The organism is Ruania alba (assembly GCF_900105765.1).
GTDB classification, from domain to species: Bacteria; Actinomycetota; Actinomycetes; order Actinomycetales; family Beutenbergiaceae; genus Ruania; species Ruania alba.
In genome coordinates this window covers 1-912552 of sequence record NZ_FNTX01000002.1, presented here as the reverse complement: position 1 = coordinate 912552, position 912552 = coordinate 1, and the positions used below count along the sequence as shown (strand labels likewise).

The 912552-nt window shown below is 68.5% G+C and carries 834 protein-coding genes, 6 tRNA genes, 14 pseudogenes and 1 riboswitch (1 of these 855 only partly in view); of the genes and pseudogenes, 405 read left to right on the top strand and 449 right to left on the bottom strand.

Annotated elements, in window-relative coordinates; translation table 11 throughout:
• Nucleotides 1–6: the final stretch of a Stk1 family PASTA domain-containing Ser/Thr kinase gene (gene pknB / locus BLU77_RS14620; RefSeq protein WP_089773824.1), read on the top strand. Its footprint begins 1962 nt before the window's first position; 6 of the gene's 1968 nt are visible here — the last part of the coding sequence; its start codon lies off the left edge, out of view; the stop codon is at nt 4–6.
• Between the two features lie 117 nt (nt 7–123).
• On the opposite strand, the gene BLU77_RS14615 is transcribed toward pknB, so the two are convergent.
• From BLU77_RS14615 to BLU77_RS14605, 4 genes are all read right to left on the bottom strand, one after another.
• Nucleotides 124–756 (bottom strand): aminodeoxychorismate/anthranilate synthase component II, encoded by a 633-nt coding sequence (locus BLU77_RS14615; protein ID WP_089773823.1) that lies wholly within the window; start codon nt 754–756, stop codon nt 124–126.
• Nucleotides 756–917 carry a hypothetical protein gene (locus tag BLU77_RS22165; RefSeq protein WP_175477121.1) on the bottom strand — a complete coding sequence of 54 codons (162 nt, stop codon included), beginning with the start codon at nt 915–917 and terminating at the stop codon, nt 756–758. The genes BLU77_RS14615 and BLU77_RS22165 overlap by 1 nt, the downstream gene beginning before the upstream one ends.
• Before the next feature lie 88 nt (nt 918–1005).
• Nucleotides 1006–1791 (bottom strand): class E sortase, encoded by a 786-nt coding sequence (locus BLU77_RS14610; RefSeq protein WP_089773822.1) that lies wholly within the window; start codon nt 1789–1791, stop codon nt 1006–1008.
• Nucleotides 1788–2570, bottom strand: a complete 783-nt coding sequence (locus BLU77_RS14605) for a DUF881 domain-containing protein (protein ID WP_089773821.1) — start codon at nt 2568–2570, stop codon at nt 1788–1790. The genes BLU77_RS14610 and BLU77_RS14605 overlap by 4 nt, the downstream gene beginning before the upstream one ends.
• Nucleotides 2571–2744: 174 nt before the next feature.
• Between BLU77_RS14605 and BLU77_RS14600 the strand changes: the two genes are divergently transcribed.
• From BLU77_RS14600 to BLU77_RS14585, 5 genes are read left to right on the top strand one after another with little or no spacing between them, the layout of a single operon-like run.
• A complete protein-coding gene (locus tag BLU77_RS14600) occupies nt 2745–3416 on the top strand; it encodes an O-methyltransferase (protein ID WP_089773820.1) in 672 nt (223 codons plus the stop codon).
• A 5-nt stretch (nt 3417–3421) separates the two neighbouring features.
• Nucleotides 3422–5830, top strand: a complete 2409-nt coding sequence (locus BLU77_RS14595; protein WP_089773819.1) for a hypothetical protein — start codon at nt 3422–3424, stop codon at nt 5828–5830.
• Between the two features lie 36 nt (nt 5831–5866).
• Nucleotides 5867–6076 (top strand): cell division protein CrgA, encoded by a 210-nt coding sequence (locus tag BLU77_RS14590; RefSeq protein ID WP_483880075.1) that lies wholly within the window; start codon nt 5867–5869, stop codon nt 6074–6076.
• Nucleotides 6058–6111 carry a hypothetical protein gene (locus tag BLU77_RS23320; RefSeq protein WP_483880078.1) on the top strand — a complete coding sequence of 18 codons (54 nt, stop codon included), beginning with the start codon at nt 6058–6060 and terminating at the stop codon, nt 6109–6111. The genes BLU77_RS14590 and BLU77_RS23320 overlap by 19 nt, the downstream gene beginning before the upstream one ends.
• Nucleotide 6112: 1 nt before the next feature.
• Nucleotides 6113–6526, top strand: a complete 414-nt coding sequence (locus BLU77_RS14585; protein ID WP_089773818.1) for a TIGR03618 family F420-dependent PPOX class oxidoreductase — start codon at nt 6113–6115, stop codon at nt 6524–6526.
• Here BLU77_RS14585 and BLU77_RS14580 read toward each other — a convergent pair.
• From BLU77_RS14580 to BLU77_RS14560, 5 genes are read right to left on the bottom strand one after another with little or no spacing between them, the layout of a single operon-like run.
• Complete coding sequence (locus BLU77_RS14580) at nt 6508–7569, bottom strand: LacI family DNA-binding transcriptional regulator (RefSeq protein WP_217632468.1); 1062 nt, start codon at nt 7567–7569, stop codon at nt 6508–6510. The two genes, BLU77_RS14585 and BLU77_RS14580, sit on opposite strands and share 19 nt — an antisense overlap.
• Before the next feature lie 18 nt (nt 7570–7587).
• Nucleotides 7588–8448: a carbohydrate ABC transporter permease gene (locus BLU77_RS14575; RefSeq protein WP_089773817.1), complete on the bottom strand. Its 861-nt coding sequence runs from the start codon at nt 8446–8448 to the stop codon at nt 7588–7590.
• Nucleotides 8445–9356, bottom strand: a complete 912-nt coding sequence (locus BLU77_RS14570; protein ID WP_089773816.1) for a carbohydrate ABC transporter permease — start codon at nt 9354–9356, stop codon at nt 8445–8447. The genes BLU77_RS14575 and BLU77_RS14570 overlap by 4 nt, the downstream gene beginning before the upstream one ends.
• Nucleotides 9353–10645 (bottom strand): ABC transporter substrate-binding protein, encoded by a 1293-nt coding sequence (locus BLU77_RS14565; protein ID WP_175477120.1) that lies wholly within the window; start codon nt 10643–10645, stop codon nt 9353–9355. The genes BLU77_RS14570 and BLU77_RS14565 overlap by 4 nt, the downstream gene beginning before the upstream one ends.
• 29 nt (nt 10646–10674) lie before the next feature.
• Nucleotides 10675–12144: a sulfatase-like hydrolase/transferase gene (locus BLU77_RS14560; protein WP_089773814.1), complete on the bottom strand. Its 1470-nt coding sequence runs from the start codon at nt 12142–12144 to the stop codon at nt 10675–10677.
• A 399-nt stretch (nt 12145–12543) separates the two neighbouring features.
• Here BLU77_RS14560 and BLU77_RS14555 point away from each other — a divergent pair, with 399 nt between their 5' ends.
• On the top strand, nt 12544–16149 hold the full coding sequence (locus tag BLU77_RS14555; protein WP_175477119.1) for an RICIN domain-containing protein: 3606 nt from the start codon (nt 12544–12546) through the stop codon (nt 16147–16149).
• 57 nt (nt 16150–16206) lie between these two features.
• Here the strand turns inward: BLU77_RS14555 and BLU77_RS14550 are convergent, their stop codons facing one another.
• A complete protein-coding gene (locus BLU77_RS14550; protein WP_245708877.1) occupies nt 16207–16887 on the bottom strand; it encodes a rhomboid family intramembrane serine protease in 681 nt (226 codons plus the stop codon).
• A 181-nt stretch (nt 16888–17068) separates the two neighbouring features.
• Nucleotides 17069–17593, bottom strand: a complete 525-nt coding sequence (locus tag BLU77_RS14545) for a peptidylprolyl isomerase (protein ID WP_089773812.1) — start codon at nt 17591–17593, stop codon at nt 17069–17071.
• A 125-nt stretch (nt 17594–17718) separates the two neighbouring features.
• Between BLU77_RS14545 and BLU77_RS14540 the strand changes: the two genes are divergently transcribed.
• Entirely contained in the window at nt 17719–18609 is an 891-nt protein-coding gene (locus BLU77_RS14540) for a hypothetical protein (protein ID WP_089773811.1), read from the top strand.
• 71 nt (nt 18610–18680) lie between these two features.
• Here the strand turns inward: BLU77_RS14540 and BLU77_RS14535 are convergent, their stop codons facing one another.
• Nucleotides 18681–18926 carry a hypothetical protein gene (locus BLU77_RS14535; protein ID WP_089773810.1) on the bottom strand — a complete coding sequence of 82 codons (246 nt, stop codon included), beginning with the start codon at nt 18924–18926 and terminating at the stop codon, nt 18681–18683.
• A gap of 190 nt (nt 18927–19116) precedes the next feature.
• Here BLU77_RS14535 and BLU77_RS14530 point away from each other — a divergent pair, with 190 nt between their 5' ends.
• The gene (locus tag BLU77_RS14530; RefSeq protein WP_089773809.1) at nt 19117–19377 is read left to right on the top strand and encodes a DUF7218 family protein; all 261 of its coding nucleotides are present in this window, start codon (nt 19117–19119) and stop codon (nt 19375–19377) included.
• 94 nt (nt 19378–19471) lie between these two features.
• Here BLU77_RS14530 and BLU77_RS14525 read toward each other — a convergent pair whose 3' ends face one another.
• The 4 genes from BLU77_RS14525 to BLU77_RS14510 are packed head-to-tail and all read right to left on the bottom strand — an operon-like array spanning nt 19472 to nt 25065.
• Nucleotides 19472–21394: a bifunctional aldolase/short-chain dehydrogenase gene (locus tag BLU77_RS14525; protein WP_089773808.1), complete on the bottom strand. Its 1923-nt coding sequence runs from the start codon at nt 21392–21394 to the stop codon at nt 19472–19474.
• Nucleotides 21395–21454: 60 nt separating this feature from the next.
• Nucleotides 21455–22480 (bottom strand): substrate-binding domain-containing protein, encoded by a 1026-nt coding sequence (locus BLU77_RS14520; RefSeq protein WP_281242111.1) that lies wholly within the window; start codon nt 22478–22480, stop codon nt 21455–21457.
• Between the two features lie 51 nt (nt 22481–22531).
• Nucleotides 22532–23539 (bottom strand): ABC transporter permease, encoded by a 1008-nt coding sequence (locus tag BLU77_RS14515; RefSeq protein ID WP_217632467.1) that lies wholly within the window; start codon nt 23537–23539, stop codon nt 22532–22534.
• Entirely contained in the window at nt 23536–25065 is a 1530-nt protein-coding gene (locus BLU77_RS14510) for a sugar ABC transporter ATP-binding protein (RefSeq protein WP_245708876.1), read from the bottom strand. The genes BLU77_RS14515 and BLU77_RS14510 overlap by 4 nt, the downstream gene beginning before the upstream one ends.
• 201 nt (nt 25066–25266) lie before the next feature.
• Between BLU77_RS14510 and BLU77_RS14505 the strand changes: the two genes are divergently transcribed.
• The 11 genes from BLU77_RS14505 (at nt 25267) to BLU77_RS14455 (ending at nt 36304) form a co-directional block, all read left to right on the top strand.
• Nucleotides 25267–26064, top strand: coding sequence for a DeoR/GlpR family DNA-binding transcription regulator (locus BLU77_RS14505; RefSeq protein ID WP_089773805.1), 798 nt, complete (start codon nt 25267–25269; stop codon nt 26062–26064).
• A 42-nt stretch (nt 26065–26106) separates the two neighbouring features.
• On the top strand, nt 26107–27141 hold the full coding sequence (locus BLU77_RS14500) for a zinc-dependent alcohol dehydrogenase (RefSeq protein WP_089773804.1): 1035 nt from the start codon (nt 26107–26109) through the stop codon (nt 27139–27141).
• Entirely contained in the window at nt 27141–28163 is a 1023-nt protein-coding gene (locus BLU77_RS14495; RefSeq protein WP_089773803.1) for an NAD(P)H-dependent glycerol-3-phosphate dehydrogenase, read from the top strand. The genes BLU77_RS14500 and BLU77_RS14495 overlap by 1 nt, the downstream gene beginning before the upstream one ends.
• 190 nt (nt 28164–28353) lie before the next feature.
• The gene (locus BLU77_RS14490; RefSeq protein ID WP_175477118.1) at nt 28354–29367 is read left to right on the top strand and encodes a xylulokinase; all 1014 of its coding nucleotides are present in this window, start codon (nt 28354–28356) and stop codon (nt 29365–29367) included.
• A complete protein-coding gene (locus BLU77_RS14485; RefSeq protein ID WP_175477117.1) occupies nt 29313–29828 on the top strand; it encodes a xylulokinase in 516 nt (171 codons plus the stop codon). The genes BLU77_RS14490 and BLU77_RS14485 overlap by 55 nt, the downstream gene beginning before the upstream one ends.
• A 210-nt stretch (nt 29829–30038) precedes the next feature.
• On the top strand, nt 30039–30620 hold the full coding sequence (locus tag BLU77_RS14480; RefSeq protein ID WP_245708875.1) for a type IV toxin-antitoxin system AbiEi family antitoxin domain-containing protein: 582 nt from the start codon (nt 30039–30041) through the stop codon (nt 30618–30620).
• The gene (locus tag BLU77_RS14475) at nt 30617–31531 is read left to right on the top strand and encodes a nucleotidyl transferase AbiEii/AbiGii toxin family protein (RefSeq protein ID WP_217632466.1); all 915 of its coding nucleotides are present in this window, start codon (nt 30617–30619) and stop codon (nt 31529–31531) included. Before BLU77_RS14480 ends, BLU77_RS14475 begins: the two co-directional genes overlap by 4 nt.
• A 176-nt stretch (nt 31532–31707) precedes the next feature.
• On the top strand, nt 31708–33522 hold the full coding sequence (argS, locus tag BLU77_RS14470; RefSeq protein ID WP_245708874.1) for an arginine--tRNA ligase: 1815 nt from the start codon (nt 31708–31710) through the stop codon (nt 33520–33522).
• Nucleotides 33523–33529: 7 nt separating this feature from the next.
• Nucleotides 33530–34231 carry a GntR family transcriptional regulator gene (locus BLU77_RS14465; protein WP_089773799.1) on the top strand — a complete coding sequence of 234 codons (702 nt, stop codon included), beginning with the start codon at nt 33530–33532 and terminating at the stop codon, nt 34229–34231.
• Nucleotides 34232–34316: 85 nt separating this feature from the next.
• Nucleotides 34317–35840: an MFS transporter gene (locus BLU77_RS14460; protein ID WP_175477116.1), complete on the top strand. Its 1524-nt coding sequence runs from the start codon at nt 34317–34319 to the stop codon at nt 35838–35840.
• Between the two features lie 155 nt (nt 35841–35995).
• On the top strand, nt 35996–36304 hold the full coding sequence (locus tag BLU77_RS14455) for a hypothetical protein (RefSeq protein ID WP_139177786.1): 309 nt from the start codon (nt 35996–35998) through the stop codon (nt 36302–36304).
• Nucleotides 36305–36413: 109 nt separating this feature from the next.
• Here the strand turns inward: BLU77_RS14455 and BLU77_RS14450 are convergent, their stop codons facing one another.
• Complete coding sequence (locus tag BLU77_RS14450; RefSeq protein WP_139177785.1) at nt 36414–37196, bottom strand: hypothetical protein; 783 nt, start codon at nt 37194–37196, stop codon at nt 36414–36416.
• A gap of 207 nt (nt 37197–37403) precedes the next feature.
• Between BLU77_RS14450 and BLU77_RS14445 the strand changes: the two genes are divergently transcribed.
• The 3 genes from BLU77_RS14445 to BLU77_RS14435 are packed head-to-tail and all read left to right on the top strand — an operon-like array spanning nt 37404 to nt 39450.
• A complete protein-coding gene (locus BLU77_RS14445; protein WP_089775818.1) occupies nt 37404–37778 on the top strand; it encodes a hypothetical protein in 375 nt (124 codons plus the stop codon).
• Nucleotides 37775–38854, top strand: coding sequence for a PEP/pyruvate-binding domain-containing protein (locus BLU77_RS14440; RefSeq protein ID WP_089773795.1), 1080 nt, complete (start codon nt 37775–37777; stop codon nt 38852–38854). The genes BLU77_RS14445 and BLU77_RS14440 overlap by 4 nt, the downstream gene beginning before the upstream one ends.
• On the top strand, nt 38851–39450 hold the full coding sequence (locus tag BLU77_RS14435) for a hypothetical protein (RefSeq protein WP_089773794.1): 600 nt from the start codon (nt 38851–38853) through the stop codon (nt 39448–39450). The genes BLU77_RS14440 and BLU77_RS14435 overlap by 4 nt, the downstream gene beginning before the upstream one ends.
• Before the next feature lie 117 nt (nt 39451–39567).
• Here BLU77_RS14435 and BLU77_RS14430 read toward each other — a convergent pair whose 3' ends face one another.
• On the bottom strand, nt 39568–40299 hold the full coding sequence (locus BLU77_RS14430) for a sulfite exporter TauE/SafE family protein (RefSeq protein ID WP_139177784.1): 732 nt from the start codon (nt 40297–40299) through the stop codon (nt 39568–39570).
• A 62-nt stretch (nt 40300–40361) separates the two neighbouring features.
• Between BLU77_RS14430 and BLU77_RS14425 the strand changes: the two genes are divergently transcribed.
• From BLU77_RS14425 to BLU77_RS14415, 3 genes are all read left to right on the top strand, one after another.
• A complete protein-coding gene (locus tag BLU77_RS14425) occupies nt 40362–40862 on the top strand; it encodes a MerR family transcriptional regulator (protein ID WP_217632465.1) in 501 nt (166 codons plus the stop codon).
• Between the two features lie 108 nt (nt 40863–40970).
• Entirely contained in the window at nt 40971–42143 is a 1173-nt protein-coding gene (locus BLU77_RS14420) for an MFS transporter (RefSeq protein ID WP_089775814.1), read from the top strand.
• A 92-nt stretch (nt 42144–42235) separates the two neighbouring features.
• The gene (locus tag BLU77_RS14415; RefSeq protein ID WP_175477115.1) at nt 42236–43321 is read left to right on the top strand and encodes a restriction endonuclease; all 1086 of its coding nucleotides are present in this window, start codon (nt 42236–42238) and stop codon (nt 43319–43321) included.
• A 302-nt stretch (nt 43322–43623) separates the two neighbouring features.
• Here the strand turns inward: BLU77_RS14415 and BLU77_RS22740 are convergent, their stop codons facing one another.
• Nucleotides 43624–44556, bottom strand: coding sequence for a hypothetical protein (locus BLU77_RS22740; RefSeq protein ID WP_139177783.1), 933 nt, complete (start codon nt 44554–44556; stop codon nt 43624–43626).
• 35 nt (nt 44557–44591) lie between these two features.
• Here BLU77_RS22740 and BLU77_RS23245 point away from each other — a divergent pair, with 35 nt between their 5' ends.
• Complete coding sequence (locus tag BLU77_RS23245; protein WP_425441235.1) at nt 44592–44873, top strand: GrpB family protein; 282 nt, start codon at nt 44592–44594, stop codon at nt 44871–44873.
• Here BLU77_RS23245 and BLU77_RS23240 read toward each other — a convergent pair.
• Both BLU77_RS23240 and BLU77_RS14400 read right to left on the bottom strand, forming a co-directional pair.
• Nucleotides 44838–45068 (bottom strand): annotated as a pseudogene (locus tag BLU77_RS23240) (histidine phosphatase family protein); the annotation flags it as partial. The gene BLU77_RS23245 and the pseudogene BLU77_RS23240 sit on opposite strands and share 36 nt — an antisense overlap.
• Nucleotides 45069–45202: 134 nt before the next feature.
• Nucleotides 45203–46768 (bottom strand): TIR domain-containing protein, encoded by a 1566-nt coding sequence (locus BLU77_RS14400; protein WP_089773789.1) that lies wholly within the window; start codon nt 46766–46768, stop codon nt 45203–45205.
• Nucleotides 46769–47311: 543 nt separating this feature from the next.
• On the opposite strand from BLU77_RS14400, the gene BLU77_RS14395 reads away from it, so the two are divergent.
• From BLU77_RS14395 to BLU77_RS14375, 5 genes are all read left to right on the top strand, one after another.
• The gene (locus BLU77_RS14395; RefSeq protein ID WP_089773788.1) at nt 47312–47698 is read left to right on the top strand and encodes a hypothetical protein; all 387 of its coding nucleotides are present in this window, start codon (nt 47312–47314) and stop codon (nt 47696–47698) included.
• A 137-nt stretch (nt 47699–47835) separates the two neighbouring features.
• Nucleotides 47836–48840 (top strand): sugar phosphate isomerase/epimerase family protein, encoded by a 1005-nt coding sequence (locus BLU77_RS14390; RefSeq protein WP_089773787.1) that lies wholly within the window; start codon nt 47836–47838, stop codon nt 48838–48840.
• Nucleotides 48837–49811, top strand: a complete 975-nt coding sequence (locus tag BLU77_RS14385) for a 3-hydroxyacyl-CoA dehydrogenase family protein (RefSeq protein ID WP_089773786.1) — start codon at nt 48837–48839, stop codon at nt 49809–49811. Before BLU77_RS14390 ends, BLU77_RS14385 begins: the two co-directional genes overlap by 4 nt.
• A 134-nt stretch (nt 49812–49945) precedes the next feature.
• Complete coding sequence (locus BLU77_RS14380; protein WP_089773785.1) at nt 49946–50665, top strand: MerR family transcriptional regulator; 720 nt, start codon at nt 49946–49948, stop codon at nt 50663–50665.
• A 46-nt stretch (nt 50666–50711) separates the two neighbouring features.
• Entirely contained in the window at nt 50712–51971 is a 1260-nt protein-coding gene (locus BLU77_RS14375) for an MFS transporter (RefSeq protein WP_089773784.1), read from the top strand.
• Here the strand turns inward: BLU77_RS14375 and BLU77_RS14370 are convergent.
• The 8 genes from BLU77_RS14370 to BLU77_RS14335 all read right to left on the bottom strand — a co-directional run bounded on the left by BLU77_RS14370 (nt 51953) and on the right by BLU77_RS14335 (nt 60256).
• On the bottom strand, nt 51953–52696 hold the full coding sequence (locus BLU77_RS14370) for a class I SAM-dependent methyltransferase (RefSeq protein ID WP_089775812.1): 744 nt from the start codon (nt 52694–52696) through the stop codon (nt 51953–51955). The two genes, BLU77_RS14375 and BLU77_RS14370, sit on opposite strands and share 19 nt — an antisense overlap.
• A gap of 145 nt (nt 52697–52841) precedes the next feature.
• The gene (locus BLU77_RS14365; protein ID WP_089773783.1) at nt 52842–53339 is read right to left on the bottom strand and encodes a DinB family protein; all 498 of its coding nucleotides are present in this window, start codon (nt 53337–53339) and stop codon (nt 52842–52844) included.
• A 165-nt stretch (nt 53340–53504) separates the two neighbouring features.
• On the bottom strand, nt 53505–54269 hold the full coding sequence (locus tag BLU77_RS14360) for an SDR family NAD(P)-dependent oxidoreductase (RefSeq protein ID WP_089773782.1): 765 nt from the start codon (nt 54267–54269) through the stop codon (nt 53505–53507).
• Between the two features lie 25 nt (nt 54270–54294).
• The gene (locus tag BLU77_RS14355; RefSeq protein ID WP_089773781.1) at nt 54295–55740 is read right to left on the bottom strand and encodes an ABC transporter substrate-binding protein; all 1446 of its coding nucleotides are present in this window, start codon (nt 55738–55740) and stop codon (nt 54295–54297) included.
• 62 nt (nt 55741–55802) lie between these two features.
• Entirely contained in the window at nt 55803–56675 is an 873-nt protein-coding gene (locus BLU77_RS14350) for a carbohydrate ABC transporter permease (RefSeq protein ID WP_089773780.1), read from the bottom strand.
• Nucleotides 56672–57649, bottom strand: a complete 978-nt coding sequence (locus tag BLU77_RS14345; RefSeq protein WP_089773779.1) for a carbohydrate ABC transporter permease — start codon at nt 57647–57649, stop codon at nt 56672–56674. Before BLU77_RS14345 ends, BLU77_RS14350 begins: the two co-directional genes overlap by 4 nt.
• A gap of 25 nt (nt 57650–57674) precedes the next feature.
• On the bottom strand, nt 57675–58523 hold the full coding sequence (locus BLU77_RS14340; protein WP_089773778.1) for an aldo/keto reductase: 849 nt from the start codon (nt 58521–58523) through the stop codon (nt 57675–57677).
• Nucleotides 58520–60256, bottom strand: a complete 1737-nt coding sequence (locus BLU77_RS14335) for a GH39 family glycosyl hydrolase (RefSeq protein WP_089773777.1) — start codon at nt 60254–60256, stop codon at nt 58520–58522. Before BLU77_RS14335 ends, BLU77_RS14340 begins: the two co-directional genes overlap by 4 nt.
• 240 nt (nt 60257–60496) lie before the next feature.
• On the opposite strand from BLU77_RS14335, the gene BLU77_RS14330 reads away from it, so the two are divergent.
• The gene (locus BLU77_RS14330; RefSeq protein ID WP_089773776.1) at nt 60497–61165 is read left to right on the top strand and encodes a GntR family transcriptional regulator; all 669 of its coding nucleotides are present in this window, start codon (nt 60497–60499) and stop codon (nt 61163–61165) included.
• 77 nt (nt 61166–61242) lie between these two features.
• Here the strand turns inward: BLU77_RS14330 and BLU77_RS14325 are convergent, their stop codons facing one another.
• From BLU77_RS14325 to BLU77_RS14310, 5 genes are all read right to left on the bottom strand, one after another.
• Complete coding sequence (locus BLU77_RS14325) at nt 61243–62076, bottom strand: ABC transporter permease (protein ID WP_089773775.1); 834 nt, start codon at nt 62074–62076, stop codon at nt 61243–61245.
• A complete protein-coding gene (locus BLU77_RS14320; protein ID WP_245708873.1) occupies nt 62073–62954 on the bottom strand; it encodes an ABC transporter permease in 882 nt (293 codons plus the stop codon). Before BLU77_RS14320 ends, BLU77_RS14325 begins: the two co-directional genes overlap by 4 nt.
• Nucleotides 62947–63873: an ABC transporter ATP-binding protein gene (locus tag BLU77_RS14315; RefSeq protein ID WP_245708872.1), complete on the bottom strand. Its 927-nt coding sequence runs from the start codon at nt 63871–63873 to the stop codon at nt 62947–62949. Before BLU77_RS14315 ends, BLU77_RS14320 begins: the two co-directional genes overlap by 8 nt.
• A 40-nt stretch (nt 63874–63913) precedes the next feature.
• The gene (locus BLU77_RS22735) at nt 63914–64870 is read right to left on the bottom strand and encodes a hypothetical protein (RefSeq protein ID WP_245708871.1); all 957 of its coding nucleotides are present in this window, start codon (nt 64868–64870) and stop codon (nt 63914–63916) included.
• 90 nt (nt 64871–64960) lie between these two features.
• Nucleotides 64961–65710: a GntR family transcriptional regulator gene (locus tag BLU77_RS14310; RefSeq protein WP_089773773.1), complete on the bottom strand. Its 750-nt coding sequence runs from the start codon at nt 65708–65710 to the stop codon at nt 64961–64963.
• 171 nt (nt 65711–65881) lie between these two features.
• Between BLU77_RS14310 and iolC the strand changes: the two genes are divergently transcribed.
• Genes iolC through iolD form a run of 4 tightly spaced genes read left to right on the top strand, consistent with a single transcriptional unit; the run spans nt 65882 to nt 70666 of the window.
• Nucleotides 65882–66853 (top strand): 5-dehydro-2-deoxygluconokinase, encoded by a 972-nt coding sequence (gene iolC / locus BLU77_RS14305; protein WP_089773772.1) that lies wholly within the window; start codon nt 65882–65884, stop codon nt 66851–66853.
• 52 nt (nt 66854–66905) lie between these two features.
• Nucleotides 66906–67790, top strand: a complete 885-nt coding sequence (locus tag BLU77_RS14300; protein ID WP_089773771.1) for a Cgl0159 family (beta/alpha)8-fold protein — start codon at nt 66906–66908, stop codon at nt 67788–67790.
• A gap of 60 nt (nt 67791–67850) precedes the next feature.
• Nucleotides 67851–68759, top strand: coding sequence for a 5-deoxy-glucuronate isomerase (iolB, locus tag BLU77_RS14295; protein ID WP_089773770.1), 909 nt, complete (start codon nt 67851–67853; stop codon nt 68757–68759).
• Entirely contained in the window at nt 68756–70666 is a 1911-nt protein-coding gene (gene iolD / locus BLU77_RS14290) for a 3D-(3,5/4)-trihydroxycyclohexane-1,2-dione acylhydrolase (decyclizing) (RefSeq protein WP_089773769.1), read from the top strand. Before iolB ends, iolD begins: the two co-directional genes overlap by 4 nt.
• An 80-nt stretch (nt 70667–70746) precedes the next feature.
• Here the strand turns inward: iolD and BLU77_RS14285 are convergent, their stop codons facing one another.
• Entirely contained in the window at nt 70747–71682 is a 936-nt protein-coding gene (locus tag BLU77_RS14285) for an aldo/keto reductase (protein ID WP_089773768.1), read from the bottom strand.
• Between the two features lie 35 nt (nt 71683–71717).
• Entirely contained in the window at nt 71718–72578 is an 861-nt protein-coding gene (locus BLU77_RS14280) for an aldo/keto reductase (protein ID WP_089773767.1), read from the bottom strand.
• A gap of 117 nt (nt 72579–72695) precedes the next feature.
• Between BLU77_RS14280 and BLU77_RS14275 the strand changes: the two genes are divergently transcribed.
• Nucleotides 72696–73583 (top strand): LysR family transcriptional regulator, encoded by an 888-nt coding sequence (locus tag BLU77_RS14275; protein ID WP_089773766.1) that lies wholly within the window; start codon nt 72696–72698, stop codon nt 73581–73583.
• A gap of 55 nt (nt 73584–73638) precedes the next feature.
• On the opposite strand, the gene BLU77_RS14270 is transcribed toward BLU77_RS14275, so the two are convergent.
• Genes BLU77_RS14270 through BLU77_RS14260 form a run of 3 tightly spaced genes read right to left on the bottom strand, consistent with a single transcriptional unit; the run spans nt 73639 to nt 76848 of the window.
• Nucleotides 73639–74994 carry an ABC transporter substrate-binding protein gene (locus tag BLU77_RS14270; protein ID WP_089773765.1) on the bottom strand — a complete coding sequence of 452 codons (1356 nt, stop codon included), beginning with the start codon at nt 74992–74994 and terminating at the stop codon, nt 73639–73641.
• 25 nt (nt 74995–75019) lie between these two features.
• Nucleotides 75020–75946, bottom strand: coding sequence for a carbohydrate ABC transporter permease (locus tag BLU77_RS14265; protein ID WP_089773764.1), 927 nt, complete (start codon nt 75944–75946; stop codon nt 75020–75022).
• A complete protein-coding gene (locus tag BLU77_RS14260; protein ID WP_245708870.1) occupies nt 75943–76848 on the bottom strand; it encodes a carbohydrate ABC transporter permease in 906 nt (301 codons plus the stop codon). Before BLU77_RS14260 ends, BLU77_RS14265 begins: the two co-directional genes overlap by 4 nt.
• A gap of 318 nt (nt 76849–77166) precedes the next feature.
• Here BLU77_RS14260 and BLU77_RS14255 point away from each other — a divergent pair, with 318 nt between their 5' ends.
• From BLU77_RS14255 to BLU77_RS14240, 4 genes are read left to right on the top strand one after another with little or no spacing between them, the layout of a single operon-like run.
• Nucleotides 77167–78606 carry an FAD-dependent oxidoreductase gene (locus BLU77_RS14255; RefSeq protein WP_089773762.1) on the top strand — a complete coding sequence of 480 codons (1440 nt, stop codon included), beginning with the start codon at nt 77167–77169 and terminating at the stop codon, nt 78604–78606.
• Nucleotides 78603–79508, top strand: coding sequence for a sugar phosphate isomerase/epimerase family protein (locus tag BLU77_RS14250; RefSeq protein ID WP_089773761.1), 906 nt, complete (start codon nt 78603–78605; stop codon nt 79506–79508). Before BLU77_RS14255 ends, BLU77_RS14250 begins: the two co-directional genes overlap by 4 nt.
• A complete protein-coding gene (locus BLU77_RS14245; protein WP_139177781.1) occupies nt 79505–81316 on the top strand; it encodes a sulfatase-like hydrolase/transferase in 1812 nt (603 codons plus the stop codon). Before BLU77_RS14250 ends, BLU77_RS14245 begins: the two co-directional genes overlap by 4 nt.
• A gap of 12 nt (nt 81317–81328) precedes the next feature.
• Nucleotides 81329–83083 carry a sulfatase gene (locus BLU77_RS14240; RefSeq protein ID WP_089773759.1) on the top strand — a complete coding sequence of 585 codons (1755 nt, stop codon included), beginning with the start codon at nt 81329–81331 and terminating at the stop codon, nt 83081–83083.
• Between the two features lie 6 nt (nt 83084–83089).
• Here the strand turns inward: BLU77_RS14240 and BLU77_RS14235 are convergent, their stop codons facing one another.
• The 4 genes from BLU77_RS14235 to BLU77_RS14220 are packed head-to-tail and all read right to left on the bottom strand — an operon-like array spanning nt 83090 to nt 86756.
• Nucleotides 83090–84289, bottom strand: coding sequence for an ROK family transcriptional regulator (locus BLU77_RS14235; protein WP_089775808.1), 1200 nt, complete (start codon nt 84287–84289; stop codon nt 83090–83092).
• A gap of 21 nt (nt 84290–84310) precedes the next feature.
• Complete coding sequence (locus BLU77_RS14230; protein WP_089773758.1) at nt 84311–85309, bottom strand: sugar phosphate isomerase/epimerase family protein; 999 nt, start codon at nt 85307–85309, stop codon at nt 84311–84313.
• Nucleotides 85306–86427, bottom strand: coding sequence for a Gfo/Idh/MocA family protein (locus tag BLU77_RS14225; RefSeq protein WP_089773757.1), 1122 nt, complete (start codon nt 86425–86427; stop codon nt 85306–85308). The genes BLU77_RS14230 and BLU77_RS14225 overlap by 4 nt, the downstream gene beginning before the upstream one ends.
• Nucleotides 86428–86471: 44 nt before the next feature.
• Nucleotides 86472–86756 carry a DUF2277 domain-containing protein gene (locus BLU77_RS14220; protein WP_089773756.1) on the bottom strand — a complete coding sequence of 95 codons (285 nt, stop codon included), beginning with the start codon at nt 86754–86756 and terminating at the stop codon, nt 86472–86474.
• 134 nt (nt 86757–86890) lie between these two features.
• On the opposite strand from BLU77_RS14220, the gene BLU77_RS14215 reads away from it, so the two are divergent.
• Both BLU77_RS14215 and BLU77_RS14210 read left to right on the top strand, forming a co-directional pair.
• A complete protein-coding gene (locus tag BLU77_RS14215) occupies nt 86891–87370 on the top strand; it encodes a hypothetical protein (protein WP_089773755.1) in 480 nt (159 codons plus the stop codon).
• A 3-nt stretch (nt 87371–87373) separates the two neighbouring features.
• Complete coding sequence (locus BLU77_RS14210) at nt 87374–87562, top strand: helix-turn-helix transcriptional regulator (protein WP_089773754.1); 189 nt, start codon at nt 87374–87376, stop codon at nt 87560–87562.
• A 72-nt stretch (nt 87563–87634) separates the two neighbouring features.
• Here BLU77_RS14210 and BLU77_RS14205 read toward each other — a convergent pair whose 3' ends face one another.
• From BLU77_RS14205 to BLU77_RS14175, 7 genes are all read right to left on the bottom strand, one after another.
• Entirely contained in the window at nt 87635–90235 is a 2601-nt protein-coding gene (locus BLU77_RS14205; protein ID WP_089773753.1) for an alpha-L-rhamnosidase, read from the bottom strand.
• A gap of 21 nt (nt 90236–90256) precedes the next feature.
• On the bottom strand, nt 90257–91072 hold the full coding sequence (locus BLU77_RS14200) for a carbohydrate ABC transporter permease (RefSeq protein WP_175477292.1): 816 nt from the start codon (nt 91070–91072) through the stop codon (nt 90257–90259).
• Between the two features lie 14 nt (nt 91073–91086).
• Nucleotides 91087–91983, bottom strand: coding sequence for a carbohydrate ABC transporter permease (locus BLU77_RS14195; protein WP_425441234.1), 897 nt, complete (start codon nt 91981–91983; stop codon nt 91087–91089).
• 17 nt (nt 91984–92000) lie between these two features.
• Nucleotides 92001–93305 carry an ABC transporter substrate-binding protein gene (locus BLU77_RS14190; protein ID WP_089773750.1) on the bottom strand — a complete coding sequence of 435 codons (1305 nt, stop codon included), beginning with the start codon at nt 93303–93305 and terminating at the stop codon, nt 92001–92003.
• Nucleotides 93306–93426: 121 nt separating this feature from the next.
• Nucleotides 93427–94629 (bottom strand): cytochrome P450, encoded by a 1203-nt coding sequence (locus BLU77_RS14185; RefSeq protein WP_175477114.1) that lies wholly within the window; start codon nt 94627–94629, stop codon nt 93427–93429.
• Nucleotides 94629–95858 carry an NAD(P)/FAD-dependent oxidoreductase gene (locus BLU77_RS14180; protein WP_089773748.1) on the bottom strand — a complete coding sequence of 410 codons (1230 nt, stop codon included), beginning with the start codon at nt 95856–95858 and terminating at the stop codon, nt 94629–94631. The genes BLU77_RS14185 and BLU77_RS14180 overlap by 1 nt, the downstream gene beginning before the upstream one ends.
• Nucleotides 95859–95862: 4 nt before the next feature.
• Nucleotides 95863–96054 (bottom strand): ferredoxin, encoded by a 192-nt coding sequence (locus BLU77_RS14175; protein WP_089773747.1) that lies wholly within the window; start codon nt 96052–96054, stop codon nt 95863–95865.
• A gap of 242 nt (nt 96055–96296) precedes the next feature.
• Here BLU77_RS14175 and BLU77_RS14170 point away from each other — a divergent pair, with 242 nt between their 5' ends.
• Nucleotides 96297–97157 (top strand): helix-turn-helix transcriptional regulator, encoded by an 861-nt coding sequence (locus tag BLU77_RS14170; RefSeq protein WP_175477113.1) that lies wholly within the window; start codon nt 96297–96299, stop codon nt 97155–97157.
• 61 nt (nt 97158–97218) lie between these two features.
• Here the strand turns inward: BLU77_RS14170 and BLU77_RS14165 are convergent, their stop codons facing one another.
• From BLU77_RS14165 to BLU77_RS14150, 4 genes are read right to left on the bottom strand one after another with little or no spacing between them, the layout of a single operon-like run.
• Entirely contained in the window at nt 97219–100008 is a 2790-nt protein-coding gene (locus BLU77_RS14165; RefSeq protein WP_175477112.1) for an alpha-L-rhamnosidase, read from the bottom strand.
• A 26-nt stretch (nt 100009–100034) separates the two neighbouring features.
• Entirely contained in the window at nt 100035–100868 is an 834-nt protein-coding gene (locus BLU77_RS14160) for a carbohydrate ABC transporter permease (RefSeq protein ID WP_089773744.1), read from the bottom strand.
• Complete coding sequence (locus BLU77_RS14155) at nt 100865–101761, bottom strand: carbohydrate ABC transporter permease (RefSeq protein ID WP_425441233.1); 897 nt, start codon at nt 101759–101761, stop codon at nt 100865–100867. Before BLU77_RS14155 ends, BLU77_RS14160 begins: the two co-directional genes overlap by 4 nt.
• 17 nt (nt 101762–101778) lie before the next feature.
• A complete protein-coding gene (locus tag BLU77_RS14150) occupies nt 101779–103089 on the bottom strand; it encodes an ABC transporter substrate-binding protein (protein WP_089773742.1) in 1311 nt (436 codons plus the stop codon).
• A 131-nt stretch (nt 103090–103220) separates the two neighbouring features.
• On the opposite strand from BLU77_RS14150, the gene BLU77_RS14145 reads away from it, so the two are divergent.
• Complete coding sequence (locus tag BLU77_RS14145) at nt 103221–104351, top strand: LacI family DNA-binding transcriptional regulator (protein WP_089773741.1); 1131 nt, start codon at nt 103221–103223, stop codon at nt 104349–104351.
• An 87-nt stretch (nt 104352–104438) separates the two neighbouring features.
• Entirely contained in the window at nt 104439–105443 is a 1005-nt protein-coding gene (locus BLU77_RS14140) for a LacI family DNA-binding transcriptional regulator (RefSeq protein WP_089775806.1), read from the top strand.
• An 11-nt stretch (nt 105444–105454) separates the two neighbouring features.
• Here BLU77_RS14140 and BLU77_RS14135 read toward each other — a convergent pair whose 3' ends face one another.
• The 15 genes from BLU77_RS14135 to dnaA form a co-directional block, all read right to left on the bottom strand.
• Nucleotides 105455–106012, bottom strand: a complete 558-nt coding sequence (locus tag BLU77_RS14135) for a dihydrofolate reductase family protein (protein ID WP_089773740.1) — start codon at nt 106010–106012, stop codon at nt 105455–105457.
• Nucleotides 106013–106047: 35 nt separating this feature from the next.
• Nucleotides 106048–107178 carry an alanine racemase gene (locus BLU77_RS14130; protein WP_089773739.1) on the bottom strand — a complete coding sequence of 377 codons (1131 nt, stop codon included), beginning with the start codon at nt 107176–107178 and terminating at the stop codon, nt 106048–106050.
• Nucleotides 107175–107882 carry a helix-turn-helix transcriptional regulator gene (locus tag BLU77_RS14125; RefSeq protein WP_217632464.1) on the bottom strand — a complete coding sequence of 236 codons (708 nt, stop codon included), beginning with the start codon at nt 107880–107882 and terminating at the stop codon, nt 107175–107177. Before BLU77_RS14125 ends, BLU77_RS14130 begins: the two co-directional genes overlap by 4 nt.
• A 324-nt stretch (nt 107883–108206) precedes the next feature.
• Nucleotides 108207–108569, bottom strand: coding sequence for a hypothetical protein (locus BLU77_RS14115; RefSeq protein WP_139177780.1), 363 nt, complete (start codon nt 108567–108569; stop codon nt 108207–108209).
• A 265-nt stretch (nt 108570–108834) separates the two neighbouring features.
• Nucleotides 108835–108907, bottom strand: a tRNA-Ala gene (locus BLU77_RS14105).
• A 45-nt stretch (nt 108908–108952) separates the two neighbouring features.
• Nucleotides 108953–109072: a DLW-39 family protein gene (locus tag BLU77_RS22390; RefSeq protein WP_217632463.1), complete on the bottom strand. Its 120-nt coding sequence runs from the start codon at nt 109070–109072 to the stop codon at nt 108953–108955.
• A 25-nt stretch (nt 109073–109097) separates the two neighbouring features.
• Nucleotides 109098–109171, bottom strand: a tRNA-Ile gene (locus BLU77_RS14100).
• A 114-nt stretch (nt 109172–109285) separates the two neighbouring features.
• Nucleotides 109286–109912, bottom strand: a complete 627-nt coding sequence (locus tag BLU77_RS14095) for a DUF3566 domain-containing protein (RefSeq protein ID WP_089773734.1) — start codon at nt 109910–109912, stop codon at nt 109286–109288.
• Complete coding sequence (gene gyrA / locus BLU77_RS14090) at nt 109912–112554, bottom strand: DNA gyrase subunit A (RefSeq protein ID WP_089775803.1); 2643 nt, start codon at nt 112552–112554, stop codon at nt 109912–109914. The genes BLU77_RS14095 and gyrA overlap by 1 nt, the downstream gene beginning before the upstream one ends.
• Before the next feature lie 34 nt (nt 112555–112588).
• Entirely contained in the window at nt 112589–114625 is a 2037-nt protein-coding gene (gyrB, locus tag BLU77_RS14085) for a DNA topoisomerase (ATP-hydrolyzing) subunit B (protein WP_089773733.1), read from the bottom strand.
• Nucleotides 114626–114824: 199 nt separating this feature from the next.
• Nucleotides 114825–115349, bottom strand: coding sequence for a DciA family protein (locus BLU77_RS14080; RefSeq protein ID WP_217632554.1), 525 nt, complete (start codon nt 115347–115349; stop codon nt 114825–114827).
• 94 nt (nt 115350–115443) lie between these two features.
• Nucleotides 115444–116625 (bottom strand): DNA replication/repair protein RecF, encoded by a 1182-nt coding sequence (recF, locus tag BLU77_RS14075; protein WP_089773731.1) that lies wholly within the window; start codon nt 116623–116625, stop codon nt 115444–115446.
• A gap of 29 nt (nt 116626–116654) precedes the next feature.
• Nucleotides 116655–117551 carry a phosphogluconate dehydrogenase (NAD(+)-dependent, decarboxylating) gene (gene gnd, locus BLU77_RS14070; RefSeq protein WP_089773730.1) on the bottom strand — a complete coding sequence of 299 codons (897 nt, stop codon included), beginning with the start codon at nt 117549–117551 and terminating at the stop codon, nt 116655–116657.
• 31 nt (nt 117552–117582) lie between these two features.
• On the bottom strand, nt 117583–118707 hold the full coding sequence (gene dnaN / locus BLU77_RS14065) for a DNA polymerase III subunit beta (protein WP_089773729.1): 1125 nt from the start codon (nt 118705–118707) through the stop codon (nt 117583–117585).
• 510 nt (nt 118708–119217) lie between these two features.
• The gene (dnaA, locus tag BLU77_RS14060) at nt 119218–120708 is read right to left on the bottom strand and encodes a chromosomal replication initiator protein DnaA (RefSeq protein ID WP_425441225.1); all 1491 of its coding nucleotides are present in this window, start codon (nt 120706–120708) and stop codon (nt 119218–119220) included.
• Between the two features lie 470 nt (nt 120709–121178).
• Between dnaA and rpmH the strand changes: the two genes are divergently transcribed.
• The 7 genes from rpmH to BLU77_RS14025 all read left to right on the top strand — a co-directional run bounded on the left by rpmH (nt 121179) and on the right by BLU77_RS14025 (nt 130228).
• On the top strand, nt 121179–121316 hold the full coding sequence (gene rpmH, locus BLU77_RS14055) for a 50S ribosomal protein L34 (protein WP_055823896.1): 138 nt from the start codon (nt 121179–121181) through the stop codon (nt 121314–121316).
• 11 nt (nt 121317–121327) lie between these two features.
• Entirely contained in the window at nt 121328–121696 is a 369-nt protein-coding gene (rnpA, locus tag BLU77_RS14050) for a ribonuclease P protein component (protein ID WP_089773728.1), read from the top strand.
• Complete coding sequence (yidD, locus tag BLU77_RS14045; RefSeq protein ID WP_089773727.1) at nt 121693–122052, top strand: membrane protein insertion efficiency factor YidD; 360 nt, start codon at nt 121693–121695, stop codon at nt 122050–122052. The genes rnpA and yidD overlap by 4 nt, the downstream gene beginning before the upstream one ends.
• Before the next feature lie 20 nt (nt 122053–122072).
• Nucleotides 122073–123674, top strand: coding sequence for a membrane protein insertase YidC (gene yidC, locus BLU77_RS23080; protein WP_089773726.1), 1602 nt, complete (start codon nt 122073–122075; stop codon nt 123672–123674).
• Between the two features lie 7 nt (nt 123675–123681).
• A complete protein-coding gene (rsmG, locus tag BLU77_RS14035; protein WP_245708869.1) occupies nt 123682–124323 on the top strand; it encodes a 16S rRNA (guanine(527)-N(7))-methyltransferase RsmG in 642 nt (213 codons plus the stop codon).
• A gap of 3671 nt (nt 124324–127994) precedes the next feature.
• Entirely contained in the window at nt 127995–128840 is an 846-nt protein-coding gene (locus tag BLU77_RS14030) for a ParA family protein (RefSeq protein WP_281242110.1), read from the top strand.
• Nucleotides 128837–130228: a ParB/RepB/Spo0J family partition protein gene (locus tag BLU77_RS14025; RefSeq protein WP_089773723.1), complete on the top strand. Its 1392-nt coding sequence runs from the start codon at nt 128837–128839 to the stop codon at nt 130226–130228. The genes BLU77_RS14030 and BLU77_RS14025 overlap by 4 nt, the downstream gene beginning before the upstream one ends.
• A 7-nt stretch (nt 130229–130235) precedes the next feature.
• Here the strand turns inward: BLU77_RS14025 and BLU77_RS14020 are convergent.
• A pseudogene (locus BLU77_RS14020) lies at nt 130236–130526 on the bottom strand (D-alanine--D-alanine ligase); the annotation flags it as partial.
• A gap of 942 nt (nt 130527–131468) precedes the next feature.
• Between BLU77_RS14020 and BLU77_RS21800 the strand changes: the two are divergent.
• Together BLU77_RS21800 and BLU77_RS22950 are read left to right on the top strand one after the other, a co-directional pair.
• A complete protein-coding gene (locus BLU77_RS21800; protein WP_139177778.1) occupies nt 131469–132587 on the top strand; it encodes a hypothetical protein in 1119 nt (372 codons plus the stop codon).
• 721 nt (nt 132588–133308) lie between these two features.
• Nucleotides 133309–136710, top strand: coding sequence for an LPXTG cell wall anchor domain-containing protein (locus BLU77_RS22950; protein ID WP_175477111.1), 3402 nt, complete (start codon nt 133309–133311; stop codon nt 136708–136710).
• Between the two features lie 505 nt (nt 136711–137215).
• Here BLU77_RS22950 and BLU77_RS21795 read toward each other — a convergent pair.
• A complete protein-coding gene (locus tag BLU77_RS21795) occupies nt 137216–137413 on the bottom strand; it encodes a hypothetical protein (RefSeq protein WP_139177776.1) in 198 nt (65 codons plus the stop codon).
• Between the two features lie 285 nt (nt 137414–137698).
• On the opposite strand from BLU77_RS21795, the gene BLU77_RS14005 reads away from it, so the two are divergent.
• Complete coding sequence (locus BLU77_RS14005; protein WP_139177775.1) at nt 137699–139372, top strand: COG1361 family protein; 1674 nt, start codon at nt 137699–137701, stop codon at nt 139370–139372.
• A gap of 212 nt (nt 139373–139584) precedes the next feature.
• On the opposite strand, the gene BLU77_RS14000 is transcribed toward BLU77_RS14005, so the two are convergent.
• On the bottom strand, nt 139585–140577 hold the full coding sequence (locus BLU77_RS14000) for a D-alanine--D-alanine ligase family protein (RefSeq protein WP_245708866.1): 993 nt from the start codon (nt 140575–140577) through the stop codon (nt 139585–139587).
• 11 nt (nt 140578–140588) lie between these two features.
• Complete coding sequence (locus BLU77_RS13995; protein WP_089773719.1) at nt 140589–141950, bottom strand: aminotransferase-like domain-containing protein; 1362 nt, start codon at nt 141948–141950, stop codon at nt 140589–140591.
• Nucleotides 141951–142156: 206 nt separating this feature from the next.
• On the opposite strand from BLU77_RS13995, the gene BLU77_RS13990 reads away from it, so the two are divergent.
• A complete protein-coding gene (locus tag BLU77_RS13990; RefSeq protein ID WP_089773718.1) occupies nt 142157–143596 on the top strand; it encodes a hypothetical protein in 1440 nt (479 codons plus the stop codon).
• 82 nt (nt 143597–143678) lie between these two features.
• Nucleotides 143679–151004: an apolipoprotein A-IV repeat region-like domain-containing protein gene (locus tag BLU77_RS13985; RefSeq protein WP_139177774.1), complete on the top strand. Its 7326-nt coding sequence runs from the start codon at nt 143679–143681 to the stop codon at nt 151002–151004.
• Nucleotides 151005–151166: 162 nt separating this feature from the next.
• Here BLU77_RS13985 and trxA read toward each other — a convergent pair whose 3' ends face one another.
• The 5 genes from trxA to BLU77_RS13960 form a co-directional block, all read right to left on the bottom strand.
• On the bottom strand, nt 151167–151493 hold the full coding sequence (gene trxA / locus BLU77_RS13980; RefSeq protein ID WP_089773717.1) for a thioredoxin: 327 nt from the start codon (nt 151491–151493) through the stop codon (nt 151167–151169).
• 28 nt (nt 151494–151521) lie between these two features.
• Nucleotides 151522–152514, bottom strand: a complete 993-nt coding sequence (gene trxB, locus BLU77_RS13975) for a thioredoxin-disulfide reductase (protein WP_089773716.1) — start codon at nt 152512–152514, stop codon at nt 151522–151524.
• Nucleotides 152515–152638: 124 nt separating this feature from the next.
• Nucleotides 152639–156589: a murein biosynthesis integral membrane protein MurJ gene (gene murJ, locus BLU77_RS13970; protein WP_089773715.1), complete on the bottom strand. Its 3951-nt coding sequence runs from the start codon at nt 156587–156589 to the stop codon at nt 152639–152641.
• Complete coding sequence (locus BLU77_RS13965) at nt 156589–159036, bottom strand: DUF6049 family protein (RefSeq protein ID WP_175477110.1); 2448 nt, start codon at nt 159034–159036, stop codon at nt 156589–156591. The genes murJ and BLU77_RS13965 overlap by 1 nt, the downstream gene beginning before the upstream one ends.
• A 49-nt stretch (nt 159037–159085) precedes the next feature.
• Nucleotides 159086–159613 (bottom strand): NUDIX hydrolase, encoded by a 528-nt coding sequence (locus tag BLU77_RS13960; protein WP_089773713.1) that lies wholly within the window; start codon nt 159611–159613, stop codon nt 159086–159088.
• Between the two features lie 252 nt (nt 159614–159865).
• Here BLU77_RS13960 and BLU77_RS13955 point away from each other — a divergent pair, with 252 nt between their 5' ends.
• On the top strand, nt 159866–161341 hold the full coding sequence (locus tag BLU77_RS13955) for a CCA tRNA nucleotidyltransferase (RefSeq protein ID WP_089773712.1): 1476 nt from the start codon (nt 159866–159868) through the stop codon (nt 161339–161341).
• A 174-nt stretch (nt 161342–161515) separates the two neighbouring features.
• Here the strand turns inward: BLU77_RS13955 and BLU77_RS13950 are convergent, their stop codons facing one another.
• A complete protein-coding gene (locus BLU77_RS13950; RefSeq protein WP_089773711.1) occupies nt 161516–162460 on the bottom strand; it encodes a GlxA family transcriptional regulator in 945 nt (314 codons plus the stop codon).
• Between the two features lie 70 nt (nt 162461–162530).
• Here BLU77_RS13950 and BLU77_RS13945 point away from each other — a divergent pair, with 70 nt between their 5' ends.
• Nucleotides 162531–162827, top strand: a complete 297-nt coding sequence (locus BLU77_RS13945) for a hypothetical protein (protein ID WP_089773710.1) — start codon at nt 162531–162533, stop codon at nt 162825–162827.
• On the opposite strand, the gene BLU77_RS13940 is transcribed toward BLU77_RS13945, so the two are convergent.
• Complete coding sequence (locus BLU77_RS13940) at nt 162824–163828, bottom strand: IS481 family transposase (protein ID WP_139177773.1); 1005 nt, start codon at nt 163826–163828, stop codon at nt 162824–162826. The two genes, BLU77_RS13945 and BLU77_RS13940, sit on opposite strands and share 4 nt — an antisense overlap.
• Nucleotides 163829–163999: 171 nt before the next feature.
• Between BLU77_RS13940 and BLU77_RS13935 the strand changes: the two genes are divergently transcribed.
• Nucleotides 164000–164608 (top strand): class I SAM-dependent methyltransferase, encoded by a 609-nt coding sequence (locus BLU77_RS13935; protein WP_175477109.1) that lies wholly within the window; start codon nt 164000–164002, stop codon nt 164606–164608.
• A 296-nt stretch (nt 164609–164904) separates the two neighbouring features.
• On the opposite strand, the gene BLU77_RS22705 is transcribed toward BLU77_RS13935, so the two are convergent.
• From BLU77_RS22705 to BLU77_RS13910, 5 genes are all read right to left on the bottom strand, one after another.
• Entirely contained in the window at nt 164905–166275 is a 1371-nt protein-coding gene (locus BLU77_RS22705) for a glycine cleavage T C-terminal barrel domain-containing protein (protein ID WP_245709001.1), read from the bottom strand.
• A 140-nt stretch (nt 166276–166415) separates the two neighbouring features.
• Nucleotides 166416–167423, bottom strand: a complete 1008-nt coding sequence (locus BLU77_RS22700; RefSeq protein ID WP_245708864.1) for an NAD(P)/FAD-dependent oxidoreductase — start codon at nt 167421–167423, stop codon at nt 166416–166418.
• A gap of 66 nt (nt 167424–167489) precedes the next feature.
• Nucleotides 167490–169217: a formate--tetrahydrofolate ligase gene (locus tag BLU77_RS13920; protein WP_089773706.1), complete on the bottom strand. Its 1728-nt coding sequence runs from the start codon at nt 169215–169217 to the stop codon at nt 167490–167492.
• Nucleotides 169214–170068: a methylenetetrahydrofolate reductase gene (locus tag BLU77_RS13915; protein WP_089773705.1), complete on the bottom strand. Its 855-nt coding sequence runs from the start codon at nt 170066–170068 to the stop codon at nt 169214–169216. The genes BLU77_RS13920 and BLU77_RS13915 overlap by 4 nt, the downstream gene beginning before the upstream one ends.
• A complete protein-coding gene (locus BLU77_RS13910; RefSeq protein WP_089773704.1) occupies nt 170058–171287 on the bottom strand; it encodes a glycine cleavage T C-terminal barrel domain-containing protein in 1230 nt (409 codons plus the stop codon). Before BLU77_RS13910 ends, BLU77_RS13915 begins: the two co-directional genes overlap by 11 nt.
• Nucleotides 171288–171389: 102 nt before the next feature.
• On the opposite strand from BLU77_RS13910, the gene BLU77_RS13905 reads away from it, so the two are divergent.
• Entirely contained in the window at nt 171390–172232 is an 843-nt protein-coding gene (locus BLU77_RS13905) for an IclR family transcriptional regulator (RefSeq protein WP_245708863.1), read from the top strand.
• Nucleotides 172233–172250: 18 nt separating this feature from the next.
• Here the strand turns inward: BLU77_RS13905 and BLU77_RS13900 are convergent, their stop codons facing one another.
• A complete protein-coding gene (locus BLU77_RS13900) occupies nt 172251–173567 on the bottom strand; it encodes an MFS transporter (RefSeq protein WP_089773703.1) in 1317 nt (438 codons plus the stop codon).
• A 72-nt stretch (nt 173568–173639) separates the two neighbouring features.
• Here BLU77_RS13900 and BLU77_RS13895 point away from each other — a divergent pair, with 72 nt between their 5' ends.
• The gene (locus BLU77_RS13895) at nt 173640–174092 is read left to right on the top strand and encodes a Fur family transcriptional regulator (RefSeq protein WP_089773702.1); all 453 of its coding nucleotides are present in this window, start codon (nt 173640–173642) and stop codon (nt 174090–174092) included.
• Between the two features lie 51 nt (nt 174093–174143).
• Entirely contained in the window at nt 174144–175604 is a 1461-nt protein-coding gene (locus BLU77_RS13890; RefSeq protein WP_089773701.1) for a catalase, read from the top strand.
• Between the two features lie 58 nt (nt 175605–175662).
• Here the strand turns inward: BLU77_RS13890 and BLU77_RS13885 are convergent, their stop codons facing one another.
• Nucleotides 175663–175962 carry a hypothetical protein gene (locus BLU77_RS13885; protein ID WP_089773700.1) on the bottom strand — a complete coding sequence of 100 codons (300 nt, stop codon included), beginning with the start codon at nt 175960–175962 and terminating at the stop codon, nt 175663–175665.
• A gap of 263 nt (nt 175963–176225) precedes the next feature.
• Between BLU77_RS13885 and BLU77_RS13880 the strand changes: the two genes are divergently transcribed.
• Entirely contained in the window at nt 176226–177521 is a 1296-nt protein-coding gene (locus tag BLU77_RS13880) for a pyridoxal phosphate-dependent decarboxylase family protein (protein WP_089773699.1), read from the top strand.
• Between the two features lie 3 nt (nt 177522–177524).
• Here BLU77_RS13880 and cuyB read toward each other — a convergent pair whose 3' ends face one another.
• Together cuyB and BLU77_RS13870 are read right to left on the bottom strand one after the other, a co-directional pair.
• Complete coding sequence (gene cuyB / locus BLU77_RS13875; protein ID WP_089773698.1) at nt 177525–178211, bottom strand: cysteate racemase; 687 nt, start codon at nt 178209–178211, stop codon at nt 177525–177527.
• A complete protein-coding gene (locus tag BLU77_RS13870) occupies nt 178208–179635 on the bottom strand; it encodes a Na+/H+ antiporter NhaC family protein (RefSeq protein ID WP_089773697.1) in 1428 nt (475 codons plus the stop codon). The genes cuyB and BLU77_RS13870 overlap by 4 nt, the downstream gene beginning before the upstream one ends.
• 269 nt (nt 179636–179904) lie before the next feature.
• Here BLU77_RS13870 and BLU77_RS22945 point away from each other — a divergent pair, with 269 nt between their 5' ends.
• From BLU77_RS22945 to BLU77_RS13845, 5 genes are read left to right on the top strand one after another with little or no spacing between them, the layout of a single operon-like run.
• Nucleotides 179905–180537: a SipW-dependent-type signal peptide-containing protein gene (locus tag BLU77_RS22945; RefSeq protein ID WP_089773696.1), complete on the top strand. Its 633-nt coding sequence runs from the start codon at nt 179905–179907 to the stop codon at nt 180535–180537.
• Nucleotides 180534–181184, top strand: coding sequence for a SipW-dependent-type signal peptide-containing protein (locus BLU77_RS13860; RefSeq protein ID WP_175477108.1), 651 nt, complete (start codon nt 180534–180536; stop codon nt 181182–181184). Before BLU77_RS22945 ends, BLU77_RS13860 begins: the two co-directional genes overlap by 4 nt.
• A gap of 8 nt (nt 181185–181192) precedes the next feature.
• The gene (locus tag BLU77_RS13855) at nt 181193–181825 is read left to right on the top strand and encodes a hypothetical protein (RefSeq protein ID WP_139177772.1); all 633 of its coding nucleotides are present in this window, start codon (nt 181193–181195) and stop codon (nt 181823–181825) included.
• Nucleotides 181822–182313, top strand: a complete 492-nt coding sequence (locus BLU77_RS13850) for a hypothetical protein (protein WP_089773693.1) — start codon at nt 181822–181824, stop codon at nt 182311–182313. The genes BLU77_RS13855 and BLU77_RS13850 overlap by 4 nt, the downstream gene beginning before the upstream one ends.
• Nucleotides 182314–182322: 9 nt before the next feature.
• Complete coding sequence (locus BLU77_RS13845; protein WP_245708862.1) at nt 182323–182904, top strand: signal peptidase I; 582 nt, start codon at nt 182323–182325, stop codon at nt 182902–182904.
• Here the strand turns inward: BLU77_RS13845 and BLU77_RS13840 are convergent.
• The 3 genes from BLU77_RS13840 to BLU77_RS13830 form a co-directional block, all read right to left on the bottom strand.
• Nucleotides 182895–183944: a zinc-binding dehydrogenase gene (locus BLU77_RS13840; protein ID WP_175477107.1), complete on the bottom strand. Its 1050-nt coding sequence runs from the start codon at nt 183942–183944 to the stop codon at nt 182895–182897. The two genes, BLU77_RS13845 and BLU77_RS13840, sit on opposite strands and share 10 nt — an antisense overlap.
• Before the next feature lie 162 nt (nt 183945–184106).
• Nucleotides 184107–184511 (bottom strand): TFIIB-type zinc ribbon-containing protein, encoded by a 405-nt coding sequence (locus BLU77_RS13835; RefSeq protein WP_089773691.1) that lies wholly within the window; start codon nt 184509–184511, stop codon nt 184107–184109.
• Between the two features lie 169 nt (nt 184512–184680).
• Nucleotides 184681–185760 carry an inositol-3-phosphate synthase gene (locus BLU77_RS13830; RefSeq protein ID WP_089773690.1) on the bottom strand — a complete coding sequence of 360 codons (1080 nt, stop codon included), beginning with the start codon at nt 185758–185760 and terminating at the stop codon, nt 184681–184683.
• Between the two features lie 340 nt (nt 185761–186100).
• Here BLU77_RS13830 and BLU77_RS13825 point away from each other — a divergent pair, with 340 nt between their 5' ends.
• The 6 genes from BLU77_RS13825 to BLU77_RS13800 all read left to right on the top strand — a co-directional run bounded on the left by BLU77_RS13825 (nt 186101) and on the right by BLU77_RS13800 (nt 190804).
• Nucleotides 186101–188494, top strand: coding sequence for a transglycosylase domain-containing protein (locus tag BLU77_RS13825; protein WP_139177771.1), 2394 nt, complete (start codon nt 186101–186103; stop codon nt 188492–188494).
• Between the two features lie 194 nt (nt 188495–188688).
• Nucleotides 188689–188979 (top strand): 30S ribosomal protein S6, encoded by a 291-nt coding sequence (rpsF, locus tag BLU77_RS13820; RefSeq protein ID WP_089773688.1) that lies wholly within the window; start codon nt 188689–188691, stop codon nt 188977–188979.
• A gap of 23 nt (nt 188980–189002) precedes the next feature.
• The gene (locus BLU77_RS13815) at nt 189003–189542 is read left to right on the top strand and encodes a single-stranded DNA-binding protein (RefSeq protein WP_089773687.1); all 540 of its coding nucleotides are present in this window, start codon (nt 189003–189005) and stop codon (nt 189540–189542) included.
• Nucleotides 189543–189599: 57 nt separating this feature from the next.
• On the top strand, nt 189600–189845 hold the full coding sequence (rpsR, locus tag BLU77_RS13810; protein WP_089773686.1) for a 30S ribosomal protein S18: 246 nt from the start codon (nt 189600–189602) through the stop codon (nt 189843–189845).
• A 17-nt stretch (nt 189846–189862) separates the two neighbouring features.
• Nucleotides 189863–190315: a 50S ribosomal protein L9 gene (gene rplI, locus BLU77_RS13805; RefSeq protein WP_089773685.1), complete on the top strand. Its 453-nt coding sequence runs from the start codon at nt 189863–189865 to the stop codon at nt 190313–190315.
• 159 nt (nt 190316–190474) lie between these two features.
• Entirely contained in the window at nt 190475–190804 is a 330-nt protein-coding gene (locus tag BLU77_RS13800) for a DUF4333 domain-containing protein (RefSeq protein ID WP_089773684.1), read from the top strand.
• Between the two features lie 80 nt (nt 190805–190884).
• Here BLU77_RS13800 and BLU77_RS13795 read toward each other — a convergent pair whose 3' ends face one another.
• Entirely contained in the window at nt 190885–192291 is a 1407-nt protein-coding gene (locus tag BLU77_RS13795) for an MATE family efflux transporter (protein ID WP_425441224.1), read from the bottom strand.
• 393 nt (nt 192292–192684) lie between these two features.
• Between BLU77_RS13795 and dnaB the strand changes: the two genes are divergently transcribed.
• The 10 genes from dnaB to BLU77_RS22150 all read left to right on the top strand — a co-directional run bounded on the left by dnaB (nt 192685) and on the right by BLU77_RS22150 (nt 201175).
• Entirely contained in the window at nt 192685–194022 is a 1338-nt protein-coding gene (gene dnaB / locus BLU77_RS13790; protein ID WP_089775791.1) for a replicative DNA helicase, read from the top strand.
• A gap of 227 nt (nt 194023–194249) precedes the next feature.
• The gene (locus BLU77_RS13785) at nt 194250–196376 is read left to right on the top strand and encodes a response regulator (protein ID WP_089773683.1); all 2127 of its coding nucleotides are present in this window, start codon (nt 194250–194252) and stop codon (nt 196374–196376) included.
• Nucleotides 196373–196747 carry a response regulator gene (locus tag BLU77_RS13780; protein WP_089773682.1) on the top strand — a complete coding sequence of 125 codons (375 nt, stop codon included), beginning with the start codon at nt 196373–196375 and terminating at the stop codon, nt 196745–196747. The genes BLU77_RS13785 and BLU77_RS13780 overlap by 4 nt, the downstream gene beginning before the upstream one ends.
• The gene (locus BLU77_RS13775; RefSeq protein WP_139177770.1) at nt 196744–197196 is read left to right on the top strand and encodes an ATP-binding protein; all 453 of its coding nucleotides are present in this window, start codon (nt 196744–196746) and stop codon (nt 197194–197196) included. Before BLU77_RS13780 ends, BLU77_RS13775 begins: the two co-directional genes overlap by 4 nt.
• A 16-nt stretch (nt 197197–197212) precedes the next feature.
• Nucleotides 197213–197551 (top strand): STAS domain-containing protein, encoded by a 339-nt coding sequence (locus tag BLU77_RS13770; protein ID WP_089773680.1) that lies wholly within the window; start codon nt 197213–197215, stop codon nt 197549–197551.
• Entirely contained in the window at nt 197541–198440 is a 900-nt protein-coding gene (locus BLU77_RS13765; protein WP_089773679.1) for a patatin-like phospholipase family protein, read from the top strand. The genes BLU77_RS13770 and BLU77_RS13765 overlap by 11 nt, the downstream gene beginning before the upstream one ends.
• Complete coding sequence (locus BLU77_RS13760) at nt 198433–199317, top strand: patatin-like phospholipase family protein (RefSeq protein WP_175477106.1); 885 nt, start codon at nt 198433–198435, stop codon at nt 199315–199317. Before BLU77_RS13765 ends, BLU77_RS13760 begins: the two co-directional genes overlap by 8 nt.
• Nucleotides 199314–200489 carry a PP2C family protein-serine/threonine phosphatase gene (locus BLU77_RS13755; RefSeq protein WP_089773677.1) on the top strand — a complete coding sequence of 392 codons (1176 nt, stop codon included), beginning with the start codon at nt 199314–199316 and terminating at the stop codon, nt 200487–200489. Before BLU77_RS13760 ends, BLU77_RS13755 begins: the two co-directional genes overlap by 4 nt.
• Nucleotides 200490–200523: 34 nt before the next feature.
• Nucleotides 200524–200979, top strand: coding sequence for a GNAT family N-acetyltransferase (locus BLU77_RS13750; protein WP_089773676.1), 456 nt, complete (start codon nt 200524–200526; stop codon nt 200977–200979).
• A gap of 13 nt (nt 200980–200992) precedes the next feature.
• Nucleotides 200993–201175: a hypothetical protein gene (locus BLU77_RS22150; protein WP_175477045.1), complete on the top strand. Its 183-nt coding sequence runs from the start codon at nt 200993–200995 to the stop codon at nt 201173–201175.
• Here BLU77_RS22150 and BLU77_RS22690 read toward each other — a convergent pair.
• Nucleotides 201098–201268: pseudogene (locus tag BLU77_RS22690) on the bottom strand (nucleotidyltransferase domain-containing protein); the annotation flags it as partial. The gene BLU77_RS22150 and the pseudogene BLU77_RS22690 overlap by 78 nt on opposite strands.
• An 18-nt stretch (nt 201269–201286) precedes the next feature.
• On the bottom strand, nt 201287–202282 hold the full coding sequence (locus BLU77_RS13740) for a zinc-binding dehydrogenase (RefSeq protein ID WP_089773675.1): 996 nt from the start codon (nt 202280–202282) through the stop codon (nt 201287–201289).
• A gap of 179 nt (nt 202283–202461) precedes the next feature.
• On the opposite strand from BLU77_RS13740, the gene helR reads away from it, so the two are divergent.
• Nucleotides 202462–204600, top strand: coding sequence for an RNA polymerase recycling motor ATPase HelR (gene helR, locus BLU77_RS13735; RefSeq protein ID WP_089773674.1), 2139 nt, complete (start codon nt 202462–202464; stop codon nt 204598–204600).
• Nucleotides 204601–204661: 61 nt separating this feature from the next.
• On the opposite strand, the gene BLU77_RS13730 is transcribed toward helR, so the two are convergent.
• The gene (locus tag BLU77_RS13730) at nt 204662–206209 is read right to left on the bottom strand and encodes an alanine/glycine:cation symporter family protein (RefSeq protein ID WP_089773673.1); all 1548 of its coding nucleotides are present in this window, start codon (nt 206207–206209) and stop codon (nt 204662–204664) included.
• 212 nt (nt 206210–206421) lie between these two features.
• Here BLU77_RS13730 and BLU77_RS13725 point away from each other — a divergent pair, with 212 nt between their 5' ends.
• Nucleotides 206422–207633 (top strand): DUF1593 domain-containing protein, encoded by a 1212-nt coding sequence (locus BLU77_RS13725; RefSeq protein WP_089773672.1) that lies wholly within the window; start codon nt 206422–206424, stop codon nt 207631–207633.
• A 33-nt stretch (nt 207634–207666) separates the two neighbouring features.
• On the opposite strand, the gene BLU77_RS13720 is transcribed toward BLU77_RS13725, so the two are convergent.
• The gene (locus BLU77_RS13720) at nt 207667–209025 is read right to left on the bottom strand and encodes a pectinesterase family protein (RefSeq protein ID WP_175477105.1); all 1359 of its coding nucleotides are present in this window, start codon (nt 209023–209025) and stop codon (nt 207667–207669) included.
• A 122-nt stretch (nt 209026–209147) separates the two neighbouring features.
• Between BLU77_RS13720 and BLU77_RS13715 the strand changes: the two genes are divergently transcribed.
• Nucleotides 209148–210242 carry a glycoside hydrolase family 28 protein gene (locus BLU77_RS13715; protein ID WP_217632461.1) on the top strand — a complete coding sequence of 365 codons (1095 nt, stop codon included), beginning with the start codon at nt 209148–209150 and terminating at the stop codon, nt 210240–210242.
• A 113-nt stretch (nt 210243–210355) separates the two neighbouring features.
• Here BLU77_RS13715 and BLU77_RS13710 read toward each other — a convergent pair whose 3' ends face one another.
• The 10 genes from BLU77_RS13710 to BLU77_RS13670 form a co-directional block, all read right to left on the bottom strand.
• Nucleotides 210356–212452 (bottom strand): YyaL domain-containing protein, encoded by a 2097-nt coding sequence (locus BLU77_RS13710; RefSeq protein WP_089773670.1) that lies wholly within the window; start codon nt 212450–212452, stop codon nt 210356–210358.
• Nucleotides 212446–213762: a DUF5605 domain-containing protein gene (locus BLU77_RS13705; RefSeq protein ID WP_089773669.1), complete on the bottom strand. Its 1317-nt coding sequence runs from the start codon at nt 213760–213762 to the stop codon at nt 212446–212448. The genes BLU77_RS13710 and BLU77_RS13705 overlap by 7 nt, the downstream gene beginning before the upstream one ends.
• Nucleotides 213759–214526, bottom strand: a complete 768-nt coding sequence (locus BLU77_RS22380; protein WP_217632460.1) for a DUF5605 domain-containing protein — start codon at nt 214524–214526, stop codon at nt 213759–213761. The genes BLU77_RS13705 and BLU77_RS22380 overlap by 4 nt, the downstream gene beginning before the upstream one ends.
• Nucleotides 214523–215176, bottom strand: a complete 654-nt coding sequence (locus BLU77_RS22375) for a DUF5060 domain-containing protein (protein ID WP_217632459.1) — start codon at nt 215174–215176, stop codon at nt 214523–214525. The genes BLU77_RS22380 and BLU77_RS22375 overlap by 4 nt, the downstream gene beginning before the upstream one ends.
• Complete coding sequence (locus tag BLU77_RS13695; RefSeq protein ID WP_089773668.1) at nt 215173–216282, bottom strand: sialidase family protein; 1110 nt, start codon at nt 216280–216282, stop codon at nt 215173–215175. The genes BLU77_RS22375 and BLU77_RS13695 overlap by 4 nt, the downstream gene beginning before the upstream one ends.
• Nucleotides 216275–218302: an ABC transporter substrate-binding protein gene (locus tag BLU77_RS13690; RefSeq protein ID WP_089773667.1), complete on the bottom strand. Its 2028-nt coding sequence runs from the start codon at nt 218300–218302 to the stop codon at nt 216275–216277. Before BLU77_RS13690 ends, BLU77_RS13695 begins: the two co-directional genes overlap by 8 nt.
• A gap of 99 nt (nt 218303–218401) precedes the next feature.
• Entirely contained in the window at nt 218402–219472 is a 1071-nt protein-coding gene (locus BLU77_RS13685; protein ID WP_089773666.1) for an ABC transporter ATP-binding protein, read from the bottom strand.
• Nucleotides 219469–220611 (bottom strand): ABC transporter ATP-binding protein, encoded by a 1143-nt coding sequence (locus tag BLU77_RS13680; RefSeq protein WP_089773665.1) that lies wholly within the window; start codon nt 220609–220611, stop codon nt 219469–219471. Before BLU77_RS13680 ends, BLU77_RS13685 begins: the two co-directional genes overlap by 4 nt.
• Nucleotides 220589–221851, bottom strand: a complete 1263-nt coding sequence (locus BLU77_RS13675; RefSeq protein ID WP_217632458.1) for an ABC transporter permease — start codon at nt 221849–221851, stop codon at nt 220589–220591. The genes BLU77_RS13680 and BLU77_RS13675 overlap by 23 nt, the downstream gene beginning before the upstream one ends.
• Before the next feature lie 3 nt (nt 221852–221854).
• Nucleotides 221855–222853, bottom strand: coding sequence for an ABC transporter permease (locus tag BLU77_RS13670; RefSeq protein ID WP_089773664.1), 999 nt, complete (start codon nt 222851–222853; stop codon nt 221855–221857).
• A gap of 67 nt (nt 222854–222920) precedes the next feature.
• On the opposite strand from BLU77_RS13670, the gene BLU77_RS22940 reads away from it, so the two are divergent.
• The 3 genes from BLU77_RS22940 to BLU77_RS13660 all read left to right on the top strand — a co-directional run bounded on the left by BLU77_RS22940 (nt 222921) and on the right by BLU77_RS13660 (nt 225606).
• Nucleotides 222921–223055: a hypothetical protein gene (locus BLU77_RS22940; protein ID WP_281242109.1), complete on the top strand. Its 135-nt coding sequence runs from the start codon at nt 222921–222923 to the stop codon at nt 223053–223055.
• Between the two features lie 239 nt (nt 223056–223294).
• Complete coding sequence (locus tag BLU77_RS13665; RefSeq protein WP_089773663.1) at nt 223295–223918, top strand: hypothetical protein; 624 nt, start codon at nt 223295–223297, stop codon at nt 223916–223918.
• Entirely contained in the window at nt 223915–225606 is a 1692-nt protein-coding gene (locus BLU77_RS13660) for an Ig-like domain-containing protein (protein WP_089773662.1), read from the top strand. Before BLU77_RS13665 ends, BLU77_RS13660 begins: the two co-directional genes overlap by 4 nt.
• 49 nt (nt 225607–225655) lie before the next feature.
• Here the strand turns inward: BLU77_RS13660 and BLU77_RS13655 are convergent, their stop codons facing one another.
• Nucleotides 225656–226747 carry a hypothetical protein gene (locus BLU77_RS13655; protein WP_139177768.1) on the bottom strand — a complete coding sequence of 364 codons (1092 nt, stop codon included), beginning with the start codon at nt 226745–226747 and terminating at the stop codon, nt 225656–225658.
• Complete coding sequence (locus tag BLU77_RS13650) at nt 226744–227478, bottom strand: GntR family transcriptional regulator (protein ID WP_089773660.1); 735 nt, start codon at nt 227476–227478, stop codon at nt 226744–226746. Before BLU77_RS13650 ends, BLU77_RS13655 begins: the two co-directional genes overlap by 4 nt.
• A 176-nt stretch (nt 227479–227654) precedes the next feature.
• On the opposite strand from BLU77_RS13650, the gene BLU77_RS13645 reads away from it, so the two are divergent.
• Nucleotides 227655–228632 carry a dihydrodipicolinate synthase family protein gene (locus tag BLU77_RS13645; RefSeq protein ID WP_175477103.1) on the top strand — a complete coding sequence of 326 codons (978 nt, stop codon included), beginning with the start codon at nt 227655–227657 and terminating at the stop codon, nt 228630–228632.
• Nucleotides 228633–228683: 51 nt separating this feature from the next.
• A complete protein-coding gene (locus BLU77_RS13640) occupies nt 228684–230699 on the top strand; it encodes an ABC transporter substrate-binding protein (protein ID WP_175477102.1) in 2016 nt (671 codons plus the stop codon).
• A gap of 60 nt (nt 230700–230759) precedes the next feature.
• Here the strand turns inward: BLU77_RS13640 and pdxA are convergent, their stop codons facing one another.
• The 3 genes from pdxA to BLU77_RS13625 are packed head-to-tail and all read right to left on the bottom strand — an operon-like array spanning nt 230760 to nt 233753.
• Nucleotides 230760–231785 (bottom strand): 4-hydroxythreonine-4-phosphate dehydrogenase PdxA, encoded by a 1026-nt coding sequence (gene pdxA, locus BLU77_RS13635; protein ID WP_245708861.1) that lies wholly within the window; start codon nt 231783–231785, stop codon nt 230760–230762.
• On the bottom strand, nt 231772–232968 hold the full coding sequence (locus tag BLU77_RS13630) for a four-carbon acid sugar kinase family protein (RefSeq protein WP_089773657.1): 1197 nt from the start codon (nt 232966–232968) through the stop codon (nt 231772–231774). The genes pdxA and BLU77_RS13630 overlap by 14 nt, the downstream gene beginning before the upstream one ends.
• Entirely contained in the window at nt 232965–233753 is a 789-nt protein-coding gene (locus BLU77_RS13625) for a DeoR/GlpR family DNA-binding transcription regulator (protein ID WP_089773656.1), read from the bottom strand. The genes BLU77_RS13630 and BLU77_RS13625 overlap by 4 nt, the downstream gene beginning before the upstream one ends.
• 118 nt (nt 233754–233871) lie before the next feature.
• Here BLU77_RS13625 and BLU77_RS13620 point away from each other — a divergent pair, with 118 nt between their 5' ends.
• A complete protein-coding gene (locus BLU77_RS13620) occupies nt 233872–234849 on the top strand; it encodes an aldo/keto reductase (RefSeq protein ID WP_089773655.1) in 978 nt (325 codons plus the stop codon).
• A gap of 43 nt (nt 234850–234892) precedes the next feature.
• Nucleotides 234893–237019 carry an MGH1-like glycoside hydrolase domain-containing protein gene (locus BLU77_RS13615; RefSeq protein ID WP_089773654.1) on the top strand — a complete coding sequence of 709 codons (2127 nt, stop codon included), beginning with the start codon at nt 234893–234895 and terminating at the stop codon, nt 237017–237019.
• Between the two features lie 90 nt (nt 237020–237109).
• On the opposite strand, the gene BLU77_RS13610 is transcribed toward BLU77_RS13615, so the two are convergent.
• Nucleotides 237110–238042: an LLM class flavin-dependent oxidoreductase gene (locus BLU77_RS13610; RefSeq protein WP_089775784.1), complete on the bottom strand. Its 933-nt coding sequence runs from the start codon at nt 238040–238042 to the stop codon at nt 237110–237112.
• A 251-nt stretch (nt 238043–238293) separates the two neighbouring features.
• Between BLU77_RS13610 and BLU77_RS13605 the strand changes: the two genes are divergently transcribed.
• The 3 genes from BLU77_RS13605 to BLU77_RS13595 are packed head-to-tail and all read left to right on the top strand — an operon-like array spanning nt 238294 to nt 241461.
• Nucleotides 238294–239529 (top strand): quaternary amine ABC transporter ATP-binding protein, encoded by a 1236-nt coding sequence (locus BLU77_RS13605; RefSeq protein ID WP_089775782.1) that lies wholly within the window; start codon nt 238294–238296, stop codon nt 239527–239529.
• Nucleotides 239526–240446, top strand: a complete 921-nt coding sequence (locus tag BLU77_RS13600; RefSeq protein ID WP_089773653.1) for an ABC transporter permease — start codon at nt 239526–239528, stop codon at nt 240444–240446. Before BLU77_RS13605 ends, BLU77_RS13600 begins: the two co-directional genes overlap by 4 nt.
• Nucleotides 240447–240501: 55 nt before the next feature.
• Nucleotides 240502–241461 carry a glycine betaine ABC transporter substrate-binding protein gene (locus tag BLU77_RS13595; RefSeq protein WP_089773652.1) on the top strand — a complete coding sequence of 320 codons (960 nt, stop codon included), beginning with the start codon at nt 240502–240504 and terminating at the stop codon, nt 241459–241461.
• 63 nt (nt 241462–241524) lie between these two features.
• Here the strand turns inward: BLU77_RS13595 and BLU77_RS13590 are convergent, their stop codons facing one another.
• Entirely contained in the window at nt 241525–241896 is a 372-nt protein-coding gene (locus BLU77_RS13590) for a nitroreductase family deazaflavin-dependent oxidoreductase (RefSeq protein WP_089773651.1), read from the bottom strand.
• Nucleotides 241897–242081: 185 nt separating this feature from the next.
• On the opposite strand from BLU77_RS13590, the gene BLU77_RS13585 reads away from it, so the two are divergent.
• Nucleotides 242082–242759: a metal-dependent transcriptional regulator gene (locus tag BLU77_RS13585; protein WP_089773650.1), complete on the top strand. Its 678-nt coding sequence runs from the start codon at nt 242082–242084 to the stop codon at nt 242757–242759.
• 69 nt (nt 242760–242828) lie between these two features.
• Here the strand turns inward: BLU77_RS13585 and BLU77_RS13580 are convergent, their stop codons facing one another.
• The 9 genes from BLU77_RS13580 to BLU77_RS13540 form a co-directional block, all read right to left on the bottom strand.
• The gene (locus BLU77_RS13580) at nt 242829–243764 is read right to left on the bottom strand and encodes a metal ABC transporter permease (protein WP_089773649.1); all 936 of its coding nucleotides are present in this window, start codon (nt 243762–243764) and stop codon (nt 242829–242831) included.
• The gene (locus tag BLU77_RS13575) at nt 243761–244714 is read right to left on the bottom strand and encodes a metal ABC transporter permease (protein WP_089773648.1); all 954 of its coding nucleotides are present in this window, start codon (nt 244712–244714) and stop codon (nt 243761–243763) included. Before BLU77_RS13575 ends, BLU77_RS13580 begins: the two co-directional genes overlap by 4 nt.
• A complete protein-coding gene (locus tag BLU77_RS13570; protein WP_089773647.1) occupies nt 244711–245463 on the bottom strand; it encodes a metal ABC transporter ATP-binding protein in 753 nt (250 codons plus the stop codon). The genes BLU77_RS13575 and BLU77_RS13570 overlap by 4 nt, the downstream gene beginning before the upstream one ends.
• Entirely contained in the window at nt 245460–246428 is a 969-nt protein-coding gene (locus tag BLU77_RS13565) for a metal ABC transporter substrate-binding protein (RefSeq protein ID WP_245708860.1), read from the bottom strand. Before BLU77_RS13565 ends, BLU77_RS13570 begins: the two co-directional genes overlap by 4 nt.
• Before the next feature lie 175 nt (nt 246429–246603).
• A complete protein-coding gene (locus BLU77_RS13560) occupies nt 246604–247326 on the bottom strand; it encodes a hypothetical protein (RefSeq protein WP_089773646.1) in 723 nt (240 codons plus the stop codon).
• Entirely contained in the window at nt 247323–247862 is a 540-nt protein-coding gene (locus tag BLU77_RS13555) for an RNA polymerase sigma factor (protein ID WP_089773645.1), read from the bottom strand. Before BLU77_RS13555 ends, BLU77_RS13560 begins: the two co-directional genes overlap by 4 nt.
• A 57-nt stretch (nt 247863–247919) precedes the next feature.
• Complete coding sequence (locus BLU77_RS13550) at nt 247920–249662, bottom strand: pyruvate dehydrogenase (RefSeq protein WP_089773644.1); 1743 nt, start codon at nt 249660–249662, stop codon at nt 247920–247922.
• 101 nt (nt 249663–249763) lie between these two features.
• Nucleotides 249764–250462, bottom strand: coding sequence for a GntR family transcriptional regulator (locus BLU77_RS13545; RefSeq protein ID WP_089773643.1), 699 nt, complete (start codon nt 250460–250462; stop codon nt 249764–249766).
• A complete protein-coding gene (locus tag BLU77_RS13540) occupies nt 250459–251418 on the bottom strand; it encodes an ROK family protein (RefSeq protein ID WP_217632457.1) in 960 nt (319 codons plus the stop codon). The genes BLU77_RS13545 and BLU77_RS13540 overlap by 4 nt, the downstream gene beginning before the upstream one ends.
• A 186-nt stretch (nt 251419–251604) precedes the next feature.
• Between BLU77_RS13540 and BLU77_RS13535 the strand changes: the two genes are divergently transcribed.
• From BLU77_RS13535 to BLU77_RS13515, 5 genes are read left to right on the top strand one after another with little or no spacing between them, the layout of a single operon-like run.
• On the top strand, nt 251605–252912 hold the full coding sequence (locus tag BLU77_RS13535; RefSeq protein WP_089773642.1) for an ABC transporter substrate-binding protein: 1308 nt from the start codon (nt 251605–251607) through the stop codon (nt 252910–252912).
• 1 nt (nt 252913) lies between these two features.
• On the top strand, nt 252914–253867 hold the full coding sequence (locus BLU77_RS13530) for a carbohydrate ABC transporter permease (RefSeq protein ID WP_089773641.1): 954 nt from the start codon (nt 252914–252916) through the stop codon (nt 253865–253867).
• Nucleotides 253864–254685 carry a carbohydrate ABC transporter permease gene (locus BLU77_RS13525; protein WP_089773640.1) on the top strand — a complete coding sequence of 274 codons (822 nt, stop codon included), beginning with the start codon at nt 253864–253866 and terminating at the stop codon, nt 254683–254685. Before BLU77_RS13530 ends, BLU77_RS13525 begins: the two co-directional genes overlap by 4 nt.
• The gene (locus BLU77_RS13520; protein ID WP_089773639.1) at nt 254682–255722 is read left to right on the top strand and encodes a Gfo/Idh/MocA family protein; all 1041 of its coding nucleotides are present in this window, start codon (nt 254682–254684) and stop codon (nt 255720–255722) included. Before BLU77_RS13525 ends, BLU77_RS13520 begins: the two co-directional genes overlap by 4 nt.
• A 14-nt stretch (nt 255723–255736) precedes the next feature.
• A complete protein-coding gene (locus BLU77_RS13515; RefSeq protein WP_089775776.1) occupies nt 255737–256399 on the top strand; it encodes an N-acetylmannosamine-6-phosphate 2-epimerase in 663 nt (220 codons plus the stop codon).
• On the opposite strand, the gene BLU77_RS13510 is transcribed toward BLU77_RS13515, so the two are convergent.
• The 3 genes from BLU77_RS13510 to BLU77_RS13500 form a co-directional block, all read right to left on the bottom strand.
• Nucleotides 256356–257645 (bottom strand): MFS transporter, encoded by a 1290-nt coding sequence (locus tag BLU77_RS13510; protein ID WP_342741488.1) that lies wholly within the window; start codon nt 257643–257645, stop codon nt 256356–256358. The two genes, BLU77_RS13515 and BLU77_RS13510, sit on opposite strands and share 44 nt — an antisense overlap.
• A gap of 249 nt (nt 257646–257894) precedes the next feature.
• Nucleotides 257895–258596, bottom strand: a complete 702-nt coding sequence (locus tag BLU77_RS13505; protein WP_089773638.1) for a GntR family transcriptional regulator — start codon at nt 258594–258596, stop codon at nt 257895–257897.
• Nucleotides 258597–258629: 33 nt separating this feature from the next.
• Complete coding sequence (locus BLU77_RS13500) at nt 258630–259619, bottom strand: alpha/beta fold hydrolase (RefSeq protein WP_245708859.1); 990 nt, start codon at nt 259617–259619, stop codon at nt 258630–258632.
• Nucleotides 259620–259707: 88 nt separating this feature from the next.
• On the opposite strand from BLU77_RS13500, the gene dgoD reads away from it, so the two are divergent.
• The 3 genes from dgoD (at nt 259708) to BLU77_RS13485 (ending at nt 264048) form a co-directional block, all read left to right on the top strand.
• Nucleotides 259708–260868: a galactonate dehydratase gene (dgoD, locus tag BLU77_RS13495; protein ID WP_217632456.1), complete on the top strand. Its 1161-nt coding sequence runs from the start codon at nt 259708–259710 to the stop codon at nt 260866–260868.
• 69 nt (nt 260869–260937) lie between these two features.
• A complete protein-coding gene (locus BLU77_RS13490) occupies nt 260938–262404 on the top strand; it encodes an MDR family MFS transporter (RefSeq protein ID WP_089773637.1) in 1467 nt (488 codons plus the stop codon).
• A 186-nt stretch (nt 262405–262590) separates the two neighbouring features.
• A complete protein-coding gene (locus BLU77_RS13485) occupies nt 262591–264048 on the top strand; it encodes an ATP-binding protein (RefSeq protein WP_175477101.1) in 1458 nt (485 codons plus the stop codon).
• A 13-nt stretch (nt 264049–264061) separates the two neighbouring features.
• Here the strand turns inward: BLU77_RS13485 and BLU77_RS13480 are convergent, their stop codons facing one another.
• A complete protein-coding gene (locus BLU77_RS13480; RefSeq protein ID WP_089775767.1) occupies nt 264062–264682 on the bottom strand; it encodes a TetR/AcrR family transcriptional regulator in 621 nt (206 codons plus the stop codon).
• Between the two features lie 93 nt (nt 264683–264775).
• Here BLU77_RS13480 and BLU77_RS13475 point away from each other — a divergent pair, with 93 nt between their 5' ends.
• The 3 genes from BLU77_RS13475 to BLU77_RS13465 all read left to right on the top strand — a co-directional run bounded on the left by BLU77_RS13475 (nt 264776) and on the right by BLU77_RS13465 (nt 268794).
• Entirely contained in the window at nt 264776–267112 is a 2337-nt protein-coding gene (locus tag BLU77_RS13475) for a glycoside hydrolase family 3 N-terminal domain-containing protein (protein WP_089773635.1), read from the top strand.
• 85 nt (nt 267113–267197) lie between these two features.
• Nucleotides 267198–268007: a TerC family protein gene (locus BLU77_RS13470; protein WP_089775765.1), complete on the top strand. Its 810-nt coding sequence runs from the start codon at nt 267198–267200 to the stop codon at nt 268005–268007.
• A gap of 28 nt (nt 268008–268035) precedes the next feature.
• Nucleotides 268036–268794 carry an ABC transporter permease gene (locus BLU77_RS13465; protein ID WP_089773634.1) on the top strand — a complete coding sequence of 253 codons (759 nt, stop codon included), beginning with the start codon at nt 268036–268038 and terminating at the stop codon, nt 268792–268794.
• Between the two features lie 62 nt (nt 268795–268856).
• On the opposite strand, the gene BLU77_RS13460 is transcribed toward BLU77_RS13465, so the two are convergent.
• The 7 genes from BLU77_RS13460 to BLU77_RS13430 form a co-directional block, all read right to left on the bottom strand.
• Complete coding sequence (locus BLU77_RS13460; RefSeq protein WP_089773633.1) at nt 268857–269471, bottom strand: response regulator transcription factor; 615 nt, start codon at nt 269469–269471, stop codon at nt 268857–268859.
• A complete protein-coding gene (locus tag BLU77_RS13455) occupies nt 269468–270553 on the bottom strand; it encodes a sensor histidine kinase (protein ID WP_089773632.1) in 1086 nt (361 codons plus the stop codon). The genes BLU77_RS13460 and BLU77_RS13455 overlap by 4 nt, the downstream gene beginning before the upstream one ends.
• A gap of 62 nt (nt 270554–270615) precedes the next feature.
• Nucleotides 270616–271374 (bottom strand): ABC transporter permease, encoded by a 759-nt coding sequence (locus tag BLU77_RS13450; RefSeq protein ID WP_089773631.1) that lies wholly within the window; start codon nt 271372–271374, stop codon nt 270616–270618.
• Nucleotides 271371–272303, bottom strand: a complete 933-nt coding sequence (locus BLU77_RS13445; protein WP_089773630.1) for an ABC transporter ATP-binding protein — start codon at nt 272301–272303, stop codon at nt 271371–271373. The genes BLU77_RS13450 and BLU77_RS13445 overlap by 4 nt, the downstream gene beginning before the upstream one ends.
• Before the next feature lie 134 nt (nt 272304–272437).
• Nucleotides 272438–273796 (bottom strand): sulfatase family protein, encoded by a 1359-nt coding sequence (locus tag BLU77_RS13440; RefSeq protein WP_089773629.1) that lies wholly within the window; start codon nt 273794–273796, stop codon nt 272438–272440.
• Entirely contained in the window at nt 273793–275232 is a 1440-nt protein-coding gene (locus tag BLU77_RS13435; protein WP_089773628.1) for a sulfatase family protein, read from the bottom strand. Before BLU77_RS13435 ends, BLU77_RS13440 begins: the two co-directional genes overlap by 4 nt.
• Before the next feature lie 66 nt (nt 275233–275298).
• Nucleotides 275299–276339 (bottom strand): LacI family DNA-binding transcriptional regulator, encoded by a 1041-nt coding sequence (locus BLU77_RS13430; protein WP_089775763.1) that lies wholly within the window; start codon nt 276337–276339, stop codon nt 275299–275301.
• A 712-nt stretch (nt 276340–277051) separates the two neighbouring features.
• Here BLU77_RS13430 and BLU77_RS13425 point away from each other — a divergent pair.
• The 4 genes from BLU77_RS13425 (at nt 277052) to BLU77_RS13415 (ending at nt 282155) form a co-directional block, all read left to right on the top strand.
• Entirely contained in the window at nt 277052–278167 is a 1116-nt protein-coding gene (locus BLU77_RS13425) for a hypothetical protein (protein ID WP_139177766.1), read from the top strand.
• Between the two features lie 21 nt (nt 278168–278188).
• Nucleotides 278189–279322, top strand: coding sequence for a hypothetical protein (locus BLU77_RS22145; RefSeq protein WP_175477100.1), 1134 nt, complete (start codon nt 278189–278191; stop codon nt 279320–279322).
• Nucleotides 279323–279387: 65 nt separating this feature from the next.
• Nucleotides 279388–280857 carry a sulfatase family protein gene (locus BLU77_RS13420; protein WP_175477099.1) on the top strand — a complete coding sequence of 490 codons (1470 nt, stop codon included), beginning with the start codon at nt 279388–279390 and terminating at the stop codon, nt 280855–280857.
• Nucleotides 280854–282155, top strand: coding sequence for an ABC transporter substrate-binding protein (locus tag BLU77_RS13415; RefSeq protein WP_089773625.1), 1302 nt, complete (start codon nt 280854–280856; stop codon nt 282153–282155). The genes BLU77_RS13420 and BLU77_RS13415 overlap by 4 nt, the downstream gene beginning before the upstream one ends.
• 96 nt (nt 282156–282251) lie before the next feature.
• Here the strand turns inward: BLU77_RS13415 and BLU77_RS13410 are convergent, their stop codons facing one another.
• The 5 genes from BLU77_RS13410 to BLU77_RS13390 form a co-directional block, all read right to left on the bottom strand.
• Nucleotides 282252–283253 carry a Gfo/Idh/MocA family protein gene (locus BLU77_RS13410; RefSeq protein WP_089773624.1) on the bottom strand — a complete coding sequence of 334 codons (1002 nt, stop codon included), beginning with the start codon at nt 283251–283253 and terminating at the stop codon, nt 282252–282254.
• Nucleotides 283250–284245: a Gfo/Idh/MocA family protein gene (locus BLU77_RS13405; protein ID WP_089773623.1), complete on the bottom strand. Its 996-nt coding sequence runs from the start codon at nt 284243–284245 to the stop codon at nt 283250–283252. Before BLU77_RS13405 ends, BLU77_RS13410 begins: the two co-directional genes overlap by 4 nt.
• Complete coding sequence (locus BLU77_RS13400) at nt 284242–285435, bottom strand: Gfo/Idh/MocA family protein (protein ID WP_245708857.1); 1194 nt, start codon at nt 285433–285435, stop codon at nt 284242–284244. The genes BLU77_RS13405 and BLU77_RS13400 overlap by 4 nt, the downstream gene beginning before the upstream one ends.
• 57 nt (nt 285436–285492) lie before the next feature.
• Nucleotides 285493–286371, bottom strand: coding sequence for an HNH endonuclease (locus tag BLU77_RS13395; RefSeq protein ID WP_217632454.1), 879 nt, complete (start codon nt 286369–286371; stop codon nt 285493–285495).
• A gap of 82 nt (nt 286372–286453) precedes the next feature.
• On the bottom strand, nt 286454–287035 hold the full coding sequence (locus BLU77_RS13390; protein WP_089773620.1) for a Uma2 family endonuclease: 582 nt from the start codon (nt 287033–287035) through the stop codon (nt 286454–286456).
• 277 nt (nt 287036–287312) lie between these two features.
• On the opposite strand from BLU77_RS13390, the gene BLU77_RS22140 reads away from it, so the two are divergent.
• On the top strand, nt 287313–287450 hold the full coding sequence (locus BLU77_RS22140; protein ID WP_175477098.1) for a hypothetical protein: 138 nt from the start codon (nt 287313–287315) through the stop codon (nt 287448–287450).
• A 42-nt stretch (nt 287451–287492) separates the two neighbouring features.
• Here the strand turns inward: BLU77_RS22140 and BLU77_RS13385 are convergent, their stop codons facing one another.
• The gene (locus BLU77_RS13385; RefSeq protein WP_089773619.1) at nt 287493–288377 is read right to left on the bottom strand and encodes an RNA polymerase sigma-70 factor; all 885 of its coding nucleotides are present in this window, start codon (nt 288375–288377) and stop codon (nt 287493–287495) included.
• Nucleotides 288374–288973: a carboxymuconolactone decarboxylase family protein gene (locus tag BLU77_RS13380; protein WP_089773618.1), complete on the bottom strand. Its 600-nt coding sequence runs from the start codon at nt 288971–288973 to the stop codon at nt 288374–288376. Before BLU77_RS13380 ends, BLU77_RS13385 begins: the two co-directional genes overlap by 4 nt.
• Before the next feature lie 133 nt (nt 288974–289106).
• Here BLU77_RS13380 and BLU77_RS13375 point away from each other — a divergent pair, with 133 nt between their 5' ends.
• The gene (locus BLU77_RS13375; RefSeq protein WP_089773617.1) at nt 289107–289385 is read left to right on the top strand and encodes a DUF1905 domain-containing protein; all 279 of its coding nucleotides are present in this window, start codon (nt 289107–289109) and stop codon (nt 289383–289385) included.
• Between the two features lie 20 nt (nt 289386–289405).
• Here BLU77_RS13375 and BLU77_RS13370 read toward each other — a convergent pair whose 3' ends face one another.
• On the bottom strand, nt 289406–290257 hold the full coding sequence (locus BLU77_RS13370; RefSeq protein WP_089775761.1) for a phytanoyl-CoA dioxygenase family protein: 852 nt from the start codon (nt 290255–290257) through the stop codon (nt 289406–289408).
• 77 nt (nt 290258–290334) lie between these two features.
• Between BLU77_RS13370 and BLU77_RS13365 the strand changes: the two genes are divergently transcribed.
• From BLU77_RS13365 to BLU77_RS13340, 6 genes are all read left to right on the top strand, one after another.
• Nucleotides 290335–291180 carry a helix-turn-helix domain-containing protein gene (locus BLU77_RS13365; protein WP_089773616.1) on the top strand — a complete coding sequence of 282 codons (846 nt, stop codon included), beginning with the start codon at nt 290335–290337 and terminating at the stop codon, nt 291178–291180.
• Nucleotides 291181–291687: 507 nt separating this feature from the next.
• Complete coding sequence (locus BLU77_RS13360) at nt 291688–292650, top strand: carbohydrate ABC transporter permease (RefSeq protein ID WP_089773615.1); 963 nt, start codon at nt 291688–291690, stop codon at nt 292648–292650.
• Nucleotides 292647–293549, top strand: a complete 903-nt coding sequence (locus BLU77_RS13355) for a carbohydrate ABC transporter permease (RefSeq protein ID WP_089773614.1) — start codon at nt 292647–292649, stop codon at nt 293547–293549. The genes BLU77_RS13360 and BLU77_RS13355 overlap by 4 nt, the downstream gene beginning before the upstream one ends.
• 36 nt (nt 293550–293585) lie before the next feature.
• Nucleotides 293586–294962, top strand: coding sequence for an ABC transporter substrate-binding protein (locus tag BLU77_RS13350; RefSeq protein WP_089773613.1), 1377 nt, complete (start codon nt 293586–293588; stop codon nt 294960–294962).
• Between the two features lie 41 nt (nt 294963–295003).
• Nucleotides 295004–295762 carry a glycerophosphodiester phosphodiesterase gene (locus tag BLU77_RS13345; RefSeq protein WP_245708856.1) on the top strand — a complete coding sequence of 253 codons (759 nt, stop codon included), beginning with the start codon at nt 295004–295006 and terminating at the stop codon, nt 295760–295762.
• A 3-nt stretch (nt 295763–295765) separates the two neighbouring features.
• Complete coding sequence (locus BLU77_RS13340; protein WP_089773612.1) at nt 295766–297448, top strand: DUF4091 domain-containing protein; 1683 nt, start codon at nt 295766–295768, stop codon at nt 297446–297448.
• 37 nt (nt 297449–297485) lie between these two features.
• Here the strand turns inward: BLU77_RS13340 and BLU77_RS13335 are convergent, their stop codons facing one another.
• Nucleotides 297486–298697: a DUF6596 domain-containing protein gene (locus BLU77_RS13335; RefSeq protein ID WP_089773611.1), complete on the bottom strand. Its 1212-nt coding sequence runs from the start codon at nt 298695–298697 to the stop codon at nt 297486–297488.
• Nucleotides 298694–299074 (bottom strand): YciI family protein, encoded by a 381-nt coding sequence (locus tag BLU77_RS13330; RefSeq protein WP_089773610.1) that lies wholly within the window; start codon nt 299072–299074, stop codon nt 298694–298696. Before BLU77_RS13330 ends, BLU77_RS13335 begins: the two co-directional genes overlap by 4 nt.
• A 131-nt stretch (nt 299075–299205) precedes the next feature.
• Here BLU77_RS13330 and BLU77_RS13325 point away from each other — a divergent pair, with 131 nt between their 5' ends.
• On the top strand, nt 299206–299922 hold the full coding sequence (locus tag BLU77_RS13325) for a hypothetical protein (RefSeq protein WP_089775757.1): 717 nt from the start codon (nt 299206–299208) through the stop codon (nt 299920–299922).
• Between the two features lie 73 nt (nt 299923–299995).
• On the opposite strand, the gene BLU77_RS13320 is transcribed toward BLU77_RS13325, so the two are convergent.
• From BLU77_RS13320 to fdhA, 4 genes are all read right to left on the bottom strand, one after another.
• Nucleotides 299996–301219 (bottom strand): OmpA family protein, encoded by a 1224-nt coding sequence (locus BLU77_RS13320; protein ID WP_089773609.1) that lies wholly within the window; start codon nt 301217–301219, stop codon nt 299996–299998.
• A gap of 72 nt (nt 301220–301291) precedes the next feature.
• Complete coding sequence (locus BLU77_RS13315; protein WP_175477097.1) at nt 301292–302530, bottom strand: serine/threonine-protein kinase; 1239 nt, start codon at nt 302528–302530, stop codon at nt 301292–301294.
• The gene (locus BLU77_RS13310; RefSeq protein ID WP_175477096.1) at nt 302530–303237 is read right to left on the bottom strand and encodes an RNA polymerase sigma factor; all 708 of its coding nucleotides are present in this window, start codon (nt 303235–303237) and stop codon (nt 302530–302532) included. The genes BLU77_RS13315 and BLU77_RS13310 overlap by 1 nt, the downstream gene beginning before the upstream one ends.
• Before the next feature lie 44 nt (nt 303238–303281).
• Nucleotides 303282–304493, bottom strand: a complete 1212-nt coding sequence (fdhA, locus tag BLU77_RS13305) for a formaldehyde dehydrogenase, glutathione-independent (RefSeq protein WP_089773607.1) — start codon at nt 304491–304493, stop codon at nt 303282–303284.
• A gap of 174 nt (nt 304494–304667) precedes the next feature.
• On the opposite strand from fdhA, the gene BLU77_RS13300 reads away from it, so the two are divergent.
• Nucleotides 304668–305723 carry an AraC family transcriptional regulator gene (locus BLU77_RS13300; protein ID WP_089773606.1) on the top strand — a complete coding sequence of 352 codons (1056 nt, stop codon included), beginning with the start codon at nt 304668–304670 and terminating at the stop codon, nt 305721–305723.
• A 69-nt stretch (nt 305724–305792) separates the two neighbouring features.
• On the opposite strand, the gene BLU77_RS13295 is transcribed toward BLU77_RS13300, so the two are convergent.
• From BLU77_RS13295 to BLU77_RS13280, 4 genes are all read right to left on the bottom strand, one after another.
• Nucleotides 305793–306785, bottom strand: coding sequence for an aldo/keto reductase (locus tag BLU77_RS13295; protein ID WP_217632549.1), 993 nt, complete (start codon nt 306783–306785; stop codon nt 305793–305795).
• Between the two features lie 94 nt (nt 306786–306879).
• Nucleotides 306880–307260, bottom strand: a complete 381-nt coding sequence (locus BLU77_RS13290; protein ID WP_089773604.1) for a MerR family transcriptional regulator — start codon at nt 307258–307260, stop codon at nt 306880–306882.
• Nucleotides 307261–307320: 60 nt separating this feature from the next.
• Nucleotides 307321–307971, bottom strand: a complete 651-nt coding sequence (locus tag BLU77_RS13285; protein ID WP_089773603.1) for an NAD(P)H-dependent oxidoreductase — start codon at nt 307969–307971, stop codon at nt 307321–307323.
• Nucleotides 307968–309029: an LLM class flavin-dependent oxidoreductase gene (locus BLU77_RS13280; RefSeq protein WP_089773602.1), complete on the bottom strand. Its 1062-nt coding sequence runs from the start codon at nt 309027–309029 to the stop codon at nt 307968–307970. Before BLU77_RS13280 ends, BLU77_RS13285 begins: the two co-directional genes overlap by 4 nt.
• A gap of 120 nt (nt 309030–309149) precedes the next feature.
• Between BLU77_RS13280 and BLU77_RS13275 the strand changes: the two genes are divergently transcribed.
• Nucleotides 309150–309608: a MarR family winged helix-turn-helix transcriptional regulator gene (locus BLU77_RS13275; RefSeq protein ID WP_089773601.1), complete on the top strand. Its 459-nt coding sequence runs from the start codon at nt 309150–309152 to the stop codon at nt 309606–309608.
• 145 nt (nt 309609–309753) lie between these two features.
• Here BLU77_RS13275 and BLU77_RS13270 read toward each other — a convergent pair whose 3' ends face one another.
• Nucleotides 309754–310563: an MBL fold metallo-hydrolase gene (locus tag BLU77_RS13270; protein ID WP_089773600.1), complete on the bottom strand. Its 810-nt coding sequence runs from the start codon at nt 310561–310563 to the stop codon at nt 309754–309756.
• A 117-nt stretch (nt 310564–310680) separates the two neighbouring features.
• Between BLU77_RS13270 and BLU77_RS13265 the strand changes: the two genes are divergently transcribed.
• Nucleotides 310681–311640, top strand: a complete 960-nt coding sequence (locus tag BLU77_RS13265; RefSeq protein ID WP_089773599.1) for an NAD-dependent epimerase/dehydratase family protein — start codon at nt 310681–310683, stop codon at nt 311638–311640.
• Nucleotides 311641–311760: 120 nt separating this feature from the next.
• Nucleotides 311761–312357: a YdeI/OmpD-associated family protein gene (locus tag BLU77_RS13260; RefSeq protein WP_089773598.1), complete on the top strand. Its 597-nt coding sequence runs from the start codon at nt 311761–311763 to the stop codon at nt 312355–312357.
• On the opposite strand, the gene BLU77_RS13255 is transcribed toward BLU77_RS13260, so the two are convergent.
• Genes BLU77_RS13255 through fucP form a run of 3 tightly spaced genes read right to left on the bottom strand, consistent with a single transcriptional unit; the run spans nt 312358 to nt 314357 of the window.
• Nucleotides 312358–312762 carry a type II toxin-antitoxin system VapC family toxin gene (locus BLU77_RS13255; RefSeq protein WP_089773597.1) on the bottom strand — a complete coding sequence of 135 codons (405 nt, stop codon included), beginning with the start codon at nt 312760–312762 and terminating at the stop codon, nt 312358–312360. It abuts the gene before it with no gap.
• A complete protein-coding gene (vapB, locus tag BLU77_RS13250; protein WP_089773596.1) occupies nt 312759–312989 on the bottom strand; it encodes a type II toxin-antitoxin system VapB family antitoxin in 231 nt (76 codons plus the stop codon). The genes BLU77_RS13255 and vapB overlap by 4 nt, the downstream gene beginning before the upstream one ends.
• A 39-nt stretch (nt 312990–313028) precedes the next feature.
• Nucleotides 313029–314357 (bottom strand): L-fucose:H+ symporter permease, encoded by a 1329-nt coding sequence (fucP, locus tag BLU77_RS13245; RefSeq protein WP_089773595.1) that lies wholly within the window; start codon nt 314355–314357, stop codon nt 313029–313031.
• Nucleotides 314358–314546: 189 nt separating this feature from the next.
• Here fucP and BLU77_RS13240 point away from each other — a divergent pair, with 189 nt between their 5' ends.
• Nucleotides 314547–315746 (top strand): Gfo/Idh/MocA family protein, encoded by a 1200-nt coding sequence (locus tag BLU77_RS13240; RefSeq protein WP_089773594.1) that lies wholly within the window; start codon nt 314547–314549, stop codon nt 315744–315746.
• Nucleotides 315743–316753, top strand: a complete 1011-nt coding sequence (locus tag BLU77_RS13235; protein WP_245708855.1) for a LacI family DNA-binding transcriptional regulator — start codon at nt 315743–315745, stop codon at nt 316751–316753. The genes BLU77_RS13240 and BLU77_RS13235 overlap by 4 nt, the downstream gene beginning before the upstream one ends.
• Here the strand turns inward: BLU77_RS13235 and BLU77_RS13230 are convergent, their stop codons facing one another.
• Entirely contained in the window at nt 316754–319060 is a 2307-nt protein-coding gene (locus tag BLU77_RS13230; RefSeq protein WP_089773593.1) for a HelD family protein, read from the bottom strand.
• Between the two features lie 174 nt (nt 319061–319234).
• On the opposite strand from BLU77_RS13230, the gene nhaA reads away from it, so the two are divergent.
• The 3 genes from nhaA to BLU77_RS13215 all read left to right on the top strand — a co-directional run bounded on the left by nhaA (nt 319235) and on the right by BLU77_RS13215 (nt 322790).
• Nucleotides 319235–320566 (top strand): Na+/H+ antiporter NhaA, encoded by a 1332-nt coding sequence (gene nhaA, locus BLU77_RS13225; protein WP_089773592.1) that lies wholly within the window; start codon nt 319235–319237, stop codon nt 320564–320566.
• A 144-nt stretch (nt 320567–320710) separates the two neighbouring features.
• Complete coding sequence (locus BLU77_RS13220) at nt 320711–322102, top strand: TrkH family potassium uptake protein (protein ID WP_245708854.1); 1392 nt, start codon at nt 320711–320713, stop codon at nt 322100–322102.
• Nucleotides 322095–322790, top strand: a complete 696-nt coding sequence (locus BLU77_RS13215) for a potassium channel family protein (RefSeq protein ID WP_217632453.1) — start codon at nt 322095–322097, stop codon at nt 322788–322790. Before BLU77_RS13220 ends, BLU77_RS13215 begins: the two co-directional genes overlap by 8 nt.
• A 158-nt stretch (nt 322791–322948) precedes the next feature.
• Here the strand turns inward: BLU77_RS13215 and BLU77_RS13210 are convergent, their stop codons facing one another.
• Complete coding sequence (locus tag BLU77_RS13210) at nt 322949–323437, bottom strand: nucleoside deaminase (RefSeq protein WP_217632452.1); 489 nt, start codon at nt 323435–323437, stop codon at nt 322949–322951.
• A gap of 106 nt (nt 323438–323543) precedes the next feature.
• On the opposite strand from BLU77_RS13210, the gene BLU77_RS13205 reads away from it, so the two are divergent.
• Nucleotides 323544–324443: a sulfurtransferase gene (locus BLU77_RS13205; RefSeq protein ID WP_089773590.1), complete on the top strand. Its 900-nt coding sequence runs from the start codon at nt 323544–323546 to the stop codon at nt 324441–324443.
• Nucleotides 324440–324898, top strand: coding sequence for a SufE family protein (locus tag BLU77_RS13200; RefSeq protein WP_089773589.1), 459 nt, complete (start codon nt 324440–324442; stop codon nt 324896–324898). The genes BLU77_RS13205 and BLU77_RS13200 overlap by 4 nt, the downstream gene beginning before the upstream one ends.
• Before the next feature lie 25 nt (nt 324899–324923).
• On the opposite strand, the gene BLU77_RS13195 is transcribed toward BLU77_RS13200, so the two are convergent.
• The 4 genes from BLU77_RS13195 to BLU77_RS13180 all read right to left on the bottom strand — a co-directional run bounded on the left by BLU77_RS13195 (nt 324924) and on the right by BLU77_RS13180 (nt 328882).
• On the bottom strand, nt 324924–325634 hold the full coding sequence (locus BLU77_RS13195) for an MgtC/SapB family protein (RefSeq protein ID WP_089773588.1): 711 nt from the start codon (nt 325632–325634) through the stop codon (nt 324924–324926).
• Nucleotides 325635–325718: 84 nt separating this feature from the next.
• Entirely contained in the window at nt 325719–326852 is a 1134-nt protein-coding gene (locus BLU77_RS13190; RefSeq protein WP_089773587.1) for an FAD-dependent oxidoreductase, read from the bottom strand.
• A gap of 144 nt (nt 326853–326996) precedes the next feature.
• Nucleotides 326997–328499 (bottom strand): multicopper oxidase domain-containing protein, encoded by a 1503-nt coding sequence (locus BLU77_RS13185; RefSeq protein ID WP_089773586.1) that lies wholly within the window; start codon nt 328497–328499, stop codon nt 326997–326999.
• Nucleotides 328496–328882, bottom strand: a complete 387-nt coding sequence (locus BLU77_RS13180) for a hypothetical protein (RefSeq protein ID WP_089773585.1) — start codon at nt 328880–328882, stop codon at nt 328496–328498. The genes BLU77_RS13185 and BLU77_RS13180 overlap by 4 nt, the downstream gene beginning before the upstream one ends.
• 239 nt (nt 328883–329121) lie before the next feature.
• Between BLU77_RS13180 and BLU77_RS13175 the strand changes: the two genes are divergently transcribed.
• Both BLU77_RS13175 and BLU77_RS13170 read left to right on the top strand, forming a co-directional pair.
• The gene (locus tag BLU77_RS13175) at nt 329122–330345 is read left to right on the top strand and encodes a sensor histidine kinase (protein ID WP_245708853.1); all 1224 of its coding nucleotides are present in this window, start codon (nt 329122–329124) and stop codon (nt 330343–330345) included.
• Nucleotides 330342–331013: a response regulator transcription factor gene (locus BLU77_RS13170; RefSeq protein WP_089773583.1), complete on the top strand. Its 672-nt coding sequence runs from the start codon at nt 330342–330344 to the stop codon at nt 331011–331013. Before BLU77_RS13175 ends, BLU77_RS13170 begins: the two co-directional genes overlap by 4 nt.
• A gap of 6 nt (nt 331014–331019) precedes the next feature.
• Here the strand turns inward: BLU77_RS13170 and BLU77_RS13165 are convergent, their stop codons facing one another.
• On the bottom strand, nt 331020–331226 hold the full coding sequence (locus BLU77_RS13165; protein WP_089773582.1) for a glycine zipper domain-containing protein: 207 nt from the start codon (nt 331224–331226) through the stop codon (nt 331020–331022).
• Between the two features lie 35 nt (nt 331227–331261).
• Between BLU77_RS13165 and BLU77_RS13160 the strand changes: the two genes are divergently transcribed.
• The 4 genes from BLU77_RS13160 to BLU77_RS13145 are packed head-to-tail and all read left to right on the top strand — an operon-like array spanning nt 331262 to nt 333838.
• Entirely contained in the window at nt 331262–332311 is a 1050-nt protein-coding gene (locus BLU77_RS13160) for an aminotransferase class V-fold PLP-dependent enzyme (RefSeq protein WP_089773581.1), read from the top strand.
• Between the two features lie 45 nt (nt 332312–332356).
• Entirely contained in the window at nt 332357–332746 is a 390-nt protein-coding gene (locus BLU77_RS13155; protein ID WP_217632451.1) for a nucleotidyltransferase domain-containing protein, read from the top strand.
• Nucleotides 332739–333155, top strand: a complete 417-nt coding sequence (gene hepT, locus BLU77_RS13150) for a type VII toxin-antitoxin system HepT family RNase toxin (protein WP_089773579.1) — start codon at nt 332739–332741, stop codon at nt 333153–333155. Before BLU77_RS13155 ends, hepT begins: the two co-directional genes overlap by 8 nt.
• Before the next feature lie 50 nt (nt 333156–333205).
• Nucleotides 333206–333838: a hypothetical protein gene (locus BLU77_RS13145; protein ID WP_139177765.1), complete on the top strand. Its 633-nt coding sequence runs from the start codon at nt 333206–333208 to the stop codon at nt 333836–333838.
• Between the two features lie 18 nt (nt 333839–333856).
• Here BLU77_RS13145 and BLU77_RS13140 read toward each other — a convergent pair whose 3' ends face one another.
• Together BLU77_RS13140 and BLU77_RS13135 are read right to left on the bottom strand one after the other, a co-directional pair.
• The gene (locus tag BLU77_RS13140; protein WP_089773577.1) at nt 333857–334327 is read right to left on the bottom strand and encodes a GNAT family N-acetyltransferase; all 471 of its coding nucleotides are present in this window, start codon (nt 334325–334327) and stop codon (nt 333857–333859) included.
• A 328-nt stretch (nt 334328–334655) separates the two neighbouring features.
• A complete protein-coding gene (locus BLU77_RS13135; protein ID WP_089773576.1) occupies nt 334656–335189 on the bottom strand; it encodes a GNAT family N-acetyltransferase in 534 nt (177 codons plus the stop codon).
• A 125-nt stretch (nt 335190–335314) separates the two neighbouring features.
• Between BLU77_RS13135 and lpdA the strand changes: the two genes are divergently transcribed.
• The 4 genes from lpdA to BLU77_RS13115 all read left to right on the top strand — a co-directional run bounded on the left by lpdA (nt 335315) and on the right by BLU77_RS13115 (nt 340328).
• Entirely contained in the window at nt 335315–336712 is a 1398-nt protein-coding gene (lpdA, locus tag BLU77_RS13130; protein ID WP_089773575.1) for a dihydrolipoyl dehydrogenase, read from the top strand.
• Nucleotides 336713–336946: 234 nt separating this feature from the next.
• A complete protein-coding gene (locus BLU77_RS13125) occupies nt 336947–338305 on the top strand; it encodes an ABC transporter substrate-binding protein (protein ID WP_089773574.1) in 1359 nt (452 codons plus the stop codon).
• Complete coding sequence (locus tag BLU77_RS13120; RefSeq protein ID WP_089773573.1) at nt 338302–339429, top strand: carbohydrate ABC transporter permease; 1128 nt, start codon at nt 338302–338304, stop codon at nt 339427–339429. The genes BLU77_RS13125 and BLU77_RS13120 overlap by 4 nt, the downstream gene beginning before the upstream one ends.
• A complete protein-coding gene (locus BLU77_RS13115; protein ID WP_245708852.1) occupies nt 339426–340328 on the top strand; it encodes a carbohydrate ABC transporter permease in 903 nt (300 codons plus the stop codon). The genes BLU77_RS13120 and BLU77_RS13115 overlap by 4 nt, the downstream gene beginning before the upstream one ends.
• 205 nt (nt 340329–340533) lie before the next feature.
• Here BLU77_RS13115 and BLU77_RS13110 read toward each other — a convergent pair whose 3' ends face one another.
• Complete coding sequence (locus BLU77_RS13110) at nt 340534–341316, bottom strand: MerR family transcriptional regulator (protein WP_089773572.1); 783 nt, start codon at nt 341314–341316, stop codon at nt 340534–340536.
• 250 nt (nt 341317–341566) lie between these two features.
• Between BLU77_RS13110 and BLU77_RS13105 the strand changes: the two genes are divergently transcribed.
• From BLU77_RS13105 to BLU77_RS13085, 5 genes are all read left to right on the top strand, one after another.
• Complete coding sequence (locus BLU77_RS13105; RefSeq protein ID WP_089773571.1) at nt 341567–342376, top strand: sulfite exporter TauE/SafE family protein; 810 nt, start codon at nt 341567–341569, stop codon at nt 342374–342376.
• Between the two features lie 123 nt (nt 342377–342499).
• On the top strand, nt 342500–342967 hold the full coding sequence (locus BLU77_RS13100; protein ID WP_089773570.1) for a hypothetical protein: 468 nt from the start codon (nt 342500–342502) through the stop codon (nt 342965–342967).
• 72 nt (nt 342968–343039) lie between these two features.
• Nucleotides 343040–343519, top strand: a complete 480-nt coding sequence (locus BLU77_RS13095; RefSeq protein ID WP_089773569.1) for an RNA polymerase sigma factor — start codon at nt 343040–343042, stop codon at nt 343517–343519.
• Nucleotides 343516–344136: a methylated-DNA--[protein]-cysteine S-methyltransferase gene (locus tag BLU77_RS13090; RefSeq protein ID WP_089773568.1), complete on the top strand. Its 621-nt coding sequence runs from the start codon at nt 343516–343518 to the stop codon at nt 344134–344136. Before BLU77_RS13095 ends, BLU77_RS13090 begins: the two co-directional genes overlap by 4 nt.
• 41 nt (nt 344137–344177) lie before the next feature.
• Nucleotides 344178–344528 carry a VOC family protein gene (locus BLU77_RS13085; protein ID WP_089773567.1) on the top strand — a complete coding sequence of 117 codons (351 nt, stop codon included), beginning with the start codon at nt 344178–344180 and terminating at the stop codon, nt 344526–344528.
• Between the two features lie 40 nt (nt 344529–344568).
• Here the strand turns inward: BLU77_RS13085 and BLU77_RS13080 are convergent, their stop codons facing one another.
• The 5 genes from BLU77_RS13080 to BLU77_RS13060 form a co-directional block, all read right to left on the bottom strand.
• Entirely contained in the window at nt 344569–345135 is a 567-nt protein-coding gene (locus BLU77_RS13080; RefSeq protein WP_089773566.1) for a GNAT family N-acetyltransferase, read from the bottom strand.
• A gap of 9 nt (nt 345136–345144) precedes the next feature.
• Nucleotides 345145–345672, bottom strand: a complete 528-nt coding sequence (locus tag BLU77_RS13075; RefSeq protein ID WP_245708851.1) for a MarR family winged helix-turn-helix transcriptional regulator — start codon at nt 345670–345672, stop codon at nt 345145–345147.
• Nucleotides 345659–347680: an ABC1 kinase family protein gene (locus BLU77_RS13070; protein ID WP_089773564.1), complete on the bottom strand. Its 2022-nt coding sequence runs from the start codon at nt 347678–347680 to the stop codon at nt 345659–345661. Before BLU77_RS13070 ends, BLU77_RS13075 begins: the two co-directional genes overlap by 14 nt.
• A gap of 76 nt (nt 347681–347756) precedes the next feature.
• On the bottom strand, nt 347757–348194 hold the full coding sequence (locus tag BLU77_RS13065) for an MmcQ/YjbR family DNA-binding protein (RefSeq protein ID WP_089773563.1): 438 nt from the start codon (nt 348192–348194) through the stop codon (nt 347757–347759).
• On the bottom strand, nt 348169–349152 hold the full coding sequence (locus tag BLU77_RS13060) for an ion transporter (RefSeq protein WP_089773562.1): 984 nt from the start codon (nt 349150–349152) through the stop codon (nt 348169–348171). The genes BLU77_RS13065 and BLU77_RS13060 overlap by 26 nt, the downstream gene beginning before the upstream one ends.
• 69 nt (nt 349153–349221) lie before the next feature.
• Between BLU77_RS13060 and BLU77_RS13055 the strand changes: the two genes are divergently transcribed.
• Nucleotides 349222–350574 carry an LssY C-terminal domain-containing protein gene (locus BLU77_RS13055; RefSeq protein ID WP_089773561.1) on the top strand — a complete coding sequence of 451 codons (1353 nt, stop codon included), beginning with the start codon at nt 349222–349224 and terminating at the stop codon, nt 350572–350574.
• A 12-nt stretch (nt 350575–350586) separates the two neighbouring features.
• Here the strand turns inward: BLU77_RS13055 and BLU77_RS13050 are convergent, their stop codons facing one another.
• From BLU77_RS13050 to BLU77_RS13035, 4 genes are all read right to left on the bottom strand, one after another.
• Nucleotides 350587–351774 carry a protein phosphatase 2C domain-containing protein gene (locus BLU77_RS13050; protein WP_089773560.1) on the bottom strand — a complete coding sequence of 396 codons (1188 nt, stop codon included), beginning with the start codon at nt 351772–351774 and terminating at the stop codon, nt 350587–350589.
• Between the two features lie 61 nt (nt 351775–351835).
• Nucleotides 351836–354550 carry a lysylphosphatidylglycerol synthase transmembrane domain-containing protein gene (locus BLU77_RS13045; protein ID WP_139177764.1) on the bottom strand — a complete coding sequence of 905 codons (2715 nt, stop codon included), beginning with the start codon at nt 354548–354550 and terminating at the stop codon, nt 351836–351838.
• Nucleotides 354551–354736: 186 nt separating this feature from the next.
• Nucleotides 354737–355537 (bottom strand): CPBP family intramembrane glutamic endopeptidase, encoded by an 801-nt coding sequence (locus BLU77_RS13040; RefSeq protein WP_089773558.1) that lies wholly within the window; start codon nt 355535–355537, stop codon nt 354737–354739.
• A 145-nt stretch (nt 355538–355682) separates the two neighbouring features.
• Nucleotides 355683–356378, bottom strand: a complete 696-nt coding sequence (locus BLU77_RS13035) for a FadR/GntR family transcriptional regulator (protein ID WP_089773557.1) — start codon at nt 356376–356378, stop codon at nt 355683–355685.
• A gap of 141 nt (nt 356379–356519) precedes the next feature.
• Here BLU77_RS13035 and BLU77_RS13030 point away from each other — a divergent pair, with 141 nt between their 5' ends.
• The 5 genes from BLU77_RS13030 (at nt 356520) to BLU77_RS13010 (ending at nt 361360) form a co-directional block, all read left to right on the top strand.
• The gene (locus tag BLU77_RS13030) at nt 356520–357806 is read left to right on the top strand and encodes an aminotransferase class V-fold PLP-dependent enzyme (RefSeq protein WP_089773556.1); all 1287 of its coding nucleotides are present in this window, start codon (nt 356520–356522) and stop codon (nt 357804–357806) included.
• Nucleotides 357803–359110 (top strand): ABC transporter substrate-binding protein, encoded by a 1308-nt coding sequence (locus tag BLU77_RS13025; protein ID WP_175477094.1) that lies wholly within the window; start codon nt 357803–357805, stop codon nt 359108–359110. The genes BLU77_RS13030 and BLU77_RS13025 overlap by 4 nt, the downstream gene beginning before the upstream one ends.
• A 5-nt stretch (nt 359111–359115) precedes the next feature.
• Nucleotides 359116–360063, top strand: coding sequence for a carbohydrate ABC transporter permease (locus BLU77_RS13020; RefSeq protein ID WP_245708850.1), 948 nt, complete (start codon nt 359116–359118; stop codon nt 360061–360063).
• A complete protein-coding gene (locus tag BLU77_RS13015; RefSeq protein ID WP_089773554.1) occupies nt 360060–360950 on the top strand; it encodes a carbohydrate ABC transporter permease in 891 nt (296 codons plus the stop codon). The genes BLU77_RS13020 and BLU77_RS13015 overlap by 4 nt, the downstream gene beginning before the upstream one ends.
• Nucleotides 360951–361111: 161 nt before the next feature.
• The gene (locus BLU77_RS13010; RefSeq protein ID WP_089773553.1) at nt 361112–361360 is read left to right on the top strand and encodes a helix-turn-helix domain-containing protein; all 249 of its coding nucleotides are present in this window, start codon (nt 361112–361114) and stop codon (nt 361358–361360) included.
• A gap of 4 nt (nt 361361–361364) precedes the next feature.
• On the opposite strand, the gene BLU77_RS13005 is transcribed toward BLU77_RS13010, so the two are convergent.
• Nucleotides 361365–361826 (bottom strand): methylglyoxal synthase, encoded by a 462-nt coding sequence (locus BLU77_RS13005; RefSeq protein WP_089773552.1) that lies wholly within the window; start codon nt 361824–361826, stop codon nt 361365–361367.
• Between the two features lie 102 nt (nt 361827–361928).
• Complete coding sequence (locus tag BLU77_RS13000) at nt 361929–362828, bottom strand: LysR family transcriptional regulator (protein WP_089773551.1); 900 nt, start codon at nt 362826–362828, stop codon at nt 361929–361931.
• Nucleotides 362829–362909: 81 nt separating this feature from the next.
• On the opposite strand from BLU77_RS13000, the gene BLU77_RS12995 reads away from it, so the two are divergent.
• Both BLU77_RS12995 and putP read left to right on the top strand, forming a co-directional pair.
• Entirely contained in the window at nt 362910–366431 is a 3522-nt protein-coding gene (locus BLU77_RS12995; RefSeq protein WP_089773550.1) for a bifunctional proline dehydrogenase/L-glutamate gamma-semialdehyde dehydrogenase, read from the top strand.
• Between the two features lie 27 nt (nt 366432–366458).
• Nucleotides 366459–367952 (top strand): sodium/proline symporter PutP, encoded by a 1494-nt coding sequence (gene putP / locus BLU77_RS12990; protein ID WP_089773549.1) that lies wholly within the window; start codon nt 366459–366461, stop codon nt 367950–367952.
• Here the strand turns inward: putP and BLU77_RS12985 are convergent.
• Nucleotides 367936–369249: a BNR-4 repeat-containing protein gene (locus BLU77_RS12985; protein WP_089773548.1), complete on the bottom strand. Its 1314-nt coding sequence runs from the start codon at nt 369247–369249 to the stop codon at nt 367936–367938. The two genes, putP and BLU77_RS12985, sit on opposite strands and share 17 nt — an antisense overlap.
• A gap of 198 nt (nt 369250–369447) precedes the next feature.
• Between BLU77_RS12985 and BLU77_RS12980 the strand changes: the two genes are divergently transcribed.
• On the top strand, nt 369448–369873 hold the full coding sequence (locus BLU77_RS12980; RefSeq protein ID WP_089773547.1) for an Hsp20/alpha crystallin family protein: 426 nt from the start codon (nt 369448–369450) through the stop codon (nt 369871–369873).
• A 55-nt stretch (nt 369874–369928) separates the two neighbouring features.
• On the opposite strand, the gene BLU77_RS12975 is transcribed toward BLU77_RS12980, so the two are convergent.
• Together BLU77_RS12975 and BLU77_RS12970 are read right to left on the bottom strand one after the other, a co-directional pair.
• Entirely contained in the window at nt 369929–370156 is a 228-nt protein-coding gene (locus tag BLU77_RS12975; RefSeq protein WP_089773546.1) for a heavy-metal-associated domain-containing protein, read from the bottom strand.
• An 18-nt stretch (nt 370157–370174) separates the two neighbouring features.
• Entirely contained in the window at nt 370175–370489 is a 315-nt protein-coding gene (locus BLU77_RS12970; protein WP_089773545.1) for a metal-sensitive transcriptional regulator, read from the bottom strand.
• Here BLU77_RS12970 and BLU77_RS23235 point away from each other — a divergent pair.
• A pseudogene (locus tag BLU77_RS23235) lies at nt 370488–371573 on the top strand (DUF2330 domain-containing protein); the annotation flags it as partial. The gene BLU77_RS12970 and the pseudogene BLU77_RS23235 sit on opposite strands and share 2 nt — an antisense overlap.
• A gap of 343 nt (nt 371574–371916) precedes the next feature.
• Here the strand turns inward: BLU77_RS23235 and BLU77_RS12960 are convergent.
• The 5 genes from BLU77_RS12960 to BLU77_RS12940 form a co-directional block, all read right to left on the bottom strand.
• Nucleotides 371917–372642 carry an amidohydrolase family protein gene (locus tag BLU77_RS12960; protein ID WP_217632450.1) on the bottom strand — a complete coding sequence of 242 codons (726 nt, stop codon included), beginning with the start codon at nt 372640–372642 and terminating at the stop codon, nt 371917–371919.
• Entirely contained in the window at nt 372639–373298 is a 660-nt protein-coding gene (locus BLU77_RS12955; RefSeq protein WP_139177763.1) for an amidohydrolase family protein, read from the bottom strand. The genes BLU77_RS12960 and BLU77_RS12955 overlap by 4 nt, the downstream gene beginning before the upstream one ends.
• Nucleotides 373299–373342: 44 nt before the next feature.
• Nucleotides 373343–374560 carry a DegT/DnrJ/EryC1/StrS family aminotransferase gene (locus BLU77_RS12950; RefSeq protein ID WP_089773543.1) on the bottom strand — a complete coding sequence of 406 codons (1218 nt, stop codon included), beginning with the start codon at nt 374558–374560 and terminating at the stop codon, nt 373343–373345.
• Between the two features lie 114 nt (nt 374561–374674).
• On the bottom strand, nt 374675–375130 hold the full coding sequence (locus BLU77_RS12945) for a nitroreductase/quinone reductase family protein (RefSeq protein ID WP_089773542.1): 456 nt from the start codon (nt 375128–375130) through the stop codon (nt 374675–374677).
• A 107-nt stretch (nt 375131–375237) separates the two neighbouring features.
• On the bottom strand, nt 375238–376482 hold the full coding sequence (locus BLU77_RS12940) for an ATP-binding protein (RefSeq protein ID WP_342741487.1): 1245 nt from the start codon (nt 376480–376482) through the stop codon (nt 375238–375240).
• A gap of 102 nt (nt 376483–376584) precedes the next feature.
• On the opposite strand from BLU77_RS12940, the pseudogene BLU77_RS23230 reads away from it, so the two are divergent.
• Nucleotides 376585–377627: pseudogene (locus BLU77_RS23230) on the top strand (Ppx/GppA family phosphatase).
• Between the two features lie 72 nt (nt 377628–377699).
• Here BLU77_RS23230 and BLU77_RS12930 read toward each other — a convergent pair.
• The 4 genes from BLU77_RS12930 to BLU77_RS12915 form a co-directional block, all read right to left on the bottom strand.
• Nucleotides 377700–382817, bottom strand: coding sequence for a bacterial Ig-like domain-containing protein (locus tag BLU77_RS12930; RefSeq protein WP_139177762.1), 5118 nt, complete (start codon nt 382815–382817; stop codon nt 377700–377702).
• A gap of 115 nt (nt 382818–382932) precedes the next feature.
• Nucleotides 382933–384873, bottom strand: coding sequence for an ABC transporter ATP-binding protein (locus BLU77_RS12925; protein WP_089773539.1), 1941 nt, complete (start codon nt 384871–384873; stop codon nt 382933–382935).
• Nucleotides 384860–386938 carry an ABC transporter ATP-binding protein gene (locus BLU77_RS12920; protein WP_089773538.1) on the bottom strand — a complete coding sequence of 693 codons (2079 nt, stop codon included), beginning with the start codon at nt 386936–386938 and terminating at the stop codon, nt 384860–384862. The genes BLU77_RS12925 and BLU77_RS12920 overlap by 14 nt, the downstream gene beginning before the upstream one ends.
• A gap of 55 nt (nt 386939–386993) precedes the next feature.
• Nucleotides 386994–387914 (bottom strand): MurR/RpiR family transcriptional regulator, encoded by a 921-nt coding sequence (locus BLU77_RS12915; protein ID WP_089773537.1) that lies wholly within the window; start codon nt 387912–387914, stop codon nt 386994–386996.
• A gap of 162 nt (nt 387915–388076) precedes the next feature.
• Between BLU77_RS12915 and BLU77_RS12910 the strand changes: the two genes are divergently transcribed.
• The 9 genes and pseudogenes from BLU77_RS12910 to BLU77_RS12870 form a co-directional block, all read left to right on the top strand.
• The gene (locus BLU77_RS12910; protein ID WP_089773536.1) at nt 388077–389615 is read left to right on the top strand and encodes an ABC transporter substrate-binding protein; all 1539 of its coding nucleotides are present in this window, start codon (nt 388077–388079) and stop codon (nt 389613–389615) included.
• A 14-nt stretch (nt 389616–389629) separates the two neighbouring features.
• Nucleotides 389630–390574: an ABC transporter permease gene (locus BLU77_RS12905; RefSeq protein ID WP_245708847.1), complete on the top strand. Its 945-nt coding sequence runs from the start codon at nt 389630–389632 to the stop codon at nt 390572–390574.
• The gene (locus BLU77_RS12900; protein WP_089773535.1) at nt 390571–391446 is read left to right on the top strand and encodes an ABC transporter permease; all 876 of its coding nucleotides are present in this window, start codon (nt 390571–390573) and stop codon (nt 391444–391446) included. The genes BLU77_RS12905 and BLU77_RS12900 overlap by 4 nt, the downstream gene beginning before the upstream one ends.
• Complete coding sequence (gene murQ, locus BLU77_RS12895; RefSeq protein WP_089773534.1) at nt 391443–392354, top strand: N-acetylmuramic acid 6-phosphate etherase; 912 nt, start codon at nt 391443–391445, stop codon at nt 392352–392354. Before BLU77_RS12900 ends, murQ begins: the two co-directional genes overlap by 4 nt.
• A complete protein-coding gene (locus tag BLU77_RS12890; protein ID WP_089773533.1) occupies nt 392351–393550 on the top strand; it encodes an anhydro-N-acetylmuramic acid kinase in 1200 nt (399 codons plus the stop codon). Before murQ ends, BLU77_RS12890 begins: the two co-directional genes overlap by 4 nt.
• 3 nt (nt 393551–393553) lie before the next feature.
• Nucleotides 393554–394642: a mandelate racemase/muconate lactonizing enzyme family protein gene (locus BLU77_RS12885; protein ID WP_089773532.1), complete on the top strand. Its 1089-nt coding sequence runs from the start codon at nt 393554–393556 to the stop codon at nt 394640–394642.
• Nucleotides 394639–395778 carry a serine hydrolase domain-containing protein gene (locus BLU77_RS12880; protein ID WP_089773531.1) on the top strand — a complete coding sequence of 380 codons (1140 nt, stop codon included), beginning with the start codon at nt 394639–394641 and terminating at the stop codon, nt 395776–395778. The genes BLU77_RS12885 and BLU77_RS12880 overlap by 4 nt, the downstream gene beginning before the upstream one ends.
• Complete coding sequence (locus tag BLU77_RS12875; protein WP_089773530.1) at nt 395775–397388, top strand: ABC transporter ATP-binding protein; 1614 nt, start codon at nt 395775–395777, stop codon at nt 397386–397388. The genes BLU77_RS12880 and BLU77_RS12875 overlap by 4 nt, the downstream gene beginning before the upstream one ends.
• 137 nt (nt 397389–397525) lie before the next feature.
• Nucleotides 397526–398458: pseudogene (locus tag BLU77_RS12870) on the top strand (LacI family DNA-binding transcriptional regulator); the annotation flags it as partial.
• A 160-nt stretch (nt 398459–398618) separates the two neighbouring features.
• Here BLU77_RS12870 and BLU77_RS22675 read toward each other — a convergent pair.
• Genes BLU77_RS22675 through BLU77_RS12840 form a run of 6 tightly spaced genes read right to left on the bottom strand, consistent with a single transcriptional unit; the run spans nt 398619 to nt 405791 of the window.
• The gene (locus tag BLU77_RS22675) at nt 398619–399713 is read right to left on the bottom strand and encodes a Gfo/Idh/MocA family protein (RefSeq protein ID WP_245708846.1); all 1095 of its coding nucleotides are present in this window, start codon (nt 399711–399713) and stop codon (nt 398619–398621) included.
• Nucleotides 399710–400537, bottom strand: a complete 828-nt coding sequence (locus BLU77_RS12860; protein WP_089773528.1) for an amidohydrolase family protein — start codon at nt 400535–400537, stop codon at nt 399710–399712. Before BLU77_RS12860 ends, BLU77_RS22675 begins: the two co-directional genes overlap by 4 nt.
• Nucleotides 400534–400989 (bottom strand): MaoC family dehydratase, encoded by a 456-nt coding sequence (locus tag BLU77_RS12855; RefSeq protein ID WP_089773527.1) that lies wholly within the window; start codon nt 400987–400989, stop codon nt 400534–400536. Before BLU77_RS12855 ends, BLU77_RS12860 begins: the two co-directional genes overlap by 4 nt.
• Nucleotides 400976–402091: an extracellular solute-binding protein gene (locus tag BLU77_RS12850; RefSeq protein WP_089773526.1), complete on the bottom strand. Its 1116-nt coding sequence runs from the start codon at nt 402089–402091 to the stop codon at nt 400976–400978. The genes BLU77_RS12855 and BLU77_RS12850 overlap by 14 nt, the downstream gene beginning before the upstream one ends.
• Nucleotides 402088–403275 (bottom strand): CaiB/BaiF CoA transferase family protein, encoded by a 1188-nt coding sequence (locus BLU77_RS12845; protein WP_089773525.1) that lies wholly within the window; start codon nt 403273–403275, stop codon nt 402088–402090. Before BLU77_RS12845 ends, BLU77_RS12850 begins: the two co-directional genes overlap by 4 nt.
• Entirely contained in the window at nt 403272–405791 is a 2520-nt protein-coding gene (locus BLU77_RS12840; RefSeq protein WP_089773524.1) for a glycosyl hydrolase family 95 catalytic domain-containing protein, read from the bottom strand. The genes BLU77_RS12845 and BLU77_RS12840 overlap by 4 nt, the downstream gene beginning before the upstream one ends.
• Nucleotides 405792–406031: 240 nt before the next feature.
• Here BLU77_RS12840 and BLU77_RS12835 point away from each other — a divergent pair, with 240 nt between their 5' ends.
• The 3 genes from BLU77_RS12835 (at nt 406032) to BLU77_RS12825 (ending at nt 409673) form a co-directional block, all read left to right on the top strand.
• A complete protein-coding gene (locus BLU77_RS12835; RefSeq protein WP_245708845.1) occupies nt 406032–407039 on the top strand; it encodes an ABC transporter permease in 1008 nt (335 codons plus the stop codon).
• Complete coding sequence (locus BLU77_RS12830) at nt 407036–407956, top strand: carbohydrate ABC transporter permease (RefSeq protein WP_217632449.1); 921 nt, start codon at nt 407036–407038, stop codon at nt 407954–407956. Before BLU77_RS12835 ends, BLU77_RS12830 begins: the two co-directional genes overlap by 4 nt.
• A 61-nt stretch (nt 407957–408017) precedes the next feature.
• Nucleotides 408018–409673, top strand: a complete 1656-nt coding sequence (locus tag BLU77_RS12825) for a type 2 periplasmic-binding domain-containing protein (RefSeq protein ID WP_175477093.1) — start codon at nt 408018–408020, stop codon at nt 409671–409673.
• A gap of 49 nt (nt 409674–409722) precedes the next feature.
• Here BLU77_RS12825 and purB read toward each other — a convergent pair whose 3' ends face one another.
• The 6 genes from purB to BLU77_RS12795 form a co-directional block, all read right to left on the bottom strand.
• Nucleotides 409723–411147 (bottom strand): adenylosuccinate lyase, encoded by a 1425-nt coding sequence (gene purB, locus BLU77_RS12820; protein WP_089773522.1) that lies wholly within the window; start codon nt 411145–411147, stop codon nt 409723–409725.
• A gap of 69 nt (nt 411148–411216) precedes the next feature.
• Nucleotides 411217–412095, bottom strand: a complete 879-nt coding sequence (locus tag BLU77_RS12815) for an alpha/beta fold hydrolase (protein ID WP_089775734.1) — start codon at nt 412093–412095, stop codon at nt 411217–411219.
• 249 nt (nt 412096–412344) lie between these two features.
• Nucleotides 412345–413127: a fructosamine kinase family protein gene (locus BLU77_RS12810; RefSeq protein WP_089773521.1), complete on the bottom strand. Its 783-nt coding sequence runs from the start codon at nt 413125–413127 to the stop codon at nt 412345–412347.
• Nucleotides 413127–413600, bottom strand: a complete 474-nt coding sequence (locus BLU77_RS12805) for a low molecular weight protein-tyrosine-phosphatase (protein WP_089775731.1) — start codon at nt 413598–413600, stop codon at nt 413127–413129. Before BLU77_RS12805 ends, BLU77_RS12810 begins: the two co-directional genes overlap by 1 nt.
• 46 nt (nt 413601–413646) lie before the next feature.
• Nucleotides 413647–415110: a reverse transcriptase domain-containing protein gene (locus tag BLU77_RS12800; protein WP_175477092.1), complete on the bottom strand. Its 1464-nt coding sequence runs from the start codon at nt 415108–415110 to the stop codon at nt 413647–413649.
• A 302-nt stretch (nt 415111–415412) separates the two neighbouring features.
• Complete coding sequence (locus tag BLU77_RS12795) at nt 415413–415946, bottom strand: GNAT family N-acetyltransferase (protein WP_089773519.1); 534 nt, start codon at nt 415944–415946, stop codon at nt 415413–415415.
• 139 nt (nt 415947–416085) lie between these two features.
• Between BLU77_RS12795 and BLU77_RS12790 the strand changes: the two genes are divergently transcribed.
• From BLU77_RS12790 to BLU77_RS12745, 10 genes are all read left to right on the top strand, one after another.
• On the top strand, nt 416086–416385 hold the full coding sequence (locus tag BLU77_RS12790) for a hypothetical protein (RefSeq protein WP_089773518.1): 300 nt from the start codon (nt 416086–416088) through the stop codon (nt 416383–416385).
• The gene (locus BLU77_RS12785) at nt 416382–418043 is read left to right on the top strand and encodes a hypothetical protein (protein ID WP_089773517.1); all 1662 of its coding nucleotides are present in this window, start codon (nt 416382–416384) and stop codon (nt 418041–418043) included. Before BLU77_RS12790 ends, BLU77_RS12785 begins: the two co-directional genes overlap by 4 nt.
• Before the next feature lie 221 nt (nt 418044–418264).
• A complete protein-coding gene (locus tag BLU77_RS12780; protein WP_342741468.1) occupies nt 418265–419287 on the top strand; it encodes a LacI family DNA-binding transcriptional regulator in 1023 nt (340 codons plus the stop codon).
• Between the two features lie 352 nt (nt 419288–419639).
• A complete protein-coding gene (locus tag BLU77_RS12775) occupies nt 419640–420965 on the top strand; it encodes an alginate lyase family protein (RefSeq protein ID WP_089773515.1) in 1326 nt (441 codons plus the stop codon).
• A 246-nt stretch (nt 420966–421211) separates the two neighbouring features.
• A complete protein-coding gene (locus tag BLU77_RS12770; RefSeq protein ID WP_175477091.1) occupies nt 421212–422417 on the top strand; it encodes an ABC transporter substrate-binding protein in 1206 nt (401 codons plus the stop codon).
• 170 nt (nt 422418–422587) lie between these two features.
• Nucleotides 422588–423439 carry a carbohydrate ABC transporter permease gene (locus BLU77_RS12765; RefSeq protein ID WP_175477090.1) on the top strand — a complete coding sequence of 284 codons (852 nt, stop codon included), beginning with the start codon at nt 422588–422590 and terminating at the stop codon, nt 423437–423439.
• Nucleotides 423436–424260 carry a carbohydrate ABC transporter permease gene (locus BLU77_RS12760; protein ID WP_089773512.1) on the top strand — a complete coding sequence of 275 codons (825 nt, stop codon included), beginning with the start codon at nt 423436–423438 and terminating at the stop codon, nt 424258–424260. The genes BLU77_RS12765 and BLU77_RS12760 overlap by 4 nt, the downstream gene beginning before the upstream one ends.
• Complete coding sequence (locus BLU77_RS12755; protein WP_089773511.1) at nt 424257–426980, top strand: alpha-L-rhamnosidase; 2724 nt, start codon at nt 424257–424259, stop codon at nt 426978–426980. The genes BLU77_RS12760 and BLU77_RS12755 overlap by 4 nt, the downstream gene beginning before the upstream one ends.
• 203 nt (nt 426981–427183) lie before the next feature.
• Entirely contained in the window at nt 427184–429472 is a 2289-nt protein-coding gene (locus tag BLU77_RS12750; RefSeq protein ID WP_089773510.1) for a BNR repeat-containing protein, read from the top strand.
• Between the two features lie 596 nt (nt 429473–430068).
• On the top strand, nt 430069–431097 hold the full coding sequence (locus tag BLU77_RS12745) for a glycoside hydrolase family 172 protein (RefSeq protein ID WP_245708844.1): 1029 nt from the start codon (nt 430069–430071) through the stop codon (nt 431095–431097).
• A gap of 161 nt (nt 431098–431258) precedes the next feature.
• Here BLU77_RS12745 and BLU77_RS12740 read toward each other — a convergent pair whose 3' ends face one another.
• The 4 genes from BLU77_RS12740 to BLU77_RS12725 all read right to left on the bottom strand — a co-directional run bounded on the left by BLU77_RS12740 (nt 431259) and on the right by BLU77_RS12725 (nt 433845).
• On the bottom strand, nt 431259–431939 hold the full coding sequence (locus BLU77_RS12740; RefSeq protein WP_281242122.1) for a sugar phosphate isomerase/epimerase family protein: 681 nt from the start codon (nt 431937–431939) through the stop codon (nt 431259–431261).
• Between the two features lie 210 nt (nt 431940–432149).
• Nucleotides 432150–432557, bottom strand: coding sequence for a phage holin family protein (locus tag BLU77_RS12735; protein ID WP_342741467.1), 408 nt, complete (start codon nt 432555–432557; stop codon nt 432150–432152).
• Nucleotides 432558–432587: 30 nt separating this feature from the next.
• Nucleotides 432588–433091: a hypothetical protein gene (locus BLU77_RS12730; RefSeq protein ID WP_089773507.1), complete on the bottom strand. Its 504-nt coding sequence runs from the start codon at nt 433089–433091 to the stop codon at nt 432588–432590.
• Nucleotides 433092–433113: 22 nt separating this feature from the next.
• The gene (locus BLU77_RS12725) at nt 433114–433845 is read right to left on the bottom strand and encodes a FadR/GntR family transcriptional regulator (RefSeq protein ID WP_089773506.1); all 732 of its coding nucleotides are present in this window, start codon (nt 433843–433845) and stop codon (nt 433114–433116) included.
• 69 nt (nt 433846–433914) lie between these two features.
• Here BLU77_RS12725 and BLU77_RS12720 point away from each other — a divergent pair, with 69 nt between their 5' ends.
• The 3 genes from BLU77_RS12720 to BLU77_RS12710 are packed head-to-tail and all read left to right on the top strand — an operon-like array spanning nt 433915 to nt 437467.
• Nucleotides 433915–434709 (top strand): sugar phosphate isomerase/epimerase family protein, encoded by a 795-nt coding sequence (locus BLU77_RS12720; protein WP_089773505.1) that lies wholly within the window; start codon nt 433915–433917, stop codon nt 434707–434709.
• Nucleotides 434706–435563 carry a phosphogluconate dehydrogenase C-terminal domain-containing protein gene (locus BLU77_RS12715; RefSeq protein WP_089773504.1) on the top strand — a complete coding sequence of 286 codons (858 nt, stop codon included), beginning with the start codon at nt 434706–434708 and terminating at the stop codon, nt 435561–435563. Before BLU77_RS12720 ends, BLU77_RS12715 begins: the two co-directional genes overlap by 4 nt.
• The gene (locus BLU77_RS12710) at nt 435563–437467 is read left to right on the top strand and encodes a D-apionate lactonase family protein (RefSeq protein WP_089773503.1); all 1905 of its coding nucleotides are present in this window, start codon (nt 435563–435565) and stop codon (nt 437465–437467) included. Before BLU77_RS12715 ends, BLU77_RS12710 begins: the two co-directional genes overlap by 1 nt.
• Here the strand turns inward: BLU77_RS12710 and BLU77_RS12705 are convergent.
• The 4 genes from BLU77_RS12705 to BLU77_RS12690 all read right to left on the bottom strand — a co-directional run bounded on the left by BLU77_RS12705 (nt 437464) and on the right by BLU77_RS12690 (nt 441401).
• Nucleotides 437464–438705, bottom strand: a complete 1242-nt coding sequence (locus tag BLU77_RS12705) for an ATP-binding protein (protein WP_089773502.1) — start codon at nt 438703–438705, stop codon at nt 437464–437466. The two genes, BLU77_RS12710 and BLU77_RS12705, sit on opposite strands and share 4 nt — an antisense overlap.
• Before the next feature lie 78 nt (nt 438706–438783).
• A complete protein-coding gene (locus tag BLU77_RS12700) occupies nt 438784–439470 on the bottom strand; it encodes a hypothetical protein (RefSeq protein WP_139177761.1) in 687 nt (228 codons plus the stop codon).
• A gap of 61 nt (nt 439471–439531) precedes the next feature.
• On the bottom strand, nt 439532–440542 hold the full coding sequence (locus tag BLU77_RS12695) for a LacI family DNA-binding transcriptional regulator (protein WP_089773500.1): 1011 nt from the start codon (nt 440540–440542) through the stop codon (nt 439532–439534).
• A gap of 28 nt (nt 440543–440570) precedes the next feature.
• Nucleotides 440571–441401: an NAD-dependent epimerase/dehydratase family protein gene (locus BLU77_RS12690; protein ID WP_089773499.1), complete on the bottom strand. Its 831-nt coding sequence runs from the start codon at nt 441399–441401 to the stop codon at nt 440571–440573.
• A 112-nt stretch (nt 441402–441513) separates the two neighbouring features.
• Here BLU77_RS12690 and BLU77_RS12685 point away from each other — a divergent pair, with 112 nt between their 5' ends.
• Nucleotides 441514–442437 (top strand): sugar-binding transcriptional regulator, encoded by a 924-nt coding sequence (locus BLU77_RS12685; RefSeq protein ID WP_245708843.1) that lies wholly within the window; start codon nt 441514–441516, stop codon nt 442435–442437.
• Between the two features lie 435 nt (nt 442438–442872).
• Here the strand turns inward: BLU77_RS12685 and BLU77_RS12680 are convergent, their stop codons facing one another.
• From BLU77_RS12680 to BLU77_RS12670, 3 genes are read right to left on the bottom strand one after another with little or no spacing between them, the layout of a single operon-like run.
• The gene (locus tag BLU77_RS12680) at nt 442873–444609 is read right to left on the bottom strand and encodes an ABC-three component system protein (RefSeq protein WP_245708842.1); all 1737 of its coding nucleotides are present in this window, start codon (nt 444607–444609) and stop codon (nt 442873–442875) included.
• Nucleotides 444610–444620: 11 nt separating this feature from the next.
• Nucleotides 444621–444866: an ABC-three component system middle component 6 gene (locus tag BLU77_RS12675; protein ID WP_089773497.1), complete on the bottom strand. Its 246-nt coding sequence runs from the start codon at nt 444864–444866 to the stop codon at nt 444621–444623.
• Nucleotides 444863–445795: an ABC-three component system protein gene (locus tag BLU77_RS12670; RefSeq protein ID WP_089775728.1), complete on the bottom strand. Its 933-nt coding sequence runs from the start codon at nt 445793–445795 to the stop codon at nt 444863–444865. The genes BLU77_RS12675 and BLU77_RS12670 overlap by 4 nt, the downstream gene beginning before the upstream one ends.
• Nucleotides 445796–446099: 304 nt before the next feature.
• Here BLU77_RS12670 and BLU77_RS12665 point away from each other — a divergent pair, with 304 nt between their 5' ends.
• Entirely contained in the window at nt 446100–446336 is a 237-nt protein-coding gene (locus BLU77_RS12665; RefSeq protein ID WP_089773496.1) for a hypothetical protein, read from the top strand.
• Nucleotides 446337–446690: 354 nt separating this feature from the next.
• Nucleotides 446691–447497, top strand: a complete 807-nt coding sequence (locus tag BLU77_RS12660; protein ID WP_089773495.1) for a hypothetical protein — start codon at nt 446691–446693, stop codon at nt 447495–447497.
• A gap of 616 nt (nt 447498–448113) precedes the next feature.
• Here BLU77_RS12660 and BLU77_RS12655 read toward each other — a convergent pair.
• The 6 genes from BLU77_RS12655 to BLU77_RS12630 all read right to left on the bottom strand — a co-directional run bounded on the left by BLU77_RS12655 (nt 448114) and on the right by BLU77_RS12630 (nt 453503).
• Nucleotides 448114–449295 carry an ABC transporter permease gene (locus tag BLU77_RS12655; protein ID WP_175477089.1) on the bottom strand — a complete coding sequence of 394 codons (1182 nt, stop codon included), beginning with the start codon at nt 449293–449295 and terminating at the stop codon, nt 448114–448116.
• A gap of 11 nt (nt 449296–449306) precedes the next feature.
• Nucleotides 449307–449837, bottom strand: coding sequence for an ABC transporter ATP-binding protein (locus tag BLU77_RS12650; protein WP_245708841.1), 531 nt, complete (start codon nt 449835–449837; stop codon nt 449307–449309).
• 142 nt (nt 449838–449979) lie between these two features.
• A complete protein-coding gene (locus BLU77_RS12645) occupies nt 449980–451137 on the bottom strand; it encodes a peptidoglycan-binding protein (protein WP_089773493.1) in 1158 nt (385 codons plus the stop codon).
• A 62-nt stretch (nt 451138–451199) separates the two neighbouring features.
• Nucleotides 451200–452123 carry a hypothetical protein gene (locus BLU77_RS12640; protein WP_139177759.1) on the bottom strand — a complete coding sequence of 308 codons (924 nt, stop codon included), beginning with the start codon at nt 452121–452123 and terminating at the stop codon, nt 451200–451202.
• A 142-nt stretch (nt 452124–452265) separates the two neighbouring features.
• Nucleotides 452266–452970, bottom strand: a complete 705-nt coding sequence (locus BLU77_RS12635; RefSeq protein ID WP_089773491.1) for a hypothetical protein — start codon at nt 452968–452970, stop codon at nt 452266–452268.
• The gene (locus tag BLU77_RS12630; protein WP_175477088.1) at nt 452967–453503 is read right to left on the bottom strand and encodes a SigE family RNA polymerase sigma factor; all 537 of its coding nucleotides are present in this window, start codon (nt 453501–453503) and stop codon (nt 452967–452969) included. The genes BLU77_RS12635 and BLU77_RS12630 overlap by 4 nt, the downstream gene beginning before the upstream one ends.
• A 537-nt stretch (nt 453504–454040) precedes the next feature.
• Between BLU77_RS12630 and BLU77_RS23225 the strand changes: the two genes are divergently transcribed.
• On the top strand, nt 454041–454382 hold the full coding sequence (locus tag BLU77_RS23225; protein WP_089773489.1) for a GNAT family N-acetyltransferase: 342 nt from the start codon (nt 454041–454043) through the stop codon (nt 454380–454382).
• A 124-nt stretch (nt 454383–454506) separates the two neighbouring features.
• Here BLU77_RS23225 and BLU77_RS12620 read toward each other — a convergent pair whose 3' ends face one another.
• The 7 genes from BLU77_RS12620 to BLU77_RS12590 form a co-directional block, all read right to left on the bottom strand.
• On the bottom strand, nt 454507–455130 hold the full coding sequence (locus BLU77_RS12620; RefSeq protein ID WP_089775726.1) for a histidine phosphatase family protein: 624 nt from the start codon (nt 455128–455130) through the stop codon (nt 454507–454509).
• Nucleotides 455131–455361: 231 nt separating this feature from the next.
• Nucleotides 455362–456204: an SDR family NAD(P)-dependent oxidoreductase gene (locus BLU77_RS12615; RefSeq protein WP_217632447.1), complete on the bottom strand. Its 843-nt coding sequence runs from the start codon at nt 456202–456204 to the stop codon at nt 455362–455364.
• 84 nt (nt 456205–456288) lie between these two features.
• Nucleotides 456289–456822: a dihydrofolate reductase family protein gene (locus BLU77_RS12610; RefSeq protein ID WP_089773487.1), complete on the bottom strand. Its 534-nt coding sequence runs from the start codon at nt 456820–456822 to the stop codon at nt 456289–456291.
• A gap of 85 nt (nt 456823–456907) precedes the next feature.
• Nucleotides 456908–457381: a pyridoxamine 5'-phosphate oxidase family protein gene (locus BLU77_RS12605; protein ID WP_089773486.1), complete on the bottom strand. Its 474-nt coding sequence runs from the start codon at nt 457379–457381 to the stop codon at nt 456908–456910.
• Nucleotides 457378–457953, bottom strand: a complete 576-nt coding sequence (locus tag BLU77_RS12600; protein WP_089773485.1) for a dihydrofolate reductase family protein — start codon at nt 457951–457953, stop codon at nt 457378–457380. Before BLU77_RS12600 ends, BLU77_RS12605 begins: the two co-directional genes overlap by 4 nt.
• 13 nt (nt 457954–457966) lie before the next feature.
• Nucleotides 457967–458401 (bottom strand): SRPBCC family protein, encoded by a 435-nt coding sequence (locus BLU77_RS12595; RefSeq protein ID WP_175477087.1) that lies wholly within the window; start codon nt 458399–458401, stop codon nt 457967–457969.
• Nucleotides 458398–458706 (bottom strand): ArsR/SmtB family transcription factor, encoded by a 309-nt coding sequence (locus BLU77_RS12590; protein WP_089773483.1) that lies wholly within the window; start codon nt 458704–458706, stop codon nt 458398–458400. Before BLU77_RS12590 ends, BLU77_RS12595 begins: the two co-directional genes overlap by 4 nt.
• A 479-nt stretch (nt 458707–459185) precedes the next feature.
• On the opposite strand from BLU77_RS12590, the gene BLU77_RS12585 reads away from it, so the two are divergent.
• Nucleotides 459186–460142, top strand: coding sequence for an HNH endonuclease signature motif containing protein (locus tag BLU77_RS12585; protein WP_175477086.1), 957 nt, complete (start codon nt 459186–459188; stop codon nt 460140–460142).
• A 40-nt stretch (nt 460143–460182) separates the two neighbouring features.
• On the opposite strand, the gene BLU77_RS12580 is transcribed toward BLU77_RS12585, so the two are convergent.
• The 5 genes and pseudogenes from BLU77_RS12580 to BLU77_RS12560 all read right to left on the bottom strand — a co-directional run bounded on the left by BLU77_RS12580 (nt 460183) and on the right by BLU77_RS12560 (nt 462925).
• On the bottom strand, nt 460183–460539 hold the full coding sequence (locus BLU77_RS12580) for a type II toxin-antitoxin system RelE/ParE family toxin (protein ID WP_217632446.1): 357 nt from the start codon (nt 460537–460539) through the stop codon (nt 460183–460185).
• Between the two features lie 2 nt (nt 460540–460541).
• On the bottom strand, nt 460542–460844 hold the full coding sequence (locus BLU77_RS12575) for a type II toxin-antitoxin system ParD family antitoxin (protein ID WP_217632445.1): 303 nt from the start codon (nt 460842–460844) through the stop codon (nt 460542–460544).
• Between the two features lie 95 nt (nt 460845–460939).
• Nucleotides 460940–461574 (bottom strand): annotated as a pseudogene (locus BLU77_RS12570) (recombinase family protein).
• Nucleotides 461575–461741: 167 nt separating this feature from the next.
• The gene (locus tag BLU77_RS23220; RefSeq protein WP_089775724.1) at nt 461742–461903 is read right to left on the bottom strand and encodes a LuxR C-terminal-related transcriptional regulator; all 162 of its coding nucleotides are present in this window, start codon (nt 461901–461903) and stop codon (nt 461742–461744) included.
• Complete coding sequence (locus BLU77_RS12560) at nt 461900–462925, bottom strand: LacI family DNA-binding transcriptional regulator (RefSeq protein WP_089773479.1); 1026 nt, start codon at nt 462923–462925, stop codon at nt 461900–461902. The genes BLU77_RS23220 and BLU77_RS12560 overlap by 4 nt, the downstream gene beginning before the upstream one ends.
• Nucleotides 462926–463176: 251 nt before the next feature.
• On the opposite strand from BLU77_RS12560, the gene BLU77_RS12555 reads away from it, so the two are divergent.
• The 5 genes and pseudogenes from BLU77_RS12555 to BLU77_RS12535 form a co-directional block, all read left to right on the top strand.
• On the top strand, nt 463177–464451 hold the full coding sequence (locus BLU77_RS12555) for an ABC transporter substrate-binding protein (RefSeq protein WP_175477085.1): 1275 nt from the start codon (nt 463177–463179) through the stop codon (nt 464449–464451).
• Nucleotides 464452–464460: 9 nt separating this feature from the next.
• A complete protein-coding gene (locus BLU77_RS12550) occupies nt 464461–465348 on the top strand; it encodes a carbohydrate ABC transporter permease (protein ID WP_089773477.1) in 888 nt (295 codons plus the stop codon).
• A gap of 37 nt (nt 465349–465385) precedes the next feature.
• Nucleotides 465386–466213 (top strand): carbohydrate ABC transporter permease, encoded by an 828-nt coding sequence (locus BLU77_RS12545; RefSeq protein WP_175477084.1) that lies wholly within the window; start codon nt 465386–465388, stop codon nt 466211–466213.
• 24 nt (nt 466214–466237) lie between these two features.
• Nucleotides 466238–468184, top strand: a complete 1947-nt coding sequence (locus BLU77_RS12540) for a rhamnogalacturonan lyase family protein (RefSeq protein ID WP_089773475.1) — start codon at nt 466238–466240, stop codon at nt 468182–468184.
• 34 nt (nt 468185–468218) lie between these two features.
• Nucleotides 468219–468371, top strand: a pseudogene (locus BLU77_RS12535) (DJ-1/PfpI family protein); the annotation flags it as partial.
• Between the two features lie 23 nt (nt 468372–468394).
• On the opposite strand, the gene BLU77_RS12530 reads toward BLU77_RS12535, so the two are convergent.
• The 12 genes from BLU77_RS12530 to BLU77_RS12475 form a co-directional block, all read right to left on the bottom strand.
• Nucleotides 468395–469399 carry a glycoside hydrolase family protein gene (locus BLU77_RS12530; RefSeq protein ID WP_089773474.1) on the bottom strand — a complete coding sequence of 335 codons (1005 nt, stop codon included), beginning with the start codon at nt 469397–469399 and terminating at the stop codon, nt 468395–468397.
• A gap of 40 nt (nt 469400–469439) precedes the next feature.
• On the bottom strand, nt 469440–471581 hold the full coding sequence (locus tag BLU77_RS12525; protein ID WP_175477083.1) for a family 78 glycoside hydrolase catalytic domain: 2142 nt from the start codon (nt 471579–471581) through the stop codon (nt 469440–469442).
• Nucleotides 471582–471778: 197 nt separating this feature from the next.
• Nucleotides 471779–473038: an ABC transporter substrate-binding protein gene (locus BLU77_RS12520; RefSeq protein WP_089773472.1), complete on the bottom strand. Its 1260-nt coding sequence runs from the start codon at nt 473036–473038 to the stop codon at nt 471779–471781.
• 52 nt (nt 473039–473090) lie between these two features.
• Nucleotides 473091–473912, bottom strand: coding sequence for a carbohydrate ABC transporter permease (locus tag BLU77_RS12515; RefSeq protein WP_089775722.1), 822 nt, complete (start codon nt 473910–473912; stop codon nt 473091–473093).
• Nucleotides 473913–473920: 8 nt separating this feature from the next.
• Entirely contained in the window at nt 473921–474859 is a 939-nt protein-coding gene (locus tag BLU77_RS12510) for a carbohydrate ABC transporter permease (protein ID WP_089773471.1), read from the bottom strand.
• A gap of 254 nt (nt 474860–475113) precedes the next feature.
• Nucleotides 475114–477234 (bottom strand): hypothetical protein, encoded by a 2121-nt coding sequence (locus tag BLU77_RS12505; protein WP_139177757.1) that lies wholly within the window; start codon nt 477232–477234, stop codon nt 475114–475116.
• Complete coding sequence (locus BLU77_RS12500; protein WP_089773469.1) at nt 477231–478244, bottom strand: glycoside hydrolase family protein; 1014 nt, start codon at nt 478242–478244, stop codon at nt 477231–477233. The genes BLU77_RS12505 and BLU77_RS12500 overlap by 4 nt, the downstream gene beginning before the upstream one ends.
• Before the next feature lie 97 nt (nt 478245–478341).
• Nucleotides 478342–479853 (bottom strand): sulfatase-like hydrolase/transferase, encoded by a 1512-nt coding sequence (locus BLU77_RS12495; RefSeq protein ID WP_089773468.1) that lies wholly within the window; start codon nt 479851–479853, stop codon nt 478342–478344.
• Nucleotides 479850–480677 carry a carbohydrate ABC transporter permease gene (locus BLU77_RS12490; protein WP_089773467.1) on the bottom strand — a complete coding sequence of 276 codons (828 nt, stop codon included), beginning with the start codon at nt 480675–480677 and terminating at the stop codon, nt 479850–479852. The genes BLU77_RS12495 and BLU77_RS12490 overlap by 4 nt, the downstream gene beginning before the upstream one ends.
• Nucleotides 480674–481594 carry a carbohydrate ABC transporter permease gene (locus BLU77_RS12485; RefSeq protein WP_245708840.1) on the bottom strand — a complete coding sequence of 307 codons (921 nt, stop codon included), beginning with the start codon at nt 481592–481594 and terminating at the stop codon, nt 480674–480676. The genes BLU77_RS12490 and BLU77_RS12485 overlap by 4 nt, the downstream gene beginning before the upstream one ends.
• 29 nt (nt 481595–481623) lie before the next feature.
• Nucleotides 481624–482880, bottom strand: a complete 1257-nt coding sequence (locus BLU77_RS12480; RefSeq protein ID WP_089773465.1) for an ABC transporter substrate-binding protein — start codon at nt 482878–482880, stop codon at nt 481624–481626.
• A 297-nt stretch (nt 482881–483177) separates the two neighbouring features.
• Nucleotides 483178–484269 (bottom strand): LacI family DNA-binding transcriptional regulator, encoded by a 1092-nt coding sequence (locus tag BLU77_RS12475; RefSeq protein WP_089773464.1) that lies wholly within the window; start codon nt 484267–484269, stop codon nt 483178–483180.
• A 141-nt stretch (nt 484270–484410) separates the two neighbouring features.
• Between BLU77_RS12475 and BLU77_RS12470 the strand changes: the two genes are divergently transcribed.
• Nucleotides 484411–484893 carry a beta-galactosidase gene (locus BLU77_RS12470; RefSeq protein WP_089773463.1) on the top strand — a complete coding sequence of 161 codons (483 nt, stop codon included), beginning with the start codon at nt 484411–484413 and terminating at the stop codon, nt 484891–484893.
• Here the strand turns inward: BLU77_RS12470 and BLU77_RS12465 are convergent.
• From BLU77_RS12465 to BLU77_RS12445, 5 genes are all read right to left on the bottom strand, one after another.
• Nucleotides 484883–485782: a carbohydrate ABC transporter permease gene (locus BLU77_RS12465; RefSeq protein ID WP_089773462.1), complete on the bottom strand. Its 900-nt coding sequence runs from the start codon at nt 485780–485782 to the stop codon at nt 484883–484885. The two genes, BLU77_RS12470 and BLU77_RS12465, sit on opposite strands and share 11 nt — an antisense overlap.
• 1 nt (nt 485783) lies before the next feature.
• Nucleotides 485784–486665, bottom strand: coding sequence for a carbohydrate ABC transporter permease (locus BLU77_RS12460; RefSeq protein WP_089773461.1), 882 nt, complete (start codon nt 486663–486665; stop codon nt 485784–485786).
• A gap of 62 nt (nt 486666–486727) precedes the next feature.
• The gene (locus BLU77_RS12455; RefSeq protein WP_089773460.1) at nt 486728–488074 is read right to left on the bottom strand and encodes an ABC transporter substrate-binding protein; all 1347 of its coding nucleotides are present in this window, start codon (nt 488072–488074) and stop codon (nt 486728–486730) included.
• Between the two features lie 180 nt (nt 488075–488254).
• Nucleotides 488255–491281, bottom strand: coding sequence for a glycoside hydrolase family 2 TIM barrel-domain containing protein (locus BLU77_RS12450; protein ID WP_089773459.1), 3027 nt, complete (start codon nt 491279–491281; stop codon nt 488255–488257).
• A 42-nt stretch (nt 491282–491323) separates the two neighbouring features.
• A complete protein-coding gene (locus tag BLU77_RS12445; RefSeq protein WP_089773458.1) occupies nt 491324–492859 on the bottom strand; it encodes an apiosidase-like domain-containing protein in 1536 nt (511 codons plus the stop codon).
• Nucleotides 492860–493011: 152 nt separating this feature from the next.
• On the opposite strand from BLU77_RS12445, the gene BLU77_RS12440 reads away from it, so the two are divergent.
• Together BLU77_RS12440 and BLU77_RS12435 are read left to right on the top strand one after the other, a co-directional pair.
• A complete protein-coding gene (locus BLU77_RS12440) occupies nt 493012–495600 on the top strand; it encodes a glycoside hydrolase family 78 protein (RefSeq protein WP_089773457.1) in 2589 nt (862 codons plus the stop codon).
• A gap of 243 nt (nt 495601–495843) precedes the next feature.
• Complete coding sequence (locus BLU77_RS12435; protein WP_245708839.1) at nt 495844–496401, top strand: VIT1/CCC1 transporter family protein; 558 nt, start codon at nt 495844–495846, stop codon at nt 496399–496401.
• 283 nt (nt 496402–496684) lie between these two features.
• On the opposite strand, the gene BLU77_RS12430 is transcribed toward BLU77_RS12435, so the two are convergent.
• The 3 genes from BLU77_RS12430 to BLU77_RS12420 all read right to left on the bottom strand — a co-directional run bounded on the left by BLU77_RS12430 (nt 496685) and on the right by BLU77_RS12420 (nt 502031).
• Nucleotides 496685–499126 carry a glycoside hydrolase family 95 protein gene (locus BLU77_RS12430; protein WP_175477082.1) on the bottom strand — a complete coding sequence of 814 codons (2442 nt, stop codon included), beginning with the start codon at nt 499124–499126 and terminating at the stop codon, nt 496685–496687.
• 68 nt (nt 499127–499194) lie between these two features.
• Entirely contained in the window at nt 499195–501360 is a 2166-nt protein-coding gene (locus BLU77_RS22135; RefSeq protein WP_175477081.1) for a glycoside hydrolase family 5 protein, read from the bottom strand.
• A gap of 2 nt (nt 501361–501362) precedes the next feature.
• The gene (locus BLU77_RS12420) at nt 501363–502031 is read right to left on the bottom strand and encodes an aspartate/glutamate racemase family protein (RefSeq protein ID WP_089773453.1); all 669 of its coding nucleotides are present in this window, start codon (nt 502029–502031) and stop codon (nt 501363–501365) included.
• Between the two features lie 142 nt (nt 502032–502173).
• Between BLU77_RS12420 and BLU77_RS12415 the strand changes: the two genes are divergently transcribed.
• The 3 genes from BLU77_RS12415 to BLU77_RS12405 are packed head-to-tail and all read left to right on the top strand — an operon-like array spanning nt 502174 to nt 506673.
• A complete protein-coding gene (locus tag BLU77_RS12415; protein ID WP_089773452.1) occupies nt 502174–504159 on the top strand; it encodes a glycoside hydrolase family 127 protein in 1986 nt (661 codons plus the stop codon).
• Nucleotides 504105–505412: a RuBisCO large subunit C-terminal-like domain-containing protein gene (locus BLU77_RS12410; protein ID WP_245708838.1), complete on the top strand. Its 1308-nt coding sequence runs from the start codon at nt 504105–504107 to the stop codon at nt 505410–505412. Before BLU77_RS12415 ends, BLU77_RS12410 begins: the two co-directional genes overlap by 55 nt.
• Complete coding sequence (locus BLU77_RS12405; RefSeq protein WP_245708837.1) at nt 505405–506673, top strand: four-carbon acid sugar kinase family protein; 1269 nt, start codon at nt 505405–505407, stop codon at nt 506671–506673. The genes BLU77_RS12410 and BLU77_RS12405 overlap by 8 nt, the downstream gene beginning before the upstream one ends.
• A gap of 95 nt (nt 506674–506768) precedes the next feature.
• Here the strand turns inward: BLU77_RS12405 and BLU77_RS12400 are convergent, their stop codons facing one another.
• The 5 genes and pseudogenes from BLU77_RS12400 to chvE form a co-directional block, all read right to left on the bottom strand.
• Nucleotides 506769–507539 carry an ATP-binding cassette domain-containing protein gene (locus tag BLU77_RS12400; RefSeq protein WP_089773450.1) on the bottom strand — a complete coding sequence of 257 codons (771 nt, stop codon included), beginning with the start codon at nt 507537–507539 and terminating at the stop codon, nt 506769–506771.
• Nucleotides 507536–508726: an ROK family transcriptional regulator gene (locus BLU77_RS12395; RefSeq protein WP_089773449.1), complete on the bottom strand. Its 1191-nt coding sequence runs from the start codon at nt 508724–508726 to the stop codon at nt 507536–507538. Before BLU77_RS12395 ends, BLU77_RS12400 begins: the two co-directional genes overlap by 4 nt.
• 79 nt (nt 508727–508805) lie before the next feature.
• A pseudogene (gene mmsB / locus BLU77_RS12390) lies at nt 508806–509983 on the bottom strand (multiple monosaccharide ABC transporter permease).
• A complete protein-coding gene (mmsA, locus tag BLU77_RS12385; protein WP_089773448.1) occupies nt 509980–511521 on the bottom strand; it encodes a multiple monosaccharide ABC transporter ATP-binding protein in 1542 nt (513 codons plus the stop codon). The pseudogene mmsB and the gene mmsA overlap by 4 nt, the downstream one beginning before the upstream one ends.
• Nucleotides 511522–511596: 75 nt before the next feature.
• Nucleotides 511597–512748 carry a multiple monosaccharide ABC transporter substrate-binding protein gene (chvE, locus tag BLU77_RS12380; protein WP_089773447.1) on the bottom strand — a complete coding sequence of 384 codons (1152 nt, stop codon included), beginning with the start codon at nt 512746–512748 and terminating at the stop codon, nt 511597–511599.
• A gap of 729 nt (nt 512749–513477) precedes the next feature.
• Here chvE and pdhA point away from each other — a divergent pair.
• The 3 genes from pdhA (at nt 513478) to BLU77_RS12365 (ending at nt 517230) form a co-directional block, all read left to right on the top strand.
• Complete coding sequence (pdhA, locus tag BLU77_RS12375; protein WP_089773446.1) at nt 513478–514629, top strand: pyruvate dehydrogenase (acetyl-transferring) E1 component subunit alpha; 1152 nt, start codon at nt 513478–513480, stop codon at nt 514627–514629.
• An 85-nt stretch (nt 514630–514714) separates the two neighbouring features.
• Nucleotides 514715–515731, top strand: a complete 1017-nt coding sequence (locus BLU77_RS12370) for an alpha-ketoacid dehydrogenase subunit beta (RefSeq protein ID WP_089773445.1) — start codon at nt 514715–514717, stop codon at nt 515729–515731.
• A 23-nt stretch (nt 515732–515754) separates the two neighbouring features.
• Complete coding sequence (locus BLU77_RS12365; RefSeq protein ID WP_089773444.1) at nt 515755–517230, top strand: dihydrolipoamide acetyltransferase family protein; 1476 nt, start codon at nt 515755–515757, stop codon at nt 517228–517230.
• A gap of 54 nt (nt 517231–517284) precedes the next feature.
• Here BLU77_RS12365 and BLU77_RS12360 read toward each other — a convergent pair whose 3' ends face one another.
• The 11 genes from BLU77_RS12360 to BLU77_RS12310 form a co-directional block, all read right to left on the bottom strand.
• Complete coding sequence (locus BLU77_RS12360; protein WP_139177756.1) at nt 517285–517857, bottom strand: T6SS immunity protein Tdi1 domain-containing protein; 573 nt, start codon at nt 517855–517857, stop codon at nt 517285–517287.
• Nucleotides 517857–518243, bottom strand: a complete 387-nt coding sequence (locus BLU77_RS12355) for a hypothetical protein (protein WP_089773443.1) — start codon at nt 518241–518243, stop codon at nt 517857–517859. The genes BLU77_RS12360 and BLU77_RS12355 overlap by 1 nt, the downstream gene beginning before the upstream one ends.
• 28 nt (nt 518244–518271) lie before the next feature.
• On the bottom strand, nt 518272–518967 hold the full coding sequence (locus tag BLU77_RS12350; RefSeq protein ID WP_089773442.1) for a polymorphic toxin type 15 domain-containing protein: 696 nt from the start codon (nt 518965–518967) through the stop codon (nt 518272–518274).
• 9 nt (nt 518968–518976) lie between these two features.
• Complete coding sequence (locus BLU77_RS12345; protein ID WP_089773441.1) at nt 518977–519693, bottom strand: WXG100 family type VII secretion target; 717 nt, start codon at nt 519691–519693, stop codon at nt 518977–518979.
• A gap of 93 nt (nt 519694–519786) precedes the next feature.
• Nucleotides 519787–521055, bottom strand: a complete 1269-nt coding sequence (locus BLU77_RS12340; RefSeq protein ID WP_089773440.1) for a GNAT family N-acetyltransferase — start codon at nt 521053–521055, stop codon at nt 519787–519789.
• 92 nt (nt 521056–521147) lie between these two features.
• Complete coding sequence (locus BLU77_RS12335; protein WP_089773439.1) at nt 521148–522071, bottom strand: hypothetical protein; 924 nt, start codon at nt 522069–522071, stop codon at nt 521148–521150.
• A complete protein-coding gene (locus BLU77_RS12330; RefSeq protein WP_089773438.1) occupies nt 522068–523138 on the bottom strand; it encodes a vWA domain-containing protein in 1071 nt (356 codons plus the stop codon). The genes BLU77_RS12335 and BLU77_RS12330 overlap by 4 nt, the downstream gene beginning before the upstream one ends.
• On the bottom strand, nt 523135–524175 hold the full coding sequence (locus tag BLU77_RS12325) for a vWA domain-containing protein (RefSeq protein WP_089773437.1): 1041 nt from the start codon (nt 524173–524175) through the stop codon (nt 523135–523137). Before BLU77_RS12325 ends, BLU77_RS12330 begins: the two co-directional genes overlap by 4 nt.
• Nucleotides 524169–524693 carry a hypothetical protein gene (locus BLU77_RS12320; protein WP_089773436.1) on the bottom strand — a complete coding sequence of 175 codons (525 nt, stop codon included), beginning with the start codon at nt 524691–524693 and terminating at the stop codon, nt 524169–524171. The genes BLU77_RS12325 and BLU77_RS12320 overlap by 7 nt, the downstream gene beginning before the upstream one ends.
• Nucleotides 524680–525567 (bottom strand): DUF58 domain-containing protein, encoded by an 888-nt coding sequence (locus BLU77_RS12315; RefSeq protein ID WP_089773435.1) that lies wholly within the window; start codon nt 525565–525567, stop codon nt 524680–524682. The genes BLU77_RS12320 and BLU77_RS12315 overlap by 14 nt, the downstream gene beginning before the upstream one ends.
• Before the next feature lie 59 nt (nt 525568–525626).
• Nucleotides 525627–526649: an AAA family ATPase gene (locus BLU77_RS12310; RefSeq protein WP_089773434.1), complete on the bottom strand. Its 1023-nt coding sequence runs from the start codon at nt 526647–526649 to the stop codon at nt 525627–525629.
• A 197-nt stretch (nt 526650–526846) separates the two neighbouring features.
• Here BLU77_RS12310 and BLU77_RS12305 point away from each other — a divergent pair, with 197 nt between their 5' ends.
• Complete coding sequence (locus tag BLU77_RS12305; protein WP_245708836.1) at nt 526847–528916, top strand: bifunctional copper resistance protein CopD/cytochrome c oxidase assembly protein; 2070 nt, start codon at nt 526847–526849, stop codon at nt 528914–528916.
• Nucleotides 528917–529041: 125 nt separating this feature from the next.
• Here the strand turns inward: BLU77_RS12305 and BLU77_RS12300 are convergent, their stop codons facing one another.
• Nucleotides 529042–529740, bottom strand: coding sequence for a dienelactone hydrolase family protein (locus BLU77_RS12300; protein ID WP_245708835.1), 699 nt, complete (start codon nt 529738–529740; stop codon nt 529042–529044).
• 78 nt (nt 529741–529818) lie between these two features.
• On the opposite strand from BLU77_RS12300, the gene BLU77_RS12295 reads away from it, so the two are divergent.
• Nucleotides 529819–530871 (top strand): winged helix DNA-binding domain-containing protein, encoded by a 1053-nt coding sequence (locus tag BLU77_RS12295; RefSeq protein ID WP_089773432.1) that lies wholly within the window; start codon nt 529819–529821, stop codon nt 530869–530871.
• Nucleotides 530872–530919: 48 nt separating this feature from the next.
• On the opposite strand, the gene BLU77_RS12290 is transcribed toward BLU77_RS12295, so the two are convergent.
• Together BLU77_RS12290 and BLU77_RS12285 are read right to left on the bottom strand one after the other, a co-directional pair.
• The gene (locus tag BLU77_RS12290) at nt 530920–531543 is read right to left on the bottom strand and encodes a VOC family protein (RefSeq protein ID WP_089773431.1); all 624 of its coding nucleotides are present in this window, start codon (nt 531541–531543) and stop codon (nt 530920–530922) included.
• A gap of 15 nt (nt 531544–531558) precedes the next feature.
• Nucleotides 531559–533385: an SLC13 family permease gene (locus BLU77_RS12285; RefSeq protein WP_089773430.1), complete on the bottom strand. Its 1827-nt coding sequence runs from the start codon at nt 533383–533385 to the stop codon at nt 531559–531561.
• Nucleotides 533386–533579: 194 nt separating this feature from the next.
• Between BLU77_RS12285 and BLU77_RS12280 the strand changes: the two genes are divergently transcribed.
• From BLU77_RS12280 to BLU77_RS12270, 3 genes are read left to right on the top strand one after another with little or no spacing between them, the layout of a single operon-like run.
• Complete coding sequence (locus tag BLU77_RS12280) at nt 533580–534587, top strand: zinc-binding dehydrogenase (protein ID WP_217632444.1); 1008 nt, start codon at nt 533580–533582, stop codon at nt 534585–534587.
• Nucleotides 534584–536158 carry a class I adenylate-forming enzyme family protein gene (locus BLU77_RS12275; protein ID WP_089773429.1) on the top strand — a complete coding sequence of 525 codons (1575 nt, stop codon included), beginning with the start codon at nt 534584–534586 and terminating at the stop codon, nt 536156–536158. The genes BLU77_RS12280 and BLU77_RS12275 overlap by 4 nt, the downstream gene beginning before the upstream one ends.
• On the top strand, nt 536155–536574 hold the full coding sequence (locus tag BLU77_RS12270; protein WP_175477080.1) for a PaaI family thioesterase: 420 nt from the start codon (nt 536155–536157) through the stop codon (nt 536572–536574). The genes BLU77_RS12275 and BLU77_RS12270 overlap by 4 nt, the downstream gene beginning before the upstream one ends.
• 104 nt (nt 536575–536678) lie before the next feature.
• On the opposite strand, the gene BLU77_RS12265 is transcribed toward BLU77_RS12270, so the two are convergent.
• The 4 genes from BLU77_RS12265 to BLU77_RS12250 form a co-directional block, all read right to left on the bottom strand.
• Complete coding sequence (locus BLU77_RS12265; RefSeq protein WP_089773427.1) at nt 536679–537410, bottom strand: SDR family NAD(P)-dependent oxidoreductase; 732 nt, start codon at nt 537408–537410, stop codon at nt 536679–536681.
• A 173-nt stretch (nt 537411–537583) separates the two neighbouring features.
• Entirely contained in the window at nt 537584–539104 is a 1521-nt protein-coding gene (locus BLU77_RS12260; protein ID WP_089773426.1) for a sodium:solute symporter family protein, read from the bottom strand.
• Nucleotides 539104–539418, bottom strand: a complete 315-nt coding sequence (locus BLU77_RS12255) for a hypothetical protein (protein ID WP_139177755.1) — start codon at nt 539416–539418, stop codon at nt 539104–539106. The genes BLU77_RS12260 and BLU77_RS12255 overlap by 1 nt, the downstream gene beginning before the upstream one ends.
• A gap of 34 nt (nt 539419–539452) precedes the next feature.
• On the bottom strand, nt 539453–540367 hold the full coding sequence (locus BLU77_RS12250) for an acetylxylan esterase (RefSeq protein WP_245708998.1): 915 nt from the start codon (nt 540365–540367) through the stop codon (nt 539453–539455).
• 232 nt (nt 540368–540599) lie between these two features.
• On the opposite strand from BLU77_RS12250, the gene BLU77_RS12245 reads away from it, so the two are divergent.
• Nucleotides 540600–542153, top strand: coding sequence for a long-chain-fatty-acid--CoA ligase (locus BLU77_RS12245; protein WP_089773424.1), 1554 nt, complete (start codon nt 540600–540602; stop codon nt 542151–542153).
• Between the two features lie 116 nt (nt 542154–542269).
• On the opposite strand, the gene msrA is transcribed toward BLU77_RS12245, so the two are convergent.
• From msrA to BLU77_RS12230, 3 genes are all read right to left on the bottom strand, one after another.
• Nucleotides 542270–542812: a peptide-methionine (S)-S-oxide reductase MsrA gene (gene msrA / locus BLU77_RS12240; RefSeq protein ID WP_089773423.1), complete on the bottom strand. Its 543-nt coding sequence runs from the start codon at nt 542810–542812 to the stop codon at nt 542270–542272.
• Entirely contained in the window at nt 542809–543279 is a 471-nt protein-coding gene (gene msrB, locus BLU77_RS12235; protein WP_089773422.1) for a peptide-methionine (R)-S-oxide reductase MsrB, read from the bottom strand. The genes msrA and msrB (BLU77_RS12235) overlap by 4 nt, the downstream gene beginning before the upstream one ends.
• Nucleotides 543280–543374: 95 nt before the next feature.
• A complete protein-coding gene (locus tag BLU77_RS12230) occupies nt 543375–543581 on the bottom strand; it encodes a hypothetical protein (protein ID WP_089773421.1) in 207 nt (68 codons plus the stop codon).
• 337 nt (nt 543582–543918) lie between these two features.
• On the opposite strand from BLU77_RS12230, the gene BLU77_RS12225 reads away from it, so the two are divergent.
• Nucleotides 543919–545973, top strand: a complete 2055-nt coding sequence (locus BLU77_RS12225; protein ID WP_245708834.1) for a S9 family peptidase — start codon at nt 543919–543921, stop codon at nt 545971–545973.
• A 4-nt stretch (nt 545974–545977) separates the two neighbouring features.
• On the opposite strand, the gene BLU77_RS12220 is transcribed toward BLU77_RS12225, so the two are convergent.
• Nucleotides 545978–546670, bottom strand: a complete 693-nt coding sequence (locus BLU77_RS12220; RefSeq protein ID WP_089773420.1) for a spermine/spermidine synthase domain-containing protein — start codon at nt 546668–546670, stop codon at nt 545978–545980.
• Between the two features lie 148 nt (nt 546671–546818).
• Nucleotides 546819–547520, bottom strand: a complete 702-nt coding sequence (locus BLU77_RS12215; RefSeq protein WP_175477079.1) for an LmeA family phospholipid-binding protein — start codon at nt 547518–547520, stop codon at nt 546819–546821.
• A 211-nt stretch (nt 547521–547731) separates the two neighbouring features.
• Between BLU77_RS12215 and BLU77_RS12210 the strand changes: the two genes are divergently transcribed.
• A complete protein-coding gene (locus BLU77_RS12210) occupies nt 547732–548313 on the top strand; it encodes an rRNA adenine N-6-methyltransferase family protein (protein ID WP_089773418.1) in 582 nt (193 codons plus the stop codon).
• Here the strand turns inward: BLU77_RS12210 and BLU77_RS12205 are convergent.
• The 3 genes from BLU77_RS12205 to BLU77_RS12195 are packed head-to-tail and all read right to left on the bottom strand — an operon-like array spanning nt 548279 to nt 550563.
• Nucleotides 548279–548974, bottom strand: a complete 696-nt coding sequence (locus BLU77_RS12205) for a hypothetical protein (RefSeq protein ID WP_139177754.1) — start codon at nt 548972–548974, stop codon at nt 548279–548281. The two genes, BLU77_RS12210 and BLU77_RS12205, sit on opposite strands and share 35 nt — an antisense overlap.
• A 16-nt stretch (nt 548975–548990) precedes the next feature.
• Nucleotides 548991–550208, bottom strand: coding sequence for an RNA polymerase sigma factor (locus tag BLU77_RS12200; protein ID WP_089773416.1), 1218 nt, complete (start codon nt 550206–550208; stop codon nt 548991–548993).
• 4 nt (nt 550209–550212) lie between these two features.
• Complete coding sequence (locus BLU77_RS12195) at nt 550213–550563, bottom strand: YciI family protein (RefSeq protein ID WP_089773415.1); 351 nt, start codon at nt 550561–550563, stop codon at nt 550213–550215.
• A gap of 253 nt (nt 550564–550816) precedes the next feature.
• Between BLU77_RS12195 and BLU77_RS12190 the strand changes: the two genes are divergently transcribed.
• From BLU77_RS12190 to BLU77_RS12175, 4 genes are read left to right on the top strand one after another with little or no spacing between them, the layout of a single operon-like run.
• Nucleotides 550817–551011 carry a hypothetical protein gene (locus BLU77_RS12190; protein ID WP_089773414.1) on the top strand — a complete coding sequence of 65 codons (195 nt, stop codon included), beginning with the start codon at nt 550817–550819 and terminating at the stop codon, nt 551009–551011.
• Nucleotides 551011–551361 carry a hypothetical protein gene (locus BLU77_RS12185; protein ID WP_089773413.1) on the top strand — a complete coding sequence of 117 codons (351 nt, stop codon included), beginning with the start codon at nt 551011–551013 and terminating at the stop codon, nt 551359–551361. Before BLU77_RS12190 ends, BLU77_RS12185 begins: the two co-directional genes overlap by 1 nt.
• Nucleotides 551362–551419: 58 nt before the next feature.
• A complete protein-coding gene (locus BLU77_RS12180) occupies nt 551420–552106 on the top strand; it encodes a hypothetical protein (RefSeq protein WP_139177753.1) in 687 nt (228 codons plus the stop codon).
• A gap of 51 nt (nt 552107–552157) precedes the next feature.
• Nucleotides 552158–554017: an NHL domain-containing thioredoxin family protein gene (locus BLU77_RS12175; RefSeq protein ID WP_089773411.1), complete on the top strand. Its 1860-nt coding sequence runs from the start codon at nt 552158–552160 to the stop codon at nt 554015–554017.
• Nucleotides 554018–554069: 52 nt separating this feature from the next.
• On the opposite strand, the gene BLU77_RS12170 is transcribed toward BLU77_RS12175, so the two are convergent.
• From BLU77_RS12170 to BLU77_RS12150, 4 genes are all read right to left on the bottom strand, one after another.
• Nucleotides 554070–555149 (bottom strand): flavin-containing monooxygenase, encoded by a 1080-nt coding sequence (locus BLU77_RS12170; RefSeq protein ID WP_217632443.1) that lies wholly within the window; start codon nt 555147–555149, stop codon nt 554070–554072.
• 64 nt (nt 555150–555213) lie between these two features.
• Nucleotides 555214–555825 (bottom strand): TetR/AcrR family transcriptional regulator, encoded by a 612-nt coding sequence (locus BLU77_RS12165; RefSeq protein ID WP_089773410.1) that lies wholly within the window; start codon nt 555823–555825, stop codon nt 555214–555216.
• Between the two features lie 54 nt (nt 555826–555879).
• Nucleotides 555880–556314, bottom strand: a complete 435-nt coding sequence (locus BLU77_RS12160) for a (deoxy)nucleoside triphosphate pyrophosphohydrolase (protein ID WP_089775707.1) — start codon at nt 556312–556314, stop codon at nt 555880–555882.
• Between the two features lie 1289 nt (nt 556315–557603).
• Nucleotides 557604–558104: a DUF6194 family protein gene (locus BLU77_RS12150; protein WP_245708833.1), complete on the bottom strand. Its 501-nt coding sequence runs from the start codon at nt 558102–558104 to the stop codon at nt 557604–557606.
• Between the two features lie 41 nt (nt 558105–558145).
• On the opposite strand from BLU77_RS12150, the gene BLU77_RS12145 reads away from it, so the two are divergent.
• The 3 genes from BLU77_RS12145 to BLU77_RS12135 are packed head-to-tail and all read left to right on the top strand — an operon-like array spanning nt 558146 to nt 561045.
• Nucleotides 558146–558907: a MerR family transcriptional regulator gene (locus BLU77_RS12145; RefSeq protein ID WP_089773407.1), complete on the top strand. Its 762-nt coding sequence runs from the start codon at nt 558146–558148 to the stop codon at nt 558905–558907.
• A gap of 9 nt (nt 558908–558916) precedes the next feature.
• Nucleotides 558917–559684, top strand: a complete 768-nt coding sequence (map, locus tag BLU77_RS12140) for a type I methionyl aminopeptidase (RefSeq protein ID WP_089773406.1) — start codon at nt 558917–558919, stop codon at nt 559682–559684.
• Between the two features lie 56 nt (nt 559685–559740).
• Nucleotides 559741–561045: an FAD-binding oxidoreductase gene (locus tag BLU77_RS12135; protein ID WP_089773405.1), complete on the top strand. Its 1305-nt coding sequence runs from the start codon at nt 559741–559743 to the stop codon at nt 561043–561045.
• A 303-nt stretch (nt 561046–561348) separates the two neighbouring features.
• On the opposite strand, the gene BLU77_RS12130 is transcribed toward BLU77_RS12135, so the two are convergent.
• The 4 genes from BLU77_RS12130 to BLU77_RS12115 form a co-directional block, all read right to left on the bottom strand.
• A complete protein-coding gene (locus BLU77_RS12130) occupies nt 561349–561807 on the bottom strand; it encodes a PPOX class F420-dependent oxidoreductase (RefSeq protein ID WP_089773404.1) in 459 nt (152 codons plus the stop codon).
• A gap of 1 nt (nt 561808) precedes the next feature.
• Complete coding sequence (locus BLU77_RS12125; protein WP_089773403.1) at nt 561809–562852, bottom strand: transglutaminase family protein; 1044 nt, start codon at nt 562850–562852, stop codon at nt 561809–561811.
• On the bottom strand, nt 562849–565455 hold the full coding sequence (locus BLU77_RS22130) for a circularly permuted type 2 ATP-grasp protein (protein WP_175477078.1): 2607 nt from the start codon (nt 565453–565455) through the stop codon (nt 562849–562851). The genes BLU77_RS12125 and BLU77_RS22130 overlap by 4 nt, the downstream gene beginning before the upstream one ends.
• Before the next feature lie 117 nt (nt 565456–565572).
• Complete coding sequence (locus tag BLU77_RS12115; RefSeq protein WP_217632442.1) at nt 565573–566244, bottom strand: MOSC domain-containing protein; 672 nt, start codon at nt 566242–566244, stop codon at nt 565573–565575.
• Nucleotides 566245–566388: 144 nt separating this feature from the next.
• Between BLU77_RS12115 and BLU77_RS12110 the strand changes: the two genes are divergently transcribed.
• Nucleotides 566389–567372, top strand: coding sequence for a small ribosomal subunit Rsm22 family protein (locus tag BLU77_RS12110; protein ID WP_089773402.1), 984 nt, complete (start codon nt 566389–566391; stop codon nt 567370–567372).
• Nucleotides 567373–567566: 194 nt separating this feature from the next.
• Here the strand turns inward: BLU77_RS12110 and BLU77_RS12105 are convergent, their stop codons facing one another.
• Nucleotides 567567–569171 carry an HNH endonuclease signature motif containing protein gene (locus tag BLU77_RS12105; RefSeq protein WP_089773401.1) on the bottom strand — a complete coding sequence of 535 codons (1605 nt, stop codon included), beginning with the start codon at nt 569169–569171 and terminating at the stop codon, nt 567567–567569.
• Nucleotides 569172–569500: 329 nt separating this feature from the next.
• Between BLU77_RS12105 and BLU77_RS12100 the strand changes: the two genes are divergently transcribed.
• Complete coding sequence (locus BLU77_RS12100) at nt 569501–570193, top strand: hypothetical protein (RefSeq protein WP_139177752.1); 693 nt, start codon at nt 569501–569503, stop codon at nt 570191–570193.
• 8 nt (nt 570194–570201) lie between these two features.
• On the opposite strand, the gene BLU77_RS12095 is transcribed toward BLU77_RS12100, so the two are convergent.
• The gene (locus BLU77_RS12095) at nt 570202–572289 is read right to left on the bottom strand and encodes a RecQ family ATP-dependent DNA helicase (protein WP_089773399.1); all 2088 of its coding nucleotides are present in this window, start codon (nt 572287–572289) and stop codon (nt 570202–570204) included.
• A 158-nt stretch (nt 572290–572447) separates the two neighbouring features.
• On the opposite strand from BLU77_RS12095, the gene BLU77_RS12090 reads away from it, so the two are divergent.
• The 3 genes from BLU77_RS12090 to BLU77_RS12080 all read left to right on the top strand — a co-directional run bounded on the left by BLU77_RS12090 (nt 572448) and on the right by BLU77_RS12080 (nt 574412).
• Nucleotides 572448–573038, top strand: a complete 591-nt coding sequence (locus tag BLU77_RS12090; protein ID WP_217632440.1) for a peroxiredoxin-like family protein — start codon at nt 572448–572450, stop codon at nt 573036–573038.
• 149 nt (nt 573039–573187) lie between these two features.
• Nucleotides 573188–573637: a hypothetical protein gene (locus BLU77_RS12085; RefSeq protein ID WP_089773397.1), complete on the top strand. Its 450-nt coding sequence runs from the start codon at nt 573188–573190 to the stop codon at nt 573635–573637.
• Nucleotides 573638–573677: 40 nt separating this feature from the next.
• Nucleotides 573678–574412, top strand: a complete 735-nt coding sequence (locus tag BLU77_RS12080; RefSeq protein ID WP_089773396.1) for a Crp/Fnr family transcriptional regulator — start codon at nt 573678–573680, stop codon at nt 574410–574412.
• Between the two features lies 1 nt (nt 574413).
• Here the strand turns inward: BLU77_RS12080 and BLU77_RS12075 are convergent, their stop codons facing one another.
• On the bottom strand, nt 574414–574983 hold the full coding sequence (locus tag BLU77_RS12075; protein WP_089773395.1) for an LURP-one-related family protein: 570 nt from the start codon (nt 574981–574983) through the stop codon (nt 574414–574416).
• Between the two features lie 73 nt (nt 574984–575056).
• Between BLU77_RS12075 and BLU77_RS12070 the strand changes: the two genes are divergently transcribed.
• Nucleotides 575057–575317 carry a YdeI/OmpD-associated family protein gene (locus BLU77_RS12070; RefSeq protein WP_089773394.1) on the top strand — a complete coding sequence of 87 codons (261 nt, stop codon included), beginning with the start codon at nt 575057–575059 and terminating at the stop codon, nt 575315–575317.
• 46 nt (nt 575318–575363) lie between these two features.
• Here the strand turns inward: BLU77_RS12070 and BLU77_RS12065 are convergent, their stop codons facing one another.
• On the bottom strand, nt 575364–578054 hold the full coding sequence (locus BLU77_RS12065; RefSeq protein ID WP_089773393.1) for a lamin tail domain-containing protein: 2691 nt from the start codon (nt 578052–578054) through the stop codon (nt 575364–575366).
• A 163-nt stretch (nt 578055–578217) separates the two neighbouring features.
• Between BLU77_RS12065 and BLU77_RS12060 the strand changes: the two genes are divergently transcribed.
• The gene (locus BLU77_RS12060) at nt 578218–578931 is read left to right on the top strand and encodes a M50 family metallopeptidase (RefSeq protein ID WP_089773392.1); all 714 of its coding nucleotides are present in this window, start codon (nt 578218–578220) and stop codon (nt 578929–578931) included.
• A gap of 10 nt (nt 578932–578941) precedes the next feature.
• On the opposite strand, the gene BLU77_RS22125 is transcribed toward BLU77_RS12060, so the two are convergent.
• Both BLU77_RS22125 and BLU77_RS12050 read right to left on the bottom strand, forming a co-directional pair.
• Nucleotides 578942–580414, bottom strand: coding sequence for an acyltransferase domain-containing protein (locus BLU77_RS22125; RefSeq protein WP_175477077.1), 1473 nt, complete (start codon nt 580412–580414; stop codon nt 578942–578944).
• Nucleotides 580411–580686 (bottom strand): hypothetical protein, encoded by a 276-nt coding sequence (locus tag BLU77_RS12050; RefSeq protein ID WP_139177751.1) that lies wholly within the window; start codon nt 580684–580686, stop codon nt 580411–580413. The genes BLU77_RS22125 and BLU77_RS12050 overlap by 4 nt, the downstream gene beginning before the upstream one ends.
• 101 nt (nt 580687–580787) lie before the next feature.
• Between BLU77_RS12050 and pgi the strand changes: the two genes are divergently transcribed.
• Complete coding sequence (gene pgi, locus BLU77_RS12045) at nt 580788–582470, top strand: glucose-6-phosphate isomerase (protein WP_089773390.1); 1683 nt, start codon at nt 580788–580790, stop codon at nt 582468–582470.
• A gap of 100 nt (nt 582471–582570) precedes the next feature.
• Here pgi and BLU77_RS12040 read toward each other — a convergent pair whose 3' ends face one another.
• From BLU77_RS12040 to BLU77_RS12015, 6 genes are read right to left on the bottom strand one after another with little or no spacing between them, the layout of a single operon-like run.
• Nucleotides 582571–584718 carry a right-handed parallel beta-helix repeat-containing protein gene (locus BLU77_RS12040; RefSeq protein WP_089773389.1) on the bottom strand — a complete coding sequence of 716 codons (2148 nt, stop codon included), beginning with the start codon at nt 584716–584718 and terminating at the stop codon, nt 582571–582573.
• A 28-nt stretch (nt 584719–584746) separates the two neighbouring features.
• Complete coding sequence (locus BLU77_RS12035) at nt 584747–585742, bottom strand: hydroxyacid dehydrogenase (protein WP_089773388.1); 996 nt, start codon at nt 585740–585742, stop codon at nt 584747–584749.
• Nucleotides 585739–586665 (bottom strand): dihydrodipicolinate synthase family protein, encoded by a 927-nt coding sequence (locus tag BLU77_RS12030; protein WP_089773387.1) that lies wholly within the window; start codon nt 586663–586665, stop codon nt 585739–585741. Before BLU77_RS12030 ends, BLU77_RS12035 begins: the two co-directional genes overlap by 4 nt.
• On the bottom strand, nt 586662–587471 hold the full coding sequence (locus BLU77_RS12025; protein ID WP_089773386.1) for an SDR family NAD(P)-dependent oxidoreductase: 810 nt from the start codon (nt 587469–587471) through the stop codon (nt 586662–586664). The genes BLU77_RS12030 and BLU77_RS12025 overlap by 4 nt, the downstream gene beginning before the upstream one ends.
• Complete coding sequence (locus BLU77_RS12020) at nt 587468–588622, bottom strand: mandelate racemase/muconate lactonizing enzyme family protein (protein ID WP_089773385.1); 1155 nt, start codon at nt 588620–588622, stop codon at nt 587468–587470. Before BLU77_RS12020 ends, BLU77_RS12025 begins: the two co-directional genes overlap by 4 nt.
• Entirely contained in the window at nt 588619–589326 is a 708-nt protein-coding gene (locus BLU77_RS12015; protein WP_217632438.1) for a GntR family transcriptional regulator, read from the bottom strand. Before BLU77_RS12015 ends, BLU77_RS12020 begins: the two co-directional genes overlap by 4 nt.
• Before the next feature lie 129 nt (nt 589327–589455).
• On the opposite strand from BLU77_RS12015, the gene BLU77_RS12010 reads away from it, so the two are divergent.
• The 7 genes from BLU77_RS12010 (at nt 589456) to BLU77_RS11980 (ending at nt 600353) form a co-directional block, all read left to right on the top strand.
• Entirely contained in the window at nt 589456–592191 is a 2736-nt protein-coding gene (locus BLU77_RS12010) for a hypothetical protein (RefSeq protein WP_217632437.1), read from the top strand.
• Nucleotides 592188–593900, top strand: a complete 1713-nt coding sequence (locus BLU77_RS22935) for an acyltransferase (protein WP_089773383.1) — start codon at nt 592188–592190, stop codon at nt 593898–593900. Before BLU77_RS12010 ends, BLU77_RS22935 begins: the two co-directional genes overlap by 4 nt.
• 128 nt (nt 593901–594028) lie before the next feature.
• Nucleotides 594029–595330, top strand: coding sequence for a glycoside hydrolase family 28 protein (locus BLU77_RS12000; RefSeq protein WP_175477076.1), 1302 nt, complete (start codon nt 594029–594031; stop codon nt 595328–595330).
• A 50-nt stretch (nt 595331–595380) separates the two neighbouring features.
• On the top strand, nt 595381–597147 hold the full coding sequence (locus BLU77_RS11995; protein WP_089773381.1) for an extracellular solute-binding protein: 1767 nt from the start codon (nt 595381–595383) through the stop codon (nt 597145–597147).
• Between the two features lie 7 nt (nt 597148–597154).
• Nucleotides 597155–598054: a carbohydrate ABC transporter permease gene (locus tag BLU77_RS11990; RefSeq protein ID WP_217632436.1), complete on the top strand. Its 900-nt coding sequence runs from the start codon at nt 597155–597157 to the stop codon at nt 598052–598054.
• A gap of 17 nt (nt 598055–598071) precedes the next feature.
• On the top strand, nt 598072–599064 hold the full coding sequence (locus tag BLU77_RS11985; protein ID WP_245708832.1) for an ABC transporter permease: 993 nt from the start codon (nt 598072–598074) through the stop codon (nt 599062–599064).
• A complete protein-coding gene (locus BLU77_RS11980) occupies nt 599064–600353 on the top strand; it encodes an alpha-L-fucosidase (RefSeq protein WP_089773379.1) in 1290 nt (429 codons plus the stop codon). The genes BLU77_RS11985 and BLU77_RS11980 overlap by 1 nt, the downstream gene beginning before the upstream one ends.
• Before the next feature lie 29 nt (nt 600354–600382).
• On the opposite strand, the gene BLU77_RS11975 is transcribed toward BLU77_RS11980, so the two are convergent.
• The 10 genes from BLU77_RS11975 to BLU77_RS22655 are packed head-to-tail and all read right to left on the bottom strand — an operon-like array spanning nt 600383 to nt 609358.
• A complete protein-coding gene (locus BLU77_RS11975) occupies nt 600383–601897 on the bottom strand; it encodes an aldehyde dehydrogenase (NADP(+)) (protein ID WP_089773378.1) in 1515 nt (504 codons plus the stop codon).
• Nucleotides 601894–603084 (bottom strand): fumarylacetoacetate hydrolase family protein, encoded by a 1191-nt coding sequence (locus BLU77_RS11970; RefSeq protein WP_089773377.1) that lies wholly within the window; start codon nt 603082–603084, stop codon nt 601894–601896. The genes BLU77_RS11975 and BLU77_RS11970 overlap by 4 nt, the downstream gene beginning before the upstream one ends.
• A 20-nt stretch (nt 603085–603104) precedes the next feature.
• On the bottom strand, nt 603105–603887 hold the full coding sequence (locus BLU77_RS11965) for an enoyl-CoA hydratase/isomerase family protein (protein WP_089773376.1): 783 nt from the start codon (nt 603885–603887) through the stop codon (nt 603105–603107).
• Entirely contained in the window at nt 603884–604543 is a 660-nt protein-coding gene (locus tag BLU77_RS11960; protein ID WP_139177750.1) for a hypothetical protein, read from the bottom strand. The genes BLU77_RS11965 and BLU77_RS11960 overlap by 4 nt, the downstream gene beginning before the upstream one ends.
• Nucleotides 604540–604863: a hypothetical protein gene (locus BLU77_RS11955; RefSeq protein ID WP_217632435.1), complete on the bottom strand. Its 324-nt coding sequence runs from the start codon at nt 604861–604863 to the stop codon at nt 604540–604542. Before BLU77_RS11955 ends, BLU77_RS11960 begins: the two co-directional genes overlap by 4 nt.
• A 25-nt stretch (nt 604864–604888) precedes the next feature.
• The gene (locus BLU77_RS11950; protein ID WP_217632434.1) at nt 604889–606190 is read right to left on the bottom strand and encodes a CaiB/BaiF CoA transferase family protein; all 1302 of its coding nucleotides are present in this window, start codon (nt 606188–606190) and stop codon (nt 604889–604891) included.
• Nucleotides 606191–606202: 12 nt separating this feature from the next.
• Complete coding sequence (locus BLU77_RS22370; RefSeq protein WP_089773373.1) at nt 606203–607249, bottom strand: Gfo/Idh/MocA family protein; 1047 nt, start codon at nt 607247–607249, stop codon at nt 606203–606205.
• Nucleotides 607246–608205: an MBL fold metallo-hydrolase gene (locus tag BLU77_RS11940; RefSeq protein ID WP_089773372.1), complete on the bottom strand. Its 960-nt coding sequence runs from the start codon at nt 608203–608205 to the stop codon at nt 607246–607248. The genes BLU77_RS22370 and BLU77_RS11940 overlap by 4 nt, the downstream gene beginning before the upstream one ends.
• Nucleotides 608205–608843 (bottom strand): enolase C-terminal domain-like protein, encoded by a 639-nt coding sequence (locus BLU77_RS22660; protein ID WP_245708997.1) that lies wholly within the window; start codon nt 608841–608843, stop codon nt 608205–608207. Before BLU77_RS22660 ends, BLU77_RS11940 begins: the two co-directional genes overlap by 1 nt.
• Nucleotides 608843–609358: an enolase-like domain-containing protein gene (locus BLU77_RS22655; RefSeq protein WP_245708831.1), complete on the bottom strand. Its 516-nt coding sequence runs from the start codon at nt 609356–609358 to the stop codon at nt 608843–608845. The genes BLU77_RS22660 and BLU77_RS22655 overlap by 1 nt, the downstream gene beginning before the upstream one ends.
• 101 nt (nt 609359–609459) lie before the next feature.
• On the opposite strand from BLU77_RS22655, the gene BLU77_RS11930 reads away from it, so the two are divergent.
• Entirely contained in the window at nt 609460–610209 is a 750-nt protein-coding gene (locus BLU77_RS11930; protein WP_089773371.1) for a FadR/GntR family transcriptional regulator, read from the top strand.
• A 73-nt stretch (nt 610210–610282) separates the two neighbouring features.
• Here BLU77_RS11930 and BLU77_RS22115 read toward each other — a convergent pair whose 3' ends face one another.
• Both BLU77_RS22115 and BLU77_RS22110 read right to left on the bottom strand, forming a co-directional pair.
• Nucleotides 610283–610675, bottom strand: coding sequence for an ERCC4 domain-containing protein (locus BLU77_RS22115; RefSeq protein ID WP_175477075.1), 393 nt, complete (start codon nt 610673–610675; stop codon nt 610283–610285).
• Nucleotides 610662–611135, bottom strand: coding sequence for a hypothetical protein (locus BLU77_RS22110; RefSeq protein ID WP_175477074.1), 474 nt, complete (start codon nt 611133–611135; stop codon nt 610662–610664). The genes BLU77_RS22115 and BLU77_RS22110 overlap by 14 nt, the downstream gene beginning before the upstream one ends.
• 357 nt (nt 611136–611492) lie before the next feature.
• On the opposite strand from BLU77_RS22110, the gene BLU77_RS11920 reads away from it, so the two are divergent.
• The 5 genes from BLU77_RS11920 to BLU77_RS11900 all read left to right on the top strand — a co-directional run bounded on the left by BLU77_RS11920 (nt 611493) and on the right by BLU77_RS11900 (nt 616865).
• Nucleotides 611493–612386, top strand: coding sequence for a transketolase (locus tag BLU77_RS11920; RefSeq protein ID WP_089773370.1), 894 nt, complete (start codon nt 611493–611495; stop codon nt 612384–612386).
• Between the two features lie 85 nt (nt 612387–612471).
• Nucleotides 612472–613431, top strand: a complete 960-nt coding sequence (locus tag BLU77_RS11915; protein ID WP_089773369.1) for a transketolase family protein — start codon at nt 612472–612474, stop codon at nt 613429–613431.
• Entirely contained in the window at nt 613424–614887 is a 1464-nt protein-coding gene (locus BLU77_RS11910; RefSeq protein WP_089773368.1) for an FGGY family carbohydrate kinase, read from the top strand. Before BLU77_RS11915 ends, BLU77_RS11910 begins: the two co-directional genes overlap by 8 nt.
• A 25-nt stretch (nt 614888–614912) precedes the next feature.
• Nucleotides 614913–615890 (top strand): sugar phosphate isomerase/epimerase family protein, encoded by a 978-nt coding sequence (locus tag BLU77_RS11905; protein ID WP_089773367.1) that lies wholly within the window; start codon nt 614913–614915, stop codon nt 615888–615890.
• A gap of 9 nt (nt 615891–615899) precedes the next feature.
• Nucleotides 615900–616865: a sugar-binding transcriptional regulator gene (locus BLU77_RS11900; protein WP_089773366.1), complete on the top strand. Its 966-nt coding sequence runs from the start codon at nt 615900–615902 to the stop codon at nt 616863–616865.
• A 121-nt stretch (nt 616866–616986) separates the two neighbouring features.
• Here BLU77_RS11900 and BLU77_RS21780 read toward each other — a convergent pair whose 3' ends face one another.
• The 5 genes from BLU77_RS21780 to BLU77_RS11875 all read right to left on the bottom strand — a co-directional run bounded on the left by BLU77_RS21780 (nt 616987) and on the right by BLU77_RS11875 (nt 621876).
• Nucleotides 616987–617691, bottom strand: a complete 705-nt coding sequence (locus BLU77_RS21780) for a DUF3800 domain-containing protein (RefSeq protein WP_139177749.1) — start codon at nt 617689–617691, stop codon at nt 616987–616989.
• A gap of 78 nt (nt 617692–617769) precedes the next feature.
• Nucleotides 617770–618660, bottom strand: a complete 891-nt coding sequence (locus BLU77_RS11890) for a carbohydrate ABC transporter permease (protein ID WP_089773365.1) — start codon at nt 618658–618660, stop codon at nt 617770–617772.
• Complete coding sequence (locus BLU77_RS11885; RefSeq protein ID WP_089773364.1) at nt 618657–619589, bottom strand: carbohydrate ABC transporter permease; 933 nt, start codon at nt 619587–619589, stop codon at nt 618657–618659. The genes BLU77_RS11890 and BLU77_RS11885 overlap by 4 nt, the downstream gene beginning before the upstream one ends.
• Before the next feature lie 7 nt (nt 619590–619596).
• The gene (locus BLU77_RS11880) at nt 619597–620862 is read right to left on the bottom strand and encodes an extracellular solute-binding protein (protein ID WP_089773363.1); all 1266 of its coding nucleotides are present in this window, start codon (nt 620860–620862) and stop codon (nt 619597–619599) included.
• Between the two features lie 18 nt (nt 620863–620880).
• Nucleotides 620881–621876 (bottom strand): nucleoside hydrolase, encoded by a 996-nt coding sequence (locus BLU77_RS11875; RefSeq protein ID WP_217632433.1) that lies wholly within the window; start codon nt 621874–621876, stop codon nt 620881–620883.
• 159 nt (nt 621877–622035) lie between these two features.
• On the opposite strand from BLU77_RS11875, the gene BLU77_RS11870 reads away from it, so the two are divergent.
• Genes BLU77_RS11870 through BLU77_RS11860 form a run of 3 tightly spaced genes read left to right on the top strand, consistent with a single transcriptional unit; the run spans nt 622036 to nt 624690 of the window.
• Nucleotides 622036–622845, top strand: a complete 810-nt coding sequence (locus tag BLU77_RS11870) for a CoA transferase subunit A (protein WP_089773361.1) — start codon at nt 622036–622038, stop codon at nt 622843–622845.
• 1 nt (nt 622846) lies between these two features.
• On the top strand, nt 622847–623509 hold the full coding sequence (locus tag BLU77_RS11865) for a CoA transferase subunit B (protein WP_089773360.1): 663 nt from the start codon (nt 622847–622849) through the stop codon (nt 623507–623509).
• Nucleotides 623506–624690 carry an acetyl-CoA C-acyltransferase gene (locus BLU77_RS11860; protein ID WP_089773359.1) on the top strand — a complete coding sequence of 395 codons (1185 nt, stop codon included), beginning with the start codon at nt 623506–623508 and terminating at the stop codon, nt 624688–624690. Before BLU77_RS11865 ends, BLU77_RS11860 begins: the two co-directional genes overlap by 4 nt.
• A 31-nt stretch (nt 624691–624721) precedes the next feature.
• On the opposite strand, the gene BLU77_RS11855 is transcribed toward BLU77_RS11860, so the two are convergent.
• Entirely contained in the window at nt 624722–625615 is an 894-nt protein-coding gene (locus tag BLU77_RS11855) for a TolB family protein (protein WP_089773358.1), read from the bottom strand.
• Nucleotides 625616–625718: 103 nt separating this feature from the next.
• Between BLU77_RS11855 and BLU77_RS11850 the strand changes: the two genes are divergently transcribed.
• Nucleotides 625719–626114 (top strand): DUF3592 domain-containing protein, encoded by a 396-nt coding sequence (locus BLU77_RS11850; protein ID WP_089773357.1) that lies wholly within the window; start codon nt 625719–625721, stop codon nt 626112–626114.
• Nucleotides 626115–626152: 38 nt separating this feature from the next.
• Here the strand turns inward: BLU77_RS11850 and BLU77_RS11845 are convergent.
• Nucleotides 626153–626223, bottom strand: a tRNA-Gly gene (locus tag BLU77_RS11845).
• Nucleotides 626224–626324: 101 nt separating this feature from the next.
• Between BLU77_RS11845 and dcd the strand changes: the two genes are divergently transcribed.
• The 8 genes from dcd (at nt 626325) to mnhG (ending at nt 634569) form a co-directional block, all read left to right on the top strand.
• Complete coding sequence (gene dcd, locus BLU77_RS11840; RefSeq protein ID WP_089773356.1) at nt 626325–626906, top strand: dCTP deaminase; 582 nt, start codon at nt 626325–626327, stop codon at nt 626904–626906.
• Between the two features lie 6 nt (nt 626907–626912).
• Nucleotides 626913–627944: a hypothetical protein gene (locus BLU77_RS11835; RefSeq protein ID WP_089773355.1), complete on the top strand. Its 1032-nt coding sequence runs from the start codon at nt 626913–626915 to the stop codon at nt 627942–627944.
• Between the two features lie 174 nt (nt 627945–628118).
• Nucleotides 628119–631091, top strand: coding sequence for a Na+/H+ antiporter subunit A (locus BLU77_RS11830; protein ID WP_089773354.1), 2973 nt, complete (start codon nt 628119–628121; stop codon nt 631089–631091).
• On the top strand, nt 631088–631630 hold the full coding sequence (locus BLU77_RS11825; RefSeq protein ID WP_342741466.1) for a Na(+)/H(+) antiporter subunit C: 543 nt from the start codon (nt 631088–631090) through the stop codon (nt 631628–631630). Before BLU77_RS11830 ends, BLU77_RS11825 begins: the two co-directional genes overlap by 4 nt.
• Complete coding sequence (locus BLU77_RS11820) at nt 631627–633261, top strand: Na+/H+ antiporter subunit D (protein ID WP_089773353.1); 1635 nt, start codon at nt 631627–631629, stop codon at nt 633259–633261. Before BLU77_RS11825 ends, BLU77_RS11820 begins: the two co-directional genes overlap by 4 nt.
• Nucleotides 633258–633848 (top strand): Na+/H+ antiporter subunit E, encoded by a 591-nt coding sequence (locus tag BLU77_RS11815; protein WP_089773352.1) that lies wholly within the window; start codon nt 633258–633260, stop codon nt 633846–633848. Before BLU77_RS11820 ends, BLU77_RS11815 begins: the two co-directional genes overlap by 4 nt.
• A complete protein-coding gene (locus BLU77_RS11810; protein WP_089773351.1) occupies nt 633845–634216 on the top strand; it encodes an MrpF/PhaF family protein in 372 nt (123 codons plus the stop codon). Before BLU77_RS11815 ends, BLU77_RS11810 begins: the two co-directional genes overlap by 4 nt.
• Nucleotides 634213–634569 carry a monovalent cation/H(+) antiporter subunit G gene (gene mnhG / locus BLU77_RS11805; protein WP_089773350.1) on the top strand — a complete coding sequence of 119 codons (357 nt, stop codon included), beginning with the start codon at nt 634213–634215 and terminating at the stop codon, nt 634567–634569. The genes BLU77_RS11810 and mnhG overlap by 4 nt, the downstream gene beginning before the upstream one ends.
• A 12-nt stretch (nt 634570–634581) precedes the next feature.
• Here the strand turns inward: mnhG and BLU77_RS11800 are convergent, their stop codons facing one another.
• The 3 genes from BLU77_RS11800 to BLU77_RS11790 all read right to left on the bottom strand — a co-directional run bounded on the left by BLU77_RS11800 (nt 634582) and on the right by BLU77_RS11790 (nt 635781).
• Complete coding sequence (locus tag BLU77_RS11800) at nt 634582–634836, bottom strand: DUF4235 domain-containing protein (protein WP_089773349.1); 255 nt, start codon at nt 634834–634836, stop codon at nt 634582–634584.
• A gap of 61 nt (nt 634837–634897) precedes the next feature.
• The gene (locus BLU77_RS11795) at nt 634898–635152 is read right to left on the bottom strand and encodes a helix-turn-helix domain-containing protein (protein WP_089773348.1); all 255 of its coding nucleotides are present in this window, start codon (nt 635150–635152) and stop codon (nt 634898–634900) included.
• Nucleotides 635149–635781, bottom strand: a complete 633-nt coding sequence (locus BLU77_RS11790) for a hypothetical protein (RefSeq protein WP_089773347.1) — start codon at nt 635779–635781, stop codon at nt 635149–635151. Before BLU77_RS11790 ends, BLU77_RS11795 begins: the two co-directional genes overlap by 4 nt.
• Before the next feature lie 139 nt (nt 635782–635920).
• Nucleotides 635921–636024, top strand: a riboswitch (TPP riboswitch).
• A 32-nt stretch (nt 636025–636056) separates the two neighbouring features.
• On the opposite strand from BLU77_RS11790, the gene BLU77_RS11785 reads away from it, so the two are divergent.
• The gene (locus BLU77_RS11785; protein WP_089775695.1) at nt 636057–637199 is read left to right on the top strand and encodes a thiamine ABC transporter substrate-binding protein; all 1143 of its coding nucleotides are present in this window, start codon (nt 636057–636059) and stop codon (nt 637197–637199) included.
• Nucleotides 637175–638959, top strand: coding sequence for an ABC transporter permease (locus tag BLU77_RS11780; protein ID WP_089773346.1), 1785 nt, complete (start codon nt 637175–637177; stop codon nt 638957–638959). The genes BLU77_RS11785 and BLU77_RS11780 overlap by 25 nt, the downstream gene beginning before the upstream one ends.
• A gap of 4 nt (nt 638960–638963) precedes the next feature.
• Here BLU77_RS11780 and BLU77_RS11775 read toward each other — a convergent pair whose 3' ends face one another.
• Entirely contained in the window at nt 638964–639875 is a 912-nt protein-coding gene (locus BLU77_RS11775; RefSeq protein ID WP_245708830.1) for an LLM class flavin-dependent oxidoreductase, read from the bottom strand.
• 26 nt (nt 639876–639901) lie between these two features.
• Here BLU77_RS11775 and BLU77_RS11770 point away from each other — a divergent pair, with 26 nt between their 5' ends.
• Nucleotides 639902–640870 (top strand): ABC transporter ATP-binding protein, encoded by a 969-nt coding sequence (locus tag BLU77_RS11770; protein WP_089773345.1) that lies wholly within the window; start codon nt 639902–639904, stop codon nt 640868–640870.
• A gap of 51 nt (nt 640871–640921) precedes the next feature.
• On the opposite strand, the gene solA is transcribed toward BLU77_RS11770, so the two are convergent.
• The 3 genes from solA to BLU77_RS11755 all read right to left on the bottom strand — a co-directional run bounded on the left by solA (nt 640922) and on the right by BLU77_RS11755 (nt 643219).
• Nucleotides 640922–642070 (bottom strand): N-methyl-L-tryptophan oxidase, encoded by a 1149-nt coding sequence (solA, locus tag BLU77_RS11765; protein WP_089773344.1) that lies wholly within the window; start codon nt 642068–642070, stop codon nt 640922–640924.
• A gap of 64 nt (nt 642071–642134) precedes the next feature.
• Entirely contained in the window at nt 642135–642836 is a 702-nt protein-coding gene (locus tag BLU77_RS11760) for a cation diffusion facilitator family transporter (RefSeq protein WP_089775693.1), read from the bottom strand.
• Nucleotides 642833–643219, bottom strand: coding sequence for an ArsR/SmtB family transcription factor (locus BLU77_RS11755; RefSeq protein WP_089775692.1), 387 nt, complete (start codon nt 643217–643219; stop codon nt 642833–642835). The genes BLU77_RS11760 and BLU77_RS11755 overlap by 4 nt, the downstream gene beginning before the upstream one ends.
• 123 nt (nt 643220–643342) lie before the next feature.
• On the opposite strand from BLU77_RS11755, the gene BLU77_RS11750 reads away from it, so the two are divergent.
• From BLU77_RS11750 to BLU77_RS11725, 6 genes are all read left to right on the top strand, one after another.
• Complete coding sequence (locus BLU77_RS11750) at nt 643343–643945, top strand: dihydrofolate reductase family protein (protein WP_089773343.1); 603 nt, start codon at nt 643343–643345, stop codon at nt 643943–643945.
• 37 nt (nt 643946–643982) lie between these two features.
• A complete protein-coding gene (locus tag BLU77_RS11745; protein WP_217632432.1) occupies nt 643983–645185 on the top strand; it encodes a sensor histidine kinase in 1203 nt (400 codons plus the stop codon).
• Nucleotides 645178–645864: a response regulator transcription factor gene (locus BLU77_RS11740; RefSeq protein WP_089773341.1), complete on the top strand. Its 687-nt coding sequence runs from the start codon at nt 645178–645180 to the stop codon at nt 645862–645864. The genes BLU77_RS11745 and BLU77_RS11740 overlap by 8 nt, the downstream gene beginning before the upstream one ends.
• Nucleotides 645865–645938: 74 nt before the next feature.
• On the top strand, nt 645939–646361 hold the full coding sequence (locus tag BLU77_RS11735; RefSeq protein WP_089773340.1) for a DUF6463 family protein: 423 nt from the start codon (nt 645939–645941) through the stop codon (nt 646359–646361).
• Nucleotides 646358–647104 (top strand): molybdopterin-dependent oxidoreductase, encoded by a 747-nt coding sequence (locus BLU77_RS11730; RefSeq protein ID WP_089773339.1) that lies wholly within the window; start codon nt 646358–646360, stop codon nt 647102–647104. Before BLU77_RS11735 ends, BLU77_RS11730 begins: the two co-directional genes overlap by 4 nt.
• 143 nt (nt 647105–647247) lie before the next feature.
• Nucleotides 647248–648123 (top strand): VOC family protein, encoded by an 876-nt coding sequence (locus BLU77_RS11725; RefSeq protein ID WP_089773338.1) that lies wholly within the window; start codon nt 647248–647250, stop codon nt 648121–648123.
• A 75-nt stretch (nt 648124–648198) separates the two neighbouring features.
• Here BLU77_RS11725 and BLU77_RS11720 read toward each other — a convergent pair whose 3' ends face one another.
• Nucleotides 648199–649071, bottom strand: coding sequence for a DUF817 domain-containing protein (locus BLU77_RS11720; protein ID WP_245708829.1), 873 nt, complete (start codon nt 649069–649071; stop codon nt 648199–648201).
• A 150-nt stretch (nt 649072–649221) separates the two neighbouring features.
• On the opposite strand from BLU77_RS11720, the gene BLU77_RS11715 reads away from it, so the two are divergent.
• The 3 genes from BLU77_RS11715 (at nt 649222) to BLU77_RS11705 (ending at nt 650615) form a co-directional block, all read left to right on the top strand.
• Nucleotides 649222–649680 (top strand): DUF3817 domain-containing protein, encoded by a 459-nt coding sequence (locus tag BLU77_RS11715; RefSeq protein ID WP_089775687.1) that lies wholly within the window; start codon nt 649222–649224, stop codon nt 649678–649680.
• Nucleotides 649681–649697: 17 nt separating this feature from the next.
• Entirely contained in the window at nt 649698–649820 is a 123-nt protein-coding gene (locus BLU77_RS11710; RefSeq protein ID WP_425441223.1) for a hypothetical protein, read from the top strand.
• Nucleotides 649821–649913: 93 nt separating this feature from the next.
• Complete coding sequence (locus tag BLU77_RS11705; protein ID WP_089773337.1) at nt 649914–650615, top strand: type III secretion system chaperone family protein; 702 nt, start codon at nt 649914–649916, stop codon at nt 650613–650615.
• Nucleotides 650616–650625: 10 nt separating this feature from the next.
• On the opposite strand, the gene BLU77_RS11700 is transcribed toward BLU77_RS11705, so the two are convergent.
• Together BLU77_RS11700 and BLU77_RS11695 are read right to left on the bottom strand one after the other, a co-directional pair.
• Complete coding sequence (locus BLU77_RS11700) at nt 650626–653082, bottom strand: LuxR C-terminal-related transcriptional regulator (RefSeq protein WP_139177748.1); 2457 nt, start codon at nt 653080–653082, stop codon at nt 650626–650628.
• A 103-nt stretch (nt 653083–653185) separates the two neighbouring features.
• On the bottom strand, nt 653186–655867 hold the full coding sequence (locus BLU77_RS11695; protein ID WP_089773335.1) for a LuxR family transcriptional regulator: 2682 nt from the start codon (nt 655865–655867) through the stop codon (nt 653186–653188).
• Between the two features lie 193 nt (nt 655868–656060).
• On the opposite strand from BLU77_RS11695, the gene BLU77_RS11690 reads away from it, so the two are divergent.
• The 12 genes from BLU77_RS11690 to BLU77_RS11635 all read left to right on the top strand — a co-directional run bounded on the left by BLU77_RS11690 (nt 656061) and on the right by BLU77_RS11635 (nt 667583).
• Nucleotides 656061–657626: a phage tail sheath family protein gene (locus BLU77_RS11690; RefSeq protein ID WP_089773334.1), complete on the top strand. Its 1566-nt coding sequence runs from the start codon at nt 656061–656063 to the stop codon at nt 657624–657626.
• A gap of 51 nt (nt 657627–657677) precedes the next feature.
• Nucleotides 657678–658151 (top strand): phage tail protein, encoded by a 474-nt coding sequence (locus tag BLU77_RS11685; RefSeq protein WP_089773333.1) that lies wholly within the window; start codon nt 657678–657680, stop codon nt 658149–658151.
• Nucleotides 658152–658153: 2 nt separating this feature from the next.
• Entirely contained in the window at nt 658154–658633 is a 480-nt protein-coding gene (locus BLU77_RS11680) for a hypothetical protein (protein ID WP_217632431.1), read from the top strand.
• A 7-nt stretch (nt 658634–658640) separates the two neighbouring features.
• Nucleotides 658641–658814, top strand: coding sequence for a DUF6760 family protein (locus BLU77_RS22105; RefSeq protein ID WP_175477073.1), 174 nt, complete (start codon nt 658641–658643; stop codon nt 658812–658814).
• Nucleotides 658801–659274 carry a phage tail protein gene (locus BLU77_RS11675; protein ID WP_245708828.1) on the top strand — a complete coding sequence of 158 codons (474 nt, stop codon included), beginning with the start codon at nt 658801–658803 and terminating at the stop codon, nt 659272–659274. The genes BLU77_RS22105 and BLU77_RS11675 overlap by 14 nt, the downstream gene beginning before the upstream one ends.
• Before the next feature lie 2210 nt (nt 659275–661484).
• Nucleotides 661485–661709, top strand: a complete 225-nt coding sequence (locus BLU77_RS11665) for a hypothetical protein (protein WP_089773331.1) — start codon at nt 661485–661487, stop codon at nt 661707–661709.
• A complete protein-coding gene (locus BLU77_RS22930) occupies nt 661710–662375 on the top strand; it encodes a CIS tube protein (protein ID WP_089773330.1) in 666 nt (221 codons plus the stop codon). It begins immediately after the preceding gene.
• The gene (locus BLU77_RS11655; RefSeq protein ID WP_089773329.1) at nt 662372–664141 is read left to right on the top strand and encodes a phage baseplate assembly protein V; all 1770 of its coding nucleotides are present in this window, start codon (nt 662372–662374) and stop codon (nt 664139–664141) included. The genes BLU77_RS22930 and BLU77_RS11655 overlap by 4 nt, the downstream gene beginning before the upstream one ends.
• Nucleotides 664142–664151: 10 nt before the next feature.
• Nucleotides 664152–664571 carry a GPW/gp25 family protein gene (locus BLU77_RS11650; RefSeq protein ID WP_089775683.1) on the top strand — a complete coding sequence of 140 codons (420 nt, stop codon included), beginning with the start codon at nt 664152–664154 and terminating at the stop codon, nt 664569–664571.
• Nucleotides 664571–666517 carry a putative baseplate assembly protein gene (locus tag BLU77_RS11645; RefSeq protein WP_089773328.1) on the top strand — a complete coding sequence of 649 codons (1947 nt, stop codon included), beginning with the start codon at nt 664571–664573 and terminating at the stop codon, nt 666515–666517. Before BLU77_RS11650 ends, BLU77_RS11645 begins: the two co-directional genes overlap by 1 nt.
• Entirely contained in the window at nt 666514–667128 is a 615-nt protein-coding gene (locus BLU77_RS11640; protein WP_245708827.1) for a phage tail protein, read from the top strand. The genes BLU77_RS11645 and BLU77_RS11640 overlap by 4 nt, the downstream gene beginning before the upstream one ends.
• Entirely contained in the window at nt 667125–667583 is a 459-nt protein-coding gene (locus tag BLU77_RS11635; protein WP_089773327.1) for a hypothetical protein, read from the top strand. Before BLU77_RS11640 ends, BLU77_RS11635 begins: the two co-directional genes overlap by 4 nt.
• 43 nt (nt 667584–667626) lie before the next feature.
• Here the strand turns inward: BLU77_RS11635 and BLU77_RS11630 are convergent, their stop codons facing one another.
• From BLU77_RS11630 to BLU77_RS11615, 4 genes are read right to left on the bottom strand one after another with little or no spacing between them, the layout of a single operon-like run.
• Complete coding sequence (locus tag BLU77_RS11630; protein ID WP_089773326.1) at nt 667627–673476, bottom strand: carboxypeptidase regulatory-like domain-containing protein; 5850 nt, start codon at nt 673474–673476, stop codon at nt 667627–667629.
• A complete protein-coding gene (locus BLU77_RS11625) occupies nt 673473–676007 on the bottom strand; it encodes a carboxypeptidase regulatory-like domain-containing protein (protein ID WP_089773325.1) in 2535 nt (844 codons plus the stop codon). Before BLU77_RS11625 ends, BLU77_RS11630 begins: the two co-directional genes overlap by 4 nt.
• Before the next feature lies 1 nt (nt 676008).
• Nucleotides 676009–678240: a carboxypeptidase-like regulatory domain-containing protein gene (locus BLU77_RS11620; RefSeq protein ID WP_089773324.1), complete on the bottom strand. Its 2232-nt coding sequence runs from the start codon at nt 678238–678240 to the stop codon at nt 676009–676011.
• The gene (locus BLU77_RS11615) at nt 678237–678803 is read right to left on the bottom strand and encodes a Pvc16 family protein (RefSeq protein WP_175477072.1); all 567 of its coding nucleotides are present in this window, start codon (nt 678801–678803) and stop codon (nt 678237–678239) included. The genes BLU77_RS11620 and BLU77_RS11615 overlap by 4 nt, the downstream gene beginning before the upstream one ends.
• A gap of 178 nt (nt 678804–678981) precedes the next feature.
• On the opposite strand from BLU77_RS11615, the gene BLU77_RS11610 reads away from it, so the two are divergent.
• The 3 genes from BLU77_RS11610 (at nt 678982) to BLU77_RS11600 (ending at nt 683620) form a co-directional block, all read left to right on the top strand.
• Nucleotides 678982–680949, top strand: coding sequence for an ATP-binding protein (locus BLU77_RS11610; RefSeq protein WP_089773322.1), 1968 nt, complete (start codon nt 678982–678984; stop codon nt 680947–680949).
• Nucleotides 680950–681032: 83 nt separating this feature from the next.
• A complete protein-coding gene (locus BLU77_RS11605) occupies nt 681033–683153 on the top strand; it encodes an eCIS core domain-containing protein (protein ID WP_089773321.1) in 2121 nt (706 codons plus the stop codon).
• Nucleotides 683150–683620, top strand: a complete 471-nt coding sequence (locus BLU77_RS11600) for a hypothetical protein (RefSeq protein ID WP_089773320.1) — start codon at nt 683150–683152, stop codon at nt 683618–683620. Before BLU77_RS11605 ends, BLU77_RS11600 begins: the two co-directional genes overlap by 4 nt.
• Before the next feature lie 4 nt (nt 683621–683624).
• Here the strand turns inward: BLU77_RS11600 and BLU77_RS11595 are convergent, their stop codons facing one another.
• Nucleotides 683625–683987, bottom strand: a complete 363-nt coding sequence (locus BLU77_RS11595; protein WP_281242107.1) for a DUF4280 domain-containing protein — start codon at nt 683985–683987, stop codon at nt 683625–683627.
• 98 nt (nt 683988–684085) lie between these two features.
• Entirely contained in the window at nt 684086–684580 is a 495-nt protein-coding gene (locus tag BLU77_RS11590) for a septum formation family protein (RefSeq protein WP_089773319.1), read from the bottom strand.
• 189 nt (nt 684581–684769) lie between these two features.
• Here BLU77_RS11590 and BLU77_RS11585 point away from each other — a divergent pair, with 189 nt between their 5' ends.
• Nucleotides 684770–685936, top strand: coding sequence for a hypothetical protein (locus BLU77_RS11585; protein WP_139177747.1), 1167 nt, complete (start codon nt 684770–684772; stop codon nt 685934–685936).
• A gap of 2 nt (nt 685937–685938) precedes the next feature.
• Here the strand turns inward: BLU77_RS11585 and BLU77_RS11580 are convergent, their stop codons facing one another.
• Nucleotides 685939–686850 (bottom strand): DUF4349 domain-containing protein, encoded by a 912-nt coding sequence (locus BLU77_RS11580; RefSeq protein ID WP_175477071.1) that lies wholly within the window; start codon nt 686848–686850, stop codon nt 685939–685941.
• A 161-nt stretch (nt 686851–687011) separates the two neighbouring features.
• Nucleotides 687012–688229 carry an FAD-dependent oxidoreductase gene (locus BLU77_RS11575; RefSeq protein ID WP_245708825.1) on the bottom strand — a complete coding sequence of 406 codons (1218 nt, stop codon included), beginning with the start codon at nt 688227–688229 and terminating at the stop codon, nt 687012–687014.
• Between the two features lie 247 nt (nt 688230–688476).
• On the opposite strand from BLU77_RS11575, the gene BLU77_RS11570 reads away from it, so the two are divergent.
• Nucleotides 688477–688731, top strand: coding sequence for a type II toxin-antitoxin system PemK/MazF family toxin (locus BLU77_RS11570; RefSeq protein WP_245708824.1), 255 nt, complete (start codon nt 688477–688479; stop codon nt 688729–688731).
• A 41-nt stretch (nt 688732–688772) separates the two neighbouring features.
• The gene (locus tag BLU77_RS11565; RefSeq protein ID WP_089773316.1) at nt 688773–689372 is read left to right on the top strand and encodes a TetR/AcrR family transcriptional regulator; all 600 of its coding nucleotides are present in this window, start codon (nt 688773–688775) and stop codon (nt 689370–689372) included.
• 42 nt (nt 689373–689414) lie between these two features.
• On the opposite strand, the gene BLU77_RS11560 is transcribed toward BLU77_RS11565, so the two are convergent.
• Nucleotides 689415–690425: a GDSL-type esterase/lipase family protein gene (locus BLU77_RS11560; protein ID WP_089773315.1), complete on the bottom strand. Its 1011-nt coding sequence runs from the start codon at nt 690423–690425 to the stop codon at nt 689415–689417.
• Nucleotides 690426–690575: 150 nt separating this feature from the next.
• Nucleotides 690576–691601: an Lrp/AsnC family transcriptional regulator gene (locus BLU77_RS11555; protein WP_089773314.1), complete on the bottom strand. Its 1026-nt coding sequence runs from the start codon at nt 691599–691601 to the stop codon at nt 690576–690578.
• Between the two features lie 129 nt (nt 691602–691730).
• Between BLU77_RS11555 and BLU77_RS11550 the strand changes: the two genes are divergently transcribed.
• The 9 genes from BLU77_RS11550 (at nt 691731) to BLU77_RS11510 (ending at nt 701769) form a co-directional block, all read left to right on the top strand.
• Nucleotides 691731–693098 carry a Gfo/Idh/MocA family protein gene (locus tag BLU77_RS11550; RefSeq protein ID WP_217632430.1) on the top strand — a complete coding sequence of 456 codons (1368 nt, stop codon included), beginning with the start codon at nt 691731–691733 and terminating at the stop codon, nt 693096–693098.
• Nucleotides 693095–695299: an alpha-N-acetylglucosaminidase gene (locus tag BLU77_RS11545; protein ID WP_089773312.1), complete on the top strand. Its 2205-nt coding sequence runs from the start codon at nt 693095–693097 to the stop codon at nt 695297–695299. The genes BLU77_RS11550 and BLU77_RS11545 overlap by 4 nt, the downstream gene beginning before the upstream one ends.
• A gap of 181 nt (nt 695300–695480) precedes the next feature.
• Nucleotides 695481–696254, top strand: a complete 774-nt coding sequence (locus BLU77_RS11540; RefSeq protein ID WP_089773311.1) for a creatininase family protein — start codon at nt 695481–695483, stop codon at nt 696252–696254.
• A 131-nt stretch (nt 696255–696385) separates the two neighbouring features.
• Entirely contained in the window at nt 696386–697240 is an 855-nt protein-coding gene (locus BLU77_RS11535; protein WP_175477069.1) for a carbohydrate ABC transporter permease, read from the top strand.
• A 62-nt stretch (nt 697241–697302) separates the two neighbouring features.
• Nucleotides 697303–698088: a carbohydrate ABC transporter permease gene (locus BLU77_RS11530; RefSeq protein WP_175477068.1), complete on the top strand. Its 786-nt coding sequence runs from the start codon at nt 697303–697305 to the stop codon at nt 698086–698088.
• Entirely contained in the window at nt 698085–699419 is a 1335-nt protein-coding gene (locus tag BLU77_RS11525) for an ABC transporter substrate-binding protein (RefSeq protein WP_089773308.1), read from the top strand. The genes BLU77_RS11530 and BLU77_RS11525 overlap by 4 nt, the downstream gene beginning before the upstream one ends.
• Complete coding sequence (locus BLU77_RS11520) at nt 699391–700635, top strand: hypothetical protein (protein WP_139177746.1); 1245 nt, start codon at nt 699391–699393, stop codon at nt 700633–700635. Before BLU77_RS11525 ends, BLU77_RS11520 begins: the two co-directional genes overlap by 29 nt.
• An 11-nt stretch (nt 700636–700646) precedes the next feature.
• Entirely contained in the window at nt 700647–701036 is a 390-nt protein-coding gene (locus BLU77_RS11515) for a RidA family protein (RefSeq protein WP_089773306.1), read from the top strand.
• Nucleotides 701037–701049: 13 nt separating this feature from the next.
• The gene (locus BLU77_RS11510) at nt 701050–701769 is read left to right on the top strand and encodes a GntR family transcriptional regulator (RefSeq protein WP_175477067.1); all 720 of its coding nucleotides are present in this window, start codon (nt 701050–701052) and stop codon (nt 701767–701769) included.
• A gap of 126 nt (nt 701770–701895) precedes the next feature.
• Here the strand turns inward: BLU77_RS11510 and BLU77_RS11505 are convergent, their stop codons facing one another.
• From BLU77_RS11505 to BLU77_RS11480, 6 genes are read right to left on the bottom strand one after another with little or no spacing between them, the layout of a single operon-like run.
• Nucleotides 701896–702777, bottom strand: coding sequence for an N-acetylmuramic acid 6-phosphate etherase (locus BLU77_RS11505; protein ID WP_089773304.1), 882 nt, complete (start codon nt 702775–702777; stop codon nt 701896–701898).
• A 7-nt stretch (nt 702778–702784) separates the two neighbouring features.
• Nucleotides 702785–703642, bottom strand: coding sequence for a carbohydrate ABC transporter permease (locus BLU77_RS11500; protein ID WP_245708822.1), 858 nt, complete (start codon nt 703640–703642; stop codon nt 702785–702787).
• Nucleotides 703639–704598 carry a carbohydrate ABC transporter permease gene (locus BLU77_RS11495; RefSeq protein WP_089773303.1) on the bottom strand — a complete coding sequence of 320 codons (960 nt, stop codon included), beginning with the start codon at nt 704596–704598 and terminating at the stop codon, nt 703639–703641. Before BLU77_RS11495 ends, BLU77_RS11500 begins: the two co-directional genes overlap by 4 nt.
• A 3-nt stretch (nt 704599–704601) precedes the next feature.
• On the bottom strand, nt 704602–704826 hold the full coding sequence (locus tag BLU77_RS11490; protein ID WP_139177745.1) for a hypothetical protein: 225 nt from the start codon (nt 704824–704826) through the stop codon (nt 704602–704604).
• Nucleotides 704796–705983, bottom strand: a complete 1188-nt coding sequence (locus tag BLU77_RS11485) for an ABC transporter substrate-binding protein (RefSeq protein WP_175477066.1) — start codon at nt 705981–705983, stop codon at nt 704796–704798. The genes BLU77_RS11490 and BLU77_RS11485 overlap by 31 nt, the downstream gene beginning before the upstream one ends.
• A 33-nt stretch (nt 705984–706016) precedes the next feature.
• Nucleotides 706017–707438: a sulfatase family protein gene (locus BLU77_RS11480; RefSeq protein ID WP_217632429.1), complete on the bottom strand. Its 1422-nt coding sequence runs from the start codon at nt 707436–707438 to the stop codon at nt 706017–706019.
• Between the two features lie 206 nt (nt 707439–707644).
• On the opposite strand from BLU77_RS11480, the gene arsB reads away from it, so the two are divergent.
• Genes arsB through BLU77_RS11465 form a run of 3 tightly spaced genes read left to right on the top strand, consistent with a single transcriptional unit; the run spans nt 707645 to nt 710240 of the window.
• Nucleotides 707645–708763 carry an ACR3 family arsenite efflux transporter gene (gene arsB / locus BLU77_RS11475; protein WP_089773299.1) on the top strand — a complete coding sequence of 373 codons (1119 nt, stop codon included), beginning with the start codon at nt 707645–707647 and terminating at the stop codon, nt 708761–708763.
• Nucleotides 708760–709821, top strand: a complete 1062-nt coding sequence (locus BLU77_RS11470) for a metalloregulator ArsR/SmtB family transcription factor (RefSeq protein ID WP_089773298.1) — start codon at nt 708760–708762, stop codon at nt 709819–709821. Before arsB ends, BLU77_RS11470 begins: the two co-directional genes overlap by 4 nt.
• Nucleotides 709818–710240 (top strand): arsenate reductase ArsC, encoded by a 423-nt coding sequence (locus BLU77_RS11465; RefSeq protein WP_089773297.1) that lies wholly within the window; start codon nt 709818–709820, stop codon nt 710238–710240. Before BLU77_RS11470 ends, BLU77_RS11465 begins: the two co-directional genes overlap by 4 nt.
• Before the next feature lie 87 nt (nt 710241–710327).
• Here BLU77_RS11465 and BLU77_RS11460 read toward each other — a convergent pair whose 3' ends face one another.
• Complete coding sequence (locus BLU77_RS11460; protein ID WP_089773296.1) at nt 710328–711113, bottom strand: nucleotidyltransferase domain-containing protein; 786 nt, start codon at nt 711111–711113, stop codon at nt 710328–710330.
• 9 nt (nt 711114–711122) lie between these two features.
• Nucleotides 711123–711458 (bottom strand): winged helix-turn-helix transcriptional regulator, encoded by a 336-nt coding sequence (locus BLU77_RS11455; RefSeq protein WP_175477065.1) that lies wholly within the window; start codon nt 711456–711458, stop codon nt 711123–711125.
• Between the two features lie 83 nt (nt 711459–711541).
• Here BLU77_RS11455 and BLU77_RS11450 point away from each other — a divergent pair, with 83 nt between their 5' ends.
• From BLU77_RS11450 to BLU77_RS11435, 4 genes are all read left to right on the top strand, one after another.
• Complete coding sequence (locus tag BLU77_RS11450) at nt 711542–712330, top strand: NAD(P)H-dependent oxidoreductase (RefSeq protein ID WP_089773295.1); 789 nt, start codon at nt 711542–711544, stop codon at nt 712328–712330.
• A gap of 442 nt (nt 712331–712772) precedes the next feature.
• Nucleotides 712773–713597: an oxidoreductase gene (locus BLU77_RS11445; RefSeq protein WP_089775670.1), complete on the top strand. Its 825-nt coding sequence runs from the start codon at nt 712773–712775 to the stop codon at nt 713595–713597.
• An 84-nt stretch (nt 713598–713681) separates the two neighbouring features.
• Nucleotides 713682–713912: a hypothetical protein gene (locus tag BLU77_RS11440; protein ID WP_089775668.1), complete on the top strand. Its 231-nt coding sequence runs from the start codon at nt 713682–713684 to the stop codon at nt 713910–713912.
• Nucleotides 713912–714262 carry a type II toxin-antitoxin system PemK/MazF family toxin gene (locus tag BLU77_RS11435; RefSeq protein ID WP_089773294.1) on the top strand — a complete coding sequence of 117 codons (351 nt, stop codon included), beginning with the start codon at nt 713912–713914 and terminating at the stop codon, nt 714260–714262. The genes BLU77_RS11440 and BLU77_RS11435 overlap by 1 nt, the downstream gene beginning before the upstream one ends.
• Here BLU77_RS11435 and BLU77_RS11430 read toward each other — a convergent pair whose 3' ends face one another.
• The 5 genes from BLU77_RS11430 to BLU77_RS11410 all read right to left on the bottom strand — a co-directional run bounded on the left by BLU77_RS11430 (nt 714263) and on the right by BLU77_RS11410 (nt 721348).
• Nucleotides 714263–715549, bottom strand: coding sequence for an alpha-amylase family glycosyl hydrolase (locus tag BLU77_RS11430; RefSeq protein WP_089773293.1), 1287 nt, complete (start codon nt 715547–715549; stop codon nt 714263–714265). It abuts the gene before it with no gap.
• A gap of 44 nt (nt 715550–715593) precedes the next feature.
• Nucleotides 715594–718017: a glycoside hydrolase family 3 protein gene (locus BLU77_RS11425; RefSeq protein ID WP_175477064.1), complete on the bottom strand. Its 2424-nt coding sequence runs from the start codon at nt 718015–718017 to the stop codon at nt 715594–715596.
• A 180-nt stretch (nt 718018–718197) separates the two neighbouring features.
• Nucleotides 718198–719112 carry a carbohydrate ABC transporter permease gene (locus tag BLU77_RS11420; RefSeq protein WP_139177744.1) on the bottom strand — a complete coding sequence of 305 codons (915 nt, stop codon included), beginning with the start codon at nt 719110–719112 and terminating at the stop codon, nt 718198–718200.
• The gene (locus BLU77_RS11415; RefSeq protein WP_089773290.1) at nt 719109–720047 is read right to left on the bottom strand and encodes a carbohydrate ABC transporter permease; all 939 of its coding nucleotides are present in this window, start codon (nt 720045–720047) and stop codon (nt 719109–719111) included. Before BLU77_RS11415 ends, BLU77_RS11420 begins: the two co-directional genes overlap by 4 nt.
• Nucleotides 720044–721348 carry an ABC transporter substrate-binding protein gene (locus tag BLU77_RS11410; RefSeq protein ID WP_089773289.1) on the bottom strand — a complete coding sequence of 435 codons (1305 nt, stop codon included), beginning with the start codon at nt 721346–721348 and terminating at the stop codon, nt 720044–720046. The genes BLU77_RS11415 and BLU77_RS11410 overlap by 4 nt, the downstream gene beginning before the upstream one ends.
• Before the next feature lie 342 nt (nt 721349–721690).
• Between BLU77_RS11410 and BLU77_RS11405 the strand changes: the two genes are divergently transcribed.
• Together BLU77_RS11405 and BLU77_RS11400 are read left to right on the top strand one after the other, a co-directional pair.
• Nucleotides 721691–722761, top strand: coding sequence for a LacI family DNA-binding transcriptional regulator (locus BLU77_RS11405; protein ID WP_089773288.1), 1071 nt, complete (start codon nt 721691–721693; stop codon nt 722759–722761).
• A gap of 70 nt (nt 722762–722831) precedes the next feature.
• Nucleotides 722832–723242 carry a GNAT family N-acetyltransferase gene (locus tag BLU77_RS11400; protein WP_089773287.1) on the top strand — a complete coding sequence of 137 codons (411 nt, stop codon included), beginning with the start codon at nt 722832–722834 and terminating at the stop codon, nt 723240–723242.
• 102 nt (nt 723243–723344) lie between these two features.
• Here BLU77_RS11400 and BLU77_RS11395 read toward each other — a convergent pair whose 3' ends face one another.
• Genes BLU77_RS11395 through BLU77_RS11385 form a run of 3 tightly spaced genes read right to left on the bottom strand, consistent with a single transcriptional unit; the run spans nt 723345 to nt 725267 of the window.
• Nucleotides 723345–724169 (bottom strand): hypothetical protein, encoded by an 825-nt coding sequence (locus BLU77_RS11395; protein ID WP_089773286.1) that lies wholly within the window; start codon nt 724167–724169, stop codon nt 723345–723347.
• Complete coding sequence (locus BLU77_RS11390; protein ID WP_089773285.1) at nt 724166–724912, bottom strand: ABC transporter ATP-binding protein; 747 nt, start codon at nt 724910–724912, stop codon at nt 724166–724168. Before BLU77_RS11390 ends, BLU77_RS11395 begins: the two co-directional genes overlap by 4 nt.
• A complete protein-coding gene (locus BLU77_RS11385; protein WP_089773284.1) occupies nt 724881–725267 on the bottom strand; it encodes a GntR family transcriptional regulator in 387 nt (128 codons plus the stop codon). Before BLU77_RS11385 ends, BLU77_RS11390 begins: the two co-directional genes overlap by 32 nt.
• 153 nt (nt 725268–725420) lie before the next feature.
• On the opposite strand from BLU77_RS11385, the gene BLU77_RS11380 reads away from it, so the two are divergent.
• The 6 genes from BLU77_RS11380 to BLU77_RS11360 all read left to right on the top strand — a co-directional run bounded on the left by BLU77_RS11380 (nt 725421) and on the right by BLU77_RS11360 (nt 728363).
• Complete coding sequence (locus BLU77_RS11380; protein WP_089773283.1) at nt 725421–725801, top strand: ArsR/SmtB family transcription factor; 381 nt, start codon at nt 725421–725423, stop codon at nt 725799–725801.
• Nucleotides 725798–726280, top strand: a complete 483-nt coding sequence (locus BLU77_RS22100) for an SRPBCC family protein (RefSeq protein WP_175477063.1) — start codon at nt 725798–725800, stop codon at nt 726278–726280. The genes BLU77_RS11380 and BLU77_RS22100 overlap by 4 nt, the downstream gene beginning before the upstream one ends.
• Nucleotides 726277–726825 carry a TIGR03086 family metal-binding protein gene (locus tag BLU77_RS22095; protein ID WP_175477062.1) on the top strand — a complete coding sequence of 183 codons (549 nt, stop codon included), beginning with the start codon at nt 726277–726279 and terminating at the stop codon, nt 726823–726825. Before BLU77_RS22100 ends, BLU77_RS22095 begins: the two co-directional genes overlap by 4 nt.
• A gap of 50 nt (nt 726826–726875) precedes the next feature.
• Nucleotides 726876–727379 (top strand): nucleotidyltransferase domain-containing protein, encoded by a 504-nt coding sequence (locus BLU77_RS11370; RefSeq protein ID WP_089775666.1) that lies wholly within the window; start codon nt 726876–726878, stop codon nt 727377–727379.
• 61 nt (nt 727380–727440) lie between these two features.
• Nucleotides 727441–727992 (top strand): LLM class flavin-dependent oxidoreductase, encoded by a 552-nt coding sequence (locus BLU77_RS11365; protein ID WP_175477061.1) that lies wholly within the window; start codon nt 727441–727443, stop codon nt 727990–727992.
• Entirely contained in the window at nt 727980–728363 is a 384-nt protein-coding gene (locus BLU77_RS11360) for a hypothetical protein (protein WP_089773281.1), read from the top strand. The genes BLU77_RS11365 and BLU77_RS11360 overlap by 13 nt, the downstream gene beginning before the upstream one ends.
• Here BLU77_RS11360 and BLU77_RS11355 read toward each other — a convergent pair.
• On the bottom strand, nt 728360–729226 hold the full coding sequence (locus tag BLU77_RS11355) for an aminoglycoside phosphotransferase family protein (RefSeq protein ID WP_089773280.1): 867 nt from the start codon (nt 729224–729226) through the stop codon (nt 728360–728362). The two genes, BLU77_RS11360 and BLU77_RS11355, sit on opposite strands and share 4 nt — an antisense overlap.
• 86 nt (nt 729227–729312) lie before the next feature.
• Between BLU77_RS11355 and BLU77_RS11350 the strand changes: the two genes are divergently transcribed.
• From BLU77_RS11350 to BLU77_RS11315, 8 genes are all read left to right on the top strand, one after another.
• Nucleotides 729313–730443, top strand: coding sequence for a 3-oxoacyl-[acyl-carrier-protein] synthase III C-terminal domain-containing protein (locus BLU77_RS11350; RefSeq protein ID WP_089773279.1), 1131 nt, complete (start codon nt 729313–729315; stop codon nt 730441–730443).
• Complete coding sequence (locus BLU77_RS11345) at nt 730440–731144, top strand: iron-containing redox enzyme family protein (RefSeq protein ID WP_089773278.1); 705 nt, start codon at nt 730440–730442, stop codon at nt 731142–731144. The genes BLU77_RS11350 and BLU77_RS11345 overlap by 4 nt, the downstream gene beginning before the upstream one ends.
• A gap of 2 nt (nt 731145–731146) precedes the next feature.
• The gene (locus BLU77_RS11340; protein ID WP_089773277.1) at nt 731147–731974 is read left to right on the top strand and encodes a DUF6999 family protein; all 828 of its coding nucleotides are present in this window, start codon (nt 731147–731149) and stop codon (nt 731972–731974) included.
• Between the two features lie 354 nt (nt 731975–732328).
• Nucleotides 732329–734200, top strand: a complete 1872-nt coding sequence (gene dnaK, locus BLU77_RS11335; protein WP_089773276.1) for a molecular chaperone DnaK — start codon at nt 732329–732331, stop codon at nt 734198–734200.
• Nucleotides 734197–734889 carry a nucleotide exchange factor GrpE gene (locus BLU77_RS11330; RefSeq protein ID WP_089773275.1) on the top strand — a complete coding sequence of 231 codons (693 nt, stop codon included), beginning with the start codon at nt 734197–734199 and terminating at the stop codon, nt 734887–734889. Before dnaK ends, BLU77_RS11330 begins: the two co-directional genes overlap by 4 nt.
• 73 nt (nt 734890–734962) lie before the next feature.
• Nucleotides 734963–735991 (top strand): DnaJ C-terminal domain-containing protein, encoded by a 1029-nt coding sequence (locus tag BLU77_RS11325; protein WP_089773274.1) that lies wholly within the window; start codon nt 734963–734965, stop codon nt 735989–735991.
• A 6-nt stretch (nt 735992–735997) separates the two neighbouring features.
• Nucleotides 735998–736405: a heat shock protein transcriptional repressor HspR gene (locus BLU77_RS11320; protein ID WP_089773273.1), complete on the top strand. Its 408-nt coding sequence runs from the start codon at nt 735998–736000 to the stop codon at nt 736403–736405.
• Nucleotides 736406–736490: 85 nt separating this feature from the next.
• Nucleotides 736491–737189, top strand: a complete 699-nt coding sequence (locus BLU77_RS11315) for a DUF4282 domain-containing protein (protein ID WP_089773272.1) — start codon at nt 736491–736493, stop codon at nt 737187–737189.
• Between the two features lie 185 nt (nt 737190–737374).
• Here the strand turns inward: BLU77_RS11315 and BLU77_RS11310 are convergent, their stop codons facing one another.
• Both BLU77_RS11310 and otnK read right to left on the bottom strand, forming a co-directional pair.
• Nucleotides 737375–738037 carry a class II aldolase/adducin family protein gene (locus BLU77_RS11310; RefSeq protein ID WP_089773271.1) on the bottom strand — a complete coding sequence of 221 codons (663 nt, stop codon included), beginning with the start codon at nt 738035–738037 and terminating at the stop codon, nt 737375–737377.
• Nucleotides 738037–739290 carry a 3-oxo-tetronate kinase gene (gene otnK / locus BLU77_RS11305; protein ID WP_217632428.1) on the bottom strand — a complete coding sequence of 418 codons (1254 nt, stop codon included), beginning with the start codon at nt 739288–739290 and terminating at the stop codon, nt 738037–738039. The genes BLU77_RS11310 and otnK overlap by 1 nt, the downstream gene beginning before the upstream one ends.
• 103 nt (nt 739291–739393) lie before the next feature.
• Here otnK and BLU77_RS11300 point away from each other — a divergent pair, with 103 nt between their 5' ends.
• Together BLU77_RS11300 and BLU77_RS11295 are read left to right on the top strand one after the other, a co-directional pair.
• Entirely contained in the window at nt 739394–740047 is a 654-nt protein-coding gene (locus BLU77_RS11300) for a pyridoxine/pyridoxamine 5'-phosphate oxidase (RefSeq protein WP_089773269.1), read from the top strand.
• The gene (locus BLU77_RS11295; RefSeq protein ID WP_175477060.1) at nt 740044–740796 is read left to right on the top strand and encodes a maleylpyruvate isomerase family mycothiol-dependent enzyme; all 753 of its coding nucleotides are present in this window, start codon (nt 740044–740046) and stop codon (nt 740794–740796) included. Before BLU77_RS11300 ends, BLU77_RS11295 begins: the two co-directional genes overlap by 4 nt.
• Nucleotides 740797–740840: 44 nt before the next feature.
• Here the strand turns inward: BLU77_RS11295 and BLU77_RS11290 are convergent, their stop codons facing one another.
• Nucleotides 740841–741872 (bottom strand): LacI family DNA-binding transcriptional regulator, encoded by a 1032-nt coding sequence (locus BLU77_RS11290; protein ID WP_089773267.1) that lies wholly within the window; start codon nt 741870–741872, stop codon nt 740841–740843.
• A gap of 112 nt (nt 741873–741984) precedes the next feature.
• On the opposite strand from BLU77_RS11290, the gene BLU77_RS11285 reads away from it, so the two are divergent.
• The 6 genes from BLU77_RS11285 to BLU77_RS11260 all read left to right on the top strand — a co-directional run bounded on the left by BLU77_RS11285 (nt 741985) and on the right by BLU77_RS11260 (nt 751042).
• Nucleotides 741985–743973, top strand: a complete 1989-nt coding sequence (locus BLU77_RS11285) for a glycoside hydrolase 5 family protein (RefSeq protein ID WP_089773266.1) — start codon at nt 741985–741987, stop codon at nt 743971–743973.
• A gap of 46 nt (nt 743974–744019) precedes the next feature.
• Complete coding sequence (locus BLU77_RS11280) at nt 744020–745288, top strand: ABC transporter substrate-binding protein (protein WP_089773265.1); 1269 nt, start codon at nt 744020–744022, stop codon at nt 745286–745288.
• A 74-nt stretch (nt 745289–745362) separates the two neighbouring features.
• The gene (locus tag BLU77_RS11275) at nt 745363–746301 is read left to right on the top strand and encodes a carbohydrate ABC transporter permease (protein ID WP_089775664.1); all 939 of its coding nucleotides are present in this window, start codon (nt 745363–745365) and stop codon (nt 746299–746301) included.
• 9 nt (nt 746302–746310) lie between these two features.
• A complete protein-coding gene (locus tag BLU77_RS11270) occupies nt 746311–747195 on the top strand; it encodes a carbohydrate ABC transporter permease (protein WP_089773264.1) in 885 nt (294 codons plus the stop codon).
• Nucleotides 747196–747240: 45 nt separating this feature from the next.
• Nucleotides 747241–748581, top strand: a complete 1341-nt coding sequence (locus tag BLU77_RS11265) for a glycoside hydrolase family 28 protein (protein ID WP_089773263.1) — start codon at nt 747241–747243, stop codon at nt 748579–748581.
• A 13-nt stretch (nt 748582–748594) separates the two neighbouring features.
• Nucleotides 748595–751042: a glycoside hydrolase family 2 protein gene (locus tag BLU77_RS11260; protein WP_245708821.1), complete on the top strand. Its 2448-nt coding sequence runs from the start codon at nt 748595–748597 to the stop codon at nt 751040–751042.
• A gap of 53 nt (nt 751043–751095) precedes the next feature.
• Here the strand turns inward: BLU77_RS11260 and BLU77_RS11255 are convergent, their stop codons facing one another.
• Complete coding sequence (locus BLU77_RS11255; RefSeq protein WP_089773262.1) at nt 751096–753189, bottom strand: prolyl oligopeptidase family serine peptidase; 2094 nt, start codon at nt 753187–753189, stop codon at nt 751096–751098.
• A 52-nt stretch (nt 753190–753241) separates the two neighbouring features.
• Nucleotides 753242–753391, bottom strand: a complete 150-nt coding sequence (locus BLU77_RS22090) for a hypothetical protein (protein WP_175477059.1) — start codon at nt 753389–753391, stop codon at nt 753242–753244.
• Nucleotides 753392–753596: 205 nt separating this feature from the next.
• On the opposite strand from BLU77_RS22090, the gene BLU77_RS11245 reads away from it, so the two are divergent.
• Genes BLU77_RS11245 through BLU77_RS11215 form a run of 7 tightly spaced genes read left to right on the top strand, consistent with a single transcriptional unit; the run spans nt 753597 to nt 759251 of the window.
• Nucleotides 753597–754307, top strand: a complete 711-nt coding sequence (locus BLU77_RS11245) for a GntR family transcriptional regulator (RefSeq protein WP_089773260.1) — start codon at nt 753597–753599, stop codon at nt 754305–754307.
• Nucleotides 754304–755281, top strand: a complete 978-nt coding sequence (locus BLU77_RS11240; RefSeq protein ID WP_089773259.1) for a tripartite tricarboxylate transporter substrate binding protein — start codon at nt 754304–754306, stop codon at nt 755279–755281. Before BLU77_RS11245 ends, BLU77_RS11240 begins: the two co-directional genes overlap by 4 nt.
• The gene (locus BLU77_RS11235) at nt 755281–755784 is read left to right on the top strand and encodes a tripartite tricarboxylate transporter TctB family protein (protein ID WP_089773258.1); all 504 of its coding nucleotides are present in this window, start codon (nt 755281–755283) and stop codon (nt 755782–755784) included. Before BLU77_RS11240 ends, BLU77_RS11235 begins: the two co-directional genes overlap by 1 nt.
• Entirely contained in the window at nt 755781–757292 is a 1512-nt protein-coding gene (locus BLU77_RS11230) for a tripartite tricarboxylate transporter permease (protein WP_089773257.1), read from the top strand. The genes BLU77_RS11235 and BLU77_RS11230 overlap by 4 nt, the downstream gene beginning before the upstream one ends.
• Complete coding sequence (locus BLU77_RS11225; RefSeq protein WP_089773256.1) at nt 757289–758113, top strand: exo-alpha-sialidase; 825 nt, start codon at nt 757289–757291, stop codon at nt 758111–758113. Before BLU77_RS11230 ends, BLU77_RS11225 begins: the two co-directional genes overlap by 4 nt.
• A complete protein-coding gene (locus BLU77_RS22365; protein WP_217632427.1) occupies nt 758110–758382 on the top strand; it encodes a hypothetical protein in 273 nt (90 codons plus the stop codon). Before BLU77_RS11225 ends, BLU77_RS22365 begins: the two co-directional genes overlap by 4 nt.
• The gene (locus BLU77_RS11215; RefSeq protein WP_175477058.1) at nt 758379–759251 is read left to right on the top strand and encodes a dihydrodipicolinate synthase family protein; all 873 of its coding nucleotides are present in this window, start codon (nt 758379–758381) and stop codon (nt 759249–759251) included. Before BLU77_RS22365 ends, BLU77_RS11215 begins: the two co-directional genes overlap by 4 nt.
• A 14-nt stretch (nt 759252–759265) precedes the next feature.
• Here the strand turns inward: BLU77_RS11215 and BLU77_RS11210 are convergent, their stop codons facing one another.
• Nucleotides 759266–759802 carry a hypothetical protein gene (locus BLU77_RS11210; protein WP_089773253.1) on the bottom strand — a complete coding sequence of 179 codons (537 nt, stop codon included), beginning with the start codon at nt 759800–759802 and terminating at the stop codon, nt 759266–759268.
• A gap of 80 nt (nt 759803–759882) precedes the next feature.
• Between BLU77_RS11210 and BLU77_RS22085 the strand changes: the two genes are divergently transcribed.
• Nucleotides 759883–760290 carry a VOC family protein gene (locus BLU77_RS22085; RefSeq protein ID WP_089773252.1) on the top strand — a complete coding sequence of 136 codons (408 nt, stop codon included), beginning with the start codon at nt 759883–759885 and terminating at the stop codon, nt 760288–760290.
• Nucleotides 760291–760330: 40 nt separating this feature from the next.
• On the opposite strand, the gene BLU77_RS11200 is transcribed toward BLU77_RS22085, so the two are convergent.
• From BLU77_RS11200 to tdh, 3 genes are all read right to left on the bottom strand, one after another.
• Nucleotides 760331–760918 (bottom strand): TIGR03086 family metal-binding protein, encoded by a 588-nt coding sequence (locus tag BLU77_RS11200; protein ID WP_089773251.1) that lies wholly within the window; start codon nt 760916–760918, stop codon nt 760331–760333.
• Nucleotides 760919–760995: 77 nt separating this feature from the next.
• Nucleotides 760996–762225: a glycine C-acetyltransferase gene (locus BLU77_RS11195; protein ID WP_089773250.1), complete on the bottom strand. Its 1230-nt coding sequence runs from the start codon at nt 762223–762225 to the stop codon at nt 760996–760998.
• A gap of 9 nt (nt 762226–762234) precedes the next feature.
• Complete coding sequence (gene tdh / locus BLU77_RS11190; protein WP_089773249.1) at nt 762235–763290, bottom strand: L-threonine 3-dehydrogenase; 1056 nt, start codon at nt 763288–763290, stop codon at nt 762235–762237.
• A gap of 120 nt (nt 763291–763410) precedes the next feature.
• On the opposite strand from tdh, the gene BLU77_RS11185 reads away from it, so the two are divergent.
• A complete protein-coding gene (locus BLU77_RS11185) occupies nt 763411–764052 on the top strand; it encodes a hypothetical protein (protein WP_139177743.1) in 642 nt (213 codons plus the stop codon).
• 61 nt (nt 764053–764113) lie between these two features.
• A pseudogene (locus BLU77_RS11180) lies at nt 764114–765561 on the top strand (amidase).
• Nucleotides 765562–765632: 71 nt separating this feature from the next.
• On the opposite strand, the gene BLU77_RS11175 reads toward BLU77_RS11180, so the two are convergent.
• The 4 genes from BLU77_RS11175 to BLU77_RS11160 form a co-directional block, all read right to left on the bottom strand.
• On the bottom strand, nt 765633–766646 hold the full coding sequence (locus BLU77_RS11175; protein ID WP_217632426.1) for a Fic family protein: 1014 nt from the start codon (nt 766644–766646) through the stop codon (nt 765633–765635).
• A 343-nt stretch (nt 766647–766989) separates the two neighbouring features.
• Nucleotides 766990–767625 carry an LppM family (lipo)protein gene (locus BLU77_RS11170; protein WP_089773247.1) on the bottom strand — a complete coding sequence of 212 codons (636 nt, stop codon included), beginning with the start codon at nt 767623–767625 and terminating at the stop codon, nt 766990–766992.
• Between the two features lie 12 nt (nt 767626–767637).
• Nucleotides 767638–768084 (bottom strand): HIT family protein, encoded by a 447-nt coding sequence (locus BLU77_RS11165; RefSeq protein ID WP_089773246.1) that lies wholly within the window; start codon nt 768082–768084, stop codon nt 767638–767640.
• A 193-nt stretch (nt 768085–768277) separates the two neighbouring features.
• On the bottom strand, nt 768278–768454 hold the full coding sequence (locus BLU77_RS11160; RefSeq protein WP_089773245.1) for an antitoxin: 177 nt from the start codon (nt 768452–768454) through the stop codon (nt 768278–768280).
• Between the two features lie 202 nt (nt 768455–768656).
• Here BLU77_RS11160 and clpB point away from each other — a divergent pair, with 202 nt between their 5' ends.
• Complete coding sequence (gene clpB, locus BLU77_RS11155) at nt 768657–771251, top strand: ATP-dependent chaperone ClpB (protein WP_089773244.1); 2595 nt, start codon at nt 768657–768659, stop codon at nt 771249–771251.
• Nucleotides 771252–771335: 84 nt separating this feature from the next.
• Here clpB and BLU77_RS11150 read toward each other — a convergent pair whose 3' ends face one another.
• Together BLU77_RS11150 and BLU77_RS21775 are read right to left on the bottom strand one after the other, a co-directional pair.
• Nucleotides 771336–772214, bottom strand: a complete 879-nt coding sequence (locus tag BLU77_RS11150; protein ID WP_089773243.1) for a septum formation family protein — start codon at nt 772212–772214, stop codon at nt 771336–771338.
• Between the two features lie 65 nt (nt 772215–772279).
• Nucleotides 772280–773320, bottom strand: a complete 1041-nt coding sequence (locus BLU77_RS21775) for a DUF4190 domain-containing protein (RefSeq protein ID WP_139177742.1) — start codon at nt 773318–773320, stop codon at nt 772280–772282.
• 79 nt (nt 773321–773399) lie between these two features.
• On the opposite strand from BLU77_RS21775, the gene BLU77_RS11140 reads away from it, so the two are divergent.
• Nucleotides 773400–773810 carry an ArsR/SmtB family transcription factor gene (locus BLU77_RS11140; RefSeq protein ID WP_089775659.1) on the top strand — a complete coding sequence of 137 codons (411 nt, stop codon included), beginning with the start codon at nt 773400–773402 and terminating at the stop codon, nt 773808–773810.
• A complete protein-coding gene (locus BLU77_RS11135; protein WP_089773241.1) occupies nt 773807–774286 on the top strand; it encodes an SRPBCC domain-containing protein in 480 nt (159 codons plus the stop codon). The genes BLU77_RS11140 and BLU77_RS11135 overlap by 4 nt, the downstream gene beginning before the upstream one ends.
• Before the next feature lie 132 nt (nt 774287–774418).
• Here BLU77_RS11135 and BLU77_RS11130 read toward each other — a convergent pair whose 3' ends face one another.
• Nucleotides 774419–775189: an exodeoxyribonuclease III gene (locus BLU77_RS11130; RefSeq protein ID WP_089773240.1), complete on the bottom strand. Its 771-nt coding sequence runs from the start codon at nt 775187–775189 to the stop codon at nt 774419–774421.
• Nucleotides 775190–775304: 115 nt separating this feature from the next.
• Here BLU77_RS11130 and pyrE point away from each other — a divergent pair, with 115 nt between their 5' ends.
• Nucleotides 775305–775892 carry an orotate phosphoribosyltransferase gene (pyrE, locus tag BLU77_RS11125; RefSeq protein ID WP_089773239.1) on the top strand — a complete coding sequence of 196 codons (588 nt, stop codon included), beginning with the start codon at nt 775305–775307 and terminating at the stop codon, nt 775890–775892.
• 84 nt (nt 775893–775976) lie between these two features.
• Complete coding sequence (locus BLU77_RS11120) at nt 775977–776729, top strand: LemA family protein (RefSeq protein WP_089775657.1); 753 nt, start codon at nt 775977–775979, stop codon at nt 776727–776729.
• A gap of 76 nt (nt 776730–776805) precedes the next feature.
• On the opposite strand, the gene BLU77_RS11115 is transcribed toward BLU77_RS11120, so the two are convergent.
• Nucleotides 776806–777582 (bottom strand): HAD-IIA family hydrolase, encoded by a 777-nt coding sequence (locus BLU77_RS11115; protein WP_089773238.1) that lies wholly within the window; start codon nt 777580–777582, stop codon nt 776806–776808.
• A 98-nt stretch (nt 777583–777680) separates the two neighbouring features.
• Between BLU77_RS11115 and BLU77_RS11110 the strand changes: the two genes are divergently transcribed.
• Nucleotides 777681–778313: a TrmH family RNA methyltransferase gene (locus BLU77_RS11110; protein WP_089773237.1), complete on the top strand. Its 633-nt coding sequence runs from the start codon at nt 777681–777683 to the stop codon at nt 778311–778313.
• Nucleotides 778314–778671: 358 nt separating this feature from the next.
• On the opposite strand, the gene BLU77_RS11105 is transcribed toward BLU77_RS11110, so the two are convergent.
• Nucleotides 778672–779574: a sulfite exporter TauE/SafE family protein gene (locus BLU77_RS11105; RefSeq protein WP_089773236.1), complete on the bottom strand. Its 903-nt coding sequence runs from the start codon at nt 779572–779574 to the stop codon at nt 778672–778674.
• 241 nt (nt 779575–779815) lie between these two features.
• Nucleotides 779816–780271 carry an RrF2 family transcriptional regulator gene (locus tag BLU77_RS11100; protein WP_089773235.1) on the bottom strand — a complete coding sequence of 152 codons (456 nt, stop codon included), beginning with the start codon at nt 780269–780271 and terminating at the stop codon, nt 779816–779818.
• A 194-nt stretch (nt 780272–780465) separates the two neighbouring features.
• Here BLU77_RS11100 and BLU77_RS11095 point away from each other — a divergent pair, with 194 nt between their 5' ends.
• Nucleotides 780466–782313 carry an ABC transporter ATP-binding protein gene (locus BLU77_RS11095; protein WP_217632425.1) on the top strand — a complete coding sequence of 616 codons (1848 nt, stop codon included), beginning with the start codon at nt 780466–780468 and terminating at the stop codon, nt 782311–782313.
• Nucleotides 782314–782397: 84 nt separating this feature from the next.
• Nucleotides 782398–783420 carry a class II fructose-bisphosphate aldolase gene (gene fbaA / locus BLU77_RS11090; protein ID WP_089773234.1) on the top strand — a complete coding sequence of 341 codons (1023 nt, stop codon included), beginning with the start codon at nt 782398–782400 and terminating at the stop codon, nt 783418–783420.
• Nucleotides 783421–783543: 123 nt separating this feature from the next.
• Here the strand turns inward: fbaA and BLU77_RS11085 are convergent, their stop codons facing one another.
• Both BLU77_RS11085 and BLU77_RS11080 read right to left on the bottom strand, forming a co-directional pair.
• The gene (locus BLU77_RS11085; protein ID WP_089773233.1) at nt 783544–787137 is read right to left on the bottom strand and encodes an ATP-binding cassette domain-containing protein; all 3594 of its coding nucleotides are present in this window, start codon (nt 787135–787137) and stop codon (nt 783544–783546) included.
• A 144-nt stretch (nt 787138–787281) separates the two neighbouring features.
• Nucleotides 787282–787662 (bottom strand): STAS domain-containing protein, encoded by a 381-nt coding sequence (locus tag BLU77_RS11080; RefSeq protein ID WP_342741465.1) that lies wholly within the window; start codon nt 787660–787662, stop codon nt 787282–787284.
• An 83-nt stretch (nt 787663–787745) separates the two neighbouring features.
• On the opposite strand from BLU77_RS11080, the gene BLU77_RS11075 reads away from it, so the two are divergent.
• A complete protein-coding gene (locus BLU77_RS11075; RefSeq protein WP_175477056.1) occupies nt 787746–789827 on the top strand; it encodes a SpoIIE family protein phosphatase in 2082 nt (693 codons plus the stop codon).
• 30 nt (nt 789828–789857) lie between these two features.
• Here the strand turns inward: BLU77_RS11075 and BLU77_RS11070 are convergent, their stop codons facing one another.
• Nucleotides 789858–790196 (bottom strand): STAS domain-containing protein, encoded by a 339-nt coding sequence (locus tag BLU77_RS11070; protein ID WP_089773231.1) that lies wholly within the window; start codon nt 790194–790196, stop codon nt 789858–789860.
• A gap of 106 nt (nt 790197–790302) precedes the next feature.
• Between BLU77_RS11070 and BLU77_RS11065 the strand changes: the two genes are divergently transcribed.
• From BLU77_RS11065 to purD, 4 genes are all read left to right on the top strand, one after another.
• On the top strand, nt 790303–790710 hold the full coding sequence (locus tag BLU77_RS11065; protein ID WP_089773230.1) for a DUF3151 domain-containing protein: 408 nt from the start codon (nt 790303–790305) through the stop codon (nt 790708–790710).
• A 102-nt stretch (nt 790711–790812) separates the two neighbouring features.
• A complete protein-coding gene (locus BLU77_RS11060) occupies nt 790813–792099 on the top strand; it encodes an adenylosuccinate synthase (protein WP_089773229.1) in 1287 nt (428 codons plus the stop codon).
• A gap of 145 nt (nt 792100–792244) precedes the next feature.
• Nucleotides 792245–794032, top strand: coding sequence for a BCCT family transporter (locus tag BLU77_RS11055; RefSeq protein WP_089773228.1), 1788 nt, complete (start codon nt 792245–792247; stop codon nt 794030–794032).
• 186 nt (nt 794033–794218) lie between these two features.
• Nucleotides 794219–795472 (top strand): phosphoribosylamine--glycine ligase, encoded by a 1254-nt coding sequence (gene purD / locus BLU77_RS11050; protein ID WP_089775651.1) that lies wholly within the window; start codon nt 794219–794221, stop codon nt 795470–795472.
• 37 nt (nt 795473–795509) lie between these two features.
• On the opposite strand, the gene BLU77_RS11045 is transcribed toward purD, so the two are convergent.
• The 9 genes from BLU77_RS11045 to BLU77_RS11005 all read right to left on the bottom strand — a co-directional run bounded on the left by BLU77_RS11045 (nt 795510) and on the right by BLU77_RS11005 (nt 801669).
• Nucleotides 795510–795875: a HepT-like ribonuclease domain-containing protein gene (locus BLU77_RS11045; protein ID WP_089773227.1), complete on the bottom strand. Its 366-nt coding sequence runs from the start codon at nt 795873–795875 to the stop codon at nt 795510–795512.
• Complete coding sequence (locus BLU77_RS11040) at nt 795875–796348, bottom strand: nucleotidyltransferase domain-containing protein (RefSeq protein ID WP_089773226.1); 474 nt, start codon at nt 796346–796348, stop codon at nt 795875–795877. Before BLU77_RS11040 ends, BLU77_RS11045 begins: the two co-directional genes overlap by 1 nt.
• 100 nt (nt 796349–796448) lie before the next feature.
• The gene (locus tag BLU77_RS11035; RefSeq protein ID WP_089773225.1) at nt 796449–797387 is read right to left on the bottom strand and encodes a GNAT family N-acetyltransferase; all 939 of its coding nucleotides are present in this window, start codon (nt 797385–797387) and stop codon (nt 796449–796451) included.
• 61 nt (nt 797388–797448) lie between these two features.
• Nucleotides 797449–798597 carry an AI-2E family transporter gene (locus tag BLU77_RS11030; protein WP_175477055.1) on the bottom strand — a complete coding sequence of 383 codons (1149 nt, stop codon included), beginning with the start codon at nt 798595–798597 and terminating at the stop codon, nt 797449–797451.
• The gene (gene rnhA / locus BLU77_RS11025; RefSeq protein ID WP_245708819.1) at nt 798590–799090 is read right to left on the bottom strand and encodes a ribonuclease HI; all 501 of its coding nucleotides are present in this window, start codon (nt 799088–799090) and stop codon (nt 798590–798592) included. Before rnhA ends, BLU77_RS11030 begins: the two co-directional genes overlap by 8 nt.
• Entirely contained in the window at nt 799090–799764 is a 675-nt protein-coding gene (gene purQ / locus BLU77_RS11020) for a phosphoribosylformylglycinamidine synthase subunit PurQ (RefSeq protein WP_089773223.1), read from the bottom strand. The genes rnhA and purQ overlap by 1 nt, the downstream gene beginning before the upstream one ends.
• A complete protein-coding gene (gene purS / locus BLU77_RS11015; protein ID WP_089773222.1) occupies nt 799764–800018 on the bottom strand; it encodes a phosphoribosylformylglycinamidine synthase subunit PurS in 255 nt (84 codons plus the stop codon). Before purS ends, purQ begins: the two co-directional genes overlap by 1 nt.
• Before the next feature lie 44 nt (nt 800019–800062).
• The gene (locus BLU77_RS11010) at nt 800063–800752 is read right to left on the bottom strand and encodes a TOPRIM nucleotidyl transferase/hydrolase domain-containing protein (protein WP_089773221.1); all 690 of its coding nucleotides are present in this window, start codon (nt 800750–800752) and stop codon (nt 800063–800065) included.
• Nucleotides 800753–800763: 11 nt separating this feature from the next.
• The gene (locus tag BLU77_RS11005) at nt 800764–801669 is read right to left on the bottom strand and encodes a phosphoribosylaminoimidazolesuccinocarboxamide synthase (protein ID WP_175477054.1); all 906 of its coding nucleotides are present in this window, start codon (nt 801667–801669) and stop codon (nt 800764–800766) included.
• Between the two features lie 127 nt (nt 801670–801796).
• On the opposite strand from BLU77_RS11005, the gene BLU77_RS11000 reads away from it, so the two are divergent.
• The 3 genes from BLU77_RS11000 to BLU77_RS10990 all read left to right on the top strand — a co-directional run bounded on the left by BLU77_RS11000 (nt 801797) and on the right by BLU77_RS10990 (nt 805328).
• A complete protein-coding gene (locus tag BLU77_RS11000; protein ID WP_089773220.1) occupies nt 801797–802906 on the top strand; it encodes a TNT domain-containing protein in 1110 nt (369 codons plus the stop codon).
• A gap of 91 nt (nt 802907–802997) precedes the next feature.
• A complete protein-coding gene (gene aztD / locus BLU77_RS10995) occupies nt 802998–804395 on the top strand; it encodes a zinc metallochaperone AztD (RefSeq protein WP_089773219.1) in 1398 nt (465 codons plus the stop codon).
• 33 nt (nt 804396–804428) lie between these two features.
• Nucleotides 804429–805328 (top strand): metal ABC transporter substrate-binding protein, encoded by a 900-nt coding sequence (locus BLU77_RS10990; protein WP_089773218.1) that lies wholly within the window; start codon nt 804429–804431, stop codon nt 805326–805328.
• A gap of 52 nt (nt 805329–805380) precedes the next feature.
• Here the strand turns inward: BLU77_RS10990 and BLU77_RS10985 are convergent, their stop codons facing one another.
• Together BLU77_RS10985 and BLU77_RS10980 are read right to left on the bottom strand one after the other, a co-directional pair.
• The gene (locus BLU77_RS10985) at nt 805381–805803 is read right to left on the bottom strand and encodes a VOC family protein (protein WP_089773217.1); all 423 of its coding nucleotides are present in this window, start codon (nt 805801–805803) and stop codon (nt 805381–805383) included.
• A 28-nt stretch (nt 805804–805831) separates the two neighbouring features.
• Nucleotides 805832–806599 (bottom strand): helix-turn-helix domain-containing protein, encoded by a 768-nt coding sequence (locus BLU77_RS10980; RefSeq protein WP_175477053.1) that lies wholly within the window; start codon nt 806597–806599, stop codon nt 805832–805834.
• A 127-nt stretch (nt 806600–806726) separates the two neighbouring features.
• Between BLU77_RS10980 and BLU77_RS10975 the strand changes: the two genes are divergently transcribed.
• Both BLU77_RS10975 and codB read left to right on the top strand, forming a co-directional pair.
• The gene (locus BLU77_RS10975; RefSeq protein WP_089773216.1) at nt 806727–807197 is read left to right on the top strand and encodes a nucleoside deaminase; all 471 of its coding nucleotides are present in this window, start codon (nt 806727–806729) and stop codon (nt 807195–807197) included.
• On the top strand, nt 807194–808498 hold the full coding sequence (gene codB / locus BLU77_RS10970) for a cytosine permease (protein ID WP_089773215.1): 1305 nt from the start codon (nt 807194–807196) through the stop codon (nt 808496–808498). The genes BLU77_RS10975 and codB overlap by 4 nt, the downstream gene beginning before the upstream one ends.
• A 169-nt stretch (nt 808499–808667) precedes the next feature.
• Here the strand turns inward: codB and ykgO are convergent, their stop codons facing one another.
• The 4 genes from ykgO to rpmB all read right to left on the bottom strand — a co-directional run bounded on the left by ykgO (nt 808668) and on the right by rpmB (nt 809590).
• A complete protein-coding gene (gene ykgO, locus BLU77_RS10965; protein ID WP_089773214.1) occupies nt 808668–808790 on the bottom strand; it encodes a type B 50S ribosomal protein L36 in 123 nt (40 codons plus the stop codon).
• Between the two features lie 88 nt (nt 808791–808878).
• Entirely contained in the window at nt 808879–809184 is a 306-nt protein-coding gene (gene rpsN, locus BLU77_RS10960; protein WP_089773213.1) for a 30S ribosomal protein S14, read from the bottom strand.
• Nucleotides 809184–809354, bottom strand: coding sequence for a 50S ribosomal protein L33 (gene rpmG, locus BLU77_RS10955; protein WP_089773212.1), 171 nt, complete (start codon nt 809352–809354; stop codon nt 809184–809186). The genes rpsN and rpmG overlap by 1 nt, the downstream gene beginning before the upstream one ends.
• A complete protein-coding gene (gene rpmB, locus BLU77_RS10950) occupies nt 809354–809590 on the bottom strand; it encodes a 50S ribosomal protein L28 (RefSeq protein WP_089773211.1) in 237 nt (78 codons plus the stop codon). The genes rpmG and rpmB overlap by 1 nt, the downstream gene beginning before the upstream one ends.
• Before the next feature lie 82 nt (nt 809591–809672).
• Here rpmB and BLU77_RS10945 point away from each other — a divergent pair, with 82 nt between their 5' ends.
• Nucleotides 809673–810788 (top strand): CobW family GTP-binding protein, encoded by a 1116-nt coding sequence (locus tag BLU77_RS10945; RefSeq protein WP_139177740.1) that lies wholly within the window; start codon nt 809673–809675, stop codon nt 810786–810788.
• A gap of 148 nt (nt 810789–810936) precedes the next feature.
• On the opposite strand, the gene BLU77_RS10940 is transcribed toward BLU77_RS10945, so the two are convergent.
• From BLU77_RS10940 to BLU77_RS10930, 3 genes are read right to left on the bottom strand one after another with little or no spacing between them, the layout of a single operon-like run.
• Nucleotides 810937–811854, bottom strand: coding sequence for a MaoC/PaaZ C-terminal domain-containing protein (locus tag BLU77_RS10940; protein WP_089773209.1), 918 nt, complete (start codon nt 811852–811854; stop codon nt 810937–810939).
• A complete protein-coding gene (locus BLU77_RS10935) occupies nt 811854–813212 on the bottom strand; it encodes a 3-oxoacyl-ACP reductase (RefSeq protein WP_089773208.1) in 1359 nt (452 codons plus the stop codon). The genes BLU77_RS10940 and BLU77_RS10935 overlap by 1 nt, the downstream gene beginning before the upstream one ends.
• Nucleotides 813213–813223: 11 nt before the next feature.
• Nucleotides 813224–814552 carry an acetyl-CoA C-acetyltransferase gene (locus BLU77_RS10930; RefSeq protein ID WP_089773207.1) on the bottom strand — a complete coding sequence of 443 codons (1329 nt, stop codon included), beginning with the start codon at nt 814550–814552 and terminating at the stop codon, nt 813224–813226.
• Nucleotides 814553–814660: 108 nt separating this feature from the next.
• Between BLU77_RS10930 and BLU77_RS10925 the strand changes: the two genes are divergently transcribed.
• Complete coding sequence (locus BLU77_RS10925; RefSeq protein WP_245708818.1) at nt 814661–815428, top strand: TetR/AcrR family transcriptional regulator; 768 nt, start codon at nt 814661–814663, stop codon at nt 815426–815428.
• Nucleotides 815425–817485 carry an acyl-CoA dehydrogenase family protein gene (locus tag BLU77_RS10920; RefSeq protein WP_089773206.1) on the top strand — a complete coding sequence of 687 codons (2061 nt, stop codon included), beginning with the start codon at nt 815425–815427 and terminating at the stop codon, nt 817483–817485. The genes BLU77_RS10925 and BLU77_RS10920 overlap by 4 nt, the downstream gene beginning before the upstream one ends.
• 69 nt (nt 817486–817554) lie before the next feature.
• On the opposite strand, the gene BLU77_RS10915 is transcribed toward BLU77_RS10920, so the two are convergent.
• The gene (locus BLU77_RS10915; protein ID WP_089773205.1) at nt 817555–818307 is read right to left on the bottom strand and encodes an MBL fold metallo-hydrolase; all 753 of its coding nucleotides are present in this window, start codon (nt 818305–818307) and stop codon (nt 817555–817557) included.
• Between the two features lie 87 nt (nt 818308–818394).
• Between BLU77_RS10915 and BLU77_RS10910 the strand changes: the two genes are divergently transcribed.
• The 5 genes from BLU77_RS10910 (at nt 818395) to BLU77_RS10890 (ending at nt 823707) form a co-directional block, all read left to right on the top strand.
• Entirely contained in the window at nt 818395–819240 is an 846-nt protein-coding gene (locus BLU77_RS10910) for a siderophore-interacting protein (RefSeq protein WP_089773204.1), read from the top strand.
• Nucleotides 819241–819425: 185 nt separating this feature from the next.
• On the top strand, nt 819426–820481 hold the full coding sequence (locus tag BLU77_RS10905) for an Rv2578c family radical SAM protein (protein WP_089773203.1): 1056 nt from the start codon (nt 819426–819428) through the stop codon (nt 820479–820481).
• Between the two features lie 56 nt (nt 820482–820537).
• On the top strand, nt 820538–821107 hold the full coding sequence (locus tag BLU77_RS10900; protein ID WP_089773202.1) for a DNA-3-methyladenine glycosylase I: 570 nt from the start codon (nt 820538–820540) through the stop codon (nt 821105–821107).
• 63 nt (nt 821108–821170) lie between these two features.
• Nucleotides 821171–822487 (top strand): MFS transporter, encoded by a 1317-nt coding sequence (locus tag BLU77_RS10895; RefSeq protein WP_089775641.1) that lies wholly within the window; start codon nt 821171–821173, stop codon nt 822485–822487.
• 44 nt (nt 822488–822531) lie between these two features.
• The gene (locus BLU77_RS10890; protein ID WP_245708817.1) at nt 822532–823707 is read left to right on the top strand and encodes an FUSC family protein; all 1176 of its coding nucleotides are present in this window, start codon (nt 822532–822534) and stop codon (nt 823705–823707) included.
• A gap of 3 nt (nt 823708–823710) precedes the next feature.
• Here BLU77_RS10890 and BLU77_RS10885 read toward each other — a convergent pair whose 3' ends face one another.
• Nucleotides 823711–824301, bottom strand: a complete 591-nt coding sequence (locus BLU77_RS10885; protein WP_089773200.1) for a TetR/AcrR family transcriptional regulator — start codon at nt 824299–824301, stop codon at nt 823711–823713.
• A gap of 86 nt (nt 824302–824387) precedes the next feature.
• Between BLU77_RS10885 and BLU77_RS10880 the strand changes: the two genes are divergently transcribed.
• From BLU77_RS10880 to BLU77_RS10870, 3 genes are read left to right on the top strand one after another with little or no spacing between them, the layout of a single operon-like run.
• Nucleotides 824388–825410, top strand: a complete 1023-nt coding sequence (locus BLU77_RS10880; RefSeq protein WP_089773199.1) for a hypothetical protein — start codon at nt 824388–824390, stop codon at nt 825408–825410.
• A 21-nt stretch (nt 825411–825431) separates the two neighbouring features.
• A complete protein-coding gene (locus tag BLU77_RS10875) occupies nt 825432–826616 on the top strand; it encodes a pyridoxal phosphate-dependent aminotransferase (protein WP_089773198.1) in 1185 nt (394 codons plus the stop codon).
• An 11-nt stretch (nt 826617–826627) separates the two neighbouring features.
• Nucleotides 826628–827623 (top strand): GDSL-type esterase/lipase family protein, encoded by a 996-nt coding sequence (locus BLU77_RS10870; protein WP_139177739.1) that lies wholly within the window; start codon nt 826628–826630, stop codon nt 827621–827623.
• Between the two features lie 177 nt (nt 827624–827800).
• Here the strand turns inward: BLU77_RS10870 and BLU77_RS10865 are convergent, their stop codons facing one another.
• The 4 genes from BLU77_RS10865 to BLU77_RS10850 form a co-directional block, all read right to left on the bottom strand.
• A complete protein-coding gene (locus tag BLU77_RS10865; protein WP_089773196.1) occupies nt 827801–828199 on the bottom strand; it encodes a spore germination protein GerW family protein in 399 nt (132 codons plus the stop codon).
• Nucleotides 828200–828311: 112 nt separating this feature from the next.
• Nucleotides 828312–828683, bottom strand: coding sequence for a fluoride efflux transporter FluC (locus BLU77_RS10860; protein ID WP_089773195.1), 372 nt, complete (start codon nt 828681–828683; stop codon nt 828312–828314).
• A complete protein-coding gene (locus BLU77_RS10855; RefSeq protein ID WP_089773194.1) occupies nt 828680–829105 on the bottom strand; it encodes a fluoride efflux transporter FluC in 426 nt (141 codons plus the stop codon). Before BLU77_RS10855 ends, BLU77_RS10860 begins: the two co-directional genes overlap by 4 nt.
• Nucleotides 829102–829620 carry a universal stress protein gene (locus BLU77_RS10850; protein ID WP_175477052.1) on the bottom strand — a complete coding sequence of 173 codons (519 nt, stop codon included), beginning with the start codon at nt 829618–829620 and terminating at the stop codon, nt 829102–829104. Before BLU77_RS10850 ends, BLU77_RS10855 begins: the two co-directional genes overlap by 4 nt.
• 164 nt (nt 829621–829784) lie before the next feature.
• Between BLU77_RS10850 and purL the strand changes: the two genes are divergently transcribed.
• Both purL and BLU77_RS10840 read left to right on the top strand, forming a co-directional pair.
• Entirely contained in the window at nt 829785–832100 is a 2316-nt protein-coding gene (gene purL, locus BLU77_RS10845; protein WP_089773192.1) for a phosphoribosylformylglycinamidine synthase subunit PurL, read from the top strand.
• Between the two features lie 24 nt (nt 832101–832124).
• Nucleotides 832125–833180 carry an aldose 1-epimerase family protein gene (locus tag BLU77_RS10840; protein ID WP_089773191.1) on the top strand — a complete coding sequence of 352 codons (1056 nt, stop codon included), beginning with the start codon at nt 832125–832127 and terminating at the stop codon, nt 833178–833180.
• On the opposite strand, the gene BLU77_RS10835 is transcribed toward BLU77_RS10840, so the two are convergent.
• Nucleotides 833066–834508, bottom strand: coding sequence for an MFS transporter (locus BLU77_RS10835; protein ID WP_245708816.1), 1443 nt, complete (start codon nt 834506–834508; stop codon nt 833066–833068). The two genes, BLU77_RS10840 and BLU77_RS10835, sit on opposite strands and share 115 nt — an antisense overlap.
• A gap of 156 nt (nt 834509–834664) precedes the next feature.
• Here BLU77_RS10835 and BLU77_RS10830 point away from each other — a divergent pair, with 156 nt between their 5' ends.
• The 3 genes from BLU77_RS10830 to BLU77_RS10820 all read left to right on the top strand — a co-directional run bounded on the left by BLU77_RS10830 (nt 834665) and on the right by BLU77_RS10820 (nt 840674).
• Nucleotides 834665–836080: an NAD-dependent malic enzyme gene (locus tag BLU77_RS10830; protein ID WP_089773190.1), complete on the top strand. Its 1416-nt coding sequence runs from the start codon at nt 834665–834667 to the stop codon at nt 836078–836080.
• Nucleotides 836081–836211: 131 nt separating this feature from the next.
• Complete coding sequence (locus BLU77_RS10825) at nt 836212–836676, top strand: lamin tail domain-containing protein (protein WP_089773189.1); 465 nt, start codon at nt 836212–836214, stop codon at nt 836674–836676.
• Nucleotides 836673–840674, top strand: a complete 4002-nt coding sequence (locus BLU77_RS10820; RefSeq protein WP_089773188.1) for an ExeM/NucH family extracellular endonuclease — start codon at nt 836673–836675, stop codon at nt 840672–840674. The genes BLU77_RS10825 and BLU77_RS10820 overlap by 4 nt, the downstream gene beginning before the upstream one ends.
• 206 nt (nt 840675–840880) lie before the next feature.
• Here the strand turns inward: BLU77_RS10820 and BLU77_RS10815 are convergent, their stop codons facing one another.
• The 3 genes from BLU77_RS10815 to BLU77_RS10805 all read right to left on the bottom strand — a co-directional run bounded on the left by BLU77_RS10815 (nt 840881) and on the right by BLU77_RS10805 (nt 843166).
• Nucleotides 840881–841945 carry a fatty acid desaturase family protein gene (locus tag BLU77_RS10815; protein WP_089773187.1) on the bottom strand — a complete coding sequence of 355 codons (1065 nt, stop codon included), beginning with the start codon at nt 841943–841945 and terminating at the stop codon, nt 840881–840883.
• Nucleotides 841946–842121: 176 nt separating this feature from the next.
• Entirely contained in the window at nt 842122–842325 is a 204-nt protein-coding gene (locus BLU77_RS10810; protein WP_089773186.1) for a cold-shock protein, read from the bottom strand.
• 187 nt (nt 842326–842512) lie between these two features.
• Nucleotides 842513–843166 carry a DUF6226 family protein gene (locus BLU77_RS10805; RefSeq protein WP_139177738.1) on the bottom strand — a complete coding sequence of 218 codons (654 nt, stop codon included), beginning with the start codon at nt 843164–843166 and terminating at the stop codon, nt 842513–842515.
• Nucleotides 843167–843256: 90 nt separating this feature from the next.
• Here BLU77_RS10805 and BLU77_RS22635 point away from each other — a divergent pair, with 90 nt between their 5' ends.
• From BLU77_RS22635 to purM, 8 genes are all read left to right on the top strand, one after another.
• A complete protein-coding gene (locus BLU77_RS22635; protein WP_089773184.1) occupies nt 843257–843613 on the top strand; it encodes a sterol carrier family protein in 357 nt (118 codons plus the stop codon).
• Nucleotides 843614–843683: 70 nt separating this feature from the next.
• Nucleotides 843684–844673 (top strand): ABC transporter substrate-binding protein, encoded by a 990-nt coding sequence (locus BLU77_RS10795; protein ID WP_089773183.1) that lies wholly within the window; start codon nt 843684–843686, stop codon nt 844671–844673.
• Between the two features lie 10 nt (nt 844674–844683).
• Nucleotides 844684–845583 (top strand): ABC transporter permease, encoded by a 900-nt coding sequence (locus BLU77_RS10790; protein ID WP_089773182.1) that lies wholly within the window; start codon nt 844684–844686, stop codon nt 845581–845583.
• A complete protein-coding gene (locus tag BLU77_RS10785) occupies nt 845584–846375 on the top strand; it encodes an ABC transporter ATP-binding protein (RefSeq protein ID WP_089773181.1) in 792 nt (263 codons plus the stop codon).
• Between the two features lie 97 nt (nt 846376–846472).
• A complete protein-coding gene (locus tag BLU77_RS10780; protein WP_089773180.1) occupies nt 846473–846901 on the top strand; it encodes a hypothetical protein in 429 nt (142 codons plus the stop codon).
• Nucleotides 846898–848382 (top strand): RNB domain-containing ribonuclease, encoded by a 1485-nt coding sequence (locus BLU77_RS10775; RefSeq protein ID WP_089773179.1) that lies wholly within the window; start codon nt 846898–846900, stop codon nt 848380–848382. Before BLU77_RS10780 ends, BLU77_RS10775 begins: the two co-directional genes overlap by 4 nt.
• A 54-nt stretch (nt 848383–848436) precedes the next feature.
• Nucleotides 848437–849978, top strand: a complete 1542-nt coding sequence (gene purF, locus BLU77_RS10770; RefSeq protein WP_089775637.1) for an amidophosphoribosyltransferase — start codon at nt 848437–848439, stop codon at nt 849976–849978.
• Entirely contained in the window at nt 849975–851105 is a 1131-nt protein-coding gene (gene purM / locus BLU77_RS10765; protein WP_089773178.1) for a phosphoribosylformylglycinamidine cyclo-ligase, read from the top strand. The genes purF and purM overlap by 4 nt, the downstream gene beginning before the upstream one ends.
• Before the next feature lie 239 nt (nt 851106–851344).
• Here the strand turns inward: purM and BLU77_RS10760 are convergent, their stop codons facing one another.
• The 6 genes from BLU77_RS10760 to BLU77_RS10735 all read right to left on the bottom strand — a co-directional run bounded on the left by BLU77_RS10760 (nt 851345) and on the right by BLU77_RS10735 (nt 852995).
• On the bottom strand, nt 851345–851536 hold the full coding sequence (locus BLU77_RS10760) for a DUF3073 domain-containing protein (protein ID WP_089773177.1): 192 nt from the start codon (nt 851534–851536) through the stop codon (nt 851345–851347).
• A 173-nt stretch (nt 851537–851709) separates the two neighbouring features.
• Nucleotides 851710–851991 (bottom strand): DUF3618 domain-containing protein, encoded by a 282-nt coding sequence (locus tag BLU77_RS10755; protein WP_089773176.1) that lies wholly within the window; start codon nt 851989–851991, stop codon nt 851710–851712.
• Nucleotides 851988–852395, bottom strand: a complete 408-nt coding sequence (locus BLU77_RS10750; RefSeq protein WP_089775635.1) for a phage holin family protein — start codon at nt 852393–852395, stop codon at nt 851988–851990. The genes BLU77_RS10755 and BLU77_RS10750 overlap by 4 nt, the downstream gene beginning before the upstream one ends.
• 307 nt (nt 852396–852702) lie before the next feature.
• Nucleotides 852703–852775: transfer RNA gene (locus tag BLU77_RS10745), tRNA-Phe, on the bottom strand.
• 44 nt (nt 852776–852819) lie between these two features.
• Nucleotides 852820–852893 (bottom strand) — tRNA-Asp (locus BLU77_RS10740).
• Between the two features lie 29 nt (nt 852894–852922).
• Nucleotides 852923–852995 (bottom strand) — tRNA-Glu (locus tag BLU77_RS10735).
• Between the two features lie 326 nt (nt 852996–853321).
• Between BLU77_RS10735 and BLU77_RS10730 the strand changes: the two genes are divergently transcribed.
• Nucleotides 853322–853672: a metallopeptidase family protein gene (locus BLU77_RS10730; RefSeq protein WP_089775633.1), complete on the top strand. Its 351-nt coding sequence runs from the start codon at nt 853322–853324 to the stop codon at nt 853670–853672.
• A 231-nt stretch (nt 853673–853903) separates the two neighbouring features.
• Here BLU77_RS10730 and galE read toward each other — a convergent pair whose 3' ends face one another.
• Nucleotides 853904–854869, bottom strand: coding sequence for a UDP-glucose 4-epimerase GalE (gene galE, locus BLU77_RS10725; protein ID WP_089773175.1), 966 nt, complete (start codon nt 854867–854869; stop codon nt 853904–853906).
• Between the two features lie 3 nt (nt 854870–854872).
• Nucleotides 854873–855643: a 5'/3'-nucleotidase SurE gene (gene surE / locus BLU77_RS10720; RefSeq protein ID WP_089773174.1), complete on the bottom strand. Its 771-nt coding sequence runs from the start codon at nt 855641–855643 to the stop codon at nt 854873–854875.
• 153 nt (nt 855644–855796) lie between these two features.
• On the opposite strand from surE, the gene msrB (BLU77_RS10715) reads away from it, so the two are divergent.
• From msrB (BLU77_RS10715) to BLU77_RS10705, 3 genes are read left to right on the top strand one after another with little or no spacing between them, the layout of a single operon-like run.
• Nucleotides 855797–856213, top strand: coding sequence for a peptide-methionine (R)-S-oxide reductase MsrB (msrB, locus tag BLU77_RS10715; RefSeq protein ID WP_089773173.1), 417 nt, complete (start codon nt 855797–855799; stop codon nt 856211–856213).
• Nucleotides 856210–856995 carry an endonuclease/exonuclease/phosphatase family protein gene (locus BLU77_RS10710; protein ID WP_175477049.1) on the top strand — a complete coding sequence of 262 codons (786 nt, stop codon included), beginning with the start codon at nt 856210–856212 and terminating at the stop codon, nt 856993–856995. The genes msrB (BLU77_RS10715) and BLU77_RS10710 overlap by 4 nt, the downstream gene beginning before the upstream one ends.
• Before the next feature lie 59 nt (nt 856996–857054).
• Complete coding sequence (locus BLU77_RS10705; RefSeq protein WP_245708814.1) at nt 857055–857954, top strand: EamA family transporter; 900 nt, start codon at nt 857055–857057, stop codon at nt 857952–857954.
• Between the two features lie 19 nt (nt 857955–857973).
• Here the strand turns inward: BLU77_RS10705 and BLU77_RS22925 are convergent, their stop codons facing one another.
• Complete coding sequence (locus tag BLU77_RS22925; RefSeq protein WP_089773171.1) at nt 857974–858966, bottom strand: HEAT repeat domain-containing protein; 993 nt, start codon at nt 858964–858966, stop codon at nt 857974–857976.
• A gap of 4 nt (nt 858967–858970) precedes the next feature.
• On the bottom strand, nt 858971–859663 hold the full coding sequence (locus BLU77_RS10695; protein ID WP_089773170.1) for a HEAT repeat domain-containing protein: 693 nt from the start codon (nt 859661–859663) through the stop codon (nt 858971–858973).
• Nucleotides 859664–859820: 157 nt separating this feature from the next.
• Between BLU77_RS10695 and BLU77_RS10690 the strand changes: the two genes are divergently transcribed.
• The 4 genes from BLU77_RS10690 (at nt 859821) to BLU77_RS10675 (ending at nt 862264) form a co-directional block, all read left to right on the top strand.
• Complete coding sequence (locus BLU77_RS10690; RefSeq protein WP_089773169.1) at nt 859821–860093, top strand: GlsB/YeaQ/YmgE family stress response membrane protein; 273 nt, start codon at nt 859821–859823, stop codon at nt 860091–860093.
• A 70-nt stretch (nt 860094–860163) separates the two neighbouring features.
• Nucleotides 860164–860949, top strand: coding sequence for a glucosamine-6-phosphate deaminase (nagB, locus tag BLU77_RS10685; protein ID WP_089773168.1), 786 nt, complete (start codon nt 860164–860166; stop codon nt 860947–860949).
• 108 nt (nt 860950–861057) lie between these two features.
• Entirely contained in the window at nt 861058–861711 is a 654-nt protein-coding gene (locus BLU77_RS10680) for an SIMPL domain-containing protein (protein ID WP_089773167.1), read from the top strand.
• A gap of 88 nt (nt 861712–861799) precedes the next feature.
• Nucleotides 861800–862264, top strand: coding sequence for a SecDF P1 head subdomain-containing protein (locus BLU77_RS10675; protein ID WP_089773166.1), 465 nt, complete (start codon nt 861800–861802; stop codon nt 862262–862264).
• A 10-nt stretch (nt 862265–862274) separates the two neighbouring features.
• Here the strand turns inward: BLU77_RS10675 and BLU77_RS10670 are convergent, their stop codons facing one another.
• The 3 genes from BLU77_RS10670 to BLU77_RS10660 form a co-directional block, all read right to left on the bottom strand.
• Complete coding sequence (locus tag BLU77_RS10670; protein ID WP_089773165.1) at nt 862275–863789, bottom strand: multicopper oxidase family protein; 1515 nt, start codon at nt 863787–863789, stop codon at nt 862275–862277.
• Nucleotides 863790–863927: 138 nt separating this feature from the next.
• Nucleotides 863928–866885: a polysaccharide lyase family 8 super-sandwich domain-containing protein gene (locus BLU77_RS10665; RefSeq protein WP_089773164.1), complete on the bottom strand. Its 2958-nt coding sequence runs from the start codon at nt 866883–866885 to the stop codon at nt 863928–863930.
• Between the two features lie 75 nt (nt 866886–866960).
• The gene (locus BLU77_RS10660; protein WP_089773163.1) at nt 866961–868082 is read right to left on the bottom strand and encodes a GntR family transcriptional regulator; all 1122 of its coding nucleotides are present in this window, start codon (nt 868080–868082) and stop codon (nt 866961–866963) included.
• Between the two features lie 183 nt (nt 868083–868265).
• Here BLU77_RS10660 and BLU77_RS10655 point away from each other — a divergent pair, with 183 nt between their 5' ends.
• A complete protein-coding gene (locus BLU77_RS10655; protein ID WP_089773162.1) occupies nt 868266–869342 on the top strand; it encodes a LacI family DNA-binding transcriptional regulator in 1077 nt (358 codons plus the stop codon).
• On the opposite strand, the gene manD is transcribed toward BLU77_RS10655, so the two are convergent.
• From manD to BLU77_RS10600, 11 genes are read right to left on the bottom strand one after another with little or no spacing between them, the layout of a single operon-like run.
• Nucleotides 869298–870506, bottom strand: a complete 1209-nt coding sequence (gene manD, locus BLU77_RS10650; RefSeq protein WP_089773161.1) for a D-mannonate dehydratase ManD — start codon at nt 870504–870506, stop codon at nt 869298–869300. The two genes, BLU77_RS10655 and manD, sit on opposite strands and share 45 nt — an antisense overlap.
• The gene (locus tag BLU77_RS10645) at nt 870503–871906 is read right to left on the bottom strand and encodes a sulfatase family protein (protein WP_089773160.1); all 1404 of its coding nucleotides are present in this window, start codon (nt 871904–871906) and stop codon (nt 870503–870505) included. Before BLU77_RS10645 ends, manD begins: the two co-directional genes overlap by 4 nt.
• Nucleotides 871903–872109 carry a hypothetical protein gene (locus tag BLU77_RS10640; protein WP_089773159.1) on the bottom strand — a complete coding sequence of 69 codons (207 nt, stop codon included), beginning with the start codon at nt 872107–872109 and terminating at the stop codon, nt 871903–871905. Before BLU77_RS10640 ends, BLU77_RS10645 begins: the two co-directional genes overlap by 4 nt.
• The gene (locus tag BLU77_RS10635; protein ID WP_139177737.1) at nt 872109–874085 is read right to left on the bottom strand and encodes a glycosyl hydrolase; all 1977 of its coding nucleotides are present in this window, start codon (nt 874083–874085) and stop codon (nt 872109–872111) included. The genes BLU77_RS10640 and BLU77_RS10635 overlap by 1 nt, the downstream gene beginning before the upstream one ends.
• On the bottom strand, nt 874082–874987 hold the full coding sequence (locus BLU77_RS10630) for an NAD-dependent epimerase/dehydratase family protein (protein ID WP_089773157.1): 906 nt from the start codon (nt 874985–874987) through the stop codon (nt 874082–874084). Before BLU77_RS10630 ends, BLU77_RS10635 begins: the two co-directional genes overlap by 4 nt.
• Entirely contained in the window at nt 874984–876288 is a 1305-nt protein-coding gene (locus BLU77_RS10625; protein WP_089773156.1) for a sulfatase family protein, read from the bottom strand. The genes BLU77_RS10630 and BLU77_RS10625 overlap by 4 nt, the downstream gene beginning before the upstream one ends.
• Complete coding sequence (locus BLU77_RS10620; RefSeq protein WP_089773155.1) at nt 876285–877505, bottom strand: trehalase family glycosidase; 1221 nt, start codon at nt 877503–877505, stop codon at nt 876285–876287. Before BLU77_RS10620 ends, BLU77_RS10625 begins: the two co-directional genes overlap by 4 nt.
• Complete coding sequence (locus BLU77_RS10615) at nt 877502–879073, bottom strand: sulfatase family protein (RefSeq protein WP_089773154.1); 1572 nt, start codon at nt 879071–879073, stop codon at nt 877502–877504. The genes BLU77_RS10620 and BLU77_RS10615 overlap by 4 nt, the downstream gene beginning before the upstream one ends.
• Nucleotides 879070–879987 (bottom strand): carbohydrate ABC transporter permease, encoded by a 918-nt coding sequence (locus tag BLU77_RS10610; RefSeq protein ID WP_217632424.1) that lies wholly within the window; start codon nt 879985–879987, stop codon nt 879070–879072. The genes BLU77_RS10615 and BLU77_RS10610 overlap by 4 nt, the downstream gene beginning before the upstream one ends.
• Nucleotides 879984–880988, bottom strand: a complete 1005-nt coding sequence (locus BLU77_RS10605; protein ID WP_089773152.1) for a carbohydrate ABC transporter permease — start codon at nt 880986–880988, stop codon at nt 879984–879986. The genes BLU77_RS10610 and BLU77_RS10605 overlap by 4 nt, the downstream gene beginning before the upstream one ends.
• A 3-nt stretch (nt 880989–880991) precedes the next feature.
• Complete coding sequence (locus BLU77_RS10600) at nt 880992–882485, bottom strand: ABC transporter substrate-binding protein (protein ID WP_089773151.1); 1494 nt, start codon at nt 882483–882485, stop codon at nt 880992–880994.
• A 258-nt stretch (nt 882486–882743) separates the two neighbouring features.
• Between BLU77_RS10600 and BLU77_RS10595 the strand changes: the two genes are divergently transcribed.
• Genes BLU77_RS10595 through BLU77_RS10585 form a run of 3 tightly spaced genes read left to right on the top strand, consistent with a single transcriptional unit; the run spans nt 882744 to nt 889397 of the window.
• Nucleotides 882744–884906 (top strand): hypothetical protein, encoded by a 2163-nt coding sequence (locus BLU77_RS10595; RefSeq protein WP_139177736.1) that lies wholly within the window; start codon nt 882744–882746, stop codon nt 884904–884906.
• A gap of 27 nt (nt 884907–884933) precedes the next feature.
• Nucleotides 884934–887846: a hypothetical protein gene (locus BLU77_RS10590; protein ID WP_089773149.1), complete on the top strand. Its 2913-nt coding sequence runs from the start codon at nt 884934–884936 to the stop codon at nt 887844–887846.
• 15 nt (nt 887847–887861) lie between these two features.
• Nucleotides 887862–889397 (top strand): peptidoglycan-binding protein, encoded by a 1536-nt coding sequence (locus BLU77_RS10585; protein WP_089773148.1) that lies wholly within the window; start codon nt 887862–887864, stop codon nt 889395–889397.
• Nucleotides 889398–889452: 55 nt separating this feature from the next.
• Here the strand turns inward: BLU77_RS10585 and BLU77_RS10580 are convergent, their stop codons facing one another.
• Entirely contained in the window at nt 889453–889914 is a 462-nt protein-coding gene (locus tag BLU77_RS10580; protein WP_245708812.1) for a hypothetical protein, read from the bottom strand.
• Nucleotides 889915–889931: 17 nt separating this feature from the next.
• On the opposite strand from BLU77_RS10580, the gene BLU77_RS10575 reads away from it, so the two are divergent.
• Both BLU77_RS10575 and BLU77_RS10570 read left to right on the top strand, forming a co-directional pair.
• Nucleotides 889932–890300 (top strand): hypothetical protein, encoded by a 369-nt coding sequence (locus BLU77_RS10575; protein WP_089773147.1) that lies wholly within the window; start codon nt 889932–889934, stop codon nt 890298–890300.
• 136 nt (nt 890301–890436) lie between these two features.
• Nucleotides 890437–891264, top strand: coding sequence for a type IV toxin-antitoxin system AbiEi family antitoxin domain-containing protein (locus BLU77_RS10570; RefSeq protein ID WP_089773146.1), 828 nt, complete (start codon nt 890437–890439; stop codon nt 891262–891264).
• A 50-nt stretch (nt 891265–891314) separates the two neighbouring features.
• Here BLU77_RS10570 and BLU77_RS10565 read toward each other — a convergent pair whose 3' ends face one another.
• The gene (locus BLU77_RS10565) at nt 891315–891917 is read right to left on the bottom strand and encodes a hypothetical protein (RefSeq protein ID WP_139177735.1); all 603 of its coding nucleotides are present in this window, start codon (nt 891915–891917) and stop codon (nt 891315–891317) included.
• 170 nt (nt 891918–892087) lie between these two features.
• Here BLU77_RS10565 and BLU77_RS10560 point away from each other — a divergent pair, with 170 nt between their 5' ends.
• Nucleotides 892088–892543, top strand: a complete 456-nt coding sequence (locus BLU77_RS10560) for a DoxX family protein (RefSeq protein ID WP_245708811.1) — start codon at nt 892088–892090, stop codon at nt 892541–892543.
• On the opposite strand, the gene BLU77_RS10555 is transcribed toward BLU77_RS10560, so the two are convergent.
• Nucleotides 892479–893423 carry an AraC family transcriptional regulator gene (locus BLU77_RS10555; RefSeq protein ID WP_089773144.1) on the bottom strand — a complete coding sequence of 315 codons (945 nt, stop codon included), beginning with the start codon at nt 893421–893423 and terminating at the stop codon, nt 892479–892481. The two genes, BLU77_RS10560 and BLU77_RS10555, sit on opposite strands and share 65 nt — an antisense overlap.
• Before the next feature lie 80 nt (nt 893424–893503).
• Between BLU77_RS10555 and BLU77_RS10550 the strand changes: the two genes are divergently transcribed.
• Entirely contained in the window at nt 893504–894358 is an 855-nt protein-coding gene (locus BLU77_RS10550) for a Rossmann-fold NAD(P)-binding domain-containing protein (RefSeq protein WP_089773143.1), read from the top strand.
• A 67-nt stretch (nt 894359–894425) separates the two neighbouring features.
• On the opposite strand, the gene BLU77_RS10545 is transcribed toward BLU77_RS10550, so the two are convergent.
• Entirely contained in the window at nt 894426–894728 is a 303-nt protein-coding gene (locus BLU77_RS10545) for a DUF6221 family protein (RefSeq protein WP_089771125.1), read from the bottom strand.
• Nucleotides 894729–894856: 128 nt separating this feature from the next.
• Complete coding sequence (locus BLU77_RS10540; protein ID WP_139177734.1) at nt 894857–895405, bottom strand: COG4315 family predicted lipoprotein; 549 nt, start codon at nt 895403–895405, stop codon at nt 894857–894859.
• Nucleotides 895406–895563: 158 nt separating this feature from the next.
• Between BLU77_RS10540 and BLU77_RS10535 the strand changes: the two genes are divergently transcribed.
• Both BLU77_RS10535 and BLU77_RS10530 read left to right on the top strand, forming a co-directional pair.
• Nucleotides 895564–896142: an RNA polymerase sigma factor gene (locus BLU77_RS10535; protein WP_217632331.1), complete on the top strand. Its 579-nt coding sequence runs from the start codon at nt 895564–895566 to the stop codon at nt 896140–896142.
• Nucleotides 896139–896822: a hypothetical protein gene (locus BLU77_RS10530; RefSeq protein ID WP_089771127.1), complete on the top strand. Its 684-nt coding sequence runs from the start codon at nt 896139–896141 to the stop codon at nt 896820–896822. Before BLU77_RS10535 ends, BLU77_RS10530 begins: the two co-directional genes overlap by 4 nt.
• A gap of 41 nt (nt 896823–896863) precedes the next feature.
• On the opposite strand, the gene BLU77_RS10525 is transcribed toward BLU77_RS10530, so the two are convergent.
• A complete protein-coding gene (locus BLU77_RS10525; protein ID WP_089771128.1) occupies nt 896864–897853 on the bottom strand; it encodes a LacI family DNA-binding transcriptional regulator in 990 nt (329 codons plus the stop codon).
• 399 nt (nt 897854–898252) lie between these two features.
• Here BLU77_RS10525 and BLU77_RS10520 point away from each other — a divergent pair, with 399 nt between their 5' ends.
• The 4 genes from BLU77_RS10520 (at nt 898253) to BLU77_RS10505 (ending at nt 902411) form a co-directional block, all read left to right on the top strand.
• A complete protein-coding gene (locus tag BLU77_RS10520; protein ID WP_089771129.1) occupies nt 898253–899536 on the top strand; it encodes an ABC transporter substrate-binding protein in 1284 nt (427 codons plus the stop codon).
• Entirely contained in the window at nt 899533–900468 is a 936-nt protein-coding gene (locus BLU77_RS10515) for a carbohydrate ABC transporter permease (protein ID WP_089771130.1), read from the top strand. The genes BLU77_RS10520 and BLU77_RS10515 overlap by 4 nt, the downstream gene beginning before the upstream one ends.
• Before the next feature lie 321 nt (nt 900469–900789).
• A complete protein-coding gene (locus BLU77_RS10510) occupies nt 900790–901392 on the top strand; it encodes a carbohydrate ABC transporter permease (RefSeq protein ID WP_089773139.1) in 603 nt (200 codons plus the stop codon).
• A 59-nt stretch (nt 901393–901451) separates the two neighbouring features.
• Entirely contained in the window at nt 901452–902411 is a 960-nt protein-coding gene (locus tag BLU77_RS10505) for an alpha-amylase family protein (protein ID WP_089773141.1), read from the top strand.
• A gap of 130 nt (nt 902412–902541) precedes the next feature.
• Here BLU77_RS10505 and BLU77_RS23215 read toward each other — a convergent pair.
• From BLU77_RS23215 to BLU77_RS21765, 6 genes and pseudogenes are all read right to left on the bottom strand, one after another.
• Nucleotides 902542–902898 (bottom strand): annotated as a pseudogene (locus tag BLU77_RS23215) (alpha-amylase family protein); the annotation flags it as partial.
• Nucleotides 902899–903048: 150 nt separating this feature from the next.
• Nucleotides 903049–903651, bottom strand: a complete 603-nt coding sequence (locus BLU77_RS10495) for a carbohydrate ABC transporter permease (protein ID WP_089773139.1) — start codon at nt 903649–903651, stop codon at nt 903049–903051.
• A 571-nt stretch (nt 903652–904222) separates the two neighbouring features.
• Nucleotides 904223–904906, bottom strand: coding sequence for a carbohydrate ABC transporter permease (locus BLU77_RS10490; protein WP_089773138.1), 684 nt, complete (start codon nt 904904–904906; stop codon nt 904223–904225).
• Complete coding sequence (locus BLU77_RS22920; protein ID WP_089773137.1) at nt 904903–905586, bottom strand: extracellular solute-binding protein; 684 nt, start codon at nt 905584–905586, stop codon at nt 904903–904905. The genes BLU77_RS10490 and BLU77_RS22920 overlap by 4 nt, the downstream gene beginning before the upstream one ends.
• A gap of 66 nt (nt 905587–905652) precedes the next feature.
• A complete protein-coding gene (locus BLU77_RS22915) occupies nt 905653–905961 on the bottom strand; it encodes an extracellular solute-binding protein (RefSeq protein ID WP_089773136.1) in 309 nt (102 codons plus the stop codon).
• Nucleotides 905962–905981: 20 nt separating this feature from the next.
• Complete coding sequence (locus BLU77_RS21765) at nt 905982–906245, bottom strand: hypothetical protein (RefSeq protein WP_139177731.1); 264 nt, start codon at nt 906243–906245, stop codon at nt 905982–905984.
• A 347-nt stretch (nt 906246–906592) separates the two neighbouring features.
• On the opposite strand from BLU77_RS21765, the pseudogene BLU77_RS23210 reads away from it, so the two are divergent.
• Nucleotides 906593–906706, top strand: a pseudogene (locus BLU77_RS23210) (LacI family DNA-binding transcriptional regulator); the annotation flags it as partial.
• Between the two features lie 61 nt (nt 906707–906767).
• Nucleotides 906768–907397 carry a substrate-binding domain-containing protein gene (locus tag BLU77_RS10470; RefSeq protein WP_425441222.1) on the top strand — a complete coding sequence of 210 codons (630 nt, stop codon included), beginning with the start codon at nt 906768–906770 and terminating at the stop codon, nt 907395–907397.
• 201 nt (nt 907398–907598) lie between these two features.
• Here the strand turns inward: BLU77_RS10470 and BLU77_RS10465 are convergent, their stop codons facing one another.
• The 4 genes from BLU77_RS10465 to BLU77_RS22070 form a co-directional block, all read right to left on the bottom strand.
• The gene (locus tag BLU77_RS10465) at nt 907599–907955 is read right to left on the bottom strand and encodes a hypothetical protein (RefSeq protein WP_089773134.1); all 357 of its coding nucleotides are present in this window, start codon (nt 907953–907955) and stop codon (nt 907599–907601) included.
• Between the two features lie 216 nt (nt 907956–908171).
• A complete protein-coding gene (locus BLU77_RS10460; protein ID WP_089773133.1) occupies nt 908172–908477 on the bottom strand; it encodes a hypothetical protein in 306 nt (101 codons plus the stop codon).
• 28 nt (nt 908478–908505) lie between these two features.
• On the bottom strand, nt 908506–908670 hold the full coding sequence (locus BLU77_RS23205; RefSeq protein WP_425441232.1) for a sigma factor: 165 nt from the start codon (nt 908668–908670) through the stop codon (nt 908506–908508).
• Nucleotides 908671–908678: 8 nt separating this feature from the next.
• Nucleotides 908679–908849 (bottom strand): hypothetical protein, encoded by a 171-nt coding sequence (locus BLU77_RS22070; RefSeq protein ID WP_175477047.1) that lies wholly within the window; start codon nt 908847–908849, stop codon nt 908679–908681.
• A 189-nt stretch (nt 908850–909038) separates the two neighbouring features.
• Between BLU77_RS22070 and BLU77_RS23200 the strand changes: the two are divergent.
• A pseudogene (locus tag BLU77_RS23200) lies at nt 909039–909494 on the top strand (COG4315 family predicted lipoprotein); the annotation flags it as partial.
• Between the two features lie 166 nt (nt 909495–909660).
• Entirely contained in the window at nt 909661–909963 is a 303-nt protein-coding gene (locus BLU77_RS22060) for a DUF6221 family protein (protein WP_089771125.1), read from the top strand.
• Between the two features lie 67 nt (nt 909964–910030).
• Here BLU77_RS22060 and BLU77_RS22360 read toward each other — a convergent pair whose 3' ends face one another.
• Together BLU77_RS22360 and BLU77_RS10445 are read right to left on the bottom strand one after the other, a co-directional pair.
• Complete coding sequence (locus tag BLU77_RS22360) at nt 910031–910333, bottom strand: Rossmann-fold NAD(P)-binding domain-containing protein (RefSeq protein WP_217632423.1); 303 nt, start codon at nt 910331–910333, stop codon at nt 910031–910033.
• Entirely contained in the window at nt 910321–910884 is a 564-nt protein-coding gene (locus tag BLU77_RS10445) for an SDR family oxidoreductase (protein ID WP_217632422.1), read from the bottom strand. Before BLU77_RS10445 ends, BLU77_RS22360 begins: the two co-directional genes overlap by 13 nt.
• Nucleotides 910885–910964: 80 nt before the next feature.
• Between BLU77_RS10445 and BLU77_RS23195 the strand changes: the two are divergent.
• The 3 genes and pseudogenes from BLU77_RS23195 to BLU77_RS23190 all read left to right on the top strand — a co-directional run bounded on the left by BLU77_RS23195 (nt 910965) and on the right by BLU77_RS23190 (nt 911859).
• Nucleotides 910965–911332, top strand: a pseudogene (locus BLU77_RS23195) (cupin domain-containing protein).
• Nucleotides 911333–911473: 141 nt separating this feature from the next.
• Nucleotides 911474–911719, top strand: a complete 246-nt coding sequence (locus BLU77_RS22615; protein ID WP_245708809.1) for a hypothetical protein — start codon at nt 911474–911476, stop codon at nt 911717–911719.
• Nucleotides 911662–911859 carry a helix-turn-helix transcriptional regulator gene (locus tag BLU77_RS23190; protein ID WP_425441221.1) on the top strand — a complete coding sequence of 66 codons (198 nt, stop codon included), beginning with the start codon at nt 911662–911664 and terminating at the stop codon, nt 911857–911859. The genes BLU77_RS22615 and BLU77_RS23190 overlap by 58 nt, the downstream gene beginning before the upstream one ends.
• The last annotated feature ends 693 nt before the right edge of the window (nt 911860–912552 follow it).

The window sequence follows — 912552 nt, the reverse complement described above, 5'->3', positions numbered from 1 at the left end:
ACCTAACCCGCGAGTGCGCGCCTTCTCGCTCACCCGCTGAGATATAGCCGAGATTGACCGCACTCGATCCGGACCGAGTGCGGCGACTGCTCCGGGCGGTGACTGCTCTGTGAGCGGCCGGCCTCAGCGTGCGACCAGCGGAGCCATGCCCTCCGACCGGGCCACGGCACCCTCGTCCCCGGTCACCGCGAGCCAGTTGGCCAACAGGCGATGCCCGCCCTCGGTGAGCACCGACTCGGGGTGGAACTGCACCCCGTGCAGCGGCAGCGTGCGATGCTGCAACCCCATCACGATGCCGTTCCCAGTGGTGGCGGTGACGTCGAGCTCGGCCGGCACCGTCTCGGACTGCACGGCCAGCGAGTGGTAGCGGGTGGCAGTCAGCGGTGAGGGCAACCCGTCGAACACCCCGGCGCCCTCGTGGGAAATCTCGGACGTCTTGCCGTGCATCAGCTCGGGCGAGTGGTTCACCGCGCCTCCGAACAGCTCGCCGAGCGCCTGGTGCCCCAGGCAGACACCGAGCATCGGCATCTCCGCCTCGGCGCACAGGTCGATCACGTGCAGCGACTCGCCGGCCTCCTTCGGGGTGCCCGGTCCGGGTGAGACGAGCACGCCGTCGTACCCGTCGAGCACGCCTTCGCCGGTGAGCGCCGGGTCATCGTTGCGCAGCACCGTGGTCTCAGCGCCGAGCTGTTGCAGGTATCCGACGATCGTGTAGACGAAGCTGTCGTAGTTGTCGACAACCAGGATGCGCGCCATCAGGAGGACCCCACCGTCTGGTCGTTGAACGGCATGTAGGGCGCGACCGCTGGGAACACCCACAGGAACAACGCAGCCACCACGCCAAACACCAGCAAGGCAGCCAGGACGGCTTTCACAGCGGTCGGTCCGGGAAGGACCCTCCAGATCGCGGCGTACATCAGTACTGCTCCTTCTCTGAGCGTTCCGGTGCCTCACTGCGGTGCACCTCGTACCTCGGCGCCCCTTCGCGGGTGCTCCTCACGCGCATCAGGACCCCTCCAGCAGGTCTTCCGGCATACCGTCCTCGAGCGGGATCCAGTGGTCCAGCTCTGCGTGCACGATGTATCGCTCCGCCGTCGACCACAACGGGTGACAGGTGGTGAGCGTGAGCATCGCCTCGGTCGGCTCGGCGAATGCGTCACCGGGAACGGGCGCGATCACGTCCACCTGGGTTGGCGCCACGATCTCGTACGAGGTCACCCGGTACACGTACCAGGCGGTGTGCGTCTGCACGATGATCGAATCACCCTCTTCGAGCGTGTCGATGTTGTAGAACGGGCGGCCGTAGGTCTGCCGATGGCCGGCCACCGCGAAGTTGCCCACCTCGCCCGGCATCGCCGTGTCCGGATAGTGCCCGGCGAAGCCTGCATCCAGTACCGATGGCCGATCCACTCCCTCGGCGATCGGGAATTTGTAGTCGGTGCCCCAGTCCGGTACCCAGAGCGCAGCGAACGCCCCGCCGCCGAGGGCCACCGGCTCGGGCGGCGGCGGTTCGTCGGTGCGGGCCTCACCGGCCTGCGCCGGGATCTCCACGTCAAGACCGTCGTTGAACTCCTCGAAGGCGGCACTCGCTTCCCGTGCGCCTTCGACGTCCGTCCACCAGATCTGCCAGACCACGAATAGTCCCAGGAGCACACCAGCGGTGATGAGCAGCTCTCCGAACACGCCCACCACCTGGGACGCCGCTGACGGACGGCGGCCGGCATGGGAGCGGGCGCGGCGGGTTCTGGCGCGAGCATCCTGGTCGCGTGCGATCTCATCCAGGTCGGTCATGAGAGGTCTGATCCATCCGATCCGGCTGCCGCGGGCTCCCAGGTGATCGGTTCGTCACCGGGGATTCGTGCGTACTCCATGGACAAGCCCCCTTGATAGCGGGGCATCTCGAGAGAATCCTCGTCCACCACCGAGTATCCCAGGCGTACCTGCTCAACGTAAGCACGGTAGTTGTCGAGAGCCGGTGAGTCGTCCAACGCCGACCGCAACTCCTCGGCGTCCCCGATCGCGGAGATCACGTACGGCGGTGAGTAGGTGCCGCCGTCGATGAGTAGCACGTTGCCTACGCAGCGCACGTCGGAGAGCGGACCGAGCCGGTGCCCCTGCACAGTGATCGCCTCTGCGCCCCCAGCCCAGAAGGCGTTGATGACCGCCTCCAGATCCTGCTGGTGTACGAGCAGGTCGTCAGCGTGGAACCCCTCCGGGATGTCATGGATGAGCGGAGAGTCGGTCAACGAGACCGTGACCCCGGGGCCGGAGACCGCGGCCCGACCTGCCGCCATCTCCAGCGACCCAATCTCGGGATCGTCCGGTCCAGCTCCGGCCTGCTCCGCCAAGAGGCCCTCGACCTCTTCCTGCAGCGCCAGCACCTCGGCGTTCGTCTCCGCGAGCCGGGCGTCCTCGGCGCGGACGAGGTCTTCCAGGTCCAGCGGTTGGCGCTCCGAGTCGGAGGCGAACAGGGAGGCGTTGGTGGCGAACAACAGCCCTGCGAGCACGCCGACGACGCCCACCCCCAGCGACATGCTGGCACGGCGAGCAGGCGCGGACTGCTTGCTCATACATCCAGCATAAGCCGGGCGCCTTCGGTACGGACCGGCACAGATCTCACGATCTGGCTACAACACACTCAACGACGCTGAAGGGCCGCCGTCACACGAGCGACGGTCCGCTGAACCTCCTCCCCGGATCGGGAGAAGACGCTGGCACCCGCGGAATCGTGCCACGATGGTGCGATGAGCCACACCGATGTGCAGATCGAGGTCGACACCTACTTGGTGGACACGCTCGTCGCGGAGGACGAGGCCCTCGTCACCGCACGGGAGTCCGCCGACGACACCACGATGCCGGGCGCCGCCGTCGCCCCGAACCAGGGCAAGCTGCTCGCACTGCTGGCGGGCATGATCGGCGCGCACCGCGTGCTCGAGTTCGGCGCCCTCGCCGGGTACAGCACGATCTGGCTCGCCCGGGCCGTGGGCCCGCAGGGGCGGGTCGTCACCCTGGAGCTGTCCGAGCAGAACGCTGGGGTCGCACGCCGGAACGTCGATCACGCTGGGTTGGGGGACGTCGTCGAGATCATGCTCGGCCCGGCCGCCGAGAGCGCGGACCGGATCATCGAGACCGGGCAGGCACCGTTCGACCTGGTGTTCATCGATGCGGACAAGCCGAACAACGCCCGCTACCTGAAGGCCGCGCTCGAGCTCACCCGCCCCGGCAGCGTGATCGTGCTCGACAACGTGGTGCGCGGTGGCCGGGTGGCCGACCCGGACAGTACCGACGAGGATGTGCACGGGGTGCGTGAGGCGCTCGCGATCGCCGCCGCGGACCCCCGACTGGACGGCACTGCCCTGCAGACGGTCGGCTCGAAGGGCTGGGACGGGTTCGCCATCTTCCGTCGCCTCAGCTGACCCCGGTGCCCAGCTCGCCGGGCCCGTACGGCCCGTATGCATTCATCTTCTGGAACGACGATCTCACCGACGACGGCGTCCGCACCCAGGTGCGCACCCTCGCCGCCGCAGGCTTCCGGGGGATCACCCCGAGCGCGCGGATCGGGCTGAGCCGCGAGGTCGGCTACCTCACCGAGGAGTACCTGCGGCTGGTACGGGTGTGCGTGGAGGAGTGCGCCGCCACCGGCCTGAGCGTGATGCTCTACGACGAGGCGTCCTACCCCTCCGGGTCCGCCAACGGGGCCGTCGTGGCGCGCGACCCGCGCTTCGCCGCCCAGTGCCTCTCCAGGCTCAGCCATGAGGTCATCATCGCCGAGACCGTGCCGGAGCAGGTCACCGACTTCTGGCGCCCGCCACTGGGCCGTTCCCCGGACGCCGCACTGCTCACCGCCGTGGCCACGCCGCTGCGGGACGGTCATGCCGTGCTCACCGAGGCTCGCCTGCTCGAGGTGGAGGCCCCCGGCCTGATCCCGCTCGACCTGCCGCCCGGCGCGTGGCGGCTGCACGCGATCGTCGCCGGACCCAGCGGCGGCACCATCCGTGGTGCGCACGCCGACCAGGACGACGGCTCCGCGCTCGCCCCACCGGCCGCGGACCTGCTGAACCCGGCTGCCGTCGCCACCTTCCTCTCCCTCACCCACGACGCCTACGCCACCGCTCTGGCCGGTCACCTCGGCACCACGGTGGTGGCGATGTTCACCGACGAACCCGACCTGCTCGGGCGCGGCCCGCGCGCCGGTGCCGTGCCCTACACCCCTGGCCTGGAGCAGGAGGTGGCCGAGCGGGCCGGCATCAGCGTGCCCGAGCTGTTCAGCCGCCTCCCGGGCTTGTGGGACGGCGAACTGGACCAGCCGATCAGAGCCCTGTGGGAGGAGGCGGTGCGCGCCCGGCTGCACCGGGTGTACTACGGCGCCCAGTCCGCCTGGTGCGCCGAGCACGGGATCGCGCTGACCGGGCACGCCGCCGCCGGAGACGATCTCGGCACCACCGCGCTCCTCGACTGGCCCGGACAGGACACCGTGTGGCGCTGGGTGCTGCCCGGCGAGACCGCGCTGGCCGGACCGGAGAGCACCGCGGCCAAAGTGGCCGCGAGCGCCGCACGCCATCGCGGCGCACCCACAGCGGTAGCGGAGGTGCTCGGCGCGTACGGCTGGCAGCTCACGATGGACGAGGCGAAGTGGCTGCTCGACTGGTACCTCAGCCGCGGGGTGGCCACCCTGGTGCTGCACGCCTTCTTCGACTCGGTCCGCGGCAATCGCGCATTCGAGAGCGAACCGGACCTGGGTGTGCACCACCCGTGGTGGCCGCACCTGCCGGCCCTGGTGCGCTACCTGTCCCGGGTGGCGGACCTGCTCACTGCCGGCCCGCCGCAGGCCCCGGTCGCGGTGCTCAGCGACGAGGCGCACGCCCCCGACTCCCCCGCCGCGGCCCTGCTGCAGCACCAGGTGGACGTCCACTACGTCACGCCCAGCCAGCTCGCCGATGGCGAGGTCCGGGAGGGGCGAGTGCACCTCGGCGACCAGCGCTACGCCGTCGTGGTGGACGCCCGGCGCAACGATGCGGATCGGTTCGACCACAACGTGGCCCAGGTGAGCCTCGGACCGGGCTGGCTCGAGCAGGTGCTCGACGAGCTGCGCACCAGCGGCGCGTGGCCGATCCGGGTGGAGCCGGCCGCCCCGGACCTGCGGGTGGTGCGCCTGGGCGGCGCGTGGCTGCTGGTGAACGAGGGTGAGCACGCCATCCGCACCCGCGTGCACCTGAAGATTCCCGACGGCGGCCGCTCGCCCTGGCAGTGGGACTTCCCGTACGAGGGGGTCACCCTGCCCGCCACACGCGAGACCACAGCGGACGGCGTCACCTTCCCGCTGGTCCTGGAGCGGCGGCAGAGCGTGCTGCTCACACCCTCCGGCGACCCAGCCGAGGTGAGGGACGCCGTCGGGCACTGGCCGGGTGAGCCGACCGGAAGCCGCACCATCGAGGTGGACCGGTGGCGCGGGACGCCGTCCCGGGCCCTCGCCGGGCACGACCTGCCGCACACCGCACCGCTCGGCGAAGGCACCGACTGGATCACCCGGGACGAGTTGCGCCGGTTCGCCGGCACGGTCGACTACCAGGCGGAGCTGGACCTCGAGGCCGACCCCGGAGAGACGGTGCTCGACCTCGGCGAGGTCGGTGAGGTGGCCACGGTGATCGTGAACGGGAGCGAGGTCGGCGTGCTCGGGTGGGCGCCCTACCGGGTCACCGTGCCGGGCGGTCTGCTGCACGCTGGTTCGAACTCGATCACGGTACGGGTGAGCAATCCGGCCGCGGTGTACTACCAGGGCGCGGCGGCGCGATCGGGGCTGCTCGGCCCGGTCCGGTTGCACTGCCCGTAGGATTGGCCCAGAGTCGTCCCCAAGGAGAACGCAGCCATGCCTGAGTCGAAGTCCCGCAAGAAGCCGGCGTACACCCCACCGCCCGCGTCCTCCGCACCCAAGCCGAACCCGAGCTGGTGGGCACCGACGATGGTGACCCTGATGATCCTCGGGCTGGTCTGGGTGGTGGTCACCTACATCGTGCAGTCCGCCGGCCCCATCCCGGGATCGGCTCGTGGAACCTCGCCGTGGGCTTCGCGATCATGATGGTCGGGTTCGTGATGACGATGAGGTGGCGCTGACGTGCCGAAGGCACCGCTCCCGGAGCAGGTACTGGAGCTGCTGCGCCGCCCGAACCCGGCGGTGATGGCCACCATCCACCCGGATGGGTATCCGGTCTCGGTGGCCACCTGGTACCTGATCACCGATGACGGCCGGTTGCTGCTGAACGTCGATGCCGGCCGGGCTCGTCTGCGGCACCTGCAGGAGAACCCGCACGTCTCCCTCACCGCGCTGGACGAGAACTGGTACACCCACGTGAGCGTGCAGGGACGAGTCGTCGAGCTCTACGACGACACCGATCTCGCCGACATCGACCGGCTCTCCATCCACTACGGCGGCAAGCCGTACCCGGTGCGGGACCGGCCGCGGGTGAGCGTGCTGGTCGAGTTGGACCGCTGGCACGGCTGGGGCGCTGCTCAGGCCACCGGTTCCTGAGACTCCCCGGGCGCTGATCCGATCCCCGCGGTGCTCTCGCGCACTACGAGGTGGAAGGGCACGTTCTGGTCCACCGGGTCGGCGAGCGTGCCGCCGCTGAGCTGAGCCTCCAGCATCCCCAGCGCCAGCTCAGCGATCGCCGTACGGTCCGGGGAGATCGTGGTCAGCGACGGCGTGACGGCGCGACCGTAGGGGATGTCGTCGAAGCCCACCACGGCCACGTCACCGGGCACGTGCAGGCCGGCGAGGTGCAGGGCACGGATGGCGCCGAGCGCCACCCAGTCGGTGACGGCGAACACCCCGTCCGGCGGCTCGGCCGCCTGGGCGAGCAGGTCCCGGGTGGCCCGCTCCCCCTCCTCACCGGAGTTGGTCGTGATCCGGCGCATGAGGTTCCGGTCGACGCCGATGCCGGCGTGCTCGAGGGCCTCGACGTACCCGCGCATCCGCGGGTCACCCGTGTCGTCCGGATCCCCACCGATCATCGCCACCCGGCGGCAGCCGAGACCAAGCAGGTGGTCCACCGCTGTGCGGGCAGCGGCGACGTTGTCGATGGCCACGTGGTGGGCGGCCTCCCCGTAGCCGTGCTCGCCGAGCAGCACCAGCGGGGTGTGGTCCTTGCGCACCTGCAGGTCGTCCACGGAGAGCCGCCGGGCGCTGACGATGAGCCCGTCGATCCGCTGCGGGAAGCTGCCCTCCAAGGCGGCGCGTTCCGCGGCGAGAACCCCGCCGGTCTCATGGATGAGGACGAACCAACCACGCGCCTCGGCCCGCTCGATCACCCGTCCAGCCAGGGCGGAGAAGTACGGCATCTCCAGTTGCGGCACCACCAGGGCGATCACACCGGAGCGCCCGCGGGCGAGGTTGCGGGCGGAGAGGTTCGGGCGGTAACCCACCTCCTCCACGGCTGCCAGCACGCGTTCGCGGGTGCGTGGCGCCACGTGCTGGTACCCGTTGATCACGTTCGAGACCGTCTTCATCGACACGCCGGCGATCTCGGCAACGTCAGTGAGACGGGGACGCCCCGCCTTCCGGTCCTGAACCACGTCCGTCACGCTACCGGTTCACTTCAGACCGGTGGTCGAGACGCCCTCGACGATGCGCTTCTGGAACACCACGAAGGCCACCACCACGGGGATCAACGTGACGATACTCATCGCGAACAGCTGCCCCCACGCCGACTGCCCGGATGAGTCCAGGAAGGTGCGCAGCGCAAGCGGCACGGTGAGCTTCTCCGGGGAGGAGAGGTAGATCAACGGAGCGAGGAAGTCGTTGTAGGCCCAGATGAAGGAGAAGATCGCCGTGGTCACCAGCGCCGGGTTGAGCAACGGCAGCACGATCCTGCGATAGATGCCGAACACCGAGCATCCGTCCAGACGGGCAGCCTCATCGAGCTCTCTGGGGATGCCGCGGATGAACTGGACCATGAGGAAGATGAAGAAGGCCTCCGTGGCCAGGAACTTCGGCACCACCAGCGGGAGGTAGGTGTCCAGCCAGCCGAGGTCACGGAAGATGGCGTACTGAGCGATCAATGTGACGTGCTGGGGCAGCATCACCGTGGCCAGCATGGTCGCGAAGAAGACCTTCCGGCCGAGGAACTGCATCCGGGCGAAAGCGAACGCGGCCAACGAACAGCTCAGCACATTCCCGATGACGGTGAGGGTGCACACGATCAGCGAGTTCACCAGGTAGCGGGAGAACGGGAGCCCAGGGCCGGTCCAGCCCTCGGCGTAGTTCGTCCAGGTGAAGCTCGCCGGGACCAGTGAACCGGAACCGAAGATCTCCGAGACCGGTTTGAACGAGCTGGAGAGCATCCACAACAGCGGGTAGAACATCAACAGCCCGACCGCCGCGATGGCGAGATGGCCGGCGGTCCGGGACAGTGCGGTCCGGCCACCCGCGTCGCGGGAAGTGATGGTGCTCATCGTGCCCCCGAATCGGAGTAGAAGACCCAGCGCCGGCTCATCAGGAAGTTCGCCGCGGTGAACGCCGCGATGATGAGCAGCAGCACCCACGCCATGGCGGCGGCGTATCCCATCTCGAAGCTGCCGAAGGCCCGCTGGTAGAGGTACAGCGTGTAGAACAGGGTCGAGTCGCTCGGCCCACCGGTGCCGCCGGAGATGATGAACGCCGGGGTGAACGCCTGGAAAGCACCGATGATCTGCAGCACCAGGTTGAAGAAGACGATCGGCGTGAGCAGCGGCAATGTGATCGCGAAGAAGCGTCGCACCTTCCCGGCACCGTCGATCTCCGCCGCCTCGAGCAGATCCGCGGGGATCTGCCGCAGCCCGGCCAGGAAGATCACCATCGGTGCACCGAACTGCCAGATGCGCAGGATGATCAGAGTGCCCAGTGCCGTGTCGGGTGAGGAGATCCACCCCGACCCCTCGTACCCGAAGACGGCAAGCACCTGGTTCACCAGGCCGTCGCTACCGAAGATCTGCCGCCACAGGATGGCGATCGCCACGCTGCCGCCGAGCAGGCTCGGCACGTAGTAGATCGCGCGGTAGACGCTCAGGCCCCGCATGCCACGGTTGAGCACCATCGCCACGGTGAGTGCGGCGATGAGTTCGAACGGCACCGAGAACAGCACATAGGTGCCGGTCACCACGAGCGAGTCCAGGTAGCGTGAGTCCTCGGCCATCCGGGCGTAGTTGTCCAGGCCGAGCCACTCCGGTGGCGCCAGCAGGCTGTAGTTCGTGAACGAGTAGTACAGGGTGAGCAGCATCGGGCCGAGAGTGAGCCCGAACAGGCCGATCAGCCATGGCGAGAGGAAGGCGTAGGCAGGCAGGCTCGCCCGGAACCTGCTGCGCAGACCGGGAGCCGCCGTCATGAACCGAGTGCTCGTGCCGCGTCGTCGATGAACCGGGCGGCCGCCTCTGCCGGAGTCGCATCACCGAATCCGACATCCTCGTTGAGGCTGGGGAAGGCCGTCGCCTGGAGCTCGCCATACCCGGTCGGCCACGGCTGGGGAGAGGGCCCGGTCGACCCGGCAATGGCGTCGACGTAGGCGATCGCGCGCCCCTCAGCCGTGTCGGTGCCGAGCCCGAGCAGATCGCGGGAGACAGACGAGGGCGGCACCCCGAGGGTGAGGCCGATGGAGCTGACGGCGCGCTCATCACTGAGGAGAAACTCGATCAGCTCGGCGGCCCCGTCGGCGTTCGCGGTCTCGCTGGTCACGCACCAGAAGTCCAGCGCCTTGAGGAACTGGCCCTCGAGACTGCCTGCGGTGAGCCCTGGCACGGCGAAGACCTCGAGCGGGTGGTCGGGGACCACCGGCTGGTAGAAGGCGACCTGCTGGACCCATCCGAACTCGATCGCGGCGCCCAGCTGGGCGAGCTGAGAGGTCTCGAATCCGGTGCTCTCCGCTGTGATGTCCGAGGTGGGGGCAGCGCCGGCCTCACGCAGGCTCTGCCACATCACCAGCCACTCCTCGACGATGTCGGCAGTGACGACCAAACCGCTCTCGTCGAAGAGTTCGGTGCCGTGCTGACGTGCCCATACTTCGAAGATCTGGAAGTTGCCACCGGCATCGGTGGTCCCGTACTTCCCTGGCCCCGCAGCGTCGGAGAACTCCTGACAGAACTCGACGAAGTCGTCCCAGCTCCACTCGGCGGGCAGTTCCAGACCGTACTCGTCGACGAGCTGGGGGTTACGGAACGTGGCGTGCGTGATGGAGGACTGTCCGATGCCGTAGAGCCCGTCGCTGATCTCACCGCTGGTGGCGACGTCCGGATCCAGGCTCGAGGTGGTGATCGTGCTGCCGGCATACTCACTCAGGTCGAGCAGGGCGCCACGATCGGCGTACTCGGCGAAATAGGACATCGACATGCGCAGCACGTCCGGCCCCTGGCCACCTGCGACCTGGGTGGCGAGCTTGTCCCAGTAGTCGCCGAAGGCTGCTTTCTCGGTCGCGAGACTGATGTCGGCGTTGTCCGAGGTGTAGGCGTTCAGCGCGGCTTCCACGCCTTCGTGCGCAGGTTGTCCGCCGTACCAGGCGACCCGCAGGGAGTTCGAGTCGCCCGACTCGCCTCCGCCATCGGAACCGCAGCCCGCCAGGGCTCCGGCGGCCAGGGCAGCGCTTCCCGCTCCGAGGAACGTGCGTCGGTCGATGTGTGCCATGGTGACCTCCATTGGTCGCGGCACCGGGTTCAGGCCCAGCGCCAGTTGTGGGGACGGGTTTTCGGCTGGTAGCTGCCCGCGGGCAGGTCGTCCGCGACGCGGAGCAACCACTGCACGAGCTGGCGGTAGAGGTCCTCCCGGACGCCGGCCAGGGCGGCGTCGTCGCTGAGATCCTCGGTCTCGGCGGGATCGGCCTCGAGGTCGTAGAGGAAGACCTCGCTCCGATCGTCGACGACGAGCTTGTATCGGTCCCCGACGACCATGCGCATCTCCCCGCTCTGGGTGACGCTGTTCAGCTCGTCGAAGGTGGTGCCCTGGTAGGGGAAGTGCAGCGGGGGCCGGTCGCTCTCGTCGTAGGAGACGCCGCCGTATCCGTGCTCGGCGTAGATGGTGGAGAACTCCGACGGCGGAGCCTCACCTCCGCGCAGGAGCGGCGCCAGGGACCGGCCCTGCACCCCGGGTGGGATCGGTTGGCCCACCCACTCGGCGATCGTGGGCAGCAGGTCCACCATGGAGACCGGCTCGCTGCGGTGCTGGGTCTCGACCCCGGGGCCGGTCACGGCGAGCGGGATCCGGGTGAGAGCCTCCGGCAGGCCGGCACCCTTGCGCTGCAGCCCGTAGTCCCCGACGAAGTCCCCGTGATCAGTGAGGAACACGAAGACCGTGTTCTCCAGCCCGCCGGGCTGGGCGGCCAGGTGATCCACCAGGCGCCCGATCTGGTCATCGATCATGGCCAGCATGCCCAGATAGTTCGCCCGGTACCGCCTCCACACCTGGTCGAACCCGGGCCGCTTCTCCTCGATCAGCCGGTGCAACCAGCGGAACCGCCAGCCCAGCGCGTCCAGGACCTCCGGACCCGCCAGCCGTTCCGGTACTTCGGCCTCGTCGAACATGCTGAAGTAGGGCTCGGGCACCTGATACGGGTTGTGCGGTTCCGGGAACGACAGCCACAGGAAGTACGGATCCTCCGCGGGTGCGCTGTCCACCGCCCGGATCGCGCCATCGACGATCCGGTAGGGCAGCTGGGACTCCACCGGGAACGGCGTCGGCTCCTCGGTCACGGCGTGGTCGAGCCCGTGCAACCACGCATCGAACTCCTCGTGCGCGGCACTCTCCGCGGGCCCACCGCCGTGCATGAACGGGCCGTGGAAGGTGTCGAAGTCCCCCGGTCCGGGATGCATGTGCGGCTTGCCGCTGAAGTGCAACGAGTAGCCCGCCGCCCGCAGCACATCCAGCAGATCCTTGCTGTAGAACGCATGCTCAGCCGTACTGTTCTGCCGCACGCGATGCGCGGAGGGGAACCGCCCGGTCAGCAGGCTGGTACGGGCCGGCACGCACGCCGGGCAGCTGGTGTAGGCACGGTCGAAGCGCGCGCCGTCGGCGAACAGCGCATCCAGCCGCGGCATCGAGTCCGGGCCCCCCTCAACACCGGTGAGACCCACCCGTTGCTGGTCCGTCATCAGCACCACGATGTGGGGCTGGCTGGTACTCGCTGCCATGACCGTCTGTCTTCCTCTCGTCGGGGGACGCCGTCGTCGCTGACCGGAACATTACAGCGCTGTAGATCCAGAAGTCCAGAGCGGTTACGAACTTTTTTCTAGCGCTTACTGGTGGCTGTCCCGGATGGCTCGACACCGCGTACCCCGATCAGGCCGGGAATCACATCGGTGTGACTATCCCCAGCTGTGCACAGACCTGTGGAGAACTACACGGATGAAACTTCCCCAACCTGTGGTCACACCTGTGGAGAACTACACCTGTGTCACTTGCCCCCTGACGCACTCCTGGTCGGCGCCGTGTCCAACCCAGGGGGCAAGCCAAGCCTCTCTTGACGCGCGCAGCACGCGCGCCATAGCGTGAGGACCCTACTGAGCAATGATGCTTGAAAGGGCGCCGAAATGATCACTATTAATCACACACGCTCGCGAGCGGTCGGCGCGTTGAGCGCGGCGGCGCTGGTCGCCGTCGGGTTGGTCCCGCTGACCGCGAGCTCCGCGCACGCGGCAGACGGGCAGCTCGGAGCGGTCGATGGGGTGACCGCCGACGGCGACACCTACACCTTCACCTCCGGCGACGCCGCCCTGCGGATCCAGGTGCCCGACGAGGACCTGCTGCGCGTGTGGCTGGCCCCGGACGGCGAGTTCACCGACCCCGCCAGCGAACCGCCCGCCGAGCCCGGCGACCCCTCGGCCACCATTGTCGTCGAGGACGGCTACACCGGCGGCGCGTCACGGCTGGAGGAGACAGAGAGCGCGTACCTGATCAGCACCGACCAGGCGCAGCTCACCGTCACCAAGAACCCGCTCACCATGGAGCTCGCCGATGACGACGGAGCCGTGCTGTGGAGCGAGACCGCGCCGCTGCGCTGGGACGAAGGCAGCACCACGCAGACGCTCGAGCAGGGCGAGCAGGAGCAGTTCTTCGGTGGCGGCATGCAGAACGGCCGGTTCAGCCACCGGGACAATCAGATCACCATCTCCCGCGACTTCAACTGGGAGGACGGCGGCAATCCGAACGCAGCACCGTTCTACCTCTCCAGCAACGGGTACGGAGTGCTCCGCAACACCTTCGCCCCCGGTAGCTACGACTTCAGCGCGCCGGTGCGCACCACCCACTCCGAGGAGCGATTCGACGCGTGGTACTTCGTGGGCGACACGCGTGAGGTGATCGACGGGTACACCGAGCTGACCGGACGTCCCCTGATGGTGCCCATGTACGCCCTCGAGGTGGGCGACGCGGACTGCTACCTGCACAACGCCAACCGCGGCGAGCGGGAGACGCTGCGCGACTCCCAGGCCGTCGCCGACGGCTACGTCGAGAACGACATGCCGCTGGGCTGGATGCTCGTCAACGACGGCTACGGCTGCGGATACGAAGACCTCGGCGAGACCGGGCAGATGCTGAACGACCGCGGCGCCGAGCTGGGCCTGTGGACCGAGGCGGACCTGACCGACCAGGAGTACGAGGTCAGCAACGGGGTGCGGGTACGCAAGACCGACGTCGCCTGGGTGGGCCCGGGATACCGCTTCGCCCTGGACGCGTGCGAGCAGTCCCGCGCCGGCATCGAGGACAACAGCGACGACCGGGCGTTCGTGCTGACGGTCGAGGGATGGGCCGGCACGCAACGCTGCGGGGCCACCTGGAGCGGTGACCAGGCCGGCTCCTGGGAGTACATCCGCTGGCAGATCCCCACCTACGCCGGCGCGACGATGTCCGGCCAGCACCTGGCCACCGGTGACATCGACGGCATCTTCGGCGGCTCCCCGGACACCTACGTGCGCGACCTGCAGTGGAAGATGTTCCTGCCGAACACCTACGCGATGAGCGGCTGGGCCGCCACGGACAAGCAGCCCTACCACTACGGCCCGCGGCACAACGCGATCAACGCGCGATACCTGCAGCTGCACGAACGGCTGCTGCCGTACTTCTACACGCACACCGCGCAGGCCAGCCAGACGGGCCTGGGCGCCACCCGGCCGCTGTACGTGAACTACCCGGACGACCCGGCCACCTGGGGCGATGCGGTGAAGTACGAGTTCCTCGCCGGTGACGACTTCCTCGTGGCCCCGGTGTACGAGGACGCCACCACCCGGGACGGGATCTACCTGCCGGAGGGCACCTGGATCGACTACTGGACCGGGCGGGTCTACGCCGGCAACCAGACGCTGAACGACTATCCCGCACCGCTGGAGCGTCTGCCGCTGTTCGTGCGGGCCGGGGCGATCGTGCCGATGTTCCCCGAGGGCACCATGGACTGGGCCGAGGGCCTGGCGGCGGACCAGCTCGATCTGGACATCTACCCGCAGGGGACGTCCTCGTTCACCCTGTACGCCGACGACGGCCGTACCCAGGCCTGGGCCGACGGGGAGTCCGCCGAGCAGGAGTTCTCCGTGCAGGCCCCGGAGTCCGGCCGCGGTCCCGTCACGGTCACCCTGGGCGCGCTCGACGGGAGCTACGCGGGGATGCCGGACGAACGGCACTATCTGCTGAACCTGCACACCGACGCTCCCCCGGCCCGGGTCACGGTCGATGGCACGGCACTGTCCGAGGTGCCCTCTGCGGGCGCCCTGGACGAGACGACCGGCTGGTCCTACGACGGGGCCAGCGGCGTGATCAGCGTGCGCACCGCTGCCTTGCCGACCTCGGCGGAGGCGACGATCGAGATCGTCGGAGCGGGCGCCGTCGGGGGTACCCACCCGCAGGAGCGGGACGTCACGGCAGACCTGTCCCTCCCCGCGATCGCCACGGCCGGCGAGGCCAGTGAGGTCGAAGTCGCGCTCGGCAACGACACCGGAGCCGACATCCGCGTGCAGTCCCTCGAGCTCGACGCCCCGGAGGGCTGGCAGGTGCAGTCCGCCGATGCGGCCGGCCTCGAGTTGGCCGACGGCGAGGAGACCGTGCTCGGCTTCTCCCTCACCCCGGATGCCGCGGCCGAGCCGGGCTCGTACGAGATCAGCGCCCAGGTGGACTACCGGGTGCGCAGCAACGCCCACCAGGTCGCCGCCCAGGCGAGCACCACGCTGGCGTTCGCCGATGTGCCCAGCGCGGCGAACAACGTGGGCGTCACCCGGGAGGCCGACCCGGCACCGGGTGATCTGGACGGCGGTGGCTCGAGCTTCATCGCCGAGCGCCTGGCCGCCGAGGGCGTCGAGCCGGGTGCGGCCCTGGAGCTGAACGGCTTCACCTTCGAGTGGCCGGACGTCGAGCCCGGCGCCCCGGACAACGTGGCCTCCGCCGGGCACACGATCGGGGTCTCCGGTCAGGGGAACGCGTTGGCGCTCCTCGGTACCGGGACGAGCGGCAGTGCAGGCGGCCCGGGGGTGGTGCACTACGCCGACGGGTCCAGCGAGCAGATCTCCCTCGGGTTCCCGAACTGGTGCTGCCTGTCCCCGGACCGGTACGGCGCCGAGATCGCCGTGACCACGCTTGGCAAGAACACCCCGGACGGGCCCGCCTACCCGAGCGTGGAGTACCGGCTGTTCACCACCACGGCGGCCATCGACCCCGAACGTGAGGTCGTGGCCGTCACCCTGCCGGGTAACAGCGCCGTGCACGTGTTCGCGATGAGCATCGGGAATCAGGAGGTGGTCCCGCCGCCGATCGCCGACGGCCAGTACACGCTCGGCAACGCGGCCACCGGACTCGCATTGCAGGCGCCTGGCTCGGAATCGTCGCAGCTCGGCACGGCTGAACCGTCCACCGCGCCGTCGCAGAAGTGGATCCTCACCAGGAATCCCGACGACGGCTCCTACGAGGTGAAGAACGCCGGCAGCGGCCAGTGCATGGACGTGTTTTACTCGGCCACCGAGCCGGGCACGCTGGTTGGTCAGTACTCCTGCACCGGAACCGCGAACCAGCGGTTCCAGATCACCGAGTCCGGCGGTGAGCTCGTGCTGACCGCCGGGCACAGCGGCCTGGCGATCGGCGTGGATGCCGACGGGTCCGTGGTGCAGCAGACCGTGGACGGGTCGCCCGAGCAGCACTGGCAGGCCGAGGCCGGCTGATCCGGCCGGGGTACGGCCGGTGGCGATCCCACCGGCCGTACCTGGCCGATCACAAGCTCAGGCCAGCGCGACGGCGGTGAGGACGCCGAGCAGGGCCAGCATCGCGGCCACGCCGAGCACCGCCCCCACGGAGCGCCGCTCCTTGGGCAGGTAGGCGAACAGCGCACCGAGTGCACCACCCACCACGAGGCCGCCCAGGTGGGCCTGCCAGGAGATACCCGCCACAGTGAAGGTGATCACCACGTTGATCGCGATGACCACGAGGATCTGCCGGGCGTCCCGGCCGGTGCGGCGCAGCACCACCGCCACCGCGGCGAACAGCCCGAACACGGCCCCCGAAGCGCCGACGGTCGGGATCTGATAGTTCTCCGGGGCGGTGAGCAGCAGCACGGCCACCGACCCACCGAGCGCACTCACCAGGTACAGCGCGATGTAGCGCCATCTCCCGAGCATCTGCTCCAGGAAGGGCCCGACGATCCACAGCGCGTACATGTTGGCCAGGAGGTGCAGCCAGCCGGCGTGCAGGAACGCCGAGGTGATCAGCCGCCACGGTTCGTCGCCAGCCAGCGACGGCCGGAGCCAGAATGCCGCACGTAGTCCCGGTAGGAGGTACGAGGCGAGGAAGGCGGCCAGGCAGATCCCGATGATCGTCATCGTGACCACCGGCCGGTCGCTGGCCGCCACCCGCCCGCCGAGCACCGTGCGCGTCGGGCGGACCGAACGGTTCGCCTCGCGCACGCAGTCGACGCAGTGCACCCCCACTGCGGCCGGCCGCTGACACTCGGGGCAGGCGGGCCGGGAGCACCGTTGGCACGTCACGTACGAGACACGATCCGGGTGCCGGGGGCACACCGGCGGTCCGGCCGCGCCCCCGGCGCTTCCCGGAGGCGGGGCCGAGGGGTAGCTGCTCATCGAAGGGTCAGTCGATGATCTCGATCGAGGTGATGACGATGTCCTCCACCGGGCGGTCGTTGCGCGGGTCGGTGGAGACCGCCCCGATCTGATCCACGACGGCGGCCGAAGCCTGGTCCTTCACCTTGCCGAAGATGGTGTGCTTGCCCTGCAGCCACGGCGTGGCCGCCGTGGTGATGAAGAACTGTGACCCGTTGGTGCCGCGCCCCATCTGGATCCCGGCGTTCGCCATCGCGAGCACGTGCGGCTCGCGGAAGTGCAGCTCGGGGTGGATCTCGTCGTCGAACCGGTAGCCGGGGCCGCCGGTTCCGGTGCCGAGCGGGTCTCCGCCCTGGATCATGAAGTTCGGGATCACCCGGTGGAAGATCGTGCCGTTGAACAGCGGGTCGTTGCTCTCGGCGCCGGTCTCCGGGTGCGTCCAGGTGCGTGCCCCGGTGGCGAGCTCGGTGAAGTTCTTCACCGTCTTGGGTGCGTGGTTCGGGAAGAGTTCGACGGTGATGTCGCCGGCGGAAGTGTGCAGAATTGCGTCCATGCCAACCATCTTCGCACGCAGTTGTGTGCACTTCCCGTGACCGGGTGGCACGATAGGAAGTGGACAGGCCCAACCACACCAAATGATCCGTGCCCCGCCCCGCGGGACGTGAGCTAGGGAGTCATATGTCGCGCAAGGAGAAGGTCAACGCCGAGCAGCTTCGGGCTCAGGCCGAGGAAGCCAGCAAGGTCGCGCGGCAGCTCGCCGACCAGGGCAAGGAGTGGGCCGGTCCTCGGGTCGACTCCGCGGTCGAGTGGGCGGGTCCCCGGGTCGACTCCGCCAGGGAGTGGGCCGGCCCCAAGGTGGACTCCGCCGTCGAGTGGGCCACGCCGCGCGTGGAGAAGGCCTGGCGAGACGGCGTCACGGCTGCCGCTCCGAAGGTCGCCGAGTACGCCGAGAAGAGCAAGGGTGCGGTCGACTTCGCCCACGACGCGATCGTGGACAGGGTGCTCCCCCGCGTGGTGCAGGCGATGGACGATGCCGCCAAGGCAGCCAGTGGTGGCGCCGACGGGCTGCAGAACCGGGCGAACTCGGTGATCGATGCCGCCTCGGACGCCGTCGCGGCCGAGCAGAAGAAGGCCAAGGGCGGGAACAAGGTCGGCAAGACGATCGGCTGGGTCCTGGCCGGAGCGGCCGTGGCAGGCGCTGGTGTACTGATCTGGAAGCGCACACAGCCGGTCGACGACCCGTGGGCCGAGGAGTACTGGGACGACGCTCCGGCCCCGGTGGAGAAGGCCAAGCACGTGGCCGAGGAAGCCGGCGCTGCCGCCGGTGACGCGGCCGCGACCGCCCAGGAGGCGGCTGGAGATGCTGCCGACACGGTGGCCGAGAAGGCCGGCGAGGTGAAGGACTCCGCAACCGACGCCGCTCAGGACGTGGCCGAGGACGCCAAGGACGCCGCCGGTGAGGCGGGCGAAGCCGTGGCCGAGGCCGCCGAGGAGACCAAGGACGCCGCCGAGGATGCCGCGGACGACGTCAAGGACGCTGCTGAGGAGTCGGGCGACTCGAAGGCCTGACGGCCACCTGACCACAGAGGAATCCCTCGTCGATCACCAGATCGACGAGGGATTCTTCATGCGTGGGCGAGTCAGCCGATGACCACCCGGTCGGTGATCGGGACGTCAGCGGTCTGCCGCGCGCAGTGGCTGCAGCAGAACGTCTGGGCATCGACCTCGACACCGTGGCCGAGGATCGTCACCCCACAACGCTTGCAGCGCGGCGCGACGGCGTGGATCGCACACTCGAAAGAGTCGAACGGACCCTGCTCGCCCTCCGGCGTGACAACGGTGAACGTCTTCTCGTAGTCGTTCCCGCAGCTGGTGCACGTCGTCATGGCAGTCCTCCTTCGTTCTTCGGTGGTGCACTCTCGACGGTATGCCCGCAACCGGCTCCTGTCATCAGCAGACCGCCTCGGCGGCCGTGACCGCCCCGGCTGCAGGACCGGGCGGGCGGGCGTACCGTGCACAGAGAACGTCCGGCAGGACACCTCTGTCACCCGTCGCCGACCTGGAGAGGAGAGCACGATGCGTCAGAACGATCCGATCAAGAACCCGGACATGTACGAAGAGCTCCGCGAGGAGGGGGCGTCGAAGGAGAAGTCCGCCCGGATCGCGAATGCCGCTGCGCAGGAGGGCGCCGACGAGGTCGGCCGCCGCGGCGGACACGCTCCCGCCTACGAGGAGTGGACGGTCGAGGAGTTGCGTGACCGGGCCCGCGAGCTCGACCTCTCCGGCTACTCCGACGCCACGAAGGACGAGCTCATCGGCATGCTCCGCAACCACTGAGCGTTGCAGGTGCTCGCACACCGGTTGCCGACGGCGTGACTGCACCGGGCAGGAGCGGTCACCGACCGGCGGTGACCGCTCCTCCCGATGCCCGTCACACGATCCGGTCGCTCCCGCCGTCGATCGGTACCTGTGCACCGGTGGTGGCGTGGAACAGTGGCCCGCACATGGCCGCCACCAGGTCACCGACATCGGCACTGGTGATCTCCGCGCGCAGCAGGTTCCGGCGCTTGTAATCGGCCACCGACATCCCGTACTTCGCGGCACGCTGCTCCAGCAGTTCCGGTGACCACAGCGCGGTGTCGAAGACGGCGTCCGGGTTCACCGTGTTCACCCGGATCCCGTCCGGCGCCCACTCCAGCGCCGCCACCCGGGCGAGCTGGGTAGCCGCGGCCTTGGACGCCGAGTAGGCCGCCGCACCCTGACCGGGTGCCGGGACGTTCTTCGACCCGACCAGGACCACTCGTCCCTGCCGCGGCGCGAGCGCCAGATACGGGTGCGCGGCACCGAGCAGGGTCAGCAACCCGGTGACGTTCACGTTCAGGCTCTTCGCCCATGGCTCGGCCGGGAACCCGTCGATCGGGTGCGAGGCGGCGAACACGCCGGCAGCCGGTACCAGGATGTCCAGACCGCCGAAGTGGCCCGCTCCCTCGGCCACCGCGGCACGGACCGCGTCGGCGTCGGAGACGTCGCAGACGATCCCGTACCAGTCCGCCGCGTTCGCCTCGGTCACGGCGGCGTCCCGGTCCAGGGCAATGACGGCGGCCCCTGCCTCCCGGAGCGCCTGCGCACAGGCGCGTCCGATCCCCGAGGCGGCACCGGTCACCAGCGCCACCTCACCCGCGAACGGCGGCGGGTCGCCCTTGGCGCGCAGCTTGCGCTGCTCCAGTACCCAATACTCGATGTCGAACGCCTCGGCCGGTGAGAGGGTCCGGAAGCCGCTCATTGCCTCCGCGCGCAGGATCCCGGCAGCGGTGTGCTCGTAGATGTCCGCGGCGACATTGGCTGCCTTCACGGTCCGGCCCGCGGTGAGGAACCCCAGTGTCTCGTCCAGAATCACGCGTGGCGCCGGGTCGATCGGGGTGAGCTCCCCGCCAACCAGCCCTCGGTGCTCGTTCACATACCCCTGGTAGCCGGCCACATAGGCCGCCACGTCGGTGCCCACCATCGGCACCCGCTTGGTGTGGATGACGTGCTCGGGCGTCAGCGGTCCCCGCTGGGTGATCTCGCCGATGTCGGCGCGCCCCAGCAGGGCGTCCACCGCGGTGCCGGTGCGGCGCTGCAGCACCATCGGCGCACCGGCGGCCTCGCTGAGTTCCTTGCGAAGCCCTGCCAGGGCGAGCGGATCCACGTCAGGCGAGGAGCCGCCGTCGGGAATCTCCGGAAGCGCCGCGGCAGCGGTGCGCACCAGCTCCAGGTGCGTGGCCAGCGCCTCCTCGGCATCATCGGCGAAGGTGAAAAGGCCGTGGTTGCGCAGCACGATCCCGCGCAACGAGCGCACGTCCACGTCCGCGAGCGCCACGGCCACCTGCCGAGCAAGCGCGAAGCCGGGCTTGACGTAGGGCAGCACCCACACGTCCTCGCCGAAGGTCTCGGCGGTGAGCCGCTCGCCGTCGGCCTGGTTCGTCAGGGTGACGATCGCATCGGCGTGGGTGTGCAGCACGAACTGGTGCGGGATGAGGGCGTGCAGGATCGCCTCGATGGAGGCCGAGGGGGCGGAGGCATCCATGGACGCCTGCTTGAGCTCGTTCACCAGGGAGACGTCGTCCAAGGACTCGAGTTCGGCGAGTGCCAGCACGCGGTCCTTGCGCAACGGGGTGAAGCCCTCGGGCACGATCGAGGCGAGGTCGTACCCGCTGCCCTTGGTCAGCACCACCTCGACGGTCTCGCCGGTGACGTCGGTGCGGGTGGACTTGACCGAGGTGTTGCCGCCTCCGTGCAGCACCAACGAGGGGTCCGAGCCCAGGGTGCGGGAGGCGCGGACGCAGGCGTCCAGGGCGTCGTCATGGATGGTCATCGTTCTCCTCAGGATCGGGTGGGCCGTCGGGTGCCGGGAACGGCACCCGACGGCGGTGGGTCACTCCTCGTTCGACAGGTCGCCGGATTCGAGGTTGCTCTCGATCAGCTCCGGCAGTCGCTCCAGGAAGGCCTCCACGTCGGTGACCACGTTGGCCTGCACGTCCTCGACGTTGTCCGGCGTCACCGTGGGCATGACGTAGGTGTAGAGCTCCTCGACGTCCGCACCGTTCGCGGCCCGCTCGGCCACGGCCAGCCCGGCGCCGAGCTCGACCCGTCCGTGCTGGAGGTGGGTGCCGATGAAGTCGCCGTCGGCGACGGCGGCCAGACCGTCCTCGATACCGTCGATGCCGACGATCGGCACGCTCATCCCGGCTTCGTTCAGCGCCTGCAGGGCGCCCAGACCCATGTCGTCGTTCTCGGCAATGACGCCGTCGATGTCCTCACCGAAGGCGGAGATCCAGTTGGCCATCAGGTTCACGGCCTCGTCCCGGGTCCAGTTCGCGGTGTCCATGGCGAGGACCTCGATATCGGGGTTCTCCGCGAGCACGTTCTCGATGCCCTCGGTGCGGTCGAGCTCGGCGGACTGGCCGAGCGGGCCCTGCAGGATGACGACGTTGCCCTCACCGCCGAGCTCGTCGACCATCATCTGCGCCTCGCTCTCCCCGGCGGCGACGTCGTCGGGCAGCACCGAGGCGGTGACGTTGCTCGTGTCGTCGAGGGCCGCGTTCACCGGGATCACGGGGATGCCGGCATCGGAGGCGGCGACGAGCTGTGGACCGAGGGAGTCGGCCTGCACCGGGACCACGACGATCGCGTCCACGCCGGCGTTGACGTACTGGTCGAGCTGGTCGGCCTGGGTGGAGACGTCGAGCCCGGCGGAGTTCCACAGCAGCTCGATGTCGTTCGCTTCGGCGTAGGCCTCCATCCCTTCCTGGCCCTGGGTGATGAACGAGCTCATGTCGTAGACAGAGACGCCGATCCGCAGACCGTCGTCACCGGCGTTCGGATCACCGGCGCCGCATCCGGCGAGCAGCAGCCCGCCGCCGAGAGCGGCCGCGATCATGGTTGTCTTCGTGTGTCGCACCGTGGTGCCTCCTTGCAGGTGGTGAATCTCTTGCGGGGTAGGGGGGATTGGTCAGGAACGGGTGCGTCTGGTGGCCCAGACGTCGATGGCGACCGCAGCCGCGATCAGGGCGCCCTTGATGACGGCCTGCCAGTACGGGGGGATCACGAGGATCTGCAGACCGTTGTTCAGGGTCTGGATGAGCATCAGGCCGAGCAGGGTGCCCCAGACGGTGCCACGGCCGCCGAAGAGGCTGGCGCCACCGATCACGACGGCGGCGATCGCGTCCAGTTCGTAGCCCTGGCCGAGCGTGGGGGCTCCGGAGATCACCCGGGAGGAGATCATCAGTCCGGAGATGCCGGCCAGGCCTCCGCTGATCAGATACACCCAGACGCGGGTGCGCTCGGTGGGGACACCGGCGAGCGATGCGGCGCTGGCGTTGCCGCCGATGGCGTAGATGCGCAGTCCGAAGGTGGTGTGCCGGAGCACGAACCAGAAGGTGATGAAGCCGACGATCATCAGCAGCACCGGGATTTTCATCCCGAGCACCTCGCTGTTGGCGAAGGCGCCGTACCCGGCAGGCACGCCGTTGATCGGTGCGCCATTGCCGATAGCGTAGGCGAAGCCGGAGGCGGCGGTGAGCATCCCCAGCGTGGCCACGAACGGTGGCACGGAGAATCTACTCACCAGCAGTCCGTTGACGGCGCCCGCCAGCAGTCCCACACCGGTCGCCACCACCGGCGCGAGCCAGAGCTGGTCAGGGACCCGGACCGCGATCCAGGCCGCACTCATCGCACTGACGGCGATCACCGATCCGACCGAGAGATCGATCCCGCCGGTGAGGATCACCAGCGTCTGCCCGAGGGCGATCAGGGCAAACGGTGCGGCAGCGATAAGGATGGTGGTGACGTTGTCGAGCGTGGCGAAGCGCGCGCTGCGATAGGCGAAGTAGCAGATCACCACCAGCAGGATGAGCACCATCGCGTTGCGCACGAGCAGCGCCGTGGCCACCTCGCGCGCGGACTTGCCCTCGGTGAACTGGCGGAAGTTCGCGGCGAACGCGGGCATGGTTCTGGTCATCGACTCTCCTCGGTCGTGTGGCGGGCGGCGTCCTCGCCGCTGGCCAGATGGAAGATGCGAGCTTGGGCATCGGGGGCATCGAGGTCGGCTCGGTCGAGCTCGCCGGCGATCGCGCCGTCACGCATGACGAGCACCCGGTGGGTCAGTCCGATGAGCTCGGGCATGTCCGAGCTCGCGACGAGCACGCCGAGGCCCGTCGCCGCGAGCTCACTGATGATGCGGTAGATCTCGCTCCGCGCACCGACGTCCACGCCGCGGGTGGGCTCGTCGAGCAGGAGCACCGCCGGGGAGCGGTCCATCCAGCGCGCGATGACGATCTTCTGCTGGTTCCCACCGGAGAGGGTCTCGGTGAGTTGCTGCAGGGAGCGGTAGCGCAGCCCCATGTCCTCCACGTGCCGGGTGGCGGCCGCAGTACGTGCCCCACCAGCCATCACCCCGAAGCGGGAGTAGTCGGAGATGTAGGGCAGGGTCATGTTGTCCAGGATCGAGCGGCCGAGCACCAGGCCATCCCGCTTGCGGTCCTCCGGGACGAAAGCGAGGCCGGCGTCGATAGAGGCCCGCGTGGTCTGCCGATGCAGGGCGTGTCCGTTCACGGTGACGGTGCCGGCGGCGGCCCGTCTCGCACCGAAGATCGCCTGCAGGGTGGCTGAGCGCCCGGCGCCCACCAGCCCGCCGAGACCGACCACCTCACCGGCGTGAACCGTGAGGTTGACGGTGGGCCGGCCCGGCCGGCGTTGCAGCTCGGTGACCTCCAGGGCCGGCGTGGTCCCGGGCGCGGGACGCTCGGGGAACATGGTGCCGAGCTCGCGGCCGATCATCGCGGTGACGATCTGGTGGGGCTGGACGTCTCGTGCCGGTTCGTCGAGCGTGAGTCCGCCATCGCGGAGGACGACCACCCGGTCGGCGATGGCCTCGATCTCCTGCATCCGGTGCGTGGTGTAGACCATGGCGACCCCGCGATCGCGGAGCCGGCGGATCACCTGGTAGAGCCGCTCCACCTCCGCCTCGGGGATCGAGGAGGTCGGCTCGTCCAGCAGCAGGACCTTCGCCCCGGAGCTGGTGGCCTTCACGATCTCCACGATCTGGGTCAACGCCACCGACAGCCGGTTCATCGGCAGGTCCGGGTCGACGTCGACGTCGAACTCCGCGAGCAGCTCGCGGGCGTGGGCTCGCATCTGCCGACGACGCAGGATGAACCCTGCGGCGCGCGGCTCCCGTCCGACGGCGATGTTCTCGGCCACCGTGAGGTCCTCGTATGGCGCCAGTTCCTGAGGCACGAGCGCGACCCCGAGGTCGCGTGCGTGGCGGGGCGAGGGGTGGGTCAGCTCGGTTCCGCGGAGGGTCACCGTTCCCGAGTCGGCGGGCAGGCGGCCCATCACGATGTTGAACAGCGTGGACTTCCCCGCGCCGTTCTCACCGGCGAGCACCACCACGGACCCGGGCTCGGCGGAGAAGCTCAGGTCATGCAGGACGGGCACACCGCCGAAGGCCTTGAACAGGCCTTCCACTTGTAGTGCTGGTACCACGCGGGACCCCTTCGTCTCGGTATGCGTGTCTCTGTCTCGGTCGCTGCTGTCTCGGTCAGCGCTACATCGCGCATCACATGAAAAGCGACTGTAGAGCATGATTCCTAACGGTACAAGTGTTTTCATCTAACATTCATTGTGTTAGATTCCCTGCAGAGGTCACACTTGGCCGATGACGACAGGTGATCGCGAGGAGGCAGCATGAGACGGCGCCAGGCCGCGCAGGAGCGACGTAGCGAGATCTCCGAGATCGTCTCGGCCAAGGGATTTATCCGCATCGACGAGCTCGCCGAGCACTTCGGCGTCACGGCGATGACCATCCACCGGGACCTGGACGAGCTCGACGCCCGCGGTGTCGTCTCGAAGGTGCGCTCCGGCGCCAAGGCCACCCCGATCGAGGAGGTGGAACGTAACGTGGCGCTGCGCCGGCATCACATGCTCCCGCAGAAGCGGGCGATGGCCGCCGCCGCGCTGGCGTGGCTGGACGCGCTCGACGCCCCCCGGGTAGTGGCCCTCGATGACTCCACCAGTGCGCTCACCCTGGTCGACGAGCTCGCAGCCCGTGACGGCCTGACGATCGTCTCGAACTTCCTCCCCGTGATCGAGCAGGTGGCCGCGTCCGAGCACGCCACGATGTTCGGCCTGGGCGGAACCTTCTCCCCCGCCTTCCAGTCGTTCCAGGGATCGAGTACGCACGAGGCGATCCGCTCGATCCAGATCGACGTGTTCTTCCTCTCGGCCACCGCCGTCGGGCAGGGCGCGATCTTCCACCCCGAAGAGGGGCCGCTGCAGGTCAAGCGGACCCTGATCGACCAGGCCGCCCGGTCGGTGCTGCTGGTCGACCACACCAAGTTCTCCCGGCGTGCCCTGCACCGCCAGGCAGGTCTGGCCGAGATGGATGCCGTCGTCGTCGACGACAGTATCGATCCCGACGACCTGCGGCGCCTGCGCGACCACGTCGAGACCGTCATCGTCGCTGAAACCGAACAGGAGAGTTGACAGGATGCTGAACCACACCTGCGAGCCATCCGGGCGCCTGCGATGAGGGCCGCCATCTTCCGCGGCCCCGGTGAGCTCGCGATCGAGGAGATCGAGCGGGAGCAGCCCGGCCCGGGCGAGATCGCCGTCGAGGTGCGCGCCGCCGCCACCTGCGGCACCGACCTGAAGTCCTACCGCCGCGGGCACCCGAAGCTGTTCCCCACCCTGCCGGCCCGGTTCGGGCACGAGTTCGCCGGGGTGGTCACCGAGGTGGGCGACGGCGTGGAGAACTTCACTCCCGGGATGCGCGTGGTCGCCGCCAACACCGCCCCGTGCGGGCACTGCTGGGCGTGCACCATCGGCCGGGAGAGCCTGTGCGAGAACCTGCTCTTCCTGAACGGCGCCTTCGCCGAGGAGATCGTGGTGCCCGCCCCCATCGTGGCCCGCAACACCTACGAGATCCCGGACACCCTGCCGTTCGAGGCGGCCGCTCCGCTGGAACCGCTCGCCACCGTGGTGCACGGGATGGACGAGTCCGGAATCCGCCTCGGCGACTCCGTGGTGGTGCACGGCGCCGGCCCGATCGGGCTGATGTTCGTGCGCCTGGCCACCCTGCGCGGTGCGCACGTGATCAGCGTGGACCAGAGCGCCTGGCGCCTGGAGCAGGCACTCGCCGCGGGCGCCGAGCACACCGTGAACATCACCGACCTCGACGATGACGCCCGCCTGGAGGCGATCCGCGAGCACACGCCGGGCGAGCGCGGCGCGGACGTGGGCATCGAAGCCGTCGGCCTGCCTCCGGTGTGGGAGCAGACGCTGGACACGGTGCGCCCGGGAGGCACCGCCGTCTGGTTCGGTGGCACCCCGAAGGGTGCGCTGATGAGCGTGGACACCTCGCGGGTGCACTACGAGGAACTCACCATGAAGGGCGTCTTCCACCACCAGCCCCGGTACGTGGCCACTGCGGTGAAGCTGCTGGCCACCGGGCGGGTGGACGGGATGTCCCTGATCACCGAGACACGACCCCTGGAGGCACTCGTGGACAGCCTGGAAGACATGGCCGCCGGGCGCGGCTCGAAGTTTGCGCTGGTGCCCTGATGGCGCGCGTGACGATCCTCGGTGCCGGCGCCATGGGATCGGCCCTGGCCACCCCGCTGCGCGCGAACGGTCATCAGGTGGCCCTGTGGGGCACCTGGTTCGATGACCATTTCCTTGCCGAGCTCGCCGACGGCGGCCCGCACCCAGGAACGAAGGTGGCCCTGGCCGAGGGGACCGAGGTGTTCACCAGCGACCGGATCGCCGACGCGCTCGCCGGCTCGGACGCGGTGATCGTGGCCGTCGCCTCGGGGGGTGTGCTGGAGGTCAGCAGGCTCGCTGCTGCCCACCTGGCGCACCGCCCCACGCTGGGGCTGGTGAGCAAGGGCTTCCACCAGCGCGCCGATGGGTCCATCGCCTTGATGCCGGAGGCCGTGCGCGAGGCGATCGAGGACTCCGGCGCCGTCGTGGTGGCGATCGGTGGACCGTGCAAGGCGAACGAGGTGGCCGCGGGGCGCTTCACCGCGACGGCGTTCGCGTCCACCGACGGTGGGCAGGCAGCTGGCCGGCTAGCCGATGTCATGCGCACCCCGGACTACCGGCCCAACGTCAGCGACGACGAGGCCGGGCTGGAGGTGTGCGCCCCGCTGAAGAACGTGTACGCCATCGCGCTCGGCTTCGCCGACGGGCTGGAGCAGTCCACCGGTGAGCCGTGGCACAACCTCAAGTCCGCGATCTTCGCGAAGGCTTCCCAGGAGATGGGGCTGGTGGCCGAGGCGCTCGGTGGCCGGGTAGAGACGGCCTTCGGGCTCCCCGGCGTCGGGGACCTGGAGGTCACGGGGCTCTCGGGCCGGAACAAGGTCTACGGCGCCCGGATCGGTGCCGGAGAGTCGGCACCGGAAGCGCTGGAGCGGATGCGCGAGGCCGGCCAGACGGTCGAAGGCGTCGCCGCCAGCGGGCTCGCCGAGACGTTGGTGACCACCCAGCTCCAGAGCATCGCCGACCGGCTCACCCTGCTAGCAGCGATCAGGGCGGTGCTGGACGGCGCCGCCGACCCACTCACCGTGATCCGGCAGGCCCTCTAGCCCCACCCCCTATCCGCGAGTGCGGCCGATTTCGCTCATACTTCGAGATATAGCCACAATGGGCCGCACTCGGTCACGTGCGAGTGCGTGATCAGGTGCGAGTGCGGCCACGCGCGAGTGTGAGACCAGGTGCGCGTGCGTGATCAGGCGAGGGCCGCCGTCGGGAATGACAACGAAGGAGTTGCAGCACATGGACGTGGTGATCGGGATCGACGCCTCCACCACGGGCACGAAGGCCGTGGCGTTCGGGCCCGACGGGCAGGTGCACGCCTTGGCGCGCGCCGCGATCGACCGGCACTCCCCCGAGCCGACCTGGCACGAGCAGGACGCCGAGCAGTGGTGGGACTCCACGCTGGACGTGCTCACCGGCGCGGCAGGCGAGCTGGCGGAAGCCGGGCACACGGTGCGCGCGATCGGAATCACGCATCAGCGGGAGTCCTTCGTCTGCCTGGACGAGCAGTTGCAGCCGTTACGGCCGGCGATGCTCTGGCTCGATGCCCGGGCGGGAGCCCAGGTAGAGCGGCTCGGCGACGACACGGCGCACCGCATCTCGGGCAAACCCCCATCGACCACGCCCAGTTTCTACAAGCTCGGTTGGCTCGCCGACCACGAGCCGGAGACGCTGACGGCGGCACGGCACGTGGCCGATGTGCACGCCTTCCTGAGCCACCGGTTGACCGGGACCCTCGCGACATCCACGGCGTCCGCGGACCCGATGGGCCTGGTGGACATGTCCACCAACGACTGGTCGGAGGAGCTGCTCACGCGGGTGGGGCTACGCCGGGAGCAGATGCCGGCGCTCGTCCCGCCCGGCGGTGTGGTCGGGCACCTCACGGCGCAGGTGGCACAGCTCACCGGACTGCCGGAGGGCCTGCCGGTGGTGGCCGGCGCCGGGGACGGACAGAGCGGTGGGCTGGGGGCCGGGGTTTCCCGGAAGGGGTTGGCCTACCTGAGCCTGGGCACGTCGATCACGCTGGGGGTGCACGCCGCCGAGGGGGCAGACGCCAGCTGGGACTACCGGCTGCTCGGCTCGCCGCTCGGTGAGGGCGTGACCATCGAGGGCTTCATCAACTCCGGGGCGCTCTCGGTGGCGTGGTTCCGGAAGGCGTTCGCGGGGCGATCCCAGAGGATCCGGCCGACCTCGAGGAGTTGCTGGCCACGACCGCGCCCGGTGCCGGCGGCCTGCGCTACCTGCCTTACCTGAGTGGCTCGGCCACCCCGTTCTGGGATGACCAGGCGCGAGGCACGTTCGCCGGGTTCACCGAGAGTCACGGGGCCGGCGAGTTCTACCGAGCCGTGCTGGAGGGCCTGGCGTTCGAGACGAAGGTGCTGCTGGACCGGCTGGAGGTGCCGGCCGGGCGGGTGGAGGAGATCGTGGTGCTCGGCGGCGGGTCTGCCTCCCGCGCGTGGATCGAGATCCTCGCCTCCGTGCTGAACCGGCCGCTGGCGATCAGCGCCACCACCGAGGCCACCGCGCTCGGTGCGGCGATCCTGGCCGCGAGCGCCGTGGATCTCGTTCCCGGTGGGGTGGCGGCTGCGGCCGAGTCGATGGCGGGCGTGGAGCGGCGGGTCCAGCCGACCCCGGAGCTGGTGGCGGTCTATGCGCCCGCCTCGCAGTCCTACGCCCAGCTGTACCCGGCGCTGAAGGCGTGGTTCCGCAGCTGAGCCAGTAGGTGCCGATCGTCGTCGCCCTCGTTCACATGAGGCGACAACCACCGGCACCTAGCCGGGGCGGTAGGTGCCACCGCTCGTCGCCTCACGCTCGTGGAAGCGACGAGGAGTGGCACCAAGGCAGCGGTGCGAGGCGCGCTAGCCATCAGAATCCATCACAGATACGCTATATCTGTGATGGATTCTGTTGGATTGGAGGTTGTGGTGACCACCACGACGCTGCCCGATCTGCTGCGGTACGACGACCTGGCGACACGAGGCCTCACCCGGCACGGACTCGACCGGCTGATCCAGTCCGGGACGTTTGAACGCATCGCGCCCGGCCTGTTCCTGCGCACAGGGCTCACAGACGACACGACGGCAGCGTGGATCGCTGCAGCCGCAAAGAAGCCTGACGCGACGCTGTGCCTACTCACGGCACTGTCGCTGCACGAATTGACCGACGAGATCCCCACGCGGAGCGACGTCGCCATCCCGCGCGGCACGCAGCCGGCCGCCGTGCATCACGCGCCCATCACCTGGCATCACTTCAACACTGACACGTTCGGCATCGGCCGCGGCGAGCACCCACTGCCGAGCGGGCTGTCCATCGGCCTGTACTCCGCAGAGCGCACTCTGATCGACGTGTTCCGGCTGAGACACGCCTGGGGCAGTGACCTCGCACTCGGTGCGCTCAAGCAATGGCTACGCAGGCGCGGGAGTAGCCCTGCGAAGTTACTGGCACTGGCGGAGAACTTCCCGAAGGCGCGCCCAGCGATCCTGCACGCCCTTGAGGTGCTGTTGTGAGCCCGAATCCACAGCACGGCACCCCAGCAGGCGACGCGACCATTGCCATCCGTGGCGTCGCCCGGAGGACCGGTGGGGACGTGCAGGAGCTGATGACCCTGTACGCACTCGAAGGGCTCCTGGCACGGATCGCAATCTCCGAGTACCGGGACGACCTCGTGCTGAAGGGCGGTGTCCTCCTCGCCGCGTTCGCAGCGCGCCGCCCGACGAAGGACATCGACCTGCAAGCCACCCGCCTCACCAGCGATCCCGGGGAGGTCGCCGAGCGCGTCCGCGCCATCACAGCCCTGGATGTCGACGACGGCCTCGTGTTCGACCCCGCCAGCGTCACCGCGACGCGGATCCGTGACGAGGACGAGTACGCCGGAGTGCGGGTCAAGCTCTCCGCGACGCTCGGCACAGCGCGGCTGACGGTCGGGATCGACGTGAACTTCGGCGACCCGATCTGGCCGGCACCGCGCATCATCGATCTACCCCGCGTCGTGCCTCTCGGGCTCCCGCCGGTCAGGTTGCTGGGCTATCCGCTCACGATGGTGCTAGCCGAGAAGCTCGTCACTGCCATCGACCGCGGCGTCGCCAACACGCGCTGGCGCGACTTTGCCGACGTCTACACGTTGACCCGCCTGCACACCGTGAATGCCACAGAACTCCGCGCATCAATGGAAGCCGTCGCTGAGCACCGTCAGGTCGCGCTGAGGACCCTGCTGCCCGCACTCGCTTCGATGGCCGAGCGATCGCAGCAGAAATGGCGCGCCTGGCGCACCCGATCCCACCGCGAAGACGAGCTCCCCGAGGCATTTGCCGACGCGCTCACCGCAGTCGCGGGCTTCGCTGACCCCGTCCTGTCCACGACGGCGGAAGGCGACTGGAACCCCGCCGCCGAGGTGTGGGGGAACGGTCACGCACGCTGAGTGGTCGGCGCGCCATCCCAGCACCGGTGGAGAGTTCGTGGGACCCAACCGCCAGCGATACGCACACCTGCGGCAGCATCGGGCGCCGGCTGATGCCTCGCCAACAGCTCCCGCCGCTCACCCACCAGATCGACGAGTGATTCTGTGCGCGGGAGGTTAGTGGGATGATGACAGGCGTGTCTGAGATCTCCCCCGCCCCCGACGCCGTCCCCTCGCTCTCCCAGCAGCTCACCGACGCCGTGGGTGCGGCCATCACGGCCGCCTACCCCGAGCAGGCCGGCGCCGACCCGCTGATCCGCCCGAGCGACCACGCCGACCTGCAGGCCAACGCCGCCCTGGCGCTGGCGAAGAAGGTCGGGGCGAACCCGCGCGAGGTGGGCACCACGGTGAGCGAACAGATCACCGCAGGCTCCGCCGTCGGGAATGTGGAGATCTCCGGACCGGGCTTTCTGAACCTGACGATCTCCGACGACGCGTTGTGGTCCCAGGTGGAGGCACGGCGCGGCTCCGCACGCCTCGGGGTGCCGGCCACGCAGGCGGGCGTGCGCACGGTGATCGACTACTCCGGGCCGAACATCGCCAAGGAGATGCACGTGGGGCACATCCGCTCCACGGTGATCGGCGACGCGCTCACCCGGGTGCTGAGCTTCCTCGGCTCGGACGTGATCAAGCAGAACCACCTGGGTGACTGGGGCACCCAGTTCGGGATGCTGATCCAGTACATCACTGAGCACCCGGAGCACCCGTGGCGGCACAGCGATCTAGCTGACGATTCGGAGGCCACCACCGTCTCCGCCCTGGACACCCTGTACAAGACAGCCCGCAAGGCCTTCGACGCCGACGAGGCGTTCGCCGACCGCGCGCGGGCCCGCGTGGTGGCCCTGCAGGCCGGGGATGAAGAGACCCTGATGGTCTGGAAGGAGATCGTGGACGAGTCGGAGTTCTACTTCGACGAGGTGTACGCCCGGCTCGGGATCCTGCTGCGCGCCGAGGACTCCCGCGGCGAGTCCTCCTACAACACCATGCTCGACGGTGTGGCCGCCGAGCTGGAGCAGGCCGGCATCGCCGAGACCTCCGACGGCGCCCTCGTGGTGCTCTCGGAGGACGTGAAAGGCCCCGACGACCAACCCGCTGCCCTGATGGTGCGCAAGCGGGACGGCGGCTACGGCTACGACACCACCGACCTGGCCACGTTGAAGTACCGAATCGACGAGCTCGAGGCGGACCGGATCCTCTACCTGGTGGACGCCCGGCAGACCCTGCACTTCCGGCTGCTGTTCGAGGCGGGCCGCCGCGCCGAATGGCTCAGCGAGGACGTGGACGCCCGGCACATCTCCTTCGGCTCGATCCTCGGCCCGGACGGCAAGCCCTTCAAGACCCGCGCCGGGGACACCGTGCGGCTGATGGACCTGCTGGACATGGCCGTCGCTGCTGCCGAGACGGTGGTCCGCGAGGGGGCCGAGGCCAAGGGCACCGAGCTGGACGAGGCGGCGCTGACCGAGATCGCCGAGCAGGCGGGGATCGGCGCGGTCAAGTACGCCGATCTCTCCGGTTCGCGCACCAAGGACTACGTCTTCGACCCGGAGCGGATGACCGCCTTCAACGGCAACACCGGGGTGTACCTGCAGTACGCGCACACCCGGATGGTCTCCATCCTGCGCCGGGCCGCCGAGCGCGGCCTGACAGTTCCCGACGGCGTTCCCTCCGCGCTCAGTGACGTCGCCCTGGAGCCGGCCGAGCGGGCCCTGGTGCTCGCGATCGACGGTCTGGGCGATGTGCTCGCCGCGGTGGCCGAGGACCTGGAGCCGCACCGGCTCACCACGTACCTGTATGACCTGTCGCGTGCGTTCACCGACTTCTACGAGGCGTGCCCGGTGCTGGCTTCGGAAGGCTCGGTGCGCGAGCGCCGGCTGGCGCTGGTGGACCTGACCCGGCGCACCCTGGCCCAGGGGCTGGACCTGCTGGGGATCGCGGCACCGGAGCGGATGTGAGCCGGGCGTGACGTCACCGGGCACCAGGGGGCAACGGGCTTCGCGGCGCGCGCTGCGCGACGAGGTGTATGACGCCCTGCTCACGCTGCTGGTGGCCGGGGAGCTGGAGGCGGGACAGCAGCTCGGCATCGAGGCTCTCGCCACCCGGTTGGACGTCTCCCCCACGCCGATCCGGGAGGCGCTGGTGCACCTGGAGGCCACCGGTCTGGTGACCCGGAGTGCGCTGCGCGGATACAAGGTGGCGCCGCCGATGACCGAGGAGGCGATCGCGGAGCTGTTCGACGCGCGGGTGCTGCTCGAGGTGGGGGCGCTGCAGGCGGTCACGGAGGACGCCTGGCCGGATCTGGCACAGGCGCTCGCGGACCACCTGGGTGAGCAACGCCGTCAGGCGGAGCAGCTGCGGGACGCCGGCGACGTGGCGGGCCTGCGGGCCTACCTGGCGGCGGACCGGGCCTTCCACGACGCCATCCTCGCTGCCACCGGCAACCGGTACCTGCAGCAGATGTCCGGGCACATCGGCATCCACGGTGAACGGTTGCGGCAGTTCGTCGAGCAGCGTCACAGCGACGCCGACCGGGCGATCGCCGAGCATGACGCGGTGCTGCAGGCGATCGCGGCCGGGGACCGGGAGCAGGCGGTGGCGACGATGACCACGCACCTGGCCGGGGTCCGCGAGCGGACGTTGCGGGACGCACACCGGTCCGGCTGAGGGGCCGGCGTGGTGCCTAGGTGGCGCCCGGTGTCGTAACAATCACATCGACCGACGCCCGGGCCCGCCAGTAGGCTGGGAGCCCGTGACCTCTCCCGTTCAGCACGCTCCTGCGCGCCGCCTTGCGGCTCGGTTGCGGACCCGCCGGGCCGCGCGCGGTCGAGGGTGGACGGCGCGCCAGTGGGCCGCGTTGTTCTGCGTGCTGTCGGGGTACGTGGTGGGAACCTTGACCGCCTCCGGCACGGCGATCTCGCTGCCGTCGATCTCGGCGGAGCTGCAGGCCGGACCGGCTGCGATGCAGTGGTTCGTGACCGGGTATCTGCTGGCGACCACCTGCTTGGTGCTGATCGCCGGCGCCCTCGGGGACCGGTTCGGGCGGCGGCTGGTGCTGCGCGTGGCCGCCTGCGTCTACACCGCCGGCATCGCCATCTCGGCGATCGCCCCCACGATCGTGTTGCTCAATGTCGCGCGGATCAGCGCCGGTGTGGGTTCGGCGGGCCTGATGGCCTGTGGTGCCGCGGTGCTGACCACCTCTTTCACCGGCTCGGACCGGGTGAAGGCGTTCGCGCTCTGTGGTGCTGCCGGCGGGATCGGGATGGCGATCGGACCCTCGGCCGCGGGATGGATTGTGGATGCCGTCGGGTGGCGTGGCACGTTCGGGGTGCTCGCGGCCGCATCGCTGTTGATGGTGGCGAGCACGTTCCTCATCAAGGAGACGCGAGCCGAGAAGCCGCGCCCGTTCGACCTGCTCGGTGCGGGGATGCTGATCGTCGGGCTGAGCCTGCTGCTCCTGGGCATCTCGACGATGACCTCCGGCAACACGGCGGTGGGTGGCGGCCAGCTCGTCGGCGCGGCTGTGGTGCTGACCCTGTTCATCGTGCGCGCGCTGCGCGTGTCCGCTCCGTTGCTGGAGCTGAGCCTGCTGCGCGACCGCATCACCTCGGCATGGCTGATCAGCGCGGTGATGGCAACGGCGGGAATGACAGGGTTCACGGTCTATCTGCCGACCTACCTGCTGGTGGTGCACGGCCTGAACGCGGCCGCCGCCGGCACCTGGATGCTCGCGTTCACCATCCCGCTGTTCGTGGTGCCGATGATCGTCTCCCGCTGGGTGAATCGCGGTGGTTCCGCCCCGAAGATCGCCGCCGGCTGCCTCACCCTTGCCGCGACGGCGTACCTCACCTTTGCCCTGCTGGCCACCGTGGGTGAGGTGTGGGTGGCGCTCATCCCGACGGCGGCCCTCGGCTTCGCGATCGGCTCACTGACGGCGCTGAGCGACGCCCAGCTGATGTCCCGCATCGACCACGACCGCATCGGCATGGCCTCAGGCCTGCTGAACACGATGCGCTCAGGAGCGACCTCCATCGTGCTCGCCCTGTTCGGGGCGGGCCTAGTGGTCGCAATCGCCGCCCGGGTCGGACCGCAGACGGCGGACCGCCTCGCCACCGGTGACGTCGCCGCGATCAGCGAGTCGGTGGCTGTGGACGGGTTCGGTCACGGATGGACGCTCGTGCTCGCCGGCAACGGGGTGCTGATGCTCGCCGCGGCGGCAGCGTTCGTGGGGTTGATTCTGGCGGGGCGTCGGCAGGCGGAGCGGGCGGCGGCCTGAACGCTCCCAGCGCATCCGCTCACTGCAGCCACACCTTGCGAGCACGACCGATGCCGTCATCCACACTGTTGCCGCTCCAGGGGGCGGATTAGCATCGAGTTATGACCGATGATGGCTCAACCGCGGTATCGCGCGGTGCTCGGGCGCGATGGTGGGTGGCTCTCGCAACTGTCGTCTTGGTGGTCGCCTTGGCCGCGATCTGGTTGGTGGCGGTCCCCGTCGGAGTTCCCTGCCCCGCGATCTATCCACCGCCGCCGGGCTGCACTGTCGCAGACCGGGCGTCTACCGGGGTGCTGTGGACGATCATCATCGCGGGGGTCTACGCGGGGTCGATCGCTCTCGCCTTGACCGTGGGGCGTCGCCGCTGGTGGTTGACCGGTGCGGCGATGGTGATCCTCGTCGTCGTGGCGATCGTCGGGTTCGGAGTTGTGCAGGGCTGGATCAACTTCGTCACCCCGTACTGACGGCGAACCGATACGGGTCCGTCGGGCGCCGCGCCGGCCACTGGCCGATCGTCATCCTGACTATTCCTGCCGCTTTCGCGGCGAGTTCTCGACGGTGCCGAGGTGGCGGTCAGTGCGGCGGCCGCAGATCTGCGAACGCTGTGCTGGCCCTGCAGCCGAGCTCGCCGCGCTCTAGATAGACGGACGGAACGTACACGGCGTCTACCTCGCCGGTCGCATAGCGCGCCATGAGGACGCAGTCGTCGTCGCCCGTGGCCACGGCGACCGCCCGGCCCTCGATGCTTGCCGTGACCTGTGCGAGCGGTGTCACGCCGTTCGAGTGCGGCTCCAACAGGGCGGTCACCGCCGCAACAACATCCGCCTCTGACGGCAGGTCGTCGGGCAAATCTGTCAACACCGACCGCACGGCCTCCTCGGCGTTCACGGCGACCCGCGGGCGCTCAGACGGCGGTGCGGGTACGGCCACGAGCGAGTCCGGACAATCCGCGCTGCTGACATCATCCACGCCCCAATTGGTGAACGTGACCCGGAAGCAGTAGGGCCCTGGGTCCTGCTCGGCCGGTGAGTTCCAGTACCCTTGCGCCGCTCGCGTGTCGGGGGCGGTCAGGCCAACAGTGATCCAACCGATCGGCTCGCCTGCCACCTGCTCGTCGGCGTCCACTTCCTCAACGCCGAGCATGACGATCTCATGGTCCTCGGTAGCAGCTTGGACGCGTTCGGCGAACTGCACAACGTCATAGGCGTGCGAATTGAAGACCGCCGGAGCGAGCAGATTGTCGATGGAGTTCCACGCATACTCCTCGCCCAGCGACGCGGGCGAGGAGCAGCCGACGAGAGCGGCCGCTCCTACGACGGCGAGTGCGCCGGTGACGTAGCGTGCGAGGAAACGCATGACAGCCACACTAGCCGGGGGCGGAACGAGACCTTTCGGAGCCCCCAGCCCAACGCGGCGGCACAGGTGCCCGATGAAGTCGTCGAGCGACTCGTCGTCGACGTGTTCGGATGCAATGTCCACCAGACCTGCTCTGCCGCCCATGTTGAGCTCACCTGTATCAACACGATGTTGACAACATAATGTTGATAGCCTGGAATGGGGTCCATGACTTCGGATGACCACTCCCGCGCCGCTGCCCTCTCTGCTCACCGCACCGCCTTGGGTGCTGTCGGCGGCGACGAACTGTCCGAGCGACCGTGGCAACATCCTGGGCAGCCGGCGAGCGACTGCGATCTCGTGCGGCTCGCGGCCTGGAAGGCGAGCGCCACGGATGTCGACGCTGACGTGGTGATGGCTGGGTTGGGGCTGATCGGCGCTGCGCGCGCTGAGTTGGACCAGGTGGAGGCGGGGTTGTTGTTCGCCGCCAGGGCTTCGGGCGTCACGTTCCAGCAGATGGCCGGAGCCCTGGGTTTGGGGTCGGGGCAGGCCGCGCAGCAGCGGATGTCGCGCGTGCTCGCCCGCCTGGACGCTCCGTCGTGACCGCGTTCGTCCCGCTCCGTGAGGCGGACGCGGCGTGCGGGTCGAAGGCCGTTGTGCTGGGCGAACTGTTGCGGGCCGGGTTCGCGGTCCCGGATGGATTCGTCCTGCCGGTCAATGCGGGCGTGGGCTGGGAGCAGGAGGTGCCTGGCGTCCTGGATGCGCTAGGCGGGACCAGCTTCGCCGTGCGGTCTTCGGGGACCGTCGAGGACGGGCACGAGTCCTCGTTCGCCGGCCAGTTCCACACCAGCCTGAACGTCCCGACGGCGGAGGTCGAGACCGAGGTCCGCAAGACCGCCGCTTCGGTCGAGCAGGCGGGTGCATATGCGTCCGTCATCGGCCAGCCGCCCCCGGGCAGGGTTGCCGTGATCGTGCAGCCGATGCTGCGCCCGGCCGCGGCTGGTGTGGCTTTCACCCGCGATCCCGTCACCGGGCGACGGGGCGTCGTCATCGAGGCCGTCCACGGCCTGGGAGATCGGCTCGTGTCCGGACAGGCGGATCCGGGGCGGTGGAGGTTCACGCCTGACGGCGACCCTCAGGGCCTGACCGCACACAACGTGATCACTTCCGAGCAGGCAACAGTGGTGGGCCGGGCTGCGATGTCGGCCGAGCAGCTCCTCGGCGGCCCGCAGGACGTGGAGTGGGCGATCGCGGACGGTCAGGTGTGGGTGCTGCAGGCCCGGCCGATCACCGGGGCCTCGGCCACCGACCGTGCCCCCGCGGCTGCCCCCAGCCCGGCGATGACATCTACGGTGAGCTTGGCGTCCGGCTCGCCTGCCAGCCCAGGCATCGCACGCGGGCGTCTGCGCATCATCGAGGGCCTGGACGACTTCTCCCGGTTCGCACCAGGTGAGGTGTTGGTATGCCAAGCCACGTCACCGGCATGGACGCCGCTGCTCGCCCGAGCGGCAGCGGTCGTGACCACGCGCGGTGGGGTGCTCTCGCATGCCGCGATCATTGCCCGCGAGCTGGGCATCCCTGCTATCACTGATGTCCCCACCGCCATGGGCCTGCCGGACGGCGTGCTCGTCGCGGTCGACGGCACCGCCGGAACCATTACCGGATCGGAGACCCGATGACATCACCGAACGATGTGCGGCTGCAGGTCCTCCACACGGTGCGGATCCTCGGCTACGCGGGCAACGCTGCCGTGTGCGAGCGGGCGGGCATCCCGCCCGCTCAGGTCGATGAAGCCCTGCTCGATGCCCAGGCGGCCGGACAAGTGGTTTGGAGCCAGTTCGACGACGACGGCGGCTGGTCACTCACCGAAGCCGGCAAGACACTGGGCGAGGTACTTCTGGCCGAGGAGCTGGACCGTGCGGGTGCCCGTGTCGAGGTGGAAGCGGTGATGGCCGAGTTCGAATCGCTCAACCGTCAGGTCACCAGCGCATGTACGCGTTGGCAGTTGGCCGAGATGGGTATGGCTGAGCAGGCCATCAGCCTCGCCGAGACCGTCGAGGAACTCGCCCGCGCCGGCGAGGCGTGGGCCGCGCTCGAAAGGCAACTGGTCGCCCATCTGCCGCGGTTCGACGGCTACTGCGACCGATTCAGTGCCGCGCTCGGTCGTGCCCGCACCGATCCCTCCTGGGTGACAGCGACCGACCGCGAGTCCGCACACCGCATCTGGTTCGAACTTCACGAAGACCTTCTCGCCACACTCGGCCGCTCCCGCTGACGCGGCAATTCGTGGTCGCCGACGGCGCACACTCCGAGCGGGCCCGTCCGCGATCCGCTGATGGTCAGCGCCAGTCTGCTCGCACGGTCGCGGTCAGTTGGACCCGACCCCGCCGATTCATATGGCTGCGCGAACTACCAGGAATATCCCGGCTCCGATGCATGCCACCGCGATGATCCGCCGCAGCCCGTCGGCCTGAATGCGCGTGGCCACCACTGCTCCTGCCACGACCCCGAGCCCGGCGAGGGCGCCGAGCACCGTGCCCAGCCGTATATCGGTCAGGCCCGTCTGCAGGTAGCCGACCGAGCCGGCGATGACCACAGGCAGTTGCACGGCCTGGCTAACTGCTACCGCCCGCAACGGCGCTACTCCCAGCATCAACAACACCGGCACGAGCAGAACCGGCCCTCCGGTTCCGGTGAGCGCCGATCCGAACCCGACAAAAACGCCGACCGTGACCAGCGCAGCCGTGCTCAGCTCGTCCCGCGACTGCCGAGCCGTGCGCGGACGCAACTGATGCACGCCGACGAACAGGGTGATCGCCGCCAGTCCAAGCAGGACAACGGACGCAGGCAGCCTCGCGTTGACGAGGGCACCGAGGAACGCCGCCGGCACGACCCCGATGGTCAACCGGGCGAGCATGCTCCATGGCACGACCCCTCGCCAGGCATAGGCAACTGTGCCGACCACACCGGTGAACATGAAGGCCCACGTACTGGTCGCCGTCGCCTCATTGGCGGACAACTCACCAACGGCAACAAGCCCCGGCGGCAACAGCACACCACCCACACCCACCATGCCGACGAGGACCCCGACGACGACCGCGAGCACGGGCAAAACGAGTCCCACAGGGGCGGTCTCCTTCAACTGACGTAGATACCTTGCAGGCTATCGTCAGCGGACCTGACCCCGTGGGGCAGGAGACGCTCTCCTCCATCCAGGCCAGCGACGCAGATGCCATCAACCAGGCGGGTGATGGCGAGGTCGGTCAAGGTCCTTCATACACTGGAACAAGTGGCTTGAGAGGGGGTGCGATGCAGATGTTGATTGGTGAACTTGCCGAGTACGTTGGAACAAGTCCTCGGTCGTTGCGGCACTATGAGCAACAAGGTCTGTTGTCGCCGGAGCGTGGCGCCAACGGCTATCGCGTCTACGACGAGACCGACGTCATCCGGGCAGTCAACGTGAAGGAACTGTTTGATGCTGGCCTCACGAGCGCCGATGTCCGGCAGTACCTGGTGGCGGGCTGTTTGGATCAACCGTTGATGGCCGCTCCCCGATGCTCGGCCGAACTTGAGACAGTTCGCCAGCGTTTGGCCAGCGTGGATGAGTTGATCGGTCGGCTGGAGCGGACTCGGGAGAGGCTCGTAGAACGCTCCCGCGGGCTGGAGGACGAACTCGACGTGGGCTGACCTTGGTGCGCCGGGTTGACCTTGACGCTAGGGTCAGGTTTTTAGCGTTGCAGCATGACATCTGTTGACAACGATCGTGCTGTGGGCGCTACCTGGCTGGTGTGCTTGATGCTGGTCACCTTCGTGATCGGAACCGACGATTTCGTCATCGCGGGGATCTTGCCCGAGATTGCACGGGACCTGCACGTCAGTGAGGCAGCGGCCGGTCAGTTGGTGACAGTCTTCTCGATAACGTACGCCGTAGCGGCACCGCCGCTGGCCGTTGCAACTGCCCGGTTACCGCGAAAATCTCTGGTGGTGGGCGGCCTGGGCGCGTTCGCCGTCATCAACCTCATCACCGCTTTCGCCCCGACCTACGGCGCTCTCCTGGTCCTACGTGTCGCTGCGGCATTGGTTGCCGCATCTATCAGCCCAGCCGTGTTCGCGATGACCGCCCGACTCGCAGCTCCCGATCGCATCGGCAGGGCAGTGGGTGTTGTTGCCGCCGGCTTGACGGTGTCACTGTTCGTTGGGGTTCCGGTCGGCTCGTTGCTCGGCACGGCGTTCGGTTGGCGTTCCACATTCATCGCGATGGGACTGCTCGTTGTGGTGGTGGCCATGGCCAACGCCGCCAAGTTGCCCACGTTGCCCGGGGCCCCTGAAATTGGCGTGCGAGCGCAATTGCGCATTCTCAGTCAACTAGCAGTGCTCACCTGTGTGCTAGGCACGGTGATGGGTGCCAGCGGCGGCTTGCTGATCTACACCTATATCGGCCCCATCACTCGCGACCTCAGTGGGCAGGGAGGCGCGATGCTTGCCGTCTTCATCGCCGTCGTCGGTGTGGCCGGAGCGCTCGGCACCTTCGCCGGCGGGCGGCTCACTGACCGCTGGGGCGCGGATCGAACATTGCTCGCAGCCTTCGCGTTGATGGCGCTAGGCATCGCTGGTCTTGCTGCGATCGGCATGGTGGAACGCGGCACTGCGCCACTGTGGCTCACCATGCTCGCACTCGCCGCCTACGGATTCGCTGGATGGGGGTTCAACCCTCCAATGAATACCCGTGCGCTGCTTCTGGCCGGCGATGCAGGTACCGAAGCGATAGCGCTGAACACGAGCGCCCTGTACGTAGGCATCTCCATCGCAGGAGCCCTTGGGGGTGGTGCGATTGCCGCCCATGGCGGCAGGGGCGGTGCCACGGCTGCCGCCATCGTCTGCGTACTCACGTTGGTTGTGATGGCCGGGTTCGTCAGAGTGTTCCCATCGAGCCCGACCACCCCAGCTCGGCCGCGCACAATGGCATGATGCTTGCAGCCCGACGCGTCCTGTAAGCCGATAGGTTGCTGGGTATGGACACAGAAGGACGGACTTTCCGCTCGTCACGCCATGTTCGCGAGGTGCTGATCGCAGATTGGCGAGATGCCGAGGAGTTGGCTGCGTGGCACATGCGCGAGCATCTCGGGTTCCCCGATGCAGTGCCCACGCGAACTGGGACGGACGGCGGGCTTGATGCTGTTGCCACGGGAGCAGCGGCGCAGGTGAAGCACTATGCCGGGCAGGTCGGTTCGCCAGACGTGCAACAGCTGGTCGGTGCGGCGCACGATGCAGCTGTCAGGATTTTCTACGCACAGTCTGGCTATACGGCGACGGCCCTGGAGTACGCGGAATCGGCGGATGTAGCGCTGTTCTCCTATGACGTCTACGGTGAGATCGGTCCGGTGACTCGCGCAGCCCAACGGCTACTCGAGATCGCACGCCCGGAGGTGGCGAGGGAGGAACTCAGGCTTCAGGCAGAGGAAGCTCAGGCGGAGCGTCGTGCCGAGAGCGTTGAAAAGTTGGCTCATCTGGACCGCGCCGCTGCAGCTATCACGGACGCCCTCACGCTGGCGGAGGAACGAAACCTTCGTACGCACCTGCCTGCTGTGTTCATATGCGGAGAGTTGGCGATGCAATTGGTCGCCGCTGCTGCCGGTGGGGGTGCGCAAGGTCCAGGCATTTACAGCCACGCCGATATCGACGAAGAGATCGGTGCCGCGATAGCTGAGGGAGCCGGGAAACCGGCTAGCTGGTGGCTTCCCCAACTTCATCGGTGGGACAAGCGGCGCACCAGTCTGTTCGAGATGGATGATCCCGACCCGTATGGGTGGGTGGACCGCGTTAACGAGTTCGGCACGGTTCGCCGCTGGCCCCTGTCAATGGCGGCCGACCGCGGGTATCTCGGTCTCCGCCCGTGGCCGCAAGAGGCGTACGTCACCCTCGAAGTCGCTGAGCGGCTCGTCACAATGGACCCCCTCGGACGCGGCCAGGGCTGGCACAAAGGCGCACTGTGGCACATCAACCGATCCCTGCCATGGGCCCGGTATGCAGGTATCGATGACCGGTTCCACGACGAACTCATCCCAGATGTCGAGGACTGGCGGTCCCAGTTTCAGCTTGACGACCCACCCACTTCTGGCCCAGGAGGGAGTGCGCTCTGGAGATAATTCACGGGTCGCGCGGTTCAGCCCGACCATGCAGACAAAGGCACTTTCTGGGGAACGAGGACCTGGGAAACACTCCCGCACCGCGACGGTCGTGCTCACCTCACCGCCGGGGCACGTCAGAGACAACACACGGGATCAGAGAGGATCCTCTCCTGGAACGGTTGGATAGCTAGAGCAGGCAAGGCTCGATATCTCAACTTTCGGGGTGCTGATTCTAACTGTCGGTACTCGGCCGAGTATCCGGCCGTGAGGAGGTCATGGTTCGTTGTCGGGCCCGTGTCCGCGCGGGTAACCGACCTCCTTCATCGTCTCCGCGCTGGCCGGCCTACCGCTCTCGGGCTCGGTCCACTCGGTCTCACCACCTCGATGGGCGTGGACTGGCGCCATGCGGTGGCCGCGCCCGGCGCACTCGGCCTTGTATTCGTCGCTAAGGAGATCCTCCTTGCGGGAGTTGCCGGTGCAGTCATATTCGTACACCGCCACTTCGCCGGCGACAAAATCTCCATCATCGTAAGGCGTTCACTGAAGTCCCACCGGCGCCAGAACGGAGACGCTGACCAGTTGAGAACTTCTGGGTCGATCCCGAGGCGCGGGTTGATCTTGACCACCAAGTCAGGTTCCCAGTTGTGGACAGTGAGACGAACGCAGTCGGCGGCGCCGTTGTCGATGATGCGGTCGCCGAACTGGAGGGTTGCTCGGGCGCCGGGTGGGAGCGCTACGACGGGCCTGAGGTCAGCGATGTAGGACGTGATCGCGTTGGGGTGGCGATGGCGATCGTCCCGTGCGAGGCGGTTCACCCAGCCGAGGTAGTTCGCGTCAACGTCGCTCTTGTAGGGCTGCATCTGGTGAAGCATTCGCTGATGATGGTCACCGAGGCCAGCGATCCGGTACAAATTCCTCGTCCAGGCGCCCTCGGTGTCATAGATCGGATACTGGAGGACATGCTGTTTGGGTGGCGGAATAGTGCCGGCCACGTACGCGGCAGTTGCCCAGATGACGTTGTCGAGAGCAGCTCGCAGGTTGTACAGCCACTCGCCAATGAGGATGCCGAGCTCGGCTGGGACTGGGGCTTCCTGGATGACCCTGCCGACGTACGTACCGTCATGCTTGTTGATGACGGTGTAGTCGTAGGGATGCGTTTCAAGGTACTCGTTCCACAGCCGGATACCATCTTCGCGGTGTCGAGCTGCGCGATCGAGTCGCTGCCAGCAGCCACCGAACAGGTCATCAGACATGCGTTTACGTTAACGAGTGGTACCCACGCTCGGTGATGAACGGGTGTCAGATTGCCATCGGCGAATGGCACGATGTCCTGATGCATGAGTGGCCGAGGTGGGCGACAGAGCAGGTCCATGTTCAGCCACCTCACGTTGAGTGGCAGCGAGGTGCGCGCCTGTGCCGGGAGCTGGATGCCACCCTCTCCCGTTGGCTGGTAGCCCCAACCGAGCACGTCGGTTCTACCGCGGTGCCGGGACTTGCGGCCAAACCGGTGATCGACGTGCAAACGGCGGTCGAAACAAGACTGGGGCTGGCCTTCACCCTCGCCATATGACTTCTCTCGCAACTCCGAGAGAGCCCGCGGGGTTACACCGAGTCGCGAGGCGATCGCATCTGCTGTCTGCCGTGTGCGTCGCAGGTCGGAAGTAAAGAGCGCGGTCCCGGGATCGATTCGGGTATCCAGCGCTTCGACGACCCGGTGGGCGTGCCGCTGCCCTCGACCGGTCAGGTGTGAATCTAACCAGCCACCGACTCTGCCTTCAAACCCTCACTAACCATCATGACCATCGAAATCACGGTGGTGGAGGTCCTGAGCGCCCAGGCCCGGCCCCCGCGTCCCTCGGCCACAATTCTAGGTGTATACGCTGTCTTCGAGGATGCCCGTCATGTTACAGAGTCCTCGGAGTCCGCAACGTCGACGTCGGGCCGTACCGGAGGAAGGTTCACGATCTTCTCCTGAATCAGATCCGCCACCTCTTCAAGTGACCGATCTGCCACGCTAATGTGCCCGACCGTGTTTGGAAGCCCTATAATGCTCGGCCGCTCGTTGCCGACGATCAGAGGAAGCAGGTAGTCTTCAGTGCGTTTAGTTGAGGCGTCTTGTCCGATCTCCAATTCGAACGATGGCCAGTCGCGCTCCGGATAATCATTACTGAGACAGACAACCATGAACTGGGCATCTTGCCCATAAACTTTCGCTAGTTCCTTGCGCAAGTCCTTGCCCCACAGCATCGCCTGCTCATCGAAATCGTAGAAGACCTCGAGCCCGCGTTCCTCGAGCAGTCCTACTAGGTCCCTGACGATCGGTCGGTCGGAGCCGGCAAAGGAGACTGCCACATCGTATTCGTAGCCTAATCGACGAATGTTCACTTGCGAGCGGACACGCGAAAAGTCGAGGTGGTCGAGATAGAATCGAAAGACCGGATCATCAATGCTGAGCGTGCCATTCTCAAAAATTAGAACATCCGTGAGATTATTCTCTTCGATCACTTTCGGCAGCGATTTCATAGCTCGGTAGAAACTGTTTCGAGCTCTACTCTTCAAGCGCGCATCCGCGCTCCCCACGATTTTATGATACAACTCATCCTGAGAGATCTGCTGCTTGCCGCTCCGTGCCACTTGCTCGACGATTGAGTAGTACGTGTCGTGAACCGATCGAGCCTGTCGGCGTCCACGAGCGAGACTGACGATCTTCGTCAAGTATCTCCCGTCGTATTGACGGACTACAGATTCGCGAATAGTTGGTAGATCAACGTCGACCTCCTTGACCTCATCCTGTGTTCGAAATACATCACCGGCGACACAGGTGATCCTACATATCGCCTGAAAGATGGACGGCGACCCCTGTGCAGCGGCAATCGCGGTGCGCCGCCCAGCCTGGGTGAACTCGACCTTCAGCGCACCCTCCCCCTTGCTAAGCAGTGCCTCCATAAATGTGTCATCTTGGCGATCTAGATGCCAGGCGTCGTTCCGTATCGCGAGTTCAGGGTCTTGGCCAAGAATGGCCTCGCTGGTTTTTGCTATACCGACCATGAAGAATCGGATATGATCCTCGTGCCACAGTTTCAGTTTGCTGGCGAGCTCATTTCGGGCTTCCGGCCTAAGGTGGTGCACGTCGTCAAGTAGAACTATTTTGTAGAGTTTCAGCCATGGCTCGATTTCGTCGAAGCTTGGCGCAACACCAAACACATCGCCAAATATTTCCGTTACGGTCGTAGCTTGCGCATAGTTGCGACCATTGAGGCGTAGCAGTTCCTGTTCATTGAATCCCAATTCTGCGAGCGTTCGCACAGCGACTGTCGACTTGCCGCTTCCTGAAGGGCCGACCAAGGTCACATGCTTCCCCGGAGTAGCCAAAGAGCCCTTCAGCTGCTGGGCCTCCCTCGGAGGCACATATGTGATCTCCGGCAGGCCCGCTTCGTTGAAAACCTTCCCTAGGTCATACGACATTTGTTCCTCGCGTTCGGGTTGAGCGGCACGCCCAGTGTCGCCGCTTGCTACCGACGCGTCGGGCTCTGTCCATATCCTAGCTGGTGCTGGCACCATACCGAGTAGCAATGGCTGCACGCCGTCGCAGCGCGCAGAGGGGTCTGCGGAACTACTCGATCGGGCTCATGGCTGAGTAGATAGCAGCGTCCTTCTGGGCGGAATGCAGCGGACCGCACCCCATGCCTGCCGACCCGTCCCGTAGGCCGAACCTCCACCGAATGCATGCAATCTCATCGCCGACCGAGTCGCCCACCTGACAATGGAGCGTCCCGCAGGACCCGCCCGCAGAGGTTCCCGGTGATGGGTCGCCAACCGGCGACAGCGCGATGGCTCACGATCGGCTCCGCCTGCGATGAGGCCGAGCGGGTCGACTAGAACAGCACATGCACGAGCCATCTGTATCGCTGAGCGTCTATCCCTGGGCAGAGCCGAGTCTGAGCATCATTCGACTCGGAGAGACGGCTTACCGGAGCCCATTGGCTGCCCTCGGTACTGTTTCCCTTGATGGCTCCCACCCGCAAGCGAGCGGTCTGGATCGGCGCGGCCGCTGCCCTGGTGTTGTGCACGCTCACCTACGCCGGCCACGTGTTGCTCCTCGTCGTTGGAGCACGTGAGGGTGATGTGCCGCCCGCCTCAGCGATCCCACTGCCTGACGACGCTCAGGTCGTGAGCGAGGAGCTCGACTGCGGTAGTGGAGGCTGCTGGCTGACAGTCGAGGTCCGTCCGGCGGATGGGCAGTCCCCAGACGAGCTCGCCACTGAGGTCGGGTCGGCGCCATCGTTGGAGCTGACAGGCAATGTGCTCGACCCGCGCACCACCTACCTCTGGGGAGAAGCGGATGGGGACGTCTTGTCGATCCAGGCCAGTTACTGGAGCCGCACGCCGGTCTGAATCACAGCACCAACCGCAGGGCAGCCTCAAATCCTGGCAGTCCCCGGAGCCGACTCGAACGCACACGGCCGGTGACTCTGCATCACCGCCCACATGGTCCGGCCCACTCCAAACCAGAGAGTGATATTCTATATAATATGGAATCGCGAGCAACGACGCCCCCCGACCCCGCAGACTGGACCGCCGAGACCTGGCCGATCGCCTGCAACATGCTCACCTTCGGCGCTACCACGCCGGATGGCACTCCCACGATCGACGCCCCCGCCGTCACCTGGGCCGGCCAGCTCCGCCAGGTGCGTGAGCTCGGCTTCGACCACATCGACCCCACCGACGCCTGGCTCTCCCTGGCCAAGCTCAGCCCCGAGCGCCTGGACGAGTTCCGCAGCGTGCTCGCCGACGAGGGCCTGGGCATCTCCTCCATCTCCATGACCCGCAGCAGCGTGGTCGACCGCAAGAACGGCGAGCAGAACCTCGCCGACGCGCACCGCTTCCTCGACATCGCCCCCGAGGTCGGCGCCTCGATCGTCAACGTCGGGTTCATGCAGGGCCTGACCGCGGCGCAGCAGAAGGCACTGTGGTTCTGGCTCGAGCCCGGGCACGTGGACGACCCGGAGCTGCGCCCGCTCGCCATCGAACGCATCCGCGAGCTCGGCGACCACGCCGCCGCCAACGGCATCCAGCTCAGCCTGGAGATGTACGAGGACACCTACGTCGGCACCCCCGAGGACGCCGTCCAGTTCGTCAAGGACGTCGGCCATGACGCCGTCGGTCTCAATCCGGACATCGGCAACCTGGTGCGCTTGCACCGCCCGATCCCCAGCTCGCCCGGCATGATCGACCTGTTCGAGACCGTGCTGCCGTACTGCAACTTCTGGCACATCAAGAGCTACACCCGCGACGAGGATCCGACCACCGGTTCCTACTCCTCCGCCCCCGTGCCGCTGAAGTACGGCGTGATCAACTACCGCGCGGTCATCCGCCGCGCCCTGGAGCTGGGCTACCGCGGCCCGTTCTGCACCGAGCACTACGGCAGCGACTCCATCGGCGTGTGCGCGGAGAATCGTGACTACATCCGTCAGGTGCTGGGTTCGGCGCTGAACCGCCCGGACCTGCCCACCAACCAGCAGGGAGCCTCCGCATGAGCAGGACCATCGAGACCGTCACCGTCGTCGGCGCCGGCTACATGGGCGGCGGGATCGCGCAGATCTTCGCCAACGCCGGAATCCGCACCACGATCGTCGACACCACCCCCGAGGCCACCCAAGCCGGCCTGGAGCGACTCCTGCGCGAGGCCGCCGAGTTCGAAGCCGACGGCCTCTACGAGCCGGGCAGCACCGAACGGATCCGCGCGAACCTCACCGCCGCCGACTCCCTCGAGGAGGCCGTGGCGGACGTGGACCTCATCGAGGAAGCCGTCTTCGAGCGCGCCGACGTCAAGCACGACGTGCTCGCCCGCATCAGCGCCGCCGCCCGCCCCGACGCGATCATCGGCACCAACACCTCCACCATCCCCGTGCACGTGCTCGTCCCTGCCGTGCAGGGCCCCGAGCGCTTCCTCACCGTGCACTTCTCCAACCCTGCCCCCTTCATCCCGGGCGTCGAGCTGGTCGCCGGCGAGGCCACGACGGCGGAGGTCGTCGAGGCCATCAAGGCTCTCCTGGTGCGCATCGGCCGGGAGGGCGCCCAGGTGGCCGACACCCCCGGAATGGTGCTGAACCGCCTGCAGTACGCCCTGCTCAAGGAGGCGACCGCCGTCGTCGAGGAGGGTGTGGCCACCGTCGAGGACGTCGACACGATTGTGCGTACGACGTTCGGCTTCCGGCTGGGCTTCTTCGGCCCGTTCGCGATCGCCGACCAGGCCGGCCTGGACGTCTACGCCAATGGCTACACCACCCTGGGCGAGGCGTACGGGGAGAGACTCGGGACGCCGTCGTTGATCTCCGACGCCGTGGCGGCCGGACGGCACGGCGCGAAGAACGGCAAGGGCCTCACCGGTGACTTCGACGAGGAGACCAAGGCCGAGTTGATCGCCTACCGCAACCGCGCATACAAGCGCATGGGCGACCTGCTCAGCGACCTCGGTCCCGCACCAAAGCGCACGCCCCCGGCGTAGTAAGGGCTCGCGCACACGCTGGCAGAACGGCGAGCCGGGCCTGGCAGAACGGCGAGCATGGTGTGGTGAAACGGCGAGATCCGTAGATATCAGGGGGTCATGACCACCGCATAGGCTGCCATCAGGAGGTGCGGATGCGGATCGGAGAGCTGGCCGAGCTCGCGGGCGTCACTTCGCGCACTGTGCGGCACTATCACCAGATCGGATTGCTGCCGGAGCCGGAGCGGCGGATCAACGGCTACCGCGAGTACTCCGTGCTGGACGCGACGCGCCTCCTGCGCATCCGCCATCTCGTCGGACTCGGGCTAGGGCTCGATCGCATCCGCGGGCTCCTCGATCCACCCGGCACCGGCATCGAGGACGAGCTCGCCGGCCTCGAGGCGGCTCTGAGTGATCAGATCGCCACGCTCACCCGCCAGCTCGAGATCGTCCGCGCGGCCCGGAGCTCACCGCTACCCGAAGCGCCGGCGAACTACGGGGAGTTGGACGAGCTGGCGCGCAGCCTGCTCACCAACGCCGCAGCGAGACGCCTCGAGGCCGATCTCACCCTGTTGATGACCGCCGGCGATCCGGCCACCCATGCGCAGGTGCGCGCACACGCCGAGGCCATGGGAGCCGATCCGCGGCTGCGGGACCTGCTGTCCGCAGCGATAGGCGGATTGCTGGCCGTCACCGAGTCCACACCCGAGGCAGAGCGGGATCGGATCGCGAACGAACTGCGGACTCTGATCGCCGCCGCACCGATGCCTGACCTGCAGAACACCCGGGTCAACGACCTCGTCGAGCAGTACCGGGCGCAGGCGTTTACCGAGCCGCAGCTCGACGTCCTCGCACGCCTCGACCGTGAGCCTTGACCACGGGCCTTGACCTTGTCGTAACGTCATAGTTTCAGATGAGGGCATGCGCTACTCCCTCACCTACTTCGCGTCCTACGTCTTCTCCCTGCTCGGGAACTCGATCGCCTCGATCGCCATCCCGCTCGTGGTGCTGCAGAGCACCGGCAGCGTGCTGGGTGCGGGCACCGTGGCCGCGGCCACAGCGGTCCCGGCCTTCCTGGCGGGGATCTTCATGGGCGTGGTGATCGACCGGATCAACCGGCGCACCTCCTCGGTGGTGACCGACCTGGTCTCGGCCGCCTCGGTGGCCGCGTTGCCGTTCATCGACCTGTTCACGGATCTCACGGTCGGCATCTTCGTGCTGTTCGGGGTGATCGGCTCACTCGGCGACATCCCCGGGCAGACCGCCCGTGAGGCGCTGCTGCCGGCGATCGTGGCCGAGAGCGGGCTCTCGAAGGAACGGCTGCTCGGGATCCGGGAGTCGATCGGCGCCGCCGTGCTCGTGGTGGGCCCGGCCATCGCTGGCACCCTCGTGGCGCTGCTGGAAGGGTCGAGCGTGCTGTGGGTGACGGCCGGCACCTCCCTGGTCGCCGCACTCATCACGCTCACGATTCCGCGCCGCCTCGGCGCCATCACCACCGTCGCGGGCACGGCCGCACCACGTAGCGCCGTCCATCAGTTCCGCGAGGGCTGGCTCGTGCTGATGCGCAGCCGGATCCTGATCCTGCTCACCGCGATCAGCCTGGTCAGCGCAGTGGTGCTGACCGGTTTGCAGGGCCTCGTTCTTCCCGTGCACTTCACTGCTGTGAATCAGACGGCGATGCTCGGGTTCGTGCTCAGCTCGCTCGCCGTCGGGCTGCTGATCGGCAGTGGCATCTACGCGGCCCTGGCCAAGCCCGAGGGGCGTCGTGCTGCCTGGCTGCGCACGGGGATGGTCGGCGCCACCCTCGGCTTCATCCTCATCGCCACCCTGCACTCCACACCGCTGATCCTCATCGGCGCATTCGTGGTGGGCCTGGCCAGCGGACTGTTCGGGGGACTCCTCGGGGTGCTCTCCCTCGAACACATCCCGGACGCGCTCCGCGGGCGCGTCATCGGCACACAGAACGCGCTGCTGAGCCTCGCACCGGCCATCGGCATCATGGGTGCCGCGGCGCTGACCGAGGCGTGGAGCCTGCAGGGCGCGGTCGCAGTGATCGCCGCACTCTGGGCGGTGATGACCGTAGTGGCGCTCGTCATCATGCGCCCACGCGACATTGCACCGGTCGCGGCACCAGACGTTGCGCCGGACATGCCTGAGGCGGATCAGCGTGTGGCGCGGTAGGCCACCGTGACGTAGGGGAAGTCAATGGTCGCGTCGCCTGTCAGGCCCAACTCGTCCAGCAGCGCGGCCAGACCCTCATCGATCCGCCGCCGATCCTCCGCGGCCGCGGTGATGTAGTAGCTCCGCGAGGCCACCATCGCCTCGATCGTCGCGCGATCCAAGGTGCGGGACCACTCGATCCGGTGCTGCTCCACCTCACCGAACGGGTCGGCGATCTGCGGCCCGGCCCCGGAGATGAGCTGTTCAGCGGCACTGAGGTGGATGATGCGGCCCATCCGGGCCACCCACTCGGTGCGTTCGTCGCGGATGTTCCAGATCAGGCCGAGCACGCCGCCCGGGCGCAGCACGCGCGCGATCTCCGCCGACGCTGCCGCCGGATCCACCCAGTGCCAGGCCTGCCCGAGCACCACGGCGTCCTGGCTCGCCTCCGCCAGCGGCAGGTTCTCGGCCGTCCCGACGGCGGTGCTCACCTCCGGCAGATTGCTCGCCAAGGTGGTGAGCATCGCCTGGTCCGGGTCGATGGCGGTGACGCTCCTGCCAGGGCCGACCAGGGACGCAGTCAGTTTGCCGGTCCCCGCACCGACGTCGGCGATGTCCCTCACCTGGGTACCGGCGAGCAGCCAGTCGACGGCTGCCCTCGGGTAGGACGGGCGGCCCGCCTCGTAGGCGGTGGTCGCCGCTCCGAAGGAGGTGCCGAACGGGTCAGCTCGGTGTGGGTGGCTCACGCTCACAGGCTACCCAGCACACACCGCCGTTCAGCGCAGATACATCCCTCTGTCCGCCTTGAACATCTGCCCAGTGACGTCTCCACGATACGATCCCCGCACAGAGGTTGGGCTTGGGCGGTCCGGACTCAGGCCCGCACGCTCGTCAACGACCGGTACGTCCGTCGATCTGCTCGCGCAGGATGTCTGCGTGACCGGCGTGGCGGCCGGTCTCTTCGACCATGTGGGTCAACGCCCACCGCAGCGACGGACAGGAATCTTTCGCCTCTGGCCGCCAATCCGATCCAGCCAGGTCCGCACAGGCGTCGATCACCGCGTTCGACTGGTCGACGGCGTCATAGTAGGCGGAGACAACGTCCTCGACGCTGGAGAATCGGGGTGCACGGAAGGTCGCGGGCCAACTGCGCACCTGCGCTCCGAGGAACAGTGCGCGTTCCACATGCGTCAGGTGGTGGATCAGGCCGAGCAGGTTGGTGCCCGATGGCACCCCAGGTTCCCTGACCTCCGGTTCGGGTACACCGTCGACCTTGGCGGCGACGCTCTCGCGTAGGTAGTCCAAGAACCCGACAAGCACCTCCTTCTCACTCGGACCGGTCCGCGGAGGCGGATGATCTCGACGGCCTGCCCGGTTCGTGGGGGTCATACCCACCACCCTGGCACGACCAACCATCTGCACCATGAGATCTTGCCGCTCTGGCAACGCTCTGCCGACTGCCATGAGGGGCCGGTGTGCTCCTGCACTCGAAGCTAATCCGGCACGTACCACTGACCTTCCGCCAAGCCGTCACCGCACATGGGACTGTTGGCATCAGTGCATATACATCCCGCCGTCCACGTTCAGCGTCTGCCCGGTGATGTACGCCGACTCCTCTCCCACCAGGAAGGCCACGGAGGCGGCGATGTCCTCCACGGTGCCCACGCGGTTCACCACCAGGTCGCCCACCAGCTCGGCCTTGCGCTCCTCGGAGAGGGTGCCGCCCATGATGTCGGTGTCGATGGGACCCGGGGCGATCGCGTTCGCGGTGATCCCGTGCGGCCCCAGCTCACGCGCCAATGACCGGGTCAACCCGATCACGCCGGCCTTGGCCACCGAGTACGGGGTCTTGGAGTAGGTACCGCCGCCTCGCTGGGCGGAGACCGAGGAGATGGAGACGATCCGCCCACCTCCGGCCGCCACCATGAGCGGCGCGACCTCCGCCGTCAGGTAGTGCACCCCGAACAGGTTCGTGCGCAGCACCCGTTCCCACTCGGCGTCGTCGAGGTCCAGGTAGGGCACCGGGGAGCTGACGCCCGCGATGTTCGCGAGCGCCAGCACGGGCGGTAGTCCGCCCGTCACCTCGGCCACCGCGGTGCGCACGGCGTCGCGGTCGGAGACGTCCACCCCCGCACCTGCGGCTCGACCGCCCGCAGCCGTGATCTCCTCGGCCAGGCCGCGGACGGCGTCGTCGTCGATGTCCAGCAGCCCGACCGCCCAGCCGTCGCGGGCCAACCGGTGCGCCACGGCGCGGCCGATCCCCCGGGGCGATCCGGCCCCGGTCACGATCGCCGTGCGTTCGTTGGGGAAGGTGTCCATCCCTCGTCCTCCGTACTCGATGTGGTCAGTAGGTGTAGTCGGTGCCGCGCTGCCAGTCGCTGAACGCCCAGTCATCGCGGGAGACCTCGAAGCCTTCAGCAGCCGCGGAATCGATCGCCGAGTCGAGGTCGGAGTTGAACGCGTCGCTCAGCTTGACCAGCTCGCTCTGCAGATCGCTGATATCCCCGCCCAGGTAGCCCTGGATGATGTCGCCCAGGTGCGGGGCGATCGGGGTGGTGCGCGCCAGCGCCTCGGTGGCGGCGACGTTGCGGACCTCGGGCTCCGGTGCACGGAAGACCCGCTCCTTGAAGTCGTCGATCAGCCAGGCGTAGGGGTCGATCACGTCCGCCTCGGCCACCACGTCCAGGTTCAACGGCGGCTGGTCCATCGCTTCGGCCAGCGCCCGCTGGTAGTCGTCCCGGGTGAAGGTCTCCACCAGCTGACTGGCGGCCTCAGGGTTGGCGCTGGATCCGGCGATGAACCAGGTCGGCGCCGGGGCGCCGCGGGTGATGATCAGTTCCTCCCCGCCCGGGGTCAGCATGCCGGCCACGGCCATCCGGGGCAGGTGCTCGGCGTTCAGCGAGCGCACCCCGCCCGGCGACCAGGGGCCGTCGATGAAGAACCCGATCTGACCGGCCGCCCACCGTCCACGAGCATCGGGGATCTGGAAGGAGTTGGTTCCCGGCAGCAGCCAGCCGTTGTCGGAGATCTCCTTCAACAGCTCGATCGCGTTGACGTAGGTGTCGTGCTGGTACTCGTACTCACCGGTGTCGTAGCGCAGGCCCTGCCAGCCCGGGAAGCCACCACCCTGGGCTAGCCCGTCCACCTGGTCGCGGATCCGCCCGGCAGCGCCGAGGGCCAGCGTCATCGGGGCGTACTCGCCGTGATCGGCGATCGCCTGCAACGCCGCCCGCAGCTCGTCGTAGCTCTGCGGTGGCTCGAAGCCGACCTCCTCGGCGATCTCGGAGTTGTACCAGGTGCAGGCCCAGTACTGCCGGTCCGAGAGGGCCGGAAGACCGTAGATCTCCCCGTCCATCATGGTGATGCCCTCGGTGAACGTCCCCTCCGGAAGGCGTGCCATCGCCTCGTCGGAGAGGGTGATCGGGCTGAGCCAGCCGGCCTCGACCAGCGCCGGCAGCGGCAGGCCGAGCACGTTGGAGAAGATGTCCGGCAGCGAATCGGTCTGGTTCGCCACCTGGAGTGCCTCGGTGGTCTGGCTGGGCTCGTTGTAGGAGTACTCGATCGGGACGCCGATGCGGTCGCCCTCGGTGGTGGCCCATTCGCCATGCAGGTCTTGCAGGCCACCGAAGTGGTCCCACCACTGCAGGCCTTCACCGTTACCGCCACCACCGCCACCACCGGCGGGGTCCGGGGGCGGGCTCTCCCCGCCACATGCGGCGAGCAGACCGGCCATTCCGGTGAGTCCGGCGCCGCCCATCAGTTGACGGCGGCTCAGTGCGTTGCGAGTCATGTGAATCTCCTCATCGAGATCGGAAAAGGATCGAACAGGGGGCAGGGACGAAGGGAGTTCGGTCAGGACTTCACCGCCCCGGCGATTCCTTCGACGAAGTAGCGCTGCATGAACACGAACAGCGCCACGATGGGCAGCAACGAGATCACGCCCGCTGCGGCCATTCCCGGCCAGTCGGTGGAGTTCTCCCCGACGAAGGCCTGCATGCCGACACTGACGGTGCGCAGCGCCGGGTTGGAGAACGAGAACACCAGGGGCAGGAAGAACGCGTTCCAGGTGAACAGGAAGGTCAGGATGCCGACGGTCGCCGTCACCGGCATCGACAACGGCAGCATGATCTGGGTGAACGTGCGCACGAAGCCGGCGCCGTCGACGATCGAGGCTTCCTCGAGCTCGGCGGGCATCCCCCGGAAGTACCCGGCATAGATGAGGATCGAGGCCACGTTCGCCGCCCCCGCGAGCGCCAGGATCATCCCGGCGAGACTGTCCAGCAGTCCCAGCTCCATGGAGAGTTTGACCACCGGGATGATCGTGTAGCCGGTCGGCACGAATAACGTCGCCACCAGGATCGCGATCACCAGCCGCGACCCCGGGAACCGGTACCGCCCCAGTACATAGCCGGCCAGGGCGCACCGCACCACCACGATCGCCGTGGTCGCCACGGTCACGATCACCGTGTTCAGGAGGTAGACGTTGAACTGCCCATCGATCCAGGCACGCGAGTAGTTCTCCCACTGCAAGGCCTCCGGGATGAGCCCGAGTCCACCGCCGAAGATCTCTCCGGAGGTTTTCAGCGAGGCCGAGACCATCCAGATGAAGGGGAACACCCACACGAACGCCAGCGCGAGCAGCAGGGCGGTCAGTACCCACCACCAGAACCGGCGGCCCAGGCGACGCGTCGTGCGGGGCGTGCGCTCCGCCGTCGTGGCACTCATGCTCGACCTCGCATCCGTCGTGAAACCACCGTCGCCCACACCTGCAGGATGACCACCAGGAGCACGATCACCCCGAACAGCACGGCCGCCGCCGAAGCGAACCCGAGCTGCGGGATGGAGGCCGCGAAGGCCCACCGGTAGATGTAGATCTCGATGATCTCGGTGCTGAAGAACGGCCCACCCGCGGTCATCGTCTGCATCAGGTCGAAGGCGTGGAAGCAGTCCTCGATCGTGAGCACCGAGATGATCAGCAGGAACGGGATCAGCATCGGCAGGGTGATGTAGCGGAACAGCCGCACCGGGCCGGCACCGTCGATGCGGGCCGCCTCGTACAGATCCGCCGGGATGGTCTGCAGCGCCGCCAGCCAGTAGATCAGCGTGATGCCGAAGAACTTCCACACGTAGATCACCCCAGCGGTGATCAGCGCCGTCTCGGACGATCCCAGTAGATCGATCGGGCCCAACCCGAAGATGGTCGCGAGCGCCGCCGTCGGGCCGCTGGCCGGGTCGAAGATGAACCGCATCACCACACCGACGATGGCCGTGGTGGTCACCACCGGCAGGAAGTAGGCAGTGCGGAAGAACGAGCGCAACGGCAGCTTCGGGGAGTTCAGCAGGATCGCCAGCAAGAACGCACCGAACACCCGCAGCGGCGCCACTATCAGCATGAACAGCAACGTCACCTTCACCGAGGACCAGAACAGCGGGTCGGCGAAGACCCGCCGGTAGTTCTCGATCCCGACGAACGTCTGCTGGCTGGAGAAGCCGTTCCACTCCACCAGCGAGTACCAGTAACTGGCCACCATCGGGTAGAGCGTGTACAGGCCGTAGAGCACGAAGGTGGGAAGCAGGAACGCGTAGATCCACAGGTTGCGGCGGCGCTCCCGGACGCGCTGGCCGGGGCGCTTGACCGTCTTGCCAGACGCCGAGCCGGACCGGGTAGCCGTCTCGGCGATCAGAGTGGGACTCGCCATCGAGTTCTCCGAACGGGTGGGTGGGTCAGCGGATCTGGGACTTGGCGAACGTGCGCGGGTCGTTGCCGGTGCGCAGCCCGGCCTCGAGCGCGTCGATGGCTGCCAGGTCCTCAGTGGTGAGCGGTACGCCGTCGAGGTCGGCGTTGCTGCGCATCCGCTCGGTCGAGACCGTCTTCGGGATCACGATGTGCCCGGAGTCCAGGTGCCAGCGCAGGATCACCTGCGCGGGCGTGACGCCGAGGCGCTCGGCGATCCCGGTGATGGTCTCGTGCCCCAGATCGGTGCCCTGCCCGAGCGGGGAGTACGCCTCGACGGCGATCTGCCGCTGCCGGCAGTAGTCCCGCAGCTCACGCTGGGCGTAGGTGGGGTGCACCTCGATCTGGTTGACGGCGGGGCTCACCTCGGTCAGGCCCGCCAGCTCCTCCAGGTGCTCGACCAGGAAGTTCGACACCCCGACGGCGGCCACCTCACCCGCCTCTGCCAGGCTCGCCATCGCGCGCCAGCTGTCCTGCCAGAGCCCGGCGGCCGGGTTCGGCCAGTGGATCAGGTACAGGTCCAGTCGGTCCAGGCCGAGCCGGGAGCAGGTGTCGGCGTAGGCGCGCAGCGTGGAGTCATGGCCCTGGTCGCCGTTGCGCAGCTTGGAGGTGACGAAGACCTCCTCACGGGGCAGCCCGCTGGCGCGGATGGCCGCCCCCACCCCGGACTCGTTCACGTACGCGGCGGCAGTGTCGATGTGCCGGTAGCCGACCTCCAGGGCCTGCTCCACCACGGCCTGTGCCTCGTCCGGACCCACCTGGAACACGCCCAGGCCGAGCTGCGGGATCGAGGTGCCCGAGCTCAGTGGCACCTGCCGGGCGAAGGTCTGCCCGCTCATGAGTTTGGCTCCAGCACCAGCAGCGACACTGACGGCAACGGCAGGGTGACCGTCGTGGCGAAGGTGCCCTCCGCCGTCGTGATCTGTTGTGGCGGTTCGAGCTCTTCCAAGCCCTGCCGGGCCTTGATGGTGGCGAGCTGGTCATCGCTGAGCAGCTGCGGCGAACCGAGCTCGTTCCACCGGGTGTGCGCGTTCGAGTGGTCGGCGTCGATGCGCCAGTGCCGCAGCGTGTATCCGGTCCCGCTGAGCCCGTCGACGGCGATGCTCACCTCGGTCTGGACCTCGTCCGTGGCGTACTGGTCGTCGGTGTGCCGCCACACCAGGAGGGCGACCTGGCCGTCCTCGGTGGCGGTGGCGAGCGCGTCCACCTCTTCGGGCATGCTGGCGCCGCTGGCGTGGTCGATCTCGGCCACGGATACCGCCGCGTCGCTGGTGGCGGCGAGCCGGCGCTGGCCCAGGTGGGCGAGCATCCGGTAGGCGTTCAGCAGCGGCTTCTCGATGCCCCCGGCGGTGAGGAAGGCGCGGGTGCCCTCGAAGTAGCGCTCACCCTCGAAGTAGAAGCTCCAGGAGGTCGCCTCGGCCACCTGCACCTCTTCGAGGGCATTCAGGTCGAGCAGCTTCTTCATCAGCTTGGCCTGGAACACCGGGAAGTACTCGGTGTTCTGGAAGGCGAAGTTGCCGTTGTCGTAGAAGGAGTAGTGCGCGGGAACGCCGGCGTCGCACTCGTCCACGATCGCGGGCAGGCCGTGGTACTCGGGGAACTCGCCGATCACCCGGAGCAGGCGCTGCACCTCGAAGATCATCTTGTTCGCCGAGGGGTTCTGCCGCTCCGCAGCCTCAGCCCCGGTGTGCCCGTAGGCGCGCCACGGGGTGAACGCCGACCCCTTGGTGTGGAAGGAGACGAAGTCCAGGGGGTCGGACTGGGCGCGGGTGTGCTGCAGGAACCCGCGCATGAACTCCACCCCTGCGCCGGTCACGGCCGGGCCGCCGACCTTGGCCTGCGGCAGCACGCGCCGCACGGCGCGGGCGGTGACCGAGTACAGGTCGTAGAACTCCTGCGGGGTGCCGCGCCAGTAGGAGATGTCCGGCTCGTTCCACAGCTCCCACAACCAGGTGTCCACCTCGTCGGCGCCGTAGCGGTCCAGGCAGTGCTGGGCGTGCGCGGCCACCAGGTCGCCCCAGCGGCCGTAGTCCCGCGGCGGGTAGGCCCACTGGCCGGCCTCGTACGGGCTGTACACCGTGGGACTGGGCACCACGGTGAGCTCGTCGGCGTGATCGGGCAACAGGTCCCGCGGGGTGAAGGCGAGCTCGACGAGCACGTGGTGCCCGGCCTCGACGATCGCGTCATAGGCCTGGTCCACCATGGTGAAGTCGTAGGAGATGTTGCCCTCGGCGTCCTCGTGGTACACGTTGCCGTTGCCCCAGTGCGGGATGCCGAAGCCGCTGCCGGAGCAGAACACGTAGTGCGGGCGCACGTGGTAGCCGCGCTCGGTCATCTCGCCGAAGGTCTGCAGCAGGGTGCGACCGGTGGAGGTGTAGGTCCAGTTGAACTCGTCGTAGCCGATGCTCTCCCAGATCCGGGCGATCGGGCCCGCGTCGGCGGTGGCGTCCACACGCACCTGGGCCTGGTGCACATGAGCGGCGGAGGGATCGCTCGGTGCGGACCTCGGGTACGGCGAGGCGCCGGTGTCGTTACCGGTGTGCTGCGGCGGTGTCTCGGTGCGAAAGCTCACGGTCGGTGGATGCCTCTCGGTGATTCGGCGCCGGCCCCGCAAGTGGGGCGGTCGTCCTCGGTGACGACGCTTGCGATGACGCTAGTCTGGCCAGTTGCAGATTGTCAACGCTATATTTTCTACATCAAGGGTGTCGCGTCGGAATGATGGGCACCCACGGGCGAAAGAGGCGATCATGAGAGCACGGGCCGGAGAGCGCACCGCAGACCGGACGAACCGACGACGAGGGAGGGGCACGCGATGACGCTGGGGACCATCGGTCCGCGCACGTCCCTGAGCGAGCACGTGGTGCAGATCCTCCGGGAGAAGATGGCCAGCGGGGAACTGGCCCCGGGCGCCCGGCTGCGTGAGGCCGAGATCGCCGAGGCGCTGGACGTCAGCCGTGGACCGGTGCGCGAGGCTCTCGCCCTGCTCGAGGCCGAGGGGCAGGTGGAGATCAAACGGCACCGCGGCGCGTTCGTCTCGATCCTGACCCAGCGCGACGTGGACGAGGTGCACACACTGCGCACCGCCGTCGAGACCCTCGCCGGTGAGCGGGCCGCCACCCGGCTCACCGCGGCGCACCTGGCCGAGCTGGACCGGGTGCTCGAGGAGATGAAGAGCACCTCGGGGGCCGTGCAGCCGGAGGAGGCCGTGGCGCTGGATCTCGCCTTCCACGACGTGATCTACGACGCCGCCGACCACGTGCGGCTGCTGCGCGTGTGGACCTCGATCCGCAGCCAGGTGGCCTTCTTCCTGCACACCCGCAATATCAACTTCCCCGACTTCCCCACCGTCGGCTATCCCGAGCACAAGGAGCTGCGGGACATCCTCGCCTCAGGCGACCCGGCGGCGGCCCGGGAGGCTGTGGCCGACCACATGCGCGGGGCGTACTCCCGGCTGCGGCAGCTGGAACTCCCCGAGGCCTGAGAGTATCGACGGCGTTGAGCGATCTGCTGCCGAATAGGGCAGCATGGCGCTCAGGACAGTCGATAGTTGCACCCACCTCACCGCAGGAACAGCGCCCGGAGCCGGGTCGTCGTCAACCACAGGCCCGCCCCGGCCATCCCGACGAAGTAGGCCACGTGCACGGCGGTGGTCCAGGTGAGGTACCCGACGGAGAGCTGGCGCATCAGTTCCACCGCGTGCCACAGCGGGAGCGCCATCACGACCCATTGCACGGCTTCGGGGTAGACGGTGATCGGGTAGAGGGTGGCCGAGAACAGGAACATCGGCAGCATCACGAAGTTCAGCAGGTCCATCTGCTGGAATCGGGTGAGGTAGCTGGTCACGCCCATCCCGAGCGCGGCGAACCCGAAGGCGATCAGCACCGCCACCGGCACCATCGCGAGCGCCCACCAGGAGGTCACCAGGCCCAGGATCGCGAGCACCCCGAGGAACCCGACGGCGTAGAGCAGGCCCCGGAAGAGCGCCATCAGGATCTCTCCGAGCGCCACGTTCCAGGGGGAGAGCGAGGTCTGCAGCATCGCCTCGTACAGCTTCGCGAGGCGCAGCTTGAAGAAGACGTTCCAGGTGGAGTCGTAGAAGGCGCCGTTCATGGCCGAGGTGGCCAGCAGTGCCGGGGCGATGAAGGCCGCATAGGTGACCTCCCGGCCGCCCGGCCCTTCGACCGCGCCCACGAGCATGCCCATCCCGATGCCCATCGCGAGCAGGAAGAAGACCGGCTCGAAGAAGCCGGAGACCAGGATGATCCAGTTCTGGTTGCGGATTACCGTGAACCCGCGCTCCAGTACCGAGGCCACGCTGCTGCGAGCGCCCGGTTCGGCCAGCGGCTTCCGCGCCGCCGATCCACCCGCTCCGGTCCGGTCCAGCACACTCATGAGGTCAACCTCCGCGTGTAGACCTTCCGCGCCCACCAGATCCCGGCCATCGCGGCCGCGGCAAGCACCACCAGGTGCACGGCGATGAGCCAGCCGGGCACGTCCGCGCCGTAGGCGGCCACCCGGGCGAGCTGGGTGCCGTGCCAGACCGGTGAGAGCCACCCGATCCACTGCAGGTAGATCGGCATCACGCTCAGCGGGAAGAACGTGCCGGAGAACAGGAACATCGGCATCACGATGAACCGCTGTACGAAGGAGAACTGGAACCCCTCCCCCTCGATGCTTGCCGCATACGCCTGCAACGGGGCGCCGAAGGCGAGGGCGGCGAGCACCCCGATCGGCACCATCAGCACCGACAGGCCCAGCGGCGTGGCACCGAAGGCCACCGCCACGATCCAGAAGATCCCGGCCTGCGCCACGAACCGGATCACCACCGCGAACAGGTGCCCGAGAGCGATCTGACTCGGTGCCAGCCCGGTGGCACTGGCGCCGAAGTAGGTCCGCTTCCACTTGAACCCGCCCATCACCGGGTAGGTCATCTCTCCGGTCACCGACATCACCACCGTGGAGACCAACAGCGCCGGTGCCACGAAGGTCAGGTAGTCCACCCCGTCCACGGTGCCCACACCGCTGCCCACCAGGGCGCCGAGGCCCAAGCCCATCGCGATGATGTACAGCAGCGGCTGGCCGATCGCCGTGAGCGTGATCGGCACCAGGTAGGCACGCATCCCGCGCAACGTGGCCTCGGCGTAGTACCAGGCCCCGAACCGGCGGACCCGTCGTGCCATCTCGGCGTGACTGGGCGCCTGCCCGGAGTAGGCCAGGGCGGTCGTGTCCAGATCATCGTGGTGGTGGCCCACCACAGGTCGGTCAGTCAATGAGTGACCTTCCCGTGAGGCGGAGGAACACGTCCTCCAGCGAGGAACGGCGCACCAACGACGTCACTGGGGTCAGGCCACGGCGAGCCACCTCTTCCAGGGCGGCTTCGCCGTCATCGGCGTAGATCAGCACCCGGTCCGGGAGCACCTCGATCCGGCTCCCGATCCCGGAGATCTCGGCCACGACCTCAGCGTTACGAGCCGAGCCGAAGCGCAACTCGACCACCTCCCGGGTGGAGTGCTCCCGGATCAGCTGCCGCGGGCTGCCCTCGGCCATGATGCGGCCGTGATCGACCACGATGAGCCGGTCGCAGAGCTGTTCGGCCTCGTCCATGAAGTGGGTGGTCACCACCAGCGTGGTACCGGCCTCTTTCAGCCGGAACAGACGGTCCCAGAGCACGTGCCGTGCCTGCGGGTCCAGGCCGGTCGTGGGTTCGTCGAGCAGCAGGATCTGGGGCTCGTTCACCAGTCCCCTCGCGATCGTCAGGCGCCGCTTCATCCCGCCGGAGAGAGCCTGCACCTTCTCCTTGGCCTTCGCCTCGAGCTGGGCGAACGCGAGCAGCTCGTCCGCCTTCGCCGCCAGGAACGAGCGGGAGAGGCCGAAGTAGCGCCCGTACATGACGATGTTCTCCCGCACGCGGAGCTCCTCATCGAGGTTGTCCTGCTGCGGGATCACCCCCAGGTGCGCACGCACCGTAGGTCCGTCCGGCCCCGGGTCCAGCCCGAGCACCGACAGGTCCCCGCCGGTGCGGTCCAGGGTGCCGCCGATCATCCGCATCGTGGTCGACTTGCCGGCTCCGTTGGGTCCGAGCAGCCCGAAACTCTCACCGGGCCGGACCTCGAAGTCGATCCCGTCCACGGCCGCGAAATCACCGTACGTCTTGCGCAGCCCCCGGGCGCTGATCACTGGTTCGGTCACAAGATGGCACTCTACGACTGCCCACCGACACAGCGAGAACCTATTGTTCACCCGCCGCGGGCCGCGGTGCGCGTGGCTGCTTGGACCGGCGCCAGGCCAGCACGGCCTCGATGATCGCTCCCACGATCGCGATGGACACGGCCACCAGTACGGGTGGGCCCGCCACATCCGGGGCGAGCGCCGCAGAGAGCGCGTCCAGGCCGGCAGCGATCAGCTCCGACGGGTCACCGGCCACCCGATAGCCCGCCGCGGAGGAGATTGCCGTCAGCACCCCCGGCAGCACGTAGAGCAGCACCAGACTGAGCATCCAGGCGCCGAGGCGCCCCACGGTGCGCGCGCCGCACCAACCCAGTGCCACGCCCACCGCCACAGCGGGCAGCCACCGCAAGATCTCGACGGCGTCCCACGCGAACGGTGTCGCGGTCGCCGGGGAGGGCGAGATCAGCATCGCGGCCCAGGCGCCCAGCGCGGGGGCGGCGAGCGCCACCGCCAACGGGACTCCACCCCGACGCCCTCGGCCCAGCAGGCCGAGAACGATCAGCCCGCCGAAGGCGCTGACCACGGTCCAGCCGATCACGAAGGCCAGGTAGGCGCGGGCGAGGGTGCTCTCCTGCAGTCCGTGGGCCAACACCCACCCGCTCTGCAGACCTGCGCCGAGGTAGCCGATGCTGACGCCGAGGGCGGTGAGCGCCGTGGCCCTGGAACGTTCTTTCGCAGGCGCTGCGTGCACCACCAGCCCGGCGAGGAGCCCAGCGGTCACCATCAGCCCGAGGATGGCGGTGAGGTAGTACTGGTTCAGCGGCAGCAGAGCGAACGGCATCGTCCCCGGCAGCTCGCCGGCCCAGAGGTTCTGCACCGGCAACCGCAAGCCACGGCGGAACCAGGGCAGCAGGCCCACGAGTACCGCGGTCACGCCCACCAGCGGGTACAGCCACATCGGCAGCTGGAGACGGCGTGGCGCCGACCACCGCGCGGTCGGTTCCTGGGCGTTGGTCATACCCTCGATCCTGACACGCACGCCGGTTGCCAGCCCTTCGAGTAGCACGAAATTACCCGTCGATCTGGCGCAGGCGTCGGGGCGTGCCGGCTACTGGGCGAACAGGGTGGTGGAGAAGCTGTAGCGGTTCGCGCGGTAGATGTGCTGGCCGTGCTCGATCGCACGCCCGGTGGCGTCGAAGGCGGTCCGCTCCATGGTGAGCACGGCCGTCTTCGGCTTGTCCTCGAGCACTCGCGCCTCGGCAGCGGTCGCCGCACGGGCGCCAATCTGCTGGTGTGCCATGTGGATCTCCACCCCGGCCTCCCGCAGCGCGTGGTACAGACCCACGGCTCCGAGCTGTTCGTAACTGGGCGCCAGCTCGAGGGCGATGTAGTTGGTCATCAGGGCGAGCGGCTCACCGTCGGCCTTACGGATGCGCCGGATGGTGACGACGTCCGCTCCGTCGGGCAGGTCCAGTGCCGCCGTGATCTCGGCCGAGCCGGGCCCCACGCTGTAATCCAGCACGGAGGTGGTGGGCTTACGTCCGGACCGCTCGAGATCGTCGTACAGGCTGGACAGGTCGACCTTGCGGCGCACCCGTACGGGCGCGACCTGGGTCCCGACGCCACGCTTGCGCACCAGCATGCCCAGGTCCACCAGCTCGGCCAGGGCTCGTCTCGCCGTCGGGCGTGAGACGCGCAGCCGCTCGGCGAGCGCGATCTCGTTCTCCAATCGCTGGCCCGGCACCAGCGCCCCGCCCTCGATGGCCTGCTCGATCGCGGTGGCGAGCTGCTGATACAGCGGTGTGGCGCTCGTTCGGTCCAGCTCCACCCGCAAGATGGCGGTCTCGTCGGACCCCATCACGCCTCCTTGGTCGCACGTCACATATGTCTGAGCATACAAACTACACGTGACAGCACACTATGTTAGGACAATCGGGTGTACCAATCGGCCTGAGTAGGGCACAATCATGGGGATCGGGCCGCGCGGGCGGCACCGACGCACACCGCATGAGTGCTGGAAAGGTTGGTCATGAAGGTCGTCACGATGGGACGCTCCGGCGTCGACCTCTACCCGCTGCAGGTCGGGGTGGGCCTGGAGGACGTGCAGTCCTTCGGCAAGTTCCTCGGCGGTAGCCCCACCAACGTGGCCGTGGCCGCCACCAGGATGGGCAGCCCCGCCGCCGTGCTCACCGGAGTGGGTGACGACCCGTTCGGCCGGTACGTCCGCCAGGAGATGCGCCGGCTCGGTGTCAGCGACGAGCACGTGGTGACGGACTCGGACCTGCCCACCCCGATCACGCTGTGCGAGATCTTCCCGCCCGACGACTTCCCGCTCTACTTTTACCGCCGCCCCAGCGCCCCGGACCTGCAGCTGCGCGTGGCGGACATGCCGATGACCCAGATCGCCGAGGCCGACCTCTTCTGGGTGTCCGGCACGGGGTTCTGCACCGAGCCGAGCCGGTCCGCGCACCACGCCGCCCTCGCGCACCGCGCCGCGCACGGGCAGGGCCACACCGTGCTCGACCTCGACTATCGGCCGATGTTCTGGCCCGAGCCGGGTGAGGCGACGGCGCAGATGCAGGAGGCACTCGCCCACGTGAGCGTCGCCGTCGGAAACCGGGAGGAGTGCGAGGTGGCCATCGGGGAGACCGAGCCCGAACGTGCCGCTGACGCCCTCCTCGCGGCCGGTGTGCGGCTGGCGATCGTGAAGCAGGGACCGGCCGGGACGCTGGCCAAGACGGCGACCGAGCGGGTCGAGGTTCCCCCCACCGCGATCGAGGTGGTGAACGGCCTGGGCGCCGGGGACGCCTTCGGCGGCGCCCTGGTGCACGCGCTGGTCAACGACTGGCCGCTGCAGCGCATGATCGAGGCTGCGAGCGCCGCCGGGGCCATCGTCGCCTCCCGCCTGGAGTGCTCCACCGCGATGCCGACCCTGGCCGAGGTGGAGGCCGTGCTCGCGGGCACCCCGGTCACCGAGGTGAACGCGCAGGCCGGTCGATGAACCAGGCCCGCCACTGCCCGGCACCGGAGCGTTCACACGGAGGAGAGCACCGATGACGGCCACCACGGCACCGGCGCTGATCGCGGATCTGCCGCAGATCCGCGCGCACACGCCCCGGCGGATCGCCGAGGCGCTCGCCGCCCGTGCGCCCGGGCGGATGCCCTCCCCCGGCGAGCAGCTGATGATCATCGCCGCCGACCACCCGGCCCGGGGCTCCCTCGGCGCCGGCCCGGACGCCATGGCGATGGCCGACCGCACGGATCTGCTCGGCCGCATCATGGAGGCGCTGTCCCGCCCCGGCGTGCACGGCTTCCTCGGCACCGCCGATCTGATCGAGGACCTGGCGCTGCTCGGTGCCCTCGAGGGCAAGCTCGTGTTCGGCTCGATGAACCGTGGTGGGCTGCCCGGGGCGGTGTTCGAGGCCGACGACCGGTTCACCGGCTATGACGCGCGCGGGATCGCCGATGCCGGGCTGAACGGCGGGAAGATGCTGCTGCGGGTGGCTCCGGACGAACCCGGGACCGCCGCCACGCTGACCGCCTGCGCGGACGCGGTGAACGACCTCGCCGACCGTGAGCTCGTCTCGATGGTGGAACCGTTCTGGAGCCATACCGAGAACGGCCGCCTGCGCAACGACCTCTCCCCGGATGCGGTGATCCGTTCCATCGCGGTGGCCAGCGGGCTCGGCCGCACCTCAGCGCACACCTGGTTGAAGCTGCCCTCCGTGGCCGAACCGGAGCGGGTGATGGCCGCCACCACGATGCCGAGCCTCATCCTCGGCGGGGAGGTGCCGGAGAACCCCGACGTCGCGATGGCAGGCTGGCAGGCCACGCTCGCCTGCCCGAACGTGCTGGGCCTGGTGATCGGGCGGACCTTGCTGTACCCACCGTCCGGTGACGTGGCAGCGGCGGTGGACGCCGCCGTCGGGCTGCTCTGACGAGCACTGCTCGCACGACTGCTGTGAACTGATCAGAACGACCGAGGAGGATCGCACATCATGGGTGATGCCGAGCTGCTGGTGCAGGCGGGAAGCGCGCCGAACGGCCCGTACGTGTTGGAGATCACGCCCGAGCGCGCCGGCTGGGCATACTCGGGGCTGAAGGTCCTGGAGATGTCCACCGGGGCTGCCGTGACGATCTCCACGCAGCACGACGAGGCCCTCGCCCTGCCGATGGCGGGGTCCTACGAGATCACCGTGGGCGAGCAGACGTTCGCCCTGCACGGGCGGCCCGACGAGTTCTCCACGCTCACCGATTATCTGTACCTGCCGCGCGGCACCACGGCCGAGGTGCGCGCGACCGGTGACCTGACCACCAGCCGGCTCGCCGTGCCCACCGCCCGCGCCGAGGAGACGCTCACCGCCTCCTACCATTCCAGCGACGAGGTGCGGCTCGAGCTGCGCGGTTCCGGGATGGCCTCGCGGGAGGTGCGCAACTACGCCCTCGGCAACGCGGTCCAGACGGACCGCCTGCTCGCGGTGGAGGTGATCACCCCGGGCGGGAACTGGAGCTCCTACCCGCCGCACAAGCACGACGAGCACACCGAGGACGAGCGCATCCTGGAGGAGATCTACCACTTCCGGATCCGCTCGCACGCGCCCGAGGCGGCCGGCAGCGAGGGGGTCGGCTATCACCGTCAGCACGGCACGCCGGAGCGTCCGATGGAGCTGCTCGCGGAGGTGCGCAACGGGGACACGGTGCTCGTGCCGCACGGGTATCACGGGCCGTGCATGGTGCCGCCGGGTTATGACATGTACTACCTGAACGTGATGGCCGGTCCGGAACGGGACGGCGTGTGGAAGATGACCGACGACCCGCACTACACCTGGGTGCGCGAGACGTGGCCGGAGCAGACCGTGGACCCGCGGCTGCCGCTCGCGGGCCGCTCCGAGGAGACACGGGCATGACCGTGCAGAACGAGACCGTGCGGCTGACCGTGGCGCAGGCCCTGGTGCGCTTCCTCTCCGTGCAGTACACCGAGCGCGACGGGGTGCGCCAGCGGCTGATCCCCGGTGCGTTCGGGATCTTCGGGCACGGGAACGTGGCCGGGGTGGGGCAGGCACTGCTGCAGAACGCGGTGGATCCTGCTGACGGCGAGGAGGCCCTGCCGTACTATCTGGTGCGCAACGAGCAGGCGATGGTGCACTCCGCCGTCGGGTTCTCCCGGAGCCGGAATCGGCTGCAGACCTTCGCCTGCACCGCCTCGATCGGCCCGGGCTCGACGAATATGGTGACCGGGGCCGCGCTGGCGACGATCAACCGGGTGCCGGTGCTGCTGCTGCCCTCGGACATCTTCGCCACCCGCCGTCCGGACCCGGTGCTGCAACAGCTTGAGGACCCGCGCTCCCCCGAGGTAAGCGTGAACGACGCGTTCCGACCGGTCTCGCGGTTCTGGGACCGGATCACCCGGCCCGAGCAGCTGATCGCCTCGCTGCCGCAGGCGATGCGGGTGCTCACCGACCCGGCCGAGACCGGTGCGGTCACCCTGTGCCTGCCGCAGGACGTGCAGGCCGAGGCGCATGACTTCCCGCTCGAGCTCTTCCGTGAGCGCACCTGGCACGTGGCCCGCCCCGTGCCCGAACCGGCCGCGCTGGAGCGTGCCGCCGACGTGATCCGCTCGGCGAAGCGGCCGCTGCTCATCGCCGGTGGCGGTGCGATCTACTCTGGCGCCAGCGCGGCGCTCGCCGCCTTCGCCGACGCCACGGGCATCCCGGTGGCAGACACCCAGGCCGGCAAGGGAGCGCTGCCCGCGGACCACGAGTGCGCGGTCGGCGGTGTGGGCTCCACGGGCGCGGCCTCCGCGAACGCGCTCGCCGCGCAGGCCGATGTGGTGATCGGTGTGGGGACCCGCTACTCGGACTTCACGACGGCGTCCCACACCGCATTCGCGGACCCGGACGTGCGTTTCGTGAACCTGAACGTGGCCTCCTTCGATGCCGCCAAGCACAGCGCCTCCATGTTGGTGGCCGATGCCCGGGAGGGGCTGACGGCGCTCCATGCGGCGTTGGAGGGGTACCGCGTGGACGAGGGGTACGCGAACGAGGCACGCACCCGCACCGAGGACTGGGCACGCGTGACGGCGGAGCTCACCCATCCCGGTCAGGGTGCGCCGGGCGGGCTCCCGGCCCAGGTGGAGGTCTTCGGCGCGCTGAACGAGCTGATGGGTGCCGAGGACGTGGTGATCAATGCCGCCGGGTCGATGCCCGGGGACCTGCAGGCCCTGTGGCGGGCCGCCGGTCCGGCGCAGTACCACCTGGAGTACGGCTACTCCTGCATGGGGTACGAGCTGCCCGCCGCGGTCGGGGTGCGGCTGGCGCGGCCCGAGCCGGAGCATCAGGTGGTGGCGATCGTCGGGGACGGCACGTATCAGATGATGCCGACCGAGCTGGCGACCATCGTGGCCGAGGGCCTCAAGGTGATCGTGGTGGTGCTGCAGAACCACGGGTTCGCCTCGATCGGGGCGCTGTCGGAGTCGGTGGGCTCGCAGCGGTTCGGCACCGAGTACCGGATGCGGGACGATTCCGGCCGGCTCGCGGGCGAGCATGTGGGCGTGGACCTGGCCGCGAACGCCGCCAGCTTCGGGGTGCGGACCGTCTCGGTGGACACGATCGCGGACTTCCGCGAGGCGTACACCGAGGCTGCGGCGGCCGACGATGCCACGGTGATCGTGATCGAGACCGACCCGGTCGGCCCCAACCCGCCGGCGACGAACGGGTGGGACGTGCCAGTGGCCGAGGTGGCCCGGCTGGAGAGCACCCGGGCCGCCTACGCCGCCTACGCCGAGCTCAGAGCGAGGCAGCGGCACTACCTGTAGGGCCGCCGTCGGGCATCCCCCGGTGGGGCACGGTGGTGGCCACTTTCCGGCCGAAAGCGACCACCACCGTGCCGAAGCCCTCAGGGGACGGTGTACCCGGCGGCGCGGAACAGCTCGTACCACTCGGCCCGGGTGAGCGGGATGTCCGAGCCGGCCGCTGAGGCCGTGACCCGCTCCGGTGTGGTGGTGCCGATGACCACCTGCATCTGCGCCGGGTGGCGGGTGATCCACGCGACCGCGATCGCGATGGCAGGCACGTCGTACTTCGCCGCGAGCCGATCGATCACCGCGTTCAGCTCCGGATAGCGCTCGGACCCGAGGAACGGGCCGTCGAAGAACCCGGCCTGGAACGGCGACCACGCCTGGACGGTGATGCCGTTCAGGCGGCAGTAGTCGATCAGGCCGTCCTCGCGTGCGATCGACTGGTCGAGGTTCTGCATGTTCGCCGCCACACCCTGGGCGATCATCGGCGAGTGCGTGATGGACAGCTGCATCTGGTTCGCCACGATCGGCTGCGTGACCGCGGTCTTCAGCAGGTCGATCTGGCGCGGAGTGTGATTGGAGACGCCGAAATGACGCACCTTTCCGGCGGCGGCGAGCTCGTCGAAGGCGCGGGCCACCTCCTCCGGCTCGACCAGGGCGTCCGGCCGGTGCAGCAGCAGGATGTCCAGGTAGTCGGTGCCCAGCGCCTCGAGCGACCCGTTCACCCCGGAGATGATGTGCTCGTAGGAGAAGTCGAAGTAGGGCCCGTCCTCGCGGACGATGCCAGTCTTGGACTGGATGATCAGCTGTTCGCGCTGGGAGCTGCTCAGCTGCATCGCCTCGGCGAAGCGTCGCTCGCAGCCGTGCGTGGCCGAGCCGTAGATGTCGGCGTGGTCGAGGAAGGTGATGCCGGCGTCGGTGGCGGTGCGCACCAGGGTGCGCACCTCCTCGTCGGACTTGTCCTGGATGCGCATCAGACCGAGCACCACGTTCGGTGCGGTGAGGTCGGTGCCGGGCATGGTGAAGGTCTTCATGAGTGCTCCTGGTGGGAGTGCGGGTGTCAGGCAGCTCAGGCGGCGGAGAGCCGGGCGACCTGCTCGCTGGTGAGCTGGACGTCGGCGGCGCCCACGGAGTCGATGATGCTCTCCGGGCGGGAGGCGCCGGGGATCGGCACCACCTCGGGGGCGAGGGCGAGGTGCCAGGCGAGCGTGGCCTGGTAGACGCTGACGCCGAGCTCGTCGGCCACGGCCTGGAAGGTGGCGTGCTGCTCGCCGAGCTCGGCGGCGTTGGCGATGCCACCGAGCGGGCTCCACGGCAGGAACGCGACGCCGAGCTGCGCGCAGTGCTCGAGCTCGCCCTGGCTGGAGCGGAACCGCGGGGAGAACTGGTTCTGCACGCTGGCCAGGCGGCCGCCGAGGATCTCGTTCGCCTCGTCGATCTGGGCGATGTCGGTGTTGGAGATGCCGGCCATCTGGATCACGCCCTCGTCCAGCAGCTCGGCGATCGCGCCCATCGAGTCGGCGAAGGGGACCTCGGGGTCGGGCCGGTGGAACTGGTACAGGCCGATCGCCTCCACCCCGAGCCGGCGGGCGGAGTCCTTCGCGGCTTCCTTCAGCCGTTCCGGTCGGCCGTTCTTGATCCAGGACCCGTCGCCGGGGCGCTGCGTGCCGCCCTTGGTGGCCACCAGCACCTCATCCGGGCTGACGCTGCGCTGGCGGAGCGCGCGGGCGACCAGCTCTTCGTTGTGGCCCTCCTCGCCGGCGTCGCGGTGGTAGGAGTTGGCTGTGTCGATGAGGGTGACACCGGCGTCCAGCGCGGCGTGGATCGTGGCGATCGAGCGCTCCGGGTCGGGGCGCCCCTCGATCGACATGGGCATCGCACCCAGCCCGACGGCGGACACACGACGGTTACCGATCTTGCGTTCCTGCATGGCGATCTCCTCCACGAGACGAGTGCGACGGTCTGTCACCGTGCTCTAGCCTAGGAACCTCGCGATTGAGAAGTCCAACAACTCTCTCGAATGAGATTGAGAACCTAGGGTGATGTGATGGATCTGCGGCAGATGGAGTACCTCGTTGCCCTGGCCGACGAACGTCACTTCACCCGGGCGGCCGTGGTCGCCGGGATCTCCCAGTCGGGCCTGTCCGCGGCGATCCGCAGCCTGGAGAGCGAGTTGGGCACGAGCCTGTTCACCCGCACCACCCGCAAGGTGGAGCCCACCGAGGCCGGCTACGCCCTGCTCCCGTACGCCCGATCCATGCTGGAGCAGGCCGCGGGGGCGAGGGACGCCGTCGTGCGCGCCGGGGCGGCCCTTTCCGGGCGGCTGCGCATCGGCGCGGAGCAGTGCCTCGGCATGGTGGACGTGAACGGGCTGCTTGAGCGGTTCCACCGGCGGCACCCCCTCGTGGAGACGCACTTCGCCCAGGCCGGATCACTGGATCTGGTGGCGATGATCCGGTCCGGGTCGCTGGACGTGGCCTTCGTGGCCACTGAGAAGCACCTCGGCTCGCTCCGGCACGCCACGATCGGGCAGGAGCCGCTCGTGGTGGTGGCGCCACCGGACCACCCGCTCGCCGGGCTCACCGACATCCCCTGGGAAGCGCTGCAGGACCAGGATTTCGTGGATTTCGGCACGTCCTGGGGCGTGCGTACCCTGAACGACGACGCGTTCAGCAGCCGCGGGCTGCACCGGCGGGTGCGCTGCACGGTGAACGACGTGCACACGCTGCTGGACCTGGTCGGGCGCGGGTTGGGGATCGCCGTGGTGCCGCAGCACGTGGCCTCGAAACCACGGGCCGAGACGCTGGCCATCCGGCCGCTCGCCCAGGCGGACTCGCCGCGCTGGACGGTCTCGGTGCTCAGTTCGGCCTGGGACCAGACCGAGTCGCCCGCGACCTATCTGTTGGACCTACTGCCGGCGGCCCAGCCAGTCTGAACCTGCACAACGCCGACGCACCCGCGCAAGGCGGGTACGCCGGCGAACCTCCTGATCACTCGTTGACGGTGAACCCCTGTGACTGGCCAAACTGCACAATGTCCTCCTGCCAGCCGACCAACCCATCGGCGATGCTGAGATCACCGCCGTAGGCACCGCCCACAGAGTCGTTGAAGATGGTGTTCGCGTACGGCTCGAACGGCAGGTACTGCCATCCGGGAAGAACCGCTTCGTCGGAAGCGACAAAGACGCGATTGACTTCCTGATCCCCGAAGTACTCGCTCTGTGCACTCAACCACGCCTCATCCTCGAGCACAGAGCTCACCACAGGGAACTGGCCCGCCTCGTGGACCCAGATGTCCATGGCCTGCTCGCTCGTCGTCATCCACTCGACGAATCCCGCCGCTGCGAGTTGCTCGTCACTCTCGGAAAGAACGGAGAGTCCCGAACCCCCGAACACGCCGCTGGCTGCCTCGCCGTCGGCGTAGGTGGGCACGGGCGCCACCCGCCACTGTCCGGCGGCTCCCGGTACGTGCGTCTGAAGGGAAGCACCGCCCCAAGCGCCAGTCACCCAGGTGGCGATCGAACCATCCTCGAGTGCACTCAACCACTCTGGAGTCCACATCGACGTCTCGGTGTCGACCAGTCCGTCCTTGAGGAGCCCGTCCCACATCTGTGCCCAGCGCAACGTGCCCTCATCAGCCAGGTCGACCGTGAGGTTGGAACCTTCGTAGGAGAACGGCTGGCCACCGGCCTGCCAGATCATCGCCACTGTTCCGTTCGGGTCACCTGTGTCGGCCGCGATGTACCGGCTCGGATCAGCGTCGTGGATCGCGACCGCAGCTTCGCCGTACTCCTGCCATGTGGATGGAGCCTCCAGCCCAAGCTCTGCGAACACGTCCTCGCGATAGAACATCACAAGAGGACCGGAGTCGGCCGGCAGCCCGTACACGCCGGTCTCGCTCTGCACCTGATCCCAGGCACTCGAGGAGAACTCACTCTCGAGATCGTCCAGACCGAACCGAGTAAGGTCCGAGATCGACTCACCCAGGACGAACTGTGGCATCGCCAAGTACTCCATGTACGTCACGTCAGGAACACCCGACCCGGCTTGCAGGACGTTCTGCAGCCGGGTGTAGAGAACGCCGGGGTCGCCCATATTTTCGACATTGACCGTCACACTGGGGTACTCGGCCATGAATGCCTCGGCCATCGGCTCGGCCTGGGGAGACCAGGACCAGAAGTCGAGCGTGACGTCCTCGGACAGTGCCGCCTGGATCTCCTCGTCGGTGACGGCATCGCTGCCGCCCGTGCTGCCCTCGGAGTCGGGGCTGCAGCCGGCAGCAGCCAGGGCGGCGACCGCGGTCACGCCGGCCGCGACGAGGCTCAACCGCTTCTTCACGTGAGTCATCGTGTGTTCCTCTCGGTGGGGGTGGTCATTGCTTGACGCTTCCTGCTGTCAGACCCGTCTGCCAGAAGCGCTGCAGGAACAGGAAGAGCAGAACGGTGGGGATGATCGTGATGAGCGATCCGGTGATGATGATGTTGTCGATCGGTTCGCCGATGCCGGTAGCGGCCTGGGTGTTCAGCAGGCTCCAGTTGTTCAGGCCAACGGTGAGCGGGAACCAGTCCGACTCGCTCAGCATGATCAGCGGCAAGAAGTAGTTGTTCCAGGTGTTGACGAAGTTGAACAGCAGAACGGGCACGAGCCCTGGCATGAGCAGCCGGAGCGCGATGGAGCGAAAGATCCGCATCTCACGAGCACCGTCGATACGGGCCGCCTCGAGCAGTTCAGCCGGTACGGCGTCGTCGGCGAAGAACCACACCAAGTAGAGCCCGAAGGGTGTCATCAACGAGGGCAGGATGACCGACCAGGGGGTGTTGGTGAGGCCCCACGCGCTGAACATCAAGAACGTCGGCACGGCCAGCGCCGTGGCAGGGATCGCGACGGCGCCCAGCACCACGGCGACCACCCCGCGCCGCCCGGGGAAGCGGAAGCGAGCGAGCCCGTAGCCGGCCACCGCCGCCAGTGCCGTGGCACCAAACGCTCCGGCTGCCACATAGAGCAGGGTGTTGAGTACCCACCGTCCGAACTCGCCACCGTTGTAGGTGAAGGTCTGAACGATGTTGTCCCAGAGGGCGAAGTCACCTGAGAACCACAGGCCGAAAGAGCCGAAGAGCGCGTCGCGGGTCTTGCTGGAGTTCACCACCAACCAGAACAACGGCACGATGGCGTATAGAAGCACCACGCTCATCAGCCCGGTGGCCAGGACGGAACGTCGGTCGCGCAACGGCTGTGTCCGGCGTGCAGCCCGTGGGCCTGCATGCGAGGTGGTGGCGCGGGCGGAGGTCTGCGTGGTCATCGGGTCCCCTCCCGTCGCATGCCGACGGCCTGCACGATGTACGCGACCACCACGGTGACGATGCCGAGCACGATCGCAATTGCTGCGGCGTAGCTCGACTGCTGCCCTGCGAACGCGAGGTTGTACGCGTACATGTTCGGGGTGTAGCCGGAGGCGATCGCGTTCGGGGCCAAAGTCTTGAGCACGTTCGGCTCGTTGAAGAGTTGGAAGGAACCGATCACCGAGAAGACGATGCAGACCACCAGCGAGGGACGCATGGCAGGCAACTTGATCGCACGGATCACCCGGAACGTACCGGCGCCGTCGATCTCGGCGGCCTCGTAGAGGTCCTTGGAGATCAGCTGCAACGCCGAGTAGAGGATCAACATGTTGTAGCCGACGTAGGACCAGACGGCAATGTTGCCGATTGCCACGATCACCCAGGAGGCGGACAACGGGTTCGGCAGGCTCCACCCGAACGCATCGTTGAGGTTGCCGATCAGCCCATATCGGGTGCCGTACATGAAGCCCCACATCAGGGTGGCGACGACCGCCGGAACCGCGTAGGGCAGGAAGATCGTGATCCGGAAGACGGAGGAGAGGTAGAGGCGGGCACTGTCGATCGCGAGAGCGGCGATCGCGGCAAGGACAAGCATCACCGGGACCTGGACGAGCAGGTAGCCGATGACTCGCAGCAGTGCCGTGTGAAAGGTCGGGTCCTGCAGGGCATCGAGGTAGTTCGCCAGGCCGACGAAGGCAGTCCCGCCGATGAGGCGTGTCTGGAACAGGCTGAGGTAGATCGCGTACACGACCGGGGCAGCCATCACGACGACGAAGACCGCCATGAAAGGGCCGACGAAGATCCAGCCGGTCCAGTCCCGGCGACGGCGCCTGGTTCTGGGTGCTCCGGTTGCGGCGCTCACTCCGATCTCCCCGGCGGTGGAGCGCAGCGGCGGGCTGCGGTGATGCGCCGGTGCGAGGATCCTTCCCCGGCAGGCCGGTGTGCCTGGTGCACTCTCATGCCTCTGGCGTTCCCTTCGTGATGTCGATGCCTGCGCCGAGCGCGGCGACGACGTGCCGGCGTGAGTGCCGGGTGGTGTGGTGGGGTGATGGCCGCATCCGGGATGGCGCCCTTGCACCCGATTGACATCCTTTGTTGGCGGTGCAAACATTTCTAGCGCGGCGATGCCCCTGAACGCAACCCCAAGCTGAGATCCGGTCCGACTTTCGAACGAGGAGCGATGACGTCCACCGATCGAATCCGCGTGCTGACCCACGCTGACGAACCGCTGCGGGCGGATGTGGTGATCATCGGCTCCGGTGCCGCCGGCGCCGCGGTCGCCGGTGAGGTGAGCCGTGCAGGCGCCTCCGTCGTGATGATCGAGGCCGGGGGCCTCCCGCACGATCAGCACCTCGGTGCCCACATCCGCAACTCCTACCCTGCCGAGAGCCAGCTGCAGACCGAGTTCGGCCCCCGTATCCTCGCAAATCTGGTGCCCTACCAGCACGACCCCGAACCGCTGCCCGGACTCAGGGGGCAACGATTCACGCACGCCGTTGGCGGCATGCTGACGTTCTGGTCGCACGTCTGCGCCGTTCCCGACGCGGCGACGGAGGCCGAGCCATCGATCCCGCTCGCTGAGCTTGTCGAGCTGTGGGACGAAGCCGCGCGACTGCTGTGGAGCGAGGCAGGCATCGGCGGAGTACGTCACCAGCGCCTCGTCGCCGCGCTGACGGCTGAGATCGGTGATCTGCCGGCCGGCCGCGAGGTGCAAGGGCTACCCATCGGCGCGCGCCGCACCGCTGACGGATCATTGCAGTTCTCGGGTATCGATGCGCTGCTGGACGGCTCTGACCGAGCGGGAGAGATCCAGATCCTCGCCGAGCACCCTGCGCGCCGGATCGACCACACCGGTGGTCGTGCGCACACAGTGCACACCGCCCGGGCGGACGGCTCGAACCCCGTCGCAGTCTCCGGCGACGTAGTGGTCGTAGCTGCAGGGGCCCTCGCCAGTCCAGCGGTGCTGTGGGCCTCGGGCATCCGCCCACCTGCGCTGGGGCGCTATCTCACCGATCACACGATGCTCAGCTCCCGGGTCAAGCTCGCCGAACCGGTCGTAGAAGGCGTCACGGAGACGGACGAGCTGTTCGGCGTATGGATACCGTCGAGCTCCTCGCGGCCGGTCCACACACAAGTCGTTCCCGGCTGGACCACCGGCCTGGCATTCCCAGGAACGCCCGCGTGGCAGACCGCGGACATCGGCCAGTTCATCGGCGTAGACCCCGATCCCGGGAACCGTCTCGTCTTCGACGACGATCACCTCGACCGCTGGGGTCTGCCATCGGTGCAGGCCCAGTTCCGTCTTGGGGAGACCGATCGCGCCCGCACGCACGAGGCATACGCCGATCACGCGCGCGTGGCCGACGCCATCCGCGACCGCACCCACGGCCTCTCCATCTCGCTGGCCGCCCCCGGGGGGAGCCTGCACCTGATGGGGAGCACCCGGATCGGGACGGACGAAACCAGTTCAGCTGACCCGACCGGCCTCATCTGGGGGACCGACAACGTCTACGTGGCGGGCAACGGTGTGCTGAGCACCCGGAATACCAGCAACCCGACCCTGAGCATGGTGGCGCTCGCGCTGCGAACGGCACGCACGATCACCGGGGCGGGCGCATGAGCGCGGCTGCCCTGTGCCAGCACCCCGTGGCCGTGAACCCGCTGCAGTTCCTCGCCAGCCGGGACGGCTGGTTCGATCCATCCCTGGCGCCGCCACGCGAGGAGGTGCTGGAGATCGTGGCCGGTGCCGGCTTCACGGCGGTGCAACCTGACCTCGGAGCCGATGAAGCCGTCTCCAACTACGCCCACACCCTGGGGCAAGCGGGTCTGCGAGCAGGTCCCGGCTATCTCTCGCTCGATCTGTCCGATGATCCTGCGCAGAACCGGGACACCATCGCCCGTGCACGCGTCGACGCGGCCCGCCTGGCCGAGCTCGGATCGCCACTCGCCTTCCTCTCCCTCGGCACCGGTCCCGGCCACCCACGTTTTGATCGTCCAGCACACGGGCACAGCACCGATGGCGATCGCACGGCCCGGGCGCGAGACCTCCTCGTCGCCACCGCCGAGGCAGCAGCGGCCGAAGGACTGGTCACGGCCCTCCACCCGCATGTCGGATCTTGGGTGGAGACCGAATCAGAGATCGACGAGGTGCTCGCTTCCGGAATCGGGTTCGGTCCCGATCTGGGGCATCTCGCGTGGGCCGGGGCTGACGTGTGCGGCGTACTCACACGGCACCGAGCGGCGATCGCCGGGGTGCACGTCAAGGATTACGATCTGGACCTCCTCACCGAAGCGCGCACGAACAACTGGGACTACCGCCGCACCACCGCGGCCGGTGTGTGGCGTGAGCCGGGCACTGGCGACGCCCCGCTGGAGGAGGCCCTGGACGTGCTCCCCTCGCACGTGTGGATCGTCGTCGAGGTCGACTGGTCCGTCCTACCGCCGGTGGAGAGCGTCCGGCGCAGCGCATCGTGGGTGACCTCGGCGCAGCACCACCGCACCACCACGCACGGCCACCGATGACTGATCATCCCCACATCCTGCTCACCGTCAGCGAGGACTGCCCGCCGTGGTTCGGCTGCTACGGCGACCCACTGGCGGCAACCCCGAACCTGGACGCGCTGGCTGCGCGTGGTGTCACCTTCGACCAGGCCTACTCCGCGGCGCCGGTCTGTGCGCCGTCGCGGTTCGCGCTGCTGACCGGGGTTCCCCCGCAGAGCCACGCACCTGCCCACCAGATGCGCGCGAACGCTGCGCTCCCGCCCTGGTTGCATACCTGGCCAGAGCTCCTGCGCAGTCGCGGCTACCACTGCACGAACAACGCCAAGACCGACTACAACTGTGACGTCGATCCGGCTGCTGTGTGGGATGAGAGCTCGCTCACCGCGCACTGGCGCAGCCGGCCCACCGATACCCCCTTCGTCTCGGTCGTCAATCTGGACACCACTCACGAGTCGGCGGTGTTCGCGCGGGACACCGTCACCGTCGAGCCTGACAAAGTCACCGTCCCGCCGGGCCTGCCCGATCTGCCGGAGATCCGTGCTGACATCGCGCAGTACTACGGCCGGATCGCCCGGATGGACGCTGCCGTGGGCGACCTGCTTGCACAACTGGACGAGGACGGCCTCACCGACTCCACGATCGTCATCCACACCTCCGACCACGGCGGAGTCGCCCCACGCTCCAAACGCTACTGCTACGACAGCGGCCTGCATGTGCCACTGATCATCGCCGCTCCGCCGCGGTGGGCTCACCTGCTGGGCGCACCGGGCTCCAGGGTGAGGGTCCCGGTCTCGACGATCAGCATCCCGCCGACCATCCTCACCCTCACCGGAACGGACGTGCCGGAGTTCATGCAGCACCGCCCGCTGACGGTCGGCTCCGTCCCCCAGGAGGGGTTCGCCGTCGGGATGCGCAACCGGATGGACGAGCGCGACGACATGGTGCGCACGATCCGTAGCTCGCGATACCGGTACGTGCGCAACTACCAGCCGTTCCGCCCCAACGGGCGACACCAAGGATTCGCGTGGCATGCCGCCGGCTATCGAGCCTGGGACCGGGCTCATCGCTGCGGCGGGCTCACCGGACCCACGGAGGCGTTCTGGCACCCACGTCCACCGGTGGAGCTCTACGACACCTGGGCCGACCCGGGCCAGCTCGAGAACCTTGCCGGACGTCCCGAGGTCGCCGCCATCGAGCGTGAGCTCGCCGCCCGGCTACGGGAATCCATGCTGAACACCTGGGACAACGGGTTCCTGCACGAGGACTCCCCGCATCAGGGATGGGACGACAGCCGGGTGCCGGGCGCCTATCCACTGCCCCGGCTGCTGGCATTGACCGACCTGATACTCGAGCCGGATCCGATCATCCAGGACCGCCTGGTCACGGCCCTCGTCGACCCCGACGCGACCATCCGCCGGTGGGCGGCGCTGACACTGCACGCACATCGCAGCACGCACCGCCTCACGCAGTCGACAGTGGCGGCTCTGGCGGCGGCGGCTCAGCACGACGACGACCCTCACGTGCGGGTATCGGCCGCCGAAGTGTGGGCGATCGAGACCGGCGACGACGTCCCGTGCGACCTGTTGGTGGCTCACCTCACGCCCGACGTGAGTCCCGCCGTCCGCCTCGGGGCTGTCGAGGCCCTGACTGCCCTCCCCAGCGACGCGGTGGCGCCCCACCGTGACGTCGTGGCGACCGTCGCCGCCGAGCCGGGCCGGCCGCTGCGGACCGCTGCGCGCTACCTGCTGCTGCAACTGGACGGGCACGACGACCCGGACACACGCGTGCTCGACATCGAGCAGACCGACTTCACCCACTCTCTCACCTGACGAGGACGCCCGATGCGCGCGATCATGCTGATGTTCGACAGCCTGAACCGGCACATGTTGAATCCGTACGTGGCCGAGACGATGGTCAAGGCGCCGAACTTCCAGCGGCTGGCGCAGCGGTCGGTGCGGCTGACGAACTTCTACGCCGGGTCGCTACCGTGCATGCCCGCACGTCGGGAGCTGCACACCGGGCGGCACAACTTCCTGCACCGGTCCTGGGGACCACTCGAACCGTTCGACGACTCGATGCCCCAGCTCCTCGACGATGCCGGCGTGCACACACACCTCGCCTCCGACCACCACCACTACTGGGAGGACGGCGGAGCGACCTACCACACCCGCTACAGCACCTGGGAGGGGTTCCGGGGGCAGGAGAATGATCCGTGGCGGGGGGTGGTGGGACCGGCGCAACAGAATCGCCAGAACGTCCTCAACCGACAGGCGATGCCGACCGAGGCCGAACATTCCCAGACCCGCACCGTGGATGCCGGCATCGAGTTCCTCCGGGCGAACGCCGAGGCCGACCGGTGGTTCCTGCAGCTGGAGCTGTTCGACCCGCACGAGCCCTTCTTCGCCCACCAGCACTACCGTGATCGCTACGGCCAGCACACCGACGACGTCGGCTTCGACTGGCCCCCCTACGAGAAGGTCACGGAGGCGGGGGCGCACGTGGCCGAGGCGCGGCGGCACTACGCTGCCCTCGTCTCCATGTGCGACCACTCGCTCGGCCGGGTGCTCGACGCGATGGACACCCACGACCTGTGGGAAGACACGATGCTCATCGTCAACACCGACCACGGGTACCTGCTCGGTGAGCACGGCTGGTGGGCCAAGGCGATGATGCCCTGGTACAACGAGCTGGTCCACCTGCCGTTCTTCCTCTGGGACCCCCGTGTCGGTCGCGCCGGCACGGCATGCGACGCCCTGGCTCAGACCATCGACATTGCACCGACGCTCCTGACGTGGTTCGGCGAGAACCCGCCTCCCGACATGGTGGGCCAGGACCTGGGTGAGGTGCTCGCACAGGACGGGTCGCCGTCGGGATTCACGCACGGGCACGAGGCGGTGCTGTTCGGTAGCCACGGCGGCCACGTGAACGTCACCGATGGTCGCTACGTGTACATGCGGTCCTCCGTCGAGCGTGAGAATCAGCCGCTCGAAGAGTTCACCCTCATGCCCACCCGCATGATGTCGCGCTTCGGCGTGAGCGAGCTCAGCGACTGGGAGCCGGCCGAGCCGTTCTCCTTCACCAAGGGCCTGCGGACGATGCGGGTACCTGCTGCGGCCAGCTGGGTGAGCTCGTGGCAACACGGAACATTGCTCTTCGACCTCGCGACCGATCCGGGCCAGCAGCACCCGCTGTGCGATGAGACTCTCGAGCTGGGCATGGTCAAGCTCTTGCTCGAGCGGCTGCGCCACCACGACGCCCCAGGCAGTCAGTTCGACCGCCTCGGCCTCCCCCGGCACGGCCCACCGGGCCCGGAGCACCTGCTCTGCCGCCGTCATGCCGAGCGGGCCGCGGCGGTTGCCGAGCCGCTGCCGGCCGCTGCCGACCTGCCGGGTCGGCACTGGCTCGCCGCCCCGGTCGAGGCGCTCACGGGAGATCCGGGGGCCCGCGCCATCCTGCGCGAAACGCTTCCGGAGGTGCTGGGGACCGAGCTGGTCCACGCCCGCGCCGGGGTGAGCCTGCTCGACCTGGCCCGGACCGGCACCCTGACACGGGAACGGCTCATCACCGCGGGCCACGCTCTGGCGACCCTGGACTGAGACCGGTCAGGCGGAGGCCCGGGAGATCAGCTGAGCCGAGGCAGGATCGGCGAGCAAGGAGGAGAAGGCGAGCTCCGCCGTCCCGACGGTGAGCTGGTCGGCGCCAAGCTCGGCATCGCGAACCTCCACGCACTCCCGGCTCGCGCGGATCGCCTGCTCGCTGAGCAACGGGGCCGCCCGCACGCGGTGCAAGGTCGAGAGGAATCCGCCGAGCACCACCACGCTGGGGTTGAAGAGGTTGACGACGGAACGCACCGCGATTGCGAGTAGGTCCCGGTCGTGGTCCACCAGCTCGTGCACCGCCGGGTCCTCGGCCCGTAGGAGCTCGGCCTCGAGCCGCTCGACCTGTGCGGGTGCGAGTCCGACGGCGTCGAGGAGGCCGGGTTGGGTGACCTCGGCCTCGAGGCAACCGTGAGCGCCGCAGGGACACTTGGCGCCGTCCGACCGGACGAATAGGTGCCCCAGCTCTCCGGCATAGCCGGCCGAGCCGGTCACCAGGGCACCTCCACTGAGCACTCCGCCTCCGATACCACTGGCTCCACCGATCATGTAGACGAGGTCGTCAACGCCGCGACCCGACCCGAACGCGCACTCGCCGTACATGCCCAGCAAGGCGGCGTTCGCGGCCGACGTGGGCAGACCGGTGACGCGCTCCAGGTCTGCGGCGAGAGGTTCCTCGACCCACCCGAAGTGCGGGGCGTCGCGCACGTGCCCGTCGGAAAGCCGCACCTGACCGGGCACCGCCACGGCCAGGCCGGCAACCACGTACGGCTGCCCGTCCAGCATCCGGTCCACGACATCCGCGCTGCGGCGGACAACCTCGCTGGCGTCTGCCGGTCCGTCGGTCTCGAGACGTACCTGCTCGATGATCCGCCCACCCATCGCGACGAGGCCGATACGGATCGCGTCGACCTCCGGGTTGACCGTGACGGCCACGGTGCCCGGGTATGGCCGGATGATCGGACTGGGGCGACCACGGCCGGAACCGGTCTCGGGACGGGCCTCCACCACGAGGCCAAGATCTGCCAGGTCGCTGAGGCACTCACCCATCGTCGAGCGGTTGAGGCCTGTGCGGCGTGTCAGCTCGGCCCGCGAGAGCGCTCCCGCTCGGTGGACCATTCCGAAGATGGTCGCCAAGTTGCTGTGGCGGAGGCTGTTCGCGGTGCGGCCACCCCCGGACCCGTCGGTGCGCCGCGTCTCGAGCATGGCCATGACTCTATCCGGACCTCACTTCTCGGTCGTCGTGGAACCCGCAAGCGTGCGCTGCAGCTCGTGCAGGAACTGGGCGGCCTCAGCGGCACCGGCCTCTCGGGTCATGGCCATGTCCTCCCACTCCACCGATACTGGTCCGTCGTACCCGATCTCGTTCAGTGCGCGGAGGGCATCGTCCCAGCGGACCTGCCCACGCCCGACGGTCACGAAGTCCCACGCTCGGCGCACGCTCCCCCAGGGCAAGTGCGAACCGAGGATGCCTGAACGGCCGTCGGCGGGCCGAACACGGGTGTCCTTGCAGTCGACATGGTGGATCCGCTCGGCGAAATCCAGCAGGAACGCGACTGTGTCGATGCCCTGCCAGGTCAGGTGACTCGGGTCCCAGTTGAACCCGAAGGCCGGGTGACCGGCGATGGCGTCGACCGCACGATGGCAGGTCCAGTAGTCGAAGGCGATCTCGCCGGGATGTGGTTCGTGCGCGAAGACCACGCCTTCCTGGGCGAACGCATTGAGCACTGGGGTCCACGAGCGTGCGAAATCCTCGAAGCCCGCATCGATCACGTCGTCGTCGACTCCGGGGAAGCCTACGACGAACGGCCAGATGCTGGAGCCGGAGAAGCCGACCACCCGGTCCACTCCGAGGCGGCGCGCCACCCGCGCGGTGCGGATCATCTCCTCCCGAGCACGCTCTCGGATTCCGTCAGCATTGCCGTCACCCCAGATCCGAGCGGCGAGCATCCGTTCGTGCCGGAAGTCGAAGGCTGGGAGTCCGACGGCGTGCCCGGCCGCGTGGTTCGAGACAGCCCAGACGCCGAGGCCATGCTGGTCGAGCAGGCGCCGGATTCCGGCCAGATAGTCGGGGTCTTCCTCCGCGCGCAGGGTGTCGAGATGGGTTCCCCCGCAGTCGATCTCCACGCCGTCGTAGCCCCAGCTCGCTGCCTGGGCGATGACGTCCTCGAGCGGGGTATCGCTCCACTGCCCGGTGAAGAGGGTGATCGGTCGAACGGCGGTCATGTCGTGCTCCTCAGGGTCGGGGACTCGGCCACGTCGGTCCAGCTGCCCTGGTTGGCCGAACGGACGACGGCGTCCACGACCGCCGCCGCACGCGCGCCGTCGTCGAAAGTGGGCAGCTCAGCCGGGCATGCGCCGGTCGTCGCCACATAGGCGTCAGTCACCAGCGCGGTGAACGCATCCTGGTATCCCATCGGGTGTCCGCCGGGAAGGATCGACAGGCGCGCGGACGCGTCTGACAGCGATGGGATGTCCCGGACGATCTCACGCCCGCCGCGGCGATCGGCTGTCCACAGCGACTCCGGTGACTCCTGGTCGAAGGTATGCGAAGCGTCGGCGCCGTAGACCTCCACGGTCAGGCTGTTCTTGCGACCCAGGCTCATCTGTGAAACCTGCAGCGTCCCGATCGCGCCGCTGGTGGTCTCGACGGTGACCGCGGCGACGTCCTCGGTGGTCAGCACGTGACCGGCGGGGCTCTGCGGGAGCACGGTGCGCATCACCGCGTGCACACGGGCGATCCGCTCGGCCGAGGTGAACTCCACCAGGTCCACGAGATGGGAACCGATGTCGGCGAAGGCGCGAGAGGGCCCGGTCTGCCCGGGATCGCTCCACCAGCCGTCCTCGTCGTAGACCAGGCGCCACTCTTGCTGATAGGCGCCACGGAGGCTGACGATGCGTCCCAGCTTCCCGGTCCGAGCCCGAGTGTGTGCTTCGACGGCCATCGGGTGATAGCGGTAGGCGAACGGGACCGCACAGACACGACCCGACAGTGCGGCGAGGTCCGCGAGATCGGCAGCCTCAGCAGGCGTGGTGGCGAGCGGCTTCTCGCAGACCACGTGCTTTCCGGCGGCGAGAGCGGCTCGCACATGCTCGTTGTGCGCCCCGGGCGGGCTGCATATATGGACAACCTCGACGGCATCGTCAGCAAGCAGTGCGTCGAGACGGGGATAAGAGCGCTCGGCGCCGAGCCGTTCCGCAGCAGCGCTGGATCGGGCAGAGGTAGAGGACAGCACGCCGACGAGGCGGGCGCCAGCTGCCCTGATCGCGCGGACGTGAACCGCCGCGATGGCCCCGGCGCCGATCAGCGCGACGGCAGGACGGGGCGCGACACTGGAAGCCATACTCCCATGTTGTCACACTTTGTTGGCGTAGCCAACATAAAGGTTCAAGCGCTGGCGACCTGGGTCCCGTAGCGCTTCGCAGCCCGCTCCTTGGCCTTGGCAGCCTCGACCTCGCGATCCTTCGGCGGGGCTTTCGTGACGAGGTCGGCGAGCAGGTGCTCGGTGGTGTGGGCGATCTCGGCCACCGCCTGGTCGAAGATCTCCTGGTTCGCGGCAGACGGCTTGGTCATCCCGCTCACCTTGCGCACGTACTGCAGCGCGGCGGCACGCACCTCCTCGGAGGTGGCGTGCGGCTCGAAGTTATGCAGGGTTCGAATGTTGCGGCACATGGTGTCGAGAGTGGCACGCCGTTCGCCGTTGCACCACCCCCGACGGCGTCCCGCACCTTCGCGCAGGCACGTCAAGCGACCTTGACATCACGACCGACGTGATGTGAAGTGTCCTTGACAGAAAGGAGGTCGCCATGACCGACAACTCATCATCCACCCCGACCGATCAGCGCAGCCGCTGGGGGCGTTCCCGCTGGGGGAGCCCTCGTCCAGCGGCCTGGTGGCATGCCGCCCCGGTCGGGATCGTGCTCGCCGTGGTCTTCGCGCTCGCCTTCAGCCTCATCGGCTTCGATGCCGAGCAGCGCCGGCTCGCCCTCGGGATCGGCATGCTGTGCTTCGCCGGCCCGAGCCTGGCGCTGGCCTGGGTCCTGGTGGTCGACCGATCGACGATCCGAGGCGCGGTGGATCGCCCGGAGGAATCGGTCGAGAACAACTGGTGGGACAAGGCGACCCAGCACACGCTCTATGACACCTTCGTCCTCGCCGGCGTCGGCGCCGCCGTACTGAGCCTGACCGACTGGGAAGTCACCGGAGCGGTCGCCCTGATGGTCCTCGGAGGACTCATCGCCGCCGACGTCGCCGTGCGGTATGCACTGGCCCGCCGGGCCGGGTGAGGGATGCAGAACTCACTCACGGCACGCCGTCAGGAGAACGGCTGGTCCCAGCAGCATCTCGCGGAACAGCTCGGCGTCTCCCGGCAGACCGTGATCTCCATCGAGAAGGGGCGGTTCGACCCCTCGCTCCCCCTCGCGTTCCGCCTCGCTGAGGTGTTCGAGTGCCGGATCGAGGATCTATTTGAGCCGTGAGCCGCGGACACGTCCCCCGTCCATGTCCGGGTCCGGAGGGCGTGTCCGCGGGTCACTGGCCGAGCATCTCCGCTACCCGGTCACACCCGCCGGCAGGTCGTCATGCCGACCCACTGTCGATCTCCCACGTGGATCGTCGACGGTCCATTCATGCACACCCGACCCCACGTCGAACGGCTCCTTCCCGGGGAGGGCGACCTCCGCCGTCGTGTTGGCCGGGATGGTGGCGTGCACCCGCAGGGTGCCCTCACCGATCTCGGCCCAGCCGGACTCGGCGAGCCCATAGGGGGTCTCCTGCCGGGCCGAGGCATGCTCGATGCCCTCGATCGGAGTCGGCGCGATCCGCAACCTCTTGTAGCCCGGCGCCGCGGGGGCCAGTCCAGCCAGGCCGCGGTGCAACCAGTCGGCGATCGCGCCGAAGGCGTAGTGGTTGAAGGAGGTCATCTCGCCGGGGTTGATGGTGCCGTCGGGGAGCATGGAGTCCCATCGTTCCCAGATCGTGGTGGCGCCCATCGTCACCGCATACAGCCAGGACGGCACCCCCGTCTGTAGCAGCAGTCGGCCTGCAACATCAGCGTGGCCTGTGGAACACAGCGCGTCGGCGATGACCGGGGTGCCGACGAAACCGGTACCGATCACATACCCGTCCCGGCGGACGATCTCGGCCAACCGGTCCCCCATCGCCTGGGTGCTCTCGCCATCCACAAGGCCGTAGGAGATCGCCATGGCGTAAGCAGTCTGGGAGTCGGAGGCAATCCGCCCCGACCCGGTGACGTACTCGTTCACCCACGCCTGCCGGGCGCGCTCGGCATAGTCGCCGTAGTGCGCGGCATCCTCGGAGTATCCCAGGATGGTGGCCGTCTCGGTCAGCACCGTTGCCGAGCGGACCACGTGCGCGCTGGCCACGATGTCCTTGTTCGTCAGCCCCCCATCGGCCCGGTCGGGCGGTGCGGCCGGGTCGAGCCAGTCCCCGAACTGGAAGTCGCCCTCCCAGAGCAGCCGGTCGCCAGCCAGGCCGACCAGCACGTCCACCCACGCCTTCATCGAGGGATACTGATCCTCGAGCACAGCCCGGTCGCCAAAGCGTTCGAAGAGCACCATCGGCACTATGGTGGCCGCATCACCCCACGCCGCCGCTGCCTTCGGTTCATCGATCACGCTGGGTACCACGAACGGGCAGACCCCGCCGCTCCTCGCCTGCTCGATCGCCACGTCCCGCAGCCAGGAGGTGAGGAAGCCGTCCGAGTCGAAGAGGGTGGCCGCCGTCGGGGAGAACACCTGGATGTCGCCGGTCCAGCCGAGGCGCTCGTCGCGCTGGGGGCAGTCGGTAGGCAGCGAAAGGAAGTTCCCCTTCATCCCCCAGACCACATTCTCGTGCAGCCGGTTCACCAGCTCATGCGAGGACTCGAACCACCCGGTGCGACGCATATCGCTACCCACCACCACGGCCGTCAGAGCACGTGGGTCAAGCTCGCCCGGCCAGTTCTCCACCTCGGCATACCGGAACCCGTGGAAGGTGAACTCGGGTTCGAAGACATCCTCCCCTCCGGAGCAGGTGAGCATGTCGGAGGCCTCTGCAGCACGCAGTGGCCGGGTGCCGAGTTCCCCGTGCTCGAGCACTTCCGCGTGCCGCAGGGTAATCGTGTGGCCTTCCGGACCGGTGACCCGAACCCGCAGTCGGCCCACAAGGTTCTGCCCGAAGTCGAGCACCGTCTTACCCGACGGCGTCGTGATCACCTCAGCCACAGAAACCTCGCCCACACGCCGCACCGGTTCGGCCACGTCCGGCTCCGGCACCACGGAGACGTCCGGCGCCACGGCAACGGCCGGCCATTCCGAGTCGTCGAATCCGGGGGCGTCCCAGCCGGGCAGCACGCGCCGGGCATCCACCTGTTCACCGTGGTAGATCGAGCTGGCCGTGACTGGCCCGACGGCGGCACCGCGCCAGCTCCCGTCGGTACCAACGACCTGGGTTGCCCCATCCTCGAAGACCAGGTGCAGCTGCGCCGCAACACGCGGCTGGTCGCCATAGAAGCGGCGTATGTTCCCGTCGAAGCCGTACTCCTCCGTCCACCAGGCGCCGGCACATCGGATCCCGATGGCGTTCGTCCCCTGGCGCACCAGATCCGTCACATCGGTGGCCTCGTACACCAGACGTTCCTGGTAGACCGTCCACCCAGGCTTGAGTACGGCATCGTCCACATCGCGGGAGTTGATGCTCGCCTGATAGGCGCCGCAGGCGCTGGCATACAGGGTGGCTGAACGCAGGGACCCTGTCACCGCGAACTCGGTACGAACCTGGCCCGGGCACGCCATGCCTCTTGGCTCGGCGAGGGCCACGAACGCGGCCTGCCACTCGCCGTCGTCGAGAAACGCGCTTCGCATGACCACGGGCTCGCTCCATGGCGACGTGACGCCGTCAATGCCGGTCACCCGTACCTCGAGCGTGTGCCGGGCGTGCGGAACCAGCGGCTCGAACGGCCAGTCCACGAAGACCGAGTCGGCAGACGTGATAGCTGCTACATGCTCGCCGTCCAGCCGCAATTCTGCGCTGCGCTGGTGCCAATCGGTGACGTCGGATGTCACTTCCCAGCTGATACGCGGGGTCGGGCTATCCGCGAGGGCGTCATCGGTACGACGTTCGACACGGACACGACGGATCTGGATACTCACAAAGATTCCTTCCGGAACTGGTCAGCCCTTGACGGCGCCGGAGGTCATTCCGGCAACGATCTGGCGGTTGAAGAAGATGTACATGATCAGCGGTGGAATGGTGATCAGCAGAATGTCCATGAAGAGCAGGTTCCACTGGTTCGACGACCGACTCTGGAAGTTGTAGAGCGTCAGCTGGACGGTCGCATTGTCGTCCCCGGGCAGGAAGTACAGCGGGTTGGCGAAGTCATTGAAGATCGCGACGGACTGCACGACGATCACCGTGATCGCGATGGGCCTCATCAACGGAATAATCACCGAGAAGAACAATCGGAAGGAGCTCGCCCCATCAATGATTGCTGCCTCATCCAATGACCGTGGGATGGTGCTCACGAACGCCCGGAACAACAGGATCGAGAACGCGAGACCGAAGGTGATCTCGATCAGGATCAGACCCGGCAGAGTGCCGAACAGACCCACGGTCTGCAGCACCCAGACCGTGGGCACAACGGCCGGCGGCACGATCAGACCGGCCAGGACGAAGAAGTTCGCCACCGTGCGAATCGTGGAAGCACGTCGCTGCATGACGAAGCCCACCATCGCGGCAATCACCACCAGCACCGTCACACTCACCACCGTCAAGACCGTGGAGTTCACGAAGGCGCGAGCGACGATGAAGTCGCGTTGGGTGATGACCTCGATCAGGTTATCCAGGAATACCCACTCCGTCGGCCAACTGAACGACAGCTCGGCAGCCCCACGGCGCGTCTTCGCTGCCTGAAGAAGGATGAAGACGAACGGCAGGATGAACACGACGATCGAGACAGCGATGGCAGCGATTCCAGTCACCCAGCGCATGGTGCGTTCGCGTTTCACTGCTCGACCTCCCGCCTGTTCAGCATCAGTGAGATCGGCACCATGATTGCCGTCACCACGAGGAACAACACCACGTTCCCGGCGGTGGACAGGCCGTAGAAGCCGGCCTGGTACTGCTTGTAGATCACCGACCCGATCACGTCCGAGCTGAAGCCCGGCCCGCCACCGGTGGTCGCCCAGATCAGGTCGAACGACCGCAACCCGCCGATCAAGGACAAGATGAGCACGGTGCCGGTGGCGGGTTTGACCAGCGGCAGCGTGATCGACGTGAACACGGCCCACTTGCTCGCCCCATCAACCCGAGCGGCCTCGTAGTACTCACTCGGGATCGCCACCAGACCAGCGATATAGATCAGGCACGCGATACCCAGGCCCTTCCACACATCGATCCCGGCGATCGTCAACAACGCCAGACTCGGGTCCGTCAACCACCCCGGACCAGTGATCCCCAAGGCCTCCAAGGCCCCGTTGACCACACCATCGAAGGGGTCCAGCAGCGCCTTGAACATGATCCCCACACCGATCGTGGAGACCAGCACCGGGAAGAAGATCACCGACCGCAGATAGTTACGACCCACCAGCGCCGAGGTCAGCAGCACCCCCAACGCTAACCCGATCACCACCTTCAACCCCGAGGTCACGAACCCGTAGATCAAGGTGTTGATGAAGCTCTGGTACAGCTGCGGCTCACGGAAGAACTGGATGTAGTTCTCCAACCCGATGAACTCCTGATCGAACAACGTCCAGCGGGTCAGGCTGAAGTAGAACGAGGCGAAGGTCGGGATCGCGAAGAACACCAGGAACAACACCGCCGCAGGCAGGTAGAACCACAGCGGATACGCATGGCGAACAGTGCCCAAGGTGCGGACCTGACGAACCCTGCTGGCCCGCACCTCGGTGGTCTCAGCTGTCACCAGCCCTCGAGGCCCAGCTGCTGAGCCTGGTTCTCCACGTCACGGTCATAGTTCGCCGCAGCCTCCTCGGCGCCACGAATACCGGAACCCACCTCGACCGTGATCTGGGAGAGGTTCGGGCCCTTGATCGGGGAGAGGAACTCCAACGCCGGAGCAGTCCGCCCAGAATCAAAGTACGCCTGCACATCCGCAACCAACGGATCCACATCACCGGGAAGCTCGCACCCGTTCACATACGGACCGGTCGGCGCCCCCTGCGCGGTGAAGATCTCACAGGCCTCCGTGCTGTTCACGAACTCCACGAACGCCTGAGCTGCCTCACGCTCTTCGCCCTCAGTGGTCTGCGGGATATAGACGCCGCTCGGCTGCCAGATCGTGGCCGAGGTGTTCGCCGGGTCATCGGCCGGCAGGGCCATGAATCGAATATCACCGACGGCATCCGGATGGTTGGCCCGAATAGTGTCCATCACTCCGGTCAGAATCGGGTAGTGCACACCCGTGCCCTCGGCGAGCATCCGCGCCCCGTCCTCGTATGTGGCCGAGGGGTAGTTCTCATTGAAGTACCCAGCCTCGTAGGCCTCCTGATGGTGCACGAAGCCAGCCAGGGCTGGCTGCTCCGCGTAGAACTTCTCGTGTGCGGTATACCCCTGCGCCCACTCAGGGTCCGCGGCATTGACGTTCGCGAAGTCAGCGAGCACGAACAGCTGAGCGGTCCACGTGTCCCCATAGGTCTGGATGATCGGGTCATAACCCGCCGCAGCGATCTCCTCATTGTTCGCCATGAAGTCGTCCCACGACTCAGGCACCTCCAGACCGAGCTCATCGTAGATCGCACCGTTATAGGCGATCCCTCCCGCCAGTGACGCCCCGTATGCACCGCCATACAGGCCGTTCTCCGTACTGACGACGGAGGCGAAATCGTCCGTCAGCGAGTCTGCGAACGCAAAATCGCTCATCTCTACGAGATTCTGCTCCGGATTCAGAGCTTGGAACAACGATCCCGAGTTATACATGAAGACGTCTGCCATCTCTCCAGTAGACAAGCGCGTCTTGACGAGATTGTCACCATCAGTGCCGTCGGGCTTGGTGTCCAGGTTGACCACAATTCCGGGATTCTCGGCCTCGAAAGCCTCGATCAGTGCCTCCCCGGTGGCGATGCTCAGGTCACCCGCACTCGTGAGAAACGTGATCTCGACGTTTCCGTCAGTATTACCGCCGCCGGAGCATGCGGCCAGAGCCAGGGCAGCGGCGGCAGTAGCCGCGGCCGTACCGGTCCAGCGTCGAAAGGGAGTGGTGTTCATTTCCTTGCCTCCTTGCAAAGGACGATGTGGGGCGCTTCTCCGCCCCACTGTGTGGAAACTGTTCTCGTTCCTCCGGGCGCACCGCATTGGTGACCCGGTCGATACTTTGGCGATCGGTCTGCTACGACGACATACCACCCCAGGCGACGATCACGTCGCCCGCCTCATACGTACCTACAGGATTTGCGAAGGGCTGTGGGGACATCTGTTCCGCCTCGACGAGACGCATATCAGGTACGGTGGCAAAAAGTTGGCTGATTGCTTCGGTAATCTCCACGCGCGCCAACTGCTGACCCACACATCCGTGGCGCCCATGCCCGAATCCGAGGTGGCCGAAGGCGTCGCGCTTCACGTCAAATCGGTCCGGGTCCTCGAATCTACGCTCGTCACGATTCGCACCGACCGATGAGACGGAGACGGACTGGCCGGCCCTGATCCGTACGCCGTCGAGCTCGACGTCTTCGAGTGCGGTGCGGGGAAAGAGCGTCAGGAACATCGCCCCGTAGCGCATGAACTCCTCGACAGCCCCCTTCATCAGCGCAGGGTCAGTGCGAAGCACGGCACGCTGGTCCGGGTGCGTCAGCAACGCCACCGTCGTGGTGGCGATCATGTATGCGACAGAGTCGCGGCCCGAGGCCATCAAGACCAATGCCAGGCCCTCGATCTCTGACTGACTCAGTTCTCCACGAACGAGGTCACTGAGGACGTCCTCGCCAGGGTGCGAGCGCTTGGCGTCGATCACCTCCCGGATGAAGTCGAACTTCTGCTGAGTGGTCCCGCCTCCGACGAACAGCGTGCTGAAGGTGTCCGCGAACTCGTTCGGTATGCCGAGCACGTGGCAGTGCATCCGAGCAGATATGGGTTCGGCATATGCGGTCGTCACATTGGCCGGCGAGCCGCCCATCAGTAGGCGCTGCAGCTGGTCGCTGACAGTGGAGGCCACGACGTCGCGGATTCCGCGTACCGCACGCACCGAGAACCGGCTGGTGATTGCCCGCCGCAGTCGTGCGTGCTCGCCCCCATCCAACCCCAACAAGCCCGCCTCTCTCATCGATCGCTGTGCCGCGAGATCAGGCGGATCCGCACTCGACTCCGTCTCGAGCGGCATGCGCTGTGGCTGTTGGCTGAATCGCGGGTCCGCGAGCACGGCCTGGGCGAGCTCATGTCTGGTCACTATCAGCCCGTCGTGCCCGTCAGCGTATCGAAGGGGTGTGGCTGCAGCCTCGTCGCGCCAGTCATTGAGTGTGCGGGATGGGCGCAACGGGGTGCCGTCATCGGGCAGCGTTCGTACGCCATGCATGGGGCATCGAGCGGTCGAGCTCATCACAGTCCTTTCCCGGAGCCGACGAGGTCGGGTATCGAGGTGACGTCCTGGGCGGGCGAGTGTGTGAGGGGGTCCGGCAGCCTCAGGCGTGCGGCCCGAAAGGCACGCGCCATGTTCCATCCGATGACACCCGTCGCCGTGTCACCGACGTATGCGACCGCCACGAACCGGTCTCCGTTCATGTCCCCGGCCTCGGGCCGTAGCTCGACGTCGCCAGGGAACGTGCCGAGCACCTGAATTCGGGTTCCGAACAGCTCCGTCCAGTAGAACGGGTGCCCTACCGGGCTCGATGTGCCGGTGGCGATCTGCTCAGCAACGGCGCGGGCATGTTCGATACCCCTGAGTTGGTGTTCGACCCGGATGGGCGCACCCGTGGCCGCATCGGTCCACCGTGCGACGTCACCGACCGCGAACACCCCTGGCGCCGCGCGTCCTGTTGCGTCACAGAGGATGCCGTCATCGAGAGCGAGACCGCTTCCGCGCAACCACTCCACCTCAGGTTCGCAGCCGATGGCTCCCACGACCAGATCGGCGCGCAGCTGACCGTCTGCAAGGTACAGCGTGGTGTGGTCGGATCCCTCGTGGGCGCCAAGCACCTCGCGGGACAGCCTGAGATCGACGCCGTGCTCGCCGAGAAGTTTGTCGACCCGGTGCTCCAGGAGGTTCCCGACTGCGCCAAGCCGTACCGCGTCCCCGCGTCCGAGCAGTGTGACCTCAAGGCCCTGCGAGCGGGCCGCGGCAGCAATCTCACATCCGAGGACTCCCGCTCCCACGATGACCACTCGAGACGCTCGATCGAAGGCTGCCCGGAGAGCGGCGGCGTCGTCCAGTGTGCGCACGGTGTGCGCGCTGGGCACGTGCGGCAACGTTCGCGGACGAGCACCGGTCGCCACGATGAGCGTGCTGTAAGGGACGTCGCGTCCATCGAGGCTGACGGTGCGCGATGCCAGATCGAGCGATTCGGCGCGCATTCCTGGCAGAAACTGCACGTCGAGTGCGTCGAGGCGAACCCGATCGGTGATGGCCGCCTGTTCAGGGGTCCACGTGCCGAGCAGCACCTGCTTGGACAAGGCCGGCCTGTTGTAGGGCAGGTGCTGTTCGGCGCCGATGAGGGTGATCGGCGCCTTCTCTCCACGCTCGCGGAGAGCTTCTGCTGTCGTAAGGCCGGACAGGGATGCTCCGACGATCACGATGTGCGGCGTGCCGGTTCCACTCTTCGTGAGTTGCATGACGTCACATCTCGATGGAGATCGCACGAGCCGGGCAGAGCGCTGCGGCACGCCGGGCGGCAGGCTGGTCGGCGGCCGAGGGCTCGGCCTCGATCAGGTCAACGATGCCATCGTCGTCCTGATCGAAGACCTCGTCGGCCACGAGGGCACACTGCCCGGCTCCGACGCAGGCCGAGCGGTCCACACTGATGTGCATGAGTCGTCTCTCCGGCTGTCTGAGGGAATGCTCGCTGGTTCCGACGCACGAGTGAGGAGTCGATCCCTGCCAGCAACACGTTGTCTCAACCGTAGGAAGGAGGCGCCGATGTGACCATGGCAACATCGGGCAGAATATGGACGATACAAGCAGCTCGGCGATGAGTTCAGTCCAAGACTGATCCGATGTTCAACAATGGATTCGCGCATTTCAGATCGTTCTGTCCGCGAAGGGAGGGTCCAATGCCTGGAGAATCCGCGCCATCGGGCGGACCGGCCATCGTCGGAGCGAACTGGTATCGGTTTGTGGCGGGAGAGCAGATCCGTCACGCGGAGGTGGCGAGTGTCGCCTTCATCTGGCCACTGACCGGCTCGGGTCAGATCACGAGCCGAGGGCAGCGGTTCCACCTGGATTCGACCTGCCTCCTGCGGCTGCCCTGGCGCCACGATGTCGAGTACGTGGCGGACGAACGATCACCGTTCAAGGTCGGCACGGTCCATCTCGTGCCCTGGCATCACGATGAGGTGCCCGTCTCCCAACAGGTGGCGCATCGCCCAGGAGAGCCGCTGTTGTATGCGGACTGGCGTCGCGGTGAGCAGGGCGAGTATCCACAGCTGCTGAGCCGGCTCGATGGTTCTGGCCGTCACATCGTCACCATGGGCTCTTACGCGATAGAACGTTTCCTTGAAGGACCGTTGGACGACGATGCGCTCCGCGCTCTGGGCGTCCTGGTCGCCGAGGCGAGTGTGTACGCCAGTTCCCCGAAGGACACCGGTGTGCCCGCGGTTCTCGAGGTCATGATGGAGCATGTCCGGGCACACCTTGATCGCGCACTGACCGTCGATGACATCGCCAGAGCCGGTGGCTGCAGCACGACCACAGCACAGCGACTGTTCGCGCGGTACACCGGCCAGTCCGTGCTGGCCTGGACGAGGCGACGGCAGATCGACGAGGCTGCCCTTCTGCTTCGCACCACCGGAATGCGCGTGAATGAGGTCGCGAAGCGCGTCGGCTTCGCAGACCCGCTCTACTTCTCCCGGGCGTTTCGGGCAGTGTTCGGCGTGCCGCCGAGTCGATACGCCGCCGCACAGCTCCGGCCATAAGCAACGACACCGCGCAGACACGCCCTCCACCCCAGGTCAGGGGGGAGGGCGTGTCTGGCGATCAGCGCGCGAGTACTGCGTTCACCCGCTCGAACGCTGCCGGCAGCTGCTCGCGTACCTCGCCGGGTACACCGAACAGCATCGTCTCCAACGGCTGACCGTCGGCCCATGCGGTGCCGTGCCGTAGCCGGTCCCCGAGCTCGGCGTCCACGGCGGCCACCTCGGCCAGGAGTGCCTCGTGCGCGCGGCGGTCGTCCACGATCGCCCCGAGGGGTGTGCCCCAGCCGATCGACTCGACCGACGAAACGGTCCGCGGGTCGGCCACCTCCCACTCGTGCGATCCTGACCCCACCTCGAACGGCTCGCGCCCGGGCAGGGTGACCTGCGCCGTCGTGTTCGCGGGGATGGTGGCGTGCACCCGCAGGGTGCCCTCACCCGTTTCGGCCCAACCGGATTCGGCCAGCCCGTACGGGGTTTCCTGGCGAACCGAGGCGTGCTCGATGCCCTCGATCGGTAGCGGGGCGATCGTGATCGCGCGGTATCCCGGTGCCGCCGCAGCGAGACCGGCGAGGCCATGGTGCAGCCAGTCGGCGATCGCGCCGAAGGCGTAGTGGTTGAAGGAGGTCATCTCGCCGGGGTTGATGGTGCCATCGGGGAGCATGGAGTCCCACCGCTCCCAGATCGTGGTCGCCCCCATCGTCACCGCATACAGCCACGACGGCAGCCCGGTCTGCAGCAACAACCGCCCCGCCGCATCGGCATGCCCAGTCACAGACAGTGCGTCGGCGATGATCGGGGTGCCGACGAACCCGGTGCCGATGATGTACCCGTCTCGGCGGACGATCTCGGCGAGGCGGTCCCCCATCGCCTGGGTGGTCTCGGCGTCGACGAGACCGTAGGAGATCGCCATCGCATACGCGGTCTGGGAGTCGGACACGATCCGCCCGGCGCCGGTGACGTACTCGTTCACCCAGGCCTGCCGGGCCCGCTCGGCGTAGTCGCCGTAGTGGGCCGCATCCTCACCATGACCGAGGATCGTGGCTGCCTCAGCCAGCAGGGTGGCCGAACGCACCACGTGCGCACTGGCCACGATGTCCTTGTCCGTGCGCGCGCCGCCCGGCTGGTCCGGGGGTGCGGCCGGGTCGAGCCAGTCGCCGAACTGGAAGTCACCCTCCCAGAGCAGCCGGTCCCCGGCCAGGTCGACGAGCACCTCCATCCAGGCCTTCATCGAGGGATAGTGCTCGGCCAATGCGGCACGATCCCCAAAGCGCTGGAACAGCACCATCGGCACCACCGTGGCCGCGTCACCCCACGCGGTGGCCGGCTTCGGGTCACCAAGGACGTTCGGCACCACGAAGGGGCAGACCCCACCACTCCTCGCCTGTTCGAGGGCGACGTCGCGCAGCCACGAGGTCAGGAAGCCGTCGGAGTCGAACAGGGTCGCTGCGGTGGGGGAGAAGACCTGGATGTCGCCAGTCCAGCCAAGGCGCTCATCCCGCTGGGGGCAGTCGGTGGGGATGGAGACGAAGTTGCCCTTCATTCCCCAGACCACGTTCTCGTGCAGCCGGTTCACCAGCTCGTGCGAGGACTCGAACCACCCGGTGCGGCGCATGTCCGAGCTGATCACCACCGCGGTGAACGCACCCGGGTCGACCTCCCCGGGCCAGTTCTCCACCTCCGCATACCGGAACCCGTGGAAGGTGAACTCCGGTTCGAACACATCCGCCCCGCCAGAACAGGTGAGTGTGTCGGTGGCCTTGGCGTACCGCAACGGGCGAGTCCCTAGCTCACCGTGCTCGAGCACTTCCGCGTGCCGCAGGGTGATCGTGTGGCCCTCCAGACCGGTGACCCGCACCCGCAGTCGTCCCACGAGGTTCTGCCCGAAGTCGAGCACGGTCTTACCCGACGGCGTGGCGATCACCTCAGCCACAGAAACCTCGCCCACACGTCGCACCGGCTCGGCCGGATCAGCCTCCGGCACCACGGAGATATCGCTCACGACGGCGGCCGGCCAGCCGCTGTCGTCAAAGCCGGCCTGGTCCCAGCCCGGCAACGCGCGCCGGGCATCGATCGCCTCACCCTGGTAGAGGCTGCTCGCCGTGATCGGCCCGACGGCGGCCCCTCGCCAGGACTCGTCCGTCACGATCACCTGGGTGGTCCCGTCCGCGAGCTCGAGGTGCAACTGCGCCGCCACCACCGGCTGATCACCATAGATCCGACGGCCGCCTCCGTGGAAGCCGAACTCTTCGGTCCACCAAGCGCCGGCGAACCGGATCCCGATCGCGTTCGTACCTGTGCGCACCAGGCCGGTCACATCAGTGGCCTCGTGCACCAGCCGCTCGTGATAGTCCGTCCACCCCGGCTTCAACACCGCATCATCGACATCCGCGCCATTGATGCTCACCTGATAGACGCCACCACCGGTGGCATACAGGGTCGCCCGGACGACATCCTGCGCAACCTCGACTTCCGTCCGTGCCCGGCCTGGGCAGGCCACACCAGCAGGCTCGGCGAGCCCGATGAACGAGGCCTGCCATTCGCCGTCAGCAAGGAAGGTGCTGCGCACGGTCAGCGGCTCGGACCACTCCGTCCTCACCCCATCGGTAGAGGTGGTGCGCACCTGTAACTCGTGCCGAGCGTGCGGAGCCAGGGGCGGGAATGGCCAGTCCACGAACACTGACTCGCCCGTCTCCAACCGAACCGGGTCACCGCCGTCCAACCGGAGCTCGGCCGCTGCCTGGCGCCACGGTTGGTCGGACTCGACGATCCAGCTCAGCCGCGGCGCCGGCACATCGGCCAATGGTGCGTCATTACGTCGTTCCACCCGAACCCGGGTGACACGGGCGTTCATCTGAGAATTCCCCATTTCCTTGCTGATCAGCCCTTCACAGCACCGGCAGTCATACCGGCGACAATCTGGCGGTTGAAGAAGATATACATCACCAGTGGCGGAATCGTGATGAGCAGGATATCCATGAACAACAGGTTCCACTGGTTATTGCTCTGACTCTGGAAGTTGTACAACGTCAGCTGCACGGTCGCATTGTCATCACCGGGCAGGAAGTACAACGGATTCGCGAAATCGTTGAAGATCTGCACCGCCTGCACCACGATCACCGTGACCACCGTGGGCTTCATCAACGGCAGGATCACCCCGAAGAAGATCCGGAACGGACTCGCCCCATCAATGATCGCCGCCTCATCCAATGACCGTGGAATCGTGGACACGAACGCCCGGAACAACAGGATCGAGAACGCGAGACCGAAGGTGATCTCGATCAGGATCAACCCCGGCAGCGTGCCGAACAGACCCACCGTCTGCAGCACCCACACCGTGGGCACCACCGCGGGCGGCACGATCAGACCAGCCAGGACGAAGAAGTTCGCCACCGTGCGAATCTTCGACGCACGCCGCTGCATCACATACCCGACCATCGCCGCGATGATCACCAAGAACGTCACACTCACCACGGTCAGCACGGTCGAGTTCACGAACGCTCGAGCCACGATGAAATCACGCTGAGTGATGACCTCGATGAAGTTCTCCACGAAGGCCAGCTGGCTCGGCCAGGTGAACGATAGTTCCGACGCTTCCTGCCGCGTCTTCATCGCCTGAATCACGATGAACGCAAACGGCAGAATAAAGATCACGATCGACGCCACCACGGCCCCGATCCCGATCACCCACCGCATGACCCGTTCGCGCCTCATTGTTCCACCTCCCGGCGGTTCAACATCAAAGAAATCGGGACCATGATCGCGGTCACCACGAGGAACAGCACCACGTTGCCGGCGGTGGAGAGGCCGTAGAAGCCGGCCTGGTACTGCTTGTAGATGACCGACCCGATCACGTCCGAGCTGAAGCCGGGTCCGCCACCGGTGGTGGCCCAGATCAGGTCGAAGGACCGCAGCCCGCCAATGAGGGAGAGGATGATGACCGTCCCGGTCGCGGGTTTGACCAGGGGCAACGTAATGCTCTTGAACACCGCCCACTTGCTCGCCCCATCAACCCGGGCGGCCTCGTAGTACTCACTCGGGATCGCCACCAGCCCGGCGATATAGATCAGGCACGCGATCCCGAGCCCCTTCCAGACATCGATCCCGGCGATCGTCAACAGCGCGAGGTTCGGGTCGGTCAGCCATCCCGGACCGGTGATCCCGAGCACCTCCAAGGCGCCGTTGACCACACCATCGAAGGGGTCCAGCAGTGCTTTGAACATGATCCCCACACCGATCGTGGAGACCAGCACCGGGAAGAAGATCACCGACCGCAGATAGTTACGACCCACCAGCGCCGAGGTCAGCAGCACCCCCAACGCTAACCCGATCACGACCTTCAGCCCCGAGGTGACGAACCCGTAGATCAAGGTGTTGATGAAGCTCTGGTACAGCTGCGGCTCACGGAAGAACTGGATGTAGTTCTCAAGCCCGATGAACTCCTGGTCGAACAACGTCCAGCGGGTGAGGCTGAAGTAGAACGAGGCGAAGGTCGGTATTGCGAAGAACACCAGGAACAACACCGCCGCAGGCAGGTAGAACCACAGCGGATACGCATGACGAGCAACACCCAAGGTGCGGGCCTGACGAACCCTGCTGGCCCGCACCTCGGTGGCCTCAGCTGTCACCAGCCCTCGAGACCCAACTGACGCGCCTGGTTCTCCACGTCACGGTCATAGTTCGCCGCAGCCTCCTCAGCATCCCGGATGCCGGAACCGACCTCGACGGTGATGTTCTCCAGGTTCGGGCCCTTGATCGGGGAGAGGAACTCCAACGCCGGCGCCGTGTTCCCCGCATCAAAGTACGACTGCACGTCCTGCACCAACGGCGGCACATCCGCCGGCAGTTCGCAACCATTCACATACGGACCCGTGGGGTTGACCGCCTCGATGAAGACCGAGCACGCGTCGGGTCCGGTCACGAAGTCGACGAATGCGAGCGCGGCGTCGCGTTCGGCACCTTCGACACTGTTCGGGACGTACAGACCGTCCGGCTGCCAGATCGTGGCCGAGGTGTTCGCCGGGTCATCGGCCGGGATTGCCATGAAGCGCATGTCCTCAACGGCGTCCGGGTGGTTGAACCGGATCGAGCTGAGGATCGTGGTGAGGATCGGGTAGTGCACGCCAGTTCCCTCGGCGAGCATCGCGCCACCGTCCTCGAAGGTCGCTGACGGATAGTTCTCGTTGAAGTAGCCGGACTCGTAGGCCTCCTGATGGTGGCGGAATCCCGCGAGCGCCGGCTCGTCGGCGTAGAAGCGCTCGTGCGCCGTGTACTGCTCCGCCCACTCCGGATCCGCCGCATGCACGTTCGCGTAGTCACCCAGCACGAAGAGCTGGCTGGTCCAGGTGTCCCCATAGGTCTGGACGATCGGGTCATAACCCGCCGCAGCGATCTCCTCATTGTTCGCCATGAAGTCGTCCCACGACTCAGGGACCTCCAGACCGAGCTCATCGTAGATCGCACCGTTGTAAACGATGCCGCCGGCGAACGAGCTTCCGTAGGATCCGCCGTAGATCCCGTTCTCAGTACTCACCACGCTCGTGAAGTCGTCGGTCAGGTTCTCCACCCAGGGTCGATCACTCAGGTCCAGCAGGTTCTGGTCGGGGTTCAGCGCCTGGAACAGCGATCCCGAGTTGTAGTTGAACACCTCGGCCATCTCGCCCGTGGCCAGCCGGGTCTTGATGAGGTTGTCACCCTCGGTGCCTCCAGGCCGACCGTCCAAGTTGACGGTGATGTCCGGGTTCTCGGCTTCGAACGCCTCGATCAGCGCTTCTGCGAGTGCGGTGTTGTCCTCGTCTGACGTGGACAAGAACGTGATCTCGACACTGCCGTCGTCACTGCCACCACCGGAGCATGCGGACAGTACGAGCGCTGCGGCGGCGACCGATGCGGCTCCCACACCGAGACGACGACGTCGGAAAGAGCTGGGGTTCATCACTTTGCCTCCTCGCAAAGACGGAGCGACAGCACGTTCTGCTCGCTCACTGAATCCTTTCACGATCGACGATAAGTGGTCTGCCGACTCTTCGTCAACCGGTCTACACTTTTGGTACTAACCTGTGATCTATGGTCAGCGATCCGGACGCCGTCGACAGAGATGGGGAGTCCGTGCTGCGCGACGCCGTGCCCTCACCCAACTCTGGCCCTGCGCGTGGGACAGTTCGGAACGCCACGATCCAGGACGTGGCAGACGCAGCAGGGGTCTCCAAGGCCGCCGTCTCCAAGGTCATCCGCAACGCCTACGGCGTGAGTCCGAAGATGCGGACCCGCGTGGAGGCGGCGATCGCGCGCCTGGACTACCGGCCCCGCATCGCCGCCCGGGCGATGCGCGGCACCTCGTACACGCTCGGAATTGAGATCGCCCAGGTGAGCAACGAGTTCCTCACCATGATCGTCCAAGGCGCCCTCGATGCTCTGGCTCCGACTCCCTATCAGTTGGTCGTGGCCCCCATCCGGAGACCGAGCGAGGCCGGCGCAGCATTGCAAAGCCTCGCCGATCGTCAGGTCGACGGGATCATGGCCATCTCGCCGATGGTCGGCGAGTCGTGGCTGGAGGACCTGAGCGACCGGATTCCCGTCGTCATCATCGGCCGCCACGACGTCTCCACGCACTACGACACGGTCACCGGGGCGGACCGTTCCGGCACGGATCAGGTCATGACGCATCTCTTCGACCTCGGGCACCGTCGCATCACACACCTGACGACGGAGGCCATCCACCACGAGACCATCATCAACGACCCCACGAACTGGCACCGGTCGGATCTGGAGCCACACTCCATCCGGCGCGCGGTCTACATCGACCACATGCGCCGTCGGGGACTGGATCCACAGGTGACGTATACAGGCGGTGACGAGCTCGAGGCCCAGACGGTGACCGCGGAACTGCTCACGACGAATGACCCGCCGACCGCCATCTTTGCCGGAAATGACACGCTGGCCATGGGCAGCCTCCGCGCGATCGCAGCAGCGGGACTCGGTCCCGAGGATGTCTCCGTCGTCGGCTACGACGACATCACGATGGCCAGTCATCCGATGGTCTCGCTCACCAGCGTGGACCAGTCCGGGTCGCAGATCGGGAGCGAAGCGGTCCGGCTCCTTCTGGAACGGATCGGGGGACGCACCGAATCGGTACAGGTGGAAGAAGATGTGCACCTGAGGGTGCGGAGGTCGACAGCGTCGCCTCGACAGCCGTAGCACCGGCGGAAATAGGCGGGTGTTTGGCGCGCCTGGTGTGGTGCAATGGTGCGCGGAGCGCCGATGCGGCCGAATCAGGAGGAGCCGATGCCGACGATCCGCGACGTCGCACGGCTCGCGGGCGTGTCGATGATGACGGTCTCCCGCGTCGTCAACCAGCGCCCTCAGGTCAGCCCCGGCACGCGTGAGCGTGTGTTGGCAGCGATGGCCGAGCTGGACTATCAGGTCGATCTGACCGCGCAGCAGTTACGCTCGGGCTCGAGCGGCACGGTCGCGCTGATCGTGCCGCGACTGGACCACGCCTACTTCGGTCAGCTCGGCGCGATAGCGGCAGACGCCGTCATCGATCGTGGTCGTCACCTCGTGGTGGAGCAGAGTAGCGCCAGCCAGGAGGGGGAACTCGCCGCCTTGTCGCTGGCGCGGCTACATCAGTACGACGGCGCCATCCTCAGCGTGGTGGGGCTGGGCAACGCGGAGGTCAACCGGATCCGCGACTCGCTCCCTGTGGTGTTGCTCGGAGAGAAGGAGGTCCCGGCGCGCTTCGACCACGTCATGATGGGCAACGTCTCCGGCGCCCGCCTTGCGACGGAGCATCTCCTCGACCGGGGCGCACGGCACGTGATGATCGTCGGCGGCCGGCACGGTGAGCCCACCGACGGAATGCAGTCCGCACGCACTGCCGGCTGGGTGGAGGCACACCAATCACGCGGTGTGGAGGTCGATCCGCGATTGCTCCTGGAACTGGAGTTCATCGATACCGGGGTCACGCGCCGCACGGTGGCACGCGCGGTCGAACAGGATCCGACGATCGACGCGATGTTCTGCGTGACCGATGAGGTGGCCATCGGTGCACTCGCCGGATTGGCCGATGCGGGCCGTCGCGTACCCGAGGATGTCCGCGTGGTCGGCTTCGACAACCTCCGCCTAGGGGCGCACATCGGTCCGGGTCTGACCACGATCGACCCCGGGAACGAGTGGATCATCACCGAGGCCATCCGTCTGCTGGAGGCCCGGATGAGCCCTTCGCCCCCGACGGCGGCCGAGCACCTGATCGCGCCCGTTCAGTTGGTGGAGCGCGGGTCCTCCCGCTGAACACCGCGAGGTCAGCCGGTCTGCACCTCGTACACCACACGCGCGAACTGCCCGACGGCCGCGGCCGATTTCAGGCGCAGACGATCGGATTCGATCCGGCGTGGCAGCAGCGGCGCTCCACCGGGCAGTGCCACCGGTGCGACGGACAGTGCGATCTCGTCGAGTGCACCGATGTCGAGGAACTGGCCGGCGAGGTCGCCTCCGCCGACCACCCAGATGTCCCCGTCGCCCGCTGCCTCCCGGATCGCAGGGAGTGCGTCGGCGACGGAGCCAGAGACGAACCGTACGTCGGCGCCCTCGGGCACGGGCAGATCGCGGGTGGTGAACACGAAGGCGGGTCGGTCTTCGTGGAACTCCCTCCACTTCTCCGGGTGGGCGAGGATGTCCTCGTGTTCGAGGAGCCACTCGTACGTGGTCGAGCCTTCGACCAGCACGCGCGCGCCGCTGGGGAACAGGCCCTCGTCTGGGTGTTCACCCCCGTCGACGGCGAAGAGCCACGCCAGGGAGTTCTGCTCGTCAGCGATGAATCCGTTGATGGTGGTCGCGGTGTCAAAGAGGATGCGTCCCATGGGCAGTCACCCTAGGACCGGCCACCGACATCGGTTCACCACCCGTTGTGGCGCGGCCACTGCGAGACGACGTCGGTGCTCCCACCATGATGAACGAGGTACCGGCTGTGCTGGGCAGCGGTGGCGCACGCATGGTTCGGCAGGATGCGCAGGCGGGTCCCGATCGGCAGATGGGGCAGCCTTCGGGAGCTCCCTGGTCGGATCGAGAGGACGCCGTGCTCCTGGCTGGCTCCGACCATCAGCAGGTCGGGGATCAGCACTCCGTCGATGTCAGCAACGAGCCCGTACCCCTGGTCGACCGCCTGCTGCGCGGTGCCGCGGTCGCGGGAGGTGGCCATCCATCCGCCATCGGTGAAGATCCCCTCGTTGCCGTGATGCCCGATCACGGTCACCACCACTGAAAGTGCAAGGTCGGCCACCCGGCACACCCCGATCCCGGCCATGACCAGGTCGAAGAACACGAAGTTGCCGGCCCGAACCTCCGTGACGCCGGTCAGCTCAGCGGTGGCGTGCGCCGTCGGGGTCGATCCCACGCTCACCACCGGGCACGCGAAGTCCGCCTGACGCAACCGGTCGGCGGCGTCGAGGACCGTGACCCGCTCCACGCCGGCCGCGGCCCGCTGATCATCCGCTGTGGTGGCGAAGTAGGATTCGCCGGCGTGATCGAGCACGCCACGGAGGCAGCCGGCATCAGCGAGCCGTCGTCCGATCGGGATCAGGTCAGCACTGTCCGGGCGGATCCCGCCACGGTGCCCGTCGCAGTCGATCTCGATCAGTGCAGGAATCGTGACCCCATGAGTACGGCAGTGCTGCACGAGTGCGTCCGCCTGGGTGATGCTGTCCAGCAACATGGTGAGATCCACGCCGCGCTCAACAAGTGCCTGTGCCCGCGGCAGCTTGTGCGGGTCCAGACCCACCGCATACAGGATGTCGGTCCAGCCGGCATCGGCGAAGTACTCCGCCTCCGCGAGGGTCGAGACGGTGATCGGACCGGTGCCGCCACCGAACGCCCTGGCCGCGACGTCCACCGACTTCGCCGTCTTCACGTGCAGGCGCAGCGGAGTGCCAAGCAGGTCGAGGTGCTGGCGTAGTCGCGCGATGTTCGCATCCACCCGGTCGACGTCGAGCGCGAGGAAGGGCGTGTCCGGGGCCTGCAGGGTCGTCATGGTGGTGTCCTCCGTGAGTCCAGGTCCTCATCGACGAGCTCTGGTGCCGTCGCAGCATCCGGCGCCTCCCTGATGGTGCGCAGGTCGTTGTAGAGCCCGGCACGCGAGACCCCCAATCGGGCCGCGACCGTACCCGGAGCGCCACGCAACTCGAACACGCCGGCGTCTCGAAGGTCGTGGATCGCCATCAGCCGCCGTGCCCGGTCGAATCCCTTCGCCGGCAGACCTACTGCCCGCTCGTGCTGCGCGACGATCCTGTCGGTGCTCGCGGCGAGGTCGGGGGTGAACGCCGTCACCGGGGGGTCACCGGTTGCACCCGGCTCGGCCGCCCCGATCAGATCGCCGACGGCGTCCCTCACCCGCGCGAGTGCTGTCACGTCCACGTTGATGCACAGGGCACCGAGGAGCGTTCCGTCGTCGTCACGCAGGGGGATGGTGGTGCTCTTCAGCACCGTGCCGTCCGGAGTACGGGTGAGGTAGTTCTCCTCCGTGCGCGCGGCGTCGCCCGCTGCGAGCACCCGCCGTCCGATGTCGCTCATCGGGTCGCCGATGCGCCGGCCCGTCACGTTGCCGGCGACGGCGATCACCGAACGCTCCGGACTCCGGTAGTCGTGCAGCACCACCTCGCACGATCGACCGAACGTGGCGGCGATCCCGGGCACCATCGCGCGCGCCGTCTCGAAGACTCGATCAGCCGTACTCACGATCGCGATCGTAGACGAATCGCCCAAATCTGTACATAGTGTCTATATTCTGTTTCTGGAGTGCCCTCAGCCCCAGTCGAAGGTCAGCACGACCGTCCGCGTGGTCGGCTCGTAGAACGTCAGAATTGCGTCAGCCCCGTGATGCCGCCACGGGTACCCCGCAGTGGCGGCCACGGAGGTGGACGGCCGGCCGTCGGCGAGACGCAACACCGGCACAGTCGTGTCGGGACTGTCCAGCTGGAGGCCTGGCGGGGGCGGGCATTGGGTCCAGTTGCCGTAGCCGGGTTCCCCGCCCAGCTGGTCCACCAGCGCGAGGTCGGTGCCTCATCCATGCCGTTGTCGGCTCGGATCGTCCTCGTCACCCCACACCAGCGAGCCGAGACGCTGATACCTGGCTTTCGTGCCCTGATACTGCCGTGTGGCCTCGGCATAGAGATTGCGAAGCCTCGGACGGACGCGTCCGCTCCACGCGGGGTCGATCGCGCTCAGGTCGATGGAGACCAGGGGGTGCAGCACGCGGCCGAGCCAGCGCTGGTCGGCAGCAAAGACATCCTCGGGATCGGGCAGGAGGGTGATCCGCTCATCCTTGCGTTCGATGCGTTCGCCCGCCTCGGGCTCTCGATGCTGCTCATCGCCATGCCGGCGGTGCACGTCCGGACCAGGATCCGCCGCACGCTCAGCCGACACTCCCCAGGCCTATTCAAAGGTGACACTCGGACCGCGCAGCTCGTGTTCGGCCCGAGTCAGTGCGGCGCGAGGAGCGTCCTCATCATTCACCGCGATCTCGGCCACCGTGGCTCGGTCATCGAGGCGCCGCACGACGACGTGCCCAATCGGACCACTCGCGTCCCACGACGGAACAAATGCCGTCTCATACAGCGAGTCAGCCGCAACCTCACCCATGGCTCAGAAGCCTACGGGGAGGGTACGTGTCGATTCTGGTGAATCTCTGTGGAGCCAACGGGACTCGAACCCGTAACCCCCTGCTTGCAAAGCAGGTGCGCTACCAATTGCGCCATGGCCCCTCGGGGGTACTGCTCAGGATACTGCTCGCCACGACGAGACGGCGCTCAGTCGAGCGGGTCGGTGACCTCGGCCCACGCGTTGCGCACAGCCCGCTCTTCCGCGACCTTGCGCCACGCGAGGAATCCACCGGCGGCCACGACCAGGAGAATGAGTGCCTTTTTCACGGTGACTCCCTCCTGGCATACGACGTGGGCCTAGCTGGACTCGAACCAGCGACCTCTTCCTTATCAGGGAAGCGCTCTAACCGTCTGAGCTATAGGCCCGTTGCCCCGCGATTGACCGCCGGGGCGCCCCCAGAGACTACCCCAGCGCGCCCGCCGCTTCCAAAACGAATCGACGTGGAACAGATCACGTCTGCGCCGGCGCGCTGAGCACGGTCAGTCGTCGGTGAGGGTCAGATGCAGCCCGCCCACCATGGCCGCCACCAGGTTGTACACGAAGGCCCCGAGCGTGGCGAGCGCAGTCAGTAGCACCACGTCCACGATCGCGATCACGGTCGCCACCGAGAGCACCCGGGAGAACTCGAGGTATTCGAGCAGCTCGCCGAACTGGGCCATCGCGCCCACCTCTTCGATGAGTCCCTGCATCTGGGCGAACACGCCCATCGAGTTGAGGACGCCCCACACCACGGCGGTGGCCACCACGATCCCGATCCCGACCGCGATCGAGAGCAGGAATGCCAGCTTCATCACCGACCAGGGGTCGACCCGGGAGACTGCCAGGCGCACCCGCCGTGGTCCGGTGTCGTTCTTCTCGTTCACCGGCGTCCCCGGGGACGGCTTGGCTCCACTGTTCCCGCCACCATTCCCTGCACCCGCACCTGCTCCGCCGGGAGCCGTGCTGCTCGCTCGCTGCTGTGCCGGCTGCTGCTGTGCGGGCTGCTGAGTCGTCGGCGTATCGGGACTGGTGGACGGCGGCACGGAGGCCGGGCGGTCCGTCGGACTGAAAGACCTGGTCGAGGTGCGGACAGGCGGAGTACCCGTCTTCGGCGTCTGCTCGCTCATCAGCTCTCTTCCTGCCCTTCACCGGTTCGACCTGACGGTACGCCATCGTTCCCGTCACCGGTACTCTCACCGGGCTCGGTCACCGAAGCTCCACCATCAGACGACACACCATCCACAGGTGCATCGCCCGGGGCGTCTGCTTCGATCTCCTCGACCTCAGCCTCGACCGCCGCCTCCACATTGCGCGCGATCGCGATAATCCGGTCACCGGGGTCCGGCTTGGCGAAGGTGACGCCCTGGGTGTTCCGACCGGTGAGGTTCACCTCGGAGACCGCGGTGCGCACGATCTTGCCCTTCTCCATGATGACCAGCACCTGATCGTCAGAGCCGGTGATCAGGGCGCCGACGAGGTCGCCACGTGCCTCGACCAGGTTGGCCACCTTGATACCAAGACCGCCACGTCCCTGCACGCGGTACTCACTGACCCGGGTCCGCTTGCCGAAGCCACCTTCGGTCACCACGAACAGGTCCGAGTCCTCCCGGACCACGTCGAGGGAGAGGAGCGAATCGTCGTCACGGAACTTCATCCCGGTCACCCCGGAGGTGGCCCGCCCCATCGGGCGCAGCGCCTCGTCGGTGGCCGTGAACCGCAACGACTGACCCTTGTGGGACACCAGCAGCAGGTCATCGTCGGAGTTCACCAGCCGGGCCGCCACGACCTCGTCGACTGCACCCTCGTCGTTCTCGCGCAGGTTGATCGCGATCACGCCGCCGGTGCGGGAGGAGTCGTACTCGCTCAGCCGGGTCTTCTTCACCAGGCCGCTCTTGGTGGCGAGCACCAGATACTCGGCCTGGTCGTAGTCGCGCAGGTCCAGTACCTGGGCGATCTGCTCACCAGGCTGGAACGCCAGCAGGTTCGCCACGTGCTGGCCCTTGGCGTCGCGGCCGCCCTCGGGCAGCTCGTACGCCTTCGCCCGGTACACGCGGCCCAGGTTGGTGAAGAACAGCAACCAGTGGTGCGTGGTGGTCACGTAGAAGTGGTCCACCACGTCGTCGCCGCGCAGCTGCGCCCCGCGCACCCCCTTGCCGCCGCGATGTTGGGCACGGTAGTTGTCGGTGCGGGTGCGCTTGGCGTACCCACCACGGGTGATGGTCACCACCACGTCCTCTTCCGGGATGAGGTCCTCGATGGACATCTCCCCGTCGAACGGCAGGATCGTGGAGCGGCGCTCGTCGCCGTACTTGTCCACGATCTCGCTGAGCTCACTGCCGACGATCCGGCGTTGCCGCGGAGGGGATCCCAGAATGTCCTTGTAGTCGGCGATCTCGGCTTCCAACGCCTTGAACTGGTCGAGGATCTTCTGCCGCTCCAGCGCGGCCAGACGCCGCAGCTGCATCTCCAGGATGGCGTTCGCCTGGATCTCGTCGATGTCGAGCAGCTCGCGCAGACCCGTCCGTGCCTCGTCGACCGTGGGCGAGCGCCGGATCAGCGCGATCACCTCGTCCAGAGCGTCGAGTGCCTTGATGAGCCCTCGCAGGATGTGGATCCGGTCCTCGGCCTGCTTGAGCAGGAACTCGGTCCGCCGCACGATCACGTTGATCTGGTGGGCGACCCAGTGCCGGATGAACGCATCCAGGCTGAGGGTACGAGGCACGCCGTCCACCAGCGCGAGCATGTTCGCGCCGAAGTTGTCCTGCAGCTGGGTGTGCTTGTAGAGGTTGTTCAGCACCACCTTCGCCACGGCGTCCCGCTTGAGCACGATCACCAGGCGCTGGCCCGCGCGGCCCGAGGTCTCGTCCCGGATGTCCGCGATTCCTTGCATCCGGCCATCGCGCACCAGATCGGCGATCTTGGCAGCAAGATTGTCCGGGTTGACCTGATACGGCAGCTCGGTCACCACGAGGCAGGTGCGACCCTGAAGCTCCTCGACCTCCACCACGGCGCGCATCGTGATCGACCCGCGACCGGTGCGGTAGGCGTCCTCGATGCCACGCAGGCCGAGCACCTGGGCTCCGGTCGGGAAGTCCGGCCCCTTGATGCGTTGCAGGAGTGCGGCGAGCAGCTCCTCGGGCGTTGCCTCCGGGTTCTCCAACAGCCAGTGCACGCCGTCGGCGACCTCCCGCAGATTGTGCGGGGGAATGTTCGTGGCCATCCCGACGGCGATCCCCGAGCTGCCGTTGACGAGCAGGTTCGGGAACCGGGACGGCAGGACGAGGGGTTCCTTGGTCTTCCCGTCATAGTTGTCACCGAAATCGACGGTGTTCTTGTCGATGTCGCGCACCATCTCGAGCGCGAGCGGGGCCATCTTGCACTCGGTGTACCGAGGAGCGGCCGCGGCATCGTTCCCGGCGGATCCGAAGTTCCCCTGACCGGCCACGAGCGGATACCGCATCGCCCACGGCTGCACGAGTCGCACCATGGCGTCATAGATGGCGCTGTCCCCGTGCGGGTGGAACTGACCCATCACATCGCCCACCACGCGTGAGCACTTGGAGAACGAGGAGTCGGGACGGTATCCGCCGTCGAACATCGCGTACAGGATGCGCCGGTGCACCGGCTTGAGACCGTCCTGGACGCTGGGCAGCGCGCGGCCCACGATCACGCTCATCGCATAGTCGAGATAGGAGCGCTGCATCTCCAGCTGCAGGTCCACCTGCTCGATGCGGTCGGTCAGCACGGGGTCCGCGGCGTCGTCGGACATAGGGGTGAGGTCGTCGGTCACGAAAGTTCCTTACTCAGACGTCGAGGAAACGCACGTCGTGGGCGTTGCGCTGGATGAACGAGCGGCGCGACTCGACGTCCTCGCCCATGAGAATCGAGAAGATCTCGTCCGCGGCCGCGGCTTCTCCGATAGTCACCTGGCGCAGGGTGCGGGTGTCCGGATCCATGGTGGTCTCCCACAGCTCCTTGTAGTCCATCTCGCCCAGACCCTTGTACCGCTGGATCCCGGTCTCCTTGGGGAGGCGGCGGTTCTTCGCCAATCCTTCGGCCAGCATCGCGTCGCGCTCCTTGTCGGTGAACACGTACTGGTGCGGAGCGTTGGTCCACTTGAGCCGATACAGCGGTGGCTGTGCGAGGTACACGTAGCCGCCTTCGATCAGCGGACGCATGTACCGGAACAGCAGGGTCAGCAGCAGGGTGCAGATGTGCTGGCCGTCCACATCGGCATCGGCCATCAGTACGATCTTGTGGTAGCGCAGCTTCGAGGCGTCGAAGTCCTCACCGATCCCGGTGCCGAACGCCGTGATCAGTGCCTGCACCTCCTGGTTCGCGAGCGCCTTGTCCACCCGTGCCTTCTGCACGTTCAGGATCTTCCCGCGGATCGGCAGGATCGCCTGGGTCTCCGGGTTGCGGCCCTGGACGGCTGAACCGCCGGCAGAGTCACCCTCGACGATGAATACCTCGGACCTGGAGGCGTCCCGGCTGGAGCAGTCCTTCAGCTTGCCGGGCAACCCGCCACCTTCGAGCAGGCCCTTGCGCCGGGTGGCCTCGCGCGCCTTGCGGGCGGCGAGCCGGGCCGCGGAGGCCTGGATGGCCTTGCGGATGATGTCTCGCGCCTCGTTCGGGTTCCGCTCGAGCCAGTCCCCGAACCGATCGAAGACGACCTTCTGGGTGAACGTGCGGGCTTCGGTGTTGCCGAGCTTGGTCTTGGTCTGACCCTCGAACTGGGGCTCACCGAGCTTGATGGAGATGACGGCGGTCAGCCCCTCGCGGATGTCATCACCGGTGAGGTTGTCGTCCTTCTCCCGGAGCAGCTTGTTCTCTCGCGCGTACCGGTTCACCAACGTGGTCATCGCCGAGCGGAACCCTTCTTCGTGGGTTCCTCCCTCGGAGGTGTTGATGGTGTTGGCGTAGGTGTGCACGCTCTCGGAGTAGGCCCCGGTCCACTGCATCGCGATCTCCAGGGAGATCGTGCGCTCGACATCCTCGGACTCGAACGAGATCGGCTCCGGGTGTACCAGCTCAGTGCGCTTGGACGCGTTCAGGTGCGCGACGTAGTCCAGCAGGCCACGGTCGTACTTGTAGCTGACGGACCGGGAGTGATCCTGGTGCTCACCACCCTGATCCTCCTCACCTGCCACCTCGTCGTCGGTGTCCTCGCGGCGCTCATCCGTGATGGTGATGCGCAGGCCCTTGTTCAGGAAGGCATATTGCTGCATCCGCGACCGCAGAGTCTCGAAGTCGTAGTCGATGGTCTCGAAGATGGTCGGATCGGCCCAGAAGGTCTGCGTCGTCCCGGTCTCATCGGTGGCCTCGAGGCGCGTCAACTCGCCCAGGGGAGCTCCGCCGTCGGAAAACTCCTGACGCCAGTGATACCCGTCCCGGCTGACCTCGGTGATCACGTGCGAGGAGAGGGCGTTCACCACCGAGATGCCCACGCCGTGCAGGCCTCCGGAGACCGCGTAGCCGCCCCCGCCGAACTTACCGCCGGCGTGCAGCACGGTCATGACCACCTCGACGGTGGGACGGCCTTCGGTCGGGTGCATGGCCACTGGGATACCGCGCCCGTTGTCGATCACCCGCACACCGCCGTCGGCAAGCAAGGTGATCTCCACATGATCGCAGTGGCCGGCCAGCGCCTCGTCGACGGCGTTGTCGACCACCTCGTAGACCAGGTGGTGCAGTCCGCGTTCCCCCGTGGACCCGATGTACATCCCGGGTCGTTTGCGGACTGCTTCAAGCCCTTCGAGAACGGTGATGTTGCTGGCGTCGTAGCCAGATGATCCGGCGGGGGTCTGCCCGGCTACTGGCTCAAGCGTCTCGTCAGCCACGTTCTTCTGGCTCTCCTATCGTCATCGGTGCGCACCCCCGCGGACCCCTTCCCGCAGGGAGACAGGCATGCGCAAGCCCGGGTGGTCTCGGAGCGGATCCACTACTCCCGGGCGGTTCCCTCGATTCTACCCCTCACCTGCCGGAACAGACGAATATCCACACCGTTATCCACACCCTCGTGTCGTGGACCCGGTCTCCCTACCCGTAGGTGTCACGAGGCCCTCGCCCGCCCGGGGCCACCCGCGGCCCTTTTCGCCAGGTGGGGCCGCCCGGTCCGAGCACCTGGATGCTGGTGACCACGCCCTCACCGACCTCCTCGGCCAGTCTGCGGTCGAGCTGCGGAGCGAGTAGGCGGATCTGGGTGGCCCAGGCCGTCGAGTCGGCCCGCACCACCAGGACCCCCTCGGCGAAGGTCTCCGGCGTGCAGTGATCGGCGATCTGGTCTCCGACCACCTCACGCCAGCGCCCGATCACCCCGCCCACCGAGAGCGGCTGCTTCCAGCCCAGCTGTGTGGCCAGCGTTTCCAACGCGTTGCCCACCGGCGCCGGATCTCGGCCGGTGCCGTGGCCCGGGGCAGCCTCGAAGGCAACCCCGTCATGACGGCGGAGGGTGCGTCCCGGGCGCGTCCCTGGGCGCGCGGTCCGGAGACCTTTCGCCCGTGCGGCATCCCTGGCGCGCGCCAACGCGGCGCGAGCGGCTAGGTCGGGATCGTCGGGAGTCAGGTCACCGCGCTCGTCACCGGGGGATGGTTCGTCTCGCGCACGGGGAGGCGGCGTGCCGAGGTGATGGTCGCCGTCGGGCGGCTGCTCCGGGCGTTCACCGGACACGGGTGACCACCGATTCCATCACGTCCACCCGAGCCCCCTCGAGTTCCTCCGGCACGTCCTCGGCCACGGCGGAGGTGATCAGCACCTGCTGCGCGCTGGCCACCACCTCGGACAACCGAGCACGACGGCGACTGTCCAGCTCGGCGAACACATCGTCCAGGATGAGCACTGGTTCGCCGTCCGCATCCCAGTCGTCAGCCTTGAGCAGCTCATAGCTGGCGAGTCGGAGCGCCAGCGCCAGGGACCACGACTCCCCGTGTGAGGCGTACCCCTTCGCCGGCAGGTCACCGAGGCGCAGTTCGAGATCGTCCCGGTGCGGGCCGACCAGGCTCACTCCGCGTTCGATCTCCTTGGGCCGCAACCGCGACATCGCTTCAAGCAGTTGTGCTTCCACGAGATCGGGGTTGGTGAGTGCGTCTTCGTCCGGACCAGCACCCTCCTGGTCGCCCGTTGCCGCCATCGCCTGCTGCAGGCTCGCCCGGTAGAGCACTACAGCCTGGCTCTGCCCCGAACTCACCCGCTCGTAGGCGTGCTGCATATGCGGACGCAGGCGATGCAAGACCGACACGCGCGCGGCGATCAATTGCGCCCCCGCCTTCGCAGCCTTCTCGTCCCAGACGTCCAAGGTGCGCAGATCGCCGCTCGCGCCACCTCGGCGCGCACCGGCGGCGGACTTCAACAGGGCATTGCGCTGGCGCACCACCCGTTCATAGTCCGAGCGCACGCCGGCAAGCTTCGGGCTGATGAGCACCAACAGCTCATCGAGGAAGCGGCGGCGGCCGTCCGGATCGCCCTTCACCAGCGCGAGATCTTCAGGTGCGAACACCACCGTACGCAGTAGGCCCTGCAGCTCGCGGGTGCGTGGCAGGGGAGCCCGATTGAGCCGGGCCCGGTTGGCCTTGCCGGAGACGAGCTCGAGTTCGAGTACGGACGATCGCCCGTCGCGCATCATTTTGGCCTGGATGATCGCACGGGGGGCACCATGCCGAACCAAGGCAGCATCGGAAGCCACCCGGTGCGAGGAGAACGTGGACAGGTAGCCCAGGGACTCGACCAGATTGGTCTTGCCCTGACCGTTCGGGCCGACGAAGGCGGTGATCCCTGGCTCGAGGGAAAGCAGCACCTCGCGATAGGAGCGGAAGTCGGTGAGCGCGAGGTCAGAGACGTACATGGCCTGTTTCGAACACCGTCGAACTCCCTTCAGCCGTCGGCGGATGCCTTGGTGGCGTGCCCGCCGAACTGGTTCCGTAGTGCGGCCACCGCCTTCATCGCCGGCGAGTCCTCCTGACGGGAGTCGAACCGTGCGAACAGTGCAGCGCTGATCACCGGAGCCGGCACCGCACGCTGCACCGCTTCTTCGACCGTCCACCGGCCCTCGCCGGAGTCGGCCACATAGCCGCGGATGTCATCGAGGTCGGGGTCTTCGTTGAGTGCCTTGACGAGGAGTTCCAGCAGCCAGGACCGCACCACGGTTCCACGCTGCCATGCCTCGAAGACGGCACCGACATCACTGATCAGGTCGTCCCGCGCCGCAAGGATCTCGTAACCCTCGGCATAGGCCTGCATGACGCCGTACTCGATGCCGTTGTGAACCATCTTCGCGTAGTGGCCGGCTCCGACCGGACCAGCGTGCACGAATCCCTCGTGCCGGGGTCCATCAGGACGCAACGCATCGAAGATCGGCATGAGGTACTCGATCGTGTCGTCCGGTCCGCCCACCATCAAGCCGTACCCGTTGGTCTCACCCCAGATGCCACCAGAGACACCGGCGTCGACGTACCCGATGCCCCGGGTCGCGAGCGCATCGACGCGGCGCAGGTCGTCGGTGTACTTGGAGTTCCCCCCGTCGATGATCACATCGCCCTCGCCGAGAGCATCAGCAAGCTCGGCGATCACGGACTCGGTGATGTCCCCGGCCGGAACCATCACCCACACGATGCGACGGTCGCCATCGAGGGCGGAGACCAGCGCACCGATCGAGTCGACATCGGTCAGTGCCGGATCCTGGTCGTACCCCGTGACCTGATGCCCCTTGGCGCGCAGGCGGTCGCGCATGTTCCCGCCCATCTTGCCGAGCCCGACGATTCCGAGGTGCATCTGTGGATCCTTTGCGCGGGGTGCAGGGAGCTCAGGCGCCGAAACGGATCGGCATCAAGAGATAGCGGAACTCTTCGGCGTGGTCGGTGCTGTCGGCACTATCCTGGCCGGTCATCACTGCAGGCTTCGACGGGTGCGTGAACGAGAGCCGGACGAAGTCGGTGTTCAACGCGCTCAGCCCATCCAGCAGGTACTGCGGGTTGAAGGCAGTAGAGATCTCTTCACCGACCAAGGTTGACTCGAGTACCTCGGACGCCTGCGCATCGTCACCTTGACCGGCCTCGAGGACCACCTGACCTTCGGAGAAGGACAGCCGGATCGGAGTGTTCCGCTCGGCGACCAGGGCCACACGCTTGGCGGCTTCGACCAGCTCATGCGTGCTGGTGACCGTGTGCGTGGTGGTCTGGTCAGGGAAGAGACGCCGCACCGGGGGATACTCCCCGTCCACCAGGAGCGAGGTGGTGCGTCGCCCGCCCGCCTCGAATCCAATGATGTCGCCCCCGTCAGCCAGGGCGAGCTCGATGGAACCCGCACTGGAGAGGTTGCGTGCCACGTCGGACAACGTGCGAGCACGAACCAAGGCCACTCGTGAGACCGACGGGGAGGCCGGGGACCAGGTGATCTCACGCATCGCCAGTCGGTACCGGTCGGTGGCGAGCATCGTCAGGGTGTCACCCTCGATCTCCACGCGCACACCGGTCAACAGCGGAAGGGTTTCGTCGCGGCCGGCAGCCATCGTCACCTGAGAGATCGCCTGGGCGAAGGCATCACCGGCGATGGACCCCGTCACATCCGGCAATTCAGGCAAGGACGGGTAGTCCTCCACCGGCATGGTCAGCAGCGTGAACCGGGAGGAACCACAGACCACGGTCACCCGATTGCCTTCAAGGGTGAGCTCAACCGGCTTGTTCGGCAGGGCCTTGGAGATCTCGGCGAGCAACCGTCCGGAGACGAGCACCGATCCCGCTTCCTCGACATCAGCCACGACGGCGGACCGCGCCGAGACTTCGTAGTCGAACGTGGAGAGCACCAGGCCTTCGGCGTCGGCCTCGAGTCGAACGCCGGCGAGTACTGGCGAGGGTGGCCGGCTTGGCAGGGTGCGTGCGGTCCACGTGACGGCATCAGCCAGTACGTCTCGCTCCACCCTGAACTTCACGATCTCGGCCCTACTTTCCTTGCGATGCACACTCGGGGGTACCGAGCATAAGTGACGGGGCAGGCATGTAACGACGGATGACCTCACCCGTGCACACGGCCTCGCACCGACACTAGACGACAGGAGCGACATCCGGCGAGCAGGGAGTGGATCGAATCGCTCAGGTGGGCCATCAGAGCATTGTTGGTTGTTCACACCCGATGATCGTTGAGAGGTCTCACCATCGTCATCGGGGTTGTGGACTATGTGTGTAACTCCTGTTTCTGCAGGTCAGCAGCACGATTTGGGTGTGGACGAATGGTGTGACGGCGCTGCACAGGGTGACGGGGGATCTGTGCACGACGCCTCGGTGCACATGCTGCGTCCACGGAGAACGTGTCATTCGTCCACCGTTCAGGTGTCCCTGTCCACCGTCATCCACAGATTCATCCACATCTGTGTATGAATCACGTCGATGCGATCTGTGTCGTCGCTGGTCAGAGCGCATCTGGCGACGGCAGATGCCGTCGTTTAACTGCGGTGCTGCTGCTTGATCCGGTTCGTCAGCTCGGTGACCTGGTTGAAGGTGGAGCGCCGCTCGGCCATCTGCTGGCGGATCTTCCGGTTCGCGTGCATCACCGTGGTGTGGTCCCGCCCACCGAAGACCTGGCCGATCTTCGGTAGGGACAGTTCGGTGAGCTCACGGCACAGGTACATCGCGATCTGGCGAGCATTGACCAGAACGCGGGAGCGGTCTGCACTGCACAGGGCTTCGATGGTGACCCCGAAATAGGAGGAGGTCTGCGCCATGATGACCGACGGTGTGATCTCGGCCCCGTCAGTGTCGGTGATCAGATCCTTCAGGACCATCTCGGCCAGCGACAGGTCCACGGTCTGCCGGTTCAGATTCGCGAACGCCGTCACACGGATCAGGGCGCCTTCGAGCTCGCGGATGTTCGAGGAGATCTTGGACGCGATGTACTCGAGCACATCACTGGGTGCGTGCAAGGACTCGGCGCCGGCCTTCTTGCGAAGGATCGCGATGCGGGTCTCCAGATCCGGTGGCTGCACGTCGGTGATCAGGCCCCACTCGAAGCGCGAACGCATCCGATCCTCGAACCCGTTGAGGTGCTTGGGCGGCAGGTCCGAGGTGATCACGACCTGCTTGTTGTCGTTGTGCAGCGTGTTGAAGGTGTGGAAGAACTCCTCCATCGTCTGTTCCTTGCCCTGCAGGAACTGGATGTCGTCGATGAGGAGGACGTCGACCTCGCGGTATCGCTTCTGGAAGGCTTCCGCCTTGTCGTCGCGGATGGAGTTGATGAAGTCGTTGGTGAACTCCTCGGAGTTCACGTAGCGGACCCGGATCCCGGGGTACAAGCTCTTGGCATAGTGGCCGATCGCGTGCAACAGGTGCGTCTTGCCCAGACCGGATTGGCCGTAGATGAACAGTGGGTTGTACGCCTTGGCAGGTGCCTCGGCGACGGCAGTGGCGGCCGCGTGCGCAAATCGGTTGCTGGAGCCGATCACGAAGGTTTCGAATGTGTAGTTCGGGTTCAGGCGAGCGTGCGGGTCTACTCCGGTGGCGTAACTGTCCGGGCGAGGTGCGCGTTCGGGGCGAGCCGATGGGGGCCGGTCCTCGCCTGCTGTCGCCGATCGAACCTCGGGGGTAGGCTCGTCGGCCGCCGGGCGCTCGGCCGGTTCCGGTGTAGGTGCGGGCCAGGAGCGCTCGACAGGAAGGGAGTCCTCCAGCGACGGGTCCACGGTGACGGCGACACGAACGGTGCGCTCCAGTGCGGAGGAGAGCGCGGCGATGATCGATTCACGAGCACGGGTCTCGATGAAATCCTTCGCGAAATCGCTTGGGACGGCCAGCAGGATCGTGTCATCGATGACGCCCAGTGGCCGGGTGAGGCGGATGAAGCCCAGCTGGGCGCCGCCGAGATCACCGCGCGAAGAGAGGATCTCGAACGCCCTGTCCCATGCTTGGCTCAGGTTCGCTGGATCCACGGGTGACTCGGACACTTGACCCCCTGTGGGACACGGTTGATACAGATGACCGGCGGCGAGGTTCGCACGATGCCGATCCACAACTGTATCCACAGTCTGTGTGAAACTTCGCCCCGAATGGCAAGGCCCGTCCTGGTGCGGATCTGCAGTGGAGGACGCGAGCGCCGGAAGGTGTGACTCTAGCTGTGGATAGTGCCCCGATGCCACCACTTGTCCACAGTTGTGGGTGAACCACTGGTGAACAGCAGCGTGGTGGCTGTATCGGATCGGCTGTGACCCATATGACGGCGTGAGGTTTGACCGGCTGAGTGCGTCTCACGTACCGTTAGGCGGTCGAGTGGACAGTTCTGCCCAAGATCTTCGGTGCGGCGAGTAGCCGAGCACGAAGGACGGCATCGGCAGTTGGTGTGTCCACGGCGCCTAGCGTTACTGCCTTGCGTCACCTCGGTGACTGCACACTTCCCGACAGTATTTGGAGCACTCCCGTGAGCAAGCGGACTTTCCAGCCGAACAACCGGCGCCGAGCCAAGGTGCACGGCTTCCGACTGCGGATGCGCACGCGCGCGGGCCGCTCGATCCTCGCGGCTCGTCGCCGTAAGGGTCGCACCGAGCTCTCTGCCTGAGGCGACGCGCCGTGCTGCCAGCGCGGCACCGGATGCGTGCGGCCGACGAGTTCGGTGCGGCAATCCGTTCCGGAGCGCGCAGCAGCTCGCGACGTGTCGTGGTGCACTTCAGTTCAGAGACCACCCGCGCCAGGACGGCGCGGGTGGGTTTTGTTGTGTCCAAGGCAGTAGGCAACGCCGTCACCAGGAATGCGGTCAAGCGACGCCTGCGAGCTCTGATGGCCGATCGGGTCGCGAACCTGCCGGAGGGGAGCGCTGTGGTGGTACGCGCGCTGCCGTCGTCGGCGGAGTCCAGTTTTGCCGGATTGCGTTCTGACCTCGATGAGGCATTGGCCGGAGCACGCAGCAAGTTCGACCGGCGCGCGGGGGCACGATCATGACGGCGGAACGTGCGTCTCGCAATCCAGCGACAGTTGTTTTGCTCGCTCTGGTGCGTGGCTATCAGCTGGTCGTTTCCCCGTGGTTCGCTCCCACGTGCCGGTATCACCCGAGTTGCTCGGCCTACGCGATCGATGCGCTGAGGCGTCATGGACCTCTCAAGGGGACGGCGTTGGCAGGGTGGCGACTGCTGCGTTGTAACCCGTGGTCGCGTGGCGGCGTCGATCAGGTTCCGGAACTCGGTCGGTGGACTCCTGAACCGTGGAGTGCTGCTCCGGTGACGGCCGACAGCGCTGAGGCCGTACCCTCGACATCAGACTTGCCCATCCAGCCCCAGATCCGGCACCCGCGGATCTGACCCGAGGAGCACTTCCGTTCATGGACTTCTTCGACACTGTGCTGTGGCCACTCATGGTGGCCGTGGCCTGGATCATGGTGCGCGCGCATGAGGTGCTGACGTTCTTCGGAATGGACGCCTCGGGTGGGTGGACCTGGGTGCTGTCGATCGTTGCCCTGGTGGTGGCGATCCGCATCTTGCTGATCCCGCTGTTCGTGCGCCAGATCAAGGCGTCGCGCGGCATGCAGCTGGTGCAGCCGGAGATCCAGAAACTGCAGAAGAAGTACAAGGGCAAGACCGACCCCGCCTCGCGCCAGGCCATGCAGCAGGAGATGATGGCGGTCTACCGGGAGGCGGGCACCTCACCGTTTGCCTCGTGCTTGCCGATCCTGGCGCAGATGCCGATCTTCTTCTCGCTGTACCGGGTGCTGTACTCGCTCTCGTTCCTGGCAGCCGGGACGTATGACCGCAGCGACTCGATCGGGCCCCTGACGCAGGAACTTGCGGCGCAGGCGGAGCAATCAACGATCTTCGGGGCGTCGCTGTCGTCGACCTTCATGGACGACGGCGCCACCTGGCAGGTGCGTTTGGTGACGGCGGCGCTCATCCTGTTGATGAGTGCGACGACGCTGTTCACGCAACGGCAGCTGACGATGAAAAACATGCCGGCGTCGGCGCTGGACAACCCGATGGCGCGTCAGCAGCGGATGTTGATGTATATCTTCCCGCTGATCTTCGTTTTCGTCGGGGTGAACTTCCCCATCGGTGTGCTGATGTACTGGACCACCTCCAACCTCTGGACGATGGGTCAGCAGTTCTTCGTGATCCGCAACTCCCCGGCTCCCGGGTCCGAGGCGGAGAAGAAGTACTTGGAGCGCAAGGCGCGCCGGAAGAAGCGACGCGGCCAATCGCTCGAGGACGCCGAGCACGAGGTGCTCGACCTCGAGGATTCACCGGACGAGGAGGAAACCCCGTCCGGTGGGCAGCGACACCAGCCGAAGAAGAACACGCCGCGATCGAAGCGGAAGCCGAACGGTGGCCCGGCCGGCCCCGGCTCCGCCCCGAGAACGACGAGTGACCACGCGCGTAGGCGCCTGTGGATGGACGAGAGGTCTGATCTGATGACGAACGACACGACGGCTGCTCCGCAAGAGCCAGAGCTTGTCAATGCCAACGCGACCTTGGAAGAAGAAGGCGAGATCGCTGCGGACTACCTGGAGGAGCTGCTCGACATCGCCGATTTGGACGGTGACATCGATATCGATGTCGATCATGGCCGTGCGGCGGTGGCGATCGTGACAGAGGAAGATCCGGAGTCGCTGCGGGCGCTGGTGGGCAAGAAGGGCGAAGTCCTCGACGCGCTGCAGGAACTCTCCCGCCTCGCCGTGCAGGCGAAGACGGGCAACCGGAGCCGCCTGATGCTTGACGTGGGTGGCTATCGGCAACAGCGCAAGGAAGAGCTGACCCGGATCGCAAACGAAGCGATTGAACGGGTGAAGAACGGCGAAGAGCGTGTCGCGCTGACGGCAATGAACCCGTTCGAGCGCAAGGTTGTGCACGACGTCGTTGCCGATGCGGGGCTCGTGAGCGACTCCGAGGGTACCGAGCCGAACCGCCATGTGGTGGTTCGTTCCGGCGAGTGAGGAAGGCGTGACGGACGAACCGGAGGTCGTGGTCGACGATCCGCAGAGTCGGGAGATCCTGGGTCTGGCGTGGGGAGGCGTGGCCCATTTCGCTGAGATGCTTGCCGATGAGGGCGAGCTGCGGGGATTGATCGGACCGAGGGAACTCCCTCGACTCTGGAGCCGGCATGTCCTCAACTCCGCTGCCGTGGCACAGTTCCTTCCCGAGGAAGGTTCGTTGGCGGACGTCGGAACGGGTGCGGGTCTTCCTGGCGTAGTGCTCGCTCTGATGCGCCCTGAGCTCGAGGTTCACCTGGTCGAACCGATGGAGCGTCGCTTGGCTTGGCTGGGCGAGGTGGTCCAGGAGCTTGACCTGGAGAACGTCCAGTTGCACCACTGCCGTGCGGAGGAGCTGCACGGTCGACTGCGGGTCTCGGCCGTGACGGCCCGGGCCGTGGCGGCGCTGGACAAGTTGGCACGAATCACGCTTCCGTTGGTCGCACCGGGCGGGACGTTGTTGGCGCAGAAGGGCCAACGGGCTGCTGATGAAGTGAGCCGCGCGGATCGGGTGCTGCGCCGCCTGGGTGCGAGCGATGTTCGGATCCATGAGGTCGATCTCCTTGGCGATGGCGACGTGACCAGAGTGGTCGAAGTGCGCACCTCCTCCTGATTCGAACGCACGTGCTATCGGCAGCCGGTTGCCTCACATTGGCCCTGTCGGTTGTTGTGCATCGCGTCGCGGGTGTCGATGCGTGTTGGGGAATCGCAGACGGGAGGACCTCCTGCTGATGAAGTCTCTCGCGTGAGGTCTCCATGTCGGCCGGTGTGATCCGGTTGTTGGTGTCGTGCTGTCCTTAGATGAACCCCCTGATCGGGATGAGATTGAGGAGCGGATGTAGTTCCGCTACCTGTCACGGGGTCGACGAAGTCCGTGTGCGCTTGGTGAGTACCAGCTTCGCGATGGCGGGAGACGGCGGACTGTGGTCGATCTTGTGGGTGGACGTCGGCGTCGTAGGTACGCGTCAGGGCCAGTGAGCGCCGAGTACTGGTCGAGACCTGGCGTGCCACGAGCTCTCGCTGGATTCACGTGAAACGTGGGCACAGCACTCGACGAGTACGCGATCGATCGTGCCGGCACAGCTCCGTCCTCGATCGCATGCGGTACGTCCGCGAGGTGGCACCGAGACGGAGTTGGTTGCTGCCGACGGGCGTACAGAGAGAAGGGCGTCCCGCGGCTGTCCGAACTGACCGCCAGATCCACCCGCCGATGGAAGTGGCGCCTGGTGAGCTGGTAGGCAGCGGTGCGCGCATGAGCGGCCTAGCACCGATCACGTGCGACGTAGTGGTGGGCATCGCGATGCCGACTTGTTCGCAGACGCGGCGTGAGGCGATAGCCCAGTGGCCGTTGACGGGTGTTGGTGTGTGGATGTCGTCCTGGTCCACCGATCGGCGTCGTGGACCAACCCGTTGTCGCGATGAGTCAGAGACGTCGAGCCTACCTAGGTCGCGACGCAACTAGAACCAGACATGAACGATTGTTCGGGAGCTTCGTGTGCTCGGCAATGCAGGCTGTTCCACGTGAAACAGCCACCCGCCCTATGCGCGAGCGATCTGGCGGCATCCCCGGACCTGTCGGAAGACCGGCGCGCGCCCCGAGCGAGTAATACCGGCATCTAGTTGGCCGAAGCGCCGAGGCACTGAGCTAGCGAGGATGCGCGTGAGCACTGTGTGGGTGTACGAGGCGGATCACCGGATACGAGTGACGTGTGCGCCTGGACGATGAAAGGAACCAGTCGCTCGATGAATGTCACATGCGCGAGTAGCTTTCCGTGCCGGGCCCGGACGTGGACTGTCGGATCGCGCGAGGCAGACTGCGTGAAGACGAAGGTGGTCGACAGGAATGGCGACGGTCGACATGCCGCCGCCGCTCGTGTTTCACGTGGAACCCTCTCGTCCAAGGCGGGATTCTGGACCGCGCGCATGCTGGTTGCCCGGTGTTTGGCAGTGGCACTCCCGGATTCTGTGCTCACGAGGTGGGCCATGAGAGGCAGCGCACTCGTAGGTACACGTAGACGGGTAGCTGGAGCGGCATCATCACTGTCGCGCGACGTGAGTAGACATTGAGTGAATGCCGGGGTGCGGAATGGGCGAGAGACGACGGACTGCCGCGCGGGCCGTTCGTCTTACGGTGAGCACCGAGGTCCCAGGGAACGAAGTGTTGTGGCGCGTGGGTGGCTCCCCCGAAGATTGTGTTTCACGTGGAACCCTCCCGTGCCAAACGTGACGGACGTGTGCCAGGGCCTGCTCTGATGGTCGGCGCCAGGGATGGGGGCAGTGTCGGTGCTGCGCGACGGATGGGAGCGTGCGAACCGCGGAAGGTGTTTCACGTGGAACGTCCCCGGTTTGAGAAGCTGAGGAACTCCAGGTAGACAGACGCGCCAGTGCGGATGATGAGGATGTTTCACGTGGAACGGCCGCTGGCGTGAAAGGCAGCCGAGAATATCGAGCACAAGGTCGTGCTCTCGGCATGGGCGCCCGCAATCTCGGCGTCGAGTGCAGGTGGGGACTGGCCGCGTTCGACCGTGGCGGAAGGCGCTCGTGCGACACGGTCGCCTCCGCGAAATATGCCACAACGCGAGCCTTCGAGCGGAACTGCGGAGCCGTGGAACCTTGGAACCGTGTGAACTCGGTCGGTATCCAACTAACACGCTTCCGTCGGGAACGAGACTGAGCATGATGCGGCGAAGGTAGGCCACGGTGTTGAGTTCTCGAGCGCTGGCCGCACGCGTGAACCACCGCCGGGAGGTTGTGGATGCGGCTCCTTCGCGCTGTGCAGGAAGATCGGCTTCGGCTGGTTTCACGTGGAACGGCCAGCTTGCGTTCGTTGCGTGACGGGAACCAGCTCTGGCGCCGGATTTGCGTGGTCCCGCTAGGCGGATGCGGAAGCGACGACGCGAGACGTACAGCGAGACGGAACAACGGCTCGCACCGGGCCTGGCGGTTGTGGCGACTGAATCAGGATCGGCACCGACTTCCGTGCCGCTGCGTCGCCACCATGGAACCTGGTCCCGAGCTGCTTCGCTACGAGACCGCACCCGAGCCGTGAGTCGGTTCCGTAGTTGTCGCCACCGGTGAGGCAGTGCCGATGGCGAGTATGTGCATATCAGCTGGATGGACAGCGAACTATCGGGAAGGAGGAGTTGATCGAGTGTGGGGCGTCCACGACAACCACTGTGGTGCACCTGTTCCACGTGAAACGTGTCCCCAACGAAGGATGGCCCCGGCGTCCTTCCCGGGCCGGACGTACCGATGAACTCCGCTCGAGGTCTGGTGGCAACGTCGGGCACATCCGCCGCTCGCAGAGGTTTGACTCAGGCCCGTGCTGCTGCCGCGTCGATGGTATGCACCGTGATGGGCACGGCGTGGTGGTGGGTGCTGCAGGCGGCGTATGAAGCGCAGCGGTCACGTCGAGCAACCCGCCTCGCGCTCGTTCTACCCATGGGCATCTGCGATGAGGCGATTGATGGGGTCGGTACTTCACAGGTCTCACGGTCCCCTGCCACCGTCAAGCTGGTGGCGCCGTTTCACGTGGAACTGACCCCGCCTAGGAGTCACCGTCGACGATCCGACATGGCGGTTTCACGTGGAACACTTCATGTGATCCTGGTGACTTGTCGAGCAATCCTCGTACAAGCCTGACGATCAGGTGTCCCCGAGGAAGCTGTGGATGGAGGCCGCTCGTGTCTCCAGATGCCGGAGCCAGACGCCAACTCCGGACCCTGAAACAAGCACTTCTCCACGGGGCTGGGATCGTGGTGTGGATAACCCATCGTTCCACGTGCGACCAGGAGTAGGGCGAGTTTGCAGCGGAAACCCGCCAGTTCTGCACCGCAGAGACGGCTGGGCCAGTAAGTGTGGACTCGAGCGACTCGACTTATCCACAACTAGTGCCTAGTAGTGCACATGAGTCCACGGTTCTCCACACTCTCTCGTAGATCATCCACAGAGGTCCTGTGGATATCCTGGGAGAGGCCGACGGAACCACTCGTTGTGGTCGCGTCCCGTCGGATGATGCCGGACAGGACGTCTAGTCTGGGACTGACACAACCATCGGAGGAACGAAACGTGGATCAGGACGACGTCGACACCGGACTGCGGCCGTACTCAGACGTGACGAAGCCGCTTTCGCCCGACGACGAGCGACGCCTTGCCCTGATCGACGCCATCCCCGTGATGGATGAGAGCACCCCTTTGGCGGCACAGCTCGCCGTGGACGCACGTCGGCGCATCGAGCTCGCCGGGCAGAAGTTCCCGCCACCGCTGCAGACACGTGTGTTCACTGTGGCCAACCAGAAGGGCGGCGTCGGAAAGACCACGACCTCGGTGAATCTGGCTGCAGCACTGGCGACGTCGGGCCTGCGAGTCCTCGTGATCGACAACGATCCGCAGGGGAACGCATCGACCGCGCTCGGAATCGAGCATCAGAGTGGCGTTCCATCCACTTACGACGTCTTGATCAACGATGTGGGCCTCGAGGAGGTCGTGCAGGAAAGCGCCGTGATCCCCGGACTGTACTGCGCTCCCGCGACGATCGACCTCTCAGGTGCCGAGATCGAGCTGGTCTCCATGGTGGCTCGGGAGAACCGCCTTCGGAACGCCCTCGCTTCCTACCTCAAGGGCCGATCCCAGCGTGGGGAGCCTCGGATCGACTACGTGTTCGTCGACTGTCCCCCAAGTCTGGGTCTACTGACGGTCAACGCCTTTGTCACCGCCCGTGAGGTTCTGATCCCGATCCAGTGCGAATACTACGCATTGGAAGGGCTGAGTCAGCTGCTCAACAACATCAACCTCATCCGTGCACACCTCAACCCGGCGCTGCACGTCTCGACCATCCTGCTCACGATGTTCGACGGTCGGACAAATCTGGCCCAGCAAGTGGCCGAGGAAGTTCGCGAGCACTTTCCGGACCAGACGCTGCGTACGGCGGTCCCGCGCTCCGTTCGTATCTCTGAAGCCCCCTCGTACGGTCAGACCGTCCTTACCTACGATGGCGGTTCCACCGGCGCGCTCGCCTACCTGGAAGCGGCACGCGAGATCGCGCGACGAGGCGTGGAGCCGCGCAACGATTACGCACAGGTCGGCTCTGGCAGCGACTCCGGCACCAGGAACGAAGGAGACCAGCAATGACCGAGCGACGCCGCGGCTTGGGTCGGGGACTTGGAGCCCTGATCCCGACGGGCGCCGGCGGCGCCGGACAGCGCCCGGTGGACGTCTTCTTCCCTGACCAGGAACGGACCGACGAGAAGGCAGGGACGGGCGCTGACCACGTTGCCGCAACCGAGGAGGAGGCGTCGCGCGATCTCGCTGCCGATGTCGCAGGCGGAGAATCTTCGATCAACGGCCACCCGGCACCGAACGAGCGGGCGGCGACACAGGTCGCGTCACCCTCGACCGACACCGACGCGGCCGGCTCCAACGGGACCTCGAACAGAGCTGCGCCCATCAGTGCCAGTGAGCAGCTCCTGGCCGAGCTTGAGGCCGAGTCTGCCGGGCGTGACCACGAGCAGACTCAAACGGCACGTGCGACCGTCACGACCGCCGTCAGTGATCCCGCCGGACCGGGTGAGGCGCCCGAGCCGCCTGCGCACCGCGGCCCGCCGTCCCGACGCGCTGCAGCACCCACGGATGACGAACGACCGAGCGACGACGATCTGGTGGCCGTACCGGGCGCTCGTTTCGCGGAAGTCCCGGTGGAGGCCATACACCCGAACGCGAGCCAGCCACGGCAGATCTTCGATGATGACGAGCTGAACGAGCTTGCCAGTTCCATCCGCGAGGTCGGGGTGCTCCAGCCCGTCGTGGTGCGGCCGGCCGGCACCGATGTCGACGGCGCGGCCACCTACGAACTCATCATGGGTGAGCGGCGGTGGCGAGCGTCCCGACTGGCTGGCAACGACACCGTGCCGGCCATCATTCGCGACACCGCGCAGGACGACATGCTCCGGGATGCACTCCTGGAGAACCTGCACCGTGTCCAGCTCAACCCGCTGGAGGAGGCGGCCGCGTACCAGCAGCTCCTCGAGGACTTCGCCTGCACTCACGACGAGCTTGCCGCACGGATCGCTCGCTCCCGCCCGCAGATCAGCAACACGTTGCGGCTGCTCAAGCTGCCGCCCTTGGTACAGCGGCGGGTCGCTGCCGGGGTGTTGAGTGCCGGCCACGCCCGGGCGCTGCTCGGGCTGCCCGACGGCGCCGCGATGGAGCGACTCGCCCAGCGGATCGTGGCGGAAGGCCTGAGCGTGCGAGCCACGGAAGAGATCGTGACCCTCGGCGACGAGGCCCTCCAGCCCGAGATGCGACGTCGGCCGCGTGCCGGTGCGAACGCGGCCGCGCTCAGCGAGCTCGCAAGCCGTCTCTCGGACAAGCTCGACACCAAGGTGAAGGTCAACCTCGGACAGCGCAAGGGGCACGTGAGCATCGAGTTCGCGAGCGTGCAGGACCTGAACCGCATCCTGGGCGTCCTGACCCCGAGCGACCCGGGAGTCCTCCGGGACGCCCCTTCCGACGAGGGATAGTCGGCGCTCAGCGCTGCGTACGCTGGCCCGCGTATGCCAACTCCAGGTAGAGCCGGTCGATCGAGTCCTCTGCGGCTCGCACGGCTTGCGGGAACAAGCTTGTCTCGGTCATTCCCGGGGCGACGTTCGCCTCGAGGAACCATGGGAGGCCGTCGGGGTCGACGATCATGTCCGTGCGGGACAGGTGTTGCAAACCCAGGGTCTGGTGGGCGAGCACAGCCAGCTCTGCGGCAGCTCGGGCCTGTTCGGCGGAGAGCCGTGCGGGGGCAAAGTACTCGGTGCGCCCGGCGTTGTACCGCCCGTCGTACTCCTCCCACCTGAGGTCAACGACGTCGTCGTCGGCTGCGGCGGCAGGGTCTGGCGTTCACTGGCGTGAGCTGCTCATCGGCCCCATTCCTCGCACGCCCGCCGCTCGCCCCGTCGATCACCCGATGTTCATCTGCGGCCGGTTGCACAGTTGTGTGATGTGAGTAGCATGGCAGTGCCAAGGAAGAGTGGGGGACCTTTCGAGATGCGCAGCAGTACAGACGGCCAGCAGGGGGGCGGCCTGCGCCGTTCGCTGCTATGGGCCCTGCGCTGCATGATCACCTTCTTCGGCGCCATCGTTCTCGGCTCGGCCTTCAGTACCGCGGCGTCGGCCGAAGACTCGCTCGTGGGCGGACTCCTCGGCGATGCAACAGATGTCGTGGACGAGGCGACTGGCGTGGTCGACGATGCGACGGATGCAGCTGCAACGGATGTCGTGGACGAGGCGACTGGCGTGGTCGGCGACGCAACGGATGCAGTTGGCGTGGCCGACGTCGTGAACGCAGTAGCCGGCACGGGCAATGAGGGGGCTGCCACCCAACAGACCGGAGCCGAGGGGGCTGCGGATCCAGAGGTTCCGGAGGCGGAGGTAACGCAAGACGAGGCTGCGGAAGCTGAGGGTGCGCCCGTCGAGGACGGTGCACCCGCCGACGAGAGTGCTGCAGCTAGCGAGGACGGTGCACGTGCCGATGAGGGCGTTGCACCCCACGAGAGTGACGCACCCGCTGACGACGGTGGTGCGGCTAACGAGAGCGCGGCACCCGCTGACGAGAGCGCAGCACCCGACGACGAGAGCGCGGCATCCAGCAACGAGGCTTCCCCCGCTGAGGACACTCGACCCGCTGCGGACGCGGTAGTCGACGAACGGCCAACCAGCGCACTCCGGGAGACGGTGGCTCAGGTTGCTGGCGGGCTCGGCAACGTAGTTGGGCAGGTGACCGAACCTGCAGGAGATGTGGTCGAGCAGGTGACGCAGCCGACGGCGGAGGTCGTCGAACAGGCCAGCCAAGTTACGGAACGGGCCAGCGAAGCCATCGAACCGGTCGCCGAGCAGCAGACCGCGCTTGCAGGCGTGCCGACGACGGATGCCGAGTCGTCGTCGACGAACGTGCTGGGCGCGGTGTCTTCCATCGTCGACACTCTGACTGCTGATGACACCGAGCCCACACCCATTGTCGAAACAGCTCGCGAGGCTGTCAGCGATCTGACGTCGGTGCCACAGTCTGTCGTCCAGCCTGACGTATCACCTGCGGTGACCGAAAGGTCAAGCGAGGGCGTCCTTGTTGCGGACTCCGTTGGAACATTGCTTGACGACGTGGTCGGCGTCAGCACGACCGTCCGTGACCTCACCGGAGCGGTGGCCGCGGTAGCGGAGCCGGTAGTCGACCTTGCCGAACCGGTGAGCGAGACGCTTCTGGTACCCGTCGTTGCGCCATTGATTGATCCAGTGGTGAGTGACGTGGTCGCGCCGGTCCTGGGAAGCGCAGTCACCCTGGTCACCGATACTGTCGAACCGGTGACCGCTGCGGTGAGTCCGCTCGTTAGTTCTGTGACAGCACCGGTGGGCGGTTCGCTGATCGGATTGGTATCCGATCTGAGCAGTACCCGCACCGTGCAGTTTGTCGATGTCACTTTCTTGTCGCCTCCGGCCATTCAGTTCTATGACGTCGAGGTGCGATCGCCCGCACCTGAACCGGTGAGCGTAGACGTGACGAGCCCGCCGCAGGCCAGTTCGGTCGCCGAAGCCCCGGAGAGATGGCACCTCGAGCATGAGGTTGGTAGTGCTGGTGCGGCGCAGGCGAGCACAGTAGCCGCTGTAGGAGATGTCACCAGCACAGTGTCGGGGTCCGAACATGAACCGGTCCCAGTCGGCACACCGGTCTCGGCGCCGTCGTCCGCAGGGAATGCGGCCGGCCAGTCGTTCGGTGCAGGCCACGCGGATGTCACCGGGGGATTAAGGCTTCCTTCGGACTTTTTGAGCACTCTTGCGGTCTCGGCGCCTCCCGGGACAGCCCTGGACGTAATTCTCGACGTTATCGTCGCACCTGACTGACGGGTTGGCGGCCGGAAATAGTTCCGGCGTGTCAAATTAATGCGCGTTCTTAGCGCATTCCACCCAGTCAGTCAGGAGTACTTCCATGCATACCAATGTGAGGCGCGTGTTACAAACGTCGCTGCTCACTGGTGGGCTCGTGGTTGTTGGCGCAGCCGGAGCGCATGCCGCCAATGATGACTCTGCGGTTGACGGCATCGTCGAAAGCAGCGCCATATCCTCGGTCTCAGAAACCGTCGAGAGAACCGCCGAAAGCGGAAGCGCAGATGCTAATGATGAGGCCATTTGTGAATCAACCGACGACGACCTACTTGCTGTGCTTGACGGCATTCTGCCGACGAGTACAGACGGTGAGTGCGATGACAGTGACCAGCCAGAGGTAACGACCACGGTAGAGCAGACCGTGGTGTCAGACACAAGTGCCGTGCAGCCGGAGGCTGCGGATGAAGGCACGAGCATCGACGGACAGGAATCTGCTCAGAACGAGTCCGCCGTCGAGCACCAAGGTGGCGACGAGGACCACGGCGACGCGGCAGAGACCAGCGCCTCCGATGAATCGGCCGCCGAGGCCAGTGTGAGTGCTGGTGAATCGAGTGATGGGGCAGCCACAGTTGTGGTGGACCCCGAAACTGCGAGTGGCGGCGATGACCAGTCGTCGACAGCTGCAGCGAGTACGAGTGTCAGCGCAGAAGCAGAAGAAGAGTGCTGCACCGTTGAGGATGTGACCGAGAGCGGATCTTCGGGCTCCGATGGTTCGGACGGTTCTGAAGGCTCCGAGCCTGACGGCTCGGGCGGCGCCGACGACGGTCCTGGTTGCTGCACGGTTGAGGACGTGACCGAGGACGGGTCGGACTCCGATGGGACCGACGGCACCGACAGCCCGGACGGAACCGATGGAACCGATGGGACTGACGGATCCGATGGGACCGATGGGACTGACGGATCCGATGGGACCGATGGCACTGACGGATCCGATGGGACCGATGGGACTGACGGATCCGATGGCACCGATGGCACTGACGGATCCGATGGGACCGATGGGACTGACGGATCCGATGGCACCGATGGGACTGACGGATCCGATGGGACCGATGGCACCGATGGCACCGATGGGACTGACGGATCCGATGGGACCGATGGCACCGATGGGACTGACGGATCCGATGGGACCGACGGGACCGATGGCACCGATGGAACTGACGGATCCGATGGCACCGATGGCACCGATGGGACCGATGGAACTGACGGATCCGATGGGACCGATGGCACCGACGGGACCGATGGCACCGATGGAACTGACGGGACCGATGGCACCGACGGGACCGATGGCACCGATGGAACTGACGGGACCGATGGGACTGACGGGACCGACGGAACCGACGGGACCGATGGCACCGACAGCCCGGACGGAACCGACGGGACCAATGGAGCCGATGGAGCCGATGGCACCGATGGGACCGACGGGACCGATGGCACCGACGGGACCAATGGCGCTGACGGGACCGATGGCGCTGACGGGACCGATGGCGCTGGTGTGAGTGATGGGCTGCTTGGTGTTTTGCCGGGTGGTGTGACTGATGGGCTGCTTGGTGATGATCCTGGTGGTCTGCTCGGCGGCACTGACGGAACTGACAGCTCCGATGGGACCGATGGGACTGACGGATCCGATGGGACCGATGGCACCGATGGCACCGATGGGACCGATGGGACTGACGGATCCGATGGGACCGATGGCACCGATGGGACCGATGGGACTGACGGATCCGATGGGACCGATGGCACCGATGGAACCGATGGATCCGATGGGACTGACGGATCCGATGGGACTGACGGGACCGATGGAACCGATGGGACCGATGGCACCGATGGAACCGATGGATCCGATGGAACCGATGGATCCGATGGATCCGATGGGACTGACGGATCCGATGGATCCGATGGGACTGACGGATCCGATGGATCCGATGGGACTGACGGAACCGATGGGACTGACGGGACCGATGGAACCGATGGGACCGATGGATCCGATGGATCCGATGGATCCGATGGGACTGACGGATCCGATGGATCCGATGGGACTGACGGAACCGATGGAACCGACGGGACCGATGGAACCGATGGGACCGATGGAACCGACGGGACCGATGGGACCGACGGGACCGATGGAACCGACGGGACCGACGGGACCGACGGGACCGATGGAACCGACGGGACCGATGGAACCGACGGGACCGATGGAACCGACGGGACCGATGGAACCGACGGGACCGATGGAACCGATGGAACCGACGGGACCGATGGAACCGACGGGACCAATGGAACCGACGGGACCGATGGAACCGACGGAACCGATGGAACCGACGGGCCTGACGGAACCGACGGGACCGATGGAACCGATGGAACCGACGGAACCGACGGCACCGACGGGACCAATGGAACCGACGGGACCGATGGCACCGACGGCACCGACGGGACTGACGGAACCGATGGAGCTGACGGGACCGATGGCGCTGGTGTGAGTGATGGGCTGCTTGGTGTTTTGCCGGGTGGTGTGACTGATGGGCTGCTTGGTGATGATTTTGGTGGTCTGCTCGGCGGTACTGATGGGACCGACAGCCCGGACGGGACCGACGGCACTGATGGGACCGATGGGTCTGACGGCACCGATGGGACCGACGGGACCGATGGAGCTGACGGGACCGATGGCGCTGGTGTGAGTGATGGGCTGCTTGGTGTTTTGCCGGGTGGTGTGACTGATGGGCTGCTTGGTGATGATTTTGGTGGTCTGCTTGGCGGCACTGATGGGTCTGATGGCGCTGGTGTGAGTGATGGGCTGCTTGGTGTTTTGCCGGGTGGTGTGACTGATGGGCTGCTTGGTGATGATCCTGGTGGTCTGCTCGGCGGTACTGATGGGACCGACAGCCCGGACGGGACCGACGGAACCGACGGGACCGATGGAACTGACGGCACTGACGGCACTGACGGCACTGATGGGACCGACAGCCCGGACGGGACCGACGGCACTGATGGGACCGATGGGTCTGACGGCACCGACGGGACCGATGGAACTGACGGCACTGACGGGACCGACAGCCCGGACGGGACCGACGGCACTGACGGAACCAATGGGACCAGCGGCACTGACGGCATCGACGGCACATCGGGCACGGTGGTTTTCACTGTGGATGAGGCCAGCATGGAAGTTGTGCCGGCGGCTGACACTCCGGAGGGTGTTGGTGAGCAGATCCGTATGACGGTTTCTGTGACCAATAGCGGTGATACTCCGGTTGGGAGTCTGGTGGCTCAGTCTGATGTTGGTGAGCTGACCTGTGAGTCGACGTCGTTGGCTCCTGGTGAATCCACGACCTGTACGGTGACGTTTACGCCGGATGGTGTGAGCACGGTGACCGTGGCCTTCATCGATGAGACTGATGTCTCAAAGGTGGCCACCTACCAGTTCCCCGTCAACGCAACGGACGGTGGCGATGGCATCGACGGCACATCGGGCACGGTGGTTTTCACTGTGGATGAGGCCAGCATGGAAGTTGTGCCGGCGGCTGACACTCCGGAGGGTGTTGGTGAGCAGATCCGTATGACGGTTTCTGTGACCAATAGCGGTGATACTCCGGTTGGGAGTTTGGTGGCTCAGTCTGATGTTGGTGAGCTGACCTGTGAGTCGACGTCGTTGGCTCCTGGTGAATCCACGACCTGTACGGTGACGTTTACGCCGGATGGTGTGAGCACGGTGACCGTGGCCTTCATCGATGAGACTGATGTCTCAAAGGTGGCCACCTACCAGTTCCCCGTCAACGCAACGGACGACACCAACGGAACCGGTGGCGTCGGCGGGTCAGTGGATGTCACAGGCGTCTCGAACGTGACTGGTGGCAGCGTGTCCTTCCCAACTGGTGGCGCGATTGTGCCCGGTGGGAGCGTCAGCCATGTTACCGGTGGCTCGATCGTGACCGGCGGATCCTCTGTATCAATCACCTCACCCGGATTCGGACCTATCGGCGTGTTGCCAGCGACAGGTGTGGGAAGTCCCCAACTTGCCGGAATCGCAGGCTTGCTGATTCTTTCTGGTCTGGTGATGGTGCGCCGCCGTCGAGCCATGACGACGTGATCCACGGCCTCTGAAGCCCGTCTGCTCGCCAAACAGGCAGCGGGCGGGGAACGCGACGACACCAGTTCATGTCGGAACAAACGACGTGACCCTCCTGCACTGGTGTCCCTGAGAACAGATCGAGGACTCTCATACGAATTCACCCTCCGGAGGGCCTTGATCTCCGAGATCGGTGCGATCCATCGGTCTCACGAATCCCGAAAATTCGATGGATGAGAATGGAGAAGTAATTATGTCAATCATCATGTGGGGTCGCCGTCACGGTGACTCCGAATACGTGCAGCCGGAGAGGAGTGTGCCTCCCGCATTCGCGCGCCGGACGGGTCGTACAGTGGCATCGATAGTCGTTGCCGCGGCGGCGAGCTTCGGCCTGATGTCCTCAGCGATGGCCGCTCCCCTTGGGTCAGACGAGCCGACTGACGATTCGCCAGTGATGACCACGCAGGGCGGCTCTTCCTCTGATCCGCAACTGATCAGTGCCACCGGTGCCCAGTCCGGCGGACAGTCAGACGGGCACGGAGGGCATGGAGGCGGAAACGCTGGCCAGGAGCAAGGTGACGGTGGCCACGAGGAAGGTGGCGGTGGTCACGGAGGGCACGGCGGCGGCGGAGGAGACGCCTGTACCTTCTTCCTCGATCACATGTGGGCCAACGAAGAGGGAATTCCACTGCTTGGAACTTTCTCGCACTTCAACGAATTCCACACCGATGACACCTACGAGAACCTGGTTCTCTCCTTGGCCAGTGGTGCCATCGGAAACTCCGACATGCCGGTCATCGACATCTACGGTGGACCCCTGGGTTGGATTCCGGTTTTCAACCCCTCGCACGTGAGGGGGCACGGCACTGACTATGTGACCCTGCTCACCTCATGCGGCGGGATCGGAATCCCTCTGGACTCGAATGACCTAACGACTCTGAATGTCCCGTCAGCTGATGAACTGGCTAACCTTTCAGATCTGATCATTCCGGGCCTTCCGAGTCCAGAAATGCTCACGAACCCCAACTATCTCTGGGAGACAACTGACGCGTCGGACATTCTGGCGCGCGTGACTCCCGAGACGTTGACCAACATGGAGGAGTACGTCGGTTTCGCAGGTGATCACGTTGATACCTGGCGGCTCTTGTGGGAGACGGCACTGGAGAGTGTGTCCAGCGGCGATCCCACAGCCATCCTCGAAGCCCTTGAGGTGACGGAGAACATCAACACCCTCGAGTCGCTGTCCTCCATTGTGAGCGGCGGAACGGGAGATGGCTCAGGCGCCGACGGACTGATTGGCGGCCTGGCCAACGGTGATCTGCTGGGCGGCGGCTCGAGCGAAGGCGCCGACGGCGGCTCGAGCGTGCCGACGTTCTCTGTGGATCAGGCCGGCATGGAGGTCATTCCAGCTGCTGACACGCCGGACGGTGTGGGTGAGCAGGTCCGGATGACCATTCCGGTGACCAACAGCGGTGCCGAGACCATCACTTCGTTGGTGGCTGAGTCCGATGCTGGTGAGGTGACCTGTGAGGCGGAAACGCTGGAGGCGGGTCAGTCCACCACGTGCTCGATCACGGTCACTCCTGCTGAGGGAGAGAACACCGTGAACGTGACATTCGGCAGTGAGGGCGACTCCTCGAGCGTCGGATCCTTCCAGTTCACGTTCACCTTCACCGGAACTACCGGGACCGATGGCACGGATGGCAGCGGCACACTCCCGACCGATGATCTGGTCGGTGGTCTGCCCACGGGTGACCTGCTGGGTGGTCTGCCCACGGGCGATCTGCTCGGTGGTCTGCCCACGGGTGACCTGCTCGGTGGTCTGCCCACGGGTGACCTGCTGGGTGGCTTGCCCACGGACGGGCTCCCCACGGACGGCCTGCCCACCGATGATCTGGTCGGTGGCCTGCCCACCGATGATCTGATCGGTGGCCTGCCCACGGGTGACCTGCTCGGGAGCCTCCCGACCGGTGATCTGCTGGGTGGCGGCTCGAGCGATCCGACGTTCTCTGTGGATGAGGCCGGCATGGAGGTCATTCCAGCTGCTGACACGCCGGACGGTGTGGGTGAGCAGGTCCGGATGACCATTCCGGTGACCAACAGCGGTGCCGAGACCATCACTTCGCTGGTGGCTGAGTCCGATGCTGGTGAGGTGACCTGTGAGGCGGAAACGCTGGAGGCGGGTCAGTCCACCACGTGCTCGATCACGGTCACTCCTGCTGAGGGAGAGAACACCGTGAACGTGACATTCGGCAGTGAGTCGGGCCCCAATGAGGGTGGCGTCTTCGAATTCTCCTTCACCTACAACGGGAGCGAGAACGGCAACGACGGAGGATCCGGCACGGCGCACTTCACCGTGACACAGCCCACCGTCGAGGTCATTGCTGCCGGCGAGACGCCGGACGGTGTGGGTGAGCAGATCACGATGGCCATCCCGGTGACCAACAACGGCAGCAGCAGTGTCGAGTTGGCCGCTCAGTCGGAGGCTGGTGAGGTGACCTGTGAGGCGGAAACGCTGGAGGCGGGTCAGTCCACCACGTGCTCGGTGACCTTCACTCCCACAGAGGGGGCGAACGCCGTCACCGTGACCTTCGCCGATGAGGCGGATACCTCCAAGGTCACGACCTACAGGTTCGTCTGCAACTACACCGTTGCAGCCGGCACGGGCGCGAGCCACTCCTGAGCAACGTCGAAGGAGTAGCACGCGCGTGAGACACCTCCGGATAGGTCAGTCCCTGAGGCTGACCTATCCGGAGGCTCGCGGCCTCTGACAAGGGAAGGGTCTGAGCATCGAGTGCGCGAGTGTGCAGGATCTGAACCGGATCCTGGGTGTGCTGACGCCGAGTGACCCGGGAGTCCTGCGGGAGGCTCCCGTCGACGAGGAGTAGTCGGCGCTCAGCGCTGCGCGCGCTGGCCCGCGTATGCCAGTTCCAGATAGAGCCGGTCGATCGAGTCCTCTGCGGCTCGCACGGCTTGCGGGAACAAGCTTGTCTCGGTCATTCCCGGGGCGACGTTCGCCTCGAGGAACCATGGGAGGCCGTCGGGGTCGACGATCATGTCCGTGCGGGACAGGTGTTGCAAACCCAGGGTCTGGTGGGCGAGCACAGCCAGCTCTGCGGCAGCTCGGGCCTGTTCGGCGGAGAGCCGTGCGGGGGCAAAGTACTCGGTGCGCCCGGCGTTGTACCGCGCGTCGTAGTCGTAGGGCCCGTCCGTCACGATCTCGACCGCCGGCAGTGCCCGTGGGCCTGCACCGTTGTCCACGACCGAGACCGCCAGCTCGGTCCCCTCCACTGCGCGTTCGATCAGTGCCGTCTCGCCATAGGAGAAGCAATGCACCATGGCCTGCGGCAGGTGCTCGGGATCGGTCACCACCGTCACCCCGAGCGCTGAGCCACCCATCGCGGGCTTGACCACCAGGGGCAACGGGAGGCGGCTCACCACGCGTCCCAGCACGGCGCGGGCGCCGACCTCGCGGAACAGGCTCTGCGGCAGAGTCGCCGATTCAGGTGTGCGTGCTCCAGCACGGCGCATCATGGATGCCGCGACCGGCTTGGACCAGGTGATCCGTGCCCCGGCAGAGTCTGTGCCCACGTACGGCACACCGGCGAGGGCGAGCAAATCACGGATCGCCCCGTCCTCGCCCGTGGAGCCGTGCAGCAGCGGCCAGACGACGTCCGGTCGGGCCGTGTGCAGGAAGTCCAACAGGCTGGTGTCCAGGTCGTGCACGGTGGCAGAAGCGCCGGCAGAGCGGAGGGCTTCGGCTACTCGCCGACCGGACCTGACCGAGACCTCACGCTCATGGGAGAGCCCGCCCGCGAGGATGAGCACCTCCAACGGGTCGGCCTGATGGGAGACGGACGGGACGGCGTCGGGCTGTACTGCGGGCAACTCAGGCCTCCTCAGGTCTGGTCGGGTCCGGGAGCGTCTACACCGGCGCCACCGGCAGCGCCGACACCGCCGGAGGTGCCGAAGATGCGCACCAGGTCCAGCTCGTTGTTCACCACGGTGGACAGGCGCCGAACGCCTTCCCGGATGCGTTCCGGTGTCGGGTAGCAGTACGAGAGCCGCATGAACTCCTTGCCCTGTCCGTCGGCATAGAAGGCGGTGCCCGGCACGTACGCCACCAGCTCGGTGACGGCGCGGGGAAGCATGTCCTGCGTGTCGAGGCCCTCGGGCATCTGGACCCACGTATAGAAGCCGCCGCGCGGGTGCGTCCAGGATGCCGTGGGAAGGAACTCGGCGAGCGCACCGATCATCGCGTCCCGGCGCTCACGGTAGACCTCACGGAAGGACTTGATCTGACCGCGCCAGTCGCATGTGGACAGGTACGTGGAGATGGACAGCTGGCTCATCATCGACGGGCACAGGATCGCGGATTCGGCGGCGAGCACGAGGCGCTCCCGGACCGCGTGCGGGGCGAGGGCCCAACCGACCCGGTATCCGGGGGCGAAGGTCTTGGAGAAGGACCCGAGGTAGATCACGCTCTCCGGTGCGTACGTGTGCAGCGCTGGGAGCGGGTCCTCGTCGAATCCGAGCAGGCCGTAGGGGTTGTCCTCAAGGATCAGCACACCGAAACGCTGGGCGATCTCCACGATCTGTGGCCGCCGTTCTCGGCTCAGGGTGACCCCGCCGGGATTGTGGAAGTTCGGCACCGTATAGAGCAGTTTCACCGTCCTGCCCTGGGCGGCGAGATCCGCGAGTGACTCCTCGAGTGCCTCCGGTATGAGCCCGTCGGCATCCATCGGCGCGTGCACCACATCGGCCTGGTAGGCGCGGAACACGCCGAGAGCGCCGACGTAGCTGGGCGCCTCGGCCACGATCACGTCACCCGGGTCGATGAATATCCGGGTGACCAGATCCAGTGCCTGCTGGGAGCCGGTGGTGACCACGACGTCATCAGAGTGGGCACGGATGTGCTCCGCCCGCATCACCTCGAGGATCTGCTCCCGGAACGCCTCCTCACCCTGTCCGGACCCGTATTGCAGGGCGACGGCGCCCCGCTCGGCGAGTAGCTTTGCTGTCACCTCACTGATGGTCTCCAGCGGGAGACCGGCCAGGAAGGGCATGCCGCCTGCCAGGGAGACCACCTCGGGGCGGTTGGCGACGGCGAACAGAGCACGGATCTCGGACGCCTTCATCCCGTGGGTCCGGTTGGCGTAGTGGCCCAGCCACGGGTCCAGGCGCGTGCCCACCCCAGGCGTCGTGGCGCCGTCGGCGGCAGCGGCGGCGGGGTCGGGCGATCGCTGGGGTGAGATGTTCATCGGACCTCCATTCCTCGCACGCCCGCCGCTCGAGCGCATCGTTGCAAGTCTTTCACGCTCGTGCGCGTGCGTGCTGTGGCACTCGCCACGCAGAGGTCACCGCCACTCGACCCGTCCGTCACCTGATGTTCATCTGCGCCCTGCTTGCACGGTTGTGTGATGTGAGTAACATGACACTGCCAAGGGAGAGTGAGGGGAAATCCCAGATGCGCAGCAGCACAGAAGGTCAGCAGCGGGGCGGCGCGCGCCGTTCGCTGCGCTGGGCCCTGCGCTGCATGATGACCTTCTTCGGTGCTGTCGTCCTCGGCGCGGCATTCAGCACCGCGGCATCTGCGGACGACTCCCCCGTGGGTGGACTGCTCGGCGACGCGACCGATGTGGTCGATGACGCGACAGACGTCGTTGACGAGGTGGCTGACGTTAGCAATGAGCCGGCCGCGTCAGCTGAGGCTGGCGACGGCGCCGCTGCTGCCGAGGATGTAGAGCCGGAGGCCGCAGCCGCTGAGGAAGCGGCGCCTGCTGAGGAAGCGGCGCCCGCTGAGGAGCCGGTTGCCGCCGCGAGCGAGCCGGTGGCTGAGGTGGCCGGTGGGGCCGGCGAGGTCCTCGAGCAGGCGACCGAACCGGTAAACGAAGTGGTCGAGCACGTCACGGAGCCGGCCGCTGCGGTCACCGAAGAGGTCAGCGAAGCCACTGAACCTGTTGCCGACCTGGCCGATGTGGTCGAGCCAGTGGTCGAGGCAGCAGAGCCGGTGGCCCCCTCAGGTACCAGTGACATCGAGGCAGAAGCCGAGGTCGAGCCAGCGAGCAATGGTGCTCACACGGACCAGGCCGCGGTGGAGTCGGAGTCCTCAGAACCTCGGACGGAGTCAGTGCCCACCGACATCGCCGGGGATGTCTTGCTGATCGTCGTCTCGGAGTCCGAGGAGCCGACCCCCGGACCGATCACCGACCTGGTCTCCATGGTGCCGGTGGTGGATGGCGCGCTCGAGCCGGTGGTCGCATCCTTTGACCCGGTCCTCGAGCCTGTGCGCCCAGTTCTGGACCCGGTGCTCGAGCCGGTCGTAGCGCTCACTGAGCCGGTCGTGGCACTCGCTGAGCCGGTCGTGGCGCTCACTGCACCCGTCGGTAACACCGTGTTGAGCCCGCTCAATGATGTGAAGTCGACCGTGGGCATCTCGCTAGTTGACGACGCGGTCGCGGCGACTGAAGCGTTCGCGGTCGTCGATCGTGCACCAGCGACGACGCCAACGACAGCTTCGATCGCTGAGCCCTTGAGGGTCGCACACGCGACGGCAGATAAGCCCGCGACTGATGCTGCCCCAGCTGGCGGCACCGTGCTGCACCCGGTCACTGCGACGATTCACGACGTGCCGCAGTCGGTAGCGCTCCCCACGAACGAGATTGCCGCCCCGGTGCAGCAGATGGTGCCGACGCAGGCGCCGGAGCGTGCGGGCTTCACCGTCCCAACTGACGGGATGGTGTCGACAGGTGTCGCGTATGGGCCGACCGCCGCTGGCTCAGCCTCGGTCGCGACGATCGGACATCACGAGCACTTCTCGCCGCCCACGAGCTCCACGCAGGTGGGAGCGGGCGCGATGTGGTCTTTCCTCGACGTCATTCTCGACGTCGTCATCTCTCCTGACTGACGGATGACACGGCTGGTCCCTGAGACCGGCGCGCGTTTGGCACCCGGTACGGGTGCGTCATCCACAAGTCAGGAGATCTTTGATGCGAATCTATGTCAGGCGCGCCGTCCAAACGGCGCTCCTGACCGGGGGACTCGTGGTCATCGGTGCTGGCGCTGCAAGCGCCGCAACAGGTGACGACGCGATTGGTGGACTTCTCGACACAGCACCCGTTGAATCGAACTCACAAGGTGAGTCCGAAGGCGGAGGTTCAGTTGTCGATGAAGTCACCGAAGTTCTCACCGGTGAGGAAGGTGAGTCATCCGCAGGTGCGGATGCGTCCGGCGGCGAGCAAGGTGAAGTCGCCGTCGAAGTCGAGAGCAACGAGGCTGATGCCAGTGCCGTCACGACGGTCGACGAGACGGTCTCCGCGGCAGCTGAGCGCACGGAGTCCGGACAGACATCGGGTGCGGCCGAGGCTGAGGTCGCGGCTGAGGCTGAGGTCGATGCGGCGGCGCAGTCCGGTGAGTCCGCGGCAAACGAGAATCACGGCAATGGCAATTGTGCGTGTGCTGTTGTCGGTGAGGTGTTGGGCTCAGAGACGGTGCAGGCCGTGGATCGGGCAGCCGCGGGCGCGGTCGACGATGTGTCCGGGGTAGTGCAAGAGGCCCTTGACCCGGCCAACGGGAACGGTGGTAACGGGAATGACCCGGCCAACGGGAACGGTGGTAACGGGAATGACCCGGCCAACGGGAACGGTGGTAACGGGAATGACCCGGCCAACGGGAACGGTGGTAACGGGAATGACCCGGCCAACGGGAACGGTGGTAACGGGAATGACCCGGCCAACGGGAACGGTGGCAACGGGAATGACCCGGCCAACGGGAACGGTGGTAACGGGAATGACCCGGCCAACGGGAACGGTGGTAACGGGAATGACCCGGCCAACGGGAACGGTGGCAACGGGAATGACCCGGCCAACGGGAACGGTGGCAACGGGAATGACCCGGCCAACGGGAACGGTGGCAACGGGAATGACCCGGCCAACGGGAATACGGCGCCTGGCGCTGGTGGGTTGGTCGGTTCGGTGACTGGTCCGGTTGGTGAGGTTGCTGATTCGGTGACTGGTGCTGCGGACGGTGTTACTGGTGATGTGGTCGAGTCGACCGATGGTGTGACTGACTCCGTTGGTGGTGCGGTTGAGGATGTGGCCGGGGCTCCCGGTGATGTTCTGGGCTCGTTGCCTGGTGCCGGTGATCTGGTGGGTTCGGTGACTGGTCCGGTTGGTGAGGTTGCTGATTCGGTGACTGGTGCTGCGGACGGTGTTACTGGTGATGTGGTCGAGTCGACCGATGGTGTGACTGACTCCGTTGGTGGTGCGGTTGAGGATGTGGCCGGGGCTCCCGGTGATGTTCTGGGCTCGTTGCCTGGTGCCGGTGATCTGGTGGGTTCGGTGACTGGTCCGGTTGGTGAGGTTGCTGATTCGGTGACTGGTGCTGCGGACGGTGTTACTGGTGATGTGGTCGAGTCGACCGATGGTGTGACTGACTCCGTTGGTGGTGCGGTTGAGGATGTGGCCGGGGCTCCCGGTGATGTTCTGGGCTCGTTGCCTGGTGCCGGTGATCTGGTGGGTTCGGTGACTGGTCCGGTTGGTGAGGTTGCTGATTCGGTGACTGGTGCTGCGGACGGTGTTACTGGTGATGTGGTCGAGTCGACCGATGGTGTGACTGACTCCGTTGGTGGTGCGGTTGAGGATGTGGCCGGGGCACCTGCTGAGGTCCTTGACTCGCTGCCGGTGTTGCCTGGTTTGCCTGGTGTGCCGGAGGTTCCGGGGACTCCTGAGGTTCCTGAGCTGCCGGGGTTGCCTGGTGTGGGCGATGTGATTGATGGTCTGCCGGGGCTGGGTGACCTGCCGGGTCTTCCTGGTCTGGGTGATCTGCCGGGGCTGCCGGATGTTGGTGATCTGGTGGGTTCGGTGACTGGTCCGGTGGGTGAGGTTGTTGACTCGCTGCCGGTGTTGCCTGGTTTGCCTGGTGTGCCGGAGGTTCCGGGGACTCCTGAGGTTCCTGAGCTGCCGGGGTTGCCTGGTGTGGGCGATGTGATTGATGGTCTGCCGGGGCTGGGTGACCTGCCGGGTCTTCCTGGTCTGGGTGATCTGCCGGGGCTGCCGGATGTTGGTGATCTGGTGGGTTCGGTGACTGGTCCGGTGGGTGAGGTTGTTGACTCGCTGCCGGTGTTGCCTGGTTTGCCTGGTGTGCCGGAGGTTCCGGGGACTCCTGAGGTTCCTGAGCTGCCGGGGTTGCCTGGTGTGGGCGATGTGATTGATGGTCTGCCGGGGCTGGGTGACCTGCCGGGTCTTCCTGGTCTGGGTGATCTGCCGGGGCTGCCGGATGTTGGTGATCTGGTGGGTTCGGTGACTGGTCCGGTGGGTGAGGTTGTTGACTCGCTGCCGGTGTTGCCTGGTTTGCCTGGTGTGCCGGAGGTTCCGGGGACTCCTGAGGTTCCTGAGCTGCCGGGGTTGCCTGGTGTGGGCGATGTGATTGATGGTCTGCCGGGGCTGGGTGACCTGCCGGGTCTTCCTGGTCTGGGTGATCTGCCGGGGCTGCCGGATGTTGGTGATCTGGTGGGTTCGGTGACTGGTCCGGTGGGTGAGGTTGTTGACTCGCTGCCGGTGTTGCCTGGTTTGCCTGGTGTGCCGGAGGTTCCGGGGACTCCTGAGGTTCCTGAGCTGCCGGGGTTGCCTGGTGTGGGCGATGTGATTGATGGTCTGCCGGGGCTGGGTGACCTGCCGGGTCTTCCTGGTCTGGGTGATCTGCCGGGGCTGCCGGATGTTGGTGATCTGGTGGGTTCGGTGACTGGTCCGGTGGGTGAGGTTGTTGACTCGCTGCCGGTGTTGCCTGGTTTGCCTGGTGTGCCGGAGGTTCCGGGGACTCCTGAGGTTCCTGAGCTGCCGGGGTTGCCTGGTGTGGGCGATGTGATTGATGGTCTGCCGGGGCTGGGTGACCTGCCGGGTCTTCCTGGTCTGGGTGATCTGCCGGGGCTGCCGGATGTTGGTGATCTGGTGGGTTCGGTGACTGGTCCGGTGGGTGAGGTTGTTGACTCGCTGCCGGTGTTGCCTGGTTTGCCTGGTGTGCCGGAGGTTCCGGGGACTCCTGAGGTTCCTGAGCTGCCGGGGTTGCCTGGTGTGGGCGATGTGATTGATGGTCTGCCGGGGCTGGGTGACCTGCCGGGTCTTCCTGGTCTGGGTGATCTGCCGGGGCTGCCGGATGTTGGTGATCTGGTGGGTTCGGTGACTGGTCCGGTGGGTGAGGTTGTTGACTCGCTGCCGGTGTTGCCTGGTTTGCCTGGTGTGCCGGAGGTTCCGGGGACTCCTGAGGTTCCTGAGCTGCCGGGGTTGCCTGGTGTGGGCGATGTGATTGATGGTCTGCCGGGGCTGGGTGACCTGCCGGGTCTTCCTGGTCTGGGTGATCTGCCGGGGCTGCCGGATGTTGGTGATCTGGTGGGTTCGGTGACTGGTCCGGTGGGTGAGGTTGTTGACTCGCTGCCGGTGTTGCCTGGTTTGCCTGGTGTGCCGGAGGTTCCGGGGACTCCTGAGGTTCCTGAGCTGCCGGGGTTGCCTGGTGTGGGCGATGTGATTGATGGTCTGCCGGGGCTGGGTGACCTGCCGGGTCTTCCTGGTCTGGGTGATCTGCCGGGGCTGCCGGATGTTGGTGATCTGGTGGGTTCGGTGACTGGTCCGGTGGGTGAGGTTGTTGACTCGCTGCCGGTGTTGCCTGGTTTGCCTGGTGTGCCGGAGGTTCCGGGGACTCCTGAGGTTCCTGAGCTGCCGGGGTTGCCTGGTGTGGGCGATGTGATTGATGGTCTGCCGGGGCTGGGTGACCTGCCGGGTCTTCCTGGTCTGGGTGATCTGCCGGGGCTGCCGGATGTTGGTGATCTGGTGGGTTCGGTGACTGGTCCGGTGGGTGAGGTTGTTGACTCGCTGCCGGTGTTGCCTGGTTTGCCTGGTGTGCCGGAGGTTCCGGGGACTCCTGAGGTTCCTGAGCTGCCGGGGTTGCCTGGTGTGGGCGATGTGATTGATGGTCTGCCGGGGCTGGGTGACCTGCCGGGTCTTCCTGGTCTGGGTGATCTGCCGGGGCTGCCGGATGTTGGTGATCTGGTGGGTTCGGTGACTGGTCCGGTGGGTGAGGTTGTTGACTCGCTGCCGGTGTTGCCTGGTTTGCCTGGTGTGCCGGAGGTTCCGGGGACTCCTGAGGTTCCTGAGCTGCCGGGGTTGCCTGGTGTGGGCGATGTGATTGATGGTCTGCCGGGGCTGGGTGACCTGCCGGGTCTTCCTGGTCTGGGTGATCTGCCGGGGCTGCCGGATGTTGGTGATCTGGTGGGTTCGGTGACTGGTCCGGTGGGTGAGGTTGTTGACTCGCTGCCGGTGTTGCCTGGTTTGCCTGGTGTGCCGGAGGTTCCGGGGACTCCTGAGGTTCCTGAGCTGCCGGGGTTGCCTGGTGTGGGCGATGTGATTGATGGTCTGCCGGGGCTGGGTGACCTGCCGGGTCTTCCTGGTCTGGGTGATCTGCCGGGGCTGCCGGATGTTGGTGATCTGGTGGGTTCGGTGACTGGTCCGGTGGGTGAGGTTGTTGACTCGCTGCCGGTGTTGCCTGGTTTGCCTGGTGTGCCGGAGGTTCCGGGGACTCCTGAGGTTCCTGAGCTGCCGGGGTTGCCTGGTGTGGGCGATGTGATTGATGGTCTGCCGGGGCTGGGTGACCTGCCGGGTCTTCCTGGTCTGGGTGATCTGCCGGGGCTGCCGGATGTTGGTGATCTGGTGGGTTCGGTGACTGGTCCGGTGGGTGAGGTTGTTGACTCGCTGCCGGTGTTGCCTGGTTTGCCTGGTGTGCCGGAGGTTCCGGGGACTCCTGAGGTTCCTGAGCTGCCGGGGTTGCCTGGTGTGGGCGATGTGATTGATGGTCTGCCGGGGCTGGGTGACCTGCCGGGTCTTCCTGGTCTGGGTGATCTGCCGGGGCTGCCGGATGTTGGTGATCTGGTGGGTTCGGTGACTGGTCCGGTGGGTGAGGTTGTTGACTCGCTGCCGGTGTTGCCTGGTTTGCCTGGTGTGCCGGAGGTTCCGGGGACTCCTGAGGTTCCTGAGCTGCCGGGGTTGCCTGGTGTGGGCGATGTGACTGACACGGTTGGTGGGGCCACGGATGATGTGACTGACACTGTTGGTGGAGTCACGGACGGTGTTCGGGATGTCGTTGGTCCGGTTGCCGAAGAGGTGACCGACACCGTGGGTGATGTGACTGACACTGTTGGTGAGGCCACGGATGATGTGACTGACACTGTTGGTGAGGCCACGGATGATGTGACTGACACTGTTGGTGAGGCCACGGATGATGTGACTGACACTGTTGGTGAGGCCACCGATGATGTGACTGACACTGTTGGTGAGGCCACCGATGATGTGACTGACACTGTTGGTGAGGCCACCGATGATGTGACTGACACTGTTGGTGAGGCCACCGATGATGTGACTGACACTGTTGGTGAGGCCACCGATGATGTGACTGACACTGTTGGTGAGGCCACCGATGATGTGACCGACACCGTGGGTGAGGCCACCGATGATGTGACCGACACCGTGGGTGAGGCCACCGATGATGTGACTGACACTGTTGGTGAGGCCACCGATGATGTGACCGACACCGTGGGTGAAGCTACGGATGATGTGACCGACACCGTTGGTGAGGCCACCGATGATGTGACCGACACCGTGGGTGAAGCTACGGATGATGTGACCGACACCGTTGGCGGGGCCACCGATGATGTGACCGACACCGTGGGTGAAGCTACGGATGATGTGACCGACACCGTTGGTGAGGCCACCGATGATGTGACCGACACCGTGGGTGAAACTACGGATGATGTGACCGACACCGTTGGCGGGGCCACCGAAGAGGTGACCGACACCGTGGGTGATGTGACTGACACGGTTGGTGGGGCTACGGATGATGTGACTGACACTGTTGGTGAGGCCACCGATGATGTGACTGACACCGTTGGTGAGGCCACCGATGATGTGACTGACTCCGTTGGTGGAGTCACGGACGGTGTTCGGGATGTCGTTGGTCCGGTTGCCGAAGAGGTGACCGACACCGTGGGTGATGTGACTGACTCCGTTGGTGAAGCTACGGATGATGTGACTGACACGGTTGGTGGGGCCACGGATGATGTGACTGACACTGTTGGTGAGGCCACCGATGATGTGACCGACACTGTTGGTGAGGCCACCGATGATGTGACTGACACTGTTGGCGGGGCCACGGATGATGTGACCGACACCGTTGGCGGGGCCACGGATGATGTGACCGACACCGTTGGCGGGGCCACGGATGATGTGACCGACACCGTTGGCGGGGCCACGGATGATGTGACTGACTCCGTTGGTGGAGTCACGGACGGTGTTCGGGATGTCGTTGGTCCGGTTGCCGAAGAGGTGACCGACACCGTGGGTGATGTGACTGACTCCGTTGGTGAAGCTACGGATGATGTGACTGACACGGTTGGTGGGGCCACGGATGATGTGACTGACACTGTTGGTGAGGCCACGGATGATGTGACTGACACCGTTGGTGAGGCCACGGATGATGTGACTGACTCCGTTGGTGGAGTCACGGACGGTGTTCGGGATGTCGTTGGTCCGGTTGCCGAAGAGGTGACCGACACCGTGGGTGATGTGACTGACTCCGTTGGTGAAGCTACGGATGATGTGACTGACACTGTTGGTGGGGCCACGGATGACGTGACGGACACTGTTGGTGATGTGACCGAGGACGTCCGGGATGTCATTGCTCCGGTTTTCGAGGAGGTCACTGACACGGTCAGTGAGGTTGTCGATGCCGTCACTGACGCGATCGGTGAAGCTACTAACGGGACCGATGGAACCGACGGCACCGATGGAACCGACGGCACCGATGGAACCGATGGAACCGACGGCACCGATGGAGCCGATGGAACCGACGGCACCGATGGAACCGACGGGACCGACGGCACCGACGGAACTGACGGCACCGACGGGACCGATGGAACCGACGGCACCGATGGAACCGACGGCACCGATGGAACCGACGGAACTGACGGAACTGACGGCACCGACGGGACCGATGGAACCGACGGGACCGACGGCACCAACGGATCAGGATCCTCAGGTTCCGGCACCGGTGGACCCGGTCGAGGGGTCGGTACGCTGACTCCTGGCACGGCCGGCCCGAGCAGCGGCGGTCCCGTCTCCACTGAGGGAACGGGTGGGGGTGCGGTTCCCACCGATTCGTCGGACGGGTCCGAGCTTGCTGCTACCGGGGCTTCGGCGCCGCCGATCTATCTCGCGGCCGCCCTACTCCTGCTGATGCTCGGAGTGCGTATCAGGCGGTACGCCATGAACTGACGGGACGGCTGCGTCACGTCGGAATGGACCGGCACGGTTCTCCCCCCGGGCCTCCGCCCGGTCCACTCTGTGCCGGGAGTGTTCAGTAGGGGAACGCTCCCGGCACAGAGCAATGCCCGCGGGCCGTATCGGCCCGCGGGCATTCGTGCAGGTGTGGCTGGCTCAGCCCAGGAACTCTTCGATCTCCGCGAGGAATGCCTTCTTCGGGCGCGAACCCACCACCGACTTCACCAGCTCACCGCCGGAGTAGATGTTGATGGTGGGGATAGAGACCACGCTGTAGGCCGCCGTGGTCTCAGGGTTGGCGTCCACATCAAGCTTGAACACCGAGATCTTCTCTGCGTTCTCGGCCGCGATCTCCTCGAGGATCGGTGCAAACTGCTTGCACGGCCCGCACCAGTCGGCCCAGAAGTCCACAACGACCGGCTTGTCGGCTTCGAGCACATCGCTGCGGAAGGTGGCATCGCTGGTGGCGTTGATGGCGCCCATGGCGTCTCCTCAGGTTCGGGGGTGTTGGCTAGTTGACGAGAGTGGCGGCTGCGTCCGCCGCCGCGGGTGCTGCGGGCGCAGCGTCGAGTGCAGCCAGGTACCGCTCAGCGTCGAGCGCGGCAGAGCAGCCGGTGCCGGCTGCCGTGACAGCTTGCCGGTAGTGGTGATCCACGACGTCACCTGCAGCGAACACACCGGGAATATTGGTGCGGGTGCTGGGGTGTTCGACGTCGATGTACCCCTCCTCGTTCAAGGTCACCTGTCCGACCACAAGCTCAGTGCGCGGCAGGTGTCCGATGGCCACGAACACGCCGGATGCCTCGACTTCGCGCGTCTCCCCGGTGACGGTGTCCCGCAGGGTCACACGGCTGACCTTCTGGTCGCCTTGGATCGCGGCCACCTCGCTGTTCCATGCGAAGGAGATCTTCGGGTCCGCCAACGCCCGGTCGGCCATGATCTTGGAGGCACGCAACTCGTCGCGGCGGTGCACGACGGTGACGGTGCGTCCGAACCGGGTGAGGAAGAGCGCCTCCTCCATCGCGGAGTCTCCGCCCCCGATCACCAGGATGTCCTGATCCCGGAAGAAGAAACCGTCACATGTGGCGCACCAGCTCACGCCACGCCCGGAGAATGTCTTCTCCTCCGGCAGGCCGAGCTCCTTGTAGGCCGAACCGGTGGAGAGGATCACGGTCCGTGCACGGAACGTTTCATCGTCGTCGTTGATCACGGTCTTCACCGCGCCGTCCAGGTCGACCGACGCGACGTCCTCATAGCGAATATCGGCGCCGAACCGCTCAGCCTGCTCGCGCATCTTCTCCATCAGGTCCGGGCCCATCACGGCGTCCGGGAACCCGGGAAAGTTCTCCACCTCGGTGGTGTTCATCAACGCACCACCCGCGGTGATCGCGCCGGCGAAGACCACGGGGGCAAGTCCGGCTCGGGCGGCGTACACGGCGGCTGTATACCCGGAGGGTCCGGAGCCGATGATGATCACTTCGTGGACTTGTGCTGCGTCGGTCATGAATGTCCTTCAGGTTGGGGCACTGCCTGACTTAACCATGCCCGGTCGGTGAATGTTCCGGTGGTCGCGGGCAGTCTCAGACTGTGTCCACGATCGTCGACCAATGGTCAGCGGCGGTTCTTGCTCAGTTCACGGTGATCTCGGCCAGCTCGATCCGGTTCCGTCCGTCGGACTCGGCCACCGGGAGCTCCGGAAACCAGAGCACGATGGTGTCCAGTTCGGTGGGGGTGGAGAGCTCATAGGTGGTTTCCGGCCCCATCTCGCCCTCGGCGAGAACCTCGCCGCCGCTCGGGTCGTCAGGCTCGGTACTGCGGATCTGCAGAACGCCTCCGGCTCCCTGAACGTCAACGGTCACCGATGTCACGGTCGCGGTCTGAGAGAGCACGACGGCGTAGCCCAGGCCGTCCTTCATGCCGTACTCGGGGTTGTCGTACCGGAGTGAGTCCCAGGTGGTCTCCGGGTCACCGTCGACGGCGAAACGCGCCAGGTTCTCGTTGTCACCCACACCGGTGGATGGGTCGAGCGAGCGCCCTTCGTCGATGTCGATAGCGGCCTGGCGGGTGGGCTCCGGTGTCGGTTCTTCGGTGGGCTCCGGCGTCGTCGGCTCTTCGCTGGGTTCCTCACTGGGCTCGGTCGCGGTGGGTGTCGGCTCGCGGGTGTACTCACCCGGATCGAAGGCAGTTGACGCGTCCCGGAGCGAACCGATCGCCAGGATCGTGGCCACGACGACCACGGAGACCATGACGAAGATGACGATCGGGGTGGGATTGAACCGCTCCTGCGGGCCATCCTCTCCCTCTGTCTCGCGGACGAGCCGGCTGCGCACACCGGCCTTGATCCGAGCGCCGACGCCGGCCAGTATCCCGGTCAGTGCGGTCCCTACACCGGCTGCGGTGACGGCCGGTCGGGCGGGGGCGGTCGGCGGAGCAGGCCGGTCCGAGGTCCCGGTGGGGTCGTCCCATCCGAGTGTCGGGGGCAATGGGCGTCGTGCCGGAGGGACGGCAGCTGCTTCGGGAGCTGTTGCCTGCGCAGGACCATCCGGCTCGGAGCTCGGCGCCTCCTCGGGGACACGCTGGTCCGGTCGCGCGGCGGGCAACACGCTCGTGGCTTCTGGCGATGTCGGATCGGATCCCGCCTCGTTCCTCGGCTGTTGGTCCGACGGGGGCTCCGCTGGTGCGGTCGCGGCCTCCCGTCCGGCGATGCCGCGGCCGGGCGTGGGAAGGACGGTGCTCCCTCCGCTGACGTGCCGTGCGAGATAGCCAGGAGCGGGCGCCTCCTCGCCCGGCTCGAGCACCGTGGAGAACGACACCGGTCCACGGTCGGCCGGGGGCGGGTGGGGGTGCCAGCCACTGGAGTCCGGAACGGGTGCGGCGCCGGGCTCCGACGCTGTCGCACTCTCACTGCTGGCGGTGACCTCGTCGTCCGGGCTGACCCCTGCGGCGCTTGCCGCGTTGCTCTCGGGAGCCTGTTCGCCCGGAGCGACGTCGTCATCGTCGGCCTCGTCGTCGGACTGGTCGCCGACCGCCGGTGTGGTGGGGCCGGTGACGGGCGTGACGGATCCGATCCCGTCCCATGGCTCCAGCTCGCGCACCAGCTCGCCGGCGGTGAACGGGCCGTCCTCGTGCGGGCCGAACGTCACTGCACACAACGTGTCGAGATCGTGCGGGACATCGTCGACCAGGTCTCCGGGTGGGATGGGTGCGCCATCTTTGCGGGGGGCAGCAGGCAAGGCGCCGGCGCGTTCGGGCGCACCCGGCCAGTAGCCGGTCAGCGCCGTGTAGAGCAGGGCGACCAGGTCGATCGCGTCAGCGCGCGCTGAACGGCGCGAGTCGGTCGAGGTGATCCCCGCCTGGGCCGCGTCGACCGCGAGGCCGCAGAGCTGGACCTCGCCGGAGTCCGTCACCCGCAGGGCCGTGGGCCGCAGGTGGAGGTGGTGCACGCCGCGCTTGCGAGACAGTTCCAGCGCCGCTGCCGCCTCACCCACGAGTGCACGGGCCTGCGGCGCAGGAAGTCTTCCTTCGCTCACCAGATCAGCGAGGGAACGCGCCGGCGTCGGGTCGGAGACCACGAACCCGGTGCCGTCGTGAGAGCCGACCCGCATGATGCGACGCAGCCGTGGATCGGTGATGAGCGCCGCTCGCCGGGCCGCATCCAAGGCCTCCTCGCGGTGCGCACCCTGCACCACGGTGAGCAGGACCTCGCGTTGCAGGATCTCGTCGTGCCCGGACCAGACGCTCGTCTCCGGCAGGTCCGTCGGGAGCGGGCCCTGGAGCACGTAGCGATCGGCCAGCGTGGCGCCCGGCTCGAGGGTCGCCGTCGTGCCATGCGTCACAGACGTCCCTCCAATCCCCTCGCCGCCGACGATGCTTGTCCACATCGTACGCAACGGACCACTGATCTTGAGGCGGGTAGCCACGGGCTGAAGGCGCCGAGTCAGCGGGGAGAGCATTCCGCCCACACGTTCGAGGAGCACATCCAGTTCGGAGACGCGCAGCCGCCGCAGCAGCACCAGGTATCCCAGCCCCATCGCCCCGCCGATCACCAGCACCCGCAGCAGTGCACCCATGAACGAGGTCTGCACACCCCACAGGTGCAGGGCGCCCCAGCCGAGCAAGGTGGTGGGTATCACGGCGAGCAGCACGCGCAGGTGGGTGCGAAGCACGCGTGCACCGTCCAGGGTCGGCAGCTTGCGGCGCAGTGCCAGGTAGGCCACGAGCGCGCCGAATGTGTTCGAGATCGCCGTGGCTGCCCCAGCACCGACCACCCACCACTGCACCTCGAGGGTCAGGAAGGCCACGACGCTGCCGATGATCTGGATCCCGGCCATCGGCACCTGGATCCAGAACAGGGAGCGGGCGTCCTCGAAGGCGAAGTACACCCGCTGGGCCATCGTCCAGATCGCGATCGCCGGCAGCCCCACCAGCATCGCCACCAGCACATGCCCCACCGCGCGATAGGACGAGAAGTCGGCCTGATCGAAGGTCACCAGCTGGGTGAGCGGGATGGCCAGCACCATGAACGCCCCCGCGGCGAACACAGTGAACACAGCCAGGGTGCGCAACCCGCGGGAGAGGTCGTCCCGCACCCGGAAGGTGCGCCCGCCCGCGGCGTGCTCGCTGAGCCGGGTGAACATCGCCGTCACGAGTGAGACGGTGATCAACGACTGCGGCAGCATGAAGATCAGGAAGGCGTTGTCGTAAGCGGCGTTCCCGGCCACACTCGCCGGGTCAGGCAACGCATCGCTGCGGGTACCGGCGGCCGCCGCGAGGTTCGAGATCGCCAGGTAGCCGATCTGCCCGACGGCGAGCGCGGCGAACGCCCACATCGCGACCCGACCGGCCGATCGCAACCCCGTGTTCCGCAGACCCCACGTGGGCCGGTACCGGAACCCGCTGCGATAGAGCGGCACCACCAGGATGAACGCCTGCATCGCCACCCCGATCGTCCACGGGCCGGCCAGGAGCGCGATCCGTTGTGCGTCCCAGTCCGCCACTGACGCCGGATCGGTGGCGAAGGAGCCGTACACGATCAGGTAGGCCACCAGCCCGGCGATCGAGATGATGTTGTTCAGCACGGGTGCCCACATGTAGGGGCCGAAGCTGCTGCGCGCGTTCAGCAGTTGCCCGAGCAGTGTGTACAGGCCGTAGAAGAACAGCTGCGGGATGCACCACATCGCGAACGCCACCGCGAGCGGCATCCACGGCCCATCGCGTAGCGCTTCCGCATAGATCGTGATCAGCAGCCCCGAGGCAGCCGTCAGCGCGAGGGTGATCAGCCCCATCACTGTGGCGGCCAGGGTGAGCAACCTGTTCACGTACTCGGTGCCGCCGTCGTCCTTGCGCATCGCTCGCACGATCTGCGGCACCAGCACGGCGTTCAGGATCCCGCCGGCGAGGAGCATGTAGATGATGTTCGGCAGTTTGTTGGCTACCGAGAACGCGTTCGCCGCGTCGCTGCCCGTCACTCCGATCGCAGCCACCAGCAGCGCGTTGCGCAGCACGCCGAGGAACCGCGAGACCAATGTCCCGGAGAACATCACCGCCGCCGATCCGGCCAGACCGGAGCGCCCCGCCATCAGGTTCTCCCGTCCGGGCCCGACGGCGGAGTGTCGCCATCGGTCTCATCTGTTGCGGGCGGGCGGTCGCTATCGTCGGTCTGCTCGGGGAGCGCCTCGCCGGGGTGAGCGTCCCGGTCGGGGCGACGGCCGCCGTCGGGCGTTTCTTCGTGTGCTGCGGCCGCCCGTGCGGCCGGGGTGGCCGGGGTGAACCTGCGCTGACCCTTGCGGATGGTGCGGATCAGCCCGACCGCGAGCCCGAGCACGAGCAGCGCGGCCACCACGATCGTGCCGATGTTCTCCCAGTCGGCACGTACCCGTACCTGGAACGAATCGGCCGTCACCAGCACGTTCCCGTCGGCGGGCGTGAGCACTTCGGCGGAGACGTCCACGTTGCCGTTCGCGACCGCCGTCACCGGCAGGCGAACAGTCGTGGCCTCGCCGGGCGGGATGTGGGCAGTGACGGTCTCGTCCGCGCGCAGATACGGATCCTGGGGCACCAGCCGCACCACCACCGTGGCCCCCACCGAGAGCGTGCTCTCCAGCGTGATTGGGATCTCCCCGGAGGTGGAGACCAGCAGCACCTCGCTGGCCGGCTCCACACCGATGCGGGTGCTCAAGTGCTCCACGGCGGCGAATGCCTCGTCCACGACCTGGTTCCGGGTGGCTGTGGCGTTGGTCAGAGTGCTGGATACGCCGGTCAGTACCTGAGGGGCGATCTCGTCGCGGAACCGGGCGGGTTCGTCGGTGACGTCCGCGAACGCGTCTGCTGCCTGCCAGGCTTGTGCCAGCCGGGCCACGGTCGCGGCATCCAGGTGGGCGGTGGGACTGGGCGCGGGCAGCGACGCGCGCGCCTCCCCGGCGTCGGCGCGGCCGAGCAGGGAGCGCAGGTTCGACAGCTCCACCCAGGGCGCTGACTCCAGCGCGGTGATGGATTCGGACAGGGCCGCCATCACGTGCGGGTCGGTGCCCACGTCCCGGCTCAGGGTGGCGAGCAGCCCGCGGGGGTTGGCAGGTTGTTCCCGGGCGATCACTGCGGTCTGAGCGAGCACGGACTGGCGGATCTGCAGGTCGCTCAGCTCGGCGGTGAACGTCTCCGAGAGGGGCCCGTCCCAGAGCATCGCCTGCACATCACCGGCTTCGGTACTGATCAGGCTGCGTCCGGACGGGGTGTAGTTCAGGGGGACGGCGGTGGGCATCGCGTCAGCGGGGAGCACCACGGCGCGGGTGTTGGTCTGGGCGAGCGCGGTCACTGAGGCGAGGTCAGCGGAGGCAGGCCAGGCGACGTCCTGCAGGGCGGTGATGCCGTTCGTGGCGAGCAGTTCGGCCGTGCGGTCCCGGCCGGCCTGGAGCAGCTCGGCACCGCTGGGGCCGGTGAGCACCGCGTGGTCGGCATCGGCATATCCGAGTGCGAGCACGTCCCGCTGGGCGGCGCCGTCGAGGAGCTGGTCGGTGAGCGTGGGATCGCCGGTGCTGTCCGGCACGTCCGGGTCAGCGTCCGACGGCGTCGCCTCGTTGGTCTCGCCGGCCGGGTCTGTGCTGGTGGTCGTCTCGTCGGGGCTGGGCTCGCTGCTGCCGGCCGTGCCGGTGGCGCCAGTCTCGGGGGACGTGGTCTCCTCGGTCGTGGTCGGCGCGCCGGTCTCGGCGTCCGTTGACTCGTCCTCGGTCGCCTCGGTTGCCGGTTCATCCTCGGTTTCCGTGGTCTCGGCGGTGTCCGCAGGATCGTCCTGCTCGCCGTTCTCGGCGGGCAGGTTCTCCAGCAGGGCCGCGTCGATCCCCCATCCCACGCCGTCCGGCATCTCCTCGAGCACCGGTCCCAGCCGTTCTGCGGCCACCTCGGCGACGGGGCGGTCCTCGGCCACAGATGCCGACCATTCCTGCGCGGTCGGAGTGAACGGCACCAGCACCGACAGCTCGGTGGGAGCTGACACCTGCGGTTCGCCGGGGTACCAGAGCAGAGCGGTGCGTTCGGCGGCCACGGTTCCCTCGGCCACGGCGCGCACCTCGATACCGCGCGGCCCCCACAGGGCCCCGTCGAAGGGGGAGCGATCCGCCGGCAGGGTGATCGTGAACGGCACCTCCTCACCTGCAGGGACGTCGTCGAGGTACTCCACCGTGAGGATGGCGGAGTTGAAGGAGTTCTCCCCGTTGAACCACGAATCGAGCGCAGCACGGGAGGCAGGCACGTGCTTCTGCAGCACCAGTTGTACGCGCGGAGACGCGAGGGCCTGCTCGGTGCCGTTGCCGAGCACGCCCTCGATCACGATGTCATCGCCTGGGCGAGTCACGGCCGGGGTGATCTGCGTGAGGTCCACGGTCACCTCGCCGTCGGTCACCTCACCGGCGGCCGGTGCGGCGGAGAAGGGCAGGACGACACCGCCGACCATCCCGAGAACGGTCAGCAGCACCGCCAAGCACGAGACGAGCCCGCTGCGTCCCCGGCGGGGACGCCTGGTAGGGCGGATCATCGGCTCCTCAGCGTCGTTCGCGAGCGTGCCCCGGATCACCGTCGGCCCGTCACGCGCGGCCCTCGAGGATGTCCCGGGCGGTGGCGACCACCCGGCGCTCGTTGGGATACGCGAGCCTGGAGGCCACGTCGGCGAGTGACACCCAGGCGACGTCCTCGGCCTCGTGGTCGGGGTCGTTCTCGATGGTCAGTTCGCCGCGGAGCGCCTCGAGCAGATAGTGATGGACCACTTTGTGTACCCGGCGGTCGTGTCCGGCGAACCAGTAATCGATGGTCGCGAGGTGGCGCAGCACCTGCCCTTCGATCCCGGTCTCCTCGGCGATCTCCCGCACGGCAGCCTGCTCGGCCGTCTCGGTGCCTTCCAGGTGGCCCTTGGGCAGACACCACTCCAGACGTCCGGCACGATTCCGTCGAGCGATGATCGCCGTGTAGGCCCGGCGTGCCCGGACAGAGACCACCAGACCGCCGGCGGACGTCTCGTCCACCACGGGCAGGCTGGAGGCATACGAGCGCCTCAGACGCACCGGCTGCGGGGGCCTGGGCACCCGCGGACCAGGAGTCGGGACGGCGGCGGACATAACAACACTGTAATCAAGGCCACGCGCCTGCGCGTCATGCCAGGCCGAGGACCAGCCCACCCGCACGGGCAGGATCCGTCCTCAATCCGGTCGCAAGCGCACGCGATGTGGGGTGCTTTCGCGTTGTCATCCCGCCTGTTTGCGACGTGAACGCACCCCACAGGGGGCGCCGGGAGGGTGGTTCCCGCCAGATCGACGACGGATTCCTGCACGCATGAGTGCGCGATCACCGCAGTCTGCCCTCTGCCAGGCATGGCAGGCTGTACTGCTGTGTCGACCACGCGTGAGTCTCCCGAACCCGTCGAGCTGTTGCGCACCGCGCTCGGTGTGATCGCCGAGTACGCCCCGCAGGCGACCGAGCTCGGGCGCGTATTCGCCGACGCCGGGTTCGAGCTGGCGCTGGTCGGTGGACCCGTGCGGGACGCGTTCCTCGGTAAGGCGAGCGTGGACCTGGACTTCGCCACCTCCGCGCGACCCGAGGAGACTGAGCGGCTGCTTGCTGCCTGGGGAGACGCGCACTGGGACATGGGCCGGGAGTTCGGCACCATCGGCGCCCGCCGCGGGGACGTGATCGTGGAGGTCACCACCTACCGGACCGAGGCGTACGACTCGTCCTCCCGCAAGCCCGAGGTGGTCTACGGCGACAGCCTCGACGGAGACCTCTCCCGCCGCGACTTCACCGTGAACGCGATGGCGCTGCGGCTGCCGGACCTGGTGTTCGTGGACCCGTTCGGCGGGCTGAACGACCTCGCCGACCGGATACTGCGTACACCTGCGTCACCGGAGCAGTCCTTCGACGATGACCCGTTGCGGATGATGCGTGCGGTCCGATTCGCAGCACAGCTCGGCGTGGACGTCGAGCCCGGCGTGCTCGCGGCGATGACGGCGATGGCTGGACGGATCGAGATCGTCTCCGCCGAGCGGGTGCAGGCCGAGCTGGTCAAACTGTTGATGGCGCCGGCTCCTCGCCGCGGGCTCGAGCTCATGGTCTACGCGGGCCTGGCCGAGCATGTGCTGCCCGAGCTGCCGAACCTGCAGCTCACCATCGACGAGCACCACCGGCACAAGGACGTCTACGAGCACACCCTCACCGTGCTGGACCAGGCGATCGACCTGGAGACCAGTCCGGATGGTCCTGTGCCCGGCCCGGACCTGGTGCTCCGGCTGGCGGCGATCATGCACGACATCGGCAAGCCGGACACACGGCGGATGGAACCCGGCGGCGGGGTGAGCTTCCACCACCACGAGATCGTCGGAGCCAAGATGACCACGAAGCGGATGAAAGCGCTCCGGTTCGACAAGGCCACCACTCAGGCGGTCTCCAAGCTGGTCGCTCTGCACCTGCGCTTCCACGGCTACGGGGACGCCGCCTGGACTGATTCTGCGGTGCGGCGGTACGTGGCCGACGCCGGCGACCAGCTCGAACGGTTGCACCGGCTCACCCGCGCCGATTGCACCACCCGGAACAAGCGCAAGGCCGCCCGGCTCTCGCACGCCTACGACGATCTGGAGAACCGGATCGCGGCGCTCGCGGAGGAGGAAGAGCTGAATGCGATCCGGCCCGACCTGGACGGGAACGCGATCATGGAGATCCTGGGCATCGGTCCGGGCCGGCAGGTGGGCGCCGCATACAAGCACATGCTCGCGCTGCGGATGGAGCGCGGTCCGCTCCCGGAGGACGAGGCCAGGCGTGAGCTGCTCAGCTGGTGGGAGTCCCAGCAGGGCTGACGCGCGCCCCCGCGCCGACTGATCCCACCCCACCGGCCTGCCCTCCTCCGCCCGCCCCCACGTACCCCACCCCCGCCGGACCCACCCCCACCGCCGCGCCGAGCGCAACCCTGTGCGGCGTTCCCCTGGTCAGACGCCGCACAGAGTTGCGTTCGGCGCGGGGTCGGCGTCGCGTCAGGCCGAGAAGCGGCTGCGGTAGAGCCCGGGTGAGATCCCGACCTCTCGAGTGAACGAGGCGCGGAACGTCACCGGCGAACCGAATCCGGCGTCGAAGGAGATCCGGTCGACGGTCAGGTCTGTTGCCTCGAGCAGCTCCTTCGCCATCGCGATCCGCTCAGCGGTGACCCACCGCATCGGTGTGGTGCCGACGTCGCGCTGGAATCGCCGGGCAAGTGTGCGCGCGGAGAGGTTCGCCGCCCGTCCCAGTTCGGTCAGAGTCACCGGCCGGTCGGGGTTCGCGCGAAGCCAGTCGCGCAGATGATCGAGCCAGGCTGCTCGGTCCTCGAGCGGCTCGGCCCTGACGTACTGGGCCTGATCGCCGTCACGGTGGGAGGCGATCACGAGGTTGCGTGCGATGGTGTTCGCTGCGCGCTCCCCGAAGTCGCGCCGGATCAGATGTAGGCAGAGGTCGAGGCCGGCCGCTGAGCCGGCGCTGGTGAAGATGCCGCCGTCCTCGACGTAGAGTGCGCGCGCATCGACCTCGATGTGGGGGTACATCCGCTGCAGGAGCCCGGCGTGCCGCCAGTGGGTGGTGGCGCGGCGGCCATCGAGCAGTCCGGCTTCGGCGAGCGAGAACGTGCCGGTGCACAGGGCCGCGATCCGGGTGCCCCGGTCTGCTGCCCGTCGTAGTTCGTGAAGCAGCTGCTGGTCCAACGGCCGGCCGGGCCTTCCCCCTGGCACGACGATCGTGTCGCCGTCGGAGAGAGCGCTCAGCGGACGCTCGGGGGTGAGCCGCGCTCCCGTGTGGGTGGGGACACCCCGCAGGTCGCCGCAGAGAATCACGTCATAGAGCGGCCCGCGCTCGGGGTCCCAGTCGTAGCCGAGCGCTTCCAGCGGCATGCTGATCTCGAACAGCGTCAGCCCTTCGGTGAGTGGCACGGTGACTGATGGTCGCGACATGGCAGAATGCTATCGGTTCTTGTCGATCCTGCCACTATCCGGGCGAGACCCGGATTGCGAGTCTTGAGTCATGCACTCCGATGACTTCCTTGCTCAGCAGGTGATGAAGGCCAACAACCCCGCATCTGCCCGTCATGCCCGCGACCGTCACGCTGTACGGAGCCTGTTCGGCACGCTGTGGCGCGGCATCCGCCACGTCGCTGCGGGCATCGACGCATTCTCCAGCGTCTGGCACGGGATCGAGGTAGCGGCCGATCACGAGTCCCGCTATCGTCCGGCCTCTTTCCGGCGCGCTCCCGTCGATGGTGCGACGTCCACACCTGGGTCAGGTCGTCCGGCGATGCCCTGCGGCCCTGACGTGAACTAGTTGTATGAGGGCTGGACGTTGGTGACGCCGGTTGTGAGCCGGGATGCTGGCGGTTGGCCGTTCGCGGCGCTGTGGGGTCGATGGTAGTTGTAGTGGATGTTCCAGGTGTCGATCGCGGCTGTGCGGTCCTCTTCGCGGTCGTAGGGCTGGGCGTAGAGGACTTCTTCGGCCATGATCCGGTTGTAGCGCTCTACTTTGTCGTTGTGCCGTGGGGTGTAGGGCCTGGTGTGTTGGTGGCGGGTCCGGGCACCGACGATGCGGGCGAAGTCGCGGGAGCGGTAGCAGGAGCCGTTGTCGGTGATCACGCGGTGGATGTGGGTGATGCCGTGAGCGGCGAACCAGACTTTGGCTCGGGCCAGGAACCCGGCCGCGGTCGTGCCTTTCTCGTCGCCGAGCGGCTCGGTGTAGGCCAGGCGGGAGAAGCCGTCGACGATCGAGTGCAGGTAGACGTAGCCCGCTCGGGCGCCAGCGTCCTTGGCTCGGGCGGCGGCCCGGTTCTGGTTGCTGTCGCGACCGTGGACGCGCCACCCTCCGCCGTCGGGGATCCGGCCGACCTTCTTCACGTCCAGATGGATCATGTGTCCGGGCCAGCAGGCAGTGATCTTGCCCGGGCTCCGGTTGCACTCACCGGTCGGGTCCAGGAATCGGCGACGTCCCAGGCCGAGCTGGGTCAGGTGCCTGGTCACCGTGCGGCGGTTCAACCTGACCCCTCGCGCTGCGAGCTCGTGGGTGATCCGAGAAGCCGACCACTTCTTCTCACGTCGCCAGGACTCGATCTGGGCAATCACCTGCACTGGCGTGGACCTGGGACTGCGGTGCGGAGTCGATGGCCGGTCGACCAGCCCGAGTTCACCGAAGCGGCGGTAGCGGTTGACCCACTTGGACGCGCACGCACGCGAGATCCCCATCTCCGCGGCGACGTGGGCGATCGGACGGGCGCGGCACCGCTCGATGAGTCGGCGACGGCCTTCAGGAGAGAGCGGCGCATTACGGTGAGACACGGGCAGGTCCTTTGCTGGCTCGACACAGACGAGATGCTTGGTCGCTTCTCATCTTTGCCGCAGAGGGCCTGCCCTTCCGGCTACCTCAGCCCCACCGGCCTGTCATCAACGTCCCGCCCCGCAACAACTAGTTCGATGTGCCGATTCGACCGCGGGCTACAGTCTGTGGTCATGGATCGAGTCGTGCACGCGTACGGTGCGCGCGCCGGCGAGTACGTGGAGAAGGTTGGCAGCATCGAGGCCGTGCATCCCGAGGATCTCGATCTCGTGCTCGGTTGGGCGAGAGGTTTGCGCGGTCCGGTGATCGACGTCGGGTGCGGGCCGGGTCAGTGGACCGATGCACTGCACCGCGCGGGCGTGCAGGTCGAGGGCGTGGACCCCACACCGCAGTTTCTCGCGTTCGCCCGGGCCCAGTTCCCCGAGGTGCCGTTCAGAGAAGGACGCGCCGAAGACCTGGGGGTGCCTGACGGATCGCTTGCCGGGGTGCTCAGCTGGTACTCCCTCATCCACACGGAACCGGGCCGGATCGACACCGCGCTCGTTACCATGGCCCGAGCGCTCCGGCCCGGTGGTGAGTTCCTGATGGGCTTCTTCGCCGGCGAGGCCGGCGAGACGGGACCGGTCCAGTTCGATCACAAGGTGGTGCGTGCCTACCGGTGGCCGGCTCACGTGCTCGCCGCGCAGGTGGCGGGCGCAGGATTCGAGATCCTCGATACCCAGACCCGGATCGACTCCGGTCACCGCCCGCACGGTGGGATCCGAGCGCGCCTGGCGACCTGACACGCGGGCGACGCGCTAGGACCGCGTTGATCGGCTGGCAAGTATGCCGGGTGATCACGCGAAGCCCACCGATCCCGTGACGCCCACGGTCGATACGTGCCAGGACGTCGTCCTGGACGCCGATGAACAGGTGACGGGCGATGCCGTGGCCGCGTGCGCCGTCGGGATATTGATCGCGTACGTCCTCGCAGATCTTCTACGACGACAACACGATCGATCCGCCCGTTTGACCGAGTGGCGGGCCGCCACACTGGTCCGGGCCGCACGGTCGAGCACCACTGTGACCCGACCGGCGCTCACCTCTTGACCCGCGCCATCGACGGGTCGAAGGGCGCTGTGCGGCCCACGGTCAGCACCTCGGCGGGCAGACGCTCGCCCAGGTAGTCCACCAGTAGCCGACCGCCCGCCACGGCGTGCTCCGGGGGCAGATAGGCGAGCAGCAGGAAGCGGGCGAGCGAGGGCGCGGGGCCGGCGCTGGTGACGTAGGAACGGCGTCCCAGCGCATCCTCGATCGACGCGCCGTCGACCGTGAGGATCGGCTCTCCTCCGGTGGGGCGGCGCCGGACGCCGGTCTCCAGGGCGAGAGAGCACAGGATGCTCGTCGGTCCGGCCTCGCGTGCGGCGAGGTAGGCCTCCTTGCCGACGAAGTCCGCGTCCTTGACCTTCGGCAGGGCCAAGCCCGCGTCGACGGGGGATCGGATGCCGTCGAGCTCGGCCCCCATCAGCCGGTGCGCCTTCTCCAGCCGCCCCGTCGTGCCGTACACGCCGGCGCCCGCGACGATCATGCCGTGGACCCCGCCCGCCTTGCGCAGCGCGTCCCACAGTGCCAGGCCGTGCTCTATCGAGGTGTACAGCTCCCAGCCGAGGTCCCCGACGTAGGAGATGCGGACCATGTGCACCGGGATGCCCGCCAGGTCCACCCAGCGCGTGGTGCCGAAGGGGAAGCCCGCATCCGAGAGATCGTCCTGGGTCAGCGCGGCGACCACGTCGCGGGCTCGCGGCCCCCAGAGACCGAGCGTGCACAGGGAGGACGTGAGGTCGGTCAGGACCGTGGAACCGTCCGCCGGCAGGTCCCGTGCGAGCCACGCTCCGTCGCGCCCGGCGTCGGCGGCGCCGGTGACGATGCGGAAGCGGTGCGCTCCGAGCCGGAAGACGGTCAGATCGGAGTGGAAGCCCCCGCGCGGATCGAGCAGCGGCGTGTAGATCACCCGGCCGACCGGTCGGTCGACCTGCGCCATGGCGAGGTGCTGCAGATGGCCGAGGGCACCGGGACCGGAGAGATCGAAGATCGCGAACGCCGTCAGGTCGATCATCGCTGCACGCTCGCGCATCGCGAGGTGTTCGGCCTCGATGATTGGCGACCACCAGCGGGCATCCCACTCGTGCGTGGGATCCGCGGCGGTCACCTGATCGGCGTACTCCTCCAGCAGCGGCTCGTTCGCTGCGTACCACTGCGGGCGCTCCCACCCGCCGGCCTCGAAGAACTCAGCGCCCAGCGTGACCTCGCGGGAGTGGAACGGGCTCGTGCGCACGCCGCGGCGGCTCAGCCACTGCTCACGCGGATGGCTGATCCCGTAGATCTTCGGGAAGCCCTCGGTGGCGCGTGCGCGCACATGCTGCTCGGTGCGCGCGGCGGGGTGGAACCGCGCGATGTCGGAGGCGTGCACGTCGATCTCGCTTGCACCGCCCACCAGCCATTCCGCGATCACCCGCCCGACTGCCGGAGCCTCCTTGATCCAGACCGCCGCTGCCGACCACAGACCGCGCACTTCCGGGGTCTCGCCGAGCACGGGCGAGCCGTCCGGGGTCACTGAGAGCAGGCCGTTGATCGCATCCTGACAGGCGACGCCCGGCTGGTCGAGCAGCTCCCCGAACAGCTCGTGGGCGGCGGCCAGCTGCGGGGCGAAGTCGTCGTCGGTGAACGGCATCCGCGTCGGCGAGCTCTGCGGGCCTTCCCGAGAGCGGGAATCTCTGTGGGGCGATGCACCAGGGGCCGGTGCGCGTAGGAGCCCACCTGCAGGTTCGCGCCACGCTGGCGCTCGTACATCTTCTCGTCCATGTCGCGTACGAGCGGGTACGAGATCCACTCACTGGTCGCGGCGAGCTGCGGAATCGGCCCCAGGTCCATCATCTGGTGCACCATCGGGGTGAGGGGGATGCGCGCACCGGCCAGCGCGGCCACTGCGGGGCTCCACACGCCGCAGGCGACGATCACGGTCTCGCAGGCGACGTCGCCGCGGTCGGTGCGCACCCCGGTCACGCGTGCTCGCCCGTCCGGTCCCGCGACGGTGTCGATACCGAGCACCTCGGTCCCGGATGCGACGGACGCGCCCTGTGCGACGGCGCGGGCGCGCATCAGCTCTCCGGCGCGCACCGCGTCCACGATCGCACCGGAGGGCGTGTGGAAACCCGCCCGTAGCAGATCCTCGCGGATCCACGGCGAGAGCTCCTTGATCCGATGGGGGTCGATCAGCTCCGCCTCCACACCCCAGGACTGCGCCGAGGACATCCGGCGCCGCAGCTCCTGGTGTCGTTCGGCGGAGCGAGCCACCTCGATGCCGCCGCAGGTGGTGAGGACGCCGAGCTCGGCGTACTGGCGCATCGAGTCGGTGGTCAGCTCGGTGATCTCGCGGGAGTGGTCGACGGGGAAGACGAAGTTCGAGGCGTGTCCCGTGGAGCCGCCGGGATCGGGCAGCGGGCCCTTGTCGAGGATCAGGATGTCCCGCTGCCCGAGATCGGTGAGATGCCGGGCCACCGCGTTGCCCACGATGCCGGCGCCGATGATCACGACGGCGGCCTGTGACGGGATGCTCATGTCCCTCTCGCCTCCTTCCCCGCGTCTTTGTGCCGTGTCTCTCTGCCGCACCGGCGCCGACGGGCGTCAGAACAGCCCCACGGTGTTCCCGTCTGAGTCGATGTCGATCGATTCCGCGGCCGGTGCGGAGCCGAGTCCCGGCATGGTCTGCATGGTTCCGCAGATCGGATAGACGAAACCCGCCCCTGCGGACAGCCGCACCTCGCGCACCGGCAGCCGCCAGCCGCGCGGCGCGCCTTTCAGCGCCGGGTCGGACGAGAGCGACAGGTGCGTCTTGGCGACGCAGATCGGCAGCCGACCGTATCCAGCGCTCTGGAATCCGTCGATGTCCGCGGCTGCCGTGGCGGAGAAGTCCACGCCGTCGGCGCCGTAGATCTCCCGGGCGATGAGGTCGATCTTCTCCCGTAGCGGCGCCTCATCCGGGTACAGCAGCCGGAAGGAGGACGTCGCCGGCTCCGTGACCGCCTCGGCGACGGCCTCCGCCAGTTCCTCGGCACCGCGTCCGCCGTCGGCGAAGTGCGTCGAGGCGGCACAGCGTACGCCCTCCTCGGCGGCGATCTCGCGGATCGCGGCGACCTCGGAGGCGTGGTCGTTCGGAAAGGCGTTGATCGCGACGACGGGTGTCACGCCATGGTGCCGGATGATCGCGAGCTGGGCGCGCAGGTTGTCGGCTCCGGCCCGCACGTCGTCCGGGTTCTCCTCAAGCAGGCCTTGCGGCAGGGGCCTGCCCGCGATCACGCGGTGTCGGCCGGAGTGGGCCTTCAGCGCTCGCACGGTGGCGACCACCACGGCGGCGTCCGGGATCAGCCCGGAGACGCGGCACTTGATGTTGAAGAACCGCTCCGCGCCCATGTCGGCGGCAAAGCCCGCTTCGGTGACGAGGAACTCCCCGGTGTGGATGCCGATCAGGTCCGCCACCACGGACGAGTTCCCGGTGGCGATGTTCCCGAAGGGGCCGCAGTGCACCAGGGCGGGAGTGTTCTCCATCGTCTGCATCAGGTTCGGCTTGATTGCCTCGCGCAGCAGTACGGTCATGGCGCCGGCGGCGCCGATCCGCTCCGCTGTGACGGGCTCGCCGTCGCGGGTGTACCCGACTACGATCCGGCCCAGCCGTTCGCGTAGATCCTGCAGGGAGGTGGTCAGCGCGAGCGTGGCCATGACCTCGCTGGCGGCGGTGATGTCGAAGCCCGACTGCCGGGTCGGGCCGTCAGTGCGGGCGCCGAGCCCCGCCACGATGGTCCGCAGGGCGCGATCGTTGACGTCGAGGGCGCGGCGCCAGGTCACCCTGTCGGGGGCGAGCCCGGACCGGCTGCCGCGGAACAGATGGTTGTCGATCTGTGCGGCGAGTTGGTTGTGCGCAGCGGTCACGGCGTGGATGTCGCCGGTCAGGTGGAGATTCAGCCGCTCCATCGGCACGACCTGGCTGCGTCCGCCGCCGGCCCCGCCGCCCTTGATGCCGAGCGTGGGGCCCATCGACGGCTGCCGGATCGCGATCGTCGCACTGCGACCGGTGCGGTTCAGCCCTTGGCCGAGCCCGATCACGGTGGTGGTCTTGCCCTCGCCGAGCGGGGTGGGTGTGATCGCGGTGACGACGACGTACTTCGCCCGGGGGCGTGCGGAGAGCTGCTCAACGGTGGCGAGGTCGATCTTCGCCGCCCCGCGGCCGTAGGGCTCCACCAGTTCCTCGTCGATCCCCATCCCGGCGGCGATGTCCCGCATCGGCGCCAGCGTCGCCTGCTGGGAGAGCGTGAGGCTGTGCGCCCGCGAGGCCTCGGTGCTCAGCGCGTTCGTCATGCTGCCTCCGGCGCTGGGTCCAGCAGGCTGCGCCGCCATCGCTGGACGGCCGCCATCGCGTTGAAGGTGTAGATGTGGATACCCGAGATCGGGGTCGGGGCCTCGGCCAGAGCCCACAGCAGCGGGCCGGGATCGTAGCGCCCTGCGCCCAGCCGGAGCATCTCCGGGTGGCCGGAGAGGAAGCGCGCCGACTGCGCGACGCCGATCCGCGTCGCAATGCGCAGGAGCCGCCCTCGCGGTACGGGCGCGGCGATCCCGGCGAGCACATCCAGCTCGATCCCACGGGCGCGTACGTCGCAGGCCCAGCGGAGCGTCGTCTGCGGGGAGAAGCAGATCTGACTGACCACCCTGTCCGCGTACGCCGCCTTCTCGGCCAGCGCGCCGTGCATGGCCGCGTCGGGGATGTGCGGGTGCGACTCCGGATATCCGGCGACGCCGATGCTCAGCCCGGGGGAGATCTCCCGGAGCGGCCGGACAACCTCGATCGCCGAGGAGAACGCGCCCGTGGGAGAGTCGGCATCGCCGCCCACGACGAAGACCTCGTTGATGCCGCCGTCCGCCAGTCGCGCGGCGATGTCCTCCAGCTCGGCGCGATCGCGCATCCGCCGGGCGGCGAGGTGGGGGACGGCGCGGTGGCCGAGCGCCGCGAGGCGCAGGGCGATGGAGACCGTGGTCGCAGCGGAGCGCGTCGGGGAGAAGGTCACCGTCACGGTCGCCGGCGCCTCGAGGTGCGCGGCGACCTCGTCGACGACGTCGTCGGTGGGCATCACCTCGTAGCGCGGGTCGCGCAGCCAGCGGCTGACCAGCGCCTCGGGGGGGAGCGCCTCGGAGGTGAGGGCCTCAGGCAGCATCGGACTTCCTGCTCCCTCCCGGGTCCTGCGGACCCCTGGTGCCGCTCAGCACCTGCTTGGGCAGGTCCTTCTTCGGGTCGATGAAGGGCTTGGGCACGACGACGGCGTCCGCCGTCCCGTCCGGCGTGACGATCTCCAGCGTGGTTCCCAGCTCTGCCAGCGCCACCGGGACCATCGCGTATCCGATGTTCTTCTCCAGCCGCGGCGACCAGCAGGCCGAGGTGACCTGGCCGACCTCGGCGCCCTCGTGGCGCACCGGGAACGGCTCGATCATCGATCCGTCGTTGTAGCTGCCGAGCTCGGCCCCGCCGATCTCCACTCCGGCGAGCTTGCGGGTCACGCCCTCCTCACGGATACGCAACAGCGCCTGCTTGCCGATGAAGTCGGCGCCCTTGTCGAGGCTGACCATCCAGTCGTAGCCCATGCCGATCTCGAAGGGATTGGTGTCGAAGGTGATGTCGCAGCCCTGGGCGAGCATCCCCGCCTCGATGCGGCGGATGTGGCAGGGGCCGATCGGCGTCAGGCCGTAGGGCGAGCCCGCAGCCATCACCCTCTCCCACAGCTGGACACCGTCGCGCGAGGCGTTCCGCACGTAGATCTCGAACCCGGCCTCGCCGGTGTAGCCCGTGCGGGAGACCACGAGGCTCATCCCGTCCAGCTCGTACACGCCGAGGCGGTAGTAGCCGATCTCGAGCACGCTCGGCCCGAACAGCGCGCTCATGACCTCGGGGGACCGCGGTCCCTGCACCTGCACCGGGCCCACGTCGGCTTCGCGGATCGTCACGTCGAAGTCCGATCCGTGGGCGACACCCTGGGCCCACAGCAGGACGTCGCTGTCGGCGAGTGAGAGCCAGAAGTGATTCTCGCCCAGGCGCAGCAGCACCGGGTCGTTCAGGATGCCGCCGGCCTCGTTCGTCACGAAGACGTACTTGCACTGCCCGACCGCACATCTGCTCAGGTCCCGCGTGATGAGGTAATCGGTGAAGGCAGCGGCGTCGGGGCCGGTGATCTCCACCTGGCGTTCGACGCCGACATCCCACAGCGTGACGCCGTTCAGCAGCGACCAGTACTCCGCCACGGGGTCGCCGTAGTGCCGGGCATGATACGTGCGGTTGTAGACGCTGTACATGGCGACGCCATGCTGCCGGGAGGCGTGGAAGAAGGGGGACTTGCGAATCCTGGGGTACAGCAGGATCCGAGGGTCTGGATTCACGGACATCGTCGTCCTTTCGCCGAGTTCCGACGGTGGTTTCCTGTCTACCAGGCGTGCGCACTATGCGCAATAGGTTGCGTATCGCGCAACCATAGCTAGGCTGGGGCGATGACATGGGAGACGAAAGGGAGCGTCGTGGGCGCGCTGGACGATATGCGCACCCAGGTCATCTCTCCCGAGGCCGTCAGGGGCCCATCCGTGCGCTCCGTCGATCGCGCGCTACGCGTACTGGAGATCATCGCCGACGAGGGGGAGGCGACCCTGGTACGGCTGGCGCGCGAGCTGGGCGTCCACAAGTCCACGGTGCTGCGGCTGAACGAGGACCTGATCCGGCACGGGCTGATCGAGCCCGCCGGAGGTAGATCCGGTTACCGCCTGGGTGCCGGCTGCCTGCGACTCGCCGCGGCCGCGGCCACGGCGGCGACGCTCGACGTGAGCCAGGTCGCCCAACCGGTGTGCGATCGACTGGCCGAGGAGCTCGAGGAGACCTGCAACGTTGCGGTGCTGCGCGAGGGCATGGCGGTCAACGTCTGCCAGGCCGAGGCGTCGACGGCGATCGGCACCCGCAACTGGATCGGTCAGTCCACGCCGCCGCATGCCACCTCCAACGGCAAGGTCCTGCTGGCCGCGCTCGATGAGGGTGCGCTGCGCGCGGCGCTGCCCGCCCGGTTGGAGCGCTTCACCTCCCGCACGGTGACCGCCCGGGCGACATTGCGCCAGACGCTGCGTGAGGTGCGCGCCCAAGGTTTCGCCGTGGCGGCCGAGGAGCTGGAGGAAGGGCTGAACGCGGTGGCGGCGCCGATCCGTGACTTCACCGGCGCCGTCGTCGCGGCGCTCAGCGTCGCCGGTCCCGGCTACCGGATGACCGAGGAGCAGTTCCCGCGGGTCCGCGACGCGGTGATGCGCGGCGCCGCCGAGATCTCCGCACAGCTCGGCCACCGGCAACGCTAGCGGCGCCTCCGCGGCTCGTCAGACGGCACCCACCGAGCGTGGCCGGTCGCGGAGGATGGACACTCCCCGCTGGTAGACCACCGCGAGGACGGCAAACACCACCGCCAGCCCCACGAACGGGCCACGCTCCCACCCCGTGTCGGGCAGCACCGCCGCGGCGACAGCGGCAGCACCCGCGAACGCCCCGTTGTAGAGGGTGTCGTACAGGGAGAACGCCCGGCCGCGGAACTCGTCGGCGGTGTCGCGCTGCACGATGGTGTCCACCGCGATCTTTGCGCCCTGCACCGACAGCCCTATCAGCACCGCCGCGGCCGCCACCACCGCGAAGGTGGGCCGGGTGCACAGCAGCACCTGACTGATCATCCCGATGCCCAGGCACACCACCACCCACTGCGACGGTGTCATCCGCTCGTGGGCCAGGGGGGTGAGCACGATCGCCAGCCCTCGCCCGGCGAAGGCGATCCCGGTGAGTAGCCCGAAGGTGCCGAGCCCGGCCACCGCATCGAGGGGATCGCTGAGCACGTTCCGGGAGATGAGGATGAGGGCGATGAAGTTCATGCCGTAGAGGAAGTTGTGCGTGGCCATCACCCCGAGCGCCATCCCCGGCGTCGCACGTGCCACCAGGTACCGCGCGCCGCTGACCAGATCCGCTGCGGTGGCCCGGACGTCTCCCCACACCTGGGCGGCCCCGCCGGTGCGCCCCTGGTGGATCTCCGGACCCAGCTGGTTCTTGCCCAGGCGCAGCGCCAGCAGGGACGCCGCCCCGAACAGCACCGCTGCCACGGCCAGGACCAGCCCGTCCTTTCCCGGACCTTCCGGCACGAGCAACCCGATGCCGAATCCGATCGCGGCACCCACCACTGCCGAGACCCCACCGAGCGTCGGGCTGAGTGTGTTCGCGATGAGCAGCTGTTCGCGCGGCACCACCCGCGGCAGGGCCGCCGAGAGCGCAGCGAGCAGGAACCGGTTCACCCCGAGCGTGACCAGGGCGAGAACGTAGACCACCACGGAGACGCCGTCGGTAGCCATCAGCAGCGCCAGCACCGCGGTGAGCACCACCCGGGCGGCGTTGCCGACGAACAGCACCTGCCGGCGTCGCCACCGGTCCAGCAGTGGCCCGGCGAACGGCCCCACCACGGTGAACGGCAGCAGCAGCACCGCGAACGCCGTGGCCACCGCCCCGGCGGTGGCGAGATTCTCCGGGGAGAAGAAGAACAGGGTGGCCAAGCCGGCCTGGAACATGCCGTCCCCGCACTGGGACACCAGCCGCACGGTGAAGAGTCGGCGGAATCCGCGGTGGACGGCCACCGTACGCAGGTCGGCGAGGATGCTCACTTGTCGGAGGCTATCGCGCCCGAGCATCCCGCTTATTACGAATAGATCGGAATAAGGTGCTAAGGTCGAGTCATGGACGTCGAGCCGAAGAGCAGCCAGACCTGGTCGGCCGCGCTGCGGTCGATGGGTCGGCGGGTGACCCGGCAACGTCTCGCCGTGCTCGAGGCCGCCCACCGGCACCCGCACGCGAGCGCCGAGACGATCCTCGACGCCGCCCGGGCCGAGTTGCCCGCCCTGACCGCACCGTCGGTGTACCAGGTGCTCACCGATCTCAGCGAGTGGGGACTGCTCCGCAAGCTGGAGACCCCCGACTCCCCGGCCCGGTACGAGACCCGGATCGGCGACAACCACCACCACGTGATGTGCGTGCGGTGCGGCGCGGTCGAAGACGTGAGTTGCGTCGTCGGGCATGCGCCGTGCCTCACCCCGGCCGAGACCGGCGGGATGCGCATCGTGGCGGCCGATGTGCTGTTCCGCGGCCTGTGCGCCGCGTGCGAGGCCACGCCCGACGGCGAGACGGCCTGACCCGCCGCGCCCGGCCTTTTCCCAGATCCCCGAACGAGGAGTTGCACACCCATGACTGATGTGACCACCACCAACACCGGCTCCCCGGTAGCCAGCGACCAGCATTCGCTCACCGTCGGCAACACCGGACCGATCGCCCTGCACGACCACTACGTGGTCGAGAAGCTCGCCCAGTTCAACCGCGAACGCGTTCCCGAGCGCGTGGTGCACGCCAAGGGCGGCGGCGCCTTCGGCACCTTCGTCACCACCGGCGACGTCTCGCAGTACACCCGCGCGGCACTGTTCCAGCCGGGTGTGGAGACCGACATGCTCATCCGCTTCTCCACCGTGGCCGGGGAGCAGGGCAGCCCCGACACCTGGCGCGACCCGCGCGGTTTCGCGGTGAAGTTCTACACCAGTGAGGGCAACTACGACCTCGTGGGCAACAACACCCCGGTCTTCTTTATCCGGGACGGGATCAAGTTCCCCGACTTCATCCGCTCGCAGAAGCGCCTGCCCGGCTCGGGCCTGCGCGACAACGACATGCAGTGGGACTTCTGGAGCCTGCAGCCCGAGAGCGCCCACCAGGTCACCTGGCTGATGGGCGACCGGGGCATCCCCGCCACGTGGAGGCACATGGACGGCTTCGGCTCGCACACCTACCAGTGGATCAACGCCGACGGTGAGCGGTTCTGGGTGAAGTACCACTTTGAGACGAACCAGGGCAACGAGTTCCTCTCCGGCGCCGAGGCGGACGAGCTCGCCGGCCAGGACGCCGACCACCACCGCCGCGACCTGTACGAGGCGATCGAGGCCGGCGACTTCCCCTCCTGGACCCTCAAGGTGCAGGTGATGCCCGACGAGGACGCCAAGACCTACCGGTTCAACCCGTTTGACCTCACCAAGGTGTGGCCGCACAGCGACTACCCGCTGATCGAGGTGGGCACGATGACGCTGAACAAGAACCCGGAGAACTTCCACGCCCAGATCGAGCAGGCCGCCTTCGCGCCGTCGAACTTCGTGCCGGGGATCGCCGCCAGCCCGGACAAGATGCTGCTCGCCCGGATCTTCTCCTACGCCGACGCGCACCGCTACCGGGTCGGCACGAACCATGCCGAGCTGCCGGTGAACGCGCCGAAGTCGCCGATCCACTCCTACTCCAAGGATGGCGCCATGCGGCACCACTACCGCGCCGCCGACGCCCCGGTCTACGCCCCGAACAGTTTCGGTGGCCCGGCGGGCGACCCGGCGGCCGCGGGTGAGGGCAACTGGGAGTCCGACGGCGAGATGCAGCGCGCCGCGCAGACGCTGCACGCCGAGGACGACGACTTCGGCCAGGCCGGCACCCTCGTGCGTGAGGTGCTCGACGACGCCGCGCGCGAGCGCCTCGTCGGCAACATTGCCGGGCACGTCGCCCAGGTGCGTTCGGATGACATCCGTGAGCGGGCCTTCGCCTACTGGGACCAGGTGGATACCGCACTCGGGGCTCGGGTGCGTGATGCGGTGCAGGCGTTGCACGCCACCGTGAGCTGACGCTCACCATTCCCGACGGCGTCCGTTCCCTTCGCGGGGACGGACGCCGTCGTGCGTGTCACTGCTGGTGGCCGGTCTCAGCGACCGCCTGCTCGAGCGCCTCGGTGAATCCGATGATGATCGACCGAAGAAGGCGTGCCTTGTACAAGGCGTTGCGCGCGTCTCCAGCAGTGTCGACGTCGAACTCCAGCGAGACCACCCGCCCGCAGTCCGCGAGGGTCAGCTGGGCATCGACGCGACGGTCATCGGAACCGGGTTCCCAGGATGCCTCGGTGCGCACCTGAGCCAGCGCGTACGCACCGGCGTGATGTCCGCGCCGGTTGAGGAAACGGCGTCGGTAGAACGAGGGACGTGCCATGAACTTCTCACTCTCAGGACAACTCCCGCCTGAGTGGGCGGGGTTGGTTCGCCCTTTCACGTGTGAGGTACATCGCCCGATCGTAGCGAGTGCGGCTCCCTCGCGTCTCGCTCATTTCCTCCTGCACGCGCTCGAGGCGTGGAGCTGGGCCGACGAGACCGGCGACGGGCCCGCCAGGACGACCTCGCCCGCTGGGTCCGTACCCGGCTCGAGTGCTGAACAGCGCACCGGTCGCACCACCTCGGCGCAGTAAGGTCGACGCCATGCAACTTCCGGAACACGGCATGGACCCGGCCGAGATCCGCACCGGATGGGCGGAGGCCACCTCCGACGACGTGGACTGGCGCGGCGGGCGCGGCTGGTCGCTGGTGTACGACTCCCCGGCCTGGCACCAGGAGCTCGTCGACGACGCCGGTGCCCTGTTCGCGCACGAGAATGCCCTGTCCGCCTCGGCCTTCCCGAGCGTGCAGCAGTTCGAGTCCGAGGTGGTGGACATGGTCGGATCGATCGTGGCGCCCGGGCGGGACTTCTACGGGGTGTTCACCTCCGGTGGCACCGAGTCGATCATGGTGGCGCTCAAGGGGTACCGGGACCTGCCCGCCAACGTGAACAAGCGCCGCTTGGTGATGCCGGTGACGGCGCACCCCGGCTTCTGGAAGGCCGCCGACTACCTCGGCTTCACTGTCGAGCTCGTCGGGGTGGGTGCCGACGGGCTGCCGGACGTGGCCGAGCTGCTCGCCGCCGTGGACGAATCGACCGCGGCGGTGTGCCTGTCCGCCCCGTGCTTCCCGTTCGGGGTGGTGGACCCGATCGAGGAGGTCGGTGCGGCGCTCGCGGGCACCGGTGTAGGGCTGCACATCGACGCCGCGATGGGTGGGCTGTTCCTGCCGTTCCTGGACGCCGCCGGCACCACACCGCCACGGTTCGGGCTGGACGTCCCAGGCGTGACCTCGGTCTCGGTGGACCTGCACAAGTACGGCTACGGGGCGAAAGGTGCCTCGGTGCTGCTCTTTGCCACCCCGGAGCTGCGGCACGCCAGCTACTACGTCTCCACCGGCTGGCCCGGTGGTGCCTACGCGGCCTCCGGGGTGATCGGCACCCGCGCCGTGGGCCCGGCGGCCGCCGCCTGGACGGCGATGAGCGCCCTGGGCAGGTCGGGGTACCGCGAGCTGGTGGCCCAGGTGATGACGACGGCCCGCACCATCCAAGCCGGCCTCACCGAGAACGGGCTGCAGGTGATCGGCACACCACCGATGGGTGTCTTCGCTGCGACCTCGTCGGGCCCGTCCATCGCCTCCATCGCCTCTGCTCTGGGTACCCGTGGTTGGTGGATCGACACCCAGGACAGCCCACCCTCGCTGCACGTGGTGACCTTCCCGCGGCACGCCGACATCGTGGAGACCTTCCTCACCGACGTGCGTGACGCGGTGGCCGAGGCCGCGGCCGGGCAGGCGCCCGAGGGCTCCGGCGCCTCCTACGGCGTGATGGTGCGGGGTGGCCGGATCGACGACCAGGTACTCCGCGAGCACCTGGACGAACGGTTCACCGCCCGGCGCTGAGGTTCACCATGGCGTGACGCCTACCCGGCGCAACGTCTCCCGGGCCAGCTCGTCCAGCGCGTCCACCATGCCCGGTTCCTCCCCGCCGGCGGCGGCGACCACGGACAGCTCGGTGCACGCGATCAGCACCGCGTCGCACCCGTCGGCCAGCACGGTGCGCACGGTGGTGCCGAGCCGGGCGAGCAGGTCCGACGGCGCCCGGCCGGCCTTGACCGCGGCGATCAGCTCGAGGATGGCCTCCTGGTCAGCGGGCGCGTGCGCCTCGATCCCATGCTCGGCCAACGCGTGCGTGTACATGCCGTGCTCGAGCGTGGCGGCCGTGGCCAGCACCCCCACCCGGGTGGCACCGTCCGCTGCCAGGCGAGCGGCCGCCGTCGTGATCATGTCCACCCAGCCACCCGGCGGGAGCACCTCGGGCAAGAACGGGTGCACCGTGTTGCACGGTACGGCGATCACGGACGCGCCGGCGGACCGGAGCACCCCGACCCCGCGCCGGAGCGCCGGGACCGGCGACGCGCCCGTACCGCGCAGCGCGGCCACCCGGTCCGGCACCCGAGGGTCGGACCAGACCACGGTGGTGGGGTGGTCGGCGTCCCGCTCGGCGGGGGTGAGCTGGACCAGGCGTGCCTGGAAGTGCACGCTCGCCGCGGGGCCCATCCCGCCGAGCACACCGATCAACGGGGAGGTCACGGCGCCACGGGCTCCGCGCTCTCGACCTTGCTGTACGAGCGGTTCCAGCCGGTGATCGCGGAGACGACGATCACCACCAGCATCGCCCAGGCGTACGGGTTCAGGAAGGCCGCGCCGATACCTGGTCCCTCGATTCCGGCCTCGGCAGCCACCGTGGAGACGGTGGCGAACCAGACGATCACCGCGTTGTGCCAGGGCAGCATGTAGAACACGGTGCACGCGCTGCAGTCGAGCAGGTTCGCGCGGCGAGCCGGGCTGAGCGAATACTGGCTGCCCAGCGGCTTCGCGATGGTCGGACCCACCAGCAGGATCGCGGGGGCGTTGGCCCCCAGCGGCACGGTGAAGATCAGCGTGACGACGATGATGGTCAGCTCGGCGCTGCGCACCCCACGGGCGGCGGACCGCTCCAACCGCTCCAGCACCGCGTCCATCATCCCGCTCTCGGCGAGCACCCGGCCCAGCGCCATGATGAACAGCACCAGCATCACCACACCGGTGACGCCGCCGATCCCGTCCTCGAGCAGCCCGGTGGACTCGCCGCGCTCGGCCGGGATGCTGAACACCTCGCCGAGGCTGAGCTGCCCGGTCACCGCGCCGATCAGGACGGCGGCGACGATGCCCCAGGTGAGTGCCACGAAGATGTGCCGGCGGAGTACCGCGAGGATCAGCACGAGCGCGAACGGGATGAGCTGGATCAGCCCGAGCGCGCTCAGCTCCCCCGTGTCGGTGGCGGTGACCTCGCCGCCGCCGCCGGTCAGCGCGAAGACCACCACGGCCACGGCCGCCGCGGTGAGCGCGAGCGGCAGGCGGGATCGCACCACGTCGCCCATCTCGGCGTCCTGGGTGAACGCGGACGTCACTGTGGTGTCTGAGATCGGGGCGATGTTGTCACCGAAGGCACCACCGGCGATCAGGGCGACCGCGAGCATGGTCGGGTCCGCGCCGAGCGCCACGCCTGCCGGGTAGAGCACCGGCACCATCGCCAGCACGGTGCCCACGCTGGTGCCGGTCCCGGCCGCGAACACGCAGGCCAGCAGGAACGCGAGCACGGTGAACGCCGCGCCGGTGAGCCCGGTCTGCAGACCCACCCAGAGCAGTCCGTCCACCAGGCCGGCGGCCTTCATGATGGTGCCGAACACCCCGGCGAAGATGAACGCGAGGATCACGACGGCGCCCGTGCGGTCGGTGAGGCCCCGCACCACGGTCTGGGCGTAGGCCGTGCGGTTCACCGCGAGCGCCATCCCCACGACGAGGGCGACGAGACCGCCCACCCAGAAGGCGGAGATCGCGGCGCGCTCGGCGATGGACAGGACGCACATCACCGCGATCAGGACGACGGCCGGGATAAGCGCGGCCCAGCGGCCGCCGTGCAGCAGCAGCCGGGGTTGGTCGGACGTGGGACTGTGGCCGGATGGAGCCGACATGGGTTCGCTTTCTGCTGGTCCGGTGCGCCCGGGCAGGGCTGTGCTCGGTGCCGTGCAGGCTACACCGGGGTCGTGCCATGCATCCGTGAGACTCGCGCCAGGGGTTCCGGTGCAAACGTGATGTAAACGTTGCAAGCGAAGCCTTGTTCGCCCGTGCAACGGCGACGTACCCTGTCACTACGGGGTTACGGCCGGGCGATGGGGCGCGTGTCGGCACCGCGGAACCGGTCGCGTCCTGCGCCTGGACCGCACACGAGGGGATGTTTCGCATGACCAGTACTCAGCCACGCCCGCAGAGCAGCCGGAAGGTCCGGGCCCTTCTCGCCGGAGGACTCGTCCTCGGTGTGGGAGCCGCTGTCACGCTTGCGGCCTGGAACGACAGTGAGTTCACGTCCGGCCTGTTCGGGGCCGGCTCCTTCAACCTGCAGGGATCGTCCACGAGCGCCGTGGACGGATACTCCGACCACGAGTCCGCCGACGGGGCGGCCGCGCTCACCTTCACCACGCCGGTCGACAACCTGGCACCGGACGACGTCGTGTACGCCCCGTTCTGGGTACGCCTGGGGGCCGACACCACCAGTCCGGCCGAGCTCGACCTGGTGGCCCTCGACTCCACTGATGACGCTGGCAACAACTCGGCCAACCTGAGCTACGCGGTGTACGCGATCGCTCCGGATGCGGCGTGCGACGAGACCGCCACCGCCAGCACGGAGCTCGGCTCGGGCGCCACCCTCGCGGACGAGACCGCCGTTGCCGGCGGCGCGGTGGCCCTGCCGGTCGGCAGCCCCACCACCTCGCCCGGTGCGGCGACCCAGCTGTGCACGATCGTCACGGCCGGCGCTGACCTCGAGCAGGGCGGCCAGACCACAGCCGTGTGGCAGTTCACCGCAACCTCCGAGTGAGTCGCGCGGTCACGAGCGCCGCGCATGAGGAATCGCCGGGCCGGCGCCGAACCTGGCTGAGGCTGCGAGCCCTGCTCGCCGGGGGGCTGGTGCTCGGTCTCGGCGCGGCCGCCACGGTCGCTGCCTGGAACGACAGCGAGTACGCCACCGGCACCGTCAGATCGAGCACGTTCGGGATCGAAGGGAGCGTGAACGGCGGCGGCTACGCCGAGCACGCCACCAGCGATGCCGCAGCGACCCTCGAGTTCTCTCCGGCGCTGCCGGCGCTCTCGCCCGGAGACGCCGGATACATGCAGTTCGCGGTGCGGACCACGGCGGCCAGCTCGGTCGGTGGGACGGTGGGGATGCAGACGCCGACCATCGCCGGCTCGACCGCGCTGCGGGACGCGTTGCGGTACGCCGTGCGGGTGATCCCGTCCGGGGCATCGTGCAACGCCGCGCTGTTCTCGAACGCCTCGGCTCCGGTGGTCGTTGCGAACGACTCCGCCCTCACCGCGACGGTGGGTGCCAACTCCCGACCGCTGGAGGCCGCCGGCGCCCATGCCGCGCCCTATTGCGTGCGCATCTCCATGCTCAGTTCGGCGGCGACATCTGTACAGGGGCAGAGCACCACGATCACCTGGCAGTTCCTCGCGACGTCGCTATGAATTTTCGGATGATCGCTGCGGTGCTCGGGGCTGGTGTGCTGAGCGCCGGTGCGTCCGAGATTTGGGCCACGGCTAGTGATGCGCCGGTGCGCGAGGTGGTCACCGGGCAGGTGCTCCGGCTGGTCTCGGTGCAGGATCCCGCCGCCATGGGGGCGATGGACCCGGGGGAGGCGGTCACCTGGGACGTGCAGGTCAGCGCGAACCGTCCCGACGGCGAGATCGACCTCTCCCTGAACGGCACCGGACCTGACGGTGTCTTCCAGATGCAGGTGGCCGCGTGCACCGGAGAGGGGGCGGGGTGCACCGAACAGTTGCTGGCCCCCACCGTGGTCGGTGCGGGCACCGTCGAGGTGGGCACCCAGTCGGCGGCGGAGGAGGTCTGGTATCGCATCACCACCGAGCTGGTGGCGCCCGATCAGGGCGCGACCACGGTGCTGACTTTCACCGCGGACGGGCACGGGGAGGACGTGTCGGCCGGTGATCCCGGGGCACCCCGCGGCGACCCCGGCCTGGACCTGCCCCCGACCGGCGTGCTGGCACCGGTGCTCGCACTCGCGCTCACCGGTGTGCTCCTGCTCGGGGGGACAGCGCTGCGCAGGGCGAGCCGTGCCGGCGCACGCAGGCAGGCTGGGCCCTCATGACGACGTTCCGCACCCTCCGTACCCGCCTCGCCGCGGCGGTGGTCGGCCTGGTCCTCGTGGCGGCCACCGTCGCCACTGGCACCGCCCAGCCGACCACCGCGGCCTGGACGGACAGTGAACACGCACGGGCCGCCGTCACCGCGTCGACGCTCAACGCGCCGCGTGCGAACGGCTGCTCGGTCCCGCTGCTGAGTCCGACGGCGACCCTGAGGTGGTTGGCGCCGTCACCAGCACCAGGGGCCGCCTACACCTACCGTTGGGAACTGATCCGGACCGCGACGGGGACGGTGGTTCGCTCAGGTTCCGACCCGAGCACCACCTCGGCCCGCGAGGTCAGTACCAGCGAGCTGGTCTCGCTCGCGACGACATACACGTTCCGGATCCGGACCGTGTCCGGGACCTGGGAGAGCACCTGGCGGACGGCCACTGTCACGACGATCCTGGGTGCCCTGGGGCTCACCCTGATCGGATCCTGCTCATGGAACTAGGTGCGGATCGTGGCTGAGCGGGCCCGACGGACCGCCGGCGTCGGTGCGCTGGCTCGCGTCGGCGATGTGGCGCTCACCGTCCTCGCCGCCGCGGGCGCCCTGTGCATCGTGCTCGTGGTGCTGGCGTTCACCCTGAACATCTCGCTGATCATGTTCTCCACCGGCTCGATGACGCCGACCATCCCGGCCGGGTCGGTCGCCCTGGTACGCGAGGTCCCCGCCACCGAGATCGAGGTGGGAGACGTCGTCACCGTGGATCGTCCAGCGGCGCTGCCGGTGACGCACCGGGTCACCGAGGTGCTCGGCACCGACGGCGAGCAGGTCACCTTCACCATGCAGGGTGATGCCAATGCCGACCCGGACCCGGCCCCGTACACGGTCTCGCAGGTCCGGCTGGTGCTGGGCTCGGTGCCGCACCTGGCGTCCGTGATCGTGTGGTTCCAGGACCCGGTGGTGCTCGGGTGCCTGACGCTGGTTGCGGCAGGGCTCGTCACCTGGGCGTTCTGGCCGCGTCAGTCACGACGAGCGGTCGACCCGGAGCCCGCCCGGGCCGACCCCGATCAGGAGCGTGACACGCTCGATCACACCTGAGGTTCGAGCAGCACCTTCAACGCTTCACCGGATGTCGCCAGCTCGAAGGCGCGGTCGGCCTCCCGCAGTGGCACCCGGTGGGTGATCAGCGCGGCGAACGCCTCGGGCGCGCCTGCCACAATCTCCATCGCCTCGGCGCAGTCGTCGGCCGTGTTCGCGGTGGACCCGGTGACGATGAGCTCGCGGTAGTGGATCAGGTTCGCGTCCACGGTGACCTCGCCCTTGCCCGAGGGGAGCCCGGCGAAGAAGTTCACCCGGCCGCCCTTGGCCGCGGCCTGGACGGCGTCGGTGAACACCTGATGCACCGGCGTCGCCGCGATCACCACCTCGGCACCGATCCCGCCAGTGATCTCGAAGACCCGCTGCACCAGGTCCTCAGCGCGGGGGTCGATCGTCTCGTCGGCGCCGTACTCACGGGCCAGCTCACGCCGGGCAGCCGAGGTCTGGCTGACGATGATCCGGCGCACCCCCGCCTGCTTGGCGAGCACCACCGCCGTCAGGCCGATCGGTCCCGCACCGCACACGAGCACCGTGTCGGTACTGGTCAGGCGCAGCGGGCGCAGGCCCCGCACGACGGCCGCGACCGGTTCGATCATCGCCGCGGTCACCAGGTCCAGCCCCGACGGCAGCGGCAGCACATTGCCGCCGGCGACCCCTCGAGCGGTAACGCGGACGACCTCGGCGAACCCGCCGTCGAAGGTGAGTCCCACCGAGGTGTAGTCCTCGCACAAGTTGCCCAGGTCGATCCGGCAGGGCGGGCACTGCCCGCATGCGATGTTCGGCGCGATCGCCACCGGGGTCCCCGGTGCCAGGTCGTCCCGGCCGGACCGGTTCTCCCGGACTCGTCCCACCGACTCGTGGCCGGGCACCCGCACGGTGCCCGGTGGGAAGAGGCGATGCTCCCCGCGCGCGATCTTCAGATCCGTGCCGCAGATCCCCGCGGCCACCACATCGATGGTCACCTCGCCGTCAGCTGCCTGCGGGACGTCCTTCTCCCGCAGGTGCAGGCGAGAATCGCTGCCGTACTCGTAGGCCAGCACCCGTGCTCCCTCCGTCAGGACCCCCACCGTATGCCTAGCCCGCAGGCACGAGGGCGACCGTCCGATCCGCGACACAGCCAGCGCCCACCCGAGCGCGAACGCAACCGTGTGCGGCGGGCCTGGCCCTGGATGCCGCACGAGGTTGCGTTCGGCGCGGGTTCGTCAGTCGAAGTCGAAGAGATCCTCCAGCCAGCTCTCCCGGCGCTTGCGCTTGCGGTACCGAGGATCCTGACGGCGGTCGTAGCGACGGTCATCCTGGTGATGACCGCCGTACCCGGGCATGCCGTACTCGGAACCGCTGTACCCGGGCACCCCACCCGGCGGGCCGGGAGGAGGTCCCGGCGCGGGGCCGTCGTCGAACGGGCTGCCGTAGGCGGGGTCGGGCGTCACCGGCGTGGGAGCTGCGGGAGGCGGGGGCGGCGGGCCGGCGTTGACTGCGACGCGCTCGATGATCTTGTCCAGCTCTCCACGGTCCAGCCAGACGCCGCGGCACGTGGGGCAGTAGTCGATCTCCACCCCGCTGCGCTCGCTCATCACCAGGGTCGCCCCATCGGTCGGGCACTTCATAGACGCTCCTTGTCGCAGGTTCCCCGGGGTGAACGAGTGCCGCGGCGCCAATGTTCCGCCCCTCGGAATCAGCCGTCGATCTGGCTGTCCCTAGGGTGCGTTGTCGTCCTGATCGTGCCGTGCAGGGACGGCAACGCACCCCACGTCGCGGGGTGTGGTGATGGGCCGGTCAGCGCTCGGCGTCGCCGGCGATGAACTCCTCCACCTTGACCCGGCCAGCGTCGTCGTCGTACTGCTCCGGCGGCGACTTCATGAAGTACCCGGAGGCGGAGAGCACCGGTCCGCCGATTCCGCGATCCTTGGCGATCTTCGCGGCGCGCAGCGCATCAATGATGATCCCCGCCGAGTTCGGCGAGTCCCACACCTCGAGCTTGTACTCCAGGTTCAGCGGCACCTCGCCGAACGCACGCCCCTCCAGTCGCACATACGCCCACTTGCGATCATCCAGCCACTGCACATAGTCGGAGGGCCCGATGTGCACGTTCCGGGCGCCGAGGTCGTGCTTCAGGTTCGACGTGACCGACTGGGTCTTGGAGATCTTCTTCGACTCGAGGCGCTCGCGCTCGAGCATGTTCTTGAAGTCCATGTTGCCGCCGACGTTGAGCTGGTAGGTGCGGTCCAGCACCACGCCTCGCTCCTGGAACAGCCGGGCGAGCACCCGGTGCGTGATCGTGGCGCCCACCTGGGACTTGATGTCGTCACCCACGATCGGCACCCCGGCCTCGGTGAACTTGGCCGCCCACTCCGGATCCGAGGCGATGAACACGGGGAGCGCGTTCACGAACGCCACTCCGGCATCCAGTGCCGCCTGGGCGTAGAACTTCGCCGCGTCCTCCGAACCGACCGGCAGGTAGCAGATGAGCACGTCTGCCTTGGCCTCGCGGAGCGCCTGGGCCACATCGACGGCGGGAGAAGGGGATTCCTCGATCATCTCCGCGTAGTACTTGCCGAGGCCATCGAGGCTCGGTCCACGCTGGACCGGGACTCCCAGCGGCGGGACGTCAGCGATCCGGATCGTGTTGTTCTCGCTCGCTCCGATCGCCTCGGACAGATCGAAGCCCACCTTCTTCGCATCGACGTCGAACGCCGCCACGAACTCGATGTCACGCACGTGATAGGGACCGAACTGCACGTGCATCAGTCCCGGGACAGTCCCGGCCGGGTCGGCGCCGGCGTAGAAGTGCACGCCCTGCACGAGGGAGGCGGCGCAGTTGCCGACCCCCGCGATCGCCACGCGGATGCTGGTCATGATCTTCTCCTTCGGATGGAACGACTCGCGCCACGGACGGCTCCCTGGACGGCAACCCGGCACCGGCGCCAGAGCGCCTCAGCACGAACAAAGTGATGAGTATGTTCGGTCTTCTATGTTATGCCGTGTCGCGGGGTGCTCAACCCGCGCCACACGTCAGGCGACGTTGTGCGCGCCCAGGGTGAGGGACGCCGTCGGCAGTTGTGACGACACTCACCCCGGGTGAGCGAATCCTGTGTGGACCACGTGAAGGCGCGCCTTCGCTCAGGTATGCGACGCATACTGGGAAACTGCGGGACCGCATGACCTGCGGGCACGGCAGCGAGGAGAAGGGGCCCACGTGGCACAAGGACGCGGATCGTCGGGGCGTGGCGCCTCCGGTCAGGGGGCCGGCGGGCCGAAGCGACGCAGTGTGCGCGAGAGCGGCGTCAGCACGTCCGGGACGGGCGCGCCCTCGTGGAAGAGCACCTCGGGTGCCGCCGCCGGGGCCAAGGGCACCGGGTCACGTTCGGCCGCGTCCAGTGGCGCCGCGACGAAGACGCGCAAGCGGTTCTGGAACTACCCGCGGCGCGGCAAGGGCCCGGTGCTGCGGTGGCTGCCCGGCTGGCGATTCGTCCTCGGAACCGCGGGGCTGGGTCTGGTGGCCGGCGTACTGCTGTTCGCCATCGCCTATGCCCTCATCGACGTGCCCGAGCCGGACGACATCGCGCTCGCGGAAGGGTCCACTGTCACGTTCTCCGACGGGGAGACCCCGATGGGGACCTTCGCCGAGGTGGACCGTGACCTCATCGACACCTCCGAGCTGCCCGAGCACGTGGGCGCGGCGATCGTGGCCTCCGAGGACCGGCGCTTCTACTCCAACGTCGGGGTCGACCCAGTGGGCATCCTGCGCGCCCTGTGGAACAACCTGCGGGGGAACGACACCCAGGGTGGGTCCACCCTCACCATGCAGTATGTGGAGCGGTACTACACCGGGCAGACGTCCGGGTACCTCGACAAGTTCCGCGAGGCCGTGCTCGCGCTGAAGATCGACCAGCAGCAGAGCAAGGAGGAGATCCTCGGCGCGTACATGAACACGATCTACTTCGGTCGCGGCGCCTACGGGATCGAGCGGGCCTCGCAGGAGTACTTCGGACACCCGGCCACCGAGCTCACGTTGTCGGAATCGGCGCTGCTCGCCGGGATCATCCCCTCGCCCGGCAACTGGGACCCGGCCGTCGCGCCGGACCAGGCGCAGGCGCGCTGGGAGCGCACGCTCGCGTTCATGGTCGAGAACGGGGCCATCACCCAGGCTGAGGCCGATGAGCTGGAGTTCCCTGAGGTGGTCGAGCCGGAGCGCACCGACACCTACGGCGGGCCCAACGGATACCTGCTCGCCATGGTGCGCGACGAGTTGGTCGCTGCGGGGTTCACCGAGGACGAGATCGACGGCGGCGGGCTGCAGATCACCTCGACGATCGATCCGCAGTTGCAGGAGGAGGCCGTGGTGGCCGCCGAGAACCTCCCCGAGGACACCCCCGACGGCGTCCGGGTGGCGTTGACCTCGATCGACAACGAGACCGGTGGGATCGCCGCCCTGTACGGCGGGCCGGACTACATCGAGCGGCAGCGCAACGCAGCCACCCAGGACAACGCGCAGGGCGGGTCCACGTTCAAGCCGTTCGCCCTGATCGCGGCCCTCGAGGGCGAGGCCACCCTGGAGACCCGGTACACCAGCTATGCGCCGATGGACATCGCCGGGTACGAGGTGAACAACTTCGACTCCATCAATCGCGGGTACATCGATCTGGTCACCGCCACGAAATACTCCGTGAACACCGCCTATGTGCAGCTCAACTCCGCCACCGGGCCGGAAGCGCTGGTGGACGTGGCGCACCGGATGGGTCTGCCCGAGGACACTCCCGGACTGGAGGGGAACCTGGTCAACGTGCTCGGAACCGCGTCCCCGAACCCGGCGGACATGGCCGAGGCGTACTCGACCATCGCCACCGGCGGGGTGCACCGCGACCCCTACATCGTGGAGGACGTCGTCAATGCCGGTGGTGACACCGTCTACACCGGTGGCGGCGAGTCCGAGCAGGTGGTGGACCCGCAGGTGATGGCCGACGCGACCTACGCCATGACACAGGTGGTGGAGGGCGGCACCGGATCCACCGCCGCGGCGATCGGGCGGCCCGCAGCCGGGAAGACGGGGAGCTCGAACGACTACCGGTCCGCGTGGTTCGTCGGGTTCGTGCCGCAGATCACCACCTCGGTGGCGATGTACCAGATCGGCGAGGACGGCGAAGAGGTCTCCATGGTGGACGGCTGGGGCGGGGTCGCGCCGATTTCCGGCGGCAGCTACCCCACCGACATCTGGACCGAGTACATGACGGCTGCGGTGGCCGACCTCCCGGTGGAGGAGTTCCCGGAGCGGTCCGCACCGGAGTACGTGTACGTTCCGCCGTCGCGCCCCACCGAGGAGGAGACCACGCAGGAGCCGACCGAGGAGCCCACGGAGGAGGAGACCACCGAGGAGCCGACCGAGGAGGAGACCACCGAGGAGCCCACGGAGGAACCCACGACGCCGGAGCCGGAGCCGACGGAGGAGCCCACGGAGGAGCCGACCGAGGAACCCACGGAGGATCCCACCGAGGAGCCGACCGACGAGGCAAACGGGGATCCCGACGGTGACGCCGGGCTGCTCGGCAGCGGAGACAGTTCCGGTGGCGGCGATGCGTCCGGTGGCGGGTAGGGGGCCTGCGCGCGTCAGACGCCGGCGTCATCCACATCACGCTGCCGCAGAGGGCATCTGTCCGTTACGATGTCCGGGTATCTCGTGCCTCTGCACGCCGGGCACCTGTTCGGACACCGGAGCACGAGAGTACGCATCACCCTCCTGTCACGGAGAGACCGTGACCGCCAAGTCCGAAGGAGGTGGGTTCAAGTATGCGTCACTACGAACTGATGGTGATTCTCGACCCCGAGATCGATGAGCGAACCGTTCCCGCGGCGCTCGAGAAGTTTCTCGGCGTGATCACCAGCGGTGGTGGAACCGTTGACAACGTCGACATCTGGGGCAAGCGCCGGTTGGCCTTCGAGATTGCGAAGAACGCCGAGGGCATCTACGCCGTCGTGGACATGCACGCCACGCCGGAGCTCGCCAAGGAGCTCGACCGACAGCTCGGCCTCAGCGAGTCCGTCCTCCGCACCAAGCTCATCCGACCCGACGCGCGCTGAGCGCTGTCTCGTAAAGGAGCGTCATGGCAGGCGACACCGTCATCACCGTGATCGGCAACCTCACGGCTGACCCCGAGCTCCGGTTCACCCCGTCGGGTGCGGCCGTGGCCAACTTCACGATCGCGTCCACCCCCCGCCAGTTCGACCGTCAGTCGGGCGAGTGGAAGGACGGCGACACGCTCTTCATGCGCTGCTCGATCTGGCGCGAAGCTGCGGAGAACGTCGCTGAGTCCTTCACCAAGGGGATGCGGGTGATCGCGCAGGGTCGTCTGGTCCAGCGTTCCTTCGAGACCCGGGAAGGCGAGAAGCGGACCGTCGTCGAGCTGCAGGTCGACGAGATCGGCCCCTCCATGCGATACGCCACGGCCAAGGTCACCCGCGCCCAGCGCGGTGGTGGCGGCGGTGGCTTCGGCGGCGGCGGAGGCGGCGGCAACCAGGGCGGCGGCGGCTTCGGCGGCAACCAGGGCGGCGGCTTCGGCGGCGGTCAGGGTTCCGGCGGCGGCCAGGCAGACGACCCGTGGGCAACGGGCGGCTCGAGCTTCGGCGACGAGCCCCCCTTCTAAACCATCACCACTGCGCACCGCACCTGATGCGGTGCGAGCATCCAAGGAGTTCCAACTATGGCGAAGCGTGAGACTCGCAAGCCTGTGATCAAGAAGAAGGCGAACCCTCTCAAGGCCATCAAGCTCGAGGGTCCGATCGACTACAAGGACACCGCTCTGCTGCGGAAGTTCATCTCGGACCGCGGCAAGATCCGCGCGCGCCGCGTGACCGGTGTCACCGTGCAGGAGCAGCGCCAGATCGCGCGGGCCGTGAAGAACGCCCGCGAGATGGCTCTGCTCCCCTACTCGAGCTCTGCTCGCTGAACCGGGGAGGAACAGCCATGGCGAAGCTCATTCTCACCCATGAGGTCACCGGCCTCGGTACTGCGGGAGACGTCGTCGATGTCAAGGACGGCTACGCCCGCAACTACCTGCTTCCGCGCAACCTGGCCACCCCGTGGACCAAGGGCGGGCAGAAGCAGATCGACCAGATCACCGCAGCGCGCCGCAAGCGTGCGATCGCCTCGATCGAGGACGCTCGCGCAGTGCGTGACTCCCTGCAGGCCAAGCCGTTCGTCGTTCGCGTGAACGCGGGCCCGAACGGGCGCCTGTTCGGTTCGGTCACGACGGCGGACATCGCCGAGGCCATCCAGGCCTCCGGTGGGCAGCAGGTGGACCGCCGCACGATCGAGATCGGTCAGCCGATCAAGAGCCTCGGCGGCCACCAGGTGCAGGTGCGCCTGCACGCCGACGTCTCGGCCACGGTGGACCTGAACGTGGTGCCGGGCGCCTGACGCCCAGCCACTGACACACGGCCCGATCACCCTGCGTGGGTGGTCGGGCCGTCGTGCGTTCGGGGCCGCGGCCCGTTCTCACCCGTGTCTGGTGTGGGCCAGCACACATGGGCAGTTCTGACGTGGAACCCGCTCCCCGGTTCCGACAGAGTGAGTGCCATGGAGACACTTAAGCGAAAGTTCCTGGCTGCGGCCGCGATTCCGACCGTGGCCACCCTGCTGCTCGCCGGATGCAGTTCCAGCACCGCCGTGTCCGAGAGCGATCTGGAGACGCAGACCGCCGAGGAACTGCAGGCGATGGCCGGAGAGGGAGCCCCGCTCCCCACGATCGATTGCCCGGACGACCTCGATGCGGAGGTGGGCGTCACGATGGATTGCGTCCTCTCCGTGGACGGCGAGCCGGATCAGTACCAGGTCACGCTCACCGTGACCTCGGTGGACGGGACCGACGTGGGCTGGGACATCCAGGTGGCCGAGACCCCGATGTGATCCCGCGCTGCAACTATCGACGGCCCTGAGCGCCTGTCTGCCGCATTTCGGTAGCAAGTTGCTCAGGGCCGTCGAAATCTCTACACCCCGAGCACCATCCACCGTTGCCCCCGCGACCGCAGCCAGGTGGTCAGAGCCCGTGCGCCCAGGAAACCCCCGGCGAAGGCGACCCACAACCACACCAGCCCGAGTGCGCCGTCAGGGGCCCACAGCGCCACGGCGGCGAGCAGCGGCAGGTACACCACCAGCGAGATCGCCCCGGCCACGGCGAGGTACACGCCATCTCCGGCGCCCATCAGCACCCCGTCCAGCACGAACGGCCACGCGGCCACCGGCATCAGCACACCGATCACTATCAGCCCCAGGTGAGCGGCATGCTGCACCGCTGGGTCCGAGGTGAACAGGGGCGTCAGCAGTCCGCCGCCCAGGGCGATGATGGCACCGATTCCCACGCCGGCGAGGGTTCCCCACTGCAGGCACCGCCGGACGACGGCCCGCACCTCCTCGGGGCGACGCGCCCCGAGCCCATGGCCGACCAGGGCCTGCGCGGCGATGGCGAGCGCGTCCAGGGCGAATGCGGCCAACCCCCACACCGAGTTCACGATCTGGTGTGCCGCCAGCTGCACGTCACCGAGGGACGTGGCGGTGGCGACGGTGAGCAGGATCGCGGCGCGCAGCGTGAGGGTACGGATCAGCAGGGGGAGCCCGGCGCGAACGTTGGCGATGATGCCGCCCGGGGCGGGGCGCAGGGAGACGCCGCGGGCGCGGGCGCCACGCACCACCACCCACATCAGGGCGAGGGCCATGCCGATCTGAGCGATCGCCGTCGCCATCCCAGATCCGGCGATCCCCATCCCGGCCGGATAGACGAGGAGCACCGAGCCGATGGCATTGGCCACGGCACCGGTGACGGCGACCCGGAGAGGGGTGCGGGTGTCCAGCAAGCCGCGCAGCGCGCCGGTCGCGGCGAGTACCACGAGCATGCCGGGGATGCCCGGCAGACTGAACCGCAGGTAGGCCAGCGCGTGCGGGGCCACGTCGGCCGAGGCGCCCATCGCCGCCACGACCGGTTCGGCACCGGCGTAGCCGACGATGAGCAGGACCGCTCCGAGGCCGAGGGCGAGCCAGATGCCGTCCATCCCGACGGCGAGGGCGCCCTTCTCGTCGCCGGCACCGAGGCGCCGGGCTACTGCGCCCGTGGTGGCGTAGGCGAGAAAGATGAACAGGGCCACGGTGGTGACCAGCAGGGTGGAGGCGAGGGTGAGCCCGGCGAGCTCAGCAGTGCCGAGGTGACCGACGACGGCGGAGTCCACCAGTACGAAGAGCGGCTCGGCCACGAGCGCGCCCAGAGCAGGGACGGCGAGGCCGAGGATCCGACGGTCGAGGACGCGACCGTGGGGTGTCTCGGTGGGGGAGCGGGCGGTGGCTGATGGGTCGATGGAGCGCTCCTCGTCTCGACCGGCGTGTGGGCCCGGCGTGTCGTCCACCGATCCTCCGAGTTTCTTCTATCCACAGGCTGTGGGGTGCGGTTCTGGGCGGAACGGTGCGGATCCATCGGCTTGTCCACATCGTGTCTCGTGCCCTGTGCACAACCGATCGCGGAACGATCCACACTCCATCCACAGCCTAAGTGGTGTTCGTCCCCAGGTTGACGCCGGTTCGTCCCCAGGCAGGTGTGTGCGGCGTTTGCCGGGGGGTGCGCGGGTGCGTAGCGTCGCCCGGTGACCTGTGAAACCCGCCGCACGCTCGAGGGCGATGTCGGTAGGTGCTGATAGGTGTGATGACACCGCGCAGCGGGGTGGGTCGAACAGTGAGGAGCAGGTGATGGCGGCGCACAGCCGGTCGATGCGAGCGAGGGCAGTGACGTGAGCGTCTCCGAGATGACCGACGCGCCGGAGACCTTCGAGCGCACCCCACCGCAGGACGTGGCCGCCGAGCAGTCCGTGATCGGCGGCATGCTGCTCTCCAAGGACGCCATCGCCGACGTGGTGGAGGTCCTGCGGGGGACGGACTTCTACCGGCCCGCGCACGAGGCGATCTACGACTCCATCCTCGACCTCTACGGGCGCGGTGAGCCGGCCGACGCGGTGACCGTGGCCGCGGAGATGACCAAGCGCGGCGAGCTGAGCCGGATCGGTGGGGCGCCGTACCTGCACACGCTCCTCTCCTCGGTGCCGACCGCGGCCAACGCCGGCTACTACGCACGGATCGTGCGCGAGCGGGCGGTGCTGCGGCGCCTGGTCGATGCCGGCACCCGCATCGTGCAGCTCGGCTACGCCACCGATGGCGGTGACGTGGACGACCTGGTGAACACGGCGCAGTCCGAGATCTACGCGGTCACCGAGCGGCGCACGTCCGAGGACTATGTGCCGCTGAAGGATGTCATCAACTCCACGATGGAGGAGATCGACGCCGCCTCCCACCGCGATGACGGCATGGTCGGGGTGCCCACCGGGTTCGCCGACCTGGATGCGCTGACCAACGGTCTGCACCCGGGGCAGATGATCGTAATCGCGGCCAGGCCGGCGATGGGGAAAAGCACCCTGGGACTCGACATCGCGCGCGCCACGTCGATCAAGAACGGTCTGACGTCGGTGATCTTCTCTCTGGAGATGAGCCGCAACGAGATCTCCATGCGCATGCTCTCCGCGGAGTCTCAGGTGCCGCTACAGAACATGCGCAAGGGCACGATGCGGGACGAGGACTGGACTCGCCTGGCCCGCACCATGGGCAAGGTGTCCGAAGCACCGCTGTTCATCGACGACAGTCCGAACATGTCGCTGATGGAGATCCGGGCCAAGTGTCGCCGGCTCAAGCAGCGCCACGACCTCAAGCTCGTCGTGATCGACTACCTGCAGTTGATGTCCTCCGGTAAGCGAGTCGAGTCCCGTCAGCAGGAGGTCTCCGAGTTCTCTCGTGCGATCAAGTTGCTCGCGAAGGAGCTCGAGGTGCCGGTGATCGCGATCTCGCAGCTGAACCGTGGCTCGGAGCAGCGCACGGACAAGAAGCCGCAGGTGAGCGATCTTCGTGAATCGGGCTCGATCGAGCAGGATGCCGACATGGTGATCCTGCTCCACCGCGAGGACATGTACGAGAAAGAGTCCCCGCGGGCCGGTGAGGCCGACGTGATCGTGGCCAAGCACCGTAACGGCCCCACGGACACCATCGTGGTGGCGTTCCAGGGCCACTATGCACGGTTCGTGGACATGGCGCACTGACCAGCACTCGTTCGCATCGACAGGAAGCCGGAGTACGAACCTGACCCGCCGCCGTCAGGACTGGGGCTTGTGGCCTGAGGTGCCTGGGGGCAGAGTGGACCCGTGCGCGCCGTCGGGTGGGACCGGGCCTCGGGGGAGGAACGGGCCATCCGCGCGCGTAGCGCACGCAGCACGGTGTACGGCACGACGTCCGCCCTTGTGTCTCGGCACCGGCCCCACCTGCGCCGATGAGACGACCGCGGCTGCACCCGATCGTCCGACTCGACTACATCGTCCGGATGACGTGCTTTCCGCTGTTGATCGCCGTCTTCTTCTCGGTGTTCCATGCCTCAGGGCGGGCAGACCCGCTCGTGGTCGCCCTCCTGGTGCTCTGGGGTTTGGTGTGGCCCCAGGTGGCGTTCCTGCACGCGCGCCACAGCTCAGACTCCAAGCGCGCCGAGCACCGCAACATGTTCATCGACTCGGTGCTGGTCGGAGCCTGGATTGCGGGGATGCACTTCACCCTCTGGCCGAGCATCATGTTCGTCACGGCCGTCAACCTCGGCAATCTCGGTGTCGGCGGCGTCCGCCTCGCCGGGCGTGGGTGGATCGGCATCGCACTGGGAGTGGCCGGTGGTGGTCTCGTCACCGGGTTTGCGCAAGAGCTTGAATCGACCCCGCTCGCGACGGCGGCGAGCATCGTCGGCATCTTCCTCACCAGTTCGGTGTTCGCGCTGCACTCCTATCTGCAGAGCAAGAAGTTCGTGCACAATCGCAAGCTCCTGGAGGAGCAGAAGCTCAAGATCGAGGAGAAGAGCGCGGAGCTGGCGCAGGCCAAGGAGGCCGCGGATGCTGCCAACCGCTCCAAGAGCCTGTTCCTGGCGAACATGAGCCATGAGCTGCGGACGCCGCTGAACGCCATCATCGGCTACAGCGAGCTGCTGGAGGAGGAGGCGCGGGAGGCCGGCGACGACGACCTCGTGCCCGACCTGGAAAAGATCCACGCAGCCGGTCGGCACCTGCTCGGTCTCATCAACGAAGTACTCGATCTCTCCAAGATCGAGGCCGGGAAGATGGAGGTCCACCTGGAGCAGGTGGAGGTCGGGCCGGTGCTCCAGGATGTGGTGGCCACCGTGGGGCCGTTGGCAGAGAAGTCGAACAGCCGACTGTTCCTCGAGGCCGAGACGCCGGGCACGATGAACACCGACGTGACCAAGGTGCGGCAGATGCTGTTCAACCTGCTCGGGAATGCGGCGAAGTTCACTCACGACGGCGAGATCCACCTCCGCGCTCGGCGAGAGTCGATGGAGTCGGGCGAGTGGATGATCTTCGAGGTCGCGGACACCGGAATCGGCATGACTTCGGAGCAGCAGGCGGGGCTCTTCCAGCCATTTGCTCAGGCCGACTCCTCGACCACGCGTGAGTACGGCGGGACCGGCCTCGGCCTGGCGGTCTCACGCCACTGTGCGCGGCTGCTGGGCGGCGACATCGACCTGAGCAGCATCCCTGGAACCGGCACGACCTTCACCGTGCGGATCCCGGTCGACTCCGGTGCCGTCCCGGCCGGTGGCGACGAGCCCACGTCCGTGCCGGCCGACGCACCCGTCGTCCTGGTGATCGACGATGACGCCGCAGGGAGCGCACTGATCGAGCGGATTCTCGCGCGGCAGGGGTTGCGGGTGGAGTCTGCGACCAGTGGCCATGATGGGCTGCAGCGCGCCCGCGAGCTGCAGCCCAGCCTGATCCTGCTCGATGTGCGGATGCCCGGCACCGACGGGTGGAACGTGCTGGCGAGCCTGAAGGCGGATCCGCAGCTGGCGCCGATCCCCGTCGTCATGATCTCCGTGACCGGTCAGCAGACGCTGGGCCTCGCGCTTGGTCCGGCCGACTATCTGGTGAAACCGGTCCACAACGACAGTCTCGTCCAGACCGTCCGCAGGCATCTGGGAACGTCGGCGCTCGAGGAGCCGATCCTCGTGGTCGACGACGACGCCACCACGCGCGAGATGCTGCGGCGGCAACTGGAACGAGCGGGCTGGCGGGTAGCGGAGGCCGCCGACGGTATCGAGGGGTTGGCGCGCCTCGACGACTGTGCGCCGGCGCTGATCCTGCTCGATCTGGTCATGCCGCGCATGGACGGCTTCGCGTTCCTCGATGAGGTGCGCGGCCGCCAGGACGCCCACGAAGTGCCGGTGATCATCCTCACGAGCCGGGACTTGACGCACGCCGAGCGAGAGGAGCTCTCCGCTCGGGCCGGGTCGGTCATTGCCAAGGGTCGCTATACTGGCGGCCAATTGGAGGAGGAGGTGCGCCGCACCCTCGCTGAGGGTCGGCCTCGGGGGAAGCTCCACGCGGCCGGCGAGGCGCTCGAATGAAGATCTTGCTGGTCGAAGACAACGAGATGAATCTCGATATGCTCTCGCGCCGGTTGGTGCGCCGCGGACACGTCCTGGTGACGGCGGTCGACGGTCGCGCCGCTGTGGAGTCCACCGTGCGGGAACAGCCGGACGTGGTGCTGATGGACTTGGGTCTTCCGGTGCTGGACGGATGGGAGGCCGCGCGCAGGATCAAGGCTGATGAGCGGACGGCGGCGATCCCGGTGATTGCCCTGACCGCGCACGCGATGGCGGACGATCGCGCCCGTGCCCTGGCGGCGGGCTGCGACGACTTCGACACCAAACCCGTAGATCTGGATCGACTGTGCGGCAAGATCGCCGCGGTCACCCGCGATAGCGTGCAGCCTTGATCCGCCCGGCGGGAGACGGTGCCGAGTATGTGGTCACGTGCATGGCCGAGCTTCCCGGCCTGGTGGCATTCGTCCAACGCTCCTGTGCCAGCGTGGGCGCAAGCGAGGAGACGACGTCGGACGTACGCCTGGCCACTGAAGAGGTCTTCACCAACATCCTCCAGCACGGATACACCGAGCAGACTGGACCGGTCACGGTGCAGATCGAAGCCACCCCGATGCAGATCACCGTCATCCTGACCGACGACGCGCCGGTGTTCGACCCGAGCGACGTCGATGCGCCCGATCTGGCCTCCGACGGCGAGCACCGCGCGCTCGGTGGCCTGGGCTGGCACCTGGTGCACCGCGTCATGGACCAGGTCACACACGAGCGCGGGGCCCAGAACGGCAACGTGTTCACGCTGGTCAAGCGACTTTCCGCCGGCCCGCCGGGCAGCGGCGACAGGTGACAGGAGAGGAAGATCCATGGAGATCGAGATCCACCCCGATGAGCATGCCGCGGTCGTCGTCATCTCAGGCAGTGTCGACGGGCTGACGGCCGAGACACTGCTCGGCACTCTGCAGGGCTACGTCGAGGCCGGCCACACCCGACTGGTCGCGGACCTGACCCAGGTGGAGTACACCAGCAGTGCCGGGTTGCGAGCCCTGCTCGCCACGGTGAAGCAGACCCGCCAGCATGGCGGTGATCTGCGCCTGGCCAGCATCAATCCGCCGGTGCGCAAGGTGCTGGAGCTGAGCGGCTTCACCAGCATCATGAAGTGCTTCGACGACGTGCCCAGTGCTGTAGGCAGCTATGCCGGCTGAGGACCCCGAAGCCGGCCGCGTGGAGACCGCCTCGGCGCCCGTGCCGCGCAAGCGCGTGGCCCTGGTCATCGGTTCGGGCAGCGTGCAGTGCGCGGCCGCCCTGGGTCTGTGGAAGGTACTGAAGCGCGAGGGAATCGACATCGACCTGCTGGTCGGGTGCAGCGGCGGGAGTCTGTACGCCTCGGTGATGGCGCTGGGCTATGACGTGGACACCTGCGAACGCTTGACCCGGGAGTTGTGGTCGCCGGCGCTCACCAGGCGTCGTGATGTCAGGTCACTGCTCTCGGCGGCGCTGCCGCGAGTCTTCGGCTTCGATGGTTCGTTCGGCATGGTCAGCGACCGCCAGCTCATGGTCACGCTCGAGGAACTGTTCGGCGACAGGCGGCTGGAGGACTCTGCCGTGCCGTTGCGCGTGGTGGCCACCGACGCGGCAGACGGTCAGATGGTGGCACTCGCGGATGGACGGGTGCGCGACGCCGTGCGCGCGAGCATCGCCATCCCCTACATCTGGAAGCCCTGGGAGGTGGACGGGCGCATGCTGTTCGACGGCTGCGCATCGGATCCACTGCCGGTGGATGTGGCGATCCGGGAGGGTGCGGAGGTGATCCTCGCGATGGGTTTCGAGAGCCCGTTCCCGAGCCGGGTCCGGTCGGCGACCCGATACGCGTTCCAGGTCAACAGCATCTATACGAACAACCTGTTTCGCGCCAACTACGCCTTTCACAACCTGGCCCATCACGCCGAGATCATCCCGGTGCTGCCGGAGTTCGATCGACCGATCCGGTTGTTCGACACCCACGAGATCCCGTACGTGATCGAGGAGGGCGAGCGCGCCGCCGATGCGCAGGTGGGCTACCTTCGGCAGGCGCTGGCGGCCGTGGATGGCTGAAGAAGTTCCCGACGGCGTGGCGCCGCCTCGTGGCCGCCCGAGGCTCGCCCTCGTGATCGGTTCGGGTGGCGTGAAGTGCGCGGCCGCCGTCGGGATGTGGAAGGTGCTGCAACGTGAGGGCATCCGCCCTGATCTGGTGGTCGGGTGTAGTGGCGGGAGCCTGTACGCCGCGGCGATGGCGCTGGGTATGGATGCGCTGGAAGCCGAACGACACAGTTTCCGGATGTGGCACGGGCTGTTCTCTCGGGTGCACTACCGCTCGTTGCTACGCAGTGTGCTGCCGCGCAGGCTGGGCTTCAGTGAACGCATCGGCCTGGTCGACGATCGGGGCATCGCCACGGTATTGCGCGAGCTCTATGGTGAGGCGCGGTTCACGGACACGCGCATCCCGTTGCACATCGCCGCTACCGACCTGCACTCCGGTGAACGCGTGGGCCTGACTTCCGGTGCGGTGTTCGACGCGGTGCGGGCGAGCATCGCGATGCCGCTGCTGCTCCGGCCGTGGCCCGTCGGCGACCGCCTCCTCATCGACGGCGGTGTGTCGGACCCGTTGCCGATCAGCCTGGCGATCCGGGAGGGTGCCGACGTCATCGTGGCGATGGGGTTCGAGACACCCGCGATGGAGCGGATGGACTCGCTGCTCGGCGTTGCCCGCCAAGCACTCTCGACCACGACGAACCACCTGCTGCAGTCGACCTACGCGTTCTACAGTGCCGTCCATCACGCCGAGATTGTGCCGATCATGCCTGAGTTCGACACCCCGATCGGCGTCGGCGACACCCACCTCCTGCCCTCGATCATGGAGCACGGCGAGCGCGCCACTCTTGAGGTGCTGCCGTACCTGCGCCGGCTTGACCTGGTCGAGGAGGCGCCATGAGCACTGTGGTCGATGCCCAGGCGCGGATCCTCGTGGTCGACGACACCGAGGCCAACCGGGACCTGCTGGTCCGACGCCTGCACCGTCAGGGCCACGCCACCGCCGTGGCCGGCGATGGGCGCGAGGCCCTCGACCTGCTCAGCGCCGACGACTTCGACCTGGTGCTGCTCGACATCATGATGCCGGACATCAACGGTTATCAGGTGCTGGAGCACATGCAGGCCGACGAGGAACTGCGCCACATTCCCGTGATTCTCATCTCCGCGCTCGATGACACCGACAGCATCACCAAGGGACTGGAGCTCGGCGCGGAGGACTATCTGCCGAAGCCGTTCAACCCGCACATCCTGCGCGCGCGGGTTGGTGCCAGCCTGGCTCGCAAGCGCCTGCATGACCGCGAGCAGATTCATGCACGCAGCCTCGAGCGCGAGCTCGACATCGCCCGCGCGATCCAGGCCGGCTTCCTACCCGAGACGCTGCCGATGATCGACGGCTGGGACATGGCCGCGTGGTTCCAGCCCGCGCGTCAGGTCAGCGGCGACTTCTACGACGCCTTCGCGCTGCCCGGTGGGCGACGGGTCGGCCTCGTCGTGGCCGACGTCTGTGACAAGGGGGTAGGCGCGGCGCTGTTCATGGCGCTGATCCGTAGCCTCGTCCGTGCCTTGGCCGAGCGCATCGTCACCGAGCACGGCGAGCCCGCCGTACAAGCACGGGAGCTGATCACCGCGGTCAGTGACTACATCGCTCGCACCCACCATCGGGACCACATGTTCGCGACCATGTTCTTCGCGATCGTTGATGCCGGGACCGGCGATGTGGTCTACGTCAACGGCGGTCACGAGCCACCGGTGATCAGCGGCCCGCACGGTCCGCGCGCTCGCCTGAACCCGACCGGGCCCGCCGTCGGGCTGCTGCCTGGGCTGGAGTTCGGCGCGGAGCGTGCGACCATCGCCCCGGGCGAGACCCTTGTGGTGTACACCGACGGGGTCACCGACGCGGTCGATGCGGACGGCCAGCGCTACTCAGAGGAGCGTCTGCTTGAGCTGTTGACGTCAGAATCGGGGTTGGCCCGCGACACCGTGGAACGCATCCGTGCCGATCTCGGTGCCGATCCCAGCGACGGACTGTTCGACGACATCACCCTGCTCGTCGCGCACCGGGAATTGCGCTGACTTCCGCGCCAGACGGCCTGCTACCGTCCCCGCCATGGCGACAGAGCGTTTCGCACCGGCCGGTTTCACAGCGCCGACGTCCCTGGTCACCGAGCAGTTCCGCCTCGAGCCCCTGGGGCCGCAGCACAATGCCGCCGACCTTGCGGCGTGGACGTCGAGTATCGAGCACATCCGGTCGACGCCGGGGTATCCGGACGGCAGCTGGCCACCGCTCGATGGGATGACCCCGGAGGCCAATCTCGCCGATCTGCGCCGCCACGCCGAGGATTTCGCGGCGGGCAAGGGGTTCACATTCACCGTCCTGGATCCGGATAATGACGTGATCGGCTGCGTCTATCTGTATCCGCCCGAGGCGGACGGCTACGACGTCAGCGTGCAGTCCTGGGTGCGTGCCGACCATGCCGACCTCGATACCCTGCTCGCTGACGCCGTCGCCACCTGGATTGCGGCGGAGTGGCCGTGGAGGCGACCGGACCGGTACGGCCGCTGACCCGACGCCAGAAGTGGAGCAGGAACACCCGATAGAGCACGCCACCTGCGATCACGTCGAGATGGTGCGCCGCGCGATGCTCGGCATAGAGGTGCTCGGTCCAGCGCCGGCTCACCTCGGCCGGATCGGCGTCCTGCGCCACGCGCAGGACGAGGTCGATGTCGGAGAACGCGTCCTCCTCGCCACGTGCGGCTGAGCCGACCAGCGCCGCGGCCACGACGCCGTCGTCGACGCGAGCGCGCTCGACCAGGGAGTCTCGAATTGCCCCTCGCTCGGTGACGGTGAACATCGGTGCCATCCGTGCCCGCTACTCGCTCACCCGCACGATCACCTTCCCCGACGCTTCCGCATCCGCGGCCACCGCGAAGGCATCAGCCACCTCGTCCAGGGCGAACTCGTGGGTGATCACCGAGGCGATCTCGGGATGGTCGCTGAGCACCGTGATCGCTTCGTCGATCTCGGCGTCGTAGCGGAAGGTCCCTCGCAGGGTGATCTCCTTGGAGACGATCGGTGCCAGGTTCACCGGGCGGTCCTCGTTCGGCACGTTCCCGACCTGCACGAGCGTGCCACCACGCCGACACGCACCGAGCAGTGCGTGCAGCGTCTGGGGCAGCCCCGCACATTCATACACGACGTCGAAGAACGACTCGGGCAGCGGCGCCTGGGACACATCGACCGCGTGGTGCACCCCGAGGGAGCGCGCCCGCTCCAGTGGCCCGGACCGCACATCCGCGCACCAGACTTCCTCCGCCCCGTGCGCGAGCGCCGCAGCTGCCGTGAGTAGCCCGATCGGCCCGGAACCGGACACCAGCACCCGGCGCCCGGGACCACCCACCGCCAGGGCATGCAGTGCCACAGCCAGCGGCTCCACCAGTGCGGCCGTCCGGAGCGAGAGGCCGGCCGGCAGCGGGCGCACCTGGTCGGCGGTCACGATGAGGTACTCGGCCATGGCCCCCTGCGTGTGCGGGGAGGTGGAGGCGCTGCCGAGGAAGGTCCCACCCGGCCAGGTGTGCCGTGGCCCGTCCGACGGCGGCCCCCACGTGGAGGGATGCACCGTCACCGGGGTGCCGGGGTTGAGCAGGCCCGAGGGGTCGGACTCGACCGTGCCGGACATCTCGTGACCTGGAATGAGCGGATCGACGATGCGGAAGATCCCGGCGGCGCCGTCGGCGAAGTAGTGCAGGTCCGAGCCGCAGATGCCCACATAGGCCGGCCGAATCCGCACCTGGCCGGGCGTGAGTTCCGGAGCGGGACGCTCGTCGAACCGCATGTCACCTGGGCCGTGGATCCGAACCGCTCGCATGGTGGTGATCCTACGTCGCGCGGCTCGTCGCGCCATGGCGCCGACACGGCTCGCCCCATTCCCCTTGCCCTTTCCAAGGTATATCCCATGGGGGGCCTTGCGGCAAGGCCCCCTCCAGGGCGGAGAATCGACGCTCGTGCCCGCTCACCGGGGCACGTTCACCATCTCGGAGCCGCCCTGTGATCCCTGCTTCGCTCACCGCATTCCACCTTCCCGACTCCCTCGCCGCCAAGGCCGATCCCGCTCTCATCGAGGCCGACGACCAGTACTTCGCACTCCTCGCCGAGACGGTCGAGAACCAGGTCACCGACCTCAGCGACCGCATCGCCGCCCTGCGCAAGCAGCCCGGCGGTGGCGGCCAGGACGCCCTGGAACGCGACCTCAACATCCACCGCCTCACCTCACGCCTGCGCACCATCCGCCGGTTCGGCCTGGACCTGGTGCTCGGCCGGATGATCTCCGACGGCGGAGAGGCCACCTACGTAGGCCGCCTCGGCCTGACCGATTCCACCGGCCGCCGTCTGCTCGTGGACTGGCGCTCACCCGCGGCAGAGCCGTTCTTCGGCGCCACCCACGCCGACCCGATGGGTCTGGCCAGCCGCCGCCGGTACCGCTGGAGCCGCGGGTGGATCACCGACTACTGGGACGAGGTGTTCACCCCCGACGGCCTCGAGGGCCACGCCGCCCTGGACGACCAGTCCTCCTTCATCGCCACTCTCGGCACCAGCCGATCGGCCAAGATGCGCGACGTGCTCGGCACCCTGCAGGCCGACCAGAACGCCATCATCCGCGCCCCGTCCGACGGCGGCCTCGTCGTCGACGGCGGCCCCGGCACCGGCAAGACCGTGGTGGCGCTGCACCGGGCCGCCTACCTGCTGTACTCCGACCCCAGGCTCGGCGAAGGCCGGGGTGGGGTACTCGTCGTCGGGCCGCACCAGCCCTACCTGCACTACGTCAGCGATGTGCTGCCCAGCCTCGGTGAGGACGGGGTGGCCACCTGCACGCTGCGCCACCTGATCCCCGAGGGCGTGGACGCGGCCGTCGAGCAGGACGTCGAGGTCGCCCACCTCAAGGCCGATGCCCGGATGATCGACGCGGTCGAGAAGGGGATCCACTGGTACCAGGAACCACCCACCGAGGCGTTCACCGTCAAGACCGAGTGGGCGATCGTGCGCCTGACCCCGCAGGACTGGGCCGAGGCGTTCGATGCCGCCGACCCGCACGCGCCCCACAACGAGGCCCGGGACGACGTGTGGGAGGCGCTGCTGGACATCGTCATCGACAAGCACACCGGCGACGTCCCCGCGGACCAGCTGCGCCGGGCCCTGGGGCAGCATCACGCGTTGCGCGAGGAGCTCAGCCGGTCCTGGCCGATGCTCGACGCCACCGACCTGATCGGTGACCTGTGGACGGTGCCGGCGTTCCTGCGTCTGTGCGCCCCGTGGCTCAGCCGTGATCAGATCCGACTCCTGCAGCGCCCGGTCCCGGACGCCTGGACGGTGAGCGACCTACCGATGCTCGATGCCGCCCGCCGACTGCTCGGCGACGCCGAGGAGTCCGCCCGCCGCCGGCGCCGGCAGGCGGCCATCGAGGCCGACCGGGAGGAGATGTCGAACGTCGTCGAGCACCTGATGGAGACCGATGACTCCGACCTGCAGGTGATGCAGATGCTGCGCGGGGAGGACCTGCGCGACGCACTGGTGGACACCTCCGGCCTCGAGCGCGCCACCCCGGACCGGCTCGCCGGCCCGTTCGCGCACATCGTGGTGGACGAGGCACAGGAGCTCACGGACGCCGAGTGGCAGATGCTGCTCGCGCGGAACCCCTCGGCCAGCTTCACGATCGTCGGGGACCGCGCCCAGGCCCGGCACGGGTTCACCGAGACGTGGGCCGAGCGGCTGGAGCGGGTGGGCGTGCGCCGCGTACGCCAGGCGACGCTCAGTATCAACTACCGGACGCCGTCGGAGGTGATGGCCGAGGCAGAGCCGGTGATCCGCACCGCCCTGCCGGATGCGAACGTGCCGACCTCGATCCGCAGCAGCGGCATCGGGGTGCGCCACGGCGCCCGCTCCGAGCGGGACGAGGTGCTCCGGGCGTGGCTAGCCGAGAACCCCGACGGCGTCGCGTGCGTGATCGGCGATCCCACCTTCGCCCCGATCGAACGGGTGCAGTCGCTGACGGCGGAGCTCGCCAAGGGTCTCGAGTTCGACCTGGTCGTACTCGTGGATCCGGAGGCCTTCGGCGAGGGGATTGAGGGGGCCGTGGACCGGTATGTCGCGATGACCCGCACCACCCGGGAACTCGTGATCCTCACCTGAGGCGAAGTGACGGATATGCGTTGAACCTCGCCCTGTGGCTGCGAGGCGTGACGCATATCCGTCACTTCGGCGCAGCTGCGCCGCTGACCCGTTCCATCCCGGTGTCCGGATCGCGGGTCTCCCACAGGTCCGCACCCACGATCCTGACCGCGACCGGGTCGAAGAGCGGATCCAGGCCCTGCTTCTTCTGGCGCTCGTAGTCGCGCAGCGCCTTGAACGCCGGGCCCTGCAGGAGGAGGATGCCGACGATGTTCAGCCAGGCCATCAGTCCCACCCCGATGTCCCCGGCCAGCCAGGCCTCCTGCGCGGTGCTCACGCAGCCGATGAACGCGGCCGCCAGGGCCGCCGCCTGCAGCACCCGGGTAGCGATCCCGCCGAGGGTCGTTCCGGCGACCGCCTTCTTGGCTGCGGTGCCGAGCACGTATCGCAGGTTCGTCTCGGCCATGTAGTAGTACGCGATCAGCGTGGTGAGGCAGAAGAACAGCAGCGAGATCGCGATGAAGGAGGCGCCGGCACCGGTGAACACGGTGTCGAAGGCCGCCTGTGAGTAGGTGGGTCCCACCTCGACGCCGGCGTCGAGCACCCCCGGGTCCGCCATCACGGCCCCGTCGGCGCTCTCGCCCTCGAACACCCGGTAGGCGCCGGTGGACAGGATCAGGAACCCGGTGGCCGAGCAGACGAACAGGGTGTCGATGTAGACGGCGAAGGACTGCACCAGGCCCTGCTTCGCCGGATGCGAGACCTCGGCAGCCGCGGCGGCGTGCGGGCCGGAGCCCTGCCCGGACTCGTTGGAGTAGATGCCGCGCTTGACGCCCCACAGCACGGCGCTGCCGATGATGGCACCGAAGGCAGCGTCGGCACCGAACGCGCTGGAGATGATCGTGCTGATCACTCCGGGGATCGCGTCGGCGTTCACGAAGACCGCCACCAGCGCGGCGATGATGTACAGCACCGCCATGAACGGCACCACCACGGAGGCGAAGTTCGCGATCCGCTTCACACCACCGATGATGATGAACGCCAGCACGATGATCAGCCCGGCGCCCACCGCCCAGGTGGGGATCTGCCACGCGTTGTTCATCGCGACCGCCATCGAGTTCGACTGCACCCCGGGAAGGAGCGTGCCCATCGCGATCACGGTGACGATCGCGAAGACCATGCCGTAGACCTTCAGCGCTGGTGCGGCCCGGGTGTGCCGGTAGGCGCGGCTGAGGTAGTACGCCGGGCCGCCGCGGTACTCACCGGTGAGCGGGTCGCGCACCTTGTAGATCTGGCCGAGGGTGCACTCCACGAACGAGGTGGAGGCGCCGAGGAAGGCCATCACCCACATCCAGAACAGGGCGCCGGGGCCGCCGAAGGCGATCGCGGTGGCGACGCCGGCGATGTTCCCGGTTCCCACCCGCCCGGCTAGCGAGATGCTGAGGGCCTGGAAGGAGGACACCCCCGACGGCGACCGCTCGCCCTTGAGCATCAGGCGCACCATCTCCGGTACCTGACGGAGTTGGACGAATCGTGAGCGGAGCGAGAAGTACAGTCCCGCGCCCAGACACAAGTAGACGAAGACGTTGCTCCAGATCACGGAGCTGATGCTCTCGAGCAGTTCCACCACGGCCCCCCGTTGTCGATGTGTGGATGAAGATTGCCACACTGCGTGTTTCAGGTGGGGGACATTCGGGTTTCGCTCTGGCGTCGGGTGCCGCCCGAGGGCTCGCGCGCGAGTGACTCCAGCACGTCGTGGAGCTCGCACGTGACTGACCATGCACGGTTGACTAGGCTGGCTATTGCCCGGCAACGAGACCGGGGTGAGGAGTGGTTGCGCCGATGCCCGCTGCCCGACCCCCACGCGTGCTCGTCTCCACCGACATCGGCGGCACCGACCCCGACGACTTCCAGTCGATGGTGCACCTGTTGCTCTATGCGAACGTCCTGGACATCGAGGGACTGATCGCCTCCCCGTACGGCAAGGGCCGCGCGGCGGACATCCACCGCGTGATCGATTGCTACGCCCGGGACCTCGACCAGCTACGCCGGCACGGCAACTTCCCCGAGCCGGCAGCCCTACGTGCGGTGGTCAAGCAAGGCTCCGAGCACCTTGCCGACCATCACGGAGCCACTGGCGCAACAGAGGGGTCGACGTGGATCGTCCAACGGGCTCGTGACGGCGACGATCGGCTCCTCGACGTCCTGGTCTGGGGCGGCCTGGACGACGTGGCCCAGGCGCTGCACGACGCCCCTGACATCGCCGAGCGCATCCGGGTGCACTACATCGGTGGGCCGAACACGATGTGGAGCGTCAACGCCTACGACTACATCGAACAGCAGCACCCGACGCTGCGGATGATCGAGTCGAACTCGACCTACCGGGGTTTCTTCGAGACTCACTCCGACGAGCCGGCGGAGCCGGAGAACGCCGAGTTCGTCCGCAACCACGCGGCTGGCAGCGGCGCGCTCGGGTCGTTCTTCGCCGCGCAGCTGCCGCGGCTGAAGATGGGCGACTCTCCCACGGTCACCTGGCTGCTGCACGGCTCGCAGGACCCGGCCACGCCGAGCTGGGGTGGGAGGTTCGTGCCGCTCTGGGACGGTCGGAAGCGTTCATTCGAGCGGCTGACCACGATCGAGGACGTGGCCGAGGTGAACGCCGTGGTGGAGATCTCGCTGCCGAAGCCGCCGAACTATACCGGTACTGACCGGACCCACCTCGTGGTCAACGACAGAACCCAGGGGCCGTTCCCGGCCGGCCACGACACGGGGAGCCGGCTCTGTTTCCGGCTGAGCGTCTACCAGGCCGGTGCCGTGACCTACCGGCTGCAGAGCTCACACGCGGACCTCGACAGCCGTGTCGGTGCGTTCACCGCCGTCACTCCGACCGAGAGTGCGGCAGCGGTGGTCTCGACCCGGCACCCTCGGTGGTGGAGTGATGACCCGGCTCCCGGCAAAGCAGTCGGTCCCTGGCCTGGTGCGCGCTGGATCAGCGCCTACCGGCGGGAGTTCCTCGGCGACTTCGCCGAGCGGCTGCGCTGGTGCCGCCGGTAGCCCCTGCCGGTGGCCCCCGGTCGACGGCCCGGCTCACCGAGGATCCCACCCGCCCAGCACGTGGGCAGGGCTCCGGAACCAGGCAGCCCCGTCCGCGTCCAGCTCGCCAGCGACGGGCGCGCGTCCACTGAGGTCGAGTGGGTGTCCGTCGAGGGTGGTGCTGCCGTACTCCTGCAGCCGCAGCCGCGAGGTGTCCCACGCGTCGTTGACATCGGTGGTGACCCAGCCGGTGGCGGCGACGTGCGCGTCCATCGCAGTATCGATGAACACCACCTGACTCCCACCGAACCGGGAGAGCTCCACCCGGCTCAGGTAGCTGGACCCGTCCGGCACGCCGGTCGCCCTGGTCAACCGGACGTCGACGAAGACGGCCCCCGGACCGTCGTCGGTGTTGCGGATCTGGGTGTAGTAGCCCCGGCCGAGCGCCTTGAGCTCGGTGCGCTCGACGAACAGGCCACCGGTGCCCCAGACGAAGTCCACATCGCCCTCGATGTAGCTGTCCGCCACGTAGCAACGCCCCTGCAGCCGCAGCGTGTCTTGGTGGCTGAGCAGCGAGACGTTGCGCACGGTGATCCGTTCGCCGTTGCCGCGCAGCGCCTCCGCCTGGCCGCCGCCGGCGGGGGTGCTGTTCCGGATCGTCAGGTTCTCCACCCGCACGTCGTCGGCGTCGATGCCGAACACCGCGCGCCAGCAGTTGAACCGGTCGGATCGCTCGATCACCCGCTTCGGGCAACAGCTCATCTCGATCGGTTCCCCGCGCATCGCCGCATCACCGTTGAGGAGGTCATTGTTGGCGTAGCTGATCACGGTCCGACGGCGGCCGGCGCCACGGAAGGTCAGGTGCGGCTTGGTCTGCGGGACATAGACGATCTCCTCGTAGGTCCCGGCCGCGATCGCGATCAGGACCTCGCGGTCGTGGTGTTCCGGGACGACGTCGACCGCGCCCTGCACGGTGCAGAAGTCCTTCCCTCCGGCGGCGTCCACCTCCAGCCTGGTCGCGCCGGCTGACGGCAGGGTTCGGGTGCGGAAGTGCCAGCCGTCCTCAGCCGTGACGCCGCCGTGGCCGCGGACGAACCCGGCATCCACGGTCACGAAAAAGTCCTCGTCCGGATCGAGGGCGTCGGGCAGGACGACGGTCACCTCCCCACCGGTGACCAGCACCGGGTGGTAGTGCCACTGGTGGAGCTCGCCGTAGTCGGACCGGGCGCCGCCGATCGGTCGCCGGCCTACCTCCGGATCGGCAAGGTCGATGGTCTCGACCACGGCACCGTCGCCGCGATGCACGCGCAGCCGGCCGCGCTGCCCGATCTCGACCGGACGGTCGAACCGAAGGCGTAGCGGAGTGTCCACGCACGCACCGGCACCAGCCGGAGACAGGTGAGCGTCGGGCATGGCTACCCCCGTCGAGGATGGACTGCGGCACGGGACCTCTATACGGGACTGATCCCGCGCCGTCTGCGCAGTATACGCATCTGACGCTACGATGATTGCGCACATCACGCGAAAGGAGCACGATGAGCGACGCCTTTCCGGCGGGTCCGGGCAGCGCCGAGGCACGCGCGGCGCAGATCCTCTCCCGGGTGGCACCGCCGGAGTTCGCCGACCGGGTCCTGGATATCACCGAGTTCGGCGCGACCGGGGACGGGGCGACCGACTGCACGGCAGCGTTCGCCGACGCGATCTCGGCGTGCTCCGCAGCCGGAGGTGGGCGAGTGCTCGTCCCGGCCGGACGGTTCCGCACCGGGGCGGTGCATCTGCTCGACGATGTGGAGCTGCACCTGGCCGCCGGAGCGGTGCTGGCGTTCAGCGACGACCCCGAGGATTACCTGCCGCCGGTCCGTACCCGGTACGAGGGCGTCGACTGCTACAACTATTCGCCGTTCCTCTATGCCTTCGGACGGCGGAACATCGCCCTGACCGGTGAGGGCGTGGTGGACGGCGGCGCCGACGAGCAGCACTGGTGGAACTGGGTGAAGAAGCCGGCGCCGCACGAAGGCCCGGCCAAGCAGCGACTCCTGGCGGCCGCGGCCGAGGGTGTGCCGGTGGCTCAGCGCGTGTTCGGCCCGGGGGACCACCTGCGCCCGAACCTGCTGCAGTTCGTCGACTGCGAGAACGTGCTTATCTCCGGGGTGACGTTCCATCGCTCACCGATGTGGACCATCCATCCGGTCCGGTGCCGCAATGTCACCATCCGCGGGGTGCTGGTGGACAGCCACGGGCCGAACAACGACGGCTGCAACCCGGAGTCCTCCCGGGATGTGCTGATCGAAGACTGCACGTTCGACACCGGTGACGACTGCATCGCGATCAAGGCCGCGAAGGGCCCGGACGGCTGGCACCCCGACGAGACCACTGCGGGAGTGGTGGTGCGGGACTGCCGGATGCGGGCCGGTCACGGCGGGGTCACCGTGGGCAGCGAAACCAGCGGGGAGTCTCGGATGTGGTGGCCTACCGGTGCCAGATGTCCAGCCCGGACCTGGAACGCGCCCTGCGGATCAAGACCAACGCCGAGCGCGGTGGCCACATCCGCGACATCCTGTTCGCTGACATCGAGGTGGGCGTGGTGCGCCAGGCAGTGCTGGAGATCGCCCTCGATTACGGCCGGGTGACCGAGGGGGCGCACCCGCCCGAGGTCACCGATATCGAGGTGCACCGGGTCAGTGCCGAGTCGGCCGGGAGCGGGCTGCGGCTGATCGGGCTGCCGCAGGCGCCGATCCGCCGGTTACGCCTGCGGGACTGCCCCGTCGGCCGGGTGGCCGGACCGGACATCGTGCGGGACGTGGTCGACTCCGATCTCGGCATCGGCGAACCGCAGCAGCTGCCACAGCGGTAGCGCGATCACCCAGGACGGGTTCCAGGTGTTGCTGTGGCCCTGGTCCTGCCAGTTGGTGACGAAGAACGCCTCACCCTGCTCTCCCACCACGTCGAAGCCCCACTCTCCCGGCGCGGTGCACACGCCCTGACCCATCGCGGCCACGATCGTCCGGCCCCAGTGCTGCAGGTGGGTGTCATCGGTGAGCCGGCCCAGCCGCCACAGGTCGAAACTGGGGAAGAACACGTCCAGGTGGTGGTTCTGCACACTGACCCCGGGCCAGCCGATGGCGCTGAAGCCCGCGGTGCGCAGCGGGGCGTCGGCGTCGTGCTGCGGATTCCAGTGGTAGACCCAGCAGAGCAGCCAATCAGCCACCACCTGCGCTCGCTGCAGGTACTCCTGCTCGCCGGTCAGGTCGTGCAGCGTCATCAGCAGTTCGAAGTAGCCGAGGCCGCCCTCCTTGTCCTCGCACGCGGCATCCAGGGTGGAGTGCGCGAACGGTCGCTCGAAGGTCCGGGCGTGGAGCTCGTGGTACGCCTCGCCCAGCTCCACGGCACGGGTGAGCAAGGCCGGTTGCTCGCAGACCTGCGCGGCCTGGGCGATGGCGCGGACCGCCGGGATACCGGCCGACCACGGCGGGTCGGTCACCGGCCGGCCGTCATCGGTCCACCCCAGCGGCACGAGTCCGGAGGGCAGCGTCGCCGTGCTGATGAACTCGGCGCCCTCCTGCAGCGCGGCGGGCCAGGCCGGCGGTACCGGCACCTGGTAGCGGCGCAGCAGCGAGATCATGTCGGCCAGGTCGCTGAGGGTTTCGCCGTGTGCTCGTGCGGAGATGACCTCGCGCCCCCGACGGCGCAGGCCCTGCCAGCGGCGCTCGTCGTGCAGGTAGGAGTTGTACCGCAGCCCGGGCACAGCGGTCCTGGACCCGTGCAGGTAGAACTCCGTGACGGCGAGAGCTCGCTCGAGGCGATCCTGCTCGCCCCGTTCCAGGCCCACCCACGCCTCGCACCATGCCAGCCGAAGGCACTGTCCGGTCCAGCCGTAGAGGAAGTCGACAGCCGGGCGCCCAGGCCGTTTCCGCGGCGCGCCCCAGGAGGGGAACTTCAGGTAGCCGGCCACCTCGCCGTCGACGAACGCGCGCGCGTCCAGGGCGGCCAGGCGTAGGTCCACATGACGGCGATCGTCCAGCGGACCGGTCAGCGCTCGCTCGGCGCTGTGGAACAGCGTGCGGCCGAGATGCACCAGCCGGCGGAAGCCGTGCCCGGGTTCGGCCCATCCCCGGTCCACGACGAACTGCTGGTGCAGCGTCTGGCCGGGAGGCAGGTCCCGATAGCCGGCCTCGGAGGCGGCTGTGCGTGCCTTGTGCACGTAGGTGACATCGGGCTCACCGTCGAACAGCGTGGCTCCGCTCAGTCCGAGCGCATAGGTGTCGTCGCCGGAGACGGCGCCCAGCGAGCCGTAGCGCACGCGGCCCTCGGCGTCCTCGTCCGGATCGGGCAGGGACACCAGGGTCAACGTGCCGCCCGCCTCGTCCTGCAGGCAGACGGCCGGGATCGGCAGCCGGTGCAGCTCGGTGACGAACCCGCCCCGGCTCACGTGCGGCACCGCAGCCCCCACCGCGTCACCGGGGTCGGCGGAAGGATTGTCGTGCAGCACCACCTGCGGGATCGTCACCTGGGCGCCGGCGGGGCCCGGCAACCGGAGCCCGACCACCAGGTCCTCGATCCGCGAAGCGGTGTCGTTGTGCCACTCCAGGTCCAGCTCGAGTCCTCGCTCGGTCAGCTGGGCGCGCACTTGCACCCGGAGTGGTCCGACCCGGCCTGCGACCCGGAGTGCGTCACCGTCCGTGGTGGTCTCGGCATCGGTCAGTCCCGGCACCTGCTCCCGCCACGGCCGACCCGTGGACAGGACGAGCATCCGGCTGAGCTGCTCCGGCAACCCCGGGAGGTCGGCTGTTGTGGCGGGCGCTCCGGTGATGAAGCCGGTCACCTCGTGCTGGTTCAGCATCGCGTCACCCGTACGGCCAGGTACGGCTTGCGTGGCAGGTCCAGCACGAACTCGCCGCTGAAGGTGCCGGGTACTCGCTCGACGGTCATGTTCCAGGTGTCCAGCAGTTCGACGGCGAACTCGGCGTCGTGGGGAACGCTGAAGCCGTGCGTCGAGTAGCGGTGCAGCCCGTGGTACTGCAGGTAGTACTGCCCGGGCCGGGAGAGGGTGAACGTCTTCGACTCGCCAGGATCGCGTGTCAGATCGGCCGGGGCACTCGCGAGGACACCGGCAAGGAACTCCAGCCGCGGTGCGGACTCGCCGCTCAGGTTGCCACCGTGCCGGCTCCAGGAGTGCCGCGCGAACTCCTCGGCGTGCCAGAAGTAGCCGCCGCGGACCAGTGCCCACCAGGCCAGTGAGACCAGATCCTCGGCGGTCCGGCCACCGGTCGGGGTCGGTAGGTCCCCTTCGGTGCCTACGTCCAGCAATGCCGGTTTGCCGAATGCACGCACGGGGTCGATCGCTTCCCATTGCGCGTCGTCACGCACGCTGCTGTGGCTGATCAGCCGGCGTCCGAAGTCGAACCGTGGCCCGGCGTGGACGGTGCGCGGTCGCCGGCCGTGATCGGCCTCGGCAACCAGGCGCAGCGCCTCGTCCCACGTAGCGGCGTCCACATGGGCGCGGTCCGCATCCAGAGCGAGGCACCACCACACGTTGCGGTAGGCGGCGAACCGGTGCACCACCTGCAGCAGGTGCTCGGTCCAGCCCGGATGGCCCGGAGCCAGGCCCTCAGCGTCGAACAGCACCAGCTCGGCCTGGAAGCCGGTGTCCCGCAACGCCACCACAGCGCTCTCGACGTCCTCCAGCTCGGCCGGCTCGGGCCACGTCGTGGCGCCCCGTGCCAGAACGGACATCCGCACTGCGCTGAACGGTGAGCGAGCCAGCGTGGCCAGCGATCCGGCGCGGGCCTCCGCGTCCTGCTCATGCCACCACAGCGCGGTGGTGCCGAGCGGATGGTGCGCGGCGCCGTCGGCGTGGGTGAACCGGGTGCCACGCACGCCCGCCGGGCCAGGGTCCTCGCCCTCGGCGGCCACGCACTCGAACGACCCGGTCCCGAGCGACCCGCCGTCCGGACCGGTCGCGGTGTATTCCCAGCTGCCGAGGAGGTCCGGTGCAAACCGGATCAGCCGGCGCCCGCCGACGGTCACCGGTTCGGCCACGGCCCACCGGCCGGAATGACTGAAGGTCGCTTCTGCGGCGTGGACCTCGGTGACATCGAGCTCGATCAGGTCCCAGCGCTCGACGGTGCGCGGCGATGCTGTGCTGCTCACGTTGTCCTCCGAACCCGCACCGCCAGGTCGGTGCGGTCCGGTAACGGAATCCGACACTGGCCTCGGTAGCTGCCCGGCAGTGTGGTCACGGTCATCTCCCACGTATCGATCAGGTCCACCGTGTGCTCGTCGTCGCCTAGGTCCAGGTCGTGGTGCGCGTACCGGCGCTCGCCCAGGTAGTCCAGCCGGTAACCGTCGGCGCGGGCCGCGATCCAGTCCGGCGGGCCCTCGGCGATCACCTGGCGGAGGAAAGCGATCCGGGCGGGGCTCTCGCCGACGAGCCGGCCGCCGGCGGAGATCCAGGCCGGCTTGGAGTCCACGTAGCACTCGCCGTGGCCCATGAATCCGCCACCGGCCATCGTGCGCCAGAATCTCCGGGTGAGGTCACGCCCGCTCAGGTTGCCCCACCGCCGGCTGATGTCTCCCTCGTAGCCGATCTCGTCCAGGACGACTGGCTTGGCGTGGCGGCGGCGCCATTCGTCGGTCAGCCCGGCATCCCAGTGCTGGATGCTCTGGTGCGTCGTCCACGGCTTGCTGAAGTCGTAGACGGAGGCGTACTCGTACATGGCGGTGCCGTTGTGGATCGAGGCCAGCCGGCGGTACGGGTCGATCCGCTGCAGGTACTGCAGCAGATCGTCCCAGTCGGCCATCGTCTTCGCTTTGTTGAAGTCGAACTCGTTGGCCATCGACCACCACACGTTGCGGAAGGCTCCCAGCCGGGCGACGACGTAGCGCACGAACCGGCGGTCTTCTTCGGCGGTCATGTCGTCCACCCCCAATGCCCCTTGTCATAGGGGTGGAAGAGGATCAGGTCCGCCTCGATGCCCAGCCGCTGCAGGTCGAGCACGCGTTCCTCGACGTGCGCGAAGAACTCCGGATCGAACCGCGTCTTGTCCAGCCGGCCGGGTTCGTCCCCGACGAACGCCAGCCGCGGCGGACGCATCCCGCCGGTGGGCAGCAGACACATCCGGACCTTGTTGAACGGAGAGTCGGCGAGCGAGGCGAGCGTCTCGGCCTCGTGCGCCCGGTCGCCGGTGTGGGTCCAGTGGTAGCAGGTGGTGCCGAACGACTCGTGCCGGGTGCCGTCCGCGTAGCGGAAGGTGGATCCACCGGCGACGTGCACCGGGCCGTGGTTGTCCGGGCCGGGAGGAGTCACGTTCAGTTCCCCGGTCCGGCCGTCGAGCTCGGCTGCGCCGCTGTGGGTGCGGAAGGTCCACCGGCCCTCCTGGTCCGGGCTGAACCGGATCCGGTAGCGGCCGTCGCCGTCGTAGAAGCCGCCGACGCTCACCTCCCGGTTCCGGCGCTGGAAGGTGGCGGTCAGTTCGACGTCGATGAACGGGTTGCCGGCCGAAGGTCCGTTCAGCTCGATCTCGTACAGCCCCCACCGCTCGACGGCGTCCGGTCGGTTGGTCATGTGGCGTCCTCGGTCGTATCCAGCGCCAGGCCGGCCTCCGTCTGCCGCGCGATCCACTCGGGCTGTAGCCGAACGTGCTTGATGGTCTTGCGGAGGTAGGAATAGGCGATCTGCAGGGCGCCGTCGGAGGTCTGGATCATCGTCGGGTAGGAGTAGCCGGCCGGGGCATCCTTGTACTCGAGGTCGGCCACCTGAAGGTTCCGATGCGCCGGCCAGGTGCGGCCGCCGTCGTCGGACAGCGCGAGCGTGAGCGGTGTGCGCACCGCCTTCTTCCGCCAGCTGTCCCCGGAGGGGACGAAGCGGAACTGGTCGCGCTCCATCGTGGCGTCGTTGTAGACGGCGGCGAGCCGCCCGTCCGCGAGGGCGATCTGGTGCACCGCCGAGTTGTTGTTCGGCAGCGTCGTGCGCACCGGCGCGGTCCAGGTGCGGCCCAGGTCGGTGGACTCCGAGGCGTACACCCGATCCGCCGCCCGGGACCGGAACAGGCCGAGCAGGCTGCCGTCGCTGCGCGGGGCGATACTCATCTGCACGCGATGCCGGCTCCCCGGTACCTCGCGCACCTCCCAGCTGCGGCCGTCGTCGGCACTGAGCGCCACCACGCTGTACTCGCCGTCGGAATCCACCTGATAGGCCGGGAGCAGCCAGGTGCCATCAGGAAGGAACAGCGGCGGGTTGCGCAGGAAGAAGCCAGGACCGGTGAACAGGGTCTCCGGCTCAGACCAGGTGGCCCCATCGTCGTCGGAGACGCGCGCAAGCACGTGGGCGTCGGTGCGGTGGTGCGGGGTGTTCGAGGTGTGCAGCAACCAGATCCGACCCTCCGGCGCTCGGAACAGCACCGGGTTCTGCTCCGAGCGGTCCGGGTCGGCGGCCATCAGTCGCGGCTGTTCCCACTGCGCCGTTCCGGCGGGCAGGCGGGAAAGCACCACGTTGGTCTCGCGGTCACCCTCCTGGGGCCCGTTGAACCAGGCGCAGAGCAGGTCGCCAGCGCTGGTCTCCACCAGCGTCGCGGCATGGCTGTCCACCGGATGCAACACCGGGAGGAGAGCCTCGGTCAGCTCGGGATCGGTGGTAGAGCGCCTGAGGCGGCCGTCGAACCGCTTATCCATCCTGTACTCCAAAGAAGTAGTGTTCCGGGTGGCTCGGACCCGGTGCCGTGTAAGCACTCTCACCAGGCAGACTGGCCGGGACGTTGCCCATGGTGTTGGTCGCGATCCCGTAGGTGGTGGGACGGGTGCAGACGCCGATGAGGTTGAACTGCTCCTTGGCGATCGCCAGGATCTCCTGGCTCAGTGCCGAGGCCTCCTCAGTGTCGTAGGTGTGCAGGAGTTCTTCGAAAAGGTCGAGTGAGCGGCGCCAGGGCTCCGGTGGCCTGGACCCGTCGGAGCCGTCGCTGCGCCACCAGGTGCTCCACTCGTGGCCCCACATGGAGCTACCGCGCGGATTGGACGGGACCCAGTAGTGGTTGGACCCCATCGTCGGCCGCGGCTCGTAGAAGCCGGCATCGGAGACGCTGCACACAGATGCGCCCGCCTCCACTCGCTCCCAGAACAGGCTGGCGGCGACCGGCTGGACGTTCATCCGGATCCCGACCTCTGCGCAGTCGGCGACGATCAGCTCGAGCGCGTCGATGTGGCCCGACTCCTCCGACCGCACCAGGACCGAGAACTCGACAGGTGATCCCTCGAACAGCCGGATCCCGTCGGAGTCGGTCTCGGTGAGTCCGGCCTGGTCCAGTGCTTCGTTGGCCTTCTCCACCGAGAACTCGGTGTACTGCGTGCCCATCTCCTCGTCGTAGCCGTACTGCCCCTCCAGCGGGGCGATCTGCCACGGGATTGCCTGACCGGAGTACACCGAGTCGATCACCCGCTGGCGGTTGATGGCGTGCGAGATGCCGACGCGGAAGTCCTTGTTCCGGAACAGCCCTGCCAACGGGCCTTCGGTCATGGTTTGGTTGAATGCCAGGGCGATGGCGTTCGTACCAGCCGGCCCCACGTCGAAGAGCCGATAGCCCCCGCTCTCGGCGTTGTCAGAGATGACCGGCAGGTTCTCGATGGTGTTGAAGTGCCCCATCTGCATGTCCAGGTCGCCATTGGTGATCTGGAGGACCTCGACCTCCGGGTCCAGCAGGATGTCGGCACGGAACTCGTCGATGTAAGGCAGCTGCGACCCGTCCGGGTCGGTCTTCCAGTAGTAGGGGTTCCGTTCACACACCACAGCATCGCCGTCGCCGATGGCCTCGACCAGCCTCCAGGCGTGCAGCGTCGGTAGGTCCGCACTCATCCAGTTCTGGCTCTTCACCTGAAGCAGCTGGATCCAGTCGTCGTGACCCTCCGCTGCGACGAGCTCATCGACGTCGGGGTTGTAGGTGGGGTGGAACTCCTTCAGGTAGTGCTTCGGCAGCACCATCACCCGGTTGCGGCACTGTTCGTGCAGCCAGCCGGGCTTCGGACCATCAAAGATGTAGCGGATCGTCCAGTCGTCCACTTGCTCGAACGTTGCCGGGGAGCCGTCGCTCGGGTTGGTCCACATGCTGTAGATCCCGAAGGGGTGGAACTCCGCACTGGCGTTGCAGTCCTCGAACGCGAAGCGGTAGTCGTCGACTGTGACGGGTTCGCCATCGGACCAGCGCAGTCCCTCCCGGAGGGTGAACTCGAAGACCGATCCATCCTCCAATTCACGGAACGATTCGGCGATGTTCGGCAGAATCTCCTCGGTGCCCGGCGAGTTTGTCCAGTCCCGTGCCCAGCGCACGAACGGCTCGTAGCCGACCGTCTTGTCCAACCAGGACGTGTCGTCCTGGGTGATCATCGCCGAGCGCCAGGTGCCGCCGTACTGCCCGATCTCAGCGTTCGGCTCCACCACCAGCGGTGTTCTCGGCAGTCGCTCCTCGACCGGTGGCAGGTCCCCGGCTTCCACCTGGGCGGCCAGCGAGGGCGCCTCCGGACCCTTCGGCCCTGAGCTCGCACCACCGTCACCGTTCTGTGCCGGGTCGGTGTCGAAGAACGAGCAACCCGCCAGTGATGCGGTGGCGGCGAGTCCGCCGCCGGTCAGCAGCAGGGACCGGCGGCTGACCGCGCGCGACCACATCGGCTGGTGAGCACTCGAATTATCAAGGTGGGGAAACATCGTCGTTCTCCTCTTCTTGGTGGGGTCGGTAGAGCAGTCCGAGCGGACCAGCCGGGGCGCCCCGGCCGTCAGGGTGCGGGGCGAGACAGGGTCGACCTGTCATGCCACCAGGTCCTCGATCCCACGCAGCCCGAGCTCCTCGCTGAAGTGGCAGGCCACGCGACGCCCGGGGGAGATCTCCCGGAGCGGGGGCACATCGGTCCTGCACTTCTCCTGCGCGTAGGCGCACCGGGTGCGGAACGGGCAGCCGGAGGGGACGTTGGTCGGGTCGGCCACCTCACCCTGGAGCACGATCCGTTTCCGGGCGCGTGCTGCGCTCGGGTCGGGGTTCGGCACCGCCGAGAGCAGCGCCTCGGTGTAGGGGTGGTTCGGCCGGCGGTAGAGGTCGGCAGTGGGCCCGGTCTCCACGACGTGGCCGACATACATGACCACCACCTCGTCGGCCATGTACTCGACCATGCCCAGGTCGTGGGAGATGAACAGGTAGGTCAGGTCCTCGTCCGCCTGAAGGTCCTTCATCAGGTTGAGGATCTGGGCCCGGACCGAGACGTCGAGAGCGCTGACTGCTTCGTCGGCCACGACCAGCCGAGGATTCAGGGAGAGCGCTCGGGCCAGGCCGACCCGCTGCCGCTCGCCCCCGCTGAAGGCGTTCGGGTAGCGGCGCAGGTACTCGGGCCGCAACCCGACGCGGCGGAGCAGCGTGGCGACCCGGTCCTCGATCTCCGACTCCGGAATCACCCCGTTCACCCGCAACGGCTCGCCGATGATGTCCGCCAGGGTCATCCTCGGGTTCAGGGAGGAGAACGGGTCTTGGAAGATCATCCGGATGCTCTGCCGGTACGGCTTGAGCTGTCGTTCCGTCAGCGGTGCCAGATCCACCACCTCGCCGTCGTCGCGCCGGTACCGGATCTCTCCGGAGGTGGGTTCGTACGCCCGCAGGATGCACCGGCCGAGGGTGCTCTTCCCACATCCCGACTCACCGACCAGCCCGACGGTCTGACCCTGCTTGACCTGCAGGTCCACGCGATCGACGGCCTTGACCTGGGCGACTGTCCGGCCCCACATGCCCTTCTTGATCGGGAAGTACTTGCTCAGCTGGCGAGTCTCCAGCAGCAGGTCGGAGGTGCCCGCCTCGGAGGTGTCGCTGACTGCCTGGGTGTCCTGGCTCATGTGGTCTCCTCGTAGAGCACGCAGCGGACTTCGTGGCCCTGCTCGTCGCGGATCAACGGTGGTGCTGCGGTATCGCACCGACCGGGTTGGAAGAAGTCGCACCGGTCGTGAAACGGGCAGCCACTGGGCCGGGCGAAGGGGTGCGGGACCATTCCACGCACCGGCGCCAGCCGGACGTCGCTGCCTTGCCCCAGCTTCGGGATGGAGTTCAGCAGCGCCTGCGTGTACGGATGGCGCGGACTCCGGAAGATCTCTGTGATCTCACCGCGCTCGACCACATTTCCGAGGTACATGACCGCGACCGAGTCTGCGAGCTGTGCCGCCACGCCGAGGTCGTGGGTGATCAGCATGATCGCCATGCCGAGCTCGTCGCGCAAGGATGCCAGCAGCTCCAGGATCTGCGCCTGGGTGGTGACGTCAAGTGCCGTCGTCGGTTCGTCGGCGATCAGCAGCTCCGGGTCACAGGAGAGCGCCATCGCGATCATCACGCGCTGTCGCATCCCGCCGCTCAACTCGAACGGATACGCATCCACACGTGTCTCGGGTGCCGCGATGCCGACCCGGTGGAGGAGATCGATCGCCCTGTCCCGGGCGACCTCGTTGCTCACCGGGTTGTGTAGCTGGATCGCCTCGATGATTTGATCGCCCACCTTGTGCACCGAGGACAGGGACGTCATCGGCTCCTGGAACACCATCGCGATGCGCTTCCCGCGGACCGCGCGGATGACGGCAGGGTCGGCGCCGATCATCCCGACCATGCCCTCGGGTGCGGCGCCGGTGTCCACCTCTGGCTTGATTCTGCGCCTGAGCCGGCCGCGGAAGAAGCTGGATCTGCGTGCCGTTGCCTCCACCTCGTCGGCCGGGGGCCGGGGCACCCAGACCTGGCCGCCGACGATCTTGCCGGGCCGGTCCACCAGTTGCAGGATCGATCGGGCCATCACGCTCTTGCCGCAGCCTGACTCGCCGACGACGGCCAGCGTCTCGCCACGATGAATCGTGAGGTCGACGCCGTCGACGGCTTGCACCTCACCGTCGTCGAGCTGGAACTCGGTGCGCAGGCCGCGCAGCTGGAGCACTGGTGGTGCGTCCGGATCCAGCCGACGTGCGGCGGTCTGGTCACTTGTAGGGGTCTGCTGCATCACGCAATCCATCTCCGACGAAGTTCATGGCCAGGACTGTGACGAAGAGTGCGAGACCGGGAAGCATGAGCCACGGTGCCGTCTCGATCGTCCGGATGTTCTGCGCATCCTGGAGGAGCACCCCCCAGCTCACCGCCGGGGATTGAAGACCGAGCCCGAGGAAGCTCAGTGCCGTCTCGCCGAGGATCATCCCTGGGACCGACATGGTGAGCGAGGCGATCAGGTGGCTGGAGAAGGAGGGCACCATGTGGCGGAAGATGATCCGTGGTCTGCTGCAGCCGTCCAGCAGTGCGGCGGTGATGAAGTCCTCCTCTCGTAGCGAGAGGAACTTCCCTCGGACTTCTCTGGCCATCCCCGTCCAGCCGATCACGGAGAGTATCGCCGTGATCGCGAAGTAGCGGGCCAACGGTCCCCAGGATGCGGGGATTGCTGCCGAGAGCGCCAACCACAGCGGCAACGTCGGGATCGACATGAGGAACTCGATGATCCGCTGGATCAGCGTGTCCGGCTTTCCGCCGTAGTAGCCGGAGATGCCGCCCAGGACAACACCGAGGATCAGGCTGACTGCCACGCCGACCAGGCCGATCGAGAGCGAGACGCGGGAGCCGTAGATGATCCGGCTCAGCGAGTCGCGTCCGGCGCGGTCCGCGCCCCACAGGTGGAACGTGTGGTCGGGGTTCTCGGGACCGATGAGGTGCAGGTCCATCGGGAACAGGCCCCACATCTGGTACGGCTCGCCGCTGACGAAGAGACCGACCGGGATGTAGCTGTTCTCGTCGATCTCGAACTCGTTCGCGAACGTCTCCGGGTTGCGGGTCACCAGGAGGTCGTGGACGTACAGCCCGAAGCCCTCGGTCTCGTGGTAGATGTGCAGTTCCTGAGGCGGGGCGTAGGTGTAGTCGGGGTTCTGCGCGGTCGCGGTGGTCGGGGCCAAGATCTCGGCGAACGCCACCACGAAGTAGATGGCGAGCACCACCCAGGCGGAGACGAAGGCGACCTTGTGCTTGCGGAACCGACGCCACACCAGTTGCCACTGTGACGCCGTTCCGCCCTGCACGGCGGCCGCCCTGCTCGGGTCGGGCGTCGGTGCTCCCCCCGCCGCGTCATCGCCGGGGGCCGGCTTGGGTACCTCCATGCCGGCCTGTACCATCGTGGAGCCCGCACCGGCAGGGTGCAGTTCGGCGCCCTCGCTTGCCCTGGCCCCGACGCGGTCGAGGGAACGGTCTGTCTCTTCCGGCATGAGTCAGCTCTCCTGGTAGCGGCGTCGGATTCGGGGGTCCCACCAGGCGAGCGCCAAGTCGCTGATCAACGTGCCCACCACGGTGAGTGTGCTGAGGATCAGGATGAAGCTGCCGACGAGGTACATGTCCTGGCTGAGCGTCCCGCCGAACAGCAGTGGGCCGGTGGTGGGCAGGCTGAGCACGATCGAGATGATCGTCTCGCCACTGATCAGGCCGGGGAGCAACCATCCGATGGTGCTGAAGAAGGGGCTCAAGGACATCCGCACCGGATACTTGAGCAGTAGCTTCCACTCCGGCAGGCCCTTGGCGCGGGCCGTGATGACGTACGGCTTGTAGAGCTCGTCCAACAGGTTGGCCCGAGTGATCCTGATCAGGCCCGCCGTTCCGGAGATGCCGATGATCAGGATCGGTAGCCACAGGTGAGACATCAGGTCGAGGACCTTGCCGAGGTTCCAGGCGGCATCGACGTACTCCGGTGAGAAGAGTCCACCGGCGCTCTGGTCGAAGTACCTGACTCCCAACCAGAGGAAGAACAGCGCCATGAGGAAGCTCGGGATGGCCATGCCGACGAAGCCGAAGAAGGTGGCGACGTAGTCGCCGATGGAGTACTGCTTCACCGCCGAGTAGATGCCGACCGGGAAGGCGACCGCCCAGACGAACAGCAGCGTGCTGATCGAGAGGAAGAAGGACAGCGCGACCCGGTCCCAGATCAGGGTCGAGACCGGCCGGTTCCAGGCGAAGGACTGGCCGAAGTCGCCGTGGAAGATGATGCTCGATATCCAGTTCCAGTACTGCAGCAGGAACGGGTCGTCCAGGCCGAAACGGGCCCTCAGCGCAGCCATCTGCTCGGGGCTGATGGTCTCGCCCCGCGACTCGGCCTGCGCCACCAGGGTGGACACATAGTCGCCGGGTGGAAGCTGGATGATCCAGAAGGTCACGAAGGAGATGGCGACCAGGGTGATCAGCATCAGACCCACGCGCCGGATCATGTACTTGCCCATTCGAAGATCCCTTCAGCGGGTCAGTGCGTAGCGGTCGGGCAGCAACTCGGCCCCGGTGGTGCGGCGCGTGCAGCCGGCAGCCGGCCGGGTCGACGTCGAGTCGCGGCACTCGCGGTGCCGGCACACATCCCTGGCCGACCGCGCCAGCGCCGCGCTGACCGGTGAGAACGTCCGGACCCTGCGGGTACCGGTCGTCGCGTGAGCGTGAAACGCACTGGGCTCCCTTGCATATTTACACACTTCGTCGTGAACATGCGGCTTGGCGATGCTAACCGGCACTCGTGGTGCTGTGCAAGACACCGAGCCGTCCGATGATGCCTCATGAGGGTCAAACGGCATCTGGCTGGCATTCAAGGTGAACCATTGTATGGCAGGAGGGTTGACGCTCAAGTGCGATGCCCATAGGTTCGATGGTATGCCACCGGTATGGGAGGACCAACGATGACCACCACACAATCCGGACTGAGCCGGCGAGGGTTGATCGCCGGAGCGGCCGTGGCAGGGACCGCTCTGGTCGCGATCGAGCGCCTGAGCAGCCCTAGCGCGTCCGCCGATCCCGACGTTCTCTCGTCGGATCCCATTAATTACGCAGACCCGCCGCCGCAGCCCGCCGCCGTCGTCGACAACACCGTGCCGGCTTTTCCCGGGGCGGAAGGAGCGGGCAAGTTCACGACCGGTGGGCGGGGAGGTGAGGTGTACGAGGTCACGACACTGGCCGACTCCGGTGCAGGCTCACTCCGGGAAGCGGTCTCCGGGGACAACCGCGTCGTGGTGTTCCGGGTGGGTGGCACGATCGAGCTGGAAAGCGGCCTGGACGTCACCGGTTCCAACCTCACCATCGCCGGCCAGACAGCGCCCGGCGACGGCATCTCCGTGATCAACAACGAGTTCAACATCGAGGGCGACAACATCATCATCCGGTACCTGCGGGTACGGGCTGGTGACATGATGGGCACCCCGATCGACGCGTTCAACGGCGAGACCCGGAGGAATCTGGTGATCGACCACTGCTCGATCTCCTGGGGGTCGACGAGTGCTTCTCGCTGTACGGCAACTACGACGTGACCGTGCAGTACTGCATCATCGCTGAGGGGCTCGCCATGTCCGCCCACGAGAAGGGGCGGCACGGCTACGGCGGTCTCTGGGGCGGCCAGAACGTCACGTATCACCACAACCTGCTCATCCACCAGGGCGGTCGGAACCCGCGGTACAGCTTCGTGGAGGATATGAAGCAGCTTGTCGACCAGCGGTACAACGTGATCTACAACCACGGTTTCACCACGGCCTATGGTGGCGAGTGGGCCGAGGGGATCAACATGGTCGGGAACTACTACAAGCCCGGTCCCGCCACTCTGGCCGATGTCGGCGACAAGATCGTCACGCCGAACCGCGGGGGCAGCTGGTACGTGGCCGAGAATCTGATCGAGGGGTACGAGGACGTCACCGCCGACAACGTGGTGGGCATCGGCTTCCCGGCCGGCGGAATCGACCTGCTCCCGGAGCCGGTGGAGTTCGTGAACGCCCTTCCGGAGAAGACAGCCGAAGAGGCCTATGAGGATGTACTCGCCGACGTCGGTTGCTCTGTTCCCCGGTACGACTCGGTGGACGCGCGGTTGCTGGCGGACGTGCGCAACGGTACGGGTCGGCTGATCAATTCCCAGAACGAGGTCGGCGGCTACCCCGTGATCGACGGGGGTGACCCACCGGTCGACTCCGACCATGACGGCATCCCCGACGCCTGGGAGGTCGAGCACGGACTGGACCCGGAGAACCCGGACGATGCTGCAGCGCCAGCAGGCGACCGCTCCGGCTACACGAACCTGGAGGTGTACCTGAACTCGATCACCTCGACCGGCGCGAGCCCGACGGTGACGATCACCTCGCCGGCACCCCATCAGGTGTTCACCTCGACCGCCGAACGGCAGCAGGTGCAGATCACCGCAGAGGCCGAGGGGGCCGGCGGTGCCGCGATCGAGAGTGTGGACTTCTTCGTGAATGAGGAGCTCGTCGGCACCGCGACCAGCGCCCCGTTCGAGCTGACCTGGCCGGCGGCGACCGATGGTACCTACTACCTGGTGGCCCGGGCGCGGGACGAGCTGGGAGCGAAGGCGGACTCAACCGGCACGCCGATTCATGTGAACCGCACCTCCCGGCTCGGGGACTGGAGATCGACCGATATCGGTCACGTGGCAATCCCAGGCTCGGCCTTCATCGACGACGTGTCCGGTGACGTCGTGCTCAAGGGAGCCGGCAAGATTCGTGGCCGCGAGGACGCCTTCCAGTTCTTGCACCAGCGGGTGCGCGCCCGGGAGAACGACGTCGTGGAGATCATCGCCCGGATCGACGGGATCGACCGCACCTATGAGGGCGCCTACGCGGGCCTGATGATTCGCGAGTCCCTGAAACCTGACTCGCCCTACTTCACCGGTGGGCTCAGCTGGGTGGCGAGCGGATACAAGGGGATGGTGTCCCGGATCAGCTACAACGGTGACGAGGCGAGCGTGGGCGGTTACCCGTATGACGACTCCGAGCTCGATCCGAAGGAGTACTGGATCCGCATCATCAAGCGCGGCACCGAGTTCGAGTGCCACCTCGGGACCGACTCATTGCAGTGGACCCGGATCGGGTACGAGCGGATCCCGATGCGGAGCAACCGGGTGTACATCGGGTTGGCCGTCGATGCGAACAAGGAGGCGAACGCGATCGAGAACTACACAGTCGGGCGGTTCGCCGCGGTCCGGATCAACAGCTGAACCAGAATGACGGCGGGCCCCGGTTCGACGAACCGGGGCCCGTAGCGTCTTAGCCGCGCCCGGAGCGCCGGTCCAACTCGTGCGCGAGCAGCGAGACGGCGTAGGGCGAGACCTGATGCTTGCCGTGCGTGGCATCGTCGACGACCTCCCAATCCCCGCCCAGGAGTGTGGCCCGATCGCGCACCGGCTGGGCGTAGCTGCGGTGCCCGACTCCGGGGAAGCAGGACGGGTCGAACCGGTTCAGGATCTGCAGCTGACGTCGTCCCGCGCCGGTCGACCCCACGACGTAGAGATCGAGATAGCCGGCGATGTCGTAGAGCTCCGGCAGGCTCTCCCGGCGCTGTTCCCAGTCACCGAAGTTCGGGTGGTGAGCGGGGTGGGGGCGGAGGTAGAACGGCCAGGTTCCGGCCACCTGGACACTCAGCGTGACCCGGGGGTCGATCGCGGCGTGCAGCACGGTCGTCCACGCGCCACCGGAGAAACCGAAGGTCGCCACCTCGGTCAGTGGATCGAGTTCTGCGACGTGGTTGATCAGGGTGATGACCGGATCGAGATAGTAGGTGGCCGCACAGAAATCCGGACCTTCGTAGGCGGCAAATCGCTCGTGGCTCGCCGGATCGGTAGGCAGTGGGCCACCGGCTGCGGGCGGGTCCATGTCCGGGGAGTTCCAGCCCTGGAGAGGCATGTCCACTGCTGCGACCCGGTAGCCCCGCTCCAGGAAGGTGCGCATCACGGCGAGCTGTGGCAGGTGGTATACCGGCTTGCGGCCGTTGCCGTGTCCGGCGAGGAATATGCCGAAGCGTCCCGGCACCGGACGGCGAGGGTGAGCCAGATAGCTGGTCGACGTGAGCCCGTTCGCCATCGTCAGGGTGGCCCGGTCCACGCCGTCGTGCGGGAGGGAGTCCAGTTCGGGAACCGAGGCGTCGCGGTCGATTCGCGGAACTGACGTGGGTAGCCCGGCCCCCTTCCAGAGCTTGTCGATCAGGCGCCGCCGCCGGTCGAGAACGTCCGTTGCTGAGCGGACCGTGATCAGTTGATCGACGTCGACGCCGACAGCTTCTTCGGGCATTGTCCGCCAGGACGGCCCGTAGGTCGCCTCGATCGCGGGGTCCACCACGGGACGGGGACGTGTCACGCTCATCGGGCGTAGCTCCCGCCGACCGTGGGCCGTGGGCGGGAGAGGAAGACGATCGTCTGGTCTCGGACCCGGAGGATGTGCGACTCGAGCGCCTCACGGGCAGCCAGGCCGTCGCCGGCCCTGAGCGCTTCGACGATCTTGCGGTGCTCGTCGACGGCGGCGTCCAGTCGCTCGCGATTCATCGGGGCTTCCAGGCCGGCGCGGGTGACGTGGATGCTCAAGTGCAGGTCGTCATGCAGTGCGAGCAGGCGGGGCAGGCCGGACATCTCCACCAGAGTGCGGTGGAACCTGCTGTCGTTCTCGCGGAACGCGATGTACTGCGCCGTGTCCTGGATCGCACCCTCGGCGAGCTCGGTCGCTTCGGCGACCAGATCATCCAGGAACTGCGGCACCGTGGGCCCTTCCTGCTCGGTATACCGGCGCAGGCTGTGCGATTCGATCATCAGGCGAAGCTCAAAGAGCTCGTACAGCGAGCTGAGCGAGGGGACCGCCACGGTGAAACCTGCGATGGAGTCGTAGGAGAGTAGACCGCGCTCGTGCAGCCGGCCTACAGCGCTACGCACCGGTGTGCGGCTCATCCCGAGCATCCGGGAGAACTCTCGGATCGGCACCGTCTGACCGGGTTGCGGGTGCTCCTCGGTCAGCCAGGTCACCAGCGCGTCGTGTGCACGGTTCTCCAGCGTTTTTTGGCTCTCCGGTTCCTGCGGCCGCAATCTGGCCGTCGACCTTGCCACCTAGTTCCTCCCATCGGCACCAGCAACTGAGCGTCAACGTCCGTCCCGCTCCCGCCCCATGGTATGCCATTCGACTTCCAGCGTGACGCTGTTCCCGGCAGAAGTGTGCTCCGTCAGTGCCTCATGGTCGCTGCTGTGGTTGACAAGTTGCTGGTGTGGGCCGAAAGATGGCCTACATGCCAGTGGCATTCACACCTTCTGACGAGACCTCTTCCGACGACCTGTACGGCGTGCTTCCCCCGGTCGTACTGCCGATGACCCCGGACGGCGAGGTGGACTCGCCCTCGTTGCAGTCACTCGTCAGCCACCTGGTGGCAGCCGGCGTGCACGGGCTCTGGGCGAACGGCGCCACCGGCGAGTTCTACGCCCTGGACGGAGAGCTGCGAGCCGAGGTGGTGCGCCAGTGTGTGAAAGCCGCAGCGGGTCGAGTGCCGGTGGTGGCACATGTCGGGGACACCTCGACGCGGCTCGCGGTGCGCCATGCACGGGAAGCGATCGCCGCCGGTGCGGCCTTCGTCTCGGTCCTCCCGCCGTACTTCGTCGGATTCGGCCAGGAGGAGCTCAAACGCCACTATCGCTCGATTGCACGGGCAGTCGGCGGCCCCGTCCTCGCCTACCACCTGCCCCAGTTCATCCCCGCCACCCTGACCATCGACTCGATCGTCGAGCTCACCGTCGAGGGCGTGCTCTGCGGAGCCAAGGACAGCGGCTCGAACATGGTCTGGTTCCGCCAGTTGCAGCGGCGGCTCCGTGCCGCCGGTGTCTCGCTGCCCTGCCTCACCGGCGGCTCGAGCGTCGCCGACCTCGGCTACCTGCTCGGAGCTGCCGGCTCGGTCTCGTCGACCGGGAACCTCACCCCGGGTCACTTGGTGCGCCAGTACGAGGCTGCCCGGGCCGGAGAGTGGGCACTCGTTCTTGCCATGCAGGAGCAGAGCGAGGACCTGATCGAGCTGCTGAACCCTCCGGGTACCAGCCCGGGCCCTGGTCTGACCGCCACCGTCTACAAGTACGTGCTGGCTCGGCAGGGGCGGATCGACTGCGATCTCAGCGCCGCGCCCCTCACGCAGCTCTCGACCGAGAACCGCCGGCACCTGGACGAGCACGTGCTCCCGGCCGTTGACCGGCTGGAGAGTCCGACTGGCGACCGCACCTGAACCGACCCCGCCCCCTGGCATACCGTCCCCACAATGAAGAGGAGAACGATGATGTTTCCACCCACTGCTGAATCGGGAACCCGAGACCGCCTCTGGTCGAGTGCTGTCAGTCGCCGGTCCCTGCTGTTGACCGGAGGCGGGCTTGCTGCCGGCGCCTCGTTGGCCGGCTGTTCGTTCTTTGACACCGACCCTGCGCAAGGTGAGAACGCCGGCGGCAACGCCGGACCGAAGGGCGCGGAGGCGCCGTCACTGGCTGCCCAGGTGGAGGCCGGCGATCTGCCACCGGTCGAGGAGCGGCTGCCGAGCACACCGCTGGTGGTTGAGCCGCACAGCCAGATCGGCCAGTACGGCGGCACCTGGCGCTCGGCAATCATCACCGAGGAGGACCGGACCTGGCTCACGCAGAGCATCGGCTACGAGCCGCTGATCCGGTGGATCCCGGGATGGACAGACCAGCCGGGTACCAGCGAGATCATCCCGAACATCTGCGAGAGCTTCGAAGAGCTCGAGGGCGGCCGGGTGTTTCAGTTCACGCTCCGAGAGGGGATGAAGTGGTCCGACGGTGAGCCGGTCACCGCTGAGGACTTCAGGTTCGCCTTCGAGGACGTCAACATCTACGAGGGACTGCACCCCGGCGGGATCTACACGCTCTGGACGAATGTGAACGATCCGGAGAAGCCGGGCACCTTCGAGAGCGATGGCAATGTGATCCGGTACGTCTTCGACGACCCGAAGCCGGGCTTCCTCGAGGAGCTCGCGTCCGGAACCCCGATGGTGCTGCCCAAGCACCATTTCGAGCAGTTCCACGAGCTGTACGCGGACAACCTCGACGACGTCGTCGCCGAGAACAGCCTCGACGACTGGATTCAGCTCTGGGAATCCAAGAGCGAAGAGTTCACCGACGTGGACCGGCCCACCCTCCATGCCTGGAAGCTCACCGCAGCGCTTGGCGATGGCAGCTATGTCGAGGCGGAGCGCAACCCCTACTACTGGAAGGTCGATCCGGACGGCAGCCAGCTGCCCTACATCGACTCGATCCGCTGTGAGGTCTTGCAGGACATCGAGGTCGAGCTGCTCAAGATCACCAACGGTGAGCTCGACATGCAGATGCGCAACTTCGACAGCATCCGAAACCTACCCGTCGTCTCGGACAACCAGGAGAGCGGTGACTACCGGCTGTTCAGCGTGTCTCCGCAGGGCCCGAACGCCATGGTGATCGGCTTCAACCAGAACCTGGAGGACGACCGCAAGCGAGAGATCTACGCGAACAAGGACTTCCGGGTCGGGCTGTCCCACGCCATCAACCGGCAGCGCATCATCGACACCATCTACGGCAGCCAGACGATTCCCTGGCAGTGCGCCCCGGTGGAAGGTCACCCGGCCTTCGACGAGGAGTTCGGTACGCAGTTCACCGAGTATTCGGTGGAACTGGCGAACGAGGCGTTGGACCGCGCGGGCTACACCGAGAAGGACGGCGACGGCTTCCGGCTCAGCGAGGGCGAGCGGATCACCATGACGGTCCTGGTGCCGTCGACCATGCCCGACCAACTCGATGCGTTCGAGATGATCAAGGAGGACTGGGCGGAGGTCGGCGTGGAGGTCAACGTCACCCCGCTGGCGGAGACCCTGTATTGGGAGCGGGTTGAGGCGAACCAGGCCGAGCTGTCCACCTGGACGGCTGGCGGGTTCGAGATCCGCGCCACGCAGGGCTCGAACCACTACTTCGTGCCGTCGAACCCGCGAGGATCCTCGCGCTACGGTCACGACTGGGCCCAGTGGTACCGCGGCGAGAGCAGCGTGGAGCCGCCTGAGATCATCCAGCACCAGTTGGCGTTGTTCGACGAGATGCGCACGACCTATGACGCCGACCGGGCGATCGAGCTGGCGCGGGAGATCCTGGACATCGCCAAGGACCAGTTCTTCTACATCGGGATCTGCACGCAGCCGGACGGCTACGGGATCGTGAAGAACAACATGGGGACCAACGTGCCGGATGCGATCCCGGGTGACGTCGGCTACCAGCCGCCCGGCCCGACCAACCCGGAGCAGTACTTCTTCACCGACTGAGGGTCCGCCCGTCGACGGCGCCGCGCAGGTCCTCCTGCGCGGCGCCATTGGTGTGTCTGCTCAGGCGCTGCCGGGAGTTCGCTCGGCCAGCGTTGCCGCCTGACGCAGTGCTTCGGCCATGCTGGCGGTCGTGACGGTGCCGGTGCCGGCGATGTCGAAGGCGGTGCCGTGGTCCACCGAGGTGCGGATCACCGGCAGGCCGACGGTGATGTTCACGCCGTCGTCGATGCCGAGCACCTTCACCGGACCGTGACCCTGGTCGTGGTACATCGCCACGATCAGGTCGAAGTCTCCCCGGGTGGCCAGGAAGAAGGCGGTGTCAGCGGGCAGCGGGCCGTGCACGTCATGGCCGAGGGCGAGGAGCTCGTCGATCGCGGGCTGGATCTTCTCCGCTTCTTCGCCGTAGCCGAACAGCCCGTCCTCACCCGCGTGCGGGTTGATCCCACACACGCCGACCTTCGGGCGCGCGATCCCGGCCCGTTCCAGCGCATCGATACCGCGGCTGATGGTGCGCTGCACCAGCGGCGGATCGATCCGGTGGACCGCATCGACCAGACCGATGTGCGTGGTCACGTGAATGACGTTCAGGGTCGGCGTGCTCAGCATCATCGACACCTCCGGTGCCCCGGTCAGGTGCGCGAGCAGTTCCGTGTGCCCTGGGAACACGTGGCCGCCTGCGTGCAGAGCAGCCTTGTTGAGCGGCGCCGTGGCGATCGCGGCCACGTCGTGGTCCGTGGCGTAGCGGGCGGCGCGCTCGATGTAGGTGTAGGCCGCATGACCGGCCACCGGGCTGACCTCGCCGAACGGCAGGTCAGCGGGCAGCTCACCTACCTGAATCACGTGGAGGGCGTTGTCGTGGCCGACGGTCTCGCTCGGGTGCTGGACCTCCCGGATCGGTTGGGTGACGCCCATCAACCTCGCGGCGTGGATCATCCGTGGGATGTCCCCGATCAGCACGGGGCGGCACACTGCCAGTACCTCGGTGCTGGTGAGAGCGCTCGCGCAGATCTCGGGTCCGACGCCGGCCGGATCGCCCATCGTCACGGCGATCACGGGCAGGGACGGGGTGCGGTCAGGTGAGTCCACCAGAGGTCTCCTTGTCAGGGGTCGGTGTGTCGCAGGAGGGTGCAGGTCGGGTCAGGTCGATCAGGGTGTTCCGGTCGCCGTAACTGCCCGGCTTGGTCAGGACGGTCCTGCCATCCGGCGCCACCAGGTGGGCCACGACGTCGTGCGTGCCGGGGATGAGGCGTAGTTCGGTGAAGCCGAGCCGGTCCAGTACCCGGCGCGCGGTGTACCCACCGCTGAGGTAGAGGCAGACGTCGGCTCCCGCACCGGGCAGCGCTGCGCGACACGTGGCGGCCAGCGCGGCCATGGCCTCAGCCGTGCGGTGGCCGGCGGCGGTGTGGTCCGGTGGCGGCGTCAGTACGGCGTGTACGCCGCGTGCCAGGGCAGCCCGCACGTGGCGAGCGGACTCCGCTATCGCACGGGTGTCCTCGGTGGCCGGTGCCGTGACCAGGGCGGTCCGCGGGTCACGCTCACGCAGCGCCTGCACCTGAGCATGGCCGGTCGGTTCTGTGGTGCCGAGCACAGCGAACAGTTGTTGCACCGGGCGCGACGGCACGCCGGTTCCTGCGGCCGGTCCGCGCCCGCTCACCTCGCTCCGGGCCAGCGCGTCGAGGAATGGTGCGGATCCGGCGGCGTGCAGCCGGGGGCCGCTGCGGCAGGACCGGGCCAGCCGGGCCAGGTCCGCACCGCTGGACACGTCGGCGGTCACCAGGGTGGGCGTATCCCCGGTGAGGAGGCTGGGGATCTGGTCGTACTCGGCGGCACCGAGATGGTGGTGTGGCAGACCGGCGAATACTGAGCGCAGCTCGGCTGGCGGGCCCCCGCCGGCCGCGTCCGGAACGTGATGGCGGCCGTCGGCAGTGATCCGGCCCAGAGCGGGGTTGGCCGCGGAGAGCACCACCGGTCGGCCGGTGTCCAGGAGCACCTCCAGGTAGGTGCGTACCGGGCCACGGAGCTGGGAGTCCACCTTGAAGAATAGTGACGTGTGCCCGTCCAGCTGGTCGGCTGCGGGCTCGAGTCGTGCCCGCACCTCGGCGTCGGTGCTGTGCCGCAGGTCCAGGTCGCAGACCGTCCTGGACTCCGGTGTGGGCCGTTCCGGTATCCCGAGCAGGATCCGGATGTCGCCGCCCGATGCGTTCTGCCAGGTGTGTGCAGCCTCGGCCGCGCCGGTGAGGTCGTCCGCCCAGACCTGCGCCACTGTCATTGCTGTGCCGCGTCGACCGCCGAGGTGAGGACGACCTCCCGCTCGTCGGACCGGAACGCCTTGAGGAAGTCCGGATCTGCGCCGTCATCGGTGACGAGGGTCCATGGCTGTTCGATCCTCGCCCAGCTGTGGAACGGCGCCCGGCCGAGCTTGGCCGAGTGCGCCAGTACGTAGACGTGCCGGGACTGCCGAGCCATCAGTTCCTTCAGCCGGGTCTGATCGAGTTCTGCCTCGCAGATCGCCCCGTCCGTGCTGACGCCGTCGGTGCCGAGGAAGAGACGGTCGAATGTCAGCCGCTCCAGATTCTGTTCGGTCAATGGCCCGACGAACGCATCGGACAGCTCGCGCAGGCGCCCACCGAGGGATACCAGGTTCAGGTCGGGACGCGAGCGCAGCAGGCTGATCACCGGGACGCTGGCCGTAGTGACCGTGACGGCATCCAGAGTGGGCAGCTGGCGGGCGAGCAGGGCGACCGTGGAGCCGGCGTCGAGCAGGATCGACTCCTTGGCCTGGACCTGGGCTGCTGCCCAGCGCGCGATCGCCGATTTCGCGTCGAACCCCTCGCGCTCACGCTGCAGCAATGAGGTTTCCGCTCGGTCACTCGGGGCGATCGCGCCGCCGTAGGTGCGGGCAAGTCGGCCGGACCGGCTCAGCAGGGCGAGGTCCCGGCGGATCGTGGAGGCGGTGACGTCGAAGCGCGCGGCAAGATCGTCCACGTTGGCCAGGCCCATCGCGGCGGCCCGCGCGACGATCTCCTCGCGGCGCCGTTCTGTCTTGCTGGCCATCCGCGTGCCCTTCCGTTCGAGTGAGCCGAAGCCGTTGTGGCAGTGCGATCTTCTCACGTAGTGCGCGTTCTGTGCTAGTTTCGTTGCGCAAAGTGCGCGATACTTCGACGGAGGAGTCATGGTCGACGTGGAATCCGGCGCAGGGCTGCGATCCGAGCCCACCCGACTGGTGCTCGGCACGATGCCGTTCGGGGACACGGTGCCGGAAGTGAGGGCACGGGCCATCGTCGAGGCAGCGGTCGCAGCGGGGATCGAGGAGATCGATACCGCGAACACCTATGCGGGAGGTGCCGGTGAACCGATCGTCGGCCGGGTGCTCGCCGAGGGTGGCGAGGGTGTGGCGGTGTCCTCCAAGGTGGGGATGCAGCCGGCCACCGCGCCGGACCGTGGTCCGTTGAGCAGCGCGGCGATCGTCGCCTCGGCGGAGGCGAGTGTGGAACGCGTGGGCCGTGCCCTCGATACCCTCTACCTGCACCAGCCCGATCGCAGCACCGAGCTGGAGGACACACTCACCGGCGTTGCCGAGGTGCTGGACCGGGGGCTGGCCGCGCGCTTCGGTCTCTCGAACTACTCCGCCTGGGAGATGGTGGAGATCCAGGCGCTGAGCGCGCGCCTCGGCCTGCCGGAGCCGCGGCGTGCCCAACAGCTCTACAGCGCCCTCGCCCGGCGACTTGAACTCGAGTTCCTGCCCTACGCCGTCGACCGTGACATCGAGACGGTCGTGTACAACCCGCTGGCCGGTGGCTTGCTCACCGGCCGGTACCGACACGACGACGAGCCCGAGTCGGGGCGCTTTGGCACCTCCGCACTGGCGGCGATGTACCGGAAGCGGTATTGGAACCACGCCCAGTTCACGGCGCTGGAGGAACTGCGGGCGATCGCCGCGCAGGCCGCAGTGCCTATGGCCGAGCTGGCGTTGCGATGGCTGATCGGCACCCCGGGCGTGAGCGCCATCCTGATAGGCGCCTCCACACCGGAACAGCTGAGGGCGAACATCGAAGCGCTCGGTCGCGGCGGGCTGGATGCCGAGGTACGTGCCGCGATCGACGCCGCCACCGGAGTGCTGCTGTCCACCTCGCCGCAGTACGCCCGTTGAGCCGCACCTGCGGGACCGAACCACCGACACCTGGGTTGAGGATATGGACATCGATGCGTCGCTGACGGGACCGCATCGCGGGCTCCGCACCCGTCCGGGCACCCTGCTGCTCGGCCCGGCCGGTCGCCGGTTGTGGGTGGACTACCTCGATGATCAGCCCGGGTTCGCCGGTCGGATCGACTACATCCATAAGCTCAACATGCCGCTGCTGTTCACCGTGAGGCCGAACTGCGCACCTGATCCGCAGCGCAGCGACGGCCAGTGGCTGCCCTCGCGCCTACGCACCACGCAACGGTTCGGCGATGCTCAGCTGACCGAGACGCGGTTCATCACGTGGGACGACTGCGCCGTCTCGATCCAGCACTGGCGCAACCAGGGCAGTGCGCCGATCACATTGCGCGCCGACTACGACCGGGACCTGATCTCCGACACTGCCGACCTTCGCGGCCGGCGCTACATCGACCAGCACGACTTCACGCTGCTGGTCCATCTCGAGGCCTCGCGTGCGGACCTCTGGGCCGGGATCCAGCTCGAGGCAGGTCAGGAGTGCCACCTGACCATCGTGGCGACCGTGCGCCACCTGCCCGGTAAGGCCTCGGCAACGGACCCAACCCTGCCGGAAGGCCCGGCCACCGGAACCGTCCCAGTCGCTGAGGAGAGCGGTGTGGAGCTGCTGGCGGCGCACCGGCGCGAGTATCAGCACTGGTACGCCTCGGTGCCGACCCTGGTCTCCGACAACGAGCTGCTGAACCGGCTGTGGGCCTATCGCTGGTACATCCTGCGCAACTCGATGAGTGAGCCTGGCTTGGGCCACCTGCCCGGGACGGTTATGTACGAGGGCAGGTCGCACAAGATGACCAAGGCGCCCTGGCGGCCCACGGGCTGGGAGTTCAGCAAGGTCATCCCGCTCTCCACCTCGCTGCACGTGCAGGATCTGCGCTGGCGGGCCGATCCGGCCGACACCATCGAGGTGTTGTCCTCGGCGGCCCGGCTGCAGGGCACGGACGGGCAGCTCTACTCACACACGGTCCGCGAGCAGATGAAGCCGTACGCCAACTACTTCGGCTGGGCGATGGCGCTGTTCGCGCAGCTGCACGGCGCCGCATCGGTGCCGGATGCCGTGCTGGTCGCGGCGAAGGAGCAGGTCCGCGGCGAGCACCGGGAGATGGTCACCTCCGACGATGAGCTCTCCGTCGTGCACGACCACAAGCGAACCGGCAAGGAGTACCAGCCGAGCTACTGGTACTTCCACGACTATCCGGCCGACCCCAAGGACAAGACCACCTTCACTCCGTTGAAGCGCGTCGATCGGGCGGTCTACCAGTACCTGAACGCGAAGGGTGTGGTGGCGCTGTGCGCGGCACGGCAGGACCCGGACGAGCAGGAGTTCCGTGATCTGGCCCGGCGGCTCGCTGCCTCGATCCTCGCCAAGCAGTGGGACCCGGGCACGGAGTTCTTCTACGACCTGCACCACCGCACGGATGAGCGGGCCATGGTGCGCAACGTCGTCGGCTTCTACCCCTGGTGGGCCGGCCTGACCGACGAACGCCACACCGCCGGCCTGCGCCGGGCGCTGGCGCCGGGCTACTTCGGCGGCGCGGAGCCGTACCCGTCCGTCGCTCAGGACTGCCCGGCGTTCCGGCCTGCCGGGGGCTGGCTGGGCAACTTCATCAAGGGGCGCAATGGCTGCATGTGGAACGGCCCGAGCTGGCCGTACACCACCGCCATCACCCTGGACGCCATCGCACGGACCGCCAGTGCGGACGATGCGGATCTCGTCGACGAGTTCGCCTCCGGGTTCTGGGCGCTCGCGCGCCAGCACTTCCGTGACGGCGATGTTGCCGTGCCGTATCTCGTCGAGCACTACGACGGGCTCACCGGCGAGCCGATCAGTGATGAGCCGGACTACAACCACTCCTTTCTGATCGACGTGATCGTGCGCTATGTCGCGGGCCTCCGGGTCGAGGATGACGGTCTCTTCCTGGAGCCGTTGGAGATAGGCCTGGGACAGCTGCGCCTCGCGGAGTTGCCGGTCGGGTCGCATCGGTTGACGATCGAGCTGACCGGGCGCGGCGACGGTCGCTCGGCCCGGGTGCAGTGCGGCGAGCACGTCCTGGTCGACGGGCCTGTCCGCGGACGGGTGCGGATTCCGGAGTGCCCGCACCCCTGACGTGCGATATCCGGTCGATGCGGACGCGCGGGACCTGACGGCAGCGGACTTGTGCCCGGGCCTGCTGTGACCGGTCCGCAGGCGCCGTGCTCACAGCACCTGCGCGAGCAACTCCAGCGCCTCGACCGGCTCGCCGACGGGGATGAGCACGTTGCTCCTCACCCCGGCCTCGCCGAGCTCGGCCATCCGGGCACGCACCTCGTCCGGCGTGCCCGCCAGGGCGAGCTGGCGGACCCATGCGTTCGGCAGAGAGCGGGCGAACTCCTCGGGGGAGGCACTGCGTGCCCGCAGCTGCGTGAGCTCCGCGGCGATGTCCAGCGGGGCGATGTGCGGCGCCCAGTCCGGTTCGCCCACCACGCTCAGGGCGGGTCGGGCGTTCTCGACGGCGGTCGCGGAGTCCTCGTGCACGCTCGCGATGTTGTAGGCCACCACCCGGTGCGGCCCTGGCGCGGCGATCTGGTCCACAGCGGCGCGAACGTAGGCGGGTGCGCAGGGCTCGGCCAGCACGGTCCCGTCGGCGATGCGTCCGCTGACCGCGAGCGACCTTGGCCCGCGCACCCCGAGCAGCAGGTCCGGCGCCTCGGCCGGCACGGCACTGGGATCCAGGGTCACGTCACTACCGGGCAGGGCGCGCCCGTGCAGCAGCTCGCGCAACGCACAGGTGTACTCGCGCAACGCCGTCAGAGGGCGGTCCGGCCACGCGCCTACTGATCGCATCCATCCCGGCATGCCGTGCCCGATCCCGGCATCGAGCCGACCGGGGAAGAGTTGGGCGATGCTGGCCAGCTCCATCGCCGTGAACGCCACGTTGCGTGCCCCGACCGGCAGGATCCCCAGGCCCACACGGATCGTCCCGGTCACCGAGAGCGCGAGGGTGGCCTGCGCAATCCCACCGCGGAAGCCGAGATCCTCCACCACCCACAACTCGGCGAAGCCGAGCTCCTCGGCGCGCCTGGCGAAGGCTCGTACGGCATCGGCGTTCAGGTCGCGGGGAAGCATCACTCCGGAGGCAGGAATCGTCATGCTGGTGAACGTATCGAACCCGTCCCGGGCACGCTCCCGATGCATACCGAGCGTCAGATCGTGATGCCACCCACACGTATCCCGCCATGGAGTATCGATTCGGTAACTCCGTGTGCGGTGCTGATAGGCGTAGGGCAGACTGAATCACTGTCGTATGAAGACGTGAAGCCCGTGCTGGGCTCCGACCGACATGCCGCTGGGAGCCCGTGGGTTACCTGGTGAGTGCCCATGACCCCTACCTGGGAGCATCCGTGTCAGCCATTCAGGCCACCGGTTTGACCAAGATCTTCGGCCGCCGTCCACAGCGGGGCGTGAAGATGTTGCGCGAGGGCGCCACCCGTCAGCAGCTCATGAAGGAAGGGCTGACGGCGGCGGTGATCGATGCAACCTTCGAGGTGCAGCCCGGTGAGATCTTCGTGGTCATGGGCCTCTCCGGCTCCGGGAAGTCCACGCTGATCCGTAACGTCAATGGACTGCTGGAACCGACAGCGGGCACGCTGCTCGTTGACGGCGACGACGTCACGCACCTGCCTCCGGCAGGGTTGCGCGCGCTGCGGCGGGACAAGGTCAGCATGGTGTTCCAGCACTTCGCCTTGCTGCCGCACCGTACGGTCGGTGAGAACGCGGCCTATGCACTGGAGCTGAGGGGCTTTTCGAGGTCGGACCGGGAGAAGGCCGCTAACGAGGCGCTCGGGATGGTCGGTCTCGACGGCTGGGGCGGGCATCTGCCTTCGGAGCTCTCCGGTGGGATGCGTCAACGCGTAGGGCTTGCCCGGGCGCTTGCGGCCGGGACCGAGATCATGCTCATGGATGAGGCTTTCAGCGCCCTCGACCCGCTGATTCGCAAGGAGATGCAGGATCAGCTGCTCGAGCTTCAGGCCGAGCTGGGCAAGACGATTCTGTTCATCACCCACGACCTGAACGAGGCGATGCGCCTCGGCGACCGGATCGCGATGATGCGCGATGGCAAGATCGTGCAGATCGGCACGGCCGAGCAGATCCTGAACGAGCCTGCCACTGAATACGTCTCCCAGTTCGTCGCCGACGTCGACCGCACCCGTGTGCTCACGGCCGGCGCTGTCATGGAGCGCCCAGTGGCCGTGATCGGCAGCGAGTCCGGACCGCGCGCTGCGCGCAAGCTCATGAGCGAGCACCAGACCAGCGCGCTACTGGTGGTCGGGCGTGACCGCAAGGTCGTCGGCGTGGTCTGGGAGGACGACGTGGCTGAGGCGATCCGTCAGGGCAGTGACAACCTGCCGCGCCCCTCCCGCGCAGTGGCACAGGTGAGCCCGGACACCCCGCTGGCAGAACTGTTCGGTGACGCGGCCGAGAACCGGAGCCCGCTCGCCGTCGTGAACGAGAAGGGTGCGCTGGTCGGCGTGATCCCGCGGGTGACTCTCCTGAGCGCACTCGCTGTGCCGAACGGCAGCGAGAACGAGACCAGCACCGACTCCGAGGTCGATGCCGCAGCTGGAGGTGACCGATGAGTTTCATCCCCCAAATTCCGCTGGGTGCAGGCGCCGAGGCTGCTGTCGATTGGATCAAGCTCAACCTGCCGGTGGTGCTTGATGCCATCAGTGACTCGTTCAACTTCCTCGCTGGTGAGCTCACCGACCTGCTGATGTTGCTCCCCGCACTCGTGCTCGCGGTGATCTTCGCTGTGCTCGCCGCGTGGGTACGGTCGTGGAAGTTCGCCGTCTTCGTGCTGCTGGGCATGACCCTGATCATCAGCATGGAGGTCTGGGAACCGGCGATGCAGACCTTGTCGATGGTGCTCGTGGCGACGTTGGTCGCGGTCATCATCTCCATCCCGGTGGGGATTCTGGCCGCGAAGAGCGCGACCGTCAGTGCGATCGTCCGGCCAGTCCTGGACTTCATGCAGACGATGCCTGCTCTGGTCTACCTGGTGCCCGTCGTGATCTTCTTCAGCATCGGCTTCGCACCCGGTGTGGTCGCAACCATCATCTTCTCGTTGCCGCCCGGTGTGCGGCTCACCGAGCTCGGTATCCGCCAGGTCGACTCCGAGACCGTGGAGGCTGGCGAAGCCTTCGGTGGGACCTCTGGTCAGATCCTGCGCGGCATCCAGTTGCCGCTGGGGCTGCCGACCATCATGGCCGGCGTGAACCAGGTGATCATGCTCGGCTTGTCGATGGCCGTCATGGCCGGATTCGTCGGCGCGCCCGGCCTCGGGAAGATCGTGACGGGTGCGCTGGCCACCGTTGATGTCGCGGTCGGATTCGAGGCCGGTCTCGGCATCGTGATCCTCGCGATCTTCCTCGACCGCCTCACCGGCGCCATCGGTCAGCCGACTCCCGGTTCGATCGGCACGGCCTGGCGCCGTCGCCAGTCGGCCAAGGCAGAACTCGCCGACGCGAAGTCGCGTCGACCCGCACCCGGGGTCTGAGCCCGACACTACGCAACTACTACGAAACTCACAGTCGTCAACACAAGGAGAACACATGCGAATCGCACATACCCGCCGCGGCCGCGCCTCGGCCGTCGTGATGGCTGCCGCCGTTGGTCTGACCCTCGCCGCCTGCGGCGACGGCTCGGGTGACGCCGAGGAGACCACTGGTGAGGACACCGCCGGAGAGGAGACGGAGGGAGAAGGCGCCGGTGACGGTGACATGGGCACCATCACCCTGGGCTACATCCCGTCCTGGACCGACGGTCTGAGCACCGCCTACCTGCTCGAGAACAAGCTCGAGGAGGCCGGCTACACCGTCGAGCACGAAGAGCTCACCGAGGCCGGCATCCTGTACACCGCCCTCGCCGGCGGCGATGTCGACATCTACCCCTCCGCGTGGCCTGAGGTCACGCACGCGCAGTACATGGAGGAGTACGGCGACAGCATCGAGGACCTGGGCACCTACTACGGCAACGCCAAGCTCACCTGGGCAGTGCCCGAGTACAGCGAGATCACCTCGATCGCCGACATTCCGGACTACGCCGACGAGCTCGACAACCAGATCATCGGGATCGAGCCGGGTGCTGGTCTGACCGCCGCCAGCCAGGACAGTGTCATTCCGGCCTACGGCCTGGACGAGGCGGGCTTCGAGCTCGCCACTTCCTCCACCACCGCAATGCTCGCCGAGCTGGAGAGCGCGATCAATGCCGAGGAAGAGATCGTCGTGACGCTCTGGCGTCCGTTCTGGGCCAACGCCGAGTACGGCGTTCGTGACCTCGAGGACCCCGAGGGTGCGCTGGGAGAGTCCGAAGGGCTGCACTTCCTTGCCACGGACGGCTTCTCGGACGAGTACCCGGACGTAGCCGAGTGGATCGGCGGCATTTCGCTGGACGACGCGCAATACGGCGACCTGGAGAGCTCCGTGGTGAACGACAACCCGGACGACCCGGCCGCTGGCGTGTCCGCGTGGCTCGAGCAGTACCCGGACCTGGTGGGTTCCCCCGGGATGTGATCCCCACCTGATCCATGCGGGGTCGGTCAACCGTTTCGGTTGGCCGACCCCGTTTCTGTGTCCTCAGTGGCCAGCCAGGTCCATCCGCAGGAACTCGGTGATGCGCATGAACCCGGGCGGGCGCTCCGATACCGGGATTGCTTCGAGCGCTTCCTCCTCCGGGACGAGGCGTGGGGCATCGAGCTCCAGCTCGGTGCCGTCGACCAGCAGTCGAGCGGTCCCGGACGCGCGCACATTGCGCACCCAGTCCGCCCCCGACCCGTACACCAGGATGAACAGGTAGCCACCGTTCACCTCGACCGCGCCGAGAGGCGTGCGATAGGTGGTCCCGGAGCGGCGGCCGGTATGGATCAGCACCGGCCACTTCCCGCCGGCGACGGCGCGCCGGTTGAACAGGCGCTTGTTGATGTGACCCCACCACAGTGGCATCGGCATGAGCGGTCTCCTCCGTCTGGGCGCCCCGGCGGTTGCTGGGCGAAACTGGCCAGGTACACCTCTAGTCTTACACAGTAAGGTTGGGAGTGCCAGCTCTGGTCTGTCGCCGCGCCGCCACCTCCTGTGGCCTCTCCAACCTCAGCACTTCGGCACTGACGAACAATCGTGTTTGTTACCGTTTTCGCATGTCCGTCTCCCAGCTCTCGGCGAGCGCGCAGAACTATCTGAAGGCGATCTGGGCTCTGCAGGAGTGGTCCGACGAGCCGACCACGCCCTCGCGCATCGCCGCGCGGGCCGGGGTGAAGCTGTCCACGGTCTCGGACGCCGTCCGCAAGCTCACCGACCAGGGTTTGTTGGAGCACGCGCCGTACGGGGCGATCACGCTCACCGCGCAGGGGCGCACCCACGCACTGGCCATGGTGCGCCGCCATCGTCTGATCGAGACCTTCCTCGTGCAGGTGCTCGGCTACACCTGGGACCAGGTGCACGACGAGGCCGAGACTCTTGAGCACGCCGTCTCCGACTTCATGGTGGAACGTCTCGATGCGCACCTGGGCCACCCCACCCGGGACCCCCACGGCGACCCCATTCCCACTGCGGACGGCACGATCGACATGCCGGACGCCGTCATGCTCTCCGGGGTGGAACCCGGCGCCCAGGTGCAGGTGGAACGGATCTCCGACGCCGACCCTGCCCTGCTGCAGTTCTTCGCCGAGCACGAGGTGCGCGTCGGGTCGGTGCTGGACGTGCGCCCGGGGGCGCCCTACTCGGATTCGATGGAGGTCGGCCTGCCCGACGGCGAAGCATCCGTCCCGCTGGGACGCTCCGCCACGGACGCCGTCTGGGTCACGCCCGTCGGCTGAACCGGCCCTGCCGGGCCAAGCCGCAGCAACGACCGTTGCCAGACCCGCCGGGGGTGAAGGTGACGTCGATTATCGGCCCATCACCGACGTCAACCTCACCCCCGGTGCCGGGTGGGGTCGGTGGGAGGGGTGACCGGACGCCGTCGGGCGTTGCCTGTGCCGGCGGTGCTGCCGCCACTTCACGAGGCCCAGCACGAGCGCGAACATCGCTCCGTAGAAGACCGCCATCCCGGCGCTGGTGGCCGCGTCCAGTACGTAGGCGAGGCCGAAACCGGCCGCGGCGCCCCCGGCGGCGAACGCCGCAGTGAGTGCGAGGGTGACCGGCAGGCGGCGAGCGAGCAGGTGGGCGGTGGCGGCCGGGATGATCATCAGCGCCAGCACCAGGATCGCGCCCGCAGCATGAAAGGCCGCGGTCACGGTGAGGGAGACGAGAAACATGAACGCCGTGCTCACCGCCCGGGTACGGATCCCGAGCGAAGCGGCGAACTGCGGGTCGAAGGTGGTGGCCTTCAGCTGGGGGTACAGGGCCGCGATGAAGGCGATGTTGGCCGCCAACACCGCGAGCATCACGTACAGGTAGGACGGTCCGAGATCGACGCCACCGAGGATGAGGCGCTCGAACGCGGCCAGGTTGAGGTCCCCGACCAGCACCGCGTGGGTGTCCAGGTGCACGTTGCCGAAGTTCAGCGTGACGCCGATGACGCCCGCGCTGAACAGGGCCGGGAAGATCAGGCCCTGCGGGGCATCGCCGGTGAGCAAACCGGTGCGGCCGAGCCACTCCGCCCCGCCAGCCACCAGCAGGCCGGCGAGCGCGGCGCCGAGGATCAGCAGCGGCGAGCCCATGTCCTGGGTGAGCGCATAGCCGAGCACGATCCCCGGCAGCACCGCGTGGCCGATCGCGTCCACCAGCATGGAGCTGCGCCGCAGCACCACGAACGCCCCGGGTAGGCCGCACGCCACCGCGGTGACGACCGCCAACAGCAGCACGCCGAGCGCAAAGCTCATGTGTGCGCCCCCTGCTCCGCTGCGTGACTCTCAGCCAGCAGTTCTCGCCGTAGCGCCGCCCGCGCGCGCGTCCGTGCCAGGGCGCGCATCACCACGCTGCGACGCGGGGCGGCCAGGATCGAGACGGCGAAGATCGCGAACAGGGTGAGCACGATCAGTGGCCCGGTCGGCACGCTCCCGAGTGCGATGGACAGGTACGCCCCGAGCCCGCTGCCCACTCCGCCGATCGCGGCCGAGAGCGCCACCATGCTCGGCAGGGTGCGGGTCCACTGCCGGGCGGCGGCCGGGGGAGTGATCACGAAGGCGACCATCAGCACCAGGCCCACCGCCTTCACCCCGATCACCGTGGCGATCACGATCGTGGTGAACATCAGGATGTCGATGGTGCGCCCGCGGAACCCGAGCACACTGGCGTGGTCCGGGTCGAAGGTCCGGAGTGCGAACTCCTTCCAGAACAGTCCCATCAGCGCCAGGGCGATCGCGCCCACGGTCACGCTGGTGAGCAGGTCGGCGTTGGTGATCACCGAGGCGTTGCCGAACAGGTAGTCCTGGATGCCGCCCTTGCCCGGGTAGGTGCCGTTCGCGATCACCCGCAGCAGCAGCATCCCGATCCCGAAGAAGACTGTCAGCGAGATGGCCATCGCGGTGTCGATCCGGATCTTCGTGGTGCGGGCGATGCCGTTCGCGGCCAGCACCGCCAGCGTGCCCACCACCACGGCCCCGATGATCAGGCCGATCATGTTCCGCCCGTCGGCGCCGAGCACGACGACGGAGGTCAAGAAGGCCACGAGCGTTCCGGGGAGTGCGGCGTGGGAGATCACGTCGCTGATCAGGGACTGCTTGCGTAGGTAGGCGAACGCACCGAGTGCCCCGGCCACCAGGCCGATCACGGCGGTACCGAGGAACACCATCCGGTAGGTGTGGTCGGCGAAGAACTCGAGAAGGCTCATCTGATCAGCTGGTCGAAATGGTCGTTGGCGCCAGTCACTTCGTACGCGGTGCGCACGTTCTCCCGGGTGAAGGACTCCTCGGCCGGGCCGGAAGCGACGACGCGCCCGTTCAGCAGGGTGACGTGGTCGCAGTGGTCGCGCACCGTGGCCAAGTCGTGGTGCACCAGCACCACGGTGCGGCCCTGCGCTCGCAGCGTGTGCAGCACCGCCACGATCGCCTGCTGACTCCGGGCGTCGATGCCCTGGAACGGCTCGTCCATGAAGAACAGGTCCGGTGCCTGCACCAGGGCCCGTGCCAGGAAGGTGCGTTGGCGTTGCCCGCCGGAGAGCTCACCGATCTGCCGGTCGGCGAGGTCGGCGATCCCGGTCTGCTCCAGGGCGGCACGGGCCTGGTCACGTTCGTCGTGGCCGGGGCGGCGCAGCCAGCCGAGCCGGCCGTAGGTGCCCATCGTGACCACGTCCAGCACCGTCGTCGGGAAGTCCCAGTCCACACTGGTGGACTGCGGCATGTAACCCACCCGGCGGCGCACCCGTGCCAGCGGCCGGTCGAAGAACTCGGCGCGGCCGGTGAGCGGGCGGACCAGGCCGAGCATCGCCTTGATCAGGGTGGACTTGCCGGCCCCGTTCGGGCCGACGATGCCCATCACGACACCGGTGGGAACCTCCAGGTCCACATTCCGCAGGACCGGTTCGGTGCGGTAGGCGACGCTCAGGCCCTTGGTGCGGCACGCCGTCATGGGCTGGGTCATGAGGTCTCCTCGGCGAGGGCGTCGGCCACGGCGCGGGCGTTGTGGGTGAACACCTCCAGGTAGGTATCCACCTCCTCCTCGGCGCCGAGGGAGTCCGCATACAACTCGGCGTCGGAGATGCGCACCTGCCACCCGAGGGATGCGGTGGCTTCCTGCAGGCTGGTGATCGCCTGGGGGTTGGCCTGGTTGTCCTGGAAGATCACCGGCACCTCGTTCTCGGCGATGAGGTGGGCGAGGTCGCTGAGCTCCTCGGGGCTGAGCCGGGCGGTGGTGGAGATGAAGTCCGTGGCGAGCACCTCCAGGTCGTAGACGTACCCGAAGTAGGCGAATGCGTCGTGCCCGGTGATCAGGATGCGGGGCTCGGGAACGCCGGCCAGAAGGCCATCCACCTCCGCGGCGGCCGCCTCGATCTGGCCCGCGTACTCCTCGGCGTTCGCCTGATACTGCGGGGCGTGCTCGGGGTCGATCTCGGCGAGCTTGTCCGCCACGTAACCCACCACCAGGATCCAGGCGTCCGGGCTGTTCCACACGTGCGGGTCGTGCAGCGGGTTGCCCTCGGCGTCGGTGTCCGGCCAGGAGAGCAACAGGCCCTCGGGGAGGAGCTCCCCGACGGCGAGCTGCCGATCCCCGAGGCTGGTGAGCTGGTCGATCATCTGGGCCTCGAGGTACAGGCCGTTCCAGAGCACCACGTCGGCCGACTGGATCGTCTGGATGTCCCGGGTGGACGGCTGGTAGGTGTGTGGGTCCCCGCCTGGGCCCACCATCGTGGTCACCTCGGCGTCGGGGGCGATGTTCCCGACGGCGTCCGCCAGGTACCCGGTGGTGGCGTAGACGGTGAGGGGGTCGCCAGGGCTGGTCGCGTCGGAGGTGCCACCGCAGCCGGAGAGCGCGAGCGTGAGCGCTGCGGCCCCGGCCGCGAGGGCAGCGAGCGGCCGCGTGCGTGGACGCCGCAGGGTGATGGCCACCGGCCTCACCGCCCTCCATCGGTCGCATGAACTCAAATGTTCGTCGTACCGAAGTTATAACCTGGCAGCGGCTATGTGGCAAGTGGGCGCGCGGCGCCCGGAAGTGTCGACGGACCTCAGCGACCAGCGACGAATAGTGGCGTGAGTGTGCTCAGGTCCGTCGATAGTTGCAGGCTCAGCCGATGCAGAACTGCCCGATCTGGGTCTCGCCGTCCACCTCGTACACGGGGACCAGCCCCGCGGTCCGTTCGGTGTATTCGACCGCTTCGGTGGGTGAAGTCGGCTCCGGGCCGAACGCGTGGTTCAGGTCCTCGGCGTAGACATAGCCGACCTCGCCGTTGGTGGCGGCCGCGAGGATCAGGTCGGGTTCGCCGTAGACCTCGTTCGGCGTTCCGTAGGTCTGGCCGTTCTCGTTCACCGCGAAGGGTTCGACGACGACCTCCTGGTACCAGAGGGAGATCTGCCAGGCCATGTCCGCAGGCGCGTCTACGGTGAGCACCCCGTCGTCCCCGATCGGCGCGTCCCTCCCCTTCCACAGTGGCAGCGGCCCGGACGAGCGCTCGCCCGCCGAGCACGTCACGGCCGCCCCATCCGGGAGGTTCACCTCGCCACCATCCAGGCAGGTGAGATCGAACCACACCTGATCTGCGCCCTCCGGCACCGGACCGAGGTCGACCTCCGCAGGTCCGGTGTGCACCTCGGTGACCGGGGGGCTCACAACGAGCTCGTTCACCCCGGCCTGCAACTGATGCACCGCGTAGGCGGCGGTGGGGATCCCCGCGGCCAGGGTGAGCCCTCCACCCAGGGCGAGCCACCGCCGTCGGCGTGCTGTGGCCGCTCGGCGGACCAGCTCCGCACGCAGCGCCGTACCGAACTCCCGATCCATCGATGGCTTCATGACCCCTCCTCGATTGCGACCTGGGTCGCGTGCGCGACCTCGCGTACCCGTGCTCGGGCGCGGTGCAGCCTGCTGCGGGCGGCCGTGGCGCTCAGGCCGAGGAGTTCAGCCGCCTCGGCGACTTGGTAGCCCTCGAGCACGACGAGGCAGAGCAGGTGCAGGTCGGGCGTGGACAGAGACCGCAGGCCCTCCAGCAGGTCCTCACTGATGCCGTCGTCGGGCTGGATGCTCTCGGGGGAGCGGGGTAGCCGGTCCAGCAGTGCGCGATACCGCCGGGTCGCGCGGCGCTGGTTGCGCGCCACGTTCGAGGCGGTGACCAACAGCCACGGCAGCACCGACCCGTTCACCAGACGCACCCGGCGACGGAGTCGCCACAGCTCGAGGAAGGCCGCAGCGGTCACGTCCTCGGCGTCGCTCCTGGAGTCCACCAGGCGGCACGCGTGCCGATACACCCGGTCACTGTGCTGGTCGAAGACGTGGCCGAATGCCTCGCCGTCACCGCGCAGGGCCTGCTGCCAGGCCTCCGACTCCTCCATACCCCGTAGTGTCCGGGCAGAGCCGTGGTGTTGCAGTATCGTCGCGACGAGGGCGCCTCAGCCCCGCGGAATGTTCCGCAGGTTCGATCGCGCCATCGACACCGCCTCCCCAGCGCCGCCGTTGAGCACGATCTTGCTCAACGCCGTTGCGAACCCGAACACCTGGTCCTTGGTGATCTTCGGGGGGATGGAGAGGGCGTTCGGGTCCGTCACTACGTCCACCAGCGAGGGACCGCGGTGGGCGAGCGCCGTCTCGAAGGCGCTGTGCAACTCCACGGGGTCCTCCACGCGCTGCGTCTGTAGGCCCATCGCGGCACCGATCGCCGCGTAGTCCACCCCGGGCACGTCCACGCCGTGGTCGGGCAGCTTGTCCACCAGCATCTCGAGCTTGACCATGCCCAGGCTCGAGTTGTTGAACACCACCACTGTGATCGGCAGGTCGTACATCACCGCGGTGAGCAGGTCTCCGAGCAGCATCGACAGCCCGCCGTCACCGGAGAGCGCGATCACCTGCCGATCGGGGTAGGCCAACTGAGCGCCGAGCGCCTGCGGCATCGCGTTCGCCATCGACCCGTGCTTGAACGATCCGATCAGGCGGCGCTTGCCGTTCGGGTTCAGGTAGCGCGCGGTCCACACGTTCCCCATCCCGGTGTCCGCGGTGACGACCGCGTCCTCAGCGGCCACCTGATCCAGGATGGAGGCGGCGTACTCGGGGTGGATCGGGCGCATGTGCTCGACGTCCTTGGTGTAGGCACCCACCGCCTTGTTCATCAGTCGATCGTGCTTGTCGAGCATCTTGTCCAGGAACCGGTGGCTCTTCTTCGCTGCGATCTTCGGCAGCAGCGCCTCGAGGGTGGCCGCCACGTCGCCGTGCACGGGGTACTGCACGGCGGTGCGTCGTCCGATCACGGCGGCATCGACATCGACCTGCGCAGTCGGCACATCGGGGAGGAACTGGTCGTAGGGGAAGTCGGTGCCGAGCAGCACGATCAGGTCGGCCCCTTCGAGCCCCGCGGCTGCGGCGCCGTAGCCGAGCAGCCCGGTCATTCCGACGTCATAGGGATTGTCGTACTGGATGAGGTCCTTGCCGCGGAGCGAGTGCCCCACCGGGGCCTTGATCTTCTCGGCGAGATCCACCACCAGCTCGTGGGCCCCCATGGCGCCGTAGCCGACGAACAGGGCCACGTTCTTCGCCTCATCGATCGCATCGGCGAGGCTCTGCAGGGAGGTGGGGTCCGGCGTCAGGACGCCATGCGGTACCGGCGTGTACGCGGGCGCTTCTGCTGAAGTCTCCTCATCCGCCACGTCACCGGGCAGTGTCACGACGGCGACCCCTCGCTTGGCGAGGGCGTGCGAGATGGCCGCGTGCACCACCCGGGGCGCCTGGTCGGTGGTGCTGACCAGCTCGGAGTAGACCGAGCACTCGGTGAACAGGCGGTCCGGGTGAGTCTCTTGGAAGAAGCCCTGCCCGATCTGTGCGGACGGGATGTGGCTGGCGATCGCCACCACGGGCGCGCCGGTGCGGTTCGCGTCGTAGAGGCCGTTGATGAGGTGCAGGTTCCCTGGCCCGCAGGAGCCCGCGCACACGGCGAGTTCCCCGGTGAGCTGGGCATCGGCCGCGGCGGCGAACGCGGCGGATTCCTCGTGACGGACATGGACCCAGTCGATGCCGCCTTCGGCGGAACCTCCGGTGCGGCGCACCGCATCGACGATGGGGTTCAGGCTGTCTCCGACGATGCCGTAGATCCGGCGGACTCCTGCGGCCTGGAGCTGACTGACGAGTTGTTCGGCGACGTTCATGGCTCCGACGCTACGCCGAAGAGTGGAAAGTATCGACGGTGCTCAGCAATCTGGTGTCGATAGTGGTAGCTGTGCGTTGGGGACAGTCGAAACTTGCAGGGTCAGGCGTCGTCGCCGGCCTCCAGGGTGAGCCGGTACACGTCCCCGCGGTACAGCGACGTGGTCAGCTCCACATGGTCGCCGTGCTGGTCGTGCCCGACGGTGGTGGTGAGCAGGCAGGGGACATCGACCCCGATCGAGAGGTGCTCGGCGCTCGCGGGATCAGCCAACGTGGCGGCCACCTCGAACCGGGCGCGCCGGATCTGGGTGTGGTACTTCGTGCGCAGGAGTGCGTACAGCGAGGCTTCCAGGTCGTGGCCGAGCAGGCCGGGGAAGCGGTCGGCGGCCAGCCGGGAGTGCTCCACGCACAGGGGCACGTCGTCGCCGTAGCGGACCCGGCGGATGTGCAGCACCGCATCCTGGCCGCCCAGGTCGAGCTCACGCCGCTCGGCCTCCGTCGCGCCCGTGATCGATGCCTCGAGTAGCCGGCTCGAGGGCACCCGGCCCGTCGCCCGCATCGTCTCGCTGAACGAGGTGGAGGTCAGCGCCTTGCGGACCGTCGGCTCGCGCACGAAGGTCCCACGGCCCGGGATCCCCTCGATCCGTCCGCCCTCGGTGAGGATCTGCAGGGCCCGCCGCACGGTCATCGCGGAGACCCCGTAGCTGGCCGCGAGCTCCTGCTCGCTGGGGATCCGATCGCCTGCCTGCTTGGCGTCGATCATCGTGGACAGGTCGCGCGCGATGGCGTCGTACTTCTTCATCGGTCCTCCCTGCTGCCACGGTCCCCGGCCCTGTCGACGACGCCCCAAGCCGAGCGGGCGGCGCCGATCAAGGGAGCGCTGCCTCCCAGCGTGGACAGCCGTACCGGGATGTCCCGCAGGGGATCGACTAGTTCCGTGCGCAGAGTCTCGCAGACGGCGTCCCACCACACCGTCGAAGCGCCGGCTACACCGCCGCCGAGCACCACCACGTGCGGATCGATCACGGTGACCACCCCGGCGATCGCCTGCCCGAGCGCGACGCCCGCCCGATGCACCACGTCACCGGCGATCTCGTCCCCCGCGTCGGCCAGTCGGAGTACGTCAGGGGTCCCCGCGTGCTGGTCCGGGTCCCGGCGCCGGAACTGCTCGGCGATCGCCGGCCCGCAGGCCACCGCTTCCAGATGTCCGATGCGACCGCACGGGCAGCGGAGCCCGCCCGCGCCGGCGGAGGGCATGTGCCCGATCTCGCCGCCCGCATGGTGCGCGCCTCCCGCCGCCCGGCCATCGATCACCACGGTCCCACCCACCCCGGTGCCGACCGCCACCACGAGGGCGCTGCGCACGTCTGCGGCCGCCCCGGCCCACGCCTCTCCGATCGCGTGGGCACGCACGTCGTTCTGTACGGTGACGGCGATCCCGAGCTGTTCGGTCAGCCTCGCCTGGACGGGGGTGCCCGGCCAGCCCGGGAAGGTGTCGTTCGCAGCCACGATCACACCGGTCGTGGTGTCGACCATGCCCGCTGTCGCGATCCCGACGGCGGCCGGCTCGCCCCAGCCATCCAGCCTTGCCTCGGCCCGGACGTCGGTGACGAGGGACCGGATGACCTCGAGCACCGCCTCCGGCCCCGCTGCCGCCCGGGTCGGCGCGCTGTGCACCGGTCCGAGGCGACCGTCCGGGCCGACCACCGCCGCAGCAGTCTTCGTTCCGCCGACGTCAACACCGATCACCGATCTCACCCGCGACATTCTGCCCATCCCCGTGGTCTGTGTGTGGACCGACCGGCGACGGTCGCTTGCCATCGACCGTCCTTGGTCCCTATCATCCATAACCCTAGGGTAATCTAAAAACCCTAGGGTGCTTGTCGCAGCTGTTCCCGCGCCGCGCCCTGACTCCCCCTTCCGCCTTCCCGAACGGAGCCACCGATGACGTTGCACCGCAAACGCACCCACGTGGGTGTGGCCGCCCTGGCCGCATCCGCTGTCCTGCTGGCCGCCTGCGGCGGCACTGACGGTTCGGACGACGCACCGCACCTGACCGTGCTGATGGAGGAGATCTCCTACACAGACAACATCCGCGAGATGCTGCCGGAGTTCGAGGCGGCCACCGGCATCACCGTCGACCTCGAGACCGTGCCGTACGCGGACCAGGCCTCCCGCATCCTGCAGGAGTTCGCTCAGGGCTCGGACACCTACGACGTGGTCTTCAACGACAACGTCTACGGCAGCGGGTACTTCGAGTCCGGATACGTGCTCGACGTGACCGAGTACGCCACCGGCGAAGACGAGTTCGGCACCCTGGACGAGTTCTACGATCCCTACCTCGCGCCGATGACCACCGAGGACGGCGCCGTCTACGGGGTGCCCGTCTACGGCGAGAGCACCTTCCTGATGTACCGGACCGACCTCTTCGCCGAGCACGGTATCGACGGCCCGCCGCAGACCACCGCCGAGCTCGAGGAAGCCGCCCGCACGATCTCCGAGGGCACGAACGGGGAGGTCGCCGGTATCACCATGCGCGGTACCGCCGGGATCCACGCCCTCTACCCGTGGGCGGGCCTGCTGCGCAGCTTCGGCGGCGACTTCTTCGACGCCGACGGCCAGATCGCCGTGGACAGCCCGGAGGCCGTCGAGGCCACCGAGTACTGGGCGAACTTGCTCAGCGAGTACGGCCCCGCCGGTGTGGCGAACTTCGACTGGGAGCAGAACCGGATCGCGTTCACCCAGGGCCAGGCGGCGATGACCATCGACGCCACCGCCAACGGTCCCTACAACGAGGACGCCGAGTCGTCCACGGTGGCCGGGAACGTGGGCTACGCCCCCATCCCGTACGCGCCGGGCGTGGAGCCGGGGGAGAACACGAACAACTCCCTCGCGGTGCACTCGCTCTACCTGAACGCCAACAGCAGCAATCCGGAAGCTGCGTGGTCGTTCATGGCCTGGGCCACCAGTCAGGAGGTCCAGGAGGGTGCGGTCGCCTCGGTCGAGGCGGTCGGTGTGACCAATGAGGCGGTCCTGAATGGCGACGCCTATGCCGAGCGCTACGGCGCCTTCCAGGAAGCCGTCCTCGACCAGCTCGCCACCGGCAATCTCAGTTACCTGCCCTCCGGCCAGTCCGCGAACACGGTGATCGTGGAGACCGGTCAGGCGCTCTCGAACGCGCTCTCCGGGCAACAGTCCGCCGAGGAGGCGCTCGCTGCGGCGGCCGAGTCCATCTCCACCCAACTCGGCTGAGATGACGGCCACCACCCCACCACCGGTGCGGCCGGGGCAGTCCGCCCCGACCGCGCCCGGTGGCACCGCGTCCCGCCGCCGACGGCGGACCCCGTGGACCCTGGCGATCCCGGCGGCTGCTGTCCTAATCCCGTTCCTCGCGGTGATCCTCGCCCGCGGACTGTGGATGTCCACCCACGGCGAGCAGCTCACCCAGCCCGGGAGCGCGGACGACTTCGTCGGCCTGGAGAACTTTCTGCGCGCGTTCGGTGACCCGACCCTGCGGCAGTCGGTCCTGATCACCCTGACCTACGTGGTGGTCGCTGTGCTCGGCCAGGTGATCATCGGCGTCAGCGTGGCGCTGCTCATGCACCGGCGACTCCCCGGCAAGGGCATCGTCCGGGCACTGATCCTCGTCCCGATGGTCCTGACGCCCGTGGTCGCCGCACTCACCTGGCGCCTGCTGATGGATCCCTCCTCCGGCACCGTGAACTGGCTGCTCGGGCAGATCGGGCTCGGGGCGAACCATGCCTTCCTCGCCGACCCGTCCACCGCGCTGTACGCGGTGATCCTGGTGGAGGTCTGGCAGAACACCCCGTACGTGGTGGTGATCGCCCTGGCCGGGCTGGAGGCACTCGATCCGGCGCCCTTCGAGGCGGCCTCCCTGGACGGTGCGCACGGATGGCGGCTGGTCCGGCACGTCACCGTCCCGATGCTCGCTCCGGTGCTCGCGATCGTGGTGCTGCTGCGGATCATCGATGCTGCCAAGACCTTCGCGCTCGTGCAGACCATGACCCGGGGTGGGCCGGGCACCTCGTCCATGGCGATCAGCAACTACGTCTACCGCACAGGTTTCGAGGTGTTCGACATCGGCTACTCCACCGCGTTGGCCTTCCTCACCTCCGTGGCCCTGATCCTGGTGATCTTCCCGACGGCGAAACGCCTCCTGGGACTGCAGAAGGGGGGCGCACGATGAGGGTCCGGTCGTTCGTACGGGTCGCGCTGGTCTATCTATTCCTCGCCTGGTGCCTCGCGCCGGTGCTGTGGCTGGTGAGTACCTCGCTGAAGTCCGACGTAGACGCCTTCAGTTCCGAGCCTGTCTGGTTCTTCACGCCCCAGTGGGACAACTACCTGCGGGCCTGGACCGAAGGATTCATGGCTGAGGCGATGACAGCCAGCGCCGTCGTGGCGGGTTTGTCCAGCGTGATCGGGATCATCGCCGGTCTGCCGCTCGCGTACCTGGTCACACAGGTGCTCCCGGAGGGCGCAGCCAGTGGCCGTCGCGTCACGCTCACGGTGCTGCTGCTCACCACGGTGCCGCCGGTGCTCGGGCTCACCCCACTGTTCCGTACCTTCGACGATCTCGGTCTCGGCCGCGGACCCGTGGGCATCACCGCGGTGCACGCCTATTACGCGGTGCTGCTGGCATTCCTGATCCTGCGCTCCTTCCTCACGGCCTTCCCCCGTGAGATCCGGGAGGCTGCGCTCGTGGACGGCGCCGGTGAGTGGCGCACCATGCTCGGGTGCATCGCACCGAACATGGTCGGCGCGATGTTCGCCACGTTGGTGCTCGCGCTGATCCAGTCCTGGAACGAGTACCTCTACGCCCTGGTACTCACCGGCGGTGACTCCCAGACGGTCCCGGTCCGGGTCTCCAGCTTCTTCACGTTCGTCGGCACCAACTGGTCCACCCTGACTGCGGCCGGCGTCATCGGGACGCTGCCGATCGTCGTCTTTGCCATTCTCGCCCGCAAGCACATGGCGCGCGGGTTGTCCTACGGAGGAGTGAAATGAACGCCAACCCCGACCGCTCGCACGTGAAGGTCGCCGTCGTGGGCCTGGGCGCCATCGGCCAGGAGCACGTCGATATCTACCGGGCAGCACCGGAGGCGGAGCTGGTGGCCGTGGTGGACCCGCGCGCCGATGTGCGCGAGGAGGTGGCGACCCGCACCGGCGTAGCAGCGTATGCGACGCTGGCCGACCTGCTCGCGGAGGGGGCCGCGGACGCGATCAGCCTGTGTACGCCCGACCACCTGCATTTCGAGGACGCGACATCGATCATCGCGGCCGGTGTGCACCTGCTGCTGGAGAAACCGATCACCACCGACCCGGCCGAAGCGGATGCGCTCACGCAGATCGCCGAGGCGAGCGACGTCGTCGTGATGCCGGGCCACACGCTCCGATTCGAGCCGCGCTACGCGGCAGCGCGCCAGGCCGTGGCGGACGGGCGGCTCGGGCAGGTCCAGCACGGGTACCTGCGCCGTGACAACAAGGTCTCGGTGGCCGACCGGGCCGCGGGCCGCACATCGGTGGCGTTCTTCCTCGGCATCCACGACATTGACGCCCTGCAGTGGATCACCGACCAGCAGGTCACCGAAGTGCAGGCGCTGGCCACGGGTGCGACCGAGCGCACCGGGCAGCAGGCGATGGCCGTGCTGGGCACGCTGCGGCTCGCCGACGGGGCCGTGGTGCAGATCGAGTCGGCCTGGAACCTGCCAGAGGACTATCCGACCGATCTGGACGCAGCCTTCCGCCTGGTCGGCAACGAGGCCGCGCTGTCTGTGCACTCCTTTGATGCCGGGATGCACGTCGCCGGCGGTGGGTTCACCCTTCCCATGACTGCGGGGGCGTCGCTGTACGGCGCTGCACAAGGGCCGTTGGCGCTCGAGCTCGGAACGTTCCTGCGGTGCTGCCTCGACGACGCCGTGCCGCCGGTCACGATGCGGCAGGCGGCGTCCGCGGTCAAGGTGGTCATCGCCCTGGAGGAGGCCGTCGCCAGCGGACTCACGGTGGCCGTGGCACCGGTCGCGGCAGCGGGTGCCGGCGCGTGAACCTGATCAAGACCATGCGCGGCGGACTGATCGTCTCCTGCCAGGCCTATCCCGGGGAGCCGATGCGGGACCCGCGCACGATGACACAGGTGGCACTGTCCGTGGTCGCCGGCGGCGCCGTCGCGGTCCGGGTGGAAGGCCCCGACGACGTCCGTGCGGTGTCCGCTCAGGTGCCCGTCCCGGTCGTCGGGCTGTGGAAAGACGGCACCGACGGGGTGTTCATCACGCCCACCCTCCGCCACGCGCTCGCGGTAGCGGAGGCCGGGGCGCACGTGGTCGCCCTGGACGGCACCCGTCGGCCGCGTCCGGACGGGCGCACCCTGGCCGAGACGATCGCCGGGCTGCGGGAGGCCACCGAGGCGCTGGTGATGGCCGACTGTGGGTCGGTCGCCGATGCGCTGGCGGCGCAGGAGGCCGGTGCGGACCTGCTGAGCACCACGCTGTCCGGCTACAGCGGCGAACGGCCGATGCGGGACGGCCCGGACCTGGAGCTGGTGGCGGCCATCGCCGGGGAGGTGAGCGTGCCGGTGGTGGCGGAGGGGCGGATCCGTACCCCGGAGCAGGCCGCAGTGGCGCTCGAGCGTGGTGCCTTCGCGGTGTGCGTGGGTACCGCGATCACGCACCCGGCGTCCATCACGCGGTGGTTCCGCGAGACGCTCCCGAGCGGTCCGGAGTAGGGACGGGCAGCTCGCTCCCACGCGGCCGGGCCGCCCCGGCGGCGAATGCAGCGACCACCAGGAATCCGACCACAATCATCATCGCCAGCCGGAGTCCGACTTCCTCGCCCACGAAGCCCAGCAGCGGTGGGCCCACCAGAAAGGCCAGGTAGCCGATCGTGGCCACCGCGCTGACCCGCTCGGACGCACGATCCGGATCGTCACCGGCCGCCGATATCGCCACTGGGAACCCGAGAGACGCCCCCAGCCCCCACAGCACCACCGCCACCCCGGCCACGGCGGCGTTCGGCGAGAACACCACTACGGCGATCCCGGCGATGGCGCACACTGCACTGAGCCGCAACACCACGGGCCGGCCGAACCGTTCGACCACCGGACCACCCAGGAAGCGGCCCACCGTCATCGCAGCCGCGAATCCGGCGAAGACGAGCGAACCGCTCGTGGCGGAGACGTCGTGACCGTCCACCATCAGCAGCGGCAACCAGTCGTTCGCGGAACCCTCGGCGAACGCCATGGCGAGCACGACCACCCCGATCAGCACCAGTCGACGGTCACGCCACACGCTCGGGCGAGGCTGCGCCGTCGGGGTGGCCGACCGGGCCCGGACGGAGACCTCGATCCCGGTGCCGGCCACCACTCCTGGGAGCGCCCAGAGCGTCAGGCCGGTCATAATCAGTGCGGCCAGGAGCAGGTGCCAGGCGGGGGAGAAGTCGATCGCGGTCAGGCCGATGCCCACCAGTGCGCCGATCACCGTACCCAGGCTGAAGCTGCCGTGCAGGATCGGCAGTACCGGCCGGCCGATCAGTCGCTCCAGCTCGGCACCGGAGATGTTTAAACCGATCTCCCCGAGTCCGCCGCCGATCCCGAAGACCAGCAGGCCAGCGAAGACGACCGGCGCGGACGACCAGAGGGCTCCCAGGCCGACCAGCGCCGTCCCGGCGATCACGCACACCGTCCCGACCGCGATGACCGGTCGCGTTCCCCACCGGCGGACGAACCAGCCCGAACTGACTACGCCCGCCATCGAGCCCACGCTGAGGCCGAACAGGATCAACCCCATCTGTGCCGTGGAGGCCTCGACGGCGTCCCGGACGGCGGGCGTGCGCGTCACCCAGGAGGACAGTCCGATCCCGACGACCAGGATGAGGGCGAACAAGGAGTAGCGACGACGTCGCAGCGAGGGCATGGAGTCGATCGTATGAGGCTCACTCGTATGAACAACATTCGGCGACGTGACGCGTGCCACGACCTCCTCGGATCCGACGTCGGCCGGGTTGCGTCGCGCCAGCCCGGGCACATGGTCGAAATCGGTGTCCACTGTGACGATCTCGGTGAATCCCGTCCCGAGGGCTGTCGCGGCGTGGACGACGCAGACCGCCCGGACGTCGCGCAACAGTACTACTGCGTCGGCGCGGGATGATGAAAGAGTTGTGCCCGGGACGGCGGCCGGGATCGGCGCCCCGGTGGATGGTTGACCGATGGATGCTGGCGGCCGTCAGTCTGTGCCGGTGGCCTCGGCGTCGAGCCAGCTCAGAACACCCTTGAGCACCTCGGCCAGGTGCTTGCGCAGCATGGCGCTCGCCTTGGTGGCATCGCCGGAGGCGAATGCGTCAACGAGATCCTCGTGGGAGTGCGTGTGCGAACCGCCTACCAGCCGCCATCCCAGTACGTAGCGGCCCATCTTCAGACGGAGCTGCTCGATCATCTCCCAGGTGATCGGGTTCTGCGCGGCGTCGTAGAGCTCGGAGTAGAACTTGGTCCGCGCCTCCACGAAATCGGCGCCCTCATTTTGCTCGTCGGCGGACTTGGCCAACTCGCGCAGCTGTTCGATCCGTTCGGGCGTGGACCGCTTCATCGATTGCTTCAGCGCGTCCACCTCGAGCAACGCGCGAATGCGGTACACCTCCTTCGCCTGCTCCGGCGAGATCGCGCGTACCGTGGCGCCGCGGCGGTCGTGGAACTCCACCAGGCCATCCGACTCGAGCTGGATCAATGCCGAGCGCACCGGCAGCCGGGAGACGCCGATCTGCTCGGCAAGGGTCTCCTGGCGGAGCTTCTGCCCGGGCCGGAGCGTGCCGTTCAGGATCGCTTCCTGCAGGAGCCCGTACACCATGGCGCCCACGGAACGGTAGGCGGTCTGATGACGGGCGGCGAGCTCCTCGAGGTCGCCCGACGCCGCGTCTGCATTTCGGATCATGGATCCAGAATCTATCGGATATGCGAGGAACGTTCAGTGAACGCCCTCACTGTCGTCGTTCGAATGCACTCCGGTCGCGAGCTCGTCGTTCGCCCGTACCCACTCGGCGACCATCCCGGTGCCGCCGTGCCCGTCACCCTCGTCGATTACCAACCGGCTCGCCGGCCACCGCCGGTGCAGCTCCCAGGGCGTGATCACCGGGCCGCTGATGTCCCGCCGCCCGTGGATGAGGACGGCGGGGATGTGCCCGATGCGATCGACTTGCTCCAGCAGCGGTGGGTCGGCGAAACCGTCGTGTGCCCAGTAGTGCGTGGCCAGCATCGTGAACGCGTGCCGGAAGCTCTCGTCCTCCCAGCGCGGGTCCCGTGCGAACCCGCCGGCCCCGATCGAGATGTGCACGTCCTCCCAGCGTGCCCACGCCTGCGAGGCCTCCTCCCGGGTGGCCGGATCGCGCAGCAGCCGTGCGTAGGCCTCCACCAGGCGCGATTCCCGACGGCGGTAGGCCGGGTCGTGTGCCTCGGCGAAGGCTGCGTAGCGCTCCCACTCCTCGGGGAACACCATCCCCACCCCTTCGGTGATCCAGTCCACCTCGGTGCGGGACGTCGTCGTGACGGCCATCAGCACGATCCCGAGCACGCGGTCCGGGTGCGCCTCGGCATAGGCGATGGCCAGGGTGCTGCCCCAGGAGACGCCATTGAGCACCCAGGCTCTGATTCCCAGATGCTCGCGCAGCTCCTCCAGATCCGCGATCAGACGCGGGGTGGTGTTGGCGGCCAGATCGTGCGCGGGATCGTGCGCGAGCGGAACCGACCGCCCGCAGCCGCGCTGGTCGAGCCCGATGATGCGGTACCGGGCCGGGTCGAACTTCGTGACATACCCACGGTTTCCCAACCCACCCCCCGGGCCGCCGTGCAGGAACACGGCAGGGACGCCGTCGGGGCTGCCCGACTCCTCCCAGTAGACCGACTGGCCGTCGGAGGCAGTCAGCAGTCCATGCTCGCGAGGCTCGGTGCGTGGGTACACAACAGCGAGCCTAGGGGTGCGTTCGCGTCGTGATCTCGCCTTCTGACGACGACAACGCACCCCACGCCGGTGACGGTAGGTTGCTCGGGTGAGTTCATCGACGACCATCACCAAGATCGAGACGTTCCGAGTGCCGCCGCGGTGGCTGTTCCTGCGGGTGGAGACCTCTGACGGGATCGTCGGGTGGGGTGAGCCCGTGCTGGAGGGTCGTGCCGCCACCGTCGAGGCCGCCGTGCACGAGATGGCGCCGCAGGTGATGGGCAGCGACCCGAGCCGGATCGAGGACACCTGGCAGCGGCTCACCCGGTCGGCGTTCTACCGGCACGGGCCCGTGCTGAACAGTGCGATCGCCGGGTATGACCAGGCCCTGTGGGACATCGCCGGCAAGCGGCTCGGCGTGCCCGTGCACGACCTGCTCGGCGGCGCGGTGCGGGACCGAGTGCGCACCTACTCCTGGGTGGGCGGGGACGACCCGGCCGGCGTGCGCGAGCACATCCAGGCCCGCCTGGACCAGGGGTTCACGGCGGTGAAGATGAATGCCTCGGGAGCCTTGCGGCACATCGACTCACCCGCCGCCATCGCCGATGTAGTAGCCCGTGCCCGCGCTGCCCGCGAGACGCTCGGCGACACTGGTGACTTCGCCCTGGACTTCCACGGCCGCGTCTCCCCGGCGATGGCGCACCGGCTGCTGCCGCTCTTGGAAGAGCTGATGCCGATGTGGGTGGAGGAGCCGGTGGTTCCTGAGCTGTCGGCCGAGCACCTGCCCCGACTGGTGCAGCGGAGCTCCATCCCGATCGCCACCGGGGAGCGGGCGTTCTCCCGGTGGGACTTCATGCCGTTGCTCGAGGCCGGGATCGCGGTGGCGCAGCCGGACATCTCCCACGCCGGCGGGATCTCCGAGACCCGCCGAATCGCTGCCATGGCGGAGACCTACGGCGTGGGCCTGGCACCGCACTGCCCGCTCGGCCCGATCGCGCTCGCCTCCTGCCTGCAGGTGGACCTGGCCTCACCGAACACGGTGATCCAGGAGTCCAGCCTCGGCATCCACTACAACGAGGGCTGGGACCTGCTCGACTACTTGGTCGACACCAGCCCGTTCGAGGTGCGCGACGGGCACATCGATCGCCTCACCGGCCCGGGCCTGGGTGTCGAGATCGACGAGGCCGAGGTGCGCAAGGCGGCCGCCCGCGGGCACGACTGGGCTACGCCCACCTGGAACCACGCCGACGGCAGCCTCGCGGAGTGGTGATCACCGCCCGGGAACAATCACGGTGACTGACAGCCTTGACCTGACCGTGACCGTTCTCTCAGGTGCCCGATGAGCGCTGCCCGCACCCCGGCCGCTGTCGGCATCGGTCTGCGGTCCGAGCGCGGGCCGATCCTGGGTGCACTGATGCTGGCGTCGGCCTTGGTGGCCTTGGACGCCACGATCCTGGCGACCGCCTCCACCACGATCGCCGGTGAGCTCGGGGCCTTCGACCAGGTGCCCTGGCTGTTCTCCAGCTACACCCTGGCCCAGGCGGTCACGGTGCCCGTCTACGGGCGGCTCGCCGACGTGCTGGGGCGCAAGCGCGTGATGCTGGCGGGGATCGGGCTGTTCCTGCTCGGGTCGGTGCTGTGCGCGATCGCCTGGACGATGCCGGCCCTGATCGCCTTCCGGGTGATCCAGGGCATCGGTGCCGGCGCGATCATGCCGATGTCGATGACCATCGCCAGCGACATCTACACCCTGGCCGAGCGTGCCAAGACCCAGGGGTACCTCGCCAGCGTGTGGGCGATCTCCTCGGTGGCCGGCCCCACCTTCGGAGGCGTCTTCGCGCAGTTCGTGAGCTGGCGATGGATCTTCTGGATCAACGTGCCCTTCGCGGTGGCCGCTGCGGCGTTGCTCTGGCGCCACTTCCGCGAGCCGGAACGCTCCGGCCCGCGGGAACCGATCGACGTGCGCGGTGCGGTGCTGCTCACCCTGGGGAGTGCGCTGCTCGTGGGCGTGCTGCTGGAGGGTGGCACCTGGGGGTGGGGCTCGCCGCTCACCGTTGGTCTGTTCGGCATTGCGCTGGCGCTCCTGACGGCGTTCGGACTGTACGCGCGGCGAGCGGTGCACCCGATCTTCGACGTGCGTGTGCTGCGCCGGCGGATCATCGGCGCCTCCACGCTTGCCTCGCTGATGGTCGGCGTGCTCGTGCTGGGGCTGTCGACATACGTGCCGATCTACGCCCAAGGGGTGCTCGGGTACGGGCCGTTGCTCTCCGGGTTCGCCCTCGCCGCGCTCACCCTCGGCTGGCCGATCGCCGCCACGCTCTCCGGGCGCGTCTACCTACGGTTCGGGTTCCGGCTTACCGGGCTGCTCGGGTCGACCATTGCGCTCACCGGTGCGGCGCTCACGTTGCTGCTGGGGGAGGGCAGCGAGCTCTGGCACGTGGCGGCGTGCTGCTTCGTGATCGGGATCGGGATGGGCCTGACGGCGTCCCCCACCCTGATCGCTGCGCAGACCAGTGCCGACTGGGCACAGCGTGGCGCCGTCACCGGCACGAACATGTTCGCCCGCTCGCTCGGATCGGCGGCCGGAGTGGCCGTCTTCGGCGGGGTGGTGAACGCACGGACCGTACTCGGCGTGGACGGCTTGCCCGAGGGGCCCGGCCTGGCCGCGGCGATGCACCTGGTCTTCATCGGTGCGCTCGCGGTGACCGTGGTGCTGCTGGTCGCCGTGGCGCTGATGCCGAAGGACCGGCCGGCTCGTCTCCCAGGAATCACACGCCGATGTGGCGGTCGCTCGTCCGCGAGCTGACGTCGCTGCCCTGATCGCAGTTGCCGCTGACCGGAGCGACATGGATGCGTCCCTGCGCGGCAGCATGGTGCACGGCTCGACGTATGCCTGTCGATCGGACCAGGTAACGCGTGCGGCCCTCATGCCGGGGCGTACATCTGGATCGCACACCTCAACACTTAAGATACAGCGATGTATGATACGGAGATGACTGATAGCCCGGGTAGGGAGTTCTACGGTCGCTCTGACGTCATCGCGCGGTTGAGGGCGCAGCTGGATTCCGTTCAGCGCACTGGTGCCGGTCGCATCGTCGGCGTGCGCGGCCGGCGCCAGGTGGGCAAGTCCACGGCGGTCGAACGGTTTGTCCAGAGCGCCGGGGTTCCCTACGTCTTCGCGGTCGGCACGTTGGGTGCGTCGAGCCGGGCCCAGGTCGACGACGCGACCCGGGCGCTGGCGGAGTCCACACGCCCTCTCCCCGGTACTGGCGCCCTGGCCGGAGCACGTGTGCCTGGGTGGCGCGAGTGGCTGGGTGCCATCGAGCAGGCCGCCGAATCCGGTCCGGTGATCGCTGTTGTCGACGAGTTCCCATGGGCCGCCGATGCGGATCCCTCGCTCGAGGGAACACTGCAGAACGTGTGGGATCGCCGTCTGGAGCGCCTCCCTGTCCTGCTGGTCCTGATCGGTTCTGACGTGACGATGATGGAACGCCTCGGAGAGTATGGACGTCCGCTCTTCGGCAGGATCCGCCCTTTCCGCATCGAACCGCTGAATCCGGCAGAGGTTGGGCACGCCCTCACCGCAGCCACTCCGACCGATGTCTTCGATGCCTATCTGATCACCGGCGGATACCCGCGGCTCGTGGCCGACCTCGGAGACAGTGGGCAGGACCCGGCCGCCTATGTCCGGGAGGCGATGCGCGACCTCTACAGCCCCCTCGTCTCGACGGCGCGGTTCACCCTGGATGCCGAGTTTCCGGACGGGCAGGCCGCGGAGCGGGTACTCGCGGCGATCGGCTCCGACGAGACGACGACGCCCCGGTTCAATGACTTGATTCCCGCGGGTGTAGACGCCACCGAGCGCACTCGTCTGCAGACCGCGACGACGCGTGCGCTCCGGACGCTCATCGATGAGAAGCGCCTCGTCGAGCGGGACGTGCCGGCGTGGGCATCGGACAAGGGTCGGCTTCGGCGATACCGGGTCGCCGACCCCTACTTGCGCTTCTGGTTTCGCTACATCGGCCGTGATGTCGAGCGAATCGCCCGTGGTCGCGGCGATCTGGTCGCTCAACGGTTCGACCGCGACTGGTCGTCGTGGCGCGGCCGCAGCATCGAGCCCGTCGTGCGTGAGGCGATCCTGCGCCTGGCGATCGACGATGACCGCCTCGACGGGGTCGAGGCGGTCCACGCCTGGTGGGCGCGCGACGGCCGGGCAGAGGTCGATGTCGTCGCAACGACAGCTGAGCGGACCGCCGTCGTGGGCACCATCAAATGGCGCCCTGATGGGACGGTCACCAGGCGCGAGATCGATCAGCTGCGTGCTGCGACCGCGTTCGTTCCCCGAAGCGCCCATGCGGTGCTCGCGGCAGTCAGTCCGGAAGTGGGCCCCACGGTGGGGGCTGACCTCGTCTTCGGGGCTGCGGACCTGCTCTCTGCATGGCGTGCCTGACGCGGTGCCACTATCAGGTGGCCCACCGCGCCTGGATCAGGTCCGCCAGCTGCCGCATCTGATCGCCCATCCGCACCGGCTTCCCGCCAGGCACGTCCTCGCAGAGCCACTGCAGCTGGATGCCGTCGGCGATCGCCACCACGGAGCGAGCCAGCGCGAGCGAGGGCGCGTCCGGGTGGACGATGCCGACGGTCTTCCCCTGCTCGAACGCGCGCTCCAGGGTCAGCACTGCGTTCTCGAAGTGCTGCACTAGCCACCGGTGCGCGGGGTGGTCGGCGGCGGTGCCGTCCACCGCCATCGCCATGTACAACCCCACCATCGACGGGGTCCGGCTGTTCCGGTCCATCAGGTCCGCAAAACCCTCGAGCAGGTCCCACACGCTGCCGGACTCCAGCGCCAGCACGTCGACGGCGTCCCGGTGCTCCAGCACGGCCGAGTACAGCCCCTCCTTGGAGCCGAAATGGTGCAGCAGGCCCGCCTTGGAGATCTGGGCCGCGGCTGCGATATCGGCCACGGACGTGGCCGCATAGCCCTTGCGCGCGAACAGTGCGATCGCCTCGGCGAGGATGCGTTCGCGCTTGTCCTCACCCCCTGCCCGGGGGCGCCCGGGGCGTCGTGTCTGTGCGTCGGCCACCAGCACAGCCTAGGTGCTCCTATTTATTGACCGTACGGTTAATTAGCTCGTACGGTATGTCCGGACGACGTCGTCACTTCACCAGGAGCGTTCATGAGCACCCCGACCCAGGCCTCGCCCACCCTCGCCGAGGCGGACATCCCCCGTCTGCTCGGCGAGCTCACCCTGGAGGAGAAGGCCTCGCTGTGCTCCGGGCAGGACTTCTGGCATACCCAGGCGATCGAGCGTCTCGGCATCCCCGCCGTGATGGTCACCGACGGTCCGCACGGGCTGCGCAAGCAGGCTGGGGCCACCGACCACGTCGGCCTGAACGATTCGGTGCCTGCGACCTGCTTCCCCTCCGCCGCCGGCCTCGGCTCCACCTGGGACCGCGACCTGCTGCACCACGTGGGCGCGGCGCTCGGCGCCGAGACGCGCGCGAACGACGTCGCCGTGCTGCTCGGCCCCGGTGTGAACATGAAGCGCAGCCCCTTGTGCGGGCGCAACTTCGAGTACGTCTCCGAAGACCCGTACCTCGCTGGTGAGCTTGCCACCGAGCTGGTCCAGGGCATCCAGTCCCGCGGCGTGGGCACCTCGCTGAAGCACTTCGCCGCGAACAACCAGGAGACCGACCGGATGCGGATCTCCGCGGAGATCGACGAGCGCACCCTCCGGGAGATCTACCTGCCGGCCTTCGAGAAGGTCGTCACCCGCGCCCAGCCGTGGACCGTGATGTGTGCCTACAACAAGGTCAACGGAACCTACGCCTCGCAGGACCCGTGGCTGCTCACCGAGGTGCTCCGCGACGAGTGGGGCTTCGAGGGCCTCGTGGTCTCCGACTGGGGCGCCGTGGACGACCGCGCCGCCGGGGTCGCCGCCGGTCTCGACCTGGAGATGCCCTCCTCCCACGGCATCAACGACGCCGCGATCGTGACCGCCGTCCGGGAGGGGCGCCTCGCCGAGGCCGACCTCGACACCGCCGTCACCCGCGTGCTCACCATGGTCGCCAGGGCCCAGCCGGCCCTCGCCGAGCCGGGCACGGCCGACCTGACGGCGCACCACGCCCTGGCCCGTGAGGTCGCCACCCGCTCGGCCGTGCTGCTCAAGAACCCCGACGGCGTCCTGCCGTTGGCCGCAGACGGTCTGGCAGGGTCTGCGGTACTGATCGGGGAGCTCGCCCGCACCCCCCGCTACCAGGGCGCCGGATCCTCGCAGGTGAACCCGACCCGGCTGGAGACCATCCTCGGAGCCTTCGCCGAGCGTGGCCTGGACCTGCCGTTCGCGGCCGGGTACCGGCTGGCCGAGGCCGAGAAGCCCGGGGGCGCGGCCGAGAGTGAGACCCGCGACGATGCCGCCCTGCGAGCCGAGGCCGTCTTCGCCGCCACCGGCAAGACGGCCGTCCTGGTGCTCGGGTTACCTGCGGCCGACGAGTCCGAGGGATACGACCGCGAGCACTTGGACATCCCGGCCAGCCACCTGGACCTGCTGCGTGAGATCTCCGCGGTCGCTCAGCGCACCGTGGTGCTGCTCGCGAATGGATCCGCGGTGGCCGTCTCCGAGTGGGAGCACCGCGTGGACGCTCTGCTCGAGCTGTGGCTGGGCGGACAGGCCGGCGGCAGCGCCGCGGCGGACCTGCTGCTCGGGGATGCTGCTCCGTCCGGCCGGCTCGCCGAGTCCATCCCGGTACGCCTGGCCGATGTGCCCGCGCAGCTGAACTTCCCCGGCGAGAACGGCACGGTCCGCTACGGCGAGGGCATCTTCATCGGCTACCGCGGCCTGGACGCCCCCGGGCGGGAGGTCTCCTACCCGTTCGGGCACGGCCTGACCTACACCACCTTCGACTACGCCGACCTGACTGTGGACGTAGCTGAGGTGACCGACCAGACCGGGGCGGGGGACGTCGTCGTGCGCGCGGGCGTGACCGTACGCAATACGGGCGACCGTGCGGGCGTGGCGGTGCCGCAGCTGTACCTCGGCCGGCCCGGATCGGCCGTGGCGCGCCCGCCGCGCGAGCTCAAGGGTTTCGCCCGTGTGTACCTCGCGCCGGGTCAGGAGCAGCGGATCGAGCTCACCGTCACCCGGCGCGAGCTGAGCCACTGGGACGTGCACGCCCACGGGTGGGCCGTGGAGCCCGGGCCGCTGCGCGTGGCCGTCGGGGCCTCCTCGCGCGACCTCCCGCTGGAGCAGGTCACCGAACTGGTGGCACCGGCGCTGCGCCGGCCACTCAGCGAGGACGCCACCATCAGTGAATGGCTGGAGCACCCGCAGGCCGGTCCCGAACTGCTCGCCGCGATGGGTGACTTCGGCGCCATGTTCGGCCCGGACAGCCCGGACCAGGCGATGGCGGCCTTCCTCGGGTCGATGCCGGTCAAGAAGGTGCCGGTGATGCGGATGTCAGAGGAGCTCACCCAGGAGCGCCTGGCCGAGCTGGTGCAGCACTACGGTGGTTGAACCGGCGAGCCGACGGTCATTCGCCCCATCGGCACAGTGTGCGCCATGACCTCCGTTTGTGCGGTCGGACCAGTACGCTGCACTCGTGGAATCTCTCGCCAGCCCTGACGTCTGGATCGCCCTCGCCACTCTGCTCGCTCTCGAGCTGGTGCTCGGCGTGGACAACGTCGTATTCATCTCCATCCTCGCCAACCGGCTCCCGGCCGAGCAGCGCCAGAAGGCCCGCATCGTGGGGCTCGCACTTGCCCTCGTGCTGCGCATCATCCTGCTGTTGTTCGCCTCCTGGATCGTGGGACTGACCGACCCGTTCTTCACGATCGGCGGGATCGAGGCGCTCGCGTTCTCCGGTCGAGACCTGATCCTGATCGCCGGTGGTGCCTTCCTCATCTACAAGGCCGTCACCGAGATCCACCACAAGCTGGAGGGCGCCGACGGCGAATCGGAGGGGAAGGTCTCCCAAGCTGCCGTCACGTTCGGCCGCGTGATCCTGCAGATCGTGCTCATCGACGCCGTGTTCTCCCTCGACTCGGTGATCACCGCCGTCGGGATGGTCGACCAGCTCTGGGTGATGGTGACCGCCGTGGTGGTGGCCATCGTCGTGATGATGTTCATGGCCAAGACCATCGGCGACTTCGTCGATCGGCACCCGACCGTGAAGATGCTCTGCCTGGCCTTCCTCGTGCTCATCGGCGCCACCCTGCTGGCCGAGGGCTTCGACGTGCACGTCAGCAAGGGCATGATCTACGGCCCGATCGCCTTCGCCATCGGCGTGGAGGTGCTCAACCTCATCTACCGCAACCGGTCCGCGAAGAAGGCCGGCAAGGTGACGAAGCCGGTCCACCTCAAGGCCAAGTACCCCGAGCAGAAGGCAGGGGTGTCCGGCTCTCAGGGTTGAGCTCACCGACGGGTGCCAAGATGGACGCGTGACCATCGCGCCGGGACCTGGGCTCGCGATCGCGATCGTCCTGCTGGTCGGGGTGGCGATCGCAGCGTCGGCGATCGGCCACCTGCGGCAGGAGCGGGCGATCGGGGTCGCCGCCCTGCGCGCGGTGGTGCAGTTGGCCGCCGTCTCCCTGGTGATCGCCGCCGCCCTGAGCTCCCTGCTCTGGTCGGCCGTGGTGGTGGTCGTGATGTTCCTGGTGGCGGCCCTCACCTCCGCCCACCGGGTGGGGGCGTTGCGGCGCTGGCCCTGGGTGGCGCTCGCGATGGCTGCCGGCCTGACCCCGACCCTGACCGTCATCTTCGTCTCCGGTGCGGTCCCGTTCACCGGTGCGGCCCTGGTGCCGGTGGTCGGCATCATCATCGGCGGCGCCATGATGGCGCATACGCTCGTCGGGATGCGCGCCTTCGGGACCCTGCGGGAACGGCACGGCGCCTACGAAGCGGCCCTCAGCCTGGGCATGAGTCGTGCGGAGGCCATCAGCGAGGTGGTGGCCGACGTCCTTCCCGAGGCACTGGTCCCCGGCCAGGACCAGACCCGCACGGTCGGCCTGGTCACCCTGCCGGGTGCCTACATCGGTGTGCTGCTCGGCGGCGGCAGCGCCCTGCAGGCCGGGGCCGCTCAGGTGCTGGTGCTGCTCGGCCTGGTCGCCGCGCAGACGGTGACGGTGGTGGTGGCACACCTGCTGATCCGGTCCGGCCGGTTGCTGCCGGCCGACCTGCGGGAGCGCCTGCGCCCGTGAACTTCCGGTGCTGAGCACATTGCTGCCATATCTGGCAGCAAGACGCTGAGGCCAGTCGATTCTTACAACCAGCCGTTCCGATCGGCCACCCGCGCCGCCTCGATCCGGTTGGCCGCCCCGACCTTGCCGATCGCGGAGGAGACGTAGTTACGGACCGTGCCAGGGCTGAGGTGGATCCGCGCCGCGATCGCGCTCAACGGTTCTCCGTCCAGGCACTCGCGCAGGATCTGCCGCTCCCGGTCGTTCAACGGGTTCGGCCCGCCGGCCAGGGATTCGGTGGCAAGTGCCGGGTCAACCACCCGCCGCCCGGCATGCACGGACCGGATGGCCTCGGCGAGCTCGGTGGCAGGCGTGTCCTTCACGACGAAACCGCTCGCACCGGCCTCGAGCGCCCGGCGCAGGTATCCGGGGCGCCCGAAGGTCGTCACCATCAACGAGCGCACCTGGCGCAGCTCCACCCGCAGCTGCTGCGCCACCGCGATCCCGTCCATCCCGGGCATCTCGATGTCCAGCAGGCACACCTGGGCGCCGTGTTCGGCGGCCGCCCCGACGACGTCCGTCCCGTTGCCCACTTCCGCCACCACGTCGATGTCGTCCTCCAGGCGGAGCAGGGCGGCGAGCGCCCCGCGCACCAGTGCCTGGTCGTCGGCCAGCAGCACCCTGATCGGATCGGTCACCAGTGCACCTCCACGCGTGTTCCACCTGTCTCGCTCGGGCGCACGGTCAACGTGCCCCCGGCATCGGCCACCCGCTCCCGGGCACCCCGTAGCCCACCGGACTCGGCAGCGCCACCCGGCCCCACGCCGTCGTCGGCCACCACCAGCGAGTCCGTGCTCAGGCTGACCTCGCACCGGGTGGCGCGGGAGTGCCGCACCACGTTCGTGACCGCCTCCCGCAGCACCCAGGCGATCACGATCCGGTGCCGCGGATCCACCACCGCCGGGTCCTCGGGCACCTCGGCGGCAACCCCGGCATCGGTGAGTGCGGCCCGTGCGGCGGTCAGCTCGTCCGCCAACCGCGCCACTCGTAGGCCCGCCACGGTGGCGCGCACCTCCCCGAGCGCCTCCCGGGTGAGGGAGCGGATCGCCGCGATCTCTGCCTTCGCAGCCGCCGGATCGGCGTCAACGAGCCGCTCGGCGAGCTCGGCCTTCACGGTCACCACGGTGAGGCTGTGCCCGAGCACGTCGTGCACGTCGCGTGCCACTCGCTCCCGCTCGCTCGTCATCGCCAACTGCTTCTCCAGCACGTCACGCTGCTGCTGACGGCCGTCGATCCAGCGGATCAGCCCGACGAACAGTGCTGTGCCGGCGGTGATGCCGGCGAACATGAACTGATAGGGCTCACCGATCAGCAACACCGAGACCAAGATGAGCACCACCAGGCCGGCGACGACCCACACCGCCCGCCGCAACGGCTGGCTGAAGATCGCGTAGACGGCCAAGAACGTCGACATCCCGAAGACGTCCAGGCCGATCGTCAGGAGCACCGGCACCGTCAGCGCCGCCATCACCGTCAGGAGGATCCACCCGCGCCGTGGCCGCACCCAGGTGCGCTCGTTGGTGATGAAGCCGTACAGATACGCGCCCACGAAGGCCGCGACCGCCGTCAGGGCCCCCGCCTGGGCGGCCACCGGAACGGGGGACTGGACGATCCCCACCACCGGGAAGGTCAGGAACGCCAGCCACGGGGTGGCCAGTAGCCAGCTGAACTTCGCCCAGGGGTCCGGGGCGAGGGTGGTGCCGTCCTCGGAGAGTGTCATGGTCTGACCATTGTGCTGCCAGGCGGGAGCTGGCGTCTGTTCGATCGCTACCCCTGCCGAGGTCATTGCCGGCTGCGGCCCCGCCGCACCAGCAGCACGGCGCCGACGGCGAAGATCGCGGTCCACACCCCGACGTTCAGCAGCAGGGCCCACAGGGGATCGTTTCCACCGACGCCCTCCATGGACACCAGGGCGCCGTCGGTCAGGGGGTATCGGGCAAGGCCGACGATCCCGTAGAGCGGGGTGAACCGGGCGATCTCCAGCATCGCGCCACTGAGTGGGATGAAGATGTTGCCGAGGAACGCCAGGACCACCAGGGCGCCGCTTGCTGCGCCCACCGCGGCCTCGCTCCGGAACAGCAGCCCCACGATCAGGCCGTACAGGGAGAACACCGCCGCGCCGAGCATCACGATGGCGGCGCTCGCGAGCCACACCCACCCCGGCGCAGAGGCCTGAGTGAACGCGCCGATCAGGTAGATCAGGGCGATCGGGATCAGCGAGATGGTGAACGCCACCGTGGCCTTCACACTCACGTACCGCGTGTCCGACATCGGGGTGAGGCCGAGCTGGCGACCCCAGCCCTGCATGCGTTCGACGGCGGCCATCCCGCCCACACCGGTGGTCGCCGTGACGGCACCGAAGGCCGCCATCGAGATCATCGTGTACATCGAGGCGTTGCCGTTGCCGATCGCGGCGGCGCCGTAGCCCATCGAGACCCCGAAGATCACGAAGAAGAACGCCGGGAGCACGGCGATGAAGAAGAGACTGACCAGGTCGCGGCCGACCCTGGCCAGTTCGATGCGCAGATAGGTGGTGTTCATCGGGTGGCTCCTTGGGTCAGGGAGGTGAAGGCGTCGTCGAGTGAGCCGGAGGTCACGAGCAGATCCGTGCCGCCGAGGTCGAGTACGGCGCGGGCGACCGCGTCGGAGTCGGTGGCGCGCAGGTGCAGTCGGTCACCTTCGGGGCGGATCGCGTGGACGATCTCGAGGGTCTCTAGGTGGGCCAGTGCGGTGGGCCGGGTGTCGGGGGAGAAGTTGGCGGATACCCGCCGGCCGGTGGCCTGGGCGCGGATCTCCTCGGTGGTGCCGTCAGCAACGACCTTCCCACCGGCCACCATCACGATTCGCTGGGCGAAGGAGTCGGCCTCTTCCAGGTAATGGGTGGCGAAGACGACGGTGCGGCCGGTCGCGGCCTCGGCGCGCATGGTCTCCCAGAAGTCGCGCCGGGCCGTCACATCCATCCCCGCGGTGGGTTCGTCGAGAATGAGCAGGTCCGGGTCGGGGAGCAGGGCGAGGGCGAACCGGAGCCGTTGCTGCTCACCGCCGGAGCACTTCGAGACCTTCCGGCCGGCGAGACTGGTCAGCCCGGCGCGGTCGATCACCGTCTCGACCCCGGCGTGGTCGGCGAACGTGGAGGCGATCATGGTGACGGTCTCGCGCACGGTGAGGTCCCGGAGCAGGCCCCCGGTCTGCAGCACGGCCGAGACCCGGCCGGCGGCGACGGCGCGGCGGGGCGCATGTCCGTGCACACTGATGGTGCCGGAGGTGGGGGTCGTCAGGCCGAGGACCATGTCGAGCGACGTGGTCTTCCCGGCGCCGTTGGGGCCGAGGAAGGCCACGATCTCACCGGAGCCGATGGTCAGGTCGATGCCGTCGACAGCACGCACGGGTCCGGTGGCACCGCGGAACTCCTTGACGACCTGGTCGAGGTGGACGGCGGGCGCGCCGCCTGCGGGGGGAGGTGTTCTCATCCCTCCACACTGGCGGCGGGGCGGGTGGAGGCACGAGGGGGTGCTGTCACGACCTCCGGATGACAGGTGTCACATCGCCGGCGGCGTGCCAGAGACTGACATCCCTCCCGTGTGGTTCGACCCGAGGTCGCTCATCACCTGGACGCGGGATATCGCTCCCGCAGCGGATCCTCGGTCGCGTCCATCCAATCCCGGAGGTGGGCCCGTGCGCGGGCGAGTGCCTGTGCGGAGTCGGGGTCGCCCGTGCGGCCGTGGGACTCGACGAGGTTGTGCAGCGCGTGGGGGTCGGTGGTGAGCCGATACAGCTCCTCGGGGGCACGGCGCTGGTAGAAGTCGGTGCGCTCCTTCAGGGCCGTGTCGGTCTCGGCCGCGTCCGTCATCGCCGGCCACGTCAGACCAGCCATGTTCTCCGCCCGATACGCGGTCTCCCCATCGGACCAGGCGTTCCAGATATAGCCCCACTCGCCGTCCTGCACCGACCGCATCTCATACCTGTTCCCCGCGTTCGTCTCGTGGAACACGGTGACCACATGGTCACGCCCCGGTTCCCCACGCCCCTGCAGCAGCCCGACCACGCTGCGTCCGTCTACGCCGTCGGGAATCTCGGCCCCGGCCATCTCGCAGAAGGTGGCGAACAGGTCCAGGGTGGAGACGAAATGGTCGTCGTTCACCCCGCCCGGGGGCACCTGGTCCGGCCAGCGCACCACCAGCGGCGTGCGCGTTCCCGCCAGATAACAGTTCGCCTTCGCGAACGGGAACGCCATGCCGTTGTCGGAGAAGAACACCACCACCGTGCGCTCCGCCTGCCCCGAGTCCTCCAGGGCGGCCAGGATCGCCGCGATCACATCGTCACATCGGCGCGCCGAGCTCAGATACTGGGCATACTCCTGGCGGACCTGCGGCAGATCCGGCAGGAAGCCGGGCGGATCCGCCTCCTGCGCCGTGAACACGCGGCTCGGGTCCGGGTAGGAGGCCTGCTGCTCCTCGGTGTATCCCTCCCGTTCAGCCGCACTGCCGTGGAACGGGCGATGTGGGTCGTGCGCGTTCGCCATCAGGAACCATGACTCTCCCTCGGACGCCGCGATGAACTCCGCCGTCGCGTCGCCATACGCCTGCGGGTTTCGTCCCATGCCCAGTTCGGCCTGCTGCCGCACGAACGACCACCCGAACCGGTCCTCCGGCTGCAGGTGGTTCACCTTGCCGAGGATCCCGCTGCGATACCCGACGGCGCCGATCGCCTCGGTCAGCAACGGCACCCCCTCATCGATCGGCTCGAATCCCTCCGCACCATTGCGGTGCGGCCACCGCCCCGTCATCAACGCCGATCGACTCGGCTGACACACCGGCGCCGGCACATGCGCCCGACCGAAACGCATCCCCTCAGCTGCCAGCCGATCCAGGACCGGCATCACATCAGGCCGACCACCGAACGAACCCGGAGTATCACCCGCCAGGTCGTCGGCGGTGATGAGAAGAATGTTGGGACGCGTCATCGCTGGGCCTCCAGAGGTGAGGTGTCGGCGGCATCGGGGATCGGGCGGGTCAGGCTGTCGTCGCCGATCTCCGCACGGACCTCGCTCAGGGTGCGCGTGAGCTCCTCGGTGAGTTCCTCATGGCCAGGTCGGTCGTAGAGGTTGTGCAGCTCGTGCGGATCGGCGATCAGGTCGAAGAGTTCCCACTCGGGGTCGGTGGGGGTGTCCGATGCTCGCGGAACCCCGAGTCCCCGGCCGTAGTAGTGGACGAGCTTGTGCGTCCGGGTGCGGATGCCGCAATGGGCCGCGACGCGGTGCGGGATGGAGTCGTGCTCCCAGTAGCGGTAGTACGCGGCTGCGCGCCAGTCGGCAGGCTCAGCCTGGTCGAAGATCGGGGTCAGGCTCGCACCGTTCATCGGCTCGACGGGCTGCAGGCCGGCGAGCTCGGCGAACGTGGGCGCGAAGTCGATGTTCTGCACGAGCGCGTCGCTGGTGCTGCCCGCGGCGATACGGGCCGGATAGCGCATCAGCAGCGGGATCCGCAGCGACTCGTCGTACATGAATCGCTTGTCATACCAGCCGTGATCGCCCAGGAAGAAGCCCTGATCGGAGGTGTAGACGACGATCGTGTCCTCGGTCAGGTCATGGGCGTCGAGGTAGTCGAGCACCCGTCCCACGCTGTCGTCCACCGCTGCCACGCACCGCAAGTAGTCCTTGATGTACCGCTGGTAGAACCACCGACGGCGGTCCTCACCGTCGAGGTCGGCAGGTGGTTCGGCCTTGACATCCTTCGCCGTCAGGTCCCGATCGATGCGCATCCGTGCCCGGCGGGCGGCGCTGGCGCGTGTGCTGTAGTCGTCGTCCAGCGTCTCCGGTTCTTCTCGATCCTCGGAGTACAGGTCGGCGTGCCGATCGGCGGGCACCCACCAGCGGTGTGGTGCCTTGTGGTGCAGGCAGAGCAGGAAGGGTCGATCCTGATCTCGCTGGTCGAGCCACTCCAGGCTCATGTCGGTGAGCAGGTCGGTCACGTAGCCGGTGTGCTGGCGCTCGGTCCCGTTCTCGATCAGCACCGGGTCGACGTAGTCCCCTTGGCCGGGAAGGATGCTCCACGTGTCGAACCCGGTCGGATCGGCGTTCCCTCCGTGCCCCAGGTGCCACTTGCCGAACAGTGCCGTCTGATAGTCGGACCCCTGCAACAGTTGCGGGAAGGTCTGACGCCGTCCGTCCAACCGGTCCCCTTGACTTCGCACACCGTTGACATGGCTGTGCTGGCCGGTCAGGACGGCTGCACGGCTCGGGGTGCAGATCGAGTTCGTGCAGAAGGCGGCATCGAAGCGCATCCCGTCCTGAGCGAGCCGATCCAGGTGCGGGGTCTGGTTGATGCGACTGCCATAGGCAGAGATCGCGTGTGCCGCATGATCGTCGCTCATGATGAACACGACATTGGGCCTGGACATCCGATCCGTCCTCTCTGATTCGATTCAATCTCGCGCCGGAGACAGGGGCGCCTCGGCGCGCTTGCGCTAGGGGCGAGGGAGGTCGCTCGACTCCCGGACGGCCAGTCCGGTCTGGAAGACCATCTGCTGGTGCACGTGCGTGGCCGCGTTCTCGATCTCGTCGAGGAGCAGCTCGGCGACTCGACGGCCGTACTCCTCTTTCGGGCGACGGATGGAGGTCAGGCGAGGTGACAGCATGGTCGCGAACTCGAGGTCGTCATACCCCACGACGGCGACATCCTCCGGCGACCGAAGGCCTCGCTCCTGCAATCCGCGGAGGACACCAAGCGCGAGCCGGTCGTTGATGCACATGACGGCCGTCGGTGGCCGACGTCCCTTCATGATCTCCCCGACTGCCCCCTCCCCGGCAGCGGCGTCCGGCTCCGGCACGACCACCTCGACAACAGCCGCGTCGACCTTGAGCCCTGCTTCCTCGACAGCCTGGTGCAGTCCGCCGCGACGGTCGAGGCATTGCCGACGGTCGTGCGGCCCGTTCACCAGACCGATCCGACGGTGACCCAGCGCAAGGAGGTGCCGTCCGGCCTGCTCTGCGCCCTTGACGTCGTCGACCGCGACCGAGCAGTGCTCACCGTCCGGACTCGCGCGGTCCAGCAGCACGACCGGCGTTCCGCGCTCACGGATCTCGTCGACGGTGGCGAGGTCGTGGCTGGTGGGGCCGATCACGATTCCGCTGACGCCGTGCTCCTCGAGCTCCAACAACTGGCGCCGTTCGCGGTCGGGCTGCCCGTCAGAACTGCACAACATGACCATGTATCCGGCCTCGGTCAAGTGGCGCTCCGCGGCACGAGCCACCGCGATGGAATAGGGGCCGGAGATGTCGTAGACGAGGAGACCGATGGTCCGCCCCTTCCCCATCCGGAGTTCTCGAGCCGAGCGGTTTCGGACGAAGCGGAGTTCTTGCATCGCGTGCTCGACACGTTCACGGGTGCTATCGGTCACCAGATCGGGTCTGTTCAGCACGTTCGAGACAGTGCTCACGGACACGCGCGCCAGGCGTGCAACGTCGCGACTGGTCGGACGGTGATTCGGCCCGGTGGGAAGGTTCACGGCTCGCTGCACACCCTTTCCTCGTCCTTCCGAGCTGATCGGCTCAGCCCGTACCTACATTGGCACGATTGAGAGCCCACGTGGCCGCAACAAGAGGGCTGGTCGCTCTGATCACAGAACGTCAACCGCAGAATACTGGGCCTTCTCCACTGGCTTCTTCTCTGGTCATGAATCGTATCAAAGAACTTTGACGCAGAGGAGTGCCTGTGGTTCGTCGGAACCTTCCTGACTGCCGACTCCGCCGTGCCGTCTGGCGAGCACCTCCGTGCCTACCGTGCTACCCACATTCCACAGGAGCGATGGGACCGACGCACCGGACCTTCCGCGTGGAGTCGATCTCTGGCGAGCACCACCTCGCTCGATAGATGGTTGCGGGTTGTATCGTATCAGTGTACTTTCATTGCCACTGGTTCGACGTTGGTTGCAGCCGATTGGGCGGATCAAAGCGCCGAACTGTGCGGCTACAGCCTGGTCGTGCAAAGAAGTGCGAACGGGTTTCATGCAACAAGATTGGAACGTATCGATACGGTTGTCTGAGGCATGACGTCCTGGGCACGCTGCTGGGGAGGGGTGAGGGACGCCGTCGGCCGATCGGTGACCACGGCGGGCCGCGGATCATCGGATCTCCTGAGGCCCCAGCCGTCGTGTGCCACGACCCCGTGCTCACCTAGCACGGCACCTGCCTGATCAACGACGACACAGGAGGAATCGAATGAACACTCATGCCATCAGCAGGCGGCAGGTCATTGCGACCGCCAGCGCAACGATAGGGGCGGCGGCTGTCGGTATGGCCGCGGCACCCCCGTCCGTGGCGACGCCTGCACGCGCAGCCTCGCAGACCGACAACGTGCCGGAGTTTTGGTATCAGGACAACAACCTCGGTCAGGGCGGCGGAGTTCCGCCCGATTTCCGGTCTCGCTACGACGACCTGGCCGCCTGGGACAAGGCCCGAGCCGTGATGCACACCTTCGTCCTGGGCCAGAACGCACTCGTCAAACAAGGGCTCCGGGACGATCCGGCATTCCTTGCCTCGATGGCTGCCGCACACGCTGATCACCATGTCGCCTACAACGTGACGCAGGCCACCACGTGGTGGTGGGGGTACTACCGCCGAACGGGAGAGATTCCGTCCGGGCCTGCGAACTTCACCAGAACGATCAATGAACTGCATGACCTGGCAGATGCCGGCCTCCACATCACCGACATCATGTTGCAGAGTGTGCTCACCAAACCTGGACCGGGTGGATTCCTGGGCTACTCGACGGAGCGCCGTATCCAGGACGTGGTGGAGTTCAACGATCAGGTCCGCGCCGAGTTCCCGGGCGTTCGTATTGGCGTGATCTACCCGCTCACCAACAAGCCGGGCATCTATCTGCCCTGGCGAGAGGCGCTCACCGTGCTGCAGAGCGAGCTGCAGTCCAGTGGGCACGAGCTGGACTTCATCCACTTCGACAAGCCCTTCGAGCACCCTCGCCTGGAGATCGAAGACTCGAGCGGGCCGATGACGTGGGACCGGATGGTCGAGGTCGAACAGTTCGTGAAGAGCCTGGGCGTCACCTTCGGGCTCCAATGCACCGACGGGCGCGGCGGCCGAGCGAGCAACAACGAGTTCCGTGAGCTGGTGCTTGACGGGCTCGCGACGTATATCGCCCACGGAGGCGCAGCCGACCGGTACATCCTCTGGCCGTTCCACCCCTACCCGGACCACTCACTGCCCGACGACCTCGGGCCTCTCCCGCCCGAAGGCGCCAGCCAGCTGCGTCTCTTCCGCGAGCTCGCCGCCGGCGCCGCCGAGCAACACGCGCCCCGATCCAACCAGACGCGATAAACCCCAACCCGAGGAGAAGAGATGACGACGACGTCACGAGCGATGATCAACGACGAGGGACCAACCCGCCGTCAGGTTCTGGCGACGGGTGGTGCCGCCGTGGCCGGTGCCGTGGCCGCCGGTTCCCTGAGTGCGACACCAGCGGCCGCGGTTGACGGCACAGCGGCTGACGCGGCGGCGCGACTGCCGGAGTTCTGGTACCAGGACAACAATCTGGGTCAGGGCGGTCGAGGAGCCCCACCGGACCTCGAGTCCCGCTACGACAACCTCGACACCTGGCGACACGCGCGCCGTGCCATGCATACGTTCAGCTTCGGTCAGGTCGGCGCCGGCGACAACTATGCGGACGTGGTGAAGTACGAACCGGAACTGCTCGACACAATGGCGTCCGCCCACGCCGACATGAACTTCGCCTTCAACGTCACCCAGGCAACCACCTGGTGGTGGCACAAGTTTCAGGAGACCGGCGAGATCCCCGAGGGCCCGCCGGACTTCACCGCGACCATCAACAACCTGCGCCAGCTCCGGGCGGCTGGGTTCAACCTCACCAACATCTTGCTGCAGAGTGTGCTCAGCAAGCCCGGTCCGGGCCGATTCCTGGGCTATTCGATGGAGCGCCGCATCCAGGACGTGGTGGAGTTCAACGACCAGGTCCGAGGTGAGTTCCCGGATGTTCAGATCGGTGTGATCTACCCCCTGAACGACAAGCCGGGCATCTATCCACCCTGGCGAGAGGTCCTCACCTCGCTGCAGAGTGAGCTGCGGTCCAGCGGGCACGAGTTGGACTTCATCCACTTCGACAAACCGTTCGAGCACCCGCGTCTGGAGATCGAACGCCCGAGCGGGCCGATGACGTGGGACCGGATGGTCGAGGTCGAACGGTTCATCAAGGGGCTCGGCGTCACCTTCGGACTCCAGTGCACCGACGGACGCGCCGGACGGCAGAGCAACAACGCATTCCGGCGGCGGGTCCTGGAGGGCATTGCGACCTACGTCGATCACGGTGGCGCGGCCGACCGGTACATCCTTTGGCCGTTCCACCCGTACCCGGACCACTCGACTCCGGACACACTCGGCGAGCTGCCGCCGGAGGGAGCCAGCCAGATGCGGATCTTCCGCGAGATGGCTCGGGGCGCGGCCGCCCGTCGCCACTAGAGACCGGGGCGTGGCCCCAGGAATGCATAGTTCCTGGGGCCACGCCATCCATAGCGAAGGACACCGTGACCTCCCCGAACATCCTGCTCATCGTCTCTGACCAGCACCGGTGGGACTGCGCTGGGTACGCGCAACGCTGCCCGGTGCGCACTCCCACCCTCGATGCTCTGGCCCGATCCGGCACCCGGTTCGACAGTGCCTTTACCCCGATTCCTCTGTGCGTGCCGGCCCGACAGTCGCTCCTGACCGGACTTCGGCCGGAGTGCGCCGGCGGTCTGTGGAACTACGACCTCGGCCCGAAGGGCACGGTGCTCGACCCTGACGCGACGACCTGGACCCGCCTCCTCGCATCCCGTGGATACCGGAGCAGGTACATCGGAAAATGGCACGTGCACCCCGATGCCGATCCGCGGGACTTCGGGTACGACGAGTACGTCCCGCTGGGGGCCTATGACCAGTGGCGGGCGCATCGTCACCCCGAGGCGCACGTCGACGGCGGGTGGTTCGGCGGTATCGACCCCGTGCCGACCGAGGACAGCAGGACGCACTGGTCGGCAGAGCGTGCCGCGGAGTTCATCACCCGCAGTACTCACCAGCCGTGGCACGTCCGGGTGGACTTCGTCGAGCCGCATCTGCCGTGCCAGCCGACGGCCGAGTTCGCCGATCAGTACCCGGCTCGTGAGATCCCGCCGTGGGGGAGCTTTGAGGAGTCGTTTGCCGGCAAGCCCTACATCCAGCGTCAGCAGCTCCACAGCTGGGGCGTGGAGGACTTTACCTGGGAGGACTGGGCGCCGATGGTGTCGCGTTATTACGCGAGCATCACCCAGATGGATGCCGCCATCGGCCGCATCATGACCACGATCGACGAGGCGGGTCAGCTCGAGGACACGCTCGTGATCTACACCAGTGACCACGGAGACATGTGCGGCTCCCATCGGATGATCGACAAGCATCACGTGATGTACGACGACGTCGTTCGAGTTCCACTCGTGCTCTCCTGGCCGGGCACAGTGCCCGCCGGGGAGATCAGCGACGCGTTCGTGCACAACACGCTCGATCTGGCCACATTGCTCTATCGCGCGCTCGGCGATGACGGTACGCCCACCCATGGCTCACCTCTGGTCGAACCCGACGGCGGCCGATGGCACGTCAACGACGCTCTCTCCGCGCGAGATCACGTGGTGAGCACCTACAACGGGCAGCAGTTCGGCCTCTACGTCCAGCGGATGATCCGGGACCGACGGTGGAAGTACATCTGGAATCCGACGGATGTCGACGAGCTGTACGACCTTCACGGCGATCCCGACGAGCTCGACAACCGTATCGGTGACAGTTCCGTCAGCACCGTCCTGGCCGGTCTGCGGCGTCAGCTGTACGACGACTTGCTGGCCGACGGGGACCGCACCGTCGACAACGACTGGGTTCGCTCGCAACTGCTCGACGGACGCAAGCTCGCGGCAAGCGCGCACGACTCTCAGCCCCGGCACCACGACGGCCCGCCGTCCTCCGCTATCGACAGGAAGGGTCACCGATGACCAGGATCCTCACGCCGAAACCCCTCGTGGCTCTCATAGGTGCCGTCAGCCTGGCTGCCGTGGCCGCCTGTTCCTCCGATGAAGGTGAGGACGGCACCATCGAGATCACCTGGCTGACCAGCAGTGACGAGCAGACGTCGGAGATGGCCGCCGCCCTGATCGAGGAGTTCGAGGCGACGCACTCCGGGATCGTCGTCAACCATGACACCCGGCCCAGCGGCGACGACGGGGTCAACGTCGTCAAGACCCGCCTCGCCACCGGGGAGATGGCCGAAGTGTTCACCTACAACTCAGGTTCGCTGCTGCAGGCGCTCAACCCGGACGCCACGCTGGTCGACCTGTCCGAGGAAGCCTGGATCGACAATCTGACCGAGGATTTCCGATCCGTTGTCAGTACCGAGAGTGGTGTTTACGGAACCCCGTTCGGCACCTCCCTCGCCGGTGGCATCGTCTACAGCCAGCCGGTCTACGACGAGCTGGGCCTGGAGGTACCGCAGTCGTGGGACGCCTTCATGGCGAACAACGAGCAGATCGCCGCTGCTGGGTATGTCCCGATCATCCAGACTTACGCCGACCCGTGGACCAGCCAGCTGTTCGTCCTCGGCGATTTCGCGAATGTCCACGCGCAGGATTCGGAGTGGGCACAGGAGTACACCGCGCACTCCAGGTTCTACGCCGAAGAGCCCGCCCTCGCCGGATTCCGGCATCTCCAGGAGGCATACGAGGCGGGCTACTTCAACGTCGACTTCCCCTCGGCCACGTTCGAAGATGGCGCCATGATGGTGGCTGACGGCACCGGTGCTCACTATCCGATCCTGACCACGGTCCTGGACACCATCACGGCCAACTCACCGGACGCCGTCGAGGATCTGCGGTTCATGGCCATCCCGGCTGACAGTGCGCAGCACACGTCGGCGACGATCTGGCAGCCGGATGCGACCTATGTGGCGGCCACCGCGGAGGGGGAGGAGCGTGCGGCTGCTCTACAGTTGCTGACCTTCCTCAACTCCTCCGACGCGTGCGACATCGTCAACGAAACCGGGGCGCCGAGCGGACCGTATGCCAACTCCTGCGAGCTGCCTGACGACGTCACCCCGTTGCTGCAGGACGTCCAGGCGTACGTCGATGAGGGCAACACGGCCCCTGCGCTGGAGTTTCTCTCCCCGATCAAGGGCCCCAATCTGGCCAACATCACGGTCGAGGTGGGTTCCGGGATTCGGAGCGCGGAGGAGGCCGCAGCGAACTATGACCGTGATGTGGAGAACCAGGCTCGCCAGCTTGATCTCGACGGCTGGTGACAGCACCGACCCGCCGGTGCTGCCGAAATCAGACGTCGATCTGGCTACCGGCACGGGCCAAGCCGGTGCTCCCAGCAACCGATTCGATGTGTGATTTCAAAGGGTGGTTTCGGGGCGTCCGGACGCGACCGACCGCTGCGCCGCCGTCACGATCGCGAGCGTTCGAGCCCCGACCCCGCCGTCCGGCTGGGGCCGGGTCCCGCTGCGCACCGCGTCCAGGAACGTCGCGATCATCCGCGCGTCCAAGTCGGTCCCATACGGCTGCCATACGGCTCCGCTGGCGTCATACCCGTGCACGTGCTCGGCGAACGGGTCGATCCGCATCGAGCCTCGCGTGCCGTGCACCTCAAGCGTGAGACCACCCCAGGTGGGTGCCGAGTCCGGCACCGACCAGGAACAGTCGATCTGCGCGATCACCCCGCTGGGGTAGGCCACCGACACCACCCCACCGGTCTCCACCCCGGCGTCGGCGTGCAGGATCTGGTTGGTCACCGCGTGCACGTTCTCGGCCGGTTCGCCGAGCAGCTCGTCCAGCAGGTCGGCCAGGTGCACCACGTGGTCCATCAGCGCCCCACCACCGGACCGGGCCGGGTCGGTGAACCAGGACCGTTCGCTGGGCCGGGGCATCTTCCCGTTGTTCGTGCCGTGGACCGCCAGGATCTGCCCGAGCTGCCCCGCCCGCGCCCGCGCCACCAGGTCGGCGAACGCCGGTGCGAACCGCACCGGGTAGGCCGTCATCAGGATCCGCCCGGCCCGCTCGGCCGCGGCCACCATCGCCGCCGCGTCCTCGTCGGAGGTGGCCAGCGGCTTCTCGCACAGCACATGCACTCCGGCTGCCAGGGCCTGTTCGGTGAGCTCGCGATGGCGTGAGTTCTCCGAGCAGATCACGACGGCGTCCGGCGCCTCGGCCAGCACGCTCGCCACGTCCTCGGCGTAGGTGATCCCGAGCTGCGCGGCCAGGTCCGCACCTCGCACGGTGCCCGGGTCCGGCGTGCCGGTGTCGGTGCCGATCACCCGCACGCCCTGATCGGCGAGCGCGGCAGCGTAACCGTAGACGTGCGGGTGGGCGAAGGAGAGGAGTCCCACGGTGAGCGTCATCGGTGGGCCTCCTGCGTCTCGATCTCGACCACTGCGCCGGTGCGGATCGACTCGTTCGCCGCCTCCGCCAACCGGACGGCCTGCACTCCGTCCGCACCGGTCACCGTCGCCTCCCGGCCCTCCCGCAGCGCCGCCGCGAAATCCACGATCTCCGCGGTGTACGGGCTGTCCGTCACATCCACCTCCGGCAGATACCCGCCCCCCGGAGTCGGCGGCAGGTGCAGCCGCACGGCATCCTCGCGGGCCGAGTCGTGCCGGAGCACACCGTCACTGCCGGCGATCTCGAACGAGGAGGAGAACGGCAGGTGCGCATGCCCCCACACCCCGTGCACATGGCTGATCGCACCGGAACCATGCGTGAGGGTGACGGTCGCGCTCGCGGTGCGGACGCCGTCGTCGGTACGCGTGACCGAGCGGGCAAAGACCCGGGTGACTGTGCCGGCGAACCAGACCGCCTGATCGAGATCGTGGATCATCTGATCCATCACGATCCCACCCGAGGCGGCCTCGTCGAAGAACCACGGCGAGGCAGGTGCCGCGCTCGCGCGGCGGAATCGGCTCACCGCCAGCTGCCCGATCCGACCCGCCGTCACGGACGCATGGGCCGCGGCGTAGGCGGGGAAGTACCGCACTACGTGCGCCGGGAACAGCCGCACACCGGCATGCTCGGCGGCGTCGACGATCTGCTGCGCCTGATCGGCGGTGCGGGCCAGCGGCTTCTCGCAGACCACGTGCTTGCCTGCGGCGATCGCGGCCAGGGCGATCTCGGCGTGGGTGGCGGTGGGGGTGAGGATGCCCACCACGTCCACCCGCGCGAGCAGATCGTCGAGGGAATCGGCGGTGGCAGCGCCGTACCGGTCTGCGAGCTCAGTCGCTCCGTGCAGGGAGTGCACCACCAGCTCGGCGCCGAGGCTGCGCCATGCGGGGGCGTGCACGCCGGCGATACCGCCGGCGCCGATCAGGCCCACGCGCAGCGGGTCGGGGTGGTTCACGAGGTGGCCTTTCCGTCGAAGCAGGAGGCGATGGCCGGATCCAGGGGTGGCACGTCCCGCGGGACGGAACCGGCGCGGAGCGACTCGGTCGCAGCCACCGCGGTGGCCACGGCGTTCCGCGCGGCCACCGGGGACGTGGCAGTGGCGCCCCCGTGGGCGGCGAAGTCGAGGAACTCCGCGATCGTGCGTTGGTCGGCATCCCCGTGGCCGCCCGCGTCGCCGACGATCGGGTACTCGGCATCGCCCTCGGCGCGATATCCGGAGCGGCGGTTCCACACGCGCACGACGCCACCGGCAGAATCGCCGAAGTTCTCCAACCGGCCCTCGGTGCCGATCACCGTGTAGTTGCGCCAGTAGTCCGGGGTGTAATGGCACTGCTGGTACGAGGCGAAGATCCCGCCCTCGAGCTGCATCTGCACCATCGACAGGTCCTCCACGTCGATCACCGGGTTCAGCTCCCGCTGGGCCAGCGGCGGCCAGTTGTCCTCGGAGAACCAGTCGGCCATGGTGCGGTCGGAGTTGTCTCGGCGATCGGTGACCTGGTCGTACACGGTGAGCCCGCCCATCCCGGTCACCCGGGTGGTGGAGGCACCGGCGAGCCAGTGGATCACGTCGATGTCGTGCGCGCCCTTCTGCAGCAGCAGCCCGGTGCCGCGGGCGCGCTCGGCGTGCCAGTCCTTGAAGTAGTAGTCGCCGCCGTGGCCCACGAAGTGGCGGCACCAGATGGCCTTCACTGCGCCGATCTCCCCGCGGCTGATGATGTCGCGCATCGTCGTGACCACGCTCATGTGCCGCATGTTGTGGCCCACGTACAGCGGTGTGCCGCTCCGGGCGGCGGCGGCCAGCATCCGGTCCGCGTCCGCCGTCGTGATGGTGATCGGCTTCTCGCAGAAGACCGCGATGCCGGCCTCCAGCAGCGGGATCGCCACCTCGGCGTGGGTGTCGTCCGGGGTGAGGACGAGTGCGGCAGTGACGTCGGTGCCGGATTGCAGCAGCTCACCGACCCCGGCGAACTGGGCGGGCGTCTCGGCGAGGCGGGCCGCCGTGCGCTCGCGGGCGGCAGGGTCGGGGTCGACCAGCGCGGTCACGATGCCGACACCGGTGCTGGCCACGTGCGCGGCGATACCCGCGCGTGCTCCGCAGCCGATGACGGCGACCCTCGCCTCGGCCGTTGACGGTGAGATGGTCACGGGGTGAGCCGACCACCGGCGCGGGTGGTGTGTCAACACGGCCCGATGGCGCGGGAGTCAGACGCCCTGCAGGAACGTCTCGTACCGGTGGGCGAGATGGTCGCGGTGCGGGCGGTCTCGAGGGCGGCGCGGCAGGTGCAGCGTCTGCCCGTGCATCTCCTGCAGCCCGTGCCGGAGCATCGGCCCGTCCTTCTCCTCCAGCAGACGCCAGGCGATCTGCACCCGGTAGTCCGGGGTCACGCCGAGCATGTCCTGGTCGTAGGCGGCGTGGTGGATCTTGCACATCGCCAGGCCGTTGTCCACGGTCGGGGCGCCGTCGGGGTGGCCGTCCGGGAGGATGTGCGCGGCGTCCAGCAACGAGCCATGGTGCAGCCGGCAGACCGTGCAGCGCGTCTCGTAGGCGAGCAGCACCCGGGTGCGGAAAGCCGGCTGGTGCAGGCGCTGACGGGCCAGGCGCTGGGCGTAGCGGCGCTTCTCTTCCGAGAGGGTGTCGAGGTTACCGAAGAAGCGGAACGACTCGTCCAGCGCGATCACGAAGGCGCGCTCGTCCGGGCGGTCGTCCACCACGTACACCGGAGCGACCGGCGTGTAGACGTTCGGCACTTCCTTGCGGAACAGCAGCAACGGCATACCGGTCTCGTAGGCGACCCGGAGCTTGCGGTTGTCCCCGGACCACGGGTCCCCGGAGCGGTAGGCATAGTGGAGGAGGCCGTCCTCGGACTCGACGTCGTCGTACGGACCGGAGGCGGAGCTGACGATCGAGAGCGTGGCGGACAGCGCCCGAGGATTGCGGATACCACGCGAGTAGTCGATCACCGGGAGCTTCTCGCCGTTGTGGCGGAACGAGAGCAACTCCTCGCGGAACACGAACCCGCCGTTCGCCTCGGCCCGCTCGACCACCCAGCCGATGATGTGCTCCCGGAGCGCCCGCTCCATCGATGACTCCACGTGCTGAGCTCAGCAGAGGGTGGGCAGCGGCGCAAGCCCGGTGCGGTGCGAATATGCCGGGATCCGCGCTTCAGTCCTCGAGCAGCAGGGATGGCTCGAGCGAGACTGTGCACGGTTGGGTCGCTGTCCACGACTCCGTCCCGCTGACCCGGGCCACCTCCCGGTATCGACCACCGCTGCGCTGCCACGCCGTGAGCTCGCTGAGGTGTGGGTCGAGAACCCAGTACGACGGACAGCCGGCTTGCTCCAAGAGCTGCTTCTTCCGGTGCAGATCGAAGAGCTGGGTCGAGGGGGAGAGAACTTCGATCGCCAGGACGGGGACGCCGACGATGCCCAGTTCTCCGACGTCGTCGCGATGCACGACCACCACATCTGGTTGGAGGACCGTGGAACGCCCTAGCCGCACGTCGATCGGCGAGCCGAACACCTCCAGCTCGCCGGGGAGCGCCCGGTCCATCGCCACCGTGAGGTTGCGCACGGCTCGCTGGTGACGGGGCGTGGGCGCCGGGCTCATGACGAGCACCCCGTCGAGCAGCTCATGGCGCAGCCCGTCGTCGGGGACAGCATCTCTCTCGGCGACTGTGTAAGGACCCTCGCGCACGATCACCTCGGGGTGACCGTGCGCCGGGTGCGTCGCTGTCATGACGTCCATGGTGCCTCCTCGTGGTCATGTTCACCAGGGAAGCGCAACGCATCTCTGCCTGCAGGCCGCGAGCCCGGGGTTGTGGATAACGTCTCGTGACCTCCGCTGTCGGTGCCGACTGAGACCGTGCTGCGATGACGACGGCGTTCCCGGACCAGCGCGGCTGGTCCCGCTCCAACCTGCTCTATGCGCCGGGTGGCAGAGGCATGGCCGTCCGAGGAGGAGTTCGTCCAACAGGCTGTTGGACGATTGCCCTGGGGTCACGTCACGGTGCTCCTGGACCGTCTTGCCACCCGCGAACTCCGAGACTGTCGCGGACTATCACGGCCTGCCTGCCGACGTACGGGACGTCCTCCCGACCGCGGCCGAGTTGGAGGCCGTGATCGACGACGAGATCCAGCATCGACCGGACTCGGACCGGTGACTGCTTCGGTGCCTGGCAGCACGAAGTCGTGCAGTGTCGCCCTCACCGACTCAGCGGCGTCTCCCGCTCGACCCGGGTGAGCTTCTCCGGGTTCCGCATACCGTAGATACGCGTGATCTTTCCCTCGTGCACGGCCACCGTCATCACGGTGGGCCACTCACCCTCCACCTCGAGCACCAGCGCGGGGCTGCCATTGATGGTGGTCAACCGCGTGATGAAGTCCGGCGTGTACTGGCTGAGCTTCGAGAGCAGCTTGGCCGCCGTCTTGGCCCCGTGCACGGGTGTCAGCCGTGCGGAGGCGATACCTCCGCCGTCGGCAATCATCACCACGTCCGGGGCGAGCAGCTCCACCAACGCATCCGCATCGCCGGCGCGCATCGCCGCGACGGTCCGTTCCAGCAGCTCACGCTGCCCGGTGGTGTCCGGCTGCATCAGCGGCCGCCGCGCGTCCACGTGCGCGCGAGCGCGCCGGGCGATCTGCCGCACCGCAGCCGGCGTCTTCCCGAGCGCCTCGGCGATCTCGGCGTGCGGCACCTCGAACACCTCCCGGAGCACGAAGACCGCCCGTTCCGCCGGGGCCAGCGTCTCCAGCACGGTGAGCATCGCGATCGAGACGCTCTCCGCCAGCTCCACGTCGTCGGCCACATCTGGGGTGGTCAGCAGCGGTTCCGGCAACCACTCGCCCACGTAGTCCTCCCGTTGGCGGGAGATCGTGCGCATCCGGTTCAGTGCCTGCCGGGTCACCATGCGCACCAGATAGGCGCGCGGGTGCCGGATCTCCGCGCGCCCGTCCGGCCCGACGGCGTCCCACCGCAGCCAGGTCTCCTGCACCACGTCCTCGGCGTCGGCGGCTGAGCCGAGCATCTCGTAGGCGACGGTGAAGAGCAGGCTGCGGTGGCGCACGAACGCATCGCTGACGGTGCTCATGCGTCGGACGTTACTCCGCGGCTCGCCGGCCGTTCGGCCAGTGGGGCCAGGCCGCAGGCAGCGGCGAACCCGTCGGACTCGATCCCGAAGGCTACGTTCGAGCGGGTGTAGAAGTTGGCCATCGCGATGAAGGCCGTGAGCTCCACCAGGGCCGCCTCGCCGAGCTGGTCCAGGAGGGAAGCCGACATCTCGTCGGTGACCGTGGGCGGGGTCTGACTCATCGCCTCCGCGTACCCCATCACCTCCCGCTCCAGGGGTGTGAACACGTCTGATTCACGCCACCGCGGCACCTGCTGGGCCTTGGCGACGTCCAGGTTCTCGTTCTGCGCCTGGAAGTAGCCGAAGTCCAGACACCAGGTGCACCCCACCAGGGATGCGACCGCCATGTGCGCGAACGACTTCAGGCTCTGATCGCACGAGCTCCACTTCGGCACCTTGGAACCGATCGCCATGTAGCTCTTGAGCACCGCGCGGTTGTGCCAGTACACCCCGAGCGGCTCGGGCACCTGACCGAGCATCTTCATGGCGAACCTCTTCACCACCGCACCGGATAGGCCGGTGATCTCGGTCGGCTGGATCCTCATGGTCGTGGACATCGTTGCTCCTTCTCGGTTGTGCGTGCGTCCTTGTGACATGAAGACACCGCCGGAGGGTCAGATGTGACACCGACCGATGAATTCCTCGGTCCGGGCAGGTCGAACCATGTGACGACGAGGCGGAGGCAACGACATGAGTACACCCCTGGACCACACGTTCACCGCGCCGCTGGTGAAGAGCCCCGCCGCCGGCGGCTGGACCTACCTGGTGATGCCCGGCTCAGCTGAATTCTTCGGGACCCGGGGCCTGGTGAAGGTGCGCGGCACCATGGACGGGCAGGCGTTCACCAGCTCCTTCATGGCGCTCGGCGACGGCACCCACAAACTGCCCGTGAAGGCGGCGCTGCTGCGTTCCCTCGGCAAGAAGGTGGGGGAGGAGATCACCGTGCACCTGACTGAGCGGCTGAGCTGACGGCGGGCCTCCTCCCTGGCCTACAACCCGTCGCGATCGTGCCAATGCTCCTGCCACCGCCAGTCGATCGGCTCGGAGATCCGCTGGTACCGGATATCGGTGGACAGCCGCATCCGGCCGCCGGCGTCGACGTTGTCCAGGGCAGCGTGGATCAGGTGCGCGGAGTGCACCATCACATCGCCGATCCCGTAGTCAGCCACCAGCCACCGGGAGTCGTACTCGTCCGCCAGCGAGGGCAGGTCTGCGGTGATCGAGGCCGCCGGTCGCTTCAGCCGTCCCTCCCGCTCGGCCGCCATCACTGCGTGATGCGTGCCCTCCAGGTAGGTCAGACCACCCAGTGTGGTGGGACAGTCGCCGAGCGGTATCCACATCGACAGCACCCGGTCCGTTCCCTCGCGGAGATAGACGAGGTCGTAATGGGCCTGGGTGGCCGTGCCGATCCCATTCTCGCCAGGTCTGGTGTGCCGGAGGATCTTGCGGCGGTGCAGGTGCACGTCAGCGTCCAGCAACCAGCGGAACCACCCCCCGATCGCAGGCGAGGTGCAGAACTCCTGGTACTCCCTCGATGGGACAATTTCGTCGAAGAGGACCTGCCGGTAGGTCGCGGTATCGCTCGGGCCTGTCCCGGCGATCCCCTCGCTGGGATGGGTGCGGTCATCCAGGAGTCCTGTCCCGGCAAGCGCGCTGAAGTAGAAGTCGCGGAAAGCGAGAACCTGATCCCGCGGCAGCTGCTGTCGCAGCAGCAGATACCCCTGGGCGCGCAGTCGTTCCCAGAGCGCCTCCCGGTCGTGGCGCTCGGTCTCCGGGGTCTCGGCGAGCGACCCGAGGCGGTCGGTTCGCTCGTCCAGCACGTAGCCGTTCGACGTCAGCATGATGGTGAGCGTAGGCAGCGCGGCGGCGGCAGGACATAGAGGATCGTCACGCAGCAATTGGACTATCGTGGGTGCCGATGGTCGAAGATGCGGACCGCTGGTCGGCGTACCTGAACGTGAATCGCTCGCTCCGAGACAGTGGGCTGAGTTGCCGCGGTGCCGGGGAGCAGTATGTGGCTCCGATGGCGGAGCTGCGATCTCGGCGGTTGTCCACGCACGCCCTGGTGTTCGTCACGGCCGGTGGCGGGGAATACTTCGACGACAGGCGACGCCGAGGATTACCGGTACCTGCGCCGTCGGTGATCTGGCTGACGCCCGGCGCCAGGCACGCCTACGGGCCACGCCAGGAAGGGTGGCAGGAGCACTGGGTGCTGTTCGAGGGGACGATGACCCGCGTGCTCGAAGGCGCCGACCACTGGACATCCACCGAGGCGGTCCGGTCGGCCGACCCAGCAGCCCTGACCGGCCTGCCCGAAGCATTCTCCAGGCTGCGCCGCGCCCTCCAACTGCCGAACCGCCGCTCCCAGCTCGTGGCGGCCACCGTCGTCGCGCAACTGATCGGGGTCGCGCTGGACGCGACCACTCGCGGTCCACGGCAGCGCGCGGCCTCGGTGACCGGCGCGTTGCTGGAATCGGCCACGCTGCCGTTGAGCGTGGCTGAACGAGCTGCTGAGCTGGGGCTGACGGTTGATGCGCTGCACGACGCTGCACGCGAAGCCAGTGGGCTCAGTCCGCACGAGTTCATCATCCAGGCCCGGATCACCCGGGCCCAGCACCTGCTCGCGGACACCTCCAGTGACGTCGGCGCCATCGGCACCCAGGTCGGATATGACGATCCTGCCTACTTCTCACGGCTGTTCCGCCGCCGGGTGGGCATGTCACCGAGTGAGTTCCGGCGCCAGGAGGCCGCGCGCCGTCAATGAGGGCCGGGCTGCCCTGCGCACTGAGTGCCTGACGAGAATCCGTTGCGGGTTGTCGCTGTCCGCTCTGTTGTCCCAGAAAAGTCCAAGTATTCTCATGGAATGATCCATGGTCGATCGCTGCGACCGGAGCTAACCTCGCCGCGATCCCTGGCACATTTGCTCGTTCCCAGGCGTTCGAGCAAGCACGATTGCTCAAATGCGTGGATCGGTGACGTGTCGATCAGCGCGCCAGAATGCCTGTAAATACAACAGATGTAGACAGTTCCAGGCGTGAGTCTCACCGCGGATCGGTGTGAGTTCACCTTCCAGTCACCTGGTGTTGGTGGTTGCTACATCTCGAGTCGTTTGGATACGTTGTGGCCCGCAAGCAAGGTGAGCGTTTCGTCCAGGATCGGACAAGCGGATCGCCACGCAGATCGATGACGCCGAGGGGTATCGGCCGATCGCGGGTCCCGAGGGAGAGACTGTGATTGCTTCGTATTCGTCCGCGCTGGGTGGAACCAGCGCATGGTGCCGCTCGTGACGTCGCAGGCACCAACCGCGCCGCCCCTGGCTCGCTCGGGCACGTCGAAGGTGCGCCACGCCGCGATCAAGCGACGCCGGCTGAAGAACCTCGGGATCTTCGCCCTGCTCGCCGGCCCCAATGTGGCCCTGCTGCTGATCTTCGTCTACCGGCCGCTGCTGCTGAGCTTCTACTACTCGATGCTGCAGTGGAACATGGGCTCGTCCGTGGCCCGGTTCATCGGATTCGACAACTACATTGCGTGGTTCACCGATCCGGATACCCCCATGGTGATGGGCACCACGCTCATCTTCGCTGTGGCCACCGTGGGCGGCGCGCTGGTCCTCGGCCTCGCACTCGCTCTGCTGTTGAATCGCAAACTCTGGGGACGAGGGGTCGCCCGCACCGTGGTGTTCGCGCCCTACGTCCTGTCCGGGATCGCAGTCGGCATGCTCTGGCTGTACATCTTCGACCCCCGCTACGGGTTGTTGTCGACGCTGCTCGGCGCGATCGGACTGGACTCACCGCAGTGGTACACGTCCTCACCCTGGGCGCTGATCATGATCATCATCGTGTACCTGTGGAAGCACATCGGGTATGTGGCGCTCATCTATCTCGCCGGGTTGCAGGGGATCCCGCAGGACCTACGTGACGCCGCATCGCTGGACGGCGCCACCAAACTGCGGACGTTCGGTTCGGTCGTGCTACCGCTACTCGGCCCGGTGACGTTCTTCCTGCTGATCACGACGATCCTGAGCTCGCTGCAGTCCTTCGACCTGATCAAGGCGATGACGGACGGCGGGCCACTGGGCTCCACCACGACGCTGATGTACCAGATCTACATCGAAGGCTTCCAGACCGGGCGAGCCGGCTACGCCTCGGCGTCGGCCACGATCTTGTTCGTCATCCTGCTCGTGATCACGGCTGTGCAGCTCAAGTACATGGAGAAGAAGGTGCACTACTCATGAGCACGACCGTGGAGCGCACCCACGCACCTCGGACCGAGGCGCCCGCCCCGGCCACGCCGGCCACGCGCCGTCGGCCGTTCCGTGGGCACCTGGACGCCGGCCTGTACCTGATCATGCTCGCCTCCATCCTGGTGATGGCGGTGCCGCTGGTCTGGATGTTCCTGGCCAGCTTCAAGGAAAACGGCGAGATCTACTCGATGCCGCTGCAGTGGCTGCCGGACGCCTTCGCCTTCTTCAACTACGAACAGGTCTCCAGCAGCATCCCGATCGAGCGGATGTTCCTCAACAGCGTGGGCCTGACCATCGCCGGCGCCGGCCTGAAGGTCTTCCTGGGCCTGTGCTGCGCCTACGCCGTGGTGTTCATCGACGTCCCGTTCCGCAAGGCCGTGTTCGTGGTGGTGCTGTTCGCGCTGCTCATCCCCGGTCAGATCACGATCATCCCGAACTACTCGCTGATCGCGAGCCTCGGCTGGCTGAACACCTATCAGGGCATCCTGGTGCCCGGCCTGGCCAGCGCGTTCGGGACGTTCCTGTTCCGTCAGCACTTCCTCTCCCTGCCGATCTCGGTGTTCGAGGCCGCCCAGGTGGACGGTGCCAGCCACTGGCGTCGGCTCTGGGCCTTCGCGGTGCCGATGTCGATCCCCACGATCGCCGCAGTGGGCCTGATCTCGTTGGTGAACGAGTGGAACGACTACCTGTGGCCGATGCTCGTCACCGACAACACCGACACGATGACCCTGCCGGTGGGCTTGACCCTGCTGCAGAGCCTGGACGGGATGCAGGCCTGGGGTGTGCTGATGGCCGCCACCGTGGTGGTCACGGTCCCGATGCTGCTGATCTTCCTCATCCTCCAGCGCCGCCTCGTCGCCGGACTGACCGCCGGCGCCGTCACCGGCTGACCCGTAGTGCCCGCTCACCGATCCTTAGGAGACATCATGACCTCAGCCCGCCGCCCCGGCTCCCTCGCCCGCCCCTCCCGCCGCCAGCTCCTTCAGCTCAGCGGCCTGAGCGCCGCCGGAGGCCTGCTCACCGCCTGCGGGCCCTCGCTCGACGGAGGCGGTGGCAACGACGAACCCGCCGAGGAGATCGACTGGGCCAGCATCGAGCCGGCATCGGAGATCACCTGGTGGTCCAACCACCCGGGCAACACCCAGGAGCTGGAGGCCTCCTACATCGAGGCGTTCAACGAGGAGTATCCGGACATTCAGATCAACCACGTCACCGCGGGCGCGGGATACGACGAGATCGCCCAGCGGTTCCAGGCGGCGTCCGGCACCGACGAGATCCCGGACCTGGTGATCGCCTCCGACGTGTGGTGGTTCCGCTACTTCGTCAACGGCCAGATCATGCCGATCGACGACGTCTTCTCCCACCTCGGTGTGGACACCGGTGACTACGTGGAGACGCTGTTCAGCGACTACGAGTACCAGGGCAAGCACTACGCCGCTCCCTACGCCCGATCCACCCCGATCTTCTACTACAACCGCGACATCTGGGCCGCCGCCGGACTGCCCGACCGTGGCCCGGAGACCTGGGCAGAGCTCAAGGAGTGGGCGCCGGCACTGAAGGAGCACGTGCCCAGCGATGGCAATGTGCTCGGCAACGGCATCGGCCCCTCCTGGTCGGCGTGGTGGTTCTCCAACGTCATCTGGGGCCACGGTGGCGCGATGAGCGAGGACTGGACCGTCACGCTCGACACCGAGGAAGCGCTCGAAGCGGGCCGGTTCGCTCGGGACATGTACAACGGCGAGTCCGCCTTCGCCGGACTGGGCTCGGACACCAATGCCGACTTCCAGGTGGGCGTCTTCGCGTCGTTGATCGGTTCCACCGGCTCCTTGACCGGTCACCTCGATGCCGCGGAGTTCGAGCTGGGCACCTCATTCCTGCCCAACGGGCCCGTGGACGGACCGAACGTTCCCACCGGTGGCACCGGTCTGGCGATCCCGTCCTCCCGGACCCCGGAGCAGCAGCTCGCGGCCGCGATGTTCCTGAAGTTCATCACCGAGCGGGACAACACGGCGACCTTCTCCCAGGAGACGGGGTACATGCCGGTGCGGACCTCCGCGATCGAGGGCGACATCATGAGCGCCGTGTACGAAGAGACGCCGCAGTTCCGCACCTCGGTGGACCAGCTGCAGCAGCGCACCCGGGTGCAGGACTGGGTGCGGGTGTTCACCCCCGGCGGGGACCAGATCCTCACCGACGGGATCGAGGAGCTGGTGCTGGCCGGTGCCGACCCGGAGGACGTCTTCCCCGGTGTGAGCGACCAGCTGGACCGTGCCTTCGAGGACAACGTCGAGCCGTACCTGTGAGCGCAGTGCCGTCCGCCACGAGGGCGCCCGATCGTCCTCTGGTGGTGGCGCACCGTGGCAACGCCTCGGTGGCACCGGGCAACACGATGCCTGCGGTGGAAGGCGCCTGGCGTGCCGGTGCGGACCTGGTGGAGGTCGATGTGCGGATGTCCGCCGACGGCGTCCCGGTGGTGATCCACGACGCCACGGTGGATGCGACCACGACCGGAGCGGGTGAGGTGGCCGGGATGACTGGCGCGCAGGCGCGGGAGCTGGACGCGGGATCCTGGTTCTCCCCTGTGTTCGCCGCGCACCGGGTGCCGTTGCTGGCCGACGTCGCCAGGTTCCTCTCCGATCATGACGGCACGGATCTGCTGCTCGAGGTGAAGGGCGACCTCACCGTGGTGCAGGCGACGGTGGTGCTGGCCACCCTGGACGCGGCCGGGATGCGGGAGCGGACCATCGTGCAGACGTTCTGGCCGCAGACCATCCGGGCCCTGCGGGCGGTGGACCCCGCCATGAGACTGGGGCTGCTGGTGGGGAGCCACGTGGCACCGAACGAGGTGATGTTCCTGCTCTCGGCAGAGGTGGGCGCGATGGCGTGCAACCCGCGCTACGACCTGCTCGCTGAGGACCCGAACCTGGTGCAGGCCATCCATGACGCGGGGATGAGGGTGTTCGTGTGGACTCTGAACGAGGCTGCTGCCTGGGAGGAGGCGGTCGCGTGGGGCGTGGATGGCATCATCACCGACCGTCCGGACCGGCTCGCCGGATGGCTGAGCGCGCGTGGGGTCGAGCGCTCTGCGCCGGAGGCGGTGTAGTCGATGGGTGATCCGGCGTCGCGCCCGGACTGGACGTTCCTGACCGTCGATTCGCTGGAGAAGGTGTTCGCCGACGAGCGCCCGCGCCCGGCCCGGGCGGGGGCGGAGCTGAGCGGTTTCCTGGGGGAGGTGCTCTCGGCACAGATCGCGTTCCTGCCACCGGCCGCAGAGTCGCTGGCCGCGATCCCATCGCTCCGGGTCGAGGCGGTCGGGCCCCTGGCCGGGCAGGTCCGGTTCAGCACCGTCGAGCTGGTCCCGGCCACCTTGCTGGCGTTCGACGGCCACGACTCCGGCTACCTCCGGGACACGCCTGGGCTCTACCCGGACCTGCTACGGCCGCTGAACGACGAAGGCACGATCAGTCCGGCGATCGGCTACTGGCAGGCGATCTGGATCGACCTCTGTGTGGAGGACCCGACGGCGGCTGGTAGGCACGAGCTCGGCGTGGTGATCTCTGATGCTCGCACGGGCGAGACGGTGCACCGGGCCGAGCTGCCGGTGCGGGTGCACCCACACCGCCTTCCGGAGCTGGACATCGTCAACACGCACTGGCTGCACGCCGACTGCCTGGCCGACCACTACCAGGTGGCGGTCTTCAGCGACGAGCACTGGCGGATCCTGGACCACTACCTCGCTGCTGCAGCGCAGATGCACGTGAACTCGGTGCTGACGCCCACCTGGACCCCGCCGCTGGACACCGCCGTCGGGCACACGCGTACACCGGTGCAGCTGGTCCAGATCTCCCACGACGGCGGAGGGTACCGATTCTCCTTCGAGCACCTGGGCAGGTGGTTGCGCCTGTGCGAGAAGCACGGGATGCGAACTCTGGAGATCGCGCACCTGTTCACGCAGTGGGGTGCCCGCGCGACGCCGGCCATCTACGTGGACACCCCGACCGGGACCGAGCGGTGGTTCGGCTGGGACGTGCCGGCCACGGACCCGCGCTACCGGGAGCTGATGACGGCGCTGTTGCCGCAGCTGCGGGCGTACCTGGCTGAGCACTGGCCGGGGGACGTCTTCTTCCACATCAGTGACGAGCCCCGGGCGGACATGGTCGACGACTACCGCCGAGCGCGCGAGGTCGTGGCCGACCTGCTCGACGGCGCCGTGGTGGCTGACGCGCTCAGCGACTACGCCTTCGCTCGTGACGGTGTGGTGCAGACACCCATCGTGGCCACCGACCACGTGGCCGACTTCCTCGCGGCGGGGTTGAGCCCGTGGGTCTACTACTGCGTCTCGCAGCACCGGGACGTGGCCAACCGGTTCATCGGGATGCCGTCGTTGCGCAACCGTGTGCTCGGCCGGCAGCTGTTCGCTGCCGGTGCGCCCGGGTTCCTGCACTGGGGGTTCAACTTCTGGCTGGCCCAGGAGTCGCGACGCAGGATCGATCCGTTCACGGACACCTGCGCCGGGGGTGCCTTCCCCGCTGGTGATGCGTTCATCGTCTACCCGGGCGATGGCGGGCGGCCGTTGCCCTCGATCCGGTACCGCGTGTTCGCGCAGGCGATGGACGACCATCGCGCCCTGCAACTGTTGCGCGACCTCACCGACCACGAGACCGCGCAGTCTTACATCGACCAGGGCGGCACACTCGGCTATGACCGGTTCAGCTATGACGCGGAGGAGTACCTCACCTCGCGACGAGCCGTCGACGAGCGGATCGTGGCCGAACTGGCAAGCCGTTGATCACTGCCGGTCGATCGGGAAACCTGGGCAGCGCCGGTCAGATTCTCGCTCGCAGCCGACAGAACTCCCGCAACGGTCCTTCCGGCACGGTCTCGGCCAGCTCGCGGTACCGCGCAGCAGATTCCGTCGCCCGGTTGGTGCGGTGCTCCAGGTCAGCGAGGGCGAACGTCGCGTCCCGCGCCGCATAGTCCGGTCCGTCGGTCACGATCTGCTCCAGGTCCCGCTCGACGGCGGTCAGGTCACCTCCTGCGGTCAGCTCCCGCCGGCCCATGGCCACCAACCGAGCCACGTGGGCGGCCGGCGAGGGCCATTGCCTCACGAGCGCGTCATAGAGCCCGACGACGGTCGCCCAGTCGGCCGCGTCCGGTCGCCTGATCGTGGTGTGCAGCCCCGAGATGGCCGCTTCGAGGACAAAGCGTCCCGGCGCCTGGGTGAGGGCGTTCGCGCGGGCCACATCGGCCAGGCCGGCGCGCAGCAGGATCGGGTTCCAGGCGGTCCGGTCGGCCTCCTCCAGCGGCAGGGCTACCCCGTCGCGTACGCGTCCGGGGCGGCGCCCGAGCGCAAGTCGGCAGCACGCCCGAAGCCCGATCGCCTCCGCGTCCTTCGGATACTCCTGCGCCAGCGTCTCGGCGAGGGTGAGGGCGTCCCGGCCAGGGTCGACGGCCGGATCGTCGGGGTCGACCAGCTCACGTTGTCCCACCGTGAGCAATGCGGACACGCATGCCAGCACCAGCGGGAGGCGGGCGGTGCGCGCAACTGCCTCCGGCACCTCGAACCCGGGGCGAGCACGGGCCAGACTGGCCTTCGCCCGGGTCAGGCGAGCGGCCGCCGTCGTGGAACTGATGCCCAGGTGTGTGGCGATCTGCCGAGTGGTCAACCCGCACACGAGCCGCATCGCGAGGACCAGCTGGGCGCCCGGAGCAAGCACGTCGTCACAGGCGACGAACAGCATGGCGAGCCGGTCGTCCAGAACGGGTGCTCCGCCGTCGGGCTCGCTCGCCTGCTGGATGAGTTCGTACCGGAGCTTGCCGAATCGTTCGGCCCGGCGCACATCGTCCAGCCACGCCCGGTGCCCCACCCGCACGCACCAGGCGGGCAGATCGTCGATCAACCCCGGTGGTTGCTCGGTTGCGCGAGCGAAGGCTTCAGCCGCGTACTCCTCACCCAGGTCCAGGCTGTGGGTGCGCGCCGCGAGGGTCCGGACCACCTGCGGCCAGGCGGTCCGGAACTCCTCGCGGTGGATCGTCACTCGAACTGGTGCACCTTGCGCCACTCGACGATATTGCCGCTGGGCAGCAGACCGGCGAGCCGGCGCGCGGTCGCTTCGTCGCACTCGATGGTGTAGAACCCCGTGATGACCTCCGAGGAGTCGGTGAACGGAGCGTCGGTGTAGACCGGCTCTGCGCCGTTCTGGCCCGACTTCACCCAGCCGCCGTAGGAGGCGTTCTGCAGCGCTTGGCCACCGGTGACTTTCGCGCCCAGGTCCTTCACCACCTGCTCGAACTTGCCCTGTGCGGCCATGTCGTCGGAGATCTCGAACGGATCGCGGCCGGCGAGGTTCTCGGGCAGGAATGCGTCCGAGTCCCAGTCGGGTTCGCGGATCAGGAATACCCATGTGTCGGTCATGTCGGCTCCTTCTTCGTGAGGGGATCTGTCCATACTGTGACGGACGGACATCGGCGAAATCGACACCTCCGCGAAGATTCACCCGTGCCGGTCGCCGAATCGACGTGCGATTCCGTGACTACCCTGGACCGGTGGACTCCTTCTGGCAGTTCGTCGGCGGCTACTGGTGGCTGATCTTTCCCCTCGGTGGTGTGGTGGGCGGCTGGGTCAAGGGCGCCCAGAAGTGGGACGAGCGCCGCCGCAGGGACAAGATCGAGCTGCAGAAGCTCAAGAACGCGGAACGGTTCGCCGTTCAGGAGGCCGAAGAGGCCCGCACCAGTGAGATCGAGCGGGTGCTCGCCGAGCACGAGGAGACCAATCGCCGTTGGCTCGATTACGAGCTCGACGTGGCCAAGCTGATCGACTTTCCCGTGATGACCGACATGCGCGAGCAGGTCACGATCGATTTCCACCGGGCCAAGCGTGACGCCGACGGGCTCCGGCCCGACGACCCCGACGAGTTGCGCGATGCGCGGATGCTCGGGCGTTACCGCGAGGCGGTCCGCGAGTTCGGGCTCACCTTCGACATCGCCGAGCGGGAGGCGAAACGCCGCCGCACGTCGGACTTCACCGTGGCCGAGCGGGACGCCCTCGCCCGGGCGAAGAAGCTGCTCGCGCTCGCGGACGACTCCGGCGCCACCCGCGCCGAGCGGCAGTCCGCCTACCGGCGGGCCACCAAGGAGCTCGAGGGTCTGCTGGTGCTGCCCGACGCCGCCACCGACGCGATCGAGCAGCGGATCGCGGGTGAGCTCAGCCCGCCGGCCCCCCGCACCGGCGGACCGCCCGAGTCGGAACGCCCGACGGCGTAGCTCACCTCCCGCGAGGTGCCACCTTTCGTCGCTCTCGCCACGGCCGGGCGACGACGGGTGGCACCTACCGGCGTCAGCCCTGGGTGATGGCGGTGATGACGACGCGCCTGTTGTCGGCGCGACCTTCCTCGGTGCTGTTGTCGGCGCGGGGGTAGTCGAAGCCGAAGCCTCTGGTGGTGATCGAGCCGGCGTCGATACCGGCATTGTCGGTCAGCCAGGCAGCGACGGCTTCGGCCCGCTCTTCGGAGAGACGCTGGTTGTGCTCAGCGGAGCGGACGTTGTCCGTGTGCCCGTCGACGAGGACCTGGACATCATCACCCAGCGTGGCGATGGCGGCGGCGATCGTCTCCAGCTCACTCTCCGCAGCCGGGTCGATCGTGGCCTCGTCGACCGCGAAGAGCACGTCGGAGGGCGTGGTGAAGAACGTCTGATTCTCGTCCTCAGCCACCTCGGTGTTCTCGGCATCGTCCAGCCAGAAACCGTGCAGACTCGCCCCGTCGATGAACAGGTCCCCATAGCGGGTGCTGTCGACGCGGGCACGGCTGACGATCGTCCGACCGACCAGTTCTCCGTCGACCCAGACAGGGTGGCGTACGCGCTCGGACTGGATCAGCACCCTTTGGTGCCGGCTCGACCTGGAGACGGCGTCCCGATACACGTGGCTCACGTACCCGCCCTCGCTTGCCTCGTCGGTGTTCTGGCAGACCTCCTCGGTACGGTCCCCGGGAACGACCACGGCGTCACGGGTGACGGCAGGCAGTACCTCTTCCTCGATGACGGTGCCGTCCGGCAGGGTCACCGCGGGCAGTACGCGTTCCGGAATGACCGCCTCGGGAATAACGGCGCGACTGATCTCGATGGCTCCCAGGCAACCTCCCGGAGCGTCGTACACGATGACGCACCCCGCCTCGATCACCCGCTCCGGGATCTCCGTCTCGGGGATACCGGGGAGCTCCACGGTCTTCCCGCCGACCTCGATCGTCTCGCTGGGGGTGGCGGCGATCGTCTCAGCCGGGATGACCACGTCGTCCAACATCGCGATGGTGCGGTCGTCCCCGTCCTCCAGGCACTCGGGAATCTCCACCGGCTCGGCGGATGCGGTCGGATCATCGCCGGGTTCCTCGTTCGATGAGCTCGGCTCCTCCGGTTCAGCCGGATCACCGGTCCCTTCCGGAGCCTCGCTGCTGGACTCGTCGGTGGCCGGCGGGTCGAACTCGGCCTCCTGCGGGCCGCAGCCGGCCAGCGTGACCGCCAGTAGCGCAGGCACGGCCGCCATCTGGAACGTGGTGTACTTCATGACTCTCTCCCTCGCAGCTGGTGCGTTCCCCCGTGAGTCGCACCACGCCGTCAGAAAGTTGCATCGAGCGTGCTATTCGGTCACCTCCACCTCGTGCACGGCCTCCAGCTCGGTGCCGGCGGGGGTGCGGGCGTTGAGCGTGATCGAGGCGATGCCCGGTCCGCGCGGCGTGAGGGTCACGGCCTCCTCGTCGACGGCGTAGGTCCCGTTGGGCAGGGCCCAGACCATGGTCTGGACGCCCTCGACCACGGCCGTGAACTCCGCGGGCTCACCGACCGTCAGCTGCGAAGGGCCGTCGATCGCGACAGAGGCGTCAGCGGTGCTCGCCGGCGGCTGGCCGTCGTCGCGGAACAGCAGTGCCCCGAGCGCCAGCCCGATCCCTGCCGCCACGAGCACCGCCAGTGTCGCCAGCGCGACGACCAGCCCGCCGCGCCGCCGCGCATCCGGGAAGGGGCCCACGTGCGGCGCGTCCGGTTCTGAGGCGGCCGGCTCCGGCGCCAGCGCACCCTCGACGGCGGCCAACCAGCCGGTCACGTCGGGGTGCCTGTCCTCGGGGTTCTCCGCCATGCTGACCCGCAGCGCCGCGGTGAACGCCTCGGGCACCTCCGCACCCTCGGCGAGCCAGAACATCAGCGCCGAGAGCGACCACAAGTCCGCCCGGGCGTCGACGATCCCGGGGCCGTCCCGCTGCTCGGGCGGCCGGAACCCGGACGTCCCGCCGGCCACCGTCAGCCCGGAGTTGAGCGCGAGGTCCTTGCACATGCCCAGGTCGGCCACGAGAAGGCGTTCGCCGGACTGGACCAGCGGCCCGGCCGTGCCTGCGCTCGGGGCGGGAGGGCCGCCGTCGGGCGTGACGCCCTCCGGACCCCGGGCGGTGGTGAGCAGCACGTTGCCCGGGCTCAGGTCGCGGTGCACCAGGTGCGCCCGATGCACCGCCTCGATCGCCGCCGCCAGGGTGCGGGCGGTAGCAAGCAGTTCCTCCGGGCTCGCCGTCCAGCCCTTAGCGCGCAGCGATGCGACCCGGGCGGCGAGCGTCCCCCGGTCCGCGTGCTCGAGCACCAGGTAGGGCTGCTGGCGGTCCGACTCACCCAGGTCGTGCACGGTCACCACGTGCGGGCTGCGCACCCGGCGCAGGCTGCGGCCCTCGGCGATAAACCGTTCCCGCACCTCCGGGTTGAGGCTGTGGTTCTCCGCGAGCAGCTTCACCACGATCGTGTCCTCGAGCCGGTCGTCCACGCCGCGGTGCACGGTGGCGAAGGACCCGATGCCGATCACCTCCTCCAGGCGGTACCGGCCGATCCGCTCCACCATCAGCGCTCACCCTCGCCGGTGCTGCCCAGCGCCGCGGCCACCAGGGCGCGCCCGCGCGCCACCTGCGACTTCACCGTGCCGATACTGCGGTCCAGCCGTTCTGACACCTCGGCGTAGGGCAGGCCCTCGATGTCCCGCAGGGTCACCGGTTCGCGGTACAGGTCCGGCAGGCCGGCGAGCGCCTCACGCACGGTGGCGCGCGTGGCGATCATCGAACTCATCCGCTCGCCGGGGCCGAGGTCGTCCTGCGGCAGTGGAGTGGTGGCGCGCTGGCGGCGCAGATGGTCGGTCACCCGGCGGCGCACGATGCTGTGCACCCAGGTGGTCGCTTTCGATGCCCCTGTGAAGGAGCCGATCGAGGAGGCCACCGAGATCAGGCTGTCCTGGGCGACGTCGTCGATGGCGGACTCGTCCAGGAGAGCGCCCCGGACGAACCGGTGCACCACCCCGGTGGCGTCCAACTGCTCCACGAATAGTTCGACGGCCAGGGCTGATCCGCCGGAAGCCGCCGCGGCGAGCACGTCCAGACCCTCGGCGCCGGCAACCTCGGGCGGCAGGTCACGGAGCCCCTGCCGTGCGGCGGCCGGGTCCTCAGCGTCGAGCGCCCGGGTCAGGTCCCCGATCGCGTCCGGCATCGCAACTCCCCACTTGCCCGGCTTGAGCGTATGGAAAGCAGCCTGCCACGAGACGTCAGTTGGTGCAGGCACAGCGGCGCCTCACCCCGGGCGGCGGGGCGAGGCGCCGCTGAGCGTCAGGCGACCATGCCGTGTGGGTCGATCACAAACTTCTGGGCGGCACCGGCGTCGAACTGCGCGTACCCGTCCGGCGCCTGGTCGAGACCGATGGTGGTGGCGTTCACCGCGTCGGCGATGTGGGCTCGATCCGCGAGGATGAGGTTCATCAGCTGCCGGTTGTACTTCTTGACCGGGCACTGCCCGGTCACGAAGACGTGCGACTTCGCCCATCCCAGGCCGAGCCGGACGCCGATCTGGCCATGCTGGGCGGCCTCGTCGACGGCACCGGGGTCACCGGTGACATAGAGGCCCGGGATGCCGAGGGATGCGCCGGCACGGGCCACGCTCATCACGTCGTTCAGCACGGTGGCGGGTGCTTCGGCGGCATCTTCGCCATGGCCCCGGGCCTCGAACCCGACGGCGTCCACTGCTGCGTCGATCTCCGGTTCTCCCACGATGTCGGCGATGATGTCCGGCAATGCGTCGCCGGTGGACAGATCCGCGGTGGCGCACCCGAAACTCTCCGCCTGGCGCAGCCGCTCGGCGTTCATGTCGCCCACGATCACGGTGGCTGCGCCGAGCAGCTGGGCGGAGTATGCGGCGGCCAGCCCGACCGGCCCGGCTCCGGCAACGTAGACGGTCGATCCGGTGGTGACCCCGGCCGAGACCGCACCGTGGTATCCGGTGGGGAAGATGTCGGAGAGCATCGTCAGGTCGAGGATCTTCTCGAGCGCCTGATCGCGATCGGGGAACTTCAGCAGGTTGAAGTCCGCGTAGGGGATCATCACGTACTCGGCCTGTCCGCCCAGCCAGCCACCCATATCCACGTACCCGTAGGCGGCACCCGCGCGGGCCGGGTTGACGTTCAGGCAGATCCCGGTCTTGCCCTCGTTGCACATGCGGCACCGGCCGCACGCGATATTGAACGGCACCGAGCAGATGTCCCCCACGCTGTGGAACAGCACATCGTCACCGGCGTCCACGACCTCGCCGGTGATCTCATGGCCGAGCGTCTGCCCGACGGGTGCCGTGGTGCGACCACGGACCATGTGCTGGTCACTGCCGCAGATGTTCGTGGTGACGAGCTTGAGAATGACCGCGTGCGGTGCCGCCTGTTTGATCCCCATACCGTCGGCGACTTCCTTCGGGATCTCCAGGGTGGGGTAGTCGAGATCCTCCACCGACACCTGTCCGGGTCCTTGATAGACGACTGTCTTGTTTCCAGTCATGAGACTTCCCTTCCGCAGACGAGCCCGACGTGGCCGCAGCGTCGCGGCCGGTGCTTTCACGCTAAGTCGAACCGCGCGGAGTCGATTGTCCGCAACTGCACAGCGGTAGGCAGGATCTGCACCGCTTGGTAGCGTTTCTGGCATGCGTCAGGGAGCGCGGCACGGGCGCCGACCATGAGCCCGCAGCGGTTGCACGACGCGCACGTCGCCAATGTGACCGTCACCGATATCGGGAGCTGGCAGGACATCGTCAGCTGGCACTTCCACCCGATCCGGTGCCGCACCGAAGCGCCGGGATTCTCCGCGAGCATCAGCCGGTATCGCATCTCACCCAGCCTGACGATCAGCAGGCTCCGTGTGGGGCCCCATCACGCGGAACGGGTCAGTGGAACGCAGGTCGACGATGTGCTGATGGCGGTGACCTTGGACGGGGCCTGGTCGCTGCACCAGCACGGCCGGACTGCCTCTCTGGGACCGGGAAGCATCGTGCTGTGGAATGCACGAGTTCCCTACTCGATCGAGGCGCCCAGCGCGCCCCAGGATCTGCTCCTCGCTCAGCTGGCGCGCCCGATCGCCGGGCTCGGCGATGGCTTCCTCGATCACCTGATGGTGACGCCGATCGGAGCCGATGCCCCTGGTCAGCCCTCACTGCAGGCGATGCTGCTCAGCCTCCAGACGGATCAGTTCCTCGATGATCCGATCGCCGGCGCCAGCATGACGAGCGCCGTCGGCCAGGTGCTGGGCTCAGTGGCTCGCTCCGCGCTCACCCACGAGCGACCGGCCGACCCTGTGCGAGCCGAGAAGCTGAACCTGCTTCGAGCGTCGTTGCGGGAGCGGCTGAGCGACACGCAGCTCACCGTGGAAGATCTGGCCGCTCAGCACTTCATCTCGGCGCGGTATGTCCACGCGCTATTCGCCGACGACGCCGACACCCCGGCGGCCTACCTGCGACGCATCCGGATGGAGCACGCCTGCAGGTTGCTCTTGGAGCGGCCGGGGATGACGATCCAGTCAGTGGCGCGCCAGAGCGGTTACTCCGATGCGCCCTCCTTCATCCGGGCCTTCACGAGGACGTTCGGTATCTCCCCGACGCGATGGACCAGGGTGCGGTCAGAGGTTCGCCACCACGACGACGCTGCGGGATGCGCCCCGGTCGGCCTGTCAGCGGAAGCCGGGTGGGGTCTGCAGGCGGGGCATAGGTCACGCAGACGAGCGGGGACGGGCGGCTGACGATCCGCGGGCGGACCGGCGACGGCAGCCGCGCGATCACCACGATCCAACCGTCATCCTCGTGGCACCTCACGAGGTCGAGTCGATGGAGCTCATGTCCCCGTATCGCTCACCGGCGACGGCGTCCGCCGGGACGGCACGAGCCAGTGCTGCCAGGTGCTCCTCGGAGAGCGTGAGCGCGGCCGCGGCCACGTTCTCCTCCAGGTAGCGCACCCGCTTCGTGCCCGGGACCGGCACCACGTCCTCACCCTGGGCGAGCACCCAGGCCAGGGCGAGCTGACCGGGCGTGGCGTCGAGCTGGTCGGCGATCGCGCGCACCGCGTCGACCAGCGCCAGGTTCGCGTCCAGGTTCTCGCCCTGGAACCGGGGGAAGTACCCGCTGCTGCGGCTGTCGCCGGAGGGCAGTGACTCCCGGGTGATCGCACCGGTGAGCAGTCCGCGCCCGAGCGGGGAGTACGGCACCAGACCGATCCCGAGCTCGCGCAGGGTCGGCAGGATATCGGCCTCCAGGTCCCGGGTGAACAGCGAGTACTCGGTCTGCAGCGCGGTGATCGGGTGCACGGCGTGGGCGCGCCGGATGGTGGACGCTGCGGCTTCAGACAGGCCGAGGAAGCGCACCTTGCCGGCCTGGACCAGCTCGGCCATCGCGCCCACGGTCTCCTCGATAGGAACATCCGGGTCCACCCGGTGCTGGTAGTAGAGGTCGATGTGGTCCACGCCGAGGCGCTGCAGGGAGGCGTCACACGCCGCGCGGACGTAGTCCGGGCGGCCGTTGACGCCCACGCGGGTGCCGTCCGGGAGTCGCTCGTTGCCGAACTTCGTGGCCAGCTGCACCTGCTCGCGCTGATCGCGGATGGCTTCGCCGACGAGTTGCTCATTGGTGAAAGGCCCGTACATGTCGGCGGTGTCGAGGAAGGTGACGCCGAGGTCGAGGGCCCGGTGGATGGTGGCGATGCCATCGGCGTGGGCGGGGGTGCCGTAGAACTCGGACATGCCCATGCAGCCAAGCCCGAGGCTGGAGACGGTGAGAGGAGCGGTGCTACCGAGGGTGCGGGTGGAGATGTTCATGACCTCGAGTGAAGTCGCTGGAGTGCGCTCCAGGTCAAGTGGCGCTCTTGACCTGCCCGCGAGGTGCCGGGGCGCACCCTCCACGGGCTCAGGCCGACAGACACTCCGCCCCGAGTCGATCGGTGTAGAGGTCGATCTTGTACTCGATCGCCGCCAGGTGCGCCTGCACCTCGACGAGCTGGCCGAGCACGGCCTCCCGGTGCCCCTGCAGCAGCTCCAGGCGTTCTCGTTCGTTCCCGCTACCTGCGCGCACCAGGTCCGCGTACCGGCGCACCTCGCGGATCGGCATCCCGGTGGCGCGCAGCCGGGTGACGAGCTCGATCCAACGCAGGTCCTCCGCTTGGTAGCGGCGGTGCCCGGCACTCGACCGGGGCACCGGCCGCAGCAGCAGACCGTCCTTCTCGTAGTAGCGCAGTGTGTCCACGGCGAGCCCGAGCTGGCGTGCCGCCTCGGCGATGGTCAGTCCCATGCACCCAGTGTCACTCCTGGAGTGCACTCCAGGGCAAGGGGCCGGATCTCGAGAAGACCATCACGAACGCGGCCCCTGAGGCGCCCATGCGAGTGACATCTGAGGAGAGTGCCCCGACTCTGCGGCCATCCGCGAGCGCAGGATGCCGATCACGTCGGTGAGTCCCACCTGGATGCGGGTGTGCACGCGCGGGTTCAGCAGGGTCACGCCGTCGAAGTCTCCGGCGGAGGCGAAGAAGGCGACGGGGACGGTGAACGCCTGGAAGAAGCCGAACAGCGGGCGCAGTGCGTGCTCCAGGACGAGCGTGTGGCGTTCGCTACCGCCGGTGGCTGCGAGCAGTACAGGCTTGTTCGCCAGCGCGTACTGCTCGACGAGGTCGAAGAAGTGCTTGAACATCCCGGGGTAGCTGCCGCGGAACACCGGCGTCGCCGCGAGGAGCAGGTCAGCCTCCTCAGCGAGCCGAAGGGCGCGTTCCGCCGCCGGGCCGGTCTCGTCGCGTCCGATGGCGCCGGTGAATCCCTCCCCGAGCCGGTACACGTCGATCTGCGAGACCACGATCGGGATCATGCCCCGCAACTCATCGAGGATGACGTGGACCAGTCCCATTGTCTTCGACGGCTCGTTCGGGCTGCCGTTGACCACGACGATGCGCAGGGGTGCCTCCGGATCGGAGGTTTCCGGAAGCGTGCCGGTCTGCTGGGTGACCGTCATGCCGCATCCCTCTCGCGCTGAGCGACCTCGCGGCGCACGACGGGAGCCACCTCGGTGCCGAGCCGCTCGATGGCTTCGAGGTGATCTCTCTGCGGAACCCCGCCGAAGCCCATCTGGATCATGACGCGGTTCAGCCCGTACAGCTCGTGGTAACTCATGATCTTGTCGATGATCTCCTGCGAGCTGCCCACGAGCAGCCCCGCCGCCGGAGAGGCCTGCGCGTCGAACGCCGCACGCGGGATGGTGAATCCCTCGCCGCGCTGGTGGTTGTTGTCGGCCATCCCCTTCGCGAAGTAGGGGTACATCAGGTCCCGGGCCTGCTGGCTGGTGCGGCCGACGTAACCGTGCGCGTTGATGCTGATCGGCAGCCGAGAGATGTCGTGCCCCGCCTCCGAGGCGGCCTGACGGTACAGCTGGACGGTCTGCTCGTGGAATGTGATCGGTCCCAGCAGCAGGGCGAGCGCCATGGGCAGTCCAAGTCGGCCGGTGCTGACGGCCGACGCCGGCGATCCACCGACGCCTACCCAGATCGGCAATGTGTCGCCGTCGGCGCGCGGCGCGATGTCCGCATCGACGAGGGGAGCGCGGAAGTGTCCCTCCCAGGTGAGCGGGTTGCGTTCGCGGATCTGCAGCAGCAGATCCAGCTTCTCGCGGAACAGGTCGGCGTAGTTGCGCAGGTCGTACCCGAACAGCGGAAAGGACTCCGTGTACGAGCCGCGCCCCGCGATGATCTCCGCCCTGCCGGCGGAGAGCAGGTCGATCGTGGCGAACTGCTCCCACACGCGGACCGGGTCTTCCGAGCTGAGCACCGTGACGGCGCTGGTCAGGCGGATGTTCTCGGTCTTCTCCGCAGCCGCGGCGAGCAGGATGCTGGGAGCGGAACCGATGAAGTCCGTGCGGTGGTGCTCGCCCATGCCGAACACGTCCAGTCCCACCTCGTCGGCGAGGCGTGCCTGCTCGATGGTCTCGCGCACGCGCTCGCGCGGCGACGGCGTCTTCCCTGTTGCCGGGTCTTCGGTGATCTCGCCGAAGGTCATGATTCCCACTTCGAAGGCCATGTCTGCTCCTAGGGCCGATGGTGTGCTGGTTTGGCTCCTTCATCCGCCGGACCTACTGGCGGCGGCACCCCGGGCAACTTAGTTGCGCGCGCAATTATTCCGACGCGTTACCGTGAGGTCATGGCAAGCGGTGGTCTGGGGGATGTCGAGTACGCGGCGTGGAGCGGGTTTCTGTACACGCACGATCGGCTCTGGCGCGCGATGGAAGAGCGGCTCGCGCCGCTCGGAGTGAGCATGGCCGAGTACAGCGTGCTAGCACTACTCGCTGAGGCCGGGCCTGCGGGGATGCGGATGTCGGATCTCGCCGCGCGGCGGCTGATGAGCAAACCGGGATTCAGCAGACTCGCGGATCGGCTCGAGGGGCGCGGGCTCATCGAGCGTCGGCGGTCTGCCACGGATGGCCGCAGCTTCGACGCGCTCCTCACTCGTGACGGCCGCGCGCTGTTGCGGCGGGCATGGCGCCAGCACCGTGCCGATCTGGACGAACTCTTCTTTGCTCACCTGGAGGGCGATGAGCTGCGTGCGCTCGCCGGGATCTGGAAGCGTTTCGAGAGTGGAAGCTCCGGCGGGACCGCGTGACGGCGAGCTCGCCGGGAACACGTAGCACTCAGAGTGCCCTGTCCGACCTACGACCGGCGCCACCCCATGATGGGCACGCGGTAGAACTCAGCAGGATCGCGTCCATCGCTCGATCCAACTGCCAGTCGACGGGGTAGTGCAGATGTCAGGTGAGGTGGTCGAAATCCCCGCGCACCCACGCGATGTGCCGCTCGGCCGATCGTCGCAGCACCTCCTGACCGCCCGAGTCGATCACGTTGCCGAAGTTCCCGACGATCCGGTCGAAGATCAGCTCCCCGAGCTGCTCGGCGATTCGCTCCACCACAGCGGCCGAGAGCGGGATCTTGTTCGGGTAGCTGCGCAGGAACCCCACTGAGGCCCGGTCCGGGTTGGGGAAGATCGTGTCACCGGTGAGCAGCAACCCGCGTCCACCCGCCCCCTCGGCCCAGTGCGCCACGGCGGACCCGGCGAAGTGACCGCCTACCTGGTGCAGCCTCAGCCCGGGCAGGATCTCGTGCGTGCCCGACCAGAGCCGGACCCGATCGTCGGTCCGGCCGAGCCAGGCAGCATCCGCCTCGGCCACCAGCACCTCCGCGTCGAGCGCCCGCGCCCACTCCACCTGCACCCCGAACATGTGCGGGTGGCTGGCCGCCACCGCGAGCACGGGGCTGTGCTCGCGAAGGCGCGCAACGCCGTCGGCATCCAGATATCCCGGCGGGTCCCACAGCAGGGAGCCGTGGGAGGTGCGCACCAGTTGCGCTGTCTGTCCGATCCCGACGGCGTCCCGTGTGCTGATGCCATGCACGTCCAGTTCGGTCTCGGCCCAGGTGAGCCTGGTGCCCGCCTCGCGCAGCTCGGTCAGGCTCGTCCACCGCTGCCCGTCCCGGGGCACCCACTGCCGCTCGTCCGCGCAGATCGGGCAGACCTCAGGAGTCGGCTCGTCGTACTCCACCGCGCAGGTGGCACAGATCAGCATGAGGTGATCATGGCGGACGAGGGCCAGTGGGGGAACCCCCAAGACCCCGGCGGTGGCCTCCCGGGGCTACCGTGACATCGGGGCCGGTCCCGTCACCCATCCAGCGCTGGAGGACTCATGTCACGCGTCGTCGTCATCGGAGGCAGCGGTCACGTCGGCACCTACCTGGTGCCGCGCCTGGTCGAGGCCGGTCATCAGGTCGTCAGCGTCAGCCGTGGCAGGGCCGTCCCGTACACACCGCACGCGGCCTGGGGCCGGGTGGAGCAGGTGGTGCTGGATCGGGACGCCACGGAGCGGGACGGGACCTTCGGCACCGCCATCGCCGCTCTCGAGCCTGACGTGGTGGTGGACCTGATCTGCTTCACGCCGGACAGTGCGCGGGAACTGGTGGAGGCGCTGCGCGGCCGCGTGCAGCACCTGGTGCACTGCGGGACGATCTGGGTGTACGGCCACAACGCCACCGTCCCCGCGACCGAGGACCAGCCGCTCAACCCATTCGGCAGCTACGGGACCCAGAAGGCGGCCATCGAGACGTACTTGCTTGAGGAGGCGCGGCGTACCGGGTTCCCGACCACCGTGGTGCGCCCCGGGCACATCTGCGGCCCGGGCTGGGTGCCGCTGAACCCGGCCGGACACTTCGATCCCGGGGTGTTCTCGCTCATCGCGCGGGGCGAGGAGCTGGTGCTTCCGAACCTGGGGCTGGAGACCGTCCACCACGTGCACGCCGACGATGTCGCGCAGATCGTCGAGCGGGCGATCGCCGGGTGGGGTGCGGCGGTGGGGGAGGCGTTCAACGCCGTCTCCCCGCAGGCGGTGAACCTGCGCGGATACGCCGAGCACATGTCCCGCTGGTTTGGCCACGAGCCCCGCCTGGCGTTCCAACCGTTCGAGCAGTGGCGCACCACCCAGGACCCGGGTGACGCCGATGCCACGCTGGACCACATCAGCCGCTCCCCCTCGCACTCGATCGAGAAGGCCCGGCGGCTGCTCGGGCACGTCCCGCGCTACTCGAGTTTCGCTGCCGTCGAGGAGGCGGTGGCCCGGCTCATTGCTGACGGTCGCGTCCAGCGGGCCTGACACCATCGATGCGTCTGGCCATGGACCGTGGACGTGGGTTGGTTGAGTGTTGCGAAACGGGCGAAATGCGACATCCAGCCAACCCTCGTCGCTGTCGGTCCCGCTGGGTACGCTCGTGTCATGCCAGCGTCGCCGCTCCCCGAGCTCCTCCTGCCCGATGCGGCCGCCTGGCGGGACTGGCTGATCGCCCACCACGACACCTCGCCCGGGGTCTGGCTGGTGCTGGGCAAGAAGGGCGGGAACGTCACCACGCTGAACTACGAGGGTGCGGTGCTCGAGGCGCTCTGCGTCGGGTGGATCGACGGCCAGGCGAAGTCCCGCGACCAGGCCACCTCCCTGCAGCGCTACACCCCGCGGCGCCCGCGCAGCCAATGGTCGGCCAAGAACGTGGGGCGCGTGGCCCAGTTGGAAGCCGACGGCAAGATGCTTCCTGCCGGCCGCGCCGCCGTCGACGAAGCCAAGGCCGACGGACGGTGGGACGCCGCCTACGCAGGCCCGGCGACCGCCGTCATGCCGGAGGATCTGGCCGCGGCGATCGCCGCGAACCCGGATGCCCAGGCGATGTTCGAGGTGCTCACCTCCACCAACCGGTTCGCGATGATCTACCGGCTGAACAGCGTGAAGCGGGCCGAGACCCGGGAGCGCAAGATCGCCGAGTTCGTCGCGATGCTCGCTCGGCACGAGACGCTGCACCCGCAGAAGCGCATGCCTGGCTGATCAGGACAACCAGTCCTGGACCTCCAGCCCCGGCACACGGTCGAACTCGCGGGTGTTGTTCGTCACGAGGACCAGCCCGAGGGAGCGCGCATGGCCGGCGAGGAGACTGTCGAACGGTCCGATCGGGGTGCCAGCAGCGGCCAGCACGGCTCGGATGCGCCCGGCGTGCATGGCGGCGATCGTGTCGAACTCGAGGACCTCGACGAGTGAGAGCAGCTCGTCGGCCGCCTGCCGGTTCTGTACCGGGTGCTGGGACCGTTCGATCCCGTATTCGAGCTCCATCTCGCTGATCGTGGAGACGGCCACCCGGCCCTCCGCAGCACGCAGCCTCGGCCGCGCGCGTCCGCCCTGGTTGCGCAGCAATGCGACGAGTACGTTCGTGTCAAGGAGGTAGAGCGTGGTCACAGGGCCGGGCGCTCCTCGGCCGTGCCCTGGTCGCGATCGTCGAGAAAGTCGGGCGTGGCGCGCAGGCCGTGCTCGAACCATTCGTCCCAGCTGGTGCTGACAGGCTCGATCACGCGACGCCGACCGACGACGCGCACGTTCACCTCACGGACGTCCTCCGGCAGGGCCACCGCCTTCGGCAGTCGAACGGACTGCGTGCGGTTGTTCCGGAACACCGTACTGCGCATCGTGAGCCTCCTCGTATATCGCAACAGTATATACGACGTTCACCCCGTCTCGTGGATCGGCCTCGGCGCCCGCAGCGTGTAGATCGCGTAGGCGACGATCACCACGAAGCACACGGCCGGCACGATGTAGGAGAACGCTGAGCCGACCGTGTCCACCAGCCGGCCCTGCAGCAGCGGCACGGTCGCCCCGCCCACGATGGCCATCACCAGGCCGGCGGCGCCGAACTTGGTGTCATTGCCCAGGCCCTCCAGGGCGATCCCGTAGATCGTCGGGAACAGCAGCGACAGGCACGCCGAGAGTGCCACCACGGCCACCAGGCCGACCATGCTCGGCACGGCCACCGCCACCAGGCACAGCACCACACCCAGGCCTGTCATGGTCAGCATCAGGATCCGGGAGTCGATCTTGCCCATCAGGGCCACCATCGCGAACCGGGCCACCAGGAACACGATCAGGCTCGCCTGCAACCACCAGTTCGCCGCCGTCGGGGTCGCCCCGATCTGGTCCCGCGCGTAGGTGATCGTGAACGTCCAGATGCAGGTCTGCGCGGCCACGTTGAAGAACTGCGCGACCACCCCGAACGAGTAGTGCGTGTTGGTGACCAGGCGCTTCACCCGGGAGGAGGAGCCGCGGGTGTCCACCTCGTGGCTGGCCCCGGCCTTCAGGCCCGGCACCTTCGTGACGGCGATCCCCACCCAGATCAGCACCAGCACCACGGCCAGGCCCACGTACGGCGTCATCACCGCGTCCAGCTCGGAGGTCAGCAGCGACTCCCGCTCGGCCGGCGGGAGCTCGTCGCGCTCTTCCGCGGTGAGCGTGCTCAGGTTGGGCGCGATCAGCAGTGCCGCCAGCAGCACCCCGGTGTTCGTGCCCACCGGGTTGAAGGCCTGGGCGAAGTTCAGTCGCCGGGTGGCGTTCGACTCCGGTCCCATGCTCATCACATACGGGTTCGCCGAGGTCTCCAGGACCGAGAGTCCCGCGGCGAGCAGGAAGATCGCAGAGAGGAAGAACCCGAAGGTCTGCGCCTCCGCGGCCGGGAGGAACAGGAATCCGCCCGCGGCGGCCATCCCCAGGCCCAGCAACACACCGACCTTGTAGTTGAAGCGCTGGTTCACGAACGCCGCCGGCAGCGCGAGCAGGAAGTAGGCACCGTAGTAGGCCGACTGCACGAGCGTGGCCTGCAGGGTAGACATGTCGTCGAACACCGCGGTGAAGGTGGAGACGAGGGTGTCGGTCATGTTCGCCGCCGTGCCCCATGCGGCGAAACAGGTCACCACGAGGATGAACGGCAGCAGCATGCCCGGATGCAGGAACCGACTGTGCTCGTGGCTCAATGCGGTATCGAGGTCGTTCGATCGCGAATTCATTCTGCTCCTTCGCCCCGGGTCAGATCCTGGCAGTCAACCACGCGTCGGCGGGCTTGTCCGTGCGAACGGCGAACCGGCCGGGAACTGGCCGGCGCGGGTGCGCCGTCGGTCGCCGAGGACGCATCTTGACACTGCGAGTTACTCGAGTAGATTTGCCCGGACCGATACACCTCCGAAGGAGCCACACACATGCCGTTCTCGCTGGGAATCGTGGGCGCCGGGCAGTTCGCCGGCGGATTCGCGACGCTGTTCAACGCCCACCCCGGGGTCTCCCGCGTCACCGTGACCGACGCGATCGCCGAGCGCGCCACCACGCTCGTTCGCGAACTCGGCCTGGCCGGTGTCGAGCCCGATTTCGAGGCCATGCTGGCCTCCGATGTGGACGCCGTGGCCATCTTCACCCAGCGGTGGACCCACGGGCCGCTCGTGGTGCAGGCGCTGCGCGCCGGCAAGCACGTGTACTCGGCGGTGCCGATGGCGTTCACGCGCGAGGAGATCGCCGCCATCATCGAGGCCGTCAAGGAGACGGGCCTCACCTACATGATGGGTGAGACGAGTCAGTACAACCCGGTCACCGTGCTCGCCCAGCAGAAGGCCGCCGCCGGTGCGTTCGGCCGCGTCTTCTACGCCGAGGGCGACTACGTGCACGACATGGACCACGGCTTCTACGCCGCCTACCAGTACAGCGGCGGTGCGGACTGGAAGCGCACCGCCAGCTACCCGCCGATGAAGTACCCCACCCACGCCATCGGGGGCGTGCTCGGGGCCTGGAACACTCACGCGGTGAGCGTCAGCGCCGTCGGGGTGCCGGACCAGCGCGGTGACGGCGTCTTCGACACATCCGTGAGCATGTTCGACAACGACTTCTCCAACGCGTCGGCCCTGTTCGAGACGGCCGACGGCGGCAGCTTCCGCACCAATGAGTTCCGCCGGGTGGGCCTGGCCGAGGGGGTCCCGGAGTCGCGCTTCACCTTCTACGGCACCGAGGGGATCCTCGAGCAGAACTCCCTGTCCACCCTCTGGCACAACCGGTCCGGCGCACTGGAGGACCTCTCCGAGTCGGTCCGGCCCGGGCAGGCGTCCGGGAAAAATGATCCGGCGCTGGCCAACGTGGACCCGAAGCTGCACGACTCCTTCATCTCCGGACACGCCCCAGTCCACGACACCTCGGCGCTCCCGGACGAGCTCACTGGCCTCGGTAACGGGCACATGGGCAGCCACCACCTGCTCGTGCACGACTTCGTCACCGCCGTGAACGAGCAGACGCTGCCCACGGTGAACGCCTGGGTCGCCGCGCGCTACACCCTGCCCGGGATCGTGGCGCACGAGTCCGCGCTGCGGGGTGGCGAGCGCCTGCCGATCGACGACTTCGGCGACGCGCCGCAGTGACCTCCGGCACCGGCTCATCGGGGACCGGCGGCGGTGCGGACCGCGGCCGGGCCCGGGTGACCCGTGCGGACGTGGCCGCACACGCGGGGGTGAGCACCGCCGTCGTGAGCTACACCCTCAACGGCGGGCCGAAGAACGTGGCCCCGGCCACGCGGGAGCGGGTGCTGGCGGCGGTGCGCGACCTCGGCTACCGCCCGAACGCCACGGCGCGCGCGCTGCGGCTGGGCAGCACCGGGCAGGTCGGGCTGGTGGTGGCCTCGGTGAGCAACCCGTACTTCGGTCAGCTCACCGATCAGGTGGAGCGGTCCGCGGGGGCGCGAGGCCTGGCACTACTGGTGCGCACCAACTCGGGAGGTGACGTGGCCGAGGCGATCGAACAGCTCGCCTCCCGGCAGGTGGACGGGATGCTCATCGCCCAATCGATGGGCGCCGCCGATGCCGCGGCGGTGGCGGAGGCGGGAGTGCGCGCGGTGCTGATCAACGAGGCCAGCGCGCCCGACGGGATGGCGAGCGTGGGCGTGGACCGCTACGGCGGCGCCCGGGACGCCGTGACGCACCTGATCGAACACGGGCACCGACGGATCGGCTTCATCGGCGCCGGGGTCGGGGAGTACCGCCGGCGCGGCTGGGCGGACGCCCTCCGGTCGGCCCGATTGCCCGAGGGCCCGGTGGCCCATCAGGACTTCTCCCGCGAGGGCGGGTACCGGGCGGCCCAGGAGCTGCTGGCGCTCGCCGAACGCCCGACGGCGGTGTTCGCGGGCTCCGACGAGCAGGCGGTGGGTGCGTTGCTCGCCTTCCACGAGGCGGGGGTGGCGGTGCCGGAGGAGGTCGCCGTGGTGGCCTTCGACGGGTCCGCCGCCTCGGCCTACACGTGGCCGCCGCTCACCGCGGTGGCCCAGCCGATGGCGGAGATGGTGGAGCGCGCCCTGGACCTGCTGGGCTCCGCCGCCTCGGAGCAGAGCGTGCTGCCCACCGAACTGGTGCGCCGGCGCAGTTGCGGCTGCTGATCAGGCGAGGTGAGCCAGCTCGGCCGGGACCTCGCCGTCGACCAGCAGCCCGAGCTCCCGGGTGGGCCGGGTCATCGCGACGTACAGCCGGCTGTGCCCGCGCCGCCCGGCCAGGATGGTGCCCGGGTCCACCACCAGCACGCGATCGAACTCCAGCCCCTTCGCCTGCTGCGGGGTGAGCACCACGCACGGGGCAGTGGTGTCCACCTCGGACCCGAACGAGGCGCCGGGAACCGCCTGCTCCACCGCCATCGCGATCTCCACCAGCCGCTCGTGGGGTGCGATCACGGCGAAGGTGCCACCAGCGTCCCGTTCGGCCCCGACGGCGGTACGCACCTGGTCCGCCAGGTCACCGTGGGTGGTGCGCAGCCACGGGTGGTCGCCCTCGGTGCGGGCGCACGTGGGCGTGCTGGCGGACGGGTCGAGGGCGTGCAGGACCGGCAGTGCGGCCGCCATGATCGGTGCGGGGGTGCGGTAGCTGATGGTGAGCTCCCGGCGGTGCCAGCGGCGGTGGTCGTGCTCCGCGGCGAGGGTGTCCCAGGAGGTGGTGCCCGCCACGGCCGCGGTCTGGTGCACATCACCGACCACGGTCATCGACCCGCTCGGCACCCGCCGCAGCACCATCCGCCACTGCATCGCGCTGAGCTCCTGCGCCTCGTCGACGATCACGTGGCCGTACGCCCAGGACCGGTCGGCCGCGGCACGCTCGGCCAGCGGTCGGCCGTCCCGCTCGGTGAACCGGTCGGCCAGTTCCTCCGCACTCACTGCCCCGGCGTTCCCGCTCGCGGCAAGCACCCGCTGGGCGTACCGGACCCCGGCCTCCCGGCGGGCCTGGGCGGCGGCGTCCTGATCGGCCTCGTCCTCGCCGAGCAGTTCGGCCAGCTCGTCCAGGAGCGGGATGTCGCCGCTGGTCCAGCCCTGCCGGGGAGGGCGAGCCAGGGCTGCCTGCTGGTGCTCATCGAGCAGGTGACCCGCGGCCTCGGCGAGCCGGTCGCCGTCGGAGAGCAGCTCCTCCAGGAGCTCTTCCGGGCTCAGGTGTGGCCAGAGGTCCTCGAGCACGCCGGACACGGCCGCGTCCGCGGTCAGCTCGCGGAGCAGCCGTGGGGCCTCGTGCCGGCCGGCGAGGCCGGTCACCTCGGTGCCGGCGCCCTCCACCTTCGCCGGCAGGTGATCCTCACCCTTGGCCAGCGCGCGGTCCAGCCGGCCAAGCTCCTCCTCGAACCCCGAGTCGGTGGAGTCGTAGAGCTGCTGCTCGCGGGTGAGCACCAGCTCGACGATGTGGTCGAGCAGCTCGGCCCGGAAGGTGCGGCGGGCCACGTTGTGCGGGTAGTCCGTCTGCTGAGCGTGGCGGACCAGGCGGGTGAGCGCGGCCGGCGTGATGCGGTACTCGTCGCCCTGATAGGTGAACGTCACCTCCCCGGAGTGGGCGCCCTGGCGGGCCTGGACGGCGGCGGCCATCACCTGCGCCATCAGGGGCAGCGCCTTCACCGCGGCGGTCTCGGCATGCTCGCCGCGGGTGGCCTGCAGCCCTGGGACCAGGGAGTCCACGGTGGCCAGCACGGCGTGCGTCTCTCCGAGGGAGGGGAGCACGTCCTGGATGTACTCGAGGAAGGCCGGGCTGGGCCCGAGCACGAGCACGCCGCGCTCGGCGATCGTGGTGTGCGTGTACAGCAGGTAGGCGGTGCGGTGCAGCGCCACTGCGGTCTTGCCGGTGCCCGGCCCGCCCTGCACCACCAGCACGCCGTCGGCGGGGGAGCGGATGATGTCGTCCTGCTCGGCCTGGAGCGTGGCGACGATCTCGTGCATCCGCCCGGTGCGTTCCGCCGTCAGGGCCTCCATCAGGGCGGCCTCGCCGACGAACGACTGCGCGGTGGAGCCGGAACCGTCGAGGAGCTCGTCGTTCACCCCGACGACGGTGCGCCCCCGGGTGCGCAGGTGCCGGCGCCGTACGACGTCCGACCCGCTGCGGGCCGTGGCGGTGTAGAAATCAGCGGCGGCGGGGGCACGCCAGTCCACCAGCAGGGGCTCGAGGTCGGCCGAGCGTAGTCCCATCCGGCCGATGTAGGTGGCGGTGCCGTCGTGGCGGTCGAGCCGGCCGAAACACAAGGCGTGCTCGGCATGGTCGAGCATGGTGGCTCGTTCCTCGAGGCGCGCTACCTGGGCGTCCCGGTCCAGCAGGTCGGTGGGACCGTCGGCGTCGGAGCGGCGGGCTCGGGCGAGCTGGTCGGTGATCTCGGTGCGGAGCTCCTCCACTCTCCGGTAGAGCAGATCCAGGTACTGCTGCTCGGACTCGATCTCCTGCTGCACGCGCTCCCCTTTCGATCTGGCCAGCTACCCAACGATCGGTCGCCGCTGGATGTTCCCGTGGCTGAACCTGCATCTGCCTGACCCGATCGGTAGACTGGCACGCGGTGTGCCGGGAAGTCTGGTCGGCAGTGCCGCAGCGACCCTCCGGGCGCCCGACCCCTGTACAGGAGCCATATGCCGTCCACCAGCAATCCGTCACGCCGCGATCGCGCCCGTTCCTGGGTCACCCAGGAGACCACCGGGGGTTTCCTGCTCATCGGAGCAGCCGTGATCGCCCTGATCTGGGCGAACTCCCCGGTCCGGGAGTCCTACTTCTCGCTCACCGAGCTCGTGGTGGGGCCGAGTGCGATCCACCTGGACCTCTCGCTCGGCACCTGGGCGGCGGACGGGTTGCTCGCGATCTTCTTCTTCGTGGTGGGTGTGGAGCTCAAGCACGAATTCGTGGCCGGCAGCCTGCGCGACGTGAAACAGGCCGGCGTGCCGATGCTCGCCGCCGTGGGTGGGATGGCCGTTCCGGCGGCGATCTATGCCGCGGTGGTGGTGCTCGCCGGGGACCCGGGTGCGCTCAGCGGTTGGGCAATCCCCGCGGCCACCGATATCGCCTTCGCGCTCGCCGTGCTCGCCGTGTTCGGCCGCGGCCTGCCCTCTGCTTTGCGCACCTTCCTGCTCACCCTCGCCGTGGTGGACGACTTGCTCGCCATCATCGTGATCGCCGTCTTCTACACCGACGAACTGCACCTGCAGTACCTCGCCGTGGCGCTGGCTGCGGTGGCCGCCTTCGCCGTGCTGGTGCGGCTCAAGAAGATGCGCTGGTACCTGTTGCTGCCGCTGGCGCTGGTGGCTTGGGCGTTCATGCATGAGGCCGGCATCCACGCCACGATCGCCGGGGTGCTGCTCGGGCTGACCGTGCCGGCGATCATCCGGCACGGCGAGGCGCACACCCGCACCCATGAGCTCGAGCATCACATCAAGCCGATCTCGGCCGGGATCGCGCTGCCGGTCTTCGCGTTCTTCTCCGCTGGGGTCTCCGTGGTGGACGGCGGGGGTATCGGCACCATCCTCGGCCAGCCGGTGGTGCTGGCGATCGTGCTGGGCCTGATCGCCGGCAAGGTCGTCGGTGTGCTCGGCGTGACCTGGGTGGTCATCAAGATCACCCCGCTGCGACTTCCGGACCGGATCGGTGTGCGGGACCTGCTCCCGGTGGGGCTGCTCGCCGGTATCGGGTTCACCGTGGCGCTGCTCATCGCCGAACTCTCCTTCACCGACGCCGAGCACACCTCCGGGGCGAAGGCCGCGATCCTCGCCGCCTCGCTGCTGGCCGCCGTGCTCGCGGCGATCACGCTGCGCTGGGACGCGGGTGAGAAGCGCAGCCGCGACATGAACGAGGACGGTGTGCTCGACTCCGAGGGCACCGACATCGGTGACCCGGACGAGGAGACCGGACTCATTGACCCGGACCCGGGCCCGATCCCGACCGAGGGGCGCCGGCCGGACGCCACTGACTAACCTGCGGAACTATCGACGGCTCTCAGTATGCTCATGCCTCATCCGGCAGCAGTGTGCTGAGGGCCGTCGATAGTTCCGGCGTAGTGACCGAGGTCACCGCTGTTCTAGTTGGCACCTGACCGCCACAGGTCTACGTTGCCAGTCGTGCCCTCTGCCGGTCTTCCTCGCTCGCGCACGGGTGTCCGCCGCATCCTGCGGGCCATCCCGGTGCCCCAGCACCCCGCGAAAGTGCTGGCGCTCGGCTTTGCCGTCGCCATCGCCGTCGGCACCTTCCTGCTGACGCTCCCGATCGCGGTGGCCGACCCGGCCGCCGGTACCCCCACCTGGGAGCAGGCGCTGTTCACGGCGACCTCCGCGGTCTGCGTGACGGGGCTGATCGTGGTGGACACCCCCGTCTACTGGAGCGGCTTCGGGGAGGCGGTCATCGCCGTCCTGATCCAGATCGGCGGGCTCGGGATCATGACCGCCGCCACCGTGCTCGCCATCCTGATGGCCCGGCGGCTCGGGCTGCGCAGCCGGCTCGTGGCCAGCGCCTCGGTGCGCGCGGTCGGCATCGGGGACGTGCGCACCGTGGTGCTTGGTGTGGTGCGGATGAGCCTCGGCATCGAAGCGGTCGTTGCCGTCATCCTCACCACCCGGTTCTGGGTGAGCTACGAGATGGACGGCGCGAGCGCCGTCTGGAAGGGCGTGTTCACCGCCGTCTCGGCGTTCAACAATGCCGGCTTCGCCCTCGACAGCGACTCCCTGATGGGGTTTGCTACCGACCCGTGGGTGCTGGTGCCGGTGGCGCTGGCGGTGATCCTCGGAGGCCTCGGGTTCCCGGTGCTGTTCGAGCTGCGCCGGCAGTTCCGGCTCCCCGAGCAGTGGAGCATGCACACCAAGCTGGTGATCACCGGCACCGTGGCGCTGCTGCTGCTGGGCACCGTCACCCTCACAGCCCTGGAATGGAACAACCCAGGCACCCTCGGCGAATACGGCGTGGGGGAGAAGTTGCTGCTCGGCTTCTTCTCCGCCGTGATGACCCGTACCGCCGGCTTCAACGCCATCGACACCGGCGCGATGCATACCCAGGCGCTGTTCACCCAGGACATGCTGATGTTCATCGGAGGCGGACCGGCCGGCACCGCCGGCGGGGTGAAGGTGACCACGTTCCTGGTGCTGTTCTTCATCATCGTCACCGAGCTGCGCGGCGAGACCGCCGTGAACATCTTCGGCCGCCGGCTCTCCCGTGCGGTGCACCGGGAGGCGATCACCGTGGCGCTGCTCGCCGTCGCCGTGGTGGTGCTGGGCACCTGGATCCTGCTGATCGCCACGTCCTTCACCCTGGACCAGGTGTTGTTCGAAGTGGTCTCGGCGTTCGGCACGGTCGGCCTGTCCACCGGGATCACCGCTGACCTGCCTACCGGCGGCCATTTGCTCCTGGTGGGCATCATGTTCGTGGGGCGGCTCGGACCGATCACCGTCGGTTCCGCACTGGCACTCCGGACCCGCACGCTCATGTTCGAACTTCCCAAGGAAAGGCCGATCGTTGGCTGAGAACTCACGCGGGGGCGCTCCCCGCACGTCGTTGAGCCCGTCGGACTCCGTGGTCGTGGCCGGGCTCGGCCGCTTCGGCAGCGCACTGGCGATCGAGCTAGCGCAGGCCGGAGTGGACGTGCTCGGGATCGATACGGACGCGGAGATCGTCCAGGAGCTCAGCGGTGTGCTGACCCACGTGGTGCGCGCCGACTCCACCAAGAAGGACGTGCTCGAGCAACTCGCCGTACCGGAGTTCACCCATGCCGTGGTCGGCATCGGCAGCGACCTGGAGGCGTCCATCCTCACCGCCTCCTGGTTCGTGCGGTTCGATATCGGCAAGGTGTGGGCGAAGGCGATCACCGACCCGCACGGGCAGATCCTCGAGCAGATCGGGGTGCACCACGTGGTCTACCCGGAGTCGGACATGGGCCGGCGTGTGGCGCACCTGTTGCGTGGCTCGATCGCCGACTACCAGGACCTGGGCGGCGGGTTCGCCATGATCACGGCTACGGTGCCGCCGTCCTTCGTGGGCTCCTCGCTGGCAACGATCGGACTGCGCTCCAAGCACAACCTGAACGTGACCGCCGTCCGCAAGCGGGATGCCGGGTGGGCGCATGCCGACGGCGACACAGTGCTCGACTGGGGCGACACGGTGATCGTGGTCGGACCGGCGGAGAAGGCGGAACGCTTCATCGACATGGCGTGATTCCGAGCTGCCGCAGGGGTCGCGCGGGTCGCGCGGGTCGGGTATGGCGTGAGAATGGCGGCCTGTCCGACCCGCTCTGCTCGCATTCGAACGGGGTTCCGGCGCTCGAACGGGGTGCCGGGTGCCCGGAACCGCGTTCCCATGCCGAAATCGCGTTCCTACCGGGTGTGCAGGCTTCGCCGGTGCAGTTCCCGCACCTCGTCGGCCAGGTCAGGGTCAGGTCCATCCACGACGGCGTCCGGCACCACGTCCGTGATGGCCAGGGGCCGTACGGGGCCAGGTGTGAGGCCCCACTCGGCCTGCCAGGCGGTCAGCTGTGCGGAGCTGGTGGCGTAGACGATCCGGCCCAGCCCCACCCAGCCGTGCGCGGCGGAACACATCGGGCAGTGCTCGCCCGAGGTGTAGACGGTGGCAGTAGCGCGTTGGTCCGGGCGGAGATGCTGCGCCGCCCACCGGGCGATCGCGAACTCGGGGTGCTGCGTGTGGTCCCCGCCGGCCACATGGTTGTGGTCGGCGAACAGTTCGGTGCCGTCGGCGCCCACGAGCACGGACCCGAACGGCTCGTCCCCGTGCTCGAGCGCCTCGCGCGCCAGGTCGACACAGCGGCGCAGATGAGTGCGGTCCGTCTCGGTGATCACGAACGCCATGCTGCCACCGATCACCATGTGGGACCGATCGGCCGGTGTGACCATCGGGGCCCTGCGGTGAGAAGATCGAACCAGTGCCCCATCCGCCCTCGAGGAGGACCCAGACATGCCACTCCCGTACGACGATGCCCCGAAGTTCACCGCCTACGCCCACCCGGAGCGGCTGGTCACCACGTCCTGGCTGGCCGAGCACCTCGGCTCCGAGGACCTCGTAGTAGTCGAGTCCGACGAGGACGTGCTGCTCTACGACACCGGACATATCCCCGGTGCGGTGAAGATCGACTGGCACACCGACCTGAACGACCCGGTCACCCGTGACTACGTGGACGGTGAGGGGTTCGCCGCCCTGCTGTCCGCCAAGGGCATCACCCGCGACACCACGGTGGTGATCTACGGCGACAAGAACAACTGGTGGGCCGCCTACGCCCTCTGGGTGTTCACCCTGTTCGGGCACCCGGACGTGCGACTGCTCGACGGCGGTCGCGCCCTCTGGGTGGCCGAGAGCCGGGAGTTCACCAAGGAGGTGCCCAACCCGGAGCCGGCGGAGTACCCCGTGGTGGAGCGTGACGACGCCGGAGTGCGTGCCTTCAAGGAAGATGTGCTCGACTTCCTCGGCGGGCAGCTCGTGGACGTGCGCTCGCTGCCGGAGTACACCGGCGAGCGCACTCACATGCCCGACTACCCCGACGAGGGCAGCCTCCGCGGCGGACATATCCCCGGCGCTCAGTCCGTGCCGTGGGCCCGCGCTGCGAACGAGGACGGAACCTTCAAGTCCCGTGCCGAGCTCGAGGACATCTACCGGCAGGAGAAGGGCTTGAACGCCGACGAGCCGGTGATCGCGTACTGCCGGATCGGTGAGCGGTCCAGCCACACCTGGTTCGTGCTCTCCCACCTGCTGGGTTTCCCCGAGGTCCGCAATTACGACGGCTCCTGGACCGAGTGGGGCAACGCCGTGCGCGTGCCGATCATCCGCGGCGAGCAGCCCGGGGAGGTCTCTGCTCGATGACGGACGGGTCCCTTTCCCCGGCGCTCGCAGCGATCGTGGAGGACTTCAACGCCCTCGGCGAGCCGGACCGGCTGCAGCTGCTGCTGGAGTTCAGTGAAGGTCTGCCCGAGCTGCCGGAGCGGTACGCCGAGCACCCGGAGTTGCTGGAGCCGGTGCCGGAGTGCCAGTCGCCGATCTTCCTCATCACCGAGCTCGACGAGAGTGCGGGGACCGGCGGCGATGCGGTGGTGCGCCTGTTCTTCTCCGCTCCTGCGGAAGCGCCCACCACCCGGGGCTTTGCCGGCATCCTGCACGAAGGGCTCGACGGGCTCACCGCCGCCGAGGTGCTCGCCGTCCCGAACGACGTCTCCGACCGGCTCGGGCTCAGCCGAGCGATCACCCCGCTGCGTCTGCGCGGGATGGGTGGCATGCTCGGCAGGATCAAGCGGCAGGTGACTGAGAAGGCAGGCCTCTGAGGTCGCACCCCCGACCGCCCGTCGGTCAGTCGTTCTCGGACTCGTCGTACTCGATCGAGTGCACACCTGGCACGTCGGCGACGGCGGCGATCAGTGGCGAGACCGGCTCCCGGGTGGGTGAGCGGAGAGAGATGGTGGCCTGGATCTGCGTCGCCTGATCGGCCGTCGAGGTGCTTCGCGTGTTCGTCACGACCGCCTCGAAACCGTGGTCCGCGGCGACGCTCAACGTATGCCGAAGTGCGCCGGCGCCCTCCCGGTATCGGATCAGGACGGCATTCTCGCCAGGACTGCGCCGGACCCAACGGCCGAGCTTGGTCAGCACCCAGACCGCAATCAGGTAGAGCGCAGTGGCCAGGGCGGCGAGGACCGGTGCGCCGGCGCCGCAGGCCATCCCGATCGAGGCGGTCACCCAGATCGATGCCGCCGTGGTCAGCCCGGAGACGGAGTTGCGCCGCACGAAAATCACCCCGGCACCGAGGAAGCCGATGCCGGTGACGATCTGGGCAGCGATCCGGGATGGATCCACCACCACGTCCGGACCGGTCACTCCCTGGAAACCGTAGGCCGAGACCAGGGTGAACACGGCTGCTCCGAGCCCGACCAGGGTGTGGGTGCGTAGTCCCGCGCTCTTCAGGCGGCGCTGTCGTTCGAAGCCGATCGTGGCGGACAGGACGAATGCGATGCCCAGCAGTGTGAGTTCGGTGAGGGTCGATTCGCTCACCCAGACGATGTTCACGGGTACCTCCTTCGGTGGACCGATGGAAGAGGAACGTCATCTCGTCAGGGTTTCGTTCCCGCTGGAGCGACCGGATCGGGCAGGTCAGCTCAAGGACGCGCTGCTCCGGCGGATCAACTTCTCCTGGAGCGATTGCGCCACTCGGTCAGGGAGCAGCCGGGTGAGGACCGGGGGACGGTAGCTGATCGAGGTCTCCCGCCCTGCCATCGCAGCGATCGGGCGGATGCGACGGGCGCGGTCCCGCTCGTACCCTCGAAGGGCGGCCTCCAGGGCGGGGCCGCCGGTGGGCGCCGCACGCCGCAGCGCCTCGAGCAGGGCGTGCACGTCCTGCAGTGTCTGGTTCGCCCCCTGTCCCATGCTTGGCGGCATCGTGTGCGCGGCGTCGCCGAGCAACGTCAGCGTTCCGCGGCCCCACACCGGTGGTACCCGGTGGGTGTGGTGCGGGTACGGCTCGGCCATCCCTGGGGTGAGGGCCTCGAGGATGGTCGGTACTGGGTCGCCGTAGTCGGCGAACTGGTCCCGCAGTCGCTCCACTACCTCAGGAGCCGGTGCGTCCGGGCCCCAGCTGGTCTGGGCATGATCGACGTCGAACCACCAGAGCAGGCGGCCGTCGCCACAGGGCATCAGCCCGACGGCCCCGCTGCGGTCGATCATCATGCGGGTCTCGTGCGAGTCGCTGATCGTAGCCGGAACGCGGGTCACCCCCTGCCAGCTGATCCACTCGGTTGGGGTGCTCGGCACGACGCGCAGCCGGGACCGGTTTCCGTCCGCGCCCACGGCGACATCACTGAAGTACCGCTCGCCGGACGTGGTCGTCAGGGTCACACCGGCCACATCCACCTCGGCATCGGCGACGCTCGCGCTGAATCGGATCGTGCCGTCCGGGAGACCGGCGCTGAGGCGTTCGATCAGCTCGTCCCGTAGCACGGTCCGGGTCGGTGCACCCAGCCGATCCGAGATCGCGGCCACGTCCACCCGGGACAGCGACGCCCCACGACCGGTCGTGGCTTCCAGTACATCGATACGCCGGCCCAGGTCATCGATCGGGACGCCCAGCCGATTCAGCACGTCCGTACCGTTCGGCCACAACGTGAGGGCGGCACCACCGGACCGCCGCCGCGGGGCCTCCTCGAGCACGGTCACCTCGTGCCCGGCGTCCAGCAGGCCTCGTGCCAACGCCAGTCCGCCCACACCCGCACCGCTGATCGTCACGCGCATGCGCCCAGTATTCCCCCGCCGAACGCAACCCTGTGCGGCGTTCTCCGCGGAAAACGCCGCACAGAGTTGCGTTCGGCGGGGTGGGGGCCTGGCGTTGCGGCGGGGTGGGGAGTGGTCGGCCGGGGTGGAGGTTAGTGGTGGGGGTCAGTGGAGCCCGTGCCCCGCGATCATCGACGGGTCCGCCGACTCACCTGGCTCCACCACGACGAACTGGCCCATCAGCCCCTCGTCCTCGTGCCGGAGCAGGTGGCAGTGGTACATGTATGGCCACTGCGGGTCCGCGTAGTCCTCGAAGGTCATGATCAGCTCCACCGCACGCCCGGGCTCCAGGTACACGGTGTCCTTGCGACCTCCCAGCTCCGGCGGCGGCTCCGACCCGCCGACGCTGAGTACCTCGAACTGCACGTCGTGCACGTGGAAGTTGTGCGGCGACAGGTCGTCGTTGATCACGGTCCAGATCTCGGTGGTGCCCACCTCGACGGTCTCGTCGATGCGCGCCATGTCCATCTCTGCGCCGTTGATCTCCCGGTCTGAGAGCCGGAACTCCCGCCGCACCGTTGCGCTCGCGGCATCCAGTCCGAACGTGGCCAGCTCACCGGGTACCTCCGGCGAGGCCGACAGCTCCCCTTCCGCCACGATCCGCAGCACGTCGAAGGCGTCGTTCGCGCCGACGGCGAAGGGCACCACCACGTTGCCCAGCTCCGGTTCGAAGGAGTGCAGCATCACCTCCTCGCCAGGCTCCATCGCCAGCACCACCTCGGCTCGCTCGCCGGGGGAGAGGCGCACCTGCTCCAGCTCCACCGGCTGGCGCAACAGGCCGCCATCGGTGGCCACCAGGGTGACCGTACGGCCGGGCAGCCCGAGCGAGTAGGTGCGGGCGGTGGAGGCATTCAGCAACCGCAGTCGCACCCGCTCGGTACTGACCTGCAGCACTGGACCCACTACCCCGTTCACGGTGACGACGTCCCCTAGCAGCCCGACCTCGTTGCCGCCGTCGTCGATCACCAGCTCCCCGCCGTCGGAGAAGCTCTTGTCACCGATCACCACCGGGACGTCGTCCACCCCGTAGGTGTGCGGCAGCTGCTCCTCGACTGCCGCCTCCGCAGACCCGGGCGCCGGGTCCAGGTAGAACAGTCCGGCCAGCCCGCGGTAGACGTGCCGTTCCGTGGCCCCGTGCGGGTGCGGGTGGTACCAGAGCGTGCAGGGCGCCTGGTCGAGGAGCCATTCGGCCCGCCAGGTGTCACCGGGCTCGATCATCTGGTGCGGTCCGCCGTCCATGTCCGGCGGCAGGTGCATCCCGTGCCAGTGCGCGCTGGTCGACTCGTCCAGCTCGTTCGTCACCTCGACAGCCACCCGCTCGCCCACCGTCGCCCGCACGGTCGGGCCACCGTACGGTCCGTCGAAGCCCCAGGTGGACACGTCCTCGCCGGCGCGGAACTGGTGGGTGCCCGCCTGTGCGGTGATCCGGAGCACCCGTATCCCGTCGACGAGCTCCGACTCGGCCAGCGGCGGGATGGGTAGCGCCGCGTCGAACCGCTCGGGTTCACTCACCGCACTCGTGCTTGCCGTATTGCACCCGGCGAGGGTGATCGCCGCGGCACCCGCGCCGGTCACCGCGAGGAACGCGCGGCGGGAGAGCCCGGTCATCGGGTGCCTCCGGCCACGCCGCGGGCACGCTGCACGCCGGCCGCCACCAGCCCCGCGAGGGCTCCGAGCAGCGTCTGGCTCCCGACCATCTCCACGGCCACCAACGGCAGCGCGAATGCCGGCGCCCCACTCAGGCCCCCGCTCTCGGCGCCGAGCCCGGTCACCACCACGGACGCCACCAGGGTGATCACCCCGGCCGCCAGTCCGGTCAGGGTCAGGGTGGCGATCGGCCGGGCTACCCGGCCCAGCCCGACCACACCGATCCAGGCGCCACCGATGAGTGTGATCAGAAGCAGCGCGCGGGCCGGGTTGCCGATCGCATCGGCGAGGCCGGTCACGCTCGTCAATGGCCACAGCAACGTCAGGGCGGCGAGACCGAACACCAGCGGCCATGCGATGGGGGACGGGGTCCGGATGGACCGGGGCGAGCGGGGTACGTCTGGGGGTGATTCGTCATGGCTACGACGCTAGGAATCACGCGTCCTCGCCACATCCACCCCCTGTGGTCTCGTGCACTCGCCCCGTGCGGACAGGAGGTGTCGCTTGCAGGCGACACCGCACTCAGGGGACGTACCCCCTGCGGTGGATGTGCGCCGTCGGTGGCACTTCATACGCTGGAGCGGTGACCGACACTCCGCACCCCTTCGGTGTGAGCCCCCGCGTGCTCGACGCGCTGCTCGGCATCGGGGTGGCCCTCGGGGTGGCCCTGGTGATCGCCGCCGAGGCCGACAGCGATCCGGGCGGGCCGCCTGCCGCCTACCTGTTCGCCGTCGCGTTCGGCGCTCTGATGGTGTGGCGCCGGCGCGTGCCGCGCGTGGTCCTCACGCTGACCGTGCTGGGGATCTTCACCTACTACGCGCTCGGCTTCCCGCCGATCGGGATCGCCTGGCCGGCCGTGGCCGCGACGTACTCTGCCGCCGAACAGGGCCGCACCCGGACGGCGATCATCGCCGGCGCTGTGCTGGTGGCGGTGGCGGCGTTCTTCCGGATCGACGAGGGCCTCCCGACGGCGTATCTCATCTCCTACGAGATGTTCACCAACGTCGCCCTGCTCGCCGCCGCGATCGCGCTCGGGGTGAGTGTGCGCACCCGCCGGCAGGCCCGTGCGCAGCAGGCCCGCATCCTCGAGCTGACCACGGCCGAGCAGGAACGCCGTGCCGCTGCCCGCCTGCAGGACGAGCGCGTGCAGATCGCCCGCGACCTGCATGATTCGATCGGGCACAGCCTTTCCGTGGTGTCGATGAATGCCGGTGTCGCCGCAGAGGCGCTCGGCCGTGATCGCCCGACGGCGGAACGCGCCCTGGCGCAGATCCGTGAGTCCGCAGGCCAGACGTTGCGTGAGCTGCGCGCCACCGTGCGGCTGCTGCGCACCGCCCCGGACTCCAGCGAGCCGATCACAGCGCCTGGTCTCGCGGGTATCGCCCCGCTCCTGGAGGCCGCCCGGGGTGCCGGACTGCAGGTGGACGCGGACGTGCAGGTCCCCGAGGGGGCACTGTCCGGACCGATCGACGCGGCCGCCTTCCGCATCGTGCAGGAGTCCCTCACGAACGTGATCCGGCACTCCGGCGCCACTCACGTCACGGTTACTGCCGCACTCGAGGGCGCCAGCCTGGTGCTGGAGATCCGGGACGACGGCCGCGGGGCCCCCGCAGCACAGGGCAGCGATGGCGCACCTCAGGCGACCACCACCGACGGTGCCGGCGACTCGCGAACGCACGCTCCGCCGTCGGGAATCACCGGCATGCGCGAAAGGGCCACGCTGCTCGGCGGCACCCTCATGGCAGGGCGCACCGGGGACCAGGGTTTTGCCGTTAAGGCCGAGTTGCCTGGCAGGCTGCAGCCATGATCTCCCTGGCGCTCGTGGACGACTCCACCCTGGTGCGCACCGGTCTGCGCACCCTGGCCACCCACGACGGCGACATCGAGGTGGTCGCCGAGGCCGGCACCGGGCGGGCCGGGGTGGCCGAGGTGCGCCGCACCCGTCCGGACGTGGTGTTGATGGACCTGCGGATGCCCGAGATGGACGGCATCGAGGCCACTCAGGCGATCTGCGCGGACCCGGAGCTGGACCAGGTGCGGGTGCTGGTGCTGACCACCTTCGACGAGGACGCCGAGATCCTCGCCGCGGTCCGCGCCGGGGCCAGCGGGTACCTGCTCAAAGATGTCGCGCCCGAGGAGCTGCGCGAGGCGATCCGGACCGTGGCAGCGGGGGAGCGGGCACTGGGTTCGGCAGCCCTACGTGCGCTGGTGCAGGCGGTCAGCGAGCACCGAGCCGCCAACCCCGACGAGACGACGCTCGCCCGGCTCGCCGGCCTCACTGACCGGGAACGCGAGGTGCTGGCCTGCGTGGGGCGCGGGCAGTCGAACGACGAGATCGCCACCGCACTGTTCGTCAGTCCGGCCACCGCGCGCACCTACGTCAGCCGGCTACTCGCCAAGCTCGACGCCCGCGACCGATCCCAGCTCGTGGTGCTCGCCTACGAGACGCACCTGGTGCGCCCGGGGGAGCAGTGAGAAGCGTCAGCGCCCGTCCTTGATCTTGCCCAGGACCAGGCCCGCCACCAATCCGAGGGCCACGCCGATAGCGATCCCCACGGGAAGGTTGTCCATCGCGACCCCGAGCGCAGCGCCGACACCGATGCCGAGGGCGAGACCCACGCCCAGCCACTGGTTCGGGTCACCCTTCGGGTCCACAGGTTCCTGTTCGTCCTGCTCGCTGCCGCCCATGCGGGGACGCTATCAAGAGCCGTACGATCACCGGCATGAGCGACTGGCCGTGGGCGCATCAGTTCGCGCCGGAGAACCTCTACCTGAACACCGCCTCCGCAGGGCTCCCGCCACAGCGCACCGTGGCGGCCCTGCGCACGCACCTGGACCGGTGGAGCGCCGGTCGCGTCCAGGCGCCCGAGTTCGACGAGGTGGTGGATCGGTGCCGCGAGCTGTACGCCGCACTGGTGGGGCTCGATCCGGCCACGATCGCCGTGGGCAGTCAGGTCTCGGCGATGGTGGCACCGGTGGCGGACTGGGTGCCCGACGGCGCCGAAGTGCTGGTGGCCGCCGGCGAGTTCACCTCTGTCTCGTTCCCGTTCCTCGCCCAGTCCCATCGCGGCGTGCGGGTGCGGGAGGTGCCTCTGGCCGAACTCCCGACGGCGGTCGGTCCCGACACGGCGCTCGTCGCCGTGGCCGCCGTGCAGTCCGCCGACGGTGCTCTCGTTGACCTGCCCGCGCTACGTGCCGCGTGTCGGGCGCGCAGCGCCGAGATCCTGCTCGACCTCACCCAGTCTGCTGGGTGGCTGCCGGTGGACCTCGACGGTGTGGCGTTCACCGTCTCCGGCGGATACAAGTGGCTGCTGGCTCCCCGGGGCACCGGCTACCTGAGCGTCCGAGGGGATCTGACGGACGCCGTCGTGCCGGGGCAGGCCGGCTGGTACGCGGGTGAGGACCGCTGGTCGGCCATCTACGGCGGGCCGCTGCGCCTGGCGGCGGGCGCCCGCAGGTTCGACGTGTCCCCGGCGTGGCCGGCCTGGGTAGGAGCCGAACCCTCGCTGCAGCTGCTCACCGAGATCGGCCCGACGGCGTTGCACCAGCACGCGGTGGGCCTCGCCCGGAGGTTCACCTCGGCGCTGGGCGTGGCGCCCACCGATTCGGCGATCGTCTCGTTGGGCGTGGACGAGGCAGGCGTGGCGGCGCTCGCGGACGCGGGAGTCATCACCGCGGCCCGAGCGGGGAAGGTGCGATTCTCGTTCCACGTCCACAATGTCGAGACGGACGCCGACCGGACGGCCGAGCTGCTGGCCGGGCACGTGGTCTGACGCGGGCAGGTGACGACCTGGCCGACGTCATAGGCGGGTGCGATGATGACCGTTATGGACCCGGCGGTGACCCAGCTCCTCGATATCTCGGTCGAGGCGCTGCGTGCTGCCGGGGCGCAGTTCGGCTATCTCCATGGCAGCCATGCCACCGATCGTGCGCGGGCGGACTCGGACGTGGATGTGGCCGCATACTTCGGCCGTCGTGATGTGCTCGGCTCGGATCTGCTGCTCCCTGCTGGTGCGGACCTGCTGGTGCTGGACTCGGCACCGCTCGAGCTTGCCGGCAGAGTTGCCGCAACCGGGGTGCTGCTGTTCGAGGTAGATCCGGACCTGCGGGTCCGGTGGGAAGCCATGACGCGGAAGATCTACTTCGACGAGCGCCCGCGGTTTGAACGAGCCCATCGCGAGTTCATCGCGAGCGTGCGCCATGGCTGATCAGGTGCGTGTACAGCGCTTGTTGCGCCGGATCAGCGACGAGGTCACGGTCCTGGAGTGGGAGGCGCTCGCTGACGATGCGCGCCGTCAGGATGTGATGTGGCTGCGCGGTGTGAAGTACTCCTTCGTCACCGCCATCGAGTCCTGCATGGATGTGGCGCAGCACCTCTGTGCCGTCTCTGGGTGGGGGCCTCCGGCGGACAATGGTGACGCGGTTCGGCTCCTGGCGACGCACGGGGTGCTCGATGCCGAGTTGGCAGTGTCGGTCCGGCAGTCCGTCGGATTCCGGAACATCCTTGTGTACGAGTACGCCGATGTCGACGACGAGATCGTGATCCGGCGGTTGTCCTCGCTGGAGCCTCCTACCGCGTTCGTGGCACAGGTGGCCGGTTTCATCGCCGAGGACTGATCGCACTCCTCGACCGCCCGTTGACCATGGTCCCGCCCTAGGGTTGGGGGATGGAGCGGCCTCGCGAGGCACCGAGGCCCGTCGGCGGCGCCGCGGCGGGATCTGTGGCTGTGTTCGTTGTGGCCACTGCTGCGGGGGCGATCGCGCGCAGCGGTCTGGCGGGTAGCCCGGTCCCGGTTCCGGGGAGCCCCGGTGTGGCCGAGTACTTCGCTGCGCACCCGGTGCAGGTCCTGGTCTCCGGGGCCGCCGCCCTGGTGGCAGCGGCGGCGCTCGCCGTGCTCGGTGTGGCCTTCGCGATGGCCATGCCCCTGCCGGCCCGCACCCGGATTGCTCACTGGGGGGCCGTCGTCATGCTCGGCGTGGCGGGCGTGGGCGCGTTGGTGCTGGCGGTGCTCGGCTCGGTGCTCGCACCCGCAGGCGTGCAGGGGGTGTACACGCTCACGGCGCTTGCCGGTGGGGTTCTGCACGTGGCCACCCTCGGCCTGTACCTGGCCCTGCTCGCCCGTTCCTATGCGTGGAGCCCTGCGGTGCGAGTGCTCGGAGCGATCGCGGGATGGTTCGCGGTGGCGTGCCTGCTCACGATCGGGGTCCGTGAGCTCGCGGCGGTCACGGCGCTCGCGTGGGTCGCCTGCCTGCTCTGGCTGGTGGTGGCTGCCCACCAGGTGGCGTTCCGGCAGCGCTGACCCGCGCCGATGGTGAGGTCAGCCCTCGGCGCCGATGGCCTTCGCGAAGCAGCGCGAGTCCAGCTCGTCCTCGTACGGCGGGTAGTTGTCGATGATCCGATACCCCTCGGAGGTGTACAGACCGATCGCCTCCGGCTGTTGGATGCCGGTCTCGAGCACGAGCTGGCCGAGCTTGCGCTCCTGCGCTGCCGCTTCCAGGGCACGCAGGATCTCCTTACCGATGCCCCGGCGGCGGTGGTCCGGGTGCACGAACATCCGGTTCAGCTCGCCGGTGCCGGCGTCGAACGCCGGAGCTGGGTCGCGCAGCACACCGCAGGCCACTGCAGTACCGTCGTCGTCCCGTGCCAGGACGGCCACCGTGACGGTCTCGGCGTCCAGGTGGTTGTCGTGGTCCTGATCGTCGTAGCGGGAGTCCACTTCCGTCTCCTGGTCGCTGACCAGGCGCTGCAAGTCCGGGTCCGTCCAGTCGACGCGTTCCATGGCGACCATGGCACCTCCATGAGTGAGTGCGGGGCGGAAATTTACTCGTTCTTGGCACGCTTGGGAAGCAGAGCGCGAATCACACGGTATCCCACGGCGAGCGCGGCGGTCGTCCCGCCGACGAGCATGAGGGCCGTCCCGAGTCGTCTCTGCCAGTTCCCGGGTGGTACTCCCCGCTCGTCAGCGGGGTGTAGGCGAACCACGTATCGGGCGCCGTGCGAAACACGACGAATCCGACGATCGCCGCCGCGCAGCTCCCGACGACCCACCTTCCCGACCCCCGCATGGTCCGGAGTATTTCACCCCGGTGGCGTGGTCGGGGGAAGAATCGTGCAGCTCAGGCGGAGGCGGCCAGCGGGTGCCAGTGCTCGCGCCGGAGTGCGAACTGCCGGTACGTGGCTGGCTGCCCGTCGAACGCGCCGCTCGCCCCGGAGCCGGTCTCGACCATCCCGATGCGGGCCAGGATACGGACCGAGGCCGCGTTGGTGTCGTACGCCTCCGCCCACACCCGGTGCAGGCCGAGCACGTCGAAGCCGTGCGCCAGGCCTGCTGCTGCGGCGGCTGCCCCGAGCCCGCGTCCCCATCGGTCCTGCGGGCCCACCAGGAAGCCGAGCTCGCGAGTGTCCCCGTGACCGTGCAGGTCCACATACCCGCACAGCTCGCCCTCGTGCTCCACCCCGAGGCGGAGCAGGTCCTGCGGCGGGTCGGCGATCAGGTCACGCCAGAACGCGCGGTACTCGGCCACCGACCAGTCGGGAGACCACTCGGCCAACTCACGGAACCGCGTGTCGAGGGCCCAGGAGGAGAGCACCGCCACATCGGCATCGATCAACGGACGCAGGCGCACGCAGGGCGCCGGTTTGCCAGACATCGCAGGCCACCGTAGCGGGTGTACGGCTCCGCGCCCACCCGGCAACAGAGTGAGATGGTTCACGGCCCGATACTTTTCGGCGTCTGCGGGCGCACGGGCCCTGTCGCGCCAGTACAGTCGGTGCTGTGACTTCACACTATGACCTCGTTGTTCTCGGAGCAGGCCCCGGTGGGTACATCGCCGCGATTCGCGCAGCTCAGCAGGGGCTGAATGTCGCCGTCGTGGAGAAGCAGTACTGGGGTGGTGTCTGCTTGAACGTGGGCTGTATCCCCTCCAAGGCACTGCTGCGGAACGCTGAACTCGCGCACACGCTGAACCACGAGAAGGACAAGTACGGCATCACCGGCGATGCCTCGATGTCCTACGGGCCCACGCATGCCCGCAGCCGGCAGGTCTCGGCCGGCATCGTCAAGGGCGTGCACTTCCTGATGAAGAAGAACAAGATCACCGAGGTGGACGGCTGGGGCACGATCACCTCGCCCACCTCCATGTCGGTGGCCGCCGACGACGGCTCCACCACCGAACTCACCTTCGGCCACCTGATCATCGCCACCGGTGCCACCACGAAGAAGCTGCCCGGGGTGGAGCTGAGCAAGAACGTGGTGACCTACGAGGAACAGATCCTCGACGACGAGCTGCCCGGATCGGTGATCGTCGCCGGCTCCGGCGCCATCGGCGTGGAGTTCGCGTACGTGCTGAAGAACTTCGGCGTGGACGTCACCATCGTGGAATTCCTCGACCGGATGGTGCCCACCGAGGACCCGGAGATCTCCAAGGAGCTCGCCAAGCACTACAAGAAACTTGGTGTGACGGTGATGACCTCCACCAAGGTCGAGGCCGTGGAGGACACCGGTTCCGGCGTGAAGGTGACCGTGAGCCCGGCCAAGGGGGGCGACCAACAGGTGCTCGAGGCCGACCGGCTGCTCTCCGCGATCGGGTTCGCGCCGCGCCTGGAGGGCTACGGCCTGGAGAACATCGGCGTGGCCACCGAGCGCGGCGCCATCGTGGTGGATGCGCGCGGGCGCACGAACGTGGAGAACGTCTACGCCATCGGAGATGTCACCGGCAAGCTGATGCTCGCGCACACGGCCGAGGCGATGGGCGTGGTGGCCGCCGAGACCATCGGCGGCGCTGAGACGCAGGAGATCGAGTTCGACTTCATCCCGCGCGCCACCTACTGCCAGCCGCAGATCGCCTCCTTCGGCTACACCGAGGAGCAGGCGAAGGAGAAGGGCTACGACGTCAAGGTCGCGAAGTTCCCGTTCACCGCGAACGGCAAGGCGATGGGCCTGGGCGAGCCGGTCGGTTTCGTCAAGGTGGTGGCCGACGCGCAATACAACGAGATCATCGGCGCCCACCTGATCGGCCCGGACGTGACCGAGTTGCTCCCGGTGCTCAACCTCGCGCAGCGGTGGGACCTCACCGCGGACGAGGTCTCCCGGAACGTGTTCGCGCACCCGACCCTGGGTGAGGCCGTCAAGGAGGCCGTGCACGGGATCTCCGGGCACATGCTGAACCTGTAGCACCCAGCCACGCACTCAGGCCACGCCCGACGGCGGAGCTCACCTCCGCCGTCGGGCGTGGCCTTGTGTGTGTGGGCGTACCCGGTGTGAACGCGCACATCGCGGCACCTGAGATCTCGATTCGGCAACGGCCCGGATCGGGGAACTTTTGGCGCTGCCAAAAACTGCCTGCCGGGCTACCGTGCAGGGCAGCAGGTTGTCCTAGCCTGCGCAATCGGACGAAGGAGTCGACAGATGACGAAGTCTGTGCGCCAGAAGCTGGCGGTCACCAGTGTGGCCGCGACGGGGGCTTTACTCCTGGCCGGATGTTTGCAATCACCGGGGAGCGGGAGCGACCGTGGATCCGGCGCGGACAACGCTCAGACCGACGGCGATGGAGTGGTGACGATCCTCGGCGCCTTCGGCGGAGCGGAAGCCGAAGCGTTCAACGAATCGCTGGTGCAGTTCGAGGAGGACACCGGGATCGACGTGCAGTACAGCTCGGACCAGGACTTCACCAACACGGTCCGGGCTCGGGCCGGGTCCGGTCAGGCACCGGACATTGCAATCTTTCCGCAACCCGGTGGCCTGATCGAGCAGGCCGATGCCGGGAACGTCGAGCCGATCCACTTCTACTTGGACGTGCCCGCGCTGGAGGAGTCATTGGTGCCCGGCTTCCTGGACGCGTCCGAGGCGTCCAACGGGCTGCCCTACGGCGCGCCGATGCGGATGGCGGTGAAGTCGCTGGTCTGGTACCCGCAGGAGGCGTATGCCGACGGTGGGTACAACACCGAACCGGACACGCTGGAGGACCTGGCCGCGATCCAGGAGGAGATCAGCGCCGACGGCATGGCCCCGTGGTGCATGGGATGGAACTCCGACCAGGCCACCGGCTGGGTGGGTACGGACTGGATCGAGGAGTACATGCTCCGGCTGCACGGCCCCGAGGTGTACGACGAGTGGACGTCGCACGAGATTCCGTTCGACGACCCGCGCGTGGTGGAGGCGTTCGACGCCTACGGCGAGCTGGTGTTCGCCGAGGGCAACGTGCTCGGTGGCACCTCGAACGTGATCGCCACCCCGTTCAGCGAGGCCATCCTGCCGGCCTTCGAGGACCCGCCGGAGTGCCTGATGGAACGGCAGGGCAACTTCATCACCGGCTTCATGCCGTCGGACGTCCAGGAGAACCTGGACAACGAAGTCGGGCTGTTCGTCTTCCCGCGGGCAGGCTCCGGTGACTACACCGACCAGCCGATCCTCGGTGGCGGCGACCTGGCTGCGCTGATGAACGGCAACGACCCGGACTCGATCGAGGTGATGCGGTTCCTCACCTCACCCGAGTTCGGCGGTCCGTGGGCGCAGGCCGGCGGGTGGCTCTCGCCGCACGCCACCTTCGACGCGAGCCAGTACCCGGATGAGCTCACCCGGCGCACGGCGGAGATCGTGGCGGACGCGGACGTCTTCCGGTTCGACGGCAGCGACCTGATGCCGAACGCCGTCGGTGGTGGGACGTTCTGGACCGGCATGGTCGACTGGTTGAACGGCAAGCCGGCCGAGGAGGTCACCGCCGACATCGAGGCCAGCTGGCCGGCTGACGGGGAGGAGGACTCGTGACCGCCGCCACTGCGACGGCCGCCGAGTCGCCTCCGAAGAAAGTCGGCGGCGCACGCCCGCTGCGCCTCGTCGTCGGACTCGTCGGAGCCATCGTGGTGGCATGGGCGGCCGGGAACGTCTTCCTGGCGCTCGCGTACTACCCCGAGTGGTTCTTCGACAACCGGCTGTTGATGGCCGTCGTCGGCATGATTGCCGGTGTCGGCGGCGCGGCGTTGCTGTTCTACTGCGTGAACGTCTTCATCGAAGGGATGCCACAACGGCTCTCCGAGGGCGTGATCCCCTACATTTTTGTGCTTCCGTCCTTCGCCCTGCTGGGTCTGGTGCTCGTGTACCCGACCCTGCAGACGATCAACTACAGCTTCGCCAATCAGGACAGCACCGCATACGTCGGGTTCGACAACTACGTGGCGATCTTCGGCAGCAGCGAGTTCTGGCTCTCGATCACCAACAACGCGCTGTGGCTGATCGTGGTCCCGGCGCTCACCGTGGTGGTCGGCCTGGTCGTAGCACTGTTCGCGGACCGGCTCTCCGCCCAGGGCGAGAAGGTGGCCAAGGCCTTCATCTTCCTACCGATGGCGATCTCGTTCGTGGCGGCCTCGACGATCTGGGCGATCCAGATCTACGACGCCGATTCGGAGATCGGATTGTTGAATGCGATCGTCACCGGGCTGGGTGGGGAGGCGCAGAACTGGCTCCGCCTCGACACGCTCCGGCTGAACTCGTTCCTGATGATGGTGATCCTGATCTGGATGCAGGCCGGCTTCGCCATGATCCTGCTTTCCGGCGGGATCAAGGCCGTGCCGGAGGAGACCCTGGAAGCGGCCCGGATCGACGGAGCGAACGAGGTTCAGGTTTTCTTCCAGGTGATCATCCCGCAGATCAAGGGCACGATGATCACCGTCTTCATCACCGTGACGATCCTGGTGCTCAAGGTGTTCGACATCATCTATGTGCTCCTGAACGGGCAGGCGAGTTCGAACGTGATCGCCAACCTGTTCTTCCAGGAGCTGTTCACGTTCCAGCGGGCCGGGAACGCCTCGGCGATCGTGGTGGTGCTGCTGATCCTCGTCACCCCGATCCTGATCTACCAGGTCCGGCACTACCGGAAGGAGGCGGCCCGATGAGCACCAGCACCCAGGCAGCGCCCAAGCAGAAGCGTCAGCCCTCGATGATGAAGGACGGCCGGCCGCGGAGCTGGACCTCGATCATCGTGATGGTCGTCCTGGTGATTCTCTGGTCGATCCCCACTCTGGGCCTGGTGATCAACTCCCTGCGTAGCCGGGACGACATCATCACCAGCGGGTGGTGGACCGTGTTCGCCGACCCGTTCGGCCAAGGGTGGACCGGTGACAACTACATCGGGGTGTTCACCGGACCTGCCCAGATGGGCGTCGGCTTCATGAACTCGGTGGTGGCTGCGGTGCCGGCCACCATCCTGCCGATCATGTTCGCCGCCTTTGCCGCGTATGCGTTCACCTTCCTGAACTTCCGGTTCAAGGAGACCCTGTTCGTGATCATCGTCGGGGTCATGGTGGTGCCGATTCAGGTGGCCTTCCAGCCCATGCTCGATCTGCTCGGCCCGAACGGCATCGGGATCTCCGGTGAGTTCGTGGCCGTCTGGTTGCTGCACACCGGGTTCGGCATGCCGCTGTGCGTCTACACGCTGCGCAACTACATGTCCACGCTGCCCTACTCGGTGGTGGAGTCGGCGAAGATCGATGGCGCCAGCCACTACCAGACGTTCTGGTTGCTGGTGGCGCCGATGGCGATGCCGGCCATCGCGGCGTTCGCCACCCTGCAGTTCCTGTGGGTGTGGAACGACTTGCTCATCGCGAAGCTGTTCCTGGCGCCGTCGAACGCGACGATGATCGTGCAGCTGCAACAGCTGCTCGGTACGCAGGGCCAGGGTAAGGAACTCCTCTCGGCCGGTGCCTTCCTGTCGATGGCGCTACCGATCCTGGTGTTCTTCGGCCTGCAGCGCTTCTTCGTCCGGGGGCTCACCTCCGGCTCGGTGAAGGGCTGACCGAACTCACCCTCACCCGCCGGGCCGTCCACGCCCACCCACCGCCGGGTCACCTCCCCGCGGGGCCACCTCCCCGCGGGGCCGCCCACCCACCCGCCGAACGCAACCTTGTGCGGCGTCTGCCGCGATTTTCGCCGCACAAGGTTGCGTTCGGCGAATGGGGTGGGGCTGGTTCGGTGGGCTGGGCGGTGAGCCGGCAGGGGTGCTACGCATCGAACGCGGCGGTGTCGGCGTAGGCACGCATCGCCTCACGCACGTACTCGGCTCCGCTCCGATCACCGGCTGCAGCGCCGCCGTCACGCTCGTAGTTCTTCCCGAACCGTGGGTCGACCACATACATGTCGGCCAGGCCCAGGTAGTAGCCCTTCGTGACGGACATCATCGGGTGGGACAGCCAGCGGTGGTGCCGCTCGGCGATCGCCCGGACCTGCTCACCCGTCGGGTCGAGCCCGGCCTCGTGCGCGGCGATGAAGTCCGCGGCGATCTGCTGCTGCTCCGCCTGGAACCGGGCCTTCTCCTCGGCGGAGAGGGAGCGCCACCAGGCGTCGCCCTGCTGCCAAGCCTCGCGTCCCCATCGCTCCGTGACTTCGTCCTTGTACTGGGTGTGGTCGAAACCATCGAACATCTCGGATGCCATGAGATGTTCACCTCCTTCTCTCTTGGCCAATGTGGTGCGCACCGAAGCGATCCTGCGCTCCACCTGGCTGCGCTCGATCTCGAGAAGCTCCAGGTGGGTACGCAAGGCTTCGGCCTCGCTCTGGCCACCCGCCAGCACCTCGGCGATGGAGGCCAGGGAGAGCCCGAGCTCGCGCAGCAGCAGAATGCGCTGCAGCCGCACCAGCGCGTCGGTGTCGTAGTACCGGTACCCATTGGCACCGATCCTCGTCGGCGGGAGCAAGCCGATCTGGTCGTAGTGACGCAGCGTGCGGCTGGTCGTGCCGGTACTGCGGGTGATCTCGTGCATCGACCACTCGTCGATCTCCGTCATGACGGCCCTCCGTTTCCGAACATGACTCACTCTGAACGTTGACGTCACGTCAAAGTCAAGCCTTCTCCCGATTCAGCGCATGCCACCCTCGGCCACCCACCCACCGCGCCGAGCGCAACCCTGTGCGGGCCCACCCGCATCTTTCGCCGCACAAGGTTGCGTTCGGCGAGAGGGATAGGCCTGGTGCTCACTGGTGCTCACTAGGCGGATCATCGCGTCCCACGGGTGCCGGTGGCAGTAGCGTGGCCGGGTGCCGGAGCTGACTCTTCTCGCGTGGGCGTTGCTCGCGATCTCTGCAGTGCTCGTCGGCATCTCCAAGACGGCGCTGCCCGGGGCGAACACGATCTCCATCGCGATCTTCGCTGCCCTGCTGCCGGCGCGTGAGTCCACGGGCGCGTTGTTGCTACTGCTCATCGTGGCCGACATGTTCGCGATCTGGGCCTACCGCAAGCATGCCGACTGGACGGTGCTGCGACGGCTGGTGCCCACCGTGCTCGCCGGACTGCTGCTCGGCGCAGGCTTCCTCGCTGTTGCCGACGACGCGGGGGTGCGCCGGGTCATCGGCGTCATCCTTCTCCTGGTCATCGGGATCACGCTCTGGCGCCGCTGGGCGGCTCATCGCAGCACCCGTGGAGGCACGACCGTCGCCCCCACGACCACGGGCGCGCCGACATCCAGCTCCGAAGCGTCGACACCGACCCGCGGCGCACGCCGCGCCCAGGCCGCCATCTACGGCACCCTCGGCGGGTTCACCACGATGGTCGCCAATGCCGCCGGACCGGTGATGTCGATGTACTTCCTCGCCTCGCGGTTCTCCATGAAGACCTTCCTGGGCACCGCCGCCTGGTTCTTCGCCGTCGTGAACCTGGTCAAGCTCCCGTTCTCGATCGGCCTGGGACTCATCACCGGGCCCACCCTGCTGATGGACCTGGCTCTCGTGCCGGCGGTGGTGATCGGGGCGCTGGCCGGACGCTGGCTGGTGGCCCGGATGAACCAGGTGCTCTTCGAGCGGCTCGTCGTGGTGCTCACCATCGGTGGTGCCGTCTACCTGCTGCTCTGACCCGCCCGAGCGCGTCACTACCTGCTGCTCTGACCGCTTCCCACTGCCTGGACCCGAGCCCAGTTGCGCGCCCGTGTACCTCTGGGACGAGCCGTCCATGCTCGCACGCGCCATGATGGGGGCATGGGCACCGACGAGGACGCGAAGCTTCCCGAGGAGCGACGCACCCGGCTCCGTGCGCTGCTGATGTGGATGGTTGCCGGGGCGACCGTGCTCGCCACCCTGGCCGGCATTTATGCCGTGGCCATCGGTTTCCCGGTGGTCACCTCCACCACGGTCACCTCGGTCGCCACGGTGAATGACGATCACGGTCTGCTCGTGCGGTATGAGGTGGGGTCCTCGAGCTGCCACGACCCGTACGGGATCGAGGTCACCGAGACTGACGACGCGGTGCGCCTCGACGGACGCCGGGTGGACCCGACCGGCACCCGGGTGTTCGGGAAGGCATGTACCGACGACCTGTACTCGGTGGTCGAGACCGTCTGGCTGGACGACCCGCTCGAGGATCGCAGGATCGTGCTCCCCGACGGCACCGAACTCGAACCGGTCGACGTGCGCGTGGTGCTCGACCTTCCCGAGGACGACGGATGAGTCCAGAATGGGGGACCCGCCCCACCCCAGAGGGGCACCTCACACATCCGCCCTCCCGCGCGTCTACCTAGCGTGACACCCTTCGAAACCGTCGTCGCCGAGCACGGAGCCACCGTGCTCCGAGTCTGCCGTGCCGTGGCCGGGCCCGACCATGCAGACGATGCCTGGTCGGAGACCTTCCTCGCCGCGATGACCGCCTACCCGGACCTGCCGCCCGATGCGAACGTGCAGGCCTGGCTGGTCACCATCGCCCGACGCAAGGCCATCGACACCCATCGCGCCCGCACTCGATCACGGACCCACCCCACCGACCGGCTCCCCGAACGCCCCACCCGTGAGGGCCGGCCCGGTAGCTGGGAGCGGGACCTGTGGGAAGCCCTCGGCGACCTACCGGCCAAGCAGCAGAGCGCCGTCATCTATCACCACATCGCCGGCCTGCCACACACGGAGGTCGCGGCTCTGCTGGGCGGCACCCCGGCCGCCGCCCGGCGGGCGGCCTCGGACGGGATCGCACGACTACGCCGCACCTACGCCGAGGAGGCAGCCCGATGAGCCCGACCACCACCCCCGACCTGCCGGCCGATCTGGCCCACCTGGCCCCCGCCGTCGACGAGACCCGCCTGAGCGACCTGCACGACCGCCTTGCCCGTGACGCCGAGCAGCGCGGACTGCTGGACGTGGCCTACCGGACGGTGGACTCCGCCGTCGGACCCCTCCTGCTCGCTGCCACCGAGCGCGGTGTGGTGCGCGTGGCGTTCGCCTCCGAAGGGTTCGACGGCGTCCTGTCCGATCTGGCCGAGCGCGTCAGTTCCCGCGTGCTCGCCGCTCCCCGCCGCCTGGATGCCACGGCTCGCCAGATCGAGGAGTACTTCGGCCAGCGTCGCCGTCACTTCGACGTTCCCCTCGACCTCAGCCTGACCACCGGCTTCCGCCGCCGGGTGCTGGAGCAGCTGCCCACGATCGACTACGGCCGCACGGCCAGCTACGCCGAGATGGCGCGGGCAGCAGGGTCCGAACGCGCCGTGCGTGCGGTCGGCTCCGCGTGCGCCACCAACCCGGTGCCGCTCCTGCTGCCCTGCCACCGGGTGGTCCGCAGCGATGGCTCCCTGGGCGGCTACCGCGGCGGGATCCCCGCCAAGGAGGCGCTGCTCGCCCTCGAGCACGGGTGAGCGGTCATCCGTTGTCAGAGGTCGCGGCTAGCCTGACCCGCATGACCCTCACACTGGAGATGATCACGCTCGACACCACCGACCCCGGACCCCTGGCTGCCTGGTGGGCCGAGCAGGTCGGCGGATCGATCGTGGCGGAGAACGACGGTTGGTTCTACGTGGTGGAGATCCCTGGCGCCGGGTACCGCCTCGCGTTCCAGAAGGTCGATGACCCGACGCCGGGGAAGAACCGTCTCCACCTGGATCTGGCCGCGGCCGACCTGGATACCGAGGTCGAGCGCCTCGTCGGTGCCGGAGCCGAGCAGGTGGACACCCACGTGATGGGCGACTTCCGGTGGGTGGTGCTGGCCGACCCGCAGGGAAACCAGTTCTGCGTGGCGGGTGGGCACTGACCCGGGAAATCCTGAGCCGGTGAGTGTTGAGTCGGCCAGGTCACCGCACGACGGCGGTCCACCCCGTCCGTAGGACGTCCCACTCCTCCCGCAGCACACCCATCACGACGGCGTCATGAACCCCGCCGGACCATCGTCGCGCCTTGCGCATCCGCGCCTCCTCGACGAAGCCCAGACGGCGGGCCACGCCGAGCATGCCGCGGTTGCCTGAGTAGGTGGCCAGGTCCAGGCGGAGGGTATCCGTGGCGTCGAAGAGGTAGCTGGTCCACAGCGCCAGGGCCTCCGTGGCGAGCCCTCGACCCCAGTACGCCTCGTCCTGGATGGAGATGCCGAGGCGCCGCCAGTCCGTCACCTCGGACTCCCAGTACCAGTTCACCTGCCCGACGAGCACACCGTCGGTCTCGATGCCGAGGGTCACCCGTGGCTCGCTGGGGTCGCGAGCGATGGTGCGCTCGGCAGCCTGCGCCATCGATGCGGCGTCCGGAAGCCCGAAATAGGGGCCGTTGGTGCGGTGCCAGGGCCGGTCCGGGCGCAGCAGGTCGTGCACCCGCGGGAGGTCGTGGACGGTCCAGTCCCGCAGCTGTATTTTCGTGCCGACGATCCTCATCCGGGCAGCCTACGGATGCCACCCGTCCACGCGGTCCAGGATCGTGGCGGCCACCCGCTCGAAGGCCGCCAGATCCTCCGGGGCGACGGCGTCCACCACCAGCGCGCGTGCGTGCGCCACATGGCCAGGAGCGGCAGCCTCCACGCGCGCCAGACCGTCGTCGGTGAGCACGGCATGCGTGGCGCGACGGTCCTGCGGGCAGGGCGTCCGGCGAACCAGATTCTGCCGCTCCAGACGCCGCACCACGTGGGAGAGCCGGGAGAGCGACCCGTTCGTGAGGGCTGCCAGCTTGCTCATCTGCAGTTCATTGCCGTCCTGCTCGGCCAGCATCGCCAGCACCATGTACTCGAAGAAGTGCAGGTCCGAATCGCGCTCCAGCTGCGCGTCCAGTGCCCCGGGGAGGCGCACCAGGAGCCCGGTGAGCGCGAGCCACGCGTGCCGCTCGTCGTCGTTGAGCCACTGCGGGTCGCTCCCGCTTGCTCCCGCGTCGATCGTCATCTGTTGCCCTGCCTCGCCGTCTCGGTCATCGTGGCTCATCATCCTGCCGGAAGAACACCACGAGCAGTCGCATCACCAGAATCACCGACCCGGCGAGCAGAGCGGTGCCGAGCACGTGGAACAGCCCGACCTCGTCGGTGACCATCGGCCCCGGCGCCACCAGGTAGAGCACCGTGGCCATCAGCCCGGCCGTGGCAGCCAGGATCGTGAGGAGACCTTGGTGCCACAGGCGCATCACGAAACGACGATCGGCGGGATCGGCGAGCACCCGCGTGTGCACCTGCAACCGGCCGTGCTCGGCCGCATCCGCGATCCGCTCCATCCGGCGGGGCAGACGCCGCAGCACCGGCAGCAGTGTGACCAGCTCGGACTCCACGGTCCGGCGCAGCTCCTTCGGCTGCAGGCTCGACTCCAGGCGTGCCCGGCTCGCCTCCCGAGCGCCACGAACCAGGTCGAAACCGGGGTCGATCACAGCGAGCGTGCCGTCCAGCGTCGCCAGGGCGCGGAACGCTGCGGCCAACTGTGGCGGGATGCCCAAGCGGTGCCGAGCCACCAGGCGGAACAATTCGGCCACGGCACCCGCCACGTTCGAGCTGCCGCCGCCCTCGGAGTCGGTGAACCGGAGCAGGATCTCGCCGAGCTCTTGCTCCAACGTGCGTTCGTCCACGCGGTTCGGGCGATCGACTGCTTCGAGCAAGGCGTCCGAAGCGGCCAGGGAGTCGCCGGTACCGAGCGCGGCCAGCAGGCGGGTCAGGCTGGACCGCGACTGAGATCCGAGGCGGCCCACGGACCCCAGGTCCAGCATTGCCAGCGCGCCCCGCCTGCCGGTGTCGTCTGTGCCGTGCGCGCTGTCGACGAGCACGTTCCCCGGGTGCAGGTCCACATGGAACACCCCGTGCCGGGTGACCTGATCGAGCACCACCCGCAGCAGCTCGGTCGCCAGCTCGGCGCGCCGCTGCGCACCCAGTTCGGCCAGTACCGGCTGGGCGTCCCCGAGCGGCACGCCATCCAACCGGTCCATCACGAGCAGCCGAGCCGTGCATGTGCCCTGCCACACCCGCGGCACGCGGATGTCCTGGGCTCCGGAAGCCTCCAGGCCGGAGGCGATGGTGGCCAGATTGTCGCGCTCGATCCGGAAATCGAGCTCCTCTCCCAGCGCTGCGGCGAAACCGCGGACCAGGTCGCTGAGGCCGAGATCGGCAGCCCAGGTGGTGCGGGCGGTGAGGGTGCCGGCGAACCGCTCCAGGATGTCCAGGTCCCGGGAGACCTGCGCCGTGATCCCGGGGCGCTGCACCTTCAGGACCACGCGATCGCCGTCGGGCGTGGTAGCCGTGTGGACCTGCGCGATCGACGCCGCTGCCAACGGCTCCCGGTCGATCGTGGCGAACACGGCCTCCGGCGGTGCGCCCAGCTCGGCGGTGATCACCCGCTCCACCACCGGCCAGTCCAGGGCGGACGCGTCGTCCTGCAAGCGAGTGAGCTCGGCGATGAACTCCGCCGGCAGCAGGTCTCTGCGGGTGGAGAGCTGCTGTCCGAGCTTGACGAAGGTGACGCCGCCGTCCTCCAACGCACGTCGCAGCGAGCGTGCCAGCGCGCGCCGCTCCTCCGGGGTGCGCACGCCTCGGTGCGAGCTGCCACGCAGGAACCGGACCAGACCGTGCCGGACCACCACACGCAGCAGCTTCAGGTAACGCCCGCTGCGGCGCACCCGGCCGCGCAGCGAGCGCCACGCCGTCACCGGGCCTGGAAGCGACCCGTCCGGGATCAGCATCTCGATCGTGGCGAGTGCGAACATCGCCATGATCAGGGCGAATGCCGCGGTCAGGGTGGCGTACAGCGTGAGGGTGAGCAGGTCGGCCTCCGTGGCCGGTGGCTGCAGCAGCGCCCCCAGCAGCGCCGGGCCCGCGGTCGCCCCGATCAGCGCCGCGACCACCGTGCGCAGCAGACTCAGCCGCACGCCCATCACCCGGCGCACGAACAGCGCGAACAGCAGCACCGAGATCGCCACCGACCACAGCGTCAACTGGGCCCCCAGAAAGTCGACCATAGGGCCATCCTCCCCTACGCCTCGACCTGTCGGGAGATCGAGGTGAGCCGATTGCTCGGCGCCTGCCCCACTCCGGTCAGCGGAACGCCTCCGGCGTCAGGTCGCTCTCGTCCAGGAGCCGCCGCAACGTGGGGGTGGCCAGTGCCCGGTAGGACGCCTCCACCAGCTCGAACACCTCGGGCCAGTCCACCTCCTCGGCGGCAGTGCCGTCATGCGCGAGGTCCCAGCCGATCCACCCGGCCGGACCGTAGTAGGCAGGGACGAAGCTGCGCGGATCCTGCTCCAGGGCGAGCCGTTCAGCATCGTCGGGCAACAGCAGGAGCGAGTGGTCGTACATGATGCGCTCGCGGGCGTTGCCCTTGGTGCCGCCGCCGTACACGGTGAACACCTTCGTGGCCCGGAACGTGGGCCGCCCGTGGCTCTCCTTCTCTTGCGCCTGCGGGAACGCCAGGCACAGGTGACGTACCCGTGCGAGGTACGGGTCGCCGTCATCGAACATGCGTGGATGGATCATCGTCGCCTCCCGAAGACACTCTGTCATCGGCCGCCGACAGCGGCGCCGGCCGGGTCACCGTCGATACCGTGGCACCGCTGGCGTCGCCGACCCGCAGTGCCTGGGTGAGCGTGCTCACCTCCCCGCGCAGGGCGGCCAGCTCGGCCCGCAACTGCCCGAGCTCCTCCGCAGGCACCAGCACCCCCTCGTCGAACGGGTCGTCAGGCAGGTCCTCCGGCGACGCTGCCACCGCGGCCCCGTCCTCATCGGTCTCCGCTGCGGGTGGCTTCAGGTGCTGCATGGAGTCCACGATCACCGCGATGAACAGGTTCAGCACGGCGAAGGCGCTGATCAGCACGAACGGGACGAAGAACATCCAGGCCCACGGGTGCGCGGTCATGATCGGCAGCACCAGCGCCGACCAGCTGTCCAAAGTCATGATCTGGAACAGGCTGAACAGCGAAGCCCACAGGGTGCCGAACCGTTCCGGGTCCGTGTCCGCGAAGAGCATGGTGGCCATCACTGCGCTCACGTAGAACAACAGGCCCAGCAGGGCACCGATGGAGAGCATCCCGGGCACGGCCGCCATCAGAGCGCCCACCACCTGGCGCAGCCGCGGCACCGCGGAGATGAGCCGCAGCACGCGGAGCACCCGCAAGGCACGCAGCACCGCGAACCCGCCGCTACCGGGAACCAGTGCCACCACCACCACGAGCAGGTCGAACACGTTCCAGGAACTACGGAAGAAGCGCAGGCCGTTGGCGTACAGCTTCAGGCTCAGCTCCACCACGAACACGATCAGGCACGCCAGGTCGATGGCGTGCAGCACCCGCGCCGGTGCATTCTCGAACGTCTCCAGGCCGAGGGTGATCGCATTGACGACGATCACGGCCACCACGATCCGCTGCACCGGCCGGGACTCCACCCAGGCGGCGAGGCGGAGGCGGTGAGCCGAAGGCGGTGCGGACGGCGCGTTCATCTAGATGGATCCCCTCATCCCAACGTGGCAGACGCCCTATTGTCACCGATGCCGGTTACCGTGGGACACATGGCACGTACGCTCACAGAGCGGGCGCACGCGGCCGTCGAGGTCGTCCATGAGAACCCGATCCGCTTCTGGGATCACGTGTTCTTCTTCCTGGGCACGGTGGCCTGCGGCTGGCTCGCGTTCCTGCTCGTCCACCAGCTCCTCACCGAGGGCTGGCGTCACCTGTGGGCATTCTTCCCGTTCTGGGCGATCGTGACCTACCTGCTGCTCCCACGGCTGCACCGGTTGCTCACGCGCGTGTATGTGCCGAACTACTTCATCGGCAGGTCCCGCACCCGTGAGGGACTGCTCGGAGACCCGGTCAACCTGGGCGTGCGCGGGAGCGAGGCGCAGATCCATGCGGCCATGCTCCGAGCCGGCTGGCACCGCGCCGACGAGATGAACCTCGAGTCCAGCCGCCGGATGATCGTGTCCACCCTGCTGCGGCGCAGCTATCCGGACGCCCCGGTGAGTCCACTGTTCCTGTTCGGCCGGCGCCAGCAGTTCACCTACCAGCAGGAGGTGGAGGGCAACCCGGCGAAACGGCACCACGTCCGGTTCTGGCCGTGCCCGACCGGTTGGCGTCTGCCCGGAGGCAAGAAGGTCGACTGGCTCGCTGCCGGTACCTACGACCGAGCGGTCGGACTCTCGCACTTCACCCTGCAGATCACCCACCGGATCGATGCCGAGATCGATGCCGAGCGCGATCACATCCTGGCCACACTCACCGACCCTGACGCCGGGAACCGGGACATCGCGGTGAAGCACCTGCGCAACTTCTCCACCGGGTACCACCATCGCAACGGCGGGGGAGACGCGATCCGCACCGATGGCGACCTGCCGATCGTGGACCTGCGGGCGACCCCCGGTCCGAAGGGTGCGGTGACTGAGCAGATCGAGCGCGATGACGCCGAAGCGCACCAGCGGCGTGCCATCCCACTCACGGTGGCGTTCGGGATGCTGCTCATGGTGCTGCGGGTGGTGACCGGGGTGCTCGGACTAGCCTGGCTGGTCGGTCTCGCGCCGGAACGGGTCGACGAGCTGGGGATCGTCATCCCGCTGATGCAGGTCGGCGTGTCTCCCGAGGCGGTCTACCTGGCGCTGCGCTCTGTCTTGATGGCGTATCTGCTCGCCTACCTGGTGCTCGCCGGCTTCCTCTACCGGCGCGCGAACTGGGCGCGGATGGCCACCCTCATGCTGGGTGCGATCGGCGTTCTCACCTACGCGGTGCTGTGGATCGTCGGTGCACCGGAGGCGGCGCTGGCCAGTCAGCTGCTCGGCACGGCCGTGGAGATCCTGGTGCTGCTGGCGCTCTCCGGGGAGACGGCGCGCGTCTTCACCAGGGGACAGTCCGCCGAAGGGGCCGTGCACTGACCGACCCGCAGGTCAACCCAGGATGATCCAGAGGGCGATCACGATCGCCAGCACGGTCAGGGCGGCCAGAGCCCCGGGCAGGCGGGAGCCGGTGCTGGCGGAGAGCCCCGACGGCGCAGGCTCGCCCGTGCGCGTGCCCTCACCGGAGGAGGTGTCCGAGTTGCCCGACGGCGCAGCCTCCGTGGCCTGGTCGTCGTGCGGTGCCGCCTCGGTGCTGTCCCGGTGGTCACTTTCCGAGGCGGCCGGTTCGTCCGTCGCGGTCTCGTCCGGATCGCTCGTGTGGTCGGTCTTGTCAGTGGCACCGATCCCGGCGATCCCGGCCATCGGAGCGGTCGCGTCCAACGGCATGTCCGGCAAGGTCGCGCGCAGCGCGGCGGCTGCCTCGGCCGACAGGCCGATGGCCTCCCCAGCAGCCCCCACCACCTGGTTCTCCTGACCGGGGAGGCGAACTCCGCCGTCGGGAGTTGAGGAATCCGTGGCCCGGGCATCGGCCTCCAGATCGGCAACGAGCACAGTGACGTTGTCCCGGGTGCCCACGGCAAGGGCGGCCTCCACCAGTGCGTGGGCCGCTTCCTCGCGATCCGGCACGCTGAGCAGCTCGCCGATGTGCTCGGCGGAGAGGTAGTCGGAGAGGCCGTCCGAGCACAGGAGCAGCCGGTCCCCGGCCTGCAGCTCGACGTCGATGATGTCGAGGTCCGCACCGGCGGGCTGGTCGTCCAGGGACTTCAGCAGCATCGACCGGTACGGGTGAGTACGGGCCCGCTCCGGGGTGAGCTGTCCGGTGTCGATCAGGCGCTGCACATGCGTGTGGTCGGTGGTGACCTGGTACAGGGAGCCATCCCGCAGGGCGTACACCCGGGAGTCGCCGATGTGACCGACGGTCACCTGATCGCCGTCGCACGCCACGACAAGCAGCGTGGTGCCCATCGACTCCAGCATCGGGTCGGCCTCGGACATGGTGTGCAGGGCGCGGCGGGTCCGTCGACCGGCGGCGAGGATGGTCTCGGCGGCGGGCGCGTCGCCGGTGCCCAACCCGGCGAAGACGCGCATCGCCACGGCGGAGGCCACCTCACCGGCTGCGTGACCGCCCATCCCGTCCGCGAGCACGAGCAACCGGTCACTGCCGAAGGCCGAGTCCTCGTTGTTGGTGCGGACGGTTCCGAGGTGCGTGCTCAAGGCGTAGCGGAACCTCACCGCCATCGTGCACCGCCTCTGAGATCGAGTCCGTCGTCATCTCCGCTTGCGCGGTCCACCTTACCGCTCACAACATGTCTCGACGCTGCAGATACCGCAGCGCCCACCAGCCCAGCGGAACGCGGATCCAGAACGTCAGGACCCGGAACAGCACAGCCGCTGAGGCCGCTGCGGCAGTCGCGATACCGGCGGTGCGCAGACCGGTGGAGAGTGCGAACTCGACGGTACCGATGCCGCCCGGGGTGGGGATCGCGGAACCGACCGCAGTACCGGTGAGGAACACGATCGCCAGCGACGTCAGCGGCAGGGACTGCCCGAATGCGGCGAGCGCTGCGCCGAATGCGGCCAGGAAGCCCATCGTCATGATCAGGTTGCCTCCGATCGCCATCGCGATCCGGTGCGGTTGCCCGATCACCCAGACCAACCGTGGCCACACCTGCTGCAGTGTCGGCTTGGTCTTCGCGATCACCCATCGGCGCAACGAGCCGATGGCGAACACGGCGCCGGCCAGCACCAGGATCACACCGAGCACCACCAGCACTGCTCCGGACGGGAGTTGCTGCAGGGCGCTGGAACTGCCCGTGAGCAGGGCGATGGCGAGCAGCAGCAGCACCGTGGTGACGAACTGGGAGACCTGCAGCAACGCCACCGTGGCCAGGGCCACCGGGGTCTGCACCCCGCGCTTCTGCATGAAGCGCAGGTTCAGCGCCGCAGGCCCCACGCCGGCAGGAGCCACCAGGGTGATCACCGAGGCTGCCACCTGGACCAGGATGGTGCGCCACAGGCCGAGCCGGTCGGGCGAGAGTGCCACCAGTCCCATCGCCGAGCCCAGGTAGGTGAGCAGACCGAGACCGAAGGCGACGATCATCCACGCCGGGTTGGCGTCGGCCACCACGTCGGCGATCTGCTCGAAGTTCAGCGTCGTGAGCACCACCCACCCGGCCACCACCGCCACGGTGAGCGTGATCACGGTCCGGGCGGTGAAGCGGGCCAGCTGGATCGGCTGCACCTCGCCGGTGGTGGGGATGAACTCCACCAGGTGGGCGCGCAGCTCGGCCATCTGCTCCTTCGCAGCGCGAGCCTCCGCGCGGGTCTGTGCCGGCAACGCGATCGGCTGCAGCAACGGGGCGATCTCACCCAGGCGGGTGATCGAGAGGGCCCGTGAGGCGGCGGCCACCGCTCGCCGCGCGCCCACCCGGAGGGTGAACAGGGTGAGCAGCTGGGCGAGGTCCACCCGTCGCGCCAGCGAGCCGGAGGCGATCTCGCCCTCTTCCCACCCGTTCAGCCACACCTCACCGGCGTTCTCCCCGCTGGTGACCACGTGAACGGTGTCGGCGGAGATGTTGCGGTGCGCCAGGCCGGCGCGGTGCGCCCGCCCGAGCTGCTCCCAGGCGTTCAACATCACCTCATCGGTGATGACGTCGGTGTCCACGTCGGAGAGCTGGCGGGCGCCCGGCACGTGCTCACCGAGCAGCAGCACCGAGGCGCCGGCCTCGGCGATCCCCTGCAGGCGGGGGCAGTTCACGCCTGCTGCCGCGGCCGCGTAGTACATCAAGGAGGCACGCTCAGCGGACTGGCGCAGCGAGACGGTGGCGCGACGATCCAGTCCCCGGCGGGCGAGGGTGGCGATCACGGCGTTCATCCAGCCGATCACCTGCCGGTCGGCGTCCAGCACGACCGCGTCCCATCGCACGCCTGAGGTGTCGGTGACGGCGTAGACCCGGTTCGCGCCCTCGCGCTCGGTGGCGACGGTGGCCGAGTCCTGGACATGGTCGGGCACGACGGGTGGATCGTTCGCCGTACCGGGGGCAACCGTGCCGGAGAGTGGCGTCGCTGCCGCCGGCTCCACGGGAGCTGCGGTGCCGTCCGAGTCTGCTGGGTTGGCCGTCTCGGACTCGCGAGCGGCCGCCTCGGCTGCTGCGACTCGGGCGGCGGCCGCGCGATTGGCCGTGAGCGCCTCGGGGACGTAGCCGATCGGGGTGGCGATGGTGACCGTCTCCCGCGGCAGCGCGGCCGAATCCGTGGTGTCGCCGATCCGGATCACACTCACGGCGTCCACCCCGGCTCGGCGGATCCCTTCCACCAGGGTGTGCCCATGGGCACGCTCGCTGCGCACCCCGGAGGCGTAGCGCATGCCGAGCCCGACCGCGCGGCCCAGGAGCACCGAGACCAGGGCACCCACCAGCGTCGACTCACCGGCGATGACCGAGACCACCAGCACGATCCACAGCAGGTTCCAGGAGATCGCCACCAGACGCCGTCGGGACCGCGTTCCGATCGCGGTGAGGAAGGCGGCCAGGCCGGCCACCATCGGCGTCACCGTCATCACCCACTCGCCTGAGTCGAACAGGCGCAGCGCCCTCAGCACCTCCTCGGGTGCGTACGACTCCAGCAGCCAGCTGGCCCCCGCCGTCGCCAGCACTGCCGCGAACGCGGCAGCGAGCGCGTCCAGGATGTTGCGGGGCTGGCGGCGAACGATCTGGTTCACGATCACCACCATCGGCAGGATCAGGGTGAGGAAGCCCTCGATCGCGTTCACCGGCACCAGCAGGACGTTGCGCACCACCTGGGAGAACACCGATTGCACGTCCCGGGTGACGCCGGTGGTGGTGCCGTAGGCGTACACGGAGAGCGCGAGCACCACCACGATCGTGGCGAGCGTGGCGAGCATCAGCACCAGGTCCACCGGTCGGCGCACCCGGGTGAGTGGCACATCCAGCAGCGAGACCGAGCGCACCGGGCCGTGGGGCGGCGCCGGCGTGTCAGAGGTCTGGCCAGCCATGGTCTCGATGGTAGGTGAGGGGTGCGTCACTCCCTGGCTCATTTCCGCTCCCCGGGCCGTGGTGTGCTGTGTGACGGGCCTCACCATCCCTGGTCGCTTGTCTGACACAGCGTCGGCAGATGAACCATCGCCGGTGGTATGTCGATCATCCGAAGGTGGGTCAGGCGGCGTCCTCAGATGTGGCCCTCAGACGTCCACGCCGAGCGCCATCAGCCACTCCTCCGGCAGGTACTGATAGCCCACGAAGGCGGCCACGTCGAGCGCGGTATGGGCCACCACCAGCGGCATCACCCGCCGTCGGCCGAACCGGGAGAGGTAGAACAGCGCGAAGATCACCCCCATGATCGCGTTCGCAGCGAACGGACCCCAGCCCTGATAGAGGTGATAGGCGCCGCGCAGGAGCGCCGAGGCGGCCACGATCGCAGGGATCCCCCAGCGCTTCTCGCCGAGGCGTTCGATCAGGTAGCCGACCACGATCACCTCCTCCACGAGGGCGTTCTTCAGCGCGGCCAGGAGCAGCACCGGCACCGTCCACCAGTACGGGTCGAGCCCGGAGGCCTGCACGGCCACGGTGATCCCGAGGGCGCGGCCGGCCAGGTACAGCCCGAGCCCGGGGATCCCGATCAGGGCGCCGAGCCCGAGTCCCCAGCCGAGATCGCGGACCGGACGGCGCAGGTCGAGCCCGATCCGCCGGAACGCGCTGCGGCCGGAATCGCTGAGCAGGTACAGCACCAGGGCCACCGGGACCAGCGCGAACGACACCGAGAGCACCTGGTAGGTGAGGTCCAGGTACGGCCGTGGCGACTGGGAGGTGTTCAGCGCCGTGGTCTGCTCACCGAGCGGGCCGCGAGTGAGGGCGGCGATGATGGCCACCACGGCGTAGACGGCGGACTTGCCCAGGCTGAGGCCGAGCACGATCCAGATCTCGGCGGTCAGCCTCCGGGACCACGCCCGGGCGCTCGGCGCGGGGGCCTGTGCAATGTCCATGCCCCTAGTGTGGCGCGGTCGAGCTCGAGTGGGGCGCGTCCCTGCCGGCCTGGACCGCTCCCCCTCCCACCGGGGGTGAGGTTGACGTCGGTGATGCGCCGATAACCGACGTCAACCTCACCCCCGGCGAGCATGCTGTCGGTGTTCACGGATGATTCACGACGGCGGGGGGCCGGTGCTTGCGCAACCAGGCCTCGGTCTGCGCGACGTGAGCGGCCGCAGCGGCGGAGGCCGCGAGGGGGTCCCTGGTCCGCAGGCCGTGCCAGATCGCGCGGTGCCCGGCGTCGGAGAGTTGTTTCACCGCGGCACCGTCCTCGGTGGTGAACAGGCGGTAGGCACGAGAGCGGGACCGCAGCACCGCCACCATCGCAGCGAAGGCCGCGTTCGCGCCGACCTCCACGATGCGCATGTGGAACTCGTGATCGAGGCGGGACTGTTCCGCGTCGTCGGTGGTGGCCTCGAGCTGGTCGAGCAGCCCGCCGAGCTCGGCCAGCGTGGCATCGTCGATCCGCGCCGCCGCCAGTGACGCCGCGTGCGACTCGAGGGCTCGGCGTAGCTCGGTCAGTTCCAGGAGCGAGTCCAGCGGCAGCAGCCCCACGGTGAGCGAGAGGTTGTCCAGGATCGGGGCGGCGCGCAGATCGCCGACGTAGGTGCCCGAGCCGTGCCGGGTGTCGAGCACCCCGAGCGCGGAGAGCATCCGGATCGCCTCGCGGAGCGACCCGCGGGAGACCCCGAACCGCTCGCAGAGCTCGGACTCGCTGGGCAGGCGTTCCTGCGGCTGCAGGTCCCCGCCGGCGATCAGCGTCCGGAGCCCGTCCAGTGCCGTCTCGAGTGCACGCATACGGTGCCCCTTCCTCTTTCGTTCACCCCAGGATGCCATGAGAGTTGTTCGACAACTGATGCGAAAAGTGGTGTGATGACCCGGATCGATGGGCCACTACAGCGATAGTCATCGGACAACATGAGGGTCGGGAGACGAGTGATGCAGCAGTCGGTGCGCCAGGCGGGCGTCGCCGCCGTGCGCCTGCGCCACCATGATCGGGCGCGGGATGCCTGGCCGCTCGACCCGGCCGTGGTGCACCTCAACCACGGCTCGTTCGGTGCGGTCCCCAGCGAAGTCGTGCAGTACCAGGACTCGCTGCGCGCCGCAGCAGACCGCAACCCGGTCGGCTGGTTCCCGAGCGTGCCGGAACACGTGGCTGCAGCGCGCGGCGAGATCGCCCCCTTCATCGGCGCCCGCGCCGAGGACCTGGCATTCGTGCCGAACGCCTCGGCCGCTGCGACCGTCGTCTACAACAGCCTTCGCCTCGCTGCCGGCGACGAGATCCTCGTGACCGACCATGGCTACGGAGCCATCACGATGGGCGCGCATCGCCTGGCCCGCCGCTTCGGTGCGCACGTGCGCACGGTCGAGATCCCGCTGCTGGCCGGGGACGAGGAAGTGCTCGCCCGGTTCGCCGCAGCCACGACCGACCGCGCCCGGCTCATCGTGGTGGACCAGATCACCTCACCCACCGCACGTCGCTTCCCGGTGGCGCAGATCACCGCGCAGGCGCACCGGTCCGGGGTGCGGGTGCTCGTCGACGGCGCCCATGCCCCCGGCCTGATCGAGGCACCTGCCCGCTGTGGGCAGCCCGACTGGTGGTTCGGCAACCTGCACAAGTGGCCGTGCGCCCCCCGTGGCGCGGCCGTGCTGGTGAGCGCCGCCGACGACCGGGACGAACTGTGGCCGCTGATCGACTCCTGGGGGGCGGCGGAGCCGTTCCCGGCACGCTTCGACACCCAGGGCACGCTGGACGCCACCAGCTACCTCGCCGCACCCCGTGCGATCGCCTGGGTGGAGCGGGAGTACCGATGGGCGGCCGCCCGCGAGACGATGGCCGAGCTCGTCGACCGCGGCGCCGCGATCATCGGGGAGGCGATCGCGCCGTACCTCGAGGAGGAACCCGTGGTCGACCTCACCGCCCCAGTGCCGTCAATGCGGCTGGTACGGATGCCGGACAGCCTCGCCGAAAGTCGGGAGGCGGCCGACGGTCTGCGCGACGTGCTCTTCTCCGAGGCCGGTGTGGAGGCTGCGTTCACCACCTTCCGGTCACGGCCCTACCTGCGTCTCTCGGCGCACCTGTACAACGAAGAAGCCGACTTCCACCGCTTTGTCGAGCGAGCGCTCCCCCTCGTGCTCGAGGCGTGCGGGGCAGCCTCGCTGCCCACGCCCGCCCACAACCCGTCCCATTTCGACCCCCACACCCTCGAAGGAGAGGACTCATGAGATACCTGCGTTCCGCCGTCGCCGCGACAGCTGGGCTTTCCATGCTTGCCCTGGCGGCCTGCTCGGGAGGCTCCGACGACTCCGGTGACTCCGACGGCCAAGTGACCCTGCAGATGGTGGAGTCCCTGACGAACCCGGACCGCACCACGCTGATCCGCGGTCTGCTCGACGACTTCGAGGCGGAGAACCCCGATATCCAGGTCGAGCTCGTCTCTCCGCCCACCGAGCAGGCGGACCAGACCATCCAGCAGATGCTGCAGTCCGGCTCCGGCGTGGACGTGCTCGAGGTCCGGGACATCACCGTGGGCCCGTTCTCCAACAACGGCTGGCTCTATGACATGAGCGGTGAGCTGGAGTCCTGGGACGGGTGGGACGATCTCACCGACAATGCGCGCACGGTGGCAGAAGGCGACGGCGCGAGCTACTTCCTCCCGTACGGGTTCTACGGTCTGTCCCTCTTCTATCGCAGCGATCTGGTGGACGAGGCCGGGTTCGACGGGCCGCCGTCCAGCTGGGAGGACCTGCTCGAACAGGCGTCGGCGATCCAGGACCCGTCCAGCAACACCTACGGGTACGCCTTCCGCGGCGGTCAGAACGCCAACAGCAATGTGGTCGCCGCGATCGAGGCGTACGTGATCGACGAACTCGACACCGAGAACGCCTTCCTGATGAACGACGGCTCCACGATCTTTGCTGCCCCGGAGGCCCGGGACGCGCTGGAGACCTACTTCGCGCTCTTCGAGGAGGCGTCACCGCCGTCCGCGGTCTCCTGGGGCTACCCCGAGATGGTGGAGGGTTTCAACAACGGCTCCACCGCCTTCCTGCTGCAGGACCCCGAGGTGATCGCCACCATCCAGGGGTCGGACACCCTCAGCGAGGACCAGTGGGGCACGGCGCCGTTGCTGGTGGGCCCGACCGGGCGCGCGGCTCAACCGCTGGCGGTGGCCGGCTGGGGCGTGACGGAGTTCAGCGAGCACCACGAGGAGGCGCTGGCCCTGGTGCAGTTCCTGGCCTCGGAAGGGCCGGCCACCGAGTTCGCGCAGGCGAACAGCCTGGTGCCGCCGATCGCGTCCGCCGCGGACGACCCGTTCTACTCCGAGGGCCCGTGGACCAGCTACGTGACCATGACCGAGAACCCGGACACCTACGTCAACGTCACGCAGCCGCGTGACGTGAGCTGGTGGACCGAGTGGATCCAGAAGTCGGACCAGGAGATCCAGAGCGTGCTGCTCGGGGAGATGACACACGAAGAGCTGCTCACCTCCTGGGACGAGTTCTGGACCGAGAAGTACGCCTCGGAGTGACCGGCGTGACCACCACCTCTCAACGGGGCCCCGCCGCAACGGGCGGCGGGGCTCCGGGGAGCCGCCGCCAGGTGCCGTTCCGGGCCCGGCACGCGCTGACGATCCTCGCCTTCCTGGCCCCGGCGATCGTCTTCGTGGGCTGGTTCACCTACTACCCGATGCTCCGCGGCGCGACGATGGCGTTCCACGACTGGAACCTCTGGGACCTGACCTCCACGCCCTTCGTGGGCCTGGACAACTTCCGGACCATCCTGTCTGACCCGGTGTTCCCCACCGTGCTGCGCAACTCCGTGCTGTGGGTGATCGGCTCCCTGGTGCCGCAGTTCCTCATCGGGTTCGGCCTGGCGCTGGCTCTGCGCAAGCGGTTCCGGTTCCGCGGGCTCTACCAGGCGCTGGTGTTCTTCCCGTGGGCCGTCTCGGGGTTCCTCATCGGGATGCTGTTCCGGTGGATGTTCAACGCCGAGTTCGGCGTGGTGAACGACCTGCTCGGCAAGCTGGGTGTGATCGACGCCCCGATCCCGTGGCTCGCCGACCCCACCCTGGCGATGATCGCGGTGATCGTGGCGAACATCTGGTACGGCGTGACGTTCTTCGCGATCATGATCCTGGCCGCGCTGCAGTCCGTGCCGGACGAGATGCTCGAGGCCGCCAGCATCGACGGTGCGGGCAAGGCCCGCACGCTCTTCTCGATCATCATCCCGACGATCGCGATGACCCTGCTGCTCACCGTGCTGCTGCGGATCATCTGGATCTTCAACTTCCCGGACATCATCTATGCGATGACCGGGGGTGGGCCCGCGAATCGCACGCACATCATCACCACCTGGATGATCAACTACACCCAGCAGGGCAACTACGGCCTGGCCAGCGCGATCGGGCTGTGCGTGGTGGGCTTCCTGCTCGTCTTCTGTGCCTTCTATCTACTGGCCATCCGGAAGGCGGACCAGTCATGACGGCGACCCTCACCTCCGCGCCAACGGCCACCGGGTCCGGCGTCGCCAGGCCGGAGCAGCGGCGCGTCACGGTCGGCAGTGTGCTGCGTGTGGCCGGGCTCGGGCTGTGGCTGCTGATCACCCTGTTCCCGCTGTACTGGATCGCCATCACGTCCTTCAAGGCGCCGGGGACGATCAGCCGGTTCCCGTTGGAGTACTGGCCGGGCGAGCCCTCCCTGGACAACTACCGGAGCCTGTTCGAGCAGAGCAACTTCGGGGTGTTCCTGGGGAACTCGGCGATCGTCGCCACCACCGCTGGGGCCACCGCCACGCTGATCGCGCTGCTCAGCGCCTACGTGCTGGCACGGTTCCACTTCCGCTCCAAGGGTGCGGTGCTGATCGCGTTCCTGCTCACCCAGATGATCCCCGCGTTCATCGCACTGGGACCGCTGTACTCGATGATGTCCGATATCGGGCTGGTGGACCGGAAGTTCGGCCTGGTGCTGGTGTACGTGGCGATCAGCATCCCGTTCTCCACGATCATGCTGCGCGGGTTCTTCCAGAATGTTCCGGACGCCCTCGAGGAGGCGGCGATGATCGACGGCTGCTCCCGGCTGGGGGCACTGTTCCGGGTGATCGTTCCGGTGATGACGCCGGGCATCATTGCGGCGTTCATCTTCAACTTCGTGAACTCCTGGAACGAGCTGTTCCTCTCCGTGGTGTTGATGCACTCGGAGTCGAACCGCACCGTGCCGGCGGCGCTGAACGGCTTCATCTCCACGTTCAACATCGACTGGGGGTCGATGTCGGCGGCGGCGGTGCTGACGATCCTGCCGACCATGGTGATGTTCGCGCTGGCGAGCAAGTGGATCGTGCAGGGCCTGACGGCGGGGGCTGTGAAGGGCTGAGGCCTGCCCGGCCAGCACCGACCCCAGCACCGCCGGGGGTGACGTTGACGTCGATGATGTGCCGATAACCGGCGTCAACTTCACCCCCGGTGAGTGGGTGGGCCGGCGCCTCGGCGTCAACTAGCATTGACGGCGAGCCGCAGTCAATGTAGGTTGACGCCATGGTCGATGAGGAGGTGGTCTCGATGAGCGCGCTCGCCCAGGCAGCCGACGACGACGGCGATCTGTACCGAGGTCTGGATGCGCTGGTCCGACTGCGTCAGGAAGCAGATCGGCGTGAGGCCGTGCTGGTGCGCCGGGCCCGTGCACAGGGGCTCACCTGGGCCGAGATCGCCACGTTGCTGGGCGTCTCGAAGCAGGCGGTGCACAAGAAGTACGGCGGTTCCCGGTTCGAGAAGCGCTCGCGCTGACCGGTCAGGCGGGCGAGTGCTCCGAGGACTCGTCCCAGGTGCGCGGGGTCAGGTCCGGGCGCTGGTGCACGTAGTCGCTGTCCAGCAGTGGCGAGGAGATCATCAAGTCGGCCGAGGCCACGTTGCAGGCCATCGGCACGTTCCACACGGCGCCGATCCGCAAAAGCGCCTTCACGTCCGGATCGTGCGGCTGAGCCTCCAACGGGTCCCAGAAGAACACCAGCATGGTGATCTCCCCCTCCGCGATCTTCGCGCCGATCTGCTGATCCCCGCCGACGGGGCCGGAGAGGAACCGATGTACCGGTAGGCCGAGCTCGTACTCGAGCATCGTGCCGGTGGTGCCGGTGGCGTACAGGACATGCTCGGCGAGCGTGTCCCGGTTGTACTCAGCCCATCGCAGCAGGTCGACCTTCATGCTGTCGTGCGCGACGAGAGCGATGTGGCGCCGGGTATGGGGTGTCCTCATGCTGGCCTCCGAGGCTCGGCAGCATCCGCACCATCGGGCGTGGATGAAGCCATTGTCCGCCGCAGGGCTCGGTGTGTCATCCCTGTCGCTGGCGCCGGGGCATCAGGGTGCCGGGTGCGCCACGGGCGAGCGCAGCGCTCCCGCCAGGGCCTCGTGGACTGCCTGTACCGCGGGACGGCTGCGGGAGACAGGGCGTGCCGAGGTGAACAGCTCCCGATGAGGGCTGCCGGGAAGGTCGATCAGTGCGAGCTCGGCGGTATAGCCCGCCCACACCAGGTCGGGCAGGATCCCGACGGCGTGACCGGCCGAGATCAGCCGGATGTGCACGGTGAGGTCGGTCGCCTCGTAGCGAATGTCCGGCTCGATCCCCGCGGCACGGCACTGCTGGATGCCCCAGTCCCGCACGATCGCGCCCGGCGGTTCCATCACCCAGGGTTCGTCGGCCATCTCGCGCAGGGATTGAGCCGTCGTGGCGGCCGCCGCGCACAGGCGCACCGGGTCTGTCCCCAGCGTGACCCGGTCGAGCCCGGGTCGCAGCTGACGCGTCGAGCCCGGATACTCCTCGGCGATCGTCAGGTCGAACCGGCGCGCTTCCAGCTCGAACAAGCCCTCCTCCGGTGGCACCACGGCCACTTCGACCCGGAGATTCGGGCGGGACACCGCCAGCGCGTCGAGAGCCCGCGGCAGGAGAGCTCGCGCTGCGGTCTCCAGGGACGCCACCCGGACCGTCTCGGGCCCCGGCTCGAACGCTTCCAGAGCACCCCGGGTCGCCTCTTCCGCATCCAACATCCGCGCGGCGTGCTCGGCGACCAACCTTCCCTGGGGAGTCAGTCGCACGCGGCGGCCGTCCGGTTCGAGCAGTTGTTCGCCCACCTCGCGCTCCAGTCGGGCGAGCTGGTGCGAGACCGTCGAGATGCTGAAGTTGAGCGTCTCGGCCACGGCGGTGACCGTCCCTCGCAACTGCAACTCACGCAGCAGACGCAGCCGCCCGGAGTCCCACACCGGAAACCTTTCGATAGATACGAACAGATTTGTTCTGAAACTATCACTTTTCATCACAGGTCATGAGCCCCACACTGGGCGATGCTGCGCTCGACCCGTCCGGCCCCGCCGATCGCGTCAGCGCACCGAACGACGTGTGGAGGAGAGCTGGTGGGCGTGACGACGGAACCGACGGTGGCGATCGACGACGCCCTCGCACAGGACGCCATCGCCCAGGTGCGCCGATGGCTGGAGGCCAGCCAGCATCACCCCGTCGATCCTGCCGCGCAGCGCCTCGCCGCCATCCTGCGTGACGAGAACGGTCTCGCGTTCACCCTCGGCTTCGTCGACAGCGTCATCCGCCCGGAGGACACCGCCGTGGCTGCTCGGGCCCTGCGCGAGCTCGTCCCGCTGACGCCCCGCCTGCTCCCGTGGCACCTGCGCACTGCGATCCGCGCCGGTGGTCTCGCCAGCCGGGTGCTCCCCGGGGTGGTCGTCCCGGCTGCGCGGTCGGTGCTGCGCCGCATGGTGCGCCACCTCATCGTCGATGCCACCGACCAGAAGCTCGGCCGTTCCATCGAGACGCTGCGCGATGCCGACCGCGGTATCCGCCTCAACATCAACCTCCTCGGCGAGGCGATCCTCGGTGACGCCGAAGCCAGCCGTCGGGTGGCCGGCACCGCGCGGCTGCTCGCCCGCGACGATGTCGACTACGTCTCCATCAAGGTCTCCTCCACGGTCGCCCCGCACAGCCCGTGGTCGTTCGACGACGCCGTCGCCCACGCGGTCGACTCCCTCAGCCCGCTGTTCCGGCAGGCCAAGGAGTCGGGCGGGAAGTTCATCAACCTCGACATGGAGGAGTACAAGGACCTCGACCTCACCGAGGCCGTGTTCACCACCCTCCTCAACAACGAGGAGTTTCACGACGTCGAAGCCGGCATCGTCCTGCAGGCCTACCTGCCTGACGCCCTTGGCGTGATGATGCGGCTCCAGGAGTGGGCCGCCGAGCGGGTCGCTCGCGGCGGTGCGCCGATCAAGGTGCGCGTGGTCAAGGGTGCCAACCTGCCGATGGAGCACGTGGACGCGGAGAGCCATGGCTGGCCGCTGGCCACCTGGGGCAGCAAGCAGGAATCGGACTCCTCCTACAAGGCCGTGCTCGACTACGCCCTGCACCCGGAGCGCATCCGAGCCGTGCGCATCGGCCTGGCCGGGCACAACCTCTTCGACATCGCCCTCGCCTGGCTGCTCGCCCAGCGCCGCGGCGTCACCGACGGTGTCGAGTTCGAGATGCTGCTCGGGATGGCCACCGCTCAGGCGGCGGCGGTCCGCGAGGACGTGGGCGCTCTGCTGCTCTACACCCCGGTGGTGCACCCGAGCGAGTTCGACGTCGCCATCGCCTATCTGGTCCGCCGCCTCGAAGAGGGCGCCTCGACCGAGAACTTCATGTCGGCCGTGTTCGACCTGAACACCGCTGCCCTGTTCGACCGGGAGAAGCAGCGCTTCCTCGACTCCATCGCCACGATCCCCACCGAGGTCCCTGAGCCCCACCGCAACCAGGACCGCAGCCGGCCGCAACCACCAGCACGGCTGCAGGGTTTCCAGAACACCCCGGACACCGACCCCGCCATCGCGGCGAACCGGGCGTGGGGGGATCGGATCCGCGCTCAGATGGCCGGCAGCACGCTCGGTCTCGACACCGTCGACGCGTCCCAGATCGACACCCTTGCCCAGCTGCAGGAGGTCATCGACGGTGCCGTCGCCGCCAATGGGGCCTGGCGAGACCTCGGGGCGGACCGCCGCGCCGAGATCCTGCACCGCGCCGGCGAGGTGCTGCAGGCCCGCCGTGCCGACCTGCTCGAGGTGATGGGCGCCGAGTGCGGCAAGGTGCTCGCCCAGGGCGACCCTGAGGTCAGCGAGGCCATCGACTTCGCCCACTACTACGCCGAGCGTGGCCGCGAGCTGGACCACGTGGACGGGGCGAGCTTCACCCCTGACCGGCTGACCGTCGTCACGCCCCCATGGAACTTCCCGGTCGCCATTCCCGCCGGCTCCACGCTGGCGGCGCTCGCGGCCGGATCCTCCGTGATCATCAAACCGGCCCCGCAGGCGCGGCGCTCGGGTGCGGTGATGGTGGAGGCGCTGTGGGAAGCGGGCGTCCCGCGCGAGGTGCTGCGCCACGTCCAGCTCTCCGAAGGTGAGCTCGGCACCCAGCTGATCGGCCACGAGTCGGTCGACCGGGTGATCCTCACCGGTGGGTATGAGACTGCGGAGCGGTTCCGCGAGATCCGCTCCGACCTGCCGTTGCTGGCGGAGACGAGCGGCAAGAATGCTCTCATCGTCACCCCGAGCGCCGACTTCGACCTCGCCGCGCGTGACGTCGCCACCTCGGCTTTCGGCCACGCCGGGCAGAAGTGCTCGGCCGCCTCGCTGGTCATCCTCGTGGGATCGGCGGCCACGTCCGACCGGTTCCGCCGCCAGCTCGTCGATGCGGTCACGTCGATGCCGGTGGGGCAGCCCTGGGACGAGCAGACCCAGATCGGCCCGATCATCGGCCCGGCCGAGGGAAAGCTGCTGGACGCGCTCACCACGCTCGAGCCGGGGCAGAGCTGGCTCGTGGAGCCGGAACAGCTCGACGAGGCCGGCACGCTGTGGCGCCCAGGGATCCGTGACGGCGTCCGGCCGGGGTCGCAGTTCCATCTCACCGAGTACTTCGGCCCGGTCCTGGGCATCATGACGGCGGACACGCTCACCGAGGCCATCGAGCTGGTCAACCGCATCGAGTACGGCCTCACCAGCGGCCTGCACTCCCTCGATGAGGCAGAGATCGCCACCTGGATGGCGAGCGTCGAGGCCGGCAACCTCTACGTCAACCGCGGCATCACCGGTGCGATCGTGCAGCGCCAGCCGTTCGGCGGCTGGAAGAAGGCCTCGGTCGGCGCCGGCACGAAGGCAGGAGGACCGAACTACCTCACCGGGTTCGGCACCTGGACCGACGCTCCGGTGTCCGTCTCCGGGGCAACCGACAGCGACGACACTGTCAGCCGCCGCGCTATACACGCTGCCCACGACCTCCCGGGCGCCGATCGTGACTGGCTCGCGGGCGCTCTCGCCACCGACGAGGCGGCCTGGGCCGGCGAGTTCGGCATCGTGCGCGACGCCACCGGGCTCGACAGTGAGCACAACGCCTTCCGCTACCACCCGGACGAGGTCACTGTGCGCTTCGAGGGTGAACGAGACGTGGCGCTGATCCGCGTGGTGGCAGCTGGGGCACGAGCCGGCGCTGCTCTCACGGTCAGCGTCGCCGGTGCGCTGCCGCGTCGGCTCGCTGACTACGTGGCAACCGTCGCCGACCTGCACATCGAGGACGGCGCAGCGTGGGCCGCGCGAGCCCATCGCCTCGCCGAGACAGGCGGGAGGGTCCGCCTGATCGGCGGTTCCGCCGCCGAGCTGGCTGCCCTCACCCAGGGATCGCCAGCCGTGGCGCTGTACACCCACGAGGTCGTCGCCGCGGGTCGGATCGAGCTCCTGACGTTCCTGAAGGAGCAGGCGGTATCCGTCACCGCTCATCGCTTCGGCACCATCCGTCGCTACGACATTCCGGCGGTGACTGCGCGGAGCGCGTAGTCTCACAACAATCGAGAAAGGACGACGATGTCCGATCAGACGTATTTGTACATCGCACTCACCATCTATTTCGCCGGCATGATTGCCATCGGGGTCTTCGCCGCACGCAACACGAAGGACCACGAGGATTACATGCTCGCCGGGCGCAACCTGCCGCCTTGGGCGGCCGCGCTGAGTGCCGGCGCATCGGACATGTCCGGCTGGCTCGTCATGGGTCTGCCGGGCGCCATCTATGTCTCCGGCCTGATCGACGCCTGGATCGCCGTAGGCCTGACCATTGGCGCGTACCTGAACTGGAAGTTCGTCGCACCGCGACTGCGGGCCTACACGGAGGTCTCGAACAACTCGATCACGATCCCGAGCTTCCTGGAGAACCGCCTGAAGGATTCCTCACGTCTGCTGCGCATCGTCTCCAGCGTGATTATCCTGGTGTTCTTCACCCTCTACATCAATTCCGGCATGGTGGCCGGAGGGGTGTTCTTCGAGAGCTCCTTTGGCTCGAACTACCACCTCGGTCTCGCGCTCGTGGCCGTGGTGACGTTGAGCTACACGCTGTTCGGCGGGTTCCTGGGTGCATCGCTGACTGATGTGGCTCAGGGCCTGATGATGATGACGGCGCTGCTCGTCGTTCCGGCCCTCGCCGTGGTCAGCCTCGGAGGATTCGCCGAGATCGGCCCAGCACTCGCCGAGGCCGGTCCCCAGCACCTGGAGATCTTCGGCGGGGCGGCCGTCACCGGTGGCGTCATCATCGGCGTCATCTCCTCGCTCGCCTGGGGTCTCGGATACTTCGGACAGCCTCACATCATCGTGCGGTTCATGGCCCTGCCCAGCCCGCAGGCGGCGACCTCGGCCCGCCGCATCGGGATGACCTGGATGGGGTTGTCGATGATCGGCGCGGTGATCTGCGGTTTGGTGGGTCTGGCCTACTTCGAGCAGACGGGCACCAGTCTGGACAACCCCGAGACCGTGGTGCTCGTCATGGCTCAGCTCTTGCTGCACCCGATCGTGGCCGGTTTCGTGCTCGCCGCGGTGCTCGCCGCCATCATGAGCACGATCTCCAGTCAGCTCGTCGTGTGCTCCTCCGCCCTCGTGGAAGACCTCTACAAGGTGTTCCGCCGGACAGCGCCCTCGCCCAAGCACCTGACGGTGCTGGGCCGCGCCTGCGTCCTGGCCGTGGCCGTCGTGGCGGCGCTGATGGCGATCGTGCCGAACAACACCATCCTCGGACTTGTCTCGTTCGCCTGGGCCGGGTTCGGATCGGCGTTCGGGCCGATCGTGCTGCTCAGCCTGTTCTGGCGCAACCTCACCCACTGGGGTGCCCTCGCCGGGATGGCCACCGGCGCCGTCATCGTCTTCACCTGGGGCTTCCTGGGCACCGGGATCTACGAGCTCCTGCCCGGCTTCCTCGGCTGCCTGATCGTGGCCATCGTGGTGAGCAACGCGACCTACCTGCGCAACCACAACATCGATCGGGAGTTCGCCGAGACTGACGAGCTGCTCACCGTCAAGGTCGCTGACTGACGATCCCGACCACCCGGCAGTCATAGTGCTGCGACGCCGTCATCGAGCCACGGAACCAGGTGACGGCGAGGGTGGTCGGATCGCCTGGCACCACGATCGGACGCAGGTTGTCCGCGCCTGAGTCCTCGGTGATCGGCGTCCACTCCCAGGTGGCTCCGCCGTCGGACGTGCGCCCGTGGAAGATCTCGTGGTGTGCCAGCTCGGCCCCGTCGCGCGGGTCGATGGGTGCGGACAGGTAGAGCGAGTCCAGGTCGTAGGGGTCGATCGAGGCCAGGCCGGTGTAGTCCTCCTCGTGCGGGAGCAGGTTCGCCCCCGCCTTGGCGAGCGGGAAGACCTGCCAGGCTGCGCCGTCGTGCCGGGCATAGACGAACCGGTGGTCGGAGAAGTTGCTGTTCTCCGGTTCGTCGTTCGCCCGTGCGGTGAGCACCGCCGCGATCTGACCGGACTGGCTGTCTTTCCCCTGGCGAATATCGGTGGTCCAGGCGTGCGTGAGCGGGGAGTCGGTCAGCACGGTGCCCGTGGCCAGCACGGTGGTCAGCTCCACCTGCGACGGCGCCTCCGGATCCAGGACTGAGCTGTCCACGACGGTGCCCTCACTGCGGTGCAGGGATCCACCGCGGATATAGCCGTGGTAGATCGAGTTGTCGTAGTTGCGAGGGTGATGATCGGTGGTGATGAGGTCGATGCGATCGGTCCCGTTGGAGGCGTATCGGGTGTAGCCGTTGACGTAGCCGATCTTCGGGCGAGTGAACAGCTTGCCGCCGTAGCGGAAGGTCTCGCCGTGGTCGTCGGAGATCAGGATGGAGGGGTCGTCGTTGATCGCCCGGACGAAGGCATACAGGCGGTCCTCGTCGGCCAGGTAGTGCAGGTTCGAGTAGGTGGCGCCGCGTCCGCCGGTCAGCTCGGTCCAGTCGAAGGTGTGCTCGGGACCCCACTGTGTGGCGTCGTGCGGACGGGTGGAGATGCGCCAGCGCTGCTGGTCGTCGGTCTTGTGCTTGGTGTACATCGCCAGGTATCGACCGTCCGGGCGGATCCACAGGGCAGGGTCGTTGTGGTCGTCGACCTCGAGCTGCTCGTGCAGCACGACGATCTCGGTGCTGCCGGAGGCAAGATCGGTCACGGCGAGCTCGATGTTGCCCGATCGCTCGTCGCCGCCCGGCCCCTCAGCGGCCGCCACCGAGCCGATCATCAGCGTGTTCGTTGCGGGGTCGATGAGGGCGCGCTCGTCCTGGAACCAGCACCAGGCGCCATTGTCGTTGAAGGTGTGGATGTCGTGGGTGGGCGTCGTCGCAACCATGGTCGTCGATTCTGCCAAAGATCGGAGCGGGTGGATAACGCTTCCCACGGGGTGGTCACCAGCCTCCTCGTTCGCCTTGAGCGAAGGTGACTCAACTTTGGAACAGGGGGGACGCCGTCGGCGTTGAGACAGGCATACCGGGACGCGCCAGCAGGCGCGGAACCGGCTGCCAACCGACCACGATCACTGGAGGAAGCGATGACTCTCATGTTCGACCCCTTCCGCGACTTCGACCGCCGCAGCAACGCCCGCGGGCCGCGCTGGATGCCGATGGACCTGTACCGCTCGGGCGACGAGTTCGTCGTCGACGTGGACCTGCCGGGCGTGGCCCCGGACTCGATCGACCTGGACGTGGACGGCAACGTCCTCACCGTGCAGGCCGAGCGCGTCGTGGCCCAGCCCGAGGGTGGTCGATGGCTGGCGCAGGAGCGTCCGTCCGGTTCCTATCGCCGTCAGCTCACCCTCGGCGACGGCCTGAGTACTGACGAGATCAGCGCCAGCTACGCCCATGGCGTGCTGACCCTGCGGATCCCGGTGGCCGAGCGGGCCAAGCCGCGCAAGATCGCCGTGCAGGCGGCGGAGGAAACGCCGCAGGTGGAGTCGGGTCAGACCGACGCGGCCTGACGCACGACGACGCCCGGGTGAGGAGTTCCTTGCCCGGGCGTCGTGCTGTGCTCGGTCAGTGGATCGCGGTGACCTGGTAGCCGGCCGCGTCGACGGCATCGCGCAGGGACTGCTCGTTCACGGGTGCGTCCGAGATGACAGTGACCGGAGACGCCTCACCCTCGTGCAGCTCGACGCTGACGTCCTTGACCCCCTCGACCGCGCGTACCTGTTCGGTGACCTGCGCGACGCAGTGACCGCACGTCATCCCGGTGACCTCGATCGTGGTGGTCAGTGTGTCCATGAGAATCTCTCCGTCCGGTCAGGAGCGCACGAGGCGCGCGATCGCGGCGCTGGCCTCGGCCACCTTCTCCGCTCCCTCTTCGGGGGAGCGGCGGGCAGCATCGACCACGCAGTGCGCGAGGTGGTCCTCCATCAGGCCCACGCCAACGGCCTGCAGCGCTTTGGTGACGGCGGAGATCTGGGTGAGTACGTCGATGCAGTACGTGTCGTTCTCCACCATCCGTGCGATCCCGCGGACCTGGCCCTCGACTCGACGGAGCCGCTTCAGGTAGGCATCCTTCTCCGGGACGTACCCGTGCGGCGCCTCGCCGACTTCGATCACCTGTTCCGTCATGACCTGCTCCTTCGGTGCCGCCGCGGCCCGGCGCGCTCGTCGTGTTCCTCAGTCCTATAGTACCCCCGGAGGGTATAGATCGGTAGATGTTCCGGAACGGCCTGTGCAGGATCTGTGCAGGTGTGACAACGGAACGATCACGATCGGTGAGGCAACGATATCGATACGGACACAGCGCGGGGTTGGGCCGATCGGCTCCCATAGCGTTGCTGTCATGACTTCCCCCGGATTCCGTGCGCGCGCTGCTCGGCTACGTCGTCGCGTGGCCGCGTTGGCAGTTGCGAGCCTGGCGCTCACCGGGGCCGTGGTGCTGGTCCCGGAGCCGGCGCAGGCCTGCGCCTGTGGCGCTGCTCTGGCATCCGACGAGCATGACCTGGCCGTGAACCGTGAGGTTGCGGTGGTCGCGTGGGACGGCAGCACCGAGGAGATCCTGCTCCAGCTGGACATGCTGACCGAGGCCGACGACGCGGCTCTCCTGATTCCCACCCCCGCCCCGGCCGACGTGCAGCTCGCCGACCCCGCGGTGTTCGACAGTCTCGAGGAGATGATCGAGCCCCGTACTGAGGTCCGGTACTCGTGGTGGCCCGAGAGCAGCGGCGGTGCCGGCAGCGCAACGGACGGGGCCACCGGATCCGGCCCGGTGGAGGTGATGTCCACCGTCAATCTCGGCCCGCTCGAGGTGAGTGTGCTCTCGGCCAGCGACGCTGACGGCCTCGCCGACTGGCTCGACGAGCACGACTATGTGATGGGGGACGCGGTGGCGGAGGCCCTGCTGCCGTACGTGGCCGAGGGCTGGCACTACGTGGCCGTCCGGTTGACGTCGGAGGCTGAGAGTCTCTCCGGCGCCATCGAACCGCTGCACCTGACGTTCGACTCCTCCACGATGCTGTACCCGATGCGCATCTCGGCGGCGGCCACCGCCGACCAGTTCGTGCGCACCTATGTGATCGCCGAGCAGCAGGTGCAGCGCACCGACCCGAGCTGGGACTCCATCACCGGGGAACTGAGTTTTGCCGGCCCGCTCGACCCGGGTGAGGTCTCCGATCCCACCCTCGCGGCGCTCGCCGGCGACGGTGCCTATCTCACCGTCTTCGACCAGTGGTTCTACAACCCGGGTAGTGAGATCGTCTCTGACTTCACCTTTGGTCCTGCTGCCGGTGCCGCGGACTACCAGCCGGTGCGCTACGAGACCCGGATGCGGGAGATCCTCGGGCTGCCGGCCGGGCCGGTGCTCGTGGCGATCGGGGGGATTGCCGCCTTCGGCGCGCTCGCCCTCGCCTCGGCGATTACTCGACGGCGGCGGGAGGGTGCTGAGAAGCCTGCCCCCGCGAGGTTGAGAACGTCGCACCGTAGAGAATCGACGGGCCTGAGCGCACTGCTGCCAGATGGGGCAGTGCGTGCGTCAGACCCGTCGATACTGCCGGGCTTCAGCCCGGATCGAGACCGAACAGGTCGATCGCGTTCGCCGACATCACCAGGCGTTCCTCGTCGGCGCTCAGCCGTGCCGCCCGCATCGCGCCGAAGGCGAGGGCCGGGTCGATCAGGGTGGCGTCGGTGCCGAACAGCATTCGCCGCGGGTCGATCCGGTCCAGGACCCACCGCACGCGTCCGGCGTCGGGCCGCGAGTAGCACGGTTCGAGCCAGAGCCGGTCGGTGCGTGCAACAGCCTCCGGGGCCAACCGCCAGGCCGGACCGCCCATGTGCCCGGCGATCGCTCGTGCCCCCGGCACGGAGGCAACCGTGTCGGCGAGGTCGAGGATCTCGGTTCCCCAGGTGTGCACCAGGGCGGGTAGGCCGGCGTCGGCGCACAGGCGCAGGGCGTCGGCCATCGCCGGTGACCCTGCCGGAGTGGCCGAGTAGTGGGTGTGGATCTTGGCGCCGACGAACAGTTCGCGCAGATCGTCGAGCTGCCGCTCGGCGGCGCCGAGATCGCGCGGGTCGATCACGAACAGCCCCCGCAGCCGTGGTTCGTCACTGATGGCCTGGGCCAGAGCCGCGTTCCCGGCCACTGGATCGTAGGTGACCGCCTCGACCGAGGAGACCAGCTGGACGTCGATACCGTAGGTGTCCATCACCCGCAGGTTCTCCGCCGCGGTGCCCTCGCACGGGAAGAAGAACCACGGTCCGAGATGGCCGTGCACGTCCACGATCACGACGACCTCCCGGCCAGCCGGCGCAGGTTCCCGCCTACGACCAACTCACGCTCCTCGGGTGTGAGCGGACTGGCCTCGAGCTGGTCCAGGACCGCGTACTCCTCGAACCAGCCCGCCCGGGTCCCCAGCAGCAGCCGCTCCGGCCCGGCATGCTCGAGGAGCAACTCCCAGGCTCCCGGACTGCCGAGCAGCCGCGTGCTCAGGTGAAACCCCGGTTCGTCCCGGGCCAGCAAGATGAACTCCCCGAGGTCGTAGAAGTGCTGGTCCAGGAACACCACCGAGGCACCGAGGCCCAGCATGGCCGCACCGACATCGACGGTGGAGCCCTCCACCAGCAGCGTCATCCCCAGCTCCGTGGCACGTCGCACGAGAATCCGCAGCCGCGGCGCCGTCCCAGCAATCTGCTGCCTGCCCGGCGCGAGCCGCAACAGACGCACCCCCTGATCGGCGGCCCGATCCATCTCCTGCTCGGCCCCCAGCGGGTCACGCAGATCGATCCCGTACACCGGCCACCAGCCATACCGCTGGGCGGCAACCGCCGCCTCGTCGTTACCGGTGCGCACGTCGAACTGCAACGCACGCAGTGAGGCGACCGCTCCGCCGTCAATGGGCGCCTGGGTGAGACGGTCGGCCAGCTGGTCCGGCGACTGCCGCATGCCCGAGATGATTTCCCGCCCGATCAACAGATCACAATCGGCGATCACCGCGCCACCTCCTGGTGCACCCGAGTGATCGCGGTGGCGATGTCGCCGATATCGGCATCCGAGAAGTTCTCGTTCCACGGGATGACGACCAGCCGGCGCTCGATGAGTTCCTCGGCGGCCGGGCACAACCCGTCGGCGTAGTCGCCGACCCCGCGCGTGGGGAAGCCACTGCCGCCGTAGGCCGCCGAGTCGCGCACCGCCGGCTCGGCATACAACGGGCGCGCGAGATAGCCCGCCAGGCTGGGCACGCCCTCAGCAGTCAGGGCTGCGGCATACCGCCGCAAGCCCGCGGCGTCGAGGCCCTCCAGCAGCAGCGGGAGGTACCAGTAGACGTGGTCGCCGGTATCGGTGGGCAGGGCCGGGCCGGGGGAGCCGGCGAGCAGTTCCGCCAGGTGCGCCGCGCCCTCCCGACGGCGGTGCACCACCTCCGGGAGCTTGCGCAGCTGGGCGCGGGCTACTGCGGCCACCAACTCGGTCATCCGGTAGTTCAGTGCGAAGGAGAGGTAGGTGCGTTCACCGGTGTCGCGTGGCCAGCCCTTGTCGGCGAACAGACGCATCGCCCGGGCGAGTGCCGGGTCGTCGGTGGTGACCAGTCCGCCGTCACCGGCCGTGATGTGTTTGTACTGCTGCAGGCTGAAGCAGCCGATATGACCAACACTGCCCACGAGCTGGTCGCCTACCGGTGCCAGGTAGGCCTGGGCGCAGTCCTCGATCAGCAGCACCCCCGCGTCGTCGGCGATCCGGCGCAGCTCGTGCACGGGTGCCGGCTTGCCGAACAGGTGCACCGCGATGATCGCCCGGGTGCGTGGGGTGATCGCGCGTTGCACCGCCGCCGGGTCCAGGCAGCCGGTGGCCGGGTCCACGTCCGCGAACACGGGCACGGCATTCTGGGCGATCACCGGGAAAACGGTGCCCATGTCCGAGATCGGCGGGACGATGATCTCCTCGCCGGGGGCGGGATCCACCGCTGCGACGGCCAGGTGCAGGGCTGCCGTGCCGCTGCTGCACGCCACCGCGTGCTCGGTGCCGATCAGTTCGGCGAACTCCCGGGTGAGCGCGGCCACTTCGGTGCCCCAGACGCCGGAGAGCATGCCGCTGCGCAGCACCCGCAGCACCGCCTGCTCTTCCTCGGCGCCGATGGTTCGCCCGGCGGCCGTCATGGGTGACGGGAGGGGGTCGGCTCGCACTGGAGTGCCGCCGTCGATCGCCAGCATCAGGGCCTTTCTGTTCCGTCCGTGTACTCACGATAATACGGGCCGGGCCGAAATTGTCGAACGTCGGTCGTTCCCGCCGGACGAGCACGGACCGCTGTCAGTGCGGGAGTCTCGTCATCGCACCGGAGCCAGGACCACGACCTCCGTGGGTGTGCGGCGGCCCGCAGCAAGCTGGACGATCCCCGGCTCCAGTGCGACCCATGCGCCCCAGAGCCGCTGGTGCTCATCGCCCTCGGCGCGGTGGGCGAGGACGGCGTGGGTCGATCCCTCGGGCAGAGTGACCGTGGCTTGTGGCCGGGCCCGCAGGTTCAGCCACCAGCCTGGGTGACCCTCGCCCCAGCCGTTCATGGCCAGCGTGTGCCAGCGGTCGCCGTCGGGCAGGTAGCCGAGGATCACGGTGCGCTCCTGACCGGACCGGCGCCCGAGCGTGGTCAGGGAGAGAGCGCCCCACGCGTTGCGCTGCCCCGGTTCCCACAGACCGCGGCCCGGCCCGCGGCGGGCAATCGCACGGTGCACCTTCCACGCGGTGGTCACGATCGGGCGTGGTGGGACGAACGGTGTCCTGGGCATCTGTTGCTCCGGCGGGTAGGTGGTCCCTCGAGCATGCTCCCGACGGCGGCCCGTGCGCATCGGCCGAAAGGCTGGCTTCGGGTTGTGGATCTCTAGGCGAACCGGGGTCACTCGCCCAGCAGTGCGAGTGGAACGACGGCGATGCCATCGCGGCGGCGGTACGCCTCCGTGCCGGAGTAGAGCACGACGAGATCCACCACGCGGTCGCCCAGCTGATCCCGGAGCCAGGTCAGATGACGCACCTGCCTGTCATCGATGTGCGCTGCGAGCTTGACCTCGACACCGATCACCTCCCCATCGAAGCCTTCGACCACGAGGTCGACCTCGTGGTCTCCGTTCTTCGTTCGCAGATGCCCCACTCTCGCATCGGCTGCCTCCGCGGCGACACGTACCGTCAGCGTGGCGAGCGCTTCGAACAGTGGGCCCGCCATGGCCGCGCCGTGCGACGAGCCCAATGCGGTGGAGTTCAGGCCGAGAAGTCTGGCTGCAAGCGCGGGGTCAGCGAGCTGGTGCTTGCTGGCATGCTGCAGCCACTTGAATGGATTGTTCAGGCGAGGCTGCCAAGCGGGAACAGGATCGAGTAGCCAGAGCTGACTCAGTCGATCCCGATAGGCAATGGTCGTACTGCGTGCGGGCTGACTGCCGTCACCGGCGGTCGTCGTGTCGAGCATGGTGGCGTAGGACGTCGTCGTCGATGTGGCTGCGGCATAGGCGGACATCCAGCGTCGCAGGGTCTCCGGCCTTCGGACGGCGTATCCCTGCTCTGCCATGTCCCTGTCGATGACGCGCCGAAGGTAGTCCTCGAGGCGGCGAGCAGCACGCGACTCGGAAAGCTCGAAGATGCCGGGCAGACCGCTCTTCACGATGGCCTCGTAGTAGTCCCCGGCTGAGAGGGCCGACGTTCCCGTGATCTGACCCGGTGTGCCGCTGAGCAGCGCAGACAGGCTCACAGTGGGTTCGGCATGCCGGCGCTCATACAGCGCCATCGGACGCATCCGCACCGACGCGATCCTGCCTGCTCCGGAGTGAGTTCCAGACCCGGGCAGCGGCGTGGCGCTCCCTGTCAGCAGAAATCGACCAGGTTTGGCTCCATCGTCGACCTGGCGTCGCACCGAGTCCCAGATGGCGGGGTAGTGCTGCCACTCGTCGATGAGCAGAGTGCCGGACGGTGCATCGCGGAACGTGGGGTCGGCTTGGAGGATCGCTCGCTCAGCCTCGTTGTCGATTCGCCACGTCTTCGCCGCTCGCCGCACTGCAGTCGCGGTCTTGCCGACGCCTTTCGGGCCATCGATCGCGATCGCAGCCTCGTAGGTCATCCTGTCGTCCAGGACGGTATCCAGTGTTCGGCGCATGTAGGTCACCTGCGCAATCGTACTCGGCGCGAGGAATCTACGCTACAAGTAGAAGGCCGTCTACGATACAAATAGAAGGTCACCTACGATACAGATGGAAGCATGCCCGCCGTGTTCGGCACGAGGCCACCAAGCCCGGAGCACGGCGTACTCTCGACCTGCCCCGCAGGCCGATGCGGCCATCGACCGGCGCGCCGACGCGGGCATCCGTACGATGACCGGATGCGACTTGGCGTTCTCGACATCGGCTCGAACACCATCCACCTGCTCGTCTTCGACGTCGTGCGCGGTGCCCGCCCGATCCCGGAGGTGGACGAGCGCGTCTCGATGCGGCTGATGCGCTATCTCTCCGATGACGGTGAGATCTCCGGTGAGGGGCACAAGGCACTGCTCGAGGCCGTCGATGCGCTCACCGAGATCACCCGCACCCACAAGGTGGACGAGACGCTGGTGATCGTCACCTCAGCGATCCGCGAGGCCACCAACGGCGAGCAGATCCTGGACGAGATCCGCTCCCGCCTGGATGGTGACCTGCAGGTGCTCTCCGGTGCCGAGGAGGCCGAGCTCACCTTCCTCGCCGCCCGGCGCTGGTTCGGGTGGGGCGCCGGCCACCTGCTCGTTCTCGACATCGGCGGTGGATCGCTGGAGATCGCCGCCGGCATCGACGAGATCCCGGACGTGGCCGAGTCGGTCCCGCTCGGCGCCGGCCGCCTCACCCGCGCCTACCTGGAGAACGATCCCCGAAGAAGAAGGAGCTCAAGGCGCTCCGCTCCGCCGTCAGGGGCCAGCTCAAACCACTCGTGGCCAGGGTGAGCGCACGCTCGGCCCCCGACCATGTGGTGGCCACCTCGAAGACGTTCCGGTCCCTCGCCCGGCTCGCCGGGATGGCGGTGGACGGGATGGGGCCGGACCAGCGCTGGCAGCTCAGTACCAGCCAGCTCGAGGACTGGGTGCCGCGGTTGGCGAAGATCCCGGCCGAGCAACGGATGGAGCTGCCCGGGATCACCCCGGAGCGGACCTACCAGATCGTCGCCGGAGCTGTGGTGGCCGTGGAGACGCTCCGCGCGCTCGAGGTGGAACGCATCGAGATCTGCCCGTGGGCACTGCGCGAAGGAGCGCTGCTGCGCCGGCTCGACCACCTCTGAGACGACACGGGAGTACCGCCAGCCAAGACCCTCCCGAGCCGGCTGGCGGTACTCCGTGGTGCCCGTGGAGTGTCAGGTCCAGTCCGGGCGTCCACCCCCGGCGGCTGCCATCAGGATCCGGAAGGTGTCTTCACCGGATCCGGCGACCGATTGGTAGTGAACGGTGACGGTCTGCGGTCCCGGGTGCCGGTCCGCGTCGTAGCCGGACACCTGCACGTCGTCCGGGCCGACGATCACGCTCGTCCCGTCCTCGTGGTCCACCCGGACCTCCAGTCCGGTCAGGTCCAGCTCGTCTCCGGTGCGATACCGCGTGTCGTCCGGTGTGGAGGTGATCTCAATCCCGGTGACGGCGGCCACCACCTCGACCGTGAACGTCGCCGTGGTCTCGGTCTCGCCGTCGGTGTAGGCGAGTTGGACGGTCTGGGTGCCGAGGGTGTCCGGGTCGTAGCCGGTCACGGTCAGGTCGGTGTGATCGACCGCGGCTTGCGAACCGTCGGAATAGTCAGCCTTCACCTCCATCCCGGTCAGGTCGAGTTCTTCACCCTGGACGTAGGTGAGCCGATCCGGCGGACTGGTCACCTCGAGCCCGGTCAGGGTCGGCTCGGCGCGGGCCACACCCACCCAGCTCAGCATCGGGGACTGGCTGCTGGTGTTGCGCAGGGTCAGCGTCAGTGGCCCATCCGCTTCGAGCTCGACGGCGTAGGTCAGCAGGGCACTGGGCGACCCCTGGTCCAGGGTCACCGAGTCGACCAGGTGGTCCTCGCCGTCGTAGCTGAGCACCACATCGGAGGTACGGGCCCAATCCGGCCACCACGAGTGGCTCCCGGCCGCCAGCTCGTACTCCCCGGCAGGCAGGGTGAACGTGTACGACAGCTCGGAGCCCTCAGCGTTCGAGGTGTACATCCCGGTGGTGGTCAACTTGCTGTAGTCACCGGGCACGATGCCCTTGACGTGCACCTCCTCGGAACCTGCACCGTTCTGCCCGGCGTGGCCCCAGCTGCCGTCGAACGGCTGGTCCGGGGTGGGGTTGACCAGCTCGGCCGCTCCGGCGATCGCCTCATACGTCGGTGAGGTGTAGCCCAGCGATCCGCCCTCGGTGCCGTTGATGTCGGCGAAGGCCACCACACCGGAGGGGATCACCTCCACGTATGCGGGGATGGTCGTACCCCCGTACTGGCCGGCCACCGTGACGCTCGCCCACGCCTCACTGACGTCCACGTCCGTGGGCCACTCGACCGCAATCTCACGGGTGCTCTCGTCTGTGAGCTCGACGGTCACGGTATCGGGCAGCTCTGGCTGCATGTCCACCAGGGTGGCCACCCGGACGTCGGAGACCGAGACGATCTGGTCCCACAGTGGGGCGAACCCGGCACGCAGCCGATCCGCCAGCTGCGCGGCACCCTCAGCGCCCAGACCGTAGCCGGCCGGGTCGGCTACCGCCGACCGTGCGGCGGCGATGGTGTTCTGCAGGGCCTCCCAGCCGGCGTCGGTGAAGTCGTCCGTCCGCTCGATCTGCTCGGCCTCGGCCAGCACCTCGGCCAGTTCGGTGACGTCCGCGGGGACGGAAGGGACGCCGTCGTGAACTGCGATGGCATCCACATTCAACGAACCGGAGAGGATCTCCAGGCTCACGGTGTGCTCACCGTGGGCGAGCCCGCGCAGCACGTACGACTGCTCGAACTGACCACTGGCCTGCGTGCGGGCAGCGGGCTCGACGAGCTCACCGTCCACGCGCACCTTCAGGCGCGCCGACCCGTCGTTGACGCCCAGCACGTCCAGTCCGGACCCTGTGAAGGTGTACGCCACGCTCGCACCCGCCTCAGACGTGCGGGAAGTGGAGCGCTGGTACTCGTACATGCTGCCGCTGACGGCGTGGTTCCAACTGCCGGAGTAGGCCAGCTGGGTGGCCGGCGGGTCGCTCAAATCGGTCATCTCGAGGTTGTCGAGGTACCCCCCGTAGTAGGGCAGATAGGACTCGACCTGCTCGATGCGGAGGTTGTCGAACTGGGTGTGGTGGAACCCACTGGCCAGATCGACCCAGCCCGAGCCGATCGGGTCGGGGTCGGTCCAGTCGACGACCCGCTCGCCGTCGATCCAGCCGGTGATCTGGTCACCGGCCACCTGCAGGGACAGCTCGTGCCAGGCCTCGCCCACGTCCTCGGCGGAGCCGATCGAACCGGAGGCAGTCACCGAGCCCATCCGCACCAGCTGCCAGTCACCGTCGCGGTCCAGCCGCAGCACGTACGGGGTCGTGTTCAGGCTCTGGGAGTTGTCGCCACCACTGGAGCGCGCACCGATGGCGGCGTAGTTGCCGTCGGTCGTCTCCCGCTCGAAGCGCACATCGACCGTGGCGCGGTAGTTCGTCCACCGGCGGTCGCCGATCGCGGTGATCGGGTCTCCGCCGTTCCAGGCGCCACCCACACCGGTCGCCTCGGAGTCGAGCTGTTGACGCAGCACCCACTCCTCGCCGTCGAGATACGCCTCGAAGGCGCCGTTGCGGTCCCAGGTGTACAGCGGGATGAGCCCGGTCTCGCCACCGCGGGACTCGACGAACAATTCGGTCGCGTCGCCCACCTCGCCTTCGGCGGTCAGTCGCGGAACCGTGCGGTCGGTGTAGTCGAACTCGTCGGCCCACAGCACGCCGTCGCCGGTGTTCAGAACTGTGCGCTCACCCTCCACCGGCAGCGGGTCGGTCCAGCCCTCGTCAGCGGTCACGTCCAGGGACGTCACGGTGGTCATGGAGAAGGGGGCCACCTCGACGACGTACGCTCCGCCGTCGGCAGTGACGTCACCGACGTGCTGCTTGTAGTTCGCGTTGAAGGCCTCGCCTTCCTCGGCCGCACGGGTCTCCCACACGGCAAGCGGGGCGCCGTCGAGTCCGAAGCCTTGCGGGCTGAGCTGGTAGGTGAGGGTCTCCTCGGAGTCGTTGACGATCACCGTGGAGAAGTCTGAGCCGTCCGGGGCGGCGAGGGTGAGGTAGTTCGGCTCACCGTTGCGCCCGTTCACCGGGTTGGTGCCGGTGGCTCCCGAACTGCTCGCCTCGGGTACGGCCCGCCAGATGCCGGCCGTGTTGTCCTCGTTCTCCCAGCCGGTCACGGCGAAGCTGGAGAAGTGTTGCAGCACGGCCAGGCCGCCGTCGTAGTGCATCCACCCGGACCACGGGTCGCGAGCACTGACGAGATCCTTGAAGGAGTACTGGCCACCCTCGTAGAACGAACCGATCGCCGGCTGGTAGATGAAGTGGGTCCGGCGGGAGTTCACGAAGCCCTTGACGATGGTGTTGGCCATCTCCAGGGAGCTGATGTGCCCGCCGATCCCGGTGCCGGGAACGCTCGGGTCGGCGGTGTTGTTGTTCGGCCGGAACGCGGTGTTGGAGAAGGTGGCCTGCGCCTCGCTGTTCCACACCTGCATGTCGAACTCGTCCGCGAGCCGGGTGAAGTTGCCGTTGCCGTCGTCGTTCGGGTTGTAGTGGTAGGCCGCGACATTCACGGCCTCGCGCAGGTCGGCATCAGCCATGATCTCGTCGCCGAAGGTGCCCACGCCGACCTCGTCGGAGATCACGGTCTGGATCTGACCGAACAACTCGGCCTCACCGTCGCGGAACCCAGCCAGGGCCGGGTCGTCGCTGATGTAGCCCGTGCTGTCGGTGCTCACCCGATCGGCGAACTCCTCGGTCCAGGCCAGATCGGCGCTGTGCTCGTTCACGCCGGGGTTGACGTAGTCGACCATGTAGCCGTACTCACGGTAGGCGGCCAGGATCGTGTTCTTGTACCAGGTATAGATGTCGTCGTTGCCGTCCACCCACGCGGGGGCGTTCCAGCGCAGGATGGAGACCTGCAGGTCCGGGTTGACGGTGAGCGCGTCGGCGGCGAGCTGGAAGCCCGGGTGGCGGGTGACGTTCGCCGGCTCGTCCTCGGTGCGCATGGTGGCCACGTCCGGGCCGGTGGAGTTGTTCCGGTCGTTGCCCATCTCGATCTTGACGTGGTTCATGATCGGGTGCTCGCCGCCGAACAGGGTCCGGATGAGCTCGGCGTAGGCCTCGGGGTGCGCGGCCTTGTAGTCGAGCAGGACGGCGCTGGTGCTGTTCGCGCTCAGGGTGCCGAAGCCCTTGAAGGTGAGGCCGTTGACGTTGTCGGAGGCGATGTCGGTGGCGTCGATGGTGACGTCCACGTAGTCCGGACCGTTGTCGAGCGCGCTTTCGAGGATCTCCTCGGCATCGCCCTCGGTGATCGCGAACCAGCTGAGCATCGGTGGCTCGCCGCCGCTCTGCTGGTAGGTCAGGGTGAGTTCGCTTGCCCCCTCGGGGATCGTGAAGACGCTGGTGTCCTGGATCGGTTCGGGGGTGTTGGCGGCGGTGCTCATGCCCACCCGGTCGAGGGTCTGTGACTCCTCGGCGCCGTCGAGCTGGTAGCTCAGCGTCGGGTCGATCTGGCGGTCCCTGTCCTGCCCGGCGGCGTAGAACTCGTAGAACCCGCTGGTCAGTGTGTAGGTGCCCGGGTCCAACTCGAGCCGGTAGGCGATGTGGTCGCTGTTGGTGCGGGCGCCGATCTCGTACTTGCCGAAGGTCGACAGGTCAGTGCCGCTGGCTGGGTCGCCGCCGGGCACGGTGAGCTTGTAGTCGGTGGGCTCGTCGTAGGTGTAGCCCCAGGTCGCGTCATCGGCGAAGCGCTGGTCCGGGACCTCGTTGCGCAACGTGGTCAGGGTCTCGACGGCGGTGTAGGCGGGGGAGTCGACGCTGTCGGCGGACCACCACTGGCTCTGGGCGTCGCCGTCGTGGCCGGCATCGACGAAGTAGGTCAACGGGTGCTCAGCCGGGGGGAGGACCTCCACGACGGCGGTGACCGGTTCGCCGTCGGCCGTTCCGTCCACCTCGACGGTGCTGTATGGCACGGCGAACGTGTCGGCGTCGATGTCCCAGGTGACCGCGTAGTCGGTGGTGCCGTCCGAGATGGTCTCGGGCAACGAGGTGGCGGCGGTCTCGTTCGCGCCGAGGTAGGCGGCGGCTCGGACCGTCTCCAACGGTTCGGCGGACGCAGGTGCCGCGGTGACCGCAGTGGTACCGGCGAGGGACCCGATCAGCACGGCCGCCAGGGCGGCGGACCAGGACGATGAGCGCCCGGTGGTCGGCCAAGGCCGGTGCCCGCGGCTGCTGCCTGAGTGGGGGACGGACGCGCTCGACGTCGAGGGCATGGTGCTCCTTTGCTGTTCCGTGACTACGACGTGAATGAAAACACGTCGCATCGATCAGAACAAGCAAAAGCGACGAATCGATCATAAATCGATCAGGCTGGGTCTGGGGGAGTGGTCAGCTGGTCCAGGCCTGCCACAGCTCGGCGTACGCCCCGCCGGCGTCGACCAGCTCGTCGTGGCTGCCCAGCTCGGCGATCCGGCCGTCGATCACCACCGCGATCCGGTCCGCATCGTGCGCGGTGTGCAGCCGGTGCGCGATCGCCACCACCGCGCGACCCTCGAGCAGCACCGACATCGACCCCTCCAGGTGCCGGGCGGTGCGTGGGTCGATCAGACTGGTCGCCTCGTCCAGCACCAGGGTGTGCGGGTCGGCCACCACCAGCCGGGCCAGCGCGATCTGCTGCGCCTGGGCGGGGGTGAGCTTCACCTTCCCGGACCCGACCACCGTGCCCAGCCCGTCCGGGAGCCGCTTCACCCAGCCCCATGCGTCCACCGCCTGCAGCGCCTCGATCACCGCCGCGTCCGGGGAGTCCTCGCGGGCCAGCACGATGTTGTCCCGGATGGTGCCCACGAACACGTGATGCTCCTGAGTGACCAGTGCTACCTCGGTGCGCAGCACGTCGAGCTGCAGATCCACCAGGTTCACCCCACCTACCGTCACCGCACCGGTGCGCGGCCGGTTGATGCCGGCGAGCAGCCGGCCCAGCGTCGACTTCCCCGATCCGGACGGGCCCACGATCGCGAGCCGTTCCCCCGGGATCAGGTCCACGTCCACCCCGTGCAGCACGTCGTGCCCCTCGCGGTAGGCGAACCGCAGGTCTACACCGGTCAGTTTCACGCCGTCGGGAGTGTCCTCCCCAGGCTCCCGATCCTGCGGAACCTCTGCGATCCCGAGCAGACGGGTGGTGGAGGCCACCCCCACCTGGAGCCGGTCCACGTTCGCCACCAGCTGGTCCAGCGGCGCCACCACGGCCTGGATGTAGAGCACGGCGGTGGTGATCTGCCCGAGACTCACCCACCCGTTCGCATACCCCACCCCACCGAGCAGCAGGGTCCACACCAGCGGGGAGTTGTAGGCGAAGTCGATCACGCTGAACAGCAGGTTCCGCAGGCTCATCGTGTACCGCTCGGCCTGCGCAGACACCTCGATGTCCGCATCGCCCAGCCGGGTACGACGCCCCTGCAGCCCGAGTGCCTCCACCGTCCGCGCACCCTCGACGGTCTCGGTGAGCGTGGTGTTGATGTCGGAGTAGGTGCTGCCCTCGGTGATGTACCCGGCCGGAGCGCGCTTCAGGTAGCGGGTCACCGCGATCGCCAGAGCCGGCACCGAGAGCAGCAAGGGCAGGGAGAGCAGCGGCGAGTTGAGCACCATCGCACCCAGGGTGAGAACCGTCGTCACCAGCGCCACCACGGCTTGCGGCAGGGCCCACCGGACGCTCTCGCTCATCGTCCCCACGTCCCGGGTGACCCGCGTGACCAGATCTCCGGTGCTGGCTCCCTCCACCTTGCTCAGCGGTAGCCGCAGCACTGTGCGCACCACGTACTCGCGGGCTGCCGCGAGCAGGTCCTGCCCGAACACCGCCGAGATCCACCGCGCCGCGAAGGTCAGCAGCGCCTGCAGCACCACCACGGCCGCCACGGCCAGCGCCAGGGCATTGAGCGTGTCGACCGCGGTACCCCCAGCACTGGCGGAGTCCACCAGGGTGCCGAGGATCCGCGGCACGGCCAGGCCGGCCACCGCGGCCAGGGCGTGCAGCACGAGCAGGCCCACCACGATCGGTTTCCGGTTCCCGAGCAGGCTCTTCAGGAAGTTCCCGACGGCGGAGCTCGAGGCTACGGGTAGTCCTCGCTCGGGATTGCGGGAGTTGGTGAAGGTGTCCTTGGCGCGCTGCTCGCGCAGCAGGTGCCGCCCGCGCCAGGCCTGCAGCCGTTCCCGCCGCGTCCCCGTCGTCGGCGGGCGCAGTGCGTCCGGGATCGCTGGTTCGTCGGCGGGTGGTTGCCACGTCTCGGCGGAGCCGGGCAGGTACACGCGGTCGAGCGCCTCACGCTCCGTCATGGCGCACCTCCTCCTGCCCGACGACGGCCGTCGGGGTGGTCCGTTCCGTCCTGTTCGCGTGCGGGTCACCGAGGGGTGGATCGCCGGTCTCCGTGCCGGCGTCGCCGCTGCTCGGGTCCGCCGGTGGTGGCAGCGGGGGAGGCGTGTCCTCCACCGGATCGTCGTCCATGCTCCGCACCACCACCCGCCGATACCCCGCATGGGACTCGAGCAGTTCGGTGTGCGTGCCCTCGGCGGCCAGCCGGCCGCCGTCGAGGAAAGCGACCCGGTCGGCATGGTGCAGCACCAGCGGGGAGACGGTCATGATCACCGTGGTGCGTCCGCGCCGGTGGGCACTGAGCCGCTCGGCGATCCGGGCCTCGGTGTGCGCGTCCACCGCCGAGGTCGGTTCCACGAGTACCGCGATGTCCGGGTCCGCGGCGATCGCCCGGGCAAGCACCAGCCGTTGCCGCTGCCCACCGGAGAGCCCGCGGCCTCGCTCATCCAGGTGCCCCTGCCATCCGTTCGGTAGTGCCTCGAAGACGTCCTCCGCGGAGGCGACGTACATCGCCTGCTCCGCCTCGGCGCGGGTGAGACGCCCGTGCGGGTCGAGCGCCTGCTGCAGCGTGCCACCGAAGACCATGCTGGCTGTGTCGGAGACCAGGATGCGCTGACGTACCTCGGCCAGGGTGGCCTGGGAGAGGTCCACCCCGCCGACCGTGACGCCCCACCGCCGTCGGGCCTTCTCCTGATCCTTCTCGGCCTGGGCGCGGCGGGCGGCCTCCCGCTCGGCGCGGGTCTGCCGGGCGCGCTTGCCCTTCACGCCCTCCTCCAGCTCGGTGCTCACCGGCTCCGCCTCGGAGACCAGGTAGCGGCCGAGCCGGTCCGCCAGGGCCGCGGTGTCGTCCGGCAGGGCGGAGACCACCACGGTCAGCTCGCCCGGGCGGGCGGTGAAACCGGACGCCTCGTCGTGCAGCGGGGCTTCGGCCGGGAGGCCGGTGGGTGTGTGCGGCTCCTCCCACGGCGGTTCCTGCTCGAGCAGGGCCACGGTCTTGCGTGCCGAGACCAGCGACTGCACCCACTTCTGCACCAGTTCGAAGAAGGTGTAGATCGGCACCACCATGAACACCGCGTACCCGAAGAAGCTGATCAGCTGGCCCACGCTGAGCTCGCCGTCAGCGACCATGCGGACTCCGAGCCAGGTCAGCGTGACCAGGAACAACCCGGAGAACAGGGTGCCGACGGCCTCCACCGCCGCCTGCCAGATCCCGGCCGCCACTCCGGCATGACGGACCAGCTGGGACTGCTTGGCGTAGTTCGCGCCGAAGGTGCGCTCCCCGCCGATGCCGCGCAGGATCCGCAGGCCCGCGACGATGTCGGTGGCCAGGGAGGTCAGCTCGGAGGCACGGCTGCGCTCAGTGGCTTGCCGCCGGTGCAGCGGGCGGAGCAGGGGAGTGGCGACGAACACCAGCACCGGTGCGGCCACCAGGGTGATCAGACCCAATGGCACCGACGTGCTTAGCACCAGACCCACCACCACCAGGTAGGCGAAGAAGGCGGCGGCCGCGCGGCCCACCACCTCGCTCAGCGCCCCGTACTTGTCCGAGTCCGAGGAGGAGACGGAGAGGATCTCGCCGGTGGGCAACCGCTGGGGGAGCACATGACCCATCTGGGTCGTCTTGCGGGTGACCAGCTTGGTGGTGCGGTACAACGCGCTCACCCAGCCGTGCACCGCATAGGTGTGCATCAGCACCCCGAGGGCGGCGCCCACCGCGATCACCCCGAGCAGGATCAGCGACCAGGTGAGCAGAGCGTCCCAGGACCCGGCCACGATGCCCTCGTCCACGGCACGACCCACGAAGTACGGGCCTACCGCACCAGGGAGGAAGACCAGCGTACCGGTGAGGAACATCCCGACCATCGCGTAGGCCTGCTTGCGCAGCAGCCAGATCAGGAACCGGGCAGGGCTCCGGGTGTCGGGGTAGTCGCGGTGGGCTCTACCCGGGGCAGCGCCGAACTGACCGGTGGTGGTGGCGCCGGCCTGACGGGTGGGGTACGCGGGTACTTCCGGCGGAAAGTCGTGCACGACTAGTCAGCCTAGGTCTAGCCGCTGACACCGGACCAGCTCATTAGCTCCAGCGTCAGGGCGACGGCCTCAGCGAGTCACGGCGAACGGTCGCGCGGGACTGGACGGCGTCGTAGGTGGTGCGGATCGCCTGGACCGACGAGTCGTAGTCAGCTTGCACGACGCCGATGAACAGGCAGTCCACGACCATGAGCTGGGCGATTCTGCTGCCGAGAGCGCCGGACCGGAACGTGGTTTCTCGGGCGGCGGTGCGGAGCACGACATCAGCCTCCTGGGTGATCGGCGAGCGCTCGGCGTTGGTGATCGCGATGGTCGCGGCGCCGCCCGTGCGTGCGAGCCGAAGGAACTCGATCGTGTCTGTCGTCGCGCCGGAGTGTGAGATGGCGAGAGCAGCTGCGTCCGTGCCGAGGGTTGCGGCTGCGGTCCAGGCAGTATGGGAATCAGGCCAGTCGATCGCCGCGCGTCCGATGCGGCTGAGCTTGCGCTGCAGGTCGATACCGACCACCGCGCTTCCGCCGATGCCGAAGATGTCGATGCGCGCTGCGTTCGTGAGGATGTCGACAGCGTCTGCGAGGGTCTGGGCGTCGAGAACCTTCGCGGTGTCTCCGATCGACAGGGTCTCATCGCGGGCCACCTTCGCGACGACCTGGTCGAGTGTGTCGTCTCGGGCGACGTCGCTCGCCTCAGCGGGCATCTCGCGGACAGCGAGGCGAGCGCGCAGTGACTCCTGCGTGAGGTCGTGGCGAAGATCCTTGTAGCGGGAGTACCCGATCCTCTTGTAGAAGCGCACAACAGTCGTCGTCGAGGTGTGCGCCCAATCGGCGACCTCGTTGATGGAGCGTCGCGCGAATCCTTCGGGATCGGTGAGGAGGCAGTCAGCGAGACGCCGCTCCGCAGGAGGCATCGTGGCGACCGCGTTGCGGATCGTGACCATCAGGGCCTGGGCCGCAGGCGCTGGTGTGCTCGAGGTAGCCATGGTGACGTCCAGAGTAGGCGCTCTCGTACAGTTCGGAAGTAATTGACGCATTCGCAAGTATTTTCCTTCCGCTGTGGTTTACGGTTAATAACTCACCAAAGCGCAGATGGACGGATGCTCGCGCACTGTCTGTGACCCTCACCCGATCAGGAGGCCGCTCCCATGTCTCGATACCCACGGTCGCGTGCTGTCAGCGTGCTTGCGCTGACTGCCACGGGCGCGCTCGCCCTCGCAGCATGTTCGTCAAGTGATACCCCCGGAGGTGGCGAAGATGCGCCGCAGGAGCTCGTCGTCGGTGTGACCACCGATGTGGACACGCTCGTGCCGTGGACTGCGACGCAGTTTCAAGCGGTCAATGTGCTGCAAAACCTCTACGGCTCGCTGACCGAGTTCGACAGCGATCTCGCCGTTGTTCCAGGGCTTGCTGAGGAGTGGGAGACGAGCGAGGACGGTCTGACTGTGACCTTCCACCTTCGGGATGATGTGACGTTCACCGATGGTTCCGAGTTCGATGCCGAGGATGTTGTGGCGTCGTACACGACGATCATGGACGAGGAAACCGCGGCCGTTTCCGCCGCGAACCTTGCCTCGGTGGAGAACATCGAGGCCACCGACGAGCGCACGGTCACCTTCACCCTCAGCGCCCCCGACGCCAGCCTGCCGTCGAAGCTGGCACCGGTGACTTTGGCGATCTTGCCGTCCGACGTCGACCTGGATGCGCTCGAGAGCGAGCCTGTCGGCACCGGTCCGTTCGCGCTCGATGCCCGGACCCCTAACGAGTCCCTCGTGCTCGCGTCGAATCCCGACTACTGGCGCGGAGCGCCTGAGCTCGACACCGTCGAGTTCCGCGTCATCCCCGACCAGTCCGCGATCGTGTCCGCTCTGCAGGCGGGCAACGTGCATATGTCGGTCTTCGACGACCCCTTGGTGGCTGACACCATTGGTGGGTCCGTCACAGTCACCGAGACACCCCAGTTGGGGTACCACGTGCTTCAGATGAACGCGCGGACCGCTCCGCTCGATGATCGCGATGTGCGACTGGCCATTGCCTGCGCGATCGATCGGCAAGAGGTGCTCGACACTGCCGCGCTCGGAGCGGGCGAAGTGACGGGTCCGATCACCTCCCCGGCGTTCCGGTCCGACCCCAGCGCCCGGCCGTGCCCGGAGGGCGATCCTGCGACCGCGCGGGAGTACCTCGCCGCTGCCGGGTACGAGGACGGTCTGACCTTGTCCGCGATCGTGATGCAGGACGGCTACGCGACCGCCGTCGCCGAAGCGGAGAACATTCAGGCACAGCTCGCCGAAGTCGGCATCACCCTCGAGATCGAGGCGCTGGAATCCGGCAGCTACGTCGACCGCTGGATCGCCGCAGACTTCGAGCTCGCGGTAGCACTCAATGGCGGACAACCCGACCCGGATGCCATGTACGGGCGGTACTTCCCCAGTCACGGCAATCTCAACACGGTCGCCGGGTACAGCTCCGACACGCTCGACGACCTCTTCGCGCAGGGGCAGGCGGAACTCGATCCAGACGCACGTGTGGCGATCTATGACGAGATTTCCCGTGAGCTCGAGAACCAGGCCGCCTGGGTGTGGATGTTCACCAGCTACAACTACACGGCCACGGCCGAGGGAGTGTCCGGGTTCACCCCGATGCCGAACAACTCGCTGCAGTACCTGCGCGACACGACCATCCAGTGATCGGCAGGTCACCGGTGCTACGCAAGGTCGGTGGCGCCGTGTTCACCCTCTTCGGGGTGGCCGTTGCGGTCTTCCTCATGCTTCGGGCCATTCCTGGAGACCAGATCACGGCCGCCTACGGTCTCGAAGCCGCGGCTCTGTCTGCGGATCAGCGGGCCGCGCTCGAGGTCTACTACGGGCTGGATCAGCCGCTCATCGTGCAGTTCTTCACCTGGCTCGGCGCGATCTTCACGGGGAATCTCGGATTCTCGGCGCGCGCTCAGCAGTCCGTTCTCGAGATGACGGCGATGGCGCTGCCGGTCACCATCGAGTTGGCGGTTCTGTCGATCATCATCGCGTTCGTGATCGGTGTGCCGCTGGGTATGCTCGCTGCCGCACGTCCACATGGCGTGCGCGACTGGTTCGGACAAGCGGTGGGTCTGGCAGGGCTCGGGGTTCCGGCGTTCCTACTCGCCACCACGCTGCTCGCGCTCTCCGCGCAGCTGGGGGGTTTCAACCCGAACGGGCTTGGCTTCGCGCGTCTGTGGGAGGACCCGTTGCTGAACCTGCAGCAGATGCTCATGCCATCCCTCGTGCTGGGGTTCGGCATCGCTGCTCCGATCATGCGCACCACCCGCACCGCGGTCCTTGAGGTGCAAGGACTGGACTTCATTCGCACTGCCCGCGCCAAGGGTGTACCGCCGCGCCGTCTGCGGCGTGACCACGTGCTGCGCAACGCACTCGTGCCGATCGTGACCATCACCGGCATGCAGTTCGGCTATCTGCTCGGCGGCGCCGTCGTCGTCGAGCAGATCTTCTCGTTGCCCGGGATCGGTCGGCAGGTGCTGCTCGGTATCAATCAGAAGGAGTACGCCGTGGTGCAGAGCACCGTACTCGTCATCGCCTTGCTGTTCGTGATCGTGAACCTGCTCACGGATCTGCTCTACCGCAGGATCGACCCGAGAGTGCGTGCCGGATGAGCGCCACCAGCACCACCACCACAGCGCCCGCCCGGGCGAACGGGCTCACGCTGCGCGCCTTGGCGCACACTCCCAGCGGGCTCATCGGGCTTGTCATCGTGACGGCCTTCCTGGCGCTCGCGGTTGCTTCCGCGCTCGGTCTCGTGGGCGACCCCGCGGCCCAAGAACCGACTGCACGCCTCCAAGCACCGTCGGCAGCTCATTGGTTCGGCACCGACCAGTTCGGACGAGACGTCTTCGCCCGAGTCGCATCGGGCGTGGCGAACTCCGCTGTCGTGGCGTTCATCGCCGTCGGCTTCGCCACCGTGATTGGTGGTGTCGGCGGCATCGTGTCCGGCTACCTGCGCGGGGTCGGGGACACCGTCATCGGCGGTCTCACCAATGTGCTGTTCGCGTTTCCACCGTTGCTGCTCGCCCTGACACTCGCCTCAGTGTTCACCCGGAACTGGTTCACCGTCGCCGTGGCCATCGCAGTGGTCTACACGCCCATCTTCGTCAGGGTCACCCGTGGCCCAGTCCTGTCACTGCGGGAGGTGGACTACGTCAGCGCTGCCCGCGCCACCGGCATGAACGCCGTCGGCATCATGGCGAGGCACATCCTGCCCAACATCACGGGGATCCTCATCGTGCAGATCACGCTGTCGCTCTCCTGGGCCGTGCTCACCGAGGCCGCCCTCAGCTTCCTCGGATTCGGGACGCCCCCGCCCGCCGCGTCCCTCGGCTCGATGGTCTTCGACGCGCAGACCCTGGTGGTGGCCGCCCCGTGGACGATGGTGTCGCCAGGCATGGTGCTCATCGTGCTGATCGTCGGGCTCAACCTGCTGGGCGACGGTTTGCGTGATGCCCTTGACCCCCACCGCAAAGGACGATGACCACCGTGAATCTCGACCCGCTCACCACGGAGGCCGCCGACCTGCGGTACTCCCGCATCGACACCCTCGGAGTTGCCGAGCTCGCCACGCTCATGAACGAGGCCGACCAGACTGTGCCACAGGCCGTGCATGACGCGCTCGGCCAGATCGTCCCGGCGATCGAGGCGATGACTGACCGGATGCTCGGCGGAGGGCGATTGATCTACGTCGGGGCAGGCACTCCGGGCAGGATCGGAGTGCTCGATGCCTCGGAGATTCCACCCACCTTCTCCACCCGCGATCGGGTCCTCGGCATCATCGCAGGTGGACCCGTGGCGATCGTCGATGCCGTCGAGGGCGCGGAGGATGATGCTCAGGGCGGTGCTGCAGCGATCGACGAGGCAGGCGTGGGACCGCTCGACTCGGTCGTCGGAGTGGCGGCGAGTGGTCGTACCCCGTTCGTCATCGGCGCGGTCCGGCGCGCTCGGCAGTTGGGCGCTCTGGGGATCGGGTTCTCCTGTAACGAGAAGACGCCGTTGAGCGAGATCGCCGAGCGCGCCATCGAAGTGATCGTCGGTCCGGAGCTCATCAGCGGGTCGACCCGACTGAAGGCTGGGACTGCGCAGAAGCTCGTCCTGAACATGTTCTCGACCATCGCGATGGTCAGGCTGGGCAAGACGTACGGCAACCTCATGGTGGAGTTGCGCGCCTCGAACGAGAAGTTGCGTGAGCGCGCCACCCGGATGGTCATGCAGCTCACTGATGCCACGTACTCGGCCGCCCGGGAGACCCTGGAGGCGGCGGACTACTCCGTACCGGTCGCCGTCGTATCGCTGCGACGCGGACTGGTCGTGACTGATGCTCGAACAGCGCTCGACGCTGCGGACGGACATCTGCGTGCTGCCCTGGCGACGGAGGTGACGCGATGAGGATCCTCGGGCTGATCTCGGGGACGTCCCACGACGGTATCGACAGTGCCGTCGTGGAGTTCACTCCCGAGGACGGTGGGCTACGTGCGGACGTCGTTGCCCGCGGGGCGACGCCGTACGACGAGCAGTTGCGTGCCGAACTGGTCGCTGCGCTTCCACCGGCACCGACCACGTTGGCGGACGTGACGCGGCTCGACACCCGCATCGGGCAGGCGTTCGCCCGGGCGGCGGCCGACGCGATCGACCAGGCAGGCCCGGTCGACCTCATCGTCTCGCACGGACAGACCGTGTATCACTGGGTCGACGACGCCAGGGTGCTCGGGACCGCGCAGATCGGACAGCCCGCCTGGATCGCCGAGGGCACCGGGGCACCGGTGCTGTCCGACGTGCGCATCCGTGACATCACTGCGGGCGGTCAGGGAGCCCCGTTGGCCTCGACTCTCGACTCGCTCGTACTGGCTGGCCGAGCCCGAGCAGGCGGGCCGCGTGGCCGCGTGGCCGCGTTGAATCTCGGCGGAATCTCGAACGTGACGGTAGTCGGCGACGGCCCCCCGCGCGCCTGGGACATCGGACCTGCCAATGCGCTCATCGATGCCGTCGTCCACGCCGAGCGTTTGCACCCGGCCGGGTTCGATGCCGGCGGTGCGATCGCCGCGACCGGTGAGGTGGACACCAGGCTGCTCGAGGAGCTCCTGGGCGAGCCGTACTACGCGCAGGTGCCTCCCAAGAGCACCGGGAAGGAACTGTTCCACCTCGACTACGTCCGGGACATGGTGGGCCGATCCGGTCAGACGACCCACGGAGCCGACCTTGTTGCCACGCTGACCGCCCTGACGGTGCGCACCATCGCCGACGCGCTCCACCACGAGCAGCTCACCGAGTTGTTCGTCTCCGGCGGGGGTGTCCACAATCGCGTCCTCATGGATGGCCTCGCGGCAGGATTGCCAGGGGTCGCCGTCCAGACCACCGACGTCCTCGGTCTGGGCGCAGACGAGAAGGAAGCCGTGCTGATGGCCCTGCTCGGTTGGCTCACCTGGCACGGTGTGCCGGCCAGCGTTCCCAGCGCTACTGGTGCCTCGGCTCCCCGGCTCCTCGGCTCGCTCACCCCCGGTGCCGGACCGCTGCGTCTCCCGGAACCGCAGTCAGCGCCGGACTTCCTCCGCCTCGGCACGGTCGCTCGCGAAGAAGGCGAGTAGGGCATGTCCGAGATCGCGACGCTTCGCACCCATCCCCTCAGCGTGCCGCTGCGTGGACCGTTCGTGACCGCCCAGCGCACCGTGACAACACTGGACACGCTCGTGGTCAGTGTGACGGATGCGGATGGACGCATCGGCTGGGGAGAAGCCGCGCTGAGCTGGCAGGTCACCGGCGAGAGTAGCGCCGGCGCTGAGGCGGCGATATCTGGCCCGATCGCGGCCGCCGTCGTGGGACTACCGGCGGACGACCCGTCGGAGTGGGGCGCGGCCCTTGCGCGCTCGGTCGTGCGGAACAGTGCCGCGAAGGCCGCCGTTGACTCCGCACTGTGGGATCTCGCCGCGCAGGCCGCCGAGATGCCGCTGCACCGACTGCTCGACCCCACGTCTGGTTCTGCCGTTGTCACGGATATGACCGTCGCGGTTGCCGACGACGAGGAAGTGCTCCGCGACGCGGCTCAGCATGTGGAGGCGGGTTTCGGCACGCTGAAGATCAAGCTGGGCCTCGACCCGGAGCGAGATGATCGCATCATGCGCGCACTGCGGGCGGGCCCTGCCGGTGCGGCGCAACTGCGGGTGGATGCGAACCAGGGCTGGACGGCTGAGGACGCGATCAGGATCATTCGCGGCTGGGAGGAGGACGGACTCGACGTCGAACTGGTCGAGCAACCCACGCCGGCTGACGATATTGATTCGCTCGCTTGGGTGACCGCCGCCGTCACCACACCGGTACTTGCGGACGAATCACTCTGGGGTGCCCGCGATCTGCGGGAGATCGTACGGTTGGGCGCTGCGGACCTCGTGAACATCAAGCTCGCCAAGTGTGGCGGTATCACGCCGGCCCGGGAGTTGGTGTCGCTCGCTGCTGCCTCGGACGTGGGTGTGCTGGTGGGGTCCATGCTGGAGTCGGCGGTAGGGATCTCAGCCGCTGCCCACCTCGCCGTCACCCTCCCGGGGGTCGTGCACGACCTTGACGCCGGCACGTGGCAGCAGACGTCGCCCGTCGAGGGCGGGGTCGGGTACGAGGCCGACCAGATCGTGCTGACCGAGACCGCTGGCCTCGGGATCGATGCCCTGGTGCGGGAGCCTGCATGACCGGCGACGACCTCCTCGCCCCGGCGACTGCCGCCGTCACCGCTGAGCGTGCGGGTGCCCACGCGCCCCCGGGTGCCTCCTTCGCAGTGCTCGAAGGGAATGAGCGCCACGTCGCGGTCAGTGGCACAGCCGACCTGCGCACCGGTGAGGCATTGACCGAGAGCCATGTGCACGACCTGGCCTCGGTGAGCAAAGTGCTGACCACCCTGACGTTGCGCAGACTGTTCGTTGATGGTGCCTTGTCGGCGACCGACACCCTGGGGCATGTGCTCGGCACCCGGGCGGGTAGCCATGCAGATGTGACCCTGGACGAGGTGTTGCGCCACCGGGCGGGGTTCGTGGAATGGCGGCCGCTCTACCTCGTTCCCGGGGTTGAGGAGGACCCTGCGGCGACGTCGTTGTCGACCCCGCCGCGATATGCGCCCGGCTCCGGGCGGCATTACTCCGACCTCGGTATGCAGGCCCTGGGTGCGGTCATCGCGCGGACGGCGAGTATGCCGTTCGCCGCCGCAGTTCGGCACCTCTTGCTCGATCCGTTGGGTGCGTCATCGGTGACTGCCGGTGCGCCGCCTGATGGGTCGCCAAGCGTGGCCGGGGCCGATGGTGACGCCATCGAACGTGAGATGGTGCGCAGCGGTGTTCCATACCCGGTCGACGCGGACGCCGATGCCTTCCACTGGCGCACGGAGACCGTGCGCGGAGCTGTCGGTGACGGCAACGCGTTCCACGCCTTCCGAGGTGCGGCCGGCCATGCCGGGTGGTTCGCCGACGCTGACGGGCTGCTCCGAATCGCCGCCGCGCTGGCCGATCCGGAACGGTACGGACTCGGTTCCGCCAACTCCCTCGCGGCCACCGTCGATGCGGGCCAAGGCCAGGGAGTGCTGGTGCGGTGGTTGCCGTGGCGGGGCCGGGATCGTCTCTTTCTGGGACACGGTGGGTTCACAGGCACGTTCATCGCGGCTGCACCTGCGACCGAGGGAGCCCCCGAGGTTCTCACCGTCCTGCTCACCAACCGTCTGCACGGCCGACCGGGACCGGGCCGAGGCCGTCTTGTCCCGTCCGAGACGCTCTGGAGAGGGGCAATGTCGCACGCTGACACCCTGCTGCACCCCACGACGACGGGAGACCGACCGTGACCGATCCCTTGCTCTCCGTGCGCGACCTTCGCGTCACGTTCGACACGCCTGCGGGACCGTTCGAGGCCGTCAAGGGCGTGACGTTCGACGTGGCCGCCGGCGAAACTGTCGCCATCGTCGGCGAGTCGGGCTCAGGTAAATCCACCGTCGCAGCGAGTATCAATCGCCTGCTGGCGGGAAACGGCCGCATCTCCGGCGGCTCGATTCAGTTCGAGGGGCGAGAGCTCACCGAACTGCCCGAGCGTGAACTCATCACGCTTCGCGGTGCGGGAATCGGCCTCGTCCCGCAGGACCCGATGTCGAACCTCGACCCGGTGCACACCGTGGGAGCGCAGATCCTCGAGGCGCTCGAGGTGCATGGGAAGGGGCGCGGGAGTGCCGGCCGGCGACGCGCCGTCGAACTGCTCGAGATGGTGGGCATCCCCGATCCTGAGCAACGCTACGACCAATACCCGCACGAGTTCTCCGGCGGTATGCGCCAGCGTGCCCTCATCGCCATGGGCCTCGCATGCGAGCCGCGGCTGCTCATCGCGGACGAGCCGACCAGCGCACTCGACGTCACCGTGCAACGACTCATCCTCGACACGATCGAAGAGCTGACCGCGAGCACGGGGACGGCGATGATCCTCATCACGCACGACCTGGCGCTTGCCGCTGAGCGGGCGAGCCGGGTACTGGTGATGTTCCGTGGTGAGCTGGTGGAGGCCGGCCCGGCCCGGCACCTCCTGGAGAAACCGGAGCACGCGTACACCAAGCGGCTCGTCGCTGCCGCGCCCAGTCTGGTCTCCGTGCCGATCGTGGACGCTCCTGGTGACACCGGCCCCGATGCCACCCTGGTCAGCGTGGCCGACGTGGGCCGGCGCTACCGACTTCGTGGCGCCGCGCGCGGTGCGGAGTTCTGGGCGGTGCGCGACGTCAGTTTCACCATCCCGCGCGGGCGCACGGTCGCGATCGTTGGTGAGTCCGGGTCGGGAAAGTCGACCACCGCAAAGATGCTCCTCGGTCTCGAGACGGCCTCGGAAGGAACGATTCGGATTGCCGGCCATGACGTCTCGACCTTGCGCGGCCGGAAGCTCCTCGCAGTGCGGCGCGAGGTCCAGCCGGTGTTCCAGAACCCGTTCGCCTCGCTCGACCCTCGGTACACCATCGCGGAATCGATAGCAGAACCCCTGCGGGTGCACCGGATCGGTGACAAACGATCCCGCCTTCTTCGGGTGCGTGAGCTACTGGAGCAGGTCGCTCTGCCATCTTCCCTGGCCGAGAGCTTGCCGCATCAACTCTCCGGTGGGCAACGCCAGCGGGTCGCCATCGCCCGGGCCCTCGCCCTGGAGCCGGAGCTGGTCGTACTCGACGAGGCGGTCTCCGCTCTCGACGTGCTGGTGCAGGCCCAGATCCTGGAGCTTCTCGTCGATCTCCAGCGCAACCTGGGATTGAGCTACCTCTTCATCAGTCACGACCTGGCAGTGGTGAACATGATCTCCCACGAGGTGCACGTGATGCAGAGCGGCCGCATCGTGGAGTCCGGCACACCGGACCAGATCTTCACGTCACCGCAGCAGGAGTACACCCGAGAACTGCTCGCCGCGATCCCCGGCACGACCTTTGCCTAGGTGGCGGGTCAAGTCGTCGGCTCAGTCCAGGTGCGCCACCTGCTCGTCGCACCGGAGCGGGCTGACACGCGGACCTGAGCCCCGCCGGTGGTGAATCGTTTGTGCGGACCTCTGCCATCCGCACTACGATCGCGAGGATGGTGACGTTACGGGATGTGGCTGCGCACGCCGGCGTGTCGGTCTCGGTGGTCTCCCGGGTGCTGAACTCTGACCCCACGATCCGGATCAGGCCGGAGACCCGGGAGCGGGTGGTGGAGTCCGCCCGGCTGTTGCGTTATGCACCCAACTCGGCCGGGCGGTCGCTGCGCCGAGCCCGCACCCACTTGCTGGCGCTGGTTGTTCCGGACGTCACCAACGCCACTTTCACCGACCTGGTGAACGGGGTGGAGACCCGGGCACTGGATCACCACTACTCGGTGCTGCTCGCGTCCAGCCCGCGGATGCAGCCGGGTAGCGACGGTTTCAACCGCCTGCTGAGTGAGCGCCTGGTCGACGGCGTGCTGCTGCAGAAGGATGACAGCGCCCCCACCGAACTGGTCTCCCGCGCCCTCTCGCACCCCGAGCGGACGGTGATGATCAACTCCGGACCGGTCGAGGGCGTGCGCTCGATCGCGATCGACGACGTGGCTGCCGGTGCGCTCGCAGCCCACCACCTGCTCGAGCTCGGACACACCTCGATCGGATACGTCGGGGGCGTGCCGGCCTCCGACACCAGTGCCCGCCGTCAGCAGGGCGTCGAGAACGCGCTCACCGAGGCCGCACTGACCCTCTCGCGCGAGCACGTCACCAGCCTCGGCTACACCTACCGCTCGGCTCGTGACGCCGTTCGGATCCTGCTCAGCCGGGACCCGCGCCCCACGGCGCTCGTGGTCGGCAACGTGAACGCCGGGATCGGGGCGCTCACCGAGGCCGCGCAGATGGGGATCGCGGTACCGCGCGAGCTCTCGGTGGTGGCGATCCACGACATCTGGCCGGCCATCACCTGCGCCCCGGCGCTGACCACGATCCGGCTGCCGATGGAGACCCTCGGATCCACAGCCGTGGACATGCTTCTCGACGGTGCCGGGGCCGAGCATGTCGAGACGGTCAGTCGCGTGGTGGACGATCCGGCCCCGAGCTGGTGCTGCGGGAGTCCACCGGGCCTGCCCCTGGGGTCTGAGTACTCGCCGGCCTTCGCCAGTCACGCCCCGCGGCGACGTGCCCGGCATCCGGGAGCGGGTGGCCGCCTGCTCACCCCTCCGGCAGTGGATGCCCACCCGCCTGGCCGGCCTCGTGCGCCGCCTCCAGCACGGCCATGGTCCGCAGCACGTCGCGCACCGATGTCGGCAGCGTCGCCGACTCCCCAGTGGCACGGCGTTGTAGTGCCCCCATCGAGCCGATGAAGGCGTCCGGGAACCAGGAGCCGGCCACCTCGATCTCCCGCCACCCCTCACCGGTGGTGATCTCCAGCAGGTCGGCCCCACCGCGCGGGTAGTCCAGCAGCAACCCGAGCTCGGCACGGATCGCACCCTCGGTGCCGTGCCACAGCACTGCCGCCTCCTGGTGCGACGCCCCGAACGAATGATCGTGGTTGGTACTGATCGTCACCCGCAGCGGGCGGCCGGCGTAGTGCAGCAGGTACCCGGTCCGCGTACTCGCCAGCTCCTTGTGCGGGTGCGGCACCGTCACTGCGCTGACCCCGGTGGGATCCCCTACGAAGGAACGCACCAGGTCCACGTAGTGCACCGAGTGCATCGGCATCTCCATGCGCTCCAGTCCGAACACGCTCGGGAACAGCTCCCACGGTGTCTCCACCCGCACGAGCACCTCGAGGTCGATCAGCTCTCCGATAGCGCCCTCGGCGATCAGCCGGCGGGCCGCCACCACGTGCGGGGCGAACCGCAACTGGGTGTTCACCGCGGCCACGAGCTGCTTGCGTTCGGCGATCGTCACCAGCTCACGTGCCTGCGCGTAGGTGTAGCCGAGCGGCTTCTGCAGCTGCACGGCCGCCCCGTCTGGCAGCGCGTGCAGGATCGCGCCGAACGCGTCCGGCATCACGGCGACGTCGTAGATCGCGCCGGTTCCGTGGGCGGCGACCGCCTCCTCCAGCCGGTCGTAAGTGGTGGCGATCCCGAAGTCGGCCGCCAGGGTCTGGGCGCGCTCGATATCGAGGTCCACCAGCGCCGCCACCGGCATGCCCGCCTTGCGGTAGGCCGGCAGATGGGCGTCTCGGGCAATACCGCCCGCGCCGATCACCACGATCGGCAAAGTGCGCTCCGGTGCATCGGCGAGATAGGCCGGATCCGGGTGGCGCTCGAGCCCGGCTCCGTCCGGGGCAGCGCTCACGTCGGCACCCCGTACACCCGCGCCGCCGTACCGGTGCGCAGGGCCGTCTGCTGGTCAGGCTCCAGTTCGCCGACGGCGCTCAGCAGCACAGCCAGCGTTGCCTCCGCGCCGCCGAAGGCCGTGCACACCGGCCAGTCGGTTCCCACCATCAGCCGGTCGGGCCCGAACAGCTCCACGGCAGTGCCGAGCACCGCGCGCATCTGGTCCGCGCTCGCCGGTCCGCCGGAGGCGTAGATCCCGGACACCTTCGCCACCGTGTTCGGGCAGCTCGCGATCTCACCCAGCTGCTCCCGCCACAGATCGGCGGCATCGCCCCCGTCCAGCGCCGGAGTGCCCAGGTGATCGAGCACGAACGTCTGGCTGGGGTGCTGCCGCGCAAGGGTGAGGAGATTCTCCCGGTGGCGAGGCAGCGTCGCCACCACGTCCAGCGGCAGCCCGGCGGCACCGATCAGGTCGATGCTGCGGCGCTGCTCCGCCCCCAGGATCCAGTCCGGGTCCGGCCGGTCGTGGGTGAGGTTGCGCACGCCCACCACTCCTGCTGCCGGACTGGTCAGATGCTCGGCCACCGTGTCTGGGGCCTCCAGCGGCAGGTAGACGACCGCACCGGCGAAGCGCGGCTCCGTGGCCACCAGCTCGAGCAGGTACTCGGTCTCGGTCAGGGTCTCGTCGGCCTGGACGAGCACCGCGCGGGCGAACCCGTGCTTGGCCAGCATGTCCAGTGCCTCGGACGGGAGGTGGTCGCGCCGCAGCAGCTCCGGCGCCTGGTCCAGCCAGCCGTAGCCGGACCGCCGGTGGTCCCACACGTGCAGATGGGCGTCGATCACGACTCTCCTCGCTTCGTCACGACGTACAGGTGCACCAACGACAGCACCGTATCGCCCCGCTGATTCGTCACCGTGACCAGTTCGTCCACCCGGCCCAGCTCGGGACGCCTGGGGTGATCGGAGATCGCGGTGATCTCCGCCGTCACCGTGATCGTGTCCCCGATCAGCACGGGCTTGATGAACCGGATCCTGTCGTAGCCGTAGCTCATCGCCTGCGGATTCACGTCCCCGGCCGTCATCCCCACGGCCACGGCGATGATCAGCGTGCCGTGCGCGATCCGGCCCCCCAGACCCGCCTCCTCCACGCACCAACGTTCGTCCATGTGGTGCGGGAAGAAGTCGCCGGACTGGCCGGCGTGCAGCACCACGTCGGCCTCAGTGATCGTGCGCCCCAGAGTCTGACGCACCTGGCCGACGGCGTAGTCCTCGGCGAACTTGTCAACGATCTGCATGTGTCACTCCCAGGGTGGCGAACATCGGGTCCAGGTCCTCGAGCACAGCGGCGGCACCCTCGCGCTCCATCAGTCCCCGGTGCACCCGTGCACAGGCCGCGTTCTGCACGTCCATGTACCCGGGGTGCGGCGGTCGCAGGCTCGCCAGCTCCAGGGTGCGGCGGGTGCCGCCGAAGAAGTCTCCGGTCCGCTCCGCCAGCGCCACGTCCTCCCACGCGTCGACGTGACCCGGTTGGCCGCCCGCCTCGGCGTAGACCCCACGCTGCACCGCGCCCGTCCCGGCCCAGCAGGCGAAGGCGAGCGCCTCGTCACGATGGACGCCGTGCGCCGAGACCGACAGGCCCGCGCCACCGAGCATCGAACCACGCGGCTCCCCCTCGATCGCCGGGATGTCCGTCCACGCGAGCCGGTGCGGCCGGAACCCGGGCCGGGCGTAGGTGACGTAGCCGTACAGCAGCGGCGCGTAGCACCACCGATCACCCGTGGCCAGCCGTTCAGAGGTCTCGATCGGGTTCTCGGCACTGCACTCCGCGGGCACGAGGTCCCGCAACCGGCCCAGCACGTCCCACGCCTGCGCGAAGGCGTCCGGATCCCCGAAACGTCCCCGTCCGCCGTCGTAGCCCTGCACACCCGAGGTGAGCGTGAAGGTCGAGGCGAACGCATCGATCGGCTTGTACGGCCAGAGCACGACGGCGTCCCTCGCCAGGTCCAGCACGTCCGCCCAGGTGCGTGGCGGCTCGGGCAGCAGGTCCGGCCGGTAGGCCGCCACCTGCGCGGCGGCATCGATGGCCAGGCCGTACTGCGCCCCCTGCCACCGGTAGCTCTCGTAGGAGCGGCCCACGTATGCAGCGGGACCTTCGCCGTCGGGAAGGGGGGCCAGCAGGCCCTCATGGGCAGCGTGCGCGATGTGCGGGTGATCGATCACGAGCAGGTCGAACTGCGCCGTCAGGGACTCCAGCCCCTGATCGGCGAACGCCTGCAGCGACCGCTTCTCCCAGACGATCTCCACGTCATGCTCGGATGCGTAGGTGCGGGAGGCGGCAACGATGCTGTCGAAGCCGCGCGGATGGTCCCAGGTGATGCCTCGCAGGGTGAGGGTCATGATGCCCGCTCCGCCGGCGTCAGCTCGCTGCGCAGGCGCCCGCTGTCCTGGCCGAGCGAGGGTGCGGCGCTCGCCGAACGGGGGCGGACGCCGTCGATGCGCAGTGGCGAGCGGGTGGTGGTCACCTCGGTGCGGGTGCCGTCCGGCTCGGTACGGTGCAGCGTCTGCACCATGTCGATCCGGCGGAAGCCCTCATGCTCGACCAGCTCGTCCACGGTGTGCAGTGGCGCGCACCAGATGTCGGCCTCGTCCAGGATCGTCAGCCACGCGGCGGTGGTGTCGGTGCGGAGCCGGTCGGCGATGAGGCCTTCGATCCGGGAACGCTCCTCCCACCAGGTCTGCGGGGTGGTCATCGCCACCAGCTCGGGGATCTGCAGCAGCTCACCCACGCGCGGTACCGGGTTCATCGCGATCGAGAGGTACCCGTCCGCCGTCGGGTACACCCCGTAGGGCGCCGGCAGGTAGCTGTGCGCACTGTGCGGGCCGCGCACAGGTTCAGTGAGCGCCGCTGGATCGGTGAGGCGGACCGAGAGCATCTCGAACTGCATGTCGACCATCGCCTCCAGCAGGGAGGTACGCACATGCCCGCCGATTCCGGTGCGCAACCGCCGCAGCAGCAGCGCAGTGATGCCGTGCGCCAGGTGGCAGGAGGCCAGGTGGTCGGCGATGGCGATGCCCATGGGGCTGGGCTCCGGGTCGGCCTGCAGCCAGGGCACGCCCGCGATCGACTGGGCGAGCAGGTCCTGGCCCGGGCGGTCGCGCCACGGTCCCTCCTCGCCGTACCCGGTGATCGAGCCGTAGACGACGCCGGGGTTGGTCGCGCGGACGGTCTCGTAGTCGAGCCCGAGCCGCTCCATCACACCGGGCCGGAAGTTCTCCACGACCACGTCCGCCCGGTCCACGAGCTCACGGACCACAGCGAGGTCGCCCGGGTCCTTCAGGTTCGCGGCCAGGCTCTCCTTGCCGCGGTTCATCGCGTGGAAGGAGACGGTGTCCGCACCGGCCTTCGCGCCGGCGAACGCGAGGCCGCGGCCGATGTCGCCGAGGCCGGGGCGCTCGATCTTGATCACCCGTGCCCCGAGATCAGCCAGCCGCAGCGCGGCGACGGGGCCGGCGAGGAACTGGCTGAAGTCAAGAACGAGGAAGCCCTCGAGCGGGTCCGGAATCGGTGCGGATGCGGTCATGAGTGCGACTCCTCGGTGGTCAGGTGCACCGGCTCGTCCGGATGGAGGTCGAGCTGCCATGTGCTGGTGCGGTATCTCGCCGTCACGGTCTGGGGGTGGTCGGAACGGAGCGTGGCGTTGCGCAGCGTTCCCGCCGACCAGTGCAGGTCGACGGTGATCCCGGTGCGGGCCCGCAGGCCCCGCACGGTGCCGTCGGGCAGGTCCGGTGGGAGTGCAGGCAGCAGGTCGAGGGTGCCGGTGTGCGACTGCAGCAGCGTCTCGGCGATCGCGGCCACGAATCCGAAGTTCCCGTCGATCTGGAACGGTGGGTGCGCGGAGAACAGGTTCCGGTAGAGACCGCCACGCCAGCGCCCGCCACCGGGTTTCGGGGTGACCTCCACGGCACGACGCACGAACAGATCGAGCAGCCGGCCCACCGCCTCCGGCTCACGCAGGCGTGCACGCATCGCCATCTTCCAGGCCAGCGACCAGCCGGTGCCTTCGTCGCCGCGGGCGTCGAGGCTGCGGCTGGCTGCGGCGGCCACCTCGGGCGTCGGCGCCTGGTCGGCGGGGTGGATACCGACGAGGTGGGCGATGTGGCGGTGGTGTGGATCGACCATCCGCTCCACCTGGGCCCATTCGCGCAGCAGGCCGGTGGAGTCGGTGCCGATCGGGGCGATCCGAGGGAGCGCGCGGGCCACCTCGTCCAGCAGCGCCTCGTCCTGCAGGCCGTACTGCTCGGCCAGACGCAGCATCGAGCGCAGCAACTGGCGAGCCAGTTCCAGATCCATGGTGGAGTCGGAGGCGACGGAGGAGGAGCGCCCGCCCTCGACGACGAACCTGTTCTCGGGCGAGGTCGAGGGGGAGGTGCCCAGGGTGCCGTCGGGGCGGGGCTCGAGCCAGTCGAGCACGAAGCGTGCCGCACCCCGCAGGGTCGGCCAGAAGCGCTGGGCTGCTGCGTCGTCGTGGGAGAAGGCGAGCCGGTCGGTCAGGTGCGAGGTGAGCCACACGCCGGCAAACGGCCAGAACGCCCAGGCGGGGTCATGCGTGCCGTCGCCCATCGGGTCGGTGAAGGCCCAGATGTCGCTGGCGTGGTGGGCCACCCACCCGGAGGAGCCGTAGATCCGCTCGGCCGGTTCGCGGCCGCGTTCGGCCAGGGCCTCGACCAGGTCGAACAGGGGCTCGGCGCACTCGGCCAGCCCGGTGGTCTCGGCGAGCCAGTAGTTCATCTCGGTGTTGATGTTCATCGTGAAGGTCGAGCTCCACGGTGGCTGCATGCGCTGGTTCCACACGCCCTGCAGGTTCGCCGGCGTCCCCCCGGGGCGGGAGCTGCAGATCAGCAGGTACCGGCCGAGGTGGAACAGCAGTGCGGTCAGCTCCGGTGCCGCGCCGGCGTGGGCACCCTCACCGTCCTGGACGGCCGCGAGCAGGGCATCGGTGTCGCCGATGGTGCTGGTGTCTGCGGGTTCGCCCGCACCAGCCGTCGCCCGATCGGCTGGTGCGCCGAGCTGGAGCTCGGTGCGGTCGTAGAGCTCGCGATGCGCCTGTTCGTGCGCACCGCGCACCGCCGCCACGCCCCGAACCGCACACTGCTCCGCCACCTCGCTGCACGCGGCGCGGGCGGCGGCGAGCGCCTCGTCCACATCGCCCGTCGGCTCCTGGCCCAGCCGGGTGAAGGTGGTGCGGACGGCCAGGATCAGCGTTGCGTCGCCGGCCACCTCCAGCACCACCCCGTCCGGGGTGGTGCGAGTGCGGACCTCGCCGCTGAGTGCGTGCAGGGCCACGGCCGCCTGGACGCCGCGTGGTTCCTCAGCCCAGCGGATCGGGTCCGGGTCACGCTGGACGGCGGGAATCACGTCATCCGGGGCACGCAGGATCGCCCAGGCCCCGGTGCCCTCGGTTCCGCTGCGCTCGGTGCGCAGCGGGGAGTCGAGCGTGAAGCTGATCGGCCGGCCGCCGGCCGAGACCTCGAGCACCAGCGCATCGGCCGGAGCGCTGGTGAAGGCACGCTGGGCGACCGGACCTGCTGGTGAGGCGGCGCTCGTCCACGAGATCGCCGAGCGCAGGTCGAGTCCGCGGCGGTGCGAGGCGGCGGTGGTGGCGTGGTCCCGCTTGGGCACGACCTCGGCCCGGGGTGCTGGTTCGTGCGCGGAGGCGACCGCCCGGCGCAGCCGCGCGAGCGGCTGGAACGCCTGCGGATACGAGTACTGCAGCGCCTGCAGGGCCTCCTCGGCCCCGACAGGGTCACCCGAGGTGAGCGCTGCGCGCGCCGAGCGGATCGCTGCCCGGGCTAGCTGCGCCGTCACCGGGTGCTCGCTGGGGCGACGCGGTGGACCCGACCACACGGTCCCTTCGCTGAGCCAGATCAGTTCCTCCTCCGCGCCGCCGTAGACCATGGCGCCGAGGCGGCCATTGCCCAGAGGCAGGGCGTCGACCCATTCCGCAGCGGCGGTGCTGAACGAGAGCCCGTGGACATGCATGTCCGAGGCCACCTCGGAAGGTGGGTGAGCAAAGGAGAACGTCGACGGCACTGTCACCCCAGGGAATCGTTTCAACGAGTTGCGGACACTCTAGCCGGTTCTCAGTGGCCTCTGGCAAGCCGTTCTGTGACTTGTTATTCAGGCATGTGAACGAGATTGTCGGCTCGAGGGTTGCGCTCCTCGATGATCGGTGGCTAGCATCCAGACAAACGATTCACCGGACGATGAGGTCATGGTTCACGCAGCCCAGCGCAGGCGGGCGCACCACGCCTCGAGACTGCTCGAGAGGAGCCACCCGTGGTGCACACCGGACTGGGTACCGCCAGCGCGGCGCCGCCGGCGGTTCCCTCGTCAGCCGTCCGCGAGGCCCCGACGTCACGTCGCTGGTCCGGTGGCCGTCGTGGCCGTCTTCGCCGGTCCATCCGCCGGCACTGGCAGCTGTACCTGCTGGTCATCCCGCCGCTGGCTTACTTCCTGATCTTCCAGTACGTGCCGATGGGCAACGCTGTCATCGCGTTCAAGGACTACAACGTGGTCCAAGGCATCTGGGGCTCGCCGTGGGCGGGGTTGGAGTATTTCCAGCGGTTCTTCGACAACCCGATGTTCACCACGGTGGTCAGCAACACCTTCCTGCTGAGCCTGTACGCGCTGATCGCGAGCTTCCCGATCCCGATCATCCTCGCGCTCGCGCTGAACGAGATCCGGGCCCGGTTCTTCAAGCGGACCGTCCAGATGGTCACCTATGCGCCCTACTTCATCTCCACGGTGATCGTGGTGTCGATGGCGATCCTCATCCTTTCGCCCCGCATCGGACTCGTGAGCGACTTCACCGGGTTCTTCGGCCTGCCCGCCACGGACTATCTCGCTCAGCCCGACTTCTTCCGTCACGTCTACGTGTGGAGCGAGGTCTGGCAGACGGCCGGTTACTCCGCCGTCATCTACCTGGCGGCGCTCGCGGGCGTCGACCCCGGCCTGTACGAGGCGGCGAAGGTGGACGGTGCGAACCGGCTACAGAAGATCTGGCACGTGGACCTGCCGAGCATCACCCCGACGATCGTCGTCGTCCTGATCCTCTCCGTCGGCAGCATCATGGCGGTCGGCTTCGAGAAGGCCTTCCTGCTGCAGAACCCGCTGAACCTCTCCCAGTCCGAGATCATCGCCACCTACACCTACAAGGTGGGTATCCAGAACGCCGACTTCAGCCTGGCCACCGCCATCGGGCTCTTCAACTCGGTGATCAACCTCGTGCTGCTGGTCGGGGTCAATATCGTCGCCAAGCGCGTGACGGGGAGGGGGCTGTGGTGAGCGCCGTGCTGACCCAGCGAGCTCGCCGCACCCGCAGGAGGCGGGTGCGGGAGTCGCCCGTCGACCGTGTGTTCCTGGTGGGCGTCTACATCCTGCTCGCGACGTTCCTGCTGGTGGTGCTGCTGCCCCTGTGGTACATCCTGGTCAGCTCGTTCAGCAGCCCGGAGGCGGTCTCCGCCGGCCGGGTGTTCCTGTGGCCGGTGGACTTCACGCTGCGCGGGTACGAGGTGGTCTTCTCCAACCCGACGATCCTCACCGGCTTCGCGAACTCCTTCTTCTACACCGTCGTGGGGACCGTGATCAGTGTGACGCTGACGGTGATGCTCGCCTATCCGCTCTCCCATTCAGGTTTCGCCGGGCGCAAGGTGCTCACGGGTGCGGTGGTCTTCACCATGCTCTTCGCCGGAGGGCTGATTCCCACCTATCTGGTGGTGCAGGCGCTCGGCATGCTGGACACCAGGTGGGCGCTGCTCATCCCGAAGGCGGTAGCGGTGTGGCCGGCGATCCTCGCCATCACCTACTTCCGGACCGCCATCCCGGACGAGCTGCGCGAGGCGGGCGAGATCGACGGCGCGAGCGACCTGCGCATCCTGTGGAAGGTGGTGCTCCCGCTCTCGGCCCCGATGCTGGCGGTGATCGCGCTGATGTACGCGATCGTGCAGTGGAACTCCTACTTCGACGCCCTCATCTACCTGCGCGACGACAGCCTGTACCCGCTCCAGCTGGTGCTGCGGAACATCCTCATCCTCAACACCGACGCCGGCGCCGACGTCACCGCAGCGATCGAGCGGCAACAGCTCGCGGCCCTGCTCAAGTACTCACTCATCGTGGTCTCGACGGTCCCGATGATGCTCATCTATCCGTTCGTCGCCCGCTACTTCACCCGAGGCCTGCTGCTGGGCGCGGTCAAGGGCTGAACGGATGCACCTCGCGTCACCGAAGACGGTGGCACCACCTCACGACGAAGAGAGGCATGACATGACACGCACCTACCGCAGGTCCGCGGCGGTTCTCGCTGTCGGTGGACTGGCACTGGGGATCAGCGCCTGCGCACCCGGTGGTGAGGAGGAGCCCACCGATGACGGCGTCATCACCATCTACAGCCAGCAGGGCCCCGACAGCGACCTCAACACCAACTCCTTCACCCTCATGCTGGAGGAGGAGTTCGGCGTGGACCTGCAATTCGAGACGACCACGTGGGACGCCGCAGCGGCGTCGGAGTCACGGCAGATCACGCTCGCCAGCGGTGAGTACCCCGACGCGTTCCTTCTGATCCCCTGGGTGGACCAGTTCACCCAGGCCGAGCTGCTCAAGTTCGGCGACCAGGGGCTGGTCCGGCCCCTGAACGACCTGCTCGACGAGAACGCGCCCAACCTGCAGTCCGCATGGGCCGACACCCCAGAGTGGGAACGGCTCGCCACGGCACCTGATGGGACCGTCTGGGGCCTGCCGCAGTGGAACGACTGCTTCCACTGCACCTACCCCTCGAAGCTGTGGCTGAACTCCGCATGGCTCGAGAGCCTCGGGTTGGAGCGGCCGACCACGCCGGAGGAGCTGCGCGACGTGCTGACCGCCTTCAAGGAGCAGGACCCGAACGGCAACGGTCAGGCCGACGAGGTGCCACTGTCCGGATCACCCGGCGGGAACTCGGTGCTGCCGTTCCTGATGAACCCGTTCGTCTACATGGCCACCTCCAGTGTGGATGGCTCCGTGCCGGGCTCGCTCGGGTTGCACGGTGAAGATGTGACCCTCCAGCCGACGCTGGACGGGTGGCGTGACGGCCTGCGCTACGTGAACTCGCTGTTCGAGGAGGGCCTTGTGGACGAGGCCGCGTTCACGCAGAACCAGGACGCGCTGCTCGCGCTCGGTGACGTCGCCGGCGACCCGATCCTCGGCGCCGCAACCGTCGGCCACCCCGGTGTCTTCGTCACGGTCGGCCAGGAGGACGGCCGCGACACCAACTACGACACCCTGCCCCCGCTGACCGGCCCGAATGGCTCGCCCGCCTCGGAGGTGAGCTCCTCCTCCGCCGGTGCCACCTTCGTCATCACGAACAACGCGACCGACGAGGAGGCGGCCACGCTCGTGCAGATGGTCGACTGGATGATCGACTACGACAACCACCTGCGTGCCGAGTGGGGTGAGGAGGGCGTCGCCTGGGACTACGCCGAGGAGGGTGACGTCGCGTTGAACGAGGATCTCGAGCCACTCTACGTCCGGCACCGGTTGAGCGGCGCCGACGAGACCGAGAACAGCAACTCGTCCTGGGGCCCGCTCGCCCAGTACTACGGCAGTCAGGAGTTCCGTCAGTCGCAGGTCGTTCCCGAGGACATCTACGACCTGTCGGGCTACGAGCGCCGCCTCTTCGAGGCGACTCAGGCGTACGCCGAGAACAGCCCCGAGAACGCGTTCCCGTACTGGAACCTCTGGATCCCGGACGAGGCCGCCAGCGAGCTCTCGACGGTCCAGACCAACGTCGAGTCGCTGGTGCTGCAGGCCAGCGCCGAGTTCGTCACCGGGGTGCGTGACATCGACGACGACGCCGCATGGCAGGCCTTCCAGGACGAGCTGGTGGCCAACGGCAGCGACCGGTACGTGGAGATCTACCAGGAGGCCTGGGACGCGGCTCAGTGATCCCCTGACGCAGGTGCCCGGGCCGCGTACGGCCCGGGCACCGGTGCGTTCAGTCCAGGTGCGCCACCAGCTGCGGAGCCAGGCCCACATAGTCGGCGGGGGAGAGGGCGAGCAGGCGAGCCTGGACGTCGTCGGGCAGGCCCAGGCCGGAGATGAACTCCCGCATCGCGGGCCCGTCCACGCGACGCCCGCGGGTGAGCTCCTTGAGTCGCTCGTACGGGTCGGCCATGCCCTGGGCGCCGGCGATCCCTGCGGCCCGCATGGCCGACTGCACGGCCTCGCCGAGTACCTCCCAGTTGGCGTCGAGGTCGGCGGCCATGGTCGCGGCGTCCACGTCCAGCCCGGCGAGCCCGCGGCGTACGTTGTCCAGGGCGAGCATCGAGTGCCCGAACGCTACCCCGATGTTGCGCTGGGTGGTGGAGTCGGTGAGGTCGCGCTGCAGCCGGGAGGTGACCAGGGTGGCCGAGAGCGTGTCCAGCAGTGCGCAGGAGATCTCCAGGTTCGCCTCGGCGTTCTCGAACCGGATCGGGTTCACCTTGTGCGGCATCGTCGAGGATCCGGTGGATCCCTGGGCGGAGAGCCGCTGGCGGAAGTACCCGAGTGAGATGTAGGTCCACACGTCGGTGGCGAGATTGTGCAGGATCCGGTTGAAGCGCGCCATGTCCGCGTACACCTCGGCCTGCCAGTCATGGCTCTCGATCTGCGTGGTGAGCGGGTTCCAGGTGAGGCCCAGGTGCTCCACGAACGCGCGGGCGACCTGCTGCCAGTCGGCATCCGGCACCGAGACCGTGTGCGCCCCGTAGGTGCCCGTGGCGCCGTTGATCTTGCCGAGGTACTCGGCCGCCTCGATCCGGCGGATCTGCCGGCGGAGCCGGTGCGCGAGCACCGCGAGCTCCTTGCCGAGGGTCACCGGGGTGGCCGCCTGTCCGTGCGTGCGGGCCAGCATCGGCACATCGGCGTGCTCGCGGGCCAGGTCCGCCACCGCGTCGGTGGCACTGCGTGCCGAGGGCAGCCATACGTCGGTGACGGCGTCGCGCACCGTGAGCGCATAGCTCAGGTTGTTGATGTCCTCGCTGGTGCAGAAGATGTGCACGATCTCCGAGACCTGCGGAAGGACAGTCTCGCCGAGGGTGTCCGGGGCGGAGGCCAGGCGCCGCTTCAGGAAGTACTCCACCGCCTTCACGTCGTGCAGGGTCTCCCGCTCGATCGTGGCGAGCTCGGCGATCTCCTCGGCACCGAAGGTGGCGACGACGTCACGCAGGTAGGCGATCTCGGCCTCGCTCAGGCCCGGGGCGCCGGGCAGGATGTGGTTCGTGGTCAGGTGGATCAGCCACTCCACCTCCACGTGCAGCCGGGCGCGGTTCAGCGCCGCCTCGGAGAGGTGATCCACCAGCGGGGCCACGGCTCCGCGGTAGCGGCCGTCCAACGGGCCGAGGGCGATATCGGGCAACTCGGCGAAGGGAACGCGCTCCATGATCACATCATCCCAGACCCTGCCCGACCCCCCGAACCTGGCCGACGCCGCGCCCACACCGCCACCCTGCTACGAGAGGGCGAGCATCGCCGTCGCGACGTCGTCGGCTGACGCGCTGGGGATCGCCGTCGAAGCGCCGTCGAGAACGAGCAGGCGCGCACCGGGGATCTCGCGGGCGAGCGCTTCGCCGTTCCCCACGGGGAAGAACGGGTCGCGGCGGCCGTGCACCACGAGGCTCGGCAGCGTGATCTCGGCCAGCCGCTCGCGCCAGCGTGGGGTGCAGTCCAAGCCGGCGAACACCATGCCCAGCTGGTTCGCCATGTGCACCGCCGGCGCCGTGCCTGGCGTGCGGTCCCAGATGCGCCCGGCCACGGCACGGGCAGCGGCAGGGTCGTCGCCGAGGATCTCAGCGCCCTTGGCAGCGAACGCTGCCACCGCCTCGCGATCGGACCAGTCGGGCATCGGGCCGGAGAACAGCCGGTCCATCGTTGCCTCATCATGATCGGGCAGGTCGTCATCGACCGGTCCCGGGGCGACGGATCGGGTTCCGGCCAGAGTGAGTGCGCAGAACGCGTCCGGGTGGTCGAGCGCAGCGACCTGGGCCACCATCCCACTGACGCCGATACCGGCTAGGTGCGCCGTCCGGTGGTCGAGCTCACGGGCGAGTGCCGCCGCGTCTGCGGCGAGGTCGCGCAGCGTGTACGCCGGACTCTCGGGGTCCGAGGTGAGCGAGGCGCCGGAGTCGCGCAGGTCGTAGCGCACCACGTGCCGACCGCCGAGTGCGAGAGCCGCGCAGAGCTCATCGGGCCAGGAGAGCATCGTGGTGCCGCCCGCGCACAGGACGAGCCGGTCCGCCGGGTTGCCGAACTGCTCGATCCCGAGCCGCACGCCGTTCACCTCGACCGTGCCGACAGTACGGGGCTGGGGCGAGTCGGTCGTCGGATGCATCATGAACCTCCACGGGTGGCGTTGCGGGACTCTTCATCACGATGGACTACGGACCGGGTGCGAACTCATCGGTGCCGCGGCGAAGTCGGTCGGACCGCCACGACAGGTGCTCGGGAGCGGAGTGATGGTCCGTCGATGACCACCCGCCCGCACTCGCCGGGGATCGAGTGCTGCCCATTTCGCGAATATCTCACCAGGTGAGCGAGATTGGCCGCACTCGCGGAGTGGGGGTCAGAGGTGCGGGGTGGGTCAGCGGTAGCGGGCGGCGGCGGCGAGGGCGGCCTGGGCGTACCCGCCGCCGAACAGCACCGTGTGCACCAGCAGCGGGTTGAGCTGGTGCAGCGCCACCCGCTCCTGCCAGCCGTCCGCCAGCGGGGAGACCTCCTGGTATCCCGCGAGGATTTCGTCCAGGTGCGGAGTACCGAACAGGTCCAGCATCGCCAGGTCGGTCTCGGCGTGCCCGCCGTGCGCGGTGGCGTCGATGAGCACCACCTCACCCGGATCGCCGTCACCCCAGAGCACGTTGCCGCTCCACAGGTCACCGTGCAGTCGCGCGACGGCGGTCCCTCCGGTGCGCAACAGGCCAGGTTGTGCGTGGTCCAGCTCCCCCGACCGCAGCCGCTCGGCCACTGCCTCGAACACGGCAATCTCAGGGTCACGGAACGCGCCGGCTTCCGCTGCCCTGCGCACGTAGGGCAGCACCCGGGCCTCGGCGTAGAACTCACCCCACGTCGCGGCCTCCGAGCCGGGCATCGGTGCCCCGGCCATGAAACCGCCGGTGGACCCCGGGACGTACCCGAAGGAGGGCGCCCCGGCCGCATGGGTGCGGGCCAGGGCGGCGCCGAACGCGTGAGCCATCGCGGCACTCCCGCCGCCGGTGCTCACGTGCTCCAGGTCGAGCAGCCCCGGCTCAGCGTGACGCACCTGCGCCACGCGAGCTCCGCCGTCGGGCTGGGCCAGCCAACGCAACCCATCGGCCTCGGCGAGGGCGGCGTCCGGATGCGGAAAGTCGGTCTTGCGCCAGGTCCTCATCAGCGCCCCGCCAGCTCCGTCTGCACGTACCGCACGATGCCGTCGACGGCGGCACTCACCTGCTCGTACACGGTCTCGAAGTCGCTGTGCTCGCCATAGTAGGGATCGGCCACGTCCGCACCCTCCGGGGCGTCCGGGTCGAAGCTGCGCAGCAGCCGGATCTTGGCGCGTGCCGTGGCGTCGGGGGCCAGCCGGCGCAGGGCGCGTTCGTGACTGCCGTCGAGGGCGAGCACCAGGTCCAGCGCGGCGAAGTCCTCGGCCGCGAACTGGGTGGCCTGGTGCCCCACGAGCTGATGACCGTTCGCGGTCAGTACGCGATGGGTCCGGTGGTCGGCGTCGTTGCCGAGGTGCCAGGCACCCGTTCCCGCCGAGACCACCTCCACCCGGTCACCGAGTCCCGCCGCCTCGAAGGCGTCGCGGAGTACCGCTTCGCCCATCGGGGAACGGCAGATGTTTCCGGTGCACACGCACATCACAGAGTACGAGCCAGTGCTGGCTGCGCGGATCGATGTCACCGCGTCACATCCCCGAGATCTGGTACTGATACTCCTCGACACCCGTCCCGCGTCCGACGACGTTCGCTCCGTACATGTTCGCTGCCTTCCTCAGCACGGACGCGAAGCGAGACACGGAGGGAATAGTCAGGTCCACGGGGACGCCTGCCGAAGTGCTGCCCTGAGCACGCACTAACGCATCGCCACGCAGACCGTGCGGTGTTGGGAGGCTACGAATCCCCAGAGACCGAAGGAGATCTGCGCGGCGCTTGAGCGCCTGAGCCACGATTGAGGACAGCCACCCATCGATAGCGCGCAATTGCTCCTCATCGTCAACGAGCGGAAAGTACGACATCACGCCTGGGTAGCGCATACGTCGAATTGCGCCTCGCTGGAACTCACGCACTCGTTCCTCGGTCAAATTTCCGTACAGGTAGCGGCGGAGTTGCATGATCATGACCTGGTAGTCGCGGTCGATCGGATCTTTGACACGTCCAGGGTTGAAAGTCATCGCTTGGAGCGCTTCGAGCAGGTTGGACCAGACGAGGTACTGCATGCGGGACTTCATACGCACGACGACCTCGTCTCGCAGACCGATGCGCCCGCGCGAAAACCTGTAGCCGACGAAATTTACTTCGGAGGTCGGCGTCATTTCCGTCGGCTCCCCGGTGGGAACGAATAGGCGGATGCCGTGCGACTTCTTTAGATTGATCTTGGCGCCGATTTGCTTGCTTTCACGGTGCAAGATGTTCGCCGCCTGACTGATCTCTTCATAGCGCCTCGACCAGATCAAGGTGTCGTCTGCGTAACGGACGAAACTCACACCCATTCGTTCTAGTTGGCGATCGACGTCCCAGGCGGCAAGATTTGCGAGGAACAGAGATATCGACGTGCCCTGTGGCAAGCCGCGACCGCTGCGCATCTCTTGGGCCTGGGGGTCGTACGCTCCGTGCTGAAGCGGAGCCTGCAGGAATGCCTTGATGACCTGTCTCTCGGCTGGTGTCGACAGAAGGAACTCGCGCGAAAGCAGATCCCAAACGTGATCGTGTGAGATCGAGCCGAAGTAGTCCGAGAAATCGTACTCAGCAACGTAAATTCGGTCGTCCGTACCGAACTCGCTCGAGACGTATTGGATGGCGTCGTGAGTCGAGAGGTCCGGTCGATACGCGTAGGACCGGGCGCTCATCAGCGCGGCGTTCTTGCCCAGTAAAGAGTAATAGATGGTCTTCGAGACGACCGCGTCGACGATCTGGAAGACCGACACTATTCTCTTTCCGCCGTCCGGCTTCGGAACGGTGTGTGCGTATGGCGGGCGCGGTCTGTAGTCCTTGTTGACCAGTGCGAGGTTCACCGCCCGGACGATCGCAGGGGCGTGCGCGCGCACATGGTAGGGGTTGAAGCCAGAATCAAGCGTCCAGTATGCCGGGCGCTGGAGGGCTGCCTTGCCTGGTACGGTGCGGCGGAGCCGACGCACATCGTCGTCGCGCATCCGCCTCATGTACTGCTCTTGCTTCCGGATCAACTTCGCACACTCGGTTTCGAGCGCGGCTACGGTTATCCGGAACACCAGGCCTCCCGTTCAACGTGGGGGGGCGGCTGGGTCGGGGGGAAAAGTACGCTCCGCAGCGACTGCATCCCATCGGTGGGCAGTCTCAAGGCGCGTTCCCGCGCGTCAGCCCGACACCAAGCCTCCCCAGCCCTGCTGGGCACGTCGATCGTATCCGAAGACCACGACCTCCGGTGCACACCACGCTCAAGCGATACGACACGGGCTTTTCCTCCAGGTTGACATCACGGGAGTCCTGACAAGTCTCGGACGGTGAGCAGGCTGTTGCCGTGGCGGTCATCGCGCTCCACCTCGTCCGTCTCGCGGAAACCGAGCTTGAGCAGGACCCGGCGGGAGGCGAGGTTCCAGTCCCGCACCCCTGCCCACAGCCGGCGATAGCCCGCCTCACCTGCCCATGTCACCACAGCCCGAGCGGCCTCGGTGGCGTACCCGCGGCCGTGCGCCTCGCGCAGCAGCTCGTACGCCAGCTCGGGTTCGGCCGGTGAACCGTGCCCGTGGGCGATCAGTCCGCAGTAGCCGATCACGCTGCCGGTGTCTTTCCGCTCGACTCCCAGCAGGCCCGGGGTCCTGCCGTCGGTGATCGTCGCGGCGACCTCGGCGACGGAGGGGTGGCCCTCGGGACTGATCCGACGGTGGGCGGGCACGCGCGGATCCCGTTCGGTCCACAGCTGGTGGTAGACCGCGGCGTCATCTGCGCGTTGCGGCCGCAGCAGGAGCCGCTCGGTCTCCAACGCGTTCAGCACGGGCCCTTCATGCATGCGCTTCATTGTGCCCCCGATCGCAGGTGGGCTGTCCCCAGCGGATAGCCGATGCGCCACCGTCCACAGCCCCTCCGCCGCCCCGCCGCAGCGATCCGGCCCGGTCCTTAGCGTCGAGCGGAAGAAAAGGAGGCCACGAATGAACCCACCCGCCCCGTTCCGTCTCGGCGGTGCGCCGATGACCTTGAGCGCGTCGATCACGCTGTCTGCCGCTGCCACTGATGCGCGGACGGTAGCGACGGCCACCGCGAATCTGGAGCCCACCCACTGGCAGTCTCCTGCGGCACGGGCGTACACCCGCCGGGTGCGTGACCTCGCCGCCGCCATCGAGGCAGCCGCTGCCGACATCGACCTCGCCGCGTCCGCCGCGCGCGTTCACGAGGCCGAGCTCGACCACGTGCGGCAGGCGCTGCTCACCGGCGGGCCGACACCGGTATGAGCGGTGGGGCACAGGTTCCGGACGGGAACCGAGACGGGTACTGGTCCGGCCAGGCCGACGCGCAGCTGAACGTCTATGGCGTGGCCATCGACACCGATACCGCCGAGCTGTCCGGTCTGCGGATGAAGGCCGTCGCGATCGAGAGCCGGCTGCACGAGGTCTACACCCGCATCGATATCGCCGACGACGCGGTGCGCGGTTCGACCCCGCTGGCCTTCCGCTCCGGCCAGTACGCCCAGACTCAGTGCTACGGGGCGAAACTGCGGCTGCTCACCGCCATCCGGGAGGCCGATGATCTCGCCGCCGCCCTGCTGGAGGCGCGGCAGGAGTACGAACGGGCCGAGAACCAGGTGCTGCACGGGATGGTGCACACGCTTCCGCGCTCGATCACCGGGGCCGCGGAACCAGTCCCGTGGCTGTTCGGCCTGGACTACCTCCCCTGGGCAGTGCCCCGGCTGGCGATGATCGTGGCGGGCAATATGGGCATCGCCGCCGACCGCGGCCAGGTGACGCCGACCGGACCCGGTCTGGGATACATGCTGGAGGAGCTCAGCTGGACCGCCACCGGCGGGCCGGTCCTGGACTGGGTCGTCCCCGGCTTCGAGGCGGTGAACCGCAGCGTGCTGCTCGCCGGGATGACCAGCTATACGACCGGACTTGTGCTGGGCACCGGGACCGATGTGACGATCCAGCGGGTGTATCCCACGCCCCAGGTCGTCAACGGCCGACTCCAGGCTCAGCGAACAGCTGCCGCCGACGGGGTGGAGGACGTGGCTCAGGGGATCGGGGACTTCCGCGAGCGCGACGACCTGCCAGAAGGAACGGTGCGCCTGGACCGAGTGACCGATGCCGACGGCAACGTGTCCTGGCAGGTGTACGTTCCCGGCACCCAGACCTCCTGGGACGATCCCAGGCCGGTGACGAACCCGTTCTTCCATCCGCTGCTGCAGACCGCCGCGCAGGCCACACCCCTGGCGCCACTCGCCCCAGCAATGCGACACGTCCCCGCACCGCCACTCGTGCCCCCCGTTCCAGGTGTTCCCCTGGCCAGCCCGGTCGTGAACAGCGCGGTGGAGCGCCTCGGCGGAGCCATCCGCAACCCGAACCCGCTGGACTGGGACTCGAACCTGCGTCTGTTCTCCGGGCAGGACTCCGCCTCCCAGGAGGGAGTGACCCAGATGCTGCGTGCGGCCGGCGTGCAGCCGGACGAGCCGGTCCTGCTCGCCGGGCACTCCCAGTCGGGGATGATCGTGACGCAGATGGCGAACGACCCGGTGGTGCACAGCGAGTTCGACATCCAGTCGGTGATCACCTTCGGCGGGCCGACCGGCCACCTGCCCACCCCAGAGGATGTGGCGCTGCTGCACGTCGAGCACGGGGAGGACGGCGTCTGGGCACTGTCGAACGAGGACAACCCCGTGGCAGGGAACCGGGTGACCGTGCGGCGATGGGCGTCCGACTCCGCGCTCGCCGCCGACGAGGAGGTCAGCCATATCGGTGACTCGCACGACCTGCCCGCCTACGCGCGCACCGGCACCCTGATCGATGCCAGCACCGATCCGGCGATCGAGAGCTGGCGGGCACAGTCCGCCGACGTCCTCGCCACCGGAAGCGTCACCACCGAGACCGTGTACTTCCAGATGCGGCGCGAGGAGTGAGGTGACTGCCGGCTGCTTTCGCGTTCAAATGTGCCTGCGACGTCCTGATCGTGTCGTACGCTTCTGGGGCTGGGACTGGGCGCGCCCAGTCGCCGCTGCTAGCCGAAGATGCGACGGCCATCAGGTCGCTTTATCGTCCACCCTGGTGAGATCCAGCCGGTGGGCGCGACGAACGCAGTCACTGGGTGCCTGTGCCTTAGGCGTGATAATTTCCGAGGACAATGACCATGACAGAGCGGCCGCGTGGCCGGGTCGGTATTCGTGAAGTAGCCCATCGGGCGGGCGTGTCGGATGGGACAGTTTCGAATGTCATGAACCGACCGCACCTAGTTGCTCCTGCCACGGTGGCTAGGGTGCTGGCGGTCATGGATGAGATCGGCTTCGTTCGCAATAGCCTGGCTCACCAACTGAGGACTGGTGCGGGAACTACGATCGGGTTGGTGGTGCTCAACGCAGCGAATCCGTTCTTCGCCGAACTGGCTCATGCCTGCGAGGAAGCGGCGGAACGACGAGGAATGACCGTGCTCACTGGTAGCAGCAACCAGGACCTTGAGCGTGAGAACCGCTTCGTCGATGTATTCGAGCAGCAGCGGGTGCGTGGCGTACTGGTTGCACCGATCGATGGACCCACACCGCGGATGGAACGACTGCAGGAGCGTGGTTCCGCGCTCGTGCTGTTCGACACGCATCCCCATCCTGGGCGTTTTGCGACAGTATCCCTCGATGGGCACGCGGCAGGAGCTATGGCTGTACGCCACCTCATCGAGTGTGGCAGCCGCCGGATTGCGTTCGTTGGCGGTCCCATGCACTTGGTCCACGATCGGTGGGCTGGTGCTACTGAGGAGCTGCGGCGCCACCCCGGCGTGCTGCTGCAGCATGTCGATACGGCCGAGCAGACGGTCACTGAGGGGCAAGCGGCCGGCTCGTACCTGGCCGCCCTGCCGAAGCAAGAGCGTCCCGATGCCCTATTCGGGGCCAATGACCTCCTCGCCCTCGGGCTTCTGCAGGCCTTGGCGCAGCACGAGACGCTGCGGGTGCCGCAGGACATCGCCGTGATGGGCTATGACGACATCGAGTTCTCCGCTTCGGCCATCGTGCCCTTGACTTCGATACGACAGCCGCGCGACAAACTTGCAAGCGAGGGCCTGCGACTGCTCATCGAGGGCTCTGCAGATCCTCGCAATCACCGTGAGCAGGTGCTGCTCCCGCCTGAACTCATTGTGCGAGCGAGCACGAAGCGCTGACCAGTGCGTGTCCCGGATCGCCAAACGCGCACTTGTGGGAAGGCGGGTGCGTTACTGCCATGAAGCGTTGAATGGCCGGGACGGCCCCACTTCACCGCGACCGCACGCTAGCAAACTCGGTCAGGAACCCGGCGTCTCGCGGACAGCCGAGGCAACGCATCAGCAGCGCGAACGCACTGCTTTGGCGACCATAGTGCCACTGCCCCGCGGAGACTCTTCTGCGTCAACGCATCATGTCGCGGTCGGACGAGGATCAGTGCCAGCCCGCATAGGGCTCTTGACCCGACACGACTAAAACGTCTAAATTTCACTCCGACGGCACTCGGCCGTCAGCCCAACGGAGGGAAACGATATGAACGAAGTCAACGATGACCAGCAGTTCCGACCCGCACGCCGTATGGTCCTGGGGGCGGCCCTCGTCGGTGGTGCGGCCCTCACCGCCGGCGTCTCGTCAACCCCGGCAGTCGCGACCCCGCCGAGTCACGGCAGGAGGCCTGTCACCCTTACTACGGACGAAATGATCGATCGGGCCCGGGGGCGAGTGGCGAGTGGTGAAGAGCCTTGGGCAGAGGTGTGGTCCAGGATCGCGGAGCGCGCAGACGAAGCCCTCACTCGGGCGCCCGCGCCCTACCAAGGCCCGAGCTATGACCAGCATTACGCGATCGGCAAGGTCGAAGCCACCTTCTGTCACGACCTGGCCCTCGCGTACCGGATCACCGACGACGATCGCTACGCCACCGCTGCACGGGAGCACTTGCTCGCGTGGGCAGCGGCGCAGCGAGAGAACGAATGGCCGGACAGCTTCCCGGCCAGCGATGGTGTGCCGGGGGCCGGCATGGTGATCGCACGCGTACTGACGGGCTTCGTCGATGCTTACTGCTTGGTGTGGTCGACCTTGACCACGGAGGACCGCAGTGCGATTGCTGGATGGTTTGCCAGCCTGGTCGCCCCGATTAAGGAGAGCCAGCGGATCTGGGCAGAAGAGCCCTTCGGGGCGGCGCGACCTCCGTACGCGAACTACCAATACTTCAACAATCATCTATCTGCATACACGGCTGGATTGACCCTCATCGGATACGCCACGAAAGACAACGGATTGGTCAAGTACGCGCTCGAAGGGTCGCAGAACGAGAGGAACCTGCGATCGCTCATCAATGGCGCGATCTTCACTCCGGCTGACATCGGAACCGGCAACGAGGGTGACGTAATGTTCCACGACCAGACGCGCACAGCGGACGAACCCCTGCCGGAGCCCGGTGAGATGTACGACCGCTATCGCACCGCGGATCGCAACCAAGGGAACGGGATCAATTACTGCTTCCTCAACCTGAAGCAGATGCTCCATTCCGCCGAGGCTGCCTACAACAACAATTACCCCGTTGATTGGTATGCTTATGTAGGCGAACATGGGGAAAAGCTCGACATGCCGCTCAATGTCTACAGCAAGTACGTGATCTCGGGAGACGTGACCATCGGCACCGGATACTACCGGCGCGACACGCTGTACGGCCATCGTCAAGTCTACGAACTCGCGTCACGACACTACCCAGATAACGGCCTGATCGACGCCTGCCTCGGGACGTCGAACCGCATTTCCTTCGACAGTGAAGGCCCCGGGTATGCGACATCTCTGACCCACGGCCGGGATGTGAACTGGCCGCCTACTGCCTGGGAATAGGGGTCTCCGGAACTCATTTCCTTCGGAGTAGACCGCGAGATTGAAACCTTTAAAATGCGTGCCGCAAGGCTCGTCCATAGAGACTACGAGAGGACAATGATGTCGGAACTATTCTGCAATCGTCCCGAAATCCGCCGACGCCGAATCGCAGGTGGGGCCGTTGCCACAGCAGTTGCGCTGTCTATCGCTTCCTGCAGCGGTGGATCTGCGGAGGAAGCCAGCGGTGGAGTCGAGGGAAGTTCGATCGTGCTCACCACGATCAACCCACTACTACCCCAGTACGAGGAGTATGCCGACGCCTATATGGATACGTTCCCGGATCGTACCGTCGAGGTGCGCGGCGTCTCCGCCGAAGGAGCGGAGTACATCCAGATGTTGTCCACTGGCCGACTCAGTGGAGAGATCCCGGACGTCTTCTTCACAGGCACTGCTTGGATCAACGAGCTTTCGAACGAGGGAATCACGCTCGACCTGAGTGAGGGACTGTCGGATGGCAAGTTGGGCGAGACTGACGCCGACGACTTCTTGAGCCAGTTCGTCGACCAGTACCGACCCACCGACTCACCCCAAGAGATTCATGGCTTGCCCGTGAGCGCGGACTCGGTGGCGCTTTTCTACAACGCCGACCTGTTCGAGCAAGCTGGCGTCGAGGAGCTGCCACAGCCGGACTGGACGTGGGACGACATGTACCGGATCGCTGAGGAGATCCAGGACGCCACAGGCGGATCGGTGCTCGGGTTGGCCGCACCGATGAGCGATGGCTCGCCGACCGGAACATATGGGCCTGTCGTCGAGGCCTTCGGTGGCTATCTCTACGATCCTGAGACCAACACGACGGGAATCGGGCAGCCGGAAGCGCTTGAGGCCTGGGAGTTGTTGCTCTCCGCGTACGGCACGACCTCCGGCGATTACGCGGCTACGCCGAAGGATCCGGTGTACGACTTCCAGACCGGCAATATCGCCATGGCCATTGGCTCACGGGCGACTATCCCGGCGACCCAAGAGTCGTTGGAAGGTGTCGAGTGGGACGTGCAGGTGGTCCCCACCATCAATGGCAATTCAACGACCAACGGTGGCTCCTACGGAATGTCGATGGCCGCCGACAGCGAGAACCTGGAAGCAGCCTGGGCCTTCCTCGAGTGGTTCTATGACCCTGAGGCTGGCATGGAAGTGGCACAGCAGGTCGGTGGAGCGATTCCGGCGACTGAGGAGGGAATCGACTCCGGCAGCTGGCGCGAGGTCGAGCCGCCCCCGGCGAACATCGAGATCTTCGCTCAGACTGCTCGCGACGCCGTCCTCCTCCAACCGATGCCGGGCAGTGGCGCCGCCACCTTGGCTGAGGCGACCAAGTACGCGGCACAGCAGGTGCTGTTGGAAGGTCGTTCGATCGAGGACGCCTTCGGCGAGGCGGAGCAGACTGTCAACGAAGCTCTCGCCGCCGAGGCGGACTGACCATGGCGAGTCCCAGCCACGACCTGGCCGCGGCAACTGCGCCGACGAGCCAGGACCAGAAGGCGAGGGGTGGGCCGTCCCGACTCGCACCTAGCCGATCGAAAGGCGGCGGGTCATCGCCCAGCTTGCCCCGCGCGAGCCGCGCGCGGGGCAAGCGGAACGACGCCCTGATGGCTACCGTGCTGATCGCCCCAGCGATGGCAGCGTTCAGCCTGTTCGTACTCGTCCCTGCGGGTGCGGGTCTGCTACTTGCCTTCTTCGACTGGAACTTGTTCGGCACTCCGGAATTCGTGGGTGCAGAGAACATCTTCCGGCTGTTCGGCGACGATGAGATGTGGCAGTCCCTAGCCGTCACCGGGATCTTCGTGGTGCTTGGGGTGGCTCCGACGACGCTTCTGGGCTTCGTGCTCGCCGTGGTTGCGAACAGTCAACTGCCGGGTGTGGCTGCCTTCCGCGTCTTCTACTTCGCGCCGATGATCGCTTCCACCGCAGTAGCGGCGGTGATCTGGGTGAGTCTGTACAACGGGCGCTCCGGTCTGATCAACGCCGCGCTGGGCGCATTCGGAATTCAAGGCCCGAACTGGCTGTCGGACCCGACCTGGGCGCGGCCTGCGCTGGTCGTGATTCTCATATGGAACGCGCTGCCGCTGGTCATCATTCTCTATCTGGCTGGCCTCCAGCGGGTACCGGCCGACATCTACTCCGCCGCGGCTCTCGACGGCGTGGGGAAGTGGAGGATGATCTGGTCGATGACGTGGCCCAACGTTGCGGGCACAACGGCTTTGGTTCTGATCCTTCAAGGAATCGGCTTTGTTAGTGGCACGTTCGAACTAGCGCTTTTGATGACCGATGGAGGCCCGCTGCGCACCACGCAGTCGCTCGCACTCTATGCCTACCAAGCTGCTTTCACCGACGGTGATATCGGCTATGCCAGCGCGCTTTCCATGTTTCAGTTGTTCCTGTTGGGAAGTATCGTCCTGGTGGTCCGCTATCTGATGCAGAAGAGGAAGGAGTCCCGATGAGGATGGGTCCCGCTTATCTTGTTTTTCGATACGCCCTGATTATCGGGTGCGGACTCGTTCTTTCTGCTCCGCTGTTGTTTATGGTTTCCGGATCGTTGATGAGCGGTTCAGAACTCACGTCAATACCGCCGAGCTTGCTTCCGGAGAGCCCGAACTGGGAGAACTTTCCGCAGGCATGGGGCCTCGTCGGTGGTCGCGTGGTCTTCAACACCTTCGTATTCAGCCTCGGCGTCGTCGGTCTGCAGTTGGTGCTCTCCTTGCCTGCCGCATTCGCGTTGGCAAAGATCCCGTTCCGCTGGACCGTGGTGGTTCTGACCCTCCTGGTCGTGCCCATGCTGGTTCCAGGAAATCTCACCCTGATACCGCTCTTCGTCGTCACGTATCAACTCGGATGGTTGAACACCTACGCGGGTCTGATCGTCCCGATGGCGGGTCAATGTGCCTTTGCAATCCTGCTGTTTCGTCAGTTCTTCGCATCGCTCCCCAACGGCCTGATCGATGCGGCTCGCATTGACGGCGCCGGGTGGGGCCGGATCCTGGGGGTTATCGCCATCCCGCTGGCGAGGCCTGCGCTAGCCACGTACTGCTCGGTCACTTTCCTGACGGCCTGGAATATGTATATCTGGCCACAGATCATTGCACCCGGCGAGGATCTCAGGGTGATGAACGTGGCGCTTGCGCCAGTCGCGCAGGCCAGTGAGGTGTATTCGCCTGGGGTAGGGCTCGCGGGGGCAGTCATCGCGATGCTGCCTGTGCTGGTCGTGTTCCTGGTGTTCCAGAAGTGGTACATCAGGGGCGTCGTAGGTACGGGAGTCGAATGAGTCCGAAGCAGACCGGGCGCACGCCGAGCGGTTCGGAAGTGTCGTCCCATCCCGGCTTGATCGCGGGGTTGCGGGCCGAGTACGGCGCAGGTCCCGTGGTGGGCGTGTCCAGGCCCCGGTTGACCTGGCAAGTGCACACCGACGACGTTGAGTGGCGGCAGGAAGCCATCGAGATCGAGCGTCGCGACGGCGACGGCAAGGTGGAGCGCACCGTCGTCGACACGTCGCAGCAGGTCTTCGTTTCGTGGCCGTTCGACGACCTGCGCTCGCGTGATCGCATCGTGGTCCGGGTGCGATGTTCGTCGGGCGGGCGCTGGACGAAGTTCTCCCAGCCGCTACTCATTGAAGTCGGACTACTTGAGCAGGAGGACTGGCGAGCTGCTTTCATCAGCCCTACTCGCGTGGGTGGAATGACCGGTTGCGCGCCATTGCTTTTCACCGACGTCGAACTTGGTGTGGGAATCGTTGGGGCGCGGCTGTATGTCACGGCTCGGGGGGTGCACCGATGCAGCATCAACGGTGCCCCGGTTTCCGAGGACGTCCTCGCCCCGGGATGGACCAGTTATCACGAGCGGCTCCACGTCCAGACCTATGACGTCACAGCGTTGCTCCGGCCCGGAAGCAACCGTCTTGAGGCTCTCGTCGGGAACGGCTGGTACCGGGGGCAGTTGGTTTTCCCAGGCAACAGGTCTTCCTACGGCGATCGACTGGGACTCCTCGCGCAACTTGAGGTCGAGTACGACGACGGGCGTCGCCAGCTCTTTGGAACCGACGAGTCGTGGCGAGCCTGCGCCAGCGGCATTCTCGCCGACGACCTGTACGACGGCCAGTACACCGACGCCCGCCTGCCGCTCACGTCGCTGGGAAGTGAGTCCGCCGCCGAACCCGTCGTCGTGGCGGGTGCAGACAGGCTCGTGCTTGAGGTGTCCACGGCTCCACCGGTACGCGTGACCGAGGTGTTGCCGGCGCAGTCTGTGTCCAGGTCGCCTGCCGGCGGACTCCTGTTCGACTTCGGTCAGAACGTGGTGGGATGGGTGCGCCTGACCGTCCACGATCAGGCCCGCGGGACCGAGGTCACCATTAGGCACGCCGAGGTACTGGAGCACGGTGAGTTGGCGACCCGGCCTCTACGCAGCGCCAAGGCAACGTGTCGTTACATTCTTGCGGGCGGTCGCGACGAGACCTTGGTCCCGCTATTCACCTTCAGCGGCTTCCGATACGCGGAAGTGAGTGGGGTTGCGGAGGGCGACATCGTCTCTGCGGAAGCGCTGATCCTGGGCAGCGACCTGGAGCGAACCGGTTGGTTCTCCAGTTCGGAGCCGTTGGTGCAGCGCTTCCACGACAATGTGGTGTGGAGCGCTCGAGGGAACTTCTTGAGCGTTCCAATGGACTGCCCGCAGCGCGATGAGCGACTCGGCTGGACCGGCGATATCCAGGTGTTCTCTCCAACGGCAGGGTTTCTGTTCGACACGTGCGGCTTCCTCGCGAGTTGGCTGAGGGATCTGACGATCGAGCAGAGGCCAGACGGTGGCGTGCCGTACATCGTGCCGGACGTCCTACCCACCCCCGATCATGCTGCGGCAGGTTGGGGAGACGCAGCCACGGTGGTCCCGTGGGTGCTATTCCAGCAGTTCGCAGACCTCGAATTGCTTCGAAGGCAGTATCCGTCCATGCGGCGTTGGGTGGAGAAGGTCGCCTCTGTGGCCGGGCCTGACCATCTGTGGATCGGAGGCGACCAATTCGGTGACTGGCTTGATCCTACGGCCCCGCCGGAAGACGCAGCCCAGGTGCAGGCGGACCCGGAGGTCGTTGCGACCGCTCACTACGCACGCAGCGTCGCGATACTCGCCAAGGCCGCGGCGGCGCTCGGGTTCTCTGATGAGGCCCGGCTCCACCGTCAGCACGCCCACTCGATCCGACGCGCGTTCACTGCCGCATACGTCACTGCTGACGGCCACGTGCGTAGCGACTGCCAGACCGTCTACGCGCTCGCGATCTCGTGGCACTTGCTCAGTGACGATCGTCAACGTCGTGGCGCTGGCCGTCGACTCGCAGAACTGGTGCGTGCTGCCGACTACCGGGTCAGTACGGGATTCCTCGGTACTCCCATGATTCTGGACGCCTTGTGCGAGGCGGGCGAGCCCGAGCTGGCCCATCGGATGCTGTTGCAGACCGAATGCCCCAGCTGGCTCTATCCCGTCACGATGGGAGCGACCACCATCTGGGAACGGTGGGACTCGATGCTTCCTGACGGATCGGTCAATCCCGGATCGATGACGTCCTTCAACCACTACGCCTACGGGGCTGTCGCCGACTGGTTGCACCGACGGGTGGCAGGGCTTGCTCCTCTGGAGCCGGGTTACCGACGAGTCCGAATCGCTCCGCTGATCACCGGTCAACTACCTACCGCGGCAGCGGCGCACCGCAGTCCGTACGGAATGATCCGCGTGCGATGGCGCGTGCTTGAGGACGGTGTCGAGGTCGAAGTCGACCTACCCCCGGGTGTCAGCGCAGAGCTGTGCGTGCCGGGTACCGAGACTGTCGAGTTGATTGGCCACGGACGACATATCAGGCGGAACCACCATTTCATCATCAGCGATCAGCGTCTCCGCGGTAGCTGTCCTCTCCAGCCTGAACGAGAAGCGGGCCGCGCACCGCGGCTGCGCGCGAGCTGTGACGGGTCGTCGATGACGGCGTTTGATGTGTGGCTTTCGGATTAACGGAGGTGAAAACCAATTCCAGAATGATCGGCCGAATGAGACCGGAAGAAGACCTTTGCCGGTCGCCTAAGGATTCATCGGGGTGTCACGCCACGAGGAAGGGTTGTCGCGTGGCTGTTGACAGCTACGGGACCACATGATGAGGCGGCGGCGCGCTGCGCTTCTGACCATGATCTGCAGATAGAACTCGACGAGGAGATGAGATGTCTAATTTACGCATGCGCGGGCACGCTCCGCCGAATGTCAATACGCTAATCGCGGTAGGTGCGACGATAGTGCTGTCGCTGACGACCCTGGGGCCCTCGTCGCCAGCGCAGTCGGCGCCTGGGCCGCAGGACGCTGTTGCGATCGAATTCAGTGACGATTTCGAGCGACCGGACGGACCCGTTGGCAACGATTGGGAGGATGGGGGCCAGCCGTGGGAGATTATCAACGGAGAGGCCACTCCGGTGGACGAGGGCCCACCGTTCTTGCCTGCACGGGAGGCTCCCGTGCTGACTCAACCCGACATCGTACTGAGCAACATCTTCTCGGTGTCCGCCGACGTTCTCGTTCCTGAGCAGGAGGGTCGTTCGTGGAACGGCATTGCCGTGAACGTCGCAACATTGGAGGATGGTACACAGGACGCGTACATCTTCCGTATCGGTCGCAGCGCGGCTGATGGAGCCGGATATTGGCAGCTCATCAGAATGGAAGCCTCGGCGAGCGAGCAGCCGGTGCAACTTTTGGACGCCGGCCGGTTGCCATTTGAACAGGGCGACGTCGTCTCTCTGACCGTCACGGGGACAGGTACAACCGGACACCTCGGCCTCGCGATCTCTGTAGGCGATCGAACGATGCTGCAGCACCGCAGCGACCTCTTCACTGACAACGAGTCGACCGAAGAGGTCGAGACTCCTCTCTATGGGGGTGGTTTCGGGCTCTACGCCTCGCCAGAGAGCACGCAGGACAACGTGGTCGTCGAGACGACCACGGAGACCGCAGTCGCCCCCGCCGTACCGGAGCCGCTTGAGTGCACCCCGTTTCCAAACGATGACTACGAACTGCCAGGCACAGCTGAACAGGTGGTCGACTCGATCCGGGTCGACGACACGTGGGCAGGGCATCAGGTCGGCCAATCTCTCATTACGGACGGTGACGATCAGTACGTGGCGTACTACGACGGCGACCGCCATATGACAGTGGCTCACCGCACCCTCGACACAGACGAGTGGACCTACCACCAGCTCGACAGCACACTGGGCTGGGACAGCCACAACTTTGTCACGATGGCGCTTGACCAAAGCGGGCAGTTGCATGTGACGGGCAACATGCATGGCGTCCCCATGAACTACTGGCGCACGAGCACGCCAGGCGACATCTCCACATTGGAGCGGAAGGCTCCGCTGGTCGACACCGACCTTGAACAGGCGGTGACATACCCGGCCTTCTTCGCCTCGCCCGAGGGCGAGCTCATGCTGACGTTCCGGGATGGGGGTAGCGGTGACGGTGCGAACTACTATTTCATCTACGATGACGACGATGAGACGTGGTCGCTGCTCCTTGACGAGCCACTGTTCGATGGCGAGGGTGAACGCAACGCCTATGCTCGCGGACCGTCGCTAGGGCCCGACGGCTATTACCACGTCTCCTGGGTGTGGCGCGATACACCCGATGCCGCCACAAATAGCCGGCTGTCCTTCATGCGGAGCACAGATTTGGTGAATTGGGAGACCGTCGACGGCGAGCCGATCTCGCTACCTGTCACCTACGACCAGCCCGGCGTCATCGTCGACGATGTCCCGATCTACGAAGGTCTGCTCAACGGTCTCCACCAGGTGGGGTTCGATGCCAAGGGCGACGTTTTCAAGGTGTACCACAAGTACGACGACGACGGTGACAGCCAAATCTTCATTGCTCGGCCCGGCGATGGCGAGCAGTGGGACATCACGCAGATCACCGACTGGGCCGGTCGCTGGAACTTCGGTGGCGGAGGATCGTTGCCTCCCGGAGTTGGAATCGGTTCTCCCTCGGCGCTTCCGGACGGTCGCCTGGCCATCAACTTCGAATGCCCCGGCGATAGCAGAACGCTGATTGTCGACAACGACACCCTCGAAGCCTACGCGGAAGTGGACACGCCGCCGGCCTACCCTGCCGGCTTCCTCGAGCCCAACTCGGACTACCCGGGGATCATCACACTCGTGAGCGTCGGCGGATCCTCGGCGGAAGGGCGGCATGTCTTGCGTTGGGAGACGATGCCGTCGAACCTGGACCGCCCTCGCGAGGAGTATCCCGAACCGCAACCGCTCGAGGTGTACGTCCTCGCTGATGAGTCCGTGGTGCCGGGTGAGCCGGGTAGGCCGGGTGAGCCGGGTAGGCCGGATGTGCCGGGTAGGCCGGATGTGCCGGGTGAGCCGGGTGAGCCGGGTGAGCCGGGTAGGCCGGGTGAGCCCGGTAGGCCGGATGTGCCGGGTAGGCCGGATGTGCCGGGTAGGCCGGGTGAGTCTGGGTGAGTCTGGGTGAGCCGGACCTAACTGTACGCACGACTGGATGATGCGAGTCGCGGAAGGGGCCCCTCGATCAGGGCGCCCCTTCCGCGCATGCCTGTGAAGAGGGCGAGCACTTCGATAGTGGGAGCTTTGGTGCGGATTGCGTCGCTTCATCGAGCATGGTCGCCGCGTAGGGGGGTGGACGACAGTGCTACAGGGCGGCCGCACGGCCTGGCAAACCGCACTGGACAAAGCGATGACGAAGAGCGCGTCGGTCGGGCCGCTGCGTGTTGTGCCGGCGACCCGAGGGGATGTTCAGGATGTCACCTGTGCGAATTCGAGCCTCGTGGCGATAGAAATGCCCACCTGCGCCATGAAACACCGGATAGGCTCCGGGCGCTCGAACTGGTCGGACACGTCGGATATGAGAGTGTCCCTCACGAGTCTCGATTGCGCGGACGGTCGGTAGCGATCGACCTTTGAAACGTCTAATATGGCAGATGCACAGCGCCCTTGGTAGGCCACCGGGCGCAGACTTGGCCGCGTCACGGCTGTCAAAGATCACAGGAGATCCGATGCCCCACCCTCGAGAATCGCTCTACACGCTGCGCACCTCCCGGATGACGCGCTCCATCAGCCCGGAGAACTTCGATGGTGTGCCTGGCGGCGGCGCACGCGCCAGCGAGGGGACGTGCGCCGAGCACGCGAGTGAACTGGGAGTCGGCTGGAAGGTGTCCCCCAGTGTCAAGATTGCCGCTGGCGAGGAGTTTGATCTCGCCGCGATCGACGGCGCAGGACTCATCACCCACATGTGGATAACCGCACATCCCGACAACTGGCGCCGCCTCGTCTTGCGCGCTTATTGGGACGGCGCCGATCAGCCGGCCATCGAGGTGCCCTATGGCGACTTCTTCTGCAACGGGTGGGGACGGTTCGCCCAGGTCAGTTCACAGATGATCGCCGCGAACCCCCACGGGGGCTTCAACTCGTACTGGCCGATGCCCTTCCGCTCCCAGGCCCGCGTCACCCTGGAGAACACCACGGAGGCAGACGTATACGTCTATTACCAGATCACCTACGAGGTGGGCGCTGACCACGAGAACGACGGCTACTTTCATGCCCAGTGGAGACGCAGCAACCCGACCGAGTACAAGCGGCCCCACTCGATCGTCGACGGTGTTGACGGCGCTGGTCAGTACGTCGGGACCTATCTGGCGTGGGGGTCAAACAGCACCGGTTGGTGGGGGGAAGGCGAGGTCAAGTTCTACCTCGACGACGACACGGCTCACCCGACGATCGCGGGCACCGGTACGGAAGACTACTTCGGAGGTGCGTTCAATTTCGACGTGCCTGGACATGGATATACGGAGTTCTCGACGCCGTACTTGGGTATGCCTCAAGTGATCCGGCCGGACGGGCTCTACTCCAGTCAGCAACGCTTCGGCCTCTACCGCTGGCACGTGCCCGATCCGATCCTGTTCTCCACTCACCTGCGCGTAGACGTGCAAGCCCTTGGGCTGGGGCAACGCAGCGGGATGCGCTTCCACCCCCTGCGCGACGACGTCGCTTCGACCGCGCTGTTCTACCTCGACCGCCCGACCGCGCGACGTCCCTCAACGCCAACGCGCGAAGAGCTCGATGTCATCTGAGTTCTCCACTGCGTGCGCCGTGTTGAGCGTGGTCGTGGTCGTGGTCGTGGCCGTGGCTTGTGGAGGGTGGCCTCTGTGGCCCTCGCGGCACTGCGGGAGGCGTAGCAGGGCTTCCTGCAGAGCAGCCGCCTCAGCGATAGTTTGATGTTCAATCTGGCGACTCAGAGCATCGACCGCAGTGTCTCGGCATCCGCTCGGACGTTCGCGGGGTCGTCGTCGACGACGAACTCGAGGAGGGTGTCCACATCTCGGTGACCAGCCCGAAGGTGCGCGATTGCGGCTTCCCATAGCGCACGGCGGTGCGAGAGGGCTCGCCGCTCGCTTTCCGGCCACCAGGAGAAGACGTGCACGCAGGATATGAGCGTCCCGAGGTGTTGTAGTTGGGCGAGTGCTTGCTCGCCGGCCAGCCCTACAGGCGGTTGCCAGTAGCTCGTGAGGTTCGCACGACCGACATCGGCCAGGAGGCTGACGGTCGATCGAGCCTCATCGGCCAGGGTGTCGCTATGAAACTCTAAGGCCAGCTCTACGTCTCGGGCGGCAGCCGCGTCCGAGGCACGCTGCAACGTGTCGACCACAGATTGCCGGCCCTGTGGTGACGTGCTGCGTGAACCGTGGGCGCCGGCCCAGACCCTGATGCGGGGGGCGCCCAGAGCCTCAGCTGTGTTGAGAACTCGGTCGAATTCCTCCGGGGAGTCGTCTCCGGCGCGAAAGTAGCTGCCGTAGGAAGCGACGCGTAGACCGGCGGCATCGCTCAACTGAGCTGCTCGCTGAGCGCTCCTCGTATCGCCGGGATGGACATGCACATCGCCGCCCCATTCGATGCACTCCAAGCCGCTGTCCACTGCGATAGCGATGACGTCCTCGACAGGCCACTGCCTCAACGTCACTGAGCAGATGCCAGGAGTGACGTGTGCCACGATGCCTCCTACTGGACTTGGCCTCGCATCGACATCAGGCGTCGATGCGTACGGGTTACTCCGAGTGCATCATCTCGCGCGTGTGCGTCTACCTGCAGAGTGCAGCGCGGAGGAACGAGCCGGACCGCGACCGACTCAGCGGCGGGAGCGCTCCTTCTTCTTCCCGTCCGGCAGCACCACGGTGAGCACCACCGCGATGATGGTGATGATCAGGCCGGCGAGCACCGCCGTCCAGAACCCGTCCACGGTGAGGCCGTAGTCGGTGAAGCCGGTGATCCAACTGGTGAGCAGCAGCATCAAGGCGTTCACCACCAGGAAGAACAGCCCCAGGGTGAGGATGTAGAACAGGATCGAGACCAGCTTCACCAGCGGCTTCACGATCGCGTTCACGACGGTGAACAGCAGCGCGACCGCCGCCACCACGATCACCGTGTTCAGTGGGGTGTCGTCCGTCCGGAAGTCGACGCCGCTCACCCAGAGCGAGGTCAGCCAGAGGGCGACGCCGTTGATGAGGACCTTGATGAGGAAGCTCATGTCGGTCATTCTCGCACCTGCGGCTGGGAGGTTTCTGAGTTACGGCAGCAATCCGGTCACGGCGCGTACCCGCCCGGTGCGGATGTTCCGATAGGCACCCATGGCGCGGGCCTCCACCAGGTACCACTCGAGCTGGAGCTGATCGCCGACCACGCTGGACGTGTCCAGCCCGTCCTCAGTGAGCAGCATGCTCGGCGACCGGTCCGGAACGTCGACACGCACGCGGGTGCGGAACCGATTGGTCGAGATCTCCTGGACCTGGCCGGTGGTGGCGCCTGCGAGGGCCGGCGTCCCGGCCGCTCGCATCCACCGAGCCGCCTTCCGGAACAGGTGCACGGTGTAGACAGCGACGAGTCCGGTCAGCACCACGAACAGCGGGACCGCTACCGGCACGGGGAGCGCAGGCCCGCCGTTCCCGGCCGCGTTCACGGCACCGATTCCGGCGAGCGGCAGGAGCACCGTGACAACGGCGCCCAGGCAGCCAAGGGCGATGTGCACGGTACCGAGGCGGCGGCGGCGCGTCGGAGTCAGGAGGGGAACCACGTGGTGAGCGTATGCGGTCCGGTTACGCCTGTGCCTCGTCGGCCAGACGCGAGTTCGCCGTCGCCATGTGCGCCGCCATGGCGACGGCGGCGGCCACCTCATCGCGCTCGCTGATGGCGTGCAGCACGGTCTCGTGCTCCTCGAGAGCGCGCCGAGCGGAGACTTCGTCATGCACCGCCCGGTCGGCGTAGACCTGGAGCAGGGATCGGACCACGTGCAGCAGGTCCACGATCGTCTCGTTCTTCGAGGCGGCGGCGAGCTGATCGTGAAAGTCGTGATCGGCGGCGGCGAAACGACTCAGATCGCCGGTGTTCTGGCGCATCTGGTCCACAGCGGTCTGGAGCGCTGCCAGGTTGTGCTCGCTCGCGCGGGCCGCCGCCAGCTGGGCGACCTGGGTCTCCAAGCCGGAGCGCAGCTCCAGCAGCTCGGCAGTGCTCTTCTCGCCGATCAGCAGACCCCAGCGCAACGTGCGGGGGAGCAGGGTGCTCGCGGTGCCGCGCAGGTAGGTGCCCGAACCGGGGCGCACCTGCACGATGCCGAGGATCTCCAGCGCAGCGAGTGCCTCGCGCACCGCGGAACGGCCCACCCCCAGGGTGGCGGCGAGTTGCCGCTCGGCGGGTAGCCGGGTGCCGGGCTCGAACGATCCGCCGGTGAAGAGGTCCAGCAACCGGCGTGCCACCTCGGAGACGGGAGTGCTGCCGGGCAGCGATCCCAATGACGCGGTGATCTCGTCGGAGCGGTCGCTGGCGGGCATGGCACGAGAGTACCGGCCAAGGAGCCCCATGGCCTTGCAATTGGTCAACCGGTTCGCCAAAATGGGGTGATGATCGGACTCGGCACCTACGCCTTCTTCTGGCAGCTCTCCGACCGCAATCCGCGGCCGATGACGCTGCCGGAGGCCTTCCAGGCCACCTGCGACCTCGGGGTCGGCCTGCACCAGATCTGCGACTACGCGCCGTTGGAGCAGATGGACGACGCCGAGCTCGCCGATTCCGCCGCCGCGGCGAAAGACCTGGGCCTGGTGATCGAGCTCGGCACCAAGGGAATCGAGCCCGGCCACCTGACCCGCTTCCTGGAGATCGCCGCCCGCTTCGACGCCACCCTGATCCGCAGCATGATCTACGGGCCCGACTCTCGCCCCAAGCTCGAGGAGGCCCACCAGTGGCTCACCAAGACGATGCCCGCCTTCGAGGCGGCAGGCGTCACCCTCGCCCTGGAGACCTACGAGCAACTACCCACCGCCGACCTGGTCACCCTCGTCGAGGACGTCGGCAGCGAGAACCTGGGCATCTGCCTGGACCCGGGCAATGTCGTCGCCCGGTTGGAGAACCCGCAAACCTGCGTGGAGCAGGTCGCCGATCTCACCTGTGCCGTGCACGTGAAGGACTACGCCTTCGCCCGCCAGCCCGGCTGGGTCGGCTTCACCTACAGCGGCGCCCCGATGGGCGCCGGTCTGCACGACTACCCGCACCTGCTGCGCACCGTCCGCCCGCGCGAACGGGGCATCAACGAGGTGGTCGAGCACTGGCTGCCCTGGCAAGACGACCCCGAGACCACCATCCGCACGGAACGGGAATGGACCCGTACCGCCGTCGACTATCTGAGGAGCACCACATGAGTGAGAAGACCTACACGATCGCCGTCATCGGCGCCGGCGGGAAGATGGGGATGCGCGTCTCCAACAACCTCGTGCGCACCGACCACACCGTACGCTACGTGGAGAACTCCGAGGGCGGACGCCAGCGCACGATCGAGGCCGGCCGGGAGCTGACCGACGCCGCCACTGCTGTCGCGGACGCGGACATCGTGGTGCTCGCGGTGCCGGACCTCGCGCTCGCCTCGGTGACCGCCGAACTGGTGCCGCAGATGCGCGCCGGCGCCGTGGTGCTCACCCTCGACCCGGCCGCCGCCTATGCCGGCCTGCTCGCCACCCGCGAGGACGTGATCCAGGCCGTGGCGCACCCGTGCCACCCCTCGGTCTTCCTGCAGCGCCAGACCCCCGAGGAGTGGGCCGACACGTTCGGCGGCATCGCCGCCCCGCAGGACGCGATCGCCGCCGTCGAGTCCGACGACGAGGCCGTGAAGATCCTCGTGGAGACCACGGTCCGCGCCATCTACGCCCCGGTGGTCGACGTGCACTGGGTCACCGTGAAGCAGCTCGCCCAGCTCGAGCCGACCCTGGTCGAGACGGTCGCCTGCATGATCGGTGAGCTGCTGAACGAGGCGCTGCAGGAGGCTGTGAACACGATGGGCGTGCCCGAGGCGGCCGCGCGCAGCATCCTCTACGGCCACACTCAGGTGGCGCTCGCGAACGGTCTGCGCGGGGACAACCCGTTCAGCGACGCCTGCCTGATCGCGATGGACTACGGGCGTGAGTCGATCATCAAGGAGGACTGGAAGAAGATCTTCCGCGACGACGAGCTCGACAAGAACCTCGCCCGCATGCTGCACCTCGACGCCATCGAGCGCTGATGTCCGAGGGGCCCGCCACCCCACCGCAGTGGTTCCCGCCGACCCGCTCCTTCACGAGCGGGCGGTGGGCCCTGCTCGTCCGCGATGGTGAGCTCGCCGAGATCGCCTTCGACGGGCAGGTCGTGCTGCGCGGTGTTCGCGCGATCGTGCGGGTGGCCGACTGGGTGACCGTGCCGTGGTCGGTGACCTCCGTCGAGACCACCGACGCTGCGGTGACGGTCCGCCTCGAGGCCACCGAGCCGCAGATCACCGGCACCCTGCGCGCCGAGATCGACGGCGACCGGCTCACCGCCACGGCCGAGCTGGAGCCCGCCGAGGAATTGTGGACCAACCGCGCCGGGCTGATCGTGCTCCATCCCCCGGCGCTGGCCGGAACGCCGCTGGTCGTACGCCACCCCGACGGCGGCCGCTCGCCTGCCGAGTTCCCCGAGGCTCCCGCTCCGCATCAGCCGGCGCGCGACATCGCCGGGCTCGCCTGGGATCAGGGCGGCCTCCGGGTGGAGCTGGGCCTGGAGGGCGACGTGTTCGAGATGGAGGACCAGCGCAACTGGACCGACGCGTCCTTCAAGACCTACAACCGCCCGCTCTCCCTGCCGTTCCCGTACCGGGTGGGCGCGGGGGAGCGCATCCGTCATGGCCTCACCATCACCGCATCACGCCCGACGGCGCAGCTCCCCTCTGGTGATGATGTGGCACCTGGGCGGGGCGCGAGTTCGCAGAAGACGGGTGGGCAGGGCCCACATGTCATCGACCTCGCTCCCGTCGGCCCGCTGCCCCAACTAGGCCTGGGCGCGGGTACCGCGCCCGACCCGGTCCCCGAACCGGCGGGCAGCAGCATCGACGCAGCGATGGGCGCAGCGACCGGTATGGCTGACGTGCCGCTGCTCGTCGAGCTCGACCTTCGGACGGCGACCTGGCAGGCCGCCCTGGAGCGCGCCGTCGGCACCGGGCATCCCCTCGACGTGCGCCTGGTGCTGGACCCTGCCGACGCTCAGAAGGTGCGTTCCGCCGTCAGTGGACTCGTCGGTCAGCGCGTGCTGCGGGTGGGTGCCTACGCCGGCGGGTCACCGCGGCACGTCTCCGATACCGCCACCATTGCCCTCCTACGGGAGGCGCTCGACGCCGCGGGCCTGGACGTGCCGGTAGTCGGCGGCGCCCGATCCCACTTCACCGAGCTGAACCGCGGGCTGGACCGGCTGCCGGCCGATCTCGACGGGCTGGCGGTTGCGATGTCGCCGCTGTTCCACGACCTCGGCACCCCGCAGCTGGTGGAGTCGGTCGCGATGCAACGGATCCTCGCCCGCCGCATGGTGGCGCTGGCCGGTGAACTGGCCGGCGGGGCGGGGGTGCACATCGGACCGGTCACGCTGCGCCCGCCGTTCAACGCCGTCGCCGAGCGCGACTACGCCGCGTACACCCGCTCCGACCTGACCGAGGGCTATGGGCCCGCGCTGGCCGACGCCACCGACCCGCGCCAGCGGGCGCCCGAGCTGGCAGCCTGGACGATCGCCAGCGTGGCGGCGCTCGCGGTGCCGGGGGTCACCTCGATCGGATACTTCGAGCAGTGGGGCCCGCGCGGCGTGGTGGCCGCCGATGGCGCGCCCTACCCCGTGGCGGCGGCGATCGAGGCGCTCCTCAGCCTCGACGCTCCCGGCCAGGGTGACCCTGCGGCCACGCACGGGAACAGATCAGCGGACGCTGCGCCGTCGGGGGCTGTGCAACTGCTGAGCGGCGACAGCCCGGACGGGCTGCTCTGGGCCGTGGGAAGCACGGATGGCGCGCAGACCACGTTACTGCTCGCCAACCTGCACCCGACCGAGCAGGAGGTGCGCGTGCACACGCCCGCCGGGACGGTTACCGAGTGCGTCGAGGCGGCGTCCTGGGTGAGGCGGACGATCTCCTAGTCGTGCCGGCTCACGTACGGCCAGTCGCTCGTGAGGTATGCCTCGACGGCGCGGTGCCTGAAGGTATAGGGCTTTCCGCGGGTGATGATCCCTCGGACGGTGTCGAGGCGCTGTGAGGTCGGGCCGGCATCGGTGTGCTTGGTGAGCCCGAGCTCCTTCGCGATTCGCGTGAGCGTGCGCTCCGGCGCCGGGAGCTCGGCCATCACTTGCACGAATTCCCGTTCTCGGGTCGGGAGCCGCTCGAGGATCCGCTCGACATGGGCCACCGCCTCCGGAGCGGCGACCTCCCAGCCTGCGAGGACCTGGTCTGCGGCGATGACGTCCGCAGTGCTCGCGTACCAGGCGCGTTCGCCGGCAAGTTGGAAGAGGAAGGGCTCTCCCTGGCAGAGCGTCACGATCAGGTCCGCGGCAGCCGGTTCCATCCGGATCCGTGCGACACCACCATCTCCGTCGGTGACCTCCCAGCCCTCGATGACGAACGGGCGCAGGGCAGCGGTGAGGTCGTCGTCGTCGATGGCCGCCAAGGTGGTCGTAGCAAAGCGCCGGGCGAACGTGGCTCCCTTGCGAGCCCCGGCCATGTCGGCAAACTCGGGCAGCCCGGTGAGGTACACCGCGATCGGCAACGTTCGCGTTGCGTGCAGACCGCCAGGGAGGGGGACCGCGACCTCGTGTGAGAGTGCGTCGCCGAGGGCGATCAGGAGCTGGGAGAGCACCTGCTCATCGGCGATGTTCTGCATCTCGTCGATGTGGATGAGTGCGATCCGGTGTTGGGCTATGGCGGCCTGACCGACCTCGATGAGAAGGTCGGTGAGTGCTGTGTAGGGCTCGGGGCCGTCCGCCTGACGTACCGACAGCGACACGCCGCTGACTGCCACCCTCTGCACGCGGGCCAGGAGATCACTGACGCGCCTCTCCGTCGAGGTGGCCAGGCCCGCCCGGTCGGCGAGCGCCAAGGCTGCCGTGGCGACCCGCTTGAGCGGGTCCGACCCGGACGGGATGCGCAACTGCGGGGTGACCCAGTCGCCGGCGTCGGCCGCATCGCGGGCGATCTTGCGCACGAGGGAGGACTTGCCGAGCCCTGCCTCGCCGAGGATGGTGCGCCCGCGTTCGGGCAAGCCGGCGTCGCGCCGGGGACGCACGATGTCGCGCCAGTCGCTCAGTTGGGCGGTCCGCCCGGCCCAGACCTGAGGGATGGTGTCCGAACCGGGGCTGAAGGGGTTGTTGGCTGCCGTACGCACGTTGATAACATTATCAGCGATGGTGTTCGGTTGATAATGTTATCGGCAAGGTTGCGCGACAGAGTGGTGGCGGCAGCCTCAGTGATCCACCCGGGTGGAGTCCTCGCAGCTCGGCAAGTACTCGAGCGCGGCCGTGGCATCCCCCTGCCGCAACGGATCGACGAGGTCGCCGAGGAAGTCGTTGTAGTCGGGAAACGACTGGACGTACTCGGTCTCGGTGAACGAGTGCAGCGTCCGGACGGCCTCGCTCACTGCCTCGGAGTCGCTCGCCTGGACGCCGGCGACTCCTGCGGACAGCCACGCACACTTCCAGTCGATCGCCATCAAGGAAGCGAACGCGCCATCCTGATATCTGTGCTCCTGCGGCTCGACAGCTCCCGAGTCCAACTGCTCCTGGCCGTCGCTTCCGGAGAGCCACGCGATCTGGGACTCGATGTCCTCAACCACGTGCACGGGGCCGAACTCGGCTCCCGGCGGCATGCTCAGCTCGTTCCGTGCGTCCGCGGTCTCCTCATCCACCTGCGCAGCGAGCTCGTCCCGGTTCTGTTCCAGCGCCGCGATGGCATCCGTGAGCGCTTGGCTGCGCGATGAGCTCTGTGCGGCGGCGGTCGAGGCTTCGGCGGTCGACTCTGTCCGTGCCGGCTCCTCGGCCTGCGCCAGGGTTGAGACGGCCAATCCCCCGCCCACGATCATGGCCGTCGCCCCGCCGATCACAGCGACGATCCCCACGCGTCGCACGCGCCACCACCCCGTCCGTTCCCTCATCGGCACGACAGTTCACACCGCCCCCAGTTCGCCTCGACTATACGAGGACAGAGCCCGACTGTCACCGGATCGCGGACGTCGTACTGGCCCGCACCACCAACCTCGGCTCGAACGTGCGGTGCACCTGCCCGGAGAACTCCCCGGCGATCGCCTGGAACAGCAGGTCGATCATGGTCGTCCCGAACTCTTCGTGCCGGCTGCGCACGCTGGTGAGCGGGATGAGGGAGGCCTCGGCGAACTCATTGTCGTCGTAGCCGACGATCGCGACGTCCTCGGGCACCCGCACACCGCCGTGCACCAACGCCTGCATCAGACCCAGTGCGACGAGGTCGTTCACGGCCAGGACGGCGTCCGGTCGCCGCTCGGGGGCACGTTCCAGGAGTGCACGGCCCACCTCCTGCCCGCTGTGGACGGTGCGGTCGGCGGTGTCGATGATCTCCAGGCCGGCTCCGCTTCCGCTGACGGCGGCGCTCGCCCCGGTGAGGCGGGCGGCGACCTGGGCGATGGTCAAGGGGCCGCCGACGAAGGCGAGGTTCCGCCGTCCGATATCGATCAGGTGGGCGGCGGCCTGCCGGCCGCCGGAGACATCGTCCACGGAGACGGACGGTTGCTCCGGATGGTGGGCCTGCTGGCCCACGAGTATCGACGGCGTCCCTCGCCTGCGTACCTGTGCCAACCGGTCTTCGATCGGCTCGTGCGAAGAGACGAGCAGTCCGAGCACGCGGTGCTCCTCGAAGACGGAGAGGTAGGCGTCCTCCCGGCGGCGGCTGCGGTGGGAGTCGGCGAAGAAGACTGAGACGTTGCGCGTGGAGGCGCCCTGCTCGACGCTCTCGGCGATCTCGGTGAAGTAGGGGTTGGAGATGTCGGGGGCGAGGTAGCCGATTACGCGGCTGGTGCCCGAACGCAGTTGCCGGCCGGCCTGGCTGGGCACGAAACCGAGAGTGTCGATGGCGGCGGCGATGCGGCCCGCGGTCTCGGGGGAGACGCGTTCGGGGTGGTTGAGGTAGTTCGAGACCGTTCCGATCCCGACACCGGCGTGGGTGGCGACATCGCGGATGCCGACCCGGCTCACGCCCTGTTCTCCATCCGTCTGAGCGTACTCAGCGCCAGTCGTGCTGGGCGGCGAAGCCGAGCTCGCGCTGGATCTTGCGGGTGGACATCAAGGACTCGTACTCGCCGAGGTCGCCAGCCACGGGGGTGCCGGGGAACCAGCGCTCGGCCACCTCGCGGGAGGGGGCCTGAGTGCCGGACTCGGGGTGGGCGACGTTGTATACGCGGAAGCCCGGGGCGGGTGCTTCGAGGGCGAGGCGGACAGCGAGGGCGCCGTCGCGGGAGTCGATCCAGGACCCGAGCAGGTCGCGCCGGTAGGTCGGCTCGCCGGCGCGTTCGAAGGTGGCGTACTCATCGGGTGCGACGACGTTGGTGAAGCGCAGGGCGGTGAGCGAGGCGCCCTCGGTCCAGCCGGTGAGCTGGGCCGCGATCGCCTCCTCGGCCACCTTGCCGAGGCCGTAGGTGTTGTGCGCTCGGGTGAAGGTCTCGTCCACCGGGAGCGATGGTGGGGCCTGCTCGAAGGGGAACCCCATGGCGGTGATGCTGGAGGCGAAGACGACGTTGCGGATGCCGGCGCGGTGCGCGGCGAAGAGGGTGTGGAAGGTGGCGCTGACGTTGGAGTCGAACGTGGCGGCGTCGGGCACGATGCCGTTGACCGGGATGGCGGCGAGGTGGACGAGCGCGTCGAGCCCGCCGTGGCGTGCGGTGACGCCAAGCAGGGCGTCGAGGGTCTGGCCGTAGTCGCCGAGGTCGACCTGGGTGAAGTCGAAGCCGACCGAGCCGTGTCGGTCGAAGCCGATCAGCTCGTGCCCGTGCTCGCGCAGGTGCGTCATGGTGGCGCTGCCGAGTTTGCCCGAGCTGCCGGTGACTCCGACGATCATCGTCGACACTCCTTCGTGGTGAGATAGCGGATTCGAGCCTAGTCGCGGACCAGCCGCTGGCGCAATTCATTCATCTGTGAATATGCTTGCACCTCTTGGGGAAGGAGCAGTGATGCCCTCACGATACGGTCCGCCGATCGATGTGCAGCTACGACAGCTGACGAAGGTAGCGGTGATGTACCACGAGCAAGGGGTGCGGCAGGCGCAGATCGCCGACGCCCTCGGGCTCTCGCAGGCGAAGGTCTCCCGGTTGCTCAAGCGCGCCGCGCAACTCGGGGTGGTGCGAACGACGGTGAGTATCGCGCCGGGGCTGCACACCGAGCTCGAGGGCGAGCTGGAGCGCGCGTTCGGGTTGGCGGAGGCCGTGATCGTTGACGTCGAGGACGACGCCGACGAGGCCGAGCAGATCGCTGCGATCGGGGGAGCAGGGGCGGCGTACCTGGAGACGGGATTCACCGGGGCTGATCGGGTGGGCATCGCCTCTTGGAGCCAGACGCTGCTCGCGACCGTGGACCGGATGCGCCCGGCCGTGAACCCGACAGTGAGTGAAGTGGTGCAGCTGCTTGGTGGGATCGGCGTGCCGGAGGTGCAGACGCAGGCGCAGCGGTTGGCGAGCGAGCTGGCGCGGATGCTCGGCGGGCAGGCGTACTACGTGCAGGCGCCGGGGGTGGTGGCTGATCGGGGTACCCGGGACAGCTTGCTGCGAGAGCCTGGACTTCAGGCGGTGATGGAACGCTGGCGCGAGCTGACGGCTGCGGTGGTGGGGATCGGCAGCATCGATCCGAGCGACCTGCTGGCCGAGAGCGGGAACGCGTTCGAGGCTGCGGATCGGGAAACGCTGCTCGCTGACGGTGCGGTGGGCGACATCTGTCACCGGGTGTTCCGGCTGGACGGGTCGGCGATCGAGGGGGATGTGGACGCGCGGACCATCTCGATACCGATCGATGACTTCCGGCGGATCCCGCGCCGGATCGGCATTGCTGGTGGTGAACGGAAGATCGGCCCCGTGCGGGGGGCGCTCGCGGGGGATGGGTGACGACGTTGATCACCGATGCGAAGACGGCGCGGGCGTTGTTGTAGAGGGGGGCTGGGCGACGGGAAGTGGGGCTGGTGGCGGGTTTACCGCGGTGAACCACTGGACGCCCCATCCCCGGTGAATCTCGCGGACGGGGCTTGCGGGACGACGGTGCCTGCGCACGGGCCGCGGCGCCGGGTCTGGTGCGCCAATCTCAGTGAGGGTTCGGCTTGCGGGACGGATCAGCGCACGTGGGGTTCGGGCCCGACCCATTCTGCCCGCAATGGGGCAGGTCAAGTTGTCACTGCTCCGTCCAGCAGTCCACTGCGCCCGCCGACACCGTGTGGATCCGTCCGATGGAAGCCCGTGGCGTTGGCGAATCCGCCACCAGGTAGGGAAATAGCCTGAGATCCGGCCATGAGCGGGCGCTCCGAGGTTCAGCGCGCGACAACTACATTAGCCGAACCGGAACCCGAAGATACCGCCCGTGTCGTATTCATCCGTGAGACGGGGCTCGATGATGCAGTCTGCGACGCCCGCACCGTGACGCTCGGCTTTGTCGAGATCGTCAGAGTTCATGGTGACGACGTACTGCAGATCCTCCTCAGAACAGACTTCGCGAGCGAGCGACAGCGCCTTAGCTACCTGCCGCTCATCCACCCCGTCAAACAGATGGCTGTCGTGTACCAAGAAGTCCGGACCCCGCCCGCCCCTGCGAGCGACTACTGCCGTCATCAGGTCGAAGCAGAACGTGACCATCTTTCCGACGCCTTGGCTGTCCTCACCACCGATATGAGGATCGATACGCAGACTGGTTTCGAGAGCGGTGATCTCGACCCATGCGTCCCGCTCGGCCCCGTACAAGGTTGTGGCGAACCTCTGGAACAGCGTGTTGATCTCGGTGACTGTCTCTTCCCGCTCGCCGAGGTCCCTGCTGATGGCCTGTTGGAGCTTTCCTCGTTCGAGCCGAATCTCAGCCTGCGTCGCCTCTAACTGCACCGCCGTGTCGAGTCGTGATTGCAGCGTCCCGAGTTCTGTCTGGGCAGCAGACATCTGCTGTTGAAGGGCGGTGAACGCCGCGAGTGCCCCTCCCTGCTCCAATGTCTGGAGCAACGCTGCATGTCGCTCTCCCAGGCTGTCGCGCGAACGCTGCCGCTCGTCGAGCCGACCGCGAGTCGCCTCAAGTTCGTCCTGCAGATAGGTGCGGCGGTTTGCGATAACCGAGTCATGGAAGACCCGCACATCGTCGTACGTGCGCAGCACGGCCCCTGGAAGTTCAACGCCGAGTTCGCGATAGATCCGCTCTACGTAGTTGACATCGGGCTCGTCCTCATCGCGGATCGCCGCCTCCAGATCGAGGATATTGCGACGATCCGCAGCGTCCGTGCTTCGCAGGGTCCGTATCTGCTCGTCGACCGCGTCTGCCTCTGCCTGTAGCCGCTCATACTCTGGCACGACTTGAAACGCCCCGACCTGCTCTTGCAGCGACCGGACCCGGGCTTTGGCCGCAGTCACTTGCCCACGCAGTTCGGAGACGGCACCGACGACCAACTTGAATCCGGGATCTTTGATGGCCTCTCGGAGCTTCTTGCGCACAGCTTCTCTGGCGGCAAGCGACTGGTAGCCCGCGGCGAGCCGCCAGTCAAGTCCGAGCAGGTAGGCGACGTTGGAAGATGCTTCGGTGACGGACTGCCGTGAGAAGGTTTGGACTGGGTCATCGAAGCCGTGCTGGGAGACGCGGCGCGCATAGAAGGACAGGAGCCCGCGGACGCTCACGCCGGGGTGCTCCTCGGGTAGTCCGAACAATGATGCGCCGATTGCGGCGAGCCACTCCGCAACCGGCACGTCCCGAGCGAAGGTCGGCAACGTCTCTACTCCGCCCGTGACGTCCGGGCTCACCCCCACCTTCGACCGGGACCGGGACTTGAGGGATCTTGCTGCCGTAGCGGGCTCCGTGAGTCCTGGCCAATCGAGGACCAGCGTGAATACGTCCTCCCGCAGCGCGCCGTTGGCCAGGACCGAGTCCGTCAGTCGCCCCATGCCAAGCACGTAATGCAATATCTCGACGAGCGACGACTTACCGGCACTGTTCCGGCTGTCCGTTGTCGTCGAGGTGGCGGTCTTGTCCGCGACGAGAATGTTCAGACCTAGGCCAAAGGCGACCGCTTTGAAACGATCGTCGCTCGATCGCACCTCCCTCAGCATTACTCGACACTCCGAACAATCAGCCCGGCCTCTAGCCGTATAGCGCCGAGCGCGTAAAGCGTGTCCAGGGCCAGCACGAACCAGGAGAACGAAACTGCAGCGTTGTGCCCATTGGAAGTCCGCCATCGCGCGAACCTTGACCACACCTGGCTCACCGTCATCGGCTCATCCAAGACTTGTGCAATCTGTGCGCCCACGGTCAGCAATGCCCGCTGGGGCGCGATCCCTTTGGTCGGCGTGATCATGACGCAACCTCGGTCGGTGCAACCCAGCCTTCCGGCGGGTTCTCGAATATGTCGCAGCGTTGGAAGAAGTATGCGAGCACCGCTGTTTGCGCCCGGTACAAAGGGCCGGATTGAACACGCGATCCGGCGAGGAACTCGCGCAACCGAAGCAGCGTGTCTTCTGGCTCAACGTCGGAGGAAGCTGCGTCCCGATACTCCAGGTTGAAACGAGCAGCGACTTCGTCGCGCTCGTTCACATCGATCCGACGTGCGTAGTAGTCATCGATCATCGGCGAGTGCCGCATGGCGTTGCGCAACTCGGCTTGGCTGTCCGGTGTAAGTGCGCTGAACTGAAGCTTGTCGATCGAGACAGCCTCAACCGGGACGGCTTGGTCGAGCATGATGCTGGCTACTGATAACTCGGCGAGCAGTTCCTCCATCTCAACAAGACCCACCGTGACCGTGTGCTGCAGCGGAATCTGACTGCCGAGAAGCGTCTCGACTTGATCGCGACTCAGACGCCCAATGATGTCCCGCAGGCGCCGAGCGCCCATCACCTCAAAGTGGATACCGTCGTGGGCGTCGCGGGCGCCGGCCAGAGCCGCCGATACCTCCGGATGGGTGCCTCGGGTGTCGTTGTGCACAAAGACGAAGGTGTCGAACTGGCCGGCGCGCTTCGTGAGCGCACCGGCGAGATCGCCATTAAATTTGCTGACCGTCTTTGAGGCGTCCGGCGTCTCCGGCGCGTAGCAGGCGTAGAGACGGCGGTCATGAAGGCTCAACCCGTCACTTGACAGGTCACCCAGATTGCCGTGTGTCCGAACATCGACGAACGAGGGGTCCGAGCATGTCATCAGGTCCTGGAAAAAGTCCTGGAACGCGTCACCCGTCAACGAGTGCAACTTCATCCAGAGAACGGGGCGCATAGACAACCGCTCGTAGAAGTCCACGGCACCCCTCTTCGACTCGACGGCCTTGCTGGGACAGGCTATCGGACCCGTGCTACGCGTGAGCCCAAGATCGAAGACCGCCCCCTTGGTGAGATCAACGCGGACAACCCGCACGCCGCCTCTACGTTGCGCCGGGCGTATATCGAGTAGTGCGCTGCCGCGCTGTACCTGCCGATCACCCGGGCAGGGCCGAGCGACTCTGGATCGACCTTGAAGGCCGCGGCGTCCCGATCGGTCGCATCACGAGCGACGCCGACAGGAGCGGTCTCTTCACGTACATCAGCCGCTCTATCACCAGCCAAGCATGTACGTACGCGAGCTCGAGCAGTCACTTCGCGGGGATGAGGATGGCGGAGGGGAACTGTCCACGTTCCAGGCTGTACTTCGCTTCAAGCGTGGCGGAGAGAAGGTGATGGCCTACGCCTGGCTGATCGAGTTCGCCGACCTCACTCACGTATTCCTGTTCGAGTACGCGGAGCCGAAGGGAGCGAGCCGTCGTAGGCCGAGCAGACCTGGAGCCCGCTCGGGCGAGAGTCCGTAGTCCGTCGGCGTCGATCCCGGACCGAGCCGGGTGCTCGAGCGCAAGCCTTGCCTTCAACATCGAACAGATCTGCGGCAGGCTCGCCGCCATACTGCGAGCCCTCGCAGCGAACGGCCGAGCCGCACGAGTGGGCCACGCAGCACGACAACACCCAGCTAGCCAGCGCGCATGCAATATCCACAGGCTGCATTCCGCCGCCTTCGCCTCGGGACCAACGTGCGACCATTCGCTGCTCTACCGACCGTCCGCCGACAGATAGCGAAACGCCTTCGCCAACTTGCTCGCAGTGTGTCCTCTACGATAGCTCCGTCCAAGATTTCTGGTGCGAGACCTCCGAGGAAGACGAGGATCCCGATGGCGACCTTCATACGAGGAGCGCGGTGGGCCCTCGCGGGGCTGCTTCTGCTGCTCGGCCTGACAGCCTTTCAACTTGGCTGGGCAGAGAGTTGCACGACGACCATCACTGAGAACTCGAGCGGAAGGGAAGTAGCGACCGTGTGCGCGCCTGTGGCTCTCAACTCCGGCATGGTGCTGGCGGGAGTGCTCCTCTTCCTTATCCTTGTCTGGCCGGACTTGGCGGAAGTCGGGGCGTTCGGAGTTTCGATGAAGCGCAGAGTCGCAGTCGCAGAGGAAAAGGCAGCGTCTGCGGTAACCGAGGTCGCCTCTCTGGGCAACCGGATCGAACTTCAGAACCTGCGGCTCGACAACGCCGTATCCACCGCCTCGACTGCAAGCGCCTCGGCGACCGTGCCGATAATGATTGGGGACCGTGAACTGAGCAAGGCCGTGCAGGGGCTCGAGGCGAAGATCGATGCCTTCGCCGACGGACGCAGCTTCGTACCCGACGCGATCAGTGAACCAACCGAGGCGCAAAACGCATTGCGTGTGGAATTGCTTGAAAATGCCGAATGGCTTCGGGACGGTTTCCCCTTCGTGAACAGGGGCCGATACCTCCAGCCCGACCCGCGTAGGGTGGTGGATGCTGATGAGAAGGGGCGCGTCGGGCGCTTTCTGAATATCTTCGCTGAAGAGATGGAGATCGTACGAGCCGCCAGGAACGCCGTGGCTCACGCGCAGCCGCTGTCCGACGATGAGTTGCAAAAAGCCGTGGACATCTCAAGGCGCCTTCGCGACATTGCACAGCAGACGCCGGTCGAGTGACCGAAGCGGACTACCGCAACTGGTCGCGGCCGCTCGAAGGTCGAACTAGGTTCCTTTGACGACCCGTGTGCGGGCGCGGGCTGCGCGTCCGGATGGCGTGCGGGAGTTTGGATATTCTCTGAGGGTAATTAGCAAGCACACTCTCGTAGAGGCCGGATTCCTGGAGTTGGCCCAGTCCACGGCCCGAACGACGCCGGAAGGTAGTGCCATCACAGCCGGGCTGGGCGCTGTGCAGCATCGCGTCCACCACGCTCCGCGGGTCCTCGGCGTGTTTGTGGCCACGCTTGCCCAGCGAGTTTAACGCCGGCCACAGCAGGTCCCACTGGTCATCGGTGAGGTCACTTGGGTACGACACGCCCCCACGGTGCCCGCTGGCACCGCGCGTGCAAGAGACTCACACAGGTAAGCGCGCAGCCATCATTGCTCTGGGAGCCAACACGGCTGCACGTTGTCTGCCCCGAGACGGGTTCTTTCGCCGCCAATGACATTCGACCCGGGGCCGAGATCCCGCTTGCCGCTCGGGGATCGGCTGCGGCGATAGCACCGTGCCCGCCGTGTCGATGGTCTGTTGCATGACCACCGCACAGTCACGGTCGGAGCCCGTCACTTCCCGCGACTACGCCCGCAGCGCTGCCGCAGGGCTGAGCCGCGCGGAGCGGAGCGCTGGGTATAGCCCGGCGAGTGCGCCGATTGCGAGCCCGCCGAGCGATGGCGCCGCCCAGACCCAGCTTGGGAGTACGGGGGTCCAATTGTTGAACCAGGAGACGCCGATCAGCGTCCCGACTCCGAGGAGCAGGCCGAGCAGTGCTCCGAGCAGCCCGATGAGGCATCCTTCGATGAGGATGTGCTCGACGATGTGCCCGCGACGGGCGCCGAGTGCGCGGCGTAGTCCGATCTCGGAGGTGCGTTCGTTGACGGAGGTGATCATGGCGTTCATGATTCCGACGCCGCCGATCACGATTGCCACGCCGGCTCCGCCGTAGGTCATGGTGTTCAGTGATTCTTGGACGCCTTCGCGGATTCCGCCCGGCTCGGGCGGGAAGGAGACGCCTACCGCCGTGGGGTCGTGTGCGCGGATCGCGTAGGGCACGGCCTGCGCCACTGATGCCGCTGCGCCCAGTTCGACGCGCACGAGGATCTTTTGTTCCAAGGGCTGTGGCACCGCGATGAGGTCCAGTTGCCGGGGGTCCATGATGATCGCGTTGTTGAGCTGGGGTTCCGATCCGTGGTCGGCGAGTACCCCGGCCACGGAGACCCGCACGCCGTTGACGATGACGGCCTGCCCAGGCGCCAGTTGTGTGATGTTCAGTGTCGCGGCGACTCTGGCGCCTAGCACGGCTACCGGCTCTGTTGTCACCGCTGTGGCTTCGTCGTAGGGTCTGCCGAACGCGAACCGCGATCCGCTGGCCTGGAGTCCGCCCGGGGTCACTGCCATCACGATGGTCCCTCGGCTTGCCTCGGCATCGTTGGCCGCGGCCTGGACAGCCCCTGCCTCCCCCAGGAGCCCGCCGCTCTCCACGCCGCCCAGCGCGTCGAGCTGCGCGTCGATCGCGTCGACGTCGGTGAGTGGTTCGTCGTAGATGGTGCGGGTATCGCTCACCGTGACGCGTGTGGCCTGAAGCTGATCGAAAGTGGCGTTCACCACCGAGTTCAGCGTGGCCGCCATCCCGATGGTGGCCACGAACACCGCCACACCCAGGGCCACGCCCAGGGCTGTCAATAAGGACCGCATTGGCCGGCGCAGCGTCGCCAGGCCAGCTTGGGTCCAGATCTGCCGATGCATGGCGGCGATCTTCATCCTTGACCGGCTCATCGTTGCTGCTCCGCGACGCCGTCACGAATCAGGACGTGGCGTGCTGCCCGGGCTGCCGTTTCGGCGTCGTGCGTCACCACGACGACGGTGATTCCGCTGGTATGGATGTCGTCGAAGAGGCGCAGGATCGCCTCGGCGTTGGCCTCGTCGAGGTTCCCGGTTGGTTCGTCCGCCAGCAGCACCCGTGGATGCCGCGCAAGCGTGCGGGCGATGGCTACGCGTTGCCGCTCCCCGCCGCTGAGGGTGTTCGTCCGCGCTGAGAGCCGGTGCTCGATCCCCACCTGCTCGACGACGGCGCGCACCCGGTCGGCATCGCGCGCCCGGCCGCCGCTGGCGTAGGTCAGGCCGAGCTGGATGTTCTCCTGCACGCTCAGGTACTCGACCAGATGAAATGCTTGGAACACGAGCCCGAACATGTGCGCCCGCAGCGTGTCGAGGCGAGAGGGTTTGAGGTGCTGGGTGGAGACGCCATCTACCTCGTAGACCCCGGCCGTGGGCCGCTCCAACAGCCCGAGTACGTTCAGCAACGTTGACTTCCCAGACCCGGAACGGCCCGTGATCGCCAGGTAGTCCCCTCGTTCACGTCGAGGTCGATCCCGTTGAGGGCGTGGATCACACCGCCAGCCCCGTAGGTGCGTTCCACGCCGCGCAGGTGCAGCAGTGGGGCTGTCACTGCGCGCCCACCACCACGTTGTCACCCGCAGCGAGGTCCCCCTCAAGGGCGACGTATCCGCCGCCGGAGGCGATCTGAGACACCTCCACGACCTCGATCGTGCCGTCGGCGTCCAGCACGTGCACCGTCTCTGCACCGTTCGCAGCGGCATGCAAGGCGGTCACGGGAACCGCGAGCGGATACTCCTCCTCGCTGCCCGCGGTGATCGTCCAGGAAGCCTCGGTGCCTGCCACCTCCCGGCTGACCCCGTCGGGCAGTGTGATCGAGATTCGGAACGTGGGCTCGCCTTCGTCATCGATGGTGGGGGCGACCGGCAGCTCGGGGAGCTCGAACTCGTGTTGCTCCCCCTCAAGTGTGAGGACGAGCGTTTCATCGCCGGTGAGGGCATTGCGCTCCGCGGCGGTGAAGGCGACGGTGGCGTGCAGCGCACCGCTGCTGACCTCGACGAGCGGTTCCTCTCCCACTGTGGCACTCAGCGCCACCGTCGAGGCCACCCAGCTCGGGTTCTCCAGGAACACGATCTCCGAGATCGGAACGACAACCTCGCGCTTCGGGGGCTCAGGTGTCGCTGGTTCGGTCGATTCTGCCGCTTCCTCCCCGTCCGATGGCACGGTGCTGGCCTCTGGGTCAGACTCGACCTCCCTGGTGGGCGCTGAGTAGTCATTCTCGCGATAGAGGGCACTCACCGTTGCAGCCGTCACCGCGCCGAAGCTCCCATCCGTGGCGATCGAGTACCCGCAGTCCCGCAGCGCCTGCTGCAACCGGCGCACGTCTTCACCCGAGTCCCCCACGCCAATGTCACGGAACGGGGCGATATCGCCAGGCAGAGCCAGCACAGGCCGATCGGAGACCTCAACCAGCACACCGCAGAACGGCACCGCATCGCCCGCAGAAACGGGAACCTCCGTCACCACGCCAAGCGACCCTTCAGGCGCGGGCGGATTCACCGAAGTCGGTGTCTCCGAGACGATCGAGGCCGACCCGTTGAGCACGCTCGTCAGCACAGCCGGCGCTACGCCCGCCGTCACCAACTCCGGCTCCGGTTCCGGCAGCGCCGCCTCGTCCGGCGTCTTCACCAGCATCCGAAGCCCAAAACCTGCGGCGAACACCAGCCCGAGAACCAGCACGCCAAGCAGAGCCCGAGTGACCTTCACGTGCGCTGTCCCTTCACCGCAAGACGCACCAACAAGACCAGCAGCACTGCGTCCGCCCTCACTTACGACCCACCTGAGTACGTCTCCTCTGCCAGCGCCACGTACTCTGCGAGCGGTCCCGGGGTCTGCGCGATGAGTTCTTGCTCGGCCTCCACGCGCAGCTGCGACCACTCCCGCAAGAAACCCGTCTCACCCTTGCACTCCGCATGGGCCACCGCCTCACTGATCTCCTCGGCCGAGACCTCCCCGGAAGAAGAAGAGACAGTGCCGTAGAGCCCGTCAGGGAACGGAGGATTGGTCTCTCCCTTGTCAACAACACACGCGGCCCATTCATCATATGCTTCCCGGAACTCCGCACTGTTCTCGACGGTCATCGATGCGTTATTGAGCATATTTTCCAGCTGCATCTGCAGGGCGACCATCTCAAAGAGGTGTGGCTGCACCTGCAGCCTCCCGATATTCCAACACGCTTCGGGATCGTAGCGGGCCACAACTGTTCCGTCCGGCAGCGTGACCTCTTCAGTGCGACTCTCATCTGTCCCCGCGAGTGCGATATCCTCTTCGGCCAAGGGAGCGTTTTCCATCGGGGGCGCGGCGTTCGGATCGTCAGTCTCTTCGCCTGCTGTGCTTGGAGCCGTGTATCCCCATACTCGCGCCACGTCGGGATCGATCACACCATAGTATCTCTGAATGGGACGCGCTTCTCTCTTGGCCACAAACCTCGTAAATCCCCGCTCGATCATGCACTGCTCGACGGCTAGCGCTGAGGACTCCGAGACCGCCTCGAACCGGTCCTGGTCAGGGGTCAGTGCCTGCTCAATCGGCGTGGCCCACGCACCCGGATACAAAGCCGACTCCACCAACTCATCGGAGGCGCCTTCATCCGGAGCAGATGAGGTCGAGGGACTTCCGTCCACCGGCGTGTCTGAGCCGTTCTCTGATGGGGGATTGCATCCCGTCAGAGTCAGGAGGCCGACCAGTGCCACTCCAACAATTGAAGACGTGCCGACGCCCATCCTGCGCATCCCCCCTGCGCCCCTTGTGCAAATTCTCACTGCTCATGACCCATTTCATCGATCGGATAGGAAGAAGTCCCTCTATTCAAAGTCGTGTCTGCTATGACCATGGTCAGATGCTGATCAGGAGCGGCAGTAGGTCTTCCTCGGCCAAACTCAGGAATCCGTCTGGGATGGCGTCTGACGCAGATTCGCCGTCGGCCGAGACGATCGAGAGTGAGACAATCCTCATGCCGTCGTCGGAAAGCACCGCGTAGTCCGTACTCTCGTCCCCCGCAGCCGTATCAAAACGGAACGCCTCGCCTCCATCGATCATGATGCTTACGTAACCCCGGTCACCCGTCATCGCCTCCAGTTCAGACTGCCCATCGGCCGGCGTACTAGCGTCGGCGACAGTAGCGACGAACGTGATGGCATATTCATTGTCGATCAACGCGATATCCAGCACTCCTGGTGTGATCTCCTCCGCATGATCGACGCGCATGCCATAGACATCGGCCAATTGCTGAACCGCGGTGACGTCGAACGGGAGTTCACTGCTGGGCTGTTCCGGGGTGGCGGTGGCTGCCGTGCTCGTGGGGCTATCGACCTGGCCGGCCGGCTGCGGGCCCAGGGAAGGCTGACTCACCGCGAAGACCGCACCTACCACCAGGGCGACCGATACCGAGGTGGCTCCTCCAATGAGGGCGTGGCGCCGGCGGCGCAGACGTGTGCCGCGTGCCCGAATCACCGCCAAGTCCAGGTCACCAGCTGGAGCGGTCTGCATCAGCACCTCCAGCATTGAGGAGCTGTCCTGATCGTCACGTGGGCCGTTCACGTTGCCTCCTCCTGGTCGCTAGAACGCAGCTGCGCGAGCCCCCGGGACGCGGCCATCTTGACCGCAGCCTTGGTCGACCCGAGGATGCGGGCAGTCGTCTCAACGGACAGATCCTCCAGGTGCCGCAGCACTAGCACACGCCGCTGAAACGGGCTCAGTGCGGACAACAAGCGGCGAGCCTGGTCAGCATCGACCGCAGACACCTCCGGAGACGGACCCGGCCGGTGGGCACGTTGGCCCCACCGGCGCTCAGCCTCCAGGCGGGTCTGCCGCCGCCGCCACCGGTCAGTCCTTAGGTTGGTCAGAATCCGGCGGGCATACGGATAAGGGTCCTCACCATCGCGCCAGATCCTGCCCCACTGCGCATAGGTGCGAGCGAGCGCTTCCTGCGCGAGCTCCTGGGCGTCATGGGAATCAAGAGTCAGTAGCCAGGCCGCGCGCAGCAGTGACGGACCAGCAGACTCGACGAACGCACTGAACCCCGCCTCGGCGGTGCTGCGACCGTCGTCCAGAGAGTCCTCCGCCACACCCATCAGGGAATCACACCCTAGACCCATGGGAGGACTGTCCGTTGTGCTGGCACTCATACCCTCTTACACGCACGACTCGCCCCGGAGGTAACAGACATCCGAAAATAGGTCCGACCAGCGGGCTGACCTGCCGTCGGGTATCGCTCACTCGTAGCCGACCTGGCCCAGCCACTCCAGGCGGATGCTCAGCCACTCCTCAAGTACCGGGATTCTCCTTGAGGACGCTCTGACAGATCAGATGAGGACCTACAGCACACGCTCACTGGTGTATGCCCGCAGCCGGGTTACTCACGGTCGCCCCGCGACGACTCATTGGGCATCGCTGGACAAGCTCACAGAACTCGATCCGAGCATCACACCCATCCTGAAGCACGGTTCGTCGACCACGACGACATCATCACCTCGGCAGGAATCTCCGCTGGGATCGACATGGCGCTACACCTGGTGAGCAGGCTGTCCGGCAATGACCGGGCACGTGAAGTGTGACGAGACATCCAGTACGACCCCACGCCACCGATCTAGGAGCCTAGATCGCAGGTCGTGGGCATCGGAGTGCTTCACCCAGACGGAGCCAATCGCGCCATCTGGCCTTCGGGCTCCTCCCATGTGCTCCTACGCGGCTTCTCAATCGATACTCGATGCCAGGGGCAAGGCATCGGCACCACAGCAACTGGTGCGGCCGTGGCCTTGGCACAACGGGCCTATCCTCTGTCGGACGCGATTGTCCTGACGGTCCACGTGGACAACATTGCCGGACAGCGCGCGTACGCCCGCGCCGGGTTCGCCCACACGGGTCGAACGGTGCCTGGGCGCACGGGCGAGGAGTACGTGATGAGCAGGCCACTCCACCCAGCGAAGGCTTCGACCGCTGCCATGCGATAGAGCCGTCCGCATTGACTAGACCCAGCCCGTCCCGTAAGCCGAACCCGAATCGGCGGCGGCTAGTGAGGTGTGGAAGGACGTGTGTCCCGCAGGTGTCCTCCTACCGATGAGTCCCACAGGTGCATTAGCCGACGATGTGGCCAATCTTGTTGAGGGCGATGACGGTGCGATTGTGGAAGTAGTCATCTTCGCGAAGGTGCGTGATGCTCCCCGGGTCGAGGCGGAAGCTGACGAAGTCGAGGGCGCTCAGGGGCACACCAATCCAGTGGGCGATGACGAATGTCGCTGAGCCTGCGTGAGTGACGATCACCTTCTGATGCGCAGGATCGGCCATCACGATATCCATGCCGGCGTAGACACGCCGGACCCACTCTGCTTTGGTCTCCGCGCCCACGAGACCCTCGTCGTGGCTCATGCGCTCTCCGCGGGCTGGCGGTGGCACGAAGCGCTCTCGAAACCAAGGGTCGGGCTGGCCTTCCCCCTCGCCATAGGACTTCTCTCGCAACTCGAAGAGAGCCCGCGGGGTTACACCGAGTCGCGAGGCGATCGCATCGGCTGTCTGCTGTGTGCGTCGCAGGTCGGAAGTAAAGAGCGCGGCCCCGGGATCGATTCGGGTATCCAGCGCTTCTGCGACCTGGTGGGCGTGCCGCTGCCCTCGACCGGTCAGGTGTGAATCGAACCAGCCGCCCACTCTGCCTTCAACGTGGTGCGTGGCTTCCGGATGCGTCACGACGAACAGCTCTCTCATGACGACGATCAAAGCAGCCGACACACCCTCCCGCATGACCATCCCCTACAGGACGCGACCGCCGCGCTGACCAACCTGGGTGCGTCGCACCCCGGCAGGTTCCGCTTGCGGGCGCCCCGGTACAGCCTGCAACTGCGACTGACCCGATTCTGGGGCATCGCCTTCGAAGGGTCCTTGGGTCTTGTGGTGCTGCGTTGGAAGGCAAGAGAGAACTTGCCCGGTGCTGCGGTTCTACGGCGCGTCGGCAGTCGGAGGCGTTCCATCGCTGACGCTCAGGCTGACGTTTCGCCAGGCTTCGTCGCTCGCGGCGAGTTCCTGTGCCGTCTGCTGCGCGATCGGCACAGCGTCGGTGCCGAGCAGCAGTCGTATGGGGGCATCGTCGCGCCCGGCGAGGTCGCGCACGATTCGGGCGACACGACGCGGGTCGGTCGCCTCGTGACCGGAGGTGGCGCGTATCAGCTCGGCGAGGGGACCGATCGATGCCTGGTACGGCGCACTGGGCTGAGGAATCGTCATCGAGGAGCCCGCCCAGTCGGTGCGCATTCCGCCCGGCTCAAGAACGGTGAGCTTCACCCCGAACGGAGCGATCTCTTGTGCGAAGCCGATGGAGAACCCGGCGATGGCCCACTTCGCCGCCTGGTAGGCGGTCAGGCCAGGGCCGGACAAGCGGGCGCTGAGCGAAGCAACCTGGAAGATGTGGCCGCTACCCTGCTCGCGTAGGACCGGCACGACCGCCTTCGAGACGTTGACGACCCCGTAGAAGTTGGTCTCGATCTGCGTCCGGAAAGACTCGATCGTAGTGTCCTCGAACGAGCCGAGGTCGCTGTAGCCGGCGCTGTTGAGGACGGCATCGATGCAACCGAAGGCCTCCACCGCCTGACCGACTATGCGCGCAGTCGTGTCATAATCGGTCACATCCAGTCGCAGGGGGAGCACCGCGTCGCCGTAGTTGTCGACGAGGTCTTGCAACCGTTCTGGGTTTCGCGCAGTCGCCGCGACGCGATCACCGGCTTCGAGCGCGACTTCGACGAACGCGCGACCCAGGCCGCGCGAGCTTCCGGTCACGAACCACACCCTGGACATAGAGCCTCCTGTGTATCGAACGGATGATCAAGACGGGGCCAACGCTGGCAACAGCCCTCGGAGCCCAGGTTGCGGTCATGAGTGCGGGAGGTAGGTGAGGAGGACCACCCCGGAGTCGAACCGCTTCACGTCACGGAGCGCCATCGCTATGGTCCCCCTGTCGCCGAGTACATGCACGTTGCCCTGACCCCAGACGAGCGGGTTCAGGTAGATCTCGTACTCGTCGATCAGACCCTTCGTGGCGAGGGTGTACGCGAACTCGCCACTGCCGTGCAGGAACAGGTCACCGTCGACCGCGGCTTTCAGTCTCGGGATCGACTCCTCGATGGCTCCGTTGAGGAGGGTCGCGTTCCATTCGAGACCTCCGGACAGGGTGGTGGATGCGACGTGCTTGGGGATCGCGTTGACCAAATCCGCCCACTTGCCGGTCTGGCTTGGCCAATACGCGGCCAGCCCTTCATAGGTCTTGCGGCCCAGCACAAACCCGCCTGATCTGGACTGCCGCTCGAACGAGTAGTCGCCGTGGTCTCCGTCGGGCTGCACCCACTCGCCGACCGGGTCGATGACACCGTCGAGGGTGGCCTGCGCGCTCGCGATCAGCTTTCCCATCTCACTTCTCCTTCGGTCCAGGGAGCACCTTTCTGGGTCTCGTGACGTCTGGTACGTGGCCGCTCACGCCTGGTCCCGTGTCGCCTCAGACCTCGACGGTCATATCGACGGCGTTTCCGAACTCGGCGTTGCCGCCGCGGACAAGGACATAGCGGCGTCGCAGGTCGGCCCGGTAGACGATCAACGGCCCACGTGGTTGCAGGTCCTCGCAGCTGAGCTGCTTGTTCTGCGGTAGTCGCGAGTTCAGTGACTGCAGTGCCGCGGTCGTCTCCTCCGGCGTCGCCCGCGCGGCGTCGGCGTCGAAGTACGCCGCCTCCGCCCGGCCGACCTCGACGGTCGAGTCGAAGACCGTGATGGCGATCCTCGCTCGCTGGGCGATGTTGCGGGAGTGCCGGCTGTCCGGCGACGACACCCAGCACATGCGCTCCGGGTCGAGCAGGGCGAAGAAGACCGGGCTGACCCATGGTTCCCCGTCCTCGTCGGCCGTGCCGAGCACGAGGTAGCGGTTCGCCGCGAGCACGCGGGCGACAGCGGAACGGTCGATCATTGCGCGTCTCATGACGCGACCCTGTAATGCATATGCGTGACGCCGGGCGCGTCGAGCACGCGCATCAGCTCGAGCTCGACCCGGTCGTTGCCGAACAACCGCCGCCCGTCGCCGAGCAAGACCGGGGTCAGGTGGATCTCGAGCTCGTCGAGCAGACCGTCGCCCAACAGCGATTGCGCGAGGTCGGCGCCGTGCACCATCACATTCCGGTCGCCCGCGACCGCCTTGGCCTCGCGCATCGCAGTCGCCGCGTCAGCCACATAGTGAACCCAGTTGCTCTGCGGCTGCGGCGGGTTGCCGCGCGTAGGCACGAAGATCGGCACGCCGTGGTGGTCGCCGCCCCAGTTGCCGGCGTACTCGAACGTCTTGCGGCCAACGACTACCGCACCCGTCGCGATCAACTCGGCGAACACTTGCCCGCTCAGCCCCGGCGGTGCGAAATGCGGCAGCTCGCCCACAGGCTCGCCGAGCCACGCGTGCAGCCGGTCCCCGCCGGTCCCGAGGCCGTTGCCCGGGCCGTCGTCAGGGCCGGTGATGAACCCGTCGAGCGACATCGACATGTACAGGACGGACTTCGTCGCCATGCGGTCTCCTTCCTCAGGTCTTCAGTGCCCGTTCCACCCGGTCGAACGCGTACGGCAAACCGCGGCCGTGCTCGTCGCGCAGCTCATCCGACGGGAAGCCCCACTGGACCATCGTCATCAGCGTCGCCCCGTCCCGGGGCGCGAACGTGAACTCGGTGCTGAAGGCGAGCGTCGACTCGTCGAGGCGCGTCTCGGTCGTCGTCAGCAGCAGGCGGCGGGGGCGCTCGATCGCCTCGAACACGTGCCGGTGCTGGTAGATCCCGCCCGACGGTGAGCCGAATGCGATCTCCCAGACGCCGCCGACCCAAAGCTCACAACGCGAATCGACGACCCAGCCCGGCGCATCGTTGCCATAGAACGCTTGCTGGCCAGCCGGGCTCGTGAACAGGTCGAACGCGCGCTCGGGCGACGCCTCGATCAGGCGCTCGTAGCGGAGTTCGCGATTCACTCGCCCCACCCCACGAAGCGCTCGAATCGGTCCATCTGGCTCTCCCAGGCGCGGCGGTGGGACTCGAACCACTCGCCCGCCTCGTCCAGCGTCCTCGCCGAACCGAGCCGGCACTGGCGCGTCCGGCCCACCTTTTCGGTGTCGACGAAGCCGGCGCGCTCGAGGATCCCGACGTGCTTCTTGATCCCGTTGAGGGTCAGGCCCGCTGGCGACGCGAGCTGGCTCAGCGTCGCCGGGCCGCAGCTCAGACGCTCCAGTATGCCCCGCCGCGTAGGGTCCGAAAGGGCGAAGAGCGTCGCGTTCAAGCGTCAGCATTAGTGCAACGATCGGTGCACTATACCAGCTGCTGGTCTCGCTTGATCGCGGCTGGCACGCTGACTTCCTCAAAGGAGGCGTCGGAGTGGCTTAACCCTGACGAGCCGCGTGCAAGACGGTCGCTTCACACGCCATCGAGCCGTGTCGTAAAGGGATCGGCTACTGCACTTCTACTGCGCGGTGCGCGGGCTTGAGGAGCCTGTGACGGTTGGTGAGCACACGGTGGATGAGATGAGGGGGGGATGGCGTGGTCGGGAATCGCGTGACTGGCGTGGTCGATGGGCATCAGAGCCGAGGTCCCAACTCCGCAACGTGAGGGCTCGATCATCGCAGCATGCGAGGCGGGGCTCGCTGCCGTACGCGGACGACGCCGCCTGAGCGCATCGATCTGTACCTCGCTACCTATGGGTCTGCCGTGTGACAAGCTGCACAGATGGAGGGTCAAGGAGCGCCGCGGGCATGGTTGCTCATGGCTGCGGGGGACAACAGAGGTCATGGCGGCAACGTCGGCTACGACGATCAGATCGACGCCTATTACTCGTGGGACAGCAATGTCCCGAATCACCGGAAGATCGAAGTCGGCGATCCGATCGCGCTCTGGGACAAGGAGCGCCTCCTCGGGGTATCGGTGATTGAGGAGATCGCGACTGCGCCGGGGCAGAAGGTGCTCAATCGGTGCCCCGCCTGCGGCACGACCAGGATCAACGAACGCAAGCGGGTAGAGCCTCGCTTCCGGTGCATGAAGTGCCGGGAAGAGTTCGCCACAGCGCGTGTGGAGGTCGTGGAGGTGGTCACCTACCAGGCGCGCTATGACGCAGCGTGGACTCCGCTCGAGGGCCTCCTCAACGATGAGGACCTCCGCTCACTGGCCCTGAAGGCCGGCGACATCAACGCGATGCGCCCGTTGAACTGGTCCGCTTTTCGCGAAGTGTTGCTCGATCGTCACGCCGGGCGTGCCGTTGCCCGGGTAGGCGCCCGGATGCCCGATCTCATCTGGCCAGCTGAACCTCTCGACGTCGTTGGCACACCGGGCGGGTTCAGACGCACGATCGTGCGCGTTCGCCGAGGGCAGCAGCGTTTCCGTGAAGACCTCCTCGCACGCCAGGGCAAGGTTTGCGCATTCACGGGAAGCGCACCAGCTCGAGTGCTCGAAGCGGGCCATCTCTACAGCTACGCACAACTCGGTACCCACGCGCCGCACGGTGGCTTGATGCTACGTCGCGACATCCACCGACTCTTCGACGACGGTCTCCTAGCGGTAGATCCATACCGCTTACGCGTCGATGTCTCTCCCGACCTTGCGGCCTACCCGCAGTACGCACGGCTGCACGACGGGCGCCTCACGACCAGGCTTGAGGACGGGCAGGTCGACTGGCTCGCGAAACACTGGGACGAGCACAGGGCCACGAGTCCGACGGTGGTGTGAGGCCACGAGTTCTCGCCGGACGAGGACGGGCGTGCGACGACTACTCCCAGGGCTGCTGGGCGTCGAGATGGCGTCGTAGTTCCATGGCGTCATGAAGGACCCGACCGACGACCAAGACATCACCGTCGCGTCGGCAGATCAGGAAATGCCGCGGACGGTGGACTTGTCCGCCGGGCGAGCGGGTGCGGCTGTGCGCCAGATGCCAGGAGAACACTCCCTCGCCCAGCTCGGGGCGGAGCACCCGCCCCACCTCCTCACCGTGCGTGGCCGCGTCTCGAATGGCTGCAGCGATCAGCGCCTCGTACCGCCTGCGTGCTTCCTCACCGAACTTCTCGTGCGACCAAGCGAGAATCGAAACGATGTCGGCCTGAGCGGCATGAGTCAGGCGATACGCCACCATCAGCCCGCTGACGGAGCCTGCGCCGCCCGGCGGCCAAGCTGCCCGATGAAGTCGTCGAGCGACTCGCCATCGACGTCGTCGAAACGCCCCGAGGCAAGATCCAGCCAGCCGCGCTCGGCGGCTTCGTGCAGGACGGCAAGCTTCGCCGTCTCTTCGGCTTGCTCGCGCTCCAGGAGTCGAAGACCTTCGCGGAGCACCTCGCTGGCATTCTGATATCGGCCGGACTGGACCAGCGATTCCACGAGTTCGTGCTGGTGCTGACCGAGAACAACATTCCTCGTCGCCATGCCAACCACCTCCATTGGCAGTATATGCCATCGCAGATGGTTGCCATGTACCGCGCCAGCCGAACCTCGAGGAATCGATGAGACTCACCCGCGGGTAGCCAAGACCTCGGTCAACGCCTCGATGCCCCCTCCGCGAGACCGGCTCGGGCCTCGACACGCTGGCGCTCGATCGCACGATAGACCGTCGACCGGCCGACGTTTGAAGAGTTCGGCGACTTCGAGGGTACTGTACTCGCCGCTGTGCACCAGTGAAACCAGGTGGGCTTCCTGGCGATGGTTGAGTTTGGGCTGCTTGCCCCGTAGCCGGCCCTTGGCCTTGGCGACCTTCATGCCCTCGCGGGTGCGTAGCCGAATCAGGTCCGACTCGAACTCCGCCACCATCGCCAACACGGTTGAACAGCAGCCGGCCGACGGCATCGTTGGGGTCGTAGACCGATCCGCCCAGGGAGAGGCTGATCTGCCGGGTGGTCAGTTCGTCCGCGATTGCTCGTGCATCCGGCAATGACCTCGCCAGCCGATCAAGCTTTGTCACCACCATGGTGTCGCCGGCCCGGCATGCGGCGAGCGCTTCGCGGAGCCCGGGGCGCTCGCGGTTGGTGCCGGTCAGGCCGTGGTCAACGTAGATTCGCTCGGGCTCAACACCCATGGCGCGTAAGGCGCCGCGTTGAGCGGTCAGGTCTTGTTCATCGGTGGAACAGCGGGCGTACCCGACAAGTAGTGCGCTCTTCGCGCACCTCCAGAGGATTGGGTCCGGCCCAACCGCGGGACGCAGCCGACTCGGACATCGGGCAACGCCCGACCCCAACAGCAGGCACCCCGATCGCAGCTGCCGCAACGCCAGCGACGACCCAGAAGCCGATTCCCATTCGGGACGGCCAATAGCCTGTCGCCTGTTGCCGCGGTCGCCGACCGTCAGAGCATGCCCACCTCGATGAGGCGGTGCTTGATCGCATACGTGACCGCCATTGTTCGTGAGTCGACGTCGAGCTTGGTGAAGATCTTGGCGACGTGGCGGTGGACCGTGCGCTCGCTGGCCGAGGTGAGCCGGGGCGAGGCGGATCCACTACATGTCAGACCTCAGAATGGCGCGACGGTGGCCCGACGGACTCGCGCTCGATCAGCATCGGCGGCGGCGCTTGGACCACCTTCCGATCCCCAGCGTCTCGACCGCCCACCTCAGCGAGCAGAGAGACGACGGCTTCCCTGCCCAACTCGTACAGAGGCAGTTTCACGCTGCTCAGCGGTGGCCAGGTGTGCTCGGCTGACCAGGAGTCGTGAACCGACATGACCGAGAGGTCGCCGGGAACTGACAGGCCGAGCCGGCGTGACTCCGCCAGCACGCCGACGGCTGCGTGGACATTGGCTGCCACGACCGCCGTCGGGGTCTCGGCCAGCGCCATCATCCGCCGAAGGCCACGGACGCCGTCCTCGTCGATGAACCCCTCACTGAGCACCCACTCCTCGGAAATCTCCAGGCCCGAGGCGGCCATCCCCGAGCGGAAGCCAGCCTCCCGGCGAGCTGCCGTCTGGGAGGCCGGAGGGCCGCCGATCAGTCCGATGCGGTGATGTCCGCGCTGGGCCAAGTAGCGCGTCGCCATCGCGGTTCCCGCGAGATCCGGCACAGCGACCGAGCTAGCGCCTTCGACCTCGCGATGGATCGTGACGATCGGGGCGGCAAACCTGAAGACATGCTCGAAGTCGCTGGTAGGCATATCCCCCACCGGCTGCAGGATCATGCCGTCGACCCGGCCCTCGCCGAGGAGCCGGTCGACCATCGGGTTCCCCGGCTGGATATCCTCTGCGCGGCCGAGCAGCACTGTGTATCCAGCGCTAGCGGCTTCGTCTTCGACACCCCGAATCAACTCGTACACCAGCGAGTTGGTGATTCCCGGCACCACCAGTGCCAGAACCTCTGTGCGCGCCAGGCGCAGTGCCCGGCCGGCGAAGTTCGGTCGGTATCCCAGTTCTGAAGCGGCATGTCGCACACGTTCGCGGGTGGCCGGGCTGACCCGAGCGCGTGGGTCGCCCGTCAGGGCGCGTGACGCGACTGAGACCGAAACGCCCGCGTGGGCGGCTACCTCGCTCAGCGTCGGCATCGTCGCCCTCCTCTCCGCGTCTCCAGGCTAGGGCGCCCGGAGACCCATCTTTGCCGACTGTTCACCGGCCCGGACAGTCCCTTGCCATTCTCGCCGACGCGCTTGGTAACGATTTGGTTACGAAGATGTCCGCGGGCTGGCGTGCGGGCGGACTCAGGGAGCACTCTAGGCGCAATCGATTGCGCAGCAAACGATTGCGCAATCGCTCGGATGCTGCCGACGCGTCCTCCAACGAAGGAGCAAAGATCGGGATGAACACTCAACTCTCACGCCGCTCGCTGCTGTCGATGGCCGCCGCTGGTGCGTTTGGTTCCACGGCCTTGTCCGGCTGCCAGACGACCGGCGACCAGAGTGCAAGCGAAGGCGCCAGCTCGACGCTCGACTTCTGGAGCTACTACGAGGCCGCCGGTCGCGGGTCTGCCTTCGACGAGCTCGCCGCCGCCTACGAAGACGAGTCCGGCGTCGGAGTCAACCTCAACCTGGCGCCCCAGAACTTCAACACGGTCCTGCGCACCGCCATGCTCAGCGACGACCGCCCGGAGTTCCTTGGAATCACGCAGTACAACATGCGCGACTTCGCCCAGGCTGGGCTGCTGGCCGACGTCCGACCAGCGCTCGAGGCTGCTGGCATCGAGGACGATATCTACCCCGCAGCTATCGACGCCGCCACCATCGACGGCACTCTCTACGGCATCGCCGATGCGCTGAGGTTCGGCATGTGGTTCTACAGCCCGCAGGGATTTGACGACCTTGGCGTCGAGCCGCCGACTACATACGAGGAACTGGTTGTCGTCTCCGAGAAAGCCAGGGCCAAAGACCGCTACCCGATCCTTCTGGGCCTGAAAGAGCTCAGTCCGGCGTCGAACTCGTTGCAGGTCATCATCCCGGCCATCGTCGGGCTCACCGCGATGCTCGAGGCATCGGCCGCGAAGGACTACACCGGTCAGAGATTCGTCGATGTGCTCACGCTGTACCAACGCATGGTCGACGACGGGATCCTCGACACCACCGACACAGGCATGGCCGCGGCAGACGCTCAGGCGATGTTCGTGAGTGGGCAGGCGGTGATGAAGCCCTCGGCCAGCTATGACATCGGCACGCTGGTGGCGCTGGACCCGACGGTCTCGGTGTTCGAGGAACCGGTGATGCTCGTGGACGACCCTGTGGTGACGTACTGGGGTGGTGCCGGCCAGATGTACTGCGTCACCGCCGACACCCCTGACGAGGAAGCTGCGATGGACCTTCTGAGCTGGTGGGTCAAGCCGGAGCAGCTCGGCGTTCAGGTCGAGGAATCGGAACTCGTCTCCAGCCTGCAGAGCGCCAACGAGCGGATCGACCCCGACTCACTCGCCGGCTTTGCCGCTGAGCGGCTCACTCTCGTCGAGGAGGAGGGGCTGTTCTACAACAACTACGTCCCGTCTGCTGAGGCAGAGGCTTGGGGCCGCGCCGTCCAGGAGGTCGTCTCGAAGGCGAAGTCACCGGAGGAGGCGATTGAGACCACCGTCCAGGCCGTGTTCCAGGGTTAGGCCTCTTTGATGCGCTCTCGTCGACGTTCGTGGGCGCCCGTGGTGTTTCTGCTGCCGGCGCTCCTTGTCTACACGTTGCTGCACACTGCGCCATTCCTGGGCACGATCGGGCTGAGCCTGTTCTCCTACGACGGGCTGCGCCCTGCCGAGTTCGTCGGCAGTCGCAACTACACGGTGATGCTGCAGGACGATGTTTTCTGGCACTCGCTGCGCAACAACGCCTTCTGGTTCTTCGGTGAGGTGGTCGTGGCCACTCTCGTCGGGCTCGGCCTGGCGCTCCTGGTCAACAGCCGGCAGCGATTCTCAGCGCTCTTCCGCACCACCCTTTTCATCCCGTACATCCTCTCCTGGGCGGTTGCCGGGATGTTGTGGTCGCGGGTATACAACCCCGCACCCACCTACGGGCTGCTGAATGGCTTCCTGACGGCGATCGGCCAGCCGCAGCTGACGGAGAACTGGCTTGGCGACCCCGCCACGGTCTTTCCCAGCGTCATCGTGGCGGCGATATGGAAGGGTTTCGGCTTCGCCATGGTGATCTTCCTGGCCGGGCTCCAGGGCATCCCGGCGGAACTCACCGAGGCGGCACGCATTGACGGCGCTGGATCAGCCAGGGTGCTGTGGTCGATCATCCTGCCGTTGCTGCGGCCGATCACGGCGATCGTCATCATCATCGGGTTGATCGGCACGTTCAAGGTGTTTGACCCGGTCTGGGTGATGACGCAGGGTGGGCCCGGCACCGCCAGCTCGCTACTGGCCACGTTGGTGTTCCGGGCCGGGATGAATGACTTCCAGCTCGGGTACAGCGCAGCGCTGTCCGTCGCGCTCCTGATATGCACTGCCGCCGTCATGCTCCTGTACTGGCGTTTCCTCGGTCGATCGCGAGTGATCGATGACTAGGACTCCCACGCTTCGACGCCGCCGTTCGACTGCGGCCGTGATCCGCCGTGCCGCCGGGTCCACCGTGATCTATGGCGTCATGACAGTCGTCTCGCTGGCCACAGTGATCCCACTGATGTGGATGGTCTTCACTTCGCTGAAGGCTCCACCGGAGTACGTGACCAACCCGTGGCTGTGGCCTCGAGAGCCACAGTGGGGCACCTACATCACGTTGTTCACCGAGCGGGGCTTCAGTCGCTACTTCCTGAACTCGATCTTGGTCACGGTGCCGTCTGTGAGCCTGATTCTTCTTCTCGGCGCGATGGCTGCCTATGGCCTGGTGATCGCCCGGCCGAGAACACGCAGCCGCACGCTGATGTACTTCGTGATCGGTCAGATGATTCCGGTGACGGCGATCATCGCGCCGTTGTACGTGATGCTGCGGACCACACACCTCATCAACAGCTACCTCGGCCTCATCCTCACGTTCGTCGCTGGAGCCATGTCGATCTCGGTCTTCCTCACCTACGGGTTCTTCCGTGCGGTGCCGCGCGAGATCGCCGACGCCGCATCGATCGACGGAGCCGGTCGCTGGCGCACCTTCGCCAGCATCTACCTTCCGCTGGGTGCGCCGGGGCTGGCCACGGTTGGAATCTTCCAGGTGCTGTCGGTCTGGAACGAGATCCTGCTCGTGATTCTCATCATGCAACGCAACGAACTCCAGACGCTCAACGTCGCGGTCTTCCAGGCCGTGGGCGAGTACGGCACCGACATACCGGCCCTGTTCGCCGGCCTTACCGTCGCCGCACTACCCGTGGTCATTGTCTATCTCCTCTTCACCCGCCAGTTCGTTGCCGGTCTCACCGCCGGCGCCACCAAGGGCTGAGGCCCAACAACCGAAAGGCACCCGATGCAGACCTTGCTTCGAGACGACTTCGCCACTACCCCGGTGGCCGTGATCGCCGGTGACTACACGCCGTCGGGCGAATACCATGTGGTCCCCCACCTTGCCGACAGCGGGTGCTGGCGCGAGGTGTCGATCCACCACAGCTATCGGCGCGTCGCCACCAGCCGCGGCAACTGGCAGGTTGTCGAGGAGAACGACGGCACACGCAGTGTGGAGCAGACGATCACGCATGTTGACCACCCGCCGATGCTGGCCACTGGTGACGAGACCTGGGCGGTCCAGCGGGCGAGTCTCGGACTTCGCCCACTGACCCTCGGCGGTCGGCGCGGCCTGGGCTTCCGATACCGGCACGCCTCCGACTACTACGCGGCCCTACTTTCCGGGTCGACCCTGCAACTGGTCCGGTACCGCTACGCGCAGGAGGAGGTCATCGCCGAGGCAACGGTCGCCGTCGACCCAGATCGCGCGGTACTGCTCGAGGTGGTGGTGGACGGAGACCGTGCCACCGTGACTTACGACGGCAACGTCTCGGTGGTCGGTGACCTTGGCTCGGGAGGGGGTGGCGGCGTGGTGCTGATCTCGGACCACCCCTGCCGGTTCAGCGACGTGATCGTGGAGGGCGAGCGACGGGAGGTTGCGGCGGGGTCAGTCACGCAGCAGCCCGTTGTGCGGCCGTACGTGTGGAAGCGGCTGAATACCGGGGTATGGGGGACCGACCGGAACCTGCGCGTCGGGGACATCAACGGCGACGGGGTGCCGGAGCTCGTGGTGGCGCGCCGGACCGACCGGATGGGTAGTGACAACTTCTCCACGATCAGTTCTCTCGCTGCCTTCTCGCTCGAGGGCGAGCTCCTGTGGACCTGGGGGACGCCCAGCGAGAATAGTTTCGCCACGACATCGGACCTGTGTTTCCAACTGCACGACTGGGATCGTGACGGCATTGCCGAAGTTGTGCTGTGCCGGGACTGGGAACTGCTCGTCCTCGACGGTCGAACGGGGGAAGTGCAGCGGCGGATGCCGCTGCCGGAGAATCCGGGCGCTGACGACGGCGAGATGTACCGGATGCTCGGAGACAGCCTCGCGTTCGCTGACCTCACCGGCTCCGGCTATCCCGACTGCCTGCTGCTGAAGGACCGCTACAAGAACATCTGGGCGTACGACAAGGATCTCCACCTGCTGTGGAGCTGGGCCGGCAAGACCGGTCACTATCCGTATCCGAAGGACATCGACGCCGATGGCCGTGACGAAGTGATGATCGGTCACGCACTGCTCGACGACGACGGAACGGTCCTGTGGCACACGCCGTACGAGGATCACGCCGACAACGTGCTGGTGATGAACCTTGACGATGGCACCGGCGAACTGGTGCAACGGTCGATCATCGCGGGTAGCGACGCCGGCCTGATCACGCTCGACAAGCACGGGACCGAGGTGTCGCGGTTTCCGATCGGGCACGCCCAGAGCATGTGCATCGCCAACCTGATCCCTGAGCGCCCGGGGCTGGAGTACATGTGCAACACTTTCTGGGGCCGTGTGGGTGTGAATGCCGTGTTCAGTGAATCCGGTGATCTGCTGCTGGACTTCGAGCCGATGCCATACGCGTCGTTGCTGCAACTGGTGAACTGGGTGCCGATCGACGGCTCCGGAAGGCCTGCCGACCTGGCGATGCTGTCGACGCACCCCCGTCAGGGTGGCCTGATCGATGGGCACGGGATGCGACAGGTGATGTTCCCTGACGACGGACATCCCGTGCTTTGCGCTGCGGTCTACGACCTTGACGGTGATGGCATCGACGAGGTCCTCACCTGGGATGAGGAGGAGATCTGGATCTACAAGGCTGACGTGCCGGGCCGCGATCCGGGTAACTATCCCGTGCGGAACCCGTGGTTCAACGAGTCCAACTATCGCACCCAGGTGTCATTGCCTCCCCAGGAAGCTGGGCGGCGGTAGCGCGGACGTGCGCGCCGTCGAGGTGCGGCCCCAGGAACGGTTCGTCGACGACGGCGACATCATCACCTCGGCGGGCATCTCCGCTGGAATCGACATGGCGCTCCACCTGGTGGACAGGCTGGCCGGAACCGACCGGGCGCGAGAAGTCCGGCGGGGAATCCAGTACGACCCGGCACCACCTATCTGAGAGCACACGATTCGGCGTGGACATCACCACGACCACGCCATCCCGATCCCACGCATCTCATCCACCGCATACTCACCAACCGTCACGGGCTCCTCCAGCCCGCGCACCGCGCAGTAGAAGTGCAGCAGCCGATCCCCGTCGGCGATCACGGCTGGCTTGTGCGCGTGCCGGTCGTCCACCGACCCACGTTGCCCAGGGGTGAGCAGCGGCCGATCCACCTTCGTCCACGTGTACAGGTCCGGCGAGGTCGCGAGCAGGTCCACGGCCCCGCCTCCGAATCCCAGGCCGTAGTAGAACATCAGCCACGTCCCGTCCTCTGCCCGGAGCACGTACGGATTCGCGGCGAAACGTTCGTCGAATGAACCGGCTGCCCCCACGCTCACCAGCGGCTGGTCCGAGACCCGGTGCCAGGTGACCAGGTCGTCGGAGACCGCGAGGCCGATCTGCTCGACCCAGGAGCCGGTCTCATGATCCTTGGCGTTGTAGAACAGCCACCACTGCTCGTCATGGCGAATCAGCCACGACTTGTACAGTCCCCCGCGCTCCCAGGCTGCACCGTCGTCGCAGCGCATGAGACCGCCGATCTCCTCCCAGGTCACCAGGTCGCGAGTCCGCACGAAGCCGATCACGGCGGAGCCCTCTTCGTAACCTGGCTTCGGATATGCGCCATAGCTGGCGTGGTACCAGCCGTCGACGGCGATCAGCTCACCGTCGCCGTACAGGTCCAGATCCCGCACGACCGAGGAGATCGCGGCGTTGTGCCGCCGGTGCACCGAGCCAAGATCCCGCCCGAACACCAGCTGAGGCTCCGACCACCCTGCCTCCTCCCGCCACGACAGCCCGGTCTGGTACCCCTCGCCGTCCCAGCCCACGAGCGTCATGCCGAGGCGCCCGTTCAGCCGGAACGGGTTCGGCCCGTCCACGCCCAGACTGCGCCAGTCACCTGGCTGGAACGTCGGAGCCAGCACCAGCTCCTGACTGCGCTCGCTCGGATACACCGACCGGATGCAGTCGGCCGGCGCCGTCATACGGGACTTCCCGTGGGCCTGGCGATGTGATGCGAGGCGGTCACCGACCCTGCCCCCGCCGGATCATGGTGACCACGTGCGTCCCCGGGCCCAGAGCGATCACCCCGCGACCGTCGTCGAGAACGTACCCGCTCGGCGCACTCAGGTCAGCGCCACCGTCCGGTGGCACCTGGATCTCCAGGTGCACCGTCTCACCCTGCCGCTGCCACCCGACGGCGTACCGACCGTTCGCGCTGACGTGATCCGCCGTCGCACTCTCCAAGGCATCGATGAACTGCGGTGCGATCCGGGCCCGCTGCCAGGCGATCGAGTCCTCGTGCTGGCTCAGGCCGGCGAGATGCTCGATGAACCAGCTGGAGATGTAGCCCAGCATGAAGTGGTTGACGGAGCCGTTGGTACGAGCGCCGGTCCAGTGCTCGCCCAGTGCTGTGAGATCGTCTGCCACCATCTGGCCGTAGCCGGGCCCGGAGTCCTGGGTGACGAGCCGGTACAGCACCTCGTGCTGATCGAATCGTGCGAGCACCCGGACCAGAGCGGGAAGCGCGATCTCCCCCACCTCGATCTGGTAGTCCGCGGCGGCGACCTGCGCGGCCAGGGCAGCCGCCATCTCCGCAGCGCTCTCGCCCTTCACCGCTCCCAGATCGAGAAGCAACGCTCGCCCGGCCTGGGTGTCGATCGTCCCGAACCGTTCCCGCAGGATCGCCCGGAGCTCATCCGCCCGCTCCCGGAATCGCACCGCTTCCGATGCCTTCGCCAGGGCCCCGGCGGTGGCCGCCGCACTTTCGTAACAACGCGCCAGCCCGTACGTGGCCACCAGCGCTCGCGGAGTCGTGGGGCACAGCGTGATCCAGTCACCGAGGCCGGCGTCCAGCAGGTCGTCCTCGACCTGGCCTTCCAGATACTCCAGGTACCGCACGCCCGCGGTCCAGGCGGTCTGCGCCGCCGTGAGGTCGCCGTAGCAGCGGTAGAGCGCGGCCGGGATGTGCCAGATCGCCCCACCCCAGTTGACGTCGTCCCGGAAACCTGGGTCGAGGAAGTCGAAGACCACCAGCTCCGGCGCGATGCTGGGGATCAGCCCGGCATCGGTCTGTGCGTCGACCATGTGCACCACGATGTCGTTCCAGTGCGCCCGGATGTCCCAGCGGAACGCGAGCGCGTCGAACACCAGGTAGTCCTGCTCCAGCCACCCCAGCTTCTCCCGGTGCGGGCAGTCGGTGGGAACGCTCGCGAGATTGGACGCAGCGGCCCGGGTCACCAGCTCGTCCACCCTGGCGAGCACCGGGTCCGAGAGTTCGAGCCGGCCCACACGGGTGTTGTCGGTGTGGATCACCTCCGCCGTCACGGTCACCGTGCCCGGCTCGGCCCGCACCACCTGGCCCTCGGGGTCGAGGACCTCCACCCCTAGGTACCGGAACCCGTGATACGAGAACTGCGGATGCCAGCGACCGGGATTCCCGTCGCTGACGTAGGAATCGAACACCGGCCCACCGGTCGAGCGCTGGTCGATCCAGCCGCGGTCATCGAGGTGCTCCGACGGCCACATCCGCACGGTGGTGCCGGCAGGAAGGTTCGAGACTTCCAGGTGCTGCCGCCCGGAGATGTTCACCCCGAAGTCCAGCACGGTGGCTGACTCCACCTGGTGCGCCGTGACGACCTCCAGACGTTCGATCACTCGTTGTGGCGGAGCCGACCGTCGCCATGGCTCCGGGCCGGTGCTCGCCTCGCCCACCACCTCTGCCTGAACCCAGTCCGCCGAGGACGTCACCGACGGCCAGCCCGACGGCGCAGTGCGGGCGTCGTAGGCCTCCCCGCCGTACCAGTGGCTCAGGGAGGTCGGACCCAGCCGCGCCTCCCAGGCATCGTCCGACTCCACCCATTCCTCGGTGCCGTCGTCGAACCTCATGTGGAGCACCACGCGGGCGCGCGGCGCCACGCGCCTCTCTGCGAACTTCGTGTACCGGCCAGGCAATCGCCGGACGTGCGCCGCACCTTCTCCCAGCTGAAGCAGCAGTTCGTTCTCACCCACCCGGAGGAGGTCGGCCACCGGGTAGCGTCGCGCGGCGATCCGGGTGCGGAACTCGGAGATGCCGGGCTCCAGCACATCCTCGGAGATCGGACGCCCGGCGAGGTGCGCCGTCCACACGCCCGCTCCGAGCACGTGCAGCTCCGCCGTCTCCGGCATGCGGTGCACCATCCATCGACGCCGCAGGGTGGGGGGCGACAGCGGTGGCTCGTCTGACGCCCAGGCGGGGTGGGTGATCCAGTGGCCCCGGCTGAGCAGGGGATCGTGCGGGCTCGACACCTCGGTCATTCCTCTCTTCGGTGGTTCTGGCCAGGGCCCCGTGCCGCCGCAATCGGCAGCGGCACGGGTCCTCCCGGTCAGTTGACGTAGGCCGCGTCCAGTGCTGCGAGCACGTCGTCCACGGTCGACTGGTCGGCGAACAGCGCCTGGATCTCCTCGAAGTGCGCCTGCTGGATCGCCGGGTTCGGCCAGGTCTGATCCGGCCACGAGCTGGCGCGGTCGGCCTGGACATACTCGGTGATGACCTCGGTCGGCTGGTCCGGCTCGTAGTCGTCGCTCGGAGTCATCGCGGGGGACTGGTCCGTCTCCGCGGAGTAGAGGCTCTGCGCCTCGGGCGTGGCAAGGAACTCGAGGAACTGCTTGGCCGCCTCCGGGTCCTCGGCGGCGGAGTTCAGCGAGAAGACCGCACCGATGCCGTTGGACAGGCGTGTCTCGTCGGCGTCGTCCGTCGCCGGGAAGACGGCGAAGGTGATCTCCGTTCCCGAGGGCGACTCGTCGAGGATGGCACCGACCGAGTCGGCGAGGCCGATGGTGGCCACCGTGTCACCGGCGGCGATCGACGAGTTCACGTTGGCGGCCGACGTGCCGTTCGGCTGTGCGGTGAAGCAGCCCGCCTGGCGCATCTCGTCGTACTTGCCGATCACCTCGCTCCACGCAGTTCCGGAGAACGGCTGGTCGCTGGCCGCCTGGGCCTCGACGATGTCCGGCGGCAGGAGCGTCGCCGACAAGGCGTAGGAGACGAACTGCCCGGTCCACGCATCCCGCAGCCCGAGGCCGTAGGGCACGCGGCCGGCCGCAACGGCTTCCTCGCAGAACGTCAGCACCTCGCTCCAGGTGGTCGGGATCGTCAATCCCAGCTCGTCGGTGACGGTGGTGTTGTAGACCCCGCCGATTGCGGTGGTGGTCATCGGGACCGCCATGACCTGTCCGTCTTCCGAGGTCAGGACACCCAGCTCCGACTCGTTCAGCTCATCGATGAAGTCCATGCCGTCGAGTGGTTCGAGGAAACCGTTGTTGGTCGCCTGCACCACGCTGAGGGTGGAACCGTTCCCTGGGTAGGTACGGATGATGTCCGCCGCGGTGCCGCCAGCCAGCTGGGTGGTGACCACCTCGGCGTACGTCGTGCCCGGTGCATTTTGAACGTCCACGCTGATGTCCGGCTCGGACTCGTTGAACAGGTCGACCACCAGTTGCTCCGGTACACCGTTGGGGGCCAGGAGCGAGGTGGAGGCGTCGCCACCGTCAGCACTGGCGTCCGTCTCCGTCGAGCACGCAGCAAGGAGCATGCCGCTCGCGCAGATCATGCTGACCGCCACGGCAACCGTACGTCGATTCATCAGTTCCAACTCCTTTGTTCGTTGTGTAGCGATGGTGTGCCCGGCCACGGGTTCACCCCTTCAGTCCTGAGGCGAAGCCCCGGATGATGTACTTCTGGGCGACGAAGTACAGGATGAGGATCGGGAATATCGACAGCAGCAGCGCCGAGAACACCAGCGACCAATCTGCGCCGTACTCGCCGACGTAGTTGTAGAGCGTCAAAGGTGCCGTCTTGTTGTCCGAGCCCGAGAGGTAGAGCAACGGGGTGAAGAAGTCGTTCCACGTCCCCAGCGCCTGCAGGATGACGATCGTGCCCGTGATCGGTCGAACCAGCGGAAAAACGACGGTCACGAAAACACGGCTCGACGAACACCCGTCGATGATCGCGGCCTCTTCGTAATCGCGAGGCGACTCGCGAATGAAGAAGGTGTAGAGGAAGATGCAGAACGGCATCGAACCACCGACGTGAATAAGGACCACGGACCACAATGAGCCGACGAGACCCAGATCGCGGATAAAGGTGTACAGCGGAAGCATGGCCGCTTGACCTGCGAGCAGCATCCCAGAAAGGAAGAAGTAGAACACCCCTCGCGACCAGCGCTGGGCATAGCGGGCGAGCGGATATGCGGCAGTCGAGGCCACGACCACGATGAGCGCCACCGATACGAGCGTGATGGCGGCGCTGTTGACCAGGGCGCTGCCCATCGCAGAGGTCTGCCACGCCGTCGCCAGGTGCTCGAAGGTCGGAGGCCAGGTCAGGTCGAGCGGGCCGCGTTGGCCGTCCGGGTTGCGCAGAGCCACACCCACCAGGACGACGAACGGGGTCGTGAACAGCAGGGCAGCGGCGATCATGCCGAGCTCGAGGAGGAACGTGCGCCACGTGTAGCGGTTCATCATGGTCGTCAGGCCTCCTTGCGCGTGGTCAGCCGGACCTGAGCGATCGCGACGATGCTCACGATGATCGTCAGCACCACGCCTTGGGCCACGGACGTCGGGAAGTCCAGATCGACGAACGCGCTCTGATAGATGATCAGGGGGAGGGTCTCGGTCGATCCCGCCGGTCCGCCGTGCGTCATCGCGAAGACGAGGTCGAAGGTCTTCAGACCCGAGGTGACCGTCAGGAAGATGTTGATCACCACACTCGCGTTGATCATGGGCAGGATGATCATGAGCAGGCGCCGCCCGGGGCCGGCGCCGTCGATCGCCGATGCCTCGATGAGCTCCTGCGGCACGCCCTGCAGTCCGGCGAGATAGATGACCATCGTCAGCCCGACGCCCTGCCAGACCATGGCGATGGCGACCGACCACAGCGCGAGCCCAGGATCCCCCAGCCAGTCCTGCCGCCATCCCTCGAGGCCGAGGCTGCTGAGCAGGTCGTTGATCGTCCCTTCCGGGTTCATCAGGTAGGCCCACAGGTAGGCGGTCACGAGCGGCGTCAGCACGACGGGGAGGAAGAAGACCAGCCGCAGCGCGAATCGACTCTTCAGCTTGGTGTTGCACCCGAGCGCCAGCAGCAACCCGAGTACGTTCTGGCCGATCACACCGATCAGCGTGAGGACGAAGGTGTTCGAGAACGCCTGCAGCGTCCCCGGATCGTCGAATATCCTCGTGTAGTTCCCGAAGCCCACGAACTGGACGTCGGGAGTGAATCCGTTCCAGTCGGTGAACGAGTAGTAGTACCCCCGAATATTCGGAATCACGACGATCGCGGTGTACACCAGGATGGCTGGAATGAGGAACCAGACCGGTGGCCTGATTCCAGTTCTTCGCCGCCTCCGAGGGGCAGGTGGTGGTGATGGTGTGTCTGTCGTCGGTTCGTCGTCGACAGTGGTAGTGGTCATGTCTTCTCCACGCCGCACAGCTGCATTGCTGGTTTCTGTGTGACAGCCATGTCTATTCGGGTCGGGGTAATCAGGGGGCGAGCAGGACGTTTCGATCGCTCGATTCCGAGCTCGAAATCCCCGCTATACGGGGCTCACCTCCTTGCATCGCGGTCGTACGCGGCAATCCCGCCGTCGTCTTGTGCAGGGCCTTCGTCCGCACTGCCGACGTCCAGTCGGCGTGAGCGGTCCGGTTCTGGGTCGCGGGTGAGGCGTCATGGTCGCGGCGGAAACCCCTCGGCAACCACTGACCACCCCTCCGGCAGCTCGACCCGGCGAGGAACGCCGTCGGGGTCCACCCACCCCCCGAACAGGAGGGCCGTGGCCATCAGCAGCCCCCCGTTGCCGGGCAGGTACAGCGGCATCCGGTGCGGCACCTGCCGGTTGTGCCCGTTCGGTAGGTGGGTGTTCTTGTCCTCCGGGCGCAGCAGCGCCGACAGCGCAACGTCTGCCCGCCCGAGCCGGGTGGCACACATGGCGATCATCGGGAAGTCCCAGCCCCAGGCGCTGCGCCAGTTCCACTGCGCGCACGCACGCTCCAGGGTGCGCAGCATCGCCTCGTGGTCGATCGCGCCGGTGTCGGGCACCACCCCGAGAGCCCCGAGCATCGCCGGATGGTCGGTGTAGACCGTCCGCGGCGGGCGCTGCACGGCGTCGTAGTGCCCGTCCTCGCTGACCACCGGCCGCAGCCCGTCAGCCACCTGCCGCCACAGCTCCGGCTCCTCCCGGCCGTCCGCGCGCCGCCAGGCCAATGCGGTCAGCAGTGCCCAGCGCACATAGGCCACCTCGAACAACGGGTCCCACGTCTCCGCAGCGCCGTACACCTCCTGCGCGGGCATCAGTGGCGGTGGCAGGTGGTAGGCATCCCCGTCGAGCAGTGCGAACGAGGCCAGGAACTCCGCCGTCTCGTCCACCAGCATGCGATACCGGTCTCGCACCCTCGCCTCGTCCGCCGCACCGGTGCGCAGCAGCTCGGCGTAACTGATCACGTGCGGCTGCTGCCAGATCAGCAGCGGCCCGATCTCGTTCGGGCTCTCGATCCCCTCCGGCCCCACATGCTTGGGCCAGCGGGCCCCCGCGAAGCCCTGGGCTGCTGCTCCTGCGCGCGCCACCGGCAGGATGGACTCGTACCACCCCAGGCTGCGCTCGAGCAGCTCCGGCCGGCCCCACGCGGGGAAGTGCGCGGCATGCCACCAGTGCATCTCCAGGTGGAACGTGCCGCCCCAGCTGTTGCACACCAGACCCGTCTCCTGTGGCGGGGTGCTCCCCGAGCTGTGCACCCGCGTCTGGTACTGCGAGAGCACGATCCGGCGCTCCAGTTCATGCGCCCCTTCGGCGGTGCTGGCGCCCAGGTCCATGGCCGCACCGTGGCGCCAGAAGTCCTCCCACCCGCGCGCTGAGTGCACCAGTACCTCGCCGGGGGCGGAGATGGGGTCACTGGGCAGCGCCTGGGCGACCTCGATCGCGCCGCGCAGCACGGGTTCGGTCGGCGTCAGCACCCACTCGTGCTCGCTGCCGCTCACCGAGAACGAACCGGCACCACGTACCTGGTACCGCGCCTCGTCCACCGTGCGCTCCCACACGTGCGCCCCACCGTCGGCCCGGTAGACGGTGCGGTGCGCCTCCGGCCGGTCCCACACCGGCGGTGCCTCGAAGCTCTCCTCCACGTAGGGGAACGCCACCCGTACCGCGAGACGTTCAGCCAGCTCCGCCGCCAGGTCGATCTCGAAGGCGAGGCAGTCCCGTTCCGGGTGGACCGCCGTCCGGACGGTCACCTCGTGCCCGGCGATCCGCAGCCGGCTCCTGATGACACCGGACCACAGGTCCAGCTCCTGGCTGACGCCCTCGACCTGCTCCCACTCCGGTACCCGCCCGTCCAGCAGGAGCCCCACCTGGGCCAGGTGCAACCGCTGCGGGTTCGTCCAGTAGTAGTACCCGGCCCCGCGCCCGGAGCCCTCCGACTCTTCCCGCGACTCCCGGAAGTCGTACCCGCTCGGGTAGCGCACCGGGCCCCGCGGGCTCTCGAGGGCCTCCATCGTGTCCTCGAGACGGTAGCCGTGGGGGTTGGGGAACCAGTGGAACCCCCACTGCGCCTGCATCCCCAACGGGGTCGCCGCTTCTCCGCAGGTACGGGCGGCATTGCGCTCGTACCGGTCGGCGAATGTCTGCAGGCCCGTGTGGTCCACCGTGACGGCGAACTCCCCGTTGCCCACGGAGAGCGGGGATTCTGGGCACGGGCCGGCGTAGCGCACGTTGTGCCGGCGCACCACGGCCTCGCGGTCGATGAGTCCCGACGGCGTAGCCCGGGTGTGATCCGGGGTGGTCCCCGCGGTCATCGGGTCACCTCCGACCACGCCAGGCCGATCCCACGATGCTCACCGATCGTGTGGTCACCCACCGCGACCGGCTCGGTCAGCCGGCGCACGGCGCAGTAGACGTGCAGCAGCCGGTCGCCGTCCCGAATGACCGAGGGCTTGTGCGCGTGCCAGTCGTCCACGGAGCCGGCCGGTCCCGGTGCCAGCAGTGGCTCCGGATCTCGGGTCCACGTCAGCAGGTCCGGCGAGGTGGCCACCAGGTCGACCGCACCGCGCTGTGGTGAGAGCCCGAAGTAGAACATCACCCACGTGCCGTCCGGGGCCCGCAGCACACACGGGTCGGAGGCGAACCGCTCGTCGTAGGACCCGGGCGGGCCCACTGGCAGGAGCGGCTCGTCACTGACCCGTTCCCAGGTGAGCAGATCGTCGGAGACGGCGGCGCCGGTCTGCTCGATCCACGACCCCTCAGCCCTGTCCTTGGCGTTGTAGAACAACCACCAGCGGCCCTCGTAGCGCATCAACCACGACTTGTACAGGCCGCCGCGCTCCCATGTGCCGCCCTCCTCCGGCCGCAGGAAGCCACCCGTCTCCTCCCACGTCACCAGGTCCCGCGACCGGACGAACCCGATCAGCGCCGACCCGGCCTCGTAGCCGGCGTCCGGGTAGGCGTGGTAGGTGCCGTAGTACCAGCCGTCGATCCGGATCAGCTCACCTTGTCCAAGTAGCTCGGTGTCGCGGGCGAGGGAGGTCAGCGCCGTGTTGTGGCGGCGATAGGCCGAGGTGGGCTCGCGGCGCAGGATCACTTCCGGCTCGGACCAGCGCTCGCCGTCGAACCAGGAAAGGCCGGACTGATAGCCCTCCCCGTCCCAGCCGACCATGGTCATGCCGAGCCGCCCGCCGGAGCGGAAGACGAAGGGGCAGTCGACACCCAGGCTGCGCCAGTCGCCGGCCTGGAAGGTGGGTGCCAACAGCAGCTCCGGGCTGCGATGGCAGGGGGAGAGGGGAGGGACGCCGTCGAGAGTCAGTGACATGAAGCGGAAGATCCTTAGCGATGCTGATCGGGCGATCGGCGCCCGATCAGGAGGTGGGCCGACGAGATGGATTGATCAGTGGGCAGGTCGGAGAGAGTTACGGCAGCGAGTCCTCCGTGGCGTCGTCCCCGGTGGCCAGGCGCCAGACCTGCAGGCGCTCGCGCGCGGCACCGATGGCTTCCCGGTGCTCGGCTGCGCCGATGAGGTTGTGCAGCTCGAACGGATCGTCGGCGAGGTCGTAGTACTCCTCGCCGAAGCGCCCGTAGGTCACGTACTTGAACCGTTCGCCGACCAGCGCGCGCCCGAGCACCCGCTCCCCGTGGCCGTGCGTCTCCACCACGATCTCCTGCCGGTCCGAGCCGGCCGGGTCGAGGAACCCGAGCAGGGAGGTCCCGTCCAGGTTCAGCTGATCGACCTGCCGTGTGGTCGCCGCCTCCAGCACGGTCGGCAACACATCGATCTGCGCCGTCGGCGTCTGGACCACCGAACCCCCGGCCACCCGACGCGGCCACCGCATCGCCAGCGGGATCCGCAGCACCTCCTCGGTGAGGTAGGAGCGCTTGTCGAAATGGCCGCCGTGGCTGGCGATGGCGTCGCCATGGTCGGCGAGCCACAGCACCAGGGTGTTCTCGGTGCCGCCGGTCTCGTCGACGGCGTCGATCACCCGGCCGGCGGCATCGTCGACGAGGGTGTTCTGGGCGTAGCAGTACCAGAGGATCCGTTGCCATTGCTCCCAGCTGAGGACGCTCGGCTGGATGAGCCGGTCCTGCTTCCCGAACGGCACGTTGTGCTCACGCTGGTGGATCTCGGTGCGGCCGGCGAGGTCGTCGTCGAAGCTGCCGTACTGCTCGATCCTCGCCGGGTCGTACATGTCCAGGAACCGCTGGGTGGGGAAGTACGGGGCGTGCGGCCCCCAGAAGCTGACGATCGTCGCCGTCGGGGCGTCGTCCTGTGCGGTGCGGCGGATGCTCTCGGCCGCGAGGTTCGCCACGAAGTAGGCCTCATGCGTGTCATCCGGGGTGACCATCACGCCGGTGGCGTGCTCATTGCACCAGTCGCCGTCCTGGATGTAGCGGCCCTCCAGCGGCTTTCCCCAGCCCGGGGGGTGGAAGCCCTGGTCGATGTCGATCTCCGGGTGCGGCAGGTCGCGGTCGGCCAGGTACTGCGCGTACTCGGGCTTGGTGTAAGGGTTGTTGTAGCTCGGGTAGCAGAAGCCCTCGGCACCCAGGTCGTGGGCGGTGCCGGGCCCGGCGTGCCACTTGCCGAAGTAGTTCACCCGGTAGCCGGCCTCACTCAGCGCGGAGATGAGGTTGGCGCCGTCGAAGGCGACGTTGACGTCGTTGCGTACCTCACCGTGATTGTGCGGGTACTGCCCGGTGAGGATGGAGCGTCGCGCCGGCGAGCACAGGGGAGACATGCAGTAGGCCCGCTCGAAGGTGGCCCCCTGACGGCGGAGCGCGTCATAGCGCGGCCGCAGCACCGGCTGCTCGGAATCCCACCCGTGCCGGTAGTAGGCCTGGTGGTCGGCCACCATGATGACGATGTCGGGCCTGTCCGGTCCGCCTGATCCGTGGGCGGCCGGTGGTCGACTGTGCACGGTGCTGCTCATCCCTTCACTGCGCCGGAGGTGGCGCTGCTCATGACCTGCTTGCGGAAAATGAGGAAGACGACGATCAGCGGGATCGTGGCCAGCAGGGTGCCGACCATCACCACCGGGTAGTCGTTCATGCCGTAGCTGCCGTTCAGCTGCTGGAGCGCAACCGGCAGGGTGTAGAGGTCGGAGTCGTTCAGCACCAGCAACGGCCACAGGTACTCGTTCCAGTTCCACATGAACTGGAAGACGGTGAATCCGGCGATCGCCGGACGCAGCGCCGGTGCTCCCACGTGCCAGAACACGCGCAGGAAGCCGGCGCCGTCCACCCGCACGGCCTCGATGACCTCGTACTGCACCGCTTCCCGAGCAGCCTGGCGCATCCAGAAGATGCCGAACGCGCTCGCCGCCCCGGGGATGATGAGCGGGAGGTAGGTGTTCAGCCACCCCAGATCGACGTAGATCTGGAACATCGGCACCAACATCACGCCGGTCGGGAGCGTCATAGTGACGAGAAGACCGCCGAACAGCCAGTCCCGACCGGGGAACCGGTACTGCGCGAAGACGAAGCCGGACAGGGCGGCGATCGCGACGGTCACCGTGGTGGCGACCACCGAGACGAGGACGGAGTTGGCGAATGCTCGCTGGAAGGCAATGGCCTCCAGCAGCCGCCCGACGTTGTCGAACAACGCCGTACCCGGGATGAGACGCGGCGGGCTTGAGAAGATGTCGGCGGTGGTGCCGGTGGACATCACCACCAACCAGTAGAACGGGAAGGCGAACAGCAGGGCGGCCGGAATGAGGACTGCGTGCCGCAGCCAGGGATGGCGACCGGATCTCATGAGGCCTCCTTGCGCCGTCGGATCAGGATCCGCGAGTTGATCGCCGCCAGCGCGATGAGGACCACGAAGATCCCCCAGCCGATGGCGGTGGCATAACCGAGGTCCGTGCTGACGGTGGGCAGCGTGGCGCCCATGTAGCCCACCTGGAGGAACATCAAGGTGATGACCGAGCCGGCCGCTCCGCCGTCACCGTTGGTCAGCACCTGGGCCTCGGTGAAGATCTGGAAGCCGCCGATCGTTCCGGTGATGGTGACGAAGAGGACCGTCGGCCAGATCATCGGGACCGTGATCGAGCGCAGTACCCGCCACGGCCCGGCACCGTCCAGGTGGGCCGCTTCGTACAGGCTCGGTGGGATCGAGCTGATCCCGGCGAGGAAGATCACCACGAAGTAGCCGAAGCTGCGCCAGAACACCATCAGCGACACCACCAGCCGGGTTCCCCACGGCGTGGTGGTCCACGGCACCGGCGAGAGTCCCACCGCCTCCAGGATCGTGTTGATGATGCCGAACTGGTTCGAGAACAAGGACTGGAAGACGATCGCGACGGCGACGATCGAGGTCACCTGCGGCAGGAAGAACAGGGTCTGGTAGATGCCCTTCGCCCTCAGGCGTGGCGAGCTGAGCAGTGCCGCCGCGCCGAGAGAGGCGACGATCACTGGCACCTGTGCCATCAGGAAGATGATCACCGTGTTCCCGAGGGCGTCGAGGAACTCCCCCGAGGTCACCAGCCGCACGAACTGGTCGAACCCGACGAACTCCCGGTCGCCCAGCCCGTCCCAGGAGAGGGTGGACAGGTAGACCGCGAACCCGAGCGGGAACACCCCGAAGATCGCGAACAGGATGTAGAACGGCGAGATGGCCAGATACTCGCGCCAGTACCGCAGGAGTGAGTCCTGTCGACGCTTTCGAGGTGCCATGTGCATCCTTCAGGGCGAAGGGGAGACGGTCACAGACCGGCGCTCTGCTCGACCAGCGAGGCATAGACCTGCTCCGGGTCGTCGCCTGTCGACGCGATGTCAGTCAGTGCCACGTAGAACTGCGCACCGACGGTGGAGCTGTCCACGCCGCGGTAGGTGATCGGTGCGCCCTCCGCCATCTCCATCAGTAGTCCGAGGGTGTTCTGCCCTCCGTAGAAGTCCTGCGGGGCCGAGGCCTCGGGGTCCTCCGCCACGCCCAGCGAACCGGGGAAGAGACCTTTGTCCAGGTAGCTGGCCGTCTGGAACTCGGCGCCACCGATGAATCCGGCCACCTCCGCGGCAGCATCGGGGTGCTCACTCTCGGCGAGCGCGGCGACGAAGGATCCGCCGCTGGCTGCCGGGCCGCCCGGCAGGCGGGTGACGCGCCACTGCCCGGCCTGCTGCTCGCCCGCGGAGCGGATCAATCCGTCCTGCCAGGCGGGGCCGACGAAGCCGACCACCTGCTCCTGAGTGAGGGCAGCGTTGAACTCCGGGGTGTACGGCTCGGCGTCGGCGCACAGCCCGTCCTGCGCCAGATCTGCGGCGAAGACGAAGGAGTCGTGGGAGACGGGGGAGTCGACGATGTTGACCTCCTCGCCGTCCTCCAGCGCGAAGTAGCCGTAGCCGTTCTGGTTCAGGCGCGTCTCGTGCACCTGGCCGGCGTGGTCGCAGACGTACACGCCCTCGGCAGCCGCCTCGCTCGCAAGGTCGCGGTAGGCCTCCCAGGAGTCGATCTCGGCGGCCACCTCATCCGGCTCGCTCGGGTAGCCGAGTGATTCCAGCACGTCGGCCCGGTAAAAGAACCCGTACGGCCCGATGTCGGTGGGTAGTGCGAGCTGCTGACCGTCCTCGGTGCGTGCCAGGTCGAGTGCCCACTCCACCGAGTCCGTGGTCTCGGCCTGCTCGGTGAGGTCGATGAACTGGTCGGCCACGGAGAAGAATTGCCGGGTACCCCCGCCGAAGACGACGACGTCCGGCAGCCCGCTTCCCGAGCGCAGCGCGGCCCGCATCTTGTCCTCGATGTCGGGGATGTTCTCGAACTCGATCGTGTAGTCGCCGAACTCCTCGGCGAGGATTCCCTCGAGGTCGTCGGGCATCGAGTTGCCCCGTGCCCACAGAGTCAACGAGGCACCGTCGTCGGCACCGCTGCCGTCGGTGCCGTTCTCGCCGGACTGGCTGCAGGCAACGAGGGCGCCGGCAGTCACGAGTGCTGTTGCCGCGAGGGCAACCTGGCGGATGCGGTTCATGCTCACTCCTTCAGTGACGTCATCGTCGTGGTGCCAAGGCCACAGATGTGATCGCTCACATCCGATCTCCTGACGCGCTCACTCAGCGGAATCGGCCCGCCCGGTGCAGGCCGTGGTGTTGTGACGTGGAGCCGGCGGCGGCTGTGCTTCAGGCTCGTGGCAGGGACGCTAACAGAGATCTAAACGTTTCACAAGATCGACCCACGATCCCGAAGGTCCGGCCGGCCATTTTCTGGCGTGTGCCGGTGGGCTGAGCGTCAGGCGTGCGCGTCCTGACTGGGTGGTGTGGGCTGAGCGTCAGGCGTGCGCGTCCTGACTGGGTGGTGGTGCGGCTGGCCGGCCCGGGAGAGGTGTCAGGCCGAGCGTGCTCTCGGTCGCGACCAGGTCCGCGTGCAGCACGATCGTCCGGTGCACGTGCGCGTCGCCTTCAGCGATCTCGTCGGCGAGCAGCAGCGCTGCCTGGCGGCCGAGCTCGAAGGCGGGTTCGCGCATCCGCGAGATGCGGATCGGCCCGTCCCAGGCGCGCGTGTTCTCCTCGGTGCTGATCAGCGCGACCTCCTCCGGCACGGCGATTCCACTGGCCGTGAGGGTGTCGATGATTCCGCGTGCCATGAAGCCCGTCGCCGCCACGATCCCGTCCGGGCGTTCCTCGGCGGCGAGGGCGAGGATCTCCTCGGCGATCGAGATGCCGTCCTCGAGCTCGACCCGCTCGCGGTCCAGCTCGAGCAGGCTCGCCCCGGGCTGCTCCGCCACGGCCCGCCGGATGCCCTGGCGGCGTTCGACGATCGGCTGCAGCGTGGTCGCACCGGCGGCGAACGCCAGGCGCCGGGCGCCGACCTCGAACAAGTGCTGGGCGGCTCGATATCCGACGTCGTCGTTGTCCATCAGCACCGTGCAGTGGTAGCCAGGACGGGAGTGGTAGTTGACCACCACCACGCGCGAGCCGTGGCGGCGCAGCTTCTCGATATCGGCGCTGGAGTCGTGCACAGGCGAAAGGATGATGCCCTTGAGGCGCTCCTGGTCGAACAGGTCGACATAGCGGGCCTGCTCACGTGTGTGCGTGTCCCCGTTCGCGATCAGCAGGCTCAGGCCCCGCTCGCGCGCCCCCGTCTGCGCTCCCCGGACCACGCCGATCGAGAAGGTCTGTGCGATGTCCCCGACCACGATGCCCACTCCGGTGGCGCCACCGGTCTTCATCGAGCGCGCGGCGGAGTTGACCACGAATCCCAGTTCATCCACGGCATCGAACACCTTGCGGCGGGCCTCCTCGCTCACCCGGTCTGGATTGTTGAAGGAGTAAGAGACGGTCGCCACGGAGACGCCCGCGGCTTGCGCGACGTCGCGCATGCTCGGCCGCCGCCTCCGGGCTGCCTGCTCCCGCTCGCTCATCGTCAGTTCCCGCCCGTCGTCGGTCGCCTCGATCGTAGGCCACGCCGTCGGTGCGCCGGCGCTCGAACGTGCGCTCGACGCGGTGGCGTGACACCTCGTTCGTCGATGCTATACGTTTCACAGCATCGACGAAGGAGAACGATGATCGCGGAGCATCTTCTCGAGGGCGAGATCCTGTTCGGGGCCGCCTACTACCCCGAGTACTTCCCGGCCGAGCGGATCGAGACCGATCTCGACCTCATCGCAGTAGCAGGCATGACGGTGATCCGGCTGGGTGAGTCGGTGTGGTCCACCTGGGAGCCGCGCGACGGGGTGTTCGAGACCGCGTGGTTGCGCCCCGTGCTCGAGGCGGCCGCCGCCCGCGGGATCCGGGTCGTCCTCGGTACACCCACCTATGCCGTCCCTCCGTGGCTGCAGCGTGCACATCCAGAGATCGCGGCAGAGAGCGCGACCGGCCGCCGCGTGCCGTGGGGCGGGGCGGGACGTCACCGACTGCGCTGCACCTCGGCCCCTGGTCGGTGGAGGTGCTGCTCGGCCGGTGATGAGACGACAACGGCGCCCGACCGAGCCCAGACCTCGATCGGGCGCCGCCGCCCAGACGCCGCGTGCGGCGTCAGCCCTTGACCGAACCCGCCGCCAGGCCGGCCATGATCTTCTTGTTGAGGAAGATGAAGACGATCAGCAGCACGATGATGTTGATACTGATGGCGGCGAACAGCGGGCCGTACTGGGTGGAGCCGTACTGGTCGGACAGGCTCAGCAGCCCCACCTGGATGGTGGCCAGCTCCGGCCGGGTGGTGAATGTCAGCGCGATCAGCAGATCGTTGAACACGCTGAAGAACTGAATCAGAGCGATCGTGAGCATCGAGTTCTTCATCAGTGGGACGGCGATCACGAAGAACGAGCGCAATGGCCCGCAGCCATCCACTGTCGCGGCTTCGAAGATCTCCCGTGGGATGGCCCGGAAGTAGGCGGCCATCAGGAACGTCGTCAACGGGATGCCCATCGCCGTGTACGTGAGGATCATCGGCAGCAGGCTGTCGGTGATCCCGATCTTGAAGTACACGGTGAACAGCGGCACCAGGATCATCTGCCCGGGCACCATGATCCCGCCCATCACGAACAGCAGGATCGTGCGGCGACCCTTGAAGATCATGATCTCGAGGGCGTACCCGGCCGCGAGACCTGCCAGCACGATCAACGCGACCGACGGCAAGGTCACCAGGATGGAGTTGCGGTAGTTGATCCCCACGTTGCCGCGGGTGAACGCGTCGATGTAGTTGTCGAGGTTGAACTGCTCGGGTAATGCCCAGGTGGGGTTCGCGAAGAACTCCGTCTGGGTCTTGAACGAGCCCATGATCATCCAGAACTGCGGGTAGAGCATCACCACGAGCAGCACGGTGACCAGGAGCCAGACCGGCAGCCGGCGCGCGATCCGCCGTGCGGTGCGGCGGGCCGGACGGGACTGGGGCCGGGGTGCCTGGACGGGCGCAATGGCTGGTGCAGTGGTCATCTCAGTCCTCCACGCGCTTGCTCGAGGGCCGGAAGACGACGAGCGTGAACACCAGGCACAGCAGCGTCAGTGCCAGAGCGATCGTGCTGCCGTAGCCATACTCGGCGTACTCGAAGGCGGTGCGATACATGTACAAGGTGAGCGGCGCCGTCGTGGTTCCCGGGCCACCGCTGTTCAGCGCGAGCAGGCTGTCGAACACCTTCAGGGTGGCGTTCAGACTGAAGATGATCGAGGAGAGCAGGATCGGCATCGACAGCGGGATGATGATGTAACCCACCAGGCGCGGGCCGGTGGCCCCGTCCATCCGGGCCGACTCCACCACCTCCTCCGGGATGTCGAGCAGCCCCGTGTAGAGCAGCACGGCGTAGAAGCCCATCGAGGTCCACAGCGTCATCACGATCGCCACGCCCATGGTGCCGGCGGTGGAGGCGAGGAACTCCACGCTCTCGCCGCCGAACGCGTTGATCGCGTCGTTGACGGGGCCCTGGTTCTCGCCGACGGCGATGAGGCTCTTGAACAGCAGTGCCACGGCCACGGTCGGCAGCACCATCGGGAAGAAGACCGCCGTGCGCACGAAGGCTGAACCTCGGCGCAGCACGAAGACGTACAGCAGAGCCAGCAGGTAGCCGAAGGTGACCTGAGCGACGGTGACGACCACCGCGAAGAAGACGCTGACCCACACCGAGTTCAGTGCGGCGTCGTCGGAGAGGAATGTCCGGAAGTTCTCCAGCCCCACGAACTCGAACCCGCGCAGCGTGTTGCCCTGGAAGAAGGACAGTCCCAGCGACCAGGCGACCGGGACGACCTTGAGCATCACGTAGATGGAGAGGGTGGGCAGGAGCAGGATGAGGATGGTCTTCCTATCCCCGAAGACGCGCGACATCGCGTGGTCCTTTCGTGCAGACATCGCCGGCCCCACCCGGGGGCAGGGCCGGCGACATCGTGTCAGCGGTTGGAGTCGATGCTGTCCTGCAGCTGCGTCATGTACTCCTCGGCGCTCATGTCGCCGTTGGTGAGCAGAGAGGCGTTCGTCGAGGCCAGGGAGTTGCTCTCCGAGTCGAGCAGCGCCTCGAACCACAGCACGGTCTCGTCGATCGAGGCCATCCGCTCCTGGATGTCGGCGGTGGCGGCCGGGATGTCACCGACGTCGCCGTTGACCTGGAACCCGGAAAGGACGCCGGCCTCACTGAGTGCCTGCTGGCCGTAGTTCTCGGCGATGCAGGCGAACCAGTCGGCCGTCAACGGGCCGTAGGTCTCGGGGTTGATGGCCATCGCGGCCCCGGCGTTGGCGGGGTACTGGTCGGCGCTGCCGGCTCCGCCGGCCACGTCCGGGAAGGGCATGAAGCCGATGTTCTCCTCGCCCACCTCGTTGCGCTCGGGGTCGTTGACGGCGCTCAGCAACCAGGTGCCGTCGTACTTCATCAAGGCCTGCCCGCTGAGCAGAGCCGCCGTGGCCTGGTCGCCGGTGCGGGAGATGAAGCCCTCACCCAATGCCCCGGAGAGCGCGAGGTCCTGCAGTGCCTGGGCGCCGGCCACGTACTCCGGGTCGGTCAGGCTCGCCTCGCCGTCGCGGATCTGCTCCATGGCGTCCGGCCCGACGTTGCGGAAGATGTACAGGCCCATCAGTCGTGTCATCGGCCAGCCGTCAGCCCCGGACTGGGCGATCGGGATGTACCCGGCCTCAGCGGCTGCGTCCGCGGCATCGACCAGTTCGTCGTAGCTCTGCGGCTCCTCGAGGCCGAGCTCGGCGAGGATCTCCTTGTTGTACCAGAAGCCTTCGAGGTTGTACTGGTACGGCATGGAGACCATCTGGCCGTAGACCGACTCGATGGTGGAGGCGGCCGCGGGCAGCACGTTCTCCCACGCGCCGGACTCGGTGAAGGCCGCTTCGTAGTCGAGCACCAGGTCTTGGCCACCGAGGTCACCGTCGGGACGGACCTGGTCGGTGCCGGCGATGAAGTGGGACGGCAGCGCGCCCTGGCTGGCGAGCAGCGTGATCTGTTGCACGGTGTCGCCCTGGGCGATGGTGCGGTGCTCCAGCGGGAGCGCTTCGTTCTCGGCCGAGCACTGGTTCGCGGCCAGCGCGTCCAGCTGGTCGCGCAGCGTGGGGTTCTCGTTCGCGGTGAGCACCTCGAAACTGTCCGGGTCGGTTCCGATGCCCGAGCCCGAGTCGGCGTCCGAACCCGATCCGGAACCGGTGTCCTCCCCGCCGGAGCAGGCGGCCAGGGTGAGCGAGGTAGCGAGCAGGGCGCTCGCGGTGACGACGGTGCGTCGCCGGTGACGAATGTTCATGACGTCCTCCTTGACGAGGGCTCGCACCGAGGCACGGCCCGCTGTGTGGCTCGCAGTGAGCCTAACCGAACGTAACTACAGAATCAACTGTGCATTATTATTCATCTGATGGCTCATCTGGCTGACATGCGCGGCGTTGGCGGGCGTGACGTGCCGGCGTTTCACCGCCGGAGCCCGGGGTCAGCCCAGGCTGAGTCCGACTCGCCACGACGTGCTGGCCCGCTCCAGCCGGTACTGGTCGGGAAGTCTCGTTCCCACCGAGGCCGAGCCGATGCCCAGCTGCCCGTGGTCCAGGTTCAGCCAGACCTGTCCGGAATCGCGTAGCTCGTGCGGGAAGCGCGCCACCTGCAGATCCTTGGAGGTCCAGCGCCGCGCGGTGAAGTCGAACAGCGGGTCGCCCACCGCGCGCAGGTCCGGCACCCCGGGCCCCGAGACCGTCAGCTCCCGGGTGTGCACGTGGTTGCCGTTCTCCTGCGGCACCGGGTACGGCACCTGCAGGTCATCGATCGAGGACCGCCACCGCCCCACCTGGGTGCCCGCGAAGGAGTCGACGTAGGTCTCGCCCGGGCCGCGCCCGAACCAGGACACGCGCTCATACTCCCCGGGGAGGCTGAACAGCAGCCCCAGCCGTGGCAGCACGATCTCCAGCCCCTTCAGTGGCGTCTTCTCCCACGGACCGGTGAAATCCACGTGCACGTCCAGCCACAGCAGGCCGGCGTGCAGGGACCAGTCGAGCTGGTACTCCAGCGCGTGCGGATGCGTGGCTGCGGCGACCCGTCCGTTCACGCGCATCCGATCGCCGTCCGCCTGCACGTCCAGCGTGCGGTGCAGCATCCGATCGATCCCGACGGCGGACCACGCCGCCGAGAGATCGTTGCGGCCTCCCTGGCCCCGGTCGTTCTCCGTGGGGGCGCGGTGCACATCCAGCCACGGCCCCTCCATCTCGAGGTCTCCCAGGCGCACCAGGCGTCCGGTCTCGCCATCGAAGGTGGCCGGGCCGAGCACGATTCCCGACGGCGTCCCGTGCGCCCGGGCGTCTCCCTCGCCTCGGGCGTTGCTCGTCCACGGCGCCGCGGGCGCCACCGTGGTTCCAGCGCCTGAGCCTGCTCCCGCGGGTGCTGCCTGAACGCGCGATCCACCGGAGCGCAGCTGGTGCTGGCCCCACGAGACCACGTGCCCCGCCGGGGCCCAGGGGGTGTCCTGCGCGAGGCGGGCCTCGACGCTCAGGTGAGTTTCGCCGTCGCCGGGCAGTTCGGGCATGGTCCCAGGGAGGGCCACCTCGATGGTGCCTCCGGCGGGGACCGCGGGGACCTCCAGCCCGCCCTCGGCGATCTGGTGGCCGTCCACGAGCAGCTCCCAGCGCCACTGCAGGTCCGCGGTGTCGGCGGCATGGCGCCGGTTCGTCACCGTGATCGCGTCCCCGATCGCGATCCGTACCGGCTCGTAGGCCTTGGCCAGTTGCGTCAGGCCGGGGCTGGGGGTGCGGTCGGCGAAGACGAGCCCGTCCAGGCAGAACCGGCCGCCGGTGGGCCGGAAATCGACCGCGCCACCGTGCAGGGTGAACGGTGTGCCGTCGGCGGTGCGGGCATCGAAGCCGTGGTCGATCCACTCCCAGACGAAGCCACCGCAGAAGCGGTCCGAACTCTCCAGGATGCGCTGGTAGTCCTGCAGCGAACCGGGTCCGTTGCCCATCGCGTGCGCGTACTCCACCAGCAGGAACGGCAAGGTGCGGCGGCGGGCGTCCTCGGCGTCGGTGACGTTGTCGGGTCGCGGCTCCTCGCGCCGTCCGATCGCCTCCAGGGCGTCCAGCTCGGGGTACATGCAGGAGTAGAAGTTGGAGTTGCGGTAGGAGGGGTCGCGCTCGTAGAGCACCGGGCGCCCAGGGTCCCGCTCGCGGATCCACCGCTCCAGCACCTCGAATCCGGCGCCGGTCCAACTCTCGTTCGCCATCGACCAGATCACCACGCTCGGGTGGTTCTTGTCCGGTTCGACCATCCGCTCGATGCGGTCCTGCAGCGCCGGGAACCAGGCGGGGTCGTCGGGCGGGTTCTTCTCCCAGCCGGCGTAGATGAACCCGTGCGTCTCCAGGTCGCACTCCTCGACCACCCACAGGCCGTACTCGTCGCACAGGCTGAGGAAGTCCGGGTGCGGCGGGTAGTGGCTGGTGCGGACCGCGTCGATGTTGGCCTGCTTCGTCATCACGATGTCGCGGATCATGGTGTCGCGGTCCTGGGTGCGGCCCGTCGCCGGATCGTGCTCGTGCCGGTTCACCCCATGGAAGTGCAACGGGGCGCCGTTGGCGAGCAGGACGCCGTCGGCGATCTCGACCCGGCGGAAACCGATCGCCAGCTGGATCGTCTCCTCCGCCGTCGCGAGGGTGCCGCGGTACAGGCGCGGGCTGTCCGCGCTCCAGGGGGTGACCTCGGTGGTGGCCGTCTCCCCGGCCGGGATGTCGATCCCCAGCTCGGGCACCTGCACCCGGGCGGGTGACCCGTCGGTGACCTCGGCGTCCACCCGCAGCGTGCCGATACCGGTGGTGTGGTCGTAGTCGGCGTGGACGTAGTGGTCCTCGATCGCGGCGGCGGGGCGCTCGATCACATCGACGTCCCGGAAGATCCCAGGCAGCCACCACATGTCCTGGTCCTCCAGGTAGGTGCCCGCCGACCAGCGGTGCACCCGCACGCACAGCACGTTGCGGCCCGGGCGCACCGGGGCGTCGTACTCCACCGGCAGGCGGCTTCCGGTGGACCAGCCGAGCTCGACCCCGTTCAGCCACACCTTCGCGCAGGAGTCAGCCCCGCGCAGCCGCAGGATCGAGGCGCCCCAGTCCGCCGGGGCGTCGAAGACGAGCCGGTAGTCGCCGGTCGGATTCTCGGTCGGGACCCGGGGCGGGTCGATCGGGATCGGGAACGCGGTGTTCGTGTATAGCGGTCCCTCGGCGGTGCCGCGCAGCGAGCGCGGCTCACCGCCGGCCAGCGGCGTGACGTCCTCGAGCACCCAGTGGGAGGGCACGCGGATCTCGTCCCACCCGCTGTCGTCGAAGTCCTCGGCGAGGAACCCTGCCCCGGTGCCCTCCGCCGTCGGGCATAGCCGGAACCGCCAGGTGCCGTTCAGGGGGAGGGTGCGGGCATCCGTGCGTGCCTCGGCACGAGGCCGACGGCGACCCTCACCCGGGGAATAGGACTCCCAGTAGCGGGCGGTGCTCATGCAGTTCTCCTCGTGGCCTTCGGGGGCCGGTGGGTGGTCGCTTCAGGCGGCGGCGCGGGTGATCAGGAGGGCGATCGCCTCGCCCTCGGGCAGGCTGAGCGGGGCGTTGTCGGTGGCGTAGGCGTCGTTGCGCTGCACCTCGGTGAGCGTGAATGTCTCCGGTGCCGGGGTGCGGGTCATGTTCCAGGTGTCGATGATCTCCACCGCGAAATCGTCGCCGACCTCGAGCCGGTCGCCACTGTGGCCCTGCGGCAGCCGGAAGGTCCACTCGGCAGGGGCTTCGCGTCCGAGGTAGACCAGGTACTGCTCGCGGGGCGTACCGACGACGCAGGCCGGGTCGTCCCACTTGTCGATCGGGTCCAGGCCGGGGACGTTCAGTCCCTCCAGCACTTCCCGCAGGAAGCCCAGGCGTACGGGGCTCTCACCGCGCAGCCGGCCACCCTCGACGATGTGCAGGCTGCCGGACTCGGTGACGAAACTCTCCCCGTGGGAGGCGTAGCAACCCGAGCTGGTGGTGATCCAGAACCGGTCCACCAGCTCCTGCCCGCTGAGCTGGCCCCAGCGTTCGGGGCAGTCGCCCTCGTACTTGATCTCATCCAGCACGACCGGCTTGCCGTAGACGTCCCGGTACAGGCTCGCGCGGCCGAGCGCCTCGGTGGCGAAGCCGTTCTGGATCGAGGCGTGGGTGACCCACGGCTGGTTGTAGTCGTAGAGCTCGATCCAGTTGTGGATCGAGCGCAGGTGGTCGTGCGCGTCGATCTCGGCGAGTAGCTCACCGGCGCGGGTCCAGCGCTCGGCGGGCCGGTCGGTCATCTGGTCGAACTCGTTGCACAGCGACCACCACACGTTCGGGTAGGCGCCGAGGCGGGCCACCAGGTAGCGCAGGTAGGCGGCGTCCTGCTCCTCGGTGAGTTCGTTCAGGCCGAACACGCCGCGGTCGTAGGCGTCGAAGATGAGCACGTCGGCCTCGATGCCGTGGTTACCCAGGTCCGCGACGAGGGAGTCGAGGCGGCGGAAGAACTCGATGCTCGGGCGTCCCACGTCCCAGCCGTCCGCCGTCTTCTCGAACGGCATCAGCTCGGGGACGTGCTCGACATACCCGCCGGCTTGCGGGAAGACCATGAACCGGAGCTTGTTCAGGCCGGCCTCGCTGAGCGAGGCCACCGTCTCGGTGCGCAGCGGTTCGTCCTGGTGGATCCAGTTGTAGACGGTGGCCCCCACCGGGCGGAACGGGGTGCCGTCCTCATGGGCGAAGTGGAAGCGGGAGTTGACCCGCACGACTCCGTGGGCGGCGCGGGACTCATCGGGCTCAGCAGGCACAGCGGTGAACTCGCCGGACTGATCATCCAGCTCGGCTGCGTCACTGGTGGTGCGCCATGTCCACCGTCCGTTGAGCGGGGGAGCGATGCGGGCGAGGTAGCGGCGCTCGCCGTCCCAGAAGCCCAGCACGGTCATGGACCGGCCGCTCTCGTGCGTGAACGCGGCCTGGAACGGGACCTGATCGGCGCGGATCGCGTGCTCCGGTCCGACCAGTTCGATCTCGTACGGCTGGTTCACGTGCGCTGTCTGCTGCGGCATACCCGACCTCCTTGTCGCCGACGTCCGTCGACGGGCTCGTTCGCCCCGGGCGCTGCCTGCCAGGGCGTGTGAAACGTGCTCAGTTGCGTCCATGCACCAATCTAGCGTCTACTACGATGAGAGTGAAACGTTTCGAAGCAAAGGTGGTTCCCATGAGCGTCATCGTCGATGCCCCCACGATCGAGCATCATCGCGAGCCGCTGGGCATCGGCGAGGCGAGCCCGCGGCTCTCCTGGCGGGTCCGCTCCGCACCGCCTGGGTGGCAGCAGACCGGCTATCGGCTGCTGGTCGTACGTGGAGGAGACGAGCACGCGGTGGAGGTCGATTCGGCCGAGCAGATCCTCGTGCCGTGGCCGCTTCAGTCGCTGGCGTCCAGGGAGACGGCGGGGGTGCGGGTGCAGGTGCGCGGGGAGGACGGTCAATGGTCCGAGCCGTCGGAGTCGACCGTCCTGGAGGCCGGTCTGCTGACCCCCGAGGACTGGCAGGCCCGCCCGGTCGGGGGCCGGTGGCTGGAGCATCGGGACTCCGACAGCCGCCGCCCCTCCCTGGTGCGCCGGGAGTTCACGCTCGGCGAGGGTGTGGTGAGCGCTCGCCTCTACGCCAGCGCCCACGGCCTCTACGAGGCCGAGATCAACGGCACCCGCATCGGTACCGACACCCTCTCGCCGGGCTGGACCTCCTACAACACCCGGTTGCGGTACTACACCTACGACGTCACCGAGCTGCTGCACCCGGGGGCCAACGCCGTCGGGGCCTGGCTCGCGGACGGCTGGTACCGCGGGCGGATCGGCTGGTACGACGGCTTCCGGAACGTGTTCGGGGAGGACCTGTCCTTCATCGGCCAGCTCGAGGTGACCTACACCGATGGGCGCGTGGAGACGATCGCCACCGATCGAAGCTGGCGGACGGCGCCGAGTCCCATCCTGCGCTCGGGGATCTACGACGGCGAGGATCACGACGCCCGGCTGGAGCAGCCGGGCTGGTCGGCCCCGGGCTTCGACGACGGCGCGTGGGAGCAGGTGGCCGTGCGCTACCGCGACCCCGCCACGCTGGTGGCCCCGACCGCGCCGCCGGTGCGCTGCACGCAGGAGGTGACGCCGGTGGCGGTGCTCACCTCTCCAGCAGGGAACCGGATCCTCGACTTCGGGCAGAACCTCGCCGGGCGGGTGCGGATCCGGGTGAGTGGGCCCGAGGGAGCGACGGTGCGGCTGCGCACCGCGGAGGTGCTGCAGGAGGGGGAGCTGTACACGCGGCCGCTGCGCTCGGCGCGCTCGACCGATCACTACACCCTCGCCGGGGGCGGGGTGGAGGAGTGGGAGCCGCGGTTCACCTTCCACGGGTTCCGGTACGTCGAGGTGGACGGCTGGCCCGGTGACCTCGACGCCGATGTGGCCGACGGCGCCCTGGTGGCCCGGGTGCTGCACACCGACGCCGAGCGCACTGGCTGGTTCGAGTGCTCGGACGAGCTCGTGACCCAGCTGCACGAGAACATCGTGTGGGGGATGCGGTCGAACTTCGTGGACGTGCCCACCGACTGCCCGCAGCGCGACGAACGCGCCGGGTGGACCGGAGACATCCAGGTGTTCGGGCCCACGGCCTCGTACCTCTACAACGTCTCCGGGATGCTCGCCGGCTGGCTGCGCGACGTCGAGGCCGACCAGCTGCCCGATGGCACCGTGCCCTGGTACGTGCCGGTGATCCCGGCCCACCGGATGTGGACCCCGATCCGCCCCGGTGCCGCCTGGGGGGATGTGGCCACCATGCTGCCGTGGACCTTGTATCAGCGCTTCGGTGACGCCGGGGTGCTCGAGACCCAGTACGGCAGCGCCAGCCGATGGGTGGACCTGGTGGACCGGCTCGCCGGCGATGATCACCTGTGGGACGAGGGCTTCCAGCTCGGCGACTGGCTCGACCCGGCCGCCCCGCCGGACGACCCGGCCGACGCCCGCACCGACCGGTACCTGGTGGCGACCGCCTACTTCGCGCGGTCCTCGCGGTTGATGGCTCAGACGGCCGAGCGGCTGCGCCGGTCCGAGGATGCGGCGCGCTACGGGCGGCTGGCGGACGCCGTCGCCGAGGCCTTCCGGGCCACCTACGTACTGGGCGACGGGCGGATGACCAGTGACGCCGTTACCGCCTATGCCTTGGGGTTGGAGTTCGACCTGCTCACGCCTGAGCAGCGGGAGGTGGCCGGACGGCGGCTGGCTGAGCTGGTCCGGGAGGCCGGGCATCGGATTGCGACCGGGTTCGTCGGCACGCCGCTGGTGACCGATGCGTTGACGTCGGCCGGGGAGCTGGAGACGGCGTACGGGTTGCTGCAGGAGCGGGAGTGTCCGAGCTGGCTGTATCAGGTGGAGCAGGGGGCGACCACGGTGTGGGAGCGGTGGGACTCGATGTTGCCCGACGGCTCCGTGAACCCGGGGAAGATGACCTCCTTCAATCACTACGCCCTGGGCGCGGTGGCGGACTGGTTGCACCGGGTGGTTGCTGGGCTCGCTCCGGACGAGCCGGGGTATCGCCGAATTCGGTTCGCTCCGCGGCCCGGCGGCGGGCTCACCCACGCCTCAGCGCGGCACCTGACCCCGTACGGCGTGGCTGCGATCTCGTGGCGGATCGACGGTGGCGAGCTGGTGGTCGAGGTGACGGTGCCGGTGGGTGCCGAGGGAGTGCTGGAGCTGCCGGGCGCGGAGCCGGAGACGGTTGGGCACGGGAAGCACCGGCGCGTCGTGACGCTGGGCTGAGTGCTCCACGCTCGGCTGTGGTGTGATTCCGACGCACCTGGTACGTCGGAATCGCACCACAGGTGCAGTGGCGCAGAGAGAGTCGGGATAGCGCCGCCCGAGACCGGTCCCCGCGGACTCACTCAGCACAGGGTAGGCATGCCTACATGAGGCGAGGCACACCTACTTTTCCGCAGTATTACGCCGATTAGGGCAGTCTTTCCTTGCTGGCGCGACGCCCTCAGATGGGGTTACATGGCGGTCATGACGATCAGTGCGAATGGCCTCGGTGAGACCCGTGAGGATCTCGCCAGCAGGCTCAACTGGCTGCGTGCCGGGGTGCTCGGCGCCAACGACGGGATCGTGTCGGTGGCGGCCGTGGTGGTCGGCGTCGCCGGAGTGACCAACTCGACCGGTCCGATCCTGGTGGCCGGCCTGGCCGCGGTGCTCGGCGGTGCGATCTCGATGGCGCTCGGAGAGTACGTGTCCGTGTCCAGCCAGACCGACTCCCAGAAGGCCCTCGGCGCCGAGGCCGACGAGGTGGTCAGCCCGTGGCACGCGGCGCTCGCCTCGGCGTTGGCGTTCCTGGCCGGTTCGGTGCTGCCGATGCTGGCGATCCTGCTGCCGCCCCCGGCGATGCGGGTGCCGGTGACATTCGTGGCGGTGCTGGTGGCACTGGCGATCACCGGTGCCGTGGGAGCGTGGATCGGTCGGGCCAAGGCCGGGCGGGCGGCCGTGCGAGTGGTCGTCGGTGGCGGGCTCGCCCTGGCGGCCACGTTCGCGGTCGGCTCCTGGCTCGGCGCGAGCGGCGTGATCGGTTGACCCGCGCGCGTCAACTCGCCAGCACCCGCACCGCCAGGCAGATGATTCCCGGGCGCAGGCTGGTCAATACCGGCACCGTGACCTGGGCGGCGTCGGCGGCCGCTCGATGGGCGGCGAATCCGCGACGAGTGCCTGGCGAATCCGCAACAGAACCCTGGCGAATCCGCAATGACAACCTGGCGAATCCGCAGAACGGAAGCTCTGGGCGCTGCCGCTGGCCACCCTCTGGGAGCACTGACGCGACTGACTGTGGTGTGATTCTGACGCACCTGGTACGTCGGAATCACACCATAAGACCGCCGTCGAGCTCGATCTGCTCGCCCGGGGCCAGGGTCACGTCCTGGGTGCGCTCGCCGTAGCGCACCCGGGTCGTCGTGCCCGTGACCGACCGGACCGTGGCCGACTCGAGGGCGCCGCCGCGCCAGCGCAGGTCGACCTCGAACCCGCCGCGCCCACGCAGGCCGCGCACCTCGCCGTCGGCCCACTGGCCCGGTAGTGCCGGCAGCAGATTGAGCTCGTACACCCCGCCCTCATGCACGTGAGACTGCAGCAGCATCTCGTTTACGGCGCTGGTCTGGCCGAGGTTGCCGTCGATCTGGAACATCGGGTTGTTCGGTGCGTGCCCGATGAACTTCGAGCCGAGGTTGGGCTGCACGGCCTTCTGCAGGTGCAGATCGAACACCCGCAGTGCCGCATCCCCGTCGCCGAGCCGGGCGTAGGTCATCGACTGGAACCCGCCCTCCCAGCTGCCCAGGCACGGCCCCTTGAGCGGATCCTCCTTCTCCTCCCACCAGCGCTCGGTGTCGAAGATCCGGCGCAGCGCGGCCGCCAGCCCGGGCGTGCGGCGCGGGTGGATCTGCGCGCTGCACACCGCGCCCCAGCTGGAGAGCACCTCCGCCTTCATCTGCCGCCCCCAGTCCTGCAGGTACTCCTGCAGCTGACCGGTGGTGGGGCTGATCTGCATCGGCGCCAGCCGCGGCAGGGCTGCCTCGATCTCCTCGGCCAGCTCGGGTGACTCGCCGAGCGCGTCGGCGGCCGCGAGAACGTTCGTGAACAGCTCGCGCACCATCTGCGTGGTCGGCGTCGTCCCCATCGCCAGCGACCCGGTCGACCCGTCCGGTGCCACCCAGATGTTCTCGAAGTTGATGTCCGGTGCCGTCACCAGCCACCCACGCTCGGGCTCCGCCACCAGCATGTCCAGGTGGAACGCGGCCGCATCGCGGATGACCGGCCAAAACCTGCGCAACTCGTCGAGATCACCCGAGAACGCGTAGTGCTCCCACAGGTGCTGGCACAGCCACGCGTTGCTGGCCACGAAGTTCGACCACTGGGGATTGCTGCCCACCGGTTGGGCGTAGCGCCAGATGTCGGTGCCCTGGTGCGAGACCCAGCCCCGGGCGGAGTAATGGTCGCTCGCCACTTGCGCCCCGTTCTCACTCAGCTCCCGCGTCAGCTCCAGCAGCGGTTCGTGGCACTCGGCCAGGTTCGCCACCTCCACCGGCCAGTAGTTGATCTGCGCGTTGCAGTTGATCGTCCAGTTCGACCCCCACGCCGGGTTGATCGACGGATTCCACACACCCTGCAGGTTCGCCGGCTGGCTGCCTGGCCGGGAGGTGGCGATGAGGATGTACCGCCCGAACTGGTAGTACAGCGCGGCCAGTCCTGGGTCTGCGCCGCTACCGGCCACATACGCCGCCACCCGCTCATCGGTCGGCAGTGCCTCGGCCGCGGACCGCCCCAGATCCAGGTGGACCCGGCCGAAGAGTTCGGCATGATCGCGCACGTGCGCGCGGCGCAGGGTCTCGTAGTCCTGCCCGACGGCGTTCCGCACGTCCCCGGCGACCAGCACCTTCTCGTCCTGGCCGGCTCGGCTCGGGCTCGCGCCGGGGCCGTTGTAGCTCGTGCGCGCGGCCACGACGAGGGTCACCGCGTCGCATCCCTCAGCGATCACGACGTCCGTGCCGTCTGCGCTGAGCGTGCCGCCCTCGGCGACGGCGGCGAGCCTGGCCTCCCACCGCATGCCCCGGGGCTGGGGTCCGTTGTCGTACTCGGGTTCGCGGGTCTGCCCGGAGTAGTTGTAGGACCGCATCGGGGCCCGGCCGTGCATGCGAACCACTGTGCTCGTGGCGCCGACGACGGAGCCGACGGCAGCGCCCGCCGTTGCGCTGGACACGTTGCCAGTCACAGTGCCGGTCTCGTGCCGCAGCTGGCTGGACAGCGACGCCCGGAGCGAGACCATCCCCGGGCGATCAGCACTCAGCCGCACGACCAGCGCACCGGCCGGGTGCGACGCGAAGACCTCCCGGCGGTAGGTGACGCCCTCATGGGTGAAGGTGACCTGCGCCGTCGCCGTATTCAGATCGAGCTGGCGGCGATAGCCGCTCACCTCACCGAAGGGAAGGTCGAGTGTGAGCCGGCCCAGCGGCATGTACATCCCGGTGCCACCGATCCCGCCGAGTGAGTCGGCGGCGAGCTCCTGTGCCCGGGCGTACTCTCCGGTGAGCAGCAGGCGGCGCACCTCGGGTAGAGCGGCCGGTGCCTTCGGATTGGGCTCGTACCCGGGCTCGCCGGTCCAGAGGGTGTCCTCGTTGAGGTCGATCACCTCGTGTTCCACGCCGCCCCACACGCTGGCGCCGAGGCGTCCGTTGCCGAGCAGCAAGGTCTCCTGCCAGGCGCGGGCAGGGGTGGTGTACCAGAGCGTGTGGCCATCGTTGGTGGTGCTCACGGTGAGGTCGACTTTCTGGGAGGAGGAGCGGGGCCTTGCCGGGTCGGACGGTAGGTGTGGTGGGCTTGTCAGCCGAAGAACTCCCACAACTGCCCGCCCTCGGCGAGACGCTTGGCCTGCTCGGCCGAGCGCACCGGGTGCAGCAGGTACTGGGTGGTGGCGGGATCGCCGAGCGGTATCTCCCACCCGATCTCCAGCCGGCGGGCGTGCAGCGGTTCGCCGATCGGCCGGTCCGAGCCGTCGAGCGGTGTGACCTGGATGTCGATCGGACCCTGCAGGTCGGTCAGCACCAGCCAGCCCGTCACGGGTTCGATCAGCGTCGGGCTCTCGCCCCAGGTCTCCCAGAGTGTGCGGCGGGCGTTCCACTGGGTGCCGGTGTTCTCGATGCGGGAGCACACCGTGAGAAGCAGTCGCTCGCTGCGTGGGATCGGCTGATCATCCAGCGCGCTGAGGGTGATCGCGCAGAAGTCGTTGGCGATGTCGGCGCTCAGGTGGGTGGTGGTGCGCCCGTGGGCCTTCACGTGCCCGACCAGCGCCTGGGTGCGGTCGGTGTCGATCGTCACCAGGCCGCCGCGTTCGTCCTTGACGTACCAGCCGAGCTCGCCGGTGTCGGCGAGGTAGGGGCCTGGTTGCTCCGGGCCGTGGTCGGCGGTGGGCTCGCCGTCGAGGGAGGAGATCCGGAGCCCGTGCCGCAACGCCGTCGAGACCGGGAATCCCGGCGTGAAGTAGGGGCGGGCCGATTCCGGCAGCCGCATGCTCTCCAGCACCTGTTCGGCCGAGTAGGAACGGCTGACGGTCTCCCGCGCGGGCTGCACGTCGGCCCGGGAGAAGATCAGCGCCCCGGCCGCCATCTGGATCATCTTCACCGGATCGAGCGTGATGTCGAAATGGTCGGCCACATGGGGCTGGTACTGACCCTGCAGCTTCGGTTCGAAGGTGTAGAAGAAGATGCCGTCCCAGTCCTGGAAGGCGGCGTAGGCGGCGAGGATCGGGATCATCTCGGCCGCGGAGGAGTTCGGGTTCGGGTGATTGACCTCGCTCACCGTGAACGGCTTGCCGGCCACCGGGGAGCGGCTGAGCTTGACGATGGTGGAGTCCAGCGGGTCATCGACCATCGGCGTGTTCCGGGCACCCCAGATCGCCGGGTGCTGCCAGTACACGTGGCCGTCCACCACATCGAGCTCGGAGGTGCCGGCGATGATCGGTTGGTTCGGGATCCAGTAGGTGTGATCGGCACAGCCGACGATCACCGACTCGACGCCGAGGTCCTCGGTGAGGTAGTGCTTGAAGTCCAGGAAGAAGTCACGCTCGACGGCACCGTAGAACTCGCCCTCGGCGTGGAACAGCGGTGCCGGCGCCTCGGCGAACTGCTCTGCGCGCAACCGCGGGATCGCTTCGCCCGCCGCGACCCCGGCGAGCACGCGCAGCTCGGCCAGTTGCGCCTCGGTGCGGTTCTCGGCCAGCCACCCCTGATACATCGCATCGAGCTGGCGGGCGTAGAACGGCGGGAAGTCGAGCTGGATGTCCGGGCTGTCGGTGGTCCGTTCGCCCCGGAGCCAGTTGCGCATCCAGAACTCGTACAGGGAGTTCTCGTTCACGATCTCCACGATCGCGACCGCGGGCTCGTGCGCGTACTCGTTGCCGGTGTAGGGGTTGTGGTGGGTGAGCAGGTCGCGCGCGTAGGTCTTCTGCAGCTCGATCAGGCGCTCGCCAATGAAGGTCATCCCCTTCCAGATCCGCACCGCCTCACCGTCGGGCACGTGGTCGCCGCCCTTGTAGGTGCGGCCGACGTTGAGGTTGAGGTTGGTGTAGATCCCGCGCTGCTTGAGTTCGGCGACGAAGAAGTCGAGCCGGTCCAGCTGCTCCGGGTCGAAGGACTGGGTGTGATCGGGCCCGGGGTCGATCAACCCGCTGGGCCGGGTGTCAGTCTCGGGCCGCTGGGGCAGGTCCAGGAAGTGGAAGCGCACGCAGTTGATGCCGAACCGGGCCAGAGTGTCCGCCCAGACGGGGGCTTCATCCTTCGGCGGCAGGAGCGCGGAACCGCTGGTCCAGCCGGTGAGGTTCACCCCCCAGATGCGCAGGCGCTCGCCGTCGGGGCGGACGAGGTGCCCATCGCACACGCGGATGAAACCCTCCTGGCCTGCCGGGGCATCCAGCAGGAAGGAGAGGTCGGCGCCGGAGCGCTCGCGCTGGTGGTGGTCGATGACGTAGGGGACGAGTGGGATGTCGCTCATGCTCAGCCCGCCTGCACCCGCTCGGCCAGCCGTGAGATCCCCGGCCGCAGGCTCGTCAGCACCGGCACGGTGACCTGCGCCGCCTCGGCGGCAGAGGCCATCGAGGCCTGCGCGAGCACCACCACGTCGCTGGACGGCGCGTGACGCTCGATCGCTTCCGCCACCAGCCGGTCGTGGGTGGCGCGATCCCCGCCTGCGACGGCCTCGAACGCGCCCGGGACCACCTCGCTGGTCAGCTCGGGCTCGGTGCCAGCGAGCCCGGCGCGCTCACGCAGCAGCGCAAGGGTGGGGTTCAGCGTGGTCGGAAGCGTGGCGAGCACGCTCACCCGCCCGCCACCGGAGACGGCCTCGTCGGCCATCGCTTCGTCGATCCGCAGCACCGGGATCCCGGCCTTCTCCGCGGTCGACGCGGCCAGGTGCGAGATCGAGGAGCAGGTGAACATGACCACGTCGGCACCGGCGGCCTTGGCGGCGGCGGCCAGGTCGGCCAACCGGTCCGGGACCGAGTCCTGGCGGGATTCATCGGCGAGATCGGCAACGATCCGGTCATCGAGGTAGTTGACTGTGCTCAGGTCGGGCAGTTGCTCGCCGACCAGTTCCATCACGGGCGGGATGACGACGGCGCCGGTGTGCAGGAACGCGACGCGGGGCGCGGTAGGTGTGGAGGTCATGGTCCGATCTTCTCCCTTGAGTCGGTGGTGGGGCGAGGGCAACCACCTCACAGTGCATAATCATTCATAATTGCGAGAAGTTGCACCCTCAGGCTAGCCTGTTCGCAGAGTCGCAACCAGTGATGACGCGAAAGGACAGCCAATGACGGCCACACCCCAGACCCGCGCGCATGCGCCCTGGACTCCGCTCGGGGCAGACGGTGCCCGCTGGCACAGCGGCTTCTGGGCCGACGTCGCGCGCCGGACCCGCGAGGTGACCGTCCCGACGATGTGGGACATGCTGCGCGACCCGGCGATCAGCCCAGGACTGCGCAACTTCCAGATCGCCGCAGGGGTGGCGGAGGGGGAGCACCAGGGCCCACCGTTCATGGATGGCGACACCTACAAGTGGCTCGAGTCCGCCGTCGTGCAGCTCGAACTGGAGTGGGACGACGAGCTCGCCGAACGGATCGCCGAGCTCGGCCGCCTGATCGCCTCGGTGCAGCGCGAGGACGGCTACCTGCACACCCCGACCGCCATCGCCGAGCGACAGGAGCTCCAGGTCCGGCCGCTCGCCGACCGGTTCAACTTCGAGACCTACAACCTCGGCCACCTCATCACCGTGGCCGTCCGCCACCACGCGGTCACGGGCTCGCACATCCTCCTGGACGTGGCGGAGAAAGCCGCCGGGTTCCTGGAGATGCTGGCCACCGACAAGCCCACCGAACTGGCGAAATCGGCGATCTGCCCGTCGCACTACATGGCCGTGATCGACCTCTACCGCGCCACCGGCAACGAGCGGTACCTGCGCCTCGGTGAGGCGTTCCTGCGGGTGCGCGACGAGTTCACCGAAGGGGGCGACGACAACCAGGACCGGATCCCGGTCCGGGAGCAGACCGTCGTGACCGGGCACGCCGTGCGCGCCAACTACCTCTATGCCGGCCTGAGCGACCTGGTCGCCGAGACCGGTGACGACGAACTGCACGCCGTGCTCGACCGACTCTGGCGAGACGTGGTCGACACCAAGCTGTACCTCACCGGTGGTTGCGGCGCCCTCTACGACGGCGCCTCCCCGGACGGTTACCCCTGGCAGAAGGAGATCAGCCGGGTGCACCAGGCCTACGGCCGGGCGTACCAGCTGCCGAACACGACGGCGCACAACGAGTCGTGCGCGCACATCGGCATGATCTTCTGGTCCGAACGGATGCTGGCCCTGCGGCCCGACGCGCGCTACGCCGACGTGATCGAGACCATCGCCTACAACGCCCTGCTCGCCAGCATCGGCCTGGACGGCGACAGTTACTTCTACACCAACCCGTTGCGGCAGGTGCGTGACCTGCCCTACCCGCTGCGCCGGTCCGGGGATACGGCCCTGCGTCCGACGCCGGAGCCGCCGCCCTCGGACGAGCGCCTGCGCCAGCACTACCTCAGCTGCTTCTGTTGCCCGCCGAACATCGCCCGCACGCTCTCCGAGATGCACGAGCGGATCGCCTCGGTCGGCCCGGACGGGCTCTATGTGCACCAGTACGGAGGCTCCCGGGTGCACGGGCAGTCCGACGGCGCCCATCTCGTGCTCGAGGAGAGCTCGCAGTACCCGTGGGACGGTGCGATCTCCTACACAGTCACCGAAGCCACCGGCGTCCTGCCGGTCCACCTACGGATCCCCGGCTGGGCGCGCGGGGCGAGGGCCGCCGTCAACGGGACACCCCTCGAGGTGAGCGAACCCTCCAGCTACACCCGGATCGAGCGGGAGTGGCAGGTCGGTGACGTGATCACCCTCGATCTGCCGATGCCGGTGCGGATCGTGCGCGGGCACCGGCTCGCCGAGGAGATCACCAATCAGGTGGCCGTGCAGCGTGGACCGGTCGTGTACTGCGTGGAGAGTCATGAGCTGCCCGACGGCGTCCGGCTTGAGCAGGTGGCCCTGCCGCGGGACGCCCAGTTCAGCCCCGTGCAGATGGCGATCGGCGCCGAGCAGGTGACGGCGCTGGAGACCGAGGTCGCCGTGCTCCCGCCCGCCACCGAGAGCCTGTACGGCGACCTCGACGACGGCCCCCTGCGCCGGGCGCGTGTGCGGCTGGTGCCCTACTACGCATGGAGCAACCGCGGACCGTCGGAGATGTCGGTCTGGCTGCCGGTGGTGTGGTGATGACCGACCATGTCGTGGCGACCTACGTCGTCGAGACCTCTCTCCCGCTGGAGCGGGCGGCCGAGGTCCTCGCTGGGGAACAGTCCACCGGCACCTTCGTCCGGGTCGAACGCGAGTCGGACTCGGTTCGGGCGCGGTTCGCCGCCCAGGTGGATGGTCTCGAAGAGCTGCCGCTGACCGGTGCCTCAGCGCTGCCGGGGACCGTCGGCGACCCGGCGGCCCGCCGGCGCGCTCGGCTGCGCATCCGGTTCCCGCTGAACAACTTCGGTCCGTCCTTGCCCAACCTGATGGCCGCCGTGGCCGGGAACCTGTTCGAGATCAAGGAGCTCGGCGCGATCAAGCTCGTCGACCTCGACCTCCCGGACGCCTTCGCCGACCGGTACCCGGGCCCGCAGTTCGGGGTGGCCGGGACCCGGCGGCTGGTCTCCCGGCCCGAGGGGGCGCTGCTCGGCACCATCGTCAAACCCAGCATCGGGCTCTCGCCCGACGAGCTGGCCGAGCTGGTGGGTGACCTCGCCGCGGGCGGGATCGACTTCATCAAGGACGACGAGCTGCAGGGAAACGGCCCGCACGCGCCGCTGGCCGCACGGATCGAGGCCGTGATGCCGGTGCTGAACCGGCACGCCGAGAGCACCGGCGTGAAGCCGATGTACGCCTTCAACATCACCGACGACATCGACCGGCTCGAACGTAACCACGACATGGTGCTCGAGGCCGGTGGCACCTGCATCATGGTGTGCATCAACACCATCGGCCTGGCCGGCCTGGAGTACATCCGCCGCCGTTCGCAGCTGCCCATCCACGGGCACCGGGCCGGGTTCGGGGCCATCAGCCGCTCCGAGCAGGTCGGGATCGCATTCCGGGCGTGGCAGAAGTTGGCGCGGCTGAGCGGGGTGGACCACCTGCACACGAACGGCATCTCGAACAAGTTCTACGAGTCCGACGCCGAGGTGCTCGAGGCGATCTCCGCCGTCCAGGAGCCGTTGCTCGGCACCACGCCGGCGGTGCCGGTGCTCTCCTCCGGGCAGTGGGGTGGGCTCGCGCACGCCACCTACAGCGCCGTGGGCAGCACGGACCTGCTCGTCCTCTCCGGTGGCGGGATCCACGGACATCCCGACGGCGTCCGCGCCGGGGTGGACAGCATGCGGCAGGCGTGGGCGTCTGCGGCAGCGGGTGAGACCGTAGAGGATGCCTTGGACAGCTCCGGAGCCTTGCGACGGGCGGTCGAGCGGTTCGGTCCGGCGCGTGTCTAGCGATCCGGCGGCCGGCGCGACGAGGCTGGCGTTCTACGGGGACGACTTCACCGGAAGCGTCGACGTGCTGCTCCAGGTGGCCCGGCGCGGCTGGACCGGGCGGCTGTTCACGCGGCTGCCGGACAGGGAGACCTTGCGGGCTGCCGCCCAGCAGTGCGACGCCGTCGGGGTCGCCGGGATCGCCAGGTCCCTTCCCACCGAACAGGTCGAGGCAGAGGTGCGGCCGGTGCTCACTGTGCTGGCTGGGCTGGACCCGCAGGTGCTGCAGTACAAAGCATGCTCGACGGCGGACTCCTCCCCGCAGGTGGGCAGCCTCGGCCGGGCGCTGGAGATCGGGCGCTCGGTGCTCGGGGAACACACCGTTCCGCTGTTGTTCGCCCAGCCGGACTTCGGCCGGTACACCGTGTTCGGACACCACTTCGCCCGGGAGGGGGAGACCGTGTACCGGCTGGACCGGCAGCCGACGATGTCCAGTCACCCCGTGACGCCGATGAACGAGTCCGACCTGGCCGTGCATCTGGGGCGGCAGACGGACCTGGAGATCGGGAGCGTGCCGTTCACCGCCTACACCTCGGTGGCGGAGGTGACCCGGCTGATCGGCGAGTCGGACGTGGCGGGCCTGGTGCTGGACGTGCTTCAGGAGGAGCACCTGCGACTGCTCGGGCAGGCGATGCTTGATCTTGGTGGATTCGCGATCGGGTCCGGCGGACTGTCCCACGCACTCGCGGCAGCCGAACCGGGCGGGGCCGGTCCAGTGCCGGTGGCGACGCCCGCCCGCGGGCCAGTGCTCGCCGTCTCCGGGAGCCGGTCCGCGCAGACTCGGCGTCAGATGGATGCCGCCGCCCGTGCCGGATGGATGATCGAGCCGGTGCTCGCCGACGGCGTCCAGGAGCGGGCACTCGCAGCACTTGCCACCGGGCGAAGCGTCGCGCTGAGCTCCGACGATGCCGACACTTCCGGGCTGGCGGCGGAGGAGGTGCTGCCCACCCTGGCGCGTGCGGCGACAGGCATTGTCGAGGCGGCTGTGGCCGACGGCGTCGGGCGGGTGATCGTGTGCGGCGGCGACACCTCCAGCCGGGTCACGACGTTGCTGGGCGTGGAGTCCCTCTCCATCGCGGCGAATCCGGCGGGCAATGTGGTGCTGCTGCGGGCGCACGCTGAGGACCAGGCGATCGACGGGCTCGAGCTGCTGCTCAAGGGCGGCCAGGTGGGCGCGGTCGACCTGTTCGAGACGATCCGCACCCTCGACACCGACACCTAACCCATCCCGCCGAGCGCAACCTGGTGCGGCGTTCGGGCCCGGAAACGCCGCACCAGGTTGCGCTCGGCCGAGATGGGGAGCCCGGGGCGGGGGTGTCAGGGTGAGGTGGGTCGGTAGCCCGGCGCTCCGGTGATCGCGGCGATCAGGTCCGACTGGCGCACGTCACTGCCGGTGAACGTGCCGTTGTTGCGGCCGTGCCGCAGCACCTCGATCCGGTCGCACACGGCGCGGACGTCGTTGAGGTTGTGGCTGATGAAGATCACGCCCAGCCCCAGCTCGCGCAACTGTTCGATCAGGGTGAGCACCTCCGCCGTCTGTGCGACCGAGAGCGCGGCTGTCGGTTCGTCCAGCACGACCAGGCGGGGTTCCCCGACCAGGGTGCGGGCGATCGCGACGGCCTGGCGCTGCCCGCCGGAGAGCTGGTGCAGCGGGGTACGAGCCGAGGGGATCGTGGTACGCAGGTCGTGCAGCAGGGAGCGGGTGAGCTGCTCCATCCGGCCCTCGTGCATCAGGCCGGACCCGGTGAGTTCCCGCCCCAGGAACAGGTTCGCGGTCACGTCCAGGTTCTCGCAGAGCGCCAGGTCCTGGAACACGGTCGCGATGCCGAGCCGGTGGGCTGCCGACGGCGACGGGATCTGCACTCCTTCGCCGTCGAGCTCGAGCAGGCCGGCGGTGGGCTGCAGCGCGCCGGCGATGATCTTCGCCAGGGTGGACTTGCCGGCGGCGTTGTCGCCGACCAGTCCCACGACCTCCCGTCGGTGCACCTCGAAGGTGACGTCCACCAGTGCCTCGACCGCGCGGAACCGCTTCGTGATCCCATGCATGGCCAGCAGTGGCATGCCGGTACCGGGTGTCGGGGTGGTCATCCTCGTCCCCCTCGGGTCGGTTCGGGTGGCCCGGTCAGATCGGTGGACTGGAGTGCGTGCAGCAGTGCGCCCATCGCTTCGGCATCAGTGCCGAGCCGCGCCGGGCTCACCTCCATCGGTGCGATCTGGTTGGGCAGTGCATGCTCGACCAGCGCCTCCCGGAGCGGCAGCAGGAACACGTCTCCGCACTCCGCGAGCTCACCGCCCACCGTCACGATCTGCGGATTCACCGCCTGGCAGAGTCCGGCGAGCACCCGGCCCACCGTACGCCCCGCATCGGTGACCACCCGCGCACAGCCGGGGTCGCCGTCGGAGGCCCTGGTGATCACATCGCGAAAGGTGAGGCGGCCGTGACTGATCTGAAGCGAGGCCATCAGCGCCTCGGCGCCCACCACGGTGTCCAGGCAGCCACGACGGCCGCACCGGCAGATCTGGCCCAGGGGATCGACCTGGACGTGCCCGATCTCGCCGGCCGTGCCGCCGTACCCGCCGTGCAACCGACCACCGAGCATGATGCCGGCCCCGGTGCCGTAGGAGGCGCGCACGTACACGCTGTCCGCGTACTCGCGAGCGTGGCCGAGGGTGGCCTCGGCGAGCGCGCCGAGGTTGGCGTCGTTCTGCACGTACACGGGCCGGCCGAGGCGCTTGCCCATCACGTCGCCGATGTGCTCGGAGTCCCACCCCCGGAGGATCCCGCGCACCGAGAGCATGCCGGTGGATGCGTCCACCGGCGCCGGCAGGCCGATCCCGATCCCGGCGAGCTCGTCCAGCTCCGACCCGACCAGTTCGAGCATGTCCACCACCAGCAGCGCGATCCGGTCCAGCACCGTGTCCATCGGGTGCTCCGGGGGCAGCGGCATCGACCGGTCCGCCACCACCTCGTGGCCGAAATCGCCGAGCAGCACCCGCAGGGTGCGGTCGCCCACCACCACGCCCGCGGCCAGACCGGTGCGCCGGGCGAGGGTGACCATCTGGGCCCGCCGCCCGCTGCGGGAGGTGGGCCGCGTGTCCACCACGCCGGAGCGGGTGAGCTCTTTGACGATCGTGGACACAGTGGCCGGTGAGAGGCCGGTGGCCCCGGTCAGCTCCACCTGGGTGAGTCCGCCGAACTGCTTGACCGCATTGACGATGAGGGCGGTGTTGGCCTCCCGCAACGAGGTCTGCGATCCCGCCGGCAATCGGCTCACGGCGCGAGTCTAGTGGCCGTGGACGCACCGCCCACCGCGCGGATCGGTGATCCGTCGACGGCGGGCGGTACGTTCCGGGTCACCGGGCGTTGCTCGCGCGCTTCTTGTTGTAGACGTCGAAGGCGACGGCCAGCAGCAGCACGAGACCCTTCACGACCTGCTGGATCGACTGGTCCACGCCCATCAGCTGCATCCCGTTGCTCATCACGGCCATGATCAGGCCGCCGACCATGGCGCCGGTCACCCGGCCGACACCGCCGGTCACCGCGGCGCCACCGATGAAGCAGGCGGCGATCGCGTCGAGCTCGAACATCTCACCGGCGCTCGGCTGCGCACCGTTCATCCGTGCGGAGTAGACCACGCCGGCCAGTGCCGCGAGGAAACCCATGTTCACGAAGATCCAGAAGTTGACCTTCTTCACCTTCACCCCGGAGAGCTGGGCGGCGTGCAGGTTCCCGCCAATCGCGTACACGTGACGACCGAACACGGAGCGTTGCGTGATCAGCGAGTAGGCGATGATCAGGATCGCGAGCAGGATGAGCACGTTCGGCAAGCCGCGGCTCTGCGCGAGCTGCCAGGCGAACCACATCACCACGGCCGCGACGATCACGACCTTCGCGACGAACAGTGGGAGCGCCTCCACCGCTTGCTGGTAGCGCAGCTTCGCCATCCTGGACCGCCACTGCAGCACGGCGTAGCCGATCACGGCGAAGGCGAAGATCGCCAGCGTGAACACGTCGAAGCCCATCCCGCCGAGGAGGCCGTTCTGAAACCCGTTCGCGATCGTGTAGTAAGTACCGCCGAAGGGGAAAGGGAGATGTTGTCCAGCACCAGCCAGGCCAGTCCGCGGAAAAGCAGCATGCCCGCCAGGGTGACGATGAACGCCGGGATACCCACGTAGGCCACCCAGAAGCCCTGCCACACCCCAGCGATGAGGCCGACGGCGAGTGCGGCGATCACACCCACCCACCAGGGCTGCCCGCCCTTGATCACCACGACGGCGGCCACGGCACCGGTGAGTGCGACCAGGGACCCGACCGAGAGGTCGATATGCCCGCCGATGATCACGATCACCATCCCGATCGCGAGGATCAGGATGTAGGAGTACTGCAGCACGATGTTCGTGATGTTCCCGGGGGAGAGGAACGTCGGGTTGAGCAGTGAGAACAGCAGCACGATGGCGGCGAAGGCCACCACGATCCCGCTCTGCCGCATGTTCCGGGTGGCGAGCTCCCAGACATTCGCGATCCCGGTCATGACACGAGCTCCTTCTCCATCGTCATCAGGTGCATGAGATTCTCCTGGGTGGCCTCGGCCACCGGCATCTCGCCGGTGATCCGGCCGAAGGCCAAGGTATAGATGCGGTCACTGAGCCCCAACAGCTCGGGCAGCTCGGAAGAGATCACGATGACCGCCTTCCCGGCGGCGACCATCTCGTTGATGATCGTGTAGATCTCGAACTTGGCACCGACGTCGATGCCGCGGGTGGGTTCGTCGAGGATGAGCACGTCGGGGTCGGTGTAGATCCACTTGCTCAGTACGACCTTCTGCTGGTTGCCGCCGGAGAGCTGGCCCACGGTGGACAGCACCGTTGGTGTCTTGATGTTCATGCTCTCGCGATATTTCTGCGCCACCTGCATCTCTTCGTTGCCGTTCACCCAGCCGCGGGTGGCGAGCTGACGCAAGCCGGCGGCGGAGATGTTGCGGCGCACGTCCTCGATGAGGTTCAGTCCGTAGACCTTCCGGTCCTCGGTGGCGTAGGCGATGCCGGCGCCGATGGCGTCTGAGACGGTCGCCGTGGAGATCTTCTTCCCACGCAGGGAGACGTCGCCGGAGAGATACCGGCCGTAGGTGCGACCGAACAGGCTCATCGCGAGCTCGGTGCGTCCGGCGCCCATCAACCCGGCGATTCCGACCACCTCGCCGGCGTGGACGGTGAACGAGGCGTCCTCGACCACGAGGCGTCCGGCCTGGGTGGGGTGCCCGACGGTCCACCCGTCCACCCGGAAAATCTCCGCGCCGATCTCGTGATCGCGTTCCGGGAAGCGGTGCGAGAGGTCGCGTCCGACCATGCCGCGGATGATGCGCTCCTGGGTGGCGTCCGGATCGCTCATGTCGATCGTCTCGATGGTCCGGCCGTCGCGAATGATGGTGGTCCGGTCGGCGATCTCCTCGATCTCGTTCAGCTTGTGGGAGATGATGATCGAGGTGATCCCGCGTTCCTGCAGCGTGCGCAGCAGTGCGAGCAGGTGCTCGGAGTCGGTGTCGTTCAGCGCGGCGGTGGGTTCGTCCAGGATGAGCAGCTTCACCTCCTTGGAGAGCGCCTTGGCGATCTCGATGAGTTGTTGCTTGCCCACTCCGAGCTGGTTGATCGGTGTGGTCGGGTTCTCGTGCAGCCCCACCTGGTGCAGCAGGTCCGTGGCTTCGGAGTTCGCGCGGTTCCAATCGACCAGGCCGGCGAGGCCACGCCGCTCGTTGCCGAGGAAGATGTTCTCCGCCACGCTGAGGTGCGGCACCAGCGCGAGCTCCTGGTGGATGATCACGATCCCGCGGTCTTCGCTGTCATTGATGGACCCGAAGGCCACCGGATCGCCTTCCAGGACGATCTCGCCCTCGTAGCTGCCGTGCGGGTAGACGCCGGAGAGCACCTTCATCAGGGTCGACTTGCCGGCGCCGTTCTCGCCACAGATGGCGTGAATCTCACCCGGGGCCACGGTCAGTGAGACCTGCTGCAGGGCCTTGACGCCGGGGAACGTCTTGGTGATCTCGCGCATCTCGAGAATGGGTGGGGTCATGGGAGTCCTCCTCCTCGACGGGACGTGTCGGGGGCGCGGCACTGCGCGAGTGCCGCACCCCCGCACCGGCGGGTATTACTCGGCGACGCCGGAAGCGACCTCGTCGGCGGACCAGTACTCCGACTCGATGAGCAGTGACTCGATGTTGTCGGCGTAGACGATGTCGGAGTCGAGCAGGTAGGAGGGAACGACCTGCACCCCGTTGTCGTAGGTCTCGGTGTCGTTCGCCTCGGGCTCCTCACCTGCGAGGTAGGCCTCGGCAGTGACCACTGCCTGGTCCGCCAGCTTGCGGGTGTCCTTGAAGATCGTGGCGAACTGCACGCCCTGGTCGATCAGCGCGACCGAGGCGATCTCGGCGTCCTGGCCGCTCACCACCGGAAGGCCCTCCTCGAGCGAGGGGCCCATGCCGTCGTTCTGCAGCGCGGTGATGATGCCGCGGGACAGCCCGTCGTAGGGGGAGAGCACACCGTGCAGCTCGGTGCCGTCGGAGTAGGTGGAGGTGAGCAGGTCCTCCATCCGGCGCTGAGCCGTCTCCTGCTGCCAGCGCAGCGTGGCGGCCTGCTCGATGTCGGTCTGGCCGGACGGGACGGTCAGCGTGCCGTCGTCGAAGTAGGGCTGCAGGGTGTCGATGGCGCCCTGCCAGAAGAAGTGCGCGTTGTTGTCGTCCAGCGAGCCGGCGAACAGCTCGATGTTGAACGGTCCCTCAGCGTCCCCCTCGGACCCGTCCTCGTTCAGGATGCCGAGACCGACCAGGAGCGAGGTCGCCTGCTGCACGCCGACCTGTTCGTTGTCGAAGGTGACGTAGAAGTCCACGTCTTCGCTGTCGCGGATCAGCCGGTCGTAGGAGATCACCGGGATGTCCTGTGCCGCGGCAGCCTCGAGCTGGCTGGTCAGGGCCGTGCCGTCGATGGCGCCGATGATCAGCAGATCGGCTCCGCTGGTGATCATCTGATCGATCTGCTGCGCCTGCGTGGGGATGTCGTCGTTCCCGAACTGCAGATCCACCTCATAGCCGGCTTCGGTGAGCCCGGCCTCGACCGCCTCGCCGTCGGCGATCCAGCGCTCGGAGGTCTGGGTGGGCATCGCCACACCGACGAGAACATCCTCCGGCGCCTGGCTCTCGCCGCCGCCTTCGCCACCATCTCCGCTGCCGGCGCCTTCGCCTGCGCACGCCGACAGTGCGAGCAGGCCCGCCGTGCCGAGTGCCACCAATCCGTACCTACGCATGTGGGCTCCTTCGCTCCGTTGTTGAGATCGTCTCGGACGTCCTGCGATCGCCGTCAGTAGCGCCGCGTGAGTCCGGGAAGTGCGCTCGTCCGGTTGGCCGTGACGGTGAGAGACACCGACGACGTCACCGTCGTTGATCGAGCGGTCCACACTCTCTTGAGTTCGAGACTCGAAGTCAAGCGATTCTGGGTCTGCTCTGATCACGATTCGATCACGACGCCTCGGTGTGCGACTGAAATAGTGGAGATCGGCCGCCCGGGTGGAGGGTGGTGTCGGTGTGAGCTGCCGATCGCAGCGCGCCCAGTGCCTCGCGCGCAGCGGACATTGGCTTCGATGCGTGAACTCAGCACTCTGCTACCCCTCCGGCCGAACGCAACGTTGTGCGGCGTTCCGGCGCCGGAACGCCGCACAACGTTGCGCTCGGCGGGGTGGAGGGTGGCGGTTGCGTTCGGCGGGGTGGGGGTCGTGGGTGGTGGCGCCGGGCGGTCGTCCGCGCGTTGCCGTAGCGAGAGTGTCCACAAGGTGAGACGCTGAGAGCGTCGCGCCACGGCGGCGCGACTGCTTGCGGTTACCCGCCGCTCGTCACTGTCGTCGAGCTTTGGAGGTTTTCTACAAACTCCCCGCATTGATCCGATGGTTGGGCTACCGTTGGAACCTACGCTCGCGTAGCCTACGCTGGCGTAGGTTGCAGCATGTGGCCCGCCATCCCCACACCGAAGGAGTTCGCCTGTGTTCACACCCGACACAGACGGGGTCACCGCCCCGGTCGGAGGACCGGATGACGATCTCATCCAGCTGCTCACCCCCGACGGTGAGCGTGTGCACCACGAGAGTTACTCGGCCCGGGTCGACCACCTGGACGCCGAGGCGCTCCGCAGTCTCTATCGCGACATGGTGATGGTCCGTCGCTTTGACACCGAGGCCACATCGCTGCAACGCCACGGTGAGCTCGGCCTGTGGCCGCCGTGCCTGGGCCAGGAGGCCGCCCAGGTCGGATCCGGTCGCGCGCTCGGCGCGCGTGACTACGTCTTCCCGTCCTACCGGGAGCTCGGTGTCGCCTGGACCCGCGGCGTCGACCTGCGCAAGACCCTGCACCTGTACCGCGGTGAGGACCACGGCGGCTGGGACCCCGCAGAGCACAACTTTCATCTCGCCACCCTGGTGATCGGCGCCCACGCCCTGCACGCGACCGGGTACGCCATGGGGATCCAGCGTGACGGCGATGTGGGCACGGGTGATCCGGAGCGCGATCGTGCCGCCGTCGCCTACTTCGGCGACGGGGCGACCTCCCAAGGCGACGTGAACGAGGCACTCACGTATGCCGCCGTCAACGATGCACCGGTGGTCTTCTTCTGCCAGAACAACCACTGGGCGATCTCCGAACCCACGCAGCGGCAGAGCCGGGTCCCGCTCTTCCACCGCGGTCGTGGCTTCGGGGTCCCGTCGGTGCGCGTGGACGGCAATGATGTGCTGGCCTGTCACGCCGTGATGTCCGAAGCCCTGGAGCGGGCCCGCTCCGGTGGCGGCCCCACCTTCATCGAGGCGGTCACGTACCGGATGGGCGCGCACACCACGTCCGATGACCCGACTAGGTACCGCACGCGTGCGGATGAAGAAGCGTGGCGCCGCAAGGACCCGATCGACCGTCTGCACGCGCTGCTGGTCCGGGACGGCACCGGTGAGGCGTTCTTCACCGACCTGGAGGCCGAGTGCGAGGCGTTCGGTGCGGAGATCCGGGAGTACTGCCGATCCATCCAGACCCCGCCGAACGAGCGCATGTTCGAGCACGTCTACGCCAGCGAGAACCCCCAGGTCAACGCCGAGCGCGCGTGGTTGGCGGAGTATGAAGCCGGTTTCGAGGCCGAGGAGCAACCAGCATGAGCCCGAGGAGCCCCCGCGTAGGGACGCCGAGGTACGAGGTGTACCGGAGTGAGGCACCGCAGGTCTCAGGCAGGGAGGGCACAGCATGAGCGCCACCACCGAGCACACCGGCACCCAGCGCATCACCCTCGGTAAGGCGATCAACCTCGGCCTGCGCCGCGCCATGGAGCGTGACGACAGCGTGGTCCTGATGGGTGAGGACATCGGCGCCCTCGGCGGCGTGTTCCGCGTGACCGACGGCCTGCAGAAGGATTTCGGCTCCGGTCGAGTGGTGGACACCCCGCTCGCCGAGTCCGGCATCGTCGGCACCGCGATCGGGATGGCCGTCGCCGGGTACCGCCCGGTGTGCGAGATCCAGTTCGACGGGTTCATCTTCCCGGCCTACAACCAGATCACCACCCAGCTCGCCAAGATGCACTACCGCTCCCGCGGTCGGGTGCAGGTTCCCGTGGTGATCCGGGTGCCCTATGGCGGTGGCATCGGCGCGGTCGAGCACCACTCCGAGTCACCGGAGGCGCTTTTCGCGCACACGGCGGGACTGCGGGTGATCAGCCCCGCCACCCCGGCCGATGCGTTCACCATGATCCAGCAGGCGATCGCCTCGCCGGACCCGGTGCTGTTCTTCGAGCCGAAGGCGCGCTACTGGGACAAGGCGGACGTGGACGTCACTTCCGCCGAGCCGCCGAGCGTCGACGACAGCTTGAACACGGCGCGGGTGGCCCGGCCGGGCACCGACGTGACCGTCGCTGCCTATGGGCCCGCCGTCTCGACCGCACTGCGCGCCGCGACTGCCGCGGAGGCCGAGGGCATCAGCCTCGAGGTGATCGACTTGCGCGCGGTCTCCCCGATCGATATCCCCACGGTTGCCGAGTCGGTGCGCCGCACCGGTCGGCTGGTGGTGGTGCACGAGGCGCCCACCTTCTTGGGCGCCGGAGCTGAGATCGCCGCGCGGATTACCGAGGAGTGCTTCTACCATTTGGAAGCACCGGTGCTGCGCGTGGGCGGGTTCCACACGCCGTACCCGGTCTCGAAGATCGAGGAGGAGTACCTGCCGAATCTCGACCGCGTGCTGCATGCTGTCGATACGGTGCTCTCGCACTGAACACCCGAGGAGACGAACCAGCCATGCCGCAGTACGTGCAGTTCCGCCTTCCGGACGTCGGCGAAGGCCTCACCGAGGCCGACATCGTCGACTGGCGCGTCGCCGTCGGGGACACCGTCACGGTGAACCAGGAGATCGTGGAGATCGAGACGGCGAAGAGCTTGGTCGAGCTGCCCAGCCCGCACGCGGGTGTGGTCTCCGAGCTGCTGGCCGCGGTGGGGGACACGGTGGAGGTCGGCAGCCCGATCATCGTGATCGATACCGATCCGGGCGGTGCGCCGGCCGCAGATGATGCCCCCGCCGCCATCGCCGACGGCGGCCCCTCCGTTGCGCAGGACCCCTCGCCTGGCGAGGGGGGCTCCTCGGGCGAGGCTGCGCCGTCGGGGACTGCAGCGGGAGAGGGGGAGACCAGCGGCGGCGTGCTCGTGGGCTACGGCACCAAGCACGCCTCCGCGGCCCGCCGGCCGCGCAAGGCCGCCACGGCTGTTCCTCCGGAGGCGGAGCCTGCGGAACCACCGGCCGAGGCGCCGGCCGCACCTGCTCAGGCTGCGCCGTCGGGAGATGAGCCTGCCGCACGAACGGAACGGCCGGCCGTGCACGTGCTCGCGAAACCGCCGGTGCGCAAGCTCGCCAAGGACCTCGGGATCGACCTCAGCAGGGTCCCCGGTACCGGGCCTGGCGGCATCGTCACCCGCGCGGACGTGCTCTCCGCCGCGGAGCGTTCCGCACCGGAGAAGCTGGTGAAGAACGAGGGTGATGACCGGCCCTGGCTGGACGGCGGCACCGTGTCTGCGGACGGACGGCAGACCCGGGTGCCGGTGCGCAGCGTGCGGGCGCGGACGGCGGAGGCGATGGTGGCCTCGGCGTTCACGGCGCCGCACGTGACCGTCTTCGTGACCGTGGACGTGACCAAGACGATGCGGCTGGTGGAGCGGCTCAAGGCCGATCGCGACTTCGCCGACGTGCGGGTGACGCCGTTGCTGGTGGCAGCGAAGGCGCTCATCCTGGCCATCCGGCAGCGGCCGATGATCAGTGCCGCCTGGGACGACGACACCCAGGAGATCGTCTACAAGCACTACATCAACCTGGGGATCGCTGCGGCGACACCCCGCGGGTTGATCGTGCCGAACATCAAGGACGCGCACCGGCTCTCCATGCACGAGCTGGCCGAGGGGATCGCCGACCTGACGTCGACGGCACGGGCCGGGAAGACGCAACCGGCGGACATGGCCGACGGTACGGTGACGATCACCAACGTGGGCATCTTCGGCATCGACACCGGTACCCCGATCCTCAATCCCGGGGAGTCGGCGATCCTGGCGTTCGGTGCGATCGCCGAGCGCCCCTGGGTGCACAAGGGCAAGATCAAGCCACGCTGGGTGACCCAGCTCGCGCTCTCGGTCGACCACCGGCTCGTGGACGGTGAGCTCGCCTCCCGGGTGCTGCACGACGTCGCGCGGGTGATGGAGGAGCCGAGTCAGGGTCTGGTCTGGGGCTGAGGGCTCCTCCTGGCGCGCCAGATCAGGGCAACCCCTGGGCACGTGTCGGTGCTGCTACTCGTCCTCGAACAGGTATCCGGTCGGTCGCGGTGCGCCGGCCAGCTGCGTGATCACCGCGATGTGCTCGTACAGGCCCATCTTCTGCAGGTGGGTGACCTTGTTCGGGCCACCGAGGGCGAGCAAGGGCACGAAACCGAAGCATTCCTCATGCGCGGGGATGCCCTGCCGCGTGGCCGCCAGCGGGTAGGGCTGGCGACGGAAGTCCTCATCGAGGATGGTCGGGTCCTGCATCCGTTCGGTCAGCTCATCGAGCGTGAGGTCGCGGGTGAACTGCAGGGTCCCCCAGCGGAAGGTGTACAGCAGGAACATGCTCTGCGCCCACACCACCACGTCGGCCAGACCAGTGGTGAACATCGGCACCACCGTCTCCGGCAGCGGGATCGACCCGTCCAGCATCTGCCGCCCCCGTGCCGGGTCGATCACCCGGACGAACTGGTCGCTGCCGACGGCTCCCGCTCCGTAGTCCCGCCACATCTCGACGGCACCTGCGGGGGCGTGCTCGGCGAACTGCTCGATCGTCTCCGCGGCGATCGGAGCATGTGGGGTGAATCGGTCGAAGGTGACCATCAGCGGGCCGTGATCATGTCATCGAAGCGGAGACCGGCCTGCTCGAACTGGACGCTCCACCACTGCCGCACCGTCTCGGTCCCGATGCTCTCTCGCTTCTGCAGGGCGAAGATCCCGTGCCGGATGGTGGCTGCGATGTTCGAGAAGCGGAGGCCGTTCGCCTGGGCCAGTTCGCCCAGCGGTCCGCGGATGACGCCCTTCATGTGTTTGTCGAGGGCGCTTCGTTCGGAGGCCGAGACCGCCTGCTGGAGCTCGCTGGTGAATGCTCCCCACTCGGGGTGGATGCTGATGCTGGTCTCGATCAGCGAGGCCCAGCGGTCGGCGTCCAGGGCGATGCTGGCGTCCAGGAACCGATCAACTGCAGGGTCGCGTTGAAATGTCGGCATGGTGACCTCCTCCGGGCGTCAGCCTATGTCAGTTGAGGGGCAGGTTCACATTGATCTGAATGTGCGGGAGCAGGTCGGTGGGCACCCCTGATGTGGCCCCTTGGATCGACGCTTGCAGCGCATCGATCCGGCTCTTCCACTGAGCGCCGAGCGAGCTGTTCACCCCCGAGTCGCCGAGCCCGTCGACCCGGTATGGGTGGCCACCGGCGACCTGGTCAGGGCCGTGCAGCACGGCGTTGCCGTCCATGTCGTACCCCGCCGCAGCCATCTCGTCGCGGTACAGGTTCTGCAGCGACTCGTCGGTGCGCCCTTCCAGCTCGTACTGGTCTCGGTTGTCCAGGAACTCCTGGACGGTGAGCCGGTTCATCCCGTCCTGCTGCATCTGCAGCTGGCGCTGGACCTCGTCCAGGTCGTGGTTCGGGTTCGCCTCGAAGTCACGCGACGACTGCGAGTCGCGCAGCCGGTAGCTCCCGTCCCCGTTGCGGCCCAGCACACCCTGTGCCTCCAGGTCCGCCAGCCGGCGCGCCTGGTCACCGTTCGGTGTCGGCACATCGTTGGGGGAGCTCCGCTGCGAGAGGTCGCCGTCCTTGTCCCGGATCCTGCGGATGTTGTCGAGGATCTCCTGGCGCTGCCGCTTGCTCCGGCCGTCCAGTGCGCGAGCGATCCGGCGCGACCCGGTCCCGAGTGCCTCGATCACCTCGTCCATATGGCGTGCCATCGACATGTGTGCCTCCTACGACGCGAAGATCGGCAGGCCCAGGACCTGCGCGACGAAGTTCTCGATGAGCTCGGCCTGCTCGTCCCCGCAGTCACCGATCGCGTCGGCGAGCTCTTCCATGAGGTCGAAGCTGACGTCGAACGTGGGCGTCTCGTTGCCGGCGGTGGTCAGCGGGGCATCGAGAACGGCCTCGGCGAGCCCGGCCGCGGTCTCGGTCAGGGGCTCGATCACCATCACCAGGATCTGGCCGATCAGCTCCTCGATGGCGATCTGGGTGGCGATGTCCAGCGCCTTCTTACGGGCGGCGATGATCGCTGCGTTCGCCGCGAGGCTGAGACCACCGGTGAACACGGCGCTCGCGGCGGCGGCAGCAATCTGGGCTGCGGTGATCGTGAGCTCGGCGATCACCTTGAGTTTCAGTGCCATCACCGCATCAGCGAAGATGTCGATGCCTTGTGCCACACCTGGCAGCAGCTCCAGCATCTGGTCCATGTTCTGGGTGCGGTTGTCCGTCCAGGCGTCGATGTAGGCCGATGCCGCCTTCGAGGTGAACGCCTCGGTCAGCTCGTTGTTGATCCTGCTGTCCAGGTCGTCCAGCGTGCCCTGCAGGTCGTCCCGCAGCCCGCGTACCAGGCCGGCTCCTTCGCGGATCGCGTCCTCGTCCAGGTTCGGCCACTCGTAGCCGAGGAGGTCGAGCACGTAGTCCAGCTCGCCAGGAATCGTGATGCCCATTGCCCCTCCGCTCTCGTCTCTGACAGGAGATTAAGCGGACCCCGGTGGGGCGTCGATGGGGAGCACTCCCCGCCTCTCGCCCGGGGCGAGGCGTCAGAAGAACGTACTGGTGTACGGGCGGTCCGTCCGGTCGGCCATCGCTGCGAAACGCCCGACGGCGTCCGGTGCGCCCGCCACTCGACCAGCAGCTGCGAGGTCGGTCACCGAGACGGCGCCCAGGCACAGGGTGGCCAGGGTCTCGGCGGTGACCGTGACCTCGGGGCGGTCGGTGGTGCGTGCGACGGTGGCACGCCCGGCGAGGGTCTCGATCGCGTACGTCCCAGCGGCGTGCCCCTGGGCGTCCTCGACCTCCAGGATCACCGCGCCGTCGGCTGTCCAGGGGCGTGCGGTGAGCACCCGCTGCACATCCAGCACCCGCAGCCAGAGGAACTCACGCTCGGCCTTGACGGCGAGGGCATTGAGGTCGGTCAGCGCCCATGGCAGCGGGTCGCTCGGGTCGCCGAACTTCCAGACCACCCGGTGGGAGAGGTCGATATGGGCCAGGAAGTTCCAGAGCGCCAGCCCGGCGCCAGCGCCGGCGGCCAGGAGCTCGTGCACCGCGACTGCGGGCTTCTCCGCGTCGGAACCGTCGAACTGGTACAGCACGACGCCATCCGCCGCGCCGCGCGTATCGAGATGAACGGCACCGCGCAGCTTCTTCGCCGGGCCGCCGTCGGCGAGGTCGTAGGCACCGGTGTGCAGGACTTCGTAGAAGGACGGCCGGTCGATCGAGCCGCGCCGGGTGCGGTGCACCTGCTCGAACACCTGGCTGATGTGCGGCCACGCCTCGGCGGGCTCGACGAGCTCGACCCGGCCTGGGTCGGTGAACCCCCGCAGCCCGAACCGTGGCCCGGTGTCGAGCTCGAAGGTCCGCACGAAGGTGGCGGGGCCGAAGCCCCAGCGCCCGTAGATCGTCGCCTCGGACGCGGTCAGGGCAGCCAACGGGATCCCGCGCGTTGCAGCATCAGCCAGGTCGGACTCCATCATGGTGCGCACCAGGCCGCGGCGCCGGTGTGTGGGGCTCGCGCTGACATCGCTGATCATCCGGACCGGCAGCAGGTCGTGCCCGGCGTTGATGGTCTTGTCGAAGCTGACGAAGGTTGCCACTGGGGCAGGCCCGGCGCCGAACTCCCCCTCCGGCAGCCAGGCGCCGCGGCACACGGCACCGTCCGCACGGGCGCCGGAGAGCCAGTGTGCGATGTGCTCGGAGCTCGGTCGGGCGCCGTGGAAGGCGCGCTCGACAGCACCGAGCCAGGCTTCACGGCGCGCGACCGCCTCCGGGGAGTCGTCGCTGAGGTCCAGGGTGTCGAAGACGTAGTCCACCCGATCACCTTATGGCGCCCAGCAACCGAAAATCGGACGTCGATCGGGCTGCTGGTGTGGTGCGACGAGCGGCCAGACGTCGGAACGTCAGGTCACCAGTTCTGCCCGGACCCGTTGCCACCCCCGGAAGCCTGCTCGGACGCCTCGCGGGACTCCTGTGCCTCCTGGTTGCGTTCCTCGAGTTCGGACTGGCGCGGATCCTGCGACTCGCTGGGTGATTCGCTTTCGCCGCCGGATTCGCCTTCGGTGGGTGATTCGCTCTCCCCACCGGACTCGCCTTCGGTGGGTGATTCGCTCTCCCCACCGGACTCGCCTTCGGTGGGTGATTCGCTCTCCCCACCGGACTCGCCCTCGGTGGGGGACTCGCTCTCGCCCTCACCCTCGCCGTTCTGCTCCTGCTGCTCTTGCTCCTGCTGCTGGCTCTGCTCCTGCGACTCCTGCTGGCGCTCCTCGGCCTCCTGTGCTTCCTCGCCGCCGTTGCCACCGGCCTCACCACAGTCGGCGAGCATCGTCTGCGCCTGGTCGTAGTAATCGGTCGCCGTGGCGAAGTCGCTCGCGATGGACGCTTCGTCGCCGAGGCCCTCCAGAGCGAGGGAGTTGTTCGTGCGCACCATGCACTCCTCCGCCCCTCGCGGCTCCCCGTCCGGTGCCGTCGGGACGAGCTCCAGGGCCACATCCAGGTCGAGGGTGGCGTTGAAGAAGTCGCCGGTGGCGTAGGTGGCAGTGCCCTGGTTGAAGTGCGCCTTCCAGGGCTCCACCCAGTTGAAGTACTCCAACGACTCGAACCGTTCGGACGCCGTCACGTGATTGGCGTTGTCGTAGGCACTGGTTCCGGCGAGGTTGATGAGCACCGCACTGAGCAGCTTCGCCGCCGCGAGGAAGGCGATCGCCACCACGGGGGCCGACCAGAGCAGCATCAGCTTGCGCCGTCTGGCCAGCTTCTCGTGGAACTGGGCGTCCCGGATCTCCGCCGTCGTGCGGAACTGACCGGGCGGTGGCAGCAGATCGGCAGTCATCGGGAACCTCCTGCTCCGGCGCCGGCCGGCTCCCGGGCCGGTTCGTCGTCATCCTTCTTCGGTCGCTTGCGACCGGACTTCGGAACCTCTCGGGTCAGGTCCCAGGCTTCCCACGCGAGCAGCAGTGCCAGGATGATCGCGAACGGCCAGTACACGTCCTCGTAGGTGGTCAGGTCCCGGCGGCCGTCGGCAGCGATCTGCTGCACGTCGACGTCCTCGACGAGCGGGTCCACCGAGTCCGGGGTGATCCGGTGCGCGTACTGCACCCCCAGCTGGTCGGCGAGGGTACGCAGGTTCGTCTCGTCGATCCGCGACACCGCCGGATCACCGTTCTCGTCGGTGATGTACGGAGCGTCGGTGCCGAAGCCGGTGCCGTCGGTGCCGTCGTAGGAGCGCATGGTCCCGCCGTCGGGTGTGCCGTAGCCGAGCACGGCACCGCCGTCCACCAGCGGGTTCAGGTCGGCGAACGAGGCGAACTCGCCCGCCTGGGAGTCGGACCCGTTCGTGTTCTCCCCGTCGGAGAAGATGAACACCAGGCGCACGTTCTCCGGGTTCCGCTCCGCCGCTCCGTTCAAGGTCTCGGTGAGCGCGTCCAGGGGCCGGTCGATCGACGATCCGGCCGAGTACGCCGTGATCTCCTGCTTCACCGTGTCCGCCCAGGCGCGCACTGCACGGGAGTCGGTGGTCAGCGGCAGTTGTGAGGTGGTCTGGGAGTCGAACGCGAGAATGCTGTACCTGGCTGCAGGCATCGCCTCGGTCAGCGCCTCGAGATCGGCCTGCACGCCCTCGAGGCGGGCGCGCTCGCCGTCGTAGTCCTCGGCGGCCATGGAGCCGGTGCGGTCGACCACGAAGTACATCTCCACGTTCGTGATCAGCGACTCCTCGAGCGTGCGAGGGATCGCCGGGGTGAGCGCGATGACCATGGCGGTGAGTACGATGCCGCCGCGGCGCAGCCAGTCCCGGCGGCGCTCGCCGTGGGAGGTGCGGATCTTCCAGACCGCGAGGGCCAGCAGCGGAAGGAAGACGATCAGGGTGAGCCACAGGGGCCACATCATTCGCAGAGTCATGCGCGCAACCTCCACACGGCGAGGAGGTACAGGCCGATCAGCCCCATCAGAGCAGCGAAGTACTTCTCCGGCCGATCGGTGATGATCACGTCGGCATCCGCGTCGAGCTCGGCTGCCTGCTGGGCGGAGATCTCGTCGACGATCCCAGAGACCGCGTCGGGATCGTCACTGGCGTAGAACAGCCCGCCGTGTGCCTCGACCGCGTCCTGGTACTCCTTCTGCTGGGCGGCCGAGTCGGGTGTGACAGCGCCCGCGTAGAAGCCGTGCAGGGTGATGTCCCGCTCGGCCACCAGGTCGGCCGCCTCCGGGAGCGTGTACAGCGGTTCGCCGAACACCTCGTTGTCCGTGGCCATGATGATCGACCGGGAGCGTTCCTCGTCCTCCAGGTCGAATGCCAGCGCACAGGTGGCTAGACCGTCACCCACCAGGGACGAGGCATCCTGCCCGAGTCCCTCGGTCCCCGCGAGGAACTGGAGCAACCGGTCCAGGGCGGCCGCATCGTAGGAGTAGTCGTCGAGGGAGTCCACGTCGAAGTCGAGCGCCTCGGCCGCCTCGGTGAGCTGCTCCTCCACCAAGGTGTAGTCGTCGGTGAGCGGGAACACGGTGCGTGAGGTGGAGTTGTAGATGGACAGCGCGATCCGCTCACCGTGGAAGCTGGGCAGCAGCTCCAGGAAACGCTGCACGATCTCGGTGTCGTACTCGATCATCGAGCCGGAGACGTCCAAGCAGAGCACGATGTCCCGGGTGGCCAGTTCCTCCGAGCGCACCTCCCGGTCCACCGGCCGGGCCACCAGGAACCCGGTGGCGATCGAGGAGCCGAACAGCACCACAGCCAGGCACAGCAGGAACACCCGGTACCGGGACAGGCGCGACTTGAACGAAGGAAGGTCGGGCAGGTAGCCGGCATTCGCCACCCAGGTGACCTGGCGCTTCTCCTGCTTCGCAGCCCGGGCGAACCAGCCGAGCACCAGGGCCACCAGGACCACCCCGAGCACCACCCACAGGGCCCACGGGTGCAACAACACACTGCTCACCATTCGCGGACCACCGCCCGCGCGCTCTCCGTGGCGGCGAGCGCCTCGGCGTCGGAGTCGGAGGCGAACGCCGGCTCCTCGTACTCGGCGAGCAGGTTCACCAGGCGGTCGGTGCCCTCCAGGCGAGCGATCTCGCGCACCGTCAGCGAGCTGGTGTCCATCCGCATCCGCCCGTTGGCGAACTCCCGCATGATGTGGTTCAGGTCCAGGTGCAGGGTCCGCAGGTCGGACTCACCCTCGCGATAGCGCGCCTCGGCCGCGTCCACCTGGCCGAGCATGCTGGTGCGCAGGGTGGCGTACCGGTCCCGGCTGCCGGAGTCGTCCTCGGCGGGCCGCTTGCGGGTGTTGTAGAAGACGAACCAGTACCAGGCACCGATGAGGGCCAGCAGCACCAGGCCCACCACCCACACCCAGGCGGAGTAGGCGGCCGGCGGCACTGGGTCATTGATCGGCGCGGTACTCACCGGCAGGGCCAGGGAGCTGGCGATCCCGGGGGCCGAGGTGAGGTCAACGGCGAACACGGCGTTGCCTCCTGAGCAGGTCGATCAGCCGGTCGATGAGTTCGTCCTCGCTGTTGGCGGTCACGCCTTCCACGCCCTGTCGGCGCAGCATCGCGGCCACGTCCTGACGCCGACGTTCCGCGGCTGCACGCGCCTCAGAGTCCAGGGCCTGGTGCGAGCGCAAGTACTCGGGGATCTCCAGGTGCCGGTCGACATCGTCGATCGGGGTGTCCCCGAAGGTTGTCGGGAGGGCGTCGCCCACCTGCACCACCATCACCTCGTGGCGGGTGCGCAGCCGCTTCAGACCCAGCTCGTGCTCGGCCTGCGGTCGGGCCTCATCAGTGATCAGCACTACCAGCGATCGCCGGTTGAACCAGGTCAGGATCCGGTCCAGCACCCGGTTCAGGTCGCTCGCCGGGGCGTCGATCTCGAACATCGCCTCGATCCGCCGCAGCAGCATCTCCATGTGCTGGGTGCCACCGCGTGCCGGGATCTGCACGATCCGCTCGGAATCACCGGCCACCAGCGCCACCGTGTCCCCGCGGGACCTGGCGAGGTAGCACACGATCTCGGCGGCGAACTGGGCGATCTCCGCCTTCGAGCCGCCGTCCGGTGCTGTGGCGCCCATGTTCCGACCGGTGTCCACGGCCACCACCATGGCGAGGTTGGAGTCCCGCACGAACCGGCGGATCACCGGCTCGCCGTAGGAGGCGCTGGCCTTCCAGTCGATGTCGGAGACGTCGTCGCCCATGTGGTACTCGGCCATCTCGTCGAAGTCCTGGCCGTGGCCGGAGTAGATGGACCGGTGCCGCCCTTCGAGGAGTCCCGAGGCGCGCCGCACCGTCGGCAGGTCGAGCCGTGCTCGGACCTTCGCCAGGCGGGACGTCGAAGCCACGCGACACTCTCCTTCTGCGGGTCAGCGGGGGCCTGGGCCCAGGGCTCAGGTGCTGCAGGTCAGGGGCTGGGGACGGCTGCGAAGACGGCGTCGATGAGCGACTCCGGTGCCACATTGTTCGCGAGGGCGTCGTAGGTACGCACGATCCGGTGCCGCAGCACCGAGTGCCGCAGCAGCTTGACGTCGTCGGGCACCACGTAGGAGCGGCCGGCCTGCAGGGCCAGCGCCTGCGCGAGGTGCATCAGCGCGATGCCACCACGCGGGCTGGCGCCGACGCGGACGTGCTGGTTCAGGTTCGGCAGCGGCCGCGGCCCCCCGCCACGGGTGGTGTTGATGATCGCCACGATGTACTGCTTGATCGAGGTATCCACGTACACCTGACGCACCAGGCGCTGCAGGAACTCGACATCCTCGATGGAGATGGGTTGCGCCGTCAGGGCCGCGCTCATCGCACCGGACTGGATCATCTCGAGGATGTCCACCTCCTCGTCCGGCGCCGGGTAGGTGAGCACCTCCTTCATCAGGAACCGGTCCATCTGAGCCTCGGGGAGAACGTACGTGCCCTCCTCCTCGATGGGGTTCTGCGTGGCCATCACCATGAAAGGCTTCGGCAGCGGGAAGATCTCGCCGCCGATGGAGGTCTGCTTCTCCTGCATCGCCTCGAGCATCGCCGACTGGGTCTTCGCCGAGGACCGGTTGATCTCGTCCAGCAGCACCATGTTCGCGTGCACCGGCCCGAGCTGGGTGGAGAACTCACCCGTGGCGTAGTTGTAGATCTGGGTGCCGACGATGTCGTTCGGCATCAGGTCGGGCGTGCACTGGATGCGGTGGAAGGTGCCGGAGACCGAGTCGGCCAGCGTCTGGGCGGCGGTGGTCTTCGCCAGCCCGGGCACGGACTCGAGGAGCACGTGCCCGCCCGCGAGCAGGCAGCTCACCAGGGCGGTGCGCAGGCCGTGCTGTCCCACGATGCGCTGGTCGAAGACGCGCGCCACGTGGCTCAGGCGCTCTGTCGCGCGCTGGATGTCGTCGTAGGAGATCGTTGACGTCGACGGCGCCAAGTGTGAGGCAACGGGGCTGGACATGATCTCCCACTCTGAGGCGACGGTAAGTGCTCGCTGCGATTATGCCAGCCGGACCTGGGCCCGTCGCCGCCCGGCGCTGGGCAGGACTGCCCATCGCACGTAACCGCCGACCTGAGCCGACGTCATGGTCCGGCGTGAGGTCGTGGCCCTGCACCCACGAAGCCAACGAGCGGGCGCGGGCCGATTAGGCTCGGGCTGTGTCCGCCCCACCTGTTGCGCCCTCGTCCGTCCGCCCCACGTCCGGGGTAGCACGGCGCGCCACCTGGGCGGCCTGGGCGTTGATCCCGACGGCGATGCTCGCCTCCGTGCTCGGCCTCGCCTTTTCCGGGGCTGCCGGTCCCACCGATCTCGCCGACGCCGGCGCGATCGTGCGCTGGGGTCGCCCGCTGCTCACGGTGGTCTGGCAACTCAGTGCCTCGGTGACGCTCGGTGGGCTCGCGCTGCTGATGTTCGCCCTCCCACCGGGCGGCGCGGCATCGGCCGGTGAGCGCCGGCGCGCGCCGCGGGCTGCGGTGGACGGGGCTGGGTGGCGGATCGCCTCGCGTGCGGTGATGGTGGCGGGCCCGGTATGGGCCGGCGCACTGGTGCTCGACCTCGTGTTCGGGTACGCCACGGTGGCGGGGCGGTCGATCGGTGGCGAGGGGTTCGGCGACGAGCTCGTCTTCTACCTCACCGAGCTCTCGACCGGCCGCGCCGCGCTGGTAGCTGCCGTGCTGGCCGCTGTGGCGTCGATCGCCTGCGTAGCCGTGGCAGGCTACGGCACCACCGTGATCGCGGCGGTGCTGTCGATGAGCGTGCTGATCCCCATCGCCACCTCCGGGCACGCCTCCGGCAGCGCCTATCACGAGCTCGGGATGTCCGGCATGTTCGGTCACCTGCTGTTCGCCGCCGTCTGGGTGGGTGGCTTGATGGTGCTCTGTCTGAGCGCTCCCCGGCTCGGGCGCGACCTCGCCAGCGCGGTGCACCGCTACTCTGCCGTCGCCCTGTGGTGTTTCGTGGGCGTGGGCGTCTCCGGAGCGGCCAACGCCTGGCTCCGCCTCGGCGGCTGGGACGGGTTCTTCGGCTCCTATGGCGCCCTGCTGCTGGTGAAGATCGCGATCTTCGTCGGTCTCGGTGCGATCGGCTACCTGCATCGGGTACGTACCGTGCCTCAGCTGAAGCCACGGCCCGACGGCGGTGCGCCTCGGGCATTCTGGCGGTTGGCCGCCGTCGAGGTGCTGGTGATGGGCGCCGTCATGGGTGTCGCGGTGGCGCTCGCGGACACCGGGCCTCCGGTGCCGCAGGAAGCGCAGGAGAACCTCAGCCCGGCCGAGGAACTCTCCCAGCAGCCGGTGCCCCCGCCGCCGACGTTGGGCCGATGGTTCACCCAGGGCACCCCGGACCTGCTGTTCGCCTATCTCGCGGTGACCCTCGCTGTCGTGTATCTCACCTGGGTGCTGCGGCTGCGCCGCCGCGGCGACACCTGGCCGGTCACGCGGACCGTGGTGTGGCTGGTGGGGTGCGCCGGGTTCGCCTACGTGAACCTGGGGGGTGCGGCCGTGTACGGGCGGATCCTGTTCTCCGCGCACATGGTCCAGCACATGAGCATGGTGATGGTGCTGCCGATCCTGTTCGTGATCGGTGCCCCGGTCACCCTCGCGCTGCGCGCGCTCGAGGGACGGACCGACGGTTCCCGCGGGCCACGGGAATGGCTGCTCGCAGTGGTCCACTCCCGGTGGGCGCGGTTCGCCTCGCACCCGGTGATCGCGGCCGTGAACTTCGCCGGCTCGATGATCGTCTTCTACTTCACCCCGCTGTTCGAGCTCGCCCTGACCACGCACCTCGGGCACATCGCGATGGTGGTGCACTTCAGCCTCGCCGGGTATGTCTTCGTGAACGTCCTGGTGGGGGTGGACCCGGGTCCCCGCCGGCCGATCTACCCGCTCCGCCTGGTGCTGCTGTTCGCCACGATGGCCTTCCATGCCTTCTTCGGGATCGCGATCATCTCGATGGGAACGCTGCTGGCTGCCGACTACTTCGGTGCGCTGGGTCTGCCGTGGGGCGTCGATGCGCTCGCGGACCAGGAGACGGGGGGCGAGATCACCTGGGGGATCGGGGAGGTCCCGTCCCTGGCGCTCGCGATCGGGGTGGCGATCATGTGGGCGCGCAGCGACCAGCGCGAGGCCAAGCGGGTCGATCGTGCCGCGGACCGCAACTCAGGCGCCGAGCTCGAGGCCTACAACGCGATGATGCAGCGGATGGCGAAGGGCGAGAGCCGCGAAGGCTGAGCGCGGCTTCCCCCGGCGCTCATCCCGCACTCGAACGGGCTTCTGTCATTCGAATGGGATTGCGGGCGCACGGAAGGCCGTTCGAACGCCGGAACCCCGTTCGAACAAGAGCCCGCCTCGCTGGCTCAGCCCAGGTGAGCCGCGAGGAAGGCGAGCGTGCGCTGCCAGGCCTCGGCGGAGGCCTGCTCGTGGTGGAACAGCGGTGACGGATTGTCGAAAGCGTGCCCTGCGCCGTCGTAGGTGACGAACTCCGCCGAGGAGTTCGCGGCGGTGACGGCCTGGCGGATCGTCTCGATCTGCTCGGCCGGGACGAAGGTGTCGGCGGTGCCGAAGTGGTGCAGGCTCGGCATCGTCACCTCCGGTGCGAGCGCGAGCAGGCCCGGCAACGCGGAGCCGTAGTAGCTGACCAGGGCGTCGGGCGGCACCTGTGCGGCGAGGTTGAAGGCGAGACCGCCGCCGTAACAGAACCCCAGCAGCGCGAGACCGCCGGTGCGTTCCTGGGCGGCGTGCAGGGCCTCCAGGGCAGTGCGGGCGTCGGTGAGTGCGTGCTCCCACGGCAGTTGCCCGGCGAGCTCGATCCCGCGGTCCACGTCGTCCTCGTCCACCGAGGCATCCGGGATGCGGTGGTACAGCTCGGGTGCGTACACCACGTACCCGGCCTCGGCCAGGTCCGCGGAGCGAGCCCGGATGTAGGTGCTGACGCCGAAGATCTCCTGGAGCACCAGCACTCCTGACCCAGTGCCGCCCGGTGGGAGCCAGCGGTGGACCGGCATGTCCCCGGCATCGGTCGGAACGGTGACGATGTCTGCGTGTGTCGCGCTCACAGGCTCATTGTGGACCCGGTTGGCGTCGGCGTCGATGGGCGTCACACGCGATCGGGGCGCCTGGTGAATACTGGCCCCATGAGCTGGGTTGCCGACCTACCGCTCCTGCGCCTGCTCGCGCACCGCCTGGCCGGGCCACGCCTGCTCAGCCCGGCGGACGCCGTCGGGCACCTGGGCGCCGTGCAGGCGCAGGACCTGCCCGGAGCGCTTACGTCCCTCGCCCTGCGCACGGATGGCACCGTCGAGAGCGTGCGGGCTGCCCTCGACGCGGGCGCGATCGTGCGCACCTGGTCGATGCGCGGCACGCTGCACCTGGTGCCGGCCGAGGACGCGGGCTGGATGACGGCGATCACCGGGGCGCGCACCGACGCCGCAGCAGCGAAACGGCACGCCGAGCTCGGCATCACCGAGCCCGTCCTGGTCCAGGCCGGCGAGATCGCTGAGGAGGTGCTTGCGGGCCGGGAACTGCGCCGCGCAGATCTCTTCGCCCGATGGAACGAGGCCGACCTGCTCACCCACTCCCAGACCGCGGTGCACCTGCTCGGGCTGCTCTGCCGGGCCGGCGAGCTGACCCTCGGTCCGATGTCCGGCACCGAGCAGCTGGTGGTGCGCTGCCGGGACTGGATCCCCGCACCCCGCCACCTCGGACCGGATGCCGGGCTCGATGAGTGGCTCACCCGCTACCTGCACAGCCACGGCCCGGCCACCGAGCGTGACGCCGCCCGCTGGTTCGGGCTGCCGCTGGGGCCGATCCGCGCCTCCCTGGCCCGCATCGCCGGGAAGGTCGAACGCCTCGAGGCCGCCGGCGAGACGTACTACGCGGACCCAGGGCTGGCGGACCTGCTCACCGAGCACCGCCGCGACGCCAGCCGGCTGATGCTGCTGCCAGGGTTCGACGAGTTCATGCTCGGCTACGTCGACCGCTCCTTCGCGGTGCCGCCGGACCGCCTGGATCGGCTGGTACCGGGCGGCAACGGGATGTTCCGCTCCACCATCGTCAAGGGCGGTCGGGTGATCGGGCTGTGGCGCCGCGGCCGCAGCGCCGGGAGTGCGGTGGAGATCGAACCGTTCCGCCCGCTCGGCCCCCGCGTGGAAGCGTCCGTGCAGCGGGCCTTCGCCCGCCTTCCCTGATTTCCCGACGGCGTCCGGTCGCCTCCGCGTTCCGGGCGCCCAGGTACGTCAGCCCAGGTGCACGAGCCCCCTCGGGGTGTCCAGCTCGGCCACGATCCGCAGCCGCTCCCCGGCACGCAACTGCACCAGCTCGAGCGCACCGAGTGCGTCCAGGGCAGGACGCACCTGGTCGGGATCGGGGTGCTCCAAGGTGAGACTCGTCAGTTCGACCCCGGGCAGTGCACCGGACGGGTGCGGAGTGTCCTGCCAGTCGATGAGGAACGGGATGGCCCCCTCGAGCCCACCCTCAGGTGGGGTGAGACGCCAACTGAGCAGGTCGCCGTCGGTGGTCCGCCGGCTCATCGGTGCCACCGGCCCCGGGTCGTACACCGAGTCTCGCGCCGAGGCAGCGACGGCCTCGATGTCGGTGGGCCGCACCGCCCACCCGACCATCGTGGGGGCGGTCACCTGGTCCACGCGGAGAGGCCTGGGCCGGTCCGGCTCGCCCTGCTCCGGGTCAGGGCCGAGCAGCTCCAGGTAGCGGCCCTCGCCGAGCCCGAGGAGTGCGTTCGCGGTGCCGCGCCCCTCGTGGCTGCCGCCGGCCACGGGGCGTACCCCGGTGAGCTCATGCACCTCCTCCACCAATACCTGCAGGTCCGGACCGGCGTACACCAGATGATCGAGCTCGCTCATGGTTTGCACACTAAATCACCGGATCCACAGGAACCAGATCGCCGTGCAGGTCACGCCCGTCAGGATGAGGTTGAGCGGGCCGCCCACTTTCGCGAAGTCGGTGAAGCGGTACACACCGGTGCCGAACACCATCGCGTTCGTCTGGTAGCCGACCGGGGAGAGGAAGCTGGTGGATGCCGCGAACATCACGGTGAGCGCGAGCGCGATCAACGGGATGTCGAGACCGGCCGAGAGTGCCGCGGCCACCGGGATCAGGATCACCACCGAGGCGTTGTTGCTGACCACCTCGGTGAGCACCGTGGTGAGCAGGTACAGGGCGATCAGCACCACCAACGGCGGCCACCCGCCGGCGACGACCGCGAAGAAATCACCGATCCACTGCGCGGCCCCGGACTTCGTCATCGCAATACCGAGCGGGATCACCCCGGCGAGCATGAAGATGATGTCCCACGGCACCCCAGAGGTGACGTCCTCCTTCGTCACGCACCCGGTCACCGCCATCACGACCACACCGGCCAACGCCGTCAGCACGATCGGCACCGGGGTGAGCGCAGCGGCCGCCACCACCGCGAGCATGATCAGCCCGCACAGCCACATCCGGCGCGTGTCGTACTCGTCCTCGAACTCGCTCAGCAGCACCAGGTCAGGGTGTTTGCGCAGGCGCGGCAGCTCGTCCTCCTCGGCCTCCAGCAGCACCACCTCACCCACCCGCAGCCGTTCGTCCGCGAGCCGCGTGGCCCGGGGGCGTTCCGTCTCCAGGCCCACCAGCCGGGCCCGATAGCGCCGCGGGAAGTTCAGCGACCCGGCGCGCTGGCCGTTGAACAGCCACCGATTGCGCACCAGAGCGCGGACGAGGAAACCGTTGCTGGCGCGCGGTTGCCGATCGCCACCCATGTCAGCGACCACGTCCACGTCCTCAGTGGCGATCAGGTCGGCGACCTGCCGGGTGGTGCCCCGCACGGTGAGGATGTCCCCGTCCTGCACGGGCACCTGCTCGGCCTCCTCGGCGCGATGCCGGTCCTCGCCGCGCAGCAGAGCCAGCACTGTCACGCCCACCTCGGCGTGGGCGCCGGACTCCTCGAGCGTGGTCCCGCTCCACCCGCTCCCGGACGGGATCCGGGCCTCCACCACAAACTCCTCGTCGTGATCCTCCCCGGCGCCACCCAGGTCGGTGTTCGGCAGCAGAAACCGTCCCACCGCCAGGAAGTAGGTCATCCCGGTGAGCAGCACGAGCAACCCGACCGGGGCGAACTCGAACAGGCCCAGCCGCCGGTCGAAGGCGGGCATGTCCGCCAGCAGGGAGGCGGCCAGGATGCTCGTGGACGTCCCGATCACGGTGAGCATGCCGCCGAGCATCCCCATGAAGCTCAGCGGCATCAGCACCTTGGACGCCCGGATCCCGAGACTGCGGCTGATCTCCAGCACGAACGGGATCGAGACCGCCACCGCAGCGGTGTTGTTCACGAACCCGGAGACCACCCCGACGATCCCGGTGACCACCACCAGCAGCCGCACCTCGGAGGTACCGATGAACGGCACCAGCTTGCGGCCGAGCACGTGCAACAGACCGGCCCGCTGGATCCCCGCGGAGAGGATGAACATCGCCAGCACAGTGACGGTGGCGGTGTTCGAGAGCCCGGACAGTCCTTCGGAGACCGTGGGGAAGGCGGCGTCGAAGTCGACGCCGGTCCCGCGCAGCCAGGGCAGCTCGTCCAGGAACGGCACCAGGGTGACCGTCACCATGATCGCCATCGCCGTCACGTACAGCGGCAGCTTCTGACTGGCGAACAGGTACAGCGCGACCGCGACGATCGCGAACACGACGCCCATCTCCACGGTCATGCGCGCCCACGTTAGCCGGGCGCGGTGATCCCCGCCGCTCGGGACCGCGACAGTCCAGCGATCCGTGGGATTCCAGTGCCGCGTGCCGGTGACCGTCCGGACAGTGAGCACGGCTGAAACGCCGGTGGGGTGACCGTGAGAAGGTGAGCCCGAGCCGGGCGACGGGTACCCGGGAACGAGGAGGAGGAACACCGATGTCTGAGGAGTTCGTGCCGGGCGGGACGATGCGAGCCGCACTGATCGTCGAGCGGGGCGGACCCGAGGGACGGGTGGTGGGTGAGCACCCCGTGCCTGAGGTGGGGCCCACCGATGTGCTCGTGCGGGTGCGCGCCTGTTCGCTGAACCACCTGGACGTTTTCGTCCGCAAGGGGGTGGCCGGCCAGCAACTGCCGCTGCCGCACATCTCCGGCGGCGACATCGCGGGTGAGATCGCGGCCGTCGGCTCGGAGGTCAGCGATCTCCAGGTCGGCCAGCGGATCCTCATCGACCCTCTCGTCGGCGGCAAGGCCCTCGGGGAGGACATGCAGGGCGGACTGGCCGAGTACGCCTCCGTCCCCGCCACCAACATCATTCCCCTGCCCGACGACGTCGACTTCGCCCGCGCCGCCGCCCTCCCGATCGCGTACGGCACCGCACGCCGCCAGCTGATCACCCGCGGCGGGCTGCAGGCCGGAGAGACGGTGGCCATTCTCGGCGCCGCCGGCGGGCTCGGCACCGGTGCGGTGCTGATCGCCAAGGCCGTCGGGGCCACGGTGATCGCCTGCGCCAGCTCGGCCGAGAAGCGCGATCGCCTCACCGAGCTCGGCGCCGACATCGTGATCGACTCTAGCGCCGAGGACTGGGGCGCGCAGATCTGGAAGGCCACCGGCAAGCAGGGCGTGGACCTCATGGTCGACAACACTGGCGCCGCCACCTGGCAGTCCTCCATCCGCGCCACGAAGGTCGGCGGACGGGTGGTCACCTGCGGCGCCACCAGCGGCTACGAGGTCACCCAGTTCCAGCCGTACGTGTGGGTGCGCGAGCTGGACATCAGGGGCAGCAACGGCTGGCGCCGGGAGGACCTCGAGGCGCTGCTGGAGATGGTCCGGTCCGGGGAGCTGGAACCCGTGATCGACCGCGAGTTCGGACTCGAGCAGATCCGGGACGCCGAGGCGCTCCTGGAGAGCCGGTCGGTGATCGGCAAGGTGGTGATCACCCTGTGACGCAGCCCGTGGCCGAGGCTCGCGTGACGGACAACCTCGCGGTGCGGCTGCTCGCCGGCACCGCCGAGCACCCGGACCGCCCCGCGATCCTCCAGGGTTCCGAGGTGGTCACCTACCGTCAGCTCACGACGGCGGTCCGCACCACTGCGGCGCGGTTGCGTGGTCTCGGGGTCGGCCCGGGCGACCGGGTGGCGTTGCTGTTCGGTAACGACCACCGGTTCGCCGAGGCTTTGCTCGCCACGATCTGGGCGGGCGCCGTGGCCGTCCCGCTCAACACGCGCGCCGGGAGTGCCTCCCTCGAGCACGTGATGGGCGACGCCGCACCCCGGGTGCTGCTCAGCCACGACCCGCTCGCCAACCGGGCCACCGCACTGGCCGCCCCGGCCGGCGTCCCGGTGCTGCTGGCCACCCCGGACAGGTGGCGCGGGGACTCCCCGGGCGAGGGGTCGCCGTCGGGCGCTGACGAACCGGCAGCCGTTCACTCCACCGACATCTGCCTGCAGCCCTACACCTCCGGCTCCACCGGCAACCCGAAGGGATGCCTGCTCAGCCACGGCGGCCAGCACTGGAACGCCAGCACCGTGGCCCGGGTGTGGGAGCTGGCGGCCGACGACCGTGGCCTGATCACCGCGCCGCTGTACCACAAGAACGCGATGATCTGCGTGGTCAAGCCGCTGCTGCTGGTGGGCGGCACGATCGTGATCGGACGCAGCCCCGACCCGGCCGGCATCCCCGCGGAGGTGGCCGCGCACCGGTGCACCTACACCACCGGGGTGCCGGCGACGTACGAGATGTTGCTGGCCAGTGAGCAGCACCGGGAGCATGACCTGTCATCGCTCCGATTCGTGATCTGTGGCTCTGCTCCGCTCTCGGACGCGCTCGGGCGGCGGTTCGCGGACGGGCTCGGAGTGCCAGTGATCGAGGCGTACGGCCTCACCGAGGGTGGGCCGCAGGTGCTGATGAACCCACGCACCGACCACCCGCGCTACGGCTTGGCCGGGCACCCGCTGCCCGGGTGCGAGGTGCGCCTGCACGATCCCGAGCTCCCGACGTCGTCCCTCGCCCAGGCCGAGCAGGTCCCCGTGGGTGAGGCGGGAGAGCTGTGGGTGCGCAACCCCGGCGTGACCGCCGGGTACCACCGGCTGCCCGAGGTGACCGCCGAACGCATCAGTGACGGATGGTTGCGGACCGGCGACCTCGCCGTGGCCGAGCCGGACGGGTACCTGCGGGTGCTCGGCCGCGCGGACGACATGATGAACGTGGGCGGGGAGAACGTGTACCCGCTGGAGGTGGAGAAGCTGCTGCGCACCATGCCCGGCGTCGGGCAGGCGGCCGTGGTGCCCATCCCGCACGAGCGCAAGGGGCAGGTGCCGGCGGCGTTCGTGGTGGGTGAGGGGCTGACCGAGGACGAGGTGAAGCAGTACACGCTCACCCACGGCGCCGCACACGCGCACCCGCGCCGGGTGTGGTTCGTCGACGAGCTGCCGCTGGGCGGTACCGGGAAGGTGGACTACGCCCGCCTGACCGCACGGGCCCAGGAGACCATCACCGAGGAGAAGGAGTCATCGTGACCGACGTGGACATCGCCCGGGTGGAGCAGCTGCTCACCACCCCCGCCTACCACCAGTGGCTAGGCCTGGAGCTGGTGAGCGCCGCACCCGGGAGGGTGGAGATCGCGATGGGCTGCCGCGCCGAGCTCACCGCGGACGTCGACGGCAGCTACGTGCACGGCGGTATCCTCGCCACCCTGCTGGACGTGGCCGGCGATTTCGCGCTGGTCACCGAGCTCGGGGTCGGGCTGCCCACGATCGACCTGCGGGTGGACTATCTGCGCCCGGCCCGGCCCGGTGACCGGCTGCTTGCGGTGGGAACGGTGGTGCGGCGGGGGAGGAGCCTCGGGGTGGCCGACGCGGTGGTCACCAATCCCGACGGTAAGCAGCTCGCGGTGGCGCGGGGGCTGTACAGCACGGCCGTCGCCTCCGCCTGACCCCATCTCGCGAGTGCGGCCCATCTCGCTCACCAGATGAGATTTAGTCAGTGTCGGCCGCATTCGTTGCGTCGCCAGTGTCATTGGCGCGGGCGTTCGGTCCGTCAGCGGCCGATCAGGTCGGCGCCGCCGTCCACCGGGAGCACCGCGCCGGTGATCCAGCCGGCTCCCGCTGAAAGCAGGAAGGCGACGGCGGCCGCCACGTCCTCCGGGCGGCCCACCCTGCCGAGGGGGTACTCGCTGCCCCGGGTGGCGATCAAGGTGTCGTAGGCGTCGGGGTCCAGGCCGCCGCTCACCCAGATGCCGGTGTCCACCAGCGAGGGTCGCACCACGTTCACCCGCACCGGCGCCAGCTCCAGGGCGAGCGCTCGGCTGAACGACTCCACGCCGCCCTTCGCGGCGGCGTAGGCGCTCACCGAGGTCTGCGGGTTCACCGCGATCGAGGAGCCCAGGGTGACGATCGCGCCCCGACGTGCCTGCAGCGCCGGGGCGAAGGCCCGGCACGCATTCATCGTCCCGAGCAGATTGACGGCGACCTGCCGCTCGGCCTGTTCGGCTGAGGTCTCGATGAGGTCACCCCGGGTGACCGTGCCGGCGCAGGTGACCAGGGCGTCCACCCGGCCCTGCTCGGACAGCACCTGCGCGGCCACCTGAGCGACGCCGTCGGAATCGGCCACATCCACCTCGTGCTGGACATCCGGCACCCATCCGCTGGCCGGATCCGCCTGCTGCCGGGCCAGGCTCACCACTCGGTAACCGGAGCGATGCAGGTGCTCCCCGACGGCGCGTCCGATCCCGGCCGAGCCTCCAGTGATCACGGCGATCGGTGTGTCCATCTACTGTCTCCTTCTGCCGCGAGGCGAGCCGGCTGTGTACCGAGACCAGCGGCCGCCGCCTGACGCGCCCTCCGGTGTGCCGGGTGCCCGCACCCGACGGCCATCGAGTGCGGGCGATCTCGCCCATATCTCACGCGATGAGCGAGATAGGCCGCACTCGCGGTGGGGTGGGGTTACGGGGTGGGGGTGGGCGTGGGCTCGGGCTCGAACAACTTGAAGTGCCGCTCGACGTGCTCCTTCGCCGGTGGCCGGGTGAGCAGGCTGCCGACGACGAGCACGATCACACCGACGATCGCAGCCGGGATGGCCGGGTGCCAGCCGCCGAGCGGGATCGGCAGCCAGCCCTGGTTCAGGCTGAGGAAGATCAGCTCGGAGACGATCATCGAGGTGACCGCCGCCGGGGCTGTGGCCCGCCGCCAGTACAAGCCTGCCAGCAGCGTCGGGAAGATGAGGAAGACCGCCGGCCAGGTGATCGAGACGATGATCCCGATGATGCTGCTCGGCCCGAAGAATGCCACCAGCAGTCCGCCGGCCACGAGGATCGGCAGCATGATCCGTGCCGTGGTGGTCAGCGCCTTGTTCTCCCGGTCCGGGCTGAGCGCCGAGCCCCGGCGCTTCCTGGCGATCGGGTTCACGTACTCCTTGGCCACGATCGAGCTCAGCGTGAGCACGATCGAGTTCGCGGTGGAACCGGTGGCCGCGATGATGGCGAGGATCGCCACCAGCAGCAACCACTGCGGCAGGACCTCCATGATCATGGCCGGGTAGATCGCCTCCGGCGCCGGGTCGCCCGGCCGGGTCACCACACCCACCATGGCGATGTAGAACAGGCAGAAGTAGATCAGCGCCGTCCCGACCGGCAGCGAGATGGCCATGAACTTCAGCGTGGAGTGACTGCGTGCGGCCATCCACCGCTGCTGCAGCTGCGGCATGGTGAAGTGTGCCGCGGCGAAGATCACCAGCACCGAGATCAGGTACGGCAGACCGAACAGCTCGCCGCCGCCCGGGTTGGAGAGCAGTGCGGACTGGCCCTGGTCCTCCACCATGTCGAGCAGGTTGCCGAAGCCGTCGGTGTGGGTGAACACGAGGATCAGTGCCGCCACCGCGAGCAGCACATACATCAGGCCGCCCTGGATCACATCGGTCCACACCACGGAGCGGAAACCGCCGCTCATCACGTAGAGGGTCACCACCACGGCCAGGAACACCGCGCCCGCCCAGTACGGGATCCCGCCGCTCGTCACAGCCTCCAGGGTCAGACCGCTGCCGCGGAACTGGGCACCCATGTACGGCACCAGCGCTGCGATCATGATGATCCCGGCCACCAGCCCGACCGAACGAGACCGGTACCGGTCGGTGAGGTACTCGGTGACGTTCACGATCCCGTACTTGCGGGCGACGATCCAGATCCGGGTGCCGGCGAAGTACAGGATCGGCCCGACGGCGGCTGTGGTGGCCACCTGGATCCACGCGCCGATCCCGTTGGTGTAAAACTGGCCGGTGATCCCGAAGTAGCTGAACGCGCTGAACAGCGTGGCGGTCACGGTGAAGAACGCCGGGAGCTTGTTCAGCTTCCGGCTGCCGAGGACGAAGTCCTCCAAGGTGTTCGTCGAGCCGCGGTGGCCGAGGTAGCCGAGGAAGACGAGCAGCCCGGCGAAGACCGCCAGCGCGATCCACATCGTGGTGGCGGACATCAACGGCTCCCGTCGTTCGTGTCAGTGCTCGTGCCGTTGCCGGTCCCGTTGGTGCGCGCGGCCTGCTCGACGTTCGAGCGCCGCACCACCGCCGCGTACGGGTCCCACCGGTAGGCGATCCAGGCCACGTAGCCGACGAACGCCGCGGTCCAGAGGATCCAGAAGAACAGCGAGGCGGGGATCACGCCGCCGATGATCGGGGTAGCGGTGTGCTGCGGCCATGGATAAACCATCAGCGCGGCCAGGACGATCCCGAGAACGATCGCCGTTACCGCTCTTGCGCGTGATCGTGGTGCCTGTGACTGGGAGGGCATGGGCGCCACGCTACGCCCGGCTGGTGAGCTGGCTCTAGCCGGTCACCGAGGTGACCACATCCCGAACGCCGCGCAGCCAGACGACGTGCTCCTGAGCATCCCCGGGGTACTCGGCATGGCCGGCACTGAGTACCTGCAACTGGGCGGCCTCTCCGGTGGCGGACCGGGCGGCGTTGTGCACGGCGAACTGGCCCGCCGGCGGCACGGAGGGGTCCCAGAGGGCGCAGGCGATCAGGGTGGGGATCTGTAGCCGGGAGGCGGCGGTGGCGGCGTCGAAGTAGCGCAGTACCTCCCGCGCTCGCGGGTGAGCGTCCACATGTTCGCGCACGGCAGCCCCGCTGCCAGTGCACTCCAGCTTCAGGCGCAGGTCGTACTGGCCGAAACTGGGCACTCGCAGCGCGGCAGCGACGAACCGGTCGTCCCAGGGAAGCGCGAGTGCGCCCTGACCGCCCCCGAAGCTGCCGCCGACGAACACCAGCGGCACCTCAGCCCCGATGATCTCCCGCAGTGCCGTGGCGCTCGCCCAGATGTCGGCCGCACAACCACCGAGCACGTAGGTGTGGATCGAACCGATGCCCTCGAGCACATGCGCCTGCGCGGTGCGGCCGTACTGGGGCATCAGGCTGACCGTCGGCAGCCCGCGCGCCACCGGGAAGATCACGGCCGCGTCGTCGGGCATGCCGGCCAGGTCAGGTTCCTCCCGCCCGCCGTACCCATGGCTGCACACCACGCCCACACGGGGAGTGCCCTCCTTCGGCAGGGCCACCCACCCCCCGATCCGCATCCCACCGAGGGAGGTCAGGTCCACCCGGTGGATCTCGTGACTCGCCTCCATCGGGTATGGCGCCAACTCCGGCTCCGGCGCCACCTGGGACGCCTCGACGGCGAGCCGACGCCAGAAGGCATCGAAGTCCTCCGGGTCCCCGGAGTGTCGACGGTGAGCAACGATTCGAGGTCGTATCCGTGGGTGGCGTCGAACGGTGCATCGGGAAACCAGGAACGAAACGGCGGCACCGAAGAAGGTGCGCTGACAGCAGCTGACACGAGAAGGACTCCTTGGTCGGGACGACCGTCACCCTAGCGAAACCGCACCGGTTGACAGACCTCAGCACACCTCGCACAGTGATCCATATCACAACAGTAGGTGGCTGCGACGACGCTGCCACCGGGAGAGGACCCCGATGCCCAGCAATGCCACCGTCTCCGTGGCCGCGATCCTCGCCGAGTCTGCAACACGGCACCCGGACCGCACCGCCCTCGTGATGGGCGAGCAGCGCCTGACCTATGCCGAGCTGTGGGAGCAGACTCGTGCCTATGCCGGAGCGCTGCGCGCCCGAGGGATCGGACCGGGTGACACTGTCGCCGTGCTGCTGCCGAACGTGCCCGACTTCGCCCGCACCTACTACGGGATCCTGGCTCTCGGCGCGACTGTGGTTCCGGTGCACGCTCTACTCAAGGCCGGGGAGATCCAGTACGTGCTGCGCGATTCCGGCGCCAAGCTCCTGATCGCCGGTGCACCGCTGCTCGGGGAGGCGGTACCCGCGGCCCAGGCCGCCGGGGTGGAATTGCTCAGTCTGCTCGTCCCGGACGAGAAGACAGCGGAGATCCCGGTGCCGCGGCTCGAGGACGACGCGGCCCAGGCCGACCCCGTGGCCTCCTACATCCCGCAGGCCCCGGATGCCATCGCCACCATCCTCTACACCTCCGGCACCACCGGTGAACCGAAGGGGGCGATGGGCTGCCACTTCGCCCTCCTGGAGCAGGTGAACACCCTGCTCACCGACACTCTCCCGATGAGCACCGAGGACGTGATCCTGGGCTGCCTGCCGTTCTTCCACACGTTCGGCCAGACCGTCACCCTGAACGCCGGATTCCGCGCAGGAGCAACGATCGTGCTGCTGCCCCGATTCGACCCCGACCAGGGCGCAGCACTGATGAACGCGCACGGTGTCACCGTGCTGATGGGCGTGCCCACCATGCACATCGCCCTGACGGCGGCCGCCGCCAAGGTCTCCGAACGTCCCCCGCTCCGGTTCGGGGTCTCCGGGGGAGCGGCGCTCCCGTTGGCGGCGCTGGAGAAGTTCGAGGCTGTCTTCGGGGCGAAGATCCACGAGGGTTACGGGCTCACCGAGACCTCGCCCGTGGCCTCCTTCAACCATGTGGGGGTCGAGCCGCGGCCGGGGACCGTGGGTGTACCGATCTGGGGCGTGGACGTGGAGGTGGCCGACCCGCTGGTGCCGGACCGGATCGAGCTGCTGCCCCGCGGGGAGCTGGGAGAGCTGGTGATCCGCGGGCACAACCTGTTCTCCGGCTACCTGAACCGCCCGGACGCCACCGCGGCAGCCGTGGTGGACGGCTGGTTCCGCAGCGGCGACCTGGGCACCAAGGACGAGGACGGGTACCTCACCATCACCGACCGCACCAAGGACATGATCATCCGCGGCGGGTACAACGTGTACCCGCGGGAGGTGGAGGAAGTCCTGCTGCGGCACCCGAGCGTGCAGATGGCGGCGGTGTTCGGGATCCCGCACGAGACGCACGGTCAGGAGGTGCACGCCGCCGTGATGCTCGCAGACGACGCCGAGCCGGTGACCGGAGAGGAGATCTCCGCCTGGGCCAAGGAACAGATCGCCGCCTACAAGTACCCCCGAGTGGTGGAGGTGCTGGACGAGCTCCCGCTGGGCCCGAGCGGGAAGATCCTCAAGCGCGAGCTGGTGCGGCGCCGGACCGAATAACCCCGGATGCGCCGGAGGCGCCGAGGACCTGGTGGTCCCCGGCGCCTCTCGTGCCGGGGCGAAGCCTGACTCGCCGGGGCAACCGGTCGCCCCGGCGAGTCAACAGCCCTGGTGTGTTACGCCGTCGGGGCGTTGCGGCGGGGGAGCACCCACCCCGGGCGCGGGAAGTGACAGGTGTACCCGTTCGGGCGGTGCAGCAGGTAGTCCTGGTGCTCCGGCTCGGCCTCCCAGAACGGGGCGGCCGGCTCGATCGTGGTGACCGCCTTGCCCGGCCACAGCCCGGAGGCGTCCACGTCCGCGATCGTGTCCCGGGCGAGGCGCTCCTGCTCCGGGGACTGCGGGAAGATCGCCGACCGGTAGCTGCTACCGACGTCGTTGCCCTGCCGGTTCAGGGTGCTCGGGTCGTGGATCTGGAAGAAGAACGCGAGCACGTCGCGGAACGTGGTCTGCTCCGGGTCGAAGACGATCTCCACCGCCTCGGCGTGTCCGGGATGGTTGCCGTACGTGGCCTGGGAGTTCGACCCGCCGGTGTACCCGACGCGGGTGCCCACTACTCCGGGCTGGCGGCGGATCAGGTCCTGCATTCCCCAGAAGCAGCCGCCGGCGAGGACGGCGGTCTCGGTGCCGGGGGTCTGTGTGATGGCGCCGGTGTCGGTCATGAGGCCTCCTGCTGGTGGGACGGGCTGTCGAACATGGTGCGGTACTCGCCGTAACCGTGCGCCTCGAGCTCGGCCACGGGCACGAAGCGCAGCGCCGCCGAGTTCATGCAGTAACGGCGCCCGCCTGCTTCGCGTGGGCCGTCGTCGAAGACGTGCCCGAGGTGGGAGTCAGCGGCGGCAGACCGCACCTCGGTGCGGCGCATCCAGAGCAGCCGATCGGTCGTCTCGGTGACGGCCTCGCGAGCCAACGGCCGAGTGAAGCTGGGCCAGCCGGTGCCGCTGTCGAACTTGTCGAGCGAGGAGAACAACGGCTCTCCCGAGACGACGTCGACGTACAGACCGGCCTCGTGATGATTCCAGTACTCGTTCCGGAACGCGGGCTCGGTGCCGTCGGCCTGAGTGACACGGTACTGCGTGGGGGTGAGGCCCTCGAGAGCCTCTGGGGTCTTGCGGTACTGCTGTGACAAATGCGACCTCCTTGCCGGTGACGCCGCTGGCTGCGGTGTCACCGGGTACAACCCGATGGCCCCCTCGAGATGTTCCCGGCCCGAGCACCGCGCCGCTATCCGCTGCGGGCATCCATGCGTCGGTCAGCCTCGGACAAGGCCGCAGAGGCTGCGGCAGCGACGGCGGCCATGACGAGCCGCGGACGGGCGACTCCTCGACCTTCCAGGGCCAGGTGGATCCGGCGATCGAGAGCGAGGCTCGCCACCAACCAGCCGTAGGTCAGCGCGGCCGATGCGCCGCCGGCCGCAGTGGAGACCAGCACCGCGGTTCGTTCGCTCCGCCCGGGGGGGCACGTGCTCCGGCTCGTCCGTCGGTGCGGTGCGCGTCGTCGGCCTGATGTGCAGGTATGCACCCACCCCGACAGCCGCCCCGGAGACGGCAGTGGTGCCGAGGACCAGCGTGCGGCGGGTCCGCGGTCTCAGGCGCGCGGGATCGATCAGGGTGAGTGCGCCGATCGTGACCGCTTCGACGATCACCGTCGGGACTCCTCGAGGGGAGACGCTCGGGGATGGCGTGGACGTCATGGGGGAACCGTACGTCCACCACCAGCACGAGTGGATCCGTAGCATCCCACCGTGCCGACGTGATAGACCGAGTCGGTGACCGATGTGAGTCAGACCACCGAGGCAACCCCTCCCGCCACCCCCTTCCACGACCTCGACTCCTACGTGGCCCTGCCGCGCCTGTCGGGCCTGACCCTGGCCGGCGACGGGCAGAGCATCGTCGTCGGCGTCTCCTCGCTCAATGAGGACAACACCCGTTATCTCACGGGACTGTGGGAGGTGGACCCGGCCGGGGTGCGGCCCGCGCGCCGCCTCACCCGCGGCCTGTCCGGCGAGTCCGGTGCCGCGTTCACGGCCGACGGGGACCTGTTGTTCGTGGCCAAGCGGGCCACCGAGGGCACCGGTGAGGACAAGGCGAAGCCGGCCCTGTGGCTGCTCCCGGCCGAAGGTGGGGAGGCGCGCGTGGTGGCCTCGCGGCCCGGGGGTATCGACGGGGTGCTCGCGGCCCGCGCGGCCGAGACCGTGGTGGTCACCGCCGAGACGATGCCCTCGGCCACCGACGCCGAGTCCGAGCAGGCCATCCTGGATGCCCGCTCGGAGCAGAAGGTGGCCGCGATCCTGCACAGTGACTACCCGATCCGGTTCTGGGACCACGACCTTGGTCCTGCCGCCCCGCGCTTCTTCGCGGCCGACCTGAGTGCTGAGGACGAGCTCGAGCTGCGCGACCTCACCCCCGATGCCGGTAAGCACCTCATCGAAGCGGATGCGGACCTCGCCTCGGACGGCTCCGCCGTCGTGACCACTTGGCGGGTACCGATGGGCAAGGGCGCCGTGCGCACCCAGCTGGTGCGCATCGACGTGGCCACGGGTGAGCGAACCGTTCTCGTCGACGACCCCGACGCCGAGTTCGGGCCGGCCCGGATCAGTCCCGGCGGCCGGTTGGTGGCCTACGTGCGTGAGTCGATCACCACGCCGGAGCGGGCCCCTGAGGTGAGCTTGTGGGTGTGCGGGATCGACGGGTCCAACCCTCGCCGTCTCGCCGCCGAGTGGGACCGGTGGCCCGGGGAGCCGGTGTGGTTGCCGGACGCCTCCGGGCTGCTGATGGCCACCGACGACGACGGCCGCTCGCCGGTCTTCCAGGTGACCCTGGACGGGGTGGTCACCCGCCTCACCGACGACGCCGCCGCGTACACGAACGTGGCGGTGGCGCCGGACGGGACCACCGCCTTCGCGCTGCGCTCCTCCTACGAGTTCCCGGCCGAAGTGGTCCGGATCGATTTGGAGTCCGGCGACGTCGCCCCGCTGCGCGGCCCCGTGCCGCGCCCGGTGCTGCCCGGTGAGCTGCGTGAGGTGGAGACCGAAGCCGACGACGGAACCCGCGTGCGGTCCTGGCTGGCACTCCCGGAGGGGGCCAGTGCCGAGAATCCGGCGCCGATGCTGCTGTGGATCCACGGGGGTCCGCTCGGGTCCTGGAATGCGTGGAGCTGGCGGTGGTGCCCGTGGCTGCTGGTCGCGCAGGGGTACGCCGTGCTTTTGCCCGATCCGGCACTGAGCACTGGCTACGGGCAGTCGTTCATCCAGCGCGGCTGGGGCGAGTGGGGGCAGGCGCCGTTCACCGACCTGATGGCAGCCACCGACGCCGCCGAGGCGCTGCCCGAGATCGACCAGACCCGGACGGCCGCGATGGGCGGTTCCTTCGGCGGATACATGGCGAACTGGGTGGCTGGGCACACCGACCGGTTCGATGCGATCGTCACGCACGCGAGCTTGTGGGGGCTGGACACCTTCGGCGGCACCACGGACGCCGGGTACTACTGGAACCGGGAGATGACGCCGGAGATGGCGGCAGCCAACTCACCGCACCTGTCCGTGGAGCAGATCACCACCCCGATGCTGGTGATCCACGGGGACAAGGACTACCGGGTGCCGATCGGTGAGGGTTTGCGGCTGTGGCATGACCTCCTCAGCGCCTCCGGACTGCCGGCCGCCGAGGACGGGTCCACCGTGCACCGCTTCCTGTACTTCCCGGACGAGAACCACTGGATCCTCACTCCGCAGCACGCGAAGGTCTGGTACCAGGTGGTCTCGGCGTTCCTGGCCGAGCACGTGCTTGGTCAGGAGGCACCGGAGCTGCCGGAGGTGCTGGGCTAGCAGCTCAGCCGGCGGCGAGGTAGATCGTGTTGCTCGACTCGCCGCCCGTGAGCGGGTTGGCGAACGCGACCACCTCAGCCTCGGTGGAGTCGAACACCTGCGCGAGCACGGCTTCGAACGCGGGATCGGGTGGGTCGTCGGACCAGAGCGCGAACTGGCCACCGGGGCTGAGGTGGCGGCGCATCGCCCGCAGCCCGGCTGGGGTGTAGAAGTCGGCGTGGCTCGGGTGCAGCACGTGCCGCGGGGTGTGGTCCACGTCGAGCAGGATCGCGTCGTAGGTGGTCTCCGGCTCAGTGGTGACGAGCTGGAAGAAGTCGCGCAGCACCAGGTGGCAGCGCGGGTCGGTGGCCAGGCCGGCGGTCTCGGGCAGCAGGCCGCGACGGTGCCAGTCGAGCACGGGTTCGGCCACATCCATCACGGTCAGCTCGGCCACCCGCGGATCGTTCAGCGCAGTGTGTGCGGTGTAGCCGAGGCCCAGACCACCCACCAGCACACGGGCGCCGTCCCGGTCGAGCGCATCGAGGCCGAGGGTGGCGAGCGCCTTCTCAGCGGCGGTGAACAGGCTCGACATCAGGTACTCCTCGCCCAGGCGAACCTCGTAGAGGTCGGTCTGCGCGGTGAGGTCGTAGCGCCGCCGCAGGCTGATCTCACCGACGGGGGTCTGCTGAAAGTCGAGCTCTTCGAAGCGGGCGGCCATCCCGCAGTCCTACCACGCGGGGCATCGTTCGATCAGGCCGCACTCGCCTGCGCTCGAGTGCGGTCAACTTCGGCAATATCCCATCAGGTGAGCGAGAAGCTCCGCACTCGCGGAAGGAGGGGGTGTGCCTCGGCGACACGGCGCCGGGCTAGGAGAGGCTGGACAACGCGATATCCGTCCCGGTCACTTCGAGCCGGACACCGTCGCCGAGCACCTCGGCGGAGGTGAGGGTGAGCGAGTCCGGGAGGGCGTCCAACGGCACCTCCAGCGTGCCGAGGTCGCCGAGCAGCCCGTCCGGCACGGCGGTCGCGTCCACCTCGAGGCCGCCCAGGGTGAAGGTCTGCGGCTCCAGCCGGAGCTCGCCGTCGGAGACCACCGGCTGCAGGGTCGCCTCGAGGGGGACGCCCAGCACCGTGGCGGTTGCCACCACGGCACCGTCGGCCACGTCCACCGTGACCTCCTCCGGCAGCCGCCCTGAGGCCGCCACTGCGGCACGCACCGTCGCTCCGGGCACGGTGCCGATCACGGTCACCTCGTCCACGGTCCGCGGCTCGGCCACGTCCACCCCGTGGGCCAGCACCTGCACGTCGGTGACGTCCAGACCGTCGTACCGGACGCCGTCGGCAGTGAGCTCCACCGTGTTCAGCGACCCGGAGAGCAGCTGGGGCAGGAACAGCAGACCGGGGATCTGCACCTGTACGCCAGCGGCGTCGGGGAAGGATCCGGTCAGTTCGGTGGTGATCCGCTCCTCGGCGCGGGTCACCGCCCACCGGTCCAGTGCGTAGCCACCGCCGAGGATCAGGATCAGCAGTACCACGGTCCCGATCGCGGCCTTCCCCGAACGTGACATGGCGGTCACGATAACCGGCCCACCTGGGAGCGTCCCCGGACTCGCACGTCGAATGGGGGTGGGCGTGTGGGGTGCGTTGGCGCTGCGGCCGGACGCGGCTGCGACGGCAACGCACCCCACATGGCGACCAGTGATCGGAAAATCTGTGGCACCTGCTGACATCACCGGGCTACCGTCGCCGACATGGGAATCGTCATGGTGATGGTGCGTCGTGTCCGGGAACGGGCAACGGCGCTGGGGTTCGCACCGGCTGAAGGGCTCCTGGGCTGACCGTATCGTCCGTAGTGCCGGTCTGCGGGAGACCGATCTGGTCCTCGACCTGGGCGCGGGAACGGGTGCGCTGACCCGACCACTGGCCCGGCGAGCACGGCGGGTGGTGGCCGTCGAGCTGCACCCCGGCCGGGTGAAGGGCCTGACGGCGGCCCTTTCGTCGGCCGAGACCGTCACCGTGGTGCATGGTGACCTGCTCGAGGTGCCACTTCCGGGCGGTGCGTTCCGGGTGGTGGCGAACCCGCCGTACGCGATCGGGGCTGCCGTGGTGCGCCGGATCACCGGGCCGCGCTCGGCCCTGGTCCGGGCCGATCTGGTGCTGCCGCGCTGGATGGTATGCCGGTACGCCTCCTCGCCGCCGCGTGGGTTCACCGCCGAGGTGGGCACGCACGTGCCGGCCACCGCGTTCGTGCCGCCCCCACGCAGCGACTCCGCGGTGCTGGTGCTCCGGCGCCGGTCCGCGCCGCGGCGGGCGCGTCGACGCCCGGTCAGGCGGGCCGGACCGACTCCGGGTCCACGGTGATCCACAGCGACCGCGCCTGCGCCAGGACGCGATCGCCGTCGAGCAGCGCCGTGCCGGCCTGATGCTTGCGACCCTGCGAGGAGATCGGCCAGGCAAGCACCACCAGCTCAGCGCCCGGCTCGGGCAGCTCGTCCACCTGTGCGGTCATCGTGCCCAGCACCATCGGCCGCCCGCCCACGCCCAGGGCCCACCCGCTGGGGCAGTCGATCGCTGCCCAGACGATCTCCGGTGTCACCTCACGGGGCACCCAGGCCGCCGCGTACACCTCGTCGGTCACCTGACCGGTGCGCAGGCACAGCGCCTCATCCGGGTCCCGCTCGGTACCGCAGGAGAAACAGGTGGGGAACGGGTGATCGGTGAGCCCTCCGTAGCGCGGGCCCGCGGCGATCGCCTCGTCGTAGCCGATCGGCTCCGGGATCTCGGCCCGGTCCAGGGCGGCAGCGCGGCGTGCCTGCGCGATGCGGACCTCGCCATGGCTGAGGGTCAGTCCCGTCTCGTCCGGGTCGGCCTGCATGAGCACCTCCAACGGAGGTGGGCTGAACAGCCGGACGGTGGCTGCGCCGTCGGGCTCGGGCAGCCGTGCGGCGAGGTGACCGCTGGTCCAACCACCGTTCCCGGAGTGGGGCGGACCGTTGAAGCGGGCGGGGACCACGACGTCCATCACCACACGGTACTCCTCAGCCGAGCGCCGCGAGCCGCGCGGCGATGAATCGTTGCTCCACCTCGTTCTCGGTCAGCTCCCCTGCCCGCCGCCACGCCTGCGCCGCCTCGGTGCTGCGGCCGAGCCGGGTGAGCAGGTCGGCGCGGGTGGCGTGCAGCAGGTAGTAGCCCTCCAGGTCGAGATCGCCGACGGCGGCCAGCGCCTGGGCAGGTCCGGCCACCTCGGCCAGGGCTACTGCGCGGTTCAGCGCGACCACCGGTGATGGGGCAAGGGTGTGCAACTGGTCGTACAGGGCGAGGATCTGGTGCCAGTCCGTCGCCTCCGCGGTGGCCGCGTCGCCGTGCACCGCAGCGATCGCGGCCTGCACCTGATAGGAACCCGGACGATTCCTACGGAGGCACCAGCGCACCAGGGCGTGACCCTCCGCGATCAGGTCGGCGTCCCAGCGGGTGCGATCCTGCTCGGCCAATGGCACGAGGGCGCCATCGGAGTCTGTGCGCGCCTGCCGCCGAGACTCGGTGAGCAGCAGCAGCGCGAGGAGGCCGACGGCCTCCTCCTCGTCGGGCATCAGCGCGGCAAGCAGCCGGGCGAGTCGGATCGCTTCGGCGCACAGATCGGTGCGCACCAGCTCGGTACCACTGCTCGGGGCGTACCCCTGGGTGAAGATCAGGTAGATCACCGCGAGGACGGAACGGAGCCGGTCCGGCAGGTCGTGGTCGGCTGGCACCCGGTAGGGGATGCGCGCACTGGCGATCTTCTTCTTCGCCCGCACGATCCGCTGGGCGATCGTGGACTCCGGCGCCAGGAATGCCCGCGCCACCTCGGGTGTGGTCAGACCGCCGAGCGTGCGCAGGGTGAGCGCCACCTGCGCCTCGGGGGCGAGGGCGGGGTGGCAGCAGGTGAAGATGAGCCGCAGTTGGTCGTCGGCCACCGGTCCCACCTCCTCGTGCTCCGGCGGAGGGTGTACCAGCACCGCCTCCGCGTGCTTCTGCTCCCGTTTCGCCTCGCGGCGCAGCCGGTCGATCGCACGACGCCGGGCCGTGACCACGATCCAGCCGCCAGGATTGGGCGGGATGCGATCCGCCCATGCGGTCAGGGCCGCGGCAAACGCTTCCTGCACCATGTCCTCAGCAAGCGAGAGGTCGCCCAGCACACGGGTCAGCGTGGCCACGCACCTGCCGTACTCCTCGCGGTAGATGCGGGCCACACTGGCCTCGTGCTCGGGTCTTGTCACCGGCTCACTCGGACTGGAAGGGACGCACCTCGACCGGTCCCATGCAGGCGGCAGAGGCGTCCTGCGCGAGCGCAAGAGCAGCGTCCAGGTCCTCGACCTCGATCACCCAGAAGCCGCCGATCTGCTCGCGCGTCTCGGCGAGCGGGGCGTCGGTGACGAGCCCCCGTCCCTTGCTGTTGTCCACCGTGGTGGCCGAGCTGGGGGCTTCGAGGCCACCGCCGAACACCCACTGCCCAGCCTCGGTGATGCGCGTGTTGAAGGCGTCCACCTGGGCGAACGCCTTCTGCATGGTGGCGTCGTCGGGGTAGGTCGGCTGGTCGTAGTCGTGCCACACGGAGAGCAGGTACTGCGTCATCGTCGTACTCCTTCATCGTGAGGCGGGCCCGGTGCCCGCCTCTCATCATCTCCACGAACGAGATCGAGGGGAATCGACACACGGCGAGAAAAGATCGCGACGGACTCGGCTGCCCATGGTGTGTCCTGATCGGCGACGCCCTGGTGCGCTTCATCCGCAGTCAGCGGGGATTCTGCTGCCCCGTCCTGCCCGCCCGCGTGCTGCTGGTGCCGGTGGACTGGCACGATCGGGCGCGGCCTGGTGACATGCGCTCATGCCTGCCGCACGTGACCTGCCCCGTACTCGCCGCCTGCGTGGTGGGCGGGTGCTGGTGCTCATGGCGGGCATCGGGGTCGTGATCATTGGCCTCGCCATCCTCCGCGCGCTGCTCGAGGACTGGCGCACCCACTGGGTGGCCGCCGTCATCGTCGCGGCTGTGGCGTTCGCGGCCGGCGGGCGGTCGCCGTGATGCTCGGGGGATTGGGTGGGTTCTTCGCGCTGATCGGCCTGCTGGCCTGGTCCGGCCTGGAGGAGGGGCGATGGGTCGCGCTCAGCACCATCGCCGGGTGCGGGGCGCTGCTGGCCGCCATGGGGCTGCTGGTCGGCACCGCCCGGGTGGTGCTGGATGCTGAGGGGATCGAGCGTCGGTACGGGACCACCCGCCGTGCCTCTTGGGCCGAGGTTCCGACGATCGAGACCGCTGACGTCCGGCAGGTGGTGCTGCGCGGTACGGGTCGGACGATCGTTATCCCCGCCATGATGCTCGACGTGGACCGCAACGATCTGATCCGCACCATCCGCCGGGCCCGTCGCTTCTGACCGAAGGCACTGTGACCGCAAATGGCGCTGAGGGGCCCCGCTCTGGTGAGATAACCCCATGCCGACTGCTCGCGCCCTGCCACGAACCCGTCGAATACGGGGCTGGGCCCACTTCCTCATCTTCGCTGCGCTCCTCGCAATGGTCACGGCGATGCTCTTCCTCCGGATCGTGGTGCGAGGCTGGCCCGACCACATGTCCGCCATCGTCGGGATCGTCATCTCGTGCGCACTGGGCGCGGTGGCCGTCTGGGGCAGTCGCGCGCTGAAGATCAGGTCCCACGAGGTGGAGCGGCTCGAGCGCATGTACCTCGACGCGGACGACGGCCTCCCGTTCGGTATCGCACGGGAGGATGGGCGACTGGTGGGGCGTGGACGGCGCGGAATGGCGGCGTTGTTCAACGTGTTCGGGGTCCTCTGCTCCCTGTTCGCGCTGCTGTCCTGGTTCAGCCTGGAGCCGCCGGACCGGTGGATCGCGACCGGAATCATGGGTGGGCTCGGGCTGATGGGCCTGGTCCTGGGTATCTGCGTCAGAACGGCGCGGGTGGTGATGGACGCCGAGACGATCACCGCCCGGTTCGGTGTGACCAAGCGAGCCCGATGGTCGGAGGTACCGACTGTCGAGACCGAGGACCCCCGGCGCATCGTGCTGCGTGGCCAGTCCGCCACGGTGGTGATCCCGGTGAGTGTGCTCTCCGCCTCGGGCCCGGACCTGCTCCACATCGCCCGGAGCCTGCGCGGGTTCTGAGGGCGCGAACAGGCGGGCGGTCCGTTCGCGAGATCGTCGTAGAGTTCCCTGGTGACTGCATCGGAGAGCCCGCGCCTGCCGCGCGTACGAGCATCTGCGCTCCTCGGCCGCGGCTGGCTGAACACCGGCGGCGCCGACCTCACCCTCGCCGACCTGCGCGGGAAGGTGGTGATCCTCGACTTCTGGACCTTCTGCTGCATCAACTGCCTGCACGTGCTCGATGAGCTGCGCGAGCTGGAGGACCAGTTCCGCGAGGAGCTGGTGATCGTGGGGGTGCACTCCCCGAAGTTCAGCCATGAGGCCGACCCTGCGGCGCTCGCGGCCGCAGTGGAGCGCTACGGCGTGGCCCACCCCGTGCTCGACGACGCGGACATGACCACCTGGACCGCCTACACCGCCCGGGCTTGGCCCACCCTCGTGGTGATCGACCCGGAAGGGTACGTGGTCGCGCAGGTGGCCGGAGAGGGGCACGCTCCCGCGCTCGGCGCGCTGATCGGCGAGCTGGTCACCGAGCACGAGGCCCGCGGAACCCTGCATCGAGGCGAGGGTCCGTACGTGCCGCCGGAGCCGCCGTCGACCGCGCTGCGCTTTCCCGCGAAGGCGATCGAGCTGCCGAACCAGAACCTGCTCGTGGCCGACGCCGGACACCATTCGCTCGCCGAGCTCGCCCCCGACGGCGAGACGCTGGTACGCAGGATCGGATCCGGTCAGCGTGGCGCCGCCGACGGCGGGCCGACCGAGGCGTCCTTCAACGAACCGAACGCCCTTTGCCTGGTGCCGCCGGAGCTGGATCTCGGCTACGACGTGGTCGTGGCCGATACGGTGAACCACCTACTCCGCGGGGTGCGGCTGGCCGACGGGGCCGTGCAGACCCTCGCCGGGACCGGCCGGCCGTACCGGGTGGGGGCTCCCGACAACAGTGACGCCGATGTTCCCGGTCCACTGGGCCACAACCTCTCCTCCCCGTGGGACATTGCCTGGGTGCCGCGGATCGGCGCCTTCCTGGTGGCGATGGCCGGCACCCATACACTCTGGGTGCTCGACGTTGAACGAGGGGACCTTCGGCATCTCGGCGGCACGATGAACGAGGGACTGGTCGACGGCGAGCTCGCGCAGGCCTGGTTCGCCCAGCCCTCCGGCCTGGCCGTGGCGGCGGACGGGCAGGTCTGGCTTGCTGATGCGGAGACCTCCGCCCTCCGGCTCGTCCAGCTCACCGGGAGGCATGACGGACAGGTGAGCACCGCCGTCGGGCAGGGCTTGTTCGAGTTCGGGCACCGAGACGGTACAGCCGGTCAGTCCGGTGCTGACCCTCTCCTGCAGCACCCCTTGGGAGTGTGCGTGCTCGAGGACGGGAGCATCGCCGTCGCGGATACCTACAACGGGGCGGTGCGCCGCTACGACATCCTCACCCAGGAGGTCACGACGATCGCTCGCGACCTCGCCGAGCCCTCCGGACTCGTGCTCGCAGGGGAGCACCTGATCGTGGTGGAGTCGGCCGCGCACCGCCTCACCCGGGTGCCGCTCGGGCAGGCCGTGGCGCACGACGGCGGAGCTCACCGCTCGCATCGTCCCGTCACCGAGGTAGGGGCCCAGGTGGACCTGCGGGTGCTGTTCACCCCCGCACCCGGGACGAAGCTCGACGAGCGCTACGGCCCGGCCACCCAGGTGACTGTGTCCGCCACCCCACCGTCGCTGCTCGCCTGGGGGCACGGGGAGGACACCGACCTTTCCCGTGAGTTGCACCTGACCGAGGGGGAGGGGGTGCTGCACGTGAGTGCGCGCGCCGCCGCGTGCGACGCCGACCCGGCCGTGGAGTTCCCGGCCTGCCATCTGGCTCAGCAGGACTGGGGGATCCCGGTGCGGGTACTCTCGGGCGGCGTAGGCGAGCTGGAGTTGCCGCTGTTCGGGTGAGTATGCAGGATCCGGCCGGCCTGAGCGTGCTGCTGCCCTGTCGCCCGGTACCTCACCGGCGTCGAAACGTCCGGCTCGGCATGCGCCGGCGCCTGCTCACCAGGTGCTCGACCACGTACCGGGCATCGGTGCCGACCCCGCCGACGAGATGTGAGGTGGCCGACCGCTGATAGGGCAGACCGACGGCGTAGAGTCCGGGCTCGTCTTCGACGACGCCGTGCCGGTGTCGCAGCCGGCCCTCGCTGTCGAAGGCGTCCAGGTGAAGCCAGCTGTGGTCGGGTCGCGCTCCGGTGCACCACACGACTGCGGTCACCGTCGCGGTCCGGCCGTCGCTGAACATCGGAGCGCCTTGTCGCGTGCCCACGAGGCGTGGCCGTCGCTGCACGCCGGCCGTTTCCAACTGACCGGCCGTGAGGCGTCCCAGCGGGTCACCACGCCCCTGCAGACCTCGTTGCGCGAGGGCGGCGCCGATACCTCCGAAACGGTGCATGACCTGGAACGTCCACGGCCCGAGGCGCGGGATGTGGCCCACGTCGCGACCGGCGAGCAGCACCTCGCGCTCGACCGTGTCCGTGGCGAGGTCCAGCGCGATCTCGGCCCCGGAGTTCCCGGCACCGACGATCAGGACGGTGCCGCCGGGAACCTGCCCCGGCCGGCGGTAGTCCTGGGCGTGCCATTGTTCGATCCCGCTGTCGAGGCTGTTGGCGAGGGACGGGATGATGGGACTGGAGTGCGCGCCGGATGCGATCACGATGTTGTGGGCCTGCCACCTGCTGCTGCCAGCCCGGACGACCAATCCGTTTCCCTCGCGGTGCGCGCCCTCGACTCGCGTGCCGAGTTCGATGGGGAGGTCGAACCGTTCGGCGTAGCGAGCCATGTAGTCGGCGACGTCGTCCTTGCTCGGATGGGTCCCCGAAGGGGCAGGGAACGGCTGTCCGGGCAGTGCGGTGAACCCGGCCGGGGTGAACAGCCGCAACGAGTCCCATCGTTCTCGCCAGCTCTCCCCGACCGTGCTCCCGGCGTCCACGATGACGAAGTCCTCGCCCCGGCGCGCCAGGTGGTATCCCGCGGCGAGGCCGGCCTGTCCGCCGCCGACGACGACGGTACCGGCGGAACGGCTCTGGATAGTCACCGGGCTTCGCCTGCGTCGTGAGGTGCGGCGCGGTCTGGAGTCGTCATCCGGTGCGGACGCGTGCTCAGGCAGGGGAAAGAGCGGCCTCGCGGAGGCCGACCGCGCGTAGCACGAAGTGCTCGGTGGCCTCGATCGCGCGGGTCCGCTCCGGCTCCGTGTCCGGGAAGGTGCGCCCCGACAGGCAGGAGTTGATCAGCGGCACCACGGCGTCCACGTCCTGCGCAGGCAGTCGGCCCGCAGTGATCCCCGAGCGCAGGATCCCGGCCAGGAGATCGGCCACCTGGGAAACGTGCTCGCGCAACCGCACCTGCGTACTGCGGGAGACGACGGAGCGCAGGTCGGGGCCTGGGGCCAGGTGGTAGATCGTCTTCAGGTTGATCTGCTCACGTACGTACACCCGGAGCTGGTCTTCCGGGTCCTGCACATCGGCCAGCGACGCGCGCAGATCCGTGACGTACTTGGAGGTCTCGTGCTCGATGAAGCTGATGAGCAGCGACTCCTTGTCCGGGAAGTGGTTGTACACGGACGTGCGGCCTACGCCAGCCGCAGCCGCGATGTCGGCAAGGCTGACTGCGTCGAACCCCGACTCGGTCATCAACCGGGTGAGCGCGTCGAAGAGTTGGGTCCGCACATGCTCCCGATGCTCAGCGAGCGTGGAGCCGATGATCTTGGGCACCGCCCCATCCTGCCATTTTGTGACAGGAGGCGCTAATCAGTCGGGAAAAGAAGGTCAGCGCACCGGTCCCCGGGCAGTGTGCTGGCGAACCGCCGTCACGATGGGCAGATCTGGCTCGAGCCACGCCACGTCGTACGGGTCGGTCAGGGGGAGCCAGCGCAGCGCGTCATGGTCGGCGAGCGGTTCCGGCGTGCCCTGATCGATGGCAGCGAACCAGATCCGCATCGCGTGCCCGTGCAGGATGGGCCAGTCGGCCCCGGTCGGTCCGGGGATAGGTCGGCCGATGGTGACCTCGATCCCCAGCTCTTCGGCCAGCTCGCGGTGCAGGGCGTCGACGTCGCGTTCCCCGTCCTCGATCTTGCCCCCGGCGAACTCCCAGAGTCCCGCCAACGACTTCGGCGCACTGCGGCGGGCGGCGAGGAGTTGAGTGGGGGCGTCGAGGTCGTCCACGATCGCGGCAGCGACCACGAGGCGGGGCTGATCAGGCATACGGTCGATCGTACCGATCTGGCTATCCACAGCCGGTGTCCACAGGTGTGTGTACAGCGTGCATCATTGCAGGTCGGGCGTGTGGACGAGGCGTCAATGGGTGAACGATCGGTGAATGCCGGCGCGAACGGTGGCCCAGATTCGCAGCAGGGTGCGGTCCAGAGCGCGTGTCCGGTTGACTGCCTGTTCACCGGGTGGACGTGTGGTCCGCGTGGCCGGCGCCCTCCGCTCTGCGTCGGCCGTGGCCGACCGGGTGTCTGTCCACAAATTTGTTCCACAGGCATGTGGACGACCTGCATCGTCGCAGGTCAACGTGTGGACAAAGATGTGGGCATCCTGGGGACAAGAAATTCTCCGCAGAACCTCTTGCGTGAGCCAGGTCACAGGACTAGACATGAGTCATCGAGTTCACCGATTCGGTCGCAGAAGACGTCGGTCGATGGTTCTCGGATGCGGGTCCGATATCCGCGGAGAGTTGGACGGGGTGACCCGGACAGCAGACCCGGGGAAGACGGGCCGGCACCCAGATCCGGAGTCGACGTCGGAAGTGTCCGGACCGTGAGGTGGGAGACCACCGAGCGGGCGGTGATGTGAGAGTGCAGTGCTTCGAGGTCGAAGTGCCGTCGGGGAGCTGGGAAACCAGTGGCTCAGCGGGGCGGAGGCCGAGGAGCGCTTTCGATGGAGGAAGGATCCTCGCCTTCGGGTGAGGAGACGTGCTCCGAGCGTGGGAGACCGCCTCGGGCGACTTCACCGAATGCAGAGCTGGACGACCACACCCGAGCGGTTCCGCAGGGAATGAACCCGGAAGCAGGGGATGGTGTTCGGATCGGGAAACCGAGACGGCGCCTGATCCTTCCGGACGGACCTCAGGAACCACCCGGGAGCACCCCTGGGGACGCTCAGGACGTGCACCGTGAGGGTGACGGAGCAGTGCTCCAGCACCCGAGCGTCGTGCCCCTCTCGGGACGCTGAGGGATGGCACACCCGGTCGACGAACTCGAGTCCACCTGGATTCCACCGGCGCCGCCCGTGGCCCCTCGGGGCACGAGGGCGGGGGCGTGGATGCACCCAGCCGTGATGGCCCTGGTGGATCGGTTCTCCTGGTCGCGACGCCCCCTCCGGGCGACGCCGGCGGACATTCAGCCGCTGTGTACCTCGAGAACGAGCAAGGCCCCTCGGACGCCTACTCCGAGGGGCCTTCGCTCTGCCTGATCCCATAATGGCGGATCCGGGACCCCGCGATCGGCCTGACACACCGGTTCCAGGCGAATATTCACGTGATGTTCGCCTCATCGCGGCTCGCTGCCGCCACCATCGCGGTCGCCAGGGTCAGAACGTCGCCGTAGTGCCCGTTCGCGCGCGTCCTGATGTGCGTGCTGCAGGAGCGGCACGATCACCGGGACGGTCTGCTCGGGGTTGACCACGCACACCCATCCCAACGATCCGTACACCGGGTGGGGGAGGATGCGGTCGGCCGCGCTCGCATCCACCGCGAGAGCATCCGCTGGCTCGGAGCCGATCAGCTCAGCGAACCGACGCCTGCCCACGTGGATGTTCAGTCGCCACCGACCCGGCGGGTCGAGGGCGGAGGTGGTGTCGTCGGGATAGTCCTTCGTGACGATCGTGGCGTACGGCTGCTCTCGCCGGGGGACCGTACCGTCGGGTGCGTAGTAGAAGAAGTGGTCTCCCCAGGCGAGTTCGGGATAGGGGCTCCCCGCCGTGGGAGCCAGCTCGAGGACGCCCTCGAAAGTCCGCACGCTCGACAGGATCTGGTGCATCGCTGATGTCATGCTTCAAGCATCACGTTGAAGTGCTTATGGAGGGTTGATCGGTGGATCCGGCCGTGTGGAGCACGGGTCAGGTGGCCACGCGTGCCGGCTGCTCGGTCCAGCAGGTGCGTGACCTGGAGCGGCTGGGCGTGATCCCGCCTGCCCAACGTGCAGCGAACGGCTACCGGCATTTCGGTACCCGACACGTGCTGGCCCTACGTGCCTATCGGAACCTGGCCCACGCCGTCGGGCCGGTGCGCGCTCGGACGGTGATGAGGGGACTGGACGCGGTCACGCTGCCCGAGGCGGTCGCCGCAGTGACCGAGCTACACACGGAACTGGCCAGGGCGCGGGAGGGCGCTCTCGCGGCCCGTCGTGCTCTCGCTGCGATCCGCGCCGAATCAATTACCGATCCCGACCCCGCCGGGGTCACCGGCGATGATGCGCTGACGATCACCGAGCTGGCCGGCGCCCTGGGGGTACGAACCTCCACGCTGCGTTTCTGGGAGAGCGAGGGTTTGCTCAGGCCTGAGCGGGTCACGCGTCGTCACGCTCGCTCCTACCCTCCGTCCGCTGCCAGGGACGCGCGGATCGTCGCAGCCTTGCGGTCCGCCGGGTACCGGATTCCTGACGTACGGCGGGCGATGGCCGCCGTCCACGGGTTCGACACAAACACCGCAGCGGGACTGGGCGATCCGGCCGCTGCTCTGGAGCGGCGGCTCGAATCCTTGGCCGCTCAGATGCTCGCCTTGCTGCACGCGGGAACCGACCTGGCCGCACTGCTGGAGAGTGCTCCGGCGCCACGCGCAGCGATGGGCGGTTAGGGTGTCGATGTGATCGAGCTCAAGACTCCCGCCGAGATCGAGGCGATGCGTCCTGCAGGTGCGTTCGTGGGGCGGGTGCTGAACGCGCTCGCCGATGCGGCGAAGGTCGGCGTCTCGCTGAACGACCTGGACGCCCTCGCCCACCGGATGATCCGTGAAGCAGGTGCCACCTCCTGCTACATCGACTATCACCCCTCCTTCGGTGCGAGCCCGTTCGGGAAGGTGCTGTGCACGTCCGTCAACGACGCGGTGCTGCACGGACTGCCGAACAACTATGTGCTCAAGGACGGTGATCTGCTCTCGGTGGACTTCGCGGTCAGCATCGACGGCTGGGTGAGCGACTCGGCACGCAGCATCATCGTCGGTACCCCGCGTGCGGAGGACCAGCGCATCATCAAGGCCACCGAGGAGGCGCTCGCCGCCGCCATCGAAGCGGCCACCGCGGAGAACAAGATCGGTGACATCTCCGCTGCCATCGGCGAGGTCGCTGCCGACTACGGCTACACCGTGAACACCGACTTCGGTGGACACGGCGTGGGGCGGGAGATGCACGGGGAGCCGCACATCCCGAACGCTGGGCGACCCGGCCGCGGGCTCCGGCTGCGGCCAGGCCTGGTGATCGCGATCGAGCCGTGGTTCATGATCGGTACGAACGAGATCTACACCGACCCCGACGGGTGGACGCTGCGTTCCAAGGACGGCTCCCGCGGTGCACACTCCGAGCACACGGTGGCGATCACCCCGGACGGCCCGCTGGTGCTCACCGCCCGCGACTGACCGCTCCTCACCCACGTGCCTTGTGGGTGTCGGTGCCGGGTGCAAATGTATGGTCCATGTCGCGCACGGACCTGCCCGCCCACGTCTCACCTTTTGCCCACACCCCTGGAACGCCCGAGTACGACGGCGGAGCTCGCCTCTTCCGTGCGGCCGCCACGCCCGAGGTGGTGCTCCGGCCCCGCACCGCTGAGGAGGTCGCGTCCGCCGTCGGTGCGTGTGTGGCCGCCGGCCTGCGGATCCAGGTGCGTTCCGGCGGGCATGGGAGCCCGCCGTGCCCTGATGGTGCGCTGATCGATCTCGGCGGGATGGACGACGTCGATGTGTCTGGGACCGTCGTGTGGCTCGGAGCCGGCGCGCGGTGGGAGCAGGTGGCCGAGGCACTCGCGCCGCACGGGCTGGTGATCACCTCCGGCGACACCGGTGCCGTCGGTGTCGGCGGGCTCACCCTCGGTGGCGGGATCGGATGGCTGGTGCGTACGCACGGCCTGACTGTCGATGCCGTCCGACAGATCGAAGTGGTCACGGCCGACGGGGTCGTGCGCAGGGTCAGTGCCGACGAGGACCCCGACCTGTTCTGGGCGATGCGCGGCGGAGGCGGGAACTTCGGCGTCGTGACCCGTTTCTGCGTGGAAGCGGCGCCCGCCCCCACCCTGGTGCGCGCCGAGCTCGCCTATGAGCCGTCGGCCACCCGTGCCTTGCTGGCGGCGTGGTGGGAGGTGATGGCGGACGCACCGGACACGGTGAACTCGACCCTCGCGGTGATGCCAGCGATCAGTCCGCAGTTCCCGGCTGGTGGGTTGGTCGACTTGGTGGTGGACGGCACGATGGAACAGGCACATGACCTGCTCGCGCCGCTGCTCGCGCTCGATGGGCTGCGCTCGCAGAGCATCGACGGTTGTACCTACGCCGACCTGCTCGGCCCGACACCGCCGGACGACATCCCGGTGACCTTTGTCAGCGGGAACCGGGTGGTGACCGACCTGACGCCCGCGGCGCTCGATGGCATCGCAGCGCTGGCGATGGGTGAGGTGCCCACCATGGTGATGCTGCGCGCCCTCGGTGGTGCGTTCGGGCGGGTCGGAGCGGAGGAGACAGCCTTCGCGCACCGGGGCGCCCGAGCGCTGGTGGTGCTGAACGCCCTGCTGCCGGAGGAGGCGCCGACCGAAGCGATCGACGCCGTCCGGGCCGACCATGCGGCTGTGCTCGAACCGGGCGCCGGGGTGTACGGCAACTTCTCCCTGGAGCGTGGCTCGCACGTGACCGCCGCGATGTACCCGCCGGCCACCCTCGAGCGGCTGCGCGCGGTCAAGGCTCGCGTGGACCCGGCCGGCGTGTTCACCGCCGCGCACGCACTGCACTGAGGACGACCAGCGCGCACTCCTCGGGCATCGTTCCACCGCACCGCACCGCACCGCACCGCACTGCACTGCACCGCACCGCACTGCAACCGCACTGCACTGCACTGCTCTGCGCTGCAACCGCACTGCAGGTGCACTGCACTGCACTGCACTGCGCCGAATCCACGTGCCAGTGCACCTGCCAGTGCCCGCACTCATTGCACCGCGAGTGCGGGCATTCTCGGCTATATCTCACCTGGTGAGCGAGATCGGCCGCACTCGCGTGACGGGGGTGGGCTTGCGTGACGGGGGTGGGAGGGCCTCGCGTCAGGGGGCGAGGCGGGCTGGGAAGCCGCCGGTGGCGATCGGACCCCACCGGGTGATGGTCAGGCGCAGCAGGGACTTGTGCTGGCGCACCATGGCCTGCCGGTACTCGTCCCAGTCCGGGTGCTCCCCGGCCACCGCGCGGTAGTAGTCCACCAGCGGTTCCACCGAGTCCGGTGGGTCGATGATCTCCCCGGTGCCCTCCACCTGCACCCAGGGGCCGTTCCACTCGTCGGAGAGCACGCATGCGGCCACCTGGTCGCGGGCGCGCACGTTCACTGCCTTGGCGCGTTCGGGATAGGTGGACACGACCAGGCGGCCCTCGGCGTCCAGACCGCAGGTCACCGGGGAGAGCTGCGCTCCGCCGTCGGCCCTGGTGGTCATCACGATGGCGCGGTGCCGGGGGCGCAGGAACTCCTCCAGCTCTGCCCGCTCGACCCGGGTGTTCGTGGCGATCGCCATGTCAGGTTCCCTTCTCCGTCGATGCCTCCGGCCGTGCGCCCTGGCTGCGCCAGCTGGTCGTCAGCTCCTCCACCTCGGCGACGGCGCCTGCCACCGCACTACCCTCCAACGGCCACAGGTCCACGCCCACGTTCAGCTGGGAGCCGGAGCCGTCGGTGAACACGATGCCACGCAGCGGCGCGACGTCACGGTAGTCGCGCCCCCAGCCGATCGTCACGTACCGGTTGTCGACCACCTGATCATTGGTGGGGTCCACCTGGACCCAGCCACCGCCGGGCAGCCAGACCGAGGCCCATGCGTGCGAGGCGTCCACCCCGCGCAGCTTCGGCTTGCCTGGAGGGGGTTGGGTCTCGATGTAGCCCGAGACGTAGCGGGCCGCCAAGCCCATCGACCGCACGCAACCGATCAGCAGGTGCGCGAAATCCTGGCAGACGCCCTTGCGGCCGGCCAGCACCTCGGGGAGACGAGACGTGACCGAGGTGGACCCGGGTGCGTAGGTGAAGTCGGTGTAGATGCGGTGTGTGAGGTCCATGATCACGTCGCACAGCGCCCGGCCCGGGGCGAAGGACTCCGCGGCGTAATCACGTACCGCCTCGTCGGTGTCCACCATCGGCGAGGGCAACCGCGAGTCGGCGATCGAGACGACGGTGCTGGGGTTGTCGCTCGCGGTCCCCGGGGCCCCGATGTGGATCGAGCGGACCAGCTGGGCGACCTCCTCCCAGGCGAGCGTGGGGAGCCGCGCGGCGTCGGTACGGCGGCGGTTGGTGGTGATCACGGCGTGGCTCACCACGCGCAGCACGTCGTGCTCGGTGGTCACGTGGAAGAAGCCGGACCGGTTCCCGGCGAAGTCGCGGTGCTCGCCGAGCGTGGTCGGGCCAGGGTCGACCACCAGACCGCTGGTGTGCACCTGCTGACCGCCACCGGGCCGGGGGAGCAGCGTGGCCCGGCCGTAGGAGGAGGTCACCACCTCGGGATAGCTGTACGTGGTCTCATGGGTGAGCCGGTAGTGGCGGGTGGAGTTCGCGTGTGGGTTCTTGGCGCTCACTGGATCACCTCGTCACGTCGGGGCACCCAGGTGCCGGCGGCGTCCTCCCACTGGATCGGCACCGGGTGCGCGAAATGCACCCGGGCGATCTCGTTCGCGAGGTCACGCAAGCGCCAGTCCAGCGACTCCAGAAGCTCGGCGAGACGCCCTCGTCGCCCGGCCTCATCGGTGTCACTGAGCGAGACGGCGTCGTGCTCGATGAGCAGGTCGGCCAGATCGGCGAGCAGCTGGTCACGTACCTGTGCGTTGCGGGCTGCGGTGGGCAACGAGTCCAGGTCCGTGCGCAGCGTGGTCAGCTGATACGTCAGGGACCGTGGGTTGTTGCGGTCCAGCAGGAGCAGATCGAGGAATGCGTCCAGCCGGGCCCGAGACTGGGTGCGGCGCCGATAGGTGATCACGGACTCGTGCGCGATCAGCACCGACTCCAGCACCATCGAGTCCACCGCGCCGTCACGGTGGTCGAGCACCGTGGCACGCAACACCTGCACCAGGTGCTGCGCCCGCTCGAGGCGTCGGCCGACATCCAGTAGGGCCCAGCCCACGTCGCGAACCATCGCCTCGGCACCGATGCCGGCGAGGGCGAGGAGTCCCTCGAGGCTGCGGGCGAGCACGCCGCCCAGGTCCGCGTCCGAGTCGGCGATGCGGCGCCGGCGGACCCGTTCGCGGGCCAGTGCCCGCTCCACACCGGAAAGGGCGATCCAGGTGTCCCCGGAGAGCTGGTCGCGGACGCCGGTCGCGGCGCGCACCGCCCGGGCGAGGGCGAACGCGACGCTCCCCTCACGCCGCTCGTCCAGGAGTGTCTCGGCAAGTGAGCCGCCCGCCGCTACCTCGTTCAGCGCGGTGGTGAGCACGGTGAGCGTCTGCCCGCCCACCGAGTGCGGGACGAGGTGGTAGTCGTCCCACCGATCGGCGACAGCGCGGATCAGACGCACGGTCGCCTCCGCCCGTTCGGTGTACCTGCCGAACCAGAACAGGTCCTCGGCGGCACCGGGGGAGATGGCAGGCACCGTCGGACGGTAGGGAGCGTGCGGGTCGCTGAGCCACGGGTCCTGAATGGTCTGCGGCTCCGCGGAGAGGATCCACACGTCCTTGGCTACGGACACCGTGGCCGGCCGCGCCGGGGTCGCCCGGGTGGGCGTGCTCGCTGCCGCTTCCTCCGCTGACGGCACCAGCATGGCGGTGTCGGTCAACTCCTCGGCCGCCGCCGTGACGGGCGGCGGGGTGTGCCCCAGCTCGCCGGAGATCCGGTCCACCCGCGCCAGGCCGCCCGACATGACCTGATACCCACCGGGACGGGCCAGCGCGAAGGTGCGCAACGCCGTCGGACGTGCCTCGAGCGAGTCCGCCCCGATGGTGGGCGTGGTGGAGGCATCCACGGGCTCCTGACCCACCCACACGAACGGGTCGGCGGCGATCTCGGCGGCGAGGTCGGCCCGCTCGCCGACGGTGAGGTCCCACCCGTTCACGCGCCGACCGCCCGGCATCGTCTGGCGGATCACGAGGCGGTCGAGGTGGGCGATCACGTGTGAGCACATGCTGCGCTCGCCGCACCAGTAGGTCACGGCCGAACCGAGCTGCAACTCGTGACCGAGCAGCTCGCGGGCGAGTCGGGGCAGGAACGTCATCAACGCCGGGTTCTCGATCACGCCCGCACCGAACGGGTTGACCACCGTGACCGCGCCGCTTCGGGCGGCCTCGACCAGACCCGGCACACCCAGGCGGGAGTCGCCGCGCAGGTCGAGCGGGTCGCAGAACTCGGCGTCGACCCTACGGATGAGGACGTCCACCGGCTCCAGACCAGACAGCGACCGCATCCACACGCGCCCGTCGGTGACCACCAGGTCTTCTCCCTCGACCAGTGGGAGTCCGAGCATCGTGGCGAGGTAGCCCTGGTCGAACGCCGTCTCCGAGAACGGTCCCGGCGTCATCAGAGCGACCCGCGGGGAGTCCCCGGCGCTCGCGGGGGCGACGTCCTCGCAGGCGCTGCGCATCGCGTGGTAGAACGGCCCGATCCTGCGGATTCGCGCCTGCCGATAGGAGCCGGCGAGCACGTGGGCGACCACGCGACGGTCCTCCATCGCGAACCCGAGCCCGGAGGGTGCCTGGGCGCGGTCGGAGAGAGCCACCCACGACCCGTCGGCATTGCGCGCCAGGTCAGCGGCGTACAGGAACAACTGGTGCGGGCCGGGGATCTGGATCCCGTCCACGGCGCGCAGGAAGCCCGGATGGGCGAGCACGATCTCCTGCGGGAGCACACCGGTGGCGAGCAGACGCCGCTCCCCGTAGAGATCAGTGAGGACGGCATCGAGGAGTTCGGCGCGCTGCCGCACGGCGGTCTCCACGCTCGCCCACTCGACCTCGTCGATGATCACCGGGAGCGGGTCCAGCTGCCACGCCACATCTTCCGGCGCCGTGCCGTATCGGGCGCCGTGGTCCTCCAACAGCGTGGCCACGTCCTGACGGCGGTCCGCCAGCTGTTCCCAGGTGCGCACCTGGGCGAGGTCGGCCATCTGGTCCCACGCGGCGCGGGCAGCGCCACTGGACTGCAGCATCTCGTCGTGGCCCGGACCGGTGGACCGGTAGGAGGCGAGGAGGTCGGCCACCGTGCTCACTCTCTTCCCCGGTCGGATGACACCCCCGAGTGTATGCCAACGGTAAAGGCCGCGGTGGGCAATCGGGGGTCGATTTGGTCGAGGCTTGACCTGGTGGACGGGGGCCCGTCAGTGACTCTCAGCCGTGCACACGGCGGCGGATCCGGGCCATGTCCTCGGGAGGTAGCGCATCAGCGACGCCGGGGGCCAGCAGTCGGGGAGCAGGTCCGGTTGGGTGGTGAGGGCGCGGAAACACGTGGCCACACTGACGTGGTGATCGGGACGGTGACTGAGCACGATCGGGTCACCTGCGCGGATCTCGCCCGGCTCGATGACCCGGAGATAGGCGCCAGGCTCTGCCGCATCGGTGAACGTGCGGATCCAGCCGCGCTCGCCCATCCACCCCTGGAACGTGCCGCACGGGATCCGGGGGCAGGAGACTTCCAGCAGCAAGTCCGGGCCTACTTGCCAGCGCTCACCGATCAGCGCTGCGTCCACGTCGAAGCCTGAGGTGGTGAGATTCTCCCCGAACGCGCCGTCATCGAGCGGTCGCCCGAGTCGCTCAGCCCAGCCGTCCAGGGACTCGCGTGCATAGGCATACACGGCCTGGTAGTCACCTCCGTGGTGCTCCACGTCGTGCACGCGGTCCCCGTGCAGCCCGACGGCGCCGGTGCCTTTCGGCCCAGGTGCGCGCACTGCCACCGGGCCACTCACCGGGCGCTTGTCGATCCCGGTAGTCCCCGCGTCCTTCCACGGATTCGAACGAGGGACGCCGATGTTCACCGACTTCACGAGTGCCACGACAGCGAGGGTAGTCCCGATGGGGGAGGCTGTTGGCGGTGTGATGGTGTGCGACGTCTGCCTCGCAGTGCCGCAGGCCTGGTCGTGCCGCCTGCGTCATGGTGCCGCAGGCCTGGTAGGGCTTCCTGCCGCCATACTGTCCGGGTGCACCCGATCCCCGGTCCGCTGGCCGCTGCCGCCGAGGACGTCTTGGCCGCGCACCGACCCGCCGAGGTTGCTCGTGCTGCGCGGGCACTGAGTGAGCGGTACCTGGCCGACCGCCCGGCGCGCGAGCCGATCATGGATTCCGACCTGCGTGCGGCTGCGTACGTGCTGACCCGGATGCCGGCGACGTTCGCCGCGGCGAGGTTCGCGCTCGACCAGGTGATCGAGGCCGTTCCGGACCTGCACCCGCGACAGATCGTGGACCTGGGGGCCGGCACCGGCGCGATGAGCTGGGCCGCGGTGGATGCGTTCGCCGGTATCGAACGGGTGCGGGTGGTGGACTACTCGGCCGCGGCGCTGGCGCTGGCCAGGCGGATGCTTGCCCCCTCGGGTGCTGCGGTCGAGCATGTCGTGGCGCGCCTGGATCGAGGCGATGCGGGTGGTGACGGCCGTGGCGCTGGTGGGGCGCGTGCTGACCTCGCTCTGGCGGGGTATGTCCTGGGTGAGTTGGACACGGCGGGACGGGACGCAGTGGTCGATCGGCTCCTACGCAGCGCGGACACGGTGGTGGTGCTGGAGCCGGGTACTCCAGCTGGATACGCGCGAGTGCTGCGGGTTCGGGACCAGATGCTGGAGGCTGGGATGCGGATCGCGGCTCCCTGCCCGCACGAGCAGACATGCCCACTGACTGACGGCGACTGGTGCCACGCTGCGACCCGGCTGGTGCGGAGCTCGGCGCACCGGCAGGCCAAGGGTGGTTCGCGCGACTTCGAGGACGAGAAGTTCGCCTACGTGGCCGCTACCCGGCTCGCGGTGCAGCCACCTGGCGCCCGCGTGCTGCGACACCCCCAGGTGCGGCCGGGACACGTGCAGCTCGAGCTGTGCGCCGACGACGGAACGGCCCGTGCGCTGACCGTCACCAAACGGGACAAGGCAGCATTCCGGGCAGCGCGCAAGGTGGCGTGGGGTGAAGGGTGGAACTGACCGTTCGGTGGATGTGGCCTCACGCAGGGCTGAACTGAGCCGAGCAGATCCGGGGGTCCCACCACGGTCCCTGACGGCGGGGGACATCGCGGGCGCGGACGCGTGCGTTGATCGCGCGTGTTCTCGGTGTGGTCATGTGCACCGGGGCGCGCGCCTGTTCCATCGAGCGACGCCCGGCCATCCCGTGGGGTGGCTTATTCCCGTGGGATGACGGGTGGTCCCGGTGGTCCCGGTGGTGCCGGTGGTTCTGGTTCCTCGGGTGGGATGGCTGGTTGTTCGCAGGGTGGTGGGTGGTGGTAGTTGATGGGGTGGCCGCTGGGTGTGGTGAAGTGCCAGTGGTCGTGGTGTCGGGTGATGGTGATATCGCGCTGATGAACGAGGCGATGGTGGTACCAGCAGAGCAGGATGCCGTGGTGGGTGTTGGTGTGGCCGCCGCGGGACCACCAGGTGCTGTGGTGGATCTCGCCCAATCCTGGTGGTGCGGTGCAGCCGGGGTGCTGGCAGTGGTGGTCGCGGGCCCAGATCGCTTTGGTCTGGGCGGCGGTGTGCAGGCGTTGCGCCCGGCCGACATCCAGGGGTTGGCTGTCGGGGTTGAGGATGATGCGGGTGAATTCGGCATCACAGGTCAGGTGGGCGAGCTCGGCGTGGCTGATGGGGGTGCCATCAGCCAGGGTCGCGGGTTCTGCGCCGACCAGGTGTTCGTGGTCGATGGTTGAGCTGATCACCGGGGCGGCCGGGTCGCCCGGGCACCCCGGCGCATGACCAGCCGTGTGCTCCAGACCCGGCAGTGCAGTCTCGAGCAGGCCCGCCTCACCCTTATCGCCCGAGACCTCACCCGCACCACTTGCACTGCTGCTGGTGGGGTGGTGGCAGGTGCAGCGGGGGCGCCGGTGATCACTGATGGGGGTGGGTGTGGTGGTCAGGCGGTGCAGGGTGTCGGCGGGGACGTGGACGAGCAGGTGGGGGCGGACCCGGGCTGTGGGTTGGAACTGGCCACTGTCGAGGACGTGCTGGGCGAGGGTGATCAGGGCGTGGGCGTTGCGCTGGGACGGGGTGCGTTCATCATCAGCGGCGGGCACCCCGGTGACGGCGGCGAAGGCTTGCTCCACGATCTGACCGTTGGTGTCATCGAGCCACCCGTCCACGCGGCGCCCGGCGGTGGTGGCTGAGACGAAGAGGTGCTCTTTGGCGGACTCTTCACGCCAGTTCCGCTCCGCCGCCTCGGGGTCAGCCCGCACCGCCCAGGTTTTCACCAATCGGGTGAAGGAGTCCGCATCCAACACCCGCGCCTGAGATATGAGGAAGTCCTCACCCACGTCGGGGTGGCCCAATCGTTCCCGCAGGATGGGTGTGGTGGTGGCGTGCCTGGCCAACGCGGCGGCATGGTCGCCGCTGATCACCCCGGCACGAAGAGCCATGGTGGTGGCGGGTAGGTGGTTACGCAGGGTGCGGGACAGGTGCACCTGGCCACGGGCTTTACCCCCGTGAGTCCCGGTGGCGTTGACCCACCAGGACGCCATCGTCCGTGCCCCTGACACAGCCCACGTCCCATCGGCTTCCACCGCGGACACCGTCGCGGTGGTGAGGGCGTCCAACCGGCGCCGCACCTGCTCCACCCCGCCCACCACCTCAGGCAGCACCGCGGAGGGCAGCCCGGGCAGGTCCGTCTCGAGCACGTCATCGAGCAGGGCGGTGACCACGGCCAACTTCCCGGGCGCATCGGTCTCGGTCAGGTGTTCGCTCAGCAGGTCCCGGACAGCCTCGGCCGGGGTGGTGCCCAGATGGGTGGTGGTGCTCATCCCCGCCTCCTCACGGTCCCCGAATCCGGCCCTGTTTCCTGCCTTACAGTCTAGAACTGTTGTTCGCCTCAGTCAAGAGTAATCGTTGGTATTGCAACGAAAAGTCCGCCTCCGCCTGTGGATGAAGGTGCATCGGGCGTGCACCTGTGGACAAGGCGCCCCGGGAAGGGGTATCGGACCCACATCTGTGGACAACCAGGCGTCGAGACTGCCGGCGAACAACCACACCGACGGGCCTTCCGCAGCCTGAGTCCGGCTGCTGCTGCACTGGCGGGGGGCACAGAACCCGTCGATAATGGAGTGACTCATCCCACGTGGAGGTGTCGAGAATGTCTGCCACTGCACCTATGTCGATGCCGATGCTGGCTCGAGGGCGGCACCGGAATCCGCGGCGCGGGGCGTGCTTCATGGAGCTCGTCTCCTACCTGGCCGGTGAGTCCTGGAGCGACGCGCCTGGTTGTACGGACGAAGCCCTTGCCCGGCTGGCCCGACTGGTCAACGACCTCACCCCGGATCGTGCCCGTTCACGGCTGGCCCCGCTGATTCCGTCGGTGATCGGGCTGCGGCACCTCGGCCCAGGGTTCGAGGACGAGGTCGCCCTGATCGCTGCCGTGCATGCACTTCCGATCGCCTCGCAGAGTCGCCAACGTGGCCTTGCCGTGGGCATCGGACGCACGGTGGGGACGTTCGGCACCTACCGCACCGCAGCCAGCGTCGAAGTGTGTCACCGTGCTCGCCGCGCACTCGAGGACCAACCGGCGCTGCATGCCTGGGCGCGGGACTTCGTGGGAACCATAGGGGCCGCCGGCCACCCGGGATCCGAACGGTCGTCGGCAGGCACCATCACTGAGATCGCAGCGCGCGGGATCGCGGACGCCTGCGTCAACGACGCCGAGGATCGGCTCCGGGCCCTGCTCGAAGATGTCATTGCGCACGCACGAGCCTGCGCCGGGTTCGCCGTCGAGGACGCGCCGGCGCTCGAGCCGCACCACTGGCAGGGTAAGGTTCGCGCCGCCAGTTGAGGCGCCCGTCAGGGCAACTGGTGCACGGCGAACGGCAAGACCGACGTCGCCCCGGCCTGACCGAGCAGGTGCGCCGCCACCGTCACGGTCCATCGAGTCCGGATCGCGTCGTCAACCAGCAGCACCGGCCCGGACAGTTCCACACCGTCGAGCGCCCGGGTGCGGGCGAGCAGTTCACGCACCCGCATCCCCGACGTCGCGTCCTCCGTCGGTCGCGGCCCGGTCACCTCCAGGGCCTCCACCAGCGGAAGGCGCCCCACCTGGGACAGGTGCGCTGCCACGGAACCCACCAGCTGGGGGAACCGTCGTGACGGCATCGGAACGACCGCCGTCGGGCGTTCCCAATGCCGTGCCCACCGGCTCAGCGTGGCCACCGCCGCCGCAAGGATCTCGGCAGGAGCAGGCTCGTCCCGCTGCCACATCCGGGCCAGCACGTCCGACCACGCCGGGTCGTCCGCGAACGCGACCGCCCGCCCGGGCGCAATGATCGGCCCGATCTTCCCGCGCACCCCGTCCACGCCGGAGGGCCACAACTTGCGCGGCTCCACCACCGCGTCCAGGCCGCGGAAGTAGGTCCGTGCCGCGGCCACCATCTCTTCGCCGGGGCGCTCGCCGGGTTCGGGCAGGTGCCCGTCGCACACCGAGCACCGCCCGCACGGGCGCGGATCCGGATCGTCCAGCGCCACCTGCAGGAACTGCATCAGGCATCCCTCACCGTGGGCGTACCGGCGCATCAGATCGGCCTCGGCAGCGCGCACCTTCCGCAGCCCTGCCCACTTCTGCTCGTCGTAGTGCCACGGCTTCCCGGTCCCGACCCAGCCGCCCCGCACTCGCTCCACCACGCCGTCGACGGCGATGATCTTCAGCAGCGTGGACAACCGTCCGGGCCGGATCCCGGTGGCCGTGGACAGCGCCGTCTCCGAGACCGCTTCGGCCGGCGCGCCGGACTCCGGATCGCCCATGGCGGCCCGGCCGAGCACGTCGAGCACCTGGTCCACCTGCTCCGGGTCGGGGATGCCTGCCGTGGCAAAGTACTCCCAGATGCGTTCGTCCGCGTCGGAGGGAACCAGCACGGCCGTCGCGTTGTCCAACGCGCGCCCTGCACGCCCCACCTGCTGGTAATAGGCCACCGGGGAGGCGGGCGATCCGAGGTGGATGCAGAACGCCAGGTCGGGTTTGTCGTAGCCCATCCCGAGCGCGGAGGTCGCCACCAATGCCTTCACCTGGTTGTCCCGGAGCCTGTCCTCGAGCTCCGTGCGATTCTCCGTCTGCCCGGTGTAGGCGGCCACGTCCAGGCCCTGCTCCCGCAGGAATCCCGCCACCCGTTCCGCCTCGGCCACGGTGAGGGCGTACACGATCCCGGACCCGGGCAGCCGGCCCAGTGCCTCGGCCACCCACGCGTACCGGTCCAGCGGGCTCAGGCCCGGGACCACCGCGAGCCGCAACGACGCACGTGCGAGGGAGCCACGCAGGGTCAACGCCTCCGTGCCATCCGTACCGAGCTGGTCGGCGACGTCGGCCGTCACCCGTTCGTTCGCCGTCGCCGTGGTGGCCAGCACGGGGGTGCCGGGTGCGAGGTGCAGAAGCGTGCGGGTGAGCCGCTGGTAGTCCGGGCGGAAGTCGAAGCCCCAGTCCGAGACGCAGTGCGCCTCGTCGATCACCAGCATGCCGGTGGAGGCGAGCAGGTCCGGCAGGCGATCGGCGAACCGAGGGTTCGCGAGCCGTTCCGGGGAGATCAGCAGCACGTCGATCCGCCCGGCGGCGAGTGCACCGAGCACGTCGTCCCACTCCTCGATGTTCGTGGAGTTGATCGTGGCGGCGGCCAGCCCGGCCCGCTCCGCCGCCGCGATCTGGTCCCGCATGAGTGCCAGGAGTGGTGACACCACGAGCGTGGGGCCGGCCCCACGGGAGCGCAGGGCCGCCGTCGCGCCCCAATAGACAGCAGATTTCCCCCACCCGGTGGCCTGCACCACGAGCACACGCCGGCCGTTGTCGACCAGCTCGACCACCGCGCGTTCCTGATCGGCGCGCGGGGCGGCATCCGGGCCGGCCACAGAGCGGATGGTGGTGGCGAGGATCTCGGCGGTGGAAGTCATCACCCCCATCCTGCCCGCTCCCACCGACAGCGGCTGCGTTCGTCCACAGCGGTGGAGCAGATGTCTCCGTACCGTAGGTGTCAGCGCGGTGACAGCTCGCACGGTGGATGCGTCACCGCGCGCTGAGAGTCGAGCAGCCCGCAGACCGGACGGAGACCATGAGCACGAGACGTCCTCCCCACGGCACCGGAGCCATGCGCATCGGGATGCACGTGCCGTACCGGAGCCTGGACGCCGCAGGTGAGTCCGGCGCGGTCGAGGTCCCCGACTCCGAGCGTCTGATGCACCTGCAGTTCCGGCGGTACGCCGGTTGCCCGATCTGCAACCGCCACCTGAGGTTTTTCGTGGACCGGCACGACGAGATCCGCCGCGCCGGGATCGCCGAGGTGGCCGTGTTCCACTCCTCTCACGAGGTGCTCACCCCGCTCGCGCTCGGTTTCCCGTTCCCGCTGATCCCCGACCCGGGCAAACATCTGTACCGGGAGTTCGGGGTGGAGCAGTCCTGGCGCGCCATCACCCACCCGAAGGCGTGGCTGGCTGCGACCGCGGGGTGGCTGAAACAGCCGCCGAGCCTGCCCGCCGACGACGGCAGCGGCCATCTCGGCCTGCCCGCCGACTTCCTGATCGCCCCGGACGCGCGCATCCTCGCCGTCGGCTACGGGGCCCATGCCGACGACCACTGGTCGGTGGACGACGTGCTGCGGCTGGCCGCTGAGGCGGGCTCGGCCGGGAACGGCGGTGAGCACTAGCGGAGCTCGACCACGCCGTCACGTCGTGAGCTCCGGGTGCACGGCCAGGAGATTGTCAGCGCGCTGACAATGTTGCGCCATACGGCGAACGGGAGGGCCAGCGTGGTGCCACGCGTCCACCCGGGACGCGGCGATGAGGAGGTCAGATCATGACAACGCATGCGCATGGACACTCCCACGACGCGGCCGAGCACACTGGCGTCGTCGCCCGGGGGTTGGCAGGGATCATCGGAGGTCTGGTCGGCGGAATCCTGTTCGGCGTCCTCATGGCGATGATGGGGATGCTCGAGACGGTCGCCATGCTGGTGGGCAGCAACAGTCCGGTCGTCGGAGGCGTCGTACATCTCGCGATCGCGGCCGGCTTCGGAGTGCTCTTCGCCGTGCTGTGGACGCGCGCAGGTCTCCCCGGCCTGCTGATCGGCGGGGCCGTCTACGGAGCGATCGTGTGGGTCGTCGGGGCGCTGCTGATCATGCCGGTATGGCTGGGTGAGCCGGTGCTGGAGATCAACGCGATGACGCTGCAGTCCCTGATGGGCCACGTGATCTACGGGATCGCACTGGGAGGCACATTGTTCGGGCTTCGGCACCGGGGCCACTGACACACATGCCCGGTGAGAGCAGGGCTGAGACGATGAACGGATGAATGGCGATCCGCTCGCTGCTCTCTCCGGGACCGTGCGGCGCCTCGGCGGTGAGGTCCCGGACGATCAGGTGCGCCAGGCCGCCTGGGTCGCCCGATGCGTCGGCAACGACGCGCACGCTCCGCTCACTCCTGCCGATGTGTCCGCGCTCGCGCACGTGGTGCGCCCTCGGCCGATGGTGCCCGGGCAGGTGCTGTTCACCGAGGGCACGGACTCAGCCGGGGTCTGGATCGTACGTGCCGGAACCGCCGAACTGTCGATCGGCTCGGGCCGGGCGCGAACGGTGATCCGGGTGCTCCGGCCCGGCGATGTCGATGGCGACGTGCCGTTGCTGATGTCGATGCCCACGCCGTACACGGCGCGTTCGGACTCGGAGGGGACCGTGCTGTTCCTCGCCTCGAGCGACTTCGACGATCTGCTCGCGACCCATCCGCACATCGCTCGCCGCTGGATCACCAGCATTGCGATGCGGCTCGCGTCCAGTCAGGCACGCCTGATGAACCTGCTCGGGCAGCCGCTGCCGGTCCAGCTCGCCCGGCTGCTGCTGGACGAGTCGGTCGAGGGTCACGTGGAGCTCCCGCAACGCACTCTGGCGGCGATGCTCGGTGTACAGCGACCGTCCCTGAACAAGGTGCTCAAGGATCTCGAGAGGTCCGGGTGGATCGCGGTGCGCTACCGCGGGATCGACCTCGTGGATGTGCAGGCGCTGGAGAAACGCGCGAACCGCCGCTGAGTCACCGCGCGAGCAGCACGTCCATCCCCACCGTCAACGCCGCCGCCACCCGCCAGTCCAGGCGAGCGCCGTTGGGTGCAGCCGGCAGGGTCACGTCGTAGGTGTCCCGCAGCATCCAGGCCCGCTCGATCGCCAGGATCGGGGTGCCATCCGCAGCGGCGTAGTCGAAGTGCACCGGCCAGCCGATGTCGAGGAACCGGCGGGCGAACGCCACGAACCCGTTCCGCTCACTGCCGGCTCCTTCCAGTCCTTGTGCGGGAACGCCGACGTGGAACGTGGAGTTGAACAGGCTCTTGCCGAAGTCCTTGCGGAACCAGCCGATCTGCTGGTCGGCCGCGTCGACGATGTCATAGGTCGCGCCGAGGTCCATCACCTGCTGTGCCTTGAAGCCGAACAGCGGCTGCGTCCGCTCCTCGTCGGCGTAGAAGGTGACCTGCTCCTTCATCGCCAGACGCTTCTGCTGCGCGATCGCTAGGACGCGGCCTTCCTTCCCACCGTGGCGGATCTCGAAACGGTTCGTCATCAGGCTCAGTCGTTGACGCACGGTCAGCTGCGGGAAGGTCTCTGTCATGCCGGTCACCCTATGGGAGCGGGCGCCGTCACCAGAATGGGGAGCTGGCACCATCGGCGCCTACCATCGAGACATGTCCGCGCTCCCGGCCGGCACCGTGCACGGCCTCCCCGACGATCTCCGCGACGAGCTGACCGCGCACGAGGAGGCGCTCGCCGCCTGGCACGACATCACCCCGCTCGCGCGCAACGAGTTCATCTGCTGGGTCACCGATGCCAAGCAGCAGAAGACCCGCGAGCGGAGGATCCGGCGCACCCGGGAAGAACTCGAGGAGGGGATGCGCCGACCCTGCTGCTGGCCCGGCTGCAGTCTCCGGGAGAAGAGCAGCCGCTGACATGCCAGAGGGCCGCACCCGATCGGGTGCGGCCCTCTGGCATCGGTCAGGCGTTCGTGCGCCTGGCCACCCAGACCTTGGCGCCGAGCAGCAGTACGCCGAGCAGCAGCGCCGCCAGGGCGGCCAGTCCCAGTCCCGGCCCGACGGCGGCCCCCGTCGTGGCAAGGGCACCGTCACCGTCCGTATCGCTCCCCGCGCCCTCGACGAGCTCCAGCGGTGCCCAGCCGAGCAGCGTGCCGTCCTCGGTCTGCACGACGATCTGGTGGTCACCGAGCGTAGCGTCGGCGGCGATGGTGACGGCGATCGTCCCGTCCGTGGTCACCGAGCCCGTGGTGAGCAGCACCGGGTCCGAGTGCAGCCACACATGGACGACCTGACCGGCCGCGCCGGGGATCGTGACCTGGATCGTCTCGCCGCGCTCGGCGGTGACCGGGACGGTCACGTCACCGCGGGTGGCGTCGGTCAGGTCTTCTGCGGGTGTAGGTGTCGGAACCTCGGCACCCACCGGGGGAGCGGGATCGGTCGGTTGCGTCGGTCCCGGGTCGGTCGGCTCGGGGTCCGATGGATCGGTCGGCTCCACGCATTCCTGACCGGCGGCTGCCCGCAGCGACACCCCGTCGTGAGCGGTGTCGGAGATCCACAGCACCGTCGGGTCCAGCGCCGGATCCAGCGCGCACCACGCCATCGCCACACCCTCGTTCGTGAAGCTCGGGTTCATCCCGCTCGGCGCGTGGTACGTGGTCGACCGGGTGAGCTCGCCGCCGTCGAAGCTGAGCGCCGCGGTGCGGTTGTCGCACGCCTCGTCGCACAGCACCCACAGCTCGTTGGCGCCGGCGCGCCAGTCCAGGCCCATCGCTGCCGGCATGGCCTCGCTCGGGGCGACGGACTGCAGGTGGGTGGCGGTGCCGTCAGACTCCAGGACCACCAGGTGGACGTCACCAGTCGACTCCACGGCCACGGCGAAGATGCCACCGAAGTGCTCGCCGTACGCGGCCGGGTCGTAGACCGCGCCGGCGCCATCACGGACTTCGAGGGCAGTGGCGTCGGCGTCGGAGATCCACTCGATCCCCTCCAGGCCACCGTTCGCGCTGAGTTGGCCGGTGATCTCGGCGAGGTTCCACTCGTGCGTGGCGGTCCCGGTCTCGGCGTCCACGCGCAGCACCGACGGGCGACTGGTGCCACCGGCGGCGTTGTCGCGCTCGGTGGAGGCGAAGATCTGGCCGTCCTCGGTCACGGTGACGCCCTCGGTGTCGGGCTGGCCTCCGCCGTCGGGGTAGGTCACCACCTGGGTGCCGGTCACCACGTACTGATCGCCCTCGGCGACCATCGTGACCAGCTCGGAGGTGCCGTTGTTGACGGCGTAGAGGGTGCCGTCGGTGGCGATGTCGATGCCCGACATGTCCTCACCGAAGGTGCCCGCGGCCACGGCGTCGGTGACCTCGTCGGCGAAGGGCCACGGCTCGGCCTCGATCTCCGGTTCGACGATCTCGTCGCACGCGTTCGGGAGTTCGTGGGTGCTCTCGGAGGTCTCGGCGAAGTCGCCGGTCATGTCCGGGCAGCGCCCGAGTGTGACGGGGGCGTGGTCCTGCCAGGCCACCGAGTCCACCACGGTGCCCTCGGCGTCGCGCAGGGTGGCGCTGTCCGGGTCGCCGAGGCCGAAGTTCGGCTCGGTCTCGAATGCGCGGTAGCCGCCGGACTCGATCTCGCCGGAGAGCTCGACCGGCTCGTGCGTGGGATCGCCGTCGATGATCGTCCAGCCGGTCAGGTCCACGGACTGCTCGGTGTCGATGTTGGCCAGTTCGACCCAGTCGCCGATACCGCCGTTGGACTCGATCTCATTGATGACGATCGGGTTGTCCGATTCCCGGGCCACGTTCGCCGAACCCGGGGTGGGGCGGGTGTTGACGAAGACGCCGCTCGCGTCCGGCACGCGGCCCTCGGTGACGGCGTGCTCGGTCCATTCGTAGGAGTCGACCAGCCCGAGGCCATCGGCCACGTAGACGCGGATCATGTCGTTCTTGCCAAGACCGAAGCCGTCGTCGGTGACGTTGGTCTCGATCACCAGGAACTCGCCCGGCGCGAGCGTGGCGCCCTCGGCGATCGGCAGGGCCTTGAGGTCACTGTCGTCCCGCAGGATCCAACCCGAGAGGTCCACTTCGGTCTCGCCGTAGTTGACCAGCTCGACCCAGTCCTCACCATCACCGGGGTCGTCGGACATCACCTCGTTGACGGCGATCGTCTCCTCGGCGTCATACCACTCGGGCTCGTTCCGCTCCACGTTCGCGGCGCCGGGTGTGGGCTCGGTGTCGGTGAACTCGCCGGTGCCGTCCGGCACGCGCCCCTCGGTGAACGCGTGGTCGGTCCAGGTGTAGGAATCGACCAGGGTCTCATCCGGGGTGAACAGGCGAGCCATGTCGTTCGAGCCCAACCCGAAGCCGTCAGCGACCTCGTTGGTCTCGAAGACGGCGAAACTACCCGGCTCCAGCTCCGTGTCACCGGCGATGGTGAAGGTGTGGGTGTCATCGTCGTCGCGGATGATCCACCCGGACAGGTCCACCGGCTCGGACCCCACGTTGGTCAGCTCGACGAAATCGGGGGAGTCGTCCGCACTGTTCGACTGCACCTCGTTGATGCGGATATCGCTGTCCGTCGCCTGAGCGGGAGCGGCGGCAAGTCCGGCGAACAGGCCGGAGACAGCGACGGTGAGGCACGCTGCGGCAGTGCGGGATCGGCGCACGGGGGAACTCCTTCGGTAGGGACCCGAGCATCCTTGCGCCGCCGCACGAACTCCGGATGAACACCCGGCGACGCAGCGGCCGCCAGCCGGTGACCGGCCATCCGGCGCGATCGATGAGGGATTCCTCGTACGGGCACCCGGGTGCCTCGCCTAGGCTCGGCCTGTGGAACTGTGGGCCGAGATCGCCGAACGTATCGCACCGTCGGGCCCTGTCGCGCTCACTCACCGCGAGCTCGCGATCCTGCTGGCGATCACCCTGGTCACGATCCTGGTCGGTCCGCTCTGGCGCGCGCTGCGGCTCGCGGTGACGCTCGTGCACGAGCTGGGGCACGCCGTCGTGGGCATCCTCGCCGGCCGCCGGTTCAGCGGGTTCGTACTACGGATGGATGCCTCCGGCCATGCGATCACGCATGGACCCTCCCGTGGGTTCGGTCGCGCGGTCACCACCTGGGCGGGCTACCCGGCACCGGCCATCGTGGGTGCCGTCGCAGTAGTGCTGAGCCTGCACGGCTGGGCCGCACCGGTACTCGCGATCGCGGAACTGATCCTGCTCGGCTCGCTGATCCGAATCCGCTCGTTCCTCACGGCCGTGGTGATGATTGCCGTCATCGCCGGCGTCGGCACCCTGTGGTGGTTCGCCGACGAACGGTGGCAAGCGATCGCCGTGCTGTTGATCGGCGTGGTCCTGCTGCTCGGCGCCTGGCGGCACCTGGGTGCCGTGGTGCGGGATCGCTCCGCGGGCAGTGACCCGGGAGTGCTCGCCTCTCTGACCCCGCTCCCGCGGTGGGTCTGGACGGGGACCTTCGTGCTGGCCTGCGGCGGCGCCACCTGGTGGGCGATCGACTCGTTGGTCGACGCGATGCCGCCGATCTTCTGACCGGTTGCCGTCAGGTGGGTGGCACGCTCCACCCACGCCGCGCCAGTACTGCCGCGATGTCGGGCCGGTAGTACCCGGGCCCTTTGAGCACCTTCCCGTCCTCACGCAGGATCGGTCGCCCGTCCGCACCCAACTTGGACAGGTTCGAACCCTGGATCTCCGCGAGCACGTCGGCCAGCGGGATCCCGCATTCCAGGGCCATGCCATACAGCACGTAGATGAGGTCTCCGATCGCATCGGCCGCCTCGACGACGTCCCGTGCGCCGTCATCCAACGTCACCGCCCGTGCGTATGCCTCGTCCATCACCTCGCCGGCCGCCGTGCCGTACACGGCAGCGACCAGTTCGGCGGCCTCCTCAGCGATCAGTGCCATCCGCATCGGCACCCGCTGCGAGGCGAGCGAGGGTTCCGCGCCCATCGGCACCTGGTACACCTCGTGGAACTGTCGCACCAAGGATTCCGGGACCTCGGCGCCCGGCCTGGCAAGGTCAGGGCTCGCAAGGTCAGCGCCCACGGCGTCTGCGCCAGCGAGATCGGCACCGTGCCACCCGGCACCGTCAGCACTGGTGACCTCGCCACTCCGGCGAGCTCCGCCGTCGGCGATCGGCAACGGCGCGACGCCGGCGCAGGTGCGCCACTCGCCCCCACCGCGCAGGTGTGCGAGCACACCGCGCTGCAGGCTCGACTCGGCCGGCAGCGCCTCGAGATCGACCTGCCCGCGGCGAGCGAACACGAAGAACAGCACATCGGCGTTCCCCGGCTGGCTGTGCCCGGTGAGTTCCCAGCGCGTCCCGAAGGCCACGATGTTCGACCGTTCCGGCAGCACCTCGGCCAGCTGCGGGTCCAGCAGCCAACTCATGCAGTGCAGCCCCACCAGCGGGTGGTCCGGGAAGTGCCGGGCGAAGAACGGGCCCACCCGGGCGAACGAGGCGTCCACCGCGGCCGGAGCCAGGGACCCGGTGCGCGGGATGTGCGCCGACGCGCACAGCCCCTCGTCGGTGCGTTCGAACGTGTACTGCAGCCGGCCCAGCCAGTACAGCCCGCCGGCCCACGCGTTCAGCACCCAGCCGTGGGTGTGGATGCCGAACTCGCCGAATGTGAGGCGGTGCACCGCCACCTGCTGGCCGAGATCGGCCAGGGAGCGCCACGAGATCGCGTCGCTGATCCCGCGGCTGCGGTGGAAGGCCCGCACCTCCGGCACGGTCACCAGGAGGGCGGCGAGCGCACGATCGGGTTCCCCCGGTCGCCCGTCGGAGAGCTGCCACACCTCCCCGGCGATCTCCCGGGTGACGTCGCCGACCCGCTCATGCAGCAGCCCCGCGAGCTCCGCGATCCGATCGATCGCAGCCGGGTCATCGAGGAGACGGCCGCACAGGGCGAGCATGTCCCGGGCGTCGGCATCGGTGAAGCCGAGCAGGGCCAGCGTCTCCGGCAGGTCCGGGGCGGCGAGCCGGGCGCGTACCTGGGTGGGGGAGAGGGTCACCGGGTCTCGTCCGTGCGCTGATCGCTGGTCTCGGTGAGACGGTCGACGGCGGAGGTGAGGTTCTCCGGTGCGTCCACTCCGGTGCGGGCGACCTTGGCCTCGAACGCCTTGGCCGCCAGCTCGTTGGCTCGCTCGCGCTGTTCTGCGGCCAGCTGGTCGATCTCGTCGGCGAGCTCCTGCGCACGATCGACGGTGCCCTCGGCGGTGGGGTCGAGATCGGTGAGCTCGGCCTGGATCTCCAGCATCCGATGACGGAAGTCTGCACTGTCCATCGCCCCAGGGTAGTGCGCAGCGATCACCTGTTCGATTCCCATGCCTGCCCGAGCCGTCTACGGTTGAGGCGTCACCCGCCGCACCTTGTCAGGGAGAGAATGTGACTACCGCCCCGATCGACGTCACCAGCACCGCCACCTGGGCCGAGCTGATCGACCACTGCCGCACCCTCGAGCCCGACCTGCGGGGCTGGTTCGCCGAGGACCCTGGCCGTGCGCAGCGGCACGCGCACCAGGTCGCCGACCTGCACGTGGACCTGTCGAAGAACCTGGTCACCGACGAGACGATGGCGCTGCTGGTGCGGCTGGCCGAGGAGGTACAGCTGGGGGAGCGCATCGAGGCGATGTTCCGCGGCGATCACATCAACGTGACCGAGGATCGCGCCGTGCTGCACACCGCCCTGCGCCGGCCCGCCGGTGCGGAGCCGAGCCTGCACGTGGACGGGCAGGACATCGATGCCGACGTGCACGCCGTGCTCGCGAAGATGTACGCCTTCGCGGAGAAGGTGCGCAGCGGGGAGTGGACCGGGGTGACCGGCAAGCCGGTGCGCACCGTGGTGAACATCGGTATCGGTGGCTCCGACCTCGGCCCGGTGATGGCGTACGAGGCGCTGCAGCCGTACGTCGCCGACGGGCTCGAGGTGCGCTTCGTCTCCAACATCGACCCCACCGACGTGGCCGAGACGACCAAGGGCCTGGACCCGGAGACCACCCTGTTCATCGTCGCGTCGAAGACCTTCGGCACCCTGGAGACGCTCACCAACGCGCGTCTTGCGCGGGAGTGGCTGTGGGAAGGGCTGGTGGCGGCCGGCGCGATCGAGAACGTCGAGGACGCCCGCACTGCCGCGGTGTCCGCGCACTTCGTGGCCGTGTCCACCGCCTTGGACAAGGTGGCCGCGTTCGGTATCGACCCGGAGAACGCGTTCGGCTTCTGGGACTGGGTGGGCGGCCGCTATTCGGTGGACTCTGCGATCGGCACCTCCCTGGCGATCGCGATCGGCCCGGAGCGCTTCGCCGAGTTCCTCGCCGGGTTCCACGCGGTGGACGAGCACCTGCGCACCGCCCCGTTGGCGCAGAACGTGCCGGTCCTGATGGGGCTGCTGAACGTCTGGTACGTGAACTTCCTCGGTGCGGAGAGCCACGCGGTACTGCCCTACGCCCAGCACCTGCACCGGTTCCCCGCCTATCTGCAGCAGCTCACCATGGAGTCCAACGGCAAGAGCGTTCGCTGGGACGGCTCACCCGTCACCACCGACACCGGGGAGATCTTCTGGGGCGAGCCCGGCACGAACGGCCAGCACGCCTTCTACCAGCTGATCCACCAAGGCACCCGACTCATCCCCGCCGACTTCATCGCCGTCGCGAACCCGGCGCACCCGCTGACCGATGGTGAGACCGATGTGCACGGCCTCTTCCTCGCCAACTTCTTCGCCCAGACCAAGGCACTCGCGTTCGGCAAGACCGCCGAGGAGGTGCGCGCCGAGGGGACGGCCGAGGCCATCGTCCCGGCCCGGGTGTTCGAGGGGAACCGCCCGACGACGTCCGTCCTGGCCCCCGCGCTGACGCCGTCCGTGCTGGGTCAGCTGATCGCCCTGTACGAGCACATCACCTTCGTCCAGGGCGTGGTCTGGGGCATCGACTCCTTCGACCAGTGGGGGGTGGAGCTGGGCAAGCAGCTCGCCGGTGAGCTCGCCCCCGCGGTGGCCGGGGACGCCGAGTCGCTCGCGACCCAGGATGCGTCGACCAAGGCGCTGATCGGGAAGTACCTGGAGCTGCGCGGCTGACGCCCCACCCGACCACGCAGGGGTTGGGCAAGGTTGTGGTCGGTTGTCGGCCCAGAAGCGGCCACCACGTTGCCCAACCGGTGGGCTGTCGCACGCGCAGCTAGAAGACCGACCGTGCCCGCGTCGGTGGGGTGGGGTCGGGCAACGTCGGCTGGCCGAGCGGGTGGCGACGTTCCGCGGCGGGGCGCGGGCCGGCGTCGGAGATCGGGGTGACGGTCTTGGCTAGCGCCGGCGATCCCGCCAGCGGTGTGAAGTCCCGCGCCTCCGGGTCCCGCAGCAGCGGATCGGTGACCACCGAGTGGGTGTCGTGGCCGGCGGCGAGCCACTCCTCGTCCGCGGGGTGCACCAGCGACCAGTCCCGCTCGTGGCCGGATCCCTCGACCCGGCCGTTCGCGGCGATCACGGACCCGTGCGTGGCCGCGTAGTCCCAGATGAGGTTGAGATCGCTACGGACGTTGAACGCGCGCACGTCGTCCGGGCGTTCGTGGTGCCCACCGAAGGCCGGTCGCCCCTGCCCGAGGATCACGTTGTTCATCACCGTGAGCCCGACCTGCTCCTCCGGTCGGGTGACCGCGATCTGCCCCTCGCCGCCGAACGCGAACAGGTTGTCCCGGACGATGTTCTCCCGTCCGTAGTGCAGGTGCATGCACTGGCTGGAGGTGTCGTGCACCGTGTTCTGCTCGACCACCACGTGCGAGGACGCCTCGTCCAGGTAGATGCCCCAGCCGCCGTAGTTGCGGCACCGGACGTCGTGGATGTGGTTGCCTCGCACGACGGTGCCCGGTGCGATCCCGAGCAGGTAGATCCCGCCCATGTCGTTGAGCTCGCCCTGCCCGAGGTGGTGCAGGTGGTTGCCCTCGATGATGTTCCCGACCGAGGCGCTGGCGTGATAGTCCCAGACCCACCCCACCGAGATCGCGGTGTAGAGCATGTCCGCGACCTCGTTGTGCGCGATCACGTGATGCGCCCCGTGCTGAACCAGGATCCCCACACATCCGGGGTAGGTGCGGCCTCCGGAGCGGATCGTGCAGTCGCTGACCTCGTTGTGGCTGACGAATCCCGGCGCGCTCGCCTCGGTTGCACCCCCGGCCCGGACGCCCCCGGCGCCCAGGTCGGTCATGTCGACGCCGGAGACCAGCGCCCCACGGGTGCCCTCGCCGAGCTCGATCCCGTACCCACCGACGTGGGAGATGCCGCCGCCGACGATGGCGCAGGCGCGCGCGTACCGCAGCTGCAGCGCGGCCGGCACCTGACAGGCCGCCTGAATGTCGCTGCCGTACTCGCCCGCCGGTAGCAACGGATCCTCCCGCACCCCGAAGGGCGGGACCGCGGCGGGCGCGGTGGCGAAGTCCGCATAGGCGAACTCGACGTTCTCGAAGCGCACCTCACGGACCGGCTCGTCCGCACTGCCCGCGATCACTACGAAGCTGTCGATCACCGGCAGGTGCGCGCGCAGCGAGGCGGCATCCTCGTCCGGCAGCGGTGCGTACAGCACGTGCGGGGAGCCGAGTCCGCTGATGCTGCCGGTGGTGTCGAGGTACCACTCGCCCCCGTCCTCGCCCAGCGCCTCGACGACGTTGTCGAGGTAGTAGGTGGCGAACCTCTTGGTGCTGTCGTCCCGCAGGGCGAACAGGCTGCGGTACGGGCTCGTGATGGTGCGCGTGTCGTGGTCGATGGTCCCGATCGGGAGCCTCTCCTGCACCCAGTAGTGCGGCACCACCACCTCCACCCGCTCCGGTTCGGACAGCTCCGGGACATCGCCCTCGGCGAAGGTGAAGGTGTCCCCGCCGTCGAACATGGTGCCGACCCCGTGCGCGGCCGGGTCCAGCGCGCCGGCGCCGGCCATCCGCAGCCGTCCGGCGCGGGGCAGGCGGGGGCGGGAGCGACGTTCTCCTTCGATGTAGAGCGCGCGGCTCCCGTGCGCCGGTGCCGGTGCCGCGAGCAGCGCGTGCCCGTTGACGGTCACGGGCTGCCACTCGGTCACCGGGGTGGACCCGTCGAAGACCGGCCGGTCCTGGGCATCGAGCGCCACGAAGGAGGTGAAGGAGTCGGCGGGGCCGAGCCGGAGCGTCTCGTGGTGCGCGTAGTGCCCTCCCGCGATCCAGGCCACCGCGCGCTGCCCCGGTGCGCGCCGGGCACGGATCAGCGTCATCGCCGTGATCAGCGAGTCGACCGGGTAGCCCAGGGAGCCGTCGGCGTAGCGCGAGCCGTTCGGGTGAACGAATACTTCGATCCGGTCGGTGGACATCGGACTCCTTCGTGGTGGCGTGCGGGCGCTAGGCCCGCAGGCGTGCGGCCGCTTCGGTGACCTGGTGCTCGAGCGGCCGGTCGGTGAGCCATCGTTCCAGCTCGCCGACCACGAGGCGGCCCAGGGAACGCCGCTCGGTGCCGATGCTGCCGGCGATGTGGCCGGTGAGCTTGACGTTGCCGAGCTCGTAGAGCGGGCTGCCGTCCGGCGGTGGCTCTGGCCAGGTCACGTCCAGGACGGCGTACAGGTCCTCGCGTTCCCGCAACAGGTCGACGAGAGCCTCCTCGTCCACCAGTGCCCCGCGGGCGGTGTTGATCAGCGTGGCTCCCCGCGGGAGGGCGCGCAGCGCCTCTGCGCCGACCAGCTTGTCGTTCTCGCCGGGAATCCACGGTGCGTGGATGCTCACCACGTCGCTCTCGGCGAACAGGTCGGTGAGGGTGCGGTACTGGTGCACCCCGACGGCGTCCCTCGCCTCGAGGTAGGGGTCCCAGACGCCGATGTGGTGGCCGAAGCGGCGCAGCCGGTCGGCGACCTTGCGTGCGATCGAACCGAAGCCGACGAGTCCGATACGCCGGTCGTACATCCCCAGGCCGGTGTGGTCCGGCAGGAAGGTGTGCGTGGCGCGCAGGTGGGCGCTCGAGCGGTGCTCACCGGTGAGAGCGAGCACGGTGTTCGCTAGGACATACTCGGCGACCGGTTCGTTGTTCGCGTCGGCGGCCGAGACGACGGCGATGCCACGCTGCCAGAACTCCTCGGTGACCAGGTGCCGGACCGAGCCGGCGGAGTAGAGCACGAGGCGCAGCGCGGGCATCCGGTCGAGCAGCTCCGGGGTCAGGCGTGGGGTTCCCCACCCGCCGACGAGCACCTCCACCTCCGACAGTCGAGGAGAGTCCAGCAGGGACTCCTTCGTGGTGTGGACGTCGTCGATGTCCAGCAGGTCGCTGAGGCGTTGCTGCTCGGACGGTCCGAAGACAGTCTCCAGGGCGCTGGGATCGAGCAGGTAGCTGCCGACCGGGGTCCTCATGGGCGCGTCTCCTTCGCTCGTGCCGGCCCGGTGGCCGCGACGGCTGCGGGGTAGTCCCGGATCTCGGCCAGCCGGGCGAGCGCGGCCTCGTCGAGGTTGCTGTGCGGCGGGCGCACACCACCCATCTCGAGGCCTTCCCAGCGCAGCAGCTGTTTGATGACCGAGACGTTGTAGCGTCCCGCCCCCTCCGCCCGGAGCGCTTCCACCGTCCCGACGTACTTGTCGATCAGCCGGTGCACCGCCGGCAGATCGCCGCTCACCAGACCGCGGTGCATGGCGAGTGCGATCTCCGGACGGGCATTGGCGATCCCGGAAGTGAACGAGGTGACGCCGATCCCGGCGAACGCCGGGCTGTTCCACTCGGCGAGCCCGTTGATCCAGGTGCATGCCGATCCCGCGCCCGCCCGGAGGAGAGTGCCGAGGGTGTGCAGGTCCGGCCGCGCGTACTTCACCCCGACCACGCGGTCCTGCTCGGCGAGGAAGCGGAGCTGGGCACCGGAGAGGCGGGTGGAGCGCAGGTACAGCACGATCGGGAGTGCGGATTGCCGCGCGAGGTGGGTGTAGAAGCGGACCAGTCCGTCGCCGTCGCCGAACGGGTCGGACGGTTCATGGATCATCGCCGCGTGGTAGCCGAGGGCGGCAGCGGTCTCGACCTGGCGGAGCACGCCGGTCATCGGACCGGTCACCCCGGCGATCAACGTGCCGGAATGACCGGCACCGGCCACCGCCTGCAGCACGGCGTGCCGCTCGGCGTCCTCCAGCTGCTGCACCTCGGCCGTATTGCCCAGCGCGGTGAGCACCGGAACCCCGCCGGCACTGACCCGGGCGGCGAGCGCGGCGACCTTCTCGGTGTCGACCCGGTCCGTCCCGCCCTGGTACCCGGTCACGAGCACGGCCGTGACGCCGTCGAGAGCCACGCTCACGTGGTTCCTCCTCGTTCGGACTCGAGTTCGACCTCCGACGTCGCCTGCCGGGCCTGGACGCTGAGGCCACCGTCGATGGTGATCACCTGGCCGGTGATGTACGCGGCGTCGTCGGAGGCGAGGAAGGTCGCGACGCCGGCGACCTCGTCCCCGGTGCCGGCGCGCCCGAGCGGGATGGGCGTCACCTCGGCTGCCTGGACGGCGGAGGGGATGCCCTGGAACCGATCGTTCGAGATCGCCCCCGGTGCGATGGCGTTCACCCGGAGGCCGTGCGGTGCCAGCTCCAGGGCGGCGGCGCGGGTGAACGACTCGATCGCCCCCTTCGTCGCGTCGTAGGCGACCGCGTCGCGGTGGGCCTTCGTCGCGCCGATCGAGGAGATGTTGACGACGCAGCCACCCGGGCCCATCCGCTCGGCGGCCGCGCGGGTGCACAGGTACGTGCCACGGGCCCCGACGGCGAACTGCCGGTCCCACTCAGTGAGCGTGAGCTCGAAGAACGGCACCCGCCCGAGCATCGGGACGGCGGCGTTGTTGACGAGGACGTCGATCCCGCCGAGCTCGCTGTGCACCCGGGTGAGCATCTGCTCCACGGCGGTCGGGTCGCTGACGTCGGCGGGAACGGCGATCGCTCGGCGTTCGTCGGTGCTCAGCTGTTTGGCCAGCTCGTCGGCCTCGCCCTCGGCGAGCGTATTGATCGCCACGTGCGCACCCTCACCGGCGAATCGTTCGACGATCGCACGCCCGATGTTGCGCCCCCCGCCGGTGACGAGCACGCGGGCTCCCCGGAACCGGCCGCCCGCGCTCATGGTGTCCCCACCCGGTCGATCACCGAACCGGACGTGGTGTCCCAGCGCAGCGGCCCGCTGGCACGCTGCAGCTGCTCGGAGTCGATTGCCATCCCGAGCCCCGGACCGCCCGGGGCGATGAGCGCACCGTCACGGTAAGTCACCGGGTCGGTGACGACGTCGCTGGTGTAGAGCAGCGGACCGACCGGGTCGGCGGCGACCCGCGCGCTGGCTGTGGCCATCCCGAAATGCGCCGCGGCGGCGGTCCCGATCGAGAGCTCCTGGGTGGTGCCGATCAGGCAGTCCAGCCGGGCCGCCTCGGCGATCGCGACCACCTGCTGGGCAGGGGTGATGCCGCCGAGCGCGAACAGCCCGACGTTGAACACATCCACGGCCTTCTCCGTAGCGAGTCTGAGCGCAGCGCGGGCGTCGTACACGTGCTCGCTCACCGGGATCAGGGTCCGACGGCGTACCTCGGCCAGGCCGTCGACGTCGCCTTCGTAGGCGGGTGCTTCGACGAGGCTGTAGTCGACGTCCCGGGTGCGTTCGATGAAGCGCATGGCGGCCGGCGCGTCGAGCAGGTTGGAGAAGTCGAGGGACTTGATCTGTGCCCGGTCGGCGAAACGCTCGCGCAGCCGGCGCAGGAACTGCTCGTCGAGGTCGAGATCGCCGCCGACGTAGACGCGGAACATCGAGAAGCCGGCGGCCAGCTTCTCCGCCATGATCGCCAGGTTCGCCTCGATATCGGACTCCTGGCGCTGCCGGAAGATCGGGTAGGCCACCGGGAGTGCGGTGCGGACCGCCCCGCCGAGGAGGGCGGTGACGCTTCGCCCGGTTGCCTTGCCACGCAGGTCCCAGAGGGCGATGTCGACGCCGCAGCGAATGACGGCGCCCTTGTCGTACAACGACCCGGCCGAGGGGAACGCCTCGGTGAGCACTCCGGAGATCTGGTTCGCATCCCAGATCTCGACTCCGACGAGCATCGCCCGCAGCGAGGAGGACAGGTCGTCGACGTCCGGATGGAATCGGGGCAGATGCTGCAGATCCGACATCTCACCGATGCCGACGAGTCCGTCATCAGTCTCGATCTCGACGATGACGTGCCCACAGACGAAGCCGGTCGAGCGTGCGATATTGACCGGGGTGAGCCGGATGTCGGTGATCGTGGTCACGACTCGGTGTCCTGGTCGAGTGCCTGCAGTGTTCCCTCTGCCGCGGTGCTGATGTGATGGCGCAGGATCGTGGCGGCGCTCTCGCCGTCGCCCCGTTCGAATGCGTCCAGGAGCTGCCGGTGCTCGGCGAGTTCCTGATCGTAGGTGGCGCGCACGTGCCAGCCGGCGGTCGCGATGAACATGCTCAGCGCCTGCAGCTTGTCGAGGAAGTCGATGAGCAGGTCGTTCCCGCACGCGGCGTACAGGCAGCGGTGGAACGCGCGATTGGTCACGCTGAGCTCGGCGGTGTTCTCGGAGGTGACCAGGGCCTCGGTCCGGCGGAGGAGCTGGCGTGCCTCGTCGAGCTCCGAGGCGCCACGCGTGGCGATGGCCAGGTGGAGCGCCTGTGGTTCGACGGCGAGGCGTGCATCGGTCACCTCGCGCACGATCGCGGCGTCGAGCACCCGCACCCGCATCCCCTGATACGCGGTCGAGACCACCAGGCCGCTCGACTGCAGCTGTTTCAGTGCCTCCCGGATCGGGGTCTTGGAGACGCCGAGCATGGCGGAGAGCTCACGCTCGACCAGGGGTGTGCCCTGGGGGAGTCGGGTGTCGAGGATCGCGGCCTGGATCACGTCTCGGACGCGGTCGCCGCGCGAGACCGGCTGCTCGAGGGCGAGGGTCGGCTTCGGTGCCGGCCCCGTCGTCTCCGCTGGGGGTGTCATGGGGACCATCTCTACCAGCGATGACCTCCGATCGCAAGATATTGTATCTGGTATCGCACGATGCTACGTTCGACGTTCTCGCCGCGAACTGGGCGAGACACGGATCGAACAGAACACCAGGAGTTCTTTGTGCCCGGCTCAGCGCAGCACACCGTCGTGATCAGCCCGGCCGCGGATATCGGCCCTGCCGCACAGCACGGGATCGAGATGCTCGGTCGCGCGTTGGCCGAGGCAGGGGTGAGCCTGTGGACAGATCCGCTCGGTGAGACCGCTCGGCGACCGGACGACGATGAGCTGAGGATCGTCGTGGCCGGGCGCACGGCACCAGCGATCCTGGCGCTGGAGCGCCAGGAATGGCTGCTCTACAACACCGGCGAGCCGGGGCCGAACGGCTTCTACCTCAGCATGCTGCCCGGACGCATCCTGGTGGTCACCGGTGCCGACGACGCGGGCGTGCTCTACGGCTGCCAGGAGCTCGCACGGATCGTCACCCGCCACGGCGGGATCCCGGAGGACCTCGATATCGGCCAGACGCCCGACCTGGCATTGCGAGGCCCAGCGATCGGGCTGCAGCGGACCGAGGTCGAACCACCGCGGCAGGTCTACGAGTACCCGATCACCCCCGATCGGTTCGAGTGGTTCTACGACCGCGACCTGTGGCTCGAGGTGCTCGAGACCTTGCTCGCTCAGCGCGCCAACGTGATCTACCTCTGGAGCGGCCACCCGTTCGCCTCCTTCGTGCAGACGGAGCAGTTCCCCGAGGCGCTCGAAGTGACGCCGGAGGAGCTCGCGCTGAACCGCGAGACGCTCGCATGGCTGGTGGCCGAAGCCGGACGGCGGGGCATCCGGCTGTTCCTGATGTTCTACAACATCCACATCCCGCTGCCATTCGCCCGGCACCACGACATCCCGCTGCACCAGCCCCGCCCCACCGAGCTCACCTCGCGCTACACCCGGGCAGTGCTGACCGACTTCGTCACCGACTTCCCGCAGGTCGGGCTGTACGTCTGCCTCGGTGAGGTGCTGCAAGGCGACCTCTACGGCACGGAATGGTTCACCGAGACGATCCTTCCCGCCGTCGAGGACGGGGTGGCGGCCGCGGGAGTCGAGGAACCGCCACCGATCCTGCTGCGCGCCCACTCGCTCGATCCGAAGCCCGTGATCGAGGCCACCGGCAGCAGGTACCCGGCGCTGCACACCGAGGCGAAGTACAACGGCGAGTCCCTGACCACGTGGAACCCGCGGGGGAAGTGGCAGCAGACCCACCGGTACCTCGCATCCCTCGGCGGGATCCATGTGGTCAACATCCACATCCTCGCCGACCTGGAACCGTTCCGGTACGGCTCGGTGACCTTCATCCAGCGGAGCGTGCAGGCCATCCGGCACCGCCTCGGGAGCAACGGTCTGCACCTGTACCCGCTGTTCTACTGGGAGTGGCCGCTCTCGCCCGATCGCGTGCAGCCGCGGCTACGGCAGCTCGATCGGGACTGGATCTGGTTCGAGGCGTGGCATCGCTACGCGTGGAAGTCCGACCGTGACGCCGACGCCGAACGGGACTACTGGACGAGGCGCCTCGCCGAGCAGTTCGGTTCCGAGCGGGCCGGAGCGGCGGCACTCGAGACTCTCGAGGCGATGGGGCAGATCGCCCCCCGGCTGGTGCGCCGGCTGGGGATCACCGAGGGCAACCGGCAGACGCTCAGCCTCGGGATGACACTCAGCCAGCTCACCAACCCCGCCCGGCACCGCGCCTACGAGGACCTGTGGCTCTCCCACGCGCCGGCGGGGGAGCGGCTGGAGGAGTTCGTCGCGACCGAGGTGGCCGGTGGGGTGCACGTGGGCGAGACCCCGCTGGACGTCGTCGAGGAGGCGGTCCGCTTCGCCTCACGGGCGGGGGCCTCGGTTGAAGGAGGTCGTGCAGCGGTCCGCAGCGAGGCGTCCGAGTACGAGCGGCTCGCCAGTGATGCCCACGCCATCGCTCTGATCGCCGACTTCTACGACCTCAAGGTGCGGGCCGCCGTCGAGATCCTGTGCGCCCGGGCCACGTTCGACGGTGACCACCGTGCCCTCGCCGGCCGACTGCGGGAGGCGGTCACCCTGGTGGAGGCGAGCGTGGCGGTGTACCGCCGGCTGGCCGAGCTGACCTCGCGGACCTATTGGTACGCCAACAGCATGCAGACGCCGCAACGCAAGATCCCGTTCCCGAACGGCAAGGAGTTCGGGCACTGGGAGCAGTGCCTGCCCGAGTACGAGGCCGAGCTGGAGCACCTGCGCGCCAACGTCGAGATCCTCGCCCGTGGTGACCTGCCACCGGCCGTCGCGCAGCGCCCGGCACTGCCTGGCCGGTTCTGCCCGATCGATCTCACGGTCCATGCCGGCGGCGAGGCCTTCGAAGTGGCGGAAGGAAGCGCGCTCTTCGACGACGTGGACGAACCGGTGATCGCCCTCGCCGAGGAGCTGACCGGACTACGCGGGATCCGGTTCACCAAGTCCGCCGTGCTCGGCGGTGAGGCGAGCGTGGAGTTCTCGCTGGCGGAGGAGGGGCACCTGCTGGTCGGCTACTTCAAGGACGCCAGCCCCACCTGGCTGCAGGTGCCGGACCTGGAGACCAACACCCACGCCGACGACCGTGGCGGGCTGACCCCGGTGCTGACCTCGGCGGTGACCGTGTCCTGGAACCCGTCGGTGGACGTGCACGCCTTCCGCTACGAGGCCGGGCGGCATACCTTCGCCCCCGGTGGCGGCGCCTACGTGATCCTCGGTGCGGTCGCCGCAGACCAGGAGTTCACCGGTCGCAGCGTCTCGGCGACCGAGCGCGAGGACTCCTTCGACTGGCTGTACGAGAACCCGATCAGGAGCAAGGCATGAGCGACGACCAGGCCAACCCCTTCGACCGTGACCACTACGACTACTCCTCCTGGTTCTTCTGGGCGCAGGCCAGCGAGGAGCAGAAGCAGGAACAGCTCGCCCAGCAGGAACAGTTCCTCCGCTCCCGGCCGGATTCCTCGATCGGCGAGCGGTGCTTCATCTCCCCGCTGGCAGCGGTACAGGTGGAGAGACTGGCCCTCGGGCGCAGCTGCTACATCTCCGGGCACGCCTATCTCACCGGCACCCTGGAGACCGGGCCGAACTGCACGATCAACCCGTTCTGCGTGGTCCGGGGCACCATCCGCCTCGGACACTCGGTCCGCATCGGCGCACACACCTCGATGCTGGCCTTCAACCACACCATCACCGATCCCGACGTCCCGGTCTTCAAGCAACCGATCTCCCAGCGAGGCATCACCATCGGCGACGACGTGTGGATCGGCTCGCACGTGATGGTCCTGGACGGCATCACGATTGGCGACCGGGCCGTCGTCGGGGCCGGATCGATCGTGACCAAGGACGTCCCGGCCGGTGCGATCGTGGCCGGAAACCCAGCGACCGTGCGCAAGTGGCGGGTCGCCGAGCTCGAGCCGCAACCGACGGCGTCCGCTCCAGCGGGCGAACCGACCCTCGCCCAGGAGCTGCGCACCTTCGACGAGAGGGCGCGCGGGCAGGCGGAGGAGATCCTGGATCGATCCTGGAACCGCTCCCTGGAGCGGTTCGTGGACGCACCCGGGCGGCCGCCGACGGTCCGTGCGCATTGCGACGCGATCGAGGTGGCGGCCTACCTGACCGGGGAGGTTCCGCCTCAGCTCAGCCGCGAGGCGCACGTGTCGTGGCTGCAGGGGCTGCAGGACCCCGGCTCAGGCATGATCGCCGAGCTCGACGCGTCCGGGCGCCCCGGGCCGGCGGTGACCGATCTGAGCGTCGGCGAGGCGCACTATCACGTGCTCTGTGTGGGCTACGCGCTCGAGGTGCTCGGATCGCGCTTCGCCTATCCGATCCATGCGGTGGACCGGCTTGGTGCGGATGGGCTGATCGAGCTGCTGGACGGGCTGCCGTGGCAGGGAACCCCGTGGCGCAGCAGCAACACCGCGGACATGCTGGGTACGGCGCTGCTGTGGAACACCCGCGCCGCCGCGCCCCGCGCTGCCACCACCGCAGCCGGGCTGTTCGGATGGCTGCACACCCACGTCGACCCGGCTACCGGGATGTGGGGCACCGACGATCCGCGCTCGGGTCGGCTGCAGACGGTGAACGCCTTCTACCGGACCTCCCGCGGCTCGTTCGCCCAATTCGGGCTGCCGCTACCCCATCCCGAGCGCGTCGTGGACACGGTGCTCGCGCACGCCCAGGATGCCCGGTACTTCGCGTCCGATCGTCAGAACGCGTGCAACGTGCTCGACGTGGCGCATCCGCTGTGGCTCGCTAGTGGTCGCAGCGGCTACCGCCGGGACGAGATCCGGCAGGTGGCCCGCGGGCTCCTCGCGGACGCACTGACGCACTGGCAGCAGCACGGTTTCGCCTTCGCCGCGGCCTCCGGCACCGGCCGCGACCCAGTGGCGGAGACACCCGGGCTGCAGGGCACCGAGATGTGGTTGGCGATCATCTGGTACCTCGCCGATCTGCTCGAGGTCAGTAATGCGCTGAGCTACCGGCCGGGCGGGGTGCACCGGCCCGAGCCCGCAGGCTCGTTGAACCTCCGGTAGCCCACGAATCCAGGCCTCCCAGGACGCACGACACCCGACATACATCATAGGTACTACCTTGACTGCAAGGGTCATACATAGTACCTTCGAGCGAGGATGTTGGCACGAGGATGTGGAACCGAGAGGCAATGATGCAGGTCGATGAGTGGGCGGACGACGGTCCTGGCTGGCACCGGGCGGACGCCATCGTGCGCCGGGTCCACGCGCCGACCTTTCCGGCGCGCGACGTCTTCGTCGACGATCACGGTGCCGTCGCGGACGGTGCCACGGACTGCTCCGAGGCGATCGCGGCGGCCATCGACACCGCAAGGCGTGCCGGCGGCGGCCGGGTGATCTTCAGCGCCGGTACCTACCGGACCGGACCGATCCGGCTGTTCAGCCACATCAACCTGCACGTCGCCGCCGAGGCGACCGTGCAGTTCATCCCGGAGCCGGAACGCTACCTGCCGCCCGTCCTCACCCGCTGGCAGGGGGTCGAGATGATGGGGTACGCGCCGCTGATCAACGCCCACGACGCCGAGAACGTCGCGATCACCGGCGCCGGGACCCTCGACGGCGGTGCCGACAACGAGCACTGGTGGCCCTGGTCCGGTTTCGAGGCGTACGGCTGGCATGCCGGGATCACGGCGCAGGCGGACGACTGGGAACACCTCGTCGAGCTGGTGCGCCGGGAGGTGCCGCCGACGGAACGCGTGATGGCGCCGGGGAGGAATCTCCGGCCGAACTTCATCGAGTTCTACCGGTGCGAGCGGGTGTGGGTCCAGGGGGTGCGGATTCTTCGGTCGCCGATGTGGGAGATCCACCCGGTGCTGTGCACCGGTGTGCTTGTCGAGGACGTGCATATCGACACTCACGGTCCCAACAACGACGGTGTGGACCCGGAGTGCTGCACCGACGTGGTGATCCGCCGTTGCCGCTTCGACGTCGGCGACGACGCGATCGCCATTAAGGCAGGTCGTGAGGATGACGCCGAGCGGGTCGGTGTGCCGTGCCGGAACGTGGTGGTCGAGGACTGCACGATGACGATGAAGTACGGCGCCTTCACCATCGGGAGCGAGCTCACGTCCGGGGTGCAGGACGTCTACGTGCGCAACTGCACGATCGGCGGCCCGAGCCTCTGGTACGGCCTGTACATCAAGACCAACGCCGCACGAGGCGGGTACGTCGAGAACGTCTATGTCGACAACGTCGATGTCTCCGAGCTCCGGCGGGAGCTGCTCAGCTGCAACTTCCTGCGGGGGAGGGGCTGGACGGGCCACGGACCCCGACCGTACGGCACATCCGGATCACCAACGTCCGGGTCGGTCGGGCGCGGCGCGCCCTCCACATGGCCGGCTTCGCGCACAGTCCCATCACGGACGTGCAGATCTCCGAGAGTTCGTTCGAGTCGATGGCAGAGCCCGACTCGATCGAGAACGTCGTCGGCCTGACGCTGACGAATGTCCACCCTGCGTGAGTCTCAACGAAGAGAGGTACGAGCATGACCACGTTCAACCCCCTGGAGCGCGACATCGACCGCCGCGCCCTGCTGCGTTACGGCGCCGCGGGCGCCGGAGCGATCGCCACCTCCACGGTGCTCGCCAGTTGCGGCAGCGACCCGCAGACGGAGGCGCCCACCGAGGTCGAGGCGAGCGGCGTCGAAGGCGTCGAACAGGTGCAGCTGGGTGAGGAGATCACCGAGGGCATCCTCTACCCGGACGGATATGTGGGGCCGCGGGCGTACGCACGGGAACCCTTCTACACCGGTGACGCCACCTTCACGATCGGTACCAAGCTCAACCCCAACGACGTCGGGGACTGGAACACGAACGAGTTCACCCGCTGGATGGAGGAGCAGACCGGCGTCCCGGTGACCTATGACGTGGTCCTCAACGAGGACGCCGATCTGACCCGGGTGAACGCGCAGATGACGGCCGGCGACATGCCGGACGCGTATCTGATGATCCCCTTCACCAACGACCAGGTCTCCCTCTACGGCAGCCAGGGTCTGTTCCAGCCGCTGGAGGACCTCATCGAGACCTACGCGCCGGCGCTCCGTCAGGTGATGGAGGACTATCCCGAGTGGGGAGCCGCACTCACCGCGACGGACGGGCACAAGTACCAGATGGCCGTCCCGAACGACTGCTACCACTGTCGGGTGAGCCCCTCCCGCGCGTTCATCAACGAGCGGTACCTCGAGGCGGTCGGTGCCGAGATGCCGCAGACCACGGAGGACCTGCGCGAGGTGCTCAAGCTGTTCAAGGAGCAGGACCCGTCCGGCACTGGCCAGATGATCCCCTTCTCCGGCGGCGGTCCGAACGACTTCATCGACAACTTCATCATGAACTCGTTCCTGTACAACCCGGGCTCCGAGGGTACCGGCGGCGGGTGGCTGCGCCTCAACGAGGGGCAGGTCGAGTTCGTCGCGGACAAGGACGAGTGGCGTGAGGGGCTGCGCTACCTGCGCACCCTCAGCGACGACGGCACTCTCGACCGCTCCGCCTTCACGATGACCTCCGACGAGCTGCTCCAGGCCGGCAACCAGGGCCGCCTCGGGTTCGTCCGCAGTTACTACTGGGGCTTCTTCGCCGACATCGCCGACGAGCCGGACGCCCTCTGGCGTGACTACGTCTCGGTGCCGCCGCTCGAGGGCCCGAATGGTGTGCGCTACGCGAACTGGAACTGGGAGACCGACCGCAGCCGCCCGTTCGTGATCACCAGCAACTGCGAGAACCCCGAAGTGCTGGTGCAGTGGCTCGACTACATGTTCACCCTCGAAGGGACGCTGCGCGCTGCGGCCGGGAACACGGAGAACTGGAACTACGCCGAGGAAGGCGACGTCGGGATCAACGGGAAGCAGGCCATCTGGGACCGTGTGACCTGGCCACCGCCGGCAGGGACCAGCCTGGGCGGTCTGGCCCTGGCCTACAACTCCAACGACTTCCGCCTCGGTCAGCTGTCCGACCCGGACAACCCCGACCTGGAGGTCGCTCTCTACAACGCCACCACGGAGTACGAGCCGTACCAGGAGCCGCGGGAGTTCTTCCTCCCCTCGTTGATCTTCGACGAGACCCAGGCCTCACGCCGCGCGGACATCGCCACCTCGATCGAGAGCCACGTGCGCCAGCACATGGCCAGCTTCGCCATCGGTGAGATCGACATCAATGACGACGCCGCATGGGAGGAGTACGTGTCCGCGTTCCAGGCGATGGGACTGCCTGAGTACCTCGACCTGCACCAGCAAGCCTTCGACGCACGTCAGGGGTGAGAAGTCGATGGCCCGTGCGCGCCGGATGAGGTATTCCGGGGGTGATGCCGCCTTCATGGTGACCACCTACATCCTGTTGGCGGTCTTCACCCTGTCCGTGCTCTACCCGCTCATCTTCGTGCTGAGCGCGTCGGTCTCCAGTGCCGACGCGCTCACGCGTGGGGATGTGTGGTTCTGGCCGGTCGGTATCAACGTCGACGCGTACGCCGAGGTGCTCGGCTCGCCCAGGTTGGTGCGAGGTTTCCTCAACTCGGTGCTCTACACCGTGCTGGGATCAGCCATCGGGACATTCCTGACCTTGCTGGCCGGCTACGTGCTCTCGCGCGACGACCTGCCGTTCCGGCGGTCCCTGATGTTCTTCTTCCTGATTCCGTTCCTCTTCAGCGCCGGGATCATCCCGACCTACATGATCGTGAACGCTCTGGGGCTGATGGACTCGATCTGGGCGGTGGTTCTGCCTGGCGTGCTGAACGTCTTCAACATGATCATCACGATGACGTTCTACCGGATGAACATCCCGAAGGAGATGCTCGAGGCAGCACAGGTGGACGGCGCCACCGACTTCCGGTTCTTCTTCAGGATGGCACTCCCGCTGAGCAAGCCGATCATCGCCGTGAACGTGCTGTTCTACGCGATCACGCAGTGGAACGGCTGGTTCAACGCCCTCCTGTACCTCTCGGACGACACGCTCTTCCCCCTACAGCTGGTGCTTCGCGACATCCTCACCCAGAGCCAGGTGGACCCGTCCATGATCGGCGGCGACGTCTCCGAACTGATCCGGCGCAAGGAACTCTTCGACAAGCTCAAGTACGCCCTGATCGTGGTCGCGATGATCCCGCCCATGATCGCCTACCCGTTCGTCCAGAAGCACTTCACCAAGGGTGCGCTGATCGGATCGCTCAAGTGAGCCAGGGAGCCTGAAGGATGACGTCACCGACGACCACCGCACCGCCCGCCCCGCGGGCGTCGGCGCAGGCCCCCGTGAACCGGAGGCCGATGAAGAAGCATCAATACCCGCTCAGCCTCCGCCTGAAGCGATCCTGGCGCCTGTACGTGCTGCTGCTTCCGCCGTTCGTCTACGGGATCCTGTTCATGTGGGCCCCGTTGTACGGCCTGCAGATGGCGTTCAAGGACTTCAGCGTTGCCCTCGGCATCAACGGCAGCCCCTGGGCCGGGCTGAAGTACATCGAACAGTTCGTCACCTCCTTCCAGTTCGGCGCGGTGATCAGGAACTCCCTGGTGCTGAACTTCTACGAGCTGATCGCTCTCTTCCCGCTGCCGATCGTCCTGGCGCTGCTGCTCAACGTGGTGCGCAACATGAAGTTCAAGCGCACCGTGCAGATGATCACCTACGCCCCCTACTTCATCTCCACCGTCGTGGTGGTGGGCATCATCATCATGCTGTTCTCCCCCAGCGGGGGCATCGTCAACCAGGTAATCGTCGGGATGGGCGGCGAGTCGACCGACTTCCTCAGCTCCAGCTTCTTCCGGCACACCTACGTCTGGTCCGGGGCCTGGCAGACCCTGGGCTACTCGGCGATCATCTATCTCGCGGCGCTGGCCGGCATCGATCCACAGCTGCACGAGGCGGCGAAGGTGGACGGTGCCTCGATCGTGCGTCGCATCTGGCACATCGACCTCCCGGGGATCCTGCCGGTGATGGTCACCCTGCTGATCCTGAACATGGGCTCGATGCTCTCGGTCGGCTTCGAGAAGGTGCTGCTGATGCAGACGCCGTTGAACCTCGACGTCTCCGAGGTGATCGACACCTACTCCTACAACGTCGCCTTCGCGTCCTCGATCCCGCAGTACTCCTACGCCGCGGCCATCGGCCTGTTCAAGTCCGTCATCGCCGTCATCATGCTGGTGCTGGCCAACTGGCTGGCACGGCGCGTGGCGAAGACGAGCCTGTTCTGATGGCCGGCATGGTCCCGGCGTGGTTCACCCACGACCGGTTCGGCATGTTCGTCCATTCCGGGGTCTACTCGACTCTGGCCCGGCATGAGTGGGTGATGACCAACGAGCGGATCGACCCGGGCGAGTACGAGAGGCTCGCCCGGTACTTCGATCCCGACCGATTCGATGCCGACGCTCTCGCCCAGGCCGCCAAGGACGCGGGAATGGGCTACCTCGTGCTGACCGCCAAGCATCACGACGGCTTCGCGATGTACGACACCCGGCTCAGCGACTACAGCTCGGCCGCCTTCCTCGGGCGGGACTTCGTGGCCGAGACGGTCGAGGCGTGCCGGCGGCACGGGCTGCGCGTGGGCCTGTACTACTCGCTGATCGACTGGCATCACCCGCACTTCACGATCGACTTCCAGCACCCGCTGCGTGACCGTCCGGACGCGGCCGCGCTGAACGAGGGCCGGGACATGGGCACCTACCGGCAGTTCCTGCACGGCCAGGTGCGGGAGCTGCTCACCGGGTACGGACAGATCGACTACGTCTTCTACGACTTCACCTACCCCTGGGAACAGGACGGCTGGGCCGGGAAGGGTCCCGACGACTGGGACTCGGCCGGTCTGCTCGCGATGACGCGTGAGCTGCAGCCAGAGGCAGTGGTGAACGACCGGTTGGGCATTCCAGGTGATCTGGTCACCCCGGAGCAGTACCTGCCGGACGCACCGATGATGGCCGACGGCGTCCTGGTGCCCTGGGAGGCCTGCCACACCATGAACGGGGCGTGGGGGTACGACCGCGAGAACCGGAACCTCAAGTCGCCCGACCTGCTGATCCGGACCCTGATCGAGATCGTGTCCAAGAACGGCAACATGCTGCTGAACATCGGACCCGACGGGCGCGGTGCGATCACGCCGAATGACGCCGCCTCGTTGCGTGAGCTGGCGGGGTGGATGGATCTGCACCGCGCGGCGATCGTGGGTGCCGGGCCGGGCGACGCCACCCCTGCACCCGGGACCGTGCTCACCCGACGGGAGAACAGGATCTACGTGCATCTGCTGCACTGGCCGCTCAAGCACGTGCACCTGCGCGACCTGCCGGGAACGGTGCAGTTCGCGCGCTTCCTGCACGACGGGTCCCAGGTGCAGACCCGCCTGGCCGGCGGCACGCGCACGGATGCGAACCACCAGCTCGACCACATCACCCCCGGCGAGCAGCCGGCGGGAACTCTCACTCTGCAGCTGCCGGCCGTGCGCCCGGAACTCGCGGTGCCGGTGGTGGAGCTGTTCCTGGGCGAGGACTGAGCACCCGGTCAGTTCGGCCCCGGGCCGCCTCAGCCCTCAGCGAGCTGGAGCTCGCCGTCGACCCGGCGTGGGATATCCACCGGGCCGTCACGCAGTTCCTCCGGCAGGACCTCCTGCGGCGCGCCCTGCCAAGCGAGCGGGCGGAGGAAGCGACGGATGGCGGTGGCGCCCACCGAGGTGTGCTGAGTGTTCGTCGCCGGCCACGGGCCACCGTGGTGCATCCCCCAGGACACGCGCACGCCGGTGGGGTAGCCGTCGTAGACGATCCGCCCGACGGCGTCCCGCACGACCGCGGTCAACGCCACCCGCTCGTCGTCCTCACCGCCGCCGGCGTGGATGGTCGCGGTCAGTGAGTCGGGCACGGCCGCCAAGGCGGTGCGGACCTGGTCCAAGTCGCGGTACCGGACCAGCACGATCAGCGGGCCGAACGCCTCCTCGGCGACGTCGGGCGTCACGGCGTCGGCGTCGATCTCCAGCACAGCAGGGGTACGGGAGAAGCCCTCCTCGCCCGCGTGCGGCGCAAGCAGGCTCCGCGCGTTGCCGTCGTTGATCAGGCGGGTGCGGATCTCGTCGAAGCTGTCGTGGATGCGGGCGTTCAGCAGGGTCTGCGGCGTGGCGGCCTCGCCGCGGGAGACCAGGGCGGCGACGAGCGCGTCCCCGGTCTCGCCCTCCGGCACGAACGCGACGCCCGGCTTGGTGCACAGCTGCCCCGCCGACCCGGTGAAGGAGGTGTACAGACCGTCGGCGATCTGCTCGCCCCGCTCGGCGAGCGCACCGGTGGTCACCACGAGCGGGTTGAGGCTGGACAGCTCTCCGTAGAACGGGATCGGGGTGGACCGTTCATCGATCAACGACTGCAGGATCTTGCCGGTGGCCAGCGCCCCGGTGAACCCGACGGCAGCGATCTGCGGGTCGCGCACCAGGTCCGCACCGGCCTGCTGGCCGTGGACGAGCCCGATGGTCCCCTCGGGAGCGCCGTAGGCAGCCGCGGCTGCCGCGAGGCTCTCGTAGGAGCGCTGGGAGGTGAGCAGGTGGGAGGGGTGTGCCTTGGCCACCACGGGGTTCCCGGCGGCGAGTGCCGACGCGGTGTCACCGCCGGCCACGGAGAACGCGAACGGGAAGTTGCTGGCGCCGAAGACGGCGACCGGTCCGATGGGCACGAGCATGCGCCGGACGTCGGGACCCGGGCCGAGCGGGGTGTCGGCCGCGTGGTCGATGATCGCCTCGAGGTAGCCGCCCTCGATGACGACGTCGGCGAAGAGCCGGAGCTGGAAGGTGCTGCGGCTCAGCTCTCCATCCAGCCGGGCCTGCGGCAGGCCCGTCTCGCTCATAGCCGTCGTGACCAGTGCCTCGCGGTCGTTCTCGAGCCCGTCCGCCATGGCCCGCAAGAGCCCGGCACGCCACGGACGGCTCCGGCCACGGAGGTCACCGAAGGCGTCGGCTGCCCGGGCGGCGACCGTCTGGACCTGCTCGGCAGTGGCGGGGGTGAGCGGGGTGGCGGTGTCGACGCCGGTACGGGGGTCCGTGCTGGACAGGGTGGTCATCGCGTGGTCCTTCCGATGAGGTCTCGCTGGGCAAGGGAGGAGACGAGGGCACCGATCCCGAACTCCCACGGTGGCACACGCTGGCTGTGCCGGACACGGTTGACGAGTGCGCCGAGCCGGGGCGAACTGATCCGGACGATGTCTCCGGGGTGGTGGGTGAAACCCTGCCCCGGGAGATCACGGTCCTCGGTCGGGGCGAACATGGTGCCCAGGTAGAGGGCGAAGCCGTCGGGGTAGCTGTGATGATCGCCGGCTGTCTGGCGGACCAGGTCGGCGGGGTCGCGGCTGATCTGGGTCATGTCCGAGCTGGCGGTCATCCGGAAACCGTCCTCGCCGGTGACGGTGAGGGACACCGTCTCGTGGCGGACGTGGTCCAGGGTGAAGCCTGCGTCGAAGAGCCGGATGAACGGGCCCACCGATGCCGAGGCGTTGTTGTCCTTCGCCCGGCCCAGCAGCAGGGCCGACCGTCCTTCGACGTCGCGCAGGTTCACATCGTTGCCGAGGGCGGCGCCGACGATGGTGCCGGTGGAGGCGACCAGCAGCACCACTTCCGGTTCGGGGTTGTTCCACTCCGACTCGGCCAGTACTCCGACATCGGTGCCGGGCCCCACCGAGGCCAGGACGGGTGCCTTGGTGAAGATCTCGGCGTCCGGGCCGATGCCGACCTCGAGATACTGGCTCCACAGTCCCGCCTCGAGGAGGACGTCCTTGAGGCGGGCGGCCGCGGGGGAGCCGGGGACGAGGTCGGCGATGTCGCCGCCGATGGCGTCCATGATGGTCGAGCGGATGCTCTCGGCGCTCGCGGCATCACCGCGAGCGCGTTCTTCGATGATCCTCTCGAGCATCGACGCCGGGAACGTGACGCCCGCGGCCTTGATCACCTGCAGGTCGATCGGGGAGAGCAACCAGGGGCGGGAGGGGTCGCGCAGGTCGGGGTCGGTGTTGGTCCAGATGGTGGTGAGCGCACCGATCGGCGTCCCGGTGGCCTCGCGGACGGCGACCGCAGGGTCGGGCTGCTCGGCGAGGTCACGCATCGTGGGAAAGGTTGCCGAGAGATCGTGCACCTCGGAGTCCCGCAGGGTCACGATCGCGGGGCCGGACGCCTCCGGGAGCCAGGCGCGCCCGACCAGCGCGGCGTCGGAGGAGTCTTCGGGCAGGATGTCGGCGACCGGTGGGATCCACGTCATGAGTTCATCGTCTCCTGATGTCAGCGTCCGTGGAAAGTGCCCGGTCGCTTCTGTGCGAAGGCGGCGCGTCCCTCGGCGGCGTCGTCGGTGGCGAAGGTGATGGCCTGCAGCTCGCGTTCGTAGGCGATGGCCTGGTCGAGCGGGAGGTTCTGTGCCGCCCGGAGGTTCGCCTTCGCGGTCTCGACGGCGATCGGTGGACGCGTGGCGATCCTTGTCGCCAGCTCCTGGGCTCGGCCGAGCAGTTCGTCGGCGGGGAGGTGCTGGCTGATCAACCCCCAGGCGAGCGCCTGCGAGGCGTCGATGGGGTCCCCGGTCATCAGCATGGTGGCCGCATTGCTCGGACCGATCGAGCTTGCGAGCAGCGGGGACATGCCGCCGCCGCCGATCCAGCCGAGCGTGACCTCCGGTGCCGCGAACGTCGCCGACTCGGCGGCGAGCCGGATGTCGCAGGTCAGTGCTGCTTCCAGCCCGCCCCCGAAGGCATAACCGTTCACTGCCGCGATCACCGGTTTGCGGCACTCGCGCAGGGCGTCGCAGTAGTCACGCCGGTTCCGGAACTGCCACGGCGTGGCGTACTGATCGAGGGTGGAGATGTCGCTGCCGGCGCAGAAGGCCCGTCCGGTGCCGGTGTAGACGACGGCCAGGATGGCGGGGTCGTCATTGATGCCGGCGATGATCCGGATGAGGTGGTCGCTCATCTCCTGGGTGACGGCGTTGAGCTTGTGCGGTCTGTTCAGTCGCACGGTAGCCACCCGATCGCGAACCTCGACCACGATGTGGTCGGTGTCGGACGTGACGGTCATGATGCCTCCGGTTGGTGGGCGAACAGTTCCTCGAGCTCGTCCAGGGCCTCGCTCGTGGGTCGCCCGGTGCGGACGACGGAGCGCACGATCGCCGAGGCCCGGTTCTGCAGGGGGACGTAGCCGGCGAACCGTGGCCGCACCCAGGCTGCCTCCATCGTCGCCCGGGTCGCGGTGTAGAACCCGTGAGCGGCAGCGTCGACGGCCGGGTCGGACCAGGCGGCCCGGGAGCTGGGCTGCCCGTCGTGGGCGGGGATGAACGTGCGTTGGGTGTGCTCGTCGAGCAGCCACAGCACGTGGTCCAGCAGTGCCGGGGAGGGGCGGCTCCGGCGGGTGAACGCCATCCCGGTGCCGCCGATCGTCGAACCGATGCGGCGAGCCGTCGGCGGTGGGCCGAAGGAGAGCGTGGGCGAGGAGTAGTTCACGTACCCGTACACCAGCGGGAGGTAATCGATATCGCCGTCGGTGCGCATCCGCTCCAGCAACCCGATCGGGTTCAGCTCCTCGGTGCCTGCCGGGAGGTGCGCCGAGAGGTCGGTCATGATCTGCAGGGCCTGGTGGGCGGTGCGTCGACCGAAGGGGACGCCGGCATCCTCGCCGCCGAGCGAGACGGCGATCGAGCAGAACGTCAGGAACGCGTGCGGTCCGGCGAGACTCATCGCCACGCGCGCCGTCCCGGCCAGCGCGATCGCCTGATCCCAGCCGGTGGGGCGTCGGGCACCGTGTCGGACCGCCTGGCACTCACCTGCGTGGCGGCGTCGAGGGGAAGGGCCCACAGGTGCGAGTGCCACCGGTAGGAGCTCACGCTCGCGCCGATGGTGCTGCGTTCCACCCGGCGCAGGATCGCGGGGTCGAGGAGGGTGTTGATCGGGTGCAGGCAGTCCGCGGCCAGCGCATCACCCAGGTGGGGGTGGTCGAGGACGAGGATGTCGTAGCGGTTCGCCAGCTCATCGATCGCGGCGGACTCGAACCCCTCCAACGGGTGCACCTCCCACCGCAGGGTGTCACCGCCGGACAGCCGTGGTGCGGCCGCCTCCAGGGCGTGGCGTCCGCGCGGATGATCCCAAGTCAGGCCGACATAGTCGGTCATACCGAGGTGACCACCGGTTCGGTGACCACTCCGCTGTCGAGCAGCTGGTCCGCACGCCCGGAAGTGACGCCGAGCTCGTCGAGGATCTCCCGCGTGTGCTCACCGACCCGGGGTGCGCCCCGGTCGATCCGCGGGGTGTCCTGGTCAGCCGGTACGGGAAGCCCGGTGTCTTCACATGCCCCTCGGTGGGATGGTCGTACTCGACGAAGGTGCCGTTGTGCCGGATCTGGGGATCGTCGACCAGGTCCTCGTACCCGTAGACCGGGCCCACCCACATCCCGGCGGGGAGCAACAGGTCCAACCAGTGCTGCGTGGTGTGCTCGCGCAGGTGCTCGGCCACGATGGTGTGCAGCTCGTCGCGATGGGTCCAGCCATGCGTCTCGGCGTCCAACCCGGCCAGCCGGGGTTCGCCGAGGATCGTGCCGAGGGCGTCGAGGTCGGCGAAGGCCAGTGCCAGGTAGCCGTCGGTGGTCTCGAAGATCCCGTACGGAGCGCGGATGTAGACATGCGCGTGAGGTTCGGCTCCCCGCTGCTGCGGGACTCCGCCGACGGTGTACACGCTGAGCTCCTGCATCTGCAACGTGGTGAGCGCATCGAGCATGTTGACGGTGACCAACTGCCCCTCACCGGTGCGCTCCCGGTGCAGCAGCGCGGCCAGCACGCCTTCGAAAGCGGTCGATGCGGTGACCGCGTCGGCCAGGTACTGCCCGGCCGGCGTGGGTGGTTCGCCGTGGCGCCCGGCGGAGAGCATCGCGCCGCTCATCGCCTGGAGGATGAGGTCCTGGCCCGGCCGGTCCCGGTACGGGCCGTCCTCGCCGTAGCCAGAGATGGATACGTAGACGAGGGCGGGGTTGATCGCGGCGAGGGTTTCATAGTCGAGCCCGAGCCGGGCAGCGACGCCGGGGCGGTAGTTCTGCAGGAAGACATCGGCGCCGGCGACGAGCTCACGGACGATCTGCTGACCGTCCTCGCTCTTCAGGTCGATCGCCAGCGAGCGCTTGTTCCGGTTCAGGCTCAGGAAGGACACGTTGATCTCGTTGCCCTGGGCGCCCCCAGCGGCGGCCGCTCGCTGCCACTCGCCGGAGGTGGGTTCGACCTTGACGACGTCGGCGCCGAGGTCGCCCAGTCGTTGCGCAGCGAACGGCCCGGCCATGGCGATCGAGCAGTCGATGACGCGGTAGCCGTCGAGGACTCCGCGGGATCCAGCGTTGATCATCTCTTCCTCAGGTCAGTGGACAGTGGTGTCGACGCCGCCCGCGGCGGCCGAGCGCAGCAGCGACTCGATCAGCTCGACCGACCGGGCAGCCACGTGGGCGTCGGAATTGTTCTCGGTACTGGAGCCGGTGATCAGGTCGATGAAACGTGCCGGGGGGAGCAGGCACTCGTAGTCGCCCTCGTCCGGGGCGATCGGGATCTCCTCGCGGCGCCCGTCGTACCGGCTGAGTGAGACACGCTCCCGCTCGACGTCGATCATCAGCACCCCCTCGGAACCGAACAGGCGAATGTCCAGCTGGTACTTGTCGCCGTCGGCGAGCGTGGCGGCACCCGAGACGGTGCCCAGGGCACCGCCGTCGAACTGCACCACGGCCGCATCGAACAGGTCGACGGCGGCCCCTGGCCCGGTCACACGACCTGTCACCGAGGCGGCACGCAAGCCGGTCAGCCAGAACAGCAGGGCCGAGGAGTGGGTGATCTGTCCGTGCGCGTACCCACCGCCGTGGGCGGGGTCAGCCCAGGTGCTCGGGTCGGGTGCGGTCTGTGAACTCCACCGCTCGAGCATGTGGGTGGGGTCCGAACCGAACAGCCCTCTGGTGGGGGAGGCCATGTGGCACAGCACGTACTGGATCTCGCCGATGTCTCCGGCGTCGAGGATTCTCTTGGCGGCCGCGGTGAACGGCTTGTAGTTCCAGCCGTACGGGACGAGGAAGATGGTTCCGGCACGTTCGGCCCGCTCGGCGAGATCCCAGGCGTGCGCCGCATTCAGCGTCATCGGCTTCTCGCACAGCACGTGCAGCCCTCGGTCCAGGGCAGCTGCCGCGAACCGGTGGTGCAGGTCGTGCGGGGTGGAGATGACCACGGCGTCGATATCGGCGGCCAGCAGCTCGTCGGCATCCTCCGTGGCAAAGCCGAAGCCGAATGTCTCTCGTGCCTGGGCCAGGCCGGGCCCTTTGCCGCAGACACCGACGAGTTCGACATCCTCACGCGCCGCAAAGATCGGGAAGTGATTGCTGGTCGCCCACCAGCCGGCACCGATCGCCCCGAGCCGAACCGTCATGTGGTCCACCTCCAGGTGCGCACGCCGTCCCGGGTGCCTTCGCGTAGGCGCCCGGCGGCCACGAGTCGTTCCAGGTTGCCGGTCATCGGGAAGATCAGATACTCGGCAGCGGCTTCGGTCCACGGGCCGAGGTGCGGGGCGCAGCGACGGATGAGCTCGAGCGAAGTGAGCTCCTCCCCGGCACCCAGCTGCTGCTCCACCACCGCGTCGATCCGGTCCACGTAGGCGGCCGATCGGTGCAGGAAGGCTGCGACCTCGTCCCCCTCGTAGACCGGGTAGTGCGCCGTCAGCAGCAGGTCGGCATCGTAGGCGCGCAGACGGGTGATGGTGTCGGTGTAGGCGACCGTGTCGCGATAGGTGGGTGGGAAGATCGGCTCACCCTGCGCCGTCAGGACACTCTCGCCCAGGACGGCGTCGGAGATGAGGAGGGCGTTGTTGGTCGGGTCCCACAGGGCGAGGTGGCCCGGGGAGTGGCCCGGGGCGGAGATCACCTCGACCCGGCGGCCGCCACCCAGGTCGAACACCTCGCCGCCGTCGAGGGGCTGATCCACGGTGACGAGCCGGGTGCTGCGGCGGATCTCGCGGGTGGCCTCGGGCGGGTCGTCGAAACCATCCGGTGCGGCGAACTCGCCGTATCGACCGGTGATGAGGAGGTCGAGGTCCTCGGTCATCGGGACGTCGGCGCGACCGGCCAGGAACTGTGCGTCCGGTGCCAGCTCGCGGAGGGCGCCGTTGCCGCCCGTGTGGTCGAAGTCGCAGTGAGAGCTGATCACCCAGCGGATCTCGGCCGGGTCCAGACCGATCTCGCCGAGATAGGGCTTGAGCGTGCCCGAGACCGACTCCTCCACACCGGTGTCGAAGAGCAGGGCTCCTCGTGGTCCGGTGAGCAGGTAGAGGGCGACGAACCGCTCACCCAGTGGTGCTTGGATCCGGTGCAGACCTGGTCGTTGCTCCATCACTCTCCCCACAATCCGCCGTCGACGATGCGTAGCCCGCTGCGTTGTGGCCGCACGTGCGGTCCGCCCGGCTCCTGCCACCCCTCGGAGGTACGGGCGGCGCGAATGGCTGTCTCGTCGACCGTGATCCCCGCCCCGGGCGCCTCACCCAGGACGATGCCGCCGTCGACGAACTCCTGCGCGACCGTCAACCCGACCGGACTGCCGAGGTCCTGCACCTCGGAGGAGAGGTGGTTGGGCACGGCCGCTGCCGCCGCTGCGACGGCGTAGTTCGCGGTGAGGCCGACCGGACTGATCGCCAGGTCGCGGCTGTGGGCGGCCATCGCGACCCGCAGCATGTGCGTGATCCCCCAGACCGCTCCCGCTTGGACGATGTCGGCGCCACCCGCGTCCAGCAGGGGCCGGTACCACTCGAGCCCGGTGAGGTTCTCCCCGGTGGCCACCGCGGCCTTGATCGACTGGCTCAGGCGGGCGTGCCCCACCGTGTCCCAGCGGCGCAGTGGCTCCTCCACCCAGGTCAGGTCGATGTGCTCCTCGAGGGCGCTGACGTATCGCACGGCCTGCTTGACGTTCCAGGACTCGTTGGCGTCGAGCATCAGCGCCGGGGTGGTGCGTCCGGTGCTGAGGGTGTCGGTGATCAGCGCGAAGCGCCGCAGGTCGTCGCTGAGGCTGCGGCCCCCTTGAGCTTCGCCGCGTTGTAGCCCCGCTCGGCGAACGAACGGTAGAGGGTGGCGAGCTGGTCGTCGGTGAGTGCGGCGTCGAGGCCTGAGGCATACCCGTGCACGAACCGGTCGCCGGCACCGAGCAGGCGCCACAGGGGTTCCTCGGCGAGCTTGGCCTTGATGTCCCACAGGGCGGTGTCCAGCGTGCCGATACCGCCGAAGGTCGCTCCGCCGTGCGAGGTCTTGAAAACTCGCGCGAGCATCGTGTCGTAGAGCGTCGAGACGGCGCGAGGGTCCTGACCCTCGAGGGCAGGGAAGAGCCGGTCGAGGTCGGCGTGGGACCCGGTGCCCACACCCTCGACACCCTCGTCGGTCTCGACGATCACGATGGGAACGTCGGTGACACCGGAGGCGATGTACCCGTTGACATCGCCGACGGGTCTGCCCCAGTGGTGGGTCGTTCGGAGGGTGCGATAACCGGTGATCTTCATATCATCCTCGAGGTGAGATCGTTCCGGTAGCATACATCATATGTCTGTTGTTTGGTGTGTCCGATGCCCGCGCGGAATCCGCAGTCAGTAGATTGGTCCGTATGTCCTCCTCAGAGCCGGCGGCTCCTGCACGTACCCGGCGCCCGATCGAGCGAGTCGGAGCCACAGTGCTGCGCGAGTTCGTCCAGGCGATCGTGACCGGCGAGTACGGGTCGGGGCAGATCCTGCCGACGGAGGGGGAGCTGACCGCCGAGTTCGGGGTCAGCCGCACCGTGATCCGGGAGACGATGAAGCGTCTGCAGGAGAAGGGCATGATCACGGTCGCGCAGGGGCGTGGTACGCACGTCCTGCCGATCACCAGCTGGAACGTCCTGGATCCGCTGGTGCTGTCGACGATGATCAGCAATGATCGCACTCTGGGTGTGCTCGACGACCTCAGCATCGTGCGCAGTGCCCTGGAGGCCGAGATGGCCGGTGACGCCGCGGCGGTCGTCGATGACGGGGCGCGAACCGTCCTGCGGGAGCGGATCGAGGAGATGACCAGCTCGGTCGCGGACTCGCGCGGCTTCCGCGATGCGGATGTCCAGTTCCACCTCGCGGTGATGGACCTCTCCAGCAATGCCCTGGCGGCGAACATCGCCCGGGCCCTGATCCTGCACGCGGTGCACAGTGATCGGTACACCGGCCTGGACCCGACGCATGCCTTCGAGCTCACCCTCGCGGAGCACCAAGCGGTCGTGGACGCGATCGACGCCGGCGACGAGCGCCGTGCCCGCGAGGCCATGCGCGACCACATCCTCGGCTCCTGGCAGCGCCGCCGCTTGCCCACGGAGAGGTCGAGTTCGCCGTAGCGCAGGGCCGCTCGCTAGCAGGTGAGGTGTCGCCGCGCGGCCCCTGAGAGTGGGGCAACGTTGTGGTCGCTTTTCAGCCCGAAACCGGCCACAACATTGCCCAGCTGGCTTGCTCCGCGCCGATGTTCTCCCCCGCCACCTCGGCCAATGCGGCGGCGAGGAACCGGTAGGTCCATTCCTGGGCGAGCGCCCGGGTCTCGCAGAACATGATCGCGACCTGGGGGAACCGGGCGTGGTGTTCGGCCACGGCTTCGGCCACGACCGATGGCCGCACGTGCTCGAGCGCGAACACCTGGGAGTACCGGTCCTCCACCACGATCGCGGCGCGTGGCAGGTCGCTGAGGTCGGCCGCGAGGTAGCGCATCTTGCCGGTGGTGAGCGTGCTGACGAGGTCGGGCAGGCTCTTGCGTTCCACCGAGGCGATGACGGTGCCGTCGAGCTCGACGGCATAGTCACCCGCGGCCAATGGCGCCCGCCCGGGTCGTGGCTTGTTGGTGGCTGAACTTCCATGCGTATCGCTCGTGGCTGTCGACGACGATCTCCAGCTCGGCCAGGCCGCTCGCCCTGGCCGTGGGGATGGCGACGGTGGGGCGCGCCTGCTTCGCTGTGCGTGCGGTCTGCCAGAACACTGCTTCCCGGCCGCCCTTGATCCGGGTGAGTACGAACTGGCTGCGGTTCTCCCGGGAGCGGTCCAGCACGAGATCGATCGCTGCGCCCCGGCGCCGGCACGAACGCACGGGAACGGCCTCCACGATCTCCGGTTCGCTCGGCCACCCGACCGCGCGATGGCAGTAGACCTTCCCGGTGCGCGGCCAGACCTCGCGCGCCTTGAGCACGATCCCGTGCTCGCCCAGTGGGATCCGCAGGAGGTACGGCAGTGTGCTGCCTTCCTCGGGGTTCCGGGCGATCAGGAAGTCCTCCGGCATGACGCCATGCTACGGCGCGAGGTGGGCCGGGGCCGCTACCCCTTGTGGTGTGGAGCCTCTGTGCTTGTGGTGTGGGTCCGGACCGTGGGGGCACACCCGATCCGCACCATCGTGGCCTTGGGTGCGGCGTCAGGCGTCGGGACCGGGAAACGGGTCGGTGGGCCGGGTTGTTCGTGGCTGGAGGGTGGCGGGAAGGGTATAGCAAATCTGCGATGACGCGATCTGGGCGATCTTCCACGTCGTCAACCGGATTGGCGTTCGATTCTCTGGGGCGGTCGGGACCGCGGATCTTGACGCCGTCACGCAGCCGTGCCATGGTGAATGCACACAAGATCACTATTGAATGGATATGCGGAGATGCTGACGACGGACCTCGAGCAGGTGCAGATCTGGCGCGCCGAGCGCGATCGCATCGCTGCGGCCGAGCCCGCCGAGAAGGCCGCCTCGCTGGCCGGTCGAGCACAGGCCACTCGACGCCGTGTGGTGCAGATGATCATGACCGCGGGCCAGGGACACGTGGGCGGGGACATGTCGGTGACCGACATCCTCACCACGTTGTTCTACGGCACGTTGCGGATCGACCCGGGCGACCTGCCGGAGGGCCGGGACCGGTTCATCCTCAGCAAGGGCCACTGTGCCGCCGCCCTGTATGCCACCCTCGCCTCCTGCGGCTACTTCTCCCCGAAGGAGCTGGACACCTTCATGGCCGAGGGATCCGCGCTGAACGGTCATCCCAACCGGGTGAAGGTCCCCGGGGTCGAGACGAACACCGGGCCGCTCGGGCACGGTCTGCCGGTTGCCGTCGGGCAGGCGATCGGGGCGCAGCTGTCCGGTTCGGCGGCTCGAGTGTTCGTGGTGGTCGGGGACGGGGAACTGCAAGAGGGCAGCAACTGGGAGGCACTCATGGCCGCCGCGCACTTCGGCCTCAAGAACCTCACGCTGGTGGTCGACCGGAACCGGCTGCAGCAGGGCGCGCGCACCGAGGACACGAACGCGCTCGACCCGCTGGACGCACGGCTCAGCGCCTTCGGGTGTGAGGTGCGGTCCGTGGACGGGCACGACCACCTGGCGCTGATGGCGGCATACGCACCGTCCACCACGGGCCGGCCGGTCGCCGTCATCGCCAACACGATCAAGGGCAAAGGAATCAGCTTCATGGAAGACCGGGTCGAGTGGCACCACAAGGTGCCGACTGACGAGCAGGCCGGGCAGGCCCTCCTGGAGCTAGCAGGCGACGGGGCGACAGCATGACCGCGAGGAGCCCCCGCGTAGGGGTGCCGAGGGACGAGGTACACCGGAGTGAGGCGCCGCAGTGGGCAGGCGAAAGGAGCACAGCATGACCGCCGTCGACGTCGCAGCCCCCGTGCACGACAACCGCAAGGCGTTTGCCGAGGAGCTCATGGCGCTCGCAGCGGCCGACCCTCGAGTGGTGGCCGTGTGCAACGACTCGGTCGGCTCAAGCAATCTGGTGGAGTTCCGCGAACGCTTCCCGGACCGGCTGATCAATGTCGGGATCGCCGAGCAGAACATGGTGGGCGTGGGCGCCGGGCTTGCGAGTATGGGCTTCGTGCCGTTCGTGTGCGCCGCCGCGCCCTTCCTCGCCGGCCGGTCCCTGGAGCAGATCAAGGCGGACGTGGCCTACTCCCAGCACCCGGTGATCCTGTGCGGAATGAGCCCAGGGATGGCCTACGGCGAGCTCGGACCTACACACCACTCCGTGGAAGACCTATCCTGGCTGCGCGCCCTGCCCGGGCTGGACATCGTGCTTCCCGCCGACCGCGCACAGACCCGGGAGGCGGTGCGGATGCTCGCCGCCGAACCGCGCCCGACGTTCATGCGGGTCGGGCGGCACAAGGTGCCCGACCTGCCCGAGTCCACCGCCCTCGAGCGGGGCCGGTTCCAGCAGCTGCGGGACGGCACGGACGTCACGATCATCGCCGCCGGCACCATGGTCTCCCGCGCCCTCCAGGCCGCCGATGCACTCGCAGCCGATGGTGTCACCGCGCGGGTGCTGAACGCCTCCTGGCTCGCACCGTTCGACACGGAGGCGGTGCACTCAGCCGCCGCGCAGACGCGCGCGATCGTCACCGCCGAGGAGGCGAACGTCTCCGGCGGACTCGGGGCCGCCGTGGCCAGCGTGGTCGCCGGATTGCCCGCAGGGCAGCGGGTCCCGGTGGAGATCCTCGGCCTGCACGAGCTCGCTCCGACCGGCAGCACGAACGCGCTGCTCACCCACTTCGGCCTCGATCCCGAGCACCTCGCCGAAGCCGCGAAAGCGGGGATCGCCCGTGCCTGAACCGCTCGTGGTCAGTGTGGACCAGGGCACCAGCGCCACGAAGGCGCTGGTGGTGGATCCGCGCGGCCTGGTGGTGGGGCGGGCGAGCGTGCCCGTCTCCCTGGCCCACCCCCATCCGGGATGGGTGGAGCAGGACGCCGGGGAGCTGCTCGCCAGTGTGCACACCGCCGTCCGGGACGCCCTGACCGACGCGGCCGTCGACACCAGCGGTGCGGTGGCAAGCGTCGGCCTGAGCACCCAACGCGAGTCCGCACTGGTCTGGGACCGCCGCACCGGCGAACCCCTCGGACCGGTCCTCGGCTGGCAGGACCGGCGCACCAGCGACGCCGCGAACGCCGTCGATGCCGCCGACGCCGCACGCGTCCAGGAGATCACCGGCCTCCCCGTGGACCCGATGTTCTCCGCACTGAAGTTCGCCTGGCTGCTGGACCGGGTGGACCCGGATCGCAGCCGAGCCCGCGCCGGTGAGATCTGCCTGGGCACCGTGGACTCCTGGATCGTCACCCGCATCTCCGGCGAGCACCGCATCGAGGCCGGCAACGCCAGCCGCACCCAGCTGCTCGACCTGGCCACCGCCGACTGGGCACCCGAACTGCTCGACCGCTTCGCCATCCCGGCCGATGCGCTGCCGCGCGTGGTGGCCTCCGACGAACCGGCCGCCAGCGCCGACTGGGGCGGGATCACCGCACCCCTGACCGCCGTACTCGGCGACTCCCACGCCAGCCTCTACGGGCACGGCGCCCGCCGCCCCGGCGAGGTGAAGGTCACCTACGGCACCGGCTCCTCGGTGATGGCCCTGGCCGAGGAGGCTCCGCCGTCGGAAGGGCTGGTGCGCACCCTCGCCTGGCAACGAGGCCCGACGGCGCAGCTCGCCCTGGAGGGCAACATCCTCGCCTCGGGAGCCACCCTCGTATGGGCAGCCGAGCTGCTGGGGGTGAGTGTGCCCGACCTGGCCACCCTGGCCGCCGACGCATCCGACGGTGGAGTCGATCTGGTGCCCGCTTTCTCCGGCCTGGGAGCGCCCTGGTGGGACACCGCAGCCCAGGCCGCCCTCACCGGAATGACGCTGGGCACCGGGCGCGCCGAGGTCGCCCGGGCTGCTGTGGACGCCGTCGTACTGCAGATCGAGGATGTGCTGGCGGCGGTCGCCGGCGCCGGCACACCCGTGACCACCGTGCTCGCCGACGGCGGCGGCTCCGGGAACGACTGGCTGATGCAGCACCAGGCCGACCTCTCCGGTCGGCAGGTGCACCGGGCGCGGGTGAGTGACCTGTCCGCCCTTGGCGCCGCGCACCTGGCCGGGGACGTGGCGGGATTGTGGGCCGACGCACCGCCCGCGCCCGCGGGTCAGGGAGGCCCCGACATCTTCACCCCCCGGCTCGACCCCACGCGGGCGGACGCCCGCAGACAGAGGTGGGCGGCCGCCGTCGGGCGGGCACGAGGACTGACGCAGTGACCAAGGCGAGAGAAGAGGACCCCTCATGACTCAGCGATACGGTGCCGGCATCTGGCACTTCGCCACCTACGTGGACCGGTACGCCACCGACGGCTACGGCGAGCCGCGCACCATCCTGGACGCCATTGCGTTGGCCGGCCAGGTGCCCGACCTGTCCGTGGTGGACCTGAACTACCCCTTCTTCGGGGGCGACTTCAGCAACGAGCAGATCGGCGCCGGGCTGGAGCAGGCGGGGCTCGACGTCATCGGCATCACCCCGGAGATCTACACCCGCGTGTTCGCCAAGGGCTCCTTCACCAACCCCGACCCGGGCGTGCGCCGCCTCGCCCACGAGCTGTGCACCGAGGCTGCCGGCGTGGTGCGCCACTTCGGCGCCGACTACGTCAAGCTCTGGCCCGGTCAGGACGGCTGGGACTACCCCTTCCAGGTGGACCACGGCGCCCTGTGGAAGAACTCCCTCGACGGCGTGGGTCAGCTCGCGCAGGAGAACCCGGACCTGAAGTTCGTGATCGAGTACAAGCCGCGCGAGCCGCGGGTGCACATGAGCTTTGACTCGGTGGCCCGCACCCTGCTGGGGATCGAGAAGATCGGGCTGCCGAACGTCGGAATCCTGCTCGACTTCGGGCACGCACTCTTCGGCGGGGAGTCGCCGGCCGACGCGGCACAGCTGGCGATCGACTACGGGCGGCTGTTCGGGATGGACGTCAACGACAACCTGCGCGGCTGGGACGACGACATGATCGCCGGGTCCGTGCACCCGATCGAGCTGTTCGAGTTCTTCCACGTGCTGCGCCGCAACGGCTGGGAGGGCGTCTGGCAGCTCGACCAGTTCCCGTTCCGGGAGGACAGCGTGCAGGCGGCCACCTGGGCGATCGACTTCCTGAAGCGGGTGGAGCGAGGGCTCGACCGGCTCGACATGGACGCGCTGGCACAGGCGCAGGCCAGGCACGACGCCGTGGCAGCCGGGCGGATCGCGCAAGACGCGCTATTCGGTGTCGACTAGCCTGTCTGCATGCCCACGGTGACCCAGCCCGCGTCAGAGCGCCTCTCGCTGCTGACCAAGGTCGCCCTCATGTATCACGAGCAGGGGGTGCTGCAGCCGGAGATCGCCGAGCGTCTGCACATCAGCCAGTCCCGGGTGTCCCGGTTGCTGAAGGAAGCCGTGCAGATCGGGGTGGTGCGCACGATCGTGGTGCCGCCGGCGGGGGTGCATGCCGCGCTGGAGCAGGAGCTCAAGGACGCCTTCGGGCTCGCGGATGTGGTGATCGCCGACGTCGACGAGACCGAGACCGGTCTGCTCTCGGCGCTGGGATCTGCGGCGGCGGGGTACCTGGAGACGACGCTGACCGGTAAGGACCGGGTGGGCATCTCCTCGTGGTCGTCCACGTTGCTGGCGACGGTGGAGGCGATGACTCCCCGCAACACCCGCGCGGCGACCGATGTGGTCCAGGTCCTCGGCGGGGTGGGCCGGCCGAACGTGCAGGTGCAGGCCACCCAGCTCGCGGACCGGCTCGCCCGGGTGACCAAGGCCGTCCCGCGGTACCTGCCGGCACCCGGCATCGTGGCGGGCCCGGCGCTGCGCGATGCCCTGCTCGCCGAGCCCTACGCCCAGGAACTCGTGCAGGCGTGGGACGACCTCACCGTGGTGCTCGCCGGGATCGGGAGCGTGCAGCCTTCCCCGCTGCTGCTCGAGTCCGGCAATGCGCTGGGCGAGGAGGAGCTGGCCCGGTTGCGGGACCTCGGCGCCGTCGGCGATGTGTGTCTGCGGTTCTATGACACCGATGGGGCGCCGGTGGTCAGTGACCTGGACGACCGGGTGGTGGGCATCGGCACCGAGCAGCTGAAAGCCGTCCCACGCACGGTCGGCGTGGCCGGTGGTGAGCGGAAGTGGGATGCGATCCGCGGTGCCGTTCGGGGTGGCTGGGTGGATGTGCTGATCACGGACAGCCGGACGGCGAGGTATCTGCTCGGGGGGTGAGGATGTGTTTCCTTGCTCGGTGTGCACAAGCCCTGTTCAACGCCCGGCCTCTGGTGATACCGTGAAATTGCGGACCCCCCCACACACGTGGAGCAGGGGGTCCAGCTGTTTCTGGGCCTCTTCAGACCTGCTGGGGCTCTCGCCACGGGTCTCGCTCAGAGAGATACGTCTGGTACCACGACCACGCGAATATGTTGGCCTCGTGCCGGTCCACGTGTGCCATGGCGCTCCACGCGACGAGGTCGGCCATCTGCACGAGGCGTGATTCCCTCGAGTCAAGATGAACCGCGTCCTCGATGACATGTCGGTCCTGCAGACTGAGTGCGCGATGGCACGAGCGGTAGGTGGGGTCGCTCCCGTCGCCATCCATGAACACCATCGCGAGGGCGTCCATGGCGACCAGCTCGTGCTGGAGTCTCGTGAGTAGCGCTTCGTAGGTCGCTCGGCGATTGCGAGTGAGCTCCTCTGGTGACCCCGGTCTCCAGACGGCTCCCACGCGGATTCCCCCGGTGGAACGGATTGTCTCCAGGCACTCGCGGGCAACCTCGCGCCCAAAGTCCTTCCACTGCTCGACCCCGGCACGGACATAGCGGCGGGGGACCCGACGTGAGATCCGGCCGCGGCCGTTGACATAGTCCGTCGAGTGGAGCTCTCGGGAAACGGGAATCCCGTACTCGCGCCAGAGGCGCTTGCGAGTATCGAGCCAGGACGAGAGCACGTCCGCCCACCGGTCCGGTGAGCACTCGACCCATCCGTAGACGACGAGCCCTTGACTCGGGTGCCCGGAATCGTCCACATAGATGAGTCGAGTCAGTGCCGGGGGCATGGTCGACAACTCTATGAAGGGTCTGCCGATGGAGTCGCGGGCCGTCCACAAGGGGAGCCGGTGACAGGTGGCCTCCGCTCAGCCCTTCACCGACCCCGCGAACGCGCCCTGCACGAAGTACCGCTGGAACATCAGGTACACGATCAGCACGGGGATGGCTGACATGAAGATGAAGGCGTTCAGTTGTCCGTAGTCGGTGGAGAACTGGGTGCTGAAGTTCTGTACCGCGAGCGGGATCGTGTAGTTGGCCTGGCTCTGCAGCAATGTCACAGCGATGGCGTACTCGTTCCAGGTGGCCACGAAGTCCAGGATGAACAGCGCCGCGAGCGCGGGCTTGGCCATCGGCAGGCAGATCTGCCAGAAGATCCGCAACGTCGAGGCACCGTCCACCCGGGCGGACTCGATCATCTCGTCCGGGATGGCACGGAAGAAGCCGTAGAGCATGAAGATCTGGTACGGGATGCCGAACGCCAGGTACGGCAGGATCAGGCCGGGGAGCGAGTCCAGCAGTCCCAGGCTCAGCATCGTGTTGAACAAGGGCCCCAGGGCGATCTGGATCGGCACCATCGAACCGACGGCGAAGATCGCCACCACCAGCTTGTGTCGCCGGAACCGGATGGTCCCCAGCACGTAGGCCGCGGCTGCCGCCAGCAGCAGGCCGAGTGGCACCTTGATCACGGAGACCAACAGGCTGTTCAGGCCCGTGTTCCACAGGTCACCGGTCGCGGCGCCCTCGGCGAAGTTTCCCCACGCCCACAGCTCGGGCAGCGCCCAGACCGGCCGGGTGCTCACGTCCGCCTGCGTCTTCACCGCCGTCAGGAACATGAAGATGAACGGGATCGCCCAGATCAGGCAGGTGATCACGAGCGAGACCCACAGGCCGACCCCGGTCCAGTCGGTGGGCCGACGGCGGCGCGGACCCTCCGGTGCGCGCGTGCCGGTCGGACGGGCGACGGTCGTGGCCGTCATCGGTCGTCTCCTCTCAGCGCCCACACCAGGTACGGCACGACCAGGGCGAGCGACATGACCAGCAGAACGGTCGCCGTCGCCCCTCCCAGGCCGAAGGTGTGGTTCGCGAAGGACTGGGTATAGGACCACAGGGCGAGTACCTGGGTGGACTGGGCGGGGCCACCCCCGGTCATCCCGACCACCAGGTCGAACACCTTGAGCGAGTTGATGATCGTCAGGATCACCACGACCGCAGTGGTGGGGCGCAGCGCCGGCACCGTCACGTTCCGGAACACCTGCCACCGCCCGGCGCCATCGACCCTCGCGGCATCGACCAGTTCCGGCGGGACCTGCTGCAGTCCGGCGAGGAAGAGCACCATCGTGAAGCCGACTCCGGTCCACACCGACGCGGCGAAGACCGAGTACAGGGCGAAGGTGGGGTCCCCCAACCACTGCTGCGTCCAGGACTCGAGGCCGATCGCGGTGAGGAACTGGTTCAGCGCCCCCAGCGTGGGGTTGTAGATCCACCGCCACATGGCGGCCACCGTGATCGGTGCGAACACGGCCGGCAGGTAGATCACCGCCCGCATCGTGTTGCGGCCGAGCATCGCCCGGTTCAGGCCGAGGGCGATGACCAGCCCGAGCGTCACTGGTAGTGCGAGTGAGAGTGCCACCCAGATGATGGAGTTCTTCGCCGCCGTCCAGAACACCGGGTCCGAGGTGAACAGGCGGACGTAGTTCTGCAGACCCACCCAGACCGGTTCCTCGGTGCGGAAACCGGACCACTCGAAGAACGACAGGCGCACCGAGTCGATCATCGGGTACGCGAGGAAGTACACGTACAGCAGAGTCGCGGGCACCAGGAATGGGACGGCGCGGAGACCGCGTCCCCGGTTGACGCCGCGGGGGTGCGACGCCGACTGGGGAGCGGCGGAGGTGTGCGTGGTCATCGGCACCTCAGGAGGAACTGTCCACGAACTCCTGGAACGTGCTGCCGGCGTCCTCAGGGGAGATGTCACCGGTGAGCACGGAGTTCTGGATCCGCCAGTACTCCGTGGTCTGCTCCAGGCTCAGGTTCTGGTCGTTATTGGTGAAGATGCCCTCCGAGTTCGCGAAGTACTCCACCCAGGTGCTGTTCAGCGGGTTCGAGGTGTCCGCTTCGACCTCCCGATTCACCGAGATCGCGCCCCATGCCTGGTAGACCTGCTCCTGGATCTCAGCGCTGGTGATGTAGTCGAGGAACTCGGCGGCCAGGTCTGGGTTGTCGCTCATCGCGTTCACGTACGGACCTTCACCGAAGCCGTAGATCCGGTTCGTGTCGGTGGGGAAGAGGAAGACTCCGACGTTCTCGGGGTCCATGCCGTTGTCGACGAGCTGCTGGTTGAACCAGGTGCCTTCGATGGTCATCGCGGCATTGCCCTGGAAGAACAGCTGGGCGGAGTCCTCCTGGGCCACGCCCATGTAGCCCTCGTTGAGGTAGTCCTCGCCCCAGGTCTGCAGCTCGGTGAATGCCTCGGTGACGCAGGCCTCGGAGTCCCAGCCGGCCTGCTCGGTGTTCAGCCGGTCGGCAACCTCGACGCCGCAGAAGGTCTCCAGGAGGTTGTCCAGCAGGCGCATGACGTGCCAGTTCACGGTGCCACCGAGAGCCATCGGGGTGATGTCGGCGGCGGCGAGCTGGTCGGCGACCGCCGCGAGCTCGTCATAGCTCGTCGGCAGCTCGGTGATGCCGGCCTGCTCGAACAGGTTCTTGTTGTAGTAGATGCCTTGTCCCTGCACCGACCACGGCACCCCGTGGTAGCCGCCGTACTGGGTGATGTTCGCCAGTGCCGGTTCGGTGAAACGGTCGTCCCAGCCGTACTCCTCGTAGTACTCGGTCAGGTCGAGGCTGACGCCGAGGTCGACCAGCTCGCCGCCGAGCCCCGGACCGCGCCAGTACCAGTAGATGTCCGGCCCGGCCTCGGTGCCGGCCGCGCGGCGCATCGCGTCCTTGTGCGGGTCCGTGTTCCGTTCCTCGACCACGATCTCCACGTCGGGGTGCGTCTCCTGGAACCCGCTGATCATCAGATCCATCGCCTCGGCACGGGAGTCCTCGTTGGTCTGCATCCAGATGGTGAGCTGATTGTCGTTCCCGCTGGCTTCTCCGCCGGTGTTGCAGGCGGTCAGGGCGAGAGCGCTGGTGAGTGCGGCCGCGACGAGTGCGCGGCGTCGGACGGTGGTAGCCATGGGTATCTCCGGTCGGGGTCAGGGACGGGTGTCCGAGTGGAGCCACTCGGAGAACTCGTCGAGGCGGAGGAACATGTCCTCGAACATGAGCCGGACGTCGATGCGCGTGTAGACGCGGATTGTGCGCCCGGTGTGGGTGGGGACGAACCGGCCGGAGTCGTGCACGAGTGGTGCGGGTAGTACCGCGTAGTCGCTGGAGGTGGTGTCCGGCTGGAAGAACGACTGCAGCCCGGTGAGCAGGATGAGCGGCTGGTCGCCGAGGGCGTAGGTCTCCGACCGCAGGGAGTCGGTGGCCTGGGCCACGTCACGGAGGGTCTGGTAGAGGTACTCGCCGAGGGGGCCCTTCGTCTTCACCCGGCGTCGTAGCTCGGTGTCCGAGACCAGGCACTGCCGGTACATGTTCCGTGGGACCTGCCAGACCGGCATGGTCGAGTCGTTGAAGAGCACCTGTGCCGCGGTCACATCGATGTTCAGGTTGTACTCGGGGTCGAGCTTGCCCTCCGGCGCGAAGGCGTGCCCGGCGTACTCGGGACCGCCGATCCAGACGAGGGTGAGTCGATCGGCGATGCGCGGCTCGAGGAGATAGGCGCTGGCGAGGTCGGTGAGGCCGCCGCCGGCGGCGTAATACAACGGAGTGTCGGAGTCTCGCATTGCCTCGGCGACGATCGCCCGGGCGGCCGGGGTGTCCTGGGGTGTGGTGCGGTCGGTGAGCGCCACCTCGGAGCCGGTGACCACTCGGTCGGTCGGGTCCAGGCCCATGAGCTCGAGCGTCCTGCCGAGCACTGCGGCAGCGTTCGCCGCCGAGTGCCCGCTCGAGTCCCAGCGGTCGCCGACGGCCAGGTGCGAGGCGACCAGCAGCGGGGTGTCCACCGAGGGGGTCAGCAGGTGATGGACCACGTGATACAGGTCGTCGGGGTCGCCGGCGAAGTCGTTGTCCACGATCACGCGCGCCTCGGGAGCTCCGGTGAGATCTCGCTCGAGCCACGGGAACTCGTCGATCGTCCAGCGTGCCACGTTGCCTCCTGGGTATATATTCAACTCTGAATGCATCGCAACGATACGGGTGTCGAGGAGGGGGCGTCAACCCTTGGCATCGCACCCCGCCCCCGTGCCCGGTCCCTGAGGTGCCGACAGTCGCCGCGTGTCGCACCATGGGTCAGAGAGGAAGTGACCATGACAACGACACGAACCTCCCGCGGCCTGGACAAGACGGTCGCCTCGGCCACCGACGCGGTGGCGGACATTCCCGACGGCGCCACCCTCGCCGTCGGAGGTTTCGGACTGTGCGGCATCCCCTCGGTGCTGATCCAGGCACTGCTCGACCAGGGCACCACCGACCTGCGGGTGGTCTCGAACAACTGCGGGGTGGACGACTGGGGGCTCGGGCTGCTGCTCGGGGCGGGGCGGATCAGTAAGATGACCGCCTCCTACGTGGGGGAGAACAAGGAGTTCGAGCGGCAGTTCCTCTCCGGGGAGCTCGAGGTCGAGCTGGTCCCGCAGGGCACCTTGGCGGAGCGCCTGCGCGCCGGCGGCTCGGGCATCGCGGCGTTCTTCACCCGGGCGGGCACCGGCACCCAGATGGCCGAGGGAGGGCTGCCGCAGAGGTACGACGGCGCAGGTGGCCTCGCGCAGACATCGGCACCCAAGGAGGTGCGCACCTTTCCCACGGACAGCGGGCCCCGTGAGTTCGTGCTGGAGGAGGCCATCCATGCCGATTTCGCGCTCGTGCATGCCGCCACCGCGGATCGGCAGGGCAACCTGGTGTTCAACAAGTCCGCCCGGAACTTCACCCCGCAGGCAGCGATGGCCGGTCGGGTGTGCATCGCCCAGGTGGAACAGCTCGTGGAACCGGGTGAGCTGGATCCGGACCAGATCCACCTGCCCGGGGTGTACGTGCACCGGGTGGTCGAGGTGGGGCCGGATATCGAGAAACGGATCGAGAAGCGGACCGTCACTCCGCCTGTCACCGAGGGGGGTGCCTGAGATGGCGCTGAGCAGGAACGAGATGGCCGCCCGCGCCGCCAGGGAACTGCCCGACGGCGCCTACGTGAACCTCGGGATCGGCCTGCCCACCCTGGTACCGAACTACGTGCCGGCGGGATACCAGGTGGTGCTGCAGTCCGAGAACGGGATCCTCGGCGTCGGGCCGTACCCAGGCGAGGAGAACGTGGACCCGGACCTGATCAACGCCGGCAAGGAGACCGTGACCACGCTCCCGGGCACGTCCTTCTTCGACTCCGCCACGTCCTTCGGGATGATCCGCGGCGGCAAGATCGACGTCGCCATCCTCGGTGGGATGCAGGTCTCCGGCACCGGTGACCTGGCGAACTGGATGATCCCCGGGAAGATGGTGAAGGGCCCCGGCGGCGGGATGGACCTGGTGCAAGGTGCCCGCCGGGTGGTGGTGCTGATGACGCACGCCGCCAAGGACGGCTCACCAAAGATTGTCCGCGACTGCTCCCTGCCACTGACCGGGCGCGCCGTGGTGAACCGGATCATCACCGACCTCGCCGTCGTCGACATCACCGACGACGGGCTGGTGCTGCGCGAACTCGCTCCCGGCGTGACCGCGGACGAGGTGATCGACCGGACCGAGCCGACGCTCGCCGTCGACCCTGACCTGACTCACGTGGAGGTGCCGTCATGACTGAAGCAGCTGACGACGTCGTGATCGTGGGTGCGGCGCGCACCCCGCAGGGCAAGTTGCGTGGCCAGCTGGCTGCCCTGACGGCCACCGAGCTCGGCTCGGTGGCGATCCGGGGCGCACTCGACCAGGGTGTCCCCGCGGACGCGGTGGACACCGTGATCTTGGGGCAGGTGCTGCAAGCCGGCGCCGGGCAGAACCCGGCCCGCCAGGCCGCCATCGGCGCCGGGATCGGCTGGGAGGCGCCCGCCACCACGGTGAACAAGGTGTGTCTCTCCGGCCTGACCGCGGTGATCGACGCCGCCCGGCTGCTGCGCTGCGGGGAGGCCGAGGTGGTGGTGGCCGGCGGGATGGAGTCGATGACGAACGCCCCGCACCTGCTGCCCGGCTCCCGGAAGGGCTGGGCCTACGGCGCGGTCCAGGCGCTCGACGTGACCGCCCACGACGGCCTCACCGACGCCTTCGACCACGAGGCGATGGGCCTGTCCACCGACCGCTACGACGCCGAACGGTTCCACGTGAGCCGCACCGACCAGGATGCGATCGCGGCCCGGTCACACCAGAAGGCGGCCGCGGCCTGGGAGTCGGACGTGTTCACCCCGGAGATCGCGGCGGTCGCGATGATGACCCGGAAGGGTGAGGTGATTGTCGACCGTGACGAGGGCATCCGACCCGAGACCACGGTGGAGACGCTGGCGGCACTGAAGGCGGCGTTCACCCCCGCCGGCAACATCACCGCCGGGAACGCCTCGCAGATCTCCGACGGCGCAGCCGCCCTGGTCCTGACCACGCGTGCCCATGCGGAGCACCGCGGGTGGACCGCGCTCGCCACTGTGCGCGCGGCAGGCCAGGTGGCGGGCCCGGACACATCCCTGCACGCCCAGCCTGCGCGGGCGATCGTCGCGGCCTTGGAACGGCAGGGCTGGGGAGTCGGCGAGCTGGACCACATCGAGATCAACGAGGCCTTCGGGGCCGTGGTGGCTCATTCGGTGGCTGCGCTCGGAGCGGACCTGGATGTGGTGAACCCGCACGGCGGTGGCATCGCCCTCGGGCACCCGATCGGTGCCTCCGGTGCGCGCCTGGCCGTCCACGCTGCCCACATTCGGTCGGCGTCCGGCGGGAAGTCAGCAGTTGCCCTCTGCGGTGGGGGCGGGCAGGGTGAAGCGCTGCTGCTGGAGGGCTGAGGCGCCGGCGACGTGGTGAGAATGTCCTCGCTCAGGTACCCACGGGGTAGTCCACGTAAGCGATCCGCGTGCTGTCCGGGGACCAGCTCGGCACGTTCATTGTGCCCTGCCCGCCGAACACGTTCACCAGGTCGGTCACGTCCTCGCCCCGCGGTCCGCACATCCGGATGATGACGTCATGGTCGGCCGGATGCCCGACCGTGCCGGGCGGGAAGGAGACGTAGGCGAGCCGGGCGCCGTCGGGCGAGGGATGCGGGAACCAGTTCACCCGCTTGTCGTGGGTGAGCTGTTCTGCTCCGGATCCGTCGGGGTGCATCCGGGCCAGCTGTGCGTGCCCGGCCGCCCGGGGTGGCCCGGCGAGCGGGCGCTCGGTGTTGACGTAGATCCACCTCCCGTCCGGGGAGAACTCGGCCCCGTCGTCGGGGAACTCATCCTCGGTGAGCTGCACACTCGCCCCGCCTGTGGCTGGGATGGTGAACAGGTTCGGCGCATGCCACGCGCCGCCAGGGTCGGTGACCACACCCACGTAGGCGAGCGTTCCGCCGTCGGGACTCACCCCGTGCAGGAAGTGCAGCAGACCGTCCTGGGTGGTGATGCGGTCCGCCTCGCCTCCGGTGAGCGGGGCGCGGTAGATGTGCCCGTCCTCGGCGGAGACGAACACGTGCGCCCCGTCCGGGTCGAGCACATGATCGTTGTTCAACGGTGGGATGCCGGGGATCTCGATCGGCTCCGGATCGCCGGAGCTGTCGACGGGCAGCCGGAACAGGGTGCCGTCGCCGTTCACGATCAGTGCGGTGCCGTCCAGGGTCCAGTTCGGTGCCTCGTAGAGCACCTCGGTGGACTCGTGCACCAGGTGAGTGGTGCCCGTGGTCACGTCGATGGTGTGGATGCGGGCCCGTTGGCCGGGCGCGAGAGTGCGGGGCATCGTCGCCTTCCGTGGAGCTCGGACAGGTGTGTGGCCCATTCTCCCCTGCGGTGTGGACGGAGGAGTCCACCACGCCTGCCTCGGACTCATCTAAGGTGCTGGAGTGCTGTCCGGAATGATCGACGCCCAGACGTCCGCCTCGCCTGCCGCGCTCGTCGCCGTGAACGTCCTCTGGGTGGGACTCGTGGTGGCAGGCATCGTCTTCATGATTCGGCGCCAGCGTCGTATCGACAACACCCTGGACCCGGCGTACCAGCACGCACCGGTCGCGCCGGCGGTGGTGGTGGAGCGGAAGTTCCAGTACCGGAAGGTCAACGAGCGCCGCCTGTACCGAATCACCTACCGGGTGCACCTGGCCCACGGCGGGCACTTCATCGGGTGGGAGGACAAGTACCTCACCCGGTTCAGCGGCGCCCCCGCCTTCGCCGTCGGGACGAATCACCAAGTGGCCTACATGCCTGGCAGCATCGAGGTTCGGGCGCTTCCGCGGAAGCGCTGATCAGGCCGATCGCTGCTCTGACTTGCGCCAATATTCGGAGCGGGTGACGGGAATCGAACCCGCGCTGTCAGCTTGGGAAGCTGAAGTTCTACCATTGAACTACACCCGCATGAGGCCGTTCCCGGCCACAGCGTTGCCCAGCATACCTAATCTGTGGACTGCGGGTGCACACCGGCTCGGCCGGTCGGGCGAGTCGGCTACCGTGGGCCCGTGCTGCTCTCCGACCGCGATATCCGAGCCGAGCTGACCTCCGGACGGGTGGGCCTGGACCCGTTCGATGAGGACATGATCCAGCCCTCCAGCGTTGACGTGCGCCTGGACCGCTACTTCCGCCTCTTCGACAACCACAAGTACCCGGTGATCGACCCGGCCGCGGACCAGCCCGACCTCACCCGGCTCGTAGAGGTCGAGCCCGACGAGTCGTTCGTGCTGCACCCGGGCGAGTTCGTGCTCGGCTCCACCTACGAGCTGATCACGCTGCCGGATGACGTCGCTGCCCGCCTGGAGGGCAAATCCAGCCTTGGCCGCCTCGGCCTGCTCACCCACTCCACGGCAGGGTTCATCGATCCCGGATTCTCCGGGCACGTCACCCTGGAGCTATCCAACGTGGCGACCCTGCCGATCACCCTCTGGCCGGGGATGAAGATCGGCCAGCTGTGCTACTTCCGTCTCTCCAGCCCCGCCGAGCACCCGTACGGGTCCGGCGCCCAGGGCTCGCGCTACCAGGGCCAACGAGGCCCGACGGCGTCCCGTTCGCACGTGAACTTTCACCGCACCCGGGTGGAGGGTTAGGTCGAGATGGCGGGCATGCCCGACGGCTCGTTCTCCGGGGCGGCGCCCCTGGACGTGGCCGTGGCCGCCTCGCGGCACCTGCTGGCCGTCCCGGACGACGTGCTCGTCGAGGAGGTGGAGGCGCTCGCCCTGTCCCGCTACCCGCAGGCGGCGTGGGTAGAGGCTGATGTGTTCGCTCTGGCGGAGGAGACCTACCTCTCCGGACCGTTCCTGGTCACTGCGGCGGACCGGGATGCTCTCGGCCTGCCGGACTGGGCTGACCAGACCTACCTGCTGACGTGCCGCCCAGAACGGGGCGGGCCTGTGCCCGAGGAACTGCGCGCCGTCGGGGGCCTGCTGGCTGCCTTCGCCGAGGGGAGCGTGGAGGGTCAAGAGCGGGCCGCCGTCGACGTGCTCTGCGCGATGGGACGCCGCCTCGGCGGCACGGTGCGCACCTCCACCGGCCACCTGCTCGAGCCCGACCCGACTGCCGGGGTGGACCTGGTGGTGCACTCCGAGGTGTGGCTGCACCCCGACGCCCTGGTGCGGGTGCTCACCCCGGTGCTGCCCGGCGTGCGTCTCCTGACCGAGCCCGAACTCGATGCGCGAACGCAACTTCATGCGGCGGATTCGGCGCCAGATGCCGCACAAGGTGGCGCTCGGCCAGGTGGGGGTGAGCTGGACGAGGGGGAACGCGCCTGGTTGCACGCCGAGGCGGATGCCTTCGACGCCCACGCCCTCGCCCAGCCGCAGGTCACCGAGGCCTATGGTGCGCAGTGGTCCTACCCCGACGGCGGCATCATCGGAGTAGCCGTGGAGGCCGAGCAGCAGGTGCCGCTCGTGCTCGCAGGCCTGGAGTGGGCAGCCGATGGCACGATCACCTACGCGCTGCGCTGGTACCCGGCCGACCCGGTGGCCCTGCACGAGGGGCGCGCCGGGCGGGTGGCCCTGGACCAGCGGGAGGACGCGCGGGCCCGGATCGAGGCGGGGGCCCGCGCGCTGCTCGAGGCTGTGCGCGGTGCAGCAACCGACGACGACCAGTTCCTCGTCGATCCCTGACGGATCCATCGACGCCAGCGATCGACGCCGGCCTCGGCGGCGCCTGGGCCGATTGATAGAATCGCGGCACCGCGTTGTCCGCGCCGGCGATCGGGCCGGTGCTGCCGCACACCCACAACCGCACACCCGAAGCACCACCTGACCCCTGACCACGCCGACTGACCAGGAGCCGACGTGCTGCAGCTGATCGCCGTACACCTTGTTGCGGCTCTGGTTGCCCCCGCAGCGGTCGCGCGCTTCGGCCGGAAGATGTTCCTCCCGCTGGCCCTGGTCCCCGGGTCGGCGGCGGTGTGGGCGCTCACCCAGACCAGCGCAGTGCTCAGCGGATCCGGACCCACCGAGGCCGTCTCCTGGGTCGCATCGGTGGGCATGCACCTGACCTTCCGGCTCGACGTGCTCGCCTGGCTGATGGTGCTCCTGGTCGGCGGCGTCGGCGCACTCGTGCTGATCTACTGCGCCTGGTATTTCTCCTCCGGTGCCAAGTTCCTGGGCCGGTTCGCCGGCACCTTCATCGCCTTCGCCGGCGCCATGCTCGGCTTGGTCACCTGCGACAACACACTCGTGCTGTATGTCTTCTGGGAACTGACCACGGTCTTCTCCTACTTGCTCATCGGGCACTACTTTGACCGCAAGGGCGCCCGCCGCTCCGGGATGCAGGCCATCGTGGTGACGACGTTCGGCGGCCTGGTCATGTTCGCCGGATTCCTGGTGCTCGGGGTGATCGAGGAGGGCTCCTTCTCCCTCGCCGCGCTCGTGACTGCCCCGCCCGAGGGGACCGCCGCCACCGTGGCCATCGTCTGCGTGCTGGTCGGGGCGCTCACCAAGTCCGCTCTGGTGCCTTTCCACTTCTGGCTGCCGGGGGCGATGGCCGCCCCCACCCCGGTGAGCGCCTACCTGCACGCCGCCGCGATGGTGAAGGCCGGGGTGTACCTGGTGGCCCGGCTCGCCCCCGGGTTCGCCGAGGTGGAGGCCTGGCGCTGGATCATCCTGCTGGCCGGGTCGGCCACCATGATCGTGGGCGGCTACCGCTCCCTGAAGCAGCACGACCTGAAGCTGCTGCTCGCCTTCGGCACCGTCAGCCAACTCGGGTTCCTCGTGCTGTTGGTGGGGCAGGCGAACCGTGCTGTCGCCCTCGCCGGGCTCGCCCTCATCGGCGCGCACGCCATGTTCAAGGCAGCCCTGTTCCTGACCGTCGGCGTGATCGACGCCGCCGCCGGTACCCGTGACCTGCGCCAGCTCTCCGGCCTCGGCCGCCACCTGCGCTGGGCTGCCATCCCCGGATTCCTCGCCACCTTCTCCATGGTGGGCCTCCCGCCCTTCGCCGGGTACGTGGGCAAGGAGGCCGCCCTGGAGGCACTCACCCACGACGGCGGCCCGTACGAGAGTGCACTGCTCGCCGTCGTGGTGGTCGGGTCCGTGCTGACCTTCGCCTACGGGATGCGGTTCCTGTGGGGCGCCTTCGCCCGTAAGCGCGGGCAGGTGGACACCTCCGTGGGCCGGGAGGCCCCCGGGCTGTTCGTGCCCGGGATGGTGCTCGCCGTGGCCGGCCTGGCCGCCGGGCTGGTGCCTTCCCTGGGGGAGTCGCTGCTCGGGCGATACGCCGCGACCTATCCGGCCGGGGAGGCCGGCCACCTCACCCTCTGGGGCGGATTCGGTCTGCCGCTGCTGCTCACGGTCGTGGTGATCGTGACCGGAGTCGCCCTCTTCGTGGGGCGCACCCTGGTGGAGCGGGTGCAGGAGTCGGTGATCCTCGGCCCCGACTCCGACCGTGCCTATCGCACCACGATGCGCCGGCTGGATCGGGGTGCGGTGGCGATCACTTCCTTCACGCAGCGTGGTTCGTTGCCGGTGTACTTGGCCGTCATCCTGCTTGTCACCGTCGGCGCGGTGACGTTCGCGCTGATCGACTCCGGTGCCGAGGTGGGCGAGGTGCGCGCGTTCGACACCCCGGTGCAGCTCCTCGCGGCCGGGGTGATCGCGATCGGGGCCATCCTCACCGCGCGGGCGCGGCGCCGGCTCAAGGCCGTGGTGCTCCTCGGGATCACCGGGTACGGCGTGGTGGTGCTGTTCGCGCTGCATGGCGCGCCGGACCTGGCGCTGACCCAGGCGCTGGTGGAGACCATCGCCCTGGTGGTCTTCATCCTGGTGCTGCGCCGACTGCCCGCCTACTTCTCCAACCGGCCGCTCAAAGGCAGCCGCTGGTGGCGCGCCGCGCTCGCAGCCTCCGTGGCTGTCATGGTGATGGCGCTCGCGTTGATCATCCCGCACGCCCGGACCGCGGACCCGATCGCGATGCTGTTCCCGGACGAGGCGTACGAGTACGGGTATGGGCGCAACATCGTCAACGTCACCCTCGTCGACATCCGCGCCTGGGACACCATGGGTGAGATCGCTGTGCTGCTGGTGGCGGCCACCGGCGTGGCCTCGTTGGTGTTCCTGCGTTCCCGCTCGGGGCGGGTGCATCGAATTCGCGATCGCCGCTCCGATGCCGACGCGATCTGGCCCAGCCACCTGCCGGACCCGGCCACCCGGTTGGGCCCCTCGATCGCGACCACCGGTCACGCTCGCCGGGCCCGCACCTGGCTCTCCGCCGGCGGCTCCCTGTCCACGAACCGCCGCTCGGTGATCCTCGAGGTGGCCACCCGGCTGCTGTTCCACACCATGCTCGTGTTCGCCGTCTTCCTGCTCTTCTCCGGGCACAACGCCCCCGGCGGCGGATTCGTGGCAGGGATGGTGGTGGGCGTGGCGCTCACTGTGCGCTACCTCGCCGGCGGGCGCTACGAGCTCGGTGAGGCCGCCCCGATCCTGCCCGGTGCACTCCTTGGTTCCGGGTTGTTCCTCTCCGCCGGTGTGGGCGCCGTGCCGCTGTTCTTCGGTGGCACGGTGCTGCAGTCGGTGAAGATCGACGCCCAGCTCGGCATCTTCGGCGAGATGCACCTGGTCACCTCGCTGTTCTTCGACATCGGGGTGTTCCTCGTGGTGGTCGGGCTGATGCTGGACATCCTGCGCTCGCTCGGGTCCGAGATCGACCGGCAGGGTGAGGCATCCGGAACCGCGGTACCGGACGTGGCGCACGACTCGCCGCGCACCACGGCCGACGATGCCGAACCCGTACCGAGCCTGCCGAGCGGGGAGGGGCGGCGATGACTATCGACATGAGCCCGTCCCTGGCCCTGGTCGGAGTGGTCGGGGTGCTGGTCGGCACCGGCGTGTATCTGCTGCTCGAGCGCAGCCTCTCCCGGGTGGTGATCGGCGTGACGCTGATCAGCAACGGCGTGAACGTGCTGTTCCTGATCGCCGGTGGAGCGGCCGGCGGTCCTCCGCTGGTGGGTACCACCGAGCCGGAGCAGATGAGCGACCCGCTCCCGCAGGCGATGGTGCTCACCGCGATCGTGATCAACCTGGGCCTGACGGCGTTCGTGCTCGCCATGGCCTACCGCTCTTGGCAGTTGCACGGCCATGACGAGGTGCAGGACGACCTCGAGGACCGCAGGATCGCGCAGCGCTCCGCACGAGACGAGGTGGACGCACGTGCCGACGACCTCGGGACCGATCTCGCCACCGAGGCCGCTGAGGCGCGGGACGAGACCGAGGAGGAGGGTCTGGACGAGCCGCACCACGGCGCGCAGCTCTCGGCCGACGACCACGAGGTGGATGACCAGGCTCCCGGGGGTGAGCGTCGATGACGTGGCTCGTCTCGCTCCCGGTGATCATCCCCCTGGTCTCGGCCGGGCTCGCGCTCGCGCTCTCCAAGCGCACCCGCGCCCAGGGCATCATCTCGATGATCGCCCTGACGGCGGTGCTCGCCGTGTCTGTGGCCCTCATCTTCGTCACTCACACCCAGGGCCCGCAGGTGGTGAACGTCGGCGGATGGGCGGCGCCGGTGGGGATCGCCCTGGTGGCCGACCGGCTCTCTGCTTTGATGCTGGTCGTCTCCGCGGTGGTGCTGCTCGCGGTGCTCGCCTACTCCCTCGCCCAGGGCCTCGCTGACGGGAACGAAGGCGCCCCGGTGGCGATCTACCACCCGACGTATCTCGTGCTCGCTGCCGGCGTGGCCACCGCGTTCCTCTCCGGTGACCTGTTCAACCTGTACGTCGGGTTCGAGGTACTGCTCGCGGCGAGCTTCGTGCTGCTCACCCTCGGTGGAACGGGTGAACGGATTCGTGCTGGCTCGATCTACGTGATCGTCTCCCTGCTCTCCTCGATCCTGTTCCTCATCTCGATCGCGCTGATCTATGCGGCCACCGGCACCCTGAACTTTGCCCAGCTCTCCGAGCGGATCGTCGATATCGATGCCGGGCTGCGGATCGTGCTGCAGATCATGCTGCTGATGGGGTTTGCCATCAAGGCCGCCATCTTCCCGCTCTCTGCGTGGTTGCCGGACTCCTATCCGACTGCCCCGGCCCCGGTGACGGCGGTGTTCGCCGGTCTGCTCACCAAGGTGGGTGTGTACGCGATCATCCGTGCCCAGACGCTGCTTTTCACCGACGGCAGCCTGGACACCGTGCTGATGGTGCTGGCAGTGCTCACTATGCTCGTGGGGATCGCCGGTGCCGTGGCGCAGGAGGACATCAAACGTCTGCTCTCGTTCACCCTGGTCAGCCACATCGGCTACATGATCTTCGGCATCTCACTGGCCAGTGACGTGGGACTCTCGGCAGCGATTTTCTACGTGGCGCACCACATCACCGTGCAGACGGCCCTCTTCCTGGTAGCCGGGCTCATCGAGCGTCGCGGGGGGAGTACCTCGCTGGAACGACTCGGTTCGTTGGCGAAGCTCGCTCCGGTGCTCGGCGTGCTGTTCTTCGTCTCGGCGATGAACCTCGCGGGCATCCCCCCGATGTCCGGGTTCCTCGGCAAGCTCGGGCTCCTGCTGGCCGGTCTCGCGGACGGGAGCGGTCTGGCCGTGGCGGGCGTCGTTGCTGGACTGGCCACCTCCCTGCTCACCCTCTACGCCGTGGTGAAGGCGTGGAACAAGGCCTTCTGGCAGCGCGCCCCGGAGGAGCTGCCCACAGCGACAGTGCCGCGCACCATGATCGGCCCGGCCGCCGCGCTGGTAGCGCTCGGGGTGCTGATCGCCTTCGTGGGCGGGCCGCTGTACGCCTACACCGACGCCGCATCGCGCGATCTGCGCGCCCGCACCCCGTACGTGGACGCGGTGATCGTGGACGGCGAACGTGGCGAAGGGGAGTCGTCCCAGTCCGAGGACTCCGGGGCTGCCGAGGACGCCACGAACCCGGCCGAGGAACCCTCCGGCACTGAGACGGCCGACCCGCGGCCTACCGAGAGTGACGAACCCTCCGGAGGTGAGCGATGAAGGCGAAGAGCTCCTACCGGTGGGACTGGCTGCGCCGATGGCCGATGGCCATCTGGATGACCATCGTCTGGGTGATGCTGTGGGGCGACCTGACCGTGGCGAACGTATGCACCGGGCTGGTGGTGAGCTTCCTGCTGCTGCGGGTATTCCCGATGCCGAAGGTCGGTTTCGACGGCCGGTGGTCGTTGATCGGCGCAGTGATCCTGCTGGCCCAGCTGCTGTGGGACATCGCGCGAGCCTCCATCTCCGTGGCGGTCCAAGCGTTGCGGTGGCACAGCACCCCGCGCGGGGCCGTGATCCGGGTACAGCTGCGATCCGAGTCCGACCTAGTGCTCACATTGACGGGGGAGCTCACCTCACTGATCCCGGGTTCGCTCGTGGTGGAGGCGCACCGCCTGACCGGCATCCTCTACCTGCACGTGCTCGATGTAACCAAGGAGGGCTCGCTGGAGAAGGCGCGGCGTGACGTCCTCGAGCAGGAGAAGCGGGTGATGCATGCGCTCGCCACGGATGCTGACATCGCCGCGGCCGGTATCCGGCCGCGCCCCTGGAAGCGGCACCATCTCAACGCGAGGAGCGACTCATGAGCCCGATCGTGATGGTGATCTGCGGTGTGCTGCTCACCGCCGCTGCCCTCATCGTGGTGGGCCGCGTGGAGCGTGGTCCCAGCATGCTCGACAGGGTGGTCGCCCTCGATGTGCTGGTCGCCGTGCTGATCGGCAGCATTGCCTTGGTGTCGCTGTGGTTCGGCCGCGAAGATTTGGTGCTGGTGCTCACCGTGCTCGCGCTGGTCGGCTTCGTCGGGTCGGTCACGCTCGCCCGGTTCGCGGCCGCTGAGCCGGAGGAGGAGCGGCGCATCCTCACCCCGTCCGAGGTGGCCGAGGCAGACGCCCGGGAACGCGAGCGCATGGCGGTGGAGTCCGAGAAGGGCGAGGACGGGAGGGGAGAGCCATGACCGTCGCCCAGGTGATCGCCGCCGTCTGCATGATCGCCGGATCAGCGCTCACGCTCGTTGCCGCGATCGGGATCGCCCGGTTCCCGGACCTGCTGGCGCGGATGCATGCCGCCACCAAGCCCCAGGTGCTCGGGCTGATGTTGATGATGGCAGGACTCGCCGTGGGGCTGGGGTCCAGTCAGATCACACCGAAGGTGCTGCTCGTGGTGATCTTCCAGATGCTCACCGCACCGGTGGCGGCGCACATGGTGGGCCGCGCCGGCTACCGGACGGGAAAGATCCGATCCGACCTGCTCGTCGCCGACGAACTCACCGAGGACCTGGAGGCCGCGCGCTCGCGTGAGGAGTCCTGACCACGCAGCGGGTCAGTCCTTGGGGATGTCCCCGCTGTCCAGCCACTTCTTCGCCCCACGGGTGGCGAAGGTGCGCGCGAACGTCACCACGGCACCGCTCACCGCGGCGAACACCACCAGCTCACCCAGGCTGATCTCGCCGTCGTCGGCGTCACCGGTGGGCGGCTCGTGACCGGTCACGGCCTTCCAGCCGGCGGTGAGCAGCTTGTTGGCGGCAATGCCTGCCGCGACGGCAGCCACCGTGGTGACCAGCTTCTGGATGTTCATGCGCGACTCCTTGAGGATCAGTGCTGCGCGTCCAGCGTAATGGGCCCGCGACTGTCGCGGGCTACTCAGGCCGCGCGGGTTGTTCAGATCGGGTGAGGAGATCGCCGACGTCGCACTCGAGGGCGTCGCAGATGGCCGCGAGAGTGCTGAACCGGATGGCCTTGGCCCGGTCGTTCTTGAGCACGGAGAGGTTCACCAGGCTGACGCCCACCTGCTCGCTGAGGTGGGTCAGTGTCATGCCACGTTCGGCGAGGAGCTCGCCGAGCCGGCAGTGGATCAGGGTGGAGGCGTCGTCGTCGGCTCGTCGCGGGGTCATACCAAGCCCTCTGTGTCCTTCTGCATGCGCTCACCGAGCATCAGCACGGTCGCGATCACGGCGAGCGTGAGCCCCCAGCCCACGGAAGCGAAATCGGACTCGAAAATTGTCAGTAGGAAGCCTTCCTCGGTCCCGCTCCGGTCCGCGTCGAGCAGGGTGACCGTCTCCGCACGCGCCAGTCCGGAGAACAGGTCTCCGAAGAGCCCGCCCCTGATCATCACGATCGCAGCCACCGTGACGGCGACGCGTGCCGACCGTACGAATGGGCGCCCCGAGGCGGTGCGCCAGGCGAGCCAGGCCACCGATCCGGCCACACCAGCAGTCACCAGGGCAGCGCACAGACGGGCGGCCCAGGTGAAGGCGCGTACCGCCGCCGGGGGGTCGGTGAGGGTGAGGGTGACGTCCTGGTACCGCGCCTCGGACACCTGGCCGGCCGTGGCGAGGAACTCCGGTGAGCTCGGGTTCGCGAGCTCGAGACCGTCGATCTCCAGGGCCGTGGCCGTGGTGGTCTCGATCGTCCCGACAGCCAGGCCCACGAGAGCCGCCAGTGCGATGAGAGCGGCACCGGCGGCCACCACGATGAGCACGATCCGGTCCGCCCGACTCACGGCCGGTGGCGTGTCGTTCATGACTACTCCTTATTGATGATCGTTAATAACGATGAACGATAAGTTAGCACGGGAATGCGGTGAGGGAACCGTTTCGCGCGCAGTGGCTCGTGCGGATTGCGCGCTGCTCATCGTTCCCGGCTCGGCGGTGTACCGTGATCGCACACGACAGGGGAGCGCCCGAGGCGCTGAGAGTGCGGTCCGCCGCAGACCCTCGAACCTGCACCGGTTAGCACCGGCGAAGGAAGTCGAGTTTTCTCTCTCTACCCCTCCTTACCTACAAGGAGGACATGGACATGGCAGTTTTCAAGCTCGCCGAGCGCAACCTGGTGCGGCGGAATAGCGTGAAATCGCCGCACAAAGTTGCGCTCGGCGCGGGGGTGGGGGCGCTTGCGGCGCTCGCCCTGGCCGGGTGCTCAGTGATTGGGACCGGCTCCGAGGGCGGCTCGCAATCCGGTTCGGAAGGGCCCGACGGCGCAGGGTCGGGTGTGGTGCAGGTGGTCACCCACGACTCGTTCCACGTCTCCGAGGAGCTGATCGCCGCGTTCGAGGCCGACTCCGGCTACACCGTCGAACTCAGTGCACCGGGTGACGGCGGCGCCCTGGTGAACCAGCTCATCCTCACCGCCGACTCCCCGCTGGGCGACGTCGCCTACGGCGTGGACAACTCCTTCGCCAGCCGGGCACTCGACGAAGGAGTGTTCGCCTCCTACGCCTCCCCGGCCCTCCCGGCGAGCGCCGAGCAGTACGTGATCGAGGGCTCTGACGCGCTCACCCCGATCGACATCGGCGACGTGTGCCTGAACGTGGACCACGAGTGGTTTGCCGAGGCCGGGATTGACGAGCCGGAGAACTTCGAGGACCTGCTCGATCCGCAGTACGAGGACCTGCTGGTGGTGACCAACCCGGCGACGTCGTCCCCCGGCCTGGCCTTCCTGCTCGCCACGGTCGGTGCGTTCGGCGAAGACGGTTGGCTGGAGTACTGGGAAGGGCTCGCCGACAACGGACTGAAGGTGGTGGACGGCTGGTCGGACGCCTACTCAGTGGACTTCTCCGGCTCCGCGGGCGAGGGGGACCGGCCGATCGTGCTCTCCTACTCGACCTCTCCGGCGTTCGAGGTGGGCGAGGGGGAGACCGAGGCGCCCACCGGGGCGCTGCTGAACACCTGCTTCCGGCAGGTCGAGTACGCCGGGGTGATCGCCGGTGCCGCGAACCCCGAGGGCGGGCAGGCCTTCATCGACTTCCTGCTCTCCGACGAGGTGCAGGCCGATATCCCGGAGCAGATGTACGTCTACCCGGTGAACGACCAGGTGGAGCTGCCGGAGTCGTGGACCCAGTTCGCGCCGCTCGCCGATGATCCGCACGAGGTGGACCCGGCCGACATCGACGCCCGCCGCGACGAGTGGATCCAGGCATGGACGGCGGCGGTCATCGGGTGAGCCAGCCCCCCACTGCCGAACGCAATGTTGTGCGGTCTTCGCGCCCGGAACGCCGCACAAGGTTGCGCTCGGCCGGTGGGGGTGGGGTGGCGCGAGGGGTGCGGGGGCTGGTCTGGGGGCTGGCCGCAGCGGTACCGCTCGTCTTCCTCGGCGTCTTCTTCGGCTACCCGGTGGCCTCCCTGATCGCCCGCGGCTTCGTCACCGACGGGATGATCGATCTCGGCGGCTTCGCGGAGGTGTTCTCCCGCCCTCGCACCTGGCGGATCATCCGGCTCACCCTCACCCAGGCCGTGCTCGGCATTGCCGGTGCCGTGCTGCTTGGCATCCCCGGCGCTTACATCCTCTACCGCCGGTCCTTCCCCGGGCAGCGTCTCGTACGCGCCGTGGTCACGGTCCCGTTCGTGCTGCCGACCGTCGTGGTGGGCGTGGCATTCCGGACCCTGCTCGCTGACTCCGGCCCGCTCGGCTTCCTCAGCCTGGACGGCACATTCGCCGCGATCGTGCTCGCCTTGATCTTCTTCAACTACGCCGTCGTGGTCCGCACGGTCGGCGGGTTGTGGGAGCGGCTCGACCCGCGCACCGAGCAGGCCGCTCGAGCGCTCGGTGCCTCCCCGGTACGCGCCTTCCTCAGTGTGACCCTCCCAGCGCTGACACCCGCGATCGCCTCGGCCGCCTCCGTGGTCTTCCTGTTCTGCGCCACCGCCTTCGGGGTGGTGCTGGTGCTCGGCGGCGTGCAGTTCGGCACCATCGAGACTGAGATCTGGATCCAGACCACCCAGTTCCTCGACCTGCGCGCCGCCGCCGTGCTCTCGGTGATGCAGTTGGTGGTGGTGGCCGGGTCCCTGGCGGTGTTCTCCCGCGCCCGGGCCGGCCGCGAACGGGCCCTCCGGCTGCAATCGGCCAGCACCCGGCCGGTGCCGCTCCGGCTGTGGCAGCACCACCGGCCCGGGCCCGACTTGCTGCCCACCGCAGCGACCGCCGTCGTGGTGGGCCTGCTGGTGCTGCTGCCCATGGGGACCCTGCTGATCAGGTCGCTGCGGACGCCGTCGGGTTGGGGCGTGGGCAACTATGTGGCCCTCGGCACCACCGGCGGGGACAACGCGCTCACCGTGACCGTGTGGGAGGCGGCCGCGAACTCGCTGCGGATCGCCGTCGATGCCACCGTGCTGGCCGTGGTGATGGGCGTCCTGGTGGCGCTGGTGCTCTCCCGCCGGCCCCGGCACCCGGCCGCCCGCCGCGCGATCGGCTGGATGGACGGCCTGGTGATGCTGCCGCTCGGGGTGTCCGCGGTGACCGTGGGATTCGGGTTCCTGATCACTCTGGACACCCCGCCGCTGGACCTGCGCTCATCCCCGGTGCTGATCCCGATCGCACAGGCGATCGTGGCGATGCCGCTGGTGGTGCGGACCGTGCTGCCGGTGCTGCGCGCGATCGACCCTCGATTGCGCGAGGCCGCCGCGGTGCTCGGTGCGTCCCCGGTCCGGGTGCTGGCTGCCGTGGACCTGCCGTTCCTGATCCGCTCGGTGGGCCTGGCGATCGGGTTCGCCTTCGCCGTCTCGCTCGGGGAGTTCGGGGCGACGGCGTTCCTCGCCCGCCCGGATCGGCCCACCCTGCCGGTGGTCATCTTCCGCCTGATCGGGCGGCCTGGTGCGGAAAACTACGGGATGGCGCTCGCAGCCTCGGTGCTGCTGGCGCTGCTCACCGCCTCGGTGATGGGGCTAGCGGAACGGCTGCGGGGGGAGCGGGCCGGTGAGCTGTAGGAGGTCAGCGGAGCAGGTGCTCCAGCACCGCCACCGACCCCTGGTACGGAGGTTCGGAGCGGGGCCAGTGCACCACCACGTCGGTGAACCCGGCCTCGGCGGCGCGGCCGAGCTGGTCCTCGGCGAAGGTCACGCTGGACAGTGCCGCCGGTCCCGCCGCGTCCACCGACAGGTACCGCCGCAGCGGCTCTTCGGAACTGCGGTGCTCGGCCTCGAGCCGGTCCATCCGGGCGGCCAGTTCGGCCACCCCGCGCCACCACTGCTCCACCTGGGCGTCCCGGCCGGCGGCGTCGCTGGGTGCTGCGGGTGCCGGCCCCTGTTGAGGCCCGGTGGTGATCCACCCCTGACCGTAGGTGGCGGCCAGCCGCATCGCACGTGGCCCGTTCGCGGCGATCACGAAGGGCACCCGGGGGCGCTGCACGCACCCAGGCAGCAGGCGAGCATCTGCCACGGCGAAGAACTCACCGCGATGATCCACATGGTCCTCGGTAAGCAACCGGTCCAGCAGCGGCACCAGCTCGCCGAACCGGCGGGTCCGCTCAGCCCGGGTCCAGGTGTCGCCGAGGACACCAGAGTCCAGGTCGCCGCCGGCGCCGATCCCGAGCAGCATCCGGCCGCCGGAGATGTCGTCCAGGGTGACCATGTCCTTGGCCAGCAGCAGCGGATGACGGAAGTTCGGCGACGCCACGAAGGTGCCCAACTCGATCCGCTCGGTCACGCCGGCCGCGGCCGCCAGTGTCGGCATGGTGGCGTGCCAGGAGGCGTCCGGCAGGCCGCCCCAGACCAGGTGGTCGTACACCCAGGCGTGCGCCGCACCGAGCTCCTCGACGCGGCGCCACAGCGGCGCGGCCTCGCCCCACGGTCGTTCGGGCAGGATGCAGACGCCGAGATGCACGGGAGCACCGGTTGCACGCATGGCACCACACTAGGTGCGGGAGTCTGATGAGGGGAGCTGAGGTGTCCGGACTGGAGATCACCGCCGCCGAGGTCACCTACGGGATCACGACGGCGGTCGCCGGCGTCGACCTGCACGTGTCCGCCGGTGAGGTGGTCGCCGTGCTCGGCCCGTCCGGCTGCGGGAAGTCCTCCCTGCTGCGTGCCGTGGCGGGTCTGGAGGCGCTGACGGCGGGCTCGGTGCAGTGGGACGGCGCGGAGCTCGCCGGCGTGCCGGTGCACCGCCGCGGCTTCGGGCTGATGTTCCAGGACGGTCAGCTCTTCCCGCACCGGGACGTGGCCGGGAACGTCGAGTTCGGGCTGCGGATGGCGCGGGCGTCACGGACCCGCCGGGCGGACCGGGTGGCCGCGCTGCTCGATCTGGTGGGTCTGGCGGGGTTCGGCAGCCGACCCGTCGCGTCACTCTCCGGCGGGGAGCAGCAGCGCGTGGCGCTGGCCCGCGCCCTGGCGCCACGGCCCCGGCTGCTGCTCCTGGACGAACCACTCTCCGCCCTGGACCGGGAACTGCGGGAGAGCCTCGCGGCCGAGCTGCGCCGCATCCTCACCGAAACCCACACCACCGCGCTCTACGTGACGCACGACCACGACGAGGCGTTCGCCGTGGCGGACCGGGTGGCGGTGATGCGCCAGGCGCAGTTGGTGCAGGTCGGCACCCCGGCCGAGCTGTGGAGGGCACCCGACGATGCCGATGTGGCCCGCTTCCTCGGCTACCGAGTGGTCGAGCACGAGGGGCAGACGGTCGCGCTCGGACCCGACGCTCTCACCCTCGCGCCCCAGGGGGTCGCGGGCACGGTACGGGCCACCGGGTTCAGCCGCGGCCGACCCACCGCACGGGTGGACGTACCCGGATGGGGTGAGGTGACCGCCGTGATGACCGGCGACCTCCCTGACCCGGGCGCCGAGGTGAGCCTGCAGATCGACTGGCGCTACGCCGTCGTGCTCTGTGGGGTGCGTTGACGTCGCAGCAGCGCTCGATCACGACCAGAACGCACCCCACGTGTGGTCCGCTCAGCCGAACCGGTCCGGGGAGAACGGCGCCAGGTCCACCGGTGGCTCTTCGTCCAGGGCGAGAGCCGCGGCCACGTCCCCGACCGCCGTTGCGTGCTTGAACCCGTGCCCGGAGCAGGCGGCGGCCAGCACCACGCCGGGATAGGCGGCGGGGATTCCGATGCTGAACGCCTCGTCCGGGGTCCCGGTGTACATGCAGCCCTCGGCGCGCACGTCCTGGGCGTCCAGCTCGGGCAGGCGCCGGGCCACCCAGCGGGCCACCTCGGCCCACTCGGCCGGATCCACCTCGAGCGGGTTCCCGCTCGGATCCGCCACATCGGGCACCGGCAGGTCGTGCAGGCCCACCTTCACCCCGTGCCCCTCCAGCGCGGGTGCGCCCCAGGCCAGGTACCCGTCCGCCTCGTGCAGGAACACTCCGAACCGGTCCGGGCCGAACCGGTCGGCATCCGGTGTACCGAACCAGGTGAGCAGGGTGCGGCGGGGCTGCATCGGCACGGTCAGCTCGGGCAGCAGCGCGGGCGTCCACGCCCCGGCGGCTATGATCACCCGGCCGAACTGCCAGGTGCGTTCGCCGTCGGGGCCGGTGCTGCGCACCTCGACCCCGTGCTCGCCGGGCTCCACGGCCAGGATCCGTTCGCCCGTGCGCACCTGGGCACCGAGCCCGACGGCGGCCCGCACCGCTGCCTGGATGCCCGCCTCCGCGCGCACCACCCCGGTGCCGGGATCGAGCACACCGATCGTGCCCTCATCGATGGTGTGCTGAGGGTAGGTGGAGCGGATCTGCGTGGTGGTGAGGCGCTCGTGCGGGAGGTCGTGGGCCTGGATCGTCTCCAGGATCGGCGGGAGCAGCCGGCCGTTCTCCGGTCCGAGGAAGACTCCGCCGCACAGGGTCAGCAGCTCGGAGCCGCTCGCCTGCTCAAGCTCACGCCAGAGTCGCTGGGCGTGCCGGGCGAGGCCGACGTACTGCGGCCCCTCCACCAGCGCCGTGCGGAACAAGCGACTGTGCCCGTGCGAGGAACCGTGCGGATGGCCGGGTGTGTGCTGCTCGAAGCCGACCACGTCCACGCCGCGCGCCGCGGCGCGCCACAGGGCGGAACTGCCGGCGGCGCCGAGCCCGAGAACGGCCAGGGGGGCGTCCAGAGAAGTCATCGGGGGTCAGTCTGCCGGACGGTCGGGGCCGCCGTGACCTGAGCGGTTCGGTGACCGTGTGGTCTCAGTCCGAGCTGCAGCACCCGTCCGTGCAGCCCGGCTCAGTGGTGCTCGCCGAGGCTGCACCTGGCGGCACGTGGCAGCAGGCGTCCCCGCGCCAGGCCTCGATCCCTTCCTTCACCGCCACCCCGGCAATGATGAGGGCAGCCAGCGGGTCGGCCCAGGTCCAGCCCAGCGTGGAGTTCAGCACCAGCCCCACCAGCAGCACGGCGGAGAGGTAGGTGCACAGCAGCGTCTGCTTGGAGTCGGCCACGGCCGAGGCCGAGCCGAGCTCGCGCCCGGTGCGGCGTTCGAACCAGGAGAGGAACGGCATCACGACCAGGCTCACCGCGGCGAGCACGATCCCGACCGTGGAGTGCTCCGGCTCGGCCGCGCCGAGCAGGGTGCGCACCGCATCGACCGTGACGAACAGGGCAAGGCCGAAGAAGGAGAACGCGATCACGCGCAGCGCGATGCGCTCGCGGGCCTCGGGGTCCGGGGCGCGGAACTGCCACGCCACCGCCGCTGCGGAGAGCACCTCCACGGTGGAGTCCAGGCCGAAGCCGACCAGTGCTGCCGAGGAGGCGATCCGGCCGGCGGTGATCGCCACGATCGCCTCGATCACGTTGTAGGTGATGGTGGCGGTCACGATCCAGCGGACCCGGCGTTGCAGGATGGAGCGACGGGTGGCGTCGAGAGGGCGAGGGGCCAGCGGGAGGGACGTCATGAGCAGGTGCACTCCGGGCCGCAGCAGTCCGGGTCCACGGCGAGGGTCAGGTCGAGCAGGTCGGTGAGCACTGTGGCGAGGTGGTCATCGGCGAGCCGGTACCAGGTGCGGCGGCCCTCCTTCACCGACTCCACCAGCCCGCACCCACGCAGGCAGGTGAGCTGGTTCGACATCACCTGACGGGACGCGCCCAACGCCTCGGCCAGATCGGACGGGCAGGCCGGGGCTTCGCGGAGCGCGAGCAGGATGCGGGTGCGGGTGTGGTCGGAGAGTGCGTACCCGAGCCGTGCGATCGCAGCGGTGTGGGTGAGCGTGAGGGTCGGGACGGCGTCGTCCACGGACTCGGACTGGGCGAGGCCGAGTGGGGCAGCGGCGGAGGACATCTCCATACGGTACAGCGATCCGTGTATCTTCTGCTAGATGTCGAAGGCGACAGAGCGGCTCCGTCCTCGAGGTGAAGGTTCCACCCGCACGATGGATACTCATCACGATCCAAGGAGCACATCATGAGGAAACTCATCGTCACTGTCACCTCCACCCTGGACGGCTACGCGGCCGGCGAAGGCGGCAATGTCTTCGTGATGCCGATCGACCTGGGGTTCGACCGCTACAACCTGGAACGGATGCGCACCGCCGGCGCCATGCTGTTCGGCGCCACCACCTTCCACGGGGCCCGCCAGTACTGGCCGTCAGTGGCCGACGACCAGGACGCACCGGAGGTGGAGCGGGAGATCTCCCGGCTCTACAACACGCTGGACAAGGTCGTCATCTCGGACAGCATCACCCCGGAGGGCACCGAACCATGGCGTGCGACCACCGAGGTGGTACGCCGCGACGGTGCGGCTGCCCGAGTGGCCGAGCTGAAGGAGAGCGAGGGCCCAGACATCATCTGCTTCGGCAGCGTCACCGTGTGGAACAACCTGCTTGCTCATGACCTGGTCGACGAGTTGCACGTCCTGATCGGTCCGGGGGCCATCGGATCGGGCATCTCGACCTTCTCCGCCGCCGTGCAGCAGCAACTCACACTGCTCGATGCCCGGCGGTTGGAGGATTCCCAACTCGTCGCCCTGAGCTATGCGGTCGCCGGTACCGACGCGGACACCACGTGATGGCCGAGCCTGTGACATCCCGCGTACGTTGAGGTGCGTGTCCGCAGATGGTGTTCCGGCAGACCCCGGGCCCGGGCCGCGCTGGCTCCCGGATGTGGGGCAGATCGCCCTGGCGGCCCTGTTGGCGCTCATCCTGCTCCCGATGTCCTGGCCGTCCGTGCAGGACGCAGGAATGGGACCAGTCTGGGCCGGGCTGCTGTTCACCACCCTGAGTGCTCTGCACCTGAGTGTTGCAGCGGCGCGCCGCTGGCCGGTGCCGGCCTACGGTGTGGCCGCGTTGGCGATGCTGGTGCTGACGCTCGCGCCCGAGCTGGGAGGGGCGACGGCGGAGGCGGCCGGTGGCGCCTACGTACCGATCTTCCTTCCGAGCAGCTTCTGCTTCTTCGCGGTGCTCTATGCGGCGAGCGCACACACGCGCCGCCCGCGGCCGCAGATCGCGCTGGCGATCGGGCTGACCGGTTGCCTGGTGATGCTCGTGCGCGTGTGGGGCTACACGCTCCCCGGGGTCACCGAATGGGTCTTCCAGCTCATGCTGATCACTGCCGCCCTCGGTGGAGCGCTCTCCGCCTGGGCGCTGGGTCGGTTCCGAGCCGTGCGGTCGGCCTGGGTGGCCGAGCTGGCTGCCCGCGCGGCAGCGGACGAACGCCGGCGCATCGCCCGGGAGATGCACGATGTGGTGGCCCACTCGCTGGCCGTCGTGGTCAGCCATGCCGAGGCCGGCCGGATGGTAGTGGTCCGCCACCCGGAGCAGGCCTCGGCGATCCTCGACACCATCAGCGGTACCGGCCGTGAGGCGCTTGATGAGATGCGCGGGCTGCTCGGAGTGCTGCGCGACGAAACGCCGTCGACGAGCTCCCAGCCCGGACTCGATGAACTTCCGGCCCTGGTGGAGAGAGTGCGGGAAGCCGGGCTGCCGGTCGAGTACTCCGGTTCCGTGCCAGCTGGCGGGTCACCGACTGTCGCACTCACGGCCTACCGGTTGGTGCAGGAGGCCCTGACGAACGTCGCCCGCCATGCCGGGCCGGGAGCTTCTGCCCGGGTGCGGCTGGTGGCGAGCAGCGGTCAGTGCATCGTCGAAGTGAGCGATGACGGTGTCCATAGCGAACCGGCCGAACCGGGGCGTGGGCTCACCGGGATGCGCGAACGCGTCGACGCTGTGGGGGGCGAGCTGGAGTACGGGCCCACTGAGGACGGGTGGCGGGTATGGGCGAGACTGCCGTGGGGAGGACGTGATGGATGAGGATGGAGCCGGGACCGGCGATCAGATCCGGGTCCTTGTCGTCGACGACCAGGAGCTGATGCGGTCCGCGCTGCGGATGATGGTGCAGAGCCAGCCGGACCTGACCCTGGTGGGTGAGGGGGCCGACGGGCATGACGCTCTCGCGTTGGTCCGCCGGCACAGGGTGGATGTGGTGCTGATGGACATCCGGATGCCACGCCTGGACGGGATCGAGGCGACGAAGATCATCGCCGAGGAGCAGCCCCGGACGCGGGTGCTCGCGCTGACCACCTTCGACCTCGATGAGTACGCCTTTCCTGCGCTGCGCGCCGGGGCGAGCGGATTCCTGCTCAAGGATGCGCGCGCGGAGGACGTCGTCGCGGCGATCCGTACGGTGCACGCCGGCCACGGGGTTGTTGCGCCCTCGACCACGCGACGGCTGATCGAGCACGTCGCGACCTCGGTGCCGGAGGGTGCAGGCCGCGCTGCGGCGATCCGTGAGTGCCTCACCCCGCGTGAGCTCGAGATGCTGCTCGAGCTGGCCACCGGGGACAGCAATGCTGAGATCGCCCGGCGGATCCACCTCTCGGAGGCGACCGTGAAGACCCATGTGGGGCACGTGCTCAGCAAGCTCCGGCTGCGTGACCGGGTGCAGGCCGTCGTCCTGGCCTACGAGACGGGCCTGGTCCGGCCCCGCTGACTTCATCCTCCAGGATGAGGTGGTCGGGACTTCAGGGCGATATCAGCGCCCGACGGCGGACGCACAGTGGGTGCATGACCTCACCGACCGTCGCTCGTCCCGTCAGTGGCCGCCGCTCACGACTCGACGCCTGGATCCCGCACCTCACCCTGGCCACTGCCGCCCTGCACCTGCTGCTGGGCGTCGTCAACGCGCTGCCGCAGTGGCGTGGCATCATCGGCGACGGCGTCTGGGACTCGGTGCCGCCCCAGGACGACTCCCGCTCATCGGCCCTGTGGTTCATGGTCAGTGGTGTGGGCCTGGCGGGGATGGGCCTGCTGGCCCGGCGGCTGGTCCGCACGACCGGCCGAATCCCGCCCGAGCTCGGATGGCTACTGCTCGCGGGCGGGGTTCCGGTGGCGGTGATGCAGCCGGCCTCCGGGGGATGGTTGCTGATCGGGCTTGGCGTGGTCGCGATCCTGAACGCCACGCGAAGCGCTGAGGGAGTCTCGTCATGAGATCGAGATCGGGGACGGATCCAGCCCCGAAGGGACGGCCCATCCGGGAGGTCGAGTTGCCACCCGGCCAGCGTCTCGTCGGTGGGTTCCCCCGGTTCGGCACCCACCTGCACGAACCGCCGCCGCCGATCCCGCCCGAGCCGGCGATCACGATCACTGGTGCGGTCGTGGCCGACCACTCGGTCCTGCTGACGGACCTGGACGGTCTGTCGCAGGTCGAGCGCACCGAGGACTTCCACTGTGTCGCCGGCTGGTCCGCGGCCGGAGTGTGCTGGGGTGGTGTCCCCTTCGCCACCTTCTACCGCGCGGTGATCGAGCCCCGACTGACTGCGCCGGCGACGCACCTGGGCTTTCGGGGGTACGACGACTTCGCCTCGGTCGTTCAGCTGGAGGATGCCCTCGCCGACGATGTCCTCCTCGCGACCCGGCTCGATCAGAAGCCGCTGACCCCGATGCACGGCGCACCCGTGCGGCTGGTCAGTCCCAGCCAGTACGGATTCGTCAGCACCAAGCACCTGGCGAGGATCGAGGTGCACGCGTCCCGTCCGCGCCGCGAGGATCCCTACGACGTGCTCACCCGCGAACATCCCCGTGCCCGGGTCTGGCAGGAGGAGCGCCACGCGTGGTTCTCGGGGCAGGTGATGCGCCGGATCTACCGGCCGCTCATCCGCCCCATCCTCCGGCTCAGTGCGCGCGGCCTCACCGGCCAGGACCGCAGGGCCGACGGCGGCGAACGGCCGTGACGCTTCTCCACCAGTGGTCCCCAGAATTGCACGTCGATGTGGCGATATAGCAGTCGCCACATCGACGTTCGACGTGGGGGAGGGGTTGTCGAGCGGCAGCTTCTGTGCGATAGTTGAAGGATCAACTATGTGAGGTGAGCAGAATGACCGACCGACTGGCACAGGACACCGCGATGGGTACGGTGGATCTGCTCGTGCGCGACCTGGACGCGATGATCGCCTACTACGCCACCGGCATCGGCCTGGACGTGATCGAGCACGCCGGGCCCACCGCCGTCCTCGGCCGTGGCAGTACACCGATCATGCGGATGCGCGCCGAGCGCGACCTGCCGACCTTCTCCCGCCGCGACGCCGGCCTGTTCCACACCGCCATCCTGTTCGCCGACCAGGCCAGCCTGGCTCAGGCGCTGGTCAGCGTGGCCGGCTACGCTCCGACCAGCTTCACCGGATCGGCCGACCACCTGGTCTCCGAGGCGTTCTACTTCGACGACCCCGAGGGCAACGGCGTGGAGCTGTACGTGGATCGCCCCCGCGAGCAGTGGACCCGCACCGCCGGCGGAGGCGTGCAGATGGACTCCCTTCCACTGGACCCGAACGCCTTCGTGCGCGAGCACGTCGCTCCGGCCACTCCGGCCCCGGTGGGCGAGCAGGCGCTGATACCGGACGCCGTCATCGGGCACGTGCACCTGCAGGTGGGCGACATCCCGACGGCGCGGGCCTTCTACGTGGACACGCTCGGCTTCGAGGTGATGGCGACCTTCGGGCGGCAGGCCCTGTTCATCGCTGCCGGCGGCTACCACCACCACATCGGGATGAACACCTGGAACTCCGCCGGCGCCGGGCCGCGCGCCGCCTCGCTCGGGCTCGGACAGGTGAGCATCGACGTCCCCACCATCGACGAGATCGTCGCGCTGCAGGACCGGCTGCGGCACGCCGGGATCCAGGGTCGCCACGACGGCCGGACACTGCGCTTCGAGGACCCGTGGAACACGCTCATCGAGGTGAGCCCCGCGGCGTGACCCTGTGGGGTGCGTTTCCGTCGCGCATGCGCACGATCACGACGGCAACGCACCCCATGCCATCGCGGGCCGGGCTCAGCGTGCCTGCACCGACGGCGTCACCTCGGGTTCGCCGTAGAACCTGCCCTCGCGCATCTTCACGGCCGCCACCAGCACGAAGCTCAGGCTCACCAGCAGTGCCCACGATCCCCACTTGCCGGCGTGCACCATCTCCCAGATCTGCGCCTGGTTCGGGTAGGCCCACGCGCCCAGGAACGTGGCGGCGTTCTCGGCCACCCAGAGGAAGAACCCGATCAGTACGAAGCTCACGCTCAGCGGGAGCCGATACCGCCGCGGGCCCACCGTGAAGGACACCCGCGAGCGCCACAGCACCAGCACGAATCCGGCGGCGATCACCCAACGCAGGTCCACGGTCACGTGGTGGGTGAAGAAGTTCAGGTAGGCCGCGGCGGCGAGCAGCACGGTCGGCACCACCGGGAAGTGGTTCACCCGCAGATTGAACCGGCGGAACGCCTGGCAGATGTAGGACCCCACCGCCGCGTACATGAATCCCGAGTACAGCGGCACCCCGGCCACCCGGAGCACCCCGTCATCGGGGTAGGACCAGGAACCGATCGAGACCTTGAAGACCTCCAGGGCCAGCCCGATCAGGTGGAACGCACCGATCACGGCCACTTCTCGGCCGGTCTCCAGCTTGAGCAGGTAGAAGATCCCGGTGAGCGCGAGCGCATAGATCAGCAGGGCGTCGTAGCGGGGGATCGGCAGGTCCACCACGGAGGTGAGCGCGAGGCCGGCGAAGATCGCGATCGGGAACAGGCAGCACTGCACCTCGATCCAGGCGAACCGGAACAATTGCCCGACGGCGAAGGTCGCCTTCCTGCCGACGGTGACCTCCGCCGTCGGGACGGGCAGGGCAGGTGGCTGTGGACCGGTGGATTCGCTGCTCACCCGTCGAGGGTGTCAGTGGCCACGGGTGAATCGAGCCGGCTCGGGTGGACCTGCGCGCACCTTTCACGTGATCTGCCCGTCCTCCGCCGTTCCTTCACGACTGGGTCGAAGGTCCTGGGGTTGGGTCGGCGGATCGGTGAGAATGGGGAGGTGAGATCCCTCGGACCCGGCCGCCTGCACCGCATCCTCGCCGACGCCGAGGCGGTGACCTGGGCGCTGCTGCTGATCGGGATGGCGCTGAAGTACCTCACCCGCACCACGGACCTGGGCGTCACGATCGCCGGGCCGATCCACGGGTTCGTCTTCCTTGCCTACTGCGTGGCCACCGTGGTGGTGGCGATCGACCAGCGATGGAGCCGAGGGACCGCCGTGCTCGGCCTGCTCAGTGCCGTCCCCCCGTTCGTCACCATCCCGTTCGGCCGCTGGGTGCAGCGGCGTGGCCTGGTCGGGGAGCGCTGGCGGGTGCTCGGCGGTGGCGCCGGCACGCCGATCGAGCGCGGGCTCGCCGCGGTGCTGCGCCGCCCGGTGCGGTTCGCGCTGGTGGCGATGCTCCTGGTGGCGGCCGTCTTCCGCGTGCTGCTGTGGATCGGCCCGCCGGGGGGTGCCTGAAGCACGCCGATGCTGAGGTGACGAGTGAGGTACGTGCGGCAAGCGACGCCGACACCCGTCGCTTCTACGAACGGCACGGCTTCATGAACATCGAACCCGGTCGGGACTACCGGATGCTCTGCTACGTGCGCGAGCTGTGACCAGGGGAGTTCTGCCCTGCATCGGGCGCGGCTCGGGCGGCTCGGCGTTGCTACTCTGCCCGCGACGGTTCGACGAGCGAGGGGAGTGCGCAGATGGACGAGGGCTCATGGGAGGCGCTGTTCACCGTGCTCATATGGATCCTGATCCCCGGGATCGTCGTGGTCATCATCGTCGTCGGGATGCGCAACGCGAAGAAGCGCCGCGAGTTCCTGATGCGCTGGGCGGCCGGCCGGGGGTGGAACTACAGCCGGTCGGGGCGGCACATGGTGGGCCGCTGGCAGAGCCCGCCGTTCGGGCGTGGCAACTCCCGCAGGGCGGAGAACGTGCTGACCGGTACGTTCCACGGCCAGAACGTGGTCTCGATGACCTATCAGTACTCCACGGGATCAGGGAAGAACCGCAGCACCCATTACTTCCACGTGCTCGCCCTGCACCTGCCGGCACCGTTGCCGTGGTTGCAGCTGAGTCCGGAGCACCTGGGCACCTCGATCGCGAAGTTCTTCGGCGGTCAGGACGTGGAGTTCGAGTCCAGCGCGTTCAACGACGCGTGGCGGGTGAAGGGGCCGGAAGGGCAGTACCCGTACGACGTGATCCACCCGCGGATGATGGAACGGCTGCTGCAGCCGGACGCTATCGGCCGGTCGATCTCGATCGAGGGCCCAGACATCCTGCTGCATGTCTCCGGGCGGCAGCAGGTGCAGATGATCGACCTGTACCTGAACCTGCTGTACGGGATCTCCGAGCTGATCCCGCGGCACGTGTGGTTGCGGGTGGGGCACGACCCGGGGGTGTGAAGCTCCGCAGTCACCGGTCGGCGGCCGTCAGGGCTCCGGAGAGGCCCTCGCGCGTGTGGACCCGGAGCTTCCGGTAGGCGCCGGCGAGGTGGGAGTCGACCGTGCGGACCGACAGCACCAGTCGCTGCGCGATCGCCTTGCTGGTCATGCCACCGGCCGCGAGGGCCGCGACCTCGCGCTCGCGTCGGGTCAGACGGGTGGGCTTGACCACGACCGGGAGGATCACGCCGAGCTCCCGGAGGTGCTCGGCAGTGTCGCTGACCGCGCGGGCTCGGTTCCCGAGGATCGCCCTGAGATGGGCGACCACGGCCTCGTTGCGGCGTCCGTCGACATGCTCGGCGAGCGCCGCCACCCGTTCTGCGAGTGGTACGCCGATCACTGCCTGCGCAGCCGACGGGCCGGCGACCACGACCAGCCGGTGCATCGCCTCGAGCTCGATGGCGTGCTGGTGGTCGCGTGCGGCGGCTTCCATCAGACGCGCCGTGACCTCCGTGACGCTCGGGTCCCGCAGCCAGATGAGGGCATCGACGACATGCAGGTCCAGGTAGGCGCCGGTCACGTAGGAGCAGCGCCGGGGAGTCGTCGCCAGCTCGCTGAGCAGCGCTCGGGCCGCCACGCCGTCGCCCGAGGCTGCGGCCACCTTCGCCTCCTGCGCAAGGCTGTATGCCACGACTCCCAGGGTGTCGCGCACCCGCAGCCGGACGTTCGCCGCTCGCAGCTCCCGCCGGGCGGTGGCCCAGTCACCGCGGGCGGATGCCACCGTCCCGCGGCGCAGGTGCCACCCCACCATGTCGACGTCGGTGCCGGCGACCGGTTCGGTGCGTTCGGCCGCGTCCGTCTCCCCGGTGAGCACGAGCAGGAAGAACCTGAGCAGGGTGAACGACCCTGGGTCCCATCCCCGCAGCACACGGTCGCTGGAGACCACAGGGAGGAATCGCTCGAACAGTGCCGTGGCAGACCCGGAACGGCCGGCCAGGGCGAGGGCGATCGACGCCGGTCCGACGAGCTGGACCACCTGCTCCGGGTGGGGGCTGTGCTGCAACCGGCTCCACGCCTCGTCCAGCATCTCGGGATGCCGACCCGCCCACGCCAGGTGCGCCAGCCGGAGCGACTCGACGTTCGTCAACGCCTGCGCGACCAGACTGTTCGCCTGCGCCGTCGGGCGCAGCCAGCGTGCTGTCGAGCTGAGCACGCTGAGGGTCGCCTCGGGGTCGGTGGCGAGAAAGTGCCGCACTGTCGTCTCGTGCCGGATGGCCGGTAGGTAGGCGTCGAGGACCTCTGCTCCGGACTCGTCGGTCAGGATCATGGCGGAGCGTGCCGTCGCGAGATCGGACAGTGCGGCGTCGATGTCGCCCAGGCGCAGGTGCGCTGTGGCACGCGCGGTCAAGAGTTTGATCGTGCTGATCGGGTCGATTCCCTGCTGCAGCACCGCTCCGGTCAGCTCGACGGCGGTCTGCGGCTCGTCCGCCCGCACCACGTGGTGGCACGCCCGCAGCAACTCGGGCAGCGGGACGGGGATCTCGGCCCTGACCCTGCTGCAGACGGATCGCACAAGATCCTGCGGACCGGTCGGAACCGGTGTGGTCTGCCCGCCGGCGATGAGGTCGTGGCGGCGGGTGGTCGAGACCTGGGCGGCGATGGCGTCCGCGCGCAGCGGGTGGGTCACCTCCAGGTGCGACTGGCCACCCATCCCCGGGCCGGTCGGCCCGGGTCGCAGCAGCCCGCGGCGAAGTAGTCGCCGGCGTACCTCGTGCGGCACGGTCGCTGCGGTGATCACGCCGGCCACGGCGGCGCGTTCGACGGCATCGCGCTCGGCCTCCGTCAGGGCGCCGAGGTCGTGGAAGGCCGCCTCGATCATCCGGTCCGTCAGCGTCGGGATGCCGGTCCACACCCAGACGCCGTCGTGGGCGAACAGATCGCCGCGCTGCTGATGGTCACGGACCAGCTCGCTCAGGTAGAAAGGGTTGCCGCGCGAGGCCAACCACAGCCGGTGTACCGCGTCGGCGGTGGGAAATCCGCCGAGCATCTCGGTGAGCATTGTCTCGGTCTGTGTCGCGTTCATCGGCGCGACGCGGATGGTGACCGCGTCCCGCAGACCCGTGAGCGCGGTCAGCTCGCTCGGGTGAGCGCTGTGGCTGGCCACGACCGCGACGTCGGCTCGGTGGGTCACGAGGGCGATAGCGGCCAGGACGGTGTCCTCGAGCAGGTGGGCGTCCTCGAGCCGGAGCAGTGCTCTGCCGGCGGGGGGCAACATGAGCCAGTCCTGCAGCGCCGCGGCCCCGGCCTCGACGCCGTCCCGCGCACCTGCCTCGCCGACCAGGCGTTGCCACGACGCAGTGCCGCCAGTACCGGCGGTGAGGTCGATGAGGGTCCAGGCAGGGGGGAGGCCGTCGCGCAGCGCTGTGGTGATCAGGTGGGTCTTGCCCGTCCCGGCCTCCCCATGGACAACGACGGAGCGTCCGGCCATGAGCGCGTCCCGGACGGAGGCCGGTCGTGCCGGTGGGCCTGTCTGCGCGGTCGGGGCGGACGGTGTGGACGGTCGCGGGCGAGGCGCCGCGGCCTCGTGGGTGTCAGCGGAGCGCATAGGTCAGTTCTTCCCTGCTGGAGACGCCAAGCTTGGCGAAGACGCTGGCGAGGTGGCTGTCGACGGTACGGCTGGAGACCCCGAGCCGGGTGGCGATGGTGCGGCTCGTCAGGCGGGCTCGGGCGAGCGCGGCGACCTCACGCTCACGGGGAGTGAGACCGTGCGAGCGTGGTCCTGGTGGCAGCCACAGGCCCCGTTCGTTGAGATCGCGTTCGGCGATGCCGGCCAGGTCGGTGTCGGCATCGGCCAGGGCTTCGGCGTGGGCGGCGAGGGCGCTGGCGCGTGGTGAGGCGAGGTCCTGGCGGAGCTGGCGGATGCGGTCCAGCACGCCGTCGTAGGGAAGGTGCGCGGAGCGCAGGTCGAGCAGGAGCGACCGGTGCAGCGCCTCCATCTCGATACGCGCCAGTCCGGACAGTCGAGCCCAGGAGGCGAGGGCTCGTGCGGCTTGGGGCAGCGACGGCGAGCGGAGCCAGAGCATGGTGTCGAGCCGCAGCAGGCGCAGTTCGCCACTCAGCACTGCCGTCTGGCTTCGGGGCATGCTTCGGATGCTGGTGAGCAGTTCCTGCGCCTGCACCCGCTCGCCCCCGGCGGCCGCGGCCAATGCTTCGACCGCACGTGCGTAGGCGTCGATCCCGGGAGGTGCAAGCAGGTCACGATGATCGCGTCCCTTCCGCAACCGGTGCTGTGCCCGTGACCAGGCGCCGCGCGCGGCTGCGGTCAAGCCTGCGCCGACGTGTACGTCCAACCACCTGGCGCCCGCCCGAGGCGAGTCGAACCGGGTCGGTGCGAGGGCCTCGAGCTCGTCGATCTCTCCTGCCGCCAGGTGAGCGAGGACCTGCAGTGCGGCGAGCTCGTCCGCCGCCTCGCCGCGGGCGTCCGATCCTGCCGAAATCGCGGAGCGATAGCGGGCAGCGATGCTCCAGGCGTCGTCGAACTGACCGGCCTGGAGCAGGCCCATCCCGGTGGGGTAGACGAGCGGGAGGACCAACCTCGGGTCGCCGATCTCGTTCAGCAGGGTGAGGGAGCGGGTACGGGCGTCGCGGTGCCTGCCGGCGTAGCCGAGGTGGCGCAGTCGGGACACCTCGAGCTCGACGCGTGGACCGTCGGCGTGCTCGGGCACCGGCAGCTCGGACATCCACTGGTTCGCCTCGGCGAGAGAGCTCAGCGCGGCGTCGAGGTCGTCCTGATCGTGCTGCTCGAGATCGGCACGCAGCCGTGCGGCTGTGAGCACGAGGGTGGGCAGGCGTGCATCAGTGGGGGCAGCGGCGACGGCGCCACGCAGCTGCGGGAGAAGGGCAGCGATGTCATCCAGTGCGGCGTCGGCGTCGGAGAGGAGGCGGTGTGCCTCGGCTCGATCGAGCAGCAGGCTGATCGTCTCGATCGTGCTCAGGCGGTTGCTCCCGGTGGGGCCGAACGCGGCATCCACGAGCGAGACCACCTCATCCGGACGGTGATGGGAGAACGCTTCGGCCACCGCACCGCGGATGGTCGGATACCCCAGTGGCCATCCCTGCGAGAGCATCAGGAGCACCGCCTGGCGTCCGAGGACGCCTCCGCCCCCTCCATGACCGGTAGCGTGGCGCAGGATCGCCAGCCGTTGATCGTGCGGCATCGTGCTGAGCAGCGCCTCGCGCAGCAGGTTGTGGGCGGGTTCGACCATCAGCTCCGGGAGGCGTTCGGCCGGTCGCGTGCGGATCAGGCCGCGCTGCAGGAGGCCTTCGACCGTGCCCCGGTCGATACTGTCGCGGAGTGTCCCGAGCGTGAGCGGGCCCAGCAGCGCCAGAGTTCGGAGGGCGTGCAACGCGTTCTCGCTGAGGTCGGCCAGCTCGGTGGTGGCGACTGCCAGCAAGGCGGGTGCCGGTTCCGGCATGACAGTGAGGGAGCGGACCGGTCGATCGGCCGTGAGCCCACCCGCTGCGTTCAAGCTGACGGCGAGCTCACGCAGATGGAGCGCGTTGCCGCCGCTGCGACTCCACAGGTAGTGCAGGATGCCGGGGGCGACCGGGCTGCCGAGCATCGAGGTCAGAAGGCCCTCGATCTCGTGGGCGGGGAGCGTATGGATGTCGAGCCGGTCGAGGATCGCGTCGTGCCACAGGTTGTACCAAGGGGCGGTGGCGGCGGCATGGGGGCGGGCCGTCGCCACGAGGGTGAGGTGGCCACGTCGAGCCAGCTCGGCGATCACGGCGGCACTGGCGTCGTCGAGGAGGTGCGCTCCGTCGACCCGCAGCAGTGGCGGGCACCGACCCGAGCTCGCGGGCGTGAGTTGCTGCCGCACGACGACTGCGGCCTCGCTGGCGGTGGCGGGGCGGCGCGTGAGGCTGAGCAGGTGGACCAACCCCTCGAACGCGGTGGTCAGGGGCGTCGTCGGTGGTGGCGGGAGTGACGGGCTCGCGATCTCGTCCGGGTATCCCTCTCCGATCAGCGCTCGGGAGACCAGGTGCGACTTGCCGACGCCGGCCTCGCCGAAGACGAGGGTCCCTCGTCCGGCGTGCAGCGAGCGCACGAGCTGGTGGACCTGCTCGATCTGCTGGGCCGGCGCGTGGTCGGCAGCGGCGCTGGGGGTGCCCGCACTCGACGCACCAGCCACCTCACGTGATCGAGTGCTCAGGGCGTGGGCGCTGGTGAGCGTGCCGCGGTCGTCGTGATCTGGCTCACCTGTCACAGGCATCGACCCTAGGGAAACGTTGAACGGTTGTACACATCTGGTCGGGTCTACCGGCGAAACTTCGGTACCGATTACCGATGGCCCCGTGCAGGGCGGTTCCTACGCTGACGGCGGAGCGGGGCTCGAGAACGTGCCGCCGACGGCAGCAAATCGGGACCCGTACCAGCGTCGGTTCCGCCCTACCAAAGGATGTCCAGTGCCCACGTACACAGCGCCCGGCGTCTACGTCGAAGAGGTCCCGTCCTCGCAGAAGGTCCTGACCGCCGCGCCGACTGCGGTGACCGCGTTCGTCGGATTCACCCAGACGGCTCCCTCGGACCCTGAGGATCCGCAGGGTCTCGCGCCCCGGCTGGTCACCAGCTGGTCGCAATACGAGAGCATGTACGGCGGATTCGTCGACGGGGCGATGCTGCCGTTGGCGGTCTATGGCTACTTCCTCAATGGCGGCTCCCTCGCCTACATCGTGCGGGTACCGAACGCCGAACCGTCGGGAGAGGCGGCCACGCGTGCGCTGCCGGCTGCTGATCGTGCGCTGGGCATGCCGTTGACAGTGGAGTCGATCGCCCCAGATGCCGACCTCACGATCGCGATCGAGTCCGCCGACGCCCCGGACGATCTCGAGGGGCCGACACCGTTCTCGCTGACCGTGCTGGAGAACGACGAGGTCGTCGAGCGTTTCTCCGATCTCACCTTCGGGGGCCCGCGCGACGCCGCCACGATCGTGAACGAGGGATCGACGAAGGTGAAGGTGAAGGTCGACCTCGCTACCGACGTCACCCTCGAGGACCAGCTCGAGCTGCTCAAGCCAGGCGCGTACCAGCTGGAGAAGGCCGCCCCGGTGAGCGTGCCCGTCTCACCGCGCAAGTTCGCCGGTTCCGAGTCGGCCCGCACTGGCATCAATGGCCTCGCGCTCGCCGAGGACGTCACCATCGTCACCGTTCCCGACCTGGTCACTGCGGCCACCAAGGAGGACGGCTCGCTCGACCTGGGCATGTGGAAGGCGGTGCAGACGGCACTGATCGCCCACTGCGAGCAGCATTCCAACCGGATAGCGCTGCTCGACGCTCCCCCCGGGCTGAGCCCGCAGGCCGTGCGTGACTGGCGTGCGGACGCCGCCCAGTACGACTCGGGCTTCGCCGCGCTCTACTACCCATGGATCAAGGTCGACAACCCGACGGGCAGCAACGGAACAGCGGAGATCCTGATCCCACCGTCGGGGCACGTCGCCGGGGTCTGGGCTCGCACCGACGAGAGTCGTGGGGTCTGGAAGGCGCCCGCCAACGACACGATTCGTGGGGTGCTGGACGTCGAGCAGAGCATCACGCAGAACGAACAGTCGATCCTCAACCCGATCGGGATCAACGCGATTCGGCCGTTCGGTATCCGCGGCATTCGGATCTGGGGTGCGCGGACGATGTCCTCCGACACCGACTGGCAGTACCTCAACGTACGGCGCCTGTTCAACATGGTGGAGTCGACCATTCTCGAGGGGACGCAATGGGCGGTCTTCGAGCCCAACGACACTGCGCTGTGGGAGGGCGTCAAGCGGACTCTCACGGGATTCCTGCACGGGCTGTGGCAGGAAGGCGCCTTATTCGGGGCCACCCCGGACCAGGCGTTCTTCGTCCGGTGCGACGAGACGACGAACCCGCCGGAGTCCATCGATGCGGGCAAGCTCGTCGTCGAGGTGGGCCTCGCGCCGGTCAAGCCCGCCGAGTTCGTCATCTTCCGCGTCAGTCAGAACAAGCTGAGTGCCTCCTGACGGCCGCGTCGCCCTTGACCCGAGCTTGACCCCATTCTGAGGAGCAAACCCATGGCTGGCCTGTTCACCGCCGACCCGATCATCACGCAGAACTTTTTCCTGGAGATCGACGGCAAGGTCGTCTCCGCGCTCATGACCGTCTCCGGGCTCGACGTCGAAGTCGGCGTCGGGAAGTCCACCCAGATCGGCGAGAAGGGACAGAAGCAGCAGGTGAAGTTCCTCGGCCAGACCGTCGAGGTTTCCGACCTGTCACTGACCCGCGTGGCCCCGGCGGACATCGACAACGACGAGCTCTGGAAGTGGTTCAAGAAGGTCCGCGAAGGTGGGCTGGCTGGCGAACGCGCCAGCAACCGCAAGAACGGATCAGTCGTCCTCTACGACGCTGCGAGCACGGAGGTCGCCAGGTTCAACTTCTTCAACGGCTGGCCGAGCAAGATCGCGACCGATCAGTTGTCCGTGGATGGATCGGATGCACTGAAAGAGACGATCACGATCGTCATCGAACGGCTCGAACGGATCAAGTAGGCGTGCGTACCAGTTATGAGTTCACGCTGCCGCGTGGCTATGTCGACGATCACGGCACTGTCCATCGCGGGGGCACGATGCGGCTCGCGACCGCGCGTGACGAGCTCGAACCGCTCCGCGATCCGACGATCACGGGATCGGACGACCCGCGACTGACCGTGCTGGTGCTGGCCCGCGTGGTCGAGCAGCTCGGATCGCTCGAGCTCGTCACGCCGCACGAGGTCGAAGGGCTGTTCGCGGCGGACCTGGCGTTTCTGCAGGACTTCTACGGCGTAATCAACTTCGGCACCGAAGCAGAGTTCGACGAGTTCGTCGCGGCCCATGCGGTGACCGAGCGGTCCGTGCCACCCTCGGAACCGACGGGGGTGGCGGAGCCTGCTGCCGACGGTCCCGAGCTGCAGTCGAGGATCGACGCGGAAGGCGCCGGCAGGCATCGGCCACGGCGATCCGCCATCGAGGAGATCCCCGGCGAGACCGGGTGATCGTCCGATGTTGCACTATCCGCCGGATGCGCTCTGGCAGGAGATCGCTTACCTCGCTTATCACCTGCACTGGCCGCTCGAGGAGTTGCTGGACCTCGAGCACCTCGACCGGGTGCGGATGGTCCGTGCGGTCTCGGCAATGAACGAACACGCGTGGGAGATGGTCCGTGAGAACGCCTGACCTGGCGCCGCTCGGAGGCGAGCCGTCGACGTCGAGCCGTTTCCTCTTCGAGGTGGACGGTGTGGAGATCGGCACGTTCCGGGAGGTCTCGGGACTGCAGCTGGACGTGGCCGTCGAGGAGTACGTCGAGGGTGGTCAGAACTCCTACGTGCATCAGCTCCCGGGTGTGATGCGGTGGCCCCATCTGGTGTTCACTCGCGGGCTGGTGCAGTCCGACGCGTTGTTCACCTGGGTGGCGAAGAGCTCGGGGGCGGGCTTCGCCGGCAACGACAACGTGCTGACGCGCGCCACCGGGGCCGTCACGGTCATCAACCACACCGGCGACCGGATGCGATCGTGGGAGCTGGAGGGTGTGTTCGCCGTGAGCTGGAGCGGGCCGCAGCTGCTTGCCGACTCGGATGCACCGCTGAACGAGACCCTTGAGGTCGCACACAACGGATTCCGTGCGGTGACGGCATGACTGGGGCGCCGGAGCCGGCAGCGACGCAGAAACCGGACCAGACGGATCTGCCCCTGCCCGGCGAGACCTCGATGGGTGGGCAGATCGCGGAGCGCTATCGACATGCTGGCCCCTGGGGTGGGCCTCGCCCGAGCAAGATCGGGGCACTGGCCGCATCCTCGATGCGGTTCGTCAGCGGATGGGGCCGGCCGGGCGCCGTACGTCGGGCACTGGCCACGGCTGGGTCCTCCCGCAGCGCGGACGTCGGTGAGCGTGAGTCCGGGGTGAGGCCACCCCGGTGGTGGTTCGGCGGCACCCGGGCGGACCGCCCATTGCCCGCCCGTGGTCTCCGGCGGGCCGTGGGTCCCGTTCCGGACGAGGCGTCGCACCGGCCCGGCCGTATCCCGGCCACCATGACGGCGCAGGCGGTTCCGATGCAGCTGCCCGAAGAGGTCGCAGCAGTCGGCCGGATGACCACCCCCGCCGACGCCCGCGCCCGCCGGGTGGTGCGCCGACGCCCACGGTCCGCCGCCAGCGGACGCCAGCGTGGGCAGGACGGGCAGAGTGGGCAGCCTGGACCAGGCGGACAGAGCGGACAGCGCGGGCAGGGTGGGCAGCCTGGACCGGGCGAGTTGCCTGGACCGAGCAGGCATGGCAGAACCAGCGGCAATCCTGATATCGGCCGAGCCCGAGGGAACCCGGCTGCCATCGTCGATCCTGAGAGTTCTGACGGCGGAGGGAGGCGTGCGACTGGCCCTGTCCGGGGCCCTGCCGGCGCGCAGTGGGGCCAGATATCGAGTGAGGGTTCGCCCGCCGGCGGACTCCCAGGCTATGCAGCGACGCTCAGCGCATCTGCTGTTGCCCTGACCTCACGCCTGGTGCGGCGCCGAGCCCGGGCCACGCAGACTGTGGCGTCAGCGCGGATCCCCCGCAGTCCGCAGCGCATCGATGCCAGTCCGGCATCCGTCGTTACGAGCGCCACGACCACGGTGCCTGCGCGAACGAACGCGATCACACCGACGAGCACCTCCGTGACGACCAGGAGCGCACCTGAGGTCACCTCACCCGCCGGTTCCGCCGAGCACGTCACGTCGCCCCGCACGGCGCGACCTGCCGGCGAGCCGATGCAGCGCGGCACTGTGCGTGATACCGGCGGGCAGGTGCTGCCCGATGCCAGCGCGCCAGGGCTCCAGGGGATGGCGCGTGGCTGCCACGGCGGACCGGGGGCACTCGCACAGCGGTCTGGTCACGTTCTCGGGCCGATCACGAGAGCAGCACGATTGCTCGACCTCCCCATGGGTGCTGCCGCACCGGCGTCGGTAGCAGGGCAGCGTGTGCATCCCCTCGGACGAGCACGGCCGACGGCCCCCTCGACGGTCCGGCGCGTGAGCGTCCGCGGACGGCCCACCGGTGCGATCTCGGTGTCACGAGCACCCAGGGCCGGCGATCCCGGTGCCGTGTCCACCGAGATCACGACGTCCACCGAGATGAGTGCTGTCACCGAAGCATCTGCGGGCAGTGTGCCAGCGCAGCCCCGCTCCACGGGGGCCGCTGGAGATCGCCTGCCTGGAGCCGGACATTACCGCACCATCATGATCCGGCGTCGCTCCTGGACCGGCCTCGGGATCGACGACCCGCACCTGCGCCGCGACCGCACCTCTGCCCGGCCGTCGCTCCAGCCGGGGTCGCATCGATGGGGAGCGTGGCAGCCGGCAGGAGAACCGGCCCCACCCGGCGGTGCGGGACCCGGACGCCAGAACGCCTCTCACGAGCCAGGCACGCTGGGCGTGATCGGCGGGCACCGAGGCGTGCCTGCCGCGACCACAGTCACACCGGCGGTGGCCGGGATGGACGGCGTGATGGGCGGCCGGCCCGCACCGGGCGCCCCAGCGGGAGGGTCTCCCGGCGGGCTCCCGTCCGGAGGTTCGGCGACGCCGGGGCTCGCCGTGGTGCCGCCACGGTCGGCTCGCCGCCCGGCACAGACCGCCACCCCAGCCCACGCCGGGCCACAGCACGGTGCCTACCCCCAGAACGGTGCCGGCCTCCACCGTGCCGGCCCGCAGGGTGCGCGGGGATTGACCGGGCCGCCCCGTTCGGCTGGTTGGACAAGCTCGGCTGATCCGCCACGTTCAGCCGGTTCACATGCGCAGTACCGCCGAGGCTCCGGACCGCCCCCACCGCCGTCCACGGCCGGATCACCATCGATCCCCCGCCGCCGAGAGGACACTCCGATGAGCATGAGCTATTCGTTCCTGCCGGCCCAGGAGCGTGAACCCGGTGGCAGCAGTGCCAACGTCGAGCCCTCCTGGGTGCGGGACCTCGAGGACCGCGTCCTGACCCGGGTCGATGAATGGCTCGACACCGAACTCGACGAGCGGGTGATGGCCGTCGTCGAGGAGAGGCTGCGGGAGGAGACCGAGCGACGAGCCTGGCGCCGCGGGATGGAGGTGTTCTAGATGGCTGAGACCGGACCGGTGAAGGCGTTCCTCGAGGTCGAGGGGGGCGAGAAGCTGCCGTGTCTGTTCAATCCGGCCCAGCTGCATCTGAGCAGGGGCAACCGCTGGGAGGCCCCGACCCGACCCGGCCGCGGCGTTCCTCGCCTCCGGTACGCGGGCTCGGAACCCGGCTCGCTTGCCGTCGACCTGTTCTTCGACACCACTCACGACGGCAGCCCGGTCACGAAGTACACCGGCCGGATCGTGCAGCTGATGGAGATCGACCCCTCGCTCCCCGGCTCCGATGCCGCCAGCGGGAATGCGCGACCACCGGCTGTGACCTTCCATTGGGGCGATCTGCACTCTTTCAAGGCGGTCGTGGCATCGCTCGGCCTCACCTTCACGTACTTCTCGGCCAGCGGCACACCACTGCGCGCGAAGCTCGCGCTCGTGCTGCGTCAGTACGAGGAGTCACGGGCGTTCGGACCGCAGAATCCCACCTCCGGGACCCCGCAACCGCAGCGCGTGCACCGTGTGCTCGCGGGGGAGACCCTCGATCGCATCGCCGCCCGCTACTACGGGGACGCGACCCGCTGGCGCGTTCTGGCCGATGCCAACGGCATCGCCGATCCGCTGGCCGTCCGGCCAGGGACGATGCTCGCCGTGCCACGGGTGGAGGCGTCATGACGGCGCAGGCGCACCAGGACCCGCACACCCAGACCCAGCTGCGGGTGGAGATCGAGGGTACCGAGCTGCGGACAGAGCTCGCTGACGATCTGCTCGAGATCCGGGTCGACACCGGTGTTCGGACGATCGGGCGGGCACAGGTGCGGTTCCTCGACCGGGGGACGTTCGCCGGCGGCGTCGTCGAGCTGGGAAAGACGGTGACGATCTCATCGGTCTCGCCCGCTCAGGTCGTGTTCTCCGGCACCGTGACCGGTGTCGAGCTCGAGGCGACCGACCGCGGCGCGACCGTGACCGCCACCGTGCATGACCAGGCCTATGACCTCTCCCGCGATCGTGCCGTGACCACGCACCAGAAGATGTCCGACGCCGACATCATCCGTTCGACGGTTCAGGGGGCGGGGCTGCGTGCCGACGTCGATGTGCCTGGCGGCACCCACGCGTGGGCGTTCCGGGCCGACTCCCGGCTCGGCCTCGTGGATGAGATCGCGGGCAGGCTGGGCTGCGACTGGGCTGTGCTCGAGGAACGGTTCGCGGTCTGGCCCGTCTCGGGATCGGCACCCTGGGCGGGTGAGGCGCCCATCCTGGACCTCGGCGTGGAGCTGATTGGCTTCGCTGTCCGGCGCGAGGAGACCGGGCCGAGCAGCTTCACGGTCCGGGGTTGGGACCCCGAGCGGCAGCGGAGTGTGACCGGGCGCGCGACTACCAGAACCCCGGGCGATCGCAATGGTTTCGCACCGGTCGACGGCGGAAAGTCGGCCCCGGTGCTGGCGACCCGGCAACTGTCCATGACCGAAGCGGAGGCGAAGGAGGTGGCCGGCGGGCTGGCGGCAGCTGCCGGCCGGGTCAGCGGGAGAGGGAAGGGCTCTTTCATACCGGGGCTACGGCCGGGAGGGCTGGTCACCATCCGGTCCGCGGGCAGCGCGGACGGGACCTACTACGTGCGTGAGGTCTCGCACCAGGTCGACGCCACCTCGCTGCGCACCACCTTCGTGGTGGGGGACCGGCCACCGGTTCGGCTCACCGATCCGTGGCGCGCTCCGCCGTCGGCCTCGAGCCTGCGGCACACCGGGATCACGGTCGCACGGGTCGACAACATCAACGACCCGGACCAGCGCGGCCGGGTCCGGGTGGCGCTCGAAGGCGTCTCGGACTCGGCATCCTCGTCCTGGGCCCGGGTGCTCTCTCTCGGCGCCGGTCCCGACCGGGGCTTGGTGGTGCTCCCCGAGGTGGGCGATGAGGTGCTCCTCGCGTTCGAGGACGGGGACGTGCGCCGGCCGGTCGTCCTCGGCGGGCTGTTCGGGAAGCAGAGCACCGTCCCCACACCGGCGCTCGCCCCGAACAGTTCTGAGGTGACGACCCGCTACTTCGTCTCCCGGGAAGGTCATCGGATCGAGATCGCAGACGGGAAGGCGGATGCGGAGCAGTACGTGCGGATGGCGCTGGCCGGCGATCGCAGCTATGTGCGGATCGGCAAGGACAAGACGGAGATCCACGCTGCCGAGACGCCACTGGTGATCACCTCGGGTGAGGGCTCCGGTGCCGCGTCGCTCACGTTCGACGGGAGGGGGAATCTCACGATCAACGCCGCGAGCATCACGATGAAGGCGAAGCAGTCGCTGACCCTCGAAGGCATGGACGTCGAAGCGAAGGCGTCGACGACGTTCGAGGCGTCCGCGAAGACTCGTGCGGTCGTGACCGGGACGACCACAGTGATCAAGGGCAGCGCCAGCACCGAGGTCAGTGGCGCCGTCGTGAAGATCAATTGAGGTGCGCGCGATGAACGATCGACGCCAGGATGCGGCCAACTTCGTCGGAAGCGGGTTCGCGTGGCCGCTCCGCGTCGACCACACCGGTGCGATCGCGATGACCCGCGATGGGGCGGGCCTCGACGACGCGATCCGGGTGGTGCTGCTGACGGCGCCGGGAGAGCGGGTGATGCGCCCGGCCTTCGGGTGCCGGATCTGGGACCTGCTCTTCGAGCCGGTCACGGCGAACCTGCTCGGGCTGATCCGCGAGGCCGTCCGGGACGCGCTCGCACAGTGGGAGCCGCGGATCGAGGTCGAGGAGGTCAGCCCAGTACAGGACGAGGACCAGGCCGGGCTGGTGCGGATCCACATCACCTACCGCATCCGGTCGAGCAACGACCGGCGCAACCTGGTCTATCCGTTCTACGTCATTCCCCGTGAGGAGTCCTGATGCCGATCGAACCGCCGGATCTGGACGATCGCCGCTTCCAGGACATCGTCGACGAGACCAAGCGCATGATCCCGAGGTTCACCCCGGAGTGGACCAATCACAACCTGTCCGACCCCGGTGTCGCACTGATCGAACTGTTCGCGTGGATGAGCGAGACGGTGCTGTACCGGGTCAACCAGGTGCCGGAGCGACTGTACGTCCACTTCCTCAACCTCGTCGGCGTGGAGCCGTTCCCCCCGAGCGTCGCCCGCACCGACATCACCTTCCGGCTGTCGGCACCGGCGACCCGGCCGGTGGTGGTGCCCGCCGGGACCGAGGTGGCGACGACCGCCGGAACGGGGGAGTCCTCGGTCGTGTTCACCACCTCGGCCGAGACGACGGTGGAACCGCCCGAGCTCGTGGCGGCCCACACGCGCGGCGCCGACAGCGAGCAGATCGTCGACGTCACCGAAGCGCTGCGCGTCCCCGGCGAGGAAGCTGCCTGCTTCTCCGAGTCGTTGATCGAGGGGGATGCCCTGTACCTCGGCATGCGTCGCTCGCTCGCTCGACACGTGGTGCAGCTGGACGTCGCAGCGCACGCGGCGGGCATCGGCGTCGACCCGGCGCGGCCACCGCTGGCATGGGAGGTCTGGACCGGTGAGGCCTGGGCGCCGACGCAGGTGGAGCAGGACACCACCGGCGGTCTGAACACCGACGGCCGCCTGGTGTTGCTGATCGGGCCCGACCATGTCTCACTGGTGCTGGGTGGTACCGGAGCGTTCTGGATCCGTGCCCGGCTGCTGCGCGCGACACCGCAGCGGCCCGGTTACGAAGCATCACCGCGGATCCGGGCGCTGATCGTGAGCACGGTGGGCCTCAGCGTTCCAGCGGAGCACTCCACCGCCGTGCCGGGAGAGGTGCTCGGACGCTCGGCCGGGGTTCCCGGGCAGGTGTTCACGGTCTCGACTGCTCCGGTCGCCACCCTGCGCGAGGACGAGGGGGTGGTCGTGGCCGACGTGAGCGGGTCACACCGCTGGAGCGAGGTCAGCGACTTCGCCAGGTCCGGGCCCACCGACCGGCACGTGGTCTGGGACTCGGCCACGGGTGAGGTGCGGTTCGGCCCGGCAGTGCGCCAACCCGACGGCAGCATCCGTCAGTACGGCGCGATCCCGCCCGACGGGGCGACCGTGCGGGTCACCGGATACCGCACGGGCGGTGGATCCCGCGGCAACGTCGGTGCCGGCACCCTGACCGTCGTCCGCTCGGCGGTACCGATGGTGGCGTCGGCGTCCAACCCTCGCTCCGCGGTCGGCGGCGTCGACGCGGAGACTGTCGAGGAGGCCAAGGTTCGAGGTCCCTTGTCGTTGCGCAGTGGGCAACGGGCGGTGACCGCCGGCGATTTCGAGCAGGTGGCACTGGAGGCGTCGGTGGAGGTGGCGCGCGCCCGCTGCCTGCCGACTCATGACAGCGGGTCGGGAGTGGTCCAGCTCCTGGTGGTGCCGACGGTGCGGACTCCTGTCCAGGCCCACACCATCGACGACTATGCGCTGGACACGCGGCTCTTCGAAGAGGTGGCACGGGCGGTCGACGAACGGCGTCTTGTCGGGGTCCCGGTCGAGGTGGGCACACCGTTCTACCAGGGGGTGAGCGTGGCGGCGCTGGTGCGCGGGCTGCCGGGCCGGCCGGCAGCGGCAGTTCGTCAGCGGGTCACGGAGGCCTTGACCCGGTTCGTGCATCCGGGAGTGGGCGGCAGCGACGGTGTCGGCTGGCCGTTCGGGGAGCCGTTGACGGCGGCCGCCCTCACCCAGGTGATCGAGTCCGTGGAGGGGGTGCTGGCGGTCGACGAACTGCAGCTGTTCTCCTACGACCTGCGCAACGGCCGGCGCCTGGGCGAAGGACGCGAGCGGCTGCCATTGAGCGACAATGCCCTGTTCCTCTCCGCCGACCACCGGGTGGTGATCCGGTGACCGACCCGGCGATCGTCACACACCGGCCGAGCGCACCGGCGTCGGTGGCGGGTCACTCGGCCCGGCAGCACGACTGGCTGGTCGGGCAGCTCCCGGCCGGCATGCTCGCGGACGACTTCTTCGTCCGGTTCGTCCGGATCTTCCAGGCCGAGGCGCACACCCTCCTCTCCCACGCCGACACCCTCCCGCACCTGGCCGACCCTCGCCTTGCCCCGATCGAGATGGTCCGGTACCTCTCCGGGTGGCTCGCCGCCCCCGAGGTCGACGACGCCTACGGGCCCCATGCGCAGCGCCAGATGCTGCTGACCGTCGCCAAGACGCTGCCGTGGCGCGGCACCCGTAAGGCGTTGGTGACCTTGCTCGAGTTGTACTCCGGTGCACCGGTCACCATCTCCGAGAGTGGTGGCGTCTTCGATCAAGGACGAGCTCCCGACGGCGCACGCTGGGTCCGGTTGGAGGTCACCTCGACAGGTCCGCTGGCCGAGGAGGACTTCGTCGAGCTCGTGCGCGACGAGGTGCCGGCGCATGTGGGGGTCGAGATCGTCGTCGCGGGCCGGCAGATTTGGCCGGGGGACGGTTCGGCACCAGCGGCAGGGAGGCAGGAGCGATGACGGCAACCGGTACCAGCCGCGAGATCACCTGTCCCGAGTGCGGCACCATCACGGCGGTCGGCAGCGGGCGTGCTGCGAGCGACTTCTGCCCCTCCTGCGACTACCCGTTGTTCTGGGCACAGCCGCGTCAGGCCGCACGGCCCGCAGAAGCGGAGACTGATGGCGCGCTGAACCGAGCACCCGGCGCGTCAGGCACGACGGTCGCTGCGGTGATCGCCTGCCCGGAGTGCGCTGAGCAGAACCTCGCGAGCGCGGGCGCCTGCGTGCGCTGCGGCGCCGACCTGTATCCGGCGCCCCCGCCGGCACCTGCGCCGCCGCCGGCCCCGGCACCGGTCGTGGTGAACCCGCCCGCACAGATCGTGCAGTGCTCGCACTGGCCGACGTGGCTGGTCGTGCTGATCGCCTCGGTCGTCACCGCGGGTGTGGTGGTCGCCGCATTCATGATCTGGCGCTGAATCACCGCGACGGCTGTGGATCGGCGGCTGACCCGCCTCGCCGTTACGGACCGTCGGCGCTCGCCTGGTCGCCGGCCCCAGCGTCAGGGTCGGCATCGGCATCGGCATTGGCATCGGCTGCGGGCCCGGAGTCGCTGTCGGGCCCGGGGCCTGCATCGGCGCCGGACCCGGAACCGGCGGCATCGGTTCCGGAATCGCTCTCGGACCCAGAAACATCTTCGGTGAGGGCGAGGGTGGCCGTACTTGACGACGCGGCCCAGCCGTCCGGTGGCGTGACGACCGCCCGGAGCACGTAGTCGCCCGCGGTCCAGTCGGAGGTGTCGATGCCGATCACTGCCGTTCCGGCGGTCAGGTCGACGGTGTCACCGAGCAGGGTCCAGTCGCTCGCGCTTGCCTGGCGCCACGACAACTCGACCGTGCCGGTCGACGGGCCGGAGCTCGCGCCGCCGTCCTCCGCAGACATTGTGACCGTGGCGGTCACCTCATCTCCGATCACGGCTTCCGGTGACGAAAGGTCCAACGTGGTCGTCGTCGCGATCTCCGGGGCGACCAGGCTCACCCGGGCAAGCTCGTTGGTGACGCCGCCACTGATCGAGACCGGGTCGATCGTCGCTTCCCAGCCAGAGTCCTCCTCGATCGCGGGCTCCAGGTTCCAACCGACGGCGGGGAGATAGATCACGGTGTCTCCGGCTCCGGTGATCAAAGTGGTGGTGACCGTCTCGACGGCAGTGCTGTCAGTGCTGTCAGTATCGGCGGGACTCGCGGTGACCGTGACCCGCGAGGGCGGGGTCAGCGGGCCGTCGACCGGGGCGATCTGCAATCGCAGCTCGGTCTCGGCAATGTCCATACTTGCCGCGACAGGACCGTCGCCGGCACCGACGTCGATCTCGTCGCTCACGTGGCTGCCGTAGTGACCGGCCGGGCCGGCCACGGTGGCCGTCCAAGTGCCGACCGGCACCTGCTGGAAGGTGACGGCGTAGGTGTGGTCGCCGCTTCGGGTCACCGGCTGTGGGCCGAAGGTGAGCTCCTCGCCCTCGCCCTCGACCGTTCCGATGAGGGTGACCAGGGCCCCGGTGAGATCGGTGCCATTGGCCGAGTTCAGTGTGAGTTGGACGGGTCGGGAGGTCAGCGGGATCGTCAGGTCCAGGGCAAGGCTCTGCCCCGCGAGCACGCTGACGGTTCTGACGGGCGCCACATCGGTCCAGGTGCCCCCGGATTGCTCCCGGACGACGACACCGTATGCCCCGGCCTCGATTCCCTCGATGAGGTAAGTGCCGTCGCCGGAGACTGCATAGCGACGGTCCCCGTCGTCGTCCACCAGAGCTACTGACAGCGACCCATCCCCACCATCGACCGGGTGGGTGGAGCCGTCGGGCAGGGTGCGCAGGACCTGGCCTTGGATCGAGCCGGTGGGCGCGGTGATCGGGACCTGGAGCTGCTGCGGCTGGCCGGCCTCCAGTGTGACCGGCGTGCTCACCGGCAGGTAACCGGACCCGCTCACGAAGAGGGTGTAACTGGTCGGCAGCAGATCGACGAAGTGGAAGGTGCCATCCCCGGTCTCGCAACCAGCGGTTCCCTCCTGGCACGGGGTGATCGACCGGAAGCCGTCGGGCGTGGAGAGCATGAGCACGACGTCGAGCGACTCCACCAGGTCCGTGCCGTCGGCGACGGTGACCGAAAGGTTCGCGGGGGCGGGGTTCAGACCGAGCGTGACCGAGTTGAGAGGTTCGCCGCCCTGCTGCTGGACACCCCCGTCGAGCACGACCTGAGCGTCGGCATCCTCGTGGTGGTCAGCGTCGGCCGACACGTTCCATTCCCCGTCGACCAGTCCTTCGAGATCGACGGTTCCAGTTACTGCGAACCCACCGTCCTCGCCGGAGGACGTGGTGAACGTCGGATCGTCAGCGCCGCTGGTGACGGTGACATCGGCTCCGGGGAGGTCCTGGGTCCAGCCATCCTCAAGCACGGTGACGACCTCACCGGTGATCGTGCCCAGTCGGGTCACGGGCACCTCGATGGGATCGGTGCGCCCGGGGTCCACGGTGATGTTCGCGGACTCCAGGTGCTTGTACCCGGCGATCCTGATGTCCACCTCGTAGTCACCTGCTGGCAGGGTGCCGAAGTCGACCACCCGCTGGCTCGGTCCTGCGGTGCGCTCGAGCTCGAGATCGCCGTCCGGGTCGCGCAAGGTCATCACCGCACCAGGAACCTGTGCTCCGGTGTCGTCGTCTGTCGCCCCCACCCGGACCCGTGCATCCTGGAGTAACTCCCACGTCGGCTCCGGAGGCGGCCCGGTGATGGTCAACGGCACGTTGAACTCCACCGTCGAGGAGGCGTATCCGTCCAGCGTGGCGCGGATCGTGTAGCGGCCCGGGCGGATCTGGCCGGATTCCGGGGCGCCTGTGTCGGAGAAGGTGACGCTGCCGTCCGGTCCGGCCTGCAGCGAGAGGTCTCCCACTCCGGGTGGGGCCTGCAGCACCTCGAAACGCGTGCCCTCGACCACCCCGTCGGTGTCCGGGGCGATGGTGACCGAACCGGTGAACTCCTGCGCCTGCTGGGTGAGGATCACGCGATCCAGCGAACTGAGCGGTGCGTTGCTCAGTGTCACAGGTTCGAATCCGGGGGCATAGACGTGGATCGTCCAGGGGTTCTCAAGCACCGGGACCGTGTGCTCGCACCCGGCGTCGGGATCGGCACAGATCACCGCGTTGCCGTCGTTGTCGGTTTCCACCAACCACGTGCCCGGGATCGCCGCACCGTTCAGGTAGGCCGCCACTCCGGTGATCAGGATGCTGGCGTCGGCCACGGGTAGGTCTTTGGCCGCCTCGAGCTGGTACATCACCGAGGCGTGCACCGTGTCCTCGTTCGAGGCAAGCACGAGCTGGATCTGGACCTCCTGGTTCAGGCCGATGGTCACCTCGGCGCTCGCCAGGACCTCACCTCCTTGGTCCTCCGATGCGGCGATGGTGTAGGTGCCGGGCGCCAGGCCGGTGAGCTGGACGGAGCCGGTCTCACCGACTCGTTCCTCGTCGACCACCTCCGCTCCGGTCTCCCCGTCCCGCACCGCGCGTATCCACGCACCCTCTGCCCGGTCTCGCGAGGTGCCGTCCGAGCGGGACGCCGTCACGGAGACGATGCCGAGGCGTTCGACGAGAATGTCGTGCCGTTGCACCTCACCGGCGATCAGCGTGACCAACTTCGGATCCGGCACCAGGTAGTCATCGGGGAGCCCAGTCACCGAGACCTCGTAGCGCCCCGCCGCGAGCCGGTCCATCCGGTAGGTGCCGTCAGTGACCAGGGCGCATCGCGAGGTCGTGGTCCTGCACTCCGGCTCGGCTGCGTCGCAGGGGTTCTCGATCGCCCCGGACTCGGCCACCGACCGCGCGATCACACACACTCCCTCGGGCAGAAGTCCCGTGCGTGCCTGCACCGATCCGGTCAGGGAGGGTGACGGGATCAGGGCCACGGTCTCGGCCTGGACCTCCGTGGCCATCGGCACCGTCACCTCCACCTCGCCGGGCTCGTATCCCGGGGCGGTGATCGTGACGACGTACCGTCCCGGAAGCAGGCCCGTCACCGTGTCGCTGTCCTGCGGCAGGGTGTAGTCGGCGTCAGGAGCCACTGCGGTGGAGAGCAGGTGGCTCTGGCCGTCGATGTCGACAGCCCTCACCTCTGCGGTGACCCGGCACTCCTCGCCCTCCGTCAGCACCGGGCAGGTGATCGATCCGCCGGTGGTGAAGTCGGTGACCCGACCGGTGATCGACGAGGTGGCGACGAGACCGTCACCGACCAGAGCGGGCAGCGTCAGGTCGACCTCCACCGACCCACCCGGGTGGACGATAACCTCGGCGTAGCTGGTCTCGTGGCCGAACGATTCGGCGGAGAGCACGTAGGTGCCGGCATCGACACCGGAGAACCGGAACGTGCCCGACCCGTCGGAGGCCGACATCGTCTTGTAGACCGCGGTCGTGTCCGAGCCATGGGTCAGGGTCAGCCCCGCTGCGGTGATCCCGGTGCCCGTCTCGTCGGACACCGCTCCCTGGACGACACCACCGGAGGAGGTCATCGGGATCGTCCACCCGCTCACGCCCTCGGCGGTCAGTCGCACCTCACGCGTGACGGTGGTGTACCCGTCCCCGGAGATCGTCATGGTGTACGTGGACCCGACCGGCAGTCTCGGCAGCAGGAACGCTCCAGCGCCTTCACCCGTCAGGGTGGTGGCGGTCCGGGTGGTGGTGCCGTCGGTCGCGGTGACCGTGATGCCGCCCAGTCCGCTGCTCTGGCCGAGGCTGTTCTGCCCGGCGACCTGTCCGCTGACCGAGGCGACCCCGGCGTCGAGCGTGAGGTCAGCGGTCCGTGCGCCGGATGCCGGCAACGCGATGAGTTCCGCCTCGGTGCCCAGATCGGGCGAGGACGCCTCGACGAGGTAGGTACTGGGCGTCACCAGGCCATCGACCTGCCAGCTGCCCACGGTGCCTGTGGTGGCCGACCGGGTCGTGATGGTCGTGGTGCCGTCGGTCAGCGTGATCTCGGCCCCACCGACCGGACCATCCGGACCCTGCACCGTTCCGGACATCGAACCGTCGCCGGCCTGCAGGTCCGTCTCCAGCGGCGTGGCGGCCAGTTCGGCTCCGGACATGACCACGCGTTGGGTGCTGTACCCGGGCTTGGTGATCGTCACCAGATACCGCGCAGCCGCCGTGAGACCGGCCAGCGCCCAAGCACCGTTCCCATCGGCGAATGTGGTGAGTCGCTGCGCCGTCCCTGACGGCGTGACTGGCGCCGTCGGTGCCGCCGGAACGATCCTCTTCCCCGGTGCGGCCCCCGGCTGCGGCCCGGCCGTGACGGCAGCCGACGAGGGCCACAGGCTCGCGGTCGGCACGACCTCGATGGTTGCATCATCGGGTGCCGCACCGGTGATGACACCCGAGATCCGTAGGCTCTGCGCACTGCCTTCCTCGTCGCCTTCTTGTCCGGCACCGCCGGAATCACCCACACCGCCGGCATCCCCGTTGGCGTTGGGGTCGTCGTTCCCCCCTGCGGAATCGGTCCCGGACGAGTCCCCACTCGAGTCTGCGTCGACCGTGACGTTCTCGGCCGACGTGGGAGTCTCGTCGGAGCTGAAGCGATCCGCCACGTAGGGGAGGGCGACCAGCACCCCGGCCAGCCACACCGCGGCCACTGCCACGACCGCCGTCGCCCGCATGGCCCCCGCACTGAGCAGCGCGCCCGAGGTGAAAGTCGCCTGCGTACGGCGGGGGGCTGCCTGGCCCGTCGCCAGCACCTCGTAGGAGTGCCGTGTGCGGGATCCGACCAGACGCGTCCGCCGTGGGCCGACCCGTGCCGGTACCCGGACGGTCTCGGCCGGGCCCAGCTCCACCCGCCCGGAGCCCAGGTGCACGGTGAGCTCCTGATCGGCGGTGCTGGTCAGAGCGACCTCCACCGGCGTCGCACCGGTGTTGCCCACCACCACCTCGATCCGCTTGCGCCGGCGGCCACGGCTGTCGGCCGGCTCCACCGACAGCACCAGATCGCTCGACCCATCGACCCGCAGCGTCGCATCGGTGAGCGTGCGCTCCACCGTGCCGTCTGCGCTGTTCGTAGGAGTCGTGTCAATGGTCACAAGGAAGGGGTAGCTCCCCGGGACGGCACCCTCCGCCGGAGTCACGGCGAGCTCGACGGTGATGGTCTCGTCTGCCGCCGCCTCGACCTCAGCCGGTGCCGGCAGCCAGCCCTCGTCGAGCCCGACGACTGCCACGTGCAGGAGCCGCGTGCCGGGTGCGAGGTTGCGTGCGTGCACCCGGATGGTCGCCACCCCAGCGGCGGGGGCATGGGCGCCGGGTTCGATCGAGACGGTCGGAGCCTGTGGCCCGCTCCGGCGTGCCTGATTCATGACCCTCCTGCCTCGGACTCGATGGTGACGCTGATGTCGAGCGTGCGATCTTCACTGGCCTCGAGCGTGAACGGGGGTGACGTGCCGGCGATGCTGCCGGTGGAGGTGCGCACCTCGACGACGTAGTTCTCCGGTGCCGCGATGTTCTCGATCACGTAGCGTCCGGACCCGTCGGTGCTCGTCCGGGCCACCGGCGCGGCAGAGGTCCCGTACTCGTTCGCCCGGTACAGCGAGACGGAACCGTCTGCGAGCGGGCCGTCGTCGGTGGTCACGGTGCCCTCGATGCGGGCCGGTGCCACGAGCACCGGATCGAGGGTGCGGTGCTGGGCGGCGTCCAGTTCGATGATCTCGGAGGTGGGCCGGGTGCCGCTGCGCGTGAAGGTCACGGTGTAGGTGCCGGGTGGGAGGTTGTCGATCCGGTAGTGCCCGACCTCGGCTGCCGGCACCGACGCTGTCGTGACCACCCGGTCGGCGGCCCCCGAACTGACCGTCACGACGACGTTGCCCACCGGTTGGGCAGGCCCGTCGCCGCGCGTCTGCCTCACCTGGCCGGACAGGCTGGCCGTCGCCGAACGCAGTGCGACGTCGATGGAGGTGGCGCTGGTGTGGGAGGTCGCGACTCCGAACGCGTCGACACTGACCGAGAGGACACGCGACTCGACGTCCTGACGGGCGAACGTCACGGTGTAGTCACCGGGGAGCGGGACTCCGGCCAGTTCCCACGCCCCCGTCGGCTGCGTGGATCGGGACACCGTCTGCAAGGTGGTGGCGCCGTCGGACACCGTGATCAGAACCCCGCCTGCGCCGCCGCCGTCCAGCGTGACTGTGCCGCCCAGCGTGCCCTGGTCGGGGCCCAGCACCACGTCCACACCGGTGAACTGCTGACCCGGTGTGAGGCTCACAGTCAGCGAGGCGCTCGCGTATCCATCAGCCGAGACTGCGATCGTGTACGTACCCGGGGTCGGCAGATCACGCAGGACGAAGCCGCCGGTCTCGCCCTCGGTCAGGCTGACCGTCTCCACCCGCGTCTCGCCCGAGGTCGCGACGATCGCGGCACCGCTGATCGGACCGTCCGGTCCGTCGATGGTGCCGGTGATCGAGCCGTCACCCAGGGCCAGGTTCAGGGCGATGTCGTCCCGGCGTTCACCGGCGGAGAGGTCGATGCGCTGGATGGACGTCGCGAAACCCGGTTTGCTCACCACCAGGTCGTAGACACCGGGCGAGGGGAGGTCGGCGACCTCGAACGTGCCGTCCTCGCTGATCGGCACGCTGCGCACCAGCGCGCCGCCACCGGTGCCGTCGGCCGCGGTCTCGTCGGTGGCCGGCTCCACCCCACCGTCCAGGGGCTCCTCGTCCAGCGGCAGCTCCACCCGCAACGACGCGCCGCTGACGTCGTCCCCGCTGACCGTCCCCGCGATCTGAGCCGGAACACCGCCGACGACGACCGTGAGGTCGTCGATCGAACCACCTTCGTCGAGGGTGAGCGGCGTCGCGTCGGCGGCAGTCGCTGCGGTCGGGTACCAGACCTCCGCGAAGCCGGCGCCACGCACGCGCAGCAGGAACTCACCGGCCGGCAGCTGGATCAGGCTGAACTGCCCCTCGTCGTCGGTGGCGGTGGAGAGCATTGGGGTGCTCGCATCATCGGCCGGGAAGAGCTCGACCGACACCCCTGGAGCGGTGGCACCCGTGCCGATCTCGATCACGGAGCCGCTGACGTCAGACCGACCCGTCTCGGGTTCCTGCTCACGCGCCTGAGCCACCTGCAGGGCAAGGTCACGGTCGGCGGCGGACTGCTGCACGATCGAGCTGAGGGCGATCGTGATGATCGTCGCGAACACTGTGATGGCGGCGATCAGCCCGATGAGACCGAGAGCAGCGCGCGACAGACGTGGCCGCTGCACGAACATGCCGGCAGCGGCCGGGACATTGCTGCCCTCGGGTATCCCCGGACCGGTGGCCCGCACTGTGAACGGCCGTAGCGCTGCGTCGCCGAGGAACGGCCGTCGTGCCTTCGCCGTCAGGTCCACCGTGGTACTGGCTCCGGGACCCAGTCTCACTTCCCGAGGCTGGAAGTCGAAGCTGGTGCGGTCCTCCGGGTCGGTCGCCTCCAACCGGAGCAGCTGCACGGTGTTGCCCTCGTTGGACACGGTGCAGCTGTATCCGGCCGATCGGCCGGCGGTGACTGTCGCAGGGTCGAGGTCGACCCGGGCGTGCGGAGCGGCCGCCACCTCGACGATCGCCTCCTCCACGATCGTGCGGGAGGGATCGCCCAGATCGGTGACCTGGATCGCGACCGCCCGGTCGCCCGCGGGAGAGCGGTCGGGCAGGCGCAAGGTGAGCTGCGCCGTCGTGGATTCGCCGGGGAACAGGCGTGGTTCCGGTGCGTCGCAGGTGACCCACTCGGGGTCCACTCCGAGCGCGCGGAGCGAGTAGCCGCTGATCACCTCGGTGGTGTTGGTGATCGTGACCAGGAACTCGCTCGGCGCCCCGGGGACGGCCGCGACGCGCCGCGGTGCGATGTCGACGTGCATGTCAGTCGGCCTCCGCGAGCGGCAGGTCCTGGTCGGTGGCCGCGCCCTGCTCCACCTGCACGATCGCCGTGGTCACCGCGATCTGGTCGCGGACCAGCGTGACTGTGTAGGTGCCCGGTGGAAGATCGGGGAAGAGATACGAGCCGGTGCCGGCGCTCCCGGTGGCGGTCGACGTGGTGCGGTACACGGTGGAGCCGTCGGTGGCCTCCACCCGGATACCGGCGATGCCTCCGTCGGAGTCGGTCACCTGCCCCTGGATCGTTCCGTACAGCTCGGCGAGGGTGACGGTGATGTCCGACGGCGGATCTTCCGTCATGTCCACAGGTGTGGAGGCGGAGACGTAGCCCTCCCGGGTGAACGTCAGGGTGAGGGTTCCGGTGGCTTCCAGACCCGGCAGGACGAAGGCACCGACGTCGCCCGCTGTCAGCGTGGTGGTCGACGTGGTGCCAGCACCGCCGGCGCTCACCTCGACGCCGCCCACGCCCGCACCGGACTCATCGACCACATGACCGCGGATCGTTCCGGCGCCTCCGGTGAGGGCGAGGTTCACGTCGGTGTTCGACTCACCGGCGCCCAGGTCGACGACGACGGTCTCGGCGGCGTACCCGTCCTTGCTGAAGGTCAGCACGTAGGTGCCCGGGGTGGGCAGGTCGGAGAGCACGAACCGCCCGATCTGACCGATCGTCGGGGTGCCGACGACGATCTCCTCTCCGTCGAAGGTGGTGGAGACCTCGACTCCGCCCAGCCCGCCGGTCCCGTCGGTGACGATTCCGGTGATCGTGCCCGCTCCGGTGCCGAGAGTGACGTCGAGGGCGAGCCGCTCCTGACCGCCCAGGACCGTCTCGGTGATGCTGGTGGGCTCGTAGCCATTGGCGGCGAACGTCAGCTCGTAGGTGCCGGGTGCGACCAGGTCGGTGAGCTCGTACTGCCCGTCGGCTCCTGTCTCGACCTCCACGGGTAGGAGATCATCCGCCGCCCAGGTGGGTGTGGCCGTCACCGTGACCGCGACATCCTCGACGTCACCGGTGCTGACGTTCCCCGCGATCGATGCCGGCTCTCCCGGCACCGCGATGTCCACTCCCTCGGTGACCTCCTGAGCGGACGCCTGGACCGGCGTCGCGCCCGACTCCTCAGTGCCGGCGGGGTACCACACGGTCTCGTACCCGGGTGAGGAGATCCGCACCAGGTACTCGCCCGGGAAGAGACCCGACAGGGTGTAGGTTCCGTCGGCCTGGCTGGCTGCCGAGGAGACGAGGACGAGCCCCTCGTTCGACTCCCGGAGTGCGTCGACGTTGAGGCGACCCACGCCTGCGGGATCGTCGGCCCCCTGTACTGTCCCGGTGATCGTGGCTCCGACGCCGACGGGCAGCAGACCGTCCTTGCTGACGGCGCCGGCGGGGGCCGCACCGGTGGCGTCACCTGCGCCGGCATCGGTGTTCCTGCCAACGCTCTCACCATCACTCGCGGCGAAGAACGACGCCGGTGCGACCCGGGTGGGTGGGTCCGTGCCGAGCACCTCGCGCATGCCCACCAGCATGGCGACCGCCCACGCCGCGAGGATCGCCATCAGCACCAGTACGGTGATCACGCCACGGCCGAACACCGGACGCTGGCGCAGTGTCAGCGTCACCTCCGCCGAGGTGCCCTCGGCCTCGGCCACCAGGCGGAACGGGCGGTCCTGGTCGGTTCCGAGCAACTGGCGCGGGCCCCGTGCCGTGACCGCCGTGACCGCGGCACCGGCGATCGGGACGGTGAGCGTGGTGGGGGAGACCGAGGTCCGCAGGGTCCGGTCGGTATCGACGGACCGCAGGGCCAGGTCGAGGGCAGTGTTGCCGGTGTTGGCCACCGTCACCTCGAAGAGCGCCCGGCCGCGGGTGCGGACCAGCGTCGGTCTCGCGGTCACCGACGCCTCCGGCCGGGGCGGGATCACGATCTCGACATCGTGGAGGGCCTCGGTGCTCCCCGAGGAGCGCCCCTGCACTACGAGCGTCACCTGGTAGCTGCCCGCGGGAAACGTGTCGGGAAAGCCGAGCTGGACCTCGAGTCGCCCCTCGGCGTCAGGGAAGAGGGTGAGCTCGGCTGGATCGCTGCGCATCGTGACGCTCGCGGGAATGCCGAGGGCGCGCACGCTCAGGGTGTCGATGACGTCGCTGGTGTTGACGACATCGAGTCCGATCACGCCGGCCGAGCCGGGGGCGATCTCAGCCCAATCGATGACGCTCGCGATCCTCATGGGCGCTCGGGCTTCGGACGCACGGCGGGTGTGACCCGGTCGACCACCGGTGCGGCCTCCTGCCACGGGTAGGCATCCGCCGCCACGGTGGCGATCAGCACGAACGAGGCCTTCAGGCTTCCACCCAGACCACTCCAGACGTCCCGGGGCCGGTTCTTCTCGTCGTTGGCGACGGCGAGCTGCACGGTGGAGTCCAGCGAGACGTTCAGATGCTCGGCCGGGATCGTCGAATAGGTCAGCGATCGGGTGAGGACATCGCTGAGCAGCTCGTGCTCGTCACGGGCCGACCCGGCCCATGCGCTCACCAGGAACGACAGCTCCACCATCGGCAGGGCGAACCTGCGGGCCACCCGCCCGGTGGCGTCCCGCCGATCCGGCTGCACCATCGGGGGCTGGGCGGACCGGCTCACCCCGTACAGGAACAGGTTCACGGTGAGCCGGTTGACCGTGGTCGACCAGGTGCTGTTGGGGGCCTCGAAGGAGATATCGCCGTGCTGACGGTCCAGCGGGAGGGCGGCGCGCAGCAAGTTCTCGATGCCGTCCTCGACAGCCGAAATCAGCACCGTTCCTCCCCGAGCCGCCATACGTGGTCGCAGACCGTCGCACCGACCAGGCCGCGGCCTCCTCAGGCTAGGAATTCGGGTTCGGCCGTGGCATCGGTAATTCCTACGCAACTTCACCCCTCAGGCCCCTGCCTGCCCTGGTGCCGTGCCACAGTGCTGCCATGGAGACAGTGCTGCCATGACGACCCACAGCCTCACCGGTGCCGTGCTGGCAGCGTGGGAGGCCGCCGTCGAGCGCCGTGAACGCGCAGGGGTGTGGGCCGGTGCCGACTCGGCAGGGGGCGAGGTGGCCCGGGCGGCGCTCGCGGCGCTGGTTGCCGACAGCGCATCGCTGGAGGTGCTCGACGCCGGGGTGGGCGAGGTGGCTGAGCGCTTCGGGCTCATCGCACCAGAACCCCTGGTGCTGGCTCTCGTGTGCCTCCCCGAGGCCCACCCCAGTGCCCACCTGCTGGCGGGGTTGCTCTCCGGCGATGACGGCGCAGCCCGCCCGAGCGTCGCCCTCGCCTGGGAGTCGGCCGGTCTGGGCAGTGCCGACCCGGGCGCCCGCCGAATGCTGGAGCCGGGTGGACGGCTGCGCGGGTACGGGCTGATGCGGGTGGAAGGCGAGGGCGTGCTGCTCAGCCGGAGACTGGCGGTGCCGGACCGGGTCGCCTCGCACGTGCTGGGGGCGGTCGCGGTGCCGGAGGAGGTCGAGCGGGTGCTGGTGCACGCGCGTCCGGTCGATGTCGACGGAGCCGGTGCGGTGGCCGATGCGCTCGCAGGAGGTGAATCGCTGGTCTGGGTGAGGGCGGCGCCGGGGGCAGCTGCGGCGTCTCTCGCAGTCGCGGCGTGCCGGCGCCTGGGAGTGGCGTGCGTCGTGGCCGATCTGGAGCGGGCGCCGTCGGGGCGTGCGGCCGGCGTGCCCGAACACGAGGGAACGACGCCGGCTCCAGCCCAGGTGCGCCGTACGCTCGCCGCCCTGGCCCTGGAGGCGGGACTCGAGGGTGCGGTGCTGGTGCTGCTCGGCGCTCAGCACGCCACGGCGCATCTTGACCTGATCGATCGTGCGGCGGTGCCGGTGGTCGCGGTCTCGACGATCGCGTGGGAACCACGATGGTCGCAGCTGTTGCCGGCGACGGTGACGGCCACCCGCCTGAGCAGGGACGAACGTGAGATGCTCTGGCGCGAGGCGATCGAGGAGGACGTGGTCGGCCCGGAGGTGGTCGCCGCCCGCATCATGCCGGAGGAGATCGACCTGGTCGCCGAGCGGGCACGCGCCGACGCGCGGCGGGAGAGTCGCGCGGTGGAGGCCGAGGATGTGCGGCGGGCGGTGCGGATGCTGGCCGCCGGGCACCATGCCCATGCCGGCGGTACCCCGGCCACCCTCGAGGACCTGGTGCTGCCTGATCATGTGCGCGCCGAGGTGGAAAGGCTGATCGGGTGGGCGCGCAACCGTGACGAGGTGCTGGGGCTGGGCGACCTGCAGGGCAAGGGTGGCAAGGGCACCGGCATCTGCGCGCTCTTCTCCGGAAGCCCGGGGACGGGGAAGACGCTCGCGGCGCACGTGCTGGCCGACGCACTCGGTGCGGACCTGTTCGGCGTGGACCTGTCGAGCGTGGTGGACAAGTACATCGGTGAGACCGAGAAGAACTTGGAGCGGGTGTTCGCAAAGGCGGAGTCGCTCAATGCGGTGCTGTTCTTCGACGAGGCGGACGCCCTGTTCGGGAGCCGCTCGGCGGTGACCGACTCCCGTGACCGCTACGCCAACCAGGAGGTCGCCTATCTGCTGCAGCGGATGGAGGCCTTCGAAGGGATCACCGTGCTGGCCACGAACCTGCGCGGCAACCTCGATCCGGCGTTCGCGCGGCGCCTGCACTTCATGGTGCATTTCCCCGATCCGGATGCAATCACCCGGCGCCGCCTGTGGGAGCAGCATCTGGCACAGCTGCCGGGAACGGCGCCTGGTGATCCGGTCGATCTGGATCTGCTGGCCGAGTCCCTCGAGATCGCCGGGGGCGACGTGCGCAACATCGTGCTGGCTGCGACCTACGACGCGGTCGCGCAGCGGCGGCAGGTCGGTATGGCGGATCTACGCCGTGCGGCTGAGCGGGAGATGGCCAAGCTGGGACGACGGGTGACGGGGTCGCAGTGGGCCGGATCTCGGTAGTGGCTACCGATGCTCCCGAGTGGTGTTCGCATCACACTGGGAGGAGTGCGAGCTGACGGCTCGCGTGCACCGAGGGAGGGCGGATGACGGAACGGGTGCTCTCGCGTTCGACGACCACGGCGGCCGATGGGCGGCAGGTCGCGGAGGCCACCCGCCCCGATGCTGCTGCGGCGTCCCCGGCGCCGCTGGCGGGTGTCGGTACAGGTGACCTGGTGGTGGGTCGTGCCGATGACGTGACTGAAGAGCTGGCGGATCGGCGGGCCGAGACCGCGCTCGCCAGGCTCCGCCGGACCACGGGTGTGGAGGACAGCGAGCAGGGCCGGGCGGGAGCCGATCACGATCGTCATGGCTCGGGCTGTTCGCACCTGCGGCGGTCGGCTGCTCCGGTCGCTGTTCCGGGCGCGGCCGTGGGACCGGCGGGTGGGCCGCTGGGCGAGCAGCTGGCAGGGCGGATCGAGTCTGCCCGTGGTGGCGGAGCTCCGCTCGAGGGAGCTGATCGCGTCAGGATGGAGAGCGCCTTCGGGCAGCCCCTCGGGCGCCTGCGTATCCACCGGGGGCCGGAGGCGAGCCGGCTCAACGACGCCCTCTCTGCCGAGGCGTTCACCGTTGGTCAGGACGTCTTCCTCGGTGCGGGAGCTCGCGGCACGGATGGCGAATGCGTGCTTGCCCATGAGATCGCGCACGTGCTCTCTGAACCAACCGGATCCGATCGTGACGTCCGCAGATCTCTCAAGAAGTCCATTGGCAAGGCGCTTGGTCGAACCCGGCGCAGGAAGGACCAGGACGAGGACTCCGGAGGCGATGCACAGCAAGCGAATGCGGACGGCGCGGATCTCAGCCGGCTCGACCGACTGATCGCCTGGGTCAAGCGGTCAGGAGTGCTCGAGAAGGACGAGGGGGAGCTCCAGGCCGGTATCGACATGTGGGGCTCGCGACTCGCTCAAGGTGAGTCATCCACCGAAAACACGCTCGTGACCGGGGCGGCATCGGTCGGCGGAGGTGGCGGAGCCTATGCGCGTGGCGCCGTGAGCTCATCGGAGAACATCAATGCCGTCGGGATCACGTATGAGCAGTATCAGGCGCTGATGGAGCTCGGCACCTTCCTCGGTGTGAACGGTCGCCTGGAAGGGCAGGCCTACGCCAAGCTCGGCGAGCACGCCCACGTGTTGCTCTCCGGTCGAATTCAGGGGTTCGCCGGTGCGATGGCTCGTGCGCGAGGGCAGGCGTCGGTGACCATGGTCGGCGGTCGCCCGGTCGGAGTGGACGCGACCGGTTCAGCCTCAGCGTTCGCCGGCGCGAAGGTGAAGGCGGACATATCCGGCGAGATCGCAGCAAACGCCGGTACCGCTGCACAAGGGATGGGTGTCCATCTGGGTGCTGGCGGGGAGGCGATGGCAGGCGCAGAAGCATCGGCCGACGGTGAGTTCGCCATCGACCCGGTCCGGGGGGTCGTGGCGATCTCCGGTAAGGCGTCGGCCTTTGCCGGAGCCAAGGCAACCGGCCATATCGAGGGCAAGACGACGCTCTATGGCCGGAAGCTCTTGGGCTTCAGGGCGAAGGGTGAAGCCAGCGCTGGGGCGGGTGGCACTGTCGAGGGCGGCTTCTCGATGCGAGGCGGGAACCTGACCTTCGAGGTCTTCGCCGGCGGGTCCGCAGGGCTCGGTGCGGGCGGTGGTGGTGAGGTGGTCGCCGATCTCAAGCCGCTCGGGGTGCTGATCTGGCGGATGGCCAGCAAGGCGCTGTGGCAGGCTCGGGCGAAGAGCGACCCGGACGGCGTGCGAGACAAGATCATGAACTATGAGGACGTGCTCACCCGTAATGTTGAGCCGGAGCTGGAGACGTATCGGGACATGAAGCTGGAACAGCTGCGGATGAACCGCGCCACCGACTACGTCAAGATCGAGAAGGTGCAGGCGATCATCGATCGCGCATTCCCGCGGTCGAAGCTGACCTCGATGGCCCCGGACGACGCCCACGTCAGCAAGGTGGACCGCTTCCTCGAGTCCATGATCGAGGATACGTTCAAGGACGTCGACGGGTCCGGACGGCCCGACGTGGAAGTCACGGTGAGCAAGGGGAAGATCAAGACGTTGCTGTTCACCCCGCGCACCATCGCCAGTCAGCTCGGCGGGGCGATCGAGGGTAAGCACGCCCACGGCACGGACGCGGGCAAGCTGAACCCGATGTCGGAGGTAGGAAAGTGACGTCCGGCGCGGGGATTGGGCCCAGCCTGATCCGGGTGTATGACGAAATGCTGGAGATGGGTGCGCTCATCCCCGAGGGCTGGGAGGCGACCTCCGACCCGGCAGCTCGCACCCTCACCGTGGTGGCCGGTCCTGAGCTGGCTCAGAGTGAGTACAGCCCCTCGATCGTCATCCAGTGCCACGCCCCGATCTCCGCAGACCGTATGGAACAGCTGGCCGACTCGTCCTTGCGGGACATCACCGCCGACTACCCGGGCTTCAGCCTGGCGTGGGCGCGTGATACCGAGGGCGGTCGGGCGCTGCGTGCCTACGACTTCGAACCGGAAGGACTGGGGCACCGGGTCCGGCAGGTGCAGGGTCTGATCCTCGGGGCGCAACTGGTCATCGTCAACTGCACCCGGCTCAGCAGCGGGCCGGACCTCGACGAGAGTTTCGTCGCGGTGATCGAGTCGGTCACCACGGACTGAGGAGTCAGCCCGTCTGACTCCTGAGGGTGCCGGCGTTGACGATCTGGATCACGCCGCCGTAGGCGCACGTGCACATCGCCCCTTGGGTGAGCCCGGGGGTGCCGCCGATGAGGGTCCGGGTGGCCCCGTTCTGCCACGCCGGCGTCGCCATCACGGGGACGCAGGGAGCCGGGGTGAGCACCCCGAGTGCGGCCGTCGTGGCTGCGGCGACGGCCGGGTTGGCCAGCGACGTGCACATCCCGAACGGTGGGATGTTCATGATCGGGATGGTGTCGCGGATGGTCGCTGCCGGGTTGCCCTCGATCAGGACCGTGGGCGCGCTCGTCGCATTCATGGTCGATGGTGCTGCTCCGAAAGTGCACGTCATCGTGGCGGTGGTGGTTGTCGCGGGCCGTGGCATGGCAGTCCTCTCGATGGTGGTCGCAGCGGTCAGTGATCGGTCGGAGCGAGACGAGATGGCCGCCGCTACCACCCGGTGCCGGCGACCGATTGCGTGAGCTCGTCCCCGGTGGTGGTGACGAAGCAGAGCACAGTGCGGTCGTCCTCGGCCTGCCAGCTGCGGGCCGAAGGCACCAGGTAGGTGAACCAGAGTGAGGAGTCGCGGTAGTCGACGCCCACATAGCCGGCGAACTCCTCGGCGCAGGCTCCGTCGGCGAAATCTTTGAGCGCGGCGTCGCCCGGGAACGAACTGCCGGCTGCCGACGCCTGAGCCTGCCCCGACGGTGCGGGGAAGTCTGCCAGAGCGTAGGCCTCCAGCTGGTGCGGTTCGTCGCACGGCACGACCGTGACCTCGGAGATCTCCACCGTCACGTCCTCCGGCGCCAGCACACAGTCACCCGCGCTGAGGTCGAACACGGAGGCGGTGTCCGTGCTGTCGAACACACTGCAGCCAGCCGCAAGGGTGAGGATGAGGAGCGCGGGTGGCACGTGCCAGCCACTGCGGGCACGGGTTCCGGGCATGGCGCACCTCCTCCTCGGCGGCTCGGGCACCGCCGACGCTAGTCAGGTACACACGTGGTGAGCATCGGTAGTCGCTACTGACATCGTGGCGAGCGTGGGCGATCGGACGCCTCCGAGGGGAGGGGTCCCCATCGGCCGGATGCCTTGGGTTGCTAGGGTCGTCCGCGACCAGCAAGGGGGAGAGAACACATGCGCGCAATCGAACCGGCGGGCCTGTCGATGCGTATGACGACGGCGATACGCACCTGTATCGGTGCCGTAGCCCTGGTGGGTGGGCTGCTGGTGGCCGGGTGCACCCCGGACGGGGATGGGGGTCCGGACACCGGTGACGCGGCAGCCATCGGTGCCGATTCCGCGGCAGCGCTCCGCGATGCCGGGTCGTTCCGGTTCGAGTTCACCGCCGCGGAGAACACCACCGAAGGGGCGATCGCCTACGAGGACGGGCAGGTGACGGCGATCCAGGTCACGCAGCGTGACGGTGGGGATCTCTGGCGCGACTGGTGGGTGAACGGGGTGTACTGGACCGCGCGCGGTGAGGATGCGACACCAAGCCTGGACACCCTCGAGAACGCGGAGTCCTTCGTGGCTGCCTTCGACTGGGCGCTGCTTCAGGAGGACATTGCTGCCGCCGCGACCTCGGTGCAGTCCGTGGGCACGGACGAGATCGACGGCGTGGACGTGACAGGTGTCGAGATCACCGGGCCGGAGCGGACCGAGACCTGGTGGTTGGATGAGGCCGACCTGCTGCGCCGGTACGAGTTCTCCACCTCCGACGGCCCCGAAGGGCAGGGCCGGCTGTTCGACTTCGGCGTCGACGTCGGGATTGCGGTTCCGCTGACCAGCGACACGATCGGGACAGTCACGGCAGCGGCACTGCGATCCACGGGCTCGTTCCGGTTCACCCAGGAGACCGCCGAGGGGACCCAGGACGGCGCCGTCCGTTATGTCGAGGGCGAACTGGACGCGTTGGAAGTCACGACCACCGACACCGGCGGAACCATCACCCGCCGCGAGTGGTGGGTGGACCAGGAGTACTGGGTGGCCGAGGGCGGCGGGGAGCCGGAACTCGTGCAGCCGGATGCCACCGCTCCGATGCCGGACACCTGGGACTGGGCGCACTGGCAGGAGCAGCTTGCGGCCGATGCGAGCGCTATTGAAGAGGCCGGTGCCGACGAGATCGACGGGGTGGCGGTCACGGGGTACCAGCTCGCCCTGGACGGGCGGACCGAGACGTGGTGGGTCGGTCCCGCTGGCCTGCTGCGCGCGATCGACTACGACTACCCCGACGGCACCTCGGCCCGCGCCGTGCTCACCGACCACGGCGCGGACGTCGAGATCACCATCCCCGAGAGCTGAGTTCAGGCGCTCTCGTTCGGCACAGGCTCGGGGTTGTTCGGGTTCGTCGGGGTGTCGTTCCTCCGACGGCGCCGCTTGGCAATGACCAGAAGAAGCACTGCTGGGATGGCCAGCACCACCAGCCACGGCAGCAGCACCCCGACGGTCACCACGAGGACGCTGACGAACGAGACCAGAGCCTGCCACCCGGTCTGCAGGCCACCGAGGAAGCCGTCGGCGGTGACCTCCGGCAGGTCTTCCGCCGTCAGTTCCACGTGCAGGGTGGACAGGGCCACCTGCTCGGCCAGGTGCTCGCGCTGGGAGAGCAGCGACTCCAGCTCGGCCTGCCGCTCGCTCAGTGCCGCCTCGGCCTCGATCAGCTCCGCACTGGTCGCGGCCCCGGCCATGATCTCCTCGAGCCGTGCGGTGGAGGTCTCCAGGGCGCTGATCCGGGCGTCCAGGTCGACGAGCGTGCGGGTGACATCCTCACTGTCCTGGGAGACCTCGCGCACGTCGCCGAGGTCGGCGAGATCGGCAAGCATCCCTTCCAGCTCATCGGACGGGACCCGTAGTGTCATGCTGGCCGAGGGCAGGCTTCGGTACTCGTCGGTGTTCTCGCCCTGGTGGACCGAGCGGCTCTGCACGTGGCCCCCGACGGCGGAGGTCAGGGTGGCCAGGTCCGTCGCCGCCACCTCGGGATCGTCCACCACGACGGTCGCGTAGGCAGTGGTGATCACCTGACGCTCACCGGTCTGATCGACGTCGCGGCCGGCGGCATCTCGGTCGGCGACCGAGGCGCCGTCACCGGCCGCCTCCTGCTCCACCTGCGGTCCGGCCATCTCCCCGCCGCTGCTCGTACTGTCGGCGCCACCGCCCGAACAGGCTGCCAGCGCGGCAACGGCGACCACTGCCAGAATTCCCCTGATTCGTCTCATGCTGGAACGGTAGGCCGCCCGTGCGCCCGGCATAAGGGTGGCAGCGAGATCGTGCCGAAGGTGTGATGAGACCGTTGCGGCATCGTGCTCCGGGCTGTGAAGCACCGGCCGGTCTCGGCACAGGGAGCGCGGCTCCTGGGGTGTCGGCGATTGGGGGTGGGCTACGGCACGCGGGCGTCCGGGGTCGGCAGGTCGGCGAGCAACTTCCGGATCGGGCCCAGCGCCGTCGCCACACTGACCCGCTGCACCACCAGGTCCCGCACGATGGCCCAGACTCGGCTGCGCCGGAACATCAGCCGTGCCAGCTGGCGGGAGTTGTCCTGCGCGGCCTCCACGCGGGGGCGTTGGCGAGCCTCGAACGAGGTGAGCAGGTCGGGTGTCGAGGAGCCGCCGTCGGGCTGGTCCAGCATCCGCGCCAGCACCCAGGCCGACTCCATCGCCATCCCTGCCCCGATGCCCGCGGTGGGCAGGAATCCGGCGGCCGCATCGCCCAGCAGCACGGTGCGGCCGGTGGTCCAGCGGTCGGCGCGCACATCGTCGAGCGGCCAGAAGTAGGGGTCGGGATCGGCAAGCACTGCCTCGAGCGCTGCCTCTGCCCGCGGCCCAGGGGAGGGGACCTGGCGACGTATCCCCTGCACGAATGCTTCCGGCCCGGCCGCGGTGTCCTCCACGTCCCCGCCGAGGAACACGCCGATAGCGCCAGCCACGGGGTAGGTGCCGAGAAAGAAGTCGGTTCCCCAGAGTTCCTCCCCGAGGTCCATCGACTCGTCCTCGGGTGCCCACACCACCCAGCCGCCCCAGCCGGTCTCCACCCTGGTGGTGTCGGTCTCGAGCAGGTCGCGGGTGGTCGAGTTGATCCCGTCGGCGATGATCACGACGGCGAAGCTCGCCTCGGTCTCCTGCGGTCCTGTACGCAGGGTAGCCGTGACAGCGTCCGGCTCTTCTTGCAGTGCCGTGACGGTGGTTTGGCTGGTCACCGGGGCGTGGTCGGTGGTGAGGACGTCGAGGAGGTCGCCGCGGCTGATGCCGCGGTAGTCGCCGTACTGGCTGAGGACCTCGGCGATCGGGTCGGTGCGCAGGACCTTTCCGTTGCGGGAGCGCACCTGGTAGCGGTTCATGGGGACGCTGGCCGAGCGGTAGCTGTCACGGATGCCGAGGTCCTCCATGGCGGCGTCGACCATGGGCATCAGGGCGAGCATGTAGCCGCCGCTGATTGCTGCCGGGGCCGCACGCTCGATCAGGACCGGGTGCTGACCGGCGCGGCGGAGGAGCTGGGCGATCGCGGTGCCAGCGATGCCGGCGCCGACGATGAGAGTGGGCCGGGAGTCCTGAGCGGCAGCCTCCAGCTGGTCCTGTAGTGGTGTCTCGATGAAGCTCACACCGGCTCCCTCCGCGAATGTTGGACCAGGCGGTCCACAGCGACGGTAGCATGCTCCGTGGACCAGGTGGTCCACCGTCGCCTGTGCGGTCCGGCTGATGTGCCAGGACGAGATTGGTCGCGAGTTGGTCGAACCGCTGGCGGAGGACGAGACCGCGTGGCTCGATGCTGACGCCCGGTGATGTCGTCGAACGAGATCGTGGTACGCCGCTTGGCTCGGAGGCTGGGTTCATTCGGCTGCGATCGTCGTGACTGCCGCGAGGGTCCTGCGCAGCCGGTCGAACGTCGTCCAGGTAGTACCGCTGATGCGTACCGTCCGGCAGAGTGCTGTTGAGATCGTGATTGAGCCTGACGGCCACAATGGGCTCCATCGCCGGTGTTCAGCGCAGTGTCAGTACGTGAGATCGGTGGCCACGCGCCGTGTGATCGACCGCTGGGGAAACGTAGGCCCGCTTGTCCTGCGTCAGGTGCGCGGCCCGCTGTCGCTGGTGCTGGACACCTGAGTGCTCGACCGGCCGCGCCTGACTCCCACTACTCTCGCGGTATGCCAACCCCGCTGGATCGCCTCGACCCGGAACGTCGAGCCGCACTCGTGCGGGCCGCGGCGGACGAGTTCGCGAGTGCCGGTCTCGAAGGTGCGTCGCTGAACCGGATCATCCGCGCATGCGGGATGAGCAAGAGCAGCTTCTATCACCTGTTCGACGCCAAGCAGGACCTGGTGGTTCTCGTGATCGGCGACCTGACCGAGCAGGTGCGGTCCGGATTGGAGGTTCCCGCGCCGGACTCCTTTGCCGAGAAATTCTGGGAGGTCACTGAAGAGTTCCTCTCGCGATTGGAACGCGACCTCGTTGCTCATCCCGACGCCCTCCTGCTGGGGCGCCTCTTCTATGCCGCCCCGCCCGAAGGTGCGCAGACCGGTGTGGTCGCCGAAATCTCGGCCTGGGTGGCCCAGGTGCTCCAGATCGGGCGAGAGGTAGGAGCCGTGCGAACCGACCTCCCTGCCGAGTTGCAGCTCGGGCTCGTGGTCGCGGTGCTGCGAACCATGGACCAGTGGGCGGTGCAGGCGCTCGCGGACGAGGGCACGACTGCCGGGCTTGAGGTGGACGTGGTTCTCGATGCGCTGCGGCGGCTGCTGGCACCGTGACGGCGGGAGTGTATGCCGCCGCTGCCGGCCGAACTGGATCGCTCAGGAGGGGGCGCCCTGCCCAGCAATGCCGCCCAGAACCGGCCCGATCCGCTCGGCCATCAGCCGGTACCCCTCCGGGCCGGGGTGCAGCCCGTCGGGCATGAGATGGGCGTCGTCGGGGCCGATGATCTGCAGGCCGTCGACGATATGGAGATCAGGATCCCCGCGCTCGATCACGTTCGCGGCCGCCTCGCCCACGATCTGCCGAACCTCGGCGAGCGTCAGACCGCCTCCGCCCGGCTGCTGCTCCCGGTCGGGTGAGGCGATCGGCGTGATCACGGCGATCGGGGTGTCCGGGTGTCCCTCCCGGATCCGCTCGATCGCACCGGCCACCTGCGGGCCCAGGGTGCGGGCGTTGAAGGTGCCGCCGCCCTGGATGTTGATCCCCAGGCACAGGGAGATCAGGTCGGCCGGGCGGTCCCGGATCGTGCGGATGGCCGCCGGGTCGAGGTGACACTGGCCCCCGAATCCCAGCGAGGTCAGGTCCCAGTCGTGTGCGCGGGCGACGAGCGCGGGCCAGGTGCCGGTGGGGGAGTCGGCGCTGCGGCAATGGGTGATCGAACTGCCGTAGGTCACCCAGCGCAGCGCAGGGCGCCATCCGGACGCCCGGATCGGCGCATTGGTGCGGAGCGGGCCGAGAGTCAGCTCACCCCAGTGGGGCCACCAGATCTCGACCTCTTTCGAACCAGCGGGGAGGTCGGTGTGCACCTGACCGGATTCGTCGGGTAGCAGGCTGGCGACGACGGTGCCGCCGGCGACGATGTCGACCGGCCGACGATCTCCCTGGTCCTCGGTCGCAAGGATGGTCAGTTCCAGCGCGGTGGCGTCGGTCGCCAGCCGGGTGCACGCGCCCGACGCCATTCGCGCACGCGAGGCCAGCATCGGCGACAGCGTGTCGAGTCCGGCATCAGTGGGTAGCCGCCAGGGCTGCCAACGATCGGTGGCGCGGTGTTCCAGGCTCACCAGGCCGGTCCAGTGCAGTGCGTCGTCGTCCAGCGTGTACTCGATCATCGACTCCCTCTCGTCTGCGAGTTCCAGTTTTCCACGATGCCGATCCAACCAGACCCGCGTAACGTGCCGCGGATGCGTCCATGCTCGACCGGAGCGCCCGGCCCGCCCGCACCCGCAGAACGCTGACTTCTGCGAGCGTTCAGCGCACAGTCATCCCGGCGTGACCTCGCTCCGCACCCGCTCTGGATGTTCCGGGTCGTAGACGAGCGATGCTCGCTTGATCACCTGCAGGCCGTCCGAGACGTCGACGGCGGCCACGCCGGGGAGTCGCCCGACCTCCTCGGTGAGGAAGGTGTAGAGCGCGTCGTCGTCGGATGTGGCGATCTCGCCGCTCAGGTTCGTCAGCCCGGTCGTGGCCGCGATGTTCAGCACGTTCGGATGGGCGGCCAACGTCCGGCCGACCGCCTCCAGCCGGGCCGGCGTCACGCGCAACCACAAGGAGGCGACCACGGGCTGCCCGATCACCGCGGGCTGCACCACGGCTCGCAGCCGCAGCAGGCCGGCGGACATGAGCGCCTCGACCCGCCGGCGAGCGGTGGCCGGTTGGATCTGGAGCTGCTCGGCGAGGTCTCGCCAACTACGCCGCCCGTCGGTGCTGAGCAGGTCGACCAGCGCCTGATCGAGCGCGTCGATGGGTCGCGTATCGCACGGGCGATCCTCGGACCAGTGATCGAGCCGCTCCGCGCGCAAAGTGGCCAGGGTTGCCTCCGGCACCAGACCTGCGCACCAGCCGTGCGGAGTGGAGAAGCGGCGGATGATCTTCGATGTCGAACTTCCGGTCACGCCGCGGACCTGGGTAAGGCGACCGTTGAGGAGCCCCATCAGGTGCTTGGTGGACTGCACGTGCAACTGTGCGGTGCAGTCCAGATCGCCCCCGACGACCGACACATAGCCCGATTCCGGCCATTGCGCGACCGCCTGCGCGACGTCCGCACTCGCGCCCGGGACGCACCGCAACCGGAGGAACACGGCAAACCCGTAGCCGGCGCGCTGCTGGTCGATCACGCTGACCACCCGGATCAGCTGCCGCTCGAACAACGAGTTGAGCCGTCGTGACACGGTCGGCGCACTGGTTCCGGCAGCGGCGGCCAGGGTGCTCATCCGGCACCTCGGATGAGCCAGCAATGCCGCTACTACCTTCCGGTCCAGTAACTCAAGTGTATCCGTTTCCACCATTGTGGATAGCGACAGTATCACTATCGTTCATTTCGTCCGGTCTTCTTGCATCCGGGTCATCGCGCGATCAAGCATGCATCTGTACCGACCGGATCCAGAGCAGGGCGGGCGACGGCGAGGATGAGCGTGATGACTGCAGTGACATTGAGCGTGGTGGGCGCCGGGCATCGAGGGGCGGAGGCGTACGGCGACTACTGCCTGCGCTACCCGGACCGCGCCCGCGTGGTGGCGGTCGCTGAACCGGACCCGGTGCGTCGTGCGGAGTTCGCCGAGGACCACCAGATCCCCGCGGAGCGGCAGTTCGCCACCTGGTCCGATTTGCTCGCCCACGACCGTCTCAGCGACGGTCTCGTGGTGGCGACCCCGGACCTGATCCGCGCCGGTCCGGTGGTCACCGGTGCCCGTAAGGGCTACGCCCTGCTGGTGGAGAAGCCGTTCGCCCCCACCGAGGAGCAGCTGGATGCGATGTCAGCAGCGATCACCGAGACCGGTGCGTTCGTCGGGGTCGCCCACGTGCTCCGGTACACGAACTTCTACCGCACGGTGAAGCGGCTCATCGACGAGGGCACCATCGGCAGGCTGATTCATATCGACCAGACCGAGGACATCGGCTACTGGCACTTCGCGCACAGTTACGTGCGCGGCAACTGGCGCCGCGCCGACGAGTCGAGTCCGATGCTGCTGGCCAAGTCCTGCCACGACCTGGACCTGCTCACCTGGCTGATCGACGAACCAGCCGAGTCGGTGTCCTCCTCCGGAACACTGACCCACTTCACACCCCAGCACGCACCAGAGGGCGCCCCCGAGCGGTGCACGGACGGCTGCCCCGCCGCCGACACCTGCCCCTTTTACGCCCCGCGCCTCTATCTCGACCGGCTCTCCGGCCACCACACCTGGCCGGTCACCGCCGTCACGAGGGACACCAGTGACGCCGGCCGGCTCGCCGCCCTGCAGGACGGTCCGTACGGCCGGTGCGTGTACCGCAGCGACAACAATCAGGTGGACCACCAGGTGGTGACCATCTCCTTCGCTACCGGCGTGCTCGCCACCCTGCGTATCGGTGCGTTCACCGCATCCAACACGCGCACGATCCGGATCCTGGGCTCTCACGGGGAGATCAGTGGGCGGCTGGACACCGGTGAGCTGGAGGTGCGCCGGTTCCTGCCCGCTCGCGGAGACACCGTGCACGAGTGGTCACGGTGGGACCGAGACGTTCAGGGCAGGTCTGGCCTCCCTGACGATGAGACGTGGACGATCTCCGCCGGGCCCACATCGGACCCGGACCTGGCCGATCGCCCGGGGCGACGGGAGAGCGACGGCCATGCCGGTGGCGACGACGGCTTGATGCACGAGTTCGTCGAGCAGGTGCAGCAGTGGCGGTCGGGGCAGACCGCCGCACTGCCGACCGAGCTCCGTGATGCCGAGCGCAGCCACCGGATCGCCTTCGCCGCCGAACGTTCCCGGCACGCCGGGCAGACGGTGGAGCTGACAGCATGACCGCTCCCGTGAATGTCCACGCGGTCGAACAGCTCGCCCATCGGGTGCTCGGCAATGCCCAGGCTCTGCTGGTCACCCACGTCGACGGCGAATCGCCAGGCTACGAGTACGCCGCCCGGGCCGGCGTGGTTCAGGTGCGAGCGACCGACACGCCTGCGGCGTGCGCCGGACTGTACGCCTATCTCAAGGACATCTGCGGGGTGCAGGTCACCTGGGACAGCGCGCTCCCGCTGTCGGTCGACGGCGGCTGGCCCGACGCCGCCCCGGTGCGGCGCTCCACACCGGCCGAGCACCGCTACTACCTGAACGTGGTGACGACCGGCTACTCGGCGCCGTACTGGGACTGGGAGCGGTGGGAGCGCGAGATCGACTGGATGGCGCTGCACGGCATCACCACCCCGCTGATGATGGTGGCCCATGAGGCAGTTCTGGCCCGGGCGTTCACCGAGCAGGGCGCGGACCCGGACGACGTGCGCACCTGGCTCGGCTCCGCCGCTCACCTGCCCTGGACCCTGATGGGCTGCACGAACGCCTTCGGCGGACCTGTGCCCGCCGCATGGTTCGACCAACGCCTGGACCTCGCTCAGCGCATTCTTGCGCGGCAGCGCGAGCTGGGCATGCGTGCTGTGCTGCCCGCGTTCGGCGGGCACGTACCGGACTCCCTCGCTGGTGCCGACACCCCGCGCACCACCTGGCAGGGCTTCTCCACGGCCTTGCTGGATGCCCGCGAACCGCGGTTCGCGAGGGTTGCCGATGCCGTCACTCGCGCGCAGACGGAGCTGCTCGGGACCGATCACCTCTACAGCGCCGACCCGTTCATCGAGTCCATCCCCCCGACCGGCGAGCCGGAACGCCTCGCCGAGCACACCCGCGCCGTCTATGCCGGAATGGCCGCGACCGACCCGGACGCGATCTGGGTGATGCAGGGATGGCCGTTCCACTACCACCGGCAGTTCTGGACCACCGAGCGAATCGCCGCCGTGACCGGTGCCGTGCCCAGTGGCCGACTGCTGGTGCTGGACCTGTGGGCCGAGCACGCCCCGGTCTGGAACGACGGTCGCGGCATCTCCAGCACCCCGTGGTTGTGGTCCGCGGTGCACAACTTCGGCGGGCGGTTCTCCGTGCACGGCGACCTGCACGGCCTGACCCGCGACCTCGGCGGCGTGCTCGACGCTGCCCGGGAGGGGCGGCACGAGGTCGGCCAGCTGGTCGGCACCGGGCTCGCGATGGAGGCGATCGAGAACAACCCGGTCTTCTACGAGCTGGCCACCGACCTGACCTGGCACACCCCGGAGGTGCAGACCTGGGTCCATGACTACGCGTGGCAACGCTATGACCTACGGCACGCTCCGCCGTCGGCGAAGGAAGCCGCCACCCGCGCGTGGCACCTCCTGGTGACCACGCTCTACCGGCCCGGGGCGAGCAGATCCATCCCCTCCCCGTTGATCGCACGCCCGTGGGACGTGGATCCGCCGTTCGCGCGCCAGCGCAGCGCGGGCGAGTTCCTCGACCCGGACGCCCCGGTGCTGATCTCGGCGAATATCGACGCTGAGTCGGACCCGACCGTGGAGGGTGACCTCCCGGCGATCGCCGAGTCTGCTGGCCATCTGCTCGAGGTGGCCGGCAGTACGGGTGCCTCGCCTGCGCTGGCGAACGACCTTGTGGATGTCCTCACCCACCTGATCGCGCAACGCAGCCGCGCCACGATCCGCGCCCTCTCGGCGGCCGCCCAGGCGGCCGACCTCGACGGCGTCGCTCACCACGGCGGGATCCTCACCCGAGCGTTGGCCGACCTGGACCGGCTGGCCGGGACCCAGCGTGAGCGGCTCCTGGGCACCTGGCTCACCGATGCGGCGCGCTGGGGCGGTGACGCCGGCGAGCAGCAGACGCTGGTGCGCGATGCGCGCCGTCTCCTGACGGTGTGGGGCGAGCAGACCTCGGGCCTGCACGACTACTCCGGTCGTCACTGGGCGGGCTTGCTCGGCGGGTTCTACCTACCGCGCTGGCAGATCTGGATCGACTGGCTCACGAAGGTGGCCACCTACGGCGGTCAGGGCGATCTCACCGACCTGCGGGACGCCGTCGTGGGCTTCGAGGAGTCCTGGGCGGACCAGGTGACCATCGGGCCGACGGAGCCCAGCGGTGACCTGACCGCCATCGCGACCGAACTGCTCGACCGCTACGGCGACACGATCGGCTGACCTCACCGCGTTCAACACCGGCAGCCTCGGTGCGCCCACGGAGGCCTACCCGCGTGCTGCCCGGCCGGGCGCGCCAACCCGATCAGGTGCGCCGCTGTGGGAGCACACCATCCGGAAACCTGCGGGACCGCACCTCAGCACGCATACTTGACAATGGATTATGCATAATTAGGCTGAGGTCATGCCAAGCACACTCTTGTTCGGGGAGCTCACCCGGGATTCCCTCAGGGCACTGTCGACCGAAGCGATCGCGCTGGTGCCACTCGGAGCCACCGAGCAGCACGGGCGGCAGTTGCCAGCGGCCACGGACACGATGATCGCCTCGCACCTCGCCGAGTCGGCAGTACGCCTGGTCGGGGATGACGCGAAGGTTGTCCTGTGCCCGGCGATGCCGTACGGATTCTCCGAGCACCATGTGCCCTTCGGTGCCACCATCAGCCTGGATAGCGACACCTACATCCGGGCCCTCGCCTCGATCGGAAGGTCGCTGTCGAAGAGCGGGTTCAAGCGGCTGATATTCCTGAACGGCCACGGTGGAAACGCCGCCCCAGGAGCTACTGCGGCCGATCGTCTGGTCACCGAACTCGGACTGAACCTGGCGGTGGGGGTGCTGAACTACTGGGACTGCATCGACGAGAGCGTGCTGGCGAGCCTCCCGATGCCGGCTCCCGGTCACGCGGGCCAGTTCGAGGCGTCATTGCTCAGCGCCCTCCGCCCGGAACTGGTGCGAGCGCTGCCCGAGGACCGGGGTGCGGAGATCGACGATGCCTCGCGGCCCCTGAACGTGTCCGACCGCATGACGGGCACCACCCGCTTTCCGCAGATGTGGCAGGCCTCGGACGGAGTCACGGACACCGTGTCTCGCCCCGACCCTCAGCTCGGATCTGAACTGCTGGAAACGGCCAGCGTGGCCATTGCGGAATACATCAAGTCCTTCGACGCCGCCACCCGCTGACACGTACCCCACCCGGAAGCCAATGTAGGTTCTCTATGGAAAATATGGACACGGCACGAGCCGTACCAACGAAGATGCGTCGACGTTCTAGGCGGACTGTCTACCGTTCCATCTGGGGCACGGTCATGTCCTTGCCCGTTCTCGTTCCCTTTATCGTCTTCGGGATCGTGCCGCTCGCGTGGCTGCTGGTCATCAGCGTGACCGACTATGACGGGTTCCTGCAGATGAGCTTCGTGGGAGCCGAGAACTACGTCGAGGTGATGGGCGATTCACGCTGGTGGCGGTCGGTGGCGAATACGCTCATCATCGCCGTGTGCGCAGTGGTGATCCAACTGCCGATCGGATTCGGTCTCGCAGTGCTCCTCAACGCGGCGAGCAAGCGAATTGCCACCACGTTCCGTACCGTGTTCTTCCTGCCGTACATCATTCCCGCAATGATCTGCGGCGTTCTCTTCGGGTTCCTTGTCGGGCCGACGCGTTTGGGCATCGTCAACGACCTCCTGATGAATCTCGGACTAGTGGACAGTCCGGTCACTTTCTTGGGCACTCGGGTCGGCGCGCTGGCAGTTATCGTCATCGCTACGGCATGGATGGAGTTCGGGTTCACCTTGCTGCTGTTCCACGCGGGCTTGCAGTCGGTGCCGGAGGAGCTCTACGAAGCGGCGGCGCTGGACGGTGCCAGCCGCTGGCGCAGCTTGGTGAGCATCACGCTGCCGATGCTGCGCCCGATCATCAACGTCATCTTGCTGCTCGCGATGGTGTCCGTGATGAAATCCTTCGATGTCGTGAAGTCTCTGACCAATGGTGGCCCGGCCGGGGCCAGTGACGTCATGTTTACCCATATCTACGACCTGTTCTTCAGTCAACAGATCTACTCGCGGATCGGATACGCCTCGGCAGTGTCGGTCGTCGCCAGCGTGATCATCGCGGTGTCCGTGGGCGTGGTGTTCCTCATGATCGGTCGCGGCCGAAAGAAGGGCGCGTGATGAAGGGTTATCGTTTCCGGCGCACAAGAATCGCCGTACTCCTCGTTCTGATCGTCTGTGCGGTGAATACTCTCTTCCCGATCCTGTACGCGATCTCGGGTTCGTTCAAGACGCTCCCGGAGCTATCAAACGCAGGATCGCGATTGATCCCGAACGACCCGACGTTCCAGAACTATCTGGATGCCCTGACCGAGGCGAACTTCTTCCAGGCATTCACGAACAGCGTCATGGTCACCGTGTCTGCGACGGTCATCGGGACGATCGCCGCGGCGATGTGTGGGTACGCCTTCGCCAGAAAGATGGTTCCGGGGTCGAAGCTCTTGCTCGTGCTGATGGGTGCCGGGATCTTCCTCGGTGCCGGCACCGCGACGATCTATCCGCGGTACGTCATGGCGCAGGCTCTGGAGATCAACAACCTGGTCGGGGTGGTCGTGCTGCAGCTGGCCGAGATCACGCTGCTGACGACCTTCCTGGTGCGGGCCTACTGCCTGGACATGGGTGAAGAGGTCGAGCACGCGGCCATGATCGACGGATGCGGCACCTTCGGCGCCTTCTGGCACGTAGGGATTCCGTCCATGCGACCCATCTTGACCACGGCGGCGGTCCTGACCTTCCAGTGGTCGTGGAATAGCTTCCAGGTGCCGTTGGTGTTCACCCTGTCGCGGCCGGAGCTCCAGACGCTCACAGTCAGTGTCTTCGCCATCAAATCAGCAGGTGGCGATGGCTTTGGCCAATACACGATCCTGCTCGCCGGTGCGGTGATGGCGGTGCTCCCCATCGTCGTGGTCTACATCATCGCGCAGCGATATTTCATGGACGGTCTCACAGCAGGAGCCTTGAAAGGATGAAGACAATGCATAAGCGCAAGGTCGGAATGGTCAGCATGCTGGCTGCCACAGCGTTGGTGGCTGCCGGGTGCTCCGGTGGCGGTGATGACGGCGGTGTCCCGGTCATCACGATCTGGGTGCAGTCCAGCAGCGAGACGGCAGTGGACGAACGCTGGGTCGAGGACTTCAACGAGGAGAACGACGACGTTCAGGTCGAGTACCGGAGCATGCCGTCCGACCGATTCGCCAACGACCTCATGCTTGCGATGCGAACCGAGGAGGGCCCGGACATCTTCCACGGTCCCTCACCCGCGGAAGTGGTCAACCCCGGTTTCGCGCTTCCGCTGGAGCAGTATCTCTCCGACGACACACGCGCCGAGTTCGACGGGTACCTCGACGGGTCCTTCGACTACATCATCCAGGACAGCATCTACGCACTCCCGTACAAGTTCAACGGCACGCGGCTGCTGATCAATCGGGACCTCTTCGAAGAGGCGGGCCTCGACCCGGATTCGCCACCGCAGACGTTCAGCGAGGTGCGTCAGACCGCAGCGACTATCACCGAGTCCTCAGGTGGCAGCGCGTATGGGTTTGCCGTGCCGCTGGCGTGGAACGGGGTGTACCAGAACCACATCGAACCGCTGGCGATGGCGGTCAACCCGAACCTGACCCGCGTGGGACTGTTCGACCGTGAGCGGCAGGAGTTCGCGATGGAGGAGTTCGAGCCGATTCTCCAGCTCTACCGCGACCTGCAGGCCGATGGCTCGATGTTCCCGAGCGTCGGCACTCTGAACCGGGACAGCCTCCGCAGCGAGTTCGCCAACGGGCAGGTGGGTATGTACGTCGGCAGCTCGCTCGAGGTCGGTGTGATGAACGATGCGTTGGACACCGACATCGACTGGGATGCGGTCCAGGTGCCGATTCCGGATGGTATGGAGTATCAGCGCTCCAGCGGGACCGTGGTGGCTGGCGGCTTTGTCAGCTCGCAGACCGAGGATCCCGAGCTGGCCGTGCGCGTCTACGAGGAGTGGTTGAGTGCGGACCGGACGTGTGAGCTCACCGAGGAGGGTCACATCATCCCGGTGCTGGAGAGTCTGAACGAGTGCGTGCCCAGCGATATCCAGGGCTACGAGCAGTTCGTGCCGTCTGAGGAGTACCTGGACACTCCGGACCCGATCGCTCCCGGGAACGCGCTGCGTATCTCCGGGACCCCGTACGAGGAGATCATCGCCGAGCTTTCGGTGACCGATACCGATCTCGCACCTGCGCTGGAGGAGCTCTCTACCCGCTACACCGAGGCCTACCAGGAGGGAGTGGACTCAGGTGAGCTCGACCCCGGCAACTACAGCTGAACACAAGGCGACCCCGGCGGGGCCGAAGCCGAGGGTGGCGGTCATCCTCACGACCTACTTCCGCGGGTCGCACTCTGACGTCGTCGTGGGTCGGCTCCTGGACGGCTACATCTTCGAAGGGAAGCACCAAGAGCCCCAGGTCGAGGTGGTCTCGGCGTACCTGGAACTGCTCGGTGATCCGTATGGCGGTGACGATCCGCGCCATGACATCGGCGTGGGACTCTTCGAGCAGTTCGGGATTCCGATGTTCGACTCGGTCGCCGAAGCCCTCGGTCTCGGTGAGCCCGGCGTGGCCGTGGACGCCGTACTGGTGATCGGCGAGCACGGCGGTTACGAGGAGAATATGTACGGCCAGCGTCTCTATCCGCGTAAGCGGCTGGTCGACGCGGTGATCTCGACGATGTGGGGTGCCGGACAGTTCGCTCCGGTGTTCACGGACAAGCAGCTGGCCTGGCGCACCCGAGACGCGTTCCGGATGGTCGAGGACTGCCGACGCTTCGGCGTACCGCTGATGGCCGGTTCGAGTATCCCGCTGGCCTGGCGGACCGGGGATGAGACCTGGCCCGCCGGCGCGACCATGGATGCCGCAGTGGTGGTCGGCTTCGGTGGTGCGGACATCTATGGCACGCACCTGCTGGAGCTGGGCCAATCGTTCACTGAGCGCAGAGCGGGCGGCGAGTCCGGGGTCGAACAGGTGCTCGGTCTCACCGGCGACCAGGCTCGAGCTGCGTTGAACGAGGGCCGGGTCGACCGAGGCCTCTACCAGGCGGCGCTGGCGACGGTCGACCTGAGCCCGGAGCACGAGGCCCGGATAGCCGAGTCTGGGATCGATGTCTTCGAGGTGATCCACCGCGACGGGTTGCGGACCTGGATCGTGATCCACGAAGGACTGAACCGCTTCGGGGTCGCGGCCCGAGGTCCGCACATCAGCACTGCGACCCGTGTGTGGGCTCAACGCGGACCAGCGTTCGGGCACTTCTCCTACCTGGTGCGCAACATCGAACGGTTCTTCGTCAGTGGGAAACCGGCTTGGCCTACCGAGCGGGTTCTGCTGGTCAGCGGCATCCTCGACGCCGCGATGCGGTCAAGGCATGCGAGCCAAGCAGAAGGCACTCCTGCCCCGGTGGCGACGCCCGAGTTGGATACCACCTATCAGCATGACGACAGCGCCGTGATTCACGCACATGGTCTCCCCGTGATTGCCGACTCGGAATGAGAGGAAAGTAGATGAGGTTCGTAGTCTCCCCGGAGGCGCCCAGTCCGGCCGGTCCGTACAGCCATGCCGTGGTGGTCGGAGGATTCGTCTACACGGCGGGGTTCGGCCCGCAGCACCCCGAGACGGGTGCGGTGGCCGATGATGTCGTGGAACAGACCCGCCAGGTTCTGGAGAACCTGCAGATGGCGCTTCACGCCGTCGGGTCCGACCTTGGCCAGGTGGTCAAGACGACCTGCCACCTCAGGCATCCCGAACGGGACTTCGCCGAGTTCAACGTGGCGTACCGCGAATTCTTCGATGAGCCCTATCCGGTTCGCACCACGGTGGGATCTGAACTCCCGGGGATCCTGGTGGAGATCGACGCTGTCGCCGTGTCGGCTGACACGGCCGAAACAGCGTAGGCATAATGTGGCGATGACTGATCCGATCTTCCGTCTGGCGCTGGGAGGCTCCGGTCAATCAATGGTCGATCGGATCGAGGGCACGCTCTCGGATGCCATCCGCAATGGAGACCTGCCCGGCGGACACCGGTTGCGTGAGATTCCCATCGCGACCCAGTTCGATTGCTCGACGACGCCGGTCCGAGAGGCCATCCGGCGTCTCGCTTCTGCGGGCCTGGTGACGTTGGCACCGCGCCGAGGGGCTGTCGTGAGCGCGATCTCGACGGACGAGATCGAGGATCTCTACGAACTTCGCATGCTCGTCGAGCCCGCGATGGCTCGCCGTGCGGCGGAAGAATCCTCCGGTCGCCCTGAGGCGCTCGATCGATTGCGTGACCTCGTTCGCCGGCAGACCGAGCAGTTGGAGTCAGGCGAGGTTGGCGATGGCCTGCTGGATGCGTCGGTTCATGCGGCCATTGCCGAACTCGCAGGGAACGTGATCATCGCTGGACACGTCTCGAATGCCACCCAGCAGGTGGAGGCGGTGCAAGCACGCGCACGCAAGTGGGCGCCCAGGGGCCTGGAGTCAGCACTGCACTTCCACACCCGACTACTGGAGGCGATCGACAGCGGTGACGCTGATCTAGCGGAGTCCGTGATGCGCGAGCACCTTGTCGAAGCGCAGGAGGGTGTCGTCACCGGTCTGGAACGACAGACCGACGACGCGGTGCTGCGGCCGGACGGCGCGGTCTGAGCGAGGCCGGGTGGCGGCATTCGGAGAAGACTGGGCCGTACTGGTCTTCGTCCTGACTGGCCCGGGACGCCGTATGGTCTCAAGGCTCACCACAGCAGGTTCCGGGCAAATGGGAGGGTGTTCCTTTCACGTCAGCGCACGCACAGCCGCCCGCACGGTGCCACTGACGGCCAGCGCCTCTCGGGCAGGCTCAACCTCAACTCCGGAGAGCATCGCCGTCAGCGCGACCGGGAGCTCGCCGTCGCAGGTGGCGAGTGCCGTGCGGCAGTCGGCTTCCGGTGCCTCGGTGGCCATGGCCAGGATCCGAACGGCTCGTTCGTCGAGCTTGGAGTTGGTGGCCACCATCTGCACCATGAGGTTGGACCAGGTGCGCCCCGCACGCATCATCAGCGCCGTGGAGAAGGCGTTGAGCAGCACCTTGGTGGCGGTGCCGGCCTTCAACCGGGTGGAACCGGTGAGCGCCTCGGGACCTGTTGCTGCCTCGATCGCGAGGTCCACACTGTTGCTGAGCGAGGCGCCGGCGCGGTTGGCGATCAGCGCCGTGTAGGCACCGCGACGGCGTGCCTCAGCGAGGGCGCCGCGGACGTAGGCGGTGCTGCCCGATGCGGTCACGCCGATCGCCACGTCGTCGGAGGTGAGGATCCCGGCGTCCTCGGCACCGGCCGCTTCAGCGTCCTCCCGGTCGATCGAGGAGTCCAGCAGAGCATCGGAGCCACCGGGGAAGTGGGCCGTGAACAGGCCCTCCACGCCGAACGTGGGCCGGGACTCGGTGGCATCCAGGAATGCCAAGCGTCCCGAGGCGCCGGCGCCGAAGTAGTGGATCCGGCCACCTGCCCGGATTTGCGCGTGCGCTTGCTCCACCAGGGTGGCGAGCTCGGCGGAGACGCTCATGGCAGCGCGCACGCCGGCCAGGTCCTCGGTCAGGATCGCTTCGATCGTTGCCTGAGGTTCCCAGGTGTCGATGTCGACAGTTCCCGGGTGGCGGTCCTCGGTGGAGTCGGGCCTCATCTGCTCCTCACTTCTCTGCTCCCGTCGCCAGGCCGCTGATCAGCAGCCGCTGGGCCAGGACGAACAGCAGCACCACCGGGATCGTCACCACGATCGAACCCGCCAGCAGGATCGTCACCGGAGTGTCGAACTCGGTCAGCTGGGCGATACCCAACGGCGCGGTCCACAGGTCACGTGACTGGACCAGGAACAGCAGGGCGTACAGGTACTCGTTCCAGGCGATCATGAAGATGTACATCGCTGTGGCAGCGATCCCGGGGAGGGCGATCGGCAGGACGATCCGCCAGATCACCCCCAGGATGGAGCACCCGTCGATCATGGCGGCGTCCTCGATGCTGGCGGGTAGCGCGATGAAGTAGTTGCGCAGCATGTACAGCGATACCGGCACGGTCAGGGCGACGTAGACGATCACCAGACCCGCCAGGCTCGAGGTGAGTCCGGCACGGCTGAGCAGCACGAACAGCGGTACTGCCAGCACGATGCCGGGGAACATGTAGACGGCCACGATGATGGCGTTGCCCACGCTGCGTCCGGAGAAGCGGATCCGGGCGGTGGCGTAGGCGCCCAGGATGCTGACGAGGATCGAGGCGAGCACCGTCCCCGCGGCCAGGATCAGGGAGTTGAGCAGGAACCCGCCCAGGCCGTAACCACCATCAGCGGTCGATCGCAGCGCCTGCACGTAGGCGTCAATACTGATCTCGTCCAGGCTCGGCACGATGCTGAGCGGGTCGTTCAGCGCCGCGGCGAACGGCCGCAGGGAGAGTAGGACGCCGTACAGCACCGGAGCGCAGGTCAGCACCATCGCCACGATGATGATCGTGGCCCGCAGTACCCGGATGGAGGTTGGCTCTCGTACCGCGCTCACAGCGCCTCCTTCCGTCGGTTCGTCAGAGCCCACGCGATCCCGAACACGGCCAGGATCGCCGTCATGCACAGGCCGTATGCCGCGGCACTGCCGACGTCGGCGCGCACGGTGAGCTGCTTGAACACCTGCACGGCCATCACCTCGGTACCGCCCGCGCCCTGGGTGAGCAGGTAGATGTCGTTGAAGTTCTGGAACGACCAGATGAACCGGAGCAGTACCAACACCATCACCACGGTCCGCAGCTGCGGCAGCACGATGTGGGTGAGGCGCTGGCGGGCGTTCGCGCCGTCGATCGCGGCGGCGTCCTCCAGCTCCGCAGGGACGTTCTGCAACCGCGCGGTGACGAACAGGAACGTGAACGGCGTCGACTTCCAGATCTCGAACAGGATCACCATGGTCAGGGCTACTGGCACAGACAGGCTGCCGAGTTGCGCCGACTTCGTGGTGAGGAACGCAATCGGCGCCTCCCAGCCGAGTACGGAGGTGCCGAAGGAATTGATGATTCCGTACTGGGGATTGAGCATGGTGCGCCAGATCGTGGCCGCGGCGATCACCGGCAGGACGTAGGGCACCAGGAAGAGCGCCCTGACCACGTGCTGGCCGCGGAACGGTTTGCGCATCGCCAGCGCCACGATCACACCGCCACCGATCACCCCGAGTGTGGTGAACACCGCGTACGCCGCGGTGGTGCCTATCGCGCTCCAGAACTGCCCCGACCGGAGTGCGCCGGACATGTTGGCCAGCGACCAGTCGATCGTGCCCAGGCTCATCTGCGAGACGTCGATCAGCCGGAATTCCGCGAACGCGAACACCACCACGGCGCAGAACGGGATGAGGATGACCAGGGTGATGGCCAGGTAGGACGGTGCGGAGAGTAGGTACCCGTGGAGGTTGGCGCGTTGGCCCCGGTTGAGCCGGGACCCCCGTGCCACCTTCGTTATGCGTGCGTCGGTCATCTCCTAGCCGAGCTCGTCCTGCAGAGACTGGACGCCGGCCGCCATGTCTGCCACCACCTGTTCCGGGTCCGTGCCGGAGTAGAGCGGGTCGAGCTGCTCCGCCAGGGTGTGCTGTGCGAACACCTCACCGGCGACCACTGCGTCGTCGGTGCCGAAGCCCCAGCGGGAGACAGCGTTCATACCGTCGCCGAGGGCGGTCACCAGCTCGTCGCCGTACAGATCGGCCACTGACTGGTCCGAGCCGCCCATAGGGAGGGTGCCCCAGGAATCGAGGTACTCGGTCGGGTTCTCGGCGTTGCCGGGGCGCAGCGGGATCCGACCCTCGGGGCGGTGCCGAGCATGGCGCTGTACCCGTCGCTGAGCATGTACTCCACGAACTCACTCGCGCCCTCGGCGTTCGCACCTTCGGGGATTACGTAGTTCAGGGTCGTGCCGTACTGTGCCGGGTTGTTCTCGTCCAGCACCGTGATGAACCCGGTGTTCTCCCGAAGGAAGTTCTCGTCATCAGCGCACTCGTCACAGGTGAGCGGGTTGTCGGCGTCGAGACCGGCGAGCTCGTCCAGGATGTGCGTGGAGAACAGCAGGAATGCGGCGTCGCCGTTCAAGTACGCCGAGCGTGCGCTGAGCACATCGAACGGTCCGGCAGCGCTGGAGTCGGCGAGCGTCGCGAAGTGCCCGGCGGCCTCGGCGCACTCCGGCGAGTCGACGGCGACCGTACCGTCCTGCACCAGCTCGCACCCGGTCTGCTGGAAGGTCGACTCGATCGCCTCGGTGGACGATGCTGTCCCCGCCTGAGTTCCCATCGCCATCCCGGTGATCCCGACGTCCTCCCGGACGGTCCTCGCGGCGTCGGCGAGCTCGCCCAGCGACGTCGGCGGGGCGATGCCGGCTTCGTCGAGGATGTCCGAGCGGTACGCAATCAGGTGGACCCAGCCGTCAGCCGGGATTGCCTGGTACGCGTCATTGATCGTGACGAAGTCCAAGGACTGTTGGTTGAACGTGTCGGCGCCGAGACTGTCGATCACCGACGTGGCGGCGTCGGAGTTGATCAGCCCTTGGGACTGCCAGGCGCTCAAGTCGGGGGCATGGAGCGCCACATCGGGGACGTCGCCGGAGGCTGCGCCGGTGATGAGGGCCTGGTTCTGGTCGGCGCCCGCCATGGCGACGACCTCGACCTCGATTCCGGTCTCATCGGTGAATTGCGCGGCAACCTCCTGCTGCGCGGCCATCCGGTCCGGCTGGACGTGCGGAGTCCAGAACGTGACGGGACCGTCCGCGGCGTCGCCGCCATCGGTGCCGCCGTCTCCGCCACCTGAACAGGCAGCCAGTGCCAGACAGGATGCCAGCGCTGCTGCTGCCGTGCCGGTGAGTCGTCCGTCTCTCATGGTCTTGCTCCTTTGCATCGCGTCGGTCGTTGTCTAGGAGGCGCAGGCGAGGTGCTGCAGGCTCGGCGGTGGTGAGTCATGGGCCTCACGGATGGACACCACGAGCAGCTCGGTCAGCTCGTCACGGATCTGTGCGTAGGCGGGGTCGTGGTAGCAGGATCGCAATTCCTGCGGATCGGACTCGAGGTCGAAGAGCTCCCACTCCGCGGGTCGCGGATCATCGATCGCGCCGGTCACGCCAAGTGCCTCGCCGTAATAGTGGATGAGTGCGTAGCGCTCGGTGCGCACGCCCACATGCGCGCCCACACCGGCCTTGAGGTGTTCCCAATAGCGGTAGTAGACGTGCGTGCGCCAGGGAGTGGCCTCGCCACGGCACAGCGGCCGCAGGCTGCGCCCCTGCATCCGATCCGGTGCCTCGATCCCGGCGAAGTCCAGGAACGTCTGCGCCAGATCGAGGTTGAGGGCGAAGTCGGTGCTGACGGTGCCGGGCGGGATCTCGGCCGGGTAGCGCATCACGAGCGGGATGCGCATCGAGTCGCTGTACATGAAGCGTTTGTCGAACCAGCCGTGATCGCCGAGGAAGAAGCCCTGGTCGCTGGCGTAGGTGACCAGCGTGTCATCGGATTGCTCGGTGGCGTCCAGGTAATCCAGAAGGCGGCCCGTGGTGCGGTCGATCCCGGCGACGCAACGCAGGTAATCGCGCATGTAGCGCTGATAGAACCACGAGGTGCGCTCCTCGGCCGTGTCGAACGCCGGGATCGTGGTCTTCACGTCCAGCTCGTCCAAGTCGCGGCCCACCCGGATCGCGGCCTCGCCCGCGGCATCAGCCCGTCCTTCGTAGTCGTCGAAGAGAGTCGACGGCTCAGGGAAGGTGACGTCGGTGTAGAGGTGCTGCTCGTGCGGACCCGGGAACCACCGCCGGTGCGGGGCCTTGTGCCACAGCAGCAGCAGCCAGGGTTGTGTGCCGTCCTGCTGATCCAGCCAATCGAGGGCAAGGTCGGTGAGGACGTCGGTCACGTACCCGGGATGCTGGGTGCGTCCGGCTGGGCTGATCAGCTCGGGATCGTCGTACTCGCCCTGGCCGTCCAGGATCTGCCATTCGTCGAAACCGTCGGGGTCGTGCCCGGCGCCGTGCCCCAGGTGCCACTTGCCGAACAGTGCCGTGCGGTATCCGGCGGCCTGCATCAGTGCCGGGAAGGTCGGCTGGGTCGAGTCGAAGGGTGTGGTCAGGGTCATCATCCCGTTGCGGTGACTGTGGGTGCCGGTGAGGATCGACGCCCGGCTCGGGGCGCAGAGCGCATTGGTGCAGCCCGCGCGGTCGAATCTGACGCCCTCGGTGGCGATGCGGTCCAAGGAGGGCGTCTCGTTCACCTGGCTGCCGTAGCAGCCCATCGCGTGCGCGGCGTGGTCATCGCTCAGGATGAGCACGATGTTCGGTCGGCGACTATCGGGCACGGTGCGCACCTCCGGGAGACAAGGATGATGCAGCGAGAGTAGATGGCGAGGTCGTCGAGTGTCGCGATCGATCATAAGGATGAAAGATGTCGATACTGCAGCGTTGCGATTTGAGAAATAGCGTTGTGGTGCGCCGTGCTGTGGCGACTCTGGCTCGGTCTCGATCAACAGTTGACGACTAGATCGAAGTCCGTCAATATTGAAGTATGTCGATGCAGTCTCCGGTCGCTCAGCCGGCCCGTCTCTCCGCCCTCGACCGCGGCCTCCCGCTCTGGATCGGGCTCGCCATGGTTGCCGGGCTGGTTCTCGGTCGCTTCGTCCCCGCGCTGAGCGATCTGCTCGCCCGGCTCGAGATTGGCGGGATCTCCCTGCCGATCGCGCTCGGTCTGCTGGTGATGATGTACCCGGTGCTGGCCAAGGTCCGCTATGACAAGGTCGGCGCCGTCACCGGCGACCGCAAGCTCCTGATGTCCTCACTGGTGCTGAACTGGCTGCTCGGTCCGCTGCTGATGTTCGCCCTGGCCTGGGTCTTCCTGGCCGACCTGCCCGAGTACCGCACCGGTCTGATCATCGTGGGCCTTGCCCGGTGCATCGCCATGGTGGTCATCTGGAACGACCTCGCCTGCGGGGACCGGGAAGCGGCTGCTGTGCTCGTCGCCCTCAACTCCGTCTTCCAGGTGCTCGCCTTCAGTCTCCTCGGCTACTTCTACCTCGCTGTCCTTCCGCAATGGCTCGGCCTCGAGGGCGCTGCCCTGGACGTCTCCATGGGGAAGATCGCGATCAACGTGCTCGTCTTCCTCGGGATACCGCTCCTGGCCGGCTTTCTCTCCCGCCTCATCGGTGAACGCGCCCGCGGGCGCGACTGGTACGAGGAGCGCTTCGTCCCCCGCATCGGCCCCTGGGCCCTCTACGGCCTGCTGTTCACCATCGCGGGCCTGTTCGCCCTCCAGGGTGAGGCGGTCACCTCCAACCCCTGGGACGTCGTCCGCATCGCCCTTCCGCTGCTGGTCTACTTCGCCCTCATGTGGGGCCTGGGGATGGTCACCGGCAAGACCCTCGGCCTCGGCTACGACCGTTCCGCCACACTCGCGTTCACCGCCGCCGGGAACAACTTTGAACTTGCGATCGCCGTGGCGATCGGGACGTTCGGTGCCACGTCCGGCCAGGCGCTCGCGGGCGTCGTCGGGCCCCTCATCGAGGTCCCGGTGCTCGTGGGCCTCGTCTACGTCTCGCTATGGGTCGGCCGCCGCTGGTGGCGTACCGAGCCCACGGCCACCGGCAACGCCGTCACCTCGCCCACCTCCCACGAGGAGATTCGCTCATGACCACCTCGGATCTTCAGCCGCTCTCCACCGATCCCGACTGCGCCCCCACTCTCGAAGCGCGCGCGATCGACCGCTCCGTCGCCGACCAGGTGGGCGCCGCCCTCAAAGCGCTCTCCGACCCACTGCGGCTGCGGATGCTCTCCTTCATCTCCGCAGCTCCCGGCGGCCAGGCATGCGTCTGCGACCTCACTGCGCTCACCGACCTGTCCCAGCCGACCGTCTCCCACCACCTCAAGGTGCTTCGCGAGGTGGGGGTGCTCACCAGCGAGCGCCGCGGCACCTGGGTCTGGTACTCGATCGCGCCCGGCTACCGCAGCGCCGTCGCCGCACTGCTCGACTCCTTCGCCCCGGCCGCGCTCGCCGCCCACGCCGACTCCCCGCATCTGACCGGCCTGTCCGATGTCGAGCTCGCCCTCGATCACCTCACCACCGTGTTGACGAGCCGATTCGCCGACGTCGACCCCACTCTGGTGCGCACCATCGTCCGGGAGTCCTACACCGGCCTCGCCCGGACCGCCACCATCAGCGCCCACCTGGTGCCGCTCACCGAGCGCTTCGCCCGCCAGCGCTTGGTCGACCTCACCCGCGATCGCGCGAGCACCCCGCCTCAGGTGCTCTTCGTGTGCGTGGCCAATGCCGGCCGGTCTCAGCTCGCGGCCGCCCTCGTACGGCACTACGCCGGAGACCAGGTGACGGTCCGCTCCGCAGGGTCCACTCCGGCGTCGGAGATCCACACGGGTGTGCGCGACGCCCTAGCAGCCCTCGGCAGCGCCACCGACGCCTTCCCCAAGCCGCTCACCGATGACGCCGTCCGTGCCGCCGACGTGGTCGTGACCATGGGCTGCGGCGACGTCTGCCCGGTAATCCCCGGTGTGCGCTACGAGGACTGGCAGGTGGGTGATCCTGCGCTCGCCTCGGCCGCAGGTGTTGCAGCCATCCAGGCCGAGATCGACTCCCGCGTGCGGGAGCTGTTGGGCTCCCTCGTCCCCGATCTGCAGCTTCCCGACGGCGTCCCTTCCGTCGCCGAGTCCACTCACCGTGAGGAGAACAACCGATGACCAACAAGCCCAGCGTGCTGTTCGTGTGCGTGCACAACGCCGGCCGGTCCCAGATGGCCGCCGGCTTCCTGCGAGAGCTCGGCGGCGACGCGGTCGAGGTCCGCTCCGCCGGCTCGGCCCCGGCTGATCAGATCAACCCCACTGCTGTGGCGGCCATGGCCGAGCTCGGCATCGATATCGCCGCCGAGCAGCCGAAGGTGCTCTCCACCGACGCGGTGCAGGCCTCGGACGTGGTGATCACCATGGGCTGCGGAGACGCCTGCCCGATCTTCCCCGGCAAGCGCTACGAGGACTGGGCACTGGCGGACCCGGCCGGGCAGGGGATCGAGGCGGTGCGCCCGATCCGGGACGAGATCCGGGGCCGGATCGTGACCCTGCTGGGCGAGTTGGACGTGCCGGTCCTCGAGCTCCCGGCCTGACCCAGCAACTATCGACGGGCCTGAGTGCCGGACTGCCCCATTCGGCAGCAGTGCGCTGGGGCCCGTCGATTCTTGCGTGCTCGATGCTCAGGAGTACTCGGGCGGGAGATGGCCTGAGTACCAGCCGAGCTCGTTGTCCCGCACAAAGGTGGAGAGCGTCTGCTCGCGGCTCAGCGGCCACGGGTGGTAGGACTCGAGCAGATCCATGTAGGCCGCGGAAGTTCGCAGGTCGGGGTGGGCCAGGAGATCGGCTGTCGCCTCGGCGTAGCCGGTCGGAACCAGCTCCAGGCTGGCGAGCATCCCTTCCAGGTATTTGTGCCCCTTGAAGAGAGTGCGGTTCAGAGCGAGCAGTGTTCGCCCCCCGGCGATCGTGGTGTGCACTGCGGCGTGATGCAGCAGATACGTGTTCTCCAGCCGTACCGCTTGTTTGAGGAAGTAGCCGCTGTGCAGGCGTGCCTGCGCGATGAAAGAGGCCATACGCTCCTGCCACAGGTCGGCCGGCAGCACCGGTATGGCCGCCACCAGTTCGCCCAGGTTGTCCAAGCGGGACCACACCACGCGCGCCCCGAGCATCGAGTGCCGCATCGGATCGTCCGCCCGCTCGGCTGCCCGGCGAAGGAAGTCCGCGCTGGCCACCTTGATGTCGACATAGCCGCCGTCGTAGGTGGCGACCTCTCTGACGACGTAGCTGAGCCGGTTCTGCTCCCAAGCCTCGGCGAACGCTTCCTCGGTCAGGACGAGCTGAACGTCCACGTCCGAGTCCGGGCGCTCGGTCCCGTGGGCCACCGATCCGGTGACCACCACACCCACGGTGTCGGGGTCGCGGCGGGCCTGCTCGACGAAGGCCGCGAGGGTGTCCTGGTGATGCTGCATGCAGAGAATCTAGTGGCTGACCCGCTGGCTCAGCTCGATGCCCCACGCATCCATCGCCGCCACCACGTCCCGCAGCGATGCCCCCAGTGCCGTGAGGCTGTACTCCACGCGCGGGGGTACCTCGGCATAGACCTCGCGGTGGACGAGGCCGTCGGTCTCGAGCTCGCGCAGCTGGCGGGCGAGGGTCCGCTCGCTCACCGGACCGACCGCGCGGCGTAGTTCGCCGAACCGCAGGGTGCCAGTGAGTAGATGCTTGACGATGGTGAGCTTCCACGCACCACCGACGGCGCTGATCGCCACTTCGACGGGGCAGACTTCCAGAGCATTGATCACCGATGCGCGCATGACCTCGATACTTACACATTTGTCGGTATATGCGAATAAAGACTGTACTTGTACCATTCCGTGGTACCGCGTCAGATGGAGCCATGACTGACACCGCATCGACCCTCTGGCTCTCCGCACACCCCACCGACCAGTCCCTCAACGGTGCCTTACGCGACGCGGGCGTGGCGCACCTGAGCCGGGACCACGCCGTCGTGACGTCCGACCTGTACGCCATGGGCTGGCAGGCGGCACTGACAGAGCGGGACCTGGGGGACGCCGTCGGGGAGGTCGTTTCGGGCACCTTCGGTGCCCGCACCCGTGAGGCGCACCTGAACGGCACGCTTTCCCCCGACATCCGGGCAGAGCAGGACAAGCTACGGGCAGCCGACCTGCTGGTGCTGCAGTTCCCGCTCTGGTGGGCTGGGATGCCGGCCATCCTCAAGGGCTGGGTCGACCGGGTCTTCGTGAACGGCTTCGCCTTCAACGTGACCAACGCTGCCGGTCGCACCCTGAAGTACGGCGAGGGCGGGCTGGAGGGCAAACGCGCACTCGTGGTGGTCACCGCGGGGGACCGGGAATTCTCGTTCGCCGCCGGGGGAGTGAACGGGCACCTCGAGGCGCTGCTGTTCCCCCTGCTGCACGGGATCCTGTGGTACACCGGCATCCAGCCGCTGCGTCCGCATCTGATCGCCGCCACCGACCGGCGCGATTTCGCCGGCCTTGCTGCCGAGCGCGATCGGCTCCTAGCTCGCCTCGACGGGCTGCCGGGGGAAGCGCCGATCGACTATCGCACCTTGCGCCACGGCGGCTACGACCGCGACCAGCGGCTCCGCACCGACGCAGCGCCGCTCGACCTGGGCATCCACGAGTGCACGGCTGTTCCTGCCTGACCGTGCGGGCCCGCCGCGTGGTGGGTGCCGCGGTCTGTCGCTGCCGCTGGTCGGTGGCACCGAATCGTGGCGCCTACCGAGCTAGGCGCGGCCAATGGGTGCCGTTCCTTGTCGGTGTTGGCGGTGCATGCCGACGATCTGTGGCACCTCCTGCGCGGGCACGTGGGTGGGTGCCACTCTCTGTCGGTCTCGGAGTCCCTTGCCGACGACGGGTGGCACCTAGCTCGTGGGGGCCAGTGGTGGGTGCCATCCCCTGTCGGTCCCGGGGTCCCACACCGACGACGGGTGGCACCTCGTGGGGGTTCGCCCGGCGGGTGCCACTCTTTGGCGGTACCGGCGGTGTATACCGACGAACGGTGGCACCTCCTGGGTGGGCAAAGCCCGGCGGGCATCAGGCGCGCCCGGCATGATGAGCGGGAGTGCCGACGACGAGGAGCATGAGATGAACGCGAAGGTCGCTCTGGTCACCGGAGCATCGTCAGGGATCGGGGAGGCGACCGTGCGGCGGTTGCTCGCCTGCGGTTACGACACCTACGCCGCGGCCAGGCGCACCGAACGGCTGGAGCCGCTGGCCGCCGTCGGGGCTCACCCCCTGGCCATGGACGTGACCGACGAGGCCTCGATGACCGCCGGCATCGAGCGCATCCTGGCCGAGACGGGCCGCATCGACGTGCTCGTGAACAACGTCGGGTACGGCTCCTACGGAGCGATCGAGGACGTCTCGATCGACGAGGCGCGCCGCCAGTTCGAGGTGAACGTCTTCGGAGCGATGCGCCTGGTGCAGCTGGTGGCACCGGCGATGCGCGCCCAGCGCCGCGGAACAATCGTGAACATCTCCTCCATGGGCGGTGAGATCTACACCCCGCTCGGCGGCTGGTACCACGGCACGAAGTTCGCGCTCGAGGCGCTCAGTGACTGCCTGCGCCTGGAGCTGGCGCCGTTCGGGGTGGACGTGGTGGTGGTCCAGCCGGGTGGGATTCGCACCGAGTGGGGCGCGATCGCAGCCGAGAACGTGGTGCGCACCTCGGGTTCGGGGCCGTACGCACGGCAGGCGAGTGCCGTGGCCGGGATGCTTGCCGCGAGTGGCGAACGCGACTCCTCGCCGGAGGTGGTGGCCGAGGCGATCGAGCGGGCGGTCACGGCTGCGCGGCCGCGTACCCGGTACGCGATCGGGTTCGGGGCCAAGCCGCTCATCGCGCTGCGCCGGGTGCTGCCGGATCGGGCCTTCGATGCGCTGGTCCGGCGGATGGCCTCGATGGCGGGGTGATGGTGCGCCGAGAATACCGCAAGGGATACTTATAGGTATCCACAACGAGGTGACCGGTACGAGGGTGCGGTGTATCCTGACCGCATGGCACTGACCACGCTCAAGGTTCCCACCGAGCTCCGCGACCGCATCGCAAGCGAGGCGCAAGCCCAGCACGTCACGATTGCTGGTTTCCTCGACCAGGTCATCGACGAGTGGGAGCACCGCCGACGGATGGAGTCGGTCGGTCGTGCGATGCGGGACAACCCGCCAGATGCTGACTACTGGTCCGAGTTTGCCGAGTTTGATGCTATCGGCGGCGGAACGGACTCCTGATGCCGGACCTCGCGCGTGGGGCCGTCTTCTGGGCGGCGCCGGACCCGACTGTCGGCGTCGAGCAGGCTGGTCGGCGCCCTTTCGTGACCGTCGCCTCGGCCGGCTACCTCGAGCAGGTGACGAACCTGGTCATCGCCGTACCCGTGACGTCGACGCGGCGCGGGTGGCCCAATCACGTCCCGCTCATGGGAGCCACCGGCCTGGACGTGGAGTGCTTTGCCATGACGGAGCAGGTCCGCACCCTCGCACGTGCCCGAATCGTGAAGACTGCGGGAACCGTGGATCACCAGACGATGGGCAGCATCGACTCCTGGCTGCGCGACTTCCTTCAGCTGGAACGGGTCGACTGACTACGACCGGCGAGCGACGGCCCACCCGTGCGCACCCACCACCAGCTCAGCACCGTCGAGCCCGGCATCCCGCCCCGCGAGGAACTCACCCGGGACGGGCTCAGCCGTCCGGACCTCCTCGTCCCCGATATTGAGCGAGACGATCAGCGCCTCCTCCGGTCCGCTCACCTCCACCGTGATCGAGTCATTCCCGACGGCGATCGTCCGGCTGCGCGCTGTGTGTAGCCATGGGTGCCGCCTGCGCAGGCCGATCAGCTCTTGGTGCAGGGAGAGAACATCGGGGTCTGCCCCGTGAACCTCGGCCGGCGCGCCCGGGAACGCCGGTCGGATAGCGTCGTCGCCGCCGAAGCGCTCCTCCTTCACCGCGCGCAGGCCGAACTCGTCGCCGTAGTAGACCGAGGGAGTCCCGCCCAGAGTGAACAACGGGGCGAGCGCGTGCGGGAGGTGCCGATCGTCGTCGACCTGGCTGGCGATCCGGGTGACATCGTGGTTGCCGACGAACGTGTAGGGGACGAACGCGTCGAGGAAGGTGTTGTGCCGGCCGAGCGCATGGTCGAGCTCGTGGAAGTTGTGATCGGCGATCGAGTGCCAGATGCCCTGCCACAGCTCGTACTGGGTCACGGCGTCCATCCCGCCGTCACGGACGAACGCGACATAGTCCCCGTGCAGCACTTCGCCCATCACATACACCTGCGGGTGGCGCTCGCGGACGGCGGGCAGCACCGTGTTCCAGAAGTCGATCGGGACCGTATAGGCGGCGTCCAGGCGCCACGCGTCCACACCCCGGTCGCACCAGTAGGTCATCACCTCGGTGACCAGGTCGGCCACCTCAGGGGCGGCATGGTTCAGCGTGATCAGGCCGCCGTGCCCCTCGAAGGCGACCAGTTCGCCGTCGGGACCCTGCTCGAACAACCGCGCCTCGGGCGCGGCAGCGTTCTCCCGGGCTGTACGCAGGGCAGGGAAGTCCGGGCCCACGTGGTTGAAGACGCCGTCGAGCATCACATCGATGCCCTTGGTATGGGCGGCCTCGATCAGCTCGATCAGGTCCTCCTCGGTGCCCAGGCGTGGGTCGATGCGAAAGAAGTCGATCGTGTCGTAGCCATGGGTGGAGGAGTCGAAGATCGGGCCGAGCGCGAGGCCGTTCGCCCCCAGCTCGAGCAGATGGTCCAACCAATCGATCAGGTGGGGCAGCCGGCGGGTCGGCGTGCGGTCGGCACCGGAGGTGTCCGCACCGACGAATCCCAGCGGATAGACGTGCCACCAGATCGTGTGCTCGGCAGAACTCATACGTCAACGTACAACGGACCCTGGCGCCGGGCTGCCGGGTAGCGTCACCGCATGTCCGACGCTGAGAGACTCGTGCTCACCATTGCGGCCTCCGCCGGTTCGCTGGCCGGTCGGACGGCAACGTCCGGGAAGTAGCTGCGGGTGGCCCCGATGTTCGTCCGCACGCCGGTGATCGTGAAGGTGCCCTCGAGCCTGATATCGCTCGACGAGGTGCCGATCAGGACATCCACCTCTCCAGGGTCGACGACGAAGTCGGTCGCCGTCGCGCTGAATCCGCACATGGATACCGGGACGTCGAACCGCACGTCCGCACCGGCTCCCGGCTCGAGTGGGACTCGTGCGAATCCCGCCAGTTGCTGCGCGGGGCGCGTGACGCCGAGCGCGGGCAGGCCGAGATACATCTGGACGATCTCGGTGGCCGTTCGCTCACCGAGGTTTCTTATCGTCGCGGTGATGCCCACCGTGTCCTCGGAGCCGACTTCTTCCTTGTCGATCCGCAGGTTGTCGTACTCGAAATCAACGTACGAAAGGCCATGCCCAAAAGGGTGCAGCGGCGTGCTGTCGAGGTCGAGGTACCCCTTGAAGATGTCCTTCGCGAGCCTGCGGTATCCGCTGCCGCGCTTCTGAGCCTGGTAGATCGGAACCTGACCGACCGCGCGAGGAAGGGTGAACGGGAGCTTCCCGGAGGGAGCCAGGTCGCCGGTGACGATGCGCGCAAGGGCTGGTCCGGCGGCAGGTCCGGGGTACGGGCTCGCGACGATGGCGGAGACTTTCGCCGAGATCTCGGCCAGGGCGTACGGGCGGCCCATGGTGATGACGGCTGCTGTCGGTTTGCCGACCGACGTGACGGCGTCGATAAGGGCGAGTTGCGCATCCGGGAGTTCCAAGGTGGCGGAGTCGGTCCCCTCTCCCTCGGTGGCGTTCCCGGCGAACGCACCGGATCGGCCACCGATGGCGAGGATGACGACGTCTGCTGACCGGGCCAGCTCGGCGGCCTCGTGGAGGCCTGCGTCGATCGGTTGCATCACGCCTGAGCCTTCACACGTTGCCACGTCGAGGTGCGGAGCCGCAGCAGCAAGAGCATCGGCGAACCCGACGGCGTTGTACATCTCGCGGACCATCTGCTCGGGTTCGAATGTCTCCATCCGCTCCACCAGTTGATCGAACGCGTCCTGGAGAGTCGGCGGTAGCTCGTCGCGGGAGCCCTCGAGACCTGCCATTCGCGACTTCCCGTCGGCGATGCCCTTGATCATCTCGAGCATGGGTGGGTAGGTGTAGTTCGCGAATGTTCCGATCACGTTCGAGGCGTGTGGGCCGATGACAGCCACCCGCTGTGGGGTGTGTGTCAGCGGCAGGATGCCGTCATTGGTGAGGAGTGTGATCGACTCTTCGGCGAGTTCTTGTGCCAGGCCGCGGCCTTCTCGGGCGATCGTCTCGATCACCTCGGGCCGGTCATCGACGAACGGGTCCTCGAACAACCCGAGTGCGAACTTCTGCTCCAGGACCAGGGAGACTGAGCGGTCGACGTCGGTCTCCGCAATGAGGCCGCTGCGGACTGCGTCGACCAGCGTGGCACCGTACCCATACGGTGCGGGGAGCTCCACATCGAGGCCTGCGTGCAGGGCCAGGGCGGCGGACCTGGTCGCCTCGGGTGCAGCGCCCAGTCGGTCGACCCCGTACTGGATCGTCCGGTAGTCCGCAACGACCGTGCCCCGGAATCCCATCCGGTCCCGCAACAGGTCGGTGAGGAGCTCCCGGGAAAGGCCGGCGGGCACGCCGTCCACCTCGGAGTAGCTGTTCATGACGCTGGCCAGGCCGGCGACTCGGATCGCCGCCTCGAATGGTGTCGCGTACACGTCGTACAGCTCCCGGGGTCCTGCGTGTACGGCTGCGGTGTTCTGCCCGCCTTCCGAGGTTGCGTATCCAAGGAAGTGTTTCGCTGTAGCGATGAGACCGGTGCGGGGGTCATCGCCCTGCATGCCGGCGACGTATGCGGCGCCGAGTGCTGAGGTCAGGAGCACCTCCTCGCCGAACGTTTCGTGGATGCGCCCCCATCGGGCGTCCCGTGCGATATCGAGCACGGGCGCGAGCGCTTGGCGTATGCCGAGTGCGCGCGACTGGTGGCGGATGAGGGTCGTCATCTCACGAACCTTCTCCGTGTCCCAGGTCGATGCGAGCCCGATGGCGGTGGGGAAGGAGGTGAACGATGGTGCGAGCACGCCGTTGAGCGCCTCGTTGTGTAGAACGGCAGGAATCCCGATCCTGGTCTTCTCTCGCAGGAACCGTTGCACGTCGTTGTTGAGCCGGGCCACCTCGGCCGCTGAGAACGAACCGAGGGAAGCGGCCGAGATCTGACCGATCCCAGCCCCCAGGAGTTCCTCGAGCTGTCCCTCGTCGATCCCGTCCGGCGTCTTGAGCTGGTTGGGCAGGACCGACGTCAGCTGCTGCGCCTTCTCCTCGAGCGTCATGCGGTGCAGAAGGGCTGTCGCGCGTTCTGCGGGGGTCATTGCGGGGTCGGGATAGGTCGTTTCCATGGTGCCTCGAATTCAGTGATGGGAGGGCAGGTCGGACTGGGCCCTGTGCGCGTTCGCGCGTGCAGCGCCGGAATGCGACGTTCTTTCCAGGGATGTACAGAGCGCGCAGTGGTGCTACTTCACGGCCCCTGCGCCGAGGCCTGCGATGATCTGTCGCTGAGCGAGCAGGTAGAAGATGATGACCGGGACGACGGAGATGGTCGTCGCGGCCAGGAGGATTGTTTGCTCCGGCGTCTCGGAGGAGACGAAGCTCATCAGTCCCCGCTGCACGGGCATGCGGGCATCAGTGCGGAACAGCACGAGCGCCATGAGGTACTCGTTCCAGACCTGCAATCCCTGAATCACCCCAACGGCGGCCAGCCCAGGCCGCGCCAGCGGCATGATGATGTTGAAGAACGTCCGCACCGGCCCGGCGCCGTCGATCGCGGCAGCCTCTTCGAGTTCACGTGGCTGGCTCGCGAAGAAGCTGCGCATGATCAACGTGGCCATGGGTATCCCCGCGGTGATCAGCACGAAGATGTAACCGACACGGCTGTCGGTCAGACCGAAAGAGATGAGCAGCTTGTACTGCGCGATGAACATCGCCGGTGCGGGGATGATCATCACAGCGAGCATCGCCACCGTGACGAGCCCCTTGCCCGCGAATGTGAGGCGGGCGAGGGCGTAGCCGGCGAGACTCGAAACGACCAGGATTCCGGCGACAGATATGGCGGTGTACAGGATGCTGTTGGACAGGTAAATGAAGAGGTTGCCTTCCACCCACGCGTCCACGTAGTTCTGCCACGCCGGTGCAGTAGGCACGAGGGTCTGCCCTGCGTACAACTCTTCGCGGGTCTGCAGCGAGCCCGAGAGGAGCCAGAACATCGGAAACAGGGAGATGACGGCAGCCAGCACGAGCAGCCCGTAGAGACCGACCCGGCCACTCCGGACGGCGGGCCTGTGGGGGCGCCCCTCTGGCTGCTGCGAATTCTCGCGACGGTCGCCCAGAGTCTTCGTTGCCTGGCCACCAGGGATGGTCTGAACCTTCATGAGCGCGACCTCCTGCCCGAGATCCACAGTTGAAAAGCAGCCAACAGTACGAGCGCGCCACCGAAGAGCACAGACATTGCGGCCGCGGCCCCATAGCGGTTGTTGGTGAATGCCTCGACGTAGATGAGCAATGTGGGGACCATCGTGTGGTAACCGGGCCCGCCATTCGTCAAGACCTGAACAGTGCCGAAGATCTGCAGCGCGGCGAGGAATGTGAGGAGGGTGACGATGGAGGTCACGGGCGCGAGGCCGGGCCATGTGACGTAACGGAACCGCCCCCAGGCTCGTGCTCCGTCGAGGCTGGCAGCCTCGTACAACTCCCTGGGGATGTCCTGCAGGCCGGCCAGGAACAGGATGAAGGCGAAACCCCAGTGGTACCAGACGAACACCGCCGCCAGGGATGGCAGTGCGGTCGACGGGTCGCCCAGCCAGTTGTGCGCCAGATCCTCGAGCCCTACGTGGGTGAGGAGCGTGTTGATGATGCCGACGTTCGGCTCGAACAACCACTGGAACATCGTGCCAACCACGACCACCGAGAAGACGCTCGGGAGGTAGTACGCCGTGCGGAAGAAGGCGCTCGCCCGCTTGGCACTGTTCACCGCGATGGCCATGGCGAGAGCAATGCCGTTGCCCAGGATGAAGCCGATAGCACCAAATGCGCCGACATTCTTCATCGACGCCCAGAAAATCTGATCGGCGAACACCCGTCGATAGTTATCCAGCCCGACCCACGGGCTATCGGGGCTGATGCCATCCCACTCCTGGAAACTGAGCAACAGTGCCTGAAAGAAGGGGGCGATCGTGAAGGTGCCGATCAGAGCAACCGCAGGGAGCAAGAAGAGCCAGCCGACGAGATTGCGCCGTCCGGCGGATCGCCTCCTCCCGCGCGACGTCGGTCGACGCCGCGCGGGAGACTGCACGATGGGGAGCGTCATGCGCTCGCTTCCTGAGCGGTCTGGACGTCTGCGAGCAGTTCGTCGACCGTCACCTCGCCGAGCATCAGGCTCTGGGCGCCAGCTCCTATCGCTGCCACGACATCGGGCGTGAACGACGCGCGCACCGTTTGAGCTGACGACAGACCCTCGGCAAGACCGGTCATCGGGGCGAGCATGTCGCCGTTCTCGACCACTTCGATGTTGGTGGGGATGACGCCGACCTCGTTGGCGAACACCGACTGCTGTTCTGGTGCGGTCAACCACTGGAGGAAGGCGAGCGCCTCGTCAGGGTGATCGCCGTTCGGGTTGACGGCGGCTCCCTTGCCCAGCCGAACCACCGCGCGTGCCGGCTCGGTCCCCTCGGCTGCGGAGGACAGTCCCATGGTGACGTAGTCCGTGTAGTCCGGTGCCGTAGTTCCCGCGACTGCAACGGCTGCCGTGTTGTCGAAGATGGCTCCGACCGTGTGCGAGTTGAAGAACGCCCGCTCGACGTTCGGGTTGTCGTCCGCGCCGCCTGGAATCGAACCGTTCGCGACGACCCCGGCCTCGCGGAGGTCCACCAGTAGCTGGAATGTGCTTCGCCAGGCATCGGTCTCCCAGCTCGCCTCGCCGTTCAGCGTTGCCTCGATCTCCTGGTCGGTCATGAAGTTCGATGCGTAGGTCTGCATGAGGTGGCCGACCTGCGAAGCAGCGATCGAGAACTGGCCGGTCGAGTCCGCGCTCTCCAGGGTGTCGATGAGGTCCTCGACTGTCTGTGGTGCGTTCTCCGGGTCGATGCCGGTCGAGGCGGGGTCAACATAGAGGCCGTAGGACGTCAGGTCCCAGTGCACCGAGTAGAGACCCGCGGGGATGTCCAGGTTGTTGCCTTCCTGGTACGTCGCGAGTTCGAGTGCGACGGGGTCGAACGACTCACCCCAGTCGCCGTCCAGCTCCGGCGCCAGATCCATCGCCCAGTCGGCTTTGTAGTAGGGGGCCATGGTGAAGGCGTCGATGACTGAGTACAGGTCCGGCATGTCGCCGGACTGCGCCATCGATTGCAGTCTGGCAGGGAAGTCTGCCGGACCGGGCGAATCGATGGTGACCGTGACGCCGGTCTCCTCGCTGTACTGTGCAGCGAGCTCAAGGAGTGCGTCCTCCTGGCCGCGAGACTGATTGAGGAAGGTCAGCTCAACGTCGTCTGAGGGGCTGGTGCCGCCCGATTCGCCGCCTGAGCCGCAGGCAGCCAGTGTCAACGCCCCCGTGAGGAGCAGTGCGGTCCAGGTAGCGTGCCGCCGGCGGTTGTTGCTGGGGATGGGATGCATAGTGTCCTCGAATTCGGATGAATGCGGATGTCCGGCCAACGGTCGTGTCGTGTGACTCGTGGGGCCATCGTGTGGGTGGTTGCGGCGAGGCCGTCAGTCGGCCTTGCGGTTCGTGCAGCGCAGCGCCGTCTGCGCGATCTGACTCGTCGGACGGGATCTTCCGGGACGAGCAGCGTTGAGGAGTTGAAGCAGCCTTGACTCCTCGTTGAGTAGGTGGCGGCGGGGATCTGACGTAGGGTTGCTACCGGTAACAATAACGCCGATTGTTACCGGTAGCAACAGGTGTCTGCGCGCGACTGCGGCAGACTAGGGCCGGGCTTGTCCCGCGAACAGGAGGATCGGATGGCATTGCCCCCGGAGCGCACCGGGACCGTTCGTCCGGAGCGCCCGACGTTGACCGACGTCGCGCGTCTGGCTGGCGTCTCGCGACAGACCGTGTCCCGGGTGGCGCGGGGGAGCAGCCTGGTGAACGCGGAGACCGCGCGCCGGGTGCGCGGGGTGATCGACACGCTCGGCTACCAGCCGAATGTGCTGGCGCGCGCGTTGTCAGCGGGTTCCTCGCAGCACATCGGTGTTGTGACGCACGCGACGTTCGGTGAGGGCCCGGGAGCGATCCTGGATGGCCTTGAGTCGGCTGCCGCTGAGTTCGGGTATCGAGCGATCGTTGCCCACGTCGCCACTCTCGGGCGAGAGGAGCTTCAGGGCGCGGTCGATGCTCTCGTCCGGACCGGATGTGACGGCATCGTGGTCATGGCGCCGTGGGTCTCTGCTGCCGACTCGCTGGACTTCGTCTCCTCACCGGTCCCGCTCATCACCACGAGCGAGGTACCGGGTTACGAAGGCCCGGCGGTCTATCTCGACTCGGTAGCGGCGGCCGAACAGGCGACGAATCATCTTCTCGACTTGGGTCACCGGACCGTGCACCACATCGCCGGCGCGGACGGCTGGAACGCCGCGCGCCTGAGAAGTGAGGGCTGGCGCCGCGCGCTCGAGCGCGCCCAGCGGCCGGTGCCGTCTGCGCTCACTGGCGACTGGAGCAGTGCGTCAGGGGCTCGGCTCGGTGCAGAGCTGGCCCGGGATCCTGACGTGACGGCGATCTTCGCCGCGAACGACATGATGGCCCTCGGCGTGCTCCATGCGATGTGGCGTGCCGGGCGGATGGTCCCGGCCGAGGTGAGCGTCGTCGGCTTCGACGGCAGCCCATCCGGCGAGCATTTCTGTCCACCACTGACGACGATGCGAGGGGACGCGCATGAGCACGGCAGGCAAGCGGTCCAGCTCATCCTCGCTCACCTTGGTCAACAGGAGGTGCAGACCCGGAGGCTCATCGAAGCGCGGCTTGTTGAGCGTGAATCCACCGCAGCGCCGCCGTCGCGCCGACGAAGCCCAGGGGGAGGACGTGCCACCAGATGATGTGCTCGGCAGCACTCATGCGTCAAGTGACAACGGACCCCGGCGCCGGGCTGCCGGATAGCGTCGCCACATGTCCGAGACAGCAGGAGTGTCGATCGAGGTCAACGCGCCTCTCACCGATGCTGAGGTGAACGCACTGCATGCCGCGTGCTTCGACCATCCTGTCGGCGCCACACCGTGGAATGCGAACCTGGCGCGGCACAGCATCGCCTGGGTCACGGCTCGTCGAGGAGCTGCCCTGGTCGGGTTCGTCAACGTGATCGGTGACGGCGGAGTGCACGCCTTCCTGCTCGACACCAGTGTGGACGGGCGGGAGAGGGGCCGTGGAATCGGCCGACGGCTCGTGCTCGCTGCCGCCGAGGAGGCCCGGCGTCTGGGCTGCGAATGGCTGCATGCGGACTACGACGCGGGGCTGGTGCCCTTCTACGAGAAGTCGTGCGGCATGGCGCATACCGAGGCCGGCCTGCTGCGGCTGCACTGATTGGCACCGGTCCTCGGCCGGGGCAGGCCGAACGCTCGGATCCGGGACGCGTGCTCGCCATGTCGTTACCTTCTCCAGGCGCTACCTCGTGCGGGACCGGCGTCAGGTGAGTGACACCTTGCGATTCCACGACCGGACAGTCCAGCTGAGGCACACCGCGGTGATCGCCAGGAGTGCGACGACGAAGCCGAGCGGCATGACCTCGGCGGTACCGCTCGCGCCGGCCCTCAGTTCAGCGAAGAGGTCGAACCGCACGATGCCGAGCCGGTCGCCGTCCATCCCGACCGCCAGCGGGACCGCGGCGAACGAGGCGAAAGTCACCACCTGAGTCGCGGCGTACACGCCCAACCAGACTGCTACCGGGCCGCCGACGCCCCACCTGTTCAGCGGGGCCTGGCTGCCGATGGAGGCCGCGAAGAAGTACTGCACCGGCCAGATGAGGATCATCATGGTCAGTGTCGCGACGGCCGCGACCACGAGCCAGGTCGATGCCACCTCGTTCAAGGTTGCCCATGCCTCGCGGATCGAGGTCAGGATCATCGCGGGCTGGCCCCCCGTGGCTCGCGCAACGGCCGGTGCAGCGGCGAGGGTCAGGCCCAGCGTCACCGCTGCTCCGACCAGCGACACCAGCCAGGCCCAGAGGATCTTCGCCCAGTAGACGGTGGCGCCCCGGACCGGCAGCGTGTGCGTGAGGTAGCCGGAACGGCCGTAGCTGGAACGCCAGTACTCGACCGCGAGGGCAAGCTGGAGAACGGGCACCAGGGTGAACACCACGACGACGCAGAGCAGGACTCCGACGGCGGCCAGGACCGGCCAGCCCGTGGCTGCCAGCAGCGCGCCGGCTATTGCGAGCAGGATCGCGACACCAATGATGAGGGTGAGCAGATCCCGGGTTCGCAGGAACTCGTGCTTGAGGAGCGTGCTCATGAGCCGTACACCTTTCGGAAGATCTGGTCGAGGCTGGCCTGGTGCTCGGCCCGCAGATCGTCAACCTGACCGGTGAGCAGCACTGTGCCGTGGCGCATCATCACGACCGAGTCGAGCGCGGTCTCGAGGTCATGGATCAGGTGGGTCGCGATCAGGAGCAGCGAATCCTCGTTGAGGTTGCGCAGGATGCCGTCGAGAATGCCCTGCCGTGCAGCCGGATCGACGCCGGAGATCGGCTCGTCGAGGAGGTAGACCTGAGCCTCGCGCGCCATGGCGAGGGTGATCTGCACCTTCTCGCGCATGCCCTTGGACATCTCCTTGAGGCGCATCGTCTCGGGGAGTCCGAAGAAGGCGAGGAGTTCGCTGGCTTTCGCACGGTCGAAATCGGCGAAGAAGTCCTCAAACAGGTCGAGGCAGTAGCTCACCCGGGCGCGATCGGGGAGTGAGCTGCGGTCCGGCAGGTAGCTCGTGATCGCCTTGGACTCCGGCCCTGGTGAGTGGCCCGCCACGCGGATCTCGCCGGAGTAGTCGGCATAGACCCCGGCCAGGGTCTTCAGCAGTGTCGACTTCCCGCACCCGTTCTCACCGAGCAGGCCGACGATCTGGCCGGCCGGCAGGTCGAGATCGAGTCCGTCCAGGGCGGCCCGCCGTCCATAGTGGACGGTTAGACCACGGATCCTGAGGAGCGCATGGTCGGGGCTCATCTCGTGCTCACGCTCCAGCGCGGTCGGTGTGGTGGTCATCGCTCTGCCATCTCTCTTTGATCAGTCGTAGTGCCTGGGTGGGAACCATCCCGAGGCCCTGTGCCCGGCGCACGAAGTCGTCGGCCGCTTCCTGAGCGAGCTCGGCACGGAGGGCGTCGATCCGGGCCTCGTCGGAGGTGACGAATCGGCCAGATGTTCGTTCCGAGCGGCACAGGCCCTGTCGTTCCAGCTCGGCCAGGGCGCGCTGCACGGTGTTCGGGTTCACGCTGAGATCGGCGGCCAGCTCCCGGACGCCGGAGATCCGGGACCCTGGTGGCCAGGTCCAGGTGACGATCCGGCGGGAGAACTCGGCCACGAGCTGGCCCCAGATGGGGGAGGTGGGGTCGAACTCCATGGCCGCCCTTCTGTCTCGCTGTATTAAGTGCTCAGTACAGTGACACGGAGGTCCGACGCTGTCAAGTGAGCGTATTCAACCGAACGGTTGACAAGAGGTTGGTCGAGTCCTACGCTCGTCGTATTCAACCAATCAGTTGAGGAGGTGAGTCTCATGGCGGATCAGCTGTCCCGCGTGTTCCAGGCCCTGGCCGACGAGACGCGACGAGACCTGGTCGCCCGGCTTGCGTCGGGCGATGCCACGGTCGGCGACCTGGCGGAGCCATACGAGATGAGCCTGCAGGCGGTGTCCAAGCACGTGCGCGTGCTCGAGGACGCCGGACTGGTGAGCCGCCGTCGCGACGCACAGCGGCGGCCGGTTCACCTGGAAGCCGAGGTGCTCAGCCTGATGACGACGTGGATCGAGCGCTATCGGCGCGAGGCGGAGGAACGCTTCCAACGCCTGGACGCAGTACTGGCCGAGATGGCCGACGAAGAGAAACCGACAGCCGCGACCCGGAACAGGGTCACGACCAACGAAGGAGCAGCATCATGAGCAAGGAAGCAACGATCGAGGCCGACCCGAACATCCCCGTGGTGACCATCACCCGCGAGTTCGACGCCCCGCCTGAGCGGGTCTATCGCGCCTGGGCCGAGCCTGACCTGGTCAAGCGGTGGATGGGGCCGCGCTCGGTCGAGATGGACATCGCCACCTGGGACTGCCAGACCGGCGGCAGCTACCGCTACAACGCCATCCAGGACGGTGAGGTGGTGGCGCACTTCTTCGGCTGCTTCCACGACGCCATCCCCGGGGAGAAGCTCGTCCAGACCTTTGGGTTCGAGGAGATGCGGGACGCCGTCGCCCTGGAGATCATGACCTTCGAGCCGCTCGAGGGTGGCCGGTGCCGGATCGTGTCCAAGTCGATCGTCGAGTCGATGGAAGCCCAGCAGGGCATGCTCGCCAGCGGCATGGAGGTGGGCATCAACGAGGGTTACGAGAAGCTCGACGAGCTGCTCGCCGAGGGTGCGGCATGACTCCAGCCGAGGAGCACCGCCGGATCGCCGGGGTGTTCTCCGACCGGGTGCGTGGCACCCGCGACTGGGACGCCCCGGCCCCGGTGGAGGGCTGGACCGCCCGCGACGTGGTGCGACACCTCGGCACCTGGTTCCCCGGCTTCCTGCGTGGCGGCGCCGGGATCGAGCTGCCGGCCGGCGATGTGGATGTCGATCCCGTGGCTGCGTGGCAGGTGCACGCCGATGGCGTGCAGGCGCTCCTCGAGGACCCGGCGACGGCGGAGCGCACCTTCTCCAATCCCCACACCGGGGACCTTCCGCTCGCCCAGGCGATCGACCAGTTCTACACGGCCGACGTGTTCATGCATACCTGGGACCTGGCCCGCGCGACCGGACAGGACGAGAGGCTGGATCCCGAGAAGTGCCGGGTGATGCTCGAGGGTATGGAGCCGATGGAGGAGCTGATCCGCTCCAGCGGCCAGTACGGGCCACGTGTGGACGTGCCCCAGGGGGCGGATGCGCAGACCCAGCTGCTCGGGTTCATCGGACGGGATCCGCTGGGCTGACGTTATTTCGGGGACCCAACCCCGTGAGAGCAGTGCTGCACAATGGCCGGGTGCGCGACGTCGAGGTGAACCAGGTGCTGGACGCGTTGACCGCGGCCGGCGTGCCGCACTGGGTCGCCGGCGGTTGGGGCGTCGATGCTCTGGCAGGGCGCCAGACCCGCGATCACCGCGACCTGGACCTCGCCGTCGATGCCGAGCAACTCGAGGCGTGCATGGCCGCGCTGGCTGACCTCGGCTACCAGGTCGAGACGGACTGGCTGCCGCTCCGCGTGGAGGTCGCCGCGCCGGGGAGTCGATGGGTGGACGTGCATCCGGTCGCCTTCGACGCCGCCGGGCACGGCCTCCAGGGTGAGGCCGACAGCATTCATTTCGACTACCCGCCAGAGGTCTTCGTGACCGGGTGTATCGCCGGCCGCGACGTGCCGTGCCTGTCGGTCGCGCAGCAGCGCCGCTTCCACACCGGTTACCAGCACCGCCCGCAGGACGTCCACGACCTCGCGCTGCTCGATGAACTCACCGACGGCACCGCCACGCACAGCCCTCCGTCGGGTTGACCCCGCGAGAAGCGCTGGGGCGCCCCTCGCGCGTGCCGCTCGGCCGTGTCACGATCCACCTGTGACGCGCATCAGCATCAGTGTCCAGGCCGAGCCGCGGGACCTGGAGTCCTGGCTCACCCTCGCACGCCGGCTGGAGTCGGCCGGATTCACGGCGTTGCTGATGGGTGACCACCCGGGTGCCGGGCCATCACCCTGGCCCGCGCTCGGTGCGGCGGCCGCCGTCACCTCGACCCTGCGGCTCGGTACCTGCGTGCTGCAGACAGGGGTCCGCGACCCGCTGCAGGTGGCCACCGATGCTGCAACTCTTGACGCGCTGGCGCCGGGCCGGGTGATTCTCGGCCTGGGTGCCGGGCACACCTTCGGTGAGTGGGAGGTGAGCGGCCGACGGCGTCCCTCACCTGCCGATCGCATCGGTCGCCTTGCCGAGTTCGTGGATGCCGTGGAGCGGCTGCTCGGCGGCGAGCGTGTCTCGTCTCAGGGCCGGTATCTCACGCTCGAGGGCGCTGCCCTCGAGGGGCTACCTGATGCCGGCAGGGTGAGTATCGCCGTCGGGGTGGGCATTCGGACCTGCTCCGGCTGGCTGCTCGAACTGCCGACGTGGTCGGCCTGAGCGGCCTCGGCCGGACCCTCCCGGATGGGCATCGGCATGACGTGCGCTGGAGTGCCGAACGGCTCGCCCGGCAGCTGGCGATCATCCGGGCGGAGCAGGACCATGCCGGGACAGTGCCGGAGGTCGAGGCACTGGTGCAGGTGGTTACGGAGACTGATGATCGCCGGGCGGTGCTCGCCGAGCTCGTCGACCGACTGCCTGGTTCGTCAGTGGACGACCTTGCCCAGGCTCCGTTCCTCCTGATCGGCACCCTCGACGAGATGGCCGCACAGCTCCATCGGCAGGCTCGGGATCTGGGTATCACCCGCTACGTCGTGCGCGAGCCGGCGACGGCGACGATGGAGCGGGTGATGGCGGTGCTCGGCCGCTAGCCCATCTCGTGGAGCAGTGGGACAACCCTCTCGATCATGTGATGGCCCTCGGCCTCGAACCCTCGGTCGCCGACCTGGTACGCCCAGGCCGCCGTGCCGATCGCCTCCCGCACCCGGCACCGGAGCCACGACTCGGGCTCCCGCGGGTCCGTGCCATAGCCTGAGAAGAAGGCGTGCTCGAGCGCCGGGTCCCAGCTGAAGTTCCGGGCAGCCAGCCGCGCGAGATCGGTGGAGGCCGGGCGCCATGCGGCGCGACCGAAGTCGATCACGCGGACCTCGGTGCCATCGATCAGCCAGTTGCGCGGCTGCCAGTCCCCGTGCGTCGGTACGAGGGTTGCCGATGGTGTCGGCCAGGTGGCGATCGCTAGGCGGAGAACTGCCTCATGGGCCGGATCGACCCGGTGTGGTCGGTCCAGCCAGGCCAGGCTCTTGGCATTCTCCCGCCGCTCCCAGTCGTGGTCGATCAGTTCGGCCTGGCCGTGGAAAGCGGTCAGTAGCTCTCCGGCCAGACGGTAGACCTCGGGATCGTCCTCATCGGGAGTCTCGAGAACGAGGCGGCCAGTGAGGTAGGTGGTGACGAGGAGCTTCGCCTCACTGTCGCCGTGCAGGAGGCGGGATGCGTGACCTGTTGCCGTCCATGGCGTCGTCCACTGCCGGTGGGCTCGGATCTCTCGCTCGATGTGATGATCCGACGGTCCACCTGCCTTGATGACCACCTGCGTGCCGTCCGCTGTGGAAGCGTGGAGCACGGTGGTCTCGACCAGCTCCCAACTGAGGTCCGCGAGGATCGTGAGCCCGGGAAGCCAGGCTGCCAGCAGGGCGCGTTGCGCGGAAGTGAGCCGGGCCAGGGGGTGGTCGCGCATCGATTGACGGTATCCGAGCAGGGCCCTGTCCACAGGCGAGGGCGTGCCTGTCGCCACAGTGCAACAGGTTGTGGCTGAATGAGCCCATGCCAGCGACCGCATATCTGACCGGACTCGGCCGGTACCTGCCCGGCGAACCGGTCTCCAACGACCAGGTCGCCAGCCGACTCGGCGGCGTCGACAGGCGCACCGAGCGGATCCGCACGCGCATCCAGAGCGCCAACGGCATCCGGCAGCGGTACTACGCGATGGACACCGAGGGGCGCACTACCGAGCTGAACGAGGAGCTCGCCGTCCACGCGATCGAGGACGCACTCAGCGATCGCGGTATCGCCGCCACCGACCTGGGCATGCTCGCCTGCGCCACCACCCAGGGTGACCTGCTCGTCCCCGGCTTCGCCTCGATGGTGCACGGCCGCCTCGGCGGCGGCCCGATGCAGGTACTCACCGCCGCCGGTGTGTGTGCCTCCAGCATCGCCGCACTCGACGCAGCCGTGAGCAAGGTGAGGCTCGGGGAACACCCACGGGCCGCCGTCGTGGGCTCGGAGCTGGCCAGCCGCTGGTTGCACCAGCGGCGATTCGACGGCGTCACCGACCATCTGGACGCACACTTCCTCCGGTGGATGCTCTCCGACGGCGCAGGTGCTGCGATCGTGGAGTTCCAGCCTCGTCCGGACCGGCCCTCGCTCCGGGTGGACTGGGTGCGCCAGGTCTCGCTCGCGCACGAGCACGAGGTGTGCATGCGTGCCGGCCTCGACGGGCCTTCCGCGGTCGCGGGGAGTACGTGGCAGGACTATGCCGACGTGGCCACGGCGGAGAAGGCGGGGCTGCTGCAGATCCGGCAGGAGACGAAGGTGCTCGATGAGCTCGCGGCGGCTGGGCTGGCACAGTTCGAGGAATTGGTGGATCGCGGCTTGGTGGATCTGACAAAGCTCGACCACGTGATCTGCCACTACAGCACCAATGCCTTCCGGGACGTCGTCTTCGATGCCCTCAGCAGACGGGTCCCCGGACTGGACACGAACCGCTGGTTCTCCAACCTCGAGACCTGCGGCAACACTGGCGCTGCCAGCATCTTCATCGCCCTGGAGGAGGCCTGGCGTACCGGGAGGTTCTCCGCGGGAGAGACGATCCTGCTCGCAGTCCCCGAGTCCGGCCGGTTCTCGTTCGGATTTGCCCACCTGACCGTCGTTGAACCCCGAAGGAGCAACCGATGACCACCGCCGAGACCGTGGAGGGCTATCGCCCGCCGGAGCCGGAGCAGATCAGTCTCCTGGCTCGCCTGGCCGACGTCTGGACCGAGTTCGAGACCCGGTTGGCTGAGGTGCCGATCCTGCGGGCGCTCGCCGATGGCGAGGTGACCGTGGCGGATTACCAGCGTCTGCTGCACAACCTGCGCCAGCAGGTGGTGGACGGTTCGCTGTGGATCGCGCGGGCTGCCTCGAACTTCGACATGGACCACTTCGAGCTGCGTTCGGCTGCGATCTCCCACGCGTTGGAGGAGCACCGCGACCACCTGCTGCTGGAACGGGACTACGTGGCCGTGGGTGGGTCGCTTGAGGCGCTGCGGGCCGGGCGGAAGAACATCGGCTCGCAGGCGCTCTCGGGCTACATGTTCCATCAGGCGAGCCAGCCGAACCCGGTCGGGTGCCTCGGCGCGATGTTCATCATCGAAGGGCTCGGGGCGCAGAAGGCGGCGGCGTGGGCGCAGCAGTTCCAGGATGTGCTGGGCCTGGCGGACAATCAGGTCCACTTCATGACCTATCACCAGGAGGCCGACGCGGAGCACACCGGAAAGCTCGACGCCATCCTCACCTCCGGGGCGATCGACGATGAGGCTGCCGACGCGATCGTCTCCTGTGCCCGGGTGGTCGCCCGGCTGTACGCCATGCAACTCACCGAGCTGGACGAGATCTGACCATGCCACCAGAGTTCGTGAAGTCCGACCCCAGCATGTGGGAGGCGATCTACGCCGACCCCTCCATCCCGCTCGAGAAGCCGCTGGTGCGGATGATCATCAAAGACCAGCGGCGCGTCTCCCGGCGCTGGCTCTACCCGGTCGCCCGGATCGTCTCGCGGCTGCTGGTGGCCGTGCTCTCGACCGTGAAGCGCCTGTTCCCCGGGCGTTGGATGTCGCTGCGCACAATGGACGCGCTATGCCTGTGGTTCCTGCGCCGGTTCGTCGCCCCCGATGCCGTGGAACTGTTGATCCGGCACTTCGTGGTGGAGACCAACCTGGTGAACTTCATCATCCGCAACACTCCGGCCGATATCGAACCGGTCACGCTGCGCCCGACGACGCTGGCCGGCCTGGGTGAGAACGCGGTGGTCGAGCACGACATCAACGTCTACGACGTGCTCATCGCGCTGGAGGGCGTGGACGTCGAAGCACCGGACCGTCTGGACTTCTCCCAGCTCGACGTGCCGGAGCTGGACCCGGAGCGCCGGCACCCGCGGCTGATGCGCCTCGACATCCAGACGGCCCTGTGCCTGATGAATATCCCGTTCTGCATCGCGCTCAGCCTGGAGGAGTTCCGGCGCGCGATCCACTCGCTGCGCTTCGACGACTCCTTCCTAGAGATCCTCGCCGTACTCACCAAGGACGAGACGTATCGGCACTGGAAGATGGGCGGGCTGAGCCTGTGGATGGACACGAACGTGGACGTGCCGCAACTGGTCTACCGGCACGCGCTGGTGTGCGAGTACGCGCACGCGCACTTGGTTTCGACCGCCGACGGTGAGTCCTGACCTGGCCACCATCGGGCGAGGACGGACATGGTGCGGCCGTGTCCTGCATAGACACAGCGTCTGACAGCGTGGGGGTTCGCGGCACTGCATCACTGTCGCTAGTCCTCGCAGAGCGAACGCCCTGCCCTGGTGGGGTCGCGTCGTCGCGGATCGGCGATCTTGCAACGCGTACGCGCCCCTTGCGAACGAGTGGAGCCGGTCACGGAATAGATGCCTACTCCCCATAGTTGAGCCGTACAGACTCAAGTTTGGCCGACTCGATTTGATCTTCGGATCGGACCGTCCCACACTTGAGTGCGGAAGACTCAACTAGTCGCTTCCGGCGCACGCCGGAGCGGAAGGAGCAGCAGACACATGGCACGAGCCGTTGGTATTGACCTCGGCACCACGAACTCCGTGGTGACGGTTCTCGAAGGTGGCGAGCCCACCGTCATCGCCAACGCTGAGGGCGCCCGCACGACGCCGTCGGTGGTGGCCTTCTCCAAGACCGGTGAGGTTCTCGTGGGTGAGGTCGCCAAGCGGCAGGCCGTCACCAACGTGGATCGCACCATCACCTCCGTCAAGCGCCACATGGGCACCGACTGGAAGACGGAGATCGACGACAAGACCTATGGTGCGCAGGAGATCTCCGCCCGCGTGCTCGGCAAACTGAAGAAGGACGCCGAGTCCTACCTCGGTGAGTCCGTCACTGACGCTGTCATCACCGTGCCCGCCTACTTCAACGACGCCGAGCGTCAGGCCACCAAGGACGCCGGTCAGGTGGCCGGGCTGAACGTCTCGCGCATCATCAACGAGCCGACCGCCGCCGCTCTCGCCTACGGCCTGGAGAAGGGCAAGGAGGACGAGCTCATCCTGGTCTTCGACCTCGGTGGCGGTACCTTCGACGTCTCCCTGCTCGAGGTGGGCAAGGACGAGGACGACTTCTCCACGATCCAGGTGCGCGCCACCAACGGTGACAACCGCCTCGGTGGTGACGACTGGGACCAGCGCATCGTGGACTGGCTGGTCAAGCAGGTGCAGAACAGCAGCGGTGTGGACCTGTCCAAGGACAAGATCGCCCTGCAGCGTCTGCGTGAGGCTGCCGAGCAGGCCAAGAAGGAACTGTCCTCGGCCACCTCCACCAACATCTCGCTGCAGTACCTGTCGATGAGCGAGAACGGCCCGATCCATCTCGACGAGCGCCTCACCCGCGCCCAGTTCGAGCAGATGACCTCGGACCTGCTGGACCGCACCAAGACCCCGTTCCACAACGTGATCAAGGACGCCGGGATCTCCATCTCCGAGATCGACCACGTCGTGCTCGTGGGTGGCTCCACCCGGATGCCCGCCGTGACCGAGGTCGTCAAGGAGCTCACCGGCGGCAAGGAGCCCAACAAGGGCGTCAACCCGGACGAGGTCGTCGCCGTCGGCGCCGCGCTGCAGGCCGGCGTGCTCCAGGGTGAGCGCACCGACGTGCTGCTGATCGACGTCACCCCGCTCTCCCTCGGCATCGAGACCAAGGGCGGCGTGATGACCAAGCTGATCGAGCGCAACACCGCGATCCCGACCAAGCGCAGCGAGGTGTTCTCCACCGCAGAGGACAACCAGCCCAGCGTGCTGATCCAGGTGTTCCAGGGTGAGCGTGAGTTCGCGCGGGACAACAAGCCGCTCGGCACCTTCGAGCTCACCGGTATCGCCCCGGCCCCCCGGGGGATGCCGCAGGTCGAGGTCACCTTCGACATCGACGCCAACGGCATCGTGCACGTCAACGCCAAGGACCGGGGTACCGGCCAGGAGCAGTCGATGACGATCACCGGCGGATCCGCCCTCGACAAGGACGAGATCGACCGGATGATCAAGGAGGCCGAGGCGCACGCCGCTGAGGACGCCCAGCGCCGCGAGGAGGCCGACACCCGCAACTCGGCGGAGCAGTTCGCCTACTCGACCGAGAAGCTGCTGAACGACAACTCCGAGAAGTTGCCCGAGGACGTCTCCTCCGAGGTGCGCGCCGATGTGGACGCCCTCAAGGCCGCGCTGGAGGGCGAGGACCTGGAGGCCATCAAGGCCGCCCAGACCAAGCTCAGCGAGTCCAGCCAGAAGGTCGGCCAGGCGCTCTACGCCCAGCAGGAGGCGCCTGCTGAGGGCGCGTCTGAGGGTGCAGCGGACACCGGCGCCGAGGGTGACTCGGCCGCGGACGACGAGGACATCGTGGACGCCGAGATCGTGGACGAGGATGAGAAGAAGTGAGCGATTCCGGATCTGACGAGCAGCCGGTCATCCGCGACAAGCGGCGGCTGAACCCGCAGACCGGTGAGCTCCGTACGCCGGAGGAGGTGGCCGCCGCTGAGGAGGCGGCCACCGCCGCCGCCGAGCGTGCCGGCTCCGCGAGCACGTTGCCTGGTCAGGAGTCCGACGGCGGAGCCGCAGAGATCCCCGACGTCGCCCCCGCCGGGGCTGCTGAGGGGGCCGACGGTACTCAGGACCCGCTGGCCGAGGCCCAGGCCCAGGCCGGCGACCTGCAGGACCAGCTCGCCCGCGCCAAGGCGGACCTGTACAACCTCGACCAGCGCTTCAACCAGTTCGTGAAGCGCTCCCGGGCAGAGGCTCAGGCCGAGAAGGGCCGAGGCGTGGAGTCCGTGGTCGAGGCACTCGTCCCGGTGCTCGACGACATCGACGCCGCCCGTGCGCACGGCGGGCTCGAGGGCCCGCTGGCTGCCGTGGCGGAGAAGCTCGAGTCCACGCTGACCACCCGCTTCGAGGTGGAGCGATACGGCGCCGCAGGTGAGGAGTTCGACCCGAACGTGCACGAGGCGCTCATGCACTCGGCGAGCGAGGAGGTCGAGTCCGAGACGGTCTCCCAGGTACTCCAGCCCGGCTACCGGGTGGGCGAGCGTGTGGTGCGTCCGGCCCGCGTGGCGGTGACCGGCCCGCAGTGATGCACGCAACTGCTTCGCTGGGCGGGACCAGCGCGGAGACACGAGGCAAGATGATCGAAGGAGGTGTGGCGCGATGACCGGGCAGGACTGGTTGGAGAAGGATTTCTACGCGACGCTGGGCGTGCCCAAGGACGCCGACGCCGCCGCGATCAAGAAGGCCTACCGCAAGCTGGCCCGCACCTGGCACCCGGACCAGAATCCGGGCGATGCCAAGGCGGAGCAGAAGTTCAAGGAGATCGGCGAGGCCTACGGGGTGCTCTCCGATCCTGAGCAGCGCAAGCAGTACGACGGGCTGCGTGCCATGGCCGGAGGCGGACCCCGGTTCGCCTCCGGTCCGGGTGGCGCCGCTGGTGCCGGTGGGTTCGAGGACCTGTTCGGTGGCATGTTCGGTGGCGCGCCCGGTCAGGCCGGCCCCGGGGGTGCGCGCGTGCGGTACAGCACCGGCGGTGCGCCCGGCGGGATGCCCGGGGGCGGGTTCGAGGACCTGCTCGGCGGGCTGTTCGGCGGCGCTGGGCCGGGCGGACCGGCTGGATTCTCCCGGAACGCCCCCGCCAAGGGGGGCGACATCACGACCTCCGCTTCCTTGCCGTTCCGGTCCGCCGTCGAGGGGGCCACCGTCTCGCTCACCCTGGACGGCTCACGCACCATGACCGTACGAATCCCGGCCGGAGTGCGGGACGGGCAGAAGATCAGGCTCTCCGGGAAGGGGCAGCCGAGCCCCAGTGGCGGCCCGGCCGGTGACCTGATCGTCACGGTGAACGTGGAGCCGCACCCGGTCTTCGCCATGAATGGCAAGAATCTCACCATGACCGTGCCGGTGACCTTCCCGGAGGCGGTGTACGGGGCCACGATCGCGGTACCGACCCTGTCCGGAGACGAGGTGCGCCTCAAAGTTCCGCCAGGGACCCAGTCCGGGACGCGCCTACGAGCCAAGGGTCGTGGCGTGGACACGAAGTCCGGCACCGGCGACCTGATCGTCACCATCGAGGTGGCGGTGCCGCGCAACCTGAGCAAGGCCGCAAGTGAGGCGCTCGCTGCATTTGCCGAGGCCAGTGACGGCACCGATCCTCGCGCCCATCTGGCTGCGTCAGCGAAGGCGTGAGCGCAGATGGCGGCCTATGACGCACCGATCTTCCTGATCTCGATGGCCGCCGAGCGCGCCGGGATGCACCCGCAGACGCTGCGCCAGTACGACCGGCTCGGCCTGGTGGTGCCCCGCCGCGCTCGCGGCCAGGGCCGGCGCTACTCCGAGCGAGACGTTGATGTGCTGCGCGAGGTGCAGCGACTCTCCCAGGAAGAGGGCATCAACCTCGCCGGCATCAAACGGATCCTTGAGCTCGCCTCCGAGAACGAGCGGCTCGAGGTGGAGATTGCCCGCCTGCGCGAGCGCGCGGGCCTCTCCCGCCGGGTGTTCACCGCCGATGCCGCAGGAGATGTCGTGGCGGTGCCCCTGGGCACCCGTCTGCGGCGCGCGGAGCAGTCGAGCGCGCTCGTGGTCTGGCGGCCGCACCGCTGATCCGCGTTGCTCCTCGCTCCCGCGTGGCGAGGTCGCTAGGGTCGGGGCAGCGCCTGTTGGGGCGTGTTGTCTCCTGGAGGTCACTGTGTCCTATTCCCCGCCGCCACCCGGTGGCCCGAACGACCAGAACCAGAACCCGCAGCCGCCCCAGCCCGCAGGGCCGCCGCCGGGTTCCGTGCCGCCGCCGGGCACGCCCTCGTTCGGTGGGGAGTCGGGTCAACAGCCACCGCCGCCGGGCACGCCGTCGTTCGGTGGGGCGTCTGGTCAGCAACCGCCGCCGCCGGGTACCCCCTCCTACGGTGGTGCCTCGGGTCAACAGCCTGGACCACCACCGCAGGCCCCGCCACCTGCCTACGGTCAGCAACCGGGCGGCCCACCCCCTCCGGGAGGGTATGGCCAGCAGCCCGGCTACCCGCAGGCAGGGCCCGGCCAGTACCCACAGCAGCGCGAGGGGAACGGCTTCTTCAGCGCCTTCTTCGACTTCACGTTCTCCCGGTACGTCACGCTGACGTTCGCGAAGGTCATCTTCATCATCGCCCTGATCATCGCGATCCTCTGGTGGCTCGGCCTGATCCTCAGTGGTTTCGGGATGGCCAGCATGGGGTCGGCCATGTCCGCTTACGGCGGCGGTGGAGGCGGCACCGTCATCTTCGGCGTTCTGGCGATCCTGTTCGGATGGATCCCGCCGGCGCTCTTCCTGGTGGCCGTGCGGGTGGGCCTGGAGTTCACCGTTGCCACCATCAAGACCGCGCAGAACACGTCGGTACTCGCCGACCGCGACTGAACATCGCTCGACCGGTAGGTCGGGTGATCATTGCTGGCCGTGCCCGGTCCGCCATGTCAGCCTGTCCCGCCGCCATCTCCGGCGAGCGCAACCCTGTGCGGCTTTCCAGCGAGCATCCGCCGCACAGGGTTGCGCTCGCCTGGGGCAGGGTGGGTTTGCGAGGGGGCAGGTGGCGCTCGCGAGGGTCAGAAGGTCCAGGGGGAGCCGTAGGTGTGCACCAGCTCGGCGATCTGGTCCCGGTCGAGCACCACGCGGTCGGGCAGGTGTCGGGTGGCCACGTCCAGCTGGGCGGCGTCTTCCAGCTCCAGGGTCCGCTCGACGGCGGTCCGCACGTCTTCTCCGGCCACCAGTGATCCGTGGTTGCCCAGCAGGGCAGCGCGGAACGGCAGGTCCAGGGCGGCCACGTGCTCAGCCTGGGCCGGGTTCCCTGGTGCGGCATAGGGCACCAGGGGAACCTGCCCGAGCCGCATCACCGGGTACGGGGTGAGCGGGGCGAGTGCGTTTGTCGCAGAATCCGGCGGCAGGCAGGCCAGAGCCACGCAGGCGGGGGAGTGCAGGTGCACCACGCAGGTGGTGGATGCCTCGCGCCGGTACATCGCCAGGTGCAGCGGCACCTCCTTGGACGGTCGCGGCCCGCCGACGTGCTCGCCCCACGTGTCGGCGTCCAGGGAGATGCGGGACATCTTCTCGGGGTCGAGCCTGCCGAGGCGCACCCCGCTCGGGCTGATCCACATCTCGGCGCCGATGCGCACGCTCGCGTTGCCGGAGGATCCCGGGCTCAAACCGGCCTCCGTGAGTTCGATCCCGGCGGAGGCAAGCTCGCGGGCCGGCGTTGTCCCGAGGTTCATCACAGCGCCTCCCAGGCATCGACGAAGAGAGTGGGTGTGCCGAAGTTGCCCGACTTGAGCACCAGGTTCAGATCAGTGCCGTCGCGATCGACCCCGTGCGCCCATGCCAACCCGGGGCCGAGCGGCGCGCCGAGGGTGAGTGCGGGCACGCCGAGTGCGGTCGCCACGGCACCGGAGGTCTCTCCGCCGGCGAGCACAAGCTGGCGTGCGCCGTCAGCGGTGAAAGCTACGGCACAGCGCGCCAGGGCCTCCTCCACCAGCGCCGCGGCGCCTGGATCGTCCTCGACGTCGGTCAGGTCCCCGACCGCGTACACGAGCACCGGCCGGTCGGGCTCGGACTGCCAGCACTCCCTCGCCCAGGCACGCAGCCACTCCACCTCGCCGGTCAGGTCCGCACGCAGGGCGTCCAGGTTCAGGCGCTGGTGCGGCAGGTGCGCCCGAGCCTCGGCCACCTGTCCACGGGTGGCCGCTGAGGCGCTGCCGGCCAGCACGGCACGACGCCCTGGCACCGCGGGGATGGCCGTGGGCTGCTCCGCCCGCCGTGCCAGACCCGCGGCCAGGCCGGACCCGCCGGAGACGAGTGAGTCCTCTTCGGTGGCGGCGGCGATCGTTGTGAGGTCTTCCTCGGTGAGTGCATCGACCACGGCGTACCGGACGTCGTCGGCGCCCAGGCGGTCCAGCTCGGACCGCACCGCGCCCGCACCGGCCTGCACGGTGGCCCAGGGCACCAGACCCACAGGGCGGGCGGTCTGCGGCTCGAGCAGGGTGGGCAGGTGCGACCTGGTCATCGGGGTGAGTGGGTGGTGCCGCATCGGGCTGTGCTCGAGCAGCTGCTCGCCCACGAACAGGTGCCCCTGATAGACGGTGCGGCCAGCCGCGGGGAACGCCGGCACCACCACGACGGCGCCCCTCGCCTGACCGGTGGAGTCGCCCTCGCCGAGGGCGTCCAGGACCGGGCCGATGTTCCCGGTCGGGGTGGAGTCGAAGGTGGAGCAGTACTTGCTGTAGAGCTGGGCGGCGCCGAGGCCCCGCAGGATCGTGGCAGCGCGGCGGGTCACGTCGACGGCCTCGGCGACCGGGGCGGTGCGGATCTTCAGTGCGATGACCACTGCGTCGTGATCGGCGAGGCCGTCCAGGTCGGTCGCGTTCTCGGGCAGTCCGAGCACGACGGCGGTGCGCAGCCCCCGGGAGCGCCAGGCGGCCGCGAGATCAGTCGCGCCGGTGAAGTCGTCGGCGATTCCGCCGTAGGTCACCATGAGTCTCCCTGGATGAGTGCGTCCTCCTGGGAACGATGCCACATCCGTGCTCCTGCGTCGAGGTCGCCCCGGGCGGCGCGCCCAGTGCCATGATCGGTGCATGGATGTGCGTGCCTGGCTGCGATCGTTGCCCACCTTCGAGCGCGACCAGGTCGCCGGCCTCGACGTTGCCGGGGCGCCGGCCGACCCGACCACCCTTCACCTGCGTTGGATCGAGGAGGCGGCCGCCGCAGGCGTCCCCGCCCCGCACGCCGTCACTCTGGCCACCGCCGACCGGCAGGGTGCGGTGAGCGCGCGCACCCTGATCCTCAAGGACATCACCGAGGGGTCCTGGGTGATCGCCACCAGCGCCGAGAGCCCGAAGGCTCGCGACCTCACCGAGAACCCGCAGGCAGCTCTCGCCTCCTTCTGGTCTGCCCTCGGCCGCCAGGTTCGCGTGACCGGCTCGGTCAGCGACCTCGGCGACGAGGCAGCGGCGGCCGACTACCTGGCCCGGCCCGCCGGGTCCCGCGCGGCCGCCCGCACCGGGCACCAGAGCGACCCGCTCGACTCGCTGGAGACCTACGACCACGCCTACGCGGAGGCGCTCACCGCCGTCGAGAATCACCCCGACCAAGCGCCGGACACCTGGCGTTGCTATGCCGTCGAGGCCCATACCGTGGAGTTCTGGGCCGCGCTCGCCGAAGGCGGGCAGGTCCGCCTGCGCTACACCCGCTGCGAGGGCGGATGGGAGAAGGGACTGGTGTGGCCATGACACCGATCGATCCGGCCGGCAACCACCTGCTGGCCGCGGCGGAGGCCGAGCAGGCCCTGGACCGGACGATCGCCGCGCTCGCCGGGCTCACTCCCGAGCAGGTCGGCCAGGCGTGCCCATTGCCCGGCTGGACTCGCGGGCACCTGCTGGCGCACGTGGACGTGGTCGGGCAGGCGCTCGTGCGGCAGGTCGAGGCCGCGGCCAGGAGGCGGCAGGTGCCCTTCATCGACGGCGGACAGGCGGCTCTGCAGGAGGCGGTGGAAGCGGGCGCGCAACGCACCCAGGCCGAGCACCTGACGGCGTTGCGCACCTTGCGCGACCGGCATCACGCGAGCTGGCCCGACGCCGAGGACTCCCTCTGGGAGGAACCCGTCACCTTCCGTGGCGGGGCCGTGGCCGACGTGGCGCTGGCGTGGTGGCGCGAGACCTGTGTGCACCTGGTCGACCTGGATGCCGGCGCACGGGCCGAGGAGGAGTGGTCGCCGGCCCTGGCCGAGCACCTGATCGACTTCCTCTCCGTGCGCCTTCCCGACGGGCCGGAGTTCGTGCTCGACGTGCCGCAGGAGCGGTTCAGCTACACGGTGGCCGGCGACGGGGACGCACCCGTGCTGATCTCCGGGTCCCTGGTCTCGCTGACCGCATGGCTGGCCGGGCGAGAACTCACCGAACCGCCGGTCGCCACCCAGGGGGAGGACCCGGTCGAGCTTCCCGAGCTCGGCCCGTGGCCTTCTGCCCTGCCATCGGCTTGACCGATCGCCTGGTCATCTGGCTGGGTGGTTCGCGGCACGGGATGTCAGGCGCGGTCGAGCGTCGTCGACTCGCGGATGACCAGAGTGGACGGCGCGACCGGCGGTATCTCCACCGAGGTGTCTCCCAGCTCCCGGAGCAGGGCCGCCGCAGCCGCGGCGCCGATGGCGTGCAGATCCTGGGCGACGGTGGTGATGGTGGGGTAGACCCACTCTCCCATCGGGAGGTTGTCGTATCCGACCACCGCGACGTCCTCCGGAACGCGGAAGCCTAGGCGCTGAGCCTCGCCGGCACCTGCGATGGCCATGGTGTCGTTCCCGTACACGATCACCGTCGGGCGTTCCGGGACCGCCAAAGCCTCCCTGGTCGCTCGCCGGGCGTCCTTCGCGTCGAACGCGGCTGAGACTACGCGCGGGAGCGGTCCGCCTGCATCCTCGAGCGCCCGTGCGAACGCCTCGCGCCGACGCAACGTGTGCACGAGGTCTTCCGGGCCGCCGACGTAGAGGATGCGTCGATGGCCAGCCTGAACCAGGTGCTGGGCGAGATCGCGCATCCCGGCCATCGCATCACTGACCAGGATGTGCTCCACGCGATCGTCCTGCCAGGGCTCGCCAATCAGCACGAACGGCGCGCCGAGTTCGCGGAGCAGTTCGAACCGGGCATCGCGGATCCGCGACTCGGTCAGGATGAACCCGTCCACGCGTCGGTCCCGGGTGAGCTGGCGATAGGTCTCACTCTCGGCGCTCTGGGCGGTGCTCAGCAGGTGCAGCTGGAGGCCGTAGCGGCGCGGTGCCAGCACCGACTCCGCCCCGGCGATCAGCACGGCGAAGAAGGCGTCCGCGGCGAGCAGGTCTGGACCTCGGGAGATCACCAGACCCACGGAGCGTGACCGGCTGCCTCGAAGTGTGCTGGCCGCCGGTGAGGGGGACCAGTCCAAGGTGGCGGCCGCCGCCAGGATCTTCTTCCGAGTGCCTGGCGCAAGGCCCTCTTGCCCGTTCATCGCCTTGGATACGGCCGATCGGGAGACACCGGCCAGCGCAGCGACGTCGTGGATCGTGGTCCGTCGTTGGCTGGCCATGGAATCAATCTAGCAGTCCAGGCGCCTACGAGAACGTTCCACTGAACCTCTTGCATTCGCTGTCACAGTTGAGGTAGAACGTTCCCGTAACCATTTCGACGGAGAGACATCCATGAATCGCAACGCTGCGAAGCTGCACGTGAACGGTGACCCGCAGACCTGGATCGGCGTGAACTACTGGTCGCGTGCCGGAGGGCCGCGGATGTGGCGCGACTACGATCGCGAGATCGTCCTGGAGGAGTTGACGAGCCTGCGTGATCACGGGATGACCGTGACCCGGAGCTTTTTCTACTGGCCGGACTTCATGCCCACGCCGGACACCCTCGACGAGGAGATGCTGGCGCGCTACCAGCACTTCCTGGACCTGCATGAGCAGTTGGGGATGTCAACGATCCCCACCTTCCTGGTGGGCCACATGTCGGGTCAGAACTGGGACCCGGCCTGGCGCGGAGGCCGCGACATATTCGGTGATGTCTGGTTCGTGGCGCGGCAGGCATGGTACGTCCGAGAGCTGACGGCCAGGTTCGCCGAGCACCCGGCCGTGGCCGCGTGGTTGCTCACCAACGAGATCCCGATCTATGGCGACTGGAAGTCCCGCGGGATCGGGACGCTCGACGCTGAGCAGGTTCGCAGTTGGGCCCAGATCCTCATCGACGCGGTGCGCGCCGGTGGTGGCCACCAGCCCGTCTCCGTCGGTGACGGCGCCTGGGGCGTGGAGATCACCGGGCGCGACAACGGCTTCCGCGTCCGGGAGATGGCCGAGCTCTCCGACTTCCTCGGCCCGCACGTCTACCGGATGGAGACCGATCAGGTGCGGCAGAACCTGGGCGCGGCCTTCATCTGCGAGCTGCTCGACATCGACGGACGGCCCGTGGTGATGGAGGAGTTCGGCCTCACCAGCGACTACGTGAGCGAGGAGCACGCGGGGCACTACTACCGCCAGATCCTGCACCACACCCTGTTGGCGGGTGCCGCCGGCTGGCTCGCCTGGAACAACACCGACTACGACGCCCTCGAGAACGTCGAACCGTACTCACACCACCCGTTCGAGATGCACTTCGGGCTGTTCGACTCGTCGGGTCGCCCCAAGCCCCAAGCGCTCGAGATGCGTGACTTCGCCCGTTCGGTGGAGCACCTCGGACTCGCCCGCACCTCTCGCCCGGACTCCGACATCGCTCTCGTGGTCTCGTCCTTCCTGGAGGCCCAGTACCCGTTCACCCAACCCGAGGACGCCACCACGGTGTTCGACGTCTGCCGGCAGGCCTACGTGGCCGCCCGGGAGGCCGACCTGGCCGTTGGGGTAGCCCGCGAGGCCGACGGACTCCCCACGGACTGCGGTCTCTATCTGCTCCCGTCGGCGAAGCAGCTCACCGCACCCACCTGGTCGACATTGCGTGCGCTGGCCCGAGACGGTGCCACGGTCTACTGCTCCTACTTCCAGGGAGCGCACCCCACCCAGCGAGGCTCCTGGTGGCCGAACGTCGATCAGACGTTCGGCGTCCGCCGGCAGTCGCGCTACGGGATCCCCGAACCGATCACCGACGACGAGCTCCGCCTGGTCTTCCTGCGTGACTTCGGCGGGATCGCGGCCGGGGAGGAGCTCACCTTCGCTGTGGCCGGGAACGTCCACTCCCGCGCCTTCCTCCCGGTGGAACCGGACGGTGCCGAGGTGATCGCCGAGGACGCCCATGGACGGCCCGCACTCCTGCGGCACCGCACTGGCACCGGGGCGATGGTGCTCAGCACCTACCCCCTCGAATACATGGCGGCCGAGACGCCCTTCGTGAACCCGGAACCCACCTGGCGCCTCTACGCGGCTCTGGCCGCCGAGAGCGGGACCCGCCCGGCCGTGCGCGTGGACGATCCCCGCGTCATCGTCGGCGAGCTCGATCACGAGGACGGCCGTCGGCTCACCTGGTTCCTCAGCCAGTCCGAGGACGAGCTCACCGTGCACCCCGAGGTGGACGGCGCCGAGTTGTACGACTCCTCGGCCCCCGTCACGGAGCTGCGGCTACCCCCGTACGGCGTCCAGATCCTGGAGCGCCGACCCAGCATGAGCACCGGCACCCCGCCGGTGCTTACCTCGACCGCTACGCCGTAGCGGTTGCTCCCCCGATGAAATCCCTTCCCGTGCAAGGAGGCACATCATGAAACACACGAAGATCGCAGCGGCCGCAGTGGCGGCCGCCTTGATGATCCCGCTCGCCGCGTGCAACGACGCAGAACCGAACGAGAACGAGCTCGTGGTCCAGACCGTCTGGACGCGCGGCACCAACGAGGGCGACGCCCTGCAGCGCGTCTTCGACCAGTTCACCGAGGAGACCGGCGTTTCCGTGCGCTGGCTCGACACCGGTGAGTCCATGTCCGACGTGTACGAGACCTCGGTCGCGGCCGGCAACCAGGCCGACATCGTGATCGGGAACTACGTGGAGAAGGTGGTCGACTGGGTCTCCAACGGTGCTGTCGTGCCGGCCGAGGACTACCTCACCGAGTGGGGCCTGGACGAGACGATCCGGCCGGAGGCCGTGGAGGAGTGGCGGGACAGCTCGGGCGAGCTGGTGGGTCTGCCGTACTCGGGATTCACCTGGCCGGTCTGGTACAACACCGACCTGCTCGCCGAGGCGGGCGTGGAGGAGATCCCGACCACCACGGACGAGCTGATTACCGCTGCCGGACAGCTGCGGGATGCCGGGATCGCACCGATGACGATCGGCGGCAACGACTGGTCCGGCCAGAAGCTGTTCCTGCAGATCGTCCAGGCCTACGCCGAACCCGAGGTGGCGCGCGAGGTGTTCAGCAACGGCGGATTCTGCGAGAACGCGGAGATCTTCCGAGGGGTGGAGCTCTTCACCGAGCTGCGCGACGCCGGCGTCTTCATCGACGACGCCCAGGGGTACTCCGCCGACGCGATGAACACCGAGTACTACACCGGGAACGCAGCCATCATGTCCGCCGGTTCCTGGGCGTTCGGAGATCTCCCCGAGGAGATTGGGTCGGCTACCACGCTCAGCGGATTCCCGAACCCCGAGGGCGGCGCCTACACACAGCCGACCGCCATGCAGGGTTCCACCGGGAGTGGTGTGATGGTGAGCGAGAACGGCGCCGAGAAGATCGAGCTGGTTGAGCAGTTCGTCCAGCTGCTCTATGCACCGGAGTCTGTGGAGGACTTCGTTAGTTCCGCCAATATGGTGCCCGCGTCGACGAACGCCGAGGACGCCGAGGTCACCGACCCGATGCTGCAGCAGGCGGTGTCGGAGCTCGACGACCGGGTCGAGTTCGCCGTCATGCCGGACACGGCCGTGCCGGGAGCGGTTGCTGACCCGATGATCCGGGCCACCTCTCTGGCATACAGCCCGGACTACGACGCCGATGCCGTCTGCGCCGAGATCGACGCCGCCTACGCGACCGTCGGATGACTGGATCGGCCCAGGGGATGAGCCGGGCTGAGCACGCTCAGCCCGGCTCGGACCTCGACTCAGAAGGGACGACGATGACTGCATCGACCACCCCGCGCACCAGTCCGGTGCGCGGGGGTGCTCGGCGCGACGGGCTGCGCCGCCGGCATCGCACCGAGAACGGTGTGGTCGCCGCCTTCGCTGCACCGTCCGTGGCGTGGTACGTGGTCTTCACCATCGGTCCGATGGTGGCGATCTTCGTGATCAGCGTACTGTCCTGGCGCGGGCTGCTCGCCGAGCCGTCCTGGGCCGGACTGGCGAACTTCCGCACCGTACTGACCGATACGGTCTTTCACACCGCGGTGCGGAACACCGCCGTCCAGGTCGGCTTGGTGCTGCCGCTGATGATCCCACCAGCGTTCATGCTGGGCTATTACCTGACGCTCAAGCCGACGGGCCACCGGGTGCTGCGCGTGGTGCTGTTCACACCGGCCCTCATCTCACTCTCAGCGATGGGGACGGTCTTCTACGCGATCTTCCAGCCCACCGGCATGGTCAACATCACGCTTGAGGCGATCGGGTTGGGCTCCCTCGCAACACCGTGGTTGGCCAACCCTGACACGGCGCTGTTCACGATCATCGCCGTCTCTCTCTGGTCCGGGATCGGGTACACGGCGGTGCTGTTCTCGGCACGTCTGGCGTCGGTGTCGCCCGAGATCTACGAGGCGGCCGAGCTCGACGGCTGCGGGCACTGGAAGCGGATGTGGCGGATCGCCTACCCGGTGATCAAGGACTACTTCGGGGTCCTGACGATGCTGCAGTTCCTCTGGAACGCGTTCGCCTCGGCCGGTGTGGTCCTGCTGCTGACCAATGGCGGACCGGGGAGTTCGTCGACGACGTTGTCCTTCCTGGTCTACGAGAAGGCCTTCGTCCAGTCGCAGGTCGGATACAGCCAGGCAGTCGGCGTGATCCTCTTCGCTGTGGGTGTGTTCAGTCTCCTCGGCATCCGACGCCTGTTCCGGCAGAACTACTAGGAGTTCGAGATGGCAATCCACACAAGCCCGAACCGACCCCGCCTGGCGCGGGGCGGGGCCCGACGATCAACCCGCGGGCTCGCGCTGCTGCCGGCGCACGTCCTCACCTGGGCGTATGCGCTGCTGCTGGTCATCCCGCTCTACTACCTGCTCGTCTCAGCCTTCAAACCCAACCTGGAGATCTTCGCCAACCCGTTCGCCCTCCCGGAGTCGTTCGGCTTCAGCAACTTCGTCGCGGCGTGGTCGCGTGCTCAGCTCGGTACCGCACTGTCGAACTCGCTCCTCATCACCGGATCGTCCCTCGTGCTCAGTCTGGCCCTGGCGATCCCCGCCGCATACGGTCTGGCCCGTGCGCGAGGACGCCTCGGCACTGCGATCGAGCGTCTGTTCAGCCTGGGCTTCCTGATCCCCGGGTTCGCCGCGCTGATCCCGACCGTGCTGCTCGCGATCGCGATCGGGATGTTCCAGACCAGGGGCTTCCTCATCCTGTTCATGCCCGCCACGGCGCTCCCGCTCTCGGTCATCCTGCTCACGCAGTTCATGCGAACTGTCCCGGCCGAGCTCGAGGAATCGGCCACGCTCGACGGGGCGAACAGGTGGGCGGTGCTGTGGCACATCTTCCTCCCGATCGCCATGCCCGGCGTCGCGACCATCGCGATCCTGAACATGCTGAACTTCTGGAACGAGTACCTCTTCACTCTCATCCTCGGCGGCCCGGACCCCCGGGTGCGGACCATCCAGGTCGCGCTGCCGACGCTGGTGTCCCAGACCAATACCGAGTACGGCGTGCTCGCGGCGGGGACGTTGATCACCCTCGTCCCCGTCTACGTCGCCTACATACTGCTCTCTCGCCGTATGGAGGAGGCGCTCGTCCAGGGCGCCGTCAAGAGCTGACCATCCGCTGCGGCGGACCTACCCGAACGATCTGAAAGGTCTCCCATGCCCATTTTCGACATTCGTGAGCACGGTGCCGTAGGTGACGGCGTCACCAACGATGCCGCTTCCATCCAAGCTGCCATCGACGCCTGCCACGAGGCCGGTGGTGGCACCGTCGTCGTGCCCTCCGGGGCCACATACCTGACCGGCACCATTGCCTTGCGCTCGTTCGTCGAACTGCACGTCGAACGTGGTGCTGTGATCGCCGGCAGCCCCGACCCAGCGGACTACGCGCGATCCAAGGTCAGCGCTCTCTCCTCGGGCGTCGTGCGGGACGACAGCGACGACACGCTCATGCTCATCACGGCCGACGGCGCCGAGGACGTGGCGATCACCGGTGCCGGCACCATCGAAGGAGGTGGAAAGCACTTCATCGAGGAGGACCTCGGCTACATCTACCGGTGCCCGAACCAGCGGCCGTTCACCGTCTTCCTGATGGGCTGCACCTCCGTCACGATGCGCGACGTGCGGCTGCGGGATGCCGGGTTGTGGTGCGTGCGCCTCAGTGGGTGCGAAGACGTCCTGATCACCGGGATCCAGATCGACACCGACTTGAAGTACCCGAACGCCGACGGGATCGACCTCGATCGCTGCCGTCGGGTGCGGATCAGCGACTGCGAGATCTCCAGCGGTGACGACGCCATCTCCCTGAAGACGTGCGAGGAGTTTCCCGAGTACGGCATCACCGAGGACGTCGTGATCACCAACTGCACGTTGCAGTCGACCTCCAGCGCGGTGGTGGTCGGGGTCGACGCCGTCGCGGACATCCGCAACGTCATCGTCTCCAACTGTGTGATCCGTTCCTCGCACCGCGGGCTCTCCGTGAACCTCGGCCAGGAGGGCAACTTCGACAACATCCTGTTCTCCGACTGCATCGTGGAGTCACGGCACTTCGACGACGCGTGGTGGGGGCACGGTGAACCCATCTACGTCAGTGCCGTCCCGTGGCACGACAAGGTCGGCACGGTCAGCAACGTCCGGTTCCGGAACATCCTGGCCCGGTCCGAGAACGGGGTCTACATCGGCGGACTCACCCAGGATCACGTCCGGGGAGTGGTGCTCGAGAACGTCCGCGTGGAGCTCGACCGCTGGTCACGCTGGCCCGGTGGGGAGTACGACCGCCGCCCGTTCACCAGCGGTGAGGCGATCTATGCCCACGACACCTCGGGTTTCCACATCGACAAGGCCACTGACGTGACGGTGCGCAATTGCGAGGTGGTGTGGGGATCGCGCCCAGCGAACTTCAGCCACGCCCTGGAGGCGATCGACGTCGAGGACCTGGTGCTGGAGAACCTGCGTGGCGAGGCTGCGCACCCCGGTCTCGACGCCGTCAACGTGCACTGAGAGGAATCCTGTCTTGCTGGTAAGTCATGAGCTGCACGAGGGCTGGTCGCTGACCGCCCTCACCCTGACCGATGACGCACCCGTGCGGGCGGGCGTCACCGCCGCGGCCACGGTGCCGGGTTGCGTGCACACCGACCTGATGGCTGCGGGTCTTCTCGAGGATCCCTACCTGGACCAGAACGAGGAGACCCAGCATTGGATCGGTCACTCGACCTGGGTCTACCGGCGCTCGGTTCAGGCGAACCCGGAGCCCGGCGTCCGCTACGAGCTGGCATTCGACGGCCTGGACACGGTGGCTGCTGTCACGTTGAACGGCGAGGAGGTGGGCCGGACCGCGAACATGCACCGCGCCTACCGCTTCGACGTCACGGATGCGCTCCGCGACGGCGCCAACGATCTCGCGGTGACGTTCCACCCGGTCCGGGAGTACGCCCACCAGGTGCGCGAGGCCCTCGGCGAGCGTCCGAACGTCTATCCCGAGCCGTCGCAGTACGTACGCAAAATGGCCTGCAACTTCGGCTGGGACTGGGGCCCCACCCTCGTCACAGCGGGGATCTGGAAGCAGGTGCGTCTCGAGTCGTGGCGGACCGCTCGCCTCGGTCGGGTGCGCCCCATCGTGGGCGTGCAGGACGGTGTCGGCACCGTGCGAGTGGAGATCGAGGTAGACCGCGCGCCGCGCGCGGACGCTCCCCTGAGCGTCCAGGTAGAGGTCGCCGGTCACGAAGCATCGGCGACCCTCGCACCCGGGGCGAGTTCCGCCGTCGTGGACCTCACTGTTCCCGAGGCCGAGCTCTGGTGGCCGCGTGGGCACGGCGACCAGCAGCTCTACCAGCTCGACGTCCGCCTGCAGGACGAGCGGCACGCCGATCTCGACCAGTGGAGCCGGCGCATCGGGTTCCGGACCGTCACGCTCACCACTGAGCCGGACTCGGCCGGGACCTCCTTCGAGATCGCCGTGAACGGTGTGTCCCTCTTCATCCGGGGCGCGAACTGGATCCCGGACGACTGTTTCGTCTCCCGGGTCGACCGAGACCGATATCGGGAGCGGATCGAGGGGGCCATCGAGGCCAACATGAACCTGCTGCGGATCTGGGGCGGTGGGCTCTACGAGAAGGACGAGTTCTACGACCTCTGCGACGAGCTCGGCGTGCTGGTCTGGCAGGACTTCCTGTTCGCCTGCGCCGCCTATCCCGAGGGCGAGCCGATCGCCTCCGAGGTGGAGGCCGAGGCACGGGACAACGTGGTGCGGCTCATGCCGCACCCCAGCCTGGTGCTGTGGAACGGCAACAACGAGAACATCTGGGGATTCTGGGACTGGGGATGGCAGGAGCCGCTCGCTGGCCGCGACTGGGGGTGGGGCTTCTACAACGAGGTGCTCCCTTCGGTCGTCGCCGAGCTCGACCCGGCGCGTCCCTACTGGCCCGGTTCGCCCTACTCCGGATCCCCGGACCGCCACCCCAACGAGCCCGAGCACGGGAACCATCACTCGTGGGAGGTCTGGAACCGTCAGGATTACACGGCGTACCGGGATGAGCGGCCGCGGTTCGTCTCAGAGTTCGGGTACCAGGGGCCAGCCAACTGGGCAACGATCGACCGGGCACTCTCCGACGACCCGTTGCGGCCCGACTCCCCGGGGATGCTCCACCATCAGAAGGCCGACGACGGTAACGCGAAGCTGGCCGACGGGGCCGCGCCGCACCTGCCGGTGGTGGACTCGATGGACGACTGGCACTACCTGATGCAACTGAACCAGGCACAGGCGGTGGCATTCGGGATCGAGTACTACCGGTCCCTACGCCCCCACTGCATGGGCGCCATCGTGTGGCAGCTCAATGACTGCTGGCCCGTCACATCTTGGGCGGCGATCGACGGTGACGGCCGACGCAAGCTCCTCTGGTACGCCTTGCGACGCGTCTACGCCGAGCGCCTCGCGACCGTCCAGCCCGAGGGCGACGGCCGGGCGGTGCGGCTCCTCAACGACAGCGTCACCGCCGCCACCGGGCCGTTGTCCATCGGCCGGTGCGACCTGGACGGGCGCCTGCTCGCCGACGACAAGCGCTCGATCGAGGTGGGCGCCGGTAGCCAGGCTACGGTCTCGATCCCGGAGAGCATCGCGACCCCCGGCCACGCCGCGGGAGAGCTGCTCGTGGTGGAGTGGGCAGGGCAGCGCGTGGTGTATCCGTTCCTCGAGGATATCCAGATGCAGTACCCGCTGGCGGCCTTCGAGGCGACGGCGCAGCCTACTGACGGTGGGGTCGCGGTCCGTGTGGTGGCGCAGACGATGGTGCGGCACCTCACGCTGCTCAGCGACCGGGTGGACCCCGACTCGGTGGTCGACTCGCAGCTCATTGACCTGTTGCCCGGCGAGGAGCACACGTTCCACGTGCGGACCACCGTGAGCGCGAGCGATCCGGGGTGGACGCAGGCACCCACGCTACGGGCGCTGAACGACCTGTCCTGACGGCGTCGCCCGCCTGCGCCATGTGTGGCGGCACAGGCGGGCGCCCGGGGTGGTCAGAGACCCAGGCGCTCAGCGAGGAAGCGATACGCAAGGGCGCTCATGTGCGCGGCCTGCGCGTTCGTAGCCGCACCGCCGTGCCCACCCTCGATGTTCTCGTAGTAGGTCACGTCCTTGCCGGCGGCGAGCAGCTGCGCCGCCATCTTCCGGGCGTGCCCGGGATGCACCCGGTCGTCCCGGGTGGAGGTGGTCAGCAGCACCGGCGGGTAGTCGGCCTCGGCATCGAAGAGGTGGTACGGAGAGAACGTCCGGATGAACTCCCACTGGTCCGGGTCATCCGGGTCGCCGTACTCGGCCATCCAGGAGGCGCCGGCGAGTAGCTGCGAGTAGCGCTTCATGTCCAGCAACGGCACCTGGATCACGACAGCGCCGAACAGCTCGGGGTACTGAGTGAGCAGGTTCCCGGTAAGCAGCCCCCCGTTCGAGCCGCCCTGCACCCCGAGATGCTCGGCACTGGTGACGCCTCGTGCCACCAGGTCCTTGGCGACGGCGGCCATGTCCTCGTAGGCCCGGTGCCGGTTCTCCTTCAGCGCCGCCTGGTGCCAGGCCGGCCCGTACTCGCCGCCGCCGCGGATGTTCGCCAGCACGTACACCCCGCCGCGCTCCAGCCAGGCGCTGCCCATCGCCCCGGAATAGGTGGGGGTGAGGGAGATCTCGAACCCGCCGTACCCGTACAGCAGCGTCGGGTTCGACCCGTCGGAGGTGAGATCCTCCCGGCGCACCAGGAAGTACGGCACCTGCGTGCCGTCGTCGGAGGTGGCGAAGTGCTGCTCGATGAGCAGCCCCGACGGATCGAAGAACTGCGGCATCGCCTTCAGCGGCTCCGGCTCGGAGCCGATCTCGGCGATGGACAGGGTGGTCGGGGTGAGGAAGTCCGTGGCGTAGAGCCAGACGGCGTCCGATCGTCGCGAGTCCACCGGAGCCACGGCCACGGTGCCCGCGTGCGGGGCGCCGACGAATTCCGTGGAACGGAACCGGCCGGCATCGGGAGTGAGCACCACCAGGCGGTTCTTCACGTCGTCGAGGATGTTCAGCACCAGATGGTGCCGGGTCCAGGTGTAGTCGGCCAGGGAGGTACCGGCGGTCGGCTCGTAGAGCACGTGGAAGTCGCGGGAACCGGCGATGAAGGTGTCGAACCCGAGGGCCAGCAGTGATCCACCGGCGTAGGTCTGCGTGATGGTGCGTCCGGCCCCGTCGACGTCATCGACGGTCCAGTCCTCCCGCAACTCCACGGTGAGCCACTCGCGGTGCACGCCGGCGTTCGCCGAGTTCGGGATGTCGATCAGGGTGAGCTCGCCGTCGTCGCCGAGCAGGTACAGCTCGTCGTTGTAGAACGCGAGCGCCCGGGAGACGAAGTCCCGCTCGAACCCGGGCGTGGAGTCGTGCATCGCGGCGATGTACAGGTCATCCTCGCGACCCTCGTAGACCACCTCGGCCTGCTCCACCGGTGTACCGCGCCGCCACCGGCGGGCGATCCGCGGGTAGCCGGACGAGGTCATCGTGCCTTCGCCGGTGTCGGTGAAGACGAAGAGGGTGTCGGAGTCGATCCAGGACGTGCCGCCCTTGGACTCGGGGCGGTAGAAGCCGCCGTCGACGAATTCCTTGGTCTGCAGGTCGAACTCACGCGAGACGTCGGCGTCGGCGCCGCCGCGGGAGAGGTCCACGATGGCCAGGCGGTACGCGTCCGGGCCGGTGCGCAGCACGCTCGCGCCGTGCCATACCCAGTTGGCATCCTCGGCCTCGTTCAGGGCGTCGACGTCGAGGACGATCTCCCACTCGGGCTCGTCCGTGCGGTAGGACTCCAGGGTGGTGCGCCGCCAGATGCCGCGCTCGTGCTCGGCGTCCCGCCAGAAGTTGTAGTAGTGCTCGCCCACCTTGGAGATGTCCGGGATCTTCTCGTCCGAGTCCAGGATCGTGCGGATCCGGTTCCGGGTGGCCACGAACTCCTCGCTCCCGGCCAGGGCGGTGGCCTGCTCGGCATTGCGGGCACGGACCCACTCGAGAGCGTCCTCGCCCTCGACGTCCTCGAGCCAGATGTAGGGGTCCTGGGGGAGTCGGTCACCGCACGTCCTTCCGATCGGGTGGAGCACTCAGCCTACGGGGCGTGCGGCGTGCGACTGCCCGGGTGGTCGGCGATGAGAATCAGACGGTCGTGGCGGTGGCCGGACGCTCCGCGGCGCGACGGGCCCGGCGTTCGCGCCACTCGGCATTGCGCTTCTTCGCGCCGATCGACGTGAGGATGCTGACGACGAGGGCCGGGACGAACATGAGGTACAAAGCGATGTTTTCCATGGCCACGACGCTATGGTCCCGCAGGCGTGGATCCATCCGCCGGCGGAGTGAACTGTGAACTCCATCCTGCGGGGGAGGTCTGTCGGGCCCACACCTCCGCCGTCGGGCTTCCGCATCTCGATACGAAACGACTTGCCTTGTAACCGATTACTGTCTACGGTTAACCGTCAACGAGACAGTACGTACTCAACGAGGAGGTCGTTGGATGGACAGCCGTAGCGCCTGGCGTGGGTCCGTCGCCGCAGTGCGCCCGGCGCCCGCGCTCGGCCAGCACGTGGTCGATCACCTGCGCCGGCTCATCATCACCGGAGAGCTCCTGCCCGGCACCCACCTGGTGGAGGCACAGCTGTCCGACACCTTCGACGTGAGTCGCGGCCCGATCCGGGACGCTCTGCGCCTGCTGGAGACTGAGGGCCTCGTGGAGTCCCGCCGTCGCGGAGTCTTCGTGATCGGCCTCAGCATCGACGACATCGACGAGCTCTACTCTCTCCGCCGGCTGATCGAAGCCCACGCTGTCGCCTTGTGCATGGAGGGACCCGAGCGCGACTTCACGGCCGCCCAAGGTGCCATCGAGCAGATGGCCCAGGCTGCCGACCGTCAGGACTCGGCCGATTTCGCCCGCGCCGATCTCGACTTCCACAGTGCCTTCTACACGGTCGCGGGGCACCGCCGCCTGGAGTCGGTGTGGCTGCAGTACCGCCCCACCTTCGCCACCATGCTCTCGGTCACGAACGCCGAGGACCGTGACCTCGGCCCTACCTACCGCGACCACGTGGAGCTGCTGCAGAAGATCAGCGACCGCTCCACCGACGCCCTCGACCTCCTGAACGAGCATCTGGAGGGCTCGCGCCGCCGGATGCTCGCCGCTTACACCCGTCACTTCGACACCACGCCAACGAAGGAGTTGTCCTCATGAACCGCATCCCCCGTATCGCCACCACTGCCGCACTCGCGGCCTCCGCCCTCACGCTCGCCGCCTGCAGCAGCGGCGATGACACCGGAGCCAACTCCGATGCCGACGCCGGAGCCTTCCCCGAGGAAGACATCACCCTCATCGTCCAGGCCGCGGCCGGTGGCGGCTCCGACCTCTCCTCCCGGGCACTGGCCACCGAGCTGGAGGAGATCCTTGGAGTTTCCATCGTGGTGGAGAACCGGCCCGGGGCGTCGGGCTCCACGGCGATGCAGTACGTGGCCGATCAGGACCCCGACGGCTACACCATCGGGTTCGTCCCGGTCGAGATCGCCATGCTCGGCCACCAGAACTTTGACGTGGACCCGGCGAACTACGATTTCCTCGGCCAGATCATGCTCGCTCCGGGCGTCATCTCGGTGCCCACTGACAGCCCGTACGAGACGCTCGACGACCTCGTCACCGCGGCGCAGTCCGAGCCGCTCTCGGTGGCCAACTCCGGCGCCGGCTCGATCTGGGAGGCCGCGGCGCTCGGCCTGGCCGACTCCTCCGGCGCGCAGCTGACCTCCGTCCCGTTCGATGGTGGCGCCGAGGCCGTCACGGCAGTGATCGGGGGCCAGGTGGACGCCGCCGTCGGTGGCACCGGAGAGACCTCCGCCGCCTACGCTGACGGCCAGCTGCGCCCGCTGGCGGTGTTCCACGACGAGCGCCACCCGGCGCTGGAGGACATCCCGACCGCCGCCGAGGCCGGCTACGAGCTGGAGTTCGGTGGCTGGGGCGGTATCTACGCTCCCGTCGACCTCCCGGACGAGGTCCGTTCCACGCTCGAGTCCGCGATCGAGGAGGCCGCCACCTCGGAGAGCTTCGTGAGCACGATCGAGAACACCGGCGCCATCGCGGTGTACAAGAACGCCGACGAGTTCACCGAGTTCGTCAACGCCGAGTACGAGCGCTTCGGTGGGCTGCTCGGAGACAGCTGATGCAGAGTTCGGAGACCGGCCCGGCACCAGCGCCTGAGAACCAGGCGCTGGCCGCCGGGCCGTCCCGGCGGCTGGAGATCGTCTGTGCGGTGATCGCCATCGCGGGGAGTGCGCTGCTGGTGATCGCTGCCCAGCAGATCGAGGTGCGTAACGAGACCGGTGGGATCGACCCGCGCTGGTGGCCCACCGTGCTCGGTGCTGCTGCCCTCACGTTCGGCGTGGTCCTCGCGGCTGTAGCCGTGCTGCGTCCGCCGTTCTCCCGGGACGATCTGGAGTCCGCCACCCGGGTCGGATGGGTGCGACTCGTCGTGTCCCTCGCCATCGCGGTGGTCTACCTCGTCCTCTGGCCGCTCACCGGGTATCTGATCGCCACGTTGCCGATGCTGGTGGTCCTCACCTGGCTCTTCGGTGGCCGCGGCTGGAGAACCCTGGCCGTCTTCCCGGTGGCCATGACGGGCTTCACCTACGCCCTGTTCCACCTCGTCCTGAAGGTTCCGCTGTGAGTGCGTTCGCCGAGGGCCTCAGCGCCCTGCTCGACCCGACCGTTGCCGTCTGCCTGCTCGTCGGTCTCCTCATCGGGACCCTGGTCGGGATGTTCCCCGGCGTCACGGGCTCGATGGCGGTGGCTTTGGCCGCCGGGTTCACGCTCACGCTCGATCCCGTGCAGGGCCTCGCCGTGCTGCTCACCATCTACGTGGGCGCCAACTACGGGGACCGCATCCCCGCGATCCTCGTCAACACCCCCGGCACGCCCGCCGCGATCGCCACCACCCTCGATGGGTATCCGTTGGCGAAACAGGGCAAGGGCGGTCTGGCGCTGGTGAGTTCAGCCATCGTGACCACCGGCGGCATCCTGCTCTCGGTCGTGGTGTTCATCTTCGCGGCACGGCCGATCGCCTCGATCGCACTCGAGTTCGGGCCGGCGGAGATGTTCGCACTGGTGGTCTTCGGCCTGACGGTGATGATCTCGATCTCCTCCCGTTCGCTCCTCAAGGGGGCGCTCGCAGGCATCGCCGGCCTCGCGATCGCGACCATCGGCCGTGACCCGATCACCGGAGACGAGCGCTTCGTCTTCGGCCTCAATGACCTCAACAGCGGCCTGCCGTTCATCGCGGTGATCATCGGCCTGTTCGGCATCGCTGAGCTCTTCGACCAGCTCCTCACCCACCACCCGGGGACGGCCCAGATCGTCTCCAGCCTCGGCCGCTGGTGGCCCACCCGCGCCGAGTACAAGCAGATGGCGCGCCCGTTCGCACTCTCCTCGGTGCTCGGCACCGTCGTGGGAGCGGTCCCGGCAGCCGGCGGTGACATTGCCGGGCTGATCGGCTGGGACCGGGCGAAGCGGATGTCCAAGCACCCGGAGAAGTTCGGCAAGGGGTCCCTGGAGGGCCTCACCGCTGCCGATACCGCCTCCTCAGCCACGCTCGGCGGCTCCCTCACCACCACCATGGCCCTCGGCGTCCCCGGAGACTCGGTGATGGCGGTGATGCTCGGCTCGATGCTCATCTGGGGCCTGCAGCCCGGACCGTCGATGTTCGTGCAGCGCCCCGAGCTGGTCGCCTCCATTGCCGGGATCATGATCATCGCCACCGTGCTCTCCCTTGGGATCAGCCTGGTGCGCAGCCAGGGCATGGTGAAGATCCTCGACCTGCCGCGGCACTACATCTGGGTCGGCATCCTGCTGTTCTGCATCGTCGGCACCTACACCACGTCCAACAACATGTACACGGTCTGGGTGATGCTGCTCTCGGGCGTGGCGGGCGTGATCATGAAGCGCACCGGCTTCCCGCCCGGCCCCGTCGTGCTCGGCCTGCTGCTCGGCCCACTCGCGGAGTCGAACCTGCGCCGCGCGCTGCTCATCGACGGCCCGAGCACTCTGGTGACCCAGCCGATCGCCGCTGCCCTGCTGCTGCTCGCCGTCTTCTCCCTGGCGATGCCCCTGATTCGCCGAGCACGGGCCGCCCGGAAGATGAACACCACCGCACAGCCCGTCGAGGTGGACCGCACGTGAGCACCGCTGTCCCGGACTTCCTCCAGCGCGAGTTCGTCGCCGTCGATTCTCCCGCCTGGCAGCAGGCGCACGCTTCCAGCGTGCTGATGGCCGACGGCGCAGCTCTGGTCGCGTGGTTCGGTGGCACCCGGGAGGGCACACCGGACAACCGCATCTTCGTGGCCCGCCGGGATTCTGGCGCCTGGTCCGCCCCCGAGGTGGTCGCCGAGGGGGACGTAGCGCACTGGAATCCGGTGCTCGCCACCGGCCCGGGCGGTCAGACCTGGCTGTTCTTCAAACGAGGCAGCCGGATCTCGACCTGGCGCACCTGGGTGCGACGCTCGGCCGACGGCGGCCGCACCTGGTCCGAGGCGGCCGAGCTCGTCCTCGGTCCGGACGGTGCTGCGGGGCGCGGACCGGTGAAGAACCCTCCCGTGTGGCTCCCCGGAACCTGGCTGGCCCCCGCCTCGACCGAGACCTCAGGCACCGACGAGCCCGCCCGGTGGGAACCGTTCGTGGACCGCTCCACCGACGGCGGCCGCACCTGGACGCCTGTGCCGATCCCCGTGGACCGGGCCGCTCTGCGGGGGCCGGGCCTGATCCAGCCGACGCTCGTCGCCCGCCCCTGGGGCGTGCTGGCGTTGATGCGCAGCACCGAAGGGACGGTGTACCGATCGGAGTCCACCGACGGCGGCCGCACCTGGTCTCCGGCAGCGCCCACCTCATTGCCGAACAACAACTCCGGGCTGACCGCCCTCTCCCTGCCCGACGGGCAGATGGCGTGCGTGCACAACCCGGTCTCGGGGACTGGGCGCCCCGGTGCCCGCTGGTGCTCTCGGTGAGCGAGGATGACGGACACACCTGGCGGACCGCCGTCGTGCTGGAGGATGGGCGCACGCCCGTGCACCCGGACCTGCCACCGAGCCTTCCGCCGTCGGACCCGTTCGACGCGGCCGACGACGGCGTCCGCACCACCGGCGTGGGGGAGTACTCCTATCCGGCGGCGGTGCTGGACGGCCACGACCTGCTCATCACCTACACCTGGCAGCGCCGCGGCATCGTCGCGGTGACCGTGCCGCTCGAGAAAGTCCTAGGAAGGAACCCCGCGTGACCGCATCCCGTACCTGCTCCATCATCAGCGCAGTCCCCGTCCCGTTCACCCCGGCTGGTGATCTCGACACGGACACCTTCGCCGCCACCCTCCGCGCGATCGACGCACACGTGGACGGCGCGCTGATCGCGGGCACGACCGGTGAGTTCCCGGCGCTGGACGACGCCGAGCGGCTGGAGCTGTTCCGGGTGGGTGTGGACGTGCTCGGAGCCGACCGGGTGATCGCCCACCTCGGGCACGGCAGCACGCGGCAGGTACTCCGGCTGGCCGAGGGGACCGCGGCACTGGGCATCTCCCGATTCGCCCTGCTCTCCCCGTACTACCTGCCTACCGACGACGACGGCGTGGTGGAGTTCTTCGACGCCCTCTGCCGGGCGCACCCCGCAGCGAGCGTCTATGCCTATCTGTTCCCGGAGCGCACCGGGATGGACGTCTCCGCCGAGGTCCTCGGCCGCGTGATGGCGCTGCCGGGCATGGTCGGAGTGAAGCTCTCCGGTGGCGCCTCGGAGCAGATCGCCGAGTACGCCGCCGTGCTGCGGGACGGCCAGGAACTGTACTCCGGCAACGATGCGACCCTTCCCGGGGTACTGGACGCGGGCGGGACCGGTGTGGTCTCGGGGGTCTCCTCGGCCTTCCCGGAGACGTTCTCGAGGCTCGCCCGGGCCCTGCGGTCCGGGGATGAGCAGGAGATCGCCGCCGCACAGGCCGACGCCGCGGGCGTGGTGGCTCTCGCCGGTCCGAGCGTGACCCGGCTGAAGGCGGCACTCGCGGCTCGCAGCGGTGCGTCCTGGTCCAGCCGGATGGCGCTGCCGACGGTCGATACTGCCACTCAGGCGGAGATCAGGACGGCGGTGGCACAGCACGGGTGAGGCTCGGTCAGCGACTACCCGGCCGACCACACCTCCGCCGCAGTCAGGAACGCCGAGGAGGTGGGGCGCTGCGCCGTCGAGTCGGCCACCACCTGCCCGGGCAACGGTGACCCGGCCACGCTGATGCTGCCCTGCGCCGTCGGCGCGAGCACGAGCGATAGCGCGTGCGGGCTCCCGCCCAGGTCGAAGGAGCCGGTCCCGAACGTACGCCGGTCCAGCACACCGCTGGCGCGCACCTCGATGTCCCCGGCCCTGGCGTGCAGGGAGTCCAGGTCGAGGTCCACCTTCACGGGCACCTCCTCCACCATCGGTTCGGGCCACGCGAGCCCGTCGACCTCGGGGAAGTGACGCGTGAAGTCGCGCTCCAGCCAGCGCGCCAGCACCGGATCCGCACCGAGCAGCCGCACCCGCCCACCGGACCACAGCACCAGGGCGGTGCCGGTGCCGTGGGTGGACCACTCGCAGACCCACACGGACGCGATCGCCGTGGTGGCGTGCGCGTCATCCTTCAGCACGACGATCGGGTTGGCACCCACGAGGAGCACGGGCATGACCTCAGCGTAGGGTGGCGAGCCGCCGCGATGCGTCGAAAAGGCTGGCCCCGCGGTGAGCCCGCTCCTACGCTCGCGCCATGACCTCACGCATCTCGCACACCTCCGTCGACTCCCGCGATGCCTACGCCCAGTCGGTCTTCTGGAGCCAGGTGCTCGGCTATACCCAGGATCCGGAGAACCCTGACCTGCCCGGGGACGAGGAATGCATGATCTTCTCCCGGGACGGCAGGCACAAGGTGCTCTTCATCGAGGTGCCCGAGGGTAAGCAGGTGAAGAACCGGCTGCACTTCGACCTCGCACCCACTGACCTCACCCGAGACGAAGAGGTAGACCGGGTCCGTGGGCTAGGCGCCACGCAGGTGGCCGATCACCGCAACCCCGACGGCGGGGGCTGGGTCACGCTCGCCGATCCCGAGGGCAACGAGTTCTGCGTGCTCCGTGGGGACCTGGATCGGGAGGATCCTTGGGCGCACATGGTGCGCTGATGCCCGACGGCGGCCGCTCGCCCGGGACGATCGCGTCGCCTCAGTGCCCGGATCGCCAGGCGGGGTCGCGCCCGGCCATCCCGAGCACACGGTCCAGCAGCGGTGCGTCCGCTGCCACCGCCACGGGTGCACCGAACATCCCCTCACGTTCGGCGGCGGCCTGCTCCGGGTCCGGGTTCGGGGTGACGATCGGCACGATCGCCTCCAGCTCGTCCGTCCCCGGCTGGTACGCCTGCCCGGTGGCCACGGCCAAGTCCCAGCCGTGCAGCAGCACCTCGTCCAGGGCGATCAGGCCGCACACCTCACCCGGCAGCTCGACCCCGCCGGCCCGCGTCATGCCCTCCCAGGCCGCCGGCTCCTGCCAGGCCTCCGCCAGCTCGGTGAGCCGCTCGGCCAGGAGTTCTCGCCAGCCGGGCGGGAGTGGCTCAGTGACCGGCTGCGGTGGCGTGTTGGTGGTGGGCCCGTCGATCTTCGCCGCGGCGTCGCGGAACGCCACGCTCAGGCCGAGCAGGTGCTGCACGAGCTGTTCCACCGGTGCGTCCATGGGCGTGGGGTCGGCCAGTTGGTCGTCCTGGACGTGGGTTGCCAGGCCTGCGGTCCGGGCGGTGGTCGCTGTGAGATCGAACATGAGCGGTTCCCCTTTTAGCTAGTGCTGTCCTGAGGTAGACCGGCCGTGCCGGTGAAACTCATCGATCCGATGTGCGCTCAATGGGCTGCGCGGGCCGCGTCCCGGGCGGTGACGAACGCGGTCACGCACGCCTCGACGTCCTCCGGTGTGTGTGCCGCGGACAGTTGTACCCGGATCCGGGCCTTCCCCCGCGGCACCACCGGGAAGCTGAAAGCCGTCACGTACACCCCACGTGTGAGCATGGCCTCGGCCACCGCGACGGCCACGGACGCATCACCGAACATCACCGGCACGATCGGGTGCTCGCCAGGCAACAGGTCGAACCCCTCCGCCGTCATCCGTTCCCGGAACTGTGCGGCGTTTGCCGCCAGCCGCTCACGCAGCTCACCGGCACCACTGACCAGATCCAGGGCGGTGAGCGTGGCCGCCACTATTGACGGTGCCAGCGAGTTCGAGAACAGGTACGGGCGGGCGCGCTGGCGCAGCAGGTCCACGATCTCGGCCCGCCCGGCGACGTATCCGCCGGATGCACCGCCGAGCGCCTTGCCGAAGGTGCCGGTAAGGATGTCCACCCGGTCGGCCACCCCGGCGTGCTCCGGGGTGCCGGCGCCGGTGGCGCCCATGAACCCGACGGCGTGGGAGTCGTCCACCATCACCAGCGCCTGGTGCTGCTCGGCCAGGTCGCAGATCTGCTCCAGCGGGGCCAGGTAGCCGTCCATCGAGAACACGCCGTCGGTCACCACCAGCACCCGCCGGGCCCCAGTGGACCGTGCCTCCTCGAGCCGCGCGGCCAGGTCGGTCATGTCCCGGTTCGCGTACCGGTACCGCCTCGCCTTGCACAGCCGGATCCCGTCGATGATCGAGGCGTGGTTCAGCTCGTCCGAGATCACCGCGTCCTCCGGGCCGAGCAGCGTCTCGAACACGCCACCGTTGGCGTCGAAGCAGGAGGAGAACAGGATCGTGCCGTCGGTGCCGAGGAATCCCGAGACGCGTCGTTCCAGCTCCAGGTGCAGATCCTGGGTGCCGCAGATGAACCGCACCGAGGCCATCCCGAAGCCGCGCTCGTCCAACGCCCGGTGCGCCGCGGCCAGGATGTCCGGGTGATCGGCCAGACCCAGGTAGTTGTTCGCGCAGAAGTTCAGCACCTCGGCAGGTGCACCCTGACTGCCTGCGGAAGGGCCGCCGTCGGGCGCTCCGGCCAGCACGTGCGCGGACTGGGGCGAGGAGATCGCCCGTTCCTGTTTGTACAGGCCGGCCGAGCGGAGCTCGTCCAGCTCGGCCTGCAGTTCTCCAGCGATCGCGTACATGGGCTCCTCCTACAGGGTCGTCCAGTCCAGCACCACTTTGCCGCCCGCCCCGGCGTGAGCGGCCGCGAACCCGGCCTCCCACTCGGTAGCCGGCAGCCTGTCGGTCACCACTGAGGTGATCGCGTGCAGCAGCCAATCGCTGGTCTGCAGCATCGAGCTCATCGCGTTCCAGGTCTCGAACATCTCCCGCCCGTAGATGCCCTGCAGCGTGAGCATCTGCGTGACTACCAGGGACCAGTCGAGGTCGATCGACTGGCTCGGCAGACCGAGCAGGGCGATCTTCCCGCCATGGTTCATCACCCGGATCATCTCCGGCAGGGCGCTCGGGTGGCCGGACATCTCCAGGCCGACGTCGAAGCCCTCCCGCAGGTGCAGCACCTCCGGGGCGCGGTCCACCGGTGTGCCCGAGACGTTCAGCGCCAGGTCCACCCCCATCCGCTCGGCGATCGCGAGACGCTCGGGTGAGATATCGGTGATCGCGACGTAGCGCGCACCTGCGTGGCGCACCACGGCCGCCGCCATCAGGCCGATCGGGCCGGCCCCGGTGATCAGCACGTCCTCGCCCACCACACCGAACTTCAGTGCCGTGTGCACCGCATTGCCGAACGGGTCGAAAATCGCCCCGAGGTCGGCGGTGACGGCGTGCCCGCCCTCGCGGGTGTGCGACCAGACGTTCTCCTGCGGGATCACCACGTACTCGGCGAACGCCCCGTCCCGCTGCACGCCCACGCTGACGGTGCGGATACAGAGCTGACGGCGCCCGGCCCGGCAGTTGCGGCACATCCCGCACACGATGTGACCCTCGCCGGAGACGAGCTCGCCGATCGCGACGTCGTGCACCATCTCACCCACGGCGACGACCTCGCCGTAGAACTCGTGCCCCGGGATCAGCGGCGCCGGCACCATGGATGCGGCCCAGGGGTCCCAGTCCAGGATGTGCAGGTCCGTGCCGCAGATCCCGGTGGTGTGCACCCGGATCTTCACCTCCCCGATGCCGGGCTCAGGTTCGGGGCGATCGACGAGCTCCAGCCCAGGGTGCGGGCCGGCCTTGTAGAGGGCTTTCATCGCTGAGGATCCTCCTGGCGTGTGTCCAGATGGTGGAACGCTATCAAGGGTGCCGAGCGGGCCGGCCGCAGGGGAGAGGTGTCCATTGCGTGAGCCGGCGCCGGCGCTAGCGTGGGGATCATGTCGATACCCCCGCCGCCCGCCCCGACCTCCACCACGGGGCCGAAGATCCTCACCTTCTCCGGTGCGGCGGTCCTCGTACTGGCCATCGCGGTGATCGTGGTGGTGGTGCGGCTGTTCCTCTCCGTGCTCCCGTTCGGCGTCGTGGCCGCCGACGGCGCGCCCGGCCCGGACGCAGCCGGTGGCACCGAGGTGCCCGGCACCGTGAGTCTCGAGCTGACGGCGGACAGCACCTATGTGGTCTACCTTGCCCACCCGAGTGGGCTCGACGGCGTCGAGCTGGCCGAGGCGGTGACCGTCACCGGTCCTGGTGGCACGCCGGTGGCAGGGATCCCGGCACCGGCGAGCAGCTCGACAATGAACGGGGTGACGGCGCAGGACGTGTTCGCCTTCCGGACTGACGCTGCGGGGGAGTACACGGTGGCTGCCCCGGCGCTCGCAGACTCCGCGGCCACCCCCTGGGCCACCGTGGTGGTGGCGGAGGGGCATGACATGCAGGGCTTCTTCGGTGGTCTCTTCGGCAGTGTCTTCGGGGTGTTCGCCGCGATCGCGCTGGGTGTGGCCGGTGTCGGGATGACGCTCGGCGGGGCGATCTGGTGGTACATCCGCGTGCACCCGCAACGGCCGTACGCGCCTCATTGACGTGACCGATCAGTGTCTTTCGAGGGTGTCGCCGACGCGGGCTGACACGTAGTCTCGAGCCATGGCCGATCTGCATGATCTGACCGCCCGCGAACTGGCCGCTGCGATCCGCTCCGGGACGACCTCACCGGCGGAGGTGCTGGCCCACACCGAGGCCAGGATGGAGGAGCTCGGCGAGCGCATCGGTGCCTTCGTCACCGCCGCCCCCGAGCTCGCTCGCACAGAGGCTGACGACGCGGCACGCCTCCTCGCCGATCACGACGCCGAGACGCTCGCCGCCGAGCACCCGCTGCTCGGCGTCCCGTTGCCGATCAAGGACCTCACCATGGTGGCCGGCGTGCCGATGCGGGCCGGGAGCGCCGCCATGGATGGGTTCGTCCCGCCGGCCGACGACGGCATCGTCACCCGATTCCGTGAGGCCGGCAGCGTGATGGTCGGCAAGACCAACACCCCGAGATCGGGCTGCCCTGCTACACCGAACCCGAGATCGCACCCCCGGCCCGCACCCCCTGGGACCTGACCCGATCCGCCGGTGGTTCCTCCGGCGGGGCCGCGGCGGCCGTCGCGGCCAGGATCGTGCCGATCGCGCACGGCAGCGACGGTGGCGGCTCCCTCCGTATCCCGGCCAGTGCGTGCGGGCTGGTCGGGCTCAAGGCCAGCCGTGGGCGGGTCTCGAACGGGCCGCTCGGCGTGGACGGGGCGGCGCTGGCCACGCAGGGTGTGCTCACCCGGGACGTGCGGGACACGGCACTGGCGCTGGACCTGCTCAGCCGCCCGTGGCCTGGCGACTCGGCGCTGCTGCCCGGCCCGCAGACCTCCTTCCTCGATGCATGTGAGCGGCGTGGGCAAGGGTTGCGCGTGGGGGTCGTGACCACGCCGTTCATCACGCCCGAGGCGCCGGTGCATGGTCAGGCAAGGGCCGCCGTCGAGCGAACCTCCCGGGTGCTGGAGGAGATGGGCCACCAGGTGAGCGAGGCGCCGGTGCCGTTCCAGCCGGAGGAGTGGACCCCATTCCTGGACGTGTGGTCGGTGATGGCGGCGACTGCGCCGATCCCGCCGGAGGCCGAGCACCTGCTGGTGCCGTTGACCCAGTGGATGCGCGAGCGCGGCCGGGGCGTGAGCGGCCTGGCGTACGCCCGCGCGATCGGCGCCGGGCAGCAGCGCACCCGGCAGGCGGCCGCCCGGTGGGCCGAGTTCGACGTGATCTGCATGCCGACCCTGGCGCAGCCGCCCGCGCCGATCGGCTCGATTCGCAACGACGCCGACCCGGAGGCGGACTTCTGGGCGCAGTGCGCTTTCACCCCGTGGACCAGCACCTGGAACATTCTCGGGTGGCCGGCGATCTCTCTGCCGGTGCACTGGGCGCCAGCGTCTCCCGACGGCGGCCCCGACCTCCCGTTCGGCGTGGCCCTGGGTGCGGGGCTGGGTGGCGAAGAGCGGCTGCTTTCCCTGGCGGCCGCGCTGGAGGAAGCGATGCCCTGGGCGGACCGCCGGCCACCGGTGAGCTGACGATCAGCCCATGCGGGCACAGCGATCCCGCCGAGGACCAGGCGGACCATGGTGTTCGCCCCTCACCACCATCACGTGCGCCGGCCCGCCCGTTCCGCGAACGCGTCGAGGGCTTGAGTCACCTCGCGGGCGTGCCACGTGCGGTTGCGGCGGCGGCCCGCGACCGCTTGGGTGAGGATGCCGACCGACTCGAGCGCGTCGATGGCGGCCTGTGCGGTGTGGGCGGAAACGCCGAGTTGTGCCTGGATGTGCCGCACTGTCACGACCGGTTGGCCGATGAGCACGTCGATGGTGCGCCAGACGGCGGCACCGCGACGTGCCGTGATCGCTTCCCGCCACCGTGAGTCGATCTCATGGATGTCGGCGAGAAGCTGATGGCCGTTGGCCAGCGCCCGGAAGGTGGCTTCGATCATCCCTACCAGCAGGGGAGCAAGATCGCCTTCGCGATATGCGGTCAGGGTTCTCACGTAGTCTGCGGTGTCGGTGAGCAGTCCTGCGGAGATGGGCACGGTGACGCGACGTGAAAGTCCCGAACGCCGGACCATGGCATGCACGAGCGCCCGGCCTGTGCGCCCATTGCCGTCGGTGAAGGGGTGGATGGTCTCGAACTGAGCGTGCGCGATCGCCGCATGCACGAATGCAGGGAGATCGGTACGAGCGGTGAACGTGACCAGATCATCCATCGCAGCCTGGACGCGGCTGTGATGAGGGGGAACGAAGGTGGCGCGGTGTGGCCCCGCGGCGTCGCCGCCGATCCACACCTGCTGAGTCCGCCACGTGCCTCCGGTATGGAGCGTCTGCCTCGCCATCAGCGCAGCGTGCATCTCCACGATGGTCTCAGTGGAGATGTCGCTGGCACGATTCAGAGCGGCCTGTATCGCCGAGACATTGCCGGAGACCAGGCGTGCGTTGGCACTGGCCTCCTCACCGAGTTCGGCGAGGGCGAGCTGGCGGGCGCCGACGGTGATGTTCTCGATCTGTGAGGAGGCCGCCGACTCCGAGCGCAGCAGTACCGCGCTGATCGGGGCGATCTCCCGGTCGCCGAGAACCTCGGAGGCGGCGTTGTCGAAGCGTGCGACCTGCACCGCCGCATCTTCGGCCTCCGTGGCCAGCTCAGATGGAACGAGAACAGAGAGGTCTGTGATCGGCGGGACGACGGCAGACTCGTAGGGCCCACTCGCGGCCCGGCGCCTGCGATGCGAGAACAGCTGGCGTCGGCAGGCTGCCAGTCATGGGTCTCATACGTGAGCGTCGGCCAGTCACAGTGAAATGGCGGTGTCGTTTCATTCACTACCATCGCCTCCTTATTGAAATTTATCTCATAACCTTCAATAAGGATCGGTGGCTTCACACACTGCCACGGCCGACGGCGCGAGCAGGCGGCTGTGTGAAGTCCGACCGGGAATCGCCGGCCAGGCGAGAGCAGCCTCAGCGGCGCCGCTTGCGCCAGGAGAACCAGCCGAACGCCACCCCGGAGAGCAGCACGAGCACCCCGATCACGGGGATCCACGGCACGTTGAGCCCTTCGCCGGCACCGGGAACCGGGCCGGTCGCCCGGAGGGCAGGGTCGTCAGAACTCAGGTGCCACGTCACGGACGAACCGGACAGGTCGCCGTCATGAGCGGTCACGCCGTTCGGGAAGGTGACGGTCAGGTCCACCGACCACGGCGCGGCGTCCTCGGTGGCGTTCAGCTCACTGAAGTCTCCGGTCACCACGTACTCGTCCCCATCCCGGGTGATCGTGAGCGCGTTCCCGGTGGCCGAGGCCACCCGGTCGAGGGGCGTGCGGGTGAGCGTGAGGGTGATGCCGGTGTACTCGCCGTCGTCGTAGCGCTGCCCGGTGACCCCCTCGTCCGGGGCCGCGGCGAGGTCCTCTTCGATCCCGTCCACCAGGCTCTCCGGGTCCTGCCCCTGCTCGATCATCCAGGCTCGCTCGACGGCGACCGTCACCTCCCCGGAGAGCGTGTCCGTCTCCGAGATGGTCACCTCGCCCTCCACCCGGAGGCAGCCGGCCAGCAGGGTGAGGCCGAGAATGGCGACCAGGGCAGTCAGGATTCGCTTCACGGTCCGAGTGTGTCACCCGTCGCTGAATGATCTGCCGGTCAGTGCCTGCCGGATCGCGGTCGCGCACCTCGTGGCATCGCCCTCGCCGTAGCGGGTGCGCGGCCAGAAGAACCCGCGCAGCCCATCGCCCTTGGTCCGGGGGACCACGTGCAGGTGCAGGTGCGGCACTGACTGGCTGACCACGTTGTTAACCGCCACGAAGGTGCCCTGCGCCCCGAGGGCTGTGGGGATGACGCTGGCCAGCCGCTGCCCGGCGGACCAGAACGCGCCCGCCAGGTCGGCCGGCAGATCCGGCAGGGTGGGGACGTGCCGGCGCGGGACGAGCAGGGTGTGCCCCTGGAAGACGGGGCGGGCATCGAGGAAGGCGACCACGTCCGGCTCGTCCATGACGACGTGCGCCTCGAGGTCGCCGCTGACGATGCGGCAGAACGTGCACGGTGCACCGTCGATGCTGACCATGCTGCCATCGTGTCAGGCGCGTGCCGTCGCTGGGGAGAACGCCCCTGGCGTGGATATTGCGGATGCGAGACGCTGCCGGCTCCGATCGAGACATTCATCACCCGGGTCTGCACGGGGCGAGGCGGCCGGGCCCACATGTTCCTGACATGAAGAACGGCCGACCCGTGCCGGGCCGGCCGTCCGAGAGAGTGGTTCAGTTCTCTCCGAGCTTGCCGTCGAGGAAGTCCCTGCCCTTGTCGATGTGCTCGGAGTGCTGGCCGCCGGTCTTCTCGTCAGCGAAGTTCGCGGCAGCGTCGAGGCCCTGGTCGGTCTGCTCCTCGTTCTTGAGCGCCTCGGAGGCCTTGTTCTTGATGTCGTCGAATCCCACCATGCGGATCTCCCTCTCCTCGGGACGGTTCAGGCACCGGAATAGTGCCCTGCGCCACAGTGTGTCTCATTTCGGTCACGGACGCATCGCGGGGCCGGTGAACCGCGGGTGAAGACGAGGCGAAGAGCCACGATCAGAGTTGAGTGGAATAGACTCAACCCTGGTCCCGTTGCACCGGTCAGACACTGACCTATCCGGAGGATTGATGGACACCAAGCTCACCACCAAGTCCCAAGAAGCCGTTGCCGCCGCCGTGCAGTCCGCCACCCAGGCGGGGCATGCGCAACTCGAACCCGTGCATCTCCTGGGTGCGCTTCTCGAACAGACTGACGGGGTCGCCGTCGCCCTGCTCGGCGCCGTAGGCGCCGATCGGACCCACCTGGCCCAGCAGGTGCGGGGGATCACGGCCGCTCTCCCTGCCGCGGCAGGCACCTCGGTGACCCAGCCGCGGATGTCCCGTGCCATGCTCACCGCCATCGAGGCTGCCGGCGACGAGGCCAAGGCACTCGGGGACGAGTACGTCTCCACCGAGCATCTCCTGCTCGGCCTGGCCAAGGACGCCGGGACCATCGGAGATGCGCTGCGCTCAACCGGAGCCTCCCGTGATCAGCTGCTCGAGGCGCTGCCGCAGGTGCGTGGCTCGGCTCGGGTGACCACTCCGGATCCGGAGGGCACTTTCCAGGCGCTCGAGAAGTACGGCGTCGATCTCACGGCGGCCGCCCGCGAGGGCAGGATCGATCCGATCATCGGGCGCGACTCCGAGATCCGTCGGGTAGTGCAGGTGCTCTCTCGGCGGACCAAGAACAACCCTGTGCTGATCGGCGACCCCGGCGTCGGCAAGACGGCCGTCGTGGAGGGTCTCGCGCAGCGCATCGTGGACGGCGACGTCCCCGACTCGTTGCGTGACAAGCGCCTCATCTCCCTCGACCTGGCCGCGATGGTGGCCGGTGCGAAGTACCGGGGCGAGTTCGAGGAGCGGCTCAAGGCCGTGCTGGATGAGATCAAGAGCTCCGATGGCGAGATCGTCACCTTCATCGACGAGCTGCACACAGTGGTCGGAGCCGGCGCCTCCGAGGGGTCCATGGACGCCGGCAACATGCTCAAGCCGATGCTCGCCCGTGGTGAGCTGCGGATGGTCGGAGCCACCACGCTGGACGAGTTCCGCGAGCATGTGGAGTCCGACCCTGCCCTGGAGCGCCGGTTCCAGCAGGTGTTCGTCGGGGAGCCGTCAGTGGATGACACCGTGGCGATCCTGCGCGGGATCGCGCCCAAGTACGAGGCGCACCACCAGGTGACGATCGCCGACGGCGCGCTGGTAGCGGCCGCGCAGCTCTCCGATCGGTACATCACCGGCCGGCAGTTGCCGGACAAGGCGATCGACCTGATCGATGAGGCAGCATCCCGCCTGCGGATGGAGCTGGACTCTTCCCCGGTGGAGATCGACGAGCTCCGCCGCGCCGTGGACCGGCTGAAGATGGAGGAGTCCTATCTGTCGGAGTCCGACGACGACGCCTCCCTCGCCCGACTGGAGAAGCTGCGCGCCGACCTCGCCGACCGGTCGGAGGAGTTGGCCGCACTGAACGCGCGGTGGGAGGCCGAGAAGGCCGGGCACAACCGGGTCGGAGACTTGAAGGCCCAGCTCGATGCGATGCGTACCGAGGCCGAGCGCGCCCAACGGGAAGGTGACCTGGAGAGGGCCTCGCGCCTGCTCTACGGGGAGATCCCCGCAGTGGAGCAGCAGATCGCCGAGGCCGAGGCGGCCGAGTCGCAGACGAGTGCGACGACGGATCCGATGATCGCTGACCATGTGGGCGTCGAAGAGATTGCCGAAGTGGTCGGTGCCTGGACCGGGATCCCGACGGGCCGGCTGCTCGAGGGGGAGACCCAGAAGCTGCTGCACATGGAGGACGAACTCGGCCGCCGCCTGATCGGTCAGGGTGATGCGGTGCGCGCCGTCTCCGATGCTGTGCGCCGCTCGCGTGCGGGCATCGCCGATCCCGACCGGCCCACCGGATCGTTCCTGTTCCTCGGGCCCACCGGGGTGGGAAAGACCGAGCTGGCCAAGTCGCTGGCGGACTTCCTCTTCGACGACGAGCGCGCGATCGTGCGCATCGACATGAGCGAGTACGGGGAGAAGCACTCCGTGGCTCGTCTCGTCGGTGCCCCGCCCGGGTACGTCGGGTACGAGGAGGGTGGTCAGCTCACCGAGGCCGTTCGCCGTCGCCCGTACTCGGTGGTACTGCTGGACGAGGTGGAGAAGGCGCACCCGGAGGTCTTCGACATCCTGCTCCAGGTGCTCGACGACGGTCGGCTCACCGACGGCCAGGGGCGCACCGTGGACTTCCGCAACGCCATCCTGGTGCTCACCTCGAACCTGGGGTCCCAGTTCCTCGTGGACGCCACTCTGGAGACGGCGCAGAAGCGGGAGCGGGTGCTCGAGGCTGTGCGGGCCGCGTTCAAGCCCGAGTTCCTGAACCGGCTCGACGAGGTGGTCGTCTTCGACGCGTTGAGCGTCGACGAGCTGGGGAGCATCGTGGACCTGCAGCTGGAGCGGATGGCGGCCCGGCTCGCCGACCGGAGGCTCACCCTCGACGTCACCGCCGCCGCCCGCGAGTGGTTGGCGCTGGAAGGGTATGACCCTGCCTACGGGGCGCGGCCCCTGCGCCGCCTCATCCAGCGCGAGATCGGCGATCAGCTGGCGAAGATGCTGCTCGCCGGCGAGATCGCTGACGGCGGGACCGTGGCGGTCGACCGGCCAGAAGTGCTGAACGAGTCCGGGCTCGTGCTCAGGGCCGGTTGATCGTCCCCTCCGCAGAGAATGGCTCGTCGTTCTGGTTGCTCTGACCAGAACGACGAGCGATTCCTCTGTGAGCGGTCTGCTGCGTCAGCTGATCTCCACGTCACCGGAGACGAACGTCCCCTGCATGGTTGACCCCTCGCTGACGGCGGCGATGCAGGTGAACTTGCGGTCGCCGGCGTCCCAGGTGGACTGTGAGGGGTAGAGGGCGAGGTAGGTCAGCCCGGTGGTGTCCATGCCGTCGGGCAGCATCCCCTGGAGCTCCTCGAGGCAGAACGGGTCCGCCTCGTCCTGGAAGACGTCTTCGCCCGGGAACTCCGGATATGTGGACTCATCCACGACGAGCTCGGTGTAGACCTCCGCGGCGTGCGGTTCATTGCACGGAACCTGCTGCAAGTTCTGCTGGCTGTCGCGCTCGGTCGACTCCAGGCAGTTCCCCGGCAACAGGTCCACGTCCAGCACGGGCGCGGGCTCGGCCACGTCGTTCGGGTTGTTCAACTCACCCGCGGGCTCGGGCTCCGCACCGGTGGGCTCCTCTGAGGTGGGGTCGGCCACCGTGGGTGTCGGGTCTGGATCATCGCCGCCGGACATCAGGGCGCGGATCCCGAAGAAGCCACCGACGGCCAGGATGAGCACGACAACGATGATGCCGACGATGATCGGCGCCTTGCTCGAGCCGGGCGTGGGACCGCCGGGCGGTGGTGCCTGACCGTAGGGAGATCCCTGGCCATAGGCGGATTGTCCGTATCCCGGCTGCTGCGGCTGGCCGTATGCGGGCTGCTGGCCGTGTTGCCCGTACCCCGGGTGGTGTGGCTGGCCGTATCCGGGCTGCTGGCCCGGGTTCCCGTATCCCGGTTGCTCAGGCTGCCCGTAGCCAGGCTGCTGCGGGTGCCCGTATCCCGGCTGTTGGCCAGGCTGCTGGGGCTGCTGTCCGGGTTGCTGGTTCGGATCCCAGGGCGTCGTCATGCTCGCAGCCTATGAGTGCAGGTGCTCTCGATGCCAGGCCGGGTCGGGAGGAGAACTCCCCATGCTCACCCCGCCAGCAGGTCGCCCTCGAACGGACCGGAACCGCCCCGGGCCACGCACAGCACCTCGGTCACTCCCTGGTTCCAGGCCTCCTCTGACGGAGCGAGGTACCACGGGGTCAACGGCGTGCTGCTGGCCAGTTCGCTCACGGCCGGTGCACAGGCCTCCAGGGCTTGTTCAGCGACAGCGTCCGTGCCGGGGAAGTCACCGGTGAGCGGATGGCTCGAGATCGCCTGGGCGATGTGCTGCTGCTCGCACGGCACCAACCGCACTTCGCCGACGATCTGTCCCGGCGGCAAGAACTCGATGCAGTTGCCCACCGCGACATTGCTCGCGCCGACCGTGCGGGCCTCGGTCACGTCGCCTGCTTCCGGGCGTTCGACCATTCGGTCGATGGTGCCGTTTCCTGCGAGCACCACAGTCAGGAGCACCCATGCGATCGTGAAGAATGCGCCGAGCCCGATGCCGGTCCAGGCCAGGCCCATGCTGCGGCGCCGATGACGGCGCACCCGTCCGCGGGCCACCAGCCCTAGTGCGACGGCGACCGGGCCCAGCAGGGCGGTGGCCACCGAAGCGACGGCGGTGGGCTCGACCTTCGCGCGCTGCAGGACCGGGAAGGTGAATTCACCATAGGAACCCTGCGCTGCGTGGGGCTCTGGCGCGGGACGGCTGCCGTACATGCTCTGCCCGACCGGGCCCTGCGGTGTTGACTGCGGCGCCTGGGGGATCGGGGGGAGGGTGGGGTCGGCGGCCGGGCCAGGTCCGGTGTAGGGGGCCGCCTGACCGGATGGTGGTGCGTAGGGGGGTGTCTGGCCGGGCGGGGGCGCATCAGGGGCCGCCTGACCCGACGGGGGCGCGTAGGGGGTGCCTCCGGCCGGAGGGTTCTCAACGCCGGCAGCGGGGGCTTGCGGATGCGCCGGCGAGGGTTCGGGCCTGGTCCATTCGGCGCCCGTGGCGCCCCAGCTGTGCGGATCCGCCCATACGCCCTGCTCTGGCCCAGGAGCGTGCTCGGGCGCCGGCTGCTCGGGCTCCCCGGAGTGGTTCATGAGACGACCTTAGCCCGCATGCAGCAGGTGTGGATCTCATCCGTTGACATGTGACTGAATGGTCACCTATTGTGGCCGTGTGCTCGACGATGACCCCGTGTTCAAGGCGCTGGCGGACCCGATCCGCCGGCTGCTCCTGGACGTGCTGTTCGAACGGGAGGGTCGCTCTCTGGGTGAGCTGGAGGGCGCCGTGAACGAGCACGTGGAGATGACCAGGTTCGGTGTTGCCAAGCACCTGCGCCTGCTCGAGCAGGCAGGCCTGGTCGTCACGCGCAAGCACGGGCGAACGAAGCTGCACTACCTCAACCCCGTGCCGATCCAGCAGATCCACCGGCGGTGGATCGGCAAGTACACCGAGCGGGCGGGGATCGCGTCCGTCCTGCTCGGCATGAAGGAAACGATCGAGAGAACCGCGTCGGAACAGCCGGACGCGTCGGACCAGCCGGACCGACCGAACCGGTCAGACCCTGAACCGAAGGACGAACAATGAGCGAGAACCTGATCCAGGTCTACAGCATCTACATCCACGCACCTGCCGCCACCATCTGGAAGGCGATCACCGAGTCGGAGTACACCACCCGCTGGGGGTACGGCGGCGAGTCGGAGTACGACCTGCGGCCCGGTGGGGCGTACCGCAACCTCACCACACCCGAGATGAGGGAGATGGGAATGGGTGATGTCGCCGTCAGCGGCACTGTGGTGGAGGCCGACGAGCCGACCAAGCTCGTGCTCGACTGGTCCCCTGCCTGGCACCCGGACAAGGCGCCGACCCGCCTGACCTGGGAGCTCACCGAGTACCCCTCGGGCCTCACCCAGGTGGTGCTCACGCATGACCTGACGGCGGCACCGGAGCTGGCTGCCGAGGTCGCCGGAGGCGGGGAGCCTGCCCAGGGTGGCGGTGGCTGGCCGTGGTGCCTCTCCGGCCTGAAGACCCTGGTGGAGACCGGCAAGGAGATGGGCGCCTGACCATCAACTGACCCCCACCCGGCCACCCGGCCACCCACCCCCTTGCGCGAGTGCGGAGGATCTCGCTCACCTCGTGAGATATGAGCGAGATTCACCGCACTCGCGAAGCAGCGAGTGCGGGCACGGGCGCTCCTACTCGACCTCGAGCACCACCGGCACGTGATCCGAGGGCCCCTTGCCCTTACGCTCGTCCCGGTCGATCGTCACCACTCGCACCCGGTCGGCGAGAGGCACGGATGCCCAGGCGAAGTCGATCCGCATCCCCTCGTTCTTCGGGAAGCGCAGCCGCTGGTAGTCCCAATACGTGTACGCCTGCGCGATGTGCTCACGGGTGACCTCGCGGTACCCGGCGCTCGCGAACGCGGCGAACGCCTGTCGTTCGGCGGTCGAGACGTGTGTGGCGCCGTCGAATACCTCGATGTCCCACACGTCCTCGTCCTGCGGAGCCACGTTCCAGTCCCCGAGCAGGCCCACCGGCGTACCGCCCGCCGCCCACGTGGTGGCCGCCCCGCGCAGTGCGTCCAGCCACTCGAGCTTATACGCGTAGTGCGGGTCCTCCAGCGTGCGGCCGTTCGGCACGTACACACTCCACAGCCGGATCCCGGCGCAGGTGGCACCGATGGCGCGAGCCTCCACGTGTTCCTTCCACTGCGGCTGGCCCTCGAAGGACCGCTCCACGGCGTCCAGGCCCACCCGCGAGCAGATCCCGACGCCGTTCCACTGGTTGACGCCATGGTGTGCCACTTCGTAGCCGGCCGCCTCGAACGGCAGATGGGGGAACGCCTCATCCTTGGTCTTCGTCTCCTGGAGCAGCAGCACATCGACGTCGGTGCGTTCCAACCAGGCGACCACTCGTTCGGCCCGGGCACGGATGGAGTTCACGTTCCAGCTCGCAATTCGCACGCGATCACGGTAACTCCGATCGCCCCGACCTCCTGCCGAGCGCAACCGTGTGCGGCGTCTTCCCGCCGGAACGCCGCACACAATTGCGCTCGGCGGATTGGATACCCTGACGGCCGTGACCACCGACACCCCCGCCCCTGGTACCCCCGCCCACCGGCTCGCCGACCTCGTCAACGAGCACGCCGTCGTCCACGGACGCGTCATGCTCAGCAGCGGCAAGGAAGCCGACTACTACGTGGACATGCGCCGCGTGACCCTGCACCACGAGGCCGCCCCGCTGATCGGCCACCTCCTGCTGGACCGGCTCGAGGAGTCCGGCTACGGTCCTGGCGAGATCGACGCCGTCGGGGGCCTCACCCTGGGCGCGGACCCCGTGGTGTGCGCCGTCCAGCACGCCGCGGCCAGCCGCGGACTGGACCTGGACGCCTTCCTGGTGCGCAAGGAGGCCAAGGGGCACGGGATGAAGCGCCAGGTCGAAGGACCCGATGTCGCGGGCAAACGCGTGGTCGTCCTGGAGGACACCTCCACCACCGGCGGTAGCGCCCTGACGGCGGTCCAGGCCTGCCGTAACGCCGGCGCCGAGGTAGTGGCCGTGGCCTCCGTGGTGGATCGCGATACCGGAGCGCGCGAGGCGCTGGAAGGGGCAGAACTGCCCTACCTCTGGGTGCTCTCCGCTGCTGACCTGGGCCTTGCGCCCCAGTAGGCTCGAGGCAGAAAGGGGGCGCCGACCGTGCCCCGCCGGGGGAGTGACGGCTCTGCCGGAGCGAATGAGAGGGAGGTGAGCACCATGGAGATCGTCGGCATCGTGATCCTGCTGGCCGTCCTGGCGCTCGTACTGATCGTCGTGATCTGGGCGGTGGCCACGTACAACGGCTTCGTGAAGCTGCGGAACCTGGTGCAGGAGGCATGGCGCCAGATCGACGTGGAGCTGCACCGCCGGTACGACCTGATCCCCAACCTGATCGAGACAGTGAAGGGGTATGCCGCGCACGAGCGGGCCGTCTTCGACGAGGTGACCCGCGCCCGCGCCCAGGCGGCCACGCCGGGTTCCACGCCCGCCCAGCAGGCGGCGCAGGAGGACATGCTCTCGCAGGCGATCGGGCGCTTGTTCGCCGTGGCGGAGAACTACCCGCAGCTGCAGTCGGTACAGAGCTTCACCCGGCTCCAGGCCGAGCTCACCAACACCGAGGACCGGATCGCCGCCGGCCGCCGGTTCTACAACGCCAACGTGCGCGACCTGAACACCAAGGTGGAGACCTTCCCGCCGAACATCATCGCCAAGATGTTCACCTTCTCCCGCGCGGAGTACTTCGAGGTGAACGACCCGGCCGTGCGGACTGCGCCGTCAGTGTCCTTCCAGGACAAGGGCGGAAATGTAGGTGTCTACTCCCAGCAGCAGCCCACCCGTGCGCCGATGCCGACCGACTCACCGGTACAGCCGGGCACCCAGCCGCAGGGCTACCAGCCGCCGGCGCAGGGCCACGGTCAGCAGTCACCGGCCCCGCCTCAGCAGCCGGGGCAGTACCCGCCGCAAGGCTGATCGGTGCCGAACCGCTGACCGAACACACAGACGAGGGGCTGAGTCCGACCGGACTCAGCCCCTCGTCTGTGTCTGCTTACGCGTCGAGCATCCCGATCAAGTCGCCGATCCCGTCCACCACGGTGGAGGGCCGGTAGGGATAGGCCTCCACCTGGTCGGCCTTCGTGGAGCCGCTGAGCACCAGGAAGGTGCGCAACCCGGCCTCCATCCCCGCGACCACGTCGGTGTCCATCCGGTCCCCGATCATCGCGGTCTGCTCCGAATGGGCGTCGATCCGGTTCAGCGCGGTGCGGATCATCACCGGGTTCGGCTTGCCCACGAAGTACGGCTTGCGGCCCGTTGCCGCCGTGATCATCGCCGCCACGGCGCCGGTGGCAGGTAGCGGCCCTTCCGAGGACGGCCCGGTCACGTCCGGGTTGGTGGCGATGAACCGGGCGCCGTCGGCCACGAACCGGATCGCCTTGGTGATGGCCGAGAACGAGTAGGTCCGGGTCTCCCCGAGCACCACGTAGTCGGGGGAGGAGCTGGTGAGGGTGTAACCCTGCTCGTACAGGGCCGTGGTGAGCCCGGCTTCGCCGATCACGAAGGCGCTCCCGCCGGGCACCTGGTCCGCCAGGAAGGTGGCCGTGGCCAGCGCCGAGGTCCAGATCGACCCCTCTTCCACGTCGATCCCGGAGTGCCGCAAGCGGGCCGCCAGGTCGCGCGGGGTGTAGATCGAGTTGTTCGTGAGGATCTGGAAGGGGATCTCCTTCTTCCGCAGCGCCGCCACGAAGTCCGCGGCGCCGGGCAGCGGCTGCTCCTCATGCACCAGCACGCCGTCCATATCGGTGAGCCAGTTGGCGATCTCGGGCATCTCGTCTCCTCCAGGCGATCTGAGCGGGCTGGCGCCCTCCGAACAGCCTACGGCGCAGCCGCGCGCACCCTGGCGCCGCAAGAAGCGATACTGGGACCGTGGAGACTGAGGTGGGCGTCGGCCCGTGGCCGGGCGGCCCCGAGCAGTGGCCGGACGATCCCCGCTACGACCCCGAACTGCTCGCACAGGGAGACCGGCGCAACGTCGTCGACCGCTACCGGTACTGGCGGATGGACGCGATCATCGCCGACCTGGACACCTCCCGCCATCCGTTGCACATCGCGATCGAGAACTGGGGCCGCGACTTCAACATCGGGTCCGTCGTGCGCACGGCGAACGCCTTCGCCGTCGCCCAGGTGCACATCATCGGCCGACGGCGGTGGAACCGTCGTGGAGCGATGGTCACCGACCGCTACCAGCACCTGGAGCACTGGGAGGACGTCGCTTCCTTCGCGAGATGGTGCGCGGACGAGGAGCTACCGATCCTCGGGGTGGACAACGTGCCGGGCTCGGTGCCGATCGAGGGGCGCGAGCTGCCGCGAGCGGGTGTGATGCTCTTCGGCGAGGAGTCTCAGGGCCTGAGCGCCGAGGCCCGCGAGGCGGCTGAGGTGATCCTGCACATCACCCAGTTCGGCTCCACCCGGTCCATCAATGCCGGCGCTGCTGCGGCGATCGCGATGCACGCGTGGATCACCCAGCATGCGGAGATACCGGGGCCGACTTCTCGCTGATCGGTGCAACGGTCGGGGCCCCTGCCTGCTCCCCGAGGTGTCAGTGTTCGTCTCTCCGGCGCCAGCGAAGCGACGACGGGTGGCACCTCGCGGGAGCGACGACGGATGGCACCTTGCGGGTGTCACCCGGTGCAGGTGCCACGTCTGGTCGCTCTGGTGCCCTGGAGGCGACGAGGGGTGGCATCTCGCGCGGAGGTCGCCCGGCCGAGGTGCCACCGGTTGTCGCCGCGGGGCGAGGTTCCCGACGGCAAACGGCACCTACCGACGGAGGGTGGCCGTGGCGAAGGGCGGATCCCGACGGCGAGTGGCACCTACTGGTGGACGGTCGCCGCGCGTCACCCGTGCCAGAGCGCAGGGGTCAGACCGGTACCTGCTCGGGCGTCCGTTCACCGGCGGCCGCCGCGCGCTCCCGCTGGTGCGCCACGATCGCGGACCAGCCGGCCGCAGCGCAGGCCACGGCGACCATGCCGTAGACGGCCCATCGAGCGCCGTCGGGAATGGCGATGACTTCGGTCAAGGAGCGCACGTTCGTGAGTACGATCAGGGCCCCGGCGGCGGTGCCGAGCACCCGAGCGGGCACCAGCCGCACCAGCCAGGCGGCCAGCGGGGCAGCTACGACGCCGCCGGCGAGCAGTGCCAGCGCCCACTGCGGGCGGATCCCTGCTGTCCCGATCCCGATCAGGAACCCGGCGCTGGCGGCGACCGCCACGACGAACTCGCTGGTGGAGATGGAGCCCACGACCTTGCGTGGTTCCAGCTGACCGCTCGCCAGGATCGCCGTGGTCCCGACCGGCCCCCATCCGCCACCGCCGATGGCACTCACCAGGCCGGCCACGAACCCGAGCGGGGTGAGGAACCGGCGCCGCAGCGGCCTGCCGAGCGTGTCAGTCCGGATCGCCTGCATCGAGAACCGAACCAGCACATAGCCACCCAGCCCGAGGAGTAGCACAGCCATCACGGGGGCGGCCACCGCCACCGGCAGGCGGGAGAGCGCGGTCGCACCAAGGAACGCTCCGACAGCACCTGGAATCGCGAGTCGGCGCACCACTTGCCAGTCCACGTTGCCGAACTTGCGGTGCGCGACGCCCGAGGCGAGCGTGGTGCCGATCTGTGCCAGGTGCACGGTCGCTGAGGCGGACGCCGGCTGGAGGCCGATGGCGAGCAGCAGCGTGGTGGAAGTGACGCCGTGCCCCATCCCCAGGCTGCCGTCCACGAGCTGTGCGCCGAGCCCGACGAGGGCGAGCAGAACGAGCGTGGTCACAGGTGGTCTCCTCGTGGTCGGATGTCTCGACCGGACGCCACGACCATATCCGAGTGAGTTGGTCGGATTAGGGGGATATTCGGCGAGTCCACATCCTGGTCGCCCGGACGGAATCAAGCGTCGATGTGGCGACCAGGGAGCACCCAGCACAGGAATCGAACGTCGATCCGGTCATCCCGAGCCGCCAGATCGACGTGTGATTCCGGACGACAGGGGAACCCGATCGGCGCGCGACCTCAGGTCACGGGCTGCGCCAGGCGTCCTCGTCCGCGGTCAGCTCCTGCACGACGGCAGGGACGTGCCCAGCCGCGAGATCGGCGAGCGTCACCTGCTCGAGCACCGCCCGCACGTTCGCACGCAAGGCCACCCACACCTGCGGCAGCACCGCCGCGGCGCCCTGGTAGGCCATCTCGCCGGGCCGTTCATCACGGACGAACACCAGCGGTCCGTCCACGGCACGGATCACGTCCGCCAGCGTTACCTCCGCCGGTGGCCGAGCCAGCACGTGGCCGCCCCCGGCGCCCCGGCGGCTCATCACGATCCCGTCCCGCCGCAGATCGCTGAGAATCCCCTCCAGGAATCGGTGCGGCACTCCGGCCGCGCGCGCGAGCGCCTCGGCGGGCATCGGCGTGTGGCCACCGCCGGCCAACTCGGCCACAGCCCGGACGGCGTAGTCCGCCTTCGCCGAGATCCTCATCGGGGCCTCGTCTGGTGGGCGTGCTCGGTTCTCACCCCAGCAGCCTATCCACGCCGTGGCCCGCACCGTTCGCCCAGCGCCCGGCGCACGCCTCAAGGAGGAGGGCTGCCGCCGCCAGATCCTCCGCACGGGCGATGCGCCAGCGCTGAACACCTGGGTACCGTCGCTCCACCGCCACAACCACCGGAGACCCGATGACGACCCCACCGTCGAGCACCGACGCCACCACGTCCGAACCTGCGGGCACCGAACAGCCTGATGTCGAGGTCATGCCACCGGACACGGTGGACGCCGAGGCCAAGGAGCGGCCGGTCCGGATCAGCCGGCTGTGGTTCTACGCACGCTCGCACCTGCGCATCCTCCTGATCGGCGGAACGCTCACGTTCTTCGGCGGGATCGTCGGGCTCGTTCAACCGGTGATCGCGATGTCGATCATCGAGACCCTCGGTGACGGCGATCCGCTCGGCAACCTGCTCTGGATCCTCGGTGGGGCCGTGCTCGTGGGTGCCGTCCTGGAGGCCTTCGGGCCGTACCTGATGCAGCGCACCGGGCAGAACATCATCCTGACCGTGCGCCGGCGGTTGGTCAGCCAGCTCGTGCACCTGACTGTCCCCGAGGTGGATCGCCTCAAGTCCGGTGACCTCGTCTCCCGGCTCACCTCCGATACCAACCTGCTCCGCACAGTCGCCTCCACCACGGTGATCGGGGGACTGACCGCGATCTTCATGCTGCTCGGTGGGCTGGCCGTGATGGCCTGGATCGACCTGGTGCTGTTCGCGGTCACCCTCTCGATGGCCGCCGTGGTCACCCTGGTGATGCTCGTGGTGATGCCCCGGATCGGCGCTGCCACCCGGGAGTCCCAGACGGCGCTCGGTGACATGGGCGGCATCCTGGAGCGGCTGCTCGGCGCCTTCCGCACCGTGAAGGCCTCCGGTGCCGAGGGCCGCGAGATGGCCTCTCTCGACAAGGCAGCCGTGGAGGCCCGCGACAAGGGCGTCACCGTTGCCGTCTGGGAGGCGCTCGCCGGTGTGCTGGCGTTCCTCCCGGTGAACATCGCCTTCCTGGTGGTGCTCGGCCTGGGCGGTGCTCGCGTGGCCGACGGCGCGATGACGATCGGTTCGCTGATCGGATTCCTGCTGATGCTGTTCTACCTGATGGGCCCGATCGGCTCCCTGGTGCAGGCGCTCTCCCAGCTGCAGACCGGCCTGGCCGCGGTGGCCCGTGTGGAGCAGGTGGATCACCTCGATGCCGAGGATCTCTCCGACGGCGCCCCCACCAGCGCTGCCGGCAGTTCCACCGAGGCAGCTCGGGTGGAGTTCGACGGCGTGGAGTTCCGTTATGAGGCTGACCTCGCCCCGGTCCACCGAGGCGTCTCGTTCACGGCCACCGGCACCGGGCTGACCGCCCTGGTGGGCCCTTCGGGGGCTGGAAAGACCACGATCTTCTCCCTGATCGAAGGGTTCTATCCGGCCACGGCCGGCACGGTGCGCGTGGATGGACGAGACATCGGGGACTGGCCCCTGCGCGAGCTGCGCTCGATGATCGGTTACGTCGAGCAGGACGCCCCTGTGCTGCACGGGACCCTGCGCGAGAACCTCATCATGGCGGCCCCTGAGGCCACCGACGACGACGTCGCACGGGTGGTGGCACAGGCTCGCCTGACCGACCTGGTGGGCCGTCTTCCGGACGGGCTGGACTCCGCCGTCGGGGCTCGGGGCGTGACCCTCTCCGGAGGTGAGCGGCAACGGGTGGCGATTGCTCGGGCGCTGCTGCGCCGCCCCCGTCTGCTCCTGCTCGACGAGGCCACCTCCCAGCTGGATGCCGCCAACGAGGCGGCGCTGCGCCAGGTGATGCTCGAGGCCGCGGGGCGCACGAACGTGATCGTGGTGGCCCACCGCCTGTCCACGGTCACCAGCGCCGATCAGATCGTGGTGCTGGACGCCGGCCGGGTGCGCGCCATCGGCACCCATGCGGATCTGCTCCGCACCGACGACCTCTACCGCGACCTGGCCACCGAGCAGCTGCTCACTGCCGAGAGCTGAGCAGGACCGCGCGCGGGCGCCTCGCTGCCGGACTTCGTGGGAGACTGGGCGCCGACAACACACAAGCCATTAGGAGAGAACGCCATGGGTATTGCTACCCCTGAGGTTTACCAGGAGATGATCAACCGGGCGAAGGAACGCAAGTTCGCCTACCCGGCCGTGAACGTCACCTCCTCCCAGACCCTGACCGCCGCGCTGCGGGGCTTCGCCGAGGCCGAGAGCGACGGCATCATCCAGGTCTCGGTCGGCGGTTCGGAGTACGCCTCCGGCGCCACCATCAAGGACCGCGTCGCCGGCTCGCTGGGCCTGGCTGCCTACGCGGCTGAGGTGGCCAAGAACTACCCGGTCACGATCGCGCTGCACACCGACCACTGCGCCAAGGAGAACTTGGACAGCTGGGTCCGCCCGCTGCTTGCGCACGAGGCCGAGCAGGTGAAGAACGGCGGCCTGCCCTCCTTTCAGTCGCACATGTGGGACGGCTCGGCTGTCCCGCTGGACGAGAACCTCCAGATCGCCGAGGAGCTGCTCGAGCTCTCCCAGGCCGCTCGGACCATCCTCGAGATCGAGGTCGGCGTGGTCGGTGGCGAAGAGGACGGCGTCTCCCACGAGATCAACGACAAGCTCTACACCACCGTGGATGACGGTCTTGCGACCGTGCGTGCCCTGGGCACCGGTGAGAAGGGCCGCTACCTGACCGCCCTCACCTTCGGCAACGTGCACGGCGTGTACAAGCCGGGTGCGGTCAAGCTCCGCCCGGAGATCCTCGGCGAGATCCAGCAGGCCGTCGGCGCCGAGGTGGGCAAGGAGAACCCGTTCGACCTCGTGTTCCACGGTGGCTCGGGCTCCACGGCCGAAGAGGTCGCCCTCGCGGTGGACAACGGTGTGATCAAGATGAACATCGACACCGACACCCAGTACGCCTTCACCCGCCCCGTGGTGGACCACATCTTCCGCAACTACGACGGCGTGCTCAAGATCGACGGCGAGGTGGGCAACAAGAAGGCCTACGACCCGCGCGCCTGGGGCAAACTGGCCGAGGCGGGGATGGCCCAGCGCATCCTCGAGGCCTCGCAGTGGCTGCGCTCGGCAGGTCAGAAGCTGGCCTGACCGGCAGCAACGACTATTGCGCAGTGCCGAACGCAACTCTGTGCGGCGTTTCCTCGTGATTCGCCGCACAGAGTTGCGTTCGGCGCCTTGCGAGTGCGGGTGCCGGGTGCGGGTGGTGAGGCCTCAGCCCGCCAGGTGTGCGAACCGTTCCTCGAGCTCGCTCCACGGACCGACCGCTGCCACCGCACCGTCCTCAAGTACCACCACTCGGTCAGCCAGGGCCAACGCAGCCCGCTTCGACGTGGCGCCGATCACCGTGGTGCGCCGCTCCCGCAGCGCCGCCCACAGCTCCAGCTCCGTGGTCGCGTCCAGCGCGCTGGAGACGTCGTCCGCGAGCAGCAGATCGGTATCGGTGGCCAGGGCGCGAGCCAGCGCCAGACGCTGCACCTGACCGCCGGAGAGCCGCACCCCACGATGCCCGACCAACGCCTCCACGCCACCGGCGGAGGCCACATCCTCGGCCAGTCGGGCGTCTTCGACCGGTCGCACGGTGTCGCGATCGTGGTCGAGCCGGATGTTGTCGGCGAACGTTCCGGAGAGCACCCGCGGCACCTGGGCCACGTGTGCCACCTGACCCGGGCGCAGGAACATCTCGGCATCGGCCACGGCACGCCCGTTCCAGCGGATCTCCCCGCGGTGGGACGTCAGCCCCGCCAGCGAGGCGAGCAGGCTGGACTTGCCCGACCCCACCTGGCCCACCAGCAGCACCAGCTCGCCAGCCTCCACCTGCAAGTTCACATCCAGCACACCGATGGTGCCGTCGTCGTGCACGGCGGTGACGCCGGCCAGCTCCAGGTGCTCGAGGCGTTCCCTGCTCGGTGGCGCGGCCGGTGGTGCCGCACCGGTGAGCAGGTCGATCTCGTCCGGCAGGTGCATCAGGTCCACACCGCCGGCGAAGGCGCTGGTGGCCTGCTGCCACGAACGCGTGCCCGGTGCCTCGGTCACCACGGAGCCGGCGACCCGGCCGAACCAGTCGAACCCGTTCACGGCGTTCGCCACCAGCAGCGCCGTCGCCAGCCCCCACCAGTCCCAGAGCACGGCCGCCCACGCGGTCACCACTCCGGCCTGCACCATCACGATCGGCACCCCGTCGAGCACCGCCTGCACGCGGTGCTCACGCACGGCAGCGCGCACTCGTCCGGAGTCCACCCGCTGCAGGTGCGCGTGCACGTCGGGCGTGGCCCCGGCGAGCTTGACCGTGCGGGCGGACTCCAGCGCGGAGACCAGCGACCGTCCGAATCCGGCCCGCGCCAGTGACGCCGCCGCAGCAGACCTGCCTGCGATCGGCCGACCCACGGTGGAGGCGAGTGCCGAAGCGACCATCACCGCGAGCAGCACACCGCCGGCTAGCCAGCTGCCGGCGAAGGCTGCGGTGGCTGCGGCGATCACTAGGCCATTGATGAAGTCCACCCACCGGTCGGCGTAGCGGGCGTAGCGGTCGGCATCCATGCTGCGCGCCACCACCTCGCCGGGAGGTGTGCGGGGCAGACGGCGCTGCCGGGTCTGCCCGCGCAGCACCGACATCCTGGTGCGCAGCAGCACCTCGACCCACCAGCGTGGGTAGCGCCAGATGGCGTCCGCGAGCAGCAGCGGAGCGGCGATCAGGCACAGCACCAGGGCGCCGATCAGGATCGCGACGTCCGTGTGCTCGCGCACGGCCACCACCAGATGACCCCACACGAACCCGGTCAGCGCACCGTGGGCGCCGACCAGCGCGGTGAGCAGGAAGCCGACCGCGCCACCCACGCCCCAGGCCGGCCGCACCAGCAACGCGCTCGTGATTCCGCGGGTCAGGCTCGGTCCGGTGCCCACGTCGGCCCGGTCCGGGGGTGGCCCGGTCCGACGGCGGTGGCCCAGCTGGTGTGGTTCCCCGGCACTCCCGCCAGTTGCCGGGGCGGGCGATCCGTCCTCCGCGGCCATGGCATCGTCGGATGCGGTCACCGCGACCGGTGCCTCGGTCAGCGGCGCTGGAGCGGCCGAGCTGCTCGCCTCGAGCAGGCGTCGGAACGGGCCTTCGGCGCGGGCGAGCTCGGCGCGAGGCCCCTGCTGGATCACCCGTCCCTGCTCCAGCACAGCCACCGTGGCGGCCCGCTCCGTGGTGCTCAACCGGTGCGCGATCAGGATGCCGGTACGACCCCGGAGCAACCGATCGGCGGCCGCCACCACCCGTCGTTCGGTGAGCGGATCCATCCGCGCCGTGGCCTCGTCGAGGATCACCACCCGCACGTCCCGCACCAGCAGACGCGCGAACGCCACCAGCTGCTCCTCACCGGCCGAGAGGGTGGTGCCACCCGCGCCGAGCTCGGTGTCCAGCCCGTCCGGCAGCCCCTGCACCCAGGCGGTCAGGCCGAGCTCGGCCACGGCCGCCTCGATCTGGGCGCGGGGCCGGTCGGCGAACAGCGTGATGTTCTCCGCGAGCGTCCCGGCCAGGATGTCGGTGCGCTGGCTGACCACCCCGACGGCGGACCGCAGCTGCTCCAGGTCGAGCTCGCCCACGTCCACCCCGCCCAGGAAGACCGAGCCCGGCTCGGGCTCGACGGCGCGGGAGAGCAACGCCGCGAGGGTCGATTTCCCCGATCCGGTGCGCCCGACCAGGGCGATCGTGGTGCCGGCAGGCACCTCGAGGTTCACCCCGTTCAGGGCGAACGTGCCCTCGTCGTAGGCGAAGTGCAGGTCGCGCAGCTCCACGGCGAGGTCGCCCTCGGGAAGGTCGCGGCCGCCGTCGGGCTCGGGCGGGGAAGCGAACATCTGGCGAAGCCGCACCACCGCCCCCACGCCTGCCTGCAGGTCCGGCAGCTGCTCCGCCAGGTGCGAGATCTGTCCCACGAACATGGTGGTCACCAGGAACAGCGTGACCAGGCGGCCCACCGTGAGCCCGTCGGCGAGCACGAGTGCCACCCCGGTCACCGCCACGCCCACCAGCAGGCCATGCAGCAGCAGCCCGGAGCGCCGGATTAGCCGGGACTCCAGGCGGATCACCCGGGCGAACTTGGCGTGTACCTCGGCGGAGAGCTGCGCCACCCGGCGCACCACGTAGGCCTGCCCAAGACTGGTGCGCAGGTCGTCCCGCCCGGCGATCCCCTCCTCGAGCGCAGCCGCATGATCGGTCCAGGCCATCTCCTCGATGACCTTCCGGGAGGCGATCGGAGCGAGCAGCGGACGCACCACCAGCGCCGTCACCGCGGCCACCGCCGGGAACAGCAGGAACGCCGGCCACCAGGTGAACCCGGCGAGCATCCACATCGGCAGCACCGCGAACACGGTGCGCATCAACTGCCACACCTGCAGGCGCACCAGGGTGCCCACATCGTGAGTGTCGTCGTCGACGCGGTCGAGGATCTCGCCCACCGCCTGCTCGGAGAGCGTGGCCAACGGCTGGCGCAGGGCAGCGGTGAGCAGGTCGCCCCGCAGCCGCCCCTCCGCGCGGTCCACGACGGCGCTCCAGATGTACCGGCCGACGGTGTCCAGCAGGGCCGCACCCACCACGCACAGCGCCAACACGCCCACCAATCGAGTGGTGGGGTCCTCAGCGAGCAGCCCGGCGACGTGGGTCCCGAGGGTCTGCCCCAGGGCGGCGCCGGCGCTGCCGACCAGCGCGATCACCGCGGCCGGCCGACGCAGGCGCCGCCAGTCGATCCGCCGCGCGGGGTCGGCGGGGCGCGGTGCAGTCTCGGTGGGCATCGGGGGCGCAGGGGTCGGGGTCGCGGTCGAAGTCATGGCGGACCCACTGTAGGGAGCAGCACCGACGCTGGTCGCGGTATTTTCTGCCGAGCCCCGACCTGCTGACCCCTCATCGGCAGAGGCGACTCACCGCCGTCGGTGTGTCGCCCTGCCGAGGTTCAGACGGATGTGCAGGAGCAGCTAGGCGCCTTGGTCGGCGGGCTCTTCCTCCACGATGTCCACCAGGTCCCCGATCCGGGTCACCTCGAGCAGGAACCTGACGACGTCCGGCGGCCTGATCAGGGTGAGCCGCCCGGGGGTACGACTCGCCAAGCGGGCGAGCAACGCGATCCCGGAGGAGTCCATGAACTGCACGTGGCGCACGTCCACGCGCACCGGGAGCCCAGCGGCCTCGGCCTCGGCGACCGCCTCGGTGAGTTCTTCGCTCAGTGCCACGTCCACCTCGCCGGAAAGCACCAAACGGGTGTAGGCGGACTCGAGCAGGGTCTGCACCGTACCGGTCTCCGCGCGACCGCCACCGGCAGAGCGCGACGGCTGACCGCTGCTGTTAGCGTCTGGCACAGGGCCTCCTTGCGGGCGTCTCGGGCCGCGCGCGTCCGCGTGGTCCACAGTAGGTCACACCGTAGACGATGAGGAGCGGTGCGTTGAACCACCCAGAGGAGGGCGATTCCCCCGTGGACCCCCGCGAGCTGGCGGCTCACGTGATGCTCGAGGGACAGGCCGCCGTGGCCGTGGTGGACCTGGGCCCGGAGACGACCGTGCTGCAGTGGGTCAACCGTGCGTTCCAACGCGTCACCGGCTACACCCTGCCCGAGGCACGCGGGCGTGACCTGATCGCACCCGGCCTGGGGTCGGTGGTCCACGCACGCCTGCAGGAGCACGTCGATGATGACGCCCCGTTCACCCTCACCCTGCCGGTGGTACGCGCCGACGGGCTCCAGATCGGGATCGTCGCCGAGTTCACCCCGCACCCGATTCCTGGCGGCACCCGGTTCGTTGCGGTCCAGATCAGTGCCGACGCCGCCACCGACACGGTTCAACCCGGGCTGGACCACCGGTCCCGGATCGCCCTGGAGACGATGGCGCAGATCTCTGAGGTCCTCTCCGAGGAGAACGAGTCCGAGGCGGTGGCTGCCGTGGCCCGCGTGATGGCCAAACACCTGTTCGCGTGGTGCGGCTTCTTCGCCGAGGACGGCGTGCTGCATCCGATCTCCGGACTGGATGGACTGGGTCCAGGCCGTCGCGCCCGACCGCGTCGCGGCGTCACTGCCTCGGACGAGACCGACCCGGTGGGCCGGCTGCTCAGCGAGCACAGCATGCGCCGACTCCGGTTGGATACCGAGGCCACGTACGTCCCGGGCAGCTGGAGCGCCCAGGTGGTCGAGCTCGCCCGTGCGGCCCTCGAGGACCGGCCCGAGGCCAAGCGCGAGGTGGTGCTCGCTCCATTGCTGGGGAGGGGGCGCGTGCTGGGGCTTGTCGCGGTGGCCGAGTCCGGGGTGCGGCCGGTGTACCCGGAGTCCGGGACTGTGCTGGAGATGGTGGCCCGGCGGGTCGGCCTGGCGATGGATCACACCCTGCTCTACGAGGCCGAGCATGTGCTCGCCGAGACGCTGCAGCGGGCCATGCTGCCCGAGCTGGACCACATCGACACCCTGGACGTGTGGACCTACTACTCACCGAACGCCGAGCACTCCCAGGTGGGTGGGGACTGGTACGACGTGGTGCGCACCGGAGACGGTGCGGTGGCCGCCGTGGTGGGGGACGTCGTCGGGCATGACGTCGAGGCCGCCTCGGCGATGGGGCAGTTGCGTTCGGTGCTGCGCGCACTGGCCACGGAGATCGCCGACCCCGGCACAGTGCTGACCCGGGTGGACTCGATCGTGGAGGCGATGCGGATCCGGCGCGCGGCGTCGATGATCTACACCGCGCTCACACCGCGTGAGGAAGGGCGCTGGCTGCTGGAGTACTCCCGCGCCGGCCACCTTCCGGGCATGGTGTGCACCGGTGGCGAGGTGCACGACCTGGACGGCGCGGCCGGCACCCTGATCGGTTTCGGCAACGGCCCCCGTGACACGGCCGAGTGCGAGGTGGAGCCGGGTGATGTGCTGCTGCTCTACACCGACGGTCTGATCGAGCGCCGCAGGCGCAACGTGCAGGACGGCGTGGACCGGCTCCGGGAGGTGTTCGCCGAGATCGGAGGTGCCCCGGACGCGGCAGGTGTGGGCGAGCAACTGTTGCGTGCCTTCGACGATCCGCCCGAGGACGACATCGCCGTGGTGGTGATCCGGGTGCCCACCGGGTTCGGTGAGGCGTTGCGCCGCGGCCGGTCGAGGCGGTGGCGGATGCCATCGTCGGTGGAGTCGGTGGGGCACGCGCGCCGGCGGGCTGCTCAGACGTGCCGGGACTGGGGTCGTGCGGATACGGGTGCGATCGAGCTGGTGGTCTCCGAACTGGTGGCGAACGCCGTGGTGCACGGGTGGGGTTCCCTGGAGGTGCGGGTGCACGAGACGGCGGACGGCGTACGGATCGAGGTGGAGGACGGCAATCCGATGCCTCCCACGCACCTGGATGTGCACCCGGCTCGCGTGGGCGGGTACGGGATGCACATCGTGGAGCGGCTCGCCGACTGGGGCTGGCGCCCCTCCGGCCCGGGCAAGGTGGTCTGGGCACGTCTGCGTGGCGATGCCACGCTCACAATCTCCGGCCCGACGGCGGAGCGTGGCTGACCGCTCACGTCACCCGGGCGTGTGGTGAGGTCAGGCGGTGGCGTGCGTGGCGTCGGCGCACTGGTGGCGGTGGTTGATCGTGAACAGGTCGATCGCGCCGCACACCTCCAGCACGAACAGGTCGCGTGCACTGGCGCCGAGCAGGTGGACGCGACCGTCCCGGTGGCGAGACTGATCGGCCAGGGTGATCAGCCATGCGGCACCGGTGGAGTCCATGAAGTTCATCCGGCACAGGTCCACGGTGATCATGGGGCGCTCGAGCAGGGCGAGGCGACGTTGGACGGCGTCGGCGGCAGCACCGGTGGCGAGGTCGAGATCGTCGGTCACCGTGATCTGGGCGCCCGTGCCTGATGTCGACACCTCGATCATCGCTGGCCTCCTGAACACGTGTGTGACGAGGTTACTGGTGCGTTCGGCCCTCCGCACGGTGAGACCCGGTGCGCTGCACTATCGGCGCAGGTGACAGACTGGTCTCATGCAGCGCAACCTCCTCGGCCCTGAGCCGACCCATCTGCCAGAGGACCACCCTGACATGGCCGCCCGTGCAGCGCTTGCCGACGGTGCAGCGCTGCGGGAGGTGGCCGGTCGCATTCCGGCCGCGAGCTATGCCTGGGGGATGCTCGCCCGCGAGAGCCTCGATGCCGGCGACCCGGTGGCCGCCTACGCGTTCGCCCGCACCGGCTACCACCGTGGCCTGGACGCACTTCGCCGGGCCGGATGGCGTGGCGCCGGCCCGGTCCCGGCCGATCATGTGCCCAACCAGGGCTTCCTGATCGCCCTGATCGCACTGGCGGACGCCGCCGAGGCGATCGGTGAGACCGACGAGGCGGAGCGGTGCCGCACCTTCGCCGACGAGTCCGACCCGGCGGCCCGGAGCCTGTGACGACCGCTCGCGAGAGCGAGGTCGAGTTTTCCATGGCGGGTGTCTCGGCCCAGTAGGCTGCTACGGGACCCGGCGCGGGTCCCTTCGACGGAAGGACAATCAATGCCAGCGGTGGTGGTCCTCGGTGCCCAGTGGGGCGACGAAGGCAAGGGGAAAGCGACCGACCAGCTCGGCTCCCGGGTCGACTACGTGGTGAAGTTCAACGGCGGCAACAACGCCGGGCACACGGTGGTCGTCGGGGACGAGAAGTACGCCCTGCACCTGTTGCCCTCGGGCATCCTCTCCGCCGGGTGCACCCCAGTGATCGGGAACGGCGTCGTCGTCGACCTCGAGGTGCTGTTCGAGGAGCTGGACGGCCTCACCGCCCGCGGCGTGGACGTCTCCAAGCTGTTGATCTCCTCCAGCGCCCACGTGATCCCCAGCTACAACCGCACCTTGGACAAGGTGACCGAACGCTTCCTCGGCAAGCGGCAGATCGGCACCACCGGGCGGGGGATCGGACCCACCTATGCGGACAAGATGAGCCGCGTGGGCATCCGGATCTCGGACCTCTTCGACGAGGGAATCCTGCGCGAGAAGGTCGAGGGCGCGCTGGAGCAGAAGAACCAGATCCTGGTGAAGATCTACAACCGCCGGGCTGCGGACATCGACGCCGTCACCGAGGAGCTGCTCTCCTACGCCGACCGGGTACGCCCCATGGTCGCCGACACCTCGCTGGTGCTGAACGAAGCCCTGGACGCCGGCAAGAACGTCGTCTACGAGGCCGGGCAGGCCACCATGCTGGACGTCGATCACGGCACCTACCCGTTCGTCACCTCATCCTCGGCCACCGCCGGCGGTGCCGCCACCGGGTCGGGCATCGGACCCACCCGGATCGACCGCGTGGTCGGCGTGATCAAGGCCTACACCACGCGTGTGGGCGAGGGGCCGTTCCCCACCGAGCTGCTCGACGACGACGGTGAGGCGCTGCGCAAGAACGGCGGCGAGTTCGGTGTGACGACCGGGCGGCCGCGTCGGTGCGGCTGGTACGACGCCGTGATCGCGCGCTACTCGAGCCGGATCAACGGACTCACCGACCTGGTCCTGACCAAGCTTGATGTCCTCACCGGGTGGGAGAAGGTGCCGGTCTGCGTGGCCTACGACGTGGACGGTGTGCGCCACGACGAGATGCCGGTGGACCAGACCGCGTTCCACCACGCGACGCCGATCTACGAGGAGCTCGACGGCTGGTGGGAGGACATCTCCCAGTGCCGCACCTTCGATGACCTGCCGGTGAACGCGCAACGCTACGTGCTCGCCCTCGAGGAGATGTCCGGCACCCGGATCTCTTCCATCGGAGTGGGACCGGATCGGGCCGCGACGATCGTGCGGCACGACCTGCTCGACTGACTTTTCCGCGGCAGCTTTCGCTCTCCGACAACGCCCGGGTCAAGCGTTCACCTGGAAATTCTCACGAAATTCGCTACGGTGAAGTGTTTGTCAGGAGTGGTTCCGTCCATCCCTGCGCGCATACGAAACCGAGGAGAGGGAGACGATGACAGCCGAGGTCAAGGAGAAGGGATCGCCACCACCGGAGGTGCCAGAGCGATCGGGCCCGTGGTACACCTCGGTTCGACCGGGCGTCTTCTGGCCGTCGATGGTCGTCATCGCGGCCTTCGTCATTGCCGCGATCGCGGGCGGAGAGGCCTTCGGGGATGCGATCGGCGTCGTCAGTGGTGGGATCGTCACCGCCTTCGGGTGGTACTACATCGTGCTGGTGACGGCCTTCGTGGGCTTCGCGATCTGGGTCGGCGTGAGTCATTACGGCGATATCGTCCTCGGGGACGAGGACGAACCAGCCGAGTTCAAGATGGGTCCCTGGCTGGCGATGCTGTTCGCTGCCGGGATGGGCATCGGCCTGATGTTCTGGGGTGTGGCGGAGCCGCTGCACCACTTCGCCGGAATCCCGAACCGGTCCACCGGTATCGCGGAGATGAATGCAGCCGGCGCTGAGGAATCCTTGGTGACCACGTTCCTCCACTGGGGCCTGCACCCCTGGGCGATCTACGTCGTCGTGGGCCTGGCCATCGCCTACGCCGTGCACGTGCGCAAGCGCCCGGTCTCCATCCGCTGGTCCCTCGAATCGCTGCTCGGCAAGCGCACCGACGGGTGGATCGGGAACGTCATCGACGTCATCGCTGTGGTCGGGACCGTCTTCGGCGTGGCAACCTCGCTGGGGCTGGGAGTCTCGCAGGTGGCCTCTGGTCTGAGCTTCCTGGAGATCATCGGTGAGCCGACCAACCTGCTCATGGTGGTCCTGATCGGGCTGATCACGCTGGCGGCGCTGGTCTCGGTGGTCACCGGGGTGAAGAAGGGCATCAAGTACCTCTCCAACGGGAACATGATCCTGGCCATCGGCCTGATGATCTTCGTACTCATCGCCGGTCCGACCATGTTCCTGCTCCGCGAGTACATCGAGGCCACCGGCCTGTACTTCCAGGAGTTCCTCAACAACGCCTTCCGCACCACCGCATTCGCCGGTGAGGACGGCACGGCGTGGCAGGGATGGTGGACCGCGTTCTACTGGGGCTGGTGGGTCTCCTGGGCGCCCTTCGTCGGCGTCTTCATCGCCCGCATCTCACGCGGACGTACCGTGCGTGAGTTCGTGGTCGGTGTGCTGGTGCTCCCGACGGCCTTCTCCTTCCTGTGGTTCACCGTCTTCGGCGGCACGGCCCTGTACCGCCAGCTCTTCGGTGAGGGCGGTCTGGTGACCGAGGGGGGCCCAGACGACAGCGTCGGCCCTGAAGGCCTGACCGTTGATGGCACGGGTTCGCTGTTCACTCTCCTCGACGGCCTCGTCGGAGAACCTGGGAGCGGGGTCGGCAAGGTGCTCGTCGGCCTTGCCGTGCTGCTGGTGATCGTCTTCTTCGTCACCTCCTCCGACTCCGGGTCGCTGGTGGTCGACATGCTCGCCTCCGGCGGTGACCCCGACCCGCCGAAGTGGAGCCGCATCCTCTGGGCGACGCTGGAAGGTGCGGTCGCTGCTGCCCTGCTGCTCGCGGGGGGCAGTGCCGTCCTGGGGGCGCTGCAAAGCGTGGCGATCTCCATCGCCCTGCCGTTCAGCATCATCATGATCTTCATGTGCGTGGCGCTGATCAAGCAGTTCCGGGTGCACCGGGCACGCATGCTGCGTGCGCAGCGGCGGATGGCACGGGATGAGTTGACCGACCACGTCTCGACCTCGTTCATCGAGGACGGTCTGCTCGACCCGCCGGCCTCGGTACGGAGGAAGCTGTTCGCCGGCAAGAAGAAGGCCAAGGACGGCGACACGGCCAAGTCCTGACCGAATTCGCCACCGCGAACTGAAGGCACCCGCGGCCGGGTGCGTCCCCTGGGAGGGGCGCCCCGGCCCGGGTGCCTTCGTCGTTGCCGGACGAAGTCCGACCAGGGCCCACCTTCAAGAAGTCACACGTCAATATGGCTGCTCGAGTGAGCTCCGCCCGGCTCGGTGCCGGTAGGCTCGGGCACCGTGAAGATCCTGCTGATCGGCTCCGGTGCCCGTGAACACGCTCTCGCCCGCAGCCTCGCCGCGGACCCCGAGACCACCTCGCTCATCGTCGCCCCGGGGAATCCCGGCACGGCGCAGATCGCGACCACCATGAGCGTCGATGCCAACTCGCCGGACGCCGTCGCTGATCTCGCTCGCGAGGTGCGAGCCGACCTCGTGGTGATCGGTCCCGAGGCACCCCTGGTGGCCGGGGTGGCGGACGCGGTCCGTGCGGCCGGGATTGCCGTGTTCGGGCCGAACGGTGACGCCGCCACGTTGGAGGGTTCGAAGGCCTTCGCCAAGGAGGTGATGGCCGCCGCCGCGGTGCCGACTGCGATGGCACATGTGTGCCGCACGATGGACGAGGTGACCTCGGCACTGGATGCGTTCGGTCCGCCCTACGTGGTCAAGGACGACGGGCTCGCCGCCGGCAAGGGCGTGGTGGTCACCGAGGACCGGCAGGCCGCGCTCGCCCACGCTCAGGCCTGCGTGGGCGACGATCGTGCCGGTGTGGTGATCGAGGAGTTCCTCGACGGGCCCGAGATCTCGCTGTTCTGTTTGGCCGACGGCGAGACGGTGGTTCCCTTGGCCCCGGCGCAGGACTTCAAGCGCCTTGGTGACGGGGACACCGGGCCGAACACCGGCGGGATGGGGGCCTACTCCCCGCTGCCCTGGGCGCCCGAGGACCTGGTGGACGAGGTGGTCGAGCGGGTCGCACTGCCGACTGTGCAGGAGCTCGCGCGGCGTGGAACACCGTTCGTGGGCCTGCTGTACTGCGGCCTCGCGCTGACCTCCCGCGGCCTGCGGGTGGTGGAGTTCAACGCCCGCTTCGGTGACCCGGAGACGCAGGTGGTGCTGGCACGGCTGGAGTCCTCCCTGGCGACCGCTCTGCACGCGGCGGCCACCGGCAGCCTCGCGCAGCTGCCGGAGCTGCGCTGGAGTTCCGGTGCGGCGGTCACCGTGGTGCTCGCTGCGCACGGGTACCCCGGCCAGGTGCGCAAGGGGGACGAGATCACCGGCACCGATGCCGCCGAGGAGCTGGCGGGCGTGCACGTGCTGCACGCGGGCACGGCCACGAACGACGGCGGAGCTCTAGTGGCCGCGGGTGGTCGCGTGTTGTCCGTGGTCGGCCAGGGTGAGGACATCTCCGCGGCCCGAGCGGCTGCGTACGCGGGAGTGGAACGGATCAGCCTCGAGGGTGGCCAGTACCGCACGGATATCGCGGCCCGGGTCTGAGGCTCCTGTTGCCTCAGTAGCCGCCGCCAGGCAGGCTCTACGAAGAATCCGTGCTGTCGAGTGAGCGACGGGCCTCTGCCACCAGGGGTTGCACGGCGGCGTGCCACTCGGCGAGGTCCTCGGACAGAGTCAGCCAGGTCTGCTCGCGGTCTATCTGGTCGTACTGGTGGATGATGAAGTTTCGGTTCGCGACGGCGAGTGGCCAATCCACCCCAGCGGGTGCGGTGACTCCGTGTCGGGCGAGGCGGTTCGCCGCTTCCCCCACCTTCATCATGAGGGAATCACCCGCTTCCTGCGTGAGCACGTCGGTGAGGTAGTGAGCTCTTCCTCGCGAGGTGATCTCGCGTGCGTGGGTGAGCCATGTATCGATGTGGACGAACTCCTTCGCCACGTGGAGTTCCATCAGAGCAGCACCGCTTCACGGCGGATGTCGTCGTCCAGTCGCGGTGCGAGGCCACCGTAGGGTATGAGGTCGATCTCGCGACCGAGGATCTGCTCGAGGATGCGCTTGAATCTGAGGAAGGCAAATGTCGACGTTCCTGGGGGCGCTTGAACGAGGAGGTCGATGTCGGAGTCCTGCCGTGCCTCGTGCCTCGCCGTTGAGCCGAACACGGCCAGCCGAGAGTACCCATGGTCGGTTGCGACCCGAACCAAGAGCGGAGCTGCGGCCTCTACGAGATCTTCCGGATGCACGTCGGTGAGCCCTGAACTCGCCCTGAGTTGTTGGCTGACTGCCGACTGGCTGATTCCGAGAGCCGCGGCAATCTCACGCTGGTTCATGCCGCTCGCAATGAGTGCTCGGAGGGCAAGTTGTCGTCGCAGCCGTGCGATTTCTTCCTCCCGCCGGGCGCCCTGATAGTCGGCCAACAGGCTCATAAGGGAACCTTATCATCCGTCAGGCCAAGGCACCAGCATCGAGAGCAACCATCACGGCGCCGCCGTGGGTACAGCGACGCAGCTCGATGCCCGGTTGCCGTCACACGAGCCGCGCGAACACGGCCGTGGTGCGTACCGGCGTGAACCCCACCGAGGAGTACAGCGCGTCCGCCCCCTGCGGGTTGGCCGAGTCCACCTCGAGCTCGACCAGGTCGAACTCGCCGGACTCGGCCGCGGCCACCAGCGACGCGTTCAGCACCGCACGGCCCAGACCTCGGCCGCGGGCGGCCGCGCGCGTGCCCACCAGGCCCACGTAGAGCTCGCGGTCCACCCACTGCTGCGTGGTCGTGTAGGCCAGCACCTGCCCGCCGTCGTCGAGCGCCACCCGTGAGTAGGCGGGGCGGAACGACCGACCCTCGCGCATCTCCCGCCAGTGCTCCGGAGTCGCCGGACCGCTGCCCCAGTGACTGGCGAAGGCGTCGTTGTGGGCCAGCCGGGTCGCCTCGTCCAGCTCGAGCGTCCACGGCGTCACCCGGGTATCGACCGGAGCCAGTGCGTCGCCCGGCAGGGGACGTTCCATAGAGGTGAAGTACCGGACCGGCTCGTACCCGCGTTCGCGTAGGAGTGGGCGCACCGGGTCGCTGTCCAGACCTCCGGAGGAGCGCAGCTGGATCGGTGCTCCCGGATGCCGTTCCCGGGCCAGGGCCTGTCCGCGCGGCTCCATCCGGTCGAACATCTCGGACGCGATCCCCTGCCCCCGATAGTCCGGGTGCACCCCACCGCCGATGGACGCCCGGGCATACCCCTCGGCGTGCGTGAGCGATCCGGGAACCCGCAGCTGGGCGTACGCCACGAGCAGGTCGCCGTCCCACACGGCGAGCGAGTCGTGGGCGGGGGAGAAGCCATGCTCGGTGAGCTCCTCGGCCAGGTCCTCGGCGTCGTAGAACTCCTCTGTCCCGTCCACCCGGGCGAGCAGGTTCGTCAGCTCGGCCCACGCCGTCACGGACTCGGGATCAAGGGTGCTCCAGCGCAGCGCCATCGGTCGGCCTTTCGGTGAGAGAGCGGTCACCGCTCACGATGGCCGACGGCGGCCGGTCACCTCAAGTCGATTTCGCACCCGTGCGGGTGCTGCGGCCAGGCGGCCGGGGTGTGCGGATCGAGGCGCGTGGGTGTTTCCCGGTGAGTGTGTGCCGTGCCTTCTTCGCCTCGGAGTCGGTGACGAGGAACGCGTTGATCCAGCGTGCCGACGGGTGGGCATCCACGAGGGCGGCCTTCGCGGCCAGGCTCAGCGGTACCGCGAGGATCGCGCCGAGCGGTCCGACTACCAGGGTCCAGAACGTCAAGGAGAGGAACGAGACCGCGGGGCTCAGGCCCACGGCATCGCCAGTGACCTTCGGCTGGATGATCGTCTGCACGGTGAAGTTCAGCACCGTGTACGCCACGATCACCCAGATCATGTCGGTGACACCCCCGTCCAGCAGGGCGATCAGGGCCGGTGGGATGAGGCCGAGCACGAAGCCGACGTTCGGGATGTAGTTCGTCACGAACGCCAGCACGCCCCACACGAACACCAGCGGGACACCGATGATCAGCAGGGCGATCACGTCCAGCACAGCGACGATGAGCCCGAACACGGTGGCGACCACCCAGTACTTGCGCACCCCGGCGAAGAAGTGCAGCATCGAGGCCGCCAGTTCTGGATGGCTGGCCCGGATCAGAGCCCATCGCGAGCGCACTGAGGTGGAGTCGATCGCCAGGAAGAACATCACTACGAGGATGATTAGCACCTGGCCGCCGGCCGCCGTCGTGCCCTCCACCACGGCACCGAGCAGCTGGGCCACCCGGTTCAGGTCGATCGAGCCCGCGAGCTGGACCAGTGCGGCGTTGTCCACGCCGAGCGTTTCCAGCCACTGCACGCCGTCGAGGTAGATCTGGCGCATGTCGGCGGCGTACTTCGGCAGCTCGAAGGCTGCCTGGGTGAGGGAGGAGACGGTTGCCAGCAGCAGCACGGTGAGTAGCACGTACAGCGACAGCAGCACCAGGATCGCGGCCAGCATCCGTGGCACCCGCCATCGCACCAGCATCCGCTGCAGCGGGCGTGCGGAGACCACGAGCGTGAAGGCGAAGAACGCCGGTGCCACGATCGAGGCAGCGAAGTGCAGCCCCACTGCCGCCACGGTCAGTCCCGCGAGCACGACGGCGGCGCTCGCCAACGAGGGGCGGCTCACCGGGGCGGGCGTCTCAGTCACCGGGTGCTCCGCTGGGCTGCAGCGACTCCACACCCTTGTTGGCGAGCTGGTCGGCACGCTCGTTACCCGGATCGCCGGAGTGACCCTTCACCCAGATCCACTGCACCGTGTGCCGGGCGACCTGCTCGTCCAACGCTCGCCAAAGGTCTTCGTTCTTCACCGGCTTCTTGGCGGCGGTCATCCACCCGTTGCGCTTCCAGCCGGGCAACCAGGACTTCATCCCGTTCATCACGTAGGAGGAGTCCACGTGCAGGGTGACCTCGCACGAGGTGTTCAGGGCCCGGAGCCCTTCGATCACCGCGGTGAGTTCCATCCGGTTGTTCGTGGTGGCCTCCTCGCCGCCGCACAGCTCCCGTTCGTGCCGGCCGGCGCGCATCCAGACGCCCCAGCCGCCCGGGCCGGGGTTGCCCTTGCAGGCGCCGTCGGTCCACATCTGCACGACGGGACGCTGCTGCGTGAGGGCCGGGTCGCCGTCCGGGGGATCGGCGGGCATCAGGCGTGGGCGAGCAGGGACTGCAGTGCCGAGCGGAAGAATCCGAGGCCGTCGGTGCCGGGTCCGAAGCCCTTCTCGACGGCGTGCTCCGGGTGCGGCATCAGCCCGACGACGTTGCCGCGGGCGTTGGTGATCCCGGCGATGTTCCGGCGGGAGCCGTTCGGGTTCCCCACGTACCGGAACACCACACGCCCTTCGCCCTCGAGCTCATCGAGCGTGTGCTCATCGGCGATGAACTGCCCGTCCTGGTTCTTCAGCGGGATGAGGATCTCCTGGCCCGCGCTGAACTGGTTCGACCACGCCGTATCGGCGTTCTCCACGCGCAGCACCTGGTCCTTGCACACGAAGGTGAGCTGGGTGTTCTTGACCATCGCCCCGGCAAGCAGGTGCGACTCGCACAGGATCTGGAACCCGTTGCAGATCCCGAGCACCGGCATCCCGGCGTTCGCGGCGTCCACGACCGTTCTCATGATCGGGGCGAACGCGGAGATGGCGCCAGCGCGCAGGTAGTCGCCGTAGGAGAACCCGCCCGGGAGCACCACCGCATCCACTCCGGCGAGGAAGTCGTCGGCGTGCCAGAGGCGCACCGGGTCCGCGCCGGCGAGCCGCACCGCACGTGCGGCGTCCCGGTCGTCCAGGCTTCCGGGGAAGGTGACCACACCGATGCGTGCCATCAGGACTCCTGCGCCCAGTGCACGGAGACGACATCCTCGATCACCGGGTTGGAGAGCACCTCCGTGGCGGCCTTGCGCGCCTGCTCGAGCGTCTCCTCGTCCGGTGCGCCGTCGACCTCCAGTTCGAAGCGCCGCCCCTGCCGCACCCCGGTGAACCCGGTGAAACCGAGGCGGGGAAGTGCACCCGCCACGGCCTTGCCCTGCGGGTCGAGGATCTCCGGCTTCGGCATGACCTCCACGACGACACGTGCCATCAGTGCGCAACTCCTGGGTGGGTGGCTAACGGAATGAGGTGATCCTACCGGCCGCCTGCGACATCAGCGTGCGAATCATCGGCCAGGGCGGCCTCGAGAGCCCCGAGCAGCGGGCGCGGGGCACGGTCGGGGCCGAGCGCGCGGGTCAGGTCGGCGGCGTAGGCGATCTTGCGCCCACTCTGCGTGCCGAGGAAGCGGTGCAGCTGGGCGGTGATCGGCCGCTCCCGCTGGGCCGGCTGGTGCGTGAAGGTGCGGAACGCCGCGAGATCACCGTTCTGTTCGAGCACTGCCAGCACGCCGTCCACGTCGAGGGCTCGGATGAGTTCGTCCTCCAGGTCCTCGGAGCACACGAAGAAGCCGCGCGCTTCCATGGCGGCCCGGTCGAGCTCGGCCGCACCCTCGCGGTCGGCCACCGCGCGGCTGTAGAACCCCGCTTCGGCGGCATCGCACAGGCCGGCGATCGTCAGTGCCCGACGACGGAGCCTGGCCTCCTGATGGACGGTGGTGCGCCCTGCCTGGGGCGCACCGGGGAGGTGGGCCGAGAGGAGGTGGTGAGCGACGCCGTCGGGGTGTGGTGCGTCGAGCAGGTCGGCGAGGGCGCGCCGGATGTTCGTCGCGCCTCCGATGGGGCGAATCAGGACGCCCGCGGCGCGCAGGTCGAGACCTCGACTGGACGCGAGGGCGAGCAGGGCGGCCTGGTCGCTGCGTCCCTCCACCAGCACCACGGCCCGCACGGCTGCGCCCCTCAGTCCCCGAAGGTCCGGCCGGTGATGCGCTCGTAGGCCTCGACATACCGTGCCCGGGTCCGGGCCACGACGTCCTCGGGCAGCGGGGGAGGAGGGGCATCGGAGGCCCGGTCCCAGCCGGAGGCCGGTGATGTCAGCCAGTCACGAACGAACTGCTTGTCGAAGCTGGGTTGCGAGCGGCCGGGTTCCCACTGGTCCGCGGGCCAGTACCGGGAGGAGTCGGGGGTGAGTACCTCGTCGCCCAGCACCAGGGCGCCGTCGGGTGCGGTACCGAACTCGAGCTTGGTATCGGCCAGGAGCACCCCGCGCTCCGCGGCCAGCCGCTCCGCGAACGCGTATACCTCGAGGGTGACCTCGCGCAGCCGGGCGGCGCTCTCGCGGCCGATCTGAGCGGCGACGTGGTCGAAGCTGACGTTCTCGTCGTGTTCACCCACCGCTGCCTTGGTGGCCGGGGTGAAGATGGGCTCGGGGAGCCGGGAGCCATCCTCCAAGCCGTCCGGCAGCGGCACACCGCACACGGCACCTTCGGTGCGGTACTCGGCCAGGCCGGAACCGGTGAGGTATCCGCGTGCCACGCACTCCACCGGGTACATCGTCAGCCGGCGGCAGATCATCGCTCGCCCGGCCACTGCGGCGGGCACGTCGAGCGAGACCACGTGGTTGTCCACGATCGAGGCGAGCTGGTCGAACCACCACAGGCTCAGCGCCGTCAGCACCACGCCCTTGTCCGGGATGGGGGTGGGCAGCACGTGGTCGTAGGCGCTCACCCGGTCGCTGGCCACCACCAGGACCACGTCCGCCGCGCCGCTGTCCGGCACGTACAGGTCGCGCACCTTGCCCGAGTACGTGTGCCGCCACCCGGGCAGCGTCGGGGCGGCGCCGTCGGGTGCAGTGTGCTCACTCACGGGTCTCAGTCTCCCATTCCACCAGTTGTGCAACTATCGACGGGCCTGAGCGTACTGGTGCCGAATATGGCACGTTTATGCTCAGGCCCGTCGATACCGTCGCGACCGACCGGCATAATCGGCACCGATGGACGATCCCGCCGCGCAGCGGCTCACCGACCGCATCGTGGCTGCCCTGTTCGAGGCGGCCGGCGACGACGCCACCGACGTGCACCTGGAGTGGTCCCAGGCAGGTACGCAGCACTCGGGTCGGGCCTACGCGGTCGTCGGTGGAGCCGCGCACTGGATCGAAGTGCCCACCGAGATCGCCCCAGACCTGCGGGCGCTCCGTGCCGCGACTGCGGACCGACGGGCCGGGGCGTGGCTCTCGGTGGAGATCGATGCCCAGCGTGGTGGCGACGTCCGCGTGAACCGCAATGATGATCGCCGGCCGTACTGGAACTCCACCACGGCCTCGATGCTGGACGCCCCGGCTGCCCCTCCGGTGCCGGACGAGCGGCGCTGGCTGGCCGACCTGCAGCGGTACCCGCGTGACCGCGCGCATCTGCCGGACTGGCTCAACCCCGGAGAGGTCGAGGGGGAAGCGGCGGCGCAGCTGCGCGCGGGCCTGGACGGAATTGGGGTGCCTCGCGGCGGAGTCGTGCTCCCCGGTGAGCATGCGCCGGACACCGAGCCACCCGAACCGCTGGAGGGCGCGGTCGAGGTGGTGCGGTACGGGGCCAGGCACTATGGCGTCCAGGTGGTCGACTACGGCCAGCACGTGCTGCTCGGTGAGTACTTCACCGAGCGGGCCGCCTGCGATGTGGTGTGGCAGTACGTCAGCGCGCCGCTGCCGGCACCGGTGCACGTACCGCATGCCGAACTCTCTGCCCGGGTGCAGGCCGCCCAGCAGGGGCTCGCCGAGCTGGGGCAGCGGGTGACGGCGGCCGGTCCAGGTGGCGTCATCACCAACCTGGCGACCGGGGTTCCGTACGACCGGATCGGCACGGTGGACGGGTTGTACTTCTTCGTCTGGGGCACAGCCTGGGAGCAACGGTCGCTACCGCCGTCGGCGCGTGGCCCCGGGGCACAGCAGGAGGTGTTCGTGGCCGCTCGCGAGGTGGAGGTGCAGGCAGAGATCGCCCCGGCGTGGTTCGGGCAGCCCGGCGGCGGCTTGCGATTCCACGTCGAACCCCCGGCCCGTGGGGTGCGGGACCTGGTCCGCGCGGGGGTGCTGCAGCGCGTGGTGGTCACGTGACCTTGATGAGAATGGTTCTGATTACTGCTACCGTTGGGTGATAGGTCCGAACGGAAAGGAGCGGGCTGCCACCGTGGCGGCCCCATCACGCATGACTCTCAGCACTCGCCCACGCGGCGCCCGATACCTGGCGCTCCTTGGCGCCCTCCCCCTCGTGCTCGCAGCCTGCGGTAGCGACGCCGGAGCCGGCTCCGATACTGCCGAGCCCACCGACGAGCCGACCGTCGAAGAGACGATGGCTGCCCCCACGGAGGAGGCCTCGGTCTCACCGCGGATCGTCATCACCTACGACGGCGGCGTGCAGGTGCTCGACGCCACCACCCTCGAGCTCGTCTCCGACCTCCCACTGGAGGGGTTCAACCGCCTCAACGCCGCCGGAGACGGCCGACACGTGCTCGTCTCCACCACCGGGGGCTTCCAGGTGCTCGATGCGGGTACCTGGGCCGAGCCGCACGGCGACCATGGACACTTCTATACGGCTGAACCCATGCTCACCGACGTGATCTTTGCCGCGGAGAAGCCGGGGCACGTCGTGGTGCACGAAGGTCGCACCGCACTTTTCGATGACGGCACCGGCAACATCGTGGTGCAGGACTCCGACACGATCGGCGAGGGCGTGGCCGACGATGCGCGCGAGCTGGCACTGCCGGCCGCGCACCACGGGGTGGCCGTCGAGCTCATGGACGGCTCGTTGCTGGTGACCGACGGTACTGAGGACGAGCGGTCCGGGGTGCGGGTGCTCGATGCCGACGGCGAGGAGATCGCCGCCACGGACGACTGCCCCGGCGTGCACGGAGAGGCCACCGCTGCCGACGAGGCCGTGGTGATCGGGTGCGAGGACGGTGTGGTGATCTATGCCGACGGCGAGCTGACCAAGGTCGACAGCCCGGACGACTACGGCCGTATCGGCAACCAGGCGGGCACCGAAGAGTCCCCGATCGTGCTCGGCGACTACAAGGTGGACCCGGACGCCGAACTCGAACGCCCGACGCGGATCTCCTTGATCGACACCCGGAACGGTGAGCTCCAGCTCGTCGATCTGCCCTCCTCCTACACGTTCCGCTCGATCGCCCGAGGCGACGACGGCGAAGCACTGGTGCTCGGCACCGACGGGTCGTTGCACGTGATCGACCCGGAGTCCGGTGAGCTGGTCCGCTCGATCGAGATCATGGACGCATGGGAAGAGTCCGAGGTCTGGCAGGACCCGCGCCCGGCGATCCGTGTGCTCGATGGCACCGCCTACGTGACCGACCCCGCCACCAACGAGATCCACGCCGTGGACATCGAGACCGGTGAGGTGTGGAATACGGCCTCCCTCGAGGTGACTCCGAACGAGATCGCCCTCGCCTCCGGTGACCTGCCGCACGAGCATGGCGAGGGTGCTGAGGAGGGTCACGACCACGAGGATGAGGCCGACCATGAGGATGAGGTGGATCATGAGGATGAGGCCGACCATGAGGATGAGGGCCACGAGGGTCACGACCACTGAGCGCGGGGACGCATGAGAACACAGCACCACAGCATGAGGCGACGGACGGCCACGAAGGTACGGGCCGCCGTCGCCGGCCTGGCCGGGTTGTCCTTGACGGCATCTCTTGCCGCCTGCGAGTCCGGCAGCGAGGAGACTGGCTCGGCCGACGGCGTGACGGTGCTGGCCGCGTTCTATCCGTTGCAGTTCGTCTCCGAGCGCGTCGCCGGCGAGGAGGCGAGCGTCACCAGCCTCACCCCGCCGGGCGCTGATCCGCACAGTCTCGAGCTGGCGCCGGTGCAAGTGGCCGAGTTGGCCGACGCCGATCTGGTGATCTACAGCTCCGGGCTGCAGCCCGCTGTCGACGATGCGGTGGCCAGCCAACCACCGCCGCGACTGGTAGACGCCTGGGACGCCGCCGGGATCGAGGCTGATCTGCTGGTCGAGGACCCGCACTTCTGGCTGGACCCCACACTCCTGGGACCGGTGGCCGGGGCAGTGGCCGACGAGCTCGCCGCAGCTGATCCGGACAACGCCGACGCATACCAGGCGCGGGCCGAGGAGCTGACGGCCGAGCTGGACGCGCTCGACCAGCAGTACGCCGACGGGCTGGCCGGATGCTCCGATGCGATGCTGATCACCGCACACGAGGCATTCGGCTACCTCGCCGACAAGTACCACCTGCGCCAGGAAGGAATCGCCGGGATCGACCCGGAGGTGGAGGCCTCACCGGCCCGCATGCGTGAGGTGGCGGACCTGGTGGCCGAGTACGGCGTCCAGACACTCTTCTTCGAGACCATCACCGCCCCGGACGTGACCGAGGCGCTCGCGGAGGAGGCCGGAGTCGAGACCGCTGTGCTCGACCCGTTGGAGAGCGAGCCAAACGAGGGCGACTATTTCACCACGATGCAGGCCAATCTCGAGGCGCTCGAGAACGGGTTGGTCTGCGACTGACCTGAGCGTCGACGGTCCGGGAGTTCTTGCGGTTCGTGTGCCGCGGCTGGGACTACCGGAGCCGTTCGGCGATCTCCGCGGCGGTGAGGCTCTCGATGTGCTGGCTGATGATCCAGACGTGACCCGAGGGGTCCCGAAAGCGACCTTCGCGCCGTCCGTAGTGTCGGTCATCGATCGGGATGACGACGTGCGCACCGTTGGCGACCATCTGTGCGCCGACCGCGTCGGCGTCATCGACGGTCAGCGTGAGAAGTAGCGCAGTTCCGCCGAGTGCTCGGGGTGAGAGGTTCATGTGGCCGTCGTGCTCGGTGAGGGAAAGGACGTCGTCGCCGAACTGGACCTCGGCATGCACGATCATGCCGGAGGGTTCGGCGAACCTGACCAGTTCAGTTCCACCGAGGGCTGCGGTGTAGAAGTCGATGGCGGCAGCGGCGTTGTCGACGACGAGCCGTGGATAGATCGATGTGGTTGACATGCGGCCCACTGTCGCCGACGTCGTGAGGTCAGGTCTTGTAGATCTTGTCGGTGTCCACGTGGTTGAGCGAGCCGGAGGCGCTGCCGAGCAACTGGGACGGGAGCACGCCCGCGAAGTGCCCGAACTCGCGCGTGAGGTGCGCCTGGTCGGCGTAGCCGAGCTCTGCCGCGATGGTGGCGAGCGATGGCGGCTGCGGTTGCCTGATCGCTTCGACCGTACGACTGAACCGACGAATGCGTTCATAGTGCTTCGGACCGACGCCGACCGTTCGCCGGAACTGCGGGACGAGACGCCGCCGGTCCTCACCCAGCCATGCGGCCACGGCGCCCGCTCCGCGGCCGGCCCGGATCGCCCGTTCCGCAGCGAGCACCGTGGGGGTGACGCGCTCGGGCTGTAGCCGCTGCAACAGCTCGGCCTCGAGGAGGTCCAACGCTGCGTCGGCACGAAGCTCAGCCATGCGGTCCGGCAGGCTCGCCAGCGCCCACACCGATCTGAGAGTGATCGTGATATCGGTCAACTCCTCGCTCGGGACCGCCACGAACGGCTCCGCGCCGCCGGCACGGAACGCTGCACCGACGGTCACGCGATCGCCACGGCGAATGATATCGACGCTCTTCGACGTTGGTCCGATCATCACGCTGTCCGCGTGCCCTGCCGAGATGATGAGCTGTGCACGCCCGGTGGGCAAGATCCGCTCACGTACCTCCGTGGCACCCGGTGCCGGGCCAGTCCACCACAGCCGGTCCACCAACGGCTTGAGCAGCGCGTGGCGAACGGGGCGCGAGAGCAGTGGCATCGTGCTCGACGATAGCCCCCACTGTCCCTGCGGTGCAGTGGGAAACGACGTGGTGACATCGAGGCGGTATCGTCCCGGTCGACCGTGGGCGCCCCGCGCCCAGCAGACCTGCCGCCGGAGCGCCCCCATGACCACCCTGCCCGTGCCACCGGACGACACCACGCTGCGAGCGTGGCTCACGATCGCCGTCGAGGAGGCCCGTGCCGGGCTCGCCGAGGGTGGGGTGCCGATCGGTGCCGTGCTCATCTCCGCCGACGGCGAGGTGCTCGGCCGCGGCCACAACCGCCGCATCCAGGACGGCGACCCCTCCGCGCACGGGGAGACCGATGCCTTCCGCAATGCCGGCCGGCAGCGCACCTACCGCGGCACCACGATGGTCACCACGCTCTCGCCTTGCTGGTACTGCACCGGCCTGATCCGCCAGTTCGGGATCTCCCGGGTGGTGGTGGGCGAGTCCACCACCTTCACCGGCGGGCACGGTGACCTCGAGAAGCTCGGCGTCGAGGTGATCGTGCTCGAGGACGCCGAGTGCATCGCGATGATGCGCACGTTCATCGCCGATCACCCGGACATCTGGAACGAGGACATCGGCGAATGAGCGAGCCCACGCCGAAGGCGGCTGGAGAGGCCGAGGTGAGCTCCGCCGTCGTGGATCCCGACTACCCCGTGCAGCCGGTGCCACCCGGCGCGCGCAAGTCGCTGTTCTCCCTCTCGATCGTGCTCCTCGGGTTCACCTTCTTCACTCCCACCATGCTCGCCGGCGCGCAGGTGGGCGCCGCGTTCGAGTTCTGGCCGCTGATGGGGGTGCTGCTGCTCGGATCCGTGATCCTCGGCGTGTACGTAGCCGTGATCGGTGGGATCGGCGCGTCCACCGGGCTGACCACGGTGATGATGTGCCGGTACGCCTTCGGCCGCCGCGGCTCGATCCTCACCTCGCTGCTGCTCGGCGGCACCCAGGTGGGTTGGTACGGCGTCACCGTGGCCACGCTCGCCCAGCTGATCGCGCAGGCGGCCGGGTGGGAGTCCGACCTCGTGGTCCGCTTGCTGATGGTCGCCGGTGGCCTGGCGATGGGGGCGACGGCGTACTTCGGCTATCGAGGGATGTACGCCCTGTCCGTGGTGTCCGTGCCACTGCTCCTGGTGCTCGCCGCCTGGGTGACGATCCGTTCGTTCGCTGAGACCGACGGTCTGAGCGGCATGCTGGCGCAACGCCCGACGGCGTCCATGGGGGTGGCCGCGGCGGTCACCATCATCGTGGGGACGTTCGTCTCCGGTGGGACGCAGGCACCGAACTGGACTCGGTTCGCGCGCACCCCGCGGCAGGGTTTTGGTGCCGCGGCAGTGGCCTTCCTGATCGGGAACATGCTGATGCTGTTCTTCGGCGCGATCGGCGCCCTCGCGTTCGGTCAGGCCGACTTCGTGATGGTGCTCTTCGACCTGGGGCTCGTGGTGTGGGGCGTGGTGTTCCTGATCGGGAACCTGTGGACCACCAACGACAACACCGCCTACAACTTCGGCGTGGCCGGGGCGGAGATCGCGAACTCGCCCTCGAAGAAGCCGTTCGTGATCGGCGGGGTCGTCATCGGGACGCTGCTCGCGGTGACCGGGATCTACGACTCGTTGCCCGCCTTCCTCGGCTGGCTCGGCATCCTCATCCCGCCGGTCGGTGGCGTGCTGATCGGGGAGTGGTGGAGCCGCTGGCGTGGTGGAGTGCCGGAGTCGGCCACTCGGGTCGGCGCGGTGCGCTGGGAGAACGTGGCGGCCTACGCCGTCGGGTCCCTGGTGGCTTGGGGCACCGGCGAGCTGGCCTGGGGGATCCCGCCGGTGAACGGGATCGTGGTGGCGTTGCTGGCGGCGGTGGTTGCTGGGCGGCTGGTGAAGGGAACCGGGCCGCGGTAGGTGCCGTTCGTCGTCGCCTTGCCTGGGCTGAGGCGACGAGAGGTGGCGCCTACTCGTCCGGGCAGCCGCGGTAGGTGCCATCCGTCGTCGCTGTCCTCACTCTGAGCCGACGAGAAGTGGCGCCTACCTTCTGGCCGCGCAGCGTGAGGGACGCCGTCGCTTGGGCTGGTCAGCCCTGCCGGGCCTTGAGCCGCGGGTTCTTCTTGTTGATCACGTAGGTCTTGCCGCGGCGGCGGACCACGATCGATCCGGGCTGGTTCTTCAACGAGCGCAATGACGCACGAACCTTCATGAGTTCTCCATTCGTGTGGCGGTCGGGCAACGTTGTGGTCGGTTCCGGATCGGGATGCGGCCACAACGCTGCCCACGGGGATGGGGGATTACCAACTGGACTTGGTGATCCCAGGTAGCTCCCCGCGCAGCGCCATCTCGCGCAGCCGCACCCGGGAGAGTCCGAACTTGCGCAGGTGCCCGCGGGGGCGGCCATCGGCGACGTCACGGTTGCGGACGCGGGTGGGGCTCGCATTCCGAGGGAGCTTGTGCAGCGCACGCATGGCCGCCTCGCGCTCCTCGGCGCTGCGGTGCGGGTCCACCGACGCCTTCTTCAGCTCGGCGCGGATCTCCGCGAACCGGGCCACCGTGTCCTGGCGTTGCAGGTTCTTCGCGATCTTGGATGCCTTGGCCATCAGCGGATCTCCTTGAACTCGACGTGTCGGCGCACCCGCGGGTCGTACTTCATCAGGACCAGGCGGTCAGGTGAGTTCCGCCGGTTCTTTTCGGTGATGTAGCGGTATCCGGTCCCGGCGGTGGACTGGATCACCACCTTCGGGCGGACGTCAGCGGACTTCTTCGCCATCAGATCTGCTCTCCTCGTGCTCGGATCCGCACGATCGCGGCCTCGATGCCGATCGTGTCGATGGTCTTGATCGCGCGGGTGCTCAGCCGTAGCCGCACGCGGCGGCCGAGGGACGGTACCCAATAGGTGCGCCGTTGGATGTTCGGGTTGAACCGACGTGAGGTGCGCCGGTGGGAGTGGGAGATGGTGTTGCCGAACTTCGGTTCGGCGCCGGTGAGTTGGCAGTGAGCGGACATAGAAGCATAATAGGAATCATTCTCACTAATGTCACATCGAGAGGATCAGATGTCCGCCGCCGCCCCCTCCCAGACTCGACCCGTGGCCGTACTTGCCACCATCAACCCGATCGACCGGGAGGTGGCGCTCCTGAGCGCCCTCACGGACCGGTCCGATGTCGTCGCGGTCGTGCACGACATCGAGCTGGGCGCTCACGGTGCCCGGCTGCGTCGGCGATTGCTGAGCGGCACCGAGACGCTCGAGGACGTCCAGGTCGACCTCGATCACGTGTGCCCCTCCTGCGCCGTCCGGGAGGACGCCGGCCCCACGGTGGCGCACCTGCTGGAGGATCCGCGCTGGGCGGGGGTGGTGCTCGCACTGCCGCCCGGCGCCGAACTGCTCCCTGCGACGGCGGGACTCACCGCAGCCCTCGGCGAGCTCGGCGGGCCTGGGGTGCTGGCCGCAGGAATCGCGTACGTCTCGGCTGAACTGTTGCCCGGCGCTGTCCTTGGTGACAGCGATGCGAGCGCCGGCGATGCGGCGATTGCCCCGGGAGACGATCGCGCGCTCGCCGAAATCGTGCTCGGACAAATGCCTCCGGCCGACCTCGTGGTCCTCGACGGCGGAGCGACCGGTCGAGTACGAGACCTTGCCGACGCCGTCCGTCGCCCAGGATCGGAGCTCGTCACCGACGCTCACAGTGACTGGCTCAGCCGAGCATTCGCGCTCCGGCACTCGCTCGCCCACGCGGAGGCGCACCTGCATGCCACCAGCGCTGCCCCGGGGGTCGGCGCCGGGTCGGTGCGGCCCGACGAGCACGGCTGGCAGGCGGCCGACTCCGATGTCTGGGCGCTCGACCTGCACACGTCGGCGGCCCTGCACCCGGCCCGGCTGATCGAGGCGATCGACCTGGTGGCCAGTGGCGCGCGGGTGGTGTGGGGCAGGTTCTGGGTCCCCAACCGACCGGACTCGGTGTGCGGGTTGTACGGAGGCGGACGCCAGGTCTCGGTCGGGGTTGCCGACCACTGGGGCGGGGCCGAGCCGAGCACCCGATGGCTCGTGGTGGGCGCCGGCTCGGGCCGGGAGGACGTGCTCGCCGCGTTCCAGCGAGCCGTGCTCACCCCGGCGGAGCAGGACGAGGGCTTGCTGCCCTGGCTCGGGCGCATGGACCCTCTGGAGCCGTACCTTGGTGCACGTTCGGCGACCCATCTGGCGTGACCGCACTCGATCCGCCTGGCGGGACCGCACTCGACCCGCCGCGTGACCGCACTCGAACCCACCTGGCGTGACCGCACTCGACCCGCCGCGAGTGCGGGCGATCTCGCCTATATCTCGCTAGGTGAGCGAGAAGGGCCGCACTCGCGGGTTAGGGCAGGGGGGTGACGGTGCCGCTGAAGTGGCGCTTGCCGGACTTCTGGTTCCACCCCAGGTACTGCACGGCCTCGCCGTCGGGGCGCAACGCGAGCGCGACCTTCGAGGGCAGCAGCACCGGTTTCGCGAAGGTGACGTCCCAGGTGAACGCCTCCGCCCGGGAGACCCGGCTCGCCCCGACGGCGGCCAGAGCCCGGGCGGCGGTGTACATTCCGTGCGCGATCGCCCGCGGGAAGCCGAAGGCCTTCGCCGTCAGGGCGCTCAGGTGGATGGGGTTGCGGTCGCCGGAGACCTGCGCGTACCGCCGTCCGGTGTCCTTGGCCAGATTCCAGACGGCGGCCGGTTGCCCCACGTCCGTGCCCCACGGGTCCTCGCGAGGTTCCGTCTCCAGCAGCGCCAGGCCGGGCAGCTGACGTCCCTTCGCCAGGTAGGTGGACCGTCCGGTCCAGGCGGGGTCACCGTCGTCGGGCCGGCTGGCCTCGACGACCAGGTCCACCTGGGTGCCGGCCTTGTGCGCACGCAGCCCCTCCGCCCACGCGCGCACCGTGAGTGCCTCACCCACATGGATCGGGTTGCGCTGCTCCACCCGGTTCGCGATGTGCACCATCCCGAGCAGCGGCAGCGGGAAGTCCTCCCGTGCCATCACGGCCATGGCCAGGCCGAACGCTGTCACATGGACGAACCCGGCCGGCAGCACGTCGGTGCCCGGTTCGCCGAGCAGGTGCTGGTAGGCGGTGAGCCGCTCCGCATCGGGGCGGACGTCCTCCACCCGATAGGTCACCTCGGGCAGCGTGGTCGCCTTGTCGCCCGGGGCCCGGACCATCAGCCGCGCCGACTTCGCCAGCGCATTCGCATACAAGCCGCCCAGCGCCGGTACCTCGGGGAGGGTCTGCTCGCGCTCGTGGGTGCTCATTATTGGCCCACCAGATTCTGTCCGCACACGCGCAGCACCTCTCCGTTGATCCCGCCTGCCTGAGGGGAGAGCAGGAAGGTGATCGTCTCGGCCACGTCCACCGGTTGTCCCCCCTGCTGCAGGGAGTTCGCCCGGCGCGCGACCTGCCGGGGCACCGGCGGGATCTTCGCGGTCATCTCGGTCTCGATGAACCCCGGGGCCACCGCGTTCGCGGTCCCGCCCTGCTCGGCGAGCCGCGGCGCGAGCGCCCGGGTCATCCCGATCACGGCGGCCTTGGTATAGCCGTAGTTCGTCTGGCCGCGGTTACCGGCGATACCCGAGGTCGAGGCGAGCGAGACCAGCCTCAGCCCGTCCGGTGCCAGCCCGTCCGCGCTCAGCAGCGCCTCGTTCATCCGCAGCTGCGCAGCGATGTTCACCGCCACCACCGCGTCCCACTTCTCCGCGGTCATGTTGGCGAGCAGCTTGTCCCGCAGCACACCCGCGTTGTGCACGACGGCGTCCAGTCGCCCGTGCCGGGACCGCGCCAGATCGATCACTCGCTGGGCGGCATCGTCGGCGGTGATGTCCAGCTGCAAGGCGGTACCGCCCACCTCGTTCATCACCTGCGCCAGCTGCTCACCTGCCGCGGGTACGTCCACGCCGATCACCTCGGCGCCGTCGCGATGCAGGGTGCGCGCGATGGCGGCACCGATCCCGCGCGCGGCGCCGGTCACCACGGCGACCCGCCCGGCCAGGGAACGGGTCCAGTCACCGGGGACCTCGCCGTCGGTGGTGGTGACGTGCACGAACTGACCGGACACGAATGCCGACCGAGCCGAGAGGAGGAACCGTACGGCCCCGGTGACGCTCGGGGAGCCGGGCGTGACGCCGTCGGAGAGCACGATGCCGTTGCCGGTGGCGCCGGCGCGCAGCTCCTTGGCGAGCGATCGGGTGAAGCCGTCCACCCCGTGGCGGGCGGCGGCAACGGCCGGATCGTCGGTGTCCGCAGCCGGCCGGGAGAGGACGATCACGCGTCCGCTCGGGGCGAGGGAGCGCAGCGCCTCCCCGAGCTCGAGCACCCGCTCGCCGACCTGTTCCGGATGCTCGATATCGGTCAGGGTCAGCACGATCGCGCCGAGCGTGCGGTTCGGCAGGGTGCGGTGCACGTCCAGGTCCCAGGCCAACAGGGTCTGCGCCAGGGAGTCTGCGACCGTGTCGTCCGGGCCCGAGCCCAGCAGCAGGACCGGGCCGGGTAGGAGTGGGTGGTCCACGGCGCTCGGGTCGGTACGTCGCAGCTCCGCCGGCCGCGGCAGGCCGAGCTTCTTGGCCACGTCCTTGGTGATGCCGGAGTTGACCAGGTTCAAATAGGTGTCACTCACGCGAGCTCCTCTCAGGCCTCAAGAATCATGGCAACGGCCTGACCGCCGGCGGCGCACACCGAGATCAGCCCACGGACCGGCTCGCCTGAGCCGGACTTCTTGCGCTCGTGCAGCAGCGTCGCCAGGGTCCCCACGATGCGCGCACCGGTCGCGGCGAACGGGTGGCCGGCGGCCAGTGACGAGCCCGCCACGTTCAGCCGGGACCGATCGACCTCACCGAGCGCCGGCATACCGAGCTTGCGGGTGCAGAAGTCCTCGTCCGCCCAGGCGGCCATGGTGCTGAGCACGGTCGCGGCGAATGCCTCGTGGATCTCCACGAACGCGAAGTCGTCCAGCGTCAGGCCTTGGCGGGCGAGCAGGCGCGGTACGGCGTAGGCCCCCGCCATCAGCAGGCCCTCCTCGCCCCGGGCGAAGTCCACGGCGGCCGCCTCCGCGTCCACCACGTGCGCCAGCACCGGCAGCCCCCGCTGCTCAGCCCAGTCGTCGGTACCGAGCAGCACGGCGGCGGCGCCGTCGGACAGTGGTGTGGCGTTCCCTGCCGTGATCGTGGCGTCGGCGGAGTCCTTGCCGAAGACGGGTGAGAGCTTCGCGAGCTTCTCGGCGGTGGTGTCCGCGCGCAGCGTCTCGTCCCGGATCAGTCCGCGATAGGGCGTGATGAGGGTGTCGAACAGGCCGTCGGCGTAGGCGCGGGCGAGATTGTGGTGCGACTGGAGCGCGATCTCGTCCTGCGCTTCACGGGTGATGCCCCACTGCCGTGTGGTGATCGCCTGGTGCTCACCCATGGACAGACCGGTGCGCGGCTCGTTCACGCTCGGCGCCACCGGTGCCAGGTCGCCGGGTCGCAGCGCTGAGAGCAGGGCCAGTCGCTTGCCGATCGTCTTCGCGCGGGTGAGCTTGATCAGGGTGGAACGGAGGCGGTCGCTGACCACGACGGGGGCGTCCGAGGTGGAGTCCACGCCGCCGGCGACGCCTGCGTCGATCTGCCCGAGGGCGATCTTGTTGGCGATCGCGGTGACAGTCTCCACGCTCGTGCCGCAGGCGCGCTGGACGTCGAAGGCGGGGGTGTGCGGGTCCAGTCCGGAGCTCAGGACGGCCTCGCGGGTGAGGTTGAAGTCCCGCGAGTGCTTCAGCACTGCACCGGCGGAGACATCCCCCAGGCGCTCGCCCTGCAGTCCGAAGCGTGCGACCAGGCCGGTGAGGGTGGCGGTGAGCATGTCCAGGTTCGAGGCGGAGGCGTATGCCCCGCCTGCCTTGCCGAAGGGGATGCGGTTGGCGCCGATGACGGCGGCCCGCGGGGGTGGTGCGGAGACGTTGCCGTTGCTGGTGGGCGTCGATGCCATGGGATGTCCTCGCGATAGGGGTCAGACGGATGTGGAGGAGCCTGCCGACGATCCTGCGGATGTGACGAGCAGGTGTCTAGAACTGATAGTACCTGATACTCTCAGTCCGTGAGTAGGGTCACAGCAGCTGCCGACGGCGGCACCGCGCGGCGCGGCGAGCGTCTCGGTGCGGTGCGCCCGGATCAGCGCGGCCCAGTGCCGACTCCACCCGCGCCGGAGAACCGGGACGCAACGGACGAACCGCCGGCACCGACGGACGGACGTTCCCGCCGATGGGACTCCCACCGCGCCGAACGACGCCGTGCGCTCGCCCGGGCCGCCCGGCGCGCCATCCACCATGAGGGCCCGGACCTGTCCATGGATGAGCTCGCCACCGCGATGGAGACGTCCAAGTCGATCGTCTACCGGTACTTCACCGACAAGGCCGGCCTGCAGGCCGCCGTCGGCGAGCTCGTGCTGGAAGAGATGTCTGACGGCTTCGAGGCGGCAGCCCACACCGACGGCGACCCCCATGCCCGGCTGCGCGCCATGGTCGGGGTGTACACCTCGATGATCGTGCGGAGCCCGCACGTGTACCGGTTCGTCACGCGCACCGAGGGTGCCGACGTCCCTGATCTCTCCGGCTTCCAGACCACGATCACCCGCTACGTCGAGACACCGCTGCGTGAGGCCCTCGACGACTCCGACGCCAGCAGCCGTCTGGTGGCGGGTTGGGCCGCCGGCGTCGTCGGTTTCGTGCGCGGAGTGGGCGACGTCTGGCTGGGAGCAGATCCCGGCACCAATCCCTCGGCCGAGACCATGGCCGACCTTGTCACCGACTGGCTCTGGTACGGCGCCGGAGCCGCCACCCCGACACCCTCACGGGAGCACACATGAGTACCACCACCCGCACGGCCGCGGCAGACCTCACCCTGGACACGTCCGCCGTGGCCGACCTGATCGACGGACGCTGGGGCGAGTACCGCCGCGAGGTCCGCGACGTTCTCCTGGACGACCGGCTGCGCCGGACCGAGGGGCTCGATGTGGACGCCCATCGTGCGCGGGTGCTCGAGCAGGCCCGCCAGCTCGTGGAGATCGGCGTCGTGAATCGCGCCTTCCCCGAGCGCCTTGGCGGCGGTCAGGACCCGGGCGGCAACCTGGCCGGGTTCGAAGAGCTGGTGGTGGCCGACCCCTCCCTGCAGATCAAGTGCGGGGTGCAGTGGGGCCTCTTCGGTGCGGCGATCCTGCACCTGGGCACTGACAGTCACCACGACCGGTTCCTGCCGGGGGCGATGAGCCTGGACGTGCCTGGATGCTTCGCGATGACCGAGACCGGGCACGGCAGTGACGTCGCCGCGATCGGCACCACCGCCACCTACGACCCGGCCACGCAGGAGTTCGAGATCCACACCCCGTTCCGCGGGGCCTGGAAGGACTACATCGGCAACGCCGCTGATCACGGGACGGCCGCCGTCGTGTTCGCCCAGCTCATCACCGGTGGCGTGAACCACGGCGTGCACGCCTTCTACGTGCCCATCCGCGAGGCTCAGGCGGACGGCACCGCCGGCCCGTTCCTGACCGGCGTAACCGGAGAGGACGACGGCATCAAGGGCGGCCTGAACGGGGTCGACAACGGCCGGCTCGCCTTCGACCACGTCCGCGTGCCGCGAGAGAACCTGCTGAACCGGTACGGCGACGTCGCCGCCGACGGCACCTACAGTTCCCCGATCGAGAGCCCCGGGCGCCGCTTCTTCACCATGCTCGGCACCCTGGTGCAGGGGCGCGTCTCCCTCGGTGGTTCGGCCGTGGTGGTCGCCAAGATGGCCCTGGCGACGGCCATCCGCTACGGCAACGAACGCCGTCAGTTCGCCGGTGCCGACTCCGACACCGAGACCGTGCTGCTGGACTATCAACAGCACCAGCGCCGGCTCCTGCCGTTGCTCGCGCGGGTGTACGCGGCGCAGTTCATGCACAACCAGCTCGGCCAGCGCTTCCACGAGGTCTTCTCCGGTGATCACGACAACGACGGCGATCGCGAGGATTTGGAGACCCTCGCCGCGGCGTCGAAGCCGCTGAGCACCTGGCTCGCGATGGACACCATCCAGACCAGCCGGGAGGCGTGCGGCGGCGCCGGCTATCTCGCCGAGAACAAGTTCGTCACCTGGCACCAGGACATGGATGTCTACACCACCTTCGAGGGTGACAACCACGTGCTGCTCCAGCTCGTCGGCAAGCGGCTGCTCACCGACTACGGCCGTGAGATGGCGACCATGGACGTCGGCGGAGCGGTGCGGTGGGTGGCCGACCGAGCAGTGGACATGACCCTGCACCGCACCCCGCTGCGCCGGGCCGCACAGTCCATCCAGGACTGGGGATCCCGTGCCAGGTCAGCAGGAGAGCTGCGCGATGCCGACGTGCAGCGCGAACTGCTCGAGGATCGCGTGGAATCGATGGTGGAGGAGATCGCGCTCGCGCTGCGCGCCGCCAAGGACGCACCGCAGGATGTGGCGCACGCCCTGTTCAACTCGCACCAGCACGACCTGATCGAGGCGGCCCGGGCGCACGGGGAGCTGCTGCAGTGGGAGGCGTTCACCGAAGCGGTCGAGTCGGTCGCCGACCCGGACACCCGCAAGGTGCTCACCTGGCTGCGGGACCTGTTCGGCCTGGTGACGATCGAGAAGAACCTCTCCTGGTACCTCATCAACGGGCGCATCTCGGCCCAGCGGGCCCGTACCGTGACCTCCTACATCAACCGGCTGCTGCCCCGGCTTCGCGCGCACGCACTTGGCCTGGTGGAGGCCTTCGGTTACACGGACAAGCACATCGGCGCCGTGATCGGCACCGGTGTCGAGGCGCAGCGGCAGCGGGAGGCGCAGGATCACCTGCGGCGGCGGCGCGCGGCCGGGGACGAGCCGGTCAGCGAGAAGGACCTGAAGAAGAAGTCGACCGCCTGACCGAATCGACGGGCATGCGTCGAGCCTCGGCCCCATGGCGCGCGGCTCGACGCATGGCCGTCGACCTGGTCACTGCGCGTGTCGCAGATTCTGCCGATGGGCCTCGTGCAACCAGGGATCGGCGTGACGCAGGCGTGGGTCGGAGCCCGGTGCGGTCAGCGAGTCCAGATACGCCCGGTCGGCGGCGAGTCGTGCCATGGGGGAGTCGGCGGTACCGGCATGGGCGATCCTGCCGTGACCGGGGATCAGCACCTGCGCCTGTTCCACCAGCGGTGCGAGCAGGTCCAGCCCGGCCCGGTACTCCGCCAGCGTGCTGGTCTCCAGCAGCGGGATCTCGACGTCGGAGAGCATGTCCCCGGCGATGAGCACCTCCGATCCCGGCAGCCACAGGGCGCTGTGCCCGGGCGCGTGCGCCTGGTGCGTGAGCACCTGGACCTCCGGCCCGGGCCAGGGCAACCGGTCGCCGTCGTGGGCCTGCACCTGACCGGCGAGGGCGAGCAGGTCGGGCGGCAGCTCGAGGGCAGCGCGGATCTCGGTGAGGTGCGCGGCGGCGGTGCGGGCCGCCGTCGGGCTGGTGAGCCGGGATGCGTTGCCGAAGCGCGGGTGCCAGAGCACGTGGTCGTGGTGGGCGTGGGTGGACCAGCCGAGGGTCGGGGTGAGGTCGTGCTCGGCGAGCAGGTCGGCGAGGTGGTCCAGCTCGTCCGCGTGCCAGGCCGGGTCCACCACGACGGCGGAGGTCCCGTGCCGTAGCACGGTGGAGGTGGTGCGCATGGTGCGAGACGTGTGGACGAGCACGTCCGGCGCGGGCTCGGTGACGGTCACCTGGTGAGTGTGGCATTGCACACGTCATGACCGGCTCACCGCGATCTCTGGTTAGGCTTGCCTTAGTCGATGAGAGGGAGGTTGGTCATGCCCAAGAAGGTGGCGCAACGAGCCGAAGTAGTGACGGCCGAGCGGATCACTCCGCACATGGTGCGCATCGTGCTCTCCGCGCCGGGCGGGGGCCCGCTGGAGACCGACCCGGCCGGCTATACCGACACCTATGTGAAGGTCGTCCTGCCGCGACCGGGGACCGGTGTGCAGGAGCCGTTCGACATCGACGAGGTGAAGGAGCGACTCTCGGGCGAGGACTGGCCGGTGAACCGTACCTACACGATCCGCGCCTGGGACCCCAAGAGTGGGCACGCCACGATCGACTTCGTGGTGCACGGTGACGAGGGGATCGCCGGCCCGTGGGCGGCGCGGGCGCAGCCGGGGGACCTTGTCCAGCTACTCGGCCCGGGCCGGGGGTATGCCCCGAATCCGGAGGCCGGCTGGCACTTGCTGGTCGGCGACGAGAGCGCACTCCCGGCGATCGCCGCCACGGTGGAAGCGATGCCCGAAGGGGCGCAGGTGCGTGCCTTCATCGAGGTGGCCGATCCGAGCGAGGAGCAGGCGCTGCTGACCGTGGCCCATGCGCAGGTGACCTGGATCCACCGGTCGGCGGCCGACGATGGCGCGGAGCCGGGCGAGGCGCTCGTGCAGGCGGTGCGGGGGCTGCGCTTCCCACCGGGCCGCGTCCATGCCTTCGTGCACGGCGACGCCGGTGTGGTCAAGCAGCTGCGCGCGCTGCTGCGGTTCGAGCGGGAGGTGCCGAAGGAGGATCTGCACGCCTCGGGCTACTGGAAGCGCGGCACCAACGACGACCAGTGGCGTGCCGTGAAGCGTCAGTGGGTCGCGCAGATGGAGGCCGAGGAGGAGGCCCGCAACTCCTGACCTGGGTCTACGCCCGCCCCGCCCCACCCACGCCCCACGACCCGCCCCCACCCGCGCCCCTACCCCCAGCGTCGAACGCAACCTTGTGCGGCGTTTCTCGCGAGAAACGCCGCACAAGGTTGCGCTCGGCAGGCGGGGTGTGTTGCTCCTCGACCTCGAGTTCGAATGTATGTTCGAATAGCGGTATGCGATGGGACGGTCAGCAAGCCACCGACGCCGGCGCGCTGCTCCCGCTGCGCGGGCTGATCCGCAGCATCACCACCCCGGAGTTCGCCGGCGTCACGTTCCACGAGGTGCTCTGCAAGAGTGCCCTGAACAAGGTTCCCGGCGGGTCGAACATGCCGTTCACCTGGACGATCAACACCACGCGTGGCTGTTTGCATCAGTGCTCCTACTGCTTCGCGCGCAAGACCCACGAGTATCTCGACCTGGACTCCGGCGCGGACTTCGACACCCAGATCGTGGTGAAGACGAACGTGGCCGAGGTGCTGGCCGCCGAGGTCGCGAAACCGTCCTGGCGGCGCGAGCACGTGGCCCTGGGCACGAACTCCGATCCGTACATGCGCGCCGAGGGGCGCTACCGGCTGATGCCGGGGGTGATCCAGGCGCTGACGGCGTCCCGCACCCCGTTCTCCATCCTCACCAAGGGTCCGTTGCTGCGGCGGGACCTGCCGCTGATCAGCGCCGCCGCCGAACGGGTCGATGTGGGTATCGGCGTCTCGCTCGCGTTCACCGATCCGCAGTTGCAGCAGCGCGTCGAGCCCGGGACCCCGACCCCGAAGGCGCGTCTGGACCTGATCCGTGCTGTGGCCGACGCCGGGCTGCAGCCGACGGTGATGGCGATGCCGATCCTGCCGTGGCTGACCGATTCGACCGAGCACCTGGACGAACTGTTCGGCGCCATCCGCGAGGCTGGCGGTACCTGGGTGACCGCCGGTCCGCTGCATTTGCGACCCGGCGCTCGCGAGTGGTTCATGGCCTGGCTGGCCCGCGAGTATCCCGCGCTGGTGCCCAAGTACCGGGCGCTCTTCGGCCGTGGGTCGTACACGAGCACCGAGTACCGCGAGTGGCTCTCCGGCCGCGTGCGTGAGATGCGCCGTCAGCACGGGTTTGTGCGGGAGGAGACCCAGGGTGGGGCGAGGTGGACCCTACGCACGGATCCGGACGCTGTCGGGGATCCACCGGCGCCGGCTGCGCTGGCGCGGGCCGACCCGCGGCCCGCGCAGACGGCCCTGTTCTGACCAGGCCGGGTGCGCAGCACCCGTCCAACGTCGGTGCCCGCGCCTACCCTGAGCCCATGGACTCCCTCATCACCGGAACCGACGGGCGCACCCGCTGCGGCTGGGTCGGCTCGGACGCCGAGTACGAGCGCTACCACGACGAGGAATGGGGTTTCCCGCTGCACGGCGACCGCGCCCTGTTCGAGAAGATGGCGCTCGAGGGCTTTCAGGCAGGGCTCTCCTGGATCACCATCCTGCGCAAGCGGCCCCGCTTCCGCGAAGTGTTCGCCGGCTTCGACCCGGGCGATGTGGCGCGATTCGGCGAGGACGACATCGAGCGGCTCATGGGTGACGCCGGCATCATCCGCAACCGGGCGAAGATCGTCGCCACCATCGAGAACGCGCGACTCGTGCAGGAGATGGCCGAAGACGATCTGGATACGCTGATGTGGTCCTTCGCCCCGGAGGCCGCTGCCCGGCCGCGCAGCTTCGACGACGTCCCGGCCGTCACAGCGGAGTCGACGGCCATGAGCCAAACTCTGCGCAAGCGCGGGTTCCGGTTCGTGGGCCCGACCACGATGTATGCGCTGATGCAGTCGGCCGGGATGGTCGATGACCACATGGCGGGGTGCTGGCGGGTGGCGTGAAGGCTGCCCGGCCCTGGTGCCGGCGATCCGCCGGCGGGGTCGACCGGCGTAGGCTCAGTGATCGTGCCTCGCCTGCTCGCCGATACCGCGCCGTTGCGGGTGGGCGCGTTCCGCCGCCTGTGGTGGGGGCTCGGAATCTCCAACCTCGGCACCCAGCTGACGGCGGTGGCCGTGGGTCTGCAGGTGTACGCATTGACCGGCTCCACCCTCGCCGTCGGGATTCTCGGGATCTGCGCCCTGGTGCCACTGGTGGTGCTCGGCCTGTACGGCGGTGCGCTGGTGGACCAGTTCGATCGACGCAAGGTCGCGCTGGTGGCCTCCACCGGTCTGTTCGTGGTGACGGCGCTGCTTGCCGTCCAGGCATGGCTGCAGTTGGAGTCGGTGGAGCTGCTGTACGCACTCGTGGCGCTGCAGTCGGCGGCCAGCGCGGTGAACAACCCGGCGCGTTCGGCGATCATCCCGCGCCTGGTGCCGATCAGTCAGCTCGCCGCCGCCAACGCCCTGCAGACCCTCGCGTGGAATGTGGCCCTCACCCTCGGCCCACTGCTGGGTGCCGTGCTGGTGGCCTGGCAGGGGTTCCCGATCGCGTACACCCTGGACACGCTGTTGTTCACGGCCTCCCTCTATGCGCTGTGGCGGTTGCCGGACATTCCGCCGCAACCTGCTGACGACGCGGACGAGGACGGCCCTGCTCAGCGCAGCGCCCCCGCGCGGCGCGTGGTCGGCTGGCGTTCGGTGCTCGATGGGTTGCGCTATCTCGGCACCCGACCGAACCTGCGGATGACCTTCTTGCTCGACCTGAGCGCGATGATCCTGGCCATGCCTCGGGTCCTCTTCCCCGCCGTCGGGGTGGTCCTGATCGGCGGGGGAGAGGCGACCACGGGCGCGCTCACGGCCGCGATCGCCGTCGGGGCGGTGCTGGCCAGCATGCTCTCCGGTGGGCTGTCCGGGGTGCGCGCCCAGGGCAAGGTGATCGTGGGTGCGATCGCGGTGTTCGCGCTCGCGGTGATCGGATTCGGGGTGGTGCTGCTCCTGGTGGGGGAGACGTCTCCGGACGGGGTGATCGTCTGGGCGTTGGTGGCGGCGTTCGTGCTGCTCGCGGTCGCCGGTGCGGCCGACTCGATCTCCTCGATCTTCCGCCAGACCATCCTGCAGGCGGCCACACCGGATGCCATGCGTGGGCGATTGCAGGGCGTGTTCGTCGTGGTGGTCGCTGGTGGCCCCCGCCTCGGCGACCTGGTGGTGGGTGCGGAGGCGTCCTGGTTCGGCGAAGGGCTCGCGGCCGTCATCGGTGGGGCGTTGTGCCTGGTGGCGATCGCCGTGCTCGGCCTCACGCAGCGCCGGTTCCTGGCCTACGACGGCGCCCGGCCCGCCCCGTAGGTCGTCAACTGTTGCTGCTGCGTTGCTCGCCATACCGTGGGCAGGTGGACCAGCACCCGACCCCATCGACGTCCCAGCGCAGATGGCTTCGTCCGGAGCAAGTCCGGCGGGCCATCGCGATGATCCGAACGCCCGAGTTCGTGACCGACCTTCTCCAGATCCTCAAGTCGGTCGTTGCCGCGACGGCAGCCTGGTGGATCTCGGTGAATCTGCTCGACTCGCAGCTGCCCTTCCTGGCGCCGTGGACGGCGCTTCTCGCCGTTCGTGCCACGGTCTACCGGTCCCTCTCCCGCGGGGCCCAGACCACGGTGGCGACCGGCGTGGGAGTTGGGCTGTCGTTCGTGGTCGGTGCGTTCCTCGGAGTGAGCGTCTGGACGTTTGCACTCGCCGTCCTGGTAGGGCTGGCGGGATCGCGACTCACCTGGTTGCGTGATGAAGGGATCGCGATCGCCACCACCTCCGTGTTCATCCTCGGCAGTGGCTTCGGTGATCAGGCCCCGTTGCTCGGTGACCGGCTGATCGAGGTCGGCGTGGGTGTGGCCGTCGGGATCGGTGTGAACCTCCTGATCGTGCCGCCGCTGCGGGGCCAGCAGGCGGCGCGTCATGTGGACGACCTCAACCGCCGGATGGGTGAGACGCTGATCGAGATGGCCGATGAGCTGGAGGGCTCGTGGGACACCGACCGTGCCGATGAATGGGTAGCCCGGACGCGATCGATCGATGAGCAGCTCGCCACCGCCTGGCAGTCCGTGTGGTTCGCGCGCGAGAGCGCCCGGATCAACCCGCGCCGGTATGTGCCCTCGTCGATGCGTGGCCGCGCTGGACAGACAACAGCTGACTCCGAGCGCGAGGAGGTCGGCTACGAGGAGATCTTGACGCGCGTCGGCGAAGGGGTCTCGCATTTGCGCCACCTGGCGCGCACAGTGCGGGAGTCCACCTACGGCGAGAGTCGATGGGATGAGGATTTCCGCCGCGAATGGGTGGCCATCGTCCGCGATGCCGGTCGCTCCATCCGGGACCCGGGCGCCGAGGTTGAGCCGATCTACGACCGACTCGATGCACTGGCTGCCCGCGCCTCGGGTGCAGACGGGTTGCCGGGAGACCTGTGGCCCGCCTACGGGTCGGTCCTGACCAGCATGCGGCACATCGTGCTGGTGGTCGACGACGTCGCCTCGGCTCGCCAAGCCCGGGACAGTTCCCGCGACAATCCGGCCGGGTGAGCCTCAGGGACGTAGGACGGCGTCCAGCCCGGGCGTCACTGTCTCGATCAGTTCCTCCAACGGTAGTTCGGCCACGGGGGTCACCTGCAGGATGTAGCGCGCCGTGGCGATCCCGAACAGGTGGGCCATGGCGAACGGGAGTCGTGCGGCGGTCTCCGCCGGAAGGTCCTTCGTGACCTGAATGAGCATCCGGGACTCGATGGCATCTCGCACCCGCGCCGCTGCCGCCTCGCTGGAGCTCGCCGAGCGCAGGACAGCACGCAGCGACGGGCCTAGGTCGGGCGATTCCCATCCCGAGAGGTAGACGGTGGCGAGGCGCCGTGCGAGCCCGTCAGGGGTGCCGTGCAGGGACTGCGCGACCCGCTCCGGGAGGTCGGCGATCTGATCGAGCACCGCGCCGAAGAGCTGGTCCTTGGACCCGAAGAAGTGCATCACCAGTGCGGGGTCCACCCGCGCCTGGGCGGCGACGGCACGGATGGTGGTGCTGCCGTATCCGTGGGCGGCGAACTGGTCCAGCGCGGCGTGCAGGATCACCGCGCGCGAGTCGTTCGCGCCAGGGCGCCGACCGGTCCGTGCCGACCGCTGGTCCGTCATGACCGTGAGCCTACCCAATCTCAACAAGCATTGACTTCAACGTATGTTGAGTTCTACGGTGTGGACACGATCTTGAGGAGGCTGCCATGGCTGAACACTCCACCCACCCGTCCGGCGAACGTTCGGCGTGGCCGCGTGCCATCGCCGTCCCACTTGCGCTCGTCCTGGTTGCCAGCGTGGTGGTGCTGGCCCTGGTGTGGCCGGCCCGGACGGCCGAGCCGCGCGATGTCCCGATCGCGATCGTGGGGCCGGAACAGGCAGTGATGGGCGTCCAGTCCGCACTGGCCGAGCACGGCGATGGGGCGTTCCGAGCCGACCAGATGCCCGATCGGGACGCCGCGCTGGCCGCGATCAGGAACCGGGAGAGCTATGGTGCGATCCTGCTGGGCGAACGGCCGGAGGTACTCACCGCCTCGGCAGCGAGCAGCGCGATCGCGACGGCGCTCGCCGGCATGGCGCCCACGCTCCAGGCCCAGGCACAGCAAGCCGCCCAGGCGCAGGCGGACGCCGCCGGAGTCGAGGCGCCCGAGGTGGAGGTCACGGTGACCGATGTGGTCCCGCTCGCTGATACCGACCCGCGTGGGGCGGCCCTGGCACTCGCCTCTCTCCCGCTGCTCATCGTCGGACTGCTCGGCGGCATCGTCATCGGTCTGCTGAGCGCCTCCATGGGGCGTCGCCTGCTCGGCGTGGCGATCTACGCCGTCGGCGCTGGACTGCTGCTCCCCGCGATCCTCGGACCGTGGTTAGGGATCGTGCACGGGGACTACCTCACGAACATGGGCGCATTCACGCTCATTCTGGCAGCGATCTCCGCCACTCTCGCCGGGCTGATCGCCGTGCTCGGTCCCCGCGGTGCGGGGCTCGGGGTGGTTCTGCTCGTTGTGATCGCCAACCCGATCTCGTCGGCCGCCATGCCCGTGGAGTTCCTCCCGGGGCCGTGGGGCGAGGTGGGGCAGTGGTTCCCGCCCGGGGCCGCAGCCACGCTGGTGAGATCACTCTCGTACTTCCCGGAGGCAGCGATCGGCGGACCGGTCGCGGTACTCGCGGGATGGCTTGCCGTGGGCCTGGTCCTGGTGACTGCAGGGTCGGTGCGGCACCGGGCCGGATGAGCGCGGGTAGCGTAGGCGAGGATGAAGGTCGCTCGTCGCGCAGGAGTCCCGCCCTTCGAGGTGATGTCCATCCTCGATCGGGTGGCCCAGTTGCGCGCCGCCGGCAGGGACGTGATCTCCCTCTGCGCCGGAGAGCCCTCCGGAGGAGCGCCGCCGGGTGTCGCAGCTCGCGCGGCCGCCCTGCACCAGGCTAACGACCTCGGCTACACCAGCGCTCTCGGCCCGCGCCCGCTGCGGGACGCGATCGCCGGCCACTACCGCCGCTGGTACGGCCTCGACCTCACCGGCGACGACGTCGCGATCACCACCGGCTCCTCCGGCGCCTTCGTGCTCGCCTTCCTCGCTGCCTTCGACCCGGGCGATCGGGTGGCCCTCGCCAGCCCCGGCTACCCCGCCTACCGGAACATCCTCACCGCCCTGGGCTGCGAGGTCGTCGACATCCCGTGCGGGCCCGAGGACCGATTCCAGCCCACCCCGGCGCTGCTCGACCATGCCGCCGCGCAGGGTCCGTTGGCCGGTCTCGTGGTGGCCTCCCCGGCCAACCCCACCGGCACGATGCTCACGCGCACGGAGCTCACCGCGCTCACCACCTGGTGCGACGTCCACGACGTCCGCCTGATCAGCGACGAGATCTACCACGGCATCACCTACGCCGCGGCCGGTGCCCCGGACGCGCGTGGGGTGAGCGCCTGGGAGAGGTCGCGCACCGGTGTGGTGGTCTCTTCCTTCTCCAAGTATTGGGGGATGACGGGGTGGCGCATCGGCTGGGCGCTGGTCCCGCCCGACCTGCGCCCCGGCGTGGACGCACTCGCCGGGAACGTCGCGCTATGCCCACCCGCCCCGGCTGCCTACGCGGCGATCGAAGCGTTCTCGCCCGATTCGTATGCCGCGGCCGATGCCCGGGTGGCCGAGTTCGCCCGCACCCGGGCCACCCTGCTGGAGGCCGTCGACTCGCTCGGCTGGGGTCCGATCGCTCCCGCCGACGGCGCCTTCTACCTCTACGCGGACCTCGCCGACGCTCTTGGTCACCACAGGGATGCCACCTCGTGGAGTCGTGCCCTTCTCGAGGAGGCGGGGGTCGCCGTCGTGCCCGGGATCGACTTCGATCCTGCCGGGGGTGGGCGCTACGTGCGCCTCTCCTTCGCGGCCGGGCACGACGCTGTGGTGACGGCGATCGAGCGGATCCGCGCGTTCCAGTCCCGGTAGGCTCGTCCATCGTGAGCGACGTAGCCCAAATCCTGGAACCATCTGTCTCGTCCGATGTCTGGCGCGGTGCCGTCTCTTGGGTGCCGGACGGCGACCTCTGGCGTCCGTGGCGCCTGCCCCCGGAGCGTACCGACCGTGTGCACGCCCCCGATCTGCTGTGGCCGGCCCGCATGGCTGCAGGGGTGCGCTCGGAGCTGCGCACCGACGCCTCGCGACTGAGCCTTCCGATCAGGTACACCTACGACGCCCCGGGGTTCGTGGATGTCACGGTCGACGGCGGTCTGCACCGCCGCGTCGAGCTCGCCTCCGGGGCGGAGGTGCTCGAGGTGGACCTGCCTGACGGCGAGCATGAGGTGCGCGTGTGGCTCCCCCAGGCGGGGCACACCGCCGTCGGTGGGCTCACCCTCACGGGCGCGAGCGCCGTCGGGTCGTTGCCGGGCCGGTCCCGGTGGACCACCTACGGCAGCTCGATCACCCAGTGCTCGGCCGCGGCCGGACCGAGCGAGACCTGGCCGGCGATCGTGGCGCAGCGGCTCGGGTGGGACCTCACCTGTCTGGGGTTCGGCGGCCAGTGCCATCTCGATCCGGTCGCCGAGCACGCCATCGCGCAGACCCCGGCCGACGTGATCTCGCTGTGCCTGGGTATCAACATCCACGGCAGGACCTCCTTCAACGCGCGGTCCTTCGCACCGCAGATCTCTGGGTTCGTCGAGCGAGTGCGGGGCGCGCACCCGGAGGCGGCCCTCGCCGTCATCACCCCGATCGGGTGCCCGAACCGCGAGAACTCAGCGGACCACGACGGCCTCACCCTGGTGCAGATGCGAGACGCCATCAGCGAGGTGGTCGAGGCACAGAACGCCCACGGCGCCCGGATCACGCTGATCGACGGCCTCAACATCATCAGCGCCGACGAGGCGGGCCAGTTCGACGACGGTCTGCACCCGGGCCCTGAGGGCTACCGCCTGATGGGGGAGCGGCTCACGTCCGCGCTCGGCAGTCTTGCCTAACCCGCACCCACCCGGCTCACCATCCCTCGTTGGAACGGGGTGACGGCATTCGAACGGGTTTGCGTGCGCGCGGAAGCCCGTTCGAACGACGGAACCGCGTTCGAATGCGGGCATGGTGTGGGTGGCGGGCCGGGAATGCGTGGCTAGCGGCGAATGCGGTTGGGCCACGCGGCTGGGTCAGAACATCCGGCGCCGGAACTTCGCGCGCAGGGCGCAGGCCACGGACACTGCGACGACCCCGGCAAGCGCCTGGGCGCCCGCCACCGCCAGGTTGAGGTCGAACGCCGGTTTCCAGGTGACCTCGTCGCCGCGGACCACGTAGGAACCGGACGGCCAGGCACACATGCCCACGCCGCCGCCACCGCCGGATCCCTCGGCGTTCGGTTCGCCGGAGGAACCGTGCGGGTCGCGGCCGCTGCCGGAACCGAAGCCCATCCCGGAGCCACCGATCACTCGCGCGACCGGGATCACCGTGGTCTCACCCACCGTGTAGGCCTCACCGAACACGCGGCGGACAGTGAGTGCCTCGCGCAGAGTCTCGATCGGCAGGTTGGGGTCACCGGTGCTGCGGCTCATCTGGTCCTCCGTTGCGGGTCGGGTGACTCCATCATGCACCCCCGGAATCGGGCGCCGAGGTGGTGGCGGGCCAACAGCCAGATCGTGGTGCCATCTCGTGTGGAGGTCTCTCTCACCCGGCCAGCGCTGTCACCGCCGCGAAGCCCACCGCGACGGCGGCCAGAGTGAGGCCCAGAGTGCCGAGCAGGTTCACCACGCAGCGGCGTCGGTCCCCGGCGAGCAGTAGCCGCGCCGACTCCACCATCGCCGTGGAGAAGGTGGTGAACCCGCCGCACAGCCCGACCGCCAGCACGGTGGCCACACTGCCGAGGGCTCCGGCGTGCAACAGACCGGCGAGCACGCCGATCAGCAACGACCCGGTCGTGTTGATCGCGATCGTGGCGACCGGGAGCGCGCTGTGCCACCGGGCCCGGATCGCCCCGTCCGCCCAGAACCGCAGCGCCGCACCCAGGCCGCCGGCGACGGCGATCAGCGCCGGGATCATCGGCTCTCGCCCTGGTCGCCCCGACCGGTGCGCCGTGCCCCACCGACAGCGATGCCCGCGAGCGCCGCGACCAGCCCCAGCGCCAGACTGGCCAGGGCGTACCCGGCCGCGACCGCGAACTGCCCGCCGGTGAGCAGCCGCTCGGTTTCCAGGGCCAGGCTCGAGAACGTGGTGAGACCACCGAGGAACCCGGTGCCCAGGCCGAGCCGGAAAGCCCGGCGGGTGCGGTCCTCCGCGCCGGCGCGCAGCAGTGCCTCGAGCAGCACGCCCAGGGCGAACGCTCCGAGAAGGTTCGCCGTCAGCGTGGCCCACGGGACGCCGTCGGGCGGGCCGAAGGCCTCGGTGAGCCCGAACCGGGCGAGCGTTCCCGCGGCACCACCCACCGCCACCAGTGCCCCGAGACGGAGCCGACCCTGGCTCACGCGGACGCGCCCCCGTGCAGCGGCACCACCAGCACCGGCAGATCCTGGGTGTGCGCGAGGTGACCGGCCACCGAACCGCCGATCACCTCGTTCATCCAGCCGGAGAACCCCGGGCGGCGGGCACCCACCACGATCATCACCCCGCGGTAGCTGGCGGCCACGTGCGCCAGACCCCGGGCCACCTCGCCGACGGCGGAGACGAACCGCCACGGCACCGCCGACGGCGCCAGCTCGCCGTGCACGAGCGCGCGCACCTCACGCTCGTCCTCGGTGGGCGGGGTGTCGGTGCCGTCGGGGTCCACCGGGGTCGCCGTAGGCACACCGGAGGAGTCCGGTGCCACGAGCACGTGCGTGGGATCCACCCAGACGGCCACCACTCCGGTGCCTTGGGCCTGGGCGATCTCGGCCGCGGTGCGCAGCACGCGCGCGTCCTGCCCGGGCTCGACGCCCACCACGAGCGGACGTTCGGCCGGGGTACCGACCCACGGGTACTCACGCATCTCCATCCGGATCATGATCCCACCTGTGTCAGAGGGGCGCGGGGAACGTGGCCATCTCATCTGCCAGCGGGCCGGCGCTCTGGTCGATCCGGCCCGCGCCGGGACCAGTAGAGTTGGCCCTGCTCCTGAGCGCCAGGCGCAGCAGCCCGGGCGCCCGTCCGCGTCGCGTGAGGAACGAGATGACCGAAGTGCCCACTCAGGCCGTCGACACCGTCGAGAATGCCGCCGTCACCCCGGACGCGGAGCTTCCGTACGCCGAGCTCGGCCTGAAGGATGACGAGTACGCCCGGATCGTGGACATCCTCGGCCGTCGTCCCACCGCTGCCGAGCTCGCGATGTACTCGGTGATGTGGTCCGAGCACTGCTCCTACAAGTCCTCCAAGCGCCACCTCGGCCAGTTCGGCGACAAGACCACCGAGGCGATGCGTGAGCACCTGCTCGTGGGCATCGGGCAGAACGCCGGCGTGGTCGACATCGGTGACGGCTGGGCCGTCACGTTCAAGGTGGAGTCGCACAACCACCCCAGCTACGTTGAGCCCTACCAGGGGGCCGCCACCGGCGTGGGCGGCATCGTCCGCGACATCATCTCGATGGGCGCCCGCCCGGTCGCCGTGATGGACCAGCTCCGGTTCGGGGCCATCGACCACCCGGACACCGCACGCGTGGTGCACGGCGTGGTCTCCGGCGTCGGTGGGTACGGCAACAGCCTCGGCCTGCCGAATATCGGCGGGGAGACCGAGTTCGACGCCTCCTACCAGCGCAACCCGTTGGTGAACGCCCTCTGCGTGGGCGTGCTGCGCCACGAGGACATCCACCTCGCCAACGCCGAGGGAACCGGGAACAAGGTGGTCCTGTTCGGAGCCCGCACCGGCGGCGACGGCATCGGCGGCGCCTCCATCCTCGCCAGCGAGACCTTCGACGAGGACAAGCCCTCCAAGCGCCCCAGTGTGCAGGTGGGCGACCCGTTCATGGAGAAGGTGCTCATCGAGTGCTGCCTGGAACTGTTCGCCGCCCGCGTGGTGGAGGGCATCCAGGACCTCGGTGCTGCCGGGATCTCCTGCGCCACCAGCGAACTCGCCTCCAACGGCGACGGCGGGATGCACGTGGACCTGGAGAACGTGCTGCTGCGCGACCCCACCCTGACCGCCGGCGAGATCCTGATGAGCGAGTCCCAGGAACGCATGATGGCCGTGGTGGCCCCGGACAAGCTGGAGGACTTCCTCGCGATCACCACCAAGTGGGACGTGGAGACCGCAGTGATCGGCGAGGTCACCGGCACCGGGCGGCTCACCATCGACCACAACGGCCAGCGGATCGTCGATGTCGACCCGACCACGGTTGCCCACGAGGGCCCCGTCTACGACCGCCCGTACGCTAAGCCGGCCTGGCAGGACGCCCTGAACGCCGACGACGCAGCTCACCTCCCGCGGCCCACCTCGCCGGAGGAGCTGCGCACCCAGGCACTGACCCTGCTCGCCTCCCCGAACCTCGCGTCGAAGGCCTGGGTCACCGACCAGTACGACCGGTACGTCCAGGGCAACACGGCGATGGCCCAGCCCGACGACGCAGGCGTGATCCGGGTGGACGAGGCCAGCGGCCTCGGGGTGGCCATCGCCACCGACGCCAACGGTCGCTTCACCAAGCTCGACCCCTACACCGGCGCCCAACAGGCGCTCGCCGAGGCCTACCGCAACGTCGCCACCGTGGGGGCACGCCCGCTCGCCGTGACCGACTGCCTGAACTTCGGCTCCCCGGAGGACCCGGACGCCATGTGGCAGCTCGTGCAGGCGATCACCGGACTGGCCGATGCCTGCGCCGAGCTGGGCGTGCCGGTCACCGGCGGCAACGTCTCGCTGTACAACTCCACCCTCGCCGGCGAGGTCGGCAAGGGGCACATCGACGCCTCGATCAACCCCACCCCGGTGGTCGGCGTGTTGGGCGTGCTGGATGACGTCTCGCACGCCACGCCGTCGGGCTGGTCCGAGGCGGGTCTGGCGCTGTACCTGCTCGGAAGCACGCGCACCGAGTTGTCCGGATCGGTGTGGGCGGGCGTCATCCACGACCACCTCGGTGGCCGCCCGCCCGCGGTGGACCTCACCGCCGAGCGTGCCCTGGCCGACGTACTGGTGAGCGCATCCGCCGCAGGCCTGGCGCAGGCCGCGCACGACCTGGCCGCCGGCGGTCTGCTGCAGAGCCTCACCGATGCCGTGCTGCGCCACAACGTCGGCGCCGCGGTGAGCCTGGACGAGCTGTGCGCGCGTGACGGGATCGACGCGCCGACGGCGCTGTTCGCCGAGTCCGGGGCGCGCGCCCTGATCGCCGTGCAGCCGGACCGGGAGGAGGCACTGGTGGCGCTCGCGGAGCAGCACGGGGTCCCGTTCCTGCGCCTGGGTGTGACGGCCGACGGCGGACTGGACGTGGCAGGTCAGCTCACCCTGAGTGTGGGCGACCTGCGCGCCGCCCATGCCGGGACGCTCCCGGCCCGGTTCGCCTGACCACTCATCTCTGAGGAGCCGACGATGACAGTCACCGACGAGACGCTGCACCGCCTCGGCGGGCACCGGGAGCACACGCTCACTCTGGGCAACCAGCAGGCGGTGATCACTGAGGCCGGGGCTGGGTTGCGCGACTACACGGTGGCCGATGCGCCGGTGGTGGCCGGCTACTCCGCCGATGAGCTGTGCCCGAGCGGCCGGGGCCAGTGGTTGGTGCCGTGGCCGAACCGGATCGCCGACGGGCGCTACACCTTTGACGGCACCGAGCAGTCCCTGCCGATCAAGGAAGCCGATCCGCGGAACGCCATCCATGGGTTCGCCCGCTGGGCTGCGTTCGACCTGCTCGAGCGCACCGAGACCTGGGTGGACCTCGGCGCCGTGCTGCCGGCCCGCCCCGGCTACCCGTGGGCCCTGGCGGTGGTGGTGCGCTGGGAACTCGGCCCCGGCGGCCTGAGCACCCGGCTGACCGTCCGCAACCTCGGCACCTCCACGGCCCCCTTCGGAGCCGGCGCACACCCGTACCTTGCCCCCGGTGGGGAGCTCGTGGACCAGGCCGGCGTCACCGTGCCCGGGGCGACCCGGATCACCGGTGACGGTGGCCTGATGACGGAGCGCTCCGCCGTCGGGCCGGATGACGACTTCCGGACCGCGCGCCAGATCGGCGACCACCGGCTCGGCCTGTACACCGACCTGGACCGCGACGCCGACGGCATCGCTCACACCGTGCTGGACCGCTCGGACGGTCTGCGGGTCGACCTGTGGCAGGACGAGGCGTGGCCGTTCGTGCTGCTCTACACCGCCGACGGTGTCAGCGACGCCGAGGGCAAGCGGGGCTCGCTGGCCATTGAGCCGATGACCTGCGCCGTGGATGCCTTCAACACCGGCGACGGCCTCATCACACTGGCCCCGGGCAGGAGTTCACCGGGACCTGGGGAATCAGCGTCGGCTGAGTCCGGCACAGACGATCAGTCGCTGCTTGCGCTCTGGCCCCGGGCCCGCTGGTCCACCACGGCGATCAGCAACGCCACCAGCAGCACCCCGAGCACCACCCGCAGCCCCACGGACATCGCCTCGCCGTAGTCCCCGCTCGCGGCCAGCGTGGCGAAGAACATCGACGCCGACGCCGCGACCCCCACCGAGGTGCCCACCCGCTGACCGGTCTGCAGTGCGCCGCCCGCCACTCCGGCCCGGGGCACCGGCACATCGGCCAGGGTCAGTGCCTGGTTCGGGGAGATCACGATGCCGTTGCCGAAGCCGGAGATCACCAGAACGCCGGCGAGCCACCAGGCCGCCGCCTGCCCGTCCATCACGGTGACCAGCACGTCGGCGACCACCACCCCGGTGATCATCAGCACGATCCCGATGATCACCAGCCGGCGTCCGGCCCGGGCCACCCAGCGACCACTCCACCAGGACGAGACGGCCCCGGCCAGCGCGAACGGGGTGAGCACCAGGCCGGCCTGCCACGGTTCCAGCCCGAGCCCGGACTGCAGGTAGAGGGTGGAGAGCAGGAAGATGCCGGTGAAGCCGCCGAAGTACAGCATCGCGACCAGGGCACCACGGGTGTAGGACGGTGTGCGCAGCAGGTCCCGGGTGATCACCGGATCGCCGCCGCGCCTCTCGTACCGACGCTCCCACCACACGAACGCACCCCCGGCCACCACGCTCACGCCGAGCAGCCACCACGGCGGCTGCGCGGCCCCACCCTCGGACGCCTCGAGGAACGGCAGCATGAAGGCCAGCACGCTCACCCCGAGCAGGAGCAGCCCCGGAACGTCGATCCCGAGGGTGTTCCGGGTGGGACGGACCTTCGGGAGCAGGCGCCACCCGAGGATCAGCACCACCACGCCGACCGGCACGTTCACCCAGAAGACCGCCCGCCAGCCTTGCTCGGCACCGAAGAGCGCGATCAGGCCGCCGCCCAGGAGCGGGCCGATCGCGGTCGAGATCCCCACGGTGGCCCCGAACATGCCGAACGCCCGGCCCCGCTCCGGGCCACGGAACAGCTCCTGGATCAGCGCCAGCACCTGCGGGTTCAACGTCCCGGCCGCCACACCCTGGAGCACGCGACCTACGGCGAGCAGCTCCGCCGTCGGGGCTGCCCCGCACAGGGCGGAGGTGAGGGCGAACAGTGCCACCCCGAGCAGGAACATCCGACGGCGCCCGAACAGGTCCCCGAGGCGGCCCGCCGGCACCAGGACCAACCCGAACGCCAGGGTGTACCCGGCCACGATCCACTGGATCTCCGACGGGTCCGCACGCAGCGCCGTCTCGATGGACGGCAGCGCGACGTTCACGATGGACACGTCCAGCAGGGTGAGGAACCCGGCGGCGAGGCAGACGGCGAAGGCCGACCAGCGTTGCGGGGAGGGTCTCGCCGCTCCGGACGTCACGGAGTCATCGGGCACAGGTCAGGTCTATCACGCGCGTTGCCGCGCCCTGAGGAGCGTCCGTGAGGCAGAATGCGGATCGGGTGGCCGGGTTGCATGGGCTCGGGCCCACAGCGACCAGCCGGGATCGCGACGCGGCGTTCCCGGGAGCGACGGAAGGTGCCAGGTCCCTCGATGAGTTCCCCCAGCGTCAGTTACTCCATCACTGTCCGGCTCGAGATGCCGGCGCAGCCGTCGGCGGTGAGCACCATCACCACCACGGTCGAACGCGCGGGCGGGATCGTCACCGCCGTCGACGTCTCCGCCTCGGGGATGAACCGGCTGCAGGTGGACGTCACCTGCGCCACCGGGGGCGAGGACGATGCCAAGCACGTCGTCGGTGCGCTCAGCGACCTGGACGGGGTGACGATCGGCCGGGTCTCGGACCGGACCTTCCTGGCTCACCTGGGCGGCAAGATCGAGATCCAGCCGAAGATGCAGATCCGGCACCGGGACGATCTCTCCCTCATCTACACCCCTGGTGTGGGGCGGGTCAGCCAGCAGCTGGCCGCGCACCCCGAGGATGCAGTGCGGCTGACCATCAAGCGCAACACGATCGCCGTGGTCACCGATGGCTCGGCCGTCCTCGGGTTGGGCAATATCGGCCCGACGGCGGCCCTGCCCGTGATGGAGGGCAAGGCCGCCCTGTTCAAGAGGTTCGCGGGCATCGATGCCTTTCCGATCTGCCTGGACACCCAGGACGTCGACGAGATCGTGCGGACCGTGAAGATCATTGCCCCGGTGTTCGCGGGGATCAACCTGGAGGACATCTCCGCGCCCCGCTGCTTCGAGATCGAGGAGCGACTGCGGGCCGAGCTGGACGTCCCTGTCTTCCACGACGACCAGCACGGCACGGCGATCGTGGCCCTCGCCGCCTTGCGGAACGCGTTGAAGGTGGTGGGCAAGAACATCGAGGACGTGCGGATCGTGCAGTCCGGCGCCGGCGCCGCGGGCTCGGCGATCCTGCGGCTGATGCTGGCGGCGGGAGCTCGGAACGTGGTGGTCGCCGACGTCGAGGGCATCATTCGCACGGACCGTCCGAACCTGGCGCCCTCCTTGCAGTGGGTCGCCGAGGCCACCCGAGGCGGTGAGCACCCGGGCACGATGCAGGATGCGCTCGTCGGGGCCGATGTGTTCATCGGTGTCTCGGCGCCGAATCTGCTGACCGAGAGTGATGTGGAAGCCATGGCGGAGGGGTCGATCGTCTTCGCGCTCGCCAACCCGCTGCCGGAGATCGACCCGGCGATCGCCACCCGGCACGCCGCCGTCGTGGCCACCGGTCGTAGCGACTTCGCCAACCAGATCAACAATGTGCTCGCGTTCCCGGGGGTGTTCCGCGGGCTCCTGGACGGGCGGTCCACGCGCATCACCGACGAGATGTTGGTGGCCGCGGCGACGGCACTCGCTGACGTGGTGACCCCGGAGGAGCTGAACGCCACCTACATCGTGCCCAGCGTGTTCCACCAGAGCCTGCACACGGCGATTGCCGCCTCGGTGCAGGCGGCGGCTGAGGCGGACAGCCAGTCCCGGTCCTCGGTGACGCAGAGCTGAGGCGTGGGACGCCGTCGGGTGGCGGCGGGGTGACGATCGAGCGAATTCTCGCGATCGACCGGGTGCACGGGTTCCCGAACCGTGTGATTGGGGTTACTTTGCTCTGAGCCCCCGAACGTCAAAGGAGCCCCATGTCTCACCCTCGTGCGCGGCGCGGGCGCATCGTTCGCCCGCTTGCCGCTCTCACGGCCACCGCGTTTCTCAGCCTCGGTGTGACGCCGGCGTTCGCCGACGCCACGCCTGCAACGGCGGGCCTAGGCCCGCGGCTGATCTCCGACGGTGACACCTTCATCAGTGAGCTCCACTACGACAACGATGGCTCCGACACCGGTGAGGCCGTCGAGGTGCAGGCACCGGTCGGGACCGACCTGACCGGCTGGTCGTTGGTCTTCTACAACGGCAATGGCGGCAGCCCCTACGCGACGGCGGACCTGGCCGGGGTGGTCGGGGATTCCGGTGTGGTGGTGGTCGAGCAGGCCGGCATCCAGAACGGCTCCCCGGACGGTCTCGCCCTCGTCGACGATGCGGGCACGGTGGTCGAGCTGCTCTCCTACGAAGGGGAGCTGACCGCCGTCGGGGTCCCGCCGACGGGATGACCAGCACCGACATCGGGGTGAGCGAAGGCAGTTCCGCCTCGGCGACAGAGTCGCTGCAGCGGATCGACGGCGAGTGGACCGGACCGGCGCCGAGTTCCTTCGGCACGGTGAACACTGCTGACGGCGGGACGGATCCCGATCCGGTGGATCCGCCGGAGGGTGACACCCACACCATTGCCCAGATCCAAGGCACCGGGGCGGCGAGCGAGCTCGTCGATCAGACGGTCACCACCAGCGGTGTGGTGACGGCGGTGTACCCGAGCGGGGGTTTCGACGGGTACTACATCCAGACGCCGGGCACCGGCGGTGACGTCGACCCTGCCTCGCTGACCGCTTCCCACGGCATCTTCGTGTACTCCGCGGCCACGGTCGACCAGGTGCAGGTGGGCGACCACGTGCGCGTGCAGGGCCAGGTGACCGAGTACTACGGGCTCACCGAGATCACCGTGCCGGCCGGTGGTGCCGTGGTGCTCGAGACACCTGCCGAACCCGTCGAACCGATCGCCGACTTCGCCCTGGGCGCCACCGAGGCTGAGCGTGAGGTGGTCGAGGGCATGCTGGTAGCCCCGGTGGCCGACTACGTCGTCTCCGACACCTACGCCCTCGGCGGGTGGGGCTCGGCATACGGGTCAATCGGCCTGGGGCTGGGCGGCCCGCTGGTGCAGGAGACCGACGTCGCACCGCTGGGCACTGCCGAGTACGACGCCGCCGTCGCCGACAACAACGCCCGCGCGGTCACCCTCGACGACGGCCAGTCCGCCCAGACCAGCAGCGACCAGGAGGTGCCCTATCTCACCGGCGCCCCGGACCTGCGCACCGGAGCCGGGGTGCAGTTCACCGAGCCGGTGATCGTGGACTACCGGTTCCAGTGGAACTTCCAGCCCACCGCACCGGTCAGCGGCAACGCGGACGCACTGGTGACTTTCGGGGGCGGGAACACCCAAGCCGCGAACGCCGCACCGGAGGACGTCGGCGGGGACCTCGTGCTCGCCACCTTCAATGTGCTCAACTACTTCACCACCCTCGGCGAGGACGTGCCCGAGTGTGAGGCCTACACCGATCGGGACGGCAACCCGCTCACCGTGCGCCGCGGCTGCGATCCCCGCGGAGCCTGGGACACCGAGAACTTCGAGCGTCAGCAGGCCAAGATCGTCGCGGCGATCAATGGCCTCGGCGCCGACGTCGTCTCCCTCGAGGAGATCGAGAACTCGGCGGTCTTCGGCGCCGACCGGGACGAGACACTCGCTGCACTGGTCGAGGCACTGAATGCCGCCGCAGGTGAGGACCGGTGGGCTTATGCCGAGTCGCCGTCGGAGCTGCCGGCGCTTGCGGACCAAGACGTGATCCGCAACGCCTTCATCTACACGCCGGAGACTGTGGAACCGACCGGGGAATCGGTGGTGCTCACCGGCGACCCGGCCTTCGACAACGCGCGTGAGCCGCTCGCGCAGGTGTTCACCGCCGTCGGCACCGACTACTCCTTCGTGGCCGTCACGAACCACTTCAAGTCCAAGGGCGGCGACTGTGGCGACCTGCCGCAGGGCTGCTACGAGGAGGACCGGGTGGCGCAGGCCGAGGCATTGACCGGCTTCGCTGAGGATGTGGCTACCGACGCCGGAACCGAGGACATCTTCCTGCTCGGCGACTTCAACTCCTACAGCGCCGAGGCCCCCGCGCTGGCCATCGAGGATGCCGATTACACCAACCTCAATGATGGGGAGACCACCTACGTCTTCGACGGCAAGGTCGGCTCGCTCGACCACGTGTTCGCCAACGAGACCGCGGCCGATCGGGTCACCGGCGTCGACATCTGGAGCATCAACTCGGCCGAGTCGGTGCTCGCGGAGTACTCCCGCCACAACTACTTCGCCAGCGACCACTTCCAGCCGGGCACCCAGTACCGGGCCTCCGACCACGACCCGATCCTCGTCGGGATCGACGTGCCGGACGCCACGGACACCCTGGTGGACCTGGACATCCTGTCCATCAACGACTTCCACGGCCGGATCGAGGCGAACCGGGAGTCCGCGGGTGCGGCGGTGCTGGCCTGCACGGTGGACTCCTACCGGAGCGAGAACCCGAACACTCTGTTCGTCTCCGCCGGGGACAACATCGGGGCCTCCACGTTCACCTCGTTCATCTCTGACGATCAGCCCACCATCGACGTGCTGAACATGATGGGCCTGGACGTCTCCGCCCTGGGTAACCACGAGTTCGACCGCGGTCAGCAGGACGTGACCGACCGGGTGATCCCGGCCTCGGACTTCCCCCTGCTGGGCGCGAACATCGTCGACGCGGACGGCGAGCCGGCGTTCGACCCGTACTGGGTCACCGAGACCGGTGGTGTGCGAGTCGGCTTCATCGGAGTACTCACCGAGGACATGCCCACCCTGGTCTCCCCGGCCGGGATCGAGGGCCTCACCTTCACCGACATGGGCGAGGCGGCCAACACCTACGCCGACCAGCTCACCGATGGTGACGAGTCCAATGACGAGGCCGACGTGATCGTCGTTCTCGCCCACGACGGCGCCCCGGGTGCGGAGCTGTCGAGTGCGGACGGTGCTCCTTTCGGTGATCTGGTCGACGGGGCGCACGAGCAGATCGATGCGATCATCTCCGGGCACACGCACCAGGCCTACGTGCACAACACCGACGGCGTCTGGGTCACCCAGGCTCGCCAGTACGGCGAGCTGCTCGGCCACCTCAGCCTCACCGTCGACACCACCACCGGTGACGTCGTCGCCGGCGAGGCGGAGAACGTGGACCTGGTCCCGGAGCCGGGAGACGACACCACGCCGCGCGAGGAACTGTGCGCCGGGGACCCGGACGTGCAGGACGTGGTGGACGAAGCCGTGGCCGTCGCCGATGAACTCGGCAGCGTGCCGCTCGGTGAGATCACTGCGGACCTGAATCGCGCCGTCGGGACCTCGGGCGAGCCGGGCTCGAACCGAGCCGGTGAGTCCACCCTGGGCAACGCCGTCTCCGACGTGCAGCTCTGGGCCGCGCAACGGACCAACCCGAGCACCCAGATCGCGTTCATGAACCCGGGCGGGCTGCGTGATGACCTGCGCTACGCCGCCGACGGTGACGAGGGCGATGGCGTGGTGACCTACCGGGAGGCAGCGAACGTGCAGCCGTTCGCGAACACCCTGGTCACCATGGACCTCACCGGTGCGCAGCTGGACACGCTGCTCGAGCAGCAGTGGCGCACCGATGGCGACGCCGAGACGAAGCTGCACCTCGGTGTGTCGGCCGGTTTCCAGTACGTCTACGACCCGAGCGCCCCGCTGGGTGAGCGGATCACGGCGATGAGCCTGGACGGGGAGCCGATCGAACCGGAGGGTGTGTACACGATCGTCACCAACTCCTTCCTCGCGGCCGGCGGCGACGGGTTCTCGGTGTTCACCGAAGGCGCAGGTACGGCCGACTCCGGTCAGGTGGACCTGACGGCGATGGTGGACTACTTCGCCGAGCTCGGCACGGTCGCCCCGGACCAGCAGCAGCGGGCTGTCGGCCTCACCTGGACCTCCGACCCGGACGCGACCTACGCGCCGGGGGAGGAGATCGCGGTGGACGTCTCCTCGTTCGCCTTCTCGACCGGTGAGCCGGCCCCCGAGGCGCTGCAGACATCGCTGGGAGGCGTAGCCACCGAACCGGCGGCGCTGGAGGTCACCCCGGTTGACGGGACCGACCTGGTGGGGCAAGCACGGGTGCGGGTGACCGTGCCGGACGGACTCGAGGCTCCGGTGGAGCTGGTGATCACCGACGAGCTGAACGGCACCTCGATCACTGTGCCGGTGGCCATCAGCGCCGGGGACGACCCGGGGCAGCCGGGTCCGCCCGACCACGCGGGCCCGCCGGAGCACGCGGGTCCGCCCGACCACGCAGGTCCGCCGGAGCACTCCGGAGCCCCGGACCATGCCGGTCCGCCCGAGCACGCGGGTCCGCCGGAGCACGCCGGGCCCAAGGCGAGGTCGGACCGGATGACCGCCGTCTGAGGCTTCGCGCCCGACCGGATCGACGGGCATGCGTCAGCGTAGGCGCCCATGCCGCCTCGCTCGACGCATCCCCGTCGATCCAGCCATCTGACCTCGTTGGGACAGGGAGGAAACAGTGGTGGCCCGTTCTCCCGGGGGAGGCGGGCCACCACTGTCACGTTCGGGCGGTTGTCGTGCGCCAGGCGCGCCTACGCCCGGCCGCGAGGTCAGCGCAGCTGCGCCGCCAACGGGCACGTGAAGGTGTCCCTCGCGCCCAGGCCGACCACGTTGAGGTGGCGCACCACGATGCCGTAGGAGCGCCACAGGCTGGTCTGGGTGTAGGTGACGGAGTGGTCGGCGCAGAACTGGCGGACCAACGGTGCCACCCGGCGCAGGTGCGGGCGGGGCATGTTCGGGAACAGGTGGTGCTCCACCTGGAAGTTCAGGCCGCCCATGGCCACATCCACCCAACGACCACCGGTGATGTTGCGGCTCATCAGGGTCTGCCGGCGGAGAAAGTCCAGGCGCATGTCCTTCGGCACGACCGGCATGCCCACATGGTTCGGGGCGAACGAGGCACCCATGTACACGCCGAACACGGCCAGCTGCACCCCGAGGAACGCTCCGGCGATCCCGGGGGAGAGCACCAGGAACAGGAAGGCGGGGAAGGCGATCAGCCGGATCGCGAGGAAGATGATCTCCACCGTGCGGCGCTTCAGCGGTGCGCGGCCCAAGACCCGCTTGGTGCTGGTCAGGTGCAGGTCGAGCCCCTCGAGCAGCAGCATCGGGAAGAAGAACCACCCTTGGCGCTTGAGGAACCAGTCGATCGCCGGGTGGCGGCGACGTTCGTCGGCCTGCTCCGGGGTGAACGTCACATACGGCAGGTCGATGTCCGGGTCAGAGCCGCGCTTGTTGGGGTTGGCGTGGTGGCGGGAGTGCTTGCTCTGCCACCAGCCGTGGCTCAGGCCGACGAACAGATTGGCCAGCACGATAGCCGTCCAGTCGTTCCATTTCGGCGAGCTGAAGATCTGTTTGTGCGCGGCGTCGTGGCCGAGGAAGGCGATCTGCGTCATCACCGCACCCATGACGACGGCGAGAGCCATCAGCCACCAGGTGCTGCCGAGAAGAGCGATCGCCGCGATGATCGCGCCGAAGGCCAGGGCCGCGCCGATCAGGCGCGGCCAGTAGTAGCCGTAGCGCCGGCGAAGCAGACCGCTCTCGCGGACCTCGCGGGTCAGGGCGCTGAACTGGCTGATGTATGCGTCCCGAGGACGCTCGGCGGTGGCGGTCATCGCGCACCTCTCACGCTTGAGGTTGAGTGCCCAGGTCTCGATCGGGGGAGTCGTGGGCTGTCGGTGACGATCGGTCATCGTCACCGACGGTGAAAATGCTCCGGCCGCCGTCGGGCGAACCAACGGCGGCCGGAGCGAGCGGAGCGTTCCTTACGGAAGTAGCTCCGCCGTCAGAATCAGAGCGGGCGGATGTTCGACGCCTGCGGGCCCTTGGGGCCCTGGGTCACCTCGAACTCGACACGCTGGTTGTCCTCGAGGGAGCGGTAGCCGTCAGCCTGGATGGCCGAGTAGTGCGCGAACACGTCCGCGCTGCCGTCCTCGGGGGCGATGAAGCCGAACCCCTTCTCAGAGTTGAACCACTTCACAGTTCCTACAGTCATGCGTTTCTCCATCATTCAGAGTGCGGACCCGACTGTCGGGTCCGATTCAGCCACGGTGTCGGGCGTCAACTCTTCTGGTGAAGAAAAACGCCCCGAGCCTTGTAAGGCTGGGGCGTCCGACGTGCGATTCACTGCAACCAGGTTCAAGCCTACCGCACAACTGCCGAAAAGGAAGGTGTGGGTCCACTCACGTCAGCCACGAGCCCGAGACCAGGGTGCGTGCGGCCCCAGGGACGGGCCTCCCAGCGCGGGCATCGGCGATGATCCGGTCGACGTCCGGCTTCTCCGTGGTGCCGCTCCACCCGGCCTGCCGCGTGGCCGGGGTGGTGGTGACATGCCACCCGGAACCGGTGACGTGCACGATGCCGCCCCGGACGATGGCACCGATGCTCGTGTCGATCGCCTCGAGCAGGTTCGCCGAGCCGAAGTCGCAGGCGTCGCACCCGCAGTCCGGCTCTGGGTCCAGCCAGGCAGGGGGTGCGCCGATGCCGAGGGTGAGGATGCACCCGGGCACGTCCTGGAGCGCGTTGGTGACCAGGACGAGCGGTTCGGTCCCCGCAGCATGTGGGGTGAGCCGGGTGCCGGCGCCGACAGGAAGCCGCCATGGCAGATCGGTCACCGGCACCGACACGGCCGTGGCCAGACCGAGACCGGCGAGTGCCTGCTGCCAGGCGAGCGCCCGGGCGCCCACGATGCGGTACTTCCGCGGGTCGCTCACCCGGGAGTACGCCTCGTCCGGCGGTTCGGTGTCCCTGGGCCGGGGATTCGGCCAGCTGATCCGGCTCTCCGGGAGGGCCGCGTAGGCGTCGTCGACGGCGCGCGTAATCTCGGCCTCGTCCATCCCCCGAGCGTAGGACCCGGACATCGCGCGTCGCTTCGGCGGTTGAGCCGTCCGACCGCCAGATCGACTGGCTGGGTAGGCTCAGATGCCGTGGCCCGACGACGTATCGATCCCGGCGAGGGCGAGCTCGCCCTGGCCGCGTGGCAACGCGGCGAGGCGACGCCCGCCCAGGTGCGTACCGCCGTCAGGTATGGCCTGCAGACGCTGGCCGACCGCGCCCCCGGCACCTCCGTGGAGGTCCGGGTCCCGCCGGCCGGGGTGGTGCAGGTGATCGAAGGGCCACGGCACACCCGCGGCACCCCGCCGAACGTCGTCGAGACGAACCCGGACACCTTCCTGGCCCTGGCGACCGGGCAGACCAGCTGGCCGGACGCCGTCGGCTCCGGAGCGGTCACCGCATCGGGCTCGCGTGCGAACCTCACCGGCTGGCTACCGCTGTGGCCGTGAGGGGCGGCGCACCACCTATCGTGCATTGTGTAGTCTCTGCGCGATCCTGCCCATCGATCGAAGGACCCCCATGACCCGCGTCGCCACCATTCGCACCCTGGCTGTGGCCGCCGGTGCCTCACTCGCACTGGTCGCGTGCTCCGAGTCCTCCGACGACGGCTCCGGCGACTCCGCCGGGGGCGAGTCCTACTCGGTCGGGATCACCCAGATCGTCTCCCACCCGTCTCTGGACGCCGCGCGGGACGGGTTCAAAGCCGCCCTCGCCGACGCCGGGCTCGAGGTCACCTACGACGAGCAGAACGCGCAGGGCGACCAGGCCACGGCCACCTCGATCGCCACCACCTTCGCCTCCGACGACCTGGACCTGATCCTCGCGATCGCCACCCCCACCGCACAGGCGACCGCCCAGGCCACCACCGAGATCCCGATCCTGTTCACCGCGGTCACCGACCCGGTGGAGGCGGGCCTGGTGGACAGCTGGGAATCCCCGGGAAGCAACCTCACCGGCACCTCGGACCTGAACCCGGTGGAGGAGCAGCTCGCGTTGCTGGAGGACCTCGCCCCCGACGCCGGCAGCCTCGGCATCGTGTACAGCTCCGGCGAGGTGAACTCTCAGGTACAGGTAGACCTGGCCACGGCCGCGGCGGAGACGCTCGGGCTGGAGGTCCAGACGGCGACCGTCACCAACTCCGGCGAGGTGCAGCAGGCCGCCGACTCGCTCGACGTGGACGCCTACTACGTGCCCACCGACAACACGGTCGTCTCCGCGCTGGAGTCGCTCCTGCAGGTGGCCGAGTCCCGCAGCGTCCCGGTGATCGCCTCCGAGGGCGACAGCGTGGAGCGCGGTGCGGTGGCCACCTACGGCCTCGACTACGACTTGCTCGGCCGCCAGACCGGGGAGATGGCCGTCCAGGTGCTCACCGAGGGCACCGCCCCGGCGGATATCCCCGTCGAGACCCAGACCGAGCTCTCCCTGATCGTGAACCCGGCGGCCGCGGAGCGGATGGGCATCGAGCTCAGCGAGGACCTGCTCGCCGAGGCCGACACCGTGATCGAGTGATCGCCCGGCCATGATCGGTGCACTCGAGCTCGGCCTCATCTATGCCGTGATGGCGCTCGGCGTCTACCTGACGTTCCGGGTGCTGAACTTCCCCGACCTGACGGTGGACGGGAGCTTCACCACCGGCGCCGGCACGGCTGCCATTCTCATCACCGGCGGTGTGCCGGCGTGGGTGGCGACGCTCGCCGGGGCCGGCGCGGGCGTGCTCGCGGGCGTGATCACCGGTCTGCTGCACACCAAGGGAGGGATCAACCCGCTGCTTGCGGGCATCCTCACCCAGGTGGGTCTGTACTCGATCAACCTGCGCATCATGGGCGCCGCGAACCTGCCGCTGCTGCGGGAGACCACGCTGTTCACCCCGCTGCGGGAGGCCGGATTCCTCGGCTCTGGGGTGTCCATCATCATCCTGCTCGCGACGGTGGCGGTGGTGAAGCTCGGCATCGACTGGTTCCTCGGCACCGACCTCGGCCTGGCCGTGCAGGCGACCGGGGACAACCCGCAGATGGTGCGCAGCTTCGGCGTGCACACGCACCGCACCATCATCCTCGGGCTGGCCCTCTCGAACGGCCTCGTCGGCCTGTGCGGTGCCCTGATCGCCCAGTACCAAGGGTTCGCCGACATCTCGATGGGGATCGGCCTGATCATCGCCGGTCTCGCCTCGGTGATCCTCGGGCAGGCGATCATCTCCTCCCGCCGGGTGATCTTCGCCACCACCGCCGTGGTGCTCGGCTCGGTGCTGTACCGGCTCGCCATCCAGGTGGCCCTGGAGGTGGGGCTGGACCCGAACGACATGAAGCTGATCTCCGCGGTGCTGGTGATCATCGCCCTGGTGCTGCCCCAGTGGAGCAGGATCCGCCAGGCGACCGGGCTGCGTGGGTTGCGCGCCGCCGCGACGGGAGGGCGTGAGTAGATGCTGGAGCTGCACGAGGTCAGCAAGACGTTCTTCGCTGGGACCGTGAACGAACGCCGGGCCCTGGTGGACCTGTCGCTGCACCTGAAGCCGGGCGAGTTCGTCACCATCATCGGATCGAACGGTGCCGGCAAGTCCACCCTGCTGAATACTGTCGCCGGTGCCCTGATCCCCGACTCCGGCACGGTGCGCCTGGACGGTCAGGATGTGACGCGGTGGCCCGACCACCGCAGGGCACGGCTCGTCGGCCGTGTGTTCCAGGACCCGATGGCCGGCACCGCCCCGGCGATGACCATCGAGCAAAACCTCGCGATCGCGCTCGCCCGCGGCACCCGCCGCGGGTTGCGGCGAGGGGTCACGGCCGCCAAGCGGGAGCGTTTCCGTGCCGAGCTGGCCTCTCTCGAACTGGGCCTGGAAGACCGGCTGTCGGCCGCCGTCGGGCTGCTCTCCGGGGGACAGCGCCAGGCTCTCTCACTGCTCATGGCGACTTTCTCCGAGCCACGTGTGCTGCTGCTGGACGAGCACACCGCCGCGCTCGATCCGTCCCGTGCCGCCCTGGTGACCGAGCTGACCGAGAAGGCCGTGGCGCGCCACCACCTGACCACCGTGATGGTCACCCACAACATGGAGCAGGCGCTGCGCCTGGGCACCCGGCTGATCATGATGCACGAGGGGCGCGTGGTGGTGGACCTGGACGGTGACCGCAAGCAGAAGGCCACCGTGGCCGACCTGCTGAGCGCTTTCGAGCACGTCAAGGGTGCGGACCTGGGCGACCGGACCCTCCTGCAGTAGTCCGGCGTTTAGAGGTGCGTGCTGGGGCGACGCGCAGCAGGCTTCGCCTATCCGCGCGATCTCTTAGGCTGGTCATGCACCTGGACGAGAGGGACCGATGAGCACTGAGCCACCCACTGGCCGCCCCGACGCGGCCGCCGGGAACGACCACCCGGACGGGGCCGATCACGCGGATACTGCCGCCGAGCCTTCCGCACCCACCGAACCCTCCGCACCAGAGGCCGACCCGGGTTCGGACCGAGGCTCAGGCGAGGTGCGAGCCGCTGGAGGAGACGTCGGCGACGAGGTGAGCATCGCCGACTCCGTGGACCGGAGCAGAGTGCGCCGGGTCCCGCGCTATGGCCGCTTCGCCACCCTCGGCGGCCTGCTCGGTGTGATCCTCGCGGCCGTGGCCACCCCGTTCGCCGACGAGACCGAGTTCCTGGACTACGGCGGTCTCTTCCTGCTGCTCACCGCGCTCTTGGTGCCGTTCTGCATCCTGATCGGCTGTGTCATAGCCCTGCTCCTGGACCGGAGGAAGAAGTGAGCGCAGCTGCCCAGCACCGGATCCTGCGTCTGCACCAGGCTGCGGCCGACGCCGTGCACCCGCACCTGGAGCGCGTCCGTGCCGAGCAGGAGGTTCCGGGAGCGTTCTCCGACGCCGCCCTTGCCGAGGCCTCGGAGGCGGCGAGCACCCCGGTGACACACGCCGAGGACCTCACTGACCTGCCGTTCCTCACCATCGACCCACCGGGCGCGAAGGACCTCGACCAGGCGATGCACATCTCCCGCACCTCCGGCGGATACCTGGTGCGCTACGCGATCGCCGACCCGGCCTCGTTCGTCACCCCGGGCGGCGCGCTGGACGGCGAGCTGGCCGACCGAGGCGTCACCTTCTACGGCCCGGACGGGTCGATCACCCTGCACCCGGAGGCCATCTCGGAGGGCGCAGCCAGCCTGCTCGCGGGGGAGTCCCGCCCGGCATGCGTGTGGTCCATCGAGCTGGATGCCGAGGGTGCGGTGGTGCAGGCGGGAGTGCGCCGGGCTCAGGTGCGCAGCCGGGAGCAGCTCACCTACGAGCAGGCGGCGGAGCGGATCGAGCAGAGTCCCGACGGCGGCCCTTCCGAGCAGGAGGACACACTCACCTTGCTGCGTGAGGTGGGCAGGCTTCGGATCGCCCAGGAGCGTGCCCGGGGTGGTGCGTCGCTGGCCATTGCCGAGCAGGAGGTGGAGGTCGACGACGGCGGGTACCGGCTGGTGCAGCGCAGCAGCCTGGCCGTGGAGGAATGGAACGCGCAGATCTCCCTGCTCACCGGGATCGTGGCGGCCGGCCTGATGCGGCAGGCGCGGGTGGGCGTGCTTCGCACGCTCGAACCAGCGCGCCGCCGTGACATCGCGCGGGTGCGCCGTGCCGCCCACGGCTTGGGGATCGAGTGGCCGGACGGTGTGGCCTACGGTGAGGTGCTCGCCGGGCTGGACTCGGCCGAGCCCGCGCACGCGGCCTTCCTCCAGGAGGCGACGTCACTCTTCCGCGGCGCCGGCTACCTCACCTTCGACGGCGACCTTCCGCCGGACTCACCGCACTCGGCGATCGCATCCGAGTACGCGCACGTCACGGCACCGCTGCGACGCCTGGTGGACCGGTACGGCTTGGAGATCTGCCTGGCTGCGACCGCCGGTACCGATGTTCCGGACTGGGTGCGTGCTGCGCTCGCGGATCTGCCCTCGATCATGGGCCGGGCCGGGCAGCGCTCCTCGGCGTACGAGCGTGCCTGCCTCGACGTGATCGAGGCGGTGTTGTTCCAGGGCCGTGTGGGTCAGGAACTCGACGGCGTGATCGTGGAGATCGACGGTGGCGACTCCGACGACGAGGGCGGTGAGCGGCAGCAGCGCGGCACGGTGGTGATCGCCGACCCGGCGGTGCGAGCCCGGGTGACCGGTGCGGACCTGCCGCTGGGAGAGCGTGTCCGGGTACGGGTGAACAGCGTCGATGTCGACGAGCGTGAGGTCACCTTCACCCTGGCGTAGCGGGGAGCGTGGGACGCATCGCCGGGGTGGCTGCGGGTGTGGGACCATGGTCCCGTGGTACGCGGAGATGGTCGTCTCACCCATGAACTCCTCCCTGGCGAGAAGGGCCCGCAGGATGCATGCGGCGTCTTCGGAGTCTGGGCCCCAGGCGAGGAGGTGGCGAAGCTCACCTACTTCGGCCTGTACGCCTTGCAGCACCGAGGGCAGGAGTCCGCCGGGATCGCCACCAGCAACGGTGAGCAGATCCTCGTCTACAAGGACATGGGCCTGGTCTCCCAGGTCTTCGACGATGGGGCGCTGCGCTCACTGACCGGGCACATCGCCCTGGGCCACGCACGCTACTCCACTACCGGTGCGAGCACCTGGGAGAACGCACAGCCCACACTGGGCCCCACGTCGTCGGGAACGCTGGCCCTCGGCCACAACGGCAATCTCACCAACACCGGTGAGCTCATCGAGCTGGTGCGCGAGCGCTACGGCAGCATGGTGCGCGACCGCGCGCTCGACGACTGCGCCTCCGACACCACGGTGCTCACCGCGCTGCTCTCCGGAGACCCGGAGCACACTCTGGGTGACACGGCTATGGAGGTGTTGCCGCGGGTGCGCGGCGCCTTCTCGTTGGCGTTCATGAGCGAGAACACGCTGTACGCCGCGCGGGACCCGCAGGGCATCCGGCCGTTGGTGCTCGGGCGCCTGGAACGCGGCTGGGTGGTGGCCTCCGAGACAGCGGCACTGGACATCGTGGGTGCGGCATTCGTGCGTGAGGTGGAACCGGGTGAGCTGATCACGATCGACGCCGATGGGCTGCGCGCTCAGCGGTTCGCCCCGGCCGAGCCGAAGGGCTGCGTCTTCGAGTACGTCTACCTGGCCCGCCCGGACACCACCATCAGCGGCCGCTCCGTGAACGCCGCGCGGGTGGAGATGGGCCGCGCGCTCGCCCGTGAGCACCCCGCCGAGGCCGACCTGGTGATCCCGGTGCCCGAGTCCGGCACCCCGGCCGCGATCGGGTACGCCACGGAGTCCGGCATCCCGTTCGCGCAGGGGCTGACGAAGAACGCCTACGTGGGCCGCACCTTCATCCAACCGAGCCAGACGATCCGTCAGCTCGGCATCCGGCTCAAGCTCAACCCGCTGCGCGAGGTGATTCGCGGCAAGCGCCTGGTGGTGGTGGACGACTCGATCGTGCGCGGCAACACCCAGCGCGCCCTGATCCGGATGCTCCGCGAGGCTGGGGCCGCGGAGGTGCACGTGCGGATCTCCTCCCCGCCCGTGAAGTGGCCGTGCTTCTACGGCATCGACTTCGCCACCCGCGCCGAGCTCATCGCGAACGGCCTGAGCCCCGAGGAGATCGGGCAGGGCCTGGGTGCCGACACCCTCGGTTACATCTCCACCGACGGCATGATCGCCGCCACCGAGCAGCCGGCCAGCCAGCTCTGCGCCGCATGCTTCACCGGTGAGTACCCGGTGAAGATTGAGCAGCGTGAGGTGGCCGCGCAACTGGGTGACCAGGAGGAACTGCCGCTCGGCGCACCCGAGGACGGGTTACGGTCCTTGTCCGTCTCTGCTGGCGGGTCGGGAGCACTGGTTCACCCATGACGACATCCAACGCACCCATCACGTATGCCTCCGCCGGGGTCGACACCGAGGCCGGGGACAAAGCCGTCGAACTGATGAAGGACGCCGTCCGGGCCACGCACGGGCCGCAGGTGCTCGGTGGTGTCGGTGGCTTCGCCGGTCTCTACGATGCCACGGCCCTGACGCGGTACCGCAAGCCGTTGCTGGCCAGCTCCACCGACGGCGTCGGCACCAAGGTGGCGCTCGCGCAGGCGCTCGACATCCACGACACCATCGGCTTCGACCTGGTCGGCATGGTGGTCGACGACATCGTGGTGGTGGGTGCCGAGCCGTTGTTCATGACCGACTACATCGCCTGCGGCTCCGTGGTGCCGGAACGGATCGCCGACATCGTGCGAGGGATCGCGGCGGCCTGCTCGGTGGCCGGGACCGCCCTGGTGGGCGGCGAGACGGCCGAGCACCCGGGTCTGCTGGACCCCGACGAGTATGACGTGGCCGGCGCGGCGACCGGAGTGGTCGAGGCCGACGCGTTGCTCGGACCCGACCGCGTGCAGGCCGGTGACGTGCTGCTTGCGATGGGCGCGAGCGGTCTGCACTCCAACGGGTACTCGCTGGTGCGTCGCGTGATCAGTGTGGCCGGCTGGGAGCTGGACCGGGACGTGCCTGAGCTGGGGCGTACTCTCGGCGCTGAGCTGCTGGAGCCGACCAGGGTCTATGCCGCCGACTGCCTGGCGCTGGCCCGAGCGGACGACGTGGGCGTGCACGCCTTCACGCACGTGACCGGTGGGGGACTGGCGGCCAACCTGGCTCGAGTGCTGCCCGCTGGACTGGTGGCGGACGTGGACCGCTCGTCCTGGGTGGTGCCACCGGTGTTCGACATGGTGCGCCGCCTCGGCTCCGTGCCGTGGACCGACCTGCAGAACACCCTGAACCTCGGCGTGGGCATGGTGGCGGTGCTCCCTGCTGACGGAGTAGACGCGGCGCGACGGCTGTGCACCGAGCGAGGCGTTCCCGCCTGGGAGCTCGGCGTCGTCCGTGGCGCTGAGGACGTCGACCTGACCGCTGGTGGCGACGTCGAGATCGTCAGCGGGACCAAGGGCGTGCATGGTGGCGGAGTTCGCCTGATCGGCGACTACCGCACGTCGTGAGCCATCGGATGCCCGCGAGCGGGCGTCGCTGGCTGCGAGGTCGCGCAATGATCGGCCGGCCCCATGGTGCGGGCGGGCACGCATCCGGGTGGTCACGCGTGGACGCATGGTCGCGACTGACCCTGACCAGAGTCTGACCCGATCAGGACCGGCCGCGACCATCACGCATCGTCGGCACCCGACGGGGCCTGCGGCACACTGAAGGAACGAGACGCGCGCCTACCGCGCGGCTTGCACGTTCAGTGACGGGACGGTGGCGACTGCCAGTCGTCCTCGTCCTCCGCAGGCGGAATGTCATACCGATCCGCAAGGTCGGTCTGCGTCGACGAAGCCAGCTCGCGCTCGAGCGCGTTGTAGTCCGTCTCGGGGCTGTAGTACTTCAGCTTCCGAGCAACCTTCGTCTGCTTTGCCTTCTGACGGCCGCGCCCCATGGCGTGACCCCCTCCACCGTTGGTGCCGGCACCACACCGTCCGAGGACGTAGTGACACCGGGAATGGTCATTTGTCGTGTCTCAACCGTACCCCGTGATTCGGCCAGCGGGCGAACCGAACGGGACGAAATGCGCCGTCCTGCGAGGAGATGGGTCTCGTTGAGTGAGACAGATCACTTCTTCCGGCGTGCGACGGTCAGACCGACGATCGCGAGGACGGTCGCTGCTGCTGCGCCGGCGATGCCGAGCGCCTTGGGGTCGCCGGACTTGAGCCCGTCGACGAAGGATGTCGCGCTGTCACGTGCGCGTTCCTTGACGTCCTCGACCTGACGGCGAGGGTCCACGCGTCGCGAGAGTTCGTCGACAGCCTTGGTCAACTGCTCACGACTGGCCGCGAGGTCTGCCTCGATCTCTGCGACCGTGCGCTTCCGCGTCTGCTCGCTCTCACCGCTCACTTGCCCACTCCCTGCTTGATCGCCTCGACGTCCTTCATCACGCTGTCCTTGGGCTGCGGGGTGGGGCCCTTCTTCAGCAGCGTCTTGCCCACCAGCGCGAGGATCGCCGTGATGAGCAGGATCCCACCGGCCACGATCAGCGCGGCCGCCCAGTACGGCAGCACAGTGGCCAGTGCGAGCATCGCTGCGGTGAACAGCCAACCGAGCCCGAACAGGGCGAACACGCCGGCGCCGGCGAGCAGCCCGCCACCGATCCCGACCGACTTCCCCTTCTCCGCGATCTGCGCCTGAAGCAGCTGGAGCTCGTCCCGCAGGAGCCGGGAGAGGCTCTCAGTGAGCTGGCCGACCAGGGCGCCGATCGACGGCTCCTGCCCCGACCCAGGGTCCTTCGTGCTCTGGCTCACCGTGCTCACCTCTCGATTGCCTTGGTTCGTGACGTCGATGCCTGTACGGGTCCTCACCCAACCGTGTCGGCCGGAGTTCGGCAACTCGCAGTCTACGGACCCCTGGGACCTGTGATCTTCACGATGGCGGGGGCAGGCTCAGCCGTGCCCGCCAGTGGTGCCCTGGAATCGCGCTGCGCTACTGGGTAGGCGCACGTGAACCGGTCAGCGGGGCCGCCTCCAGGTGGGCTCCGGTCCCGATCGGTGGAACAACTCAGCCCCGCTCCAGGAGTTCCGGGCGGGGCTGGGTTGATCTGCTGTTCTTCGGTGGCTCCGACCGGCGTCGATCCGGTGACCTTTCGATTTTCAGTCGAACGCTCTACCAACTGAGCTACAGAGCCCTGACACAATCGCCCGGTCATGGTGGTGACCGGGCGATTGATCGCGACCCCGACCGGACTTGAACCGGCGGCCTCCGCCGTGACAGGGCGGCGCTCTGACCAACTGAGCTACGGGGCCTCGCGTGTGTTGCTATGAAATTGTGGTCGTACCCCCAACGGGATTCGAACCCGTGCTACCGCCGTGAAAGGGCGGGGTCCTAGGCCGCTAGACGATGGGGGCCCGGTTGCCCGTGACGCCGTCCGACGCCCCAGAACCTCGGAAAGCATACGACAGACTTGGCCCGCTCGGCAAAACGCCTGAACGTGACGTGGAGCACGCTGGTGCCAGGCGCCGTCGGGGCGACCTCCTGACCCAGTAGGTGCCACCGCCTGTCGCCGCTCGGCGCTCGTCCCGACGGCGAGTGGCACCTACCGAGGGCGCCCTCGCGGGTAGGTGCCATCGGCCGTCGGCACCGGGCCCGGATACCGACGGCGAGTGGCACCTCGTGGGCGGGTGCCGGCGCGACCCGGAGTCGGTCGCAGTGAGAGACTGCCCGGGTGATCGAGATGTCGCGGGAAGACTTCGAGACGGCCGTCGGTGAAGGGCTCGACCTGATCCCGCCCGAGCTCGCCCGGCACATCGACAACGTGGTGGTGCTGGTGGAGGACGACCCACCCGCCGACGCCGGTGACGCGGATCTGCTCGGCCTGTACGAGGGCACCCCGCTCACCGAGCGCGGGGAGTGGTGGGCAGCGGGATCGCTCCCGGACCGGATCACCATCTACCGCAACCCCACGCTGCGGTTCTGCGAGTCGGTCGACGAGGTCGCCGAAGAGGTCGCGGTGACTGTGATCCACGAGATCGCGCACCACTTCGGCATCGACGACGCGCGCCTGCACGCGCTCGGCTGGGGCTGAGGTCCGCATTCGCCGCGCGTCTGAACGAGGTTCGGCAGAGTGACCCACCGACGGCGGTAGGTCAGTCTGCCGGAGGTATGTCAGATAGTGCCGGGTGCCGGGTGCCGGGTGCCGGGTGCCGGGTGCCGGGTGCCGGGTGCCGGGTGCCGGGTGCCGGGTGCCGGGTGCTGGGTGCTGGGTGCTGGGTGCCGGGTGCTGGGTGCCGGGTGCCGGTACCGGTGCAGGCAAGCGTCAGGCGTCGGCGGCCTGGCGGGCTTCCCATGCGCTGGAGACCATCTGCTCCAGGGTGTGCGTCATCTGCCAGCCCAGGTCGCGGGCCGCGGCCTCACCGGAGGCGACGATCCGGGCCGGGTCGCCGGGCCGGCGGTCGACCAGCTCGGGCTCGAAGTCGATCCCGGTGACGGCAGCGATGGTGTCCATGATCTGGCGCACCGAGACCCCGTCGCCGCTGCCCAGGTTGTACACCGGCAGCAGGTTCTGCCCCTGAGCGAGCGCCTTGGCGGCGTTCACGTGCGCATCCGCGAGATCGGCGACGTGGATGTAGTCACGCACGCAGGTGCCGTCCGGGGTGTCGTAGTCGGTGCCCATGATCTTCGGGGTCCGGCCCTCGACGAGTGCGTCCATCACCAGCGGGAACAGGTTGTGCGGGGAGACGTCGCGCAGGTCGGGTGAGCCGGAGCCGACGACGTTGAAGTACCGCAACGACGTGTGCAGCAGCCCGGTGGCGCGCGCCTGGTCGGCCAGCAGCCACTCACCGATGAGCTTGGACTCCCCGTAGGGCGACTCCGGGCGAGTGGCGGTGTCCTCGGTGACCAGGTCCACCTCCGGGGTGCCGTAGGTGGCGGCGGAGGAGGAGAACACGATCGCGGGGACCCCGGCGGCGGCCATCGCCTCCAGCACGCTGACCGTGCCGGTGACGTTCTGGGTGTAGGTGTGCAGCGGCCGCTGCACGCTCACCCCGGCGTACTTGAACCCGGCCACGTGGACCACACCCTGGACCGAGTGCGTGCGCATGATCCCGGTGAGGCGCTCGGTGTCCAGGATGGACGCCTGCTCGAAGGGCACCCCCTGGGGCACGAACCCGCCCAGTCCGCTGGACAGGTCGTCCACCACCACGACGTCGATCCCCGCTGTGGTGAACGCGCGCACCACGTGCGCTCCGATGTAGCCGGCTCCGCCGGTCACCAACCATGTCATCGCTTAGGCCTCCTGAGTCTGGAATCCGGGCATCGTCGCGGCCGACTCGTCGTGCGTGTGCGACCGAAGCAGGGTGGCCGTCGCCCACCCGCGGGTGAGCAGACCGGCGTCGGTCTCCGGCTCGAACGTGACGGCGTCGGCGGAGAAGGGCTGGAAAAGCAGGCGCTGGACCTGCCGGTCCCGCTCACCGTCCTCGAGGGTGAACCGGGCCGGGACGGCGGTGCGCAGCCCGCGCAGCTGTGCCATCGGGATGTCCGGCATGTTGATGTTGAGCACGCGCCCGTCCTGCGGGTGGCTGGTGACCCACCGGAACGCCTCGGTGACCACCGCGGTGGCGGTCTCCGGGTGCTCGATCTCGCGGCCGGTGCTGGAGAAGGCGACGGCGGGGATCCCCTGCGCGGCGGCCGAGAGTGCCGCCCCCACGGTGCCCGAGTGCAGGATCGCCGGCCCCACGTTCGGACCGAGGTTGATGCCGGAGAGCACCAGGTCCGGCCGCGGCCCGAGGCCGCCCATCCCTGCGGCGTAGGCGATCAGCGCCGGGCTGGCGTGCACCCCGAATGCCTCGATGTCCGCGCGCAGCCCCGGTGGACGGCCCTCGGTCCGGAGCAGGTTGCCGTCGTCGCCCTGCTCGCCGTTCAGCCCGGCGCTGTACCCGGAGTACTCCCGGTTCGGCGGGGCCACGAGGACCTCGTGCCCGGCGTCCGCGGCCACGTGCGCAAGGATCGCCAGTCCGGGGGAGGTGATGCCGTCGTCGTTGGTGATGAGCACGCGCATAGGGGAGAGCACTCCAAGAGGGGGTTTGCCGAGCTGGGCAGCACCATTCTGCCTGGTCCGGGCGGACGGCAGCGTCGTACCCGGGGAGAACCGACGTCGATCGGGCCGCCAGATCGACGTCGGACTTCTCCGGCGGGGTGGGATGATGGCGAGATGTACGAGGTGAGCAAGTCCGAGGAGCAGTGGCGGTCCGAGCTGGACCCGACCGAGTACGCCGTGCTGCGCGAGGCCGGGACCGAGCGGGCCGGCACCGGGGCGCTGCTGAACGAGAACCGCGAGGGGATCTACCGGTGCCGCGCGTGCGGGAACGAGCTGTTCCGCTCCACCACGAAGTTCGACTCCCACTGCGGCTGGCCCAGCTTCTACGCCCCGCAGGACTCCGACGCCGTGGAGACGATCGACGACCACAGCCTCGGCATGCTTCGCACCGAGGTGCGTTGCGCGCGGTGCGGCTCGCACCTCGGGCACGTCTTCCCGGACGCCCCGCAGACCCCCACCGGGGACCGGTACTGCATGAACTCCGTCTCGCTCAGCTTCGAGGAGGGCGCAGAGCCCGACGGCGGAGCGTGAGCCACCTGCAGGTCCTCACCCTGAACCTGCAGCGAGGCCTGACCGCCGAGACCGGCCGTCCCACCGATGCAGATGCGCTCACCCACGCCATGGCGGGGGTGAGCGCGGACGTGGTCGCCCTGCAGGAGGTCGATCGCGGCCAGCCACGTAGCGGTGGGCTGGACCAGGCGCAGCTGGTGGCCGACGGGCTCGGGCTGCCCCACCTGCGGTATGCGGCCACCCTCGCCGGTGACGTGCGCCGAGGGCATCGTCGGGACCAGGTTCCCGCGCGAGCCGGCAACCACCCCGGCCCCGCCTACGGCCTGGCCATCGCCTCCCGGTACCCGGTGCTGGCCTGGTTCACCACCCGGCTGCCTCGCGTCCCGATGCCACTGCCGGCGCTGCGCAGGGGTCGCCCCGCATGGTGGGAGGACGAGCCGCGCGGGGTGCTGGCGGCGATCGTGCAGGCCCCAGCAGGCCCGGTGGCAGTGTGCTCCACGCACCTCTCGCTCGCGGGCCCGATGGCCGCCGTCCAGCTCCCGCGGGTGCTGCGCGCCGCCGAGCGCCTCGGCCGCGCGACCCAGGGTCGGCTGCTGGTCTGCGGCGACCTCAACCTCGACCCCGGGTGGGTCTCCGTGCTCGCCCCCGGCTATCAGCTGCCCCGGGCCCGCACCTTCCCAGCAGCCGATCCGCGCCGCCAGCTCGACCACGTGCTCGTCCGTGGGGAAGCCCTGAGTGAGGTGTCCGCGCCGCGTCTGCCGATCTCGGACCACCGGGGCCTGCAGGTCCGGGTCCAGATGTGAGCGGCGCAGGCAGCGGAGAAAACCTGTGACCATGGAGCCATGACGGCAGGCAGGTGCGCGTGAGCACGGCACGCGGGGGCAGGCTCGACCGTGTCCCCGCACCGATGCTCTTCCTGACCGCCGGGATCAGCCAGTACATCGGTGCGGCGCTCGCGGTGGGGCTGTACACCGTGATCCCGGCGACCTCGGTGGCCTGGGCGCGCGGCGCCGTCGGGGCCTTGGTGCTGCTGGTGCTGGTGCGGCCGTGGCGGCTGCGATGGACCAGGCGCCAGCTGGCGCAGACAGGGCTGTTCGGGGTGGTCCTGCTCGGCATGAACATCCTGTTCTACGTGGCGATCGACCACCTGCCGCTGGGGGCCGCAGTGGCGATCGAGTTCGCCGGGCCAGTAGCGGTGGCCGCCATCGGCGGACGAACCGCGCGGCACCGCATCGCCGTGGCGCTCGCCGCCGCCGGCGTGCTCGCGATCTCCCTGGTCGGGCTGGACTGGTCCGTGCAGGGGGCGACGGCGGAGCTCGCCCTCGGTCTGGCCGCTGCCCTGGGAGCAGGGGTGCTCTGGGCGGGATACATGGTGATCGGTGGCCGGATCGTGCAACGGCGCAGCGGGGTGGCCTCGCTCGCGATGGGCCTGACGATGGCCTCGCTCCTGTATGCGCCGTTGCTGGCGGCCGACGCGGTGACGGAGCTGACCTGGCCGATCGGGCTGGTTGTCGTGCTGGTCGGGCTGCTCTCCACGGCGCTGCCGTACACCCTCGACCAGATCACCCTGAAGCGGTTGGGCACAGCCACGTTCGCTTTGCTGAACGCCCTGCTGCCGGTCTCGGCGGCCGTGATCGGTGTGATCGCGCTGCGCCAGATCCCCACCTGGGGTGAGGTGGCAGGCACGCTCGCGGTGAGTGCCGCCGTCTGGATCTCCGCCCCGCGGAAGCGGCCAGGGCTGCAGCGGGCGGCCGGGGAGTAGCGGCCAGGCTGCTGGACGATCACCGGTCGCGCAGCGCGGCCGCGGTGAGGGAGACCGACCGATCCTCGTCGGTGGCCAGGTACTGCAACAGTGGGGCGGTGAGCTCACCGGGGAACTCGGCGAGGGCCTGAGCGATCCGACGACGGACGGCCGGGTCCGGTGTGTCGGCGGCCGTACTGAGGGCGGAGACGATGGTCCCGGCTGCTGCCGGATCAGTGGCCAAGGCCCCCAAAGTCTCGGCGGCCTCGACGTCATTGCTGCCCTCGATGACCATGGCCACGAGCGTGGGAACGGCGGCTGCCTCGGCGGCGGCCCCCAGGGCCAGGGCGGCGTGCCGGCGGACAGAGGGGTCGCCGTCGGTGAGGGCCGTCCGAAGTGCGGCGAGCGAGGCTGGGGTCGCCTGCTCACGGTGGATGGCGGCCACAGCCCGGACGGCGCGGCGTCGCACCATGACGTCTGCGGCGGTGAGGGCGGGGGCGAGGTGGTCGACGGCCTCACCGCCGGCCCGGACCAGCGCCCATCGCAGCGCTCCCGCGGCATTCTGGTCCGCTTCGGTGAGCAGCGCTGCCGTGAGCGCATCGGTAGGCGCGGGCCTCGTCGGATCCAGCGCCACCTGCTGCCGGCGGATGGAGCTGGTCGAGCGCAGATCCTTCAACAGCGCGACCACCTGCAGCGCGTCCTCCCACCCGGTGGATCGGAGCTGCTCGACCGTGCGCAGGCGATCGAGCAGCTCCTGCTCCCGGGCCAGGCGCTCCTCGGACTGCTGCACCAAGTCACCGACGAGGTGGGCGGGCGTGACGCCCGGGTCCTCGAGCGCCTGGGCGACCTGACGCAGGGACAATCCCAAGGTGCGCAGGCCCTCGACCTGGAAGAGGCGCCGGAAGTCCTTCGCCGAGTATTCCCGATACCCGCTGCTGGTGCGCCCCGTGGGGCGGACCAGGCCGAGGCGGTCGTAGTGCCGGAGCATCCGGGCGCTCACCCCCGAGCGACGGGCCACCTCACCGATCAGCATGGACCTATCCTGCCTGGCCCTGCGGGTCGACAGCCCGTGCCCGGACCTTCTGCGCCTGCGCAACGGAGACCTCGAACCCGGCGTCCGGGTCGTGCCACAGGCTCTCGGTGGCGCTCGCATGCTCGCGCACGGCAGGGTCCGGGCTGATGGCGGCCGCCTCGAGGGTGGCGTGCAGGGCGCGGCCAGCGCTCTCGGTGCTGCTCGCGAGCGTGATGAGTGCCCGGCTGAGGCTGAGCCGGACCTCCCGGTCACCGTGGCCGAGAAGTGCGCCCAGGGAGCGGATCACCTCGGCTCGCTCCTCGATCGGGGCGAGCACCACGGCGGCACGCCAGGCGCTGCGGGCGACCTCGGGGTCCGGGTCCTGGAGTCGGCCGCGCACCGCCTGCCACGCCTGGCCCGCGCCGATCTTGGACAGGGTGTGCAAGGCCTGACTCCGGGCCTGTCCACGATCGGAGTCCAGCTCGGCGAGCAGCCGTGGCACGGTGCGAGTGGCCGGGTGCCGGGTCAACGCCCAGGTGAGCATGTCCCGGACGAAGAAGTCCGGCTCGATCGCTGCGCGGTCCAGCAGAGGATCGAGGAGCTGGGTGTGCGGGTAGGTGCCGGCCGCCATCGCGGCACGCAGCCGGGTCGAGGCGTTGGCGGCAGCGAGCGCCTGCTGCACTCGCTCAGGGGACGGACGGTGCTGTGGCGTAGACATGGGCCACCTCCTTGTCCGTCAGTCAAGAGATTGTCACAGTGACAAGGTCAAGGACGTGTCTCGACGAGCGGCTCGGTCGCTGCTGTGGCACTGTGAGCGTCGCGCGAGGAACGCTTGCGCGCCGCCTCGGGCGGTTGACAGGAAGGAGACGCCACGCATGGGCGAAATCATCGGCCTCATCGTTTTCGGCGCCATCATCGGTGTGCTCGCGCGGCTCTTCAAGCCGGGTGAGCAGAAGATCGGCGTGATCTGGACGATCCTCGTCGGTATCGCAGGAGCGCTGATCGGGTACTTGGTGGCCGGCTGGCTCGGGGTGGACGACACCTCCGGGATCGACTGGATCCGGCTGATTATCTCGGTCGTCGCTGCCGTCATCCTGCTGGGCGTGTTCATGGGGATCACAGGGAAGAAGAAGACCGGGAGCAAGTAGCACACTCGCTCGGAGAGGCCCCTGCACGGACACGGTCCGTACAGGGGCCTCTTTCTGTGAGACTGGGCGTATGGAACTGATCATTCAGCCCGGGGCGCCCGAAAGCGCCCGGATCGTCGCCGACTCGATCGTGGCGCTGCTGCAGCGCAAGCCCGACGCCGTTCTCGGCCTGGCCACCGGATCGTCACCGCTCGCGGTGTATGACGAGCTGGTACGGCGGCACGAGGCCGGAGATGTGAGTTTCGCGCAGGCGCGCGCCTTCCTGCTGGACGAGTACGTCGGGCTGCCTGCTGACCATCCGCAGCGGTACCGGAACGTGATCGAGACCGAGCTGGTGGGCCGGGTGGACTTCGCCGAGGGGGCGGTGCAGGGCCCGGACGGGCTCGCTGCGGACATCCCGGCCGCCTGTGCCGCCTATGAGCAGGCGATCGTGGACGCCGGTGGGGTGGACCTGCAGATCCTGGGCATCGGTACTGACGGGCATATCGCGTTCAACGAGCCCGGATCCTCGCTCGCCTCCCGCACCCGCATCAAGACCCTCACCCGACAGACCCGGATCGACAACGCCCGGTTCTTCGACGATGACGTGGAGAAGGTGCCCACCCACACCCTCACCCAGGGGCTGGCCACCATCCGGGCAGCCCGGCATCTCGTACTCGTGTCCACCGGGCGGCATAAGGCTGAGGCCATCCACCAGATGGTCGAGGGGCCGGTCTCGGCGATGTGGCCGGCGTCGGTGCTGCAGCACCACCCGCACGTCTCGGTGCTCGTGGACCCGGCCGCGGCGGCGCGCCTGCAACTGGCGGACTACTACCGCGAGACCTACGAGACCAAGCCCGCGTGGCAGGGGCTGTGACCGGCACCCACCTGGTGGGCAAGCGCCGGCGCGGGTGTCCCGGAGCGTGACCCCACGACGGCAGTCGGCCGGACGGTCGCGGGCGAGAACTCGTGCCATCATGCATTGATGACCACGTTCAGTGTGCACGGGACGGCCATTCGTTCAGTTCCGCCCGAGCGGGCGCAACTACGGCTGCAGGTGGTCTTCGAGGGCGCCGACCGTGGCAAAGTGCTGAGTCGGACGATCGAGGTGCACCGGCGGGTCACCGAGCAGGCACGGCGTCATCAGGAGTCCGGGGCAGCCACCTGGTGGGGTGCGGACCGGGTGCAGGCGATGCCGTTCAAGGAGTACGTGAAGAACTCCGACAGGCGGATCACGAAGTTCCGCAGCTCAGCGTCGGTGACGGTGCGGTTCCAGGACTTCGAGGCATTGGCCGAGTGGGTGGCGCAGGTCGGCGCGCTGGACGGGGTGTCCGTGAGCGGCATCGACTGGGAGCTGACCCAGCACACCCGTCGAGAGACGGAGAAGGCGACGCGCATCGATGCGGTGCGGGACGCCGTCGTGCGGGCCCAGGACTACGCGACGGCCCTCGGACTGGGCGAACCGCGGCTGGTGGCGGTGTTCGAACCAGGGCTGCGGCCGCACGCGGGCCCGGCTTCGCCGCCGCCGGCGGCATTCGCTGCCCGTGGTGCACCGGCCTCGGCCGGCGCGTCGGCGGATCTCAAGGCCGGCGATGTGGACACCCGCGCCGAGGTGAGCGCGGACTTCGTCACCGACTGACCCTTGTGTGCCGGCGCGGGATGCGTACGGTGGCGGTATGGGATCTGGGGGTAGGTCAGGGGTTCGATCGACTGCGGCGGTCGCCGTCATGGCCGGGGCCGTGGTGCTCGGCGGATGCGGGACCAGCGATCCGGGCTCGGACGCGGTGACGCTTGCCGCCCCGTTCGTCTTCGCCCTCGTGGACGAGGTGAGGGACGGACCGGACTGCGACGACGGATACCACCGCGGGCCCGACGGGACAGAGTGTCTCGCGCTGACCGAGCAGGTCGACGTCCAGGCACTCCAGCGGCTCGAGCTGGGGGAGTCGGTCGACGGCGACGGTGAGACCACCGGTGAGACGGTCGTGCAGATCGAGTTCCTGCCCGATGAGGCCGAGGAGTTCGCGGCACTGACCGAGGCAGCGTCGGCGTCCGGGCAGGGGCGGATCGCCCTGCTCGTGGACGGCGCCGTCGTCTCGGCTCCGGTCGTGGCGGAGAGCATCACCGGCGGCGCGGTGACCATCAGTGGCTGGAACGAGAGCGAGGCGCGCGCGTTCGTCGAGCGCGCCAACTGACCAGCCCAAGTCAGTGGTCGTGATCGGTTCCTATCCGATCCGGGTCCTGCCCGGGTTCGACGACGACGAACTGGCCCATCATCCCCTGGTCCTCGTGCCAGAGCAGGTGGCAGTGGTACATGTACGGCACCGCGGGATCTGCATACTCGGTGAACCGCATGATCAGTGTGTAGCGGAGGTCTGGGGGCAGGTAGATCGTGTCCTTCCACCCGGCTAGTTCGGGTGAGGGCGGCTGTCCATCGATCTCCAGGACCTGGAACTGCACGTCGTGGACGTGGAAGTTGTGGGGCTGACGGTGGCCGTTCCAGACCTCCCAGATCTCGGTGGTGTCGACGGTGACGACGTCGTCGATGCGGTCCATCTCCATCGACTGCCCGTTGATCCGGTGACTACGCAGCTCGAACTCACGCGTCTCAACCGCCGATGACGGGTCCAACCTGTCGATGGTGGCGAGGCGCGCAGGCAGATCGGCGGATCTGTCGAGGTCCTCGTTTGCGCGCAGCAGGAGGATATCGAGCGTGTCGGTCGCGCCGGTGCTGCGACTACGGCCATTCGACAGGCCCAGATCGTGGGGGAAGGAGCGCAGCGTTACCTGCTGTCCGGGACGCATCTCCACGATGATCTCCGCACGTTCGCCGGGAGTCAGCAGGATGCGGGTCAGCCAGGTCGGCTCACGGAGGAGTCCGCCGTCGCTGGCGATCATGGCGAACTCACGATCGTCGGAGAACCCGAAGGAGTAGCTCCTCGCGGTGGAGGCGTTCAGTAGTCGCAATCGGGTCCGCTCGCTGGTGATTTCGAGAACGGGCCCGGGGCTCCCGTTGACCAGGATCGTCTCGCCGAGCATGCCGTTGTCACGTCGGGAGGTCTCCACGAGCCGGCCGCGGTCGTCGAAGCTCTTGTCCTGGACGATGACGGGGATGTCATCGACGCCGTAGTCGCGCGGCAGGCCGAGGAGGGACTCCTGCTCGTCGTCGATGATGAACAGGCCGCCCAGACCGCGGTAGACGTGGCGCTCGGTCTCCCCGTGGGGGTGCGGGTGGTACCAGAGCGTGGCGGCGGGCTGGTTGATGGTCCAGGCCGGTGACCATGTGTCACCGGGGGCGATCATCTGGTGCGGGCCGCCGTCGGCGGAAGCGGGAAGGTGCATCCCGTGCCAGTGCAACGTGGTGGCCTCGTCGAGTTGATTGGTGACGTTGACCTGCACGGACTCGTCCTGTCGGGCACGCAGCGTGGGCCCGAGGAATGTTCCGTTCAGTCCCCACGTGTCCGACATCCCTTCCGGGACGATGGCGGACCTGCCCGCCTGGGCGGTCAGGTCGAAGACGGTGACGCCGTCTCGGTGGGTTCCTTCGGCGAGTGGTGGGATCGGCAGCTGGTTGCGGAAGTCCACGTCGCCGACGGTGTCTCTCGTGCCACGCGAGCCGAAGCCGTCACAGCCGGTCAGTGTGACGGCGCCGGCGACACCGAGTGTGCCGAGTTGAAGGAAGATGCGACGATCGATTCGCGCGGGGAGGATCCTGTGCATGGCACCAGGCAACCGGCTTCATCCCTGCTGACACATCGGGTACCACCCCGATCTGCCCCCTGATCTCACGGCTGTCGTCTCAGGGGGAGCCTGTGGCGGAGCGCATCGACACCTCGGCGCGGACCAGGCCCATGCACCTCAGCTGCGGAACGTCACCCGGTGCGTGGCTCCCAGGGATCCTGCCGTGCGGACAGTTAGCTGGGTCCCCTCATCGTGCCGGCTTACCTCGATCGTGGAATCGGCGTCCCACGAGCCGTAGCTCGGGCCCGCGATCAGCACCTCCACGGCGTCCTGCTCCTGGGTGGGGTCGGACACCGCCACCGCCAGGGTCCCGGGCTCGGACTCGTCGAGCACCACTGAGCAGGGGTGGGCGCTGGTGATCCTGGCGACCGACCGGGGCTCCAGGACAGGTTCGAACGCGAGATAGGGAGCATCGGCCGACTCTCGGCTGAAGATCTCGATCGACAGGCCGTTCGTCGGGCCGTCCGGCTCGGCCAGGGCCAGTGACAGCGAGCCGCCGTCACGCAGGACTCCGACCGCATGCGCGGTCAGATCGATCGCGCGCCACTCCCAGTCGCTGTCGATCGAGACCGTGGTGACCTCCGCCCCCAGGGCGGGCTTGGTGTTCCAGGTCAGTGCGGCCTCGTCCCAGGCCTCGTCCACGGAGTGCACGATCACGTCGGCCGTTGAACCGCCCGCGTCGTTGACCCGGGCACGCAGATACAGGGTGGCGGCCCCCACCTCCCCGGCGGGGACGGTGATGCCGGAGAGATCGAACTTCAGATAGCTCTGCCGGGAGTAGCCCGAGTCCGCTCGTGCCACGTGCTTGACGAGCATGAGCGTCCGTGCGCCGTAGTTCGTGTCCGCATGCTGCCCGTCGTTGACGTGCGCATCGGCGCTGGCGACCGCCCGGTTCGACGTGTCGGGCGCGGCGTCCCAGAAGTTGACCGCGGTGAGACCGAGGCTGCGCCGGCGCACCGCCTGGACCTCGCCCGAGTTCTCCAGGATCTGCACGTCGGCGCGATCGGACTCGGCGAGCTCGCGGGTCTGAGCCGGTGAACCACCAGGTAGCAGCAGGTACGCGTAACTGTCGTCGTCGGGCTGCACGCCGTGGTCGAACCACATCGTCAGGTACCGGCGGGAGATCGGATCGGTGGAGCCGTTGACATGAATGTCCTGCCAACTTCCGGTCCGTTCCTCACGGAGAGCATGCACCTGAGACCCACGTGGGAAGACATAGCCGCCGACTCCCTCCAGGTGCGCCCAGCGCACCCGCCCTTCGGTGGACCAGCCCTGCTGCGTCGGCTGGCCGGTGCCGTCAAGGATCAGGGTGTTCGCGCCGTCGGCGTGCAGGTTCCGGTTCTCGATGACCGTCTCCACCGGGTGCGCGTCCCCACCCCCGGTGATCCCGGCACCGAGGGCGACGACGACGTCCCCGAGGTGGAACCAGGACTTGCGGGCCTCCAACGTGGAGGCGATGCCCTGCAGGTGCTGCCCCACGGCGCCGTGCGCCCCCAGCGATGCACCGCCCACCCAGGCGGCGCTCGGTGGCTGAGCGGCTCCCCACTCGCCGCCGACCGCATCGGGGAGCGGCCTGCTGTCCACCGTGGTACCGGGTAGCCGGTACAGGTCGACGGTGGGCCAGAACTCGTCGGTGAACTGCCCGTGGTCGTCGTTGTAGAGGTAGGTCATGCCCTCGCCGGTGTGGAACCCTCGCTCGTTCTCCCCGTTACCGGCCTCGTAGTAGGCGATCCGCTTGCTCGACATCGAGATCGCGTACGCCCAGCCGTCGCCGCGTCCGACCGCGCGAGCCATGCCGGGGAACAGCGCGAAGTCCCGCGGCTCAGGGAGGGCCTCGACAGTGTCGTCGTCGAGCAGGGCGGCGTAGGCGGCCGCGCGTGGAGCACGGGCATCGAGGAACACATCCTGGAAGGTGGACCGCTCCAGCAAGCCCTTGCAGCGTGCCCTCCAACGCGCGGCCATCTCCGGGTGCTCGACCGCGAGCCCATCGGCGAGGCGCAGGATGTGGTCGATGATGAGCCGGCCGTGGTAGTTGTCCGACGCCCGCTCCCGCGAGATCGCACGGCCACTGACGAAGTCCATCATCAGTCCGTTGAACATGACGGGGGCGAAGGTGATGTCGACGGCGTCGAACAGGATCTGCCGGTCCGGGTCGACGATCGCCCCGGGAGTTCCGGAGAGCAGGGTGATCAGACGGGAGGACCCATCGAGCAGCACCTCACCGTAGGTGCCCGTGTAGGCGACGTTCCCGTGCTGCACGAACGAGCCGTCCCGGTAGAAGCCGTCGCCGGTCTCGACGTACTCGAAGACCTCGGAGACGCCGTCACGGGCGCGCAGGACCTTCTCCTCGACGCGCCCGAGGAGGCCTCGCAGTGCCACCGATCGGCACAGGTCGATCCGGTTGGCGCCGGTGGAGACCGTCCGCCGGGAGCCGAGGAACTGGAAGAACGGGTCCGCCACGAAGAAGTCGATGGTGGCGGTGTAGTCGCCGATCTCGGCATCGCTGAGGTGGTCGGCGATCAGGATGCACGCGTCCATCGAGGCGCGGGCTGAGCCGATCTCCCACTCCCACCAGTTGCCGGGCTCATCCCGGTCCGGGTGATAGGCGACGTCGTGCGTGGTTCGCAGGCCCGCGAGCACGTCCGCCAGCACGGCCGGATCCTCCTGGTACTCGCTCCCTGGTGTGATGAAGGCAGCGGCCATCGACGCCAGCCGCCGGTAGGTGGCGGTCATCATCGGAGGCTGATCGAGCGGGAGGTCGGTGAACACCTGGGTCCGGCTAGGAGAGCGGATGAGGAGCGCGAGTGCGTCGGCGACCTCCGCGTCGAGGACGTCGATGGCTCCGGCCAGCCGAGGATCGCCGGGGTCGAGGTCCTCACCGCCGGTCAGGAGATCACGCCACACCTGCAGCGCGGCCGCATAGGTGTCCTCGGTATCCGCATAGGCTCCCGCGGCGGAGAAGCCTCCCAGGCCCGGGAGCGTGCCGGAGAGCAGGGCGGCACCGCCGAATCCGGCGAGCACAGCTCGGCGGCTCAGGGTGTGGGTAGGGCGGTCGATGGCGCGTCCTCGGGTCATGACTGGCTCCTTCTGAACTGGTGGGGGGTCGGTTGGCTGTTCATGTCGTCCGGTCTGTGCGACCAGTGGGTCGGGTCAGGTGCGGGCTCCGCAGGACTGGCGCACCACCACGCGCGGCCGCAGCTGGATCTGGTGGATGGGTCCGGCGTCACCGTCGATGAGCCGGCGCAGCAGGACCTCCGCCGCCATCCTGCCGACCCGATACTTCGGTGGCGCCACCGCGGTCAGCGGTACGTCTGCCACGTCGGCGAGCTCGTCGTCGTAGGAGACCAGGGCGAGGTCCTCGGGCACCCGCAGCCCCCGGCGACGTGCCGCGCCGAGGACGAGAGTGGCCTCACGGTCGCTGAAGATCAGGGCGGCTGTGGCCTCGGCGTCGGTCAGCGTGTCGATGCACTCGGCCGCGAGCTCGCGGTTCCATACCGGCGGCTCGCACCGTTGTAGATCGGGAAGGCCGAGCGCACGGACGGCCGCCTCATACCCGGAACGCACGCCGTCCTGGGTGGGGCCGTGGCTCCGGGTGAGCAAGGCGATCCGGTGGTGGCCGAGTCGGTGCAGGTGAACGACGGCGTCGAAGGCCCCGCCCTGATGGTCGGAGGTGACGTGCTCGCTCGTGTCCGCCGGACCGGTCCCGGCCAGTCGGCGTTCCATCAGCACCACCGGGACCGGTAGTGCCGTGAGCTCCGCCGCGCGGGCAGCAGGGTCGTCGACCGTCAGCAGGTCGGGGGCGAGGAGTAGCCCGTGCACGCCGGAGTCGAGGAGCCGCAGGAGATCGGCCTGCTCCTCGTCCAGGTCGTAGTGGTACGTCGCCAGCTGCATTCCCGCCCCGGCGGCCGACAATGCGTCGTCGATCCCTTGCAGCACCCGCGGGTAGTAGAGCTGCGCGTCCGGGACGAGCACGCCGATTCGGAGGTCGCCGCGCTGCACAGCGGCAGTCCTGTCGATGACGAAGGTGCCGGCGCCCCGACGACGAACGACGAGCCCCTCGGTCACCAGCTCGTCGTAGGCGCGGCGCACGGTGGTCAGGGACAAGCCGGTCTCGGCAGCGAGGCGGCTCTCAGTCGGCAACTTGCCATGGCCTGCCCACTCGCCCGCCAGGATCCCGCGCCGGAGGTCACCAGCCAGCGCCTGGAACTTCAGGGCGCTGACGGCAGTGTCTCGCACGTCGGGTCGTTCGCCACCGACCGCGGAATCTGCCACCGCACATCCTCTCCCCGTGCTTCGTTGCAGAGCGAGCGTGCGCTCCGGTGTGCAGAGTAATCAAGAGGTAATCGAAGAGAATTGGCTGTGGCGCGGCTCGTCTCGCGCCCTGGAAGCCGCCGCGACGTGGCCCCGGCGAAGCGTCCCGTGAACTAGGATCGAAGCCCAGGGGAGAGGAGTGAGATGGCCAGCGCACCCACTCTTCGCGACGTGGCGGCAGTCGCCGGCGTCTCCGTCTCCACCGTCTCGAAAGTGCTCAACGGACGCGGCAAGTTTGCCCCGGAGACGCATCTGAAGATTGCCCAGGCGGTGCAGCGTCTGGGGTTCCGGCCGGATGCACTGGCACGCTCGTTCGCGACCGGACGCAGCCAGCTCGTCGGCGTGCTGACCGAATTCGCGCCGGGTGCCTTTACCAGCCCCGTGATGGTGGGCGCCAGCACGTACCTCGGTAAGCACGAGATGGGCGTGCTGTTCGCCGACGCGGCACTCAACCGTGAGGCGATGGGCGAGTTGGCAGGATCGCTGCGAGCGCGGCGGATCGACGGGCTGCTGGTGATCGGTGACGGGCTGCACTCGCGGCTCGGATCCGTCTCGGCCGGCTTGGGTGTTCCCGTGGTCTACGCCTTCGGTGAGTCGGCCGACCCGGCCGACGTGTCCTTCATCCCGGACAACGAGATGGTCGGCGTGGTCGCGACCGAGCACCTGATCGAGAGGGGCCGGACAAAGATCGCCCACATCGGGGTCGCTGACGACCTCGCCGGCGCCGCCCGTGCCCGCGGCTGCCTCCGTGCATTGGCTGCCGCCGAGCTGGACATGGTCGGCGGGAGGGTGGAGAGCAACGATTGGCGGCGCTCCGGAGGCATCGAGGCCACTCGCCGGCTCCTCGCCGCCGACGTCGCCTTCGACGCGATCTTTTGCGCCAACGACCAGATCGCGTTCGGGGCGCTGGCCGCGCTCACCGCCGCCGGGCTGCGGGTGCCCGACGACGTGGCATTGGTGGGCGTGGACAACTGGGAGTCCATGACGGGCACCGGTCGTCAGGGCCGGAACGTGCTCACCTCCGTCGATCCAGACCTGCGTGGCCTGGGCGCGGCAGCAGCCGCCCATCTGATCGAGGCCGTCGACGGCGCCTTCGAGCCGGGGGTGCACCTGCACCCCTGCATCCTCCGGCTCGGCGAGTCGACGCTGGGGCCCGATCCCGACGCCGAGCCGGACCTACCAGTTCCACATGGTGCCGTCGACCAGTCGGGTCGTCGGTAGGTACTTGCGCCGGTACTCGAACCGGGCGGCAAGGCCCTCGTCGATGTCGACGCCCAGACCCGGGGCCTCTCCCGGGTCCAGGTAGCCGTCGGCGAAGGTGTAGGCGTGTGGGAACACCTCGTCGGTGGTCGAGGTGTGTCGCCCGTGCTCCTGGATGCCCACGTTGTGCGTGCTGATGCCCGTGTGCAGGGCGGCCGCGAGCGTGACCGGAGACATGTCCGGGGCCCCGTGGCACCCCGTGCGCACCCCGAACGGCTCCGCGAACGCCGCGATCCGGCGCAAGCCCGTGATTCCGCCAGCATGAACCACCGTGGCACGGATGTAGTCGATCAGTCGCTCGCTGATCAGGGTCTGACATTCGCTCAGATGGTTCACCACCTCACCCACCGCCAGGGGTGTGGTCGTGTGCTGGCGCACCAGCCGGAACGCCGTCTGATCGTCTGCCTGCACGGGATCCTCCAGCCAGAACAGCCGGTACGGTTCCAGCGACTTGCCCAGGGCTGCCGCCTCGATCGAGGTGAGCCGGTGGTGGGCATCGTGCAGCAGGTGTACGTCCATCCCGACGGCGTCCCGTGCCGCAGCGAACAGCTTCGGGGCGGTCTCGAGGTAGGCAGCGGTGTTCCAGCTCTCCTCGTAGGGCACCTCGTGGGGTGCTCGTGGCTGGTCACTCTCGTCGCTGACGACCCCGTAGGTGGAGGGCAGTCCGGGTACCCCGCACTGCAACCTGACGGCGCGGTATCCGGCCGCGATCTGCTCGTGCATCGCGTCCACGGCCTGAGCGATCTCGATGCCGCTCGCGTGCGAGTAGGCGAGAACTCCCCGGCGACTCCGGCCGCCGAGCAGCTGGTAGACGGGGGCGCCGAGCTCCTTGCCCTTGATGTCCCACAGGGCCATATCGATGGCGGACTGGGCGGTCGTGTGGACCGGGCCCCGCCGCCAGTACGCCGATCGCCCGAGCAATTGCCACGTGTCCTCGATCGCGGACGGGTCCCGTCCGATCAGCATCGGGATCACGTACTCCTCGAGGTAGGTGGCCACGGCGAGCTCCCGCCCGACGAGAGTGGCGTCGCCCAACCCGTACAGGCCGTCGTCGGTGATCACCTTCACGGTCAGGTAGTTGGCGCCGGGGGAGGTGAGGATCAGTCGGACGTCGGTGATTCTCATACCAGCACCCCCGTCTCGGCGACGTCGCCCACGTCCGCCATCGTCCGGTCGAGTTGGTCGTGCAGCATGCGGCGCTCCTCGGCGTAGGCAGGGTCGTCGTACCGGTTGTGCAGTTCCAGCGGGTCGTCGGCGAGATCGAACAGTTCCCAGTACGGCGGTGGTGCCGCCGGTCCCGTCCCGGGCAGGCCTCGGCCGGTGGCGTCGTAGTGGATCAGCTTGAACCGGTGGGTGCGGATCCCGTAGTGCGACCACACCCCGTGCTGGGCGTCATCGTGCTCCCAGTACCGGTAGTAGACCTCCTCGCGCCACTGGGGAACCTCCTCCCCGGCGAGCAGTGGGACCACGCTGCGCCCTTGGGCTCCTGCCGGGGCCGCCACGCCGGTGAGCTCACAGAGCGTCTGCGCCAGGTCGACGTTGCTGACCAGGTCATCGTTGACGGTCCCGGCGGGCACCGCTGCCGGGTAGCTGATCAGCAGGGGCATCCGCAATGACTCCTCGTACATGAAGCGCTTGTCGTACCACCCGTGCTCACCGAGGAAGAACCCCTGGTCCGAGGTGTAGACGACGATCGTGTTCTCCCGAAGGCCGGAATCCTCCAGCTGGTCGAGGATGCGGCCCACTCCTTCGTCGACGGCCGCGACGCAGCGCAGGTAGTCCTGCAGGTAGCGCTGGTAGTGCCAGGCCAGCGACTCGTCGTCGGTGAGTCCCTCCGGCACCGGCTCCTTGACGTCGACCTCCCGGAAGTCGCGAGCGACGCGCATCCGGGCCGCTTCCGCGGCAGGGCGCCCCGCATAGTCGTCCCGGAGCGTCTCGGGCTCGGGGATCGGGTCCTGATAGAGGTCGCGATGGCGCTCGGCGGGGACGAACGGTCGATGCGGTGCCTTGTGATGCACCAGCAGGCAGAACGGCTGGTCCGTGCTCCGGTCGGCGAGCCATTCCACGGACAGATCCGTGATGACGTCGGTGACGTACCCCTCGTGGACCACCTCGCCGTCGGCGGTGTGAAACAGCGGGTCCTGATAGGTGCCCTGGTCGTGCAGGACCGCCCAGTCGTCGAACCCGACGGGGTCGTGACCCTCTCCGTGGCCGAGATGCCACTTACCGATGACGGCGGTGGCATAGCCGGCCTGCTGCAGCAACGGGGGGAACGTGGGTTGGGAGGCGTCGAACTCGGTGCTCAGAGTGCGCACGCCGTTGCGATGGTTGTACGTCCCCGTCAGGATCGACGCTCGGCTCGGCGCGCACAGCGCGTTGGCGCAGAAGCAGCTGTCGAAGCGCATCCCGGTGGCGGCGATCCTGTCGATCTGTGGCGTGCTGTTCACGCGGCTTCCGTAGGCGCCGATGGCGTGGCTCGCGTGATCGTCGGACATGACGAAGACGATGTTCGGGCGGGGTCTCACAGGTGCTCCAGGTGGTCGGACAGGTGGGGATCGAGACTCCTCGGCGAGGAGTGGTCGCCGAAGGGCGGTCCCGGGGCGGCCAACGTCAGGCCGACATCGGTGCGTTCGTCAGCCGACGGGCAGGTGCCAGGGGTTGCGGTGCCGTCGACCTCGAGGTCGACGGCACCGCAACAGTCGACCTGCGTGAGCAGGTCGAGGGACATCAGCTCACCCGGACCTCAGTGGAGAGCCAGCCGCTGAGCCGGTCCCGGAGCTCGACCTCCACCAGGACGGTGCGGGTGTAGATCTGCTCCTGTCCCTCGTGCGGCGAGGTCTCCACACCCGGGCCGACGGGCACCGAACTCTCGGCGGCCCGCTCTTGGTTCGGCGGGGTGGTGACGTCCAGGACCTCGCCTTCCACGTCGACGAGGGCGGGGGTGGCCTGCTGCTCGTCGCTGCCGTCCACGGTCACGGTGATGGTGGCGTTCTCGGCTGCGGGAGCCGAGGCGGGCCCGCTCGCGGTGATGCGTGACCCGTCCTCGACGGCGTCGATGCCACCGTCGACGTAGACCGGATCGGTGCTGATCGAGAGATAGACACGACCGTCGTCGGGGAACAGGGTGCGCGACTCACCGTCCTGCCGGGTCACGGTGACCGGAGCATCGGTGCGCAGGGTCACGTCCCGGTGTCCCTCCGGCGACCAGAGGACATCGATCTCGGTGCCATCGGCTTGCTCGAACAGGTAGTCGCGGACGCCCTCCGGAGCATCCTGGCGTCCGCTGGACTCGGCGCCGCTGAGCAGCCGGGTCATCGTGGTGTACGCCGTGAAGGACTCCTTGGGTGCGTAGCTGCCGAGCGGGTCGCCCTCGTTGCGGACGAGTCCCCAGTTGGCGCCGGGGCCGGCCGGGATGGACCGGTCGTTGCGCAGGGAGTACCAGTACATCCGCTCCACGCCTGCCGAGAGTGCCATCACGTGGGTGCGGACCATGTAGTCGGCCTGCACGGATTCGCTCACCCCGCGAGGTGCCTCGTAGGAGCCCCACCCAATCTCGGTGAACCAGATCGGCACCTGCTCGCCGTCGTTGTGCTCACGGATCAGCTCGTCGAGCTGTTCGACGCGCGCCTCGATCCCCGCCTCGTCGAAGCTGGGGTGCGAGTAGCCGGTCTCCGGCGCTGCGGGGAATCCGTAGGGGTGCACCGTGACGGCATCGAGGTAGTCGAGCGCTCCGTAGGAGAACAGCTCGTCCAACCAGCCGTAGGGGAGGGTCACCGCCGCCGGGCCGACGATCTGCGCCTCGGGGTGCACCTCCGCGACAGCCTCGTGGGTGGCCTTGAGCATCTCGTAGTAGCAGCGTGCGTCCCCGGCGCACGGGCCGCGATTCCACGGGGCCTCGGCGGCGTTGTACTCGTTCCACACCTCGACGGTGTCGACGCGGCCCTCGTAGCGGCTCAGGACCTCGCGGGCGTAGGCGGCGTAGGCGGCGATGCCCTCGTCGGTGTGCGGCGCGGCCCCGAAGCCCTCCTCATCGATGTCGTACAGGTTGTTCCCGTAGGAGAGGATCACCGTGGTGGGCGCTCCCATCTCGGCGTTGGCGTCGATGAAGTCCTCGTACCAGTGCGGACCGCCGGCGTATCGCGCAGTCTCCGGCTCGAACTGGTTCCACGCGATGGTGTCCCGGGTGGCACCCGCGCCGGTGAGCTCGAGGATCGGCATCAGATCCTGTGTATACCGCGGTGTTCCTACCGGGTCATAGGTCTCTGACTCAGGATCCCACCGCGGGGCCTGGCCGTCTGCAGGCAGGCCGAACTTCGTGTTCATGGCGAAGCGCACGTCACGTTCACCCGTGAAGGTCGTCACGACGGCGAACGGGGAGGAGTCGACGAGCCCGTTGCTGTCCTCGACGCGCAACAGGTACTGCCCCATCGCCAGGTTCTCGAGCGTGATCGGCGTGGCACCGGCGGCCAGGTCGCCGGAGGCGACCGTGCGACCCTGGTCGTCCGTGGCGACCCAGGTCGCCGTGGTGGAAGTAGTGATCGTGAAGCTCATTGCGTGCGTGTCCACCGCGATCGAGCTCAACGGTGCTTCGTCGATCACCGGCGGGTCCGCCGACCACGCGGGCGTCGCCACCATCGCCGTCCCGGCGAGGAGTGCTCCGCCGGCTCCGAGCGCGGCGAGACGGGGTAGACGTCGCTGTCTCATGTCGTTCCTTTCTGCAGGGACTCGCTCGCGGTGATGGGAGTGGAGCGAACGAGTCGACGGCGGGCGGTGAATCCGAGAATCTCTCGCGCCCGGGTGAGGTCGTAGGGGACGGTGCGGTCTGGGAGCTCTTCCCGCGTGGGGACGTCGGGCAGGTAGGTGCGCAGGAGGTCGGCCGTCGGAACGTCGGAGAGCGACTCCGGCGCGGTGACAGTGATCGTGGTGGCCCTGCTCGTCGGTGCCGTCAGCGCGAGCCGGAAGGCACGCCCGGCGTCATCAGTGTGCAGCCAGCCCCAGAGCTCGGCCCGCAGTGCCGCAGGATCAGCGGCGGCTTCCCGCTGGCGTGCTGCCAACCGTTCGCCGTCTGCCACGAACGGGAGCCGTAGCGCGACGATCGTGGTGCCCCAGCGCCGGTGCATCATGACGGTCGTACACTCGTCCACCCATTTGGACAGGGCGTAGGGGTCCTCGGCCAGGACCGGGTGCTGCTCGTCCATCGGCAGGTAGTGCGGGCGAAGGTCCGCGCTGCCCCAGGCGAAGCCGAGGACGGAGACGCTGGAGGCGATCACCGCGCGCCCGATCCCGGCCCGTCCGGCGGCCTCGAGCACGGCGAACGTGGCTGCGGTGTTGTTGCCGAACACTTCCTCCGCAAGGCCCTCACCGGGGGAGGGGATCGCGGCCAGATGGGCGATGCCGACCTCCGCCACCGGGGAGTGATCGAGAGCGTGCGTGATCGCGCGGTCAACGGCTCGTGGGTCACCGGCGTCTCCGAGCAGCGTGTCGTCCGCCGGGCTGGTGCCCTCGACGACCAGACCTGTGGTCCGGATCCCGTGGTCGCGGAGCTCGCGGACCACGGCACTCCCGATGCGTCCGCCGGCACCGGTGACGATGACGTGCCGGATCATCGCGCCACCTCCGCCGAGATGGCGTCCACCGAGGCGTACGGGTAGCCCGCGGGCTGGGGGACGGGTCCGTCCAGGATTGGGTCGTCAGTGCGGACCATCCAGGCGGTCAGCTGTGCCCGGAGGTCCTCGAGCACGTCTGCATGGGCCGGATCGCCCACCAGGTTGGCGGCGCCGCCAGGGTCGAGGGCGAGGTCGACCAGTTCCTCAGCGGGCACTGTGACCTGCGGCCACCCGGCCTCCACGAGCACGTCCTTGCTCGGGCTGTCATCGATGTTCGGCAAGGTCGGCCGATCGCGATCGTCGAACCGCCGGGTATACCGCCACCGATCGGTCCGCACGGACCGGGCCGGCTCGTAGCAGACGTGGTACGTCAGCTCGGAGAAGACCGCCGAGTTCACCTCGATGCCATCTCGGATCGCGGGGGTCAGGTCCACCCCCTCGGTCCACTCGGGCGGGTCGATCCCGAGCAGCGAGCACAGGGTGGGGACCACATCGATCTGGGAGACCAGGGCGTCGCAGATGGAGCCCGCGGGCAGGCCGGGCCCTCGCATCATGAGCATCACGCCGGTGCCATGGTCGGTCAGCGTGGCCTTCATCCCCGGCAGCGGCACCCCATGGTCGGTCGTGATGATGACGATGGTGTTCTCGCTGAGCCCATTCTCCTCGAGCGCGGTCAGTACCGCGCCCATCCCGGCGTCCATGGCTCGTGCCGACGACCAGAAGCTGGCCATGTCGGCCCGGGTGCGGGCCGTGTCGGGCAGAGTCGGAGGCACGGCGACGTACCGGTCGTCCTCGGGCGGGTATCCGAACGTGGCACCGGGCTCGGGCAGCGTGTGTGTCTCGACGAACCCGACCGAGAGGAAGAAGGGGCGCTCGTGCTCGCGGCCGAGGTAGTCGACCGCTGCCGCGGCGACCTCGGGCGCACGGTTGCCGGCCAGAGGCAGTTGTTCGTGATAGCCGATCACCGGGCCTTCGTCGGGCCCGGGAGCGATGTGCTGCACCCCGATCAGCGCGGAGGTGTACCCGGCCTCGTGCAGCGGGTGGATCACGTGCTGGCGGTAATCGTGCAACCCCCAGCCCAGGTGGGCGAGCCCGAGCATCCCCACCGAGTGCGCCGATCTGCCGGTGAGGAGTGCCGCCCGGCTCGGGGAGCAGGTGGGTGCCGCGGAGAAAGCGCGGCGGAACAGGACGCCGTCCTCGGCGAAACGCTGGATGTTCGGTGTGGGAGCAGCGTGCCCGTACGGGCTGACCCAGCGCCCGGTGTCGTGGGTGTGCAGATACACCACGTTCGGTCGGCTCATCGGAGGTCTCCTTCGGCGGGTGCGTAGGCGCGGCGTCCGAGCACGGCGACGGCCGCGGCGGACCAGCCGTGCATCGGGACCACCTGATAGCGCTCGACGGGCAGATCGGTCGGTAGCGCGCCGTCGTGGACGACGTCGTAGCGTTCCCACAACGACCCGGTCGCGGCGTGCGTGCGGACCTGCAGGTCGACGAAGTCACGCGCGATGCTCGCGGCGTGCTCGTGGTAGCCGTAGGCGTCGAGGCCAGCCACGGCGATCATCTGCATCGGCGCCCAGCCGGCCGGGTGCTGCCACTGCAGGTCGGTGAACTCGGGATGCGGGCTGGCGTACCGGCGGTCGGTGCTGGCGAGCCCGCCCGGTCCTCGGAAGTCCGGCAATGCGTCCACCAACGTGGCGGCCTGCTCCGCGGTGGCCACGCCGGCCCAGAGGGTCCAGTAGGCCGCAACGGTCCGGACCGGTACGTGGCGTCGGTTCGAGATGTCGAACTCGTAAAAGAAGTCCTCGGCCCAGCAGTGCTCCCGGATCGCCTGTGCCCGGACCTCGGCTCGCTGGTGCCAGCCCTCGGCGGCAGCCGGCTCATTCAGCAGCTGATGGAGCTCGGCGAGCACGCGCGCCGTCCGCACCAGGGCGGTGTTCAGGACCAACGGCACGCACCGGCGAGCGTCGCCCCCGTACTGTGCCGTGAAGTCGAGGCCGGTCTCGGCCTCGGCCGCGAGCTCCGCGCGGAGGTTCGGCGCCCCACGGTCGAAAGCGCGCGCCAACCCCGCCTCGGTCTGATGCTCCGGCCCGCACCAGTAGTCCAGGTACTCCGCGGCCAGCGCGGCAGCCGCCCGCCGGACCAGCTGCTCGTCGCCCGTGCAGCGGATGTAAGCCGCGATCGAGTCGGCGAGCAGCGGCGGCTGGGACCGGGTGAGGTAGTAGCTGCGGTTGCCGTTGAGCACCATCCCGTACCGCTCGATCATGGTCAGGTGATTGTCGATGTGGCCGGCCACGATGTCGCCCCGCTCGTGCGCGAGGAGGCCGTGATTGATGAACGCCGTGTCCCACCCGTACATCTCGGCGAAATCGCTGGTGTGGGTGCCGCCCGCGGTGATGTACGGGCTCGGCAGCGGGAGCAGCGTGGCGTCCTCGGCGCACGCGGCGGGGTCTGCACGGGCGAGGTCGATGTCCCACCAGGACCGGACCTCGGCATCCAGGGCGCGCCAGGCGGCGGTCATGACGCGACCGTTCGGTCAGTCCCAGCGCTGGCACGCGTGGCGGTTTGCGGCGCAGTGGCGGGCGGCCGTGTCCCGGGTCGGTACTGCGCCATCGACGGGGCGGCCATCGCGGCCACCAGCTCTTCGGTCATCTGCAGGCGTCGCTGCAGGCAGCCCGGCTCGTCGTACCGGTTGGTCTGCTCCTGGGGGTCGTCCACTAGGTGGAACAGCTCGCCGTACTCCTGATCGGGGAAGACGGTCAGCCGCCACCCGTCGGCGCTGAGCAGCGTGCGCACCTGGTCCCCGGCCGGGGCCACGTACGAGGTGTTGGTCTCTACCACGAGGTGGTCGTGCCCCTGGTGGTCGGACAGCTCCGTGGTCGACCGGGGGAGTCTGACGCCTTCGCTCGGGCCGGCGTCGATCCCTGCCGCGGAGAGCAGGGTAGGGCGTAGGTCCAGGTGCGAGGTGAGCCCGTCGAAACTGGCCCCGACCTCGGTTCCCGCGCCGGCGGCGATCATCGGGACGCGGATGCAGGAGTCGTAGTGCCAGGGTCCCTTCATCAGCAGGCCGTGGTCGCCGAGCAGGTCGCCGTGGTCGGTGGTCACCAGGACCAAGGTGTCGCGTTCCCGACCGCTGTCCCGCAGCGCCGTCAGGATCCGGCCGATCTGTTCGTCCACGAAGGCGAGCGAGCCGAAGTAGGCGGCCCGCAGGGTTGCCCAGGTGCCCTCGTCGAAGGTGTCCAGCCCGAACTTGGTGTCCTGGAAGGCCGGGTACTGCCAGGGTGCGTTGTGCCTGTCCCACTCCTGCGGGACTGGCGATGGGACGTCGTCGGGGTCGACGAACGACCACCACGGTTCCGGCGGGTCGTACGGATCGTGCGGATCCACGAAGGAGGCGTAAAGGAACATCGGGCGGTCGGGATCGCGCTCCTGCATGTGGTGGATCGTCCGGTCCGCGATCCAGGTGGACTGATGGAGTTCGGCGGGCAGCGGCGAGGGATGCACGATGGGCCGGTGCGGCTCAGCCGCGAGCGGTGCCAGATGGCGCTGCTGTGCCTGCTCCCAGCGGTCCCGCTCATCGCGGCCGTCCGGTGGCATCGCGCTCAGGTAGGGGGCAGGCCAGGTCGTGGCGAACGCCTCGTCGACGCGCTCGGGGTGCTCCTGGGCGATCCAGTCCATCCACGGTCCGTGCTTGGTGTCCTCGGTGATTTCGACGTGGTCGAACCCGAACTCGTCGAGGTCGTCCGGCGGGTACTCGCTGTGCGGGACGAGGTGGAACTTGCCGATCCCCGTGGTGGTGTACCCGGCCTCGCGCAGGTCCTGCGGTGCGTAGCGCACGTCGGGGTGACGCGGGGAGTCGTTGGCCACTCCGCCGGTCACGGCCGGGGAGCAGCCGGTGAGCAGCGCGACCCGGCTCGGACCGCAGATCGGAACCGGGGTGTAGTGCCGGTCGAACCGGACGCCCCGTTCGGCGAGGGCGTCGAGGTGCGGGGTGACCGATGGCACCGTGCACCCGTAACTGCCCAATGCTGCGGCGGGCAGCTGGTCGGCGAGGATGAGCAGGATGTCGGGCTGTTCCGTTGCGGTCATCCCTTGATCGACCCCGCGATGCCATCGACGAAGTACTTCTGCAAGGAAAGGAACACCACGATCACCGGGACCACGGCGATCACGGATGCCGCTGCGAGGCCACCCCAGTCGATGGAGTCCTCCCCGAAGAAGGCGTAGATCCCCACGCCGAGCGTGCGCAGCTCCGGAGCGTTCAGGGTGAACACCAGCGGTACGAGGAAGGCGTTCCATGCACCGATGAAGCTGAAGATCGCCACGGTGGCGGTGACCGGCTTGGCCATCGGGAACATCACCGAGGCAAAGGTGCGGACGAAGCCGGCGCCGTCCACGCGGGCCGCATCCTCCAGATCGCGGGGGATAGCCGAGAAGTACCCGATGTAGAGCAGGATCGGCATGATGTGCGCGGGCCCCGCCTCTGCGAGGATCACCGCGAACAGCGTGTTGTTCACGCCGAGCGCGTCGATGAGCAGGAAGACCGGGATGATGGTGAAGCCCTTCGGCAGGAACATCGTCACCACCAGCGTTCCGATGATCACCTTCCGGCCGGGCATCGAACCGCGGCCGAGCGCGTAGCCGGCGGTCGCGGAGATCGCGATGGTCAGGAAGACCACGGCCAGAGTCACGATGACCGTGTTGATCGTGTAGGTCTCGAACCGGGCCTGCGTCCACGCACGCTCGAAGTTGCTCCAGGTCAACTCCTCCGGGATCAGGCTCGCGCCGCCGAGTAGCGTCTCCGCCTGGGGCCGGATGCTGGAGACCATCGACCACGCGTACGGGTACACCCACAGGAACACCAGGGGCAGCAGCACCAGGTGGGTGACCATCCGCCCGGTCCGCCCCATGGACCGTTGACGGCGCAAGCCAGCGCCGGTGCTCCGCGGTCCGCGTCGCGTGGGCTGAGGTGCCGCCGTACGACGGGTCTCCGTCGTTGTCATGACGTGGCCTCCTGGTCTGTGGTCTGGCTGACGCCTGCTGCCTTGCGGCGCGCCTGGCGGACGAGGAGCACCTGGACGAAGGTCAGCACCATCACCACGAGTCCGAACAGCAGGGCTGCAGCCGAGGCGAACCCGAATCGGGGGATGAACTGGGTGGGTGCGAAGGCGTACCGGTAGATATAGGTCTGCACGATGTCGCTGGCACCGTTGGGTCCACCGGCGGTCATCGTCTGCACGATGTCGAAGGCGTTGAAGCTGGTGATGAACGTCAGCAGCATGATGATGATGGCGAATGGTGCCAGCAGTGGGAGGGTGATCGATCCGAAGGTGCGCCAGCGCCCAGCACCGTCGATCTTGGCTGCCTCATAGAGCTCGCCCGGAATGGTCTGCAACGCGGCCAGCCAGTAGATCATCGTGATCCCCAGGCCACGCCACGTCTCGACGGCGATCACGGTCGCCAGTGCCGTGGAGGAGTCCCCGAGGAAGTTCACCGGCTCCAGTCCCAGCGTGGTCAGGACCACGTTGATCGGACCGCGATTGGTGTCCAGCAGCACCGAGAAGACCAGGCCGACGACCGCCGTCGTGCTGACCACCGGGATGAACAGCAGCACCCGGTACACGTTGCGTGCGAACAGCCGCGGGTTGTTCAGGATGAGCGCGAACAGCAACGCGAGCGGGGCCTGGATGAACAGCGACGCGAAGGAGAACCAGAAGGTGTTGCCGAACGCCTGCCAGAAGCTGGGGTCAGCGGCAGCCTCGCGGTAGTTGTCCAGGCCGATGAAGTGCTCCAGCGGGCCGTAGCCGTCCCACTCGTAGAACCCGTACGCCCAACTGGCCACGATCGGCCAGAGGGTGAACAGGGCGAGCAGGATCACCATGGGAGCGACGAACAGGTAGTGCCACCGGTGCTCCTTGATCCGGGCGAAGCGGTCTCCTGCAGGTGGCCCGGGTTTCGCGGACCCGCTGGTCTCCAGCGGGTCCGTATCGACGGTCAGCGTCATCGATCAGCCCGTGTAGTCCTGCAGCGGGTCCCAGCTCGGGAACTCGAGGTCGTCCCGCGATACCTCGAGGCCGTCGGACTGCAGACGCTCCACCGTGTCGTCGATCACCTGGTCGAAGGCGGCGTCGAAGTCGCCGGCGGGGCCGGCGTACTCGACGTCCTCGGTGATGGAGCGGGTGTAGAGCTCGACGGCGTTCGGGTTCGGGGCGGCTCCGGTCGCGGCCGAGAGCAGCTGGTCGGCGTCGAGACCGTTGGAGGCGACGTTGGGGCTCACCCGCAGGGTCTCGTCCATGATCTCGACCTGCCGGCTGGTGTCGTCGGTCATGTCCTCGGGAGCGATCGCGTCCTCCAGCGCCGGGATGAGGCCCAGTGCCTGATAGGCGGCGCTCTGGAACTCGGGGGTGCTCATGAAGTCCATCCAGGCCCAGGCGGCTTCCGGGTTCTGGGCTGTCTTGCTCATCCCCCAGTACGGCTGGTTCAGTGCCACCGCGCGCTGGTAGCCACCGCGCCCCGAGTCCGGCACGGGGACGGTGCCCATCACGAAGTCGAGATCGGGGTTCGTCTCGCGGATGCGCCCGGCGTGGAAGTTCGCGCCGATGTACATGCCGAGAGTTCCAAGGGCGAACTCCTGGATCGGTCGCGCTGCGTCCCAGGACTCGTATCCCGGTGTGATCGATCCGTCTGCTGCCATCTGCCGCAGGAAGTCGACGGCGCCCACATAGCTCTCGTGCGACGCGCCGGACGTGGCGTTGGTGAGGTTGATCGGCGCGATGCCCGACATCGGGGGGCCAGCCACGTTCTGCAACGCGTCCACGGAGACCACCATGTTCTGGCCCGACAACCCGAACCCGTGCACGTCGTCACCGCTGGCCGTGATGGCTTTCGCAAGCTCCGCTGCTTCGCTCCACGTCGCCGGCGGTGCGTCCGCCCCGGCAGCCGCGAGCAGCTCCCGGTTGCAGTAGAGGATCCGCAGCTGGGTGTAGCGCATCGACTCCAGCGGGAGGGCGTAGACGTCCTCGCCGACGAAGAGGCCGCTCACGTCGGGGTTCTCCCACGTGCCCTCGGCGAAGGCGCGGGACTTGAACTCGTCGGTGAGGAACGGGGTCAGCGGCTGCAGCCAGTCGTTGCGGTAGGAGTTCACCATGTTCGTGGCCGGGGACGGGCCGGTGAGCCGGTAGACGTCGGGAGCCTCGCCGGAGGTGAACGCCAGGTTGATCGCGTTGGCGTACTCCGGCGGCGGGTAGAACAGCATCTCGACCTCGATGTCCGGATACTGCTGGTTGAAGACGGTGACCTGCTCGTTCAGGAACGCCTCGTAGTTCGGGTTCGGTGCTCCCAGTGCGACGCGGACCGCGCCGCTGAGGGACTCGCCGGCGGATCCGGACGGCGCCGGGTCGTCCTCGGGCCGTTCCCTGCCGCAGCCTGCCAGCGTGGCGCTCCCTGCTCCCGCGCCGAGCAGCCCGAGCATGTGGCGTCGCGTCAGCCTGTGATTGTCCATGATGACTCTCTCCTTCGAATGTCGACTTCCATGAGTCAACCGCTTTCCCTTCTCAATGTCAAGATGGATCAAAGTGTTCTATGCGGTTGTTCCCTCACCAAATCAACCGGTTGAATCGGTCGATTGCTCGCCGTCGTAGGACTGAGTTGCTGTCTCGATCGCCCTTCGCCACGCGTGATGACCCGGTGGCTGTATCACGCCGCCCCCGACCCCCTCATGAGCAGGTACGACCACCTGTCACCGAGATTGGGGAACGTCATGTCCGTTCAAGCCATGGGGCCTACCTACGCCGGGGGAACCGAACCGATCGTCAGCGGTGGGTACGACGTGCTGTATCTGCCCGACGTGAACCAGCAGGAACTGATCAGGCAGGGCGAATCGCCCGTCTTCTACTACATCCCGAACATCGTGCGGATGGCCCGTAAGGACGGGCCGGACTCGGGCGACTACCTGTTCAACCTGATCCGCTTCTCCGGTACCGGCGGGGAGGCAGTCATCGGCTCACCCGGCGAGGTCGCCGGCGGTGTGCTCAGCTTCTCCGTGACCGGGGCGATCCCGGAGCACGTGCGCCGTCAGGCCGAGGAGCAGATCGTCGCTAAGTACGCCGAGAGCGAGGACGTGTTCTGGGGGCTGAAGGGCCGCCGCAAGGAACCCACCTTCCGCCCGGCGATCATCACCGAGAACATCACGTCGGTCTCCAACGTCTCGCCCACCTCCCGCGGCCTGCCCACGCTGCCGAGCGCCGGCGGGTCCCGGTTCACCTACCGCGGCACCGCTGGGCGGCCCCAGCTGACCCGCACCCGGGACGAGTCCGGCCCGCCCCCGGTCGCCGAGGACGGCAGCCCCGTCCTCACCGGCGGCAGCGGCTCCAACCTTGACCCCTGGTACTGGCAGATGCACGGCAACGGCAAGGGCTCCATCGTGCCCACCGGCACGCACGCCTTCAGCGGCCTCATCGGCGCCTACCCGGCCGCGATCTGCTGGGAGGCCTTCCACGGCACCGCGTCCCCGCTGATCGTCATCCAGAACTACAAGCTCAAGGTGTGGTCCCCGGTGGTGACCCTGGACATCGTCGGCAACTGGGACCGCGTCTTCGAGCACTTCTCGGCCGCCGCCTCGGGTCGTGCCTTCTGGGCCTCGGCCGACATCCAGGCCGAGTTCAACAACATGCGCACGAACGGCACCATCACCGTTGATCTCAAGGTCGACACCACGCTGCCCGGGTCCGAGGAGATCGCCCGCCGCCTCGACGAGAAGTCCAATCTCGTCTACGAGAAGTTCATGGAGCAGGCCAAGGGCATGATCTTCGACCCGCCACCCCCCGAGGTCGAAGCGGCCGAGGCGGACTCCGGTTCCTTCACTCCGTGGGGTGTGGGCGTGGCGCTGAAGTACCGCCGCGACACCACCCGCCTGAACCTCGAGTACCACGAGACCCAGCAGTTCGCCTACCTGCAGGATCACACCATCTCCAGCTCGATGGCCGGGATGTTCGACGAGATCAAAGCCGACCCCGAGGCGGAGAAGAAGTACTTCCTCACCGTCTATCTCGACGACTGGCCCCGCAAGCTCGCCCGTGTGGTGCGCCCGGTGGCCGCCTGGGAGGACGGCAACGTCGAGTTCCTCAGCGTGCAGGTCGGCTACCCGAACACCAGCGGTGAGATCCAGTGGGAGGGGCACAGCTTCGCCGGACTGGAGGGAGAGGACGGATCCTGGAAGTACCAGACGGCGCAGAAGGTCGCCTCCGACGTGGCGAACGCCCCGGAGGACTGGTCCCCGGACAAGACCTTCGTCAAGCGCAAGGTGCACCTGGCCGAGCCGCCCAGCGAGGCCTCCGACCCCTACCGTCGCGTGCAGATCGACAACAACGTCCTCGATCTCGACCCCGAACCCAACGGGCAGCTGCTCAACGACACCACGCTGGAGGTCCGCGCCGATACGGCCGGCCGCCTCGCCGTCGGGCCGGTCGAGCTGGGTGTGGTCCTCACCGACAACACCCAGAAGGTCGAGGCCGAGTTCGAGCCCGTCGACCCGGACACCCGCGAACCCCTCGGCCGCCCCTCGGTGCGTTTCTCCTGGGGCGAGGACGATCTGGACACCGACCGGTTCTGGACCGTGTTCACCTCCGACCCCGAGTTTCGCCCCTTCTACCGCTACCGGGTGCACGTGACCGTCAAGGGCACCCTGTTCGAGCCCGGGCGCTCGTGGTCCGGCGACTGGGAGTACAGCAGCGGCAACGGCCCGCTCGTGGTGAACGTCCCCCAGCCGGACCCGGTGCGCGGTGTGCGCTACCTGCCGGAGGAGCGCATCGGCAAGCTCCGTGAGCTGGCCTCCCGGGAGGCCCCCGACGGCGCAGCGGACGGGGAGCAGGCCCGCACCACCCGTAGCGGTCCGCCCGCCCAGTACCTCGAGTACACGGTCTGACGGCACCAGGAACGAGGAGCGAGAGACATGGCTGCCACTCTGACCGTGCTGCGCGACCAGGCCGACCGCCCGGTGTTCTCGGCGACGTTCCTGCTCCGGCGCCCGCCCGAGCCGGACGAACGCCTCACCGACCTGGTCGAGTCCGCCACCCTCGCCCTCACCCTCGCAGCCGGCACCGACCAGGCCACGACGATCCGGGGCTGCCACATCGTGCTGCTCGGCGAGCAGGATCAGCTGCTCGCCGAGCAGGCGTCCACCGACCCGTTCGGCACGGTGGCCCTGGAGGCCACGCTCACTGGCAGCGACGCGGTGGCCGCCATGGAGTCGGTCCTGTCCGGAGCGCCGGCACTGCGGGTGGGTGCTGAGGTGGACCTACCGCCCCAGGGTGCTCCGCCGGTCCCGCTCACTGTGCACCTGGCCATGGTGTGGGACGTGCTCGAGGCGAGGGCCGCCGTCGGGCGGGTGTTCCGTCACGCCGACCTGCTCGGCGCGGTCCCCGCACTGCGGGAGGCCGGTGCGATCTCTGACGGCGGCCAGTCACCCGAGGCCGTGGTGGGCGCCCTGGTCACGGCAGGGCGTTGGGTGCTGGAGCTGACCGACGACGGCGACCGTCGCCTGAGCCGGACACGCCCACCCGACATGACGGTGACGACGTCCCTCACCTCGGATGTCAGTGCGCCGCCCCCGCAGCACCGCACGCTGCCGCTCACCGAGCTGATCGAGGCGGACATGCACGAGAACGTGCATGTGGTGGTCGCCGGGGGAGGGGAGGTGCGGCCTCTGCTGCCCCTGCGGCGGGCACGCAGCACCCGAGGCCCGACGGCGGGGCTCGCCACCACCTTGAAGGTCACCGCTGCCGGGGGTGGGCTGCAGAGCATCGCCGCGGCACTGCGCCCAGGAGTGGTGGCCCGGCCGCCGGCCTCGACCGTCGCGACCCTCGCCTCGGCGCACACGGCCGAGCTGACCGTGCAGCCGCTGGACCTGATCGAGCTGAACCCCATCCGGCGCCGACCCGGTCCGGACGTGGGACGGGACAGCGGCACCGTGGACCGCGACTGGTGGCAGGACCGCTGGACGCTCGGCAAGCGCTGGTACGTGCGCCGGCATCGGCTCACCGTGCCGGAGACCGTAGCCGACCTTGCGCAGAGTCCGTTCCGGTTCGAGATCACCAGCGAACCCGGCCACGATCTAGACGGGCGGCCCTCCATCGCCGCCACCGTCACCGTCCGGCTCGAGCGGGGTCCCTCCGAGGAGGCCGCCGGCAGTACCGAGGAGCTGAACGTGGTGCCCGACGCCGAGACCGAGTACCGGCTCCGGATCCCGTTCGTGGACGAGCACAGCCAGACCCGGCGCGAACTGTTCGCCGCCGAGACGATCAGCCACGACGACGCCAGCACCACGCTCACCTTCCGGCTGCGCGACACCTGGGCGCGGCTCGCCTACGGGGCGCTGTCCACCCCCGGGTTCCAGTCCGAACCGCCGCAGATCGTGGCCACCACGACCTTCCACGGATGGCGCAAGACGTCCGGCACCACGTGGACGCCCGGGACGTTGGCCGGCATCACGAAGATCAGCTCGCTCGCCGCCCGACGCACCCGCTCGAGCACCCCGAAGATCCCGGCGATGCATTCCCTCGCCGGCGCGACGATCTCACCGACCCTGCAGCACCAGCTCACCGAGGCCACCGCCGTGCTGAACGTGCAGGACGTCTGGGAACAGCTGGTCGCGCTGGACCGCGTGGATCTCGTGGTGCCGTGTGCGACCCACGGTGATCTCTACCGCTCCAGCACCGACGGTGAGTCCACCGCGATCGGGTGCCAACCGGCGATGCAACTCGGTCAGATCGAGTACAAGACATACGAGCCGGTCGAGGTGGCGGCAGCGGACGGGTGGGCCGCTGTGATGCGATCCCTGCGCACCCCCGGCACGTTCCTCGTGGTCCCGGACCGGTACACAGTGGGATGGAGCGAACCAGACGGCGCACGGCCCTACGCCCCGCAGCTGCTCGTGCACTCCACCATCGACATCGACAACCCCACCCAGATGCGGTGCATCGTCGCGATCGGGTTGCAGCCGGACCTGCCCCGGTTCGTGCGGGCACGGATCCTCGCCGAGCTGCGTGAGCTGCACCCCCAGCCCCGGTTGGAGCTGCCCGAGGACACCCATCACGAGCCGGCCCTCACCGTGGTCGCGCCCGGCAGCGTCACCGTGGACTGGGCGGCCACCTCCTCCGGATTCGACCTGGTCTGCGAGAGCGATATCGCGGGCTTCATGGCGCTGAAGACACTGCTGGACCGGGGCGGGCTACGCGGCTCGGTCACCTGGCCACTGCCGGGCGGTGTCCGTGCCGCCTCAGACGTGACGATCTCGACGGCGGCCATCACCGGTCCGTTCGAGGCCGGCCCCCTGACCGTGCAACCGGATCGGGGCTCCCAACGGATCACGAACGAGGTAGCGATCCCGGTCGCGGTGACCGGGCTGGAACGGGACGGCGTGGCCGTGACCGCCGTGGACGCCGTCATCGATCCCGGTGAGCAGATCGTGGTGACCAGCGAGGACAGCGACCCCGGGATGCTCCCGGTGTACTCCCTCTCCTCGGCCGGGCACCCGATCGAGGAGGTGCGGGCCTACATCGAGGATCTCGAGGTGGGTGTGGTGTTCGTGACCACGGCCAAGCCCTCGACCGCCGGTGCGGCCGGGCTCGAGGTGACGGCGCATTTCGAGGGCAGGGACCTGCCGGCGGTGACCCTCACCGACACCGCCCGGCAGGCCGAGGTGCGGCTGCACCTGCCGCTGACCAGCTATATCGCCGACCCGCAGCTCACCTACGAGGTGCACCACCTCGCCGACGACGGGTCGCGGACATCCACGCCGACACGTACCTGGGCGATGCGGTCCCAGGGGGCGCTCGTCCCGATCGACCCGGCACAGAACACCTAGAGAAAGGGATCCACCATGTCCGGATACTCACTGCACATCGGCCTCAACTACGTCGACCCGAACGCCTACGGCGGCTGGGACGGCGAGCTCGCCGGGTGCATCAACGACGCGAACGCGATGGAGCAGATCGCGCTCTCCCACGGCTATCAGGCCGCTCGCCTGCACGACGCGCAGGCCACGTCACAAGCCATCATCGGTGAGCTCGGGCGGTTGGCGAGAACCGCCGTCGCCGGCGACATCTGCCTGATCACCTATTCCGGTCACGGCGGCCAGGTCCCGGACAGCACCGGGGACGAGGACGACGGCCAGGACGAGACCTGGGTGGCCTGGGATCGCCAGGTGGTCGACGACGAACTGCACCAGATGTACTCCCAGTTCCGAGCCGGCGTGCGAGTGCTGGTGACCAGCGACTCCTGCCACAGCGGAACCGTGGCCAGGATGGTGATGGCACCGGAGATCGAGCCGGGGGCACGAGCCCAGTTGCGGCCGGTGGAGCAGTGGACCCCGCGGGCTCGGATGCGGCGGATGCCGATGGACGTGCAGATGCGCGACTACGAGGCTCGGGAGGGCACCTATCAGTTCGTGAAGAACCTCGCCGGACCCAGTGAGAGCCGGTCGATCGCGTCTGAGCTCATCCTGATCAGTGGGTGCCAGGACAACCAGCTCTCCGCCGACGGGGACGTGAACGGGCTGTTCACCGAGAAGCTGCTGCAGGTGTATGCCCAGGGCGCCTTCCCGGGGGACTACCCGACCTTCCATCGCAAGATCGTTGAGCTCATGCCGCCCGACCAGACCCCGAACTACTTCCTGCTCGGGGCGTCGGCCGGCTATCAGGCGCAGCAGCCATTCACCGTGGCGCCGCCGAGCGGCACCGGTGGAGGGACTGGGGGAGGCGGTGGCGGGACTGGTGGCACACCGGTGACGAACCGGCCCACCGTCCGGCTGTGGTCCCGCGGAGCCGATGTGGAGTACCTGCAGCAGCGGCTCAGTGAGCTGGGGCACTCGGTGAGCGTGGATGGCATCTTCGGGTACGGCACGCAGAACGCCGTGCGGGAGTTCCAGTCGGCACGGGGGCTCACCGCCGATGGGGTGGTGGGGCCGGCGACCTGGTCGGCGTTGGAAGGGGCCGGTCAGCAGCCAGGTGGCGGGCAGCCTGGTGGTGGTCAGCCTGGTGGTGGTCAGCCGGGTGGTGGTCAGTCCGGAGGGGGCCAGCCCGGTGGTGGACAGTCTGGTGGTGGCCAGCCGGGAGGAGGCCAGCAACCTGGCGGTCAGCAGCCCGGAGGAGGCCAGCAACCTGGCGGTCAGCAACCTGGCGGAGGCCAGCAACCTGGCGGTCAGCAGCCCACCCAGCCCCGACCCACCCTTCGCTACGGCGCCAGCGGCGAGGATGTCGTCTACCTCCAGAACCGGCTCATCGCCTGGGGACAGAACATGACCGCCGACGGCCAGTTCGGACCGCGTACCCTCTCAGCGGTCCGCAGCTTCCAGAGCAGCCACGGTCTGACAGCCGATGGCGTGGTCGGACCGGCCACCTGGGCCGCCCTGGGATAGCCCGCAACTATCGACGCTCCTGAGCGATCTGCTGCGAGATCTGGCAGTACGGCACTCAGGACCGTCGATAGTTCTGCCACGGGGTGCGAATCTTCCGCGGGGGCAGGTCCCGGTACCCACCGTCGGCCAGGCCCGCCTGCCGCTCGAAGAAGCAGCGAGCAGCACGGTCCCCGGTGCGCAGCCACGACCACCCCATCGCCGCGCAGTACAGCGGGAGGAACGGCAGGCCGAGACAGTACGCCCACTGCCGGGAGTGCACCTCTTCGTGCCGGAGCATGTGCGGGTGACGGCGCTGCAGCTGGGTGATCGTGGACCGGGTGATGACCACGTCCCCCACGGTGAACGCGCCGCCCGTGGGGAAAGGCCACCGGTAGCCCTCGGCGAGGGTCAGCAGCCAGGGTCCGGGACGCCGTCGGGCGCCGCCGGCTCGCGCGACGACCAGGCCGAGCGGCGTGGACAAGTTGACCCAGTTCGCCGCATGACGGATCCGCATCCACAGATGACGATTCGCACGCATAGTGAGACCATAGAGCTATGGGTTACCAGAATCCGGGTGGGCCTGACGTGGGCCAGCAACTCTCTCGTTTCTTCGTCCGGTTCGCCCTCATCGAGGGCACGGTGTTCGCTGCGGTCATCCTGGCGATGGTGCTCGACATCATCACGATCGATGTGATGTTGCCCGTGCTCATCGTGACCGCCTTGATCGGTGCGGTGGTGCTGGTCTGGAAGATCCGCAGCGTCCAGGCGGCCCAGCAACGTCAGGGGCTCCGGCCCACCGTCCCGGGGCAGGCACCGCACCCGTCGACCGGGGAGTCCGGCGACGTCAGTTACAGCGACAGGTCCGGCATCAACTCGGTCGGCGACCCGGACCCGATGTCGAAGTACCGCGACCCCAACTCCTGACCGCTGCAAGTATCGACGCTCCTGAGCACATTGCTGCCGATTGTGGCGACAGTGTGTCCAGGACCGTCGATAGTTCCACCCGGAGGTTATCCACACCCCCTCCCGGCGCGCGGGCGCTGCGGGCAGCCTGGTGGGTATGCGCGACGTACCCGATCACGGTCTGCACTCCTGGAGCCAGTTGAAAGCCAGCGGAATCGGCTCGACAGAGCTCCGACGGCGGTGTGAGGTCGGTCAGCTGCGCCGCATCGCGCACGGGTGGTACGCCACCTATGACGCGGATCCGGACGCGGTGGCGGCGATCCAGGCCGGTGCGCGCCTCACATGTCTCTCAGCCGCCCGCTTCCACGGCCTCTGGGTGCCGCCGTTCGAGGGGCTGCACGTGTACGCCCGGCGGGGTGCCGTTCCGCTGGGCCACTCCCGGCATGGCCCGTATCTGGACGCATGGCCGGAACAAGGTCCCGTCGCATCGCTCGGGTTGTGCTTGCAGCACGCCACGCAGTGCCTGCCTCCCGAGGGCGCCGCTGTCCTCTTTGAGTCGGCCCTCAACAGCGGTCATCTCACCGTGGCGGATCTGCCCGCCCTCTTCGAGAGCGTCCCGAGGACGATTCGGCGAAAGATCGGAGTGCTCTCGCTCCGCAGCGAGTCCGGCACGGAGACCAGGCTTGCACGGTGGTTCCGCAGCCGCCGAGTCAGCTTCCGGCAGCAGGTCGAGATCGACGGCGTCGGCCGGGTGGACTTCGTGGTCGGACGCTCCTGGATCGTCGAGGCTGACAGCAAGGCGCACCACACCGCGCTGCGAAACTACGAGAACGACCGGCGGCGCGACCTCCCCGCCTCACGCATGGGGTATCGGATCACTCGGTTGAGCTACTCCCAGGTCTGGCGCGACTGGGACGACACCCGGGATCAGCTAGCCGCCATGCTCGCCACTCGTCAGCACCGACGATGGCCGCGGCAAGCGTGAAACTATCGACGGGCCCGGGCACGCTGCCGCCACATTCGGCAGCAATGTGCTCAGGATCGTCGATTCTTGCGGGCTCGGTCACCCAGCGCACCAAACGCCCCCGCTGCCACCAGCAGGTAGCCCACGGTCAGGCACACCGCGCCCAGGCCCGGGCGGCCGGGCAAGGCCACCAGCACCACAGCGTGGGTGTTCCAGGCCGCACCTGCCAGCGCCGCGATCCCGGCTACCACGCCGACGCCCCCGCGCCGGTCCGCGAAGAACAGCAACCCGGCCAGCACCAACGACCCGGCCACGACGTATCCCACCATCGTGCCGATCTCGGCCGGTGGGCTGCCCGACCACGCGGTGTAGCCCAGGTACCCGCCGGTGGCCACGTAGGCCAGCCCGGCCAGGATCCGCAGCGCCTTCGCGCGCAGGGGCAACAGCACGCTCAGCGCAGAGGCAGCGATCAGCACCAGGAGATGGCCCTCGGCGAGGTAGTACTCGGGAGAGACCTGAGCCTGGATGTCGTTGGGCACCAGGCTGGTTGCGCTGCTGATCTGCACCAGTGGTCGGGATGAACCGGTCTCGACGTTGCCCCAGCCGAAGACGGCCGCACCCAACCAGGTGAGCATCAGTCCACCCCAGACCAGCAGCAGGATCCGCATCCGCATCAGTGACCTCCCATGATGGCGATTCTCCCACCGGTTGCGGTGATCAGTCCGCCACTGTGGAACCTGCGGATCGCCAGCCGGCACTCCTGGGGGAACCGGGCCCGTCGTCGATGCGGGTCTGGATGCCGATCGCCACCACGCCCTGAGCGCCGTGTGCCAGGCTGGCTCGCGTGCGACGTGAGTTGTGGGCCGTGATCGGACCGTTCGCGGTCTCCGGTGTGTTGCACCTGATGCGCCCTGGGCTCTTCGAGTCGATCATCCCGGCGCCGCTGCGGCGCTGGAAGCGGGAGCTGGTGATCCTCTCGGGCGTGGCGGAGTGTAGTTGTGCGGCAGGGCTGCTGCATCCGCGCACCCGCCGGGTAGCCGGGTGGACCAGTGCCGCGCTACTGGTCGCGGTGTGGCCGGCGAACATGCAGATGAGCGCGGACCTGGCGAGCTGGGCGTGGCGGCACGGTGACGCGGGCTCCTGGGTGCGGTTCGCCGTCTCGGTGGCGCGGCTCCCGCTCCAGGTGCCGGTGATCCGGATCGCGCTGCGGGCCGGCCGGACCGACCCGGTCGGGATCACGCCGGAACGAGGACGTCGGAACGGCGAAAGGTCTGCGGACTCACCCCGTAGCGGCGCTTGAACGCACTGCTGAACGAGAAGGCCGTTCCGTACCCCACCCGGCGGGCGACGGCCGCGAGGGTCTCGTCGCTGCCACGGAGCAGATCGGCGGCGAGGGTGAGCCGCCAACCGGTGAGATAGGTCATCGGCGGCTCGCCGACCAGGTCGGTGAACCGGCGCGCGAGCGTCGCGCGGGACACCCCGACAGAGCGCGCCAGGGCATCGATGGTCCACGGTCGGGCCGGGTTCGTCTGCAGGGCACGGATCGCCGGACCCACCACCGGGTCGGCGCTCGCCTGCCACCAGCGGGGCGCGTCGACGGTGGGGTCGGCGAACCAGGTGCGCAGCGTCTGCACCAGCACCAGATCGACGATCCGGTCCAGCACCACCTGCTGCCCGAGCGCCTCCTGGTTCACCTCGGTGTGCAGCACGTCCATGAGGGCGGATCCGCTGCCGACCGGCACCCGCACGGTGCGTGGCAGGGCATCCAGCAGCCGCGGCGTCACCTGGCCGCGCAGGTCGTAGCAAGCGATCACGAAGGCTGTCTCCCCGGTGACCGAGTTCCCCCAGGTTCGTGCTCCCAGCAGCATCTCCTCGGCGAGCGAGGCGCCCGCCGCGTCCCGGCAGACCTCGTCCGTGTCCACGAACACCACCGGGTCACGACCGGGGGAGTCGGAGACCGTGTAGTGATCCGGACCCTTGACCAGCAACACGTCACCCGGTACCAGCTCGAGCGGATCCTCTCCGTCGAAGGTCACCCACGCGCGACCACGTGCCATCGCCACCAGCGCCAACGGTGCCTCGTCACCGACGCGGATCGACCACGGTGCGTCGAGCAGGCATCGGAGCACGAAGGCGCCCCGAGCGCGGGGGCCGTCCAGCAGTGCGGAGAGGGCGTCCATTCCCTGATGTTAGACGATCACGTATGCCATTGACCGTTCTGCCCATGGATCGTCTTGATTGGAGCCGCTGAGATGAAGACATGGACACCACAGTGCAGACCCTCGCAGGAACGATCCTCATCACCGGCGCGCACGGCAAGACCGGCCGCCGGGTCGCGGCCAGGCTCACTTCGGCCGGGCACCTTGTCCGGAGCGCCTCCCGCTCCGGTGACCATCCCTTCGACTGGACCAACCCACACACCTGGCCGGCCGCCGTCGACGGTGTGGCAGCCGCCTACCTGACCTACCAACCCGACCTGGCGCTGCCCGGCGCACGGGACGCCGTCACGGGTGTGGCGACGGCGCTCGCCGAGCGGGGCGTGCAGCGGGTGGTGCTGCTCTCCGGCCGTGGTGAGCCGCTGGCGCAGGAGTGTGAACGCGCGTTCCTGGACCTGGTGCCCACTGGCACAGTGGTGCGCTGCGCGTTCTTCGACCAGAACTTCACCGAGGGTCCGTTCGCCCCAGCAGTCATCGACGGCGTGCTGGCGCTGCCGGGCGCGCCCGACGTTGCCGAACCGTTCCTGGACGCCGAGGACATCGCCGACGTCGTGGTGACAGCCCTGCTGGCGGAGGGCACCGAGCACGAGGGGCGGGTGCTCGAGCTGACCGGACCTCGCGCGGTGCCTCTCGTGGAGACCGCCCGGATCCTGGGAGATGCGGCCGGGCATCGCGTGCAGTACCAGCAGGTGAGTGCGGCGGATTTCGCTGCCGTGGCCGAAGCGGCAGGTCTGCCGACCGACGAGGCCCGCGGACTTGCCGAGCTGTTCGTGGACCTGCTCGACGGGCACAACAGCGCCACGACCACCACCGTGGCGGACGTGCTCGGCAGGCCGGCTCGCTCGCTGGAAGAGTTCGCGGCCGAGGCGGCGGCCGGCGGGGCTTGGGCTAGGGCATGAGCGAGGCCGCATGGGCCCGATCTGGATACGGTGGAACCAACCTCGTCGGTGCCCTGGCCCGCCGCACTCAGGGTGTCCACGTCTCCTGGAAATCGGGGTGGTCGGAGTAGAGAGTCGCGAGGTGGCGTAGCCCTGAGGGGTACTCACCGACGCGTTCGAGCTCGTGCCAGTCACGAAACGCGCCGAACTCGTTCCCGGAGAGGCCTGCGGTCTCCCACAGTTCCTGGACGAGTGCCCGTTTGACTGCGCACTCGGCGAGAATCCGCTCGCGTCCGAAGGGATGCAGGCCAGCGCCCACTCCGGCCGGGATTCGCAACGCCGCGGCCTCGTCGTCGTCGATCCGGGCATGGATGAACTCGGTGATGGTCACTCATCATGGTCGCACGGCACCACCAACCCGCTCCTGCCGGCAGCGCGTGGACGTATCGACGGCGCTGAGTGAGTTGCTGCCAGATCTGGCACCAGTGGCCTGAGAGGCGTCGATACTTCCGCGGCCGGCTACTCGATGATCTCGCCCTCGGGGGAGAGGACGTACCAGACGTCGTTCACGCCCTGGCCGGTGGTGTCGCCGGGGGCGGAGTCCTGCACCCAGTAGTACAGCGGCCAGCCGTTGTACGAGGCCTGGACCGTGCCGTCGGAGCGTTCGAGGCTGCCGAGCAGCGACGTGTCGATACCTTCGCCCGCCTCCGGTTCACCCTCCAGGGCCGGCCATGCTTCGAGGCAGTCGCCCTCGCAGTTGCTCACGCCTTCTTCGTCGTTGGTGAACATGTACAAGGTCATGCCCTCACCATCGACCAGGATCGTGCCGAGGTCGGTCTCGGCGGTGGTGACAGTCGGGGCGGCGGCCATCTCGCCGTTGTCGCCTTCCTCGCCGCTCTCCTCGGTGGCCTCGCCCTCCTCGGTTGTCTCCTCCTCGGCAGGGGCGCCGCCTCCGTAGCCTCCGCCCGCGCCCTCGTCCGTGTCGCCCTCGTCGGCGGAGCCGCATCCTGCCAGCAGGAGGCCCGCGCCCATGAGGGTCGCCGTCAGTATGGTCCGGGTCCGTCGCATGGTCTTCTCCACTCGTCGTGCGTCAGCACCGGCCGAACGGCCGGTAGGAGTGGTACGTCGGCTGGCGACGAAGGGATTGCTCGAGCTGAGGAACAGCGGGATCCGCGTACCGGCAATCCCTCCACCCGGGCTGAGCCGTATCGTGAAGTATGGGAGCCATGTCACGCGCCGACCGGGCCGCCGACGCCGCCCTGCTGGCCGGGCTGGCGGTGGACGATCCCGGTGCGTCGGCGGCGTTCGTTCGGCGGTTCCAGAGCGCGGTGTTCGGGATGGCAGTGAGCATCACCCGCGACGCGGCGCTCGCCGAGGACGTGAGCCAGGAGGTGTTCTTGCGTGCCTGGGGAGCGGCCGGCGGTTACGACGCACGGCGTGCTTCGGTGCTCACCTGGATCCTCACCATCGCCCGCAACGCCGCCATCGACGCCGTACGGGCCCGGCGCAGCACTCCCACCGAGGACGACGTCCTCGATCGGCTCGTGCAGGACACACTGACCACCTCGCCGGACCTGGAGGAGACGGCCGTGCACCGCGTCGAGGCTGAGCGTGCGGTGCGCCGGCTGCACCGCCTCTCACCCGAGCAGGCGCGCGCCGTGGTGCTGGCCGTGCTCGGCGGGTGTACGGCCGCGGAGGTGAGTGTGCGGGAGAAGATCCCCCTGGGCACCGCCAAGACCCGGATCCGTGACGGGCTCAGGAAACTACGACGAGGTGTCGAGACCGAACAAGGAGGCGGATCATGACGTCCAGCCGGAACGCCGAGTGGCACCCCGACGAGGACGCCCTCATCGAGGTGGCGCTCGATCACGCCGATGCCGACACCCGTATCCGGGTGAGTGACCACCTGGCCGCGTGCAGCGCCTGCCGCCACGACTACGACGAGCGCGCCGGTGCGATCGAGCAGGTGCTCCCCGCCGTACCCCGGCACGCACCGGGACCCGACTTCGAGTCCGACGTGCTGGCGCGGTTGCGGGCTGAGCGAACAGGGGAGCCCGGGAGAGGCGCGCCTCGCACCAGGGCGAGCGGCCGCCGTCGGGCCATCTTCGCCGTGGCAGCGGCATGGCTGTTGGGCCTCGCCCTGGGAGCGGGGGCGGTGGCGCTGCTGGACGGCGGAACGGAAGCCCCGCCATCAGCCGCCGCCGAGTGGTCGGCCCCCTTGCTGACCGCGGACGGCACCCGGATCGGGCAGGTGTCCCGCGGCTGGGGCCCGGACGGGCCGATGCTCGTGGTGGACGTGGCCGAGGGACCCGTGGGGGTGGAATACACCTGCCTCGTGGAGTACGCCGACGGTACGAAGGCGGACCTGGGAGCGTGGGCGCTGAGCGCGGACTCGCCGAACCGGTGGATCGTGGCCGATGACGGCGTCACGTCGGTGGATCTGGTGGCCGAGAGTGGGCAGGTGTGGTCCAGCGCCGAACTGTGAGGCATCCTCAAGGATCGAAGCAGTCCGGTTGAATCTCGGCCTTACCGCAGCCCGCCGCTCCTACGGGGAAGGCAGCCGCACGACTCACGCTCAGCCAGCGCATAGTTGGCAACGTTGATGGTCTGGACGAGCTCGTCCTTTCGCTGGTCCAGTGCCTCGATGGCCGCTCCGGCTATGTCAATGGTCGGCGCGACCAGCGACGTCAGCGAGGGCACTGTGAACTGGGCAAGTTCTGTCGCGTTGGCGACGGCGAGTGCCAGATCGCCGGGCACCGCGACGCCACGCTCATACAGTCGACGCAGGACGCCGAACGCCTGAACGTCGGTTGCCACCAGTGCTGCGGTGGGAGCCGGGTCCATCGCGAGCAACTGCTCGACGGCGTCGTAGCCGCCGGGTTCGGTCAGGGGCGCTGCGACGACATAGTCGTCGCCGGAATGTAGGTGGTTCTCGGCCATCACATCGCGCCAGCCCTCATAGCGTCGTTGAGTGGAAACGATGCCCTCAGGGCCGCCGAGCAAGGCAATCTTCTTGTGGCCATGGCTGATCAGGTGCTGTGTCACCAGTGCTGATCCACGGACCGCGAACTCGGGTCGATCTACCACCACGATCGGTGTGCCCATCGCTGTATAGGGGCCGAAATCCTGATGCCGGTCCACGCTGACCACGATGATGCCTTCAACACGGCGTTCCACGAGAGCGCGAAGATTGGCCTGCTCCTTCGCCAGGTCCCAATCGGTCGTCGCGACCAAGAGCTCCAGTCCCTGCGTGAATGCCAGCGAAGAAATCGCCTGAGCGAGGCGTCCGAAGTAGGGCATCACGATGTCCGGAACCACGAGCCCGAGGGTCGATGAGCGCCCGAGAGCGAGCATCCGGGCGACGCCGTCGCGTTGATAGCCCAGGTCGTCGATCGCAGCCAGAACCTTGGCCCGTGCGGCCGATGAGACCGGCCGGGGCCCATTGTTGAGCACGTAGGACACCACGGCGGTCGACACCCCGGCCCGCAGTGCCACATCCTTCCTGGTTACTGCCACAATTGATGGTAACTGTGGGCGATCGAGCGGAAGTCGGGGGACTGTAGCGGGTCCGCTCCGGATTGCACTGCCGTGGCTGCAGGTGCCACCCGGTTAGCTGGAGCACGGTGTGCGACGGCGGTGGCCTCACCGTCCGGGGCGGCCTGCCCGTCAAGAACCGCGCACGAGCGCGTCACCGACCGGTTTGGGGTTGGCGGCTGATCGCGGTCGGGCATCGGGCTCCTTTACGGCGAGAGGATCGCTGAGTAGCGGAGGAATGAATTGCGTCAGTCTACGCGGGTTGACCACGTGTGTCTACGCGGGTAGAGTCCCATTCGATTTGCCCCAACGGAATGTGGACTTCACTCGAGCAGACGCGCATCGCGGCGCTGTCTCCTACTACGGCAGTAAGGACGCACGATGAACACAAACCCCATCCTGAATCGACGTAACTTCCTCGTGGCTGGCGCAGGTGCGGCGGGAGGCTTCCTCCTAGCGAGCTGCGCCGGCGGCAGTGCCGAGAGTGGTCCTGACGAGATCACCGGTGCCGGCTGGTCGGACGGCCTCAACGATCTCGTCTTCGGGCAGATCAAGACCGACTTCGAGGCAGCCAGCGGGCTGACTGTAACTCCGCAGGCCTCGGTGCCCTTCGACGACTACCAGACCCGGTTCCGCACCCTGATCGCAGGTGGTTCGCCACCGGACCTGATGCGCCTCAATGACGACTTCCTCCGGGAGATGTCGGACAAGGAGTCGATCCTCGACATCGAGCCCTACCTGTCTGAGTCAGGCGTGGACACCTCGGACTACTTCGAAGGCGTGCTCGACTTCACGGCACTGCCGAACGGCCGGGCGGGCTTGGCCATCGGAGCGCTGCCCCGAGTCATCTATTACAACAAGACGCTGTTCGAGGAGAAGGGCGTACCGCTCCCGCCTACGTCCTGGACATCTGACGGCTGGACCTGGGAGGACTTCCTGGAGACTGCCCGCGCGCTCACCGAAGGTGACACGTGGGGCGCATGCGTCGTCACCGATACTGCGTACGAGAACACCTGGGCAGTCAACAATGGTGGGGAGGGCATCTTCTCGGCCGACGGGCGCTCCTTCGCCCTTGCCGAGCCGGAGGGCGTTGAAGCGCTGCAATGGGCGGCCGACCTCGCGCTCGTGCACGAGGTGGCGCCTCCATGGGCCGAGGTGTCTGGGGACGACTCCGAGCAGCAGCTATTCGTCGGTGGCCGGTGCGCGATGCTCTTCTCCTCGATGTCAGTCTCCAGTTACTTCAACGAGAATGTCACGGAGTTCGAGTGGGACATCGCCCCCGTCCCGGGCAACGTGAACCAGTTCAGCGAGTCCTCGATGGCCTTGATGGTGATCCCGACGGCGGCAGCCAACCCCGACGGAGCCTGGGAGTTCCTGAAGTACGTCACCGGGCCCGAAGGTGGTCAGGCGATCGCGCAGAACCGCGTGGGTGTGCCGCTGAGCAGGACCGCCGCCGAGGCTCTTGAACCCGGTGGAGCCGGCCCTGCGAACATTCATCTGTTCACCGAAGCGGCCAAGAACAACCGAAGTGTGCATTCCACGACCGCCACCGCAGCGGCAGTGGCGATCTACCGGCCGGCGCTGGAACGTGCCCTGATCGGTGAGATCACGGTGGAGGAGGCACTGACCGGCGCTCGCGAGCAGGTGGAAGCGGCTCTGGCGTGACGTCGACCAACGTCCCTATCGCGCGCGCAGGGTCGTCGACAGACAGCTCCGGCCGACGGCGCCGGCTCGGCAGGGGCGAACTCGCCGGTTGGTTGTTCATCGCCCCGCTGATATTCGGCATCCTCGCTTTCCAGCTTGTGCCGATCGTGGTCTCGATCGTCGCGTCGTTCACCAACTGGGACGGCATCACCACGCCGCAGTTCATCGGCGCTGACAACTACGCAGGACTGGCACAGGACGACCTGTTCTGGACCACCCTGAGGAACACCGTGCTGTTCACCCTCGGGGTGATACCGCTGACGACCGTGGGAGCCTTGCTCCTGGCGGTGCTGTGCCAGGGAAAGTCGCGTGTGTCCAATGTGGTCTTCCGGACGGCGTACTTCACGCCCTATGTGACCAGCATCGTGGCGATCGGGTTGGTCTGGAGCAAGCTTCTCGCACCGAGCGGGTTCATCAACAGCGTCTTCGCCATGGTGGGCGTCGAGGGGCCAGCGTGGCTCACCAACTCGACCTGGGCACTTCCTGCAGTGATCCTCATCTCGGCATGGCAGGGAATCGGGTATCCGATGATCATCCTGCTCGGCGGCCTCCAGAGCATCGATGACTCACTCAATGAAGCCGCCAAGATCGATGGCGCAGGATCGAGACGACGCTTCTTCAGTATCACCCTGCCGTTGTTGACGCCTCAGATCTTCTTTGTTCTCGTGACGCAGTTCATCACCTCGTTCCAGGTCTTCGCGTTGATCTTTGTGCTGACCAGCGGAGGCCCCGGGAACGCGACAAATGTCTACATCTACTACCTCTATCAGAACGCTTTCACGTTCGGACAGTTGGGCTACGCCTCGGCCATGGCCTGGATCCTGTTCATCATCATCGGTGCCGTCACGTTCCTTCAGCTCAGGCTGCAGAAGCGCTGGGTCTTCTACAACTGATCGGGGAGACATGACACACCTGCAGATTCGACACGCGCCTGCGGCACGTGCACGGGAAACCCGGGTTGAGGCGTCTCGACGAACTGGAACCGTTCCCGAGCGAGGCGCCCGTCTGGCGCTGGCAGGGCGCGGTGGCAAGCTGATCCTGATGACGATGCTCGCCATCAGTTTTCTCACACCACTGAGCTGGATGCTCTCTGCGTCCTTGAAGACCGAGCAGGACATCGCCCAGAACCCGATGGGGTTCATCCGCAGACCTGGGAGTGGCACAACTACGCTGCAGCGTTCGAATCGATCCGGCCGTTCTTCATCAACAGCGCGATGCTGGCCGTCATCAACGTCGTCGGAGTGCTCGCGGTCTCGTCAATCGCCGGATACGCCTTCGGCCGGCTCTCCTTCCGTGGCCGTGACCTTGCCTTCTCGCTCGTCCTAGCGACAGCGATCATCCCCGGGATCGTCCTGATCATCCCGCAGTACATCATCTTCCAGCAGATCGGCTGGGTGGACACCTTCTTCCCGCTGTGGGTGCCGCGCGTACTGACGCCGGTGTTCGGCACCTTCCTCCTCCGGCAAGCATTCATGACGCTGCCGAAGGAACTGGAGGAGGCCGCGAAGTTGGACGGCCTGAACACCTTCATGATCTATGCACGAATCATGCTGCCACAGGTCAAGCCAGCGCTTGCCGCAGTGGGTGTGTTCACCTTCGTGGAGTCGTGGAACGACCTCTTCGGCCCATTGATTTTCATCAATTCCACGCACCTACAGACTCTCCCGATCGCACTGGCACAGTTCCAGGGTGAGTTCTTCTCCACCACGAACCTGCTGATGGCTGCATCGACGATCACGGTGGTGCCCGTGATCGTGATCTACCTGATCGCGCAGAAGTATTTCGTGCAGGGAATCGCCAGCTCCGGCTTGAAGTAGATCCACTCATCTCCACGGCGTGGTCGAACACCACCCGTGCCCAACTAGGAAGGATTTCCATGCCCGCGAACGAGCCGTGGTACCGAACGAGCCGACGATGGGGTCAGACCAACCTCGTCGAGATCGACCCCGAGCGATACGACGACGCGTGGTGGCGCAGGTACTGGCGAGATACTCGTATCGACGGTGTGATCGTCAATGCAGGTGGCATCGTCGCCTACTACCCATCCGAGTTCGAACTCCATCACCGTGCTGTCGGGATCTCCGAACAGAACGATCTGTATGGCCGCATCGTCGCCTCCGCGCGTGACGAGGGACTGGCGGTGGTCGCCCGGATGGACTCCAACCGCGTGGCCGAGGACTTCTTCATCGCGCACCCGGAGTGGATGGCCCGAGATGCTGATGGCGAGCCCTATCGGGCTGCCGACAAGTGGATCACCTGCGTCAACAGCGGCTACTACAACGACTACCTGCTCCAAGTGCTCGCCGAGATCACCCGACGGTCTGCACCAGACGGCTTCGCCGACAACAGCTGGGCCGGTCTGCCACGGGACCGGATCTGCTACTGCGAGAACTGCGCCCGGATCTTCCGTGAAGCCAAGGGTAGCCCGCTGCCCGCCCAGATCGACTGGAGCGACCCTACCTACCGCGACTGGGTGCGCTGGAACTACGACCGGCGAGTAGAGATCTGGGAGTTGAACAACAAGGCCACCCAGGCAGCCGGCGGCGAGCACTGCATCTGGATGGGGATGCTCAGCGGCGATCAGAAGCATGCTGCGAACAGGTTCAACGACCAACGGCGGATTCTGGTGGCTCCCCGCGCGGCTGATGATCGGCTGGCGGGGGAGCCACCAGGATCGCCGTTGGTCGTTGAACCTGTTCGCAGCATGCTTCTGATCGCCGCTGAGCATCCCCATCCAGATGCAGTGCTCGCCGCCGGCTGCCTGGTGCCTTGTTGTTCAACTCCCAGATCTCTACTCGCCGGTCGTAGTTCCAGCGCACCCAGTCGCGGTAGGTAGGGTCGCTCCAGTCGATCTGGGCGGGCAGCGGGCTACCCTTGGCTTCACGGAAGATCCGGGCGCAGTTCTCGCAGTAGCAGATCCGGTCCCGTGGCAGACCGGCCCAGCTGTTGTCGGCGAAGCCGTCTGGTGCAGACCGTCGGGTGATCTCGGCGAGCACTTGGAGCAGGTAGTCGTTGTAGTAGCCGCTGTTGACGCAGGTGATCCACTTGTCGGCAGCCCGATAGGGCTCGCCATCAGCATCTCGGGCCATCCACTCCGGGTGCGCGATGAAGAAGTCCTCGGCCACGCGGTTGGAGTCCATCCGGGCGACCACCGCCAGTCCCTCGTCACGCGCGGAGGCGACGATGCGGCCATACAGATCGTTCTGTTCGGAGATCCCGACAGCACGGTGATGGAGTTCGAACTCGGATGGGTAGTAGGCGACGATGCACCTGCATTGACGATCACACCGTCGATACGAGTATCTCGCCAGTACCTGCGCCACCACGCGTCGTCGTATCGCTCGGGTCGATCTCGACGAGGTTGGTCTGACCCCATCGTCGGCTCGTTCGGTACCACGGCTCGTTCGCGGGCATGGAAATCCTTCCTAGTTGGGCACGGGTGGTGTTCGACCACGCCGTGGAGATGAGTGGATCTACTTCAAGCCGGAGCTGGCGATTCCCTGCACGAAATACTTCTGCGCGATCAGGTAGATCACGATCACGGGCACCACCGTGATCGTCGATGCAGCCATCAGCAGGTTCGTGGTGGAGAAGAACTCACCCTGGAACTGTGCCAGTGCGATCGGGAGAGTCTGTAGGTGCGTGGAATTGATGAAAATCAATGGGCCGAAGAGGTCGTTCCACGACTCCACGAAGGTGAACACACCCACTGCGGCAAGCGCTGGCTTGACCTGTGGCAGCATGATTCGTGCATAGATCATGAAGGTGTTCAGGCCGTCCAACTTCGCGGCCTCCTCCAGTTCCTTCGGCAGCGTCATGAATGCTTGCCGGAGGAGGAAGGTGCCGAACACCGGCGTCAGTACGCGCGGCACCCACAGCGGGAAGAAGGTGTCCACCCAGCCGATCTGCTGGAAGATGATGTACTGCGGGATGATCAGGACGATCCCGGGGATGATCGCTGTCGCTAGGACGAGCGAGAAGGCAAGGTCACGGCCACGGAAGGAGAGCCGGCCGAAGGCGTATCCGGCGATTGACGAGACCGCGAGCACTCCGACGACGTTGATGACGGCCAGCATCGCGCTGTTGATGAAGAACGGCCGGATCGATTCGAACGCTGCAGCGTAGTTGTGCCACTCCAGGTCTGCGGGATGAACCCCATCGGGTTCTGGGCGATGTCCTGCTCGGTCTTCAAGGACGCAGAGAGCATCCAGCTCAGTGGTGTGAGAAAACTGATGGCGAGCATCGTCATCAGGATCAGCTTGCCACCGCGCCCTGCCAGCGCCAGACGGGCGCCTCGCTCGGGAACGGTTCCAGTTCGTCGAGACGCCTCAACCCGGGTTTCCCGTGCACGTGCCGCAGGCGCGTGTCGAATCTGCAGGTGTGTCATGTCTCCCCGATCAGTTGTAGAAGACCCAGCGCTTCTGCAGCCTGAGCTGAAGGAACGTGACGGCACCGATGATGATGAACAGGATCCAGGCCATGGCCGAGGCGTAGCCCAACTGTCCGAACGTGAAAGCGTTCTGATAGAGGTAGTAGATGTAGACATTTGTCGCGTTCCCGGGCCTCCGCTGGTCAGCACAAAGATCAACGCGAAGACCTGGAACGAGGTGATGAACTGCGTCACGAGAACAAAGAAGATCTGAGGCGTCAACAACGCAGGGTGATACTGAAGAAGCGTCGTCTCGATCCTGCGCCATCGATCTTGGCGGCTTCATTGAGTGAGTCATCGATGCTCTGGAGGCCGCCGAGCAGGATGATCATCGGATACCCGATTCCCTGCCATGCCGAGATGAGGATCACTGCAGGAAGTGCCCAGGTCGAGTTGGTGAGCCACGCTGGCCCCTCGACGCCCACCATGGCGAAGACGCTGTTGATGAACCCGCTCGGTGCGAGAAGCTTGCTCCAGACCAACCCGATCGCCACGATGCTGGTCACATAGGGCGTGAAGTACGCCGTCCGGAAGACCACATTGGACACACGCGACTTTCCCTGGCACAGCACCGCCAGGAGCAAGGCTCCCACGGTCGTCAGCGGTATCACCCCGAGGGTGAACAGCACGGTGTTCCTCAGGGTGGTCCAGAACAGGTCGTCCTGTGCCAGTCCTGCGTAGTTGTCAGCGCCGATGAACTGCGGCGTGGTGATGCCGTCCCAGTTGGTGAACGACGCGACGATCGAGACCACGATCGGCACAAGCTGGAAAGCGAGGATGCCGAATATCAGCGGGGCGATGAACAACCAACCGGCGAGTTCGCCCCTGCCGAGCCGGCGCCGTCGGCCGGAGCTGTCTGTCGACGACCCTGCGCGCGCGATAGGGACGTTGGTCGACGTCACGCCAGAGCCGCTTCCACCTGCTCGCGAGCGCCGGTCAGTGCCTCCTCCACCGTGATCTCACCGATCAGGGCACGTTCCAGCGCCGGCCGGTAGATCGCCACTGCCGCTGCGGTGGCGGTCGTGGAATGCACACTTCGGTTGTTCTTGGCCGCTTCGGTGAACAGATGAATGTTCGCAGGGCCGGCTCCACCGGGTTCAAGAGCCTCGGCGGCGGTCCTGCTCAGCGGCACACCCACGCGGTTCTGCGCGATCGCCTGACCACCTTCGGGCCCGGTGACGTACTTCAGGAACTCCCAGGCTCCGTCGGGGTTGGCTGCCGCCGTCGGGATCACCATCAAGGCCATCGAGGACTCGCTGAACTGGTTCACGTTGCCCGGGACGGGGGCGATGTCCCACTCGAACTCCGTGACATTCTCGTTGAAGTAACTGGAGACTGACATCGAGGAGAAGAGCATCGCGCACCGGCCACCGACGAATAGCTGCTGCTCGGAGTCGTCCCCAGACACCTCGGCCCATGGAGGCGCCACCTCGTGCACGAGCGCGAGGTCGGCCGCCCATTGCAGCGCTTCAACGCCCTCCGGCTCGGCAAGGGCGAAGAGCGCCCGTCGGCCGAGAAGATGCCCTCCCCACCATTGTTGACTGCCCAGGTGTTCTCGTACGCAGTATCGGTGACGACGCATGCGCCCCACGTGTCACCTTCGGTGAGCGCGCGGGCAGTCTCCAGGAAGTCCTCCCAGGTCCAGCCGTCAGATGTCCAGGACGTAGGCGGGAGCGGTACGCCCTTCTCCTCGAACAGCGTCTTGTTGTAATAGATGACTCGGGCAGCGCTCCGATGGCCAAGCCGCCCGGCCGTTCGGCAGTGCCGTGAAGTCGAGCACGCCTTCGAAGTAGTCCGAGGTGTCCACGCCTGACTCAGACAGGTAGGGCTCGATGTCGAGGATCGACTCCTTGTCCGACATCTCCCGGAGGAAGTCGTCATTGAGGCGCATCAGGTCCGGTGGCGAACCACCTGCGATCAGGGTGCGGAACCGGGTCTGGTAGTCGTCGAAGGGCACCGAGGCCTGCGGAGTTACAGTCAGCCGCTGGCTGCCTCGAAGTCGGTCTTGATCTGCCCGAAGACGAGATCGTTGAGGCCGTCCGACCAGCCGGCACCGGTGATCTCGTCAGGACCACTCTCGGCACTGCCGCCGGCGCAGCTCGCTAGAGGAAGCCTCCGCCGCACCTGCGCCAGCACGAGGAAGTTACGTCGATTCAGGATGGGTTTGTGTTCATCGTGCGTCCTTACTGCCGTAGTAGGAGACAGCGCCGCGATGCGCGTCTGCTCGAGTGAAGTCCACATTCCGTTGGGGCAAATCGAATGGGACTCTACCCGCGTAGACACACGTGGTCAACCCGCGTAGACTGACGCAATTCATTCCTCCGCTACTCAGCGATCCTCTCGCCGTAAAGGAGCCCGATGCCCGACCGCGATCAGCGCCAACCCCAAACCGGTCGGTGACGCGCTCGTGCGCGTTCTTGACGGGCAGGCCGCCCGGACGGTGAGGCCACGCCGTCGCACACCGTGCTCCAGCTAACCGGGTGGCACCTGCAGCCACGGCAGTGCAATCCGGAGCGGACCCGCTACAGTCCCCCGACTTCCGCTCGATCGCCCACAGTTACCATCAATTGTGGCAGTAACCAGAAGATGTGGCACTGCGGGCCGGGGTGTCGACCGCCGTGGTGTCCTACGTGCTCAACAATGGGCCCCGGCCGGTCTCATCGGCCGCACGGGCCAAGGTTCTGGCTGCGATCGACGACCTGGGCTATCAACGCGACGGCGTCGCCGGATGCTCGCTCTCGGGCGCTCATCGACCTCGGGCTCGTGGTTCCGGACATCGTGATGCCCTACTTCGGACGCCTCGCTCAGGCGATTTCTTCGCTGGCATTCACGCAGGGACTGGAGCTCTTGGTCGCGACGACCGATTGGGACCTGGCGAAGGAGCAGGCCAATCTTCGCGCTCTCGTGGAACGCCGTGTTGAAGGCATCATCGTGGTCAGCGTGGACCGGCATCAGGATTTCGGCCCCTATACAGCGATGGGCACACCGATCGTGGTGGTAGATCGACCCGAGTTCGCGGTCCGTGGATCAGCACTGGTGACACAGCACCTGATCAGCCATGGCCACAAGAAGATTGCCTTGCTCGGCGGCCCTGAGGGCATCGTTTCCACTCAACGACGCTATGAGGGCTGGCGCGATGTGATGGCCGAGAACCACCTACATTCCGGCGACGACTATGTCGTCGCAGCGCCCCTGACCGAACCCGGCGGCTACGACGCCGTCGAGCAGTTGCTCGCGATGGACCCGGCTCCCACCGCAGCACTGGTGGCAACCGACGTTCAGGCGTTCGGCGTCCTGCGTCGACTGTATGAGCGTGGCGTCGCGGTGCCGGCGATCTGGCACTCGCCGTCGCCAACGCGACAGAACTTGCCCAGTTCACAGTGCCCTCGCTGACGTCGCTGGTCGCGCCGACATTGACATAGCCGGAGCGGCCATCGAGGCACTGGACCAGCGAAAGGACGAGCTCGTCCAGACCATCAACGTTGCCAACTATGCGCTGGCTGAGCGTGAGTCGTGCGGCTGCCTTTCCCGTAGGAGCGGCGGGCTGCGGTAAGGCCGAGATTCAACCGGACTGCTTCGATCCTTGAGGATGCCTCACAGTTCGGCGCTGGACCACACTGCCACTCTCGGCCACCAGATCCACCGACGTGACGCGTCATCGGCCACGATCCACCGGTTCGGCGAGTCCGCGCTCAGCGCCCACGCTCCCAGGTCCGCCTTCGTACCGTCGGCGTACTCCACGAGGCAGGTGTATTCCACCCCCACGGGTCCCTCGGCCACGTCCACCACGAGCATCGGCCCGTCCGGGCCCAGCCGCGGGACACCTGCCCGATCCGGGTGCGTCGCGGTCAGCAAGGGGGCCGACCACTCGGCGGCGGCTGATGGCGGGGCTTCCGTTCCGCCGTCCAGCAAGCGCCACCGCCCCCCGTCCAGGGCGAGGCCCAACAGCATGCCGCTGCCACGGCGAAGATGGCCCGACGGGCCGCTCGCCCTGGTGCGAGGCGCGCCTCTCCCGGGCTCCCTGTTCGCTCAGCCCGCAACCGCGCCAGCACGTCGGACTCGAAGTCGGGTCCGGTGCGTGCCGGGTACGGCGGGGAGCACCTGCTCGATCGCACCGGCGCGCTCGTCGTAGTCGTGGCGGCAGGCGCTGCACGCGCAGGTGGTCACTCACCGGATACGGGTGTCGGCATCGGCGTGATCGAGCGCCACCTCGATGAGGGCGTCTCGTCGGGGTGCCACTCGGCGTTCCGGCTGGACGTCATGATCCGCCTCCTTGTTCGGTCTCGACACCTCGTCGTAGTTTCCTGAGCCCGTCACGGATCGGGTCTTGGCGGTGCCCAGGGGATCTTCTCCCGCACACTCACCTCCGCGGCCGTACACCCGCCGAGCACGGCCAGCACCACGGGCGCGCGCCTGCTCGGGTGAGAGGCGGTGCAGCCGGCGCACCGCACGCTCAGCCTCGACGCGGTGCACGGCCGTCTCCTCAGGTCCGGCGAGGTGGTCAGTGTGTCCTGCACGAGCCGATCGAGGACGTCGTCCTCGGTGGGAGTGCTGCGCCGGGCCGTACGGCGTCGATGGCGGCGTTGCGGGCGATGGTGAGGATCCAGGTGAGCACCGAAGCACGCGTGCGTCGTAACCGCCGCCGCTCCCAGGCACGCAAGAACACCTCCTGGCTCACGTCCTCGCGAGCGCCGCGTCGCGGGTGATGCTCACTGCCATCCCGAACACCGCGCTCTGGAACCGCCGAACGAACGCCGCCGACGCACCGGGATCGTCCACCGCCAGCCCGGCAGCAGGGCGGCGTCGGCGGCCCGGTCGGCGCGTGACATGGCTCCCATACTTCACGATACGGCTCAGCCCGGGTGGAGGGATTGCCGGTACGCGATCCCGCTGTTCCTCAGCTCGAGCAATCCTTCGTCGCCAGCCGACGTACCACTCCTACCGGCGTTCGGCCGGTGCTGACGCACGACGAGTGGAGAAGACCATGCGACGGACCCGGACCATACTGACGGCGACCCTCATGGCGCGGGCCTCCTGCTGGCAGGATGCGGCTCCGCGACGAGGGCGACACGGACGAGGGCGCGGGCGGAGGCTACGGAGGCGGCGCCCCTGCCGAGGAGGAGACAACCGAGGAGGGCGAGGCCACCGAGGAGAGCGGCGAGGAAGCGACAACGGCGAGATGGCCGCGCCCCGACTGTCACCACCGCCGAGACCGACCTCGGCACGATCCTGGTCGATGGTGAGGGCATGACCTTGTACATGTTCACCAACGACGAAGAAGGCGTGAGCAACTGCGAGGGCGACTGCCTCGAAGCATGGCCGGCCCTGGAGGGTGAACCGGAGGCGGGCGAAGGTATCGACACGTCGCTGCTCGGCAGCCTCGAACGCTCCGACGGCACGGTCCAGGCCTCGTACAACGGCTGGCCGCTGTACTACTGGGTGCAGGACTCCGCCCCCGGCGACACCACCGGCCAGGGCGTGAACGACGTCTGGTACGTCCTCTCCCCGAGGGCGAGATCATCGAGTAGCCGGCCGCGGAAGTATCGACGCCTCTCAGGCCACTGGTGCCAGATCTGGCAGCAACTCACTCAGCGCCGTCGATACGTCCACGCGCTGCCGGCAGGAGCGGGTTGGTGGTGCCGTGCGACCATGATGAGTGACCATCACCGAGTTCATCCATGCCCGGATCGACGACGACGAGGCCGCGGCGTTGCGAATCCCGGCCGGAGTGGGCGCTGGCCTGCATCCCTTCGGACGCGAGCGGATTCTCGCCGAGTGCGCAGTCAAACGGGCACTCGTCCAGGAACTGTGGGAGACCGCAGGCCTCTCCGGGAACGAGTTCGGCGCGTTTCGTGACTGGCACGAGCTCGAACGCGTCGGTGAGTACCCCTCAGGGCTACGCCACCTCGCGACTCTCTACTCCGACCACCCCGATTTCCAGGAGACGTGGACACCCTGAGTGCGGCGGGCCAGGGCACCGACGAGGTTGGTTCCACCGTATCCAGATCGGGCCCATGCGGCCTCGCTCATGCCCTAGCCCAAGCCCCGCCGGCCGCCGCCTCGGCCGCGAACTCTTCCAGCGAGCGAGCCGGCCTGCCGAGCACGTCCGCCACGGTGGTGGTCGTGGCGCTGTTGTGCCCGTCGAGCAGGTCCACGAACAGCTCGGCAAGTCCGCGGGCCTCGTCGGTCGGCAGACCTGCCGCTTCGGCCACGGCAGCGAAATCCGCCGCACTCACCTGCTGGTACTGCACGCGATGCCCGGCCGCATCTCCCAGGATCCGGGCGGTCTCCACGAGAGGCACCGCGCGAGGTCCGGTCAGCTCGAGCACCCGCCCCTCGTGCTCGGTGCCTCCGCCAGCAGGGCTGTCACCACGACGTCGGCGATGTCCTCGGCGTCCAGGAACGGTTCGGCAACGTCGGGCGCGCCCGGCAGCGCCAGCACGCCGTCGATGACTGCTGGGGCGAACGGACCCTCGGTGAAGTTCTGGTCGAAGAACGCGCAGCGCACCACTGTGCCAGTGGGCACCAGGTCCAGGAACGCGCGTTCACACTCCTGCGCCAGCGGCTCACCACGGCCGGAGAGCAGCACCACCCGCTGCACGCCCCGCTCGGCGAGCGCCGTCGCCACACCCGTGACGGCGTCCCGTGCGCCGGGCAGCGCCAGGTCGGGTTGGTAGGTCAGGTAGGCGGCTGCCACACCGTCGACGGCGGCCGGCCAGGTGTGTGGGTTGGTCCAGTCGAAGGGATGGTCACCGGAGCGGGAGGCGCTCCGGACAAGGTGCCCGGCCGAAGTGAGCCTGGCCGCGACCCGGCGGCCGGTCTTGCCGTGCGCGCCGGTGATGAGGATCGTTCCTGCGAGGGTCTGCACTGTGGTGTCCATGTCTTCATCTCAGCGGCTCCAATCAAGACGATCCATGGGCAGAACGGTCAATGGCATACGTGATCGTCTAACATCAGGGAATGGACGCCCTCTCCGCACTGCTGGACGGCCCCCGCGCTCGGGGCGCCTTCGTGCTCCGATGCCTGCTCGACGCACCGTGGTCGATCCGCGTCGGTGACGAGGCACCGTTGGCGCTGGTGCGATGGCACGTGGTCGCGCGTGGGTGACCTTCGACGGAGAGGATCCGCTCGAGCTGGTACCGGGTGACGTGTTGCTGGTCAAGGGTCCGGATCACTACACGGTCTCCGACTCCCCCGGTCGTGACCCGGTGGTGTTCGTGGACACGGACGAGGTCTGCCGGGACGCGGCGGGCGCCTCGCTCGCCGAGGAGATGCTGCTGGGAGCACGAACCTGGGGGAACTCGGTCACCGGGAGACAGCCTTCGTGATCGCTTGCTACGACCTGCGCGGCCAGGTGACGCCGCGCTGCTGGATGCCCTGCCACGCACCGTGCGGGTGCCGGTCGGCAGCGGATCCGCCCTCATGGACGTGCTGCACACCGAGGTGAACCAGGAGGCGCTCGGCAGCAGGTGGTGCTGGACCGGATCGTCGATCTGGTGCTGGTGCAGACGCTGCGCACCTGGTTCGCCGACCCCACCGTCGACGCGCCCCGCTGGTGGCAGGCGAGCGCCGACCCGGTGGTGGGTCCGGCGATCCGTGCCCTGCAGACGAACCCGGCCGACCGTGGACCATCGATGCCCTGGCGCGCTCTGTCGGGGTGTCCCGCGCGACGCTCGCGCGCCGGTTCACCGACCTGGTCGGCGAGCCGCCGATGACCTATCTCACCGGTTGGCGGCTCACCCTCGCCGCCGATCTGCTCCGTGGCAGCGACGAACCCTCGCGGCCGTCGCCCGCCGGGTGGGGTACGGAACGGCCTTCTCGTTCAGCAGTGCGTTCAAGCGCCGCTACGGGGTGAGTCCGCAGACCTTTCGCCGTTCCGACGTCCTCGTTCCGGCGTGATCCCGACCGGTCGGTCCGGCCGGCCCGCAGCGCGATCCGGATCACCGGCACCTGGAGCGGGAGCCGCGCCACCGAGACGGCGAACCGCACCCAGGAGCCCGCGTCACCGTGCCGCCACGCCCAGCTCGCCAGGTCCGCGCTCATCTGCATGTTCGCCGGCCACACCGCGACCAGTAGCGCGGCACTGGTCACCCGGCTACCCGGCGGGTGCGCGGATGCAGCAGCCTGCCGCACAACTACACTCCGCCACGCCCGAGAGGATCACCAGCTCCGCTTCCAGCGCCGCAGCGGCGCCGGGATGATCGACTCGAAGAGCCCAGGGCGCATCAGGTGCAACACACCGGAGACCGCGAACGGTCGATCACGGCCCACAACTCACGTCGCACGCGAGCCAGCCTGGCACACGGCGCTCAGGCGTGGTGGCGATCGGCATCCAGACCCGCATCGACGACGGCCCGGTTCCCCAGGAGTGCCGGCTGGCGATCCGCAGGTTCCACAGTGGCGGACTGATCACCGCAACCGGTGGAGAATCGCCATCATGGAGTCACTGATGCGGATGCGGATCCTGCTGCTGGTCTGGGGTGGACTGATGCTCACCTGGTTGGGTGCGGCCGTCTTCGGCTGGGGCAACGTCGAGACCGGTTCATCC

Coding starts and splice junctions, on each gene's coding strand:
- BLU77_RS13765 (WP_089773679.1), top strand. CDS start 197,541: ATGCCGGCTGAGGACCCCGAAGCCGGCCGCGTGGAGACCGCCTCGGCG.
- BLU77_RS10860 (WP_089773195.1), bottom strand. CDS start 828,683: ATGATCCCGGCGCTGATCGCCGTCGCCGGCGGCCTGGGTGCGGCGCTG.
- BLU77_RS14345 (WP_089773779.1), bottom strand. CDS start 57,649: ATGGCGAGTCCCACTCTGATCGCCGAGACGGCTACCCGGTCCGGCTCG.
- BLU77_RS13895 (WP_089773702.1), top strand. CDS start 173,640: ATGGACGTCGAGCCGAAGAGCAGCCAGACCTGGTCGGCCGCGCTGCGG.
- BLU77_RS13505 (WP_089773638.1), bottom strand. CDS start 258,596: ATGATCCGAAATGCAGACGCGGCGTCGGGCGACCTCGAGGAGCTCGCC.
- BLU77_RS10865 (WP_089773196.1), bottom strand. CDS start 828,199: ATGAGCCGCAGCACCGGTGACCCCAACCTGCCGATCGAGACTCTGCGC.
- BLU77_RS11385 (WP_089773284.1), bottom strand. CDS start 725,267: ATGGAGTTCGACCCCACCTCCCCCATCTGGGGCCAGCTCGTGGCCGAG.
- BLU77_RS11300 (WP_089773269.1), top strand. CDS start 739,394: ATGGATGTGCGTGCCTGGCTGCGATCGTTGCCCACCTTCGAGCGCGAC.
- BLU77_RS12845 (WP_089773525.1), bottom strand. CDS start 403,275: ATGACCGCATCCGCACCGATTCCGGACCCGCTCGAGGGCTTCCTCGTT.
- BLU77_RS13145 (WP_139177765.1), top strand. CDS start 333,206: ATGGAGCGGCCTCGCGAGGCACCGAGGCCCGTCGGCGGCGCCGCGGCG.
- BLU77_RS13520 (WP_089773639.1), top strand. CDS start 254,682: ATGAACGCCAACCCCGACCGCTCGCACGTGAAGGTCGCCGTCGTGGGC.
- BLU77_RS10880 (WP_089773199.1), top strand. CDS start 824,388: ATGGCTGAACACTCCACCCACCCGTCCGGCGAACGTTCGGCGTGGCCG.
- BLU77_RS13680 (WP_089773665.1), bottom strand. CDS start 220,611: ATGCAGCAGACCCCTACAAGTGACCAGACCGCCGCACGTCGGCTGGAT.
- BLU77_RS13485 (WP_175477101.1), top strand. CDS start 262,591: ATGACTGATAGCCCGGGTAGGGAGTTCTACGGTCGCTCTGACGTCATC.
- BLU77_RS11605 (WP_089773321.1), top strand. CDS start 681,033: ATGACGGAACGGGTGCTCTCGCGTTCGACGACCACGGCGGCCGATGGG.
- BLU77_RS14605 (WP_089773821.1), bottom strand. CDS start 2,570: ATGAGCAAGCAGTCCGCGCCTGCTCGCCGTGCCAGCATGTCGCTGGGG.
- BLU77_RS12100 (WP_139177752.1), top strand. CDS start 569,501: ATGTCTGCCACTGCACCTATGTCGATGCCGATGCTGGCTCGAGGGCGG.
- BLU77_RS12955 (WP_139177763.1), bottom strand. CDS start 373,298: ATGCGGCAGTCGCCGGACCAGCTGGCCGACCGTCTCACCCAGGCGCCC.
- BLU77_RS11990 (WP_217632436.1), top strand. CDS start 597,155: ATGGCCCGTGCGCGCCGGATGAGGTATTCCGGGGGTGATGCCGCCTTC.
- BLU77_RS13750 (WP_089773676.1), top strand. CDS start 200,524: ATGGCGACAGAGCGTTTCGCACCGGCCGGTTTCACAGCGCCGACGTCC.
- BLU77_RS12660 (WP_089773495.1), top strand. CDS start 446,691: ATGGCGACCTTCATACGAGGAGCGCGGTGGGCCCTCGCGGGGCTGCTT.
- BLU77_RS12745 (WP_245708844.1), top strand. CDS start 430,069: ATGACGCGCTCCATCAGCCCGGAGAACTTCGATGGTGTGCCTGGCGGC.
- BLU77_RS12215 (WP_175477079.1), bottom strand. CDS start 547,520: ATGTCACGTTCGGGGAAGGCCGCGATCGGGACCGTGGTACTGCTGATC.
- BLU77_RS12950 (WP_089773543.1), bottom strand. CDS start 374,560: ATGCTGGCGATCGACGGCGGCACTCCAGTGCGAGCCGACCCCCTCCCG.
- BLU77_RS11185 (WP_139177743.1), top strand. CDS start 763,411: ATGTCGATACCCCCGCCGCCCGCCCCGACCTCCACCACGGGGCCGAAG.
- BLU77_RS11345 (WP_089773278.1), top strand. CDS start 730,440: ATGACCACCGCCGAGACCGTGGAGGGCTATCGCCCGCCGGAGCCGGAG.
- BLU77_RS11095 (WP_217632425.1), top strand. CDS start 780,466: ATGACGACCCCACCGTCGAGCACCGACGCCACCACGTCCGAACCTGCG.
- BLU77_RS11085 (WP_089773233.1), bottom strand. CDS start 787,137: ATGACTTCGACCGCGACCCCGACCCCTGCGCCCCCGATGCCCACCGAG.
- BLU77_RS11070 (WP_089773231.1), bottom strand. CDS start 790,196: ATGATCGAGGTGTCGACATCAGGCACGGGCGCCCAGATCACGGTGACC.
- BLU77_RS11590 (WP_089773319.1), bottom strand. CDS start 684,580: ATGCCCGGAACCCGTGCCCGCAGTGGCTGGCACGTGCCACCCGCGCTC.
- BLU77_RS13065 (WP_089773563.1), bottom strand. CDS start 348,194: ATGATCCATCCACGCATGTTCGATGACGGCGACCCGTACCTCGCACGG.
- BLU77_RS11000 (WP_089773220.1), top strand. CDS start 801,797: ATGGACGATCCCGCCGCGCAGCGGCTCACCGACCGCATCGTGGCTGCC.
- BLU77_RS22735 (WP_245708871.1), bottom strand. CDS start 64,870: ATGACCAACGCCCAGGAACCGACCGCGCGGTGGTCGGCGCCACGCCGT.
- BLU77_RS12455 (WP_089773460.1), bottom strand. CDS start 488,074: ATGAACATTCGTCACCGGCGACGCACCGTCGTCACCGCGAGCGCCCTG.
- BLU77_RS11060 (WP_089773229.1), top strand. CDS start 790,813: ATGCCAGCGGTGGTGGTCCTCGGTGCCCAGTGGGGCGACGAAGGCAAG.
- BLU77_RS10905 (WP_089773203.1), top strand. CDS start 819,426: ATGCGATGGGACGGTCAGCAAGCCACCGACGCCGGCGCGCTGCTCCCG.
- BLU77_RS13410 (WP_089773624.1), bottom strand. CDS start 283,253: ATGACGCTCACCGTGGGACTCCTCTCCTTCGCCCACCCGCACGTCTAC.
- BLU77_RS12525 (WP_175477083.1), bottom strand. CDS start 471,581: ATGCCGGAGACGGCGGAGCTGCACGTGCTCGGAGCGGGCGTGTGGACG.
- BLU77_RS13655 (WP_139177768.1), bottom strand. CDS start 226,747: ATGAGCGTGACACGTCCCCGTCCCGTGGTGGACCCCGCGATCGAGGCG.
- codB (WP_089773215.1), top strand. CDS start 807,194: ATGAGCGAGCCCACGCCGAAGGCGGCTGGAGAGGCCGAGGTGAGCTCC.
- BLU77_RS14515 (WP_217632467.1), bottom strand. CDS start 23,539: ATGACCAGAACCATGCCCGCGTTCGCCGCGAACTTCCGCCAGTTCACC.
- BLU77_RS11655 (WP_089773329.1), top strand. CDS start 662,372: ATGACGGCGCAGGCGCACCAGGACCCGCACACCCAGACCCAGCTGCGG.
- BLU77_RS13210 (WP_217632452.1), bottom strand. CDS start 323,437: ATGGCGTTCGTGATCACCGAGACGGACCGCACTCATCTGCGCCGCTGT.
- BLU77_RS12520 (WP_089773472.1), bottom strand. CDS start 473,038: ATGAATCGACGTACGGTTGCCGTGGCGGTCAGCATGATCTGCGCGAGC.
- BLU77_RS13770 (WP_089773680.1), top strand. CDS start 197,213: ATGGAGATCGAGATCCACCCCGATGAGCATGCCGCGGTCGTCGTCATC.
- BLU77_RS10825 (WP_089773189.1), top strand. CDS start 836,212: ATGTCTCACCCTCGTGCGCGGCGCGGGCGCATCGTTCGCCCGCTTGCC.
- BLU77_RS13015 (WP_089773554.1), top strand. CDS start 360,060: ATGACGGCGACCCTCACCTCCGCGCCAACGGCCACCGGGTCCGGCGTC.
- mmsA (WP_089773448.1), bottom strand. CDS start 511,521: ATGACCCCACCCATTCTCGAGATGCGCGAGATCACCAAGACGTTCCCC.
- BLU77_RS13715 (WP_217632461.1), top strand. CDS start 209,148: ATGAGCGACGCCTTTCCGGCGGGTCCGGGCAGCGCCGAGGCACGCGCG.
- BLU77_RS13530 (WP_089773641.1), top strand. CDS start 252,914: ATGACGGCCACCACCCCACCACCGGTGCGGCCGGGGCAGTCCGCCCCG.
- BLU77_RS13415 (WP_089773625.1), top strand. CDS start 280,854: ATGACCAGGATCCTCACGCCGAAACCCCTCGTGGCTCTCATAGGTGCC.
- BLU77_RS10590 (WP_089773149.1), top strand. CDS start 884,934: ATGGCTGCCACTCTGACCGTGCTGCGCGACCAGGCCGACCGCCCGGTG.
- BLU77_RS12470 (WP_089773463.1), top strand. CDS start 484,411: ATGATCGCGGAGCATCTTCTCGAGGGCGAGATCCTGTTCGGGGCCGCC.
- BLU77_RS11120 (WP_089775657.1), top strand. CDS start 775,977: ATGGAGATCGTCGGCATCGTGATCCTGCTGGCCGTCCTGGCGCTCGTA.
- BLU77_RS14525 (WP_089773808.1), bottom strand. CDS start 21,394: ATGACCATCCATGACGACGCCCTGGACGCCTGCGTCCGCGCCTCCCGC.
- BLU77_RS10595 (WP_139177736.1), top strand. CDS start 882,744: ATGTCCGTTCAAGCCATGGGGCCTACCTACGCCGGGGGAACCGAACCG.
- BLU77_RS14450 (WP_139177785.1), bottom strand. CDS start 37,196: ATGCGTTTCCTCGCACGCTACGTCACCGGCGCACTCGCCGTCGTAGGA.
- BLU77_RS12105 (WP_089773401.1), bottom strand. CDS start 569,171: ATGAGCACCACCACCCATCTGGGCACCACCCCGGCCGAGGCTGTCCGG.
- BLU77_RS10810 (WP_089773186.1), bottom strand. CDS start 842,325: ATGACTGTAGGAACTGTGAAGTGGTTCAACTCTGAGAAGGGGTTCGGC.
- BLU77_RS12800 (WP_175477092.1), bottom strand. CDS start 415,110: ATGCGCGACGACGATGTGCGTCGGCTCCGCCGCACCGTACCAGGCAAG.
- BLU77_RS11440 (WP_089775668.1), top strand. CDS start 713,682: ATGGCACTGACCACGCTCAAGGTTCCCACCGAGCTCCGCGACCGCATC.
- BLU77_RS10495 (WP_089773139.1), bottom strand. CDS start 903,651: ATGCTGGCCGTCATCAACGTCGTCGGAGTGCTCGCGGTCTCGTCAATC.
- purQ (WP_089773223.1), bottom strand. CDS start 799,764: ATGGCACGCATCGGTGTGGTCACCTTCCCCGGAAGCCTGGACGACCGG.
- BLU77_RS10570 (WP_089773146.1), top strand. CDS start 890,437: ATGCGCGACGTACCCGATCACGGTCTGCACTCCTGGAGCCAGTTGAAA.
- BLU77_RS14095 (WP_089773734.1), bottom strand. CDS start 109,912: ATGAGCGAGCAGACGCCGAAGACGGGTACTCCGCCTGTCCGCACCTCG.
- BLU77_RS13330 (WP_089773610.1), bottom strand. CDS start 299,074: ATGACCGACACATGGGTATTCCTGATCCGCGAACCCGACTGGGACTCG.
- BLU77_RS10600 (WP_089773151.1), bottom strand. CDS start 882,485: ATGGACAATCACAGGCTGACGCGACGCCACATGCTCGGGCTGCTCGGC.
- BLU77_RS13085 (WP_089773567.1), top strand. CDS start 344,178: ATGACCCTCACACTGGAGATGATCACGCTCGACACCACCGACCCCGGA.
- rplI (WP_089773685.1), top strand. CDS start 189,863: ATGGCGAAGCTCATTCTCACCCATGAGGTCACCGGCCTCGGTACTGCG.
- BLU77_RS14275 (WP_089773766.1), top strand. CDS start 72,696: ATGGATCTGCGGCAGATGGAGTACCTCGTTGCCCTGGCCGACGAACGT.
- BLU77_RS13205 (WP_089773590.1), top strand. CDS start 323,544: ATGCCACTCCCGTACGACGATGCCCCGAAGTTCACCGCCTACGCCCAC.
- BLU77_RS11340 (WP_089773277.1), top strand. CDS start 731,147: ATGCCACCAGAGTTCGTGAAGTCCGACCCCAGCATGTGGGAGGCGATC.
- BLU77_RS11740 (WP_089773341.1), top strand. CDS start 645,178: ATGGATGAGGATGGAGCCGGGACCGGCGATCAGATCCGGGTCCTTGTC.
- BLU77_RS13385 (WP_089773619.1), bottom strand. CDS start 288,377: ATGAGCACCGTCAGCGATGCGTTCGTGCGCCACCGCAGCCTGCTCTTC.
- BLU77_RS13165 (WP_089773582.1), bottom strand. CDS start 331,226: ATGGGCGGCAGCGAGCAGGACGAACAGGAACCTGTGGACCCGAAGGGT.
- manD (WP_089773161.1), bottom strand. CDS start 870,506: ATGAGAATCACCGACGTCCGACTGATCCTCACCTCCCCCGGCGCCAAC.
- BLU77_RS14575 (WP_089773817.1), bottom strand. CDS start 8,448: ATGAGCACCATCACTTCCCGCGACGCGGGTGGCCGGACCGCACTGTCC.
- BLU77_RS13170 (WP_089773583.1), top strand. CDS start 330,342: ATGATCTCCCTGGCGCTCGTGGACGACTCCACCCTGGTGCGCACCGGT.
- BLU77_RS13720 (WP_175477105.1), bottom strand. CDS start 209,025: ATGCCCGACGCTCACCTGTCTCCGGCTGGTGCCGGTGCGTGCGTGGAC.
- BLU77_RS22100 (WP_175477063.1), top strand. CDS start 725,798: ATGAGCAAGGAAGCAACGATCGAGGCCGACCCGAACATCCCCGTGGTG.
- BLU77_RS11920 (WP_089773370.1), top strand. CDS start 611,493: ATGCTGACGACGGACCTCGAGCAGGTGCAGATCTGGCGCGCCGAGCGC.
- BLU77_RS12885 (WP_089773532.1), top strand. CDS start 393,554: ATGTCCGAGATCGCGACGCTTCGCACCCATCCCCTCAGCGTGCCGCTG.
- BLU77_RS14540 (WP_089773811.1), top strand. CDS start 17,719: ATGTCGCGCAAGGAGAAGGTCAACGCCGAGCAGCTTCGGGCTCAGGCC.
- BLU77_RS13675 (WP_217632458.1), bottom strand. CDS start 221,851: ATGCCGGAAGAGACAGACCGTTCCCTCGACCGCGTCGGGGCCAGGGCA.
- yidC (WP_089773726.1), top strand. CDS start 122,073: ATGGACTTCTTCGACACTGTGCTGTGGCCACTCATGGTGGCCGTGGCC.
- BLU77_RS10565 (WP_139177735.1), bottom strand. CDS start 891,917: ATGCGGATGCGGATCCTGCTGCTGGTCTGGGGTGGACTGATGCTCACC.
- BLU77_RS11965 (WP_089773376.1), bottom strand. CDS start 603,887: ATGACCGTCACGTCCGACACCGACCACATCGTGGTCGAGGTTCGCGAT.
- BLU77_RS11565 (WP_089773316.1), top strand. CDS start 688,773: ATGCCAACCCCGCTGGATCGCCTCGACCCGGAACGTCGAGCCGCACTC.
- BLU77_RS12465 (WP_089773462.1), bottom strand. CDS start 485,782: ATGACCACTGCACCAGCCATTGCGCCCGTCCAGGCACCCCGGCCCCAG.
- BLU77_RS11150 (WP_089773243.1), bottom strand. CDS start 772,214: ATGACGACGCCCTGGGATCCGAACCAGCAACCCGGACAGCAGCCCCAG.
- BLU77_RS12095 (WP_089773399.1), bottom strand. CDS start 572,289: ATGACTTCCACCGCCGAGATCCTCGCCACCACCATCCGCTCTGTGGCC.
- BLU77_RS11595 (WP_281242107.1), bottom strand. CDS start 683,987: ATGACGTGCACTTTCGGAGCAGCACCATCGACCATGAATGCGACGAGC.
- BLU77_RS14200 (WP_175477292.1), bottom strand. CDS start 91,072: ATGCGCTGGGTGACTGGAATCGCTGCCATCGCTGTCTCGATCGTCGTG.
- BLU77_RS11645 (WP_089773328.1), top strand. CDS start 664,571: ATGCCGATCGAACCGCCGGATCTGGACGATCGCCGCTTCCAGGACATC.
- BLU77_RS14615 (WP_089773823.1), bottom strand. CDS start 756: ATGGCGCGCATCCTGGTTGTCGACAACTACGACAGCTTCGTCTACACG.
- BLU77_RS11960 (WP_139177750.1), bottom strand. CDS start 604,543: ATGAGTCTCGCCGGACCGCACGCGTTCCTGACGTTCTGCTCGATCGCC.
- BLU77_RS11235 (WP_089773258.1), top strand. CDS start 755,281: ATGCAGAGTTCGGAGACCGGCCCGGCACCAGCGCCTGAGAACCAGGCG.
- BLU77_RS13390 (WP_089773620.1), bottom strand. CDS start 287,035: ATGGACGTCATGACAGCGACGCACCCGGCGCACGGTCACCCCGAGGTG.
- BLU77_RS11580 (WP_175477071.1), bottom strand. CDS start 686,850: ATGAGACGAATCAGGGGAATTCTGGCAGTGGTCGCCGTTGCCGCGCTG.
- BLU77_RS11425 (WP_175477064.1), bottom strand. CDS start 718,017: ATGACGCTCGAGGAGAAGGCGCAGCAGCTGACGTCGGTCCTGCCCAAC.
- BLU77_RS12435 (WP_245708839.1), top strand. CDS start 495,844: ATGACGATCAGTGCGAATGGCCTCGGTGAGACCCGTGAGGATCTCGCC.
- BLU77_RS13965 (WP_175477110.1), bottom strand. CDS start 159,036: ATGATCCGCCCTACCAGGCGTCCCCGCCGGGGACGCAGCGGGCTCGTC.
- BLU77_RS10900 (WP_089773202.1), top strand. CDS start 820,538: ATGGACTCCCTCATCACCGGAACCGACGGGCGCACCCGCTGCGGCTGG.
- BLU77_RS14285 (WP_089773768.1), bottom strand. CDS start 71,682: ATGAAGACCTTCACCATGCCCGGCACCGACCTCACCGCACCGAACGTG.
- BLU77_RS22945 (WP_089773696.1), top strand. CDS start 179,905: ATGACCAGTACTCAGCCACGCCCGCAGAGCAGCCGGAAGGTCCGGGCC.
- BLU77_RS14570 (WP_089773816.1), bottom strand. CDS start 9,356: ATGACGGCGGCTCCCGGTCTGCGCAGCAGGTTCCGGGCGAGCCTGCCT.
- BLU77_RS12035 (WP_089773388.1), bottom strand. CDS start 585,742: ATGAGGACCCCGGTCGGCAGCTACCTGCTCGATCCCAGCGCCCTGGAG.
- BLU77_RS11780 (WP_089773346.1), top strand. CDS start 637,175: ATGGACGGCGGCGGTCATCGGGTGAGCCAGCCCCCCACTGCCGAACGC.
- BLU77_RS11750 (WP_089773343.1), top strand. CDS start 643,343: ATGAGGAAACTCATCGTCACTGTCACCTCCACCCTGGACGGCTACGCG.
- BLU77_RS11650 (WP_089775683.1), top strand. CDS start 664,152: ATGAACGATCGACGCCAGGATGCGGCCAACTTCGTCGGAAGCGGGTTC.
- BLU77_RS11525 (WP_089773308.1), top strand. CDS start 698,085: ATGAAGACAATGCATAAGCGCAAGGTCGGAATGGTCAGCATGCTGGCT.
- BLU77_RS12725 (WP_089773506.1), bottom strand. CDS start 433,845: ATGCCCGCCAGCGACCGCTCCGACGAGATCACCGCGTCATTGGGATCG.
- BLU77_RS13555 (WP_089773645.1), bottom strand. CDS start 247,862: ATGGAGGAGTCGGAGGCCTGGCAGCAGGCCCTGCGCGGTGACGGCGAG.
- BLU77_RS22090 (WP_175477059.1), bottom strand. CDS start 753,391: ATGGAAAACATCGCTTTGTACCTCATGTTCGTCCCGGCCCTCGTCGTC.
- BLU77_RS13160 (WP_089773581.1), top strand. CDS start 331,262: ATGAGCGACTGGCCGTGGGCGCATCAGTTCGCGCCGGAGAACCTCTAC.
- BLU77_RS14300 (WP_089773771.1), top strand. CDS start 66,906: ATGACGGCCACCACGGCACCGGCGCTGATCGCGGATCTGCCGCAGATC.
- rpmG (WP_089773212.1), bottom strand. CDS start 809,354: ATGGCGAAGAAGTCCGCTGACGTCCGCCCGAAGGTGGTGATCCAGTCC.
- BLU77_RS10820 (WP_089773188.1), top strand. CDS start 836,673: ATGACCAGCACCGACATCGGGGTGAGCGAAGGCAGTTCCGCCTCGGCG.
- BLU77_RS21780 (WP_139177749.1), bottom strand. CDS start 617,691: ATGCCCCCGGCACTGACTCGACTCATCTATGTGGACGATTCCGGGCAC.
- BLU77_RS14500 (WP_089773804.1), top strand. CDS start 26,107: ATGAGGGCCGCCATCTTCCGCGGCCCCGGTGAGCTCGCGATCGAGGAG.
- BLU77_RS11510 (WP_175477067.1), top strand. CDS start 701,050: ATGACTGATCCGATCTTCCGTCTGGCGCTGGGAGGCTCCGGTCAATCA.
- BLU77_RS11625 (WP_089773325.1), bottom strand. CDS start 676,007: ATGCACGTCGACATCGCACCGCGGCGCGTCGCGGCCGTCCCCGGGGCG.
- BLU77_RS12850 (WP_089773526.1), bottom strand. CDS start 402,091: ATGACCCTCACCCTGCGAGGCATCACCTGGGACCATCCGCGCGGCTTC.
- BLU77_RS22920 (WP_089773137.1), bottom strand. CDS start 905,586: ATGCGTCGTCACCGATACTGCGTACGAGAACACCTGGGCAGTCAACAA.
- BLU77_RS13725 (WP_089773672.1), top strand. CDS start 206,422: ATGCCCGCTGCCCGACCCCCACGCGTGCTCGTCTCCACCGACATCGGC.
- BLU77_RS14395 (WP_089773788.1), top strand. CDS start 47,312: ATGGCTCCCACCCGCAAGCGAGCGGTCTGGATCGGCGCGGCCGCTGCC.
- BLU77_RS14220 (WP_089773756.1), bottom strand. CDS start 86,756: ATGTGCCGCAACATTCGAACCCTGCATAACTTCGAGCCGCACGCCACC.
- BLU77_RS13915 (WP_089773705.1), bottom strand. CDS start 170,068: ATGCTGCCTGAGGCCCTCACCTCCGAGGCGCTCCCCCCCGAGGCGCTG.
- aztD (WP_089773219.1), top strand. CDS start 802,998: ATGACTCTCAGCACTCGCCCACGCGGCGCCCGATACCTGGCGCTCCTT.
- BLU77_RS13315 (WP_175477097.1), bottom strand. CDS start 302,530: ATGGTGGAGCGGATCGGCCGGTACCGCCTGGAGGAGGTGATCGGCATC.
- BLU77_RS12530 (WP_089773474.1), bottom strand. CDS start 469,399: ATGACGGCGCCGGCCGACTGCATCCGGTCGGTGTATCCGAGCGAGCGC.
- BLU77_RS12265 (WP_089773427.1), bottom strand. CDS start 537,410: ATGGACACACCGATCGCCGTGATCACTGGAGGCTCGGCCGGGATCGGA.
- BLU77_RS14130 (WP_089773739.1), bottom strand. CDS start 107,178: ATGACGACCCTGCAGGCCCCGGACACGCCCTTCCTCGCGCTCGACGTC.
- BLU77_RS12655 (WP_175477089.1), bottom strand. CDS start 449,295: ATGAAGATCGCCGCCATGCATCGGCAGATCTGGACCCAAGCTGGCCTG.
- BLU77_RS12815 (WP_089775734.1), bottom strand. CDS start 412,095: ATGCATCCGACGACCGACTCGCCCCAGCCCCGTACTGTCGGCACGGTC.
- BLU77_RS13515 (WP_089775776.1), top strand. CDS start 255,737: ATGCGCGGCGGACTGATCGTCTCCTGCCAGGCCTATCCCGGGGAGCCG.
- BLU77_RS12585 (WP_175477086.1), top strand. CDS start 459,186: ATGGCTGCGGGGGACAACAGAGGTCATGGCGGCAACGTCGGCTACGAC.
- BLU77_RS13910 (WP_089773704.1), bottom strand. CDS start 171,287: ATGTCCGTGAATCCAGACCCTCGGATCCTGCTGTACCCCAGGATTCGC.
- BLU77_RS12900 (WP_089773535.1), top strand. CDS start 390,571: ATGAGCGCCACCAGCACCACCACCACAGCGCCCGCCCGGGCGAACGGG.
- BLU77_RS14150 (WP_089773742.1), bottom strand. CDS start 103,089: ATGAACCCCAGCTCTTTCCGACGTCGTCGTCTCGGTGTGGGAGCCGCA.
- BLU77_RS11630 (WP_089773326.1), bottom strand. CDS start 673,476: ATGAATCAGGCACGCCGGAGCGGGCCACAGGCTCCGACCGTCTCGATC.
- ykgO (WP_089773214.1), bottom strand. CDS start 808,790: ATGAAGGTTCGTGCGTCATTGCGCTCGTTGAAGAACCAGCCCGGATCG.
- BLU77_RS12290 (WP_089773431.1), bottom strand. CDS start 531,543: ATGAGCGAGCTCGATCATCTGGTGTACGCCGGTCCGGACCTGCAGGTA.
- fdhA (WP_089773607.1), bottom strand. CDS start 304,493: ATGACTGGAAACAAGACAGTCGTCTATCAAGGACCCGGACAGGTGTCG.
- BLU77_RS14505 (WP_089773805.1), top strand. CDS start 25,267: ATGAGACGGCGCCAGGCCGCGCAGGAGCGACGTAGCGAGATCTCCGAG.
- BLU77_RS12445 (WP_089773458.1), bottom strand. CDS start 492,859: ATGCCGCAGCAGACAGCGCACGTGAACCAGCCGTACGAGATCGAACTG.
- BLU77_RS14240 (WP_089773759.1), top strand. CDS start 81,329: ATGCGCGCGATCATGCTGATGTTCGACAGCCTGAACCGGCACATGTTG.
- BLU77_RS14250 (WP_089773761.1), top strand. CDS start 78,603: ATGAGCGCGGCTGCCCTGTGCCAGCACCCCGTGGCCGTGAACCCGCTG.
- BLU77_RS14435 (WP_089773794.1), top strand. CDS start 38,851: ATGACATCACCGAACGATGTGCGGCTGCAGGTCCTCCACACGGTGCGG.
- BLU77_RS12575 (WP_217632445.1), bottom strand. CDS start 460,844: ATGGAGGTGGTTGGCATGGCGACGAGGAATGTTGTTCTCGGTCAGCAC.
- BLU77_RS13200 (WP_089773589.1), top strand. CDS start 324,440: ATGACGGACGGGTCCCTTTCCCCGGCGCTCGCAGCGATCGTGGAGGAC.
- BLU77_RS12560 (WP_089773479.1), bottom strand. CDS start 462,925: ATGCCGACGCTGAGCGAGGTAGCCGCCCACGCGGGCGTTTCGGTCTCA.
- BLU77_RS11395 (WP_089773286.1), bottom strand. CDS start 724,169: ATGAGCACGCTCCTCAAGCACGAGTTCCTGCGAACCCGGGATCTGCTC.
- BLU77_RS12205 (WP_139177754.1), bottom strand. CDS start 548,974: ATGGACGTCGTGGTCCCCGCCCGCTTCAACGGTCCGCCCCACTCCGGG.
- BLU77_RS12460 (WP_089773461.1), bottom strand. CDS start 486,665: ATGTCGCGCGTCTTCGGGGATAGGAAGACCATCCTCATCCTGCTCCTG.
- purS (WP_089773222.1), bottom strand. CDS start 800,018: ATGGCACGTGTCGTCGTGGAGGTCATGCCGAAGCCGGAGATCCTCGAC.
- purM (WP_089773178.1), top strand. CDS start 849,975: ATGACGACATCCAACGCACCCATCACGTATGCCTCCGCCGGGGTCGAC.
- yidD (WP_089773727.1), top strand. CDS start 121,693: ATGACGGCGGAACGTGCGTCTCGCAATCCAGCGACAGTTGTTTTGCTC.
- BLU77_RS12675 (WP_089773497.1), bottom strand. CDS start 444,866: ATGATCACGCCGACCAAAGGGATCGCGCCCCAGCGGGCATTGCTGACC.
- BLU77_RS14565 (WP_175477120.1), bottom strand. CDS start 10,645: ATGGCACACATCGACCGACGCACGTTCCTCGGAGCGGGAAGCGCTGCC.
- BLU77_RS14340 (WP_089773778.1), bottom strand. CDS start 58,523: ATGAGCGGGCAGACCTTCGCCCGGCAGGTGCCACTGAGCTCGGGCACC.
- BLU77_RS13640 (WP_175477102.1), top strand. CDS start 228,684: ATGTTTCCACCCACTGCTGAATCGGGAACCCGAGACCGCCTCTGGTCG.
- BLU77_RS22145 (WP_175477100.1), top strand. CDS start 278,189: ATGACGACGACGTCACGAGCGATGATCAACGACGAGGGACCAACCCGC.
- BLU77_RS14225 (WP_089773757.1), bottom strand. CDS start 86,427: ATGGCTTCCAGTGTCGCGCCCCGTCCTGCCGTCGCGCTGATCGGCGCC.
- BLU77_RS11240 (WP_089773259.1), top strand. CDS start 754,304: ATGAACCGCATCCCCCGTATCGCCACCACTGCCGCACTCGCGGCCTCC.
- BLU77_RS13110 (WP_089773572.1), bottom strand. CDS start 341,316: ATGACGGAGATCGACGAGTGGTCGATGCACGAGATCACCCGCAGTACC.
- BLU77_RS13010 (WP_089773553.1), top strand. CDS start 361,112: ATGGTCGATGAGGAGGTGGTCTCGATGAGCGCGCTCGCCCAGGCAGCC.
- msrA (WP_089773423.1), bottom strand. CDS start 542,812: ATGACCGACACCGGCGCCATCACACAGACCCCCGGCACCGAGACCGCC.
- BLU77_RS13995 (WP_089773719.1), bottom strand. CDS start 141,950: ATGAACATCTCACCCCAGCGATCGCCCGACCCCGCCGCCGCTGCCGCC.
- BLU77_RS11810 (WP_089773351.1), top strand. CDS start 633,845: ATGAGCCCGATCGTGATGGTGATCTGCGGTGTGCTGCTCACCGCCGCT.
- iolD (WP_089773769.1), top strand. CDS start 68,756: ATGACCGTGCAGAACGAGACCGTGCGGCTGACCGTGGCGCAGGCCCTG.
- BLU77_RS13040 (WP_089773558.1), bottom strand. CDS start 355,537: ATGGACATTGCACAGGCCCCCGCGCCGAGCGCCCGGGCGTGGTCCCGG.
- BLU77_RS11555 (WP_089773314.1), bottom strand. CDS start 691,601: ATGGTGGAAACGGATACACTTGAGTTACTGGACCGGAAGGTAGTAGCG.
- BLU77_RS11900 (WP_089773366.1), top strand. CDS start 615,900: ATGCCCACGGTGACCCAGCCCGCGTCAGAGCGCCTCTCGCTGCTGACC.
- BLU77_RS12690 (WP_089773499.1), bottom strand. CDS start 441,401: ATGATCGTCGGAGTCACCGGCAGCTCGGGCAAACTCGGCAGCGCCACC.
- BLU77_RS12515 (WP_089775722.1), bottom strand. CDS start 473,912: ATGAACCGCTACACGTGGCGCACGTTCCTCCTCGAGCTCGGCATGATC.
- vapB (WP_089773596.1), bottom strand. CDS start 312,989: ATGCGCAGTACGGTGTTCCGGAACAACCGCACGCAGTCCGTTCGACTG.
- BLU77_RS10990 (WP_089773218.1), top strand. CDS start 804,429: ATGAGGCGACGGACGGCCACGAAGGTACGGGCCGCCGTCGCCGGCCTG.
- BLU77_RS13320 (WP_089773609.1), bottom strand. CDS start 301,219: ATGAAGTACACCACGTTCCAGATGGCGGCCGTGCCTGCGCTACTGGCG.
- BLU77_RS13615 (WP_089773654.1), top strand. CDS start 234,893: ATGGACATCGATGCGTCGCTGACGGGACCGCATCGCGGGCTCCGCACC.
- BLU77_RS12780 (WP_342741468.1), top strand. CDS start 418,265: ATGACCATGACAGAGCGGCCGCGTGGCCGGGTCGGTATTCGTGAAGTA.
- rpsR (WP_089773686.1), top strand. CDS start 189,600: ATGGCGAAGCGTGAGACTCGCAAGCCTGTGATCAAGAAGAAGGCGAAC.
- BLU77_RS12555 (WP_175477085.1), top strand. CDS start 463,177: ATGAACACTCAACTCTCACGCCGCTCGCTGCTGTCGATGGCCGCCGCT.
- BLU77_RS11055 (WP_089773228.1), top strand. CDS start 792,245: ATGACAGCCGAGGTCAAGGAGAAGGGATCGCCACCACCGGAGGTGCCA.
- BLU77_RS13455 (WP_089773632.1), bottom strand. CDS start 270,553: ATGACACTCTCCGAGGACGGCACCACCCTCGCCCCGGACCCCTGGGCG.
- BLU77_RS11620 (WP_089773324.1), bottom strand. CDS start 678,240: ATGAGGATCGCGAGCGTCATCGATTGGGCTGAGATCGCCCCCGGCTCG.
- BLU77_RS11445 (WP_089775670.1), top strand. CDS start 712,773: ATGAACGCGAAGGTCGCTCTGGTCACCGGAGCATCGTCAGGGATCGGG.
- BLU77_RS12495 (WP_089773468.1), bottom strand. CDS start 479,853: ATGAGCAGCACCGTGCACAGTCGACCACCGGCCGCCCACGGATCAGGC.
- BLU77_RS21775 (WP_139177742.1), bottom strand. CDS start 773,320: ATGAACCACTCCGGGGAGCCCGAGCAGCCGGCGCCCGAGCACGCTCCT.
- BLU77_RS12410 (WP_245708838.1), top strand. CDS start 504,105: ATGGAGCAACCGCGGACCGTCGGAGATGTCGGTCTGGCTGCCGGTGGT.
- fbaA (WP_089773234.1), top strand. CDS start 782,398: ATGGGTATTGCTACCCCTGAGGTTTACCAGGAGATGATCAACCGGGCG.
- BLU77_RS11800 (WP_089773349.1), bottom strand. CDS start 634,836: ATGAACATCCAGAAGCTGGTCACCACGGTGGCTGCCGTCGCGGCAGGC.
- BLU77_RS10520 (WP_089771129.1), top strand. CDS start 898,253: ATGAACACAAACCCCATCCTGAATCGACGTAACTTCCTCGTGGCTGGC.
- BLU77_RS12500 (WP_089773469.1), bottom strand. CDS start 478,244: ATGTCACTGACTCTCGACGGCGTCCCTCCCCTCTCCCCCTGCCATCGC.
- BLU77_RS12785 (WP_089773517.1), top strand. CDS start 416,382: ATGAGCGGTGGGGCACAGGTTCCGGACGGGAACCGAGACGGGTACTGG.
- BLU77_RS13280 (WP_089773602.1), bottom strand. CDS start 309,029: ATGGCCTTCGAAGTGGGAATCATGACCTTCGGCGAGATCACCGAAGAC.
- BLU77_RS14545 (WP_089773812.1), bottom strand. CDS start 17,593: ATGGACGCAATTCTGCACACTTCCGCCGGCGACATCACCGTCGAACTC.
- BLU77_RS10695 (WP_089773170.1), bottom strand. CDS start 859,663: ATGTCTACGCCACAGCACCGTCCGTCCCCTGAGCGAGTGCAGCAGGCG.
- BLU77_RS12440 (WP_089773457.1), top strand. CDS start 493,012: ATGAGCGTCATCGTCGATGCCCCCACGATCGAGCATCATCGCGAGCCG.
- BLU77_RS12085 (WP_089773397.1), top strand. CDS start 573,188: ATGACAACGCATGCGCATGGACACTCCCACGACGCGGCCGAGCACACT.
- BLU77_RS14560 (WP_089773814.1), bottom strand. CDS start 12,144: ATGGCAGCGAGTACCAGCCAGCCCCACATCGTGGTGCTGATGACGGAC.
- BLU77_RS12415 (WP_089773452.1), top strand. CDS start 502,174: ATGACGGCCACACCCCAGACCCGCGCGCATGCGCCCTGGACTCCGCTC.
- BLU77_RS14385 (WP_089773786.1), top strand. CDS start 48,837: ATGAGCAGGACCATCGAGACCGTCACCGTCGTCGGCGCCGGCTACATG.
- BLU77_RS13570 (WP_089773647.1), bottom strand. CDS start 245,463: ATGACCCAGCCCATGACGGCGTGCCGCACCAAGGGCCTGAGCGTCGCC.
- BLU77_RS11635 (WP_089773327.1), top strand. CDS start 667,125: ATGACGGCAACCGGTACCAGCCGCGAGATCACCTGTCCCGAGTGCGGC.
- BLU77_RS13630 (WP_089773657.1), bottom strand. CDS start 232,968: ATGACAGTGGCGCAGGTCTGGGCGGACGACCTCACCGGCGCGGCCGAG.
- BLU77_RS14025 (WP_089773723.1), top strand. CDS start 128,837: ATGACCGAGCGACGCCGCGGCTTGGGTCGGGGACTTGGAGCCCTGATC.
- BLU77_RS14310 (WP_089773773.1), bottom strand. CDS start 65,710: ATGGGGTCCGACGAGACCGCCATCTTGCGGGTGGAGCTGGACCGAACG.
- BLU77_RS14245 (WP_139177781.1), top strand. CDS start 79,505: ATGACTGATCATCCCCACATCCTGCTCACCGTCAGCGAGGACTGCCCG.
- BLU77_RS13070 (WP_089773564.1), bottom strand. CDS start 347,680: ATGGTCGACTTTCTGGGGGCCCAGTTGACGCTGTGGTCGGTGGCGATC.
- BLU77_RS14180 (WP_089773748.1), bottom strand. CDS start 95,858: ATGCAACTCACGAAGAGTGGAACCGGCACGCCGCACATCGTGATCGTC.
- BLU77_RS11485 (WP_175477066.1), bottom strand. CDS start 705,983: ATGAGAGACGGACGACTCACCGGCACGGCAGCAGCAGCGCTGGCATCC.
- BLU77_RS10980 (WP_175477053.1), bottom strand. CDS start 806,599: ATGCCACTGCTCTCGCGCCCCGTTCGCCACGCGCTGCTCAAGCCGTTG.
- BLU77_RS14365 (WP_089773783.1), bottom strand. CDS start 53,339: ATGACCCCCACGAACCGGGCAGGCCGTCGAGATCATCCGCCTCCGCGG.
- BLU77_RS13835 (WP_089773691.1), bottom strand. CDS start 184,511: ATGAAGTGCCCGACCGATGGGGCGACCCTGGTGATGAGCGAGCGCAGC.
- BLU77_RS13780 (WP_089773682.1), top strand. CDS start 196,373: ATGAAGATCTTGCTGGTCGAAGACAACGAGATGAATCTCGATATGCTC.
- BLU77_RS14135 (WP_089773740.1), bottom strand. CDS start 106,012: ATGGGACGCATCCTCTTTGACACCGCGACCACCATCAACGGATTCATC.
- BLU77_RS12710 (WP_089773503.1), top strand. CDS start 435,563: ATGTCCGAGGGGCCCGCCACCCCACCGCAGTGGTTCCCGCCGACCCGC.
- BLU77_RS13945 (WP_089773710.1), top strand. CDS start 162,531: ATGCACTCCGATGACTTCCTTGCTCAGCAGGTGATGAAGGCCAACAAC.
- BLU77_RS12080 (WP_089773396.1), top strand. CDS start 573,678: ATGAATGGCGATCCGCTCGCTGCTCTCTCCGGGACCGTGCGGCGCCTC.
- BLU77_RS11970 (WP_089773377.1), bottom strand. CDS start 603,084: ATGACGTGGATCCCACCGGTCGCCGACATCCTGCCCGAAGACTCCTCC.
- surE (WP_089773174.1), bottom strand. CDS start 855,643: ATGCGCGTGCTCATCACCAACGACGACGGCATCACCTCCCCCGGACTG.
- BLU77_RS10780 (WP_089773180.1), top strand. CDS start 846,473: ATGAGCACTGAGCCACCCACTGGCCGCCCCGACGCGGCCGCCGGGAAC.
- BLU77_RS13855 (WP_139177772.1), top strand. CDS start 181,193: ATGATCGCTGCGGTGCTCGGGGCTGGTGTGCTGAGCGCCGGTGCGTCC.
- BLU77_RS12400 (WP_089773450.1), bottom strand. CDS start 507,539: ATGACCACCCCGACACCCGGTACCGGCATGCCACTGCTGGCCATGCAT.
- BLU77_RS12475 (WP_089773464.1), bottom strand. CDS start 484,269: ATGAGCGAGCGGGAGCAGGCAGCCCGGAGGCGGCGGCCGAGCATGCGC.
- BLU77_RS11310 (WP_089773271.1), bottom strand. CDS start 738,037: ATGAACCTCGGGACAACGCCGGCCCGCGAGCTTGCCTCCGCCGGGATC.
- BLU77_RS13360 (WP_089773615.1), top strand. CDS start 291,688: ATGGTGCCGCTCGTGACGTCGCAGGCACCAACCGCGCCGCCCCTGGCT.
- BLU77_RS23245 (WP_425441235.1), top strand. CDS start 44,592: ATGAACGGGTGTCAGATTGCCATCGGCGAATGGCACGATGTCCTGATG.
- BLU77_RS14350 (WP_089773780.1), bottom strand. CDS start 56,675: ATGAGTGCCACGACGGCGGAGCGCACGCCCCGCACGACGCGTCGCCTG.
- BLU77_RS14005 (WP_139177775.1), top strand. CDS start 137,699: ATGCTCACGAACCCCAACTATCTCTGGGAGACAACTGACGCGTCGGAC.
- BLU77_RS14140 (WP_089775806.1), top strand. CDS start 104,439: ATGCCGACGATCCGCGACGTCGCACGGCTCGCGGGCGTGTCGATGATG.
- BLU77_RS11210 (WP_089773253.1), bottom strand. CDS start 759,802: ATGCCCGTGCTCCTCGTGGGTGCCAACCCGATCGTCGTGCTGAAGGAT.
- BLU77_RS12180 (WP_139177753.1), top strand. CDS start 551,420: ATGCCGACTGCTCGCGCCCTGCCACGAACCCGTCGAATACGGGGCTGG.
- BLU77_RS12370 (WP_089773445.1), top strand. CDS start 514,715: ATGAGCGCCACCACCGAGCACACCGGCACCCAGCGCATCACCCTCGGT.
- BLU77_RS22105 (WP_175477073.1), top strand. CDS start 658,641: ATGTTGCACTATCCGCCGGATGCGCTCTGGCAGGAGATCGCTTACCTC.
- BLU77_RS11835 (WP_089773355.1), top strand. CDS start 626,913: ATGGCGGGCATGCCCGACGGCTCGTTCTCCGGGGCGGCGCCCCTGGAC.
- BLU77_RS13800 (WP_089773684.1), top strand. CDS start 190,475: ATGGAGACACTTAAGCGAAAGTTCCTGGCTGCGGCCGCGATTCCGACC.
- BLU77_RS12735 (WP_342741467.1), bottom strand. CDS start 432,557: ATGACCGACATGAGCTTCCTCATCAAGGTCCTCATCAACGGCGTCGCC.
- BLU77_RS12075 (WP_089773395.1), bottom strand. CDS start 574,983: ATGACAGAGACCTTCCCGCAGCTGACCGTGCGTCAACGACTGAGCCTG.
- BLU77_RS13060 (WP_089773562.1), bottom strand. CDS start 349,152: ATGAACGCGCCGTCCGCACCGCCTTCGGCTCACCGCCTCCGCCTCGCC.
- BLU77_RS13100 (WP_089773570.1), top strand. CDS start 342,500: ATGGGCACCGACGAGGACGCGAAGCTTCCCGAGGAGCGACGCACCCGG.
- putP (WP_089773549.1), top strand. CDS start 366,459: ATGTCCGATCAGACGTATTTGTACATCGCACTCACCATCTATTTCGCC.
- BLU77_RS12280 (WP_217632444.1), top strand. CDS start 533,580: ATGTCTGAGGAGTTCGTGCCGGGCGGGACGATGCGAGCCGCACTGATC.
- BLU77_RS13760 (WP_175477106.1), top strand. CDS start 198,433: ATGGCTGAAGAAGTTCCCGACGGCGTGGCGCCGCCTCGTGGCCGCCCG.
- BLU77_RS11905 (WP_089773367.1), top strand. CDS start 614,913: ATGACTCAGCGATACGGTGCCGGCATCTGGCACTTCGCCACCTACGTG.
- BLU77_RS11725 (WP_089773338.1), top strand. CDS start 647,248: ATGACCGACCGACTGGCACAGGACACCGCGATGGGTACGGTGGATCTG.
- BLU77_RS12480 (WP_089773465.1), bottom strand. CDS start 482,880: ATGAACCGCATCCGCCAGGTTGCCCTCGCGGCAACAGCACTCGTGACT.
- BLU77_RS14555 (WP_175477119.1), top strand. CDS start 12,544: ATGATCACTATTAATCACACACGCTCGCGAGCGGTCGGCGCGTTGAGC.
- BLU77_RS11135 (WP_089773241.1), top strand. CDS start 773,807: ATGAGCGAGAACCTGATCCAGGTCTACAGCATCTACATCCACGCACCT.
- BLU77_RS13955 (WP_089773712.1), top strand. CDS start 159,866: ATGGCAGGCTGTACTGCTGTGTCGACCACGCGTGAGTCTCCCGAACCC.
- BLU77_RS14215 (WP_089773755.1), top strand. CDS start 86,891: ATGACCGACAACTCATCATCCACCCCGACCGATCAGCGCAGCCGCTGG.
- BLU77_RS14160 (WP_089773744.1), bottom strand. CDS start 100,868: ATGAGGCGCGAACGGGTCATGCGGTGGGTGATCGGGATCGGGGCCGTG.
- BLU77_RS13290 (WP_089773604.1), bottom strand. CDS start 307,260: ATGGGACTGACCATCGCCGAGGCGGCACGCCAGCTCGGGCTCGCCGTG.
- BLU77_RS12720 (WP_089773505.1), top strand. CDS start 433,915: ATGATCGGACTCGGCACCTACGCCTTCTTCTGGCAGCTCTCCGACCGC.
- BLU77_RS12185 (WP_089773413.1), top strand. CDS start 551,011: ATGCTCGGGGGATTGGGTGGGTTCTTCGCGCTGATCGGCCTGCTGGCC.
- recF (WP_089773731.1), bottom strand. CDS start 116,625: ATGTACGTCTCTGACCTCGCGCTCACCGACTTCCGCTCCTATCGCGAG.
- BLU77_RS13395 (WP_217632454.1), bottom strand. CDS start 286,371: ATGGAGCGGGCGCTCCGGGAGCACATCATCGGCTGGGTGGTCGAGCGG.
- murQ (WP_089773534.1), top strand. CDS start 391,443: ATGACCACCGTGAATCTCGACCCGCTCACCACGGAGGCCGCCGACCTG.
- BLU77_RS11420 (WP_139177744.1), bottom strand. CDS start 719,112: ATGAAGGTTCAGACCATCCCTGGTGGCCAGGCAACGAAGACTCTGGGC.
- BLU77_RS12980 (WP_089773547.1), top strand. CDS start 369,448: ATGACTCTCATGTTCGACCCCTTCCGCGACTTCGACCGCCGCAGCAAC.
- gyrA (WP_089775803.1), bottom strand. CDS start 112,554: ATGTCCGACGACGCCGCGGACCCCGTGCTGACCGACCGCATCGAGCAG.
- BLU77_RS12665 (WP_089773496.1), top strand. CDS start 446,100: ATGTACGTACGCGAGCTCGAGCAGTCACTTCGCGGGGATGAGGATGGC.
- BLU77_RS10585 (WP_089773148.1), top strand. CDS start 887,862: ATGTCCGGATACTCACTGCACATCGGCCTCAACTACGTCGACCCGAAC.
- BLU77_RS22110 (WP_175477074.1), bottom strand. CDS start 611,135: ATGCCGGAGGACTTCCTGATCGCCCGGAACCCCGAGGAAGGCAGCACA.
- BLU77_RS13645 (WP_175477103.1), top strand. CDS start 227,655: ATGCCAGTGGCATTCACACCTTCTGACGAGACCTCTTCCGACGACCTG.
- BLU77_RS11455 (WP_175477065.1), bottom strand. CDS start 711,458: ATGCGCGCATCGGTGATCAATGCTCTGGAAGTCTGCCCCGTCGAAGTG.
- BLU77_RS13950 (WP_089773711.1), bottom strand. CDS start 162,460: ATGTCGCGACCATCAGTCACCGTGCCACTCACCGAAGGGCTGACGCTG.
- BLU77_RS12050 (WP_139177751.1), bottom strand. CDS start 580,686: ATGGACAGTGCAGACTTCCGTCATCGGATGCTGGAGATCCAGGCCGAG.
- BLU77_RS14235 (WP_089775808.1), bottom strand. CDS start 84,289: ATGCTCGAGACGCGGCGCACCGACGGGTCCGGGGGTGGCCGCACCGCG.
- rpsN (WP_089773213.1), bottom strand. CDS start 809,184: ATGGCCAAGGCATCCAAGATCGCGAAGAACCTGCAACGCCAGGACACG.
- BLU77_RS14270 (WP_089773765.1), bottom strand. CDS start 74,994: ATGACTCACGTGAAGAAGCGGTTGAGCCTCGTCGCGGCCGGCGTGACC.
- BLU77_RS13380 (WP_089773618.1), bottom strand. CDS start 288,973: ATGTCCACGACCATGAGGATCCAGCCGACCGAGATCACCGGCCTATCC.
- rpsF (WP_089773688.1), top strand. CDS start 188,689: ATGCGTCACTACGAACTGATGGTGATTCTCGACCCCGAGATCGATGAG.
- BLU77_RS14175 (WP_089773747.1), bottom strand. CDS start 96,054: ATGCACATCAGTGTGGACCGCTCGGCCTGCGTCGGAGCCGGGCAGTGT.
- hepT (WP_089773579.1), top strand. CDS start 332,739: ATGGCTGATCAGGTGCGTGTACAGCGCTTGTTGCGCCGGATCAGCGAC.
- BLU77_RS13375 (WP_089773617.1), top strand. CDS start 289,107: ATGAGTACACCCCTGGACCACACGTTCACCGCGCCGCTGGTGAAGAGC.
- BLU77_RS13600 (WP_089773653.1), top strand. CDS start 239,526: ATGAGTTTCATCCCCCAAATTCCGCTGGGTGCAGGCGCCGAGGCTGCT.
- BLU77_RS11735 (WP_089773340.1), top strand. CDS start 645,939: ATGACCTCACCGACCGTCGCTCGTCCCGTCAGTGGCCGCCGCTCACGA.
- BLU77_RS11705 (WP_089773337.1), top strand. CDS start 649,914: ATGGACGAGGGCTCATGGGAGGCGCTGTTCACCGTGCTCATATGGATC.
- BLU77_RS10730 (WP_089775633.1), top strand. CDS start 853,322: ATGTCGCGGGAAGACTTCGAGACGGCCGTCGGTGAAGGGCTCGACCTG.
- BLU77_RS11550 (WP_217632430.1), top strand. CDS start 691,731: ATGACTGCAGTGACATTGAGCGTGGTGGGCGCCGGGCATCGAGGGGCG.
- BLU77_RS11855 (WP_089773358.1), bottom strand. CDS start 625,615: ATGCCCCGCACTCTCGCGCCCGGCCAACGGGCCCGCATCCACACCATC.
- BLU77_RS11285 (WP_089773266.1), top strand. CDS start 741,985: ATGAATCGCAACGCTGCGAAGCTGCACGTGAACGGTGACCCGCAGACC.
- BLU77_RS11470 (WP_089773298.1), top strand. CDS start 708,760: ATGACCACCTCGGATCTTCAGCCGCTCTCCACCGATCCCGACTGCGCC.
- BLU77_RS11665 (WP_089773331.1), top strand. CDS start 661,485: ATGAGCATGAGCTATTCGTTCCTGCCGGCCCAGGAGCGTGAACCCGGT.
- BLU77_RS22380 (WP_217632460.1), bottom strand. CDS start 214,526: ATGACCGCCGAAGAAGACCGCCGGTTCGTGCGCTACGTCGTCGCCCGG.
- BLU77_RS12220 (WP_089773420.1), bottom strand. CDS start 546,670: ATGGCCGCCCGCTTCGAAGAGCTCGACTTTCAGCAGACCCCCGTCGGT.
- BLU77_RS14360 (WP_089773782.1), bottom strand. CDS start 54,269: ATGGACACCTTCCCCAACGAACGCACGGCGATCGTGACCGGGGCCGGA.
- BLU77_RS11100 (WP_089773235.1), bottom strand. CDS start 780,271: ATGAGGATCTCGGCGAAGGCGGACTACGCCGTCCGGGCTGTGGCCGAG.
- BLU77_RS12150 (WP_245708833.1), bottom strand. CDS start 558,104: ATGACATCAGCGATGCACCAGATCCTGTCGAGCGTGCGGACTTTCGAG.
- BLU77_RS11160 (WP_089773245.1), bottom strand. CDS start 768,454: ATGGTGGGATTCGACGACATCAAGAACAAGGCCTCCGAGGCGCTCAAG.
- BLU77_RS12630 (WP_175477088.1), bottom strand. CDS start 453,503: ATGGGTGTGGCGGAGGACTCTCTGGACGACGGTCGCAGCACCGCCGAG.
- BLU77_RS12995 (WP_089773550.1), top strand. CDS start 362,910: ATGCTGCGCTCGACCCGTCCGGCCCCGCCGATCGCGTCAGCGCACCGA.
- BLU77_RS11770 (WP_089773345.1), top strand. CDS start 639,902: ATGAGGGGAGCTGAGGTGTCCGGACTGGAGATCACCGCCGCCGAGGTC.
- BLU77_RS12790 (WP_089773518.1), top strand. CDS start 416,086: ATGAACCCACCCGCCCCGTTCCGTCTCGGCGGTGCGCCGATGACCTTG.
- BLU77_RS11065 (WP_089773230.1), top strand. CDS start 790,303: ATGCAGCGCAACCTCCTCGGCCCTGAGCCGACCCATCTGCCAGAGGAC.
- BLU77_RS12350 (WP_089773442.1), bottom strand. CDS start 518,967: ATGTCGATGGCACGCCATATGGACGAGGTGATCGAGGCACTCGGGACC.
- BLU77_RS13450 (WP_089773631.1), bottom strand. CDS start 271,374: ATGAACACCACCTATCTGCGCATCGAACTGGCCAGGGTCGGCCGCGAC.
- BLU77_RS13935 (WP_175477109.1), top strand. CDS start 164,000: ATGGATCGAGTCGTGCACGCGTACGGTGCGCGCGCCGGCGAGTACGTG.
- BLU77_RS22095 (WP_175477062.1), top strand. CDS start 726,277: ATGACTCCAGCCGAGGAGCACCGCCGGATCGCCGGGGTGTTCTCCGAC.
- BLU77_RS11795 (WP_089773348.1), bottom strand. CDS start 635,152: ATGACCCCGCGACGAGCCGACGACGACGCCTCCACCCTGATCCACTGC.
- BLU77_RS12070 (WP_089773394.1), top strand. CDS start 575,057: ATGTCCGCGCTCCCGGCCGGCACCGTGCACGGCCTCCCCGACGATCTC.
- BLU77_RS11460 (WP_089773296.1), bottom strand. CDS start 711,113: ATGCAGCATCACCAGGACACCCTCGCGGCCTTCGTCGAGCAGGCCCGC.
- BLU77_RS11890 (WP_089773365.1), bottom strand. CDS start 618,660: ATGACGGCCACGACCGTCGCCCGTCCGACCGGCACGCGCGCACCGGAG.
- BLU77_RS13585 (WP_089773650.1), top strand. CDS start 242,082: ATGTCCGTCTCCCAGCTCTCGGCGAGCGCGCAGAACTATCTGAAGGCG.
- BLU77_RS13035 (WP_089773557.1), bottom strand. CDS start 356,378: ATGCGTGCACTCGAGACGGCACTGGACGGGCTCCGGACGCTGATCGCC.
- BLU77_RS11950 (WP_217632434.1), bottom strand. CDS start 606,190: ATGATCAACGCTGGATCCCGCGGAGTCCTCGACGGCTACCGCGTCATC.
- BLU77_RS13905 (WP_245708863.1), top strand. CDS start 171,390: ATGACATGGGAGACGAAAGGGAGCGTCGTGGGCGCGCTGGACGATATG.
- BLU77_RS10690 (WP_089773169.1), top strand. CDS start 859,821: ATGGGCGAAATCATCGGCCTCATCGTTTTCGGCGCCATCATCGGTGTG.
- BLU77_RS12825 (WP_175477093.1), top strand. CDS start 408,018: ATGACACGCACCTACCGCAGGTCCGCGGCGGTTCTCGCTGTCGGTGGA.
- BLU77_RS13025 (WP_175477094.1), top strand. CDS start 357,803: ATGAGATACCTGCGTTCCGCCGTCGCCGCGACAGCTGGGCTTTCCATG.
- BLU77_RS22655 (WP_245708831.1), bottom strand. CDS start 609,358: ATGAAGATCACCGGTTATCGCACCCTCCGAACGACCCACCACTGGGGC.
- BLU77_RS13610 (WP_089775784.1), bottom strand. CDS start 238,042: ATGACGATTCCTGCCTCCGGAGTGATGCTTCCCCGCGACCTGAACGCC.
- BLU77_RS10635 (WP_139177737.1), bottom strand. CDS start 874,085: ATGAGACAGCGACGTCTACCCCGTCTCGCCGCGCTCGGAGCCGGCGGA.
- murJ (WP_089773715.1), bottom strand. CDS start 156,589: ATGGCGGGGCGCTCCGGTCTGGCCGGATCGGCGGCGGTGATGTTCTCC.
- BLU77_RS13665 (WP_089773663.1), top strand. CDS start 223,295: ATGACCACCACACAATCCGGACTGAGCCGGCGAGGGTTGATCGCCGGA.
- nagB (WP_089773168.1), top strand. CDS start 860,164: ATGGAACTGATCATTCAGCCCGGGGCGCCCGAAAGCGCCCGGATCGTC.
- BLU77_RS11730 (WP_089773339.1), top strand. CDS start 646,358: ATGAGATCGAGATCGGGGACGGATCCAGCCCCGAAGGGACGGCCCATC.
- BLU77_RS10940 (WP_089773209.1), bottom strand. CDS start 811,854: ATGAGCACCCACGAGCGCGAGCAGACCCTCCCCGAGGTACCGGCGCTG.
- rpmB (WP_089773211.1), bottom strand. CDS start 809,590: ATGTCCGCTCACTGCCAACTCACCGGCGCCGAACCGAAGTTCGGCAAC.
- iolB (WP_089773770.1), top strand. CDS start 67,851: ATGGGTGATGCCGAGCTGCTGGTGCAGGCGGGAAGCGCGCCGAACGGC.
- BLU77_RS13525 (WP_089773640.1), top strand. CDS start 253,864: ATGAGGGTCCGGTCGTTCGTACGGGTCGCGCTGGTCTATCTATTCCTC.
- BLU77_RS11820 (WP_089773353.1), top strand. CDS start 631,627: ATGACGTGGCTCGTCTCGCTCCCGGTGATCATCCCCCTGGTCTCGGCC.
- BLU77_RS10920 (WP_089773206.1), top strand. CDS start 815,425: ATGAGTACCACCACCCGCACGGCCGCGGCAGACCTCACCCTGGACACG.
- BLU77_RS13240 (WP_089773594.1), top strand. CDS start 314,547: ATGCCGTTCTCGCTGGGAATCGTGGGCGCCGGGCAGTTCGCCGGCGGA.
- BLU77_RS11815 (WP_089773352.1), top strand. CDS start 633,258: ATGAAGGCGAAGAGCTCCTACCGGTGGGACTGGCTGCGCCGATGGCCG.
- BLU77_RS10625 (WP_089773156.1), bottom strand. CDS start 876,288: ATGAGCCGACCGAACGTGGTGTATCTGCACACCCACGACACCGGGCGC.
- BLU77_RS12505 (WP_139177757.1), bottom strand. CDS start 477,234: ATGACCGCGGGGACCACCCCGGATCACACCCGGGCTACGCCGTCGGGA.
- BLU77_RS13285 (WP_089773603.1), bottom strand. CDS start 307,971: ATGACGGTCACCCAGCAGACCGGCACGCTTCCGGAAACCTCCGATCCG.
- BLU77_RS10550 (WP_089773143.1), top strand. CDS start 893,504: ATGGACACCACAGTGCAGACCCTCGCAGGAACGATCCTCATCACCGGC.
- BLU77_RS11915 (WP_089773369.1), top strand. CDS start 612,472: ATGACCGCCGTCGACGTCGCAGCCCCCGTGCACGACAACCGCAAGGCG.
- BLU77_RS13815 (WP_089773687.1), top strand. CDS start 189,003: ATGGCAGGCGACACCGTCATCACCGTGATCGGCAACCTCACGGCTGAC.
- dnaK (WP_089773276.1), top strand. CDS start 732,329: ATGGCACGAGCCGTTGGTATTGACCTCGGCACCACGAACTCCGTGGTG.
- BLU77_RS12975 (WP_089773546.1), bottom strand. CDS start 370,156: ATGGACACACTGACCACCACGATCGAGGTCACCGGGATGACGTGCGGT.
- BLU77_RS10975 (WP_089773216.1), top strand. CDS start 806,727: ATGACCACCCTGCCCGTGCCACCGGACGACACCACGCTGCGAGCGTGG.
- BLU77_RS13005 (WP_089773552.1), bottom strand. CDS start 361,826: ATGAGGACACCCCATACCCGGCGCCACATCGCTCTCGTCGCGCACGAC.
- BLU77_RS10620 (WP_089773155.1), bottom strand. CDS start 877,505: ATGACCGCCGCCTGGCGCGCCCTGGATGCCGAGGTCCGGTCCTGGTGG.
- BLU77_RS11495 (WP_089773303.1), bottom strand. CDS start 704,598: ATGACCGACGCACGCATAACGAAGGTGGCACGGGGGTCCCGGCTCAAC.
- BLU77_RS13580 (WP_089773649.1), bottom strand. CDS start 243,764: ATGAGCTTTGCGCTCGGCGTGCTGCTGTTGGCGGTCGTCACCGCGGTG.
- BLU77_RS10575 (WP_089773147.1), top strand. CDS start 889,932: ATGGGTTACCAGAATCCGGGTGGGCCTGACGTGGGCCAGCAACTCTCT.
- BLU77_RS11775 (WP_245708830.1), bottom strand. CDS start 639,875: ATGCGTGCAACCGGTGCTCCCGTGCATCTCGGCGTCTGCATCCTGCCC.
- BLU77_RS14230 (WP_089773758.1), bottom strand. CDS start 85,309: ATGACCGCCGTTCGACCGATCACCCTCTTCACCGGGCAGTGGAGCGAT.
- BLU77_RS11355 (WP_089773280.1), bottom strand. CDS start 729,226: ATGCGCGACCACCCCCTGGCCCGGCTCACTTCCGCGCAACGCGCCCTG.
- BLU77_RS11985 (WP_245708832.1), top strand. CDS start 598,072: ATGACGTCACCGACGACCACCGCACCGCCCGCCCCGCGGGCGTCGGCG.
- BLU77_RS12915 (WP_089773537.1), bottom strand. CDS start 387,914: ATGGCTACCTCGAGCACACCAGCGCCTGCGGCCCAGGCCCTGATGGTC.
- BLU77_RS10790 (WP_089773182.1), top strand. CDS start 844,684: ATGATCGGTGCACTCGAGCTCGGCCTCATCTATGCCGTGATGGCGCTC.
- BLU77_RS10830 (WP_089773190.1), top strand. CDS start 834,665: ATGAGTTCCCCCAGCGTCAGTTACTCCATCACTGTCCGGCTCGAGATG.
- BLU77_RS10885 (WP_089773200.1), bottom strand. CDS start 824,301: ATGACGGACCAGCGGTCGGCACGGACCGGTCGGCGCCCTGGCGCGAAC.
- BLU77_RS13785 (WP_089773683.1), top strand. CDS start 194,250: ATGAGACGACCGCGGCTGCACCCGATCGTCCGACTCGACTACATCGTC.
- BLU77_RS12160 (WP_089775707.1), bottom strand. CDS start 556,314: ATGCCTGATCAGCCCCGCCTCGTGGTCGCTGCCGCGATCGTGGACGAC.
- BLU77_RS13340 (WP_089773612.1), top strand. CDS start 295,766: ATGGGTGATCCGGCGTCGCGCCCGGACTGGACGTTCCTGACCGTCGAT.
- purB (WP_089773522.1), bottom strand. CDS start 411,147: ATGGAGCGCGTTCCCTTCGCCGAGTTGCCCGATATCGCCCTCGGCCCG.
- BLU77_RS13625 (WP_089773656.1), bottom strand. CDS start 233,753: ATGGCCAGCAAGACAGAACGGCGCCGCGAGGAGATCGTCGCGCGGGCC.
- BLU77_RS10680 (WP_089773167.1), top strand. CDS start 861,058: ATGACCACGTTCAGTGTGCACGGGACGGCCATTCGTTCAGTTCCGCCC.
- BLU77_RS13075 (WP_245708851.1), bottom strand. CDS start 345,672: ATGAGCCACGATGACCGAGACGGCGAGGCAGGGCAACAGATGACGATC.
- BLU77_RS13830 (WP_089773690.1), bottom strand. CDS start 185,760: ATGACCAGCATCCGCGTGGCGATCGCGGGGGTCGGCAACTGCGCCGCC.
- BLU77_RS10930 (WP_089773207.1), bottom strand. CDS start 814,552: ATGGCATCGACGCCCACCAGCAACGGCAACGTCTCCGCACCACCCCCG.
- BLU77_RS22700 (WP_245708864.1), bottom strand. CDS start 167,423: ATGAGCATCCCGTCACAGGCCGCCGTCGTGATCATCGGCGCCGGCATC.
- BLU77_RS14590 (WP_483880075.1), top strand. CDS start 5,867: ATGCCTGAGTCGAAGTCCCGCAAGAAGCCGGCGTACACCCCACCGCCC.
- BLU77_RS12490 (WP_089773467.1), bottom strand. CDS start 480,677: ATGAGATCCGGTCGCCATCCCTGGCTGCGGCACGCAGTCCTCATTCCG.
- BLU77_RS13880 (WP_089773699.1), top strand. CDS start 176,226: ATGCAACTTCCGGAACACGGCATGGACCCGGCCGAGATCCGCACCGGA.
- BLU77_RS11040 (WP_089773226.1), bottom strand. CDS start 796,348: ATGAGCCTGTTGGCCGACTATCAGGGCGCCCGGCGGGAGGAAGAAATC.
- BLU77_RS11195 (WP_089773250.1), bottom strand. CDS start 762,225: ATGTACGCGATCGCTGGAGAACTGCAGGCCGAGCTGGACGAGCTCCGC.
- BLU77_RS12795 (WP_089773519.1), bottom strand. CDS start 415,946: ATGCATGAAGGGCCCGTGCTGAACGCGTTGGAGACCGAGCGGCTCCTG.
- BLU77_RS13620 (WP_089773655.1), top strand. CDS start 233,872: ATGGTCGACGTGGAATCCGGCGCAGGGCTGCGATCCGAGCCCACCCGA.
- BLU77_RS14490 (WP_175477118.1), top strand. CDS start 28,354: ATGGACGTGGTGATCGGGATCGACGCCTCCACCACGGGCACGAAGGCC.
- BLU77_RS12510 (WP_089773471.1), bottom strand. CDS start 474,859: ATGACCACTACCACTGTCGACGACGAACCGACGACAGACACACCATCA.
- BLU77_RS12620 (WP_089775726.1), bottom strand. CDS start 455,130: ATGAGAGAGCTGTTCGTCGTGACGCATCCGGAAGCCACGCACCACGTT.
- BLU77_RS13350 (WP_089773613.1), top strand. CDS start 293,586: ATGACCTCAGCCCGCCGCCCCGGCTCCCTCGCCCGCCCCTCCCGCCGC.
- BLU77_RS10875 (WP_089773198.1), top strand. CDS start 825,432: ATGAAGGTCGCTCGTCGCGCAGGAGTCCCGCCCTTCGAGGTGATGTCC.
- BLU77_RS12715 (WP_089773504.1), top strand. CDS start 434,706: ATGAGTGAGAAGACCTACACGATCGCCGTCATCGGCGCCGGCGGGAAG.
- BLU77_RS12190 (WP_089773414.1), top strand. CDS start 550,817: ATGCCTGCCGCACGTGACCTGCCCCGTACTCGCCGCCTGCGTGGTGGG.
- BLU77_RS10555 (WP_089773144.1), bottom strand. CDS start 893,423: ATGGACGCCCTCTCCGCACTGCTGGACGGCCCCCGCGCTCGGGGCGCC.
- BLU77_RS11165 (WP_089773246.1), bottom strand. CDS start 768,084: ATGGTCAGCATCGACGGTGCACCGTGCACGTTCTGCCGCATCGTCAGC.
- BLU77_RS13355 (WP_089773614.1), top strand. CDS start 292,647: ATGAGCACGACCGTGGAGCGCACCCACGCACCTCGGACCGAGGCGCCC.
- BLU77_RS13710 (WP_089773670.1), bottom strand. CDS start 212,452: ATGCTGAACCAGCACGAGGTGACCGGCTTCATCACCGGAGCGCCCGCC.
- BLU77_RS14380 (WP_089773785.1), top strand. CDS start 49,946: ATGCGGATCGGAGAGCTGGCCGAGCTCGCGGGCGTCACTTCGCGCACT.
- BLU77_RS11825 (WP_342741466.1), top strand. CDS start 631,088: ATGACTATCGACATGAGCCCGTCCCTGGCCCTGGTCGGAGTGGTCGGG.
- iolC (WP_089773772.1), top strand. CDS start 65,882: ATGAAGGTCGTCACGATGGGACGCTCCGGCGTCGACCTCTACCCGCTG.
- BLU77_RS11295 (WP_175477060.1), top strand. CDS start 740,044: ATGACACCGATCGATCCGGCCGGCAACCACCTGCTGGCCGCGGCGGAG.
- BLU77_RS10760 (WP_089773177.1), bottom strand. CDS start 851,536: ATGGGGCGCGGCCGTCAGAAGGCAAAGCAGACGAAGGTTGCTCGGAAG.
- BLU77_RS13695 (WP_089773668.1), bottom strand. CDS start 216,282: ATGGATAAGCGGTTCGACGGCCGCCTCAGGCGCTCTACCACCGATCCC.
- BLU77_RS11405 (WP_089773288.1), top strand. CDS start 721,691: ATGGCATTGCCCCCGGAGCGCACCGGGACCGTTCGTCCGGAGCGCCCG.
- BLU77_RS11350 (WP_089773279.1), top strand. CDS start 729,313: ATGCCAGCGACCGCATATCTGACCGGACTCGGCCGGTACCTGCCCGGC.
- BLU77_RS12605 (WP_089773486.1), bottom strand. CDS start 457,381: ATGAGACGCGCAATGATCGACCGTTCCGCTGTCGCCCGCGTGCTCGCG.
- BLU77_RS12325 (WP_089773437.1), bottom strand. CDS start 524,175: ATGGTGAGCAGTGTGTTGTTGCACCCGTGGGCCCTGTGGGTGGTGCTC.
- arsB (WP_089773299.1), top strand. CDS start 707,645: ATGTCGATGCAGTCTCCGGTCGCTCAGCCGGCCCGTCTCTCCGCCCTC.
- BLU77_RS11325 (WP_089773274.1), top strand. CDS start 734,963: ATGACCGGGCAGGACTGGTTGGAGAAGGATTTCTACGCGACGCTGGGC.
- BLU77_RS10795 (WP_089773183.1), top strand. CDS start 843,684: ATGACCCGCGTCGCCACCATTCGCACCCTGGCTGTGGCCGCCGGTGCC.
- BLU77_RS13890 (WP_089773701.1), top strand. CDS start 174,144: ATGACTGATGTGACCACCACCAACACCGGCTCCCCGGTAGCCAGCGAC.
- BLU77_RS12090 (WP_217632440.1), top strand. CDS start 572,448: ATGAGCACGAGACGTCCTCCCCACGGCACCGGAGCCATGCGCATCGGG.
- BLU77_RS12130 (WP_089773404.1), bottom strand. CDS start 561,807: ATGGCGATCGCCACGAACACCCGGGTCGAGCGGGCAGAGCTGGAGGAG.
- BLU77_RS13265 (WP_089773599.1), top strand. CDS start 310,681: ATGTCACGCGTCGTCGTCATCGGAGGCAGCGGTCACGTCGGCACCTAC.
- BLU77_RS10640 (WP_089773159.1), bottom strand. CDS start 872,109: ATGTCCCTCGACCTGCTCACGCAGGTCGACTGTTGCGGTGCCGTCGAC.
- BLU77_RS12015 (WP_217632438.1), bottom strand. CDS start 589,326: ATGACACCCCCAGCGGAGACGACGGGGCCGGCACCGAAGCCGACCCTC.
- BLU77_RS11860 (WP_089773359.1), top strand. CDS start 623,506: ATGACTGAAGCAGCTGACGACGTCGTGATCGTGGGTGCGGCGCGCACC.
- BLU77_RS13275 (WP_089773601.1), top strand. CDS start 309,150: ATGGCAAGCGGTGGTCTGGGGGATGTCGAGTACGCGGCGTGGAGCGGG.
- BLU77_RS13595 (WP_089773652.1), top strand. CDS start 240,502: ATGCGAATCGCACATACCCGCCGCGGCCGCGCCTCGGCCGTCGTGATG.
- BLU77_RS13445 (WP_089773630.1), bottom strand. CDS start 272,303: ATGAGAACACCTCCCCCCGCAGGCGGCGCGCCCGCCGTCCACCTCGAC.
- nhaA (WP_089773592.1), top strand. CDS start 319,235: ATGCCGTCCACCAGCAATCCGTCACGCCGCGATCGCGCCCGTTCCTGG.
- BLU77_RS12910 (WP_089773536.1), top strand. CDS start 388,077: ATGTCTCGATACCCACGGTCGCGTGCTGTCAGCGTGCTTGCGCTGACT.
- BLU77_RS12700 (WP_139177761.1), bottom strand. CDS start 439,470: ATGAGGGAACGGACGGGGTGGTGGCGCGTGCGACGCGTGGGGATCGTC.
- BLU77_RS12610 (WP_089773487.1), bottom strand. CDS start 456,822: ATGGGAAAGCTGATCGCGAGCGCGCAGGCCACCCTCGACGGTGTCATC.
- BLU77_RS11465 (WP_089773297.1), top strand. CDS start 709,818: ATGACCAACAAGCCCAGCGTGCTGTTCGTGTGCGTGCACAACGCCGGC.
- BLU77_RS10670 (WP_089773165.1), bottom strand. CDS start 863,789: ATGCACAGGATCCTCCCCGCGCGAATCGATCGTCGCATCTTCCTTCAA.
- BLU77_RS12355 (WP_089773443.1), bottom strand. CDS start 518,243: ATGCCGACATTTCAACGCGACCCTGCAGTTGATCGGTTCCTGGACGCC.
- BLU77_RS13300 (WP_089773606.1), top strand. CDS start 304,668: ATGAGCCCGCAGCGGTTGCACGACGCGCACGTCGCCAATGTGACCGTC.
- BLU77_RS12765 (WP_175477090.1), top strand. CDS start 422,588: ATGGCTACCGTGCTGATCGCCCCAGCGATGGCAGCGTTCAGCCTGTTC.
- BLU77_RS12985 (WP_089773548.1), bottom strand. CDS start 369,249: ATGGTTGCGACGACGCCCACCCACGACATCCACACCTTCAACGACAAT.
- BLU77_RS10985 (WP_089773217.1), bottom strand. CDS start 805,803: ATGTCAACCACATCGATCTATCCACGGCTCGTCGTCGACAACGCCGCT.
- BLU77_RS13550 (WP_089773644.1), bottom strand. CDS start 249,662: ATGAACGTCGCCGAACAACTCGTCAGTCAGCTCCAGGCCGCAGGAGTC.
- BLU77_RS22375 (WP_217632459.1), bottom strand. CDS start 215,176: ATGACCAACCGACCGGACGCCGTCGAGCGGTGGGGGCTGTACGAGATC.
- BLU77_RS12485 (WP_245708840.1), bottom strand. CDS start 481,594: ATGGCACCTCGAAAGCGTCGACAGGACTCACTCCTGCGGTACTGGCGC.
- BLU77_RS11450 (WP_089773295.1), top strand. CDS start 711,542: ATGACTGACACCGCATCGACCCTCTGGCTCTCCGCACACCCCACCGAC.
- BLU77_RS12040 (WP_089773389.1), bottom strand. CDS start 584,718: ATGTCCACCGACCGGATCGAAGTATTCGTTCACCCGAACGGCTCGCGC.
- BLU77_RS13685 (WP_089773666.1), bottom strand. CDS start 219,472: ATGAGCCAGGACACCCAGGCAGTCAGCGACACCTCCGAGGCGGGCACC.
- BLU77_RS13545 (WP_089773643.1), bottom strand. CDS start 250,462: ATGAAGAAGTACGACGCCATCGCGCGCGACCTGTCCACGATGATCGAC.
- BLU77_RS11685 (WP_089773333.1), top strand. CDS start 657,678: ATGGCTGGCCTGTTCACCGCCGACCCGATCATCACGCAGAACTTTTTC.
- BLU77_RS13960 (WP_089773713.1), bottom strand. CDS start 159,613: ATGTCCGCCGCCGTCCCGACTCCTGGTCCGCGGGTGCCCAGGCCCCCG.
- BLU77_RS14190 (WP_089773750.1), bottom strand. CDS start 93,305: ATGAACACCACTCCCTTTCGACGCTGGACCGGTACGGCCGCGGCTACT.
- BLU77_RS10850 (WP_175477052.1), bottom strand. CDS start 829,620: ATGATCCGGATGGAGATGCGTGAGTACCCGTGGGTCGGTACCCCGGCC.
- BLU77_RS13885 (WP_089773700.1), bottom strand. CDS start 175,962: ATGGCACGTCCCTCGTTCTACCGACGCCGTTTCCTCAACCGGCGCGGA.
- BLU77_RS22165 (WP_175477121.1), bottom strand. CDS start 917: ATGTACGCCGCGATCTGGAGGGTCCTTCCCGGACCGACCGCTGTGAAA.
- BLU77_RS12970 (WP_089773545.1), bottom strand. CDS start 370,489: ATGACGGAACAGGTGATCGAAGTCGGCGAGGCGCCGCACGGGTACGTC.
- BLU77_RS13755 (WP_089773677.1), top strand. CDS start 199,314: ATGAGCACTGTGGTCGATGCCCAGGCGCGGATCCTCGTGGTCGACGAC.
- fucP (WP_089773595.1), bottom strand. CDS start 314,357: ATGAATTCGCGATCGAACGACCTCGATACCGCATTGAGCCACGAGCAC.
- BLU77_RS12365 (WP_089773444.1), top strand. CDS start 515,755: ATGCCGCAGTACGTGCAGTTCCGCCTTCCGGACGTCGGCGAAGGCCTC.
- BLU77_RS12925 (WP_089773539.1), bottom strand. CDS start 384,873: ATGACGGAGCGTGAGGCGCTCGACCGCGTGTACCTGCCCGGCTCCGCC.
- BLU77_RS11585 (WP_139177747.1), top strand. CDS start 684,770: ATGCGCGCAATCGAACCGGCGGGCCTGTCGATGCGTATGACGACGGCG.
- rnhA (WP_245708819.1), bottom strand. CDS start 799,090: ATGCCCGCCGATCCCCCGGACGGCGACCCGGCCCTCACGCAGCAGCGT.
- BLU77_RS13270 (WP_089773600.1), bottom strand. CDS start 310,563: ATGCTGATCTGTGCCACCTGCGCGGTGGAGTACGACGAGCCGACTCCT.
- BLU77_RS13125 (WP_089773574.1), top strand. CDS start 336,947: ATGACGAAGTCTGTGCGCCAGAAGCTGGCGGTCACCAGTGTGGCCGCG.
- BLU77_RS12540 (WP_089773475.1), top strand. CDS start 466,238: ATGCAGACCTTGCTTCGAGACGACTTCGCCACTACCCCGGTGGCCGTG.
- BLU77_RS21765 (WP_139177731.1), bottom strand. CDS start 906,245: ATGTGGACTTCACTCGAGCAGACGCGCATCGCGGCGCTGTCTCCTACT.
- BLU77_RS13690 (WP_089773667.1), bottom strand. CDS start 218,302: ATGTTTCCCCACCTTGATAATTCGAGTGCTCACCAGCCGATGTGGTCG.
- BLU77_RS12600 (WP_089773485.1), bottom strand. CDS start 457,953: ATGGCGACGAAGTCCGTCCTGTACATGTCGATGTCGCTCGACGGGTTC.
- BLU77_RS11885 (WP_089773364.1), bottom strand. CDS start 619,589: ATGACCACGCACACCTCCGCCGCTCCCCAGTCGGCGTCGCACCCCCGC.
- chvE (WP_089773447.1), bottom strand. CDS start 512,748: ATGCGTAGGTACGGATTGGTGGCACTCGGCACGGCGGGCCTGCTCGCA.
- BLU77_RS12310 (WP_089773434.1), bottom strand. CDS start 526,649: ATGTCCAGCCCCGTTGCCTCACACTTGGCGCCGTCGACGTCAACGATC.
- BLU77_RS13850 (WP_089773693.1), top strand. CDS start 181,822: ATGACGACGTTCCGCACCCTCCGTACCCGCCTCGCCGCGGCGGTGGTC.
- clpB (WP_089773244.1), top strand. CDS start 768,657: ATGGACACCAAGCTCACCACCAAGTCCCAAGAAGCCGTTGCCGCCGCC.
- BLU77_RS10610 (WP_217632424.1), bottom strand. CDS start 879,987: ATGACAACGACGGAGACCCGTCGTACGGCGGCACCTCAGCCCACGCGA.
- BLU77_RS11610 (WP_089773322.1), top strand. CDS start 678,982: ATGACGACCCACAGCCTCACCGGTGCCGTGCTGGCAGCGTGGGAGGCC.
- BLU77_RS12940 (WP_342741487.1), bottom strand. CDS start 376,482: ATGCGCCGAACACTGGATACCGTCCTGGACGACAGGATGACCTACGAG.
- BLU77_RS12295 (WP_089773432.1), top strand. CDS start 529,819: ATGAGCTGGGTTGCCGACCTACCGCTCCTGCGCCTGCTCGCGCACCGC.
- BLU77_RS14170 (WP_175477113.1), top strand. CDS start 96,297: ATGCCTGGAGAATCCGCGCCATCGGGCGGACCGGCCATCGTCGGAGCG.
- BLU77_RS14255 (WP_089773762.1), top strand. CDS start 77,167: ATGACGTCCACCGATCGAATCCGCGTGCTGACCCACGCTGACGAACCG.
- BLU77_RS14610 (WP_089773822.1), bottom strand. CDS start 1,791: ATGACCGACCTGGATGAGATCGCACGCGACCAGGATGCTCGCGCCAGA.
- BLU77_RS11400 (WP_089773287.1), top strand. CDS start 722,832: ATGTCCGAGACAGCAGGAGTGTCGATCGAGGTCAACGCGCCTCTCACC.
- BLU77_RS12335 (WP_089773439.1), bottom strand. CDS start 522,071: ATGACTGCCGATCTGCTGCCACCGCCCGGTCAGTTCCGCACGACGGCG.
- tdh (WP_089773249.1), bottom strand. CDS start 763,290: ATGAAAGCCCTCTACAAGGCCGGCCCGCACCCTGGGCTGGAGCTCGTC.
- BLU77_RS14325 (WP_089773775.1), bottom strand. CDS start 62,076: ATGAGTGTGCTGGACCGGACCGGAGCGGGTGGATCGGCGGCGCGGAAG.
- BLU77_RS11980 (WP_089773379.1), top strand. CDS start 599,064: ATGGCCGGCATGGTCCCGGCGTGGTTCACCCACGACCGGTTCGGCATG.
- BLU77_RS13560 (WP_089773646.1), bottom strand. CDS start 247,326: ATGAAGCCATCGATGGATCGGGAGTTCGGTACGGCGCTGCGTGCGGAG.
- BLU77_RS11390 (WP_089773285.1), bottom strand. CDS start 724,912: ATGACCACCACACCGACCGCGCTGGAGCGTGAGCACGAGATGAGCCCC.
- BLU77_RS14535 (WP_089773810.1), bottom strand. CDS start 18,926: ATGACGACGTGCACCAGCTGCGGGAACGACTACGAGAAGACGTTCACC.
- BLU77_RS11760 (WP_089775693.1), bottom strand. CDS start 642,836: ATGACGTCCCTCCCGCTGGCCCCTCGCCCTCTCGACGCCACCCGTCGC.
- BLU77_RS22370 (WP_089773373.1), bottom strand. CDS start 607,249: ATGACGGTTCGGCTCGGGGCGATCGGTGCCGGCTGGTGGGCGACCAGC.
- BLU77_RS22935 (WP_089773383.1), top strand. CDS start 592,188: ATGAGCGACGACCAGGCCAACCCCTTCGACCGTGACCACTACGACTAC.
- BLU77_RS10675 (WP_089773166.1), top strand. CDS start 861,800: ATGGCCGGGGCCGTGGTGCTCGGCGGATGCGGGACCAGCGATCCGGGC.
- BLU77_RS10815 (WP_089773187.1), bottom strand. CDS start 841,945: ATGACCGCCACCGCCGAGCGTCCTCGGGACGCATACATCAGCCAGTTC.
- BLU77_RS13670 (WP_089773664.1), bottom strand. CDS start 222,853: ATGGGCAAGTACATGATCCGGCGCGTGGGTCTGATGCTGATCACCCTG.
- BLU77_RS12000 (WP_175477076.1), top strand. CDS start 594,029: ATGATGCAGGTCGATGAGTGGGCGGACGACGGTCCTGGCTGGCACCGG.
- BLU77_RS12025 (WP_089773386.1), bottom strand. CDS start 587,471: ATGAGCGCGGGCGGCCGGTTCCGGGGAGCCCGCGTGCTCGTCACCGGC.
- BLU77_RS11290 (WP_089773267.1), bottom strand. CDS start 741,872: ATGGCCAGCCAACGACGGACCACGATCCACGACGTCGCTGCGCTGGCC.
- BLU77_RS11880 (WP_089773363.1), bottom strand. CDS start 620,862: ATGGCTACCACCGTCCGACGCCGCGCACTCGTCGCGGCCGCACTCACC.
- BLU77_RS13990 (WP_089773718.1), top strand. CDS start 142,157: ATGCGCAGCAGCACAGAAGGTCAGCAGCGGGGCGGCGCGCGCCGTTCG.
- BLU77_RS12750 (WP_089773510.1), top strand. CDS start 427,184: ATGTCTAATTTACGCATGCGCGGGCACGCTCCGCCGAATGTCAATACG.
- BLU77_RS13870 (WP_089773697.1), bottom strand. CDS start 179,635: ATGTCGGCTCCATCCGGCCACAGTCCCACGTCCGACCAACCCCGGCTG.
- BLU77_RS12360 (WP_139177756.1), bottom strand. CDS start 517,857: ATGGTCACCTTCGACCGATTCACCCCACATGCTCCGATCGCCGCGGAG.
- BLU77_RS13590 (WP_089773651.1), bottom strand. CDS start 241,896: ATGCCGATGCCACTGTGGTGGGGTCACATCAACAAGCGCCTGTTCAAC.
- BLU77_RS11115 (WP_089773238.1), bottom strand. CDS start 777,582: ATGCCCGAGATCGCCAACTGGCTCACCGATATGGACGGCGTGCTGGTG.
- BLU77_RS13190 (WP_089773587.1), bottom strand. CDS start 326,852: ATGCGCGTGACGATCAGCGGTGCGGGTGTGGGCGGACTGGCGTTGGCA.
- BLU77_RS11245 (WP_089773260.1), top strand. CDS start 753,597: ATGGACAGCCGTAGCGCCTGGCGTGGGTCCGTCGCCGCAGTGCGCCCG.
- BLU77_RS10530 (WP_089771127.1), top strand. CDS start 896,139: ATGACGTCCAGCCGGAACGCCGAGTGGCACCCCGACGAGGACGCCCTC.
- BLU77_RS11270 (WP_089773264.1), top strand. CDS start 746,311: ATGGCAATCCACACAAGCCCGAACCGACCCCGCCTGGCGCGGGGCGGG.
- BLU77_RS14265 (WP_089773764.1), bottom strand. CDS start 75,946: ATGACCACGCAGACCTCCGCCCGCGCCACCACCTCGCATGCAGGCCCA.
- BLU77_RS13260 (WP_089773598.1), top strand. CDS start 311,761: ATGCCAGCGTCGCCGCTCCCCGAGCTCCTCCTGCCCGATGCGGCCGCC.
- BLU77_RS14400 (WP_089773789.1), bottom strand. CDS start 46,768: ATGTCGTATGACCTAGGGAAGGTTTTCAACGAAGCGGGCCTGCCGGAG.
- BLU77_RS22085 (WP_089773252.1), top strand. CDS start 759,883: ATGACCTCACGCATCTCGCACACCTCCGTCGACTCCCGCGATGCCTAC.
- BLU77_RS11410 (WP_089773289.1), bottom strand. CDS start 721,348: ATGCATCCCATCCCCAGCAACAACCGCCGGCGGCACGCTACCTGGACC.
- purL (WP_089773192.1), top strand. CDS start 829,785: ATGACCGAAGTGCCCACTCAGGCCGTCGACACCGTCGAGAATGCCGCC.
- BLU77_RS10630 (WP_089773157.1), bottom strand. CDS start 874,987: ATGATCCGGCACGTCATCGTCACCGGTGCCGGCGGACGCATCGGGAGT.
- BLU77_RS14375 (WP_089773784.1), top strand. CDS start 50,712: ATGCGCTACTCCCTCACCTACTTCGCGTCCTACGTCTTCTCCCTGCTC.
- mnhG (WP_089773350.1), top strand. CDS start 634,213: ATGACCGTCGCCCAGGTGATCGCCGCCGTCTGCATGATCGCCGGATCA.
- BLU77_RS12345 (WP_089773441.1), bottom strand. CDS start 519,693: ATGGGCATCACGATTCCTGGCGAGCTGGACTACGTGCTCGACCTCCTC.
- BLU77_RS12245 (WP_089773424.1), top strand. CDS start 540,600: ATGCCCAGCAATGCCACCGTCTCCGTGGCCGCGATCCTCGCCGAGTCT.
- BLU77_RS10605 (WP_089773152.1), bottom strand. CDS start 880,988: ATGACGCTGACCGTCGATACGGACCCGCTGGAGACCAGCGGGTCCGCG.
- BLU77_RS13050 (WP_089773560.1), bottom strand. CDS start 351,774: ATGGCGGTGAGGTTCCGCTACGCCTTGAGCACGCACCTCGGAACCGTC.
- BLU77_RS13490 (WP_089773637.1), top strand. CDS start 260,938: ATGAGCGCTGCCCGCACCCCGGCCGCTGTCGGCATCGGTCTGCGGTCC.
- BLU77_RS13920 (WP_089773706.1), bottom strand. CDS start 169,217: ATGACGAACGCGCTGAGCACCGAGGCCTCGCGGGCGCACAGCCTCACG.
- BLU77_RS11515 (WP_089773306.1), top strand. CDS start 700,647: ATGAGGTTCGTAGTCTCCCCGGAGGCGCCCAGTCCGGCCGGTCCGTAC.
- BLU77_RS10840 (WP_089773191.1), top strand. CDS start 832,125: ATGACAGTCACCGACGAGACGCTGCACCGCCTCGGCGGGCACCGGGAG.
- BLU77_RS13045 (WP_139177764.1), bottom strand. CDS start 354,550: ATGGCTGGCCAGACCTCTGACACGCCGGCGCCGCCCCACGGCCCGGTG.
- BLU77_RS14445 (WP_089775818.1), top strand. CDS start 37,404: ATGACTTCGGATGACCACTCCCGCGCCGCTGCCCTCTCTGCTCACCGC.
- BLU77_RS14280 (WP_089773767.1), bottom strand. CDS start 72,578: ATGCAGGAACGCAAGATCGGTAACCGTCGTGTGTCCGCCGTCGGGCTG.
- trxB (WP_089773716.1), bottom strand. CDS start 152,514: ATGACCGACGCAGCACAAGTCCACGAAGTGATCATCATCGGCTCCGGA.
- BLU77_RS11755 (WP_089775692.1), bottom strand. CDS start 643,219: ATGTCCTCCGCCGCTGCCCCACTCGGCCTCGCCCAGTCCGAGTCCGTG.
- BLU77_RS13090 (WP_089773568.1), top strand. CDS start 343,516: ATGAGCCCGACCACCACCCCCGACCTGCCGGCCGATCTGGCCCACCTG.
- BLU77_RS12330 (WP_089773438.1), bottom strand. CDS start 523,138: ATGACTCTGCGAATGATGTGGCCCCTGTGGCTCACCCTGATCGTCTTC.
- BLU77_RS12890 (WP_089773533.1), top strand. CDS start 392,351: ATGAGGATCCTCGGGCTGATCTCGGGGACGTCCCACGACGGTATCGAC.
- BLU77_RS13425 (WP_139177766.1), top strand. CDS start 277,052: ATGAACACTCATGCCATCAGCAGGCGGCAGGTCATTGCGACCGCCAGC.
- gnd (WP_089773730.1), bottom strand. CDS start 117,551: ATGCACCTCGGAATCGTCGGGCTCGGCAAGATGGGCGGGAACATGCGC.
- BLU77_RS22925 (WP_089773171.1), bottom strand. CDS start 858,966: ATGCTGATCGGTGAGGTGGCCCGTCGCTCGGGGGTGAGCGCCCGGATG.
- BLU77_RS12255 (WP_139177755.1), bottom strand. CDS start 539,418: ATGCCCTCCCAGTCACAGGCACCACGATCACGCGCAAGAGCGGTAACG.
- msrB (WP_089773173.1), top strand. CDS start 855,797: ATGTACGAGGTGAGCAAGTCCGAGGAGCAGTGGCGGTCCGAGCTGGAC.
- BLU77_RS11865 (WP_089773360.1), top strand. CDS start 622,847: ATGGCGCTGAGCAGGAACGAGATGGCCGCCCGCGCCGCCAGGGAACTG.
- BLU77_RS13030 (WP_089773556.1), top strand. CDS start 356,520: ATGCAGCAGTCGGTGCGCCAGGCGGGCGTCGCCGCCGTGCGCCTGCGC.
- BLU77_RS13475 (WP_089773635.1), top strand. CDS start 264,776: ATGAGCACCCCGACCCAGGCCTCGCCCACCCTCGCCGAGGCGGACATC.
- BLU77_RS11200 (WP_089773251.1), bottom strand. CDS start 760,918: ATGTTCGATCTCACAGCGACCACCGCCCGGACCGCAGGCCTGGCAACC.
- BLU77_RS22740 (WP_139177783.1), bottom strand. CDS start 44,556: ATGTCTGATGACCTGTTCGGTGGCTGCTGGCAGCGACTCGATCGCGCA.
- BLU77_RS10540 (WP_139177734.1), bottom strand. CDS start 895,405: ATGCGACGGACCCGGACCATACTGACGGCGACCCTCATGGGCGCGGGC.
- BLU77_RS11275 (WP_089775664.1), top strand. CDS start 745,363: ATGACTGCATCGACCACCCCGCGCACCAGTCCGGTGCGCGGGGGTGCT.
- BLU77_RS13185 (WP_089773586.1), bottom strand. CDS start 328,499: ATGACCGGGCTCTCCCGCCGCGCGTTCCTCGCGGTGACCGGCGCGGGT.
- BLU77_RS12260 (WP_089773426.1), bottom strand. CDS start 539,104: ATGTCCGCCACCACGATGTGGATCGCGCTGGCGGTCTTCGCCGGGCTG.
- BLU77_RS13575 (WP_089773648.1), bottom strand. CDS start 244,714: ATGAGCCTTCTCGAGTTCTTCGCCGACCACACCTACCGGATGGTGTTC.
- BLU77_RS12945 (WP_089773542.1), bottom strand. CDS start 375,130: ATGCCCAGGACACCGTTCGTCCCACCACGCCCGATCGTGACCACCGCG.
- BLU77_RS13370 (WP_089775761.1), bottom strand. CDS start 290,257: ATGCTGACGTCGAACGGCTACGTGCTGGACGAGCGAACCGACCGCCTC.
- BLU77_RS11035 (WP_089773225.1), bottom strand. CDS start 797,387: ATGGCGCTGCGCTGGAGCACCCTTGATCCCGAGTCCGTGACGGCGTGG.
- BLU77_RS13055 (WP_089773561.1), top strand. CDS start 349,222: ATGGCACGTACGCTCACAGAGCGGGCGCACGCGGCCGTCGAGGTCGTC.
- BLU77_RS11540 (WP_089773311.1), top strand. CDS start 695,481: ATGCCAAGCACACTCTTGTTCGGGGAGCTCACCCGGGATTCCCTCAGG.
- BLU77_RS14210 (WP_089773754.1), top strand. CDS start 87,374: ATGCAGAACTCACTCACGGCACGCCGTCAGGAGAACGGCTGGTCCCAG.
- BLU77_RS14355 (WP_089773781.1), bottom strand. CDS start 55,740: ATGACTCGCAACGCACTGAGCCGCCGTCAACTGATGGGCGGCGCCGGA.
- BLU77_RS13535 (WP_089773642.1), top strand. CDS start 251,605: ATGACGTTGCACCGCAAACGCACCCACGTGGGTGTGGCCGCCCTGGCC.
- BLU77_RS11870 (WP_089773361.1), top strand. CDS start 622,036: ATGACAACGACACGAACCTCCCGCGGCCTGGACAAGACGGTCGCCTCG.
- BLU77_RS10615 (WP_089773154.1), bottom strand. CDS start 879,073: ATGACCGCAACGGAACAGCCCGACATCCTGCTCATCCTCGCCGACCAG.
- BLU77_RS13440 (WP_089773629.1), bottom strand. CDS start 273,796: ATGACGCGTCCCAACATTCTTCTCATCACCGCCGACGACCTGGCGGGT.
- BLU77_RS12285 (WP_089773430.1), bottom strand. CDS start 533,385: ATGACCGTGGAGATGGGCGTCGTGTTCGCGATCGTCGCGGTCGCGCTG.
- BLU77_RS12760 (WP_089773512.1), top strand. CDS start 423,436: ATGAGGATGGGTCCCGCTTATCTTGTTTTTCGATACGCCCTGATTATC.
- BLU77_RS11930 (WP_089773371.1), top strand. CDS start 609,460: ATGTCCTCCTCAGAGCCGGCGGCTCCTGCACGTACCCGGCGCCCGATC.
- BLU77_RS12420 (WP_089773453.1), bottom strand. CDS start 502,031: ATGACCTCCACACCTACCGCGCCCCGCGTCGCGTTCCTGCACACCGGC.
- BLU77_RS11790 (WP_089773347.1), bottom strand. CDS start 635,781: ATGAACGACACGCCACCGGCCGTGAGTCGGGCGGACCGGATCGTGCTC.
- trxA (WP_089773717.1), bottom strand. CDS start 151,493: ATGGGCGCCATCAACGCCACCAGCGATGCCACCTTCCGCAGCGATGTG.
- galE (WP_089773175.1), bottom strand. CDS start 854,869: ATGACATGGTTGGTGACCGGCGGAGCCGGCTACATCGGAGCGCACGTG.
- BLU77_RS22135 (WP_175477081.1), bottom strand. CDS start 501,360: ATGAGCGACATCCCACTCGTCCCCTACGTCATCGACCACCACCAGCGC.
- BLU77_RS11995 (WP_089773381.1), top strand. CDS start 595,381: ATGACCACGTTCAACCCCCTGGAGCGCGACATCGACCGCCGCGCCCTG.
- BLU77_RS10535 (WP_217632331.1), top strand. CDS start 895,564: ATGTCACGCGCCGACCGGGCCGCCGACGCCGCCCTGCTGGCCGGGCTG.
- BLU77_RS11280 (WP_089773265.1), top strand. CDS start 744,020: ATGAAACACACGAAGATCGCAGCGGCCGCAGTGGCGGCCGCCTTGATG.
- BLU77_RS11430 (WP_089773293.1), bottom strand. CDS start 715,549: ATGAGTTCTGCCGAGCACACGATCTGGTGGCACGTCTATCCGCTGGGA.
- BLU77_RS13740 (WP_089773675.1), bottom strand. CDS start 202,282: ATGCGAGCGGTTCGGATCCACGGCCCAGGTGACATGCGGTTCGACGAG.
- BLU77_RS12755 (WP_089773511.1), top strand. CDS start 424,257: ATGAGTCCGAAGCAGACCGGGCGCACGCCGAGCGGTTCGGAAGTGTCG.
- BLU77_RS10445 (WP_217632422.1), bottom strand. CDS start 910,884: ATGGACACCACAGTGCAGACCCTCGCAGGAACGATCCTCATCACCGGC.
- BLU77_RS13985 (WP_139177774.1), top strand. CDS start 143,679: ATGCGAATCTATGTCAGGCGCGCCGTCCAAACGGCGCTCCTGACCGGG.
- BLU77_RS11940 (WP_089773372.1), bottom strand. CDS start 608,205: ATGGAGCAACGACCAGGTCTGCACCGGATCCAAGCACCACTGGGTGAG.
- BLU77_RS10465 (WP_089773134.1), bottom strand. CDS start 907,955: ATGCTGTTGGGCCTCGCCCTGGACGGGGGGCGGTGGCGCTTGCTGGAC.
- BLU77_RS11415 (WP_089773290.1), bottom strand. CDS start 720,047: ATGACGCTCCCCATCGTGCAGTCTCCCGCGCGGCGTCGACCGACGTCG.
- BLU77_RS11045 (WP_089773227.1), bottom strand. CDS start 795,875: ATGGAACTCCACGTGGCGAAGGAGTTCGTCCACATCGATACATGGCTC.
- BLU77_RS12135 (WP_089773405.1), top strand. CDS start 559,741: ATGTCGCGCACGGACCTGCCCGCCCACGTCTCACCTTTTGCCCACACC.
- BLU77_RS14185 (WP_175477114.1), bottom strand. CDS start 94,629: ATGAGCTCGACCGCTCGATGCCCCATGCATGGCGTACGAACGCTGCCC.
- BLU77_RS10910 (WP_089773204.1), top strand. CDS start 818,395: ATGCCCAAGAAGGTGGCGCAACGAGCCGAAGTAGTGACGGCCGAGCGG.
- BLU77_RS12810 (WP_089773521.1), bottom strand. CDS start 413,127: ATGAGGACCTGGCGCAAGACCGACTTTCCGCATCCGGACGCCGCCCTC.
- BLU77_RS13365 (WP_089773616.1), top strand. CDS start 290,335: ATGGTCGAAGATGCGGACCGCTGGTCGGCGTACCTGAACGTGAATCGC.
- BLU77_RS13115 (WP_245708852.1), top strand. CDS start 339,426: ATGAGCACCAGCACCCAGGCAGCGCCCAAGCAGAAGCGTCAGCCCTCG.
- solA (WP_089773344.1), bottom strand. CDS start 642,070: ATGACTTCTCTGGACGCCCCCCTGGCCGTTCTCGGGCTCGGCGCCGCC.
- BLU77_RS11320 (WP_089773273.1), top strand. CDS start 735,998: ATGGCGGCCTATGACGCACCGATCTTCCTGATCTCGATGGCCGCCGAG.
- BLU77_RS13435 (WP_089773628.1), bottom strand. CDS start 275,232: ATGTCCAGGCCCAATGTCGTGTTCATCATGAGCGACGATCATGCGGCA.
- BLU77_RS14600 (WP_089773820.1), top strand. CDS start 2,745: ATGAGCCACACCGATGTGCAGATCGAGGTCGACACCTACTTGGTGGAC.
- BLU77_RS12880 (WP_089773531.1), top strand. CDS start 394,639: ATGACCGGCGACGACCTCCTCGCCCCGGCGACTGCCGCCGTCACCGCT.
- BLU77_RS14390 (WP_089773787.1), top strand. CDS start 47,836: ATGGAATCGCGAGCAACGACGCCCCCCGACCCCGCAGACTGGACCGCC.
- BLU77_RS11505 (WP_089773304.1), bottom strand. CDS start 702,777: ATGAGGCCCGACTCCACCGAGGACCGCCACCCGGGAACTGTCGACATC.
- BLU77_RS10655 (WP_089773162.1), top strand. CDS start 868,266: ATGGCCAGCGCACCCACTCTTCGCGACGTGGCGGCAGTCGCCGGCGTC.
- BLU77_RS11695 (WP_089773335.1), bottom strand. CDS start 655,867: ATGCCTGTGACAGGTGAGCCAGATCACGACGACCGCGGCACGCTCACC.
- BLU77_RS14530 (WP_089773809.1), top strand. CDS start 19,117: ATGCGTCAGAACGATCCGATCAAGAACCCGGACATGTACGAAGAGCTC.
- BLU77_RS11560 (WP_089773315.1), bottom strand. CDS start 690,425: ATGATCGAGTACACGCTGGACGACGACGCACTGCACTGGACCGGCCTG.
- BLU77_RS12450 (WP_089773459.1), bottom strand. CDS start 491,281: ATGAGCACCGCCCGCTACTGGGAGTCCTATTCCCCGGGTGAGGGTCGC.
- BLU77_RS14330 (WP_089773776.1), top strand. CDS start 60,497: ATGACGCTGGGGACCATCGGTCCGCGCACGTCCCTGAGCGAGCACGTG.
- BLU77_RS11265 (WP_089773263.1), top strand. CDS start 747,241: ATGCCCATTTTCGACATTCGTGAGCACGGTGCCGTAGGTGACGGCGTC.
- BLU77_RS12685 (WP_245708843.1), top strand. CDS start 441,514: ATGCCCTCACGATACGGTCCGCCGATCGATGTGCAGCTACGACAGCTG.
- BLU77_RS13155 (WP_217632451.1), top strand. CDS start 332,357: ATGACCGTTATGGACCCGGCGGTGACCCAGCTCCTCGATATCTCGGTC.
- BLU77_RS12930 (WP_139177762.1), bottom strand. CDS start 382,817: ATGCCCTCGACGTCGAGCGCGTCCGTCCCCCACTCAGGCAGCAGCCGC.
- BLU77_RS14420 (WP_089775814.1), top strand. CDS start 40,971: ATGCTGGTCACCTTCGTGATCGGAACCGACGATTTCGTCATCGCGGGG.
- BLU77_RS13135 (WP_089773576.1), bottom strand. CDS start 335,189: ATGTCTGGCAAACCGGCGCCCTGCGTGCGCCTGCGTCCGTTGATCGAT.
- BLU77_RS10665 (WP_089773164.1), bottom strand. CDS start 866,885: ATGACCCGAGGACGCGCCATCGACCGCCCTACCCACACCCTGAGCCGC.
- BLU77_RS11975 (WP_089773378.1), bottom strand. CDS start 601,897: ATGACCACCCTGTCCAGCACGGACCCCCGTACCGGCGTCGACACCGCC.
- BLU77_RS22930 (WP_089773330.1), top strand. CDS start 661,710: ATGGCTGAGACCGGACCGGTGAAGGCGTTCCTCGAGGTCGAGGGGGGC.
- dnaB (WP_089775791.1), top strand. CDS start 192,685: ATGACCGACGCGCCGGAGACCTTCGAGCGCACCCCACCGCAGGACGTG.
- BLU77_RS10805 (WP_139177738.1), bottom strand. CDS start 843,166: ATGGACGAGGCCGAGATTACGCGCGCCGTCGACGACGCCTACGCGGCC.
- BLU77_RS14165 (WP_175477112.1), bottom strand. CDS start 100,008: ATGAACGCCCGTGTCACCCGGGTTCGGGTGGAACGACGTAATGACGCA.
- BLU77_RS11435 (WP_089773294.1), top strand. CDS start 713,912: ATGCCGGACCTCGCGCGTGGGGCCGTCTTCTGGGCGGCGCCGGACCCG.
- BLU77_RS12805 (WP_089775731.1), bottom strand. CDS start 413,600: ATGTGCGTGTGCACCGGAAACATCTGCCGTTCCCCGATGGGCGAAGCG.
- BLU77_RS10505 (WP_089773141.1), top strand. CDS start 901,452: ATGCCCGCGAACGAGCCGTGGTACCGAACGAGCCGACGATGGGGTCAG.
- BLU77_RS10785 (WP_089773181.1), top strand. CDS start 845,584: ATGCTGGAGCTGCACGAGGTCAGCAAGACGTTCTTCGCTGGGACCGTG.
- BLU77_RS13080 (WP_089773566.1), bottom strand. CDS start 345,135: ATGAGGATCGTCGGCACGAAAATACAGCTGCGGGACTGGACCGTCCAC.
- BLU77_RS10510 (WP_089773139.1), top strand. CDS start 900,790: ATGCTGGCCGTCATCAACGTCGTCGGAGTGCTCGCGGTCTCGTCAATC.
- BLU77_RS11700 (WP_139177748.1), bottom strand. CDS start 653,082: ATGGCCGGACGCTCCGTCGTTGTCCATGGGGAGGCCGGGACGGGCAAG.
- BLU77_RS10580 (WP_245708812.1), bottom strand. CDS start 889,914: ATGCGTGCGAATCGTCATCTGTGGATGCGGATCCGTCATGCGGCGAAC.
- BLU77_RS11785 (WP_089775695.1), top strand. CDS start 636,057: ATGGCAGTTTTCAAGCTCGCCGAGCGCAACCTGGTGCGGCGGAATAGC.
- BLU77_RS11545 (WP_089773312.1), top strand. CDS start 693,095: ATGACCGCTCCCGTGAATGTCCACGCGGTCGAACAGCTCGCCCATCGG.
- BLU77_RS12775 (WP_089773515.1), top strand. CDS start 419,640: ATGAACGAAGTCAACGATGACCAGCAGTTCCGACCCGCACGCCGTATG.
- BLU77_RS14145 (WP_089773741.1), top strand. CDS start 103,221: ATGGTCAGCGATCCGGACGCCGTCGACAGAGATGGGGAGTCCGTGCTG.
- BLU77_RS11380 (WP_089773283.1), top strand. CDS start 725,421: ATGGCGGATCAGCTGTCCCGCGTGTTCCAGGCCCTGGCCGACGAGACG.
- BLU77_RS14495 (WP_089773803.1), top strand. CDS start 27,141: ATGGCGCGCGTGACGATCCTCGGTGCCGGCGCCATGGGATCGGCCCTG.
- BLU77_RS13140 (WP_089773577.1), bottom strand. CDS start 334,327: ATGGTCGCCATGGAACGCGTCGACTGGACGGACCCGGACTTGCAGCGC.
- BLU77_RS12855 (WP_089773527.1), bottom strand. CDS start 400,989: ATGCAGATCGTTGACAAGTTCGCCGAGGACTACGCCGTCGGCCAGGTG.
- BLU77_RS12195 (WP_089773415.1), bottom strand. CDS start 550,563: ATGACGCAGTACCTGCTCTCCGTGTGGCACGACTACGACCAGCCGACC.
- BLU77_RS12550 (WP_089773477.1), top strand. CDS start 464,461: ATGCGCTCTCGTCGACGTTCGTGGGCGCCCGTGGTGTTTCTGCTGCCG.